811 protein-coding genes, 19 tRNA genes, 2 pseudogenes and 3 riboswitches (1 of these 835 running past the window's edge) are annotated in these 922,746 nt (G+C 33.6%); of the genes and pseudogenes, 416 read left to right on the top strand and 416 right to left on the bottom strand.

The window, feature by feature from the left end; translation table 11 throughout:
• The first annotated feature begins 203 nt into the window (after positions 1-203).
• The 13 genes from atpB to P2W65_RS05580 all read left to right on the top strand — a co-directional run bounded on the left by atpB (position 204) and on the right by P2W65_RS05580 (position 12,916).
• On the top strand, positions 204-1,379 hold the full coding sequence (atpB, locus tag P2W65_RS05520) for a F0F1 ATP synthase subunit A (protein ID WP_289666160.1): 1,176 nt from the start codon (positions 204-206) through the stop codon (positions 1,377-1,379).
• A gap of 32 nt (positions 1,380-1,411) precedes the next feature.
• Positions 1,412-1,609 (top strand): ATP synthase F0 subunit C, encoded by a 198-nt coding sequence (atpE, locus tag P2W65_RS05525; protein WP_008465835.1) that lies wholly within the window; start codon positions 1,412-1,414, stop codon positions 1,607-1,609.
• Positions 1,610-1,699: 90 nt separating this feature from the next.
• The gene (locus tag P2W65_RS05530) at positions 1,700-2,200 is read left to right on the top strand and encodes a F0F1 ATP synthase subunit B (RefSeq protein WP_289664039.1); all 501 of its coding nucleotides are present in this window, start codon (positions 1,700-1,702) and stop codon (positions 2,198-2,200) included.
• Positions 2,201-2,204: 4 nt separating this feature from the next.
• Complete coding sequence (gene atpH / locus P2W65_RS05535; protein WP_289664040.1) at positions 2,205-2,738, top strand: ATP synthase F1 subunit delta; 534 nt, start codon at positions 2,205-2,207, stop codon at positions 2,736-2,738.
• A gap of 38 nt (positions 2,739-2,776) precedes the next feature.
• The gene (gene atpA, locus P2W65_RS05540; RefSeq protein ID WP_057115505.1) at positions 2,777-4,354 is read left to right on the top strand and encodes a F0F1 ATP synthase subunit alpha; all 1,578 of its coding nucleotides are present in this window, start codon (positions 2,777-2,779) and stop codon (positions 4,352-4,354) included.
• 91 nt (positions 4,355-4,445) lie between these two features.
• Entirely contained in the window at positions 4,446-5,306 is an 861-nt protein-coding gene (atpG, locus tag P2W65_RS05545; protein WP_179000931.1) for an ATP synthase F1 subunit gamma, read from the top strand.
• Positions 5,307-5,879: 573 nt separating this feature from the next.
• Complete coding sequence (locus P2W65_RS05550) at positions 5,880-6,326, top strand: GNAT family N-acetyltransferase (protein ID WP_289664043.1); 447 nt, start codon at positions 5,880-5,882, stop codon at positions 6,324-6,326.
• Positions 6,327-6,421: 95 nt separating this feature from the next.
• Positions 6,422-7,882: a lipopolysaccharide biosynthesis protein gene (locus P2W65_RS05555; RefSeq protein ID WP_289666162.1), complete on the top strand. Its 1,461-nt coding sequence runs from the start codon at positions 6,422-6,424 to the stop codon at positions 7,880-7,882.
• A gap of 27 nt (positions 7,883-7,909) precedes the next feature.
• On the top strand, positions 7,910-8,344 hold the full coding sequence (gene dut / locus P2W65_RS05560) for a dUTP diphosphatase (protein WP_289664044.1): 435 nt from the start codon (positions 7,910-7,912) through the stop codon (positions 8,342-8,344).
• Positions 8,345-8,428: 84 nt separating this feature from the next.
• Positions 8,429-9,445 (top strand): sugar nucleotidyltransferase, encoded by a 1,017-nt coding sequence (locus tag P2W65_RS05565; protein ID WP_179000925.1) that lies wholly within the window; start codon positions 8,429-8,431, stop codon positions 9,443-9,445.
• Between the two features lie 47 nt (positions 9,446-9,492).
• The gene (locus tag P2W65_RS05570) at positions 9,493-10,845 is read left to right on the top strand and encodes a tetratricopeptide repeat protein (protein WP_289664045.1); all 1,353 of its coding nucleotides are present in this window, start codon (positions 9,493-9,495) and stop codon (positions 10,843-10,845) included.
• A 13-nt stretch (positions 10,846-10,858) separates the two neighbouring features.
• Positions 10,859-11,638 (top strand): lipoprotein insertase outer membrane protein LolB1, encoded by a 780-nt coding sequence (lolB1, locus tag P2W65_RS05575; protein ID WP_289664046.1) that lies wholly within the window; start codon positions 10,859-10,861, stop codon positions 11,636-11,638.
• A 24-nt stretch (positions 11,639-11,662) separates the two neighbouring features.
• Complete coding sequence (locus P2W65_RS05580; RefSeq protein ID WP_289664047.1) at positions 11,663-12,916, top strand: murein hydrolase activator EnvC family protein; 1,254 nt, start codon at positions 11,663-11,665, stop codon at positions 12,914-12,916.
• 36 nt (positions 12,917-12,952) lie between these two features.
• On the opposite strand, the gene P2W65_RS05585 is transcribed toward P2W65_RS05580, so the two are convergent.
• The gene (locus P2W65_RS05585) at positions 12,953-13,372 is read right to left on the bottom strand and encodes a CBS domain-containing protein (protein ID WP_289664049.1); all 420 of its coding nucleotides are present in this window, start codon (positions 13,370-13,372) and stop codon (positions 12,953-12,955) included.
• Between the two features lie 210 nt (positions 13,373-13,582).
• Between P2W65_RS05585 and rbfA the strand changes: the two genes are divergently transcribed.
• From rbfA to P2W65_RS05615, 6 genes are all read left to right on the top strand, one after another.
• Entirely contained in the window at positions 13,583-13,975 is a 393-nt protein-coding gene (gene rbfA, locus P2W65_RS05590; protein ID WP_289664051.1) for a 30S ribosome-binding factor RbfA, read from the top strand.
• A 1-nt stretch (position 13,976) separates the two neighbouring features.
• Positions 13,977-15,176 carry an ABC transporter permease gene (locus tag P2W65_RS05595; protein ID WP_289664053.1) on the top strand — a complete coding sequence of 400 codons (1,200 nt, stop codon included), beginning with the start codon at positions 13,977-13,979 and terminating at the stop codon, positions 15,174-15,176.
• 170 nt (positions 15,177-15,346) lie between these two features.
• Positions 15,347-16,774, top strand: a complete 1,428-nt coding sequence (locus P2W65_RS05600) for an MATE family efflux transporter (RefSeq protein ID WP_289664055.1) — start codon at positions 15,347-15,349, stop codon at positions 16,772-16,774.
• Positions 16,775-16,834: 60 nt separating this feature from the next.
• Positions 16,835-17,437: an N-acetylmuramoyl-L-alanine amidase family protein gene (locus P2W65_RS05605; RefSeq protein WP_289664057.1), complete on the top strand. Its 603-nt coding sequence runs from the start codon at positions 16,835-16,837 to the stop codon at positions 17,435-17,437.
• Positions 17,438-17,556: 119 nt separating this feature from the next.
• On the top strand, positions 17,557-17,814 hold the full coding sequence (locus P2W65_RS05610) for a type II toxin-antitoxin system Phd/YefM family antitoxin (protein WP_289664059.1): 258 nt from the start codon (positions 17,557-17,559) through the stop codon (positions 17,812-17,814).
• Positions 17,815-17,819: 5 nt separating this feature from the next.
• The gene (locus tag P2W65_RS05615) at positions 17,820-18,095 is read left to right on the top strand and encodes a Txe/YoeB family addiction module toxin (protein WP_289664061.1); all 276 of its coding nucleotides are present in this window, start codon (positions 17,820-17,822) and stop codon (positions 18,093-18,095) included.
• A 79-nt stretch (positions 18,096-18,174) separates the two neighbouring features.
• Here the strand turns inward: P2W65_RS05615 and dusB are convergent, their stop codons facing one another.
• The 34 genes from dusB to flxA form a co-directional block, all read right to left on the bottom strand.
• Complete coding sequence (dusB, locus tag P2W65_RS05620; RefSeq protein WP_289664063.1) at positions 18,175-19,167, bottom strand: tRNA dihydrouridine synthase DusB; 993 nt, start codon at positions 19,165-19,167, stop codon at positions 18,175-18,177.
• Between the two features lie 148 nt (positions 19,168-19,315).
• Complete coding sequence (gene flxY, locus P2W65_RS05625; protein ID WP_289664065.1) at positions 19,316-20,605, bottom strand: flexirubin biosynthesis putative acyl-CoA ligase FlxY; 1,290 nt, start codon at positions 20,603-20,605, stop codon at positions 19,316-19,318.
• Positions 20,602-22,266, bottom strand: coding sequence for a C45 family autoproteolytic acyltransferase/hydrolase (locus tag P2W65_RS05630; protein ID WP_289664067.1), 1,665 nt, complete (start codon positions 22,264-22,266; stop codon positions 20,602-20,604). The genes flxY and P2W65_RS05630 overlap by 4 nt, the downstream gene beginning before the upstream one ends.
• A 7-nt stretch (positions 22,267-22,273) precedes the next feature.
• A complete protein-coding gene (locus P2W65_RS05635) occupies positions 22,274-23,791 on the bottom strand; it encodes a phytoene desaturase family protein (protein WP_289664069.1) in 1,518 nt (505 codons plus the stop codon).
• Entirely contained in the window at positions 23,791-27,465 is a 3,675-nt protein-coding gene (locus P2W65_RS05640; protein WP_289664071.1) for an MMPL family transporter, read from the bottom strand. Before P2W65_RS05640 ends, P2W65_RS05635 begins: the two co-directional genes overlap by 1 nt.
• Before the next feature lie 132 nt (positions 27,466-27,597).
• Positions 27,598-28,782, bottom strand: coding sequence for a DUF2062 domain-containing protein (locus tag P2W65_RS05645; protein WP_289664073.1), 1,185 nt, complete (start codon positions 28,780-28,782; stop codon positions 27,598-27,600).
• 19 nt (positions 28,783-28,801) lie between these two features.
• On the bottom strand, positions 28,802-29,287 hold the full coding sequence (locus tag P2W65_RS05650) for a hypothetical protein (protein ID WP_289664075.1): 486 nt from the start codon (positions 29,285-29,287) through the stop codon (positions 28,802-28,804).
• Positions 29,288-29,289: 2 nt separating this feature from the next.
• Positions 29,290-29,661, bottom strand: a complete 372-nt coding sequence (locus P2W65_RS05655) for an ApeI family dehydratase (protein WP_289664077.1) — start codon at positions 29,659-29,661, stop codon at positions 29,290-29,292.
• A 5-nt stretch (positions 29,662-29,666) separates the two neighbouring features.
• Positions 29,667-30,278: an outer membrane beta-barrel protein gene (locus tag P2W65_RS05660; protein WP_289664079.1), complete on the bottom strand. Its 612-nt coding sequence runs from the start codon at positions 30,276-30,278 to the stop codon at positions 29,667-29,669.
• A gap of 2 nt (positions 30,279-30,280) precedes the next feature.
• Entirely contained in the window at positions 30,281-30,874 is a 594-nt protein-coding gene (locus P2W65_RS05665) for a porin family protein (protein ID WP_289664081.1), read from the bottom strand.
• Between the two features lie 37 nt (positions 30,875-30,911).
• Entirely contained in the window at positions 30,912-31,547 is a 636-nt protein-coding gene (lolB2, locus tag P2W65_RS05670) for a flexirubin biosynthesis protein LolB2 (RefSeq protein ID WP_289664082.1), read from the bottom strand.
• A complete protein-coding gene (gene lolA2 / locus P2W65_RS05675; protein ID WP_289664083.1) occupies positions 31,513-32,139 on the bottom strand; it encodes a flexirubin biosynthesis/transport protein LolA2 in 627 nt (208 codons plus the stop codon). The genes lolB2 and lolA2 overlap by 35 nt, the downstream gene beginning before the upstream one ends.
• Before the next feature lie 147 nt (positions 32,140-32,286).
• The gene (locus tag P2W65_RS05680; protein WP_289664085.1) at positions 32,287-32,985 is read right to left on the bottom strand and encodes a polysaccharide deacetylase family protein; all 699 of its coding nucleotides are present in this window, start codon (positions 32,983-32,985) and stop codon (positions 32,287-32,289) included.
• Between the two features lie 74 nt (positions 32,986-33,059).
• Positions 33,060-34,121 (bottom strand): beta-ketoacyl synthase N-terminal-like domain-containing protein, encoded by a 1,062-nt coding sequence (locus tag P2W65_RS05685; protein WP_289664087.1) that lies wholly within the window; start codon positions 34,119-34,121, stop codon positions 33,060-33,062.
• A 1-nt stretch (position 34,122) separates the two neighbouring features.
• Entirely contained in the window at positions 34,123-35,322 is a 1,200-nt protein-coding gene (locus P2W65_RS05690; RefSeq protein WP_289664089.1) for a beta-ketoacyl-[acyl-carrier-protein] synthase family protein, read from the bottom strand.
• A 139-nt stretch (positions 35,323-35,461) separates the two neighbouring features.
• Positions 35,462-35,719, bottom strand: a complete 258-nt coding sequence (locus tag P2W65_RS05695; RefSeq protein ID WP_017496902.1) for a phosphopantetheine-binding protein — start codon at positions 35,717-35,719, stop codon at positions 35,462-35,464.
• Positions 35,720-35,721: 2 nt separating this feature from the next.
• A complete protein-coding gene (locus P2W65_RS05700) occupies positions 35,722-36,339 on the bottom strand; it encodes a 3-oxoacyl-ACP synthase (RefSeq protein WP_289664099.1) in 618 nt (205 codons plus the stop codon).
• A gap of 19 nt (positions 36,340-36,358) precedes the next feature.
• Positions 36,359-37,036 carry a hypothetical protein gene (locus tag P2W65_RS05705; RefSeq protein ID WP_289664100.1) on the bottom strand — a complete coding sequence of 226 codons (678 nt, stop codon included), beginning with the start codon at positions 37,034-37,036 and terminating at the stop codon, positions 36,359-36,361.
• 86 nt (positions 37,037-37,122) lie between these two features.
• On the bottom strand, positions 37,123-38,262 hold the full coding sequence (locus P2W65_RS05710; protein ID WP_289664102.1) for a beta-ketoacyl-[acyl-carrier-protein] synthase family protein: 1,140 nt from the start codon (positions 38,260-38,262) through the stop codon (positions 37,123-37,125).
• A 139-nt stretch (positions 38,263-38,401) separates the two neighbouring features.
• A complete protein-coding gene (locus P2W65_RS05715; protein WP_091490305.1) occupies positions 38,402-38,851 on the bottom strand; it encodes an acyl-CoA thioesterase in 450 nt (149 codons plus the stop codon).
• Positions 38,826-40,106, bottom strand: coding sequence for an ABC transporter permease (locus tag P2W65_RS05720; protein WP_289664104.1), 1,281 nt, complete (start codon positions 40,104-40,106; stop codon positions 38,826-38,828). The genes P2W65_RS05715 and P2W65_RS05720 overlap by 26 nt, the downstream gene beginning before the upstream one ends.
• Complete coding sequence (locus P2W65_RS05725) at positions 40,096-40,794, bottom strand: ABC transporter ATP-binding protein (RefSeq protein ID WP_289666164.1); 699 nt, start codon at positions 40,792-40,794, stop codon at positions 40,096-40,098. The genes P2W65_RS05720 and P2W65_RS05725 overlap by 11 nt, the downstream gene beginning before the upstream one ends.
• A 63-nt stretch (positions 40,795-40,857) precedes the next feature.
• The gene (gene darH / locus P2W65_RS05730) at positions 40,858-41,856 is read right to left on the bottom strand and encodes a BtrH-related acyltransferase DarH (protein WP_289664106.1); all 999 of its coding nucleotides are present in this window, start codon (positions 41,854-41,856) and stop codon (positions 40,858-40,860) included.
• The gene (gene DarG / locus P2W65_RS05735) at positions 41,857-42,261 is read right to left on the bottom strand and encodes a flexirubin biosynthesis protein DarG (protein ID WP_289664109.1); all 405 of its coding nucleotides are present in this window, start codon (positions 42,259-42,261) and stop codon (positions 41,857-41,859) included. It lies immediately after the preceding gene.
• A gap of 322 nt (positions 42,262-42,583) precedes the next feature.
• On the bottom strand, positions 42,584-43,051 hold the full coding sequence (locus P2W65_RS05740; protein WP_289664111.1) for a hotdog family protein: 468 nt from the start codon (positions 43,049-43,051) through the stop codon (positions 42,584-42,586).
• A 3-nt stretch (positions 43,052-43,054) separates the two neighbouring features.
• The gene (locus P2W65_RS05745) at positions 43,055-43,486 is read right to left on the bottom strand and encodes a hotdog family protein (RefSeq protein ID WP_289664113.1); all 432 of its coding nucleotides are present in this window, start codon (positions 43,484-43,486) and stop codon (positions 43,055-43,057) included.
• Entirely contained in the window at positions 43,486-44,619 is a 1,134-nt protein-coding gene (gene darB, locus P2W65_RS05750) for a dialkylresorcinol biosynthesis protein DarB (RefSeq protein WP_289664116.1), read from the bottom strand. Before darB ends, P2W65_RS05745 begins: the two co-directional genes overlap by 1 nt.
• Positions 44,620-44,636: 17 nt before the next feature.
• Positions 44,637-45,539, bottom strand: a complete 903-nt coding sequence (locus P2W65_RS05755) for an NADPH-dependent FMN reductase family protein (protein ID WP_289664118.1) — start codon at positions 45,537-45,539, stop codon at positions 44,637-44,639.
• Between the two features lie 200 nt (positions 45,540-45,739).
• Positions 45,740-46,621 carry a lysophospholipid acyltransferase family protein gene (locus P2W65_RS05760; protein ID WP_289664120.1) on the bottom strand — a complete coding sequence of 294 codons (882 nt, stop codon included), beginning with the start codon at positions 46,619-46,621 and terminating at the stop codon, positions 45,740-45,742.
• Complete coding sequence (locus P2W65_RS05765) at positions 46,621-46,875, bottom strand: acyl carrier protein (RefSeq protein ID WP_289664122.1); 255 nt, start codon at positions 46,873-46,875, stop codon at positions 46,621-46,623. The genes P2W65_RS05760 and P2W65_RS05765 overlap by 1 nt, the downstream gene beginning before the upstream one ends.
• Positions 46,868-48,103 carry a beta-ketoacyl-[acyl-carrier-protein] synthase family protein gene (locus tag P2W65_RS05770; RefSeq protein WP_289664124.1) on the bottom strand — a complete coding sequence of 412 codons (1,236 nt, stop codon included), beginning with the start codon at positions 48,101-48,103 and terminating at the stop codon, positions 46,868-46,870. Before P2W65_RS05770 ends, P2W65_RS05765 begins: the two co-directional genes overlap by 8 nt.
• A 189-nt stretch (positions 48,104-48,292) precedes the next feature.
• A complete protein-coding gene (gene flxB, locus P2W65_RS05775; RefSeq protein WP_289664126.1) occupies positions 48,293-49,024 on the bottom strand; it encodes a flexirubin biosynthesis SDR family reductase FlxB in 732 nt (243 codons plus the stop codon).
• Positions 49,025-49,033: 9 nt separating this feature from the next.
• Positions 49,034-50,260 carry a WG repeat-containing protein gene (locus tag P2W65_RS05780; RefSeq protein ID WP_289664127.1) on the bottom strand — a complete coding sequence of 409 codons (1,227 nt, stop codon included), beginning with the start codon at positions 50,258-50,260 and terminating at the stop codon, positions 49,034-49,036.
• 68 nt (positions 50,261-50,328) lie between these two features.
• Positions 50,329-51,849: a flexirubin biosynthesis tyrosine ammonia-lyase FlxA gene (gene flxA, locus P2W65_RS05785; protein ID WP_289664128.1), complete on the bottom strand. Its 1,521-nt coding sequence runs from the start codon at positions 51,847-51,849 to the stop codon at positions 50,329-50,331.
• 101 nt (positions 51,850-51,950) lie between these two features.
• On the opposite strand from flxA, the gene P2W65_RS05790 reads away from it, so the two are divergent.
• Positions 51,951-53,201, top strand: coding sequence for an NAD(P)/FAD-dependent oxidoreductase (locus tag P2W65_RS05790; protein ID WP_289664129.1), 1,251 nt, complete (start codon positions 51,951-51,953; stop codon positions 53,199-53,201).
• 247 nt (positions 53,202-53,448) lie between these two features.
• Here the strand turns inward: P2W65_RS05790 and P2W65_RS05795 are convergent, their stop codons facing one another.
• From P2W65_RS05795 to P2W65_RS05810, 4 genes are all read right to left on the bottom strand, one after another.
• Positions 53,449-53,784 (bottom strand): L-rhamnose mutarotase, encoded by a 336-nt coding sequence (locus P2W65_RS05795; protein ID WP_289664130.1) that lies wholly within the window; start codon positions 53,782-53,784, stop codon positions 53,449-53,451.
• 4 nt (positions 53,785-53,788) lie between these two features.
• Positions 53,789-54,646, bottom strand: coding sequence for a fumarylacetoacetate hydrolase family protein (locus tag P2W65_RS05800; RefSeq protein WP_289664131.1), 858 nt, complete (start codon positions 54,644-54,646; stop codon positions 53,789-53,791).
• A 145-nt stretch (positions 54,647-54,791) separates the two neighbouring features.
• A complete protein-coding gene (locus P2W65_RS05805) occupies positions 54,792-55,556 on the bottom strand; it encodes an SDR family NAD(P)-dependent oxidoreductase (protein ID WP_289664133.1) in 765 nt (254 codons plus the stop codon).
• A 37-nt stretch (positions 55,557-55,593) separates the two neighbouring features.
• Positions 55,594-57,249: a UxaA family hydrolase gene (locus P2W65_RS05810; RefSeq protein WP_289664135.1), complete on the bottom strand. Its 1,656-nt coding sequence runs from the start codon at positions 57,247-57,249 to the stop codon at positions 55,594-55,596.
• A 171-nt stretch (positions 57,250-57,420) separates the two neighbouring features.
• On the opposite strand from P2W65_RS05810, the gene P2W65_RS05815 reads away from it, so the two are divergent.
• Complete coding sequence (locus P2W65_RS05815; protein ID WP_289664137.1) at positions 57,421-58,317, top strand: AraC family transcriptional regulator; 897 nt, start codon at positions 57,421-57,423, stop codon at positions 58,315-58,317.
• Positions 58,318-58,548: 231 nt separating this feature from the next.
• Here the strand turns inward: P2W65_RS05815 and P2W65_RS05820 are convergent, their stop codons facing one another.
• From P2W65_RS05820 to P2W65_RS05840, 5 genes are all read right to left on the bottom strand, one after another.
• Entirely contained in the window at positions 58,549-59,328 is a 780-nt protein-coding gene (locus tag P2W65_RS05820; RefSeq protein ID WP_289664139.1) for an SDR family oxidoreductase, read from the bottom strand.
• A 207-nt stretch (positions 59,329-59,535) separates the two neighbouring features.
• The gene (locus P2W65_RS05825) at positions 59,536-61,221 is read right to left on the bottom strand and encodes a sodium/sugar symporter (protein WP_289664141.1); all 1,686 of its coding nucleotides are present in this window, start codon (positions 61,219-61,221) and stop codon (positions 59,536-59,538) included.
• Between the two features lie 234 nt (positions 61,222-61,455).
• Complete coding sequence (locus tag P2W65_RS05830) at positions 61,456-62,514, bottom strand: UDP-glucose--hexose-1-phosphate uridylyltransferase (protein WP_289664142.1); 1,059 nt, start codon at positions 62,512-62,514, stop codon at positions 61,456-61,458.
• Positions 62,515-62,530: 16 nt separating this feature from the next.
• The gene (gene galK / locus P2W65_RS05835; RefSeq protein ID WP_289664143.1) at positions 62,531-63,691 is read right to left on the bottom strand and encodes a galactokinase; all 1,161 of its coding nucleotides are present in this window, start codon (positions 63,689-63,691) and stop codon (positions 62,531-62,533) included.
• A 34-nt stretch (positions 63,692-63,725) separates the two neighbouring features.
• Positions 63,726-64,778, bottom strand: a complete 1,053-nt coding sequence (locus P2W65_RS05840) for an aldose epimerase family protein (RefSeq protein ID WP_289664145.1) — start codon at positions 64,776-64,778, stop codon at positions 63,726-63,728.
• A 102-nt stretch (positions 64,779-64,880) separates the two neighbouring features.
• On the opposite strand from P2W65_RS05840, the gene P2W65_RS05845 reads away from it, so the two are divergent.
• Positions 64,881-65,879: a GntR family transcriptional regulator gene (locus P2W65_RS05845; RefSeq protein ID WP_289664147.1), complete on the top strand. Its 999-nt coding sequence runs from the start codon at positions 64,881-64,883 to the stop codon at positions 65,877-65,879.
• 89 nt (positions 65,880-65,968) lie between these two features.
• Here P2W65_RS05845 and P2W65_RS05850 read toward each other — a convergent pair whose 3' ends face one another.
• The gene (locus tag P2W65_RS05850; protein WP_289664149.1) at positions 65,969-66,658 is read right to left on the bottom strand and encodes an NUDIX hydrolase; all 690 of its coding nucleotides are present in this window, start codon (positions 66,656-66,658) and stop codon (positions 65,969-65,971) included.
• Between the two features lie 571 nt (positions 66,659-67,229).
• Here P2W65_RS05850 and P2W65_RS05855 point away from each other — a divergent pair.
• The 14 genes from P2W65_RS05855 (at position 67,230) to P2W65_RS05920 (ending at position 88,722) form a co-directional block, all read left to right on the top strand.
• On the top strand, positions 67,230-70,286 hold the full coding sequence (locus tag P2W65_RS05855; RefSeq protein WP_289664151.1) for a SusC/RagA family TonB-linked outer membrane protein: 3,057 nt from the start codon (positions 67,230-67,232) through the stop codon (positions 70,284-70,286).
• A 29-nt stretch (positions 70,287-70,315) separates the two neighbouring features.
• Positions 70,316-71,875: a RagB/SusD family nutrient uptake outer membrane protein gene (locus tag P2W65_RS05860; protein WP_289664153.1), complete on the top strand. Its 1,560-nt coding sequence runs from the start codon at positions 70,316-70,318 to the stop codon at positions 71,873-71,875.
• 140 nt (positions 71,876-72,015) lie between these two features.
• Positions 72,016-73,554 (top strand): alpha-N-arabinofuranosidase, encoded by a 1,539-nt coding sequence (locus P2W65_RS05865; protein WP_289664155.1) that lies wholly within the window; start codon positions 72,016-72,018, stop codon positions 73,552-73,554.
• Between the two features lie 11 nt (positions 73,555-73,565).
• On the top strand, positions 73,566-75,188 hold the full coding sequence (locus tag P2W65_RS05870) for an arabinan endo-1,5-alpha-L-arabinosidase (RefSeq protein WP_289664158.1): 1,623 nt from the start codon (positions 73,566-73,568) through the stop codon (positions 75,186-75,188).
• Positions 75,189-75,387: 199 nt separating this feature from the next.
• Positions 75,388-76,344 carry a glycoside hydrolase family 43 protein gene (locus tag P2W65_RS05875; protein ID WP_289664159.1) on the top strand — a complete coding sequence of 319 codons (957 nt, stop codon included), beginning with the start codon at positions 75,388-75,390 and terminating at the stop codon, positions 76,342-76,344.
• A gap of 97 nt (positions 76,345-76,441) precedes the next feature.
• The gene (locus P2W65_RS05880) at positions 76,442-77,422 is read left to right on the top strand and encodes an arabinan endo-1,5-alpha-L-arabinosidase (RefSeq protein ID WP_289664160.1); all 981 of its coding nucleotides are present in this window, start codon (positions 76,442-76,444) and stop codon (positions 77,420-77,422) included.
• A gap of 12 nt (positions 77,423-77,434) precedes the next feature.
• Positions 77,435-79,405 carry a glycoside hydrolase family 127 protein gene (locus tag P2W65_RS05885; RefSeq protein WP_289664161.1) on the top strand — a complete coding sequence of 657 codons (1,971 nt, stop codon included), beginning with the start codon at positions 77,435-77,437 and terminating at the stop codon, positions 79,403-79,405.
• Positions 79,406-79,480: 75 nt separating this feature from the next.
• On the top strand, positions 79,481-80,593 hold the full coding sequence (locus tag P2W65_RS05890; RefSeq protein WP_289664163.1) for a glycoside hydrolase family 43 protein: 1,113 nt from the start codon (positions 79,481-79,483) through the stop codon (positions 80,591-80,593).
• Positions 80,594-80,906: 313 nt separating this feature from the next.
• Positions 80,907-82,598, top strand: a complete 1,692-nt coding sequence (locus P2W65_RS05895) for a ribulokinase (protein ID WP_109191307.1) — start codon at positions 80,907-80,909, stop codon at positions 82,596-82,598.
• A complete protein-coding gene (locus P2W65_RS05900) occupies positions 82,582-83,283 on the top strand; it encodes an L-ribulose-5-phosphate 4-epimerase (RefSeq protein WP_012023205.1) in 702 nt (233 codons plus the stop codon). Before P2W65_RS05895 ends, P2W65_RS05900 begins: the two co-directional genes overlap by 17 nt.
• Before the next feature lie 162 nt (positions 83,284-83,445).
• Positions 83,446-84,954 (top strand): L-arabinose isomerase, encoded by a 1,509-nt coding sequence (gene araA / locus P2W65_RS05905; protein WP_289664167.1) that lies wholly within the window; start codon positions 83,446-83,448, stop codon positions 84,952-84,954.
• A gap of 141 nt (positions 84,955-85,095) precedes the next feature.
• Positions 85,096-86,280 (top strand): aldose epimerase family protein, encoded by a 1,185-nt coding sequence (locus tag P2W65_RS05910; RefSeq protein WP_289664169.1) that lies wholly within the window; start codon positions 85,096-85,098, stop codon positions 86,278-86,280.
• 297 nt (positions 86,281-86,577) lie between these two features.
• Complete coding sequence (locus P2W65_RS05915) at positions 86,578-88,200, top strand: T9SS type B sorting domain-containing protein (RefSeq protein WP_289664171.1); 1,623 nt, start codon at positions 86,578-86,580, stop codon at positions 88,198-88,200.
• Positions 88,201-88,260: 60 nt separating this feature from the next.
• The gene (locus tag P2W65_RS05920; protein WP_289664172.1) at positions 88,261-88,722 is read left to right on the top strand and encodes an OsmC family protein; all 462 of its coding nucleotides are present in this window, start codon (positions 88,261-88,263) and stop codon (positions 88,720-88,722) included.
• Positions 88,723-88,848: 126 nt separating this feature from the next.
• Here P2W65_RS05920 and P2W65_RS05925 read toward each other — a convergent pair.
• Positions 88,849-88,928: transfer RNA gene (locus P2W65_RS05925), tRNA-Leu, on the bottom strand.
• Positions 88,929-89,217: 289 nt separating this feature from the next.
• Between P2W65_RS05925 and P2W65_RS05930 the strand changes: the two genes are divergently transcribed.
• The 4 genes from P2W65_RS05930 to P2W65_RS05945 all read left to right on the top strand — a co-directional run bounded on the left by P2W65_RS05930 (position 89,218) and on the right by P2W65_RS05945 (position 92,705).
• Positions 89,218-90,159 (top strand): ribose-phosphate pyrophosphokinase, encoded by a 942-nt coding sequence (locus P2W65_RS05930; protein WP_289664174.1) that lies wholly within the window; start codon positions 89,218-89,220, stop codon positions 90,157-90,159.
• 97 nt (positions 90,160-90,256) lie between these two features.
• Positions 90,257-90,868: a 50S ribosomal protein L25/general stress protein Ctc gene (locus P2W65_RS05935; RefSeq protein ID WP_142449973.1), complete on the top strand. Its 612-nt coding sequence runs from the start codon at positions 90,257-90,259 to the stop codon at positions 90,866-90,868.
• A gap of 456 nt (positions 90,869-91,324) precedes the next feature.
• Positions 91,325-91,954: an aminoacyl-tRNA hydrolase gene (gene pth, locus P2W65_RS05940; RefSeq protein ID WP_289664176.1), complete on the top strand. Its 630-nt coding sequence runs from the start codon at positions 91,325-91,327 to the stop codon at positions 91,952-91,954.
• 139 nt (positions 91,955-92,093) lie between these two features.
• Positions 92,094-92,705, top strand: coding sequence for a superoxide dismutase (locus P2W65_RS05945; protein ID WP_095930681.1), 612 nt, complete (start codon positions 92,094-92,096; stop codon positions 92,703-92,705).
• Positions 92,706-93,803: 1,098 nt separating this feature from the next.
• Here P2W65_RS05945 and P2W65_RS05950 read toward each other — a convergent pair.
• The 7 genes from P2W65_RS05950 to P2W65_RS05980 form a co-directional block, all read right to left on the bottom strand.
• Positions 93,804-95,702, bottom strand: a complete 1,899-nt coding sequence (locus P2W65_RS05950) for an amidophosphoribosyltransferase (protein WP_289664179.1) — start codon at positions 95,700-95,702, stop codon at positions 93,804-93,806.
• Positions 95,703-95,784: 82 nt separating this feature from the next.
• Entirely contained in the window at positions 95,785-96,708 is a 924-nt protein-coding gene (locus tag P2W65_RS05955; protein ID WP_289664180.1) for a PfkB family carbohydrate kinase, read from the bottom strand.
• Between the two features lie 390 nt (positions 96,709-97,098).
• On the bottom strand, positions 97,099-97,662 hold the full coding sequence (locus tag P2W65_RS05960; protein ID WP_289664181.1) for a transcriptional regulator: 564 nt from the start codon (positions 97,660-97,662) through the stop codon (positions 97,099-97,101).
• Positions 97,663-97,686: 24 nt separating this feature from the next.
• A complete protein-coding gene (locus P2W65_RS05965; RefSeq protein WP_289664182.1) occupies positions 97,687-97,968 on the bottom strand; it encodes a type II toxin-antitoxin system HigB family toxin in 282 nt (93 codons plus the stop codon).
• 307 nt (positions 97,969-98,275) lie between these two features.
• Positions 98,276-99,196: an alpha/beta hydrolase family protein gene (locus tag P2W65_RS05970; RefSeq protein WP_289664184.1), complete on the bottom strand. Its 921-nt coding sequence runs from the start codon at positions 99,194-99,196 to the stop codon at positions 98,276-98,278.
• Between the two features lie 7 nt (positions 99,197-99,203).
• Positions 99,204-99,608 carry a hypothetical protein gene (locus tag P2W65_RS05975; RefSeq protein ID WP_289664185.1) on the bottom strand — a complete coding sequence of 135 codons (405 nt, stop codon included), beginning with the start codon at positions 99,606-99,608 and terminating at the stop codon, positions 99,204-99,206.
• Positions 99,592-100,179, bottom strand: a complete 588-nt coding sequence (locus P2W65_RS05980) for an RNA polymerase sigma factor (protein WP_289664186.1) — start codon at positions 100,177-100,179, stop codon at positions 99,592-99,594. Before P2W65_RS05980 ends, P2W65_RS05975 begins: the two co-directional genes overlap by 17 nt.
• A 368-nt stretch (positions 100,180-100,547) precedes the next feature.
• Here P2W65_RS05980 and P2W65_RS05985 point away from each other — a divergent pair, with 368 nt between their 5' ends.
• Entirely contained in the window at positions 100,548-100,895 is a 348-nt protein-coding gene (locus tag P2W65_RS05985; RefSeq protein WP_289664187.1) for a DUF6249 domain-containing protein, read from the top strand.
• Between the two features lie 52 nt (positions 100,896-100,947).
• Here P2W65_RS05985 and rnhA read toward each other — a convergent pair whose 3' ends face one another.
• Positions 100,948-101,421, bottom strand: a complete 474-nt coding sequence (rnhA, locus tag P2W65_RS05990) for a ribonuclease HI (RefSeq protein WP_289664189.1) — start codon at positions 101,419-101,421, stop codon at positions 100,948-100,950.
• A 77-nt stretch (positions 101,422-101,498) separates the two neighbouring features.
• Positions 101,499-102,062: a phosphoribosylglycinamide formyltransferase gene (gene purN, locus P2W65_RS05995; RefSeq protein WP_289664190.1), complete on the bottom strand. Its 564-nt coding sequence runs from the start codon at positions 102,060-102,062 to the stop codon at positions 101,499-101,501.
• Positions 102,063-102,237: 175 nt separating this feature from the next.
• Here purN and P2W65_RS06000 point away from each other — a divergent pair, with 175 nt between their 5' ends.
• The 18 genes from P2W65_RS06000 to P2W65_RS06085 all read left to right on the top strand — a co-directional run bounded on the left by P2W65_RS06000 (position 102,238) and on the right by P2W65_RS06085 (position 121,675).
• Entirely contained in the window at positions 102,238-102,474 is a 237-nt protein-coding gene (locus P2W65_RS06000) for an acyl carrier protein (RefSeq protein WP_007137004.1), read from the top strand.
• Between the two features lie 238 nt (positions 102,475-102,712).
• A complete protein-coding gene (gene fabF, locus P2W65_RS06005; RefSeq protein ID WP_289664254.1) occupies positions 102,713-103,966 on the top strand; it encodes a beta-ketoacyl-ACP synthase II in 1,254 nt (417 codons plus the stop codon).
• A gap of 9 nt (positions 103,967-103,975) precedes the next feature.
• The gene (rnc, locus tag P2W65_RS06010; protein ID WP_091490410.1) at positions 103,976-104,716 is read left to right on the top strand and encodes a ribonuclease III; all 741 of its coding nucleotides are present in this window, start codon (positions 103,976-103,978) and stop codon (positions 104,714-104,716) included.
• 125 nt (positions 104,717-104,841) lie between these two features.
• The gene (locus tag P2W65_RS06015; RefSeq protein ID WP_109191320.1) at positions 104,842-105,330 is read left to right on the top strand and encodes an IPExxxVDY family protein; all 489 of its coding nucleotides are present in this window, start codon (positions 104,842-104,844) and stop codon (positions 105,328-105,330) included.
• Between the two features lie 5 nt (positions 105,331-105,335).
• The gene (gene pyk, locus P2W65_RS06020) at positions 105,336-106,769 is read left to right on the top strand and encodes a pyruvate kinase (protein ID WP_289664256.1); all 1,434 of its coding nucleotides are present in this window, start codon (positions 105,336-105,338) and stop codon (positions 106,767-106,769) included.
• Positions 106,770-107,302: 533 nt separating this feature from the next.
• Positions 107,303-108,982, top strand: a complete 1,680-nt coding sequence (locus P2W65_RS06025) for an arylsulfatase (RefSeq protein WP_289664257.1) — start codon at positions 107,303-107,305, stop codon at positions 108,980-108,982.
• Between the two features lie 66 nt (positions 108,983-109,048).
• Positions 109,049-110,065, top strand: a complete 1,017-nt coding sequence (locus P2W65_RS06030) for an HAD family hydrolase (protein ID WP_289664258.1) — start codon at positions 109,049-109,051, stop codon at positions 110,063-110,065.
• Between the two features lie 67 nt (positions 110,066-110,132).
• Positions 110,133-110,936 carry a hypothetical protein gene (locus tag P2W65_RS06035; RefSeq protein WP_289664260.1) on the top strand — a complete coding sequence of 268 codons (804 nt, stop codon included), beginning with the start codon at positions 110,133-110,135 and terminating at the stop codon, positions 110,934-110,936.
• A gap of 154 nt (positions 110,937-111,090) precedes the next feature.
• A complete protein-coding gene (locus P2W65_RS06040) occupies positions 111,091-112,563 on the top strand; it encodes a DUF1254 domain-containing protein (protein WP_289664261.1) in 1,473 nt (490 codons plus the stop codon).
• Between the two features lie 12 nt (positions 112,564-112,575).
• On the top strand, positions 112,576-113,976 hold the full coding sequence (locus P2W65_RS06045; RefSeq protein WP_289664262.1) for a DUF2252 domain-containing protein: 1,401 nt from the start codon (positions 112,576-112,578) through the stop codon (positions 113,974-113,976).
• Between the two features lie 25 nt (positions 113,977-114,001).
• Positions 114,002-114,742: a DUF2092 domain-containing protein gene (locus P2W65_RS06050; protein WP_289664263.1), complete on the top strand. Its 741-nt coding sequence runs from the start codon at positions 114,002-114,004 to the stop codon at positions 114,740-114,742.
• Between the two features lie 18 nt (positions 114,743-114,760).
• Positions 114,761-115,507 carry a DUF6515 family protein gene (locus tag P2W65_RS06055; protein ID WP_289664265.1) on the top strand — a complete coding sequence of 249 codons (747 nt, stop codon included), beginning with the start codon at positions 114,761-114,763 and terminating at the stop codon, positions 115,505-115,507.
• Positions 115,508-115,747: 240 nt separating this feature from the next.
• The gene (locus tag P2W65_RS06060) at positions 115,748-116,326 is read left to right on the top strand and encodes a DUF4136 domain-containing protein (protein ID WP_289664266.1); all 579 of its coding nucleotides are present in this window, start codon (positions 115,748-115,750) and stop codon (positions 116,324-116,326) included.
• A gap of 126 nt (positions 116,327-116,452) precedes the next feature.
• Positions 116,453-117,634, top strand: a complete 1,182-nt coding sequence (locus tag P2W65_RS06065; RefSeq protein ID WP_289664267.1) for a helix-turn-helix domain-containing protein — start codon at positions 116,453-116,455, stop codon at positions 117,632-117,634.
• A 73-nt stretch (positions 117,635-117,707) separates the two neighbouring features.
• Positions 117,708-118,673: a SphA family protein gene (locus P2W65_RS06070; RefSeq protein WP_289664268.1), complete on the top strand. Its 966-nt coding sequence runs from the start codon at positions 117,708-117,710 to the stop codon at positions 118,671-118,673.
• Positions 118,674-118,722: 49 nt separating this feature from the next.
• Positions 118,723-119,883: a BamA/TamA family outer membrane protein gene (locus P2W65_RS06075; RefSeq protein WP_289664269.1), complete on the top strand. Its 1,161-nt coding sequence runs from the start codon at positions 118,723-118,725 to the stop codon at positions 119,881-119,883.
• Between the two features lie 211 nt (positions 119,884-120,094).
• Complete coding sequence (locus P2W65_RS06080; RefSeq protein WP_289664271.1) at positions 120,095-121,291, top strand: C1 family peptidase; 1,197 nt, start codon at positions 120,095-120,097, stop codon at positions 121,289-121,291.
• A gap of 138 nt (positions 121,292-121,429) precedes the next feature.
• Positions 121,430-121,675, top strand: coding sequence for a hypothetical protein (locus P2W65_RS06085; protein ID WP_179000760.1), 246 nt, complete (start codon positions 121,430-121,432; stop codon positions 121,673-121,675).
• Positions 121,676-121,803: 128 nt separating this feature from the next.
• Here the strand turns inward: P2W65_RS06085 and P2W65_RS06090 are convergent, their stop codons facing one another.
• On the bottom strand, positions 121,804-124,047 hold the full coding sequence (locus P2W65_RS06090; protein ID WP_289664272.1) for an AAA family ATPase: 2,244 nt from the start codon (positions 124,045-124,047) through the stop codon (positions 121,804-121,806).
• Between the two features lie 312 nt (positions 124,048-124,359).
• Positions 124,360-124,755: pseudogene (locus P2W65_RS06095) on the bottom strand (helix-turn-helix domain-containing protein).
• Positions 124,756-125,144: 389 nt separating this feature from the next.
• Here P2W65_RS06095 and P2W65_RS06100 point away from each other — a divergent pair.
• Positions 125,145-125,825, top strand: a complete 681-nt coding sequence (locus P2W65_RS06100; protein WP_289664273.1) for a hypothetical protein — start codon at positions 125,145-125,147, stop codon at positions 125,823-125,825.
• A gap of 409 nt (positions 125,826-126,234) precedes the next feature.
• Here the strand turns inward: P2W65_RS06100 and P2W65_RS06105 are convergent, their stop codons facing one another.
• The 8 genes from P2W65_RS06105 to rseP all read right to left on the bottom strand — a co-directional run bounded on the left by P2W65_RS06105 (position 126,235) and on the right by rseP (position 129,060).
• A complete protein-coding gene (locus tag P2W65_RS06105; RefSeq protein WP_289664274.1) occupies positions 126,235-126,414 on the bottom strand; it encodes a hypothetical protein in 180 nt (59 codons plus the stop codon).
• Between the two features lie 10 nt (positions 126,415-126,424).
• A complete protein-coding gene (locus tag P2W65_RS06110; RefSeq protein WP_289664275.1) occupies positions 126,425-126,706 on the bottom strand; it encodes a GIY-YIG nuclease family protein in 282 nt (93 codons plus the stop codon).
• 37 nt (positions 126,707-126,743) lie between these two features.
• A tRNA-Asn gene (locus tag P2W65_RS06115) sits at positions 126,744-126,828 on the bottom strand.
• Positions 126,829-127,019: 191 nt separating this feature from the next.
• A tRNA-Asn gene (locus P2W65_RS06120) sits at positions 127,020-127,106 on the bottom strand.
• A 38-nt stretch (positions 127,107-127,144) separates the two neighbouring features.
• A tRNA-Asn gene (locus P2W65_RS06125) sits at positions 127,145-127,231 on the bottom strand.
• Positions 127,232-127,447: 216 nt separating this feature from the next.
• A tRNA-Asn gene (locus P2W65_RS06130) sits at positions 127,448-127,521 on the bottom strand.
• A gap of 38 nt (positions 127,522-127,559) precedes the next feature.
• Positions 127,560-127,633, bottom strand: a tRNA-Asn gene (locus P2W65_RS06135).
• 83 nt (positions 127,634-127,716) lie between these two features.
• Positions 127,717-129,060, bottom strand: a complete 1,344-nt coding sequence (rseP, locus tag P2W65_RS06140) for an RIP metalloprotease RseP (RefSeq protein WP_289664276.1) — start codon at positions 129,058-129,060, stop codon at positions 127,717-127,719.
• A gap of 477 nt (positions 129,061-129,537) precedes the next feature.
• On the opposite strand from rseP, the gene P2W65_RS06145 reads away from it, so the two are divergent.
• From P2W65_RS06145 to hflX, 9 genes are all read left to right on the top strand, one after another.
• On the top strand, positions 129,538-130,227 hold the full coding sequence (locus tag P2W65_RS06145) for a hypothetical protein (RefSeq protein ID WP_289664277.1): 690 nt from the start codon (positions 129,538-129,540) through the stop codon (positions 130,225-130,227).
• Positions 130,221-130,856, top strand: a complete 636-nt coding sequence (locus P2W65_RS06150; protein ID WP_289664278.1) for an ATP-binding cassette domain-containing protein — start codon at positions 130,221-130,223, stop codon at positions 130,854-130,856. The genes P2W65_RS06145 and P2W65_RS06150 overlap by 7 nt, the downstream gene beginning before the upstream one ends.
• A 142-nt stretch (positions 130,857-130,998) precedes the next feature.
• Positions 130,999-132,069 carry an NADPH dehydrogenase NamA gene (namA, locus tag P2W65_RS06155; protein ID WP_289664279.1) on the top strand — a complete coding sequence of 357 codons (1,071 nt, stop codon included), beginning with the start codon at positions 130,999-131,001 and terminating at the stop codon, positions 132,067-132,069.
• An 86-nt stretch (positions 132,070-132,155) separates the two neighbouring features.
• The gene (locus tag P2W65_RS06160; protein ID WP_289664280.1) at positions 132,156-133,199 is read left to right on the top strand and encodes a Gfo/Idh/MocA family oxidoreductase; all 1,044 of its coding nucleotides are present in this window, start codon (positions 132,156-132,158) and stop codon (positions 133,197-133,199) included.
• A gap of 331 nt (positions 133,200-133,530) precedes the next feature.
• On the top strand, positions 133,531-134,751 hold the full coding sequence (locus P2W65_RS06165; protein ID WP_289664282.1) for an MFS transporter: 1,221 nt from the start codon (positions 133,531-133,533) through the stop codon (positions 134,749-134,751).
• A 197-nt stretch (positions 134,752-134,948) separates the two neighbouring features.
• A complete protein-coding gene (locus P2W65_RS06170) occupies positions 134,949-137,768 on the top strand; it encodes a carboxypeptidase-like regulatory domain-containing protein (protein WP_289664284.1) in 2,820 nt (939 codons plus the stop codon).
• Positions 137,769-137,785: 17 nt separating this feature from the next.
• Positions 137,786-139,132 carry a DUF5689 domain-containing protein gene (locus P2W65_RS06175; protein ID WP_289664285.1) on the top strand — a complete coding sequence of 449 codons (1,347 nt, stop codon included), beginning with the start codon at positions 137,786-137,788 and terminating at the stop codon, positions 139,130-139,132.
• 137 nt (positions 139,133-139,269) lie between these two features.
• A complete protein-coding gene (locus tag P2W65_RS06180; RefSeq protein WP_289664286.1) occupies positions 139,270-140,127 on the top strand; it encodes a hypothetical protein in 858 nt (285 codons plus the stop codon).
• Between the two features lie 164 nt (positions 140,128-140,291).
• Complete coding sequence (gene hflX, locus P2W65_RS06185; RefSeq protein ID WP_179000738.1) at positions 140,292-141,521, top strand: GTPase HflX; 1,230 nt, start codon at positions 140,292-140,294, stop codon at positions 141,519-141,521.
• 180 nt (positions 141,522-141,701) lie between these two features.
• Here the strand turns inward: hflX and P2W65_RS06190 are convergent, their stop codons facing one another.
• From P2W65_RS06190 to P2W65_RS06215, 6 genes are all read right to left on the bottom strand, one after another.
• A complete protein-coding gene (locus P2W65_RS06190) occupies positions 141,702-142,652 on the bottom strand; it encodes a DUF3078 domain-containing protein (RefSeq protein ID WP_289664288.1) in 951 nt (316 codons plus the stop codon).
• A 77-nt stretch (positions 142,653-142,729) separates the two neighbouring features.
• Complete coding sequence (locus P2W65_RS06195; protein WP_289664290.1) at positions 142,730-143,239, bottom strand: DUF2480 family protein; 510 nt, start codon at positions 143,237-143,239, stop codon at positions 142,730-142,732.
• 80 nt (positions 143,240-143,319) lie between these two features.
• On the bottom strand, positions 143,320-143,643 hold the full coding sequence (locus tag P2W65_RS06200; protein WP_289664291.1) for an iron-sulfur cluster assembly protein: 324 nt from the start codon (positions 143,641-143,643) through the stop codon (positions 143,320-143,322).
• A 132-nt stretch (positions 143,644-143,775) separates the two neighbouring features.
• Entirely contained in the window at positions 143,776-144,201 is a 426-nt protein-coding gene (locus P2W65_RS06205; RefSeq protein WP_012023259.1) for a SufE family protein, read from the bottom strand.
• A 2-nt stretch (positions 144,202-144,203) separates the two neighbouring features.
• Positions 144,204-144,629: a hypothetical protein gene (locus tag P2W65_RS06210; protein WP_289664292.1), complete on the bottom strand. Its 426-nt coding sequence runs from the start codon at positions 144,627-144,629 to the stop codon at positions 144,204-144,206.
• Positions 144,630-144,639: 10 nt separating this feature from the next.
• Positions 144,640-145,854, bottom strand: coding sequence for an aminotransferase class V-fold PLP-dependent enzyme (locus P2W65_RS06215; RefSeq protein WP_289664293.1), 1,215 nt, complete (start codon positions 145,852-145,854; stop codon positions 144,640-144,642).
• Positions 145,855-146,073: 219 nt separating this feature from the next.
• On the opposite strand from P2W65_RS06215, the gene P2W65_RS06220 reads away from it, so the two are divergent.
• Positions 146,074-147,423, top strand: coding sequence for a serine hydrolase domain-containing protein (locus P2W65_RS06220; RefSeq protein ID WP_289664295.1), 1,350 nt, complete (start codon positions 146,074-146,076; stop codon positions 147,421-147,423).
• Positions 147,424-147,528: 105 nt separating this feature from the next.
• Here P2W65_RS06220 and sufD read toward each other — a convergent pair whose 3' ends face one another.
• The 6 genes from sufD to P2W65_RS06250 all read right to left on the bottom strand — a co-directional run bounded on the left by sufD (position 147,529) and on the right by P2W65_RS06250 (position 152,485).
• Positions 147,529-148,845: a Fe-S cluster assembly protein SufD gene (sufD, locus tag P2W65_RS06225; RefSeq protein WP_289664296.1), complete on the bottom strand. Its 1,317-nt coding sequence runs from the start codon at positions 148,843-148,845 to the stop codon at positions 147,529-147,531.
• 47 nt (positions 148,846-148,892) lie between these two features.
• Positions 148,893-149,282 (bottom strand): four helix bundle protein, encoded by a 390-nt coding sequence (locus P2W65_RS06230; protein ID WP_289664298.1) that lies wholly within the window; start codon positions 149,280-149,282, stop codon positions 148,893-148,895.
• 85 nt (positions 149,283-149,367) lie between these two features.
• The gene (gene sufC, locus P2W65_RS06235; protein ID WP_008466070.1) at positions 149,368-150,114 is read right to left on the bottom strand and encodes a Fe-S cluster assembly ATPase SufC; all 747 of its coding nucleotides are present in this window, start codon (positions 150,112-150,114) and stop codon (positions 149,368-149,370) included.
• Positions 150,115-150,125: 11 nt separating this feature from the next.
• On the bottom strand, positions 150,126-150,614 hold the full coding sequence (locus P2W65_RS06240; protein ID WP_289664301.1) for a flavodoxin family protein: 489 nt from the start codon (positions 150,612-150,614) through the stop codon (positions 150,126-150,128).
• Positions 150,615-150,621: 7 nt separating this feature from the next.
• Positions 150,622-152,070 carry a Fe-S cluster assembly protein SufB gene (gene sufB / locus P2W65_RS06245; protein WP_289664302.1) on the bottom strand — a complete coding sequence of 483 codons (1,449 nt, stop codon included), beginning with the start codon at positions 152,068-152,070 and terminating at the stop codon, positions 150,622-150,624.
• Between the two features lie 85 nt (positions 152,071-152,155).
• Entirely contained in the window at positions 152,156-152,485 is a 330-nt protein-coding gene (locus tag P2W65_RS06250) for a HesB/IscA family protein (RefSeq protein ID WP_012023267.1), read from the bottom strand.
• 334 nt (positions 152,486-152,819) lie between these two features.
• Between P2W65_RS06250 and P2W65_RS06255 the strand changes: the two genes are divergently transcribed.
• Both P2W65_RS06255 and P2W65_RS06260 read left to right on the top strand, forming a co-directional pair.
• On the top strand, positions 152,820-153,746 hold the full coding sequence (locus P2W65_RS06255; RefSeq protein ID WP_289664305.1) for a DUF8428 domain-containing protein: 927 nt from the start codon (positions 152,820-152,822) through the stop codon (positions 153,744-153,746).
• A 71-nt stretch (positions 153,747-153,817) separates the two neighbouring features.
• Positions 153,818-154,675: an MBL fold metallo-hydrolase gene (locus P2W65_RS06260; RefSeq protein WP_289664307.1), complete on the top strand. Its 858-nt coding sequence runs from the start codon at positions 153,818-153,820 to the stop codon at positions 154,673-154,675.
• 78 nt (positions 154,676-154,753) lie between these two features.
• On the opposite strand, the gene P2W65_RS06265 is transcribed toward P2W65_RS06260, so the two are convergent.
• The gene (locus tag P2W65_RS06265) at positions 154,754-159,655 is read right to left on the bottom strand and encodes a T9SS type A sorting domain-containing protein (protein WP_289664308.1); all 4,902 of its coding nucleotides are present in this window, start codon (positions 159,653-159,655) and stop codon (positions 154,754-154,756) included.
• Positions 159,656-159,956: 301 nt separating this feature from the next.
• Here P2W65_RS06265 and P2W65_RS06270 point away from each other — a divergent pair, with 301 nt between their 5' ends.
• A complete protein-coding gene (locus P2W65_RS06270) occupies positions 159,957-161,594 on the top strand; it encodes a S8 family peptidase (protein ID WP_289664309.1) in 1,638 nt (545 codons plus the stop codon).
• Between the two features lie 63 nt (positions 161,595-161,657).
• On the top strand, positions 161,658-163,538 hold the full coding sequence (locus tag P2W65_RS06275; RefSeq protein WP_289664311.1) for a M1 family metallopeptidase: 1,881 nt from the start codon (positions 161,658-161,660) through the stop codon (positions 163,536-163,538).
• Positions 163,539-163,926: 388 nt separating this feature from the next.
• Here P2W65_RS06275 and P2W65_RS06280 read toward each other — a convergent pair whose 3' ends face one another.
• Complete coding sequence (locus P2W65_RS06280) at positions 163,927-164,865, bottom strand: L-threonine 3-dehydrogenase (RefSeq protein ID WP_289664313.1); 939 nt, start codon at positions 164,863-164,865, stop codon at positions 163,927-163,929.
• Positions 164,866-165,309: 444 nt separating this feature from the next.
• Between P2W65_RS06280 and P2W65_RS06285 the strand changes: the two genes are divergently transcribed.
• Together P2W65_RS06285 and mfd are read left to right on the top strand one after the other, a co-directional pair.
• Positions 165,310-165,936, top strand: coding sequence for a hypothetical protein (locus P2W65_RS06285; RefSeq protein ID WP_289664315.1), 627 nt, complete (start codon positions 165,310-165,312; stop codon positions 165,934-165,936).
• On the top strand, positions 165,929-169,294 hold the full coding sequence (gene mfd / locus P2W65_RS06290) for a transcription-repair coupling factor (RefSeq protein WP_289664316.1): 3,366 nt from the start codon (positions 165,929-165,931) through the stop codon (positions 169,292-169,294). Before P2W65_RS06285 ends, mfd begins: the two co-directional genes overlap by 8 nt.
• A 65-nt stretch (positions 169,295-169,359) precedes the next feature.
• Here mfd and P2W65_RS06295 read toward each other — a convergent pair whose 3' ends face one another.
• On the bottom strand, positions 169,360-169,860 hold the full coding sequence (locus P2W65_RS06295) for a DUF6169 family protein (protein ID WP_289664317.1): 501 nt from the start codon (positions 169,858-169,860) through the stop codon (positions 169,360-169,362).
• A complete protein-coding gene (locus tag P2W65_RS06300) occupies positions 169,844-169,993 on the bottom strand; it encodes a hypothetical protein (RefSeq protein WP_289664319.1) in 150 nt (49 codons plus the stop codon). Before P2W65_RS06300 ends, P2W65_RS06295 begins: the two co-directional genes overlap by 17 nt.
• Positions 169,994-170,173: 180 nt before the next feature.
• Between P2W65_RS06300 and P2W65_RS06305 the strand changes: the two genes are divergently transcribed.
• Positions 170,174-170,728 (top strand): DUF5683 domain-containing protein, encoded by a 555-nt coding sequence (locus tag P2W65_RS06305; RefSeq protein ID WP_289664321.1) that lies wholly within the window; start codon positions 170,174-170,176, stop codon positions 170,726-170,728.
• Positions 170,729-170,788: 60 nt separating this feature from the next.
• Here the strand turns inward: P2W65_RS06305 and P2W65_RS06310 are convergent, their stop codons facing one another.
• The 11 genes from P2W65_RS06310 to P2W65_RS06360 form a co-directional block, all read right to left on the bottom strand.
• Complete coding sequence (locus P2W65_RS06310; protein WP_289664324.1) at positions 170,789-172,966, bottom strand: glycoside hydrolase family 97 protein; 2,178 nt, start codon at positions 172,964-172,966, stop codon at positions 170,789-170,791.
• A gap of 47 nt (positions 172,967-173,013) precedes the next feature.
• A complete protein-coding gene (locus P2W65_RS06315) occupies positions 173,014-174,396 on the bottom strand; it encodes an alpha-amylase family glycosyl hydrolase (protein WP_289664326.1) in 1,383 nt (460 codons plus the stop codon).
• Positions 174,397-174,486: 90 nt separating this feature from the next.
• Positions 174,487-175,569, bottom strand: coding sequence for a SusE domain-containing protein (locus P2W65_RS06320; protein ID WP_289664328.1), 1,083 nt, complete (start codon positions 175,567-175,569; stop codon positions 174,487-174,489).
• A 13-nt stretch (positions 175,570-175,582) separates the two neighbouring features.
• Positions 175,583-177,091, bottom strand: coding sequence for a RagB/SusD family nutrient uptake outer membrane protein (locus tag P2W65_RS06325; RefSeq protein WP_289664330.1), 1,509 nt, complete (start codon positions 177,089-177,091; stop codon positions 175,583-175,585).
• Positions 177,092-177,099: 8 nt separating this feature from the next.
• Positions 177,100-180,312: a TonB-dependent receptor gene (locus tag P2W65_RS06330; protein WP_289664331.1), complete on the bottom strand. Its 3,213-nt coding sequence runs from the start codon at positions 180,310-180,312 to the stop codon at positions 177,100-177,102.
• A 191-nt stretch (positions 180,313-180,503) separates the two neighbouring features.
• Entirely contained in the window at positions 180,504-181,682 is a 1,179-nt protein-coding gene (locus tag P2W65_RS06335; protein WP_179000690.1) for a FecR family protein, read from the bottom strand.
• Positions 181,683-182,147: 465 nt separating this feature from the next.
• A complete protein-coding gene (locus P2W65_RS06340; RefSeq protein WP_179000688.1) occupies positions 182,148-182,711 on the bottom strand; it encodes an RNA polymerase sigma factor in 564 nt (187 codons plus the stop codon).
• Between the two features lie 384 nt (positions 182,712-183,095).
• Positions 183,096-183,752 carry a hypothetical protein gene (locus tag P2W65_RS06345; RefSeq protein WP_008466087.1) on the bottom strand — a complete coding sequence of 219 codons (657 nt, stop codon included), beginning with the start codon at positions 183,750-183,752 and terminating at the stop codon, positions 183,096-183,098.
• A 116-nt stretch (positions 183,753-183,868) separates the two neighbouring features.
• The gene (locus P2W65_RS06350; protein WP_289664333.1) at positions 183,869-184,240 is read right to left on the bottom strand and encodes a YraN family protein; all 372 of its coding nucleotides are present in this window, start codon (positions 184,238-184,240) and stop codon (positions 183,869-183,871) included.
• Between the two features lie 154 nt (positions 184,241-184,394).
• Positions 184,395-185,294: a S66 peptidase family protein gene (locus P2W65_RS06355; protein WP_289664334.1), complete on the bottom strand. Its 900-nt coding sequence runs from the start codon at positions 185,292-185,294 to the stop codon at positions 184,395-184,397.
• 147 nt (positions 185,295-185,441) lie between these two features.
• Entirely contained in the window at positions 185,442-186,533 is a 1,092-nt protein-coding gene (locus P2W65_RS06360; protein ID WP_289664335.1) for a serine hydrolase domain-containing protein, read from the bottom strand.
• Positions 186,534-186,668: 135 nt separating this feature from the next.
• On the opposite strand from P2W65_RS06360, the gene P2W65_RS06365 reads away from it, so the two are divergent.
• Both P2W65_RS06365 and P2W65_RS06370 read left to right on the top strand, forming a co-directional pair.
• Positions 186,669-187,769: an endonuclease/exonuclease/phosphatase family protein gene (locus P2W65_RS06365; RefSeq protein ID WP_289664337.1), complete on the top strand. Its 1,101-nt coding sequence runs from the start codon at positions 186,669-186,671 to the stop codon at positions 187,767-187,769.
• Positions 187,770-187,887: 118 nt separating this feature from the next.
• Complete coding sequence (locus P2W65_RS06370; RefSeq protein ID WP_179000678.1) at positions 187,888-188,427, top strand: 3-hydroxyanthranilate 3,4-dioxygenase; 540 nt, start codon at positions 187,888-187,890, stop codon at positions 188,425-188,427.
• Between the two features lie 118 nt (positions 188,428-188,545).
• Here P2W65_RS06370 and P2W65_RS06375 read toward each other — a convergent pair whose 3' ends face one another.
• Positions 188,546-189,502, bottom strand: a complete 957-nt coding sequence (locus tag P2W65_RS06375; RefSeq protein WP_289664338.1) for an MBL fold metallo-hydrolase — start codon at positions 189,500-189,502, stop codon at positions 188,546-188,548.
• Between the two features lie 113 nt (positions 189,503-189,615).
• Here P2W65_RS06375 and P2W65_RS06380 point away from each other — a divergent pair, with 113 nt between their 5' ends.
• The 6 genes from P2W65_RS06380 (at position 189,616) to P2W65_RS06405 (ending at position 194,863) form a co-directional block, all read left to right on the top strand.
• Positions 189,616-190,248: a hypothetical protein gene (locus P2W65_RS06380; protein ID WP_289664340.1), complete on the top strand. Its 633-nt coding sequence runs from the start codon at positions 189,616-189,618 to the stop codon at positions 190,246-190,248.
• Positions 190,249-190,312: 64 nt separating this feature from the next.
• Entirely contained in the window at positions 190,313-191,866 is a 1,554-nt protein-coding gene (gene amaB, locus P2W65_RS06385) for an L-piperidine-6-carboxylate dehydrogenase (protein ID WP_289664341.1), read from the top strand.
• A 150-nt stretch (positions 191,867-192,016) separates the two neighbouring features.
• On the top strand, positions 192,017-192,829 hold the full coding sequence (locus P2W65_RS06390) for a leucine-rich repeat domain-containing protein (protein ID WP_289664343.1): 813 nt from the start codon (positions 192,017-192,019) through the stop codon (positions 192,827-192,829).
• A 34-nt stretch (positions 192,830-192,863) separates the two neighbouring features.
• Positions 192,864-193,907 (top strand): hypothetical protein, encoded by a 1,044-nt coding sequence (locus P2W65_RS06395; protein ID WP_289664344.1) that lies wholly within the window; start codon positions 192,864-192,866, stop codon positions 193,905-193,907.
• A gap of 97 nt (positions 193,908-194,004) precedes the next feature.
• On the top strand, positions 194,005-194,478 hold the full coding sequence (locus P2W65_RS06400) for a LemA family protein (protein ID WP_289664345.1): 474 nt from the start codon (positions 194,005-194,007) through the stop codon (positions 194,476-194,478).
• Entirely contained in the window at positions 194,462-194,863 is a 402-nt protein-coding gene (locus P2W65_RS06405; protein WP_289664347.1) for a hypothetical protein, read from the top strand. The genes P2W65_RS06400 and P2W65_RS06405 overlap by 17 nt, the downstream gene beginning before the upstream one ends.
• Positions 194,864-194,929: 66 nt before the next feature.
• Here the strand turns inward: P2W65_RS06405 and P2W65_RS06410 are convergent, their stop codons facing one another.
• The 20 genes from P2W65_RS06410 to aspS form a co-directional block, all read right to left on the bottom strand.
• The gene (locus P2W65_RS06410; RefSeq protein WP_289664348.1) at positions 194,930-197,674 is read right to left on the bottom strand and encodes a pectate lyase family protein; all 2,745 of its coding nucleotides are present in this window, start codon (positions 197,672-197,674) and stop codon (positions 194,930-194,932) included.
• 458 nt (positions 197,675-198,132) lie between these two features.
• Positions 198,133-198,903 carry a Bax inhibitor-1/YccA family protein gene (locus tag P2W65_RS06415; protein ID WP_289664349.1) on the bottom strand — a complete coding sequence of 257 codons (771 nt, stop codon included), beginning with the start codon at positions 198,901-198,903 and terminating at the stop codon, positions 198,133-198,135.
• Between the two features lie 159 nt (positions 198,904-199,062).
• Positions 199,063-200,454: an NADH-quinone oxidoreductase subunit N gene (locus P2W65_RS06420; protein WP_289664352.1), complete on the bottom strand. Its 1,392-nt coding sequence runs from the start codon at positions 200,452-200,454 to the stop codon at positions 199,063-199,065.
• 65 nt (positions 200,455-200,519) lie between these two features.
• Positions 200,520-201,959 (bottom strand): complex I subunit 4 family protein, encoded by a 1,440-nt coding sequence (locus P2W65_RS06425; RefSeq protein WP_289664354.1) that lies wholly within the window; start codon positions 201,957-201,959, stop codon positions 200,520-200,522.
• Between the two features lie 10 nt (positions 201,960-201,969).
• The gene (nuoL, locus tag P2W65_RS06430; protein ID WP_289664355.1) at positions 201,970-203,859 is read right to left on the bottom strand and encodes an NADH-quinone oxidoreductase subunit L; all 1,890 of its coding nucleotides are present in this window, start codon (positions 203,857-203,859) and stop codon (positions 201,970-201,972) included.
• Positions 203,860-203,865: 6 nt separating this feature from the next.
• Positions 203,866-204,186: an NADH-quinone oxidoreductase subunit NuoK gene (nuoK, locus tag P2W65_RS06435; protein WP_008466103.1), complete on the bottom strand. Its 321-nt coding sequence runs from the start codon at positions 204,184-204,186 to the stop codon at positions 203,866-203,868.
• The gene (locus P2W65_RS06440; RefSeq protein ID WP_091490517.1) at positions 204,186-204,725 is read right to left on the bottom strand and encodes an NADH-quinone oxidoreductase subunit J family protein; all 540 of its coding nucleotides are present in this window, start codon (positions 204,723-204,725) and stop codon (positions 204,186-204,188) included. The genes nuoK and P2W65_RS06440 overlap by 1 nt, the downstream gene beginning before the upstream one ends.
• Entirely contained in the window at positions 204,726-205,271 is a 546-nt protein-coding gene (locus P2W65_RS06445) for a NuoI/complex I 23 kDa subunit family protein (RefSeq protein WP_289664357.1), read from the bottom strand.
• An 85-nt stretch (positions 205,272-205,356) separates the two neighbouring features.
• Entirely contained in the window at positions 205,357-206,409 is a 1,053-nt protein-coding gene (nuoH, locus tag P2W65_RS06450; RefSeq protein WP_289664359.1) for an NADH-quinone oxidoreductase subunit NuoH, read from the bottom strand.
• Between the two features lie 6 nt (positions 206,410-206,415).
• A complete protein-coding gene (locus tag P2W65_RS06455; protein ID WP_289664360.1) occupies positions 206,416-207,444 on the bottom strand; it encodes an NADH-quinone oxidoreductase subunit G in 1,029 nt (342 codons plus the stop codon).
• A gap of 93 nt (positions 207,445-207,537) precedes the next feature.
• Positions 207,538-208,908 (bottom strand): NADH-quinone oxidoreductase subunit NuoF, encoded by a 1,371-nt coding sequence (nuoF, locus tag P2W65_RS06460; RefSeq protein WP_109191391.1) that lies wholly within the window; start codon positions 208,906-208,908, stop codon positions 207,538-207,540.
• Between the two features lies 1 nt (position 208,909).
• Entirely contained in the window at positions 208,910-209,440 is a 531-nt protein-coding gene (locus tag P2W65_RS06465; protein ID WP_012023324.1) for a complex I 24 kDa subunit family protein, read from the bottom strand.
• A gap of 190 nt (positions 209,441-209,630) precedes the next feature.
• Positions 209,631-210,869 carry an NADH-quinone oxidoreductase subunit D gene (locus P2W65_RS06470; RefSeq protein WP_091490525.1) on the bottom strand — a complete coding sequence of 413 codons (1,239 nt, stop codon included), beginning with the start codon at positions 210,867-210,869 and terminating at the stop codon, positions 209,631-209,633.
• 21 nt (positions 210,870-210,890) lie between these two features.
• Positions 210,891-211,412 (bottom strand): NADH-quinone oxidoreductase subunit C, encoded by a 522-nt coding sequence (locus P2W65_RS06475; RefSeq protein WP_109191392.1) that lies wholly within the window; start codon positions 211,410-211,412, stop codon positions 210,891-210,893.
• 1 nt (position 211,413) lies between these two features.
• Entirely contained in the window at positions 211,414-211,962 is a 549-nt protein-coding gene (locus P2W65_RS06480) for an NADH-quinone oxidoreductase subunit B (RefSeq protein ID WP_289664363.1), read from the bottom strand.
• A 157-nt stretch (positions 211,963-212,119) separates the two neighbouring features.
• Positions 212,120-212,485, bottom strand: a complete 366-nt coding sequence (locus P2W65_RS06485; protein WP_289664365.1) for an NADH-quinone oxidoreductase subunit A — start codon at positions 212,483-212,485, stop codon at positions 212,120-212,122.
• A 241-nt stretch (positions 212,486-212,726) separates the two neighbouring features.
• On the bottom strand, positions 212,727-212,921 hold the full coding sequence (locus tag P2W65_RS06490; RefSeq protein ID WP_007137066.1) for a cold-shock protein: 195 nt from the start codon (positions 212,919-212,921) through the stop codon (positions 212,727-212,729).
• Positions 212,922-213,240: 319 nt separating this feature from the next.
• Positions 213,241-213,651 carry a hypothetical protein gene (locus P2W65_RS06495; RefSeq protein WP_289664379.1) on the bottom strand — a complete coding sequence of 137 codons (411 nt, stop codon included), beginning with the start codon at positions 213,649-213,651 and terminating at the stop codon, positions 213,241-213,243.
• A gap of 2 nt (positions 213,652-213,653) precedes the next feature.
• Positions 213,654-215,507, bottom strand: coding sequence for a hypothetical protein (locus tag P2W65_RS06500; protein WP_289664380.1), 1,854 nt, complete (start codon positions 215,505-215,507; stop codon positions 213,654-213,656).
• A 5-nt stretch (positions 215,508-215,512) separates the two neighbouring features.
• Positions 215,513-217,261, bottom strand: coding sequence for an aspartate--tRNA ligase (aspS, locus tag P2W65_RS06505; RefSeq protein WP_289664381.1), 1,749 nt, complete (start codon positions 217,259-217,261; stop codon positions 215,513-215,515).
• Positions 217,262-217,419: 158 nt separating this feature from the next.
• On the opposite strand from aspS, the gene P2W65_RS06510 reads away from it, so the two are divergent.
• Together P2W65_RS06510 and P2W65_RS06515 are read left to right on the top strand one after the other, a co-directional pair.
• Complete coding sequence (locus tag P2W65_RS06510) at positions 217,420-218,412, top strand: TlpA family protein disulfide reductase (RefSeq protein WP_289664382.1); 993 nt, start codon at positions 217,420-217,422, stop codon at positions 218,410-218,412.
• Between the two features lie 222 nt (positions 218,413-218,634).
• On the top strand, positions 218,635-218,982 hold the full coding sequence (locus tag P2W65_RS06515; protein ID WP_289664383.1) for a toxin-antitoxin system YwqK family antitoxin: 348 nt from the start codon (positions 218,635-218,637) through the stop codon (positions 218,980-218,982).
• A 209-nt stretch (positions 218,983-219,191) separates the two neighbouring features.
• Here the strand turns inward: P2W65_RS06515 and P2W65_RS06520 are convergent, their stop codons facing one another.
• The 6 genes from P2W65_RS06520 to P2W65_RS06545 form a co-directional block, all read right to left on the bottom strand.
• Positions 219,192-220,742: a PepSY-associated TM helix domain-containing protein gene (locus P2W65_RS06520; RefSeq protein ID WP_289664384.1), complete on the bottom strand. Its 1,551-nt coding sequence runs from the start codon at positions 220,740-220,742 to the stop codon at positions 219,192-219,194.
• Positions 220,743-220,747: 5 nt separating this feature from the next.
• Positions 220,748-221,050 (bottom strand): hypothetical protein, encoded by a 303-nt coding sequence (locus P2W65_RS06525; protein WP_289664385.1) that lies wholly within the window; start codon positions 221,048-221,050, stop codon positions 220,748-220,750.
• A 20-nt stretch (positions 221,051-221,070) separates the two neighbouring features.
• Positions 221,071-221,403, bottom strand: a complete 333-nt coding sequence (locus P2W65_RS06530) for a hypothetical protein (protein WP_289664386.1) — start codon at positions 221,401-221,403, stop codon at positions 221,071-221,073.
• Positions 221,404-221,463: 60 nt separating this feature from the next.
• Positions 221,464-223,944 carry a TonB-dependent receptor gene (locus P2W65_RS06535; RefSeq protein WP_289664388.1) on the bottom strand — a complete coding sequence of 827 codons (2,481 nt, stop codon included), beginning with the start codon at positions 223,942-223,944 and terminating at the stop codon, positions 221,464-221,466.
• 215 nt (positions 223,945-224,159) lie between these two features.
• Entirely contained in the window at positions 224,160-225,404 is a 1,245-nt protein-coding gene (gene odhB / locus P2W65_RS06540; RefSeq protein ID WP_289664390.1) for a 2-oxoglutarate dehydrogenase complex dihydrolipoyllysine-residue succinyltransferase, read from the bottom strand.
• 75 nt (positions 225,405-225,479) lie between these two features.
• Positions 225,480-228,254: a 2-oxoglutarate dehydrogenase E1 component gene (locus P2W65_RS06545; RefSeq protein WP_289664391.1), complete on the bottom strand. Its 2,775-nt coding sequence runs from the start codon at positions 228,252-228,254 to the stop codon at positions 225,480-225,482.
• 116 nt (positions 228,255-228,370) lie between these two features.
• Here P2W65_RS06545 and P2W65_RS06550 point away from each other — a divergent pair, with 116 nt between their 5' ends.
• Positions 228,371-228,922, top strand: coding sequence for a hypothetical protein (locus P2W65_RS06550; RefSeq protein WP_289664393.1), 552 nt, complete (start codon positions 228,371-228,373; stop codon positions 228,920-228,922).
• Positions 228,923-228,973: 51 nt separating this feature from the next.
• Positions 228,974-229,408 carry a hypothetical protein gene (locus P2W65_RS06555; RefSeq protein ID WP_289664395.1) on the top strand — a complete coding sequence of 145 codons (435 nt, stop codon included), beginning with the start codon at positions 228,974-228,976 and terminating at the stop codon, positions 229,406-229,408.
• Between the two features lie 144 nt (positions 229,409-229,552).
• Here P2W65_RS06555 and P2W65_RS06560 read toward each other — a convergent pair whose 3' ends face one another.
• Together P2W65_RS06560 and P2W65_RS06565 are read right to left on the bottom strand one after the other, a co-directional pair.
• Positions 229,553-229,906 (bottom strand): hypothetical protein, encoded by a 354-nt coding sequence (locus tag P2W65_RS06560; RefSeq protein ID WP_091490550.1) that lies wholly within the window; start codon positions 229,904-229,906, stop codon positions 229,553-229,555.
• A 54-nt stretch (positions 229,907-229,960) separates the two neighbouring features.
• Positions 229,961-230,935 (bottom strand): polyprenyl synthetase family protein, encoded by a 975-nt coding sequence (locus P2W65_RS06565; protein ID WP_289664396.1) that lies wholly within the window; start codon positions 230,933-230,935, stop codon positions 229,961-229,963.
• Between the two features lie 270 nt (positions 230,936-231,205).
• Between P2W65_RS06565 and P2W65_RS06570 the strand changes: the two genes are divergently transcribed.
• The 6 genes from P2W65_RS06570 to P2W65_RS06595 all read left to right on the top strand — a co-directional run bounded on the left by P2W65_RS06570 (position 231,206) and on the right by P2W65_RS06595 (position 239,867).
• Positions 231,206-231,727, top strand: a complete 522-nt coding sequence (locus tag P2W65_RS06570) for a YceI family protein (protein WP_095953668.1) — start codon at positions 231,206-231,208, stop codon at positions 231,725-231,727.
• A 109-nt stretch (positions 231,728-231,836) separates the two neighbouring features.
• A complete protein-coding gene (locus P2W65_RS06575) occupies positions 231,837-232,436 on the top strand; it encodes a TetR/AcrR family transcriptional regulator (RefSeq protein WP_179003245.1) in 600 nt (199 codons plus the stop codon).
• Between the two features lie 86 nt (positions 232,437-232,522).
• A complete protein-coding gene (locus tag P2W65_RS06580; RefSeq protein ID WP_289664399.1) occupies positions 232,523-233,857 on the top strand; it encodes a TolC family protein in 1,335 nt (444 codons plus the stop codon).
• Between the two features lie 12 nt (positions 233,858-233,869).
• Positions 233,870-234,937 (top strand): efflux RND transporter periplasmic adaptor subunit, encoded by a 1,068-nt coding sequence (locus P2W65_RS06585; RefSeq protein ID WP_289664400.1) that lies wholly within the window; start codon positions 233,870-233,872, stop codon positions 234,935-234,937.
• A 136-nt stretch (positions 234,938-235,073) separates the two neighbouring features.
• The gene (locus P2W65_RS06590) at positions 235,074-238,250 is read left to right on the top strand and encodes an efflux RND transporter permease subunit (RefSeq protein ID WP_289664402.1); all 3,177 of its coding nucleotides are present in this window, start codon (positions 235,074-235,076) and stop codon (positions 238,248-238,250) included.
• Positions 238,251-238,628: 378 nt separating this feature from the next.
• Positions 238,629-239,867: a TCR/Tet family MFS transporter gene (locus P2W65_RS06595; protein WP_289664404.1), complete on the top strand. Its 1,239-nt coding sequence runs from the start codon at positions 238,629-238,631 to the stop codon at positions 239,865-239,867.
• Between the two features lie 61 nt (positions 239,868-239,928).
• Here P2W65_RS06595 and P2W65_RS06600 read toward each other — a convergent pair whose 3' ends face one another.
• The 6 genes from P2W65_RS06600 to P2W65_RS06625 all read right to left on the bottom strand — a co-directional run bounded on the left by P2W65_RS06600 (position 239,929) and on the right by P2W65_RS06625 (position 249,777).
• The gene (locus P2W65_RS06600; RefSeq protein ID WP_289664406.1) at positions 239,929-243,102 is read right to left on the bottom strand and encodes a T9SS type A sorting domain-containing protein; all 3,174 of its coding nucleotides are present in this window, start codon (positions 243,100-243,102) and stop codon (positions 239,929-239,931) included.
• A gap of 54 nt (positions 243,103-243,156) precedes the next feature.
• Entirely contained in the window at positions 243,157-243,594 is a 438-nt protein-coding gene (locus P2W65_RS06605; protein ID WP_289664407.1) for a retropepsin-like aspartic protease, read from the bottom strand.
• A complete protein-coding gene (locus P2W65_RS06610; protein WP_289664408.1) occupies positions 243,530-246,178 on the bottom strand; it encodes a CHAT domain-containing protein in 2,649 nt (882 codons plus the stop codon). Before P2W65_RS06610 ends, P2W65_RS06605 begins: the two co-directional genes overlap by 65 nt.
• A gap of 63 nt (positions 246,179-246,241) precedes the next feature.
• A complete protein-coding gene (locus P2W65_RS06615) occupies positions 246,242-248,194 on the bottom strand; it encodes a PKD domain-containing protein (protein WP_289664409.1) in 1,953 nt (650 codons plus the stop codon).
• A gap of 110 nt (positions 248,195-248,304) precedes the next feature.
• Complete coding sequence (locus P2W65_RS06620; protein WP_289664410.1) at positions 248,305-249,288, bottom strand: hypothetical protein; 984 nt, start codon at positions 249,286-249,288, stop codon at positions 248,305-248,307.
• 189 nt (positions 249,289-249,477) lie between these two features.
• Positions 249,478-249,777, bottom strand: a complete 300-nt coding sequence (locus P2W65_RS06625; protein WP_179003876.1) for a hypothetical protein — start codon at positions 249,775-249,777, stop codon at positions 249,478-249,480.
• 130 nt (positions 249,778-249,907) lie between these two features.
• Between P2W65_RS06625 and P2W65_RS06630 the strand changes: the two genes are divergently transcribed.
• From P2W65_RS06630 to P2W65_RS06655, 6 genes are all read left to right on the top strand, one after another.
• Entirely contained in the window at positions 249,908-250,492 is a 585-nt protein-coding gene (locus tag P2W65_RS06630) for an RNA polymerase sigma factor (protein WP_289664411.1), read from the top strand.
• Positions 250,493-250,494: 2 nt separating this feature from the next.
• Positions 250,495-251,220 carry a CDC27 family protein gene (locus P2W65_RS06635; RefSeq protein ID WP_289664412.1) on the top strand — a complete coding sequence of 242 codons (726 nt, stop codon included), beginning with the start codon at positions 250,495-250,497 and terminating at the stop codon, positions 251,218-251,220.
• Between the two features lie 138 nt (positions 251,221-251,358).
• Entirely contained in the window at positions 251,359-253,023 is a 1,665-nt protein-coding gene (locus tag P2W65_RS06640) for a S41 family peptidase (protein WP_289664414.1), read from the top strand.
• Positions 253,024-253,342: 319 nt separating this feature from the next.
• Positions 253,343-254,131, top strand: coding sequence for a TatD family hydrolase (locus tag P2W65_RS06645; protein WP_179003880.1), 789 nt, complete (start codon positions 253,343-253,345; stop codon positions 254,129-254,131).
• A gap of 64 nt (positions 254,132-254,195) precedes the next feature.
• The gene (locus tag P2W65_RS06650; protein WP_179003881.1) at positions 254,196-255,332 is read left to right on the top strand and encodes a 1-acyl-sn-glycerol-3-phosphate acyltransferase; all 1,137 of its coding nucleotides are present in this window, start codon (positions 254,196-254,198) and stop codon (positions 255,330-255,332) included.
• On the top strand, positions 255,322-256,350 hold the full coding sequence (locus tag P2W65_RS06655) for an asparaginase (protein WP_289664415.1): 1,029 nt from the start codon (positions 255,322-255,324) through the stop codon (positions 256,348-256,350). Before P2W65_RS06650 ends, P2W65_RS06655 begins: the two co-directional genes overlap by 11 nt.
• Before the next feature lie 232 nt (positions 256,351-256,582).
• Here P2W65_RS06655 and P2W65_RS06660 read toward each other — a convergent pair whose 3' ends face one another.
• Positions 256,583-257,827: an MFS transporter gene (locus P2W65_RS06660; RefSeq protein WP_289664416.1), complete on the bottom strand. Its 1,245-nt coding sequence runs from the start codon at positions 257,825-257,827 to the stop codon at positions 256,583-256,585.
• Positions 257,828-257,918: 91 nt separating this feature from the next.
• Here P2W65_RS06660 and P2W65_RS06665 point away from each other — a divergent pair, with 91 nt between their 5' ends.
• The 4 genes from P2W65_RS06665 (at position 257,919) to P2W65_RS06680 (ending at position 260,158) form a co-directional block, all read left to right on the top strand.
• Positions 257,919-258,800: a LysR substrate-binding domain-containing protein gene (locus P2W65_RS06665; protein WP_289664417.1), complete on the top strand. Its 882-nt coding sequence runs from the start codon at positions 257,919-257,921 to the stop codon at positions 258,798-258,800.
• Between the two features lie 53 nt (positions 258,801-258,853).
• Positions 258,854-258,940, top strand: a tRNA-Ser gene (locus P2W65_RS06670).
• Between the two features lie 126 nt (positions 258,941-259,066).
• Positions 259,067-260,071, top strand: a complete 1,005-nt coding sequence (locus tag P2W65_RS06675) for a virulence RhuM family protein (RefSeq protein WP_289664418.1) — start codon at positions 259,067-259,069, stop codon at positions 260,069-260,071.
• Positions 260,072-260,158, top strand: a tRNA-Ser gene (locus P2W65_RS06680). It abuts the gene before it with no gap.
• 41 nt (positions 260,159-260,199) lie between these two features.
• Here the strand turns inward: P2W65_RS06680 and P2W65_RS06685 are convergent.
• Positions 260,200-260,907 carry a hypothetical protein gene (locus P2W65_RS06685; RefSeq protein ID WP_289664419.1) on the bottom strand — a complete coding sequence of 236 codons (708 nt, stop codon included), beginning with the start codon at positions 260,905-260,907 and terminating at the stop codon, positions 260,200-260,202.
• 201 nt (positions 260,908-261,108) lie between these two features.
• Between P2W65_RS06685 and P2W65_RS06690 the strand changes: the two genes are divergently transcribed.
• The 9 genes from P2W65_RS06690 to P2W65_RS06730 all read left to right on the top strand — a co-directional run bounded on the left by P2W65_RS06690 (position 261,109) and on the right by P2W65_RS06730 (position 268,401).
• On the top strand, positions 261,109-261,690 hold the full coding sequence (locus P2W65_RS06690; RefSeq protein WP_289664420.1) for a hypothetical protein: 582 nt from the start codon (positions 261,109-261,111) through the stop codon (positions 261,688-261,690).
• A complete protein-coding gene (locus tag P2W65_RS06695; RefSeq protein WP_289664422.1) occupies positions 261,690-262,031 on the top strand; it encodes a hypothetical protein in 342 nt (113 codons plus the stop codon). Before P2W65_RS06690 ends, P2W65_RS06695 begins: the two co-directional genes overlap by 1 nt.
• Positions 262,032-262,272: 241 nt before the next feature.
• The gene (locus P2W65_RS06700; protein WP_289664423.1) at positions 262,273-262,635 is read left to right on the top strand and encodes an S-adenosylmethionine decarboxylase family protein; all 363 of its coding nucleotides are present in this window, start codon (positions 262,273-262,275) and stop codon (positions 262,633-262,635) included.
• A 3-nt stretch (positions 262,636-262,638) separates the two neighbouring features.
• Positions 262,639-263,868 carry a DUF4178 domain-containing protein gene (locus tag P2W65_RS06705; protein WP_289664424.1) on the top strand — a complete coding sequence of 410 codons (1,230 nt, stop codon included), beginning with the start codon at positions 262,639-262,641 and terminating at the stop codon, positions 263,866-263,868.
• A gap of 6 nt (positions 263,869-263,874) precedes the next feature.
• A complete protein-coding gene (locus tag P2W65_RS06710; RefSeq protein WP_289664426.1) occupies positions 263,875-264,060 on the top strand; it encodes a hypothetical protein in 186 nt (61 codons plus the stop codon).
• Positions 264,061-264,072: 12 nt separating this feature from the next.
• Positions 264,073-264,288, top strand: coding sequence for a DUF350 domain-containing protein (locus P2W65_RS06715; protein WP_109191434.1), 216 nt, complete (start codon positions 264,073-264,075; stop codon positions 264,286-264,288).
• Positions 264,281-265,801 (top strand): polyamine aminopropyltransferase, encoded by a 1,521-nt coding sequence (locus P2W65_RS06720; protein ID WP_289664427.1) that lies wholly within the window; start codon positions 264,281-264,283, stop codon positions 265,799-265,801. Before P2W65_RS06715 ends, P2W65_RS06720 begins: the two co-directional genes overlap by 8 nt.
• Positions 265,802-265,889: 88 nt before the next feature.
• Positions 265,890-267,404: an NAD(P)/FAD-dependent oxidoreductase gene (locus tag P2W65_RS06725; RefSeq protein WP_289664428.1), complete on the top strand. Its 1,515-nt coding sequence runs from the start codon at positions 265,890-265,892 to the stop codon at positions 267,402-267,404.
• The gene (locus tag P2W65_RS06730) at positions 267,382-268,401 is read left to right on the top strand and encodes a hypothetical protein (RefSeq protein ID WP_289664429.1); all 1,020 of its coding nucleotides are present in this window, start codon (positions 267,382-267,384) and stop codon (positions 268,399-268,401) included. Before P2W65_RS06725 ends, P2W65_RS06730 begins: the two co-directional genes overlap by 23 nt.
• A 155-nt stretch (positions 268,402-268,556) precedes the next feature.
• Here the strand turns inward: P2W65_RS06730 and P2W65_RS06735 are convergent, their stop codons facing one another.
• The 3 genes from P2W65_RS06735 to P2W65_RS06745 all read right to left on the bottom strand — a co-directional run bounded on the left by P2W65_RS06735 (position 268,557) and on the right by P2W65_RS06745 (position 271,433).
• Positions 268,557-269,315: an SGNH/GDSL hydrolase family protein gene (locus P2W65_RS06735; RefSeq protein ID WP_289664431.1), complete on the bottom strand. Its 759-nt coding sequence runs from the start codon at positions 269,313-269,315 to the stop codon at positions 268,557-268,559.
• A gap of 65 nt (positions 269,316-269,380) precedes the next feature.
• The gene (locus P2W65_RS06740) at positions 269,381-270,163 is read right to left on the bottom strand and encodes a DUF3050 domain-containing protein (RefSeq protein ID WP_289664432.1); all 783 of its coding nucleotides are present in this window, start codon (positions 270,161-270,163) and stop codon (positions 269,381-269,383) included.
• Between the two features lie 91 nt (positions 270,164-270,254).
• On the bottom strand, positions 270,255-271,433 hold the full coding sequence (locus tag P2W65_RS06745) for an acyl-CoA dehydrogenase family protein (protein ID WP_289664433.1): 1,179 nt from the start codon (positions 271,431-271,433) through the stop codon (positions 270,255-270,257).
• Between the two features lie 1,611 nt (positions 271,434-273,044).
• Here P2W65_RS06745 and P2W65_RS25440 point away from each other — a divergent pair.
• On the top strand, positions 273,045-273,356 hold the full coding sequence (locus tag P2W65_RS25440) for a helix-turn-helix domain-containing protein (RefSeq protein WP_434783364.1): 312 nt from the start codon (positions 273,045-273,047) through the stop codon (positions 273,354-273,356).
• Positions 273,357-273,366: 10 nt separating this feature from the next.
• Here the strand turns inward: P2W65_RS25440 and P2W65_RS06755 are convergent, their stop codons facing one another.
• The 5 genes from P2W65_RS06755 to P2W65_RS06775 are packed head-to-tail and all read right to left on the bottom strand — an operon-like array spanning position 273,367 to position 274,302.
• Positions 273,367-273,510: a hypothetical protein gene (locus P2W65_RS06755; protein WP_289664436.1), complete on the bottom strand. Its 144-nt coding sequence runs from the start codon at positions 273,508-273,510 to the stop codon at positions 273,367-273,369.
• Positions 273,511-273,564: 54 nt separating this feature from the next.
• Complete coding sequence (locus P2W65_RS06760) at positions 273,565-273,708, bottom strand: rSAM-modified peptide (RefSeq protein WP_289664437.1); 144 nt, start codon at positions 273,706-273,708, stop codon at positions 273,565-273,567.
• A 54-nt stretch (positions 273,709-273,762) separates the two neighbouring features.
• Complete coding sequence (locus P2W65_RS06765; RefSeq protein ID WP_289664437.1) at positions 273,763-273,906, bottom strand: rSAM-modified peptide; 144 nt, start codon at positions 273,904-273,906, stop codon at positions 273,763-273,765.
• A 54-nt stretch (positions 273,907-273,960) separates the two neighbouring features.
• Positions 273,961-274,104: an rSAM-modified peptide gene (locus P2W65_RS06770; RefSeq protein ID WP_289664437.1), complete on the bottom strand. Its 144-nt coding sequence runs from the start codon at positions 274,102-274,104 to the stop codon at positions 273,961-273,963.
• 54 nt (positions 274,105-274,158) lie between these two features.
• On the bottom strand, positions 274,159-274,302 hold the full coding sequence (locus tag P2W65_RS06775; RefSeq protein WP_289664437.1) for an rSAM-modified peptide: 144 nt from the start codon (positions 274,300-274,302) through the stop codon (positions 274,159-274,161).
• A gap of 512 nt (positions 274,303-274,814) precedes the next feature.
• On the opposite strand from P2W65_RS06775, the gene P2W65_RS06780 reads away from it, so the two are divergent.
• The 6 genes from P2W65_RS06780 to P2W65_RS06805 all read left to right on the top strand — a co-directional run bounded on the left by P2W65_RS06780 (position 274,815) and on the right by P2W65_RS06805 (position 280,915).
• The gene (locus tag P2W65_RS06780; RefSeq protein ID WP_289664439.1) at positions 274,815-276,443 is read left to right on the top strand and encodes a vitamin K epoxide reductase family protein; all 1,629 of its coding nucleotides are present in this window, start codon (positions 274,815-274,817) and stop codon (positions 276,441-276,443) included.
• Between the two features lie 49 nt (positions 276,444-276,492).
• Positions 276,493-276,654: a hypothetical protein gene (locus tag P2W65_RS06785; RefSeq protein ID WP_289664440.1), complete on the top strand. Its 162-nt coding sequence runs from the start codon at positions 276,493-276,495 to the stop codon at positions 276,652-276,654.
• Positions 276,655-276,725: 71 nt separating this feature from the next.
• Positions 276,726-276,857 (top strand): hypothetical protein, encoded by a 132-nt coding sequence (locus P2W65_RS06790; RefSeq protein ID WP_289664441.1) that lies wholly within the window; start codon positions 276,726-276,728, stop codon positions 276,855-276,857.
• 61 nt (positions 276,858-276,918) lie between these two features.
• Entirely contained in the window at positions 276,919-277,110 is a 192-nt protein-coding gene (locus P2W65_RS06795) for a hypothetical protein (protein ID WP_289664443.1), read from the top strand.
• A gap of 317 nt (positions 277,111-277,427) precedes the next feature.
• A complete protein-coding gene (locus tag P2W65_RS06800) occupies positions 277,428-279,620 on the top strand; it encodes a peptidase domain-containing ABC transporter (RefSeq protein WP_289664445.1) in 2,193 nt (730 codons plus the stop codon).
• Positions 279,621-279,622: 2 nt separating this feature from the next.
• Positions 279,623-280,915, top strand: a complete 1,293-nt coding sequence (locus tag P2W65_RS06805) for an HlyD family secretion protein (protein ID WP_289664446.1) — start codon at positions 279,623-279,625, stop codon at positions 280,913-280,915.
• Here P2W65_RS06805 and P2W65_RS06810 read toward each other — a convergent pair.
• From P2W65_RS06810 to P2W65_RS06820, 3 genes are all read right to left on the bottom strand, one after another.
• Positions 280,912-281,619 carry a tRNA1(Val) (adenine(37)-N6)-methyltransferase gene (locus P2W65_RS06810; RefSeq protein ID WP_289664448.1) on the bottom strand — a complete coding sequence of 236 codons (708 nt, stop codon included), beginning with the start codon at positions 281,617-281,619 and terminating at the stop codon, positions 280,912-280,914. The genes P2W65_RS06805 and P2W65_RS06810 overlap by 4 nt on opposite strands.
• A gap of 80 nt (positions 281,620-281,699) precedes the next feature.
• Positions 281,700-282,224, bottom strand: a complete 525-nt coding sequence (gene rimM, locus P2W65_RS06815) for a ribosome maturation factor RimM (RefSeq protein WP_289664449.1) — start codon at positions 282,222-282,224, stop codon at positions 281,700-281,702.
• 15 nt (positions 282,225-282,239) lie between these two features.
• Positions 282,240-282,800 carry a 30S ribosomal protein S16 gene (locus tag P2W65_RS06820; RefSeq protein WP_289664451.1) on the bottom strand — a complete coding sequence of 187 codons (561 nt, stop codon included), beginning with the start codon at positions 282,798-282,800 and terminating at the stop codon, positions 282,240-282,242.
• Between the two features lie 191 nt (positions 282,801-282,991).
• Here P2W65_RS06820 and P2W65_RS06825 point away from each other — a divergent pair, with 191 nt between their 5' ends.
• Both P2W65_RS06825 and rbp read left to right on the top strand, forming a co-directional pair.
• Positions 282,992-283,474, top strand: a complete 483-nt coding sequence (locus P2W65_RS06825; RefSeq protein WP_289664453.1) for a DUF6252 domain-containing protein — start codon at positions 282,992-282,994, stop codon at positions 283,472-283,474.
• Between the two features lie 118 nt (positions 283,475-283,592).
• Positions 283,593-283,940: an RNA-binding regulator gene (gene rbp / locus P2W65_RS06830; RefSeq protein WP_289664455.1), complete on the top strand. Its 348-nt coding sequence runs from the start codon at positions 283,593-283,595 to the stop codon at positions 283,938-283,940.
• A 140-nt stretch (positions 283,941-284,080) separates the two neighbouring features.
• Here rbp and leuB read toward each other — a convergent pair whose 3' ends face one another.
• From leuB to P2W65_RS06860, 6 genes are all read right to left on the bottom strand, one after another.
• Positions 284,081-285,136, bottom strand: coding sequence for a 3-isopropylmalate dehydrogenase (gene leuB / locus P2W65_RS06835; RefSeq protein WP_289664457.1), 1,056 nt, complete (start codon positions 285,134-285,136; stop codon positions 284,081-284,083).
• Positions 285,137-285,249: 113 nt separating this feature from the next.
• Positions 285,250-286,770: a hydroxymethylglutaryl-CoA lyase-like TIM-barrel protein gene (locus P2W65_RS06840; RefSeq protein WP_289664459.1), complete on the bottom strand. Its 1,521-nt coding sequence runs from the start codon at positions 286,768-286,770 to the stop codon at positions 285,250-285,252.
• 259 nt (positions 286,771-287,029) lie between these two features.
• Positions 287,030-287,626, bottom strand: coding sequence for a 3-isopropylmalate dehydratase small subunit (leuD, locus tag P2W65_RS06845; RefSeq protein ID WP_026727052.1), 597 nt, complete (start codon positions 287,624-287,626; stop codon positions 287,030-287,032).
• Between the two features lie 166 nt (positions 287,627-287,792).
• The gene (leuC, locus tag P2W65_RS06850; RefSeq protein ID WP_289664462.1) at positions 287,793-289,187 is read right to left on the bottom strand and encodes a 3-isopropylmalate dehydratase large subunit; all 1,395 of its coding nucleotides are present in this window, start codon (positions 289,185-289,187) and stop codon (positions 287,793-287,795) included.
• Between the two features lie 532 nt (positions 289,188-289,719).
• Positions 289,720-290,496, bottom strand: a complete 777-nt coding sequence (locus tag P2W65_RS06855; protein WP_289664463.1) for a hypothetical protein — start codon at positions 290,494-290,496, stop codon at positions 289,720-289,722.
• Positions 290,497-290,544: 48 nt separating this feature from the next.
• Entirely contained in the window at positions 290,545-291,009 is a 465-nt protein-coding gene (locus tag P2W65_RS06860; protein ID WP_289664464.1) for a hypothetical protein, read from the bottom strand.
• Positions 291,010-291,284: 275 nt separating this feature from the next.
• Between P2W65_RS06860 and dnaE the strand changes: the two genes are divergently transcribed.
• Both dnaE and P2W65_RS06870 read left to right on the top strand, forming a co-directional pair.
• A complete protein-coding gene (gene dnaE / locus P2W65_RS06865; RefSeq protein WP_289664465.1) occupies positions 291,285-295,820 on the top strand; it encodes a DNA polymerase III subunit alpha in 4,536 nt (1,511 codons plus the stop codon).
• A 177-nt stretch (positions 295,821-295,997) separates the two neighbouring features.
• Positions 295,998-296,951, top strand: coding sequence for an outer membrane beta-barrel protein (locus P2W65_RS06870; RefSeq protein WP_289664466.1), 954 nt, complete (start codon positions 295,998-296,000; stop codon positions 296,949-296,951).
• Positions 296,952-297,174: 223 nt separating this feature from the next.
• Here P2W65_RS06870 and P2W65_RS06875 read toward each other — a convergent pair whose 3' ends face one another.
• From P2W65_RS06875 to P2W65_RS06885, 3 genes are all read right to left on the bottom strand, one after another.
• On the bottom strand, positions 297,175-298,170 hold the full coding sequence (locus tag P2W65_RS06875; RefSeq protein WP_289664468.1) for a Gfo/Idh/MocA family protein: 996 nt from the start codon (positions 298,168-298,170) through the stop codon (positions 297,175-297,177).
• A gap of 239 nt (positions 298,171-298,409) precedes the next feature.
• Complete coding sequence (locus P2W65_RS06880; RefSeq protein WP_289664469.1) at positions 298,410-300,518, bottom strand: prolyl oligopeptidase family serine peptidase; 2,109 nt, start codon at positions 300,516-300,518, stop codon at positions 298,410-298,412.
• 160 nt (positions 300,519-300,678) lie between these two features.
• Entirely contained in the window at positions 300,679-302,886 is a 2,208-nt protein-coding gene (locus P2W65_RS06885; RefSeq protein ID WP_289664470.1) for a TonB-dependent receptor, read from the bottom strand.
• 735 nt (positions 302,887-303,621) lie between these two features.
• Between P2W65_RS06885 and P2W65_RS06890 the strand changes: the two genes are divergently transcribed.
• Positions 303,622-304,326, top strand: coding sequence for a porin family protein (locus P2W65_RS06890; protein ID WP_289664471.1), 705 nt, complete (start codon positions 303,622-303,624; stop codon positions 304,324-304,326).
• On the opposite strand, the gene P2W65_RS06895 is transcribed toward P2W65_RS06890, so the two are convergent.
• Positions 304,321-304,926, bottom strand: coding sequence for a hypothetical protein (locus tag P2W65_RS06895; protein ID WP_289664472.1), 606 nt, complete (start codon positions 304,924-304,926; stop codon positions 304,321-304,323). The genes P2W65_RS06890 and P2W65_RS06895 overlap by 6 nt on opposite strands.
• Before the next feature lie 132 nt (positions 304,927-305,058).
• Between P2W65_RS06895 and P2W65_RS06900 the strand changes: the two genes are divergently transcribed.
• The 4 genes from P2W65_RS06900 to P2W65_RS06915 all read left to right on the top strand — a co-directional run bounded on the left by P2W65_RS06900 (position 305,059) and on the right by P2W65_RS06915 (position 309,710).
• Positions 305,059-307,530: a bifunctional UDP-N-acetylmuramoyl-tripeptide:D-alanyl-D-alanine ligase/alanine racemase gene (locus P2W65_RS06900; RefSeq protein ID WP_289664474.1), complete on the top strand. Its 2,472-nt coding sequence runs from the start codon at positions 305,059-305,061 to the stop codon at positions 307,528-307,530.
• A 68-nt stretch (positions 307,531-307,598) separates the two neighbouring features.
• Positions 307,599-307,976 carry a large conductance mechanosensitive channel protein MscL gene (gene mscL, locus P2W65_RS06905; protein ID WP_179003922.1) on the top strand — a complete coding sequence of 126 codons (378 nt, stop codon included), beginning with the start codon at positions 307,599-307,601 and terminating at the stop codon, positions 307,974-307,976.
• Positions 307,977-308,152: 176 nt separating this feature from the next.
• Positions 308,153-309,142 (top strand): aspartate-semialdehyde dehydrogenase, encoded by a 990-nt coding sequence (locus tag P2W65_RS06910; RefSeq protein ID WP_091490639.1) that lies wholly within the window; start codon positions 308,153-308,155, stop codon positions 309,140-309,142.
• A 166-nt stretch (positions 309,143-309,308) separates the two neighbouring features.
• Positions 309,309-309,710, top strand: coding sequence for an SMI1/KNR4 family protein (locus tag P2W65_RS06915; RefSeq protein WP_289664475.1), 402 nt, complete (start codon positions 309,309-309,311; stop codon positions 309,708-309,710).
• Positions 309,711-309,808: 98 nt separating this feature from the next.
• On the opposite strand, the gene P2W65_RS06920 is transcribed toward P2W65_RS06915, so the two are convergent.
• The 3 genes from P2W65_RS06920 to P2W65_RS06930 form a co-directional block, all read right to left on the bottom strand.
• On the bottom strand, positions 309,809-310,126 hold the full coding sequence (locus tag P2W65_RS06920) for a 2Fe-2S iron-sulfur cluster-binding family protein (protein WP_091490641.1): 318 nt from the start codon (positions 310,124-310,126) through the stop codon (positions 309,809-309,811).
• A gap of 195 nt (positions 310,127-310,321) precedes the next feature.
• Complete coding sequence (locus P2W65_RS06925) at positions 310,322-310,561, bottom strand: NifU family protein (RefSeq protein WP_057116000.1); 240 nt, start codon at positions 310,559-310,561, stop codon at positions 310,322-310,324.
• A 75-nt stretch (positions 310,562-310,636) separates the two neighbouring features.
• Complete coding sequence (locus P2W65_RS06930; RefSeq protein ID WP_109191476.1) at positions 310,637-311,767, bottom strand: Mrp/NBP35 family ATP-binding protein; 1,131 nt, start codon at positions 311,765-311,767, stop codon at positions 310,637-310,639.
• A 419-nt stretch (positions 311,768-312,186) separates the two neighbouring features.
• Between P2W65_RS06930 and P2W65_RS06935 the strand changes: the two genes are divergently transcribed.
• Positions 312,187-313,785, top strand: a complete 1,599-nt coding sequence (locus P2W65_RS06935) for a L,D-transpeptidase family protein (protein ID WP_289664477.1) — start codon at positions 312,187-312,189, stop codon at positions 313,783-313,785.
• 71 nt (positions 313,786-313,856) lie between these two features.
• On the opposite strand, the gene P2W65_RS06940 is transcribed toward P2W65_RS06935, so the two are convergent.
• The 3 genes from P2W65_RS06940 to P2W65_RS06950 all read right to left on the bottom strand — a co-directional run bounded on the left by P2W65_RS06940 (position 313,857) and on the right by P2W65_RS06950 (position 318,474).
• Positions 313,857-316,283: an ABC transporter permease gene (locus tag P2W65_RS06940; RefSeq protein WP_289664478.1), complete on the bottom strand. Its 2,427-nt coding sequence runs from the start codon at positions 316,281-316,283 to the stop codon at positions 313,857-313,859.
• A 133-nt stretch (positions 316,284-316,416) separates the two neighbouring features.
• Complete coding sequence (locus P2W65_RS06945) at positions 316,417-317,124, bottom strand: ABC transporter ATP-binding protein (RefSeq protein ID WP_289664479.1); 708 nt, start codon at positions 317,122-317,124, stop codon at positions 316,417-316,419.
• A gap of 105 nt (positions 317,125-317,229) precedes the next feature.
• Positions 317,230-318,474 carry an efflux RND transporter periplasmic adaptor subunit gene (locus P2W65_RS06950; RefSeq protein ID WP_289664480.1) on the bottom strand — a complete coding sequence of 415 codons (1,245 nt, stop codon included), beginning with the start codon at positions 318,472-318,474 and terminating at the stop codon, positions 317,230-317,232.
• 160 nt (positions 318,475-318,634) lie between these two features.
• Between P2W65_RS06950 and P2W65_RS06955 the strand changes: the two genes are divergently transcribed.
• Both P2W65_RS06955 and P2W65_RS06960 read left to right on the top strand, forming a co-directional pair.
• A complete protein-coding gene (locus tag P2W65_RS06955) occupies positions 318,635-319,987 on the top strand; it encodes a sigma-54-dependent transcriptional regulator (protein ID WP_179003926.1) in 1,353 nt (450 codons plus the stop codon).
• 132 nt (positions 319,988-320,119) lie between these two features.
• Positions 320,120-321,445, top strand: a complete 1,326-nt coding sequence (locus P2W65_RS06960) for a sensor histidine kinase (RefSeq protein ID WP_289664482.1) — start codon at positions 320,120-320,122, stop codon at positions 321,443-321,445.
• Between the two features lie 124 nt (positions 321,446-321,569).
• On the opposite strand, the gene P2W65_RS06965 is transcribed toward P2W65_RS06960, so the two are convergent.
• The 5 genes from P2W65_RS06965 to P2W65_RS06985 form a co-directional block, all read right to left on the bottom strand.
• On the bottom strand, positions 321,570-321,896 hold the full coding sequence (locus tag P2W65_RS06965) for an MGMT family protein (protein ID WP_289664483.1): 327 nt from the start codon (positions 321,894-321,896) through the stop codon (positions 321,570-321,572).
• A gap of 164 nt (positions 321,897-322,060) precedes the next feature.
• The gene (locus P2W65_RS06970; RefSeq protein WP_289664484.1) at positions 322,061-322,699 is read right to left on the bottom strand and encodes a LysE family transporter; all 639 of its coding nucleotides are present in this window, start codon (positions 322,697-322,699) and stop codon (positions 322,061-322,063) included.
• A 41-nt stretch (positions 322,700-322,740) separates the two neighbouring features.
• Positions 322,741-323,418 (bottom strand): tRNA (guanosine(46)-N7)-methyltransferase TrmB, encoded by a 678-nt coding sequence (trmB, locus tag P2W65_RS06975; RefSeq protein ID WP_115888040.1) that lies wholly within the window; start codon positions 323,416-323,418, stop codon positions 322,741-322,743.
• Positions 323,419-323,644: 226 nt separating this feature from the next.
• Positions 323,645-325,027: an ammonium transporter gene (locus P2W65_RS06980; RefSeq protein ID WP_179003930.1), complete on the bottom strand. Its 1,383-nt coding sequence runs from the start codon at positions 325,025-325,027 to the stop codon at positions 323,645-323,647.
• A 263-nt stretch (positions 325,028-325,290) separates the two neighbouring features.
• On the bottom strand, positions 325,291-325,779 hold the full coding sequence (locus P2W65_RS06985) for a nuclear transport factor 2 family protein (RefSeq protein WP_289664485.1): 489 nt from the start codon (positions 325,777-325,779) through the stop codon (positions 325,291-325,293).
• Positions 325,780-326,034: 255 nt separating this feature from the next.
• Here P2W65_RS06985 and P2W65_RS06990 point away from each other — a divergent pair, with 255 nt between their 5' ends.
• Complete coding sequence (locus tag P2W65_RS06990; protein WP_289664487.1) at positions 326,035-326,688, top strand: hypothetical protein; 654 nt, start codon at positions 326,035-326,037, stop codon at positions 326,686-326,688.
• Between the two features lie 96 nt (positions 326,689-326,784).
• On the opposite strand, the gene P2W65_RS06995 is transcribed toward P2W65_RS06990, so the two are convergent.
• Positions 326,785-327,099, bottom strand: coding sequence for an HPF/RaiA family ribosome-associated protein (locus tag P2W65_RS06995; RefSeq protein WP_179003933.1), 315 nt, complete (start codon positions 327,097-327,099; stop codon positions 326,785-326,787).
• Positions 327,100-327,258: 159 nt separating this feature from the next.
• Here P2W65_RS06995 and P2W65_RS07000 point away from each other — a divergent pair, with 159 nt between their 5' ends.
• Positions 327,259-328,023 carry an Eco47II family restriction endonuclease gene (locus P2W65_RS07000; RefSeq protein WP_289664489.1) on the top strand — a complete coding sequence of 255 codons (765 nt, stop codon included), beginning with the start codon at positions 327,259-327,261 and terminating at the stop codon, positions 328,021-328,023.
• On the opposite strand, the gene dcm is transcribed toward P2W65_RS07000, so the two are convergent.
• Positions 327,999-329,243, bottom strand: coding sequence for a DNA (cytosine-5-)-methyltransferase (gene dcm, locus P2W65_RS07005; RefSeq protein ID WP_289664490.1), 1,245 nt, complete (start codon positions 329,241-329,243; stop codon positions 327,999-328,001). The two genes, P2W65_RS07000 and dcm, sit on opposite strands and share 25 nt — an antisense overlap.
• Positions 329,244-329,415: 172 nt before the next feature.
• Positions 329,416-331,899 (bottom strand): AsmA family protein, encoded by a 2,484-nt coding sequence (locus P2W65_RS07010; RefSeq protein WP_289664491.1) that lies wholly within the window; start codon positions 331,897-331,899, stop codon positions 329,416-329,418.
• Between the two features lie 232 nt (positions 331,900-332,131).
• Between P2W65_RS07010 and trxA the strand changes: the two genes are divergently transcribed.
• The gene (trxA, locus tag P2W65_RS07015) at positions 332,132-332,449 is read left to right on the top strand and encodes a thioredoxin (protein WP_008466289.1); all 318 of its coding nucleotides are present in this window, start codon (positions 332,132-332,134) and stop codon (positions 332,447-332,449) included.
• A gap of 186 nt (positions 332,450-332,635) precedes the next feature.
• On the opposite strand, the gene P2W65_RS07020 is transcribed toward trxA, so the two are convergent.
• Complete coding sequence (locus tag P2W65_RS07020; protein ID WP_289664495.1) at positions 332,636-334,714, bottom strand: ATP-binding protein; 2,079 nt, start codon at positions 334,712-334,714, stop codon at positions 332,636-332,638.
• A complete protein-coding gene (locus tag P2W65_RS07025) occupies positions 334,711-335,418 on the bottom strand; it encodes a LytR/AlgR family response regulator transcription factor (protein ID WP_289664496.1) in 708 nt (235 codons plus the stop codon). The genes P2W65_RS07020 and P2W65_RS07025 overlap by 4 nt, the downstream gene beginning before the upstream one ends.
• A gap of 195 nt (positions 335,419-335,613) precedes the next feature.
• On the opposite strand from P2W65_RS07025, the gene P2W65_RS07030 reads away from it, so the two are divergent.
• On the top strand, positions 335,614-336,153 hold the full coding sequence (locus tag P2W65_RS07030; protein ID WP_289664497.1) for a hypothetical protein: 540 nt from the start codon (positions 335,614-335,616) through the stop codon (positions 336,151-336,153).
• 33 nt (positions 336,154-336,186) lie between these two features.
• A complete protein-coding gene (locus P2W65_RS07035) occupies positions 336,187-336,768 on the top strand; it encodes a hypothetical protein (protein ID WP_289664498.1) in 582 nt (193 codons plus the stop codon).
• 291 nt (positions 336,769-337,059) lie between these two features.
• Here P2W65_RS07035 and P2W65_RS07040 read toward each other — a convergent pair whose 3' ends face one another.
• From P2W65_RS07040 to P2W65_RS07055, 4 genes are read right to left on the bottom strand one after another with little or no spacing between them, the layout of a single operon-like run.
• A complete protein-coding gene (locus tag P2W65_RS07040; protein WP_289664499.1) occupies positions 337,060-338,274 on the bottom strand; it encodes a hypothetical protein in 1,215 nt (404 codons plus the stop codon).
• 51 nt (positions 338,275-338,325) lie between these two features.
• Positions 338,326-340,533, bottom strand: a complete 2,208-nt coding sequence (locus P2W65_RS07045) for a TonB-dependent receptor (RefSeq protein WP_289664501.1) — start codon at positions 340,531-340,533, stop codon at positions 338,326-338,328.
• 10 nt (positions 340,534-340,543) lie between these two features.
• The gene (locus P2W65_RS07050; RefSeq protein ID WP_289664502.1) at positions 340,544-341,011 is read right to left on the bottom strand and encodes a DUF4625 domain-containing protein; all 468 of its coding nucleotides are present in this window, start codon (positions 341,009-341,011) and stop codon (positions 340,544-340,546) included.
• Positions 341,012-341,026: 15 nt separating this feature from the next.
• Positions 341,027-341,947, bottom strand: a complete 921-nt coding sequence (locus P2W65_RS07055) for a DUF4625 domain-containing protein (protein ID WP_289664503.1) — start codon at positions 341,945-341,947, stop codon at positions 341,027-341,029.
• 963 nt (positions 341,948-342,910) lie between these two features.
• On the opposite strand from P2W65_RS07055, the gene P2W65_RS07060 reads away from it, so the two are divergent.
• From P2W65_RS07060 to P2W65_RS07105, 10 genes are all read left to right on the top strand, one after another.
• Positions 342,911-345,478: a M1 family aminopeptidase gene (locus P2W65_RS07060; RefSeq protein ID WP_289664504.1), complete on the top strand. Its 2,568-nt coding sequence runs from the start codon at positions 342,911-342,913 to the stop codon at positions 345,476-345,478.
• Positions 345,475-346,401 (top strand): DUF58 domain-containing protein, encoded by a 927-nt coding sequence (locus tag P2W65_RS07065; RefSeq protein WP_179003948.1) that lies wholly within the window; start codon positions 345,475-345,477, stop codon positions 346,399-346,401. Before P2W65_RS07060 ends, P2W65_RS07065 begins: the two co-directional genes overlap by 4 nt.
• An 86-nt stretch (positions 346,402-346,487) precedes the next feature.
• Positions 346,488-346,561, top strand: a tRNA-Asp gene (locus P2W65_RS07070).
• 733 nt (positions 346,562-347,294) lie between these two features.
• A tRNA-Asp gene (locus P2W65_RS07075) sits at positions 347,295-347,368 on the top strand.
• Between the two features lie 64 nt (positions 347,369-347,432).
• The gene (locus P2W65_RS07080) at positions 347,433-347,678 is read left to right on the top strand and encodes a GIY-YIG nuclease family protein (RefSeq protein WP_289664505.1); all 246 of its coding nucleotides are present in this window, start codon (positions 347,433-347,435) and stop codon (positions 347,676-347,678) included.
• Positions 347,679-348,038: 360 nt separating this feature from the next.
• Positions 348,039-348,860: a helix-turn-helix transcriptional regulator gene (locus P2W65_RS07085; RefSeq protein WP_289664506.1), complete on the top strand. Its 822-nt coding sequence runs from the start codon at positions 348,039-348,041 to the stop codon at positions 348,858-348,860.
• A 255-nt stretch (positions 348,861-349,115) separates the two neighbouring features.
• The gene (locus P2W65_RS07090) at positions 349,116-350,474 is read left to right on the top strand and encodes a TolC family protein (protein WP_289664507.1); all 1,359 of its coding nucleotides are present in this window, start codon (positions 349,116-349,118) and stop codon (positions 350,472-350,474) included.
• Between the two features lie 132 nt (positions 350,475-350,606).
• Positions 350,607-351,656 (top strand): HlyD family secretion protein, encoded by a 1,050-nt coding sequence (locus P2W65_RS07095; protein ID WP_289664508.1) that lies wholly within the window; start codon positions 350,607-350,609, stop codon positions 351,654-351,656.
• 1 nt (position 351,657) lies between these two features.
• Complete coding sequence (locus tag P2W65_RS07100) at positions 351,658-353,241, top strand: efflux MFS transporter permease (protein ID WP_289664510.1); 1,584 nt, start codon at positions 351,658-351,660, stop codon at positions 353,239-353,241.
• Positions 353,242-353,550: 309 nt separating this feature from the next.
• Positions 353,551-354,216, top strand: a complete 666-nt coding sequence (locus P2W65_RS07105; RefSeq protein WP_289664512.1) for an HAD family hydrolase — start codon at positions 353,551-353,553, stop codon at positions 354,214-354,216.
• Between the two features lie 118 nt (positions 354,217-354,334).
• Here P2W65_RS07105 and P2W65_RS07110 read toward each other — a convergent pair whose 3' ends face one another.
• Positions 354,335-355,126: a hypothetical protein gene (locus P2W65_RS07110; RefSeq protein WP_289664514.1), complete on the bottom strand. Its 792-nt coding sequence runs from the start codon at positions 355,124-355,126 to the stop codon at positions 354,335-354,337.
• Positions 355,127-355,527: 401 nt separating this feature from the next.
• Complete coding sequence (locus tag P2W65_RS07115) at positions 355,528-356,184, bottom strand: 3-keto-disaccharide hydrolase (protein ID WP_289664516.1); 657 nt, start codon at positions 356,182-356,184, stop codon at positions 355,528-355,530.
• A 270-nt stretch (positions 356,185-356,454) separates the two neighbouring features.
• On the opposite strand from P2W65_RS07115, the gene P2W65_RS07120 reads away from it, so the two are divergent.
• Positions 356,455-357,024, top strand: coding sequence for a helix-turn-helix domain-containing protein (locus P2W65_RS07120; protein WP_289664517.1), 570 nt, complete (start codon positions 356,455-356,457; stop codon positions 357,022-357,024).
• A gap of 120 nt (positions 357,025-357,144) precedes the next feature.
• Here P2W65_RS07120 and P2W65_RS07125 read toward each other — a convergent pair whose 3' ends face one another.
• The gene (locus P2W65_RS07125) at positions 357,145-357,543 is read right to left on the bottom strand and encodes a hypothetical protein (RefSeq protein WP_289664518.1); all 399 of its coding nucleotides are present in this window, start codon (positions 357,541-357,543) and stop codon (positions 357,145-357,147) included.
• 20 nt (positions 357,544-357,563) lie between these two features.
• The gene (locus P2W65_RS07130) at positions 357,564-357,794 is read right to left on the bottom strand and encodes a helix-turn-helix domain-containing protein (protein ID WP_289664520.1); all 231 of its coding nucleotides are present in this window, start codon (positions 357,792-357,794) and stop codon (positions 357,564-357,566) included.
• An 87-nt stretch (positions 357,795-357,881) separates the two neighbouring features.
• Here P2W65_RS07130 and P2W65_RS07135 point away from each other — a divergent pair, with 87 nt between their 5' ends.
• A complete protein-coding gene (locus tag P2W65_RS07135; RefSeq protein WP_289664521.1) occupies positions 357,882-358,115 on the top strand; it encodes a hypothetical protein in 234 nt (77 codons plus the stop codon).
• 226 nt (positions 358,116-358,341) lie between these two features.
• On the opposite strand, the gene P2W65_RS07140 is transcribed toward P2W65_RS07135, so the two are convergent.
• Both P2W65_RS07140 and P2W65_RS07145 read right to left on the bottom strand, forming a co-directional pair.
• Positions 358,342-359,556 carry an AbiH family protein gene (locus P2W65_RS07140; RefSeq protein ID WP_289664523.1) on the bottom strand — a complete coding sequence of 405 codons (1,215 nt, stop codon included), beginning with the start codon at positions 359,554-359,556 and terminating at the stop codon, positions 358,342-358,344.
• 200 nt (positions 359,557-359,756) lie between these two features.
• A tRNA-Leu gene (locus P2W65_RS07145) sits at positions 359,757-359,838 on the bottom strand.
• 110 nt (positions 359,839-359,948) lie between these two features.
• On the opposite strand from P2W65_RS07145, the gene P2W65_RS07150 reads away from it, so the two are divergent.
• The 6 genes from P2W65_RS07150 (at position 359,949) to P2W65_RS07175 (ending at position 366,795) form a co-directional block, all read left to right on the top strand.
• Positions 359,949-361,337 carry a dipeptidase gene (locus tag P2W65_RS07150; RefSeq protein ID WP_289664524.1) on the top strand — a complete coding sequence of 463 codons (1,389 nt, stop codon included), beginning with the start codon at positions 359,949-359,951 and terminating at the stop codon, positions 361,335-361,337.
• A 370-nt stretch (positions 361,338-361,707) separates the two neighbouring features.
• Positions 361,708-362,805, top strand: coding sequence for a glycosyltransferase 61 family protein (locus P2W65_RS07155; RefSeq protein ID WP_289664526.1), 1,098 nt, complete (start codon positions 361,708-361,710; stop codon positions 362,803-362,805).
• 209 nt (positions 362,806-363,014) lie between these two features.
• On the top strand, positions 363,015-363,437 hold the full coding sequence (locus P2W65_RS07160; protein WP_289664528.1) for a toxin-antitoxin system YwqK family antitoxin: 423 nt from the start codon (positions 363,015-363,017) through the stop codon (positions 363,435-363,437).
• A 45-nt stretch (positions 363,438-363,482) separates the two neighbouring features.
• On the top strand, positions 363,483-363,854 hold the full coding sequence (locus tag P2W65_RS07165; protein WP_289664529.1) for a BlaI/MecI/CopY family transcriptional regulator: 372 nt from the start codon (positions 363,483-363,485) through the stop codon (positions 363,852-363,854).
• Complete coding sequence (locus P2W65_RS07170; RefSeq protein ID WP_289664531.1) at positions 363,851-365,365, top strand: M56 family metallopeptidase; 1,515 nt, start codon at positions 363,851-363,853, stop codon at positions 365,363-365,365. The genes P2W65_RS07165 and P2W65_RS07170 overlap by 4 nt, the downstream gene beginning before the upstream one ends.
• The gene (locus tag P2W65_RS07175; RefSeq protein WP_289664533.1) at positions 365,362-366,795 is read left to right on the top strand and encodes an energy transducer TonB; all 1,434 of its coding nucleotides are present in this window, start codon (positions 365,362-365,364) and stop codon (positions 366,793-366,795) included. The genes P2W65_RS07170 and P2W65_RS07175 overlap by 4 nt, the downstream gene beginning before the upstream one ends.
• A 113-nt stretch (positions 366,796-366,908) precedes the next feature.
• On the opposite strand, the gene P2W65_RS07180 is transcribed toward P2W65_RS07175, so the two are convergent.
• Positions 366,909-368,273 (bottom strand): saccharopine dehydrogenase family protein, encoded by a 1,365-nt coding sequence (locus P2W65_RS07180; protein ID WP_289664535.1) that lies wholly within the window; start codon positions 368,271-368,273, stop codon positions 366,909-366,911.
• Positions 368,274-368,459: 186 nt separating this feature from the next.
• On the opposite strand from P2W65_RS07180, the gene P2W65_RS07185 reads away from it, so the two are divergent.
• Together P2W65_RS07185 and pckA are read left to right on the top strand one after the other, a co-directional pair.
• A complete protein-coding gene (locus P2W65_RS07185; protein ID WP_289664536.1) occupies positions 368,460-368,846 on the top strand; it encodes a DUF423 domain-containing protein in 387 nt (128 codons plus the stop codon).
• 300 nt (positions 368,847-369,146) lie between these two features.
• Positions 369,147-370,754 (top strand): phosphoenolpyruvate carboxykinase (ATP), encoded by a 1,608-nt coding sequence (gene pckA / locus P2W65_RS07190; protein ID WP_289664537.1) that lies wholly within the window; start codon positions 369,147-369,149, stop codon positions 370,752-370,754.
• Between the two features lie 123 nt (positions 370,755-370,877).
• Here the strand turns inward: pckA and P2W65_RS07195 are convergent, their stop codons facing one another.
• Together P2W65_RS07195 and P2W65_RS07200 are read right to left on the bottom strand one after the other, a co-directional pair.
• On the bottom strand, positions 370,878-371,936 hold the full coding sequence (locus tag P2W65_RS07195; protein ID WP_289664538.1) for a phytase: 1,059 nt from the start codon (positions 371,934-371,936) through the stop codon (positions 370,878-370,880).
• 75 nt (positions 371,937-372,011) lie between these two features.
• Positions 372,012-374,822 carry a TonB-dependent receptor gene (locus P2W65_RS07200; protein ID WP_289664539.1) on the bottom strand — a complete coding sequence of 937 codons (2,811 nt, stop codon included), beginning with the start codon at positions 374,820-374,822 and terminating at the stop codon, positions 372,012-372,014.
• 236 nt (positions 374,823-375,058) lie between these two features.
• Between P2W65_RS07200 and P2W65_RS07205 the strand changes: the two genes are divergently transcribed.
• The gene (locus tag P2W65_RS07205) at positions 375,059-376,159 is read left to right on the top strand and encodes a DUF4407 domain-containing protein (RefSeq protein ID WP_289664541.1); all 1,101 of its coding nucleotides are present in this window, start codon (positions 375,059-375,061) and stop codon (positions 376,157-376,159) included.
• Between the two features lie 138 nt (positions 376,160-376,297).
• On the opposite strand, the gene P2W65_RS07210 is transcribed toward P2W65_RS07205, so the two are convergent.
• The 7 genes from P2W65_RS07210 to ruvC form a co-directional block, all read right to left on the bottom strand.
• Entirely contained in the window at positions 376,298-377,014 is a 717-nt protein-coding gene (locus P2W65_RS07210; protein ID WP_289664542.1) for a PH domain-containing protein, read from the bottom strand.
• Between the two features lie 110 nt (positions 377,015-377,124).
• Positions 377,125-377,493, bottom strand: coding sequence for an MmcQ/YjbR family DNA-binding protein (locus P2W65_RS07215; RefSeq protein ID WP_289664544.1), 369 nt, complete (start codon positions 377,491-377,493; stop codon positions 377,125-377,127).
• Between the two features lie 6 nt (positions 377,494-377,499).
• Positions 377,500-377,850 carry a DUF4260 domain-containing protein gene (locus P2W65_RS07220; RefSeq protein WP_289664545.1) on the bottom strand — a complete coding sequence of 117 codons (351 nt, stop codon included), beginning with the start codon at positions 377,848-377,850 and terminating at the stop codon, positions 377,500-377,502.
• Positions 377,847-378,248: a GNAT family N-acetyltransferase gene (locus P2W65_RS07225; RefSeq protein WP_289664546.1), complete on the bottom strand. Its 402-nt coding sequence runs from the start codon at positions 378,246-378,248 to the stop codon at positions 377,847-377,849. The genes P2W65_RS07220 and P2W65_RS07225 overlap by 4 nt, the downstream gene beginning before the upstream one ends.
• Before the next feature lie 52 nt (positions 378,249-378,300).
• Complete coding sequence (locus tag P2W65_RS07230) at positions 378,301-379,095, bottom strand: cyclase family protein (protein ID WP_289664548.1); 795 nt, start codon at positions 379,093-379,095, stop codon at positions 378,301-378,303.
• An 86-nt stretch (positions 379,096-379,181) separates the two neighbouring features.
• Positions 379,182-380,336: a radical SAM family heme chaperone HemW gene (hemW, locus tag P2W65_RS07235; RefSeq protein ID WP_289664549.1), complete on the bottom strand. Its 1,155-nt coding sequence runs from the start codon at positions 380,334-380,336 to the stop codon at positions 379,182-379,184.
• Positions 380,337-380,414: 78 nt separating this feature from the next.
• Positions 380,415-380,969 carry a crossover junction endodeoxyribonuclease RuvC gene (ruvC, locus tag P2W65_RS07240; RefSeq protein ID WP_289664550.1) on the bottom strand — a complete coding sequence of 185 codons (555 nt, stop codon included), beginning with the start codon at positions 380,967-380,969 and terminating at the stop codon, positions 380,415-380,417.
• A gap of 141 nt (positions 380,970-381,110) precedes the next feature.
• Between ruvC and P2W65_RS07245 the strand changes: the two genes are divergently transcribed.
• Positions 381,111-382,055, top strand: a complete 945-nt coding sequence (locus P2W65_RS07245) for a lysylphosphatidylglycerol synthase transmembrane domain-containing protein (protein ID WP_289664551.1) — start codon at positions 381,111-381,113, stop codon at positions 382,053-382,055.
• Positions 382,052-383,155 (top strand): glycosyltransferase family 2 protein, encoded by a 1,104-nt coding sequence (locus tag P2W65_RS07250; protein WP_289664552.1) that lies wholly within the window; start codon positions 382,052-382,054, stop codon positions 383,153-383,155. Before P2W65_RS07245 ends, P2W65_RS07250 begins: the two co-directional genes overlap by 4 nt.
• A 107-nt stretch (positions 383,156-383,262) precedes the next feature.
• On the opposite strand, the gene P2W65_RS07255 is transcribed toward P2W65_RS07250, so the two are convergent.
• Both P2W65_RS07255 and P2W65_RS07260 read right to left on the bottom strand, forming a co-directional pair.
• Complete coding sequence (locus P2W65_RS07255; protein ID WP_289664553.1) at positions 383,263-383,742, bottom strand: hypothetical protein; 480 nt, start codon at positions 383,740-383,742, stop codon at positions 383,263-383,265.
• 34 nt (positions 383,743-383,776) lie between these two features.
• Entirely contained in the window at positions 383,777-384,160 is a 384-nt protein-coding gene (locus P2W65_RS07260; RefSeq protein ID WP_289664554.1) for a hypothetical protein, read from the bottom strand.
• A 46-nt stretch (positions 384,161-384,206) separates the two neighbouring features.
• On the opposite strand from P2W65_RS07260, the gene P2W65_RS07265 reads away from it, so the two are divergent.
• Together P2W65_RS07265 and P2W65_RS07270 are read left to right on the top strand one after the other, a co-directional pair.
• Positions 384,207-384,707, top strand: a complete 501-nt coding sequence (locus P2W65_RS07265; RefSeq protein WP_289664555.1) for a DUF456 domain-containing protein — start codon at positions 384,207-384,209, stop codon at positions 384,705-384,707.
• Positions 384,708-384,997: 290 nt separating this feature from the next.
• Positions 384,998-385,600 carry a DUF937 domain-containing protein gene (locus tag P2W65_RS07270; protein WP_179002609.1) on the top strand — a complete coding sequence of 201 codons (603 nt, stop codon included), beginning with the start codon at positions 384,998-385,000 and terminating at the stop codon, positions 385,598-385,600.
• Positions 385,601-385,662: 62 nt separating this feature from the next.
• Here P2W65_RS07270 and P2W65_RS07275 read toward each other — a convergent pair whose 3' ends face one another.
• The 6 genes from P2W65_RS07275 to P2W65_RS07300 form a co-directional block, all read right to left on the bottom strand.
• Positions 385,663-386,571, bottom strand: a complete 909-nt coding sequence (locus P2W65_RS07275; protein ID WP_179002608.1) for a pseudouridine synthase — start codon at positions 386,569-386,571, stop codon at positions 385,663-385,665.
• Positions 386,572-387,132: 561 nt separating this feature from the next.
• A complete protein-coding gene (locus P2W65_RS07280) occupies positions 387,133-388,089 on the bottom strand; it encodes a geranylgeranylglycerol-phosphate geranylgeranyltransferase (protein ID WP_179002607.1) in 957 nt (318 codons plus the stop codon).
• A 60-nt stretch (positions 388,090-388,149) separates the two neighbouring features.
• On the bottom strand, positions 388,150-388,740 hold the full coding sequence (locus P2W65_RS07285) for a DUF502 domain-containing protein (protein WP_179002606.1): 591 nt from the start codon (positions 388,738-388,740) through the stop codon (positions 388,150-388,152).
• Between the two features lie 66 nt (positions 388,741-388,806).
• Complete coding sequence (locus P2W65_RS07290; RefSeq protein WP_289664556.1) at positions 388,807-389,745, bottom strand: mevalonate kinase family protein; 939 nt, start codon at positions 389,743-389,745, stop codon at positions 388,807-388,809.
• 3 nt (positions 389,746-389,748) lie between these two features.
• Complete coding sequence (locus P2W65_RS07295; RefSeq protein ID WP_289664557.1) at positions 389,749-389,889, bottom strand: hypothetical protein; 141 nt, start codon at positions 389,887-389,889, stop codon at positions 389,749-389,751.
• A gap of 31 nt (positions 389,890-389,920) precedes the next feature.
• A complete protein-coding gene (locus P2W65_RS07300) occupies positions 389,921-391,003 on the bottom strand; it encodes a diphosphomevalonate decarboxylase (RefSeq protein ID WP_289664558.1) in 1,083 nt (360 codons plus the stop codon).
• Positions 391,004-391,154: 151 nt separating this feature from the next.
• On the opposite strand from P2W65_RS07300, the gene P2W65_RS07305 reads away from it, so the two are divergent.
• A complete protein-coding gene (locus tag P2W65_RS07305; RefSeq protein WP_289664559.1) occupies positions 391,155-391,631 on the top strand; it encodes a TspO/MBR family protein in 477 nt (158 codons plus the stop codon).
• A gap of 42 nt (positions 391,632-391,673) precedes the next feature.
• On the opposite strand, the gene P2W65_RS07310 is transcribed toward P2W65_RS07305, so the two are convergent.
• The 15 genes from P2W65_RS07310 to P2W65_RS07380 all read right to left on the bottom strand — a co-directional run bounded on the left by P2W65_RS07310 (position 391,674) and on the right by P2W65_RS07380 (position 409,702).
• Entirely contained in the window at positions 391,674-392,387 is a 714-nt protein-coding gene (locus P2W65_RS07310; RefSeq protein ID WP_289664560.1) for a BamP family beta-assembly machinery protein, read from the bottom strand.
• A 15-nt stretch (positions 392,388-392,402) separates the two neighbouring features.
• Positions 392,403-393,122: a BamP family beta-assembly machinery protein gene (locus P2W65_RS07315; RefSeq protein WP_289664561.1), complete on the bottom strand. Its 720-nt coding sequence runs from the start codon at positions 393,120-393,122 to the stop codon at positions 392,403-392,405.
• Between the two features lie 79 nt (positions 393,123-393,201).
• Positions 393,202-393,873: an MBL fold metallo-hydrolase gene (locus P2W65_RS07320; RefSeq protein ID WP_289664563.1), complete on the bottom strand. Its 672-nt coding sequence runs from the start codon at positions 393,871-393,873 to the stop codon at positions 393,202-393,204.
• 61 nt (positions 393,874-393,934) lie between these two features.
• Positions 393,935-394,507: a Crp/Fnr family transcriptional regulator gene (locus P2W65_RS07325; protein WP_289664564.1), complete on the bottom strand. Its 573-nt coding sequence runs from the start codon at positions 394,505-394,507 to the stop codon at positions 393,935-393,937.
• A 3-nt stretch (positions 394,508-394,510) separates the two neighbouring features.
• Positions 394,511-395,158, bottom strand: coding sequence for an HAD family hydrolase (locus tag P2W65_RS07330; RefSeq protein ID WP_289664565.1), 648 nt, complete (start codon positions 395,156-395,158; stop codon positions 394,511-394,513).
• Positions 395,159-395,164: 6 nt separating this feature from the next.
• A complete protein-coding gene (locus tag P2W65_RS07335; protein WP_289664567.1) occupies positions 395,165-396,373 on the bottom strand; it encodes a BaiN/RdsA family NAD(P)/FAD-dependent oxidoreductase in 1,209 nt (402 codons plus the stop codon).
• Positions 396,374-396,457: 84 nt separating this feature from the next.
• The gene (locus tag P2W65_RS07340) at positions 396,458-397,135 is read right to left on the bottom strand and encodes a glycerophosphodiester phosphodiesterase (protein ID WP_289664568.1); all 678 of its coding nucleotides are present in this window, start codon (positions 397,133-397,135) and stop codon (positions 396,458-396,460) included.
• A gap of 160 nt (positions 397,136-397,295) precedes the next feature.
• Positions 397,296-398,963 carry an alpha-amylase family glycosyl hydrolase gene (locus P2W65_RS07345; RefSeq protein ID WP_289664569.1) on the bottom strand — a complete coding sequence of 556 codons (1,668 nt, stop codon included), beginning with the start codon at positions 398,961-398,963 and terminating at the stop codon, positions 397,296-397,298.
• A gap of 193 nt (positions 398,964-399,156) precedes the next feature.
• Positions 399,157-401,019, bottom strand: coding sequence for a glycoside hydrolase family 13 protein (locus P2W65_RS07350; protein ID WP_289664570.1), 1,863 nt, complete (start codon positions 401,017-401,019; stop codon positions 399,157-399,159).
• A 12-nt stretch (positions 401,020-401,031) separates the two neighbouring features.
• A complete protein-coding gene (locus tag P2W65_RS07355; RefSeq protein WP_289664572.1) occupies positions 401,032-401,727 on the bottom strand; it encodes a carboxylesterase family protein in 696 nt (231 codons plus the stop codon).
• Positions 401,728-401,938: 211 nt separating this feature from the next.
• Positions 401,939-404,053 carry a glycoside hydrolase family 97 protein gene (locus P2W65_RS07360; RefSeq protein ID WP_289664573.1) on the bottom strand — a complete coding sequence of 705 codons (2,115 nt, stop codon included), beginning with the start codon at positions 404,051-404,053 and terminating at the stop codon, positions 401,939-401,941.
• A 26-nt stretch (positions 404,054-404,079) separates the two neighbouring features.
• Positions 404,080-406,383, bottom strand: a complete 2,304-nt coding sequence (locus P2W65_RS07365; protein ID WP_289664575.1) for a glycoside hydrolase family 65 protein — start codon at positions 406,381-406,383, stop codon at positions 404,080-404,082.
• A gap of 76 nt (positions 406,384-406,459) precedes the next feature.
• Positions 406,460-407,116, bottom strand: a complete 657-nt coding sequence (gene pgmB / locus P2W65_RS07370) for a beta-phosphoglucomutase (protein WP_289664576.1) — start codon at positions 407,114-407,116, stop codon at positions 406,460-406,462.
• An 18-nt stretch (positions 407,117-407,134) separates the two neighbouring features.
• Positions 407,135-408,490, bottom strand: coding sequence for an MFS transporter (locus tag P2W65_RS07375; protein WP_289664577.1), 1,356 nt, complete (start codon positions 408,488-408,490; stop codon positions 407,135-407,137).
• A gap of 177 nt (positions 408,491-408,667) precedes the next feature.
• A complete protein-coding gene (locus P2W65_RS07380; protein WP_289664578.1) occupies positions 408,668-409,702 on the bottom strand; it encodes a LacI family DNA-binding transcriptional regulator in 1,035 nt (344 codons plus the stop codon).
• 235 nt (positions 409,703-409,937) lie between these two features.
• Between P2W65_RS07380 and P2W65_RS07385 the strand changes: the two genes are divergently transcribed.
• The 4 genes from P2W65_RS07385 to P2W65_RS07400 all read left to right on the top strand — a co-directional run bounded on the left by P2W65_RS07385 (position 409,938) and on the right by P2W65_RS07400 (position 418,633).
• Positions 409,938-412,919 carry a SusC/RagA family TonB-linked outer membrane protein gene (locus P2W65_RS07385; RefSeq protein WP_289664580.1) on the top strand — a complete coding sequence of 994 codons (2,982 nt, stop codon included), beginning with the start codon at positions 409,938-409,940 and terminating at the stop codon, positions 412,917-412,919.
• A gap of 35 nt (positions 412,920-412,954) precedes the next feature.
• The gene (locus P2W65_RS07390; protein ID WP_289664581.1) at positions 412,955-414,559 is read left to right on the top strand and encodes a RagB/SusD family nutrient uptake outer membrane protein; all 1,605 of its coding nucleotides are present in this window, start codon (positions 412,955-412,957) and stop codon (positions 414,557-414,559) included.
• A 19-nt stretch (positions 414,560-414,578) separates the two neighbouring features.
• On the top strand, positions 414,579-415,679 hold the full coding sequence (locus P2W65_RS07395) for a SusE domain-containing protein (protein ID WP_289664583.1): 1,101 nt from the start codon (positions 414,579-414,581) through the stop codon (positions 415,677-415,679).
• 83 nt (positions 415,680-415,762) lie between these two features.
• Positions 415,763-418,633, top strand: a complete 2,871-nt coding sequence (locus tag P2W65_RS07400; RefSeq protein ID WP_289664584.1) for an alpha-amylase family glycosyl hydrolase — start codon at positions 415,763-415,765, stop codon at positions 418,631-418,633.
• Between the two features lie 100 nt (positions 418,634-418,733).
• Here P2W65_RS07400 and P2W65_RS07405 read toward each other — a convergent pair whose 3' ends face one another.
• Positions 418,734-418,958 (bottom strand): DUF6814 family protein, encoded by a 225-nt coding sequence (locus P2W65_RS07405; RefSeq protein ID WP_109191574.1) that lies wholly within the window; start codon positions 418,956-418,958, stop codon positions 418,734-418,736.
• Between the two features lie 10 nt (positions 418,959-418,968).
• Complete coding sequence (locus tag P2W65_RS07410; protein ID WP_289664587.1) at positions 418,969-420,462, bottom strand: MFS transporter; 1,494 nt, start codon at positions 420,460-420,462, stop codon at positions 418,969-418,971.
• Between the two features lie 200 nt (positions 420,463-420,662).
• On the opposite strand from P2W65_RS07410, the gene P2W65_RS07415 reads away from it, so the two are divergent.
• Positions 420,663-421,265, top strand: a complete 603-nt coding sequence (locus P2W65_RS07415) for a hypothetical protein (RefSeq protein ID WP_289664589.1) — start codon at positions 420,663-420,665, stop codon at positions 421,263-421,265.
• Positions 421,266-421,341: 76 nt separating this feature from the next.
• On the opposite strand, the gene P2W65_RS07420 is transcribed toward P2W65_RS07415, so the two are convergent.
• Positions 421,342-421,414: transfer RNA gene (locus P2W65_RS07420), tRNA-Phe, on the bottom strand.
• A 103-nt stretch (positions 421,415-421,517) separates the two neighbouring features.
• Here P2W65_RS07420 and P2W65_RS07425 point away from each other — a divergent pair.
• From P2W65_RS07425 to P2W65_RS07455, 7 genes are all read left to right on the top strand, one after another.
• The gene (locus P2W65_RS07425; RefSeq protein WP_289664590.1) at positions 421,518-422,252 is read left to right on the top strand and encodes a type III pantothenate kinase; all 735 of its coding nucleotides are present in this window, start codon (positions 421,518-421,520) and stop codon (positions 422,250-422,252) included.
• Complete coding sequence (gene bamG / locus P2W65_RS07430) at positions 422,245-423,474, top strand: BamG family beta-barrel-assembly machinery protein (protein ID WP_289664592.1); 1,230 nt, start codon at positions 422,245-422,247, stop codon at positions 423,472-423,474. The genes P2W65_RS07425 and bamG (P2W65_RS07430) overlap by 8 nt, the downstream gene beginning before the upstream one ends.
• 51 nt (positions 423,475-423,525) lie before the next feature.
• Positions 423,526-424,080 (top strand): LPS export ABC transporter periplasmic protein LptC, encoded by a 555-nt coding sequence (gene lptC, locus P2W65_RS07435; RefSeq protein WP_289664594.1) that lies wholly within the window; start codon positions 423,526-423,528, stop codon positions 424,078-424,080.
• A gap of 8 nt (positions 424,081-424,088) precedes the next feature.
• Entirely contained in the window at positions 424,089-424,283 is a 195-nt protein-coding gene (locus tag P2W65_RS07440; RefSeq protein ID WP_289664595.1) for a hypothetical protein, read from the top strand.
• Positions 424,284-424,285: 2 nt separating this feature from the next.
• Positions 424,286-425,542 carry a hemolysin family protein gene (locus P2W65_RS07445; protein WP_289664597.1) on the top strand — a complete coding sequence of 419 codons (1,257 nt, stop codon included), beginning with the start codon at positions 424,286-424,288 and terminating at the stop codon, positions 425,540-425,542.
• Between the two features lie 107 nt (positions 425,543-425,649).
• Entirely contained in the window at positions 425,650-427,746 is a 2,097-nt protein-coding gene (locus P2W65_RS07450; RefSeq protein WP_289664599.1) for a peptidylprolyl isomerase, read from the top strand.
• 278 nt (positions 427,747-428,024) lie between these two features.
• Positions 428,025-428,474 carry a hypothetical protein gene (locus tag P2W65_RS07455; protein ID WP_289664600.1) on the top strand — a complete coding sequence of 150 codons (450 nt, stop codon included), beginning with the start codon at positions 428,025-428,027 and terminating at the stop codon, positions 428,472-428,474.
• 25 nt (positions 428,475-428,499) lie between these two features.
• Here P2W65_RS07455 and P2W65_RS07460 read toward each other — a convergent pair whose 3' ends face one another.
• Together P2W65_RS07460 and P2W65_RS07465 are read right to left on the bottom strand one after the other, a co-directional pair.
• Positions 428,500-429,408, bottom strand: coding sequence for a GYDIA family GHMP kinase (locus P2W65_RS07460; RefSeq protein WP_289664602.1), 909 nt, complete (start codon positions 429,406-429,408; stop codon positions 428,500-428,502).
• Between the two features lie 85 nt (positions 429,409-429,493).
• Positions 429,494-430,807 (bottom strand): hydroxymethylglutaryl-CoA reductase, degradative, encoded by a 1,314-nt coding sequence (locus P2W65_RS07465; RefSeq protein WP_289664603.1) that lies wholly within the window; start codon positions 430,805-430,807, stop codon positions 429,494-429,496.
• A 182-nt stretch (positions 430,808-430,989) separates the two neighbouring features.
• Here P2W65_RS07465 and P2W65_RS07470 point away from each other — a divergent pair, with 182 nt between their 5' ends.
• From P2W65_RS07470 to P2W65_RS07495, 6 genes are all read left to right on the top strand, one after another.
• Positions 430,990-433,161 carry a S9 family peptidase gene (locus P2W65_RS07470; RefSeq protein WP_289664605.1) on the top strand — a complete coding sequence of 724 codons (2,172 nt, stop codon included), beginning with the start codon at positions 430,990-430,992 and terminating at the stop codon, positions 433,159-433,161.
• Positions 433,162-433,197: 36 nt separating this feature from the next.
• Positions 433,198-434,874 carry a peptide MFS transporter gene (locus P2W65_RS07475; RefSeq protein ID WP_289664607.1) on the top strand — a complete coding sequence of 559 codons (1,677 nt, stop codon included), beginning with the start codon at positions 433,198-433,200 and terminating at the stop codon, positions 434,872-434,874.
• Position 434,875: 1 nt separating this feature from the next.
• Positions 434,876-436,360 carry a peptide MFS transporter gene (locus tag P2W65_RS07480; protein ID WP_289666166.1) on the top strand — a complete coding sequence of 495 codons (1,485 nt, stop codon included), beginning with the start codon at positions 434,876-434,878 and terminating at the stop codon, positions 436,358-436,360.
• Between the two features lie 50 nt (positions 436,361-436,410).
• Positions 436,411-436,878 carry a thioredoxin family protein gene (locus P2W65_RS07485; protein ID WP_289664609.1) on the top strand — a complete coding sequence of 156 codons (468 nt, stop codon included), beginning with the start codon at positions 436,411-436,413 and terminating at the stop codon, positions 436,876-436,878.
• Positions 436,879-437,095: 217 nt separating this feature from the next.
• The gene (locus P2W65_RS07490; RefSeq protein WP_289664610.1) at positions 437,096-437,548 is read left to right on the top strand and encodes a thioredoxin domain-containing protein; all 453 of its coding nucleotides are present in this window, start codon (positions 437,096-437,098) and stop codon (positions 437,546-437,548) included.
• 259 nt (positions 437,549-437,807) lie between these two features.
• A complete protein-coding gene (locus P2W65_RS07495) occupies positions 437,808-438,257 on the top strand; it encodes a thioredoxin domain-containing protein (RefSeq protein ID WP_289664612.1) in 450 nt (149 codons plus the stop codon).
• 4 nt (positions 438,258-438,261) lie between these two features.
• Here P2W65_RS07495 and P2W65_RS07500 read toward each other — a convergent pair whose 3' ends face one another.
• The 5 genes from P2W65_RS07500 to surE are packed head-to-tail and all read right to left on the bottom strand — an operon-like array spanning position 438,262 to position 443,057.
• Positions 438,262-440,295: a ComEC/Rec2 family competence protein gene (locus P2W65_RS07500; protein ID WP_289664614.1), complete on the bottom strand. Its 2,034-nt coding sequence runs from the start codon at positions 440,293-440,295 to the stop codon at positions 438,262-438,264.
• 53 nt (positions 440,296-440,348) lie between these two features.
• On the bottom strand, positions 440,349-440,834 hold the full coding sequence (locus tag P2W65_RS07505; RefSeq protein WP_289664616.1) for a C40 family peptidase: 486 nt from the start codon (positions 440,832-440,834) through the stop codon (positions 440,349-440,351).
• Positions 440,835-440,844: 10 nt separating this feature from the next.
• On the bottom strand, positions 440,845-441,963 hold the full coding sequence (lpxB, locus tag P2W65_RS07510) for a lipid-A-disaccharide synthase (protein ID WP_289664618.1): 1,119 nt from the start codon (positions 441,961-441,963) through the stop codon (positions 440,845-440,847).
• Positions 441,964-442,015: 52 nt separating this feature from the next.
• A complete protein-coding gene (locus tag P2W65_RS07515; protein WP_289664619.1) occupies positions 442,016-442,285 on the bottom strand; it encodes a hypothetical protein in 270 nt (89 codons plus the stop codon).
• Positions 442,278-443,057 (bottom strand): 5'/3'-nucleotidase SurE, encoded by a 780-nt coding sequence (gene surE / locus P2W65_RS07520; protein WP_289664620.1) that lies wholly within the window; start codon positions 443,055-443,057, stop codon positions 442,278-442,280. Before surE ends, P2W65_RS07515 begins: the two co-directional genes overlap by 8 nt.
• A gap of 213 nt (positions 443,058-443,270) precedes the next feature.
• Between surE and P2W65_RS07525 the strand changes: the two genes are divergently transcribed.
• Both P2W65_RS07525 and P2W65_RS07530 read left to right on the top strand, forming a co-directional pair.
• Positions 443,271-445,457 (top strand): carboxy terminal-processing peptidase, encoded by a 2,187-nt coding sequence (locus P2W65_RS07525; RefSeq protein ID WP_289664622.1) that lies wholly within the window; start codon positions 443,271-443,273, stop codon positions 445,455-445,457.
• 91 nt (positions 445,458-445,548) lie between these two features.
• Complete coding sequence (locus P2W65_RS07530; RefSeq protein WP_289664624.1) at positions 445,549-446,331, top strand: DNA/RNA non-specific endonuclease; 783 nt, start codon at positions 445,549-445,551, stop codon at positions 446,329-446,331.
• On the opposite strand, the gene rpe is transcribed toward P2W65_RS07530, so the two are convergent.
• The 7 genes from rpe to P2W65_RS07565 all read right to left on the bottom strand — a co-directional run bounded on the left by rpe (position 446,308) and on the right by P2W65_RS07565 (position 456,027).
• Positions 446,308-446,970 (bottom strand): ribulose-phosphate 3-epimerase, encoded by a 663-nt coding sequence (rpe, locus tag P2W65_RS07535; RefSeq protein ID WP_289664625.1) that lies wholly within the window; start codon positions 446,968-446,970, stop codon positions 446,308-446,310. The genes P2W65_RS07530 and rpe overlap by 24 nt on opposite strands.
• Before the next feature lie 419 nt (positions 446,971-447,389).
• Positions 447,390-448,253: a sigma-70 family RNA polymerase sigma factor gene (locus tag P2W65_RS07540; protein WP_007804760.1), complete on the bottom strand. Its 864-nt coding sequence runs from the start codon at positions 448,251-448,253 to the stop codon at positions 447,390-447,392.
• Positions 448,254-448,397: 144 nt separating this feature from the next.
• Positions 448,398-450,134, bottom strand: a complete 1,737-nt coding sequence (locus P2W65_RS07545; protein ID WP_289664638.1) for a hypothetical protein — start codon at positions 450,132-450,134, stop codon at positions 448,398-448,400.
• 14 nt (positions 450,135-450,148) lie between these two features.
• Entirely contained in the window at positions 450,149-451,357 is a 1,209-nt protein-coding gene (locus P2W65_RS07550) for a DUF4249 domain-containing protein (RefSeq protein WP_289664640.1), read from the bottom strand.
• Between the two features lie 3 nt (positions 451,358-451,360).
• Positions 451,361-454,138 (bottom strand): TonB-dependent receptor, encoded by a 2,778-nt coding sequence (locus P2W65_RS07555; RefSeq protein WP_289664642.1) that lies wholly within the window; start codon positions 454,136-454,138, stop codon positions 451,361-451,363.
• Positions 454,139-454,143: 5 nt separating this feature from the next.
• The gene (locus tag P2W65_RS07560) at positions 454,144-454,890 is read right to left on the bottom strand and encodes a hypothetical protein (RefSeq protein ID WP_289664644.1); all 747 of its coding nucleotides are present in this window, start codon (positions 454,888-454,890) and stop codon (positions 454,144-454,146) included.
• Between the two features lie 174 nt (positions 454,891-455,064).
• Positions 455,065-456,027 carry a hypothetical protein gene (locus P2W65_RS07565; protein WP_289664645.1) on the bottom strand — a complete coding sequence of 321 codons (963 nt, stop codon included), beginning with the start codon at positions 456,025-456,027 and terminating at the stop codon, positions 455,065-455,067.
• Positions 456,028-456,137: 110 nt separating this feature from the next.
• On the opposite strand from P2W65_RS07565, the gene P2W65_RS07570 reads away from it, so the two are divergent.
• The 3 genes from P2W65_RS07570 to P2W65_RS07580 are packed head-to-tail and all read left to right on the top strand — an operon-like array spanning position 456,138 to position 458,684.
• Positions 456,138-456,971 (top strand): LA_2272 family surface repeat-containing protein, encoded by an 834-nt coding sequence (locus tag P2W65_RS07570; protein WP_289664647.1) that lies wholly within the window; start codon positions 456,138-456,140, stop codon positions 456,969-456,971.
• Between the two features lie 3 nt (positions 456,972-456,974).
• Complete coding sequence (locus tag P2W65_RS07575) at positions 456,975-457,574, top strand: CDP-alcohol phosphatidyltransferase family protein (protein ID WP_289664649.1); 600 nt, start codon at positions 456,975-456,977, stop codon at positions 457,572-457,574.
• A 33-nt stretch (positions 457,575-457,607) separates the two neighbouring features.
• The gene (locus P2W65_RS07580) at positions 457,608-458,684 is read left to right on the top strand and encodes a fatty acid desaturase family protein (RefSeq protein ID WP_289664651.1); all 1,077 of its coding nucleotides are present in this window, start codon (positions 457,608-457,610) and stop codon (positions 458,682-458,684) included.
• Between the two features lie 71 nt (positions 458,685-458,755).
• Here P2W65_RS07580 and P2W65_RS07585 read toward each other — a convergent pair whose 3' ends face one another.
• The 5 genes from P2W65_RS07585 to P2W65_RS07605 form a co-directional block, all read right to left on the bottom strand.
• A complete protein-coding gene (locus P2W65_RS07585) occupies positions 458,756-460,891 on the bottom strand; it encodes a polyribonucleotide nucleotidyltransferase (protein ID WP_289664653.1) in 2,136 nt (711 codons plus the stop codon).
• 166 nt (positions 460,892-461,057) lie between these two features.
• Positions 461,058-461,324 carry a 30S ribosomal protein S15 gene (rpsO, locus tag P2W65_RS07590; RefSeq protein WP_007804772.1) on the bottom strand — a complete coding sequence of 89 codons (267 nt, stop codon included), beginning with the start codon at positions 461,322-461,324 and terminating at the stop codon, positions 461,058-461,060.
• A gap of 172 nt (positions 461,325-461,496) precedes the next feature.
• On the bottom strand, positions 461,497-462,441 hold the full coding sequence (locus P2W65_RS07595; RefSeq protein WP_289664656.1) for an energy transducer TonB: 945 nt from the start codon (positions 462,439-462,441) through the stop codon (positions 461,497-461,499).
• A gap of 109 nt (positions 462,442-462,550) precedes the next feature.
• On the bottom strand, positions 462,551-463,246 hold the full coding sequence (locus tag P2W65_RS07600) for a toxin-antitoxin system YwqK family antitoxin (protein ID WP_289664657.1): 696 nt from the start codon (positions 463,244-463,246) through the stop codon (positions 462,551-462,553).
• 33 nt (positions 463,247-463,279) lie between these two features.
• A complete protein-coding gene (locus P2W65_RS07605; RefSeq protein WP_289664658.1) occupies positions 463,280-463,735 on the bottom strand; it encodes a GAF domain-containing protein in 456 nt (151 codons plus the stop codon).
• 72 nt (positions 463,736-463,807) lie between these two features.
• On the opposite strand from P2W65_RS07605, the gene xrtF reads away from it, so the two are divergent.
• The 6 genes from xrtF to P2W65_RS07635 all read left to right on the top strand — a co-directional run bounded on the left by xrtF (position 463,808) and on the right by P2W65_RS07635 (position 468,560).
• Positions 463,808-464,344 (top strand): exosortase family protein XrtF, encoded by a 537-nt coding sequence (gene xrtF, locus P2W65_RS07610; RefSeq protein ID WP_289664660.1) that lies wholly within the window; start codon positions 463,808-463,810, stop codon positions 464,342-464,344.
• Positions 464,334-464,780: an exosortase F system-associated membrane protein gene (locus tag P2W65_RS07615; RefSeq protein ID WP_434783358.1), complete on the top strand. Its 447-nt coding sequence runs from the start codon at positions 464,334-464,336 to the stop codon at positions 464,778-464,780. The genes xrtF and P2W65_RS07615 overlap by 11 nt, the downstream gene beginning before the upstream one ends.
• Positions 464,781-464,827: 47 nt before the next feature.
• Positions 464,828-465,226, top strand: a complete 399-nt coding sequence (locus tag P2W65_RS07620) for an HYC_CC_PP family protein (protein ID WP_289664661.1) — start codon at positions 464,828-464,830, stop codon at positions 465,224-465,226.
• 120 nt (positions 465,227-465,346) lie between these two features.
• Positions 465,347-467,353 carry a TonB-dependent receptor plug domain-containing protein gene (locus tag P2W65_RS07625; protein WP_289664662.1) on the top strand — a complete coding sequence of 669 codons (2,007 nt, stop codon included), beginning with the start codon at positions 465,347-465,349 and terminating at the stop codon, positions 467,351-467,353.
• 50 nt (positions 467,354-467,403) lie between these two features.
• Entirely contained in the window at positions 467,404-467,745 is a 342-nt protein-coding gene (locus tag P2W65_RS07630) for a heavy-metal-associated domain-containing protein (protein WP_289664663.1), read from the top strand.
• A 134-nt stretch (positions 467,746-467,879) separates the two neighbouring features.
• Complete coding sequence (locus P2W65_RS07635; RefSeq protein WP_289664665.1) at positions 467,880-468,560, top strand: DedA family protein; 681 nt, start codon at positions 467,880-467,882, stop codon at positions 468,558-468,560.
• A 239-nt stretch (positions 468,561-468,799) separates the two neighbouring features.
• Here P2W65_RS07635 and rodA read toward each other — a convergent pair whose 3' ends face one another.
• From rodA to purH, 6 genes are all read right to left on the bottom strand, one after another.
• Complete coding sequence (rodA, locus tag P2W65_RS07640; RefSeq protein WP_091493924.1) at positions 468,800-470,035, bottom strand: rod shape-determining protein RodA; 1,236 nt, start codon at positions 470,033-470,035, stop codon at positions 468,800-468,802.
• A gap of 15 nt (positions 470,036-470,050) precedes the next feature.
• Complete coding sequence (mrdA, locus tag P2W65_RS07645) at positions 470,051-472,024, bottom strand: penicillin-binding protein 2 (protein ID WP_289664666.1); 1,974 nt, start codon at positions 472,022-472,024, stop codon at positions 470,051-470,053.
• On the bottom strand, positions 472,021-472,527 hold the full coding sequence (locus P2W65_RS07650) for a rod shape-determining protein MreD (RefSeq protein WP_179002536.1): 507 nt from the start codon (positions 472,525-472,527) through the stop codon (positions 472,021-472,023). The genes mrdA and P2W65_RS07650 overlap by 4 nt, the downstream gene beginning before the upstream one ends.
• On the bottom strand, positions 472,520-473,350 hold the full coding sequence (gene mreC, locus P2W65_RS07655) for a rod shape-determining protein MreC (protein ID WP_289664668.1): 831 nt from the start codon (positions 473,348-473,350) through the stop codon (positions 472,520-472,522). The genes P2W65_RS07650 and mreC overlap by 8 nt, the downstream gene beginning before the upstream one ends.
• A gap of 111 nt (positions 473,351-473,461) precedes the next feature.
• Entirely contained in the window at positions 473,462-474,490 is a 1,029-nt protein-coding gene (locus P2W65_RS07660; RefSeq protein ID WP_008466528.1) for a rod shape-determining protein, read from the bottom strand.
• Positions 474,491-474,546: 56 nt separating this feature from the next.
• Positions 474,547-476,073, bottom strand: coding sequence for a bifunctional phosphoribosylaminoimidazolecarboxamide formyltransferase/IMP cyclohydrolase (gene purH, locus P2W65_RS07665; RefSeq protein ID WP_289664672.1), 1,527 nt, complete (start codon positions 476,071-476,073; stop codon positions 474,547-474,549).
• Positions 476,074-476,238: 165 nt separating this feature from the next.
• On the opposite strand from purH, the gene P2W65_RS07670 reads away from it, so the two are divergent.
• Entirely contained in the window at positions 476,239-477,486 is a 1,248-nt protein-coding gene (locus P2W65_RS07670; RefSeq protein WP_289664673.1) for an ABC transporter permease, read from the top strand.
• 288 nt (positions 477,487-477,774) lie between these two features.
• On the opposite strand, the gene P2W65_RS07675 is transcribed toward P2W65_RS07670, so the two are convergent.
• The 4 genes from P2W65_RS07675 to tamL all read right to left on the bottom strand — a co-directional run bounded on the left by P2W65_RS07675 (position 477,775) and on the right by tamL (position 483,118).
• Complete coding sequence (locus tag P2W65_RS07675; RefSeq protein WP_289664675.1) at positions 477,775-478,374, bottom strand: hypothetical protein; 600 nt, start codon at positions 478,372-478,374, stop codon at positions 477,775-477,777.
• Positions 478,375-478,455: 81 nt separating this feature from the next.
• On the bottom strand, positions 478,456-479,313 hold the full coding sequence (gene accD, locus P2W65_RS07680; RefSeq protein ID WP_135221320.1) for an acetyl-CoA carboxylase, carboxyltransferase subunit beta: 858 nt from the start codon (positions 479,311-479,313) through the stop codon (positions 478,456-478,458).
• Between the two features lie 103 nt (positions 479,314-479,416).
• Positions 479,417-480,484, bottom strand: coding sequence for a class II fructose-bisphosphate aldolase (gene fbaA, locus P2W65_RS07685; RefSeq protein ID WP_012023542.1), 1,068 nt, complete (start codon positions 480,482-480,484; stop codon positions 479,417-479,419).
• Between the two features lie 60 nt (positions 480,485-480,544).
• The gene (gene tamL / locus P2W65_RS07690) at positions 480,545-483,118 is read right to left on the bottom strand and encodes a translocation and assembly module lipoprotein TamL (RefSeq protein ID WP_289664677.1); all 2,574 of its coding nucleotides are present in this window, start codon (positions 483,116-483,118) and stop codon (positions 480,545-480,547) included.
• A gap of 37 nt (positions 483,119-483,155) precedes the next feature.
• On the opposite strand from tamL, the gene P2W65_RS07695 reads away from it, so the two are divergent.
• Complete coding sequence (locus P2W65_RS07695; RefSeq protein ID WP_289664678.1) at positions 483,156-483,884, top strand: TrmH family RNA methyltransferase; 729 nt, start codon at positions 483,156-483,158, stop codon at positions 483,882-483,884.
• 9 nt (positions 483,885-483,893) lie between these two features.
• Here the strand turns inward: P2W65_RS07695 and porT are convergent, their stop codons facing one another.
• From porT to P2W65_RS07715, 4 genes are all read right to left on the bottom strand, one after another.
• Positions 483,894-484,616 (bottom strand): type IX secretion/gliding motility protein PorT/SprT, encoded by a 723-nt coding sequence (gene porT, locus P2W65_RS07700; RefSeq protein ID WP_289664680.1) that lies wholly within the window; start codon positions 484,614-484,616, stop codon positions 483,894-483,896.
• A gap of 1 nt (position 484,617) precedes the next feature.
• Complete coding sequence (gene ubiE, locus P2W65_RS07705) at positions 484,618-485,349, bottom strand: bifunctional demethylmenaquinone methyltransferase/2-methoxy-6-polyprenyl-1,4-benzoquinol methylase UbiE (protein ID WP_289664682.1); 732 nt, start codon at positions 485,347-485,349, stop codon at positions 484,618-484,620.
• A 578-nt stretch (positions 485,350-485,927) separates the two neighbouring features.
• Positions 485,928-486,410, bottom strand: coding sequence for a dihydrofolate reductase (locus P2W65_RS07710; RefSeq protein ID WP_289664683.1), 483 nt, complete (start codon positions 486,408-486,410; stop codon positions 485,928-485,930).
• A 12-nt stretch (positions 486,411-486,422) separates the two neighbouring features.
• The gene (locus tag P2W65_RS07715) at positions 486,423-486,767 is read right to left on the bottom strand and encodes a 2TM domain-containing protein (RefSeq protein WP_091493889.1); all 345 of its coding nucleotides are present in this window, start codon (positions 486,765-486,767) and stop codon (positions 486,423-486,425) included.
• A 239-nt stretch (positions 486,768-487,006) separates the two neighbouring features.
• Between P2W65_RS07715 and P2W65_RS07720 the strand changes: the two genes are divergently transcribed.
• Entirely contained in the window at positions 487,007-487,303 is a 297-nt protein-coding gene (locus P2W65_RS07720; RefSeq protein ID WP_179002526.1) for an isoamylase early set domain-containing protein, read from the top strand.
• A gap of 38 nt (positions 487,304-487,341) precedes the next feature.
• Here P2W65_RS07720 and P2W65_RS07725 read toward each other — a convergent pair whose 3' ends face one another.
• The 4 genes from P2W65_RS07725 to P2W65_RS07740 form a co-directional block, all read right to left on the bottom strand.
• Positions 487,342-488,193 (bottom strand): thymidylate synthase, encoded by an 852-nt coding sequence (locus P2W65_RS07725; RefSeq protein WP_091493884.1) that lies wholly within the window; start codon positions 488,191-488,193, stop codon positions 487,342-487,344.
• Between the two features lie 81 nt (positions 488,194-488,274).
• Complete coding sequence (locus P2W65_RS07730; protein WP_179002525.1) at positions 488,275-488,898, bottom strand: bifunctional nuclease family protein; 624 nt, start codon at positions 488,896-488,898, stop codon at positions 488,275-488,277.
• A gap of 164 nt (positions 488,899-489,062) precedes the next feature.
• Positions 489,063-490,031: an electron transfer flavoprotein subunit alpha/FixB family protein gene (locus P2W65_RS07735; protein ID WP_289664686.1), complete on the bottom strand. Its 969-nt coding sequence runs from the start codon at positions 490,029-490,031 to the stop codon at positions 489,063-489,065.
• Positions 490,032-490,107: 76 nt separating this feature from the next.
• Positions 490,108-490,854 carry an electron transfer flavoprotein subunit beta/FixA family protein gene (locus tag P2W65_RS07740; protein ID WP_091493876.1) on the bottom strand — a complete coding sequence of 249 codons (747 nt, stop codon included), beginning with the start codon at positions 490,852-490,854 and terminating at the stop codon, positions 490,108-490,110.
• 501 nt (positions 490,855-491,355) lie between these two features.
• Between P2W65_RS07740 and P2W65_RS07745 the strand changes: the two genes are divergently transcribed.
• The 5 genes from P2W65_RS07745 (at position 491,356) to P2W65_RS07765 (ending at position 499,139) form a co-directional block, all read left to right on the top strand.
• Positions 491,356-492,333, top strand: coding sequence for a pyruvate dehydrogenase complex E1 component subunit beta (locus P2W65_RS07745; protein ID WP_179002522.1), 978 nt, complete (start codon positions 491,356-491,358; stop codon positions 492,331-492,333).
• Positions 492,334-492,403: 70 nt separating this feature from the next.
• Positions 492,404-494,905 carry a DUF5686 and carboxypeptidase-like regulatory domain-containing protein gene (locus P2W65_RS07750; RefSeq protein WP_289664689.1) on the top strand — a complete coding sequence of 834 codons (2,502 nt, stop codon included), beginning with the start codon at positions 492,404-492,406 and terminating at the stop codon, positions 494,903-494,905.
• Positions 494,906-494,932: 27 nt separating this feature from the next.
• On the top strand, positions 494,933-495,799 hold the full coding sequence (dapF, locus tag P2W65_RS07755) for a diaminopimelate epimerase (RefSeq protein ID WP_289664690.1): 867 nt from the start codon (positions 494,933-494,935) through the stop codon (positions 495,797-495,799).
• Positions 495,800-495,945: 146 nt separating this feature from the next.
• The gene (locus P2W65_RS07760; protein WP_091493871.1) at positions 495,946-496,476 is read left to right on the top strand and encodes an inorganic diphosphatase; all 531 of its coding nucleotides are present in this window, start codon (positions 495,946-495,948) and stop codon (positions 496,474-496,476) included.
• A 113-nt stretch (positions 496,477-496,589) separates the two neighbouring features.
• Positions 496,590-499,139, top strand: coding sequence for a sodium-translocating pyrophosphatase (locus P2W65_RS07765; protein WP_289664691.1), 2,550 nt, complete (start codon positions 496,590-496,592; stop codon positions 499,137-499,139).
• A 104-nt stretch (positions 499,140-499,243) separates the two neighbouring features.
• On the opposite strand, the gene P2W65_RS07770 is transcribed toward P2W65_RS07765, so the two are convergent.
• From P2W65_RS07770 to P2W65_RS07785, 4 genes are all read right to left on the bottom strand, one after another.
• Positions 499,244-499,612 (bottom strand): helix-turn-helix domain-containing protein, encoded by a 369-nt coding sequence (locus P2W65_RS07770; protein WP_289664692.1) that lies wholly within the window; start codon positions 499,610-499,612, stop codon positions 499,244-499,246.
• A gap of 1 nt (position 499,613) precedes the next feature.
• Positions 499,614-499,910, bottom strand: coding sequence for a type II toxin-antitoxin system HigB family toxin (locus tag P2W65_RS07775; protein ID WP_289664693.1), 297 nt, complete (start codon positions 499,908-499,910; stop codon positions 499,614-499,616).
• Between the two features lie 150 nt (positions 499,911-500,060).
• Positions 500,061-500,675 (bottom strand): deoxynucleoside kinase, encoded by a 615-nt coding sequence (locus tag P2W65_RS07780; protein ID WP_289664695.1) that lies wholly within the window; start codon positions 500,673-500,675, stop codon positions 500,061-500,063.
• Positions 500,675-501,490: a hypothetical protein gene (locus P2W65_RS07785; protein ID WP_289664696.1), complete on the bottom strand. Its 816-nt coding sequence runs from the start codon at positions 501,488-501,490 to the stop codon at positions 500,675-500,677. The genes P2W65_RS07780 and P2W65_RS07785 overlap by 1 nt, the downstream gene beginning before the upstream one ends.
• A gap of 214 nt (positions 501,491-501,704) precedes the next feature.
• On the opposite strand from P2W65_RS07785, the gene P2W65_RS07790 reads away from it, so the two are divergent.
• The 3 genes from P2W65_RS07790 (at position 501,705) to P2W65_RS07800 (ending at position 507,678) form a co-directional block, all read left to right on the top strand.
• Complete coding sequence (locus tag P2W65_RS07790; RefSeq protein WP_289664698.1) at positions 501,705-502,589, top strand: GLPGLI family protein; 885 nt, start codon at positions 501,705-501,707, stop codon at positions 502,587-502,589.
• Between the two features lie 59 nt (positions 502,590-502,648).
• Entirely contained in the window at positions 502,649-505,336 is a 2,688-nt protein-coding gene (locus tag P2W65_RS07795; protein WP_289664699.1) for a carboxypeptidase-like regulatory domain-containing protein, read from the top strand.
• A gap of 92 nt (positions 505,337-505,428) precedes the next feature.
• Complete coding sequence (locus P2W65_RS07800; protein WP_289664700.1) at positions 505,429-507,678, top strand: hypothetical protein; 2,250 nt, start codon at positions 505,429-505,431, stop codon at positions 507,676-507,678.
• Positions 507,679-507,796: 118 nt separating this feature from the next.
• Here P2W65_RS07800 and metK read toward each other — a convergent pair whose 3' ends face one another.
• The gene (gene metK, locus P2W65_RS07805) at positions 507,797-509,047 is read right to left on the bottom strand and encodes a methionine adenosyltransferase (protein WP_289664701.1); all 1,251 of its coding nucleotides are present in this window, start codon (positions 509,045-509,047) and stop codon (positions 507,797-507,799) included.
• Between the two features lie 684 nt (positions 509,048-509,731).
• On the opposite strand from metK, the gene P2W65_RS07810 reads away from it, so the two are divergent.
• The 11 genes from P2W65_RS07810 to P2W65_RS07860 all read left to right on the top strand — a co-directional run bounded on the left by P2W65_RS07810 (position 509,732) and on the right by P2W65_RS07860 (position 520,801).
• Positions 509,732-509,908 carry a hypothetical protein gene (locus tag P2W65_RS07810; protein WP_289664702.1) on the top strand — a complete coding sequence of 59 codons (177 nt, stop codon included), beginning with the start codon at positions 509,732-509,734 and terminating at the stop codon, positions 509,906-509,908.
• Positions 509,909-509,976: 68 nt separating this feature from the next.
• On the top strand, positions 509,977-511,281 hold the full coding sequence (locus tag P2W65_RS07815; RefSeq protein WP_179003225.1) for an O-acetylhomoserine aminocarboxypropyltransferase/cysteine synthase family protein: 1,305 nt from the start codon (positions 509,977-509,979) through the stop codon (positions 511,279-511,281).
• Between the two features lie 221 nt (positions 511,282-511,502).
• A complete protein-coding gene (locus P2W65_RS07820) occupies positions 511,503-512,591 on the top strand; it encodes a homoserine dehydrogenase family protein (protein WP_289664703.1) in 1,089 nt (362 codons plus the stop codon).
• A 648-nt stretch (positions 512,592-513,239) separates the two neighbouring features.
• Positions 513,240-513,443: a hypothetical protein gene (locus P2W65_RS07825; protein WP_219071101.1), complete on the top strand. Its 204-nt coding sequence runs from the start codon at positions 513,240-513,242 to the stop codon at positions 513,441-513,443.
• Positions 513,444-513,632: 189 nt separating this feature from the next.
• Positions 513,633-513,740: riboswitch (SAM riboswitch) on the top strand.
• Between the two features lie 79 nt (positions 513,741-513,819).
• Complete coding sequence (locus P2W65_RS07830) at positions 513,820-514,803, top strand: alpha/beta fold hydrolase (RefSeq protein ID WP_289664704.1); 984 nt, start codon at positions 513,820-513,822, stop codon at positions 514,801-514,803.
• Position 514,804: 1 nt separating this feature from the next.
• Positions 514,805-517,219: a bifunctional aspartate kinase/homoserine dehydrogenase I gene (thrA, locus tag P2W65_RS07835; protein WP_289664705.1), complete on the top strand. Its 2,415-nt coding sequence runs from the start codon at positions 514,805-514,807 to the stop codon at positions 517,217-517,219.
• Between the two features lie 63 nt (positions 517,220-517,282).
• On the top strand, positions 517,283-517,840 hold the full coding sequence (locus P2W65_RS07840; protein ID WP_289664706.1) for a hypothetical protein: 558 nt from the start codon (positions 517,283-517,285) through the stop codon (positions 517,838-517,840).
• Between the two features lie 16 nt (positions 517,841-517,856).
• Positions 517,857-518,282, top strand: a complete 426-nt coding sequence (locus tag P2W65_RS07845; RefSeq protein ID WP_129746168.1) for an OsmC family protein — start codon at positions 517,857-517,859, stop codon at positions 518,280-518,282.
• 143 nt (positions 518,283-518,425) lie between these two features.
• Positions 518,426-519,598, top strand: coding sequence for a trans-sulfuration enzyme family protein (locus P2W65_RS07850; RefSeq protein ID WP_289664708.1), 1,173 nt, complete (start codon positions 518,426-518,428; stop codon positions 519,596-519,598).
• A 162-nt stretch (positions 519,599-519,760) separates the two neighbouring features.
• Entirely contained in the window at positions 519,761-520,264 is a 504-nt protein-coding gene (locus P2W65_RS07855) for an RDD family protein (RefSeq protein WP_289664710.1), read from the top strand.
• A 126-nt stretch (positions 520,265-520,390) separates the two neighbouring features.
• On the top strand, positions 520,391-520,801 hold the full coding sequence (locus P2W65_RS07860; RefSeq protein WP_109191652.1) for an RrF2 family transcriptional regulator: 411 nt from the start codon (positions 520,391-520,393) through the stop codon (positions 520,799-520,801).
• Between the two features lie 79 nt (positions 520,802-520,880).
• On the opposite strand, the gene P2W65_RS07865 is transcribed toward P2W65_RS07860, so the two are convergent.
• Positions 520,881-521,663 (bottom strand): sulfite exporter TauE/SafE family protein, encoded by a 783-nt coding sequence (locus P2W65_RS07865; protein WP_289664712.1) that lies wholly within the window; start codon positions 521,661-521,663, stop codon positions 520,881-520,883.
• A 313-nt stretch (positions 521,664-521,976) separates the two neighbouring features.
• Between P2W65_RS07865 and P2W65_RS07870 the strand changes: the two genes are divergently transcribed.
• From P2W65_RS07870 to P2W65_RS07950, 17 genes are all read left to right on the top strand, one after another.
• The gene (locus tag P2W65_RS07870; RefSeq protein ID WP_289664714.1) at positions 521,977-522,864 is read left to right on the top strand and encodes a sulfite exporter TauE/SafE family protein; all 888 of its coding nucleotides are present in this window, start codon (positions 521,977-521,979) and stop codon (positions 522,862-522,864) included.
• A 25-nt stretch (positions 522,865-522,889) separates the two neighbouring features.
• Complete coding sequence (locus tag P2W65_RS07875) at positions 522,890-523,600, top strand: phosphoadenylyl-sulfate reductase (protein WP_289664716.1); 711 nt, start codon at positions 522,890-522,892, stop codon at positions 523,598-523,600.
• 139 nt (positions 523,601-523,739) lie between these two features.
• Positions 523,740-524,639 (top strand): sulfate adenylyltransferase subunit CysD, encoded by a 900-nt coding sequence (gene cysD, locus P2W65_RS07880; protein WP_017497285.1) that lies wholly within the window; start codon positions 523,740-523,742, stop codon positions 524,637-524,639.
• 120 nt (positions 524,640-524,759) lie between these two features.
• Positions 524,760-526,004 carry a sulfate adenylyltransferase subunit 1 gene (locus tag P2W65_RS07885; protein WP_289664717.1) on the top strand — a complete coding sequence of 415 codons (1,245 nt, stop codon included), beginning with the start codon at positions 524,760-524,762 and terminating at the stop codon, positions 526,002-526,004.
• A gap of 85 nt (positions 526,005-526,089) precedes the next feature.
• Positions 526,090-528,180 (top strand): ferredoxin-like domain-containing protein, encoded by a 2,091-nt coding sequence (locus tag P2W65_RS07890; RefSeq protein ID WP_289664718.1) that lies wholly within the window; start codon positions 526,090-526,092, stop codon positions 528,178-528,180.
• Positions 528,173-528,946, top strand: coding sequence for a uroporphyrinogen-III C-methyltransferase (gene cobA, locus P2W65_RS07895; RefSeq protein ID WP_289664719.1), 774 nt, complete (start codon positions 528,173-528,175; stop codon positions 528,944-528,946). The genes P2W65_RS07890 and cobA overlap by 8 nt, the downstream gene beginning before the upstream one ends.
• 163 nt (positions 528,947-529,109) lie before the next feature.
• On the top strand, positions 529,110-529,694 hold the full coding sequence (locus P2W65_RS07900) for a precorrin-2 dehydrogenase/sirohydrochlorin ferrochelatase family protein (protein ID WP_289664722.1): 585 nt from the start codon (positions 529,110-529,112) through the stop codon (positions 529,692-529,694).
• A gap of 177 nt (positions 529,695-529,871) precedes the next feature.
• Entirely contained in the window at positions 529,872-530,924 is a 1,053-nt protein-coding gene (locus tag P2W65_RS07905) for an NAD(P)/FAD-dependent oxidoreductase (RefSeq protein ID WP_035645583.1), read from the top strand.
• A 317-nt stretch (positions 530,925-531,241) separates the two neighbouring features.
• Positions 531,242-531,469, top strand: coding sequence for a hypothetical protein (locus P2W65_RS07910; protein ID WP_289664725.1), 228 nt, complete (start codon positions 531,242-531,244; stop codon positions 531,467-531,469).
• Positions 531,460-531,753, top strand: coding sequence for a type II toxin-antitoxin system RelE/ParE family toxin (locus tag P2W65_RS07915; RefSeq protein ID WP_289664727.1), 294 nt, complete (start codon positions 531,460-531,462; stop codon positions 531,751-531,753). Before P2W65_RS07910 ends, P2W65_RS07915 begins: the two co-directional genes overlap by 10 nt.
• A gap of 341 nt (positions 531,754-532,094) precedes the next feature.
• Positions 532,095-532,211, top strand: a riboswitch (SAM riboswitch).
• Between the two features lie 328 nt (positions 532,212-532,539).
• The gene (locus P2W65_RS07920; protein WP_289664729.1) at positions 532,540-533,544 is read left to right on the top strand and encodes a homocysteine S-methyltransferase family protein; all 1,005 of its coding nucleotides are present in this window, start codon (positions 532,540-532,542) and stop codon (positions 533,542-533,544) included.
• A 103-nt stretch (positions 533,545-533,647) separates the two neighbouring features.
• The gene (locus tag P2W65_RS07925; protein WP_289664730.1) at positions 533,648-534,244 is read left to right on the top strand and encodes a hypothetical protein; all 597 of its coding nucleotides are present in this window, start codon (positions 533,648-533,650) and stop codon (positions 534,242-534,244) included.
• A gap of 225 nt (positions 534,245-534,469) precedes the next feature.
• Complete coding sequence (metH, locus tag P2W65_RS07930; protein WP_289664732.1) at positions 534,470-537,145, top strand: methionine synthase; 2,676 nt, start codon at positions 534,470-534,472, stop codon at positions 537,143-537,145.
• A 93-nt stretch (positions 537,146-537,238) separates the two neighbouring features.
• Complete coding sequence (gene metF / locus P2W65_RS07935) at positions 537,239-538,195, top strand: methylenetetrahydrofolate reductase [NAD(P)H] (RefSeq protein WP_179003207.1); 957 nt, start codon at positions 537,239-537,241, stop codon at positions 538,193-538,195.
• Between the two features lie 115 nt (positions 538,196-538,310).
• On the top strand, positions 538,311-538,964 hold the full coding sequence (locus tag P2W65_RS07940; RefSeq protein ID WP_289664733.1) for a class I SAM-dependent methyltransferase: 654 nt from the start codon (positions 538,311-538,313) through the stop codon (positions 538,962-538,964).
• 190 nt (positions 538,965-539,154) lie between these two features.
• On the top strand, positions 539,155-540,378 hold the full coding sequence (locus P2W65_RS07945; protein ID WP_289664734.1) for a dicarboxylate/amino acid:cation symporter: 1,224 nt from the start codon (positions 539,155-539,157) through the stop codon (positions 540,376-540,378).
• Between the two features lie 122 nt (positions 540,379-540,500).
• Positions 540,501-541,907 (top strand): pyridoxal phosphate-dependent decarboxylase family protein, encoded by a 1,407-nt coding sequence (locus P2W65_RS07950; protein ID WP_289664736.1) that lies wholly within the window; start codon positions 540,501-540,503, stop codon positions 541,905-541,907.
• A gap of 84 nt (positions 541,908-541,991) precedes the next feature.
• On the opposite strand, the gene P2W65_RS07955 is transcribed toward P2W65_RS07950, so the two are convergent.
• Both P2W65_RS07955 and gldA read right to left on the bottom strand, forming a co-directional pair.
• A complete protein-coding gene (locus P2W65_RS07955; protein WP_289664738.1) occupies positions 541,992-544,109 on the bottom strand; it encodes an outer membrane beta-barrel family protein in 2,118 nt (705 codons plus the stop codon).
• Between the two features lie 374 nt (positions 544,110-544,483).
• Positions 544,484-545,380, bottom strand: coding sequence for a gliding motility-associated ABC transporter ATP-binding subunit GldA (gldA, locus tag P2W65_RS07960; protein ID WP_289664739.1), 897 nt, complete (start codon positions 545,378-545,380; stop codon positions 544,484-544,486).
• A 148-nt stretch (positions 545,381-545,528) separates the two neighbouring features.
• Between gldA and P2W65_RS07965 the strand changes: the two genes are divergently transcribed.
• Positions 545,529-546,110, top strand: a complete 582-nt coding sequence (locus tag P2W65_RS07965; protein WP_289664741.1) for an outer membrane beta-barrel protein — start codon at positions 545,529-545,531, stop codon at positions 546,108-546,110.
• 53 nt (positions 546,111-546,163) lie between these two features.
• On the opposite strand, the gene P2W65_RS07970 is transcribed toward P2W65_RS07965, so the two are convergent.
• Both P2W65_RS07970 and P2W65_RS25410 read right to left on the bottom strand, forming a co-directional pair.
• Positions 546,164-546,463: a helix-turn-helix domain-containing protein gene (locus P2W65_RS07970; RefSeq protein WP_289664743.1), complete on the bottom strand. Its 300-nt coding sequence runs from the start codon at positions 546,461-546,463 to the stop codon at positions 546,164-546,166.
• A 59-nt stretch (positions 546,464-546,522) separates the two neighbouring features.
• Positions 546,523-546,705 (bottom strand): type II toxin-antitoxin system RelE/ParE family toxin, encoded by a 183-nt coding sequence (locus tag P2W65_RS25410; RefSeq protein WP_353511557.1) that lies wholly within the window; start codon positions 546,703-546,705, stop codon positions 546,523-546,525.
• 469 nt (positions 546,706-547,174) lie between these two features.
• On the opposite strand from P2W65_RS25410, the gene P2W65_RS07980 reads away from it, so the two are divergent.
• Entirely contained in the window at positions 547,175-548,521 is a 1,347-nt protein-coding gene (locus P2W65_RS07980) for a deoxyguanosinetriphosphate triphosphohydrolase (protein WP_289664744.1), read from the top strand.
• A 73-nt stretch (positions 548,522-548,594) separates the two neighbouring features.
• On the opposite strand, the gene P2W65_RS07985 is transcribed toward P2W65_RS07980, so the two are convergent.
• From P2W65_RS07985 to P2W65_RS08005, 5 genes are all read right to left on the bottom strand, one after another.
• The gene (locus P2W65_RS07985; RefSeq protein ID WP_289664745.1) at positions 548,595-549,596 is read right to left on the bottom strand and encodes a DUF3078 domain-containing protein; all 1,002 of its coding nucleotides are present in this window, start codon (positions 549,594-549,596) and stop codon (positions 548,595-548,597) included.
• A gap of 31 nt (positions 549,597-549,627) precedes the next feature.
• Positions 549,628-551,415, bottom strand: a complete 1,788-nt coding sequence (locus P2W65_RS07990) for a 1-deoxy-D-xylulose-5-phosphate synthase (protein ID WP_289664746.1) — start codon at positions 551,413-551,415, stop codon at positions 549,628-549,630.
• Between the two features lie 67 nt (positions 551,416-551,482).
• A complete protein-coding gene (locus tag P2W65_RS07995; protein WP_289664748.1) occupies positions 551,483-552,370 on the bottom strand; it encodes a hypothetical protein in 888 nt (295 codons plus the stop codon).
• On the bottom strand, positions 552,367-553,227 hold the full coding sequence (locus P2W65_RS08000; RefSeq protein WP_289664750.1) for an energy transducer TonB: 861 nt from the start codon (positions 553,225-553,227) through the stop codon (positions 552,367-552,369). Before P2W65_RS08000 ends, P2W65_RS07995 begins: the two co-directional genes overlap by 4 nt.
• A 96-nt stretch (positions 553,228-553,323) precedes the next feature.
• Entirely contained in the window at positions 553,324-554,019 is a 696-nt protein-coding gene (locus P2W65_RS08005) for an energy transducer TonB (RefSeq protein WP_289664751.1), read from the bottom strand.
• A 451-nt stretch (positions 554,020-554,470) separates the two neighbouring features.
• On the opposite strand from P2W65_RS08005, the gene P2W65_RS08010 reads away from it, so the two are divergent.
• The 3 genes from P2W65_RS08010 to P2W65_RS08020 are packed head-to-tail and all read left to right on the top strand — an operon-like array spanning position 554,471 to position 556,713.
• Complete coding sequence (locus P2W65_RS08010; RefSeq protein ID WP_289664753.1) at positions 554,471-555,583, top strand: Fic family protein; 1,113 nt, start codon at positions 554,471-554,473, stop codon at positions 555,581-555,583.
• Positions 555,584-555,625: 42 nt separating this feature from the next.
• Positions 555,626-556,069, top strand: a complete 444-nt coding sequence (locus P2W65_RS08015; protein ID WP_179003192.1) for a nucleoside deaminase — start codon at positions 555,626-555,628, stop codon at positions 556,067-556,069.
• 11 nt (positions 556,070-556,080) lie between these two features.
• Positions 556,081-556,713, top strand: coding sequence for a hypothetical protein (locus tag P2W65_RS08020; RefSeq protein ID WP_289664755.1), 633 nt, complete (start codon positions 556,081-556,083; stop codon positions 556,711-556,713).
• Positions 556,714-556,740: 27 nt separating this feature from the next.
• Here the strand turns inward: P2W65_RS08020 and P2W65_RS08025 are convergent, their stop codons facing one another.
• Positions 556,741-557,274, bottom strand: coding sequence for a hypothetical protein (locus tag P2W65_RS08025; RefSeq protein ID WP_289664756.1), 534 nt, complete (start codon positions 557,272-557,274; stop codon positions 556,741-556,743).
• 342 nt (positions 557,275-557,616) lie between these two features.
• Between P2W65_RS08025 and P2W65_RS08030 the strand changes: the two genes are divergently transcribed.
• Positions 557,617-563,304, top strand: coding sequence for an alpha-2-macroglobulin family protein (locus P2W65_RS08030; protein ID WP_289664757.1), 5,688 nt, complete (start codon positions 557,617-557,619; stop codon positions 563,302-563,304).
• Between the two features lie 129 nt (positions 563,305-563,433).
• On the top strand, positions 563,434-565,809 hold the full coding sequence (gene pbpC / locus P2W65_RS08035; protein ID WP_289664759.1) for a penicillin-binding protein 1C: 2,376 nt from the start codon (positions 563,434-563,436) through the stop codon (positions 565,807-565,809).
• Between the two features lie 2 nt (positions 565,810-565,811).
• On the opposite strand, the gene P2W65_RS08040 is transcribed toward pbpC, so the two are convergent.
• The 3 genes from P2W65_RS08040 to P2W65_RS08050 form a co-directional block, all read right to left on the bottom strand.
• Entirely contained in the window at positions 565,812-566,318 is a 507-nt protein-coding gene (locus P2W65_RS08040; protein WP_289664761.1) for a hypothetical protein, read from the bottom strand.
• Between the two features lie 355 nt (positions 566,319-566,673).
• Entirely contained in the window at positions 566,674-568,218 is a 1,545-nt protein-coding gene (locus P2W65_RS08045; RefSeq protein WP_035645529.1) for an Rne/Rng family ribonuclease, read from the bottom strand.
• Positions 568,219-568,601: 383 nt separating this feature from the next.
• Positions 568,602-568,892, bottom strand: a complete 291-nt coding sequence (locus P2W65_RS08050) for an HU family DNA-binding protein (protein WP_007805026.1) — start codon at positions 568,890-568,892, stop codon at positions 568,602-568,604.
• Positions 568,893-569,032: 140 nt separating this feature from the next.
• Between P2W65_RS08050 and mutY the strand changes: the two genes are divergently transcribed.
• Genes mutY through gldD form a run of 4 tightly spaced genes read left to right on the top strand, consistent with a single transcriptional unit; the run spans position 569,033 to position 572,440 of the window.
• A complete protein-coding gene (mutY, locus tag P2W65_RS08055; RefSeq protein WP_289664768.1) occupies positions 569,033-570,079 on the top strand; it encodes an A/G-specific adenine glycosylase in 1,047 nt (348 codons plus the stop codon).
• Positions 570,080-570,115: 36 nt separating this feature from the next.
• Positions 570,116-570,556 carry a single-stranded DNA-binding protein gene (locus tag P2W65_RS08060; protein WP_091493726.1) on the top strand — a complete coding sequence of 147 codons (441 nt, stop codon included), beginning with the start codon at positions 570,116-570,118 and terminating at the stop codon, positions 570,554-570,556.
• A gap of 26 nt (positions 570,557-570,582) precedes the next feature.
• Positions 570,583-571,887, top strand: a complete 1,305-nt coding sequence (locus P2W65_RS08065; RefSeq protein ID WP_289664769.1) for a gliding motility-associated protein GldE — start codon at positions 570,583-570,585, stop codon at positions 571,885-571,887.
• The gene (gene gldD, locus P2W65_RS08070) at positions 571,880-572,440 is read left to right on the top strand and encodes a gliding motility lipoprotein GldD (protein ID WP_289664770.1); all 561 of its coding nucleotides are present in this window, start codon (positions 571,880-571,882) and stop codon (positions 572,438-572,440) included. The genes P2W65_RS08065 and gldD overlap by 8 nt, the downstream gene beginning before the upstream one ends.
• Before the next feature lie 48 nt (positions 572,441-572,488).
• On the opposite strand, the gene P2W65_RS08075 is transcribed toward gldD, so the two are convergent.
• From P2W65_RS08075 to P2W65_RS08085, 3 genes are all read right to left on the bottom strand, one after another.
• Positions 572,489-572,806, bottom strand: a complete 318-nt coding sequence (locus P2W65_RS08075; protein ID WP_289664771.1) for a DMT family transporter — start codon at positions 572,804-572,806, stop codon at positions 572,489-572,491.
• Between the two features lie 76 nt (positions 572,807-572,882).
• Positions 572,883-573,467 (bottom strand): Crp/Fnr family transcriptional regulator, encoded by a 585-nt coding sequence (locus P2W65_RS08080; RefSeq protein ID WP_289664772.1) that lies wholly within the window; start codon positions 573,465-573,467, stop codon positions 572,883-572,885.
• Between the two features lie 66 nt (positions 573,468-573,533).
• Complete coding sequence (locus P2W65_RS08085; RefSeq protein WP_289664773.1) at positions 573,534-573,911, bottom strand: heavy-metal-associated domain-containing protein; 378 nt, start codon at positions 573,909-573,911, stop codon at positions 573,534-573,536.
• Between the two features lie 101 nt (positions 573,912-574,012).
• Between P2W65_RS08085 and P2W65_RS08090 the strand changes: the two genes are divergently transcribed.
• Entirely contained in the window at positions 574,013-574,879 is an 867-nt protein-coding gene (locus tag P2W65_RS08090) for a DMT family transporter (protein WP_289664775.1), read from the top strand.
• Between the two features lie 245 nt (positions 574,880-575,124).
• Here P2W65_RS08090 and P2W65_RS08095 read toward each other — a convergent pair whose 3' ends face one another.
• Together P2W65_RS08095 and P2W65_RS08100 are read right to left on the bottom strand one after the other, a co-directional pair.
• The gene (locus tag P2W65_RS08095) at positions 575,125-577,173 is read right to left on the bottom strand and encodes a M16 family metallopeptidase (RefSeq protein WP_289664776.1); all 2,049 of its coding nucleotides are present in this window, start codon (positions 577,171-577,173) and stop codon (positions 575,125-575,127) included.
• A 12-nt stretch (positions 577,174-577,185) separates the two neighbouring features.
• Positions 577,186-578,508 carry a M16 family metallopeptidase gene (locus P2W65_RS08100; RefSeq protein WP_289664777.1) on the bottom strand — a complete coding sequence of 441 codons (1,323 nt, stop codon included), beginning with the start codon at positions 578,506-578,508 and terminating at the stop codon, positions 577,186-577,188.
• A gap of 273 nt (positions 578,509-578,781) precedes the next feature.
• Here P2W65_RS08100 and rplU point away from each other — a divergent pair, with 273 nt between their 5' ends.
• The 3 genes from rplU to P2W65_RS08115 all read left to right on the top strand — a co-directional run bounded on the left by rplU (position 578,782) and on the right by P2W65_RS08115 (position 580,920).
• Complete coding sequence (gene rplU / locus P2W65_RS08105; RefSeq protein ID WP_289664779.1) at positions 578,782-579,219, top strand: 50S ribosomal protein L21; 438 nt, start codon at positions 578,782-578,784, stop codon at positions 579,217-579,219.
• 24 nt (positions 579,220-579,243) lie between these two features.
• On the top strand, positions 579,244-579,504 hold the full coding sequence (rpmA, locus tag P2W65_RS08110; protein ID WP_012023622.1) for a 50S ribosomal protein L27: 261 nt from the start codon (positions 579,244-579,246) through the stop codon (positions 579,502-579,504).
• Between the two features lie 120 nt (positions 579,505-579,624).
• Positions 579,625-580,920: a hypothetical protein gene (locus P2W65_RS08115; protein WP_289664781.1), complete on the top strand. Its 1,296-nt coding sequence runs from the start codon at positions 579,625-579,627 to the stop codon at positions 580,918-580,920.
• 112 nt (positions 580,921-581,032) lie between these two features.
• Here P2W65_RS08115 and P2W65_RS08120 read toward each other — a convergent pair whose 3' ends face one another.
• Positions 581,033-583,792 carry an AsmA-like C-terminal region-containing protein gene (locus tag P2W65_RS08120; protein ID WP_289664783.1) on the bottom strand — a complete coding sequence of 920 codons (2,760 nt, stop codon included), beginning with the start codon at positions 583,790-583,792 and terminating at the stop codon, positions 581,033-581,035.
• Between the two features lie 51 nt (positions 583,793-583,843).
• The gene (locus P2W65_RS08125; protein WP_289664785.1) at positions 583,844-584,425 is read right to left on the bottom strand and encodes a MiaE family protein; all 582 of its coding nucleotides are present in this window, start codon (positions 584,423-584,425) and stop codon (positions 583,844-583,846) included.
• A 114-nt stretch (positions 584,426-584,539) separates the two neighbouring features.
• On the opposite strand from P2W65_RS08125, the gene P2W65_RS08130 reads away from it, so the two are divergent.
• Positions 584,540-585,781 carry a glycosyltransferase family 4 protein gene (locus P2W65_RS08130; protein ID WP_289664787.1) on the top strand — a complete coding sequence of 414 codons (1,242 nt, stop codon included), beginning with the start codon at positions 584,540-584,542 and terminating at the stop codon, positions 585,779-585,781.
• Positions 585,782-585,822: 41 nt separating this feature from the next.
• Here P2W65_RS08130 and P2W65_RS08135 read toward each other — a convergent pair whose 3' ends face one another.
• The 8 genes from P2W65_RS08135 to porU form a co-directional block, all read right to left on the bottom strand.
• Complete coding sequence (locus P2W65_RS08135) at positions 585,823-586,701, bottom strand: helix-turn-helix domain-containing protein (protein WP_289664788.1); 879 nt, start codon at positions 586,699-586,701, stop codon at positions 585,823-585,825.
• Between the two features lie 95 nt (positions 586,702-586,796).
• Positions 586,797-587,327 carry a carboxymuconolactone decarboxylase family protein gene (locus P2W65_RS08140; RefSeq protein ID WP_289664790.1) on the bottom strand — a complete coding sequence of 177 codons (531 nt, stop codon included), beginning with the start codon at positions 587,325-587,327 and terminating at the stop codon, positions 586,797-586,799.
• Positions 587,328-587,783: 456 nt separating this feature from the next.
• The gene (locus tag P2W65_RS08145; protein ID WP_289664791.1) at positions 587,784-589,631 is read right to left on the bottom strand and encodes a hydrolase/aminopeptidase; all 1,848 of its coding nucleotides are present in this window, start codon (positions 589,629-589,631) and stop codon (positions 587,784-587,786) included.
• A 91-nt stretch (positions 589,632-589,722) separates the two neighbouring features.
• Positions 589,723-591,375: a dihydrolipoyl dehydrogenase family protein gene (locus tag P2W65_RS08150; RefSeq protein ID WP_289664793.1), complete on the bottom strand. Its 1,653-nt coding sequence runs from the start codon at positions 591,373-591,375 to the stop codon at positions 589,723-589,725.
• A 4-nt stretch (positions 591,376-591,379) separates the two neighbouring features.
• Positions 591,380-592,378 (bottom strand): pyruvate dehydrogenase (acetyl-transferring) E1 component subunit alpha, encoded by a 999-nt coding sequence (pdhA, locus tag P2W65_RS08155; protein WP_179003174.1) that lies wholly within the window; start codon positions 592,376-592,378, stop codon positions 591,380-591,382.
• Positions 592,379-592,537: 159 nt separating this feature from the next.
• A complete protein-coding gene (cdd, locus tag P2W65_RS08160; RefSeq protein ID WP_289664795.1) occupies positions 592,538-593,020 on the bottom strand; it encodes a cytidine deaminase in 483 nt (160 codons plus the stop codon).
• 79 nt (positions 593,021-593,099) lie between these two features.
• Positions 593,100-594,305, bottom strand: coding sequence for a type IX secretion system outer membrane channel protein PorV (gene porV, locus P2W65_RS08165; RefSeq protein ID WP_289664797.1), 1,206 nt, complete (start codon positions 594,303-594,305; stop codon positions 593,100-593,102).
• 41 nt (positions 594,306-594,346) lie between these two features.
• Positions 594,347-598,183 carry a type IX secretion system sortase PorU gene (gene porU / locus P2W65_RS08170; protein WP_289664798.1) on the bottom strand — a complete coding sequence of 1,279 codons (3,837 nt, stop codon included), beginning with the start codon at positions 598,181-598,183 and terminating at the stop codon, positions 594,347-594,349.
• A 214-nt stretch (positions 598,184-598,397) separates the two neighbouring features.
• Between porU and gldJ the strand changes: the two genes are divergently transcribed.
• Together gldJ and P2W65_RS08180 are read left to right on the top strand one after the other, a co-directional pair.
• Positions 598,398-600,083 (top strand): gliding motility lipoprotein GldJ, encoded by a 1,686-nt coding sequence (gldJ, locus tag P2W65_RS08175; RefSeq protein ID WP_289666173.1) that lies wholly within the window; start codon positions 598,398-598,400, stop codon positions 600,081-600,083.
• Positions 600,084-600,200: 117 nt separating this feature from the next.
• A complete protein-coding gene (locus tag P2W65_RS08180) occupies positions 600,201-601,487 on the top strand; it encodes a UDP-N-acetylmuramoyl-tripeptide--D-alanyl-D-alanine ligase (RefSeq protein WP_289664799.1) in 1,287 nt (428 codons plus the stop codon).
• Positions 601,488-601,526: 39 nt separating this feature from the next.
• On the opposite strand, the gene P2W65_RS08185 is transcribed toward P2W65_RS08180, so the two are convergent.
• Positions 601,527-604,406, bottom strand: coding sequence for a helix-turn-helix and ligand-binding sensor domain-containing protein (locus tag P2W65_RS08185; RefSeq protein ID WP_289664800.1), 2,880 nt, complete (start codon positions 604,404-604,406; stop codon positions 601,527-601,529).
• Between the two features lie 344 nt (positions 604,407-604,750).
• Here P2W65_RS08185 and P2W65_RS08190 point away from each other — a divergent pair, with 344 nt between their 5' ends.
• From P2W65_RS08190 to P2W65_RS08245, 12 genes are all read left to right on the top strand, one after another.
• Positions 604,751-607,981 carry a SusC/RagA family TonB-linked outer membrane protein gene (locus tag P2W65_RS08190; protein WP_289664802.1) on the top strand — a complete coding sequence of 1,077 codons (3,231 nt, stop codon included), beginning with the start codon at positions 604,751-604,753 and terminating at the stop codon, positions 607,979-607,981.
• A 16-nt stretch (positions 607,982-607,997) separates the two neighbouring features.
• Positions 607,998-609,704 carry a RagB/SusD family nutrient uptake outer membrane protein gene (locus P2W65_RS08195; protein WP_289664803.1) on the top strand — a complete coding sequence of 569 codons (1,707 nt, stop codon included), beginning with the start codon at positions 607,998-608,000 and terminating at the stop codon, positions 609,702-609,704.
• Between the two features lie 28 nt (positions 609,705-609,732).
• Positions 609,733-610,524, top strand: a complete 792-nt coding sequence (locus P2W65_RS08200; RefSeq protein ID WP_289664805.1) for a hypothetical protein — start codon at positions 609,733-609,735, stop codon at positions 610,522-610,524.
• A 1,171-nt stretch (positions 610,525-611,695) separates the two neighbouring features.
• The gene (locus P2W65_RS08205; protein ID WP_289664806.1) at positions 611,696-614,803 is read left to right on the top strand and encodes a SusC/RagA family TonB-linked outer membrane protein; all 3,108 of its coding nucleotides are present in this window, start codon (positions 611,696-611,698) and stop codon (positions 614,801-614,803) included.
• Between the two features lie 14 nt (positions 614,804-614,817).
• Positions 614,818-616,329 (top strand): RagB/SusD family nutrient uptake outer membrane protein, encoded by a 1,512-nt coding sequence (locus P2W65_RS08210; RefSeq protein ID WP_289664808.1) that lies wholly within the window; start codon positions 614,818-614,820, stop codon positions 616,327-616,329.
• Between the two features lie 25 nt (positions 616,330-616,354).
• Positions 616,355-617,230: a hypothetical protein gene (locus tag P2W65_RS08215; protein ID WP_289664810.1), complete on the top strand. Its 876-nt coding sequence runs from the start codon at positions 616,355-616,357 to the stop codon at positions 617,228-617,230.
• A gap of 149 nt (positions 617,231-617,379) precedes the next feature.
• Positions 617,380-618,834, top strand: coding sequence for a glycoside hydrolase family 30 protein (locus P2W65_RS08220; RefSeq protein ID WP_289664812.1), 1,455 nt, complete (start codon positions 617,380-617,382; stop codon positions 618,832-618,834).
• Positions 618,835-618,864: 30 nt separating this feature from the next.
• Positions 618,865-620,337, top strand: coding sequence for a glycoside hydrolase family 30 protein (locus P2W65_RS08225; RefSeq protein ID WP_289664813.1), 1,473 nt, complete (start codon positions 618,865-618,867; stop codon positions 620,335-620,337).
• A 125-nt stretch (positions 620,338-620,462) separates the two neighbouring features.
• Positions 620,463-621,536, top strand: coding sequence for a glycoside hydrolase family 16 protein (locus tag P2W65_RS08230; RefSeq protein ID WP_289664815.1), 1,074 nt, complete (start codon positions 620,463-620,465; stop codon positions 621,534-621,536).
• A 72-nt stretch (positions 621,537-621,608) separates the two neighbouring features.
• Positions 621,609-622,448 carry an endonuclease/exonuclease/phosphatase family protein gene (locus P2W65_RS08235; RefSeq protein ID WP_289664817.1) on the top strand — a complete coding sequence of 280 codons (840 nt, stop codon included), beginning with the start codon at positions 621,609-621,611 and terminating at the stop codon, positions 622,446-622,448.
• Positions 622,449-623,876 (top strand): glycoside hydrolase family 30 protein, encoded by a 1,428-nt coding sequence (locus tag P2W65_RS08240; RefSeq protein ID WP_289664818.1) that lies wholly within the window; start codon positions 622,449-622,451, stop codon positions 623,874-623,876.
• A 13-nt stretch (positions 623,877-623,889) separates the two neighbouring features.
• Positions 623,890-626,121: a glycoside hydrolase family 3 N-terminal domain-containing protein gene (locus tag P2W65_RS08245; protein WP_289664819.1), complete on the top strand. Its 2,232-nt coding sequence runs from the start codon at positions 623,890-623,892 to the stop codon at positions 626,119-626,121.
• A 258-nt stretch (positions 626,122-626,379) separates the two neighbouring features.
• On the opposite strand, the gene P2W65_RS08250 is transcribed toward P2W65_RS08245, so the two are convergent.
• Positions 626,380-628,401 (bottom strand): transglutaminase-like domain-containing protein, encoded by a 2,022-nt coding sequence (locus P2W65_RS08250; RefSeq protein WP_289664820.1) that lies wholly within the window; start codon positions 628,399-628,401, stop codon positions 626,380-626,382.
• A 160-nt stretch (positions 628,402-628,561) separates the two neighbouring features.
• Positions 628,562-628,819, bottom strand: coding sequence for a hypothetical protein (locus P2W65_RS08255; RefSeq protein WP_289664822.1), 258 nt, complete (start codon positions 628,817-628,819; stop codon positions 628,562-628,564).
• A gap of 287 nt (positions 628,820-629,106) precedes the next feature.
• On the opposite strand from P2W65_RS08255, the gene P2W65_RS08260 reads away from it, so the two are divergent.
• Together P2W65_RS08260 and P2W65_RS08265 are read left to right on the top strand one after the other, a co-directional pair.
• Positions 629,107-629,862, top strand: a complete 756-nt coding sequence (locus P2W65_RS08260) for an NUDIX hydrolase (RefSeq protein WP_289664824.1) — start codon at positions 629,107-629,109, stop codon at positions 629,860-629,862.
• Between the two features lie 64 nt (positions 629,863-629,926).
• Positions 629,927-630,247, top strand: coding sequence for an MmcQ/YjbR family DNA-binding protein (locus P2W65_RS08265; RefSeq protein WP_289664826.1), 321 nt, complete (start codon positions 629,927-629,929; stop codon positions 630,245-630,247).
• Between the two features lie 53 nt (positions 630,248-630,300).
• Here P2W65_RS08265 and P2W65_RS08270 read toward each other — a convergent pair whose 3' ends face one another.
• The 9 genes from P2W65_RS08270 to ahcY all read right to left on the bottom strand — a co-directional run bounded on the left by P2W65_RS08270 (position 630,301) and on the right by ahcY (position 636,870).
• Positions 630,301-630,909 carry an alpha-ketoglutarate-dependent dioxygenase AlkB family protein gene (locus P2W65_RS08270; RefSeq protein WP_289664828.1) on the bottom strand — a complete coding sequence of 203 codons (609 nt, stop codon included), beginning with the start codon at positions 630,907-630,909 and terminating at the stop codon, positions 630,301-630,303.
• Positions 630,896-631,141, bottom strand: coding sequence for an Ada metal-binding domain-containing protein (locus tag P2W65_RS08275; protein ID WP_179003151.1), 246 nt, complete (start codon positions 631,139-631,141; stop codon positions 630,896-630,898). The genes P2W65_RS08270 and P2W65_RS08275 overlap by 14 nt, the downstream gene beginning before the upstream one ends.
• An 85-nt stretch (positions 631,142-631,226) precedes the next feature.
• Entirely contained in the window at positions 631,227-631,940 is a 714-nt protein-coding gene (locus P2W65_RS08280; protein ID WP_289664831.1) for a 2OG-Fe(II) oxygenase, read from the bottom strand.
• Positions 631,941-632,075: 135 nt separating this feature from the next.
• A complete protein-coding gene (locus tag P2W65_RS08285; RefSeq protein WP_289664833.1) occupies positions 632,076-632,918 on the bottom strand; it encodes a bifunctional helix-turn-helix domain-containing protein/methylated-DNA--[protein]-cysteine S-methyltransferase in 843 nt (280 codons plus the stop codon).
• A 185-nt stretch (positions 632,919-633,103) separates the two neighbouring features.
• Entirely contained in the window at positions 633,104-633,436 is a 333-nt protein-coding gene (locus P2W65_RS08290; protein WP_289664835.1) for a DMT family transporter, read from the bottom strand.
• Between the two features lie 44 nt (positions 633,437-633,480).
• Entirely contained in the window at positions 633,481-634,560 is a 1,080-nt protein-coding gene (locus P2W65_RS08295; protein ID WP_289664836.1) for a WG repeat-containing protein, read from the bottom strand.
• 10 nt (positions 634,561-634,570) lie between these two features.
• A complete protein-coding gene (locus tag P2W65_RS08300; protein ID WP_289664837.1) occupies positions 634,571-634,855 on the bottom strand; it encodes a hypothetical protein in 285 nt (94 codons plus the stop codon).
• A 23-nt stretch (positions 634,856-634,878) separates the two neighbouring features.
• Positions 634,879-635,217 (bottom strand): hypothetical protein, encoded by a 339-nt coding sequence (locus P2W65_RS08305; RefSeq protein ID WP_289664839.1) that lies wholly within the window; start codon positions 635,215-635,217, stop codon positions 634,879-634,881.
• 336 nt (positions 635,218-635,553) lie between these two features.
• A complete protein-coding gene (gene ahcY, locus P2W65_RS08310) occupies positions 635,554-636,870 on the bottom strand; it encodes an adenosylhomocysteinase (protein ID WP_276175280.1) in 1,317 nt (438 codons plus the stop codon).
• A 316-nt stretch (positions 636,871-637,186) separates the two neighbouring features.
• Here ahcY and P2W65_RS08315 point away from each other — a divergent pair, with 316 nt between their 5' ends.
• Positions 637,187-637,837, top strand: coding sequence for a 4'-phosphopantetheinyl transferase family protein (locus P2W65_RS08315; protein WP_289664841.1), 651 nt, complete (start codon positions 637,187-637,189; stop codon positions 637,835-637,837).
• Between the two features lie 35 nt (positions 637,838-637,872).
• Here P2W65_RS08315 and P2W65_RS08320 read toward each other — a convergent pair whose 3' ends face one another.
• From P2W65_RS08320 to P2W65_RS08330, 3 genes are all read right to left on the bottom strand, one after another.
• A complete protein-coding gene (locus P2W65_RS08320; RefSeq protein WP_179003139.1) occupies positions 637,873-638,271 on the bottom strand; it encodes a group III truncated hemoglobin in 399 nt (132 codons plus the stop codon).
• Positions 638,268-638,555 (bottom strand): hypothetical protein, encoded by a 288-nt coding sequence (locus tag P2W65_RS08325; RefSeq protein ID WP_179003138.1) that lies wholly within the window; start codon positions 638,553-638,555, stop codon positions 638,268-638,270. The genes P2W65_RS08320 and P2W65_RS08325 overlap by 4 nt, the downstream gene beginning before the upstream one ends.
• A gap of 81 nt (positions 638,556-638,636) precedes the next feature.
• Positions 638,637-639,233, bottom strand: coding sequence for a Crp/Fnr family transcriptional regulator (locus tag P2W65_RS08330; RefSeq protein ID WP_289664842.1), 597 nt, complete (start codon positions 639,231-639,233; stop codon positions 638,637-638,639).
• Between the two features lie 94 nt (positions 639,234-639,327).
• Between P2W65_RS08330 and P2W65_RS08335 the strand changes: the two genes are divergently transcribed.
• The 5 genes from P2W65_RS08335 to P2W65_RS08355 all read left to right on the top strand — a co-directional run bounded on the left by P2W65_RS08335 (position 639,328) and on the right by P2W65_RS08355 (position 645,595).
• Positions 639,328-640,056 (top strand): phosphoglycerol geranylgeranyltransferase, encoded by a 729-nt coding sequence (locus P2W65_RS08335; protein WP_289664844.1) that lies wholly within the window; start codon positions 639,328-639,330, stop codon positions 640,054-640,056.
• Between the two features lie 31 nt (positions 640,057-640,087).
• Positions 640,088-640,711, top strand: a complete 624-nt coding sequence (gene pnuC / locus P2W65_RS08340) for a nicotinamide riboside transporter PnuC (RefSeq protein WP_289664845.1) — start codon at positions 640,088-640,090, stop codon at positions 640,709-640,711.
• Complete coding sequence (locus tag P2W65_RS08345) at positions 640,672-642,783, top strand: DUF4301 family protein (RefSeq protein WP_289664847.1); 2,112 nt, start codon at positions 640,672-640,674, stop codon at positions 642,781-642,783. Before pnuC ends, P2W65_RS08345 begins: the two co-directional genes overlap by 40 nt.
• Before the next feature lie 2 nt (positions 642,784-642,785).
• The gene (arfB, locus tag P2W65_RS08350) at positions 642,786-643,187 is read left to right on the top strand and encodes an alternative ribosome rescue aminoacyl-tRNA hydrolase ArfB (protein ID WP_289664849.1); all 402 of its coding nucleotides are present in this window, start codon (positions 642,786-642,788) and stop codon (positions 643,185-643,187) included.
• A gap of 245 nt (positions 643,188-643,432) precedes the next feature.
• Positions 643,433-645,595 carry a TonB-dependent receptor gene (locus tag P2W65_RS08355; RefSeq protein ID WP_289664850.1) on the top strand — a complete coding sequence of 721 codons (2,163 nt, stop codon included), beginning with the start codon at positions 643,433-643,435 and terminating at the stop codon, positions 645,593-645,595.
• A 46-nt stretch (positions 645,596-645,641) separates the two neighbouring features.
• Here P2W65_RS08355 and P2W65_RS08360 read toward each other — a convergent pair whose 3' ends face one another.
• Entirely contained in the window at positions 645,642-646,058 is a 417-nt protein-coding gene (locus P2W65_RS08360; protein WP_289664851.1) for a Rieske (2Fe-2S) protein, read from the bottom strand.
• Positions 646,059-646,214: 156 nt separating this feature from the next.
• On the opposite strand from P2W65_RS08360, the gene greA reads away from it, so the two are divergent.
• On the top strand, positions 646,215-646,691 hold the full coding sequence (gene greA / locus P2W65_RS08365) for a transcription elongation factor GreA (RefSeq protein ID WP_111288069.1): 477 nt from the start codon (positions 646,215-646,217) through the stop codon (positions 646,689-646,691).
• Positions 646,692-646,742: 51 nt separating this feature from the next.
• Positions 646,743-647,132, top strand: coding sequence for an HIT family protein (locus P2W65_RS08370; protein WP_289664853.1), 390 nt, complete (start codon positions 646,743-646,745; stop codon positions 647,130-647,132).
• Between the two features lie 48 nt (positions 647,133-647,180).
• On the opposite strand, the gene P2W65_RS08375 is transcribed toward P2W65_RS08370, so the two are convergent.
• A complete protein-coding gene (locus P2W65_RS08375; protein WP_289664854.1) occupies positions 647,181-648,332 on the bottom strand; it encodes a sensor histidine kinase in 1,152 nt (383 codons plus the stop codon).
• A 159-nt stretch (positions 648,333-648,491) separates the two neighbouring features.
• On the opposite strand from P2W65_RS08375, the gene P2W65_RS08380 reads away from it, so the two are divergent.
• From P2W65_RS08380 to P2W65_RS08395, 4 genes are all read left to right on the top strand, one after another.
• Positions 648,492-649,367 carry a flavin reductase family protein gene (locus P2W65_RS08380; protein ID WP_091493550.1) on the top strand — a complete coding sequence of 292 codons (876 nt, stop codon included), beginning with the start codon at positions 648,492-648,494 and terminating at the stop codon, positions 649,365-649,367.
• 33 nt (positions 649,368-649,400) lie between these two features.
• On the top strand, positions 649,401-649,772 hold the full coding sequence (locus tag P2W65_RS08385; protein WP_091493548.1) for a DUF3127 domain-containing protein: 372 nt from the start codon (positions 649,401-649,403) through the stop codon (positions 649,770-649,772).
• Positions 649,773-650,036: 264 nt separating this feature from the next.
• A complete protein-coding gene (gene aat, locus P2W65_RS08390; RefSeq protein WP_289664855.1) occupies positions 650,037-650,675 on the top strand; it encodes a leucyl/phenylalanyl-tRNA--protein transferase in 639 nt (212 codons plus the stop codon).
• A 1-nt stretch (position 650,676) separates the two neighbouring features.
• Positions 650,677-651,471: an MOSC domain-containing protein gene (locus P2W65_RS08395; RefSeq protein WP_289664856.1), complete on the top strand. Its 795-nt coding sequence runs from the start codon at positions 650,677-650,679 to the stop codon at positions 651,469-651,471.
• Here the strand turns inward: P2W65_RS08395 and P2W65_RS08400 are convergent.
• From P2W65_RS08400 to P2W65_RS08450, 11 genes are all read right to left on the bottom strand, one after another.
• Positions 651,468-652,178, bottom strand: coding sequence for a HesA/MoeB/ThiF family protein (locus P2W65_RS08400; RefSeq protein ID WP_289664857.1), 711 nt, complete (start codon positions 652,176-652,178; stop codon positions 651,468-651,470). The genes P2W65_RS08395 and P2W65_RS08400 overlap by 4 nt on opposite strands.
• Before the next feature lie 83 nt (positions 652,179-652,261).
• Positions 652,262-653,374, bottom strand: coding sequence for a 2-iminoacetate synthase ThiH (thiH, locus tag P2W65_RS08405; RefSeq protein WP_289664858.1), 1,113 nt, complete (start codon positions 653,372-653,374; stop codon positions 652,262-652,264).
• A gap of 101 nt (positions 653,375-653,475) precedes the next feature.
• Positions 653,476-654,252 carry a thiazole synthase gene (locus P2W65_RS08410; protein ID WP_289664859.1) on the bottom strand — a complete coding sequence of 259 codons (777 nt, stop codon included), beginning with the start codon at positions 654,250-654,252 and terminating at the stop codon, positions 653,476-653,478.
• Entirely contained in the window at positions 654,233-654,871 is a 639-nt protein-coding gene (locus tag P2W65_RS08415) for a thiamine phosphate synthase (RefSeq protein ID WP_289664862.1), read from the bottom strand. Before P2W65_RS08415 ends, P2W65_RS08410 begins: the two co-directional genes overlap by 20 nt.
• Entirely contained in the window at positions 654,864-655,616 is a 753-nt protein-coding gene (locus tag P2W65_RS08420; RefSeq protein WP_289664863.1) for a hydroxymethylpyrimidine/phosphomethylpyrimidine kinase, read from the bottom strand. Before P2W65_RS08420 ends, P2W65_RS08415 begins: the two co-directional genes overlap by 8 nt.
• A complete protein-coding gene (locus P2W65_RS08425; RefSeq protein ID WP_289664864.1) occupies positions 655,574-656,203 on the bottom strand; it encodes a thiamine phosphate synthase in 630 nt (209 codons plus the stop codon). Before P2W65_RS08425 ends, P2W65_RS08420 begins: the two co-directional genes overlap by 43 nt.
• A gap of 37 nt (positions 656,204-656,240) precedes the next feature.
• The gene (gene thiC, locus P2W65_RS08430; RefSeq protein WP_289664865.1) at positions 656,241-658,064 is read right to left on the bottom strand and encodes a phosphomethylpyrimidine synthase ThiC; all 1,824 of its coding nucleotides are present in this window, start codon (positions 658,062-658,064) and stop codon (positions 656,241-656,243) included.
• Between the two features lie 131 nt (positions 658,065-658,195).
• Positions 658,196-658,402 carry a sulfur carrier protein ThiS gene (gene thiS, locus P2W65_RS08435; RefSeq protein WP_289664868.1) on the bottom strand — a complete coding sequence of 69 codons (207 nt, stop codon included), beginning with the start codon at positions 658,400-658,402 and terminating at the stop codon, positions 658,196-658,198.
• 66 nt (positions 658,403-658,468) lie between these two features.
• A riboswitch (TPP riboswitch) is annotated at positions 658,469-658,565 on the bottom strand.
• 86 nt (positions 658,566-658,651) lie between these two features.
• Positions 658,652-659,218, bottom strand: a complete 567-nt coding sequence (locus tag P2W65_RS08440) for a DNA-3-methyladenine glycosylase I (protein ID WP_289664869.1) — start codon at positions 659,216-659,218, stop codon at positions 658,652-658,654.
• On the bottom strand, positions 659,219-659,845 hold the full coding sequence (locus tag P2W65_RS08445; protein ID WP_289664871.1) for a hypothetical protein: 627 nt from the start codon (positions 659,843-659,845) through the stop codon (positions 659,219-659,221).
• 1 nt (position 659,846) lies between these two features.
• Positions 659,847-660,518, bottom strand: a complete 672-nt coding sequence (locus P2W65_RS08450; protein ID WP_109191766.1) for a queuosine precursor transporter — start codon at positions 660,516-660,518, stop codon at positions 659,847-659,849.
• A gap of 171 nt (positions 660,519-660,689) precedes the next feature.
• Between P2W65_RS08450 and P2W65_RS08455 the strand changes: the two genes are divergently transcribed.
• A complete protein-coding gene (locus P2W65_RS08455) occupies positions 660,690-662,744 on the top strand; it encodes a M3 family metallopeptidase (protein ID WP_289664872.1) in 2,055 nt (684 codons plus the stop codon).
• Positions 662,745-662,804: 60 nt separating this feature from the next.
• On the opposite strand, the gene tsf is transcribed toward P2W65_RS08455, so the two are convergent.
• From tsf to P2W65_RS08485, 6 genes are all read right to left on the bottom strand, one after another.
• Entirely contained in the window at positions 662,805-663,767 is a 963-nt protein-coding gene (gene tsf, locus P2W65_RS08460) for a translation elongation factor Ts (protein ID WP_289664873.1), read from the bottom strand.
• Positions 663,768-663,910: 143 nt separating this feature from the next.
• Positions 663,911-664,681, bottom strand: a complete 771-nt coding sequence (gene rpsB, locus P2W65_RS08465; protein ID WP_008466790.1) for a 30S ribosomal protein S2 — start codon at positions 664,679-664,681, stop codon at positions 663,911-663,913.
• A 176-nt stretch (positions 664,682-664,857) separates the two neighbouring features.
• Entirely contained in the window at positions 664,858-665,244 is a 387-nt protein-coding gene (gene rpsI, locus P2W65_RS08470; protein WP_026728618.1) for a 30S ribosomal protein S9, read from the bottom strand.
• The gene (rplM, locus tag P2W65_RS08475; RefSeq protein WP_179003107.1) at positions 665,244-665,699 is read right to left on the bottom strand and encodes a 50S ribosomal protein L13; all 456 of its coding nucleotides are present in this window, start codon (positions 665,697-665,699) and stop codon (positions 665,244-665,246) included. Before rplM ends, rpsI begins: the two co-directional genes overlap by 1 nt.
• Positions 665,700-665,893: 194 nt before the next feature.
• Positions 665,894-666,706 (bottom strand): ferritin-like domain-containing protein, encoded by an 813-nt coding sequence (locus P2W65_RS08480; RefSeq protein WP_289664876.1) that lies wholly within the window; start codon positions 666,704-666,706, stop codon positions 665,894-665,896.
• Between the two features lie 25 nt (positions 666,707-666,731).
• Complete coding sequence (locus P2W65_RS08485; protein ID WP_289664877.1) at positions 666,732-667,478, bottom strand: ferritin-like domain-containing protein; 747 nt, start codon at positions 667,476-667,478, stop codon at positions 666,732-666,734.
• 211 nt (positions 667,479-667,689) lie between these two features.
• Between P2W65_RS08485 and P2W65_RS08490 the strand changes: the two genes are divergently transcribed.
• Complete coding sequence (locus tag P2W65_RS08490) at positions 667,690-668,715, top strand: LacI family DNA-binding transcriptional regulator (RefSeq protein WP_289664878.1); 1,026 nt, start codon at positions 667,690-667,692, stop codon at positions 668,713-668,715.
• Positions 668,716-668,772: 57 nt separating this feature from the next.
• On the opposite strand, the gene P2W65_RS08495 is transcribed toward P2W65_RS08490, so the two are convergent.
• Both P2W65_RS08495 and polA read right to left on the bottom strand, forming a co-directional pair.
• Positions 668,773-669,282, bottom strand: coding sequence for a hypothetical protein (locus tag P2W65_RS08495; RefSeq protein ID WP_289664879.1), 510 nt, complete (start codon positions 669,280-669,282; stop codon positions 668,773-668,775).
• Positions 669,283-669,345: 63 nt separating this feature from the next.
• Positions 669,346-672,183, bottom strand: coding sequence for a DNA polymerase I (polA, locus tag P2W65_RS08500; RefSeq protein ID WP_289664881.1), 2,838 nt, complete (start codon positions 672,181-672,183; stop codon positions 669,346-669,348).
• A gap of 281 nt (positions 672,184-672,464) precedes the next feature.
• Between polA and P2W65_RS08505 the strand changes: the two genes are divergently transcribed.
• From P2W65_RS08505 to P2W65_RS08530, 6 genes are all read left to right on the top strand, one after another.
• Positions 672,465-672,662: a hypothetical protein gene (locus P2W65_RS08505; RefSeq protein ID WP_179003101.1), complete on the top strand. Its 198-nt coding sequence runs from the start codon at positions 672,465-672,467 to the stop codon at positions 672,660-672,662.
• Positions 672,663-672,842: 180 nt separating this feature from the next.
• The gene (locus tag P2W65_RS08510; RefSeq protein ID WP_289664883.1) at positions 672,843-673,517 is read left to right on the top strand and encodes a response regulator transcription factor; all 675 of its coding nucleotides are present in this window, start codon (positions 672,843-672,845) and stop codon (positions 673,515-673,517) included.
• A 9-nt stretch (positions 673,518-673,526) separates the two neighbouring features.
• The gene (locus P2W65_RS08515; protein WP_289664885.1) at positions 673,527-674,855 is read left to right on the top strand and encodes a sensor histidine kinase; all 1,329 of its coding nucleotides are present in this window, start codon (positions 673,527-673,529) and stop codon (positions 674,853-674,855) included.
• Positions 674,856-674,960: 105 nt separating this feature from the next.
• Positions 674,961-675,155: a hypothetical protein gene (locus tag P2W65_RS08520; RefSeq protein ID WP_091493477.1), complete on the top strand. Its 195-nt coding sequence runs from the start codon at positions 674,961-674,963 to the stop codon at positions 675,153-675,155.
• A 159-nt stretch (positions 675,156-675,314) separates the two neighbouring features.
• The gene (locus P2W65_RS08525) at positions 675,315-676,550 is read left to right on the top strand and encodes a metallophosphoesterase (RefSeq protein ID WP_289664886.1); all 1,236 of its coding nucleotides are present in this window, start codon (positions 675,315-675,317) and stop codon (positions 676,548-676,550) included.
• A gap of 74 nt (positions 676,551-676,624) precedes the next feature.
• Entirely contained in the window at positions 676,625-676,927 is a 303-nt protein-coding gene (locus P2W65_RS08530; protein ID WP_008466807.1) for a thioredoxin family protein, read from the top strand.
• A 25-nt stretch (positions 676,928-676,952) separates the two neighbouring features.
• Here P2W65_RS08530 and P2W65_RS08535 read toward each other — a convergent pair whose 3' ends face one another.
• Together P2W65_RS08535 and P2W65_RS08540 are read right to left on the bottom strand one after the other, a co-directional pair.
• On the bottom strand, positions 676,953-677,594 hold the full coding sequence (locus P2W65_RS08535) for a polysaccharide deacetylase family protein (protein WP_289664889.1): 642 nt from the start codon (positions 677,592-677,594) through the stop codon (positions 676,953-676,955).
• A gap of 97 nt (positions 677,595-677,691) precedes the next feature.
• Positions 677,692-680,970 carry a glycosyltransferase family 117 protein gene (locus P2W65_RS08540; protein ID WP_289664890.1) on the bottom strand — a complete coding sequence of 1,093 codons (3,279 nt, stop codon included), beginning with the start codon at positions 680,968-680,970 and terminating at the stop codon, positions 677,692-677,694.
• A gap of 245 nt (positions 680,971-681,215) precedes the next feature.
• On the opposite strand from P2W65_RS08540, the gene P2W65_RS08545 reads away from it, so the two are divergent.
• Together P2W65_RS08545 and P2W65_RS08550 are read left to right on the top strand one after the other, a co-directional pair.
• Positions 681,216-681,286: transfer RNA gene (locus P2W65_RS08545), tRNA-Gln, on the top strand.
• Positions 681,287-681,395: 109 nt separating this feature from the next.
• Positions 681,396-681,466 (top strand) — tRNA-Gln (locus P2W65_RS08550).
• Positions 681,467-681,691: 225 nt separating this feature from the next.
• Here the strand turns inward: P2W65_RS08550 and P2W65_RS08555 are convergent.
• The 3 genes from P2W65_RS08555 to P2W65_RS08565 form a co-directional block, all read right to left on the bottom strand.
• On the bottom strand, positions 681,692-682,513 hold the full coding sequence (locus tag P2W65_RS08555) for an AraC family transcriptional regulator (protein WP_289664892.1): 822 nt from the start codon (positions 682,511-682,513) through the stop codon (positions 681,692-681,694).
• Between the two features lie 64 nt (positions 682,514-682,577).
• Positions 682,578-683,999, bottom strand: coding sequence for an aldehyde dehydrogenase family protein (locus tag P2W65_RS08560; protein ID WP_289664893.1), 1,422 nt, complete (start codon positions 683,997-683,999; stop codon positions 682,578-682,580).
• A 187-nt stretch (positions 684,000-684,186) separates the two neighbouring features.
• A complete protein-coding gene (locus tag P2W65_RS08565) occupies positions 684,187-685,011 on the bottom strand; it encodes a universal stress protein (RefSeq protein WP_289664895.1) in 825 nt (274 codons plus the stop codon).
• A 174-nt stretch (positions 685,012-685,185) separates the two neighbouring features.
• Between P2W65_RS08565 and rimP the strand changes: the two genes are divergently transcribed.
• The 4 genes from rimP (at position 685,186) to P2W65_RS08585 (ending at position 690,508) form a co-directional block, all read left to right on the top strand.
• Positions 685,186-685,650 (top strand): ribosome assembly cofactor RimP, encoded by a 465-nt coding sequence (gene rimP / locus P2W65_RS08570; protein ID WP_229354743.1) that lies wholly within the window; start codon positions 685,186-685,188, stop codon positions 685,648-685,650.
• 19 nt (positions 685,651-685,669) lie between these two features.
• A complete protein-coding gene (gene nusA / locus P2W65_RS08575) occupies positions 685,670-686,923 on the top strand; it encodes a transcription termination factor NusA (protein ID WP_289664897.1) in 1,254 nt (417 codons plus the stop codon).
• A 59-nt stretch (positions 686,924-686,982) separates the two neighbouring features.
• Entirely contained in the window at positions 686,983-689,865 is a 2,883-nt protein-coding gene (gene infB, locus P2W65_RS08580) for a translation initiation factor IF-2 (RefSeq protein ID WP_289664899.1), read from the top strand.
• A 133-nt stretch (positions 689,866-689,998) separates the two neighbouring features.
• Positions 689,999-690,508: a DUF4920 domain-containing protein gene (locus tag P2W65_RS08585; RefSeq protein WP_289664901.1), complete on the top strand. Its 510-nt coding sequence runs from the start codon at positions 689,999-690,001 to the stop codon at positions 690,506-690,508.
• A gap of 95 nt (positions 690,509-690,603) precedes the next feature.
• On the opposite strand, the gene P2W65_RS08590 is transcribed toward P2W65_RS08585, so the two are convergent.
• Positions 690,604-690,993, bottom strand: coding sequence for an SPOR domain-containing protein (locus P2W65_RS08590; RefSeq protein WP_289664903.1), 390 nt, complete (start codon positions 690,991-690,993; stop codon positions 690,604-690,606).
• 220 nt (positions 690,994-691,213) lie between these two features.
• Between P2W65_RS08590 and P2W65_RS08595 the strand changes: the two genes are divergently transcribed.
• The 14 genes from P2W65_RS08595 (at position 691,214) to P2W65_RS08660 (ending at position 718,482) form a co-directional block, all read left to right on the top strand.
• Positions 691,214-692,545, top strand: a complete 1,332-nt coding sequence (locus tag P2W65_RS08595; protein WP_289664904.1) for a c-type cytochrome — start codon at positions 691,214-691,216, stop codon at positions 692,543-692,545.
• Positions 692,546-692,577: 32 nt separating this feature from the next.
• Positions 692,578-695,637, top strand: coding sequence for a TAT-variant-translocated molybdopterin oxidoreductase (locus P2W65_RS08600; RefSeq protein WP_289664906.1), 3,060 nt, complete (start codon positions 692,578-692,580; stop codon positions 695,635-695,637).
• A 34-nt stretch (positions 695,638-695,671) separates the two neighbouring features.
• Positions 695,672-697,075, top strand: coding sequence for an NrfD/PsrC family molybdoenzyme membrane anchor subunit (nrfD, locus tag P2W65_RS08605; protein WP_109191792.1), 1,404 nt, complete (start codon positions 695,672-695,674; stop codon positions 697,073-697,075).
• On the top strand, positions 697,068-697,592 hold the full coding sequence (locus P2W65_RS08610; protein WP_109191793.1) for a DUF3341 domain-containing protein: 525 nt from the start codon (positions 697,068-697,070) through the stop codon (positions 697,590-697,592). The genes nrfD and P2W65_RS08610 overlap by 8 nt, the downstream gene beginning before the upstream one ends.
• Positions 697,593-697,600: 8 nt before the next feature.
• A complete protein-coding gene (locus P2W65_RS08615) occupies positions 697,601-698,146 on the top strand; it encodes a c-type cytochrome (protein ID WP_289664908.1) in 546 nt (181 codons plus the stop codon).
• Positions 698,147-698,173: 27 nt separating this feature from the next.
• The gene (locus P2W65_RS08620) at positions 698,174-699,568 is read left to right on the top strand and encodes a cation-translocating P-type ATPase (protein ID WP_289664909.1); all 1,395 of its coding nucleotides are present in this window, start codon (positions 698,174-698,176) and stop codon (positions 699,566-699,568) included.
• A 19-nt stretch (positions 699,569-699,587) separates the two neighbouring features.
• Positions 699,588-700,778, top strand: coding sequence for a cytochrome c oxidase subunit II (locus P2W65_RS08625; protein ID WP_289664911.1), 1,191 nt, complete (start codon positions 699,588-699,590; stop codon positions 700,776-700,778).
• A gap of 30 nt (positions 700,779-700,808) precedes the next feature.
• Positions 700,809-702,611, top strand: coding sequence for a cytochrome c oxidase subunit I (locus tag P2W65_RS08630; RefSeq protein ID WP_219071615.1), 1,803 nt, complete (start codon positions 700,809-700,811; stop codon positions 702,609-702,611).
• A 108-nt stretch (positions 702,612-702,719) separates the two neighbouring features.
• Complete coding sequence (gene ruvB, locus P2W65_RS08635) at positions 702,720-703,742, top strand: Holliday junction branch migration DNA helicase RuvB (RefSeq protein WP_289664914.1); 1,023 nt, start codon at positions 702,720-702,722, stop codon at positions 703,740-703,742.
• Between the two features lie 4 nt (positions 703,743-703,746).
• Positions 703,747-705,093 carry a cytochrome P450 gene (locus P2W65_RS08640; RefSeq protein ID WP_289664916.1) on the top strand — a complete coding sequence of 449 codons (1,347 nt, stop codon included), beginning with the start codon at positions 703,747-703,749 and terminating at the stop codon, positions 705,091-705,093.
• Entirely contained in the window at positions 705,090-706,016 is a 927-nt protein-coding gene (gene queG / locus P2W65_RS08645; protein ID WP_289664917.1) for a tRNA epoxyqueuosine(34) reductase QueG, read from the top strand. Before P2W65_RS08640 ends, queG begins: the two co-directional genes overlap by 4 nt.
• Before the next feature lie 512 nt (positions 706,017-706,528).
• The gene (locus P2W65_RS08650) at positions 706,529-715,507 is read left to right on the top strand and encodes an HYR domain-containing protein (RefSeq protein WP_289664919.1); all 8,979 of its coding nucleotides are present in this window, start codon (positions 706,529-706,531) and stop codon (positions 715,505-715,507) included.
• Positions 715,508-715,555: 48 nt separating this feature from the next.
• Positions 715,556-716,467 carry a PorP/SprF family type IX secretion system membrane protein gene (locus tag P2W65_RS08655; RefSeq protein WP_289664920.1) on the top strand — a complete coding sequence of 304 codons (912 nt, stop codon included), beginning with the start codon at positions 715,556-715,558 and terminating at the stop codon, positions 716,465-716,467.
• 8 nt (positions 716,468-716,475) lie between these two features.
• Complete coding sequence (locus P2W65_RS08660) at positions 716,476-718,482, top strand: OmpA family protein (RefSeq protein WP_289664922.1); 2,007 nt, start codon at positions 716,476-716,478, stop codon at positions 718,480-718,482.
• 55 nt (positions 718,483-718,537) lie between these two features.
• On the opposite strand, the gene P2W65_RS08665 is transcribed toward P2W65_RS08660, so the two are convergent.
• On the bottom strand, positions 718,538-718,876 hold the full coding sequence (locus tag P2W65_RS08665) for a hypothetical protein (protein WP_289664924.1): 339 nt from the start codon (positions 718,874-718,876) through the stop codon (positions 718,538-718,540).
• A 90-nt stretch (positions 718,877-718,966) separates the two neighbouring features.
• On the opposite strand from P2W65_RS08665, the gene P2W65_RS08670 reads away from it, so the two are divergent.
• The 17 genes from P2W65_RS08670 (at position 718,967) to P2W65_RS08750 (ending at position 739,498) form a co-directional block, all read left to right on the top strand.
• Positions 718,967-719,209, top strand: coding sequence for a helix-turn-helix domain-containing protein (locus P2W65_RS08670; RefSeq protein WP_289664925.1), 243 nt, complete (start codon positions 718,967-718,969; stop codon positions 719,207-719,209).
• A gap of 411 nt (positions 719,210-719,620) precedes the next feature.
• Complete coding sequence (locus tag P2W65_RS08675) at positions 719,621-720,046, top strand: CBS domain-containing protein (protein WP_289664927.1); 426 nt, start codon at positions 719,621-719,623, stop codon at positions 720,044-720,046.
• A 154-nt stretch (positions 720,047-720,200) separates the two neighbouring features.
• Positions 720,201-722,492 carry an NADP-dependent malic enzyme gene (locus P2W65_RS08680; RefSeq protein ID WP_289664928.1) on the top strand — a complete coding sequence of 764 codons (2,292 nt, stop codon included), beginning with the start codon at positions 720,201-720,203 and terminating at the stop codon, positions 722,490-722,492.
• 79 nt (positions 722,493-722,571) lie between these two features.
• Complete coding sequence (gene ruvA, locus P2W65_RS08685; RefSeq protein ID WP_289664930.1) at positions 722,572-723,153, top strand: Holliday junction branch migration protein RuvA; 582 nt, start codon at positions 722,572-722,574, stop codon at positions 723,151-723,153.
• Between the two features lie 24 nt (positions 723,154-723,177).
• The gene (gene sov / locus P2W65_RS08690) at positions 723,178-730,392 is read left to right on the top strand and encodes a T9SS outer membrane translocon Sov/SprA (protein ID WP_289664931.1); all 7,215 of its coding nucleotides are present in this window, start codon (positions 723,178-723,180) and stop codon (positions 730,390-730,392) included.
• A gap of 85 nt (positions 730,393-730,477) precedes the next feature.
• Complete coding sequence (gene gcvH, locus P2W65_RS08695) at positions 730,478-730,858, top strand: glycine cleavage system protein GcvH (RefSeq protein WP_091492358.1); 381 nt, start codon at positions 730,478-730,480, stop codon at positions 730,856-730,858.
• Positions 730,851-731,234, top strand: a complete 384-nt coding sequence (locus P2W65_RS08700; RefSeq protein ID WP_289664934.1) for a VanZ family protein — start codon at positions 730,851-730,853, stop codon at positions 731,232-731,234. The genes gcvH and P2W65_RS08700 overlap by 8 nt, the downstream gene beginning before the upstream one ends.
• A 117-nt stretch (positions 731,235-731,351) precedes the next feature.
• Positions 731,352-732,095, top strand: coding sequence for a deoxyribose-phosphate aldolase (gene deoC, locus P2W65_RS08705; protein WP_289664936.1), 744 nt, complete (start codon positions 731,352-731,354; stop codon positions 732,093-732,095).
• 19 nt (positions 732,096-732,114) lie between these two features.
• The gene (locus P2W65_RS08710; protein WP_289664938.1) at positions 732,115-734,238 is read left to right on the top strand and encodes an energy transducer TonB; all 2,124 of its coding nucleotides are present in this window, start codon (positions 732,115-732,117) and stop codon (positions 734,236-734,238) included.
• Between the two features lie 156 nt (positions 734,239-734,394).
• Positions 734,395-735,297 (top strand): heme o synthase, encoded by a 903-nt coding sequence (gene cyoE / locus P2W65_RS08715; RefSeq protein WP_289664939.1) that lies wholly within the window; start codon positions 734,395-734,397, stop codon positions 735,295-735,297.
• Positions 735,298-735,299: 2 nt separating this feature from the next.
• Entirely contained in the window at positions 735,300-735,887 is a 588-nt protein-coding gene (locus tag P2W65_RS08720) for a cytochrome c oxidase subunit 3 (RefSeq protein WP_289664941.1), read from the top strand.
• 42 nt (positions 735,888-735,929) lie between these two features.
• Entirely contained in the window at positions 735,930-736,916 is a 987-nt protein-coding gene (locus P2W65_RS08725) for a cytochrome c oxidase subunit 3 (RefSeq protein ID WP_109191811.1), read from the top strand.
• A gap of 20 nt (positions 736,917-736,936) precedes the next feature.
• Positions 736,937-737,287 (top strand): cytochrome C oxidase subunit IV family protein, encoded by a 351-nt coding sequence (locus P2W65_RS08730; protein ID WP_091492369.1) that lies wholly within the window; start codon positions 736,937-736,939, stop codon positions 737,285-737,287.
• A 78-nt stretch (positions 737,288-737,365) separates the two neighbouring features.
• Positions 737,366-738,007, top strand: coding sequence for a hypothetical protein (locus P2W65_RS08735; protein WP_289664943.1), 642 nt, complete (start codon positions 737,366-737,368; stop codon positions 738,005-738,007).
• A gap of 12 nt (positions 738,008-738,019) precedes the next feature.
• Positions 738,020-738,706 carry an SCO family protein gene (locus P2W65_RS08740; protein WP_289664945.1) on the top strand — a complete coding sequence of 229 codons (687 nt, stop codon included), beginning with the start codon at positions 738,020-738,022 and terminating at the stop codon, positions 738,704-738,706.
• A 2-nt stretch (positions 738,707-738,708) separates the two neighbouring features.
• Positions 738,709-739,251, top strand: a complete 543-nt coding sequence (locus P2W65_RS08745; protein ID WP_289664947.1) for a DUF420 domain-containing protein — start codon at positions 738,709-738,711, stop codon at positions 739,249-739,251.
• The gene (locus P2W65_RS08750; protein WP_289664949.1) at positions 739,241-739,498 is read left to right on the top strand and encodes a hypothetical protein; all 258 of its coding nucleotides are present in this window, start codon (positions 739,241-739,243) and stop codon (positions 739,496-739,498) included. Before P2W65_RS08745 ends, P2W65_RS08750 begins: the two co-directional genes overlap by 11 nt.
• Positions 739,499-739,520: 22 nt before the next feature.
• Here P2W65_RS08750 and P2W65_RS08755 read toward each other — a convergent pair whose 3' ends face one another.
• Positions 739,521-740,927: a DUF4403 family protein gene (locus P2W65_RS08755; RefSeq protein WP_289664950.1), complete on the bottom strand. Its 1,407-nt coding sequence runs from the start codon at positions 740,925-740,927 to the stop codon at positions 739,521-739,523.
• A gap of 176 nt (positions 740,928-741,103) precedes the next feature.
• On the opposite strand from P2W65_RS08755, the gene P2W65_RS08760 reads away from it, so the two are divergent.
• The 7 genes from P2W65_RS08760 to tsaB all read left to right on the top strand — a co-directional run bounded on the left by P2W65_RS08760 (position 741,104) and on the right by tsaB (position 749,196).
• On the top strand, positions 741,104-741,805 hold the full coding sequence (locus tag P2W65_RS08760) for an ABC transporter ATP-binding protein (protein ID WP_289664951.1): 702 nt from the start codon (positions 741,104-741,106) through the stop codon (positions 741,803-741,805).
• Complete coding sequence (locus tag P2W65_RS08765) at positions 741,798-743,042, top strand: ABC transporter permease (RefSeq protein WP_289664953.1); 1,245 nt, start codon at positions 741,798-741,800, stop codon at positions 743,040-743,042. Before P2W65_RS08760 ends, P2W65_RS08765 begins: the two co-directional genes overlap by 8 nt.
• A gap of 2 nt (positions 743,043-743,044) precedes the next feature.
• Positions 743,045-744,310, top strand: a complete 1,266-nt coding sequence (locus tag P2W65_RS08770) for an ABC transporter permease (protein WP_289664954.1) — start codon at positions 743,045-743,047, stop codon at positions 744,308-744,310.
• A gap of 37 nt (positions 744,311-744,347) precedes the next feature.
• The gene (locus tag P2W65_RS08775; RefSeq protein WP_289664955.1) at positions 744,348-745,463 is read left to right on the top strand and encodes an efflux RND transporter periplasmic adaptor subunit; all 1,116 of its coding nucleotides are present in this window, start codon (positions 744,348-744,350) and stop codon (positions 745,461-745,463) included.
• 86 nt (positions 745,464-745,549) lie between these two features.
• Entirely contained in the window at positions 745,550-746,932 is a 1,383-nt protein-coding gene (locus P2W65_RS08780) for a TolC family protein (RefSeq protein ID WP_289664956.1), read from the top strand.
• 6 nt (positions 746,933-746,938) lie between these two features.
• Positions 746,939-748,231, top strand: coding sequence for an efflux RND transporter periplasmic adaptor subunit (locus P2W65_RS08785; protein ID WP_289664957.1), 1,293 nt, complete (start codon positions 746,939-746,941; stop codon positions 748,229-748,231).
• A gap of 290 nt (positions 748,232-748,521) precedes the next feature.
• On the top strand, positions 748,522-749,196 hold the full coding sequence (gene tsaB / locus P2W65_RS08790; RefSeq protein ID WP_289664958.1) for a tRNA (adenosine(37)-N6)-threonylcarbamoyltransferase complex dimerization subunit type 1 TsaB: 675 nt from the start codon (positions 748,522-748,524) through the stop codon (positions 749,194-749,196).
• 2 nt (positions 749,197-749,198) lie between these two features.
• On the opposite strand, the gene P2W65_RS08795 is transcribed toward tsaB, so the two are convergent.
• Both P2W65_RS08795 and P2W65_RS08800 read right to left on the bottom strand, forming a co-directional pair.
• Positions 749,199-750,011: a mechanosensitive ion channel family protein gene (locus tag P2W65_RS08795; protein WP_289664959.1), complete on the bottom strand. Its 813-nt coding sequence runs from the start codon at positions 750,009-750,011 to the stop codon at positions 749,199-749,201.
• An 87-nt stretch (positions 750,012-750,098) separates the two neighbouring features.
• Positions 750,099-750,506, bottom strand: coding sequence for a YtxH domain-containing protein (locus tag P2W65_RS08800; RefSeq protein ID WP_289664960.1), 408 nt, complete (start codon positions 750,504-750,506; stop codon positions 750,099-750,101).
• A 274-nt stretch (positions 750,507-750,780) separates the two neighbouring features.
• Between P2W65_RS08800 and P2W65_RS08805 the strand changes: the two genes are divergently transcribed.
• The 10 genes from P2W65_RS08805 to P2W65_RS08850 all read left to right on the top strand — a co-directional run bounded on the left by P2W65_RS08805 (position 750,781) and on the right by P2W65_RS08850 (position 757,151).
• On the top strand, positions 750,781-752,559 hold the full coding sequence (locus tag P2W65_RS08805) for a type VI secretion system Vgr family protein (protein ID WP_289664961.1): 1,779 nt from the start codon (positions 750,781-750,783) through the stop codon (positions 752,557-752,559).
• 12 nt (positions 752,560-752,571) lie between these two features.
• Positions 752,572-752,742, top strand: a complete 171-nt coding sequence (locus P2W65_RS08810) for a hypothetical protein (protein ID WP_289664963.1) — start codon at positions 752,572-752,574, stop codon at positions 752,740-752,742.
• Positions 752,726-752,929 carry a hypothetical protein gene (locus P2W65_RS08815; protein ID WP_289664965.1) on the top strand — a complete coding sequence of 68 codons (204 nt, stop codon included), beginning with the start codon at positions 752,726-752,728 and terminating at the stop codon, positions 752,927-752,929. The genes P2W65_RS08810 and P2W65_RS08815 overlap by 17 nt, the downstream gene beginning before the upstream one ends.
• A gap of 50 nt (positions 752,930-752,979) precedes the next feature.
• Positions 752,980-753,597 (top strand): hypothetical protein, encoded by a 618-nt coding sequence (locus tag P2W65_RS08820; RefSeq protein WP_289664966.1) that lies wholly within the window; start codon positions 752,980-752,982, stop codon positions 753,595-753,597.
• Between the two features lie 199 nt (positions 753,598-753,796).
• A complete protein-coding gene (locus P2W65_RS08825) occupies positions 753,797-754,270 on the top strand; it encodes a hypothetical protein (protein ID WP_289664968.1) in 474 nt (157 codons plus the stop codon).
• Between the two features lie 98 nt (positions 754,271-754,368).
• Positions 754,369-754,614, top strand: a complete 246-nt coding sequence (locus tag P2W65_RS08830; RefSeq protein ID WP_289664969.1) for a hypothetical protein — start codon at positions 754,369-754,371, stop codon at positions 754,612-754,614.
• Positions 754,615-755,003: 389 nt separating this feature from the next.
• Entirely contained in the window at positions 755,004-755,462 is a 459-nt protein-coding gene (locus tag P2W65_RS08835) for a hypothetical protein (protein ID WP_289664970.1), read from the top strand.
• 250 nt (positions 755,463-755,712) lie between these two features.
• On the top strand, positions 755,713-756,042 hold the full coding sequence (locus P2W65_RS08840) for a hypothetical protein (protein ID WP_289664971.1): 330 nt from the start codon (positions 755,713-755,715) through the stop codon (positions 756,040-756,042).
• 21 nt (positions 756,043-756,063) lie between these two features.
• Positions 756,064-756,273 (top strand): hypothetical protein, encoded by a 210-nt coding sequence (locus P2W65_RS08845; protein WP_289664973.1) that lies wholly within the window; start codon positions 756,064-756,066, stop codon positions 756,271-756,273.
• 530 nt (positions 756,274-756,803) lie between these two features.
• Positions 756,804-757,151, top strand: coding sequence for a hypothetical protein (locus tag P2W65_RS08850; RefSeq protein WP_289664974.1), 348 nt, complete (start codon positions 756,804-756,806; stop codon positions 757,149-757,151).
• Between the two features lie 145 nt (positions 757,152-757,296).
• Here the strand turns inward: P2W65_RS08850 and P2W65_RS08855 are convergent, their stop codons facing one another.
• On the bottom strand, positions 757,297-758,196 hold the full coding sequence (locus P2W65_RS08855; RefSeq protein ID WP_289664975.1) for a NifU family protein: 900 nt from the start codon (positions 758,194-758,196) through the stop codon (positions 757,297-757,299).
• Positions 758,197-758,339: 143 nt separating this feature from the next.
• Between P2W65_RS08855 and P2W65_RS08860 the strand changes: the two genes are divergently transcribed.
• Together P2W65_RS08860 and P2W65_RS08865 are read left to right on the top strand one after the other, a co-directional pair.
• Positions 758,340-759,332 carry a PorP/SprF family type IX secretion system membrane protein gene (locus P2W65_RS08860; protein WP_289664977.1) on the top strand — a complete coding sequence of 331 codons (993 nt, stop codon included), beginning with the start codon at positions 758,340-758,342 and terminating at the stop codon, positions 759,330-759,332.
• A gap of 12 nt (positions 759,333-759,344) precedes the next feature.
• The gene (locus tag P2W65_RS08865) at positions 759,345-759,869 is read left to right on the top strand and encodes a gamma carbonic anhydrase family protein (protein WP_289664979.1); all 525 of its coding nucleotides are present in this window, start codon (positions 759,345-759,347) and stop codon (positions 759,867-759,869) included.
• Between the two features lie 3 nt (positions 759,870-759,872).
• Here P2W65_RS08865 and P2W65_RS08870 read toward each other — a convergent pair whose 3' ends face one another.
• The 5 genes from P2W65_RS08870 to P2W65_RS08890 form a co-directional block, all read right to left on the bottom strand.
• Complete coding sequence (locus tag P2W65_RS08870) at positions 759,873-760,589, bottom strand: LytR/AlgR family response regulator transcription factor (protein ID WP_289664980.1); 717 nt, start codon at positions 760,587-760,589, stop codon at positions 759,873-759,875.
• 131 nt (positions 760,590-760,720) lie between these two features.
• The gene (locus tag P2W65_RS08875) at positions 760,721-761,836 is read right to left on the bottom strand and encodes a sensor histidine kinase (RefSeq protein WP_289664982.1); all 1,116 of its coding nucleotides are present in this window, start codon (positions 761,834-761,836) and stop codon (positions 760,721-760,723) included.
• A complete protein-coding gene (locus tag P2W65_RS08880) occupies positions 761,837-762,169 on the bottom strand; it encodes a DUF4907 domain-containing protein (protein ID WP_289664984.1) in 333 nt (110 codons plus the stop codon).
• Positions 762,156-763,160 carry a Kelch repeat-containing protein gene (locus P2W65_RS08885; protein ID WP_289664986.1) on the bottom strand — a complete coding sequence of 335 codons (1,005 nt, stop codon included), beginning with the start codon at positions 763,158-763,160 and terminating at the stop codon, positions 762,156-762,158. Before P2W65_RS08885 ends, P2W65_RS08880 begins: the two co-directional genes overlap by 14 nt.
• Before the next feature lie 17 nt (positions 763,161-763,177).
• Complete coding sequence (locus P2W65_RS08890) at positions 763,178-764,008, bottom strand: DUF6268 family outer membrane beta-barrel protein (RefSeq protein ID WP_289664988.1); 831 nt, start codon at positions 764,006-764,008, stop codon at positions 763,178-763,180.
• A 232-nt stretch (positions 764,009-764,240) separates the two neighbouring features.
• On the opposite strand from P2W65_RS08890, the gene P2W65_RS08895 reads away from it, so the two are divergent.
• Positions 764,241-765,569 carry a DUF4270 family protein gene (locus P2W65_RS08895; RefSeq protein ID WP_289664989.1) on the top strand — a complete coding sequence of 443 codons (1,329 nt, stop codon included), beginning with the start codon at positions 764,241-764,243 and terminating at the stop codon, positions 765,567-765,569.
• Positions 765,569-766,804 (top strand): BamG family beta-barrel-assembly machinery protein, encoded by a 1,236-nt coding sequence (bamG, locus tag P2W65_RS08900; protein ID WP_289664991.1) that lies wholly within the window; start codon positions 765,569-765,571, stop codon positions 766,802-766,804. Before P2W65_RS08895 ends, bamG (P2W65_RS08900) begins: the two co-directional genes overlap by 1 nt.
• Here bamG (P2W65_RS08900) and murI read toward each other — a convergent pair.
• The 8 genes from murI to P2W65_RS08940 all read right to left on the bottom strand — a co-directional run bounded on the left by murI (position 766,801) and on the right by P2W65_RS08940 (position 775,210).
• Positions 766,801-767,577 carry a glutamate racemase gene (murI, locus tag P2W65_RS08905; protein ID WP_289664992.1) on the bottom strand — a complete coding sequence of 259 codons (777 nt, stop codon included), beginning with the start codon at positions 767,575-767,577 and terminating at the stop codon, positions 766,801-766,803. The genes bamG (P2W65_RS08900) and murI overlap by 4 nt on opposite strands.
• A gap of 149 nt (positions 767,578-767,726) precedes the next feature.
• Positions 767,727-768,230 carry an OmpH/Skp family outer membrane protein gene (locus tag P2W65_RS08910; RefSeq protein ID WP_205727651.1) on the bottom strand — a complete coding sequence of 168 codons (504 nt, stop codon included), beginning with the start codon at positions 768,228-768,230 and terminating at the stop codon, positions 767,727-767,729.
• A 14-nt stretch (positions 768,231-768,244) separates the two neighbouring features.
• Positions 768,245-769,267 carry an OmpH family outer membrane protein gene (locus P2W65_RS08915; RefSeq protein WP_289664994.1) on the bottom strand — a complete coding sequence of 341 codons (1,023 nt, stop codon included), beginning with the start codon at positions 769,265-769,267 and terminating at the stop codon, positions 768,245-768,247.
• Between the two features lie 42 nt (positions 769,268-769,309).
• The gene (locus tag P2W65_RS08920) at positions 769,310-772,057 is read right to left on the bottom strand and encodes a BamA/OMP85 family outer membrane protein (protein WP_289664996.1); all 2,748 of its coding nucleotides are present in this window, start codon (positions 772,055-772,057) and stop codon (positions 769,310-769,312) included.
• A complete protein-coding gene (uppS, locus tag P2W65_RS08925) occupies positions 771,990-772,730 on the bottom strand; it encodes an undecaprenyl pyrophosphate synthase (protein WP_289666175.1) in 741 nt (246 codons plus the stop codon). The genes P2W65_RS08920 and uppS overlap by 68 nt, the downstream gene beginning before the upstream one ends.
• 1 nt (position 772,731) lies before the next feature.
• Positions 772,732-773,421 (bottom strand): type IX secretion system protein PorG, encoded by a 690-nt coding sequence (porG, locus tag P2W65_RS08930; RefSeq protein WP_289664997.1) that lies wholly within the window; start codon positions 773,419-773,421, stop codon positions 772,732-772,734.
• Positions 773,422-773,594: 173 nt separating this feature from the next.
• Entirely contained in the window at positions 773,595-774,479 is an 885-nt protein-coding gene (locus P2W65_RS08935; protein WP_289664998.1) for an NAD kinase, read from the bottom strand.
• A gap of 71 nt (positions 774,480-774,550) precedes the next feature.
• Entirely contained in the window at positions 774,551-775,210 is a 660-nt protein-coding gene (locus P2W65_RS08940) for a CBS domain-containing protein (RefSeq protein WP_289664999.1), read from the bottom strand.
• Positions 775,211-775,325: 115 nt separating this feature from the next.
• Here P2W65_RS08940 and P2W65_RS08945 point away from each other — a divergent pair, with 115 nt between their 5' ends.
• From P2W65_RS08945 to P2W65_RS08955, 3 genes are all read left to right on the top strand, one after another.
• A complete protein-coding gene (locus P2W65_RS08945) occupies positions 775,326-776,039 on the top strand; it encodes a pyridoxine 5'-phosphate synthase (RefSeq protein ID WP_289665000.1) in 714 nt (237 codons plus the stop codon).
• Between the two features lie 79 nt (positions 776,040-776,118).
• On the top strand, positions 776,119-778,389 hold the full coding sequence (locus P2W65_RS08950; protein ID WP_289665001.1) for a TonB-dependent receptor plug domain-containing protein: 2,271 nt from the start codon (positions 776,119-776,121) through the stop codon (positions 778,387-778,389).
• 5 nt (positions 778,390-778,394) lie between these two features.
• Positions 778,395-779,249, top strand: coding sequence for a DUF4249 domain-containing protein (locus P2W65_RS08955; protein WP_289665003.1), 855 nt, complete (start codon positions 778,395-778,397; stop codon positions 779,247-779,249).
• A 55-nt stretch (positions 779,250-779,304) separates the two neighbouring features.
• Here P2W65_RS08955 and P2W65_RS08960 read toward each other — a convergent pair whose 3' ends face one another.
• Positions 779,305-780,636: a hypothetical protein gene (locus tag P2W65_RS08960; RefSeq protein WP_289665004.1), complete on the bottom strand. Its 1,332-nt coding sequence runs from the start codon at positions 780,634-780,636 to the stop codon at positions 779,305-779,307.
• A 207-nt stretch (positions 780,637-780,843) separates the two neighbouring features.
• Between P2W65_RS08960 and P2W65_RS08965 the strand changes: the two genes are divergently transcribed.
• The 7 genes from P2W65_RS08965 (at position 780,844) to P2W65_RS08995 (ending at position 787,260) form a co-directional block, all read left to right on the top strand.
• Positions 780,844-781,608 (top strand): alpha/beta fold hydrolase, encoded by a 765-nt coding sequence (locus P2W65_RS08965; RefSeq protein WP_289665005.1) that lies wholly within the window; start codon positions 780,844-780,846, stop codon positions 781,606-781,608.
• Positions 781,609-781,662: 54 nt separating this feature from the next.
• On the top strand, positions 781,663-782,007 hold the full coding sequence (locus P2W65_RS08970) for a phage holin family protein (RefSeq protein WP_091492426.1): 345 nt from the start codon (positions 781,663-781,665) through the stop codon (positions 782,005-782,007).
• A 114-nt stretch (positions 782,008-782,121) separates the two neighbouring features.
• Complete coding sequence (locus P2W65_RS08975; protein ID WP_179001537.1) at positions 782,122-783,444, top strand: trigger factor; 1,323 nt, start codon at positions 782,122-782,124, stop codon at positions 783,442-783,444.
• 318 nt (positions 783,445-783,762) lie between these two features.
• Positions 783,763-784,437: an ATP-dependent Clp endopeptidase proteolytic subunit ClpP gene (gene clpP, locus P2W65_RS08980; RefSeq protein WP_289665006.1), complete on the top strand. Its 675-nt coding sequence runs from the start codon at positions 783,763-783,765 to the stop codon at positions 784,435-784,437.
• A 179-nt stretch (positions 784,438-784,616) separates the two neighbouring features.
• Complete coding sequence (gene clpX / locus P2W65_RS08985) at positions 784,617-785,849, top strand: ATP-dependent Clp protease ATP-binding subunit ClpX (protein ID WP_289665007.1); 1,233 nt, start codon at positions 784,617-784,619, stop codon at positions 785,847-785,849.
• A 159-nt stretch (positions 785,850-786,008) separates the two neighbouring features.
• Positions 786,009-786,608: a hypothetical protein gene (locus tag P2W65_RS08990; protein WP_289665009.1), complete on the top strand. Its 600-nt coding sequence runs from the start codon at positions 786,009-786,011 to the stop codon at positions 786,606-786,608.
• On the top strand, positions 786,598-787,260 hold the full coding sequence (locus P2W65_RS08995) for a murein L,D-transpeptidase catalytic domain-containing protein (protein ID WP_289665010.1): 663 nt from the start codon (positions 786,598-786,600) through the stop codon (positions 787,258-787,260). The genes P2W65_RS08990 and P2W65_RS08995 overlap by 11 nt, the downstream gene beginning before the upstream one ends.
• Positions 787,261-787,414: 154 nt before the next feature.
• Here the strand turns inward: P2W65_RS08995 and P2W65_RS09000 are convergent, their stop codons facing one another.
• Positions 787,415-788,380 (bottom strand): GlxA family transcriptional regulator, encoded by a 966-nt coding sequence (locus P2W65_RS09000; RefSeq protein WP_289665012.1) that lies wholly within the window; start codon positions 788,378-788,380, stop codon positions 787,415-787,417.
• 141 nt (positions 788,381-788,521) lie between these two features.
• On the opposite strand from P2W65_RS09000, the gene P2W65_RS09005 reads away from it, so the two are divergent.
• The 6 genes from P2W65_RS09005 to serB all read left to right on the top strand — a co-directional run bounded on the left by P2W65_RS09005 (position 788,522) and on the right by serB (position 792,283).
• A complete protein-coding gene (locus P2W65_RS09005; protein WP_289665013.1) occupies positions 788,522-788,932 on the top strand; it encodes a VOC family protein in 411 nt (136 codons plus the stop codon).
• Between the two features lie 36 nt (positions 788,933-788,968).
• A complete protein-coding gene (locus P2W65_RS09010; protein WP_289665015.1) occupies positions 788,969-789,373 on the top strand; it encodes an SRPBCC family protein in 405 nt (134 codons plus the stop codon).
• Positions 789,374-789,504: 131 nt separating this feature from the next.
• Complete coding sequence (locus tag P2W65_RS09015; protein WP_179001525.1) at positions 789,505-789,915, top strand: VOC family protein; 411 nt, start codon at positions 789,505-789,507, stop codon at positions 789,913-789,915.
• 1 nt (position 789,916) lies between these two features.
• Complete coding sequence (locus tag P2W65_RS09020) at positions 789,917-790,354, top strand: SRPBCC family protein (protein ID WP_289665017.1); 438 nt, start codon at positions 789,917-789,919, stop codon at positions 790,352-790,354.
• Between the two features lie 107 nt (positions 790,355-790,461).
• The gene (locus P2W65_RS09025) at positions 790,462-790,902 is read left to right on the top strand and encodes a VOC family protein (RefSeq protein ID WP_289665018.1); all 441 of its coding nucleotides are present in this window, start codon (positions 790,462-790,464) and stop codon (positions 790,900-790,902) included.
• Positions 790,903-791,053: 151 nt separating this feature from the next.
• Entirely contained in the window at positions 791,054-792,283 is a 1,230-nt protein-coding gene (gene serB / locus P2W65_RS09030; protein WP_289665019.1) for a phosphoserine phosphatase SerB, read from the top strand.
• Between the two features lie 514 nt (positions 792,284-792,797).
• Here serB and P2W65_RS09035 read toward each other — a convergent pair.
• Entirely contained in the window at positions 792,798-793,046 is a 249-nt protein-coding gene (locus P2W65_RS09035) for a redox-active disulfide protein 2 (RefSeq protein ID WP_289665021.1), read from the bottom strand.
• 32 nt (positions 793,047-793,078) lie between these two features.
• Positions 793,079-794,602 carry a GH3 auxin-responsive promoter family protein gene (locus tag P2W65_RS09040; protein ID WP_289665023.1) on the bottom strand — a complete coding sequence of 508 codons (1,524 nt, stop codon included), beginning with the start codon at positions 794,600-794,602 and terminating at the stop codon, positions 793,079-793,081.
• A gap of 242 nt (positions 794,603-794,844) precedes the next feature.
• Here P2W65_RS09040 and P2W65_RS09045 point away from each other — a divergent pair, with 242 nt between their 5' ends.
• Both P2W65_RS09045 and P2W65_RS09050 read left to right on the top strand, forming a co-directional pair.
• Complete coding sequence (locus P2W65_RS09045; protein WP_289665024.1) at positions 794,845-795,639, top strand: DUF2797 domain-containing protein; 795 nt, start codon at positions 794,845-794,847, stop codon at positions 795,637-795,639.
• Between the two features lie 165 nt (positions 795,640-795,804).
• Positions 795,805-796,851, top strand: coding sequence for a glycosyltransferase family 9 protein (locus P2W65_RS09050; protein ID WP_289665026.1), 1,047 nt, complete (start codon positions 795,805-795,807; stop codon positions 796,849-796,851).
• Between the two features lie 89 nt (positions 796,852-796,940).
• Here the strand turns inward: P2W65_RS09050 and P2W65_RS09055 are convergent, their stop codons facing one another.
• The 3 genes from P2W65_RS09055 to sppA form a co-directional block, all read right to left on the bottom strand.
• Positions 796,941-799,544 carry an AsmA-like C-terminal region-containing protein gene (locus P2W65_RS09055; protein WP_289665028.1) on the bottom strand — a complete coding sequence of 868 codons (2,604 nt, stop codon included), beginning with the start codon at positions 799,542-799,544 and terminating at the stop codon, positions 796,941-796,943.
• 173 nt (positions 799,545-799,717) lie between these two features.
• A complete protein-coding gene (locus P2W65_RS09060; RefSeq protein WP_289665029.1) occupies positions 799,718-800,668 on the bottom strand; it encodes an alpha/beta hydrolase in 951 nt (316 codons plus the stop codon).
• Between the two features lie 12 nt (positions 800,669-800,680).
• Positions 800,681-802,438 (bottom strand): signal peptide peptidase SppA, encoded by a 1,758-nt coding sequence (sppA, locus tag P2W65_RS09065; protein WP_289665030.1) that lies wholly within the window; start codon positions 802,436-802,438, stop codon positions 800,681-800,683.
• Positions 802,439-802,634: 196 nt separating this feature from the next.
• Here sppA and P2W65_RS09070 point away from each other — a divergent pair, with 196 nt between their 5' ends.
• Positions 802,635-803,825, top strand: a complete 1,191-nt coding sequence (locus tag P2W65_RS09070) for a peptidase associated/transthyretin-like domain-containing protein (protein ID WP_289665031.1) — start codon at positions 802,635-802,637, stop codon at positions 803,823-803,825.
• A 58-nt stretch (positions 803,826-803,883) separates the two neighbouring features.
• Entirely contained in the window at positions 803,884-805,020 is a 1,137-nt protein-coding gene (gene folK / locus P2W65_RS09075) for a 2-amino-4-hydroxy-6-hydroxymethyldihydropteridine diphosphokinase (RefSeq protein ID WP_289665032.1), read from the top strand.
• 50 nt (positions 805,021-805,070) lie between these two features.
• Here folK and P2W65_RS09080 read toward each other — a convergent pair whose 3' ends face one another.
• The 3 genes from P2W65_RS09080 to P2W65_RS09090 all read right to left on the bottom strand — a co-directional run bounded on the left by P2W65_RS09080 (position 805,071) and on the right by P2W65_RS09090 (position 809,533).
• A complete protein-coding gene (locus P2W65_RS09080) occupies positions 805,071-808,388 on the bottom strand; it encodes an Ig-like domain-containing protein (RefSeq protein WP_289665033.1) in 3,318 nt (1,105 codons plus the stop codon).
• Positions 808,389-808,493: 105 nt separating this feature from the next.
• Positions 808,494-809,036, bottom strand: coding sequence for an RNA methyltransferase (locus tag P2W65_RS09085; RefSeq protein WP_289665034.1), 543 nt, complete (start codon positions 809,034-809,036; stop codon positions 808,494-808,496).
• 74 nt (positions 809,037-809,110) lie between these two features.
• Entirely contained in the window at positions 809,111-809,533 is a 423-nt protein-coding gene (locus P2W65_RS09090) for a DUF1573 domain-containing protein (RefSeq protein ID WP_289665036.1), read from the bottom strand.
• Between the two features lie 156 nt (positions 809,534-809,689).
• On the opposite strand from P2W65_RS09090, the gene mutS reads away from it, so the two are divergent.
• The 4 genes from mutS to P2W65_RS09110 all read left to right on the top strand — a co-directional run bounded on the left by mutS (position 809,690) and on the right by P2W65_RS09110 (position 813,151).
• Positions 809,690-812,296, top strand: a complete 2,607-nt coding sequence (mutS, locus tag P2W65_RS09095) for a DNA mismatch repair protein MutS (protein ID WP_289665037.1) — start codon at positions 809,690-809,692, stop codon at positions 812,294-812,296.
• Between the two features lie 161 nt (positions 812,297-812,457).
• Positions 812,458-812,530, top strand: a tRNA-Gly gene (locus P2W65_RS09100).
• Positions 812,531-812,545: 15 nt separating this feature from the next.
• A tRNA-Leu gene (locus P2W65_RS09105) sits at positions 812,546-812,631 on the top strand.
• A 136-nt stretch (positions 812,632-812,767) separates the two neighbouring features.
• Positions 812,768-813,151 (top strand): DUF1508 domain-containing protein, encoded by a 384-nt coding sequence (locus tag P2W65_RS09110; protein WP_289665038.1) that lies wholly within the window; start codon positions 812,768-812,770, stop codon positions 813,149-813,151.
• Positions 813,152-813,268: 117 nt separating this feature from the next.
• Here P2W65_RS09110 and P2W65_RS09115 read toward each other — a convergent pair whose 3' ends face one another.
• Positions 813,269-813,484 carry a PG1828 family lipoprotein gene (locus P2W65_RS09115; RefSeq protein ID WP_109191883.1) on the bottom strand — a complete coding sequence of 72 codons (216 nt, stop codon included), beginning with the start codon at positions 813,482-813,484 and terminating at the stop codon, positions 813,269-813,271.
• 348 nt (positions 813,485-813,832) lie between these two features.
• Positions 813,833-815,062, bottom strand: coding sequence for a 3-deoxy-D-manno-octulosonic acid transferase (locus P2W65_RS09120; RefSeq protein WP_289665039.1), 1,230 nt, complete (start codon positions 815,060-815,062; stop codon positions 813,833-813,835).
• Between the two features lie 135 nt (positions 815,063-815,197).
• Between P2W65_RS09120 and P2W65_RS09125 the strand changes: the two genes are divergently transcribed.
• The 5 genes from P2W65_RS09125 to P2W65_RS09145 all read left to right on the top strand — a co-directional run bounded on the left by P2W65_RS09125 (position 815,198) and on the right by P2W65_RS09145 (position 819,073).
• Complete coding sequence (locus P2W65_RS09125; protein WP_289665040.1) at positions 815,198-816,331, top strand: DegT/DnrJ/EryC1/StrS family aminotransferase; 1,134 nt, start codon at positions 815,198-815,200, stop codon at positions 816,329-816,331.
• 3 nt (positions 816,332-816,334) lie between these two features.
• Positions 816,335-816,775, top strand: a complete 441-nt coding sequence (locus P2W65_RS09130) for a nuclear transport factor 2 family protein (RefSeq protein ID WP_289665041.1) — start codon at positions 816,335-816,337, stop codon at positions 816,773-816,775.
• Between the two features lie 13 nt (positions 816,776-816,788).
• The gene (gene galE / locus P2W65_RS09135; protein WP_289665042.1) at positions 816,789-817,805 is read left to right on the top strand and encodes a UDP-glucose 4-epimerase GalE; all 1,017 of its coding nucleotides are present in this window, start codon (positions 816,789-816,791) and stop codon (positions 817,803-817,805) included.
• A gap of 78 nt (positions 817,806-817,883) precedes the next feature.
• Positions 817,884-818,789, top strand: a complete 906-nt coding sequence (locus tag P2W65_RS09140) for a DMT family transporter (protein WP_289665043.1) — start codon at positions 817,884-817,886, stop codon at positions 818,787-818,789.
• A 50-nt stretch (positions 818,790-818,839) separates the two neighbouring features.
• Positions 818,840-819,073, top strand: coding sequence for a hypothetical protein (locus tag P2W65_RS09145; protein WP_289665045.1), 234 nt, complete (start codon positions 818,840-818,842; stop codon positions 819,071-819,073).
• 137 nt (positions 819,074-819,210) lie between these two features.
• Here P2W65_RS09145 and fabD read toward each other — a convergent pair whose 3' ends face one another.
• Entirely contained in the window at positions 819,211-820,083 is an 873-nt protein-coding gene (fabD, locus tag P2W65_RS09150; RefSeq protein ID WP_289665047.1) for an ACP S-malonyltransferase, read from the bottom strand.
• Positions 820,084-820,154: 71 nt separating this feature from the next.
• Positions 820,155-820,517 (bottom strand): DUF983 domain-containing protein, encoded by a 363-nt coding sequence (locus P2W65_RS09155; RefSeq protein ID WP_289665048.1) that lies wholly within the window; start codon positions 820,515-820,517, stop codon positions 820,155-820,157.
• A gap of 96 nt (positions 820,518-820,613) precedes the next feature.
• Between P2W65_RS09155 and P2W65_RS09160 the strand changes: the two genes are divergently transcribed.
• Complete coding sequence (locus P2W65_RS09160) at positions 820,614-821,477, top strand: helix-turn-helix domain-containing protein (protein WP_289665049.1); 864 nt, start codon at positions 820,614-820,616, stop codon at positions 821,475-821,477.
• Positions 821,478-821,693: 216 nt separating this feature from the next.
• Here the strand turns inward: P2W65_RS09160 and P2W65_RS09165 are convergent, their stop codons facing one another.
• The 5 genes from P2W65_RS09165 to P2W65_RS09185 form a co-directional block, all read right to left on the bottom strand.
• Positions 821,694-822,227: a YceI family protein gene (locus P2W65_RS09165; protein ID WP_289665050.1), complete on the bottom strand. Its 534-nt coding sequence runs from the start codon at positions 822,225-822,227 to the stop codon at positions 821,694-821,696.
• A 171-nt stretch (positions 822,228-822,398) separates the two neighbouring features.
• Positions 822,399-822,626, bottom strand: a complete 228-nt coding sequence (locus tag P2W65_RS09170) for a (4Fe-4S)-binding protein (RefSeq protein ID WP_179001474.1) — start codon at positions 822,624-822,626, stop codon at positions 822,399-822,401.
• A gap of 162 nt (positions 822,627-822,788) precedes the next feature.
• A complete protein-coding gene (locus P2W65_RS09175; RefSeq protein WP_289665052.1) occupies positions 822,789-823,505 on the bottom strand; it encodes a pirin family protein in 717 nt (238 codons plus the stop codon).
• Between the two features lie 322 nt (positions 823,506-823,827).
• Positions 823,828-824,187 (bottom strand): hypothetical protein, encoded by a 360-nt coding sequence (locus P2W65_RS09180; RefSeq protein WP_289665054.1) that lies wholly within the window; start codon positions 824,185-824,187, stop codon positions 823,828-823,830.
• 6 nt (positions 824,188-824,193) lie between these two features.
• Positions 824,194-825,675, bottom strand: a complete 1,482-nt coding sequence (locus P2W65_RS09185) for a helix-turn-helix domain-containing protein (protein WP_289666176.1) — start codon at positions 825,673-825,675, stop codon at positions 824,194-824,196.
• Positions 825,676-825,883: 208 nt separating this feature from the next.
• On the opposite strand from P2W65_RS09185, the gene aceB reads away from it, so the two are divergent.
• Positions 825,884-827,485, top strand: a complete 1,602-nt coding sequence (gene aceB / locus P2W65_RS09190) for a malate synthase A (RefSeq protein WP_289665056.1) — start codon at positions 825,884-825,886, stop codon at positions 827,483-827,485.
• Between the two features lie 226 nt (positions 827,486-827,711).
• Positions 827,712-828,992 carry an isocitrate lyase gene (aceA, locus tag P2W65_RS09195; protein ID WP_289665058.1) on the top strand — a complete coding sequence of 427 codons (1,281 nt, stop codon included), beginning with the start codon at positions 827,712-827,714 and terminating at the stop codon, positions 828,990-828,992.
• 81 nt (positions 828,993-829,073) lie between these two features.
• Here aceA and P2W65_RS09200 read toward each other — a convergent pair whose 3' ends face one another.
• From P2W65_RS09200 to P2W65_RS09250, 11 genes and pseudogenes are all read right to left on the bottom strand, one after another.
• Positions 829,074-829,649, bottom strand: coding sequence for a Crp/Fnr family transcriptional regulator (locus P2W65_RS09200; protein ID WP_184157744.1), 576 nt, complete (start codon positions 829,647-829,649; stop codon positions 829,074-829,076).
• Positions 829,649-829,969 carry a DUF6370 family protein gene (locus tag P2W65_RS09205; RefSeq protein WP_289665061.1) on the bottom strand — a complete coding sequence of 107 codons (321 nt, stop codon included), beginning with the start codon at positions 829,967-829,969 and terminating at the stop codon, positions 829,649-829,651. Before P2W65_RS09205 ends, P2W65_RS09200 begins: the two co-directional genes overlap by 1 nt.
• Before the next feature lie 3 nt (positions 829,970-829,972).
• Positions 829,973-831,133, bottom strand: a complete 1,161-nt coding sequence (gene purT / locus P2W65_RS09210; protein WP_289665062.1) for a formate-dependent phosphoribosylglycinamide formyltransferase — start codon at positions 831,131-831,133, stop codon at positions 829,973-829,975.
• A complete protein-coding gene (locus P2W65_RS09215; protein ID WP_289665064.1) occupies positions 831,130-831,618 on the bottom strand; it encodes a hypothetical protein in 489 nt (162 codons plus the stop codon). The genes purT and P2W65_RS09215 overlap by 4 nt, the downstream gene beginning before the upstream one ends.
• Positions 831,619-832,022: 404 nt before the next feature.
• On the bottom strand, positions 832,023-833,891 hold the full coding sequence (locus P2W65_RS09220; protein ID WP_289665065.1) for a peptidase U32 family protein: 1,869 nt from the start codon (positions 833,889-833,891) through the stop codon (positions 832,023-832,025).
• A gap of 134 nt (positions 833,892-834,025) precedes the next feature.
• Entirely contained in the window at positions 834,026-834,718 is a 693-nt protein-coding gene (locus tag P2W65_RS09225; RefSeq protein ID WP_289665067.1) for a hypothetical protein, read from the bottom strand.
• A 28-nt stretch (positions 834,719-834,746) separates the two neighbouring features.
• Entirely contained in the window at positions 834,747-835,346 is a 600-nt protein-coding gene (locus P2W65_RS09230) for a hypothetical protein (RefSeq protein WP_289665068.1), read from the bottom strand.
• Between the two features lie 70 nt (positions 835,347-835,416).
• Positions 835,417-836,202, bottom strand: a pseudogene (dinD, locus tag P2W65_RS09235) (DNA damage-inducible protein D); the annotation flags it as partial.
• Between the two features lie 202 nt (positions 836,203-836,404).
• A complete protein-coding gene (locus tag P2W65_RS09240) occupies positions 836,405-836,860 on the bottom strand; it encodes a ferritin-like domain-containing protein (RefSeq protein WP_179001454.1) in 456 nt (151 codons plus the stop codon).
• A gap of 371 nt (positions 836,861-837,231) precedes the next feature.
• Entirely contained in the window at positions 837,232-838,422 is a 1,191-nt protein-coding gene (locus P2W65_RS09245) for a pyridoxal phosphate-dependent aminotransferase (RefSeq protein ID WP_057123704.1), read from the bottom strand.
• A 76-nt stretch (positions 838,423-838,498) separates the two neighbouring features.
• Entirely contained in the window at positions 838,499-839,596 is a 1,098-nt protein-coding gene (locus P2W65_RS09250; protein ID WP_179001452.1) for a fatty acid desaturase family protein, read from the bottom strand.
• A 107-nt stretch (positions 839,597-839,703) separates the two neighbouring features.
• On the opposite strand from P2W65_RS09250, the gene rsmG reads away from it, so the two are divergent.
• On the top strand, positions 839,704-840,333 hold the full coding sequence (gene rsmG / locus P2W65_RS09255) for a 16S rRNA (guanine(527)-N(7))-methyltransferase RsmG (protein ID WP_289665070.1): 630 nt from the start codon (positions 839,704-839,706) through the stop codon (positions 840,331-840,333).
• Between the two features lie 66 nt (positions 840,334-840,399).
• Here rsmG and P2W65_RS09260 read toward each other — a convergent pair whose 3' ends face one another.
• From P2W65_RS09260 to map, 7 genes are all read right to left on the bottom strand, one after another.
• Positions 840,400-841,131, bottom strand: coding sequence for a hypothetical protein (locus tag P2W65_RS09260; RefSeq protein WP_289665071.1), 732 nt, complete (start codon positions 841,129-841,131; stop codon positions 840,400-840,402).
• Between the two features lie 346 nt (positions 841,132-841,477).
• The gene (gene pruA, locus P2W65_RS09265) at positions 841,478-843,103 is read right to left on the bottom strand and encodes an L-glutamate gamma-semialdehyde dehydrogenase (protein ID WP_289665073.1); all 1,626 of its coding nucleotides are present in this window, start codon (positions 843,101-843,103) and stop codon (positions 841,478-841,480) included.
• A 154-nt stretch (positions 843,104-843,257) separates the two neighbouring features.
• Positions 843,258-843,644 carry a Co2+/Mg2+ efflux protein ApaG gene (apaG, locus tag P2W65_RS09270; protein WP_008467225.1) on the bottom strand — a complete coding sequence of 129 codons (387 nt, stop codon included), beginning with the start codon at positions 843,642-843,644 and terminating at the stop codon, positions 843,258-843,260.
• A gap of 79 nt (positions 843,645-843,723) precedes the next feature.
• On the bottom strand, positions 843,724-844,983 hold the full coding sequence (locus tag P2W65_RS09275; protein ID WP_289665082.1) for a type IX secretion system plug protein: 1,260 nt from the start codon (positions 844,981-844,983) through the stop codon (positions 843,724-843,726).
• A 75-nt stretch (positions 844,984-845,058) separates the two neighbouring features.
• The gene (locus P2W65_RS09280; RefSeq protein ID WP_289665083.1) at positions 845,059-847,959 is read right to left on the bottom strand and encodes a DEAD/DEAH box helicase; all 2,901 of its coding nucleotides are present in this window, start codon (positions 847,957-847,959) and stop codon (positions 845,059-845,061) included.
• Positions 847,960-848,081: 122 nt separating this feature from the next.
• Positions 848,082-848,855, bottom strand: coding sequence for a class I SAM-dependent methyltransferase (locus P2W65_RS09285; protein ID WP_057117668.1), 774 nt, complete (start codon positions 848,853-848,855; stop codon positions 848,082-848,084).
• Positions 848,856-848,999: 144 nt separating this feature from the next.
• Positions 849,000-849,818: a type I methionyl aminopeptidase gene (gene map / locus P2W65_RS09290; RefSeq protein WP_289665088.1), complete on the bottom strand. Its 819-nt coding sequence runs from the start codon at positions 849,816-849,818 to the stop codon at positions 849,000-849,002.
• Positions 849,819-850,054: 236 nt separating this feature from the next.
• On the opposite strand from map, the gene P2W65_RS09295 reads away from it, so the two are divergent.
• A complete protein-coding gene (locus tag P2W65_RS09295; protein WP_289665090.1) occupies positions 850,055-851,305 on the top strand; it encodes a DUF445 domain-containing protein in 1,251 nt (416 codons plus the stop codon).
• 107 nt (positions 851,306-851,412) lie between these two features.
• On the opposite strand, the gene gpmI is transcribed toward P2W65_RS09295, so the two are convergent.
• On the bottom strand, positions 851,413-852,930 hold the full coding sequence (gene gpmI / locus P2W65_RS09300; RefSeq protein WP_289665091.1) for a 2,3-bisphosphoglycerate-independent phosphoglycerate mutase: 1,518 nt from the start codon (positions 852,928-852,930) through the stop codon (positions 851,413-851,415).
• Between the two features lie 141 nt (positions 852,931-853,071).
• The gene (locus P2W65_RS09305) at positions 853,072-855,501 is read right to left on the bottom strand and encodes a DUF5916 domain-containing protein (RefSeq protein ID WP_289665092.1); all 2,430 of its coding nucleotides are present in this window, start codon (positions 855,499-855,501) and stop codon (positions 853,072-853,074) included.
• A gap of 297 nt (positions 855,502-855,798) precedes the next feature.
• On the opposite strand from P2W65_RS09305, the gene P2W65_RS09310 reads away from it, so the two are divergent.
• Positions 855,799-856,524: a murein L,D-transpeptidase catalytic domain family protein gene (locus P2W65_RS09310; RefSeq protein WP_179001432.1), complete on the top strand. Its 726-nt coding sequence runs from the start codon at positions 855,799-855,801 to the stop codon at positions 856,522-856,524.
• On the opposite strand, the gene P2W65_RS09315 is transcribed toward P2W65_RS09310, so the two are convergent.
• Together P2W65_RS09315 and P2W65_RS09320 are read right to left on the bottom strand one after the other, a co-directional pair.
• Positions 856,513-858,096, bottom strand: a complete 1,584-nt coding sequence (locus P2W65_RS09315) for a L,D-transpeptidase family protein (RefSeq protein ID WP_179001430.1) — start codon at positions 858,094-858,096, stop codon at positions 856,513-856,515. The two genes, P2W65_RS09310 and P2W65_RS09315, sit on opposite strands and share 12 nt — an antisense overlap.
• Positions 858,097-858,098: 2 nt before the next feature.
• On the bottom strand, positions 858,099-858,536 hold the full coding sequence (locus P2W65_RS09320; RefSeq protein ID WP_289665095.1) for a GNAT family N-acetyltransferase: 438 nt from the start codon (positions 858,534-858,536) through the stop codon (positions 858,099-858,101).
• 135 nt (positions 858,537-858,671) lie between these two features.
• Here P2W65_RS09320 and P2W65_RS09325 point away from each other — a divergent pair.
• Positions 858,672-858,744 (top strand) — tRNA-Gly (locus tag P2W65_RS09325).
• 106 nt (positions 858,745-858,850) lie between these two features.
• Positions 858,851-858,923, top strand: a tRNA-Gly gene (locus P2W65_RS09330).
• A 137-nt stretch (positions 858,924-859,060) separates the two neighbouring features.
• Here the strand turns inward: P2W65_RS09330 and pepE are convergent.
• Positions 859,061-859,768: a dipeptidase PepE gene (gene pepE, locus P2W65_RS09335; RefSeq protein ID WP_289665096.1), complete on the bottom strand. Its 708-nt coding sequence runs from the start codon at positions 859,766-859,768 to the stop codon at positions 859,061-859,063.
• A 163-nt stretch (positions 859,769-859,931) separates the two neighbouring features.
• Between pepE and P2W65_RS09340 the strand changes: the two genes are divergently transcribed.
• From P2W65_RS09340 to P2W65_RS09375, 8 genes are all read left to right on the top strand, one after another.
• On the top strand, positions 859,932-860,699 hold the full coding sequence (locus P2W65_RS09340; RefSeq protein WP_289665098.1) for a hypothetical protein: 768 nt from the start codon (positions 859,932-859,934) through the stop codon (positions 860,697-860,699).
• The gene (locus P2W65_RS09345; protein WP_289665099.1) at positions 860,686-861,456 is read left to right on the top strand and encodes a carboxypeptidase-like regulatory domain-containing protein; all 771 of its coding nucleotides are present in this window, start codon (positions 860,686-860,688) and stop codon (positions 861,454-861,456) included. The genes P2W65_RS09340 and P2W65_RS09345 overlap by 14 nt, the downstream gene beginning before the upstream one ends.
• Entirely contained in the window at positions 861,443-862,171 is a 729-nt protein-coding gene (locus tag P2W65_RS09350) for a carboxypeptidase-like regulatory domain-containing protein (RefSeq protein ID WP_289665101.1), read from the top strand. Before P2W65_RS09345 ends, P2W65_RS09350 begins: the two co-directional genes overlap by 14 nt.
• Positions 862,161-862,916, top strand: a complete 756-nt coding sequence (gene bamP / locus P2W65_RS09355) for a BamP family beta-barrel-assembly machinery protein (protein ID WP_289665102.1) — start codon at positions 862,161-862,163, stop codon at positions 862,914-862,916. The genes P2W65_RS09350 and bamP overlap by 11 nt, the downstream gene beginning before the upstream one ends.
• Positions 862,913-863,419 (top strand): DUF6702 family protein, encoded by a 507-nt coding sequence (locus P2W65_RS09360; protein ID WP_289665103.1) that lies wholly within the window; start codon positions 862,913-862,915, stop codon positions 863,417-863,419. The genes bamP and P2W65_RS09360 overlap by 4 nt, the downstream gene beginning before the upstream one ends.
• A 65-nt stretch (positions 863,420-863,484) precedes the next feature.
• Positions 863,485-865,728 carry a M1 family metallopeptidase gene (locus P2W65_RS09365; RefSeq protein ID WP_289665104.1) on the top strand — a complete coding sequence of 748 codons (2,244 nt, stop codon included), beginning with the start codon at positions 863,485-863,487 and terminating at the stop codon, positions 865,726-865,728.
• A 152-nt stretch (positions 865,729-865,880) separates the two neighbouring features.
• A complete protein-coding gene (locus P2W65_RS09370; protein ID WP_179001416.1) occupies positions 865,881-866,228 on the top strand; it encodes a Sec-independent protein translocase subunit TatA/TatB in 348 nt (115 codons plus the stop codon).
• Entirely contained in the window at positions 866,228-866,791 is a 564-nt protein-coding gene (locus tag P2W65_RS09375) for a phosphatase PAP2 family protein (RefSeq protein WP_289665106.1), read from the top strand. Before P2W65_RS09370 ends, P2W65_RS09375 begins: the two co-directional genes overlap by 1 nt.
• Before the next feature lie 120 nt (positions 866,792-866,911).
• Here the strand turns inward: P2W65_RS09375 and P2W65_RS09380 are convergent, their stop codons facing one another.
• The 7 genes from P2W65_RS09380 to P2W65_RS09410 all read right to left on the bottom strand — a co-directional run bounded on the left by P2W65_RS09380 (position 866,912) and on the right by P2W65_RS09410 (position 872,556).
• Positions 866,912-867,634 carry a phytanoyl-CoA dioxygenase family protein gene (locus tag P2W65_RS09380; protein ID WP_289665107.1) on the bottom strand — a complete coding sequence of 241 codons (723 nt, stop codon included), beginning with the start codon at positions 867,632-867,634 and terminating at the stop codon, positions 866,912-866,914.
• Positions 867,635-867,796: 162 nt separating this feature from the next.
• Positions 867,797-868,438: an O-methyltransferase gene (locus tag P2W65_RS09385; protein WP_289665109.1), complete on the bottom strand. Its 642-nt coding sequence runs from the start codon at positions 868,436-868,438 to the stop codon at positions 867,797-867,799.
• Between the two features lie 117 nt (positions 868,439-868,555).
• Positions 868,556-868,921 carry a hypothetical protein gene (locus P2W65_RS09390; RefSeq protein ID WP_289665110.1) on the bottom strand — a complete coding sequence of 122 codons (366 nt, stop codon included), beginning with the start codon at positions 868,919-868,921 and terminating at the stop codon, positions 868,556-868,558.
• Between the two features lie 179 nt (positions 868,922-869,100).
• A complete protein-coding gene (locus P2W65_RS09395) occupies positions 869,101-869,652 on the bottom strand; it encodes a YceI family protein (RefSeq protein WP_289665111.1) in 552 nt (183 codons plus the stop codon).
• Between the two features lie 10 nt (positions 869,653-869,662).
• Complete coding sequence (locus tag P2W65_RS09400) at positions 869,663-871,114, bottom strand: hypothetical protein (RefSeq protein WP_289665113.1); 1,452 nt, start codon at positions 871,112-871,114, stop codon at positions 869,663-869,665.
• 5 nt (positions 871,115-871,119) lie between these two features.
• On the bottom strand, positions 871,120-871,689 hold the full coding sequence (locus P2W65_RS09405) for a YceI family protein (RefSeq protein ID WP_246611344.1): 570 nt from the start codon (positions 871,687-871,689) through the stop codon (positions 871,120-871,122).
• 306 nt (positions 871,690-871,995) lie between these two features.
• The gene (locus tag P2W65_RS09410; RefSeq protein ID WP_289665115.1) at positions 871,996-872,556 is read right to left on the bottom strand and encodes a YceI family protein; all 561 of its coding nucleotides are present in this window, start codon (positions 872,554-872,556) and stop codon (positions 871,996-871,998) included.
• A gap of 333 nt (positions 872,557-872,889) precedes the next feature.
• On the opposite strand from P2W65_RS09410, the gene rlmN reads away from it, so the two are divergent.
• On the top strand, positions 872,890-873,936 hold the full coding sequence (gene rlmN / locus P2W65_RS09415) for a dual-specificity RNA methyltransferase RlmN (RefSeq protein ID WP_289665116.1): 1,047 nt from the start codon (positions 872,890-872,892) through the stop codon (positions 873,934-873,936).
• Positions 873,937-874,077: 141 nt separating this feature from the next.
• Here rlmN and P2W65_RS09420 read toward each other — a convergent pair whose 3' ends face one another.
• Positions 874,078-874,950, bottom strand: a complete 873-nt coding sequence (locus P2W65_RS09420; protein ID WP_289665118.1) for a hypothetical protein — start codon at positions 874,948-874,950, stop codon at positions 874,078-874,080.
• Positions 874,951-875,112: 162 nt separating this feature from the next.
• Between P2W65_RS09420 and P2W65_RS09425 the strand changes: the two genes are divergently transcribed.
• The 5 genes from P2W65_RS09425 to dnaG all read left to right on the top strand — a co-directional run bounded on the left by P2W65_RS09425 (position 875,113) and on the right by dnaG (position 880,858).
• Entirely contained in the window at positions 875,113-876,090 is a 978-nt protein-coding gene (locus P2W65_RS09425) for a polyprenyl synthetase family protein (protein ID WP_289665119.1), read from the top strand.
• A gap of 197 nt (positions 876,091-876,287) precedes the next feature.
• On the top strand, positions 876,288-876,848 hold the full coding sequence (locus tag P2W65_RS09430) for an RNA polymerase sigma factor (protein WP_091492544.1): 561 nt from the start codon (positions 876,288-876,290) through the stop codon (positions 876,846-876,848).
• Positions 876,835-877,542 carry a hypothetical protein gene (locus P2W65_RS09435; protein WP_289665122.1) on the top strand — a complete coding sequence of 236 codons (708 nt, stop codon included), beginning with the start codon at positions 876,835-876,837 and terminating at the stop codon, positions 877,540-877,542. Before P2W65_RS09430 ends, P2W65_RS09435 begins: the two co-directional genes overlap by 14 nt.
• 85 nt (positions 877,543-877,627) lie before the next feature.
• Positions 877,628-878,656, top strand: coding sequence for a hypothetical protein (locus P2W65_RS09440; RefSeq protein ID WP_289665124.1), 1,029 nt, complete (start codon positions 877,628-877,630; stop codon positions 878,654-878,656).
• Positions 878,657-878,785: 129 nt separating this feature from the next.
• On the top strand, positions 878,786-880,858 hold the full coding sequence (gene dnaG / locus P2W65_RS09445) for a DNA primase (protein ID WP_289665125.1): 2,073 nt from the start codon (positions 878,786-878,788) through the stop codon (positions 880,856-880,858).
• A 92-nt stretch (positions 880,859-880,950) separates the two neighbouring features.
• On the opposite strand, the gene P2W65_RS09450 is transcribed toward dnaG, so the two are convergent.
• Positions 880,951-881,580 (bottom strand): response regulator transcription factor, encoded by a 630-nt coding sequence (locus tag P2W65_RS09450; RefSeq protein WP_091492550.1) that lies wholly within the window; start codon positions 881,578-881,580, stop codon positions 880,951-880,953.
• Between the two features lie 93 nt (positions 881,581-881,673).
• Positions 881,674-882,480 (bottom strand): NAD(+) synthase, encoded by an 807-nt coding sequence (nadE, locus tag P2W65_RS09455; protein ID WP_289665128.1) that lies wholly within the window; start codon positions 882,478-882,480, stop codon positions 881,674-881,676.
• Between the two features lie 100 nt (positions 882,481-882,580).
• Here nadE and gldB point away from each other — a divergent pair, with 100 nt between their 5' ends.
• Both gldB and gldC read left to right on the top strand, forming a co-directional pair.
• The gene (gldB, locus tag P2W65_RS09460) at positions 882,581-883,540 is read left to right on the top strand and encodes a gliding motility lipoprotein GldB (RefSeq protein WP_289665130.1); all 960 of its coding nucleotides are present in this window, start codon (positions 882,581-882,583) and stop codon (positions 883,538-883,540) included.
• Positions 883,540-883,875: a gliding motility protein GldC gene (gene gldC, locus P2W65_RS09465; protein ID WP_289665132.1), complete on the top strand. Its 336-nt coding sequence runs from the start codon at positions 883,540-883,542 to the stop codon at positions 883,873-883,875. Before gldB ends, gldC begins: the two co-directional genes overlap by 1 nt.
• Positions 883,876-884,780: 905 nt before the next feature.
• Here gldC and P2W65_RS09470 read toward each other — a convergent pair.
• The 3 genes from P2W65_RS09470 to P2W65_RS09480 all read right to left on the bottom strand — a co-directional run bounded on the left by P2W65_RS09470 (position 884,781) and on the right by P2W65_RS09480 (position 886,978).
• Complete coding sequence (locus P2W65_RS09470; RefSeq protein WP_289665134.1) at positions 884,781-885,416, bottom strand: hypothetical protein; 636 nt, start codon at positions 885,414-885,416, stop codon at positions 884,781-884,783.
• 121 nt (positions 885,417-885,537) lie between these two features.
• The gene (gene yihA / locus P2W65_RS09475) at positions 885,538-886,170 is read right to left on the bottom strand and encodes a ribosome biogenesis GTP-binding protein YihA/YsxC (RefSeq protein WP_179001383.1); all 633 of its coding nucleotides are present in this window, start codon (positions 886,168-886,170) and stop codon (positions 885,538-885,540) included.
• A gap of 43 nt (positions 886,171-886,213) precedes the next feature.
• On the bottom strand, positions 886,214-886,978 hold the full coding sequence (locus P2W65_RS09480; RefSeq protein ID WP_198854352.1) for an alpha/beta fold hydrolase: 765 nt from the start codon (positions 886,976-886,978) through the stop codon (positions 886,214-886,216).
• 377 nt (positions 886,979-887,355) lie between these two features.
• On the opposite strand from P2W65_RS09480, the gene P2W65_RS09485 reads away from it, so the two are divergent.
• The 15 genes from P2W65_RS09485 to P2W65_RS09555 all read left to right on the top strand — a co-directional run bounded on the left by P2W65_RS09485 (position 887,356) and on the right by P2W65_RS09555 (position 904,129).
• Positions 887,356-887,829 (top strand): division/cell wall cluster transcriptional repressor MraZ, encoded by a 474-nt coding sequence (locus P2W65_RS09485; protein WP_179001379.1) that lies wholly within the window; start codon positions 887,356-887,358, stop codon positions 887,827-887,829.
• On the top strand, positions 887,804-888,712 hold the full coding sequence (gene rsmH, locus P2W65_RS09490; protein ID WP_289665139.1) for a 16S rRNA (cytosine(1402)-N(4))-methyltransferase RsmH: 909 nt from the start codon (positions 887,804-887,806) through the stop codon (positions 888,710-888,712). Before P2W65_RS09485 ends, rsmH begins: the two co-directional genes overlap by 26 nt.
• A 21-nt stretch (positions 888,713-888,733) precedes the next feature.
• On the top strand, positions 888,734-889,081 hold the full coding sequence (locus tag P2W65_RS09495; RefSeq protein ID WP_289665141.1) for an FtsL-like putative cell division protein: 348 nt from the start codon (positions 888,734-888,736) through the stop codon (positions 889,079-889,081).
• Positions 889,072-891,081: a penicillin-binding protein gene (locus P2W65_RS09500; RefSeq protein ID WP_289665142.1), complete on the top strand. Its 2,010-nt coding sequence runs from the start codon at positions 889,072-889,074 to the stop codon at positions 891,079-891,081. Before P2W65_RS09495 ends, P2W65_RS09500 begins: the two co-directional genes overlap by 10 nt.
• Positions 891,078-892,541 (top strand): UDP-N-acetylmuramoyl-L-alanyl-D-glutamate--2,6-diaminopimelate ligase, encoded by a 1,464-nt coding sequence (locus P2W65_RS09505; RefSeq protein ID WP_289665144.1) that lies wholly within the window; start codon positions 891,078-891,080, stop codon positions 892,539-892,541. The genes P2W65_RS09500 and P2W65_RS09505 overlap by 4 nt, the downstream gene beginning before the upstream one ends.
• A gap of 80 nt (positions 892,542-892,621) precedes the next feature.
• The gene (gene mraY, locus P2W65_RS09510; RefSeq protein WP_109191947.1) at positions 892,622-893,854 is read left to right on the top strand and encodes a phospho-N-acetylmuramoyl-pentapeptide-transferase; all 1,233 of its coding nucleotides are present in this window, start codon (positions 892,622-892,624) and stop codon (positions 893,852-893,854) included.
• Positions 893,854-895,185, top strand: coding sequence for a UDP-N-acetylmuramoyl-L-alanine--D-glutamate ligase (murD, locus tag P2W65_RS09515; RefSeq protein WP_289665146.1), 1,332 nt, complete (start codon positions 893,854-893,856; stop codon positions 895,183-895,185). Before mraY ends, murD begins: the two co-directional genes overlap by 1 nt.
• 85 nt (positions 895,186-895,270) lie before the next feature.
• Positions 895,271-896,581 (top strand): FtsW/RodA/SpoVE family cell cycle protein, encoded by a 1,311-nt coding sequence (locus tag P2W65_RS09520; protein WP_289665147.1) that lies wholly within the window; start codon positions 895,271-895,273, stop codon positions 896,579-896,581.
• A 48-nt stretch (positions 896,582-896,629) separates the two neighbouring features.
• Positions 896,630-897,721, top strand: a complete 1,092-nt coding sequence (gene murG, locus P2W65_RS09525) for an undecaprenyldiphospho-muramoylpentapeptide beta-N-acetylglucosaminyltransferase (RefSeq protein ID WP_289665148.1) — start codon at positions 896,630-896,632, stop codon at positions 897,719-897,721.
• 26 nt (positions 897,722-897,747) lie between these two features.
• Complete coding sequence (murC, locus tag P2W65_RS09530) at positions 897,748-899,097, top strand: UDP-N-acetylmuramate--L-alanine ligase (protein ID WP_289665149.1); 1,350 nt, start codon at positions 897,748-897,750, stop codon at positions 899,095-899,097.
• Complete coding sequence (locus tag P2W65_RS09535) at positions 899,084-899,806, top strand: cell division protein FtsQ/DivIB (protein WP_179001367.1); 723 nt, start codon at positions 899,084-899,086, stop codon at positions 899,804-899,806. Before murC ends, P2W65_RS09535 begins: the two co-directional genes overlap by 14 nt.
• Before the next feature lie 6 nt (positions 899,807-899,812).
• Positions 899,813-901,219, top strand: a complete 1,407-nt coding sequence (ftsA, locus tag P2W65_RS09540; RefSeq protein WP_109191954.1) for a cell division protein FtsA — start codon at positions 899,813-899,815, stop codon at positions 901,217-901,219.
• A 91-nt stretch (positions 901,220-901,310) separates the two neighbouring features.
• The gene (ftsZ, locus tag P2W65_RS09545) at positions 901,311-903,326 is read left to right on the top strand and encodes a cell division protein FtsZ (protein ID WP_289665153.1); all 2,016 of its coding nucleotides are present in this window, start codon (positions 901,311-901,313) and stop codon (positions 903,324-903,326) included.
• A gap of 205 nt (positions 903,327-903,531) precedes the next feature.
• Positions 903,532-903,981: a GatB/YqeY domain-containing protein gene (locus P2W65_RS09550; RefSeq protein WP_198854339.1), complete on the top strand. Its 450-nt coding sequence runs from the start codon at positions 903,532-903,534 to the stop codon at positions 903,979-903,981.
• A gap of 74 nt (positions 903,982-904,055) precedes the next feature.
• Positions 904,056-904,129: transfer RNA gene (locus tag P2W65_RS09555), tRNA-Arg, on the top strand.
• 51 nt (positions 904,130-904,180) lie between these two features.
• Here the strand turns inward: P2W65_RS09555 and P2W65_RS09560 are convergent.
• Positions 904,181-904,621, bottom strand: coding sequence for a nuclear transport factor 2 family protein (locus P2W65_RS09560; protein WP_289665155.1), 441 nt, complete (start codon positions 904,619-904,621; stop codon positions 904,181-904,183).
• A 100-nt stretch (positions 904,622-904,721) separates the two neighbouring features.
• Between P2W65_RS09560 and P2W65_RS09565 the strand changes: the two genes are divergently transcribed.
• Positions 904,722-905,126, top strand: a complete 405-nt coding sequence (locus tag P2W65_RS09565; RefSeq protein ID WP_289665157.1) for a winged helix-turn-helix transcriptional regulator — start codon at positions 904,722-904,724, stop codon at positions 905,124-905,126.
• A gap of 44 nt (positions 905,127-905,170) precedes the next feature.
• Here the strand turns inward: P2W65_RS09565 and P2W65_RS09570 are convergent, their stop codons facing one another.
• From P2W65_RS09570 to P2W65_RS09590, 5 genes are all read right to left on the bottom strand, one after another.
• Positions 905,171-906,379 carry an outer membrane protein assembly factor BamB family protein gene (locus tag P2W65_RS09570; RefSeq protein WP_289665159.1) on the bottom strand — a complete coding sequence of 403 codons (1,209 nt, stop codon included), beginning with the start codon at positions 906,377-906,379 and terminating at the stop codon, positions 905,171-905,173.
• Positions 906,380-906,621: 242 nt separating this feature from the next.
• Positions 906,622-906,993 (bottom strand): hypothetical protein, encoded by a 372-nt coding sequence (locus P2W65_RS09575; protein ID WP_289665160.1) that lies wholly within the window; start codon positions 906,991-906,993, stop codon positions 906,622-906,624.
• Positions 906,990-907,355, bottom strand: a complete 366-nt coding sequence (locus P2W65_RS09580; protein ID WP_289665162.1) for a hypothetical protein — start codon at positions 907,353-907,355, stop codon at positions 906,990-906,992. Before P2W65_RS09580 ends, P2W65_RS09575 begins: the two co-directional genes overlap by 4 nt.
• Before the next feature lie 124 nt (positions 907,356-907,479).
• On the bottom strand, positions 907,480-907,677 hold the full coding sequence (locus P2W65_RS09585; RefSeq protein ID WP_289665163.1) for a hypothetical protein: 198 nt from the start codon (positions 907,675-907,677) through the stop codon (positions 907,480-907,482).
• 10 nt (positions 907,678-907,687) lie between these two features.
• Positions 907,688-907,942, bottom strand: a complete 255-nt coding sequence (locus P2W65_RS09590; protein WP_289665165.1) for a hypothetical protein — start codon at positions 907,940-907,942, stop codon at positions 907,688-907,690.
• Positions 907,943-908,239: 297 nt separating this feature from the next.
• On the opposite strand from P2W65_RS09590, the gene P2W65_RS09595 reads away from it, so the two are divergent.
• Positions 908,240-908,953, top strand: coding sequence for a zinc-dependent peptidase (locus P2W65_RS09595; RefSeq protein WP_289665167.1), 714 nt, complete (start codon positions 908,240-908,242; stop codon positions 908,951-908,953).
• Between the two features lie 36 nt (positions 908,954-908,989).
• Here the strand turns inward: P2W65_RS09595 and P2W65_RS09600 are convergent, their stop codons facing one another.
• The 9 genes from P2W65_RS09600 to P2W65_RS09640 all read right to left on the bottom strand — a co-directional run bounded on the left by P2W65_RS09600 (position 908,990) and on the right by P2W65_RS09640 (position 917,058).
• The gene (locus P2W65_RS09600; protein WP_289665169.1) at positions 908,990-909,841 is read right to left on the bottom strand and encodes an alpha/beta fold hydrolase; all 852 of its coding nucleotides are present in this window, start codon (positions 909,839-909,841) and stop codon (positions 908,990-908,992) included.
• A gap of 147 nt (positions 909,842-909,988) precedes the next feature.
• The gene (locus P2W65_RS09605; protein ID WP_289665171.1) at positions 909,989-910,669 is read right to left on the bottom strand and encodes a metal-dependent hydrolase; all 681 of its coding nucleotides are present in this window, start codon (positions 910,667-910,669) and stop codon (positions 909,989-909,991) included.
• A 115-nt stretch (positions 910,670-910,784) separates the two neighbouring features.
• Positions 910,785-912,620, bottom strand: coding sequence for a TlpA disulfide reductase family protein (locus tag P2W65_RS09610; RefSeq protein WP_289665172.1), 1,836 nt, complete (start codon positions 912,618-912,620; stop codon positions 910,785-910,787).
• 163 nt (positions 912,621-912,783) lie between these two features.
• Positions 912,784-913,650, bottom strand: coding sequence for a class I SAM-dependent methyltransferase (locus tag P2W65_RS09615; protein ID WP_289665174.1), 867 nt, complete (start codon positions 913,648-913,650; stop codon positions 912,784-912,786).
• A 7-nt stretch (positions 913,651-913,657) separates the two neighbouring features.
• Positions 913,658-914,122 (bottom strand): Mpo1 family 2-hydroxy fatty acid dioxygenase, encoded by a 465-nt coding sequence (locus P2W65_RS09620; protein WP_289665175.1) that lies wholly within the window; start codon positions 914,120-914,122, stop codon positions 913,658-913,660.
• 46 nt (positions 914,123-914,168) lie between these two features.
• Positions 914,169-914,684 carry a DUF2199 domain-containing protein gene (locus tag P2W65_RS09625; RefSeq protein ID WP_289665176.1) on the bottom strand — a complete coding sequence of 172 codons (516 nt, stop codon included), beginning with the start codon at positions 914,682-914,684 and terminating at the stop codon, positions 914,169-914,171.
• Positions 914,685-914,706: 22 nt separating this feature from the next.
• The gene (locus tag P2W65_RS09630; RefSeq protein ID WP_289665178.1) at positions 914,707-915,003 is read right to left on the bottom strand and encodes a hypothetical protein; all 297 of its coding nucleotides are present in this window, start codon (positions 915,001-915,003) and stop codon (positions 914,707-914,709) included.
• Between the two features lie 11 nt (positions 915,004-915,014).
• A complete protein-coding gene (locus P2W65_RS09635; RefSeq protein ID WP_289665179.1) occupies positions 915,015-916,241 on the bottom strand; it encodes a TMEM143 family protein in 1,227 nt (408 codons plus the stop codon).
• A 352-nt stretch (positions 916,242-916,593) separates the two neighbouring features.
• On the bottom strand, positions 916,594-917,058 hold the full coding sequence (locus P2W65_RS09640) for a hypothetical protein (RefSeq protein ID WP_289665181.1): 465 nt from the start codon (positions 917,056-917,058) through the stop codon (positions 916,594-916,596).
• Between the two features lie 237 nt (positions 917,059-917,295).
• Between P2W65_RS09640 and P2W65_RS09645 the strand changes: the two genes are divergently transcribed.
• Positions 917,296-917,712 (top strand): DoxX family protein, encoded by a 417-nt coding sequence (locus tag P2W65_RS09645; protein ID WP_289665182.1) that lies wholly within the window; start codon positions 917,296-917,298, stop codon positions 917,710-917,712.
• On the opposite strand, the gene P2W65_RS09650 is transcribed toward P2W65_RS09645, so the two are convergent.
• The 3 genes from P2W65_RS09650 to P2W65_RS09660 form a co-directional block, all read right to left on the bottom strand.
• A complete protein-coding gene (locus P2W65_RS09650) occupies positions 917,709-918,269 on the bottom strand; it encodes a hypothetical protein (RefSeq protein ID WP_289665184.1) in 561 nt (186 codons plus the stop codon). The two genes, P2W65_RS09645 and P2W65_RS09650, sit on opposite strands and share 4 nt — an antisense overlap.
• 91 nt (positions 918,270-918,360) lie before the next feature.
• Positions 918,361-919,074 carry a LytR/AlgR family response regulator transcription factor gene (locus tag P2W65_RS09655; RefSeq protein WP_289665186.1) on the bottom strand — a complete coding sequence of 238 codons (714 nt, stop codon included), beginning with the start codon at positions 919,072-919,074 and terminating at the stop codon, positions 918,361-918,363.
• Positions 919,050-920,045, bottom strand: a complete 996-nt coding sequence (locus P2W65_RS09660) for a sensor histidine kinase (RefSeq protein WP_289665188.1) — start codon at positions 920,043-920,045, stop codon at positions 919,050-919,052. Before P2W65_RS09660 ends, P2W65_RS09655 begins: the two co-directional genes overlap by 25 nt.
• Positions 920,046-920,225: 180 nt before the next feature.
• On the opposite strand from P2W65_RS09660, the gene P2W65_RS09665 reads away from it, so the two are divergent.
• The 3 genes from P2W65_RS09665 to P2W65_RS09675 form a co-directional block, all read left to right on the top strand.
• Complete coding sequence (locus P2W65_RS09665) at positions 920,226-921,215, top strand: DUF6268 family outer membrane beta-barrel protein (RefSeq protein WP_289665189.1); 990 nt, start codon at positions 920,226-920,228, stop codon at positions 921,213-921,215.
• 36 nt (positions 921,216-921,251) lie between these two features.
• Entirely contained in the window at positions 921,252-921,464 is a 213-nt protein-coding gene (locus tag P2W65_RS09670) for a hypothetical protein (RefSeq protein ID WP_289665190.1), read from the top strand.
• Positions 921,465-921,774: 310 nt separating this feature from the next.
• On the top strand, positions 921,775-922,746 hold the 5' portion of the coding sequence (locus tag P2W65_RS09675; protein WP_289665191.1) for a SulP family inorganic anion transporter. The gene runs 558 nt beyond the window's last position; 972 of the gene's 1,530 nt are visible here — the first part of the coding sequence; it begins with the start codon at positions 921,775-921,777; its stop codon lies beyond the right edge, outside the window.

Consider the following 922,746-nt stretch of genomic DNA (forward strand, 5'->3'; position numbering starts at 1 on the left):
AAAAAATTAGTTTTTTTATAACATTTGTGTTGTTTTTGTTATTTCAGACGCTTTTAACTGCCCGATTATTAAATGAAAAGCGTTAAAATAACAATTCTTTAAAACAAGGTTTAAAAATAATTTTTCATATCCTTTTGAATATTAATAAAAAATGTACCTTTGCACCAAATTTTAGAAACGTAAAAAATAAGATTTTCCAAGATATGGTGATTTCAAACAAACCACTCAGCTTTATTCTTGCTGCTTTTGTAGCTTCTCTACCAATTATGGGTTTTGCAAATCCAGAGAGTGACTCAACGCATGTTCAAACTGAAACAGCTCATGAAGAGAAAGTAGTTTCACATAATGCTCATGAAGAAGGAGAGCACGTTGCTCTTGATCCAAAAGCAAAAGTGGATGCTTTTATTGATCACCACTTACAAGATTCTCACGACTTTGTTTTCTTTCAAGATGAAAAAGAACATAAAAGCTATGGTTTTTCATTACCAGTAATATTAGTTGATGGGGGATTGAAAATTTTCTCTTCTTCAAAATTACACCACGGTGAAGCAGTTGCAGAAGTTGATGGAAACTTCTACAAATTAGTTCATGGTAAAATTTACAAAACAGACGCAGCCGGAACTATTACTTTCAATGAGCACGGTCATCCAGAAAATGAAAAGCCATTAGATTTTTCAATTACAAAAAATGTAGTTTCAATGCTTTTTGTATCAGTATTATTATTCTTAATGTTTACTGGTTTAGCAAAATCATATAAAAAAGGACCAATCCCAACTGGATTTGGTAGAGTTTTAGAACCACTTATTATTTTCATCAGAGACGAAATTGCTGTGCCTAATATTGGAGAAAAGAAATACCGTAAATATATGGGGTATCTTTTAACGGTATTTTTCTTTGTTTGGTTGTTAAACTTATTAGGAATGACTCCACTAGGAATTAATGTTACAGGAAATATTGCTATTACAGTTTGTTTAGCGGCATTTACTTTCTTAATTACACAATTTAGTGCAAACAAAGATTATTGGGGACATATTTTTTGGATGCCAGGAGTACCGGTTCCAATGAAAATTATTTTAGCTCCAATTGAAATTTTGGGAACACTAACAAAACCATTTGCATTATTAATTCGTTTGTACGCAAATATTACAGCGGGTCACGTAGTAATTATGAGTTTGATCGCTATGATTTTTGTGGGTAAAAATTTAGCAGCAGATTTACCAATCTCTTTAGGATTAACATTATTTATCTCTGTTATTGAAGTTTTAGTTGCATTTTTACAAGCCTTTATCTTTACAATGTTATCATCATTGTTTATTGGTATGGCAGTTCAAGATCACCACCACGATGATCATGGACACGAAGAGAATGTAATTATTTAATTAGAAGTTTAATTTTATATATATAAATACTTATGGGAACAATTCCAACTTTAGTAGGTGCTGGTTTAGTAGTAATCGGTGCAGGTTTAGGTTTAGGTAAAATCGGTGGATCTGCTATGGACGCTATTGCTCGTCAGCCAGAAGCTGCTGGTAAAATCCAAACTGCGATGATTATTATCGCTGCTTTATTAGAAGGTTTAGCATTTGCTGCTTTAATCTTAGGAAAATAATAAAGAAAGAAATAACAACATCTTTAACGGTTGGTTAAAGGTGTTGTTACTTTAAAAAAAGAAATTAAATATTTAATATAGTTATATAAAATGGATAAGTTAATTAACGATTTTTCATTCGGTTTATTCTTTTGGCAAGCTTTAATCTTGTTAGTATTAATTTTGCTTTTGGTAAAATTTGCATGGAAGCCAATTATGGAATCTATTACAGCAAGAGAAGAAGGTATTAAAAATGCATTGCTTTCTGCTGAAAATGCAAAAAGAGAAATGGAAAATTTACAAGCTGATAATCAAAGAATTTTGAACGAAGCTCGTGCAGAACGTGACACTATGTTGAAGGAAGCTCGTGAAATGAGAGAGAAAATGATTACTGATTCTAAAAACGAAGCACAAGAGGCAGGTCAAAAAATGATCGAGCAAGCTAAAGCAGCTATCGAAAGTGAAAAAAATGCTGCAATGGCTGAAGTGAAAGCTCAAGTTTCAACTTTATCATTGACTATTGCTGAAAAATTATTGAAAGAAGAATTATCTAACAAAGAATCTCAAACTAAATTAGTAGAGAAAATGTTAGGTGACGTAAAGTTAAACTAAGATTATGGCAAGTACAAGAGCAGCAATTCGTTATGCAAAAGCAATTCTAGACTTAGCAAACTCTAAAGGTGTTGCCGAAGCTGTCAATAACGATATGAAATCAATTGCAAGAGCAATTGAGACAAATTTAGAATTGAGTACCTTTATTGAAAACCCAACTACAAAGGTTGAAGTTAAAGAAAGTGCTCTTTTAGAAGTTTTTGCAGATGTAAATGGAGTTACCAAAGGGTTATTTCATTTATTATTTGAAAACAAAAGATTTGAAATTCTAAAAGCAATCGCTTTAGAGTACAATAAATTATTTGATGAAAATAACGGTGTTGAAGTAGCAAAAGTTACAACAGCTATTCCGATGGACGCAGAATTAGAAGCTAAAGTTTTAGCAAAAATTGCAACTTTATCAGATAAAAAAATTACAATTGAAAATATCGTAGATCCTTCAATTATTGGTGGATTTATTTTGAGAATAGGAGATAATCAATACAATGCTTCTGTTGCAAACAGATTACAAGTATTAAAAAGAGAGTTAAGTAATTAGTTTTTATAACACAAAAAGTGTCTAAATTATAAATTAAGATGGCGGAAATCAAACCTGCTGAAATTTCAGCAATATTAAGAAAGCAAGTAGAAGGTTTTGAATCTGGTGCTACGCTAGAGGAAGTAGGAACAGTACTTCAAGTTGGAGACGGTATTGCTCGTGTTTACGGGCTGTCTAATGTACAATATGGAGAGTTAGTAGAATTTGATAACGGTATGGAAGGTATCGTATTGAATCTTGAAGAGGATAATGTTGGGGTTGTACTTTTAGGACCATCAACTGGACTTAAAGAAGGATCTACTGCAAAAAGAACTCAACGTATTGCTTCTCTTAAAGTAGGTGAGCAAATGGTAGGACGTGTTGTTAACACTCTTGGTTTTCCAATTGATGGAAAAGGACCAATCGGTGGGGACTTATACGAAATGCCTTTGGAAAGAAAAGCACCTGGAGTTATCTTCCGTCAGCCAGTAACTGAGCCATTACAAACAGGAGTAAAAGCAGTTGATGCTATGATTCCAGTTGGACGTGGACAGCGTGAGCTTGTAATCGGTGACCGTCAAACAGGTAAATCAACTGTTTGTATCGATACAATCTTGAACCAAAAAGAATTTTACGATGCAGGAAAACCTGTATTCTGTATATATGTTGCAATTGGACAAAAAGCTTCAACTGTAGCAGGAATCGCTAAAATGTTAGAAGAAAAAGGTGCAATGGCTTATACAGTTATCGTTGCTGCTAATGCTTCTGATCCAGCTCCAATGCAAGTTTACGCTCCTTTCGCAGGTGCTGCAATTGGAGAATACTTTAGAGATTCTGGTCGTCCAGCTCTTATTGTTTATGATGATTTATCTAAACAAGCTGTTGCTTACCGTGAGGTTTCTCTTTTATTAAGAAGACCACCGGGACGTGAGGCTTACCCTGGAGACGTTTTCTACTTACACTCTCGTTTATTAGAGCGTGCTTGTAAAGTAATCGCTGATGATGGTATCGCTAAAAACATGAACGATTTACCAGATTCTATCAAATCTATCGTTAAAGGTGGTGGTTCATTGACTGCATTGCCAATTATCGAAACTCAAGCTGGTGACGTTTCTGCATATATCCCAACAAACGTAATCTCTATTACAGATGGTCAGATTTTCCTTGATGGAGATTTGTTCAACTCTGGGGTTCGTCCTGCTATTAACGTGGGTATCTCTGTATCTCGTGTTGGAGGTAATGCTCAAATTAAATCTATGAAGAAAGTTTCTGGAACTTTAAAATTAGATCAAGCTCAATTCCGTGAATTAGAAGCTTTCGCTAAATTTGGTTCTGACTTAGATTCTGTTACTTTAAACGTAATTGAAAAAGGTAAAAGAAACGTTGAAATCTTGAAACAAGGTTTAAATGATCCTTATACAGTTGAAAACCAAGTAGCTATTATCTACGCTGGTTCTAAAAACTTATTAAGAAACGTTCCTGTAGAAAAAGTAAAAGAATTTGAAGCTGATTTCTTAGCTTACTTAAACAGTAAACATAAAGATACGCTTAACGCGTTGAAAGCTGGTAAATTAGATGACAGCATTACAGATGTTATCGAAAAAGCAGCAAAAGAAATCTCAGCAAAATATAACTAATTAGATAATTCGTTAATTAGATGATTAGATAATGTATAAACATTTATCTAATTATCTAATTTTCAAATTGTCACATTTTCTAATTTAATAGATGGCAAATTTAAAGGAAATCCGTAATAGAATTACTTCCGTTTCATCAACGATGCAGATTACATCTGCGATGAAAATGGTTTCTGCTGCAAAGCTGAAGAAAGCACAAGATGCAATCACTGCAATGCGTCCTTATGCCGAGAAATTAACGGAGTTATTGCAAGATCTTTCTGCATCACTTGAAGGTGAAGTTGGAGGAGATTACACTACACAACGTGAAGTGAAAAAAGTATTGCTTGTTGCTATAACTTCTAACAGAGGTTTATGTGGTGCTTTTAATTCAAATATTATTAAAGAGATTAAAAATCGTACTGCTTTTTACCAAGGAAAACAGGTAGATGTTTTTGCTATTGGTAAAAAAGGAAATGATGCTTTAAGCAAAACTCATAAAGTACACGGTCATCATAATGCTATTTTTGATCATTTGACTTTTGAAAATGTTGCAGGAATCGCTGATAATCTTACAGAGAAATTTTTATCTGGAGAATACGATAGAATCGAATTAATTTACAATCAATTTAAAAACGCTGCGACTCAAATTGTTCAAACGGAACAGTTTTTACCGTTAGCACCTATTAAATCTGATGCAGCTGCTTCTACTGGAGATTATATTTATGAGCCTTCAAAAGAAGAAATTGTTTTGACTTTAATCCCTAAGTCTTTAAAAACACAATTGTATAAAGGTATTCGTGATTCATTCGCTTCAGAGCATGGAGCACGTATGACTGCTATGCACAAAGCAACAGATAACGCAACTGAATTAAGAAACCAATTGAAATTAACTTATAACAAAGCGCGTCAGGCTGCTATTACAAGTGAAATTTTGGAAATCGTTGGTGGAGCAGAAGCTTTGAATGGATAATTTATTCCATATTATATAATAAAAAAAAGCCAGCATTTGCTGGCTTTTTTTTATTGGAAGTTTTTTCTTTTTTAAAAATAACTTTATAAAATGGTGATTCTCAAATTATTCAAAAATTGAGAATCACTACCATTTTATAAAAATAGACAGATTGACTCTGTGTGCTTTGTCTTTTATGGGAACAAACTAGCTTTATTAATCCCACGGCTCTGTTTTTTTAAGGGTTACAATACAGCAGAATCAATCCCTTGTGCTTTGTCTTTTATGGGAACAAACAAGCTTTATTAGTCCCAGTGCTCTGTTTTTATTAGGGTTACACTACAGCTTAATCAATCCCTTATGCTTTGTCTTTTATGGGAACAAACAAGCTTTATTAGTCCCAGTGCTTCCTTTTTTATAAGGGTTGTATCTAGCTTTCTCAATCCCTGTGAAACAAATTTAGGAAAAGACTGTCTAAAAAAAGTTACATAATTTTCATGTCTAATTTATATATTTCACATGTCTTTGATTTTTAATTATATAAGTCTTAACTTAAACTTTACTTATTTTTGTTTATATTTTAATAAAAAATTCATGAATCTTTCTATAAAAGAACTAATTACAGTGCAAGAAATGTTATTTCAAATTGAGACTATTAGGCATTTATATCCTAAACTTAGCTTAGAGCAATACGAGAATTATCTTAAAGAAATGGTGCCTCATAATTATACTCAAATTGCAGTTTTTGAAAATGATGTTTGTCTGGGCTTAACAGGGTGTTGGTCTGCTACAAAGCTTTGGACGGGTAAATATCTTGAAATAGACAATTTTGTGGTTAATCCAGAATTTCGATCTAGAGGAATTGGAAAAATGCTTACTGATTATATCGAGAAAAAAGCAATAGAATTAAATTGCAGCAGTATAGTTTTGGATGCTTTTACAGGAAATTTTGCTGCGCATCGTTTTTACTACAATCAAGGTTATGCACCTAAAGGTTTTCATTTTGTAAAAATCTTAGACGAGACCAAAATGACTGTTTAAAAACAAACAGAACTTTTCTTTATTACATCAACAAAAACACCATTAAACAAAAGAAATGGTTATTTTTGTCCTACAAACATTATTACAATTATATTTTGGGATTATATAAAAATCTATTCAAACAAACAGCAATTTACGGACTGGCGACAGTTTTACCGCGAATGCTGAGTTTTTTATTAGTGAGATTATATACGGGAATTTTACCAACGGCCGAGTATGGGGAAGTTTCGATTGTATTATCTTGGATGGTTTTCTTTAATGTAGTTCTTTCTTACGGAATGGAAACTGCTTTCTTTAGATTTTATAGTGCCGAAGATGATAAGAAAAATGTAATTGCAACTTCGACAATTTCAATCTTTTGGACATCCATTATTTTTCTTTTTGTTGCTTTGATTTTCAGAAATACATTAGCAAGTTTAGCAGAAGTAGATGTTCAATATATTACGTATACCGTTTGGATCTTAGTTTTGGATGCTTTGGTTTTAATTCCATTTTCTAAATTAAGAGCCAATCAAAGACCAATGGTTTATGCGGCAATTAAAATAGGAAATGTAGTCATCAATTTATTGTTGAATATTTTCTTTTTGATGTACTTGCCAAAATTAGCAGATGCAAATCCAAATTCTGTTTGGGATAATTTATATGTAGAGAATTTCCAGATTGCTTATATTTTTATTGCTAACCTTTTGGCGAGTTTGGCAACATTTATAGTGCTTTCGCCAAATTATCTTTCGCTTGGGCGAAAATTCGATCCAGAACTTTGGAGAAGAATGATGAAATATGGACTTCCTATTTTAGTGGCTGGATTAGCCTTTGCAGTAAACGAACATTTTGATAAAATTTTACTAGGTTATTTACTTCCAGAAAATTTAGCAAAATCTGAAGTGGGAGCTTATTCTGCCTGCTACAAATTAGGATTGTTTATGGTTCTGTTTGCGACAGCTTTTAGATTAGGAATTGAACCTTTCTTTTTTAGTCATGCGAAAAACGAAAATGCACCACAGACTTATGCCGTAATTACCAAATACTTTGTGATATTGGGTTCCCTAATTTTGTTAGGAGTGATTGTTTTTGCAGATGTTTTGAAATACTTATTACTAGACAATAAATCCTATTGGGAAGCCATGAAAGTGGTACCGCTTATTATTTTGGCAAATTTCTTTTTAGGAATCTACAATAACTTATCAGTTTGGTATAAACTGACAGACAAAACAAAAATTGGAGCTTATATTTCTATTGTAGGAGCAATTGTTACCTTGGTTTTAAATTATCTTTTAATTCCAAAATACAGCTATTATGGTTCTGCAATTGCAACCATTTCTGCTTATGGAAGCATGATGCTTATTTCTTATATTTTAGGAAATAAATATTATCCAATTCCTTATGATATGAACAAGATTGGTGCTTATTTAGGTGTTTCAATAGTATTTTCAGTGATTTCGTTTTACGGATTTAGAGAGAAATATTATGTTGGAATTCCACTTCTTTTAGCTTTTATGTATATGGTTTACCATTTTGAAAAAGATACTATTAAAGGTATAATGAAGAAAAAATAAGACAGATTTAAAATTTTATACTTAAAAATGAAAATTCAAATTATCAATAAATCACAACACGATTTACCAAATTACGAAACGATTGCTTCTGCAGGAATGGATTTACGTGCCAATATTTCAGAACCAATTACGTTAAAACCTTTAGAAAGAACGATTGTAAAAACAGGACTTTTTATTGAATTGCCAATTGGTTATGAAGCGCAGGTAAGACCAAGAAGCGGATTGGCAGCCAAAAAAGGGGTAACTGTATTAAATTCTCCAGGAACTGTTGATGCAGATTACAGAGGAGAAATAGGAGTAATTTTAGTAAATTTATCTAATGATGATTTTGTAATTGAAAACGGAGAAAGAATTGCTCAGCTGATTATTGCAAAACACGAAAGAGCTGAATGGATAGAAGTTAAAACACTTTCTGAAACATCGAGAGGTGAAGGAGGCTTTGGAAGCACAGGTGTGAAATAGTTTTTGTATTTAACAAAAACACCATAAAAAGAAAGACCAAACCCAATGAAGATTTTTTGATCTTCCTATAAAATCAAATAAAAAATGAAGATAATTGTCCCTATGGCAGGCCGTGGATCAAGATTGAGGCCGCATACATTAACTGTTCCGAAACCATTAATTCCTGTTGCAGGAAAATCTATAGTACACCGTTTAGTTGAAGATATTGCCAAAATATTGAAAGAACCAATTGAAGAAGTTGCTTTTATTTTAGGTGATGAAGCTTTTTTTGGAGACGATGTCGTAAAAAGTTTAGAAGATTTGGCAAAAGGATTAGGAGCTAAAGCTTCAATCTACCGTCAGGATCAGCCATTAGGAACGGGCCATGCTATTATGTGCGCCAAAGATTCTTTATCTGGGCCAGCAGTAATTGCTTATGCAGATACTTTAATTAGAGCAGATTTTGAATTAGATCCATCTGCAGATGCTGTAATCTGGGTAAAACAAGTAGACCAGCCAGAAGCTTTTGGTGTTGTAAAACTGAATCAAAATAATGAAATTATTGAGTTGGTTGAGAAACCAAAGGAATTCGTAAGTGATTTAGCAGTTATCGGAATTTATTATTTCAAAGAAGTTGGAGTTTTAAGAAATGAACTTCAAAATGTTTTAGATAATAATATCCAGAATGGTGGCGAATATCAGATTAATGATGGTATCAAAGCGATGATGGCAAACGGAAAAGTTTTCAAAACTGGAAGCGTTGACGAATGGATGGACTGCGGAAACAAAGATGTTACTGTAGAAACAAACACTAGAATGCTTGGTTTTCTTCATAATGATGGAGAACATTTAGTAGATTATGGTGTAACATTAGAAAATTCTACTATTATTCCTCCATGTTATATTGGAGAAAATGTTGTTTTAAAAAATACTACAATTGGGCCAAATGTTTCAGTTGGAAAAGGTTGTCATATTACGGACAGTAGTATTAAAAATAGCTTAATTCAAACTCATTCTCAAATTAAAAATGCTAACTTAGATAACGCAATGATAGGAAATCATGTGAGTTATGATGGTAAATTTACCAGTGTAAGTATTGGTGATTATGCAGTTTTAGAATAGAATTAAAAATTTAAAAGTTTCATTTTTGTTTAAATGTAAATTTTAAGATGATAAAAAAAAGAGTTTTTACAGTTTTGCTGATTGCTTTATGCAGCACATCGTTTTCGGTTTTTGCACAGACAGAACCTGAAGATATTGCTATGGCAACAGACGAATATCAGGACTCATTTTATGAATCATTGAAACAAAAAGGAATCGAAAATTACGATAAAGCGATTGTGTCATTGGAGAAATGTATAAAACTAAAACCCAATGACGCGGTGGCTTATTTTGAATTAGGAAAGAACTATTTTGCTCTTAAAGAATATCGAAATGCTCAAGATAATTTTGAAAAAGCAACACAGCTGGATCCTAAAAACAAATGGTTTTGGCTCGGAATTTACGATGTAAGTTACGAAACCAAAAACTATCCGCTGGCAATTGAAACGATTCAAAAAATAATTGTTTTTGACGAAGAGTACAAAGACGATTTGATTTCGTTATACATGATTACCAATCAGTATGATAAAGCATTAATTGCGATTAACGAAATGAATGAAAAGTTTGGAAAATCATCAGATCGTGAAATTTATAAAGCACAGATTTTATCGCAAGGAAAATATCAGAATGCTGAAATTGATAATTTGATACAACAGATTAAAAAAGATCCAAAAGAAGAATCAAATTATTTGAATCTCATTCTTTTGTATTCAAAAAATAATGAAAATGAGAAATCATTGGAGGTTGCAAAACAATTAGCCAAAGAAATTCCAAATTCAGAATGGTCGCAGGTCAGTTTGTTTAAAACATACTTAGATGCCAATCAGGCAGATAAAGCTATCAAATCGATGAATGTGATTTTGGCAAGTTCAAAAATCGATTCAAAAATCAAACATAGAACTTTGAATGAGTTTTTGATTTACGTCAATAAAAATCCACAGTATGCTGCCGATTTAGAAAAGGCTATTTCTTATTTTGATAACGATAAAGAGGTTGATGTTGCCAAAGAAATTGGAAAATTTTATCATAGTAAAGGTCAGTTTGAAAATGCAGTTAAATATTATGAAAAAGATTTAAAAGCCAATTCAGATACAGATCTTGAAACCAATATGTTATTGCTGGAAGCCTATTCTCAGACAAAACAATTTGAACCCATGACCAAAAGAGCTATGATGCTGATTGAAGTATATCCGAGTCAGGCTCAGTTTTATTATTTTGCGGGATTAGGAAGCAATCAGCAAAAGCAATTTAAGAATGCAAAAACCGTTTTAGAAATGGGTCTTGATTATGTTGTTGATGATGTAAAATTAGAATCCAATTTTAATATTCAATTAGGAGAGGCGTATAATGGATTGGGAGACGCCAAGAAAAAAGAGGAATACTTTTTGAAGGCAAACGAATTATTAAAGAAAAAAAAATAAAGGAGAAACTCAGATGAAAAAATATATAGCAGTACTAATTCTTTCGGTTGCAGTTGTATCATGTAAGACAAAAGCAGTTGCAGTACAAAATAATACAAGTCCAATAGTTGCACCAAAAGAAGAGAAGAAAGTAATTGAAAAGCATTATGATAATAAGTTAGATTTTTCTACTCTATACATAAAAGCAAGTGCAAAATATGTTGATGAGAAACAAAGCCAAAATGTTACTGCCGAAATTAGAATTGAAAAAGACAAGCAGATTTTGATTAGTGTGCGTTTTCTTGGAATTACAATGGCGAAAGCTTTAATAACTCCTGATGCAGTAAGTTATTATGAGAAAATAAACAGTACTTATTACGAAGGCGATTTTACAAGTTTGAGCAAATGGCTTGGAACCGATTTAGATTATAGTAAAGTTCAGAATTTATTGATCGGTGAAGCATTTGACGATTTAAGAAAAGGAAAATATACACAGACTATTGTAGAAAATCTTTTTAGACTGGATGAAGAAAAAGATGCTAATTTGAAGAAAACTTTTTTCTTAGATGGCGAGAAATATTTAATTCAGAAAGAAGAAATTTCACAACCGTCTGAAAACAGAACTTTACAGATTGCTTATTCAGACAGCAAAACTTTTGATCAAGGAATACTTCCTACAAGTATTGAAATCAATGCAGTACAGCCAAAAGGAAAAACAAGTATTAATTTGAATTATAACAATATTTCATTTAACGAACAGCTTTCTTTTCCTTACAGTATTCCGAGTGGTTATAAAAAAATGACAATTAAGTAAATTTGCAAAAATAAAAATAGAAACATGCCAAAATTTCTCCTAAGTCTAGTTTTAATTTGTGCCACTACTTTTGTATGGGCGCAGGATTCTCAGCAAGAAAAACTGGAACAGCGTAAAGCTCAAATTCAACAGGAAATCAGAGACAACGAAAAGATGCTTCAGTCTGTTCGAAAAAAAGAGAAATCTGCTGTGAATGAATATTTAATTCAGGCCAATAAAATCAAACTAAAAGAGAAATTAATTAATACGACTGCTAAACAGGAAAGACTGATTAGCAATGATATGTATATTAATCAGGTTCAGGTTAATAAATTGAAAAAAGAACTAAAAGTTCTTAAAGAGGATTATGCAGAGATGATCTTAAAATCATACAAAAGCCGTTCAGAACAAAGTCGTGCGATGTTCATTTTATCTTCTGAGAGTTTTTTACAAGCATACAAAAGAGCACAATATTTAAAACAATATACCAATTTCAGAAAAAATCAAGGTCTTGAAATTCAGTCAAAAACAGCACAATTAGTTGATTTTAATGCAAAACTGGATGGACAAAGACAAGTGAAAAAGAAAATTATTGCTGAAAATCAGAAAGAGAAAGTAACTCTTGAAGCAGAGAAAAAAGAACAGCAAAAATTGGTTAATTCGCTTAAAAAAGATAAAAATAAAATTGCTGCCGATATTCGATCTAAACAAAGTGAATCAAAGAGAATCGACAGACAAATTGATCGTTTAATTCGTGAAGCCATTGCCGAAGCCAATAGAAAAGCAGCTGCTGAAAGAGCAAAAGCTAATCCAGGTACAAGCGAAGCAAAAGCACCAGTTTCATCTTCTAAAATTGCTTTAACTCCGGAAGATAAAATTTTAGCAGCAGATTTTAAAGCCAACAGAGGAAGACTGCCTTGGCCAGTAGAAAAAGGATTTATTTCTCTTGGATACGGAGATCAGCCTCATCCGTTGCATCCTTCAATTACAGTTCACAATTCTGGAGTTGAAATTACAACAGAAGATGGTGCAAGTGCAAGAGCAGTATTTGCTGGAGAAGTTTCTAAAGTTATCGTTTTATCACCAGTGAATAAAGCAGTTGTGATTCAGCACGGAGATTTCTTTACAGTCTATCAAAACTTGAGTTCTGTTTCTGTAAGTCAGGGAGATAAAGTGACGATTAAACAAAATATTGGAAAAGTGAGAACAAGTGGAGATACAGGAAAAACGATTATTAAATTCTTGATTCTTCAAAATACTTCAAACAACAATCCAGAAGGATGGTTACAAAGCAGATAAAAATATAGGGAGCAATTTTGCTCCCTTTTTTATAGTCTAATAATTTTCTTCCAAGAAATATTTTAAAACATCTGTCGTCGTGACAATTCCTTTTAATTCTCCTTTATCAACAACTGGTGCGGCATGAAATTCTTCTTTTACAAAAATTTCAGCTAAGTCCCTAATTATAAGATCTGAAGAAACTGTTTTTGGTTTAGAAGTCATAACTTGAGGAATAGTAAGCATTTCTAATACAGCTTCATCTGCTCCATCTTGTCCGTCGAATAATGCACCAAAAGTAAGACGGTTAATATCGGTGCGACTGATAATTCCAACAACTTCTTTTCCGTTAACAACTGGAATATGGCGAATAGAATTAGCTTTTAATTTTTCTACTACATTTTTTAAATCATCATTTTGATTTACAGTTATAACACTTTTTGTCATAATGTGGCTTATCGGTTCTCTCTTTTTCATAATTTGATGGTGTTAGATTTATATCAAATTTGAAAATTATTTGAAACTAATTAGATGATTTTTGTCAGTAGAAAAAACAAGAATAAGTAGTATTTTAGGTAGTTATTATTTAAAATAAGAAGATTTTATTCTGATTTCAAATAATAAAAATTACCATTCAAGTTCCTTTGAAATTGCCATGATTGAATTTAAAAATAGTATTTTTGCAGTATGGAAACAAATAGACAGAAAAAAATAGGCGGAGTTCTCCAGAAAGATCTGGTTGACATCTTGCAAGGTGAAGTGAGAAAAAATGGAATTACGAATTTGGTGATTTCAGTATCCAAAGTAAGTGTAACTACAGATTTGTCTGTAGCGACAGTATATTTAAGTATTTTTCCGCAAGAAAAAGCCAAAGAAACTCTCGAGGCAATTAAAACAAATACCACTTTAATCAAACATGATTTGTCACAGCGTGTACGTTTGCAGTTACGACGTGTTCCAAATTTAGTTTTCTTTATTGACGACTCTTTAGATTATATTGAGAAAATTGACAATGCACTTTCGGGAAAAGAAAACCCAATCGAAAATCGTGATCTTTTAGAAAAAAGAAGAAAATCGTAATTTGAATTTCCCTTTATACATAGCCAAACGTTATATTTTTAGCAGGAGTAAAAACAATGCTATCAATATTATTAACCGAATTGCCAGCATGGGAATCATTGTTGGTACGATGGCTTTGTTTGTGGTTTTATCTGTTTTCAGCGGATTAAAAGTTTTCAGCCTTTCGTTTACAAACGAAATTGATCCCGATTTAAAATTGACGAGTACTTATGGAAAGTCTTTTTTAATTACGCCAGATCAAGAAAATCAAATCAAAAAAATAGACGGTGTTGTTCTTTATACCAAGATTATAGAAGAACGTGTTTTGTTTTTGTTTAAAGACAAACAACAGGTTACGTATTTAAAAGGAGTTGATAACAATTATGCTGTTGTCAACGATATAAAGCAAAAACTTTATTTAGGTCAATGGCTAAAACCCGATAGTTTTCAAGTTGTAGTTGGTTATGGATTATCTCAAAACTTCTCCATGGGAATTTTGGATTTTGAAAACCCGCTTCAGGTTTTTGCACCAAAACCAGGAAAAGGAGGAATTGAAAACCCAGAAGAGGCTTTTAATAAAACAGATGTTTTGCCTGTCGGAATTTATTCAATTAGTGAAGAATTAGACTCAAAATATGTATTTGCAGATTTAGGTTTAACTCAGGAATTGTTAATGTATAAGCCAAATCAAATCTCTGGAATTGAATTTAAGTTAAAAGAAAATGCAGATGAAAATGCAATCAAAAAACAGCTTAATTCGATTTTTAAAAATAAGATCACTTTAAAGAACAGAGCACAGTTAAATGAGTCTTTGTATAAAATGCTCAATACCGAAAATATTGTTGTTTATTTGATTTTTACTTTGGTAATTATTGTGGCGCTTTTTAATTTGGTTGGTGCTTTGATTATGATGATTTTAGAAAAAAAGGGAAATCTTAAAACTCTTTTTAACCTTGGGGCAGAAGTGGGTTATTTAAGAAGAATCTTTTTGCTTCAAGGAACTTTATTAAGCTTTTTTGGCGGTTTAATTGGACTAGTTTTAGGAATCGTATTAGTCATATTACAACAACAATATGAGTTAATTATGATTACACCGACTTTGGCATACCCAGTTGTTTTTTCTTTGGAAAATGTTCTAATTGTGATGACAACTATTGTTACACTTGGTTTTGCAGCTTCTTTAATTGCAAGTAGCCGTGTAAGCAAAAAATTATTGGATTAATATCTTCCTAAAAAATATTACTTATATTTACTGCCTTGAAAATCTACAGCATATGATTGTTTCTGCCTAATCCTATTTTATTTTTAAGAATAATTAGGATACTTACGTTTTTACTTTTTAGTTCAGATTAATATACATCTGAACCAATTTTTTCATTTATCCTAAATATCATGACAGAAACATCTATAAAGGAAAGTTTTATTTCCAAAATTTTTACCACAACAAAACAAGCTTTAAAAGGCGACGAATCATTTGACTATACCTCTGGAAGTATTAAGAAAGCCGTAATTCTATTAGCCATTCCGATGGTTTTAGAAATGATGATGGAATCGGTTTTTGCTTTGGTCGATTTATATTTCGTTGGGCATTTAAAACACAGCAGTTTTGCTATTCAAACGGTTGGTTTAACCGAATCAGTATTGACCGTAATTTACTCCCTTGCTATCGGAATGAGTATGGCGGCAACTGCAGTTGTAGCAAGACGCATTGGCGAAAAAGATCCAATCGCTGCAGCAAAAGCAGGAATGCAGGCCATTATTATAGCATTTGCAGTTAACAGTTTACTCAGCATTTTTGGAATTATATATGCTAAAGACATTTTGCTTTTCATGGGGGCATCAGCCGAAGCTGCAGAACATGGTTTCCAATTTACACAGATTATGATTGGTTCCAGCTTGTGCATTATGCTTTTGTTTTTAATAAATGGAATTTTCCGCGGAGCAGGAAATGCAGCAATCGCCATGAAAAGCCTTTGGATTGCCAATATTTGCAATATTATTTTATGTCCGATTTTAATTAATGGTTTCGGGCCAATTCCTGCTTTCGGATTAGTTGGAGCTGCTTTGGCAACCACTATCGGAAGAAGCATTGGTGTTTTATATCAGGTATATCATTTGTTTTTTGGAAATGGAATTTTAAAAATTAAGATTCCTTATTTTGCTCCAGATTTTACACAAATCAAAGCTTTAGTAAAAATTGCAGCTCCTGGAATTTTACAATTTGTAATCGCTTCCTGCAGCTGGATTTTCTTGGCAAAATTAGTTGCAACAACCGGCGGAGATCATGGTTCAGCAGGATACCAAACTGCATTGAGAATTATGATGTTTTTTATTCTTCCGGCGTGGGGATTGAGTAACGCCGCAGCCACTTTGGTTGGACAAAATTTGGGTGCGAAACAAATTGAACGTGCCGAAAAATCAGTAATGACAACCGCAAAATATAACGTGATTTTTATGGCTTCCATCATGATTATTACGCTTGTTTTTGGAAAATATATTATTTCGTTTTTCACGAATGATGAAGCTGTAAAAACCATTGCAGTCGAAGCACTTCAAATTATGAGCATAGGTTTTATTTTTTACGGAATTGGAATGGTTTTGATCAACACTTTCAATGGAGCAGGAGATACTTGGACACCAACAGGAATTAATTTCTTTGGGTTTTGGTTATTTCAAATTCCGTTGGCTTTCGTATTGGCAAAACATTTTAATATGGGGCCAACTGGCGTTTTTATTGCTATTCCAGTTGCCGAAACTGCTATTACTTTGGCAGGAATCTTTTTTTATAAAAGAGGAAAGTGGAAACGAGTTCAGGTTTAGATTCTGTACAATATTTCTTAAAAATTTGCGTTGAATCTATTTAACCAAAAACATAGATTTATGAGAACCAAAATTAAATTTTTAGTAGTTTTATCTTTATGTGTATTCGCATTTATGGCCTTTAAACCAGCAGATAAAAAAGTGATTTTAATTGATGCAGGTCACGGTGGTAACGATACTGGCGCTGATATACGTGGCTTTGAAGAAAAAATAATTACCGAAGCAGTCGCAAAAAAAATTAAAGAACTAAACAAGAACGAGAATGTTGAGATTGTCTTACTTCGTGACGGAGATACGAGTATGGATTTGAAAGAAAGAACAACAATCATAAACAAATTGAAGCCTGATTTAGTAATTTCATTACATATTAGTGCTGCTCCAAATGTTACATCAAATGGAGTTGGAGCTTACATTTCATCAAAGAAAACATTTTATGATCAGTCAAAAGAAATTGCTGAAAATGTAATTGATAAGATAACATCAACAGGAAATTTGGCAAAGAGACGTGTAAGTGAGGCGCCATTTTATATTTTGAAAAATGCAGATTGTCCCATGATGCATTTAGAAATGGGATTTTTATCTAATGAAAATGACCGAAATTATATTACCAGTGAAAAGGGGCAAACTGAAATTGCACAGAAAATTTTAGAATCGTTAAAGTAAAACATAAAAAAGACCTTCAAATTTTTGAAGGTCTTTTTTGTAAAAGTTAAATATTTTACAACTCAAATTTATAAATGGAAATTGTTGTACTTTTGAACGTACAATTTAAAGTACTATTTATGAAAGCAATTACAATCTCAACTTTGCGAAAAAACATTAAAAATTATTTTGATGAAGTTTCAGAGTCTTCAGAAATAATTGTTGTTCCAAGAAATTCTGAAGAAGATGCTGTTGTCATAATTTCTATGAAAGAGTATAATTCAATATTAGAAACTCAACATTTATTATCAACTAAAACAAATAGAAAACGTCTTTCAGAATCTATAGAACAAATGGAAAAGGGAGAAATTGTGAACTTTAATCTGGATGAACTTTAGATTATATGGATATTTGTTTTACAAAAAATGGATGGGAAGATTTTGAATATTGGATTGAAAACGATACCGAAACAGCATTAAAAATAAAAGAATTAATTAAATCAATCAGAGAAAATCCATTTAAAGGAATTGGAAAACCGGAACCTTTAAAACATGATTTAAAAAGTTTCTGGTCTAGAAGAATTAATGGAGATCATCGATTGGTTTATAGAGTTTCAGGAACAAAAGGAATTGATCAAAAATGTATTATTTTACAATGTCGATTTCATTATGATGATTAAAAAAGAAAGACCTTCAAATTTTTGAAGGTCTTTCTTTTTATCATTTATCAAAGTTTAAAATTTTGAATACGATTATATTTTAAACAAATTCATAACCAGCATAAACCTCTTCAATCTCTTTCATGATTGCAAATAAATCCTCAGGCCCATCAGTTGTAACCAGTTTCTGTTTGAATTCTTTGAAAGAATGAATTCCTTTGAAATAATTGGTATAATGACGACGCATTTCTACAATTCCCAAGCGCTCGCCTTTCCATTCCATAGACCATTTTAAATGGTTTCTAGCAGCCTCAACACGATCAATAACGGTTGGAGCAGATAAGTGTTCGCCTGTTTTAAAGAAATGTTTGATTTCATTGAAAATCCACGGATAACCAATCGCCGCACGGCCAATCATGATACCGTCAATTCCGTATTCGTTTTTATAGTGTAATGCTTTTTCTGGACTGTCGATATCGCCATTCCCAAAAATAGGCATTGTAATTCTTGGATTATTTTTTACACGCGCAATGTGAGACCAGTCAGAATGACCTTTATACATTTGTGCACGGGTTCTAGCGTGAATGGTTAAAGCTTGAACACCAATATCCTGAAGTCTTTCTGCAACTTCATCAATATTAATCGAGTTTTCGTCCCAGCCTAAACGCGTTTTTACCGTAACAGGCAAATCAGTTCCTTTGATAACCGCTTTCGTTAAACGAACCATCAAATCAACATCTTTCAAAACTCCTGCTCCTGCGCCACGACAAACGACTTTTTTTACTGGGCATCCAAAGTTAATGTCCACTAAATCTGGTTTTACAGTTGAAACAATTTTAGACGACATTTCCATTGCTTCTTCATCTCCACCAAAAATCTGAATTCCAACAGGACGTTCGTAATCAAAAATATCCAGCTTCATGCGGCTTTTTATAGCGTCACGAATTAATCCTTCCGACGAAATAAATTCAGAATACATCATGTCAGCGCCATGCGTTTTGCATAATCTGCGAAACGGTGGATCGCTCACATCTTCCATCGGAGCTAGTAATAAAGGAAATTCAGGTAATTCTATGTTGCCAATCTTGACCATCTTCGTAATTTTTTGCAAAATTACAACTTTTTAGTCGAATTGGCACAATTCGAGTGACAAAGGCTCAAAGTAACAAAGGGACAAAGGTTTTTTATAGTGCTGATTAACAGTCTTTGATACTATGGATCTTTGTCACTTTGTCTCTATACTAAGTTCTGTAGTCAAAAAACCGAATAGGTTTTCGACTCATTGGATTAAAAACCAGAGGATTTAAAACTTCTTTTGATGCAAATTCTATTTTGGGCGTTACTCTTAATTTGGCTCTAAAGTGATCTTTTATTTCTTGTAAAAATTCTGGAGTTTGATTTTTAGAGGCAATTTTAATCAGGATTTCATCTGTACCTAAATCGTTTGTAGAGATTTCGATCAAATGATTTTCGATAGTATCAAAACTGCTCAAAACATCGTTCATCGCTGGTGGATAAAGCGTTGTTCCTTTATATTTGATCATCTGCTTTTTACGGCCAACAACTGGGCCAACACGTAAAGTGTTTCTGCCACAAGCGCAAGGTTCATCATGAAACTGTACCATATCTCCAGTTTTAAAACGTAACAAAGGCATCGCTTCAATTCCTAAAGTTGTAAATGTCAACTCGCCGGTTTCGCCGTTTTTTACAGGCTGATTATTTTCGTCCAAAACTTCGATTATGATTAATTCAGGATGATGATGTCCGCCTTTTCCGTGTTCGCATTCTGTGAATGCAGTACTCATTTCGGTTGAAGCGTAAGTCGAAAACAACTTAATATTCCATTTATCAGTGATTTTTTTCGATAGAATATTCATCGAAAAATCCTGTTCTCTTAAGGACTCTCCAATACAGATGGCGCCTTTTATGCTCGAATTATTATAATCGATTCCATGCATTTCAGCATATTCAATTAATTTTAAAAGGAAAGAAGGAACTGTAATTAAATAAGATGGATTGTATTTTAAAATCGAATCCCATTGCATTTCTGGAATTCCAGCGCCAACACGAATAACTCCAACTTTCAATTTTCGAAGACCAAGAAAATAAGCTAAGCCTGCCATAAATTTTCGGTCAATTGTGGTCATTAATTGTACCACATCGCCTTCTGCAATTCCCGCACAGGCGAATGAAATCGCTTCATTATAAGCCAATCGATCCAAGTCAGAATCGGTTAAGCCAAAAGTTACGGGATCGCCTAAAGTTCCTGATGTTGAGGCATAATCTATGATTTGATTTTGTGGAACACACACAAAATCGTCATTATACTGCTGTAAATCTTCTTTGGTTGTAACAGGCAAATGCTGTAAATCTTCCAGTGTTTTCACTTTCGAAATATCAATATTTTGTCCAGCAAAAAGTCTTTTGTAAAAAGGAGAATTTTGACTGATGTATTCTAGAAGTTCAACTAATTTTTTTTCTTGAAAAATTTTAATCTCTTCTAAAGAACCTTTTTCTATTGCTGGAATCATTGTAATTTTCTTTTGACTTTTTTTAAATATTTTTCAATCTTTTCTTTATCAGGAATTGTAGTAATTTCAAGGGTTAAAGCTTTTTCAAAATTAAGCTTTGCCTGTTGGAATTCCTTTTTTTGGTAAAAGTACAATCCTGTCTTATAATATACAACCCAATAATCAGGGTTTAACGATTGATAATTTTGAATGAATTCGGGAGAAATCGTTTCTTTATTATCTAAAACCGAATCTATTTTATGATCTTCAATCTTAAATTTTTTAAAATTCTGAAAAGCAGTGGTTTCCAAAAAAGGATCTTTGGCAATATTTAGATTTTCGGTTTGAAAAGATTTTGATTCAGTTTTATTTTTTCCGAAAATTAAATTCAAATCATAACAGACAAATTCGCCTAATTGATACGGATTTGCAGAAACCCAGACTAATTTTTCTTTAGGTTTAAAAATAATTCCATGATGAGCCAGTAATTGATTTAATGCTTTTTCATTTCCAAATCCTAAAGAAATGTTTTTTAAACCGTTTTTATTTCGAAGAATTTCCGAAGCAATTTCGGGATTTACTTTTGATTTTTCAGACAGCAATTCCTTCATTCTTTCAAAGCGATATTCAGAATGACTATTTATAATTTGTTCCTGATTTCGTTTATCTGCTGTAAAAGCTTCTCCTTGAAAATGATTCGAACAAATTAATTGATCGCTGTTTGGAACATCATAAACGTCCATTTTGTTGGGAGAAACTTCAATCAAAATTGCTTTATTGTCATTGGCGCTTCCCACCATAATTGATTCAGAAACAAAAACTTTTCTTTTTTTTGCAATGGCAATGGCTTCGTCTACATTTTTGGCATGCTGTAAAATTTCACGAGTCAGAATAGAAATTGGCGTTTTAGCGCTAAGCGGAATTTTAGATTTCGAAGCATTTATCGTTACGGTCAATCCTTCATAATTCATTCCCGAAACCGCACCAATCATTCCCGGCCAAGTTACCATCATAAACGGATAACCTTCTTTTGGTTTTATAAAGGCCGCGATTTTATTTTCCGCGAAAGCGTCATTCACATAAAAATCAAAATTGCGGGCCAGAATTAAATTTCCATCTTCTGATTTTTCGTTCCAAGCTGCAAAAGAAGAACAACCTACCAAAGCCAGATCTTGCAAAGCGTGCCCAATATCATGTGCGCCATGCAGATACAAACCACGTTGATATTTAGGCGCGATGTTGTTAAATTCATCTGAACTATATTCTGAAACGCCATAAATTTCGGTTTGATATTCGTCTGGAACATTCAAATACAACTTTCGATTGTACCATTTTAGGAAATTCCTCAACAATTTCTGCTGAAATTTGGACGGAATAAAATCGGTTATTTTGGAGAAAAAAATACGCTGTTGTTTTTGTAAAAGCGAATCGGTTAAAGCGCCGGTTGTGAGACCAATTTCAAGCGGATCGCCTTCAACATACAATTCCCAAAGACCTTGTTTATTTTTTAAAAGTGAATTTTTTCCAGAGATAAAAACAGTATCAGAAACTTTGGTAACAACTGGTTTGGAATTATTAAAAGCAGTAAGATCGGGTTTATGATGTTTTGATTTTGATGTACCGCAGGAAATCAGCAAACTGAGAAAACCGATAAGGAAGAAATAAATAACTCGGCTTTTCATGATTCAATTATTCAGATGCTTTTTTAATTTTTTCCAGCAGATATTCTTTTCCTACAATTTCTGAGCAGGTTATAACCGCTCCAACCGTAACACCCAAGACACCGTGCATGTTAATACTTTGGCCTGTAAGATACAGATTTTCCAGTTTGGTTTTTGTGGGAATTAAAGTTTTCATCGGATTATTAGAATCTTTAACATATCCGTACATATTCCCGCCGTCTCCGCCAATATAATCGCGGTAGGAAAGAGGAGTAGAAGTATGAACCGACTTGATGCAATTTCTAATTCCTGGGAATTTTTTTTCGATTTCTGCTAAAAGTTTTTCGGCTTTTTCGGCTTTGAATTCTTCGTAACTTTTGCCACGGTCGTTTTCGTCAAAAGTCGTATTAAAAGTATTTTCCCAAGCTTTTACATCATCATATTTCATGTAGGTTAAAAAGGTCATTCCGTCTGCCCATTCTTCGTCTTTATTAGACGGATTCATTGAAGCCATAAACGTTTTTGGCCATGAATTGTCATCGTATTCATAAGCAGTCCAAACATCTTCGGTGCTTTTAAAATGGTAATAATTATGATTGATGTATTTAAAAGTCTTTGGTTTAAAAACAATATAAAGGCTAAATGCCGACAACACATTTTCAAGGTCTTGGATTCTGTTGAAAAAGGGTTTTCGGAAATTTTCCTGACCGGCCATTTTCAAAGTTGTTTTGGGTTCGATATTCGAAATAAAATAGGTTCCAGAAACTTCAGTTCCGTCTTTCATTTGTACTGAATTTACCTTTTGGTTTTCGACCACAATTTTGGTAACTTCTTTATGCTTAAAGAATTCGCCTCCATATTTTTTGAGTTGTTTAAGGAGCTGCTTCGTTATCTGACTGCCGCCATTTACGCATCGCCACGAACTTTCGATATAAGAATTAATGACTAGTGCATGTACATAAAATGGAGATTTTTCGGCAATTCCAGCATAAAGAAAATTAGAACCTGCCAAAACCGCTTTTAGCTTTTCATTTTGGGTAAAAGAATCTATGGTTTCTTTCGCGTTGAGCGTTAAAATTTCAGTATCATATTTTCCTTCCGATTCTAAATTATAAAGTGGGAAAGCTTTGCAGACTTCTTTTATTTTCTCGCAGTATTGTTCGAGATTTTCTCTTTCTTCAGGGAAATAATTTATCAGTTGTTGAATAAAATTTTCAAAACCCTGTGCATGCGGATATTCGATTTTATCGTCTTCAAAAGAAATAATATCAAAACCATTTTCATCTAATTTTTTCAGATTCAAATGATCCATTATCCCAATATATTTGAAATATTGATTGAGATTTTGTCCTTCGTCTAAACCTCCGATATAATGAATTCCCGTATCAAAAATAGTTTTGTCTCTTACGAACGTTTGCAGATTTCCTCCGTATTGATTGTTTTTTTCGAGTACACAAACGCTATAGCCTTCTTTCGCTAGAATAATAGCAGAAACTAATCCGCCTAAACCGCTGCCAATAATGACTACATCGTACTCGTTTTTCATTATTTTTTGTTTAAAACAACTAAAGCATTTTCTTCAGAAATAATTTCAAAATCCTCAAACTGATTTTTTAAACCAGAACAATTCACTAAAATGATTAAAGAAGCCAAGGGAATTACTTTTTCAATTTCATCTTTATAACTTTCGTCAGAAATCAAAACAACATCATAATGATTTTCAAGTGCTGATTCAAACTGATCTAAGTAAAGTATCTTTCTTTTTGAAACAATGTAATTCGTTTTTGCCACCAGCAATTTTTCTTCGTCATTAATAAAAGAAACTATTTTTCGTTGTGGTTCCTGCAAAGCCAATAGAACATCCAACTGTCCATAATCATTTCCTAAATGCAGGATTTTTGCTTTCGGCTCAATATGTTTGTTTAAATTATAATAAACTTCCAGATTTTGTTTTAAATCTTTTTTCACGCTGTTTACAATTTCGATTTCTTTATAATCGTAACTGTTAAGCAGCATTTTTTTGAAATAGTCCGGCTTTTCAAGTTCCTGTCTTATTTTGCGGTATTCAGCTTTAAAGAACGTACTTATTTGTTTAGTTCTCTCGGCATAATTATTTCCGAATGAAAGATTATCAGGCGTAATTCTTTCTAAAATTGTAACAGTAAGCGCACTTTTGTGAATGACAAAATCGCCTTTTGGAATGGCTTCTGAAGCACCATGAATAACAACCGGAATGATATCCAGATTAAATTCTTCAGCTAAAAAGAAAGCTCCTTTATGAAATCTTTTAATAACATTATTTTCTGAACGTGTTCCCTCTGGGAAAACCATTAAGGAATATCCTTCCTCTATTTTTTTGCGTAAATGTTCTACACCGCCTTCAATACCTTCAGAAACGGGATAAAATCCTGCTTTTCTAACAATTCCTCCAAAAATAGGAGAGTTATAAACCCAGTCGCTTACCAAAAAAATAATTTTTGGACTCAGACTTCCGATTGCCAAAATATCTATAAATGAAGAATGATTGGCAATAATTACGGCTGGTTTTTCGAATGTTTCATTAAAATTATTGACAATTTTTTTGCTTATAAAAGGATTTGAATACAAGACCGATTTCATCAATTTTGAAACCACATATCGAAATGCTTTCATTTTTGTTTTGGCGCTAAGCGGGATAATCGGCATGATTGTAAAACTGAAGATCGACATTACAATACCACCTAAACCGTAATAAGCAAATGAAATTACACCGTGAATAAAAGTGCGGAGTTTAAATGGTGGATTTCCTTTTTTAGGACGATTCGATAAAAAGACTTTGAAGAGTATTGGATAAAAAATAAATGTAATAATCAACGCCGCAAAAACTCCAATTAAAGAAACAGAAGAAATAGAAGTCAATGCAGGATGTTTGGCAAATATCATCGCACCAATTCCTAAGATTGTTGTGATGACAGCCAAAATAATTGACGTTCTGTAAACCGCAATTTCGTTAACTCCAGTCGAATATTCTTTTTGCAGCGCACTGGTCATAAAAATACTGAAATCGACACCGTGACCAAAAATTAAAGTACAGACAATCATACTGAAAATATTCATTTGAATGCCAAAAATACCCATAATTCCAGCTGTTACAATTCCCGTCAACGCAATTGGAATACAGCTGATGATGACTAATTCAATTCTTCTGAAAAAGAAAAATAGAATTAGAATTACGGCAACAAAAGAATAATTTACGAGTGAATTAAAGTCGGTTTTTAAAGTGCTGAAAAACGTTTCGTTCATCTGCTGACGATCAATCGCAATTATATTTTCTTTTACCGAAGTTGTTTTTATAAAGGCATCGCGTTGTTCTGGTGCTACTTTTACCAAAGTCGAAACGGTGTAAAAACCATTTTTTTCTGTTATGAATTCTTGTAATTGCAAAGCTTTGATTTTTAAAAAATCAGCAACAGAAACAGGTTTGAAATCAAAGTCTAAATGATCAAAGAACAAAGTATAGGTTGTTGACTTAAAGCCGAGTTTTGAACCTTCAGCAATTAATTCCGATTTTACGAATTGTTTTTTCTGTGCAGTCCAAAATGAATTCCACTTCTTAATTTTTTCGATTTGTGCTGTCTGAGAAAGCACAATACCGCCAACCGAACTAAAATTTAGAATTTTATGCTGTTGTTTTGCTGTAGATAAATCTCCAAAAAGTTTAGAATTATGCTGTAAAGCTTCTTCAATAGTTTTGCCATATGAAGCAACATAAATCGTTTTGGAAGTTAAACTCGTGCTTTCTTCCAATTGTTTTTCGGCAGCTTTAATTTCTTTTGGAATAAAATTCAGCTGGGACAAATCGTTATTGAAGCCAACATCATTATAAGTAAAGCAACAAATAATCGTAATGATAACACAAAGTCCGATTAAGATTTTATTGTTGTGAAAAGAAAAATGCGCCATTTTATCGATCACATTTTTCTTGTGATCTTCTGGATTTTCTTTTGGTTTATATAAATGAGGCACAATTAAAAGAGAGAAAACTCCGGTTGCCATAACAATAACGGCAGCAAAAATTCCGAGATCATTCAACGCATCCGATTTTACAAAAAGCAGACATAAAAAAGCAACGGCAGTGGTAGAACTGCTCATAATAACCGGCATCGTAATGTCTTTGTACAAGGTTTTTACATCGCTGTTGTGTTTGTAATGCGTGAGAATATGAATGGAATAATCAATCGTGATTCCCAATAAAATAGAACCAATTCCTAATGAGATTGCCGAGATTTGTTCTCTCACAAAGTATAAAAACGCTACAGCAAACAAACCACCAAAAACGGTCGGCAGAAAAATAATCAGCGGAATTAAAATTTTTCGATAGAATAAAATCAGAATTAACATTAAAGTGAACATCGCGATTGATGTTGTCAAAATAATGTCGCCTTTAATTTGATTCGCATTTGCAACCGCAATTAGAGCAGAACCAAAATAACTTACAGAAGTTTTACCTTTAAATTGAGTATTTAAATTTTCCTGAATTGATTTCAGTTTTTCAGCAAAAATCGTATTCTTTTCGGTTTCGCTTGACGGAATATTGGATGTGATAAAAAGTAGTAATTTCTTTTTGTCTTTGGTCATTACAAAACCATTTTCGAGCGTAAAATCGTCGCCAATATTTAATTGTTGTAATTTTTTTAAAGCGATAAAAGAAATCCCAAACGGATCTTGCAGAATAAAATCTTTGGTTACAAATCCCGAAGGCGAAATGATCGATTTGTAATTTCCTTGAACGGTCGCTGCAATACTATCTTTCTGCAGTTTTTGTTCGATGTTTTTATAATCATTATCATCCAGAAAAAGAGGCAGATTATGGTAAACAAAATCTATGGTTTCCTGAATATTTTCTTCGTCAATTTTTCCTTGAATTCCCGTTATGTAAGGTTTGCAGGATTTAGAAACGCTGTCTGAAAATGCAGTAGCCATTTCTTTTAAATCTTCGGCAGATCCATTTTTTTCGAGTTTGAAAATTACGGTCGTTTTATCAGCAAAATTAAGTTGTTTCAGAACTTTTGCCGTAACATCAGTTTTGTCATTTGTCGGGATAAGTTTGGTAATGTCTTCTTCAAACTTTAATCTTGAAGCAAAAAATCCAAAAACAAGAAGCATCAAAACAGCCAAAAAAACCGAAAGAGATTTTCTTCGATTTACAAATAAATGAATGGCGTAGAAGTATTGGTGCATGGTAATTTTATTTTTTTTCCGCCACGAATTCACGAATTCATTTTTAATAGAATTGTAATAATTCGTGAATTCATGGCTATTGGCATAGATTTAAAATTATTTTAATCCTTTTAATCTGTGGCAAAACTTTATTTAATTTTTGGTTTGTTTTTTAGAACTAAAAGCCGTTAAAAGTAAATAACTTATAAGACCAACTGATAGTGCTGAAACGGTTGCTAAAATAAGACTTCCCACGATATATTGAGCAGCATTTTTTTGAATATCATCTAATGTTATAGAACTGTCTAAAACCAAAGGTGCATCAGTTGAAACAAAATAGCTTCCCATTTTTAGAGAACCATAAATTATAAACGGAATAAAAGGTGGAAAACTCACATTAGAAGTCAAATAAGCAATGACTTTATTCAATCGAAAAATAGCAGCAAAAGTAAAAAGCAGTATAGTTTGAAATCCCCAGAAAGGCGAAAGACCGATAAAAATTCCCAAAGCAATAGCAGCCGATTTTTTAAAATTAGAATCGGAGCTTTCCAAAATATCTTCGAGAAAGAATTTTTTAAATCCTTTTTTTTTTGCTCTTCTAAAAAAATCTCTCGGTTTTATATACAACAAAGCATTGGTTACCAAAACCGTATTTAAAATACTAATTCGAGTAAAATCCTGAAACGGACGAAAATGTGAAACTCTTTCAGCAGGATCGTACAAAACCTGAATTGGAATATTTTTTACGACAATTCCTTTCCACGCTGCACGAACGATCACTTCGATTTCAAACTCAAATTTATTGGTATAAAAACGTTTTGGTAATAATCTTAAAGGATATAAACGAAATCCAGACTGTGTATCGTCCAGTTTGATTCCAGTTTCAAACTTGAACCAAAAATTAGAAAACTTGTTGCCGAAACTGCTCTTTTTAGGAACATTTTCCTGCGTCATATTGCGGCTTCCAATCAAGAGAGTATTGGGCTCATTCTGAATTGCTTCAAGAAAAACCGGAATGTCAGATGCAAAATGTTGTCCATCAGAATCTATTGTAATGGCATATTCAAAATTCAATTCCAGCGCTTTTCTAAATCCGTTTCTGAGCGCACGGCCTTTTCCTAAATTTTTAGGATGATGAATTTGCGTCAGCTGCGAATATTGTTTTAGAATTTCGCTGGTCGAATCAGTTGCGCCGTCATTAACAATAATGACATTGGAAGTGAAATCTAAAATAGAATCCAGTACTTTTTTCAAGGTTTTCTGATTATTGTAAGTGGGTACAATAACACAGAAAGAAGTTGAATCGATCAGATCCTGATTGAATGCGATAGGTTTCATCGAAGAAGTTTTCTAGGTCTTATTTTACAAATTGCTTCTCTTTTTCAGAGAAACTTTTAGACTGTAAAACAAAATCTTTTAGATATTCTTTCAAAGCGGCACCTTGCGCAGCATAATGTGTCGTGATGAATTTTTTATCTTCTTTAATATTTTTCTTGTATCCAGTAATGCCTGGAACATCTTCCTGAATACTCAGTCTGATCATTCGCATTTCAATATTGCTTGGATCACTTTTGATAGTGGCTTCAAGAAGTTTTGCTCCTTCTTTAAAGCGTGAAATTTTGCTTCCTAATACACTTTCAAACTTAGAATCGAGTAAAATTGAAGCGGCTTTATATGCTACTAAAATTTTATCATCATTATTAGAAACACCCGAAAGTTTTTCTACAAATTCTTTGGCATTGGTTTCTGATTTTGCAACATCAGAATACATTTTACGAATAGAAGCTAAATCTGGCGTATTCGCAAAATTTACCCATAAAAATAGTGTCAGTAATAATTTCATAATTATATTTTTTTATACACATTGCTCAATTTAAGAGCTGTAGTGTCGTTAAAGTAAGTCGTGTTTTTCACTTTTACTAGGTTGTCTTCAGTACTTGTAATATCAAGCTCTAAGCGTAATTCTGGAGTTACTTCAGGATTAATAAGCGCCATGAATTTTACATTTGCCAAAGACTGAATCATCAATGAACTTTTGGTAATCGATTCTGTAAGTTCCTTGATAATCTGAATCATGCAAACACCCGGCATAATAGGATTTCCTGGGAAATGCCCTTTAAAAACCTCATGTTTTTCATTGACTAAAATGGTAATATTATATTTTGAATCGGAGATTTTTTCTTCCGATAGAACTTTGTAAAAATCTTTTAAAATCATATTTTTTATTTTCCGAATGAATAGGAAACCCCTAATTGAAAATTAATATTTGTATTATAATCTCCAAATAGATAATAATTATTGGAGTTGTTTTGATAATAATCACTGCTCAAAACATCAAGTAAACCTTTCTTAAAACGAGCTTCAAATGTCAAACCCGATGGAAGTGCATAAGCAACTCCTAAAACCAAACCAAGATCATTCTGTGCTTTTCTAACCGCAAGATTGTCATTTAACAAAATGTCTAAAGTTGGCCCAGCTTGAAACTGAATTCCTTGTGGCAAAGTAAACTTATTTAATATGGAAAGCGACAAATAATTGATGTCTAGATCTAGATGTTCTACTTTATTTGTTTGTGTGTTTTCATCATAATAGTTTCTCGCAACATTATTAGAACCTTGTCGGCTGTAATTGATTTCTGGTTGCAATGCATAAATTTTCGTTATTTTAATCTCTGTAAAACCTCCAGCATAAAAATCTGTTTTATAATCGGCATGCATTTCAGAAATCGTCGAAAAATTGAATCCGGCTCTTAAACCTGGTTTAACACTTATTTGGGCTTGTATATTTAAGACTGCAAAAAAAACAGCAATAAAAAGAACGTATTTTTTATTCATGCTTATTTGGTTTTAAATTTATAGCTGATTCCAATCTGAAAAACCTGATTTAAGATTGCATCATTAGTGTAATATCCGTCATTATCATAATAATCATAACCATAAATATCCACCAATCCTTGTTTGATTCTCGCTTCAAAGGTCAAACCATTTGGCAGTGTATAACCAACGCCGCCAACAATAGCAAGATCAAAATCTTCGGGATTCGAATTAATGTAATTATCACCAACTTTTAAATCCAAAGAAGGACCCGCCAACAAGTGGAAACCGCCACCATTAAAATTAAACTTTGCAACTGCTCCAAATGTTATATAATTCAACTCATACTTTTCAGAATAATAACGGCCGTTTTCAAAATAGCTATCTTCATCACCTTGTCTGGAATACGTTATCTCAGGTTGCAGCGAAAAAAATCTATTGAATTTAATATCTACTAATCCTCCAACATAAAAATCAGATTTTGATTTATTGGAATCTACGTTGGTTAAAGTTGAGATATTTAATCCACCTCTTAAACCTGGACTAACTTTTACTTGTGCCTGAGAGGATTGAATTCCAAAGAACAAAACAAATGCAATTACCACAAATTTTCTCATTTTGAATTAATTTAAAGTTTATGATTAGTTTAATTTTCTATTCTGATTTAAAATAGTTCAGCTCGATTTTAAGCTTAATATTTTGATGAATTATCTGAATCTTTTCAGCAAAAATATTGTTTTCTGAACTGAAAAGCAGTGTAAATTTTTCTTTTGTTTTAGAAGCTTGAACAATCTTTTCTAATTTTTGATCTTTTTTCGAGATAAAAATATAATTATCGCGTTTGCCTTCTTTTGATTTATAAATTTCACTTGAGTCATTTTCAAATTGTTCTTGAATCAAATATTCTTTTTTTAAAAGCAAACGAAAATCTTCTTTTAAAGTGTTGATCAATATTTTTCGATCTAATTCTGAAACTATAGAATTGACTTTAAAGTCGGTTTCAGAAATTTCAAAATCCATTAATTTATTTCCGAATTCAGTTGTAAAAACAACGCGATGCGTAGTGTCGTTTATTTTCTTGGCAATAAAAATTCCTGATAACTCATTTCCATAAACACTGATATTAGTTTTGTAAACATAATCGGTTTTGGAATCGGAGAAATAAGGAACCGTATAAGAGGTTTTGTCTAATTTTTTAGGCGTATAATTTTTTGTAACCGAACCGCAGGAAACGAATACAAGAGCTAAAACGAAATTAATTAGTAAAAACTGAATCGTCGATTTTTGCATTGATCACTTTATTTTTAAGTACAATTCTAGTATAATCTTCAGATGATTCTAATAGTTTTACCTGAACCACAGTTGCTTCCTCCTTGTCAAAAGTCAGTTCAATTTGTTTAATGTATTTTTTCAGCGTTGCATCTTTCGGAATAAATTTAGCCAAGTTTTGACCTTTCAATTTAAAATACGAAATCGTAAACTCTTTATCATCAAACATGTTACCGCTTACGCTTCCTACGATTAACTTATTAATTCTCGCAAAAATTTTACTGTCGCCCATATCAACCGCACTTTTTTTACCTTCGTCATTAATCAGGATTTTTCCGTTTTTAAAAGTAATGCTGTAATTGTATGGTTTTTTGTATTGCCATTGTAAAAGAGAAGGTTCTTTAAAAACCATTTTTCCAGAAGTTTCAATATCTTTTGATAAAAAATCCAAATGTTTGTACTGAACAAAATCGGTACTTAAAGTTTTGATTTTTTTCGCCACCACATTTACATCTTCTTTAAATTGAGCAATTTCTGCAGCTGACATTTTTTGCTCCTGAGCAAATAAACTGCCTGAAATAAAAAGAATTAGTAGAGCTATTTTAGTTTTCATAATTTTTAAAATTGTGCTTTGTTTTTTCGCCACGAATTTACTTCGTCTGTTCGCTATCGCTCGAGTCACCAATTTCTGCGAATTTTTAATTTAATAAAATCCGCTTTTACCCGCGTCTTCGCGATAGCGAATCTGTTTCATCCGCGTTCAATTTCTATAAGCATTAAGTTTCAGTAATTCTTCAACAGAAATCACTTTATAATTATTTTGCTGTAAAAATTGCAAAAACTGTTCCAAGACCAAAACAGAGTGTTCGCCGGTATCATGCAAAAGTACGATTCCGCCGGGAGAAATCTGTTTTGTAATTCGGTTTAAGATGAATTCCTGATTTTTGGTTCCGCCGTCAAGTGAACGAATATTCCAGCCTATTACTTTATGATTTGTTTTTTCTAATGCTCTTCGAATTGAAGGCGTCGTAACCCCATAAGGAGGACGAAAAAAGTTGATTTTTCTAGAAGTGAATTTTTCCAGCAGTTTATCCGTTTTACGAAGTTCTTCAGCTATTTTGTCTTCATGATAAAAATCAAAAAACTTAGAATGACTGTACGAATGATTGCCAACCAAATGTCCGTCTTCAATAACTTTTTGAATAATTTCTGGATGTGCTTCGATGTTTTTCCCAATGCAGAAAAAAGTAGCTTTGGTATTGTATTTTTTCAGAAGTGCTAAGACTTCCAAAGTGTAAATACTTGGGCCGTCATCAAAAGTAAGTGCAATTTTTTTCTCCGTTTCTAATGGATTATTACAATAGGCTTTTACATGATAATTAGAAGAAATTCTCGAAGAACCAACAGCATTTATTCCAATCCAAAGGAAAACTACAGCCCAATAATACCATATATTCATTGGCATAATAAAGTTTGCAAGAAACATTAAAAGCAATAAAAGGATAAAAAATATCGAGATGTTTTTATGCGTTATCATTTGGATAGTAACGTAAAACTATGATTTTTGCCACTTAATTGATTGTACAATAAAATAGTTTTGTAAGCTGGTTTTGCAACCGAATTTACTTTGACGATTTCTGGAACTTCCTGTGTTTTCAAAATTTTAGAAGCCATCCAAAAAGCAAAAGCCGAAGCTGTATCATATTCGCCACTTAAATGTTTATAATACAAAACAGGAGTTTTTGCGAAAGCATTTTCCGCTAGATTTCTATAATAATTTTCGAAAGAAGCATTTCCGTCAAAACCTAAAACCAAAGCATCGATATCTGAAATTTCTAAATTATTAGATTTCAAAAATGATTTTATTTCAGTTTCAACTTCATTTATTTCTAGCGTATTTACGATTGCAACATCCAGAAGTTCAGCGTAAGTATTGTTTTTTCTTTCATTTTCTAAAACAAAAAAACTAGCACCTTCGCCATAAACGGCACCGCTTGTTTTAGAAGTTAGAACATCGTATGGAGCAGTATTATCTGCTTTAATACGTCCGTTTAATTTGAAAAGCGCAGTGGTATAATCGCCATTTTCATCAACACCACCCACTAAAATTGAATTGGCTTCCTCTTCTTCAATCTGCATTTTAGCATCAATCAAAGCTGATTCAAAAGAAACCGCACCGTTTACATACGTAAAATTATAACCTTTGCATTGCTGCAAAAGTGCTATTTGTGCACCAACTGTATTATGAGTCGATTGGATAAAAGAAGTTGGCGTTAAAAATTCTTCTTTATTGTCTAAAATACTTTTCAGGAATTTTTCAGAATCTTCGATACAGCCTAAACCAGTTCCAGTAATGATGGCATCAACTTTTTCAACATTAGCATCTTTCATGGCTAAGGCCGAAGCTACGATTCCGTTTTTTACTCCTTTTGCCATTCTTCGGCTTGCAGCCGGCGAAATATATTCTTTGTATGCCGGCGAAACAATTGCCAGCACATTTTCATCGTGATTTACATTGGCCTCTTCTAAAAAAACAGTATCAAATGTTTTTTGAGTCGAAATACAGCCTACTCCATTTATATATGTTTTTTTCATTTTAGCTTTTTGAAAATATAAGGGTTGAACAGTTTCCTCCAAATCCAAAAGAGTTGGATAAAACGTGCTCGATGTTTTTATTTTTTAAAGTAGTTTGCGGACTCAAATCGAGTTCTTCCATCTGCGTTTCGAAATTCAAATTCGGATAAACGACATTATTCTGAAGAGACAAAACACTGTAAACCGCTTCAATTGCTGCTGCAGCTGCTAAAGTGTGACCCGTAAAAGGTTTTGTAGAACTAAAATCTGGAACTTTTTCTTCTTCATAAATTCTGCGTAAAGCTCTTCCTTCCGATAAATCGTTATTTGGTGTTGCGGTTCCATGAACGTTGATATAATCAATTTCAGAAGGTTTTAGGCCTGAAACTTCAAACGCTTTTTTCATTGCCAGAAAAGCACCGTCTCCATTTTCAGAAGAAGCTGTTTGATGAAAAGCATCGTTTGCATTTCCGTAACCCGAAACTCTAGCCAGCACTTTTTTGTTTTGTTTGGCAACAACTTCATCCGATTCTAAAACCAAAAATGCTGCTGCTTCGCCAAGGTTTAATCCTTTTCTGTTATTGTCAAAAGGTTTGTTGTAATCGTCAGATAAAATCATCAAAGTCTTAAATCCGTTGATGGTGAATTTGGACAAAGCATCGGCTCCGCCTACAATAACACGATCTAGTTTTCCCGTTTTGATCAATCTTGCGCCCAACATAATCGAATTGGCTGCAGAGGAACAAGCAGTGCTTATGGTCGAAACCATTCCTTTTAAACCTAATTCTTCGGCAATCTTTTCGGCAACATCGCCGCCGTCATGACAAGTAATGTATTTTACCAATTCTGGTTTTTCAAAATAATCGTAATAATGTTTCTCTGTCATGTCCATTCCGCCCACACTTGTAGCCGAAATGAGTCCCGTTCTAAATTCGTTGATAGCAGTTATGCCAGCATTTTCAACAGCTTGTTTTGCTGCCAAAGTACCAATCATAGCGGTTCTCGAAAAATTATTATCACTGTTTAGCTCCAGTTCGCTGCTCAATTCATCGTTGGTTTTTTTAATTTCGCCCACTTTGATAACCTCTGCATGAACTGTAGAAATATTAGAGATACGGGAAATACCGATTTTATTTTCGATCAACGAAAGATAATTTTCTTCAACCGAATTCCCGATTGCAGAGATAATTCCCATTCCCGTTATTGCAACACCCTTTGTCATTTTAGATTTATGATTTTAGATTGTAGATTCTAGAGCTCTGTCAAAGTTTCAACCTTTGACAAAGTCGACGGATTTTTAAACCATTTTAGATTTTAGATTTCCAACTGGAATCTAAAATCTAAAGTCTAAAATCTGAAATCTATTTAGTTCTGTTAGCGCTGATGTACGCTGCCATAGTTTCGATAGACTGGAAAATTGTTTTTCCTTCTTTCGGATCTACTAATTTAATTCCGTAATCTTTATCTAAAATCACGATCAATTCAAGTGCATCAATTGAGTCTAAACCTAAACCATCTCCAAACAAAGGATCATTATCAGCAATGTCTTCAATTGCGATATCTTCAAGGTTTAGAGTTGTGATAATTTTGTTTTTCAATTCTTCTTTTAATGCTTCCATGCTTATTTATTGTATAATGTATTGATAGTTTCGTTTGTAAATTCTGTGTTTTCTGTCACGCTGATTGTGCAAAGAAAAGCTTTATAATCGTCTTTAAAAAATTCTACCCAGCCACACAAAACCAGATCTGCTTTATTCGTATTCAGAAGAATATTGGAATAATTCGACATAAATTCAGTGTTAAAGGTGTCAAATATAAAGAAAGAATTTTCACTTTTAAGCTGATGACGGATACTTATTTCGCCCAAACAAATATTTGGCAGTGTATAAACGAAAACCGCCGGACTCGGAAAATAGTTTTCTTTGTCTGAAATCGATTCCTGATATTTTACATCCGTATCTAAACTTGAAGATTTATTGGCCAAAACTAAAGCGATATTATTTTCCTCTTCCGTAGAAGTTATTGGACTCAAAAGCAATTCTGATCCTAAAAAAGCCAGTTTGCTCAAAGCATCCATTTTGAAAAACTTTGGATATTGCATTTCAAAATTGCGATAGGCTTGTTTCGAGAAATCAGCAAAATCAGTTGGTTCAATTTTGAAAACAGATGTTCCGTTCAAAACAATTTCGTTGTTTTGGATTGTGATGTAGGATTGTATGTAGGTTTTGTTTTGAGTCATTTTTTAATAACGGATTCAGTTATGAATCCCAAAGATGAATAATTTTATTTACTTTCCATTTTCCAGTTTTATTTTCAATTATGACTAGAAAACCCCTTCCGCATTTTCCTCCTCCACATGAAGCTCCAGCCGTTAAAATTCCTTTTGTTTTTGTTTTATCAAATTGAATTCGGGATATAAAAACTGTTCCAACAGGTATCACAGAATTACTGATGTCGTTTAAGTCCCAATATTTTTCATTAGAATATTTGGAAGCTTTTTCAAAATGAAACTTTTTGTTGTTTTTAAAAGGCTTTAAGTCAAATGTATATTCTTCGGTTTCTTTTAAAGTGTCGTAACTTGAAAGATTAATTTGTTTTTGAATCATTTCTGTTTCCAGAGAACTTATTTTTGTTATTGTATCATAAACACCAATTAATATTCTGGCTTTATCGTTTTTGATACTATCTCGATAATGCCAATATTCTTTTAATTCTTTATGATATCCAATAGTATCTTCTTTATTGGTTTTAAAATCTCTTTTTGGCATTGGTGGTGGAGAAATAATTCTCCTATCCATATAAATAGAATCTACAATTTCTACAAAGACATTCTTTAAAACATGTTTTTCAAAATCAGATTCAGACACTTCTTTCTTTTTACATCCAAAAGATGAAAGAAGAACTAGAGTTACAAATATGAATTTTGACAGTTTCATTTACGTTTAAATATTTTGAACTCTCAAGATTTCCTTGCAAGTTGGATTTTATTTTCAACTGTTCGGAATTTCCGAACAGTTAATTTTTACTTTATCTTTTCAAAAACCACAGCTGTATTACACCCTCCAAACCCAGAAGCTGTTTTCAAAAAATACTTAATATTCGCCTCTTCATTTTTCTCAATAACATTTACGGTTTCACTAACCCCAATTTCATCAAAACCTTTTGATTCAAAAAGTGTGTTTTGATTGGCAGATTCTATCGCAATTACGGTTTCCAATAATCCTGAAGCGCCTAAAGTATGACCGTAAAATCCTTTTAAACTATTTACAGGAACATTTTGTAAACCTAAACGATTTAAAGCAATCGCTTCCATTTCGTCGTTATAAGGTGTTGCCGTTCCATGAGCTGAAATATAATCTAATTTATCAGTTCCAATTTGGGCTTCTTTCAAAGCATTTTGAATACTTATAAACAAACCTTCGCCTGTTCTTGATGGCCCAGAAATATGATTCGCATCGTTTATTGAACTGTCGCCAATTACTTTTATTTTGGCGTTTTTGGCTTCCGCCGAAACTAAAACGGCTGCTGTTGCTTCGCCTAAACTTACTCCAGTTCTGTTTTTAGAATACGGTTTACAAGGCAGTTCACTCATCGCTTGAAAGGCATTAAATCCAGACAAAACAAATTCTGAAACTTCGTCGCCGGCTACAACAAAAACTTTGTCGTACAATTCAGACTGAATCATTCTTTTAGCAATTGAAACTGCTAAAATTCCAGAAACACAAGCATTTGAAACTACAATGGGCTGTGTTTGAAATTTGAAGAAATCGGAAACATTTTTTGCCAAAACATCTAAGTGTGCGTTGTTGAAACTTTCTTCAGAGTCATCTGCTAAAGCCGAAACATTTCCTTTTGTGGTAGAAAGTATAAAAGCCGTTTTTGAATTTAATTCAATTCCTGAGTTTTTGATAATTGGTTCTAAAGCCAAAATCATCATTTTCTCTAAACGGGAATATTTGGTTTCAGTACTGATTTTTGCAAAAGCACTGTTTATTTTTTCATCAGGAATAATAGAAGCATAAAATGAATTGGGCATTAAAGAAATGTCACTATGAAGTTGAATGCCGGAATCGCCGCGAAGAATCGCCTCAACATTTGATTCAACATCAAAACCTAAAGGTGTGATGCAATTGGTTTCTGTAATGTATATTTCTCTTAACATTTTATGATTCTTGATTTCTCCTGCAAGGTTTCCAAAACCTTGTAGGTGTTTTTATTTTAAGCTTTGTCTGAAAAAAGGTTTTTTCGTAGATTTTATTTTATATACCTACAAGGTTTTGGAAACCTTGCAGGAACGAAACTTACTTCAACAACCCAACTTTTCGTTTCCATTCCTCATAAAAAGGAGGATTTGTCAGCATTAAATTACCTGCTGCATCTAAAAAAACCTGAGTTGTCTCTCCTGTGCACGCCACTTCTCCTTTATCATCAATAATTTTAAAACGATAAATCATTTTGGCTGCTGGTGTATCAACAACAGTCGTTTCGATTGTGACCACATCGCCGTAACGCAATGACAATTTATGTTCGCAGGTCGATTTTACAATTGGTGTTGTATAACCTGTTTTTGCAATATCCAGATAAGTAAGACCATGTTCGCGTCCAAAAGCCTCACGTCCATCTTCGAAATAGGTAATATAATTGCCATGCCAAACGATTCCAAGCGGATCAGTTTCGTTAAAACGAATTCTGATTTCGTGGGAAACGGTTAGGTTCGTGGCTTCTTTAAACTGCTCTTTTCTTTTGATCATAAAATAATGCGATGGCTGATGTGAGAATGAAAAACAAAAAGGATAAACTTATTTCTGGAATAATTTCTAACAATGAAACGTTACGCAACAAAACGTCATAAAAAGCTTCTAATCCCCAGTTCATTGGAGACGATTTGGCAATGATTTGCATGATGCTTGGCATGGCAAAAACAGGAACCCAAATACCGCCGATTGCAGCTAAAATAATTACGCTAGTTGCACCAAAAGGAGCCGATTGTTCCTGTGTACTCGCAATTGTTCCTAGTAAAATTCCAAATCCTATTGCAGCAAAACCTGAAAATAAGGCAACGACACTCATTAAAAATAAATGGCCTTCGATATTTAATGATGGCAATCCGATTGATGGAAATAAAAATACGGCAACGGCAACCATCATATAAAACTGAATCATACAAATGACAGAGTAGGTAATGGTTTTCCCGATAATTACCACTAAATTAGAAACAGGATTAGTTCTTAATCGAACAAAAGTTCCCTGCGATTTTTCTTTTACAATATTGATCGATAGCGGAATTACAATAAAAAATATAGCAAAAAGCGTCCAGGCTGGAACGTTATGCTGCACTGAATTTGGACGGACTTCTTTGTTATTAATCGTTGGAATTATTTCTTTAAAAGTAATGAAACTTTTCTGTTCAAAATCGGTTGTGCCTTCGCCAAGCTGATTTTGAAAAGTAGTGTAAATGGATTTAGTTTCTATCTGCGAAATCATTTTGTCAATAGAACTCATGACCGCATTTTTGAAACTCATCTGCACCGCAGGATCAAAATATAGTTTTACTTCTTTTTCTTTTATTATTCGTTTAGGTTCGGTTGCAGTACTGTCTGTCAAACCTAAACTGCTGACAATTTTTTCTACATTCTGATCTACTTTGGCCTGTAAATCTGTACTTAAATCTTTTGGAATTATAATAGCCAATTGAAATTTTCCTCTGTGGACATTTTCTCTGGCAACATCTTCTGTAACAGCTTTGTTGTCGATTTGCGTGACAACGCTGAACAAATTACTTTTCTCTAAATTCTCAAAAACGGTTTTTGAAACAGAACCTTTATCGTTATCAACCAATAAAATCGGAATTTTAGAATCGCTTACCGTTTTAAAAGTGCTGTCCTGAATTAAAGTCACAGTAATAACCAAAACCAAAGGCATTATAAACAGAATAATCAAACCGCCCAAATCACGTTTAAGCAGTAAAAATTCTTTCACAACCGACATCCAAATTTTATATAGCATCTCTCAAAGCTTTACCGGTTAATGATATAAAAACATCTTCAAGATTTCGCGCATCTTCAACAGAATTAATTAAACTTGAAGGTGTTCCTTTGGTAAAAATCTGTCCTTGATCGATGATGGCAATATTACTGCAGAAATCTTCGGCTTCAGCCAAATGATGCGAAGTATAAATAATGGTTGTTCCGTTTTGGTTCAAAACTTTTAGATAATCAATGATCGCATTTTTAGACTGAACGTCAACACCTACGGTTGGTTCATCTAAAAACAAAACTTTTGGATTATGCAGGATTCCAGCAATCAGGTTAACACGGCGTTTCATTCCGCCAGAAAAAGTCTGTACTTGTTTATCGGCAAATTTTAAAAGACCCAAAAGATCTAAAGTTTCAATTACTTTATCTTTTAAATCATTTCCTTTTAAACCGTACATACTTCCAAAATACAGCAGGTTTTCTCTGGCTGTAAGAGTAGGGTATAAGGCATATTCCTGAGGAACAACGCCAATAATTTTTTTAATTTTTGAGGAATGATGCTGATAGTCTAAACCATCAATGGTAAAATGTCCAGCAGTTGGTTTTATCAATCCGCAAAGCATCGAAATTAAAGTTGTTTTTCCGGCACCGTTTGGGCCAAGCAACCCAAAAATCTGTCCTTCGTTTATATCCAGCGAAACGTTGTTCAAAGAATACATTTCTGCATTTTTGTACTTTTTCGAAAGGGATTCTATTTTAATTATAGACTGCAAAATATATTTTTAGCTGATCGCTTTTTTTAGTTTTTTGAAAAAGATTTCTTCTCTGTTCGCAATGTCCAGAAGCTCATCGGCAATGGTATTGTAAGCATCTTCTTTGGCACTTCTATTTTTGTAAATTCTAGAAGCTTCAACAGCAAAATCACGCCATGAATCGCCAATTTTTGTCATTTCTTTAGAAAGTTCTTTTAACTCGTCATTACTTAAAATAACCGAAGCTTCCTGTAAAAATGCCGCATAAATAAAACGGAAACCTCCGCCTCCAGTTCCAATTTCTTCCTGCATACGAACCATTTGCGCCAGATAATGATTGGCTTTTTTGGTTCCGTGTTTTATCGGCCATTTTCTAATTTGCTTGGATACAAATTTGATACCGCGAACACCTACAATTGGCATTGGCGCCAACATATCTCTGCACGTATTTTTGATTCCTTTAATGATAGCAGATTTTAAATCAACGTTTTGTGGAATCTGAATTGGATAATACATTTGACCGCGCGGTGCAAAAGCTCCTTTGGCAAAACGAACTTTATCCAGTTCTTCGTGAGTTAAAGTGGTTACGGTTTCCATTACAGGATCGCTTACTAAATAATCCTTTTCGGTTTTGCCGTAAACGACTAAATTGTGTGCGTTGAAATGAAAACGATATTCATCTGGGAAATAACTTAAATTGTAAACCCCAACCTGTAATCCAGTTGGAATATTATTTTTTAGATTTTCATCTAATGCTTTGTTGGCATTGGATACCGATGAAAATTTTTGTCTTTTTATTTTTAAATTTAAACGAGTGGCAACTTTATTAAAGATTTGTCCAGGCAAAGTTCTGTAACTGATTGCCGGTGCATAATTCACTTTGATAAAAGGCAGATATACAAAAAATAATCCTGAGCCAATACCAAAAACCATCGGTTCGCTGATGTTTAGTCCGCTGTTTTTTAGCAGATTCGACGCTACTCCATTCTCGCAATGAGCAGACTGATGATGTGTGAAAGTTAATTCCATTTATTTGGTAATGCTGTTTTTTAATTCTTCAATTGATACTTCAAAAGTATCGGCATATTTCTTTAAAATCTTATCATTTAGTTTTGCAAAAACACTCGGTTTAAAATGTCTTTTTACACGCCATTTCCAAAATCCTACATAACTGGATAAAATAGTAAGATCCATTTTATTGACTTCCATAAAATACACAATCGGACTTGCTTCGCCATTTAGAACCTGTTGTTTGGCATCGGCAATACGTTCGTTTATTTCATCGATCGAATTCGAAAGTGCGATTGTTTTTGGTTCCCAGCCTGTACTCAATGTTGTGGTGTAATTTCCATTTTCATCTGTTGCATACAAAAGCTCTTTAACGTTGTTTTTCGTTAAGTTGCTGGTATCTTGTGGTACGTTGTCTTTTTCCATAGTGCTAATTTAATTCATTAGAAACATACAGACCGAAACTATACATAAACTAATTATTAAAAATCCAAGATTGGCGAAAGCCAAGGTTCGCTTTTTCTTTATGAATAAATAAATCATTTCTATTAGTAATCCCAAATAAAACATTTGGGTTATCAAAAATATCAGGACAAAAAATCCTAAACCGCCGTCAACATGTCTGTGTCCGGTTTCGTCGCAATATTTATGAGGGTCGTAAGTAAAATGCCAAAACAAGAAAACCAACCCAAGCAAAAGAACCAGAATTCCGATTCGGATTACGAGATGTAGAATGATTTTCTTTGAATTACCCAACCGAGACTGTTTTTTGAATGAACAAGTTAATTTCGCATTCTAAGAGTATCTGGTTTTCGACTGAACTTTGACAGTTCATCGTGCATAAAGTGTAATCGTCGCCAGCGAATTTTGAAACTAATTCTGCTTTGGTAATTATAGTATCGCCGACTTTTGGCAGCGAATGAATTTTTACATTTTTTAAGGCACTTATAAATCCAATTACATTTACGTTCTCATTTTCTATTCCGTCTTCGTCAAAAAAGTATTTTTTTCCAACAATAGACGAACAAGTTTGCGCCGTATTTTCGATTAACCCCGCTTCGTTAAAAACATTATTCTGTACAAAAATATTGTCTTCTTTAATCAAAAAGATGGTTTCTACGAAGTTGGCATCAATATCCAAAATTAAATCCACCATAAGCATCGGTGCTCGGTGCGGTAAATAATTTTGTATATCAACTCCAGTTTTCAAAATCATATATTATTTGGCTAAAACGGTTTTCATTTGTCCGTTTGCAATTTCTTCATTATTTAATGTTGTTACAATATTTACTAGAGTTATTCCAGCAAATTCCTGTAAAATAGTTACTTCAGACTGAATATTGTCGTTTAATCCTGGCAGTTTTTTAATTTCAATTTCTTTAATAGAACCAATATAACCCGTTGGAGCAATTTCGTTTTTCAAAAAATATTGATAACCAGTATGCAATGCCACAGATTGCGCCATGTGCTCGATTAAACCAGCTTCTAGAAAAATATCGTTGTTTACGAAAATGTTATCCTGCTGAATTTTTAAACCAGAAACCAAAGAAGTCTCGGTATAAGAATGCATGGAATCGACCATCACAAAAGGGAACTTTTGTGGTAGTAAATTTTCTACCATTTCTTTTTCTAAAAGAGCCATCGTTTCCATTAGCAGACAGTTAAATAGGCATAAGCAAAAGAAAATCTTCCACTTTCTGGTACCGATAAAAGGATATGATCACCTTTTTTCAATTTATCTGAATTCATCAACTCTTCTAAAGCCAAATAAATAGAAGCAGAACCAACATTTCCTACTCTAGAAAGATTCATGAACCATTTTTCGTCACTCATTCCAATTCCTTTTTCTTGTAATCCTTTCTTTAATCCTTCCACAAAGAAATTAGAAGAAACGTGAGGAATGAAATAATTAACATCTTCAGATTTGATGCTGTTTTTATCCATTGCGTCTTTCATGCTTTCTGCACCTTTTGACAGGATAAATTCATCTAATAATTTTACATCTTGTTTAATGGAGAAAACAGATTCGTTCAACCATTGTTCTGGCGCATAATCGCTCCAGGCTTTGATTTCTCCGTTTTCCAATTTATCTCCACCGGCATACATGCAAGTCTCTAATTCGTAAGCATACGAAAAAGCTTCCATCCATTCTATTTTTAGGGAGATTGTGCCTCTTGGTTTATTTTCTAACAAGAAAGCACCAGCACCATCTGAAAGCATCCATCTTAAGAAATCTTTTTTGAACGCAATAATTGGCTGTTCTTCTAAGTTCTTTAAGTTCTCTGCTTCGTGATTGTATTTTTGAGCATTCAGCCAAGTCGAAACTTTTTCAGAGCCTGTGCAGATTGCATTATTTGAATTTCCAGAACGTACGGAAAGAAAACCAAATTTAAGAGAGTTCATTCCCGCACAGCAAACTCCTGTTGAAGAGTTTAATTCTACCGATTTGTTTTTTAGTAAACCATGAACCATTGCAGCATGCGAAGGCAGAAAAATATCTGGAGTTGAGGTTCCGCATGAAAGTACTTCTAAATCCTGAGGCGTAAAATTTTCGTCGAATAACGGTAAAATTGCATTTCGCGTTAATTCGGCATTGCTGTGAGTGCTTTTACCACTTTTGTCAACAGCGTAATATCGGGTTATAATTTTATTATTGCGCAAAATAATACGTCTTGCTTTTGATGCAGTATCGTTGATAAGACCTAAATAGGCTTCCATTTCATCATTAGAAACAGCTTCATTTGGCAAATATTTTGCAGCTTTTGTAATATATACTTCAAACATAATTTAAAAATAGTCTTCTAAACTCCTTGATAATATTGAGTTTCTCTTTTTATGGTTTTTAACTTAAAAGGGTAGGAAATCAGGTGCAATATATACACTATTGGCGAGATTAACCAAATTGCGAGGAATAAATAAACATTAAATACTTTTAGAAGCTTTTTTCGGTTTTTTTGATTTTTATAAATGATGTTTGACCATTTATTGAAAATTTTATTGGCTGTTTTATCAACAGTCACTAAATATGAACTTATTTTCACTGCTCCCGCGTTTACTAATTTTGGTTGTAAATCGGTTAAATTATTCTTGTTAACAGAATCCAGCATGATTTCTCCAAACTGACTTGATTCTTCGATGTCTTTATCTGAAACTCCCGGAAGCGGAAAAATACCTAAATATTTTTTCTTAACCCCAGAGAACATCCATTCTACAATTGTGATTACGCTGATTAAATTTCCTACACGATCTACCAAAGCTACATTTCCAACCAAATTGGCATTTGCTTCTTTTAGTAAAGTTTTAATTTTTTCTTGCGCCATAATCCACATATTTCTGGAACCGCTTACAGTAACAACTGGTGTGTTATTTAGAATTTTTTTGGCTTCATCGCTTTTTAAAAAAGAGTTAATTGGAATGGAGGGAGATAAATACCAAACTTGATAATGAAAAAGAATCAAATCAAATTTTGTATTTAAAATTTCTTCAGGAACAGGTTTTAGTGCTGTTGGAATTTGTAAAAACGATTCAGGAAAGGCATCAAAAAACGAATCCTTATTCCACGGAAAAGGAAAGGGTTTCTCCAGTTGAATTTCGTGAAAAGTTACATTTATATTCTCGTCGTTTAAAAACGGTTTTGCAATGTTTTGCGCAATCGTTTCTAACTGTCCTGATTGAGAATAATAAATAACGAGAACATTTTTCATCTAAGTTTACTTGCTTTGGTTGCGGACAAAAGTAAGTAAATTTATTTAAACGAATTTTCTTGTTTAATTAATCTAAATTTCGGTTTTGCTTTAGAAATTACATTCTTTTAAATTTTTCCATGAGGAACTAAAAAATGATTTAAGAAAAGTCTTTTTTTGATAATTATAATTAAGAAAACTTTGAGAATTCGCAGAAAAAATTATCCTTGTAAATCGTTCCAAAAGTCGAAATAGTTAAACCATTGTAAAGGATATTGTTGAAGAATGCTTTCTACGCTGGTTACATATTCTTTCAAAAGGCCTTTTTCGTCACGGTGTTTTACCGTTGCTTCTCTGGCATATAAATGATAATGAAGATTTGGTTCTTTCATTACATAAACAAAGACAACAGGTACTTTTAATCTTGAAGCAATTAAAAATGGCCCAGCAGGGAAGTGGGCTTCTTTACCTAAAATATTTTCAGAAAGAGATTTGGTTCCTTCAAAATAACGATCGCCAGTAAAACAAACTAATTCATTATTGGCCAAAGCCGCATTGATCTCAAAAATATGAGATAAATCTTCTTTGATGATAATGAATTTTACGGTTGGTTTTTGTGTAACGCTTTCTAAATAATTTTTGATGGCAGAATGCTCTAAATCTGTCGTAACGAGATTAATTTGAAAATTAAGATCGATATCTCCCAAAAAGTGTTCGGCAATTTCAAAATTACCAACATGTGCACTGATTAAAACACCGCCTTTTTTTTCGGCAAGCAATTTTTTTAGGGTTTCGATTCCGTCAAATTCATAAGTAAATCTGTTTCGCATTCCTGCCGAAATGGAAATTTTATCAATAATGGTTTGTCCAAAAGTGTAGTAACTTTTGAAAACCATTTTTTTAGATTTGAAATAGGAAAATTGAAGCCTCTCTTTGAAATAATAAAAGATAGCACGATTGCTTTTCTTTAAAAACAAAAAGTAATAAGAAGCAACAAAATAAAGTAATACGTAAGCAGATTTAATACCCGCTTTTTTAATCAAAAAAACGAATATTTTATACCCTAAAACAGTTCCTTTTGATTTGCCATCCCATTCACTCATTAAGCTTTTTTGGCTTTTATTTTAGTTTCGATTAGATCATAAAAACTTTGGAAATCAGAAATTCCAACAAAATCTGCTTCTACTAGTTTTACGCCAAAGTTAGATTCAATAGAAACTACTAAGTCAACATAATCTAAACTATCTAATCCAAGCGTATCTTTTAAATTAGCATTTGGTTCAATGTCGTCATTATCAACTTCAAATTCATCAACTAAAAAACCATTTATTCTTGCTATAATCTCTTCTTTATTCATCGTTCAATTTAAACTTTTTAACCACCAACGCCGAGTTGGTTCCTCCGAAACCGAAAGAATTGGACAAAAATATGTCAAATTTTTTGTTTAACGTAACTTTAACTAAATTTAATTTTAAAGCGTCTTCATCTGGATTTTCTAAATTGATGTTTGGTGCAATGAAATCGTTCTGCATCATTAAGATAGAGTAAATAATTTCGCTTGCTCCAGCCATCCAGCATTCGTGGCCTGTCATCGATTTGGTAGAACTTACATAGGGGTTTTTTTCGCCAAAGACTTCAAAAATAGCTTTAGCTTCGTTTGCATCGCCAACTGGAGTTGAGGTTGCATGGGCATTTATGTATTCAATATCTGATGCTTCTAACTTTGCGTCTTCTAGTGCTCTTCTCATGGCTGTAGCCGGTCCTTCGACATTTGGTGTAGAAATATGTCCGCCGTTTGAAGAAAATCCGTAGCCAGAAACTTCTGCAATAATAGTAGCGCCACGTGCGATGGCTGATTCATAACTTTCCAAAATTAAAGTAGCACCGCCACCACTCGGAATTAATCCATCGCGACCAGAATCGAAAGGTCTTGATGCTTTTTCAGGATCGCTTTCTCTGTTGGAAAAAACACCTAATCCGTCAAAACTGCTCATGGCATATTTATTAATTTCCTGAGCACCGCCCGTAATTATAATATCTTGAAAACCACTTTTGATTAAAAAATAAGCCAATCCGATAGAATGTGAACCACTAGCACAAGCAGCACTTACAGTAAGATTGATGCCTCGCAATTTAAAAATCGTTGAAAGATTCATCGTTACCGTAGAATTCATTGATTTAAAAATGGCGCCAGACCCAATAAGAGCGGTATCTTTTTTCTCGCGTACAATATCTGTAGCGTCAATAATAGCTTTAGAAACACTATCATTTCCATACATAATACCTACTTCGTGTTCATCAAAAAAAGCATCGTCGATATTTGCATTTTTTAGTGCTTCGATAGTTGCCATATAAGCGTACTCGGTTTCTTCACCGATGCTCATACGCTGTCTGCGTGTCAATAAATTTTTAAGATCGGCTTTCGGAACCATTCCTGTTAAGGCTGATTGAAAACCAAATTCTTTACGTTCAGAATCAAACTGAATACCAGATTTTCCTTGATATAACGAATCTTTTACTTCGTCTAAAGAAGTTCCGATACAAGAATAAATTCCCATTCCAGTAATTACAACTCTTCTATTCATCGTCTTTCAAAAGTAATTTTTTATCCTTAAAGTGTTTTTTTAAACACATAGAAACATAGTTTTGTAAACTTAAAAAAGGCGTTTCACTTATTTTAAATAAACATAGCTTTCTATGTGAAAGAAATGTATTTCTCTTACGTATTCTTTATTGACACATAAAAATCTATGTTTCTATGTGTTTAAAATATTTTAAGAATATATTCCGCCGTTAATATTGATAATTTCTCCTGTAATATAACTTGCTTTTTTAGAAATCAAAAAGCTTACCAAATCTGCCACTTCTTCGGCTTCGCCAAAACGATTTACCGGAATAAGCTTTAATAATTCTTTTTCATCCAGCTCGCTTGTCATATCTGTTTTGATGAAACCTGGAGCAACAGCATTAACAGTAATATTGCGTTTTGCAACTTCCTGAGCCAATGCTTTTGTTGCAGCAACAATTGCACCTTTAGCAGCCGAATAGTTAGTTTGTCCCGCAGTTCCTTTTACTCCAGAAACCGAAACGATATTTACGATTCGGCCGTATTTATTGCGAAGCATTTTTTGAATGAAAAACTGCGTTACATTAAAAAATCCGTTTGCACTTGTATTCATTACACTATTCCAATCCTGCGGTGTCATCCACATAAAAAGGCCATCTTTTGTAATGCCAGCATTATTTACAATTGCTTCTACCAATTTTTCAGGATTGGCTTCTTGCCATTGCGTAAGAACGTTTTGTACCTGTTCAAAATTAGCAACATCAAAACCTAAAATTTCTCCTGTTGCACCTAATTTTTGTATTTCTTGTAATGTTTCTTCGGCAGCTGTTTGATTCGAATGATAATTAATCAGAATATGATAATCAGATTCTACGGCTAGTTTTTTACAAATAGCACTTCCGATTCCTCTTGAACCGCCTGTTACTAATACACACTTCATAAGTGAAATTTATTTCTTTTTCTTAGCTGCTGTTTTCGGTGTCGATTTGGCAGCTGGTTTGGTTGTTTTTGTTTCTTGTTTTGGGGCTTCAGCTGGGGCAGCAACTGGCTGTGGTTTTTCAGATTTTGAAAATAATTCAGCATTTTCAAACCATTGGTTAGCCAAAACGGTTCCGTCGGGTTTAAGAAATCCCCATTTTCCCTCGTTTTTTACTCGAGCAACACCGTCAATAAATCCTTTGTCCTGCTGTACAAACATGGCAATAATAGCGTTTGTTGTAATTCCGTACTGTGTTGGAATAACTAATTTTCCAGATTCGTTGATGAAACCCCAATTGCTTTCTTTTACCGGAGCTAATCCGTTGGTACTGAAAACCTCTGCATCGCTGTAAGTTGGTTCAATTACAAATTTCCCTTCTGGATTAATAAATCCCCATTTTTTTCCAACTAAAACAGGCGCTAGATTTTTAGAGAAAGCTTTTCCTTTATCATATATAGGAAGAATGGCCCAATTTCCTTTTAAATCGATGTATCCAATTTTTCCATTTTTCTTAGCGAATGTCAAATCCTGAGTTTCAAAATCCCAGATTTTTTCAGCTCCATCAACTGGAATGAATTTTCCGCCGCTTACTAATCCGAAAGTTTTATCTTTTCTAGCCCAAGTTGTTCCTTTAAAATAATTTCCAATTTCAGCATAAGCAGGTTCAACCAATTCTTTTCCTTCGGTATTGATAATTCCCCAGTTTTTGTTTAGTTCCACTCTCGCATAACCATTTTCAAAAGGTTTGATCTGATCGTATTTTGGTTCTAAAACAACAGTCATTTTATTGTTAATCAGACCCACTTTATTATTTTGTCTGATGAAGGCAACTCCATTATTAAAATCAAAAACTTTATCAGAAGTAGGTGCTTTTTGGATTTCTCCTTTCGTATTAATATAAACCCACTCCTTATCTTTTTGCACGACAGCGATTCCATTATTGAAATCTTTCGCATCTTTAAAGTCGGCTGGAATTACCCAAGTCCCTTTTGTGTCAATAAAGCCCCATTTTCCGCCGTTTTCTACAGCGGCTAATCCTTCAGAAAAACTTCTGGCAGATTTATATTGTGGTTCGATTTTAAAAGATCCGTCTTTAGTAAGATAGCCAATTTTGGAGCTCTTTTTAACTAAAGCCAATTCTTGACTATTAACAAATTGAATACTTACCAGCAACAAAAAAATAAGTGTCTTTTTCATGATTTTAAAATTCAATGTTTAACGATTAAAAAACTAAAACTCTTTGGGGCAAATTTGTATATCAATTTTTAACTGTTGATCAAATAATCTTTAACTTTTTGAACAAAAGGATACATTACTTGATCTTCCTTAAATGTTGGAATTATGTTTCTAATATCATCATACCATTTTTTAGTAACAGATGAGATTTTATCTTTTTGATCTAAATAATCAATGGCTTGAACGATTGTAATTAATTCGATTGCCAAAACTTCGAATGAGTTTTCAATTACTTTTGATGTAATTACAGCGGCATTTGTTCCCATACTAACAATGTCCTGATTATCATTGTTGTTTGGAATACTATGAACGTACATTGGGTTAGACAACATTTGACTTTCTGCAGTTGTTGAAGTTGCCACGAACTGAACGCCCTGCATTCCGAAATTAAATCCTAATGTTCCTAGGTTTACAAACGGAGGAAGTAATTCATTAATTTTTGAATTCAATAAATAGTTCAATTGACGTTCTGCCAGCATCGTTAATTTGGTAATAACGATTTTCAGTTTATCCATTTCAAGCGAAATGTAATCTCCGTGGAAATTTCCTCCATGATAAACGTGCTGATTTTTTACATCGATAATTGGGTTGTCGTTGGCCGAGTTAAATTCGTCTTCCAAAATTGAAGCTACATTATTTATCGTTTCTAAAACAGGCCCTAAAATTTGAGGAACACATCTTAAAGAATAATATTCCTGAACTTTTTCTTTGAAGATTTCTTCTGTATTTTCTCCAGAATATAAATGGTCTTCTCTTTTACGGATTAAAGTACTGTCAGAAAGATTTTTTCTCATTCTCTCAGCCACTTCCTGCTGTCCTTTATGACGTTTGGTCTGGTTTAATTCTGCAGAAAAATGATCGTCGTAAGCCTGAACTAATTCGTTAATTGCACAAGAAGCTTTTAACGACCAGTCTAATAATTTTTGAGCATAATGAACATTTACAACACCAATTCCTGTCATTACAGAAGTTCCGTTGATTAATGCCAAACCTTCTCTAATTTCTACTTGAATTGGTTGTAAACCTTCGATTTCAAAAACTTCGGCTGTTGGGCGTCTGTCTCCTTTATAAAAAACTTCGCCTTCGCCAATTAAAACCAAAGCTAAGTGTGATAATTGAACTAAATCTCCGCTGGCGCCAACACCACCGTGCTCAAAAATTAAAGGCGTAATATCTCTATTGATTAATTCTGCCATTAAATGAATTACAGAAGGATGTACTCCTGAATTTCCTAAAGAAAGCGTATTCAATCTAGCTAAAATTGCCGCTTTTGCACATTCTGGATTTAAAGGTTTTCCTGTTCCAGAAGAGTGGCTTCTAATTAAATTATATTGTAATTGAATTTGATCAGATTCTTTAATTCTGTATTGAGCCATTGGACCAAAGCCCGTATTTACTCCGTAGATTACTTTGTTTCCTGAGAATTCTTTCAAGAAATTAAAACTTTCGTTTACTCGATTTAAAACTACATCGCTTATGGAAACTTTGTTTTTTCCAAAGATTATGGCTTCAAATTCTGCTAAACTTAAATATTCATTAATTGTATTCATCAAATAGATTTTGGTTGCGCTAATTTAATTTTATTTATCAAAATAAATGTAGTTATTTTGATGATGGCAAATGTAGGTTAATTAATGATAATAATTCTAATATGACAAAGGAGTTTGTTGATGTTTTAGTGATTGGTGCAGGACCATCTGGTTGTGTTTCGGCATCGTATCTTTTTAAAAACAATGTTAAGGTTAAAGTTGTAGAAAAACAAAAGTTTCCGAGACTTGTTGTTGGCGAAAGCCTTATTCCGCGTGTTATGGATCATTTTGCTGAGGCAGAATTGTTTGACGCGCTCGATGCCATGAACTTCGAGAAAAAATTAGGAGCTCGTTTTATTAGAGGCGAAGAAATCTGCAATTTTGATTTCAGTAAAAAATTCGGAGAAGGCTGGGACTGGACCTGGCAGGTTCCAAGAGCCGATTTTGATAATACAATGGCACAGGAAGTAGTGCGAAAAGGAATTGATCTAGAGTTTGAAACGGAAGTTTTAGAAGTTTCTTTTGAAGGAAAAAAATCAAAAACAATCGTAAAAGATAAAGACGGAAATCTAAAAGAAATTTATGCCAATTTTATTATTGATTCTAGCGGATACGGAAGAGTGCTGCCAAGACTTTTAGATCTAGATACGCCATCAAAATTAGATCCGCATTCTTCTATTTTTACACATGTTAAAGATATAAATAGAGAAGAAGGTGTAGAAGGAACTCAGATTTCTTTTGATATTCTAGAAACAGAAGTTTGGCTTTGGGTAATTCCATTTTCTAACGGAAATACTAGCTTAGGTGTTGTTGGGCCAACAGACTTTATCAATTCGCTTTCTGAAAATAAAGACAATGCCGAGGCTTTGAAAAATGCCATTCAGAAATCGGATTATTATATTAAAAGATTTGCTGGAACTGAATTTTTATTCGAACCGGTTAAATTAGAAAACTATTCAAGAGCGGTAAAAAGAATGTATGGAGACGGTTTTGCTTTAACGGGAAACAGTTCTGAATTCTTAGATCCAGTTTTCTCTTCGGGAGTGGCCTTCGCAACCGAATCAGGAATGCTTGCAGCAAAATTATATTTGAAAGAATCACAGGGAATTCCTGTTGACTGGGAAGTGGAGTTTACCCAATACATGAAACGCGGTATTGCTGTTTTCACAACTTATGTACAAGAATGGTATACAGGAAATTTACAGACATTATTCTTCCACCAGCCTGAAAATCCTGAAGTAAAAGAAAAAATATGTGCTGTTTTAGCAGGTTATGTTTGGAACGAAGAAAATTCGTTTGTCAAGAAACATGATCACGTTATTGCGAATATGGCGTATTTACTGAATATGCAAAAAGAACAAAGCCCTGAATAATCAAGGCTTTTTTTTATAAAAAACAATTCATTTTGTAGATTCATTCCGTTAGGAATGTTTCGTCGGTAGAATGAAATTTGAATTACGGTTATATGTTCCGTAGGAACGTTTGATTTATGGATATGTATATTATTTCCGTAAATCAGATGTCCCTACAGGACATAATACAAAACGCCAATATTTTATTCTACCGATGAGATATTCCTACGGAATATTAAATATTGCTATTAATATGGAATCACGGATATTACAATCCAAAAATCTTATCCATTAAAATCCATTTTTGCCCTGGTTTTGCCCAAGGTAAAGCTTGTTGGAATTTCCACATTAAAGTTTCCCATTCCTGAACTTTTTCGTTTGCAGCGTCGGCTTTGTCTTTCTTTTCGAAAGTAAAATCGGCATCTGCTTCGATGATCATAAACAATCTGTTCCCGGTGCAGTAAATATCCAAAACTTCAATTCCAGAGTCTTGAATGCTTTTCTTAATTTCCGGCCAGACATTTTCATGCAGTTCTTTGTATTCTGAAATTAAATTTGCATCATCTTTTAAGTCTAAAGCCAGATAGAATTTTTGAGCTGCCATATTTTTAGTTTTGTTTGTAAGCTACGGCAGTTTGTTTACTTGTGCCCAAACCTTCAATTCCTAATTCGATTACATCGCCTGCTTTAATGTAAATTGGATCTGGTTTGATTCCTAATCCAACTCCCGGAGGCGTTCCTGTACTAATAACATCGCCAGGAAGCAAGGTCATAAACTGACTTAAATAATGTACTAAAAATGGAATTTTGAAAATCAAGTTTGATGTATTACTGTTTTGGAACGTTTTTCCGTTTACAGTAAGCCACATTTTTAGGTTATTTACATCGCCAACTTCGTCTGGAGTTGCCATAATAGGTCCAAGAGGAGCGAAAGTATCAGAACCTTTTCCTTTTGCCCATTGTCCGCCGCGCTCGATTTGGAATGCTCTTTCGCTATAATCATTTAAAAGGCAATATCCAGCAATATAGTTTGGTGCATCTTCTTCAGAAACGTAGCTTGCTTTTTTACCTACAACAAATGCTAATTCTACTTCCCAATCTGTTTTTTCACTGTTTTTCGGGATAATCAAATTATCATTTGGTCCGCATAAAGAAGTGGTTGATTTAAAGAAAATAATTGGTTCTTCCGGAATTGCAGCGCCAGTTTCTTCACAGTGATCTACGTAATTTAATCCGATGCAGATAATTTTTGACGGACGCGCAACTGGCGAACCTAAACGAACTGAATCGCTTACTTCTGTTAAAGATGGGTTATTTTTTAAAGCTTCTTCTAATTTTGCTAAACCGTCATTTTCAAAAAAAGCTTCGTTGTAATCGGTTACGATAGACGAAACATCATATCTTTTATCATTTAGTAAAACTCCTGGTTTTTCCTTTCCTTCTTCTCCGAATCTAATAAGTTTCATATTTTAATTTTTTTAGTAATGTGTATTTTTTTAGCCACGAATTCACGAATTAAAATGATTTTAAAAATCTGTGAAATCTGTATTAAATAAAAATAGCCACGAATTATGACTGAAAAAATTCGTGAATTCGTGGCTATTCTTTTTTTTAGTTATTCAATTTGATAAAACCTCCATCAATTGGGTAATCTGAACCTGTGATGAAAGACGATTCGTCACTGCATAAGAATAATGCTAAAGTGGCGATTTCTTCTGGTTTTCCCATACGGCCGATTGGCTGTGACTGAGATAGTTTTTCGAAGATTTCTTCTTCTTTTCCAGGATAATTTTTAGCAATAAATCCGTCTACGAAAGGCGTGTGAACCCTTGCAGGAGAAATAGAATTACATCTGATTTTATCATTCAAATAATCTTTTGCAACTGATAAAGTCATAGCCATAACCGCTCCTTTTGCTGTAGAATAAGCAAAACGATCTGGAATTCCAACCCAGCATGCAATTGAAGCCAAGTTCAAAATGACACCTCCGCCAGAATTTCTTAGCGCCGGAATTGAAGCATGAAGACAGTTGTAAACTCCTTTTACGTTTACATTCATGATTCGGTCAAAATCAGATTCTGAAGTAGTATCTACTTTTCCAACGTGAGCAATTCCAGCGTTGTTTACTAGAATATTGATATTTCCGATTTTCTCGAAAGTTGAATTTACTTGTTCGTGGTTCGAAACGTCGCAAGCGTGAGCAAAAACATTTCCTCCAGTTGATTTTATTTCTTCAACGGTTTCTTTTGCGCTTTCTTCAGTCAATTCTAAAATGTGAACTTCAGCTCCTTGTTTCGAAAATAAAACCGAAATCGCTCTTCCAATTCCGCTTCCGCCGCCAGTGATAATTGCTTTTTTATTTTGTAATGAAAACATTTGATATAAATTTTTATGAGTTGTTTTTAATAGTCTTTTACAAAGATACGCCGCGTTTCCACGGAATAAAATCGTCTTGGTTTAATTGTACAGCTTTCGGAATAATTTCGCCGCTTGCCGCTTTGATACAGTATTCTAAAATTTCCTCGCCCATTTCTTCAATAGATTTTTCGCCACTGATAATTGGCCCGCAGTCAATATCAATAATATCTTTCATTCTGGTTGCCAAAACCGAATTTGTAGCCACTTTAATTACAGGACAAACTGGGTTTCCTGTTGGAGTTCCCAAACCTGTAGTAAACAAAATTAAAGTCGCTCCAGAAGCCGCTTTTCCAGTTGTTGCTTCTACATCATTTCCCGGCGTACAAACCAAACTTAAACCTGGTTTTGTAACTAGTTCTGTATAATCTAAAACATCAACAACAGGAGATGTTCCGCCTTTTTTGGCTGCTCCAGCACTTTTGATGGCATCTGTAATTAAACCGTCTTTAATATTTCCCGGAGACGGATTCATGTGGAAACCTGAACCCACTTTGTGCGCCAGTTCATCATAAGATTCCATTAAATTGATGAATTTTTTAGCGTTATCTTCCGTAATACATCTGTCAATTAAATTCTGCTCTGCACCGCATAATTCTGGGAATTCAGCCAAAAGAATTTTTCCGCCTAAAGCTACAACTAAATCTGAAGTATAACCAACCGCAGGATTTGCAGAAACACCGCTGAAACCATCGCTTCCTCCACATTTTACACCAATGCATAAATCGCTCAAAGGCGCATCGGTTCTTTCGTATTTGTTGATTTCTATTAAACCTTCAAACGTTTTTTTGATGGCGTTGGTAATCAAAACTTCTTCACTTTCGGTCTGCTGTTGTTCAAAAATAAACAATGGTTTATCGAAATCTGGATTTTGTCTTTTAACATCATTTACAAAATCCTGAACTTGTAAATGCTGGCATCCTAAACTCAAAAGTGTAATTCCTCCAACATTTGGATGATTGGCATAAGAAGCCAGTAAAGCGCTCAAAGTAGAAGCATCTTGACGAGTTCCACCACAGCCACCTTGATGATTTAAGAATTTAATTCCGTCTACATTTTCAAAAACGCGATTGTTTTTTGGAGTCGGATTCAATTCAATATTGATATCATTAATGTCATTTCCGTTCAAATAACCCTGAAGCAATTCATGCGTAAATTGATTGTATTTATCGGTGACAGCATAACCCAATTGTTTGTGTAAGGCTTCTTTGATGACATCTAAATTTCTGTTTTCACAAAAAACTGTCGGAACAAAAAGCCAGTAATTTGCTGTTCCAACGCGTCCGTCTTTTCTTTTGTAACCTTTGAATGTTCTGTTTTCAAACTTAGAAACATCAGGCGCATTCCATTCGTAAGAGGCGTTTCTGTAAGCATAAGGATCTGCAGCATGTTTAAGGTTTTCGGTTGTCATTAAACTTCCTTTTGTCAAATCGTTTTGTACTTTTCCAACCAAAACGCCGTACATATTTACTTCTTCTCCCTGCTTCATGTCCTGCATGTAGAATTTATGTTTGGCTTTGATGAGGTCTTGTAAAACGTATGTTTCGTTTTCAAAATGAATGGTTTCGCCTTTTTGAAGATCGGTTAAGGCAACCAATACATTATCATCTGGATGTAGTTTTACAACCAGTTTTTTTGTGTTATTCTCAGACATTGTGTTGTTTGTTTTTTCTTTTTTTTTGATGTCACTGCCTTCGTTTATAACAATTTAATCCTTCAAATTTTTATAGAATTCTGGCAGTTAACGAAAAATAAAATTAGGGTTTTTAGATCTTCGTTAGTAGTCTAATATTATCCGTATCTAATCTTTAATTATCTTTGCAGTATGAAATTGGAACAAACTAAAATAGCGTCTTATCTCAATACTAAAGTTTCAGTACTGAATCGGATTGAACCGTTTTTTCAAGCGCCGTTTCATTCACATCCAGAATTGGAATTGGTGTATGTGAAAGAGAGTTTCGGCAAGCGAATTATCGGAAATTCAGTAATGCCGTTTGAACCCGGAGATATGGTTTTTTTAGGTTCTGATATTCCTCACGTTTGGCTGAATGATGAGAAATATTATCAGGGAATTGAAGATTTAAAAGCCAATTCGATTGTCGTATATTTTCATAAAGATATTTTCGGGCCGACTTTTTACGAGTTAAAAGAAACCCAAAAAATCAATGAACTCTTTTTTCAGGCTGGAAAAGGAATTTCGATTATCGGAAAAACCAATAAACAGATTGCGAAAAAACTGGAGAAATTAGTTGCTAAAAAAGACTTCGAAGTTATTGTCGGACTTTTTGAGATTTTGTCTATTCTTTCCGAAAGCCAGGATACTATTTATATCAATGACGAGATTTATTCTTTGATGCAAAAGGATTCTAAAGTAGATCGTCTTTCTGAAGTTTTTCAATACGTGAATAAAAATTACAAAAAGAATATTTCATTAGAAGAAATTGCAGCTGTCGCGAATATGACGCGGACTTCTTTCTGTAGAATGTTCAGGGTAAAAACGAAGAAGAATTTTGTGGATTATCTGCACGAAATCCGAATTTCGAATGCCTGTAAATTGTTGCTGGAAACCGATAAAAGCATGTCTGAGATCGCTTATGAATGCGGTTATAAAACGGCATCAAATTTTAATAAACTCTTCAAAAAAGTTAAGGGAATTACGCCTTCGGATTTTAAAAATAATGCGAACGTTAGTTTTGCCACTCCCGATAGCTATCGGGATTAAAGATTAAAGAGGATTCAAATCTGTTTGAAAAGAAATAGCCACGAATTCACGAATTAAAAGAATTAAAAAATTTACAGTAGCTGCTTGAAAAATAAACTTAGAATTTCACAGATTAAATGATTAAAAAAAAATTTGTGAAATCTAGGAGAGAAAAAAGGAAAGCCACGAATTCACAAATTTATTCTCAAAGATTTTCAAAAAATAATTCGTGAATTCGTGGCTAAAAAAAAATTAAATAGAACGATCTAAATGTGTATAACCACCATCCACATAAATAATCTGTCCTGTAGTATGGCTTGATTTTTCAGACAATAAGAAAACCACCATATTTGCGATTTCTTCAGCGGTTGTCATTCTGTTTTCTAATGGAATATTTTTAGTAATTGCAGCTAATTTTTCTTCTTTGTTTTCAAAAGTATTGATCCACGTTTCGTAAAGGGGTGTGTAACATTCTGCCACAATTACAGCGTTTACACGGATACTATATTTCAATAATTCAACAGCCCATTCTCTCGTTAAAGCATTTCTTCCTCCATTTGAAGCAGCATAAGCTGAGGTTCCTCCTTGACCAGTTTCGGCAGTTTTGGAACCAATGTTTACAATTGCTCCTTTAGATTCTTTCAAATATGGAAGTGCGTGTTGAGCCATTAAATAATAGTGGACTAAATTTTTGTGAAGTGAAGCGGCGAAATCTTCATAATTTCCGTTTTCTAATCCAACGCCGTCATTAACTCCGGCATTGTTTACCAATCCGTCGATTCTTCCGAATTTTGCGATTATGGCTTCAACGGCTTTTTTGCAGTCTTCAGGTTTTGTCAAATCGGCGGCAACTTGATACGCTTCTTTTCCAAAGGCTTTTAATTCTTCTACGGCTTTGATGTTGTCATTTTCGTTACGTCCAACGATAAACGGAATGGCATTTTCTTCGGCTAAAACCTTAACGATTCCTAAACCAATTCCTTTTGCGCCTCCCGTAACGATAATGATTTTTTGGGTTAATGATAACTGCATGATTTTTATTTATTATAGTTTGTTGTGATTTTTTTGCCACGAATCACACAAATTAGCTTGAATTTTTATTTAAAAAAAATAATTCGTGGAAATTAGTGTAATTCGTGGCTTTTTATTTCTGTTGTTAGAACTTTTTTAAAAAATTTACAGCTGTTGTTCATGACAAACAACAGCTGTAAAAATAGAGAGAATAGAACTGATAATTTATTACCAGAACTTAACATAAAGAGCCACGATAATCAGTAATGTAATTACGATTAAGACCGTAGTCTGCGGCTGTACTTTGAACATTCCAGGTTCTGTCTCGAATGCTTTTGGGTTTACTTTTGGACCAGCGAAACTTATTAAGATCATCGCAATCATTGTGAATAAGAATGATAATCCCATACAAATGTGGAATGGAATTTCGAAAGCTCCTTTCCCGTTAGGATAAGCGGTGTATAAAAATGTATCGGGACCAAATAAAGCTGGAGCGTATTCGTTGAATAAAACAGATAATAAGAATCCTAAGATTACCCCAACGATCGCCGCTGTTCCTGTAGTTCTTTTCCAGAACATACCTAAGAAGAACATAGCAAAAACTCCAGGGCTGATAAATCCAGTATATTTTTGGATATAAGTAAATCCTCCAACACCACCAATTCCTAGAACGTCATTCCAAGTAAATAAAACAGCTAAAAGCATTGCAGCAAAAACGGCAAGTCTACCAATATTTACCTGCTGTTTTTCGCCAGCTTCTTTTTGAATGTATTTTTTATGAATATCTAATGTATAGATTGTAGAGATACTGTTTACTTTTCCAGCTAAAGACGCTACGATTGCCGCAGTAAGAGCCGCAACAGAAAGTCCTTTTAATCCAGTTGGAAGGAAGGTTAAAACAGCAGAATAAGCACCATCTTTTCCTCCAACTAATTGAGGTAAATGTCCGTTTGTGTATAAAACGTAAGCAGCAATACCAGGAAGCATTACGATAAGTGGCATTAATAATTTTAACATACCAGCGAATAAAATTCCTGTACGAGCCGTTTGTAAGTCAGCACCAAGTGCTCTTTGTGTAATGTATTGGTTACATCCCCAGTAGTTTAAGTTGATGATCCAGATACCAGCCGCGTAAGATAACAATCCAGGGAAAGTTAAATATTTATCGATTTCAAGCTGAGTAGAAGTCGCAGTTGGTTTTGGAATAATCATTTTGAAATGCTCAGGCGCTTCTCTCATTAAAACTTTGAAACCAGCGATTGCATTTTCTCCCACACCAAAATATTGACCAACAGTTGTCAATGCAATATAAGAAGTTACCAAACCTCCAATGATTAATACAGCAACCTGAATAACGTCTGTATAAGCTACAACTTTCATTCCTCCAAGAGAAATAAATAAAGCAAAAACAGCTAATCCAATCATAATAGCGTGAAGATATTCTCCTCCAGCAAGACCATTAATTGCAACTGCTCCTAAGTATAAGATAGAAGTCAAGTTTACAAAAACGTATAAGAACAACCAGAAAACTGCCATAATCAATGCAGTAGATTCGTTGTAACGTGTTTTTAAGAACTGAGGCATCGTGTAAATCTTGTTTTTAAGATATACAGGAATAAACCATACAGCCACAATAATAAGTGCAATAGCAGCAAGCCATTCGTAAGCAGCAACAGCAATTCCTAAGAAGAAACCTTCACCACTCATTCCGATGAATTGTTCTGCAGAGATGTTAGAAGCAATAAGAGAAGCTCCAATTGCCCACCATGTTAAATTTCCTTCAGCCAAAAAGTAAGCTTTAGCATCTTGTTCGTCTTGTTTACGTTTGCGATAAACCGTGTAACCGTAGACAGAGACTACGATAAAATAGATAATAAAAACCGCATAATCTGCGAAAGCGAGGTTTTGGTTCATTGTTAGTAGTATTTTAAATAATTATTATAGGGTAAAGTTTGTTTTAGTTTTGTATAATCTCGTCAAAAATGCAAGATGTGTTTTATTTCTGTTATTTTTTTGCGAAAATAAAAGCAGAAGCCAAATGTAAAATAAAAATTTAGAAATCAACCATGAGCAAATGTGTTTTTTACATTTCTAAACGGTATAATGTGTTAAATTTTTGTGTTTGTAGCTTCTATAAAACGATAATTCTTACACTTTTATAAGATTTTTATAATGCACTTCTGATTGCTGTCTTAAAATTTCAGCACTTTTTTCAGGTGTTATGTCACGCTGTGATTCGCCCATCATTTCATATCCAACCATGAATTTCTTTACAGTTGCCGATCTTAACAACGGCGGATAAAAATGCATGTGGAAATGCCATTCAGGATGCTCTAATCCGTCGGTTGGCGATTGGTGGATTCCTGAAGAGTATGGAAAAGAAGTACTAAATAAATTATCATACTTCGTAGTTAACTGCTTTAAGATTTTAGCGAAAGCGGTACTTTCTTCCTCCGTAAAATTGGTAATTTTGTTTACCGCTCTTTTGCTTACAATCATAGTTTCATAAGGCCAAATTGCCCAAAAGGGAACCAAAGCAACAAAATGATCATTTTCGATTACGATACGATCTCCAACTCTCAGTTCGGCCTGAACGTAATCTTCTAAAAGAGTTTTTTTATTTTTATCGTAATATGATTTTAAGCTGTTTTGTGTTTTCTCAACCTGAGTAGGTAACGAAGACTGTGCCCAGATTTGTCCGTGCGGATGTGGGTTGCTGCACCCCATTACACTTCCTTTATTTTCAAAAATCTGAACGTGGTTGATGAATTTAATATTTCCTAAATCAGTATATTCTTTCTGCCAGGTTTTGATGATATTTTCGATATCGGCAATTTCCATTTCTGGTAAAGTCAAATCGTGTCTTGGCGAAAAACAAACCACTCTTGAAATTCCCTGTTCTGGTTTTGCCTTAAAAAAAGTATGCTTGATATCGTCTTCAAAAATAATTTCTTCCTGTTTCATGGCAGCAAAATCATTTTCAAAAACAAAACTGCTTTCGTATGCTGGATTATTTACTCCATTGGCACGAACATTTCCTGGACACAAATAACAAGTTGGGTCGTATTTAGGAAGTTCTTCTGTCGAAATTGTTTCGTTTTGTCCTTGCCAAGGGCGTTTTGCACGGTGAGGTGAAACCAATACCCATTCGTTGATTAATGGGTTGAAGCGTCTGTGCGGATCTTCATTAATGTCAAAATTTTTCATTGTAGTGTGTTGTAGTTTAAAGTAATGTTGTTCCGTTTGAGATTTTTACATCATAGAATTTTAATTCAATTCCAAATGTATCTAAATAAAGTTTCGAAAACTTACTTTTAACCTCATTTTCATATCCTTTTTTAACTAAATTGATGGTGCAGCCACCAAAACCGCCTCCCATAAGTCGAGAACCGATAATAGCATGGTCTTCTTTTGCAGTATCTACTAAGAAATCTAATTCTTCGCAGCTTACTTCATATTCTTGCGATAAACCGTAGTGTGTTTCAAAAAGTAATTCTCCTAAAAGTTCAATATTTCCTTGATCCAAAGCTTCGCAGGCTTTGATAACTCGGTTAATTTCTTTAACAACAAAATGAACTCTGCTGAAAACTTTTTCAGTCATTTTATCTTTAAGACTTAGAACTTGCTCTTCTGAAGCATCTCTAAAACTTTTTACTTCTGGAAAATGACTTTTTATGATGGCTAATCCTTCTTCACATTCAATTCTTCTGGTATTGTATTCTGAAGTAAAAAGGGAATGTTTTACATTAGAATCCAATAAAATCAAAGAATAGTCTTTAAAGTCGGCATTGTGATATTCAAAATCTAAAGTGTTGCAGTCTAATTTGATTACTTTGTTTTCTAAACCATGAACGCTTGAAAACTGATCCATAATTCCGCAGTTGATTCCAACCCAATGTTCTGCTTTTTGTCCTAATAAAGAAATATCTACTTTTTCAATCTTTAAATCAAAAAGAGATTTGATTCCGAAAATCATGCCGCATTCTAAAGCTGCAGAAGAGGACAATCCAGAACCAACCGGAATATTACTGCTGAAAACACAGTTGAAACCTTCAAAAGTAAATCCGTTATCCTGCAGTTGTTTGATTACGCCTCGAATATAATTTGTCCAAACCACATCACTCAATTTAACTTCCTGAGTTAAGTCGATTTCAAATTCTTCGTTTAAATCAATAGCGATAATTTTAGAGGTATTGGTGTTGTTTTTTTCAAAAGCAAAACAAATTACTTTGTCAATTGCTGCTGGTAAAACATAACCGTCATTGTAGTCAACATGTTCTCCGATAATATTGATTCTTCCTGGAGAAAGTACCGTTTTCTGCGGAGAAGATCCGAAAGATTTCTCAAAAAATGCAACGGTGTTTTGTATTAAAATATCATTCATTTTAGTTGTTGTAATTGTAATATTGGGTAAATAGTTAGTTTAAGTTTTCAAATTTGTATACTGTTTTTTGAGCATATTCTTCGCCTTTTTTCAAAACAGCATTTGGAAAATGTGCCTGATTTGGCGCATCTGGAAAATTTTGTGTTTCAAAACAAATGCCGCTTTGTGCATTGTAATCGACGTTTTCTTTTCCTTTTAGTTTTCCAAAACAATTCCCGCCTACATATATATGTACACTTGGCTGATCGGTATAAACATTCATTCGAAGTTTATTTTTTAAACTGATTAATTGTGCTACGATTTCCGTTTCAGAATTGACTACAAAAGAATTGTCAATTGGAAATGGACAGTTTTTAGGAGCTCTAAAATCAAAATCATGATCAGTTAAATCGGTAAAATCTCCTGTTGGAATATTATCTGAATTTGTTTCCAGCATTTTAGCCGATTTGATAAACATCTGCTGTTCTAAAACATTTCCATCATGTCCGTCAAGATTAAAATAACTGTGATGCGTTAAATTAATAATCGTGTCTTCTGTTGAAGTTGCTTTATATTCTAATTTTAATTCGTTTTCTTCTGTCAAAGTATAAGTTAAGTAAACCGTCATTTCGCCAGGGAAATTTTCGTCTAAATGTTGGCTCAAAAGACCAAAAGTAATAGATGGATTTTCGCCAGTTTTTGCATCGGTCACACTCCAAGCTTTTCTTCCAAATCCCATTGTTCCGCCGTGAAGCGTATTTCCATTATTGTTTCCATCAAGCTGAAATTTTTTATCGTTCAGACTAAAAGTGGCTTTATGAATACGACCGGCGTAACGTCCAACCGTTGTTCCAAAATAAGGAGCACTTGGTAAATTATACGATTCTAAATACGATTCCAGATTATTAAACCCTAATACAACATCGGTTAATTTTCCGTTCAAAGGAATCTGGATTGAAGTTACAGTTGCACCATAATTGATGATTTGAACTTTCATTCCGTTTTTATTCACTAATTCAAATGAATAAATTTCTTCTTTATCAGGCATTAAACCAAACAATTTGCAATTATGAGTGTCTTTTAAATGAGATATGTGTTTTATTTCCATATAATTTTTACCAATAATGAAATCCAAAAATAGAAACATTCTCTATATTTGCATACCAGTACCTACCAGTTTTTAATATTAATAGTCAAAATGACTTTATTTATGAACATCATTTCTATCCAAAATAATATTGGTCTTCCAAAATATAAGCAGATAATTCTTTCAATAGAAAAAGCTATTGAAGAAGGAAATTTGGTCAAAGGAGACCGTCTTCCTTCGGTAAATAAAGTCTGTTTGGCGTTTTCTTTGTCGCGTGATACAGTGCTTTTAGCGTACGATGAATTGAAGAAAAGAGGAATTATTTATGCCATTCCTGGCAAGGGATATTATGTTAAAAGCATTGAAATCACTATAACTCAGAAGATTTTCCTGCTTTTTGATGAGTTGAATATTTTTAAAGAAGACATTTATAATTCGTTTCTAAAAAATATTGGAAAGAATGTTCAGGTCGATATTTTCTTTCATCATTTCAATGTTCAGGTTTTTAAAAAACTGATCAATGACAGCAATGGAAATTACACCAAATATATTTTGATGCCGACGAACTTAAACGATATAGTCGATTCGATAAAAACCCTACCAGTGAATGATGTAATAATTTTAGATCAGACGAATTCGGACTTAAAAATATTTCCAGCAATTTATCAAAATCACCAAAAAGATATTTATGAAGGTTTGATGAAAGGCAAATCGCGGTTATCAAAATACAAAAAACTGATTTTGATTTTCCCAGGTTTCAGAGAACCGCCCGGAATGAAAATTGGTTTCGAATCGTTCTGTCAGGATTATGGTTTTGATTACGAAATTATTTCTGATTTCAGCAATCAAACTATCGCTTTGGGAGATTTGTATATTATCCCTCACGATCGTGATCTTCTTTTGGTTATCGAAAATGCGATGGCAAGAAAATTAAAATTAGGAGAAGATTTCGGAATTATCTCTTATAATGAAACACCATTAAAGAAAATTGCTGCAAATGGAATTACCACAATTTCAACCCATTTTGAAATGATGGGAAAAATTCTAGCTGATATGGTCTTGAAAGGAACAAAAGAACAGATCGAAAACAAATCTGCTCTTATATTGAGGAATTCTTTATAATTTTTTCCCGCAGATTTAGCAGATCGGGAAGATTTTTTGACAATTGATCAGCTAAATCTCCTAAATCTGCGAGAGAATAAATAAAGTTCTTATAAATTGAGTGCAAAGTTATTTTGCAGTTTTTCTTCGTATTTCTCTTTATTAAAGGTGTATAAATAAGAACCTTTTCGAGAAGACTGCATGTCTTTTTCGTCTAATTTATTTAAAATATCAAGAGAATTAATTTTGCTGATGAAATTTCGTTTATCCAATTCTTTGCTCAAAATCGCTTCATACAATTCTAAAAGCTGACGCATCGTGAATTTTTCAGGTAGCAGTTCAAAACCAATTGGTTTTACAGATGTTTTATAGCGAAGTCTCTTAATAGCATTTTGAACCATTTCGTTATGGTCAAAAATCAAGTTTGGCGCATCGTTAATCGGGAACCATTCTGCATGATAATTCTGAATCAATTCTGCATTATGGTTTTCGATATTAATCAAAGCAAAATAAGAAACGGAGATAGTTCTTTCAACAGGATCACGGTCGATTTCGCTGTAAGCATATAACTGCTCCATATAAATATCATTCAGACCTGTATAGGTATTTAAGATTCTGGTTGCGGCACTATCTAAAACTTCGTCGCGTTTTAAGAAACCTCCAATCAAGGACCATTTTCCTTTTTCGGGCTCAAAATCTCTTTGGATTAAAAGGATTTTCAAACCCTCATTGTCAAATCCAAAAATGATGCAGTCTACTGCCAGTAACACTTTATCGGCAGAACTATAGCTGTTTAACATATATAATTAATTTGGATTGTAAATATATAAACTTCTTAAAACGTATCATAATTTATTAATGTAGATTTCACACTTACATAAATAACTCTTCAAAAGTACTCTTAAAAAAGTAACATTTTACATAAAAATAACATTCAAAACTTTATTTTAAGATTTTTTTAAGAAAAAAACAGGACAGTAAAGGATAGTTTTTATGTAAAACAAGATCAATTTTTTTAAAAACGCCTAAAAATAAACAGTAATTTACTTACAAAATATTTTTTTTTTTGAATTTAAGCTATTAAAAAACAGATTATTTGTTATTTTTTTAATCGTTTCAAATTTTGATTAAAAATGAGCTTTTTTTTAAAAAGTGTATTTTTTACACAATTAAAACTGTAAAAAGCTTCTTTTTTTTGAAAAAACCACTAAATTTTAAATGTTAATTAAACACTTAATTTATGATATGTGTTTTTTTTGAAGCTTTTTTTTGTGATATTAATTTGTTTTCGTGGTTTTTTTTTAGTTAAATTTACAAATGTAAGATTAACACTTATTAACTAAACAACTAACCAACCTTAAACCAACCACTATGAGAACTAAGCAACAATTAGTTTTGTATTGCAATTTTCTATTGCCAAAAACACAATGGATTTTAGCAGTTTTAATGCTGTTATTTTCAGTTAATCAAATGTCGGCTCAGGGCAAAACGATTAACGGAGTTGTTACATCTGCGCAGGACAATTTGCCTCTTCCAGGTGTAAACATTATGATTAAAGGAACCAAAACAGTGGCCTCAACTGGATTCGATGGAGAATACTCGATTAATGCATCTTCTGGAGATGTTTTAGTCTTTTCATTTATAGGATTTCAAAACAAAGAGATAGTCGTAGGAAGTCAATCCAAAATAGACGTTTCTTTGGGAGAAGACACTAATAAATTGAACGAAGTAGTAGTAATTGGTTACGGAACTCAAAAGAAATCAGACTTAACTGGTTCTGTGAGCGTTGTAAATTTAGAATCGGCAAAAAAGGTAGTTACCTATGACGCAGCAAAAATGCTTCAAGGTCAGGTTCCGGGAGTTACGGTGCAGTCATCAGGAGAGCCTGGAGGCTTTGTAAATGTGAAAATTAGAGGTATAACTTCGTTTAGCAATAATAATCCACTTTTTGTGATTGATGGAATTATGGTCGATTCACCTTATGATTTTGCTCCAGGAGAAATAGAATCGATGCAAGTTCTTAAAGACGCTTCTTCGGCAGCGATTTATGGTGTGCGTGGTGCAAATGGAGTTGTAATTATTACTACTAAAAAAGGTAAGGCTGGAAAAATGGACGTTAAATTCAAGTCTATTGTTGGTCTTCAAAATGTAGCTAAAAAATGGGATGTTACCGATCGTGTAGGATATCAAAAAATTACCAGCGAAGCAGAACGTAACAGAGACATTAGAGCAGGAGTTCCAGTAAGCATTGCTCCAGGAAATGATCCAACAAGCCCTTATTATATTTCAAATGTTAATACAGATTGGCAGAAAGAATCTTTCCAAACTGGTGTTGTACAAAATCAAGCTTTAACATTTACTGGAGGTGCAGAAAGTATAGCTTACAGTTTTAATGTTGATTACTTTAAAAATACAAGTTACATTAAAACGCCTCAGGACTATGAGAGATTATCAACCAACTTAAATTTAAATGGTAAAAAAGGAAAATTTAAGTATGGTGCAAAAATAGCTTATACACAATCTGATAAGGAGATTTTTAATGAATATAATGCTGGGCAGACTGTTGTCAGCGATATTTTAGGTGCAGTCCCTACTATGCCAGTTTACGATTCAAACAGACTAGGTGGTTATGGAGGTACAGATAACCTGACGCAGAGAGCTATTTCTATGAATCCAATTGGATACAATAATCTGATTGATAACAATGGGAAAAGAAACCGTTTCATAGGAGATGTATGGGGAGAAATTGAAATAGTGAAAGGACTTAAATACAAATTGGATGTAAGTTATGACAGAACAGACTGGGAAAACAGAAAATTTATTCCGCCAAGTGATTTAGGCTGGTATTATATTACAACAAATGATGAAGCGTCTTTGGATGTTGAGACTGGAAATGAGTTAAGAACGTTTTTGAACAATCTATTGACTTATGAAGTTACTCTTGGCAAGCACAAATTTGATGCTCTTGCAGGTTGGATTCAAGAAAAAAGAGACTATCATAGGTATAATATGAGAGGTGTAGGTTACACTCCAGGGGAAATACCAATGCTTCAATATGCTGATGCCAGAAATGCGTCGGAGTATAAATTTACGATTACTGGAGTATCTTATATTAGCAGATTAAATTATTCTTTTGATGACAGATATTTAGTGCAGGCTAACTTTAGACAAGACAAAACGTCTCTTTTCAGCGAAAAAAATAATTCGGCAAATTTTTATTCTTTTTCAGGAGGATGGAAAATCAGCAATGAGAAATTTTGGACATTGCCAGAGTGGATAAGCAACATTAAACTTAGAGGAGGTTACGGTACATTAGGGAACAATACCATTTCTCAATATTTCTTCGCCTCAACAGTAAACAGTTTTGCGGGTTACGATTTTAATAATGAGCTTGCTCCAGGAACAACTGTAGTAGCAGCGCTTGATCCTAATGTAAAATGGGAAAAATCGATAAACTCAAATGTTGGTATAGAATTAGGTTTCTTAAACAATGATTTACAGTTTACAGCAGAATATTTCATTAAAAAATCGGATGATTTATTATTAGGCGTGCCGCTTCCTTTTTCAACAGGTGCATTTCCGGCAAGTGTGACAACAAATGCGGGATCAATGAAAAATACTGGGGTAGAGTTTACAGCAGCTTACAGCAATCATCATCATAAATTCAAATATGATATTTCAGCCAACTTTGGAACACTTAAAAATGAAGTGACTAAAATTGGTGTAAACGGAAATCCTATTTATGGCGCAGTTTCTAAAACAGAAGTAGGAAGATCTGTTGGTGAAATGTTTGCTTGGGAAGCAATTGGAATTTTCCAAAATGCGGCTGAGGTAGCGGCTTCGCCAACACAAACAGGTGCAGCTCCGGGAGATATTAAATTTAGAGATGTAAATGGAGATGGAATCATTACAGATGCCGATAGAACTTTCCAAGGAGTAACAATTCCTAAATATGGTTTCGGATTTAATTTCAGCGCTTCTTATTCCAACTTTGATTTTTCAATGTTTTGGCAGGGAGCAGGCGGTAACAAAGTATTTAATGCAATGTACCGAAATTTAATGATTGGTCAATATACGAACCATCATACAGACGAACTGAACTATTGGACACCAACCAATACGAATACAAATGTTCCTGCTCCGGTTATTGGAGATCCAAACGGAAACAGCAGAGACTCTAACAGATTTATCGAAAGCGGTGATTATGTGAAACTGCAAACTATGGAAATTGGCTATAACATTCCGCTGAAAGATAAATTTATTCAAAAAGCAAAGGTTTACCTGAATGGTCAAAATCTGCTGATTATTTCTAAATACAAAGGATATGATCCAGATTTTAATAGCGACGGATTAATCTCGAGAGGATATGATGCAGGATCTTTCCCAAATCCGAGAACAATTTCTTTAGGAGTAGAAGTAAGCTTCTAAAATAGGTCTAACCATTAAAACGTATTAAAATGAAATCTAAATTTTTTAACTATATAACTGTTTTTTTTTCACTGGCTTTGGTAACAACAAGCTGTGTTGATAATGAAGATTTGACTCAGCTAGATCCTAATAATGATGCAGTTGATTCATTTTGGAAAACAGATGATGATGCATTGAAAGGAGTAAATGCAGCATACGGAAGTTTATTGACAGACGGGACTTACATGAGAAGTACACCATTATTGCTGGATGTAAAGGGAGACGATTCCCGAACAAACAGTCCATGGGGTTCTATGTATAATGTTGGACATTTCAACTCAAATGTTGCTGATGCAGCGATCTACGGATGGGCTTACGAAACATACTATCAGGGAATTTATCGTGCAAATCAGGTATTGACAAGCGTGCCAGGAATTGAATTTAAAGACGAAGCTTTAAAAAACAGAATCTTAGGACAGGCTTATTTTTTAAGAGGTTTGTTCTTGTTCCATGCTGTAAATATGTTTAAGAACGTTCCAGTTCCAACAGAATTAGCAGTTTATTATCCGCAGAAAACCCAAGAAGAAGGATGGACGCAGGTTATAGCAGATTTTAAAACAGCTGCTGAATTACTCCCAAATTCTTATACTGGAGTTTCGGGATTAGATGCAGGACAAAAAGGTCGTGCGACAAAAGGTGCAGCCTTAGGATATTTAGGAAAAGCTTATTTGTTCACTAAAGATTTTGCAAATGCAAGAACTACTTTTAAACAAGTGATCGATTTGGGTGTTTATTCTTTGGTTGCTAATTATAGAGACAACTTTACGACAGCGAATGAAAACAATTCAGAATCTCTTTTTGAAGTGCAATTCAGCCGTGATGCTGGTGGAGTTGATTTAGGATGGGGAGGTGCTCCTGCTTCAGGCTGGGGGAAAACATCGGCTAGAGCAATTACTTATGCACCACGTGCTTTCGGATGGACAGACGTACAGCCAACTTGGGCATTGTTTAATGAATTTAAAGAAGAAAAAACAAGAACTGGAGAAGACGATCCTCGTTTAGACGCTACTATTTTCTACAATAAACCAGGAACAAAATTATACGGGAAAGATTTTGCGACTTTCTACGCTTCAAGTCCTGCCGATCTTAATGATCTTTTTTGCAGAAAATACCAAAATTCTGATGGTGAATTTGCAGACGAATACGATTGGCGTTCTGGAATCAATGAGCGTTTATTGAGATATGCAGATATCCTTTTAATGTATGCAGAATGTTTGAACGAAACAGGCGATACACCAGGAGCTTATACTTATATTCAAATGGTAAGAAACAGAGTAAATCTTCCAGACTTATCGACAACAAAACCAGGAATGAACCAGGAGCAGATGAGAGAACAGATTGGTCACGAAAGATTTTTGGAATTCCCTCTTGAAGGACATCGTTTTGATGATATTCGTCGCTGGGGTTGGCTGGATAATCCAACAAAGCTGGCATGGTTAAAATCAAGAGATGCAGAATTCAATTCTTATACAAAAGGAAGAGAATATTTCCCGATTCCACAATTGGAAATGGATAACAATCCAGGAACAAAACAAAATGACAGTTATTAAGTTTAAAGTCTCAGTTCTCAGTCGAACTTGTATACTGTGGCTGAAAACGGAGGTTAAAAAATAAATTTGAGTTAGTTTGAATCTTGATATCATGTGAAGGCTTAAAAATCTTCACATGATATTATAACTAAAAAACCACTATGAAAAAAGCAGTTTTAATTACATTTCTTATTACGTTTTGCAGTCAGTTAAATTTCGCGCAGACCACAATTACCATTAAAAATACGGCCGATGCGCCAACAATTGACAAAAATATTTACGGTCATTTTGCAGAGCATTTAGGACGTTGTATTTATGGAGGATTTTTTGTGGGTGATACTTCGAAAATTCCAAATACAAACGGAGTAAGAAATGATATTATTAAGGCTTTAAAAGAGTTGAAAATTCCAAATTTACGATGGCCGGGAGGCTGTTTTGCTGATACTTACCATTGGAAAGACGGAATCGGACCAAAAGAACAAAGACCAACTATTGTAAACAAATGGTGGGGGGGCGTAACCGAAGACAACAGTTTTGGAACACACGATTTCCTGAATATGTGTGAACTTTTAGGAGCAGAACCTTATTTATCTGGAAACGTAGGAAGCGGAACAGTTCAGGAATTAGCCGACTGGGTTCAGTACACAAACTTCAGTGGTAAAAGTCCGATGAGTGATTTACGTCAAAAAAATGGAAGAAAAGAACCTTGGAAAGTCAAATACTGGGGAATTGGAAATGAAGCATGGGGATGCGGAGGAAATATGACCGCAGAATATTATGCAGGAGAATATCGCAAATATGCCACTTTCATGTCAGACTGGGAAAATACTGGAGGAATCACACGTATTGCTTCAGGATCAAACAGCTCTGATTACAATTGGACAGAAGTTTTAATGAAAGGCATTCCACTAAATATGTTAGGCGGAGTGGGAGTTCACCATTATGCTGTAATTGACTGGGGTAAAAAAGGAGACGATAGAAATTTTACTGAAGAAGGATATTTCAAAACGATGCAGTCGGCTCTAAAAATGGAAGAATTAGTTACCAAACATTCAGCTATTATGGACAAATACGATCCAAAGAAAAAAGTAGCCATGATTGTTGACGAATGGGGAGGCTGGTATGAAGTAGAAAAAGGAACGAATCCAGGATTTTTATATCAGCAGAATACCATGCGTGATGCTGTTTTAGCTGGAGCAACACTAAATATTTTCAATAATCATTCTGATAGAGTTCGTATGGCAAACTTAGCGCAATGTGTTAATGTGTTACAAGCCGTAATCCTTACAGATAAAGCTAAAATGATTGTGACGCCAACCTATCATGTTATGAAAATGTACAGTGTTCATCAGGATGCTAAATTGCTGCCAGTAAGTTTTACATCACCAGATTATACATTTAACGGAGAAAAACTTCCAGCAGTTTCAGCATCAGCATCAAAAGATAAAAATGGAGCGATTCATATTTCATTAGTGAATGTGGATGCAAAAAATAAGAACAAAATCGAAATTGATGTAAACAATTTGGGCGTGAAAAACTTCACAGGAACTGTAATAACATCAGCTAAATTACAAGATTACAATTCATTCGAATCACCAAATAAAATTGTTCCAACAGCTTTTAAAGGTTTTGAAAACAAAAAAGGAAAACTTGAAATCACAATTCCTCCTTTTTCAGTAGTTGTTTTAGAAGGAAAATAAAATAGAAGGAGATGAAAAAACAAAACTTCAATTTAAAAATCATTCCTTTCATCGGATTTTTTATGGCAGCGGTTTTATTAACTAGTTGTTCCAAAGACGATCCTGCGTTGGAAGAACCAGATCCGCCAGTAGTAGTTGATCCGCCAGTAGTAACGCCAACATTTAATGGGCCAACTTACGCAGACAATTATACTTCATTTGCAGGATGGGCAAATAGATCACAATGGAATCTGGCAAACGTGCACGATCCCTCAGTAGAAAAATCAGGAGAATATTATTATATGTATCAAACCGATGCTTCGTACGGAAATGCACATGACGGCAATGGACATTTTTTCTATAGAAGATCAAAAGATTTAATCAGCTGGGAATTTATGGGGCCTTCCATGCTTCAGGCTCCAGCTTGGGTAAAGGATTCTTTAAATAATAAAAGAGCAAGAATGAATCCGGCACTTCCTCCAATAACAAATCCGAGTTACGGATTTTGGGCTCCATGTGTTCGAAAAGTGGGGAATGTTTTCAGAATGTATTACAGCATTGTGGTTACGAATCCAATTACTGGAACCGACACTAACACATCTTGGACAGAGCGTGCTTTTATAGGTTTGGCGGAAACAACGGATTTAGCTTCTAATAACTGGGAGGATAAAGGAATGGTAGTTTGTTCAGAACCAGACGGTGTAAAAAGTTATATTCGAAATGGAGGAAACGACTGGGATGCTTATTTTAAATTCAACGCCATTGATCCGAGTTTTATTGAAACCCCAGAAGGCGAACAATATCTAATCTATGGTTCTTGGCATTCGGGAATTGCTGCTTTGAAATTAAATCCAATAACAGGAAAACCGGATAAACTAAAAACGATAGATGATTACGGAGTTCGAATTGCAGGCCGAGGAAATGTAAATACCAACCGCTGGCAGGCACTTGAAGGACCTGAAATTATCTACAATCCAGACACACAATATTATTATTTGTTTTTGGCCTATGACGAATTATCAGTTGCTTATAACACCCGTGTAGCCCGTTCCAAAAACATTCTTGGTCCATACGTGACTAATACAGGAATGAGTATTACAAACGGTGCTGAATGTTATCCGTTAGTAACACATCCATATCAATTTAAAAACCATACCGGCTGGGTTGGATTTGCGCATTGTGCTATTTTTCAAAATCCGACAACCAAACAATGGTTTTACGCTTCGCAGGCACGTTTACCAGAAGGAGTTGCAGGAATTAATGTTTCAAATGCTGTCATGATGGGACATGTTCACGGTATTCAATGGACAGAAGACGGCTGGCCTGTAATAGAACCAGAACGTTATGCGGGTGTGCCAACAACAACTTTTGCAGAGGGAAATCTCGTAGGAACTTGGGAACAAATCACGATGAATTACCAATACAAAACCATGCAGAAAGCAGTTACGATTTTTTTAACTGCCGATAAAAAAGTAAGCGGTGATATAACAGGAACATGGTCTTATGATTCAGCAAAAAAAATTGCAACTATAAACGGAGTGAAATGTAATGTAGTCGATGCGTGGGATTGGGAATCGGCAACCAGAAAAGTGACATTAAGTTATACAGGAATCAACAGTGCGGGATTAGCTGTTTGGGGTAAAAAAATAAACTAACCCCCCAATTTTTAAATATCAAATTCCATGTATTAGATAATAACCACAGATTAAAGGATTAAAAAGATTAAAATAACTCTCACTCAATCCGCATAATCTGCGAGAGAAAAAATAAGCCGTGAATTACACCAATTTCCACAAATTTTAATTCGTGAAAATTGGTGCAATTGATGGCAAAAAATATAAAAACGATATCATAATGAGGAATTTACTTAAAAGCCTGTCCATTTTGTCTTTAATTATTTCGTGTAAAACCATTGCTCAAGTCGATCCATCTAAATTTAATAATCCAATTATTAAAGATAAATATACGGGAGATCCAGCAGCATTTGTTTATAAAGATAAAGTGTACTTATATGCTGGTCATGATGAAGCGCCAAATGATTTTCATTTTTATAAGATGAATGAATGGCTGGTGTATTCTTCTTCTGATATGAAAAAATGGGAATCGCATCCTGTGCCTTTAAAAGTAACTGATTTCAAGTGGGCAAAAAGTGATGCCTGGGCTTCGCAGGTAATAGAAAGAAACGGAAAATTTTATTGGTATGTAACAGTTGAACACAGTTCTGTACAAGGAAAATCGATTGGAGTTGCTGTTGCAGATAATCCGCTCGGCCCTTTTAAAGATGCATTAGGAAAAGCGCTAATTACCAACGATATGACCAAATTCAGCGATATAAGCTGGGACGATATTGATCCAACAGTCTTTATTGATGTTGATGGTCAAGCCTATCTATTTTGGGGAAATACTGCCTGTCATTACGCCAAATTAAAAGAAAATATGACCGAAATAGACGGAGAAATCCATCATATAAAAATGCCGAATTTTACCGAAGCACCATGGATTCACAAAAACAAAGACTGGTATTATTTATCATATGCTTACGAATTTCCTGAAAAGATTGCCTATGCAATGAGTAAATCGATTACAGGGCCATGGGAGTTTAAAGGAATTTTAAATGAAATCGCTGGAAACAGCAATACCAACCATCAATCTATAATTGAGTTTAAAGGACAGTGGTATTTCATTTATCATAATGGAGCGTCAATTCCGCATGGAGGAAGTTTTAGAAGATCGGTTTGTGTAGATAAATTATTTTATAACAAGGACGGAACTATGAAAAGAGTTGTGATGACATCTGAGGGAATTCAGTAATTCGTGTTCATTTATCAGTTATTAGTATTCGTTTCGCTTATATGATTTAAAAAAGTTTTGAGTCAACACAAAACTTAAATTTACTTATATCACTTATATGGTTCACAAAAACATAAAATATACAATTTTGATTTTTCTAATGCTGATCACTTCGGTAGTTATGGCACAGGAAATTGTAGTACACGATCCCGTTGTTATAAAGCAAAAAGATACTTATTACCTCTTTTGTACCGGAAAAGGAATCAGTGTTTTCAGTTCTAAAGATTTAAAAAAATGGAATCCAGAGGCACAGGTTTTCAAAGAAAAACCCGTTTGGGCAGATGGGGTTGCCACCGATTTTAAAAATCATATTTGGGCGCCAGATATTTCGTTTCACAATAATACTTATTATTTATATTATTCAGTTTCCGCCTTCGCGAAAAATACTTCGGCGATTGGCGTTGCGACTAATACTACTTTAGATTCAAAAGATAAAAATTACAAATGGGTAGATCAGGGTATTGTGATTCAATCGCAGCCAAATCGTGATATGTGGAATGCCATTGACCCGAATTTGGTTTTTGATGAAAACAATACACCCTGGCTTTCTTTTGGTTCTTTTTGGGAAGGATTGAAATTAGTGAAGCTAAATTCTGACTTAAAGTCTATTGCAGAACCACAGGAATGGCATACGATTGCAAAACGTAAAAGATCGTTCGAATTAGCAGACTCAGATCCTGGAGATGGCGCGCTTGAAGCTCCTTTTATCTTTAAAAAAAATGGTTATTACTATCAATTTCTTTCTTGGGATTTATGCTGCCGCGGAGAAAAAAGCACTTATAAAGTGGTTGTTGGAAGATCTAAAAGTGTAAAGGGACCTTATTTAGATAAAGAAGGAAAAACACTTGATCAGGGTGGCGGAAGTTTAGTCGTCCAAGGTGATGAAAATTATTTTGGCGTAGGCCATAACAGCGCTTACACTTTTGATGGAAAAGACTACATATTTTATCATGCTTACGAAAAGAAAACCAATGGAACACCAAGATTGGTGGTCAAAGAAATTAAATGGGATGCCGATTTATGGCCTGTTTTAAAATAGAATACAAGTACAATGAAGAAATACAATTTACCAATTTTCATATCACTTCTTATTTTGGCTTCTTGTAAAGAAATCAAAAATGATGTGGTGCAAAATAAAACATCAGTTTTAAAAGCAGGTTATGAAATCGAACCAGTTAACATTCAAAATGTAAAACTAACAGATTCTTTTTGGCTGCCAATTATCAAGAGAGTACAGGAAATTACGATCGAATATGCCATCAAAAAATGTGATGAAGAAGGCCGTTTTGAGAATTTTTTAATTGCTGGAAAACAAAAAACAGGGAAAGTTAGAGGTGATATGCCTTTTGATGATACTGATGTTTATAAGATAATTGAAGGAGCATCAAATACTTTAATCAGTGCTCCAAATCCAAAATTAGAAAGAGTGCTGGATTCGATGATTGCGATTGTAAAAATTGGCCAGGAACCAGATGGCTATATTACAACGTGGAGAACTATAAATCCTGCGAAACCACCTGCACCATGGGTGCCTGTAATAGAAGGAAAGCGTTGGGAATCTTTGCAGATCAGCCATGAATTGTACAATCCGGGGCATTTGATCGAAGCAGCAATCGTACATTATGAAGCAACAGGAAAAACCAATTTTCTGGATATTGCCATAAAAGCAGCAGATATGCTGGTAAGAACTTTTGGTGATAACCCAGGACAAGTCCAAGGTGTTCCAGGACATCAGATTGTAGAAACGGGATTGTTGAAATTATACCAGATTACAGGAAAAGAAGATTATCTGAAATTGGCAAAATATTATCTGGACAATCGCGGAAATCCAAAAAATCACAAATTATATGGAGAATATGCTCAGGATCACATGCCAGTTATAGAACAAAAAGAAGCTGTTGGGCACGCCGTTCGAGCTGTTTATATGTATGCAGGAATGACAGATATTGTGGCGTTGACGAAAGACAAAGCTTATGAAAATGCCGTAAATAATTTATGGGAAAACATGGTAAACAAAAAAATGTACATCACAGGTGGAATTGGTTCTAGACATGATGGCGAAGCTTTTGGAGTAAACTATGAATTACCAAACTTAACAGCTTACAACGAAACTTGTGCGGCAATTGGAGATGTGTATTGGAATCATAGATTACACAGTTTATACGGAAAATCACAGTATTTTGATGTGATCGAAAGAACGATGTACAACGGATTAATTTCAGGAATTTCGCTTGACGGAAAACAATTTTTCTATCCAAATGCCTTAGAAGCAGATGGTATTTATAAATCTAACAGAGGTTCCTGCACACGTCAGGCATGGTTTGATTGTTCCTGTTGTCCGACTAATTTGATTCGTTTTATACCGTCAATTCCGGGATTAATTTATTCAAAAACGAAGAATGATTTATATGTGAACTTATATGCTTCAAACCAAGCTTCTTTCACATTAGGTAAAACCGATTTACAGATTTCACAGCAGACTTCTTATCCTTGGAACGGAAAAGTGGGCATTTCTGTAAATCCTAAAAAAGAAAGCAAATTCACTATTAAACTTCGCGTTCCAGGCTGGGCTAGGAATGAAGTTTTGCCAGGAGATTTATATGCATATAAGAAAGCTTCAAATCAAAAGCCAACAATTACTGTAAATGGAGAAATAGTGGCTATTGAGCCCGAAAATGGTTATTTCAACGTAACAAGAAACTGGAAAAAAGGAGACAAAATAGCGCTTAATTTCCCAATGGAAGTTCAGGAAGTAGAAACGAATTCTAAGGTAGAAACCAATAAAAATAAAGTCTCTTTAGAATATGGTCCATTAGTCTATGCGATTGAAGAAATTGACAATAAAACCAATTTTGATAAAATTGATATTTCGGCTTCGGATACTTTTAAAGTGAGAAAAGAAATGAATTTATTGCAAGGCGTAAATGTTATAGAAAATTCAAAATTTAAAGCTATTCCGTATTATTCTTGGTCAAATCGTGGTGTAGGAAAGATGAAGGTGTGGATTGATTTTAGAAACTGACGTTAGAAAAATAGAATAAATATTGAAAGTCTAAATTCTTCACAAATAAATTAAATTCAAACAAACAAATATAACATGCAAACAAACATATTAAAAAATCTGGTGCTTTCTGCCGCTGTTTTTGTAAGTGTTTCTTCCTGCACGGATAAAAAAGCAGAAAAAAAGTTGTCTGAAGAAGTGACTATTACAAAAACAAACTTAACAAACAAACCTATTGTGTTGCAAAGAGCAGATCCTTTTATCTATAAACATACAGATGGATACTACTATTTTACAGGATCGGTACCTACCTATGACGCTATTGAGTTAAGACGTGCAAAGTCTATTGATCAACTTCAAAAGGCTGAAACCTTTAGGGTATGGGAAAAACATAAAAGCGGACCGATGAGCCGTCATGTTTGGGCTCCTGAAATTCATTATTTAGACGGAAAATGGTACGTGTATTTTGCAGCAAGCGAAGAAGACGATATTTGGAGATTGAGACCTTATGTTTTGGAATGTAAAGGTCAGGATCCATTACATGACAAGTGGATTGAACTTGGGCAAATGCAGGCAGCTGATGCAGATCCAAAAAGCTTCACAGATTTTTCTCTTGACGGGACTGTATTTGAGCATAAAAATAAACGCTATTTCTGTTGGGCAGAAAAAACAGGTGGGCAATTCGCGGCTTCTAATTTGTATTTAGCCGAAATGGAATCACCCATAAAACTAAAAACAGTTCAATTCATGCTAACAACTCCTGATTATGATTGGGAACGTGTAGGTTTTTGGGTAAATGAAGGCCCTGCAGTTATTAAAAACAAAGGTAAAATTTACATTACTTTTTCAGCAAGTGCTACTGGTTCTTGTTACAGTATGGGAATGATGGAAGCAGATGAAAATGCTGATTTACTAGACAGAAATTCATGGAAAAAATCCAGATATCCAGTATTAAAAACCAATGAAGCAAAAAAAATTTATGGCCCAGGGCATAACTCATTCACCGTAGATGAGAATGGAGAGCCTTTACTGATTTATCATGCAAGGGATTATGAAAAAGCTGTTGGTGATCCAAAAGTTGTGCCTGCGACAGATAAAAGACCGTTGAAAGAAATTATTGCAGACCCTTTATATGATCCTAATCGTCATGCGAGAATGCTGCAAGTAAAATTTGATGAAAACGGTACGCCAATATTTAAATTTAACTAAAAGCTCAACTAGCACTGACGAAAATTCATTTGCATCGTCAACAAAAATCAGTATGAAAGAAAGTCGGTTTAAAGTGGCAGGAAGTAAACTACAATATGATTTTCCGTCCTATTCAGTTACGGTTTTGAAAATTAATATGAAATAATCGCAGCATAATAAATGTAATGCTGACATTTATTTTTGGTTTTAATCATAAACCATTGTTTTGATGCATTTTTTGTAAAAATTAAAGAGCTCAAACTTGTTAAGTGTTTTTTATACACTTATAAAATAATTATCTCTATATTTGTCAATATTTTAAAAAAGAAATAGAATGAAAAATTATGTAATAGGATTGGACTACGGAACAGATTCTGTTCGCGCGGTGCTGATAGACGCTGAAAATGGACAGGAGTTGGCATCCAATGTTTCTCATTACAAAAGATGGAAAAACAAGCAATATTGTGACGCCTCTATAAACCAATTTCGCCAGCATCCTTTGGATCACATCGAAGGTTTGGAAATTACAATTCAAAATGTAGTTAAAGAAAGTAAAGTTGATCCTTCATTAGTAAAAGGAATTTGTATTGATACTACTGGATCTTCTCCAGTTCCAGTTACAAAAGACGGAACGCCATTAGCATTGACAAAAGGTTTTGAAGAAAACCCAAATGCGATGATGGTTTTATGGAAAGACCATACTTCAATAAATGAAGCAAACGAAATCAATGAACTGGCAGTAAGCTGGGGCGGAGAAGACGTAACAAAATACGTTGGAGGAATTTATTCTTCGGAATGGTTTTGGGCAAAAATCCTTCACATTGCAAGAGAAGACGAAGCGGTTCGAAATGCAGCACACACTTGGATGGAGCACTGCGATTTAATGACGTATTTGTTAATTGAAGATAAAGATTTAAAAACGTTCAAAAGAAGCCGTTGTGCAGCAGGACATAAAGCCATGTGGCACACAGACTGGAACGGATTGCCACCAGTTGAGTTCTTAGAAAAATTACATCCCTATTTAGCACAGCTTCGCGGAAATTTATACGATGAAACGTATACATCAGATTTAGTTGCCGGAAAACTAAGCAAAGAATGGGCAGACCGTTTAGGACTTTCGACTGAAACAGTTGTAGCTGTTGGAACTTTCGATGCGCATTCTGGAGCGGTTGGAGCTAAAATCGAAGAGAATGCTTTAGTTCGTGTTATGGGAACTTCAACCTGCGATATTCTAGTGGGTTCTTATGATGAAGTGGGAACAAAAACAGTTCGCGGAATCTGCGGACAAGTTGATGGTTCTGTAATTCCAGGCTTTATTGGTCTTGAAGCAGGACAATCTGCTTTTGGCGATTTATTGGCTTGGTACAAAGAACTTTTAATGTGGCCGACAGAGCATTTATTACAAACTTCTTCTGTTTTAAATGATGCTCAAAAAGAACAGTTAAGAGAAGAATTCAGCGATAAATTAATCGTGGAATTAACGAAAGAAGCGGAGAAAATCCCTGTTTCAGAAAGTCTTCCAATTGCTTTAGACTGGATTAACGGGCGACGAACTCCAGATGCCAACCAAGAATTAAAAAGCGCGATTTCAAACCTTTCTTTAGGAACAAAAGCACCTCATATTTTTAAAGCTTTAGTAAACGCAATCTGTTTTGGAGCGAAGAAAATTGTAGACCGTTTTGAAGAAGAAGGCGTAAAAATTGACAGCGTAATCGGTATCGGTGGTGTTGCTAGAAAATCTCCTTTCATTATGCAGACTTTGGCTAACGTTTTAAACAAGCCAATTAAAATTGCAGCTTCAGACCAGACTCCTGCTTTAGGAGCGGCAATTTACGCAGCCGTTGCAGCTGGAATTTATCCAAACGTAATTGAAGCAAGCCAGAAAATAGGAAGTGATTTTGATGGAGAATATTTCCCTCAAACAGACAAAGTTGAAGCCTATCATAAACTGCTTTTAGGGTACGAAAAATTAAGTGCTTTTGCAGATCCAAACTTAAAAATATCGCAACATGAGCTCTCTTTATAAAGATTTAAAACAAGAATGTTACGAAGCCAATATGCAGTTAAATGCATTGAATTTGGTAGTATACACTTTTGGAAACGTGAGCGCCGTGGATAGAAAAAATGGTGTTTTTGCCATTAAACCGAGCGGTGTTCCGTACGAAGATTTAAAACCAGAAGATATCGTAATTGTCGATTTTGATAATAATGTTATTGAAGGAACCATGCGTCCGTCGTCTGACACAAAAACGCATGCTTATTTATACAAACATTGGCCAAATATTGGAGGTGTTGCGCATACGCACGCAACCTATTCTGTTGCTTGGGCACAATCTCAATTGGATATTCCAATTTTCGGAACAACACACGCCGATCATTTAACGGCTGATATTCCGTGCGCACCACCAATGGCAGATTCTCTTATCGAAGGAAACTACGAACACAATACTGGAATTCAGATTTTAGATTGTTTCAAAGAAAAAAATCTTTCTTATGAAGAAGTGGAAATGATTTTGATTGGAAATCACGGGCCATTTGCATGGGGAAAAAACGCTGCAAAAGCAGTTTACAACAGTAAAGTTCTAGAAGTTGTGGCAGAAATGGCGTACCTGACTTTACAAATCAACCCAAACGCGCCAAGATTAAAAGATTCATTAATTAAGAAACATTACAACCGCAAACACGGAAAAGATTCGTATTACGGACAGTAAAAGTTTTGTTTCAGGTTTTAGGTTTATTTTGTTTCAAGTTGTTGGAGCGTAACCTGAAACCTGAAACCTGGAACTTGAAACAAACAAAACAAAATAATAAAATAACAAATCGAGTTTTCAGATTCCAACAACTTGAAACCTGAAACAAAATAAACAAAAGACATGATTGATATATCTCAAAAAGAAGTATGGTTTGTAGTAGGAAGCCAGGAATTATATGGTGAAGAAACGCTTAGAAAAGTAGCAGAACATTCTCAGATAATTGCAAAAGGATTAGACGCTTCGTCTTCAATTCCGGTAAAAGTAGTTTACAAAGATGTGGTAAAATCGCCATCGCAGATTTTAGATGTTTGTTTGGCTGCAAATTCAGAGAAAAACTGTATCGGAATTATTGCTTGGATGCATACTTTCTCTCCAGCAAAAATGTGGATTGGCGGATTAAATATCCTTAAAAAACCATTATGCCATTTGCATACACAATACAATGCTGAAATTCCATGGGGAAGTATCGACATGGATTTCATGAACTTAAATCAATCTGCGCACGGAGATCGTGAATTTGGTTTCATTATGTCTAGATTACGTAAAAAACGTAAAGTTGTAGTGGGACACTGGGAAGACGAAAGAGTTCAGAAAAAATTAGGAATCTGGTCAAGAGTTGTCTTAGGATGGGATGAACTTCAAAACCTAAAAGTAGCTCGAATTGGAGACAATATGCGTGAAGTTGCCGTTACAGAAGGTGATAAAGTTGAAGCTCAGATTCGTTTTGGAATGTCTGTAAACGGATATGATTCATCAGACGTTACAAAACATATTGAAAAAGTAACTGACGCAGCATTAAACGATTTATTAGCAGTTTACGAGCAATCATACAACTTAACAGATTCATTAAAAGAAGGCGGTGCACAAAGAAGTTCTTTGGTTGAAGCAGCAAAAATTGAATTAGGATTAAGAGCTTTCCTTGAAGAAGGAGGTTTCGGCGCTTTCACAGATACATTTGAAAATCTTGGAGTTTGGAAACAATTACCAGGAATCGCAACACAAAGATTAATGGCCGATGGTTATGGTTTTGGTGGAGAAGGAGACTGGAAAACTGCAGCAATGGTAAGAGCGTTAAAAGTAATGTGTGTTGGTCTGGAAGGCGGAACTTCTTTTATGGAAGATTATACGTACCATTTCACACCACAAAAATCATATGTTTTAGGGTCTCACATGTTGGAAATCTGTCCATCGATTGCAGACGGAAAACCTTCTTGCGAAGTGCATCCATTAGGAATTGGAGGAAAAGAAGATCCAGCTCGTTTGGTATTCAACTCTCCAGCAGGAGATGCAATCAATGTTTCTTTGGTGGATATGGGAACTCGTTTCCGTTTAATTGTAAACGAAGTTACAGCGGTGAAACCTATGGCAGAATTACCAAAATTACCAGTTGCACGTGTTCTTTGGGATTGTAAACCAAACCTTGAAGTTGCAGCAACAGCATGGATTTTAGCCGGTGGAGCGCATCACACAGTTTACAGCCAATCTATTACAACAGAATTTATGGAAGATTTCGCAGATATCGCAGGAATCGAATTGTTGGTAATTGATGAGAAAACAACGGTAAGAGAGTTTAAAGATAAAATCAACGCAAACGAAGCTTATTTCCATTTGTTTCAACACGGCCTGTAAGGCGGTAAAATGTAATTTGTAAGATGTAAAATGTGAAAAAACTTAAAAAGGTAATTTTTACATTTTTAAAATGATTAAATTTCATGTCTAAACATTTTACATCTAACGTTTAACTTTTTACAAACCAAAAAAATATCATTTATGAATGTATTAAAACGCTCTCTTTTCATACTAAGCATGCTCGGTCTTGCTATAGTTTCAGTTCAATGTAAAGGCGATAAAAAAGCAGATACAGAAAAAGTTGCCACTGAAGGAAAAGATTTAGTTACCATTGACAAATCGGAATACGGCACTACTGCTAAAGGCGAAAAAGTAGAGAGTTATAAACTGAAAAACCAAAATGGGATGGAAGTTGATATCATCACTTTTGGTGGCAGAATTACAGATTTGAAAGTGCCTAATAAAGCTGGTGTTTCAGAAAATGTAGTGATCGGATTTAATTCTTTGGCACAATATGAAAAAGAAAATCCTTTCTTCGGAGCTTTGATTGGAAGATACGGAAACCGTATTGCTAAAGGGAAATTTTCTTTAGATGGAAAAGAGTATCAATTGGCAATCAACAATGCGCCAAATGCTTTGCACGGCGGTCCGCAAGGATATTTCAACGTTGTTTGGAAAGCTGAAGAGGCAAAATCTGGCGAAAACGCTTCTCTTAAATTATCTTATGTAAGTAAAGATATGGAAGAAGGTTATCCTGGAACTTTGAAAGTTTTTGTGACTTATACTTTAACAAATGACAATCAGTTAGAGGTTTTGTATGAAGCGACAACAGATAAAAAAACAGTTGTGAATTTAACACAGCATTCATATTTCAATTTATCGGGAGATTTTACCAAAACAATCTTAGATCACGAATTGACTTTAAATGCTGATAAATTAGTTCCAGTTGATGCAGATCTAATTCCTACAGGAAAATTAGAAGATGTTGCTGGTACGCCTTTCGATTTCAGAACGCCAAAATTAATTGGAAAAGACATCAATGCTAAAAATGATCAGTTAGAAAAAGGAAAAGGTTACGATCACTGCTGGGTTTTAAATAATCCTGAAAAAGGAAAAACAATTATTGCAAAAGTATATCATGCAGCAAGCGGAAGAGTTTTAGAAATGACAACAGACGAACCGGGAATTCAGTTCTATTCTGGAAATTTCCTAGATGGAACTTTGCCAATGCCAAATGGAGGAACTTTTGCGCACAGAACAGGATTATGTCTAGAAACAGAACATTATCCGGATTCTCCAAACCAGAAAAATTTCCCAACAACGGTTTTAAACCCGGGAGAAAATTATAAAACGAAAACAACCTTTAAGTTTTCAGTTCAAAAATAATTTTTTAGAATTTGTTAATTAGTTTAGTTCTTTAAAAAACCTCGAAAGCATTTAGTTTTCGAGGTTTTTTTGTTTTTATAGATGATTTTTGCCTTTAAACTGATTTATAGCCCAACTTTGGTTTTACTTCTTATATTTGATCACCCCTTTTGAATCTTGAATAAATACAGCCTGCTAATCGCTTGAGTAAAAACATGACAAACTCAATTGAATAACGCGTATATCAAAATGTCAATAAATCAAAAAAATAGATTTAAAGAAACCTTTTTATGCCTGGTTTTTCTGTTTTTTCAAAATGTGAATGCTAAAATAACGCTAACCAATACTTTCGGAGCATATTTTGTTAAGACCGATAGGCTTCCTTGTGGGAAAAATGAAAGCAGGCCATTTGTTTTTAATCTTAATTTATGTGATTTACACGTTTGTGACAATGATACTGATGGTTTTGCAGAATTCAATTTAAAAGCGGTAGAAAATTTGATTGTTGGAAACACAACAAACCTAAAAGTCCAATTTTACCATCAAAACGGAGAGGAGATACTTGGTGTGTTAACCTCAGTTACTAATTTAGTTGTAAAAGAGGAAATAATAAAAGTAAGAGTAACAAATCTAAACACAGGTCATTGTGAAGAATCAACATTTAAATTAATTGTAAATCCATTGCCAATTGCAAACTCTTTGCAAGAACTTATGGGTTTTGATCCTAATAATGACGGTATTTCTGAATATTTTGATACCTCAAATATTGAGTCCGCTGTTTTAGGAAATCAGAAAAATATGACTGTTTCTTTTTTTGATTCAGGTGGCAGCCAATTGCCTTGTCCTTTGCCTAATCCGTTTACAAATACAATTAAAAACCAAGAAACACTTACAGTAAGAGTCACAAATAATTTGACCAGTTGTTATGCAGAGACAACATTGGTTTTAAAAACGACTTCGCAACCCATTATCAAGAATCCTTGTACAAAATATACCTGTGATGAAGGAGGTGGTTTTGGAATTTTTGATCTTTCTGATTTAACGAGTGAAATTATAGGAAATCAATCTGGTTTAAAAATAATGTATTTTGATGATAAAGGGAATTCATTACCAAGTCCATTGCCCAATTTATTTGAAAACACACAGTCAAGATCACAAACAATAAAAGTGAGAGTAGAAAACGAATTAAATAGTTTGTGTAGTTCTGAAACAAGTTTTGACTTAGTGGTAAACGATTTACCAGTAGTAAATATTAATAAAGTATATTCTTTGTGTGAGTTAGAAGCTTCAGTGTTTATAAGTGTAGATGAAAGTTTAGATAGCTACACTTGGCAATTCCAAAATACTTATATTGTCTCCAATTCATCCAAGGCTAATTTGACAAGTACAGGAAAATATACACTTATAGTTGGAAAAATTCAAAACGATATTTATTGTGAAAATAGATTTGAATTTGAGGTTGTAAGATCTGTTCGTCCAACCATTAAAGAAATAAAATATCAGGAATTGTCAGACAATAATTTTATCGAAATTATTCCATCGGCCGAAGGAAATCTGGAATATTCTATAGATGGCATAAATTATCAGCAGAGCAATTATTTCTCTTCGGTTCAGGAAGGAATTTACATTGCCTATATGCGAGATAAAAAAGGCTGTGGTCAAGATTGGAAAGAAGTAACTATAATTGATTATCCAAAATTTTTTACACCAAATAACGATGGTTTTAATGATCTTTGGCAGATAAAAAGCAGTGCTAAATATCCAAATTCTAAAATAGCAATATTTGACAGATATGGAAAATTGATCGCCGAATTATCTGCAAATAATTCAGGCTGGGATGGCTCTTTTAACGGAAGTGCACTGCCAGCTGATGATTATTGGTTTAAAGCAAAATTTAATGACAAGATTAATTTTTCAGGTCATTTTTCTTTAAAAAGGTAAAACAAGGCTTTTTGTTAAAAAGAAGATTGATAGAAAAATAATAAATAGAAATAAAACAAGATGGCATTCAAACATCTATTCAAAACAGCATTAAATTGGACTTCTAAGAAAGAACATTCATCCTTAAAAAGTTACAGCAAAAGTCATCAAATTAAAATTGAAGGTAAACCAGTTTTGGAAGTTTCGGCAGCAAAAGCTTTCAAAGGAGATCCATCATTATATAATCCTGAAGATTTATTATTGAGCAGTTTAGTTTCCTGCCACATGATGTCGTATTTATATGTCTGCTCTCAAAACGGAATAGAAGTTTTAGAATATTCAGATAATGCAGAAGCAACTTTAGAAGTTTCTCCAGATGGAAGCGGGCGTTTTGTTGAGGTAAGATTATATCCTAAAATAAAAATTTCAAATTTAGATAAAGTTGAATTGGCTTTAGAATTACATCACAAAGCAAATCAATTGTGTTTTATTGCTAATTCCTGTAATTTTCCTGTTTTGCATGAGGCGAGTTGTGAGATTTGAACCATATAAGCTATATAAGTAAATATAAATATTGGGTAGAAAACGCCCTGTGTTAAATGAACTTATATAACTTATGTGGTAAAAAAAACGCATAAAAAAAACCTCTTCCATTAAGAAGAGGTTTTGTACCCGGAGCCGGAGTCGAACCGGCACGGTTTCCCACAGGTGTTTGAGACCAGCGCGTCTACCAATTCCGCCATCCGGGCTTAGCAGACGAAAAAATAAATGATAAATCAGTTATTTTAACGCAATAGAATGAAGTCATAAATGATGTCATTCCTTTAACACGGTGCAAATGTAAAAAATAAATTTAAACCAACTACTAAAAATACTTAATTTTTTGCTTTCAGTGTTCAATAAATTTTATAAATTTGCAGCTCGTTAAAACGAAGCACACACAACTAACTACATCCGAGATATTTATGTCGATTTTGCTTTATTGAAAAAGATAAAGTCAAATTATATAAGTATAACGGAATAAAACAACATATTACAATGTCGCACCTAGAACCAGAAGCTAAAATTTTTGCTTGTTCACAAAGTGTTTATCTTGCAGAAAAAATTGCAAAAGACTACGGGATTCCGTTAGGAAAAGTAACGATGTCAACGTATAGTGATGGAGAATTTCAGCCATCTTACGAAGAATCAATTAGGGGTTTGCGCGTTTTTATCGTGTGTTCAACTTTTCCAACTGCAGATAATCTGATGGAATTGTTGTTAATGATTGATGCGGCAAAACGTGCATCAGCAAGACATATTACAGCTGTTATGCCTTATTTTGGTTGGGCAAGACAGGACAGAAAAGACAAACCAAGAGTGCCGATTGGAGCTAAGTTAGTAGCAAATCTATTAACAGCTGCAGGAGCAACAAGAATCATGACAATGGATCTGCATGCAGATCAAATTCAAGGATTCTTTGAAAAACCAGTAGATCATTTATTTGCATCTACCATCTTTTTGCCTTACGTGCAGAGCTTAAATTTAGAAAATTTAACCATTGCATCTCCAGATATGGGAGGGTCAAAAAGAGCTTATGCTTATTCTAAGTTTCTGGAATCAGATGTAGTAATCTGTTACAAACAAAGAAAAGCAGCTAACATTATCGACACGATGGAGCTAATTGGTGAAGTAAAAGGTCGTAATGTAATCTTAGTAGATGACATGATTGATACAGGAGGGACTTTAGCGAAAGCGGCAGACCTTATGATCGAGAAAGGAGCGCTAAGCGTGAGAGCGATTTGTACACACCCAATATTATCTGGTGGAGCATACGAAAAAATTGAGAACTCACAATTAACAGAGTTAATCGTTACCGATTCTATCCCGTTAAAGAAAGAATCAAAGAAAATAAAAGTGGTAAGCTGTGCGCCTTTATTTGCAGAAGTAATGCAGATGGTTCACCACAACAATTCCATCAGTGGAAAATTCATAATATAAAACAGTAAACACTTTTTATATTTAAAAAGCTTAAAGTTCAAGGCTTTGGCTTAAAACAAAAATTGAATATTTATATTAATAACTATATTTTTTTACAATGAAATCGATTACAATTAAAGGATCAGAAAGAGAAAGCGTGGGCAAAGTGTCAACTAAAGCCTTACGTAATGCTGGAGCGGTTCCTTGCGTGTTATACGGAGGAAATCAGGCAGTACACTTCTCAGCAGACGCTGCAGCGTTCAAAAACTTGGTTTACACTCCAAACGCACACACAGTTGTGATTGAGCTTGGAAAAGGAAAATCATTCAATGCAATTTTGCAAGACATTCAAGTTCACCCAGTATCTGACAAAATTTTACACATTGACTTCTTCCAATTATTTGATGACAAAGAAATCACAATGGAAGTTCCTGTAAAAATCGTTGGTACATCTAAAGGTGTTCTTGCGGGAGGTGTTTTACGTTTGAACCAACGTAAATTAAAAGTTAAAGCTTTACCATCAAATCTTCCTGATTTTGTTGAAGCTGACATCACTCCACTTGAAATGGGTAACAAATTATACGTTACTAAAGTTGGAAAACCAGAGTACAAAATTATGCACCCAGACAACACTGTTGTTTGTCAAGTGAGAATCTCTCGTGCTGCTATGAAAGCTGCTCAAGAAGCTGCAAAAGCTGCAAAAGCTCCTGCAAAAGGAAAGAAAAAATAATTTTTTTCACTCTATACAAAAAGCCTCAATCTTACGATTGGGGCTTTTTTTTTTGAAGGTTCTGAGATGCAGAGGGGCTAAGGTTCTAAGTTTTTTTGGTTATTTTTTTAGAAGCAGAAACTCCTCGTTTTCAGAAGACGTGACATTCCTGCCATCCGCTATATCTTTTCATCCGCTAAAAAGCGGATAAAAAGGATGTCGCTTCTGTCAGGGCTAGCAAGAAAAAATCTTTTTCATAAGATTGTAAGTTCTTGTGATTCTCGGGTTTTAAGAGATAATCAACTTAATCTACATAATCATCGACAAATACTTTTATAAAGGATTATAATAAAATCCGTGTAAATCAGCGTTTTTGCGATAGCAAATCAGTGTCATCCGTGTGCTATTTCTCAGTGTTCTTTGCGTAAATCCTTCGCGCTCTTTGCGGTTAAAAATAATTAGTCCTATTTTTGTCAAATGATAAAATGGATAACAAAACTGTTTTCATCAACACCAAAAGAAGAGAACATAGAAGACAATATGAAGAAATATTTAATCGTAGGTTTAGGAAATATAGGAGCCGAATATGTAAATACACGACACAATATCGGATTTAAAGTGCTGGATTTTTTAGCTAAAAAAGAAGGGCTTTCTTTTGAAACCGTAAAACTAGGCTCATTAGCAGAATATAAGTTTAAAGGAAGAACTTTTTTTCTTTTAAAACCAAACACTTACATGAATTTAAGTGGAAAAGCTGTAAAATATTGGATGGACAAAGAAAATATACCTTTAGAGAATATTCTAGTCATTACAGACGATTTAAATCTTTCATTCGGAACCATCAGAATCAAACCAAAAGGAAGCGACGGAGGTCACAACGGTTTGAAAAACATCAATTTGGTTTTAAACACACAAAATTACACACGATTTAGATTTGGTATCAGCGACCAATTCAAAAAAGGCCAGCAGATTGATTATGTTTTAGGAGAATGGAATGCTGAAGAAGAAGCGAAACTTCCAGAGCGTTTAGAAACTTCGGCAGAAATTATCAAAACTTTCGGAACTGCCGGTTTAGAAAACACAATGACGACTTTCAACGGAAAATAAAGATTTCCAAGTATTTAATCTTTAAAAAATCGATTTATCAATTAATTAAATTGAATTATAACGAAATAGTATTTTCAATTCCAAAGTTAAATGTCTAAATTTGGGATAAATTATTATAAACCATAAAAATCGTAATACCATGGCTTTTGAATTACCACAATTACCTTATGCATACGATGCATTAGAACCACATATTGATGCACGTACAATGGAAATCCATCATACAAAGCATCACAATGCTTATACTACAAATCTTAACGCGGCAATTGCTGGAACAGATTTAGAAGGAAAAACAATCGAAAACATCTTAATCAACTTAGATAAATCTAACGCTGCAGTTCGTAACAATGGTGGTGGTTTCTACAACCATAATTTATTCTGGACAGTGATGTCTCCAAATGGAGGAGGATTACCAACAGGAGATTTATTAGCAGCAATCGAAGCTTCTTTCGGATCATTCGAAGAATTTAAAGCTAAATTTGCTAAAGCTGGAGCAACACAATTTGGTTCTGGATGGGCTTGGTTAACAGTTCAAAAAGGAGGGAAATTAGAGGTTGTAGGTACTCCAAATCAAGATAATCCATTAATGCCGGAAGTTGCTGGTAACGGTGGAACTCCAATCTTAGGAATGGACGTTTGGGAGCACGCTTACTACTTAAACTATCAAAACAGAAGACCAGATTACATCGAAGCTTTCTTCAGTGTAATTAACTGGACAGAAGTGGCTAGAAGATTTGCTTTAGATAAATAAGAAAATAGAGCATAGAATATAGAAAAAAGACGAGCCATAGGTTCGTCTTTTTTTATGTCCAAAATTTTAGTCTTTATTCTATAATCTATTTTCTTTTCTCTAAAAAAATAAAATAAAAAAGGCGGAATCTCTTCCGCCTTTTTTGCCCCAAATCTACCATAAACTTAACCTACTAATGTCATGGTTTAGTAAAGGTATAGTAGTGATTAGTGTGAAAAAAACATTTCGGATGAAAAGTAAGTATATCCGATAAATGGAATATACTTTATGACCGTGTCCTTTTAAAGGAAAGATATTTAAGATGATAATCTGTAGAGTATAGAATAAAGAAAATAGAGTAAAGATTTTTGGTTATAGAAAGAAGGGAAGTTTTGTTTTTTTTTCTTTTAAAGAGACAATCTATATTCTTTTCTAAAAAAAAAGAAAATAAAAAAGGTGGAATAACTTCCACCTTTTTTGCCCCAAATCTACCATAAACTTAACCTACTATGTTATGGTTTAGTAAAGGTATATTAGTAGTTATTTTGAAAAAAACATTTCGGATGAAAAGTAAGTATATCCGATAAATGGAATATACTTTATGACCGTGTCCTGTTAAAGGAAAGATATTTAATAATGATAATCTGTAGAGTATAGAATAAAGAAAATAGAGTAAAGATTTTTGGTTATAGAAAGAAGGGAAGTTTTGTTTTTTTTTCTTTTAAAGAGACAATCTATATTCTTTTCTAAAAAAAAGAAAATAAAAAAGGCGGAAATACATCCGCCTTTTTTGCCCCAAATCTACCATAAACTTAACCTACTAATGTTATGGTTTAGTAAATGTATAGCAGTTATTAGTGTTAAAGAAATTTTTCAGATAAAAGGTAAATATATCCGATTAAGAGAATTATAATTTACTGTGTCAGAAATATTTGAGTTTATTCCAATAAAAAAGGTGGAATTGCTTCCACCCTTTTTGCCCCAAATCTACCATAAACTTAACCTACTAATGTTATGGTATCTCAAAAGTATTGTAGCTTTTCAATTTTACCAAACAAACAGGATGAACGGCAAAAAAAACCGATGAAATGCACAAATTAACCTTTTGTTAATACTTTTTTAATAAGCTCGAGCGTCTTTTCCTTCGTAAAAATTCATAAAAGCACGGTTTACAACTCGATTTCCACCCGGAGTAGGGTAGTCTCCTGTGAAGTACCAGTCGCCTAAATTTTTAGGACACGCTTTGTGAAGATCTTCTACTGTCTGGAAAATAATTTTCACTTCGGCGTTTATTTCTGGCGAGCTTAACATTTCGGCTATTTTATCTGAAATCTCTTCATCTGTAAATTGATCGTAAATTTCTGTTACATAATTTACAACATCTTTATCTGAGAAATTTTCTTGTGCTTTACATTTAGCATAAACTTCATCTACAATATGGTAAAGGTTTCTTTCTTTTAATAAAGCAAGTGCTGCTCTAAAAGCAACTAAACCTTCTAATTTTGCCATGTCAATTCCGTAACAATCTGGGTAACGAATTTGTGGAGCAGATGAAACGATTACAATACGTTTTGGTTTTAAACGATCCATCATTTTAATGATACTCATTTTCAATGTAGTACCACGAACAATACTATCGTCGATAATTACTAAATTATCTTCAGGTTTAATTACGCCGTAGGTAACGTCGTAAACGTGAGCTACTAAATCGTCACGACTGCTGTCTTCAGTTATAAAGGTTCTAAGTTTAGCATCTTTAATGGCTACTTTCTCTGTACGTATTTTTACAGCTAAAAGTTCCTGAAGAGTATCTGCAGTAAGCGTATTTCTGTTTTCTAAAATATAATTGTTTTTTCTTTGATTTAAAAAATCCTGAGCCGCTTCAACTAAACCATAAAATGAAGTTTCTGCTGTATTTGGAATGTAAGAGAAAACAGTATTATCTGTATCGCTGTCAATTGCTTTAAGAACAGCTGGTAAAATTAATTTTCCTAAATCTTTACGTTCTTGATAGATTTCAGCATCACTTCCTCTTGAGAAATAAATTCTTTCAAACGAACATGCTTTTTTAACCGTTGGTTCTAAGATTTGCTGCATCGAAACTTTTCCGCTTTTCTTGATAATCAAAGCGTTTCCTGGATCGATTTCTTGAACACTTTCAAAAGGGACATTAAATACAGTTTGAATAACGGGTCTTTCAGAAGCTACGACAACAACTTCATCATCTTGATAAAAATATGCTGGACGAATTCCTGCCGGATCTCTAAAAACAAAAGCATCACCATGACCTAATAAACCAGCCATAGCATAACCTCCATCTAAGTTTTTGGCTGAACGAGCTAATATTTTACCAATATCCAAGCGCTCAGCAATAACTGGAGAGGCTTCTCTTTTAGAATATCCTTCAGCTTTACAATCTTGGTACAATTGCATTACTTCTTTATCTAAGAAGTGACCAATTTTTTCCATTACAGTAACAGTATCTGCCATTTCTTTTGGATGCTGTCCTAATTCAACCAGATTTTCGAAAAGTTCTTTAACATTGGTCATGTTAAAGTTTCCTGCCAAAATCAAGTTACGGTGCATCCAGTTGCTTTGACGTAAAAATGGGTGAACGCTTTCAATGCTGTTTTTTCCAAAAGTTCCGTAACGAACGTGGCCTAAAAACAATTCTCCTACATAAGGAATGTTTGCTTTTAGTTCTGTCATATTATCTCCCAATTCAGGATGTGCTTTTAGCTCTTCGCTAACACGCTCATTGATTTGTTTGAAAACATCTTGAATAGGTTGTGAATGATTAGAACGAACTCTGCTGATATAGCGTTGTCCAGGTTCAACATCCAGTTTAATGCTTGCAAAACCAGCGCCGTCTTGTCCGCGGTTATGCTGTTTTTCCATCATTAAATACATCTTCTGAATTCCGTAAAAAGCAGTTCCGTATTTTTCTTTATAATATTCAAGCGGTTTTAGTAGTCTAACTAAGGCTATACCACATTCGTGTTTTAAAGCGTCGCTCATTGTTTTTTGTTATTTGTGTGTTGTTGTAAGTTGTGTGTATTAACGTAATAAAAAAGCCCCGTTTTATCGAGGCTCTTAGGCATTATATTTCTATGTCAAACTGAGTTAACGACTTAAATTGCTGTAATCGAATCGCTACTTCTGCTTTGCTTAAGTTTTCCATCCTTTCGGTTCCGAATTTCTCGACGCAGAACGAAGCTAAATTTGAACCGTAAATAATTGCGTTCTTCATATTTCCAAAAGAAATGTTTTCGCTTTGCGCAATAAATCCAGAAAAACCACCTGCAAAAGTGTCTCCGGCTCCAGTTGGATCGAAAACTTCTTCTAATGGTAAAGCTGGTGCAAAGAATACTTCTCTATTATGGAATAAAAGTGCGCCGTGTTCTCCTTTTTTGATTACCACATATTTTGGCCCCATGTCTTGGATTTTAGCCGCCGCTTTTACTAATGAATATTCACCAGAAAGCTGTCTTGCTTCTTCGTCATTGATTGTAATAACATCTACACGTTTAATAACGTCTAATAATTCTGGAAGAGCGCAGTCCATCCAAAAGTTCATAGTATCTAAAACTACTAATTTTGGTTTTTTCTCCATTTGATCTAGAACACTGCTTTGCACTAATGGATGTAAGTTTCCTAACATCACAACATCAGCATCTTTGTAGTTTTGAGGAACTTTTGGCTGAAAATCAGCTAAAACGTTTAACTCGGTTACAAGAGTGTCTCTAGAATTTAAATCGTTGTGGTATAAACCGCTCCAGAAAAAAGTCTTTCCTCCTTTTACAATTTCGACACCAGAGATATCAATATTTTTTGAAGTTAAAAGATCTAAATGTTCTTGAGGGAAATCGTCGCCAACTACAGAAACAATGGCCGATTGCAAGTTAAAAAATGATGCCGATAATCCGATGTAGGTTGCAGCACCACCTAATATTTTATCTGTTTTTCCGAAAGGAGTTTCAATCGCGTCGAAAGCAACTGTTCCAACAATCAATAATTTATTCATTTTATGAATTTCGAATTAGGGTGCAAAGATACTTCATAAGTTACAATCTTGCAATGGTTTGGGTTCTCAAAATTTTCTTAAAAAAATGACAACGATTTCGAAGTAAAACTATTGTAAATGAATTGGTTAAAATTGAATTTTTAACGAGATTAAAATATGTTTTTTAGATTAAAGATGCAAGTTTTTTGAAAATAATTGCGAATAATTTACAATTGATTTTCTTCTTATGATTAAAACTCCAATGATTAAAATGATTTTAAGTTAATCGTTGCTTTACTATAGTGGGTTTAGGGATAAATTAAGGGAATATCGAAAAGGTGAAGCAAAACCCAACCACACTATCTTTCTTTTAAACCAGTTAGTCAAAATCCATTTTAGATTTAGTTGTTGTTAGTCGAAGCTTTTTTCTAAATCTAATTTGGCTAATTTTAGGCTAGGTTTATTTATTTTTAATATTGATGCTTTAATTTTGCTTCTATCTTTTTGAGTTATAACTGTAGGAATTAGATTTTCAAGTTTGATGTGAAATAAACGATGAATAATTATTAAATCTCTATTGGTAAAAGGGCTAATTCCATTCATGAGTTCTGACATATAAGATTTACCATGACCTAAAATTACACCTAAATCTTGTTGGTTTATACCATGTTTAGAAATTTTATCTTTAATTATATTTTTTCTGTTTTCTAAAAATATTCTTTCTTGTTCCGCGATAAATTCTGCTAAATCACTTTCTTGTATTTTTTCATCTGAAACAATTGAATCTTTATTCCAATGTTCATTTTCATATTCTTTAATAATTGCTCGAAGTTGTTTTCTTTGGTCTGTTAATTCGGGGTGGTCTTTCACAAGCAATCGAAGTTTTCTATCTAGAATCATTGCTCTTTCAAGACCAATTTCATCAGAAATAGCACCTTTTTTTAATATCTGTTTTAAATCTATTTGTGTTTTCATGTTTTTAATTATTGCTAAGGTTTTTTATGAAATATGTCCTTTATCTTTTAACCATTTCTTGATTGTATTTTTATTGTTTTTGAATGTGGTTTCATATTCATCATGATTTCCACACCATACTATCGTTGCTTCATCGTCTTCAAATTCTATCAATATAAAAACTCTATGAATATTAATGTCAAAAAAATAAAAATCATCATAAACACAATCCGCATCTGCTCTTTCATTAATAATATCTAATTTATTGCTCCAATTGCTGTTTTTAAAATCATTAAATAATTTATCTATTGCATTGTGTAATAACATGTTTCCCTTATTCTTTCTTTTCAGTTTCTCTAAATGCTTTATTCCAATTATTTCCATAATGACTACAAATATATGTATAAAAGTTCTGAAATAATTAGAACTTTTAGAATTTTTGATTTGCGAGTTGTTTTTTGATTTGCAATAAGGTATCGTCTAGGATTCGATCTGTTTACGTATTTGCTATCAAAATAGGTTGGGTATTCTCTGCTAAGATAAAAAAAAGTCTTCAAGAAAATAAAACGTCTGGTAACTACAAAATCAGCAATTGTGTAAACCAATTTTTAGCGATATTGCCCATCTTTTTTTTTTACTTCTGATTTTTTAGGTTACTTATATTTTTTATCCAATTAATAGCATCTTTCATAGGTTCTTCATCGTTTGAAAATGCTGTATTGTGACCCAAGTTCGGAAACAATTTATATTCATATTGTTTTCCTTTAGATTTTAGTTTATCAAGATATTCGACTGATAGCTTTACAGGAACTTGAATGTCTTTGCCTCCAAAAATCCAAATTCCTGAAATTGATAATTTAGAAAGAACATCATTAGGATTCGTATCAATAAACTCATATTTGTCAGGGTCATTAAACACATGTTTTCTTGTATCTTCTTCGGAGTGTGTGTCCCAAAAATTTTGATCTCCATTGGTATAAAATTGGAATCTCAATTGTTCTTTAACTGTTATAAGTGCTCCGCTAAATATGGTCATAAATTTAACTTTCTTATTTTTCTCAGCAGCCAATGGAATTATCCATCCAGCTTGACTACCACCTATTAAGCCTATTGCTATTTTATCATTGGGTAAAGATTTAGATAAGGTATTTACAGCGGCACTCGCATCTAAAGACAAAAGATTTAGGTTTGAAAAGTCAACATTGTTAGTTCCTACTTCAGGGCCGGCATATACACCAGCTGATTCTCCAACGCCACGTTTATCATAGGTTAAAACTGCAATTCCATTATTGGCTAGGGTTGTAGCAAAGTCTATCATTCTTTTTTCTTGTCCAGATCCATGAACAATCACAACGGCTGCTTCTATGTTCTTAGGTGTAAAAATGGTTCCAGCGAGAGAAACTCCTTCACTAACAAATTTTATTTCCTCAGTAGTAAAGTTTGGCTGAATTGCAGATGCATAATTAGTCACAACTAACAATAATAGTAAGATAGAATATTTGAATGTTTTTTTTGTTCTTAGAACATGTTTAAAAATTACTGTTTTATTTTTCATTTCAAATCTATAGTTCATATTTCTTATCAAAATAATTCTTCAAAATCCCAATCTGAACCAAGATCATAAAAGGAACAATTAAAATCGCATATAAGGTGTTTTTAGAAAAATGAATTCCTGAAAAAGTGTTCGAGATTTTATCAGAATATAATTTTCCGATTTCGTCAATTTTAAAATTGTTTTCAGAAACAGAAAAAAGAGAAACGTAAATGACTAAAGCGGCTAAAGCCAATCCGATAGAAATCCAAACGGGTTTAGAAATTAATGGTTTATATGCTTTGAGTTTTTTCTCTTCTAATACATGAACTTCAGCCATTATTTTAGAAGTAAAATCTATTGATGGCGACTGCAGTTTGTCTTCAGCCATCATTTTCTCAATAAGTTGTTCTATATTTTTATCGCTCTCTTTCATAAAATTCTATTATTTCTGGTTCTAACTGCTGTCTCAAAATTACGGCTAATTTCTGTCGGCTCCTAAATAATTTTACTTTGGCATTATTGGCCGACACATTCATGATCTTTCCGATTTCTTCTAAATTCTGATCATCAAAGTAAAAAAGAGTTAAAAGGAAGTTTTCATCACTGGGTAATAAATTTAAACATTTCTGAATCGTTTGCTTTCGTTCTTTTTCTTCTAAAGCACTTAGCGCATTATCCATCGTTTTAATTAAATGGGATGAAAATTCATCTATCGAAATGTTTAAATCTTCTTTTTTGTTTTTCTTTAATCTGTCCAGACACGTATTATAAGCAATCTTGTAAATCCAAGTCGAAAATTTCGATTCTCCTTTAAATTTATTTAATGAATTGTAAATCTTAATAAACGTATCCTGAGCAACTTCTTCAGCTTCTTCACGGTTTTTAACCATTTTTAAAGCCAAAGTAAAGATCATATCCTTATAACGATCCACAAGAACAGCGAAGGCATTGGTTTCGCCCTGTAGAATTTTATCGATATAATGTTGATCGGTTAATGTGCTCATAATTATATAGGACGACAGTTTGTTTGTTTAGGTTACAAGAAAATTGAAAATAAAATTCCAATTTTTTGAAATTCCAACTTAGAAATCTTATATATAAGAATTGAACTTTGGCAAAGTTTGACTGCAATACTGTCGTCTGAGCTTTTCAAAGAAAATGCACAATCTTTGTCGAGTCTCGTGTGTGTGATCTCTCCTCCGTCGAGATGACAAAAATATCATTGTTAGTTTTTTTTATTCAAAATTAATTGTTAATCAATTAGTTTTGGAATTTGGAATTTAAAAATTGAATTTTTTTCTAAAAACTTGTAACCTCAATTAAAAAAGCCTCGTCCTATGGAATATATCAATCAATTAAAAACATAAATATCATGGATTCAAAAATTTTAATTCCAATAAGCTTATTCTTAATGATCTTCGGGATTGTTTATCTTATTTATTCAACAAGAAATAGAGAACGTATGGCTCTTATAGAAAAAGGTGTAGATGCCAGTATTTTTATGCAAGGAAAAGCAAACAGAGTTCCAGCTTGGAAAATCTTTGTAGTAAATATAGCATTCTTGCTAATAGGTAGCGGTGTTGGAATTTTTATTGGATTACTTATTACAACTTATACTTCACTTGACGATGGAGCGGTTTATCCTGCAATTATTTTCATCATGTCAGGAATAGGGCTTTTGACTGGATTTAAAACAGCAAAAGATTTAGATAAAGAGTAATCAATAAAATAGGACGAGTACAAAAAACGCATCAGTTATTTGATGCGTTTTTTTATTCTTTAGAAGCGACAGTTTCGTAATAAACATCCACCGAAAGTTTGGGTTGCATGGATGCCATAACGGCCAATTGATCACAGCGTTCGTTTTGCGGATGATTGTTGTGTCCTTTGATCCATTTGAAATCGACTTGGTGTTTTCGGTAGGCAATTAAAAAACGTTTCCATAAATCTGGATTTTTTTTGTCTTTGTATCCTTTTTTCTCCCATCCAAAAACCCATTTCTTTTCGACAGAATCCACCACATATTTAGAATCTGAAACCACAAGCACTTTCATGTTTGGGTTTTTCAATTTTTCTAAACCGACAATTACAGCAAGAAGCTCCATTCGGTTATTAGTTGTTAGGCGAAAGCCTTCGTAAAATTCTTTTTTATATGGAGTGCCTACCAATTCCATTACCACGCCGTAACCGCCATTTCCAGGATTTCCTTTTGCCGCGCCATCTGTATATATATGTACTTCGTGCATTTTTTAATTGTAGATTTTAGACTTTAGATTAAATATCCTTTGTCTAAAATAATTGATATTGATTTTTGAATTGGACTTTATTCTCCTAATAATCTATGAATAATTTCTGGAAAGTGTTTTTGTTCTAGTTCGTGAATCTTTTCTGCAACAGTTTCAGGAGTGTCTTCGTCATTTATTGCAACGTTTGCTTGGAAAATAATACCGCCTTCATCGTAATGTTCATTTACATAATGAATAGAAATTCCGGTTTCTTTCTCCTTATTATTTACTATTGCTCTATGAATGTGCATTCCATACATTCCTTTGCCTCCGTATTTAGGTAAAAGTGCTGGATGGATGTTGATTATTTTATTTGGATATTGTTCAATTATGTTTTCTGGGAATTTTAATAAGAAGCCGGCAAGAACGATCAAATCCGGGTCGATTTTTTGTATTTTTTGTAATACATTTCGTTTTAAAAGTTCGTTTTTTTCGAAGATTTCAACTGGAATTTGATGATTTTTTGCTCTGTCGATAACTTTTGCTGAAGCATTATTTGTAAAAATTGAAACAACCTTTGCAATTTCAGTATTCGAAAAATATTTTATAATGTTCTCTGCGTTAGTTCCTGATCCTGAGGCAAAAACGATGATTTTTTTCATAATTGAATTTATTTTGAGAATGCAAAAAACGGAATAAAAAACGAAAATAAATAGCTTTCAAACGGCTTTCTTGAAATTAATTTTATAAATTAGTGTCACATTTATAAACTAAATAGTTGTTTTAAAATAAAGTTTTTTATTTTTGCCAACAAATTAAATTCTAAAATTAAAGATTATGTCAGACATTGCATCAAGAGTAAAAGCGATTATCGTAGACAAATTAGGTGTTGACGAAAACGAAGTTGTAACAGAAGCAAGCTTCACTAATGATTTAGGAGCTGACTCATTAGACACTGTTGAGCTTATTATGGAATTCGAAAAAGAATTTGATATTCAAATTCCAGACGATCAAGCAGAAAACATTGCTACTGTTGGTCAAGCTATTTCTTATATCGAAGAAGCTAAAAAATAATAATACCACACCCGATTTCTAAAAATCCCAATTTTTTTGAAATTCCAAATTCCAATTGGAATTTGATTTTTGAAATTTGAAATTTTTAAGGATCGGGTGTTATTATTTTTTTAAATTTTAAAATTAGATTGATATTCAATCAAAAAGATATATTTATATTGTAATTCCCATGGCTCTTAAGTAACAACAAGTTAAGAAAGCGTGGGTTTTATTTGTTTAAAGTACAAAACACATATTTATGGCATTAAGGCGAGTTGTTGTAACAGGATTAGGTGCACTTACTCCTATAGGGAATAATATCCAAGAATATTGGAACGCACTTGTGAATGGGGTTAGCGGAGCGGCTCCTATAACATATTATGATACAGAAAAGCATAAAACGAAATTTGCCTGCGAAGTGAAAAACTTCAATATTGAAGATTACATGGATCGCAAGGAATCTCGTCGATTAGATAAATTTGCACAGTACGCTGTTGCTGCCAGTGATGAAGCTATTAAAGATGCTGGAATTACAAACGATAACGTAAACAAACAAAGAGTTGGTGTTATCTGGGGAGCAGGAATTGGAGGTTTAGAGACTTTCCAAGAAGAAGTATTGTATTATGCAAAAGGGGATGGAACTCCAAAGTTCAATCCTTTCTTTATCCCTAAAATGATTGCCGATATTGCACCTGCACATATTTCTATGCGTAATGGATATATGGGACCAAATTATACTACGGTTTCTGCTTGTGCATCTTCTGCAAATGCATTGATCGATGCTTTCAATTACATTCGTTTAGGAATGTGCGATGTTATTGTTTCTGGAGGTTCTGAAGCAGCAGTTACAATTGCTGGTATGGGAGGTTTCAGCTCAATGCACGCTTTATCTACAAGAAACGAAAGTCCAGAAACAGCTTCAAGACCTTTTGATGCAACCAGAGATGGTTTCGTTCTAGGAGAAGGAGCGGGAGCTTTGGTTTTGGAAGATTACGAACATGCTAAAGCCAGAGGAGCAAAAATCTATTGCGAAATTGGCGGAGGCGGAATGTCATCTGATGCTTATCACTTGACTGCACCACATCCAGAAGGAATTGGAGTTATTGCTGTAATGGAGAATACTTTAAGAGATGCTGGAATGACACCTGATCAAGTAGATCATATTAATACTCACGGAACTTCTACTCCATTAGGAGACGTTGCTGAGTTAAAAGCGATTAGTGCTGTTTTTGGCGATCACGCTAAAAATATCAACATCAACTCAACAAAATCAATGACAGGACACTTACTTGGTGCTGCTGGAGCTATCGAAGCTATTGCTTCTATCTTGGCAATGCAAAACGGAATTGTTCCTCCAACGATTAACCATACAGTTGTTGACGAGAATATTGATCCATCTTTAAATCTTACTTTAAACAAACCTCAAAAAAGAGAGGTAAATGTTGCCATGAGTAATACATTTGGTTTTGGTGGACATAATGCTTGCGTATTGTTTAAAAAATTAGTTGACTAATTTCTGTATATGAATATTATCAAAAAAATATTTTCTAAATCCCGTTCTCTAGAAGACGGGATTTTTTTTGACACTATTCAGAAAATTCTTGGTTTTCCGCCTTCAAATGTTGATTTTTATAGAAGAGCTTTCACACATCGTTCTTCTAATAAATTAGATTCTAATGGGCATCCTATTAATTATGAGCGATTAGAATTTTTAGGAGATGCAATGTTAAGTGCTGTTATTGCAGCACATTTATTTAACAAAGCGCCAAATGGAGATGAAGGCTATTTAACCAAAATGCGTTCAAAAATTGTGAGTCGTGAGCATTTGAACGAATTAGGTAAAGATTTAAATCTAGTGCAGTTTGTAGAAAGTAAAGTGCCGATTCAGCATTTTGGAGAAAATATTCATGGAAATATTTTCGAATCTCTTATTGGTGCTATTTATTTAGATAAAGGTTATTCTTTCTGCGAACGATTTATTCAAAAAAGAGTAGTTACTCCTTATGTCGATATTGCTCGATTAGAAGGAAAAGTGATAAGTTATAAAAGTCTTGTTATCGAATGGTGTCAGAAGGAAAAAAGAGTTTTTCATTATGACATTTTTGAAGATAACGGCATAGATGGACAGCGTTTATTTGGTGTCAAATTAAGTATTGATGATAAAGTTGTTGCAAGAGCGAGAGCAACTTCAAAAAAGAAAGCAGAAGAAAAAGCATCGCAGAGAGCTTATTTTGCATTTCAAGAAAAAATTGACAAGAAATAGCTGCAAAAATGTTGTAAGTATCACAATGCTATAACGTTTTCGTTTATAATTTAACAAAACAACCATGTCATAACTGTTGAAGCTCCGTTTAGAAATAGTATATTTACAACTTGATTTTTCAAGACATGGCTATTCATAAATTGGATTTAGACGAATTTGACGAAATTGATTATTATTTAATGGCAATTCATACTTCATTAGAAGATTATAGATTAGCCTATTTTATCAATAAAATCCTTCCGATAAACTTAAGTAAGAGCAAAAACGAGATCCATGCTCAAACTAAGGAAGGAGAAGCAAATTTTTCAAGATTCTATTATTATGATGAAGAAAAAGCTGTTTCCTGGAATTTAATTCAGAATAAAAACGAAATCATTTCTGTGAGTACAAATGATTTTCAGAATTTGTTTTCTAATGAAACAAGTGAGGTTTCGACAACAATTCATTTACTTCCTGAATTTAAAAAAGTCGATTTTTTCCTGAAAATAGACAATAGCGAAGAGGCGCTTAATTTTTCAGAAATTCAACAAAAATTAAAAACAATCGAAAGTATTGCAGCAATTTATGCTGTCGATACGGACAATATAAAATCAAAAAACAATCTAATTTTTTAAAAAAAATGCTAACAAACAAGAAAACCAAAATTGTTGCTACACTTGGCCCCGCTTGTAGTACAAGAGAGATCATTAAAGACATGATCGAAGCAGGTGTTAATGTGTTTAGAATCAATTTTTCGCATGCAGATTACGAAGGAGTAAAAGAAAAAATTAATATTATTAGAAGCCTTAACGAAGAGTTTGGTTACACAACTGCAATCCTTGGAGATTTGCAAGGACCAAAACTTAGAGTTGGTGTAATGGAAGAAGGTACTGTGGTAAACGATGGTGATGAAATCACTTTTACAACTGCCGAAGATATTGTCGGAAATGCAAAAAAAGCATTTATGAAATACCAAAATTTTCCAAATGATGTAAATGTTGGAGAGCGTATTTTACTTGACGATGGTAAACTTATTTTTGAAATTGTTTCAACTGACAAAAAAACAGAAGTTGTTGCTAAAGTTATTCAAGGTGGAGAATTAAAATCTAAAAAAGGCGTTAATCTTCCAAACACAAAAATTTCTTTACCAGCTTTAACTGAAAAAGATATTGCAGATGCGATTTTCGCAATCGAACAAAAGGTAGACTGGATCGCACTTTCATTCGTGAAAACTCCACGCGATTTACAGGATTTACAAGAATTAATCGCTAAACATTCTGAAGTAAAAATTCCAATCGTTGCTAAAATTGAAATGCCAGAAGCTCTTGAGAACATGGATAAAATTGTAGCATACTGCGATGGTTTAATGGTTGCTCGTGGAGATCTTGGTGTTGAGCTTCCTGCTCACGAAGTGCCATTGGTTCAAAAAGATTTGATCAGAAGAGCTAAAACGGCTAGAATTCCTGTTATCGTTGCTACACAGATGATGGAAACAATGATTACAAGTTTAACTCCAACAAGAGCAGAGGTAAATGACGTTGCTAACTCAGTAATGGATGGTGCAGATGCTGTAATGTTGTCTGGAGAAACTGCAACAGGAAATTATCCAGTTCAAGTTATCCAGAGAATGGCTCAAATTTGTGAGGCTGTTGAGAATTCACCATTAATCCAGGTTCCTCAAAATACACCACAAATTAAAACAAACCGTTTTGTAACTAAAACAGTTTGCCACCAAGCTACTTTATTGGCTAATGAAATCGAAGCTAAAGCAATTTGTACTTTAACAAACAGCGGTTATACAGCTTTCCAAGTTTCAGCTTGGAGACCTTCTACAGCTCATATTTTAGTGTTTACTTCAAACAGAAGAATCTTAACACAATTGAATTTATTATGGGGAGTTAAATCTTTCTACTATGATAATGACGAAAGTACTGATGATACTGTAACAGATGTAAATCAAATTGCAGTTGAAAAAGGATATGCACAAAAAGGAGATTATTTAATCAACCTTGCTGCAATGCCAATCAAAGAAAAAGGAATGGTTAATACGATGAGAGTATCTCAAATCGAGTAATAATTTCTCTACAATATTTTTAAAAAACCGCTTAGTTCATAAGCGGTTTTTTTTGTTTTTACTTCTTTTTTATTGATACTTTCAAAGTCAGATGATGGTAAATTTTGTTTCATTTGATAAATTTTCTAGAAATTTTTATTCCATTTTGCCATAAAATATACTTTGAATAGTTTTTTATCCTATTTACATAAAAAGTAAAAGAGATTACTTTCCCGTTCATTTAGTGTGTTCATTTTCTAAAATGAAACATTTTGGTGCAAATTCTTCATTTTTCTTGTTTCATTTTATAAAATGAAACAAGCTGACGCCAAATAATTACAATTGTTCGCTCATTTATTAGTTAATTTTGAGAAGCTTAAAAAAAAAGTTAAAAAACTATGTTTCAGATTTTTAAGTAAAAACAAATTTGAAACACCTTCAAAATACAGCCTACTCTTTATTAAAAGCCTTTTTAAAATTACATTTTCCCATTTCTTTTTTTGGATTTACAACCTCATATACATAACAAGAATCATTAACGAATTTTTATTATCATGAAACAAATCAAACGAAAATGCGGATTTACATTTGCCATAAAGGTATTTACACTACTATTTTTTGCAGGAGTTTCTGTAACTGCACAGAGCAAAAAGCCAAATATTTTGGTGCTTTGGGGAGATGATATCGGAACAACTAATATAAGTGCTTACAGCGATGGACTTATGGGATATACTACTCCCAATATTGATCGTTTAGCCAATGAAGGATTACGCTTTTTGCATTACTACGGAGAACAAAGCTGTACCGCTGGGCGTGCTGCTTTTTTAACAGGACAGCATGGACTTAGAACTGGATTAACAAAAGTAGGTTTCCCAGGAGCGCCTATGGGAATGAGCCAGTTGGACCCTTCTATAGGAGGTATAATGAAAAGCTTGGGATACACAACAGGACAGTTTGGTAAAAACCACGTAGGAGATCGTAACGAAAGTTTACCAACTGTAAACGGTTTTGACGAATTCTTTGGCAACTTATATCACTTAAATGCAGAAGAAGAACCAGAATTACCTGATTATCCTAAAGATCCAGAGTATTTGAAAAAATTTGGGCCTAGAGGTGTTTTGAAATGTACTGCAACAAATGTTGATGATGCGACAACAGATCCTCGTTTTGGCAGAGTTGGAAAACAAAAAATCGAAGACACAGGAGCACTTACGAAAAAAAGAATGGAAACAGTAGATGATGAAACATCCGCAGCAGCTATAGATTTTATTAAAAGACAACATGCCGCGGGAAAACCATTTTTCTGCTGGTTTAATGCTACTCGTATGCACTTGCGTACACATGTTAGAGCAGAACATAGAGGAAGATATACCCATGGTGACAGTGAATACATCGATGGTATGATCGAACATGATGAAACTATTGGAAGTATTATAAAGGCATTAGATGATTTGGGAATTGCAGATAATACTATTGTGGTTTATTCTACAGATAATGGCCCTCACATGAATACATGGCCAGACGGAGCGATGACACCATTCCGTTCTGAGAAAAATACCAACTGGGAAGGAGCTTTCCGTGTACCATGTATCGTTCGCTGGCCAGGGCATATTAAACCAGGAGTAACGACTGAATTGATGAGCCATAATGATTGGATCCCAACTTTTGCTTCGATTGCAGGAGAGCCAGATATCATTAATAAACTTTTAAAAGGTTACAATGCGAACGGAAAAACATATAAAGTTCATTTAGATGGTTTTGATCAAAGTAAATTTTTAGAAGGTAAAACACAAAAAAGCGCTAGAGATAAATTCTTTTATACAGATGATGATGGACTTTTAGTTGGTTTAAGAGAAGGAGATTATAAATATGTTTTCGCAGAACAGCGTTTAGGAGGAACAATGGGAGTTTGGGCAGAACCATTTACAAAACTGCGTTTACAGAAAATATTCAATTTATATCAGGATCCATTTGAAAGAGCTGATATTACTTCGAATACTTTCTGGGATTGGCAGATGAATCATGTACAGCTAATGTATGGTGCCATTCAAGATGTAGTCGTATTTGCGGAAACATTTAAGGATTATCCTCCAAGATCAATTCCGCCAAGTTTCTCTGCTTATACTATAATGGAAGAAGCGATGAAAGATATCAAAGCTCAAAAATATATTGAGAAAAATGTACTTCCTAAATTAAAAGAGGACGAAGAGACAGCTTCAAAAAAGAAAAAATAAAAACATAAAAAATAGAGCTTGAATCTTCTATACTTCAAGCTCTATTAACTTCAAAAAATCAATATCATGTATAAGAAAATATATGTGTTGCCTCTGTTTTTGTTTTTATTGATTTCTTGTAAAAACAAATCAGAAGACACTACTATTATTAGTCCAAAAGATAGTACGGCATTAGTCACAAATAATGGAGATCCTTTGCCGAGCTGGAATGATGGTGCTTTAAAAAAAGATATTATTGCTTATGTCGAAAAGGTAACCAAAGAGGGGAGCCCAGATTTTATTCCAGTGCAGAACCGAATTGCCACATTTGATAATGATGGAACGCTTTGGGCAGAAAAACCATTGGTTCAGGAATTATTTGCTTTTTACCGAGTAAAAAAAATGGTGGAAGCCAATCCTGCTTTGGCACAAAAACAGCCTTTTAAAGCGGTATTAGAAAAAGATAAAAGCTACTTTGAAAAAGGCGGAGACAAGGCGCTTATCGAATTGGTGGCAGCAACTCATACCGGAATGTCAGAAGATGAATTTGAAGCTTCGGTTTTAGATTTTTTTAAAGATGCAAAAGTTCCTGGAAAAAATGTCGCTGTAAAACAGATCCGTTATCAGCCTCAGTTGGAACTTTTGAATTATCTGCGTGCCAACGGATTTAAAACATTTATCGTAACAGGAGGAACAATCGAAGTGGTTCGGGGAATTTCTGAAGAGTTTTATGGTATCCCGAAAGAACAAGTTGTGGGGACTTCTTTTAAATATAAATACGATCCGGAGAAAAATGTGGTCAAGAGAGAGCCTGCTTTGGATCTTTTTAATGACAAAGAAGGAAAACCTGTTAGTATTCAACTTCATATCGGACAACGTCCAGTATTTGCCTGTGGTAATGAAGGCGGAGCTGGAGACCTTGCTATGCTCAAATATTCGCAGGGAAATAAATATCCATCATTTCAAATGATTGTAAATCATAATGATTCAATCAGAGAATATAATTATGAGGAAATAGATAATCTTTCATTAAATACAGCTGCTAAAAATAAATATCATGTTATTAGTATAAAAGACGACTGGAAAAAAGTTTTTGCAGATTAATATTTACTGTTTCCAAGTTGATGATTATAGATCTGATTTGCTTTTTTAATTGATTAAATAAAATGGTATGAAAAATTCTTTTCTAATATTAATGCTGATGTTATCAGTTCATTTTACAATTTCAGCACAAGAAGAAGCAAAGTCTGGAAATAGTGCGCAAGAACTAGCTGATAAAATGGCAAATCCCGTGGCAAGTTTGATTAGTGTTCCACTGCAAAATAATCTTACTTATGGAATTGGTCCATATAATGGGATAAAATATCAGATTAATATACAGCCCGTTGTTCCTTTTAAATTAAGCGAAAATCTAAATTTAATTACCCGTTATATACTTCCAGTGGTAGACCAGCAAGATGTTACGGGAGAAAATACACATGAATTTGGTTTGAGCGATGCAACAGTAACTGCTTTTTTTGCACCAAAAAGCAAGAAACTAATTTATGGAATTGGCCCCGCTTTTTTAATCCCAACCGCTACAGAAAAATTTTTAGGAACAGAAAAATTTGGAATTGGGCCAAGTGTTTTGGTCATGCATCAAGGAAAAGGACTTTCAATAGGTTTTTTAGCTAATCAAATTTGGTCGGTAGCAGGAGCGTCTGACCGTGCTGATTTCAATCAGTTTTACACACAAATATTTCTAACACATAGTTATAAAAGTGGCGCAAGTTTAGGCATTACTTCAGAAATTACTCAAAACTGGCAGGGCAATACAACTTTAATTACAATTAGTCCAAATGTTGGTGCTATTACAAAATTAGGAGGTCAGACCATGCAATTTGCGGTTATGCCTTTAATTCCGGTTGTGGGACACCAATCTATTAAACCAGACTGGGGATTAAGAGCAGTGGTAGCCTTTATATTTCCGCAGTAAATTTCATAAGAGTTTTTAGAAAATATCACTTTAATTTTTTAATAGTATCAATGAAAACCAAATTTTAAGAATTGGCACGTTTTCATGGTTTGAGAAAAAAACGAAGAAATAAAAGATTAGGAAGCTGAAATTAAATCATTAATAATATTCTAGTATGAAAAATAAATGCCAAATAATTCTAGCCGTAATTTCTTTACTATTAAGCTTTGGCTGTAAAGAGTCAACTATAAAAAATCCAGATACAGCAGTAGTTTCACAACCTGGCTCCGAAATAAAAATGGATGGCGATCTGCCTTCAAAAGAATCTGTTTCGTTATTGTTTGACGAAATGGACACCCAGCAGGCAACACAATGTTATTTGTGGGGACTTCCAATTGTGGCTTTCGCCGAATGGCAGTATCAACATTATAAAACATTTAATGCATCGAGCAATGATCTTGTTTTGTATAATACTTATGATGACCGATTGGGTATTTTGACGGCTAATGCTACAACTCCGTATATAATGACATTTATTGATCTCGCCGCTAACGGGCCAACTGTAATTGAAATGCCTGCGGGTCGTACTGCAGGAGGTTTGGCGGATTTTTGGCAGAGAGAGCAGGCAACAATTGGAGAAATGGGGCCTGATAAGGGAAAAGGCGGAAAATATATTTTGGTGCCGCCAACCTTAAAGGACTTTAAAGCCGATGGATATTTTATAGTTCCCTGCAACACTGTCAATATGTTTTTTGGTTTTAGAGCTTTGGATCCTGATCCTAAAACAACAGAAACATTATTGAAACAGGTAAAAATTTATCCGTACGCACAAAGAGCAAATCCAACTCCGACAAAAGTGGTCAGCCCGCCAGCAGGTAAAAAATGGTTGGGAATTCAGCCAGCAGGAATTGCTTATTGGGAACGCCTTCATGCAATTCTGCAAAACGAACCTGTTGAAGAACGCGATCGTTTTTTTATGGCTTGGCTTAAAAATTTGGGTATAGAAAAAGGGAAACCTTTTACACCCGACGAACGGCAGAAAAAGATTTTAATATTGGGTGCCGAGAAAGGACAGCAAATGGCAATGGCGAATTCTTTTGAAAAACGTTTTGCAGCTGTAAAACATTGGCCGGACAAAAAATGGGATTATGTTATGATTCTCTCAGATCCATCACAGCGTACTGCTAATTATGATGAATTTTTCGAAAGATCATCTTACTTCTATGAGGCAGTTACCTATTCAAAAGCCATGATGACCAAAATACCAAATGTAGGACAAGCATACTTGGGAGCTTATTTTGATAATAATGGAAACTGGTTAAACGGTTCTAAAAATTATACCTTAAATATTCCAGCAAATCCTCCAGCAGTTAATTTCTGGTCTATAACAGTTTACGATTCGGCAACTAGATGTTTGATTGATAATCCGCAGAAAAATGCTGATCTGTCTTCTCGTAAAGATTTAATAAAAAATGCAGATGGTTCTATCGATTTGTATTTTGGCCCAAAAGCACCAGCGGGCAAAGAAAAAAATTGGGTACAGACTTTACCAGGTAAACACTGGTTTACTTATATGCGTTTCTATGGCCCTACAAAAGCATATTTTGACAAAAGCTGGAAAATGGATGACATTAAAGAAGTGAAATAAAATTCATTTTTTATGACCGAAAAGACAGCAAATAATACCGAGAATCTTTTTGATCCTTTAGCATCAAAAGCAGAGCGTTATGAGAAAGGAGCCATAATCCGAAAAATTGTGCCTCGTTCTTCTCATCAAGAATGGACTGCGCCGGAAGATCGTGAAGATCCAATTGCTGTATTGATCAAAACAAGTACTGGAAGAATTGAAGATCTGCTTCCCATTCGATATAGAAGAATGATCGAATCACCTTTTGCATTTTATAGAGGCGCGGCGGCAATTATGGCGGCAGATTTGGTAAATACACCCAATACAGGAATGCAAGTACAGCTTTGTGGAGATTGTCATCTAATGAATTTTGGAGGATTTGCAACTCCAGAGCGTAAATTGGTCTTTGATATTAATGATTTTGATGAAACTTTTCACGGCTCTTGGGAATGGGATGTTAAAAGACTCGCTGCCAGTTTTGCCATTGCTGGAAAATGGAGAAAATTTTCTAACAAAGATTGTAAAGAATTTGCCTGGCATGTGGCAGATAGTTATAAAAGACACATGCTGGAATACAGTAAATTATCGGCATTGCAGATTTGGTATGCCGATATTGATTTAGCCGATCTTATTGAATTAGGTAAAGATGAAGAATTAAAAGAATTTCAGCAGAAGCGGATTAAAAAAGCAGCCGAATCTACAGCTCACGAAAAGGAGTTTGCAAAAATGACGTATCTCGATGGAGTTCGAGCTAGAATAAAAGACGATCCCCCGCTGATTTATCATCCGTCAGGAACCGATGAAAATTATACCTTAAGAGAAGCCAAAGTCATTCATAAGCGATATATAGAATCGCTTCCAGAAGATAAACAGGTTTTGTTGAGCCGTTACACTATGCATGATTTTGCGATAAAAGTGGTAGGTGTGGGAAGTGTTGGAACACTTTGCGGTATAAGCTTATTAATGTCGGCAACGGGAGAACCTATCTTTTTACAATTTAAAGAAGCCAGAAAAAGTGTTTTAGAAGCTAATGTAGAGAATAAACCAAAATATAAACATCAAGGTGAACGGATTGTAATGGGACAAAAATTAATGCAGTCAGCATCGGATATGTTTTTAGGATGGACAAATGATGACAGAGGAAGGTTCTTTTATATTCGTCAGCTTCGAGATGCTAAAATAAAACCGGTTATCGAAATCATGAAAGTAGATAATATGGCCGATTACGCCAAAGCCTGCGGATGGGCGCTTGCACGGGCACATGCACGATCTGGCGATCCGTCAATGCTTTCAGGTTATATTGGAAATAATAATGAATTTGCTAATGCAGTCTCAAAGTTTTCCATGTTATATGCACATCAAAACGAAATCGATTACAATAAATTGGTCGAAGCCGTAAAAGAAGGAAGATTGCCTATTTCGGCAGAAATATAATTTTCAGTAATTAAAAAAGATAAGTATGAATCGAAAAATGATGTTCTTAATCAGTTTTCTGATTATAACAACGACAACACAAAGTCAGACACAACGTATTGATTCTGCAGCTGTTTATATTTTGAACAGAACTACAGAATCTTTACAGTACATAAAATCATGCAGTTTTAAATCGGTTATGACGTATGATATTTTTAACGAAAGTCTGGGCTTGGTTAAGCATTCTATAAATGAAAAAGTTTCGATAAAATTTCCAGATAAAATGAAAATTACATCCACTGGAGATAAAGGAAACAGAAGTTTATGGTACAACGGAAAAACGCTCCATTATTATTCTTTTGATAATAATACTTATGCCGTTACAGATGCGCCAAAATCGGTTATTCAAACCATCGATGAAACCAGTAAAAAATTCGGAATCGAATTTCCTGCCGCCGATTTTTTTTATGAAACCTTTTTGGAAGATTTAAAATCAGAACAAGGCACTCTAATGTATTTAGGAAAAACAATTCTTGACGATAAGGAATGTTTTCATCTTGCAGGAAAAGACAAAAACAAAAGTTTTCAGTTCTGGATTGGAAACGATGATAATTTCCTGCCCATCAAAATGGTAATTGTTTATACAAATGATTCCAATAAACCGCAATACGAAGCAGTTTACAAAGACTGGATCATCAATCCTGATTTCTCCGATTTTATGTTTGAATTTTCGATACCGCCAAAAGCTTCAAAAGTAAAATTACAGCCTAGAGAAGAAAAAAAATAATCTTTTAAATTCTTTATCATGAAATTAGATTTACTTAAAAATATAAAAGCGTGGATTTTAGTAATAGTGTTTGCATTGATGCTAGTACCAGAATCTGTAACGGCGCAGCGTTTTGGTCATTTTACACCACATGCCGTAATGCCTCGCCCGATGCCGATACATCCAAACCCGAGACCAATTCCGCCGGGTCCTACACCACGTCCGATTCCTCCAAGACCAATACCACCCGGACCGCGTCCAATTCCACCACATCCTTATCCGAGACCGTTGCCACCACCGCCACCGTTTCATCCTTATCCAGTACCGTTTCCGTACATCTATCATCCATTTGTGCCTTATTATTGGGGACCAACATGGTATCCAGTTGGATTCTTTTTAACCACATTAACAACGGCTGCAATTGTTGTTTCTGTAGAAAATAACAGCTACAATTATGATGACGGAGTTTATTATACAAAAGAATCAAACGGATACAAAGTAGTTCCTGCGCCATTAGGAGCAACAATTCCTGAACTGCCAAAAGGATATATTACGATCACTGTTGATGGAATCGATTACTATTATTATGGAGGAACCTATTATATAAAAGATACTTCTAAATATAAAGTAGTGACCCCACCGGTTGGAGCAGTAGTACAGCATCTGCCAGAAGGAGCCGAAGAAAAAACGATAGAGGGACAGAAATATATGATCTATAATAACGTGTATTATCAGCCCATTTCAAAAGATGGACAAGACAGTTATGTAGTCGTACAAGGGAAATAAAGTATAAATCTTTAAGTCAATATGAAGAGAAAGTAAAAATAAGTAAGATTTTATTTGTTTAATTGTGTTAATTGAATAAAATCGTTTATCTTTGATAGTGAGCTAAATAATTGTTATACAAATACTTGTGTTGATTGAACAATTGTTAAGACATTCTACGCCTTTCCTTCCATTCATGATTTTTAGATTTTAATAAGATTCGAGTTAAACAGATTTAATTATTAATTTAAATACCACAACATGAATATTAAAAAATCAAATCTTCGTATCATCCCATTATTATTTATGGGTTTAATTTACAGCTGTTCTCCAACTGTAAAAGTCACAACAGATTATGACCATGCCGCCAATTTTGGAGAATACAGAACCTTTGCGGTTTATGACTTAAAAGCGCAGGAAGGTCAGGTTAATCAATTAAACGTCGATCGCGTGACAAAAGCGATTCGAAACGAAATGCTGGCCAAAGGCTTTACAGAATCAGACAATCCAGATTTAAAAGTAAATGCAGTATCTATTTTAAAGAATAAAACTTCAATGAGTGCCAATACTGATTTTTATGGATATGGCGGTATGTATCGTCCTTATGGATATTGGGGAGGCGGTGCCATGATGGGCGGTGCCAACACAACATTCAATACTTATGATTATGTAGACGGTTCGCTGGTAATTGATATTGTATCTACCAAAACACAGAAACTGATTTGGCAGGGAATCGGAAATGCCGAAATCGACAGTAAACCAGACAATCCAGAAGAATTTATTAATAGCTCTATCAAAAAAATACTGGCGGGTTTTCCTCCTGGTACAGAGAAAAAATAAGTCTTACTTATCATAAAAAAACAGATGTGCTTGGTCTAATCAGCCGATAAGCACATTTGTTTTCCAAATTCAAGTCCCCTCTCGAAATTCTTTTTAAGAAGTATTAACAAACAAATCCGCTTAAAAATGATCGATATATTACTTTCTCTATTCTTTTTTATTGCCACGATTGCAGGTCTTGCTACTTCGTTGATGGTTCTTTTTTCTAAAAAATACTATTCTAAAAGTTTCTTTTTAGGAATGTTTTTATTGAGCCTTGCCGTAGTGAGTATCTATAATTTTTATCTGTCGGCAAATATGTTTAAAGAGTTCCCAGATCTCTTTACCATTACAAAATCGTTTATTTTTTTAGCAGCGCCTTGCTCTTTCTTGTATGTTAGAAACATTTTGTCTCCAAACAACAAAAACAAAAAATACGATTGGGTACATTTTATACCTTTTGGAATCTATTTCGTTTTAACTCTTTTTGTTTACATTGGAAGTTTTACCGATTCACAAGTTGTTGATTATGTAGGCTCTATTATCAAAAATCCATTTTCTATCTTGACTTTGACAATTTGGCTTTTTTATGTGTTTTTTCAAACCATGTTGATTTTAAACTATGATTTGAAAAAGTTCAAAGGAAACCAATTTCACAGAAGCAAAGTAATCAATTGGATTCGAGTTTATAATCTTATGATTTTGTTTTTGTTTTCGGCGCTTTTCGTGTATCATTTTTTGTTGAGAAAAATAGATGTGGTCGATATTTCATGTTATTTCCTAATTTCAACGGTTTTATTTTTTACCGTTGGCTGGCTGTATTTCAGGCCTCAGATTTTTCATGATGAAGAAGAAACGTTCGATTTTGTAAGCGACAATACACTCCTTGTAAAATCTAAAGAAACCAAAACCAATCTGCCGATTCCGCACGAGCTAACTACTGATAAAAAAGAAGATTATCTATTGAAATTAGATTATGTTTTAAATGCTCAAAAGTTGTTTCTAAAGAAAGATTTTGTAATCCGCGACCTTTCAGATGAAACTGGAATATCTGTACATCTTTTATCCAATTTAATCAATTCAGAATTCGGACTTCATTTTCAGGATTACGTTAATCTTAAAAGAATTGAATATTTTAAGGAAAAAATAAACGATCCAGAATGGAAAGATTTGTCTCTAGAGGGAATGGCGTGGGGTTCTGGTTTTAAATCCCGTACAACTTGTTTTAGGGCTTTTATAAAACATACCGGAAAATCTCCTTCAGAATACTTTAAAACCATCAGAATAAATCCAGAACGCACTACTACAAGCACTTACTATTTCAAGTAAAACTTCTCCTCCATAAACTTCCCATTTATTAGCCGCAGTTGTAAAGTCTTAATTCATTTTAAAACATTTCAGCATGAAAGCAAAAAATACTATTTCAGGAAAAACATTGCGCCTTTTTTTAATGACAATGTTTGCAATGATTTCATTATACAGCAATGCACAATTAAAAGGCGGACATATTTTGGGTGCCATGGGACTTCAGTCTGGAACTCAAGCGCCAGAAAACACTTTAAGCGTTTATGTTCCAGCATACATTTATACTGCAAACTGTCTGCGAAATGGCGATGGTGATAATATGGGAAATCCCGATTTAATTATGTTTATAACAGGTGTAGGAGCTAACTATGTGAGCGATTTTAAAATTTTAGGAGCCAATTACGGCGCTACAATTTTGCTGGCAGGAGCTTCTAATACGATTCAGGGAAGTTATATCGATTCTAAAAGTAATTTTGCGTTTACAGATATGTATGTACAGCCAATCCAATTAGGCTGGCACAACAAAAAAGCCGACTTTGTTTTCAGCTACCAAATGTATATTCCAACTGGGAAATATGAATTAGGAGGCAGTAACAACAGCGGATTAGGAATGTTTATGAATGAGTTTTCAGCAGGAACTACTTTGTTTTTTAATGAGAAAAAAACGTTTCATTTATCTGCTTTAGCAGCGTACGAAATCAACGGAAAGAAAAAAGATACTGACATTAAAACAGGAGATATTTTAAGTATTGAAGGAGGTCTCGGAAAAACATTCTATTGCATGAATGCCGAAAAAACAGCTCCAAAAGGAATATGGAATGCCGGATTAATTTATTATTTCCAATATAAAGTTTCAGATGATAAAATTCCAGTTGGAAGTCTAATCCTAGAACCAGACAAAGATCATATTGGCGCTGTAGGGGCTGAGGTTAATTATCTTCATATTGGCTGTATGACGCAGGCAGGTTTTAGATGGGTTTCAGAATTTGGAGCGGTAAATAGATTTCAGGGAAATACTTTTTTTATCACTTTGGCACATGTCTTCAGTCTTAAGAAAAAATAATGTTTTTAGAATAAGGTAAATTTTAATTGTAATTAAAGTCAAGCATCTTATGAAAAACAGAAAACGATCAGAAAAAAATATCTTATTCTCGCTTTTGATTCTTTTGGCATTTAATACTTTAAATGCGCAGAAATATAAAATCAGTGTGAAAGATTCCTTAGATGGAGCTTTTGATTTAAGCGATTACATTATTTATGCACATGGTTTTATTGTGGTTCCAACTATAATTACAGAACCAGCTTTAGGAAATATTGGAGGGGCATTAGTTCCTATTTTTCTAAAAAAACACGCTCCAGTAATTGATGAAGACGGCAAAAAACGATTCATAAACCCAGACATAACAGGCGGAATCGGAATGTACACAGGAAACAAAAGCTGGATGGCAGGTGCTTTTCGTTCGGCAACTCTGATAAAACCACGAATATTGTATCGCGTTGCAGCAGGTTATGGAGACGTGAATTTGTCCTTTTATGCTAACAACAGACCCAATCTGCCAGATCAGGAATTCAAACTTAATTTTAGGTCAACGATTTTTTATACCCAATGGCTCAAACAGTTTAAAAATGCAAAATGGAGCGCAGGACCGCAGTATATGTTTTTAAACTCAAAAATAAACCTGCCCGATTTTAATTTGCCACCGCCATTTGTAAAACCTGGCGATATAAAAAGTACGGTAAGTCAGCTGGGAGGCGCAATTCAGTTCGATAATAGAGACAACATATTTACACCAGACAAAGGAATCCGAATTCAGTCCGATTTCTTTTGGTCAGATAACGCAATAGGAAGCGACTACGATGCCTGGCGCGTTAATTTATCAGCAATAGGATATTATCCATTAGCTAAAACATTAATTGGCGGACTAAGGGTAGAAGGAGAGCAGGCGTTTGGGAGTCCGCCTTTTTATTTAAGGCCGGGAATTAACCTAAGAGGAATTCCTGCAGCACGTTATCAAGGTAAAACCAGCATTGTAACCGAAGCCGAATTAAGATGGGACGTTTATAAAAGATGGAGCATTATGGGATTTGGCGGACTTGCAAGTGCTTTTGATGATTGGGATCAGGCTTTTGCTAAACCCGTTGTGTACAGTTATGGAACAGGTTTTAGATATTTAGTGGCTCGAAAATTTAAACTCCGAATGGGAGTTGATGTTGCCAAAGGAAATGAAGATTGGGCATACTATATCGTTTTTGGAAGCAACTGGATGCGATAAAAGTTACTTGTAAGAAGTTGATTTATAAAAAAATATTACTTAAAAGCCTCAATATTGTTTTATTGAGGCTTTTTGTCTTAAATAACCTAATAATTTAATCCGTTAAGAAAACATTAACAATTAATCGTTACACAAATTGTATAATATTTAATTGTTTTGTAACAAATTAGAAACATTGGAGACTAATTTTGTTAAATCTTAAACATAAATTATGAATACATTTTCATTCAAATCAGTGTTTGCAGCATCAGTATTTTTAGCTGGAACAGCAGGCTGTTTTGCGCAAGACGTGTTAGTAAATTCACTTAAACTAAACGCTAGCGACAAAAGTAAAGAGAACTTTAAATTTACAGAAGTAATTAATCTAGGTACAACATCAGTAAAATCTCAAGGATCGTCTGGAACTTGCTGGAGTTACTCAACAAATTCATTCTTAGAGTCAGAAATGATTCGTTTAGGAAAACAGCCGGTAGAGTTATCTCAAATCTACTCTGCAAGAAATGTGTATGTTGAGAAAGGAATTAACTACGTTCGTATGCACGGAGCGATTACGCTTGGTGATGGAGGTGCTCTTCACGATGTAATTAATATGTATAAAAAATACGGAACTGTACCGAGAGAAGTTTACACTGGATTGAACTACGGAACGGACAAAAATAAATTTGCTGAAATGGCTGCGCTTATCGAAGGCGTTTTGGCTGCAGTAGTTAAAAATCCTAACGGAGAATTGACACCAAACTGGCAAAAAGCTTACGCAGCAGTTATTGATTCTTATTTAGGAAAAGTGCCGGATAACTTTACTTACAAAGGAAAAAACTATACGCCACAATCTTTTGCTAAAGAAGTAGTAGGAATTAACCCAGATGAATATGTAGAATTATCATCTTTTACTAATACACCATACTACCAAAAAACAACGATGATGGTGCCAGACAACTGGTCATTGGATCAAGTTTACAACGTAAAATTGAACGATATGACAGATGTTATCGACAACGCGTTGAAAAAAGGATATACTGTAGCTTGGGCAACAGATGTTAGCGAAAAAACATTCAGCTGGAAAAATGGTGTGGCTTATGTAGCAACGAAAAAATTCGACGATATGACTGCTGAAGAAAAAGCAGACTTATTTAACGGACCAAAAGCAGAACCAGAAATTAGTCCAGAAATGCGTCAGGCAGCGTTTGATAACTACACTACAACAGACGACCACGGAATGCACATTATTGGTTTAGCAAAAGACCAAACTGGAAAAGAATACTATATCGTAAAAAATTCTTGGGGAGAAACAAACGACTACAAAGGTTTCTTGTTTGTAACTAAGAACTTCGTAAAATATAAAACTACTGCATTACTAGTAAACAAAGGAGGAATTCCTGGTGAACTTGCTAAGAAATTAGGAGTTTAATTAGAGTTAGAAATTTTATAGAAAACAGAAAAGCGCTGCAATGAGAATTGTGGCGCTTTGTTTTTTACAAAGGAAAACTTGTTAAAAATATTTTTTTTCGTACCTTTGTAAAACAAAAATCGGGAATTCAAAAAATTCTTGGCGGAAAAAAAAATGGCGTTCTTTACTGTTCTGGCAAATTTAATATTATTTCTAGGGGCTTTTAGTTCCTTAATACAAGAACCTGCCGATACAAAGGCAAATTACTTTAAAGTAAATGTTATCATAATTAGTAATGGTGAAAATAATTCAAAAATAAATAAGTCAGATATGGAAAAAAAAGTAAAACAAATTGAAGTTCAAAGTCCAGAAAACAATGTAAAGAACCCATCTCCTGTTCATTAATTTTTTTGTCAACATATAAAAAAAGAGGTTATCAAATATTTGGCAACCTCTTTTTTTTCGACTTCTAGTGAAAAAATATCAAGTTCTAAGGTGATATGTTTTTATGAATATTAATTTGAAAACTACGGTTAGCTAGTTATGATTTTTATTTGTCCTGAAAAATCTTTAAGTACATAATCAGAAACAACATTGCAAGCTGATTTAATCATTTGATCCGTATATGGTTTTTGAAGTCTAATTATACCGTGAGATCCATCATGCATTAAAGAATATAAAAATTCATTTTCAGTAAAATTATCTATCCTTTCACAAAAAGTATTAAGATCAATATCTGGCGCTATAAATCGATTTATTGTCTCTAGTACGTGTCTTAGAGAATTTGGTGTTGTATGTGATGGATTTTTAGTTCCTTGAGATATTTCATAAATATCTCTAAGATGTTCTTCGTAAGGCATTATCAATTCATTGCCTAGTGTCTCAAGCTTGTTGTTTTCTAGAATAAATTTCTGATCTATAACTTTATTTCTAATTATAATAGACATAAATTCTAAGTTATGTGTAAGAATTATTAATCTTAATCTTGAAATATTGAACAGTTTATCTAGGGTTCTTATAATTTGTGATGTTGCATAAACAAAGTGGAAATCTTGACTAGATATGGGGTCATCAATGATAAAAAATAATTTGCTATAGTCCTCTTCTTTATTGATAGATCTATGTGATTCCGCAATAAAATAACAAAACGCAACAATGCTCTTTTCACCATTACTTAAAACATCGCTCGCATTTGATTCTAATAAGTGATTTTTGAATTTTATACAAAAGGTTTTATCATCGAAGGAATATTTGGAACCAAAAAATTTAGTTAGTAATTGGGTGAAAGTCTCTACAACTTTTTGTTTTTTTGAAATTTTTTCATTCTGTTCCTTTTTTAAAATCTCTTCGCTTAAAGTTTTAATTTTAGAATTGTAATTGTTTATTTCTTCTATTTTTTCAGATTCTATTTTTTTTAATTCATTAAATCTCGCTCTGCATAGTCTTTTATTTAGATCTAGCTTTTCGGTGCTAATATTGTTTTTTTTATCATTGAAACTTTTTATTATTGCTGAGTTTTGTAGAATTATTTCATTCTGATCTTGAATCCATAATTGGAGATTTTTTATTGCTTTTTTAATACTATCATCTAAAAGTGAAATTGAAATGTCTTCTTTCTTTTTTTCGAGTGCATCATCAATTATTTTATAGCTTGATTCTAATTTCGTTAAGTCTTCCAGTTCTTTTAAATTAATGCTTGCTAACGAGGGAATATATTTTTGATTTTTTAAATATTCAATTTCAAGATTCTTAAATGATTTTAAAATTTCATTGTTTTCTTTTTTCTCTACATTTAATTGTAATAATAAATCATTAGCTTTTTTTATTTGAATTGCTTCAGTTTCTGAAAGATATTCCAAATATTGATCAATTAGTTTTAAAGCATTTTCTTCAAGATTTTGCTCACAAAAAGGACATTCATTAGTTTTTTCTTTTAATAAAGAGATCCCTGTTTCGACAAATCCCTGTTTGTTTTTTATTTTAGTTTTGAAACTATCAGCAATACTGCTTCTACTAAATTTTTCATCTAGAAAAGAGATTATATTATCGAGAGTTTCAGTTTTCTTTAGATAACTAACATTTCTTAAGTCTTGTAAATTATCAGGAAGTGCTTTTAGCTGGTTATGTTTACTTATTAAATCATTGAAACTTTCTAATTCGACTACATTGAATTCAGGGTTGAACAAGTTATTAAAAGTAATGTTTTGATAATCGCCAGTATTTTTTCTAATGGATAAATCATCTAGATCTTTTATAGCTTTTGCAACTTTTAATTTTAATTCTTCTTCTTTTGTTTTAAGTTCGTTAGAATTTGTTTTAAGTTCATCTTTCTCTTTTGTTAAATCAATTTTTTCTTTTCCAAGTATGTAACCTTCTATTTCTCCACTAGGCTTGTATTTTAGCCCTTCTAAATTTTCTTTTATATAATCATCATTAAATACGCGAAAGATGTAATCAGTTGTGTCTTTTGAAATGTTTGGGGTTTTGTCTCTTTTTATAGAGAACTCTAATTCTCTAATTATGCTAGGTTCGGTACTGTTCGTTATTTTGAATTTAAAAGAACCATCATTCTTTCCAATGGTTAATAATTTATTGGAATCGTTATTATCTAGTTCTTCTTTGTTTAATAATCTAAATGCCCTGCTTAGAAAGGTCTTACCCGTCCCATTATTTGCATAAATTCCCATTTCTAATGTACTGATATGGATTTTAGTATTTAGAGACTCATGTGGTCCTAAATTAACAGTAGATAACTCAAATGTAATGTTCTTAGCCATTATGTTGCAGTTTTAGTAATTAAAAAACAGTTCATTTTTATAACTTATTTCGGAACTTCTTATTCAATATCATTTTGCTAAATAAACTATTTTTGATGAAAAAGAATGATAGTATAAATACCTGATTTTTAATTAAGAAACTAAAATAAATTTTTCGAGTTAAATGTATGTTTTTGATTTTTAGATATTTTATGGATTTCCATAAAACCTAGTTGAATTAAAAAAAAAGAAATATCAAATAGAAAGTTAATAAACAAAAAAAGAGGCGCAATCAATGCGCCTCTTTTTATTTTGTATATTCAAAATCAGAATTTATTTCCCCTTCATCAACCTCTCCAAATACTCCACTTTATCCTTTTCAGCCTGAACCAAACGCTCATAAAGTTCCACAACTTTATCAAGAGGATTAAATGAGCAATTGTGGTTTACAGTTGGACCACTATGAACAACAGAGCCTTCGTAGTTGTTTTGGATATTGTTTAGAATTGCTTCTTCAGAAAAATTCTTAATTCCTTCTACAGACACTCCAAGAGCTTCAGCAATAGCCTTAAGTTTTTATTCGTCTATGGTTTCACTGTTTTCAATAGTAGAAATAGCTTGTTGGTTGGTGCCTAAAGCCTGCGCCAAAGCTTCCTGCTTCATATCGCGAAGTTCACGGATACGGCTTATTTTTCGCCCAATATGGTTTGGTTTTGTAAGTGTGCTCATACTTCAAAGATATTTAAAATTCCTGAAAATTTATTTGTGCTATAAAATACAAATCGCTTCTGTATGACAAATGGTTATTGTGTTTCGATACAAAAGAATCTATTGTGTAATTCGCCGGAACAAAAATACAATTTTTCGCACAATGAGTCTGAAGGTTATAAAAATAAAAATAATAATCATAAATCGATAAAAAAGTTCTTAAAAAAGCTTAGAACCATTTTCATAGAAGCAAAGTAAGGAAGCTTTCTCCCTAATCAGGAAGCCAAAATAAGAAAACGGCATTTAAACGGTTTTTCCAGTTTTTTATAGAGATTGTAAAGGTGTAACTCGCTGAATTAGATATATTTAATAAAATTTTAAGACAAAACGTTAATTTTATTGAATTATCTATGAAAAAGCTCACGGCGTTTCTAAGCGCACTATTAATACTAATTTCCCTTAACTGTTTTGGTCAGCTTAAAGAAAGTGCGTCTGCTTTGTCGGTAAAAGGAAAAACGGTAATCTTAACTGACAATCTTGCTTCGAACAGTGATTACGTGATAAAATCTTATTATGTAGAAGAAAGAATCAATAAACTCTTTGGTGGTAGAATTACAACATATGAGGTTACAAAATTGGATATGGTATACACCAACGATTTGGGGCCAAATAACACTAGAACGATAATTCCGAGGTATGTCAAGAAAAAGCAAAAAGGAACAACAAGGTTAACGCATCCAGAAACTTCTGTTGAAACCTCTACAGTTTCTGCAGAACCCGTTAAAGATGTTGTTACGGCTCAAGAGAATGCTGTAAATTACGTAAACGTCGATGTGACGAGTACCTATCAAAAAGTTTTGGAAAAAGGCTATAAAACGCCAGAAATGCTTCAAAAAGTGGCCGACCGACTTTATTTCGAAGGAAACTTTAATACGGCAGCTGGATATTACGAACAGTTGTTTATTCTGGTCAAAGATCCCGATGTCATTTATTACTATAGATATGCTCAGTCTTTAAAAGCAATCAATCAACTGGAAAAATCAGATCTCTTGATGAAAAGGTTTAAGAGTGAGACTTTGGTGGTGAAATGAGTTTTTTTTTTTAACCGCAAAGACGCTAAGGAAAGCGCAAAGTTCGCGAAGATGCCTAAAACTTTAACCGTAAAGACACAAAAGAAAAGCGCAAAGGTCGCAAAGTTTATAAAGTATAGCCCGTGGTTTCAACCACGGGAACACAATCATGAGCATAATAAGTATGTGTCACAGTGGTTGAAACGATGGTTGTGGTTGAATATTATAATTTAAATGACTGTATAGTTTTGCCATTTTGACCGAAGGGAAAAATCACACGCGTAAATCGACACAGATTGGTAATACGCTTTGTGGAGTTTTTTAACCGCAAAGGCACAAAAGAAAAGCGCAATCCCGATAGTTATCGGGAGAAAAGTTTAATAATCTAAGTTTGTCAGGTTATTGGGAAAATACTTCAAGATTAAAACATTTAGAGTTTGTTGTTATAGGGTGTTTTATGCATTCTTGATTGTGGTTGAGGTTTCGTGTTCGTTTTACCTAAAGCAATATTTCTTTCATACAATGCAATCTGCTTTTTTACTTCAGGCATTGCTTTTTCCATTTGACTTAAAGCGAATTTCACTCTCTCGATTGTGTTTGAAATGTCCATAAAGCAATATTTATTTGTATTTTTCCTTTAGTTTTAAAATAATATCGGGATACTTAATTAGGTTTTCGATATAGGTTTTGCTTTTCATCTTTTTAATGTGTTTTTCAATATCCAATCCTTGTGGTTTACTGTCACATTCTATTTTAACATATAATTCCCAATCTTCAGCATTTGCTGTGAATTTATGAGATTCAGCATTTTTATGAAATTCCATTCTAGTTTCAAGATCAGATGTATATCCAATATAAAATTGGTATAGCTTGGCAGAATATAGAATATAGACAAAATGCATAAATAGGGTAAATAAAATTATGAGCAGCGGTCTTGTTTGGCTCCTCTTGGACTCGAACCAATCCCGATAGCTATCGGGACTCTGATTAACAGTCAGATGCTCTAACCAACTGAGCCAAGGAGGAATCACCTTAAAGGTAAATATGTTTGCTAAAAAAAGTTGCTCCCCCTCTTGTCCCGATAGCTATCGGGACTCTGATTGACAGTCAGATGCTCTAACCAACATTTAGAGTGTTTTATTTTCGGCTAAACCTTAAATCTGGTTAAAAAGCAAAAAAAATACCACTTACAATTTGTAAGTGGTATTTATTAAGCTCCCCCTCTTGGGCTCGAACCAATCCCGATAGCTATCGGGACTCTGATTAACAGTCAGATGCTCTAACCAACTGAGCTAAGGAGGAATCACCTTAAAGGTAAATATGTTTGCTAAAAAAAGTTGCTCCCCCTCTTGGGCTCGAACCAATCCCGATAGCTATCGGGACTCTGATTAACAGTCAGGTGCTCTAACCAACTGAGCTAAGGAGGAATCACCTTAAAAGGTTTGTATGTTTGCTAAAAAAAGTTGCTCCCCTCTTGTCCCGATAGCTATCGGGAGAACCAATCCCGATAGCTATTGGGACTCTGATTAATAGTCAGATGCTCTACCCAATATTTAGAGTGTTTTATTTTCGGCTAAACCTTAAATCTGATTAAAAAGCAAAAAAAAAATACCACTTACAATTTGTAAGTGGTATTTATTAAGCTCCCCCTCTTGGGCTCGAACCAAGGACCCTCTGATTAACAGTCAGATGCTCTAACCAACTGAGCTAAGGAGGAATCACCTTAAAGGTAAATATGTTTGCTAAAAAAAGTTGCTCCCCCTCTTGGGCTCGAACCAAGGACCCTCTGATTAACAGTCAGATGCTCTAACCAACTGAGCTAAGGAGGAAAGTGTTGCTCTTTTTAGCGAGTGCAAATATAAAACTATTTTTAGTTTCTCAAAAACATTTTCACTCTTTTTTTGACTTTTTTTTACTTGCCAACAATGGCTTTGTAAATGTCGTTACCGTTAGCAAATAGTAGCAGTGAAATAAGTAAAACAAAACCAACCATTTGCGCGTTCTCTAGGAATTTATCGCTCGGTTTTTTACCGCTTACGATTTCATATAATAAAAACATCACGTGGCCTCCATCAAGAGCAGGAATTGGCAATAAATTCATAACTCCTAACATAATTGATAATAAAGCTGTGATTGACCAAAATACTTCCCAGCTCCAAGAACTTGGAAAAATGTTGTAAATAGCCGCAAAACCACCTACTTGTTTGTACGCTTTAGTTTCTGGATTAAAAATCATTTTCAATTGTTTTCCATAACCTACTAACTGATCTTTTCCTTTTTGAAGTCCAACTGGAATAGATTCGAAGAAACCATATTCTCTTTTGCTGATTTTATAATAACCTAGTTTTTCCAATGATTTCATATCTAAACCGCCAGAAACAACACCTAATTTACCATCATTAGTAACTTTTAAAGTAATTGGGGTTTCTTTTAAATCACGTAAAACAACCGCAGGAATTTGTTTTCCTTTGTTTATATCTAAAACAGCTTTAGCTTCATCAAAATATTTAATTTTTTGTCCGTTAAGAGAAAGAATTAAATCTTTTGGTTTTAGATTTTGGTTTGGAGAATCTTCAGCAACTTTTCCAATAGCAAAAGGTCTACGGATATCAACAAGCATTCCTTTTTCTGTTTTAGAAAGTTGGTCAATAAAATCAGTTGGCATTGTAAGAGTTTGTTGTTTTCCGTCTCTTTCAATTAAAACATGTTTTGCCATGATGATATTTATATTCATGTCTCTGTCAAAATTTTCTACAGATTTACCATCTATAGAAATAATTTTGTCACCTGTTTTAAAACCAGCTTTAATCATCACTGGATTTTCAATCAGAACTCCGTCTTTTAAATCAGCATTAGCAATATAAGTGTCTCCATAAGCGAAAGCCATTCCAATATAAATAATAAAAGCCAGAATAAAGTTTACGGTAACTCCACCAAGCATAATAATTAAACGCTGCCAAGCTGGTTTAGTACGAAATTCCCACGGCTGTGGCTCTTGAGCCATCTGCTCTTTGTCCATACTTTCGTCAATCATTCCAGAAATTTTCACATAACCTCCCAACGGAAGCCATCCGATACCGTATTCTGTTTCTCCTATTTTCTTTTTGAAAAGTGAATATTTAACATCAAAAAACAAATAAAATTTTTCGACTCTTGTTTTAAATAATTTAGCAGGGATAAAATGCCCTAATTCATGAAGAATAATAAGTAAAGATAAACTCAATAGAAATTGAGAGAGTTTGATAACTATATCCATTTTTTATTTTTAGTTCGTATTTAACGCACAAAAGTAGCGTTTTCTATTTTAATTTAAGACCGCAAGATAACGTTTAAGGTTTTAAATGTTTGTTAATAATTGCTCATACTTTTAATAAATCAAATAATGTTTATTTATTAGTAACATATTTGATTATTATGTTACAAACAGTTTAAGGATGTACTTGTAAAATGATTTGACAGACTTCTGACTTCATTATTAAAAAAATACAGGTTAGAACAAACATTAAATGACGAAAAAACATTGACAACAATTTTACATTATTTATTTCTTGTTCGGTTTAGGAAATTAGTCGCTAAAGACGATATTTTGGCTGTATTTCTTATTATACTGCTATATTTTGTCAGTGCATTTTTGATTTATCTAAATTTTGAACCATTACGTAATTATGTTCCTTTTCTTTTTCTAGAAATACTCGTTTATCATTTGCAAAGGTCGGATTTGGAGCTTTTAAAAATGAAAAGAAATTACAAACTAATCCTATTTACAGAATACCTTATTTATTCTTTTCCATTTTATTTGGTGCTTTTACTAAAAGGTGAATTTGTATTTATTGGGGCAATTATGTTGTGTAAAATAGTTTTAATCAATTTGCCCAAATTCAATCTAAAAATAATTAAATATCCTTTCAATACCTTTAATATTTACTGGCATATTTCTTTTAGAAAATACAAACTGGTTTATATACTTCCGTTGTTGCTTATCGTTGTTTTTATGGCGGTAAAAAGCAACAATCAAAATCTTTTGTATGCAGTTTTTTTAGGATTATCATTAATAGCATGCGTTCCATCCTTTGAAAGAGAAACAATAGCAGAAATAAAACATAATCCTTTTGATAGCAAAAAATACTTAAGGTTTCAGTTTAAAAATTCAATTATCAATACTTGTTATTTAGTATTTCCTGTCGCGTTAACGATGTGTTTATTATTGCAATGGGAAAAATTGATATTTCTGATTTTTATATTCATTGCGCCAATTATTAATCTGTTGTTAAAGTATATCTATTTTAATAATAGTTATTTACAGCAGATTTTTTTTACGATTTTCATAGCGGGAAGTTTATTTTTATTTGGAGTACCATTCTTAGCGTTGCCTTTTATTTATAAAAAAGCGATTAAAACCTTAAACGAACTCAAAACATGCTAAAAATTATCATTGATCAAAAAAAGTATAAAGATAAATCAATCTTAGAAAACATTGATGTTTCTATTGATCGACCAGGTATTTATGGTGTTATTGGTAAAAACGGTCAAGGTAAAACAACGCTTTTTAAATGTATTTTAGGTTTAGAAAAGTTTGAGGGAAACTGCTCGATAAATGAAAAGGAAGTAGTATTGCAAAATGCTGGCTGGGTTCCAACAGATCCTCCCATTTATGGAGAACTTACCGCTGTAGAATTTTATGATTTTTATGCCCATTTATTGGATGTTGAAACAAAAAATACGAATTTAATATTTGAGGTTCCCAATAATCAACTAATACGAGAGTTTTCTACTGGAATGAAAAAGAAAACCTATCTGAATGCTGTTTTTCAAAAAGAATTTCCCATATACATTTTAGACGAACCGTTTAATGGGCTCGATTTAGAATCGAATTATTTATTAATGAATTACATTCGGGAACTTTCTAAAATCAGCATTGTTTTTATTTCGTCTCATATTTTAGAAATCCTCTATAAAGACTGTGATAAAATTTTTCTGCTCAAAAATAAAAATCTTACTGAGTTTGAAAAAAGTCAGTACTCAGAAATTGAAAAAGAATTATTTTTGAGATAAACAACCATGAACTAAACTTTGATTTAAATGTTTGTTAATTAATAAACATTTCAATATCTCGTTTTAACAAGATGCCGTAACTTTACTTTTTTGAACATTACCTTATTTAATAGGTAGTATAAAACCATTAAAAGTTACAAGTATGGCTTCACAATTATTTTCTCCTTTAACTATAAAAAACATTACCCTAAAAAATAGAATTGCTATTTCGCCAATGTGTCAATATTCTGCCGAAGACGGCTTTGCAAACAATTGGCATTTGGTGCATTTAGGAAGTCGTGCCAGTGGCGGTGCAGGTTTAATTATTCAGGAAGCAACAGCAGTTTCTCCTGAAGCCAGAATTTCGCCTTCGGATCTTGGAATCTGGAAAGATGAACATATCGAAAAACTAAAAGAAATCAATCAGTTTATTGTCTCTCAAAATTCGATTCCCGGAATTCAATTGGCTCATGCCGGACGAAAAGCCAGTGTTTCGGCTCCTTGGCTGGGCAATAAAAAGTTGGATTTCGCTCAAGGCGGATGGCAGACGGTTGCGCCAAGTGCGATTCCTTATCACGACAACGAACCTTTTCTTCCAGAAGCTTTAGACAAAAACGGAATCCAAAAAGTGATTTCCGATTTTAAAACCGCAACTAAGAGGGTAGTCGAAGCAGGTTATCAGGTTTTAGAAATTCATGCAGCTCATGGCTATTTATTACACCAGTTTTTATCGCCTTTAACGAATGTAAGAACAGACGAATATGGCGGAAGTTTTGAAAACCGAATTCGTTTTACACTGGAAATTGTAGAAGCAGTTCAAACCGAATGGCCTTCTAATTTACCTTTGATTGTGAGAATCTCAGCAACAGATTGGGCAGAAGGTGGATGGAATCCAGAAGAATCTGTTCAACTTTCTAAAATATTAAAAGAAAAAGGAGTAGATTTAATCGATGTTTCGTCAGGCGGATTGGTTTCACATCAAAAAATTACTCTTGGGCCAGGATACCAAGTTCCTTTTGCTGAAAAAGTAAAGAAAGAAGCGAATATTGCAACAGGAGCAGTTGGTTTAATTACTGAAGCCAAACAAGCCGAAGCAATTTTAAACAATGGTCAAGCCGATTTAATTTTGTTCGCCAGAGAATCATTAAGAAATCCGAATTTACCTTTGGATTTTGCCAAAGAACTAAACAGCGATATTCAATGGCCAAAACAATACGAAAGAGCTAAACTTTAATATTTTTTCCGCCACGAATTCACGAATTAAAGGTTTTATTAAAAAAAAATAAATTCGTGAATTCGTGGCTAAAAAACCATAACAACATGCAGAAAATAAAAACAGCATTATTATCATACGGAATGTCGGGGAAGGTTTTTCACGCTCCGTTTTTAGATATTCACAAAGGATTTGAATTATTAGGTTCTTGGGAAAGAAGTAAAAAACTAATTCAGGAAGATTATCCATACGTGAAAAGTTATGCCACTCTGTACGAACTTTTGGCAGATGATGTAGATTTGGTAATTGTAAATACGCCAGTTGGAACGCATTTTGAATATGCAAAAAAAGTACTTTTAGCAGGAAAACATGCGGTTGTTGAAAAAGCGTTCACTACAACTGCTGCGGAAGCAAAAGAACTGGCAAAAATTGCAAAAGACAAAGGAGTGAAATTAGCCGTTTTTCAAAACAGAAGATGGGATAGTGATTTCAAAACCGTTAAAAAAATTATCGATGACGGCGTTTTGGGAGATTTGGTAGAAGCCGAATTTCATTTTGACAGATACAATCCGTTGCTGAGTCCAAAAGCGCATAAAGAAACGGCAAATGATGGCGCAGGAGTTCTGAAAGATTTAGGCCCGCATATTATCGATCAGGCAGTGAGTTTATTTGGCTGTCCAAAATCAGTATTTGGAGATATTCGCGTAACAAGAGAAAATTCTGTTGTAGACGATTGGATCGATTTGACATTATTTTATTCTAATTTCAGAGTCAGAATAAAAGCAGGTTTTTTTGTTAGAGAAGCCAATCCAGCGTATACGCTTCACGGAAAAAAAGGTTCGTTTTTAAAACCTCGCGGAGACGTTCAGGAAGACGATTTAAAAGTAGGAAAAAAACCAAACTTAGATTCCTGGGGAACAGAAGATGAAAATTTACAAGGACTTTTGCATACTGAAATAGATGGTAAAATTGTGAGAGAAAAAGTACCAACGCTTCAAGGAAATTATTTCAGTTTTTTTGATGGTGTTTACGATTCTATTGCAAACCATAAACCAGAGCCTGTTACCGCAGATGAAGGTGTAAAAGTAATGCAGATTATAGAAGCTGCAATTGCGAGTAATGCCCAACAAAAGGTAATCAGTATATCATAAGGATTGTAATTATTTGATAACGTTATCATTCCGTAGGAATGTTTCATCGGTAGAAAATGATGTCAAAAATCAAATGTTCCTACGGAACAATTGATTGAATAAAAAAGAAGCTGCATCAATTTTGATGCAGCTTCTTTTTTGGTTTCAAATTAAAAAATGAAACAAATTATAATTCGACTAAACCCGAAAAATTGTAATTTTAATAAGAAGATTTCAATTAATAACCTTCGAATTTATAAACAATAACGTTGTAAATTGTGCATAACCCTAGGCTCTGTGCACTTTGCCAAGCGTTTTTAGTATTTTTGACAATATTCAATAAAAATTCAATATGCTGATAAACTTTAATCCATTAGCGCTTTTTCAAACCAAGGGGAAAATCAAGAAAGTATTTAGAGAAGCAAAAGCCTCTTATTTAAACCGAGTTCGATTTGCCGTTGGAATGTTTTATTTCGGAATGGGATTAAGTTTTGCAACTTGGGCAAGCCGAATTCCAGACATTAAAACAGCCTTGCATTTAACAGAAGGCGATTTAGGTTCTATACTTTTTGCGCTTCCGGTTGGACAATTGGCCATTATGCCGTTTTCAGGAAAAATGGTAACAAAATTTGGAAGTCATCGCATTTTGATTTTCTCTCTTATCATGTATGTTTTCTGTCTTATTAATTTAGGATTGGCAACAACGGCATTGCAATTGTCCCTTGGATTATTTCTGTTCGGTTTGTTTGGAAATCTTGCCAATATTGCCGTAAATACACAAGGCGTTTATACCGAAGTTTTATTCAAAAAAACAATCATGTCCTCATTTCACGGAATGTGGAGTTTTGCAGGATTCACAGGAGCATTGGTTGGATTGGGGATGTTGACTTTAAAATTAAATCCGTTGCATCATTTTATAATTGTTGGAATCATTGTTTTATTGATGGTGGCATTTAATTTTAAATTTTTGGTTAGAGCCAAAGAGAAGTCAAAAGCTAAAGAAGAGAAAAAAAAGCTATTTGTAAAACCAGATTCGGCTTTGCTTTGGCTTGGTGTTATCGGATTTTGCAGTATGGCAAGCGAAGGCGTTATGTTTGACTGGAGCGGTGTTTACTTTAAAGACATTGTAAAAGCGCCAGGGCCTTTAGTGGTTTTAGGTTATACTTCTTTTATGATTATGATGGCCAGCGGCAGATTCCTTGGCGATGGTCTAATCAATAAATTCGGTCGCGAGCGTGTTATGCAGATTAGCGGCGTTATGATTTCGGCTGGACTTTTTACGGCTGTTTTTCTTCCTTATATCGTTCCTTGCACCATTGCCTTTATGTTTGTTGGTTTGGGTGTTGCAACTATTGTTCCTACAGTTTATAGTATTGCAGGCAAAAACCCCACGGTTCCTGCTGGCGAGGCTTTAACGATTGTTTCGAGTGTGAGTTTCCTTGGGTTTTTAATGGGGCCGCCAGTAATTGGACATATTGCGCAAAGTTTCGGATTGCAGTTTTCTTTTGCCTTTATTGGAATTTTTGGAGTGCTGATTGCTTTTATGGTTTCTAAAATTAGAACAACAGCTTAATTTTACAATAAAGCTTTTTATTAAAAATTATAAAATCCTAAATAAATTTGTAAGAATTTATTTAGGGTTAAATATTTTGTTTATATTTGAATGATAAGCGTCTTGCTTAACATTGAAATTTTTCCAAAAACCAATTTTTATCTTTTGAATATAGGATTAGAATCCTAAAGTAATTTTCAAAGTAAATTGGATTTTTAATGGGAAAAAAATACGCAGTCTTCCTCATTTTATTGGTTTTTAATCTTGTTGATGCGCAGCAGGAAATAACAGTTACAGGAATTGTAATCGATGCCCGAACACAAAATCCGTTGGAAAATGTTGTGGTCACGATACAGAATACAGCTGTAATGCAGCTTACTTCGAAAACAGGGAAATTTGAACTTCATATATTTCCAACCAAAGAACAATTGCTTTTGTTGAGAAGTCAAGGTTACAAAGATTCCCTTATAAAACTACAGTATAATTTAGGACAAAATATCAATCTTGGAATCTTACAATTAGAAGACACTTACACAGATGAAGTTCCTGCCGCCTTAATCACATTGTCTGACAATGATTTGTCTGAAGATAATGGTTCTTCTGAAATGACATCAGGTCTTTTGCAGTCTTCGAGAGATGCTTTTATGCAGGCATCGGCTTTTAATTGGGGACAAGCCAGATTTAGAGTTCGTGGTTTAGACAGCGAAAATGCCACAACAATGCTCAATGGCATGACGATGAATAAAATCTACGATGGCAGACTACAATGGAGTAATTGGGGAGGATTAAATAATGTACTTCGAAATCAAGAATTTTCAGTTGGAACTACCGCGTCCAGTTATACTTTTGGCGGTATTTTAGGAACACAACAAATCACTACTAGAGCTTCATCATATAGAAAAGGAAGCTCAATCACGTTTTCTGGAAGTAATGCATCTTATAATTGGCGTGCAATTGCATCGTATGCTTCGGGAATGAATTCTTATGGTTGGGCTTATGCCGTTTCTGCGGGAAAACGATGGGCCGAGGAAGGTTATTTTGAGGGAACCAATTTCGATGCAGATTCCTTTTTTATTAGTGTTGAAAAGAAATTGAATACTAAACAGGCTCTAAATTTTACCGGATTTTATACTCCAAATTCACGTGGGAAAAACTCTCCCAATACTAATGAAGTAACTGATTTAATGGGCGAAAAATACAATTCGTATTGGGGATTTCAGAATGGAGAAAAACGAAATGCAAGAGTGAAAAATGTTGAAGAACCTGTATTGATGCTGAATCATTATTTTAAAATTAATGAAAAGACTAATCTGAGTTCGGGTATTATGTATCAATTCGGAAAAGTTGGAAACAGCACTATTGATTATCAAAATGCCGATAGTCCTGATCCTGTTTACTATAGAAAAATGCCAAGTTACTTTAGTTCGCTTTACGCGAAAGATCATGGCGAGTTTTCGGGAGAATTTACACCAGATTATGAAAATGCAGCCAAAAGTAAAATCGCTTTTTTAGAAAATTCCCAGATAGATTGGAATGCAATGTATTTTGCCAATCAAAAGTCGACGCCAAACGGTTATGAACCTTCAAAAAGCCATTATGTTTTGTATGAAGATAGAACTGATGACAAGACTTTTGCTTTAAATTCAAATCTAAATTCGCAGCTTACTTCCAATATTTCTTTTGATGGCGGATTTACTTTCAGAAAATTAAAATCTCATAATTTCCAGTATTTATTAGATCTTTTAGGCGGAGCATATTTTGATGATATCGATCCGTTTTACAAAGGAAGTCTTTCGCAGTCTGATCTACAACATCCAGACAGACAGGTTGTAAAAGGAGATGTTTATGGTTATAATTACAATTTTTTAGCGAATACTTTAGATGCTTTTACACAGTTTAAATTTGTTTATAATAAGACAGAATTTTATCTGGCACAATCTTATTCCATGACAGATTATCAGAGAGAAGGATTGTATCAAAACGGACTTTATCCCACAACTTCTTTAGGAAAAAGTGAGAAAGTAAATTTTGAAAACTTTGGTTTTAAAGGTGGATTCACTTATAAAATTTCCGGAAAGCAATTGTTGTTTTTTAATGCCGCACATTTAACAAGAGCACCTTCTCTTCGAAATACTTTTTCCAATTCAAGATTAAACAATTCTATAGTGAACGGAATTGAAAGTGAAAACATTTCCAGTGCCGATGCTAATTATGTGTATCGTTCTTCCAAGCTAAAATTACGTTTAACGGCTTATTATACATTAATTAAAAACACTTCAAAAATTTCCTTTTTCTATGCCGAAGGAATTTTTGATGATGGAGCGGGTTACGATGCTACGGATGCTTTCGTCAGTCAGACTTTAACTCATTTGGATAAGAAAAATATAGGAGCAGAATTGAGTTTGGAGTATCAGCTTTCTTCAACAATAAAAACCACTTTATCGACTGCTTTTGGAAATTATGTATACAGCAGTAATCCAAATGTAACGATCACTAATGATGCTAATGCAGCAATAGATGGCAAACAGAAAACTTTTGATTTTGGACAAGCTTACCTTAAAAATTACAAACAACCAGGAACTCCGCAGCAAGCTTATTCGTTTGGATTAGAATACCGCGATCCGAAATTTTGGTGGATTGGGGCTAATATTAATTATTTGGCAGAAAACTATATTGATGTTTCGCCCATTTCGAGAACATCTCAATTTTACATTAATCCAGCAAATGGTTTTCCTTTTCCCGAAGCAACTTCTGAAAGAGGAAATGAGTTGTTGAAACAAGAAAAATTTGATCCTGTAACATTGCTTAATATCAGCGGAGGTAAATCTTGGCGCATTCGTAAAAAATACATAGGACTTTTTGCCAGCGTTAATAATGTTATGAATTCCATATATAAAACTGGCGGATTTGAGCAGGCTAGAAATGCCAATTTTAGAGCTTTAAATCAAGATGTTTCAAGCGGAACACCATCTTTTGGCCCAAAATATTATTATGGTTATGGCAGAACTTATTTTTTAAATCTCACAATTGGTTTGTAAATCAAAATTTAATGAACATGAAACATAGGTTTTTAATATTCTTTGGAATTGTATTAGCAGTAATAAGCAGTTGCAGCAATGAAACTCAAACTCCAGAATTGGTTTGCACACAGCCAGATTTAACAGTAAACAAAACGGTAGAAAAAGTATATGAACTTTCGGCCAATACTGCTAAACAATATTTGTACGATGATATAATTGAGGCTTATGTGGTTTCGAGTGATGAAGAAGGCAATTTTTTCAAAACAATTTATCTGCAGACAAAAGCAACAGACAAACTTCCGACAATAGGATTTAGTGTTCCAATTGATGCATCCAATACTTACATTGATTATAGGCTTGGGAATAAAGTTTACGTGAAACTTAAAAATCAATTCACAGATCTATATTTTGGAGGATTAAGAATTGGAAGTTTATATGTGAGTAACGCTGGCGAACCTACAATTGGAAGAATTTCACAAAATGAATATAAAAATGTATTAAATGCTTCATGTGAAATAATAGATGAAAATCTATTGGTTGAATCACTTTCTATTGAAGAAGCACTCAATGATAATAAACTGAATACTTTAATTGAATTGAATGATGTTGAGTTTACTGAAGCGGCTTTAGGGCGTCATTATTTTGAAGAATCTAATAATGTCGGCGGTTCTACAAATTGGAATTTGAGAGACAAAACGGGAAATCAAATTATTTTGAGAACCTCCAGTTATGCAAAATTTGCAACTCATTTTGTGCCCGAAGGAAGTGGAAAAGTAAGAGGTATTCTAACAAAATATGGCTCTGATTATCAATTGATGATTCGTTCTGAAAATGATATTGTGATGAACGGAAAACGTAACACACCTTTTTTTGCAGAAGATTTTCAGTCAGTTAAGAACAATGTCAATTTTGCACTACCAGGCTGGAGCAATATAGTTGAGAAAGCCACTAAATTATGGAAAAGCATGGTGTATTCCGGAAATGGTTATGCCGAATTTAATACCACAAGCACAACGGCAGCCGAAAATGTTGCTTGGCTGATTACTCCAAAAATAAACTTGGCAGGTTATAAAAATGCCGTTTTATCCTTTAGAAGCGCACAACATGATTTAAAAGTAGATTCCCCTTTAAATACATTGGAAGTGTATGTCTCCACCAATTTTGATGGTGCGAGTGTTACCAAAGCCAAATGGACAAAATTGGAAGCTAAAGTTCCTTCACTTTCAAATCCTTCGCGTGAATTTATGAGTTCAGGAGGAATTGATCTTTCAGCTTATACTGGAAATGTCTATATTGGTTTTAAATACATTGGTTCAGGAAAAGATAAAAGGTTAAACGGTGCTTTTATGGTCGATGACGTTAAGATATTTGGAGAAAAATAAGCGGTGATTTTAGATTTGATAAATAAAGGGTTGGTTTTTAGGTTTTTATTGAAAAGTTTGTAGTTTTTGTATTTCAAATTCTTGAAATCTAATTGAATTTTGTATTTTGGTCATCCCAAATCAATACAAAAACAAATATGAGAACCTACTTTGCTGCCATCTTATTGATGGTGTTTCCATTCTTGATGCATAGTCAAGATGATGTTAAACTAAAGCAGATTAACATTGTAAAAACAAATTACCAAAACTCTAAAGACGGTGAAATTGTAAATAAAACAATGGTCTTTAAAGACGGGAAACTTCAGACAATCACAACTTCAGATGTCGTACAGCATTTCTATTACAATAAAAACGGATTATTAGATATGACCGTTAAAGATAAAATAGGAAGCGATTGGAAAGAAGTAATTAATTACACTTACAACGCTGATAATAATATTACCAAATTTGTAAAAAAATATCAGGAAGGGCCAAATTATATCACCAAAACAGTTTCATTTGTTTATGAAGGTGCAAGGGTAAAAGTAACGACTAAGAGCAGTACTAATCATCAAAATTTATTGGATGATATTGAATATCTTGTTGAAAACGGAATCATTGTAAGACGTACTTCTCGTGATAGAAATAAAGCCATAATTGGAAAATTAGAGTATGTTTATGTGAATGATAACGTGTCTAAACACAAAGGTTTAGTTGGAGATAAAATCTCTAAAACCTATACTTATGATGATAAAAAATCGGTAGATCAATTGATTGTTCAGAATCTTTTTGGAGATAATTATAAAGTGATTGTGCCAATGATTTCCTACCATGAGGAGGAATTTCCTTTTGAAGCGATTTCATATAATAATGAAATGAATTTCAGTCCATCATCTACAGCATTAGTTGCGGTAAGCAGAAAATACAAATACAACAAATTAAACTTTCCAATTTCTTGTTCTCAAATAGAAGAAAATGGAATTGTAAAAACCGAAAAAACGTTTATTTACGAGTAAACGTTTCATACTGAGAGACCAATTCAGATAAATGGAATTTTGTTGAGGTAAAACTTAACGAGGTTCCATTTTTTATTGTCTGCAAGCAGTATATAAATTTAAAAACGAAATTGTATAATTGATTGTAGCTTACAAATCATTAAATTTGCAGCTTATTCAAGACTATGTTAGAAAAAGAAGTTATAAATTTTGAGAGAACCGTAATTGTAGGTATCGTTACTCAAAATCAAAGTGAAGAGAAACTAAATGAATATTTAGACGAATTAGAGTTTCTGACTTTTACCGCAGGCGGTGAAGTCATTAAACGCTTTTCGCAAAAAATGGAGCGCCCAAATCCCAAAACTTTTGTGGGTACGGGAAAAATTGATGACATTAATCTTTTTGTAAAAGAGAACAAAATATCGACTGTAATTTTTGATGATGAGCTTACGCCTTCTCAGCAAAAAAATATTTCTAGAATTATTGATTGTAAAATTCTGGATAGAACCAATTTGATTCTGGATATTTTTGCGCAGAGAGCCGAAACTTCGTATGCAAGAACTCAGGTAGAATTGGCGCAGTGCCAATATTTACTGCCAAGACTTTCTGGTTTATGGACACACCTTGAGCGTCAAAAAGGAGGTATCGGGATGCGTGGGCCTGGAGAAACAGAGATTGAAACAGATAGACGTATTGTACGTGACCGAATTTCGTTATTGAAAGATAAAATCAAAACGATTGACAAACAAATGAGTATTCAGCGAAGCAATCGTGGTGCAATGGTTCGTGTGGCTTTGGTTGGATATACCAATGTTGGAAAATCGACTTTGATGAATGCGATTGGAAAAAGCGATGTTTTTGTTGAGAACAAATTGTTTGCAACCTTAGATACAACAGTTCGAAAAGTGGTAATTAAAAACCTGCCGTTTTTACTTTCTGATACCGTTGGTTTTATTCGAAAACTGCCAACACAATTGGTAGATTCTTTTAAAAGTACATTGGATGAGGTTCGTGAAGCCGATTTACTTTTACATGTCGTAGATATTTCGCACCCTGATTTTGAAGATCATATTGAATCGGTAAACAAGACTTTGCAGGAAATTAAAAGCAATGATAAACCAACCATTATGGTTTTTAATAAAATTGATGCTTATAAACACCTGACCATTGATGAAGATGATTTGATTACCGAAAAAACCAGAAAACACTGGACGCTTGACGAGTGGAAACAAACTTGGATGAGTAACGTTGGAGAAGATAATGCGTTATTTATTTCGGCTAGAAATAAAGAAAATTTTGAAGAATTCAGAGAAGTAGTGTACGAAGCGGTTCGACAAATTCATATTACTCGTTTTCCTTACAATAAATTTTTGTATCCGGATTATAAAGATGCAATAGAAAAAGAAGAAGAATAAAAATAGAAAACGGCTTTTGAAAATTTTCAAAAGCCGTTTTTTTATGTTTAAAAGAAGCCTATTGTTTGAATTTAGCCCCGATGGAGGCGGTATCCTTGCTGGCCCGACGTCGGGCAAGTAAGATAAAGCCGAGAGCGGGAACTATGTTTATTAAAAAACCTATTGTTTGGCTTCTAATTATTAAAATCCAAAATTAACGCCTAAACCAAATACTTGTCTGGTTTGGAGTCCTCTAAAAGCATTGTCATCATATATCGCTTGAAAAGCAAAATTGGCAGATAAAAATTTGTTGATTTTCATAATGATGTTCAAAGAATAATTGATATCTACATTTTGAGGATCTTCTAGATAATTAGAATATAAATTAAGTGTGTTTTCTGCCGTTACATTCGTCATAATGGCTAATTTGTAATAAACTGATGCGTAAAAACCCAGTTCATAACGCATGGTTTTTCCTTCATCAACACCAAAATAATCACCATCAACATATGGCAAGCCTGTAAACCTATCGATTCCGCTAGTATAAGCATTGTCTACAAACGTGAATTTTGAGGTCAGAGGAGCAAAATTTATTTTCAGATTTTCATCTTTAGACCAGTAAATACCGGGACCAACGGTTAGATATCCAGGAGACATGAATTTAGTTTGTTCCGTTCTAATTTCTTTTCCGTTGGCATCCTGTCCGTAAATATATCCCGTTGTAAATTGCGTTCTAAAATTTAAGAAGAAAGAGTAATACCATTCGCCAAAAGCTCTTTTTCCTACGATTGAGTTAAACTCTAAACGGTCGTCTGTTTTTTTGCTGAAATCAGTATTTTTGGTTTGCAATAAACCGTACGAAGCCAAGACTTTGTTGTCCCAAGTTACATCGTCTTTTTTATAATTGAAATCATAATTGATTCCTAAAGTTCCAGAGAAACTATCTTCACCACCCGCGATCCAGTTGTTGAAGCTTGATTGATTTAATAAAAGGGATACTGTACCTTTTGCTTTCCAGCCTTCTTTTTCAATTGTATCATTGAGTTTTTTTACGGCTTTTTCGGTATTTTGGGCTAATTCTTTTTCAGTATTTTGAGCTTGAACAAAAGTAAGGTTTGCTAAAACGAAGAGTAATAAAAAAATCTTTCTCATGGTATTTAGTTTAAGTGTGTTATCAAATATACTAAAAACCAATCGAAAGATAAAGGTTGACCGGCGGTTATTGCAGGTTATTTCTTAGATTGTTTGTATAAAGGTACTGCAGAACATGCTTCGCCGTACATGATGCTTCTTGCAAAAGATTGAAGATTATTAGTCGCTAAAATATAAGCACGCATTGGAACTGGTTTTCTAGAACAGCCTTTTACGATTACAGGTTTGTCTGCATAAGCAGAGTAATCTATTTTACTTAGGATTTCTTCGTAAAGGCTTGCGTCAAGATCTTCGATAGTTCCGTTTACAACTTTTTTAGCAAAAGGTGCTAAATGAACTCCAACTAAAATTAAAGCCCAAGCTGGAATAATCGCATCTGTACTGCAATGTACAGCAACATATTGATCTTGGTATTGAGACCAATCGTGGTTTTTAAGATGCTCTCTAAAGTCTTTTTCTTTCAATAGAAATCCTTCCAAAAGCCATTGTGAAATGTCAATTTGAGTACGGATTCCTTTTGGATAATAATCCTCAAGATCAAAAACTTCTAAAGCACTATTGGCAACTTTATTGATGATTTCTTCCATGATTTTTATAGTAAGCAGTGGTCAGTTTTTAGTGTTCAGTAATTTCTGAACACTAAAAACTAAATACTGAACACTTTATATTAAAGCATTCCTAATTCTAATTTTGCTTCTTCGCTCATTAAATCTTTGCTCCAAGGCGGATCGAAAGTAATTTCAACGTCAACATCTTTGATGTTTTCGATTGTTTTTACTTTCTCTTCTACTTCTCTTGGTAAGCTTTCTGCAACTGGGCAGTTTGGCGAAGTTAAAGTCATAAGAATTTTTACTTCGTAATCTGTATTTACCATTACGTCGTAAATTAATCCTAATTCATAAATATCTACAGGAATCTCAGGATCGTAAATACCTTTTAAAATTCTTACGATTGATTCTCCTAATTCGTTTGTGTCTATTTCTTGTTCCATTTTTATTTTTTGTTTTTACCATTAAGATATTAAGAAAATGAAGTTTTGCAGTACGCTTAATTCTCTTCTAGCTACCAAGAAAATTAAGCTTATCACTTTATGAACCTTAATGTCTTAATGGTTTAAAATTTTTTAATTTTTGTTTTTTGCATCAAATGCCAAAGCGTACATTTTGATGTTTTTTATCATCGATACCAAACCGTTGGCACGCGTTGCTGATAAATGTTCTTTTAATCCAATTTCGTCTATAAAATCAGTATCCGCTTCTAAGATATCTTTTGCTTTTTGATTCGAGAACGCACGAATTAAAATCGCAATTATTCCTTTTGTCAAAATAGCATCACTGTCGGCTGTAAAAACGATTTTGTCATCATTTTGTTCGCCTTGCAGCCAAACTTTTGACTGACAACCTTTGATTAAATTGTCGTCTGTTTTATATTCTTCTTTAATTAACGGAAGACTTTTTCCTAGTTCAATAATGTATTCATAACGCTGCATCCAGTCGTCGAACATCGAAAATTCGTCTATTATTTCGTCTTGTATTTCTTTTATCGTCATAATTATTCTTTAGCAAAATCAACTAATAAATTTACTAGTTTTTCGATTTCTTTTGGAGGAAAACCATTGTCGAAACCTGGAGTTTCATAGGTTTTTCCGTCTTTAGTTATTTTTAAATTTCCTATTGCGGCACCATCATAAGTTCGTTTATCTGTGGGTGCTTTTAATGCTGAAAGATTGTCTAAATTCACTTTAGAATATGCAGCAACAATCTCATTCCATTTTGCATCATCAATATTGATTTTTTCAGGCTCAGCATTACGTTGCTTAGTAACCAAAACAGTTTTGTTTTGCGCAACTATAGTTTTGTAATAACCTCTTGAGTGTGCTGAATATTCGATTTGAGTTGAAGCCATATCTGTTTTTTTCTGACTGCAGCATCCAGTTGCAATACAAAGAGTTAAAAGCAATAAAGACAATATTCTCATAAGATATTTTTTAGCTTAGCATTGTTTGCGCTTTCTTAACTGCATCCACCATGGCATCAATTTCTTCTTTTGTATTGTAAAAAGAAAAAGAAGCACGGATCGTTCCCGGAATGCAGAAGAAATTCATAATCGGTTGTGCACAATGATGTCCAGTTCTAACTGCAATTCCTAATTTGTCGATAATAGAACCAATATCATAAGGATGTATTCCATCAATATTAAACGAAACTACAGACGCTTTATTTTTTCCAGTTCCGTAGATTTTTAAACCTTCAATTTCAGATAGACGTTTTGTAGCGTGTTCTAAAAGTTCGTGTTCGTATGCTTGAATATTGTCAAAACCAATACTGTTTAAATAATCAATCGCAGTTCCTAAAACAATTCCGCCCGCAATGTTTGGCGTTCCAGCTTCAAATTTATGTGGAAGATCTGCATAAGTTGTTTTTTCGAAAGTAACTTCTTTGATCATTTCGCCTCCGCCTTGATAAGGAGGGAGTTTGTTCAGCCATTCTTCTTTTCCGTAAAGAATTCCAGTTCCTGTTGGCCCACACATTTTATGTCCTGAAAAAGCATAAAAATCGCAGTCTAATTCTTGAACGTCTGGTTTTAAATGCGGAACCGCCTGAGCACCATCAATTAAAACTGCAGCGCCAACAGCATGGGCTTTATCAATAATATATTTTATCGGATTAATGATTCCGAGTGCATTTGAAATATGATTTACCGTAACGACTTTTGTTTTTTCCGAAAGGAAAGCATCAAATTCTTCTAAAATCAATTCTCCATTATCATTGATTGGAATTACTTTTAAAGTTGCTCCAGTTTTTTCGCATAACATTTGCCAAGGCACAATATTAGAATGGTGTTCCAATGAAGAAACAATCACTTCGTCGCCTGGTTTTAAAATTGAAGCAAAACCGTTTGAAACTAAGTTAATTCCGTGTGTTGTCCCTGAAGTAAAAAGTACTTCATGAGAAAATCGGGCATTAATATGCTCTTGTACTTTTCCGCGTGAAATTTCATAAGCATCAGTTGCTAACTGGCTTAAGGTGTGAACACCACGATGGATGTTGGCATTAATTTCCTGATAATATTTTACTTCCGCATCGATCACAACTTGCGGTTTTTGCGAAGTAGCTCCGTTATCGAAATATACTAATGGCCTTCCGTTTACAGTTTGTGAAAGTATCGGGAAATCAGCTCTTATTTTTTGAATATCTAGCATGTCTTATTTAGAAAAAATCTATCTACAAAAGTACTAAAACTAAATTTGTTTATACAGGAATTCTATAATTTCCTTTTATGATACCATTGTCACAATGCTTAAATGCTGATTTGGTAAAAATCGATTCTATTTTCTGAATTATCTCAAAAAGATTTGTGATTTGAGTTCTAATATCATGAACATAAATTATTTATATTGCAATAAAAATACTAACATATCATGAAAAAATTTCTCAAAGTACTTTTGCTTGTAGTGGTTCTTGCTCTTTTGTATTTCGGATTTACGACTTATCCAAAGCTTGATTTAATTTCTGGTTTTTCGGCCAAAAGTGTTGCGTCTGGTCATTTTATTGATAATCGTCCGTTGGATTTAATTCAGAAAACCGACAATGATATCGATATGATTGATTTGGCTAAAAACTCCATTGATGATGCTGGAAAATTTGCTGTTTCTTCTGTTTACGGATTAAAAGAAAGGAAAGCGATTTACAGAGAGGGTTTAGGTGCTTTATTGATTAATGATGATTATAATGTTTCGAAACCGTATTTGCTTCCAAAGAGAACAAAATTGGTTAATAATCTCCCTTTTCCATATGGAAATAACGAACCGAAAGATACCGCTTTCGCGAATGTGGATTACGCAAAATTGAAAAAAGCGATTGATGATTCTTTTGATAAAGATGGCGGAAAAGCAAAACGCACACGCGCCGTTGTGGTTTTATATAAAGACAAATTAATTGGCGAAAAATACGATACAGGTTTTAATAAAGACAGTAAAATTTTAGGCTGGTCGATGACAAAAAGCATTACAAGTTCGGCTTTTGGAGTTTTGGCAAAACAAGGAAAAATTGATATTTATAAACCTACTCCAGTTGTAGAATGGAAAAATGATGAGCGTAAAAATATTACGCTTAATGATTTACTTCATATGAATTCAGGTTTAGAATGGGAAGAAAATTACAGCACGATCTGTGATGCTACAAAAATGCTGTTCCAGGCAGAAGATATGGGAAAAGTGCAATTGGATAAACCAGCACAATTCAAACCTAATACACATTGGAATTATTCTTCAGGAACAACTAATTTATTGTCTTTAATTTTAAGAAGACAATTCAAGACACAGCAAGAGTATCTTGATTTTTGGTACAGCGCTGTAATCGATAAAATTGGAATGAATTCGATGATTGTCGAACAAGATATGTCTGGAACTTTTGTAGGTTCATCTTACGGATGGGCAACGCCACGTGACTGGTCTAAATTTGGATTATTATACCTTCATAAAGGAAATTGGAACGGCGAACAAATTCTAGACGAAAGCTGGGTAAAATACACTGCAACTCCAACCAATACTTCTGAAGGAAAATATGGTGCTCAATTTTGGTTAAATGCCGGAGGAAAATTCCCAGATGTTCCACGTGATATGTTTTATTGTAGTGGATATCAAGGTCAAATGGTAGCGATTATTCCGTCTTTGGATATGGTTATTGTGAGAATGGGAGTGAGGGAAGGTGATAAAAATTTTGATTTTAATGGATTTTTGAAGGAGATAATTTCTTCTGTGAAAAAATAAAATTTAACCGCAAAGACGCCAAGTAAAAAGCGCAAAGTTCGCAAAGCTTAATAAAAAACTTTGCGAACCTTGCGTAAACCTTAGCGCTCTTTGCGGTTAAATCATCTACAAATCAAATCCTAAATTCACGCCCAATTTCATGGCAATGATTTTAGTAATTCTTTGTTTTAATTCTGGTATTTTGATGCTTTCGATAACGGCATTTGAGAATGCGTACATCAATAAAGCTTTAGCTTCTTTTTGAGGAATACCACGAGATTGCATGTAGAACATTGCTGTTTCATCCAATTGTCCAACTGTACAACCGTGAGAACATTTTACATCATCAGCAAAAATCTCTAATTGCGGTTTTGCGTTGATCGTTGCTTTGTCGCTCAATAAAATATTATTGCTTTTTTGGAAAGCATTTGTTTTTTGAGCTTCTTTTTCTACCAAAACTTTTCCATTGAAAACTCCTGTCGAACGATCAGAAAAAATTCCTTTGTAATCTTGGAAACTTTCACAGTTTGGCTGCGCGTGGTTTACCAAAGTATAATGGTCAACGTGTTGTTTGTCGTTTAAGATCGAAATTCCGTTTAATGTACTTGTCAATCTTTCTCCGAAATGGTAAAAGTTTAAGTTGTTACGAGTTAAATTTCCTCCAAATGAGAAAGTATGAACTGAAGCATGGCTTTCTTGTTGTTGAGAAACATAAGTATTATCAACTAAGTTTGCTTCGCTGTTGTCGTTTTGAATTTTGTAATAATCAACAATCGCGCGTTTTTGAGCAAAAATTTCTGTAACCGAATTGGTTAAAACCGGATTTTCGTTCAAACTTTGGTGACGTTCAATAATTTGAACATGTGAATTTTCACCTACAATAACCAAATTTCTTGGCTGCACCATTAAAGCTGCTTCATTTCCAGTTGAGAAATACATGATCTCAATTGGTTTGTCCGCTACTTTTTTCTTTGGAATATTTATAAAAGCACCTTCCATAGCAAAAGCAGTATTCAATGAAGTTAAACTATCATCTTTACTCGCAATTTGATTAAAGTACGTATCAATAACCATTTTATATTTTGGTTTGGTCAATGCCGATGACATCAAGCAAACATCGATTCCATCATGCGTTGTAGAAGACAAATGCGAACTGAAAACCCCATCGATAAATACTAATTTGTAAGTATCAATTTCGTGTAAAAAGTATTTTTTTACCTGATTAAATTCGATTGCATTTTCCTGCTTTGGAAAAACCGTAAAGTCATTTTTTAAGATGGCATTTAGCGATGTATATTTCCAAGCTTCTTCTTTTTTGGTTGGGAAACCTTTATTTTCGAAGTTTTTTAAAGCATTTGTGCGTATGTCATGTAAATCTGAATGTACATCGACACGCTCTTCAAAAGCCATAAAAGACGATACTAATTTTTCTTTTAAATCCATTGTTCTTTTGTTTCCTTCGGTGTTTCAGGTTTCAAGTTTCATGTTGCCTATTGAAACTTATTCCCCTTGAACTCTTTTTTATTTAGGTAAGTGATAAAGTTTTTTATTTTACCACTTAAATTTTCATAATCTTTTTTTAAAGCTTCGAATTTTTCTTCTGAAATATATTCAAAATCAAAAACACGATATAATTGAGATCTTGTTTCTCCGGCTGAACCTTTGGCAATTGATAAAAATTGTCGAAACTCTAAATTTCCATCTCTTTCAAAACCTTCTGCAATGTTGTCCATTACAGAACCCGAAGAATCTTTTATTTGATTTTTAAATCTGAGATCTGATTTTAACTCTGTCTGAACTGCAATAAGATGAATTTCTTTTGCTAATCGTCGAGCTTCTTTCCAAATTTCTAAATCCTCAAATCGAGTTATTGTCGCCATAATTTCTATTTTAATTATTTTAAGTTTAAACTTACAAAATGTAGTTTAACTTGAAACTAAAAAAACATGAAACCTGAAACAAATTTTAATTTTCTGCTTTGATCCAGTCGTATCCTTTTTCTTCTAATTCGTAAGCCAATTCTTTTCCGCCAGATTTTACGATTCTTCCGTTGTAAAGAACGTGAACGAAATCAGGAACGATATAATCTAACAAACGTTGGTAGTGTGTGATCACGATGATAGCGTTTTTGTCGCTTTTTAATTTGTTTACACCATTTGCCACAATTCTTAAAGCGTCAATATCAAGACCAGAATCGGTTTCGTCAAGGATGGCTAATTTTGGCTCTAACATTGCCATTTGGAAAATTTCGTTTCTTTTTTTCTCTCCTCCAGAAAAACCTTCATTTAAAGAACGAGATAAAAATTTACGGTCAATTTCTAATAATTCCGATTTCTCACGAATTACTTTCAACATTTCGTTTGCCGGCATTTCTTCCTGACCGTTTGCTTTACGAGTTTCGTTGATGGCAGTTTTCATAAAGTTAGTAACACTAACTCCAGGAATTTCTACCGGATATTGAAAAGAAAGGAAAACTCCTTTGTGTGCTCTTTCTTCAGGAGCTAAATCAGCAAGATCTTCTCCGTCAAGAATTACTTCTCCATCTGTAACTTCATAGTTTTCATTTCCTGCAATAACAGCAGAAAGTGTACTTTTTCCAGAACCGTTTGGCCCCATTATCGCGTGAACTTCTCCAGCTTTAACTTCTATATTAATTCCCTTAAGGATTTCTTTATCACCAATCGCGGCGTGAAGGTTTTTTATTGATAACATTGTTTTTTATTTTATATAAATGTCAATTCTATTTTTGTTGTTTGGTTTAGGGTGTTGGCATTAAAATGCGAATGTCCTAAATATTCCATGCCTAAATAATCAGCAGTTTTTTGAAACGGAATATAGAAGCTATCTTCGATTTGATTATCGTGCGAATTTGTAATCACTCCGATTTCCTTTCCTCTTAGTTTTCTTCCGGTTTCTTTTTCAATTCGGATTAAATCTGAAATCCTGTCAAAAAAGACCTTCATAATTCCGCTCATATTATACCAATAAATGGGCGTTGCAAAAATTAAAGTGTCGTACTTTTCGATAATTCCTCTTATTAAAGGCAAAAAATCATCGTCTATATTTTTGCTTTCGTAATCATAATAGGAAATACTATAATCACTTAAATTTACTACATCAATATGGTATTCTTTCGCAATTTCGTCTACAATTCTTGTTGTATTTCCGTTTTTTCTGGAAGAACCTAAAATGATGACTTTTTTATTTTCCATCTTCAAATTATCCTACAGAACCTTCTAAAGAAATCTCTAATAATTTTTGCGCTTCAACAGCAAATTCCATTGGAAGTTTATTCAATACATCTTTACTGAAACCGTTTACAATTAAGGCAATCGCTTTTTCAGTTGGGATACCTCTTTGGTTGCAATAAAAAACCTGGTCTTCTCCAATTTTACTTGTCGTTGCTTCGTGCTCTATTTTTGCAGATGGATTTTTACTTTCGATATAAGGGAAAGTATGCGCTCCACAATTGTTACCCATTAACAATGAATCACATTGTGAAAAGTTTCTTGCGTTCTCCGCTCTTGGCGAAATCTGCACTAAACCACGATAACTGTTTTGTGATTTTCCAGCCGAAATACCTTTAGAAATAATAGTCGATTTAGTATTTTTTCCTAAGTGGATCATTTTAGTTCCAGTATCCGCTTGTTGGAAATTATTGGTAACAGCAATTGAATAAAATTCGCCTACTGAATTGTCTCCTTTTAATACGCAAGAAGGATATTTCCAAGTTACAGCAGAGCCAGTTTCAACCTGTGTCCATGAAATTTTAGCGTTTGTTTCGCATAAACCTCTTTTGGTTACGAAGTTATAAACTCCACCTTTTCCTTCTTTGTTTCCTGGGAACCAGTTTTGAACGGTAGAATATTTAATTTCGGCATCATCCAAAGCAATTAATTCAACCACAGCAGCGTGTAATTGATTTTCATCACGGCTTGGAGCTGTACATCCTTCAAGATAAGAAACGTAGCTTCCTTCATCAGCAATAACCAAAGTTCTTTCGAATTGTCCAGTTCCTGCCTGATTGATTCTAAAGTAAGTTGAAAGTTCCATTGGGCAACGAACGCCTTTTGGAATATAACAGAAACTTCCATCAGAGAAAACCGCTGAGTTTAATGCTGCATAGAAGTTGTCTTTTTGAGGTACAACAGTTCCTAAATATTTTTTTACTAATTCAGGATGTTCTTTGATAGCTTCAGAAATTGGACAGAAAATAATTCCTTTTTCGGCCAAAGTTTTCTTGAAAGTTGTGGCTACAGAAACAGAATCGACAACAATATCCATTGCGACATTGTTCATCATTTTTTGCTCATCAACAGAAATCCCTAATTTTTTGTACATCTCTAAAAGTTCTGGATCAACATCGTCCAAAGTTTTATTAGGATCTACTTGTTTTGGAGCTGAATAATAAGAAATGGCTTGAAAATCAGGTTTTTCGTAATGTACGTTTGCCCATTCTGGTTCAATCATTTCTTTCCAGGCACGGAAAGCCTCGATGCGCCATTCGGTCATCCATTCAGGTTCTTCTTTTTTAAGAGAAATAGCTCTTACAATCTCTTCGTTTAAGCCAATAGGGAAAGTTTCAGATTCTATATTGGTATAAAATCCGTACTCATATTCTTTAGTTTCCAGTTCGATTTTTAAATCGTCTTCGGTGTATTTGCTCATTATTTTTTTGTTGTCTAAAGTTTTGAAGTCTAAAATTCTGAAAGTTATAGGGCAGTCCTAAAACTTTACCACTTTCAGCTTTTGACTAAAGAGAGAATGATTCTCCACATCCGCAAGTTCTGCTTGCATTTGGATTATTGAAAACAAATCCTTTTCCGTTTAATCCGCCAGAAAATTCTAAGATTGTTCCAGCTAAATAAAGGAATGATTTTTTTTCAACAGCTATTTGTATATCGTTATCTACGAATATTTTATCGTCTTCTCCTTTGGTTTTGTCAAATTTTAAATCGTAAGACAAACCAGAGCATCCACCGCTTTTTACGCCTACTCTTACGTAGTCGCTTGCGGCGTCAAAACCATCATCGGTCATCAAGTCGATGATTTTCTTTTTGGCAGTATCAGAAACTTTTATCATTGTTCTTCGATGTTTAATTTTTAATAAGCATTTTTACGCTGTAATGAATTTAGTACAGATTTAAAACGCTAATTTTCAATGTTAAATAGAAATTGTCTGCAAAGATACGACTTAAAAACCTTTTTCCATAACGGTTCACATTATTATAACAAATGTTAAAATAGATATTACTTATTTTGATAAAATAGGTTCCTAAAATTGCTTCTAAAATTAGAATTAAGCATTTTTTTTCTTTTAAGCTGCAAATATCGTTTGTAAATGTTAAAAAACAAGTATTTCTACTCATTACATCCAGTTTTTATTCAATACTTTTGCAGGAAATTGTGAAGTAATTATGAAAAAGCAAAATGAAATTAAGTGGTTTAAACCCTTGTTTACTATGATTTTGGTTTTAGGAGTAGGTGCTGCAGTGCTGGTTTTTAGCAATGAGTCTTCTTATGAAAATGAAATTGACCTTAAAACGGAAAAAGTTTCTGGTATTTCAGGCATTAATAAAGAGTATAATGAACAGAAAAATATTTTAGATTCATTAATTACACTAAAAGCAGCTTATGATATTGCTATTCAAGAAAAAACAGCTTTATCTGAACAATTAGAACTGGAGCGAAAAAATGTAGAGAATTTAATGGAGATTATTAAAGCTTCGGAAAACCCTTCATCAGCACAGCTTAAAATATTTAGGTCACAATTGTCAGATTCAAAAGCTGCATTGGAAAATAAAATTTTGGAGATTAAAAAATTGAAATCTCAAAATAAAAATTTGTTGACAGAAATTGAAAGCCAAAATGTTGTGATGTACAAGCAAAAGGCTGAAAATGATACTTTGATTTTAAAACAAAAGAAACTGGAGTCCACGCTAAAAGATGCTTCAAAACTCTCGCTAAGCAGCTTCAAGGTCATTGCACTTCGTGAAAAAAGCTCTGGAGTAGAATTAGAAACGACAAAAGCAAAAAATACTAAAAAGCTAAAAGCCAGCTTTATCGTAAACGGAAATGCAGTTGCCAAAACTGGGAAAAAAGTTTTTTATATTCAGGTCTTAGATCAAAAAAATACAGTTTTAGGAGATAATAAACTGATCGAATTTGGAAACGATAAAGCCTTGGTTTACAGTTTTATTGTTAGTACAGATTTTCAGGGCAAATCGGCTAATGTGTATGGAGTTCTAAATGCAAACGAAAATCCGTTTAAAAAAGGTACTTATTTTGTCAATTTCTTCGACAAACAGGAAATTATGGGAAGTGCTTCTATTACATTAGAATAATAGTTTTAATAGTAATTTTTAGCAAAAGGAGTTAGTATTTCCTAGCTTTGTTCTTTTAGAAAATCTTACTCATGAAACTTTACCCAATCGAATCTGGAAATTTTAAATTAGATGGAGGTGCTATGTTTGGTGTTGTTCCTAAAACAATTTGGAACAAAACAAATCCTGCCGATGCTAATAATTTAATTGATATTGCCGCACGCTGTTTATTAATTGAAGATGGAAATCGTCTAATTTTAATTGATACCGGAATGGGCGATAAACAATCTGAAAAATTCTTTGGATATTACTCGCTTTGGGGATCACATTCCTTAGATAAATCGTTGGCAAAATATGGTTTTCATCGCGACGATATTACAGATGTTTTTATGACACATCTTCATTTTGATCATTGTGGTGGCAGTGTGCAATGGAATTCAGATAAAACGGGTTATGAACCTGCTTTTAAAAATGCAAAATTCTGGACAAACGAAAACCATTGGGAATGGGCAACAAAACCTAATGCCCGTGAAAAAGCTTCTTTTTTATCCGAAAATATGCTGCCAATGCAGGAAAGCGGACAGCTAAATTTTGTTGCAAGACCAGAATCTGATTTTGGTTTTTCGGCAGCATTGGGTTTTGATATTTATTATGTTGACGGCCACACCGAAAAACAAATGATCCCTTATATAAAATACCAAGATAAAACCATTGTTTTTTGTGCCGATTTATTAGCTACAGCAGGACATATTCCACTTCCGTATGTTATGGGCTATGATACCAGACCACTTTTGACAATGCCAGAAAAATCAAAATTCTTGAATTTAGCTGCAGATCAAAATCATTATCTGTTTTTGGAACATGATGCACACAATCAAATCATAACAGTTGAACATACAGAGAAAGGAGTTCGGTTAAAAGAGGTCTTTAGCTGCGGAGAAATTCTTTAGAAAAGTATTATAAAAACATAAAAAAATCCCGTTTTCAACATTCTGAAAACGGGATTTTTAATCAAACTAAATTCTAAACTATTCTAAAATTATTTTTTTGGCAGAAGCGGCGTCTCCATTAATTAAATATATGTAGTAAACTCCTTTTGACAAACCAGATAAATTGATTGTATTATCTGTATTTGAAGTGTTCAAATTAAATGATTTTACTAATTGACCTAATGAATTGTAAACGTTCGCTTTTTCAGCCGAAATGTTACTAATATTTATTTCTCCTTTTGTTGGATTTGGATACATTATTCCTTTAGTTGAAATCAAATCTTCAGTGCCTAGTGATTTACAGCTTTCCGAATATGTTGTTGTACTTTCTTTAATTTTAGACCAATTAATATTGGAATAATTTGCGTCGTCAACAGTAATACAACTCAAAGATGTAAGCCCTAAAAAGCTTGTAGTTAAGGCATAAGCTGTGTTTTTACCAGTCTCAGACGGAAGTACGAAATTCTTATTATTTCCATTTTTTACATTTAGAGAGATCAATGGATTATTTGCAACATATATTATTTTAAGATTTGTATTTTTCGAAACATCCAAAGAAGTTAGCTGATTGTTACTTGCGTCTAAAGTTGTTAGTGAAGTAAAGTATTCAATTCCAGACAAGTCTTTAATGTTACTGTTAGAAACGTCTAAAGTAGTAATTGCAGTAATGTTTGCAATAGTGATTTTGCCGTTTAAACCATCTGTGTCAAGTCCTAAGTTGATTAGTTTTTGTTCGAAATTAGTATCAGGAATCAATGCTAACATAGGGCAATTTGTATTGAAACTTGCTGTCGCATCTTTTTTGTCAGACCAATTTGTATTAGAATAATTAACGTTATCGACTTGAATACATGTTAAATTTGGATTGCCTTTTAATGTAAAAAATTGGGGATTTATAATTGAGTTTTTCCCATTCTTTAAATTAAGTTGTGCCAAATTACAGTTTTCTAAGAAGATCTCAACTAAGCTTGTATGTTTTGATAAATCTAAACTGCTTAATTGATTATTAGAAATATTTAATGCAATTAATTTGGTGTTTTTTGAAAAATCTAAATTCGTAAAAGTATTTTTTTCTGCAAACAAACTTAGTAATAACGGATTGCTAGATAAGTCTATATTTGATATTTGATTCTCAGAAAAATCAAGATCATCAAGAAGAATGTTTTTTGTTACATCTAATGATGTCAAAAGATTTTTGCGACAGTAAATATAAGTTAGCTCTGGATTATTAGAAAGATCTAAATTGGTTATTTGGTTATCGCCACAATTAAAAATTACAAGCTTAGTATTATTTGAGATATCTAAAGACGTAAGCTTATTTCGCTGACATTGAAGAGATGTTAGAGAAATATTTCTTGAAAGATCAAGACTGCTAATATTATTATTAGGAATGTCTAATTCTACCAAACCTTTAAAATCCTCAATACCTGTCAAATCAGATAATGAACTAGAGTGAATTTGTAATTTTTGAACGCTAGAAATATTTGATGTAAGTACCTTTCCGTCAGGAGTGCCAGAATCAATTTTAAGTCTTATAAGTTCGTTTTCAAAATTAACATCAGGAATTGCTGTGTATTGATCGCAAAATGTGCTATTAAAAATAGCAGATGCATCTTTTAGGTTTGACCAATTTGTATTAGAATACGTGACATTATCAACAAGAATACAACTTAAATTTGGATTTTGTTTAAAATCAGATGTTGAATAGAAAAGGGTGTTTTTTCCATTTTTTAAATTCAATGAAATCAGTTTGTTTTTGCTGCAATCCAAATAATAAATAGCAGGATTGGCATGAATACTTAGTTTTGAAATTTTATTATTTGAAACTGCTAAAACGGTAAGAGCAGGGTTTTGGAAAACATCTATCGCAGTTAAAAAATTATCTCTTACAGCCAAAATACTAAGTGCTGAATTTTTAGAAACATTAACTTCTGTTAGATTGTTGTTATCTAAAACAAGTTCTTTTAAAACACTTTGTTTAGTGACATCAAGTTGTGTTAATTTATTCTGCGTACAATTTATTCTCGTTAAAGCTAAATTTTGAACAAGTGATAATGAAGTTAGTTGATTATAACTACAATCAAGATCAGTTAAATTAGCAAAGCTTTCAATTCCGGTCAAATTAGAAATGTTGCTAGATGATACGTTTAGAGTAGTTAAATTAAAAATGTTAGCTGTTAAAACCTTACCATCAGCAACACCAGAATCTAGACCCAAAGCAATCAATTTGTTTTCAAAATTAACATCGGGAATTGCTGTGTATTGATTACAAAATGCGCTATTATAAGTAGCTGTCGCTGCTTTTAAGTTTGACCAATTTGTATTAGCATAAGTAACATCATCAACAAGAATACAAGTTAAATCTGGGTTATTGTTGAAGTTTGTATACTTACGTTCGATAATAGTATTATTTCCATTTTTTAGATTCAATGAAGTTAATTTATTTAGATCGACCTGTAAACGAGTTATTTTTGTGTTTTTAGAAATATCAACGTTTGTTAACAAATTAGAATAACAATAAAAAACACTCAATTCACTGTTTTTAGAAACATCAATGCTTGTTAAAGAATTATCAGCAACACTTAAGTAAGCAAGTTGTGTATTTTTTGATACATCTAATGCTGTCAATTTATTTGTATCAGCATAAAAGACATACAAGTTTGTGTTTTTAGTTATATCAATAGCAGTGATTTTATTAAAAGAACAATCTAGGGTGCCTAATTTAACATTCTTTGTAACATCAAGAGCTGTTAGATTGTTAGTAAAACAATAAAGGTCTACTAAATTAATATTGTTTGAAATATCTAATGAAGTCAATAAGTTATCCTGACAACTTAAAATAGTTATACTTGGGGAGTTTTTTATGTCTAAACTCGTTAATTTATTAGAACCACATTGAAGTGAAGCAAGTGCAGTGTGTTTAGATAAATCTAAGGAAGTTAACTGATTATTGTAAACCGCTAAATTAATTAGCTTGGTATTTTTAGCTATATCTAATGAAGTTAGTTGATTATAATCAACATATAGATCAGTTAAATTAATATTTTGACTGACATCTAAGGTAGTTAATTCGTTTTTACCTACGTTTACACCAGTTAATAAAACGTTTGACTGAATGTTTAGATTTTGCAGTTTGTTTTCGCGTACATTTATCGAAGTCAGTTTTTTATTTGAAGAAAGATTCAATGTTGTTAATTGATTCCTACTTGCGTTCAGTACTATTAATTCTTTAAATCCTTCAATTCCAGTTAAGTCCTGGATAGAAGAATTTGTAAGACTTAAAGAAGTTAAAGAAGCAATTTTTGTGGTTAAAACCTTTCCGTCCGGAGTTCCTGAATCGATTCCTGCACTTATTAATTTATTTTCAAAATTAATATCAGGAATTAATGTGACGGCATTACAATCGGTAGTAAGACTTGCTGTGTTATCTTTTGTAATGCTCCAGTTTTTAGACGCATAGTCTACATCGGTAACCAAAATGCATGTCAGTTTATTGTAAACACAGTTTAAACTAGTTAATGAATTGTTGTTTCTAAGATCTAAACTAGTTATCTCATTGCGATCACAAGCTAGTGAAGTTAAATTTACGTTTGCGGATGTATCTATATTTGTAAATTTATTGGAAGAAATCCATAATGAATTTAATGCTGTATTTTTAGATACATCAATTGTTGTTATTTGATTTCCATTTAAATACAAGTTTTTTAATGCTAAATTGCTTGATACATTTAAGTTCGTCAATTTATTGTTGTAAAGCCATAAAGTAGTTAGTGCTGTATTTTTAGAGATATCAAAAGTCGTCAATTCATTGTATGAAAAATACAAATCTGTTAAATCTAAATTATTGGATAGATCCAGAGCAGTTATTTTATTCTGGCCAGCTCTTAAATTAGTTAATTTTGTATTCTTAGAAACATCTAAGGTAGTAAGTTGGTTATCAGAACAATCTAAACTCTTCAAAGAAATAAAATCCTGAATTCCAGTCAAATCAGAAATTGAACTTGCATAGATACTTAAGGAAGTTAATGAGGAAATATTGGAGGTCAGAACTTTTCCATTAATACCATCTCTGTCAATTCCAAGTGCATATAGTTTTTTCTCAAAATTTACATCCGGAATTAAGGTATATGCATTACAGTCTGTGCTAAAACTCGCATCCGGATCTTTTACCTGAGACCACATTCTATTGGCATCTTCTACATTATCTACCAGAATGCATTCCATATAGTTGCCATAAAAGGTTGCATAGGAAGCATTCGGATTAAATAAATAGTTTGCCCCGTTTTTTATATTCAGATAGGTTAACAAATTTGTGTTCGCAGTCATCACACTAAGTTTATTGTTTTTACTTAGATCCAAACTTTTTATCAAATTATTACTAGCCCATAAACGATCTAGCTTTACATTGGAGGATACATCTAGGCTATTAAGACTATTATAGGAACAATTCAGGCTTTCCAGCATTAATTGTTTAGAAACATCTATACCTGTAAGCTGATTGTGGTTGCAATCAATAGACTTAAGTGCAGTATTGTTAGCGAAATCAAGTGTTAATAATTTATTATTTTGACATTGAAGAATAATTAACAATGGATTTTTAGACAGATTCAATGTTGTTAACAGATTATTGCTGCAAGATAAAGTAGTTAGTTTAGTGTTTTTAGATACATTCAATTGAGTCAAACGATTGTTAGAACAATACAAATAATCTAAAGCAATAAAATCTTCAATCCCAGTAAGATCAGTAATCGAACTGTTTCCGACATTCAGGGAAGTCAAAGAAGCCACTTTGGAAGTCAAAACCTGACCATCTGGAGCACCCGAATCAATGCCAAGACTGATCAGTTTGTTTTCAAAATTCACATCCGGAATGGCTGTGTATTGTTGTGCGTAAATAGTAAAATTTGCCAGAATCAGCAACAAGAGTAATTTTGTTTTCATAGAATAAATTTTGAATTAGGCTACGCAATCTTAAACTATTTAATCGAAAATTCCTTACGGGATTACGTAAAGTCTCTACAAAACATTGTTTTTCTTACAATTAAAAAAGAGAAATTCTTTTTAGGAAATTTACTTTGTTAATTGTTCTGGGTTCAATTATTTGATAGTAAGTGATTTATGTTTGATTTTAAGTCGCTTAATTTTCATCTAAATTTCATAACACATTGTTAATGGTTAGCATTTTGTAACAAAAAAGCATAATTTAGACCCATCTTTTAACTTTACAATTATTTATAGATAGATGAATCATATAAAACCTATTAAATTATCTGCTTTTGCATTACTTGTATTAGCAGGCTGCAGTGCAAGTTTGCAAGCACAAAAATCAGCGCCAAAACAACCAATTGTTGCTCCTTTGGCAGTAGTTAAAAAAGCACCAGTTAGTGAAAATGAATTAAAAAGATGGAGTCATTTAGATTTAGTAAAAGATTCTATTCCGGGAATGAGTGTAGACAGAGCTTGGGCTGAATTGCTTCAAGGTAAAAAAGGACAAAAAGTCATTGTAGGTATTGTAGATTCTGGAGTAGATATCGAACACGAGGACCTTCAAGGAATGATCTGGACTAATACTAAAGAAATTCCAGGAAACGGAATCGATGATGATAAAAATGGTTTTATCGATGATATTCACGGATGGAACTTTCTTGGAAACGCGGTTAACGAAAATCTAGAATTGACTCGTATCGTTAAAAAAGGAGACGATGGTTCTGCTCAGTATAAAGCAGCTTTAGCACAATATAATGAAAAATACGAAGAGGCGCTGAAGGATAAAGAACAAGTAGATTTTTTACTTGATGTTCATAATACAATCAAAAAAGAACTGAATAAAGCAGACTATAAATCAGAAGATTTAAGTAAAATTACTTCAGCAGATCCAAAAGTTTTAGAATGTAAAAGAATCATGACTCAGATTTTCACAAATGCTGGGCCAACTTTTAATCCAGAAGCTGATTTTGGAGAATATAAAGAGCAAGTTTACGATCAATTAAACTATAACTTAAACAAAGAGTTTGATGGAAGAAAAATCGTAGGCGATAATCCAGATGATATCAAAGACAATCATTACGGAAACAATGTAGTTTTTGGCCCAGACAAAGAAAAAGCACTTCACGGAACTCACGTTGCTGGAATTATTGCGCAAATCCGCGGGAATAATTTAGGTGGAGACGGAGTGGCTTCACCAAATGTTGAAATCTTAACTGTGAGAGCAGTGCCAGACGGAGATGAGTACGATAAAGATATTGCTTTAGCAATTCGTTATGCAGTAGATAATGGAGCAAAAGTAATTAACGGAAGTTTTGGAAAAAGTTTTTCTCCTAACAAACAATGGGTTTACGACGCTATTAAATATGCTGCTAAAAAAGACGTTTTAATTGTTCATGCTGCAGGAAACGATGGTTATAATATTGATGAAACAAAAAACATCAATTATCCAAATGACTCTGAAGACAACGTAAAAGAATTTGCAGATAATGTAATTACAATTGGTGCAATCAACAAAGAATACGGTGAAAATGTAGTTGCAGGATTTTCAAACTTCGGAAAAATCAATGTAGACGTTTTTGCTCCTGGGGAAGAAATTTACGCAACAGTTCCAAACAACAAATACAAATATTTACAAGGAACTTCAATGGCATCTCCAAACGCGGCAGGTGTAGCGGCATTGATTCGTTCATACTATCCAAAATTAAAAGCTTCTCAAGTTAAAAAGATTTTAATGGATTCTGGAGTGGCACTTCCTGCAAAAGTTGTTTTAGGAAAAAGTGAAAATCCAGGCGAAAAACCAGCAGCTGTTTCTTCTGTAGAATCATCAAAAACAGCAAAGATGGTAAACGCTTACAATGCTTTATTAATGGCAGAAAAAATGTCTAAAAAGTAAACATAAATACACTATTAATCTAATGGAAGAGTTCGCGCTCTTCCATTTTCTATACATATCAATATGCGAAAAATTATTTTACTTTCTTTTCTAAGCTTTGGTTTAAACGCAGCTTTTGCTCAAAGCACTTCCTATTGGCAGCAACATGCCGATTATAAAATGGAGGTTTCCATGGATGTAAAAAATTATCAGTACAAAGGGAAACAAGAATTGGTTTACACTAACAATTCTCCTGATACATTGAAAAAAGTATTCTATCATTTATATCCAAATGCTTTTCAGCCAGGAAGCGAAATGGATGCACGTCTTCATTTCATTAAAGATCCAGACGGAAGAATGGTCAATAAAACCAAAGACGCGAATGGAAAAGATGTAAAACAAAGCAGAATAGAGACTTTAAAGCCAAATGAAATTGGTTTTTTAAAGATTGCAAATTTCAAACAAGATGGTGCTGTTGCTCAAACAAGAGTTTCTGGAACTATTTTAGAAGTTACTTTGGCTAAACCAATTCTGCCTAATTCTAAAACTACATTTACATTAGATTTTGATGGACAAGTACCAGTTCAGGTTCGTCGTTCAGGAAGAAATAATTCGGAAGGAATTGAACTTTCAATGTCACAATGGTATCCAAAATTAGCCGAATTTGATTTCGAAGGATGGCACGCAGATCCCTATATCGCAAGAGAATTTCATGGTGTTTGGGGGAATTTTGACGTAAAAATTACAATCGACAAAGAATACACAATTGGAGGTTCAGGATATTTACAAGATAAAAATTCAATCGGACATGGTTATGAAGATGCTGGTGTAACGGTGGTTTATCCTAAAAAAGCAAAAACATTAACATGGCATTTTATTGCGCCAAATGTTCACGATTTTACTTGGGCGGCCGACAAAGATTATGCACATGATATTGTAAAAGGACCAAACGATGTCGATTTACATTTCTTCTACAAAAACACACCAAAAGTGGCAGAAAACTGGAAACAATTGGAGCCTTTAATGGTAAAAGTTATGGATTATTACAACAACAGAGTAGGGCAATATCCATATAAACAATACTCCTTTATTCAAGGTGGAGATGGTGGAATGGAGTATGCAATGTGTACTTTAATGTTAGGAAACGGAACGCTGGAAGGAATTCTTGGAACAGCAACTCACGAATTAGGACATTCTTGGTTCCAGCATATTTTGGCTTCAAACGAATCAAAACACCCTTGGATGGACGAAGGTTTTACCACTTACATCGAAGACAGTGCTTTGAATGAATTAAAAGGAGATAAAAAAGAAGTAAATCCGTTTAAAGGAAATTACAATGCTTATTACAATTTAGTAAATTCTGGTAAAGAACAGCCTCAAACAACGCACGGAGATCGTTATGACGAAAACCGTCCATACAGTATTTCATCTTATATTAAAGGAAGTATTTTCCTTTCACAGCTAGAATATGTTATTGGAAAAGAGAATGTTGACGCGACTTTGAAAAGATATTTTAACGATTTCAAATTCAAACATCCAACGCCAAACGATATCAAAAGAACAGCTGAAAGAGTTTCTGGAGCTGAGTTAGATTGGTATTTAACAGACTGGGCACAGACAACCAATACAATTGATTATGGTATTAAAGACGTTGCTGACAACGCAGGAAAAACAACCATTTCTTTAGAAAGAATTGGAAGAATGCCAATGCCAATCGACCTAAAAGTAGATTACACTGACGGAACTTCTGAAACATTCTACATTCCTTTAAGAATGATGAATTTCATTAAACCAAATCCGAACCCAAATCAAAAAAGAACGGTTTTAGAAGACTGGCCTTGGGCACAGCAAAACTATAGTTTTACGATTGACAAAAACAAAACAGCAATCAAAAAAATCACTATTGATCCAAGCGGATTAATGGCTGATGTAAAACAAGCAAATAATGTTTTTGAAGTGAAGTAATCTTCAAACAAGAATAAAAAAAGTCCCGTTTATTAATTAAACGGGATTTTTTAGTTTCAGGAGCATCACAAAAGGCATTTTAATTTACATGGTTCCCGCTCTCGGCTATATCTCGCTGTTGCCCGACGTCGGGCCAGCAAGGATACCGCCTCCATCGGGGCTAGATACAAACAATTCGCTTTTTTTAAAGATTTATTATAAAAACGTTTACTTTTTTAGTAGAAGATTAATTGCCTCCAGCTTTAGCTGGAGGAAGAAGATTTGAAAGGCAATGGGCTTTAGCCAAACCACGACAGTTTTGGCTAAAGCCCTTTGCTTGAATTCATTTTACATCCAGCTAAAGCTGGACGCTATTCAATCTTTTTATAAAATTAAATGGTTTATTGATTTAACTCAAATGCTCAATCATATCTTTGGTCATCGATTCCAAATCAAATTTATGATTCCACCCCCAGTCTTCCCTTGCTGAAGAATCATCAATACTAGCCGGCCAGCTGTCCGCAATTTTTTGACGGAAATCTGGATTGTAAGTGATTTCAAATTCTGGAATATGTTTTTTGATTTCCGCAGCAATTTCAGTTGGTGTAAAACTCATTGCGGCTAAATTGTATGAAGAATGTATTTTGATCTCTTCAACTGGTGATTTCATGATGTTGATTGTTGCATCAATGGCATCATCCATGTACATCATTGGCATTTTGGTTTCAGCAGATAAAAAGCATTCGTATTTTTTATCGGCAATAGCCTTATAAAAAATATCAACTGCATAATCTGTCGTTCCACCGCCTGGAGGAGTCGACCAGCTGATTAACCCTGGATAACGAATACTGCGAACATCTACACCGTATATATTATGATAGTATTCGCACCATCTTTCTCCTGCTTGTTTACTAATGCCGTAAACAGTAGAAGGTTCCATTACGGTATATTGAGGTGTGTTTTCTTTTGGAGTTGTTGGCCCAAAAACAGCGATACTGGATGGCCAGAAAATCTTCTGAATCTTTTTAGCTTTTGCTAAATTTAAAACATGAAAAAGAGAATTCATATTTAAATCCCAGGCAAAAGCAGGATTTTTTTCGGCTGTTGCTGATAAAAGAGCCGCCATCAAATAAACATCGGTAATTTGATGTACTTCTACCAAATGTTCAATCTGGTTAAAATCTAAAGCATTGACCACTTCAAAAGGCCCTGAATTAACAACATCAGTATTTAATTTTCGAATATCAGAAGCGATAACATTTTCGGTTCCGTATAATTTACGCAGTTTTTGCGTCAGTTCTGTTCCAATCTGACCGCAGGCACCAATGATCAATATTTTAGGATTCATTTTCAAAGATTTTTAGAGAGACAAATATAACGTTTTCGCAATTACTTACGCTTTTTAGAATCATAAATTATAAATTCTATAATTTAAAAGTTTGTTTGTTGGATTATTCTCTATTGACAGCGTGCAATTATTTACCGAAAAGCACGCAAAGATTTTTATTTTGTATTAAGTTTAGAAAACACAAAGTCCGCAAAGCTGGTTCAATATCTAGCTTTGCGAACTTTGTGTTTTTATAAAACGGTTTAATTTTAAAATCTTTGCGTGCTTTGCGGTTAAATTTTTCATGAAAAAAATTTAAATAAAGAATGATTTACTAAGATTTAATCTATTTAAGATATAAATTCTGCAGTAAAAAAATAACCTTGATTTATAGATTCTTTAGCAAAAAACAGAATTCGTAATTGTAAATTTACTTTGTAACTTTGCACCCTAACATTTTATGAAATGAAATATAGAATAGCGCTGTTTTTACTTTTGATTTTTGGACTGCAATCTTGTCAAAATGAGAATGAAAAGCGTCTTGCTGAAAATGCAAAAGAAGCTAAGAAAAAAGAAAAAATCTTTAATAATATTAATAAGGGCTGGACTTTTATAGATGAACCCATCAATGAGGTTTCGGAAGAGAATATAAAAAACTGGGCAGAATGGCGTGATTTCTTAAAAGAAATAGGAGATAAACCTAGAAAAACGATTGGCGCATTTCAGAAAAAATCGGCAGCTATTTCTAAAAAGGCAATGGCTTTGAACAATAATATTCCAACTCAGTTCAATCAGCCTCAAATTAAAAGCCGTATTTCGATTTTAATTACTAAAATAAAAATGCTGGATTTGTTTATTCATTTAAACACTATTCCAGATGATAAAGTTGTTTTTCTGATTCAGGAAATCAATAAAGAATTGATTTCATTGGAAAGACAAATGGATAAAATTGTCGAAAAAGCCAAAATACCAAAAGAACAAGGAGAAGAAGATTTCTTGAGAATGTTAGATACAACGCGCGCGATTCCGAATTCAAGCGCTCCTCAGGTTCCCATACAGCCAATAGATCAAAACGCACCAAAAGTTGAGTAAAAACGCCTTATATACAATCTATGACAATCTGCCGAAAGCGGAGCAGATTTCTAAAAGTTTACTGGAAGGAAATCAGATCAAAATGAACCTTAACGGTTTGCTGGGATCTTCTGTTTCCTTTATAATCCGTTCCGTTTTTAAGAAAACAGAACTGCCTTTTTTAATTGTTTTAGACAACAAGGAAGAAGCGGCCTATTACCTAAACGATTTAGAGCAAATGATCGGAGAGCAGGATGTTTTGTTTTATCCCGCATCTTTCCGTCGTCCATATCAGGTTGATGAAACTGATAACGCGAACGTTTTGCTTCGTGCCGAGGTTTTAAACCGAATCAATTCTAGAAAAAAACCAGCCATAATTGTAACTTATCCAGAAGCGCTTTTTGAGAAAGTAGTAACACGCCAGCAGCTAGATAAAAACACTTTAAAAGTCGCTTTAAACGATAAAATTTCGATTGATTTTATCAACGAAGTTTTATTTGAATACGAATTTAAAAGAGTCGATTTTATTACAGAACCGGGTGAATTTTCGGTTCGTGGTGGAATTGTCGATGTCTTTTCTTTTTCAAACGATCATCCGTATAGAATTGAGTTTTTTGGAAACGAAGTAGACAGTATCAGAAGTTTTGATGTAGAAACACAGTTATCTGTCGAAACGCATAAGAAAATTACAATTATTCCAAATGTTGAAAACAAGGTATTTCAAGAAAACCGTGAAAGCTTTTTAGATTATATTGCGGAAAAAACAGTTCTTTTTATCCAAAATACCGACGGACTTTTTAGTCAGTTAGACAAACAATTTGCTAGGGCAGAAGAAGCTTTTGAGAAATTATCAAAAGAAATAAAACACGCAACCCCGGAACAATTATTCCTGAATCAGGCGGCGTTTATCAAGAGAGCTTTAGATTTTTCTATTGTAGAATTGGCTTCAAAACCAATTTTTAAGACAACAAAAAAATACGAATTTCATATTCAGCCTCAGCCATCATTCAATAAACAATTTGATTTACTGCTGAATAATCTGAGCGATAATCACTTTAACGGATACAAAAATTATCTGTTCTGTTCGAATGAAACACAGGCCAAACGTTTTCACGATATTTTTGAATCATTAGACGAAGCTAATTCAGAGAATATCCGTAAACAATATAATACCGTTGTATTGCCTTTATACCAAGGTTTTATTGATGAAGAAAATCAGATTACGGCTTATACCGATCATCAGATTTTTGAGCGTTATCATAAATTTAATATCAAAAACGGTTATTCTAAAAAACAGAATATTACCCTTAAAGAATTAACGGCACTTTCTGTAGGTGATTATGTAACGCATATCGATCACGGAATTGGGAAATTCGGCGGATTGCAGAAAATTCAGGTGGAAGGCAAAACACAAGAAGCCATAAAATTGGTTTATGCCGATAATGACATTGTGTATGTGAGTATTCACTCGCTTCATAAAATTTCGAAATACAACGGAAAAGACGGAACACCTCCAAAAATCTACAAATTAGGATCCAACGCTTGGAAAGTTTTAAAACAAAAAACCAAAGCGCGTGTTAAACATATTGCATTCAATTTGATTCAATTGTATGCCAAACGTCGTTTAGAAAAAGGCTTTCAGTTTGCGCCAGACAGTTATTTGCAAAACGAATTAGAAAGTTCGTTTATTTATGAAGATACTCCAGATCAAACCAAATCAACAGCAGAAGTAAAAGCTGATATGGAAAGCGATCGCCCAATGGATCGTTTGGTTTGCGGGGATGTTGGTTTCGGAAAAACAGAGGTTGCCATTCGAGCGGCTTTCAAAGCAGTTGATAACAGTAAACAAGTAGCTGTTTTGGTTCCTACTACGATTTTGGCGTATCAGCATTACAGAACTTTCTCAGAGCGTTTAAAAGATATGCCCGTTTCTATTGGCTATTTAAACCGATTTAGAACTGCAAAACAAAAAACACAGACTTTAAAAGACTTAGCAGAGGGAAAACTGGATATTGTTATTGGAACACATCAATTAGTAAATAAAAATGTAGTTTTTAAAGACTTAGGTTTATTAATTGTGGATGAAGAACAAAAGTTCGGAGTTAACGTAAAAGATAAATTAAAAACAATTGCAGCCAATGTTGATACCTTGACATTGACGGCAACACCAATTCCGAGAACGCTTCAATTCTCCTTAATGGCAGCACGAGATTTATCTGTAATTACAACACCTCCTCCAAATCGTTATCCAATTGAAACGAATGTGGTTGGTTTTAATGAAGAAATAATTCGTGACGCGATTTCGTATGAAATTCAGCGAAACGGACAGGTTTTCTTTATCAATAACCGAATTGAAAATATCAAGGAAATTGCTGGAATGATTCAGCGTTTGGTTCCAAATGCCAGAGTTGGAATTGGCCACGGACAAATGGACGGCGCCAAACTCGAAGAATTGATGTTAGGTTTTATGAATGGAGATTTTGATGTTTTGGTAGCCACAACAATCATCGAAAGTGGATTGGACGTTCCAAATGCCAATACGATTTTCATCAATAATGCCAATAATTTTGGACTGTCCGATCTGCATCAAATGCGCGGTCGTGTTGGGCGAAGCAATAAAAAAGCATTCTGTTATTTCATCTGTCCTCCTTATTCATCAATGACCGAAGATGCAAGAAAACGTATTCAAGCATTGGAACAGTTCAGCGAATTGGGAAGTGGTTTCAACATTGCCATGAAAGATCTTGAAATTCGTGGTGCTGGGGATTTATTAGGCGGAGAACAAAGTGGTTTCATTAATGAAATTGGTTTTGATACGTACCAAAAAATCATGAACGAAGCGATTGAAGAATTAAAGGAAAACGAATTCAAAGATTTATATCCGGAAGAAAATGATATTGATACCAAAGAATACGTAAAAGACATTCAAATCGATGCCGATTTTGAATTGTTATTTCCTGACGAATATATCAATAACGTTTCGGAACGTTTGGTTTTATACAACGAATTAGGCGCGATAAAAGACGAAGCTGGTTTAAAGGAGTATGAAAGAAAATTGATTGACCGTTTTGGGCCACTGCCAAAACAAGCGACTGCATTGTTAAACAGCATCAGAATAAAATGGATTGCAACAAAAGTCGGAATCGAGAAACTGGTTTTAAAACAAGGTAAAATGATTGGTTATTTTGTTTCAGACCAGCAATCCGATTATTACCAGTCGGCGAAGTTTAGGAATGTTTTGAATTTTGTTCAAAAACAAAGTGCGCTTTGTAAAATGAAAGAAAAACAAACCGTAAACGGATTACGTTTATTATTGACTTTTGAAAATGTGAAGTCTATAAAACGTGCCCTGGAATTGATGGAGTTGTTTGAGGAGTAAAATGATCTATTAAGTTAAAAAAAGACCAATATAAATATTTATATTGGTCTTTTTTTAGTAATAATTTATGGTTTTTCTCCATTTAAAGTATTGTTGATATTATTAAAAGCTTTTTCTATGTTCTTACTGTTAGGATTTTCTTTATGAAACATTAAAGAGGTATAGAGTTTAATAGTTTCATTATCCAAGTCAAATTCAAGAATATTATTAATCTTCGTAATATTATTAGTCATCGAGCTTTTATTATACCATCTATCAAAAACAGAAAATCTTTGAAAGGCTTTATTATCATTATCATCACAAATATAAATTAATGCATTTTGAGTATTTTCAAAGAAAACTGTAATAATGCTTTTAATTGTCTCAGAAATTAGTACGTCAAATTGCGCAGGCTGATCGCTAATTTTATCTATGGTAATTTGATACACATTTCCAAGCTCTACACTGTCACTTATACAGGAAGCTAATGTGAAATCTTCATAGAAAGCAACTCGGTATTCAATTTGTCTTTTTGTGAAAAAACTATAATAACCAGAATTAAAAGTATAATTATATTGTTTTAACAAGTTTGATACCTTTTGAAGTTAAGGTTTCGGAGGAAGTTTTTCCTTGTAAAAAAGAACGTACAGCAACCTTATCTTCTCTCATCTTGATAATTGCTTTTTTAATTACTTCCTTATTTACTGTTGTAGTTTTCATATTGCAAAGTAACAGATTTAAGTTGAATATTGCAAAATTTGTAGTATTATTTTTTCATTTTAAGGACAAGTGACTGATTTTTAAATAGTTTTTAAATTTAAGTTTTCTTTATCTTTTATTTAAGAAAAATCTTAGAACTAAAAAGTTTTCTTTGATCCAAATTTTCAAAGACCACTTTATATGCAGAATCAATTTCTTATTCTATTTTTATTTTTAGGATTAACGACAATCTTCGCTCAAGAAAAAACTCAAATCATTTCAAAAGATTCTATTAAATCAGAAGAGATTGATCCGCTTCGTCCAGCAAAAGCGGCATTTTATTCTGCTATTTTACCAGGTTTAGGTCAGGTTTATAATAAAAAATATTGGAAAATTCCATTAGTGTACGGAGCAATTGGTACAAGTACGTATTTGTACATTGATAATCAAAAGAATTATAATTTGTATCGTGATGAATATAAAAGTAGACTGGAAGGACTTCCGAGTAAAAATCCAAGTTTGGCTGAATTAGACGAAAGCAGATTGATTAGAATTCAAAAAGGATTTCAAAGAAACAGAGATTTATCGGCTTTATTTATGGTTGGCTTTTATATCTTAAATATTATTGATGCCAATATTGATGCCGCTTTATCCCAGTTTAATGTTGACGAAAATTTGGCATTTAAACCTGCTGTCATAAAAAATGAGATCACATCAAACAATAATTTTGGTGTTGCTTTAAATTATTCGTTTTAAAATAACAAAAGGAACTCCGTTTTTAAAGACAGAGTTCCTTTTTTATTAGTTGTTAAAATTTTATAATTTCTTCAATCCCTTTAATTCTGAAGCAGTTCCTTCTTTGATGCTGATTGCAACACCACCGCCTGGAGCTAAATATTGCTTCAATTTAGTTTTTGAGTTTACAATAACTTTAGTAACCGTATATTTCTGTGGATTTTGATTCCAATTGGCATCTTTAGCATCAGCATAAATTGTCGCGATGAAATTTTTTCCAGCTGGTAAATACTCAAATGAAATGTTGGCTGTTCTTGTATTTTCGTCGGTAATTCCGCCAATAAACCATTCGTTTTTACCTTTTGCCTTGCGGGCAATTGTAATATAATCTCCAGGTTCAGCTTCCAGAATATAACTGTTATCCCAATCTACAGCAACATCTTTAATGAACTGAAAGGCATCTGGAAAACGCTCATAATTCCCTGGAATATCAGCTGCCATTTGCAGCGGACTGTACATCGTAACGTAATAAGCCAATTGTTTTACTAAAGTTGTATTAACTCGTTGCGTACTTCCCGTTCCGTAGTATGAAAGATCAGTTTGGAAAATTCCTGGTGTATAATCCATTGGCCCTCCCATTAAACGGGTAAATGGTAAAATTGTAGTGTGATCTGGAGCTAATCCTCCCATAGATTCAAACTCTGTTCCACGAGCAGATTCCTGAGCAATCCAGTTTGGATAAGTACGGTTTAATCCTGTAGGACGAACGGCTTCGTGACTGTTAATCATAATTTTATAATCGGCAGCACGTTTAGCAACATTGATGTAATGATTTACCATCCATTGTCCGTCATGATGTTCGCCACGCGGAATAATCTGTCCTACATAACCTGTTTTCACTGCATCATAACCATTATCATTCATAAATTGAAAAGCACGATCTAAACGACGTTCGTAATTGGTTGCAGATCCTGAAGTTTCATGGTGCATGATAATTTTTACACCTTTTGAAGCTGCATAAGCATGAACCGCTTTTACGTCAAAATCAGGATAAGCCGTTACAAAATCAAAAACCTCTTCTTTCCAGTTCCCAATCCAGTCTTCCCAGCCAATGTTCCAGCCTTCGATAAGAATGGCATCAAATCCGTTTTTAGCAGCAAAATCAATGTATTCTTTGGCACGTTCTGTTGTAGCTCCATGTTTTCCATTTGGAGTAAGTTTCGTAAAATCATCTGTTATTTTTACGTTATTTTCTTTTCCAAAAGCCCAAGTACTTCTTCCTGCTACAAAATATTCCCACCAAATTCCGATATATTTCACTGGTTTAATCCACGAAACATCTTTATATGAAGTTGGGTCATTCAAATTCAGAATAAGTTTAGAGGCTAAGATATCTGTAGCTTTATCACTTACAACAATTGTTCTCCAAGGGGTTTGTGTATCAGTTTGCATATATCCTTTTGCCCCAAGAACATCTGGTGCCAAATGACTGATCATTTTATTGTTCAGAGGATCAACTTCAAGATACATGGCTGGATAATTGATTAATCCGGCTTCGTGAATATTGATATACAAACCATCATCAGATTTCATCATGGATGGAGTTTGTACAGACAATGCTGCGATTGGCTGCTGTGCATTGATTTCAATTGTTGCTTTTTTCATCAACGAAGGAATCTCCGAAATTTTTGATGTGGTATAAGCATATTCGTTGGTATCATAATCTCCCGGAATCCAGAAAATTTTATGATTTCCAGCCAAGTTGAATTCAGAGCGTTCTTCTTTAATTACAAAATAACTAAGCTCATTTTGTTTTGGAAATTCATATCTAAATCCCAATCCGTCGTTAAATAAACGGAAACGAATACGGATAAATCTATTGTTGGTTTTTGCCTGAGCTAAAGTGACAACCAATTCGTTGTAATGATTGCGAATTGTTTTTTCTTCTCCTAAAACCGGATTCCAATTTTCATCAACAGAAGATTGAGCGGTATTTGTAATGGTAAAACCATCCATAAACGAAGCTCTGTTTTGAAGTTCTAAACCTAAAGAACTTGGTTTAATAACTGGTTTCTGTTTGTATGATAATTGGTAAGAAGGAATGCCTTCTTTTAATTCAAATTTTAGAGAAAGATTTTTGTCTGGCGAAGTTATTTCTTGTGCCTGAAGCCAAAATGTACTTAAGAATACAAAAAATAAAAGCGCTGTTTTTTTGCTCAAACGAATTTGAAGCAATGATTCTTGGGATTGAAAATTCATGTTATTTAGTTTTGTGCAAATTTAGGCTTTAAAGTTGCTTTAGAATATTAATTTTTCAATACTAAATATTGAAAAGGCTGAAGTGTTACATCTGAACCAATAGTAACAGAAGCTCCTGTAAAAGCATCTTTCCAGTTTCCTTTTAAAGTATTAGGAATAAGATGTTTTACTGTTGAATTTGTTAAGTTGGATAGCACAAATACTTTTTCAACATCTTTCATCATGGTGAAAGCACTAACAGCATCGCTGCTGTAACCGGTATATTCTCCAGATTTAATGGCTGCGCTTGTGTTTCTAAAAGCGATAATTTTTTTGTATTCTGCCAGCATTTCGTTGTCAGCAGTCGACCAGTCGATTGGTGTTTTGGCAAAATAGTTTAATCTTTTATCGTATCCAATTTCTTGTCCGTTATAAATCATTGGAATTGATTTTAAATATGCTGCTACAACAAAGGTTGCAATAGAGCCTTTTTTACCTCCGAAAAGTTCTAATGGTGTTCCATCAGAAAGGTTTACGTCGTGGTTGCTTGTGTATCGAACGACTCTGTTTGCAGGATCGTAAACATTAGCATATTCTGTAGCATTGGAATTCTGAATCGTTGTTGCCGATTTATTTTCTTTGAATAATTGTTCGATAGTATAAAAGAAATTAAAACCAAAAGTATAATCAAAACCAGAAGCAAAGTGATTGTATTTTGAACCTTCAGCCAGCATTAAAATAGTCTGGTTCTTTTTAATTTTTCGAAGTTTTGTTATCGCATCTGCCCAGAAATTGTTTGGGACAAAATCGGCATAATCGCATCTAAAACCGTCAATATTGGCATTGTAAACCCAGTAAGACATGGCATCGATCATGGCATCTTTCATTTCGTTATTGTTGAAATTTAGCTGTGCCACATCATTGTAATTGGTTCCCGGCGGAATAATTATATTCCCGCTTGCATCTTGCTGATACCAATCTTTATGTTGTGTAATCCAAGCATTGTCCCATGCGGTATGATTCGCAACCCAGTCTAAAACTACCGCCATATTTTTCTTGTGTGCTTCTTCAACTAATGTTTGAAGATCTTGTAAAGTTCCAAAATCTGGATTTACGGCTTTATAATCTTTTACCGCGTATGGAGAACCTAATTCGCCAGTTGCTCTTTCTTTTCCAACAGGATAAATAGGCATTAAATAAATTACATTGGCACCCAATTCTTGAATCTGGGTTAATCTGTCCTGAACGCCTTTTAAGTTTCCAGCCTGACTAAAAGCACGAATATTTACCTGATAAATTATGGCATCTTCTTTCTTTGGCATTTTGTCAAAAGGAGTTCCATATTGTGTGTAAGGAGATTTCGGAGCTTTGTTTTCGTCATCAGAAGAACTGCACGAAACGAAAGCCAGCGCAAGTAAGAACCCGTAAACGATTTTTATATTAAATTTCATAATATCTATATTTTAAATGGTTGAGAAGTAACCTGCCTTTCGAAGTAAAAAGACAGGTAAACTCAAACCAAACTTAACTTAATTTTTCAGCTATTTTTTTGTGATTGTATAGGTTAGTGTTGGAGGATATCCAAGACTTGCAGGATCGATATCGTTAATTTTCATTGTAATTTCATAAGTACCGCCTTCACCAATATAATGAGCTCCTTGATCATCTAGATAAGCAATTCCATCTGTAGTATTTTTAGATCCGTAATTGATTTTCCATTCGTTATTCAATCGAAACTTCACATTTCCAGGAACTAAAACTGCTGTAACTTTCCATGTTTTGGTTTGGTAATCGTAATTCATTGGCGTGCTGTTATCCCAGCTGCCAGAAGTAGCATCACCAACAATTCCCCAAGAGTAAGGTGTTGCAGACCATTTTAAAGTATTTAAATTCACTTTAACTTGATAAGAACCTTCACCAGGCAATGCAAAATCTTTAGTACTCATATTGACCATATCTGAGTTTGCTGCTCCGGCTCCGTAAAATTGTGCCCAGTTTCTTTCTGTATTTAATTTAAATACTGGTCCATAACCCGGCAATACCGTAACGTAACCTTGATAAACTCCTTTTGCAATAGCAGGTAAAGAATTGGCGATGTCTACATTCCATTCTCCTTGGTATGCTCCTGGCATATAAATTTCGCCAAAAACAACGCTTTTTTCATACGGCGTTACAGTCAAAGTAATAGGATTGGAAAAGACTTTACGATCCATAGCCGCTTCTACACGAACAACTAATTTACCTTCAACATCTATTGGAAGTCCTAAATCGACTGCAATTTTATTTAATTCCTGACCAATTAGAGTTTTGCTTAAAACAGCTGTACCAACTTCAATTCGTTTCGCTTTCAACCAAGCGTTGGCGCCACTGGTATCTCCAACTAAGTCAAACTGTAAAGCATAAGTCACGGGAGCATCAATTGGAAAAGTAACTTCGGGCCATGAAACGAGTAAAACTTGATCATCAGCAGTGTCTTCTGTTAAAACAATTTTTGTAGATGAAACAGTTATTTCCGATGGAAAACTAACAGATTTCAATGTTGTTAATTCGGCGTCGTTTTCGCAGGAAGAACCCAAAAAGAGCAAACTGCCAAGTATGAATAATTTATTAATATATTTTTTCATGATCGTTTTGTTTTTAGTAACCAGGGTTTTGTTTTAATCCGCGATTAGCATCTAAAGCTGAAGTAGGAATTGGGAACAGCTTTCTGAAAGCAGGAGATGCAGGTCTAAATTCATTTGCTAATAAAAATTTGTCAAAGCGAATCATATCTTGTCTTCTGTGCCCTTCCCAGTTTAGTTCAAATCCTCTTTCATTATAGATATCCTCAAGAGTAGGGTTGTGGTCTAATGCATTTAATCCTGCACGTACTCTAATTTGATCAATAAAAGGTTTTGCAGCTGCTGCATTTCCTAATCGAGCATTACATTCGGCCATCATTAAAATAACATCGGCATATCTAAAAATCGGAAAATCATTAGAAGCACCTCCTCCTGTTCTTGGTGCAACAGGGTAAAATTTCACATTACGAACACCCGCTTGCGGATCTGCTCCCGGATTGTCTAATGAAGCAACATCTAATGTATAATTGAAACCGCCTGGTTGTTCTCCAAACAAAAACTGTTTTCTACGAATATCATTTGCATCATATTTTAGGAAAAAATCTTTAGGAACAATTGTACCATTCCAACCGCTGAAACCAAATAAAGATTGAGCATGAGCACCGTACAAACTGCGAACAGCATAAACGTTACGAGAAACAATATCTAAAGTTGCATAGATTGGAAGAATAGTTTCGTCCTCAGGAAGTACGTCTCCAAACAATTCATAATATTTGCTTCCCAAAGGATTTGAAGCATCTGCAGCCCCTGAATGAAGTGTAAATCCTCCGTCAGCGACTTTATTACAAGCTGCTAAAGCTTCATTCCATTTTGGAGTTCCTGTATACACTTCTGCATTTAGATAGACTTTTGCCAGCAAAGTATATCCTGCCCATTTATTGAATCTACCATAGTAATTTCCTCCTCTTGTACCAGACAATAATTCAACGTTTTCCGTTAATTCTTTTACTATAAAATCATAAACTTCCTTACGGCTTGACTGTGGAATTTTATCAACAGTAATATTATTATCAGTAAAGAAAGGAACATCTCCATAATCATCAATTAATAAATAATAAAAGAAAGCTCTCAATGTTTTAGCTTCAGCAATTTTTGAAGCCTCAGCATTTGATTTTTCTAATAAATTAACAGCTAGATTAGCACTGAAAATTGATTTGTAAAGCCAGTTCCAAGTATTGTTGATAATGAAGTCTGTAGGCAGCCATTCGTGTTTATGCAGACGAGCAAAATCCATCTGCCAGTCACCAGTATTTCTGTGCGGAATAACCTGCTCATCAGAAGACATACAGTTCATGTCGTACCATCCGTTATCTGCGCCAGCATAACCAACACCAGAAGCATTATCTCTCATAAATTCTCCAGGAACTTGAGCATATACACTTGCCAGTGCAATATCAGCTCCTTCTGGAGTTCCGTAAAAATCTTCTGCAGGATATTTATCATACACATTTTCGTCTATATCTGTACAGCTAAAAAGTGTCAGGAAACATAAGCTTCCTGTTATCAATATATTTTTAAGTTTCATGTTTTTTACTATTTAAATTTTACAGTCAAACCAAACGCCACGCTTCTTGTACGAGGATAAATTCCTCTGTCACCTCCAAAGTTATCTTCAGGTCTGCCACTTCCGCTTACGTTCAATTCTGGATCAATACCTGAATAATCCGTGATTAGGAATAAGTTGTTTCCTGTAAGTGAAAGTCTAATAGTATCAATGTATTTATCTGTAAAACGGAAAGTATATCCCGCTGTAAGATTTTCTAAACGAATGAAAGAACCGTCTTCTAACCATAAATCGGAACCATAAGGAGAAGTATAAATTCCTTGCTCTACTGCACTTGCCAAAACATTCGATTTACCTATGTTTTCCAATCGGCTTAAGTTTGAGCGTAATCCGTTGTAGATTTTATTTCCTCCTGAACCTCTTAATAGTAAAGAAGCATCAAAGTTTTTATATCTGTATGATGGATTAAAAGCAAAAGTATAAGTTGGTAAAGCAGAACCAGCATAGTAACGATCTGGACTTTTTACACCTTGATCAATTACACCATTCCCGTCACGATCCAAAACAGTTTCAACATTATTTTCATTTTTTCCGGTATGTTCCAAAATGTAAAAAGCGCCAATTGGTTTTCCTTTAACTAAATAAGAGTTTGCAGCTCCCCAAGGAACATAATCAGTATTTAAAGGAACGCCGTTAATACTGCCATTTAAATTAAGAACTTCATTTTTCATAAAGGATACATTTCCTCCAAGAGTAAGTGTGCTGTTGTCTGATTTAATTACATCATAAGCAAGTGATACCTCAATACCTTTATTCGAAATACTTCCAACATTTGCTTTAATAGTAGGATATGGATATGGAGGTTGGGGTACTGTGTAATCAAACAAAAGGTTTTCTGTTTTAGAAGTGTACACATCAACAGTTCCTCTTAATCTATTGTTTAATAAAGCGAAATCAATACCTAAATTGGTTTGTTTTTTAGTTTCCCATTTTAGATCGGCATTTGCATTTTGTGTAATTACATAGTTTGTAATTGGATTTCCTCCAAAATAAGTAGTACCGCTGCTGCCAACTAAAGACAATGAGTTTTGAGGGTAAAGCCCTTGCTGATTACCTGTTTCTCCATAACCGGCGCGAAGTTTTAACTCATCAAACAAGTTTTGGTTTTGCATGAAAGGCTCTTTGTGGATTTGCCATGCCACAGATGCAGATGGGAAATTCCCCCATTTATTATTTACTCCAAATACCGAAGAACCATCACGACGAATACTCGCTGTAACTAAATAACGGTCTAGCAAAGAATAATTTAATCTTCCTAAAAACGAAACTAAAGTTCTGTCATTTTTATAAGATTCAATATCTCCGGGACGAATCTTGGTTAAATCACCTAATTGAAGTGCATTGTAAGTAGCATCATCATTAATAAAACCTCTTACCTGTGCAAAATTTCCTTGGTACATTTGATTTTGCCATTCGTATAAACCTAACACGTTTATATTGTGTATGCCAAAAGTTCTTTTATAATTAAGGCTAAAGTTGGTTAATTTCTCATTTTGTCTTCTGTTTCGAACATTTCCGTAACCATTTTGATCAATTGCATAAGCACTTGTTGAAACTACAGGAAGATAATACCCTTCCGTTGTATTTGTTTTTCTCCAGCTTCCAAACCAGTTTGCAGTTAAACCTTTAGCTAAATCTAAATCAGCTTTCAAGCTTCCGAATATGTTATCATTTTCTGCATTATTGGAAACACTTTGTGCAGCAGCATACGGATTTAAATATTGGAACACATTCGAATCTGTAAAATAAGTGCCGTCAGTATTGAAAACAGGATCTGTCGGTCTAACTAAATAAGCATTTGTAATCAGATTTGATGTATAAGCTGCTGTTCCAATACTTTGAATAATACTGGTTGTATTGTTAATACCAGTATTTAAATTGAAAGTCAATTTTAATTTATCATTCAAAGCCAATTGAGTAGCCTGAATACGTCCGATGTATTTTTGATTACTAGAATTAATTACAACTCCGTCTTGCAAAATAGCAGTTAAAGAAGCTCTATAATTAAATTTATCAGTTCCTCCGCCAAAAGACAAAGTGTGTGTTTGTGTAAGTCCAGTTTGAGTCAAAAGACCGTACCAATCTGTATTAGAACCGTGATTTGCAGATGCTGGAACGCCCACGCTTTTAGCTGCTGCCCACCATTCGTCAGCATTCAACATATCTAATTTTTTCGGAATAAAATCCAAGGAAGTAGAACCTGTATATTCCATTGTAGTTCTTCCTGCTTTATTCTTTTTAGTTGTCACAATGATTACACCAGGCGCGCCTCGAGAACCATAAATTGCAGTCGCAGAAGCATCTTTTAGAATATCATAACTTTCAATTTCGCTTGGCGGAACCTGATTCAGTAAGTCCATATTTCCCTGAATTCCATCTACCACTACCAAAGGATCACTTCCGCCAATCAAAGATGAAATTCCACGAATACGAACGCTTGGCCCTTGACCAGGCTCGCTCCCCAATTGAGTAATATTAACACCTGCCGCTTTTCCAGCAATTAACTGCAACGGATTAACTATTGCACCTTGATTCATATCTTTAGCTGCAATAGAAGAAACAGCTCCAGTAACATCTCTTTTTGTTGCTGTACCGTAACCTACAACCACAATTTCCTGTAAATCGGTTGCATCTGGCAGAAGCTGAATATTAATTACGCTTTGATTAGCCACTACTTTTTTCTCTTTATATCCAACAAAAGAGACAACGATTACAGATTGACTGCTTTCGACAGTAAGTTTATATTTTCCATCAAAATCGGTTACGATTCCGTTTTTAGTTCCTTCTTCAATAACCGATGCTCCAGGAAGAGGCAGGCCATTTTCATCTGTAATTATTCCAGAAACAGTCTGCTTTTGAAATTCAATTCTTTCTGTTTTGAGTTCGGGTTTTTTAAGGATAATCTGTGTATCGCGAATTTTAAATTCGGTTGGAGTTCCTTTAAAAAGTTTATCTAAAACCACATATATAGACTGATCCTTTACAGAAATTGAAACGGTGCGATCCAAGTCGATATCATTCAATTTGTAAATAAATCTGAAGTCGGTTTTTTGTTCAATGGTCTCAATAACCTTCTCGATTGTTGAATTGTTTAATTCAAGGGTAACTTTTGTTTTTTGGGCATAAGTACTTGCTTTGATATTAAACATGGCGACCAAAATAAGTAGAGTAGTTAGTTTCAATTTTAGGTCATTTTGGAACAATGAGTATAGGAACCCATTATTCTTAGATTTTTTTTTCATAATTTTGTTAATTGATTGTAGTTAATTCGTTATATTCAATCACTTAGTTAATCGGAAATTGTTCGCAGCTCTTTCCGATTTTTTTATTCCCGCAATGTTATTTCATCATATTTTTTTGTTGGTTTTAGAGGTTAGTTAATTAGTATTTGATTGTCTTTTATGATGTAATTAATGCCATGAATGTCATTAAAATAACTCATTACATTTTCTATAGATTCTTCTTTAAAACTGGCATTAAATTTCTCGTTGGCCAGTTTTTCATTTTTATTGATAATCGTCACATTATAACGTCTTTCCAGTTTGGTGATAATGTTTTTGAAAGTCATGTTTCTAAATGTCAGTCCGCCATCAATCCATGAAGTGTAGATTTCTGTAATAACTGGTTTTGTAAAGATTGAAGCATTTTCTTTATTGAAACTTCCTTTATAACCAGGCTTTAAAATCGTGTTTTTAGCAGCATCAAACTCTTCGTTGGAACGATACATTCCAACAGAACCTTCGACCAAAACAACATCGGTAAGGTTGTCTTCGGGATAATTAGAAACATTAAAATGAGTTCCTAAAACGCGGACATTCAGTTCGTCAGCATTCACTATAAAAGGATGTTTTTTGTCTTTGGCTACATCAAAAAAAGCTTCTCCGTTCAAATAAACCTGACGATTCTCTCCAGCGATAAACTTAACAGGATATCTCAAAGTGGTTCCAGAATTTAAATGAACCATAGTTCCATCAGACAATTCTAAACGGAATTTTTTACCGTACGGAATTTTAAGTGTGTTATAAACTAATTTATCAGAATCTGTTTCTTTTTCATAAACCAATTTATCGCCGTTTTGATTTCCAATAACATTTCCATTTTTATCCTGAACCTGAACTTTACCATTTTCAGAAATAATCTGAACCGTTCCGTCTTCCATTTGTAAAACAATATCAGTGCTTTTAAAATCGAAAGGAACTTCAGCCGTTTTATTCAAGAAAATTTGTTTATAAGCAAAACCAATTCCAAGAAGCACTAAAAGCGATGCAGCAATTGAAATATACTTTCTGCGATTCGATTTTTTAGGTTGCAGTTCGATTACAGTTTCTTGTTCTTTAGCAGCTGCTAGAATGTTATCAAAAATAGAATCCGCTTTTTGAGCTTCCATTTTTGGCATTTCGTTTAAAAGTTTTTGCACTTCTTCTACAGTCGGAAAATCGTCTGTCAATTTGTTATCACGGCAATAAGCAATTACCTGCTCAGTTTCTTTGGCAGTACATTGATTGAGAATAAACTTTTCTAAAAGCGTTTTTATTTCAGAATTTGAATTCATTAAAGAATGTTTTTTTAGGTTCTGTGTTTCTATAATACAGTTGAGTGAAAGGGGAGTACTACTCAAACGTTATAAATTTTTAAATTTTAACATTTTAAATATTTTATAGTTTTGATTGTCAGTATTTTGTATTGTATTTTTTTATGATGAAAACCATTTTTTGCATTTAGGATTTCAATCTTTGGAAACCTTTAAATTGCCTCCAGCTTTAGCTGGAGGTTGGAAGAATACACTGCAAAAGGCTTTAGCCAAACTAACTATTTTGGCTAAAGCCTAACTGATTACTTATTTTAAGACCTCCAGCTAAAGCTGGAGGCAATTAATCTTCATTTTTAGCCACAGATTAAAGAATTTCCACAGATTGAAATCCATTTAATCTTTTAATCTGTGGCTAAAAAATCAAAATTATAATCAAAAAAAAATCACTCCGAAGAGTGATTTTAATGGTCATTATTGTGGTTTTGGTTAGATAATTTCATCGTGAAGTTGAAAAAAACCGCGCATCGATTCGAGCGCTTTACTCATTTGATTCCGGACTGTATTTATTGATATTCCGAGTTCATTACTTATTTCTTCATAGCTCATTCCTTTTTTCCGCGACATCTTAAAAATCTGCCGTCGTTTAGGAGGAAGCTGTTTTATTGCCTGTTTTCGGAGTTTCTTACAATCGGCTTCGCGAATGGCGTAATCTCCGTATTCATGTGTTTTCTGACTTTCGTAGAAAACGGCTTCTTTCAATATAATTTCGTTTGCGGCTTTGTTCAAAACATTAAAAGCCTGATTTCTTGCGATTGTAAAAATATAAGCCTTAAACGACTGTTCTATATTTAAACTCTCGCGATTGAGCCAAACTTTCATAAAAACATCCTGAACATTCTCTTCTGCGGCCTCTTTTGATTTTAGAAGACTAATGCTGTATCCATAAATATCTTGGTGATATAAATCAAAAAGTTGGCGAAAAGCTTTTTCGTTTCCGTTTTTGAGTTCACTTACCAATAATTTTTCACTATGGTCGGCAGCTTCTAACAATTTAATCTCGTTTATTTAATTCTAATGGTATTAAACTATCAAAATGCGAGGTCTAATGTCTGACTTCTTCGCAAATATATAAAAATATTATTCGCAACAAATTATATATAAAAAAACTTATTTCTGATTTTTTGTTAGTTTTTTAGAGAAAGATGTAAAATGTCGTGTAAAGTGGCTTTATTACAAGTAAGTGTCATATTGACGCTTTTGTAAAATAAAGTTCATTTCAGAATTTGACTTTTGAGAATATTCTTATTTGAGAAAAATGAAATTTGGAAGGAAGTACTGTATTTACTCAAAAAAAAATCCTTTCATCTTTCATTAAAAAGATAAAAGGATTGTATGAAGAGGAATCAAAATGGATTCTCCAGTACGAATTTTGAATTAGTTTTTCAAGTCTTTAATTACTTTAAAAGCAACATCGACCTGATCTTCTCCAACAAGAATTGTAAACTCGTTTGAAGTCGAAATTACTTCATTAATAATAATTCCTTCCCAAGCCAAACGCTGGAAAATGAAGTAATAAATACCAGGAACAACAATGTTTTCTTTTGGTAATTTTACCGTAATCGAAGCTAAATTATCTAATTTCTGAATTAGTTTTTCTCTCATAAAGTGTTTTTCAACTAAATGATTAACACTACTGCTGACAACAATATTGGTTTCGTTTACACCACGAGATGAGGTATAAAAAATGTCAGATAAAGCATTAATATCAGAGATTAAATCTGCCTGTTTGTTTAAAACAGTTTCAGAAGCAGCAAAAGTGTAATCCGTAAGTTCAGAACGAACCGTGATTTCGCCAATATTTTTAATTACTTTATTGATTTTGTGATTCAATTTAAAATCTAGTTCTTCTGTAAGTCGTTTTAAAGACATTACTACAGCGCCTTGTTTTACTTCTTTACCAAACTCGCTTTCTAATTCGGTCATAATATTTCGCGAAAGTGAAGTCAGGTTAATAATTCCGAGCGAGAGGGCATTCAATAAAAATGGTTTTGTTTTAATGTAGTTTTCTACAATAGAAGAAACAGTTTTCATAATCTTTTTTTTTTTTTGTATTCGGTTGGTTGTTAATTTAACATTGCGATGTTATAAATCTCTGCAAATATAAATAAAAAAACAAATTGTTACAATTATAACAATAAAAAATTATGTTAAAAGTGATAAAAAGCGTCGGTAAGATGTTCAATTGCAAATGATTCGCCGTTTTTGTGGATCGCAATGATGTCAAAACGGACTTCTATATCTTCCGGAAAATCCTTTTCCCTATCGTTTATGTAGGCATTTACTGCTTTAATGAGTAATTGAATTTTTTTGGACTTCACAAAATCTTGTGGAGAACCAAAATCTAAACTCGAACGAGTCTTAACTTCTACAATCGCTAAAACAGCATCTTTTTGAGCAATTATATCTATTTCAGCTTTCTGAATAACAAAGTTTCGCTCTAGAATGGCATATCCATTTTCTTTTAGATGTGCCTCTGCAAGATCTTCTCCTAATTTTCCTAGTTCATTATGTTTTGCCATAGGTTTTGTTGTTTCAAGTTTCAGGTTTCAGGTTTTCTGTATGTAAAAAAGTAAAGCCGCAAAGTATTGTTAAACTTTGCGGCTTTGCGTCTCTGCGAGATTTTTATGTGGTATTTAAGCCTTTTAAAGAGAGAAAGGTTAAATGGATATAGTTCTATTTTTTAAATGTCAATGTGCTTCCTGTTGCTGTAACTTCCATTGTAACTATATTTCCCATAACTAAAGCTCTGTTGTCTCTAATATGTCCTGCTGGGAAATTGAAAATTACTGGAATGTTATATTTTTTGGTCACATCGTCAATAATTTCCAGTGCATTTTTACCCCAAGGCACTTCATTGTCTTTCATGCTGGTCATTCCTCCAATAATAATTCCTTTTAGGTTTTCGATGCATCCATTTCGTCTTAAATTCATCATCATACGGTCAATATGATACAGATATTCGTCCAAATCTTCGATAAATAAAATTTTATCTCTACAGTCAATTGCAGAAGGAGAACCTAATAAACTGTATAAGATAGATAAATTACCTCCGACTAATTCTCCGGTTGCAGTTCCGAAACGATTCATTGGCGTTGGGCTAATGGAATAAGAAATTGGCTCACCAAACAAACTAGCTTTTAAAGAACTCACGGCATCTGGAGTTGCTCTTGGAACTGTTACAGGCATAATTCCGTGGATAGATTTGTAGCCCATCGTATTTAAATGGTTGTGCAGAACCGTAACGTCACTGAAACCAATAACCCATTTCGGATGCAGTTTGAATTTGGTAAAATCCAACAAATCTAACATTCTTACCGTTCCATAACCGCCACGAACGCACCAGATTGCTTTAATATTTGGATTGTCCATTTGCTTTTGAAAATCGGCTGCTCTTTGTTCATCTGTTCCTGCTAGTTGATGATAATCTAAACCAATTGTGCTTCCAACAACGGCTTCTAAGCCCCAGCTGTGCAATAAATCAATTGTTGGTTTTAAGTTATCGTCGATATTTTTTCTAGCTGTTGCTAAAAGTGCTACAGTATCTCCTTTTTGTAAATAGGGTGGTGTTATCATGTTTTGTTGAGATTGACAAGTGAATGATTGAAAAGCAAAAATAAGAAATGCGACTCTATATAGGATAAAGTGTTTTTTGAAGTGTTGAAAGCTTTTTCTATTCATTTTTCTTTTTGCTTAAAATTATAAATTATTTTAATTCTTATTTTAATAAAACGGAACACATCCATATTTAGTTTCCAATTCTTTTAAAATTACAATTAACCCTTCATCTGCTTTTTCAGATTGTACATTGGCAAAAAGAATAAACGCTTTGTTGGTGGCTTTACAAATATACACTTTGGTTAAAAATGTTCCAGGATTTCCATTATGAAATGAATATTGCTGTTCATTATTTTTGTTGAGTTCTGGATACCAGCCAAAAGAAAATTCGGGCAGGCCAAAATGCATATAATTAAATTCTTCTTCTGTAAAAAGTTTAGATTTTCCTTGTAAACCTTTAAGCTGTAGTTGAATGAATTTACAAAAGTCAGGTAAGCTTACATTGATATTTCCAGCTGACGAAAGCCAGTTTAATTTATAATTTAAAGCTGGTTTTTCAGGAATCAGATTTTCATCATGTCCCCAAGGCTGATTTTTGTCTTTTAAATTCGGCTGACCAAATTCAAAATCAATATTCAGGCTTTTTCCTAGTTCTTGTACTAAGGTTTCGTATGTTTTTCCAGTCGCTTTTTCTAGCATTAATCCGGCCGCTACGTAACTAGGATTAGAACCATAAACATCTTGCTTTTCTGAAATAGAAGAAGTTTTTACGAAAAACCATTTCATAAACTCGTAACGTTGTTCAGGGTTTGTTCCTTTTATTTCTTTTTGGGTTGGAGTTTTATTTCCATACGACCAAGTTGGCATGTGTGCTCTAAACGTTATAAAATCTCTTAAAGTAAAATTGTAATAATTGGGATTACTTCCAGCTTTTAATTCTGGGTATAAATCAAAAAATTTAGTTTCCCATTTCAAATTGCCCTCTTTAACCAAAACTGCAGCTAAATATGCTGTAATCGTTTTTGTTATTGAACCAAGTCTGAATCGGTCTGATAATTCAGCCTTTAAATTACTGTTGATTTTTTTATATCCTAAAGCATTTATTTCTAAAATAGAATGAGAAGAAACTATGGCGTACGCTATTTCTGGAATATTATACTTTACTCTAATACTGTCAACAAATTGGCTGTTTTTCTGAGAATAACAAAGTGTGTTGTAGCTTAAGAATAGTATAAATATCGAAAGGATTTTTTTCATTTTCTAAATGGCAAATTGAGCCAGCAAGTTACATGAGAATTTGAATATAAAAAAAGGAAATGTAAAATAAATATTTAGAAAATTCTTACAAATAAATCAATTTTTTATACATTAGTTTTTTATTTAAGTAGAACTATGCGCCTTACAACTTTAATTTTCGGTTTTTTTATTTTCTTTAGTAATTGTTCAAATTCGCAACCTAAAAAATACAAAATACACACAGTAGCTTTTTATAATTTTGAAAATTTATATGACACTGTAGATGATGATTTTACAAATGATGATGAATGGACTCCAAATGGCACACAACATTGGACAAAACAAAAATATGAGCAAAAGTTGAAAAACTTAGCAAGAGTAATTTCTGAAATTGGAACATCAGAAAATTCAAATGCCCCAGTTTTGTTAGGTTGTGCTGAAGTAGAAAATAGAGATGTTTTAGAGGACTTAATCAAAGAACCAAAATTACAGCAATTCGATTTCGGAATCATTCATTTTGATTCACCTGATAAACGTGGCATCGATGTAGCATTACTTTATCAGAAAAAATATTTTCGCCCGACTTCTTTTTCTAATATTCCATTAATCATTTACAAAAAGAATAGTCTCAAAAAAGAAGAACAATCTGAAATTGAAGATGATGAACTTGAAATTAAAAAAGAAAATAACAATCGTGTTTTTACAAGAGATCAGCTCTTGGTTTCGGGATTTTTAGAAAATGAAGAAATACATATAATAGTTAATCACTGGCCGTCAAGATCTGGAGGAGAAAAAGCCACAACTTTGTTTAGAGAAGCCGCAGGAAAGTTGAACCGAAAAATTATCGATTCTTTACAGCAGATAAACCCACAAGCAAAAGTGATGACAATGGGAGATTTTAACGACGGACCGATTAATGCTAGTATAAAAACGGCTTTAGGAGCAAAAGGAAAGAAATCAGAAGTCTTAGAATTTGGTGTTTTTAATCCGTTTGAAGAATTAGTAAATAAAGGTTTGGGAACAATCGCTTTTAGGGATTCCTGGAATATTTTCGATCAAATTATGATGACAGCATCTTTAACTAAATCAGATTTTGCAACTTTTAGTTTTTGGAAGGCAGGGATTTTCACCAGACCTTATCTTATCCAGAATTCGGGACAGTATAAAGGTTATCCATTGCGAAATACATTAACAGAAGCAGGTTTTAGTGATCATTTTCCGGTTTATATATATTTGATAAAAGAAATTGGACAGTAGAGACGCACCGCAGTGCGTCTAACTTTTTTATCAAAATGGAATTAGAAACCGAAAGACGCACTGCAGTGCGTCTCTACAAATTCACTACCTTAGCTTTTCACAATTTAGAATTAAAAAAATGGCTATAGCAAAACCTTTCAACTTAACTAAATGGATTGACGAAAACCGTCATTTATTAAAACCGCCGGTTGGAAATAAAAATCTTTACGTAGATTCTGGGGATTATATTGTAATGATTGTGGCGGGACCAAATGCAAGAAAAGATTATCATTATAACGAAACCGAAGAACTTTTTTACCAATTAGAAGGCAGTATAAAAGTAGTAATTCAGGAAGATGGGGAGCGAAAGGAAATGGAATTAAATGCTGGCGATATGTACCTGCATCCGGCAAAAGTGCCACATTCTCCCGTTCGTTCTGCAGGTTCTATCGGATTGGTAATAGAACGTAAACGTGCTGGACAAGGTTTTACCGATGGCTTGCTTTGGCATTGTGACAATTGCAATCATAAGCTTTATGAAGTGTATTTTGAACTGCATAATATCGAGAAAGATTTCTTACCTCACTTCGAACATTTTTACAATTCAGAAGAATTAAGAACATGCGATAAATGTGGAACTGTGATGGAGACTGATCCTAGATTTGTGGCTAAGAAATAAATTGAATTTAATTTTGATATCAAACCCGACAGGTTTTTAAAACCTGTTGGGTTTATAATAAAGAAGAATTAATTTTAAAAATTCTTTTAATTCCGTGAAATCTTTTGCTAAATAAAAACTACAACTCAAACTTTTTCCCTTGTCCAGGATAAATAATCTTCAACCCTAAATCATTCTGATTTTTAATTTGCTCCTTTAGTTTTGTAATGCTTTTTGTTGGTGGTTTTAAATGCGTAACAATAATTTTGAAGCCTTTCAAAGAACCTTTTCCAGCCAAATCTTCTAAAATATGAAGCTCAGTCATTAAATGAGTTGGAGTCAAATGCCCGAATAAAAATTTATCAGGCTGTTCATTTGGAAACGAAACCTCAATAAAAATTCCCTTTAATTGTTTGGTCTGAACCAAAGGCGCAACTGTCGTCCATAAAGCTTTTAGTTTATCGCTTTTCTCAACAGAATCAGGACCAGTATCGCCCAAATATAAAACATAAGAATCTTCACTTTTAACTAGAAATGCAGTACTTTCAAATGGATTGACATGGCTTAACGGAAAAGCCTTAACCGTCATTTTAGTATTTGAAATTGGAGTTTCTTCACCAATATTTAGAGTTTGAAAGTGATATTTTTTCAAAGGAAAACCAGGGCCTTTATCTCCAAAATTTGCCCAAGTCTGATCGTTGAAATAATGATTTTCCATCATTTCCATGCATTTTTCTGTCGCATAAACTGTTTTAGAAGAATCAGCAGGAGAATTGATGATTAACCCCGAAACATGATCCAGATGTGCATGCGAAATTAAATATCCTTTAATATATTTCTTTAAAACTTCGTTTGTCGAAACTTTAAATACTTTGTTTTCAATTGCTTTTTCGATTCCAGCGTTTATCGTTCCAGCATCGAGACAGATATAATCATTTGTGTTAATTGGTGCAAGCAAATAAGCGGAAAGGTTTTTTTCGTCAATTCCTCCTTTTATTCCTAAAGGAACTACCTGAAAAGAAGATTTTTCTTTTTGAGAAAATATGTTTGTTGATATTAAAAGGAAACAAACTAAAAGCCGACTGAAAAGTGTCATAATCTAAAGAATTAGTGTTGCAAATTTCATGAATAAAAGAGAAATACAGGCCTTATTTTTGAAAAATTCATGTTAATTAATACTAAATTTACGTTTCACTAAAAATGCTAATGATGATTAGAAAAGTACTTTTTGGATTGTTTTTTATTTTAATAAGTTCTGAAGTTTATTGTTGCGATTGTTCCAATAAACCCTCAATAGAGGAAAATTGGAAAAAGGCTAATCAAGTTTTTATTGGGAAAGTAATTAAGGTTGACAGTTTGTTATATTCTGAATATGGACAAAAGATGTATTCTTATACGATTCGAATATCCAAAACATATAAAGATGAGATTTTTAGAGAAAACTACTTTCGGACAATTTTAGGGGTTAGTATGGGGTCTTGTGATTATTATTTTGAACCAGGAAAAGAGTATTTGATTTATGCAAAAAGAGATTATAACGCTTTAGGTTGCTCTATATGTTCAAGAACCGATTTTTTACAAAATGTTAAAAAAGGGGAATTAGAAGTATTAGAAGACTTATATAAAAAATCTCAAAAAAATAAAAACGAGATAAGAATAATTAAGCTTCAAAATAACATTGAGTATCAAATAGATTTAGTCAAAAATTCGTTTGAAGAAAAATTAAAAAGAAACGAAATGCTCATTTATATTTTGTCAGGTATAAGTTTTATTCTCTTTTTGGCTGTTCTTATATTATTTTTCAAAAAGAAAAAAAGCATTCAAAAAGCATTAATTGATTAAAAGTTAATTTCTAAAACAATATCTTTACATCAATAATATAACAATTTTAACTAAAAAAGTTACAATGACAACAATAGCATCACAATTTGGAATGAAGGAAGCTCTGGAAAAATTGGGCATTAAAACCATAAATGAAGGAACATCAACGGGAACAAATAATTTTTCATCAGGAGAAATTTTAGAAAGTTATTCGCCGGTTGACGGAAAATTAATTGCTTCAGTAAAAATGTCAACATCTGAAGATTATGAAAAAGTAATTCAGACTGCAGCAGAAGCTTTTAAAACTTTTCGATTAATTCCTGCACCACAACGTGGTGAAATTGTACGTCAGTTTGGAGAAAAATTGAGACAAAATAAAGAAGCACTTGGTAAATTGGTTTCTTACGAAATGGGAAAATCATTGCAGGAAGGTTTTGGAGAAGTTCAGGAAATGATTGATATCTGTGATTTTGCTGTTGGTTTATCACGTCAGCTTCACGGATTAACGATGCATTCTGAAAGACCGGGACATAGAATGTATGAACAATATCATCCGTTGGGAATTGTTGGAATCATTTCAGCATTTAATTTTCCGGTTGCAGTTTGGTCTTGGAACACAGCATTGGCGTGGATTTCTGGTGATGTCTGTGTTTGGAAGCCTTCAGAAAAAACACCTTTATGCGGTATTGCTTGTCAAAATGTAATTGCTCAGGTTATTAAGGAAAATAATCTGCCAGAAGGAATTTCGTGCTTAATAAATGGAGATTACAAAATAGGAGAATTAATGACAGCTGATACTCGTATTCCACTTGTTTCTGCAACGGGTTCGACTAGAATGGGAAAAATTGTAGCTCAGAAAGTGGCGGGCAGATTAGGGAAATCATTATTAGAATTAGGAGGAAATAATGCCATTATTGTTACGCCAGATGCAGACATAAAAATGACGGTAATTGGAGCTGTTTTTGGAGCGGTTGGAACCGCTGGACAGCGTTGTACGTCAACAAGAAGATTGATTATTCACGAAAGTATTTATGATAAAGTGAAAGATGCTTTAGTTGCTGCATACAAACAATTGAGAATCGGAAATCCGCTTGATGAAAACAATCATGTTGGACCGCTGATTGATGTTCACGCTGTAGAAATGTATGCTTCTGCCTTAAATAAAGTAGTGGCCGAAGGCGGAAAAATTTTGGTTGAAGGTGGAGTACTTTCAGGAGAAGGTTACGAAAGTGGCTGTTATGTAAAACCTGCAATTGCCGAAGCTGATAATTCATTTGAAATTGTACAGCACGAAACATTTGCCCCCGTTTTATATCTACTTAAATATTCTGGAGAAGTGGATAATGCAATTGAAATTCAGAATGGTGTGGCACAGGGATTATCATCGGCAATTATGACTAATAATTTACGTGAAGCAGAAAGATTTTTATCTGTTGTTGGATCAGATTGTGGAATTGCAAATGTAAATATCGGAACTTCGGGAGCTGAAATTGGTGGTGCTTTTGGTGGAGAAAAAGAAACCGGCGGAGGACGTGAATCAGGTTCTGATGCCTGGAAAATTTACATGAGACGCCAAACGAATACCATTAATTACACTACAAATCTTCCGTTAGCACAAGGAATTAAATTTGACTTGTAGTACAAGAGGTCAGAAAATAAATAAAAACCGCTTTTTTCATTATTTGAAGAGAGCGGTTTTTTTAATGGGAAAATTTGTAGTATTTTTATTTTTATTTGCCGTTATTTTCCAGCATCATTTATTGATGTGTAATTTATAAGAAACTAATTAATGACTTTGATTTTTTTAGCTGGACTTACTCCTTTTGGTTACGCATTTATTGGAGTCATTCTGTTATCTTTTTTAATCGCCTATTTATGGCTGAAATCATCCAATAAGAAACAAAAAGGAGGCTGTTTGTCTCTTGGTTTAGCGGCACTTTTAATTGGGTTTGCTTTAATGTTTCCTGTTTCTTTCTCATTTGCTATTATTGAAAATGGAAATAAAATTGGAATAATTGGAGTAGCGGTTTTTTGGGTTTTAATTTTAGGTTTGGTCACATATTTTTTTATTGCAAAGAAAACGACCGCAGTAAAAAATGTCATTTTTTCTATAATAAAATATTGTTTTTTTATAATAGCTCTCGGTTTATTTCTTACCCTTGTTTTTGGAATGATCTATTATATTTACGTTCGCCTTTTTACATTAGAAAAAAAGGATGATCCAATTTGGCCTGCATTTTTATGTATCTTTTTTATAGCGTCTTTGATCTTAGCGGGTTATGGACTTTGGATAAGAAGTAAAGATGAGAAGAAAAAGGAAAAATCGACTTTTTATAATTTAGAAGAAGCAAAATTAAAATCAGAACTCGTAATCGAATTGGATTTGTCTAAACAAGAATTGAAAATATTCCCAGAAGAGATTTTACAGTTTAAAAATTTAAAGTTTTTGGTTTTAAGTCATAATGAAATCAGAGATATTCCTAACGAAATTAACAAATTACAGAAGCTTGTAGGTTTAGATTTGAGTAACAATCCTATTTCAGATTTAGAAAGAAGCAGGATTAGAAAATTACTGTCTACAGAAGTCGAAATTGTATTTTAAGCCTTAAAAAGTATAACTATTTGCCCTTTTTATTATGAATGATTTTTTTGAATTTTTAACTCAAAATAGTGTAGATGCTGCAGAAGTGATTTTTCTAATGCTTTTTAGTTTGGGAATCGCATTATTTCAAACTTTAATCTTCGCAGGGCTTTTTAATTTGAAATTCCCAAATTGGTTGTTTTTTGTTTTATCTCCTGCTATTGTTGGAATTAGTTTTTTAATAGACCCTTCTTTTCCTTTGGCTGCTGTGCTGCTATTATTTACTTCTGTTTTTGTTTTTGCAATTATAGGTATGATTTATTCGGGAATTCAAAGTAGTAAAGAGGATAAAATAGAGCGAGAAAAGTTTAATAAAAAACATAACATTCCGAAAACAACTTTAGGGCAAAAATTTCTGGGAGTTTTGATTATAGCGGGTATTTTTGGAACTTTTATTTTATTGGCAGAAACCGAAAATTTAAAACTTCTTTTTTTAATTATTCCGGGTTTTATTATTCTAAAGAATATCTTTTTTCCCAGCAATAAAAGCAAATTCATGCGTCTGCAATCGATTCTTCCTACTTCAAAAATGGATTCAATTGCAATGGGAATGGTGGAGGTTGAAGGTGATCTTGAAGAGATTGAAACCATTATTTCTCCTTATTTTAATAAACCCTGCATTGGATATTATTATAAAATAGAAAAAGAAAGCAAACCTGATGATGATGGCAGAACGACCTATTCGACTATTTTTAGTGAAGTTAAAACAGGCAAATTTAAAATTAAAGATGAGACAGGTTCTGTAGTTGTTGATGGAGAAGGAATGGAATATTTCTTCGATAGAGTTGACAATCAGCAAGGAGGTAAGACCAGATATTCTGAAACATATTTAAGACATAACGATTACATGTTTCTGATAGGTTATGCCGCTTCAGATAATGGAAAAACAATTATAAAAAAGGGAGATTCAGATAATGTATTTGGGATTGCAATTCCAAGAAGTATTTCATTTAGAAATAAATACAAACCTTTATTAGATTCCTTTTTAATTACTCTTTTTTTTATTTCGCTTATAATTATTTATATCATTCTAAACTAAAACAACTATGACTGTTCAAAATATTGCTTTAATCGCTGGAATAATTCTCCTTATAATATTTTTTAATTTTTTCATCAGAATTTATAACAAGCTGGTTATGCTTAAAAATAATTATGAAAAAGCATTTAGAAACATTGATGTGATTCTAATGCAAAGAGCAGAAGAAGTTCCAGAGCTGGTTAAAGTAGCGTCAAAATTTATGGAACATGAAACGGAATTATTAACGAATCTAACTAAATTAAGAACCGATTTTCTGAATTCAAAATCAGTTGGAGAGAAAATTGAAAATGCAAATGAGTTTTCAAAAACCATGAAAAACCTATTTGCTGTTTCTGAAAATTATCCAACATTAGCATCCAACAGTAATTTTTTGGAATTACAACGAAGAGTCTCGCAAATGGAAGATAAAATTGCAGACAGAAGAGAGTTTTTTAATGACAGTATCAATCTTTATAATGTAGGAATAGAGGAGTTTCCTAACTTTATTTTAGCCAAAATGTTGGGGTATAAATCTCAGAGTTTATTTGATGTAACACCAGAACAAAAGAAGTACGATGGAATTCAATTTTAATACCTTTTTTGGATACGAACAACAGATAAACAATCAGCCTGATATCGTTATGATTTATAGTTTTGCAGGTATAGTTTTTGGAATAATGGCATTGCTTTTTTTAGCAATTATTATTAGAAAAATTGGACTTAATAGTATAAATAGTTTTATCATAAATCCGTTAATGCTGGCATTAGGGCTTACATTTATAGTATCGATTTTGCCAACAGTCATTTTTTACGTAGCTACATCAGATATTTCTTTTGTAAAGATTGTTTACAGCTGGATTGTAATTTTTATTGGGATGCTGTTTTTTGTTGGGATTAATCTAGAAACGATTAAAAAATGTTTGAACGAATTTGGAAAAATAACGGAACAGCAAGAGTTCCGGAATCGAAAAAGATAGAAATAAAATGCAAAAAGGCTTCCAGATCAGGAAGCCTTTTTTTACGATTGTAAAATGTTCAAATGTTTATTTTTTAATTACAGTTTGATTAATTGCGCCTTCGGTTGTTGAAATTTTAGCAAAATAACTTCCTGATGCCAGATGACTAACATCGATATTTTCGGCTCCTTTTTGAACAGTTTTCACTAGGATTCCGTTCACATTATAAATTAATATACTCTCCACTTTCTGCTCTGGATCTGATACGTATAGAGTGTTTGAAACCGGATTTGGATATAAATATATTTTTGTGTCGGCAGCTAACTCTGGCTGTGCCATTTTTAATGTTCCGGTATTGTAAACCGTGCTCATGTAAAATAAGTTTGAAGTATCTTTTTTGGTTATAGTATGATTTCCCGCTGTTAATGATACTGTTACGATTCCGTTTGTTGCTACTTTATCTACATTATCCACTTTAATAGTTGCGGCAGCTTCTACAAAAACTAAAGTTAAAGTGCTCGCTTGAGCAGTTGTAAACGAAATGTTGGTAGAAGATTCGATTTTTAAACATTGCGTTAGTGTTAAACCATTATAGGTAACAGTTCCTTTTGTTGTAGAAAGGTTACCTGTTATAGTATAGAAGTTACTGTCTTTATTGGATGTTGTGAAATTATGTATTTCATCTCCCGAAGGATTACTAGTTGTAACTGTTATAGTCCCGGAAGCTGTTGTTGCGGTTCCTGTTCCTGTAGTAGTTACTGTGTAAGATACATTCGCGGTTGGTGTTCCTGTAATCGTAATGGTTTTGGCAGAGCTGTTTTTTACAAAGCTGATACCTGAAGCAGGTAATCCAGTTACTGAAGCATCTGTTGCAGTTCCTCCCCAAGTAAGTACAATGGGGCTTATCGCAGTTCCGCTGGCAACGGTCTGGCTGTTATTGTTTGTAGATGTTAAAGTCTGAGTTCCTGCAGCGCTAACTGTAATAGTTCCTGATCCCGTTGCCGGATTCCCTGCTGAACCTGTTGTCGCGATTGAATAAGTTACTGTAGCCGTTGGATTTCCAGTAATCGTAATTGTTTTCGCTGTAGCGTTTTTTACGAATGATAATCCTGAAGCCGGTAAACCTGTTACAATAGCATCAGTAGCATCACCTCCCCAGGTAAAGACAATAGTTTCAATAGCTGTTCCGCTAGTTACGGTTTGATTAGTGTTTGAAGGTGAAGTCAAAGTTTGATTTCCAGTTGTTCCGCCTTGTACAGCAACTAAACCAGTCTGATAAGAGTTTAATGCATCTCTTAAACCAATATTTACACCGTCGGAAGTATCATCGACGGCATTGTTGAATGTCCATTGAAAATCACCTCCTGAAACACGTCCTGCATATTGCATAATTGTAGTTTTGGCATTTTCTGGAGTTTCAGGTGTATAAGCATACATGACACTTGAATTGGTGTCGAAATTATTATAAGTTTTAGCTCCTTTTTTTGATTTAATACTGCTGCTGATGGTTTCATTTCTAGTCGCTGCAACATACGCATCAAATTCTACGGGATATGTTGTAGCATTGTATCCAACAAAACGAGTTTGTCCACTCATAGTGTTGTTGAAAGCTTTAATTGTACCGCCGTCTTCGCTAGAAAAAGTTCCTCCAGTACCGTAAAAAATATCTGTTCCTTGCATCGAAGTAAGCATTGGATATTTACAGTTTCTAAAAAAGTTGGCTTCTACAAATACGGAAGAACCTAATGTAGACCCTACGCCGTATTTAGAGTTTCCATCATAATAATTATTATAAACGTGAGCTGAATAATAACGGATTCTTGGATGACGAGAATCAGAATGATCATACCAGTTGTGGTGATAAGTTATGTATAAACCTTCTGTAGTTCCTTCGCTTAAGCCTAATAAATTGCTTTTTCCATTATCCCAAAAGTGATTGTATGAAAAGGTTACATAAGTCGATTTTTTGCAATCTAAAGCTCCGTCACCTTTTATTTGATCTGCGTCTCCACCAGGTTTTCCATAAAAGAAATCACAATTATGTACCCAGACATAATCGTTGTCTTGCTGTAAACCAATGTTATCGCCTTCACCGCTATCCACATTCATAATCCCAATATTTCGAATTTCTATGTTTGAAGCATTTTTGACTCTAATCCCCCAGCCATCTGCTGTAGCATCGTTTCCAATTCCTTCCAGAGTGATGTAGCTTGCCGCATTGTTATTATTTTCAATTACCAAATCACCATTCATCATATAAGTTAAGTCGGTGATTTGACCAATCATACGAATAATTAAAGGTCTTGTGTCTTTTCCTTTTTTATATCCGTCCAGAATCGTTTGAAGTCCAACACACGGATTAGCTGATGCTCCTGTTACATTTAGAGAAATTGTGTTTTTGGTTTGCTGTGTGATGTAAAGGATTACTGCATTGCTTTTTGGAGTTCCGTCTGCATTATAAGCTCCAGGAACTCTGGAGTTTGAAAATGCAAATCCGGATCTGTCATGAGCTTTAACGGTTAATGAAGTGGTTGTGGTTCCAGTTCCTTCAACACCAGAAATAACAGGTTTGATTTTTACTGTGTAAGATCCGGCTTTTAGGCCTGGAATGTCGGCTCTAAAATAAGTTCCATAGCTTCTGATCAGTTCATTATCAATCTTTTGATCTACGATTCCTCCCCCAGTGTAATAAATATTGTAGGTTTGAGCGTTGTTTACGGGCTGCCATTTTACGAATACGGATTCAAGCCAGCCGCTTGCTTCTGTGATTTGTTGTGACCATGTTTGAAGGGTAATTAAAAACAAGGTCAGAAAAAGTAGATTTTTTTTCATAATTGCGTGGTTTAAATTTGTTAATAATTAGTAAGTGGTTTTACTATCGATTATTAGTGGTTAATTGTAATCGATTACACTAAATTATATATTAATTTTTAATTATGCATTTTTTTGTATGTTAAAAAGAGAATAAGTTAAAGTTTTTTGCTTTTGAATAATAAAAATGTAATTAATTGCATGAATTGTAATTAATTACATGTTGATGTAATTTAAAGAGGCTCAGATTTTATAAGTCTTTTGAGAAGTTCTTTTCTAAAGATGTAAAATTTTATTAAAAGTGTATTTTTTTGGATGCAATAAATTACATTTTACAAATTTGTAGGAAATTACCTTTTTTTTGTTTTGATTGCTTGTGAGAATATCTAAAAAAAATGCTTGAAAGGGAATGATAGAAAAATAAAAAAGCCTTTTTGATTTGACTCAAAAAGGCTTCAAATAGTATTAAAAAGAACTTACTAGTCCTTGCTCGATAATTTTGATAAAAGTCTTAAAAATTCAATATACAACCAAACCAATGTAATCATTAATCCCATTGCACCGTACCATTCCATAAACTTTGGCATTCTTTCTTTTGCTCCTTTTTCAATTAAATCAAAATCTAGAAACAAATTAAGAGCGGCGATGATAATTACAAAAACACTAATTCCGATACTCATCATCGAATTTCCGTAATGAACAGGTGTCCAACTTGAGAACATTGATATAACCCAAGAAATTAAATAATAAGTTGCAATAGCCAATGTTGCTGCCACAACTACAGATTTGAACTGCTCTGTAACTTTGACGATTTTGAATTTGTATAAACCAAGGCAGACTAAGAAAGTAACCAAAGTTGCTCCAACGGCATTAATTACAATACCTGGAAATTTTAATTCGAATATGGCAGAAATACCTCCAATAAACAAACCTTCAAATAATGCATATCCAGGAGCTAGGTAAGGAGAAGCTTGTGGTCTAAAAGAAGAAATCAATACAAGAATAAAACCAACAATTGCTCCGCCTATAGTTGGAAGCATCGGATTCATTCCATTAAATGCCATCCACCAAGTAACCATAGAGGCACCGCATAAGATTAGAAACAGGATTGCTGTTTTATTAATTGTTCCAGACACTGTCATTTCTTGATTGTAATCAATAATCTGAGCTTGGTGTACTTCAGTTCTTGGTTCAGCATCAGACGAAAAACGTTTGCTGTTTAAAAATGGATTTTTTGAATTAAAGTTCATAATTTATACATTTAATTGAACTCAAATATATGGAGATTTTTTGAAGTGCAATTGAATGAACGGAATTTTTAACATGAATTTCTCTTCTTTATTTGTCATAAAAAAAATCCATCAAAATTAAGTCTGATGGATTTCTTTATATGATTGTATGTCTTTATCTTATTGCAATAAATCTAAAACTAATGATGGGAATAAACCTAAAATAATGTTTAATGCAATTGATACTACTGCTGCAGCATAAATAAGGAATGGTCTTCCTGTTCTTTCTTGATTAGGTTCTTTAGAATACATCGCAATGATTAATTTGAAATAGTAACCCACACTGATAATAGAGTTGATTACTGCTACAATTACTAAACCAATATATCCTGCTTGAATAGTTTGATTGAATAAAAACAATTTAGCAAAGAATCCAGAGAAAATTGGAATTCCAGCCATAGACAATAAAGAAGCTGTCAAGATAGCTGCCAATAACGGATTTGTTTTTCCTAATCCGTGGAAGTTTGTAATGTCTTCATTGTCTTGATCTCTGCATACGTATAAAATAACACTGAAAGCAGCGATTCCTGACAAAGCATAAGCGGCAGTATAATATAATAAAACACCAGCTGAAGCAGAAACAGTTAATAATGTCATTAACATGAAACCTGCATGAGAGATTCCAGAGAAAGCAAGCATACGTTTTACGTTTACTTGTCTTAATGCCATAATATTACCAACACACATTGAAGCGATAGAAATAATCACAACAATAACTTCGAAAGTATTTAGAAGATCTTGATTTTCTAAAGAAGAAATTACGTTCATTCCAGCAATCAACTTGAATAAAGTGGCAATAGCGACTACTTTTGCCAACGTACTCATTAAAGCAGTGGTTAACGCAGGAGAACCTTCATAAACGTCTGGAGCCCAGAAGTGGAAAGGAACTGCGGCAACTTTAAACAACATTCCAACAATCATTAAAATCAATCCAATTGGAAACCAGATTGGTAATTCTGCAGATAAAGCACTTTCGTGAATTTCGCTGATATCAAAACTTCCCATTGCTCCGTAAATCAAACAGATTCCGAATAAGATAATACCAGAAGCGAAAGACCCCATTAAGAAATATTTCATACCTGCTTCGTTACTTTTAATATTTAAACGGTCACTTGCCGCTAGAACATATAAAGCGATAGATAAGATTTCGATTCCTAAAAAGAACATCGCTAAGTTTCCGAAAGAAACCATGGCAACAGCTCCCGCCAATAAGAATACTTTAATGGCAACGTAATCTGAAATTTTTGTTGGATGATTTTGGTAAAAATTATGACTTAACGCTACAAGGAAAATGGTCAAAACGATAAACAATGATGAAAAAGCCGTAGAAAACTTTGACACCGCAACCATATTGTTGTAATAACTTTGTTCCGTTCCAAATTCATAGAAATTAAGTGCCAATACACCTATTAAACCCAAAATGGTAATAGGAATGATGGCCTTTCTTAAATTAAGAATTTCAAACAATAGGCAGAAAATACCCAATCCTGTTATAGCTATTAATGTATTCATTTTTATCTTTTTGAGTTAGGATTGCAATTTGAAGAGTAATCCTAATTTATTTTTTGTTTAAAATATTAGTTCTTATTGATAACTTGTAAAATAGTTTCCAAGCTTGGTGTAATCAAATCTGTAATTGGTTTTGGATAGAATCCAAAGAACAATAAAACAGCTATAATGGCAACAAATGAGATTCCTTCGTTAAGAGAAACATCTGCAAAAGTTTTAGAGTTTGTTTCTCCTAACATTACATGCTGGAACATTCTCAACATATAGTAAGCTCCTAGAATAATAGTAGTTCCACCAAGAATTGCAAACCAAATATTTATTTGAGATAAACTGTATAATACTGTAAATTCTCCAACAAAGTTAAATGTGCTTGGCAATGCAACAGAAGCCAAAACTAAGATTAAAAACATTGAAGTAAATTTTGGAGACTGTGTACGAATACCGCCCATTGCTTCAATTTCTCTAGTTTCAAATCTTCTGAAAATTACTTCAGCAGCAAAGAATAGTCCCACTACCACAAAACCGTGAGCAATCATTTGCATAACAGCACCTCTTAAACCATCAAGAGTTAAAGTGTAAGAACCTGCAGCAATTAATCCAACGTGAGCAAGTGAAGAATAAGCTAATAATTTTTTAAGATCTTTTTGTCTCAATGCAACAATTGATCCGTAGATAACTCCTGCAATTCCTAAAGCGATAAAGATATTCATATATTCTTTAGCAGCTAAAGGCGCAATTGGCAACTGCCAGCGAAGTACACTGTATAATCCCATTTTCAGCATGATACCAGATAAAAGCATTGTTCCAACTGTTGGCGCTTTTTGATACACATTTGCCTGCCAAGTATGGAAAGGAATAATTGGAATTTTAATAGCATAAGCTAAGAAAAAAGCTAAGAAAATCCATAATTGTTCGCAAGCAGATAAATCTAATTTGTATAAATCTTCGATTAAGAAAGAACCAGCTTTTGTATATAAATAAATAAAAGCAGTTAACATGAATAACGAACCGGCAAGTGTGTAAATAAAGAATTTAACTACTGCTTTTCTGCGTTCTTCAGCATCGCCGTTACCCCAGATTAAAGCAATAAAGTAAATTGGGATAAGTGCTAACTCCCAGAAAATATAATATAAAAGACCATCAGCAGCTAAGAAAGTTCCTGTCATAGCAAAGGCCATGAACAAGATTAGACCGTAAAAAGCTTTAGCATTTTTATATTCATTTCCAAAAGAAGAAAATATGATAATCGGAGTTAAGGCTGCGGTTAATAAAACCATTGCAAGCCCAAGTCCGTCAGCATTTAAAGCGAAAGAAATTTTTGGCTGAGTAATCCAGCTGTTGATTACGCTGATATTTTCGCCAGCCGAATAATTATTCAATAATACAATTGAACATCCTAAAGCAGCTAAACTAAAAAGTAGAGCAACTTTTGAAGCTAGTTTGTCACCAGAAAAATAAGTGGCAAATGCACCAATTAAAAGTATAATTAATATAGTAGAAACGTTCATAGTAATAATATTATTGAGCTAAAAATATATAGGAAACAATTGCACAAAGTCCTAAAACAAAAACAAATAGATATAATCCTATACTTCCGGTTTGTAATTTTTTTCCTTGAAAAGCAATTTCGTTTGCTATTTTACCTAATCCAAATACAAGAGCAGATAATCCTGTTTCGATATAATCTCTAAAGAATTTAGATAAGCTGTTAACTGGTGCTACAAATACAGCATCGTAAACTTCATCAACATAATATTTGTTGTATAACACTTTGCTTAAACCAGTAATGTTTTCATCAGCTTCAGGAACATTATCTTGTTTAAAGTATTTTACGTAAGCAATTAAAATACCTAATAATCCGCCTAAAACAGCAACTCCCATTAAAGTGTATTCAGTTGTACCTAAATGATGCTCGCCTTCTGTTGCTTTTGTGAAAAGAGGAGCAAGGTATTCATTTAACCAGCTGTTTCCAGGTAAACTGATTAATCCTCCAAAAGTTGCTAAAATAGCTAAGATGATAAGCGGAATAGTAATTAATGAACCACTTTCATGTAAATGATGTTTTTGTTCTTCAGTTCCTCTAAATTCTTTGAAGAAAGTCAAGAACATTAAACGGAACATATAGAAAGCTGTCATGATTGAAGCAATAGATCCAACAACATATAATGGAATACTGTGGTGGAAAGCTGTCAATAAAATTTCATCTTTAGAAAAGAATCCTGAGAAAAATGGAACTCCAGAAATTGCTAATGAAGAAATCAACATTGTCCAGAATGTAATTGGCATTGCTTTACGTAAACCACCCATGTTACGCATATCTTGTTCTCCGTGTAATCCGTGAATTACAGATCCAGAACCTAAGAATAAACAAGCTTTAAAGAAAGCGTGAGTGATTACGTGGAAAACCGCTACTTCATAAGCTCCAAATCCTAATGCTAAGAACATTAAACCTAATTGTGAAACTGTAGAGTAAGCCAATACTTTTTTGATATCGTTTTGAACTAAACCAATTGTAGCAGCTACTAATGAAGTGATTGCTCCAATGATTGCAATTAAGCTTTGTACATCTGTAGCAAGATCAAAAAGGAAGTTTAATCTCGTTACCATAAAAATACCAGCAGTAACCATCGTAGCTGCGTGGATTAATGCAGAAACTGGAGTTGGCCCAGCCATCGCATCAGGTAACCAAGTGTATAACGGAATTTGAGCAGATTTACCACAAGCTCCAATGAATAAACAGAATGCAGCAATTGATACATTCCAAGCAATATTTGGATCGTAATGAACCGTTAAAAGAGTTTGTTTTAATTCAATGTAATCTAATGTTTTAAAAGTAAAACCTAAAATAAACATACCAATTAACAAACCTAAATCTCCAATTCTGTTCATGATGAAAGCTTTTTTTGCAGCATCATTGTAATCCTGGTTTTTATGCCAGAAACCAATTAATAGGTAAGAACAAAGTCCAACACCTTCCCATCCAATGAAAAGAACTAATAAGTTGCTTCCAATTACAAGTGTAATCATAAAGAAAACGAACAAATTCAGGTAAGAGAAGAATTTGTGCATGTTTTCGTCATCATGCATGTAACTGATAGAGTATAAGTGAATCAAAGATCCAATTCCTGTTACAAAAAGTAACCAAAGAACTGACAATTGATCTAATAAAAATCCAAGATTGATTTTTAAGTTGCTAATTTGAATCCAATCAAATAAAGTAACCTCAATTCCTTTTCCTGTTGAAGTTATTTGATTAAAAAGTAAAAGAGAAACTACAAAAGAAATCGCTACGGCAATAGTTCCGATTGCACCAGAAACTGTTTTTCCTAAGCTTTTTCCAAAAAAGACATTTACTAGAAATCCTAGTAAAGGAGTTAAAACTAAAATTAAAGCTAAATTGGTATCCATTTCTGATTATCCTTTTAAATTTTTTAAATTATCGATACTGATTGATCCGATATTTCTAAAGATAGAAACTAAAATGGCCAATCCTACCGCAACTTCGGCTGCAGCAACCGCCATCGAGAAGAACACAAAAACTTGTCCTTGTGCATCTTGATGATAAGTTGAAAAAGCAACAAATAAAAGGTTCACCGCATTCAACATAATTTCGATAGACATGAAAACGATAATAGCATTTCGTCTGTACAATACACCAAAAATACCAATACAGAAAAGTACAACACTCAAAAAGATGTAGTTTTCAATACCTATTTGATTTAATATATTACCCATTATTTATTTAATTTTTCTTTTTTAGACAATAGAACTGTTCCAATCATGGCAACCAAAAGTAAAACCGAAGCAAATTCGAATGGAACCATATACTCATCTAATAAAATTTTACCTAAAACTTTAATAGACTGGAAATCTTCTCCTGTAGAATCGTATTCTCCAACAATTGGTTTAGAGTTAATGAAGATTGTGATTAAAACAATCAAGATTAAACAGAAAGAAACAATTGCTCCTAAACGTGTAATTCTAGGACGGTGAACTTCTCGCTGTTCGTTTAGGTTCATCAACATGATCGTAAATAAAAACAGAATCATAATAGCACCAGAGTAGACTATTATATGAACTACTGCCAAAAACTGAGAATTTAATAATAAATAATGACCAGCAATTGAGAAGAAACAAATTACTAAGTAAATAGCCGAGTGAATTGGGTTTCTGCTGAAAATAGTCAGGAAAGCAGTAATAACGGTAATAAACGCTAAAAAGCAAAAGATAACTTGAACAGTTGTTGCGTGTGCAAAATCAGGAATATGTATCATTTAGTTAGCGTTTTTAAGTTGAGCATTTTTCATAGCCATTTCTAAAGGCATCACTAATTTATCTTTCCCGAAAATGAAATCTTCTCTGTTGTAGTTAGCAGGAACTAATACTTTAGAAGTAGTTAAGTAAATAGCATCTTTTGGACAAGCCTCTTCACATAAACCGCAGAAAATACAACGAAGCATATTGATCTCATAGATCTCAGCATATTTCTCTTCTCTGTATAAATGTTTTTCATCTGGTTTTCTTTCCGCCGCTTTCATTGTGATCGCTTCTGCTGGGCAAGATAAAGCACATAATCCGCACGCTGTACAGTTTTCACGACCTTGCTCATCGCGTTTCAACATATGCTGACCACGATAAACCGGGCTCATTTCACGAACCTGCTCAGGATAGTGAATGGTAACTTTTTTTCTAAAAAGGTGTTTTACGGTAATAAACAAACCTTTTACAATCGCCACAAGATACAATCGCTCAACAAAAGACATGTCCTTATTTGACACCACCTTTTTTCTACCCGATAATGATATAGTTTCTATTGACATTTTTACTAGTATAGTTTATGATTCAAAATTTGAGTAATCAAATTCAAATCTATTTTGTTTTTTATTTGTGAATAATTACGGGTTCTTAGAATCCTAAGAAAGCTGCAATATCGTGTCTTAATATTACAATACCGGTAATCATGATATTAACGATCGAAAGCGGAATTAAAATTCTCCAGCCTAAGTGCATTAATTGATCATATCTAAATCTTGGAATTGTCCAACGAACCCACATGTAAAAGAATATGAAGAAACATATCTTAGCAAATAGAACCGCGATTCCTAATAAGTTAGCTGTATTTACACCAACATTTTCTACCATCCACTGCATTCCAGGATAGTTGTATCCTCCAAAGAATAAAACAGAAATAATAGTAGAAGAGATAAACATACTAGCATATTCAGCAAATAAATAGAATCCCATTTTCATGGATGAATATTCTGTATGGTAACCTCCAATTAATTCGTTCTCACATTCTGCTAAATCAAAAGGTGTTCTATTCGTTTCAGCAAAAGAACAGATTAAGAAAATTAAAAAGGATAATGGCTGATAGAAAACATTCCAGTTCATTCCTGATTGCTGTAATGAGATTTCTCTCAAACTCATTGTTCCAGTCATCATCAATAAAGCAATCATCGATAATCCCATGGCAACTTCATAAGAAACCATTTGAGATGCCGCACGAATTGCTCCCATCAAAGAGAATTTATTGTTAGAAGCCCATCCACCAATCATGATTCCATAAACTCCAACAGAAAGAACTCCAAAAATGTATAATAAAGCGATATTGATATCTGTAGCTTGAAGAATAATGTCCCTTCCAAAAAGATGCAGGCGATCTCCCCACGGAATTACAGCACTAGTCATTAATGCTGTACTCATCGCAATTGCAGGTCCTACAACGAATAAAAATTTATTTGGAGTGTTTGGAAAAAACTCTTCTTTAGAGAACAGTTTCATACCATCTGCAAGTGGCTGTAATAAACCTCCCCATCCAGCACGGTTTGGTCCAACACGATCTTGCAAGAAAGCAGCAACTTTACGTTCTGCCCAAGTAGAATACATCGCCATAATCATTGTTACCGCAAAAACGACAACAATAACAACACTTTTTTCTATAATAAATGCACTTTCCATTTCTTACTATTTTTGATCTTTATCAGTTAATGGAATTGCAGCCATACTAATCTTTTTACGGTCGATATCTCTACCTAAAAGAATGTTCTTTTCAGTATCGATGGTAACTTTTTCTAATTTTTGAGTGTAATTATTTTGGTTGATTACAGAATCTTTTTCAAATTCTCTCGGCCCTTCAATAACCCAGTCTTTTACATCTTTATGATCAAAACGACAGCTGTTGCAGATGAATTCTTCCACTTCATGGTACTCGTCTTTACGACCAGTTACACGCTGAATTTCTCCACCAAACATCCAAACTGTAGTTTTACCACAGCATCCTGGAGTTGTACATTCTCTGTGTGCATTGTAAGGTTTGTTAAACCAAACTCTTGATTTAAAACGGAAAGTTTTATCTGTTAAAGCTCCAACCGGACAAACGTCAATCATGTTTCCAGAGAACTCATTGTCGATTGCTTTAGAAATTCCAGTTGAAATATTAGCGTGGTCACCACGATCTAATACTCCGTGAACTCTGTTGTCTGTCAATTGATCTGCAACTTGTACACATCTTTGACATAAGATGCAACGGTTCATATGCAGTTGAATATTTGGACCAATATTTTCTGGCTCAAATGTTCTTTTTTCTTCAATATAACGTGATTTTGGGTTTCCGTGCTCAAAACTTAAATTTTGAAGATCACATTCTCCCGCCTGATCGCAAATTGGACAGTCTAATGGGTGGTTGATTAATAAAAATTCTGTTACAGATTTACGCGCTTCGGTAACTCTGGCAGAAGATTTACTATTTACTTCCATTCCATCCATACATCCTGTTACACAAGATGCCATTAATTTTGGCATTGGTCTTGGATCAGCTTCACTACCTTTAGAAACTTCAACTAAACAACAACGGCATTTTCCACCGCTGCCTTTTAATTTTGAGTAATAGCACATGGCTGGTGGTACCAAATCTCCACCAATCATACGTGCAGCCTGCAGGATTGTTGTTCCTGGTTCTACGTCTATACTTTGACCGTCTATGGTTACTTTCATCTCTTTATGATTTGAATGTTGAAAGTCGGAATATTGAAAAGAATTGCTGTCCTTTTTAACATTATGAACTTTATAACTTTCTGCTTTTTATTTTTATACGATTACTTTACCGCCAACTAAATGTTTTACTTGTGAGAAAGGCTCAGCAACAAAGTGATCTCTATTTTTAATTTTTTCAGGGAAACGAACGTGATATTCGAATTCATCTCTAAAGTGACGAATTGCAGCTGCTACTGGCCAAGAAGCGGCGTCTCCTAGAGGACAGATGGTGTTTCCTTCAATTTTACTTTGAATGCTCCACAATAATTCGATATCTTCTTCACGGCCTTGACCGTTTTCAATTCTCCATAAGATTTTTTCCAACCATCCTGTTCCTTCACGGCAAGGTGTACATTGTCCGCAAGATTCGTGGTGGTAGAAACGAGCAAAGTTCCAAGTGTTTCTTACCACACAAGCAGTATCGTTGTAAACAATAAATCCTCCAGAACCTAACATCGATCCGGTAGCAAAACCACCATCACTTAAAGATTCGTAAGTCATTAAACGATCTTCACCGTTTGCTGTTTTGAAAATCAATTCAGCTGGTAAAATTGGCACAGAAGAACCTCCTGGTACAAATGCTTTTAATGGACGGCTTGAAGACATTCCTCCTAAATATTCATCAGAATTCATGAATTCATCAACACTCAAACCTAGTTCAATTTCGTAAACACCAGGGTTTTTAATGTGCCCTGAAGCAGAAATTAATTTCGTTCCAGTAGAACGTCCAATACCAATTTTAGCGTAATCATCTCCAGAGTTATTTACAATCCAAGGCACAGTCGCAATAGTTTCAACATTGTTTACTACAGTTGGATTTGCCCAAAGACCAGAGACCGCAGGGAAAGGTGGTTTAATACGAGGATTTCCTCTTTTACCTTCCAATGATTCGATTAATGCGGTTTCTTCTCCACAGATATATGCTCCAGCTCCACAGTGAACGTGCAGTTCAAGATCATAACCTGATCCTAATATATTTTTTCCTAACCAGCCCGCAGCTTTTGCTTCGGCGATTGCTCTTTCTAAGATTTTGAAAACCCACATATATTCTCCACGAATGTAGATATAAGATAGGTTAGCGCCCAAAGCGTAGCTTGAAGTAATCATTCCCTCGATCAATAAGTGAGGAATATATTCCATCAAAAATCTATCTTTGAATGTTCCTGGCTCCGATTCGTCGGCGTTACAAACTAAGTGTCTTGGTCTTCCTGATTTTTTGTCAATAAAGCTCCATTTCATTCCAGCAGGGAAACCTGCACCACCACGACCACGTAATCCTGATTTTTTTACTTCCTCAGTTACTTCGTCTGGAGTTAATGTTTTTAAAGCTTTTTCTACAGAAGCGTAACCACCGTTTTGGCGATATACTTCGTAGGTTTTAATCCCAGGAATATTGATTTTATCTAATAATATTTTTTGTGACATCTTATTTATCGTGTAATATTATTTTATCATCTCTACAATCAGCAATAATCTGATCGATTTTTTCTTCTGTCAGTTTTTCTTTGTAGAAATCTCCCAACTGCATCATTGGAGCGTATCCGCAGGCACCTAAACATTCTACACCGGCAATGGTAAACATTCCGTCTGGAGTTGTTTCGCCCATTTTGATACCAAGTTTTTCAGAAGTATAATCCATTAAATCTTCGGCACCTCTTAAACAGCAGCAAGAAGTCTGGCAGAACTCAAACATATACTTACCAATTGGCTTCTGGTTAAACATCGTATAGAAAGTAACCACTTCATAAACCTCAATTGGTTTTATCTGAAGAATCTCGGCAACTTTATCTTGCAGTTCAATACTAAGCCAGTTGTTGTGTGCATCCTGAACTTCGTGCAAAACAGGCAATAAAGCCGATTTTTGTTTGCCCTCAGGATAATGACTAATCAATTCATTGATACGAGCGATCAATGCCTCAGTCATATTTATTTCTTGTTTGTAATGTTTACGTTCCATTTTTATTTTAGATTTTAGATTTTAGATTTTAGATTTTTCAATCTTTGTCTTTAATCCGTATTCTGCAATCTTTATTAGTTTTTAGATCTTTTGATCTGAATTCTTCAATTCTATATTGAGCTTAGATTTCAATTTCAATTTTAAAATTTGCTATGCAATCTAAAATCTAAAATCTTCAATCTAAAATTTTTTACGCGTCTAATTCTCCTGCAATTACGTTCAAACTTGAAAGGATGATAATTGCATCAGAAAGCATGGCACCTTTAATCATTTCTGGGAATGCTTGATAATAAATAAAGCAAGGTCTTCTGAAATGTAATCTATATGGAGTTCTACTTCCGTCAGTTACTAAATAGAAACCGATTTCTCCATTTCCTCCTTCTACTGGGTGATAAATTTCTGCAACTGGCACAGGAACTTCTCCCATTACGATCTTAAAGTGATAAATTAAAGATTCCATAGAAGTGTAAACATCTTCTTTTGGAGGAAGGTAGTAATCTGGAACTTCAGCGTGATATTCGTTTCCTGGAGGCATTTTTTCTAACGCTTGACGAATAATGCTTAAACTTTCCCAAACTTCAGCATTACGAACACAGAAACGATCGTAAGTATCTCCTGATTTTCCAACAGGAACAATAAAATCGAAATCTTCGTAAGATGAATAAGGCTGTGCTACACGTACATCGTAATCCACTCCAGCAGCACGTAAGTTTGGCCCTGTAAATCCGTAAGCCATTGCTTTTTCAGCAGTAATGCCACCAACGTTTACAGTTCTGTCAAGGAAAATTCTATTTCTCTCGAATAAGTTTTGGAATTCCTGCCAAACTGGTGGAAATTCTTCTAGGAATTTATCTAGTTTTTTGAAAACTTCTGGAGACCAGTCTCTTTCAAAACCGCCAATTCTTCCCATATTGGTAGTCAAACGAGCTCCACAAATTTCTTCGTAGATTTCGTAGATTTTTTCTCTAAATTGAAAAACGTATAAGAAACCAGTATACGCACCAGTATCTACACCTAAAATCCCGTTACAGATAATGTGATCTGTAATACGAGCCAGCTCCATAACAATAACTCTTAAATATTGTGCTCTTTTTGGAACTTCAATACCCAATAGTTTTTCTACTGTCATCCACCATCCCATATTATTAATAGGAGAGGAACAATAGTTCATACGGTCTGTAAGAGGTGTAATTTGATAAAAAGGACGGTTTTCGGCAATTTTTTCGAAAGCTCTGTGGATGTAACCAATAGTTGGTTCAGCCTCAAGAATTTTTTCACCATCCATCAGCAGGATATTTTGGAAAATACCGTGTGTAGCAGGGTGGGTAGGACCTAAATTCAGTACAGAAAGCTCGCTTCCGTCTTCGTTTAGTCTCTCCTTAATTATTTTAGCATAACGATGCTCTGGTGGTAATAATAGTTCTGACATTTTATAATGTTGAATTATTTTTTAGCAATTTGTTGTTGTTCTTCCAAAGAATCTGTCGTCTTTGTCGGTTCTTCCGCTGTCTTCCATTGGGAATTCTTTTCGCATTGGGTGAGACACCATTTCATCCATATTTAAAATACGTTTCAATTGTGGATGACCAATAAAGTTGATCCCATAGAAATCAAACGTTTCTCTTTCCATCCAGTTTGAACTCAAGAAAATATTTGAAACCGATTTTATTTCTGGTTTTTCACCGTTTAAGAAAACTTTGATTTTTAATCTTTTGTTTTCGTACCAGTTGTGTAAATGGTAAACAACGGCAAACTGACGCTCACTTTCATTATCTGGGTAATGGATACCGCACAAGTCAGTTAGGAAATGGAATTTTAATTCTGGATCGTTTTTTAGAAATAGAATTAACGGTGTAATTTTGTCAGCAGAAGCTTCTAAAGAAAAAATATCTCTTTCTTGCTGAAAGTTGAAAACATCGTTATTGAATGTTTCAGTAAGTTTATCTTGGATCAGGGTATTTTCTAAAGCCATCTTATGAGATATTATATGAAGCTAATAATTCTTGGTATTCTGGAGAGCTTCTTCTTCTTACAGACTCGCTTTTTACCAGATCTTGAAGTCTCATTACTCCATCAACAATTTGTTCTGGTCTTGGAGGGCATCCAGGAACGTAAACATCAACTGGAATTACTTTGTCAATTCCTTGAAGAACAGAATAAGTATCAAAAACGCCTCCTGAAGAAGCACATGCGCCAACAGCAATTACCCATCGAGGCTCAGCCATTTGCTCATATACTTGTCTTAAAATTGGAGCCATTTTTTTTGAAATAGTTCCCATTACTAATAACATATCTGCCTGACGAGGAGAGAAACTCACACGTTCAGAACCAAAACGTGCTAAATCGTAGTGAGATGCCATTGTAGCCATAAATTCGATACCACAGCATGAAGTCGCGAAAGGAAGCGGCCATAATGAATTGGCTCTTGCCAAACCAACAACGTCACTAAGTTTTGTTGCGAAGAAGCCTTCACCGTTAAGTCCTTCTGGCGGTGCAACCATATTTACTTTTGAATCGCTCATTTTATTTTAGATTTCTGATTTTAGATTTTAGATTTTTTGAAATCGTAAAAGGTAAAATCAATTTTTTAAATCAAATTTTGTTGAGGATTAAATCTTAAATTTTAATTCTAAATCACTTAAATCTAAAATCAGAAATCTAAAATCTAAAATCCCTGAATTATTCCCACTCTAAAGCTTTCTTTTTGATGATGTAGAAAAAACCAACTAAAAGTAAAGACATGAAAACAATCATTTTTAACATTCCCTCAATTCCTAAGTCTTTAAAGTTTACTGCCCAAGGATAAAGAAAAATAACCTCTACGTCAAACAATACAAATAAAATGGCAACTAGGAAATATTTTACAGAGAATGGAATACGGGCATTACCAACAGATTCGATACCACATTCGAAGTTTTTATCTTTAACTTCAGAAATTCTTCTTGGTCCTAATTTTCCAGAAATAATGATTGTTCCTACTACAAAACCAACAGCTAGAATAAACTGCATTAGAATAGGAATGTAACTGTATTGATCAGATTGCATAAGCTTCGTTTTTTACTTAAAAAATGAGTTACAAAGATAACTTTCAACTCTGTAAAACACAAGCTAAAAAAGGTTTTAAGAGGACGCGGAACAGCGTTTATGCCTAATTTTTATTGATTATAAATAACATCCAAGAATTTTAATATTTTTTTAAGAAATAGTCCAAAAAAAAACGCCCCGATACTTCGGGGCGTCTTTTGAGACCATTCAGAGGCAAAAAAAATAAATTGCTATATTTTTCTTAGATTACTGCTACTTTAGCAGCAACTTTCCCTTTTCTTCCTTCTTCTTCTTCATAGCTTACACGGTCACCTTCGCGTAATTCTTCCGCGTTAATTCCTGAAGCGTGAACGAAGATATCCTTTCCTGTTTCTTCGTCTGTAATGAATCCATAACCTTTAGATTCATTGAAAAATTTTACTGTACCTGTACGCATTGTAATTGTAATAATAATTTATAATAAAGCAAATGTAACATATAAATTCATACAAAAGACACTAGGGTGTTAATTTTTTGTAAAAATTATTGATTTCCAGTGTTTTTACGTGGTTTATTGCATCAAATTTTATATGAAATACCATAATTTGAGAATCATTTATTGTAAGAATATAAAAAGAAGCATCTTGTAGGAATTTTAAATTTTAAAAAATGACATTTTTAGGTATATTTTTATGTTTTTTGCAAAACTAAAAAGTACTCGCCGTTTAATCGTTTTTTAATAATAAAACAATTTCTTGTATTTTTAAAAATTTAGGCTATTTATACTTTGTATAAAGACGAGTAGAGCAAGATTGAACTACATAATCTGATACATATATTGTTTCTTTTTCTATTATCGCAGTATTTGGAGGAATTATAGACCAAATTGTTTTTTCTTTCGCAATTTCTCGTCCATCTTTCATTTTTAGAATAAAGAACAATTTGTATGTTTTTAATTTTTTATCAAAAACAGTAAATCTGGAATTGTTTTTTAATTCGTATTCGATCTGAACTTCTTTTTTATTGTCTTTTTCTGAAAACCCAATTGTTCTAACCTGTAAGTTAAATTCTCGCTCCTGATCGTCAGCATTTTGCTTTTCAAAAGCATCGTTTTTTGCTGCAGGTTCTTGTACAAATGCACAGCTGCATAAAAGAAGAAGTGATAAAACCGTGAAAAGTTTTCTCATTATTATTTAGAATAAAGCATTAAAAGTCTTAAAATTGAATTGCTGCTGTATTTGTTTTTAAATTTCTCATTTATATTCTCGATTTTTTCTCTATTTAACGGAAAATAGAAAGAGTCGATAATAGCGTTTACTTTCATGGCTTCCTTCTCATGAAGATTTTTTGTAATATCGCTACCAATAAAAGTGTTGAATGTCTTTTTGTATTGTTTAAAGATGCTTTGATATACTTTAGGTTGCTCTTTATATTGACTGTGGCCCTCTGTTGTAAGCTCGTCTGCTAAAAAGCCTAAATACGGAAGTTCTAAAAGCACTCTGTTTTGTGTAATAAAAACCATATTGCATAAAACTTGCAAATCTTCTTTTTTAGTTGTGCTTCCAGGATACTGAGTCAATAAATTTTGAACTTCGACTATTAGTCTTCCTACATCAGTAACAAGTTGTGATCGATTTTCATTGTTAGATTTATCGAGTCTCTCATAAAGTAGATGAGTTAAATCATAAATTTTGTTTGAAGCGGTCAGAATTGCTGCTTTTTCATCTACATTAAAATTTTTCAAATCTGCAACAAGCAATTCTTTGCTTAAGTCATTGTAGCGTTTTGTTAATTTTAAAAAATAATCGTCAGTGTTTTTAAAAAACAGATTTTTATCTTGTTCTTTTTCGTTAAAATCGTTGATTACGCTTACTAAAAAGTCATAGAATTTGGAACATGCCAAAACGTTATAAATAACTTCAACACGATTTTTTTTGATAGCCAATTCTTGTTCTGAAACGTTGCTGTTAATAAGAAGTTTTCCTTTTTTATTGGCAAAATAGACAACATCGAAGTTCTGTTTTTTCGAAAAATCATTCTTTTCAAAATCAATAAATGGTTTCCCTTCTGAATTTAATAAAAAAGCCATGTCCTTAATTTTTTTCTCAGGCATTTCGGCTAAATAGCGGTAATTTTTATTGTAATCAACAAGTAATGCTTTGTCTTTAAATTCTAATGCTTTTTGATTATCTCCCAGTGCATAATAGCTAGTTGAAATATTTGCCATTAGTGCCCAATAAATTTTTTTAGTTTTTTTATTGTTGACATCATATTTAGAAACTTCATTTTCCCAAAATTGTATTTTTTCCAGAAGCAGATTTTTTATTTTAAGATAATTCTCATCAGTGTCTTCTAGTTTTCTGGTAAATTCAAAAGCATCAACAGATTTGTTTATTTCTTCAAAATCATCATCCTTGAATTTGTATAATGGAAGAGTTTCTTCAATTCTGCTGAAATCAATAGTTTCTTTGATTTCTTTGAGAAAATTATATAAAACAGTGCTACTGTAAAGATCGCGGCAATTTTGATTAATTGTTACGCTAGAGTTTTTAAGAAGTAATTGTGCTTGGTTTGCTGCGATTTCTTCCGTTTTAATGCTAAAGTTGTTATAAGCACTTACATCTGAGACAGCTTTAGAAAAATTGAAATCTTTACGGTAAATAACTATGTTTTTTTGTTTAATGCTGAAATTTAATTGAGCAGAAAACACAACTTTTCCAATGTAACTAATGTCGTTTCCAGTAGTTACTTTTTCTACGGCTGTAGTGAGCTGTGTGCTAATAGGCTGAATAACTAGTAAATAGTCGCTCTTTTCGGGAGCGACTATTTCTAAATTTCTAAAATTAAGATCACGGATAGCATAGGCAGAGACATCGTTCTCTATTACGCTATTTCCCGAAGGGTCTTCTATTATGACGCCAATTTTATTGCTTTCTATTTTTAATTTGGGATATTTCCAATCGTAAAATGAATATAAAACTTGTTTTGGGCTTTGTGCAAAACAGTTTACAGCAAAAAGCAATAAAATGATCCTTTTTATCATAATTTTTATAAATCTAATTTGATTGAAAGCTCTTTCAATTGTGCCTCATCAATTGCAGCTGGTGCGTCAATCATAACGTCACGTCCTGAATTATTTTTAGGGAAAGCAATAAAATCTCTAATGGTTTCCTGACCTCCTAAAATGGCAACTAATCTATCCAAACCAAAAGCTAATCCTCCGTGAGGCGGTGCTCCAAATTGGAAAGCATCCATTAAGAAACCAAATTGTGCTTTTGCTTCTTCTTCAGTAAATCCTAAATATTTGAACATTAACTGTTGCGTCGCTTTATCATGAATACGAATAGAGCCTCCTCCAATTTCGTTTCCGTTTAAAACCATGTCGTAAGCATTTGCGCGAACTTTTCCTGGTTCTGTTTCTAACAAAGCCATATCTTCTGGTTTAGGAGACGTAAATGGGTGGTGCATTGCATGATAGCGACCACTTTCTTCATCTAATTCCAATAATGGGAAATCTACCACCCATAATGGAGCAAATTCTTCTGGTTTACGTAATCCTAAACGAGTTGCCAATTCCATACGTAGAGCAGATAATTGTGCTCTTGTTTTATTTGCAGGACCAGAAAGTACAAAAATCATATCTCCAGGATTGGCTTCTGTAGCTTTTGCCCATTTTGCTAAATCATCATTATCGTAGAATTTATCTACAGAGGATTTAAATGTTCCGTCTTCATTGCATTTTACATATACCATTCCAGACGCTCCAACTTGAGGACGTTTTACCCAGTCAATTAATCCGTCAATTTCTTTACGGGTATAATTTCCTGCTCCTGGAACTGCAATTCCCACTACTAATTCTGCCGCATTGAAAACAGGGAATTCTTTATGCTGTGCAAATTCGTTTAATTCGCCAAATTTCATTCCGAAACGAATGTCCGGTTTGTCATTTCCGTATGTTTTCATAGCATAGTCATAGGTAATTCTTGGGAATTTCTCTACTTCAATGCCTTTAATTTCTTTCAATAAATGTCTTGTCAAACCTTCAAAAACATTTAAAATGTCTTCTTGCTCGACAAATGCCATTTCGCAGTCAATCTGTGTAAACTCAGGCTGACGGTCTGCACGCAAATCTTCGTCACGGAAACATTTCACGATTTGGAAATATTTATCCATTCCGCCCACCATCAATAATTGTTTGAAGGTTTGTGGAGATTGTGGTAATGCATAAAATTGTCCTTCGTTCATTCGGCTTGGAACAACGAAATCTCTCGCTCCTTCTGGAGTCGATTTGATTAAATAAGGAGTTTCAACTTCACAGAAATCTAAATCTGATAAATATTTACGAACTTCCATTGCCACTTTATGACGGAACAGTAAGCTGTTTTTTACTGGATTTCTTCTGATATCCAAATAACGGTATTTCATTCTGATGTCTTCACCTCCGTCAGTTTCATCTTCAATAGTAAATGGAGGAGTAAGAGCAGTGTTTAAAATCGTTAATTCAGAAACTAAAATTTCGATTTCACCAGTTAGAATATTCTTATTTTTAGCTTCACGCTCAATAACAGTTCCTTTTACCTGAATTACAAATTCTCTTCCCAGAGTTTTTGCCAATTCAAAAACAGTTTTATCAGTACGACTTTCGTCGAAAATAAGTTGTGTAATTCCATAACGGTCGCGTAAATCGACCCAATTCATAAATCCTTTATCACGTGATTTTTGAACCCAGCCCGCAAGTGTAACTTCGGTATTAATATTTGAAGCGTTTAATTCGCCGCAATTATGACTTCTATACATAATCTCAATTTTAGACTGCAAAAGTAAATACAAAATTCAAGATAATATAGTAAAGTGATAAACTTGATGTGTAGAATTTTAAATATTTTGTTAATTCTTAAATTAGGAAGCTTTAAATTCTTTAGTTTTGAATCACTAAAAAACTAATAAGAATACCTATGAAAAAACTTTTTGTTGCAGGTTTGATACTTTTTAATGCTTTGAATGTGATTGGACAAGGCAAAAGTACGGTTAAGTTCACAGCTAAAATCGCAAATAGAAACAGTGACACTTTAGTCATTAGAGGAAAGGATAATTTTATGCAAATTATTCCAATAGATAAGAAACAAGTATTTGTGGCAACTTTTGAGGCTCCAAAAGGATTTTATATGTTTTCTGATGGGACAGAATCTTCTAGATTGTATTTGAAACCAAATTCAGAGGTTAATTTGACCATGAATGCAAAAGAATTTGACGAGACTATTGTGTACAAAGGTAAAGGTGTAAATGAAAGTAATTTTTTAGCGCAACAAGCATTAAGAAATGAGAAACTTGAGGAAGCCTTTTCTAAAGAACCAGCCGAATTTAATGCAATATTAGCCGCTAAAGAAAAAGCAGATAACGAAAGCCTGGAGAAAGGAACTTTTGATCCTGATTTCATAACAGATATGAAGGGTAATTTTAAAAACTTTCATGAATTCTCACTTAGAAATTATGAAAGTGCATATAAAGCAAGTAAACTTACTGGAAAAGCTTCGCCTGAATTTGATTATGAAAATTTTAAAGGAGGAAAAACTAAACTTTCTGATTTAAAAGGTAAATATGTTTACATTGATCTTTGGGCAACATGGTGCGCGCCTTGTAGAGCTGAAATTCCATACCTTCAAAAAATTGAAGAAAAATATCACGGCAAGAATATCGAGTTTGTGAGTATTTCTATTGATAAATTAAAGGACAACGAAAAATGGAAAAAATTCGTAACCGATAAACATCTTGGAGGTGTACAGCTTTTTGCTGATAAAGATTGGGAATCTGAGTTTGTCGTAAATTATGGCGTAACTGGAATTCCGAGATTTATTTTAATTGATCCTCAAGGTAATATTGTAAAATCTGATGCACCTAGACCATCTGATCCTGAGCTTGATAAACAACTAAGTGCACTATTGAACTAAATTATTTACGAAATTTATAACGTTATCGTAAAAACAAAGTTTTTTCTAAAATACCAGTAAAACCAGTGCTTGAGCGCTGGTTTTTTTGTTTTCTGTAATTTTCCAATGTTAAGTTTTTATTCAATGTTACCAAATTGTTAAGCAAAAGTTTTTTTAATGTAAACTATTAATTATATTTGATAACAATTTAGTAACATTCAATAACATTTAATACCTGACGATATGAAAAAGTGTGTGATTTTAGCGGCTGTATTATTCTCTGGAATTCTAACAGCACAAGAAGGTAAACCTGAATTAGAAACTGTTGGAAATAAAGTAAAAGCAACTTACTATTATGAGAACGGTAGAATACAGCAGGAAGGCTTTTTTAAGGATGGAAAATTGGACGGTATCTGGGTATCTTATGATGAAAATGGAAATAAAAAAACCGTTGGAGAATACACAGACGGACAAAAAACTGGAAATTGGATCTACTTTAATGAGAACAGCTTGAAAGAAGTTGCTTATGTAGATAACAAAGTTAGTTCAGTTAAAAACTTACAGAAAAATGCTTTAGCAAACAGAAACTAATCAAGTTTCGAAAATTATAAAGAACCGCTTTTTTTATAAGCGGTTTTTTTATGTCTTTTTTTGAACGAAAAATATAAATCTCACAAAGAAACTAAGTCCGAAGATCATTTTATAGCTTCTGGATTTAGAGTCTTTACGAGATTTAAAAAAAAACTTACTGTCTTTGTGCCTTTGTGACCAAATACGAATTGGAGTATGTTGAGTTCTTTTTAAGAAACTACTTTTTTAGGTTTTAAATGGTAAGCAACATATAATGAAGTGGAAGCCAAGAAAATCCAGAAAACGTCAATAAAGAAAATCTGAATTTTGTTGTGCATAAACGATGTCCAAAACCAATCTCCAGAAACAATTCCGTTTGTGATTGGAATAAGGAAACCTAAAATACTTCCAGAAATCAAGCAGAATTTATTGGTAAAGCCATCATTCTTTTTAATGATAAAAAAGATTGTTAGCAATAGCCATCCGCCAAAATAAAGTCTGAATAGATTTGCCTGGCTTAAAGGATAGAAAATCTTGCTTCCAATAAAAGCTAAAGCAGTAATTGGATACATACTCAAACAAATTGCCAAATAAATACGGACAACGGCATTGTTGAAACGTCTTTTCTTTTCGGGCATGTTCTTTTTGTCTCTGGCAACCAGCCAGATCATAACACCGGAAATGATTACAAAACAAGTTATGATTCCTAAAATAAAGCTTATTATTTTTAAAGCATATCCTCCATAATCGCCAAAATGGATTCGGTATAAAACATTTTTGACAACATCTAAATAGCTGGTTTGAGAAATAGGATCTTTTTTAGCAATTTCTTTTCCGTCAGCAATTCGATAAACTACTTTCCCGATTCCAGTAAATTTTTTCTGGCTCAAAAGTTCTCCTTCAACTAAAACATGCATATTGGCATCACCATAATTTTGAATAAAAACTCGTTTAATTTCGAAATCAGACCAGTTCTTTTTTGTTTTGGCAACGAGTTCATCAATATTAAATGGAGCAGTTAGTTTTTTGTTTTCAAATTTATAGTCAGGATCGGTGTATTCTAATTCTTTATATAACTTACTCTGGTCATTATCGTACAAAGCCATTACAGCTGGCGCTACAAGAAGAAGCTTAATCATAAAGAAAGCTCCAGTAACGGCGTAAACAAATTGAAAAGGCAGACCGATCATTCCTAATGCCGTGTGGGCATCAGTCCAAAGCGTTTTTAATTTTTCTTTTGGACGGAAAATATAAAAGTTAGAAACAATTTTGTTCCAATGCAATAATACACCAGTTATAATTGCAAATAAGAAAAACAATGCTACAAAACCAGAAAGATAATATCCCACAGGATATGGAATCTGGGCAAAGAAATGCAAACGATATAAAAGTTCTCCAAGAGAATAAGACTCTTCGTAGGTAAAAGTTTTAAAAGTTTTAGGATTTAAATAGAAATACTGTCCTTCTTTTTGCTTGGCTGGAGCCAAAGTATCTTTGGTTCCTTCCATATAAATACCTACTCTTTCTTCTATAGAAGGTTTTGAGATCGTTATGTTTCTTCCATGCAAAACATATTTTTCATCCAAATGTTTTAACGCTTTATCGTAGTCTAATTGAATTTCTCTTGTGATTGCTGTAGATTCACTTCTTTCCCAATTGATGATTTCATCTCTAAAAAAAGAAAAGGATCCAGCAAAGAAAATTACAAATAACGCTACACTGATAACGATACCGCTGACAGTATGAGTATGAAAATAGATATTATAATGACGGTTGTTCATAAATATTATTGAGCAGTATGATTATAGGTTTGACCAAGATAAATGAAAAGACAAAAAAGCAAACTCAGCAGTATGTAAATTCCCCAAATTTTCCAGCCGCTTTTAGCTAAAAAGGCAATTATCATTAAGGCGACCCAAAGTATAAAACCAGTAAAAGCCATAGTGATAAGTATAGCTGCACGATTAAACCAAGCTGCTAAAGCTAAATGAAAAGTAACAGACACAAAGTACCCACCTAAAATGGCAGCAGTAATCTTGGTGAAACGAGCCCCAAGAGAAGGATTTAAATATTTTGGATTTGCTGGCATAACGTAATATAAAAAAGATGTTAGTTATAGTAAAATTCTAGTAAAGCTACAAAAAGCAACAGTGCTAAAAGCGCTTTACTGTTTACCCTTTTTAAAGGAGCAAGAATAATGATTAAACTTCCAATTGTCATTAACTGAACAAAAAATAGTAGCGTACCGCAACCTAAAGACTGTGTAAAAAGCCACATTATATAAGCGGTTAATAATAATGTTAATCCGATAATTTTAGTTGGTTTTGGATTTTTCTGCATCCATTTTTCAAAACCCAAATCATAGGACAAAACCGCTCTTTTTGAAGTGTAATAAAGAGTATAAAAAGCTAGAAAAACAAAAAGACTGGCAATTGTAATCATAATCTTTAAAATTTAAAAAACACCTTTCTCCTAAAAGAAAGGTGTTTGAAATGTTTTTTATTAAAATCTGTATGAGAAACTTGCAACCACGCTTCTAGCATCTTTAGGGTGAACTGTTGACCATCCATCGTAAATGTCTTCATTTGCAATGTTGTTCACTTTTAGTGTTAAAGTGTATTTCTCAGTTCCATAAAAGATAGAAGAGTTTAGTACTGTATATTCTGGAATTGTAAACACTCCAGCTACAGTTCTGTTCATGATTTTATTGTCGCTTGCATAGTTACCACCAAAACCTAAACCAAATCCTTTTAACTCACCTTGTGTGAATTTATAGCTAGCCCAAAGGTTTGCTAAATTCTGTGGTCCAGCACTTTCAGGTCTGTGATTTACGAAATCTGGCAGTCCTGCAGTTAAAAGAGCATCGTTATAGCTGTATCCTAATACAATGTTTAGGCCGTCAATTGGGTTTGCAACAATTTCTGCTTCAAAACCTTTGTTTCTTTGTGCACCGTTATCATAACTAATCGTAGTTGTTGCTCCATAATCGGTGTAAACCATATCTCTTACTTTAGTATCATAGTAGCTAAAAGTAGCGTATAATTTTTCTTTGAATACATTTAATTTTGTACCCACTTCAAATTGAGCGGCATGTTCTGGTGAGAATGTTCTAGGTGTTCTAGTTCCATCAGCAGCGACATCAGTAATTGGTGATGGGTTTACAAAACCATCCATGTAGTTAGCAAAAATCGAAACTTTATCAATAATTGGCTGGTAAACTAAACCAAATTTTGGAGAGAAAGTAGTTTGGTTAAAATCATCAGATTTTGTTGTTACATCTCCTGAATTAATGAAACGGTCTATACGTAAACTTGCCATAGCAGAAAGGGCAGGCGTAATATTGATTACGTTAGATACATAAGCACTAAAAACTTCTTGTTTTTGTTTGGTGTTGTTTACAGGAACCGTAGATAATGCAGCTTCAGCATGAGCTTTTGATAAATTACCATTGTCTCCATTTGTGATATAGTCATTAGGATCTGTAATTCCATATACATTTTCGTTTACAGTTTGTAAAGGATCATTTCCAATATAAATAAGACTTTCGTTGTAAAGATATCCAGATCCATTATCAACTTGCATTCTGTTGAAATAATCTAAACCAGCAACAATTCTGTTTCTTAAGTTTCCAATTTTAAAATCGCCAATAAAATTTTGCTGAATATCGGTTGTTAATGTTTTAGAATCATTATTTGTAAATGATCTTCCAAGAACAATTCCGTCATTAATGCCACTAAAATTGCTTGTGATTTCATATAGATAAGCATAGTATCCTAGTGATTTCGCAGAGCTTCTTGCAAGAACTGTTTGTGAAGTCCATTGATCAGAAATTTTATAATTCATCTGTCCCTGAAGACTATACGATGGTGTTTTAAGTGTTAACTGATTACTAGTGTAAGAACGTTTGTTGTCATATCTCAATTCATCAATGTTGTGAACGCGAAGAGGAGAAAAACGATCTAAAAACAACATAGTAGGATTTGTACTTTCACTGCTTAAAAACTCAGTATTAACTAAGAATGATAATCTTTCATTCACTTCATAAGAAAGAGAAGGAGCTACAAATAAAGATTTTCTAAAACCTGCATCTTGAAAACTATCCTCATCATGATAAGCAGCATTTATACGAAAGTTTACTTTATGTTCTTCGTCAAGAGGAGTGTTAACATCTGCAGTAACTCTGTTTAAACCGTAGCTTCCGGCAGTATAACTTATTTCTCCTCCAAAATGGTCATAAGGTTTTTTTGTAGTGATGTTGATTAAACCTCCGTAAGAGATTAAACTGCTTCCAAATAAAGTTCCAGATGGGCCTTTGATTACTTCAATTTTATCAATATTAGCAGGGTCTAAACTTCCGTTAGATAAACCTGGAAGTCCATTAATCATAGTTGGTTGAACAGCAAATCCTCTTAGAGAGAAATAACCAGCACCATCTCCGCCACGGCCAGTTGATGCCCAAAGCTGTGTTAAGCCTGGAGAGTTTTTAAGAGCATCATCAAGGTTAGTTACAACTTGTTCTTTTAATAACTCGCTAGTAATAGTAGTGTAAACCTGTGGGTTTTCAAGATTTTTAAGAGGTAATCTTGATACTTGCTGTGTTTCTTTACGTGCCAATGGGTTTTTTCTATTCCCATTTACTACAATTTCATTTAGTTCCTGAGAATTTTCACTGATTCTAAAGTCTTCTATAATAGAATCACCACTATTTAGGCTAACGCTTTTTTCTTTTGAAGAGTATCCAATTCCAGAAACTTTAATTACATAGTTTCCAGGTTTGATGTTTTTAATTTCATAGAAACCATTTGCATCTGTAACTGTTCCTATTTTAGTTCCTTTTAATACTACAGAAACATTGTCTGCAGCTTCATTATTTGTTAAACTAATCTGACCTTTGATGGTTGCTTTTTCTTGGGCTAAAGCTGATACGCTAGTCAATAAAGCAAAACAAAAACTCAAAAAAGAAATGGTAAATCTATATTTCATTTTATTTAGAATTGATTTTAATAGCGCAAATGTAGTAGTTGATTGCTAATAATACAAGTTATCCTTATTTATTCTAAATAAAATTTTTTTTAAAGGGTAAAATTTACGTTAATGTAAAAAATTAACAGCTTAAGCTAAAATTAAGACAGTATTAAGAAAAAAAACCTGTTCATATTGATGAACAGGTTTTTGAGTATTGTTGAAAATTATTACAATTACAATTCTAAAGCACGTTTAGCATCGCCATTCATTAATAATTCTACTGGATTTTCTAAAGCTTCTTTAACAGCAACCAAGAAACCAACAGACTCACGTCCATCAATAATTCTGTGGTCGTAAGAAAGCGCTACATACATCATTGGGTGGATTTCCACTTTTCCATTTACAGCGATTGGACGCTCGATGATGTTGTGCATTCCTAAGATTCCTGATTGAGGAGGGTTAATGATTGGAGTAGATAACATACTTCCAAAAACTCCACCATTTGTGATTGTGAAAGTTCCTCCAGTCATATCGTCAACTGTAATTTGACCGTCACGAGCTCTTAAAGCTAATCTTTTGATTTCAGCTTCAATTCCACGGAAAGTTAATAATTCAGCATTACGAACAACAGGAACCATTAATCCTTTTGGTCCAGAAACTGCGATTGAGATGTCAGCAAAATCATAAGCGATTTTGTAATCACCATCCATCATTGAGTTAACATCTGGATATAATTGTAAAGCTCTTGTAACTGCTTTTGTAAAGAATGACATGAAACCTAAACCAAGACCACCATGTTTTGCTTTGAACGCATCTTTGTATTCGTTACGAATTTGGTTGATTGGCGTCATATTTACTTCGTTGAAAGTAGTAAGCATAGCTGTTTCATTTTTAGCTGAAACCAATCTTTCTGCTACTTTACGACGTAACATTGATAATTTTGTACGCTCAGTTCCACGGCTTCCACCAGTTGGAGTTCCCATAGAAGGTACTGCATTTACAGCATCATCTTTAGTAATTCTTCCGCCTTTACCAGTTCCTGTTACAGTTGCTGGAGCAATATTTTTCTCGTCTAATATTTTTCTTGCTGCTGGAGATGGAGTTCCCGCTGCATAACTTGTAGCTGCAGGAGCTTGTGCTGGTTCTGCCTTTGGAGCCTCAGCTTTTACTTCAGCTTTAGGAGCTTCCGCTTTTGGTGCCTCTGCTGCTGGAGCTTCTGATGCGCCACCTGCTGGTTTTGCAGCATCTGTATCAATTAAACAAACTACAGCACCTACTGCTACTGTATCACCTTCTTCAGCTTTTAGTGTAATTACACCGCTCATTTCAGCAGGTAATTCAAGAGTAGCTTTATCTGAATCAACTTCAGCAATTGCTTGATCTTTTTCTACATAATCTCCGTCTTTTACTAACCAAGTTGCAATCTCAACTTCTTTTATTGACTCCCCTGGTGATGGGACTTTCATTTCTAAAATCATCTTATTTCTTTGTTTAAGGTTTTTATGGTTTCAATCCCGATAGCTATCGGGATTGAAACTGGAAACATTTTTTTATTATCTGAATAAATTTTTATCGAATACCATTCTAATTGCATCTGCGTGACGACGTTTTGCACGTGTGTAACTTCCTGATGCAGGAGCAGAGTATGCTTTTAATGAAGCTAATCTCCATTTTACAAGATCAAAGTTCATTAACATAAAGCTGTAAGCTCCCATGTTTTTAGGCTCTTCTTGCGCCCAAACATAATCATCAGCATTTGGATATTTTGCAATGATTTCTTTAATCTGCTCAACAGGGAAAGGGAATAATTGTTCGATACGAACAACTGCAACATCATTTCTTCCGTTGTTTTCTCTTTCAGCCACAATATCATAATAGAATTTACCAGTACAGAAAACTAAAGTTTTTACTTTCTTTTTATCTACTGTATTATCGTCAATTGTTTCTTGGAAACTTCCAGTTGCTAATTCCTCAACTGTTGATACGCATCTAGGATCACGCAACAAACTTTTTGGAGAGAAAACTACCAATGGTTTACGGAAGTTTGTTTTCATTTGTCTTCTCAACAAGTGGAAGAAGTTTGCTGGAGTTGTACAGTCTGCAACATACATATTATGTCTTGCACAAAGTTGTAAGTAACGTTCCATTCTTGCAGAAGAGTGTTCAGCACCTTGACCTTCGTATCCGTGAGGCAATAATAAAACGATACCATTTTGGTTGTTCCATTTGTCTTCTCCACAAGAAATATATTGGTCAATCATGATTTGAGCACCGTTAGAGAAATCTCCAAATTGTGCTTCCCAGATTGTTAAGGCTTTTGGGTTTGCTAATGCATATCCGTAATCAAAACCTAAAACTCCATATTCAGATAAAAGAGAGTTGAATACTCCGAATTTTCCTTTTTTGTTTTCGATTGCATCTAAAAGAATAACTTCTTCTTCAGAATCTTCAACTTTAACAACTGCATGACGGTGTGAGAATGTACCACGCTCAACATCTTGTCCAGAAATACGAACATCAAATCCTTCTGTTAAAAGAGATCCGTAAGCTAATGCTTCAGCAGTTCCCCAGTCAAGAGTATTGTTGTCGTATCCAACTTTTCTGTCTGTAACAATTTTAGTGATCTTATTGATGAACTTTTTGTCAGCTGGTAAAGTTGAAATGGTGTTGATGATAGAATCTAAACCTTCTTTAGCGAAAGTAGTATCTACTTTTTGAAGCATTTGTGTATCAGTTACCTGAACAAATCCTTCCCATTCGTTTTTCATGAATGGTGTAATGATAGTCAAATCTTTTTTACGAGAAGCTTCTAAGTTTTCCTCTAAAGCAGATTTGTATTGTTTTTCTAAACCGTTTACATAAGATGCATCGATTACGCCTTCAGATAATAATTTCTCTGCGTAAATGTCTCTTGGGTTTTTATGCTTAGCAATGATTTTGTATAAAACCGGCTGCGTAAAACGAGGCTCATCACCTTCGTTGTGTCCGTATTTTCTATATCCTAATAAATCAATAAATACGTCACGTCCAAACTGCATTCTGTAATCTAATGCAAAAGATACAGCATGTACTACAGCTTCAGCATCATCAGCATTTACGTGTAATACTGGAGATAAAGTTACTTTAGCAACGTCTGTACAATAAGTTGATGAACGAGCGTCTAAGTAGTTAGTTGTAAATCCAACCTGGTTGTTGATTACAATGTGGATTGTTCCTCCAGTTTTGTAACCATCTAATTGTGCCATTTGAATGATTTCATACAAAATACCTTGACCAGCGATTGCAGCATCACCGTGAACGGCGATTGGTAATACTTTAGAGAAATCGTCAGCATAATATTTATCTTGTTTTGCTCTTGTAATACCTTCAATTACAGCTCCAACCGTTTCTAAGTGAGAAGGGTTTGGCGCTAAATTGATGTTGATGCTTTTTCCAGATCTTGTTTTTCTGTCGGCAGTAAGACCTAAATGGTATTTCACATCACCATCAAAATATTCCTGATCGTAATCTTTACCGTCAAACTCACCAAAAATATCTTGAGTAGATTTTCCGAAGATGTTTGCCAAAACGTTCAAACGACCACGGTGGGCCATTCCCATTACGAATTGTTCAACACCTTTTTCTGCAGCTTGTTCGATCAAAGCGTCTAAAGCCGGGATGATAGATTCTCCACCTTCTAATGAGAAACGTTTTTGTCCCACATATTTAGTGTGAAGGAAGTTCTCAAAAGAAACAGCTTCGTTTAATTTATCTAAGATGGTTTTCTTTTCTGCTGTAGAGAAATTAGGCTGATTTACATTTACAGACAATTTATCCTGAATCCATTTTACAACGCCAGGATTTCTAATATACATATATTCAATACCAATATGCTGGCAGTAAATAGCTTTAAGACGGTTTACGATATCTTGTAAAGAAGATGGCTGCATTCCGATGGTTTGAGCAGCATCAAAAACAGTTGAAAGATCAGCTGCAGATAGTCCGAAGTTTTCGATATCCAAAGTAGGAGATGAAGTTCTACGGTCACGAACAGGATTTGTTTTCGTGAATAAATGCCCGCGCGTACGGTATCCGTCAATTAATTTAAGAACGTTGAATTCTTTTTTTAGTTTTTCTGAAACTTGACTATAATCTGTGTTGTCGCTAGTCACGTACTCAACGATGGTTTGCACTGGATTTTCGTCGTTATAAGTTGTTTGTCCAAAGTCAAAACCTTGAAAGAAACTTCTCCAGCTAGGCTCAACGCTGTCTGGGTTAACTAAATATTGATCGTATAATTGTGCAAAAAACTCGGTATGCGCTGCGTTTAAAAATGAAAACCTATCCATAATATGAGTGAATATACTTTTTGTTATATAGAAAGGCAAAAGTACAACAATCACATTTATTTAAATCTTTTTTTTACGTACTTTTACGTAAAAATTTGTTAAAATAAACGTTAACTATGAAGAAAAATCAAATTTCAATCGTTTTCAATTTCTTTTTTGTGATTTTGGCTGTTTTATTTTCAACGAATGTATCGGGGCAGCAAAAGTATGTCATAGATAACAGCAATCACTTCTGGGAAAAAGTTCAATTTGGAGGAGGTCTTGGTTTAGGAATTGGTTCTGGTTATACAGACATTTCTGTAATGCCAAGTGCTATTTACAATGTTAACGAAATTGTTGCTGTTGGTGTTGGTTTACAATTTGGTTACTTAAATTCAAGAAATTATTATGAATCGTACGTTTATGGAGGAAGTTTAATTGGACTCGTAAACCCGATTCCGGAAATTCAATTATCGGCGGAGTTAGAACAAGTTAGAATAGATACGAGATATGATTCGAATATAAACAGACCCGCTTTTTCTGACAGTTATTGGAATACAGCGCTTTATTTAGGAGCTGGTTATAGAACTGGAAACGTCACAATCGGTGCGAGATACGATGTTTTGTACAATCCTAATAAAAGTCTTTACGGTTCTGGATTTATGCCTTTTGTGAGAGTGTATTTTTAAAGTTGCTAAGGTGCTGAGATGCTGAGATTCTAAGTTTTTAAATATAGAAATTTGAAGAAATTTATTTGTATACTGACAGCAGTTGTAGCTATAAGTTGTAACAATTTGGAAAAATCAAAGAATGCTGAAGCAAACGTTGTAAAAAAAGAATTACGGCCTTTTTTTGATTCTGATGAAATAGATCATTATTATCTAGGTTCTGCAAGTGATTTCGAACATTTGTCAAGTGATAATCAGAAACAGATTGAGAAGAAGAAAGAATTCTCGACTTTTTTTTATGGGTATTATCCCAAGAATATTGAAAAAGATTTTGAAAAACTTTTGTTGAAATATGATTACAAAAAGTCGAATTTATCTAGTAAGCATCAAAAGAAATTCAAAACATATTCAGTGAAAAAGATTCTATTCAGTCGTATGGATTTGCTTGCATTCCTGAATATCGTGATATTTTTATTTTTAAAAGAAAAGAAAAATCAATTGGAATAGCCAAAATTTGCTTCAAATGTGCGCGATTCCAGATTATTGGAAGTAAAATTGACACTGAAGGTTTTGGTCTTTGGACTGAGTTGGATAAATTAAAAAAAATCGTAAGACCTGAAAGTTATAGCCTTTTGGTAACGGATTGACCCTCTATTTGTAATAATTGCGAAACCAAACTTTCTGCCATTCTCTTTTTAAAATCAAAAACGCAACTTGCTCGGCAAGAATTACCAAATCTGATCCATCAAGTTGTTTGATTTCATTTTCAGGAACATCAATAATATAAAGCAGATTCAAATATTCAGCAAATTTGTACTGAATCATTCTGTAGATTTTTTCGTGAAGCTGAATTTTTAATTCGTCGGGCGAAATGCTTAACGGAAAATCGATTCCTTCATTAGCCAGATTAAAATCTTTATTAATCTGCTCAATTAAGTTTAGATATAAAGTCTCTGCCTGCGCTTGTGCTAGTAATGATTCGGTATTTACGGGTGCTACAAACATAATTATTTTAGATTTTAGATTGCTGATTGTAGATTTTTTTCTGAATACTGAACACTAAACTTTACGTCCCATTAAATTTTCGCCGAAAGTTCTTAAAACATTTTTCTTTTCAGCGTTGATTTCCATTTTTTCCAAAGTTTCAAAAGCTTTTAAAGTATACATTTCGATAGCATCTTGTGTTGCTTTTGAAGCTCCTGATTCGTTGAAAATAGCTTTGGCTGTCTCTATTTTTTCGGTATTATCTTCTAATTGCAAAGTAAATAACTGCTCTAGTTCCGAAGCTTTTTCTTTTGAAGAAAATTCCAGAGCTTTTAGGTATAAATAGGTTTTTTTGTTTTCGATTATATCGCCTCCAACTTGTTTGCCGAAAGTTTCTGGATCCCCAAAAGCATCTAGATAATCGTCCTGTAATTGGAAAGCTAAACCTAAATTCAATCCGAAATCGTAGATTAAATCGGCTTCATTTTCAGATGTTTTGGCTACAATCGCGCCCATTTTCATGGCGGCGGCAACTAAAACAGCTGTTTTGTATTCAATCATTTTAAGATATTCAGGAATCGTAACATCTTTACGGGTTTCAAAATCTACGTCCCATTGTTGTCCTTCGCAAACTTCAAGAGCGGTTTTGCTGAATAATTTGGCTAAGTTTCTAAAGACATTTGGCTCGTATTGTTCAAAGTATTGATACGCCAAAATCAGCATTGCATCACCAGAAAGAATACCAGTGTTTAAATTCCATTTTTCATGAACCGTTACTTGCCCTCTTCTTAAAGGAGCATCGTCCATTATATCATCATGAACAAGAGAAAAATTATGAAAAACTTCTACAGCCATTGCGGCAGGAAGCGCAACGGAATAATCAGTATCAAAAACTTCTGCCGCCATTAAAGTTAAAACTGGACGGATGCGTTTTCCTCCAAGTCCTAAAATATATTCGATCGGCTCATAGAGGTTTACAGGTTCTTTATGAATGTTTTGTTTTTTTAAATAATCAATAAAAAAATCCTGGTACTGACTAATATCGTGCATAAAATTAAATTCTGATTTTCGAGCCTCAAAGATACAATTCAATTATGAATTATTGGTTTCAAAAATTTAAATGCTGTTAAAAGTTTAAATAATAGACTAAAAAGTGCTAAGAATGAATTTGTTAAAATTATTTTCAAAAAACTTGGAAACTTTTTTGGTATTTAGAGTTTCCTGTTTATATTTGCAGCGTTCAATGGAAACTCATAACACTAAAAAAGTTTCCATTCAGAATTTTGAGATTATTTATAAACTCATTAAAATCAAATATTTATGAAAACAACATGGACTTTAGATTCTACACAATCAGATGTTTTAATTAAAATGAGACATTCTATCATTGCTTATTTGGGAGGAACAACAAACAAATTTGGCGGTTATGTAAGTCTTGAAGATAATGAGATTGAAGATGCTTCGGTTGAATTTTCACTGGATATTAATAATAAAACCGAAAGCTTTCAGCAAATTGATACCAACTTACAGCTTCAAGATTTTTTTGATGTTGATGAACATCCGATCATTAGCTTTAAATCAACATCGTTTCAAAAGATAAATAACAATATTAATTTCTTCAAAGGAGATTTAACTATAAAAGATGTTACTCGAGTTGTAGAACTTGATGCAGAGTTTATTGGAGTAAACACCTATAACGGAGAGAGAAAAGTGGCTTTCGAAATTAAGGGTGATATCAAACGTCAAGACTTTGGATTAGATTATAATTCATTTCATCACAATGGAGGTTTGGCTCTTGGAAAAGATATAAAGTTAATCGCTAATCTTGAATTTAGCATATAAATCTTACATAATTATTAATTTAATGTAAAATTATTACAAATATCATGGAAACTATTTTTTTAAGTTTTAGTTTCCTGGCTATATTTGTAAGAGAATTGAGAGAATTAAAATGAAAGAGAAAATTATAGCAAAAGCAAGCGAACTTTTTTTAAAGCTTGGTTTTAAGAGTGTTACAATGGATGATATTGCAGGAGAAATGTGTATTTCGAAAAAAACGATTTACAAATATTTCTGTAATAAAGAAGTTTTGATTGAAGAAAGCACTTCTTTGGTTCATGGACAAGTTCATGAAATTATGGATACCATTATTGCAAAGAATTATAATGCGATCCATGAGAATTTTGAGATTAGAGAAATGTTTCGTGATATGTTTAAGAACAACACTGATACTTCTCCGATTTATCAGCTTAAAAAACATTATCCAGAAATTTACCAAAACATCCTTTCTATCGAAATTGATCAATGTACACAGTGCTTTAGAGACAATATCGAAAAAGGGATACGTGACGGACTTTACAGAGATGATTTAAACATAGAGGTATATGTGAAGTTTTATTACACATTGGTTTTTCATATTAACGAAAATACAGTTTCTGAAAGCGAAGCACAAAGAGTAGAATTAGAAGCATTAGAATACCATACTCGAGCAATGGCTACTCCAAAAGGAGTCGAGGAATTAGAAAAGCAATTACAAAGAATTAAAAATTAACCATTCCAAAATTAATCGTCATTTTTCTGTGTGAGGATAAAGAAGCAATGACGGTCTCATCTCAAATTTAATAAATAATAACACTTATGAAAAGAATCTTTCTTATAGTTTTGTGTACCATAGGCTTTTCTGCTGTCGCACAAACCACTACTTTAACTCTGAAGGACGCTGTCAATTATGCGCTTCAAAATAAAGCTGATGCTAAAAAGGCAAAACTTCAGGTTGAAAACAGCGAATATAAAATTCAGGAAGTACGTTCAAGAGCGTTACCGCAAATATCTGCAAACGGAAACTTGACATATAATCCAATTATTCAGACAACTGTTATTGACGGTGCAGGTTTTGGACAGCCGGGAACGACAATTCAGGCCGCATTTGGACAGCCTTGGACTTCGACTGCAGGACTTTCTTTGACGCAGGCAATTTTTGATCAATCTGTTTTTACTGGATTAAAAGCAGCAAGATCTACTCGTGAATTTTATCAAATTAACGACCAGTTAACTGAAGAACAGGTTATTGAAAGAGTGGCAAATAATTACTATTCAGTTTATGTACAAAAAGAAAGACTAACATTATTAGACAGCAATTACGTAAACACAACAAAAGTTCGTGATATTGTAAAAGGTCAGTTTGACAATGGTTTGGCAAAAAAAATCGACTTAGATCGTATCGTAGTTAAAATGTCAAACATTGATACAGAACGTCAGCAGATTAAAAATCAAATCACTTTACAGGAAAATGCTTTGAAGTTTTATATGGGAATGCCGATTGAAACTCAAATCGATATGCCAAAAGAAGAATTTGAAGTGGTTCCAGCGGCTTTAACACAAGAGCCAAATATAGAAAACAGAACAGAATATCTGCTTTTGAAAAAACAAGAAGAGCTTTTAGTATACAATAAAAAAGCAATGGAAGCAGGGTATTATCCAACACTTTCATTGTCTGCTGGTTACAATTACATTGGTCAAGGCCCTGAATTTCCTTGGTTTGCAAAACCTGAAAAAGGAGTTTACTGGTCGGATTTCTCTGCGATTGCTTTAAACTTACATGTGCCAATCTTTACTGGTTTTGGTACTCGTGCCAAAGTACGACAAGCAGATGTTGAAATTAGATCACTTCAGGAAGATATTAAAGACACTAAATTATCTCTTGATTTAGATTATAAAAATGCAATGACACAAATCAATAATAATCTTGTGACCATTCAGAATCAACAAGAAAATATGCGTTTGGCAACTGAAATTCTTAGCAATACCAAAAACAATTATCTTCAAGGTTTAGCTTCTTTAACCGATTTGCTAGACGCTGAAAATGCATCACTTGAAGCTCAGAATAACTATACAAGAGCAGTTTTAAATTATAAAATTGCCGAAATATCTCTAATTAAATCAAAAGGCGAACTAAAATCTCTTACTAAATAACAAATTATTACAATGAAAAAAATAATTATAACAATCGTAATCATAGTCGTGGCACTTGTCGGGATTAACTTCATTTTAAATAAGAATAAGGCTGAGAATGAAGGTAAAACTGCAATTGTAGCAGAAAAAAATGCAGCAGTTTCTGTAAAAGTAGCAACTGTAAAAACAGAAGATGTAAATCTTGGTTTTACGGCAAACGGAAACTTTGCACCAATTCAAGAATTGACTTTCTCTGCTGAAAAATCTGGAAAAGTAATCAGTGTTTTAGTTAAAGAAGGTGATTATGTAAGAGTTGGACAAACTCTTTTAACAGTAAGAGGTGATGTAATCAATGTAAATGCTCAAGCAGCTGAAGCAGCATTTCAAAATGCAAAATCTGATTATGCTAGATATGAAAATGCTTTTAAAACTGGTGGTGTTACAAAACAACAATTAGATCAGGCAAAATTAGCTTTAACAAATGCGCAATCTAACTATACTCAAGCTAAAATTAATGTTGGAGATACAAGAGTAAAAGCGCCAATTAATGGATATATCAATAAAAAATATGTTGAACCGGGATCTATTTTAGCTGGAATGCCTGCAACTGCTTTATTTGATATTGTAAACGTTTCTAAATTAAAATTGACAGTTACAGTAAACGAAAGCCAAGTAGCAAGTTTAAAATTAGGAAACACAGTAAACATTACTGCTAGTGTTTATCCTGATAAAACATTCTCTGGAAAAATTACATTTATTGCTGCAAAAGCAGATGCTTCTTTAAATTTCCCAGTTGAAATCGAAATTACAAACAATGCTAACAACGACTTAAAAGCAGGTATGTACGGAACAGCAAACTTTGGTTCAAACAACCAAAAACAAAACTTAAAAGTGGTTCCTAGAAATGCTTTTGTTGGTAGTGTGAGCAGTAATGAAATCTTCGTAGTAGAAAATAACGTTGCTAAATTGAAAAAAGTAGTTGCTGGAAGAATCTTAGGAGACAAGGTTGAAATCATTAATGGTTTAAATGATGGAGAAACTGTGATTGTTACGGGGCAGATTAACTTACAAGACGGAAATACAGTAGAAATTATTAAATAAAAAGTAATTAGTGATTAAGGGAATCAGTCCTTAGTTCTTAGTTTTTTAGTGCCTAGAATTAGGTAACATTAAAAATGAGGAATTAAAAACTAAGGACTAGGAACTAAAAAAACTAAGTACTTAATAAAAAAAACATATGAAATTAGCCGAAATATCCATTAAACGTCCGTCGTTGGTAATTGTATTGTTTACAATTCTGACATTAGGTGGATTGTTCAGTTACAGCCAGTTAGGCTACGAGCTGATCCCGAAATTCGAAACCAACGTTATTACGGTTTCTACTGTATATCCTGGAGCTTCTCCAAGTGAGGTTGAGAATACTGTTACAAAGAAAATCGAGGATGCAATTGCCTCTCTGGAAAATATAAAGAAAATTGATTCGAAATCTTATGAGAGTTTGTCTGTAGTATCAATCACATTGCTTTCTACTGCAAATGTTGATATTTCGATGAATGATGCACAGCGTAAAATTAACGCAATTTTGAGTGATTTACCAGACGATGCTGATCCGCCATCATTGACAAAATTCTCTTTAAGTGATTTACCAATTATGACACTTGGAGCGAATGGTAAAATGGACGAAGCAACTTTCTACGATTTGATCGATAAAAAGATTGCACCAATTTTATCTCGTGTACAAGGGGTTGCTCAGGTAAATATTATTGGTGGTCAAGAGCGTGAGATCCAGGTAAACCTTGACGCTGTAAAAATGCAGGGTTATGGACTTTCAGTTCCTCAGGTACAGCAGACTATTTTGAGTTCAAACTTGGATTTCCCAACTGGTAACATCCAAACTCGTAATCAGAAAATCTTAATCCGTTTAGCGGGTAAATATAAAAACGTTGAGGAATTAAGAAACTTAGTGGTTTCTTCTCAAAACGGAATTCAAGTTCGTTTAGGTGATATCGCTGATGTTCAGGATACACAAAAGATAGCAGAGAAAATTGCGCGTGTTGATCAAAAAAGTGCCATCGTACTTCAAATTGTAAAACAATCAGATGCTAATGCCGTTGCGGTAAGTGAGCAGTTGATTAAAACAATTGCAACTTTAGAGAAAGATTACAAATCAGCTGAATTGAAATTAGAGGTTGCAAAAGACAGTACCGTATTTACGCTTGAAGCAGCAGATTCTGTTGTACATGACTTGTTAATTGCGGTTATTCTGGTTGCTTTTGTAATGTTGTTCTTCTTACACAGTATCAGAAACTCTTTGATTGTAATGGTTTCTATTCCAGCCTCTTTGATTGCAACATTCATCGGAATCTATTTATTAGGTTATACGCTTAACTTAATGTCTTTATTAGGTTTATCTCTTGTGGTTGGTATTCTTGTGGATGATGCGATTGTGGTATTGGAGAATATTTACCGACACATGGAAATGGGTAAAAGCCGTATCCGCGCTGCTTATGATGGAACTGCCGAAATTGGAGGAACTGTAACTTCGATTACTTTAGTAATTGTGGTGGTATTCTTGCCAATCGCAATGAGTACAGGATTGGTATCAAACATTATTACACAATTCTGTGTTACGGTAATTATATCAACAATGTTCTCTTTATTGGCTTCCTTTACTATTATTCCATGGTTGTCTTCCCGTTTTGGAAAATTAGAGCATATTGAAGGTAAAAACTTATTTGGAAGAATTATTCTTGGATTTGAAAGCTATTTAACTCGTTTTACAGATTGGATTTCAAACTTATTAAACTGGTGTTTAGATCACTATATTAAAACTATTGGTGTTGTATTAGTAATGTTCTTTGGATCGATCTTCTGGTTAATGGGAGGCGGATATATTGGAGGAGAGTTCTTCGCATCGTCTGATAGTGGTGAGTTCTTAGTACAGATTGAGATGCCGAAAGATGCCTCATTAGAGCAGACTAACTTTATGACGCAAAAAGCAGAAGCTTTCTTAAAAGGAGAGAAATATGTTTTCAGCCAGATTACAACAGTAGGACAAACCAGTGAAGGTCTAGGAGCGGCGCAGGCAACAGCTTACAAAGCAGAGATTGACGTTAAAATGATCGAGCAAAAAGATCGAACAGATGACGCTAATGTTTATGCTGCTAAAACAAAACGTAAATTAGAGAAGATCTTAGTTGGTGCTAAAGTGAAAACAGTTCCTGTAGGTATCTTAGGAACAGCAGAAGACGCAACTTTAGGTTTGATCGTAACAGGTCCAAACGTAGAAAGTGCAATGAAATTTGCAAAATTAGCTGAAGCTGAATTACGTACTATTCCTGGAACAACGGAGATTAAATTAACAGTTGAAGACGGAAACCCAGAGATCAACGTTCAAGTTGACAGAGATAAAATGGCTGCTTTAGGATTAACACTTCAAACAGTTGGTTTAACAATGCAGACAGCTTACAGTGGTAATACTGACGGTAAATTTAGAGCTGGTGAATACGAATATGATATCAACATCAAATACAATGAATTTGATAGAAAAAACATCACAGATGTTAGTAATTTGATTTTCATCAACAACGCAGGCCAGCAGATTAAATTAAACCAATTCGCTACAATTACAGAAGGTTCTGGGCCGAGTAAATTAGAGCGTAGAGATAAAACAGCTTCTGTAACCGTACAAGGTCAGAACGTTGGGGTGCCAGCGGGAACAATTGTAACACAATGGCAGGAAAAACTAGACAAATTACAAAAACCAACAGGAGTTAACTACATCTGGGGTGGTGACCAAGAAAACCAATCAGAAGGTTTTGGTACTTTAGGAATCGCATTATTAGCGGCTATTATTTTGGTTTACCTTGTAATGGTTGGATTATATGACAGTTTCGTTCACCCGTTTGTTGTATTGTTTGCAATTCCGCTTTCGTTCATTGGAGTTTTATTCGCCTTGGCATTAACAAACAATACATTAAATATCTTTACCATCTTAGGGGTCATCATGTTGATTGGTCTGGTGTGTAAAAATGCGATCATGCTTGTCGATTATACGAATCAACGAAGAGCTGCTGGTGAATCAATCAGAAGAGCATTGATCCAAGCAAACCACGCACGTTTACGTCCGATCTTGATGACAACAATTGCGATGGTGTTCGGTATGTTCCCAATTGCATTAGCGTCTGGAGCTGGAGCAGAATGGAAAAACGGATTAGCTTGGGTAATTATTGGAGGTTTGATTTCTTCATTATTCCTAACATTAATTGTGGTTCCAGTAATCTATGATATTATGGAGAAAATCATTAGAAAATTCTCTAAAGGAGAAAAAATCGATTACGAAGCTGAAATGGTTGCCGATTATGAGCATACAGAATTAAGCGAAGACGGTTTCAATCCGAAACACACCCATTAATAGTTTTAATTTTCAATAGTGAAATTCCGAACCCGAATTCAGAATTTTACAATAAAAAATCCCAGATTCCTTCAAATTGGAATTTGGGATTTTTTTATTGATGCCTTAAAAAAAATTCACACAGATTTTATAGATTTATCTATTCATTACATTAAAATATAGCCCGTAGTTTCAACCACGGGAAACGTATTATATGGGTTATGTTGAGGAAAAAGATAAATATTTTAGTAGAAAAAGATCTGCGTTTATCTGCTTAAATCTTTTTTAAATCTGCGTGAAAAAAATAGCACTTTCAATTGGAATTTAAACTTTGAGTTTTGGATTTTTTTATTGTTAATCGAAAAATCAGTTTATTTGCATCTCCTTACAAAAATAACTATGCTACAAAAAGACAAATCTGCAGCCATTGGTTTTATTTTCATAACCATGTTAATTGATATTACTGGATGGGGAATTATTATTCCTGTGATTCCAAAACTAATCGAAGAACTGATTCATGGCGACATCAGTGAAGCAGCAAAAATAGGCGGCTGGTTAACTTTCGCGTATGCGATAACTCAATTTGTATTTGCACCAGTAATTGGAAATTTAAGTGATAAATTTGGAAGAAGACCCATTATCTTGATTTCGCTTTTTGGTTTTTCATTAGATTATATTTTACTGGCATTTTCGCCAACTATTGTTTGGCTTTTCATCGGAAGAATTATTGCAGGAGTAACAGGTGCAAGTATTACAACAGCTTCAGCATATATTGCGGATGTCAGCACGCCTGAAAACAGAGCAAAAAACTTTGGATTAATCGGAGCTGCTTTCGGGTTAGGGTTCATTATTGGGCCTGTAATCGGAGGACTTTTAGGACAGTACGGATCTAGAGTTCCGTTTTATGCAGCAGCAGTTTTATGCATGCTGAACTTTCTATACGGATTTTTCATTCTGCCAGAATCACTTAAAAAAGAAAACCGCAGGCCTTTTGACTGGAAACGTGCCAATCCGGTTGGAGCAATTCTAGGTTTAAGAAAACATCCAACTCTAATTGGATTAATTGCAGCAATATTTTTCTTGTATGTAGGTTCACATGCTGTACAAAGTAACTGGAGTTTCTTTACCATCTATCAATTCAATTGGGATGAAAGAATGATCGGAATCTCATTAGGAATTATCGGTTTATTGGTTGGCGTAGTACAAGGCGGATTGGTTCGTTTTATTAATCCAAAAATTGGAAATGAAAAAAGTATCTATATCGGTTTGGCTTTATACACAATCGGAATGCTGTTATTTGCTTTTGCAACAGAAAGCTGGATGATGTTTGTGTTTTTAATTCCATATTGTCTCGGCGGAATCGCTGGTCCTGCTTTACAATCTGTTGTGGCTAGTAAGGTTGAACCAAGTGAACAAGGAGAAATTCAAGGAACTTTGACTAGCTTAATGAGTGCTTCATCTATTATAGGTCCGCCAATGATGGCCAATACATTTTACTTTTTCACTCATAATGATGCGCCTTTTAAATTTGCTGGTGCGCCATTTATTTTAGGAGGAGCATTAATGTTACTGAGTACAGTTATGGCTTATTTTTCACTGAAAAAACATGCAGCTCCAAAAGAAGAAATTATAGAATAAGATCAAAATAAAAAAGCCTTCATAATTATTATGAAGGCTTTTTTTGTGCGTTTTAGAATCGCTATTCTTTGACAAATTTGAATGCTTTTTCTTTTCCATCAGATTTGACATTTAAGATATACATTCCAGTTGAAAGACCAGATAAATCAATCTCAGCAGAATTGCCATTAATATTTTTAGACAAAACAGATTTTCCAGAAACAGAGAAAACTTGAATATGATCTATACTAGATTGATTTTTAATACTCAAAATATTTTTTACAGGATTAGGATAAAACCTAAAGTCTGCCAATTCAAAGTCTGGAGTAGAAAGAGAGCCGTTTACTTTTGCAGTAACTGCAAGACGTTCTTTACTTTCGACTCCATTAATAGTCTGTGATGCATAATAAGTAACTCCATCAACTAAAACAGTGGATAGTGGTAAAGGTACCTCAGCAGCAACTTTATTAGTTTTCCCAGTTGGAGAACTTCCGGGTGTACTGTACCATTTGATATTTTGCCCTTCAATAACAAGATCTGCTAAAGTCTGACCTTGTTTGAAATCTACATTTACAGTAGTTTTTCCATTTGCAGAAGGAGCAGGAACTTCAATTACAAAATTCAGCATCACAACACATCCATTTGAATCTTTAATAATTGCAGTGTAATTTCCAGGAGCCAGATTTGGATAAACATTTTGGCTTGAAAGTCTATCTAAATTTGGAGAAATAGCATACTTTAATTCTGTATTTCCACTGCTTGCATTAATAGTTGCCGTTTGATTTTCTATAGTAATGTTTGCAACTAACGGGATCGGTGCCGCTAATTCCATTACGATACTTTCAGTACATCCATTATTATCTTTTGCTGTTACAATATAAATGCCGGGGCTTAGATTTTCATAAATATTAGTGTCACTAAAAGCACCTCCATTTAAAGAATAAGTAATTGGAGATTGACCACCTATAGCGAGTGCGTGGATTATTCCGTTTTGAGCGCAGGTTATTGGAGAAACAATCGATACATTAAGATATAGTGGGCTTATAGGCTGTACGACTAAATTAAAAGTATAGATAGCATTTTCAGCATCACGAACTACTATTTTATATGTACCAGCTGCGACAACAGAAAATATGCTGTTATTACTATAAGTTACACCATTGTCTATTGAATATTGATAGTAACCAGATCCTCCGCTAGCAATTATTGATATTGTACCCGTAGGATTTGTACAAGTTGGCTGCGTAATTGTACTTACAGCGGTAAGCGGGGCTAAAGATGGTGCTGAAATAATTACTTCTATGGCTTGTGAAACACATCCTATAGCATCTTTAGCAACGATACGGTAAGATCCTGGTGCAAGATTGTTAAAAGTATTCGTGTTAGATGGTTGAGGAGGTACTGTAATTGTATTGCTGCCATTTGTAATTGTGTAACTGTATGGCATTTTTCCTCCGGTTGTATTGATTGTTATTAATCCATCGTTGCTATTTGGAGCAGTTGCATTTGCGTATGCCACAAACGTGCTATTTAGAGAATTTTTAGGACTAATTAGTACAGATTGAGTAACAATACAGCCATTAGCATCTTTAACAAATACAGTGCGATATCCTGGATTTAATTCAGAGGTATTTATATCAGAGTATGTAGTTCCCTCTGTGAAAGAATAGGTGTAAGGCGGCTGTCCTCCAGCAGCTGTAATAGTTACAGAATCTTTTCCATAACAGGTTGCTGCTTCATTAATTGTTGCAGTTGCGGTCAATGAGACAGGTGAATCTATAGTTAAAGTTGAACTAAAAATACATCCATTAGCATCTTTAACATTGATCGTATGTTCTCCAGGAGCAGCTCCAAAAAAAGTATTATTGTCTTGGTAACTTGCAGTAGTATTGACTGCATATTTATATGGCGTTTTACCTCCGCTAGCTGTAATCGTGATGGTTGAATTATAATTTATGGCGCAATTCTCGATTTTGGTATAGGCAGCTGTTGCGGTTAGTGGCTCAGAAGATTTTATAACAACTGGAAAACTTATAATAGCATTTTGGCTGTCTTTTACATTTACGACATAATTGCCTGGAGCTAAATTGTAAAAGAAATTTGAAGCCTGATATGGCTCATTATTTAAAGAATAAAGATAAGAACCAGATCCTCCTATAGTGGTAACCGTTAGAGAGCCTGTAGGATTATTGCAATTAATATCGGTTACTGCTACAGTAGCATTCAAAGGAGAAGGTGGGGCGGGTATAGTAATTTGTGTAGTATACATACATCCTTTAACATCTATAACTTCGACAATATAGGAACCTGCTCCTATACCCTGAAATCTGTTAGAAGATTGATATGGTTTTATGATTGATCCGTAAGTACTTCGCAAGATATAAGAATAGTTAGGTGTTCCTCCCGTTGCATTAACTGTTATTTCTGCATCATTGTTGCCAAAAGCGCTGACGTTAGTAGCGGTTACGTAAGAGTTTAAAACTGTAGGACTTAGTATTTCTACAGAAAATGTGAATGTACACCCTGTAACATCTTTTACTGTCAAATTATAATGTCCAGGAGGTAAATTTGAAAATATATTTGACACCCTATGATTAGTACCGTTCATAGAATAAGAATAGGGTAGCCGCCCTCCAGTGGCATTAACTTCTATTCTACCATCATTTGAACCGAAACAAGAATTGTCTATATTTAAGCTTGTTGCTGTAAGTGGGGGTATAGGTTGTACAATTTTTTCCATTGTAGCTATACAGTTATAGCCATCTTTAACATAAACGGTATAAGTTCCAGGATTTACATTATTAAAGATATTTTCGGATTGATAATTAACTCCATCTAACGAATATTTATAAGAAGATTGGCCTCCTAAAGCACCTACTGTTAATCTTTGGTTGCCACAGATTGGGTTTGTAACATTGGCATAAGAGATGGATAAGGGAGAATTCAAAAATATCATAAAAGAATTCATGTACTTCTTTTGACCATTAGTATAGACATTCACATGAATTTGCAGCTGTCTTTCATTAAAAACAAAATTCTTTGGATCTGCAATTGCATATTCATCATTTGCAGCATAAGTATCTTTTATATAATACTTAATAGTAATATTTTGGTCAGGAGTAAGACCTTCAGTCAATTCATCATATCGACTGGTCAAATCAAAAACATTATCTCCAGCACAATGTATAATACTGCTAACTTGAGCAAAAAATAAAGTAGGTAACAATAAAAGAAAACAAAGTAGAGTTTTTTTCATAGGGATAAATTTATTAAAATGGCTTAACAAATATATCAAAAAAACTAAATTGTATTATTTTAAATACAAATAATGGTTAAAATAGTCAATAATCGCTTTTCCTTCCAATAAAACATCAGCACCGATAATGCCGTGAACAGGTTTAGCTTTGTACGATTCTAAAGCTTCATTCACATGCGAAAGATCAAAAATCACAATGCTGAAATCCTTGTTTTTCCAACTTCCTAACTGTAATTTATTTTGAGAGGAAATTTGAGTTTTCATTCCCGTTCCACCAGCGCCCGAAGCTTTTGTTTTTGATTTTTTTGCTGCTAATTCAAAGTATTCTATACTTTCAAATCCGATGCAAGTGTTCGATGCGCCTGTGTCTAAAATAAAATTCCCAGAGATGCCGTTAATTTTAGCTTTAATCTGTAAATGCTGGGTTTTAGTGATTTTGAATTTTATTTTTTTGTAATTCTCTATTTTGAGAATTTCGTGAAGATTTTCCATTTCTGTACTGATTGAAACCCAAAAATAAGCCAATTACAGCCAAAAAACTAATGATATAGAAGATATAATTTGTAGGTTTTTCGGTTTCTTCGATAGTTCCGTAATAAACAAAAGCACTCCAGTAATAAGGCGATTTTTTGGCATTCGGAATGGTTTTATCTTTCAAAAATTCCCTTTTAGCATTGGCACTCGCTTTTACAAAAGAAACATCATGTTTGATTTCTTTATAGAAATAATCCATAAAAACAGAAGTCGTATAATCGTTTACATTCCATAAAGAAAACATCAGATTTTGAGCTCCTGCAAACTGAAAACCTCTTGCTACACTCATTGCGCCTTCGGCTTTATATAACTTTCCAATTCCCGTTTCACAAGCACTTAAAACCACCAAATCGGGATTAAGTTTTAAATTATAAAGTTCAGAAAACAAGATTTCTTGATCGTAAAATTTGATACTGGCAGGAGTTTCCAAATCGCCTGAAGAAGCGTGTGTACTGAGATGTATAATAGATTTTCCTATTGAATTATTTTTAAAGTTTGAAAAACTGGCATTTTCGTTTTCAAAAAACTGTCCTTTAAAATTATGTTTTATGGATTCTAATTCATTTTTTGAAAATCTAAGTGCATAATTCGTCTTTTCGAAAATCGGGAAAACACCGAGAATATTTTCTTTTCCGTTTGAAAGCGTATTGGCATTCAAATATAATTCGGCCGAATTGTTATAAGCAACATCAAATTTGTCCAACAGATAATGCATTTTTGTAAAGTTGGTTGTATTGGACGTTTCATTGATTAAGGCTTCAAAAGGCAGAAAAGATAAAATACCATCTGGAATTAAGATTAAATTTTTATGTTTTGAAGGATGGGGAATTTGAAGCTTTTTGTAAACCTTATTTCCCAGCAAATTATATTTTTTAGGATTATTAGTAATAGCCGAAGGATCTTTAAAAAGACTAATAAAAGAAAGCAATTCGGGAAAAGCGTTCTTGTCGGTTTCAATTCGATGTAATGCAATTTTATTGTTCTCTAAAGTAAAATTATAAATACAATGTGTTCCGAAAAAGTATTCGATTAATAGCGCATTGTCTTTTTCTAATTTGGCATAAAGTGCAGAAAGATCAAAGTTGGTATTCTTTTTTGAATCTGTTTTGCTTTGTTTTGTTTTCAAAAGAAGCATTAACTCATTTTGCTTTTTAACCGCTTCATTGATTTTCGAAATATCCGCCAATTCCAGTTTTTGCTGTTCTTTCAGAATAGTGGTGTTCCAATTTTGCAATTGTTGTAAAATCAGTTTTTCTTCTCTTGAAATCGTTTCTGAATTTTTAAGATGATTTTTTAAAACAACTGATTTAGTTTGTTCCGAAAGTAAAAAAGCACTTCCCAAATAGCTCATTTTTCTTTCTTTTTCATACAGAGAAAGATAGATTTCAATACACTTTTCTGTTCGGTTTCGGTTTCGGACTTGTGTTATAATTTTAGAATTTTCATAAACCAAAAGCGACTGAATCATTTCTTCAATCTGAAAAGAAAGCTCGTAACTTTTCAGCGCCTCTTTAGGTTTATTTTCAGCTAAAAAAATCAAAGCCTGTAAATCCAAAGCATCCAATAAAACCGTTTCAGCATAAAGCGAATTTTGATTGGGCAGTTTATTTTTTGAACTAGAATAAGAAGGAAGAAGTGTTTTAAAAATGAATTCAATATTTTCTTGTGCCTCGGCTAATTTTCCTTCGCTGAAAGCAATAAAAGCTGCTTCATAATAAAACTGTCCTATTTTTCTAGGTTCGCGATTAGAGGTTTTATTGAATTCGGTTTTGGCTTTTTCGAAGTATTCTGATGCTTTTACGAAATTATTTTCATTTATTTTTAACTGCGCCAGATTTCGATATGCATTGGCTAAAGTTTCAGTTTGTGATTTATCCTTTTTTAAAAAAGAAACAGCTTTTAAAAATGAAGTTTCAGCTTCGGATTTTTTAGAAGATAAAACATAGTTCGTACCTAAATTATTCAGCAAAAGACCTTTTTCTGTGTTGGAAAGTTTTTCAGTCTGAATGGTCTTTTCAATTAATTCAATTGCTTTATAAACATTTCCGGTATTCTGGTAAACATTCGAAAGATTAAGAATTGCGGCCGTTTTTTGCGCTTTGTTTTTCTCCTGACTGGCAATAAAATAATATTGTTTGATCGTGTTTTCAGCATTTTCATAATCGCCCAAAACCGTATACAAGTTCCCTAAAGGTTTTAAACAGAATTCGACAATATCATAATTTTTCAGTTTGTATTTCTGATAAATCATCCAGGCATTTTCATAGCTTTTTACCGCTTTTAAAGTCTGCCCAAACTGATTTTCATAATAGGCTTTATTACAATTAAGAATAACAATTGCCAATAATTCGTCTTTGGTTTTTGGTTTTGCACTTTTCCAAAAATCACTTTCAATATTTCTAAGATTTTGTAACGCTTCTGCAGAAGGATTTGCGGTAAAATTATCCACAGCATTATATATTTTATCTTCTTCGGACACGGTTTTCTGCCCGAATGAAATTAGAGTTGCGAATAATAAAATATAGCAATGCAGTTTTTTCATAAAGTTTTTTTCCGTCACGAATTCACGAATGATAATTATAAAAATTCGTGAATTCGTGGCTATTTAAAATTTCCAAATTCCATACACCTGAAAATAATTAAAATTCTGTTCAAAATTGATCACATACCGTGCGCCTAAACTTGGCCCGATTCTGGCAAAACCTGCCGTCAAATCAAATAAAAGGCCTGTTTTTACATCTGTAAAACTATTTTTCACTTTATCAGAACTGGTTGTCGAACTAATCAAAAAGTTCTCTTTATCGCCTTCATAAGTATCAATCTTTACAGTCTGATTTTGCTCAGAAGAAACATTGATATTCGCCTGAATTCCTGCTCCAACACCAATATAATTGTTGATGTTATAGCGAATCAAAACCGGAACTTCCCAGTTGATATTTTTATTTTCCGTCAAAGTTGTGGTGCGCACCAACTGTCTTGTTCCATTGGCATTAGTATTAAATTCGTCTGTGACATTTACAGCACTATTGTATTGATTCAAAGCATTTACCCATTCCACCTGCCAATAAAAACGATAGGATTTAAAAGGAGAAAGCGTTGCTCCCACAAAATAACTCGTTGATTTATCTAAATCAGGATAAAAATTATAACCCGCTTTTGCACCAATCGAAAGTCCAGGCAGAAATCGGGTAGTGGCGTAGTTGGTAATTATCGGTTCATTTTTATCAAAAATAATAGCAGTGCGGCTTTTGGTTTTTACCTTATGAAAATCTTCGCCAAACTTCATGGAGTATTTTACAAAACCTTTTGTAGAATCTTTTTCGTGAACATTTTTTTGTTCGCTTCCCGGAAGGTAAATATTTTTAAAAGTAAAAATGATTTGTTTCTGTTTGATAATCGTATCCAAACAGCTTACAGTTGGTTCTTCGCCTTTTGGACAAATCGGACATTCTGGATACATACTTTCAATCTGGAAAGTCTTTTTGTCAAACATATCTGGAACATCTGTTTCTAAACGAATTTTTCTTGCCGGTCCTTTGCCATTATTCTGGAAACGGGTTTTAAAATTGACTCTTTTAAAACGAACCAGTCTGTAATTCATAAATCTTCCGTTAGATCCCATTTTGTTTGGATCATGAGAAGTCACAATTTCCATTTCCAGATTTTTTACTTTATGGTTTTTATAACTTCTGTTCGGAACAAAAATACCGCGCATCGTAACAGTTGCACTTGTATCTTTAATCATTTCAGGAGTAGTTTTGAAAGTGTAAAAAACATTTCGCGTTTCTCCTGGATTGGCATCATCAAATTCTAAAACAGAAACATTATGATAGGTTTTGTTGGCATCTAAAAGCGATGCGTCCAAATCTTCTTCAGTGGTTGTATTTCGGTATTTTTTGGTTTTGAAATTCCCTTCGGCGGAAGCCAGAAAATTATTCGAATCATTCAAATCATCAACCGAAGCGACTAAGTTTTCTTTCACTTCACGTTCGCCGGCATAAGTTCTAAAATCGCTCAATTGGAAATTGTTGTGTTTGAATTGCTTTTCATTATAAAACAAATACAGCTTTCCGTTGGCAACATAATTTTCCAGATTTTGATAACTCACTACGACTACCATTTCCTGCTCCGGAATAGGATCACAGTTCTTGATAATCGCAAAACCGTTCTGATCTGCAATTGAAGCGATGTCTTTATAGTTATTATCCGTAATATCGTTTACAGCCACTTTTTTAGGACGCGTCGCAGGTGGTTTTCCGTTGTCATAATTGTTCGTTACGGCAAGTCTTGTGGTATAAGTGCCTTTCTTTTTGTAAACATGTTTCGGTTCTGCTTCTTTGCTGTAATGCCCGTCTCCGAGTTCCCATAAATAAGAATAACTTGGCTTTGGCGCACCCGCAATCGGAATCAAAGGTGGTGTCTCGGGTTTATAAGAAACCTGATTTCCGTTTTGAATAAAACTGATGTTAGCTCTTCGGGTTATGGTGTCTTTTACTTTGGTTTGCCCTATTGAGAGAATAGAAAATAGAATAAAGAAAATAGACAAATGTGGTTTCATAACTAGATAGTTTTGAGGCTTAAAATTTCCTGTGGAAATTTCAAACAGGATTAAATGTAAAAAAAAGTGATGAGCAAATCACCACTTTTTCTTAAAAAAGCATTTGAAAGTTACTGAATGGCATTAATTGCAGCAACCAGCTGGGCTTCTGTACCGACTGTTGTTTCGGCTAGTGTAAAGGTATAAACAGCATTTGCTGTAGTAGTCACTCCTTTGATTGCATATCTCCAGTTACCACCGTCTTCTGTTGCGAAAATTATATGACAGGCAAGACCAACCGGAATTTGACCGTAGTGTTCACTGAATAATCCTTCGGCTGTGTAAGTGTCCAATTTAGCAAGCGCATTGGTACCTTCGCCATCATAAGAAAGATATACAGCACTATTGGTATTGTTGTATCCTTCAGGAATATCTACCAAAATAGTAGTTTTTGGTCTCGGATCACTGTAGAAACGGTCAACGTTTGTCCATCCAAAGTTTCCAAAAGTTACATAATAATTGTTTCCTTCTCCTTGAACACCGCCTTTTCCGCCAGTTCCATCGGCATTTGCTCTGGCATCTTTCCAAGCCAGTTCGCCATCTTCATCAATAACTCCAGTCCATAAAGTCATTAAATTATCGTAACCATTCGTTAATGCTGTTGGAACAGTCATGTTCATGTAGCATGAGGTCTGTAATTCGACTCCCCCCTGAGTTGCTTTGATGAAGAATTCTCCTCCAGAAATCAAAAGATTTTTCTTTCCATCAGGCATAATTCCCATTGTTGGTTTGTTAGTCACTAACATATTTCCTTTATCAAAAAGTTCGATAAATTCGATATCTACTTGTCCCGTAACAGGAGTTCCGTTTTTAGTTAAACAATCTCCGTTAATGTAAAGCTTGACACCCTTTGCGGATGTTAGAGTTACTACTCCGTTCCCCGCTGTCATCGTAAAATTTTGAGTGTTTCTTTTTACTCCCTTTTCGCTGATGCTTTTAAAAGCGGCTGCAGTTGGAGGAGAAATTTTAATATCTTCTCCGTTTGTATCGTCACAGCTTGCAAAAGTTGTCATTGCTAATATTAAAAGTCCGATCTTTTTAAAATTTGTTTTCATAATTTCTAGTTTTTATAAATCTGGCTTGATTGTTTCAAGTAGTTTTCAGATTTGGTTAATTAATTTTTAGTTAAATCAATTGGGGTTTGATTTTGTTACCCTTGTTTTCAAAAAACATTTTAAAGTGATTTTATATCGTTATATCAATTGGCTTTAAAAATTGTTACCCTTTATTTTTGTTTTTTTTATTTAAGCAGAAAGACACTTGTCTTCAAAGAGATTTCCATCTTCATCAACGGCTACCAAAATGTCTCTTTTACGGGAGAAATTCAGAATGAGATAAATCCAGATAATTACCCAAAAACCTAAAGTCATGAAACTGATAAATAAATGCAGTGCGTGGTTTATGGTTTTTTTTTCTTTGGACAAAACCACATAAGGCAGTTTTTCATTATGTTCTGTAATTACAAAACCGTTGCGGGTTTTGGCTGCGATAATCTCGTAGAACCGGTCTAGGTTTTTCTCATTTACAAATTGGTAACTTTCCATTTCTTTTAATTTTTTAAAGGTTTTTAAAAGACTTTTGTTTCGTTAAATACAATTCACTGCAATATTGTTACCCCTTGTTTTTGAAAATTTCTGAGATTCTTTTTTTAAATTAGCTGTTAAAACATTTTTTATGGATCAAAACAAAATTCATCCTGACCAAAAATATATTGAAGGACTTGCCGCAAATGATTCGGTAATAATTGAAATGATATATAAGAAGTATGCGCCCAAAGTGGTTTTGTTTATCACCAATAATTCGGGAGATAAAGACCAGGCTCAGGATGTGATTCAGGAAATTATGATTTTGCTTTTTAATCAGGCGAAAGCCAATAAACTGCAGCTTACTTGCCCGTTTGATGCTTACTTTTTCTTATTGTGCAAAAGACGCTGGCTGAACGAACTGAAAAAATCATCAAACAAAGGGGTAACAATTTATGAGAACGTGGTATCTAGTAATGAATCTGCGCATGACTTAGTTACTCAAACAGAAGAATTTGACGAAAAACAACAGCTTTTTGATATGATGTTCCAGAAATTGGGAGAGAAATGTCAGGAAGTTTTAAAACTCAGTTTTAGCTTAAAATCGATGGAAGAAGTAGCCGAAAAACTCAATGTGACGTATGGCTATGTTCGAAAAAAGAAATCGTTATGTGTGGGCCAGTTGACGCAGTGGATTCAGGAAGCGAAAAATTTTAACTCTTTAAAAAACAATTAATCATGAACGAAGAACGCTATATATTATTTGACCAATATCTTCAAGGCGAACTGACCGTTGATGAAAAAAGCAATTTGGAGAAACAATTAACTGAAGATCCAGAACTGGCATCGGCATTTGAGAGTTTCAAAGAAATGCATTTTCAATTAGACAATAAATTCGGAATAGAAACAGAGCGAGAAGCTTTTAAAGAAAACCTAAACCGAATCTCTGATAAATATTTCCAGAAAAAGAAAACCAAAGTAGTTTCATTGAAACCTTGGTATTTTGCAGCAGTGGCTTCTGTTGCCATTATGTTCGGATTGTTTTTCTTCGACTATAAACATTATCCTAATTTTGAAGATTATAACCATCCAGAAAGCGCTTATTTTACAGAAAGAGGAGTTTCTGAAGAAACTTTGAAAAAGGCTGAAGACAATTTTAATGGTAAAAGATATGAAAAGGCAATACCGCTTTTTGAAGCTATTTTAAAAGAAAATAATTCAGAAGAAATTAAATATTTCTACGGTGTTTCGCTATTGCAGGTGGGAAAATATGTAAAAGCCGAAACTATTTTTAAAGAATTAGAAGCAGGAAATTCTGTTTATAAAGAAAAGGCAAAATGGAATCTGGCTTTGTCTAAATTAAAACAAGGAAAATATAAAGAATGTCAGGAAATTTTACAGACCATTTCTCAGGATTTTGAAGATTATGATGATGTTGAACAGCTGTTGGAAGAGTTAAATTAGTTAAAATTTAGCGAGATCGATAAAAAAAATGCGGTCTTTACGTAAAACCTCAATCGAATTTGGAATTTTAGTTCTAAATTCGATTTTCTTTTTATAAGAATTGTCCCAAAAAAAATTAAAACTTAACCCGATTAATTGATGCAAAAGATTAATTTATTTCTTTTTATCATATTTTCTCAAACTGTTTTCAGTGCTGCTAAAGTAACTGAAACAGAAAAACTTGCTGCAACCTGCAAAGTTTGGGGTTTCTTAAAATACTATCATCCAAAAGTGGCTGGCGGAGAAGTCAATTGGGATAAGCAGCTTCTAGAGAAATTACCTAAAATAGAAAAAGCACAAACTAAGGAAGAGTTTTCATTAATTCTAGAAAAATGGATTGATGAGCTTGGGACGATAAAAGAAGTTGCACCAATTTCTGCTCCGAAAGAGGTAGAATATTTCGATAAAAACTTTGATTTAAGTTGGTTTAATAATAAGCTGTTTTCTAAGAATCTTTCGAAGAAATTGAAATTTATTGAAGAAAACAGGTTTCAGGGCGAACAATTTTATGTTTATGCTATGGAACATGTTGGAAACATTGGGATAAGAAATGAAAGTTCTGAAGATCCAGACTATACTAATAAGGATTCAAAACTTCGAATGGTTTTTATGCTCTGGAATTTAATAGAATATTATTTCCCTTATAAATATCAGATGGATCAGAAATGGGACATCACATTAGATAAAATTATACCTCTTGCTATTCAAGCTAAGAATCATGATGATTTTTTTAATTTGGTAATAAGAAGACTAATGTCAAGTATTGATGATAGTCATACGGAAGTTTATGTTTATCCTACTTCAGAAGCTCGTTTGCCGACTACATATTTCCCTGCCAACGGAAAGATAATCGATGATAAAGTTGTTGTTACTGAAATTTTAGCGGATAGTCTGGCACAAGCTGATAATATAAAAGTAGGCGATGTCATTACTAAAATAAACAATCAAACAATAAAAGATTTTATTGCGGAAAATAAGAATCTGGTTAGTGCTTCTAATAATGCTAAATATTTGGAAAAGATAATTGGCGGAATCTTAATAAGTAAATCGGATACCGTTAAAGTAGAATTTCTTAAAAATGGGGAATATCTAACTAAAACGATGATATGGCACGATTATCATGATTCTCACCGAAATGAATTTAAAAAAGGAGCAAAGAAAAAGAAGGAGAGATTTAAATTATTAGACAATAATATAGGATATGTTGATATGGGAATTTTAACAGACAGAAATATTCCCGATATGATCGAACTACTAAAAAACACCAAAGCAATAGTTTTTGATGTTAGGAATTATCCTAAAGGGACTGCCATAGAAATATCAAATTTTATAAGCCCTCAGGAAAATAAGTTTGCCATTTATACTATTCCGGATTTAAGTTATCCAGGTAGATTTAAATGGAACAATGAAGGCACTTCAAGCGGATCTGACAATAAGGATAATTATAAAGGAAAAGTAGTTGTTTTATTGAATGAGAAAACGCAGAGCCACGCAGAATGGACAGCAATGTGTTTTCGAGCTTCGGGGAATACGACTATCATTGGAAGTCAGACTTCAGGAGCAGATGGTAATATTTCTGTATTTGAGTTTAAAGGATTTCGTACATTATTCTCAGGAATTGGCGTTTATTACCCAGATAAACGCGAAACTCAAAGAATTGGCATAGTTCCTGATATTGAAGTAAAGCCAACAATTAAAGGCATTCAGGAAGGAAAAGATGAAGTTTTAGACCGTGCTTTATTATTTATTGAAACAGGAAAATAATATTTTATTAATTCAGTTTGTCGTCCTGAGGAACGAAGGATCACACTAGTTGATCGTCAGAAAAAATGGGGGTTTTCTTTGCGATACTACTTTTGAGATTCTTCGTTCCTTAAGATGATAAAAAAATACAGCAACCTTTATCAAAGTTTTAAACTTTGGCAAAGGTTTTTCTCATTCTAAGCGTCATTTCTCAAAATGAACAATAGAGAAAAATCCGTTTTATCCGCGGTTTCACGAAGTGAATCAGTCAAATCCGCGTCCCGTAATCTCTACAAAATTGGTATTCTTTTAATATTGTCGTAATTTTGACCACTTTAAAATGAAAGCCTTGAATTCAACACCTATTATTACCGATACCCACACGCATTTATATTCTGAAGAATTTGATCAGGATCGTGACGAAATGATACAGCGTGCCATTAACGCCGGAGTTACCCGTTTTTTTATTCCTGCAATCGATGCAGCAGCAACTCAGTCTATGTACGATTTAGAGAAAAATTATCCCGATAATGTCTTCTTAATGATGGGATTGCATCCTACTTACGTGAAAGATAATTATCTGGAAGAATTAGCACACGTAGAAAACGAATTAGCTAAAAGAAAGTTCTACGCTGTTGGTGAAATTGGGATCGATTTGTATTGGGATAAAACACATTTAAAAGAACAGCAGATTGCTTTTAAAAAACAGATTCAGCTGGCAAAACAATACAAATTACCTATTGTAATTCATTGTCGTGAAGCCTTTGACGAAATTTTTGAAGTGCTTGAAGAAGAAAAATCTGAAGATTTATTTGGGATTTTTCATTGTTTTTCCGGAACTTTAGAACAGGCTTTACAAGCTATTTCTTATAATATGAAATTAGGAATCGGCGGTGTTGTTACATTTAAGAATGGAAAAATCGATCAGTTTTTAAATCAAATCGATTTAAAACATATCGTTTTGGAGACAGATTCTCCTTATTTAGCACCAATTCCATACCGAGGAAAACGAAATGAAAGCAGTTATTTAGTGAATGTAATTTCAAAATTGGCAACGATTTACGAAGTTTCTGAAGATGAAATAGCAGCGATAACAACCCAGAATTCGAAGGACGTTTTTGGGATTTAATCTATTCGTTACTTTAATGTAATTTTTTTTTTGTTCTTTTGCCCACTTAAAATCAATATAAATAATGCAGAAATTTGATGCCATTCGACCTTTTTATGATTCTGAAATAAATGAAGCACTTCATGGTGTTGTCAATCATCCAATGATGAAAACCATGATGAACTTTACTTTTCCAGATGTAGAGGATGAGGTTTGGAAAGATCAATTAAAGAAAACACATTCGATTCGTGATTTTCAATGCAATTTTATTTACAATACAATTCAGAAGGTTTTAGAAAAAAGTTCTGAGGGCTTAACAACTTCAGGTTTTGAAAAATTAGAACCAAATACTTCTTACTTATTTATATCGAATCACAGAGATATTCTTTTAGATACGACGCTATTAAATGTATGTTTGTTTGAACATGGTTTAGTGATGACGGCATCTGCAATTGGAGACAATTTGGTTAAGAAAGCCTTTTTGGCAACTTTAGCAAAATTGAATCGAAACTTTTTAGTTTTAAGAGGATTAACACCTCGAGAAATGTTGCAAAGTTCTAAGCTTCTTTCAGAATATATGGGACAATTATTGCTTCGCGAAAATCGTTCGGTTTGGATTGCTCAGAAAGAAGGAAGAACAAAAGACGGAAATGACGAAACTAATCCAGGTGTTTTAAAAATGATTGGAATGGGATCTGACGAAGAAAACTTAATGGATTATTTTAAAAAATTAAAAATAGTTCCAGTTTCCATTTCATACGAATACGACCCGACCGATGTGTTGAAAATGCCGCAATTAATGGCAGAAGCCAACAATGAGGTTTACGTAAAAGATAAAAACGAAGATTTCATGAATATCATTAGCGGTATCATGGGAACTAAGAAAAGAATCCATATTTCTGTCGGAGATGTTTTAGATACAGAAATTGATCAGATCGTAGCCGAAAATGATAATGCAAACAAACAGGTTCTGGCTTTGGCACAAACTATTGATGACGTTGTTTTGAAAAACTATCAATTATGGCCGACTAATTTTATTGCTTACGATATTTTAAACGAAACAGACCGATTTGCTGACAAATACAAAGAAAGCGAAAAACAGCTTTTTGAGCGTCGTTTAGAAATGCGTATCGGAAGTGATAATCCTGTGACAAGACAAGGGTTTTTGGCTATGTATGCCAATCCGGTTGTCAATAAATTAAAATACCAAGATGTCATCTAAAGCTAAAATATTATTGATTTATACCGGAGGAACCATCGGTATGAGCAAAGATTTTGAAACTGGAGCGCTTAAAGCCTTCAATTTTGGTAAATTAATACAGAAGATTCCAGAAATCAAACAATTGGATTGTGAAATCGAATCCATTTCATTTGAACATCCAATTGATTCTTCGAATATGAACCCTGAGATGTGGACAAAAATTGCCACAATTATTGAGGAAAGTTACGCTTCTTTTGATGGATTTGTGGTATTACATGGATCTGATACCATGTCATATTCGGCTTCAGCATTGAGTTTTATGCTGGAAAATTTATCAAAACCAGTTGTATTCACAGGATCTCAATTGCCAATTGGAGATTTACGTACCGATGCAAAAGAAAACTTGATTACGGCGATTCAGATTGCTTCTCTTCAAGAAAACGGAAAACCGGTAATTACAGAAGTTTGTCTGTATTTTGAATACAAACTATACCGAGGCAACCGAACGTCGAAAGTAAATGCAGAACATTTTAAAGCTTTTACAGCACCAAATTATCCAGAATTGGTAGAATCTGGAGTGCACTTAAAATTGAATAAACATTTATTTCTTCCTATAAACAAAGACGCAAAATTGATTGTCCATAAAAATTTAGACAATCACGTTGCCATTATTAAAATGTTTCCTGGAATGAGCGAAATTGTTTTGGCTTCAATCCTGGCAACTAATGGTTTAAGAGGAATTATACTCGAAACTTACGGTTCAGGAAACGCTCCGACCGAAGACTGGTTTTTAAATTTAATTGAAAAAGCTATCAAATCAGGAATGTATATCGTAAACGTAACCCAATGTTCGGGCGGAAGCGTAAACATGGGACAATATGAAACGAGTACAGCTTTAAAATCTCTTGGAGTGATTTCTGGAAAAGACATTACGACAGAAGCAGCAATTACAAAATTAATGTATTTGCTTGGACATAAGATTCCGCAAAATGAGTTTAAAGATATTTTTGAAACAGCACTTAGAGGAGAGATTTCATAGTTTCAAAATTCCAATATTCAAAATCCCAAATTCCATACTTTAGTTTTGGAATTTGGGATTTTTTATTTAGAATCTTGTTTAATCGTTCCAATTTGTCATCCTGACGAAGGAAGGATCACACAAGAAACTCGACAACGTTAACATACCGAAACCCGACAGGTTTTCAAAACCTGTCGGGTTTGCTATATGAAACAACCTTTGTCAAGGTCTAGTAATAATTGAAATTTGAAATTTAATTTTTGGAATTTTGATATGGAACCGGACAAGTTTCCAAATCTTCTTCCGTTGCTTTATGTTTTTTATAATATACGTACACAATCACAGAAAGAATACAGATAACACCTTGAAGTGCAACAGTAGTTCTAACGCCAAGGGAGTGAGAAACATAACCAATAATTAAACTTCCCACGGGAATCATTCCTTGATACGCCATCATAAAATAACTGATACTTCTAGAACGCATGCTCACAATACTGTGTGTTTGGATATAAATATTGATAGATGAAGTTTGTCCCATCATCCCGATGCCGCTTAAAGTCATACAGATTAAGGCGATGGTAATGCTGTTTGAAACGGCTAATATGATTACGCTGAAACCAAGAAGCAAACTCGCTGCAATCATTAATTTACCCATATTTTCCGCCGATTTTAGATTGGCTAAATAAACAGCAGATAAAACAGAACCAATTCCAGCAGCACTTTCAAACCAGCTGAAAGTTTCGGCGTTTCCGCTAAAAATATCTTTGGCAAAAACAGGCATTAACGTATTAAAGGAAATTACGAACAAACTACTGCAGGTTAACATTAAAAGCATTCTCGCCATCTCGGTTTCTTTTTTCACATAATCCAAACCTTCAATAAGATCATCCAACATATTCAATTTATTTTCGGCTTTAATATGCGGTGTGATTTTCATTAGCAATAATGAAATCAAAACGGGAATATAACTAATGAAGTTCCCAATAAAACAGATATCTTCTCCATATTGATGCAGAATAATCCCAGCAAGTGCAGGCCCCGCAATTCGGGCAAAGTTGTTCATTGTTGAATTTAGCGCCACAGCGTTTGGAAGATCTTCTTTGTTGTCTACAATATCAATCATCATGGTTTGACGACAGGTCATATCAAAAGCGTTGATTATTCCCTGAATTAAACTTAATGCTAAGATGAAGTTGATGTTGTATATTTTTAGGTAAATCAGCAGAGCTAAAGTTCCTGCCTGAAGCATGGCAAGAGATTGCAGAAATAATAATGTTTTGTGTCTATCATAACGACCAATTATGGTTCCTGCTAGAGGCGCTAAAAATAAAGACGGAATCATACTTAGAAAAGTTGCCAATCCCAATAAAAATACAGATCCTGTTATACTGTAAACCATCCAGCTCACGGCAGTTTTCTGCATCCAGGTTCCAATAACCGAAACAGATTGTCCGTAAAAGAACAACTTGAAATTTTTTGATTTTAAGGCTTTAAACATGATCTTAAATTATTTGATACAAAGGTCGTGATTATGATTTCATTAGAAAAATTAATAATTTTACTGATAATAAGTAGTAAAACTTATCAATATGGAAATCTATCAACTACAGTATTTTATTAAAACGGCTGAGGTACTTCATTTTACCAAAGCAGCAGAATTGTGTTTTGTGACACAATCTGGACTTTCGCAGCAAATAAAAAAACTGGAAGAAGAACTTGGAATACCCTTGTTCAAGAGAATCGGGAAAAAAGTACAGCTTACAGAAGCAGGTTCTGTTTTTTTAATTCATGCCAAAAAAGTGGTAGAAAATGTGGAAAACGGAAAACAGGCAATCGAAGATTTGAACGAAATGATAGGCGGTGAACTGCGAATAGGTGTAACCTACATTTTCGGATTATTGGTGCTGCCTGTTGTGAATGCTTTTGCTAAAAGATACCAGAATCTAAGAATCATAGTAGATTATGGTACAACAGAATCCTTAGAACAAAAATTGATTAATAATGAATTAGATTTAGTATTAGTCATTTCATCGCATGAGATTGGGCCTCCAATTCAAAAAGTACCTTTGTTTACGTCAAACATGGTAATGGCGGTTGCAAAAACACATCCTTTGGCTTCTTTAGAAAAAATACCCTTTAAGAAAATAGAAGAAGTTCCGTTGATTCTACCGGGAAAAGGATCAAATTCCAGAGAATATGTAGAAATATTGTTTGTAAAACATCATATGAAACCGAAAATCTCGATAGAATTAAATTCAATTAATGCTTTATTGCAAATGGTAGAAAACAGCGACTGGGCAACTATTGTAGCCGAAAAAGCATTAAAAGGCTGGGAACACAGTCTAAAAGCTATTCAGATTACGGGCGTTGTTACTAAGCGAGAATCTTTTATGCTGACAATTGGAAGCTATCAAAAGAAAGCCGTAAAGTTGTTTATGGAAGAATTTAGCAAGAGCATTAACGAATCTTAAAAATTTACGTTGTATAACTCGATTTTTTTTGAGTTCTTTGCAGACCAAAATAAAGAAAGGTGTCCGAGTGGTTTAAGGAGCTAGCCTGGAAAGCTAGTATATGGGTAACTGTATCGAGGGTTCGAATCCCTTCCTTTCTGCAAGATTTTCAACTTAAACAATACCAAACCTCGAAATGTATATTTCGAGGTTTTTTTATTAACTTTCTCTAATTACTAATTTGCTGTTTGTTGTAATAATCTTAATGTAAAAAGCTTCTTTTTAAGATGGAAAAACAAGAATTTATTTTTTACAATACTGTTGATGGAAAATCTAATGTAGTTCTTTTGGCTAGAGATGGAGATGTCTGGATGAGCCAAAATCAAATTGCAGAACTTTTTGACACCTCTGTGCCTAATATTAGCATGCATGTGTCTAATGTGTTTAAAGATAGGGAGTTATATGTTGATTCAGTTGTTAAGGATTACTTAACAACTGCTTCGGATGGAAAGCAATATAATGTTGCATTTTATTCTTTAGCTATGATTTTGGCAATTGGTTTTAGAGTGCGAAGCAAAAGAGGAACGCAGTTTAGACAGTGGGCAAATCAAAATTTGCAGGAATATATGATAAAGGGTTTTGTTATGGATGACGAACGTCTTAAAAACCCAAACGGAAGGACGGATTACTTTGATGAATTACTCGAAAGAATTAGAGATATTCGGGCTTCTGAGAAGAGATTTTACCAAAAAGTTCGTGATCTTTTTGCTTTGAGCAGTGATTATGATGCTACAGATAAAGCGACTCAAATGTTTTTTGCAGATACACAAAATAAACTACTTTATGCTATTACAGGAAAAACTGCGGCCGAAATTATTGTATCGCGTGCAAGTGCAGATGCGCCAAATATGTCGCTAACAAGTTGGAAAGGAAGTGTTGTACGCAAACAAGATATTTATATCGCAAAAAATTATCTGACGGCTGATGAAATAGATACATTAAACCGTTTTGTTGTTGTGTTTCTTGAAACTGCTGAATTGAGAGCAAAAAACAGACAAGATATTACAATGAATTTCTGGAAAATAAATGTTGATAGAATTATTGAGTTTAATGATAAAGAAGTTTTGACTCACAAAGGAAAAGTAACACATTTACAGATGGAAGAAAAAGTAGAAGCTATATACGAAGTATTCCATAAACAGCGCAAACAACTTGAAGCTAACAAAGCAGACGAGCAAGATTTAGAAGAATTAAAACACTTGGAAAATAAAATTAAAAATAAACCAAAATAAAGAAAGGTGTCCGAGTGGTTTAAGGAGCTAGCCTGGAAAGCTAGTATATGGGTAACTGTATCGAGGGTTCGAATCCCTTCCTTTCTGCTGAAATAAAAATGCTCCTATTACGGGAGCATTTTTTGTTTTTAATTAAGATACTTCGCTAAAACAGGATCCTTATCCGGGGCATGATATCCCATAATAATTCTGTCTTTGAATGCTTTCTTTGAAATCACAACCAGCTGACTGCTCACATAATTTCCGGTTGGCGAAAATGTTAGTTGATAAATCGTATCGCCTTTATTCCAGATAAAATGCTCGGGATAAGTAATATAATAATCATCGAAATCATCTTTTATCTTTTTGGTTTCGTTAGGCAGTTTGTCCAAAAGAAGTTTTTGCGACTTATCGATTTCGTTATATGGCGTGTTTTCGCTCTTTACAATTTCGGTTGGATTGCCCAGTTTTTTCTTGAGAAAATCGAAAAGAGCAATGCTTTGATCGTTTTTTGGATTGATTCTCATAAAAGCAATTTTATTATCGTAAACAGTTATTGCCGTTCCCATAACATCATTTATTGGAATTCCTCCGTAGTTAAGCTGTGCCGTGTTTTTTTCGCCCATAAAGACATAATTGGTAGATTTTTCGCCCTTGTCTACTAAATTTAGACTGGCATCTTCTCCATTAACAACTGCTTCATAATGTCCTTTTTGTTCTGTTTTGGAAGAAAAGGAAAGTCCGTCGAGATAGGTTTCGGCACTTTTGTTGAAATCTATAGTGGATAAATCTTGTGATTTTGAGGTGCAACTCATTAGTAATAGTAAGTTTAATGAAATTAAAATTTTATTTTTCATAACTAAAGTCCTTGATTTATGTAATTTTTTACTGTTGAAAAAATAGAGTAGAGGTACTAAAAATATATTTTGACTTTTACCAAGATAAAAAATAGTTTGCAATAAAAACCTACAAAGTGTAAAAAAAAACAATTATTAATAGAGCGATTGATTATTGAAAAATAAACTCTAAATTGGTAGTATAATCTTATTTTAAAGAGTATGAAATCAATTCTATATGCCTTTTTAAGCTTTTTACTTTTTTCTTCCTGCGCCTCTTTTTCAGATAAAATGGTTAAAGATAATAAGGAGAATTTATCAGAAAATGAGTTGTCTAAACTGGAAGGAACTTATGAGCTGTTTCCTGATTTACGATATAATGAAAAAGGAATTGCAGAATTGATGAATTCTCAAGATTCTAGGGTAAGACGTGATCTAAACTATTTTGTTTCGTTTAAAGAGACAAAACAAAGTGATTTTGGAGTTTATTTGGTTGATGTAAAGTTGATTAGTGGAAACAGGTTAAAATTTACCACGAAAAAAGATAATGTGGAAATAGAAAGTTTTGAAGTGGGAGGAAAACTAAAAAAAGGACTTTTCTATCTTGACAATAGATATTTAAAACGAAATGGTATTCCGTATCTTGCGGGTGGTTATACCAATTACAAAACCCGAATTGGACTGGCTAAAGATGAAGGACTTCTAGTTAATTATGCTTATGATAATTCGGGCGCTATTTTGTTTCTTTTTTGGGCAGGCTCTGATTATAATTCGGTTTATCATTATAAACGTATTGAAAAATAATGAATTCATATAAATACCATTTTCGTCCCGGTTATCAATCCAAAGAACTTTTAATAGCTATTTTTAGCGGTGCTGAAAGCGAATCTTTTTTGTTTGATTTTCTGCACATCATTCGTGAAATAAACCCCAAAACGACGGACATTCTTGATTTATGGATGAATGACGAAATTTTGATGACTTATAATTCTGAGATTGGAGAATTTACCATTTCCAAAGATATCTGGGGTTTTGCTTTTATAATGGCAGATGATAATCAGGATGGTTTGTATAAGATTAATTCGATTTTGGAAAAGTCGGAACTGTTTGAAAAAGTTGAAGTTGATTTTGAAAACTACAAATAAAAACGAAATGTTCTAATCTAGCCCCGATAGAAGTGATATCCTTTTGTTCTGGGGTTCAGAACAAAAGATATAACGGATAGCGGGACTAAAGGTTCTTTTGAAAACGAGTTTTTCTGCTTCTTAAAAAAAGAAAAAATCCACAAAGATATAGTTCTAAAAAGTTGTGCTTAAATACGGTTTCCCACATTATTTTATTCTGGAAATATTATATATTTGGCCTTTGTGTAATATAAATAACTTGATGGATTTACCTCCTTATTCGCCAGGATTGCATAAACTGGTTACTTTACATGTCGCCGAAATTTCGAAGCTTACCAACAGTAATGGTTTTGTTGCGGTTACCAATTCCATTTTAGAAAAATACGAATTGGAGAAGGTTGGTGCAGTGGTACATAACTTTGATAACGATAGTTTTACAATTTCATACTGTCTTAAGGAATCGCATATTTGCATACATACTTGGCCAGAATACAATCAGTTGACTTTGGATGTTTATTTGTGTAATTATCTTCAGGATAATTCGGATAAAGTGCGCGCTGTAATGGCCGATTATATTGCCTATTTTGATGCTGAGATTATTAAAGATTTTGAAATTAACCGATAAGATATGAAGATTCCTTGTTACGATTGTAATACAGAAACCGAATTAGAGGTTGGTTTTGAAGTAGTCAATTTTGTGTGCCCGAAATGTCATAGTTTGTATGCTCGTGACGATGCGGGCCAGTTTCGAAGAAAAAATAAATATAAAGGAGCAGATTATAATGCTCCATTAGCGATTGGTGATGTTGGTTTTTTAAAAGGAAGCGAATATAAGGTCGTTGGAATCTTAGTTAAAAAAATTCATCCCGATTACAGCTGGATGGAATTTATTCTTCAAAATGATAAAAAGGAGTTTCTGTATTTATCACTTTCTGATGGACATTGGATTTTATTAACGGAAATGGAAGAGACTTTTAATGTGAAGTCTCACCCTTTGGTTTTAGAACATGATGGGAAAGATTATGAGATTTATGATTATTCTAATACGCTAATTATTAATGCAGAAGGTTTTTTCGATTTTGAACTGCCACAGAATACCATAATTTATGTTGTTGAGTATATCAGGCCGCCTTATATGATTTCTATTGAAACGGTGCATAAGGCTGATACGGCATTTTATGGCGAATACATTAAAAAAAGTGAGATTAGAAAAGCCTTTAAAAAAGTTTTTCTGCCTTATCAGTCAGGTGTAAACGTAATTCAGCCATCTCGTTTTGATTTGAGAAATACAGCTATTATTTTCTGCTGTTTCGCTTTATTGATTCTGACAGCCAATTGGTACATTTATAAAGATCAGGTGGAGCAAAATGTGTTTAACAGTGCCATTAAATTCGACGAGTTTAATAATAAAGAAATGACTACTCCGTCGTTTGTGCTTAATGGTGCATCGGCTCCTATGACGATTAGGGTTTCGACGGCAGTCAATAATTCATGGGCAAATTTAAATATTGCTTTGATTAATGAAGATAATGGCGACGAGACTTATGCCAGCAAAGACATAGAATATTATTATGGTTCTTCTGAAGGAGAATCCTGGACAGAAGGAAGTCAGTCCGAGAAATTTAATATCTGTGGTGTAAAAGCAGGGAAATACCATCTTTCGATCACACCAATGAAAGCTCCTGAAGATCTTTCGACTACTACAATGAATGTAAGTGTAGTCTGGAATCAGCCGTCGAGTCGAAATGTGTGGCTGGTTCTTATTGGGATGATTGCACTTTATTTTATAATACGATATTTCAAAAACCAATTTGAAAGAAAGAGATGGGCAGACAGTTCTTACTCCACTTATGACTAAAATATTATGACTAAAATATCAGATTTCTTTGCCAATAATTGGGCTCCATTAGCAATAGGATTCTTTTGCTTTGGAGTTTATATGTACTTTTCTCTTGCCGGAAACCGAATCTGCGACTGCGAAACTACAGAAAAATACAGATCAACAACGAGCGGAAGCCGTTCATCTTATAACCATTTTTACCACAAATAAAAAAAATCAATTATGGAATTAATTCACGCTCAGCCAATAGTAAATTCGATTATCTATTCTATTTTAGGAATTGCCATTTTGTTAGTAGGCTATTTTATTATCGAAAAACTGACTCCAGAAAATACCTGGAAAGAAGTTACAGAAAAAAGTAATGTTGCTGTTGCAATTGTTTTGGCAGCGTTTATCATTGGAATTTCCATGATTATTAGTGCCGCAATTCATGGGTAAAAAGTTTCTTAGGTTTGAATTTCTTTTACTTTTCGCTGTATTTATAATTGCCACTTGCGGTCTTATTTATGAATTGGTTGCGGGAACTTTGGCGAGTTATTTATTAGGCGATTCGGTAAAACAGTTTTCATTTATTATTGGCGTGTACCTGTTTTCGATGGGTATAGGCTCTTTTTTCTCGAAGTTTTTCAATAAGAATCTGCTCAATACTTTTGTAGAAATCGAAATTCTGGTTGGACTTATCGGCGGTTTAAGTTCGGTGGTTTTGTTTCTGCTTTTTGAAAGTGTAGGTTCTTTTCAATTCATTCTATATTTATTTGTTTTCGTAACCGGATTTTTGGTCGGATTGGAGATTCCGCTTTTGATGAATATTTTAAAAGATAGGGTTGAATTCAAAGATCTGGTTTCGAATGTTTTTACGTTTGATTATATCGGAGCGCTTTTGGCATCGATCTTATTTCCGTTAGTTTTAGTGCCAAAATTAGGCATTATGGGAACTTCTCTTTTCTTCGGAATGATTAATATAAGCATTGCGATTGCCTTATGTTTTTTATTGAAAAGAGAATTAAAGAAACCGTCTTTGTTAAGAGCAAAAGCCGTTTTCTCATTTTTGATATTATTGACTGTTTTCATTTTTTCGAATGATATTCTCGCGTATTCAGAAGGAAAATTGTACGGAGAAAATATCATTTATACGAATTCGACACCATATCAGCGTATCGTTTTAACGCATAATAAGAGCGATTACAGGCTTTATTTGAATAACAACCTACAATTTAGTTCTGCTGACGAATATCGTTATCACGAGGCTTTGGTTCATCCCGCGATGTCGATGGCAAAAAGCGTTGAGAATGTTTTGGTTTTAGGTGGAGGAGACGGACTTGCCGTTCGTGAAATCCTGAAATATAAAGATGTTAAGAAAGTAACTTTGGTCGATTTGGACGAAGGAATGACCAAATTGTTTAAAACCAATTCGGTGTTGACGAATTTCAATCAAAATTCTTTGAATAATCATAAAGTTACCGTAATCAATACCGACGCTTATATTTGGGCGAAAAACAACAAAGAAAAATACGATGTAGCGATAATCGATTTTCCGGATCCGTCCAATTATAGTTTGGGGAAATTGTATTCGCTTAATTTTTATCAAACCATTAAAACCATTTTAAAACCTGACGCAGCCGTTGTAATACAAACTACATCGCCTTATTTTGCACCGAAATCTTTTTGGTGTATCAATAAAACAGTCATGCAGGTTTTTCCTCAGGTAGATGCTTATCATGCCTATGTTCCGTCGTTTGGAGAATGGGGTTATACGATTGCCATAAATGGTTTTGGAACGACTTTTAATTCCGTAAACCGAAAAGCTGACGGATTGCGATTTTACAATTACCAATTCGACCGCTTCAATTATTTTACCAACGATATGATTTCAAACCAAATCGAAATCAATCGTTTAGATAACCAGATTTTAGTACGCTATTTTGATGAAGAGTGGGGAAAACTGCAATAAATCCAGAAGGAGTTTTATAAAAATAGTAGGAACGGCTTTAATTGCGGTTCCATTTCTGCAGTTTTGTTCTGATAAAATTGCGGTACTGATGATTCGTTTATCGGGAACAAAACATTTGCTTGGACATCGTTTATGGATTAAAGATTTTCCTAAACCCACCAAAAAAATTGAGATTCCGTATTTAATCGTTGGCGGTGGAATTTCGGGTTTAAGCGCCGCGCGACAATTTCATAAAAAAGGAATTTCAGATTTTCTGATCGTAGAACTAGAAAATCATTTGGGAGGAAATTCTTCCAACGGAGAAAACAAATATTCCAAATATCCTTTAGGAGCACATTATCTTCCTTTACCTAATTTTCAGGATAAAGAACTGCTTCGTTTTCTGGAAGAAGAAAAGATCATTTTAAGCTACGACGAAAAAGGTTTCCCTGTTTTTGATGAATTACAGTTGACTTTTGCGCCAGATGAACGTTTGTTTTACAAAAATAATTGGCAGGAAGGTGTAGTTCCAAAAGAAGGAAACTTGATTTCAGATGATTTGGAGTTTCAAGAATTCTTCAAAAAAATGGATATTTTTAGAACTGCAAAAGGCGAAGATCAAAAATATTTGTTTGATATTCCGCTTTATCTTTCTTCTAAAGACGAAAAGACAAGAGCTTTAGATAAAATAACTATGAAACAATGGTTTAAAGACAATCATTTTACGTCTGAACCTTTGTTCAATTATATCGATTATTGCTGTAAAGACGATTTTGGTTTAGGAATCGAATACGTTTCGGCTTGGGCAGGAATTCATTATTTTGCAGGAAGAAAACAGGATTCTACACCCGAAAAACACGACAGCGTTTTAACTTGGCCGGAAGGGAATTCACGTTTAGCCAATCATTTAAAAAAATATACGAAAGATAAATCGCTGGAAAATCATTTGGTTTATGAAGTTAAAGTCGAGAACAATAAAGTAATCGCAAAAGCTTTTGATAACGTAAACAAAACATCCGTTGAAATTATTGCCGATAAAGTGATAATGGCTTCTCCGCAATTTGTAAATCAGTATTTGATTAATGATAGAAAGGCGTTTACAAAAAACTTTCATTACACGCCTTGGCTTTTGGCAACTTTAGTTGTCAATGATTTGTTTGACAATTTTAGTTTTCCGCTTTCGTGGGATAATGTAATTTATGATGCAAAAGGTTTAGGATATGTTTACGATCAGCATCAGACCGTGAATCAGGTTCAGGACAAAAAGGTGATTACCTATTATTATAGTTTTTCGTCTGCCGATTTGAAGAAAACCAGAAAAGAGCTTTATAAAAAAGACAAAGAATATTGGAAACAGTTTGTGCTGAACGATTTAAAAGTAGCGCATCAGGATATTGAAGAATATACAGAAGCTGTCGAAGTTTTTCTTTTAGGACACGGAATGATTTCGCCTGCGCCAGGATTTATTTTTGGTGAAGCGAAGAAACAGGCCAAGCAGAATATTCAGAATAAAATATATTTTGCGCATAGCGATTTATCCGGAATTTCGATTTTTGAAGAAGCTTTTCATCAGGGAATTAATGTTGTAAATGAAATTGTAGATGGAACAACCGTGGATTCATAAAGCCAAAACCGATTTAACTTTTATCATTGGACCGTCATTTTTTGTATTGGCGATCATCTTTTTGTTTCAGGATTATATTACTCAGATTGAAGAGCATTATTCTTTTTACACTTGGTTGTTTTTAATTGTTTTTATTGATGTCGCCCACGTTTACGCTACATTATTCAAAACTTATTTTGTCGCTGATGAATTTCAGAAACAGAAAAGAAGATTGATTCTTCTTCCACTTATTTGTTTTGTCACAGGAATTGTGCTTTTTGCTTTTGGAAGTTTGGTTTTTTGGTCGTTTCTGGCTTATGTGGCTGTTTTTCATTTCATCAGACAGCAATACGGTTTTATGAGATTGTACGCCAGAAAAGAAACGAAAACAAAAATCTCGGTTTGGATTGATAATCTCGCCATTTATGCTTCAACTGGATATCCCATGTTATATTGGTTTTTTTCGTCCAAGCGAAAGTTCAACTGGTTTGTAGAAAATGAGTTTTTTAGGTTTGAAAACCAAAGAATTCTTGAAATTCTGTTTTGGATTTATATCGGGATTTTGATTTTGTATGTAGCTTATACGACTGTAAAATCAATTCAGAATCGATTTTTTAATATTCCGAAAAACAGCATTATTCTAGGAACGGCCTTGTCCTGGTATTTCGGAATTGTGTATTTTAATGACGATTTGGTTTTTACTTTATTGAATGTCGTTTCGCATGGAATTCCGTATATGGCTTTGGTTTATTTTAGGGAAATTGATGGAAAATCAGCCTCGGAATTAGGGCGTTTGTCTTTTTTAAAACAATACAAAGGGATTTTAATTTATATTGGAATTCTTCTTTTAATTGCCTTTTCGGAAGAATTTCTTTGGGAGTTTTTTGTTTGGAATGAAAATATCACAATAAGCAGTTTTGATTTTTCGAGCTGGCAGATTTTGTTAGTTCCTTTGTTGAGCGTTCCGCAGTTTACTCATTATTTGTTGGATGGGTTTATTTGGAAGTCTAAGAAGTAAATCTCTTTCGTTCTTGTGAAAAATAAAACGTCTAATCTAGCCCCGATAGGAGCGGTGTCCTTTTATGGCGGGGTTCGCCATAAAAGATATAGCGGATAGCGGGACTAAACGTGATTTTGAAAATGAATTTTTCTGCTTCTAAAAAAATAAAAAGCTTAATTCTGTAAAGCAATTTTAATCTTTGGCATCATTCTATCAACGAACATTTTATAAGCAGATTCGGAAGGATGCAAACCATCTGAAGCAACAAGGTTTGGATTGCTAAGTCCTAAACGGGTAATATCAGTAATCGAGACAAATGCGATTTGATTGTTGTTACAATAATTTTCTGCAAAGGTGTTGTATTTGTCTATTTCTGCAGAAATTGTAGCGCTTTGATCTCCGGAAAGTGCTTTCCCGTAAGGTGTGTAGGCGTAATCTGGAATAGAAATCACGACCACATTTTTTCGGTCACCTTTTGCCAGTATAATCGCTTTGTTGACCAATTCTGGAAATTCTTTTTCGTAAACCGAAAAACTTCTATGCTGATATTGATTGTTAACGCCAATTAGAAGAGTTACCAAATCGTAGTTAGATTCTGGTTTTTGAGATTCGATTGCCGAAAGTAAATTGGATGTTGTCCAGCCTGTTGTAGCAATTATTTTAAGCGAAATGTTGCTGGAAGACATGGATCTCAAACTGGTTTTGAGCTGTTCTGGAAAGCGACAGGTTTCGCAGACGCTCTGACCAATAGTGTAACTATCGCCTAAAGCTAAATAATTAATAGTACTCGGAATGGGTGGATTTGTTGTTACAGGTGGGTTTACAACGGGCAGAATAGTGGTAGCTGGAGTAGTGCCAGTTTCATCCGAACTACAGCTCAGAAGAAATCCTGAAAATATAACAATAACTATTTGTCTAAAATCTAGTTTCATAATTTGTTTAAATTTTGAGGTCGCTTTAAACAAATAGTTACGTTAAATATGTGGGTTTGGATTTGTTAAACCATTTCGGTTTTCATCACGATATCTTCTTCGATGGCATTCCAAAGTCCGATGCGTTTCTCTAAGGCAAGAATCGAAACCTCTTCGACTTCTTTCCATTTTTGTGCATCGTCTTCACATAATTCTGTAATCATTGTCATTGCCATTGGGCCATGTTCATCAGCATCTAGTTCGATATGTCTTTCAAAATAATACAAAAGTTTTGTCAAATCGGTTTCTGGAAGGTTCTTTTGAAAGTTTTTCAGAATTTCTGTAAACATGCTTGGAATCAAATCTTCTCTTCCGAATGTAAAAGCGGCAGCAATTTCGTGTGGTTTTCCTTCTTCGATTACTCTGAAAGTAAAATCCAAGAAAGCTTTCACATTTGGATGCATTGGGCTTTGTTTGATGGCAACAAATATATTTTGAAGCGAATGTACTTCTGATAAGAAAGTTAAAATTCCTGTTGTATCAGCACCGCAGGCTTCCATAGCTTCCAAATACATTTCGTAGTGGCTTTGTCTTCTTCCGTCCAGTGTTAAATCGGTTTCTTCTGCCAAAACAATTTCATTGATTAAATATCTCGTTTCTGGATTTTTTGTAGCAAACCAAGGAGTTGTTGTACAAGTAAGTTTGGCTTGTAAGGCTTTTAAAAGTGACATAAAATCCCAAACAGCAAAAACGTGCGTTTCTAAAAAGCTGTGTAAGTCGTCTATGTTTTGAATCTTATTGTATAAAGAATGTTTTAATAGTTGATCTTTTTGAGGTTGAATGCTTTTGTTTATCGTTTCGATATTCATTTTTGGAAAAATTTTGGTGCAAAGATAAAAAGCTTCTCCGTTAAGAAGAAGCTTTTCGCATTGATTTTATGTATATTTTAATAGTTACTGTTTATTTAAATGCTGGAATTCCAGTCACATCCATTCCGGTTATCAATAAATGGATGTCGTGAGTTCCTTCATAAGTAATCACACTTTCAAGGTTCATCATGTGGCGCATAATGGAGTATTCACCAGTAATTCCCATACCTCCAAGCATTTGTCTGGCTTCACGCGCTATATTGATTGCCATGTTCACGTTGTTACGTTTTGCCATCGAGATTTGTGCAGTAGTTGCTTTTCCTTCGTTTCTTAAAACACCCAAACGCCAAGTTAATAATTGTGCTTTCGTGATTTCGGTAATCATTTCTGCCAGTTTTTTCTGTTGTAATTGTGTTCCTCCAATTGCTTTTCCGAATTGAATTCTCTCTTTAGAGTAACGTAAAGCAGTATCGTAACAATCCATTGCAGCGCCAATTGCTCCCCAAGCAATTCCGTAACGAGCAGAATCTAAACAGCCAAGCGGAGCACCAAGCCCCGATTTATTAGGTAAAAGATTTTCTTTTGGAACTTTTACATTATCAAAAATTAACTCTCCCGTTGCAGAGGCACGAAGCGACCATTTATTATGGGTTTCTGGAGTTGTAAAGCCTTCCATACCTCGTTCCACGATTAAACCATGAATTCGGCCTTCTTCATTTTTAGCCCAAATAATAGCAATATCTGCAAATGGAGCATTTGAAATCCACATTTTGGCACCGTTTAAAAGATAGTGATCTCCCATATCTTTAAAGTTGGTAATCATGCTTCCAGGATCAGAACCATGATCAGGTTCTGTTAAACCAAAACAGCCAATATATTCTCCTGTAGCAAGTTTTGGCAGGTATTTCATTCTTTGTTCTTCGTTTCCATATTTCCAAATCGGATACATTACTAAGGAAGATTGAACAGATGAGGTTGATCTTACACCAGAATCGCCTCTTTCGATTTCCTGCATAATTAAGCCGTAAGAAATTTGATCCAGTCCAGCTCCGCCATATTCTACAGGGATATAAGGGCCAAAACCACCAATTTCTCCAAGACCTTTAATAATTTGTTTAGGAAATTCTGCTTTTTGAGCATATTCTTCTATAATAGGAGAAATTTCTTTTTTAACCCAAGCACGAGCAGATTCGCGAACCAATTTGTGTTCGTCAGAAAGTAAATCGTCTAAGTTATAGTAATCTGGAGATTGAAATAGGTCTGGTTTCATGTTTTTAATTTTTAACAAAACAAATTTAAGGAATAAAAATATAACAAATACAGCTTGATTTGTTATATTTTTTAAAGGTAAAAATAAAATTAATAGGAATTTGGCAAATTAATTGTAGTTTATTGATAATTTATAGACTATTTTTGAATACCAAAAATTAATTAAATGAGGCTGATCATCTCTTTTTTATTTTTATTTCTACTTCATACTACTGTGGCTCAACCTACAAAAGAGTTTACTGAACAAGAGTATTTAGAAATTCAGGATAAAATTCGTTTTAGTATGAACGGTAATTTTGATGAAGGACTTGAATATGCTGCTGAACTTCAAAAATCTAAAAACAATGAACATTTGGCCTTTGCTTATGGAGCAGGATCTTACTTATACCAACTAAAAAATAACCGGCTTAAATGTGATCAATGGTATAATAAAGCACTAAGTTACTATAAAAAACTTCCTGAATCTGTTGAAAAAATAAATATTAGAGCCTACTTATATAATTATAGAGGATTAACAGAATGGAAAAGAAAAAACTTTAGTGAAGCTTTAAGCAATTATCAGGAAGGAATTAAACTTTCGATCAAAACATCTGATGTTATACAAACTGTAAAATTTAAAAGTAACATCGCTTTAGTTAATGAAGAAGTTGGTAACTATGCGTTGGCTATTAAAAATTTAAGGCAGAATAGTGATTTTCTAGATAAAAATGAAGGCCTTTATGAAAAAGATCAATTTCAAAATAGTAAAAGTAATATTTATACCAATTTAGGAAATGTATATGAAGGTTTCTTCATGAAAAACAGGAATAAGTTAGTTCTACTGGACTCTGCCGAATATTTCTACAAAAGAGCGATTACTTATTCTCAAAGCTATATAGATAATAAAATGACTGCCACTCTTAGTCTAGGAAATATCTATTTGTTAAAAAAAGATGTAAAAAACGCAGAAAGAGCGTATTTTGATATTGCAATGTATGCGAAACAAAATAAGGATGAAACGTATTATAAAATTGCAAGTTATAATCTAGGAGAACTTTACTATGCTCAAAAAAAATATGATAAAGCTTTAGTCTTTCTGAAAAAGATCGATTCCATGGCTCTGAAAGGAAAAAAAATAGATAACAGCTATTTTCAATCCAATTATATTCAAGCTAAAATATATAATATAAAAAATGAACCTGAATTGGCTTTCAAACATTCTAAATTATACTTAGATGCTTATGAGAAATATGAAGGAGAATTGAGAGAAGAGGCTTTAGAAGTTAACTATAAACTAGGTACAGCAAATCTAAGTGGTGAGATGTTAAGTATTCAGGAGAAGTATAAATATGAGGTTTTATGGAATAAAGCGCTTAAAGTTTTCTATGTTATTTTAGTAGTAGGAATTGTATTCTTTCTGATTAAAAATATTCGCGATAAAAATAAAGCACAGAAAAAAATGAATGCTTTAATTGAAGAATTTAAAGCTAATTTAGAGAAAAAAGAAATTGAGAAAACAACTGAGAAACCTATAGTTTTAGAAGTTCCAGAAATAGAAGATACACTACTTAAAAAGGAAAATGCGAATTTGAGTATTGATGAAGCTAAGGAAAATAAAATTGTAGAAAAATTATTGGCACTTGAAGAAAAATTAGAATATTTAAATGCCGATTTTACACTCTCTTATGCCGCTAAAAAAATCAAAACCAATACTACTTATTTATCTTATGTTGTAAATAAAAGATTTGGTAAATCGTTTGGGGAATATTCTAATGAATTAAAGATTAATTATGTTATTAATCAGATGATTACGAATCATTTATATCGTAAATATTCTACTCAGGCAATTGCCGAAAGTGTTGGTTTTAAAAATGCAGTTTCATTTGCTAAATCGTTTCGCAAAAGAACTGGAGTATCTCCAGCTCAATTTGCGAACAATATTTAGAGCTGAATTCTTAACCATTTCCGCCTCCTCCATTTTTAAGTGGGTTTGGTTCCTCTGGTGGATCTGTATCACCACCGGCTTTTACATTTTTCTGTGCTTCCCTGCTGATTTTTTCTAGTTGAAAATCTGAGATTTTCAGTGAATTATTTTTCATATTTTCTACTTTTTTGGATTGTTTTACTGATTTTTTATTCTTTTAGAATAGTAATTAACCATTTCCTCCTCCGCCATTTTTAAGTGGGTTTGGTTCTTCAGGAGGTGTTAAAGGATCACCGCCTTTTATGGTTTTCTGCGCATCTCTGCTTATTTTTTCTATCTCGAAATCTCCTAATGTGAATGTTCTCTTTTTCATTTCTCTTCTTTTTTTGGATTGCTTTACTTATTTTTTATTCTTTTAAAATGGTAATTAGCCATTTCCTCCTCCGCCATTTTTAAGTGGGTTTGGTTCTTCAGGAGGTGTCAAAGGATCACCGCCTTTTATGGTTTTCTGTGCATCTCTGCTTATTTTTTCTATCTCGAAATCTCCTAATGTGAATGTTCTCTTTTTCATTTCTCTTCTTTTTTTGGATTGCTTTACTGATTTTTTACTCTTTTAAAATGGTAATTAGCCATTTCCTCCTCCGCCATTTTTAAGTGGGTTTGGTTCTTCAGGAGGTGTCAAAGGATCACCGCCTTTTATGGTTTTCTGTGCATCTCTGCTTATTTTTTCTATCTCGAAATCTCCTAATGTGAATGTTCTCTTTTTCATTTCTCTTCTTTTTTGGATTGCTTTACTGATTTTTTTATTCTTTTAAAATGGTAATTAGCCATTTCCTCCTCCGCCATTTTTAAGTGGGTTTGGTTCTTCAGGAGGTGTCAAAGGATCGCCGCCTTTTATGGTTTTCTGCGCATCTCTGCTTATTTTTTCTATCTCGAAATCTCCTAATGTGAATGTTCTCTTTTTCATTATCTTTTAAATTTTAAATTATTTTTTTTGTACTATAAATCTGTCATATGTATTTTAAAGCATTTTTTTAAATGCATTAAAATGATGCTTTAATTTTGGTTTATGTTTTGAAATTTTGGGTTTATTTTTGATTAAAAAGCAGTAAAAAAACGATTCTTAATGTAGGTTTAAACTTTCAAATAACAAGCTGCTTTTTATTTTTTTATAGGGAGAATTTTACTTCAAATTTGAGACTTTTCTGACTTATTTTAGCCACTTTTTATCTTCATTTTTCATGATTTATTTCTTTAAAATCATGAGGTTTTTATGCTTTCTTTTCCATGTTTTTAGATGTTTAGATTATTGCTTTTCCAAAACTAGATAAAAAGTAAAGCCGTTAATCGAAAATTAGCTTTCTGAAGTTTTAATTCAAAAAAATAGAATGTAATTCATTGTTTTTCAAATGTTTGTATTGTTTACTATGCTTGGTATAATTTATAAATTGTATGTGGTATAATTAATAAAATGTATACATGCATGAGATAATTATCAATAAAAACTCCAATCTTTGCAGTGTAATTATGATTTTAAAACGATCAAAAGTGATGTTAAAACTGGTCCAAAAATTTCTACAAATCAATCGATACTCAGACATAAAAAATGAGTTCAAGGATCTGTTTTTGTCTCATCCAAATTATCCAAGTTTATTTGCTATTACAGATTCGTTCGATTTGCTTTCTGTCGAGAATGCGGCAGTAAGAGTTTCGAAAGAGCAGATAGTAGATTTGCCTTCTAATTTTTTGGCTTATTTTAAAGAGGAATTGATTTTGGTCGAAAAGATTAAAAATGGAGTTAGAATTACAACATTAAAAAAAGGAAGTCAGAAATTATCGTATGATAAATTTCTTTTGGATTGGAATGGTGTAATAGTTGCAATTGAACCAAATAATGTAGTTGCAAGAGAAAATTTGAAAATAGAGTACAATTGGTTGAAATATTTTCTGCCTTTAGTACTTCTTACAGGACTTTCATTTTTCTATAATGGGTTTAATGCATTTAGCAGTGTTTTTTTAGCCACTTCAATTTTAGGTTTAATCGTAAGTATATTTATTGTACAGCAGAAATGGGGTGTTAAAAATACGGTAATTTCAAAATTTTGTAATTTAAGTTCTAACTCTTCTTGTCATTCTGTGATAAGCTTTAATGATGATATTGCAAATAGATGGTTGAGTTTTTCAGATTTACCATTGCTTTTCTTCAGTTCAAGTATTATTGCAATTTTAGTACAGCCGTTGAGCTCTGCTATATTTGTTGGGTTTTTAAGTTTATTGTCTATTCCAATAGTAGTTTGTTCTATTTGGATTCAGAAATTTGAAATTCAAAAATGGTGTGTAATGTGCTTAGCAGTATCATTTCTGATTTTAATTCAAAGTATTGTCTGGTTTTCATCTGATCTATTTACATTGAGTTTCAGTTTCAGCAATGTTTTTCCTTTTATATTCTCTTTATTGCTTTTGATTCCAATTTGGGCGGCGGTCAAAGTAATGATCAAGAATATACTGGATAATGAAAACTCATTAAAAGAACTTAAAAAGTTTAAAAGAAATTATTCACTATTAAATTTCTTGTCAAAAAAAGTAAAGTATACAAAAGGCTTTGAAGATCTTAGAGGTCTAAATTTTGGAAATAGAAATGCGGCAGTAAAGCTTTCTATAATAATCAGTCCTAGTTGCGGACATTGTTATAAGACATTTCAAGAAGCTTTTGATTTAGTTTTGAAATTTCCAGATAAAATATTCTTAAACGTTCTTTTTAATATTAATCCAGAAAACAATGATAATCCATATAAAGCTATAGTGGAAAGATTATTGACGATTAATAGAACGACTCCAGGAAAAACTGTTGAAGCAATTTCCGATTGGTATATTAAAAGAATGGTACACAAAAAATGGCTAAAAAAATGGAATGTTGATTCTGTTAGTATGATGATCAGCCAGGAAATTCAAAAACAATATGATTGGTGTTCAATGAATAATTTTAATTATACACCCGTTAAGATTGTAAATGAGAGATTGTTTCCAAATGAATATGAATTAAGCGAGTTAAAATATTTCTTGAATGATTTTGTTGATGAAGTTCAAGTTTTAGAAAGAACAGCGTAAAAATATAGTAACCCCAAATACCTGCGTTATGTTAAAAAATATATTAAAATTGAAAGGTGCAGTAGAATTGACTGCGACTGAGCAAAAAACAATAAATGGAGGGAATGCCCCTATTTGTGAGGACGGATTTAAAGCTAAAAGATGTACGGAATTTGGAACGGTGCCATCATATTGGAGCTGTGTGCCAAATAGCTATGTTGGCAGCTGTTAGTGCTTAATAACTAAAGTCTCGGATTTTCCCAGATTTTTGAGACTTACCCAAAAAAATGTAAATAACCAATTATGTTAGAAAAAATTTTAAAGAGTAAAGAGACCAAAAAGCTGACTAAAAAAGAGCAGAAAAACATTTTAGGAGGAGAATATGCAACAGAACCCAATTGTGATAATGCTGCTGAAAAATATTATGCTTGCTAATTTTAATATTTATATAGTAACAGAGCTAAAATAAACTCTGTTACTATAAAATTGTATTGATATGCTGAAAAACATTTTAAATCTTAATGGCGCTCAGACTATAACTAGAAATGAGCAGAAAGCTATGAGAGGTGGAATTCCTGATTGCTGGATTTATGCAATTGAAGCAGGATGCATTTTGATACCGCCAGGCGAAACTTGTCCGATAAATACAGCATCAGGTATTTGTGATACAAGTCGTCTTTGTTGTTGATTTTTAACTTTTTTAAAAGTAATACGATATAGCCTTATTTAGAATTTAGTCATGTTTTTTTTGAATGTATAGGCGCTCGATCGTGGAACATTGAGCATTTTCTCAGTATTGATGATTGGTACTGAGATTCTTAGGAGTTGGCCGCTGTGTTTAATTTTAATTGGTTAGGGTAAAACCGCGGCCATGTCCTAAAGAAATTGTGTTGCTGGTAATTTGTTTATAAATACCCAAACAGAGAAGATTTATATCTTCTCTGTTTTTTTATGGATTAACAAGAATTTTTTTTCCTACTTTAGTCTTGAATAAATCAAAATAAATTGAAAAAATTCGCTCACTACAGACAAGCCGATCATAAAGATTGCGGGCCTACATGTTTAAAAATTATAGCTAAATATTACGGTAAGACAATCAACATTCAAGAGTTGAGAGATTTTAGCGAGACTACTCGTGAAGGTAGTAATCTGCTTTTTTTGAGCGATGCTGCCGAAAAAATCGGCTTTAGGACTTTAGGAGTAAAATTATCTGTACAGAGAATTGAAGAAGCTCCCCTGCCTTGTATTCTTCATTGGAATAAAGATCATTATGTAGTTCTATATAAAGTAAAAAAAGACAAATATTATATTTCAGATCCTGCTTTTGGACTTCTTGAATACAACAAAGAAGAGTTTGTAAAATTCTGGATAGGAAATAATGCTGATGATACAACAAAAGAAGGTATAGCATTATTAATAGAAGCAACTCCTCTATTTTTTGAATCTGATTTTGAGAAAGAAGAAAATAAAGGACTAGACTTTCGATTTCTATCCAAATATTTATTTCAGTACAAATCCTTTTTAATGCAGCTTGCAATTGGACTTCTTGCGAGCAGTTTACTTAATTTAATTTTTCCGTTTTTAACGCAAAGTATTGTAGATGTTGGGATTCAGAATCAGAATATTAACTTCATCTATTTAATTCTTTTTGCAATGCTGTTTGTTTTTGCTGGAAGAACCGGTTTAGAATTAATTAGGAGCTGGATTTTACTTCATTTGTCTACCAGAATCAGTATTTCTCTTATCTCAGATTTCTTTATAAAACTAATGAATCTGCCCATTTCGTTTTTTGATGTTCGAATGACCGGAGATATTATGCAGCGAATTAATGATCATCGCCGTATAGAAAAAATACTGACAACCTCTTCATTAAATGTTCTTTTTTCAGTTATAAACATGTTCGTCATGGGAGCTGTTTTGGCCTATTTCAATCTGCAGATATTTTTAGTTTTCTTTATTGGCAGTGTTTTTTATTTTGGATGGATCACACTATTCTTAAAAAGGAGAGAAGCTTTAGATTATAAGCGTTTTGCTGAAGTTTCAAAAGAACAGAGCAAAGTAATGGAGCTCATTAATGGAATGCAGGAAATAAAGCTTCATAATGCGGAAAAACAAAAACGCTGGGGATGGGAGCATGTTCAGGCTAGACTTTTTAGAGTTTCGATAAAAGGACTGATTTTAGAGCAGACACAAACGATTGGCTCTTCTGTAATTAACGAATTAAAAAATATATTTATTATTCTGCTTTCTGCAAAATTGGTAATAGAAGGCTCTATAACGCTGGGTATGATGCTTGCCATTAGCGCTATTGTTGGAAGTTTAAATGGTCCTATAACGCAGCTAATAGAATTTGTAAGAGAATTCCAGGATGCTAAAATTTCGCTGGCAAGATTATCTGAAATTCATGAAAAAGAAGATGAACTGCAGCAAGAATCTCATCAAACAACCGATGTTCCTTTTGATGCCGACATTGAGATCAAAAACCTTTCGTATCGTTACATGGGTTCTGATACTCCAGTTCTAGATGATTTAAGTTTAGTGATTCCGGCTAAGAAGGTGACTGCAATTGTAGGTGTCAGTGGCAGCGGAAAAACAACTTTGATGAAACTGCTCTTAAAGTTTTATGAACCTGAAAAAGGAGAAGTGACAATTGGAAGTACGCAGCTCAAAAATATTTCTCAGAAAGCTTGGAGATCCAATGTTGGTGCAGTAATGCAGGAAGGATATATTTTTGGTGATACCATTGCCAATAATATTGCCTTAGGTTCTGATCGAATTGATAAAGAACGACTCATTTATGCTACAGATGTTGCTAATATTAAAGAATATATTGCAGGATTGCCTTTGGGATTTAATACTAAAATAGGAGGAGATGGAATGGGAATGAGTACAGGACAGAAGCAGCGTCTTTTAATCGCAAGAGCAGTTTACAAAAATCCTGAAATTTTATTTTTTGATGAAGCTACTTCGGCTTTGGATGCTAATAATGAAAAAGAAATTATGAGAAAACTGGATATCTTTTTCGAAAATAAAACAGTAGTAGTAATTGCGCATAGATTAAGTACAGTAATGAATGCAGATCAAATTGTCGTTTTGGACAAAGGAAAAATTATCGAAATTGGAAATCATTCTGCTTTAGTAGAGCAAAAAGGCAATTACTTTGAATTAGTTAAAAACCAGCTTCAGTTAGGAAATTAATTATGGCAGAAGAAAAAGATACCTTTGAATTAAGAAGTGAAGAAGTTCAGGACATTCTAACCAAAGTACCACATTGGATGATACGCTGGGGAACGGTCTTGATATTTGCCATTATTGTCATGCTGTTTTTTGTGTCTTGGTTTGTTAAATATCCAGATGTTGTAACAGCCGAGATAGTAATTACAACTAATATTCCTCCTGAAAAAATTGTTTCAAAATCCTCAGGAAGAATTGAAGCTATTCTGGTAAAAGATAAAATGGTAGTTTCAAAAAATAGTACACTTGCCATTATTGAAAATACAGCCAACTACAAAGATGTTTTCTTGCTGAAAAGCATTGTCGATGGTTATAATATTAATGCTGTAAAAGCGTTTCCTTTTGAATTGTTAAAAAACAAGCAGTTAGGAGAAATAGAAAGTGCTTTTGCCGTTTTTCAGAAAGATTATCAAGCGCAGGAACTTAATCAAAATCTGCATCCTTTTGAAGTTGAAAGTAGGGCGCAAAGCTTTGAGAAAGTACAGATTAAAGAAAGATTGGAGATTCTGCAGCAACAAAAAGGAATAAATGAAAGTGAATTAGAGCTTCAAAAAAATGAAGTAGCCCGTTTTGAAGTTTTATTCAAAAAAGGAATTATTTCGGCTCAGGAGATGGAAGCAAAGAAACTTGGATTCTTGCAAGCAGAAAAGAGTTATAGAGGGCTTTTGTCGTCAATTTCTCAATTAAGGTCTTCTTTGATAGATAATACAAAATCAAGTCAGAATTCACGTATAAATAGCACGAGAGAAGAAGTAAATTTAGGACGAAGTATGGCGCAGTCTTTTTATCAGCTGAAAAAAGTGATAAAAGATTGGGAATTGGCTTATACTTTAAAATCTTCCATTAGTGGTGTAGTAACTTTTCTTCAGGTTTGGAATGAAAGCCAGACTATAAATGTTGGTGATAATGTTTTTTCGATAATTCCAGATGCTAAAAATGGTTTTGTCGGAAAAGTGAAAGCTCCGGCATTAAATTCTGGGAAAATAAAAGTAGGGCAGAGAGTTAATATTCGTCTGGCAAATTATCCAGACCGCGAATTTGGTGTGCTGAAAGGTGAAATCAAAAATATTTCCCTAGTTCCAGATAAAGATGGGAATTTACTCGTAGATGTTACACTTCCAAACGGATTAAAAACATCTTATGATAAGCAAATTGTCTTTCAGCAGGAAATGAAAGGTAGGGCTGAAATTGTAACCGAAGATCTTAGATTAATAGAAAGAGTTTTGTATCAGTTTAAAAGTATTTTTGAACAGGTTTAAAATTTTAAATAAAAATCTTTAGCCAACTCAATATATTCAGGAGTGTAAACGTGTCTTTCGATTTCGATAACTAACTCGTTTATTTCAATTTCAGAAATTTCATTTCGGCTAAAAGCCAATAGACTACGTTTGATTTCTGATTTAGAAGTTCCTTTAACACGTGTAATTTTTAACGGATACAATTCGGATTCTTTCGCCAAAGCGATGAATTTTTGTTCTTCTTTGAAAGGAATAATAATGGCTAAAACTCCATTTTCTGAAAGTAATAAATCGGCGGCTTCAACAATTTCTTCAAATGGCATTGCATCTTGAAATCTTGCTAAATCTCGTTGCTCATTATCCGTTTTATAATTTTCAGCATAAAAAGGCGGATTTGAAACAATCAAATCATATTCGTCTTCTGGCTCATCAATAAATTCATCTAAACCAGCATGAAAGCAAAATAAGCGATCGCCCCATGGAGAGGCTTCGAAATTTTCTACTGCCTGTTCGTATGCTTCTTCATCAATTTCAAGAGCGTCAATTTGTTCTGCATTAGTTCGTTGCGCAAGCATTAAAGCAATAATTCCAGTTCCAGCACCAATATCTAAAACACTAAAAGGATTGTGATTAATTGGTGTCCATGCGCCAAGTAAAACACCATCTGTGCCAACTTTCATCGCTGTTTTGTCTTGTTTTACAGAGAATTGCTTAAATTGAAACATTTTGATTTATGATTTGATAAATTGCCAATTCGTAATGCAGTTAGAAAACTGAATACTAAAAACGGTCACTGAGCACTAAATTAAAGGTACATCTCAACAAGACCTTCTGGAAGATTCATAATGACTTTTTTGTTTTCACGATCGATTTTTACTAAAAAATTATCAATCATTGGAACTAGGATTTCTACTTCGCCATTCAAAACTTCAAAAAGAGGCTGAGCAGTAGAATCATTAATAGAAGTAATTTTCCCGAAAACGCCCAAACGCTGATCTTCGATTTCAAAACCGATAACTTCGTGGAAATAAAATTTGTTACCAGTAAGTTTTGGTAACATAGTTAGAGGAAGGTAAATACCATTTCCAACAAGAGCATCAGCATCTTCTTCAGTATTTACATCTTCAAAACGAACTCTAAGAAAGTCGTTTTTGTGCATTGAGCTAGATTCAATAAAAAAAGGAACCAAGTGTTTGTTGTGTTCAACAAACACTGATTCCAGATTTTCGTATAACTCAGGTTCGTCTGTGTCTAAATAGATCAGAACTTCCCCCTTGAAACTAAATTTTTTAGCGATTTTACCTAAATAAAAACAGTCTTCTTTACGCATTATCGCTAAGTAAAATTATGCTTCAGTTGTTTCGTTATTCTCTTCAGCAGCAGGAGCTTCTTCAGTTGCTTCAGCAACTTCTTCTGTAGCCTCAGTAGCTTGTGCAGCGGCAACAGCTTCAGCTTGTGCAGCAGCAGCATCAGCAACACGTTTAGCGTTAACTTCTTTTTCAGCTTTTAAAGCTTTAGCTTTAACATCAGCTTGTGCTTTTGATAAACCATCTTTTTTAGCATCAACTTTTCCAGCTTTAGCCTCTAACCAAGCCGCTAATTTAGCGTCAGCTTGTTCTTGAGTTAAAGCTCCTTTACGGATACCTCCATCAAGGTGGTGTTTCAATAAAGCACCTTTGTAAGAAAGGATAGCTCTTGCAGTATCAGTTGGTTGAGCACCATTGTGTAACCATTTAACTGCGCTGTCAAGGTCTAATTCAACAGTTGCTGGGTTAGTGTTTGGATTGTAAGTACCGATTTTCTCTAAGTATTTACCATCTCTTTTTGAGCGTGCATCTGCAGCTACAACCCAGTAAAAAGGTTTTCCTTTTTTACCGTGTCTTTGTAATCTAATTTTTACTGACATAATCTTATTGATTAAATTTTGAGGTACTCGACCTCTGTTAATTAAGGGCGCAAAGATATAATTTTTTTATCAAATATGCGTTTTTAAAAGGATTAATTATAATTGAGTCGTTTTTTTAGCATTTTTTTGACTTTTTAATTTAAGTATTTAGCTCTTAATGCGATACTTTTGCATCAAATTCATTTTTAAATATGAAAAAATACTTTTACTTTTTATCATTTTTACTTATCATAACATCTTGTACAGAGGAAGTAAGGTTTAATAATCCAGCTTTTCAAACCTTAAAAGATAACACTTTTTGGAGATCACAAAGTTATTGGTCAGGAACGCAATCTAGTGGCGTTTTTACTATTGAAGGAATACTAGGTTATGAAAAAATAAGTTTTCAGTTTCCCCAGCAGCCGTCACAAAAGACATATGTTTTAGGGGTAGATGATTTTACAAAGGCGACCTACAAAAACTCTTATACCGGCCAAGAAGCGGAGTTTACGACAGGAGCAGGAAGAGGCAGCGGACAAATTATAGTGACCGAATACAATACGACTGAAAAAACTATTTCAGGTACATTTAAATTTACGGCAGTAAATATTGATGACACAAATGAGAAAAAAGAAATACGTTTTACCGAAGGTGTGTTTTACAAAATTCCAGTTGTGTTAACTTCTAATTTCTGATAGGCTGTTTTTTTACGTTTATAGCTTTTAAAATCTAAATAAAAACATAAATAAACTAATATATAATAGATTACAGAATAATAAGATTACATTTGCTTATTATTATAAAAAAGTATCTATGAATATTTTCGTTGGAAGCCTTCCATTCAGTATTGAGGAAGCAGATTTAAGAGAGTCTTTTGAGGCTTATGGAACAGTTGACTCTGTTAAAATTATTACTGATAAATTTACTGGAAGAAGTAAAGGCTTTGGTTTTGTTGAAATGCCAAATGATAGCGAAGCTCAGAAAGCTATCGACGAATTGAATGGTGCTGTTGTTGCAGGACGTACAATCGTTGTAAATAAATCTGAGCCAAAACCAGAAGGCGAAAGAAGAAGTTTTAATAACAATCGTGGTGGAAATGATCGCGGTGGTTACGGAAACAACCGTGGAGGAAATGACCGCGGAAACAGAGGAGGATATTAATATTTTTTTTCTAAAATATAAAAGGGATCAACGAAAGTTGATCCCTTTTTTAATGTCTAAAAATTGTTTACAAGTTTAACGTTCTTGCAACCTGACCCGATGCTTTAGCCGAACGGGTGAAGCAAACAAAAATGAACTAATTATACATTCGCTGCTAACCAGTCACCTACTTCTTTAGTACCGTAGGCTTTACCTCCATTTGCTAAATCTTCAGTAACTACTCCAGCTTCTAAAGCTTTGTTCACAGCATCTCTCATTGCTTTTCCTTCTTCCATCAATCCGAAGTTTTCGAACATCATAGCAGCAGATAATACAGTAGCCATTGGGTTGGCAATGTTTAATCCTGTAGCTTGTGGGTATGAACCGTGAATAGGTTCGAATAAAGATACTTCAGCTCCCATAGAGGCAGAAGGCATTAATCCCATTGAACCTGAAATTACAGAAGCTTCGTCTGTTAAGATATCACCAAATAAGTTTTCAGTGATTAATACATCATAAGAGTTTGGCCATTGAACTAAACGCATTGCTACCGCATCAACAAATTCGTAGCTCACTTCAACCTCTGGGTAGTCTTTTTCCATTGCCTGAACCGTTTCTCTCCATAAACGAGAAGTTTCCAAAACGTTTGCTTTATCAACGCAGCATAATTTTTTAGAACGTGTCATTGCTAATTCGAAACCTTTTTTAGCTAAACGCTGTACTTCGGCTCTTGTGTAAACGCAGTTGTCGTAAGCTGTATCTCCGTTATCTTTTCTTCCTTTTTCACCAAAGTAAATTCCGCCAGTTAATTCTCTTAAGAAAACTAAATCAGTTCCTTCAATTCTTTCTCTTTTTAGTGGCGATTTATCTAATAAAGATGGGAATGTAAAAGTTGGTCTTACGTTTGCAAACAAACCTAAAGCTTTACGCATTTTTAGTAAACCTTGTTCTGGACGAACTGGTGCAGAAGGGTCGTTATCATATTTAGGGTGGCCAATTGCTCCAAAAAGAACGGCATCAGCATTTTTACAAACTTCGTGTGTTGCATCTGGATAAGGTTCTCCTACTGCATCAATTGCGGCAGCACCAGTTAAAGCTGGTTTCCAAGTAATTTCATGTCCAAATTTTTGCGCAATTGCATCAGATACTTTTACTGCTTGATCGATTACTTCTGGTCCGATTCCGTCTCCGGCTAAAAGGGCTATGTTTAATTTCATTTTTAAATATTTATTATTTTAAGGTTCAAAGTGACAAAGAGGCAAAGGTTCAAAGTTTTAAAAGCAGACTAAAATCTTTGTCTCTTTGTCACTTTAAACCTTTGTCACTATAATTAAGTTATAATGTTAAGCATTTTTTGTGTCGCAATAATCGCTGCAACGGTTTGGTCAGAGTCTAATCCGCGGGTTTTGAATTCTTTTCCGTTGTTTACCCATGTGATAATGGTTTCGCACAATGCATCAGAGCTACTTCCGGGAGGGATTCTTACTGCATAGTCAATCAGTTTTGGAAGCGTCAATTTTTTGCTTTTGTAAATCTTGGATAAAGCATTCATAAAAGCATCAAACTGACCGTCTCCTTGTGCGTTTTCTTCGATTATTTCTCCGTTTAAATTTAAAGATAAAGTCGTAGAGGGACGCATTCCTTTAGAATGAACCAGCATATAAGAGTTTATCGTGATTTTTTCTTCGTAAGTATGACTGTCCAAAACATCCGAAATAATGTATGGTAGATCTTCCTTTGTAACTGTTTCTTTTTTGTCACCCAGTTCAATAATTCTTTGCGTAACCAATTTCAAATCTTCGCTGTTTAATTTTAAACCTAATTCCTGAAGATTTTTTTCGATATTGGCTTTTCCAGAGGTTTTTCCTAAAGCGTATTTTCTTTTTCTTCCAAAACGTTCTGGAAGTAAATCATTAAAATAAAGATTGTTTTTATTATCTCCATCAGCATGGATTCCAGCTGTTTGTGTAAAAACATTATCTCCAACAATTGGTTTGTTGGCAGGAATTCTGTAACCAGTAAAGGTTTCTACCAGTTTACTTACAGAGTACAAAGATGTTTCTTTTATATTGATTTTTACTTCTGGCAGATAATCATTAATTACGGCAACTGTGCTTTCAAGTGGCGCATTTCCAGCACGTTCTCCCATTCCGTTTACGGTTACGTGAAGTCCGTTGATTCCGGCTTTTATGGCTTCCATAACATTAGCGACACTTAAGTCGTAATCGTTATGAGCATGGAAATCAAAATGAATGGTTGGATATTTGGCTCTGATTTTTGAAATAAATTCAAAAGTTAGAGACGGAATTAAAACCCCTAAAGTATCAGGAAGTAAAACTCTTTTAATTGGCTGTGTTGCTAAGAAATCTAGAAATTGAAAAACGTAATCTTGGGAATTTCGCATTCCGTTGCTCCAGTCTTCCAAGTAAACATTAGTTTCAATATTGTTTTCTTTAGCTAAAGAAATGATTTGAGCGATTTCAGAAAAGTGTTGTTCAGGTGTTTTTTTCAATTGATGCGTTAAGTGATTCATTGAGCCTTTGGTCAATAAATTTTGTACTTTGGCGCCGGCTTTTTTCATCCAGTCAATTGAAACGCCTCCGTCAACAAACGTAAGAACTTCAATTCTGTTTATATAGCCGCGTTCTTCAGCCCATGAAGTAATGCCTTTTACGGCTTGAAATTCTCCTTCGCTCACGCGAGCCGAAGCAATTTCGATTCTATCAATATTTAATTCCTCCAGCAACAATTGCGCAATGGTTAATTTTTCTGCGGCAGAAAATGAAACTCCTGAGGTTTGTTCACCATCACGGAGTGTCGTATCCATTATTTCAATTTTTCTTTTTTCCATATTGATATTCAAATTTCTAAAGGGGTGGATAGTTGATATCCCTGTTTTAATTTTGACGCTGATTTAACGGATTCGCTTTCGTGAAGACGCTGGTAAAAACGGATTTTTATTATTAGTAAAATAAAAATCTGTGTTAATTCGCTTCCGATAGTTATCGAGATTGCGAAAACAAATCAGTTTCATCCGCGTCCTATTTATTCTAGAAAGACCCGAGAGGTTTTGAAGCCTGTCGGGTCTAATAGACTGAATGATATTGCTATTAGTAAGGAAGTTTATCGGCGAAAGCCTTAATATCTTCTTTCATATCTTGTAAATAATCAATATCGTCAAAACCATTAATTAGGTTGTTCTTTTTGTAACCGTTGATAGCAAAAGATTCTTGCTCACCAGTTGACAGCAAAGTAATCGTTTGGTTTGGAAGATTGATTTCTAATTCTGTATTAGGATCAGCTTCGATAGCTTTGAAAATATTAGCTAAAAATTCTGGACTGATTTGTACTGGTAAAACACCAATATTCAAACAGTTTCCTTTGAAGATATCAGCAAAGAAACTAGAAACTACGGCACGGAATCCGTAATCGTAAACTGCCCATGCAGCATGTTCTCTAGAAGATCCAGAACCGAAGTTTTTTCCTCCAACCAAGATTTTTCCACTGTAAGTAGGATTGTTTAAAACGAAATCAGCTTTTGGAGTATCGTCTCCGTTGTATCTCCAGTCTCTAAAAAGGTTGTCTCCAAAACCTTCACGTTTTGTAGCTTTTAAGAAACGAGCCGGAATGATTTGATCTGTATCTACGTTCTCAATTGGCAACGGTACGCCGCTGCTTGTAAGTATGTTAAATTTATCGTATGCCATTTTTTGAAATTTTAGATTTTAGATTTTAGATTTTAGATTTTCTTTTGAAAACTTAAAATTTTAGAATCTAAAAATGTTTTGTATTAAATAATGTTGATCAATTTTATTTGAAGAAATTTAGATAAAGATTGCACAAAGTGAGAAATCTAAAATCAAAATCTCCAATCTAAAATAACTCGCGCGGATCTGTTAGTTTTCCTGTAACAGCAGCAGCAGCAGCCATAATTGGACTTGCAAGAAGCGTTCTTGAACCAGGTCCTTGACGACCTTCAAAGTTTCTGTTTGAAGTACTTACTGCATATTTTCCAGCAGGAACTTTATCGTCGTTCATTGCTAAACAAGCAGAACAACCCGGCTGACGTAATACGAAACCAGCTTCAGTCAAAATATCTAAAATTCCTTCTTCTTTAATCTGTGCTTCAACAACGTGAGAACCCGGAACTAACCAAGCCGTAACATTATCTGCTTTTTTTCTTCCTTTTACAATTTCAGCAAAAGCTCTAAAATCTTCAATACGTCCGTTTGTACAACTTCCTAAGAAAACGTAGTCGATTTGTTTTCCAATCATTACGTCGTCTTCGTTGAAGCCCATATAAGCTAAAGACTTTTTGTAAGTTTCCTCACCTCCTTCAACTTCTTTTGCATTCGGAATATGTTTTGTGATACCAATTCCCATTCCTGGATTAGTACCATAAGTAATCATTGGTTCGATATCTTCCGCTTTAATGTTTAATTCAGCATCAAATACAGCGTCAGCATCCGTTTTTAAAGTTTTCCAGTACTCAACAGCTTTTGTCCAAGCTTCTCCTTTTGGAGCGTAAAGTCTTCCTTCTAAGAAATCGAAAGTAGTTTGGTCAGGAGCAATCATTCCTCCGCGAGCTCCCATTTCGATACTTAAATTACAAACTGTCATACGACCTTCCATAGTCATGTTTTCAAAAACATCACCAGCATATTCAACAAAATATCCTGTACCTCCAGAAGTAGTTAATTGAGCAATAATATAAAGCGCCACGTCTTTTGGGCCAACACCTTTACTCAATTGACCGTTTACGTTAATACGCATTTTCTTTGGTTTAGGCTGCATAATACATTGAGTTGAAAGCACCATTTCAACTTCAGATGTTCCGATACCAAAAGCAATTGCTCCAAAAGCACCGTGAGTAGACGTATGCGAATCTCCACATACAATAGTAGCACCTGGCAAAGTAATTCCGTTTTCGGGACCAACTACGTGTACAATTCCATTTTTTTGGTGACCTAATCCCCAGTGCGAAATTCCGTATTCTTTAGCATTATCTTCAAGAGCCTGAAGCTGATTAGCAGAAAGCGGGTCTTCAACTGGTAAGTGTTGGTTTATGGTTGGTGTATTATGGTCGGCAGTTGCAAAAGTACGCTGTGGGTATAAAACGTTAACGCCTCTTGATTTTAATCCTAAAAAAGCAACAGGGCTCGTAACTTCATGAATGAAATGGCGGTCAATAAAAAACACATCTGGCCCATCTTCAATTTTACGCACTACATGTGAATCCCATACTTTGTCAAATAATGTCTTACTCATTTTTTATTTTTTTTAATTGTAATTTCTATAACCACAGCAATTCCCTGTTCATTATAATAGCAAAACAAAAGTAAAAAAAGATAAAAAAGCGTCAATTTCGATATTTCATTTTATACGATACCCAAACTAATTTACAAATTGTGAAACCACTTTTGTAAACTAAAATTTGAAAGAAAAATGATTAAGAAATGGATTTGCTTTTTCTTTTTCGGCTTTAATTTTTCTTGTTTGTTTTTTGTTTTAATAGTTTGCAAATTTATCTCATAATTACTATAAAATATAAGAATTTGATTGAAAAAATCTAACAAAATGAGTAAAAATAGTAATAATTGTTATTTTTGATTTCTTTGCAGAAAAGATGCTTTTCGGGTTTTTTAAAGCTTTTAAAGGAGTTTTTTCGACACTATTTAGATTCAATAAAAGGTCAAAATACTACGACATCCAAGAGGTGTATTTTTGTGAAATTTTATGAATTTTAAGAGAAAAAAGGACTAATAAATAAGAATGCCTTTTTTTAAAATTTAATTGTTTTTTAAAGATAAATAAAATGCATTCCGTAATCCATTCGATATGACTTAATTTTTATTTTATTTCCGTGATATTCAACTTGATGGATTCGTGCATTTTGTTTGTCAAAATAACAATTTCTATAGATGCTTTCAGATTGTTCGCTTAATTTCATTAAGTCATAGTTTCTACGTAATCTCATCTGGGCAGATTGGGTGCTTTCATCTGGAATATCTGAGTTCATACGAAGAGTTTTTAATATTTCAATGCTATCTTTTGCTTGAATAATTTGGCAATCTAGCAAGGAATAAAAAGATTCATGAATAAGATTTAATCTTTTCAGCGACTTACTACGGTCATTATTATTAATTAATTTGTCAATGGCAAGATTAAATTCTTTTGAAAAAGTAGTATTGATTTTAGGAACCTTTGGTATTAAGGTGTCAAAAGGAAACTCCCAATAATCTCGATATTTGCTATTGAAAAGCGGAATAGTGTAAATCTCATTTTTACCATTAATTAAAACGAGAATTTGATTTCTGTTTTTATAATACTGAGGTTGCGAATAAAGTCGAATCTCAGTATTGAATTCTCCTTCTCTTACACTTCTGGTAAATGAGAATTCACGGGTTTTGGCTGTATTCTTATCAGCGGTAAGCTGTGGATATTTTTTAATCAAATTTTGAATAGAAGTATTGATTTTAGGCTCGATACTTTGATTACAGCTCACGGTAATTAATAAAACTAAAAAAGATAAAAAAGTATATTGTAGTCTACAGTTTATTACAGATTTATTTACCATAATTTGAATTTATTTTCTTGAAAGAATGAAACTATTGAATCTTCAATTTTATTTGTAAGATTTGTATTTTTCAGGATTGTAAAGTCTTTTCTCTTCATAATCATTCGGATATTTTTTAAGATCATTTTCCTTTTCTTTAATCAAAAAAATGTAATTCAAATACGGTTTTTCTTTTGTAGGATAGGAAAGTATGATCACTTTCTCGTTAAAGCTTACAATATCATAAGAGAAATCTCTCCATGTCAAAATACTGTCTTCAGATACGGACCATTTTTCAGGATCTCCAGCCATATATCGATCTTCTGGCTTATCGGTAAATTTCCCATTTTCATCCCTGTTATAACGATAAGATAACTGATCGTCTTTAAACTTGAAATAGGTAAAATAGGAGTCACAATTTGTATAATAACACCAACATTCATCCGACTTTGTTTCTAACGCTTTTTCGATAGGATTTTTTTGGGAACAGCCAGTTAAAATCAGTATCAGAAAAAATAAAAAGTAAGTTTTCATAGGCTTTTGATTCAATTTGAGAGACTGTGTTTTTATTAAGTCTTTTTAATGTTGGTTTTTTAGTCCAAATTAGATTGTTAAAACATTTAAATCTAATACTATTTTGTCAAAATTGTTTGTTTTTGTTAACAACTTTCACTTCGTTATTTCTTTAAAAAAAGCGTAAATTTGAACTTCCTCCAAAATTCATAGAGCAATTTTTTACACTCCATATAATCAAGTGTTTATATTGGAAAAGCTTTGGATTTGGAGTTTAATTTTTGTATTTTCACTCTATGTATTTAATATTCGATACCGAAACAACCGGATTACCAAAACGCTGGGATGCCCCAATAACCGATTCTGATAACTGGCCTCGCTGTATTCAGATTGCGTGGCAGCTTCATGACGAAATGGGACAGCTTATCGAACATCAGGACTATTTGGTAAAACCAGAAGGATTTAATATTCCGTATGATGCCGAACGTATTCACGGAATTTCAACTGAATTGGCTGAAGCCGATGGAATTTCGCTGGCCGAAGTTTTAGAGAAATTCAATATCGCTTTAAGCAAAACCAAATTTATCGTTGGTCAGAATTTGGGTTTCGACGTTAATATTATGGGAGCCGAATTCCATAGATTGGGAGTGGAGTCTCAAATGAGTTCAATGCCTGTTTTGGATACCTGTACCGAAGTTACGGCTTCATTATTACAGCTTCCTGGAGGACGTGGAGGAAAATTCAAACTTCCAACACTTACGGAATTACACAGCTATCTTTTCGATCAGCCATTCGCAGAAGCGCACAATGCAACTGCCGACGTTGAGGCAACTACGCGTTGTTTCTTGGAACTGGTTAGAAGAGAAGTTTTTACCAAAGAAGAATTAGACGTTCCGAAGGAATATTTCAAAGAATTTCAGGAGAGAAATTTTGAACCATTTAAGTTAATTGGTTTAAAACATATCAACTTAAAAGCAGCTTCTGATAAAATCAGAGAGCAGCTTAAAGCGTTAGCTGGAGAAGGCCAGCAAACCGTTGTTTCAGAAGAAGATAAAGCCGATTTTAAAGCAGCAAAATTTGCACATTTGCACAATCATACACAGTTTTCGGTTCTTCAATCGACTATCGGAATTGGAAACATTGTAGGAGCTACAGCAAAAAACGGAATGCCTGCTGTTGCCATGACCGATACCGGAAACATGATGGGAGCTTTCCATTTTGTGAGTGCCGTTATGAACCATAACAAAGCAGCATCTGGAAAAAACAAAGCTCTGGTTGAAGCTGGTGAAGAACCAACAGAAACCGAAGTAAAACCAATTGTAGGATGTGAATTTAATATCTGCGAAAATCACTTAGATAAATCCAAAAAAGACAACGGTTATCAGGTTGTTTTAATGGCTAAAAATAAAGCTGGTTACCATAACTTGGCTAAAATGGCTTCGATTGCTTATACTGATGGATTTTATTATGTTCCAAGAATTGACCGCAAGATTGTCGAGCAATACAAAGGCGATATCATGGTTTTGTCTGGGAATTTATATGGAGAAATTCCGAGTAAAATCTTGAACATTGGTGAAAACCAAGCCGAAGAAGCTTTGATTTGGTGGAAGGAGCAATTTGGCGAAGATTTCTATCTGGAAGTGATGCGCCACAATCAGGAAGATGAAAATCGTGTCAACAAAACCCTGATTGAGTTTTCTAAAAAACACGATGTAAAGTTAATCGCTACCAACAATACTTATTATTTAAATAAAGAAGATGCCAATGCACACGACATTTTACTTTGTGTAAAAGATGGTGAAAAGCAGGCAACACCAATTGGACGTGGACGTGGTTACCGCTACGGACTTCCAAATCAGGAATACTATTTCAAGTCGCAAGACGAGATGAAAAAACTCTTTGCCGATTTGCCAGAAGCTATTATCAATATTCAGGAAATTATTGATAAGGTGGAAGGATATTCATTGTATCGAGACGTATTACTTCCGAAATTTGAAATTCCGGACGAATTTATGGTACCCGAAGATGAAGAAGACGGTGGTGTACGTGGAGAAAATAAATACTTGCGACACCTTACTATGGAAGGTGCCAAAAGAAGATATGGCGAAATTACCGAATCGATTCAGGAACGTTTGGATTTTGAGTTAATGACGATTTCGAATTCAGGATATCCAGGTTATTTCTTGATTGTACAGGATTTCATCGCTGAGGCAAGAAAAATGGACGTATCGGTTGGTCCAGGACGTGGATCTGCAGCGGGTTCTGCCGTTGCATACTGTCTCGGAATTACAAATATTGACCCAATTAAATACGACTTGCTTTTTGAGCGTTTCCTAAATCCGGATCGTGTATCGATGCCCGATATTGATATAGACTTTGATGACGAGGGTCGTGGACGTGTAATGGAATACGTAATCAATAAATACGGTCAAAAACAGGTGGCGCAGATTATCACTTATGGTAAAATGGCAACCAAATCAGCGATTCGTGATACGGCTCGTGTATTGGATTTACCATTATTTGAAGCCGATAGAATTGCGAAATTGATTCCGGGAATGATGCCTTCCAAATGGAATTTGGCACGTTTTATTTCTGAAAGTGAAGATGAAGTGAAAAAAGCACTTCGTTCTGACGAATTTGATAATGTAAAAGAGTTAATCGCGATTGCCAATGAAGATGATTTGGCGGGAGAAACCATTCAGCAGGCAAAAATTCTTGAGGGATCAATGCGTAACACGGGGATTCACGCCTGTGGGGTAATCATTACACCATCGGATATTACAAATTATGTTCCGGTTACCACAGCAAAAGATTCTGATTTATATGTAACACAGTTCGATAACTCGGTTGCTGAAAGTGCCGGATTGCTGAAAATGGATTTCTTGGGTCTGAAGACCCTTACGCTGATAAAAGATACCGTAAAACTGGTAAAATATAGAACTGGAATTGAACTTGATCCAGATACTTTTCCAATTGACGATGTTGAAACATATGCACTTTTCCAAAGAGGCGAAACGGTTGGAATCTTCCAATACGAGTCACCCGGGATGCAGAAATACATGAAAGATCTGAAACCTACAGTTTTTGGGGATTTAATTGCGATGAACGCCTTGTATCGCCCAGGTCCTTTAGAGTATATTCCTTCTTTCGTTCGAAGAAAAAATGGCGATGAGGAAATCAAATACGATTTAGATGCCTGTGCGGAATATTTATCAGAAACTTACGGAATTACGGTTTACCAAGAGCAGGTAATGCTTTTGTCTCAGTCTTTGGCAGGATTTACAAAGGGTGAGGCCGACGTCTTGCGTAAAGCGATGGGTAAGAAACAAAAAGACGTACTAGATAAAATGAAGCCAAAGTTTGTGGAACAAGCCGCTGCAAAAGGTCACGACGCTAAGATTTTGGAGAAAATCTGGAAAGACTGGGAAGCCTTTGCGAGTTATGCCTTCAACAAATCGCACTCGACTTGTTATGCTTGGATTGCCTATCAAACGGCTTATTTGAAAGCGCATTATCCTGCTGAATATATGGCCGCGGTACTTTCAAATAATATGAACGATATCAAACAAGTTTCGTTCTTCATGGAAGAATGTAAACGTATGGGATTACAGGTTTTGGGTCCAGACGTAAATGAGTCGTACTATAAATTTACCGTAAACGATGAATATGCTGTCCGTTTTGGAATGGGAGCAATTAAAGGAGTGGGTTCTGGAGCTGTTGAAACCATTGTAGAAAATAGAAAAGACGGAAGATATAAATCAATTTTTGATTTAGCGAAGCGAATTGATTTGCGTGCAGCCAACAAAAAAGCGATTGAGAATTTAGCATTGGCAGGAGGTTTCGATTCATTTGAAGGAACAACCAGAGCGCAATATTTCCACGATGATGGAGATGGAATTACATTCTATGAAAAAGCGATGCGTTACGGATCGAAGTTTCAGGAAAATGAAAATTCATCGCAGGTAAGTTTGTTTGGAGAAGCCAGCGAAGTACAAATCGCAGAACCAGTTGTGCCGCCATGCGAAGACTGGAGTACAATGGAAAAGTTGGCGAAAGAAAAAGAAGTTGTCGGAATCTATATTTCAGGGCATCCGCTTGATGATTTTAGATTTGAAATGAAATATTTCTGTAATTCTCGTTTAGAATCGCTGAAAAGTATGAACGAATATGTTGGGAAAAACTTAATGTTTGCTGGAATTATTAATAACGTACAGCATCGTGTAGCCAAAAATGGAAAAGGCTGGGCGGCTTTCAACTTAGAAGGATATGATGAAAGTTACGAGTTTAAGATTTTTGGTGAAGAATATTTAAAATTTCGTCATTTCTTAATTCAGAACAATTTTGCTTTCTTGAAAATTATGATAAAAGACGGATGGGTCAATCACGATACAGGTAAAAAATCGGATCCTAGAATGCAGTTTGTGGAGATTCGTCAGCTGCAGGATATTTTAGAAGCTTTCGCTAAAAAATTAATCTTATTGTTGAATATTAAAGACCTTCATCCCGAGTTTATACATAAGTTGAGTCATTTATTTAATGAAAATAAAGGAGATAATTCTGTGACTTTTGAAATCATGGAATTAGAAAAGATCAAGAAACTGGTCGAAGTAGAAACTCCAGCTGATTTTGAAGCAGAAAACGCTGATTTCGAAGCAGAAAATGACAACGAAGATAGTGCTATGGAAGATACTAAAATTCAAGAGGTAAATGAAGTTGAAGAAATAAAAGTAGTAACCAAATTAACGATGCCAAGTCGCCGTTTGAAGGTCAAAATTTCAGCTGAATTATTGCAGGAATTGGAAAAAATGCAGATTAATTTTAAATTGAACTAAAAAATTAACAGTTAAATTTTAAACACATGTTAATTTTTTATGTTAAAAATATGCATGCATAATAGTTTTTTAGTAATATTGCCCGAAATTATAACGATTTCGTTCCAAGTCTAACTTTACAAATTGTAAGAATGTGTTTAATGTTCTAAGTTTGTATAAATCAATTAACTCAAAATTATGAAAAAGAACCTATTTTTATTAGGATTATTAGTTTGCTCAATGACTATGATGGCGCAAACAGAAAAAGCAGACAAACCAGAGAGCTGGTACTTTAAATTGGGTGGATCTTATTTCATTCAAACAGCAGCAACAGAATTTCCAATTGTAAATGGTCAATTACCTAATACAGATGTTTACGGTTCTAATGGAACTACATTAATTTCTAGAAGAACAAATCACGGTTCATTTGGAGAAGGTTTCCGTTCAGGATTAACTGCAGGTTACCGTTTTACAACTCGATTAGGAGTTGAGATGGGAATTAACTATTATTCTAGTGCTGATAAATTAATGGTTGAAACTACAAATCGTTTAGTTGCTACTACTCCAGCAAATATTTTCGTAACTGGTGATGCTGTAGGGAAAATAAGAGCTTGGGATTTATCTCCTTCATTAGTATTATTTTTAGGAGAGGCTAAAGGGTTTGAGCCGTATACAAAAGTAGGAGTTATTGTTCCTATTCATGGTGATTTAACTATTGAGACAAATCGCGAGTATTATGCCGCAACACCAAATGGGCCATCAACAGTAGCAAAAACATATTCAGAAGATGTTGTAAAACCTAATCCAACAATTGGTTTTATGGCGGCAGTAGGAACTTCTTATAAAATAGGTAAAAAAATAGCTTTATTTGCTGAGATTGAATACAGAAATTTTACTGTTCATGGTAAAACTAAAGAAACAACTGTATTTACTGAAAATGGAGTTGACAAATTACATACACCTACTACTTTTAGACAAGATGCTTCTTATTCTGCAATCCACACTAATTATGTAAGTCAATTGACTACAAGTTCTAATAGCAAAGTAACTAATGCTGCAGGCTTTGATGATACAAGAGCTACAGATGATATTAGTTCGTTTGTTGGAATTTCAGGTATTGGTTTAACATTTGGTTTAAAATACAGTCTGTAATTTTATTCCATATTATAGTTTACAAAAAGAGGATATTCGAAAGAATATCCTCTTTTTTGTTTGAATTCTGAATTTTCGCATAGCTTGTCATTCCGAGGAACGAGGAATCTCCGCAAGTAGCTCGACAAAGATTGACGATTTTCTATCTGTAGTTTCTTGCGGGGATTCCTCGTTCCTCGGAATGACAAGATTATGTATATTACATTAGCAGGAGTAGATAATTTTAAGATTTAGCCTCTCTAAACTCTTTCAAAACCTGATCAATTACCCAAGTAGTTCTTGAACCCGAAATACCTTTTGATGGAGAAGCTCCTTCTTTTCCTAAAAGCTCAGAAATAACAGTTTCTATAAATGGCTGCTGGATATGTAATGGATTTTCAATTGTAATACTTTCTTTTTCTCCATTTGCATATTGAATATGAATTGGATCATTTCCAAATGTGGAGAAGGATATTTTTCCTTTGTCGCCTACAATTTCAGTGTTATCATAACGTTCAAAACTGGCAAAATTCCAAAGACCAGATCCATGAATTCCATTTTCAAATAAAAAAGACATGGAAACAGCATCTTCAGCAGGATAGGCTTTTAACTGAGAAGTAGCATGTCCTCGAACAGATTTTATCGGACCTAAAACAAAATCTAGAAAGTCTAAAGTATGACAAGCTAAATCAACAAAAATTCCACCTCCTGAAATATGTGGAAGGACTGTCCATGGAAGATTAATTTCATCATCATAACGTGCTTCGAACGGATGGTACAAAACACAGTTTACATGTCTGATTGTTCCAAGTTTGCCTTTGTCGATCAACTCTTTTATTTTTAGAAAACGAGGTAAGGCTCTTCTATAATAAGCAACAAATAAAGGTACGTTATGCTCTTTGCAAACATTGATCATTTCGTTGCATTCCTCAAAAGTTAATGCCATTGGTTTTTCAACATAAACAGGTTTTCCTGCTTTGGCACACAAGATAGTATATTCTTTATGAGAAGATGGAGGAGTGGCAATATAAACTGCATCAACTTCTGGATCATTTATTAAATCAATTGCATTCGAATACCATTTTGGAACATTATGGCGTTTGGCGTAATCTTCAGCAAGTGTAGCATCTCGGCGCATAACCGCAACTAAAGCAGAATTTGGTGCCTTTTGAAATGCTGGCCCACTTTTTACTTCGGTTACATTACCGCAGCCAATAATTCCCCATTTTATAATTTTCATGGTTTAAGTTTTAAGTTTCTCAAATTTAGTGTAAATGGTTTATTTAAAAAAGTTAGCCACGAATTCACGAATTTATTTCAAGCAGATTAAAAATGATTTAAGCAGATGCACACAGATTTTTATTAATTAAAGCAGCTTAGATCTGCAAAAATTTGCGAAATCTGCGTGAAACAAAAAAAAGCCACGATATTCAGAAATAAATTCGTGAATTCGTGGCTAAAAAAAATTGGTTTAAAGGTTTACTTTTTAGGCAAAGTTTTGAAACCCATATTGTAAAGCGTAAAAGCTTGAATGTCTACATTTTCTTGAATGCTTGCTGCAACAGATTTTCCTGCACCATGACCTGCTTTAACATCAATTCTAATTAAAACCGGATTGTCTCCTGCTTGTTTTTCCTGTAATTCAGAAGCAAATTTGAAACTATGAGCTGGAACCACACGATCATCGTGATCTCCAGTTGTTACCATTGTTGCAGGGTAATGTGTTCCTTTTTTAACGTTATGAACAGGAGAATATTCTTTTAAATACTCAAACATTTCTTTGTTATCCTGAGCAGTCCCATAATCAAATGCCCATCCAGCACCTGCAGTAAATGCATTGTAACGAAGCATATCCATAACTCCAACAGCTGGTAAAGCTACTTTCATTAAGTCAGGACGTTGTGTCATTGTTGCACCAACTAGTAATCCTCCATTAGATCCTCCACGAATAGCTAAATAATCTGAAGAAGTATATTTTTGAGCAATTAGATATTCCGCAGCAGCGATAAAATCATCAAATACATTTTGTTTTTGAAGCTTTGTTCCCGCATTATGCCATTTTTTTCCGTATTCACCGCCTCCTCTTAAGTTAGCAACGGCATAAACGCCACCATTTTCCATCCAAACCGCATTTCCAATACTGAAACTTGGCGTTAAACTAACATTGAATCCGCCATAACCGTACAAAATGGTTGGATTTTTACCATCTAATTTTGTTCCTTTTTTATAAGTAATAATCATTGGGATTTTAGTGCCGTCTTTAGAAGTGTAGAATACTTGTTTAGATTCGTAATCTTCGCTTTTAAAATCTACTTTTGGCTTTTGATAAACTTCAGATTTACCAGATTTTGGTTCAAAAGAATAAATACTTCCAGGAGTTGTGTAATTAGTAAAGCTGTAGTACAAAATCTTTTCTTCTTTTTTACCGCCAAAACCGCCAGCAGAACCAACAGCAGGAAGTTTGATTTCGCGTACTAATTTTCCATTGTAATCATATTGCTGTACAAACGATACTGCGTCTTTTGTATAATTGGCAAAAAAGTATCCAGCACCTGTTGATGGACTTAAAACGTTCTCGGTTTCTTTGATAAAATCTTTCCAGTTTTCTACTTTCGGATTACTAGCATCTACAGTAACAACGCGAACATTTGGAGCATTAAGATCAGTTTCGATGAACAGTTTACTGCCTTCATTTTCAATAATTGAATTAGAGCTATTGAAGTTATCTACAATAGTAACAATTGGACTATTTGGTTTAGTCAAGTCCTTGATGTATAATTCATTTCCGTAAGTTGAATTAGCGGCAGTAATAATCAAATAACGATCATCTTCTGTAACATAGCCACCAATGTATCTTCTTTTTTGATCTGCTCCAAAAATTACCTTATCGTCTTTTTGAGAAGTTCCCAGCTTGTGAAAATACAATTTATGCTGATCCGTTTTTGCAGATAATTCGCTTCCTTTTGGTTTTTCATAACTTGAATAATAAAAACCTTCATTTTTGTACCAAGAAACACCGCTGAATTTTATATCTACCAAGGTGTCTTCTAAAACTTTTTTAGATAAAGCATCAATGATGATTACTTTTCTCCAATCACTTCCGCCTTCGGAAATTGAGTAAGCTGCTTTATTTCCGTCTTTAGAAAAATTTAAACCTCCAAGAGAAGTTGTACCATCTTTAGAAAAAGTATTGGGATCTAGGAAAACTTCATCCTTTCCATCTTTTCCTTTTCTATATACTACAGATTGATTCTGAAGTCCGTTGTTTTTAGAATAATAAGTAAATTTTCCTTCTGTAAATGGAGCGCCAATTTTTTCGTAATTCCAAAGTTTTTCCATTCGTTTTTTAAGTTCTTCACGAAATGGAATTTTATCCAAGTATGCATAAGTTACTTCATTTTCAGCTTTTACCCAAGCTCCAGTTTCGGCAGATTTATCATCTTCTAACCAGCGGTAAGGATCGCTTACTTTGGTGTCGAAATATACATCAACCGTTTCTCCTTTTTTTGTATCAGGATATTTGATTTTATTTTGAGCAAATGAAATTCCTGCAGTTGTTAGTGCCATTAATAAAAAAGTTTTTTTCATAGTTTGTTTTTATCTGTTGTAACAAAAATAGTACTTTTTGTGAGAATTAATAAATGTTTAACCGCAAAGTACGCAAGGAAAAAAGCGCAAAGAGCGCAAAGTTTTTTATTTGCTTTGCGCTCTTTGCGCTTATCTTAGCGTCTTTGCGGTTAAATAAATTTTATAAGTTGAAATTAACTCCCAAAACGATGTTTCTTCCAATATTTGGAATACCGTCTGTTTTTAATCTTGAAAGGTGTGCAATATATTTTTTATCAAATAAATTGTTTCCGTTTAAGTTAATGTCAAAAGCAGTTTTTCCTAGTTTTACCGTTCCTCCAAAACCTAAATTGACCAAAGTATATCCTTTTGAAGCTGTTTCAAAACCACTCACATTATCCTGACTGAAAGTAGAAGAAACATTCAAAGAAGCAAAACCTTCGCTAAGCCAATTTTTGATGTTAAACTCAGTTCTAAGGGTATTATTCCAATTGTTGGCAGGAATTAATGGAAGATAATCTTTGTTCTCTTTTTTACCGGTAACCGTTTCAAAACTTGTTTCAAAATGCAGCCAATCCAAAGGATGCGGATGAAAGTGTAATCCAACTTCACCTCCGTACAATTGAGCATTATCTTGAACATAGGCAAAAACATCATTGTCCTCTAAAACTTCTCCTGTTGGAGATGTGTAGATATAATTGTTTACATGATTATAAAATCCGTTTACGAAAAATTCGAAATGAGTGTTCTTATATTCTAAATTCAAATCAGTTTGAACATTTTGTTCTGTTTTCAGATTTGCATTTCCAATTTCGTATCTATTAGTTCCTTCGTGAACACCATTTGAAGTTAACTCAGCTAAGTTTGGTGCTCTAAATCCCGTAGCAACATTTAAACGAAGAGTCAATGGTTCAGCCAATTTTGTTTTATAACCTAAAGAAGCATTAAAACTGTCGAAAGATCTGTCAAGTGGCAGAAAATATCCTTCTTCACCTTCAGTTCCGTGTTCGATTGAAGTAATGTTTCTATTATCAAATCGTAATCCAGCTTGTAAAACGCTGTTGTTCCATTCGTAATTTGCCGTTCCAAAAACACCAAAATCGTTTGTCGTAGCATCTGGAATTAAATATTCTTCTCCCGAATTTTTATTCGTTTGATGCATTCCCTGAACCCCTACAATAGTTTCGATTTTTCCGAATTTAGGAAAATGATATTTAGCATTGTAGTTAAAAGTATTCAATTTCATATGAAGAGAAGCTTCGTTGCTGTCTTCAAATTCGCTTCTGTCATTGGCAATGTAACCTAAATCAACATCCAATTTTGAGTTTTCAAAAAAGATAACGTTGTTTAAACTCAACAAATGATTGAAAATTCCTTGTCTTGGAAACTGCGTGTCTTTGCTTGAGGATTGTTCAGCAATTCCATCTTCAGGAATTCCAATGTCCAGTTTATTATAATTGTATCTTAAAACACTAGAAAAAGTGGAGTTGCTGTATCCAATTCCAGTTTTAAAATCAGTTTCGTTATAACGTGAATTTGTCACACGATCTCCGTCAGCAATTTTGTAGTCAGAATGGGTGTTGTAACTTCCGCGAGCTAAAAATTTCCAGTTATCTGTAGAAGTTTTTAATCCGATAGAAGAATTGCTTCCTTGTGTATTGGTAAAATATTTTTGACTGAAATTAGCTTTAAAGTCGCCTGCATCAGCAAATTTTTCAGGATTAAAGTACAAAACCCCACCCAAAGCATCAGAGCCATATAATAAAGAAGCTGGCCCTTTAATCACTTCAACACTTTCGATTCCGGCATCATTTAAACCTAAACCATGTTCGTCTCCAAACTGCTGATTTTCGATGCGAACTCCTTGAGAATATACTAAAACACGATTCCCGCTAAGCCCACGAATTACAGGTTTTCCAATAGAAGTTCCGGTTGAAATTTGTGAAACTCCGGGAATTGTCGCCAAACCTTCAATTAAAGTTGAGGTTCCTTTTTGCTGTAATGTTTTGATGCTTTCGTGTTCAATTTTCATTACGTTCTGCGATTGTAATTTATTAAATGGAGTAGAAACTACCACTTCGTCCATCTCTAAAATTGATTCTTCAAGAGTAATATCTAAAGTATTTTGCTTCAGTAATTTTGAGATAGTTTTATTCTGATTGGCATATCCAACATAAGTAAAAGCAAGTCTAAGACTTCCGTTTGGAAGATTATTTAATTCGTACTTTCCGTTTGCATCTGTAGTGGTTCCTTTGTGAATTTCGGGAGCATAAACAGAAACACCAGGCAATGGATTATTTTGATTATCGGTTACAATACCAGAAACCGAATTTTGAGCAGAAAGAATGCCCGAAAACCCTAAAACAAGGGCAATTATAAATTTTTTCATTTGAAAATGATACTATAGTTAAATTGATTTTTTCTTCGAATAAAAACAAAACCAACAATAAAGCATTCTGATCCCGATTATAGAAACAGGATTAGAAAGCTCAATGTTTTTTGAATTTGAATTAAAAGAAATGTGATTTTTTCGAAAAACGAAAACTTAAGAAACTATAGTAACAGGAGGACCTCGTAAGAAATAGGAGGTAATTGAAACGGAAAAAATCTTCTCTGAAACAGAAAAGAAATAGGGAGTTTCTCTATCAAAAGAATGAAATTGAAAGGAGAAATCCTGTGGGATAACAAATGATTCAAAAGCAAAATGACAAACAAAACAAACATCATAATCATGATGCTGATGCGTTATCTCGCCATTAGGATCATTGTAATTATGATGACACTGCTTTTCTGAAAGCTGTTTTACAATATGCTCATAACTGTGTATCGACTGAAACAATATTGAGAACAATATTGTGACAGCAAACGAAAGACTTAATATGAGCTGCTTTTTCTTCATTTCCTGCAAAGGTATAAAACATAAAAAGAAAATTCATTTATTTTTTGGCTCTTCCAGTCGATTTATTGAAAAATATGCAGCAATTAATTTTATTAGCAAGTAAAATAAGAATATTTGTATTTCTTAGCACTGCTAAAAAAAGCATTATAGTATATTTGTATATGAAATAAATAAGTGCAGCAATGCGTTTATTTTAAAACCCTCTTTTAAAACCAAATTTACGATATGCGAATTATTTTTAGCTGCCTGTTTTTACTCACTTTTTTTAGCTCTTTTGCACAAGAAGAGGTTAAGCCTGAAGTAAAACCAATAGTCAAAATAGATTCTTTGTATCGAGAAGACCAATTTTATTTTTCTGTAACTTATAATATGTTTACCGATATTCCGATTGCATTTAAACAGAATAAATTCTCTTTAGGGCTTTCTGGAGGTTTTTTGAGAGATATGCCAGTTAATAAATCAAGAACAATTGCAATAGCTGCAGGTTTAGGATTGAGTTATCAAAACTATTATCAAAACTTAACCATTTCTCAAGATGGTTCAGGTAATATTATTTATGGTGTAAACGATTCTGGGCAATTTGTTTCTAATCGTTACAGACAATATTCTGTAGATCTTCCGATAGAGTTTAGATGGCGTAATTCAACTTATGAAAGTACTAAGTTCTGGCGTATTTACGGAGGTGTGAAATTGAGTTATGTGTTCTCCGATTCTTCCATTTTAGATGACGGCGAGAAAACGTATCGAATCAATAATAATGCAGCTATTAATAAATTTCAGTACGGACCATATCTTGCTGCAGGATATAATACTTGGAATGTGTATTTGTATTACGGTTTAAGTCCGTTGTTTAATTCGGCAACCACTTTGTCTGGAGAAAAAATCAATATGAAGACCTTAAATGCGGGATTGATTTTTTATATTTTATAACCATAAGTATAAAAACAATAGCTGAGGCATTATTCCAACAAACAAACCAATTAATATTTCTCTAGACGTATGTGCATTCATTTCTAAACGCGATGATGCTACAACCCCCGACAATAAAATCAGTAAAGCCGGCCAGTACGGATTATGCATTTGAAGATGAATGTTCAAACCGATTACAAAAATGGCAAAACCGCAGATGGCAACCATGTGCAGACTCGCTTTTATTTTAAAAAGGGCAAAAACCAAGGCCAGAATTGCACTGAATAAAGCTCCTAGAAAAAAGAAATGAAGCTCTGGATAACGAATAATTACAATGCTTCTTTTTACCAGTAAAATATACAAAAAACACTGTAGAATTAACGGAATAGTACGTTCTGAAGTTTGACTGAGCATGATCGTTTTTACATGGCCAGTTGATTTAAGTAACAGATAAAACAAGATGGGCACAATTACATTAATCACCAAAATCTGCAATAAAACAAAGTATTTTTCTTGTGTGCTAAAAAGGTCTCCTTTACAGAACAAATAAAACAAAGTGGCATACAACGATATAAAAATCGGGTGTAATATATAAGAGAAAAGTGGAAGTATTTTTTTCAAAACGCGAAAATTTGTGTGTAAAAACAAATATACAGAAATATAAACAACGAAGCTAAAAGGCTTTATTTTTTAAGAAAATCACAACTCTTTTCTATCTTTAATATCTTAATTTTGAAAAAAAGATATTTCTAAATGAGCCTAAATTTAAAAAGCCTGATTTCAGTTCTGAACGCCAAATGGATTGGTTTGGAAACTGATGTTTTCATTGATCATATTTCTATAGACAGCCGTTCTCTTCAAAACGGATCTCAAACCTTGTTTTTTGCTTTGGCAGGTATTAATAACGATGCTCATTTATTTATTCCCGATTTAATAGAAAAAGGAGTTCAGAATTTCGTAGTCCAATATATTCCTGAAGGTTTGGTGGATAAGGCTAATTTTCTTGTAGTTGAAAACACACTGGATGCATTGCAGGAATTTGCTGCCTATTACAGAAACCTTTTTCATTTTCCAGTTATTGGATTGACGGGAAGTAACGGAAAAACCATTGTAAAAGAATGGCTTAATTTTTTATTGAGTCCTGACTATAATATTATAAGAAGTCCTAAAAGTTACAATTCACAGGTTGGCGTGCCACTTTCGGTAATTGCCATTAACGAAAAACACAATTTAGGGATTTTTGAAGCTGGAATTTCGACAGTAAACGAAATGGCAAAACTGGAAAAAATCATTAAGCCTAATATTGGTGTTTTAACAAATATTGGTTCTGCGCACGATGAAGGCTTTTTAAATTTAGTGCAGAAAATTGACGAAAAACTGCTTTTGTTTAAAGATTGTCCGATCATTATTTATCAAAAAACCGAAATTGTCGATTCATGTTTGACGCAGTTTGTAGCAGAATATATGATGCATCCTCGAAAGCTTTTTTCTTGGAGTTTTACCGATAAAACGGCAGACGTTTTTATTCTGAAAAAAGAAAGTAAAAATGATCACACGTTTATTCAATATCAATATCAGAATGAAGTTTTTGATTTAGAAATTCCGTTTAGCGATTCGGCTTCTATAGAAAATGCTATTTCGTGCTTGTTGGTTTTATTGCATTTTAATTATGATCAAGCCACCATTCAAAGCCGAATTGAGATGCTTTATCCAGTTAGAATGCGTTTAGAAGTGAAAAACGGAATTAACAATTGCAGTATAATCGATGATAGCTACAGTTCTGATTTTCAATCTCTCAAAATTGCTTTGGATTTCTTGGAGAGTCAAACAAAAAAAGGTGCTTCAAAAACGGTTATTTTATCAGACATTTTCCAAAGCGGATTTTCAAATGAAGAATTATATTCAAAAGTAGCGCAGTTAATTGCCGATAATAAAATTAATCGTGTAATTGGTATCGGAGCAACCATTTCTTCATTTGCAGCTAAATTTCCGAACAGTACGATGTTTCAAAACACAGCTGATTTTATTGAATCAGTTGAAAGTTTGAATTTTCAAAATGAAACCATCCTAATAAAAGGAGCAAGGTCATTCGAGTTTGAAGAAATTGTTTCGCTTCTGGAAGAGAAAACGCACGAAACAGTTCTGGAAATTAATCTGGACGCCATTAGTCACAACTTTAATTACTTTAAATCAAAACTGGCTCCCAATGTCAAAATGATGGTAATGGTAAAAGCTTTTGGTTATGGAAATGGAGGATTAGAAATTGCAAAATTATTAGAACATCATAAAGTAGATTATTTAGGTGTGGCTTTCGCCGATGAAGGAATATCATTGAAAAATGGCGGAATAAAATTACCTATTATGGTTTTAAATCCAGAATCTACCAGTTTCCCTTCGATAATTCAATATCAATTAGAACCTGAAATTTACAGTATAAAAGGACTAAATGCGTTTTTAAAAATAGCACGAGAAAAGAAACTGATAGATTTTCCAATTCATATCAAAATTGATACGGGAATGCATCGTTTAGGTTTTGAAGAAAATACGATCGAAGAATTAATTGAAACTTTAAAAGGAAATTCAACTGTTCGTGTTCAAAGTATTTTGTCACATTTGGCGACAAGCGACGATCCAAAACATTATGATTTTGTCCATAAACAGATTGCATTATTCGAGAAATTGTCTTCTAGATTAATAAATGAATTAAACATAAATCCAATTCGACATATTTTAAACACTTCTGGAATAAGCAATTTCCCGAATTCACAATACAATATGGTGCGTTTAGGAATTGGTCTGTACGGCGTTTCCAACGATCCAGCAGAACAAAAATATTTAGAAAACGTTGGAACTTTAAAATCGATTATTTCTCAGGTTCGCGTTATTCCTTCGGGAGACAGTGTAGGTTACGGACGCCGTTTTATGGCGCAAAAAGAAACCAAAATTGCTACGATTCCCATTGGTTACGCAGATGGAATTTCAAGATTATGGGGAAATGAAGTCGGATTTGTAACCATAAAGAATCAAAAAGCGCCAATTGTAGGCAGTGTCTGTATGGATATGTTAATGGTAAACGTTTCAGAAATTGACTGCAAAGAAGGTGATCCAGTAATTATTTTCGGCGAAAGCCCAACGGTTATTGAGATGGCAGTGGCTTTAAAAACAATTCCATACGAGATTATGACCAGTATTTCGCAAAGAGTAAAACGGGTATTTTTTAGATAATTTTAAGAAATTTCAAGAAAATTACGTATTTTCGGGATTCACTTATTATAAATATAAATAGATACGATATGGGATTTTTTTCAGAATTTAAGGAATTTGCAATGAAAGGCAACGTAGTCGATTTGGCTGTCGGTGTAATTATTGGAGCAGCTTTTGGTAAGATCGTCAGTTCATTTATTGAAGATGTAATTACGCCATTGTTGTTGAAACCAGCTTTAGATGCTGCGAACTTGTCGACAATTGAACAATTAACCGCTTTTGGAGGTGTAAAGTACGGATTGTTTCTATCGGCAGTAATTAACTTTATTATCGTTGCTTTTGTTTTATTTCTGATTATTAAAGCGATGAACCACGCTAAAAAGAAAGATGTTGCACCGCCACCTCCAGCTGGGCCAACTCAAGAAGAATTATTGATACAGATTAGAGATTTATTGAAAAATAAATAAAAATATAATACCGCTACACTAAGTCTAACTTAACCGCCTTCTAAAGAGGCGGTTTTTTTACAAAATGTTTATTTTGTAACATTTTGTTATTTTTTGTGAATCACCTTGCGGAGACTTTTATTATACTTACTTTTGCCTTACTAAATTAGATTATTGAATTATTTAAAAATATAAAAATGAGAATTGCAGTCGTTGGTGCTACCGGAATGGTTGGCGAAGTAATGCTTAAAGTTTTAGCGGAAAGAAATTTTCCAGTTACAGAATTAATTCCTGTTGCTTCTGAAAGATCAGTAGGAAAAGAAATCGAATATAAAGGAACAAAATATAAAGTAGTTGGTTTACAGACAGCAGTAGATATGAAAGCAGATATTGCCGTTTTCTCTGCCGGAGGAGATACTTCTTTGGAATGGGCTCCAAAATTTGCTGCTGCAGGAACTACTGTAATTGATAATTCATCTGCATGGAGAATGGATCCTACTAAAAAATTGGTAGTTCCAGAAATCAATGCTGCTGTTTTAACTAAAGAAGACAAAATCATTGCTAATCCAAACTGTTCTACAATTCAGATGGTGATGGCTTTAGCGCCTTTGCACAAAAAATACAATATCAAAAGAATCATTGTTTCTACTTACCAATCGATTACAGGAACTGGTGTAAAAGCGGTAAAACAATTAGAAAATGAGTACGCAGGAGTTCAAGGTGATATGGCTTACAAATATCCAATTCACAGAAATGCAATTCCTCACTGCGACAGTTTTGAAGATAACGGATATACTAAAGAAGAAATGAAATTAGTTCGTGAAACTCAAAAAATTCTTGCTGATAACACGATTAGAGTTACGGCTACAGCGGTTCGTGTTCCTGTTGTAGGCGGACATAGCGAAGCAGTAAATGTTGAGTTTACAAATGATTTTGATGTAAATGAAGTTCGCGAAATCTTACACCATACAGATGGTGTAACGGTACAAGATAATTTAGATACCTTTACTTATCCAATGCCATTATATGCTGAAGGTAAAAATGATGTTTTTGTTGGAAGAATTCGTCGTGACGAAAGCCAGCCAAATACTTTAAATATGTGGATTGTTGCTGATAACTTAAGAAAAGGTGCTGCTACAAACACCATCCAAATCGCTGAATATTTAATTCAAGCAGGTTTGGTATAATCTGAGATTAAATAAAATTGTTATAAAGAGAAAACCGTAATTGCAGTACTGTGATTACGGTTTTTTTGATTTTATAAATGTCATAATTTAGCGACTTTATAACTTATTAAGTAAAAGTCAATCAATATAAAGTTATTTTTGTAGGATCAATATAAATTAAAAATTTATGCCGTTTCCGATAGATGTCAAATACATAATTGAAACAGAAGAGCAATTAGAGATTCAATTTCCGCCTTTATTCAAACAAAAAATGATGGAAGAGAATGGAGGAGAAGCTTCAACAGAATATGATGATTGGAATTTGTATCCATTTTTTGATCAGAGCGATAAAAAAAGAATAAGCAGAACCTGCAACCATATTGTTTTAGAAACGAAACAGGCGAGAAAATGGAACAACTTTCCCTCCACAGCAATTGCTATTGCAAGCAATGGATGCGGCGATCAATTAGTTCTTATTCCGATGGATAATGACAGCAAAAAGTTGAGTGAATCAATTTACTTCTGGTATCATGAAACTGGAGCATTGGAGAAAGTGGCTGAAAACATAAAGGAATTAATAGCGGAATAAAGATACTTTACATAAGAAACCCGACAGGGCTTAAAAACCTGTCGGGTGTGCATATAAATAGAAAAAGCGAGAATTTTTGATTCTCGCTTTTTTATATTTTAATATTCTGGAGCCAATTCTAACTCCAATCCTTCTAAATCTTCAGTAATTGGAATTTGACATCCTAAACGGCTATTAGACTTCACATAAAATGCTTCAGAAAGCATTGCTTCTTCATCGTCTCCCATTTCTGGTAATGCAACATCATTTAGAACATAACATTGGCAGGAAGCACACATGGCCATTCCGCCGCAAGTTCCTTCAACAGGAAGTTCGTATGCTTTGCATAACTCCATTATATTCATTGCCATATCAGTAGGAGCCTGTAATTCGTGTATAACTCCTTCTCGATCTTTAATCTTTATTAATACATCCATTTTTTAGTATTGGAATTTTATTTTTAGAATTTGAAAACGTGTTCAAATTCTTATAATTAATTTTAACTTTTCGATTTCTGTTTTTGGCTTATTATAATGCAATATCAATGAAAAAGACTTTCGGAAGCATTAATTCTAAATGCCAGAATTTTTATCTAAATGCGGAAAACACAAAGTCGAAAACAATTAAATTGTTTACATGATATTTACCACAGTTTCAATTTGTGGCGCATATTTTTTTATTGTGGTTTCAACTCCGGCTTTCAAAGTCATTTGATTAACGCTGCAGCTAATGCAAGCTCCTTCTAAGCGAACTTTTACATGTTTATCATCTTCAATCGAAATCAATGAAATATCTCCACCGTCTGATTTCAAAAATGGTCTTATCTCGTCTAAGGCCAATAAAACATTATTTGTTAATTCTTCTGTTGTCATAATTAATGTGTCAATTGTGAAAATGTGTCAATTAGATAATTATCTCCTTGACGTATTATCTCATTATCTAATTATTTAATTTTTTTTAACTGCTGAACAACCCGCCATAGTTGTAATTTTAATGGCTTCAGTTGCTGGTAAACTTTCGTTTCTGTTTACGGTTTCCTGCACCACATTACGAGTAATTTCTTCAAATACTTTTTCTATTGGTGAAGCAGTTTGTAATGCTGCCGGACGACCGTAATCTCCAGCCTCACGAATAGATTGTACAATTGGAACTTCTCCTAAAAATGGAACTTCTAAATCTTGTGCCAAGTTTTTAGCGCCTTCTTGTCCAAAGATATAATATTTATTTTCAGGTAATTCTTCTGGCGTAAAGTATGCCATGTTTTCAATAATTCCTAGAACAGGAACATTGATATTATCCTGCATAAACATTGCCACTCCTTTTTTAGCATCTGCTAGAGCTACGGCTTGTGGCGTACTTACTACTACAGCTCCAGTAATAGGAAGTGACTGCATGATAGATAAGTGAATATCTCCAGTTCCAGGAGGTAAATCAAGAAGCATGAAATCCAATTCTCCCCAATCTGCATCAAAAATCATTTGGTTTAATGCTTTTGCAGCCATTGGACCTCTCCAGATTACTGCTTGACTTGGAGCAGTAAAGAATCCGATAGAAAGCATTTTGATTTCGTAGCTTTCAATAGGTTTCATTTTTGATTTTCCGTCAACTGTGATAGAAACTGGTTTTTCGTTTTCAACATCGAACATAATCGGCATTGAAGGACCATAAATATCAGCATCCAAAACACCAACTTTAAAGCCCATTTTTGCAAGCGTTACCGCTAAATTTGCTGTTACAGTAGATTTTCCTACTCCACCTTTTCCAGAAGCAACAGCAATAATATTTTTGATTCCAGGAATTGCACGACCTTTAATTTCAGGTTTCTCTGGAGATTCTACTTTAATATTTACTTTAACTTTTGCATCAGGAGATATTAATTCGTGAATTGTTTTCTTAATATCATCTTCTGCTCTTTTTTTGATGTGCATTGCAGGAGTATGCAATACAAGGTCAACAACAGCTTCATCGCCAAAAGTAATCACATTGGTTACAGCGCCGCTTTCAACCATATTTTTTCCTTCTCCAGCAATAGTAATGGTTTCTAATGCTTTCAGAATTTCTTTTCTATCTAGTTTCATTGTAATTGGGCTATTTTTCTATTCTTAGAAATCAGTTTTTTAAAGATTATACTTATTTAAACCGAATTCAGGGTGCAAAGATAACAGATTAAGTTCGGAATTAAGCGATTTTGAATTGTAATTATTGATATAGAGATTATTCAAAATTATGTTAGAATGATTTTTTAGACATTTTTAGCTTAAATTTTACTCTAAAATTTTAATTATAACAAATTTATAGTTAGAAGTGCATTTGAATTTTTGTATAAATTTTCTTCTTTTTCAAAAGAGATTCTCGTAAAAGTTCGCTATATTTGAGTACCCAAATCGATGATTTCCAGTTATTAAAAAAGTATGTGAAAACTTATTTTTTAGGATTGCTTATTGGGTTTTCCGTATTTTTTTCAAAAGTTATTTTCTATCATTTAAACTTTAAAAATATGCGAAATTTTACTTTTTCTACAATTATTATTGCGATCAGCTTTTTTGCATTTTCATTTCATTTATACTCAGGTAAAACAGAAATTAAAAAGGCTTCGATAAAGCACAAATATGTTGTGGCTCTTACAATAGACGCGGCATCTTTAAACGCTTTCTTTAAAAAATATCCCAAACTTAAAAAATACCAAAAAGACGTTGAAGACCTTTACAAAAACAAGCAATACAAATCGATTTGGTATGATGATAAAAACATCACAGAATTTGGAGCACTATTGTATCAAAAAGTAAATGTACTCAAAGATCAGGGGATCAACAGCGAAATGCCTTATAAAGAAGTAATTGATCAGGCATTTAACGAAAGCGATAATATCGAACCTCCGCAGATAGATACAGAATTACTTTTAACCAGCATGTATATTTTCTATGCTAGTAATGTTTATTCTGGCGTAGATCCTGCAACTTTAAAGAAAATAGGTTGGTATTTACCAGCTAAAAGTATTTCGTATTCTAAAATTTTAGACTCTTTAATTGTCGATACAAACCGATTGAACGAAGACGACAATCTTTTATTTAGTCAGTACTACAAACTAAAAGATGCCTTAAAAAAATACAGACAAATAGAAAAAGATAATCTTTGGCAGAAAATTACAATCGACAGTCTTAACTACAAAGATTTACGACCAGATGACACAGCTGTTGCGATAAAACAAATCAGAAATCGTTTGTTTGTGGTGGGAGATCTTAAACGCGATTCTCAGAGTGACGTATATGATGAAGAATTAATGGCTGGAGTTTTAGATTATAAAAAACGATACAATCTTAAAATAAATTATGCCATAACACGAGATCATATCAATCAAATGAATGAACCAATCAGCAAAAGCATTAAAACGATCATGCTGAATATGGAAAGATGCCGATGGATTCCGACCAATTTATCTAAAGCAGAAGAATATGTAATGGTGAATATTCCATCATTCAGAATGTTTTATGTGAAAGATGGAAAATATGCGCTCGTTTCTGATATTTTTGTTGGAAACAGATTGAGTGAAACTGTGATTTTCAGCGGTACTATGGATAGAATCGTTTTTAGTCCCTATTGGTATGTGCCGAACAGCATTATTCAAAACGAATTGAAACTCCAGATGGCAAGAGATAAAAACTATCTGGCCGATCATAATATGGAATGGAACGGCGGAAAAGTAAGGCAGAAACCAGGGCCTAAAAACTCTCTAGGTTTAGTGAAATTTATGTTCCCAAATCCAAATGATATTTACATGCACGATACACCTGCAAAAAGTTTGTTTGAATTTGAAAACCGTACTTTCAGCCATGGCTGTATTAATGTAAAAGAAGCAAAAAATCTGGCATTGGCTATTTTAAAAGATGACCCAGACTGGCCGGTCGATAAAATTGATAAAGCCATGAGTGGTGAAAAAGAAACGACTTGCATGCTGAAACATAAAATTCCAGTTTACATTGGTTATTTTACAGCTTGGGTTCAGGATAATGGCGAAATTAACTTTTTCCCAGACGTGTATAGCCGAGACGAAAGTTTAGATAAACTTCTTTATTCAGATTCTGTAACCATGAAATAAAATAGAAAATAAAAAACCCGGCAGATTTAAAAATACAATCTGTCGGGTTCTAAAAAAAATGGTCTACAAGCTTATTCGTATTTTAAATATTTTAAAACGTCTATTTTGGTTACCTGAAATGCTTTTGTTAAGACAATTAATAATGTCAGGAACAAAAGTGAGATCAATGCAATACCAAAAGGAACGGGTGATATTCCAATTCTAAAAGCAAAATCCTCAAGCCATTTTTGTAATAATATGTAGGCTGGAATAATTCCAATTCCAAATCCTATGACACAGAAAACAATGTATTGTTTTGATAATTCTTTTAACAAAACATCGGTTTCTGCTCCTAATGTTTTTCTAATGGCGATTTCTTTCAGTCTTCTCTCCATCGAAAATGATGCCAAAGCGAACAATCCGAAGATTGCAATTATAATTACGACCAAATTTAGGATAAAAAACAGGTTTTTTTGCTTTACTTGTTCTTCATAAGTCTTTGCAAATCCTTTGTTAACAAATTCGTAATCAAAAGGATAGTCTGGGTTTACGTTTTTCTCCCAATATAATTTCAATTTTTCCAACGTTTCTGTTAAATTATTTGGAGAAACCTTCACGTAGACATTTTGAAAGTTATTCCATTTTAAAGTTCTATTGTTTATAAAAACCATTGGAGGAACTTTGTCTTGCAGTCCAGTAATATGAAAATCCTTTACAACACCAACAATTTTAAATTTCATATTTCCTTTTTCATTTCCCCATCCAGAGGATATAATTGTGTTTATGGGATTTTTAAGTCCCAAAGTTTTAGCAAGGGTTTCATTTATAAGCCAGTTATCGATAGTATCTGAAGCAAATTTTGGAGACAAATCTCGGCCTTCTACTATTTTAATTTTCATCATTTCTAAAAAGCCAAAATCCATTTCAACATTTCTAGGCTGCACAAAAACACCATTATGAGTAAAACCAGAACTTGAATTTGTGCTATTCCCAAAAGTACCGGCAAAAGTAGAAACTTCATCAACGCCAGGTATTTTAAAAATCTCCTGTTTTGTGGTTTTATACTTTTGCAGCTTTGTGCCAAAATCTTGATAATTAAAAGGAATTCTGATTATCTGATTGCCACTAAATCCAAGATCTTTATTCATCATGTATTCTACCTGAGAATTTACAATTAAGGCGCCAATGATGAAAAAAGCAGCGATTCCAAATTGAAAAATAAGCATAGAATTCCGAATCCAGATGCCACTTTTACTTCTTGAAAAATTGCCTTTGAGAACTTTTAACGTTTCAAAATTGGAGATGTAAACAGCTGGAAAAATACCTGCAAGAATGATTACTAATCCAAAAATCAAAATGAGTTGCAGGTAAAATTCGCCGCCATTGATAGTTAAGTTTTTTTTCAAAAACGCATTGTAAAATGGAAGAGAGAGTTCTACAATTGCCAAAGCAAACAAAATGGCAAGAGTTACAATTATTGCAGTTTCAAATATAAATTGGGTAATGATTTGTTTTTTTGAAGCGCCTACGATTTTGCGAACGCCAACTTCTTTTGCACGTTTTATTGCGGAAGCAGTTGCGAGATTAATGTAATTAACCAATGATAGGATTAAAATTAAAAGAGACAAACCCGCCATGATGTATAGAAGCTGTAAGTTTCCTTTGCCTTCTGGAGATGATGATCCTGAAGATTTTGTACCGTGCAAGTAGCTTGTTTTCAGCTGATCTAATATGATTTTAATTTCACCATTTTCTTTTACATATTGTTCAACAGTCTGACCGCTTTCTTTGGCATCTTTTAAAGTTCTATTTACAAAATTGACATTATGCATTTTCTTTAAAACTACATTAATGGCAGCATCTTTTTTGGTTTTGATCATTAAACCATAATTGAAATTTCCCCATTGATTAATGTCGTCTTCTCGAACAATTCCTCCAAAAACAAAATTTGGTTCAATAGAAGATGGTTGCATAATATGATAAACAGCTTTTACAGTAAAAGGTTGATCTTTATAGGTAATAGATTTTCCTATCGGATCTTCACTTCCAAAAAGTAATTTAGCCTGCTTTTCCGAAATTGCAACACTGTTTTTTTCTTTAAGAATATCTTTTTTTGCCCCTTTTATTATAGGAAAAGGATAAAAATCAAAGAAATTATTATCGGTTACCGTTATTTTTTTATCGATTACTTTTTTGTTCTGATATTTTATAACCGATTGGTCATACCAAACATTTAAGAAACAAATTTGTTCGATTTCAGGAATTGTTGCTTTACAGGTATTTCCAAAAGGAATGGAGCTTGTTGCCCATGTATCACCAGTTCTTCCTATTTTGTTGAGAACTTGATAGACATTTTCTTTTTCTGGATTCCATTGATTATATGCATGTTCATTGTTCCAATAGAGAATGGCGAAAATAACACCAGAAATCCCGATGCTTAAACCTAAAACATTTAAAAACGAAAACAGTTTGCTTTGCTTTAAATGATAAATAAATATTTTAAACCAGTTAAAAATCATTTTGGTATATGTTTTTATAGTTAATATGGCAGTTTTAGAAAACCGTTTTTGGTTTTAAATCATAGTAAATATTTTGCAGACAAGTTCTACCAGAACAACGAATGCAGTAACGATAATTTTGATCATCATTTTATTATTTAGCGTCCATAAAAACATCAACATTGCGTTGATTTAACCTTTCAGAAAATATAACTCCGTCTTTCATATGAATAGTTTTTTGCGAAAAAGAAGCATCATAATCAGAGTGGGTAACCATCAATATTGTAGCGCCTTTAGCGTGTAAATCGGTTAAAAGTTCCATTACTTCATTACCGTTTTTGCTGTCTAGATTTCCAGTTGGCTCATCGGCTAAAATAATTTTGGGGTCATTGACCAAAGCTCTTGCAACGGCAACTCTCTGCTGTTGTCCGCCTGAAAGTTGTTGCGGAAAATGTTTCAAACGATGTGAGATATTCAATTTCTCTGCAATAGCTTCGATTTTTTGCTTTCTTTCAGAAGCTTTTACATTGTTGTAAAGAAGTGGTAATTCGATATTGTCATAAACAGAAAGTTCGTCGATCAGGTTGAAGTTCTGAAAAATGAAACCAATATTTTCTTTTCTCACTTTTGCTCTTCCTTTTTCTTTTAGACCAATCATTTCTTGGTCAAGCAATTTGTAGCTTCCGTCGTTTGCACTGTCCAAAAGTCCAATAATATTTAATAAAGTTGATTTTCCACAGCCAGAAGGCCCCATGATAGTTAAAAAATCTCCTTTTTTTATTTCTAAATTGATGCCACTCAAAGCAGCAGTTTCGATTTCTTCGGTTCTAAAAACTTTGGTTAAATTCTGAATTGTGATCATAATTTTTTAAGGTTTTGAAATGTTATTAAAAACGTTTTTTGATTGATGATTGATGTCTTTTCTGCAAGGTTTTTAAAACCTTGTAGTTATTTCTTTTTTTTGTATTTATTGTTGCTGAAGCGAAAGCTCTTCAATGTCTTTATAATCCGAGTAAGAAGAAGTAATTACAGATTCGCCTTCTTTTAAGCCTTCTAGAACTTCATAATAAGAAGGATTTTCGCGTCCTAATTTTATGTTTCTTCTTTCGGCTTTATTTCCTTTTACTACAAAAATCCATTTTCCTGCTGCTTCCTGATTAAAGCTTCCTTTTGGAATTACTAATGTTTTGTTCTTTTCAGATAAAATTAGTTTTACGCCAAAACTAAGACCGTCCTGTAAAGCAATATTTTCTTTTGAGGTAAATACCAGTTCGACTGTAAAATGTCCGCCTTTTACTTCCGGTATTACTTTAGTAACCAAAACTTCAAGATTTTTACCTTTAAATTCAACCTGACCTTTAAGACCTTCTCTTATTTTTTCCAGATAAAATTCATCTACGTCAGCAACTAGTTTGTAGCCTTTTTTAGAATCGATTTTCCCGATGCTTTGACCAGCCTGAAAGTTTTGACCTAATACTGCTTCAAAAGAAGTTAATCTTCCCGTTTCGGGTGCTGTAATCAAGAAATTCTTTTTGTTGTTTCTAAGTATTTCCAAACTCTTTTCCATTGTCTGAATCGAGCGGTTAATTTGAGAAATCTGAACCTGATTGCTTTGTTTTTCTTTTTGAATGCTTTGCTGAATTGTTTTTTTACGTTCTTCCTGAAAACGAAGACTTTCTTTAAAAGTGTTCCAGTCGTTTTTCGAAATCACGTCTTTGGCAAACAATTTAGCGTTTACATCGTATAATCTTTTAGCGTCGTTGTAATCATGTTCGATTAGGACAAAATCTTTGGTCAAGTTTAATTCTTGGTTTCTAATATTTAGTTTTCCTGTATTTAAATTGTTAATCTGCTCGATAATAGCGGTTTCTTGCGTTAGGTAATTCAATTCTGTATTTGGATTGTATAAGCGAGCAAGAGATTGTCCTTTGGTAACCATGGCGCCATTTTCCACAAAAATTTCTTTTACAGAACCACCTTCGGTTACATTTACAAGCATTACGTTCAATGGCTCAACTTTTGCCTGAAAAACAACGAAATCTTCAAAAAAAGCTTTTTCTGCTTTTTGGATTGTGATTTCCTCAGTCTTTACATTTAAAGTTCGTTTAGTATTAAATGCAAAAACGACGATAATCACTAAAACTAAAAAAGCAACGATTGCTATTGTGAGATATCTAAATTTTTTATTTTTACGAGGAATTATCTTGTCCATTTTTTTTAATATTTTGCTGATAATCAATAGGTAAATACTGTGCCATAAAAATTATTATTTGTAAAGTGTTGATTTTAAAGAGTATTTTAAAGCCTCTTAAAAAAAGTAGTGTTCGATAATGAACAGTTGACCGTTCGGAAGCGGACAGAAAAAATATCTTATGCGAAAAAAACAAGCCCAAATATTAATAGTTGACGATCAGGAAGAAATTCTTTTTTCGGCAAAAATGATTCTCAAAAAACATTTTGAAACGATTTTTACAGAAAATAATCCTAAAAAAATCATTTCAATCTTGGCCGAAAATGAAATAAATGTGGTTTTGCTGGATATGAATTACCGAATTGGTTTTGAAGACGGGCGCGAAGGAATTCATTGGCTGAAAGAAATTAAAACGCTTTCGCCAAATACAATTGTAATTTTAATGACAGCTTTTGGCAAAATAGAAACAGCAGTAGAAAGCATCAAAATTGGCGCTTTTGATTATGTTTTAAAGCCATGGAATAATGAAAAATTACTGGAAACGATTGATAAAGCAGTTGTCGAAAGCAGAAAAAACAGTAAAAAAACAGCTGTTGAAAATGACGGCAAATCTGAAAAGAAATATTTCGTTGGAACTTCTGCCAAAATAAAACAAGCTTATTCTATTGCCGAAAAAGTAGCGAGAACCGATGCAAACGTTCTGATTTTAGGTGAAAACGGAACAGGAAAATATGTTTTTGCGGAGTTTATTCAGCAGCATTCCGAAAGAAAAAATCAGCCTTTTGTACATGTAGATTTGGGATCTTTAAGTGATAATTTATTCGAAAGTGAACTTTTCGGTTATGCTAAAGGTGCTTTTACCGATGCCAAAATTGACACTCCCGGCCGTTTTGAAAATGCTGCAAACGGAACCATTTTTTTAGATGAAATCGGAAATATTCCGTTGCATTTGCAAGCCAAATTGCTTCATGTTTTACAGACCAAAACCGTGACACGTTTGGGAGAGAGCAAACCAAGACCTTTGAATGTTCGTGTGATTGCAGCCACAAACAGCGACATTAAAACCGAAGTGAAAAATAAAACTTTTCGTGAAGATTTGCTTTATAGAATCAATACCATGGAAATCAATCTGCCTTCCTTAAGAGAACGAAAAGATGATATTGTACCCATGGCCAATTTTATTCTCGAGCAAATAGCCCAAAAATACAATCAAGAAAATTGGCATTTTGAAGAAAATGCAGCTCCTTATTTAGAAAGATATCCATGGAAAGGAAATGTTCGTGAGATGGAGAACAAAATCGAACGTGCTTTAATTTTGGCCGAAAATAATACAATTTCTGTATTGGATTTAGATATTTTGGATTTTGAAGAAATTCAAGAAAACGATGAAAATCCTTTATCAGAAATGGAAAAAGGCGCTATCGAAAAAGCCTTGTTCAAACACAACGGTAACATCAGTAAAACAGCTGAGGAATTGGGATTATCGAGAGCAGCTTTATACCGGAGAATTGAAAAGTACGATCTGAAGAATTAAACGTAAATTAAGTTTTGCCACAGATTAAAAGGATTAGAATGATTTTTTAGCGTTGTGTATTTTATTTGAATTGAACAGACAGAAAATATAATCCTATTAATCCTTTTAATCTGTGGCTAAAAGAAAATAAACATGAAGAATTGGAAGTTTTATAACGCACTATTTGTGAGGGTTCTGTTTGTAATGGTGCTCTTTTTGGGCAGCGTTTTGTTGTTGTACAAAGGGTTTCGATTCAATGCGCTTTTGGTAGGATTTTTTGTTTTAGTTTTTTTGTTTGAAATGTACTTTTTTGTCAAAAGCCAATTATTATTCTATGATAAAACCATCGATTCAATATTACATGATGACTTTTCAACCTATTTTCCAGAAGAACATAAGAAAGACAATTTCAATAGCTTGTATCGTTTGTATGGCACCTTGAAAGTTCAGAGACAAGAGCAGATCTCCAAAGAGTTAATTTATCAATCGATTTTAAATAGTATTGACACTGCTGCTTTAATTTTAGAAAAAGAAAACGATTCTTGGTCGATTTTTATCATGAATGACTGCTTTTCAAATCTCTTTAAAGTCCCTAAAGTTGGTCATTGGAAATACCTAAAAAATTATCTTCCTGCACTTTGCAACGAAATAGAAAATGTTGATTTTGCAGAACTTAAAACCGCAATTTCGATTAAAATAGAAGATCAGGATCTGCAGACTTTTATGCTTCAGACTTCGCGTACACAAACTTATAACAAAGAATATTTCATCATTCTATTAGACAGTATTCAGCGTGTAATTGAGAAGAAAGAGAAAGAAGCCTGGATTAATCTTATGAAAATTATTTCGCATGAATTAATGAATTCCTTAACGCCGATTCGAGCGCTTTCGCAGAATCTCCTTCATATTGTCGATCAGGAAGAATTAGAAGAGGATGATTTCGAAGACATTAAAAGCAGTATTTCTACCATCATAAACAGAAGCGATCATTTACAGGTTTTTGTGGAGAATTACAGAAAACTGGCCATGCTTCCAACACCAAACAAACAAATGACACCAATTAATGCTTTGTTTGAAGATTGCCTCCGAATCATGAATCCGATTATAAAAGCGGAAGGAATTGAATTGATTAATGAAATTCATAGCTCTCGTTCGATTATGATAGATAAAAACCAAATGGAGCAGGTAATTATTAATTTGATTACGAATAGTATTCATGCCTTAAAAGAAAAGACAGAAAAGAAATTGATTCTTTCGAGTTATACTGAAAACAATCGTTTTTTTATTGTGATTTCAGATAATGGAAGAGGAGTCGATCCTGAAATTCGTGATAAAGTTTTCCTGCCATTTTTTACGACTAGAAAAGATGGCGCAGGAATTGGCTTAACGCTCTCTAAAAACATCATTGAAGCACACGGCGGTTATTTAAGCTACCAAACCGATGCCGAAAAAACCGATTTTGTGATTTGTTTGATTTAAATTTAGCTCTCCTGCAAGGTTTCCAAAACCTTGTAGGTATGATATTTTAAAGATTAGTTTGAGAAATAGAAGAGTATAGACCTACAAGGTTTTGGAAACCTTGCAGGAAGTCATACAGAGTTTTTTACGATTCAATCTCGGGTTTCCAAAAGTGTTTTTCAAAATCAACAATCTGATTGTTAACGACTTTAATTCCTTCGTTTTCTAATAATTGCTGCATTAAATTGGTTCCGTCAAAATGGTGTTTCCCAGTCAAAAGTCCTTTTTGGTTTACTACTCTATGTGCGGGAACATCATCCATGTTATGACAGGCATTCATGGCCCAGCCAACCATTCTTGCTGATCGTGCCGTTCCTAAAGCTTTTGCAATTGCACCATAAGAAGTTACTTTTCCGTAAGGAATTTGTCTTGCGATTACATAAACTCTTTCGAAAAAATTTTCCTCAGCCATAATAGATAAAAAATTACAATGATTTACTAATAAAATTTTCCCGCAGATTTTGCGGATTTAACAGATAAAATTAAATTAAAAATCTTTCTACATCTGCAAAATCTGCGGGAAACTTAAATTTATACCGAAAGATAAAAGTCTCCTTAATCTGTGGAGATATAAAATTAACCGAAATAGTAATTTAAAATATTGAAAAGTGTTACAAGAGCAATTACACCCGTAATGCTTCCAATAATAGTATTCATATTTCGCATTAAGTAATCAGTTTTCTTTTCGATTTTTCCGAAGAAAGCAATGTAACTGTACAAAGCAGCAAATGATCCCAAAACAGATCCTAATACAAAAGTAAAAATGATATTGTTTTCGAATGCAAAAAGATGATAGGAAGCCAAAGTAACGCTTACCACAACGTAATACGGAATTGGAAAGAAATTTAATCCAGAGAGTAGCATTCCCAAAAAGAAACGACTTTTTTTACTGCTCTTCTTAATCTTCGATTTTTTCTTGGTTTTAGGATCTTTGGCAATAAACAAAAAGTAAATCGTTAAGATTGAAAAAATAAAAAAACCAGCTTCTCTCAGCAAGGTTACCACATCTGGTCTATTATCTATAACTCTTGCAAAAAGAACCGAAACATAAACCTGAAAAAAAATAACGAGAACCGCACCAATAACAAACCATAAGGCATTCTTTTTTCCTTCTTTCAGATTTATTTTAGCTGCCGTCATGTTGATTAATCCCGGAGGAATAATCCCAATAATAGCGGCAATGAAACCTGAAAGTAATGGAGCAAGATATACCATTCAGCAGTTTGTGTGGTTAAAAGGTTGTTTTCAAAATTAAATTAGTCTTTAATTTTGAAACGAATATACGTAATTGCCTTGTTAATTTCTAGATATTGTTTCTCATAAAATGTCTGAATTGAAGTGACAACTTCTGGACTTCCTTCATTTTTGTAAACATTATGGTTCGCATATAAAACTTCGTGCCCTTCTCCATGAAGTAAACCAAGTGTATATCCATGCATAAATTCGCTGTCGGTTTTTAAGTTTACGACACCATCTTTTTTAAGAATCTTTTTGTATAATTTCAAGAATTCAGAATTGGTCATTCTGTGTTTCGTTCTTTTGTATTTGATCTGCGGATCTGGGAAAGTAATCCAGATTTCATCTACTTCGCCTTCGGCAAAAATATGATTGATCAATTCGATTTGAGTACGTACAAAAGCCACATTATGAAGACCGTCTTCAACAGCAGTTTTAGCACCACGCCAAAAACGAGCACCTTTAATGTCAATTCCGATAAAATTTTTGTCTGGGTATTTTTCAGCTAATCCAACAGAATATTCTCCTTTTCCACATCCTAACTCTAAAACTAAAGGATTGTCATTTTTAAAGAAGTCAGAGTTCCATTTTCCTCTTAAAGGCATTAAATTGCCCACAACTTCTTCTCTAGTTGGTTGAAAAACGTTTTGAAATGTTTCGTTCTCTCTGAATCTTTTAAGTTTATTTTTGCTTCCCACTTTTAAAAATTTTTGGCAAAATTAAGGAATATAAACGAATGAAACGGCTTAAGAAGGTTTAAATGTTTTTCGCCACGAATTCACGAATTGTACTTTATTTATTTTTGCCACAGATTATAAAGATTAAAAAGATTTTCAAATCTGTGCTTAAAATTTTAAAGCCACGAATTCACGAATTTTATTTTTAAAATAATTCGTGAATTCGTGGCTGAAAAAAAAATATTTTTTAACCGTAATGTGGTTCTGTAATTGGTTGTGCTTTTGGATCTAGAGATTCATCGTGCTGAGATAAATCCAGTCCAATATGTTCCGATTCTTCAGAAACTCTCAATGGAATAATAAAGTTCGTTACTTTAAATAAGAAATAAGCTCCGAAGAAAGTAAAGACAGAAACTAAAACTAAGGCCATCATATGGTGTCCGAAAACATTCCATCCTCCGTGTAATAAACTTGCATTTTCGCCGTGAGCAAAAATCGCAGTTAAAATCATTCCCATAATTCCACCAACACCGTGGCAGGCAAAAACGTCAAGAGTATCGTCAAATCTTTTTGAATATTTACAGTTTACAGCCGTGTTAGAAACCAAAGCCGTCACAAATCCGAAGAACATACTTTCTGGAACCGAAATAAATCCTGCAGCTGGTGTAATGGCAACTAAACCAACAACAGCTCCAATACAAGCACCTAAAGCAGAAACTTTTCTTCCGTTCATTCTATCGAAGAAAATCCAAGTTAACATAGCAGCAGCCGATGAAGTAGTGGTTGTTGCAAAAGCCATAGCGGCTGTTCCGTTGGCAGCAAGAGCAGATCCAGCGTTGAATCCGAACCAACCAAACCAAAGCATTCCAGTTCCTAATAATACAAACGGAATATTGGTTGGAATATGCTGGCTGTTTTTTCTTTTTCCTAAAACAATAACACCTGCCAAAGCTGCAAAACCGGAACTCATGTGAACCACAGTTCCTCCTGCGAAATCCTTAACACCAAAATAACTTCCTAAAACACCCGTTGGATACCAAACGGCGTGACATAAAGGAGCATATATGAAAATCGTAAATAAACTAATGAAGACTAAGTAAGAGATAAAACGAACACGTTCTGCAAAAGAACCTGTAATGATTGCAGGACAAATGATCGCAAATTTCATTTGAAACAAAGCAAAAAGCATAAACGGAATCGTGTTTGCCAATTGTTTATGAGGTAGAACGCCTACATAATCCATAAAAGCAAAAGTGGTCGGATTTCCGAAAAAGCTGTAAAAATGATCTCCAGAACCAAAACCAACTGGCTCTCCAAACGCTAAACTAAAAGCAACAACAACCCATAAAAGTGTTACAACTCCCAAACAGATAAAACTCTGAAGCATAGTCGAAATAACGTTTTTCTTTCCTACCATTCCACCATAAAAGAAAGATAATCCAGGTGTCATGATTAAGACTAAACAGCTTGAAGTAAGCATCCAGGCAACATCGGCAGGAACAATATGATCTGTTGTTCCAAATTCTGATAAAACATAACTATTTTCTGTTACTGTTGGCCAAAATGCACCAATTGTGCATACGACACTGATCATAATAAAGGAAATAATCCAGCGTTTTTCTATTTTCATTTTTAAAATACTTTGTTTAACCCTATTTTTTTTGGGGTCAAAGTTAAAAAAAAATAAATATTCTCGTTTTGAAGGCTGTTAAATTAGAGGTCTGGGTTTTATTTTGATCGATTTTTTAAAATACACATCATTTTTTTGACAGTATCTTATTTTAAAGTTACAAAAAAGCACCGTTTTTGCCGAATTAATTAAAATTAATTTCTTAATTCGGCTTCTAAGGTGCTCGAAAAGTTATGTTTATAAAAAGAAACAGGTGAAATGTTTTATTTCTTTTGAAGCTTTGTTATCAAAGTGTCTTCGATTGGTGCTTTGATTTTGGTTACCGCATCAACCTCATCGTTTGGAATCGTCATCGATAAAACATAATGCTGGATTTTCCATTCGTTACCTACTTTTGCCAAAACTCCAGAACCACGGCAGATTTTCATTTGTGTATCTAACAATTCATCAAACCAAGCAATTTTTCCAGTTTTGTCAAAAAAGATATGACGTTCTAAAGCTTTAAAGTTCCAAGTTGTTCCTTTGTCAAAATAAGGTTTTGCCCAGATTGCGAATTCTTTTTTAGTCCAGTTTTCGGTTGCATCAGTTCCAATGTAGATGGCATCGTCTGCCAAAGTATTGAAATAAGCATCAAATTTTACTTCGCCCGCCGCTTTATGCCAAGCATCTAAAGTTTGATTGATTTTGTTTTTGTCTGTCTGTGCATTCGCAAAAGAAGCAACGAATAAAAGAAGTAAAAGTGTTTTTTTCATGAGATATACTATTTGAGTTTAAAGGTATAAATTTTTTTAAACCATATAAGGAATATAAGAAAATGGAAGTTTTTATCTAGCATTTGTGATCGTAAATGTGTTGTTTCTCAGGATTACCTAAATTACTGATAACCTGTCTGGATTTTGAAATCAAAACAATTTTAAAATCTTGTCTTTAATTATCATTAACATTCCTCATGTAATTTAATCGCTCAAAAACTATTATATTTGATTTTCAATAAAAATACCATCCCCATGAATCCAAAACTACTTATAAGTTCACTCGCTATAACCTCTCTTTTATTTGTTTCGTGCAAAAAAGAGTTAGAACCGCAAAAAAGCACATCAACTTCTGAATTGGTGCGATTAGGACTTGCAAAAGACACTACAAAGGCGGCGACGCCAGCTGTACAAGCTCCAATGACAAACCCAAATTCTGTTATGGGAGAAACAAAAGGGATCAATCCAGCTCACGGACAGCCGGGACATCGTTGTGATATTGCAGTGGGAGCGCCACTAAATTCTGCGCCTACACAACAAGTACAAACACAGCAAGGTCAAACGGTTCAAGTAAATCCAACGCAGCAACAGGTAGTTACTACAACACAAGTTAAAACACCAAAAGGCATGAATCCGCCTCACGGACAACCAGGACATAGATGTGATATTCCAGTAGGAGCACCATTAAATTCGCCTGCGGCAAAAACAACTGCAGCTGTAAATACAGCGGAAAGCGGATCGGTTTCTCAGAATTTTACGGTTACGCCTCCTCCGGCATCCAATCCAGTTCCTGCTTTATTGAGTACTGAAGGTACAGAAGCTAAAGTAGCAGAGGGAATGAATCCGCCACACGGAAAACCAGGACACAGATGCGATATTGCGGTAGGAGCACCTCTGCCAAAATCTTAGATGAAAGTGACATAGAAATAAAACAACAAAGTGACAAAGGTTCCAGAAAAACTTAGAACCTTTGTCACTTTGTTACTTTGCAACTTATTTATTATATTAATGTTCTTTTATTTTTTCGAAAGTTGTAGTCAACGATTTTTTTGCCTTTGCCAAAGCACCGCTAAATGCTTTTTCAAGGGTTTCGGCATGATCTGTAACAGTGATTGGCTGTAATTTTACAGGACGTACCTCGATTACGCATTTTTTGTCATGCAAGCTGAATTTTTCTCCATTTTCGTCTCCAAAATGAATCTCTACGCGAGTAATTTTATCTTGAAAACGTCCTAAGCTTTTTTCTGTTTCCGCAGCAAAATAGCTTTCTAACCTTGCACTTCCTTCAATGTTTTTGTCGGTGTTGATTTGTACTTTCATAATGCATAATATTTAATGATTCATTCTCAAACTTATCCAATTTAAAGGTAAAAGACAAGAAGGTTAAGGAAATATTAAGATAATATTTCGGGAAAATTATTATCATTTTCATAAACGAATAAAAAATGTAATTTAGCCCTATTTAAAGAGTAAATTCTTATGGCAAATAAATATGTAGACTTTATTACGGATGAGCATTTTTTGAATTGTGTAGCCAATCTGCATAACTCTTATCTTAAAGCTAAAAACAATATTACTAAAAAGAAATTTTTTAAAAATAAGATTGACACTATAAAACTTACCTTAGATTCAAAGTTCAATAGTATTGATGAAGAAGATTTAGTCCAGTCAGAAATATTAAGACAGATTGATAAATCTATTAATAATTCTATTGGTACATTTCATGAACAGATACTTGGAGGTGTAGATGGATATACGGTTGGCAAATTGAGTGGTTTTGATATTAAAGCTGTTGATGATACTTTGTTTGCTGATATCAAGAATAAACATAATACAATGAATAGTAGTTCTGCAGAAGCTCTTTTTCAAAAGCTTGCCCGTTATGCAGATGACTATAAAAAATCAAAATGCTATTGGGTTCAAATTTTAGCAAAAGGTAGTTTTTGCGAATTGTGGCATGGTGATATTAATGGCAAAGAATATAGTCATTCAAGGGTTTATAAAATTTCAGGGGATCAGTTTTATGCTCTCATTACAGGAGTTGAAGATGCTTTTTTTCAGATATATAAGAATCTGCCTTTGGTAATTGATGACTATTTAAACTCAATCGAACAAACCGATCATGTTATAGAAAACTCTGCAATAGATGAAATAAAAAATAATACAATCTCTTCAAAAAGAAGTGTACTGGAGCAGATAACTTTTGAAAATTATAAATATTATTCAGGCTTTGATAAATTATAATATTGATTCAAAAATTTGATAATAGAATATCCTACTTCTTTACCTAGGTTTACAGGAACAGCATTTCCAATTTGTTTATATTGTTGAGCAAGAGATCCTGAGAATTTCCAATCGTCTGGAAATGTTTGGATTCTAGCATATTCTCTAACGGTAAAAGGTCTTGTTTCTTCTGGATGGCATCTTTCTGTTTGCTTTTGTGCAGGGCTGCAAGTTAGAGTAAGACAAGGTTCATCCCATCCAATTCTTCTTGCGATTCCTGTTTTGCCGCCGCCAAGATAAAAACTGCCTCCCATAAATTCTTTCTGTATGTCTAAAGGAAGATCTCTCCAATATCCTTTTTGTGGCACTAATTTTAAAACATCAATTTTGGATTGAGGATACTTTGCTCCTCCAGAATGGGGAGCATCACAATCAAACAAGTCACCTTTTTTGAGAGCGTCTCGGAGATTGTATATTTTTTTATAAGGTTCAGGATATTCATATTTTAAATCAATATCTTTTCTAATGCCAACCAGAATTAATCTTTCTCTTTTTTGAGGAACATTGAAATTAATTGCCTTTAAAACTTGAACTGGAACAACATTATAACCAATTTCATCTAAAATAGAAATCATGCCTTGCAGGGTTTTACCATTATCATGACTCAATAGTCCACGAACATTTTCTCCAATACAAATTGGAGGATTTACTTCCTTCACGGCTCTGGCAAATTCATAAAATAAGGTTCCTCTTGCATCAGCTAATCCTAATTTTTTTCCTGCATAACTGAATGCTTGACAAGGAAAACCTCCGGTTACAACATCAACTTTATTATGAAATTCTGAAAAATTAAATTCTTTTATATCTCCTTCTAAAACATTCCAATTTGGTCTATTGGTTCTTAATGTTTCACAAGCCCATTTGTCAATTTCATTTAAAGCCACACATTTAAGACCTGCTTTTTCCATTCCAACAGCTAGTCCACCAGCTCCAGCAAAAAGCTCGAGAACAGTATAATCATTATTAGGTTTTACGTAATTAGAAACGGCATCTTGTATATCGTCATCAATAAAACTTGAAAACAAGCGAATAATTTCAGATTTATTGTACATTCTATAATTACTCATAGGTTCGCGTACAGCATTCAGTTTGCCCTCATTATCCCAACGTCTTAAAGTCTCTTTACTTTTTCCCAATAATTCTGAAGCTTCAGACAATGAAATATAATCACTCATAACCAAGTTGTTTAACGTTATACAATGGTTACAAAAATAAAGTAAAAAATTCCATAATAAAGAGTGTTTTTTGTTCTAAATTGGAACAAAATAGATTTGATTTTTTTAATTCACTCGAGATCATTTAAGTAGAAGAAAACGAACGTAGCATATTTTTTTAGTTTCTTTTGATATAGTCTTAATCCGTGGAAGATTTATCCTTCTTTCCCCACTTTATTTTCATTTTTCCTTCATTATCATAAGCAATCAAATGAAGCACAATTCCACGTTCACGAACGGCTTTACGCTCTGCTTTAGTCGCTAGATTGGTATCGTTTTTAGAATTTCTAAGCGGAATGGTAAGTGCAAGATTGGTGCCTCGACCGAAAGAATAAATTCCATCTACATCGAAGTTTAGGACGCTGGAACTTATCATGAGTTTGTTGACATCGACTTGCTCGCCACGAAGATTTAAGGAACCTGATAAATCACTGAACGTAATATTCTCGACATCACGAAGCGGAAAAGCAAACTTGCCGATTTTCATAATCGGTTCAAAGTTGAGTAAAGCACCTTGATTGACTTTGAAATCTAAATTTCCTTTCATAGAGTTCACAATTAAATCGCCTTTACTGCTCATTAAACCGGTAACATTGGCATTGGAAGTTAATCGGCCTCGAATGTTTTTTGGACTAAAAGATTGGATTCCGAAATTATGGAAAGATCTTAGGAAACTTGCAATGTCCACCTGATTTACCTGAGCATTCGAACTAAAAATGTAATGATTACCACTGGGCTGAATCGCTCCGTTAAAAGCAATACTTCCACCTGAAGTCTGCAGGATTCCGTTTTTCAGCAGTAATTTAGAATTCAGCATTTGCAATGTTGCCTGAGTATTGGTTGCGGTAAGCGAACCATATGTGATTTTATCGGCTTTAAGATTAATGATCGCCGTACATTTTTCTATAACCGATTTTAACTGATTCGTAAAATTTATATTTTGTTTTTTGACAGTTTTTTTCTGAACTGTTTTTTGTGCTGGAGAAGTTTTTAAAACGCCCAAAAATTGTTTCACATCAATATTGGGACAATAAATGTTCCAGTTTACGATCATTTTTTCGGGAGCGTCGTAATACAGATTCAGGAAATTATCGATTTTTCCGTCAATACGAATAATGTTTTTTTTGTGTTTATAAGCTATTTTTTTAATGTAAAGTGCTTGCTCCGTAAACGATAATTGAACAGCCGTTTTCTCAGCATGAATGCTTTTCGGCAGATAATTGAAAGTAGCATCAGTAATATCGACATCGCCTGTAAAACGAGGTTTGTTGATGTATAAATCGACTATATCAAATTGAAAATTTAAATTAGCTTTAGCATGACCGCTTTCAAAATGAAGGATTTTTTCGTTGGTCATCCCGTTTAGTTTCGAAATATCAAAATCGGCATTTACAATTCCTGTGGCAATGGGTTTTTCGAGATTATTAATAACTGCCTGTGCAATCGTAAGCGGAATGGTTTGGTATTCAGCCTTAAAATTTTTTAAAATTATAGCCGAATTTGGGTCGTTAAACCCGTTTTCTGGTTTAAAATTATTCGTAAAAATTCCTTTAAAACTGCAATTGGTAAACAAACCATCTGGAATGGTCAATTCATTGTTTCGAACATCAGCCTGAACTACAATTTTCGGATCGCCTTCGACATTCAAATCCCCTTTAATATCGCAGTTGACTTTTATCGGTTTTTTCAAATCAAACTGATTCAGTTTTGAACTGATATTGGCAGAAAGCAAATTTGAAGCACTTCGCCATAAAATATCAGTCCTGATATTGATGCCGAACAGCGAATTGTTTTTTCCGATATTAAAAAAGGCAACAATATCAAATCGGTCATCGCCAATTTTTAGCTGTTGTGTCTTGATGTCAATTTTTTGAGATTTCTCGGCATAAGAAATATTAAAATTTCCTTCGAGCCATTTTTCTTTGGCAAAACTTCCGTGAACAGTATTAAAAGCCAGACTGTTAATCTTGGTTTTTAAGAATAAGTTCGTTTGCCAGTTTTCGTCGTCATAATCTACTTTAGATTTTAAACTGGCAACATCAAAGTCAAATAATTTATGCCCAAGATGATTGTCTATAATAACATGAACATTGTTGAGGTTCACTTCATCAATTGTTGTTTCTGGTTTTTCTTTGTTGGTTTCTGCTTTCTTCTTTTTCGGTTTAAAGATGTTTACATTCGAATATCCATTTTCGGCTTTATAAATATAAATCTGAGCATCGTTAATCAAGATTTTATGAATGTTGATTTCCTTTTGCAATAAACTCCAAATGTTCAATCTTGCTTCAATTTCGTTGGCTTTCAATAAAGTATGTTTGTGTACATTCCATTGATTGTCTTTGAGTTCTACATCACTTAATGCCAAAGTAAAATTAGGGAAACCGGTTAAAAACTTGTAATGAAAGTCGGTAACATGAAATTGACCATTTATATTCTCGTTGATTTTATGATTGACTTTGGCGATAATTTCGGTTTTATGCTGATTGAAGTAAATGGATAAAGCACCACAGGCAAGCAGTAGTATAGCAATCAAGCCAAGAATAAAAAAAACAAAACGTTTGGCATATTTTTTAAAAGGCTCAGATTGAAGAAAGGATTTTATTTGAAGTAAAATTTGCTGCATTTGAATAACATCTTTGGAGTATTAAAGATACTATAAAAAAGATTAACGTTTTATTTGGTTGATTTTCAGTAAAATAAATTGTAAATTGACATTTGTGAAGTTGATAATTAATGACAATACATTTATAATGAAAACTAATTTATTAATCGTGTTTGATTTATTTTTAATTTCTAAATTTGTACTGTAGTTTGGAAGTTAATTATTTCAGACCTAATTTTAATCTAAATATATTATGGCATTAGCAATAACAGATGCTACTTTTGATGAAGTAGTTTTAAAATCAGATAAACCAGTAATGGTAGATTTTTGGGCAGCATGGTGTGGTCCTTGTAGAATGGTTGGTCCAATCATTGACCAATTAAGTGAGGAATATGCTGGTAAAGTAGTTGTTGGTAAAGTAGATGTAGATGCTAACCAAGAATTTGCTGCAAAATACGGTGTGCGTAACATACCAACCGTTTTGGTATTTCAAAATGGTGAAGTAGTAGGGAAACAAGTAGGAGTAGCTCCTAAACAAGCCTACGCAGATAGCTTAGACGCTTTATTGTAATCTTTTAAGATTGCAGTTTATATAAAAAAGGTTTGACGAAAGTCAAGCCTTTTTTATTGTTTTTGATTTTTTTTTCGCCACGAATTGCACGAATTTTCGCGAATTTTATTATTAGAAAAGCAGATAAGTAATGGGTTAATTTCACAAATTTAATTCGCGTAAATTCGTGTAATTCGTGGCAAACTTTTATTCAAAAATAATAGTAAAAGTAGCTCCAGCATTTGGTTTGGAACAGACTTCTATCTTGCAATTAATAGCCGTTGCAAGATCTCGGATTAAATGAAGACCTAAACCAGATTTAATGCCGACAACTTCGGATTCATCATATAAAGCCTTAAATTTTTCCTGCGTTCCACCTGGACCGTTATCCGTTATTGAAAGATAGTTTTTCTGATTTTCCTCCCAAGCTTTCCAGACGATTTTGGCATTTGGAGTTTTGTCTAAAGCTTTAATGGCATTTCCCGTAAGATTTCTAATGATGGTTTTTAGATAGTTTTCATCGGTTTCTAGAATGATGTTTTCAGGGTTTTCAAATAGGATTGCGATATTTTCTATATTTGAAAAATGTTTTTCGGTTTCTTCAAACAAAGCAGCTATGGTAATTTTTCTAGGCTGCGGTTTAAAGTTTTCCATCTGTCCTTTGCTCCAAAGTAAAATATCTTCCATAGACGATAATAGATTTTCGGCACCCGTTGTCACTTTATGCTGCATTCGGATGGCGGTTTCTTCATCTATCAATTCGGGATTTTCTTTTTGAATATGCAAAAAGTGAATCAAATTAGAAACGGGACTTCTTAAATCATGATTTAAAATACTAAAGAATCTTAGTTTAATTTTATTTGCTTCATCTAATTCTTGGTTTAAAGCCTGAAGTTTCAAATTGGTCTTCTTTCTATTTTGGTTTTGTTTGAATAACAATAATACGATGATACAGATCAAAGCAATTCCTGAAATTAAAAAAATACGCTGTCTTTTAGCCTCTTCAATCTGAATATTTTTGATTGTGTTTTCTGTGGATAGGTTTTTTATTTTCTGCAGTTTGGTTTTATTTTGGTAACGGGCTTCTGCATTGGCAATGCTTTGTTTGGCAGATTGTGCCATCATTTCGTCATTGTTTTTGCTATAGATTTCGTTATAGTCATAAGCTTCCTTCCATTGTCCAAGCGCGGCATAACTCTGTGATAGTTTTTTATTGATGTTTATAAAAGATTCTTTATCGTATTTCAAGGCATTTTTTGATGCTTTTTTTAAAGTTTCAATTGCTTTTTTGTATTCTCCTTTTTCATATAAAACTTTTCCCAAAATAGTATTGGCTTCCATTATGATATCTTCGTCATTCGATTTTTTTCCGTACAAAATTGCTTTTTGAGCATAATAGTAGGCTTGGTTTATTTTGCCATCATTTACAAAATATTCAGACATGCTTCTATTAGCAAAACTTAGGTTAAGAAAAAGAGAATCTTTTGCTGTGGGATAAGTATATATTAAATCATAATATTTTTGAATGCTGTCATTTTTATGTAACGGTACAAAACTTTGTAAATAATAATTGCATAAAAAAGCAGCTGCGTAAGGCGAATATTTTACGTATGGTTTGGCTTCATTTAAATATTCGATTGCTTTATCGTATTGCTTCATTCTGGTATAAGCACTTCCAATTTGAAGATAAGATATGCCAATGTTCTCCTCGTTGGTTTTGTCTTTTTTAAGCATTTTTTTGTATGAAATCGCTTTTAATTGATAACCAATAAAAGTTTCATATTCAGCATTATTCTGATAATATTCTGCTAAACTTCCGTGTAGGATAGCTTTGGTATAATTACTTTTGGTAGTATCGACAACTTGTTTGATGTATTTAACCAAAGATTTACCTTTTGCGGTATCTTGAACTGAATAATAGATATAATTAAGGCGCATCAAAATAGTAGTTTCATTTTTTAGATGTCTGGCTTTTCGAGCATATCTCCAAGCTGTTTCATAATTTTCCAGCGCTTTTTGATATTGATTGTTGCTGAATTCGTAGGCAAGTCCTTTTTGAAGATAAAACCGGCTTACGTAAGCATATTGATTTTTTGAAATCACAATTCCTTTTTCTGCTGCAATAATAAGTTTAGGATAATCTTCAGACTCTAAAAGCTGATTGGTATATTTTAGCCAGACTTTCAATTTTTCGTTTACAGATTTGTAACGCCCTAAATTAGGTTCCTGTTGTGCAAAAGCATTAAAACTTATATAGAATAACAGCAAGAATTTAAAGATTCTCATGCAATTAGATTTAAGTTTTCCTTGTAACTTCTTCCAATAGGAATTATAGCCGCATTATTCAAAACAATTTCAGTTGAATTGATCTTCTGAACATACTGCTTTTGTACAGCATAACTTCTGTGAATGCGTACAAAGGACTGAAAATGATCTTCTTTTAAAAGATTTCCAATACTAGAAAGCACACAATGCCTTTTTCGTTCTGTGACTACCAAAGTATAATCTTTTAAGGCTTCCAGATATAAGATTTCGTGCAGTTTTACTTTGGTTTGTTCGTGGCCTTCTTTGATATAAATAGTATCACCGCCAATGCTGGCTTCAAACAAAGAAGCTTTCAGTTTGATTTCCATAAACTCCTCGATACGATTTATGGTTTGGGTAAAACGATCCAGTTTAAGCGGTTTTACAATAAAATCGAGTGTTTCGATCTGAAAACTTTCTACGGCATGTTCTGGATGTGCGGTTATAAATACGCAGACAGGAACTTCGAGAGCTTGTTTTCTAAATTCGATTCCGTTTAATCCCGGCATATCAATATCTAAAAACAAGATATCTACTTTTTGTTTTTCCAAGAAAGGAACTGCCTCTTCAGCCGATTCAAAAACACCTAAAATATCCAGAACCGGAAATTTCTTAGCATAAGAAACCACCGTAAGTCTGTCTATTTCGTCATCGTCAACAATAATACAAGAGTATTTTTTCATCATTCAAACTGAATTTAGGTTGTCTGTCTATTTAAAATGTTGTTCGTCTATTGGCTGTTTTTAGCTTGAACTTATTGACGCAAATTTGTTTTGAAATTAAATCATAAGGAAAAAAATGCCCTTACTGATTTTTGCAAAAGTAAAGCTATTGAATTAAAAAAGAGTTATTTAATTAAATTTTTAAAAATCAAAAATGTTATGAAATTTTCAAAAACCATTATTACAATTTTTTTACTAGCCATTTCTACTATTTCATGCAGCGGCGATGACGGAGCAGATGGAACTAACGGAACAGATGGCGCACCAGGAGCAGCAGGAACCGCCAATGTTATTTACAGTGCCTGGATTACAGCTCCAGCAGCAGTTGCAGAAACTATCGACGGAACTTCTGGATTGTCTACCTCTATTAATGCTCCACAACTATCAGCAGATATTCTAGCCAAAGGAACCGTATTAGTTTATATGTCTTTTAGTGGCAGTGTTTATGCGTTGCCTTATACATCAACAGCAGGAGGATTTGCAAATACAATTACAGCCATTTCCAGCTTAAATAAAATCAAACTTTTTCGCTTTAAACACGCTAATGATGGTACAACAGTAGGGCTTCCAACATCACTTACCTGGCGTTACATATTGATTCCGGGCGGTGTTCAAGCGGCGACAGCGAAAACAGCAAAACTAGATTATGCTAAAATGAGTTACGAAGAAGTTTGCAGCCATTTTAATATACAGCCATAATTACAACAAAATCAACTAATCAAAATCAATATTATGAGAGCTTTTAAAACCATATTTACAATTATACTAACAGCTGCTTTAGCCATTTCGTGCAGCAGCGATGATAAAGATAATAGTCCGAAATTTGAAACCGAAAATCCGTTAGCAGCTTATTATACAGCTACAGGCTTTAGCACAGTAAGTAACTTTATTAATTCTGGAGACTACGAATTTGGATTAGCATTTACGCCAACTGTGAAAGGAAAAATAAAGGCAATTACGCTAAAACTGCCCGCGACAAATTCCAGTGTTCGTGTAACGATCTGGGACTATACAGCAAAAACAGTATTGCGTTCGGAGACTTTAAATGTTGCAACAGCTGATGTTGAAGTGAAGAAAGAAATCAGCGAACTCGCTTTAGATAAAGATAAAAAATACATGATTACCATGAACTCAAATGATTGGTACAAAAAAAATAAAGCTGATCTTTCCAATACAACTTATCCAGTTACAGCTGGAAAAATTAGGATTGAGGAATACAGATGGATTTCTGGTACTGCACAAATTTTCCCAACAAATGTTTCGGCAAATTACAATGCAGGGGATTTAAGCTTTGATTTTCAACAAACAGAATAATTCTTTTTTTGGATAGCTTTGAATTAGTAAAGGAAAAGGTTTGACAATCGTCAAGCCTTTTTCGTTTTAACAGAGTGTAGCAACTCTTTTTTAAGCTTCGGAGAAGCGAAATATTTATAGAAAAGAATAGAAATTCTACAATTTAAAGCTCCGGAGGAGTGACATATTTTTTTTACAATCCATAATATATCTCGCTCCGCTGGAGCTTTTTCATTTGTGTTATTGAAATTCTATAAATATTTTACCCCGCTGGGGTTTGCTGATAAAATAATTGAATATTCCAAAAATCAATTAATGACTGTGGCTTTCGCTGTTTTCATACCCAATAACGGTAATCATATAAGGCGTTGCAGAAACCTTTGTCTTTTTAATTTCTGATGAAGAAAGATTTACCTGCAATAATTCTCCGGTTGTTGGCGAAGTGATGTAAGCAAATTTGTCTGTAACGGCCATTTGAGGTTTTAATGTTGCATCTGTTGCCGTAGCAGTTGTTGCTTTAATTTCTTTTTCTACTTGCTGACTATTGATGTTGAAAATTTTAAGATCTCCTGAATGCAAAAGAACAGCCAGTTTTTTAAGATCATAACTTACTTTACACAGCATAATAGTCGTGTTGGCAATAATTGGTTTTACTGTGCCGGCAACAACATCGATTAAATAAGCACCTTTTGCGGCAGTATAACCAATGAATTTTCCAGCAGAAGCCGTTTCCAAAATACTTCCGAACCAAGCCGTTCCAAAATCTGCCGGATGATCGATTAACTTTTGGTTTCCGTTGCTTTCCACTACCAAAATGCCGCTTGACGAACCAAAAACAGCATAAACACCGTCTGAAGCATTTCCGTGAATTCCTTTGGTTTGAATTTTAGCATCAAAAAGCGTTTTTCCGGTATTATCGATAATTTTTACTTTTTCAGGAAGTGTTCCTGTAACCGAATTATCTTTTTCAGTAATAGCATAAGTTCCGTTTGTGAAAGTCGCCATTGCACCGTGATGTGCCAATAAACCAGCGTTTATCGTTTTGAATGTTGAACCAGCTTTGTTTACATCGGTTTCTTTACCAACAGAAAGCGTTCCGTCTCCGTCATTGAAAGTTAGGATTTCGCCAATTTTACTTTTAAAATGCGTTGGTTTTAATGCGCTTGTCGCTAAAATTCCAAATTTCGGAACATCATCAACATCAATATGATCGCCGTGTAATTCCAAGCCGCTGTCAAAAGTTTCTACGAAATTATTGTCTCTGTGAACAATTCCAGCAAAACGTCCCGATTCTGTAGTGTACAAAGAAGACTTTGGAAATTTAGCCGTAAAAGAACTGATTTTATCTTCTGACGGATCAAAAAGTGTTAACTCAGTTGTTTTTTCATCAGAAAGTAAAATTCTAACATAAGTATGTTCTGCCGAATCATGGTCGTGATCATCATGATTATCATCATCGTTGCTACACGAAACCGCAAAAAGCGACAGTGTGAATAAAAAAAGTGCTTTGTAAAAATTGTTTTTCATTGTAATAAAGGATTAAAAATTTGTAAATATTTGAGTTTTGAATTGCCGGATTTATTGAGAAACCAAAAACGGAATCTTCATAGAAACAATAATGTTTCTTCCCGCTTCAGGAAGTTCGATAAGTCGGTAAAAGCTGGTGTGATTTAAATATCTTGTATTAAATAAATTCTGGATCTGAATATTGATGCTGATATCCTGTTTTCCTGTTTTTACTTTTGAGCCAAAGGCCAGATTAAAAACATGACTTTCCTTGGTCTTTTTTTCTGGCGGAACGATATTATTTTGTTCTGCTGTAAAACGATAATCAACAGAAAAATAAGGTTCTTTTAAAAAGCTAATTTGAGGTTCGTAATTCAATCCAAACAAAACCGAAGGCGGTGGCGAAAAAGGAAGTGTGTAACCTTTTTTGCTTCCTGATTTTTGTTCCGAATAAAGATATTCGGCACCTATTTCTGCGCTTAAAGATTTCAGGAAATAATATCTTGTCTGCAATTCTGCACCGTAGCGAAAGACTTTACTTTGTTCGTATTCAAAAACCTGATTTCCTGCGCCGTAATAAATATCATGCGCTGCCGTTGGATTCAGATAAATAAAATTCGGAAAATAATTGGCAAACGGAGTAAACTGAAAAGAGAAGTTCTGGTCTTTCCATTCCATTCCCAAATCCAGTTGATAGGAACGTTCTGCATCCAAATTCGGATTTCCTTTTTCGAATCGGAAATAATGATAATTGACGCCGTTTGAAGCCAGTTCTTTGGCAATCGGCATTCTAAAACTGGAACCCAAATTGGCTTTAAGGGAAAGTTTTCCAGGATTGTAATTTGCCCCAACCGACCATGTAAAACTGTTGAAAGTTTTAGTCAAATCCTGAGAACGCTGTAAATATTCCATTTCCGTCTGATTGTTTTCAGAAACGGGACTTTCAAACCAGTCGTAATAGGATTTCATGTTGATTTTTCCATAATCGTAACGAACAGCGCCGTTTAAAAACCATTTTTCATTCAGTTCCATTTTGTCATAAGCAAATAAACCCGCGTTGAATTGTGTGAAAGACGGAATTAAAAAACTCCATCCGCCAATTTCATTTTGCTGGAAAACCACATTCGAACCAACCGTAATTTGATGGTTATCAATTCTAAATTCATCTTTAGCAGAAAACGACCATACATCTTTATCATATTGACGTTCCAAATCTTGCGGAGCGTACATATCTTCAGGATAAATTGGAGGCATATAACCATGATTAACATAATGGCTATATTCTCTTCTAAAATTATTTTGAAAACCAATCTCTGTCTCAAAAGCATGATTTCCCAACTGAAAAGAAGTCGTATTGCTAACTTTCAAATGATTGACTTGTTGATACGGCATCAAAATATCACGGCTCGATTTATCGTGTAATTCCAGATCTACATTTCTAGGTTCGAGTCCGTGCGCATTCGCAAAAAATCCGCTTTTGGTATGCACGTTACTGAAATAGAAAACCGATTTAAAATGCTCTCCCGAATAACCAGTACTCAAATGAAAATCAAGTTCACGTCCAGCCGTATTTCGCAGATGATTTTTGTATAACGGAACAGCGTAACTATAGACATGAACCACATCGGTCGGAACACGATAATCGCCATAATCCATTGTGGTCACACGCGAATCAAAGAACCAGTTTTCGTTTCTTCCGAATAAATTGATTGAACTTCCAAATTGTGCATTGTTGCTTTTTCCGGTAAGATCAACGCTTCCGCCAAAAGTGTTTTGAGACGGAAGAGGAAGCGGTTTAATATTGATTGCACCGCCTACAGCATCAGATCCATAGATAAATGAAGAAGGGCCTTTTATAATTTCTACCCGATTAACCGCATATTGATCGATTTCCAGTCCGTGATCCGCACCCCATTGCTGGCCTTCGTGTTTCAAACCGTTCTCCACCACAATAACCTGATTGAAACTCAAACCACGAATAAGCGGTTTAGAACCTCCGGAGCCAATCGAAATGGTTTTAACGCCCGGCAATTTCTGCAAAGACTGCATCAAACTTCCGCCAAGATTACGCTGAATGAAACTATTGTTTACCGTTTCGACATTCAGCGATTCTTCTTTTTTGTTTTTTTGTGCAGAATTATTACTGATTAAAACTTCTTCAAGCTCCTTGATTTCCGGTTTTTTTTCAGAAGGCTGATTTTGAGAAAAAGCTTCCGCTGAAACCAATAAACTGATAAGTAAAAAACAATATTTCCAATACATGGATAGGGCATTCTTCATTAATCTGATCTTATAAAATTTTAATACTTAAGCCTTTCAACGTTTGCCAGCCTTCTTTATCCGTCAGGCGAATCATAAAATGGTAATCTCCGGGATCAACATCTGCAGGAATGGTAATTTGTGCCGTTGCTTCGTAGCTTTTTACACCATTTGGAATTGTGTAATTGTTGATGAAAAGCATTGGTTTTACAGGCTTTTTTACCGCTTCCATTTCACAGTTCGTCACTTCTGTACTGTGCGTGTGATGATCGAAATTGTGATGAATGTCAAGGCTGTAAGAACCAAGCGCAACATTATCGCTAAAAGAAGCTTTAAAAGTGATTGTTTGACCGCGTTCAATCGTACTGCACTGAATCGGAAAAGCATTTTGTGTAATATCAATTACAGGATATTCGGTGTCGATTTCTGCGTTGTCGCTAGAACAAGATGTTATAAAGGCAAGGGCGAAAACACCAATTAGAAACTTTATTTTTTTCATATTTTTTGATTGGAATTAAAGTGCAAATGGAAGTTCAAGAGATTGCGAAAAATTGATGTTATAAGTCGTATTTTTATACAAAACCAAGAAAGTGTAATTGCCGGAAGCCCAGGATTTATTGGCTACCAAATCCTGCGGAACAGGTAAATTATTGTCTTTAGATGTGCCGATTGTAAGTTTTGGTGTTTCTCTCAAAAACTTTGTCCCATCCCACGGAATGTTGGAAAACTGACCAGCTTCCGTCATATTTTTATGTTCAAAAACATCATAGACAATCACTTTGCTAAAATCAATCTGATCCACACTTTCCGGATTGTGTTTGGTGTTTTTATTAATCAAAAGCAAATACATAATTCCGTCGCCTTTTACGCCTTCAAGCGTTACCTGCGAACTGAAAATATCGTTGTTTTTGTATTTAACAGTCTCATCAGAAAACTTGCCTTTTCTGTACATAAAAGAATCGTTTATAAAAAGTGTAAATACCGAAGCCACTGGATTTACGGGAATGTTTTCTAATTTATAAATCGTTAGGTTTTTCTTGATTTCCAGTTTCGTTCCGTTTTGATCGTTTATGATAATGATGAAATCGTATTTTCCCTCTACAGCATCTTCTGGAATGTCAAAATGTTTGTGAACTGTTGCATTTTTTGCTCCTGCATATTGTGTCCAGGTAATTTCATGCGACCAGGGTTTTGAATACGTTTCGGTACTTCTTTGTACAATTTTAACCTGAACATTTTCGATTTTATCTGAAGCTGTGATTTCAGCATTAAAATGGAAATCCTGACCAATAGTTGCTGTTTCGTTGTTGCCTAGACCCAGTTCAATTTTGTCAATAGCTGGAATGGCTTGTTCTTTTTCTGTATCGTCGTTGCTACAGCTTGTAAAAGCAATGGAAGCAAAAAGCGAAGCCAGAATGAGTTTTGTTGTTTTCATTTTTTCTGATTTGATTTTGATCATTTTATAAGGAGTATTTAGGTTACGAAAGAGTTTTTTAATGCCTTTAAGCTTTTACGCTAAAGACATTAGGTTAAGATTTTTTCTTTAAGGTTTTCTTTGATTAGCTCTCGCAAAGTCGCGAAGGCGCAAAGACAATGGTTCTAAACTTTGCGTCTTCGCGACTTTGCGAGAACAAACAAATGCTTAAAACAGCAAAGCCGTAACTAGACCTGAATTAGGATTTAGTTTGAATGTGTTAATCGATAAAAAGGGGAGTTCTTTTGTGCAGAAAAAGCAGAGATCAATAATAATGACAATGTCAATGACAATATCAATATCAATAATTGTTTAATTGCTTAAAATGAATGAAATAGCTTTTTAATGTTTTAAGATTTTGAAATCATTAAAACAATGAAATAGCCGAATTGCCAAAGCAAAACTGAGCACAAAAAATACTAAAATGTAAAAGGTGGGGCTCGAAGGGAAAATAAGGAGCCCTTAAAAAATGCAAAATGCGGTTTGTTGTAAAAAGTAAGGTGTTTTACAACAGGATTATTTTTGAAAAACTGAAAAACACTAAATTCAAACGTACCAACCGCGCTGAACTTAAAATCACAAATCGAACATTTATGAAACGAATGCAGTTTGGCCTTAAATTGCGGTTTTTCGGAAACAGAAAATTCTAATTTTTCTTTTGACGAATGAGTATCTAAAATATGCTCGTACGAATGGACTGCCGGAAAAAGTATTGCAAACAATACAATTAAAGGCATTAAGAGATTAATAATTTTAAGTTTCTTTTTCATTCGTTGAGATTATTTCCGACTCATTTAAAACCAGAATTAATGCAATAGTGTTGCAAATATAGAAATCTTATTTTTAAATGCAATGTTGTTGCAGTAATTGTTTGCGAAAAATCAATGCTTTTGCTACTTTTAGCAAATCTTATATTCCTTAAAAATGAAAATTTTCTACAGCCTTGTTTGTTTTGTCATCTTGATTTCCAATGCTTTTTCGCAGTCAAAAGAAAATGAATTATTTGAAAATGGTGTTTCAGAGCAGTTGGCGCACTTTCGAAAAAAACAGATTTCAGATCTTCAGTACACTTTGTTTTTCGAAATTCCGAATCAAAAAGTGGAGAATATAAATTCTCAGTTATTCGTAAATCTGAATTTATCTGATTTAAGTCAGCCCTTACTTTTTGATTTTAAAGAAAAAACTACTAACATAAAAACGGTTGAAGCCAACGGGAAAAAGCTTTCGATTGTTCATGAAAACGGTCATATCGTAATTCCGGTTTCAGCATTGGTTTCAGGAAAAAACACAATTTCCATTTCATTTATCGCCGGTAATTTATCCTTAAACAGAAATGATGATTTCTTGTATACTTTGTTAGTTCCGGATCGTGCGAGTACATTGTTTCCGTGTTTCGATCAGCCCGATTTAAAAGCAACTTATAAATTAAGACTTTCTGTGCCAAAAGACTGGTCGGTTTTGGCTGGAGCCGATGTGGTAGAGAAACTCGAAAAAGGAGATTTTACAGCTTATACTTTTGGAGAATCAGACAAAATGAGTACGTATTTATTCTCTTTTGTAGCAGGAAAATTCAAAAGTGCGACCCAAAAACCAGGTTTAGAAATGACGATGTTATATCGTGAAAACAGCCCGGAGAAATTTCGCGTAAGCGCTGATACTATTTTTAATTTACATCAGCAATCGTTAGACTTTTTAGAAAAATATACTGATCGTAAATTTCCGTTTCAGAAATTAGATTTTGCTTCAATTCCGGTTTTCCAATATGGCGGAATGGAGCATGTCGGCGCAATTCAATACAGAGAATCAACTTTGTTTTTGGATAACAGTGCAACCGACAGCGAAAAACTAAATCGTGCAAAATTGATCGCGCACGAAACTTCGCATATGTGGTTTGGAGATTTGGTAACAATGAAATGGTTTGACGATGTTTGGATGAAAGAGGTTTTAGCCAACTTCATGGCGGATAAAATTATGAATCCAATTTTTCCGAAAGTCAATCATAATCTGCAGTTTTTCACGGCGCATTATCCGAGCGCTTACGCGGAAGATCGATCTTTGGGAACACATCCAATCAAACAGCATTTGGCGAATTTAAAAAATGCGGGTTCGCTTTATGGTGCGATTATTTACAACAAAGCGCCCATTATGATGCGTCAGTTAGAAGCTTCAATGGGAAAGGAAGCCTTTCAGAAAGGAATTCAAAAATACATTCAGAAATACGCCAACGACAACGCCGATTGGAATAATCTAGTAGAACTTCTCGATGCCGAAACTCCGCTTGATATGAAAAAATGGAGCGAGGTTTGGGTAAACAAATCCGGGAGAGCGATTTTTACAGATAAAGTCGAATACGATTCTAAAAACCGAATTAAAAGTTTTGAAATTCAGCAACAAGCCGAGGATAAATCAGAGAATGTCTGGCCTCAGGTTTTTCAGATTGGTTTAGTTTATGCTAAAGAGGTAAAGATTTTATCGGTCAATATTAATGACAAAAATACCCTTGTAAAAGAAGCTGTCGGACTTGAAAAACCGCTTGCCGTTGTGTACAATTATAACGGTTTTGGATACGGAGTTTTTCCGCTTGACGGGAATAATTTAAATTATATTGCTACGCTGAAAGATGAGGTTGCAAGAGCTTCGAGTTACAGCAATCTTTATGAAAATACATTAATTAGAAATGTTTCTCCAAATCAGGCTTTTGATTGTTTTTTAAAGGCAATTGAAACAGAACAAAACGAATTGGTTTTAAGAATTGCCTCAAATAGTCTGAATACAATTTATTGGAGATTTTTTACCGAAAAACAACAGAATAAAGTTCAGAAACAACTTGAAGGTATTTTGAATGAACGTTTGCAGGCTAATTTATCTGCGAATATCAAAAAGACATTATTCGGATTATTTAGTTCGATAGCGTATTCAAATTCGGCGAAAGCCAGTTTATATAAGGTTTGGAACAGAGAAATCTCGATTCCGAATTTGAAACTAAATGAAGATGATTATACCAATATGGCGATGAATTTGGCGATTTTCAAACATCCAAAAGCCGATGAAATTTTGGAGAAAACCAGAACATCATTCACCAATCCGGATAAACAAAAGCGTTTTGAGTTTTTATTACCTTCATTATCAAAAGACGAATCGGTTCGAAATGCTTTTATGGAATCTTTAAAAGACGATGCAAACCGTGAAAAAGAATCCTGGGTTTCGGTTGGATTGGCGAATATTCATCATCCGCTTCGTCAGGAAAGTGCACAAAAGTATATTAGATTTTCATTAGATTTGGTTGATGAAATTCAGCGTACGGGAGATATTTTCTTTCCGAAAGACTGGCTGGATAATACGGTTGGGAAATATTCGTCGAAATTTGCTTTTGATGAAGTACAGCGATTCTTAAAAGAAAACCCTAATTTTAGTCCGATCTTGAAGCGTAAATTGTTTCAGGCGACAGATTTGCTTTATAAAGCACAAAATATTAAAAAGGAAACCGAATGAAAATTGAATCGGAAATAGAGAAAGTCTCCAGTTTTCAGCATCTCGAAATGCTGGCGAACCAGGTTGTGGAAGGTTTTATATCGGGAATGCACAAGAGTCCGTTTCATGGATTTTCGGCCGAATTTGCCGAACATAAAGTCTACAATGCAGGCGAAAGCACCAAACATATCGATTGGAAATTGTTTGCCAAAACCGATCGTTTGTACACAAAACGTTTTGAGGAAGAAACCAATTTACGCTGTCATTTGATTGTCGATAATTCGTCGTCGATGCATTATCCGGAATTGAAATCGAATCAGCCTTTTTATGAAAAGAAGATTGGTTTTGCGGTTTTGGCTTCGGCGGTTTTAATGAATATTTTGAAGAAACAGCGCGATGCCGTTGGTCTGAGCGTTTTCTCAGATAAATACGAATATTACGCTCCCGAGAAAGGAAGCGATCGTCATCACAGAATGCTTTTGAATAAACTGGAAGAATTATTGGTTCAACCAAAAGTCAAAAAAACGACCGATACGATTACCTATTTGCATCAGATTGCAGAGAAAATGCACCGTCGTTCGATGATTATTTTGTTTACCGATATGTTTCAGACGGAAGACGATGAAAAGCTTTTCAACGCTTTACAGCATCTTAAACACAACAAACATAAAGTAGTTTTATTTCATGTAGTGGATAATGAAACAGAATTGAAATTTGGTTTTGACAACGCACCAAGAAAGTTTATCGACTTAGAATCAGGTGAAGAGGTTTCTATTTTTGCTGATAATGTAAAACAGGAATACGAAAAAAGGGTAGAAGCGTACTTTAAAAATCTGGCTTTAACCTGTGCAAAGAACCAAATTAAGTACGTTCCGGTAAATGTTGGCGATAATTTTGAAAAAATATTGACTACATATTTGGTTGAAAAACAAAACTTTGGATAATATTTATAAAAATAATTTCATTTTTTTTATAAAAACGCTTGCAGAAACGAAATTCTGTTATATCTTTGCAACCGCAATAACGCAGAGGTTTGGTAGTTCAGTTGGTTAGAATACATGCCTGTCACGCATGGGGTCGCGGGTTCGAGTCCCGTCCAGACCGCAATATTGGGAGAAGCCTTTCTTAACAGAAAGGCTTTTTTGCCCAAATACGGTATCTAAGATTAGTTGTGTTGTTTTGCTACGACTTTGTAACTCGTAGCTGGTTTAGTAGTTAGACCAATGAAAAGCTTTCCACTTTTGTGGATGGCTTTTTTGATTTAAGACACTTCTGGTTTTGCTTAGACGTGATGAAAATTTTACCGCAAAGAGCGCTAAGATTTACGCAAAGTTCGCAAAGATATTTTTTAAGAATGCAAAGGTTACAAAGCTTACGATTGAGAAAGTTTTGTGATTTTTTTTTGCTTAATTTTATTCTAACGCACAGTTTGTCTTTCTGAGGAACGAAGACACGAGCGAAAGCGAACTGGCGAAGCAATCTCTATAAGTAACTCTACAAAGATTTTCCATTCATTATATTAAAACATAGCCCGTGGTTTCAACCACGGGGACACAATGTATAGCAATACGTTTCCCGTGGTTGAAACCACAGGCTATGTTTAAAAACGAGATAAATGATGCTACGTGGAAAACCTTTGCGAACTTTGCGTAGCTCTTTGCTCCCGATAGCTATCGGGATTGCGGTTAAGAAAAAGAAAGAAACTTCTTCTTTTTGCTTTTAAAGCAAAATTTTAAAATATTGGAATTTAACTCATTAAAAATTTTTCAAAATTTTATTTAAAAAAACGCTTGCAGAAACGAAAATCTGTTGTATTTTTGCACTCGCAATAACGCAGGGTTTGGTAGTTCAGTTGGTTAGAATACATGCCTGTCACGCATGGGGTCGCGGGTTCGAGTCCCGTCCAGACCGCCTAAGTTGTTAAAAATACCTATCATTACGATAGGTATTTTTTTTTACCATTAAGTTTTGATTTATGTTTTACGTTTACATAATTTATTCTAAAACTTTTGATATCTATTACAAAGGATTTAGTGAAGATATCGCTAAAAGATTATTGTATCACAATGAAAATAGAAGCCAATATACTTCTAATAAAGGGCCATGGGAATTGGTTTATTCGAAAGCATTTGAAACTAAAAAAGAAGCTTTAATTGAAGAATTGAGATTGAAAAAATTAAATAGAAAATCGATAGAAGCTTTAATCAAAGAACATAAATAAGAAAGGTAAGGTAGGTTAGAATACGTGTCTGTCATCTCGTCTAAGGACGAGACGGGTTCGAGTCCTCTCGTTTTCAAGAACGAGACCAAGTTGTTAAAAGCCTTTCCTTAACGGAAAGGTTTTTTTTTGGGCTTAACCGCAATCCCGATAGCTATCGGGAGCAAGGTTTCTTTGTTAAGATTATGTTTATAAACGCAAAGTTCGCAAAGCTTTTTGGAAACAGCTTTGCGAACTTTTATAAATCTTGCTTTAAAAAAAACTTGCGATCTTTGCGTAGACCTTAGCGTACTTTGCGGTTAAATTTACAATCCAATTTTCTTCTTATCTTTAATATCACAAAAAGTGCTATATTAAACACCAATGGAACATTCTGGTCAGAAACTCGATAAATACTACATCAGGAAAGTAGATGCCGATAAAAAAAGCATTTATTGCCACCACGATTTGATGGGAGAATTGTTTATTCCGCCACACAGACATCAAAAAGCACAGCTCTTATATGCGGAAGGCGATGTTGTTTTTGTAACGACGGAAACCAAAACTTACTTTTTACCAGCGCGACATTTTATCTGGATTCCGAGTGGAGTGGAGCATAGTATCGAGCCGAAATCGGAAAGTGTTACGATGCGAAATCTATATTTTCCGGTTGAAAAAGACGAGGATGACTTTTATAAAGTAGAAGGAATTTATCCAGTCAATAATTTGTTATTGCAAATGATGCTTTTTACGAATCGCTGGAATGGTGATCTTAAAAAAGGAACTCCAAACTTTACAATTGCCAAGGCTATAAAAGCGATTCTTCCACAAATTTGCACCAACAATCTGCCTTTAGAATTACCACAGCCAAAAGACAAACGATTGGGAAAAATCCTTCGTCATGTTGAAAATAACCTTGGAGAAACGATTCTGTTTGCTGATGTGGCACATGAATTTGGTTACAGCGAACGCTCGTTGTATCGCTTGTTTCAAAAAGATCTTGGCATGTCATTTATTCAATATTATACCATCCGTAGAATCTTAAAAGCGATTGAACTTTTATTAGAACGGAAACTTTCAGTAAAAGAGGTAGCTGAAGAAGTTGGTTACAACAGTGTTCCGACTTTCAGCAACACTTTCTTCAAGATTTTGGGACAAAGACCTTCTGATTACTTAAACGGGGAAGAGATTTTGGAAAGAAAATGATTTGTTTTTCTCTCGCAGATTTGGCAGATTTTTTATTTTAATTATCTGCATAATCTGCCAAATCTGCGAGAGAATATGAAAAATAATCACAATCAAAATCTATTTTGTAATAAATTGTTTTCCAGTGTTTTAATATAACGTTTTCGGAAAATAGAATTTTAACGTTTGTCCGAAATGAATATGTTCTTGGCTTTTTAGAATTATCAGTCAACAGAAAAATGAAGGAACTTTGCACCATCAAATATTAAAGTATTCATGTTCCTTAAAACAACAAATTCTACAGACGATTGTTTTCCCAGAATCCTGCTGTTATTCGTAATGATATTAGCATTCAATGGCTTACAAGCGCAGGAAGTTCATTCGGTTTCATTACAAGAAGCTTTGAAACTGGCGAAAGAAAACAACAAAAAAATCCTTAGATCTCAACTGGAGGTCACGCTCTCGGAGCAAAACATCAAAGAAAGAAAAGAACTTCGACTGCCAGACGTACAACTAAACGGCATGTATTCCAGAATTACGAATATTACCGAATTCAAAGGAAACGGATTCTTAAATGGTAAAGAAGTTACAAAGGCGATTCCTGAAATTTATGAGGTCAACTCTACCTTTAAAATGCCAATTTATGCTGGGAATAAGATTAACAATGCCATCAAAATTGCGAATCAGGAAAACGAAATCGCTAAAATAAAAACGGAAAAAACCGAAAATGATATCGAACTGGAAGTGGTAGCCAACTATCTGGCGATTTATAAAATGATGGAACTTCAGAAGATTTTTGAAGAAAACATCAAAGAAGAAAAAAGCCGATTGAAAGAAGTGCAATCGCTTCAAAAACATGGAACGGTTACGAAAAACGAAGTTATTCGTGCCGAATTACAGCTTTCAGATCGTGAATTGAATGCGTTAACTAACTCCAAAAACATTAAAATCGCACTTCACGATCTGAAAACGCTGATCCAGATTCCGGAAAACGAGGAAATTGCAATTGATACAACATCAAGTTTGGACGAAATGAACGGCCTAGATCCGTATGATTATTATATGACTAAAGCTTTGCAAAACGAAGAAATGCGAATTGCAAGTCAGGAATTGGATATCAGCAAAACGGAATTGAAAATGGTTAAAGGAAATTATCTGCCAAGCGTTCACTTCTTTGGGAATTACGGTTTTTATTATCCGAATTACAAATTTTTTCCGCCCAATCCGTATTTGTACACTTTAGGGCAAGTGGGTATTGAAGCGACTTTTGATCTTTCTTCTTTGTATAAAAACAAAACCAAAATGGATCAGGCGAATACCAAAATCGAATGGCAGAAAATGCAGAATGAAATTGTAAAAGAAGAAATTCAGGACAAGCTTTATAAAGAACATACGCAATATCAGGAAATCCTTGAAAAGTTTGTTGTGGTTGACAAAGCGTTGGATTTAGCTAATGAAAATTACAGAATCGTAAAGCTGAAATACTTGAATCAACTCGTTTTAATTACTGAAATGGTCGATGCTGATAATGCTTTGCTTCAGGCGAAATACAATAAAATTTCTACGCGACTGGATGCGGTTTTAAAACATTACGAGCTGTTGCATACGGCAGGGATGATGCCTAGCGAGATTTAGTTCGGAGCATAGAAAATAGAATATAGAGAATAGAGTAAAGAATATAGATTTTCAGTTCCGGAGGAACGATTTATGTTGTAGCGCAGGATTTTAATCCTGGGGGAGAATAGATAAAAGAATAGAGAAAAAGATATGGTTAAGATTAAAAATGAAACTAGAAGAAACAAAACGTTTCATATACTAATAACAATTATTGCGTGTGTGCTTGTTATAAGCGGTGTTATTTTAGGAATTTGGTTTTATGTGTTCAACAGAAACCACGAAGAAACCAATGACGCGCAGGTCGAACAATATGTAACGCCAATTATGTCGCGTATTACAGGTTATGTGCAGGAAGTTCGTTTTAATGAAAACCAGTTTGTGCATAAAGGCGATACTTTGGTTGTGATTGATAATCGTGAATATAAATCGAAACTGGATGTGGCTCTTGCCGATGTTCAGTATGCAGAACAAAATAGCGTTGTGGCAGAGAAAAATGCTGTAAACACAGCTAGTGCAACAGCAATTAATGAAGCGCAATTAGATGCAGCAAAATCAAATCTTTGGAAAACCAAACTGGAATACGAAAGATACAAAGCTTTGGTAAGTGAAGAAGCGGCAACTTCGCAGCAATTAGAAAAAGTCCGCGCTGATTACGAAGCTGCTCAGGCGCATTTTCAGGAAATGAAAAACAGAATTCATTCGGCTACTTTAAGTACTTCTGTTGCTGAAGCGAATGTTCCAACAACACAAACAAATATTGCATCCAAACAAGCCTTGGCTGATAATGCGGCATTATTTCTTTCGTATACAATCATTACAGCGCCTTATGACGGCTGGGTTGGAAAACGAACTTTACAGCCTGGACAATTGGTAAAAGAAGGGCAGTCTCTATTGTCAATTGTAAGCAAAGAAAAATGGATTACAGCCAATTTTAAAGAAACACAATTACAATATTTAACTGTTGGACAGGATGTTGAAATTAAAGCTGATGCTGTAAGTGATAAAACTTTCATGGGTACAATTGCTTCTTTATCGCCTGCGAGTGGGGCAAGATTTTCATTGCTTCCTCCAGATAACGCAACAGGGAACTTCGTAAAAATTGAGCAAAGAATTCCAGTTCGAATTCAGTTAAAAGACAACGACAAACAAACCGATTTTTTAAGAGCGGGAATGAATATCACTGTGATCGCAGCACACTAAAATGGAAGATAAAAGTATTTTTAAATCCTGGGTTCCAAGATGGGCAATCATCATTATTTTGTTTGTCTGCCTTTTGCATTCCATGATTTTATTGGGAGTTTATACGTCAAACGTAACGTATGCAGCGAGTTTTCTGGACATTGAGCCAGAAGATTTGCAGTTTGCGATGTGCGTTACGTATGGAACTTTGCTGGCAACGATTTTAATAGAAAGCCGATTTTCGAGTTTTTTCCCTGCAAAAAATTACCTGATGGCAGTTTATTCCCTAATTGGAATTACGATTGTTTCATCGGCGTATATTACCAATTTTTCTCTTTTTTTAATTATGAGAATTGCTGAAGGTATTTTAATGGCGCTTCCGGTAATTACGATCAGGCAATTGTTAATTGAGCAGTTTAATTCTAAAAACGCCATAATCATTGGTTTTTCGTTTTATTACGGTTCACTGTTATTGTCAACGCCTTTTATCATGAATATTGCGGTTTGGTTTCTGGATCATTACGACTGGAAATACATGCTGTATGTTTCGGGCGGCTTGCAGGTTCTGAATGTCTTTTTAATCTTAGTTACTTTTCGCGGGCACCGAATCACAAAGAAAATTCCGTTGTATCAAATCGACTGGATGAGCTACTTTTTGGTTTTAACAGCGATTCTTTGCGGTGCTTACTTTTTTGTTTATGCCGAGAAAAAATATTGGTTTGACTCTTCTCAAATGGTTTTAGCCTTAATGATTGCTTTAATTACAGGAGGTCTGTTCATCTTTAAAGAGCTTTTGGTAAAAAGACCTACTTTTGATTTTGAAGTTTTTAAATACGCCAATCTGCGAATTGGATTTTTATTGTTTTTCCTTTTCTATATCAGTAGAGCGACGCTGAGTCTTTGTCATTCGGCGATGTTTTCGATTTGGAATTGGGATCCATCGCGCGTTGCGGGCGTGCAATACATCAACGGACTAGGAAATGTAATTGGACTTATTTTAGCTGCTTTTTTCCTGATGAAATCGGTTTCTACAAAAATCATTTTTATGATTGGTTTTACGTTGATTGCGGTGTTTCATTTTTGGTTTACATTTCTGTTTGTGCCCGATGTAGCTTTGTCAGATATTATTATTCCATACATTTTGCAAGGAATCGGAGTAGGGTTTTTATTTGTTCCGTTGATTCTGTTTACCACCTCTTCGGTTCCTGCAAATATGGCGGTTTCTTCGGGGATTGTGGGTGTTTCAGGACGTTTCTGGGGAAGTACAATTGGTTTTTGCGTCATGCAGAATGCAACCGTATTTTTAAATAAAAAGCACTTTTTTAAACTAAGTCAGTTTGTAACTGGAGAAAATCCCGAAGCGCAACAAACCATTGCTTCAACAGCACAGAGTTTTATGGCAAAAGGATATTCTGCAGATAATGCGAATACTTTGGCGTTAAAAAAAGTCTTTGGAACAGTTGCCAAACAAGCTACTTTATTGGCTGATATGGAAATTTACACCATTGTAGGTTATGGTTTAGTGATTTTGATTATTCTAATTGCCTGTAATCAGCATTTGAGACAGACTATGACTTTGGTTAAAAGTAAGATTTGGATTGGCTAAGGATTTAATCTCGCAATCCCGATAGCCATCGGGAGCAGAGACGCAAAGTTTTATTTACTCTCGCAGATTTGGCAGATTATGCGGATTATTTATTTTCTTATTTTAAAAGTCAAATCTGCTCAATCTGCCAGATCTGCGAGAGACAAATCCTTTAAATCTTTTTAATCTGTGGCTTTAAAATAAAAACCCTGCGACTCTGCGAGATTCAAAAAAAATCTCAGCGAATCTCCGCGAAAAACCTTTGTGAATCTCTGTGTAATAACCACTTTATACGCTATCTTGCAACCGTTAAAACAACAAAACAAATATATGAGCCAGCAATGTGTAATTTTTGATATGGACGGTGTGATTTGCCACACCAATCCGCATCACGTAGTCGCTTTTGAGGAGTTTTTCAAAAAATATAATATTCCGTATACTCAGGAAGAATTCGAAGAACATATGTACGGAAAACACAATAGTTATATTATGACGCATTTCTTCAAACGTCCAATTGCGGGAGAAGAACTTCTAAAATTGGAAGACGAAAAAGAAGGAATGTTCCGTGAGATTTACAAAGACAAAGTCGAAACGATTCCATATTACATGGATTTTTTAAACGAATTAAAATCCCGCGGTTTTAAAACAGCTGTTGGAACATCGGCGCCTCGTGCTAATCTGGATTTGATTGCTAATTTCCTGAAACTTGGAGAAAAAATGGATTCTATGATGTCTAGTGAAGACGTTACATTTCATAAACCAAATCCAGAAGTGTATTTAAAATCGGCAGAAAGAGTTGGGGTTTCTCCATCTGATTGTGTGGTTTTTGAAGATTCATTTTCGGGTGTTACAGCAGGATTAAATGCCGGAATGAAGGTTGTTGGCGTTTTGAGCACACATACCAAAGAAGAACTTCCGCCATGCGATTTTTATATTAATGATTATAGTGAAGTGAATGTAGATAAGATTTTGGAGATATTAAATTCTAATAAATAAGTTCTAATATTAAAAATATTTTTGTTTCACGCAGATTCGGCAGATTTTAGCAGATTTAATTTAATAATATCTGCGCTTATCTGCTTAAATCATTTTAAATCTGCGTGGAAAATAACTTTTAATAATTCTCTTCTAGAAAAGCCATCCAGCCTTTTTCAAATTCTTCACGACTTACATTCAATGTTTTTTCGATGTTACCGAATGACGTAATCAGTTTAGGCAGAATATCTTTCCCCCATTTTTTGGTCATATATTCGATGATGGTATAACCAATATTATAAATCTGATTGCTTTGATTTAATTCTTCTAAAGTCAGGTTTTTGCTTTTGGCATATTTCACGCTCAGCGAATTGATTTCTTTAGCTTCAAAAATACTAATCGATTCCCAAAGCCAGCGCGGATATTCAGCTTTAAACTTTTTGTCAAATTCTCTTTCAAAAGTCAGCCGGTCTTGGGAAATGATTGTATCTTTTGCTTTATAAATTAAAATATTCAGCTGAACACAATGCGTAAATTCATGCAGGGCAGTTTTTAGCGGATCGTCTGGAAAAATAGAATTAAACCAATTCGTCCACACAAAATGAAACTCATTTGGCCCACGGCTTGTGCCTTTAGTATCTTCTTTTAAACCTGTAGCATCATTAAACTTGAATTGTGAGCCGTAAACAAAAACCTTTATCAAGTCGTGTTCTACATCTTTTAAATTTTCTCGTATTACAGAATAATTGTCTTCGAGATGTTTGCTGACTTTTTCAGCTTCGCTTTTATAAATGCCACTATAAGAAACAATAAAATGTTCCGATTTAAGAGTTCGTGTTTCCTGCTTAACAGTGAAATTTCGAACCGTTCTTGCGAAGTAAAAAATTGCAATAATTGCTAAAAAAATGACTAATAATCTGTATTTCTTCATGTTCTAAATGATTTTTGAAATTTAAAAACAAAATAAAATATGCAGATTTAGGTTTTTGGTATTTTAAAAATAAGAATATTTAAACATTAAAGCATTAAATAATTAAAGAAATTTCTGAATTGCCTTTTGTTTTTGCCACAGATTATCAGGATTAAAAGGATTTTTTCTCATTGTGTAACCGCAGAGTATTGTCATTTCGACGTAAGGAGAAATCGCACTAGAGATTCCATAAAGCATATCGTCAATCTTTGTCGACACCCGAGTGCGATTTCTCCTTACGTCGAAATGACAAGCTAGACAGATACGCTTTGTACAATAAGAGTGTTAAATGAATTGTCTTCTGCTTTAGCTGGAGGTTTAAAGGTGTAAAAAAAAGACTTTATCCCAAAAAATATAAAGTATTACTCTTTTGAAATACTTTTAATTCTAATGTTTTTAAAATCAATTGGCGAACGCTCATAATTCAAAGAAATTTTACCTTCAATGGTTGAAGCTTCCGTGCATTCATTTACTAATTTTCCGTTTAAATACTGCGTGATTTTTCCGTTGAAAGATTTAATAACTACAGAATTCCATTCACCAAACGGATTTTCATTGGCTAAAAACTTTGGAGAAACAACACTTGCGCCAGCTTCAACCAGTTTTCCGTTTACTTTTGCTGTTACCTGATCTAAAAATATAAAGTCGCCCGTAACGTTTTCTTTTATTTGAAACTGAATTCCTTTTGGCCAGATTTTATCCGATGCATCTAAGGGAATATTGTACATAACGCCACTGTTTTTCGTGCCTTTCATCTTGTATTTTTCTTCCATATTCCATCGGTATTCTAATGTAAGCTCAAAGTTTTTATAGCTTTTTTTGGTCATTAAGCAACCAAGATCTTCTCCGTACATACGAATCATTCCATCCTTAAATTCATATACTTTTGAGGGTTCCTGCTGTGCGGTATTTGATTTTGTAAAAGCATACCAGTCGTTCATTTCTAAGCTTTTCTGCTGAACAGCGCATGAGTTTAAAATGTAAAGAAGAATAACAACAAAAATTGATTTTTTGAACATAAGTATAAGTTTAAAGCAAAGCCGATTAATGCGATTGAAGATTTTTTTTAAAGTAAAATTAGTAATACGAACTAATATAAAAAACTGGCAATTCTGGCTTTTTTGTTTTTTATCAGAAAATAATGATTTAGAAAAAAAGACTTATTCTTCACCATTAAAATTAATGATATATTAGCGACATTATCAAATGTCGTAGAAATGCCGTAAGAAAACCGTTATCAAAACAGGCTTTTCGAAATAATTTTGGATTGAAATTTAAAAACATAAACCATGAGTTATATTGGCAAAAAAAATAGCGAAGCGAGAAAATTAAAAGGCTTTACACAAGAAGAACTGGCAGAATTGTCGAAAGTTAATTTGAGAACAATTCAAAGAATCGAAAACAGTAATAACGAACCACGTGGCAAAACGCTGGAATTAATTTGTGAAGTACTTCAAATTGATAAGGGAGAATTACAAGATTTAAAAACATCAGAAAATAATAGAATTGGAGCTTTTGTGGTCAACTCAATCTTTTTGATTCTTTTAAATCTTGCCATAACGCTTACGTTTAGTTATTTAGTGATGCCTGTAGAGGCTGATATTAATAGTAAATTCGGAGCGATTCTTTTAAGCTTTTTTATACCTTTTACCATCTTTTATTATACACAGAAAATGAAGGCCACCGAACGAATTTTTAAATTTGGAATTTGCTGGATGATATATCTTACGACCTTATTATATGCACAAGGTTTTCGTGGTGCGCTTGCTATTGGTTTTGGCTCATGGATCTTTTCTTGTATTTTAATCTATTTTGGTGTATTGTTTTATGGAAAGGTTTTGTTTAAATCAGAGAAATAAAAAATAAAAGACAATTTTTAAACTTCATTAAAGAATAAATGAATTGCCTCCTGCTTTAACTGGAGGTTTTTTTATGATTGAAATGTAAAAGGCTTTAGCGGAAATTTGAAGTATAAAAGCTTATTGATGTTTTACAAGATGTAAACAGGTGTTTCCTTCTTTATTTTCTTTTGTAATGATGTCAAAAATATATTCGCCTTCAGACTCATAACTTCTTTCTGAAGCACACCAGCTCCATTTTAAATCATGTATTCGGTTGCCATTTACAGTACCGCTTAAATCTTCATAAGGAAAACCGCTGTCAAATCTGAATTTTTTAAATTTGATAAAATCAGTTGTATCACCTTTTTTGAGATTTCCAATTAAAGTTTCTCCAATAATAAGCGAGTCGATATCTTTCCCTGTGTTATTGTAGAATTTTACTTGTACACCTTTAAAATTCACGAAACTGATTAAGACAATACCAATAATTATAATGATAATAAATGGTTCTATTAATCTTTTATTGAATTTTGACATTTGACTTAGCTTTTGACTTTTTACTTCGAAGAAAAATCAAGCAATTCTTTAGGTTCAATATCTAAAGCATTGGCGATTTTTATAAGGGTTTTTATTGTAGTATTTATTTTAGCTCTTTCTATTCTTCCTATTTGAGTTTTAGGAATATCACAATCATCAGCCAAAGCTTGTTGAGATAAACCTTTTTTTTCACGCAATTGACGAATGTGAATCCCAAGATTTGCAATAAAGATTTCTTCTGAAATATCCATATTTCAAAATTCTTAAGATTTATTTTTGGCGTGGTTACATTTATGTATCCAAAAGTATTATATTTGGAGTGTTCAAAAAATAAGATAATGGCTACAGAGTGTTTTTCTAAAGAAGTAGAAATTAGACTAAAAGTTTTTTTTAGTGATGTTGTGGATGTAAAAGATATGGCAAAGATGCTCCGACAGGTCAATTATGCTCTTTCGTTAAGTTCTATGAGAGGGTGCGAAACTCTGGATTCTGAGTTGTGCCATGTCGATGATAATTTTTACTGGCTCAACAGACTGGCAGAAGTGCTCGATCCTTATTTAGGTGTAGATTAAAAGAAATTGTGCTTAAAGCACGATCATTTCGACGAAAGGAGAAATTAAAGGCATATCAACAAATTCGAAAATTCCCTACAATTTTTTTCATTGTGTAACTATCGTTGGTATGCTGGAAATGCTCCTTTCGTCAAGGTGAATTATGAGTGTCTAATAAAGTCTGTCACTTTGAGAAAGAGGAAATCTTCGTAAGTGACTCTTGAATAAAAAAACTAATTTTATATTGTTAGTAAGGGATTACTGTGGTTTTAATTTCTCTTTTTATGTTTAAATTTAATTCTCTTTTTAATTCTTCTCCATTGATATCAGTAAAAATTAAAGTTTTACTTCGCATAAGTTCTTGGATATCCTTTTTTCCTCTGATATTAAGAAGATTTATTAAAAGACGAGATTTAGATGTTTCATTATGATGTATTACAATAATCTTCTTTGTTTTTGACTTCAGGTTAATTACAAAATCAAAAACTTCATTAATGTAATCTTCATCAGATTTATCTAAGGAATGACCCCAAAAGAAGAACAAGTAATTTTCTTGTTTTTCTTTTTCGTATTCTTTTATGAAGACATAATCTGTATTGCTATTAAGTTTTTGAAAGTATTTTGTAAAAGGTAAGAAAAATTTCTTGTCAATATTTTCGTCTAAAGGAATTTCATTAATACCTAAAACTATTTGGTTTTCTTTAGAGTTTATTTTGCCATGAAGAAAACTTGTAATATTTCCTTTGTTGTAAATTCTTTCAAAAGTTGGTGTGTAATTGAAAGTGTAATGTTTATCAATATTACTGAATAATTTCTTTTCAATTTTAATATTTAAGTTTTGATATAAAGGAAAAACGAATACTTCGAAATAATAATTAAAGATTAGTTTAAATTCGATTAATTGTTGGTTAAGATTTTTTGTTATTTTATCTAAATCGATGTCTATAAAATGATCGTATTTATTAATTAAAAAGTTAGAATTTAGTTTTATATAATAATATCCGTCAAATTCAATAATCTTAAATCTGTTTAAAACCTGAATTATTTCAATGTCATTATTGAATAATTTCATTTCATAAGTCATGTCATTATTAGGAAGTGACCCTTTTGAAAAAATATTCTTTTTAAGATAGTTTACCGAAGAAAAGAGAATTTTTAAAACGTATTCTATTTTCGTTTCAAAGTCAATCCAAGTTTCGATTTCAAATTCATCCTTGAAAAATTGGAACCATAAATTATGCTCAAGTGTTGTTTTTAGTTTGTTTAACTCTATTTGATCAATGTTAAATGGGGTGTAGTTTTTTGAAATTTGATTATAGTTACTGCTATTTGAAAAGATAGATTCAAAACTATAATCATTATTTTTTTCTATGTGCCTTAGTATTTTGATAAAATCATTATATGATGTCGGTAAGCCGATGTTTAAATCAAATCCATTACCTGTGATTAATATTTTTGGCATATTAGTAATTCTAAATTATGAATCTAAAGAAATTGTATTTAAATGTGTTGCTAAATCAAATTTAGGATAAAATTCTTTTAAAAAATAAAATAACCTGAATACTCTTTTATCTGTAAAAAAGAAAAAGTGAATAAACAGAAGTGAAGAAATGAGTAAAAACAAAAAAGCTTCTGAAAATCTATTCAGAAGCTTCTTAAAAGTGCGGATAATAGGACTCGAACCTACACGCCTTGCGGCACCAGATCCTAAGTCTGGCACGTCTACCAATTTCGCCATATCCGCGGTAATTGTGGGTGCAAAGATAGGCATACTTTTGAATTATCAAAGACTTTTTTGAAAATTTTTTTTAATTCTCTTTTTTGTACTTTTGGTTTTCTATAAAAATAATTTAAATGGAAAATATTAAGTCCTACGTTCAACAACATAAAGATCGGTTTATCAACGAATTGATCGAATTACTAAAGATTCCGTCGGTAAGTGCCGACACTGCATATTCTCAAGATGTTATCGACACAGCAGAGGCTGTAAAAGAAAGTTTATCAAAAGCAGGATGCGATTATGTCGAAACTTGCGACACTCCAGGTTACCCAATTATCTACGGAGAGAAAATTATAGATCCAAATCTTCCAACGGTTTTAGTTTACGGTCACTACGATGTTCAACCGCCAGATCCATTAGAATTATGGACTTCACCACCATTTGAACCCGTTATAAAAACTACAGATATTCATCCAGACGGTGCCATCTTCGCACGTGGCGCATGTGACGACAAAGGTCAGATGTACATGCACGTAAAAGCACTAGAATATATGGTGCAAACAAATAATTTGCCTTGCAACGTAAAATTTATGATCGAAGGCGAGGAAGAAGTAGGTTCGGCAAGTTTAGCTTGGTTCGTAGAACGCAATCAAGAAAAACTAAAAAACGACGTAATTTTGATTTCAGATACTGGAATGATTTCAAACCAACAACCATCAATCACAACAGGTTTAAGAGGTTTGAGTTATGTTGAAGTAGAAGTTACAGGGCCAAACCGCGATTTACATTCTGGTTTATACGGTGGAGCTGTAGCGAATCCAATTAATATTCTGGCAAAAATGATTGCTTCCCTTCATGACGAAAACAATCATATTACGATCCCGGGATTCTACGATAAAGTTCAGGAATTATCTGCAGAAGAAAGAGCCGAAATGGCAAAAGCGCCTTTCAGTCTAGAAAAATATAAAAATGCTTTAAACATTGCTGATGTTTATGGTGAAAAAGGGTATGTAACAAACGAACGCAACTCCATTCGTCCAACATTAGACGTAAACGGAATCTGGGGCGGTTATACTGGCGAAGGTGCTAAAACGGTTATTGCAAGTAAAGCTTTTGCTAAAATCTCGATGCGTTTGGTTCCAAATCAGGAATGGGAAGAGATTACAGAACTTTTCACTAAGCATTTTACAAGCATTGCTCCGGCTGGAGTTACCGTAAAAGTTACGCCTCATCACGGTGGTCAGGGTTATGTTACGCCAATTGACAGTATTGGTTATCAGGCAGCGAACAAAGCGTATACCGAAACATTTGGAGTTCCTGCAATTCCGGTTCGTTCTGGCGGAAGTATTCCGATTGTAGCTTTGTTTGAGAAAGAATTAAAAAGCAAAACCATCTTAATGGGATTTGGTTTAGACAGCGATGCAATTCACTCGCCAAATGAGCATTTCGGAATCTTTAATTACCTGAAAGGAATTGAGACTATTCCGTTGTTTTACAAGTATTTTGTGGAGCTTTCTAAGTAGTTTTTTTACCGCAAAGACCGCTAAGAATTTACGCAAAGTTCGCTAAGATTTTTTTAAAGAAAATTTATAAAGATCGCAAAGCTGTACCACATAGCTTTGCGATCTTTGCGTTTTAAGTGTAACCTTAAAATAAACCTTGCGTTCTTTGCGGTTAAATTTTTCTAAATATAAATCCGTTCAGAAATAAGCGGTTTTTTTGTCTTTTGATATTTGTATTTTATTATTGAAATTTTAATGTTGACTTTGTGTTTTGTTAATTAAATTAAGTTAAATTTGAAAATATTATTATCAATCCCCGCATAATATTATTTATAATTCTATTTTTTAAGTTTTTCTAATGTTATTTTAATATTGATTTTAATGTAGGCAAATGGACTTAGTTAAAAAAAAGGTCAAATTTTCTCCAATTGGATATATCCGATACCTGAAAGGATTGAAAAAATCTCATTTGATGTTTCGGGAGGGCAAAATTTTGGAAAGTCTTGCTGTAAAATCCTGGCAGATTGCTTCGGGAAAAACAACTATTTCTCCTAAGGCTTGCTTTCTAGATGGTCAATTGGAACGAATCACTGGCACCGCCTATACAGATGATCCACATACTGCTATGCATGGTGGCTTTGCGGTAGAACATGCACCAACATTTGCTTATAAGCTCAAGGAAGTCTGGATGGTGAATGGTTTTCTGTACAAAGGACTTCATAATTTCCGACTTCATCCTGCTTTTCAGCTTTCTAAAAAAATGAATTACTTTCCGCCTGCGATTATAGATACAGAAATAGATCATGCTGCTATTTACAGTACATCTGAAGGGAATCAATATTTTGGTCTTTGGCTCACTGATGATTGTGCCAATTACGCTTTGGCTCAGGCTGAAGGGATTCCTGTGACTTCTAATATTATTCCGTATTCACATATGCCGGAATATGAATCTTTTTTAGGAATGAATCCGTTTCGAACGAATGCCGTTCATATGAAAAATGCTGTTTTCTTTGATGATAATTGGGGAAATAATGATAGTAAACATCTTCGATTTACGGCAAACAGAAATAAAATATTGTCATTGTTTTCAGGAACTTCTCATCCTGGCGTTTTTATTTTACGCCGTAATTCGGGAATTTCACGTGTCATGTTGAACGAACTCGAAATTGCCGAAAAACTTCAAGAAAAATACGGCTTCAAAATTGTAGACGTTACTCAAAATACTGCTGCCGAAATACTTTCGGCCTGCGTTGGTGCTAAAATTCTTATCGGTATAGAAGGCAGTCATTTATTTCACGGTTTAATGGCGCTTGAAGCAGGTTCTTCTGTTTTAATTTTCCAGCCTCCAAATCGTTTCAGTGCTGTTATTAAAAATACTACAGATATGGAGAACATCAATTACAGTTTTGTAGTTGGAATTCCAAAAGACGACAATTTTTATATTGATTTTGAAGAGGTTGAAAGGACTTTGGGAATGCTTTCTTTTTAGAGGCTCAAAGAGGCAGAGTAGCAAAGTTGCAAAGGTTTTCTCTTTCTCAAAGTTTTAAACTTTGACAAAGATTAAGTGCATAAGAGAAGCCCTTTGTTTCTTTGAGCCTTTGTTACTCTGTTGCTTAAAGAAAAAAAAGCAGTTTTTTCTTGCCTGTTTGAAAATTAACTCTACATTTGTAGAATGTAATCTATAATTGTAGAGTTGAAATGATTAGAAAAATACTTTTTACAATAATCCTGCTTTCGGTTATTGGATGTAAATCAACACTTATTAATCAGAAAATTGATAAAAAGAAAGAGGGGAAATGGGTTGAGGTTTATGTTCAAGATAGTATTGAATACAAATCTGTCGAGTTTTACAAGAACAATCAGCCTGTTAGGAAGTGGAAGACTTTTATAAACGGGAAATTATACAAATCAGAGAAATATAAAAAAGGGATCTGTGTTGTAAAAAGTTATTACGAAAACGGAAAACTGGAATCAAAAGGAAAAACCAAATTAGAAGTAAACGAAACAGAATCGCATTGGTTTTATTTTGGAGAATGGAAATTTTACTCGGAGAAAGGAAAATTATTCCAGATTAGAAAGTACGAAAAAGGAGAGCTTATTTCTGAAAATCAAATAAAATAGAAATTCAGGGTCTTAAAATCGCAGCAACTTATAAAATTAAACAAAATGCAATTATCAAACGCAGAAGAACAATTAATGGAACATTTATGGAAGCTGGAAAAGGCTTTTATGAAAGATTTATTAGAAGCATATCCAGCGCCAAAACCAGCTACAACAACGGTAGCGACGCTTTTGAAACGAATGATCGACAAGAAATTTGTAGCATACAATGAATTTGGAAATTCACGTGAATATTATCCGTTAGTAAAAAAAACAGATTATTTTTCGAAACATGTGAAAGGACTTATTAGTAATTTCTTCAATAATTCGGCTTCACAGTTTGCTTCTTTTTTTACGACCGAAACTAATTTGTCGGCTTCAGAACTGGAAGATCTAAAGAAAATAATTGACTCGGAAATTCAAAAAAAGAAAAAATGATTGACTTTCTAATTAAATCGACAATTAGCCTCTGTATTCTGTTGGCTATGTATCATTTGTTTCTTGAAAAAGAAAGAATGTTTCGTTTTAACAGATATTTTTTACTGTTGAGTTTGTTGTTTTCGATGGTAGTTCCTTTTATATCTTTTGAAGTTCAAGGAGAGATTCCTGCAGTGTATAAAAATGTAATTCCGTTAGAAACAATAACAAATAAAGAGCTTCCGATTCAGGCAGAAATGACAAATGTCAAAACAGATTTACAAGTTAATTATTGGGTTTCTGTTTTAGAAGTAGCTTATATTGTAATTACATTGCTACTAAGTTTTCGATTTATTTATAACATTTATACGATAACACATAAAGCCAAAGAGTCTAAAATTATACTGCATCAGAATACAAGAATGGTTTTGCTTTCAGAAAATAATTTGCCTTATACTTTTTGGAATACTATTTATATCAGCCAGAAAGATTTTGAAAATCGGGAAATAGAACAAGAATTATTTACGCATGAAATTGCCCATGTAAAACAAAAACATACCATCGATGTGATTTTCATTGAAGTTTTGAAGATTATTTTTTGGTTCAATCCTGTTTTGAGTTTTTATAAAAAAGCAATTCAGCTCAATCATGAATTTTTAGCAGATGAAAACGTATTGTCCCAACATTCTAATGTCATTGTTTATCAAAATCTGTTATTAAATAAAACGAGTATTGTACTGCCTAATTTGTTAACGAGTAATTTAAATTTTTTAGCAACCAAAAAACGACTTATTATGATGACAAAAATCACATCAAAATCAAAAGCTGTAATGATAAAATCAGTGATCATTATAGTGTTTACGGGACTTATTGTTACTTTATGTGTTGACTTTTTTCCTTCTAAATTGTCAAAGTCACAAGAACTGCAAGATAAGAGAAGGGATTATATTTATTCAGGAACCAGAATAACGATTGATGATCAGATAGAGAATAATAAAATAAGTGAGATTTATGAAAATCTGGATAGAGCTACTAAAAGAAAATATTTAGGAGCCTATTCAACTCCATCTATTAGTAAACAAATGCCAAGTGAAAGTCAATTCGAAAAATGGAAAAATAACAGCCAATATATTATTTGGCTTAATAATAAAAGAATCCGTAATTCAGGTTTAAATGATCTAAAAAGAAATGAGATTGCTTATTTTTCTGATCAAAAAGTAAATTTGGAATTCGAAAAAACAAGTAAAGAAGCCAATACCTATTACTTATATACTCAAGAGTTTTTTAAAAAATATAGATTAGAAAAATTCCCTCAAAAATATGCCAAGAAAGAGTTTAAAACTACTTGGATAAAAGGACAGCCCACAGAAGAGCAAACGAGAATTACACGCGAAAAATTTCAAAAAAATCTGGAAACAGCTAAGGTTGAAATGTTGAATAATTCTCCTAAATATATAGCTCAGACATTCATGAAAAAAGCAAATAAAGATCAAAAAATAATTGGTTCGGAAATTCAAAAAAAGAAAAAATGATAGCCTTTTTTATAAAATCGACGATTGCATTAAGCGTTTTCCTGATTTTTTATCATTGGATATTGGAAAGGGAAAAAATGCATCAATTTAATAGATTCTTTTTACTTTTTTCAATTATAGTTTCGTTCGTGGTTCCTTTTATTTCATTTGAAATTATTAAAGAAGTTCCTGTGAATATATCAAGCCAAATCAGTATGGATGAGGCTACGGTTACTAAAATTCGAATTGAAGAGAAGATTGATTACATCTTGATTTTTTTATGGAGTTTGTATGGATTAGTCACATCTTTAATGACGATTAGATTTGGCAGCAATATTTGGAAAATCCTATCAAAATCAAATAGAAATCCAATTGTAAACTTTAAGAATTCAAAATTGGTTTTGATTGATGACAAAATCCTGCCTCATACTTTTTTGAATTATATTTTTGTCAACTCCGATGATTATAAAAACAGAAATATTGAAGCAGAATTGTATACACATGAATTGGTTCATGTAACTCAGAAACATACGCTGGATATTTTGTTTGTTGAGTTTTTAAAGACGATTTTTTGGTTTAACCCACTCTTTATCTTTTATAAAAAAGCAATGCAGCTTAATCATGAATTTCTTGCCGATCAGGAAATAGTGAAAGAATATAATGATGTTCCATTTTATCAAAATTTGCTTTTGCAAAAAGGAAGCGGCAATCAAACGATTTACTTGGCCAGTAATTTGAATTATTTAGTAACAAAAAAACGATTAATTATGATGACAAAAAGCACTTCAAAAAACGGGGCATTCTTCAGAAAAATTGCCGTTATTCCTGTATTTACGACTTTAATAGTTCTTTTATGTGTTAAAACTGTGGCACAGGAATCTAAAAAAGAAGTGAAATCGGTTGAGGTTACTACTGAAACGACTCCAGCTAAAACTGCTGTTGTTTCAAAGGATAAAAATAAAAACGTGATTCCGGAAAATAAAAATAAGGAATCGATGGCAAATCAAAATCGCACTGTTCCTTCGCCGTCTTCAAATGATGATGGGACAAACTCGACCGATGTTATTGTAGATCCAATAGAGGTAAAACCGGAGTTTCCAGGCGGAGTACTTGAATTCTATAAATTCATTGGTAAAAATTTTAAAATGCCAGAGGAAGCTTCAAAGAATAAAATTGACGGAAAGATATTCGTACAGTTTATAGTAGAAAAAGATGGTAGCTTATCTGAATTTAAAATTGTAAAAGATTTGGGTTACGGAATAGGTGAAGAAGCGATTAGAACTTTAAAACTTTCTCCAACATGGATTCCAGGTTCTCAAATGGGGCAGCCGGTTCGGGTTCTGTACAGTTTACCTATAACAATTCAAGCTGAAGAAACACCAAAAAAGTATAAGGTAGTAAAAGGGAGGTATCAGAAAATGGATTTCCCACCAACCATTTTTGGAAATTAAAAACCACCTAAATTATCTTTGAAATAAAAAAATCCGCTTCTTTTGCATCAAAGAAGCGGATAAAATTAAAAAACTAATTAAATAAAATTCTAAAAAAAAATGCAGCATCCAGACTAAAATAAATCTGGATTGTATCCAAAATACGGTACTTTTTGTTCGTTAAAAATAACTCCGTACTCTTCTAATTCTTTTAATATTGGTTCGTAAACTTCTTTTTTTATCGGAAGCTGAACTCCAGGTGTTGTAATTTTTCCGTTTAAGATTAACAGTGTCGCAATCGCAACCGGAAGTCCCACCGTTTTCGCCATTGCGGTATAGGTTTGGTCTTCGCCAATGCAGACCATTTTAGAATCGATTTGTTTCTTTTCGCCATTTAGTTCGTATCCGAATTTATGATACATGACAATCATATCTTTATCATCTGGTTCCAAAGCCCAACTGTCGGTTAGGATTTTTTGTAAAATTTGTGCTGGAGTGGCATTCGGAAGATTTACTTTTTTGTTTGGATTAAATAAATCGAGTTCCAAAAGTTTGTCCCACATGATATCGTCCTGATCGATTTTTAAGATCAATCTCGTTTTGATTTCTACTGAATCTGTTGGATGATAAGGAAGAAAAGAATTGATAAACTGACGGTAACTCATATTCTTAGAGCCTTCAATAACATAACTATCATCGGTCATTCCGAGTTGTACAAACATGTTCCAAGCTCTTGAAAAACCAACTCTTCGAATAGTTCCTCGATATAAAGTCAGAATATCATCTAAACCGTAAATCGATCTGTATTTAAGGGAATCACGGTTAGAATACGCTTCAAATTTTCCGTAGCCTTCTACTTCCAGAAATTCAGTTCTTCTAAATAAAGCGCTGTACGGAATGTATTTATAAGTGCCTTCCTGAATAAACTTTGCAGCTCCGCCTTGTCCGGCCAAAACTACATTTCTTGGTGCCCAAGTAAATTTATAATTCCACAAATTATTGTCAGATTCAGGCGCTACAAGTCCGCCGCAGAAAGATTCAAACAACAGCATTTTACCGCCTTTTGCTCTAATTTCGTCAATTACTTTCATGGCGCTCATGTGGTCGATTCCCGGATCAAGACCAATTTCGTTCATGAAAATCAGATTGTTTTTTATGGCTTCATCATTCAGAGCCTGCATCGCATCGCTGATATAAGAAGCAGTAACCAAATGTTTTTTAAATTCTAGACAGTCTTTTGCGATTTCGATATGCAAATGTGCCGGAAGCATCGAAATAATTATTGAAGCATTTTGAATTGCCGTTTTTCTTTCTTCAGCATTAAAAATATCTAAGGCAAGCGGAGTAGCATTTGGATGATTGTGCGTTTTCGCTTTCGCTAACTCCAATGAAAGATCGGCTACAGTTATATGCAGTTTTTCTTCATTAGATTTGGATAATAAATATCGAATCAATGACGAGGCAGATCTTCCTGCTCCAATTATTAAAACGTTTCTCATGTCTTAAATATTTAACACAAATATATTTAAATGTTACAAATATAACAATTTTAATTAAATAAAATTGAATATATTTTTCAATTTCAGAAAAAAATAATCTGATTTTGTTCTAAATAATGTTGGGTCGAAAGCGATTTTTTAGTTTGTTTGAAGTATTTTTGTTTCAAATTTCAAAAGATATAAATCATGAAAAGAAAACTTGTTCTTACTGGAGCTTTTATAGGAATGTTAGCTATTATTTTGGGTGCTTTTGGAGCTCATTTATTAAAAAAATATCTTTCAGTTGATCAATTAAATACTTTTGAAGTGGGTGTTCGTTACCAAATGTACCACGCTCTTTTTCTTTTCTTTTTATCTACACAAAAAGACATTGCCGAAAAAACAGTAAAATGGATCTATAATTTAGTAGTTGCTGGAGTTATTCTTTTTAGCGGTTCAATTTATTTAGTTGCTACAAAAGACTACACTTTGTTTTACTCTAAAATTATAGTATTCGCAACTCCAATAGGTGGTTTTCTATTAATTATTGGTTGGGCGCTATTATTCTTTACGATTTTGAAGCGAAAATCATAAAATCCCGAAAAAAAAATTCTGTCTAAGAATTAATCTTTAATTTTGTCTCATAAATAACATATAATCTTCATTATGTGAATTTTTTCTATTTTCTGTTGTAAAACGGAAATAATATAACAAATTCCGTCAGAAGGTTGTAAATAAGTAAATTAAAAGCGGTTATTTTTTTCTTTTTGTAAATTTTAAAGTGAAATTTTTCTTTTTTGATATAAATCAAAGTGAAATTTAATTATTTTAAGAGGAATAAGAATTAATCTGTAATTTTGCTTTAAACAAAAAACCACAACATAACTTAAATTTATGGACACTAATACAGTTTTCGCGCAATCGATTTCGTTAAAAGACTTAGGAATTGAAAATGCAAAAGTTCGTTACCAACTATCTGCAGATGAATTACATGCGATTACTTTGCAGTCAGGGCAAGGTGTCGAAAATTCTACCGGAGCGTTAGCAATTAATACAGGCGAATTTACAGGCCGTTCTCCACAGGATCGTTTTATCGTAAAAGACGATATTACAAAAGATCAAGTTTGGTGGGGAAATGTAAATATCCCGTTTGATCCTCTAGCTTTTGAAAAGCTATACAATAAAGTAACAGCATTTTTATCCAACAAAGAAGAAGTTTTTGTTCGTGATTCTTATGTATGCTCTGATGCAAATTACAGACTGAATGTTCGTGTTGTAACCGAAACAGCTTGGTCAAATTTGTTCTGTTACAATATGTTCTTAAGGCCAGAAGAATCGGAACTGGCTAATTTTACTCCAGAATGGACGGTAGTATGTGCTCCAAGTTTTATGGCAGATCCTGCTGTTGATGGAACACGTCAGTCTAATTTCGCAATTTTAGATTTTACTAAAAAAATCGCTTTAATTGGCGGAACAGGATATACAGGAGAAATGAAAAAGGGAATTTTCTCTGCTTTAAATTTTATCCTTCCAGTTTTCAAAAATACACTTCCAATGCACTGCAGCGCCAATGTTGGTGAAGATGGAGATACAGCAATTTTCTTCGGATTATCAGGAACTGGAAAAACAACTTTATCTGCTGATCCGGAACGTAAATTAATCGGAGATGATGAACACGGCTGGACAAACGAAAATACGGTTTTCAATTTCGAAGGCGGTTGTTATGCTAAAGTAATCAACTTAACAGAAGAAAATGAACCGGACATTTTTAGAGCAATCAAAAAAGGAGCTCTTTTAGAAAATGTGGTTTTCAAAGCAGGAACAAACGAAGTAGATTACGATGATGTTTCGATCACACAAAATACTCGTGTAAGTTACCCAATTACACATATCGATAATGTACAGCCAGGTTTGGTAGGACATAATCCTAAAAATATATTTTTCTTAACGGCTGATTCTTTCGGAATTCTGCCTCCAATTTCAAAATTAACTCCAGGCCAAGCGGCTTACCACTTTATTTCTGGATATACAGCGAAAGTTGCCGGAACAGAAGCAGGTGTAACAGAGCCACAGCCTAATTTCTCTGCTTGTTTTGGAGCACCATTTATGCCTTTACATCCAACGCGTTATGCTGAAATGTTGAGCAAAAAAATGAAAGATGCAGGCGTAAAAGTTTGGTTGATCAATACAGGATGGACAGGTGGCCCTTACGGAACAGGAAGCCGTATGAAACTAAAATATACTCGTGCTATGATTACTGCTGCTTTAAAAGGCGAATTAGACAATGTAGAGTATGTAGATCACAAAGTATTTGGATTAGCAAAACCACAATCTTGCCCTAATGTTCCAGAAGAGATTCTAAATCCTAGAAATACTTGGGAAGACAAAGATCTTTATGATAAAAAAGCGTTAGAATTAGCTCAGAAATTCAAAGCTAACTTCGCCAAATTTGAAGAGTTTGCAAATGCTGAAATCTTAGCAGGAGCACCAATTACAGAATAAAAGGAATTATTTAATTCAAAATAAAAAAGCTGTTCGTTAAGAACAGCTTTTTTTGTTTTGGCTCTCAGCCGCAGAAAAAAAATAAATTGAACACTGAAAACTGCGACTGAAAAACCTGAAAGTTTATTTTTTTGCTTCGTCGATGCGTTTTTGGATCAAATCCCAAGTGTAATAATGGAAAGTCATTCCGTTGCTCATGGCTACAAAAAGTCCGTTTTTGAATTTTGGCCCTAAGTTTACGCTTGTAGCATCGGCACCATCGCACTCGATTGTTGAAGTTGGAACTTCAGCTAACAATGGATGATTGTTTGGGTTTCCGTTTGCGCCTTCTCTAGGATAAACCATAAACGAATTTGCCTGCTGGTTAGACACCAAAATGTATCCTGTAGAATCTGTTTTTTTGTAAATCGCAATTCCTTCGTGATCTGCTTTGAAATCTTTTTGACCGAAGAAAGCCAATTCTTTATTATTATTTAAAGCTGGATCTGCTTTGTATTTTCTAATTCCAACTTGTTCGTCGCAGTAGTAAATAAAACCTAATTCGTTATCCACGGCAATCGCTTCAATTTCTTTCTTTCCGCTGTAAGTTCCGAATTTACGAACTACTTTTGCTGCAGCAAATTTTCCGTTTCCAGAAAGCTCATACTGCCATAAATAAGTTCCAGAAGGACCTGTTTTTCTTCCTACGATAGCAAAAATCTTTTGGTCGCTTGGACGTGTGTACAAAGAAATTCCCATTGGATCACGCTGTGCTTCTCCTTCAAAAACTTCGATTCCGCCGTTATCAATTGGTTCTAAATCGGGTAAACTGAAAATTCTGATTTTGTTGCTTTCACGTTCTGTAGTAACTGCAACGTCTACTTTTTTTCCGTCAATGATCAATCCGTAAGCGATATCCACATTGTTTGGACGTTTTAATGGGATTGATTTTTTAAGGATTTTTCCATTCAAATCAAAAGCGTACAAACCTCCGTCTGTGTCTTTATCTGTTCCTACAATAATACTTTTTGAAGCATCTGTAGGATTGATCCAAATAGAAGGATCGTCTGTATCGTGAGGTAAAGCTTCTGTAACTACAGTAGGTTTTACCGCATTTGGCTGCACTGGTGCTAATTTATCGTCTTTACAAGCTGTAAATGAAAGGCTTAAAAGTAAAAGAGCGACTAAAGATTTATTTTTCATTTTGTGTGATATATTTTAATGCAATTAGACAGAGCGCAAAACTCTGTCTAATTTAAGAATTTTTAAAATCGTAGCTTACAAGTCTAATTTCAATCCGAAATTGTAACGAGCTTGGTAATATTCAGCTTGTTTTGTATGTGCAGCAACTCCTTGGTAGTAACGTAACGGTTGGTTTGTTAAGTTATTAGCTTCAGCAAAAAGGCGAAGTTTTGGAGTAATTTTATAAGAAGCATTTGCATCTAAGAAAAACTGCTTGTCATAATAACTGTCTTTGTAAGACTCAGAACCTAATTCATCTAAATAATCAGATGTAAAGTTTGTTGAGATTCTTGCAGAGAAACGTTTGTTTTCCCAAGATAAAGATCCGTTAAACATGTGAGGTGTTGTTCCCGGAAGGCTGATGTCGTTTCTTTCATTTCCGTCTTCGTCAGCAATTCCTCTAGCTTTAGACTGTGTATAAGTATAGTTCAAATAGATACCGAAACCTTTTAAGAATTTTCCTGGCAAGAAATCTAACTGACGCTGGAAAGCAACTTCAAATCCGTAAACATCCACTTTGTCTCCGTTTCTTGATTGTAAAAATGACCAGTTTTCTCCCGCTGGAATTGGGTTGGACTGATTAGGAAAATCTGCAGCAAATTTTGCATCAGTATATTGATTGTCGCTGTAGTTGTAAATGAAATCATTTAATCTTTTGTAGAAAACACCTCCAGAAATCAAACCAACAGATTTGAAATAGTTCTCTGCCATGAAATCATAGTTATATGAATACGTTGCATCAAGATCTGGATTACCAGCTGTAATTTCTTTATCAGCAGCAATGTTATTTACATAAGGAGCCAATGCATAGTAGTTTGGTCTTGCTAAAGCCGTTGTAGCTGCAGCTCTTAAAACTAAATCTTTTGTTGCGTTGTATTGGAATGAAATACTTGGCAATACATTTGTGTATGAGTTGGTATTGTTGATTTTACTTTCTAATTCTTCTTCATCTAATACACGGTTTCCTGTGTAATCAATATGAGTATTTTCAACACGAACTCCCATTACCATAGAAAGTTTATCGTTAAAATCCTGATCCCATCTTACGTAAGCAGCAGTAATTCTTTCTTTAGCGTTATAGTTTACCGCTAAATATTCAGCTGGATCAGTTTCTTTTTCGAATAAAGTAGAATTGTTTAAATCTAAACTTCCTAAATAGTTTGCAGAAGCAAAAGTTCCTGGCACATATTTACTTCCTGGATTAAAATCTTTTCCATCATAATAACTTGTTGGAACTTGTGATAATAATTCCATATCATCATTTAATGGAGTATAAGAATAGAACATATTGTTTCTTTCTTTCTCTTTTAAACGAAGTCTAAGACCAGTTCTCAATCTTCCTTTTTCTCCTGAAATTACAGAGAATGGAAAACGGATGTTTACTTTAGCTCCAAATTCACTTTCGCTAGTTTCGTCTGTGTTTTCAGTAACCGAATCAAATGCAAATTCGTCTGTAGATTCCCCAGCAGTTGTCAATAAAGGAAATCTTGGGTTAGATAAATCCTGAAACATCTCTAAACCTTTTTGACGGTATTCGATGTAACGCTCACCCGGACGGTATTCTCTAGCTTTTGCATAGTTGGCAGACCAGTCTAAATCTAAAGTAGAATTGATTAAGTGTTCTCCACGAAGAGAATAATTCTGCACTCTTTGATCTTCTAATCTTCTGTTTTTGTTACGGCTGTTATCTACACCACCTTTAGATTGACGTTTTACACGACCTTCAAATCCTGTAATAGTTTCTCCGTCATAAATAGCTTCGATATCATCGTAAGTCGTTCTGAAACGGTTTTCTCTATCATCTCTCCAGTTGTAGATTGCATTAGCAAAAATCGTATTGTTTTCGTTGAATTTATAATCCAAAGCAATAGATCCACTGCGGCGAATACGCTGTACGTCATATTTTCTGATTTCAGCTGCTTGTAAATAATCATTTCCAAATTCATCTCTAACCCATTCGTTTTCGATGTTATCCGAACCGTAATCTACATTGTTGTAAGAACCGCTCACTACAACTCCTAATTTATTGTCGATAAAACGATTACCATAAACAAAACCAGCAGTGTAAGAAGCGTGGTCACGAATTGGTAAATATCCTCCAGCAAGAGTTGCAGAAATTCTTTCTCCGTTTGGCGTTGCTCTTGTAATTAAGTTTACAGAACCTCCAATTGCATCTGCATCCATATCAGGAGTAAGAGTTTTGTTTACCTCAATTGTAGAAATCATATCAGATGGGATTAAGTCCATTTGTACGTTTCTGTTGTCTCCTTCGGCAGATGGAATACGGTCACCATTTAAAGTAACAGAGTTTAAAGACGGAGCCAAACCTCTAATGATAATGTTACGAGCTTCACCTTGGTCATTCTGCATTGTGATACCAGGAACACGTTTCAAAGCGTCTCCTACGTTAGCGTCTGGGAAACGTCCCATTTGATCAGAAGAAATTACGTTTCCGATATTTTTGTTGTTCTTCTGCTGATTCAGTGCTTTTGCCTGACCTTTTAAGATGTCTCCGACAATAACTTCTTTCAATTCATTTTCAGAAGCTTTAAGAGCAAAATCAATTACATTGTTTTTTCCTTGCTCTACTTTTATTTCTTGAGTTAAAGTAGTATATCCAATATATTTTACTTCAACTTGATAAGTTCCTTCGTTAATATTCAATAATTCAAAACGACCGTTATAATCTGAAACGGTGTATTTTTTCTCGCCTACAATTTGAACCATAGCTCCAGGAAGAGGCAGTTTGTCATCGGCATCTAATATCTTTCCAGATATAATCGCTTTCTGAGCAAAACCTGTAAAGGCTAATAAAAAGAATGCTGTTAATAGATAAAATTTTTTCATTGTGTGTGTTTGGTTTTATTTTGGTTGCGAAGCTAGAACCCTATTATTACTAAACCCTTGAAAAAAAATTAACATAGTGTTATGATTAACCTCGTTGTGTTAAGATTTATTAATCTTTAAATAACATGAAAGCTTCAAATAATTGATTTCCAGCGAAAAGAAAAATGATATTTTGATTGTAATTGAAAATTTGGCGTTAAATTTGCCGTATCATCATTAATCAAAAATCATCAATCATGTTAAAACAATTTTTTATCCTATGTTCAGGAGTCGACCGTGATCTCTTGAAAGACTGCTCAGAAGGCGAACAAACCAAATATGTTGGAATTGGAGCCACCGTTTTCTTTACAGCAGTTATGGCTTTCTTAGCCAGCGCTTATGCACTTTTTACCGTTTTCGATTCTATTTATCCCGCTTTAATTTTTGGATTTGTATGGAGTTTGTTGATTTTCAATTTAGACCGATTCATCGTTTCTACTATTAAAAAAAGAGATCGTTTTCTAGATGAATTTCTACAGGCAACACCTCGTATTATATTGGCGGTTATTATTGCGATTGTTATTTCGAAACCTTTGGAAATTAAAATTTTCGAAAAAGAAATCAATACTGTTCTATTGAAAGAGAAAAATGAAATGGAATTGGCCAATAAAAAACAAATTGGGACTTATTTCAAAACAGATTTAGATAAAAATAAGGCCGAAATTGCTGCTCTAAAAGCTGACATTGTAAAGAAAGAAAAGGAAGTAAACGATTTGTATTCGGTTTATATTACCGAAGCCGAAGGAACTACCGGAACTAAGAAATTAGGAAAAGGACCAGTTTATAAAGAAAAACGCGAAAAACACGATGCCGCTTTAAAAGAATTCGAAACGCTGAAAAAGACAAACGAAGCCAAAATTGCCGAAAAAGAGAAAGCAGGCGTACAGCTTCAAGCTGATCTAGATAAAAAAGTTTCGCAGACTCAGCCTATTATTGAGGGTTTCGACGGATTAATGGCACGTATTAATGCCTTGAACAAACTACCTTGGCTTCCGTCATTTTTCATTATGCTGTTGTTTTTAGCAATAGAAACTTCGCCGATTATCGCTAAATTATTAGCTCCAAAAGGAGAATTCGATTTCAAGCAGGAAGAAGCCGAAACCGCAATGAAAGCGACTTTGGAACAAAATAAATACCAACGCGAATTATTAGTGAAAACCAGTGCAGAAATGCATGATAGAGTATACGCTGATATTGCAGAAGATAAAGGATTATTTGATTTACAGCGAAAGAATGCAAAAGAGTTATTGGAATTGCAATCACATAAATTTGTAGAAAAACAGAAAGCGACTTTGTAAATAAGTACAAAGTGCAAAGTTTTTAAGCACAAAGTTATAAATGGAAAGCCCGAAATAGATATTCTATTTCGGGCTTATTTTTATTTTAGACAAAGCTGATAAAACTTTGTACTCTGTACTTTGAACTTTGTACTAAGATTACATATAACTTAAAATTTCTTTTTTGTAAGCATCATATTCTCCCTGCATGATTAAACCATTATCAAGAAGTTTTTTGTAGTTCTGTAATTTGTCGAAAAGTTCTTCTTTAGATAAATCACTTAATCTGCGTTCTCCAGCCGGTTGTGTTGGCTGCGTTGGAAGTGGCTCGTAAGTTTCTGTAACAACAGGAGCTGCAGGTAAGATTTCAGCAAAACTTGTTACTTCTTCTGTTTCTATTTCTTCAACTTCTTCAGCTTCTTCTTCCTCTTCGTATACTGGCTCAACAACTTCCTGAACAGGAGTTGCAGTATTAACAGGATTTTTTAATAAATCCAATTGTTCTTTAGCGTAAGTATAAATTTTTCTAGCTTGAATTTTCGGGATATAATCGATAGTAACCGCTAAATCTGTTTTGGTGCCAAATGAAAATTCAGAACCCAAGATATTTTCTTTTACAAAAGTACTTGCTATATCGTCCCAAGCATAATCTGTAAAATCCATTGAAAGACCTAAGTTTTTAGGTTCACAGATAATGATACGTTTGTTTGTTACTACAATACTGTCAGGGAAAACAGTAATTGCAGGTTTTTTTTGTACTGCGATATAACCAATTTCTTCACCTTTCATCAATAAATCTGTAAGTTTAGAAGTGATTTTTTCAATCGCTTTTGGATCTTGTTCTTCGTTCAGAAATTTTTTAAATTGTTCTTTCATGATGCTATAAATTGCTAATTTGCAAACGGATTCGGGTTTTTAAGTTTTGATTTTACCATGCAAATGTAATGCCTAATTTTCTAATTGCTCCGCCAGTTCGGTAAAAAATTTTACCTCGAGTCAATAATTTCATTCTGAATTTTCTTTGTCAAACTTTTGAAAACCAAATCATACGAATGATCAATCAATTCCTTGACAAATTTTACAGGTAAATTTCCGTTTAAAGCAATCGTATTCCAATGCACTTTACTCATATGAAATCCAAGTTGTATTTCGTCATATTCTGCTCTGAGTTCCTGTGCGCGGTCGGGATCGCATTTTAAATTGACCGACTGTTCGCTTTTTTCCCATTGGGATAAAGAAGATAAAGCAAACATTTTTCCGCCTACTTTAAAAACCAAAGTGTCTTCATCAAAAGGAAAATGCTCGCTAGCCCCTTTTTTCGATAGACAATATTCGTAAAACGTTTCTAAATTCATAACTGTTTATTTTCCAATTTCACCTAAATGCGTGTATTTAAAACCTTTTTCATATTTCAATCCGTAACCGAAAATTCGATCCATTGCTGAATGCGAAAATAAAATAATTCCTATTAATTGAATACTTTCCATACTTAAATAACATCCGATGCCATAAATTACAAGTGCAATTCCTTTGTGATGACATAGATTGTATAAAAATGCACCGGTTTTATTGCCAAAAGCATATCCAATCATAGACAAATCGGGAGCTAAAATTAGAACTAGAAACCACCACCAATCATAACTTAAACGATTAAAAAGAAATATTCCGAGAACAAATAAAGCAACTTCCTCAAGTTTTAAGACTGTTTTCATTTGATTATTTTTTCCATCATCTTTTCAGGATGATTCAGTTTTGTAAATCCGAATTTTTCATATAAAAAGTGAGCATCAGTTGTCGCCAATCGCCAGATTTTGACTTCTTGTAATTGTGGTTCCTTCATCATTGTTTCAATTAGAATTGACGAATAGCCTTTTCCGCGATGTTCTTTATCAATAAAAACATCCATTAAATAGGCAAAAACGACATAATCGGTAATCACACGTGCAAAGCCAATTTGTTTGTCATCTAAATAAATTCCAAAACAAACCGAAGCATCAATGGTGCGCTGGACTTCTTCAATAGTTCGTCCGGCAGCCCAATAAATATCTTTTAGGAAGTTTTGTATAAACGGAACGTCGAGTTTGGTTTTATCTGTTGAAACAGTAATCATTTTAATTTTAGATTTTAGAGTTCAGATATTAGATTTTTTGCAGTAGAGTAATCTAAAATCTACAATCTGTAATTTTATATAGAATTGGTTTTGATGGGCTTGCGTCGTTTTCAAAAGAAGCGATTTGAAGATTTAGGATGTAATTTCCATCTTCGATATCGTCTGGGACATAAATCATTTCCGTAATTGTAGCATTTAATCTTGCGTCAGGATTTAGATTTACTGTATCTTTTACATTCCAAAATGCTTTATGTGCCAATAATTTGCCTTCATCATGTTCTTTGTCCACACTTGGCAAATCAATCAATAAATGCTGAATTTCGCTTTCGCGGATGAAAATCGCAGCTTCTTCAGACAAATACGGCGGATTGGTATTCGAATATTTTCTCGACTTTTTTTCCTTTTGATTTGGAAGAGTTCTTATAATTAAAGCCTCGTTTGTCACGCTAGGCGTACTCGAAGTATTTGTCACATTGAGCGAAGTCGAAATGCTTTCTTTCGTAATCACAAAATCATCCCCAATTTTTTCAGGTTCAACTGTAATCAATCTAGCAAAAAAGAAAAACTGTTTAAGCGATTGATTGATGCTGTAAAAATCATTTGTAATATGTCCTAGACATTCCGTGTGCGTTCCATGCCCATGCGGATTGAAGAAAATATTATTGAAATTGGTAGATGATTTTCCTTCCGAAACTTTTCCAATCCAATCGCCAAAAACTACAGGTTCAATTACTGGTTTTTCAATATACCAAGCAATTGGATTTTCATCGGTATTAGTTAATGGAATAGAGATATCAATGGGTTTTGATAAGTCGATATGATATTTATTGTCAATAATTGCAATCATTTGGAACACGGATTTTACGGATATTCTAACGCGGATTCTACGGATTTATCAGCGTTGCTTGCATCCGTTTTATCAGCGTCCAATTTTTAGTCTTCCAAATTTAAATAAAATAAATCTGAAGCAATTCCATCCGTTAAAAATTTTCCTTTTGGAGTTGGTTTTAAAATATTATCTTTAATGGAAAGCAGATCGTCGTTTAAGAATTTTTGAGATTGTTTTTTCAGATAATTCAAATATTCCGAACCAAATTCCTTTTCAATTCTTTCCAAAGAAACACCCCAAATGGTTCGTAATCCTGTCATAATATATTCATTATAACGATCTGAAATCGTTAAAACCTCAGTTTCAATAGGAAGTTCATTGTTTTGAATTGCTTTTAAATACAATGCATTATTAGCAATATTCCAGCCTCTTTTTACGCCGTCATAACTATGTGCCGAAGGCCCGATTCCGATATATTTTTTGCCGAGCCAATAAGCCGAATTGTTTTTGGAGAAATAATTCTCTTTACCAAAATTGGATAATTCGTAATGAATAAAGCCATTTTTTTGAAGCGTATCCACCAAAATCATGAAGTGATTCGAAGCCACTTCATCTTGCGGTTCAGCTATTTTTCCGGTTTGAATTAATTTGCTTAAAGCTGTTTTCGGTTCAACTGTCAAAGCATAACTTGAAATATGCGGAATACCGAAATCCAAAGCTGTTTGAACGTTCTGTCTCCACATTTCATCACTCAATCCAGGAATCCCGTAAATCAAATCCAATGAAATATTATCGAAATATTTGGTTGCTTCTACCAAGCATTTTTTGGCTTCCGCCGAATTATGAGCGCGGTTCATCAGCTGTAAATCCTCTTCATAAAAAGACTGAATTCCAATGCTTAGACGATTTATTGGACTTTTTGATAATTCAAAGATTCGTTCTGCAGATAAATCATCTGGATTGGCTTCAAGCGTAATTTCAGGATTTTTTACAACTTTATAATTTTTATAAACTTCTGAAATTAAAAAGTTGATTTCGTCATTTGATAACACAGAAGGAGTTCCACCACCAAAATAGATGGTTTCTATTATCTCATTATCACTTCGAGCGGAGTCGAGAAGCTCATTTTTACGCATTCCAATTTCTTTGGCCAAAGCCAAAACCATCTCGTCTTTCTTTTTCATCGAAGTCGAAAAATGAAAGTCGCAATAATGACAAGCTTGCTTGCAGAATGGTATGTGAATGTAGATGCCGCTCATTTTTTAGTGTTCAGTGTTCAGTCTCAGTTTTAAGTCTCAGTTTCAGTTACTACTGAAAACTGCGACCGAGACTGAAAACTATTTCTTAACTCGTTCCTCATTTTGTTTCACAAAAGCATCCCATCCTGAATAACTTTTTCCAACCACTACTTTTCCTGAATTAAAGAAATGACAAACTGCAGCAGCTAAACCATCTGTTGAATCGAGGTTTTTTGGTAATTCTTTTAAACCTAAAAGCTGTTGGAGCATTTTGGCAACCTGTTCTTTACTGGCATTTCCGTTTCCGGTAATCGCCATTTTTATCTTTTTAGGTTCGTATTCTGTAATCGGAATATCTCTTGAAAGTCCCGCCGCCATGGCAACGCCTTGTGCACGACCAAGCTTTAACATCGATTGTACGTTTTTGCCAAAGAAAGGCGCTTCAATCGCAATTTCATCAGGACAATGCGTTTCGATTAATTCGATAGTTCGTTCAAAAATGATTTTTAATTTTTGGTAATGATTATCGTATTTGGAAAGCTGCAATTCGTTTAATTGCAGAAATTCCATTTTTTTATTGGTGACTTTAATCAATCCAAAACCCATAATTGTGGTTCCAGGGTCAATACCTAATATGATGCGTTCTTTTGTCAATTTTTAAGTTATTACGCCAAGTTACACTAATATTACACCGAGATTCACAAAGTTTTTTGAATTTCTCTGTGTGTCTTTGCGTTTGCTTTGAGAATCTTTGTGGAATAGCATTATTACAATACTTTATGTTACTTTTGCGGCATGATTTCAATTCCTCACAAAGCTAAGCAATTCCTAGTTCTTCTGGCTAAACTTTTGATTGTTGGCGGTGCTTTTTATTTTATCTACAACCAGTTGGCTAATAACGATAAGTTAGACTGGCAGAAATTCATTGTTTTATTCCGTAAAAACCAATCGGTTTTAGGAGTTTCATTTATATTGCTTTTGAGCGTTTTGAACCGCTATTTCGAGATATTGAAGTGGCAGAATCTCGCTCAGGTCATTCATAAAATATCGGTTTACGAAGCCACAAAACAGGTTTTAGCCGCGTTGACAGCTGGAATTTTCACACCAAACGGAGTAGGAGAGTACGCTGGAAAAGCATTGTATTATCCAAAATCGGAAGCTAAAAGAGTTGTTTTTTTGAACTTAATCTGCAACGGAATCCAGATGATTTTAACGGTCATTTTTGGAATATTTGGATTGATGTATTTCAATGCACAATACCACGTTATTACAACCAAAACAGTAGCCATTTTGTTTGGCGGATTTGTATTGCTTTTGATTGTTTTGTTCTCTTTAAAAAAGATCAAAATCAAAGGATATTCGATTGAAAAACTGATTCATAAAATCAATGAAATTCCGAAAACGGTTCATCGAAAAAATATTGTTTTAGGAATTTTACGGTATTTGGTTTTTTCGCATCAGTATTACTTTTTGTTTCTGGCTTTTGATGTCGATTTACCTTATTCCATTCTAATTGCAACTGTAACATCGGTTTATTTTCTGGCTTCGTCATTGCCAACATTTCAATTTTTAGACTTTGCCGTAAAAGGAAGTGTAGCTATGTATTTCTTCGGAATTCTGGGTGTTAATGAATGGATAGTAGTTTTTATAAGTACTTTAATGTGGTTTTTGAATGTGGTGCTGCCAGTAGTCTTAGGAAGTTATTTTGTGCTGAATTTTAAAACTAAAACGACAGAATGATTTTTGTTTTATCTGGAATATTGATCCTTTATGTAATTAGTATTAGTTTACTGATTTATGGTTTTTTCAAAATCAAAAAATATCAAAAAACAGATTTAAAACCGAAAACGAGTTTTACGATTATAGTTCCGTTTCGGAATGAAAAAGAAAATCTTCCCAATCTTTTAAATAGTATTTCGAAACTCAATTATCCCACAGATTTATTTGAAGTGATTTTAGTTGATGATTCTTCAAAGGAAGAGTTTCAAGTTTCAAGTTTTAAGTTTCAAGTTTCGATAATTGAGAACGTTCGGGTTTCAAAATCTCCTAAAAAAGATGCGATTACAACAGCAATGCAGCAAGTAAAAACCGATTGGGTAATTACAACAGATGCCGATTGCATTGTTCCTCAAAACTGGCTTTTAACTTACGATAATTACATGCAGCAGCATAAAGCTTCGATGCTTGCTGGAGCAGTTTCATACCAATGCAAGAATTCATTTTTAGATCATTTCCAGCAATTGGATTTAACAAGTCTGCAAGGCGCCACAATTGGAAGTTTTGGAATTAAAAAAGGTTTTATGTGCAATGGAGCTAATTTTGCCTACACAAAATCATTGTTCGAAGATCTAAACGGTTTTGAAGGAAACAATAAAATTGCCAGCGGCGACGACGTTTTTTTACTGCAAAAAGCAATTGAGAAATTTCCAAATGAAGTTCATTATTTAAAAGCGAAGGAAGCCATTGTTGTCACAAAACCAACCGAAACTTGGAAAGCTCTTTTTTACCAGAGAGTACGCTGGGCGGCCAAAACCAGTTCGTATAAAAGCACTTTTGGGAAGTTTTTAGGCTTAATTGTTTTCTTTGGAAATCTAACTTTAGTGGTTAGTTTTTTCTTATTTCTCTTCGGAATTCTAAGTTATCCAATTTTGGTTTTATTTGCTTTTTCTAAGTTTGTAACCGACTTTATTTTATTAGCAATAACCAATCAATTTTTAACTAAAACTCGAATAAAAAGTCTGTTGTTAAGCAGTTTGTTTTATCCGTTTTTTAGTTCATTTGTAGCACTGTATAGTTTGTTTGGTTCTTATGAATGGAAGGATCGACGTTTCATAAAATAAATCAAACCATATAAGTCATATAAGAGATTTAAGTTAAATGAATCCCTAAAATTTATAAGTTTTACTGAAGTTTAAGTGAACTTATATCACTTGTATGGTAAAAAAAACTAGTCTTTTGCTTTTAAGATAACTGGAAGAATAAACTGTGTCTTCACAGGAACTCCACGTTTTATCGCAGGATTTATTTTTGGAAAATCAACCAAACGAGCGTGTAAAATACTATCAATTTTTATGGTGTCATAAGTTACAGAATCTTTAGGGAACTGAGGCTCAAATTTAATCGTGGCGTTTGGAAAAACAGTTACTTTTACTTCGATCGTATCCAATTCTGGATATAAAATAGATAAGGTATCAACATTCAGTTTTTCCTGAACTAGATTCGACATCACTTCAAAAAAGCATTGTTGGCGCAGCTTCTTATCAGCAATTTTTTCACAGTTTGCAACAGACGGAAATTCATCTACTTCTTTCCAGTTGATCGATTTTAATTCTTTTTGAAGCAATTCTTTTTCAGAAGGAACCTGCTTCTCAAAATATTGACAAGAATTAAAAAGAATACAAATAAAAATAGGGAAAAACTGCCTCAAAGTTTTAGAATTGAATGAAGGAACAAAAATACGATTATTTTTTTTGAGATGCTTTGTATTCTAAATAATCTTCATAGTTTTCAGAAAGCCAATTTTCTTTGTTTTTCTCTGCAACTTCCTTTTGATCAGGGTATAATTTAACAAGTCTGTCCGAAAAAGCAGCTATTTGAACAGTATAAGTATAAAACTCTGTTTTTGTCATAAGGACGCTTGGATCATTTTTTTTACTGAAAAAATCAAAAAACAGCTTGTCAAAATCTTTCATCGAAAAATTCATGACTTTTTTCTTGTTTCCGTTGTAAAGACTATCCTGCAAAACTTTGTCGTCTGCAGAAAGTTTTTTAGATTGAGCTATTGTATTTTCGTTCAAAGCAAATACAAAGAAGAATAAGAAAACTATTTTTACAAGCGTTCGCATATTATTAAAATTGCTTAAATTGTAAGTGCAAATTTACAAAATTATTATGGATTTACTTTTAGTACTACTAGGTTTTATATGTGTAATCGTTGGGATTTTCGGGAGTTTTATTCCTGTTTTGCCAGGATTATCAAGCTGTTGGATTGGACTATTGCTTTTATATCTTACTAAGGCAGTCGAAAATAATTATTGGGTTTTAGCAATCACTTTTATTTTAATGATTATCATAACTATTTTAGATTATATAATTCCAGCAAAAGGGACTAAGAAATTTGGTGGAAGTTCCTATGGAGTCTGGGGAACCAACATTGGTTTAATTGTTGGAATTCTAGCCCCAATTCCATTTGGTGTTATCATTGGGCCATTTCTAGGAGCGCTTATCGGCGAGTTATTATACGATTCGCGAAATCATAAAAGAGCCATAAAGGCCGCAACAGGCTCTCTTATTGGATTTTTGGCTTCTAGTTTTGTCAATTTCCTTTTTTCGATAATTTACCTTGGTATTTTTCTTACCGTTCTATGGCAGAATCGCGCACTAATTTTCTAATATAGTTAATTTGACTTTGAGTTTTTTCTTATGTTTTTTAAATTTTTAAAAAAACTCTTAAAATTTTAAAAATAATTTTCTGTCTTTTACGTTGCGCCAAGCTTTATGTTTACTGCTTTTATCAATTTAGAATGTTAAAAACTTGAAAAAAAGACCTCTGGAAATTTAACTTATTTTTTGGAAATGTTAATATATTTTATATTTTTATCACGATAAACGATAAAAAGCCTCACTTTGTCGGTTATTTTGAATAAGTTTAAATAATTGTTTCCCCTAAATAAGTTAAACGTATGACCCCAAACCTACAAATTGAACTTAGACGTTTTATTTCATCTAATGTTGTCTCCAAGTTAAACAAGTTTTATTTTGAAAATGATGCTCTTTTGATAAAGGGAATTGATGTCTCAATCGGTACAATTCTAATGGGACTCTACAACAAAGCCGAAGAAGCTGATTTCTACACTGAAATAGTCTCGATGATGAAAGAAGATTCGACTTTTTATCAGGAAATCGATTTTAATGCAGGCAGAATCTTATCAGTTGACGACTGCTACCGTTTAGAAGGAAACACTTATCTAAAAGAACTGTTCACAAATAAAAAAGGAAGAATTTCAGAAATGGTTTCAAATGAAGTTGGAATCAAAAGCGAAACAGCCAGAGAAATACTTAACTTCTCAGCACTTCTAGTAATGTCTTACTTAAGAAATAATCTTCAATTATTAGAAAGCCTAAAATTACTTCTTGAAGATCAAAAAAGAGATATCTTAAACAGTATTCCGCCCGGAATCAAAATTATCCTTGGTTTCTCATGTCACGAAACAGTCGAAGAAAAAAGCCAGTCTATGGGAAGATCAATTTTTACACTTTTCGGACACAATTTCTTTAGTTTCTAAAATAAAAAAATCCCATTTCCAAAAGAAAATAGGATTTAGTATAATTTTAATTAGAGAAACAATTACATGTTTTTCAAATTGATAATTTCTTGATCGGTCAAGAAGCGCCAGTTTCCTCTCGGAAGATTCTTTTTAGTCAAACCAGCAAATGATACACGGTCAATACGCAATACATTGTAGTCAAAAGACTCAAAAATAGAGCGTACCACTTTTACATTTGCAGTACGTAATTTTAAACCAACCTCATTTTTAGGTTCGTTATCAATATAGCTTACTTCTTCAACAAAAACGCGGTGTCCGTCCAAAACAAGACCTTTGGCAATTTTTTCTAAATCTTCATATTTCAAATTCTTGTCTAAAGAAACCTGATAAATTTTAGGAGACTTTTGGTTTGGAAGCGTAAACTTACGAATCATATCGTTGTCGTTTGTAAAGACTAATAATCCTGTCGTATTTTTATCCATTCTTCCAATAGGAGCAATTTTTGCATTGGTTGCACCACGAACAAGTTCTAGAACGTTACGATATTCCTGACCTTCATCAAGCGCGGTTGTAAAGTTTTTAGGTTTATTCAATAAAATATATTCTTTCTTTTCAGGAGTCAAAACAACACCGTCAAAGTTGACCACATCATTTAATTTTACCAAATACCCCATTTCAGTTACAGGAACACCGTTAACTTTAACGTTTCCAGACTGAATATAAATGTCAGCATCGCGACGAGAACAAACACCAGAATTCGAGATGTATTTATTCAGACGAATTTCGTCAGAAGCTTTTTGTCTCTTTGCTGGAGTATTTTGCTTTCTTAATTTTTCAGCTGCTGCTTCCTGCGCTGCCTTAACTTCAGGTTTCACTTTTTTCGGCCCTTGCGCACGCTTAGCCATAGGAGGTTTTGGCTTACTAGAGTTTGATCTTGAGCTGTTTGGTCTTGATCCGCCTCTCTTATTATTGCCTTCCTTGTTGTTCATAAAATCATTAATTTGTGCAAAGATAGTTTTTTCCTGCTAATAAATCCTAAGTTCAATGTTCTTAGATTAATAGCATTTTGTTCTAAGGGTTTTGGAAGCAATACATTTGGTGTTTTTTTGAGACATGGTTTCCCGCTTTCCGTTCCCAATTTTTTATTTTTTTGGCAGCAAAAAAATAAAAAGATTTCCACTTCAATCGGGGCTAGTTTCAAACAATAGGCTTCTTTTAAATATATTGAGGGCGTGCTATTTCACAGAGATTCAAAAAGTTTGCACAGAGTCACACAAAAAAAGAATCTGCTGAAACTGTAATCTCGATAGACAAGTAAAAAAACACGAATTCTTAGTACTGAAATTAATTACACTAACAGTTTAGAGATTGTAATTTGTGAAAATTTGTGGAATTTGTGGCGAAAATCAATCTAATTTTTTGTGTTCACATTGTAGTATAAGTACCGGTAGCGTCAAAAAACAATAAGTTTTTTGTTGCTGTGCAAAGCTCTCTAAAAAACTTTGTGAATCTTTGAGAAACCTCTGTGAATCTCTGCGGAATAAAAAACGTTAGTAATTAGAAATCAATTCCCTTCCATGCCACAAAACACTCGGATTAATCAGAACTATACAGCAGACACCAGAGACAATAAGGAATTTCAAAACATTATGAAGTCTTAAGTATTGCTCTTTAGAATCAGACTTCCATAAATAAATCAAGAAGAAAAGTAAAACTCCAAAACAGACATAAAAGTAAATGTCCATATAACCCACATCGTAAATGTTTACCAAAATATAAACAGGCAAAATAGTCAGCAGTGTTAAAACAGTTATAATTTGCTTTGAGATTTTTTCGCCATACAAAACTGGAATTGTTCTATAATCGCTTACCAAATCACCTTTTAGATTTTCGAGATCTTTTATCATTTCACGAATCAATAAAAGTAGAAACAAGAAAACGGCATGCGCCGAAATCACTACAAAATGACTCATGTGGTTCTCAATTTCTTCAAATGAAACCTTATTATAGAAATACAATAAAATGGCAAAAAATGGCGTAACAGCAAGTAATGCCGACATTAGATTTCCGATTATTGGATACTTTTTTATTTTATGCGAATAAAACCAAATCATGAAAATATAGGCAGAAAAGAATAAAAAAGCGCGCCAAGACACTATAGAAGCCATTAAAACAGCAAGAAAATTTAAACTGAAATAAACATTCAATTTTGTTTTTTGACTAACCAAGCGATCCAGCATTGATTTGTTGGGTCTGTTTATTAAGTCTTTCTGGCTATCATAAAAATTATTGATAATATAACCGGAAGCAATTGTAACAGCTGAAGCGAAAACAATAAGAAACAAATAAAAATCAAGCAGAATATCCAACGCTCTGATTTCCGGAGCAAGAATAAAAATAGCAGACAGATATTGTGCTAAAATGATAATTGGAATATTGTAACCTCTGACAACAGAAAACAAACTGACAATTTTCATTATTAAAAGTTTATGTTGTCTGCTCAGCATAGATAAGGTTTGTGATGGTTTAGATAAGGGAAGTTAAAGGATATTTTTGGTTTTAAAAATTTAGAGTTTATTTTTTAACAATTCTTTAGAGCCAAAGCCTAATTTTCGAATACAGGCCAAGGCTTGTTTTTGAGTCATATCAATTTCTTTGATATCTTTTTTTTCCACAAAAACTACAGAACCGCTCCACGGATTTGGAGCATCTGGAACAAAAACAGTGAAGTTATTATCATCTATTTGCTCAATTAAAAAAGCAAACTGTAAGCCTGCATCGGTAGGAACGAGAATTACTTTTAAATCTTCTTTAGATTCAATTCCCATAATGTTTTCATTCATGCTTTTCATAAATGAATATCCTGGAACAAAACTTAAAATTCCATCTTCTAGTTTCCGGATAAGTTCTTGTGCTTTAGGAGTTCTTGCCAGTAAACCAGCAATAAAACATATAAGAATAATAATGAGTATTCCAATAAGTTCTTGAAGCGCAACTCCTAAAACATGTACTTTTGGTAAATTGCTTACAAGAGGCAATGTGACTTTTTGAATAATGCCGTATCCTTTTTCCAGAATCACAAGCAATACCACTAAAGGTGCCAGAAAAAGAATTCCTCCTAAAAAAGTTGCTTTGATTATTTTAAAAATACTTTTCATAATAAATAACTTTTTAGGATGAAAACTTATAAAAATCTACTCAAATAACTTCGGCTTTTAAGGGAATTAAAACTGATAAACAACTTCTAATTTGAAGTCTTTTAGAGAGGCTTTTGCACGTTCTAAATCTTCTGTAAAACCAAGAATATAACCGCCTCCACCAGAACCACAAAGTTTTAGGTAATAATCGTTGGTGTCGATTCCTTTTTGCCAGATAGCATGAAATTGTTCGGGAATCATTGGTTTGAAGTTATTTAAAACAACTTTAGAAAGTTTTTTAGTATTGCCAATCAAAGACTTCATGTCGCCATGCAGGAAGTTGTCAATGCAGATGTCTGTGTATTTTACGAATTGGTTTTTAAGCATGGCACGGAAACCTTTGTCTTTTAGGTTTTCCATAAAAATGCTGATCATTGGAGCTGTTTCTCCAATAATTCCAGAGTCTAACAAGAACACAGCACCTTTTCCGTCTAAACTTTGAGTCGGAATGCCAGTTGTCTGAATATTATCCTTAGAATTAATTAAAATTGGAATGCTCAAATAGCTGTTCAGCGGATCTAAACCAGAACTTTTTCCGTGGAAAAAACTCTCCATTTGAGAAAATATATTTTTTAATTGCAAGAGCTTTTCACGTGTCAAATTCTCTAGAACAGTGATTTTGTTTGTTGCATATTTATCATAAATAGCCGCTACAAGTGCACCGCTGCTTCCAACACCGTATCCCTGCGGAATACTAGAATCGAAATACATTCCGGTTTCGACATCATTTTTAAGGTTTTCTAAATCGAAAGTAACCAAATCCGGCTGCTGTGTGTGTAAGACTTCAAGATAAGAAGCAAAACTTCTCAAACTTTTATTTGAAGCAATGGCTTCGTCTGAAGGTTCTTCCGACTTTTTCAAAGCGCCATTGTAAAAGTTATAAGGAATAGCAAGCCCTTTTGAATCGCGGATGATTCCGTACTCTCCAAAAAGTAATATTTTTGAATAAAATAATGGTCCTTTCATGATTTATTTTATGTCTTTCTTAATTTCAGTAGAATTTTTATTTAATCCTTTTTCAAGAATCTCTCGAACTTTTCTTAACATTACTGGATCATCAGTCTCCATAATCCATTTTTCTATCTCGAGTTTCTCTAATTCAATATCCATAATCAAAAAATTTAACTAAAGATACGCAAAATTATAATGCAATTGCACCCTCTCCAATTTTGTCGCAAATGTATTGACTATTCTGACAAAATACAACTAATTCGTCCTGAATAAATTGTAATACTTTTTCGGTAACGTTTTCGGGATAAAGCACATGCACATTGGCACCAGCATCAAGCGTAAAACACACAGGAATCTGGGTTTCATTTCTGAATTTCCAAATCGCATTTATGATTTGAAGTGTGTTTGGTTTCATTAAAATAAAATACGGCATTGAGGTCATCATCATGGCGTGAAGAGTCAATGCTTCACTTTCTACGACTTTAATGAATTCTTGCAGGTTACCGCTTTTAAAAATAGCAATCAATTTATCCAGATTTTCGTGTGCCTGGGCAAAACGTCTTTCTGCATACGGATGATTGTGCATTAAATCGTGTCCAACTGTGCTTGAAACTTGTTTTTCGCCTTTATCAACCAATAAAATAGTATCTTGATAATTCTTGAAATTTTCATGAACAGCATACGGATATTCAACTCCAAATAAGTCTGAGCTTCCTTCAATGTTCGTTTGATTTCCCCAAACGACCATATTTCCTTTTACGCTTCGGCAGGCGCTTCCAGAGCCTAAACGAGCTAAAAATGATGCTTTTTGGAAAAAATATTCATCAGTCATTTCAGGATTCAATACTTTTTCTAAACTCATAAAGTTCATTGCCAGCGCTGCCATTCCAGATGCAGAAGAAGCAATTCCTGAACTATGCGGAAAAGTATTTTGTGTATCAATCGTAAAATGATAGTCTTTTAAAAACGGCAGATAAACTTCAACTCTTTCTAAAAACTTCTGAATTTTTGGTTTGAAATCTTCTTTTGGTTTTCCTTCAAAAAACAAATCAAAAGAAAAAGCATTTTGGTTTGTTCTTTTTTCAAAACCTAATTTTGTAATCGTTTTACAATTATTCAAAGTAAAACTAACAGAAGGATTTGCCGGAATCTGATTGTCTTTTTTCCCCCAGTATTTTACTAAGGCAATGTTACTTGGAGCGCTCCACTCAAAGTTTCCGTTTTCGATTGTTGAAGTATATGGATTTGGAATAAAATCGGCTGCTGTAAACATGAAATATAAAATTTTGGCAAAGATAACTTTTTCATTTTTCCACCATGTAAGTTATATAAGAAATTATAAGTTGGTTTGCTAAAATGAACTTGCATCACTTCTATGGTTTAAACTTTTCTTTTAACTATTTTTGACTACAAAATTTAATACCATGAATAAGTTCGTAAAAATCGCCATAGCTTTAGTAATATGTTTAACAGTTGGATATTCTGCCAGTTTGGTTACTAGACCAAGTATTGAGACTTGGTATGTAACTTTAGAAAAACCAGTTTTTAATCCGCCGAATTGGATTTTTATGCCAGTTTGGACAGTGCTTTATATTTTTATGGCCGTTGCAGCCGCTTTAGTTTGGGATAAAATTAAAGAGCAGACCGAAGAAGTTAAAAAAGCATTATTGTTTTTTATAATACAATTGATTTTAAATGCGATTTGGTCTTATTTATTCTTCGGACTAAAAAATCCAATGTTGGCTTTAATCGAAATTGCTCTTTTATGGCTGATGATTTATGAAACCTATTTGAAGTTCATCAAAATCAATAAAATTTCGGGTTATTTATTGATTCCGTATTTAGCTTGGGTTGGATTTGCAACTATTTTAAATGCTAGTATTTGGTGGTTGAATAAATAAGTTTCAGGTTTTATTAGTTTCAGGTTTGTCAGATGTAGAAAGCTATTTCAGCTTCTTAAATTCTTCGTTTTTAGCAGTCAGAAACTCAATTGTAGTCAAAATATTTGGATTTGAAGTAATGCTTTTAGACTTTGGGTCGGCATCGCAGAAATCAATAAAAAGTTCTTTTTGTTCAGCTGCTATTTTTAAGTTTTTTGTAAAGAAATCTTTAGAACAAGTTTTTCTTATAAGTTTTTTGAATGCGCTTTCTGGTTCGTCTTTTTCACGAGATTTCCCAAGACTGAATTTAAAACTAGTCTGCATTCCGTTTGTAATGCTACCGTCATTATATTGCGGAATATACTGTTTTAAGTCCTTAGCTCTCTTGTCTCTGTCGATTTCTGCTACAGTTTCAGGATCTGGAGGCAGCGGATCAAATTTGATTTCAGCTGGTATTATTACTTCCTCTAGTTCCTCAGGTTTAGGAATCATTTTAACGACCAGATTATTGGCTTGTATGTTTTCAGAAGTAACTTTCATTCTTGTGAAAAAATAATCTTTAGTAAAAAATAGTAAGCTGTCTTTTGCTTTTACCGAAATCGAAAACTCACCCAAACTATTTGTCGTAGTACTTGTTTTGGCTGTCTTGTTTATAACTTCAACTTTACTAATAGGCTTATTATTAGATACGACTTTTCCATGAAGCAATTTTTCGGTTTGAGAAATACTTAGTTGATAAGTGAAAAAAGAAATGGTTGTGAGTAATTTTACTTTCATATAAAAAAGACTTTTTTAGTTTTTAGTTCCAGAATTCAGTTTTTTAAATTCTTGATTTTTAGTATGTAAAAAGTCCAGTGTATAAAGTAAATTTTTTTGTTTTAGAATAAATTGAGAATTAGGATCGGCATCGCAGAAATCGATAAAAAGTTCTTTTTCTTCAGGGTTTAACTTTAAATCATTTGAGAAAAAATCTAAAGGTACAGTGGCATTTACCAATTGTTTAAAAGTCAGTCCTTGCTTTTTGTTTTTTGCTTTTTTATCTTTTTTCATAAACAAACTAAAAATAGCCATTAAATCTGCTCCGTTTGTAATGCCGCCAGTATAAACACCAGGATTAGATATTGCAGGTTTTGGTATTACTGTAGAATTTTCGTCTGCTGCGCTAACTTTAGGAAATTTTATATCTGTTATTAGCACTTCATCGAGTTCTTCTGGTTTCAAAATCATATTCACTACAATATTATTCTGATCGATGTTTTGCTGAGAAATTTTTAATCTTTTGAAGAAATAGTCTCTGGAGAAAAAAAGGAGACTATCTTTTGGGCGAACGAGAATCGAAAACTCGCCTAGTTCATTTGTTCTTGTGCTTGTTTTGGCAGTTTTATTAATTACTTCCACTTTATTAAGTGGTAAATTCTGCGAAAGAACTTTCCCATTTAATACTTTTTCTGATTGAGAAATACTAAGTTGATAAGTGAAAATAGAAATTGTGGTAAGTAATTTTACTCTCATAAAGGATTAATTAGTTGAGAGTAAAATTATTAGAATTGTCTTAATGAAAACTTGTGAATTCTGTAAATTCTTGTTAATTCTATTGTTTGAGTTTTTTAACAAATGTGTCTAATTCTCCACGATTAAATAAAACGGGGCCGTGACCAAAACATAATATTTTAGGTTTTAATGAAGCCAGTTTTAGAATGGATTTTCTGTTCGTTTCCTGATCTGCTGTAAATAAATTGGGAGGTTCATGAAGACCTACTTTTGTAGTAATAAGATTCATATTAGTCATTACATCGCCAACAATCAAAACACCATCTTTTTCTCTGAAAAAAGAGATATGACCGCTGGAATGTCCTGGAGTTTCAATAACCGTAAATCCGCCAATTTGATCGCCTTCTTTTAAAGTTTGAGAAACCAGATGTCCTTTTCCTGCCCAAAAGTTTTTTTGAAATTTAGAAATTAGATGATTCGGATTTGGATATTCTGTAATTACATTTCCGTTTTCAGCGAATTCTTTTTCAGGTTCACTGCACAAAAGAGGAATGTTCAGAGTTTCGCAGATAATTTTACTGCTTCCCTGATGATCGGCATGTGCGTGCGTTAAAGCGTGTTTGGTAATAGTTTTGTCTTTTAAATCTTTTAAAATGGTATTTGAAGAACTGCGAATTCCAGCATCAATTAAAACATCTTCAATTAAATAACAATTAATGGCATTTCTTAGAAGTAAAGGGATTTGGTAAACGTCTTTGGCAATATGCTTCATCTTTCTCAAATTTTATTTTGACAAAGATTTGAATTCCGTTTTTCAATTCACTTGATAAATGTTAAGAAATGTCCTGGCGAATTCTGCTTAAAGATTCTGGCGTAATTCCGAGAAAAGAAGCGATATAAATTAAAGGTGTTCTCTGTATTATTTTGGCTGGAGCCGATGCTAGAAATGTCTTGTATTTTTCTTTGGCGGGAATCATTTGCAGTTTTAAAACACGATCAGCCATACAAAGGTAATTCTGTTCAGCCAAAATTCTTCCAACGCGTTCCCAACTCGGAATTTCGCTGTACAAAAACTGCATTTTCTCGAAGGTGATGGAAAGCACTTCGCTATCTTCGATACATTGAATATTCTCAAAAGAAACAGATTGGTTGATGAAACTGGAATACGAAGCAATAAAACCGTCATCACAACTTAAATAAGTGGTAATTTCTTTTCCGTCTTTTAAGTAATAAACACGTGCTAATCCGTCAACAATAAAGAAAATTTTATTGCTGATTTTCCCCATTTCAGAGAGAAAATTTTTAGCTGTAAAATTTTCATATTCAAAACAAGAATCAATCATTTCGATTTCATTTTCAGAAAACGAAGTGATTGATAGTATTTGTTTTTGTAATTCAGCATTCACGATTTACAACATTTCGATTAATTCTGAAGCAGAATTAATAACCACCTTTGCACCGCTGTTTTTCAATTCTTCTTCTGTTCTGTAACCCCAAGTTACCCCAACAGGAAACATATTGGCGTTTACAGCCGTTTTCATATCAATATCAGAATCGCCAACGAAAAGGATTTCTTCTGGTTTTAAATTCCATTTTTTACTGATTTCAATCGCTTCAAAAGGATTTGGTTTTTTAAGTTCTTCAGTACTTAAACCAATCGCTGTGTCAAATTGGTTTGGAAATATTTCAGTTGCTATTTTCTTTGTCAATTCATCCGCTTTGTTCGAGAAAACAGCCATTTTTATGTTTTGAGAAGTCAGGTTTTCAAGCAGTTCGACAATTCCATCATAGGGTTTTGTTTTGAGGGTGCAGATTTTAGTATATTCATCAACCATACATTCAAAACAACTTTCGATTTCATCATCAGAATTGTTTGTGGCTGGTAATGCTTTGCTTACCAAATTTCGTAAACCATTTCCAATAAAATATTGGTAAGTATCGTAATCATGTGTTGGGTAACTTAGAGCGGTAAGTACTTTATTCATCGCATCTGAAATATCGTGTAATGAATCTACTAGCGTTCCGTCTAAATCAAAAATAATTCCTTTAAATTTCATTTTGTATTAAATATTTTGAGCCAGAATAAACCCGCTTGTCCAGGCATTCTGAAAATTAAATCCGCCAGTTATAGCGTCTATGTTTACAATTTCGCCAGCAAAATAAAGGTTTTCGTGAATTTTGCTTTCCATGGTTTTGAAGTTGATTTCTTTTAAATCGATTCCGCCAGCGGTTACAAATTCTTCTTTAAAAGTGCTTTTTCCGTTGACTTTAAATTCGGCTTTGGTTAATTGTGAAGTTAGATTCTGCAATTGATTTTTAGATAAATCGGCCCATTTTGTTTCAGCTTCAATTCCTGAAGCGAGAACAAGACTTTCCCATAAACGGTTTGGAAAGTCAAAAGGCGATTTCTTAGAAACGGCTTTTTTAGCGTGTTCCTGTTTTAAGTCTTTTAGGATCTTTTCAGCATCTTCAAAATCAACATCATTTAACCAATTCACGAAAATGGCAAATTGATAATTTTTATCGTGCAAAATTCGAGCGCCCCAAGCTGAAAGTTTCAGAATTGCGGGTCCGCTCATTCCCCAATGCGTGATTAATAAAGGCCCAGTTGATTCGAGTTTTGTATCTTTTACATTTACAGTAACTTGTGCCACAACGCCTGGTAATTCTTTTATTCTCGAATCTTTAATATTGAAAGTAAATAGGGAAGGAACTGGGCTTATAACAGCGTGTCCTTGTTCTTGAAGCATTTCCCATATTTTAGGATTGCTTCCCGTTGCCATTACTAATTTTTCTGTGGCGTAATTATCCGTTTGTGTATCAATTTTCCAGTGATTTTCTTTTTTGAAAATCGATTGTACACTTTGACCGGTCAATACTTTTATGCCTAATTTTTCGGTTGCTTTTAAGAAACAATCTATAATGGTTTGCGATGAATTAGAAACAGGAAACATTCTGCCGTCTTCTTCAATTTTTAATTCGACACCGTGTTTTTCAAACCATTCAATGGTATCGCCCGAACAAAATTGATGAAAAGGCCCTCGAAGTTCTTTTTCGCCTCGCGGATAAAACTTTACTAATTCATTAGGTTCAAAACAAGCATGAGTTACGTTGCATCGTCCGCCTCCGGAAACACGAACTTTAGAAAGGACTTCTTTTCCTCTTTCTAAAATGGCGATTTTCAGTTTCGGATTTTTCTCTGCAATATTTATTGCGGTAAAAAAACCTGCGGCGCCTCCGCCAACGATGATGATGTCGAAATTTTGGATCATATTTTTTTGTTAGCCACGAATTCACGAATTATTTTTTTACAATCTTTGAGAATAAAAATTCGTGAATTCGTGGCTATTTAAACTTTATATTTTATCTGGATTATCAGAGATAATTCCGTTTACTTGATAACTTTTTACTTTTTGAATGTCTTGTTCAGAGTTTACTGTCCAAGGTAAAACAAGAAAACCTTTTTCCTGAATTTGATGAACATTTTCTTCATTCAATAAATTAAAATCAGGATTTATGGCTTTTGCTTTTATTTTTTCGGCGAAAGCCAAAGCTTTATCTAAATCTTCTTCTGTTAAAACACCGATTGGTATGTTTGAATTTAAAGTTGATGTTTCTTGCAACATATTCCATTCAAAACTTGAAATGATGAAATGATTGTAATTCCAGTTTTTTGCTGCAATATATTCCTCAATTAATTCAACAACTTTAGATGCAGTTCCTAAACCTTTTAATTCGATATTGATCAGACATTTTCTATTGACTAAATCAAAAACTTCTGTTAGAGTTGGAATTTGATGTTTTCCATCAATTAAAAATGATTTTAATTCAGCTAAAGAAAAACTACTTACTAGACCTTTTCCGTTAGTGGTTTTGTCGATGGTTTCATCGTGAATTACGATTATATGCCCGTCAGAGCTTAAGTGAACATCAAGTTCAATTCCGTCTGAATTTAGGTCTAAGGCTTTTTGGAAAGCTTGTAAAGTATTTTCAGGTTCGTAGGCTTTGGCGCCTCGATGTGCAATTTTGAGCATTTTGCAGTTTTTTTTCTTAACCGCAAAGGTCGCAAAGTTTTACGCAAAGCACACAATGATTTGCGAAAATTAAATAGCCACGAATTCACGAATTATTCTCAAAGATTGTCAAAAAAATAATTCGTGAATTCGTGGATAAAAAAATTTGCGCTCTTAGCGGTTAAATCTTCTCCAACAAAACAATATCAAAATCATTGTCGATAATCACTTTTCCATCAATAACTTCGACTTCATGATTTGAATAAGTATCTTTTAATTTAGTTCCATTTGGGAAGATATCGCCGACAGGAAGTTCTTTTCTGCCTTTTGGTAAATCTACTCCCATAACGACTTTATCTGTAAAATTACCTTGAGTAAATGTTCTTGAAAAAGTATAAGGATACGGATTAATCAGTTTGTGAACACCAGCTCCAACGGCAGGATGATTTCGTCTAAACTGTCCTAATTTTTGCCAATGTAAAAGTGTTTTCTGTGTTTCAGGATTGTTTTGAATATCTTCCCAATTCATATTCGAGCGTAAAGTGGCATCGCCCTGAGTTCCTTCAATAACCAAAGATCGTGCTGATTCGTCGCCGTAATAAACCTGAGACATTCCTGGGGAAAGTAAGAGTTTGTTTGCTGTTTCAATGCTTTTTGTTCGATTGGCATCAAAAGGTTGTCCATCGTCATGAGAAGACATATAATTTAAAACCGAATATCCTTTTAAATCATTATTCAAAGCATTCGAATATTTCGAAAATAAACCTTCGTAATCGTTTTGACCAGCATTCCATTTGAATTCAAAATTGATCATGCTGTTGAAACCATTCTGAAAGTAATTTACTTTTCGATCTCCAAAATCATAATCCTGACCACCGCTGATTCCGTAACCGTAAACCTCAGCAATCGTGTAAAACGGATTTTGGTCTAAAACCTGCATTGGATGGTGTTTTTTCCATGTTTCGAAAGCGTATTCGCATTCTTTTTTGAAATCGGCCCAAACGCCTTCTTCGGTATGTTTTACAGTGTCAGCGCGATAACCGTCAATTCCGAACTCTGTAATATAATCTGTAAGCCATTTTATGATGTAATATTTTGGCGTTCTTGGATAATTCGTTCTTTTGAAGAATTCATCAAGCGAAGCAATTTCTTTTTCATAACGGCCTTCTTTTTTCCATTTTTCGATTAAGAAAGGAGGTAATTCCACTTCTTGAACACTTTCTGTTCTTACATCTGGAAGATTTTCTACCAAAGTACACATTGTGGTGTTTTCAAACGATTTGTAATCGCAGACTACGCCAGTTCTAACCCAGTCAGAAGGCCAAACAGGATCTTCTGGCGTTACTGGGCCGGTATGATTAATTACACCATCGAGAATGATTCTGATGCCTTTTTCATGTGCTTTTTTTACCAGATTAGCTAAATCTTCTTTGGTTCCGAAATTCGGATCTAAAGCCGTCCAGTCTTTTGCCCAATAACCGTGAAAACCGTAGCTCAATCCGGTTCCTTCATCGACGCCATCGTGAATTTGTTCGACAATCGGCGTAAGCCAAATCGCATTGATTCCTAGTTTTTCAAAATATCCTGATTCGATTTTTTTAGTGATTCCGATGATATCGCCGCCTTCAAATCCGCGTAATTTTCCGGGAGTTTTGGTTCGGTTAAAATTGACATCGTTAGAAGTATCTCCGTTGTAAAAACGATCTGTAAGTAAAAAATAAACATTTGCTCCTTCCCAAACGAAAGGTGTTTTCGAAGTATTTTCGTTATTCATTGTAACTGATTTTGAGCCAGAACAACCCGTAATTATGAATACTAAAGATAAAAAAAGGAAAGTGTATTTTTTCATTTATTTCAAATTTAACGAAGATTTATAATAAAGGTTCCGCCACGAATTCACGAATTATTTTTGATAATCTTTGAGAATAAAAATTCGTGAATTCGTGGCGGAAAAAATAGTTTCTCGCAGATCTTACAGATTCGGCAGATTTTTTTTTAATTATCTGCTTAATCTGCAAGATCTGCGAGAGAAAAAAATATTGTTATTCTAGTTCCAAAACCAAAGCTGATTTTGGTTCCAACGTAATTTCAGAAGCTAAATCGAATGTTTTTCCAGTGATAACATCTTTTCCTGATTTATAGTTTTTGATGCTTTCTTTGAAACGAGCTGTTTTTACAACCTGTTCTTTTGCATTGTTATTGAAAACTACCATTACCGTTTTAGCATCTGTATATCTGAAATATACATAAGTGTTATTTTCTGGAATGTAATGCGTCATTTTTCCGAAATGAACGGCTTCGTTTGATTTTCTCCAGTTGAATAATTTTGAACTGAAATCAAAGTAAGCTGCTTGTTCTGCAGTTCTTCCTTCTTTTGTAAAAGCATTGTTTTTATCGCCAGCCCATCCGCCTGGAAAATCCTGACGAATATCGGCATCACCACCTTTTCCTTTATCACCGCCCATTCCAATTTCTGAACCGTAATAAATCTGTGGAATTCCACGAACTGTCGCTAATAAAGTCATCGCCAGTTTGTATTTTGGTAAATCATATTTGAACTTTTCGTTCATACGATCAGTATCATGATTTTCGGAAAAAACCAAAATGTTATTGGTATTTGGATATAAAAAATCCATAGCAAAATTGTTGTAGAATTTAATCAATCCGTTATCCCAGCTTGGCTCATTTTCGTTGAAAGCAGAAGTAATCTGACTTTGAAGCGTAAAATCCATTACACTTGGAAGATTTGAATTGTAATTTTCGATAGCGCCAATTTTACTGTCTTTTTGCCAAAAAGCTAAATTCGCTTGATTGTGCATCCAGATTTCGCCTACAATATTGAAATTTGGATATTCATCTGTAATGGCTTTTGCCCAATTTGCCATGGCAGTTTTGTCGGAATAGTTGTAAGTATCTACTCTGAATCCGTCAAGATTGGCAAATTCGATCCACCAAATGGCATTTTGCGTTAAATATTTTGCAACAAGAGGATTTCTTAAATTCAAATCCGGCATTGAAGGCACAAACCATCCATCAACGCAAACTTCCTGATCTATTTTTGAAGCGTGAATATCTGTAATTACTTCACGTCTGTGGTGTGTTTGTGTAAAAGTCTCAAATTGATTGAACCATGTTTTGGTTGGAATATCTTTCATCATCCAATGGGTAATTCCCCAATGATTTGTTACATAATCCATAACCAGTTTCATGTTCTTTTTGTGCATTTCTGCAGAAAGACGAGCGTAATCGTCATTCGTTCCGTAACGAGGATCAATTTTGTAAACATCAGATTGTCCGTAAGTATGATACGAATGCTGTTTGTCGTTGTCTTCGCATAAAGGCGTGCTCCAAATTGTAGTTGCGCCAAGAGATGAAATATAATCTAAGTTTTTGATAATTCCTTCGATATCTCCTCCGTGGCGTCCGCTTGGATCTTGACGGTTTCCTTTTTCAGTTAAAGAAGCATCACTATCGTTTTTCGGATTTCCGTTAGCAAAACGATCTGGCATAATTAGGTAAATCAAATCAGATGCATCGTAACTTTTTCTTTCTGCCGAATTTGCTCTTCTTTCTTTCAGAAGATATTTTTGTTTAAAGGCAACTTTATTTTTGTTTTTGAAAGAGAAAACCAATTCAGAAGCTTTTACATCTTTTGTGTCGATTGTTACAAAAAGGTAATTTGGGTTTTCTGTTTTCTCGACGTTTTTAATCGCCACATTATTAGAAACGGAAGCTTCATATTGTGAAATGTTTTTCCCGTAGAACATAATCTGCAATTCCGAATTTTTCATTCCAGCATACCAAAATGGTGGTTCTACTTTTTGGATCTGCGCTTTCGCGGAAGCGGAAAACAACAAAACCAATAGGATTAATTTATAGATAAGTGATGTTTTTTGGTTTTTCATAGTTTGTATTTTTTATTTCTTTTGTTCCAGCATCCATTTATAGATTTCAGGTTTTGTTTCGTATAAATACTGAATTTCATGACCTTCATTTTCTAAACGGGTAAACTTGAAGTTGTTTTTGATTCTACAAGATTCAAGACCTTTTGCAATCCTCTCTGTTTCACTAAATGGAATCTTATCATCGGCTGTGCCGTGAAAAGCCCAAACAGGAATTTTACTGAGATTGCAGACTCTTGTTAAATCACTGTCGTTAATACCGCCGCAAAGGGCTACAACTGCTGCGAATTTATCAGGGAAATCTAAAGCTGTTATATATGCTCCATAACCGCCCATGCTAATTCCTGTTATGTAAATTCTGCTTTTATCGATTCTATATTTTGCTTCTAAATCGGCATATAAGGTTTCGAACCAATTTTCTGTTGACCAATATTTATTGTCTGGACATTGAGGCGAAACAATTATAAAATCGAAATTTTGTCCTTTTTCAACCAGATAAGGCAAGCCGTATGTTTTGAGTTTATTTAAATCATTGCCTTTTTGTCCTCCTCCATGAAGATAAATTACAAGCGGATATTTCTTAGTTTCTTTTGAATACTCTTTTGGCAGATATAATAGGTAATCATATTTAGCGACTACTTTCTGTTGAGAATAAATGTTTATGCCAAAAAATATTAGTAAAATTGTCCAAAATGTTAGTCTGTAATTCATTCTCTTTTTTGGGTTCTGATTTCCTGCAAGGTTTCCAAAACCTTGTAGGTATAAATTGAGTAAAACTTTAGAAAACCTACAAGGTTTTGGAAACCTTGCAGGACTGACCTGATATAATACCGAACAGGTTTTTAAAACCTGTTCGGATAAGCTTTTTGCAATTTAAAAAAAAGACAAGTAATCTAGGGGGAAATTACTTGTCTTTGAAAAACTATTTAGTTTCGATAATGCTTATTGCATATCCTCCGCCTGGAGCAGAAAACTGAGATAATTTTGATTTATTGGTTACAGCAATTTTCTTAATTGTGTAAGCTTGCGGATTTGTTTTGTAATGCGCATCTTTTGCATCAGCATAAATTGTTGCTGTGTATTTTTTGCCTTTTTCAAGGAAACTGAAATCGATGTTAGATGTACGAGGAGTTTCTCCGTTTACGTTTCCAACGAACCAGTTGTTTGTTCCTTTTGCTTTACGGGCAACTGTGATAAAATCTCCTGGTTCAGCTTCAATATATTTACTTTCAGACCAATCTACAGCCACATCTTTAATGAATTGGAATGCATCTGGAAAACGGTTGTAATTTTCCGGAGTATCAGCTGCCATTTGCAATGGGCTGTACATCGTAACGTATAATGCTAATTGGTTCGCCAATGTACTGTTCACATGTGATTTGTTCTCAGGATTCATTTTGCTGATATCCATTTCGAAGATTCCCGGAGTGTAATCCATTGGGCCACCAATTAAACGTGTAAATGGTAATACCGTAACGTGATTTGGTTTAGAACCTCCAAAAGCTTGGTATTCAGTTCCTCTTGCTGCTTCATTTCCAATTAAGTTAGGATAGGTTCTAGCAATTCCTGTTGGACGAACCGCTTCGTGAGCGTTTACCATAATTTTATAATCAGCTGCTTTTTCGATAGCGTATTGATAGTGGTTTACAATCCATTGGCTGTAATGGTTTTCGCCTCTTGGCAAAATATCTCCAACATAACCGCTTTTTACAGCATCATATCCGTTATCGTTCATGAATTTGTAAGCGGCATCCATGTGGCGCTCGTAGTTACGAACTGAACCTGAAGTTTCGTGGTGCATGATGATTTTTACACCTTTCGATTTAGCATATTCATGAAGGCCTTTTACATCGAAATCAGGGTAAGGAGTCAAGAAATCAAAAACATAATCTTTTGAATGTCCAAACCAATCTTCCCAACCTTCGTTCCATCCTTCAACCAAAACAGCATCGAAACCATTTGCGGCAGCAAAGTCAATGTATTTTTTTACGTTAGCATTATTCGCTCCGTGCGTTCCGTTCGGTTTTGCTTTTGCGAAATCGGTAACACCTAATTGAACCGTTGGATAATCATTTGTGTATGACCAAGAGCTTTTTCCCGTAATCATTTCCCACCAAACACCAACATATTTTACTGGTTTAATCCAAGAAGTTTCCTCAATTTTCGATGGATCGTTTAAGTTGTAAGTCATTTTTGAAGCTAAGATTTCTCTAGCATCGTCGCTTACGATAATCGTTCTCCAAGGAGAGTGATTAGGAGCCTGCATGTGGCCTTTATCTCCTTTTGCATCTGGCGTTAACCAAGATTCAAAAATTAAGTTTTTATCATCTAAATTTAAGTGCATACAAGAGTAGTCAATCAAAGCAGCTTCGTGTAAGTTGATGTAGATTCCATCATTTGTTTTTAACATCAAAGAAGTCTGAACTCCTGTTGGAGAAAAAGATTTTTGAGAAACGTTTGCAGTATATGCTTTTTCAGATAAACCTCTAATTTCAGATAATTTTGATTTTGTATAATCGTATTCCTGAGTATCATAATCTCCCGGAATCCAGAATGCAGTATGATCTCCAGTCATTGCAAATTGAGATCTTTCTTCTTTAATTACAAAGTAAGTAAGGTTCTTTTGCGCTGGAAATTCATATCTGAATCCTAAGCCGTCATCGAATAAACGAAAACGGATAACGATTTGTCTGTCTGTACTTTTTTGGTTTAAAGTTACAGCCAATTCATTATAATGATTTCTGATGTGATCTACTTCTCCCCAAACTGGTTTCCAAGTTTCATCAAAAGTGGAAGTTTTAGTATCAGCAATTGTAAAGTCGTTCAATAAAGATTTTTTATCATCTTTAAGTTCAAGACCCAATTTACTGGTTTTTACAACTTCTTTGTTTTTGTATTTTAAATTGTACGTTGGAGTTCCATCGTTTTGAAGAGAAAATTCCATTACGAACTTTCCTTCGGGTGATTTTAACTGCTGCGCTTTTGCAACGGTGCTGAACGCAAACAAAATTAAACTTGCGAAAAATAAGTTTTTCATGTTTTTGATTTTTAGAGTATTGTAATTTAATTAATTTGAGCGAGTTTCCCAGCTGTTATGGTTTCTCCATTTACTACGATATTTAAATCTTGATCGCTATCTACAGTAAAAGTGGTTTCATTATGATTTACAGAAACTTTTAAAATTTGGTTTCTGAAATTGATTTTGAACGAATAACCTTTCCATTCTTTTGGAATTTTTGGCGAGAAATGAAGTTGGTCATTTTTAACACGCATTCCTCCAAAGCCTTCCACGATACTCATCCATGTACCGGCCATTGACGTGATATGACAACCTTCTTCTACTTCTTTGTTATAATCATCCAAATCCAAACGTGAAGTTCTTAAATAAAATGTATATGCCATGTCCATTTTATCTAAAGCTGCAGCCTGAATTGAGTGAACGCAAGGCGAAAGTGAACTTTCGTGAACCGTAAATGATTCATAGAATTCGAAGTTGCGTTTTAATTCTTCTTTCGAAAAATGATCTTCGAAGAAATAGAAACCTTGTAAAACGTCAGCCTGTTTGATGTATGGCGAACGCAACACACGATCCCAAGACCATTTTTGGTTAATTGGACGCTGTGATTTGTCTAAATCTTTTACAGGAACTAAATCCTTATCCAAGAATCCGTCTTGTTGTAAGTAGATTCCAAGTTCTTCAGAAATAGGGAAGTACATGTTATCTGCTACTTTTTTCCATTCTTTGATTTCTTCTGAAGAAAGATTCACTTTTTCAAGAACACGTTTGTGATCTGCAGGATATTCTGAAGCCACTTTTTCAATTTGTTCAGCAGCAAAATCAATACACCATTTTGCGATATAATTGGTGTAGAAATTATTGTTGATGTTATTTTCGTATTCGTTTGGACCCGTAACTCCCAAAATCACATATTGGTTTTTATCTTTTGAGAAAGAAGCTCTTTGGTGCCAGAAACGCGCAATTCCGATTAAAACTTCTAAACCTTTTTCCGGAATATAAGAGTAATCGCCTGTGTAACGGTAATAGTTGTAAATCGCAAAAGCAATCGCTCCATTTCTGTGGATTTCTTCGTGTGTGATTTCCCATTCGTTATGGCATTCTTCACCATTCATGGTTACCATTGGATACAATGCTGCACCGTTTTTGAAACCTAAATTATCCTTAGCATTTTCAATTGCTTTGTCTAATTGATTGTAACGATAGGTCAATAAGTTTCTTGCAACCTGCTGATCTTTTGTCGCCATGTAAAATGGAATACAATACGCCTCAGTATCCCAATAAGTTGATCCGCCGTATTTTTCTCCGGTGAAACCTTTTGGTCCAATATTTAATCGGCTGTCTTTTCCTGAATATGTTTGGTTTAATTGGAAGATGTTGAAACGAATTCCCTGTTGCGCTTTTACATCACCTTCAATTGTAATATCTGACATTTCCCAGATTTTTGCCCAAGTTTCTATTTGATTTTGAAGCAAAGCATCATAACCTAAAGCAACAGCAGATTTAATGACTTTTTCGGCTCCAGCCAAAGTGTTTTCGTGGTTTAAAGAAACGGTATATCCACCAATTTTTTGAATGGATGAGGTTTGTCCTTTTGCAATAATAGTTCCGTAAGTGTACTGAACTTTATCTATTGTTGAATCGATTGTAGATGGAGAAATATGAGCATCCTCGCCATTGGCCAAAATCGTGTTGTGCATGAAAGTCGTAACTTTAAAATGCGTTTTGAAAGTTTGAGCGGTTACAAAAGCTTCGTTTGTTCCTTTTTTAACTTCAAGAGGTTCCCAAAATTTTTCTTCCCAGTTCGCATCTTCATTGGTTACACCAGCGTCAACATAAGGTTTGTAAACGATTTTTGCATCCTTGTTTAAAGGCGTAATATCGTATTTAATGATTCCTGTTTCGTCTAAATCTAAGGAAAGAAAACGACGAACATTCACAGCGATTTCAGTTCCATTTTTCAGAATTGCTTCAAAAGAACGGTTGTACCAACCTTCTTTCATATTCAATTCTCTGCGGAAGTTTCTAACTTCGGTACACGTGTTTAAATCAAGATTTTCTTCGTTGATTTCAATGTCAATTCCAATCCAGTTTGGAGCATTTAATACTTTGGCAAAATATTTCGGATAACCGTTTTTCCACCAGCCCACTTTTGTTTTGTCTGGATAATAAATTCCGGCAATATAGCTTCCTTGGAAAGTCTCAGCCGAATAAGTTTCTTCAAAATTGGCACGTTGTCCCATAGCACCGTTCCCAATGCTGAAAAGACTTTCAGACGATTTTACTCTCTCTGCATCAAATCCTTCTTCAATGATGGACCAATTGTCTGGTTTTATATAATCTTGATTCATTTGTTTAAGTTTTAAGAACCAAAATGCAATATTGCTTTTGTGTTCTTGGTGGTTGATTGATTATGATTGATTGATTTTATTTTTTGATTAATGATTCAATAAAGTTTTCATCTATAAAGGTGAAATCTTTAAAGATATAATCAGCTTCATGTAAAATTGTTTCCTCACCAATTCCCACACTTACCATGTCTGCAATGTTTGCTGCCTGAATTCCGGCAACAGAATCTTCAAATACAATTGAGTCTTTTGGATCAATATTTAACAATTGAGCCGCTTTTAAGAAAACTTCAGGATCTGGTTTCGCATTGCTGACATCATTTCCATCAACAATCACATCGAAGTAAGACAGAACACCTGTTTTTTCTAGAATTGGTCTTGCATTTTTGCTGGCAGAGCCTAATGCAATTCCTTGATTTTTTTCTTTTAATAGTTTTAGAATTTTTAAAACTCCTGGAAGAACCTCACTTTCATCCATGTCAACTAAATAAGAAAGATAATCTTCATTTTTTTGAATCAGCCATTTGTCTTTGTCTTCCTGTGAAGCCTCAACATTTCCTAATCCAAGTATAATATCCAAAGAACGAACACGGCTCACACCTTTTAAAAGTTCGTTATCTTCAAGCGTAAAATTTATGTTTAATGATTGGGCAATTTTCTGCCAGGCCAAAAAGTGGTATTTAGCGGTATCAACGATCACGCCGTCAAGATCGAATATGAAAGCTTTTTTGTTCATTATAATTGAAATTCTTCTTTATGATTTTTGAATAGTGTCGTCTACATCTTTTACTTTGTAGACCAAAAGAGCGGCAATTAAAAAGCTTATTCCGCTGGTAATTAAGGCATAAATTGCATCACCATTATACAGGTATTTTACAATTGGACCGCCAATTAATGCGTTTACAATTTGTGGAATAACAACAAAAAAATTGAAGATTCCCATGTAAACTCCCATCTTTTTTGGAGCAATAGATCCCGCAAGAATTGCATATGGCATTGCCAGAATACTTGCCCAGGCAACTCCAATTAAAATCATTGGCAATACAACCCAGTCTTCATTTGGCATAAAATAAATAGAGATTAAACCTATTCCTCCAATGATTAATGAAACGGCATGAGTTGATTTTCGTCCAATTTTTTTTGCGATGTATGGTAAGAAAAACAAAGCGACAATAGCAGAAACTAAGTTGTAAACCCCAAATAGAATTCCGACCCAGTCGCCAGCGTCTTGATATTGCTGGCTTGAAGTGTCTTCTAGGGGTAATCCGTAAATGTGATGTGCGATTGCAGGCGTTGTAAAAACCCACATTCCGAATAATCCAAACCAAGAAAAAAACTGTACCCAACTCAGCTGGCGCATGGTTGTTGGCATTTTTGCAAAATCTGTAAAAATGTCTGTGATTTTTGATTTTTCCTCAGAATCTGAAACTGCAACATTTTGCGGATCTTCAAATTTTGCCAATTCTTCTGGCGAGTATTCCTTGGTAGTGAATAAAGTTACTAAGATAGAACCAATTAAAACTGCTGCACCAATGATAAATGACATAGTCAAATTTAAAGGAACGCTTCCAGGAACTGTACTATTTGGCACACCAAAATACTTCGTTAAAATGTACGGTAACGCTGAACCAATTACAGCTCCAAAACCAATTAAAGAAGTTTGAATACTAAATCCTGCAGTACGCTGGTCTGTTCTTAAATTGTCTCCAACAAGTGCTCTGAAAGGCTCCATTGCGATGTTGAAAGAAGCGTCCATAATCATTAACATTCCAGCACCAACCCAAAGAGCAGGTAAAACAGAAATGAAAATATTAGCCTGCGGCATTAAGATTAATCCCACCGAAGCTAAAACGGCTCCTACTAAAAAGAAAGGTTTTCGTCTGCCGAATTTCCCCCAGGTTTTATCGCTGTAATGACCAATGATTGGCTGCACTATTAATCCCATAAGAGGAGCAATAATCCAAAACCACGAGAGTTCATGCACATCGGCACCAAAAATTTGAAGAATTCTGCTGGCATTTGCATTTTGTAGTGCAAACCCCATTTGGATTCCCAAGAAACCGAAACTCATATTCCAGATTTCCCAGAAACTTAATTTACGCTTTTCCATTATCGTAATTTGAAAAAATTATACGATAAGCGCTTTGCTTATCAAAACTTACTGTTTTTTTCGAAGTAAAAGTAAAAGCCTTGACGGGCGTAAAATTATAAATTATTTTTTTATTAATGCTAATAAAAAAGCCATAAATATTTTTTACGGCTTTAGAATGTGTTGATTTTAAGAAAATTAGTCAGTAGATTCTCGTTTAATAAGATGAGTTTCTATAACTTCTGTGATATAGTTTTCATTGTGTTCTTCATCATCATCATCTTCCTCGGCTTCAATTCTTTCGATAAGCATTTTAGCTGCTTTATTTCCCATTTTTTCACCGCTTTGGCTAACAGTTGTAATGGTTGGAGTTGAATATTTCGAAATTATTCCATCAGTAAAAGCAATTACTGCCAAATCTTCTGGAACTTTTAAGCCCATTTTATTGGCTGTTTTGATAATTGTGACAGCAAAAAGTTCATTTACAGCAAAAACAGCATCAAAAGCACGATCATGTAGAAGCTGGCTTATGGTAATTTCGCAGGTATCTACATCTTCAATTTTTATGATTAAATCTTCATTGAAAGGTAATCCATTATCTAATAGTGCTTTTTCGTAGCCGTCAGTTCTTAGTTTTCCAACGCTTACATAATCAACAGTTGTAACTAATGCAATCTTTTTTCTTCCATTATCAATTAAACTCTGAACGGCTTCATAAGCTGCAGCTTTATCATCAATAATTACTTTGTCGCATAAAATGTCATTAGTAACGCGGTCAAACATGACCACCGGCATTCCTTGATTGATAACTTCTGTGATATGATGAAAGTCGCCTTTGAACTGGGTTTCTTTAGAAAGTGACATGATAAAACCATCGATACTTCCGTTGGCTAACATCTCCATATTTAAGACTTCTTTGTCAAAAGAATCGTCCGATACACAGATGACAACACTGTAGCCATATTCGTTTGCAACCTGTTCAATTCCGTTGATTACAGTAGAGAAAAAGTAGTGCACAATTTCGGGAATAATAATACCAATACTCTTGGTTTTTCGGTTTTTTAAACTGAGAGCAATATTGTTTGGCTTATAGTTGTAAAACTTCGCAAAAGCCTGAACTTTTAGTCGGGTTTCTTCCCCAATTTCAAGACTGTTTCTAAGTGATTTTGAGACAGTTGAAATCGATACGTCAAGTTCCTTTGCAATCTGTTTTAGGGTTATTTTACGTTTCATGTTATTAATTGAAAAAAATCTAATTGATAATAAAGGTATCTGAAATTTTTATAATTGACAATTTTCATACGAAAAGATTACAAAAAATAGAAAGTTTTCAACACTACCACGTTTTCGTAACGCAATAAAAATTGTCTGTGGTTGAGCATGTTAATAAATTCATAATTTTGAAATTCGAAGTAAAATTAAAAACTTAACTAACGTTCACAAACTCAAACTAATTTAAACAAAAAGTATGAAAACAATTTACAAAAAGTTGTTATTTTTATTCCTTCTGCTTCCGTTTACTGTGTTAGCTCAAAGCACTTTAAGTGGAACAGTAACTGATCGTGCCACGGGTCAGCCAATTCCGGGAGTAAATGTAAATGTTCAAGGTGCTGTAGGAGGTACCTCTACTGATTTTGATGGTAAATTCCAATTGCCTAATCTGAAAAATGGAGACAAAATTTTAGTTTCATTTATCGGATACAAAACAGAGACCATTGTGTATAATGGCCAAAAAAACTTAGCGGTTTCTTTAAGCGAAGATACAAATCAATTACAAGAAGTTGTTGTACAAGTAGGTTATGGTACTGTTAAGAAAAAAGACGCTACAGGATCTGTATCTCAAATCTCTGCAAAAGAATTTAATAAAGGGATTAACGTAACTCCAGAAAGTTTAATTGGAGGACGTATTGCTGGTGTTAATGTTGTTGGAGGAGGAGCTCCGGGAGCTAAAGCAGATATTAGAATTCGTGGAGGATCTTCTTTAAGTGCTTCTAACGATCCATTGATTATTTTGGACGGACTTCCATTAAGTAATGCTGTTCCAAGTGGAGCAACTAGTATTCTATCTACTATTGATCCAAATGATATTGAATCTTTTACAGTATTGAAAGATGCTTCTGCGGCGGCTATTTATGGTTCACGTGCTGCTAATGGTGTAATTGTAATTACAACTAAAAAAGGAACAAAAGGTGGTGTAAAAGTTAATTTCAGCTCTCAAGTAGGTATTAACACAGTTGCTAATACAGTTGATGTATTAAGTGCAGATCAATTCCGTAATTTAGTAAATACTTTAGGGAATGATGCTCAAAAAGCAACAATGGGTACAGCAAGCACTAACTGGCAGAAAGAAATTTTCAATACTGCATTAACTACAAACAATAATATCTCGGTAAGCGGTGCTTTATTTAACAAATTGCCTGTACGTTTATCTGTTGGAAATGTTGATAATCCTGGAATCTTAAGAAACACTTCTTTTGAAAGAACAACGACATCGATATCGTTAAACCCAGTTTTATTTGATAATCACTTAAAAATTGATATTAGCGGAAACTTATCTTTCAGTAAAAATCAATTCCAAGATGAAGATGCTGTTATTGGATCTGCAATTAGTTTCGACCCAACGCAATCTCCTTATCAAGCAGGTTCTCGTTATGGAGGATACTTTGAATGGTTAGAGCCAAATGGAAACATAGCATTATTGCCTGCTAAAAATCCAGTTGCAAGATTAAATCAAGAAGATAAAAGATCTAAATCTACTAGAAAATGGGGGAACATTAGCGTAGACTATAAATTCCACTTCTTTGAAGATTTAAGAGTTGTAGCTGAAGCTGGTATCGATAGATTTGACAGCAGCGGATACAACAGACAAAGTACAGAAAGTATTTTAGGATTTCAGCCAGTTCCTTTTACTTCAGCAGGTTATGTGAATTTAGGAAACTATGATACTTATACAGACGATTTACAAAACAAAAACTTAAATACGTACTTCGTTTATACAAAAAATTTAGGAAAACTTAAATTGGATGCTACTGCTGGTTACAACTATCAGTTATTCCAAAAAGAAAAATACCAATCTGGAGCGCTTACACAGCCTGTTGAAACAAGAAATGAAGATGTTATCACTGATCCAGATATCAATTTACAATCTTATTTTGGTCGTTTGAACTTAGGATGGGACAGTAAATATTTATTGACTTTAAACTATAGAAGAGATGGAACTTCTCGTTTTTCTGAAGAAAACAGATGGGGTAACTTTATGGGAGGTGCTTTTGCATGGAATGTTGCTGAAGAATCTTTCTTAAAAGATAACGAAACACTTTCAACTTTAAAATTAAGAGTTGGTTATGGTACTACAGGACAGCAGGATATTTCTGCTCAGTATGACTATTTAAGAAGAGTAACGCTTGGAACAATTAATACTCAGTATGTGTTTAATGGTGTTGTTTACAGAACGGCGAGACCAGAAGGATACAACCAAAACATTAAATGGGAAGAATTGGCTGAGATGAATATTGGGGTTGATTTTGGATTCTTACATGATAGAATTACAGGTTCGATTAATTATTTTGATAAAAAATCAACAGATTTATTGGCAGATGTATTAGTTCCAGATGGCGCTAACTTAAGAAATCAAGGATTCAATAATATTGGTAACTTAAGAACAAAAGGACTTGAGTTCAGTCTTCAGTCTGATATTATCAAAAAAGATAATTTTAATTGGAATGTTGCGGTTAATGCTACTTACTTAGATCAAAAGATTGAAAGTTTAGGACAAACTGTAGAAGGTTTCCAAGGTTATGAAGTAGGAGATAATATTAAAGGAGGAAATGGAAACAAAGTATTGATTAATACAGTAGGATTTGCTCCAAATTCATTCTTTGTATATGAGCAGTTATACGATGCTAACAAAAAACCAATCGCTGGTGCTTATGTAGACAGAAACGGAGATGGTAAAATAGATGCAAACGATCGTTACAGATACAAAAAACCAACAGCAGATTATACATTTGGATTGTTCTCAACTTTAAATTACAAAAAGTTTGATTTTACAATGAACTGGAGAGCAAGTTTAGGAAATTACATTTTTGATAACGTAAATTCTAACATGGGATATTCAGATGCAGCTTTAAGAAGAGATAATGATTTATCTAATCTTAGTGCAGATTATCTAAACACTGGTTTCAAATTTGAAGACAATGGCACACAGCGTTATTTATCTAACTATTACATAAAAGATGCTTCTTTTATCAAATTAGATAACGTAACTCTTGGATATACTTTAGATAAATCTTTATTAAAAGATGTTTCATTAAGATTCTCTGCTGGTGTTCAAAACGTTTTTGTACTTACAAAATATGATGGGTTAGATCCGGAGAAATTCAACGGAATTGATGGTAATGTTTACCCAAGAGCAAGAACATTCTTGTTTGGAGTAAATGCAAGTTTCTAATAGTACATTGAAAAACAAATTTTAAAACATACAAAATGAAAATATCATTTAAATATATATCTTATTTCTTCCTATTTGTTTTAGGAATAAGTATGACGCTTACTTCGTGTACTGACGATTTAAACGTGACGCCAAAGGATGATGATGAATTTTTATCAGAAACTTTTTTTCAGGATCCAGCTTCATACAAACAAGTTTTAGCAAAATTATACGCAGGTTTATATGTTGGAGGTAATGATGGTGATGGTTCTCCAGATATTTCTGGTTTGGGAGGTGATTTTAGCAGTTATTTGCGTTTGCTTTTTGTAACTCAAGAATTGCCTACAGACGAAGCAGTTATTGCTTGGGCAGATGGTGCTTTGCCAACTTTAAACACACAGACTTGGTCTCCTGTTAATGAGTTTTTATACGGAACTTATTCTAGAGCATCTTACCATATTAGTTTAGCAAATGAGTTTTTAAGACAAACTACAGATGATAAATTAGAAGCAAGAGGAGTTGATGCTAGCCTAAAAGCGGAGATAGCAACTTTTAGAGCAGAAGCACGTTTTCTAAGAGCTTTCTCTTATGTGAATTTGATGGACTTGTTCGGGAATGTGCCAATTACTACAGAAGCTGATCCAGTTGGATTCTTTTACCCGGTACAAAAATCAAGAGCAGAAGTTTTTGCTTTTGTAGAATCTGAATTGAAAGATTTAGATAACAGCCTTGCTAACGCAAGAGCAAATGAATATGGTAGAGTTGATAAAGTAGCTGCTAAATTTTTATTGGCGCAGATTTATCTAAATTCTAAAGTATACACTGGAACGGAAAGAAATAATGAGGTGGCTACTTTATGTACAGAAATCATTAATTCTGGATATACATTTGCAAATGTTCCTTATGCTTATTTGTTCTCTGCGGATAATGATAAAAACGGAGCTCAAAATGAATTTATTTTTCCAATTATTAGTGACGGTATTGCTATTAGAGCAACTGGTGGAGGAATGAGTTTTATTCTTCACGCATCGATTGGAGGAAGTATGGATGCTGCTTCAAGAGGTATGGACGGTGGATGGCAGGGAACCAGAACTCGTAAAGAGTTTGTGGGACTTTTTCCTGATGCAACTGCTACTGGAGATAAAAGAGGTACATTTTATACAGATGGGCAAACTTTAGATATTACTAATATATCAACATTCACCAATGGTTATGCTGTAACAAAGTATATTAATAAAAAAGCAGACGGTTCCGCAGCTCAGAGAACTGATATTCCAGATACAGATTTTCCAATGTTTAGAGTTTCTGATGCTTATTTAATGTATGCTGAGGCAACCCTAAGAGGAGCTTCAACAGGAAATATAGCTACAGCATTAGGTTATATAAACCAAATTAGAACAAGAGCGGGTGCACAGAATATCTCTACTGCACAATTGACACTTGATTTTCTTTTGGATGAAAGAGGGAGAGAATTATTCTGGGAATGTCACAGAAGAACTGATTTGATTCGTTTTGGTAAATTTACTGGAGGATCTAAAATATGGCAATGGAAAGGTGGCGTGATGAATGGTACTGCTACAGAATCGTATAGAGATTTAATGCCAATTCCTTCTAAAACAATTCAGGCAAATCCAACTTTGAAACAAAATCCAGGATACTAACATCTAATAGAACTGAAAAATGAAAAAAATATATAAAGTTTTAATCGCATTTGTTGGTGTATTAGCGGTATCATGTAATGCTGATGCTGTAGACGAAAGACCAGTTCTTGATACGCTTTTGGCACCAGAGATTACTGCACCAGCAACGGGACAAAATTATGTTCTTGATGTTGAAAAAGCATCAGAAGAAGTTGCTAAATTTAAATGGTCCGCAGCTGAATATTCTAATACAGTATCTGTAAGATACAGTTTGTTAATAGATAAAAAGGGAGGGGATTTTACTGGAGCAAAAGTTCTTGAAGCTACTACGAATAATACTACTGAGGTATCTGTGCTTGCTAAAGATTTAAATCAGGCAGCAATTGATCTTGGAGGTGTGCCAGAAGTAGCAGCGCAATATGATGTAAAAATTACATCAAATGTTTCAGGCGGATTTGTTCAGGTTTCAAAAGGATTGATTTCGATCACTGTAACTCCTTATGTTGGAAAAGTTGATTATAAATTCGACGATTGGTATTTAGTTGGAGACGCAACAGTTTCTGGTTGGGATAACAATAAAGGAAATCAGATTTTATTTAGAAGTGCAACAAATGCAAATGAATATAAATTTATAGGATTCTTCAAAAAAGGTGTATTTAAGGCTATTAAAAACTTAGGAAGCTGGGCTCCAATGTATGGAGGTAAAGATGGATCTTTAATTTATAGAGCTACAGAAGGTGATGCAGATCCTGCTAGTTTTGAAATTGCAGCAGATGGTTATTACACTTTTGTGATGGATGTTCAAAAATTGACCTATACATTAGCTCCATATGCAGCAGGTGCAACAGCGACGGTTTACAATACTGTAGGTATTATTGGAGATGCAACTGCTAAAGGATGGGATGCTTCGACACCAATGGTAAAATCTACTTTTAATGCTCATATCTGGACATTGGGTGTAACGCCTTTAAATGATGGAGGAATGAAGTTTAGAGCAAATGACGCTTGGGATGTTTCATGGGGAGGAACTACTGCCTTTTCAGGTGGAGGAAACGGTGAAAACATACCGGTAGCAAAATCTAAATATCTTATTTATTTTAATGATTTAGACGGAAGTTATGTAATGATTCCTAATCAATAAGACTTCAGTTAATAACTGGAAAAGGGCTATCAGCAGATAGCCCTTTTTTAATCAAACTAACTAATTAGCTAACCACTACTATTATGAAAAGAATTTTACTATCAATATTTTTATTGATGGCGGTAACTGCCTTTGCCCAGCAACAAACAGTTACTTATTCAATAAATCCAGCAACTTTTGAAGAAACAACTCCGATTACAATTACCATTAATGGAAATAGTGTTAACGAAACTTCATGGGGAATCAGTACAACATACGCATTATATCTTTGGTCATGGTCCTATGATGTAAATGATACGAATCAATCAGATAGTTCTTCTAATGGAACTTGGACTTCATCAAATGAAGCGAGTAAATTTACTTATAATGCCGGAACCGATACGTATACTAAAACAATTACCCCTTCTACGTATTTCGCAAGAAACGGAATAGGAAGAATTGGTTTTTTGGTTAAAGCGAAAGACGGAACTGGTGATAAGAAATCTCAAGATATTTTGGTAGAAGTAGGAACTTTTCAAGTTTCATTAACGTCTCCAGCTGAAAATAGTAATACAATTATTAATTCGGGATCAAGCTTTACTATAACTGCAACAAATACTGGAGGAGCAGGAAGTTATACTTTGAAAGCCAATGGAGCCACAATTAATACAAATGTCAGTACTTCGAATTATTCTTATACACATGTCAATGTTACGGGAAACCAAAGTTATGAATTAGTTGCAACGCAAGGAGCGACTACAATTTCTAAAAAGTTCTCGGTTCTCGTAAATCCGAATACAGTTTCTCAAGCTATGCCTGCGGGTTTGGTAGATGGAATTAATTATAATGCTTCAGATGTGACTAAAGCAACTTTGGTTTTAGATGCGCCTTTAAAAGACTTTGTTTATGTTGCCGGAAGCTTTAATAATTGGCAGCCAACATCGGCTTATGCCATGAAAAAAGATCCAGCTTCAGGGAAATTCTGGCTGGAATTAACAGGATTGGTTTCGGGTGTAAATAATACCTATCAATATTGGGTCGTAGATGCAACACCGCTTGCTAATTCACCAGCCATGGTAAAAACGGCCGATCCATATTCTACTTTAGTTTTATCACCTTATGATGATCCTTCGATTCCTTCATCAAAATATCCTAATATGCCTGTTTATCCAACGGGGCAAAATTTTGAGGTAACGGTTTTGAAAACAGGACAGACTCCTTATAATTGGCAGGTAACAAACTTCGTAAAACCTGAAAAAGAAAAGCTAGTTGTTTATGAAGTTTTAGTACGTGATTTTGATGCAGGTAAAAGTTATCAAAATCTGATAGATAGAATAGATTATTTTAAAAATCTTAAAATAAATGCAATTGAATTAATGCCAGTAATGGAATTCGAAGGCAATGAAAGCTGGGGGTACAATACTTCATTCCACATGGCTTTGGATAAATTCTATGGAACTTCAGATAAATTAAAGGAGTTTATTGATTTATGTCACCAAAACGGAATTGCTGTAATTCTTGATGTAGCTTTAAATCACGCTTTTGGAAGAAATCCGATGGTAAGAATGTGGATGAATGATCCTGATGGAGATGGTTTTGGATCGCCGACTACTGAAAATCCTTATTTTAATACTGTAGCTAAACATTCTTATAATGTTGGGGAAGATTTTAATCATCAGTCTGGAAAAACACAATATTATGTAGAAAGAGTGATTAAACAATGGATTCAAGAATATAAAATAGATGGTTTCCGCTGGGATTTAACTAAAGGTTTTACGCAAAATTGTACAGCTTCTGATAATTCTTGTACAGATGCCTATCAGCAGGATAGAATAGATATTTTGAAAAAATACGCAGATTATTCGTGGAGTTTAGATCCAACTCATTTTACCATTTTTGAACATTTAGGGTCGGATGCTGAAGAAAAAGAATGGGCAAATTATAAGATTTCAGAATCTCCAAGTAAAGGAATTATGATGTGGGGAAAAATGACCAATCAATACAATGAATTGTCTATGGGATACAATAGTGATATTACTAGAATGTCAAGCACAAGTAGAGGATTTACAGCTAATCGTTTAATTGGGTATGCCGAAAGTCATGATGAGGAACGTTTAATGTATAAAAATCTACAGTATGGAGCTGTAAATGGAACTTACAGCGTAAAAACATTGAATACAGCATTATCAAGAATGTCTGCAATTGGAGCAGTTTCTTTATTAGTTCCAGGACCAAAAATGATCTGGCATTTTGGAGAGTTAGGATGGGAAAGTTCTATTTTTACTTGTAATAACAATGTTGTAAATACAGATTTTGATGCTGAACCTGGAGATTGTAAATTAGATACAAAACCACAGCCGCAATGGGTGAATAACTGGTTGGGAGATTCAAATCGCAATAAAATTTATAACGATTGGGCAAAAATGATTACGCTTAAAAAAGCAGAGCCAGTTTTTTCGGGAACCTCGACTATTACAAATGCAAATTCTAAACTTGTAAACATCAAAATAACAGATGCTAATTTATCTTCATCACAGTTAAAAGATGTTTTGATCTTAGCCAATTTCGATACTGCAGCTCAGAACGTTGCAACAGGTTTTCCGTATGCAGGAACTTGGTATAATTTAATGGACAATACCGCCATAAATGTAACAGATGTAAATGCTCCGATAAATCTGCCTCCGGGAGAATACAGAATTTATGGTAATAAAATAGCAAATTTAGCGATAGACGATTTTGAAAAAGGAATTTCGGTAAACCTATATCCAAATCCAGTTACGGACTATTTCACACTTAACGCTGGTTTTGCTAAAGTTCAGATTTATTCTGTTTCAGGACAATTAGTAAAAAGTTTTGCTTCAAAAGGCAATGCAGATTTTCAATTCAGCGTAAGCGAATTACAGACAGGACTTTATATCCTAAAAGCTTCTGATGAAAATAATACGACTCAAGTAATGAAGTTTATTAAAAAATAAAATCTTAACAGATAAAAAAGTTTGGTTAGGTTAGTAATGAGAAAAGGCTGTTCTACATTGTTGTAGGCAGCCTTTTTGATTAAGTAGTTTTCTATCTCATTTATTTCTTTTTATTGTATTCTCCAATTAAAGAATAGTATCCAAATGTTCCCAAGCCCATAACAATGAGGGGAGTTAATATAAATAGAATAATTGCACCAAATACCAAATCGTCCTGTTGTTCCGAAAGTAATTTAGGCAAACCAAATTCAAACACGCAGAAATATGCTGCTGCAGCTGCTAAAGCAATCCATAATGCCCCTAAAACTTGTTTAATCGCGTTCATTTTTTAAATTTTAAAGGTGAGTAGTTTCGTTTTTGTTGTCAATATAAATCATTCCAATTACAAAGCAGATTCCTGCAATAATAATAGGATACCATAATCCGTCAAGATAAAAATCTGTTTTGCCAGCTGTTTTAGCATGGGATACAAAATAAGTAGAAATAGCAGGAAGTAAGCCTCCAAAAATTCCGTTTCCAACATGGTAAGGTAATGACATAGAAGTATATCTAATTTTGGTTGGAAACATTTCGACTAAGAAAGCGGCGATAGGGCCATAAACCATTGTTACAAAAAGTACCTGAATAAAAACTAGAAAAATTAATGTCCATTTATCACTTGAATTAATTGTTATTGAGAGGCTGGTTTGAGCTTCTTTTTTAGGGATATACGTTGTTTTTTCTAAAACGGTTGTGCCATCAGTGTATTTTTTTTGCGTTGTAGCAACAGAACTTCCGTCAGCCTTAGTTTCTGTGGTAACTTGCGGTATTTCTACAATTTCACTTTTTTTATTGATATCAGTAGTATCGTACATTGCTTTGTAAATTGGCCTGTATGATATTATAGCCAGCAGCATTCCGAACATCATAATGTATTTGCGTCCAATTTTATCGCTCAGCCATCCAAAAATAATAAAAAAGGGAGTTCCAATCAAAAGGACAATTCCTAATAATTCATCTACTTGAGAAGAATCAACATTCATAACCGTTTTCATAAAACTCATGGCATAGAATTGTCCTGTATACCAGACAACTCCCTGTCCCATTGTAGCACCGAATAAAGCTAATAAAACAAACTTTAAATTGTATCTGTTTCCAAAACTTTCTTTTAATGGATTTGCACTCGTTGTTCCCTCTTTTTTAGCTTTTGCAAAAACAGGTGATTCATCCATATTTTTTCGAATCAAATACGAAACGCCAACCATAGCAACCGAAACCCAGAAAGGAACACGCCATCCCCATAAATCAAAAGCTTCAGGAGAAAGCATGCTTTTTGTAGCAAGAATAACCATCAAAGAAATAAATAAGCCAACGGTAGCAGTAGTCTGAATCCAAGAAGTCCAATAGCCTTTTTGTCCTGCAGGAGCATGTTCGGCAACATAAGTAGCGGCGCCTCCATATTCACCTCCAAGAGCAAGTCCTTGCAGCAAACGTAAAATCAAAACTAATAGAGGCGCAAGAAATCCAATTGTTTCATAACTCGGAATACAGCCAATTAAAAATGTAGACCCGCCCATTAATAATAAAGTAGCCATAAAAGTATATTTACGACCAATAATATCACCAAGCCTTCCAAAGAATAAAGCTCCAAACGGACGCACAACAAATCCAGCCGCAAATGTGGCTAAAGTAGATAAAAACGCTGCGGTTGGATTGTCACTGGGGAAAAATTTTGTTGAAATAACAACGGCTAAGCTGCCAAAAATATAGAAATCGTACCATTCGATCATGGTGCCCATAGAAGAGGCAGAAATTACTTTCCAAATGCCTTTAGTAGAAGTTTCGCTCATAAAACTGCTTTGAAATCTTATTAGTAAATGAAAGATAAAATTATAGTTTTACGAATATAGAAGATATTTTTTTATTTAGTTAATACTTTTTTAACAAAAACTATTTAATTGTTGACATTTCGTTTTAAGAATCTTAGTAAAGCTTAAAAATAAAGTAATGTGATTATATTTGAAGTATACTATTTATTGCGCTTATTGGTATGAACCAGATTTTTGTGTTAATTCTTTTTTTGAGTTTTGCAATTTGTCAAAGCCAAAAAGTAAATGTTTCTGATGAAAATAAATGTTTGGCAGTTTCAGTTCCGTCAGAAATTCTGCAATGGCAATATATTGGTATCAGGGGAGATTCTACTTCTTATAAAAGTGAGTTTGCCAATTTTACAAAAATAAAAAATGGAATCTTGCTATATAAATGGCATGAGGGACATGAAAGCGGTCAATTTTTAGTAATTGATTTTGATGAAAATTTTAAAGCTGTTTTGAAGACGGAAAAATTAAACACAGAGATAAATTTTTCAATAGAAGAGCAAAAGAAATTAAAGTTTGCTTCGGAAATTTTAGAGAAGAAGAGTTACTATCAGAATTGCAGAAAAGATCATGGTCATACTAATTTATATATATTGGTTGTAAGACGTAATGATGAAATGAAAGCACAGTATTATTCTCCAATGAATCATCCTTACGAAATAAAAACAGCTGATAGTAATGTTTATTTAATTCAGGAAATATTTAGTGCAATAGATAGGAATTATTATAAAACTATAACAGTAAAGAAGAAAAAGGAAAGACGTAAAGATTCTTAAATTTTAGTTTTTACAACTGTAATGCTTTAAAAAAAAATAAAAAACAAAAAACCCGAATATTTCTATTCGGGTTTTGTGGTACCTCCAGGGATCGAACCAGGGACACATGGATTTTCAGTCCATTGCTCTACCATCTGAGCTAAGGTACCTTATTGTGCGTATTGCGGGTGCAAAGATAGAATCATTTTCCGTTTCTCCAAAACATTTTAGAAAAAAAATCAATTCGTATCTTCGCAAAAACAAAAATGCAAAATGGTTTTAACGGTTGATGTTGGAAACACTCGAATTAAAGCGTCTGTCTTTGAGGGAAGTACTGCTCTGGAGAATTTTATTTTTGAGAAAAAAGAGCTTGTAGAAAAGATTAAAAATATTTTGGAAAAATTTCCAAATTGCTCAGATTTGGCTGTTGCTTCGGTTGGAAATATCGAAAAACAAGCTTTTTTAACATTCGAAAAAGAAATCAGAGTTCATTTTTTTACACACGAAGATGTTTTTCCGTTTCATAATAAATACGCAACTCCCAAAACGTTAGGGATAGACCGCATGATTCTGGCAGCAGGAGCCACTTTGAAATTTCCAAAACAAAACCGATTAGTTATTGATGCAGGAACTTGCATTACCTACGATTTTATCGACGAAAATGATAATTATTTAGGAGGAGCGATCTCTCCGGGGCTTCGATTGCGATACGAGTCGATGCATAATTATACGGCCAGATTGCCTTTGTTGACATTAGAAGTGCCCAATTCATATATTGGTAACTCGACAACACAAGCCATGCATTCTGGTGTTGTCAATGGTTTCGTCTATGAGATTGACGGTTTTATCGATGATTATCGCAGGGACTTTTCAAATTTTATCATAATTTTAACGGGAGGCGATGCAGATTTTTTGGCTAAACGATTAAAAAATACCATATTTGCCAATTCAAATTTCCTTCTGGAGAGTTTGAACCAAACATATCAATATAAAATCGACAATGATTAAAAAAGTAATACTAAGCGCTTGTTTGCTTATATCGTTCGTTTCATTCGCACAGCAAGGTACTGCTTCTCCCTATTCTTTCTTCGGAATAGGAGATGTAAGATTCAAGGGAACTCTTGAAAATAGGTCAATGGCCGGAGTTGCAGTGGAGCAGGATACGATTCATTTAAATTTAGAAAACCCTGCTAGTTACGCCAGCTTATTGCAAACGACATTTACGGTTGGAGGAACTTTTGCAACTTCTAATTTAAAAACAAGTACACAGTCTGAAAAAGCACAGCGCACTACTTTTGATTATTTAGCATTAGGAATTCCGATGGGAAAATTCGGCGCTTCATTTGGTTTAATACCTGTTAGTTCAGTAGGTTATAAAATTTTTACTGACAACACGGCAACAGAAGGATTGACAAGTTCACAGCTTGAAGGAAAAGGCGGTGTAAATAAGGTTTATTTTGGTTTGGGATACAAGATTACACGTAACTGGAATATTGGAGCGGATGCGCAGTATAATTTTGGAAAAATTACCACAACAACTTTAGAAGCTGTAACGGGAGTTCAAAACAGTACAGCAGAAGTAAATACTTCTGAAATATCAGGAATGGCTTTTAGTTTTGGGACGATGTATCAACAAAAAGTCTATAAAAAAATTAGTATTTTTTCTAGTTTAAGTTATTCATTTGCAGGGAATCTGAATTCAGATAACACAAGAGTATTTTCAGTTCAAGGCGATCCGGATCCTTATACTCAGGCTGTAGATCCTACAAAACTAAAACTTCCAAATAAGTTGAGTATTGGTTTAGGAATTGGAGAGGCTAGAAAATGGCTTGTTGGTGCAAATATGACTTTTCAAGGAGATGGACAGTTAGAAAATTATTACAATAAAATGAATAATGTAAGTTACCAAAATTATTCAAAATTTGCCCTTGGAGGATACTTCCTTCCTAACTATAATTCTTTCACAAGCTACATGAGCAGAATTACGTATAGAGCAGGTTTAAAGTATGAAAAAATAGGTTTAATTGTTAATAATGAGTCTATCAAAGATTACGGAATGACCCTTGGAGTTGGAATTCCGATTCCGCAATCTTTTTCAAATTTGAATTTTGGAGTTGAATTTGGAAAACGCGGTACGATTTCCTCTGATTTGGTACAAGAAAACTATGTGAATTTCAGTTTGAGTTTTTCTTTCAACGACAGATGGTTCGTGAAGAGTAAATTCCAATAAACAAACTAGTTTATCTTTTCTAAGCTCATTACAATTTACTACATTTGGCAAATGAATTTACCAAAAAGATATAGTCTGCTAGTTGTCACAGTTCTTGCTGTGACACTGTTTTTTGGATGCGAAAGTAATTTTAAAGAAGTTCAGAAAATTAACTTCTCGGAATTTGTTCCAGCAAGTGATGCAGATACAGTTAATATTAAGTATACAGATTCTGGACGTATTACAGGTGTTTTGATAAGTCCTAAAATGCTTGATTATTCTAATCTTGATTTTCCGTTTACTGAATTTCCAAGAGGAATTGATGTTACTTTATATGATAAAAAGCAAAAGCGTACTTTTATAAAAGGAAATTATGCAGTTTCGTATAAAAATACAGGAATTATAGATTTAATTGGGAAAGTAAAAATAACTTCTGAAGCAGGGCAGGTTTTGGAAACAGAACAATTATACTTTGATCAGAAAAACGAATGGTTTTATACTGAGAGAAAATTTAAACTGACAGATGCAAAAGGTGTTTCGAATGGTCAGGGAATAGATTTTAGTAAAGATTTTAAAGTGATAAATTCACAGCGAATAAGCGGTGAAATTGAATCCGACGAAGAATAAATAAGATTATGGGTTATTTAAAATATACACAATACATTTACATCATTATAGCACTATTTTTTGCTTACGATGCTATAATGAAACTAAATGAAGGCGATGAAAGTTATCCTTTCTATTTTGTAATTGCCGGAATGTCGGCTTTTATGTTTTTCTTTAGAAGAAGGTTTATTAATAAGCACAATAATCGCAATAAAAACCAGTAAAAATGGAAATTAGTATTATAATAATATGTTTAATACTAGCAGCTTTTTTTTCTGGAATGGAAATCGCTTTTATTTCCGCCAATAAAATTTATCTTGAAATAGAGAAGAAACAAGACGATTTCTTGTCTAGAATCTTAACGAAACTTACCGAAAATCCATCCAAATTTATTGCGGCAATGCTTATTGGAAACAATGTTGCATTGGTGATTTATGGCTTTTTTATGGGAGATCTAATTCTAAATTGGATGACTCATTTGGGTTTGTTTGTTCCAGATTGGTGGGATATTCTCATTCAGACTCTTCTCGCAACTTTTATTGTTTTACTGACTTCTGAGTTTTTTCCTAAAGTTTTTTTTCAGATTTACGCCAATTCATTAATTAAAATTTTGGCGCTTCCAGCTTATTTCTTTTATAGGTTGTTTTATTATATCTCCTCTTTTTTTATCTGGATTGCCGATTTTGTACTGAGTAAATTTTTTAAAACAGAGGGAAGCCAGATTCATTTATTCAGTAGAATTGAACTTGGAAACTATATTAACGAGCAGATGAGTTCTGTTGAAGAAGATGAAGAAGTGGATTCTGAAATCCAGATATTCCAGAATGCATTAGAATTTTCTGGCGTTAAGGCTCGTGATATTATGACGCCACGAACAGAAATTGTAGATGTAGATCTTTTTGATACTGTTGATGACCTTAAAGCAATGTTTATTGAAACAGGATATTCTAAAATTATCATCAGCCAGAATTCTTTAGATGATATTGTAGGTTATGTGCATTCGTTTGACTTGTTCAAAAAACCGTCTACAATAAAATCAGTTTTAATGACTGTTGAATTTGTTCCGGAAACGATTTTGATAAAAGATGTGCTGAACTTATTAATTAAAAAGCGTAAAAATGTTGCAGTTGTCCTAGATGAATACGGAGGAACTTCTGGAATTATTACGATTGAAGATATTGTGGAGGAACTTTTTGGAGAAATTGAAGACGAGCACGATTTGGATGAGGAATTAATTGAAGAGGTTATAAGTGAAGGTAAGTATTTGTTTTCAACCCGATTAGATGTTGAATACTTAAATGAAACTTATAAATTAATGATTCCAGAAGAGGATTCGTATGGGACGTTAGGAGGCTTTATTGTAAATCATACAAAAGAAATTCCACAAAAAGGAGACAGAATTGTAATAGATAAGTATCATTTTTTTATAAAAGAGGCTTCAAATAAGAAAATAGAACTAGTCAAATTGACAATTAAAGATTGATTTTTTAAATTAATAAAAAAAAATGTGTAAAATAAAACGCTAGTTGTATTGTTATTAACTAGATAATTGTATTTTCGCAAACTGAATATAAAATTAACGATAATAAAATGGCAGTTTTAGCAAAAATTAGACAGCGTTCCGCTTTATTGATAGGAGTTATTGCACTTGCATTATTTGCATTTATAATACAAGATCTAATCGGTAAGGGAACATTTAGTCAAAGTTCAAAAGATGTAGGAAGCATCGACGGAAAAGATATTTCATTTGAAGACTTTAGAATTAAAGTTAGTAATGTTGAAAAAAGTGGGCAGGGTATTACTTCCACTGAAGCTGCAAACAGAGTTTGGGATCAAGAAGTTTCAATCGCTTTATTGTCATCTCAATTTGATAAATTAGGATTGAGAGTAGGTGAAAAACACTTATTAGAGGTTCTAAAATCAGATCCAAATATTGGTAAAAACCCAATGTTCTTAAATGCAGCAGGACTTTTTGATGAAGTTAAGTTTAAAGACTATTTCAAATCAAATCCAGAAGCAAAAGAATTCATCACTCAAAAAGAGAAAGATGCTGAATTGAATGCTAAATTTCAAATATATAATACTTTAATTAAGTCAGGACTTTACACAACTGCTAGTGAAGGAAAATTAAAGTATGAAATGGAGGCTAACAAAGTGAACTTTGCCTATGCTGCTGCTCCATATTCTTCAATTAAAGACAGTGAAGTAAAAATCTCTGATTCTGATATTGTAGATTATATGAAGAAAAACGAGAAAAAATTCAAAGCAGATGCAACTCGTGAAATTGAATACGTTTTAGTAGAAGATAAAGCTTCTAAAGAAGATGAGGCTGAAATTAAAGCTAAATTAACAGCATTATTATCAGGAAGTGTTGTGTACAACGCAAAAACTGGTAAAAATGATTCGTTACCAGGATTTAGAAATGCGACAAACATTGCTGAATTCGTAAATGCAAATTCTGATGTTCCTTACGATTCTACTTACGTTCCTAAAAATAACCTTCCAGCTGTAGATGCTGACAAATTATTCAGTTTGCCTGCTGGGGCAATTTACGGGCCATATGTTTACGGAAGATATTATGCTATCTCTAAATCTTTAGGATTTAAAGCTGGTGTTAATGCAAAAGCAAGCCATATTTTAATTTCTTACGATGGTGCTCAAGCAACTCCAAAAGAAAAAAGAACTAAAGAAGACGCTAAAGTTAAAGCTGAAGAAATCTTAGCTCAGGTTCAGGCAAATCCAGATAGTTTTATGATGTTGGCCTTTACAAGTTCTGATGATTCTTCTGCACAGCAAGGTGGTGATTTAGGATATTTTGGTCAAGGCCAAATGGTAAAGCCATTCAATGATTTTGTATTCAATAACGGAATTGGAAAAATAGGTTTAGTAGAAACTCCTTTCGGTTTTCATATTATCAAAATTACGGATAAACAAGATGGAATTCGTTTAGCTACAATTGCTCAGAAAATTGAGCCTTCTGAAGCTACTTCTGATAAGGTATTTACTTTAGCAACTAAATTCGAAATGGATGCGGCTGATAAAGATTTTAATGCTGCAGCTAAAGAATTAGGCTTAAAAGTAGCTCCTGTTGTGAATGCAAAAGCTATGGATGAAGCATTCGGGCCTTTAGGAAATCAGCGTAACATTGTAAGATGGGCTTTTGATAAAGAAACAGGAAAAGGAGACGTTAAACGTTTTGAAATAGCGAATATCGGACACGTTATTGCTAAATACAAAGGTGAAAATAAATCAGGTTTAGTTTCTGTTGATATGGCAAGACCTTATGTTGAGCCAATCTTGAAAAACAAGAAAAAAGCGGAATTGTTAAAAGCTAAAATGACAGGATCAAGCCTTGAAGCTATTGCTAAAGCTGCTGGGGTTGCTGTTCAGCAAGCTGCTGATGTAACTTTAGATAATCCAGTTTTACCTGGTGGAGTTGGACAAGAACCAAAAGTTGTTGGAAATGCATTTGCTTTAGCTGCAAATAAGATTTCTGCTCCAATTGAAGGAAATACAGGGGTTTATGTAGTTAAAAACATTAAAACAGTAAAAGCTCCAGCAATTGCTACTCATGCTGCTTATGTAGAGAAAGTAAAAGCTCAAAGTGCAAATGATGCAAGTAGAGTATTGCCAGCGTTGAAAAATAATGCTAAAATTGAAGATAATAGATTACAGTTCAATTACTAAGAATAAGTAATCAATATCATAAAAACCCGAAACATCCAAGATGTTTCGGGTTTTCTTTTTTATTCTGAATAATTAATTTCACTTTGTAATATTTTTTAGTTAATTTTTTGATACTCTGTAGGGAAAGTATAGATTTAATCTAAAAAATTTGTGATATTCAAAATATTACAGTTAATTTGTCCGAATTTTTATTTTAATATTTCTTTCTGATTTCCAAAATGTTAGAATAAAGACGAAAAAAAGGACCCAAAATCAAATACCTTAACATCAAACATTTAATGTTTTTTACTTTAAAAATTTTTAAAAAGAAGCCGAGAGTTTATACCAAAATTGAAAGTCATATTTTTGGAATCATTACGGAGCTTTTAAAAGTTGCCAGCACCGACATCAACGTAGATGAATTGGGAGGAAAGTATTATTTAAGTAACGAAGAACAGCATTTTAAAGTTACCATCTTGAGTAACGATTATGTAATTCGATTAACAAACACTCATGATTCTGTGGCAGAGAAATATGATAAAATGTTTGTTGAAGATGTGTTGCGAGCAGTAAAAGAAGAAAAACACCGCAGAATGGAAGTGGTTTATGATTCTATCACCAACAGTATTGAGAAAATGGCAGAGCGTCTTCATAATAGACTTATAGAGTCTAACGAACAAGAAAGCAAGTCTGTTCGTCGACTAGAAACAAAATCAGATAAGAGTAATAACAAAAAAGTGAATTATTGATCTTTTGGTCTGAATTGCTTAAGCTTTATAAAATCATTTCCTCGTAAGTCAGGATTATTTCGTAACCTTTATTAGTGAAATATTCTTTCGGATTTTCTTGAGAAACTACCATTACAAAATCGCCTCCCCACGCTCCGAGACTTTTAATTACGCCGTTAAAATCTGGAAATACAGCTTCTCTTATAGTCTGCATTTCTAAAATATTACTCATGTGAATTTCATGTTTCTGAACGGCTGATGCAAATTCTTTTAGGTTTTTTGCATTCAGGATAGCGTTAGTTATTTTATTGTTTGTAGCAATACTTTGGGCTAGATGATGATTTTTATTGTTATTGTAAGCGTAAATCGCTGATTTGCTATTTTGTTTTTTATTCAAATAAACAAAGTAAATGTGATCCTTAAAGTCAGGATTAAATTCAACTGGTTTTACTATGTTGTTTTTAATTTGATATACAACTGGTGTATTGTTTTGTGCACAGGCAATATCGTAACCACTTCCTCCAAAACTGTTATTCAATAAGGTAAAAGCATTAACATCAGCCCATTGTGCTATATTGTTTATAAGAGTGGAGGAAGTTCCCAATCCCCAATTTCTTGGAAAAGACAAATGAGTGTTTATTTTAAAACCTTCAGAATTGTCTATAAATTTTGGATTTAAAATGTAAGCTTCATGAAGAATGTCAATCAGGGTAGATTTTACAGTTTCAATTTTTATTTGTGGTTTATTTACAAATTCATCAAATGAAATGGTTTCTTCAAACCACAAACTTTTATCGTGGTCGTAACTTTTCCATTCGATTTCATTGTTGCTCCCATTTTCAATTACTAGATCTTGACCGAATTTTGTTGGCAGTGCAAAAGCATCTGCTCCGTCTAAAACCAGATATTCTCCAGCGATAAAAAGTTTTCCGTTACTGTAAAATGTTTTTGACATACTTTGTCTTTATTATATAAATTCCAATGTTTTAAAACCCAAATTCCAATTTTGAGATTTAAAATGTTAGAATTTTTGAATTCAGTTATTTTCTTAAATTTTCAATAAAATCTACCACAGCGCTGTGAGATACGGCTGTTTTCTTAAAATGCGTTTTAATTAAATGACGCTCTTCTTCGGTAGCTTCAAATTGATTGATGATATTGTTCAGGTGCATTTTCATATGTCCTTCCTGAATTCCTGTAGTTGTTAAGGAACGCAAAGCAGCAAAATTCTGTGCTAAACCAGCAACGGCAACAATCTCCATTAATTCTGGTGCAGATGGTTTTTCTAAAATATCTAAGCACAGTTTTACTAAAGGATGTAAAGAAGTTAAGCCGCCAACAGTTCCTAAAGCTAATGGAATTTCAAGCCAAAAAGTAAAAATTCCGTTTTCGATTTTAGCATGAGATAAACTTGCGTATTGACCATTTTTTGAAGCATAAGCATGAACCCCAGATTCTATGGCTCTAAAATCATTTCCGGTTGCTAAGACTACAGCATCAACACCGTTCATGATGCCTTTATTATGAGTAACGGCTCTAAAAGGTTCAACCTCTGCAATCTGAACAGCTTGTACAAAACGCTCTGCAAATTCCTGTGGATTTGTAATATGTTTTTCGGCTAAATCTTCGATAGGGCAAGAAACTTCAGCTCTGACAAGGCAGTTTGGAACATAATTAGACAAAATGCTCATGATAACCTCCAGCTTTTCGTCATTTTTTAGTAAATCAGAGTTTTGGGCTTCTTCTTTTAATGTCGAAGCAAATTGCTCCAAACAAGAATTTATGAAATTGGCACCCATGCTGTCTTTAGTTTCAAAAGTAGCATGAAGCTGATAATAGTTTTCTAATAAACTTCTTTTGTCTTTTAATTTAATATCCAAAATACCGCCGCCACGTTGCTGCATGTTTTTGGTAATACTTTGAGTTTCTGAGAAGAATTTAGGTTTTATTTCGTCAAAAAAGCTTTTTAGTTTTTCAGCATCTCCATTATAAGTAAAGTGAACTTGCCCAATTTTTTCTGTATTGATGATTGTTGTTTTAAAACCTCCTCTAGTAGACCAATATTTCGCTGCTTTAGAAGCTGCAGCAACAACAGAACTCTCTTCAATGGCCATCGGAATGGTTTTGTATTTCCCGTTGATTAAAAAGTTAGGAGCAACTCCAAGTGGGATATAAAGGTTTGTAATGGTGTTTTCAATAAATTCATCATGCAATTGCTGAAGCTTTTCGTCTGAATTCCAGTAATTTCTTATAATATTTTGCGCCTCATCGGGGTTCGAAAAATATTCATTTGCAATCCAGTTGATTTTTTCTTTTTTGGATAATTTAGAAAATCCGGCAACAGCGTTGTTCATTCTCAGTATATTAAATAATAATGTTGCCGCAAATATACCATTTTAAGAGTTTTGTTTAAAATGTATTTTAAAAATGAAGCCTACGCAATCGTTATTTTTTTTAACATTTAACACTTAAAATGTGTATTATGTTTATTTTTTTTACTAAAATTGGGCTCTTTTTTATATTTAAATTAATTGTAATGAGTACAAGTAAAATTACTGTAATACTTTTATTTCTGGTTGCGACCGTTTTTGGTCAACAAAAAATCACTGTCGAAAATATTTATAGTGGGGCATTTCGAGCAAAAGGAATGGATGAATTGCAATCTTTGAAAAATACAGACCAATATACTGTATTGAATGTTGATAGAGCGAGCAGAAGCATGCAGATCGATTTATATGATTTTGCAACTTTGAAAAAGGTTTCTAATTTAATTGATACTAAAAATCATGCAGCGCTTTCAGAGGGAATTGACAGTTATATTTTTGACGCGTCTGAGAAGAAAATTTTAATTGCTTGTAATTCTAATAAGATTTTTCGTCACTCTTTTACAGCAGATTATTATTTATATGATATCGCTTCAAAATCGTTGACAAAGCTTTTTGATTTTCAGATTCAAGAACCGACTTTTTCTCCTGATGGAACAAAAATTGCTTATGCTAGAGAAAATAACTTGTATGTTTATGACATCGCTTCAAAAAAATCTACTCCAATTACAAGTGATGGAAGAAAGAATGCAGTAATCAACGGTATCACAGACTGGGTTTATGAAGAAGAATTTGCTTTTGTTCGTGCTTTCGATTGGAGTAAAGACAGTAAAAAAGTAGCTTATATTCGTTTTGACGAAAGTCAGGTTCCTGAATTTTCAATGTCAATGTTTCATAAAGATTTGTATCCCACAATCGAAACTTTTAAGTATCCTAAAGCGGGAGAAAAGAATTCAGAAGTTTCATTACATATTTATGATGTAGCTGCAGGAGCAACGAAAAAAGTAGATTTAGGGAAATATAATGATTTCTACATTGCGAGAATGCAATGGACGAACGATGCTAATGTGCTTTCAGCACAAGTATTAAACCGTCACCAAGATAATCTTGATTTATTATTTGTTGATGGAACAAGCGCTGCTGCAAAAGTGGTGTTGAATGAAAAAGATAAAGCTTACGTAGATGTAACAGATAATTTGACTTTCTTAAAAGACAACAGCTTTATCTGGACAAGCGAAAAAGACGGTTTCAATCATATCTATTTATATGATAAAACAGGAAAGCTTAAAAATCAGGTTACAAAAGGGAACTGGGAAGTGGTTTCATACTACGGTTTCGACGAAAAAACAAAAACGATTTTCTATCAATCTACAGAAAATGGTTCTATCAACAGAGATATTTACAGAGTTGGTTTAGATGGGAAAAACAAAACTCGTTTAACTACAAAAGTGGGAACAAGTGCAGCGACTTTCAGTCCAAACTTCCAATATTTCATTACTACTTTCTCAAGCAATTTAGTGCCTACGACTTACACTTTAAATGAGTCAAAAACAGGAAAAGAAATTCAGGTTATAGAAAACAATCAAGCGCTTGCTGATAAATTGAAAGGCTATAACTTACCAGCAAAAGAATTCTTTGTTTTAAAAACAGCTAAAGGAAACGAATTAAACGCTTGGATTTTAAAACCAAAAGATTTTGATCCTTCAAAAAAATATCCAGTTTTTATGTACCAATATTCTGGTCCTGGATCACAGCAGGTAAATAACGATTGGAATAACTCTGATGATTATTGGTTCTTATCGCTTACACAGCAAGGTTATATTGTAGCTTGTGTTGATGGAAGAGGAACAGGATTTAAAGGAGCTGATTTCAAAAAAGTGACTCAAAAGGAATTAGGAAAATATGAGGTAGAAGATCAAATTGATGCGGCTAAAGTAATTGGTTCTTATCCGTATGTTGATGCTTCTAGAATTGGAATTTTCGGATGGAGTTATGGTGGTTTTATGGCTTCTAACTGTATTTTCCAAGGAAATGATGTTTTCAAAATGGCAATCGCTGTTGCTCCAGTAACGAACTGGAGATTTTATGATAGTGTTTACACAGAAAGATACATGCAGACACCGCAGGAAAATGCAAGCGGATACGATCAAAACTCACCAATCAATCATGTTGACAAATTAAAAGGTAAATTTTTGTTGATCCATGGTTCTGGTGATGATAATGTTCATGTTCAGAATTCAATGCAAATGATGGAGGCTTTAATTCAGGCAAACAAACAATTTGATTCTCAAATTTATCCAGATAAAAATCACGGTATTTACGGCGGGGCTACAAGAATTCAGCTGTACAATAAAATGACTAATTTTATCAAACAAAATCTATAATCTAAATTTTTAAACTTAATTAAATAAGCGAATAATATGGGAGAAAATCAAGTAAAAACTGCGCATCCAAAAGGGCTTTGGGTATTGTTTGGAACGGAGATGTGGGAGCGGTTCAATTTTTATGGAATGCGAGCTTTATTGACTTTATTTCTTGTAAATTCATTATTAATGAAAGAAGAGGAAGCTTCATTAATTTACGGAGGTTTTCTTGGGCTTTGTTATCTAACGCCAATGTTGGGTGGTTTCGTAGCCGATCGTTTTTTAGGAAACAGAAATTGTATCTTATTAGGTGGATTATTAATGGCTATAGGACAAATGCTTTTGTTTACAAGTGGAAGTATTTTTGAGTCTAATTTAGGCTTAGCAAAAACCATAATGTATTCGGCATTAGGGGTTATTGTTTTTGGTAACGGATTCTTCAAACCAAATATTTCTAGTATGGTTGGAAGTTTGTATCCAAAACAAGAAAAAACAAAATTAGATAGTGCATTTACTATTTTCTATATGGGAATTAACATTGGAGCTTTTCTAGGTCAGTCAATCTGTCCTTTATTAGGAGATGTTAAAGATGCGGGTGGAATTAGAGATATCCACGCTTTTAGATGGGGATTCTTGGCGGCTTCTGTTGCAATGTTGTTGGGAACAATTCTTTTTTACTTCTTAAAAAATAAATATGTAGTTTCTCCAGAAGGAAAACCATTAGGAGGACTTCCTTCTAAAAATGATGCTTCTGATTTTGAAGAAGGAGAAGCACAGCAGGCAAATTTTTCTACTAAGACTTTAACAATTGCAGGACTTGCATTTATCGCTTTAGGATTCTTTTTTCACTATGTAGTTGGTCAAAATTTAATTTATACTTTGATCTATTCAAGCGGATTAGCTTTGGCTGGATTAATTATTTCAGATTCGTCATTAACAAAAATCGAAAGAGATAGAATTTTTGTAATCTATATTGTTTCTTTTTTTATTATTTTCTTTTGGGCAGCATTTGAGCAGGCAGGTTCTTCTTTGACTTTTATTGCAGATAATCAAACGGATAGAAACTTTTTTGGTTTTCAAATGCCGGCATCTATGGTTCAGATTTTTAACGGATTATTTGTTGTTTTATTAGCGGTTCCATTCAGTATATTATGGGATGCCTTGAGAGCAAAAGGCAAAGAACCAATTTCTCCTGTGAAATTGGCTGTTGGTCTAGTGGTAATTTCTGTAAGTTTCTTCATGATTGCAACTCAGGTTTCTTACATTGGGACTTCAGGATTGTTATTGGTTAAATGGTTGATTTTGTTGTATTTCTTAAATACTTGTGCGGAATTGTGTTTATCTCCAATCGGATTATCATTGGTAGGTAAATTATCGCCAAAACGTTTTGCTTCTTTGCTTTATGGAGTATTCTTCTTGTCTAATGCTTCAGGTTATGCATTAGGAGGAACTTTAGGTTCTATTTTACCTGCAACAGGAGATAAATTTGCAAAAGCAAAAGAATTGGGAATTGATCTTCAGGCTATTTTAGATAAAACGGTAACGCCAACTGCAGAGCAGTTAGCTCTTTTAGAAAAGCATCAAATCAGTGCAGCAAATCACTTTTTTGCTGGATTCGAAATTCATAATTTATACGAGTTCTTTATGGTATTTGTGGTACTTACTGGTATCGCGGCAATTGTATTATTTGCTTTGACTCCATTCTTGAAAAAAATGATGCATGGCGTTAGATAAAATGGAAAAGAAAATTACTCTAGAAGAAATTCAAAATTTTGAAGGCAAGTACCCAAAGCAATTGTGGTACTTGTTTTTTGTTGAAATGTGGGAACGTTTCTGTTTCTACGGAATGCGCGGTGTATTGACTATTTTTATGGTAGATCAGCTTTTTCTAAAAGATGAACATGCTAATTTACAATACGGAGCTATTCAGGCTTTTGTATATGCTTTTACTTTTGTCGGCGGTATTTTTGCTGATAAAGTTTTAGGATTTAAAAAATCATTATTTTTCGGAGCGATCGTAATGATTCTTGGAAATCTTTTGATTGCTTTTTCTCCTCAGGAAATGTTTTACTACGGAATTGCTTTTTCTATTATTGGAACAGGTTTTTTTAAGCCAAACGTTTCTTCAATGGTTGGAGAGTTGTATAAAGAAGATGATGGAAGAAGAGATGCGGGTTACGGAATGTTTTACGCAGGAATAAATGTTGGAGGTCTTTTTGGAGGTGCTTTGTGTGTTTATTTGGGAAAATATTATTCATGGCAACTGTGCTTTTTATCGGCAGCCTTGGTAATGTTTTTAGGATTGATCACATTCTTGTTTACTAAAAAATATTTGGGGCCAATAGGAGATTCTCCGTTATTAAATTTAAAACCATCTACAAGAAAAATTCGCGAAATTACAGTTTATGCACTGTCGCTTTTAAGTATTCCATTTATTTTTATAATGGTAAAAAATACTGATTATACAGATTACTTTATGTATACAATTGGTATTATTGCTGTTCTGTATTTTACTTATGAGTTAATAAAACTTGGAGATGTTAAGTTGCAGAAAAAACTTTTCGCAGCATTTCTCTTTGTGTTTTTCTATCTTCTGTTTAATGCGATTTATGAACAGAGCGGTGGATCTTTATCTCTTTTTGCAAAAGACAATTTAGATAATAAATTATTGTTTTTTAATATTGATCCGAACATCATAAACAATAGCTCAAATACATTCTTTGTAGTAGTATTGAGTCCGTTAATTGGATTGCTGTGGATTTGGATGGGAAAAAGAAAAATCGAACCTAATACCTTAATTAAATTCGGAATTGGATTTTTGTTCCTTGCGACTTCATTTTATATTTTTTACTTGACTAGATTTTTTGCGAATGCTCAAGGTATTGCTTCTTTGAATGTGTTTACATTTGCTTATTTGGTAACGACTATTGGTGAGCTTTGTTTGGGGCCAATCGGAATGTCTATTATTACAAAGTTATCTCCAAAGCGATTATTTGGAATGATGATGGGATTGTGGTTTTTGGCAAGTGCATTTGGGCAACTTGCAGCTGGAAAATTAGGAGCAGAAATTTCGAGATCAAACACGGGGGATACATTATTATCTAAATTACAATCTTATACGGAAGGTTATTATCAATTGGCTATTTATTCACTTGTAGCGGGTATTATTTTAATTGCGATTTCGCCATTAATTAAAAAATTAATGCAAGAAGTAAAATAGCAATGTTTTTGCAATCTGTTTTTGTGTAAATTTGTCAAAATTTCCCCATTATGAAAAAAATAATACTTATTGCGTTGTTTTTAATTGGTGCTTCGAACCTTCAGGCACAGGAATTAAAATGGTATACAGATGTTCGAGAAGCAATTACGGTGAGTAATAAAGAACAAAAGCCTATGTTGATGTTTTTTACTGGCAGTGATTGGTGTGGTTGGTGTATTCGTTTACAGAATGAAGTTTTAAAAACTGAAGAATTTAAAAAATGGGCAGCTACTAATGTAGTTTTAGTAGAATTAGATTATCCGAGAGCTGTGCCGCAAACTCCTGAACTTAAGAATCAAAATCTTGAGTTACAGCAAGCTTTTGGAATTCAAGGATTTCCAACAGTTTTCTTTACAAGTGCAGAATCTAAAGACGGAAAAGTAAATTTTAAAGGTCTTGGCAAAACGGGGTACGTTGCTGGTGGCCCTTCTGCTTGGCTAACAGTTGCAGAAGGAATTGTGCATCCCAATAAGTCGTAATTATAGGACTTAAAATATATAGAAAGCCCTTCACATTGTGAAGGGCTTTTTTTTGTTTAGTAGGAAAAAGTTTTCAATGTTTATAGGTGTTTTTACGTATTTTGTATTTTAATATGATAAAAAAAACACATAATGTATTTTTATAGCCAATAAAAATTGGAAAATTAAAATATAATGTTAATTTCGTCATGCTAATCTAACCAAAACCAAATTTAATATGACTAAAAAACTACTTATCCTACTGTTTTTTTTAGGTTCATTTATGATGCAAGCGCAAAATTTAGCGTGGCGAACTAATATGACAGATGCTATCGCTATAAGTAATGACCAGAAAAAACCAATGTTGATTTTATTCACTGCCTCAGGTGTACCAGAAAATCTTCAAAATGAAATTTTTAAAACCCCAGATTTTGCCGTTTGGTCGCGCGATAATGTGGTTTTAGTAAAACTAGATTTATCAGATATGAATGCTTCTGATAGTGATCGAGAGCAAAATGTGAAATTAAAAAATGCATTTGGCGTTCAAGATCTTCCAGAAGTTTGTTTTGCAATGGCTTCAGTGAGAAAAAACAAAACTACATTTAGCGCTTTAGGGAAAATTGCCTATAAACCTGGTGGGGCTAAAGCGTGGATTGCAGAATCGAATTCGATTTTACATCCTGTAGAATAGAAAGAATATTTTCAACTTTTATTTTATTTTTTTTTAATCCTTTTCTGAAAACAGAAAAGGATTTTTTTTGTATTCGAAAATCTTCACCAAGAATTTGATTTTTTTTCCTAATATTTTTTTAGCATTTACTAAAATAACACCCTATAATTAGTAATTTGATTTTAATGTAAAAAGACGGTTTATTAATTTGTTAAATAATTTATTTGGTTCGGTTTTTATATTATTTTAGTTTTTATTAACATAACCAAAACCAAATATTATGCTTCAAAAACTACTTATCCTACTATTTTTTTTGAGCTCTTTTTTTATAAATGCTCAAGGTCCAATCTGGAGAACAGATATTAATGATGCGGTTGCCATAAGTTCAGAGCAAAGAAAACCATTAATGATTTTATTTACAGGTCAAGGTGCAAATCCAAAGCTTCAGAGCGAAATTTTTTCAACGAAAGATTTTGAAACTTGGGCACAAAGAAATGTTGTTTTAGTAAAACTTGATCTCTCAGATCCTTCTATTTCAGATCAAATTAAAGAACAGAATTTAAGGTTAAAAAGTGCTTTTGGAATCGAAGAAATTCCTCAGGTTTGTTTTACAGAAGTGACAGTAAGAAAAGGCAGAACCAACTTTAATAAGCTCGGTCTTATTTCTTATATTTCCTTAGGAGTTAAAGCTTGGATTTCAGAATCTAATTTGATTTTACATCCAGAGTAAAAAATTATAATTTATAATATCCCTTTTCTTGTATTGAATGAAAAGGGATATTTTTTTTAGTACAGCTTTTTTTCCAAGATTTTTGAATCGAATTAGAATTTGATCCATCAGCAATTATAATTTTTGGATGATTATTTTGTAATAATCGATCTAAATTTATTTTTGGTGTTTGGGTTAGAATCAAAACATCTGGATTTATATTTGGCGGGCAAATCCCAGTACTGTCTATTATTAAAATCTTTGTTTTTTTGAAATAAAGGACGTTTTTAATTTCTTCAACTTTAGTAAGTGCAATTGAATTTCCTACGAGATAAGGATTTAGGTTTCTGTTTTTTGAGTTTTTTTCGAAAATAGTGTCCCTAGTGTACAATACGATTTTACTTCCTTCGCGATCAGAAATAAGCGTATTTCTCTTTTCGTTGTAAACAATTAATTCTTTTTCATTTTCTGTCCGGATTTTAGTTAAAATAAACGAAAGCTGTAGTAAAACTATCGAACTAAATACAAATAGAAGTTTGCTGTAATTTGGTTTTTTTAGACATACAATTGAGGAAATTATAAAGAGATAAAAAGTAAATAGGTAATAAGAATTAAAACTAATATCCCGAATTACAAATGACTCAATTGAAGCAACAGCATGGATCATGAGATTTAATAGGTAAATACTTTTTTCAAAAATTACTGTTATAAATAATGGTGGACTAGTGAAAACAGCTATAATCATTACAATAATTCCTGCAATCATTATAAAAGACAAAACAGGTAGGATTATGATATTGGTAACAAAGAACAAACCTGGAAATTGATGAAAATAGTATAAACACAGCGGTAAAGTTCCTATCTGAGCGGCGAAAGAAACTGTTAAGGCTTCCCAGATATAAATCGTTAACTTGTTTTTTGGATTATAAATATTTTTAAGAATGGGCTGGAGCCACAAAATAAAAAACAGCGCTAAATAACTTAATTGAAATCCAACATCAAATAAAAAATAAGGCTCAAAAAATAAGATCAGCAAAATTGAAACTAATAAGGTATGATAGATGTTTCCGTTTCTGCGTAAATGATTTCCAATTGCTAGAAAAGAAAACATAACGACTGATCTCAAAACCGATGGAGAAAGCCCTGAAATAATAGCGAATCCTGCTAAAGAAATAAGAATGGATGTAAGTTTAATAAAAGAGCCTCTCTTGGTATTTGGAATTGGTTTTAAAATAAAAGTAATAAACAGCATGATAAAGCCAACATGCAAACCAGAAACAGATAAAATATGGGTAGCTCCAGAATATTGATAATCCTGAATAATATCTTGTGAAATTTCCTGCTGCTGACCCAAAATTAAAGCCAATGCAACATTCATTTCTGATTTACTGAAATTCGATTTTTCGAGATTCGAAATTATTCTGGAATGTAACTTAGCACAATAATACCAAATGTCTTTTTGAATAATTTGACTGACTAAAATATCCTTTTTCTGGCAATAGATTTGTGCATAAATTTGCTTGTTGGCCAAATAAGTGCTGTAATCAAATTGATTCGGATTTTTACTTGATTTGTTGTGCTGTAGAGCAGTTTGAACTTTAATCGTATTTCCAATTATCAGATTGTTTTTGACGCTGTCTTTTTGAAGATTAATGATTATTTTTCCTTTGTATTTCTTGTTCGATATGCTTTTTATGTCAGCAATATAGCGGTCACTGTAATCGTTGCTTTTTAGTTTCTCTCTAAGAAGCAGGACTATGGATTGTGGTTTTTCAAATGCCGTTTTGCAATGAATATAATTATCTTTTTGTAGATTTTCGGTATGACTTAAAAGTGTAAATGCACCAAGAATAAAAGAGAACAAATAAACAGAGAGTCCAAATAAAAGAGATTTTTTGGAGTTCTTTAAACTCAAGAAATAACTTAGGCAAAACAGAATAGAAAATGTATAGAAAGGATAAATTACCAATGAAAGAGAGAAATGCAAATAATACGATGCAATAACTCCTAGTATAAAGGTAATCGTGATTTTAACTAAAGGGAAATCTAATACTTTCATGTGCTAAAAGTATTAAAAATTTGTAAGAAAAATAATGGTTTAGTTGAATTGTTTTAATTAAGGATTCTATTGACTTGCTCAAAAGAATTTTTGTAATAAGGTTCTTTGGTAGACGAAATAATTACACCTTTCGAAGTAGAAGAATGTACAAATTTCACTTCATCAGAATTGACTTCTGTGATTAATCCAACATGATTAATTTGCCTGCTTTTATTGGTTTTAAAGAAAATTAAATCGCCTTTTCTCGCATCATTTAACGGAATTACTTTTCCAATTTTTGCCTGTTCATAAGAAGCTCGTGGCAATGTTATATTTTCACTTTGGAAAGTGGTGTAAACTAACCCAGAACAATCATAACCACTTTTTGTAGTGCCGCCAGCTTTGTAGCGGACACCTATATTATCAGTTGCTTTTTCGATTAAATTATTGACCAGATTTCTATTTTCCTTTTTTGTTTCGGTTTTACTTACGGCATTTGAGGTTGATTTACAAGAGGTAAAAGCAACGACTAAAAGCAGAAAAATAAGTACTCTTTTCACAATAAATTAATTAAGCATTTTTTAAATCAGAAACTATAAGTTTTGCTGTGTTTATACTTGCGCCAACACCGCCTAATTTTTGCTCTAAAATATCATAATTATGAAGCAGTTTTGTGCGATATTCAGGTTCTAACAGCTTTTGTAGTTCTTCTTTGATTCGTTTTTTATTGCAGTCGGCCTGAATTAATTCGGTTACTACTTCCTGATCCATAATTAAGTTAACTAAAGAAATGTATTTTAAAGTAATAATACGCTTGGCAATTTGATAAGAAACTTCACTTCCTTTATAGCAAACTACTTCAGGTACTTTAAAAAGTGCTGTTTCGAGAGTAGCAGTTCCAGAAGTTACCAAAGCAGCAGTTGAAGAACGCAATAAATCGTACGTCTTATTGGAAACAAATGCAATATTTTTATTTTTCAGGAATTGCTGATAGAATTCGTATTCCTGACTTGGTGCGCCTGCAATTACAAATTCGTAATCCTGAAAATCATCAACAACACTTAGCATTACACTCAGCATTTTAGTGATTTCTTGTTTTCGGCTTCCTGGTAAAACGGCAATAATAGGTTTTTCGCCTAAATTATTTTCTTTTCTAAATAGGGCTTCATCAAACGCAGGCTGATTCTGAATAGCATCTATTAAAGGATGCCCGACAAAATCTACTGGATAATGATGTTTGTCTTCGTAGAAACTTTTTTCAAAAGGAAGAATCACATACATTTTATCGACATCTTGTTTGATGGCTTTAATGCGATTTTCTTTCCAAGCCCAAATCTGCGGAGAAATATAATAATGCGTTTTATAGCCTAACTCTTTAGCCCATTTTGCAATTCGCATATTAAAACCAGGATAATCAATAAAGATAATAACATCCGGTTTAAATTCCGAAATGTCTTTTTTACAGATTTTAATATTATTCAAAATAGTTTTCAAATTGAAAACAACTTCAATAAACCCCATAAACGCCAAATCACGGTAATGTTTTACAAGAGTGCCGCCGGCTTTCTGCATTAAGTCGCCTCCCCAAAATCGAATTTCTGCCTGAGGATCTTCAACATATAAAGCTTTCATTAAGTTAGAACCGTGTAAATCTCCAGAGGCTTCACCTGCAATTATGTAATATTTCATGTTGTTTTTTTTTGAAAATGGTGCTAAAGTTGTCACTCAGCAAAGATAAGATTTATAAAACTAATGTAGAAATGGCCAGTACAATCACTGCTAAAATTACACCTCTAGCCATTATTTCTTTGTTTCTTTTTAAAAGAATGCTAAAAACGGCCAAATCTAAGAGTGTTCCTAAAGTGATAATTTTTCCCATATATCCATTTTGTCTTATGATTGAAATTCCAGACGAAATGTCAAAAGTTGTAAAAAAAGTGATAAACAAATAACTGCCTAATAGAGCAGTAAAAATTCCAATTAAAAATCCAATAAGTATTTCTTTAGCCATTTAATTTCCAAGTATTAAGTTGTTGAATTGTGTGGTGTGCCGTTAAATCAAATTGCACAGGAACTACTGAAATATAGCCATTTGCCAATGCCCATTCATCTGTATCTTCGCCTTGATCTTCATTGACAAATTTTCCTGCCAGCCAGTAATAATCTTTTCCAAAAGGAGTTTGTCTCTTGTCAAATTTTTGTGCGTAATACGCTTTCGCTTGACGACAAACTTTAATGCCTTTTATTTCCGATTCTTTTAGTTTTGGAAAATTGACATTTAAAACGACTCCTGGAGGTAATTTATTTTCTAGGGTTTCCAAAGTTATTTTTTTAACGAAAGATTTTATAGGTTCAAAATCGGCATTCCAGTCAAAGTCTAAAAGCGAAAAACCAATAGCTTGAATACCTTCTATTCCAGCTTCAACAGCGGCACTCATGGTTCCGGAATAAATGACATTTATAGAAGAATTTGATCCGTGGTTAATGCCCGAGACACATAAATCTGGTTTGCGTTTCAGGATTTCGTTTACTGCCAGTTTTACACAGTCAACAGGAGTTCCAGAACAGCTGTATTCTGCAATTGTGTCATCATCTTTAGAAATTTTATCTAGAAATAAAGTGTTATTGATGGTTATGGCATGTCCCATTGCGCTTTGTGGTTTGTCTGGAGCAACAACGATTACATCGCCAATGGTTTCCATAACGCTGATAAGGGCTCTTATTCCTGGGGCTAAAATACCATCGTCGTTTGTTACCAATATTAATGGTTTTTGGATTTTCATTTTGTGGATTTTATGTGTAATTTTAACAATTGTAAGATTTTAAAAACAAATTTAGTGGCGTATTTGCTCAGATAAGTCACAAATATTACAAAATTTGTCAACTAAGGTAAAGAACTTTTTTGCGAATTAAACATTTTTATATCTTTAACAAAAAATTATCGTGACGTTAGCTCTCGTGGCATAGTTTTTAACGTAACTTAGATAAAAAAATTGATGAATGCTATTATAAAGTTTATGAAAAGAAATTATAAGATACTCATAGCCGTATTGTGCTTATCGCTTACATTATTTGCATTTAAGATGAATGCCGATAGGACAATCGACCCAGATCCGAACAGAGATAAGACACTTTTAGAATTATTAGCATTTGTTATTGAAAAAGGACATTACAGCCCAGCCGAAATAAATGATGAATTCTCAAAAGGTATTTTTAAAGATTATATTGATGCATTAGATCCTTCTAAAAGATTCTTTATGCAGTCTGATATTGATGAGTTTAAGCAGTATGAATTAATGCTTGATGATCAGTTTTTGAATAAGGATATTACTTTTTTCAACCTAACTTATACAAGGTTGATGAAACGTATGGAAGAAAGTAAAAAACGTTATAAAACAATTTTGGCACAGCCTTTTAATTATAATGTTGATGAAACTTTTAATGCAGATTATGAGACTCTTCCTTATGCAAAAAATCTAACAGAGCTTAACGAAAGATGGAGAAAACAAATCAAATTATCTACACTTTCTTCATTGGTTACAAAGCAAAAAATTGAAGAAGAAAAGAAGAAAAAAGACGCGGCTTACAAAGAAAAATCTTTTGAAACTTTAGAAAAAGAAACACGTGAAAGTTCATTGAAATCTTTAGATGATAATTTCAGTGTGATTAAAGATTTGAATAGAGAGTATTGGTTCTCAGTTTACTTGAATTCTATCATGGCACGTTTTGATCCGCATACAAGCTATTTTGCACCTGAAGAAAAAGATCGTTTTGATGTAAATATCAGTGGTAAATTGGAAGGAATTGGAGCTCGTCTGACTAAGAAAAATGATTTCACTCAAATTGACGAATTGATTTCTGGCGGACCTGCTTGGAAAGGAAAACAACTAGAAGCTGGAGATTTAATCTTGAAAGTTGCGCAAGGAAATGAAGAGCCTGTAGATGTTGTTGGAATGCGTCTAGACGATGTTGTTAAGAAAATCAAAGGTCATAAAGGAACTGAAGTTAAACTTACAATTAAAAAAGTTGACGGAAGTATCAAAGTAATTTCGATCATCAGAGATGTTGTTGAAATTGAAGAAACGTATGCTAAATCTAGTATTGTTGAGAAAAATGGTTTAAAATATGGAGTAATTTATCTTCCTAAATTTTACATCGATTTTGAAAATAAAGACGGACGTGATGCTGGAAAAGATATCGCTCTTGAAGTAGAAAGATTGAAAAAAGAAAACATCAACGGAATTGTTTTAGACGTTCGTGATGATGGTGGAGGATCTCTTTCGACAGTAGTTGATATTGCAGGCTTATTTATTGAAGAAGGACCAATTGTTCAGGTTAAATCGGCAGGTAAAAAGAAAGAAGTTTTATACGATAAAGATAAAAAAATCGAATGGGATGGTCCATTAGTAATCATGGTAAACAGTTTTTCTGCTTCGGCATCTGAGATTTTAGCAGCTGCAATTCAGGATTACAAACGTGGTGTAATTATCGGAAGTAAACAAACTTATGGTAAAGGAACTGTTCAGAACGTGTTAGATTTAAATCAGTTTGTTCGTAATGCAAACTATGGAGATCTTGGAGCTTTGAAAATTACAGGACAAAAATTCTATAGAATCAACGGTGGTTCTACTCAATTGGAAGGTGTTCATAGTGATGTTGTGATGCCAGATCGTTACGCTTACTTGAAGATGGGTGAAAGAGATATTGACAACGCAATGCCTTGGGATAAAATTGATCCAGCTGATTACAGTACTTGGACTTCTAATGAGAATTTTGCCAGAGCAATTAATAATAGTAAAAACAGAATTGCTCAAAATGCTCAATTCAAATTGATTGATGACAATGCAAAATGGATTGATGTTAAGAATAAAGAGAATACCTATAGCTTAAATATTCAGAGTTTTAAAGCGACTCAGGAGCAGGTTGAGAGTGAAGGTAAGAAATACAAACCAATCTTAGATTACAAAAATGATTTGGTTTTCAAATCACTTCCTTATGAAGAGATTGAAACAAAAGCGGATGCTTCATTAAAAGAAAAAAGAGATGCATGGCACCAAGCTTTGTCTAAAGATGTTTATGTAGAAGAAGCTTTAAATGTTTTAGATGATTTGCAGCCAAAAGGTCTGGTTAAAAATAACAACGTTTCTCCTAAAATGAAAAAGGATAAACTAGTGAAGTCTTAAGTTCTAAAAGAATTTAATTTGTTAAAAACGCTCTATAAATTTTGAATTTATGGAGCGTTTTTTTGTAAGTTTAACTTCTAAAAATATTTTTATGAAAGCCTTTTCGAGTTTATTTTTTTTGAGTCTTATATTGTTGTCTTGTAAAAAAGAAGTTGTAGAAAAAGAGAATATAAGTAATTCTGAAGTGGTTTCTTTTAAAGGAAATTCAACTTCTACAGATTCATTGTATACTGTGGTCTATCTTCCGACTTCGACAACAAAACAGATTGTGAAACATCAATATTACACACTTTCTTATAACGAAAAATTTGAGCAGGCAGAGTGGGTGGCTTATGAATTGAAGGCAGCATATTTGAAAAACAACGATTTTAAAAGACCTTATTTCATAGAAGATCCAAAAGTAACAACGGGTTCTGCTGATTGGAGAAATTACAAAAATTCTGGTTATGATAAAGGACATCTTTGTCCAGCTGGAGATATGGAATTCAATAAGAATGCTTATAATGATACTTTTTATACTTCTAATATTTCTCCGCAGAAAAAGGAATTTAATTCAGGAATTTGGAATAGACTAGAGCAGAAGACTCGTTATTGGGCTGAAAAATACAATGATATTTATGTTGTTACTGGCGGAATTCCAAAAGATTCAGACAAAAAAATAGGAACAGAAAAAGTGGCTGTTCCTAAATATTTTTACAAAATTATTTTAGCTAAATCTGGAAATGAACACAAAGTCATTGCTTTTTTAGTTCCAAACGAAAAAAGCGACAAATCTATTTATGATTTTGTAGTTCCAATTGAAACGTTAGAGAAAATGACCGGAATTGATTTCTTTCCTAATTTGAAAAATCTAAAAAGTAGTAAGGCTTTTTAATTCCGCAATCGTTTCAATTTGATTTTCGGCTTTAAAAACAAAACTTCCTGCAACTAATACATCTGCGCCAGCTTCTGCCAGTTGTTTGGCATTTTTGCTGGTTACACCACCGTCAATTTCGATTAGTGTTGAAGCATTTTTACGAGTAATTAGTGCCTTTAGTTTTTTTACTTTGTCGTAGGTATTCTCGATAAAAGATTGTCCACCAAAACCAGGATTCACACTCATGATGCAAACAACATCAATATCGTTTATAATGTCTTCTAATAGATCAACATTGGTGTGAGGGTTCATTGCTACTCCAGCTTTCATTCCTTCTGCTTTTATGGCCTGTAGTGTTCTATGTAAATGTGTGCAAGCTTCGTAGTGAACCGTTAATCCGTTTGCTCCTAAATCAGCAAAAGTTTTGATGTAGCGATCAGGATCGATAATCATTAAATGAACATCGATATATTTCTTTGCATGTTTTGAAATCGCTTCTAAGACCGGCATTCCAAAAGAGATATTAGGAACAAAAACTCCATCCATAATATCGATATGAAACCAATCAGCTTGACTGCTGTTAATCATTTCAATATCACGCTGTAAATTAGCAAAATCGGCTGCAAGAACTGAAGGAGCAATAAATGTGTTTTTCATTTTGTTGTAGTGTGTTGTTTTTATTGCAAAGATAAAGTTTAACCGCAAAGTTCGCTAAGATTTGCGCAAAGTTCACAAGTTTTTTGTTTAATAAATAACGCAAAGTGCGCAAAGTTTTTTCGCAAAGTTCACGAAGTATGTGTTACTAAGTAACCAAAAGTTCACAAAGCTTTGAGATCTTCAAATGCTTCTATGAAAAGTTTCATGTTGCTTTTCTTTGCAAACTTTGCGAAAAAACTTTGTGCACTTTGCGTTAAAAAGATAAAAAATAAAAAACTCCGGTAATCAGCCGGAGTTTCAATCATCAATCAAAAAACGAACAGTCAATCAAACTGTTGTTTGCGTTAAAAAGGTTTCAATGTTTTCATGTTTCAAGTTGCAAGAAGCAACCTGAAGCCTTAAACTTGAAACAAATATTGTTATCCTAAATAAGTTTTAAGGATTTTACTTCTAGAAGTGTGTTTCAATCTACGGATTGCTTTTTCTTTAATCTGACGAACACGCTCACGAGTTAGGTCGAAAGTTTCTCCAATTTCTTCAAGAGTCATTGGGTGCTGATCGCCAAGACCAAAATACAAACGTACCACATCAGCCTCTCTTGGCGTTAATGTCTCTAAAGAACGCTCGATTTCAGTACGAAGAGATTCGTGAATTAATTCTCTATCTGGATTTGGAGATTCACCAGAACGTAATACGTCATAAAGGTTAGAATCTTCACCTTCAACAAGAGGTGCATCCATAGATAGGTGACGTCCAGAGTTTTTCATAGACTCTTTTACGTCGTTTACAGTCATATCAAGTTCTTTTGCAATTTCCTCAGCAGAAGGCGGACGCTCGTTAGACTGCTCTAATAAAGCGTACATTTTGTTGATTTTATTGATAGAACCAATTTTATTTAATGGTAAACGTACAATACGAGATTGTTCAGCTAAAGCCTGAAGAATCGATTGACGGATCCACCATACAGCGTAAGAAATGAATTTGAAACCACGAGTTTCATCAAAACGTTGAGCTGCTTTAATTAAACCTAAGTTTCCTTCATTAATTAAATCCGGAAGAGTTAATCCTTGATTTTGATATTGTTTAGCCACCGATACTACGAAACGTAGGTTGGCTTTTGTTAGTTTTTCTAAAGCTCTTTGATCACCAGCCTTTATTCTTTGTGCTAATTCTACCTCTTCATCAGCGGTAATTAGGTCAACTTTTCCAATTTCTTGTAGATATTTATCTAACGATGCAGTTTCACGATTAGTTACCTGCTTGGTGATTTTAAGTTGTCTCATGTTGTTGTCTCCCTATTTTTTTAAAGTGTACAAATGGTTATACGTAAAGAGTATCAAAAAAGTTACAACTTTATCAAAAAAAATAAAAAAAAACTCCAATGTGTTGAAACAGTGGAGTTTTTTGGGATTTTTATTTTTCAAATTTTAATTTGCAGCATTATCTTTTACTTCAATAAAATCTTTTATTGAAACTGGAGTTCCATTTTTTGTAAAACCTTCCAGTCTAATTTCGTATGTTCCAGGAAGATCTGAAGTGAAAAAAGAAATAGGACTGCTGTTGTTTAGGTCAATTTCAGGATTCCAAAATAATTGACTTCTAAAATCTGGAATTCTCTCGTACTTATTGCTATCACTATCACTATAATCTGTTTTATAATATGATTTTTTCATTGAAGGTCGTAAAACAGCTGCTTTCACAACATAATTTTCCTTTTGAGGACTGACATAATTACCCTCATTAGTAATAATGCTGACTAATCCGTTAAAAACTTTTGGGCCAACATAATATCCTCCAGTGATCACATTAATGCTTCTTACATTATTCATGTTGTAGGTAAAAAGTTCATTTGCATTTTGTATTAGTAAACCATCAACAATAACTAATGCTGGTTCAGGCGACTGGAATTTAGTAGTGTAGTCTATTACATGTATGCTGTAATTATTACCATTTTGTTTGTATGAAATATCAGTTGCTATTTCAACAATAGCTTCTTTTAAGGTAGGAAACCTTGTAAAGTCGCTAAGTAGATATTCTTTAGCAAGAGGATAATAAAACGGATCAATTTTTTCTGGTTTAATTATACTATCTGTTTTATTCAAATAATAAGCATTTTCGATTTGGCTGGCAATTGAACGTTCTAATAAGGTTTCTTTAAATTCAATTGGAAGCCTAAAGCCCGGCTGAAATGATAGTTTCGTATAATCAGGTTCGTTTATTTTATCCAGTTCTATGTTGAAGTTTTCTTTTTGTTCTCCTAAAACCTGTAAAATGGTTTCATTGCCAGCATAATTTTTGTCTAAATTAAAAATAAAATGGCCAGCCTGGTCTGTTTTAACGACTTTAAAACCAAATGATTTTCCAGGTAAAGATAATGTTACATTTACATTTTGAACTGGGGTTGAATGATCTTTAGGAACTATTTTGCCAGAAATCATTTCTCCTCGAAGTTCAGGAAGAATTAACTGCTCTTTAGCCTTTAAAATAGGTTCAATTTCAGAAGATATTTTATGAAATTCGTTTGCAGTTAAGAGGTTTGTTGTTGATAAGTTGTCTATTTTTCTAACAGATAGCGAATAGTTTCCTTTTTCAGAAGATAAAGTCGCTGGGTCGATTTCTACAGTGACTTTTTCACGATTTGAAAAAGTCTTTTTATTTAATTTTATTTTAAAATTTTTATCCAACAGTTCTTCTTTATTTATAGGAGAAACTGTTAATAATGTCAAATTTTCCGAAGTTGATTTTAAAACTGTGTTTTTGTCTTTTAATGAATTGGTTTCGTTAACCTCATACGGGTTTACAATTTTAATATCAACTTGAAAGATCTTAGAAACAGAGGTGTTTAACATCCAGTTGGTGTATCCAATTAGTTTGTAGCTTCCTGTTTTTATAGTGGTTGGGATAAAGAAATCACCTGAGCCAGTACTGTTGTTTAGATATAATTTGTTCTTGAAAACAACACTGCTGTTAGCGTCTACAAGTTCAACATAAGCCAATTTACTAATTGTACTTCGAGTTTTGTCTGTAGTTTTCAGACAGTAAAGTTTATATAAAAGAGTTTCTCCCGAAACAAATGTTGTTGCATTTGTATGGATATATATAGTTTCATCTAAAGAAACATCTTGTTGCGCAGCGATTTGTTTTGTATTGATAAGTAATATCAATAATAAAAGGTGTTTTAATCTTTCCAAAATGAAGGTATTATATTAGACGCAAATGTTGTACAGTCCCCGCAAGCAGCATCTACCATGGTATAGTTTGCTGATCCTTCGCCCGCTAAATAGGTGATGGCGTTACTTTGGATACCAGAAATTAATGCTGGTCCATCGCATGGAGGGTTTGCATTAAGTTGAAAGCAGTATCTATAAGAAACATTTTCGCATGGGTTTAAATAGGCAGGAGTATTTGTTGGCGGAAACAAATCGGTATAATTAAAAAAGATTCTTTGTGATGATACAGACGTAACATCAAAATAGCCGATTACTTTTTCATCTACATTGCTGGTGCATCTTATATTACCAGAAAGTACTCCAGGTTGTTTTGGTGATAAAACACTAGAAGAAGTTGCCATTTCTTTCATGATTTTATGAAAAGCATAAGCTTCTTGGTTTTCTACATATTGCGTTATCAATATACTGTACCTTTGAGCAATAATGTAATCATCTTCTTTGATAAATCGTACAGGGAAATTGACGCGGTCTTCTGTTAAACTGTTTGTACTGGTTATAATGATATCAGTTGATTTTTTTGTTGCGTAGCAAATTTTCTTGTTAGGATCATTGTCTTGTTGAACAGTTATTCTTTGAGGCCCTGTAACGATAGCTCTTTCAGAAGACCATTTTGGAGCTACAATTTTGAAAGTCTCTTCATATTCATATCGGTAATATTTTGAAGTTCCTGTTGGGTCGTAACTGTTTACATTAATTTGAACACCAAGTCCTTCTTTGTTTTTTGTAACAGCGGTTGGAACAATTTCGGTTATCGGACTTACAGTCGTTAAAGTTTCAGTAGATGATTCGTAAACTTTGCCGTCTTTAGTTTTTACTTCTAAATGATATTGTCTACCGGCAATAGCTTGAAATTCTACTTCAGAAACATATCTGTCAGACTGTTCTGTGAAAACATACTCATTGCTAAGATCATCCTTTATAACAACAGTTGCACCTGTTTCTGTGGTTGTTCCTTCATCTTCAAAACGAGCAGTTTTAGTGATTTTTATTTCTTGTTTTTTAAGTTCATTAGTTAATGTTGCTTCAATAACTATAGCTTCTTCATAGGTGTTGGTCTGTAAATTGTAAGATTCTGTACAGCTATTAATCAAAAGGGTTAATAGTAGTAAAAGAATGAATTTACTTTTGTATTTGATATTTATAGTTTTAAAATGCATTTTTTAAAATTTAAAATTATAAGTTATACTTGGAACAGGAATTGAAAAAATAGATGTTTTGTAAGCTTTTACCTGTCCGTTCTCTGTCGCAAAATAGATTGAATATGGATTGTTTCGTCCTAATACATTGTAAACTGAAATATTCCAGAAACTATGCGCTAGCTTTTTAATTTTATGGTTTCCTTCAATATTGATTCCAATGTCTAAACGAATGTAATCTGGGATTCTATATGCATTTCTGTCGCTATATAATGTATATTCTGCATTTCCATATTGAAAAGTTCCAATAGGATAAGTAATTGGTCGCCCTGTTTGATACAGGAAATTAGTGGATATGCTGTAACGCTTTGTAAATTTATAATTTAAAATGGCACTTAAATCATGCGGTTTGTCAAAATTAGCAGGAAAAAAATCTCCATTATTTATTCTTTCAGAGTCAAATTTACTATCCAATTTTATAAATGTTCTAGAATAAGTATATCCAAGCCACCCATTTAATCTTCCCATTTGCTTTTTAAGTAAAAACTCTACACCATACGCTTTTCCTTCACCCTGTAATAGCTGTGTTTCTATAGCTTCGTTAAGTAATAGGTTTGCTCCCACTTTATAATCCATTATGTTTTTGGATTTTTTGTAATAACCTTCTAGACTAAGTTCGATTTCATCATCCATTATCGTTTTGTATAAACCTAGGGAATATTGTTTTCCGCTTTGAGGTTTCACATTTGTATTAGATAATGTCCAGCTGTCAGTAGGAGATTGTGTCGTGTTGTTGGATAAGAGATGTATGTATTGTCTCGTCTGGTCAAAACTGGCTTTTACAGAAAAGTCTTTGGTGAAAAAATAACGAGCAGAAACGCGGGGTTCGAAACCGCCATAAGTTGTCATTACCTGATTATTTCCATAGTGTTTTGTGTCAACAAGGGTTCCGTCATTCATAGGGGCATCATCTTGATAAATACGTTCTGTAGCTTCTCCTAAAGCAGCATAAAAGGAATAACGTAAACCTACATCGATTAATAATTTATCATTCAATTTAAAATTATCTCCAATAAAAATAGCCGATTCTAAGCCTTTTTCTTTTTCAATAGTAATGGGTACTAAAGCTGACTCAGGATTTTTAGGATTTTGATAACCAGGATTTACATGGTATAACTTGCTTGAAAGCCCGTAGGTTATATTGTGTTTTTCATTGTACGCATAATTGAATTTCATCATTAGTTGTGTCTCGTTGATTTTATATCCAAAATCAAAAGCATTGTCCCCATCAGTATCGTAGTCAATATTAAATTTGTATTCACTGTTTGTGAAAATTAAAGCCGATTTGTTTTTTGGATTAAAGGTATGATCCCATTTTGCAGAAATAAGTCGGTTGCTGTATTTGTATAGCGAATCTGAACTTATTCTAAAACGGTCTTTACTGTAATATGCAGTGGCTTCAACAGCGTTATTTTTATTGATGGTATTGTTGTATTTTAAGATAACATCATAAAAACCAGCTTCACTATTTTTTAAATCTTCATCGTCTAAAGATTTTAAAATCCAGTCAGAATAAGTGGCTCTTGCACCTACAAGAAGACTTGATTTATTTTTTTGAATTGGTAACCCAATAGTAATATTAGAAGTTATAGGGCCAACAGCACCTTCTCCAGAAATTTTTTCAGCATTCCCATTTTTTGTGCTAATGTCAAATACAGACGATAAGCGTCCTCCAAAATCTACAGGAATACTTCCTTTGTAAATGTCTGCTTTTTTGGTAACGTAAGGGTTTATAGCAGAGAAAAAGCCTAAGAAATGCTGAGGGTTATAAAGAACGGCATTATTCAAGAGAATCAAGTTTTGGTCTTCTTTACCACCACGAACATTAAATCCTGCAGAACCTTCACCTGTAGTTTTGATTCCAGGAAAAGTAGTAGCAACCTTAAAAAGATCACGTTCTCCTAATATTAATGGAACAGTTTTTACGGCTTCAATATCTATAGATACTAATCCTGATACAGCGGTTTCAGTGATTCTTTTCCCTCTTTTTTTGATTACTACTTCATCCAGCTGGTTGCTGTCTTCGTGTATCTCAAAATCAAGCGTTCCGTCATTATAGACCATCACGGTTTGCACCTTTTTCTTGTAATTAAGTGATTTTATTTCGATCACGTTAATACCAATTGGCAACTGTAAGCTATAATGCCCTTCATTGTCGGTAACTGTACTTATGTTTTTATTGCGTATTTTGATGTTAACATTAGATTCAGGCTTATTTGTAGCAACGTCTCTAATGTATCCTGATAAATTGCTGGTTTTTTTATCTGTAATATCAGATTCTTTACCAATAAACACAATGCTGTTGTTTTTCTTAGAACTGCTGCTATTCAAAGAATCGTACTGTTGGTAAAACACAGGGTTTTGAGCTCTTCTGCTAACTTGACTAGCAGGATCATTAGCATCAGGAAAATAATTTGCAGGCAGTTTGTCGTGAATGCTACTATTATTTGTCAAAATTACTTTCTTCTTTAAGATGAAAAAATTAAGGCTCGTATTACTAAATACTTTGCTTAGTATTTCATCAACAGAAGCATCTTTATAGCTTGCTGTATATAAGTTTTTGTTTGATTTAATCCATTCAGAATCAAAATAAAAACGATATGATGATGATTTTTCAATAGTTTGAATAACAGTCATCAAATCTGCATTTTTTAATTCAATTGATAACTTTTCATTGGTATCTTGAGCAAAAAGGAGTTGATTGGAAATGATGGCTAATAGAATAAGTAGAAGTTTTCTCATATGTTTTATTTTTCTGTAAGTAATAGAGATGCATTGATGTGTTTAAGTAGATTAATCATAAACTGATCATTGTCTGATTTTCGAATTTCTCTATTCATTGCATAAAAATCATTAATCTGTTTCTTTTGATTTGGAAAAATTTTTAAGATTTCGCTTTTACTATTGCTAGTGTAGAAATTTTCCTTGTAAAAAACAAAGTAGCTATTACTTTCAATAAAGTTTGAATATATCTTAGTGTCAACTGTTTTGTTTTCAAGTTTTTTGAAATGTTTGATATAGAAATTAAAACCATCTCGCAGGACAGTGACTTCATAATATCCAGTAGTGAGCTGGGGTAATGTAGATATTTTTTTGTTTAGATTGACAAAGTTTTTACCATTTAGGATAAACGAACTGGTTTTGTCCTGAATTAGAGAAATTGTAGAATATTTAGATTCTCCATGCGGACTTAGTATCAATTCGTCTTTGTAGGTGTTGTATTTTAGATTTACATCATAGTAGGTCTGTCCATCATAGTTTACAGAACCTTTTGTGAAATTGTTTGCAACATAATACATGCTGTTGTCATCAATTGTAGTGTAAATGTCTTTGTAGGCTGCTCCATTACAGATTCCTAAATTATCTATACCGACAGTTTTGTCAAATAAATTGTAGATTGAAGCTTCTTTACTGTTTTGGCTGTATAAATTCCAAATGTTTAAGAATAATCCAAATATTGCTATAAGGATTAATCGTTTTTTGTGATTTTTCAAAGGAATAATTTGTTTTTGATTGATTGGTTTCAAATGTATTAAAAATATATTTTATAAAACTAAGAGCAAGTGTTAAAATGTAATAAAAAGGTTATGTTTTTTGGTTGTAAAAAATGATTTGCTTAGTGAAATAAGGAAAAAGCTGTTAAAATATGTTTAATCTTGTTGCATTTTTTAAAAAAGCAAATCTACCTGAGAGTTTATTTTTTCGACATAATAATCTATTTTTCGGATAGCACGATTAAAGAAAAGATTTTGTTCTTTGATGCCAGATTTTCCTAAAGGAATCGAATTAAGAATTTGCTGTTTAAAAAACTGATGCACATTTTTACAGCTGTCTTCGTTATCTGTAATGAAATAGCCCAAAAGAGTGTAAGGAACAAACATGGTTAGTTTTTCTTCGTTTTCTATAAGCATATTATTGTTTAATAAAATAAGTTCATTGTAGTAAATAGAAAATTTTTCATCAGGATTATTACATTTTGTTCTTATTAGCTCAATTATTCTTTTTAAGTCTATGCAAAGAGCATTGGCGCTTTTTAAATTTAAAAGTCCAGCTTCATAAAAATAAAGAATTTGCTGTAAACTGCTGTTTATTGTCGTATCATTCCAGACTTCATTTACGATTGTATTTGCATAAACTTTTTTTAGTTTCTGCATATATTCTGTAAACGACTCATCAATTACAAAATTTTCAAATGCCACTTTCTTTTGATTTGAATTCAAAAGATTAAGCCATACAAAAGCTTTGAATTTTGATAAAATGGTTCCGTCCATAAAGTAGAATAACGGAATATCCTTTGCAGAATAAAATAATCTTGTTTTTGTATTTTTGGTTAATGCTTCAATATTCTCTGCAGATGATTTGAAATACTGTAGCATGTCTTTTAGGTTTTCAATTTCAATTGTCTTTTGAACAATTACCTTCTCCTTATTTGAAAACAAATTATCCAGCGAAATATTAAAATGGCTAGCCAGTTTGATTGTTTCGTCTATAGAGAATTTGCTTTTTTGAGAAATTCTTCGATACGAAGCATCATAACTAATTTCTAAAATAGAAGCAATTTCGTCAATAAAAGAAACTGACGGCGAGATTTTTTGCCTGATAACTTTCAAAAATAGTTCTTGTGATTCCATTTTTACAAATTTGTGATAATCGCAAATTTACAAATTATTTTTATTGCTTTACGCAAATTGAAATGCGATAATTGCAATAGGTTTGCCTTGTAATTTTAAAAAGAAATAGTATGAAAAGGATTAATCAAGTTATGAGCGTCAAATCTTTTATAGCTTCTCGCAAGGTAATGCTAATCTATATTTTATTGTTTTCTGGGTCTTGTTTTGGACAAGATAATACTTCAAAAGCCACAGATACTTTAATTCGTAATATTCCATCTAGTCCTTCTGTGGTATTTGATGGAAGGGATATTAATCTACATTATTTTAAATGGAAATCGGAGAATAATTTAAGAAACGACAGTATTAAGATTTTTAGTTTGTCGCCAATATCAAGAAGAGTCAATAAAGTAAATGGTTTTGTTCTTGGAGTAGGGCATTATGAGAATGCGAATATTAAAATTCAAACAATTAACGGGCTAAATGTTGAAGCTAGTCCTCTGTCGTTAGCTTTATTTTCGATTTCTATTAATGTGCCTTTTGAGGCTCTTTTCGTTGGAATTAATGACAATGTTATTAGTAATGTAGCTTTTTTCGACGATTGTAAGGATACTTATGTTAAGATAAATGGTTTAAATATAAGTTCTGGAGGATTTACTGGTGGTGCAGAACTAAGAGGTTTCAATATTTCTATAATCTCAGGAATGAATAAGATGAACGGATTTTCTGTTGGCGGAATATTGAATACGAAGAATTTTTCAGGTGTGAGTATTTCGGGGTTGGCTAATATATCCGATTCGGGAAATGGAATTCAAATTGGGTCATCCAATGTTTCCAGACGACACAAGGGAATTCAAATTGGATTATTTAATAATTCTAAAGATTTAAGAGGAATGCAGTTTGGTCTTTGGAATACAAACGGAAAACGCAAACTTCCTTTTATTAATTGGCAGTTTAAAAAATAAAAAATGAAAAATATACCATTGATGCTTATTGCTTTCAGGCTTTTATTAGGTCCTATTTTAATAATTCTGACTTACAATTGTGGAAACGAAATTAGAAAAGAACTTGTTGGTTTAATTTTCCTTGGATTGCTGTCGGATATTTTTGACGGAATTATTGCCCGCAGATTAGGAACTTCTTCAGAAAAAATCAGAAGAATGGACAGTCAGACCGATTTGGTTTTTTGGTTATGTATTGCTTGGTGTTCATGGGTTTTAAATCCCGAAATAATACTAGAAAATGCATGTCCTATTGTTGTGATTTTTATAATGGAAGCATTGACTTATGTTTTCAGCTTTATGAAATTTGGTAAAGAAACTTGTACTCATGCTTTACTTTCTAAATTATGGGGTATCAATTTATTGCTCGCCTTTGTAGGGATGATAGGTTTTGGATATTCTGGAATTACTTTTTCTCTCGCAATTATTTTTGGAATTATCGGACATATAGATGTTTTGCTTATTATTTTAATTCTTCCAAAATGGACATTTGATGTGCCAAGTTGTTATCATGCGTATTTAATTCGGAATAATATTCCTTTCAAGAAAAATAAACTTTTTAATTAAACTTTAAAACTCATTTTAAAAATATAATAATTTATGAAAGCTAAATATTTTAATAAATCAGAAGAAGAGAAAATATTTTTTACGGCCTTAAAAGAGAAAGTACATGAAAAGCTAAAGGATAAAACGATTTCTTATGGCGATGCTAGGTTTTGGTTTAAAGGTTTGTTTTGGACTCTGATTTGCTATTCTTCCTATTCATTGCTTTTTTGGGATTCTCTGAGTAAAATACATTTTTGGATATTTTATGTGATTTTTCAGTTAGCGGGATTGCTTATCGGATTTAGTTTTGGTCATGATGCTTCTCATAATACGGCATTCAAAAATAAAAAGGCAAATTCGGTGTTGCACTTTTTTAGTTTTTTAACCGTTGGAATAGATCCATTGCTTTGGGGGTTGAGACATATTCGCTCACATCATTTGTATGCAAATGTTGAAGGAAGTGATATTGACATCGATAAAAATCCATTTTTGAGATTGAGCCCAACGCATCCATGGAAACCAAAACATAAATACCAGGCTTACTACGCACCATTTGTTTACATGTTTACCTTGTTGCATTCTGTTTTTATGAGCGACTGGATCTATTTGTTTTCAAATGAATATGACTGGATGAAAAGAGGGGTTTCTAAAGCGGCATTGTATTTTAGATTTTTATTGTATAAAGTATTTTATTTTTCTCTTGTATTGGTTTTTCCATTGTTGTATGCTCACTTTTCATGGTCTTTTATTGTTTTGACTTTTCTAACAGCAAGTGCTTTTACTTCGATGGTTTTTATTGTTATGCTTGTAGGAACGCATTTCTTTGATGAAGCAGATTATCCTCAGCCCGAAGGAGAGTTTTTAGAACATACTTGGGCAGTTCATCAGCTTTATACCAGCTGCGATTGGGATGCTGATAAAAGTTGGGCAAGATTTTTAAGCGGAGGATCTAACTGTCATGCGGCGCATCATCTTTTTCCAAATATCTGTCATACTAATTATAGTGAAATCAATAATATAATTGAAGAAACTACAAAAGAATATAAACAGCCTTATCATCATAAAACGTTATTTGAAATGATGTTTTCTCATTTTAAGCATTTGCATAAAATGGGAAATCCAAAACAATAAAACTTAAAAACCCCAATTCATTAATGAATTGGGGTTTTCTATAAATAAACCTTTAGTAAACTAAGATCTGATTACTCTTTTTTCTCCTCACGTGGAGGTCTTGGAACAAGTGCTTTTTTAGACACTTTTTCTTTTTTAGTTTTAGGGTCAATTCCTAAGTATTTTACTTGGAAAACATCTCCCATTTTAACTACATCAGCAACGTTTTCAGTACGTTCCCAAGCAAGCTCAGATACGTGAAGCAATACTTCGTTTCCTGGTGCAGCAGTATATTCTACTACGGCTCCAAAATCTAGCATTTTGATTACTTTAACTTCGTAAGCTTCTCCCATTTGAGGTTTGAAAGTTAAAGCATCAATTTTAGCTAATACTGTTTTAATTCCTTCTGGGTCAGTTCCTAAAATTTCAACAACTCCTTGTTCGTCAACTTCGTTGATTACAATTGTAGTTCCTGTAGCTTTTTGTAATTCTTGAATTACTTTTCCTCCAGGGCCAATTAATGCTCCAATAAAGTTTCCAGGAATAGTTCTGGTAATGATTTTTGGTGCGTGAGCTTTTACGTCAGCTCTTGGCGAAGCGATTGTCTCAGTTAATTTTCCTAAAATATGTAAACGTCCATCACGAGCCTGAGCTAAAGCTTGTTCCATAATGTCATAACGTAAACCATCAATTTTGATGTCCATTTGGCAAGCTGTAATACCATCGGCGGTTCCAGTTACTTTAAAGTCCATATCTCCTAAGTGATCTTCATCACCTAAAATATCAGACAATACAGCAAATTTCTCTCCGTCAGTAATCAATCCCATAGCAATACCAGAAACTGGTTTTACCATTTGAACTCCAGCATCCATCAAAGCCATTGTACCAGCACAAACTGTTGCCATAGAAGAAGAACCATTAGATTCTAAAACTTCAGAAACAACACGAATTGTATAAGGACAATCAGCAGGAATCATATTTTTTAATGCTCTTTGAGCTAAGTTACCATGACCAACTTCTCTTCTTGAAGTTCCTCTTAATGGTTTTGCTTCACCAGTTGAGAAAGGAGGGAAGTTATAGTGTAAGTAGAATTTCTCTTCACCTTGTTCAGATGGAGAATCGATTTGGTTTGCTTCTCTAGAAGTTCCTAAAGTTACAGTTGCCAAAGCTTGAGTTTCTCCACGAGTAAATAAAGATGAACCGTGAACTCTTGGTAAATAATCAATTTCACACCAAATTGGTCTGATGTCTGTAGTTTTTCTACCATCTAAACGAACACCTAATTCTAATACTACATTACGAACAGCTTCTTTGTTTGTTTTGTAGAAATATTTAGAAACTAAATCACCGTCAGCAGCTAATTCTTCTTCAGTAAATAAAGCTTTAACTTCTTCTTTTACTTCAGCAAATGCAGCGCCTCTTTCGTGTTTAGCTGAACCAACTTTTGCAATAGCATAGATTTTATCGTATGCTGCGTCTTTTACTTTTTTGTAAATTTCTTCGTTTTCTCTCTCTCCTTCGTAAGTACGGATTTCTTTTTTACCAAAAGCTTCCTGTAAACGATATTGAGCTTGAATTTGAACTTTGATAGCCTCGTGAGCAAATTTAATAGCTTCGATCATTTCAGCTTCTGAGATTTCTTTCATCTCACCTTCAACCATTGCTACAGAATCCATAGAAGCTCCAATCATCATGTCGATATCAGATTTTTCTAATTCTTCTCTGCTTGGGTTGATTACTAATTTTCCGTCGATACGTGCAACACGTACTTCAGAAATTAAGTTGTAAAATGGAATATCTGAAACTGCTAATGCTGCAGAAGCCGCTAAACCAGCTAAAGCATCTGGCATAACAGTTTCGTCATGAGACATTAATTGAATCATAACTTGTGTTTCAGCATGGTAATCGTCTGGGAAAAGTGGACGTAAAACACGGTCAACTAATCTCATTGTCAATACTTCGCTGTCGCTTGGACGTGCTTCTCTTTTAAAGAAACCTCCAGGGAAACGACCTGCTGCTGCGAATTTTTCGCGGTAATCTACCGTTAACGGTAAAAAATCAACGCCTGGATTTGATGTGCGAGCTGATACTGCTGTTGCAAGAATCATAGTGTCGCCCATTCTAACTACTACAGAACCGTCAGCTTGTTTCGCTAAACGTCCTGTCTCGATTGTGATGCTTCTGCCATCACCTAAATCGATCTTTTCTACAAATAATTGTGGAATCATAAATTTTTTCCTTTTGATTATACAATGGGTTTTAGTTGTGTTGTAGTTGTTGTTGTGTGTAGTTGTTATCTAAAACCCAATGAAAAACCAAACTTTTTTTCTTGTAATATTATGCGTGTAATGTAAAAACAAAAAGAGGCACTTTCGCACCTCTTTTCTATATTGATTATTTTCTGATATTCAATACTTTGATAATCTCACGATATCTGTTGATCTCTTTCTTTTTCAAGTAATCAAGTAAAGCTCTTCTTTTACCTACTAATAGTACAAGAGAACGCTCAGTGTTGTAATCGTGACGATTTTTTTTCAAGTGTTCAGTTAAGTGAGAAATTCTGTAAGTGAACAATGCGATTTGACCTTCTGCGCTTCCAGTGTTTGTTGCACCACCGTGTTGTGCGAAGATTTCTTCTTTCTTTTCTTTAGTTAAATACATTCCAATATTATTTAATGATTTTTATGTATGTCATACAACTCTTGTAAGACGGGTGCAAAATTAGATTAAAAAAACAAAAGAATCAAACAAAAATAAAAGAATCTTAAAATGGAGGTCTATAAAATTCAATTTTAATGATTTGAAGGTGGTTTTTTAATTAAGATTTTTAATTTTATTTTGCCATTATAGTTATTGGCAATTTATAAAGAGCTCTTACTGGAATACCTCTGTTTTTTCCTGGATTCCATTTTTTAGCCTCTTTAATTAATTGTATTGCGTTTTCATCGATGCCATAACCAACGCCTTTTATTACTTTTGGTTCTACTAGATTTCCTTCTTCATCTACTATAAAGGTCATGTATATTTTTCCAGACACTTTTCTGGCTTCAAAAGGAATGCGCATTGACTTCCCGATATAACTGTAGAATGAATTTATTCCATTCTGAGGACTTGGTTGAAGGTATTTAGTACTGTAGGAATGTTTTATATTTAGAGAATCCGTGGTAATGCCAGAAACCAATTTCCCATTTTTATACATTTCAATGAAACTTGTTTTTCTCCTAAAATCACTTCCTTTCCATGTGCCTTCTGGTTCGCCGTCTTTTATTTGCCCGGCTTCTTCACTGTTTTTGCTTTTATAGGAGTAATATCCATTTCCATCTGTTATAATTTGTTCTTTTTCGGGGTTCCAAAAGTTGTTTAGTTTGCCCTCAATACTGCCTTTTCCATCTTCAGGATAGTAAACCTCAGATTTTATATTTCCATTTTCGTACCAGTTAAATTCTTTTCCTGATTTCTTTGAATTGACATAGTTGACAGTATATTTTTTATTTCCATTTTCATAGTAAGAAACAGCCTGTCCTTCAATTTTCATAATATCTCTGTCTGTAGTTGTGGCAATAAATTTTATCTTTCCAGATTTGTAATAGTCTTTATAGATATAAGATTTTTTATCTGAGTAGTATTCTTCGATAAGTCTAGTGTATTTATAATTTTCTTGAGTAGCTGGCACCCACATGGAATCTAAATAAATTAACCTATTAGCAGTTACAGCATTTTGTGAAAATCCTTTTGCAGCAATTAAAATAAAAAATAAAATACGTAAGATTTGTTTCATAAAAGTTTTGGAAATAAAATTACGCCAAAGTAATATGTTTAACACAAATAGACAAGATTTGCATACTATCAAATAAAGAATTTTTTTTGCTTTGCTGGCTGTTGGTATATCATTTTAATTTTACAACCTTTTTCCCTAATTGTTTCTCGCTTAACGAAGAATAAGAAGTTTTTACATTGTTTTTATCTATGCTTACTCCTGATGTTAAAATTCCTTTTTCATAATTATCAACAAACGAAATATTCTTAACCAAATCATTTCCTAGCCAAGCACCTTGTTTTAAACCATTTTTAATTTCTCCTTTTTGAGTTACAAATCCATCTGTTTCTTCATATTCTCCATTTCCGTCGGTTACAGTTTGTTCTTTATCTTTTGTCCAGTAATTAAGAATTAGCGTTTGAGATTTTTTTGTTTGTGGATTCCATGAATTCTTTTTCTCAGACTTTTTGCTTTGGTTTTCGTACCAATTAATTTCTTTACCGGATTTTTGATCGTTAACGTAATCTATGACAGATTCTTTAGCTCCATTTTTATAATAACAGATAAATTCCCCATCTCTTTTCAGGATATCTCTGTCCAAAGTAGCGCCAGTCATTTTCTTTCTTCCGTTTTTGTAGAAATCGGTGACAACGTATCTGGCACTTTTCTGGGAATAGTTGGTAATTATTCTTGTATAACTAAAGTCTGGAGAAGTGGTTTCGCGATTTAATGAATCGAGAAAAATTTTCTTCGAAACCATATTAATCTGTGAAGATAGACTGGCAGAAATTAAAAGGAAGAATAATATATAGGTGCATTTTTTCATTCAAATCTATTTTCTCTAATAAAAATAGAACTTCTAGAATAATTTAGCAACCTCTTGATTTACAAATTCTAAAAATCTTTCATCAGCTTCTGTAAAAGGATCAATAACATGACTGTCAATATCAATCTGTCCGATATTAACTCCATTAACAAAAAGTGGTACTACAATTTCAGATTTAACGGTTAAACTGCAGGCAATATAATTATCTTGTGCTTTAACATCTGGTACTACAAAATTAGCGTTGCTCTCTGCAACCTGTCCACAGATTCCTTTTCCAAACGGAATAACGGTATGGTCTGTTTCTGCACCCACATAAGGACCTAAATGAAGTGTTTTGCTTTCGTGGTTGGCAAAATAAAAACCTACCCAATTATAGTAGTCCACATTTTCATTTAATAATTGGCAGACAGCTAATAGTTTTTCATCTCTAACTTTATTGTTATCAGATATTATAGCGCTTATTTTTGGTTGTAATTCTTGAAATGTCATGATTTGAAATATTTTATACAAAAGTATTTAAAGCTGAACTCAAAAAATACATAAATTTGAAAAAAAAATCTCTTGAAGAAATATTTAGTCCAGTTTAAACCATTTTTAATTTTCGTAGGGATATTCTTCCTGACGTATATTGTGTTGACTTTGCTTTATAAATTCTATTTAAATAGTTACGAAGCAAATGATCTTGATGGTATAACGGTAACAGCTGGCAGAAATACGGAGCAGTTATTAAAATTGCTTAATTATGATGTAATTATCCAAAAAAGTGCTCAAAATCCGTGGATGAGAGTTGGTCTTAACGGTAAATTTTTAGCTCTTATAACCGAAGGATGCAATGCAGTGAGTGTCATGATTCTTTTTGTTTCTTTTGTTGCTGCTTTTTCAGGAAAGTTTAAGCAAACCTTTCTGTTTATATTTTTAGGCGTTCTATCCATTTATATTTTAAACATAATTAGAATTGCACTCTTAACAGTTTTGTTGTTTTATTTTCCAAAACAAAACCATTTTCTTCATGGCGTTGTGTTTCCGCTGATTATTTACGGATATGTTTTTGTTTTATGGATTTTCTGGATTAATAGATTTTCAAAATATGCTAGATAACTTAAAAGAAAATAAACTTCAAATTTTTATTGCGGTATTAGTAATAATGGGTTTCGCTCTAATTAGGAATTTTGAAACACAATTGTTTTATGATCCTTTTTTGAATTATTTTAAAGATGATTTTACCGATTTACCTTTTCCGAAATATGATGTTTTAAAGCTCTTTTTTGGACTTTTTTTTCGTTATTTTCTAAATTCATTACTGTCTCTGATTTTGATTTACGTGTTATTTCAAGATCGGGATATTTTTCAATTTAGTTTGTTTGTATACGTCTTTTTTCTGGTATTGCTTCTAACTGCATTTTTTATTATTCTGGGATTCTTTCCAGATGCTGGCTGGTTGCTTTTTTATGTTCGAAGATTCATAATTCAGCCAATTTTAGTCTTGCTATTTATTCCAGGATTTTATTATCAGCTTCAAAAATCAAAAAAATAACATTTATTTTGGTTTTTTTATCGGCAGTTTTTGAATAGTTTTGCAGTATGAACTTAAAAAAGTGTACAGGACTATTTTTAGCGTTCCTATTATTGGTTTCCAATATTGGGTTTGCTCTTGATGTGCACTATTGTGGCGGAAAAATCGCTTCTATTTCTTTAAATACAACTTCAAAACCAGTAATCGAAAAGAAATGCTGCGGTTCTAAAGAAAAAAAGAATTCCTGCTGTAAAGACAAACATGTTCAGATTGAGAAAAAGTCAGATAACGCGACACTTAAATTTTTCTTTTTTCAATTTGATTTTCCGGCAATTCAGCAAGATTACAAACCTTTAGTATTTTTAGAACTTCCAAGTTTTAAAAAGAAAGAAGTACTTTCGTATTATGCTGATGCAAATGCGCCTCCCTTATTTAAATTATACCATCAGTATATTTTCTATTCCTGATTTTAATGTTTAAGATAAAATGCTAGCCTTGATTAAGGCTTTGCGTTTACATTTTGATTGTTTTTTGTTTTCAAACAAAGATCAAAAATGTAGTTCTATTTAACATTAAAATCATTTTTTATGCAAAAAAATATTATGCTTTTTATGGCATTTTTGCTTTCTGTTGCTGCTTTTTCGCAAGAAGATTTAGAGGAAGTAAAAATCAATAAAAAACAAAAAGGAATCAAAAAATCCTTCACCGTAACAGCCAATACATCAGTTATTACCAGTAAAGAATTGCTTAAAGCAGCGTGCTGTAATTTGGCAGAAAGCTTTGAGACCAATCCATCAATCGATGTCAATTTTTCTGATGCCTTAACAGGAACCAAACAAATCAAAATGCTTGGTTTAACCAGTCCGTATTTAATGATTACAGAAGAAAATATTCCTTCTGTTCGTGGTGCTTCTCAAGCATACGGCCTTTCATTTACTCCTGGAACTTGGATCGAAAGCGTTCAGATTACCAAAGGAGCAGGAAGTGTTATCAATGGTTACGAAAGTATCTCAGGTCAGATCAATACAGAACTTTTAAAACCATTAAGCGATATTCCTTTCTTTGTGAATGCTTACGGTTCAACAGATTCTCGATTTGAATTGAATACCCATTTCAATAAAAAACTTTCTGATAAATGGGCTACCAGTTTATTTGTGCACGGAAATACGCGTGTAGCAAAAAACGACATGAACAATGATGGTTTTTTAGATAATCCATTAGGGAAACAGATCAATGTTTTAAATCGTTACCAATATTATAATCCGGAAAGTGGTTTAGTCAGTTTTATCAATTTCAGATATATGAATGATAAAAAACAGACTGGAGAAGTGGATTTTGATAAAGATCGTGATCGTGGCACTACTAATTACTGGGGGTCAGAAATCAATACAGAACGTTTTGATGTTTCTACAAAAATCGGTTATGTGTTTAAAGATATGCCTTATCAAAGTATTGGTTTTCAAAATGCTTTCAATAGTCATAAACAAGATTCTTATTTTGGTTTAAATCTTTACGATATCAAACAAAATAGCTTTTATTCTAATTTGATTTTCAATTCCATCATTAGTAATACAATGCACAAGTTTACAACTGGTTTGAACTTTACATACGACCAATATCAAGAATTTGTAAATGTTGCAGACTACAGCAGAATTGACAATTCGGTTGGAGCATTCTTCGAATATACTTATGATAACACAGATAATTTCAGTTTGATTTTAGGTGGAAGAGTAGACAATCATAACCGATTGGGTTTCTTTGTGACTCCAAGATTACACATGAGATATAATCCATGGAAAAATGGTGTGATTCGTTTTTCTGCAGGAAGAGGAAAACGAACAGCCAATATTTTTGCTGAAAACCAACAGCTTTTTGCTAGTTCAAGAACGTTTTCAATTTTAGATTCTAGCGGAAAAGTATACGGTTTGAATCCAGAAATTGCTTGGAATTACGGAGTCAGTTTTTCTCAGAAATTCAAGATTTTTGGTAAAAATGCCGATGCAGGTTTTGACTTTTACAGAACCGATTTTCAAAATCAGGCGGTTGTAGATGTAATGCAGAGTCCGCAACAAGTTTTGTTTTATGATTTAAAAGGAAGCTCTTTTGCAAACAGTCTTCAAGTAGAATTTAATTACGAGTTGATTCATAATTTAAATTTGAGAACGGCTTATAAATACTACGATATTCAAACAGACTATTTAAGTGGTTCTTTCCAGCGTCCTTTACAGGCAAAACATCGTTTCCTAGGCAATCTGGAATATGAAACGACTTTGAACGATGACAAACAATGGAAGTTTGATTTTACTTATAACTGGTCAGGAAAACAGCAGTTGCCATATACTGCTTCGAATCCTACGGAAGATCAATTTCCTGATTTCTCACCTGCTTTCGCAGTAATGAATGCACAAGTAACCCGTGTTTTTTCTTCTGTTTTTGAAGTATATATAGGAGGAGAAAATATTGGAAACTATAAACAGAAAAAAGCAATTTTAGGAGCAGAAAATCCTTTTGGACCAAATTTTGATGCATCTGTTGCATACGCGCCAATTTTTGGACAAATGTATTATGCGGGATTACGATTTAAAATCAAATAAATAATAACAATTTCAAGAATCAATTTTAATAACAATAAATAATAATTAAGATGAATAAATTACTTTTAATAGCAATGATTACATTTTTTGGATTTTCAGCGCAAGCTCAAACTAAAAAAAATAAAAACTTAAAATATACTACAGAAGTAAATGGTAACTGCGAGCAGTGTAAAAAACGAATTGAGAAAGCTGCTTATGGTGTTCCTGGAGTAAAAACGGCTAGCTGGGACATTAGTTCTCATCAATTGTCAGTTATTTTGAACGAAGAGAAATCTTCTCCTTTAGATTTAAATAAGGCAGTTGCAAAAGCAGGTCATGATACTAAAGAGGTTAAAGCAACAACGGAAGATTATGATAATCTTCATAGCTGCTGCAAGTATGTGAGAGAATAATTATAACGAAAAGCCCAAATGAATGTTTGGGCTTTTTTTAATAGTTAATTTATGTTTAAAATACTGCATTTTATTGCGGTTAAGCTAAATTATTGTTACTTTCACGAACTTATAAAAATAACCAAATTCGATTTATGAATAATTTTGATTGGACTCAGTTAATTAACCCTGAATTTTATATTACTTTAAGTGTCGGAGGTTTTCAGATTGGGTTATTTATTGTGTTGTTTATAGTTTTTGCTGAAACAGGACTTTTTGCAGGTTTTTTTCTGCCTGGAGACAGTTTACTTTTTTTAGCTGGTATTTACAGCCGCGACTTAATTGAGAATGTTGTTCATATTCCAAATGATTTTATAAATGTATTTTTACTTGCCACTGCAGTAGCAATAATGGGAGTTTTAGGAAATATGACAGGTTATTGGTTTGGAGCTAAAAGTGGTTATTATTTGTTTAAAAAAGAAGATACCTTTTGGTTTAAGAAAAAGTATCTGCTTCAATCAAAAGATTTCTTTGAGAAGTACGGTGGAAAGGCAATTATTTACGCTCGTTTCCTTCCTATTTTTAGAACATTTGCTCCAATAGTTGCTGGGATTGTTTCAATGGATAAAAAGAAATTTATGTTTTATAATATTCTAAGTTCTTTCCTTTGGTCATTTATTTTAATCTTTGCGGGGCACTATTTATACGGAGTCTTTTTAAAACAAGGAATAGATTTAAAAAAACATATTGAATATATCATCATCATCATAATAATAATATCAACGTTACCAGTCATATTAAAGCTTTTAAAAAAGAGGCCGAACGAACAGATATAATTTAATAAAAGATACAAAAAAATCCGAATTCAGCTTCGGATTTTTTTATGCTTATAATCGATGTGATTAATCTATTTGTGTAATTGGTTCAAGATAGTCTAACAGTATCTCATCTCCCTTTTCAATAATAATGAAATTAACATAATATACATTGTGTTTATAAGATTGAAATGTTGGGCAATGTATACTAAAATCTTGAGCAATAATTAAAGTTTTGTTTGAATTTGGAATTTTCTAATTTACCATTCATTTACTTTATTAGCATCCATTTTAAGGAAAATAAACAACAATATCGTAAATCCCCAAAGTCCAGAACCTCCATAAGAAAAGAAGGGGAGAGGTACTCCAATTGTTGGGAAAATTCCAATTACCATGGCAATGTTTACAAAGAAGTGGATAAAGAGAATTCCGGCTACACAATAGCCATAGACTCGACTGAATTTTGTTTTCTGTCTTTCGGCTAAATAAATAACTCTAAGCAGTAATGTAACAAAAAGCACAATTACAGTCAAAGAACCTGCAAATCCCCATTCTTCACCTACAGTGGTAAAGATATAATCGGTATGCTGTTCTGGAACGAATCCTCCTTTGGTTTGTGTTCCTTCTAAGAATCCTTTTCCAATCCATCCTCCAGATCCAATTGCAATTTCAGATTGATTGGTATTGTATCCTATACCTTTCATATCGACTGTTTTTCCTAATAAAATATTGAAACGATCTCTATGGTGCTGTTTAAAAACGTTGTCGAAAACATAATCAACAGAAAATACAAAACCAGATATTAAAGCTAATAAGATTGCACTAAGCAAGAGATTGCGATCAACAACTCTTCCTTTGAAATAAATAATAGCTAAAACGACAAAAGCTATAATAATAACGACATAAGGTTCGAGAACCAAAGTAAGTACAAATAAAACGATGGTTATAAAAGCTGTCCATACATACCAAGAAGGTAAACCCTCTCGATATAAAACCAAAATAAAAACACTGTATATTAAAGCACTTCCAGGGTCTGGTTGTGGTAAAATAAGCATTACAGGTAAAAGCATAATTGCCAGTGCCTGAATCTGTCTATTGGTTTCTTTTAGGTTGATTTGTGTATCACTTAAGTATTTAGCCAAAGCTAATGAAGTGGCTGCTTTAGCAAATTCTGAAGGTTGTAAAGTAAAGCTTCCAATAGCATACCAGCATCGCTGTCCAGCAATTGTTTTTCCAAAGAGAAATAGTCCTGCAAGTGATAATAAAGCTACTCCGAAGATAATACTGGCGTATTTTTCATAAAATTTACCATCAACAAAAAGTACAACAAATATCAAAGGAATTGTACAGCCAATAAAGATAAGCTGTTTTTGATAAGTTCCATCAGTTGATAATAGGGAAGACGAATAAATATTCAGCCAACCCAGTGTTACCAGCGCAATGTAGATAAAGACACTTATCCAATCAATATTATTTTTTACACTTTGATTTTTCATTTGAAATACTTTCTCTTAGTTTTTCTTAGTTGTGTCTACTGCTGTTTTTTTGACTTCTGTCTTTGGTGTTACTGTAACAGGCGCTTTTGGTTTTATAATTTTTGCTTGTAAAACAGAGTCTTTCGGTACTGATTCTATTTTGCTGGCTTCATTCATTCCTCCTAATTTTGCATATTCAGCAGCTAAACTCTTATTTAGTACTCTTGTTTCTAAGTCGGTTCTTGTGATTTTGTTTCTTAGATATTTTTCAATCATTAAACTCGCAATAGGACCCGCTACTGTTGCTCCAAAACCTCCATTTTCAATCATAACCGCAATGGCAATTTTTGGATTGTCTTTTGGTGCAAAAGCTACGAAAATAGAGTGGTCTTTAAGCTTTTCTCTTTTTCCGTTTATTTTAGCATAATTCTCAGCCGTTCCTGTTTTTCCACAAATATCAATTCCTTCTACTCTAAGAGCGTAAGCGGTACCCTTATTGTATACATCAAATAATCCGCTGATAACTGGCGGGAAATATTTTTCATCAATTGAAGTGACATGTTTTGTAGTGAACTTTTCATCAATTTTTTCTCCTTCAATCTTTTTAATGATATGAGGAGTAAAATAATAACCTTGATTGGCAACTGTTGCCATCATATTGGCTAACTGAATAGGAGTCATCAAAACCTCTCCCTGACCAATTGCATTGGATACAATGGTTGAGCTTCTCCAGCCTCCGTTAGGGTAGATTCTTTTGTAGGTTTTAGAAGTTGGAATATTTCCTCTTTTTCCTGTAGGCAAGTCATACCCCATAAACTGTCCTAATCCAAAACTTTTTACGTGGCTACTCCAAACATCAACAGCTTGTCCCGGATCTTTATACTTATTGATCGTAAGCATATAGGCTTGTCCAAAATAAGTATTACAAGAATTGTAAATTCCATTATGCAGTTGATGCGGCCCAAAGCCGTGGCATTTCATAAAACGGCCTCCACCATAACTAAATCCATGATGGCACATAAAAGTCGTTTGTTCATTAATAACACCTTCTTGAAGTGCGATCAAACCAGTTAAAATTTTAAAAGGAGAACCAGGAGGATATTCGGCCAGCAACCCTCTGTCATATAATGGTTTTGCAATAGAATCATTATATAAAAGAGTGTAGTTTTTAGATCTTTGTCTTCCAACTAAAATTCCGGGATCGTAAGATGGAGCAGTAACAAGTGCTAAAATTTCACCAGTCTTTGGCTCAAGTGCAACTATACCGCCTCTTTTGTTGATCATTAATTCTTCACCATACTTTTGAAGAGCCGCATCAATAGTTAAATTGATATCTTCTCCTGCAACGGCGATTGTATCATATCTCCCTTCTTTGTAAGAGCCAATTTCTCTATTATATTTGTCTTTTTGAATGTATTTAACGCCTTTAATGCCTCGTAATATTTCTTCGTAACTCTCTTCTACGCCTTGTCTTCCTATTAAATCTCCACTGTTATAGTATGGGTTTTTTGCAATTTGACTTTCATTTACTTGTGTAATAGAACCAAAAATATTAGCGCCATAATCTACTTCATAATCGCGAAGAGATCTTTTTTGGAAATAGAAACCATCATATTTTCTGATTTTTTCTTGAAAAGCTGCAAATTCATTTTTATTTAACTGCGACAAGAAAACAGATGGAAGTCTTGGACTGTAAACTTTTGCTTTTTCAATACGCTTGTGATAGTCTTCTTGAGTGATATTTAAAAGTGTGCAGAATTCAGTAATATTTAAATCCTTTTTTACCTCTCTTGGAATAACCATGATGTCATAAGAAGCCTGATTAGCTACGAGAAGTTTCCCGTGTCTATCGTAAATATAGCCTCTTTCAGGATAGTCGTAGACTTTTTTTATTGCATTATTTTCTGATTTCAGTTTAAAGGAATCATCGATAATCTGCAGATAAAAGATCCTAATCACTAGCAAAGATGCTGCAATAATAATTATAGTGGGCAGCAGAACTTTTCTCATCGTTTATTGGGCTTAATAAGATAAATTATTATTATGGAGGTGATTATGGTAAAAATAGAGCTGAATAAGGTTCGGAGTAAAATATCCCAGATAAACTTGAATTGAAATGCTTCGAGAACAAACAATACAATATGGTGCATTAAAACCGAAACCAGTATAAATGAAAATCGCTCTGGTGTTAAAGATTCGTTTAGTTTAATAGTTTGATATTCGTAACTAAGTCCAAAAGAGAATTTAAAAATATAAGGTCTGTAATAGGCTAGAATTACACAGGCTGTTGCATGTATTCCGCCAGAATTACAAAACATGTCCATAGTCAATCCAAGTAAAAAGCTGGAGATTATTAAGCCTGCTTTATTGCTGTTTACAGGATATAAAATAATATACAAGATATACGGAAAAGGACTTATGTATCCTAAGAAATTCATATTGTTGAAAATAACAATCTGAACTGCCAGCAGTATAATAAATCGAAAAATATTTACCAACAAAGCGCTATTCATCTTTCTCTTTGCTTTTGTTTTCTAAATTAATAAGTTCTTCTCTTCCTTTGCTTTTAATAATATAAACGTGTCCTAAATTGGTCATGTCGTTAAACAATTTCACTTTTATAACATAAAAACTTGTACCTTCTTTTTTGTAAACAATGTCAACTGTTCCGATATTAATTCCTTCAGGGAAAATTACTGATTGTCCACCAGTAACAATAGTATCGCCTTTTCGAATAGAAGCCAATCTAGGAACATCTTCCAACTGAACGTATCCTGTACTTTTTCCATTCCATGTTAACGAACCAAAATGATTTGATTTTTTGATCTTAGCGTTAATATGTGACTTCATGTTCAAAATACTAACAACGGTTGAATAGTTTGGCGAAGTATTATCGATAACGCCCACAATTCCTAAACTATTGATAACTCCCATATCTTGCTTCACTCCGTCTTTGCTTCCGGAGTTCAAAGTGATATAGTTCTCATGAGTATTGTATGAATTATGAATTACTTTAGATACTATTATATCTGAAGGTTTTACTCCTTTAATGCTATCAGGTGTGGGTGGTTTTGTAGTGTCCTCTTTGTTGAATAAAAGACTTTTTAATCTTGCGTTCTCAAGTACAAGTTCATCGTTTTCAGCTCTTAAATTCAAGTATTCATTTACATGATTAATTTTTTCGTAAACACCGCCACTTAAAAAATTGGCAGAACTAATTACTCTGCTTCTATGAAAGGAATGGGATTGAATTGTGAGTCCTAACGATATACCTAAAAGCAGCAAAAACAGCAATCGATTACTGTTTCTTATAATGAAATTAAATATTTGCTGCATTTCTTGTCTGGTTATTTTGTTTCAGGATATGCTTTATGATTTCAAGTTTTACAAGGGTCAAATATTAAAAATTTAACCCTCATAAAAGTAAATTGATTGTTATTTCGAATCTTATTTGATTAAGATACTTTTAAATTTTGCAATGTTTTTAAGTGCCATTCCGGTACCGCGAACTACAGCTCTTAATGGATCTTCAGCAATGTAAACTGGTAAATCTGTTTTTTGAGAGATACGTTTGTCAAGACCTCTCAACATAGATCCACCACCAGCTAAATAGATACCAGTGTTGTAAATATCGGCAGCTAATTCAGGTGGAGTTTGAGATAATGTTTCCATTACGGCATCCTCAATACGCTGAATAGATTTGTCTAATGCTTTTGCAATCTCACGGTAAGAAACATCTACTTGTTTTGGTTTCCCAGTAAGTAAATCTCTACCTTGAACAGACATATCTTCTGGCGGGCCATCTAAATCTTCGATTGCCGCTCCAATTTGAATTTTGATTTTCTCAGCAGTACTTTCTCCAACAAATAAGTTGTGCTGTGTACGCATGTAATACACGATGTCATTTGTGAAAACGTCACCTGCAATTTTTACAGATTTGTCACACACAATACCACCTAAGGCAATTACAGCAATTTCAGTTGTACCACCTCCGATATCCACAATCATGTTTCCTTTTGGCTGCATGATGTCAATTCCAATACCAATTGCCGCGGCCATTGGTTCGTGAATTAAGTAAACTTCTTTTCCGTTTACACGCTCACAAGATTCTTTTACAGCACGCATTTCAACCTCTGTAATTCCAGATGGAATACAAACTACCATTCTTAAAGCTGGTGTGAACATTCTCTTTTTTAATGCAGGAATGCTTTTAATGAACATATTGATCATTTTTTCCGAAGCATCAAAATCGGCAATTACACCATCTTTCAAAGGCCTTATGGTCTTGATGTTTTCATGTGTTTTACCTTGCATCATGTTGGCCTCTTTACCAACAGCGATGATTTTGCCTGAAACTCTATCTCGTGCTACGATAGAGGGGCTGTCAATAACAACTTTATCATTATGAATGATTAAAGTGTTTGCGGTACCAAGGTCTATTGCAATATCCTCGGTCATGAAATCAAAAAATCCCATAAGTTTTTTAGGGGTTTAAAATGTTATAAATTATTTATCGAACAAAGTTAAACAAATTAATGTTTAAAATGACGAGTTCCAGTAAATACCATTGCAAGATTATTTTCATTGCAATAATTTATGCTTAATTCGTCTTTTATCGAACCTCCTGGCTGAATTACAGCAGTTATTCCTGCTTTTTTAGCTAATTCTACACAGTCCGGAAATGGGAAAAATGCATCACTTGCCATCGAAGCTCCATTTAAATCAAATCCAAAAGCTTTTGCTTTGTCAACAGCTTGAATTAAAGCGTCAACTCTTGAAGTTTGACCTGTACCGGATGAAATCAATGTTCCGTTTTTAGCAAATACAATGGTGTTTGATTTTGTATTCTTGCAGATTTTAGAAGCAAAGATCAAATCTTCGATCTCTTGAGCAGTAGGTTCTGTAATTGTAACGGTTTTTAAATGCTCTTTATTATCCGTAATATTATTTCTGTCCTGAATTAACAAACCATTAAGACAAGTTCTTACTTGACGAGATGGTAATTCAACTTCGTTTTGAACCAGAATAATTCGGTTTTTCTTCTCTTGTAAAACCGTAACAGCCTCATCATCATAAGCTGGAGCAATTACAACTTCGCAGAATAGTTTGTTGATTTCTTGTGCCGTTTCTAAATCAATTTTAGTGTTAGAAATTAACACTCCTCCAAAAGCTGAAGTAGGATCACAAGCCAAAGCCGCTAAATAAGCCTCGCTGATTGTTTTTCTTGAAGCTAAACCACAAGCGTTGTTGTGTTTTAGAATCGCAAATGTTGGTCCGTCAGTTTTGAACTCAGCAATTAAGTTAACTGCAGCATCAACATCAAGCAAATTGTTGTATGATAATTCTTTTCCGTGAATTTTGTTGAACATTGCGTCAAAATCTCCAAAGAAAAATCCTTTTTGGTGAGGGTTTTCACCGTATCTTAAAACTTGACCGTTTGCAATGCTTTCTTTGTAAATAGTCTCGTCTGTATTGAAATAATTAAAAATAGCTCCATCATAGTGAGAAGAAACATGGAATGCTTTAGTGGCAAACAATCTTCTGTTTTCTAAAGTTGTTGCTCCGTTTTGCTCTGTAATCAAATCTAAAAGTAAACTGTATTCGTTTACCGAAGCAACAATAACAGTGTCTTTGAAATTTTTAGCACCAGCACGAATCAATGAAATACCTCCAATATCAATTTTTTCGATAATATCTTGTTCACTTGCGCCAGAAGCAACTGTTTTTTCAAAAGGATATAAATCAACAATTACTAAATCAATTTGAGGAATGTCAAATTCTTTCATTTGCTGCACATCACTCTCGTTGTCTTGACGATTTAAAATTCCACCAAAAATTTTCGGGTGTAAAGTTTTAACTCTTCCGCCAAGAATTTCAGGGAAAGAAGTAATATCTTCAACAGGAACTACCGGAATACCAAGGTTTTTGATAAAATCTTCAGTTCCTCCAGTTGAATAAAGGGTTACATTTTGTTCGTGTAATTTTCTAACAATTGGTTCTAATCCATCTTTAGAAAAAACAGAAATTAATGCCGATTGTATTTTTTTTGTTGTGCTCATTGTGTAGTTATGATTTTGAGACTGCAAAAGTAGTTTTTTTATATATTATATTAAAGAAAATTAGTGTAACAAAATGCTAAAAAAATCTACTGATGAGTAAGTTAACTTTTATTAGGTTTTTGAAATTTAATTATTGAATTTTACTTTATTGAAAAATACTAAAATATGATCGTTTATTTAAGATTATTAAAAGAAAGTCTCAGCTTTGCTATCAATGCTTTGCGAAATAATAAATTACGTACGTTATTGTCGCTCTTAGGTGTTACAATTGGTATTTTTTCAATTATTGCTGTTTTGGCTGCTGTGGATTCTTTAGATAAAAAAATCTCTAAAGATTTGAGCAGTTTAGATAAAAATACAATTTATTTAATGAAATATTGCTTTGGTCCATCTGAAATTCCACAATGGAAAAGAGAGCAGTTTCCAAATGTGAAATACGATGAATATATCGGGCTGAAAAATTCAATGAATGATACGGATCAAGTAGGGTATCAGCTTTTTGTAAATCACGAAAGTTTAAAATATGATTCGAAAACAGTCAGCGATGTGAATATTATTCCTTCGTCAAACGAAATGGTCGATATTGACGGATTAAGTTTTGATAAAGGAAGATTTTATAATGAATCGGAATCTAATTCTGGAACTGCGGTTATTGTTTTGGGGTATGATATTGCAGAAGGCCTTTTTGGATCAAGTGATCCGCTTGGAAAAAATATTCGTTTATACGGACAGCGATTCACGGTTATTGGTGTAATTGCGAAACAAGGTGCTGGTTTTTTTGGAGATAGCAATGATACTTCGGTTTATCTTCCGGCGAATTTTTTACGCAGAATGTATGGAGACAGTGATGCTATGACGCCGGTTATTGTGCTAAAACCTGTAAAAGGTGTTGATATGGATGCTTATAAAGCTGAAATTGCGCAAAAACTTCGAGCAATCCGCGGAATGAAAGCAGGAGAAATGGATAATTTCTTTGTCAATGTGCTTTCTGGATTTACTGATTTTATAGATGGAATTTTAGGTCAGATGAATGTAGTAGGGTGGGTAATCAGCGGATTTTCTCTTTTAGTTGGCGGTTTTGGAATTGCCAATATTATGTTTGTTTCTGTTAAAGAAAGGACGAATCTTATTGGAATTCAAAAATCACTCGGAGCAAAAAATAAATTTATCTTGTTTCAATTTTTATTTGAAGCAATAATTTTATCGGTTATTGGTGGTGTCATCGGACTTCTGATGGTCTGGGGAATTGCCTTTGGTTTGACCAAATTACTTGACTTTGAATTTGTATTAAGTTTAGGAAATATTCTTTTAGGAACTGGTCTGGCTGCTTTTATCGGTTTGGTTTCGGGGATTTTACCTGCAATTTCTGCAGCAAATTTGGATCCTGTTGAAGCTATTCGAACAGGGATGTAGTTTTTAAGATGCTAAGTTCTGAGATGCTGAGTTGCTAAGTTTTTTTGCAGCAAAGGTTCAGAGAGGCAAAGTTGTATTTTTTAAGCTGTGGGATGATATTTCAACTGAATTTGGAGATTGATTTTAAGATTAAAAAGAAGCTTAGTTGAATTGCTTAAGAAGCTTATTTTCTTTTAATTGAATTTCTATAAAATTCCGTAGGAATGAATCATTTTGTAGCAACGGATTTCAATCCGTTGAGAAATGAAAGGACACGATACATAAGTTCCGTAGGAACGGCATATATTCTTATTTGTTGCTTGGAAGTTTAATCTTTGTCTTATCCCATTTTATAGAATCTGGATAATAATAGATATGTTTGTTTTGGTTGTTTTTGTATTTCAAAACAGTATCTTCTTCTTGAGTTGTTCTTCTTATATGATATGTTTGTATAATGTTGCTTTTTAAAAAATCCAAAAAGTAAGGATTTTTAATTGTATCGCTTTGTGAACCTATTATTAAAATATGTCTCTTCTTCTCTTTTGATAAAATATTTTCTGACAGAAAATCGTTTAGACATTTTTTTGGAATTTTGACAATGTCTTTAGGTTGTAAATTAAGAAAATGTGGAAGTGTATCTTTTTCACTACCGTAGTTGCATAAGATTTGAATATATTCTTTTTGATAAAAATATAAATTTCCTTTTTTGTCAATTATTAATTGGCTTTCTCCATAGAAAAATCCTTTTGTTGATGGAGGAGCTACTATTAATGAATCGTAATATTTTTCAAGTTCTTTGTCTTCAAAGGAGATGATGTAAGGTTTGTTTTTATTAACAGCTTTTTCCTCTTTTTTAGTACAATTCAAAAGAAATAGACAAGCCATAAAATAAATAAAAATTCTCGACATACAAATAAGATTTAAATTAAAGATAAAAAAAATCCCAAGAATCAACTTCTTGGGATTTTATGTTTAGAAATAGTCTCAAAACTATTTTCTGATATCATTATTTTGAATCAAATCGATGTATAAGTTGATCTTATCTTTCAATTCTTTTCTAGGCGTGATAAAGTCTAAGAAACCGTGCTCTAATAAGAATTCAGCAGTTTGGAAACCTTCTGGTAAATCTTTTCCTGTAGTGTCACGAACAACACGCGGACCAGCGAAACCAATCAAAGCGCCCGGTTCAGAGATGTTGATGTCTCCTAGCATTGCGTAAGATGCAGTTGTTCCTCCAGTTGTTGGATCTGTACAAAGAGAAATATAAGGTAATTTAGCCTCAGCTAATTGAGCTAGTTTTACAGAAGTTTTTGCTAATTGCATTAAAGAATAAGCAGCTTCCATCATACGAGCTCCACCAGATTTAGAAATCATAACAAACGGTAATTTGTTTTTGATTGCGTGATCAATACCTCTTGCAATTTTTTCTCCTACAACTGCTCCCATAGACCCGCCAATAAAAGCGAAATCCATACAGCATATTACAAGTTCTCTGCCTTTAGATTTTCCTACTCCCGTACGTACAGCGTCTTTAAGGTGAGTTTTCTCCATTACATCTTTTAGTCTTTCTGCATATTTCTTTGTGTCCACAAAGTGCAGAGGATCTTTAGATGTCATGTTTTTATCTAACTCAACAAATTCGTTGTTGTCGAATAAAATTTCAAAATAGGTTGCGCTTCCAATTCGAACGTGAAAATCATCTTCAGGACTAACGAATAAATTTCTCGCCAATTCGTCAGCATCAATAATTTTTCCAGTAGGAGATTTGTACCACAATCCTTTCGGAACGTCCATCTTGTCTTCTGTCGCGGTCGTAATCCCTTTTTCTTGTCTTTTAAACCAAGCCATTTCTTTTAGTATTCAGTGTTCAGTAATAAAAAATTTAGTGTTCAGTCGTATTAAGTTCTAAGTATTCAAACTGAATACTTAAAACTGTACACTGATTACTTTTTTATAACGTATTCACGTTATTTAAATCAGCAAAAGCTTGTTCAAGTCTTGCGTTGAATGTTACTTCGCTTTCACGAACCCATCTTCTTGGGTCATAGTATTTTTTGTTTGGAGCATCTGGACCTTCTGGGTTTCCAATTTGAGATTTCAAATAGTCAAGGTTTTTAACCATATAATCACGGATACCTTCAGTGTATGCAAATTGTAAATCTGTATCGATGTTCATTTTGATAACTCCGTAGCTAATTCCTTCTCTGATTTCTTCAAGTGTAGAACCTGAACCTCCGTGGAAAACGAAATCAACTGGATTGTGTCCTGTATTGAATTTGTTTTGTACGAAATCTTGAGAATTTTTTAAGATTTTTGGAGTTAATTTTACGTTTCCTGGTTTGTAAACACCGTGAACGTTTCCAAAAGCAGCAGCGATTGTAAATTTAGGGCTTACTTTAGATAATTCTTCGTAAGCGTAAGCTACTTCTTCTGGCTGTGTGTATAATTTTGAGCTATCAACATCAGAGTTGTCAACACCATCTTCTTCTCCACCTGTAATACCAAGTTCGATTTCCAATGTCATGCCCATTTTACTCATTCTAGCTAAGTATTCTTTACAGATCTCGATGTTTTCTTCGATTGGCTCCTCAGACAAATCGATCATGTGAGAACTGAATAATGGTTTTCCTGTTTCTGCGAAATGTTTTTCAGAAGCATCTAATAAACCATCGATCCAAGGTAAAAGTTTTTTTGCACAGTGGTCAGTATGTAAAATTACAGTTGCACCGTAAGCTTCTGCTAATGTGTGAATGTGTTTTGCTCCTGCGATTCCTCCCGCGATTGCTGCTTTTTCACCTGCATTAGATAATCCTTTTCCAGCGTTGAATTGTGCTCCTCCGTTAGAAAATTGAATGATAACTGGCGCGTTTAGTTTTGCTGCAGTTTCAAGAACTCCATTAATTGTGCTTGATCCAGTAACGTTTACTGCTGGAAGAGCAAAACCCTTCTCTTTCGCATAATTAAAGATCTCTTGTACTTGATCTCCTGTAGCTACTCCTGGTTTAATGTTGTGTGCCATTGTAATTTTTTTTATAGTTGTTTTTAGTTTTTAGGTTGCAAAAATAAGAATTAATTAGCATTAGAACGGATAATTTATACCAAAATTTAAAACGGAATGCCCAAAATTGTATTCTTTAAACCATCGGTCTCCCTTCTGATGCGCCGGATTATAAGTCTTAAAGCCTAAATCTAAACGAATAACAAAAAAGCTTAAATCGTATCGTAAACCAAATCCTGTACCTAAAGCAATTTCTTCTAAATCGTTTAAGTTGTCAAATTTTGCTTTTGGATCTACCACATTATCGAGTACATTCCAGATATTTCCGGCATCTGCAAAGAGCGCTCCTTTTACATCTCCAAAAACTTTGAAACGATATTCGATACTCGCTGCGATTTTCATATTGGCCTCGTTAAAGTCATTTACAGCATTGGTACTTCCTGGTCCCAAAGCATAAGGTTGCCAAGCACGGTTGTCATTGGAACCTCCGCCATAATAACTTCGTGAAAACGGAATATAATTTGAATTTCCAAACGGAATTGCAATTCCAAAGAAGCTTCTAACAGCTAAAACTTTTTCTTTTCCAAAGTCCCAGTGTTTGATATAGTCAAATTCTGTTTTTATATATTCAGAATATTCTAAATTGAATATCTCATAATTTCCTCTTGAATTTTTAGGAAGGTTTCCAATAGCTGAAATAGCAGATAATAAAGAGCCTGCTGATTCTATTTTTGTTCTAAACTGATAGAAATTATTATCAGCAAGATCTTTTTTGGTTGTTTTTGTGAATGAATAACTGGTTGCCAGAATAAAGTCATTTTCGGTCAAACGAATCCTTCTTTCTTCAATACTTGCGACTTCTTGATATTGTGAGTTGTCTGGTGTTAAGGCAGTTCCTCCAGTTAATACGTCATTAGTAAAGCCAGTTGTTCCTTTTGGTATAGTTAAGTTTTTTTCGGCTTGCTGTTCAGGAGTGTCTCCCCAATTAGTGTCTGTAGTGTTATAATCTTTTCCAATATTATTCAAATCATCATATGAAGAAGTATAGACTCTAAAATAATTGTCTGGATTCAGATTGCGAACAAACTGCGCATTTAATAATTCAAATTTTGCAGTGTTGTGGCGTTTCGGAGTCCAGTTATACGAAATACCTCCTGTAAAGTTTTCTTTGTCTAAACCAATATTTCGCTGTTTTGAAAAACCCGAAGTAATGGAGGTATAAGGAATCATACTTTTGGGAATAATTTTCTCTGTTCCAAAAGGAAATAAAATCCTTGGAAAGTTCAATTTCATATCCAAACCATATTCCGAAACATTAAAGAAATTATTATTAGGATTCGCCATGTCTCTTGAAGATCCAATATTCAAACGAGCTGAAATTTCTAAAGTTTCTGCGCGATTGAATACATTTCGAATAGTTTCTGAAACACTGGCACCAATTCCAAAATCCTGAATATTTGAGTGTGTTACGTCAAAAGTGGCTCCAAAGCTGTATTTTTTTCTTGGAGTCAAATATACATTAGCAATAAGAGATTGAGCTGTAGAATCTCTTTTGTCAACTTCATATTGAATAGACGGATAGTTGAAAATTTTTAAGTTATTCAAATATCGAGAAGAAAGAGTGGTTCTGAAATCAGCAAAAGTGCTTCCTTTGGTAATAAAAATAGCATCAGTAATAGCACGCGGTTTATATTTTAATGTCTTGTAGCTATAAAGGTTAAAATTGTTATACGTTGTACTGTCAGTTGGTTTTTTCTTTGCGTTAGCTGCAGAATAGTCGGTGTAAATATTAACGTCGCTTATCGTGTATAATTTAAAAGGTTCCGTTCTGCTTGAATCTCTACCTTGAATAACATTGTTTGTGATATTTAAGGTTACATTAGCCTGGTTTTTTTTGCCAATAGTATCGATGTCAAAAGTCACATAAGTTGGTTGAAAGTAATAAGCACCATGATTTCTGAAATAAGTCGTAATGCGGTTTTTTTCTTCTTCAAAGTCTGTGGTTTTGTATTGATTTCCCGTTTTTAATAAAGAAGGTTCATTATTGGTTCTGTATAAAGAATCTAATGCTGGAGTCAAAATGTTGGTGCTGATAGTATCTAGTTTATAAGCTGGGCCAGTTGTAATATTATAATTAATTGCGGCTCTTTTAATGCCAACTGTATCTATTGCATAATCGGTTTTAACATTGAAAAAACCATTATTGAAGTAGTAATATTTTAAACGAAGCAATGATTTTTTTGTTCTCGCGGTATCAATAATTACTGGAGGCTCACCAGTGTTTTTTAAAAATTCATGAATTCCTTTGTAATAAAAAGACTGGCCAAGTCGGTCAACTTGTTTAGCAGATAAAATTTTAGACATACGTTCATACTTGCCAGGATTGTTTTTGAATTTTGCCTGATAAGTTGAATCTGGATTTAAATTGGCTAAATTGTATAAATTTAACCGAAGTTTGTATCCTAAAAGTTTTCCATTCGGTTTCTGATACATTTGATTAGAGGCAACTTCGTCATTAGTTGCTTTTCCGTTAACTAGAATATTGTTTTTTACAAGAAGGTTTTTTCCATCGGGAACTCTTTTTACGGCATTACAAGCGCAAATAAGTATTGCAATTAGAAGAAATGCTATTATTTTTGTGGAATTATTTTTCAAGTGTTTTTTAATATTTAATTCAAAAGTACATTATTTTATGGTTAGTAAAAACCAAATAAAACTTATCTCTAGTTTGCATCAAAAAAAGCAGCGTTCTGTCCATCAATTATTTTTTGCTGAAGGAGTAAAAGTAATTCAAGAATTGCTGCAATCCAATTTTGAATTAGAACATTTATACACCACATTGAATGATTTCGAAGCGGTTCAGGCTTCAAAACGAACTCTTATTAATGAACAGGAACTAAAAAAAATAAGTGCTTTATCGACTCCAAATTCTTGTTTGGCAGTTTTTAAAATGCCAGCCGAAAAAAACATAGTCGATTCTGGTTTAATCGTAGCTTTAGACGATATTAGAGATCCTGGAAATTTAGGAACTATTTTACGCCTTTGCGATTGGTTTGGTATTAAGCAGGTAATATGTTCTAAAGAAACTGTAGACATTTACAACCCAAAAGTGGTGCAAGCAACAATGGGTTCAATTACAAGGGTAAATGTGAGTTATATTGACTTAAAAACTTTTCTTGCTCAAACTAAACTGCCAGTTTTTGGAACCTTTATGGACGGAGTAAATATTTATCAATCAGAATTACCGCAGGAAGGCATCATTATTATGGGTAATGAAGCAAACGGTATTTCGGAAGAAATTGAAAAAATAGTAACATCTCGTCTGTCAATTCCTAGATTTGGAGAGCTTCAAAAAACCGAAAGTTTAAATGTAGCTACTGCAACAGCAATTATTCTTAGTGAATTTAAACGAAATAGTTAAGATTTTGTTTTAATGAAAAGTGAAATTTATTAAAATTGCTCTAGATTTCATGGAATCGATATTATCTGTGTAAGGGCTAACAGGGTGTTCTGCCGTAATATTATCAGGAATGATCTCATTAGTAATGCCAAACATACCTCTTACAGAAGGAGAAAAGATAAAATACTCGGTAAAAATATCGATCCCAAATCCAACTTCGTAAGCTGCTGTCCATTGTTTTACTCTAAATTTTTGCTGCCAGTTATCATCTTGAGATTTAGAATTACTAGATAAATTTAGAGTGGTAGACATACCTCCAACTAAATACGGACGAATGTTTCCTGTGCGTAAGGCAGAAAATTTTAATAATAACGGAAAGTGAATGTATGTACTGTTTACTTCTCTTAAATAATCTTTTTCTAAAGTTCCTACGCCGGGAAAATACAAATCGCGCTTTGTGTAATACAAACCAGGTTCAAAACGCAGGTTTATATATTCCTGTAATCTTAAATCGGCTACTACGCCCACATTAAAACCAGTAGTTTTTTTTACCTGAATATCGCTTTGCACAGGAGTTTTGTAATCAAACTTAAAGTCAAAACTATTAAAACCTAAATAATAGCCAAAGTAAACACGCTGCTTCTGCCAGTTTTCAAGATTAATAATAGGGTCTTTACTAAACATGTTTTTAGCAAATTGCGAATACCCTTTTGTTGTTAAGACTAATAAAATTAAGATTACAGCTTTTTTCATACTATTTTTTAGATGCAGAATAAATCGTTGCGACACCAAAAGTTTGTGGCATTGCCACAACATCTATAAACCCAGTTTTTCTCAAAATATTGTTTAAGGCTTCTCCATACGGAAAAGCAGCAGCAGATTCAGATAAATAGCCGTATGCATCATTATCCTTTGAAAATAGTTTCCCGATAAGTGGTAATATATTTTTGCTGTAAAAATTGTATCCTTGTTTATAAGGGAATTTATCCGGAACTGAAGTTTCTAAAATAACAAAAACACCATTAGGTTTTAAGACTCTTAAAATTTCAGAGAAACCTTTCTCTAAATTTTCAAAGTTTCTCACTCCAAAACCTACAGTGATAGCGTCAAAATAATTATCTTCAAATGGCATGCTCTCAGAGTCGCCTAAAACCAATTCAATAATATTAGAGAGATTTTTTTCTTGAACTTTCTTTTTTCCAACTTCCAGCATTCCAGCAGAAATATCCAAACCAATAATTTTTTCTGCATTAGTTTGTGCTAATAAAATAGCTAAATCACCAGTTCCTGTTGCAATATCTAGAATAACCTTGGGTTTTTTGTCTGATACTATTTTTAATACTTTTTTGCGCCACTTAACATCGATGCCAAATGAAATGACACGATTTAAATTATCGTAATTCCCAGAAATGGTGTCAAACATTTGGGTTACCTGCTCTTTTTTACCTAGTGAAGAGTCTTTATACGGAGTTACTTTTTCAGACATTTTTTTAATTTGGACAAATATAAACAATCTAGTTTAACTGTAATTGAGTTTTTTGATTTGTAAAATAAATGTTTTTAGATGATTTGTTTCAAAGCTAGAACTCTGGGTCTTTTGGCATCCCTAAATTTAGGGATATTGATAAAATCCCTAAATCACGGTATTGTATAATCTCCCTAATATGAACAACTTTGCTAAAGTAAAAATGATTAAAGTTTTAACGATTGATGTCACTATGACTTAAGCAAATGATTACTGTTTTTGCGCTTGTAAATTCATTTGTTCTTGAAAAAAGTTTGTAAGTATTATTCTTGGGGGGAAATACTAATTAATAGTGCAAAATACGTTCTTAGGATTAAATTTGTTTTTGGAAATTTTAATTTTCTGCCTTTAATATCTTAGTGGTATTTGTTGTTAAAGGCGATTTGAGATTTAGGTCTCAAATAACATAAAATGTTATTCAGTTATTTCAAATGTTTCTAACATTTGTGATTTTTTTAAACACAAACTATTTCTTGAGAGAGTCAGGTTAAAAATCAATTGTTTTAAAAACATCCTCTATTTTAGAGGATGTTTTTTATTTATTTTCTAATGTAAGTTTCATACGTATAATCATAAAGGTGTTTTTCATCTTTAAAATTTTCTTCAGATTCTACCAAAAGCCATTCACTTTTATTAATTTTTGGAAAAAAAGTATCTGCTTCAAAAGTGTGATGAACTTTGGTTAATTCTATAATGTCTGTAAACGGAAGAGCAAGATTGTAAATTTCTCCACCTCCAATAACATAACTATCGTCATTTTCTGGACATGCTGCAATTGCCTTTTCAATGCTGTCTACCACAATACATCCTTCTGGCTGATAATTTTCTTGACGAGTAATTATAACATGTACTCGATTGGGTAATGGTTTTGGAAAACTTTCAAAAGTCTTTCTGCCCATAATAATATGATGGCCTGTAGTAAGTGCCTTAAATCTTTTAAAATCATTTGGAAGGTGCCATACTAATTCGTTGTTTTTTCCAAGCGCATTATTTTCAGCCGCAGCCGCTATCATTATAATCATGGTATGCTTAATCTAAATTTTATTTTCATTCTCTTCATTAATTGAAGATTCAAGCTGGCTGATTCTTTTTTGTTGTAAAGCAACTAATCGGTCAATTTGTTCCCTTTCCCATTTTTTATTCATAAAACGGTCGGTGATATATACTTTTATAAAATGCAGAATAAAAAGAAAGAGCCAGATTGTAATTCCCCAGATGCACCAGTTTTGAGTTGTTCCTTCTCCAAAACCAAAAAATCTATTGGCAATAAATAAAAATAAACTTCCTAGAAGGAAAAGAACAAAATGAAAATAAAGGATTTTTTTTTGTCTTAATCGGCGTCTAGCGTATTCGTATTGTTCGTGCACTTCTTTTTCCATAAGATAAAAATGAGATTATAAAGTTAAAATTTATTTTTGAATGTCAATATTCTGCGAAAAGAATATTTGTTTTAAAATGATCTAAGAATTTGAAATGCAAAATTTTAGAGCGTTTAAATTGCAGATATGACTAAAATAATGTGTTGTTTTTGGAATTATGATAAATCGGATAGTCGAGTAGTGGGGGTTTGATTGATTTTGTTTAATTTTAGATGTATAAATCTAAAAACTAAATAGTTATGTCTTTGAAAAAACAATTCATCAAAACGAAACCAGTTTGTAAAGTAACATTTTCTATAGATGCCAAAGATGCTGATTCGGCAGCAGTTGTTGGGGATTTTAATAACTGGAATCCTTCAGAAGGAGCTTTAAGCAAGTTGAAGAACGGAACCTTTAAAGCGACTTATGATTTGGTTAAAGATGCGATCTACGAATTTAAGTATGTAATAGACGGGATTTATGTAAACGATCCAGAAGCCGATTCTTATAAATGGAACGATTATGCTGGAAGTGAAAATAGTGTCTTAATTGTATAAAAAAAATCCGCTCAATATTTAAGCGGATTTTTTGTTTTCTATACAGCAACACTTCCTTTTATTGCAGGATGCGGGTCGTAGTCTACTAAAGTGAAATCGTCATAATCAAAATCAAAAATGTTTTTAATCGCTGGATTCAAAATCATTTTTGGTAATGGTTTTGGTTCACGAGTTAATTGCAATTCTAATTGCTCAAAATGATTGTTGTAAATATGTGCGTCGCCAAAAGTGTGAATAAATTCACCGGGCTCTAAATCGCATACTTGAGCAATCATCATTGTAAATAATGCATAAGAAGCAATATTAAAAGGTACTCCTAAAAAAATATCAGCGCTTCTTTGATATAACTGGCAGGATAATTTTCCTTTCGTTTCTCCTTTTTCTAAATCGGGACTTGCCACATAAAACTGAAAAAAGGCATGACATGGAGGCAAAGCAGCTTTGTTGTTGGCTACATTCTCTTCAAATGATTTTTTAGTATCTGGCAGAACAGATGGATTCCATGCAGAAACCAGCATTCTTCGGCTGTTTGGATTTGTTTTTAATTCTGTAATCAATTCAGAGATCTGATCAATTTCTTCGCTGTTCCAGTTACGCCATTGATGTCCATAAACAGGCCCCAAATCGCCGTTAGAATCGGCCCATTCATCCCAGATTTTTACTCCGTTTTCTTTAAGATATTTAATATTGGTATCTCCTTTTAAAAACCAAAGCAATTCGTAAATGATCGATTTTAAATGAAGTTTTTTTGTTGTAACCATTGGGAAACCTTCACTTAAATCAAAACGCATCTGGTAGCCAAAAACACTTTTTGTTCCAGTTCCAGTACGGTCTCCTTTTTGATTCCCGTTTTCTAAAACGTGTTTTACTAAATCTAAGTATTGTTTCATTGGTGCTTAATTGTTTAACCGTTTATTCGTGTAACTGTTTAATCGATTAAACGAATAAACAACCCCACGATTAAACATCATTTATCTTCTTGAGATTTCGTCTCTAATTTTTGCTGCTTTTTCGTAATCTTCCTGAGAAACTGCCTGATCTAAAAGTTCATTCAGTTCTTGTAAGGTATGTTTGGAATAAACATCCCCAGATTGATTGCTTTCTTCTTCACGTCCAAAAGTTTCTGGATTTGAAAGAACATCATCAATTTCCTGAGCTCCTTGATCAGCATCAGCAGTATTTGATTTTAAATAAATTCCGGCTTTATCTAAGATGTTTTTATAAGTAAAAATTGGTGCATTGAAACGTAATGCTAAAGCAATAGCATCTGAAGTTCGGGCATCAATAATTTCTTCGATTTTGTCTCTTTCACAGATTAAACTGGAGTAAAAAACGCCATCAACCAATTTGTGAATGATAACTTGTTTTACCACAATATCAAATCTTTCTGCGAAATTTTTGAATAAATCATGTGTTAATGGACGTGGTGGTTTTATTTCTTTTTCTAAGGCAATAGCTATCGATTGGGCTTCAAAAGCACCAATAACGATAGGTAATTTTCTTTCACCATCAACTTCATTCAGAATTAGGGCATAAGCGCCATTTTGAGTTTGGCTGTATGAAATTCCTTTTATAGATAATTTTACTAGACTCATATATGTTTGTAAAAAAGGCACTTAGCGCCTCATTTTTTTGCTTTTTTTAATTGAAAAATAAAGCTGCAATTTTAGTCAAAAAATATGGAACAAAAAAGCTGCCTATAAACAAAGATACAATATCTTGTTTTTAGGCAGCAAATATTTTGAAGAGAATTCTTGAATTAAGAATGTTGTGCTTTAAAAGCTTTAAGTTTCTCTGTTAATTGCGGTACAATTTCGAAAGCATCTCCAACAATTCCGTAATCAGCTACTTTAAAGAAAGGAGCTTCTGGATCGTTATTGATCACTACTTTTACTTTAGATGAGTTGATACCTGCAATATGCTGGATTGCTCCAGAAATACCTATTGCAATGTATAAGTTAGTGGCAACTGGTTTTCCTGTTTGACCAACGTGTTCGCTGTGAGGTCTCCATCCTAAATCTGAAACTGGTTTAGAACAGGCTGTTGCAGCTCCTAAAACTTCAGCTAAATTTTCAACTAATCCCCAGTTTTCCGGCCCTTTTAATCCACGTCCGCCAGATACTACGATATCAGCATCAGCGATAGAAACTTTTCCAGTTACTTTTTCAACAGAATCTACTTTAATTCCGAAATCATTTTCTCCAATTGTTGGATTGAAATCTTCCGTTGCTGCAGCTCCAGCACTTTCGAAAATTCCGTAAGAGTTTTTAGCCAAACCAAGAACTTTTACATCTGTATCGATTTGTGTGATGTTGAACGCTTTGTTTGAGAAAGCATTTCTTTTTACCTGAAATGGAGAAGTGCTAACTGGCAATCCTACAACATTTGACGCAAAACCAGCATTTAAAGCTACTGCTGCTAATGATGAAAGATAAATACTGTCTGTTGTAGAAGAAAGTAAAACTACTTTTGTTCCTTCTTTTTCGGCAGCTTGTTTGATTACATCGGCGTAAGCCTTCGCAGTAAAACCAGCTAGTTTATCGTTGTTTACTTTTAAAACTTTATCAACTCCGTATTTGCTTAATTCGCTAACATCGCTGATGTTTACTGTTAAAGCGGTAACTGTTGTTCCTAATGATTCTGCTACTTTCTTAGCGTAAGAAGCCAATTCGAAAGCAACTTTTTTAAATTTTCCTTCTGCAGATTCTGCATATATTAATATAGACATGATTTTTTTGTTTAGAGGTTTCACGTTTCAGGTTTCAAGGTTGAAAACTGAACACTAAAAAACTGATTACTGAATACTAGATTACTTTCGCTTCGTTGTGTAATAAATTGATTAACTCATCTAAATTATCTGCAGATACTAATTTCACTGCTGATTTTGGGGCTGGTTTTTCAAATTTCACCGCTTTAGTATTTACAGGAGCATCAACTGGCTCCAGAATAGTTAAAGCTTTAGTTCTTGCTGTCATGATTCCTCTCATGTTTGGAATACGAAGATCTTTTTCTTCAACAAGACCTTTTTGAGCGCCAATGATTAAAGGAAGAGTAGTGCTTACAGTTTCTTTTCCGCCGTCAATTTCACGAACTGCTTTAACATTGTTGCCATCAACTGTCAAAGAAGTACAAGAGTTTAAGAAATTAGAACCTAAAATACCAGCAATCATTCCAGGAACCATTCCTCCGTTGTAATCTAAAGATTCTTTTCCTGCGATAACTAAATCGTAGCCTCCGTTTTTAATTACTTCTGCTAATTGTTTCGCAACAAAAAAACCATCGGTTGGATTTGCGTTTACACGAATTGCTTCGTTTGCTCCAATAGCTAGAGCTTTACGCAATGTTGGTTCAGTATCAGGGCCTCCAACGTTTACTACGGTTACATTTGCGCCTTGCTGTTCTTGGAACCAGATAGCACGTGTAAGACCAAATTCGTCGTTAGGATTAATTACATATTGTACGCCGGCTGTATCAAATTCTGAATCGCCGTTAGTAAAGTTGATTTTAGAAGTAGTATCAGGCACATGGCTAATGCAAACTAGTATTTTCATAAGTATATATTTTGAATTTATAATATGCTTTTACAAATTTAGAATTTAATTTGGAATAATTATACTATGCATGCATAATATTTTTTAAAACTATTACGATTTCGCAGATTATGCGGTTTTGAATGATTTTCATCGGAATCTAAAAATAAAAAAGCACTCATTTTGTCTGATTGTTAGGAATTTTGTAATATTTGAAGCACTGAAGAAGATTTAAATTTTGTATAAAAAATACTATTTTTTGATTTTTTGCGTTTTGATGATTGAATTTCGAAGAAACAAGAATTAAACAAATCAATAAAAGTTTGTCTAAAAAATATTTTGGATGAAATAAGTGTTGATTATACGTTATTATATCGATTTCGTAAATATCACAATAAGTATAAAAAAGTTAAAACGGAAAGATGTGCAGCAGTTCGTGCGATTTTAAATTCAATTTATGCTTTTAAGTTATTTAAAATATTTATTTTTGCTCTTCAGAAAATTCAACATACAATATAAAATATGAGAACAATACAATTTAGAGAGGCCATTTGTGAAGCGATGAGCGAAGAAATGCGTCGCGATGAATCCATATATTTAATGGGAGAAGAGGTTGCAGAATACAATGGAGCTTACAAAGCTTCAAAAGGAATGCTTGCTGAGTTTGGTGAAAAAAGAGTAATTGATACTCCAATTGCTGAGCTTGGTTTTTCAGGAATTGCAGTAGGTTCTGCAATGAACGGAAACCGCCCAATTGTAGAATATATGACATTCAACTTCTGTTTAGTTGGTATTGATCAAATTATAAATAACGCTGCTAAAATGCGTCAAATGACAGGAGGACAATTTAATGTGCCTATCGTTTTCCGCGGACCAACAGCTTCTGCAGGTCAATTAGGAGCAACTCACTCTCAAGCTTTAGAAAACTGGTTTGCTAACACTCCAGGTCTTAAAGTTGTGGTTCCTTCAACTCCTTACGATGCAAAAGGACTTTTAAAATCAGCTATCCGCGATAACGATCCAGTTATTTTCATGGAATCTGAGCAGATGTACGGAGACAAAGGTGAAGTGCCAGACGGAGAATACACAATTCCACTTGGTGTTGCTGATGTTAAACGTGAAGGTACTGATGTAACTATCGTTTCATTCGGAAAAATCATCAAAGAAGCTTTTATCGCTGCTGATGAATTAGCTAAAGAAGGAATCTCTTGTGAGATTATCGATTTAAGAACTGTTCGTCCAATGGATAAAGAGGCAATCTTAAAATCGGTTAAAAAAACAAACCGTTTAGTAATTCTTGAAGAAGCTTGGCCAGTTGCCAGCCTTTCTTCTGAAATCTCTTATATCGTTCAAGAACAGGCATTCGACTTCCTTGATGCGCCTATTCAACGTATTACAACTGCAGATACTCCTGCACCGTACTCTCCAGTATTATTAAAAGACTGGTTGCCAAATGCTGGTGATGTAGTAAAAGCAGTTAAAAAAGTATTATACAAATAATACATATTTAAAATACTCACAAAACTTCATCATTCATAGTTAATTGATGAAGTTTTTTTTTGCCCAGACAATGAAAAGAATAATTTTACTCAGCCTATTTTTTGTATTCGCGTTTGCGGCTATTGTTACTGCACAAACAAAAGTGAGTGGAATTGTTTTGGACAAATCTAATCAGCCGATACCTTTTGCAAATGTTGTTTTTAAAGGTTCTAATACTGGAATCGTTTCTAACGAAGACGGTCGTTTTTATTTAGAATCACCTAACACCTATACAGCATTAATAGTTACTTCTGCTGGATTTTCAGATAAAGAAGTGCCACTGGAAAAAGCTGTTAATTATAACTTTAAAATTGTTTTAGGCGAAGCTGAAGCGTTAAATGAGGTTGTAATTTATACGGGAAAAACTTCTAAAAAGAATAATCCCGCGTTGGATATTTTGAGGAAAATTTGGGAAAGAAAACGTAAAAACGGACTTTACCAATTTAATCAATATCAAATGCAGAAGTATGAAAAAGTCGAGTTTGACATGAATACCATTGATAGTGCTTTCATGAAAAACAAGCTTTTTAAGGGAATGGAGTTTGTCTTTAATCATGTTGATACTTCGGATGTTACCGGGAAAACGTATCTGCCGATTTTTATCAACGAATCAGTTTATGATGTTTATGGAGATAATAAAATAAAGAAAGTAAAAGAAAATCTTACGGGAAATAAAATGTCTGGTTTCAATGGAAATCAGCAGATTTTAGCTTTCGTAAAGGATCTTTATTCAGATTATAATATTTACGATAATCACCTTAAATTTTTTGATAAAAGCTTTACCAGCCCGCTTTCAAGAACGGGAATTGATGTTTACAATTACGTATTAAAAGACAGTGCTTATATTGATAAAAAATGGTGTTTTAATATTGTTTTTTATCCGAGGCGTAAAAACGAATTGACTTTTAAAGGAGATTTCTGGGTAAACGATACCACTTTTGCCATCAAAAAAATTAATATGGGTGTTACCAAAAGTGCCAATATTAACTGGGTAAAAGATATTTATATCGAGCAGGAATTTGAGGTAGAAAATGATTCCATTTTCCTTTTGACCCGCGATTATATGATGTCTGATTTTGCTTTGAATAAAAAAGAAAAATCAAAAGGAGTTTACGGAAAACGAACGACTTTATATCGTAATCATAAATTCAACATTCAAAAACCAGAAAAATTTTATAAAGAAGAAGTCAATTTCATAGACAATGCGGTCTATGAACGACCGCCGGAATTTTGGGAAGAAAATCGTTTTGAAAAATTAAATAAAGACGAAGCGGGTATTTATAAAATGCTCGATACACTGCAGACCGTCAAGCGATTTAAACAGCTCTACAATCTCGTCTCCATTTTAGGAAGCGGTTACGTCGAATTTAAGAACTTCGATTACGGTCCTATTTATTCGACTTTTGGTTATAATGAAGTCGAAGGCTTACGATTGAGAGTAGGAGGAAGAACCTATTTTGGACCAAACGACCCTTGGCGTTTACAGGCTTATACCGCTTACGGATTTGATGATAATAAATTCAAATACGGTGTTTCTGGAAAATGGATGGTAGACAAGAAAAACCGTGTTATTATTTCTGGAGGAAACAGGCGCGATATTGAACAGATTGGAGCGAGTTTAACCACTACAAATGATATTTTAGGCCGAAGTTTTGCTTCTTCTGCTTTGTTTACAACAGGAAGTAACGGAAAGCTGACCAATATTAATTTGAGCAACGTTTCTGTCGAAATGGAGGCTAAAAAGAATTTTATTGTTTCGGCAGGATTCTCCTATCGAACATTAGAATCGGCTTCAAAAACGTTTAGTTTAGATTATTATACTACTTTGCCAACGGCCACAAATCCGATGGGAGTGGTTAAAAGTGATGTAAAACAATCAGAAGCGAATATTCAATTTGAATATATGCCAAACCGTAAAACAATCGGTTATGGTGTGGAAAGAGATTTAGTTGACAGTCCTTTTAGTCATTTCTTTGTAAACTTTAGTTATGGTCTTAAAGGAGTTTTGGATAGTGATTTTGCTTACGAAAAAATTCAGGTTTTCTACAAACAGCCAATTATAATTGGACCTTTAGGAAGATCTAATATTATTATAGAAACAGGAAAAACATTCGGAACAATTCCGTTAGGATTAATGAGTGTAATTCCAGGGAACCAGACTTATTTTACAATCGAAAATACGTTTAGTAACCTTAATTTCTACGAATTCGTAACAGATCAGTACACGACTTTACAATGGAATCATGATTTTGGCGGAAGATTGTTTGCCAGAGTTCCATTTATGAGAAAATTAAATTGGAGAGAATTTGTAGGAGTTAGAGCGGTACATGGAACAATTTCTGACGCTAACCGCGCTATCAATGCTTCAGGATTACCTTATAATGCTCCAGAAAATATTTATTGGGAATATCACGCTGGTATTGGGAATATTTTCAAAGTCTTTAGAATTGATTTCTCTTGGAGAGGAAATTATTTAGACATGCCAGACGCCCACAAATTTGCTGTAAAAGGATCTTTTGGATTCTATTTCTAGTCAGATTAATAAAATATAATGAAACAAATGAACAAGAATTTCTTTGTAAAAACTCACGGATTAGGAAATGAATATATAGTGCTGGACAGCCAAAATATTACATTTGAACTAACTCAAAAAGCGATAACTAGAATCTGTAACGTAAATTTTGGAATAGGTTCTGACGGTATTCTTTTATTAGTTGATTCTGATCGTGCTGATATCGGTTTACAGATATTCAATCCAGATGGTTCTGAAGCTGAGAAAAGCGGAAACGGATTGCGTATATTCTGTAAATATGTTTTTGATTATGGAATAATGACGAAAAATGAATTTACTGTTGAAACAAAAGGTGGAATCGTAAAAGCGACTATTGAAGAAACGGTAAACAACAAAGCAAAAATTATAACTGTCGATATGGGGCGGGCGATTTTTAAATCAGATTTAATCCCTACAAAGTTTGAAACTCCAGAAGTAGATAACGTTACAATTGAAGCAAATGGTAAATCTTTTAATGTAAATTGTGTTTCAGTTGGAAATCCGCATTGTGTTATTCTGAAAGAGGATTTGAGTATTGATGAAATTAAACAATTTGGTCCATTTTTAGAAAACCACGAAATGTTTCCAAACCGAATTAATGTGCAGTTTGCAAAAGTCATTAACCGAAATGAAGTAGAAGTATTGATTTGGGAAAGAGGAGCAGGATTTACTCTTGCATCTGGAAGTTCATCTTGTGCAGTGGCAAGTGTGATGAAAAAGAAAGGTTTAGTCGATGAAAATATCACAATTAAAATGCAGGGAGGAACATTAAAAATTAAAATTGATCCTGATTTTAATATTAGAATGACAGGAGAAGTTAGAGAAATTTGCTCCGGTATTTTAAGCGAAGAATTGATAGAAGACGCTAATTTGTAAAATCTTTTATTAACTCTCTGTTAGATAACTTAGAAAGTACATTAATTTATGAATAAACTTCATCGATTAATGTACTTTTTTCATTGTAAAAAGGGATTGTTTAGTTATTTTTGCAACCGAAATTATAGAAACAATAAAAAACGAAAATGACCGCAGACAAATTAACGACTTTCGATGTGTTAATCGAAATACCAAGAGGAAGCAGAAATAAATACGAGTACGATTTTGAAATTAAAAGAATGCGTTTCGACAGAATGTTATTCTCTTCAATGATGTACCCAGCTGATTACGGATTTATTCCGGAAACTTTAGCATTAGATGGAGATCCTCTTGACGTATTAGTTTTGGTAAACGAACCAACTTTTCCTGGATGTGTTATGGAAGTGAAACCAATCGGAGTTTTCCACATGGCAGACGATAAAGGACCAGACGAGAAAATTATTTGTGTACCAGTTTCAGATCCAATTTGGAATTCATTAACGGACTTATCAGATATTAATCCACACTTAGTAAAAGAAATCGAACACTTCTTCCAGGTTTACAAAGATCTTGAAAACAAAAAAGTTGATGTTGAAGGATGGGGAGACGTAAAAGAAGCATTCGACATTATTGCTGAATGCACTAAGCGTTTTAACGATATTGAAAATAAACCAGAGGGATTATTTAGTATTAAATAATTTAAGTACTCATAATATATAAAAAAAGCAATACTGCCGTCAGGAGTATTGCTTTTTTGTTTAAATTCGTTTTAGTTAGATTGTTGACTATTAACCAAAACCATTACTATATTATGAATGCATTTATGATTTACCTGCCAATTGTTATGGCAGTTTTAGGATTACTTTTCATGGGAATAAAAAGGAGTTGGGTTTTAAAACAAGACGCCGGAGACGGTAAGATGAAAGAGATTTCAGATTACATCTACGAAGGAGCCTTAGCCTTCCTCAAAGCAGAATATAAGCTGTTAACCATATTTGTAATAATCGCCAGTTTAGCTTTGGCAGGAATTACTTTTATCCCAGGAGTTAAAACACATTTATTAATCGTAATTGCCTTTATTTTTGGTGCATTATTTTCTGCTTATGCCGGAAATATTGGAATGAAAATAGCAACTAAAACAAACGTTAGAACTACTCAGGCAGCACGTACTAGCCTGCCTCAGGCTTTAAAAGTGTCTTTTGGCGGAGGAACCGTAATGGGATTAGGTGTTGCAGGTTTAGCCGTTTTGGGACTGACAACTTTTTTTATAATCTTTTTTAATTTATTTTCTGGTGGAGTTTGGAAAGATACCGATACTATGACGGTTGTATTGGAAACTTTAGCAGGATTTTCATTAGGAGCTGAATCAATAGCCTTGTTTGCACGTGTTGGAGGAGGAATCTACACAAAAGCCGCCGATGTAGGTGCCGATTTAGTAGGAAAAGTCGAAGCGGGAATTCCAGAAGATGATCCGCGTAATCCGGCAACAATTGCAGATAACGTTGGAGATAACGTAGGCGATGTTGCTGGTATGGGAGCCGATTTATTCGGATCTTATGTGGCAACAGTTTTAGCAGCGATGGTTCTTGGAAATTATGTAATAAAAGATATGGGCGGAAGTATTAATGATGCTTTCGGCGGCATTGGGCCAATTTTACTTCCAATGGCAATTGCTGGTTTTGGAATTATATTTTCAATTATCGGGACACTTTTAGTAAAAATTTCAGATGATAATGCTAGAGAAGCTCAAGTACAGAAAGCATTAAATGTAGGAAACTGGGTTTCTATTGTTTTGACTGCTGTGGCTTGTTTCTTCTTAGTGCAATATATGCTGCCAGAAACCATGCAGATGAGTTTCTTTGGAGAAGGATCTAAAGCGATTTCATCCATGCGTGTTTTTTATGCAACTTTGGTCGGATTAGTGGTTGGAGGAGCTATTTCTTCCGTAACAGAATATTATACAGGATTAGGTACAAAACCAGTATTAGCAATTGTTCAAAAATCATCTACGGGAGCAGGAACAAACGTGATTGCAGGTTTGGCGACAGGAATGATCTCGACTTTTCCAACGGTATTGTTATTTGCTGTTGCCATTTGGATTTCTTACGCTTTAGCAGGATTTTATGGAGTGGCATTGGCGGCTTCAGCGATGATGGCTACAACGGCAATGCAGTTAGCAATTGATGCTTTTGGGCCAATTTCTGATAACGCAGGAGGAATTGCGGAAATGAGCGAATTACCAAAAGAAGTTCGAACTAGAACCGATATTTTAGATTCTGTTGGAAACACAACGGCAGCAACAGGAAAAGGATTTGCTATCGCTTCTGCAGCCTTAACTTCATTAGCTTTATTTGCAGCTTATGTAACGTTTACAGGAATTGATGGAATCAATATTTTTAAAGCGCCAGTTTTAGCGATGCTATTTGTCGGAGGAATGATTCCTGTAGTTTTCTCTGCTTTAGCCATGAATTCTGTTGGAAAAGCAGCTATGGATATGGTGTACGAAGTTCGCCGCCAGTTCAAAGAAATTGCTGGAATTATGGAAGGAACTGGAAAACCAGAATATGGAAAATGTGTTGAAATTTCTACAAAAGCGGCTTTACGCGAAATGATGCTTCCAGGAATTTTAACTATCGGATTTCCAATTTTAATTGTACTTATTGGGAAATTAGTTTATTCAGATAACAATCAGTTGATTGCTGAAATGCTAGGAGGATATATGGCTGGAGTTACCGTTTCGGGTGTTCTTTGGGCCGTTTTCCAAAACAACGCTGGGGGAGCTTGGGATAATGCTAAAAAATCTTTTGAAGCAGGGGTTCTGATTAATGGAGAAATGACATACAAAGGTTCAGATGCGCACAAAGCGGCGGTAACTGGAGATACAGTTGGAGATCCGTTTAAAGATACTTCAGGGCCATCAATGAATATCTTAATCAAATTAACTTGTTTGATTGGATTGGTAATTGCTCCAATTTTAGGAGAAGGGCATGCTCCGTCAAATATTGCTTCTAAAGCTTCTTGCTGTGCAAAAACAGAAATGCATGCAGATGGATTTTCTAAATGTGGCGATATGTCCGGAATGACAAAAGAAGAGTGTATCAAAATGTGTAAGGAAAAAGGCTGTACACCTGAAGAAACCGCTAAATGTTTGGCACATTTTGATAAAAATAGAAAACCGTACAAAAAAACGGACTGTTTTGATACTAGCAAATATGAGAAAAAATCAGTTAGTGTTGAGGTTAAAAACATAAACGGAAAAACAACTGGAACCGTTACTAAAACAGAAAATGGTAAAACAACAACTGAAGTTTTTGAAGGAACAGAAGAAGAAGTTTTGGCAAAAGTCGAAGCAGCGAAATAGTTATAAAATATGGGACAAAAACCCGACAGGTTTCAAAAACCTGTCGGGTTTAATCTGTCTACGATTCAATAAAAAAGCCTCTAAAAATTAATTTAGAGGCTTTTTTATTGATTTAAAGTATATTCTTTAATTAAGGTTGAAGCTGGAATATGGAGTTTTTCATTTAGAACTCTAATTTGCTTTATTGTTAAAGCTCTTTTTCGATTAAATAGTTCTGACACTCTCGAGCGACTATTTAAAATAACTCCTAAATCACAATCAGTTAATCCGTTTTGTTCCATCATAAACTTGATAGCTTCAATCGGATCAGGTTCGGGAATAGGATAATGAATCTCTTCATATTTTTCTATTAATGTAACTAGAATATCGAGCTCATCTCCTTCAGGTGTATCAGGTTTTGCATCAAAAAGAGAATTAGCTCTTTCCAATGCTACATTATAATCTTGCTCTGTTTTTATTGGCTTTATATTCATCTTACATGTTTTTTATGTCTATTAAATTATCGTATTCCTTATGTGTACCTATAAAAAGAATATATATAATTTGAGTTTCGTAATTAATCTTTACAATTAATCGATAATGATTGCCACAAATATTAAAAACTACTTTATTGTTGCCTACAAAATCGGCTGTGCCAAAAAGTGATTTTACATCATTTGAATTAGCAAAATTACTTTTATCAAATACTTGATACCAAGCTAATAATTGTTGTTTTGAATTTGGGAATCGTTCCCAAAAATGTTGCAACGTTCTTTTTGCTATTATTCTCATACTTTAATTATGCAAATATAATCATTTTTTCCCAAAACGGGAAAATTGCCTTTTTTATTGGTTATAAAAGTAAGAAAATATTTAAATAAAAAACCTCTAAAAATTAATTTAGAGGCTTTTATATTTTGTGTAAATGTGTGGAATTAGTGTTTAAAACAAACCGTTCAATTCAGCATCAATTCTATTAATGATATCTCCTAAATCTTCAGGATTATCAACGAAATTGATATTATCAACATCAATAATTAATAATCTTCCTTTAGTATAAGTCTGAATCCAAGCCTCGTATCTTTCGTTCAAACGGCTCAAATAATCAATAGAAATTGAGTTTTCGTATTCACGTCCGCGTTTGTGAATCTGCCCAACCAAATTAGGAATAGAACTTCTTAAATAAATCAATAAATCGGGTGCTTTTACCAACGATTCCATTAGCTCAAATAATGATGTATAATTTTCAAAATCGCGATTTGTCATTAATCCCATTGCATACAAATTGGGAGCAAAAATGTGAGCATCTTCGTAAATCGTTCTGTCCTGAATGATTTTTTTTCCGCTCTCGCGGATTTGCTGCACTTGACGGAAACGGCTGTTTAAGAAATAGATCTGAAGATTAAATGACCAGCGCTCCATTTGATGGTAAAAATCATCTAGATACGGATTATCAACAACATCTTCATAATGAGGTTCCCATTTAAAATGTTTGGCTAATAACTTGGTCAGAGTGGTTTTTCCTGCGCCTATGTTTCCTGCTATTGCTATGTGCATTACGGTGTTACGATTTTATAATTGGAAATATCTGTAGCTGTAAAAATAGATAAAATTTGGTCTTTGTAATAAAAATTGTCAAAGGTTTTTTCTAAAATTTTAATCTCAGAAATTACATCTGAATTTGATTTATTAAACCCTTTAAAGTGCAATATATTGTCTTTACTGAAAATATATTGTGAAGAACTTATCAGTTCAATTTTATCAAAATCAGGAATTTTTCCATTTGAAGTGATTTTTCCGAAAATATCACATGAAAACCAGTTGTTATTTTTATCAATCCAGTTAAATGTATTGAAATCGGTTTGGTAAGACTTAATAGTTTCTGTCAGTGGAATCGAAACAGTTTTGTATTCATTTTTTAAATAATCAAAAAGACCAATCTGTTGATTTAAAGTGTTGTAGATCCATAACTGGTTTTGCGTTGACATTCCAATCGCATCAGCTACAATTGGTGTTGCGCTCTGAGAAAAATTAATCTCTGTCATTTTATTTAATTGATTATCTAATAAAATAACACTATTGAAATCTTCATAAAACAACACTATTTTTAACGGATTTTGCAGATCAACTTTTGTTATTTTTCCTAGAGAAACATTTTTATATTCAAAAAGTTCAATTCCTTTGGTTTTGCTAAAAACATTATTCTTTATCTGATAAGAATAACCAAACGAGTCATAGCCTAAAAACTCATCGGAATTGTTTTTATACTGGGATAGTAATGTTGGAGTAATGTTTGAATCCTGTGCAAGCAGTGCATTCGAAGTGCATAAAACAAATAAATAGAATAAAAAATGTTGCACTGTTTTTGGCATAAGAAATTGATTTACAAGAATACCAAATTACAAAAAACTAGCGTTAGAAATTCATTTTTAGTCTTTAAACCTTTTATAAGTCTAATAGTCTAAAAAATAGGCGATTCTATCTATGTACAGAACGTATTAATATATTTAATTTTTTGAATCTTAAAATAAATAATACATTTGAATGTAAGTTTTTTCGAACTTACTCACTTTTAAAGTAAATAAAATGAGAAAGATATTTTTTTATATGACATTGATGCTTGCAGGTACTCAAATTCAAGCTCAAAAAGATTTTCAGGGAATGGCTGTTTATGAGTCAAAAACGCAGGCGCCTAAATTTGAAATGCGTGGCAATAGAGATATTACACCAGAAATGCAGAAGAGCATGGAAGAACGTATGAAAAAAATGCTTGAAAAAACATTCATTTTAAATTTCGATAAATCGGCATCTATTTATAAAGAAGAAGAAAAATTGGAAGCTCCAGGACAGCAGCAAGGCGGTTTTCGTGTCATGTTTGGTTCGCTTACCGGAGGAGGCGGAACTTTTTATAAAGACGTAAAATTAAAATCGTATACAGTTGACAAGGAATTTATGGGCAAGGAATTTCTTGTGGTAGATTCTCTTCCAAAACTAGACTGGAAATTGGAGCAGGAAACCAAACAAATTGGCGGTTACAATTGTTACAAGGCAACTGCAGTAAAACAAGCCAGTAAGACCGATTTCAGAAACTTCAGACCTAAGAATAATGATGATAAAAAGGATGAGGCTAAAAAGACTTCTGGAGATACAAAAACCAATTTTGCAGACAATTTTGAGATTCCAAAAGAAATTGTGGTAACAGCTTGGTATACACCAGAAATTCCAGTTAATCAAGGTCCTGAGAATTATTGGGGACTTCCTGGTTTAATCTTAGAGATAAACGATGGAACAACGACTATTTTATGTTCTAAAGTGGTTTTGAATGCAAAAGATAAAGTGGAAATCAAACCTTCTAAAAAAGGAAAAGTAATTTCTCAGAAAGAATATGATGAAACGGTAATTAAAAAAATGGAGGAATTTAGAGAAATGAACCGAGGTCGTGCAGGTGGACCACCTCCAATGGGAAGATAAATTTATAAAATTCCAATCCCGAAGCTTCGAGATAAACGCCAAATTCCAATGTTCTGATAATGAATAAAACACTTTTTATTTTCGCCTTACTTTTTACTTCTATATGCTTTTCTCAAAGTGTTCGTTTTGACGGTTTGATTCAGGATGAACAGAAAAATCCGTTAGAAATGGCCAATATTATGGCGATTAATAATGGTACAAAAGCAATGGATTCTTATGGAATTACCAATGATAAAGGAAAATTTCAGCTGACTTTAAAACCAAATACTTCTTATACCATTAAAGTAAGTTATTTGGGTATGAAATCTAAAGATATTGCAGTAGCAACTAAAACCGAAAACATGACTCAAAATGTGGTTTTGGATGGTACAGGAATTGAATTAGAAGGTGTTGAAATCGTTCGCGAAATGCCTGTTTCAATAAAAGGAGATACAATTGTTTACAACGCAGATTCATTCAAATCTGGAACAGAGAAAAAACTCGAAGATGTGCTTAAAAAACTTCCAGGAGTTGAAGTTAATGCTGATGGAGAGATTGAAGTGGAAGGAAAAAAAGTCAGTAAATTAATGGTGGAAGGCAAGGACTTTTTTGACGGAGATACCAAATTAGGCGTTAAAAATATTCCAGCAGATGCTATTGATAAAGTTCAGGTTTTAAGAAATTATAATGAAGTAAGCCAATTAAAAGGTCTAGAAAACGATCAGGATAATGTGGCAATGAATATTAAACTGAAAGAAGGTAAAAAGAACTTTTGGTTTGGAGACGTGACCGCCGGAACTGGAGTTGCTGAGCTAGACAGTCGTTATATTATTAATCCAAAATTGTTTTATTACAGTCCAAAATACAGCATCAATTTAATTACGAATTTTAATAATATTGGCGAACTGCCTTTAACGGCTCAAGATTATTTTAAATTCACTGGCGGATTCAAAAATCTAATGAAAAAAGGAGGAAGCAATTTTAATGTTTCTTCTAATGATTTAGGAATTTCACTTTTGAGAAATAACAGAGCGAAAGAAATTGAAACCAAATTTGGTGCAACAAACTTTGCTTATTCCGTTAATAAAGCTTGGAATTTAAGTGGTTTTGGAATTCTTTCAACTTCAAAAACTCAATTAGAAACCAAATCTCAGACCACGATTTTAGATTCTGGAGATCAGCAGAAACGTGACGAAAATACAAGTCAAAAGAATAATTTAGGTCTTTTTAAATTAAGTTCAACCTATAAACCAAGTGATAAATTTCAGTTTGATTATGACATCTTAACGAAATTGACCAAACAAGAAGAATATTCAGATTTGTTTAGAGAGCAGATTGTTCAGAATGTTGCTACTTCAGAAGATATTTTTACAACTAAAAAACAAGATCCGACCTCTTTTAATCAGAATTTGAATTTGTATTATACGCAAAGTGCTAAAAATATTTTTGCTTTTGAAATGCAGCATTTGTATCAGGACGAAAATCCATTTTATAATGCTAATTTACAGACGCTTCCTTTTGCCTTGTCAGGATATGATGCTACGCAGTCTAGAAACGATTACAATCAGAATCGTTTTGTAAAAACGAATAAACTGGATGCTAAACTGGATTACTATTATATGGTAACACCAAAAAGCAACTTAAATATTACAGTAGGAAATACGTATTCTTATCAAAACTTCAACTCTCACATTTTTCAAATGCTGGATAATGGAGACAGAAATGATTTGAATAATTCAGAGAATAATAATGACGTAGATTACCAATTTAATGATGCTTTTGTAGGTTTTCATTATAAAATTCTAACAGGAAAATTTACTTTAACGCCTGGTGTAAGTCTGCACACATATCAAATGACAAACGGACAGGAAGGAACAGATTATTCTCAAAGTTTTACCAAAGTTTTACCTGATTTCTTTGCTTTATATCAAATCAAAAAATCGGAGACATTGACCTATAATTTCTCCTTGACCAATGATTTTACTGATATTAATCAATTGGCAACAGGTTATGTTTTGTCTGATTACAGCAGTTTATTTCATGGAAATCGCTATTTAGAAAATGCCACTTCGCAAGTGCATTCGCTTCGTTATTTCAAATATAATATGTTCAATTTTGAGAATATTTTCGCGAATGCAACCTACACCAGAAAAGTAGATGCTATTAAAACACAAGCTGATTTTGACGGAATTAATCAGTCTTCAGTTCCTTATAATTCTAATTTGGCTGATGAAACTTTTTCGGGAATGGGAGCTTACGGACGTTCGTTTTTGAAAAACTACAAGGCCTCTATAAATGCAAGTTTAAATTGGTCAAAATTCAACAATATTCAAAATGAGGAGTTAAGAACGACCGAAAGTTTTGTACAGAGTTATACGATTAGAGCTTCGACAAATTACAAAAAGCTTCCAAATATCGAATTTGGATACAATCTTTTGATTAATAAATACAGTGGTTCTACTTTTTATACGGATAAACCATTTGCCAAATTAGATTACTATTTCTTGGATAGTTTTTCTTTTGTTTCGGAGTATGAATTCTATCATTATTATAATGGAGATAAATCTGTTGATAATGAATATGATTTCTTAAGTGCGAGTTTAATTTATCAGAAGAAAAACAGTAAATGGGAATACAAAATATCAGCAACAAACTTGCTAAACACAAGATATTTGAACGACGATAATTTTACGCAGTTCTCGACAAGGGTTTCGCAATATACCGTTCAGCCTCGTTACATTATCTTTTCGATGAAATACAATTTATAAGAAGATTTGGCTGAATTTTAGAGAGTAAGACATTTAATTTAAATAAGAATGGAATATCTTTACGTCAATATTAACAGCCAAATTTTTATATTATGCGCAATTTTATTTGGAGTTTATTGCTATTTACTTCGGGAATTTTTACGTCTTTTTCTCAAACAAAAGGCAGCGAAAAAGGAACTTATTTATCTACAAACAAAGGACAGAAAATCAAATTAAATTTATTAGAAGATAACAAATACGAACTGGTATTCTATTCAGGAGATTATGCAGTTAAAGGAGATTCGTTAGTGTTTATTAAAAATGCAGAAGCTCAGACTAGTTTTGACCTTTCTTTTAAAGTGGATAAAAAAGCCAAAAATATAAAAGTAAAATTTTTAGATCCGTCTTACTATTCATTTTATATAGGAACTCAAAAAGGTAATGAGGAGGTTAAATATCAAAAGCTTTCAGATATTAAAACGAAAACCGATCCTGATTGGACTAAAGCTATTTTAGATTTTGAAATTGAAAAAGCAGACTTTTTATATTTGGTATTTGAAGATAATTACAATCCGACTTCAGTAAATAAATATGCTTTGCCAAAAGATGTTTCTGAGATTACCATTAATTACGAGTTAGCAGTTTTAGGAGATTTACAGATAGCAGGATTCTTTGACAGAAGTACAAATGAATTGAAAATCTCTGAAAAATCAGGATTAAATCCGTTGGTTTTTGTTAATGAAAAAGATCCACAGCCGTCTAAGAAAACGGCAAAAGTTCTTCCTCTAGAAAGTCTTTCTGTTTCCAATTGGACTTATCCTGGAAAAGAAAATACTTTACTTAGTGATGATTTCGGAACAGGAATTGTCGCAACAGATAGTGTAGCAACAGCTGCAGATTATGCTGTTCCACCACCAGCGTATACTAGATATGATTTTAAATTAAAGATCGAAAACAGCTTAAAGAAAGCGACCGATGTAACAAAAGGTTCTGCTAATAAATTTTTGGTTGTTTACGCTGATAGTGATACTAAATCGGCAAAAGAGAGTTTCGATGCTATCGTAAAAGAACAAGAAACACAAACGGGATATAATATGTATGATAAATATGTTGCTCTTTATGATGTGTATAATTTTTATTTGGCTGGAGCCGATGATAAAAAATGGCTGAAAACCAATAAAATTACCAGTGATCCAAGTGTACTTGTTCTAAATGGAGAAGGAAATATAATAGCCTCTGCAAAATCTGATTTAACAGCACAGCAATATCAATTTGGTTATTATAGTGAATTTTACAGACAACTTTTAAGAGCAGATGCTTTAATCTCAATAAATAATGCAGTAAAAAATAAGAAAGCAACAGATGCAGATTTAATAAAAGCTTTTAATAAAACAGCATTATTAGAAACTACATACGATTATGATACAGCAACAACTGTTGATCCTAATTCAACGGAATTTGTAATTACAAAAACAACAGTAGATCAAAAGGAAGTAAATGCAGCTTGGAAAAAATTAATTGAATCGCATCAAAAAGACACAGCAGTTAATATGTATTTGGCTGAAACCATTGTAAAAGAAATCAAAAACGGTGGCTTTACAAAACAGCTTTTTAATGAAGACAGAATTCTAAACGATACTGATTTCTTAGCGATTGATTATTTATTAAAACATTCAGATGAAATAGAGAACAATCGTGAAGCATTTAATAGTAAAGAAGGAGAGTTACATACTTTAGGAAATATTGTTTCTGAAATTTCGAATGCTTTGCAGCAAAATGTTTATGCCTCTCAGGATGGAGTTAAAGGAGAAATCAATAAAGAAAAAGTCAATTCGATTTATAAAAAGACAATCACTGCTGGAAAAGGAAATTTTGATGCCTACAAAAATTACTTTGATTATCTGTCGATGGTAGAAGATCAAGATACTTCAAATACAACCTATTTAAGAGAATTCAACACCTATTTTGAAGCGAATCTAGCTGGAGGAAATCCTATTGAGAAATTAGATGCAATATTTTCGACATTAGATGCGTCATCTGCTTATTCTTATGACGGATGGAATGCTTTTAAAGAATATCATTCTAATTTGTGTAATACTGCAGCATGGACAGTAGTATTAAAAGCTCAAAATTCTAGCTTCTTAAAAGATGCTATTAAATGGTCTGAATACAGTTTATTGGTAACCAAAAACAATCCGTATTATTTAGATACTTTGGCACAATTATATTATAAAGACGGCCAGAAAGAAAAAGCTATCGCAACCCAGACTTTAGCTGTAAAATATTTAGATGCAAATATGGATGGAGTTACAGCAACTGATATAAAAGATACCTTAACAAAAATGCAAAACGGAACATATTAATTAATAATTAAACGACCCGACAAGTTTCAAAAATCTGTCGTTTAATTTTGAGTTTAACTAAAAAAGGCTGTCTAAAATTTTAGACAGCCTTTCTTGTATATAAATGTTTCAGGTTAAATTATAATCCGAAAGCAGTTTTTACTTGGTCAACAAAATCAAGTTTTTCCCATGTAAACAATTCAACAGTAACTGTTTTTTCTTGTCCTCCAGGAGCAGAGAAAGTTTTAGTAACCGTTTCTGGTTTGCGTCCCATGTGCCCGTAAGCAGCAGTTTCGCTGTAAATTGGGTTTCTTAATTTCAAACGTTGTTCGATAAAGTAAGGACGCATATCAAAGATAGCTTCTACTTTTTTAGCGATTTCACCGTTAGTTAAGTTTACTTTAGAAGTTCCGTAAGTCTCAATGAAAATTCCCATTGGCTCAGCAACTCCAATTGCATAAGAAACCTGAACTAAGATTTCGTCAGCAACACCAGCAGCAACTAAGTTTTTAGCGATATGACGCGTTGCATAAGCAGCACTTCTATCCACTTTACTTGGATCTTTTCCAGAGAATGCACCACCACCGTGAGCACCTTTTCCACCGTAAGTATCCACGATAATTTTTCTTCCTGTTAAACCAGTATCTCCGTGAGGCCCTCCAATAACGAATTTTCCTGTTGGGTTGATATGGTAGTTGATTTTATCGTTAAATAAGTGAGCGTGCTCTGGATTTTTAGCGATAATTCTTGGAATCAAGATTTCGATAATATCTTTTTTGATTTTAGCCAACATTGCAGCTTCTTCATCAAAATCATCATGTTGTGTTGAGATTACAATTGCGTCGATACGAGTTGGTTTGTTATCGTCGCTGTATTCTAATGTTACTTGAGATTTAGCATCTGGACGTAAATAAGTGATTTCTTTGTTTTCACGTCTTAAAATAGCTAACTCTTGTAATAATTTATGAGATAAATCTAATGCCAATGGCATGTAGTTTTCAGTTTCATTAGTTGCATAACCAAACATCATTCCTTGGTCACCAGCACCTTGTTCTTCTGGCTTAGCTCTGTCAACACCTTGGTTAATGTCTGCAGACTGCTCGTGAATAGCTGAAAGAATTCCACAAGAATTCGCTTCAAACATATATTCACTTTTAGTATATCCAATTTTACGGATTACCTCACGTGCAATATGCTGTACATCTAGATAAGTATTTGATTTTACTTCACCTGCTAAAATTACCTGACCAGTTGTAACTAAAGTTTCACAAGCAACTTTTGAGTCAGCATCAAATGCCAAAAAGTTGTCAATTAAAGCATCCGAAATTTGATCTGCAACTTTGTCTGGATGCCCTTCACTAACAGATTCTGACGTAAATAAATAAGCCATAATAATGTAATAAAAATGTATTAATTTTAAATTTAAGCGAGGAAATGATTGCTAAAAAGGGCTAAAGGAGAGTTTCTGCTTTAGCATTTTTTACTACCGAAAGGAATTCTTTCAGCATTCATAATGAAATCATTTCATTACGAAGAGGTTGCAATCAGTTCAAATTTTTCCTCTGTTTCGGGTGCAAAGGTATGAAACCATTTTGATTTGCAAATCAAAGTTCAACTTTTTTTATTTTTTATAGCAGAAATTTAACAGAAGTATAGTATTTTGATAGGGTAATGGAAAATAATTTGATTTTTGTTTGGTGGTTTGAAAAAAAGTTCTCAAATTTGCCCTGTAAAACAATAAGAAAATGAATTTAACTGCTAAAAATATGTGTTGTATGATGTCGGAACAATCCGCAGAGTAACTCTATTGTTTAGTAATTAAGTCTACAAAATACAATAAGAACCTCTGCCCAACAGCAGAGGTTTTTTTATGAAGTCAAAAAAATAAAAGAATAAGAAATGAAAAATTCAACAGTAAATAAAATGATGATGTGTTGTAAGATGCCAATGTGTGTCCAAAGTTGCTGTTGCCAAAAGTGAAAGATCGAATCTTTGTTATAGTTTCAACTATAAGCCCTTTTGGTAAGCCATCCGAAAGGGCTTTTTTTATTTCAATCTCTTAAAATTTTAAATCATGAATACATTAGATATCAATACAATCGCATTTCAATACTTATTAAGAAATAATAGCTCGGAAGAATCAGCAGCTGAAACTGTAAAATATGATCCTGCTCAGCAGATAAAAAATCAAAAATCATTACTGTTTCATCTGTACGATCTTGAAGAAGAAGCTGAAGATATTTTAGCGTAATCAATTACAATATCAATTACAATATCAATATATAAACGTATTAACAATACCTAAAAAACTAAGAAATCATGAGTACACAAAAATTTGCAACAAACGCATTACACGCAGGACACGATGTTACTAAAAATTCAGGAACAAGAGCAGTGCCAATTTACCAAACATCATCATACGTATTTAATAATGCCGATCATGCAGCTAACTTATTTGGCCTTGCGGAAGCTGGATTTATCTACACTAGATTAAATAACCCGACAAACGATGTTTTAGAACAGCGTTTAGCAGCGCTGGAAGGTGGAATCGGAGCTGTAGTTACCGCTTCTGGAGCATCGGCAATTTCTACAACATTACTGACTTTGCTGAAAGCAGGAGATCATATTGTAGCCTCGAACAGTTTATATGGCGGGACTTATAATCTTTTAAAAGTTACGTTGCCAAGATTGGGAATTACAACAACATTTGTTGATCCTTCAAAACCAGAAAATTTTACCAAAGCGGCAAAAGAAAATACAAGAGCTTTCTTTGTGGAATCTCTAGGAAATCCAAAATTAGACGTTTTAGATTTAAAAGGAATTTCGGCAGAAGCCAAAGCATTCAAAGTGCCATTCATAGTAGATAATACAGTTGCGACACCTTATTTGTTAAACCCTATTAAATATGGTGCCGATATTGTAATTCACTCCTTAACTAAATATATCGCTGGAAACGGAACTTCTTTGGGAGGTGTTATCATTGATGCTGGAAATTTTGATTGGGCAAACGGAAAATTCCCTGAATTTACTGAACCATCAGCAGGTTACCACGGATTAGTATATCACGAAGCTTTAGGGAATGCCGCTTTTATTGCAAAAGCACGAATTGAAGGTCTGCGTGATTTTGGTGCCGCTTTGAGTCCATTTAATGCTTTTCAGATTATTCAAGGTTTAGAAACACTTCCAATCCGAATCAAGAAACATAGTGAAAATGCTTTGGCTTTGGCCGAATGGTTAGAGAAACAAGATGAGGTGGTGTGGGTAAATTATCCAGGTTTAAAATCCAATAAATATTATGATTTAGCCAAAGAATATTTACCAGAAGGACAAAGCGGAATCATTACTTTCGGATTAAAAGGAGGTTTTGATGCGGCTAAAAAAGTGGTAGACAATACCAAGTTATTCTCTTTACTGGCTAATATTGGCGATACTAAATCGCTGATTATTCATCCAGCAAGTACAACGCATCAGCAATTAACAGATGAAGAGCAGATTGAAACGGGAGTTTCAAAAGATTTGGTTCGTCTGTCAGTGGGAATTGAAGATATTGAGGATTTAATTGCTGATCTGCAGGCTGTTTTTGAAACCGTTTCGCTTTCACAATACAGCATCAATAAAAATTAGGTTTTTTTGTTTTTTGTTTGAAAAATTGCCTTTAGCGAGTGGTTTTTGCTAAAGGTAATTTTTTATGAAAAGCATCATTATAAAATTAAACCATATAAGTGATATAAGTACATTTCAATATAGACACACCGCAGTGCATCTAACTCTAAACAGAAGAACTGCTATGTACACGGCAATTAAATGAACTTATATTACTTATATGGTTTCAAAAATTAAAAATTATGTCAAAGCTTAAAATAAACATAGTCCTTTTTGGAATTGGTAATATCGGAAGTACTTTGATTAATCAGATTATAGAAAGTCAGGAGTTTTTTCTTGAAAGCAAAAATGTAGATTTTCATTTTCCAATAATAACCAATTCGACAGTCGCTTTTTTTGAGAAAGAAGGCGTAGGGTATGCTTGGGAAACCAACTTTTTACAATTGGCAGTTCCTTTTAAAGTGGAAGATATTGTTGAATTTGCCAAAGAAAATGAATTCGAAAACTTGATCGCGGTAGATGCAACGGCAAGTGATGAATTGGTAAAACACTACAATACCTTGATTAAAAACGGATTTAATATCGTTGCTGTTAATAAAAAAGCCAATACGCTTCCGATAGATTTGTACAAAGAGTTAAGAGCCAATCTTAAAAAGTATGATAAAGAGTTTTTGTATGAAACCTCAGTTGATACCGGAATTCCAGTTTTGCAGACTTTGAGAGATTTATATTATTCTGGCGAGAAAATCACGAAGATTCGTGGTGTTTTCTCGGATAATTTGAGTTATGTTTTCAATAGATTTTCAGTAGAAGACGTTTCGTTTTCTTCGGTTTTAAAAGATGCAAGTCTTTTAGGGTTGATGAAATCAACATTTAAAGAAGATTTATCTGGAAATGACACGGCAAGAAAACTTCTGATACTGGCGAGAGAAATTGGAAAAGATTTCGAGTTTTCAGACATTCAAATAAAACCCTTTATCACAGAAGAGCATTTGGGGAAAAATGGTGTCCTGAATAAAGACGCGATAGATAAATCCTTTAAAATTGCAAAAATCACACAGGCAGACAATAGCGTATTGCGATATGTGGGCGAATTTGATTTGGAGAAGAATCAACTGGAAGTCAAATTGATTTCTGAACCTGCTAGTTCTGCAATTGGACAATTAAAGGGTTCTGATACCATTTTTGAAATTTATACGCAATCTTACGCTGCTGTTCCGATTGTAATTCAAAGTGCGCCACCATGTAAACAAGCAATTTCGAGGGGAATCATAACCGATATTCTAAAAGTTGCAGAAAGAATTAGAAATAAAGAGGCTGTTTGGTCTTAGATTTTCTCAAAAAAACTAAAAATATAACTGATGTTCTTTGATAAATTGATTTGTCAATGGAGTTTAGAGCTGAAAAATGATCTTTTTTCGATTTGTTTAGTAAGAATAATCTTTGTTTTGTTTTTGTAAGATGTTTTTTAACGTTAAAAATAACTTTTTTAACGAATTTTGTAATTAAATTCCTGAATTTCATTTGTGTAATAGAAAAAATAGTTGCATATTTGTTGTACCCAAAAACTACTAGAAATCAAATGAACTTAAAAGTCAACAAAATGTTTTGTGCCATTTCGGTTATTACCGAGGCTGGGTCGCCTATTGCTTAAAATTGTAAGAAACACAATATATTAGTAAAAGCCTCCCAAAGAACATTGGGAGGCTTTTTAATTATAAAAAAATGCAGAATTTAAATATACAATATAAATCACAGATGAATAAATCCTTACAGGTGAACAAGATGTTTGCTGTCGCGCTTATTTGCGTACGCGCATCGGTCTGTTGATACTAAAAGTATAAATGAGTTTAAAAAACTTAAACCCTTTTGGTATCTAAAAATCCAAAAGGGTTTTTTTATTCCCGAAAGGGGCTTAACACAAATATAAAAGAGAAATAAAGATTATAAAACGCAACTTAACTTAAAAACTTAATATCATGAGCACATTGAACTACTTAGCAGAAAAAATTTCAAATTTGAAAAACAGAAGGACAAGAAAAAACAATCCGCCACCGCCAACAAATGAATTGGCACATCCAAGATTCGGAATGAACGAAACGGATAAAAATGCTGAAAAAAAAGCACCCAACTCTTTATTGTTTTTGATGTATTCAAAAGAAAATGAAACGCTTTTCATCTAAACAGATAAGTGACATAAACTAGGTTAAAACCTGCTTAATTTTACTGGGCATTTATGTTCGGTAAATTTTTGCGTATAATAGTTTTTGCTAAAGTAAGTCTCAGAAATTTAACAAACACTTTTAGATAAAATTTGTTTGTTTAAGAAAATAGTAGTTAATTTGCACCGTTAAGTTCAAACACGTATTGAAATGTTATAAAGAAAGGACGAGGGATTAGACCCGATGAAGCCTTAGCAACCCTTCGGTAAAACGAAGAAGGTGCTACATTCTACCACGCCCAACGTGGAAAGATAACAACAAGATTTTTTCTAGTTTACTCTAGTTTTTTCTTTCTAATATTTCCATATACAAATCAGATAATACAACAGATTTGAAATTGGAAAATATACCAAACCCTATTATAATTCAGGAATTCATCACAGAAAGTGGTGCATCTTATCATGCTTTACCGTTACATTTTACATTGGCAGGTCAGCCCCTGCACAGTGCGCCAATCGTTTTGGTTAATCACGCCTTAACAGGAAATTCGCAAGTTACGGGCGAAAACGGCTGGTGGAATGACTTAATTGGCGAAGGCAAAACCATTGATACTACTGTTTATACTATTCTGGCTTTTGATGTTCCAGGAAACGGTACGAATTCTTTTTTAATCGAAAATTATCTTGATTTCACAGCCAGAGATATTGCAAGAATCTTTATTAAAGGAATTAAAACTTTAAATATCGAAAAGCTTTTTGCAGTGATTGGCGGTTCAGTTGGAGGTGGAATTGCTTGGGAAATCTTAGCTTTAGAACCTAGTATTACAGAAAATCTTATTCCAATAGCGAGTGACTGGAAATCGACAGACTGGCTTATAGCCAATTGTTTTCTTCAGGAGCAGATTCTGAACAATTCTTCAAAACCAATCGAAGATGCGAGAATTCATGCCATGCTTTGTTATCGTTCGCCGGAATCATTTAAAGAAAAATTTCAGCGTACAATTAACCAAGATCTTTTGATTTTTAATATCGAAAGCTGGCTGGCGCATCACGGAAAAAAATTACAGCAAAGATTTCAGTTGTCTTCTTATAAATTAATGAATCAGTTGCTTAAAACAATTGATATTACTAGAAATAGTGAAAGTTTTGAAAACTTATTGTCTCAAACAAAAGCTTCGATTCATATTGTAGGAATCAATTCCGACTTATTTTTTACGGCCAAAGAAAATGTCGAAACCTACGAAGAATTAAAGAAATTTAAAGACAATGTTTTCTACAGCGAAATTGTTTCGGTTCACGGACATGACGCTTTTTTAATCGAGTACAAACAATTAGATCATTTACTTGCCGACATTTTTAAGGCAGAAACAATAAAGAAATAAAATGAAAGTATTAAAATTTGGAGGTAAATCGTTAGCAAACGGAGAAGGACTTAATAAAGTTGTTTCTATCATTTCTGATAAAGTAAATCAAGGTGAAAAAATTGCTGTTGTAGTTTCTGCACGTGGAAATGCTACGGACGAATTAGAATTTATCTTAAGCATTGCGGCTAAAAACGGCAGTTACAAAGAATTATTAGAAAACTTCAAAAAATATCAAATATCAGATTATCCGCAAGTCGATTTGTCTGAAGAATTTAATGTCTTAGATAAACTTTTTGAAGGTGTAAGCTTAATTGGCGATTACAGCAAAAAAATTAAAGATCAGATTTTGTCTAAAGGCGAATTGCTTTCGGCTAAATTATTGACAGCTATTTTATTAGAAAAAGGAATTCCTGCCAATTTTGTAGATTCTAGAGAACTGCTGAAAACAGATTCTAAATTTGGTGATGCACAGCCATTAGAACAACTTTCAAAGAAAAACGTAGTCAATTATTTTAAAGAACATAACGGCGAAACGGTTAATATAGTTACAGGCTTCATTGGTTCCAACAACAACAACGACACAACTACTCTAGGTAGAAATGGCAGTAACTATACCGCTTCGTTAATCGCAAATTATTTAAATGCTGAAGAATTACAAAACTTCACGCATGTAGACGGAATCTATACGGCAAACCCGGATTTAGTAGCCGATGCTAAGAAAATTGAATATCTATCATTCAACGAAGCAAACGAGCTGGCTAATTTTGGAGCAACAATTTTACATGCTAAAACGATTATTCCTTTGTTAGAAAAGAATATTCCACTTCGTATTTTAAATACTTTTAACCACGAAAACCGTGGAACATTAATTACTTCAGATACTGCAAAAGAAGGAATTAAAACACTTTCTGTTTTAGAAAATGTATCTCTTGTAAATCTTGAAGGACGCGGATTACTTGGAAAAGCTGGAGTCGATGCCCGAATTTTTAAAGTAATGGGCGATCATAATATCAGTGTAAGTATCATTTCACAAGGTTCTTCAGAAAGAGGAATTGGACTTGTGGTTGCAACTGATAAAGCAACGACTGCGGTGGTAGAGTTAGAAAAAGAGTTTGAAAATGACTTTTATTCTAAAGACGTAAACCAGATTACGGTAACAGACAATGTATCTGTAATCTCGATTATTGGACAGGATTTGAGTACTTTCCATAAACCATATACTGCTTTAATTAAAAACAAAATTGTTCCGATTTTATTTAACAACACTGTGACGGGTAAAAACGTGAGTTTGGTTGTTAAAAAAGAAGAACTAAACAAAGCTTTAAACGTAATTCACGGAGAGATTTTTGGAGTTTCAAAGAAAATCAACATTGCCATTTTCGGTCACGGATTAGTGGGAGGAACTTTAATTAATCAAATCTTAGAATCGGCTGCTGCGATTGAAAAACGTAAAGATGTTAAGCTTAATGTTTTTGCTATAGCAAATTCTAAAAAACTGCTTTTAAACAAATATGGTGTTACCAACAATTGGAAAAGTGAAATTGAAACCAAAGGTGAAGCTTATACAATAAAAGATATTATTGCTTACGCGAATGAGCATCATTTAGAAAACTTAATTGCGATTGATAATACAGCAAGTGCGACTTTTGTTGAGAATTATATTCCGTTAGTAGAAAGCAGTTTCGATTTGATTTCTTCTAATAAAGTGGCCAATACATTAAGCTATGGTTTCTATAAAGAATTGAGAAAAGCTTTGGCTGAAAATCAAAAGAATTATTTGTATGAAACCAATGTTGGTGCAGGATTACCATTAATTGATACAATCAAATTATTGCACCTTTCAGGAGAAAATATTACAAAAATAAAAGGAGTTTTCTCTGGGACATTAAGTTATTTATTCAATAATTTCTCTGCAAAAGAGGCGCCTTTTAGCGAAATCTTGCAGGAAGCAATTGATAACGGATATACGGAACCAGATCCGCGTGAAGATTTATGTGGAAATGATGTGGGAAGAAAATTATTGATTTTGGCAAGAGAATTAGATTTACAAAATGAGTTTGAAGAAATCTCAATTCAGAATTTAATTCCAGAGCACTTACGTGAAGGAAGCGCTGCCGATTTCTTGACGAAATTAAAAGAATTCGATCCGATTTATGCTAAAATAAAAGCAGAACAACAGCCAAATCACGTGTTAAGATATATTGGTGAATTGTCTGGAGATTTACAGAATGATAAAGGAAATCTAGAAGTAAAATTAGTTTCAGTACCAAAAGATACGGCATTAGGCGGATTAAAAGGTTCTGATTCTTTCTTCGAAATTTACACAGAATCTTACGGAGATCGTCCAATCGTTATTCAGGGAGCTGGTGCAGGTTCTGCGGTAACGGCAAGAGGAGTTTTTGGCGATATTTTGAGATTGTCTGATAAAGGGTAAATTAAACAAGAAACAAAAGAAAGAAAAATCTTAAATTCGTTATTTAGTTTTAATAATGTAAATATGAAAAAGATTTTTGTTTTATTGTTGATTTCAAATAGTATCGTAGCTCAGGTTTCTAATGTTATTAGGAACAAAGACAGCTATACTCAGGATGTTTTCCCGTACAAAGGAGTAAGAATAATTCAGGTTGATGAGGTAAGTTCTCCTGGAAGCGAGGATAATGTTTTTATTTTTTCTAAGATTGAAAAAAATACTATTCCTGATAAAATGTATTTCCAAAGATTTACGAAAGTAAATGATAAATGGGTTTTAAAATCGATCTTGGAGGTAAATCACAACGGAATTATTTCATCTTGGGGAAGCCGAAAGGCCTTTGGAGATTATAATAAAGATAAAAGTGTAGATGCTCTTTTTATTTATGGATTATATGATGCTGATTTTAAACAACAGTCGGTTCATCTTGTATTTTCTCAAAAAGATAAGTTATACACTATAGAGTCAAGTGTCTCAGATAATTTTGGAACAGACAAATTCTCTGATAATTTTAAATCGCTAGACGAAGAATCTAAAAAACAGATTTTAGAATATTGGAATAAATTAGATAAAAAAGACAAATAACTTAGGAATAAATACCATGAAAGTAACTTTAAACAGAGTAAATGACGCCTTTCATTTCAAAGTAAAAAATGAACGCGGACACGTAGTTGATGTTGACAGCAGAGCCGAATTTGGCGGAAGCGATTTAGGAGCAAGTCCAATGGAATTAGTATTAATGGGAGTTGCAGGTTGCAGTGCTATTGATATGATTTCAATCTTAAAAAAACAGCGTCAGGAAATCACTTCTTTTAACGCTGAGGTTGAAGGAACACGTGTTCAGATCGAAGAAGCAAAACCTTTTAAAGAAATCGATGTGGTTTTTTATTTAGAAGGAGAAATCAATCCGGAAAAAGCAAAAAAAGCAGCACAGCTTTCTTTTGAGAAATACTGTTCAGTTGCCAAAACAGTGGAACCAACAGCAACAATAAGCTACAAAGTTGTCTTGAACAACGAGGCTTTATAAATTAGATAATTTGTCAATTAGATAATTAGAAAATGCTCAGATTGCGCATAAATAATTGACTTGTTTTAGTTTAGATTTCAGTTTTTAAAACTTGAAACCTGAAACCTGAAACTTGAAACAAAAAAAACAAAAAACAATACACAATGAATACAGAAGAATTTGGTTTTGAAACACAAGCCATTAGAACACAATTAGAAAGATCACAGTATTTAGAGCATTCGGTGCCATTATACCTATCGTCAAGTTTTGTATTTGAAGATGCGGAAGATATGCGCGCTTCATTTACAGAAGAAAAAGAAAGAAATATTTACAGTCGTTTCAGTAATCCAAATACTTCAGAGTTTGTAGACAAGATCTGCAAAATGGAAGGAGCAGATTCTGGTTATGCTTTTGCAACAGGAATGGCGGCAGTATATTCTACTTTTGCGGCGTTATTAAACTCCGGAGATCATATTGTTTCTGCAAGCAGTGTTTTTGGTTCTACTCATGCTTTGTTTATGACTTATTTCCCGAAATGGAATATCGAAACTTCGTATTTCGAAATTAATAAGCCAGAAACAATCGAGAGTTTTATCAAACCAAACACCAAAATATTATACGCCGAATCCCCAACAAATCCTGGGGTAGATGTAATTGATTTAGAATTGTTAGGGAATATTGCTAAAAAACACAACTTGATTTTAATTATCGACAACTGTTTTGCAACACCATATTTACAACAGCCAATTAAATTTGGAGCACATTTGGTAATTCATTCAGCAACAAAATTAATCGACGGACAAGGACGTGTTTTAGGTGGAGTAACTGTTGGAGATGCAGAGTTAATCAGACAGATTTATTTGTTTTCAAGAAATGCAGGGCCGGCTTTATCGCCATTTAATGCTTGGGTTTTGTCAAAAAGTTTAGAGACTTTGGCAGTTCGTGTAGACAGACACTGCGAAAACGCTTTAAAAGTGGCTGAATTTTTAGAAAGCCATCCAAATGTAAACAGTGTAAAATATCCATTCCTGAAATCGCATCCGCAGTACGAAATTGCTAAAAAACAGATGAAAGCAGGTGGAAACATTATTGCATTTGAAATTAAAGGAGGAATCGAAGCAGGAAGAAAATTCCTGAATGCAATTCAGCTTTGTTCATTATCGGCAAATATTGGAGATACAAGAACAATCGTAACACATCCGGCTTCTACAACACACAGTAAATTGTCTGAGGAAGATCAATTAGCAGTTGGAATCACACAAGGTTTGGTTCGTGTTTCTGTTGGTTTAGAAACTGTTGAAGATGTAATTGCAGATTTAAAACAAGCACTTTCTTAAATTTTAGACTTTAGATTTTCAATTTCTTATATATAAAGACGATTTTTAATAGTAAGGTTTGCTATTAGGAATCGTCTTTTTTTATGATTGCTTTTTATGTAAAAAAGCTATTTTTGTCAATAGTGAAGTTTATAGATAATAATTAAAAAAAACTAAATACACTTGAGCGATTCTACTTATGTTCTACACAAGAAGTTATTAACGTCTGATCGTGATCGTTTTTTTAACGGCATTATTGATTTTGTTTTTATTTCAGTTTTCATATTTGTTTTTTCATTTTTTGTTGTAATTATTGGGAATGTTTTTCAATGGAATACTTATGGTGCTTGGGTAGAAATTATGATCAGCCTTGGAGTAATAGGAACTTACCTTTCTTTTGCGATAATCTACTATTTGATATTTGAATCTCTTTTTTCCAGAACTATAGGAAAAATTATTACTGGAAGTATCGTGGTGAATGAAAATGGAATAAAACCTAATTTTGAAATGGTTTGTCTGAGAACTGTATGTCGTTTAATTCCTTTTGATGTGTTTTCTTTTTTAGGAAAATCGGGAAGGTTTTGGCATGATTACTTATCAAAAACTTATGTTGTCGAGAAAAATGACTTGGAAAAAGACATGGAAATCTTTTATAATTTAGACGCGATAGGAAATTTAAAGAAGTAATTTGATAGAATTAGTAGAATTTAACTTTATTCTTTTGTGATAGTTCAAACAAAAAGCATATTTTTGTTGTTTAATAATTTGCGGTAATCAATTAACTATTGAAAAACTGCGATCTAAAACATAAAGATGCTTTCAAAAAAGACAAAATACGGAATCAAAGCTTTGACTTATTTAGCAAGACGCGAAAATAATGAACCAGTACAGATTGCCGAAATTGCGAAAAGCGAACACATTTCGATAAAATTTTTAGAAAGTATTTTATTGCTGTTAAGAAACTCTGGATTTCTTGGTGCTAAAAAAGGAAAAGGCGGTGGTTATTATTTAATAAAAGATCCAAAAGATATCAGTATGGCAAAAGTCTATCGTATTTTAGAAGGCCCAATTGCTTTGCTTCCATGTGCCAGTCATAATTTCTACGAAAGATGTGATGATTGTGATGATGAAGCTACCTGTGCAGCACGTCGTTTAATGACAGAAGTTAGAGATAATACACTTAAAATATTAGAAAGTAATTCTTTAGCAGATATCGCTTTTTAAGATGATATTTTTAAAATACAAAAGACCATTTCTGTTTTAATGAAATGGTCTTTTTTTTATGTTTTAAAGTAATTTTAGTCTAAAAAATCAATTTGTATCCAGCCATAAAAAGCATTACGGCTATAGCGTTTCTAAGGAATTGATCCGGTACTTTTCCGCTTAGCATGCTTCCCATGTAGATTCCGGGAAGAGAACCCATTAGTAATTGTCCTAATAAACCAATATCTAAATTTCCCATAGAAGCATGTCCGATTCCGGCAACCAATGTCAAAGGAACAGCATGCGCAATTTCAGTTCCTACTAATCTAGGTGTTGGTAATAACGGGTAAAGGAAAAATAGAGTAACAGTTCCTAAAGCTCCAGCTCCAATGGAAGTAAGTGTTACGGTTGCCCCTAATAAAATTCCAATTCCTATAGTTAGTGCGTTTTGAGTCGTGCTTTCACTGTGAAATTTATCTCCTGCATGTTTTTGAGAGAACTTCAAAATCTTATTTTTGAATATAATAGCAACAGAAGTAAATAGTAAAGCCCAGCCTAAGCTATATTTAATAACATGGTTAATGGTTTCAATATCAGTTTTAATACTGTTTAAAATCCATAATGTTATTAAAGAAGCAGGAACGCTTCCAAGAGTCAGCCAGCCTGTAATTTTCCAGTTGATGTTTCCTTTTTTGTTGTGAACAAAAACACCTCCTGCTTTAGTAAATGCAGCGTATAATAAATCGGTTCCTACGGCGGTTGTTGGCGGAATATTGAAGTATAATAAAATTGGAGTCATTAAAGAACCGCCGCCAACTCCAGTCAGTCCAACAATAAATCCAACGACTAATCCTGCAATTACAAGACCTATTTGAAAATCCATAAATAAAAGTTTGGGGGCTAAAATACAACAATTTTATAATAATCCTATCGATTTTATAGAGATTAAAAAATGTATTTAATAACCAAATTTTTTTGACGCTTAAATTGTTGCAATATCTTGCAATACGGCATTATTTGTGAAATTATATGGCATAATTCTTAAAACTCTCTTTTAGAATGTAATAAAAGGTTAATTAAGGGCTTAAAAAAATAATAATATTGCTTTGTAATTTAGAAATAAGTAGTATTTTTGCAAAGTAATCTACTAACCCGATAGGGTAATAGGTTTTCAAGAAGAATTTAAACTTGTTAACATGGAGAAAGAACTGAAAATAAATAATACGGCCTCTTTTAAAGAGAAGCTTTGGATTGGAATTCCTGTTGTTTTACTAGTAGGTTTATTATTCACTTTATTATACAATCATCACGCTGAATTTTCCTGGGACGGATTTGTAGCAGGATTCAATCAGGAATTTTTAGTGTTTTTTGCCATCGGAGTTTTTGCGCAGTTGGTTGATGGAACTTTAGGAATGGGATACGGGGCAACTTCGACGTCATTTTTATTGGCTTATGGAGTTCCGCCAGTGGTAAGCAGTACGGCAGTTCACGTTTCGGAAATGTTTACAACAGGAGCGTCAGCAGTTTCTCATCATAGATTCGGAAACATTAATAAAAAACTGGTAAAGCATTTATTGATTCCAGGTGTCTTAGGTTCGATTACAGGAGCTTATTTGTTGTCTGATGTTATTGACGGAGATGTAATTAAACCATTTATTGCTGTTTACATGATTGTTTTGGCGGTTATCATTATTAGAAAAGCGTTAAAAAAGAATATTGTAAAAAAGAAAACAAAAAAATTAGGCTTTTTAGCAGTTTTTGGCGGTTTTATGGATTCTGTTGGAGGTGGAGGCTGGGGGCCGATTGTAACGTCAACATTATTAGGAAGAGGTAGAAATCCAAGATATACCATCGGTTCGGTAAGCGCAGCTGAGTTTGCGATTTCATTTGCAAGCGGAATTACATTCATGCTTTTTGGAGGAATCCACGGCTGGCAAGTCATTATAGGATTGATTTTAGGAGGGGTTATTTCAGCGCCATTAGCTGCATTTTTGGTAAATAAAATCAAAAGAAAACCAATGATGGTTGCGGTTGGAGTTTTAATTATAGTATTGAGTTTAAAAACATTATCTAAATTATTGTAATTCTTTAGATAGGGAGAAAGAGATTATGAGTGCGAGTATAGTACAAGAATTATTAGAGAAAACTGCGGCTTTCTCACTTGATGAAACCTTAGTTTTTTTAGCAGGAGAATTTCCGGGGAAAGTAATTTTTTCGACTTCTTTTGGGCAAGAAGATCAGGTAATTACTGATTTTATTGCAAAAAGTAACACAGATATTACTGTTTTTACTTTAGATACAGGAAGATTATTTCAGGAAACGTATGACGTTTTTCACAAAACATTAAAAAAATACAAAAGACCAATCGAAGTTTACTTTCCAGAAGCAGCATCAGTAGAAAAGCTATTACAGGAAAAAGGCCCAAACAGCTTTTACGATTCAGTTGAAAACAGAAAAGAATGCTGTTTTATTCGAAAAGTGGTTCCGTTGAGAAAAGCTTTGGCAGGAAACTCAGTTTGGATTACGGGATTAAGAGCCGAACAATCAGAAAACAGACACGATTTAAGTTTGTTTGAATATGACGGAAACTTCGAGATCATAAAATTCAATCCGTTGCTAAAATGGACTTTAGAAGAAGTTGAAACGTATTTGTCAGAAAACAATGTTCCGCAAAATGCATTGCACAAACAAGGTTTCGTAAGTATTGGATGCGCGCCTTGTACAAGAGCAATCTTTCCAGGTGAAGATATCAGAGCCGGAAGATGGTGGTGGGAATCAAGCCATAAAGAATGTGGTTTGCATAGCGCGAAAAAAGAATAAAGAGAATAGAATATAGATTATAGAATATAGATTATAGAATATAGATTATAGAATAAAGAGTGAGGATTTTTAGATCAGGAAACTTTAAACCTGAAACCTGAAACAAAATTTTCACAACAAAATATCAAACAAAAAAACAATGAGTTCAGTATTAAAAACAAACGCTTTAGAGAGTGAAGCGATATACATTTTCAGAGAAGTAATTTCACAGTTTGACAAACCGGTTTTACTTTTCTCAGGAGGAAAAGATTCTATCACATTAGTGCGTTTGGCGCAAAAAGCATTTTTCCCTGCTAAGATTCCGTTTCCTCTTTTGCACGTTGATACAGGACACAATTTCCCTGAAACAATCGCTTTCAGAGATAAATTAGTAGAAGAATTAGGTTTAGAGTTAATCGTTCGTAATGTTCAGGACGCTATTGATGAAGGAAAAGTAGTTGAAGAAACTGGAAAATACTCAAGTAGAAACAGTTTACAGACAACAACACTTTTAGATGCAATTGAAGAATTTAAGTTTGATGCTTGTATTGGTGGAGCACGTCGTGATGAAGAAAAAGCAAGAGCGAAAGAACGTATTTTCTCTGTTCGTGATGATTTCGGACAATGGGACGAAAAAAATCAAAGACCTGAGTTGTTTGATATATTAAATGGAAAAATTGAAAATGGACAAAACGTTCGTGTTTTCCCAATTTCAAACTGGACAGAATTAGATGTTTGGAGTTATATCGAAAAAGAACATATCGAGATTCCATCAATCTATTTTTCACATAAAAGAAAAGTTTTTTTGAGAGACGGTTTAATCTGGTCGCATTCTCCTTTTGTGTACCAGGAAGAAGACGAACAAATCGAAGAAAGAATTGTTCGCTTCAGAACCGTTGGAGATATGAGTTGTACAGCAGCAGTTGAATCTTACGCAGCAACAATCGAAGAAGTAGTTGGAGAAATCAGATCATCAACCATTTCTGAGAGAGGAGCCAGAATCGATGATAAACGTTCTGAAGCGGCGATGGAAAAAAGAAAACAACAGGGATACTTTTAATTCAATTAAAAATAGAGAATTAAAAATTAAAAGTTAGAATCAAGAAAACAAAAACATACAGATTTAAAAGTTTCGAGAGAACATGAAACCTGAAACTTTAAACCTGAAACAATATATAAGATGGACGTTTTAAAAATAGCAACAGCAGGAAGTGTAGATGACGGAAAAAGTACTTTGATCGGGAGATTATTGTACGATACAAAATCATTGACGACTGATAAAATAGAAGCAATCGAAAAAAGCAGTAAACAAAAAGGATACGATTATCTTGATTTTTCTTTGGCAACTGACGGTTTAGTGGCAGAAAGAGAGCAAGGAATCACAATTGATGTTGCACATATATATTTTTCGACTGCAAAGAAAAGTTACATTATTGCCGATACTCCGGGTCACGTTGAATATACAAGAAACATGGTTACAGGAGCTTCAACTTCTCAGGTTTCTATTATTTTAATTGATGCCAGAAAGGGTGTAATTGAGCAAACGTACCGTCACTTTTTTATCAATAATTTATTGAGAGTAAAAGAGGTAATTGTTGCGATTAATAAAATGGATTTAGTTGATTATTCGGAAGAAGTTTTCAATAAAATCAAAGCTGATTTTCAGGCATTAAATGCAAAAAGTACTTTCAAAGAACAAAACGTAAGTTATATTCCGTTAAGCGCAATCAACGGCGGAAACGTAGTTGATAAATCTGAAAACATGCCTTGGTACGATGGACAAACGGTATTGGAACATTTAGAAGGCTTACATGCTTCAGATGTTTTTGAAGCAGGAAAAGCACGTTTCCCAGTTCAAACGGTTATTCGTCCTAAAACAGAAGAATACCACGATTTTAGAGGTTACGCAGGAAAATTATACGGAAACTCAATTAAAGTTGGGGATGCCGTAACAGTTCTTCCTTCTTTAACCGAATCAAAAGTATCTAAAATTCACTTTTTCGATAAAACATTTGATGAAGCTGTTGCAGGTTCTTCAATCACCATCGAATTAGAAAATGACATCAATGTAACAAGAGGTGACATGATTGTAAAATCATCAGAACTTCCAAAAATTGAAAAAGACATTACCACAACAGTTTGCTGGATGGACAGTAAAAAATTGGTTCCAGGAACTAAATATTTGATACAGCATAATACAAACAGAGTTTTAGCAAAAGTAGAAAGCATCAAAAATACAATTGCAACAGATTACTCAGGAACGACAGAAGCTTCACAATTGGCAATCAACGAAATTGGAGAAGTAACAATCAAATTAAGCAAACCGTTATATTTTGATTCATACAACGAAAACAAATCAAACGGAGCTTTCATCTTAATTGATACAGCAACAAACACAACAGCAGGAGTAGGATTCATCAGATAGTTGATGGTTTTTGGTTTTTAGTTGATAGTTCTGCTGTCAACAACCAACTATAAACAACCAACAATAAACTACAAACCAAAGAGAAATGGAAAGTTTTAGAACAGAAATAGAAAATCCGGTAGTTCAGAAGGAGATTATCGAATTAGAAAAAAAGATTCACTTATTCCGTGGAGGAAAAATTGATGATGAGCGTTTTCGTAGTCTTCGTTTAGCGCGTGGAATCTACGGTCAGCGTCAGGAAGGCGTTCAGATGATTCGTATCAAATTGCCGTATGGAAAGGTAACCAGCGAGCAATTAGTGCGTATCACACAAGTTTCTGATGAATATTCTACAGGGCGTTTACATATTACAACACGTCAGGATATCCAGATTCACTATGTGAGTTTGGACAGAACGCCAGAACTTTGGGCAGATTTGGCTAAAGACGATATCACGCTTCGTGAAGCTTGCGGAAACACAGTAAGAAATATTACAGGAAGCGAATTGGCTGGAGTTGACGTAAACGAACCATTTGATGTTTCGCCTTATGCACACGGACTTTTTCAATATTTGTTAAGAAACCCTATTTGTCAGGAAATGGGACGTAAATTCAAAATTTCGTTCTCTTCTTCAGATGAAGATACTGCGTTGAGTTATTTGCACGATTTAGGATTTATTCCGAAAATAAAAGACGGACAAAAAGGTTTCAAAATCATGTTTGGAGGAGGTTTAGGATCTCAGCCAGCGCATGCAGAATTGCTTTCGGAGTTTGTTCCGGTAAACGAAATCATCCCAACAGCAGAAGGAATCATTCGTATTTTTGATAGATACGGAGAGCGCGCAAAGAGAATGAAAGCGCGTATGAAATTCTTAATCAAAGAAATGGGAAGAGATGTTTTCCTTGATTTGGTTGAACAAGAGAAAAAAGCCATCGCTTTTGAAACATACGAAATTGATACAACCGCTTTTGATGGCCCAATTCCAGAGCCGTTATTAGAAGTTCCGCAAGTTACAATCGAAGATACAGAATCGTATGAAGCATGGAAAAATTCGAATGTAATCAAACAGAAGCAAGACGGTTATTATGCTATCGGGATCAAAGTTTTATTAGGAGATTTTTATACAGATAAAGCACGATTATTAGCCAATTTAATTAAGAATTACGGAGCAAATGAATTACGTTTTTCATTGCGTCAAAATATTGTAATACGTCACATAAAAGAAGAGAATTTGCCTTTCTTTTATCAAGAATTAGCGAAGTTGGATTTTGTTCAGCTAGGATATAATTCAGTTGGAGATATTACGGCATGTCCGGGTACTGATACTTGTAATTTGGGGATTGCAAGTAGTACCGGTATTGCAGAAGAATTAGAAAGAGTTTTAACGGCAGAATATCCTCAGTATTTAAACAACCGCGAAATCGAAATTAAAATTTCAGGCTGTATGAATGCCTGCGGACAGCACAATATGTCTGCAATTGGATTCCAAGGAATGTCAATCAACTCAGGAAAACTGGTGGCTCCGGCTTTACAAGTTTTGTTAGGTGGAGGAAGATTAGGAAATGGCGCTGGGCGTTTTGCTGATAAAGTAATCAAAGTACCGAGTCGTAGAGGTCCTGATGCATTGCGTACCATTTTAAATGATTTTGATGCTAACGGAAGCGGACAAAAATTCCTTGATTATTATGATACAAAAGGAGAAAAATATTTCTACGAAATCTTAAAACCGTATGCTGATGTAACCAATTTAACAGAAGCTGATTTTGTGGATTGGGGTAATGCGGATAATTATGTAAAAGCAGTTGGAGTTGGAGAATGTGCCGGAGTAGTGATCGATTTAGTTGCGACATTATTGTTTGAAGCTAAAGAAAAATTGATCTTGGCTCAGGAATCTTTCGATGAGAAAAAATGGTCAGATGCTATTTATTATGCTTACGCAGGATTTGTAAATGGAGCAAAAGCATTGTTATTGGCAGAGAACCAAAAAACAAACCATCACGCGGGAATTGTAGACTTGTTTGATACTGTTTTTATCGACACGAATAAAATCGAATTAAACTCAACTTTTAAAGACTTGGTTTACCAAATCAATAAAAATGAACCATCAGAAGCTTTCGCTAAAGATTACATTGCTCAGGCAGTAGTTTTCTTTGATAAAATCGAAACTTTCAGAGCTCAGGAATTAGAAAATGCTTAATATAAAACCCAAAATAACTTTAGTCGGTGCAGGTCCGGGCGATCCCGATTTACTTACGCTGAAAGCTGTAAAAGCATTGGCTGAAGCAAATGTGGTTTTATACGATGCTTTGTCCAATGAAGAAATTCTGGATTACGCACCAAAAAATGCCATTAGAATTTTTGTTGGAAAAAGAATCGGAAATCATGCTTACACGCAAGATCAAATCAATCAGTTGATTGTAGATAATGCACTGACATACGGAAATGTAGTTCGATTAAAAGGCGGAGATCCATTTATTTTTGGAAGAGGTGGAGAAGAAATTGATTTTGCAGAAAGTTTCGGAATAGAAACTATCGTAGTTCCAGGAATTTCATCAGTTGTTGCCGTTCCTGCAAGTCAGGGAATTTCAATAACAAAACGTGGTGTTTCAGAAAGTTTTTGGGCTATTACAGGAACAACATCGGATAGAAAATTATCTTCAGATATTGCCTTATCGGCGAAATCTTCTGCAACTGTTGTGATTTTGATGGGAATGCACAAATTGCATCAAATCATCGATTTGTTTCAAAAAGAAGATAAAGGAAATTTACCCGTTGCGATCATCCAAAACGGAACAACAGCAGAAGAAAAAGTTGGAGTTGGAACCGTTGATTCGATTTTGGAAGTTGTAAAACAAAAAGAATTAGGTTCACCAGCCATTATCGTTTTAGGTGAAGTTGTTAGGGAAAGCAATAAATTAAAAGGTTTTTACGAAGAATTTCTATCAAAAGAAGAAATTCGTTAGAATTTATATGTTCCGTTAGGAACATTTCATCGGTAGAAAAAAAATGTTTTTCACAGTATAATGTTCCGTTAGGAATATATGATTGACGCTGATTTTGCAACGTCAGGTTTTAACCCGAAGTTTGCATTATTAATTGTTCCGTTAGGAACAACATATTGGTAACATGGAACAAAACGAATTATATCCAATATTTCTAAAGCTTCACAATTTAAATGTACTAATTGTAGGCGGTGGAAATGTAGGTTTAGAGAAACTTTCTTTTTTGCTAAAATCAAGTCCAAATGCAAATGTTGAGGTTGTAGCACCTGATTTTCATTTGGAAATTAAAGTTTTAGCCGAAAAACATCCTTCAATTAAATTGACGGAAAAAAAGTTTAAAAAGAAAATGCTCAAAAAGCGTCACATGGTGATCGCTTGTACAGATAAGCTGGAAGTCAATAAAAAGGTGTATGATTTGGCTAGAAAACGTTATTTGATTTGCAATATAGCCGATACGCCCGATTTATGTGATTATTATTTGGGCGGAATCGTAACAAAAGGAAATGTAAAAATTGCCATTTCGACAAACGGAAAATCGCCAACAACAGCAAAAAGATTACGTGAGTTTTTCGAAGAAGTAATTCCGGAAGACATCAATCAAATGGTTGAGAACCTGAATGAATATCGAAAAACACTTAAAGGTAATTTCGAAGAAAAGGTTAAAAGAATGAATGAGATTACCTCTTCATTGAAAAATAAGGAATTGTAAGAGTTCCGGAGGAACGGTTCATATTGTAGCGTCGGGTTTTTAACCCGATGAACGAATGAGATTAAAAAATAAAGAGTAAAAAAGTTTCGGAAAGAAATTAATGATAAAAATCATTGATAGTACAAGGATTTATTCGTTTCTTTGCGTTATTAAGAATGATTATAAACAACAACCATAATGATTAAAACAGATATACTTATAATTGGAGCAGGCCCAACAGGTTTATTTGCCGTTTTCGAGGCAGGATTATTAAAATTAAAATGCCACATTTTAGATGCTTTGCCTCAGCCAGGAGGACAGCTTTCAGAATTATATCCTAAAAAGCCTATTTATGATATTCCAGGTTTTCCAGAAGTATTAGCCGGAGATTTAGTTGACGGATTAATGGAGCAAATCAAACAATTTGAGCCAGGATTTACATTAGGAGAACGTGCTGAAACCATCGACAAACAAGAAGACGGAAGTTTTATCGTAACATCAAACAAAGGAACTAAATTCCACGCGCCAGTTATTGCAATTGCTGGAGGTTTAGGAAGTTTTGAGCCTCGTAAACCACTTATCGAAGATATCGAGTTTTATGAAGATAAAGGAGTAAAATACTTCATCAAAAATCCAGAGAAATTCAGAGATAAAAGAGTTGTAATTGCAGGAGGAGGAGATTCAGCATTAGACTGGTCAATTTTCTTGGCAAACGTAGCTTCAGAAGTAACTTTAATCCACAGAAGAAACGAATTTAGAGGCGCTTTAGATTCTGTAGAAAAAGTTCAGGAACTAAAATCAGCTGGAAAAATTAAATTAGTTACTCCAGCAGAAGTTATCGGAATCAATGGTGCTGAGCATGTTGAATCATTAGACATCGAAGAAAACGGTGCACACCGTAAAATCGAATGTGATTATTTCATTCCACTTTTCGGATTAACGCCGAAATTAGGTCCAATTGGAGACTGGGGATTAGAAATCGAGAAAAATGCCATTAAAGTAAACAATGCATTAGATTACCAAACCAACATTCCGGGAATCTTCGCTATTGGAGATATCAACACTTACCCAGGAAAATTAAAATTAATCCTTTGCGGATTCCACGAAGCAACTTTAATGTGCCAGGCCGCATACGGAATCATCAATCCAGGTAAAAAATACGTATTAAAATATACAACAGTTTCAGGAGTAGACGGTTTCGACGGAACTCGTAAAGAAGCGCCTAAAGCGGTTGTGAAAGCGATTGTCTAAGTTGCAGAGATTCTAAGTTTCTAAGACACTAAGATTTTTATATACAAAGCTCAAACTTGTTATCAAGTTTGAGCTTTCTTTTTTAGAAAACATAATAAAACATAGCCAGTGGTTTCAACCACTGGAACACAACGAATAGACATATCGCATTACTGCAATATATAAACACAACGCATAATCACAACACGTTTCCCGTGGTTAAAACCACGGGCTATATTTGAAAAACAAAAGTCAAACTTTAAACGTAGCCCATTAGAATCTTAGCATCTCATAACCTAAAAAAAAACGTATCTTTGTAAATATAAATTTTGATTATCATGAATTTAGAGGCTAGAAAATATCAGTTTATTCAAGAGTTGGTTAAGGTAGAAGATGAGCGTGTTTTAGAAAAACTGGAATTGGTTTTGAAAGCAAATCAAAATGATTGGTTTGATGATCTATCAGAATCAGAGAAAGCCGAAATTCAAATTGGACTCGATCAAGCTGAAAGAGGAGAAGTTGTAAGCCACGAAGATGTTATGAAAAGATTTTCGAAATGGCATTAAAATTTATATGGACCAAACAAGCTGTAAAAGGATTTAATAAAGTTGTTGATTATCTGGAAGCAAAATGGACAAAAAAGGAAATTTTAAATCTAGAAAATAAAATCCAGCAAGTAATAAATCAAATCAATCTAAATCCCGATCAATTCCCAAAATCCGAAAAAAATAAGTCACTGTATAAAGCAATTGTAGACAAAAACAATTATTTGGTTTACAGCATTGATAAAGAATCCAATAGTATTGCAATTATCAATTTTAGAGGAACCAAACAAAAACCTAAGCATTAAAACGTTAAAGATTAAGATTTTTATATAAAAATACAAAGCTCAAACTTTTAGTTTGAGCTTTTTTTATTCATCACGAAGAATCCCAGAGGGATGAAATATTTAAAGAAAAAAAATTATTCGTTTGCAAAAGAGCTCCAGCGGAGCGAAATAGATGTCGCTCCGTTGGAGCTTTTGTGTTGTGCTCGTCGTTTTTCTATAAATATTATGCTCTTCCGGATCTAAATCACGCAAAAGATAAAACCTTAGAGCCTTAGCGACTTAGAACCTCAGAACCTTACAAAAAAAACATTTGCAAATCGAAACCCTATTTCATACCTTTGCACTGTTCTTAAAATTATTGTTCGTTATCACGAAAGGCGGAGGGATAGACCCGATGAAACCTTAGCAACCCTTTATCATAAAGAAGGTGCTAAATTCTACTTTATACGACATTTTCCAGTATTAAAGATAGATAACACAAATACATACTCGTATTTCTCAAAACTTTTCTCGATAACATATAATATTTACTGAAACAGATTCTGTATCAGGAGCGAATCATTGGCGTATTTTTGCAGTCAGTAGTTCCCGCTTTACGTTGCAATCATTTTGTCCGCCGCGGCGGACAAAATAATTTCCACTTCAATCGGGGCTAATGAGCCAGCAATAGTGCACTTTTGGAATTAATGTGAAAAATATCGAAGACTAAACCCGTCAGGTTTTAAAAACCTGTCGGGTTTAAATAGAGTCTTCAAAATTAAAAATAAAAAAAAGCTTGGCGCCTTAGCGTCTTAGTGGCAAAAAAATATGGCAATTACGATACAAGAAGCAATAAAAAAAAATATCCTAATCCTTGACGGAGCAATGGGAACAATGTTGCAACGCTATAATTTCTCGGAAGAAGATTTCAGAGGAGAGCGTTTCAAAGATTTCCCACATCCGTTAAAAGGGAACAATGATTTACTATCCCTAACACAACCACAAGCAATCCGCGATGTGCACGCCGCTTATTATGAAGCCGGCGCAGACATCGTAGAAACCAATACCTTCTCAGGAACGACAATCGGTATGGCCGATTATCACATGGAAGATTTGGTTTACGAGTTAAACTACGAATCGGCAAAAATCGCAAGACAAGTAGCCGATGAGTTTACCGCAAAAAATCCGGAAAAACCACGTTTCGTAGCTGGTTCAATTGGGCCGACAAACCGTACAGCAAGTATGTCACCAGACGTAAACGATCCAGGTTACAGAGCCGTAACGTTCGATGATTTACGAATTGCGTACAAACAACAAGCAGAAGCTTTAATGGACGGTGGTTGTGATTTACTTTTAGTAGAAACGATTTTCGATACTTTAAATGCAAAAGCTGCGCTTTTTGCGATTGAAGAAGTAAAAGAAGAACGTAATCTTGATATTCCAATTATGGTTTCAGGAACAATTACAGATGCTTCTGGAAGAACACTTTCTGGGCAAACTGTTGAAGCGTTTCTGATTTCAGTTTCTCATATTCCGTTATTAAGTGTAGGTTTCAATTGTGCGCTTGGAGCTGATTTGTTGAAACCGTATTTAAAAACATTAGCGCATAACACAAGTTTTAATGTTTCGGCGCATCCAAACGCAGGATTGCCAAATGCTTTCGGACAATATGATGAAACGCCAGAACAAACTCAAGCCTTCATTAAAGAATATTTAGATGATAATTTAATAAATATCATCGGAGGTTGTTGCGGAACAACTCCAGATCATATTCGATTAATGGCTGAGGTTGCGAAAGATTATAAGCCTAGAGTGGCGCCGGTAATTGCATAAATATTTCCGTTTCCTGCAAGGTTTTTAAAACCTTGTAGGTATGATTTTAAGAAAAAATAAAGTTCAATTTGAGAGAATACAAATTTTATAAGAAAAAGAAAGTATGGAGAATAAGAGGGTTCATTATATTTTAATACCAATTTTGTTATTATTACTTGGTATATATTCTTATAAAAAGTTGAATAACAATGAAGAAATTCAAGAAAAACCAGCAGTTGAGATATTAGGGCCAAAGGATGCAAAAACTGAAATAAAAACAAAACTTGAAACTTCAGATTCCATAGTTCAAATAGGGAATTGTTATTCATATGAACAAGATGGCAATTATTATGGAGTAATTGTGATTAAATATGAAGATGATGATTTATTGACAGTTGGTATCTTAGAAGAGGTTAAGCAACAAGAGTTGAAGATTATAGATTTTGAAAAAGGAAACTTAATGTGTGCCAAAACTGAATTGCTTGTAGGGAATCCAGTTAAGGGACTATGGACTGGATTTTTTTTTAAGGACGATTTAAAAGTTTTTAAATCGAATTTCAAGTATGTTGGAAAGATAAAATTAAATGAGACAGAAATTGACGTTAACGGTGGAGGAACTTTAATTTCTTCCTCAGAAGTAAATGTAGAAGATTTACATAATTCGAAGATGTTGAAAGGTATTTCTAGATACAGAGAGCCAATGGAAAAATATATTGAATAATTCGGTTCTCTTATGAAACCGAGTTTGCGTGAGGGATAGTAGTGAAAAGCCCACAGCCTGACGAAGGAAGAGCGAGGACTTGTAACGGATAGCCCGACCCGGAGGGACACGCCCAAAATAATAAACATAAATACCTACAAGGTTTTAAAAACCTCGCAGGAAAGAAGATAGAATAAAAAAACTCAGAATCTAAGCATCTTAGAATCTCAGTAACTTTAAAAAGAAATGACAGAAAAAAGAAGAGACCTTGTATTATCAGGATTAGAACCGTTGATTATTACGCCCGAAAGTGTTTTCGTGAATGTTGGCGAGCGTACGAATGTAACAGGTTCGAGAAAATTCTTGAGATTAATCAAGGAAGAGAAATATGATGAGGCGCTTGATATTGCAAGACAACAGGTAGAAGGAGGAGCGCAGATTATCGATATTAATATGGATGAAGGAATGCTTGACGGTGTTACTGCAATGACTAAATTTTTGAATTTAATTGCTGCAGAACCCGACATTTCGAGAGTGCCGATTATGATCGACAGTTCGAAATGGGAAATCATTGAAGCAGGTCTGAAAGTAGTACAAGGAAAAAGCGTTGTAAACTCAATTTCGTTAAAAGAAGGTGAAGAAGCTTTTATTCATCACGCTAGATTAATCAAACGTTACGGAGCGGCGGCAATTATCATGGCTTTTGATGAAGTTGGTCAGGCGGATAATTATGATCGCCGAGTGGAGATTTGTCAGCGTTCGTATGATATTTTGGTGAACAAAGTAGGGTTTCCTCCGCAGGATATTATTTTCGATTTGAATATTTTCCCGGTTGCAACGGGAATGGAAGAACATCGTTTGAATGCTTTGGACTTCTTTAGAGGAACAAAATGGGTTCGTGAAAATCTTCCGCATGCGCATATCAGTGGTGGAGTGAGTAACGTTTCGTTTTCTTTTAGAGGAAACGATACGGTTCGTGAAGCGATGCACTCGGTGTTTTTATACCACGCAATTAAAAACGGAATGACGATGGGAATCGTAAATCCAGAAATGTTGACGATTTACGATGATATTCCGAAAGATTTATTAGAACACGTTGAAGATGTAATTTTAGATAGACGAGACGATGCGACAGAACGACTTTTGGATTTTGCAGAAAATGTAAAAGGCGAAGCAAAGAGCGATGAAAAAGTAGTTCAGGAATGGCGTTTTGGAACTGTTCAGGAGCGTATCACACATTCGTTAGTAAAAGGAATTGATGCTTTTATTGAAGAAGATGTTGAAGAAGCACGTTTGGCAGCGACAAAACCAATTGAAGTTATCGAAATCAATTTGATGACGGGAATGAATGTCGTTGGAGATTTATTCGGAAGCGGAAAAATGTTCCTGCCTCAGGTTGTAAAATCGGCTCGTGTAATGAAAAAAGCGGTGGCTTATTTATTACCATTTATTGAAGCGAGCAAACAAGCGGGAGATAAACAAGGAAACGGAAAAATCTTGATGGCAACCGTAAAAGGCGACGTTCACGATATTGGTAAAAACATCGTTTCGGTGGTTTTGGCTTGTAACAATTACGAGATTGTAGATCTTGGTGTTATGGTGCCTCCAGAAAAAATTATTTCGGCTGCGATTGAGCATAATGTAGATATCATCGGATTAAGCGGATTGATCACGCCTTCGCTTGACGAAATGGTGTATTTGGCCAAAGAATTAGACAAACAAGGAATTAAAATCCCGATTATGATTGGAGGGGCAACGACTTCGCGTGCGCATACAGCCGTGAAAATTGCGCCTCAATACAGAGAAACTGTAATTCACGTTAACGATGCTTCGAGAGCAGTTACCGTTGCAGGAAACTTGTTAGATCATAATAGAAAAATATATGCGGCAGATATTCGTGCAGAATATGATTCTTTTAGAGAAACATTTTTAAATCGTTCGAGAGATAAAAACTTCCTGACGATTGAAGATGCCCGTAAAAATAAATTGCCATTGGATTGGTCGGAATATACGCCAACTAAACCAAAAGTAATTGGCAAACAAATTGTCGAAGTTGAATTGGATGTTTTGGTTCCGTATATCGACTGGACGCCATTTTTTCAGACTTGGGAATTGTACGGAAAATATCCTGCAATTTTAACGGATGAGGTTGTGGGAGAACAAGCTACATCTGTTTTTAACGATGCTCAGGCGATGTTGAAAGTAATTCTAGAAGAGAAAAAACTAAAAGCAAAAGGTATTTACGGAATTTTCCCTGCGAATCAGGTTGACGACGACGATATCGAATTGCGTGATGAAAACGGAAAAGTTTTAGAGAAATTTTTAACGCTTCGTCAGCAGTCACAAAAAACAAAAGGCGCTCCAAACATTGCTTTGGCCGATTTTATTCTGCCAAAAGACAGTGGTGTAACTGATTATATGGGAGCTTTCTGTGTAACAACCGGTTTTGGTGTTGACGAATGGGCAGCGGAATACGAAAAAAATCTAGACGATTACAATTCGATTATGGTGAAAGCGCTTGCCGATCGTTTTGCTGAGGCTTTCGCCGAATATCTTCACGAGAGAGTTCGTAAAGATTTCTGGGGTTATGACAGCGAAGAATCGTTAACCAACGAAGAATTGATTAAAGAAAATTATAAAGGAATTCGTCCGGCTCCAGGTTATCCTGCTTGTCCAGATCACTTGGAAAAACCAACGATTTGGAAGCTTTTAAATGTAGCTGAAGAAATAGGAGTAACGCTGACAGAAAGCATGGCGATGTGGCCAGCTTCATCAGTTTCAGGATATTATTTCGGAAACCCAAAAAGCCGCTATTTCGGACTCGGAAAAATAAAAGAAGATCAGGTTGTAGATTACGCCAAACGACGCAATGTTCCAACGGATTATGCTATGAAATGGTTAAACCCTAATATAGCAGATTAACAAAAAAGGTTATTATAGTTTCAAGTTTCAGGTTTCAAGTTCTCTACGGCAACTTGAAACCTTAGACCTGAAACTTGAAACAAAAAACAAATAATGAAAGTAACAGAACATATAGAAAACGCCAAAGGAAAAACATTATTCTCATTTGAAATTATTCCGCCTCAAAAGGGGAAGAGCATTCAGGAATTATACGATAATATTGATCCGTTAATGGAATTTAATCCACCATTTATTGATGTAACGACTTCTCGTGAAGAATATATTTACATTGATAAAGGTAACGGACTTTTGGATAAGAAATTAACTCGTATGCGTCCGGGAACGCTTGGAATTTGCGCTTCTATAAAACATAAATACAATGTAGATACTGTTCCTCATTTGCTTTGCGGTGGTTTTACTAAAGAGGAAACCGAATACATGCTGGTTGACTGTCATTATTTAGGAATCAACAACGTAATGGCGCTTCGCGGAGATGCAATGAAAGACGAACAATCTTTTGTGCCAAAAGCAGGGGGAAATCATTATGCAATTGATTTGGTAAAACAAATTAAAGATTTAAACTGCGGGCAATACCTTCACGAAGTAATCGATGCTGATAACAAAGCAGATTTCTGTATTGGAGTTGCAGGTTATCCGGAAAAACATTTAGAATCACCATCTTTACAATCGGATTTAAAAAGATTAAAAGAAAAAGTAGACGCAGGAGCAGATTATGTCGTAACACAAATGTTTTTTGACAACTCTAAATATTTTGCCTTTGTAGAAAAAGCAAGAGAAATGGGCATCACCATTCCAATTATTCCTGGAATTAAACCAATCGCCGTTCAAAGACATTTACAAGTTTTACCGCAGATTTTCAGAATCGATTTACCTGAAGATTTAATCGATGCTGTAGATAAATGCAAAAATAACGCTGAAATTAAACAAGTCGGAATCGAATGGGCGATTCAGCAATCATTAGAATTAAAAGCCGCTGGAGTTCCGTTTTTACACTATTATTCAATGGGTAAATCTGAGAATATCCGCCAGATTGCTAGTCAGGTTTTTTAAAGATTTTCTACATGAAACTTTGTCAAAGTTTTAAACTTTGACAAAGTTGTTGAGAATTAAGAAGGCAGTCTTGGAATTTGGAATTTTTAAGTTTTGGAATTTAAATTTTTACACCATGAAACAAGAAGAACTACAAGCCATAGCCTCTCAATTGAAACATCCATCGGGAGAAAAAGGAATTGAAATGGGCAATATGATGAACGAAACCAACATCAATATGACCAAACATTCGATTCAGAATCTAAATATTTCAAACGAAAACAGAATTCTAGAACTCGGACATGGCAACGCAGGTCACGTTGAATTTTTGTTTGAACAAGCGGAAAAACTAAAATACTACGGGCTGGAAATGTCGGAACTGATGTTTCAGGAAGCACGCCAGATCAATCGAAATTTTGTTTCTCAAAAACAAGCTTTCTTTTCACTTTATGATGGAAATACTATTCCGTTTGAAGCTGAATTATTTGATAAAATATTTACAGTAAATACGATTTATTTCTGGCAGAAACCTGAAGAATTACTTTCAGAAATCTACAGGGTTTTAAAACCAAATGGAAATTTCTGTCTGACTTTTGCGGAAGAAGATTTCATGAAAAAACTGCCTTTTACACAATTCGAATTTGAATTGTACAGTACAGAAAAAGCGCAGGAATTAATTAAAAAATCAGATTTTAAAATCGTGTATAAAGAAACACAGACAGAACAAGTAAAAAGCAAAACCGGCGAATTGGTTGACAGAGCTTTTACGACTATTGTTCTGGAGAAGTAGTTGAGATTTTTAAATACATAGAAACATAGATTTTTTTAATTTTAGTGAAAAAGAATTAAAAGTAAAATACATTTTCACATATAGTCTATGTTTGTTTAAATAAGTGAAACGCCTTTATAGACAAAGGGAACTATGTTTCTATGTGTTTAAAAAATATAGATATTGCTGAATTCTAAATCCTTGTAGCATTATGGAAGTTAAGAAAATCAATTTTTTGCAGAATTACAGCAGTATTTTATGGCTTCTTGGCGGAATTATAATTGGAAGTATTTTCGGATTGGTGTTTGGAGAAGATGTTTTGATTATAAAACCGCTTGGCGATATATTCCTAAATTTACTTTTTACAGCGATTATTCCTCTTATCTTTTTTACAATTGGTTCTTCGATTGCTAATTTGGAAAGAACAGAAAAACTAGGAAAATTGTTTGTTATCATGTTGTTGGTTTTTCTCGGTACAATTCTGATTTCGGCAATTGTGATGATTTGTGCCGTTTATCTTTTTCCAATTCATGAAGATATTGCTATTGCCAAGGTTCCCTTTGAAGAAGTAACCTCAGGATCAGCTGGAGATCAAATTGCAAAACTGCTTACAGCCAATGATTTCTTCGAATTATTATCTCGAAAAAGCATGTTAGCATTGATTATTTTTTCTTTTTTGGTGGGTTTTGCCACATTACAATCGGGAGAAAAAGGAAGTGCTTTTAAGAGTTTCTTAGATTCAGGAAACGAAGTGATGAAACAGCTTTTGAACATCATCATGAAGTTTGCGCCAATTGGTTTAGGAGCTTATTTTGCTTATCAGGTTGGGATTTTTGGGCCACAATTACTGGGAGTTTATGCAAAACCAATGGCGGTTTATTATGGCACCTGCATTTTCTATTTCTTTGTGTTCTTTAGTTTATATGCATTTGTGGCTGGCGGAAAAAGAGCTTTTAAAGTTTTTTGGAGCAATAATATAACTCCGTCGTTAACTGCAGTTGGAACTTGCAGCAGTATTGCCACAATTCCTGCGAATTTGGGAGCAGCAGAAAAAATGGGAATTCCTGCGCATGTTCGTAATTTGGTAATTCCGCTTGGAGCGCCTCTGCATAAAGATGGTTCAAGTATGTCATCCATCTTAAAAATAACTTTTTTGTTTGCCATGTTTGGAAAAGATTTTTCAGATCCGATGACGATTCTTTTGGCACTCGGAATTACTGTAATAGTTTCTATTGTTGAAGGCGGAATACCAAATGGCGGTTATATTGGAGAAATTCTAGCCATAACAGTTTATGGTTTTCCGATGGAACAAGCACTTCCGGTTGCCATGATTCTCGGAACTTTAGTTGATCCAATTGCGACATTATTAAATGCCAACGGAGATGTAATCTGTTCTATGATGGTCTCTAGATTTTCAGAGAAAACCAAATGGTAGTTTTTCTATAAAATTTTAATTCTTTAAAAAATACTAAAAAACAACTTGTCTCATGTTGAATGGCTTCTACCGAGGTTTCGGTACGCTCAGCCTGACAACTCGAAGATTAAATAATCTATACTATGAATTCAATATTACAACACGACCTACACAATTTTGAAAATATCTTAGAAAAGGCAAAACGAGAAGGAATAGATTTCCTGAATAATCTGGAGAATATACCAACTTCAAACAAGAATACAATTGATGCAAAACGCAGTTTGAATGAATTAGGCGTAGGTTCTGAAGAAGCTTTAAAAGAGTTTAAAGAACGATTGGCACCTTTACTAGTTTCGTCTCCTGGGCCACGTTATTGGGGATTTGTAACTGGCGGTTCAACTCCAGCTTCTATTGTTGGCGATTGGCTGGCATCGGTTTATGATCAAAATACACAATCGGTAACATCGCAGGGCGGGAATTCGGCTTTAATAGAGTTTGAAACTATTAATTTATTACTCCAACTATTAGAACTTCCCAATTCCTTCTTAGGCGGATTTGTAACGGGAGCAACTATGTCCAATTTTACCAGTTTGGCAGTTGCCAGACAATGGTTTGGAAAACAGTTTGGAAAGGATTTTGCTAAAAACGGAATTTCTGAAACCATTAATATTCTAACGGCAACTCCGCATTCTTCTTCTCTAAAATCATTATCGATGTTAGGAATCGGAAGCCAGAATTATACAGTTGTAAAAACAATTGAAGGAAATCGTGAAGCTTTGGATATTGCAGATTTAGAAGAAAAAATCAAAGCTTTAAATAGAAAACCTTTTATTCTAATTTCGAGTGCTGGGACTGTAAATACAGCAGATTTTGATGATTTTGAAGCGATTGTAAAATTAAAAGAAAAATACAATTTCTGGTGGCATATTGATGGGGCTTTTGGAGGATTTGCTGCGGTTTCTGAGAAATACAAACATTTTGTAAAAGGTTGGGAAGGAGCAGACAGTATTACGATTGATTGTCATAAATGGTTAAACGTGCCTTATGAAAGTGCTTTTTATTTGATTAAAAAAGAACACATCAATCTGCAGATTGAAACGTTTCAAAACTCAAATGCTCCCTATCTAGGAAATGCTTTGGAGAATTTTAATTATCTGAATGTGGTTCCGGAGAATTCACGTCGTTTGAGAGCATTGCCCGTTTGGTTTTCGTTAGTAGCTTATGGAAAAGAAGGTTTTCAGGATTTAATTGAAAAAAGTACATTATTAGCACTTCGTTTTGGAAATGCATTGGTTGATGATGGTAGATTTGAACTTTTGGCTCCAATCAGACTAAACAATGTATGTTTTACTTTAAAAGGAAATGAAAATCAGGATAAAGTAAATGACTTTCTGGTAAAATTAAATGATACTGGAAAAGTGTTTATGACGCCAACTTTTTACCAGAATAAAAAAGGCATACGCGCTTCATTTGTAAACTGGAGAACCACTGAAGAAGATATTAAGATTGTAATGGAAGAAATGAAGAATATTATTGATGATAATTTCTAAAATATAGAAGAGCCTGTTTGAAGGAACAGGCTCTTAACTAACACAAAAAAAAACAAAAAACAAGGTATTTAAAGAACGAAACTTTTATATACGGTATGTAAATGCAATTGTCGCAATACGATTGTCGAGGTCATATCTTTTATCAATGCTCGTCTGCGCAACTACAGATTTGATGTAGAAATTATTGGTATTGAAAACATCAGTAAAATTCAGTTTGATGTTTCCTTTTTTAGCTAAAACTTGTTTCGAAATTCCGATGCTGAAATCAAAGAAACCATCTCGCTGGTAAACACCCAGATTAGATTTAGATTGATACTGTGCATTTCCTTCGGCTTTCCAAGTATCGGTAATGGTAAACGAGTTCTGTACGCTAATATTTAAAGTCATGATCGGATCAATGGTGGAACTGTTTAAGACATTCCCCGCAAATTTGTTCTCAAAAACATTAAATAAAATATTTACAGACCACCATTTATTTAATTCGGTAGTATTGGTAATGTTTACTCCGTAATTATAAGACTTGTCAACATTGATTTGAGTCGTAATTGTCGTATTAGTGTCTGGGTTATAATTATAAACTTCTGTGAAAACATCTTTTGTACTATTGAAATAAACCGAAGCCATAAAATTACTTTTCCAGGCGTAACCAATTTCCATTGCATGTGTAATCTCAGGAATCAAATTAGGATTTCCCTGTGAATAATTGAAGGAATCATCATAGAAACGGAACGGATTTAAATCAAACTGACTTGGTCTGTTGATTCTTTTGCTGTAAGAAGCGTGAGCAGAATGATTACTTGTAAATTCATATTTTAAAGAAAGGCTTGGAAACCATTTTAAATAATCATCTTTATGCTGTTCATTTAATGTTTTCTGATCAATATCGATTGCCGTGTATTCAGTTCTTAAACCAGCTTGAATGTTTAATTTTTCTAACTGATATTTGTAATTCGCGTAAGCAGCATAAATCTGCTCATTATATTCAAAATGATTGGTCGAATTAAAATCGATTAACCATTGATTGTTATCGTAATATTCGTAAACAGAAGGATTATCGTTATTTTTAATGCTGGCTTTGAAACCCCATTCTAGAGATTGTTTTTCTTTAAACGGATTTACAAAATCAACTTTTCCAGTAAAAACCTTTAATTGAGAAGGAATATAACCACGACGATCGTTTACAGTCGTTGCATTAGCTGTATTATTGGCACTTTGAAATTGGTTCGATCTAAATTTTGAAGTTTCATATTCAAAATCAAAAGTCATGTTTTTTCCCTCGGTATTAAATTTATGTACGCCAGAAAAAGCATAAGTATAGTCAAACCATTTTTCTTTGCTGTCATTATAAGTCAATGCGTCAAAAATAGGTTGATTGGCTGTGTTTACAACCGTATTTGTCCCGTTAGCCATATTTTGATAACGTCCAATTTTGGCATCAACATAAACCTCTAAATTGGTTTTAGGAGAAACTTCATACTGTGTTCCAATTTTGAAATTGTTAGAAGTCAAAGGCTCATCTGTAATGGATGTCTGATGATTTTTGCTGGCAATTTCTTGACGCGTCTGATCTGTAAATTGAACTTGATTAAACTCTTTATGTTCTTCTTCGCCTCGGAAAGTATAACTGTAGTTTCCAAAAACGCCCCATTTATCTTTATTATAATTTAAGTTGAAACCAGAATTGGTTCTGTTTTTTCGACCTCTTCCATAACTAGTAAAAACTGTTCCTTTTAAGCCTGAAGCATTAGGTTTCTTTAAAATAATATTGATTATTCCTGCTTTTCCCGCGGCATCATATTTAGAAGAAGGATTTGTAATAACTTCAATCTGTTTAATATTAGATGAGGTAGTTGCTTTTAAATAATTAGCCAACTCTTTCTGTGAAAGCTGTGTCAGTTTACCGTTTATCATCACGGCAACACCTTGCTGTCCGCGAATAGATAAATCGCCATCCTGAGACACCACAACGCCAGGCGCACGTGATAATACGTCAAGCGCGGTGCCGCCTTCAGACACGATGCTGTTTTCTACGTTAAAAACGAGACGGTCTGACTTCTGTGTGTATAAAACTTTCTTTTTGCTAATCACAATTTCATCTAATGCGTTTATAGTGGTTTCAACAATACTGTCATTTTTTTCTTTTTCTTGAGAAAATCCATATACCGAAAAAGCAAGCATTATGGAGGTTATGATATTTTTCATTTTGTTTGAATTTTGGCATTTTCTAAACCATGATTTAGAAAACAATCTTTTTAAGTTTTTTGAATTAGAAGTTTATTGTAATACAATTTTTTCCAATTGATTTGAAAACTTTTCTTGAAGATTTGACGCGTAAATTAAAACAGGCGAAATATTTTTTTTAAAGGTTTGGAGTAGATGTAACATACTTGTGGCATTTATATTTTGATTTGCCAAAGATATAACTATTTATAATAAGTCTAAATAAAAATAGAATTAATTTTATTCTTTTTACTATAATTTATTGATTATGAGTATTTATTAGATGAAAAAAGCGGTTTGTTTTTAGTTAAAACAAACCGCTTTTCTTTTGAAAAACTGTGGATCCTTCGGAAAAATTATTTCGTAATCTCTCTAAAAACAGCTTCTAGGTTTTTATTTTTTTGATTTAATTGTAAAGTTTTAAGTCCGTTTTCATTTGCAAAATCGAAAATCGAAGGACGCATATCTTTATCTGTGATAAAAGTTAACTCCCATGTCATGTCATGCGTATTGGTGTACGAAGAAATATTTTCCAATTTAGCTAAAAGCTGTTCTTCTACTTTGTAATCAAACTCAACTTCAATAACTTGCTCTTTATCTGCGGTAACCAAATGGTCTAGTTTATTGTCCGCAACGATTTGTCCTTTGTCAATAATTATGACACGATCACAGATAGCTTCAACTTCTTGCATGATGTGTGTTGATAAAAAAACCGTTTTATCTTTCCCCGCATTTTTGATTACATTTCGAATTTCCATTAACTGATTCGGATCCAGACCTGTAGTTGGTTCATCCAAAATTAGAACCTCTGGATCGTGAAGTAAAGCATTGGCAAGTCCCACACGCTGGCGGTATCCTTTAGAGAGCTGACTGATTTTTTTATGGCTTTCAGATGTCAGTCCTGTCAGTTGAATAACTTCTTCAATTCGTGAATTTGGCACATTGTAAACATCGGCATTAAAAGCCAAATACTCACGAACATACAAATCCAAATACAACGGATTATGCTCCGGTAAGTAACCAATCGATCGTTGTACTTCTTTGGTGTTTGTCATGACATCATGACCATTTACAAGGGCTGAGCCACTATCGGCAAGTAAATAAGTGGTCAAAATTTTCATCAAAGTAGATTTTCCAGCTCCGTTTGGGCCAAGAAATCCGACAATTTCTCCTTTCTCAATTTTAAAAGAAATTTCATTTAACGCTTTTTGCTCTCCGTAACTTTTTGATATACTGTTTACTTCTATCGACATGACTTTTTATTTGCTACAAAAGTAAACAGAAATAGTTTCGATTGCTACATTTTACCTTCTAAAGTAATTATTAAAAAAATCATAAAGTCCTTTACTCACGGCATTGTTATTGTTAAAGGAATGCTAAAATTAAAAATAAACCCAAATCATGAAAAAATTTTTAGTGATGGCCGCGTTAGCTATCTGCAGTTTTGCAAATGCACAAAAAGGAACAATCTTAGTTGGTGGTAACATTGGTTACACTTCTGAAAAATCAGAGTTTAGATTTGCTGAAGCTAAAGCAAGTACTTTTACTTTCTCTCCTAAAGTAGGTTACCAATTCCACGAAAACTGGACAGTTGGAGGAGAACTTTCATTAAGCTCAACTGATGTTGATAATCCAAATGAAAAATACAAAGACAATAAATTTAGAACTGGAGGTTTTGTACGTTATACGAAATCATTAAGCCAGACTTTTTCTGTTTTTGCAGACATGGGAGCAGGTTTCCAAACTGTAAAGAACAAAGATTATGCTGCTAACAATAGTTATGTAAGATACAAAGGAAATGGTGCTTATGTAGATGTAACTCCAGCACTTTTCATTAACATGAAAAAAGGTTTTGGTCTTAACTTCAGTATTGGAGGTTTAGGATACGAAACATTAAGCTATGATGATAATGGGGAAGATTACAGTAATTTCTACTTCAATTTCGGTAAAACATTTAATATCGGAATTTCTAAAAACTTTTAATCCTAAGTTTTATAAATTCAATTTCAGAAAGCACTCCAAATTGGGGTGCTTTTTTATAAAAAAGTTAATCCGACTTTTTTGTTTAAGCCAATTTCAAAGATTCTAATTAGAGTGGAAAGCTGGACATTACCTTTTCCATTTTCAAGTTTTGAAATGTAACTTTTTTTAGTACCAGTTTTGTCTGCTAATTGTTCTTGAGTTAAATTAGCTTCTTTACGGGCTTCTTTTAGCATTTCACTAATAATGAACATTTGTGATTTTTCTTCAAATTGGTTTCTGCTTTCGCTGCCAATTTTTCCATGCTCAACTTCAATGAGATTATCAAAAGATTTTATGTTTTTATAATTTTTCATAGTGGTATTTATTTTTGTTGAAAATATTCAGTCATTAATTTCTTTGCTCTATCTAATTCTTATTTTGGCGTTTTTTGTGATTTTTTTTGAAATCCATTAAAAAGAATCACTAGTTTTCTCTGGTCGAAACAACAAAATATTCTATAAATATCTGATTTTACTTCAATTCTTATTTCATAAAGTCCGTCAGTGTCTGCTATATGTTTTAAAATTTTTTCAGTAACTCTATCAATTTGTTTTATTAATTAAAGAAAGTACTGAATTTTCAATTTAACTTTTTCATTTTGAGCCTGATAAAATTCAATGAAATGATTTTTATGAAATATGATTGTTCTTGTTATATAGAAAGTTATCTTAAAAGTGAACATTTTGCAAATGAAAAGCATTTTATTATTTAAAGTAAATTCTTATGAAAATAAAAATTTCTAGTCTAGCCCCGATAGAAGTGACATCCTTTTTCTTGCTCCTTTAGCAAGGAAAAGATATAACGGATAGCGGGACTGGATGTAATTTTGAAACCGAAAATTTTCTGCTTCAAATAAAAAAAATAATGCCAGCGAAAGTGAAAACGAAACGAATCATAACTAAATTCGGTCTCACTAAAACTTAAATCAAATTAATCTATAGCCTGTTTTTATCCTAAAATAAAACGTATTTTTGACGTTTAGATGAAAAATCTAAAATCTAAATTCAGAAATCTAAAATTCAAAAATGAACTGGGAACAACTTTTATCCTTAAAACGTCAGGGAGATACAAGCAAAAGATTACGTGTAGAACAAGATGATACTCGTTTGGGTTTTGAAGTAGATTATGACCGAATTATATTCTCCTCTGCTTTTAGAAGTTTACAAGATAAAACACAAGTTATTCCACTTTCTAAAACCGACTTCGTACATACACGTTTAACGCACAGTTTGGAAGTTTCGGTTGTAGGACGTTCTCTTGGACGTTTGGTTGGAAAGAAAATCATAGAGAAATATCCGTATTTAAAAGAAATTCACGGTTATCATATGAACGATTTCGGTGCGATTGTGGCGGCTGCTTCATTGGCACACGATATTGGAAATCCGCCTTTTGGGCATTCAGGAGAAAAAGCAATCGGGGAATATTTTTCTATCGGAAATGGACTGAAATTTAGAAATCAGTTGACGGATAAACAATGGCAGGATTTAATTGATTTTGAAGGAAATGCAAACGGATTTTCGGTTCTTACAGCGAGCCGTCCAGGAATTGAGGGAGGACTTCGTATTTCGTATGCAACTCTTGGGGCTTTTATGAAATATCCAAAAGAAAGCCTTCCGAAAAAGCCAACCAATGATATTGCCGATAAAAAGTACGGTTTCTTTCAATCGGATAAATTGTTTTTTGAAGAAGTAGCCAAAGATATGGGAATGATTGCCAATAAATCTGGAGAGAATATTGGTTTTGAAAGACATCCTTTAGCGTACTTAGTGGAAGCAGCAGACGATATTTGTTATACGATTATTGATTTTGAAGACGGAATAAACCTAGGTTTAGTTTCTGAAGATTATGCTTTAGAATATTTAATTAAACTGGTAAAAGATAATATTGGCGTTGCTAAATACAAAACGCTAGAAACTAAAGAAGATAGAATCAGTTATCTGCGAGCGCTTGCCATTGGTTCTTTAATTAATGATGCGGTAGAGGTTTTTATTGAAAATGAAGAAGCTATTCTGGCGGGCAAATTTCCTTATGCCTTAACCGATAAGAGTAAATACAAAGCGCAGATGAATGATATCATCAAATTAAGCGTTGAAAAGATCTATCAAAGCCGTGAAGTGATCGAGAAAGAAATTGTAGGGTATCAGATTATCCAAACATTATTGGATAAATTTATAACTGCTTTTAATAATAAATATGAAGGAACAGCTTCGAATTACGACAAGTTAATTTTGAAAATGCTTCCAGAAAAGCATCATTTAGATAAAGGGAATTTGTATGAACGTTTGCTGCACATCTGCCATTATGTTTCATTACTTACAGACGGAAATGCATTGGAATTGTATGAAACAATTCAGGGACAGAAAAAACGATAAATACATTTTACTTGAAATAGAAAAGCATCTTTTAGAATTCTAAAAGATGCTTTTTTTACAGCAGTTGCTTTATTTATTTGAAAGCATAAACCAGACCGACTCCCAGAACTTGTCTTAACTGCATTCTTGGGCCGTCGTTTACTTGAGTTTTTGTTCCTGTAGTTGGATCAACAACATCTTTTTTTGTTTTAATATCATCGTCATAAATTAAGTGAACTCCAATATTTGCTTTTACATAAGCATTTACTACAAGATCCAGACGAGTATCATAATCGATATCGACATTTCCAAATTTATTTAGATAATCAGTATATAAACTTAATCTGTTTTCGTAGAAAACGTTTTTATAGATTTCATTTTTCATGTAAGCGGTAAAAAGGATACCAAATTCGGCTTTTACCTTTTGACCTTCTTCAATTAATATTTGCTGTGTAGGATCAAGAGGATCGGCTGCATAAATCGCCTTTTTAACCCCGAAAGAACCTTGATTAGCAAGATATTGATCTAGTACTAAAGTAGTCTTTAACGTAATAGGAGAGAAGTAAAAAACTCTGTTTTTAGCTTTATTAGCATTCTCAGCTCCGGCTCCCAGAAAGATATACGCTGGGGCAAAAGGTTTAGAGATTGCAATATCTCTGTTTGGATAATTATAACCGTTTGTAAACTGAGTATTGAAGTTTAATTTTGAAGAGTAATACCAGTTCGAGGCTGTATCTTTTCTAAACCCGTAAGTCGAGTTAAACTGAAGAGCGTCGTCTGTTTTTCTTAGTTCAGTTCCGTCTTGTTTGTTTAGGCCATACTTTACAATAAGCTCGTTTACCCATTTATGGTTTTTCTTTATGTAAGTTCTTCCAAATTCTCCTTTAAATAAACCTGAAATAGAACTTGTTCCCCCGGCACTCCAGTTCACAAAAGCAATTTCAGAAATATCAAAACCAAGTTGATTCTTTTTTGACCAATTGGATGGCGGTTTTGGAGCTTGATTCGGACTCAAAGTCGTTTGTATAATCTGGGAAAAACCACTCGAGGCAGATAATAGGAATAATAATAAAAGGGTAGAACGCAATAATTTCATTAGGTAATTTTTTTTTGGTATCGCAAAATAATTATTTTGAACGGTTAGAAAAAAGGTTTACTAAACTTTTAACGTCAATATTGCAGATTTGTTGCAATTGACTTACTGTCCCATGCTCAATAAATGTGTCAGGAACACCCAGAATTTCAATATTGTTTTTGAAATTATTTGATGCCGCAAACTCTAAAATAGAACTTCCAAACCCACCATTTTTAACTCCGTCTTCGATTGTGATAATACTTTCGAAGTTTGAAAAAATATGTTTTAATGTTTTGATGTCTAAAGGTTTAATAAAGCTAAAGTTGTAATGAGCAATAGTTTCAGAATGGGCTGATTCTTTTAAAGCTTCGATAACATTATTTCCAATTGTTCCGGCCGACAGAACAGCAATTTTCGTACCATCTTTTAAGCATTTTGCTTGACCAATTTTAATTTTTTCATAATGTCCGAAATTTTCTACCTCCCAATTTACAATTACGCCTCGCCCTCTTGGATAACGAATGGCAATTGGATGGTTTAATTCCAGCTGAACAGTGTATAAAATGTTTTGCAGTTCAATTTCGTTTAAAGGCGCATAGATCATCATATTTGGAATCGAACGCAGATATGCAATATCAAAAACACCGTGATGTGTTGCACCGTCTTCTCCAACTAATCCAGCTCGGTCTAAGCAGAAAATAACGGGTAAATCCTGTAAAGCAACATCATGAATAACCTGATCGTAGGCACGCTGTAAAAAGGTCGAGTAAATATTACAATAAACAATCATGCCTTGGGTTGCCATTCCAGCCGCTAGTGTTACAGCATGCTGTTCTGCAATTCCAACATCAAAAGCACGTTCCGGCAGTTCGTCCATCATAAATTTCAATGAACTTCCTGATGGCATTGCAGGTGTGATTCCAATTATTTTTTCATTCTTTTTGGCTAAATCTAAAATAGTTAAACCAAAAACATCTTGATATTTTGGAGGAAGATTTTCTTCATACTTTAAATGAATTTCTCCAGTCGAAGCATCGAATTTTCCAGGCGCATGATATTTCACCTGATTTTCTTCAGCCTGTTGTAAACCTTTTCCTTTTGTAGTGACAATATGAAGAAATTTAGGTCCTTTTATCTTTTTTAATCGGTTTAATTCTTTGATTAATGTGGGAAAATCATGTCCGTCAATTGGACCAGAATAATCGAAATTAAGAGACTTTATAATATTGTTCTGTCTCGGATTTTTTCCGTTTTTAACAGCAGTTAAATATTTTTTTAAGGCACCAACACTTGGGTCTATTCCGATCGCATTGTCGTTTAAAATTACCAGAATATTAGCATCTGTAACTCCGGCGTGATTTAAACCTTCAAAAGCCATTCCGCTTGCAATCGAAGCATCGCCGATTACTGCAATATGCTGTTTGTCTGAATCACCTTTTAGTTTAGAAGCAATTGCCATTCCGAGTGCCGCAGAAATAGAAGTAGAAGAATGTCCAACTCCAAAAGTGTCATAGATGCTTTCTGTTCTTTTTGGAAAACCAGAAATTCCATCTATTTGTCTGTTGGTATGAAAAATTTCTCTTCTTTCAGTTAAGATTTTATGACCGTAAGCCTGATGACCTACATCCCAAACCAACAAATCTTCGGGAGTATTAAAAACATAATGAAGTGCAATTGTCAATTCGACAACGCCCAAACTAGCACCCAAATGCCCTTCTTTTACCGAAACTACATCAATAATAAATTGGCGTAATTCCTGCGCAACTTGAGTAAGCTGTTCTTCTTTTAAAAGACGTAAATCGGCTGGATTGTATATGTTGGAAAGTAAATCGCTTTTCATTGTAAGGAAAAAAGCAAATTTACGGTTTTAAATTTAATTTTAGCGACGAGATATGTTATAGGAATTACTATTGCAGCGTAATAGGTAAAGAATATTGTCTTTTTACTTTTTTACCGTCAGATTGCCCCGGTTGCCATTTAGGGCATAATTTTAAAACTCGGATAATTTCATTTTCGATTGCTTGATCAACCGAAGGTGAGCATTCGAGAAACGATACAGAACCATTTTTTTCCACAGCAAAAGCGAGTCTTGTTTTTGTAGCGTCTGAATCTTCGGGTCTTTTAAATTCTTTTGCAAAAAAAGTGTAGAATTGATCAATACCGCCTGGGAATTCTGCGTTGGTTTCATATACTACTTCACCGCTAACATATATAGGCTGCTCTTTTGATGAACTGTTTTTCTTGTTAGTTGTTTTTTGTGATTCTGAACCTGAAATCTTTTCTGATTTTAGGTTGTCGTTTTCTGTTGGTTTTGCAGATTTATGACCGTCAGTTTTTGATGCTGATGGTGGTGGAACTGCAGGATGCAGAGAATCATAATAGGAAGAAGCTTGCTCAACAGATGTATGTGATTTGGAATCAGAATCTTTTACCACTTCAACTGTATCAATTTTTTGTTTTTTACCTTCTTTATTTTGGCAACTAAACAAAGTGGTTCCCATAGCAATAAATAAGGCTAAAAGAAACATTTTAGAATAGTTAGTTTGTGTGTATAACACTCTATTTGGAATTTGAATTATAATTGCATCTAGCTGCGATTTTCTAAATCTGCCACAAATTTTCTCATTTTGATTTTGAATGAAAAAATGCTGAATTTGTTCAGGAAGCATCAAAGTAAAATCAACAACTGTTTTAGAACAGCTCATGCAGAAACGACCACTTTCAGTTGGCGTCATTTTATTCCAGTTTTCCTGGCAGGGTTTCGGAATGGTTATTTTGTGTTTAGAGTTTATCATTGTTGTCTCATTGAAATTGTAAATGGTAATTTAAAAGATGTTCGGACTATTTGATCATTTAACTTTCCAGGAATCCATTTGGGGGCTATTTTCAATACTCTAATTGCTTCCTCTCCAGTTCCGTAACCAATATCTTTAATTATTTTGAAAGTACTTAAGCTGCCATCTTTTTCTACGATAAATGAGACATAAATTTTTCCTGCAGAATCTTCTGCTTCATTTGGAATAACATAATTATCCTTAACATAGGCATAAAACTTTTCCATTCCAATCGCTGGAACAGGAATAACATCTAAGCTAAAACTTTCAAAAACAGCATCATAATCAATGGGTTCACTAATTTGAGGCTCTTCAATTATTTGCAATCCTCCTGATACTACGTAGTGAACTTTTACATTAGGAGGATCTTTAATTTTTGGTACGATTAGCGGAGGAGTTGCCTCTTTTAAGGTGTCATTTGATTTTTGAACAGATTTCTTTGGCAGACTAGCTTCCACAATTTCAATTTTATCAATTTTTTTCTTGTTTCCATCTTTACCCTGACAACTAAACAAGGTAGTTCCCATTGTAATAAATAATGCCAGTAAAAACATTTTATGATAATGGGTTTGTGAATATAAAACACGATCTGGGATTTGAATTGTAATAGTATCTAACTGTGATTTTTTAAATCTGCCACAAATTTTATTATTTTGATTTTGAGTAATATAATGCTGGATTTCTTCAGAAGACATAGCAGTAAAATCAATAACTGTTTTACAACAGCTCATGCAGAAACGACCACTTTCAGTTGGTATCATTTTATTCCAGTCTTCATGGCAGGGCTCTGGTATAGCTATCTTGTATTTTCTTTCCATTTCTAGAGATCCGAGAAATAAATGTAATAAAAAATAAATGCTAAGAATTGTTTTGCTAAAAAATATTTCAACGGGATTTCTAAAAGGTACGATCCTTTACGGTTTTACAGCTAATTCTGTTTGTTCTGTGCTCTCTCCGGTTTTAAAAATTTGTATTGAAGTGATTTTTGAAAATTTTCTTTTTCTTTTTTTGGGATTCAAAGTGTCGAGTTCAAGAGTAATAGGTAGATTGTAAAAAGTTCTAACTTTTCTTCCATTAGTTTCCCCTGGAGTCCATTTAACAGATTTTTTCAAAACCCTGGTGGCTTCTTCGCCAGTTCCAAAACCGAGATCCTCAATACTTTTTATTTCACTTACACTTCCATCTTTTTCAATAACGAAGGACATTTTTATTACTCCAGTAGATTTTTTTAGCTCTTTGGGTATTTTATATTCTGATTTAAAATTTTCGTAAAATATATTTATTCCTCCTGGATAATCAGGTAAAACATCAATTCCCATGCCTCCATAAACCGTATTGTCTTCATAAAGATCTGTGTAAGCTATGGCTGGTCCGCATTTTGTTTTGTAAAAAGAAAAGGTTTTTTCCTTTTTTAGAACTGTACCTTTTTTACGTTTTGCAGATTTTGTTTCTTTAATTGTTGCAGAAACTGTTTCAGATTTGTTAGTGGTTATTTCATGCTTTTCGTTAGCATTATTTTTTAGAACAACAGAATCTTCAATTATTTCAATTTTGTCGATTTTTTGTTTGTTTCCATCTTTATCCTGACAGCTAAATAAAGTCGTTCCCATGGCAATAAACAAAGCCAGTAGAAACATTTTTTGATAATAAGTTTGTGTATAAACAATACTGCTCGGAATTTGGATTGTTATCGAATCTAATTGAGATTTTCGTATTCTTCCGCAGATATTGTTGTTTTGATTTTGAACAAAAAAATGCTGAATTTCTTCTGGCAGCATTTCGGTAAAATCGACAACTGTTTTTGAGCAACTCAAACAAAATCGACCATCCTTATTCGGAATCATTTTGTCCCAGTTTTCTGTACAAGGTTCAGGAATCGATAATTTGTATTTTTTATACATGAGTTGAATATCAAAATTTAAATGTAATAAAATTAAACATAAGTATCTTTTATTTATTTGTAAGTTTTTTATAGGAATAACTAATAAATGAGGCGATTGTTTTTATTAATTGCCTCATAAAATGACTATATTTGAGGCGATTATTTTATAAAAGTGCATCATGAAATATAATTGGCAATTACCAAATTGGGAAAATTTTGTTTATGATGATTCTGTAATAGACTCGTTATGTGTTGAATTTGCATTTGAAATGGGAGAGGTAAAAGGTTTAGTCGATTCTCTACCATCTGCAATTCAACAAGATACTATTTTGCAATTTATGATTTCCGAAGCGATGAAAACTTCTGAAATTGAGGGTGAATTTTTCAGCAGGCAGGATATCATGTCTTCTATAAAAAAGAATTTAGGGATTGCGGATGTTTTTGATCAAATTAGAGACAAAAATGCTCAAGGAATTGGAAAATTAATGGTAACGGTAAGAAATTCTTATTCTGAAAAATTGAGTGAATCTATAATAAAAAAGTGGCATTACATTTTAATGGAATACTCAAGGCGTGTTAGTCCGGGGAAATATAGAATTGGAGAAGAACCAATGCAAATTATTTCAGGGTCTTATGGTAAAGAAACTATTCATTTTGAAGCACCTCCATCTCATCATGTGCCTGCTGAAATGGAAAAATTTATTAAATGGTATCATAATTTTGGAGTAAAACCTAATGATATAAAAAAAGCATTGATTAAAACTTCAATCTCTCATTTGTATTTTGAAAGTGTTCATCCTTTTGAAGATGGGAATGGCAGAATAGGAAGAGCTATAGCTGAAAAATGTCTTTCAGAATCATTAAATCGACCAGTTTTAATGAGTATTTCAAGTACAATTGAAAAAAGTAAGAAAAAATATTATGAATCTTTAAAACAAGCGCAGCGAACTAATGATGTTACAGATTGGATTTTTTATTTTTCAAATCTGATTTTAGAATCTCAAAAAAATGCGAAGCAAATTGTGCTGTTTACATTAAATAAAAGTAGATTCATAAACCAGTTTAAAAATCAAATGAACGAAAGACAAATAAAAGTTGTTCTCAGAATGTTTGAAAATGGTACTGCTGGTTTTCAGGGAGGGATGACAGCCATAAAATATGTTTCTATTACAAAAACGTCAAGAGCTACTGCTACAAGAGACTTACAAGATTTAACAGAGAAGAACATTTTAATGCCAAAAGGGGAAGGTAGAAATAGATCATATGATTTGAATTTATCGGCTACAGAATAATCTAATCGGATAAAATCATTCCAAAATCTTATTTTTGCAACTATGATAAATCCTTTTACCGACGAATATTTTATGAAAAAAGCTTTGCAGGAAGCTGAAATGGCTTTTGAAAAAGGCGAAATTCCTGTTGGAGCTGTAATTGTTGTGGCAGATAAAGTTATTGCAAGAAGTCATAATTTGACAGAATTGCTGAATGATGTAACGGCACATGCCGAAATGCAATCTATAACTGCCGCTGCAAATTTTCTTGGCGGAAAATATTTAAAAGATTGTACCCTTTACGTAACACTTGAACCTTGCCAAATGTGTGCAGGAGCTTTGTATTGGAGCCAGATTTCTAAAATTGTTTTTGGAGCTAGAGACGAACAGCGCGGATTTCTAAACATGGGAACAAAACTGCATCCAAAAACTACTGTGGTTTCGGGCGTTATGGCCAATGAAGCGGCTGATTTAATGAAACGTTTTTTTCTTGAAAGACGCAAATAATACTAATTATCATGACGGATTTCTCAACAATAAAAAGACTCTTTAAAATTACTGAGCTTAATGGTTTCACAGAAAGTGAAATGCAGGTTGTAAAAGATATTTTTGGACAACTTCCAGAAGTATTACTTGATTATTATATAGAGTTAGGTAAAATTGAAAGATTGAATCACACACAAGATTCATTAATAATACCAGAGCGTTTCCAATATTTTCAGCACGATGATTATCTGATTTTTTATTCGGAAAATCAACGAGTTTGCGTTTGGGGAATTCATAAAGATGATTTGTCAAAACCGAATCCGCCGGTTTATATGAGTTATGATGATAAAGAATGGAAAAAGGAAACAGAAACTCTACTGGACTTTTTTAAAGCGATGGCATGTCTTCAGGCTGGTTTTGCTTTAGAATATACTTCGGAGTGTTTTTATGAAGTAGAGGATAATGAATTGGCTTTTATTAAAGAGAATTTTAAAAATAAAGGCGTGTCTTTTAAACAATGGGCAGAAGGAATTAATTTCTATGGCAATCACGATGATGATGTAATTGTAATAATGAGTAATTACCAAATTTTTTATTCATCTGCAAGTCAGGAACATTTTGATGAGCTAGATAAAGTTCTGTCAAAACTAGGAACGGAGCTTTAAAAGTTAAAAGCATGAAGATTTCTCAGTTTAAAATAGAGACATCATGTAAAAAGTTACAAATAAGAGAAAGCCATTGAAACAGATAATATTGTAAAATGTATTTTCAGAAACGGCTTTTTTCGAAAGCAGTATTTTTAAACTTAAAGCTACAGAGATAAGAATTACAAAACAGCAATATAACTCAATTCCGTTAGGATTTAAACCATTAATGAGATATTTTGTATAATCTGCATCTTTTGATTTAACGGCTGTGACGCTTTTTAATAATAGTGTATATTCGATTTCTATAGCATCTTCCTCTACAAGAAAATTTTTAGTTGAAAAGGAATTTCGTTTTTTGGTGTAATAATTATAAGAAACTATATTTTTTGAACGCCCATTTCTGTTTTTTCCAACATTCTCAATATAATAGTCAATAGTATCGTTTGCACTTGTTTTAGGCAATAAATAGTAATCAATAAAAGTAATAGAAATTAAGAAGGTTATCAAATACAAGATATTGATAACCTTCTTTTTATTGTTGGTTACAAATTTCTTTTCTGTAAAACTTCTTTCTTGCATTAGTTGTATTTTGATTCTGTGCGAATATACTGTTTTACATACGATATGAAAGAAAAAAGTCTCTTGAAAATAGGTCTCTAGCCCAGATAGAAGCGGCATCCTTTTTACTGCTTCTTTAGCAGGGAAAAGATATAGCGGATAGCTGGAATAAGCTCCTAAATACCTCTACAATAGATTAGAAGCTTCAACAAAAGTTAAATAATCAATATAGAGAATTTTCTTCTTAAATAATTCAAAAAATAATTTACTTTTATTGTAATATAATTTGTAGTTTGCTGTTATGACTTTTAGCGGTAAATGACATTATTTTTTTATTTGTTAACCAATTAACTCTAGATAAAAGTGAAAGTAAAAGGTTTAGCTCTCGTATTTTTTGTGTTTTTTATTTTTCAATCCTGTGGTAGAAAATCGGCTGCTGATTTCAATTCGGATTTTTCATTGTTTAAAGATTACATAACCAGTTTTACTGGGGGAATTGTTTCCTCAGATTCTGATATTCGTGTGGTTTTGGCTTTTGATAAAAATGATTGGAAACCCAATCAAGAATTAGACGATGATTTGTTTGATATTTCGCCAAGCGTGAGCGGAAAAGTCGTTGCACTTTCAACCAATACCTTAGCTTTTATTCCAGAGAAAAAACTCAAAATGGGAACAGAATATCAGGTTACTTTAAACTTAGATAAACTGACTGCTATTCCAAAAGAGAAAGAAAAGGAACTTTCCAAATTCAATTTTACAGTTAAAACGGTAAAACAGGATTTTACGATCAATACAGGCGATATTCAATCCTACAGCAAGGAATATCAATACTTAAACTGCGTTTTGAAAACAGCAGATAATATTGATTTAGAAACGGCCCAAAAGCTGGTTGAGGCCAAACATAATGGAAATAATCTTAAAATTAAGTTTGAGAAAACGAATGGGCTTGCAAAAGAGTTTCGTTTTATAATTGACAGTATTCAACGTCAGTCAGAAGCTTCAAACTTAGAAATTATTTATGATGGAAATGATTTTGATATTGACCAGAAAGGACAAATCGATTTCCCGATTACAAGTATCAACGAATTTAAAGTGATTAAGGTTGAAGTTCCAGATGGAAACAATCAACAGGTTTTAATTAATTTTTCGGAACCTTTAGAAAAAGGACAGGATTTTGCCGGATTAGTTTCGATTCAAAATACCAATAACTTGAAATTTTCGACTCAAGGGAATTTACTAAAAGTATATTTTACCAATCAAAATACACCTAAAAAAGAAGAACCTGTGGCAGTCGCTGTTACAGAACCTGTTGAGGTTGCAGTAGATTCAGCTGCTGTTGTGATTGATTCGGCAGCTGTTGCAGTAGAGTCAGCTGTTGCAGTTGTAGAGGATGCTGTTGAATATGTGCCAGATGAGCAACCTGAACAAGTCGTAACTGGCGAATTATTATTGGAAGTTTTTGAAGGAATCGAAAGTCAGTATGGTAAAAAATTAGAATCAAATTATTCGGAGAAAATATCCTTTGACCAGATAAAACCAAATATCCGTTTTGTAAAAAATGGAACGATTCTGCCAAGTTCCAACAATCTAAAACTAAATTTTGAAGCCGTAAACTTAAGCGCTGTTGATGTAAAAGTCTATAAAATTTACAAAAACAATATCCTGCAGTTTTTGCAGTACAACGAATTAAACGGCGGACAAAATCTTAAAAAAGTAGCACAGCCAATTGCTAAAACTACACTCAATTTAAGAGAAAGCACGCTCGTAAACCTCACTAAATGGAATACGTATGCTTTGGATTTATCTAAAATTATCAAACCAGAACCAGGAGCGATTTATAGAGTGGAGTTTGTCTATAAAAAGAAATACTCGCTTTATAAATGTGAAACATCTGATGGAAATGATGAGGAAGCAGAAGAGGAGGAAGTAGATGAAAATGATGTAAACTACAGCGGCAACTCTTACGACGATTATTATTACTACGATGATTACGATTGGAGAGAAAGTCAAGATCCTTGTACAGGTTCGTATTATTACAATGCAAGAATTGCGACCAATATTTTAGCTTCGGATTTAGGAGTAATTGCCAAAAGAGGCGAGAACAAATCGTATTTATTTGCTGTAAATAATATCGTTACAACTGAACCTGTTTCGAATGCGAGAGTGGATTTGTATAATTTTCAACAACAGAAAATAGCAACAGAAGCGACAAGCAGTGAAGGAATTGCTTCTTTCCAATTAGACAAATTTGCTTATTTTGCTATTGTAACTTTGGGAGACCAATCGACTTACGTAAAATTGGATGACGGACTTTCGTTATCTGTTAGTAATTTTGATGTTGCCGGCGAAACTTTGCAGAAAGGACTTAAAGGATTTATTTATGGAGAAAGAGGCGTTTGGCGTCCGGGAGATAATTTGTATTTGTCTTTCATTTTAAATGATGCTGCCAATAAACTTCCGAAATCACATCCAATTAAATTCAGATTAAACGATCCGAATGGAAAAACGGTTTATCAAACTGTTCAAAGAACAAACGATTTAAATCATTATGCTTTTGTAGTGCCAACAAATCAAGACGCTCCAACAGGAAATTGGGAAGCGATGGTAAGTGTTGGTGGTGCTAAGTTTTATAAAAGCATTAAAATTGAAACGATTAAACCAAATCGCTTAAAAATTAAAAATACATTTAGCAGAAAAACCCTTTCGGCTTCTTATCCAAATACAGATAATCTTGAAGTAACTTGGCTTCATGGCGCAATAGCTAAGAATTTGAATGTAGAAATGCAGGCTAAATTCTCACAGCAAACGACGACATTTAAAGGATATGAAAAATATAGTTTTGATGATATCGTTCGTCAATTTAGTACAGAAGAAATCAATGTTTTTTCAGGAAAATTAAATGAAAGCGGGAAAGCATCTGTAAATATTCAACCAAGATTACAAGGTCAGGCGCCAGGAATGTTGCGTGCTTCGTTCATTACAAAAGTATATGAAGAAGGAGGAGATTTTAGTACGGATGTTATGTCGACAACCTATTCTCCATACCAAACGTATGTTGGATTAAAAACACCGGAATTAAATAAGTATAATATGCTTGAAACGAGAACAAATAATCGTTTTGAAGTAGTTACAGTTGATGAAAACGGAAGACCAAAAGCAGTTAGAAATCTGGAAGTCAGAATTTACAAAGTAGATTGGAGATGGTGGTGGGATTCATCAAGTGATAATTTGTCGAATTACAATTCATCAAATTCAACAACAGCTTATAAATCGATTGTAATAAATACCGATTCAAGCGGAAAAGGAAGCTTTCAATTTGCTTTAACCGATGAAGAATGGGGACGTTATTTAATTCGTGTTGAAGACACAAACGACGGTCATGCAACTGCTCTAACCGTAAATATCGATTGGCCAATCTGGTCTGGAAAAACACGTAACAGAGATGCTTCAACAGCTAATATGTTAGTTTTTTCTACAGATAAAAAGAATTATGCCGTTGGAGAAAAAGCTCAGATTTCTTTCCCTTCTAGTGAAGGCGGACGTGCCTTGATTTCTGTTGAAAATGGCTCAAGAGTGGTACAAACCATTTGGGCAGAAACAAAAAAAGGAGAAACAAAAGTTGAGGTTCCAATTACTGGAGCAATGGCGCCAAATGTTTATTTTAATATTACATTGCTACAGCCTCACGCGACAACTAAAAACGATTCGCCAATTCGTATGTACGGAATTGTTCCAATTGAAGTGGTGGATAAAAACACGATTTTAGCACCAACTCTGAACATGCCAGATGTATTAAGGCCAGAACAGCCGTTCACAGTAAAAGTTGGAGAGAAATCAGGTAAAGAAATGACGTATACGATTGCGGTTGTTGATGAAGGACTTTTGGATTTAACTCGTTTTAAAACACCAAATGCCTGGGATAGTTTCTATGTTCGTGAGGCACTTGGAGTAAAAACCTGGGATGTTTATGATGATGTAATTGGTGCTTATGGCGGAAAAATAAATCAGATTTTCAGTATTGGTGGAGATCAGGATTTAGGAGGCGGAAAAGCCAAAAAAGCCAATCGCTTTAAACCTGTAGTATTGTATTACGGGCCATTTAAATTAGGTAAAGGAGAAACGAAATCACATGAATTAAAACTCCCAAAATACATTGGTTCGGTTCGAACAATGGTAGTAGCGGGAGATGCAAATACAAGCGCTTACGGAAGTGTAGAAAAAGCGACACAGGTTAAGAGTCCGCTGATGGTATTGGCTTCGTTACCTAGAAAGATTTCGCCATCAGAAAAAGTGACACTTCCGGTTACGGTTTTTGCGACTGAAAGCAAAATTAAAAACGTAACAATTCAGGTAAAAACAAGCAACGGATTAAAAGTTGCTGGAAGTGCTGTTCAGAAACTGAATTTTGCGCAGCCAGATGAAAAGATGGCGTATTTCAATTTAGTTGTAGGTGCAGCAACGGGAATTGCAAAAGTTCAGGTAATTGCAACATCTGGAAGTGAGAAATCAACTTATGATGTTGAAATCGATATGACAAATCCGAATCCAGTTACAAGTACTTTTACAGATGTTGTTTTATCTCCAAATAGTGCCAAAACAATTTCATGGAAAACTTTCGGAATTGCAGGAAGCAACAAAGCAAGATTAGAAGTTTCGTCAATGCCATCAATGAATTTGAATGGAAGATTACAATTCTTGATTCAATATCCGCATGGTTGTGTAGAGCAGACTACTTCTTCGGTTTTTCCTCAATTGTACTTAAGCGACGTGGCTGATATTGATGCGAAACGCAAAGATTTGATTCAGAAAAACATTGCAGCGGGAATTGCGAGATTAGGGAATTTCCAATTATCAAACGGCGGATTGCCTTACTGGCAGGGAAATGCAATTGCAGATGATTGGGGAACTTCTTATGCTGGACATTTCTTAATTGAGGCAGAGAAAAAAGGATATGTATTGCCAATTAATTTCAAATCAAAATGGCTATCGTATCAGCAGAAAGAAGCGAAACAATGGCGTTTTGAGCCTAAATATGGAAATGATTTAGCTCAGGCTTATAGATTGTATACTTTGGCTTTAGCAGGAAGTGCCGATTTATCTTCAATGAACAGATTGCGTGAAACAAAAGGAATTTCGAACGAAAGTATGCTTCGTTTGGCTGCGGCTTATGTTTTGGCAGGGCAAAAATCGGCTGGACAAAGTTTGTTCTTGAAAACTAGTATTGATGGAAGTTCAGATGGCTACAGTTATTACTATTATGGTTCTAGCGAACGAAACAGGGCTATGGCTTTAGAAACAATGCTTCTTTTAGATCAGAAACAAAAAGCATTTGTAACAGCTTCTAAATTAGCTAAAGAAATGTCGGCTAACCAGTGGATGAGTACGCAGACAACGGCTTATTGCTTGTATGCAATGTCGAAATTTGCGGTTAGCAACGGCCCAAAAGGAATTAATATTCAGTTTAGTAAAAACGGAAAAGGCGAGACGATAAATACTGGCAAGTCAGTTGCAGATCGTAGTTTGTCTGTTGCTTCTGGCACAAACAGTATTACTCTGAAAAACAATAAAAACAATACCGTTTATGTTCGCATATTGAATACAGGAATATTGCCAATTGGTCAAGAAAATGCAGTTCAAAGTGATGTTTCAGCTTCAATTGTTTTCAAAAATAGAAAAGGAAGTATAATCAATGTTTCAAGAATTAATCAGGGAACTGAATTTGTTGCCGAGGTTACCGTTAAAAATCAAAGAGGAGAAAGTGTTCAAAATGTGGCGTTATCACAGATTCTGCCATCAGGATTCGAAATTGTAAACACTCGTTTCACAGATTACGGAGATGCTGTAAACAACATCGCTGATTATATTGACATTCGTGACGATAGAACGAATTTCTATTTCGGAATGAAAGCCAGAGAAACAAAAGTTTTCCGTATTCTGCTGAATGCATCTTATTTAGGGAATTATTATTTACCTGGATTGCAATGCGAAGCGATGTATGACAATACATTCTTGGCACGAACAAAAGGTTTCTGGGTTGAAGTTGTTAAATAAAGTCTCCCGCAGATTTTGCAGATCAAGCAGATAAAAATAAAAATCTGCATAATCTGCGGAATCTGCGAGTAAAAAACTTAGCGAACTTTGCGAATAACTTAGCGTCTTTGCGGTTAAATAATTACTACGTTGAAAAATAAATTAAAAGCGTTTTTCCAACGCATCATAAACTGGATAAAAAGAAACAAAATAAAATCAGCAATTGCCTTTGTGCTCTTGCTGATTTACTATTTTTCGATACCTCGAACTTTGTTCAAAGAACCTTATTCAACAGTTATTGAAAGTAAAGAAGGAGAACTTCTTGGGGCTAAAATTGCCCGCGACGGACAATGGCGTTTTCCTGCGCAGGACAGTGTTCCTGCTAAATTCAAAAAGTGTATTGTATATTTTGAAGACGAATATTTCTATAAACATCCCGGTTTTAATCCCGGAGCGATGATAAATGCTTTTAAACAAAACAAAAAAGCTGGAAAAGTAGTCAGAGGAGGAAGTACGTTAACTCAACAAGTTATCCGATTATCAAGAAAAGGAAAAAACAGAACTTATTTTGAAAAAATCATCGAAATAATTCTTGCCACTCGATTAGAATTAGGGTATTCCAAAGATCAGATTCTCGAAATGTACGCGGCGCATGCACCATTTGGGGGAAATGTTGTGGGACTGGAAATGGCTTCTTGGCGTTATTTTGGTGTGCAGTCCAATCAACTATCATGGGCAGAAAATGCAGTTTTGGCCGTTTTGCCAAATGCTCCAAGTTTAATTTATCCTGGAAAAAATCAGATAAAATTACTGAATAAACGCAACAGACTCTTATTAAAACTACATCAGGAGGGCATAATTGACAAGCAGACATACGAACTTTCAATAGAAGAACCATTACCACAAAAACCTTATGATCTGCCTCAAATCGCACCTCATTTATTGCAGAGAGTGGCTAAAAGTGAAGAAGGAACAAGAGTCAAAACTACGATTGATTACGCTTTGCAAAATCGCGTTAATCAAATTGCAAGATATTATTACAATCAGTACAAGCAGAATGAAGTTCATAATCTGGCTATTTTGGTAATTGATGTTCAAAGCAGAAATGTAATGAGCTATGTTGGAAATTCTCCAGCAGACAGTGATCATCAAAAAGATGTCGATATTATCGATGCACCAAGGAGCACAGGAAGTATCTTGAAACCCCTTTTGTACGGCGCGATGCTGGACGACGGCGAATTACTGCCTAATACTTTAGTGGCAGACGTTCCAACACAGATTTCAGGATATACACCTCAGAATTTCAATTTAACTTTTGATGGAGCTGTTCCTGCGCATCGGGCATTGTCACGTTCTTTGAATATTCCGGCGGTTTTAATGCTTCAGGAATTTACTGTCAATAAATTTTATGAGGAATTGCAAAAGTTCAAATTGAAAAATATAAATAAAACGCCAGATCATTATGGCTTGTCACTTATTTTAGGAGGTGCCGAAAGCAATTTATGGGATTTATGCAGAACATACGCCAATTTATCTTCAACACTGAATTATTTTACTAAACATCAGGCGAAATACAGAACCAATGAGTTTACCGAGTTAAACTATAAAAACGATTTTAAGTCCGATTTTGGATCAGAAACTACTCAGAAGAACATTCTAGGTGCAGGATCAATTTGGCTAACTTATAACGCAATGGAAGAAGTGAACAGGCCAGAAGGAGATGAAGCGTGGAAATTTTATGACAGTTCATTGAAAATTGCATGGAAAACAGGAACCAGTTTCGGGAATAGAGATGCATGGGCCATCGGAACCAATTCGAGATATGTGGTTGGTGTTTGGGTCGGAAATGCAACTGGAGAAGGAAGACCGACTTTGACAGGAGTTACTAGTGCAGCACCTATTTTATTCGACGTTTTTAATGTACTGCCAAGGCAAAGATGGTTTGATACACCTTATAAAGATTTAGCAGAAGTTGAGGTTTGTCGTTTAAGCGGTTATCTCGCAAAGGATAATTGTCCGAAAATCAAACAATGGGTTGCTAAAAAAGGAAAATCGACTAAAGTTTGTCCGTATCACAGAACGATTCATTTAGACAAAACAGAACAGTTTCAGGTCAACAGCAGTTGTGAAAATGTCGAAAACATTATAACGAAAAACTGGTTTGTACTGCCTCCGGTTATGGCTTGGTATTACAAAAGCCAGCATATAGAATATTTGCCATTGCCTCCGTTTAAAGAAGGATGTGAAGGAACGCAAACCACCACAATGGATTTTATTTATCCAAAAGCCAACAGTAAAATCTATCTGACAAAAGATTTTAATAGTAACGTTCAGCCTGTTATTTTAAAAGTGGCTTATTCTGAAAGAGATAAAGAATTGTTTTGGTATGTAGATGATGTTTATAAAGCTACAACCAAAACCTTTCATGAGCTGCCTATTACCCCGACAGCAGGAATACATTATGTTACAGTTGTAGATGCTTCAGGAAATGAAATTAGACGAAAAATTGAAATTGTGAGAGAATAATTTTATTGTATCATATTAAACTTTTGGTATGCTTTTTCATTTTTTGTTAGACGTAAAGTGAGCGAAGTAGTAAAGCCTTTATAGGCAGGTATTTTTTCATTATCATAGGGAAGGGAATATCCTAAACCTAAATCGAACCGATTTAAAAAAGTAAATCCGCCTATTGCATACGCGTTTTTATGAGAGCTTCCTGTTTTTATAAATAGGAATTCCTTGCTATAGGATAAATGTATATCAGGAAGTCCATAATAGTTTCCGTTGTAACTGTTTGTGACTCCGTATCCCGCGCCCAGAAAGAGTTTGTTTTCATTTTTGCAGTCCAAACAAAATTCTAGTCCGCCAGTGAGAAGACTTTTGTTTGCTACTGAATAGTTTATATAGAAAATAGGCTCAAACGTAAAATCAGATTTGGTGTTTTGAGCATTTACACTGAAAGAAAATAAGACTAGCACTAAGCAATAAATACCTAATTTTCCTGAATATGATTTATAAAAATTTCTAAAAGGCATAATAGAGTATTAAAAATGAAATTTTCATAAACATATTTAAATATAAATGATTTAGTAGCGCTATTAAGTTTTTTTTATGTTATTATATGACAGAAAGGAAGTTTTTTATGAAATAGTAAAAAGAAATATGCTAATGAAAATGAGTGCCTAGCCCAGATAGAAGCGGTATCCTTTTTCTGGTCTCGTTCCTAAAAACGAGACCAGAAAAAGATACAAGCGGATAGCTGGAAATTGCTTCTGAAAATTAGCCACGAATTCATGAATTATTATAAAAAAATTAATTCGTGAATTTGTGGCTATTTAAAAAAAAAGTCACAAAAAAACCGCCAATCTCACGAAAGGCGGTTTTTGTTTTTTATTCTGAAATAACATTTCCTTTTTTGTCGTAGAAATGGTATTCTAAGTACGTGTAAGCGTCACGAGGTATGATTTTCACCCATTTCTTATGTTCAAAAAACCATTTTGAACGTAATGATGGAAAACCTTTGCTGAGATATGCAGCCACAAACGGATGTGTGTTAAGCACAACTTTATTGTGGGTTTTTAAAAGTCTTTCTAAATCAGAGGTGATCTTGTCAATTATTAATATTGGCGCTTCAATTTCGCCATTGACTTTATTTGGATCTTCTTCTCTAGTTTTAATGTTAACTTCTGGTCTTACGCGCTGTCTGGTAATCTGGACAAGTCCAAATTTACTTGGCGGTAATATTTTATGCTTTGCTTTATCGTCGCTCATTTCTTCTCGCAAGAAGTCGAACAAAACTTTCCTGTTTTCAGGATTAGACATATCGATAAAATCAACTACTATGATTCCGCCCATATCTCGAAGACGTAATTGTCTTGCGATTTCTGCAGCGGCAATCATATTAACTTCCATGGCTGTGTCTTCTTGGTTGGTCGCCTTATTGGAACGGTTTCCGCTGTTGACGTCAATAACGTGCAACGCTTCAGTGTGTTCTATGATAAGATAAGCACCTTTACTCATGGAAACAGTTCGGCCAAATGAAGTTTTGATTTGTCTCTCTATATTGTATTTCTCGAAAATCGGAGTGTCATTTGATTGATAAAACTTAACAATCGATTGTTTTGAAGGTGCAATTTCTTGCAGATACTCCTTCGTTTGATGGTACAACTCTTCATCATCTATTTGAATACCGCTGAAGGTATCATTGAATACATCTCTTAATATTGAAGAAGCTCTGTTAAGCTCTCCTAATACTTTTGATGGATGATGAGCAGTTGGTAATTTTTTACACATTGCAGACCATCTGCCAAGCAGGTTCTGCAAATCTTTTTCTAATTCGGCTACGTTTTTGCCTTCGGCTACTGTACGAACAATAACACCAAATCCTTTAGGTTTGATCGATAGAACAAGTTTTTTTAGACGATCCTTTTCTTTTTTGTCTTCTATTTTTTGAGAAATAGAAACACGATCAGAAAAAGGAACTAGAACGATAAATCTTCCGGCAAGAGAAAGCTCAGCACTTATTCTTGGGCCTTTGGTCGATATAGGTTCTTTAACTACTTGAACTAAGACAGATTGATTGGCACTTAAAATATCAGTAATGATGCCATCTTTGTCAATCTCTTTTTCAAACTGAAAGGTTTTTAGGGAGAAATCTTTTATTTTACCTGCGCTTACAAGTTTTATGAATTTCAGCTGAGAAGCTAGATTGGGACCCAAATCGTGATAATGTAAAAAGGCATCTTTTTCGAAACCTACATTCACAAAAGCAGCATTAAGTCCAGCAACTGGTTTTCTGATTTTGGCAATAAAAATATCGCCAACCTGAAAGTTGCTTTTTTCTTCTTCTTTGTGTAATTCAATTAGTTTTCCATCTTTTAATAAGGCAAAATCTACTGCTTCAGAACTAGATCTAATGATTAATTCTTTATTCACACTGTAAATTTTTATCTGTTTTTTCAGAAAATAGAGAAAAGAGAGAAGAGTATAGATTCAGAAAAAATCTAAAATCCTAAGTCTAAAATCTAAAATCTTATCTACAGATGGATTAAACAATATTTTAACAGGTATTGAACCCGGGGAAAACTAGCTGGCAGTTTGCAGTTCTAAGTAATCAGCAGACTGAAGACTAAAAACTGATGACTGAATACTAATTTTCAATTTCAATGAACGTTTAAAAAGAAAAAAGTAGTTTAAAACTACTTTTTCTTTTTGTGGCGGTTAGCTCTCGCTCTTTTCTTACGTTTGTGAGTAGCTACCTTATGTCTCTTTCTTTTTTTACCACTTGGCATATCGTGTCTGATTTATGTTAATTAATATTATTTTGCTTCGTTGTTCGTTTTTACTCCTTCTACAAAAACTTTTGCAGGTTTGAACGCAGGAATGTTGTGTGCTGGAATTTTAATTGTCGTGTTTTTAGAAATGTTTCTTCCAGTTTTTTCAGCTCTAGTTTTAACGATAAAACTACCAAAGCCTCTTAGGTAAACATTGTCTCCAGTTTCTAAAGAAGTCTTAACTTCTTCCATAAAAGTTTCTACTGTTGCTTGAACGTCTCCTTTTTCAAGACCTAGTTTCTCTGAAATCTTCGCTACGATATCTGCTTTCGTCATTTTCTTTCCTATTTTATTTTATAAATGGTGTACTATTTTTTTGAGTTTGCAAATATAGGAATTAAAAAAATAATTAATCAAGCTAATTCGTTAAATTTTAATTACATAAACATTTACTTTTGTATTCTAAGTATTTTCAAATGGATTTTTCTAACATATTGATAAAATGGTATTTACAAAACAAGCGTGATTTGCCGTGGCGAAAAACGGTCGATCCTTACCAGATTTGGCTCTCAGAAATTATGCTGCAACAGACAAGAGTTGCTCAAGGAATGCCTTATTTTTTTGCATTTACTAAGGAATTTCCTACTGTAAAAGATTTGGCTGATTCCTCAGAAGAGAAAGTTTTGAAACTCTGGCAGGGTTTGGGGTATTATTCCAGAGCTAGAAATCTTCATAAAACGGCTCAATATATTGCTTATGACCTAGATGGAACTTTTCCGGATTCTTATAAAGAACTTTTAAAGCTTAAAGGTGTCGGAGAATATACAGCAGCGGCCATCGCTTCTTTCTCTTATAATGAATCGGTTCCTGTGGTTGATGGAAATGTGTTTCGAGTCCTATCCCGTTATTTTGATGTAGAAACCGATATTGCTCTTCCTGCTGCTAAAAAAGAATTTGCTGCTTTAGCTCATGAAGTAATGCCAAAAGATAATCCTGCGATTTTTAATCAGGCAATAATGGAATTTGGTGCGTTGCAATGTGTGCCAAAGAGCCCAGATTGTACAAAATGTGATTTTAATGACAGCTGTGCTGCATTACAAAAAGGAAAAGTAAATATACTTCCTGTGAAATCTAAAAAAATAAAAGTGACTAATCGCTATTTTAACTATTTGATTTTGGAAGATATTTGTGGTAATACTTTAATTCGAAAGAGGACTGAAAAAGGAATCTGGCATAATTTATATGAGTTTCCACTTTTGGAAACAGAATCTATTGTTGATTTCGATATCATTTCAAAAACGGCAAAAGAAGATATTTTTTCAGCATATACAATTATAGGTATAGAGGATTATAGTGAGTCTACCATTGTGCACAAGCTTTCACATCAACATCTTCACATACAATTTTGGAAAATTAAAGTGAAAGAAAAAATTGAAAACGGAATTGATACAGAAAAATTGAAAACATTTCCTTTTCCTATTGTGATTTATAATTTTATAGAAAAGCAGGAAATAAATTGCTAAAAAAATGTATCTTTGGGAGAAATACTACCAAAAACTATGAACGGAACATTAAATAAAGTGATGCTTATTGGCCATTTGGGCGATGATGTGAAGATGCATTATTTTGATGGAGGGAACTGCATCGGACGTTTTCAGCTGGCAACCAATGAGGTGTATATCAATAAAACGACCAATGAAAAAATAACTTCTACAGAATGGCATAATTTGGTTGTTCGAAACAAAGCAGCGGAAATCTGCGAAAAATATCTCTCAAAAGGAGATAAGATCTATGTCGAAGGTAGAATTAAATCTCGCCAATGGCAGGCGGAAGATGGGACTACCAAATATACGACAGAAATTCAAGTTACCGAGTTTACTTTTCTGACTACCAAAAAAGAAACTGCACATACCAGACAAAATCAAGAGGCAGAATCAACAAAAAATACTAACTTTGATGCTGCAAATGAAGGGCTTCCAATTAATGACCTGCCTTTCTAAAAGATGTTTAACTAATTTTATGCAATTTGGACCCGGAGCCCAGTTTATTATTTACTACAAATTTAGACACTAATTTAATTATTGGCTTTGTCGGAATATTTATTTTATTATTTCTCTCAGCCATAGTTTCAGGAGCCGAAGTTGCTCTTTTTTCTTTGTCACAGCAAGATATTGATGATACTCTAAGTGATAATCAGGCAAAAGGTAAAATTATATCCAATCTATTAGATAAACCTAAAAAACTGCTGGCAACACTACTTGTAGCAAATAATTTTTTCAATATAGGTGTAGTGATTCTGTTTGCTTACATCGGGCAGAATATTTTCGAGGATGTTAGTTCAGTTGCGCTTAAATTTACTCTGGAAGTTATTCTGGTGACTTTCTTGATTTTATTATTTGGAGAGGTGCTTCCAAAGGTTTATGCAAGCAGAAATAGCAAGAACTTCGCAAAACGAGTTGCCTATCCTTTAGCTTTTCTAGATAAAGTGCTTTCTCCGATAAGTTTGCCAATGCGAGCAGTTACTTTATATTTGCATCATAAATTAGGCAAGCAAAAAAGTAATTTCTCTGTTAATCAACTTTCTCAGGCTTTGGAGCTTACAGATTCTGAAGGAACTTCAACAGAAGAACAGAAAATCTTGGAAGGGATTGTTTCTTTCGGAAATACGGATACAAAGCAGGTAATGAGTCCAAGAATTGATATTTTTGCATTGGAAATATCGGAAACATTCGCAGAAATTTATCCAAAAATAATAGAAACAGGTTTTTCAAGAATTCCAGTTTATCGCGATAATATTGATCAGATCGAAGGAGTGCTTTTTGTGAAGGATTTGCTTCCTCATATTGATAAAGAAGAATTTGACTGGGCGTCTTTAATTAGAGAAGCTTTTTTTGTCCCAGAGAATAAAAAACTGGATAATCTATTGAAAGATTTTCAAAGCCTAAAAAGCCATTTGGCAATTGTGGTTGATGAATATGGCGGAACATCAGGATTAGTTTCTTTAGAAGATGTAATTGAGGAAATTGTAGGTGATATTAGTGATGAGTTTGATGATGAAAACCTAAACTTTTCACAGATTGATGATAATAATTTTCTTTTTGAAGGAAAGATAAACCTGAAAGATTTCTATAGAATTGTAGATGTTGACGAAGATGTTTTTGAATCTCATAAAGGAGAAGCAGAAACACTTGCGGGATTTATTCTAGAGATTTTAGGTAATTTTCCGAAAAAAGACCAAAAAGTGCCTTTTGAAAACTGTGTTTTTACAGTAGAAACAGTAGATAAAAAGCGCGTAAAACAAATAAAAGTAACAATTAATAAAAATGCTTAATAAAATATTTTCCATAACAGCAATTTTACTTGCATTAACGATTGTAAGCTGTAAAAATGATGTTGTGCCAAAGCCGGCAAGTTTTCTGCGATTAGATTATCCGGAAGCAAAATACATGAATTTTGAAAATAACTGTCCGTTTGCTTTTGAAATGAATGAAGATGCAGTTATTAAAGGAGAAAAAGAATGTGGTTTTGCGATTACTTATCCAAAGATGAAAGCAACGATTTATTTAACTTATAAGCCTGTAAACGGCAATATAGATAAGTTGTTGAGAGATGCTCAAAAATTGACGTATGAACACGTTATTAAAGCCGATGATATTTTAGAACAGCCTTATTTAAATCCGCAGAAAAAGGTTTATGGAATGTTTTACCAAGTTGATGGAAACGCAGCAACAAATTCTCAGTTTTACGTTACCGACAGTACCAAACACTTTTTAATTGGTTCGATGTATTTTTACGCAAAACCAAACTTTGACTCGATTATGCCAGCTGCGAGTTATGTTAAGAACGATATGCAGCGTTTGATGGAAACATTGAAGTGGAAATAATAACAAGAAAGGATCCAATTTGGATCCTTTTTTGTGTTCTTTAAATCATTAAAATATTTTTAAGCCTATGATTCCTGCAACAATTAAAGAAGCAGATAAAAGTCTAAGAATGTTGGATGAATCGCCAAAAAATAATATTCCAACTAATAGTGTGCCAACTGCTCCAATGCCTGTCCAAACGGCATAAGCGGTGCCTATTGGAATTGTTTTTTGTGAGTAAAACAATAAGCTCCCACTAATAACCATTGATAAAACAGCAGTAAATATCCAGACAAATTTATTGTTCTCTGGCTGTTGAGCCATTTTCATTCCTAAAGGCCAGCCAATTTCAAATATTCCAGCGATAATTAAAGCAATCCAATTCATCTTTTTTTTAATTTAATATTGAATTGCAAAGGAATAGAATATAAAAAAGCGATTTTTTGATGTAGATCAAAATCGATTATGGTTTTCGGATTCTGCTTAAAGTTTCTTGAGTAATTCCTAAATAGGATGCAATATGTCCGAGATTAAAGCGATTAAGGAGGTTGGGTTGCAGCCTTATTAATGTCTCATAACGTTCTGCAGCTGATTCTGTATGTAATGACATCGTTCTTTCTTCAAGAATGATACAAACTTCTTCGGCTATTTTCCTGCCAATTAAATTTAATTCAGGGTAGATTCGATATAATTCATTTAAGTCATTTACAGAGATCGCATATATTTCTGAATCTTCAAGAAACTGAATATTTTCAAATGAAGGCTTGTTAGCATAAATAGGTAATATGGAACCAAAAATCTGATTTTCTTCTCCAAACCAGGCATTCACTTCTTTTTCATTTCTGTGAAAATAGACGCGTATTAATCCTTTTGAAATCACAAAATAACTGGATATATTTTGACCTTCCTTTAAAAAATGTTCATTTTTCTTTTTAAGAAAATATTTTGTCCTCAGATTAATCTCTTTTATGGCTTCATCACTAAGATGTCCATATTTTCTGAATTGCTCAATAAGCGGATTGGTAATATGAGCTTGTTCTGATTTCATTTTTTATTGTGGTATTTAAACAAAGAAAGGCGTTCATTTGAACGCCTTTAGTATAATTAAAATCATTTAAGATTTAAAATTCGAAACTTTATATGTTTTTCCGTCTCCAGTTTCTTGAACCACTTTTGTTAAAGATTCTGGATTTTGAACTGTTTTGTCAAAACTTACGGTTGCTGTTTTTTTATCAAAATCTACAGTTGCTTTGTCTACACCGTCAAGATTGGCTAACTCTTCTTCGATTGTTTTCGCACATCCAACAGCACAAGTCATTCCGTCGATTGTAAAACTTGCTGTTTGAAGGTTTTCAGCAGCAATTGGTTTGCGTTCTTTTGGAGCGCTTTTTTCTGCATTTACAACCTGAAGACTTTTATCTTCTTCTTTTTTACAGCCAACCAATACTAAACCAGCGATTGTTGCGGCGATTAAGATTTTTGAAATTTTCATTATATATAAATTTTAAATTGCTAATTAGTTGCCTGCAAAATTACTAAAAAGTGAGCCGTCAGTTCGTAAAATAATTACAAATTTGCAGTAAAACTTGATCTATGGAAACAAAACAGTTAAAATGGCTGTATTTAGCGATTCTCTCTCTTATCTGGGGAAGTTCTTTTATTTTGATAAAAAAGGGATTAATCGGATTGACTGCGATCCAAGTTGGTTCATTCCGAATCATTTTTGCAGCTTTATTTTTATTGATTATCGGTTTTAATAGTTTAAGAAAAATTTCCCGCCGCCAATGGAAATATGTTGCCATAACTTCTTTCTTCGGAACTTTTATGCCTGCTTATCTTTTTGCGATTGCAGAAACGCAAGTGAATAGTTCGATTGTAGCTATTTTAAATTCGCTGACACCTTTAAATACATTAGTTTTAGGGATATTAGCTTTTGGAATTCAGTTTCAGAAAAGACAGGTTTTAGGAGTGTTTGTTGGTCTTGTAGGTTGTCTGTTGCTGGTTTTAAGCGGAGATTCTTCGGGAGGAACTCAAAACTATCTGTATGTATTATTGGTTGTAATTGCAACGCTTAGTTATGCCATTAATGTGAATTTGATTAAAAAATACCTTCACGATTTAAATTCGATAAGTATTACAACGGGAAATTTTGCAGTGCTTTTTCTGCCTGCATTAATCATTTTAAGTACGACTGATATCAGTCAGAAAATACATTTTGTAGAAACCCAGCATTCGATATTTTTTGTCATGATTTTAGGTGTTTTAGGAACAGGAATCGCTAATATTCTTTTCTTTAAATTAATTCAGATGTCATCGCCTGTATTCGCGACTTCTGTAACTTATTTGATTCCGATTGTTGCTTTTTTCTGGGGATTATTAGACAATGAAATGCTGACGCCGATTCAGTCGGTTGGTGCTTTTGTTATTTTGATTGGGGTTTATTTGTCAGCTAAGAAATAAGATTTTTCTATAGTTATAGATAAAGTTTGTCATTTCGACCGAAGGGAGAAATCACACGAGCAATTCGACAAAGATTGGCTACATGTAATGTGGAGTTTCTATTGTGATTTCTCCCTTCGGTCGAAATGACAAACTTTGTGGAATAGTTTAATAAAAAAGCTTTGTCAAAGTTTTAAACTTTGACAAAACCTTCAAAAATCTTAGAGTCTTAGTGTCTCAGTCCCGATAGTTATCGGGATAGCATCTTATAAAAAATCTTTCTCAGAAACCCCTTCGTTGATTTTAATATCAGACATTTTGATGTCTAATTCGAAACCAACATTTTGAATTAAATTAAAAGGAACTTTTACGCCTTTTACTTCTTTATAATCATTGAAGTTTGTGATTTGTGTCGCTGATTTTCCACCTTGTTCGCGAAGTTTAGATTCAGCTGTTTTTAGGCCTGATTTAACATCGTAGTAATAAGTTGTTTTGCCGTCTTTAATAACATAAGCATCGCTTCCGTTGATTGGTTCGATTCCTTCTACTTTAAGATCGGTTCTTTTTACAAGCTGTAACTCTTCAAAAGGAGCAGCGTTTGCTTTCATTTCAGCTAAATCTTCTCCTTGAAGGTCTTTTCTCTGGCCTTGCTGTTCGATATAAGCGCCTTTTTCGTTTACAACCTGTTTCATTAGATTCATGGTTCCCATAGAAAGCGAAACCATCATTTTCCCTTTTGAATCTAATTTTGATGTAAAAGTCAATGGAGTAGGAGCTTGCGGAATAGTGGTTGAGCCGTTCATGTAAAGCGTTTTAACAGCAGAAACTGCTTTTTCTCCTCCAATTGCTTTGATGTAATTTTCAAAAACCGTCTTAGCTGTTAAATCTTTTGGAGCTTCTTTTTTAGTTGAAGGTTTTTCAGCTGGATTTCCGTATTTGTCGAAATAGGAAATTGGAATTTGAAGTTTTTCTAAGCCGGACAGAACATCGGAGCCTTTTCCAACAATTACAACTCGCATATTGTCCAATAGAAAATATTTGTTGGCAACACGGTAAATATCGTCAGCTGTGACATTATTGATCGTCTGAATGTATTTTTCGTAGAAATCTGCTGGAAGTTTCTCTGTTTCGATGTTTAGTGCATAACGAGCAACAGCCTGTGGTTTTTCAACCTGCATTACAAATCTTCCAATATAACCTGCTTTTACATTTCTTAAAACTTCTGGATCTACTCTTTCAGTGCGAATTCTTTTAATTTCTTTAATAAACTGAACAACCGCGCTGTCTGTAACTGTGTTTCTAACAGCCGAATTAGCTTTGAATTTAGTCACATATTTTCCGCTTCCAATGTTTGAGCTTGCACCATAAGTCCAAGCGTGTTGTTCGCGTAAATTCATGTTTAGATAACTGTTGAAATCACCTCCCAAAATTTGGTTTGCAATTACAGCAGGAAAAAAATCTGGATCGCTCATTTTTAAATTGACGGTATTTACCAATGAAATTTCAGATTGAACTGCGTTTGGAACATCTACAAAATCAATTTGTAATTTCGAAGGGTTAACTGGATCAGGATAAGTGTTTTTTGGGGCGCTTTGTTTTTTCCATTTGCTGAATAATTTTTCAACTGAAGCCTTTGTTTCTTTAAATTTAATGTCTCCAATAATTACTAAATAAGCATTTTCTGGAACAAAATGAATATTATAGTTGTTTTGAACATCTTCTAATGTCACATTTTTCACAGTTTCTTCAGAAAGATATTCTCCGTTTGGATGATTTTTTCCAAACGCTAATACATCAACAACTCTATTTGAAATTGCAGGAACACTTTTTTCGTCAGCTTTTAATCCTTCAAGTAATTTCGCTTTTTCTTTGTCAAATTCAGTTTGAGTAAAATTGGGCTGTAAAGAACCTTCGGCCAAAAGCTCTAAAACGCGTCCAGAATATTTGGATAATGAACTAGCGTATGCACCTTGTGAAGTGAAATTTATATTGGCTCCATAAAAGTCAATTTCTTCATTGAAAGCTTCTTTGGTTGTTTTTTTAGTTCCGTTTCCAATTAAACTGCTGGTTAATTCGTCAACACCTTTTTTGTTGCCTTCGGTAAATGGTGCATTATCTAAAGTAAGCGTAAAACTTACTCTTGGTAATTTATGATTTTCAACAATCAAAACTTTCATGCCGTTTGCCAAAACAAAAGTCTGCGGTTTTTTGATGTTGACTACTGGGGCGTTTCCTGGTTTGGGTTGTGGACGATCTTGTGCTTGCATAATTCCAGTTAGGAATAAAAGGATTAAAAAAGTATATATTTTTTTCATGATTCGATATTCTTAGTTTTGAGATTTAGGCGTCGGAATATAATCTAAAATTAAGCGCTGATTTGGATTCAAATATTTTTTAGCAACTTCTCTAATTTCTTCTCTGGTTATAGAATGGTAAATGTCAATTTCTGTATTAATTAAATTTACATCGCCATAAAGCAGGTAGTAAGAAGCTAGATTTTCGGCAATTCCTTCAACACTTGCATTAGCATTTACATAATTGTTATCGAATTTGTTTTGTAGTTTTTCGTAATCTTTTTCAGAAATAAGATCAGTCTGAATTTTTACTATTTCTTCGTCTATTTCTTTTAAGATATCAGCAGTTGTATTTGGAGCCATTGGGAGGCCATATAAAATGTATGTTCCGTAATCTTCCTGGCTGAAACCTACAGCGCCAATTTGTAATGCCATTTTTTTATCATCAACTATCTTTTTGTAAAGTTTAGAGCTTTTTCCATCGCTTAAATAAGAAGATATTAAGTCTAAAACTCTAGCATCTCTTGTTTTCATTGAAGGCGTTCTGTATGAAGCCACAATCATTGGTATTTGAATGTTAGGGTCTTCGTAAGTAGCTTTAATAGTTTGTGTGATTGGTTCTTCAGTAAAAGCTTGTTTTTTAACTTCTTCGCCTCTCGGAATTGGCCCGAAGTATTTCTGGATCCATTCTTTTGTTTTTGCTTTTTCGAAATCTCCAGCAACCACTAAAACGGCATTATTAGGAGTATAGAATTTTTTATTAAAAGCTTGGAATTCTTCCAGAGTTGCTGCATCCAGATCTTTCATAGATCCAATAGTCGTCCATCTGTAAGGATGATTTTTGAACATGTTTTTCTTAACCTCTGCCAGGATATTTCCGTACGGCTGGTTGTCATAACGCATTCTTTTTTCTTCTTTTACCACTTCGTTTTGAGTGTCAACCCCGACCTTATTAATAATAGGATGCATTAATCTTTCAGATTCCATCCATAAACCCAATTCTAAACTGTTGGAAGGAAAAACTTCATAGTAGTACGTTCTGTCATCAGATGTGTTCGCGTTATTAACACCTCCGTTTGCAGTAACGATTTTCATCCATTCGCCACGTTTAATGTTTTGTGTTCCTTCAAATAATAAGTGTTCAAAGAAGTGTGCAAATCCAGTTCTATCAGGACGTTCGTCTTTTGAACCCACATGATACATTACTGATGTAATGACGACAGGAGCAGAAGGATCGTTGTGTAAAATAACATGCAGACCGTTGTCTAGATTGTATTCTTCAAAAGCTACTTTTTGAGCATGAGCTACTCCGCCAAGCATTAATGCAGCACTTAACATCATTATTGATTTTTTCATAAAGATTAATAATTTTAAATATCAAACAAGAGTAGGTTGACTAGAGTTGATTTTAGTTACATCAAAAATAGTTTTTTTTAATTATCAATTGCATTTTTCTTTATAATTAGATGCTATTTTAACAGTATTTTACTTTAAATAAGTTGAGTTTATGTCGTAAAAGTGCTTGATATACAGTGTTTTTTGAGAATGAAATATTTTTGCTTCTACGGGTTGCATAGTAAATTATTAGTTGTATATTTGCAACCTTAAAATTCAATAAATCAATTTGATATGTATGCAATCGTAGAGATAGCAGGGCAACAATTTAAAGTAAGCAAAGACTTAAAGGTTTATGTTCACCGTTTAGCTAATGAAGAAGGTTCAAAAGTTACTTTTGACAAAGTTCTTTTATTAGATGATAATGGAAATGTAACTTTAGGCGCCCCAGCTATAGAAGGTGCTTCAGTAGAAGCTAAAGTGTTACAACACTTAAAAGGTGATAAAGTTATCGTTTTCAAAAAGAAAAGAAGAAAAGGATACAAAAAAAGAAATGGTCACAGACAATATCTTACACAAATTGTAATTGAAGGTATTTCTGCAGCAGGAGGAACTAAAAAAGCAGCAGCTAAAAAAGCAGTTGTAGCAGAAGAAGTAGCTACTGAAGAAGTAGAAGCTCCAAAAGCAAAAAAAGCAGCTCCAAAAGCAAAAAAAGAAGCTACTAAAGAATAATAACAATATTTAAACTCATACGTCATGGCTCACAAGAAAGGTGTCGGTAGTTCGAAGAATGGTAGAGAATCAGAATCAAAACGTCTAGGCGTTAAGATTTATGGTGGACAAGCTGCTATTGCTGGGAACATCATCGTTAGACAAAGAGGTTCAAAACACAATCCAGGTGAAAACGTTTACATCAGTAAAGATCACACTCTTCACGCAAGAGTAGCTGGAGTTGTTAAGTTCCAAAAGAAAAGAGATAACAAATCTTATGTTTCTATTATCCCATTCGAGGCATAATAATCACAAAGATTTACTTTTTATAAAAAACCCGTTCAGAAATGATCGGGTTTTTTGTTTTTAATGATTTTGATAAGACTTTAAAACTTACATTTGTTTTGCCTCTTTAAATAAAAAAGTTTGAAAAAGATTCTATTATTGTTTTTGTTGTGCTGTCTTGGCGCTTATGCAAATACTCCTTCAGAAAATATCGTAAGTCATTTAAGTTCATTAAATGAAAAACAGAAAAATACTTTGTATGAATTTGAAGTTTTAAAAAGGAACGGCTGCAAAACAGATCAGTTTTGGCAGGAAAACAAAAATCAATTCCCGAGCCTTGATGTTAAAACTAGGGATGAATTAGCAAATCAGATTTTTGAAAATTCCACTATTGTTTATAAGCCTCAAAAAAATTCCACAGTTCAAATTTGGATGCAGACGCAATTGCTGAGCAACTGGATGTTTTATTTGTCGGCTTTTATAGCTATTTGTGCTGTTATTGCGCTTTTTAAAAAGTATTGGAGTTTATTAATTGGATTTCTTCTTAAGCGTTTAGAGCCTGTTTTAATGTATTTTTTTTCTCCTTTATTATTGACTTGTGAATTGTTGACAGTTGGAATCGCTTGTGTATTTTATGCGGTTTCTATTGAAGATTTTGTAGTGCGAACTGTGATTATTCATTTGGGATTATTCCTGTTATGGAGTCAGTCTACAGCTTTGTTTACCAAAGAATATTGGGTAAAAAAATATGTTTTAGAAATAGAAAATAATTTCTGGGGAAAAGATCCGTGGGAAACCATAAAAACAATATGTCTGCCAGCTGTTTTGGTGACATTGGCTCTTTCTTATGTTTTGTATAAAGTTCCTGTCGATGTTTTTTATAATTATGAAATTGTAGTTTCGGGAATTGCTTCTATTTATGCATTGCCTTTTTGGCGTACTTTAGAAAAATATATTTATCCAATTTTATTCCCTTTTAAAAATGAAGGTTATAGAGCAAGAAGCATCAATTCGCTTGGTGCCTGTACTGTTATAGCGGTTATTTTAACTATTGTTCTTGTATTGCAATGGAATGCTATTTTTTACAATGTTATTGTAGCATTCATAAGTTTGGAGATTTTTTCATTTCTGATTTTATCCTCAAAAGAGAATCATAAGTATAATTTAGGGAACTATTATTACTTGCAGTTTGTTACCGTTCTTTTTTTTGTATTGGCTTTTTTATATAGTTATCAGATACATTCAAACGAAATAATCTGGTTTTCGTTAATTGGAAGCTGTTTTTTTGTAATTCTAAAATATCTGGAGATTTTCTCTTTCTTTTCAAGCTGGAAAAGGGGGAATTCTTGGGCTTGGAAATTATTAGGACTTGCTGCTTTATTATGGTTTTTAGGGCAGGGGATTTTATATTTTTCTAAACTATTATTTGCAATTTAATTATTTGTAAAAAGAAAAAACCTTTATCAAAGTTTTAAACTTTGACAAAGGTCAGTAATTATTATTTCGTATGATTTGGAATTTGGAATTTGGAATTTGGAATTTTCAAATTTTATTCCTCTGTATCTTTAGTTTCTTCCAAATCCTCAGTTTTACGTCCCACTTTTACTTTAGGATTGTCCTGGGTTCCAGTAACGGTTAACGGAATTCCAAAAATACCTAATGGAGGAAGTCCTAAACGCATTTTTAAATTCAGTTTTCCGTCCAGACTTGTTGTTCCTTCGATTCTTGGTCTAAAGCCAGCAAATTTAAATTTAAAACGATCAACGGTTATAATATTATTCTTAACTGTAGTTTTGATATCTACTTTTGAAAGATCTGGATTTTTCATTTTTTCAGAACTGGTTTGTTTGCTGACTGCATTAAACATTTTCAGTCCACGGACTTTTACATCTTTTACAGAAAGCGTTCCGCCTCCAACAAGCGAAGGATAAACCGGTTCCATTTTTGAATTTAAACGTCCTTTCAATTTGTAATCTAAGGAAACAATTCCTTGTGCTTTTTCTGCTGCGCTAGCCATTTTTCTAAAAACTTCAATTTCATTGTAAGCTCTTTTAATGTCAAAATCATTAGCCTTTATAGCGTAGTCAAAATTGGCTTTTTTAGTTGTTACAGCTTGGTAATTGGCAGTCATATCGACTTTGCATCCAATTAAATCAAAGCCTGTGTTCTGCATGGTCAGTTTTCCTTTGTTCATTTTCAGATTTCCAACGGCTTTGTTTAAGGTCAGTTTGTCAAAATTTACTTTTTGGGCATTTGCCAATAATTGTAAATCTAAGTTGGTTGGAATAACAATAACGCCAGTTTCATTTGTCTCTGTTTCTTTTTTCGGAGCTGGTTTTTCATTCTGTGTTACAGATGTGCTTTCTGGTGCATTAGACATGAATTCGTCAATATTGATATATCTTGAAGTCACTTGAAAAGAACCTCTTAAAACGCCTGTATTTGTGGTAACATAATTAATAACGTTCTGCAAATAACCGTTCATTTTAAAATCAGACTGTCCGTAAGCGGCTAAGAAATTATTGAACGACATTTTATCCTGATTGATTTTGAAAATCCCTTCTTTGATAACAAATTTCTTTGGAAGAAATTCTGAGGCAATTCCGATATTTCTCAATTCAAGAGTTCCCTTATTGTATAATTTGCTGTAGTTCCCTTTTTCAGCATCGCTTTGTTTTCCTTTCAAAACCAAATCGGCTTTTATAAAACCATCTAAATCAAGTCCTTTCTGTGAGAAAACTTTATAGATTCGGTTAACATCCAATTCGCCTTTTGCTTTTACATCATAAGTCAAATCATCAAAATTGCTTAGATCGGCTTCAACAAAAACAGGTTTTCCTTCAAAAGTAAATTGAGTTGGTTTTAGGTTTACTTTCAAATCCTGAAAAGTTCCTTTTTGATTCTCAATTTTAGATTTGATGGTAATATTCGTAATCGGATTTGGATAATAAGGTGTTTTTAAATAACCATTTTCCAGATTGATTGTACCATTCGTTACTGGAAAACGTTTGTTTTTCTGGTCAAATACTCCGTTTGTTTTGATGTCGCTTACTAAAGATCCTTTTAGTTTTATATCAGGAATTCCAAGTGCGTTAACTAGTTTTTCAAGATCAATTTTAGCTTTAAAATCACCGTTAATATCCGGTGTATTTACACCTTTAACAATAAACTTCGATTTTAAATAATCCTGATTGATATTTAAAGATAAATTTTGAGCATCAACAATTACTAAGTCCGGATTTAGAGACGGAACTTTGGTTTTGATGTCTAAATTTAAATTAGAAACCGGAAAGGCACTTTTGTTATAATTCACAAATCCATCGTTTATTTTAACGTCTAAATTAAGATCTGGAGCGATATTTTGCGATGTAATATATTTTCCTTTTAAAGTAAAAAGAAGGTTTGTATTTCCTTTTAATTCAGTTTGAGCAAGCCAAGTAATATATTTTGGAGGGAAAGCGGTAAAAACGTCGTACAACTTGCTGTTGTCCGATTTAATCACAAAATCCATATTATAACCATCTTTCAGGATATCAAATTTCCCCTTAAAATCGACCAAAAGCTGATTGATTTTTAAGTTGTTCTGCTGGAAAAAGAACGAAAGCGAGTTGATGTTTACTTTTGTAATCAAATCGGCATCAATCTTTTTGTTCATTAAATACGGCTCATCTTCATAAATGATATTTAATTTTTCGATTTTAGCTTTTGAATACAAATCAAAAACGGCTTTGTTTAAATCTCCTTTTCCTAAATAATTAAATCCAAAAGCATCAAAATGTACTTTTGTCGATTTATCATCGTAAACAATTTTACTGTTTAAGATTTCAATTCGCTCTAGTTTTAATGCAGTATCACTGCTGTCTTTCGATTTTGAAGCCTGTTCCTGCGATTTGTAAATATTGTAATTGGCTTCTCCGTTTGGATTTACTTTTACATTAATAAAAGAATCGGACAAATAAATCTGATCAATTTTTACCGATTTGCTGAAAATCAAACTAGCAACGTTAATCCCAAAAGAAACCTCTTTTGCTGTAATAAATTTTTCGTTTTTATAGGGAGCCGAACCATTAAGACTTAAATCCTCTAATGTAAGTGTCAACGAAGGGAAATGACGGAAAAAAGAAACTGAAACATCAGAATAATTAAGCTCTGCGCTTAATCTTTCGTTAGCTGTTTTCTTAATTTGTTCCTTAATCTGATCTTCAAAAACGATAGGCGTTAAAAATAGTAATCCTAAAAGAACAGCGAAAGCGATTCCGAAATACTTCGCAATTTTAAATACGATTGATCTGGATTTACTTTTTTGCATAACGAATTGTGGGAGTTAAAGTGTAAAATGACGTCAAAAAACGAGTATAATTTATCCGTGTACGGTTTCATTTTTACCATAATTGGTAATAATAGAACCTTCATATTCAATCCATTCTTTCCATCTTTTATCAATGTCAATATTGTCTTGATATTTTCTGGCGAATCCTAGAAAAGTAGTATAATGTCCTGCTTCAGAAATCATTAAATCGCGATAAAATTTCGCTAGTTCTGGATCTTTAATGTTTTCAGAAAGGACTTTAAAGCGTTCGCAGCTTCTGGCTTCAATCATGGCAGAAAATAATAAGCGGTCAGATAACGCGTCTCTACGGCTTCCGTCTTTTTTCATGAATTTAAAAAGTTCATTAACGTAATGATCTTTTCTTTCACGGCCTAAAGTAAGTCCGCGCTGTTTTATAATATCGTGAACCATTTGAAAGTGCTCCAGTTCTTCTCGAGCAATTACAAGCATTTCTGTTACCAATTCTTCTATTTCAGAATTATAAGTCACAATACTAATTGCGTTTGAAGCTGCTTTTTGTTCGCACCAAGCGTGATCCGTTAAAATTTCTTCAATATTTGACTCCACGATATTTACCCAGCGAGGGTCTGTAGTTAATTTTAATCCTAACATAATTTCCAGGCATTTAGATTTTGCAAAATTAGTGTTTTTTTACGACCGAATTTCAGGAAATTGGGTGCAAATCCGCGGAAAAAAGTATTATTTTGTAAGTTGAAACCAATTACAATGAATCAGCTAAAAAAACTTTTAATTATTGGGTTTGTCTGGCCTGAGCCAAAGTCTTCTGCAGCAGGCGGAAGAATGATGCAGTTGATTTCTATTTTCAAAGAAAAAGGATTCGAAATTACTTTTGCAAGCGCAGCTCAAGACAGTGATTTTATGATTGATTTAGCTGAATTTGGAGTTTCTAAAAAAAATATTGAGCTCAATTCTTCAAGTTTTGACGATTTTATAATTGAATTAAATCCAGATGTTGTTTTGTTTGATCGATTTATGATCGAAGAACAATTTGGATGGAGAGTCATTGAAAACTGTCCAAAAGCAATCCGAATTTTAGATACTGAAGATTTACATTGCTTAAGAACAGCAAGACAAAAAGCTTTTAAAGAAAATCGAACTTTTGAATTGATTGATTTATTATCTGAAGAAGTAGCAAAACGAGAAATTGCCAGTATTTTAAGATGTGATTTGTCTTTGATTATTTCAGAATTTGAGATGAATATTCTCGAAGATGTTTTTAAGATAAACAAAAAGTTGCTTTTTTATCTTCCGTTTTTAGTGGATGAAATGACTGAAAATGATCTATTAAATCTGCCTTCATTCAAAGATCGAAAGAACTTTGTTTTCATCGGAAATTTTCTTCATGAACCGAATTGGAATACCGTTCAACATTTAAAAGAATCAATTTGGCCTTCTCTTAAAAAGAATTTTCCAGATGCAGTTCTAGAAGTTTATGGCGCTTATCCATCGCAAAAAGTATTGCAATTGCATCAGCCTAAAAATGGATTTTTTATTATGGGAAGAGCAGAAGATGCCAATGAAATTGTCAAAAAAGCAAGAATTGTTCTCGCGCCGATTCGTTTTGGAGCAGGTTTAAAAGGAAAATTACTAGAAGCCATGCAATGCGGAACACCAAGTGTAACAACTTCAATTGGTTCAGAAGCGATGCATTTAGATTTGCCTTGGAATGGTTGTATTGAAGATAATCCCGAAGTTTTTGCAAAAAAAGCAATAGAGCTTTATCAAGATGAAAATCTTTGGAAAGAAGCTCAGAAAAATGGAGTTGAAATCATTAATAAATGTTACCAAAAACAGGATTATTCAGATAAATTAATTTCATTCACAAATTCACTTTTAATAGATTCCGGAAGTCATCGTCTGCATAATTTTATGGGAAATTTGCTCCAGCATCATGCTTATAAAAGTACCATGTACATGTCCAAATGGATTGAAGCGAAAAATAAGTAATCAGTAACAGTTTACAGTAATCAGCAGACTGCGACTGAAAACTAAGCATCCATTTTTCCAAATCCTACAGTTTCACGATAAATTTGAGGCGAAACATCAGCATTGGTTTTAAAGAAACGACTGAAATAATGTTCATCGTCATAACCTAATTCATAGGCAATTTCTTTGACTGTTTTATTGGTTAGATACAATTCTCTTTTAGCTTCAATAATGATTCTTTCCGAAATTAAATCGGTTAAAGTCTTATTGAAATAATTCTTGGATAATTTTGCCAATGCTTTTGGAGAAATATTGAGTAATTCAGCATAATTTCCTGCTGAATGTTTGGTTTTGAAATTGAGTTCAATTGCATCTTTTAGATTTTGAAGAATTACAGGCTCTTTAGAATCCGGAACCGATTTCATTTCTTCCAATTGTTCTGTTTTTAATCTTGAAGCTGTAATTAGAAAGATTTTCAAGTAAGAAATAAGCAATTCATATTGTGCCAATTCTGCATTCTGAATTTCAGCTTTCATCTGATCAATAACCATTTTAAAAGTCTGAGAAGCCTGTTCTGTAACTTGTACATAAGGTGGCTGATAAATATTGTTGAATAAAACACCATTGCATGAAACCTCTTTTTGATGCATGTGAATACAATAAAAATCAGGATGAAAATGAATTGCGATTCCTTCAATTGGTTCATTTACACAAAGCATAAAAGGTTGATAAGGCGAAAAGGCGAGAAGTGTGTTTTCCTCAAAATGATGTTCAGCAAAATCGGCTTTTACTTTGCCTTTTCCTTTAGTTATCCAAATCAAAGAATAATAATTGTTTCGCTGTAAATGATCAAAGTGGCTGTTGTCATCAAAAGGAAGAATCTTAAAAGCCAAATTCCCATTCTGCGGATTGATTAAAGTGAAAACATTTTGGGAGCTCATGTGTTTTGTTTTTGAAAGCATAAAGATAGCTATGAAATAAACCCGTAGCTATCTTTATAAATTGTTTTTTGTTATAGTGAATGTGCAACTCTTGATTAAACTGTTGGAAAGTCTATTTCAGTATTTGCTACATTATTAAAGTAGTTTGTCAGCACATTTAAAGCTACATGACCAATAGTTTCTGCAATTTCAGCATCAGAAACTCCGGCATTTTTGGCGTTGTTTACATCTTCGTCATTTACTAAACCGCCTTTTCTGATTAATGTTTTAGCCAATTGTAAAATCGCTTCTGTTTTAGCATCTGTAGAGTTTCCTGTTCTTGCCGCGTGTAAAACTGCTGGATCTGCTTTTATCAATTTTTCTCCGATAAAAGTATGAGCTGCTAAACAGTAATCACAAGAGTTGCTTTCTGAAACTGCTAATGCAATTAATTCGCCAGTTTTTGCACTTAATTTTCCGTGGCTTAATGCGCCGCTTAAGTTCAGATATCCTTCCAAAACCGCTGGAGAATTCCCCATTGTTCTCATCATGTTTGGTACAACGCCTAATTTTGCTTGAACTGCGTTAAATAAATCTTTAGTTTTTCCTGTTACTTCTTCTGGGTTTAATGCTGTTAATCGTGCCATCGTATTTAATTTTTTAATGTTATTATTAGTTGTTGTCTTTTGACATTACAAAGTTGCGACGATTGCAGATTTTAAAACATGGAGAATGTACGCTATATGATGGATAATTTTCCCTGAGTTTTTTTGATGAAGAATTATCTTGGTATTTCGATTTCTATAATAAAGTTTTTTAGGAGCTAATCCCGCTATCCGTTCCAATCTTTTGTGCCGAACCCCAGCACAAAAGGATTTCCACTTTTATCGGGGCTGGGACACTCGGTTTCAAAAGAGTATTTTCGTCTAGTTTGTCATCCTGACGAAGGAAGGATCTCCATAAGTAGCTCCATAAAGATTGTCGATTCTCACTGCGGAATTTCTATTGCGATTTCTCGTTTCTCGAAATGACAAATGATTGTCAAAAAAAAACAGGTTGTCCTTTTAAGGATAACCTGTTTTTAATAACATTCTTGAAAAAAACTATTTCAAAACCCCTTCAACAGCCTGAATAGTCGTTGCATGATAACCAGATTTTGCTTTATCAAAAACCTGTTTTGCCCAAACTTTTCCTTCAGGAGTTTTAACCATTTCTTTATAAAGCATCATTACAGATCCAGTTCTGCTAATTCCTATCAAAAATTGCTCAATGGCAGGATAAGCTGGTTTGTATTGATGAATTAATGCCTGAACAAACCATTGACGTTTAATGATAAAATTACCGCCTTTTGTAAAGTTGAATTCTTTATCAATTGCCTCCATTTCTTTTGCTGTAATATCAGCTGGGAGATGGTCAATAAAATGCTGTTTTTCGGCAGTAGTTGTAATTTTTTTGCTTAAACCTGCAACGCCAGTTTCTCTCCAGTTTTTTTGAATTTTATCAATCGCATCAAAATCAGCTGAACTTACAGGAGTTATGTTTGATGGAATTCCCGGTTTGTAAATCCAATCTTCCAATTTGATTTTGTCTGCTAAAGTTTTGTCTCCTTTGATAAGATTTTCGTTTAAATATTTAACAAAATCTTCTGTCGTAATCGATTTGAAGGCATGTGCATCAAAATAATTTTTGATAAAAACATCAAATTTTTCACGTCCAACAGCGTTTTCAATAACTCTCAAGAAAGCATACCCTTTTACATAAGGAATCATACTGATTCCGTCATCAGGATTTCTTCCAGTCAAACTCACTTTTAGTCTAGTGTCAGGACTTGTGCCTCCATATTCTGCTACATTATCAATCAATTCTTTGCGAGTAATAACGTTTTGCATGTCAAATTCTTTCTTTCCAAAAATGGCTTCTCCAATTCTGTGTTCAACATAAGTAGTAAAACCTTCGTTCAACCAAATATCATCCCATGTAGCGTTTGTAACTAAGTTGCCGCTCCAGCTGTGTCCTAATTCGTGTGCCAATAAGCTCGTAAGCGAACGATCTCCTGCAATAACGCCTGGAGTTAAGAAAGTTAGATTTGGATTTTCCATTCCGCCATAAGGGAAACTTGGAGGTAAAACCAAAACATCATAACGTCCCCAACGGTAAGGGCCATATAATTTTTCAGCAGCTACAACCATTTTTCCTAGTTCAGCAAATTCATAGGCCGATTTTTTTAGCATTGATGGTTCTGCATAAACTCCTGTTCTATTGTCGATTGCTTGAAATTCGATATCTCCAACTGCAATTGCCATTAAATAAGACGGAATTGCTTTGTCTTGTTTAAAAGTATAAACACCAGTATCATTTTTCTTCTGCGGATTTACAGCACTCATAACCGCTAATAAATCTTTAGGAACCGTAACTTTTGCATTGTAGGTAAAACGAACTCCCGGAGAATCCTGACACGGAATCCAGGTACGTGACCAAACACTTTCTCCTTGAGAGAACAAGAAAGGTTTCTTTTTGTCAGCAGTTTGTTCTGGTTTTAACCATTGTAATGCTACAGCTTCTTTAGTTGTGTTGTAGTAAATGTTTACTTTGGTTGTATTTGGTTCAATGGTAATATGAAGCGGTTTTCCATGAAATTCAGTGGCTGCTCCAAGTTCAAATTTGGTTTCTTTTTCTTCATCACCTAAAGTAACTTTTGTAATGTTTAAAGTGTTTTCGTCGAAAATAATTTCGTTTCCTTTGCTGATGTTATCAATTGTCCAAGATGCTTTTCCTGAAATCGTCTGTGTATCAAAATCAACTTTGATATCAAGATCAAGATGTTTTGCAACGGCAAGTTCTGGTTTAGAGTAACTGTGTTCGTCTATAACAGCAGTAGTTTTTTCTGTTTGCTCTTTTTTCTGGCAGGCAATTGCTGTCAGAAACAAAGCGAAAAGAATTAGTTTCTTCATTTTGTGAGGTTTTGAATTTGAGGATGAAAATTAAACAAAAAATCCCGCTTTGAATAAACAAAACGGGATTTAATTATAAAATTAACAAAGATTACGCCAACATTGTAACTGGGCTTTCGATGTATTGTTTTAATGTTTGTAAGAACTGAGCGCCAGTTGCGCCGTCAATTGTTCTGTGGTCACAAGCTAATGATAACATCATGGTGTTTCCAACTACGATTTGACCGTTTTTAACTACTGGTTTCTCAACGATTGCTCCTACAGAAAGGATAGCAGAGTTTGGCTGATTAATAATTGAATTAAATTCAGTAATACCAAACATACCAAGGTTAGATACTGTAAAAGTACTTCCTTCCATTTCTTGCGGTCCTAATTTTTTGTTTTTAGCTCTTCCAGCAAGATCTCTTACTGAACCACCAATTTGAGATAAACTCATAGCATCTGTAAATTTCAATACAGGAACTACTAATCCGTCTTCAACAGCTACAGCAACACCAATGTTTACGTGGTGGTTGATGATGATAGCATCTTCTTTCCACTGAGAGTTGATTTTTGGGTGTTTTTTCAATGCTAAAGCACAAGCTTTGATTACCATATCGTTGAAAGATACTTTTGTATCTGGAACGCTGTTGATGGCAGCTCTAGCCTGCATTGCTTCGTCCATGCTTACTTCGATCACTAAGTTATAGTGAGGTGCAGTAAATAAAGATTCTGCCAAACGTTTAGCGATGATTTTACGCATTTGAGAATTTTTGATCTCTTCTGTGTAAACTTCTCCAGCAGGAACAAATACTTTTGGTGCGGCAGGAGCAGATGCTTCTTGTTTAGCAGCAGGTGCTGAAGCAGCAGTTTGTGTTTGTGCAGATGGAGTAAAGTTTTCGATATCGCTTTTTACGATACGTCCATTTTCTCCAGATCCTTTTACTTGGTTTAATGAAATTCCTTTATCAGAAGCAATTTTCTTAGCTAAAGGCGAAGCTAAAATTCTTCCTCCGTTTGAAGTTTCAGCAGGAGCTTCTGTTGCTTTTTCAGCAGCAGGAGCAGTTTTTGTTTCTTCGGCAGCAGGAGCACTTGCAGTTGCAGCGCCACCAGCAGTAAAGTTATCAGCAACTCCAGAAATGTCAGTTCCCGCAGGCCCAATGATAGCTAATAAGCTGTCAACAGGAGCAGTGCTTCCTTCTTGAATTCCGATGTATAATAATGTTCCAGCATTGAAAGACTCAAACTCCATTGTAGCTTTGTCTGTTTCAATTTCTGCTAAAATATCTCCTTCAGCTACAGTATCACCCACTTTTTTCAGCCAAGTTGCTACTGTACCTTCCGTCATTGTATCACTTAAGCGAGGCATAGTTACTACTATAACTCCTTTTGGTAATGCAGCTGCTTTTGCAGGAGCAGCAGTTTCAGTTTTTGCTTCAGCAGCAGGAGCATCCGCTTTTGGTTCCGAAGCTTCGGAACTAGCAGCAGGAGCATCGCCACCAGCTAAAAGAGCAGAAATATCTTCTCCTTCTTTACCAATGATGGCTAATAATGAATCAACAGGAGCAGTTTCTCCTTCTTGAATTCCGATATGTAAAAGAGTTCCTTCGTTAAAAGATTCGAACTCCATTGTTGCTTTGTCTGTTTCAATTTCAGCTAAGATATCACCTTCGCTTACTTTGTCGCCTACTTTTTTAAGCCAAGTTGCTACCGTTCCTTCAGTCATAGTATCGCTCAAACGAGGCATTGTTACTTTAATCGCCATGATATTATAATTTATGAGGTGTAAATGGATAGTCTTCTTGTGCGTATACTACATCGTATAATTGTTGTAAGTCTGGATATGGAGATTCTTCAGCGAATTTCGCACATTCTTCAACTAAGTCTTTAACTTTTTGGTCAATTACTTCGATTTCTTCTTGTGTAGCATATTTTTGATCCAAGATTACGTCAAGAACTTGAGTAATTGGGTCAATTTTTTTGTACTCTTCAACCTCTTCTTTAGAACGGTATAATTGTGCGTCAGACATAGAGTGTCCTCTGTAACGATACGTTTTCATTTCAAGGAAAGTTGGTCCATCTCCGCGACGCGCTCTTTCGATAGCTTCGTGCATTGCTTCGGCAACTTTTACAGGATTCATTCCGTCAACAGGTCCACAAGGCATTTCGTAACCTAAACCTAATTTCCAGATGTCAGTGTGGTTTGCAGTTCTTTCTACAGAAGTTCCCATTGCATAACCGTTATTTTCAACGATAAATACAACTGGAAGTTTCCATAACATAGCCATGTTGAAAGCTTCGTGTAAAGAACCTTGTCTAGCAGCTCCGTCGCCAAAGTAAGTCATGGTAACACCGCCAGTGTTGAAATATTTGTCTGCAAAAGCAATACCAGCTCCTACAGGAATTTGAGCACCTACGATTCCGTGACCTCCATAAAAACCGTGCTCTTTAGAGAAAATGTGCATAGAACCTCCCATACCTTTAGAAGTTCCTGTTGCTTTTCCTAAAAGTTCGGCCATTACGTTTCTAGGATCAACTCCCATACCAATTGGCTGCACGTGGTTTCTGTAAGCAGTAATCATTTTATCTTTGGTCAAATCCATAGCGTGCAGTGCGCCAGCTAATACAGCTTCTTGACCATTATATAGGTGTAGAAAACCTCTAACTTTTTGTTGAATGTATAATGCTGCAAGTTTGTCTTCAAACTTTCTCCAAAGTAGCATGTCTTCATACCACTTTAAATATACCTCTTTTGTAACTTCTTTCATCTGAATTCTTTCTTTTGCTAAAGTTGTTTGTGTTATCGATTATTGTGCCTGTAACGCAAAATAGTTTCCTCCCACAAATTTGCGCCCGAAAGGTCGGGATGCAAAAATAAGACATTACATTTAAGAACTAAAATTTAATGACCACTTTTTGGCTTTTTTTTACAAGAACTTTTTATCAAACATCAATGGGAGTAAATTTTTCAATGATGATGATTTATAAACTTCGCCAATTTCACCCATAAAATAGATTTCAATAGGAGTTTCTTGTTTTATCTCATATTCTGCAATTGATTGTCGGCAAGAACCACAAGGCGGAATAGGAGCAGTGGTTTGGTTGGTGTCTGAAGCTGCTGTAATAGCCATTTTTAAAATTTTGGCTTCTGGATATGCGCTTCCTGCATAAAAAATAGCTGTTCTTTCGGCGCAAAGTCCAGACGGATAAGCCGCATTTTCCTGATTAGAACCCAGAATAATTTTTCCGTTATCTAAAAGCAAGGCTGCACCAACTCTAAACTTTGAATAAGGAGCATAAGCTTTTTTTCTAATCTCTATTGCCTGGTTCATTAAGTTCTGAATTTCTTCAGAAAGCTCGTTTAGATTGTCAAAAATTGTAAATGAAGTTGTTATATTGATCTCTTTCATCTGTTTTTAAGGGAAAAAAAATCCAAATTCCTAAAATGCAGGAATTTGGATTATGTTGTTTTTATTTTATTCTGTTCTTTTAATACGTCTCGTATTTGTCTCCAAAGTTAAACGTTAAAGAGAAACGAAGTGTGTTTTCTAAAGGGTTTTTTATTTTCGAAGCAGAGAATAGGTAAGAAACATCGATTTTCATGATATTGTATTTGAATCCTGCTCCTAATGAGAAAAACTGTTTAGCGCCTTTTTCTGGGCTTTCATGGTAGTATCCTAAACGCATCGCAAATGAATCTTGATACATATATTCTGCAGCAAGGCTATAGGTAACTTCTTTCAGCTCTTCACTGAATCCGCCTGGTGCATCTCCAAAAGATTTGAATATTCCAGAAACCCATCCGATATTTCTATAATTGTTATAAGCGGCATCTGTAGCCTGTTGCTGTGTAATATCTTCAGGATCGTCAAAATCTCCATCTCCATTTCCGTCAACAGCTGCTTGAATTCCTGGAGGTGTTGGAACTAAAAGTTTAGTAAGTTCAGCACTTACAGCAAGTTTGTTGTAGTCGTCAAAAATAAAATCAAATCCTCCTCCTAATCTCAAATTGGCAGGTAAAAAATTGGTGCTAAAATCATCTCTGTCGTAACTGATTTTAGGGCCTAGATTCTGAAGATTAATACCTGCTCTCCATCTCCCATTGAAGTCTTGATAAGCAATTTCTTCTGATTGATAAAACGCAGCGACATCAACTGCAAATGTTCTTGCAGCTGTCGCATCGACATCTTCTGAAGCGACTTTTAAATTTGAGTTAATAAAACGAGCTGCGACAGCCATAGAGAATTCTTCGCTTAATTTTAGAGAGTAAGAGCCGTCTAAAGCAAATTCGTTTGGATTTACTCTTCTAGGAACTTCATTTGGGTCGCCTGTTTGTCTTAATTCAATATCTCCGAAACCAAAATAACGAAAACTTCCCGCAAAGGCGCTTCGTTCATTGATTTTGTTATAGTATGTTACTTGTCCTAAGGAGATGTCGTTGGCAAGATCTGTCAAATAAGGAGTGTAACTAATAGAAAGACCTTGAGCGTCTTCTGAAAACGCATATTTCGCTGGATTCCATTGTTGTGAGAACACGTCGGCAGAAGTGGCAACCCCTTGGTCACCTAAACCTGCTGCTCTAGCATCTGCAGCAACTAATAGAAAAGGAACTCCAGTTACTATAGGTCTTGATTCCTGAGCCTTTGAATTATAAAGGCTAAAAAGGCAAATTAATAAAAGTGATAGTTTTTTCATTTAAGGGACTTATGTTTTTGGTGGTGCAAATATATATAATATTATAGGATGACAAGCTTTTCGTATTTTTCTGCTTTTTTATTTGTTAAATTTGATTTCACAGTTAATTTGTAAATATACACTCCTTTTCCAATTCTGTCTCCAAAATCGTCTTTTCCATCCCATGTAATCTCTCTCGATAAAAATCCTTCTGTCGTTATAGTTTGGTTTTTTGTCCAAACCACTTTTCCTGTTATAGTCATTACTTGCACTTGCACATCTAAGGGTTCGTAAGGTCTATTGTGAGAAAACCAAAATTGTGTATAAGTTGAAAAAGGATTAGGATAGTTAAGAACATGTGATAATGTCAATGATTCGTCTCCTACAACCGTAAATTGAATCTCGCTTGTAACAGGATTATTGTATACGTCCCAAGCGGTAAAACTTATGGTGTGGAGCCCCGGAGCTAAATTTCTAAACGGAAAACGCAGGTTTCCATTGGTGTAATCGTCTAATTTTGTTTGATAGTAATCGTTCAAAATATAAGGATTGCTCACATCTCCATCTAAAATAGCTACAATATCATGTCCAATTCCACTTGCTGTATTAATTCCGTTTTCGTCTTCTAAAAAAGCTAAAAGGAATGGAGATTCGTTTGTGATGCCTCCAGATACAAAAGTTTCATCGTTCATATATAACTTAACTTTCGGGCTAATATTGTCCTGCGGTGCATTTTCATTAATCCCTCCAATCTTAATAATGTTATTATATCCAGTTTGGTTTTCTAAAGTAGTATTTTTCTTTGAATAAAAGCTAATTTTTCCATTATCAACAGGAATTCGGATATCTCTTGGAACTACAAAGCTGAATTCAAATTGACCGTTTGCAACTGAAGCATTTCCTCTGAAAATGGTTTCACCCAAAGTTTTAAACTGCATAGGCGGACTTAATCCATCATTGTTTAAAGTTGAATTCGTAAGCATTTTGTCAAAAATAGCAGTAGCTAATTCTCCATTATAATTACTTAACAAAATATTGTTTTCGTCTGTGATTTCTCCAGATATTTTAATTTTAGATAATGATTTAAAATCGGGTATAGGCTGAGAAATTGCAATATCATTTACTTTTGTTAGGTTGATTCTAGGTTTTGGAATCGCCAGCATTAAAGCAGGATCACCTAAATAGGTAACTACATTGCTGCCTGAGCTGGAGTTTTCGTTTTTAGAAATTCTCAGAGATTCTGCTATACTGTTGTATTGATTTGAGCCGAATGAAAGAAGATTTTTGTTTAAAGTACTGTTAAAGCTTTCTCCGTTTATTTTTCCAATTTGGCGAATGGTAGTCAGCATAGAAATGGCTCCGCCTTTAGGATTCCAATAGACATATTCCCCGGCAGTTGGTCTTGATGGATCATCAAATCTAGAAAATTCACAAGTGATGGTTATAAAAAGAGGATACTTATATTGATTGTTCAGGTTTTGGCCATCTGACTTTTCCCAAATTCTTTCGCTCGCAAGCCCATCTTCTCCGCCATGTCCTAGATAATTAAATACTAATGCTCCTTTTTCAAAAGCATTAAAGAAATCAGTTCTGGCTTTAGGGTATCTGGCTCCTCCGGCAGAAGCCTCTTGTGTATAGGCGTCTAAGAATATTTTTTCGATATTGAAAAAAGGTTTTTCAGTTGCAATTAAATCGGCTAATGCATTTTGGTTTGCCTGTAATGTTTGATCTCCAGCGGCGTCTGTATCGTCACTGATTAAAACAAAATTATTTCTCCAGTTTCCATATGATTTTGTGTCATGATATTCTAAAACTTTATTAACCATTTCTTGTGCTTGTGCATTGTCTGAAACGATCATACGTCCAGTTGCAATGTCAATTCCGTCAAATGGATATCCAACAATTCCTTCGTTTGCATCCATAAGTCCATAGAAGTCATCAGTGGCAAATCCGCCTTCGCCAACAGTAGTACTTGTTAGCGATTGATAAATAGGTACGATGTTGGTGTTGTTTGGAATTCGATCCTTGTAATCATAAGAAGCATCTCCAAATAAGTTTAAATATTTTATTCTTTTTTCTGTAGAAGAGGCGTTCTCATAAATGTATTTTACGAAATTTCTAATCCCTGCAATATCTTGCTTTCCTGACGAGAATTCCTGATAGATATTTTCGAGCGAAACAACTTTGACATTTAAATTTGAATTGTTTCGATGAAAGTTGGCCAGTCTTTCTGCTTGAGAAACTAAAGATTTTGGTGTGACAATTAAATAATCGATGTCTTGAAAAGCATTTTGATTGTTTCTAAAAATAGTTCCTTTTAAGTTTTGATTTGCAATTTTAGACTGGTTTTCTTTTAAAGGAGTGTAATAATCAGATGCATCTATTGCTACATATTTTCGAATTTCTCCTAAATTGGCTTTAAAGCTAAAGCTGGCTTGGTTTGGGTTTTCAATTCTGGATACATTATATAGGTCAGTAACATCCCAGATTTGAGATATTCCCGTAGCGTTCCCAATTGTGTAATTGACAACTCCAGTTGTAGAGCCAGCGTCATTATATTGAAATGGAAACTGTTTTCCAGTTCCTGTAAGTTTTCGTTTTGCAGTTAGATTAATGTAGTCAAGGTAGCCTTTTGAGCCAGGAACTCCATTGTTGTTATAAATTAGTTTTATTTTAATGTTGTCAGCTCCTGTAAAAGTTGTGTTAGGAGGTAAGCTTTTGCTGAAGTACTTATTTTCGGAATCAGGTGTTAAAAAAGAATAATTTATCGTTCCAACATTTTGTCCATTTGCGGTAATCGCGAATGAAGTATTTGTAAATGCGGCAGAAGCAGCGGTTACCTCTATTTTTACAGGTATGGTGGTGTCAAGATTTGGAAAAGTAAATGAAAACTCTTGTTCCTGATTAATGTCAAATGATTCTCCAAGCCATTGACGGCCTAAATGAACAACGTTAGTTTGATCAATTTCATGAAATTGATAGTCATCAAACGTGTTTAGCTCTACTGTGCTGTTGGCTGTTGGCTGATTAAAATTTGGGATTCTTTTTCCATCTGTGCCAGAAGCTGTAATGTAATAATAGGATTTAGAATCGTATAAATTTAAGTTGGTCTGGCTTTCAGAGTTCCAATTTTCAACTCCTTCAGCATAAAAAAGAATATAATCTTCATTGTTGAAAACACCGTCGCTTTCGCCAATTACCTGAATGGTGTTTTCTGTTAAGTCATCAGGATAATAAATATTATTGGCCAAAGGAAGCATTTTACCTCCATTTCCATAGATTTTTATTCTTCGTGGATCTACTTTTGAAGGATCAAAGCCTAAGCTTTGTAAAAAAGATCTGGTAATCTTATATACGCCAGATTTTTGAATATAAAAACGATACCAATCTCCTGAAGCTAATACAGAATTTGAAATTACAGCAGTTTTTTGAAAAATAGAATTGCTGGTATTTCTAGCTGCCGAAGAATTAATAGAATAAGAAAAAGATTTGATTCTTTTAAAGCCATTTCCGTCTTTTATAATGGGGGATAAAGAAAGAAAAGTACGTTTTAAGTCTCTAGAATTTGTAATAATTAAGGATTCATTTGGTTTTGTAGGGATGTTTTCAATAGTTAAATCACCTAAATCCGCTCTTGAAACAGGCTCGTAAATGATGTTGCTAATTTGCACTGAACTGCCGTTAGGTGCATTAGTCAGATTTAGATTTTCTAATAACGTTATGCTTTTTTTTGTCATATCGAAACGAAAACTGCTTTCTAAGAAGTATGGAATCAGGATTTTATTTTCACCGTAATTTGCCTCTTTTTTATCTTGCCAATTGATTGTTATATCCCCATTTTGCTGAGAAAATGAGATAACTGGAATCAAAAAGAGGTAGATGAAAATTAACTGTTTCATTGGTTTAAAAAGTGAAATTTAATTAAAAAATAATTAGTAAGTAAAAATATAGTATTTCATGTTACAGTAAATAATAAAAAGTATATTTTTGCGTTCGTAACTAAAGGTTATTTTCCTGATAAAAAACAGCTAAATAAAATTATTAGAACAGATGTTGCCAATTAAATGTTAATTATTATATTGCAGCACCTAAATTTATCACCTAAGAATGAGTATGAAAGTAAACAAAATTGTAGTCTTGCAGTTAATGATGTCAATGGTATTGATGTTGGGCACGGCTAGTTGTAGCAAAAAATCGAGTTCGAGTCACGCTTCTAGAGCAACAGGCTGGGATGTAGATAGTCAGAATGGAACTGCTGCTAGAAATGCAGGTAAAAAACAACAGGCAGGTCCTGGTTTGGTTTTTGTTGAAGGAGGTACGTTTACTATGGGTAAGGTACAGGATGATGTTATGCATGATTGGAATAACACACCAACTCAACAACACGTTCAGTCATTCTATATGGATGAAACCGAAGTTACAAACGGTATGTACTTAGAATACCTAGAGTGGTTAAAGAAAGTTTTCCCGCCAACAGAAGAAAATTACAAAAATATTTACGAAGGAGCATCGCCAGATACTCTTGTTTGGAGAAATCGTTTAGGATACAACGAAACGATGACTAATAATTACTTAAGACATCCTTCTTATGCTAACTATCCTGTAGTTGGTGTTAACTGGATTCAAGCTGTTGAATTTAGTAAATGGAGAACTGACCGTGTGAACGAAGCAGTTTTAGAGAAAAACGGATATCTTCAAAAAGGTGCTAAAACAAATGATGTTAATGCTGAAAACGCATTTAATACTGAAGGATACTTAATGTCTCCAAGTACATCACGTGGTGGAAGCGAAGAAATTGTATTAAAGAAAAACCCAACTGGTAGAAGACCAAAAGCTGGAAAAGATGGTGTGGTTCCTGAAGAGAAAAATGTTTACGCACAACGTTCTTCTGGAATTATCTTACCAGAGTACAGACTTCCTACTGAAGCAGAATGGGAATATGCAGCTGCTGCTGATGTTGGACAAAGAGAGTATAACATCTACAAAGGACAAAAGAAATATCCTTGGTCTGGAGATTATACACGTTCTAATAAACGTAAAAACAAAGGTGATCAATTGGCTAACTTCAAACAAGGAAACGGTGACTACGGTGGAATTGCAGGATGGTCAGATGATGGTGCAGATATTACAAATGCTGTAAAAAGTTATGCTCCAAACGATTTCGGATTATATGATATGGCCGGAAACGTTGCAGAATGGGTAGCTGACGTTTACAGACCAATTATTGATAATGAAGCAAATGATTTCAACTACTATAGAGGTAATCAATATGCTAAAAACAAAATTGGTAAAGATGGTAAGATTGAAATTGTTACAACTGCTACAATTAAGTATGATACTTTAAGTAATGGTAAAGTTATTGCAAGAAACCTTCCTGGAGAAATTGCTCAGGTACCGGTTGATGAGCAAGAAACTTATTTGAGACAAAACTTCAGCACAAGTGATAATATCAACTATAGAGATGGTGATAAACAATCTTCAAGATATTTTGACTTTGGTGATTCTGAATCAGGTTCAAAAGCAGATCAAGCTATGTACAATTCTCCTAAACATAATGTTACTACAGACAGTTTAGGTAAAATGATAAGAAAATATGATAATTCTAGTAAACGTACTACTTTAATCGATGATAAAGTAAGAGTTTATAAAGGAGGTTCTTGGAGAGATAGAGCTTATTGGTTAGATCCTGCTCAAAGAAGATACTTCCCTCAAGATATGGCAACTGATTACATTGGTTTCAGATGTGCAATGTCTAGAGTAGGTGCAAAATCTGAAAGAAGAAAATCTCCTAGAAACTAAGATTTAGAATTTCTAGTATAGAAAATTCCAAATTCCAAAAGCTGCATATTCAGTTTGGAATTTGGAATTTTTTTATTGTTTTTTTTCTATTTTTATGGTCTATTTAAAATTTTATAAATGAATATTCAAGACATTCATAATCTGTTTTTACAATGCAGTTCTCTTTCTATTGATACCCGAAAAATTGAAAAGAATTCAATGTTTTTTGCGATTAAAGGAGAGAATTTTGATGCCAATACATTCGCTAAAGAAGCTTTGGATTTGGGTGCTTTATTTGTTGTTATTGACAACAAGTCCTATTATATTGATGATAGAACTATTCTAGTTGAAAATAGCTTACAGACACTTCAAGAGCTGGCAAAATTTCATCGTTCTTATTTAGCGCTTCCAATTGTTGCTTTAACAGGGAGTAATGGAAAAACAACAACCAAAGAATTAATAAATGTTGTATTGTCAAAAAAGTTCAATACAAAAGCCACTATTGGAAACTTAAACAATCATATAGGTGTGCCCTTAACTTTGCTTTCGTTTACAAAAGAAACTGAGGTTGGAATTGTAGAGATGGGAGCAAATCATCAAAAAGAAATTGAATTCTTGTGTCAAATAGCACAGCCAGATTTTGGTTATATTACCAATTTTGGAAAAGCGCATTTGGAAGGTTTTGGAGGAGTTGAAGGTGTAATTGCTGGAAAAAGTGAAATGTACCAATATCTCGCTGCGAATCAAAAAACAGTTTTTGTAAATCTTGAAGATCCTATTCAAATTGAAAAATCAAAAGGAATTAAATCTTTTACTTTTGGTGTGAATAACGAAGGCGCAGATCTGAATATTAATGAAATTACTGCAAATCCTTTTGTTGTCATTGATTATAATGATTTTAAAATAGACTCACATTTAATTGGACTTTACAACGCCAATAATATCAATGCAGCTGTTGCGATTGGAAAATATTTTGAGGTAAATCAAAGTGATATAAAGAGTGCTATTGAGAATTATATTCCTGCTAACAATAGATCTCAAATGATGCAAAAAGGCTCAAATGAGATTATATTGGATGCCTATAATGCAAATCCTAGTAGTATGGCAGTAGCAATTGCAAACTTTCTGCAATTAGATAAAAATAATAAAATTATGATTCTTGGAGATATGTTTGAATTAGGAAATGAAAGCCTATACGAACATAAAGTTATAGTAGATTCTTTGGGAGATCAAAATCAGGCATTGTGCTTTTTAATAGGAAAAGCATTTTATGCTAATCAGACTTCGAAAGAGAATATCAAGTTCTTCGAAACGTTTGAGACGTTTGCGGATTTTCTTAAAAGTTTTAAATTCAATTCGAATACGATTTTAATTAAAGGTTCTAGGGGGATGGCTCTAGAACGAACTTTAGAATATATTTCATAAAAAAGAGAAAGCCATTCAATAAAGAATGGCTTTCTCTTTTTAAATAGTCATTAAAAATCCGATTAGATTTTCTTTCTTGTTTAAACCTAGTTTTTTTCTTAAGCGATAACGTGCTAGTTCAACTCCACCAGTTGAAATATTCATGATTTCAGCTATTTCTTTAGTAGACATATTCATTAATAAATAGGTTGATAAATCTAGTTCTCGTGGAGAAATTGTTGGATATTGTCCTTTTAAACGTTTTAAAAACTCAAAATGAACGTTTTTAATATGTTTTTCTAAATCTTTCCAGCTTTTGTCAGTATTCACTTCTTTTACAATGCTTTTGTGTAATTTGCTAAATTCAGACTTAGTATTGTCGTCTAATATACTGGTATCTATATCTTTAAGTTTATGAATGATTCCATTTAGTACTTTGTTCTTTTTTACAACTTGTAAAGAGTTGTTTACTAATTCTTTGTCTTTTGCTAAGATTTTAATTTGAAGCTTATCATTTTTTAGTTTTTCGATTTCTTTTTCTAGATCATGTTGCTCATGTCTGATTTTAGATTCTTTCTCGAGATATAATCTACGCTGTTCGATAGTTTCGTAATATCTGTTTTTTCTAATTTTTAATTTAACTCTTACAGAGATTAAATAAGCTCCTAATAAAATTAAAATTAGGTAGAATAAATAGGCAAGAAAATGTCTATACCAAGGTGGAGAAACCGTGAATTCTACTTCGCTTATATTAGATTCTATTCCATAACTGTTTCTGGCTTTTAGTTTCATCACATAATTTCCTTCTCTCAAATTGGTGTATTCTTTCATAGATGTTGATGACCAGCCTCTCCAGTTTTCTTCAAAAGGTTCCAGTTTATAAGAGTACATTACGTTTTCTTGATTTTCGTATGTTGGCGAAGCAAACGTAAACTTTACACGATTGTATTTATAGGGCAGACTATATGATTCAGTTTTGGAAGTAAGATTACCGGTTAAAATAGTATCGCCAGGAAATGAAAAACTTTCAATGAAAGCTTTCGGTTTTGTCATAAAAGTATTCGGTATTGTTGAATTATAATGTGTTAATCGATCGGTTAATCCTATAAAAATGTTTTCAGGATCTATTGCGTTTACAGAGATATAATTATTTACTAGATTCCCCGTCAGATTAGAGAAAATGGACTGTTTTTTTGCGTAGGTTCCGTTTTTGTTTTTAACCAAAACGCCAAGGGATTCATTAAATACATACCATAAATTTCCAGAAGGATCTTCAATTAATGTATTGATGGTTGGAATTCCTTTAAATAAATTAGTAATCTTTTTGTCTTCAAAAAAAGCTTCTTGTTCAACCGAATATCTGTAGAAATGATTTTTTACCTGAAAATAGACCTTGCCATTAATATTTTGAAGACTGTTAATTCCTTTATGTTTTTCGGATATATTAACATGTTTTTTCATAAAATCGAATCTCATTAAATCATCGGATAATTTGACTTGATATAGAAACGGATCTTTTTTGAGCCATAAATAATTTTCGTCTATTTCTACAGAAAAGTTATTAGTGGTTTCGTCAAAACCTTTTACTTGATGTAAATAGTCGTAGCCAGTTCCGGATTTTTTAAAAACCGAAAAGCCATTGTAACTTTCTCCTATAATGTAATCGGGATGGTTTGGAATTTTTTTGAATCCAAAATATCCTTTTGTGTCCAATATTTTTGAAACTCTGTTTTTCTGGATAATTAGCGCCCCACTGTTGCTGGCGCAGATTAAGACATCATTCAAGACCTGAATATTCCAGACTTGGGAGATTGTTCCTTCGACTCTAGTAAACGGACTGTCTTTAAAGGATTGTCCCCAAGGATGATAAAAGAGACCTTGATTGGTAGCAACGTATAGATTTCCTTGAAATGTTGTTGATGCATAAACAGTTCCTATGTTGTAACTGTAATCAAAATAGGAGAAAGGAGAGTTTTCGTTTATAAACGTAATACCATTATCAAGACCAAGCCAAATGTTATTTTTGTTGTCTATAAATGATGCTAAAATGGTATTATTTTGAAGGCCTTTTTGTCGATTTAAGTGTTGAATTATTTTTCCATTTAAATCGCATATAATTGCGCCGTCCAGTACCGAATTAAGTACAATAAATTTATTTTTAATTATAGAACCTCCAAGAGAAGTGTTTTTCTTTATAAAATCATTAGCTTCAGTTTCCCAAGGTTTGATACTGCCATTTTCAGATACAAAAAGGCCTTTCTCTAAAGTGGCATACATTAATCGGTTATCTGGGAGTGGAAAAAGGGACCAGATTTCCTTATCATTAAAAAAAGTGGTGCCTTTAACAGCAGTAAGTCTTCTGTTTTTATATTCTAGTACACCCAGAGTTTTGTCTTGAAAATAGAGGCGGTTTTTTACCAAAAAAGAAAACTGAAATTTATGGGGAGCATTTAAGGTGGTAATTTTTTTACCTTTTAAAAAAAATACTTTTGAGAAAGATTGAAAGATAACCTCGCCATTAAAGATATGAATTCTCCAGATCAGATTTATATTTTCTTTGTCTATTGGGCTAAGTAAGTTGTATAAAGAATAGTATTTTAGAATTCCTTTTTCATTGATTTTAAAATATCCAAATTCATTATTTCCTCCAACAAAAATCCTTCCCAAAGCATCAATCTTTAAGCTTCTTATCTCTGATTTATTTGGTAAAGAATATTTGTGCCAGTTGGAACCATCAAATTGAATTAAACCACTGTTGTTGGCGAAGTAAATATTGCCGTTTTTATCTTGATCAATACTCCAGTTTTGAGTTCCCCCTTTGTATTCTGACCTTTTGTAGTTTTTAATGTCTGGAATTCCGATGTTTTTAACCTGAGAAAAAACTGAATTTTGTATGAAAAATAGTAATATTAGTATTAATGGTCTAACTATGAATTTCATAAAATTTTAAATGTATTTTTATTAGAAATGCTTAATAATGTACTTAAAATGTTGATTTTTCAATCTGAATAAATCTATATTTTTAAATTATTTTTAATTTATATCGTTGTAGTTGATGTTAATCTAATGTAATATACGTTTTTTTTAATTAACATTTTTATAACAAAATTTTGTCAAATCTAAAATACAGTAAATTAATTAATTAAAAAAAAAATGTTGTGTTTTTGTAGTGTAGCGATATTTAGTTTGAAGTGTTTTTGTAAGGAATTTTAATTCTACTTTATTGAAATTTAACATTATAATTGCATTGAATTACTAATTAATTAACCAAAATTTTTAGAAAAATGAAATTGACAAAATTACTTATTTTTTGTGTTTCGTCTTTATTGTTTTCAGTTATCGCATTCGCTCAGGATATTACGGTAACCGGAACCATTAATGACGAAAGTGGATTGCCCGTCCCAGGGGCAACGATTTTAGTAAAAGGGACTAACAAAGCAACTGCATCTGACTTTGATGGAAAGTTTCAGATTAGCGTTCCTTCAAACGGAACTTTGGTGGTTAGTTTCGTTGGTTTTGAAACTGCTAATGAGGTAGTAAATGGAAAAACAAAATTAAATGTTGTACTTAAAGCGGTATCTCAAAGTTTAAATGAAGTGGTTGTTATTGGATACGGCACACAAAAGAAAGCTTTGATTACTGGTGCTTCTACCAATTTAAAAGGAGAAACGATTCAGGATTTAAATACAGGTTCAGCCATGGAAGCACTTCAAGGTATAGCACCAGGTATTAGTATTACTAGAAATAGTGGTGCTCCTGGCGCTGGAACCAAAGTGACTATTCGTGGAATCGGAACAGTTGGAAATTCAAATCCTTTGTATATCGTAGATGGTGTGCCAGTTGGAGATATTGATTATCTAAACCCTTCAGATATTGAATCTATAGATGTTTTAAAAGATGCTGCTTCTGCCGCAATCTATGGTTCAAGAGCAGCTAATGGAGTTGTTTTGGTAACCACTGTAAAAGGACGTAAAGGAAGACCTGCTAGAATTAGTTATGACTCTTACTTTGGTATTCAAAACATTTATAAAAATTTGGATCCTTTGAATGCGCAGGAATATATGTATATTATGGATGAAGGAAGAGTTAACGATGGACTTGCGCCAACTGATTGGAAAGCTACGCTGACCAATAATAGCTGGCTGGAAGCAAATTATCCTGGTGCAGGAACGCAATTAGGAAATGAAATTTGGGACAAGTTGCAAAATGGCTGGACTGGGACTAATTGGGTTAATGAAATGTCTAAAAAAGATGCGCCAATTGTTAGTCACTCTATAAATATGACAGGTGGAAGTGAAGACATTATTTATTCATTAGGATTCTCGTATTTTGATCAAGATGGTATATTGGGTGGGAATCTTATAGATGCAGGATTTAAAAGATTAACTGCAAGAATGAATACGCAAATGGTATTGAAAAAGAATGAAAGCCATAGTATCATAACGATTGGAGAAAATTTAACTTACACAAACATTCAAAAGAGAGATGTGTCTTCGGGCGATATCTACGGGAATGATTTGCATAATGCCCTTACACAAAATCCGTTGCAGCCTGCTTACTGGCAGACGGCTATTGATAGAAACATAAGTCCATTTGGATTTACTCCTACTCTTGAAGGTATTTCTACGAATCAGACTAACCCTTTAGCTGTAATGTATTATAGAAGTAATTACAATTATCCGAGGGATCATAAAATTATTGGAAATGTCTTTTTAGAAGTTGAACCAATTGCTGATCTTCGATTTAAATCGGTTTACAATGTTGATTCATGGTTTGGGTATAGCAGATCAATGAATCCGACTTACCATTTAGGTGTACTTTATAATGATTCAGTAGATGGTGCTACACAATCTCAGTACTTTGGAGCAAATACGACTTGGACGAATACTGTTTCCTATCAAAAACAGTTTGGAAATCATAATATTAACGCTGTAATTGGTACTGAGTTACTACAAAATGTGGTAAATACAGATATTTCGGGTACTAGAAATGGACTAACATTTCCTGGGGATCCAAAATATGCCTATTTAAATAATACAAAATCTCCAACTTCAATTGCTGCAATTAATACTTCAGGAAAGGATACTGCTGCAGGTGGCGGTGGTATTATGTCTTATTTTGCTAGAGCTCAGTATGATTATAAAGAAAAATATCTTCTTTCTGCTGTAATTCGTCGTGACGGGTCTTCTAATTTTGGAGATGGTCACAGATACGGTAATTTCCCTTCTGTATCTGCTGGTTGGGTTATTTCAAAAGAAGATTTTATGTCTAGTACCTCAAAAACGCTTAATTTCTTAAAACTAAGAGGAAGCTGGGGACAAAATGGAAATCAATGGACGGATTATGCTTTTTATTATACGTCAAGTATTGCTTATGCATTTCCTGGATACTTTTTTGGAGATACTAAGCCCGTTTCTGGTCAAACGGCATATCCATCAAAAGTTCCAAATCCTGATGTTAGCTGGGAAACATCTGAGCAGTTAGATTTTGGATTGGATGCTAGCTTGTTCAATTCTAGGTTGGGATTAACTTTTGACTGGTATAATAAAACGACTAAAGACTGGTTGGTTGTGGCGCAGCTTCCAGGTACTGCTGGAGCTGGATTCCCTTATATTAATGGAGGGGATATCGAAAACAAAGGTTTCGAATTTTCTGTAAGCTGGAAAGATAAAGTTGGTGGTTTTAAATATGGGGCTACTGTAAGTGGTGCTGTAAATAAAAATAAAGTTACAAGGGTTGCTAACCAAGATGGAATAATTCATGGGGTTAGTAATGTATTATCACAAGGAACTTCAGAGATTTCGAGAGCACAAGTTGGTTTTCCGATAGGATATTTCTACGGTTACAAAACGGCAGGAATTTTACAAAATCAACAAGAAGTTGACGCTTATGTTGGCCCATCTGGACAGCCTTATTTTAATGACCAGCGCCCTGGAGATGTTCGTTTTGTAGATTTAAACAACGATGGTGTTATCGACGAAAAAGATAAAACAATGTTAGGAGATCCGAATCCTGACTTTCAATTAGGTATACAGTTAAATTTTGAATATAAAAATGTTTATTTAAACACCACAATGGCTGGTAAATATGGTATGCAGGTTATGCAGTCTTACCGATCTTTTGCTGATATGCCTAAGCAAAATTATACTTCAGATGTTTTTAACCGCTGGCATGGTGAAGGTACTTCTAATACAATGCCTCGTTTAAGTTCAGTTTCAAATAGAAACTCAAACTATATTTCGGATATATACGTACACAATGCAGATTATTTGAGAATTAATAACTTGACGGTAGGTTATAATTTTAATGAATTATTAAAAGACTTTACATTTATTTCTAATCTTAAATTCTATGTTGCAGTAAATAACCTATACACATTTACTAAATATGATGGTATGGATCCAGAGGTGAGATGGTCAGGAAACAATACCACTACGGCTTGGGCTTCAGGAATCGATCTTGGTTTGTATCCACAATCGAGAACAGTAATGTTTGGGTTAAGTGCTGATTTTTAATATTAATACATTCAAAATGAAAAAACTAAAATATATTATAGCGATTTCAGTAATTTTTACAGCTTCAAGTTGTGATGATTATTTGGATCAAGACAATATTACCGAAAAGAGTTTAGTAAGTTTCTATAAATCTCCTACGGATATTGATGAGGCAATGGCGGGTGTTTATAACGCTATTTATACTAATGCTATTACTAGTGAAGAGCAAGTGGCCGCCAATTTGATGGACAACATGATGTTAGGTGGTGGAGGTCCTGATGATAAAGCTGCCAAATGGGTGGATAATTTTGAAGACCCAACAGAAGATACTTATCGCGATATGTGGGTGCAGTCCTATAATGGAATTTCAAGAGCAAATGCAATTATAGAAAAAGTTCCATTGGCAGACTTTTCTACCTACTTTAATACTCCTGCAGAGGCGGTCGATTTTAAAAATCAAGCATTGGGAGAAGCTTTATTTATGAGAGCTTTCTATTATTTTAGATTAGCTAAATTTTTTGGAGGAGTACCATTAATAATTACCTATGAAGGGGATAGACGTGCTCCAAGAGCTACTTACACAGAAACCTTTGCTCAAATTGCTTCGGATTTAAAATTAGCAATCGAAACAATGCCAGCTACTCCTTTTACAAGTATTCCTACCGCAAGATATGGACATGCCAATAAATGGGTGGCGCAGGCTTATTTAGGACGTGTATTTTTATTCTATACAGGTTATATGTCTAATATAGAAAATCAGGCAACAGCAGATTTGCCACTTGCTGGTGGAGGTTCTATTACTAGTGCACAGGTAGCTACTTATTTAAGTGATTGTATAAGCAACAGTGGGTATAAATTGGTTCCAGATTTTAGAAATCTTTGGCCTTACTCTTATTTAAATAAGGCTTCAGGAACTAACATATTACCTTGGGCAGCAGCTGAAGGTTTGGCATGGGTTGGTCAAGATGGAGCTAGTCCAACGTTTGGAACAGGAAATTTGGAAACGATGTTTGTACAAAGGTTTTCATTTGGAGATTGGGGGTGGACAAATGGTAATATTTATACCAATAGGCTGACCTTATATAATTCAATTCGTGGTAACTCATTGGTTCCTTTTGGTGAAGGATGGGGATGGTGTACTGTAAATCCTAAATTATATAGCGGATGGTCAGATCTTGATCCAAGAAAAAGGGGGTCTATTTTAGAGGTTGGTAGAGTTGATCAAGGAACTGGAAATTATGCTAAAGACAAAGGTGATCATGAAACAGGCTTATTTAATAAAAAGTATGTTTCGCTTCAATATGATAATGGTAAAGGTGCAAACGTTGGAATGTTTGTACAGTTATATGACTGGGCTAATGCAGAAATGCAGTTAATGCATGCACAGGATTTTATCTTTATGCGTTTTGCTGATGTGTTATTAATGCATTCGGAAATTACTAAAACAGCAGATGGTATGAATACCGTTAGAGCAAGAGCAAAATTAGATCCTGTGGGATATTCATTAAGTGCACTAAAAGAAGAGCGTTTGCATGAATTTGCTTTTGAAGCTTTACATTGGTTTGATCTGGTACGTTGGGGAGATGTTAATACAGCATTTAATGATGTTATTCAGGTAAGAAATTCTGGAGTAGATGCAAATTACAGTGTGAAATATAGACCAGAGACTAAAGGTTTAGTTCCAATTCCAGAGACCGAGGTTAGACTTTTAAATGGGGTTTATACTCAAAATCCAGGTTGGTAATATTTAGTAACTAAAAATAACTAGAAAGATGAAAATTCACAATATAAAATATTTATTAATTGGCGCATTTATGCTTGCTTTTTCAGCATGTGATCCAATTGTAGATGAGCAGCATTTATCAGATTCGACCGATGTTGCAGGAGTAAATTTAAAAGTAACTCACAGTACGCCTGGAGGAAATAAGATTACGCTAACTATGGACACGCCTGGTGTTACAGGGTATTGGGATTATAATTTAGGAAAGGCCCTAACCAATGAGGCGACAATTGTATACCCTATTCCAGGGAAATCTACTTTTACTTTCGTAGGAACATTAGGCAGTAAATTTTTCACCAAAACAATCGATGCGCAAATTGATAAACTGGATACGCGTTTAGATCAGGACTGGTACGATTTAGTAAGTGAAAATACGGCTGCCGGAAAAACGTGGATATTTGCTGGCGTTGCGGGTACCGGAGCCGAATATTGGTTTATGTCACCGCCAGATAATCCTGATTCTGCAATGAGTCCATGGTGGAATGCTGGAGATTGCTGTCCTCCTCTTGATGTAGCAGGAAGCATGCATTTTGATTTAAATGGTGCAGCAAATTACAATCATTATCAAACGGCTTCTGCGGCAGCTGAAAAAGGCACTTTTGTTTTGGATATTTCCAATAGGAAGCTATTTATAACTGGTTCCAAAATTTTAGGCTATGAAGCTGGAAACACAGCAAATGAGTACAATATTATTACGCTGACAGAAGATAAGTTAGTGTTATATGTGCCAAGAAGTTTAAAAGATCCTACAACTGGATGGACATTTGTCTACAAACCACAATAATTTTCATGTTAGTTATTTTCGAAAGAGGAAGATTAAAAAATTCCTTTTTCGAATTCTTCAACACTCTTTATTTTGCTCTATAACAGAGTAAAATAATATAAATTTTAAACTACTATGGTTAGTTTAAGTTAAGTTTATTGCCTGGATAGCCCATAATTTCGATTATGGGCTATTTTTTTATTTATGACAAAAAGAGTTCAATATTGAGAGCTCATTATATGGGATGCTAACGCTAATCTGAGTAAATATTTACTCTTTTTTAGATTGCTTCTAAGCTTTTTTTGGGTATTAAATACATTAAGCCATTTAATCAGCTTTGTTTTGGACAATAGACCTCTTTTGTGCTTCATTTTAGGCTTGTTTTGTTCTTATTCTAGGAATTAAATTCAAGATAAGTTTTGTGTATTGTTTTAACTCAATAGTTAATTGCACAGCCTTCAATTTCCATATTTGAATTAATTTGAGAGTTTATGGTAAAAATCTATGGATTAATTTAGAGCTTAACTTTTTTTCTTTTTAAGAAGACATTTTAAACGAAACATAATCATCTAACTTATCTATATGATATTTCGCTTAATTATTCTCGTGTGTGTCTCCCTTTTCTCTAAGGATATTAGAGGTGTTGCAAAGGTAATTGTCAATTTTTCTCCAAAAAAACAATTTACGGTTCATTTTAAGATAAAAACAGACTCAAAAAATATTAAATCAAACTTTATTTTGAATGTAAAATCTTCTTAAAATAAAAAATATAAGATTTTTCTTGTGTTAAAATTTTTATTGATAATACAAAAATAACAAGGTAAAAATATCATATTCTCGGTTTCAGTTGTTTCATTAATTTTATTTGTTTTTTAGTTGTAAATATTTGTAAAATAAGTGTTTAATAGAATTGATGTTGTACTATCACGTTGTAGTATGTGGGCTTTTCAGTAATGTTTTCAAAAATTTTACCTATGTAGTGTTTATTGATGAAATTAACTTTTCTTTAGTATTATTTTTTATTTTTTTAAAACATTTAAAATCAATTAATTATGATTTTTTTGATGTGTTTTTATAATATTAAAATTTTCATTTTGATGTGTTTTTGTATGGATTATTAAATGCGAAAAACAAAAAAATAGTTTTAGTATTGCATCGAATTACTAATTAATTAACCAAAATTTTTAGAAAAATGAAATTAACAAAACTACTTGTTTTTTGTATTTCATCTTTGTTGTTCTCGGTTATAGCTGTGGCTCAGGATGTCACAGTAAATGGAATAATAAGCGATGAAAGTGGAATGCCTGTTCCAGGTGCGACAATTTTATTAAAAGGTACTACTAAATCTACAGCTTCCGATTTTGATGGGAAGTTTCAGATACAAGCACCTTCAAATGGAACTTTAACAATTACCTTTATTGGTTATACTACAGTAAATGAAGCTGTAAATGGTAGAACAAAAATCTCAATTCAATTAAAACCAGAATCTCAATCATTAAATGAAGTTGTTGTGGTTGGATATGGAACTCAAAAGAAATCGGTTGTTACTGGAGCAATTTCTAGTGTAAAAGCACAAGACCTTGAGAAAGTACCAAACGGACGTGTAGAACAAGCTTTACAAGGTAGAGTTGCCGGTGTTACTATTGCAGCTACTTCTGGACAGCCTGGCGCAGCTTCTAAGGTTCGTATTAGGGGTATAACTACTTTTAGAGAAGGCGGAAATGACCCTTTATGGGTTGTTGACGGAATTGCCATTGACGCAGGTGCAGTTGGTTTTATCAACCAATCTGATATTGAATCTATCGAGGTTCTTAAAGATGCCGCTTCTGCTGCAATTTACGGTACTCGTGCGGCAACTGGAGTTATTTTAGTTACTACAAAAAAAGGAAAATCAGGAAAAATTTCTGTGAATTATAGTGGCTTTGCAGGAATAGCTGCTCCAGCAAAAAAATTAGACTTATTGAATGCAAGTCAATATGCAACAATTATGAATGAAAAGTCTGTTGCAGATGGAGGAGCTATTAAGTATGCAAATCCAGATTCTTATGGTAAGGGTACAGACTGGCAGGATGCGGTTTTTAATAATTCAGCTTTTAGATATACACATGAATTAAGCTTTAGTGGTGGTGGAGAAAAATCTACTTTCTATGCTTCTTTTGGAGTTCAAGATCAGGAAGGTATCGTTGCAACGGATATTTCAAACTATACAAAGAAAAACTTCCGTTTAAATTCAACGCACAAAATTTCGGACTACTTTACTTTTGGACAAACTTTTGGATATACTCATCAAAAAATAAAAGATATTGGAAATATTAATAGTGAATTTGGTGGGGTACTAAGTTCGGCAATTAACTTAGATCCTATAACTCCGCTAATTGCAGATCCTTCAGTAATTGGAACAGGTTTTTATAACAGTCCAAATATTGTTTTGGATTCTCACGGAAATCCTTATGGTATTTCTCCGGTAGTACAACAGGAGATGACAAATCCACTAGCTTATACACAAACTAGATTAGGAGGTTATAACTGGTCTGATGATTTTGTAGGGAATGCTTATTTAGAAGCAAATATTACAAGTCATTTAAAAGTAAGATCGACACTTGGGGGTAAATTGGCTTACTGGGGTAATGAAATGTTTACGCCAACTTTCTATCTTAATCCAAACATGAAAGCGGATAGAAACAATTACAGCCAGAATAATGAAAAGGCATTTGCATGGAATATAGAAAATACTCTTAATTATTCTAACAAATTTGGGGATCACTCTATTAATGCTTTAGTAGGACAAGGTGCTTATGTAGAAAACATTGGAAAAACAATCGGAACTACATTCTATGGTTTGCCAATTACAAGTTACAAAGATGCTTCCTGGAATTTTAACCTTCCACAAGATGATATGGTAAGTAGAGCAAGTGATAAAATTGAGCATAAGTTATCATCTTTATTTTTCCGTCTAAACTACGATTACAAAGAGAAATATTTATTTACAGGAATTGTTCGCCGTGACGGTTCAACAAGATTTGGAGAGAACAAGAAATTTGGAGTTTTCCCTTCATTCTCTTTAGGATGGGTAATTTCGAAAGAAGGATTCTGGACAGAAAACAATATCGTTAATACATTAAAACTTCGTGGGGGTTATGGAGTTGTTGGTAATGATAATATTTGGGATTTTAAATATAGAGGTTTAGTTGTTGGAGGATACAATTACGCTGTTGGAAATGAGGGAACAATTACTACAGGTTATGGAAACTCTACTTTACCAAATGCAGATTTAGGATGGGAAGAGACATCACAGACTACTGTTGGTCTTGATGCCAAACTTTTTAATGACTTCACTCTTACTTTAGACTATTATAAAAAGAGAACTACCGGAATCTTAAGAGACGTTGTTATTCCTGGTTACGTTGGAGTTGTTGATGCACCAGCCGCAAATATTGCTGATATGAACAACAGTGGTTTCGAGGTAGAAGCTGGATACAAGAAAAGACTTGGTGATTTTAATTTAGGTGTTAATGCTAATTTTGCATACCTGAAAAATGAAGTTACTTACGTAGGATCTTCTACAAACTTTATTGCTGGGGATGCTACTTTCCAATCTATGGGGCAAGTAACAAGAACTCAGGTTGGACATTCATTTAATGAATTTTATGGTTTTAAAACTGCCGGAATTTTTCAAAATGAAGCAGAAGTTGCAGCTTACAAAAATGCTTCAGGTGGTTTAATTCAGCCAAATGCAAGACCAGGTGATTTCCGTTGGGTAGATAATAATGGAGATGGAGTTATTACTGATGATGACAAGCAATACTTAGGAACTAACATCCCTAAATATACTTTCGGATTTACTGTAAACTTAGACTACAAAAACTTTGATTTTATGGCATTTACTCAAGGTGCTGCAGGAAGCAAAATCTTCCAGGGATTAAGAAGACTTGATATGTTAACAGCTAATTATCAAACAGAAGCTTTAGGACGTTGGGTTGGAGAAGGAACTTCAAACGATTATCCTAGATTGACTAACAATGATCCAAACAAAAACTTCAGTAATATGTCTGATTTCTACCTTGAAAACGGAAACTACTTACGTTTGAAAGTTGTGACTCTTGGATATACAATGCCAACTGGTTTGTCATCTAAAATTGGAGCAGACAGAATTCGTTTTTATGTAACTGGAGAAAATTTAATCACTTTCACAAAATATACGGGTTATGATCCAGAAATTGGAGGTCAGGTTTTCGGTGTAGATAAAGGAGTTTATCCACAAGCAAGATCTATTCTGTTAGGAGCTAACGTTCAATTTTAAAAATTAAAAGAATTATGAAAACTATAAAATTTAAATATATATACTTTGCCGTAGCACTGGCAGCCTTAGCAGGAGCTTGTTCTGAAGATTTTGTGAGCATTGATCCAAAAGGGCAATTCGATTCAAGTACTTACTTTTCTAACGAACAGCAATGTTATGCAGCTTTAATTGGAGTTTACGATCCGTTGAGAAAAAACACTGGTGGTTTCGAAAATCTGGTAGCCATGTTAAATGCAGGTTCAGATGATTTTTATGCCGGAGGTGGTAGCGCAACAGATGGAAACGGAATCCAGAACTTTTCTACGCACTCTCTTACATCAATTAGTATTCCAAGTAGTTACTGGGATGATCATTATCAAGGAGTTTCTCGAGCTAACATGTTAATTACAAAGCTTCCAGCAGCCACTATGGATGATAATGTAAGAGCTAGATTTGCAGCAGAAGCAAAAACATTAAGAGCATTTTACTATTTCAATCTGGTAAGAATGTTTAAAAATATTCCATTGGTTTTGGTTCCTTTAACGACTCAGACTATTTATGATCCGGAACAAGTTACGCCAGATGTAATTTATGCACAAATAGAAAAAGATTTGTTAGAAGCTATTCCAGCTTTGCCTAATACTCTTGATGCAAAAACAGAATCTGGAAGATTCAATAAAGGAGCAGCTCAGGCTATTCTTGGGAAAGTCTATTTGTTTGAAAACAAAAAGACTGAAGCCGCTGCTGTTTTAGCTCAAGTAAATGGTACACCAGGAGCAACAAATCAGTATGGAAATAAATTGTTAGCTAAGTTTAGTGATTTATGGGTAACATCAAATAAGTTTAATGCAGAGTCTATAATTGAAGTATCTCATAGTAGTGCAGGTAATTCTGAATGGGGATTCTGGGGACAAGGGAAAGATGAAGGAAACTCTTTAAACGTTATGGTTGGACCAAGAGGTTATTCAAGACCTGACGGCTCTGATGCACCAGATCTTCCTGCAGGCTGGGCTTTTAACGTTGCAACTCAAAAATTATATGATGCAATGAAAACGGATCCAAGATTTGAAGCTACTATTTTTGATTTAAAAGCTTTAAAAGCAGCTGGTAAAGCAGACTATATTCCAGCTTACCAGGATACAGGTTATTTCCTTAATAAATATCTTCCGAGACAATCTGATGTGAGAACTGGAGGAGGGGCAGCTGAGTTGAATTACAAGCAAAATTCTTATGTAATCAGACTTGCTGATACTTATTTAATGGAGGCAGAAGCTTTAGGATCTGGAGTAAGAGCGCAAGCTTTGTTAGATGCCGTACGAGCTCGTGTTGGACTTCCATCTGTTCCTGTAACATTAGCAGCTATTAAAAATGAGCGTAGAATGGAATTAGCTGGAGAAGGACACAGATTCTTTGACTTAGTAAGATGGGGAGACGCTGCAGCAGCACTATCAGACAGAGGTTTTGATGCAGGTACAGATGAGATTTTTCCAATTCCTTTTAAAGAGTTAAATGGTACTAAATTGAAACAAAATCCTAATTATCAATAGTTTTAACCAATAAACCAAAAACAAAATGAACCTAAATATAAATTTCAGAAAAAGTGTATACCTAATGCTAGTTTTAGCATTAGGCACACTAAATAGTTGCGATGATGATGCTAAAGAAAATCCTCTTGTAGCTACCAATATTGATGCTTCGTTTACGATCACTCCAGTTGAAGGAGCAATGAATACGTATCTTTTAACTGCTCAGACAAAAGGAGTTGTTTTCTCAAAATGGGATACTGGCGACGGGGCTTCAGTTGGAAAAATGAATCAAGTAATTTCTTTACCAGATGCAGGCACTTATACTATTACGCATACGGCTTATGGAGCTGGAGCTGCTACTGGAACCGCTTCTAAACAAATTGTTGTAGCACAGACAGATCCTGCTAAAGGAAACTTAGTACAAGGAGGAACTTTTGCTACAGCTGCAGATCAAGCGAAATGGACAAGTGCAAAACTAAGCCCATCAGGAGCTGCTTTTTGGTCTTTTGGTACTAATGGTGCTACAATTTATTCGCCAGGAGGATGGGCTCAAGAAGGTATTTATCAGGCTATCGAAGTGGTAAAAGATAGAGAATATACAATTGATATGACAGTTTCTTGTCCTAGTGGTTTAAAAGAAACTTTTTTTGAAGTATATGCAGGGACATCAGTACCTAAACCAGGCGTTGAGTACAAAGATAATTTAGTGATGGGTATAGGTACTTGGGATGGTTGTGGAGTATCCAAGTTTTCAGGAAGATTATCTGGAGTTGGATGCAAGAAAAATGCGGCAACTGATACAGTTTCGAATGTGGTTAAATTCTCTCAGAGTGGAACAGTATATCTTTTAATCAGATCTGGAAGTAACGCTACAGGTAATGAGCCAATTACCGTTACAAAGGTCGAATTTAGAGGAAAATAAAGAGTTAAGTTTAAGTTTAAGTTTAAGTTTGGTTGTAAAATAGCCCGTAATCATTATGAATATGGGCTATTTTTAAATTCTTCAAAAGGATTAGAATCAGGTTTAGATTTCTCCAAAACTTCAATTAAAACTAAAATAATTGGAAGCGAATGAAAAAAAATAGTCTAAAAATTTTATGTCTTTTGTTTGCTGTTACTGCTTTTGCACAACAGCAAAAAACGAAAAAAGAATTTACAACCACTGGTAAAAAAGTAACAGTCTATACTACAGCAGAAAACTCAAAGTTAAGATTAACTACAACTGATAATGTAACTTTTTCTGCAGCAAAACAGCCTTTAGAAACAGAAACTTCAGTATTTGTTGAACCTGCTAAAAAGTTTCAGACTTTTATGGGAATTGGTGGTGCTATCACGGATGCTAGTGCCGAAATATTTGCTAAACTTTCAAAAGAAAAACAAGCAGAATTCTTAAACGCTTATTACGATCAGCAAAAAGGAATCGGCTATTCTTTGCTAAGAACAACAATTCAAAGTTCCGATTTTAGCAGTGGAAGCTATTCTTATATCGAAGAAGGAGATAAAGAATTAAAAACGTTTTCTATTGATCATGACAGACAGTATCGAATTCCTTTGATAAAACAAGCCATTCAAAAAGCGGGAGGAAAACTAACTACTTATGTAGCGCCATGGTCTCCAAATGCTTTTATGAAAAGCAATAAAAATGTACTAAAAGGCGGAACATTGCTTCCAGAATACTATCAGACTTGGGCAAACTTTTACGCGAAATTCATTAAAGCATACGAAAAAGAAGGAATTCCAATTTGGGGAACTTCAACACAAAATGAACCAATGGCGGTTCAAACTTGGGAATCTTGTATTTATACCGCTGAAGCGGAAAGAGATTTTATTAAAAATTATCTTGGGCCAACTTTAAAAAAAGAGAATCTTGGAGATAAAAAAATCATCGTTTGGGATCATAACCGCGATTTAATGAATTATCGTGCGAATGTAATCTATTCCGATCCCGAAGCATCAAAATATGTTTGGGGAATGGGATTTCACTGGTACGAAACTTGGTCTGGCGGAGCGCCGATGTTTGATAATGTTGCCAAAGTAAATGAAGCATATCCCGATAAAAAATTAATGTTTACAGAAGGATGTATTGAGAAATTTGATGCGTCAAAATATCAATTTTGGGGTAATGCAGAACGTTATGGAATCAATATGATTAATGATTTTAATAATGGAACTGTAGCGTGGACAGACTGGAATATTTTATTGGATCAAAATGGAGGTCCAAATCATGTTGGAAACTTTTGTTTTGCGCCAATTCACGCCGACACAACTACGGGCGAATTGATTTACACACCATCTTATTATTACATTGGGCATTTTTCAAAATTCATTCGTTTGAATGCAGTTAGAGTAAGTACAGCAACAAGCCGAAGCGCGTTATTAAGCACATCATTCTTAAATACTGACGGAACAATGGCAACTATTGTTATGAATCAGTCGGCAAACGAGCTTACTTATAGTTTGACTATTGGAGCTGAAAAAGCGGTAGTCAAAATTCCGCCAAGAGCTATACAAACTTTAGTCTACTAAATAAGTAGCGCTAACCTAAAAACTAAAAAGATGAAATTGAATATAAAAAACACAGTAAAAGCATTTTTCTTTATGGCAGCTGTATTGGCTCAGGTAAAATGCTCTTCTTCGAATGATGTTGTAGAGAATCCGCCAGTGCTAAACCCGCCAGTGGTAAATCCACCACCAATAACCAATGATGTTGACTTTTGGCTGACAAAAGGAGACCAAAGTATTTTATTGGCAAAACAATCAGGAATATTAGGATTTGGAACTACAGTAAATGCATACAATACTATTGAAGTTAAAGAATCTCAGAAATATCAAACGGTTGATGGTTTTGGATATACTTTAACTGGTGGCAGTGTTGATGTAATCAATCAATTAAATCCAACAAGAAGAAGCGCTCTTTTACAGGAATTATTTGGTTCCGGAGAAAATGCTATTGGAGTAAGTTACATCAGAATAAGTATTGGAGCTTCAGATTTGAATGCTGTACCATTTACATATAACGATCTTGCTACAGGCGAAACAGATTTGAATCTGGCTAAATTTAGTTTAGCAAAAGACAAAGATCTAATTGCAATGCTAAAAGAAATCCTAGCAATTAATCCTAAAATTCTAATCTTAGCAACACCTTGGTCTGCACCTCTTTGGATGAAAGATGTAAATAGTTTTAAAGGTGGAAAACTAAAAACAGAGTATTATGATGTTTATGCCAAATATTTTGTAAAATACATACAGCAGATGAAAGCGGAAGGAATCACGATTGATGCCGTTACACCTCAAAATGAACCGCTTCATGATGGAAATAATCCAAGTATGTATATGTCGGCAGGAGATCAGGCAAATTTCATTAAAAATAGTTTAGGGCCATCGTTTAAAGCAGCAAGTTTAAATGTAAAAATTATAGCTTACGATCATAATTGCGATAATCCAAATTATCCAAAAACAATTTTAGCCGATACAGACGCTTTCCCTTACGTTGACGGATCTGCATTTCATTTATATGCAGGAGATATCAGTGCTTTGCTTAATGTTTACAATTCTTACCCAACCAAGAATGTCTATTTCACAGAACAATGGACTTCATCAGAAGGGCAGTTTGCAGGTGATTTAAAATGGCACCTACGAAATGTGATCATCGGTTCAATGAGAAATTACAGTAAAAATGCATTAGAATGGAATGTAGCCAATAATGCAAGTTTTGGCCCTCATACAGATGGAGGCTGCACAATGTGTAAAGGTGCAATAACAATAACATCTGGTGATAGTTATCAGCGAAATGTAGCCTATTATATTATTGCGCATGCTTCGAAATTTGTTCCAATGGGTTCTGTTAGAATCGAAAGTAATTCGGGGGGAAATTTGCAAAATGTTGCTTTTCTAACCCCTTCAGGAACAAAAGTTTTAATTGTTGAAAATGATGGAAACGCGGTAGAGAATTTCAATATTAAATTTAACGGAAAATGGGTGGCAACTTCACTAGAAGGCGGAGCTGTTGGAACTTATACTTGGAAATAGAAATTTAATAAAAACAGTTTCAATTTGAACTATTTTGACATTGTTATGAACAAAACCAAAAAGTAGAAGAAATAATATTTATCTTGATAGTCAATTTATTAACTAAACCATTAAATAGATAAAAGATGAAAATGATCAATCTTGTAAATAGAGCAGGAATGTTTACACTAATATTGTTATTTGTATTTCAATCTTGTAGCAGCAGTAATGATTCAACTGATACTCCAGAAGTAGTTACTCCTGATAAAATTTCTCTTGAAGTTGATATAATAGGAAAAACTGCAGCAATGCCGGATGGAGACGGAAGTGGAAAAATAAATTTGAAAATTACATCAGCAAATGCAAAATCGTATAAAATAAAAGTAAACAATGAAACAAAAGAGTTTACAGCCAATAATTTTACATATGAATTTACTGAGCCGGGAACTAAAACTTATATTATTGAAGTTACCGCTTTTGATGGTTTAAAATATACAAATGTCTCTACATCTGTAAACATTTTTGTAGCAAGAAAACTAATCTTTTCAGATGAATTTGATGTAAACGGTGCTCCAAATCCTGATAAATGGGATTACAATACAGGAACTGGCGACGGCTGGGGAAATAATGAATTGCAATATTATACGAAACGTCCAGAAAATGTAATCGTAGAGAACGGAATCTTAAAAATTAAAGCCATTAGAGAGGATTATATGGGAAGCCAATTTACCTCGGCGAGAATTTTAACGAGAGGAAAATTTTCATTTAAATATGGAAGAGCAGAAATACGCGCAAAACTCCCAGTTGGCGGAGGAACTTGGCCTGCATTTTGGCTTTTAGGAGATAATCTTGATACTGTAGGCTGGCCGGCTTGTGGTGAAATTGATATTTTAGAATCAGTTGGGAATAATCCTAATGTAATTCATTCTTCACTGCACTCTCCAGGACGCTCAGGAAATACGCCGGATACAGCGACAACAACAAACCCGACTTCAGCTACAGCTTATCATATTTATGCGGCCGAATGGAGTGCTGAAAGTATTAAGTTTTATGTAGACGATAATTTATTTTATACCTACAAAAACGCAGCGACAACACCATTCAATGCTAAATTTTTCGTGATTTTAAATTTTGCCATGGGAGGAAATTTTGGCGGAGCAGTTGATCCAAACTACAAAAGTTCGACTTACGAAATTGATTATGTAAGAGTGTATAATTAACATAAGTTTTAAACAGATTTTTTTCTCTAAAGCATCGTAAAGACTAGCTTTACGGGATTAAAATTTTTAAACATGAAAAAGATAAACAAACTTCTTTTAGCATTATTATTCCTTTTAGCAGGAAATTCATTTTATGGTCAAAACCTAAAAATTATGACCTATAATATCCGTCTGGATGTCGAATCTGATGGAGAAAATGCATGGCCAAAACGAAAGGATTATTTTAATGCGCAGATCGGTTTTTACAGTCCGGACATTTTTGGGGTTCAGGAAGCAACTCCAGGTCAGGTAACAGATATTGCATCGGCTCAGCCAAATTATAACCGATTTGGAGTAGGAAGAGAAGAAAACGGATTGGGAGAAGCTTGTACGATTTATTATAAAAAAGATCGTTTTAAAGTAGAACAATCTAATACTTTTTGGTTATCTGAAACTCCAGACGTTGTTTCTAGAGGATGGGATGCGGCTTGCAACAGAGTTTGTACCTACGGACTTTTTAAAGATTTAAAAACAAAGAAGACGTTTTGGGTTTTTAATCTTCACTTAGATCATATGGGAGAAGTAGCTCGAGTAAAAGGCGTACAGCTTGCTTTGTCTAAAATAGAAGCATTAAACACAAAAAAATATCCTGTTTTTTTAATGGGAGATTTTAACTCAGAACCAGAGACAAAACAAATTGCAGCAATCAAAAACGTGATGAATGATACCAAAGATGTTTCTAAAGAAAAACCTTTTGGCCCATCAGGAACTTTTAATGATTTCAAACATAATGAGCCCGTAACATTATTATTAGATTACATTTTTGTATCCAAAAATAGCGGACTCACAATTCAAAAACACGCAGTGCTGAGTGATTCTAAAGATTTAAAATATCCATCGGATCATTTGCCTGTTTTAATAGAAATAGATTAAATGAAAAACAACATCAACAAAAAACTTCAAATTCTGGTTTTACTGCCTTTAATTGCAATGCAGTTAAACTGTGGATCTTCAAAATATGTAACGGCTAATTCAGGAAAAGTTGAATCTTGGATTACTACTACAGATGAAACTTCAAAACTTAAAAAACAATCTGATTTAGTTTTTAGTTCAGAAACAAATTCAAATCAGACGATTGAGATAAATCCAGCAGAAAAATTCCAAACTATAGAAGGTTTCGGGTTTTCATTAACAGGAGGAAGTGCTCAGGCAATTATAAAACTGGATAAACCAAAAAGAGAAGCATTGCTTCAGGAATTGTTTTCTAGAAAAGAGGATGCAATTGGTTTAAGTTATTTAAGATTGAGTATTGGAGCATCTGATTTGAATGAAAAAGTTTTTTCGTATGATGATATGCCGGAAGGACAAACCGATTTGAATCTGGAACACTTTAATCTTGGTCCAGATTTAAATGATGTTATTCCTGTTTTAAAAGAGATTTTAGCCATAAACCCAAAGATTAAAATTATGGGTTCTCCATGGTCCCCTCCAGTTTGGATGAAAGACAACGGAAGCTCAAAAGGAGGTAGTTTACAGCCGAAATATTATGAAGTATATGCGCAGTATTTTGTGAAATACATTCAGGCAATGAAATCGCACGGAATTGTTATTGATGCTATTACGCCTCAAAACGAACCTCTGCATCCAGGAAATAATCCAAGTTTATTGATGTTGGCAGAACAGCAGGCAGATTTTATTGGAAATCATTTAGGTCCCGCTTTCGCGAAAGCAGGAATTAAAACCAAAATTATCGTTTACGACCACAATTGTAATAAACCGGAATATCCGTTAACGATTTTAAAAAATCCAAAAGCAAATCCGTTTGTGACAGGTTCTGCTTTTCACTTGTATGAAGGAGATATCAGTGCTTTAACAACAGTTCATAATGCTTTTCCAAATAAAGATTTGTATTTTACCGAACAATATACGGGTTCTGGAAGCAATTTTGAAAACGATTTAAAGTGGAGTGTAAAAAATGTAGTAATTGGTTCCATGCGCAATTGGAGTAAAAATGCACTTTCATGGGGACTGGCAAATGATGAGTTTTACAAACCTTTCACGTCGGGAGGATGTTCGACCTGTAAAGGAGCTTTGATGATTGATCAGAATCAAAACATTAAAAGAGAAGTCGGATATTATATTATTGGACATGCCTCTAAATTCGTTCCAGAAGGTTCAGTGAGAATTGGAAGTAATATTGCAGGAAATCTTTATAATGTTGCTTTCAGAACGCCATCAGGACAAACTGTTTTAATTGTAGAAAATGATGGAGCTTCAGCAGAAACTTTTAATATTAAATACAACCAAAAACAAACTTCAACCTCACTAAACGCAGGTGCTGTTGCAACTTACGTTTGGTAAACAATTTAAACTTATGAAAAAAGTAACCACAATCACGCTGTTAATGTTTGCGTTTCTTGCGTCGGCACAACAGCAGTCAATAGACCAGAAAGTCAATGATCTATTGAAGAAAATGACAATTGAAGAAAAAATAGGCCAGTTAAATCAATACACTGGCGACAATCAGGCAACAGGGCCAATTACCATTAATCCAAACAAGCAAAATGAGATCAAACAAGGTTTAATTGGTTCGATGCTAAATGTTATTGGAACAAAATATACCAGAGGATACCAAGAATTGGCTATGCAGTCAAGACTTAAAATTCCGTTGTTGTTTGGTCAGGATGTAATTCACGGTTACAAAACCACTTTCCCGATTCCGTTAGCAGAAGCGGCAAGCTGGGATTTGGCAGCAATTGAATTAGGTGCAAGAGTGGCAGCAACAGAAGCTTCTGCAAGCGGTATTCACTGGACATTTGCACCAATGGTTGATATTGGCCGTGATCCTCGCTGGGGACGTGTAATGGAAGGAGCCGGCGAAGATACTTATCTAGGTTCTAAAATTGCTTATGCAAGAGTAAAAGGTTTTCAAGGAACTAAATTGGGAGATTTAAACTCAGTTATGGCCTGTGTAAAACATTTCGCAGCGTATGGAGCAGGTGTTGGAGGAAGAGACTACAATTCTGTAGATATGAGCGAAAGAATGCTTTTGGAAACTTATTTACCTCCATTTAAAGCTGCTTTAGATGCAGGTGCAGCAACTTTCATGAATTCATTTAATGATATAAATGGAATTCCGGCAACAGGAAATGCGCATTTACAAAGAGATATTCTAAAAGGAAAATGGAACTTTCAAGGTTTCGTAGTTTCTGACTGGGGATCGATTGGAGAAATGGTAGCTCATGGTTACTCGAAAGATCTTAAAGAAGCAGCTTATGCAGCTATTACAGCGGGAAGCGATATGGATATGGAAAGTAATGCCTATCGTAAAAATTTAGCAGAGCTAGTAAAAGAGGGCAGAGTTTCTATTGATTTGGTTGATGATGCAGTAAGACGTATTCTTCGCAAGAAATTTGAGTTAGGTTTATTTGATGATCCATATAAATATTCAGATCCAAAGAGAGAAGAAAAAGCTTTGGCAAATCCTGAGCACAGAAAAGCGGCTCTAGAAATGGCTGAGAAAAGTATTGTTTTATTAAAGAATGAAAACCAGACGTTGCCAATTTCAAAAAGTACCAAAACAATTGCGTTTATTGGGCCAATGGTAAAAGAATACAAAGCCAATATGGGGTTTTGGGCTGTTGAATTACCAGAAGTAAATTATGATAAATGGGTAGTTTCGCAATGGGATGGTTTGCAGAATAAAGTGGGTAAAAACACCAAGTTATTGTACGCAAAAGGGTGTGAGGTTACAGGTGAAAACAAAGATGGTTTTGCAGAAGCAGTTGCAACTGCCAAACAAGCCGATGTTGTTATTTTAAGTGTAGGTGAAAGACACGATATGAGCGGCGAAGCCAAAAGCCGAAGCGATCTGCATTTACCAGGAGTTCAGGAAGATTTGGTAAAAGCAATTCAGGCAACAGGAAAACCGGTTGTGGTTTTAATTAATGCAGGAAGACCGCTTGTTTTCAATTGGACAGCAGACAATGTTCCTGCAATTGTGTACACTTGGTGGTTAGGTTCTGAGGCTGGAAATGCCATTGCTAATGTTTTATTTGGAGATTACAATCCGTCTGGGAAATTACCAATGACTTTCCCAAGAGAAGTAGGTCAGGTGCCAATTTATTACAATCACTTTAGTACAGGAAGACCAGCAAAAGATGAAAATTCAACTAATTATGTTTCGGCTTATATCGATTTAAAAAATTCGCCTAAATTCCCATTCGGATACGGTTTGAGCTACACAACTTTTGATTATTCCGGATTGAAATTATCTGCAGCAAAAATAAAAAACAATGAAACGATTAAAGTTTCTTTCCAATTAAAAAACACTGGAAAAGTGGTTGGAGAAGAAGTAGTTCAGTTGTATTTAAAAGATAAATTCGGATCTGTGGTAAGACCCGTTTTAGAATTAAAAGATTTCCAAAAAGTAAAATTAAATGCGGGAGAATCTAAAACAATCGAATTCACCATTGACAAAGAAAAACTTTCATTCTATAATAACAAACTAGAGTGGGGAACTGAACCGGGAGATTTCGAAGTAATGATTGGAGCTTCATCAGCAGATATTAAACTAAGATCAGATTTTGAATTGCTTGCAAATTAAAAAAAAAGTTTTTAGCCACGAATTGCACCAATTTCCACAAATTAATTCGTGAAAATTGGTGCAATTCGTGGCAAATATTAAGCTTTCCAATCTTGTAGATGGTCTGACAAGTAAATCTATTTCCACATAGACTATGTGTATTTATGCAAGTGAAACGCCTTTTATAACACCAGTAAAATCTATGTTTCTATGTGTTTTAATAAATACTCAATCAAACAAAAAAATGGAGCCGTTAAAAGCTCCATTTTTTTATTGAAATTATTTAAGTCGTTTCTTGAAATTAAATTTCAAAAGATTCAGCAAACCTTGTTCAATAATATCAATTCCAAGACCAAAATTACTATCGGCGATTGTATGATGGTCATTTCTAAACTTCTCAAAATCTGCTGAAGGAATTTCTAAGTTTACCAAAGGTTTGAAATCAACAACTATGGAGGCTCCATTTTTAGTTACTTTTTTACGGCTTGTAAAATCAAAATAAGGATTATTGATGGTGCTTTCTTGAATTGTAAACTTCTCTTCAGTATCTATTCTTTGATCGGTTTGAAGATTGATTTCATATTTTTCATTATCAAAATTATGCCAAAATAAAAGGTCTTTATGTATAAAATCCCTTGCATTATTCTTTACTACATTGCGATCAAAATACATTAGGAAACGATTTTTTTGCTGATCTGTAAAATAAGGGTTTTCAATGTTTGTTTTATATTGAATTGTAAATTCGTTTAGTTTTTTATCATCACTTACAATTTCAATAGAAGCATCATTAAAAATAGTTCTGATATCGGTTCCTTCACGGTCTCCTGAATAATTTAAAGTATAAAACAAGAAATTGTTCCAACTGTCTATAATTTCTCTTTTGTTTGTATTTTTAAAATACTTACGCATATAATTGGCACGATTGCCTTTATAAGTTGTTACAAGATTTAAATCTCCTTTTAGGTTCTGAGCTGTTAAATTTACTTTTTCGGTAATTCCATAATAAGGAAATTTATACGGTTTTCTAATTTCCAATTGTTTATTTGGTTTTACTTCCAGATAATGTAAAAAGTAAATAAAGCCACGGTTTTCAATTAATCCAAATTCATCTCTTGTTGTGGCATCAATAAAATACGTTTCGTCTTTGTAATTAATTTTTACAATCACATGATTAAACGTAAGAAGCGAAGGTAAATAATGCTTAATATAATGATCTGAATTGAAGTTTACTAAAACCACAGAAGAATCCACATTGATGTAATCTAAAACTGTTTTCAATAAAACAGATTTCGCTTTACAATCGCCTTGTTTATTTTCATAAGTTATGGCTGGTTCTTGAGGTTTGTGGCCGTTCATTTCGTCAGCATTATACACATAGTAAATATGATTTTGGACATAATCTATGGCAAACTGTAACTGATCATCTTTGTCTGTAATGGCATCCAATTTTTCAACCAGTTTTGGAGCAAACTCTTTTAGAGAAGATTTATTGTATATTTCTTCATAGAGTGGCGAAATGTAATTAGACAAATCAGTCCAGTTGCGGTCTGTGGCAAAATCAATATACGGAACAATTTCTCTGTTTTGATCAAAAGAGTTGATATAATTTTCATTTTCGATTACAAAACGCTCTCCCTTTTTTAGGGAATTAATCTCTGGTTCTAAAACATTTCCATTTTCATCCCTAAAATATGTTTTCTTATACGAAATAGTTTCTTTTCGGTCATTAATAAAACTAAATTTATAATTTCCGTAAGCCCAATAGGTACTTGGAGTAACGTAAACATATTTTAAAAATTCCTTACGAAGAAAATCACGGTCCGTAAAAACTTTTACCCTTGAATCTTCAGTAATTAAAACATCATAAAGTTGTAAATCTTTAATCGTGATATTTACTTTTTTGCTGCTGCTTAGAATACCTCCTTCACTTTGATTTTCATTGTCAAGGACTTTAATTTTTGTATCCGCAATTTTATCAATCAAAACTCCTTCTCTAAGAACGCTGATTCTGTGTATAATATAAGTTTCATTTTCTTCTACAATTACATCTCGAGCAGACGCACTTTCAAGATTTCCCGGCTCGTTAAGCGTGTAAGCAACGCATGCATATTCGCTGTTTTCAGTATCGCTTGTATAATAGATTTTATCTAAAAAGTAGCAGAAATCACGTCCCTCTTCTACTTGTTTATTGGAGAAATCAGATTCTTTAATGTATTCGATTAATTGATTGTCATCTATTTGTGAAGCCCAGTGTTCTGGTTTTTGAATTTTATAACTTTCTGATTCGAGAGTGTTTTCCATATCTATAATTTTACAGGGGTATATTCTTACTTTTAAAACAGCTAAAATAAGTAATAATGCCTGATTTTGCTCAATAAAAACATGAAATTTATAACAATAAAAAAAACCTCGCTGGAAAGAAGCGAGGTTGGCATTATAAATTATAGAAATGTGTAAATGGTCACTTTAAAACGGTATTTATAAAATCCATTGCGCCAATTCCCTTATAAGAAGCAAAAAGCGCTTTTTCATAAGCTTCCTGCTTTGCTTTTTTATTTTTGGCATCTTTATCAACAATCATTTCATTAAAAATTCTTTCTTGTTCTTCACTGTATTTTAGAGAAGCTTCTAACAGATACGTTTTAGAAACAAATCCGAAAGAAGTCCAGATTTTAGTTCTAATTTTTTGATTGATATTTTTTAATGGATTGGTAATCATAACTTCTGTGTTTAAATTTCTACGCTCACTTGAAGAAAAATGGAACAGTTTGTATTATTTTTCTTTGTTTTTGATCTGGATTTTAACAATCGAAAACTGTTAATGTGTTATTGTGACGCAATGTAATTATTTTTTTTAAATTTGACTTTAAATTTTAGTTAAAATTGTGATTTATACACTTCTAATTTTACTGGAAATGAAACCCTAATTTTTTGAAAAAGCTCTTGAATTTCTAAAAATCAAGTAAATTGCAGGGTATTTAAAGAAAGAATTTATATAAATTTTGAATGTTAAAAGACATTATAGACAATAACGAAAATTATCAGCCTGGACTTTCTATTGACTGCGTAATTTTTGGTTTTCACGATAATCAGCTGAAGGTTTTATTGATTAAGGTAGAAAGAGCCAATAAATGGTCTTTACCAGGTGGATTTATCCCTCTGGATCAAGATATAGACACGGCAGCAATTACAGTTTTAAACAGCCGAACAGGAGTAGAAGGTATTTTTTTAAGACAATTTGCAACCTTCGGAAAAGTAAAACGAAACGAACAGCATTTTGATAAAAAGGCATTAGAATATCTGCAGATTGAAGAAGAAAAAGGAAAGTGGCTCATGCGTCGCTTTGTGACAATTGGGTATTATGCTTTGGTAGATTTTTCAAAAATTCTTCCAAATCCGACAGGAAGACACGAAGTTGTAGAATGGATTGATCATAAAGAAGTTCCCGAATTAATTTTAGATCATCGCGAAATTTTAGATAAAGCGCTTGATACTTTGCGAGTTGAATTGAACTTAATGCCAATAGGATATAATTTACTGCCAGAAAAATTTACAATTCCAGAACTTCAGAAATTGTATGAGACGATTTTGGATAAAAAACTGGATCGAAGGAATTTTTTAAGAAAAATAACCAATATTGGAATTCTGACCAAACTGGACGAAAAGAAAAGTAATGTAGCACACAAAGCGCCAAACTTGTATTCTTTTGATAAAGAAAAATACGATGAGGTTTTAAAAAATGGATTGAATCAAGGTTGGTAGATTTCGCATAACGAAGACCTAACAGGTTTTTAAAACCTGTTAGGTCTGATAAATACTTGTGATTATGATTTCAATTGAAACCTTTAGAAAATTAGCTTTGTCGTTTGAAAATGCCACTGAAGAACCTCATTTTGAGAAAACCTCTTTTCGTGTCAATAATAAAATATTTGCCACTTTTGATGAAAAGAATAATCACGCTGTTTTAAAATTAAATGAAATAGATCAATCTGTTTTTTGTGCTTCAAGCGAAATGATTTTTTATCCGATTCCGAATAATTGGGGAAAACAAGGCTGGACAATTGTAGAGTTGGCTAGAGTAAGACCAGAAATGTTTGAAGATGCTTTGACGCTTTCGTATAAAAATGTTACGAAAAAGAAAAAATGACGATAAACAGACCTAACAGGTTTTAAAAACCTGTTAGGTCTCTAAGTAAATTTCTACTCTACAATAGTTCTAAAAGTCAAATTTACTCTCGGTTTTGTTGTAGTTTTAGTAGGAGGCAATCGATGGAGCCAGTAAGTCTGCGTTTCATCTTTCATGACTAATAAACTGCCGTGTTCTAAAATTAGAGCAACTTTTTCTTTAGATTCTTTATGTTTAAAAGCAAACTTACGCTCAGCACCAAAACTTAAGGAACCAATAGCGCCATTTTTCTTTAAATCTTTTTCGCCGTCGCTGTGCCAAGCCATTCCTTCTTCGCCGGAATGATATAAATTTAGAAGACAAGAATTAAATGTTTCTCCTGTTTTTTCTTCGATAATCGATTTTAATTTTAATAATTCAGGTGTCCACGGAAGTGCTTTTTTTGTCGTGTTGGAATAGGTATATTCAAATTCTTTTTCGCCGTACCACGCCACTTTTCTTTTGGTCAAAATTAATTTTCCAAAGATGATCGCTTCGTCATTTTTCCACTCTATTGTTTTTAATAAAGTATCACGATAGAGATCAGCTTCTTCTCTGGAGAATAATTTTCCGTAGTAATTTACAGTTCCATCTTGAGGAAGTAAGTTGGCGTTTTCGTCTGTATGAGGGTTAAATAAGTCCATTTTTCCATTTTTGATATTCGGTTTTCATGCAATGTCCGCAAGGTCTGAAATCGTTTTGTTTTGCATCATTCTCTGAAGAAAAGAAAACACGGTTTTCCCGTTTCATTCTTTTTCCGGAAGAACATTTCAGTGTTCCGTAGATTTTTAATTTTTGGTTGCCACCGAAACAAATTTCGCCTTTTTTAATTTTATTTCGAAGTTCTGAATCTGAAATTTTGTTATGTTGAATCATTTCTTTTTTAGTTGCAGAGGTTCAAAGTAACAAAGAGACAAAGGTTCTCAATCTTTGTGCCTTTGAACCTTTGTCTCTTTGTCACTTAATTTAACGCATCATGAAAAATAATTCCTAGTGTAAAACGTTCGCCTGAATGCACTTCGCTTACGCCATGTTTCATATTGACACGATAATAGCCTTTCGTTCCTTTTACGGGTCTGAAATTGGTTGTGAAAACTAAAATGTCTCCTTTTTTAGGTTTTAAAACAATTGCTTTTGATTGCGCTCTCGGCGTTTGTTGCGTTAAAACAAATTCGCCACCCGTAAAATCTTCATCAGGTTCTGAAAGAAAAAGCACAATCTGAATCGGAAAATAAACATCGCCATATAAATCCTGATGCAGAGTGTTGAAACCGCTTTTGCCATATTTTAAAATCAAAACCGTCGCTTTAAGCTGATTGTTATCGTGGCATTGTTTTAATAATTCTTCGTGATTGGCAGGGAAAACAGTGTTGATATTTAAAGCTTTCATCCACGCATTGGCAATTGGAGCCAATTTAGGATAAATCGAAGTTCGTATGTTTTGGATTAAATCGGGAAGCGGATAATTGAAATATTTATATTCGCCTAAACCAAATCTGTAACGTTCCATTATGACTGTTTTTCGATATAGCATTGGATTATCGTAATCGAATTTTAAATCTTCACATTGTTCGTTATTCAATACGTTTGGAATTATTGCGAATCCATTTTCGTGCATAGATTCGGTGATGCTTTCCCAGTTTTGGGAAGCAATTTTAGATTGTATATTTTGCATAAGAATTTTTAGATTGAGATTTTTTTTCCGCCACGAATTCACGAATTATTCTTTTAAATACATTATCTAATGTTGTTCGAATTAATAATCGCAAAGATTTTAAAAGAATAATTCGTGAATTCGTGGCGGAAAAAACTATGGATTTACCTGAGCTCCTTCCCAGCCAATTATAGCTGTTTTACGTGTATTTCCCCACATATAACCGCCAAAAACACCTGACGACTGGATCACACGGTGACAAGGAATAAGGAATGCAACAGGATTGCTTCCAATTGCAGTTCCTACTGCTCTGGATGCATTTGGTTTTTCAATTTGCTGTGCAATTGTTCCGTAAGTCGAAAGTTGTCCCATTGGAATTTTTAATAAGGTTTCCCAAACTTTCAATTGAAAATCAGTGCCTTTAAGGTGTAGTTTTATTTCAGATAATTTGCTCCAGTCATTTTGAAAAATAAACAGTGCATTTTGTTGTACTAAGTCTAATTTTCTAGAGAAATCAGCATTAGGGAATTTTTCTTTCAGAGCAGAAAATCCGTTCGCTTCATCTTCGGCGAAAGCCATAAAACAAACGCCTTTTTGTGTTGAAGCTACAATGATATTCCCAAACGGACTTTCGGCAAAACTGTAATTTATCGCCAGATTTCTTCCGCCGTTTTTATATTCTGCCGGAGTCATGCCTTCTATGTTTACGAATAAATCGTGAAGTCTGCTTGTACCTGAAAGACCTGTTTCGTATGCTGTTTCAGAAATAGTAGCCTGATTGTCTTTGAGTAATTTTTTAGCGTGTTCTAAACTCGTGTACTGTAAAAATTTTTTCGGACTTGTTCCTGCCCAATCGCTAAAAAGTCTCTGAAAGTGAAACGGACTCAAATGCACTTTTTCAGCCACTTCGTCAAGATTCGGCTGATCTTTAAAGTTCGCTTTGATATAATCGATGGCTTCAGCAATGCGATTATAATTGATGGTTTCCTGTGTGTTCATCTTCATTCAATTTTATAAGACAAAGATCGATTGGTTTGTACGGGAATAAAATCCGAAACTTGCTTTGTTTTTGCCACAAAGTCGCAAAGGCACAAAGTTTTTTCAGTATTGTTGCTCTAAGCGAAAAGTGTAAAGTTATAAGATTAAAAAAACTTTGTGTCTTAGTGCCTTCGTGGCATTCCCCATTAATGCGCTGTAGTTTTAGAAAAAACATTAATCACAACAACGCCTGCAATAATTAAAGACAATCCAATAATAGCAGGTAAATCTGGTATTTCTTTAAAGAAAATAGCGCCAATTGCAGTGATTAAAACAATCCCGACTCCTGACCAAATGGCATAAGCAAATCCAACAGGAATAGTTCTTATGGCAAAACTTAAACAGTAAAATGCGCCACAATATCCAATAACCGTAATGATGCTTGGAATGAGTTTGGTAAATTCCTGAGACTTTTTTAATGCTGTTGTAGCAATGATTTCGAAGATAATAGCAGTAAGTAAAAATAAAAAATTCTTCATGGTTAGCTTTTTTGCAAAGTTAACTTTTATTGAAAAGAGATGATTTATTTAAGATTATCTTTTGCATTAGAAACGCTAATCAGTTTATAGCCGTTTTCGGTTCGTAAAAACTGAATATGATCCTGTTTGAAATCGGTTTTGCTTTTTGGGTTGATGATGATACTTTTTACGGGATAAAGCCATTCTTTAGATTCATTGCAATTGTTGAAATAAACCTCATATTCTTCTGTTTCAAAAATAAACTGATTCAATCCGTCTGTTGAAACAAAATAATCTGTCTTTGGATTTTTGAGTTCGTCAAGCTTTAATTTTAGATAGGTATAATTTTGATGGATAAATTTAGTTTTGAGTTCATTGATCCAGCCGTTTGGCTCTTTCCAATACGTAATTTTATCAAAAGAATGTTTTTCTAAGCCAGTTTGTGATAAATCTTTAAGCAGTGTATTTTGTAGCCAATATTTGAATTCTTTGTCAAAATTTATAAAAGAGTAATATTGCCCGTCAACTCCCAAAAAGCTATCTCTAACGGGATCTTTACTCGGTTCTTTTGATTTTTCAAGGGAATAAAAATTCAACTCGTTGTTGTAGGCGAAATTTTCAATTAGAACTTTATTATTGGTGTCAATTAGAAATTCTTTGCCACCTGTCCAGAAAAAATGTTCTCCGTCTTGTTTTTTTTGAGCGTCTTTCAAAACGATAATCATTCCGTTTCTGACTTTAGTCAAATTGCTGTAAATTGCTGGAATAACTATTTGTCCATCACCGTTAAACATTCCCATTTTATCGGTTTTGTGATCTGTAAATCTTATGAAGCCTTCGTTTTCGCAATCTGGGCCGTTGTCAAAAACGTATAAGCTATCTCGGCCTACTATTTTTCCATTTTTGGTTAAATAGTAGCTATCCCATTTCTGACCTTTTTCTTCGCTGACAGCAATAATATTTTCGAATTTATGAGCGGTTGTCATTCCCATAAATTTGGGTTCGATTTTAATAACGCCATTTTTATCTTTAAATCCGATATGAGTAGTGTCTTTATCCCAAAAAGAAATCCAGGTATCTTTATTTTGAGCAGATAAGGATAAAGTAAGGCATAAAAACAGGCAAAGAATTAAAGTCTTTTTCATGAGAATTTATTTATCGGAGATGAGCTTCTGATTCATTATTTTTTGCTTCTTCAAAACAATCGGAGCATAACATTTTAAAATCGGCTTTGGCTTGAAAAATTTCTGTCCATTCTTCGCCATTATCCAACAGATATTGTTCACATTCTCCACACCAAGCAATTTGGGGTAAATCTTCCTCAGCTTCGGAATAGAAAAAACCGACTTGCTTTTTAGAGTCTATTGCCATTGCAAGATGAATACAAGAAAAAGACATTTCTTTTGACCCATGGATGTCACATATAATTTTTTCGATCATAATTTTGTGTTGAAAAAGCAGTGCTACATTACTTCAATTAACTTAAAACGTAATGTATTATTGTTGAATTCGGTGTGTAAAGTTAATTCTGTTTCTTTGTTGTCGGAGGTAAATAATTTTGCTTCGATCCCAAATCCTTCGACTGAATCATATTTGAAGATATCGAAATTAGTTTCAAGGATTTTTAGTTTTGGCAAATTTTTAGTTTCAAAATAGTCGAATAATTCTTCTTTGATTTCTTCAAAAACAGCCGAGTTGATTCCGAAATTGTTTTTCAAGTTTTCGTGATTCATAGAATTGATATTTTCTATTAATTCGGTATTTAATTGGAATATAGTTTGGGAGGTCTTTTTGTCAATCATTTTATAAGTTTATACTTCAAATTTAAAGTTATAAAATGTAAAGACGATAAAAGATCTTGTTAATTTAATTGGTTCTTGGGCTACGTAAGCGTGAGGGATAGGAATAAGCTACCGAAGTAGCATGGATAGCCCTACAGCAACCCGATAAAAGGGCGCATAAGCGTTTAGTAATTTTGCCCTTTTATTGGGTTGGTGGCACGCCCTTATGATTTTAGATTGCAGATTTCTGATTTTAGATTGGTTTTGAACATTAAAAACAAAACCCGACAAGCCTTTAAAACTTGTCGGGTTTGAGTATGGAATTAAAGAAATCTAAAATCTTTAATCTAAAATTTACTAGTATCTGTAGTATTCTGGTTTGAATGGCCCTTGAACTTCAACACCAATATAAGCTGCTTGATCTTCTCTTAAAACTTCAAGTTCAACGCCTAATTTAGCTAAGTGTAAAGCGGCAACTTTTTCATCTAAATGTTTTGGTAACATGTAAACTTCGTTTTTGTACGCTGCACTGTTGTTCCATAATTCGATTTGAGCTAAAGTCTGGTTTGTAAATGAGTTACTCATTACGAAACTTGGGTGACCTGTAGCACAACCAAGGTTTACTAAACGACCTTCAGCCAAGATGATGATATCTTTGCCGTTGATGTTGTATTTGTCAACCTGAGGTTTGATTTCGATTTTAGATGCACCGTGGTTTTTGTTTAACCAAGCCATGTCGATTTCGTTATCGAAGTGACCAATGTTACAAACAACAGTTTTGTCTTTCATTTGTTCGAAGTGCTCTCCAAGAACGATATCTTTGTTTCCTGTAGTAGTAATGATGATATCAGCATTAGCAATTACAGTGTTTAATTTTTTAACTTCATAACCGTCCATTGCAGCTTGTAAAGCACAAATTGGATCAATTTCAGTAACCGTTACGATAGAACCAGCACCTCTGAAAGAAGCTGCAGTTCCTTTTCCAACGTCACCATATCCGCAAACTACAACTCTTTTTCCAGCTAACATTAAGTCAGTTGCACGACGTACAGCATCTACAGCAGATTCTTTACATCCGTATTTGTTGTCAAATTTAGATTTAGTAACAGAGTCGTTAATGTTGATTGCAGGCATTGGTAAAGTTCCAGCTTTTACTCTTTCGTAAAGTCTGTGAACACCAGTTGTAGTTTCTTCAGAAAGACCTTTAATTCCAGCAACTAATTCTGGGTAACGATCGATAACCATGTTAGTTAAATCTCCACCGTCATCAAGGATCATGTTCAATGGTTTTCTGTCTTCACCAAAGAATAAAGTCTGCTCAATACACCAGTCAAATGACTCTTCGTCAAGACCTTTCCAAGCGTAAACTGAAATTCCAGCAGCAGCAATAGCGGCAGCAGCCTGATCTTGAGTAGAGAAAATGTTACAAGAAGACCAAGTAACTTCTGCACCAAGAGCAATTAAAGTTTCGATCAAAACTGCAGTTTGAATCGTCATGTGTAAACATCCAGCAATACGAGCACCTTTTAATGGTTGTTCGTCTTTGTATTCAGCGCGAAGTGCCATTAAACCTGGCATTTCAGCTTCAGCTAGTTCAATTTCTTTTCTTCCCCAAGCCGCTAGAGAAATGTCTTTTACTTTGAAAGCCACATATGGCGTAGTTGTAGTACTCATTTATATTATATTTGTATAATTGTAAATTTTCTGCAAATTTAAGGAATAGCTTTTTATTTTTACTAATTTCTGTAAGATTTGTGAAATCTTTAATTTCTTAATCTCTAGAATGTTAGTTTGTGAATCTTTATTAAACCATATAAGTAATACAAGTTCATTTAAAAAAGATTCTGAAACTATTACCTTTGCTGTGAATTGCGTATATTTACTTTATGCATTTTTTTGACCATAGTGATTTTTCCTGCATCACAAATATGGTTTTAAAATCAAGAAAACAGTTTACAATTAACCATTCATAATTTACAATTAAAAAGTAATGCCTCTATTTCAAACCATACAATTCAATGAAACTACTAAAATTTTAATCTGGGAAATAACAGAATCCTTTGATGAATTGTATAGTCGCGTTACCTTGAAAGAAAAGACACAGCGCAGACTGGATGGAATGAAATCTCAGATGCATCAGCGTGCTTTTTTGAGTGTTCGAATGCTGATTCAGGAAATGGGTTTTACAGATAAAGACCTGCATTATGATGAATTTGGGAAGCCTTATTTCGATTGTCATAATCATATATCAATTACGCATTCTTATCATTTTGCGGCGATTATTATCAGCCATGAAAAGGTGGGAATTGATATGGAGTTGCAACGAGATAAAATCCAGAGAATTGCAGATAAATTTACGGATTATGAATGCAGTTATCTAGAACCGAAATTTACTGAAGAATACATAAAAAAACTTACCGTGATTTGGGGAGCCAAAGAGGCGATCTTTAAAATCAGAAATGAAAAAGGTATAAGTTTTAAAGATCATATTAATGTAAACAACTTTTCTTTAGAGGAAACCCAAACGCAGGCAAGTCTTCATTTTGATGATTTGATTAAAGATTTTGATGTGCATTATCAGGAAATCAAATCGGATAATTTTGAGGGTATTTTTACTTTGGTTTATGCTTTTGAGAAGTAGTTTTTAGTTTACAGTCTCAGTGGCAGTTTTCATTTTTAAACCTCACTTTCTTTTTGTCTGTGCTGAAACATGCTTACATACAAAAAAGTACTCATTTTTCGAGCACGCCTTTTTAAGGTTTCTACATTTTCGCCTTCAAAATGTTCGTCTAAAGTCTGCGCCCAATGATTGAGCCAGATTCCGAATTCATTTGCTGTGATTTTTTCGTCAAAATGAGCGTCGACTTCATTATGAACAGCATGCGGATTTCCTTTATATTTACGGACGGCAAATAAATTGGTTTCCCAAAAATCAGTTAGTTTTTCTAAATGTAAGTCCCAATCAGTAATCATTTCATTAAAATAAAAGCCGATTTCGCGATCGGCTCTTATTTTAGAATAGAACTGATTTACTAAGAATGAAATATCTTCTCTGTTTTCTATTTGTTTTTTCACAATACAAAACAATTTAAAAGTATAAACAAGATACTTATGAAAGTGCTTAGTGCAATAAGGTTGAAGACCACTTTGTGTTTCATTTGTGCTAAAATTGAAGTATTTGCGAAAACGCAGGCTAAAACAATAATACCCAATTGAATCATTTGAGGAATTGAAGTTCCGTTAGCCAAAACGTACATTGCCGCAGCGCCTCCTAAACAGCTTTGGCCAATTACAGCCATTGCAGCAGAACCCATATAATTTCTATTGAAAATGTCGAATGTGGTTTGATATAGTGTCATGATATTCAGATTTTTATATGACAAAGATACGCCCACAATACAACTGCATTTTATGATTAAAATCATAAAACAAGAACTTTTTTATCTGTATACTTTTCGGTTAATGATCTTCAATTCGCCTTTTTTTTCCAAAGCTTTTATGGCTCTAATTACCGTTTCTACACGTAAACCTGTTAAGTCTCCAATCTGCTGTCTGGTAAAATTGATTAAATAACCGTTGGTTTCTTTTTGGAAATTGAAATACACTATTCCATGATCGATTAATTTTAAAACACGATGTTCTGGTTCATGTGTAGAAATCTCTGTTGCCATAACCGATTTGTAATACAATCTTTGCGCAAGATTTTCGATTATTTTGATGCTGATAACAGGGTTTTCTTCCAGCAGTTTTATGAAACTTGATTTTGACAGTAAAAGAATCTGACAGTCTTCAACGGCAATTGAATTGGCTGGATATTTTTGGTTTAAGAATAAAGGCGGTTCCCCGAAAGATTGTTCTTTATAAAAGATTCCCTGAATAAATTCGCGTCCGTCATCATTGTAATTGCACATTTTAATTTCGCCCGAAATAATTTGGTAATAATGTGTCGGCAGACTTCCCTCTTCAAAAATAATATCATTTTTTTGGAAAGATTTTTTTACTGCACCATATTTCTCCAATAATTCAACTGCAATCATAAAGGTTTTCTTTTATTGTTAACAGAGAGATTACAAATATAATTCATTCAAAATAGTTCTTCTGCACTAAAAAACTTTTACTTTTACACCCAATATGCAAGAACAAACAATAACTATTCGGCAACAGATTCTAGAAGCAAAAGGCAACGGACAAAAGTTGCTTGCGGTGCTTTTGGATCCCGATAAAATTCTATTGGAGAATGTGGCTCATTTAATTCAGAAAATTAATGAGTCGCCGGCTACTCATATTTTTGTTGGAGGTAGTATTGTTCAGAATAATATTTTAGAGGAACTGATTTCGATATTAAAACAAAAAACAACTTTACCTGTTGTTTTATTTCCTGGCGATCCTTCGCAGATTTCACCAAAAGCCGACGCAATTTTGTTTTTGTCCTTATTATCTGGTCGAAATCCGGATTATTTAATAGAATATCAGGTTCAAGCAGCACCAATCTTAAAAAGAACAAATTTAGAAGTTATTTCTACAGGTTATATTTTGATTGAGAGCGGTAACGAAACAGCTGTTGCGCGTGTAAGTAAAACAAAACCGTTAAGCCGTGAAAACCTTGATTTGGTTCTGGCTACTGCACAGGCAGGACAAATGTTAGGAAACCAATTGATTTATTTGGAAGCAGGAAGCGGTGCAAAACAGCCAGTTCCATTAGAAATGATTAAATTGATTTCTCAAAATATAGAAATTCCTATTATTGTTGGCGGTGGAATTGCAGATTTGAAGGGAATTCAAAAAGCATATAATGCAGGTGCAGATTTAGTTGTAATTGGTACAGCTTTTGAAAACAATAGTCATTTTTTCGATTTATAGATAAAATTTAAACGCCTTTAAATACCACAAAATGATCGACTTTTTTTTGGATAGTTATAAAAATGCTCCTATATGGCATATTGCTTTGGAGTTTTTAGTATTTGTTTTTGGAATTTTAAGTGTTTGGTTTGCTAAAAAAGAAAACATTTGGGTTTATCCAACAGGTTTGATAGCTACAGTAATTTCGGTTTATCTGCTTTATATTGCAGGTTATATTGGAGATATGATAATCAATGCTTATTTTTCGATTATGAGCATCTACGGCTGGTATGTTTGGGCAAAAGGAGGAACAGTCGAAGATAACCTGCCGATTACTCGTACAACTTTTAATGAAAAAATAATTGGAATCTTACTGTTTATTGTAACCGTTTTTGTAGTTTTCGGGATTTATAAATATTTTGATTACGAAATTCATCCAGACAATTATGTCGATATGATTTCGTCTGGAATATTTTTCGCAGGAATGTGGTACATGGCCAGAAAAAAAATAGAAAACTGGACACTTTGGATTATTGGTGATATTATTGTTGTACCTCTCTATGCTTATCGTGGTTTAGGGATGCTGTCACTTCAGTATATAATTTTTACAATTTTGGCTATTTCAGCTTATTTAGAATGGAGAAAGATCTTAGACAGCAAAAAACAACTATCATAAAAATTGCTTTGTTTGGCCCTGAAAGTACAGGGAAAACAACTTTAGCAAAACAGCTTGCAGATTACTACGAAACCAAATGGGTTCCTGAATTTGCACGCGACTATCTACAAGAGAAATGGGAAGTAAATAAGCATATCTGTGTTGCCGATGACATGATGCCTATTGCTTATGGGCAGACTGCACTAGAAAATGAAAAGCTTCAAACAGCAAATAAATACTTGTTCTGCGATACCAATTTAATGGTAACCAAAGTTTTTTCTGAAATGTATTATGGTTTTTGTGATCCGCTTTTAAATGAAGCAGCATTAAAGCATGAATACGATTTGTTTTTCCTGACAGATATTGATGTGCCTTGGGAAAAAGATGATATTCGAGATACTCCAGAAGGAAGAGAAACTGTTTTTTCAGTTTTTAAACAAACATTAATAGATACCAAAAAGCCTTTTATTACACTTTCAGGAGATAAAGAATGCCGTTTGAAAAAAGCAGTTTCGATTATAAATGATTTAGCTCTAGCGAAAGAAAATGGTTTTTCTTCGGAAGATTTTGTTCAGGTACATAATAGAGGAATTTCTTTTGATACTATTCTAAAACAATTAAAAAATTTCGAAAAAGGAATTGCAAAAAGCAATCTAATTCGACCTGCAACGATCAATGATGGAATTTTAAGTTTGTCTCAAAATGAGTTTCAAGAAAAAGCGCTTTTTTTTGACAATCAAAAAGATCAATTTAAGATTAAGAAGTTTGTTCCTGCGTCTGGTGCGGCTACAAGAATGTATAAGTTTTTGACTGCTTTTCTAAATGATTTTGATATTACCAAAGAAACCATAAATGCTTATATCAACAGGAAAAATGATAAAGAACTTGCCATTTTTATTGTTGGGATGGAGAAGTTTCCTTTTTTTAAAACTGTAGACAAAAAGCTTAGAGAAATTTATCCTGATTTTGAAAGTTTAGAAAGAGATTATAAAAACTATTACTTTATAAAACTATTATTATCTCCAGAGCATTTTAATTCAGCCAATAAGCCGAAAGCGGTTTTGCCTTTCCATTTGTATAAAACCCATATTGCCAATCCGATAGAGGAACATTTGAACGAATGTGTGCATTATGCATCTTCGAAAAATGTATCTCATTTGCATTTTACAGTTTCAGAAATACATCAGGATTTGTTTGAAAAAGCAGTTCTTGAGGTTAAAGATAAGATTGAAAAACCTGCCGGAATTGACATCAATATTGGGTATTCGTATCAAAATAAAAGCACAGATTCTATTACTATCGATACCAACAATAAATTGGTAAAAGATAAAAATGGAAATTTAATTTTCAGGCCTGGCGGGCATGGTGCTTTGATTGAAAACTTAAATAATCTGGATGCTGATATTATTTTTATTAAAAATATAGATAATGTAATTCAAAATCATATTGATGAAATTTCGTTATATAAGAAAGGCTTAGCGGGTGTCTTAATTGAAATGCAGCAAAAAGTTTTCAAATATTTAAGATTAATCGACGGAGACATTCAACAAGATGATATCGCTGAGATTGTTAATTTTCTACAGCAAGAATTCAATGTTGAAACGACAAACGATTTCAGTAAGTTTACATTTGAAAATAAAATAAGTAAGTTAAAAGAACTTTTACATAGACCAATTCGAGTTTGCGGAATGGTTAAAAATGAAGGGGAACCAGGTGGAGGCCCTTTTTGGATTACTAATAAAGAAGGTATAAAATCACTGCAGATTGTAGAAACTTCGCAAGTTGATTTAGAAGATAAAAAACAGAAGAAAATCTTGAGCGAAGCAACTCATTTTAATCCTGTTGATCTAGTTTGCGGAACAAAAGATTATAAAAACAAGAAGTTTGATTTATTACAATATGTAGATCAGGAAACAGGATTTATTGTTGAAAAAAGCGTTGACGGAAAAGCGGTAAAAAATTATGAATTACCAGGTTTATGGAACGGATCAATGGCAAATTGGCTAACTGTTTTTGTGGCAGTTCCATTAATTACTTTTAATCCAGTAAAAACGGTAAATGATTTACTGAAAGCAGCTCATCAGCCACAATAAAAATGGATGCAGAAAAAATCATATCAGAATTAAATTTTAAAGCCGTTCGAAGTAGCGGAGCAGGCGGGCAAAACGTAAACAAAGTTTCTTCAAAAGTAGTTTTGAGTTTTGATTTGAATGCTTCTCAGGCTTTGTCTGAAGAAGAAAAATTACTTTTGCAGACCAATATAGGTGCTCGTTTAACTACAGAAAATATCCTGATTTTAAACTGCGACGAAGACCGAAGCCAGCTTAAAAACAAAGAAATTGTTATCAAGAGATTTCTAGAAATCATCAAGAAAGGATTGTATGTTCCGAAAGTTAGAAAAGCTACAAAAGTTCCAAAATCTGTAATTAAGAAAAGAATTAAAGACAAAAAGAATGTTTCTGATCTAAAACAATCGCGTAGAAAACCTGATTTTTAGTATTAAGACAACAAAAACTAAAAATCTTAATACTTAATACATTTATCTTAATACTTTTCTATATTTGCACTGTCTCAAAGGGGTGCTCTAAATAACGAGCTGAGATCATACCCAAAGAACCTGAGCGAGTAATGTTGCTAAGGGAAAAACGACACTATCGAGCGTGCACACTTTATTTTGTCGGGAAACACATTTATTAATTTAACAAAAGAATAATTCCCCCTTTTATTCGTAATTCTTTACGAATGAAAACTTATTTTAAAGGTACTAAGGTACTAAGAAACAAAGGTTCTAAGGTTGAAAATCTTAGTAGAACCAAATCTATTTTCTTTACTCTATTCTCTATTTTCTTTACTCTAATTTCTTTTGCGCAACAGCAAGATTCAACTAAGGTAAATCAGCTTGATGATGTCTTGGTTTCTGCTGTCCGTGTTACAGCAAAAACTCCGGTTACGTTTAGTAATATGGATAAAAAAGAAATCAAATATCGAAATCTCGGTCAGGATATTCCGGTTCTGATGAATTATCTGCCATCTGTAGTAACAACTACTGATGCTGGAGGCGGAATAGGTTACACCGGAATTAGAGTACGTGGTAGCGATGCTACAAGAGTAAATGTTACCATCAACGGAATTCCGTACAATGATGCCGAAAGTCAGGGAACTTTTTGGGTGAATATGCCCGATTTTGCTTCTTCTGTAGAAAGTCTTCAGTTACAACGTGGAGTAGGAACTTCTACAAATGGTTCTGGAGCTTTTGGAGCTAGTTTAAATATGTTGACTGATAGCTATGCTTCTAAGGCAACGGGAGAAATCTCAAGTTCTTTTGGAAGTTTCAACTCTACTAAAAATACTGTAAAATTCAGCACAGGTTTATTAAATGATCATTTTGAACTTGCAGGGCGTTTGTCTACAATCAAATCTGATGGTTATGTAGATCGTGCAAGTTCTGATTTGAAGTCGTATTTTCTTCAGGGAACTTATGTTGGAAAAACAACTTTAATCAAAGCGCTGGTTTTTGGAGGAACTCAAAAAACATATCAAGCCTGGAACGGAATTAGTGCTGATAAGTTAAACTCAGACCGCACATACAATTCGGCTGGAGAATATACAGATGAGTTTGGAAATACACGTTATTATGATAATGAAACCGATAATTACAATCAGGATCATTATCAATTGCATTGGAGCGAATCTATTTCAGATAAATGGAGTACAAACTTTGCACTTCATTATACCAAAGGGAAAGGGTATTTCGAGAATTACAAACCAGACGCACTTATGGCCGAGTATAATTTGGCGCCAGCTGGAGATGTTTCTGAAACAGATTTAATTCGCCAAAAATGGTTGGATAATGATTTTTACGGAACTACATTTTCGGCAAAATATAAAGACGAAAAGTTTGATGTTATTTTGGGTGGAGCTTGGAATAAATATGAAGGTGATCATTACGGAAAAGTAATTTGGGCTCGCAATGCTGCGACTTCAGAATTAGGAGATCATTATTATGATGATTTCTCGACTAAAACTGACGGGAATGTTTTCGCGAAAGCCAATTATCAATTCACAGAAAAATTAAGTTTCTACGGAGATTTACAATACAGAAGAGTTGGTTATAAAGCGAATAGTGCAGAAACAGGTTTAGTTGATGATACTTTTAATTTCTTCAATCCAAAAGCAGGTTTGAACTATGCTTTCAATGAAAAAAATACGCTTTATTTCTCTTATGCTCGAGCCAATCGTGAACCAAACAGAACAGATTACGAAGGCGGAAATGTAAAACCCGAAAAACTAAATGATTTTGAATTAGGATGGAGATTCAATTCTGAGAAATTTCAATTGAATTCGAATTTTTATTATATGGGTTATAAAGATCAATTAATCTTAACAGGAAGATTGGATGATGTTGGAAACCCGATTCGTTCTAATACAGATAAAAGTTACCGTTTAGGTGTTGAGGTTGATGCTACAATCGCGCTTTCAGATAAATTTACATTAAGACCAAACTTTACTTTAAGCAGTAATAAAAATGTTGATTTAGCAGTTGATGGCGAATTTTATGGAACCACTAAAATTGCTTACTCACCAGAAGTAATTGCAGGAAACGTTGTTGTATATAAGCCTATCGAAAAATTGTATATTTCATTATTACAGAAATATGTTGGAGAGCAGTACATGAATAACATCGAATTACCTGCAGCTAAATTGGCAGATTATTTTGTAAACGATTTAAATGTTTCTTATGAAATAATACCAAATGCTGTTTTTAAATCAATTACGATTACTGGAATGGTTAATAATATTTTAGATAAAAAATATGTTTCAAACGGAGCCATGTGGGATGTTTATCCATCCTATTATCCACAGGCAGGAATTAATTTCTTAGCTGGTTTGACATTGAAGTTCTAATTAAGTTAAGTAAAAAAAAGCCTGAAATTTATTTTCAGGCTTTTTTTTAGTTGTATACATGTATGACACTTCCAGAAGATTCTACACGATATTGTTTCATTGGATATTGTTTTCCTCCAAGTCCAGTAAATAAGTTATATTGAGCTTTATCGCAAGAACAAACGGCATAAATTCCGTCAATTGTCATGGCAGTGCAGGAAGTCAGTGCCTGATTTGGACATGCCGCATCAAAAGCAGTATAGGTTCCTTCTCCAGTTTTCATTACAATAATTCCTTTTGCACCGTAATTGGCAACATAAACAGGATTACTTGGATACAATAGTTTATTGTAAGTCGGAAGGTTGGTGTCCAAATATGCGTTTATAGAATAATTCGGAATATATGGATTGTTATTGCTTCTGTTATTGTCACTGCAAGAGAATAAAACAGTGGAAAGTGCGATAAAGAACCAGATTTTTTTCATTATTTGAATAAGAATTAGTGAAACAAAAATAATTTATTTAGATTTGAAATCTATATGATTAACATATAATTATGTACTATTAAAAATTATAGTATATTTGTGGTAAGAAAATCCCGTCGCGATGGGATTTTTTGTATTTATATAAACGATGAAGTTATGAGTAAAGTATCTTATTATACAGCAGAAGGACTAAAAAAGTTAAAAGATGAATTGGAGCACTTAAAAAGTGTAATGCGTCCAAAGGCATCTCAAGATATTGCAGACGCAAGAGATAAAGGTGATTTGTCTGAGAATGCGGAATATGATGCAGCAAAAGAAGCACAAGGTTTATTAGAAATGAGAATTTCTAAACTGGAAGAAGTATATGCAAATGCAAGACTAATCGATGAGTCTCAATTGGACGTTTCTAAAGTTTTGGTTTTATCTAATGTAAAAATCAAAAACCAAAGCAACGGAATGGAGATGAAATATACGCTTGTAGCAGAAAGTGAAGCCGATTTAAAAACAGGTAAAATCTCTGTAACATCTCCTATTGGTAAAGGTTTACTAGGGAAATCTGTTGGAGAAGTAGCAGAAATTACAGTTCCAAACGGAGTTTTGAAATTTGAAATTTTGGAAATTTCAAGAGACTAAATTTTCTTTTGTATAATCGGTTAAACGAATAAATGATTAAACAAATAAACAATGAGTTCAATATTCACTAAAATAGTAAACGGAGAAATTCCAGCTTATAAAATTGCCGAAGACGATAATTATTTGGCTTTTTTAGATGTAAATCCGAACGCAAAGGGACATACGCTTTGTATTCCGAAACAAGAAATCGATAAGATTTTTGATATGGATGAAGAGCTTTATTTAGGTTTAATGAAATTCTCTAAAAAGATTGCAGCTGCCTTAGAAAAAACGGTTCCATGTAAAAGAGTCGGTGTGGCCGTGGTTGGACTTGAAGTGCCTCACGCACACGTACATTTGATTCCGTTAAATGAAATGGATGAAATGCGTTTTATCAATAAAGTATCACTTACTAAAGAAGAATTTGAAGCTTTAGCAAAAGATATTCAATCGAATTTATAAGGTTTCGACCGCTCGCCTGACAATAAATTTAAAGTGCAGTAAAGATATTTACTGCACTTTTTTATTTAATGAAATTTGAAAAGTAGTTCCTTTTCCAATTTCAGAACTCAAAACTTTAATTTTTCCATTATGGTATTCTTCCACAATTCTTTTAGTTAAAGAAAGACCAAGTCCCCAACCACGTTTTTTGGTGGTAAAACCGGGTTCGAAAATCGTTTTAAATTGTTTTTTCAAAATTCCCGTTCCGGAATCTTTTATATTGATTTTAATAGTAAAAGCATCCTGTTCCAATTGAAGATCAAGAGTTCCTTTTCCTTTCATGGCATCAATCGCATTTTTGACTAGATTTTCGATAGTCCAACTGTGCAATGTTGGATTTATCATAACATAAATAGGTTCTTGCGGTGCTTTAAATGAAAATGCAACCTGTTTAGAAAAACGAGATTGAAGATATTCATAAGTATTTTTTGTTTCCTCAATAATATTGCGGGGTTCCAAAACAGGAATCGAACCAATTTTAGAAAAACGATCTGTAATGGTTTGCAGGCGTTCGATATCTTTTTCAATTTCAAGACTAATAGACGGATCGATATCTTCCGTTTTTAATATTTCAACCCAGCCTATTAAAGAAGATAAAGGTGTCCCAATTTGATGCGCTGTTTCTTTTGCCATTCCCGCCCAAAGTTTATTTTGCGTTGCCATTTTGGTGCTTTTATAAAAATTATAAATCAAAGCAACACACAAAACAATAATTAGAAATAAGGCAATGGGATAATATTTGAGTTTATTGAGTAATCCTGAATTTCCGTAATACAGAGTCTGATATTTACCTGGAGCATATTCAAAAGTGATAGGTTCATTTTCATTTCTTAATTTATTTAAATATGAATTTCTTTTTTTCTTGTTTTTAAGAATTTCATCCGGAACATTAGTAGCACTTACTACCTTGTCAAATAATATTACTACAGCAGGAATAGAAGTATTATTATTGATAATCTGAAGCGGTAATTCAACATCAGTATTTTCGTTTGCATTCAAAATTGTAATCTGCGCATTTACGAACAGCTTCATTTTTAAGCGTTCCTCATTTTTGAAAATTTGGAAGAAAGTATAAGTGTTCCAAAGGATTAGAGAAATGATTAAAAAGCAGATAGAAATAATAATCCAGCGTGTTGTATTGGTTCTTTCAGAAAAAGACATATCCATTTTTTTGTGGTATAAATATAACGAAATATACCTATTCTATATTTTGCTGAAGCCGAAAGTTTTTTTGTTTTATCTGCAAAACTATTTTTCATAATTAAACGATTTCAATACTTTTGCAGGTACCAAAATGAGATTTGGTTTAAATCAAAAAGTATGATCAGCATTAATCCAAAAGAGATACCAACGGCTAAATTACAAGGCTATCTGCAGAGTTCGATAGGGCCTAGACCAATTGCTTTTGCGAGTACAATCAGCGAAAAAGGAATTCCGAATTTGTCGCCGTTTAGCTTCTTCAATGTGTTTAGTGCCAATCCGCCGATTTTGGTTTTTTCGCCATCAAGACGCGTTCGAGATAATACCATAAAACATACTTTAATTAACGCCGAAGCAACTAGAGAAGTAGTAATTAATGTGGTAAATTTTGATTTAGTACAGCAGACTTCTCTGGCAAGTACAGAATATGGAGATGGAGTAAATGAATTTATAAAAGCCGGATTAACACAGATTCCTTCAGATTTAGTAAAACCGTATCGTGTAAAAGAATCTCCAGTTCAGTTTGAATGCAAGGTAACGCAAATTATTCCGTTAGGAGAAGAAGGTGGAGCAGGGAATTTGATTTTATGTGAAGTTGTGAAAATTCACATTCACGAATCAATTCTGGATGAAAACGGAGCAATCGATCAGCATAAAATTGATTTGGTTTCCCGATTAGGAAATAACTGGTACTCAAGATCGAATCAAGGACTGTTTGAAGTGGCAAAACCCTTGACAACACTGGGAGTAGGAGTAGATGCAATACCAGATTTTGTAAAAGAAAGTCCTGTTTTTGACGGGAATGATTTAGGTAAACTTGGAAACATCGAAGCCTTGCCTACAAAAGAAGAAGTTAGTATATTTGTGAAAGAAAATTTTGCTGTCAAAGGAGTTTTAAGCTCAGATGACCAGAAAAAAGTGCACTTAGAAGCTAAAAAGTATTTGGACAAAGGAGATGTAGAATCTGCTTGGAAAGTGCTTTTAGCCAAAAAATAAAAGAAATAGAAACAATAATTAATATAGACGAAGATGGAAGTTACAGGAAAAGTAAAAGTGGTTAACCCAGAGCAGCAAGTTAGTGCCTCATTCAAAAAAAGAGAATTAGTTGTTACTACTGAGGAGCAGTATCCACAACATATTTTAATCGAATTTACACAAGACAAATGCGATTTATTGAGTAGCTATAAACAAGGAGAGGCAGTAAAAGTTTCTATCAATTTAAGAGGAAGAGAATGGGTTAATCCACAAGGAGAAACTAGATATTTCAATAGTATTCAAGGTTGGAGAATCGAAAGATTAGCAGACGCTGCACCTACACAAGCACCACCAATGCCAACTGCAGAAACTTTTGCTCCAGCAACAAATGTAAGTGACGACGAACCAGACGATTTACCGTTCTAAAAAGGTTTAAATTCCAATATCATAAATTCCAAATTCCAATTCATATAACTGAATTTGGAATTTGGAATTTTGTTTTTGAGCTTTTTACAGAAATAAGAAGTTGCGGATTATTTGTCATTTTGACTGAAAGGAGAAATCACACAAGTAATTCCACAAACTAAATCGACAATCTTTGGTGAGTCTCGAGTGTGATTTATCCTCCGTAGAAATTAGAAGATTGTGAAAGTTGGAATTTGGAATTTTTAAAATTGAATATTTTAAAAGATGTATTTTTTATTTGATAATTTATATTTCCCTCCAGTCACAGAAGCTGATGAAGAAGGCATATTGGCAGTGGGCGGTGATTTAAGTCCCGAACGATTAAAACTTGCTTATAAAAGAGGTATTTTTCCTTGGTTTAATGAGGGAGAATCCATTCTTTGGTGGGCTCCAGATCCGCGTATGGTTTTGTTTCTAGATGAACTGAATGTTTCCAAAAGCATGCGTAACATTTTGAACCGCAATGTTTTTACTGTTACCTTTAATACTCATTTTAGAGAAGTGATTTTAAATTGCCAGCAGATATTAAGAGATGGTCAGGATGGAACATGGATTTCAGATGAAATAGTCGAATCCTATTGTGAACTCCATAATCAAGGAATTGCAAAATCGGTTGAGGTTTGGCAGGATGAGGTTTTGGTAGGAGGTTTGTACGGAATTGACCTAGGCCATATTTTTTGTGGTGAAAGTATGTTTTCTAAAGTGTCCAATGCTTCGAAAGTGGGTTTTATATCTTTAGTGAATCATCTAAGAAAAGAAAATTATAAATTACTGGATTGTCAGGTTTATAACCCTCATTTAGACAGTTTGGGCTGTCGTGAAATTGACCGCGAAGAGTTTATGACTATTTTAAACAGCAAATAAGATGAGTATGAGTCATGTTGTAACAGAAATTTATATTTATCCGATTAAAAGCCTTGCCGGAATTAGTCTTCAGTCTGCAAAAGCCGAAGAAATGGGATTTGAAAACGACCGAAGATGGATGTTGATTGATGCCGAAAATCAGATGCTGACACAAAGAGAACATCGTATTATGAGTCAGTTTTATCCGCAGATTTCGGATGTAAAAATCAGTATTACTTTTGAGAATAAAAAACATGAATTTTCTATTGATGAATCTTTAGAAAATACAATTGAAGTAAATGTCTGGGATGATCAAAGCGAAGTGGTTGAGGTAAGTCATGAAACTTCAAAATGGTTCAGCCAGCATTTAGGTTTTGAATGTAAATTGGTCAAAATACTTAAAAACGGAGCCCGTAAACATGAAAGCTCTAGATTACAAGAAACATTCAACGTAAGTTTGGCAGATGGTTATCCTTATTTATTGATTGGAACAGAAAGCCTTGATTTTTTAAATGAGAAACTAGAGGAGAAAATCACCATTAAAAGATTTCGTCCCAACATTGTCGTAAGCACAAAAAAAGCTCATGAAGAAGATGATTTTACAACTTTCAAAATTGGAGATGTTCAGTTTAAAAACATAAAACCATGCGGAAGATGTGTTATGGTAAATAATGATCCAGAAAATGGACGTTTAAAAAAAGAACCTTTAAAAACGTTAAGTAAATACAGAAATGTAAATAATTCAGTTTTATTTGGCACTAACATCATAAGTTTAAACTCTGGAAATATTAAGGTTGGAGATGTACTTGTTTTCTAGAAATTCAGTTTCGTAAAATTCCAATGCAGCGTATTAAAAATTATAATTTCATTTTTTAAAGAAGGTAATTCCAAAATTAATTTCAGCGTTTCATGCGCCATCATATTGCCAATAATTCCGGGAAGAGTTCCCAATACGCCATTTAAATTACAATTCGGAACATCTTTTGGATCAGGCATTTCAGGAAATAAATCACGAAGATTTTTACTTCCATTATAATTGAAAACCGCAATCTGACCTTCAAATTTCAAAATACTTCCGTAAACCAAGGGTTTTCCAAGTTTTACACAAGTATCATTTACTAAATAACGCGTTGTAAAATTGTCTGAACCATCGACAATTATATCAAATTGCTCAATAATTTGAGAACCATTTTCAACTGTTAGCTTCTCATTTATAGAAACCGTTTCAATTAATGGATTTAGTTTAGAAACAACTTCTCTGGCAACAATAGCTTTTTGTTGACCAATTTCATTTTCGGTATATAAAATCTGCCTTTGCAAATTGTGGATTTCAATCGTATCAAAATCCATAATTCCTATAAAACCAACTCCAGCGGTTGCAATATATTGTAAAATCGGACAGCCCAAACCCCCTGCGCCAATTACTAAAACTCGTGCTTTTTTTAATTTTTCCTGTCCTTCATCACCAATTTCAGGGAGAATTGTTTGTCTGTTGTAACGAAGGAATTCTTGTATAATGCTCATTTTTTAATTGTGAATTGTGAGTTGTGAATTGTAAAATGTTACGTCTTCAAACTTGAAACTTGAAACTTGAAACTTGAAACATTTCAACTATAAACCTTGTCCCAATCTTTCCAAACTGGTTCGTAACCTTTGTTTTTTATGATTTTTGAGATTTCATCTGCCGAACGTTCATCGCTGATTTCGAATTGTTCCAAAGACTGCGGATCAACCGCATAACCACCTGGGTTTGTTTTAGAACCAGCACTCATGCTTGTAACTCCAATTGGAATAATATTGTTTCTGAATTTTTCGTTTTCTCTTGTTGAAATCGAAATTTCCAAATCTTCATTCCACAATCTGTAAGCGCATATTAATTGTGTCAAATCTTTGTCGTCCATAATGAAATTGGGCTCGATAATTCCCTCGGCAGGTCGCAGACGCGGAAACGAAACAGAATATTTCGTCTGCCAATATTTCTTTTGAAGATAATCTAGATGCAAGGCGTTAAAAAAACTGTCCGTTCGCCAATCTTCTAAACCTAATAAAACACCCAAACCAATTTTGTGAATTCCTGCAGTTCCAATTCTGTCTGGAGTTTCTAATCTATAATCAAAATTTGATTTCTTGCCTTTCGTGTGATATTTTTTGTAAACTTCCTGATGATACGTTTCCTGATAAACTAAAACAGAGTAAACTCCAGCATCATGCAAACTTTCGTAATCTTCTGTAGAAAGTGGCTGCACTTCAACAGAAATAATTGAAAATTCTTTTCTAATTAAATTAATTGCATTCAGGAAATAATTAATGTTTACGGTATAGTTTGCTTCGCCAGTAACCAATAAAACATGATCAAAACCTGTGTGTTTTAACGCTTCGACTTCGAGTTTTATTTCTGCATCGGTTAATGTTTTACGTTTGATTTTATTATCTAAACTAAAGCCGCAGTAAGTACAAATATTTTGGCATTCGTTGCTCAGATATAACGGCGCATACATTTGGATCGTTTTCCCGAAACGTTTTTTTGTAATTTCATGGCATTTCTGTGCCATTTCTTCTAGATAATTTTGTGCAATAGGAGAAATCAGAATTAAAAAATCATCGAGATTGTACTTGGTTTTAGTCAAAGTTCGTTCGACATCTTTTGATGTGGTTTGGTATATTCTGGATTGAATTTCATCCCAATTATATTGTTCAAAAATAGTTTTAAATGTGTTCATATTTTTTGGTCTTTAACCGCAAGGCCCGCGAAGAATTACGCAAGGTTCGCAAAGCTTTGCGTTCTTAGCGCTTTTCTTTGCGAACTTTGCGGTTAAATTATTTAGTCATATAAAAATGAAGTCAAAGGGCTAGAAGCCGAAGCATAATTCTGCTGATTGCCAACTTTAGCTTCAAAAGCTTTTCTTCCTGCTATAACAGCCTCCTTAAAAGCCTCAGCCATTAATTTTGGGTTTCCGGCTACGGCAATTGCGGTGTTTACCAAAACAGCATCGGCACCAATTTCCATGGCTTTTGCAGCATCAGATGGAGCGCCAATTCCAGCGTCAACAATAACAGGAACATTGCTTTGTTCGATTATAATTTCTAAAAAATCAATTGTTTTTAAACCTTTATTGCTTCCAATTGGCGAACCCAAAGGCATAACTGCTGAGGTTCCCGCGCTTTCTAAATGTTTGCACAAAACAGGATCAGCGTGAATGTAAGGCAAAACAAAAAAACCAAGTTTTGCCAATTCTTCAGTAGCTTTTAAAGTCTCAATCGGATCCGGCATTAAATATTTAGGATCAGGATGAATTTCCAGTTTTACCCAGTTTGTTTCTAATGCTTCACGAGCCAATTGTGCTGCGAAAACGGCTTCTTTGGCATTTCGCGCTCCCGAAGTATTAGGAAGCAAATTAATATTAGGATGTTTTAAATGAGACAAAATAGCATCAGTATCCGTTTCCAAATCAATGCGTTTAAGTGCAACTGTAACCAATTCACTTTCTGATGCTAAAATGGCACCCTCCATTTCTTCATTCGATCCAAATTTTCCCGTTCCTAAAAACAAACGGGATTTGAAGCTTTTATCTCCAATATTAAACAATGACGTTTGCATATAATTTTTCGTTTAATTGTTGAATTAATATTTTCTTTTCCAGACTTTCTGTGATGATTCCAGAAACTGCAATTCCATGAATCCCTGTTTCCATTAACGGACTTACATCTCGCAGTGTAATACCGCCGATAGTATAAACAGGAATTTCAATTTTATTTTTTTTCATTTTCTGAAGAATATCAAAATAGCCCGATAATCCTAAAATCGGACTTAATTTTTCTTTTGTGGCAGTAAAACGAAAAGGTCCTAAACCAATATAATCACAACCATTTTGAACATGATTATGAATGTCTTCAAAAGTATTAGCAGTGCCACCTATGATTTTTGTTGAGCCTAAAATGGCTCGTGCTTCGTCAATTTTTGTGTCGGTTAGGCCTAAGTGAACTCCGTCTGCAGCAATTCTTTTGGCAAGATGTAAATCATCATTTACAATAAAAGTTGCCAAATATTCTTCACATAAAAGTTTTACTGCTTCTGCTAAAGTGAAAGTATCTTGCGCAGTTTGGTTTTTAAATCGCATTTGAACCCAATTGCATCCGGCATCAAGAGCTTGATGAATGTTGTACAGTTGTGTTTCGATGGTTTCGCCTTGCGAAATATATTGCAGTTTGCTATACATTATGATATCCGATTAAGGTTGATGTTGAACTCAGGTATTTTTCGATATAGGTTTTGGCATTTTTACAAGCCATTTCTAAAGTCTGATTTAAAGCTAAATTGGAAGCTATTGCTGAAGAAAGCACACAGCCTGAACCATGTTTTTCAGTACAATCTTTTTCCGAAGCAAACAAGTCGATGATTTTATTTTTTAAAAACAATTGATCTTTTCCAACTTCATTTAAATTATGACCGCCTTTCAACAGAATTGCTGTTGAAATTTCGTTTTCAATCCAAGGATTATCTTTTATAAAATCAGGAAATAATTGTTCAATTTCTTTATAATTAGGAGTAATCAAATCTATTTTTGATAAAATTTTAGTCAAATCCGAACGATCTTCAATGTTTAAAAAATCAAATTCAGTAGTAGACTTTAAAACAGGATCCCAGACAATTTTTGTATGTGGAGAAGTTAATTTTATAGTCGAAAGAATTCGGTTTAAATACGAAAGCGATGGCACAATTCCGATTTTAACAGCAGTGATTTTATAGCTTTCAAACAAAACCTCAATAGACCGAATTACAAAATTGATATTAACCCATTCTATTTTATGAAACTCATTTTCGGTCTGAATGGTGTTGGCTGTCATAACAGCAAAACCGCTGACTTTATGCTGTTCAAATGTTTTGATATCAGCCAAAATCCCAGCACCACCGGACGGGTCTAAACCTGCGATTGTAAGTACGAATGGACGATTTTCTGACATAATTTAAATTGTTTTATAGGATTTTCATTGTTCCAAATTGTTCCTAAAAGTACCACATCATCAAAACCATTTTCAAGTGTTTTTTGAATGTTTTCTGAAGTAATTCCACCTAAAGCAATCACTTTTGTTTTATAATTTGTTCTTGATTTTAATGCTTCAAAAAGATCTGTTTTTGGCAGATAATTTTCTTTTGAAATACTTTGAAAAACAGGACTTAGAAATGCATAATCAAAATCATATTCTAAGGAATTAAAATCTTCGATTGAATGTGTTGATGTTGAAATTGAAATTGATTCGCATTTATACCTACAAGGTTTTGGAAACCTTGCAGGAAAGATTGAATTATTTTTTCTTTCTTTTTCAGAAAAATGAAATCGGTTAATTCCAAAATCTTCTGCCAGTTTATGATGATTGTGCAAGACAAGTTGCTCTCTAAATTCCAATTTTATCTGATGAATAAACTGTGCCATTTCCAATTCAGAAAAATCAGGTTTCCGAATATGAAGCAGAGACAATCCTTCCTCAAACAAAGAATGAATTGTCTTGATTTCGTTTACCACAGCAAAAGGATTAGAGATAACGATCATATTTTTTTCTATGTTCTTTCTTCTATTTTCTAAAACTCTAAATATAAATCTCTTTCCCCTGCTCAATAAATTCCTCTGATTTCTCCTGCATTCCTTTTTCTGCGGCAGCGACATCTCTGATTTCCTGAGATATTTTCATAGAACAGAATTTAGGCCCGCACATCGAACAGAAATGCGCTACTTTTGCACCATCTGCAGGAAGCGTTTCATCATGAAATTCTCTTGCAGTATCAGGATCCAAAGCCAAATTAAATTGGTCTTCCCAGCGAAATTCAAAACGGGCTTTACTCAATGCATTATCACGATATTGCGCTCCCGGATGACCTTTTGCCAAGTCGGCAGCATGAGCAGAAATTTTATAGGTGATTACGCCGTCTTTTACATCTTTTTTATTCGGTAAGCCGAGATGTTCTTTTGGCGTTACATAACACAACATCGCACAGCCGTACCAGCCAATCATAGCGGCGCCAATTGCAGAAGTGATATGGTCGTAACCCGGTGCAATATCTGTGGTTAAAGGGCCTAAAGTATAAAATGGCGCTTCATGACAATGTTCTAATTGTTTGTCCATGTTTTCTTTAATCATGTGCATTGGTACATGTCCTGGGCCTTCAATAAAAACTTGAACGTCATGTTTCCAGGCAATTTTAGTTAATTCTCCTAAAGTTTCTAATTCGGCAAATTGAGCAGCGTCATTCGCGTCAGCAATTGAACCTGGACGTAAACCGTCTCCAAGAGAAAAAGCAACATCATACTGTTTCATGATTTCGCAGATTTCCTCAAAATGGGTGTACAAGAAATTTTCTTTATGATGAAACAAACACCATTTTGCCATAATCGATCCGCCTCGAGAAACGATTCCAGTAACGCGATTTGCGGTTAAATGAATGTAACGAAGTAAAACCCCTGCATGAATCGTAAAATACGAAACACCTTGTTCAGCTTGTTCAATTAGAGTATCTCGGAAAATCTCCCAAGTTAGATCTTCGGCAATTCCTTTTACTTTTTCTAAAGCCTGATAAATAGGGACGGTACCGATTGGGACAGGAGAATTTCTAATGATCCATTCTCTGGTTTCATGAATGTTTTTTCCAGTTGATAAATCCATAATCGTGTCGGCTCCCCAACGACAAGCCCAAACGGCTTTTTCAACTTCTTCTTCAATGCTAGAAGTTACAGCGCTATTTCCAATATTGGCATTAATTTTTACCAGAAAATTGCGCCCAACTATCATGGGTTCACTTTCTGGATGGTTGATATTGTTAGGAATAATGGCTCTTCCGCAGGCTACTTCCGAACGAACAAATTCCGGAGTGATTTTGCTTTTTGGTGTATTGGCTCCAAAACTATGACCGCTGTGTTGGCATTGCATTGCTTTGGTTTGTTCATTTAAAAGTTCGATTCTCTGATTTTCACGAATCGCGATATATTCCATTTCAGGAGTAATTATTCCTTGTTTGGCATAATATAATTGTGTGACGTTTGCACCTTTTTTGGCGCGTTTTGGCTGATGCAGATATTCAAATCGTAAATGATTTAGCGTTTCATCTTTTAATCGGCTTTGACCGTAATCTGAAGTTATCTCGCTTAAAATTTCGACATCATTTCGATCAAGAATCCAGCTTTCGCGTAAGCGCGGTAATCCTTTTCGAATATCAATCTCAACATTTGGATCAGTGTAAGGCCCAGAAGTATCATATACAGTTACGGGAGGATTTTTCTCAACGCCTCCGTTTGAAAGTTTAGTATCGCTTAAAGCGATTTCTCGCATAGCTACTTTTATTGGATGAATTTCTCCATCGATATAAACTTTTTTAGAATTTGGAAATGGGGTTCTGGAAATTTGTTCTTCTGTAGTCATAGTATTTTGTTTCAGGTTTGAAGTTTAAAGTTTCAAGTTGATGTGGATTGTGTTTTTCCTGTATGATTTTCCGTAGAGACGCTCAGCAGTGCGTCTACGTCCAGTATATAATTGGAATTTGGGATTTATTTTTAACCTCCCTGTGTGGCAGAAATAATTAGAACTTCATCAGTTTCTTGTACGAAGAATTCGTTCCATTTGGTTTTTGGAACAACGGTGTTGTTAATAGCAACAGCGATTCCGTTTTGTTTTTGCGGAATTTCGAGATCGAGCAATGATTGAACGCTTAGCGATTCAGCATTGAAAAATTTAGTTTGTTGATTGATTTTTAGTTCCATTCCTTTTTGTTTAGTGTAAGTTATACACAATAGGAATGGCTGCAATAACGCACAGAAATGCGTTCAAGAAGTCATCTTACTTTTCCCTACGCTAGTATGAACTAGATCAGGTTCAGAGGGTAAAATCTCAGCCTGCGTGATGCAGACACCCCTAAAGTGTGAAGCAAATGTAATAAAATTTGTTTGAAAGTTTCAGGTTTCAGGTTTCAAGTTTATAAAAAACTGAAAAACGAAACTGAAAATCTGCGACTATTTTCCCTTGCGGATAAAGCAATCTTCCGCGTGATCATTGACCATTCCGGTGGCTTGCATGTGCGCGTAAATAACGGTGGAACCAACAAATTTAAATCCTCTTTTTTTCAAATCTTTGCTGATTTCATCTGAAAGTGGAGTAGTGGCTGGAACTTCTTTTGAGTTTTTTGGATTGTTTATGATAGGTTTTCCATCAGTATATTTCCAAATATAATCGGAAAAACTGCCAAATTCTTCCTGAACCTTCATAAAAGCCTGAGCGTTGGAAACTGCCGCTTTAATTTTTAATTTGTTTCGGATAATGCCAGTATTCTGCATTAATTCTTGGATTTTTTCTTCAGAATATTGAGCTACTTTTTGGTAATCAAAATAATCAAAAGCGGCTCTAAAGTTTTCTCTTTTATTTAAAATCGTAATCCAGCTTAGTCCTGCTTGAAAAGTCTCCAGAATTAAAAACTCAAATAGAGTAGGATCGTCATAAACTGGAACTCCCCATTCTTCATCATGGTATTTTTTGTATAAATCGCTTGAGGTACACCAGCCGCATCTAATCTTATCTTCCATTTATTTCCCAATTTTCCAGTGATAACCTTTTACGCTCGGTATGTAAGCTTTTGTCCCTACGATTATTAAATCGGTATAGATTTTCTTTTTGTATTTGATTCCGATTGCTTGTCCGGAAGTATATATTTTATTCGCCTCAAACTTGAATTTAATTTTCGCATCATTAAATTTTGCATCCGAAATCTTTTCGATAAACCAAGTCGATTTCCATTTTACTTCAATTTCATCTTCTGCGGTTTTGGTAATGCTTTTTATTAATTTAATTCCGTCAGCAGGAATATTGTGGTTTTCAATGAGTTCTTTTTGTGTTATAGTCTCTCCTGTTTTACAGTCGGCTATAAACTTCTTAAAAGCGGTAATTCCTAAAAACTTTTCATTTTCAGCTTCTGCATTTACTGCAATGCTATCAGCTAAAGGTTTTACATTCTCAGAAGTTGCTTCCGTTGTTGTGATTTTGTCTACAATGGATTGTTTATACTCATTTACAGTTTCAACAGTGCTTTCCGAAATAGTTTCTATTTTATTCGTAATCTTATCGGTAACTTCTAGTAGTTGTTTTTTAACATCTTTAGAGCAACTTACAAAACTTAACAGCATGATTAATAGTAATATTTTGTAATGCTTCATTCTATTGTTCCTGATTTTTATGGTGCTTATCGTTTTCCAAATACTTTTTAATTAAGTGATGTCCCAAGTAAATGGCGGGAGTTAATAAAATGGCAATGGCTAATTTGAAAGTGTAGCCAATTAATCCTGAAGAAATAAAAGTGTCAAAATCAATTTTTCCGGGAAGCCAAAAAGCAATTCCAAGAACAATAAACGAATCAAATAATTGTGAAATTACTGTAGAACCTGTAGCTCTCAGCCATATTTTCTTTTCTCCTGTTCTGTTTTTGAAAAACCAGAAAATCCAGACGTCAATTAGTTGCGAGGCCATAAAGGCAATTAAACTTCCGACAATAATCCACATACTCTGTCCAAAAACAGCTTGAAATTGATCGTCATTGACAGGACTGATTCCTTTTGCGGCCGGAATAGTAATGGCCATAAATAGAATCAGAAAAGCATAGGCAATTAAACAGGCCGTGATAAAAGAAAGTTTTTTTACTCCTTTTTCGCCGAAATATTCATTAATTAAATCGGTTGTCAGAAAAACGATCGGCCAAGGGAGAATTCCTATACTCATTACAAAAGGCCCAACCTGAATTAATTTTCCTCCAATAAGCTCTGCTACAACAGCATTCGTGATAAATATTCCTGCAAGAATTACAAAAACAATCTCTTTTCTGGTTTTAAACATGTTGTTTTGGTTATGAAGTTTCAAATTTAAGCTATTTTTTAAAACCTGATATTAGTAAATTTTTAAAATAACATCCATTTGAAGTTTGATTCTGATTGGTTACTTTTGAGATTCTGACACTTCTTAATTTTAAGAAAAGTGCAAGGAAGAACTTTATAAAATGATTTGATTATGGAAAAAGAAACTAATCCGTTACTTCAGGAATGGTCAGGGCCTTATGGAGGCGTGCCGGATTTTACAAAATATAAAATTGCTGATTTTAAGCCAGCCATTGAATTTGCTATTCAGGAAAAATTGGAAGAAATTGATTCTATTGCAAACAATTTAGAAAAACCGACTTTTGATAATACAGTGAAAGCTTTAGAGCTTTCAGGAGAAAAACTGGATCGCATTCATGCGGTTTATGGAATTTATAGATCTAATTTAAGCAGTCCGGAATTTAATGTAGTCGATACGGAAATGTCTCCAAAATTGGCTGAGATTAGCGATAAACTCTATCAAAATGAGAAACTGTTTTTAAGGATAGAAGAATTGTATAAATCAGAAGAAAGTAAAAACTTGGATTCTGAACAACAGCGTTTGCTTTGGTTGTATTACACTGATTTTGTTAGAGAAGGAGCAGAGTTGAATAAAGAAGATAAATCAGAAGTAGCAAAAATTAATCAGGAACTTGCCGGACTTTTTACGCTTTTCAGTCAAGAACTACTGGCAGAAGAAAATGATCAGTATTTGGAACTGCATTCAGAAAGTGATTTGGAAGGACTTCCTGAAGAATTTAAAAATGCGGCAATTGCCGAAGCAAAGGAAAGGAAATTGAATGTTTTGGCTTGTATCGGAAACACCAGATCTTCCATTGAACCTTTTTTGACTTTTTCTAATCAAAGAAATTTAAGAGAAAAAGCGTTTGATATTTTTGTGAAAAGAGGTGATAATGATAATTCAAATAATACAAATGAAACTCTTGTTTCAATTTTAGAGTTAAGAGCCAAGAAAGCAAAAATATTAGGGTTCAAGAATTTTGCTGAGTGGAGTTTGTCTAATAAAATGGCAAAAGATCCTCAGAAAACATTGGATTTAATGCATTCGGTTTGGAAACCAGCTGTCGAAAAAGTAAAAAACGATGTTTCGGCTATGCAGGAATTGGTGAATAAAGAAGGCGGGAATTTTAAAATTCAACCTTGGGATTATCGCTATTATGCCGAGAAAGTCCGTAAAGCAAAATATGATTTAGATCAAAACGAAATTAAGCAATATCTGCAGTTAGAGAATTTGCGTGAAGGAATGTTTTGGACAGCAGGAGAGTTGTTTGATCTTGGTTTTAAACAATTATTTGATGTTCCTGTTTATCATTCAGATGTTCGAGTTTGGGAGGTCAATCATAAAAATACGGGAGAAGTTGTAGGTTTGTGGTATTTTGATCCTTACGCGCGAGTAGGTAAGCGATCGGGAGCCTGGATGAACTCTCATAGAGATCAGCAGAAAATAAGCGGAAAAGTGCTTCCGATTGTTTCTAATAATTGCAATTTCATAAAAGGAAATGCCACCGATCCAGTTTTAATTTCCTGGGATGATGCAACAACTTTGTTTCATGAATTTGGTCACGCTTTACATGGATTGTGTTCTAATGTGACGTATCCGAGTTTATCAGGAACTTCGGTTGCAAGAGATTATGTAGAATTTCCTTCGCAATTGTTAGAACATTGGCTGGCAACTCCAGAAGTGTTGAATAAGTTTGCACTGCATTATAAAACTAATGAACCTTTATCACAATCATTAGTAGATCGAATAGGACAAGCGGCTAATTTTAATGAAGGTTTTGCAACTGTAGAAACGATTTCAAGTTCGTTTGTAGATATGATGTTGCATTTAACTACAGAAAAAGTGAATCCGCATCAATTTGAAAAGCAGATTTTGGCAGCAATTAATATGCCGTCAGAAATTGTAATGCGACATAGAATTCCACAGTTTGCCCATATTTTTTCAAGTGACGGATATGCAGCAGGATACTATAGTTATTTATGGGCCGATGTAATCAATGCCGATGCTTATGAAGCATTTTTAGAAGGAAAAGGGCCTTTTGATAAAGAAGTCTCCAAACGCCTTTATGATATTGTTCTAAGCGCAGGAAATACGGTAGATAATGAAAAAATGTATGAAGATTTTAGAGGACATGCTCCAAAATCTGATGCTTTGATGCGTGCCAGAAATTTTCCAGTTGAAAATTAATCAATATAAAAAAGCCCGAATAACTAAATATTCGGGCTTTTTAAATATTGAAATAATATATTAACCTAAAGTAACTCTTTTGAAACCTGTGATTTCAACGTTGAATCCTTTTACGTAATCACCAACTTTTTTACTGTCATCTTTGATGAAGTTTTGATCAAGTAAAGCTTTTTCTTGATCTAAAGAAGTGTTGTCAGAAATGAAACGTTGAACTTTTCCTGGAAGGATTTTGTCCCAGATTTGCTCTGGTTTACCTTCAGCTTTTAATTCAGTTTTAGCATCTTCTTCTGCTTGTTTGATAACTTCAGGAGTTAATTGAGAGAAAGAGATGTATTTAGGAACATTTTTTAAAGTTTTTCCTAAACGTTTTGCTTCTTCATTGTCTTTTTCAATTACAGCAATACGAGCAGCAAGTTCAGATTCAACGAAAGCAGGATCAAAATCTTTGTAAGATAATGTGTCAGCTCCCATAGAAGCAACTTGCATAGAGATGTCTTTTGTTAAAGCTTCAGCGTTAGCAACTGGAGCAGAAATTGCAGTTAAAGCAGCAATTTTGTTAACGTGAACATAAGATCCAACGAAAGCACCTTCTAAAATTTCAAAACCACCGATTTCGATTTTTTCACCGATAACACCAGTTTGCTCGATTAATTTCTCAGCAACAGTGATTCCGTTGAAATCAGAAGCTAATAATTCTTCTTTAGTAGAGAAGTTGATCGCTTTTTCAACTAAATCTTTAGCTAAAGTTACGAAAGCTTCGTTTTTACCTACGAAGTCAGTTTCGCAGTTTAAAGTAAGGATAGCTCCTTTAGTGTTGTCTGCATTGATAAAAGAAACAGCAGCTCCTTCAGAAGACTCACGGTCAGAACGGTTAGCAGCAACTTTTTGTCCTTTTTCTCTAAGGATTTGTATCGCTTTATCGAAATCTCCTTCAGCTTCAACTAAAGCTTTTTTACAGTCCATCATTCCGGCACCTGTAGATTGTCTTAATTTATTTACGTCTGCAGCAGTAATTGTTGCCATAATATTTTAAGTTTTAATATGTTTTTAAAAGTAAAAAATTCCAGCTTTTAAATCCCAAACTCCAATTTTAATAAATTATCAACATAACGTTTTTAATTTTGTCTTGGATTTTGGAATTTAAAATTTGGAATTTAAAATTTGATTTATTCTTCAGTTTCAGTTGCAGGAGCAGCTTCAGCCTCAACAGCAGGAGCTTCTTCAGCAGCTTCAACTTCTTTTTCAGCACCTCTGTCAGAAAGACCTTCGATTACTGCAGTAGTCACTAAAGATAAAATTTTGTCAATTGATTTAGAAGCATCATCATTTGCAGGAATCACGTAATCAACCTCTCTTGGGTCAGAATTCGTATCAACCATTGCGAAAACTGGAATGTTTAATTTTTGAGCTTCTTTTATTGCGATGTGTTCAGCTTTGATATCTACTACGAACAATGCTGCAGGTAGTCTAGACATATCAGCAATTGAACCTAAGTTTTTCTCTAATTTAGCACGTAGACGATCAACTTGTAAACGCTCTTTTTTAGATAAAGTGTTGAAAGTACCATCTTTCTTCATTTTATCGATAGAAGACATTTTTTTAACTGCCTTTCTAATAGTTACGAAGTTAGTCAACATACCACCTGGCCATCTTTCAGTGATGTAAGGCATGTTTGCAGCTTTTGCTTTATCAGCAACGATGTCTTTTGCTTGTTTTTTGGTAGCTACGAATAAAATTTTTCTACCTGATGCAGCGATTTTTTTCAAAGCTTCGTTAGCTTCTTCAATTTTAGCTGCAGTTTTATATAGATTGATAATGTGAATACCATTACGCTCCATATAAATGTAAGGAGCCATGTTTGGATCCCATTTTCTAGTCATGTGTCCGAAGTGAACACCTGCTTCTAGTAATTCTTTTACTTCTATTTTGTTTGCCATTTTTGTACTAGTTTACGTTCTGTTGATTAGCAATGTATAAATGGCGATTTCTCTGGCTTTATACATTTAGATGCTAAACTATATCCTACCTCGATAGGAGAGCAACAATAACTGTGTTTTTTAATTTCAATAAATAATTGATAATGTCTTGTCCCATCTGAACAAGACAGGTAATATTAACGTTTAGAGAATTGGAATCTCTTACGAGCTTTCTTCTGACCGAATTTCTTACGTTCAACCATTCTTGGGTCTCTTGTTAATAAACCTTCTGGTTTAAGGATAGCTCTGTTTTCAGCGTTAACTTCACACATTACGCGTGCTAATGCCATTCTTACAGCTTCTGCTTGACCAGTTGTACCACCTCCGTAAACGTTTACTTTTACGTCAAAGTTACCAGCATTTTCTGTCATAGAAAGCGGTTGTAAAACTTTGTACTGTAAAGTTGCAGTTGGAAAGTAAGTTGCGAATTCTTTTTTGTTTACAGTGATGTTTCCAGTTCCTTCAGAAACGTATACACGTGCAACAGCGGTTTTTCTTCTACCGATTTTGTGAATAACTCCCATTACTTAAGATCATTTAGGTTAACAGTTCTAGGTTTTTGAGCTCCGTGTTTGTGCTCAGCTCCTACAACAACATTTAGATTTCTAAAAAGTTCAGCACCTAATTTGTTTTTAGGTAACATACCTTTTACAGCTTTTTCTACTAATGCAGCTGGATTTTTAGCTTGCAATACTTTAGCAGTTAAAGTTCTTTGTCCTCCTGGGTAACCTGTATGACGCATGTAAATTTTGTCATTCATTTTTGTACCTGTAAGGTTAATTTTCTCTGAGTTGATAACAATTACGTTATCTCCACAGTCAACGTGCGGTGTGTAACTTGGCTTGTACTTACCTCTTAAGATCATTGCAACTTTAGAAGCAAGACGTCCTAAGTTATGACCTTCAGCGTCAACAACAATCCACTCTTTAGTTACAGTGGCTTTGTTTGCTGAAACTGTTTTGTAGCTTAATGCGTCCATAATATTATTTTAATTAAACATTCCATCCCCAATAAAGGGGATGCAAAAGTACAATTAATTATTTTAAAACCAAATACCTGAAAGAATATTTTATCTGCTGAAAATCAGGGGTTCAGTTTTTGGATTAATTAGGGAATAAAAAAACCGTCTCTACAATAAAGCAAAGACGGTTAAATATTTAAAAGAAAAAACTATTATACAATAAATATATTAGCTATATCAACTACTTGTTGGGTTGTAAGTGGTTCATCATAAGCTTCTGAGCCTGCTGCTGCGCCAAAAGCGGTAGCTGTATTGAATCCCGCCTGCATTGTTACACCTTCACCATCATAAACTGCTTGTGTTGCCGCTGGCATACCGGCACCTCGTTCTGAATTAGAAATCCAACCTTTTAAACCTCTAAGTCTTCTAACTTCAGATGCATGACGAGCTTCAACAGAATGGATTTGTAATGCAGCAGTTAATAAATCGGGTGTGGTAATGAGATTTGCAGCTTGTCCTTTATAGGCTCGAACTCCAGTATCTTCAAAAGCTTGCGCAAGAGCTAGAAAGGTTGGATAATCTCCAAAAGGATTAAATGCCCCTCCAACTGTAAAATCAAAAGTTGGTTTTGGAACAAAGTTAGCACTTGCTGTTCCGCCCAATCCTGCAATTAAGAATTTTACATGGTCAGATTCGTGTGCTGCTATTTGTTGAAAAACTTTTAAGTCTCTCCCGCCATTTTCAGAAGCAGGAATTACCCCAGAATCCAATGCCATAGCATAAAATTCGTTTTCAAGATATTCTAAAGTTAAGGCAAACTGAAGTGCTCCGATTGGAGTTGCAGGTGTTGCTGTTATGTCTTTAGCAAAAGCTTTATTTGCAAGAGCAGACAAACCGAATGGGATTGATGCCAAAGCTAAATTTTTTCCGATATTTCCAAACTGAGAAAAACTGTCTCTGCGAGAACCAGTGCTATTTATTAAATTGTCATCAGTAAAGGATTCTATAAATTTTAAAATGTTCATAATTTCTAAGTTTTAGCGGTTAAGATTAAGGCAAGTATTTAGCAGTGAATTTTGTAGTAATAAAATTGGCTGCAATTGGCAGTATTTTAGATGGGTCTTTTGCATCGTCTAAACCTGTTGACATATTTACAATATCATCTCCGGCAAAATCTTTAGAATTCGGATTAATTAAACTTCTTATGGCTGATGCATGTCTGGCTTCAACAGAAACAATTTTTCCTGCCAATAATAGATAGTCTGCAGTTTTAATTAATTTACCTGCGCCATTATAAGCAGCAACGCCTGTGTCTTCCAATGCTTTCGCTGTAGCTAAAACTTCTGTACGGCTGTTAAAATTTAAAGAGCCGTAATTAAAGGCTAAAGTAGGAAGTAATTGTGAACTAGGATCGGGAAGTGCTCCAGTTAAAGCTGCTTTAAAAAAATCTCTATGAACAACTTCATGATGGTATAAATCGGTTAGAACTTCACGTTCAATAGAATTAAATACAGTATTAAAACTGCTGGCGTTAACAACTTTAGTGTAAAAGTCGGCTTCTAATTGTTCGAGAGCATAAGCGTAAGTTAATACACCAAAATCTCCTGAGCCCAAATCGAAAACACCATTTCTTACTCCGGGTAAGGAAGTGTCTTCCATATTATTGTTATCATCATTGTCGCTGCATCCAGCTAGAACCAAACCAGTGGTTACTAATGTTAATCCGCTAAGCTTAAGAAAGCTCCTTCTGCTATTCAGTGAAGGGTCAACTTCATGAATTTTAACTTCGTTTTTCATAATCAAGTTTTTTATTAGGTTAACAACATTGGTTTTTTAGTTCATAGGTATTTAGTTATTAACGAAATTTTAGGATATGCGGTTTCAGAAAAATCATTCTTTTTTAGAATTATTTCGAAAAGATGGCATAATTTGAAATACTGATAGTTGTTTTTTGTTTTATTTTCGGTAATTCTACTATATTTGTATTAATTACTTAAACTTTTAATGGATGAAAGCTAAAGCAACTCTAAAACAAATTGCGAAAGAACTTGGTGTTTCTGTTTCGACTGTATCTAAAGCATTGAATGACAGTCCGGAAATTAGCGAACAAACGAAGGTGAAGATTAAGGAGTATGCCAAACTCAAAAATTATAAGCCAAATGTTATTGGTCTGAATTTAAAGAATCGTAAAACCAAAACGATTGGAGTGATTATACCTAATATCTTAAACTCTTTCTTTGCGAAAGTTTTTAGTGGTATCGAAAAAGTTGCCGATAAAAAAGGATATAATGTAATTACTTGTATTTCTAATGAATCTCTTGAGAAAGAAGTTCATACATTAGAAATGCTGAGCAATGGAACTATCGACGGATTTATTTTGTCGGTTTCTCAAGAAGCTCAAAAACTTCAAGACTACAATCACTTTTCTGAAATCATAAATGACGGAACACCAATCGTAATGTTTGATCGTATTGCTGATGAAGTAGATTGTGATAAAGTTGTGGTAGATGATTATGATTCTGCTATTAATTCGACACAGCATTTAATTAATCTAGGATGTAAAAATATCGCTCTGATTTCTTCTGTAGATAATATTAGTGTTGGAAAACTAAGAACAGAAGGATATTTGAAAGCTTTGAAAGACAATAATATTCCAGTTAATGAAAAAATTATTCTTCGTACCGATTCTGAAGAAGATATGAAAGCTAAAATCGAAGGTATTTTTGATCATAAAATCGATGGAATTTTTGCTTTGGATGAAAATGATTCGGTTGCAGCATTAAGAGTGAGTTTGAAAAAAGGATATAGAGTTCCGGAAGACATTTCAATTATTGGTTTTGCTGACGGAATTTTAGCTTCCAGACGTTTATCGCCTAGTTTAACAACTGTAAGTCAGCATGGAGTTGAAATTGGAGAAGTAGCGGCTAAAAGATTAATCGAAAGATTAGAAGAACCGGAAGGAACAATTTCTGAATACGAAACAATTGTGATCAAGACAAAGTTGAAAGAACGAGAATCGACTAGAAAAGTGTAATAAAGAAAAACCATCAGCTGAAACTGATGGTTTTTTTTGAAATTACTATTTAGACTCTTAGTTTTTTCCATCAAACATAAGTGAATCTCCATAATCATTATTGCATCTTTTGAAAATTTCTTTTGGTAATCCGTTTTTAAAACTGATTTTAGAAATAATCTTTTTATCGCATTCAGGACTTTTGTTTTCAAATATTAAAATTCCATTCTCAATTTTTTTTGGCAAATTACTTTCAGTTATTGTGTAATAGTTTCCTAAATATTGATTTTTAGCATTAAATACTAATATTCTGCTTGTACTTCTATATGACATGCCCCACGTCCAAATGTAATTCATGATTTTGTACGTTCTTCCTTTGTTTGTTTTTAAAATTCCTAAATAGGTTAAGGAAGTTTCCGTTCCGCCCTTATCGTTCCATTTTCCGAAAATAAATTCTTTACCCACAACATTTTTACGAAGAACTTCCAATCTGATATTTTCATTATTTACTTGGGCATATCCTAATTCGCCAACTCCCGTTATAATTAAAATAAAAAATATCTTAATTAAGATTGTTCTCTTTGTCATTAAAAGGTGCAGTTTAGTTTATTTTAAAAATCTAAAATCAACAATCTGAAATCTAAAATTCTATTAATGCGCTTCCAACCAGTCTTTTCCTATTCCAAGTTCAACTTCCAACGGAACAGACATTTTAAATGCATTTTCCATTTCGTGTTTAATCATTGGTTGGATTTTTTCGAGTTCATCGTTGTGAACATCGAACACAAGCTCATCATGTACCTGAAGTAACATTTTAGATTTCCAGTTTTCGTCACGAAGTTTTTTGTGGATATTAATCATAGCAATTTTAATCACATCGGCAGCACTTCCTTGGATTGGTGCGTTTACAGCATTTCGTTCAGCGGCACTTCTTACTACGGCATTTGCAGAATTAATATCTTTTAAATAGCGACGGCGTCCTAAAATAGTTTGTACATAACCTTTTTCGCGTGCAAATTCAACTTGTTCAGAAATATATGATTTAAGACGTGGATAAGTTTTGTAATAAGCATCAATCAAAGCAGCACTTTCGCTTCTGGATAATGAAGTCTGATTGCTTAATCCAAAAGCAGAAACACCGTAGATGATTCCGAAGTTTACCGTTTTAGCGTTGCTTCTTTGTTCGCGTGAAACTTCTTCTAAAGCTACGTTAAAAACTTTAGCAGCAGTTGCTTTATGAATGTCTTCACCGTCTTGGAAAGCTTTTATCATATTTTCTTCACCACTCAAAGCGGCAATAATTCGTAATTCAATCTGAGAATAATCGGCAGAGATTAAAGTGTAATTTTCATCGCGTGCCACAAAAGCTTTACGAATTTGACGACCTCTTTCAGTACGAATTGGAATATTTTGCAAGTTTGGATTATTAGAACTCAAACGTCCTGTTGCAGCAACTGTCTGCATATAATCGGTATGAACGCGTTGTGTCTTTTTGTCAACTTGTTCTGGTAAAGCTAAAATATAAGTGCTTTGTAGTTTTACCATTTGACGCCAATCCAAAATTTGTTTTACGATTGGGTTATCGTTTGCTAAATACGTTAAAACTTCTTCGCCTGTTGCGTATTGTCCTGTCTTGGTTTTCTTTTGTTTAGCGCCACCAATTTTCATTTTGTCAAATAAAATATCTCCTAATTGTTTCGGAGAAGCCAAATTGAATTTCTCGCCGGCAGTTTCATAGATTTGTTCTTCAAGAGATTTGATTTCAACGTCCATCTCTTTAGACATTTCTTTTAAGAAATCAACATCCAAACGAATTCCTTCGGTTTCCATGGCAGCTAAAACACTGACTAACGGAATTTCGATTTCGTCAAACAACTTTTTAGTCTCTGTTTTATCTAATTCAGTTGTGAAGATTTCTTTTAACTGTAAAGTAATATCAGCATCTTCTGCGGCATATTCTTTAATATCTTCTAAAGGAACATCACGCATCGAAAGCTGATTTTTTCCTTTTTTACCAATTAAAGTTTCAATAGATTTTGGAGAATACTTTAAATAGGTTTCTGCCAAAATATCCATATTATGACGCATATCCGGATTGATCAGATAATGCGCGATCATCGTGTCGAAAAGTTTTCCTTTTACAGTTACGCCATAATTAGAAAGAATTTTTAAATCGTATTTTAAATTCTGACCTATTTTCTCAATGTTTTCATTTTCAAAAAACGGAACAAATTTCTCAATCAAAGCTTTTGCTTTTTCTTGATTTTCTGGAAACGGAACATAAAATGCTTTTCCTTTTTCATAAGAAAACGACATTCCAACCAATTCTGCATGTAAAGCATCAATTCCTGTAGTTTCGGTATCAAAACAAACTGAAGTCTGTTTTTCTAAATTCTGCAAAAGCAGTTTTACACCCAAATCACCTTGAACGGTCTGGTAAGAATGTGGAGTATCTTCTAAAGTATTGTAGAATGAGGTTCTTGGAGCATCTGCATGATCTTCTGTTAAAGTGCTTCCAAAAAGATCAAATTGGTCTTCGTTTTTAGGCTGTGGTTTTTTATACAATTTAGCATCAGAAACTGGAGTTGCAGTCTGCGTTCCATCTGTTTTAAACAAATTATCAAACTGTTCCGCCATTCTTCTGAATTCTAATTCTTGAAAAATAGCATCTGTTTTTTCGATATCTGGACGAGAAAGCTCGTAATCATCTTCATTAAAAGTAACATTGCAATCTGTAATAATCGCAGCCAATTTTTTAGAAAGAATTCCTTTTTCCTTATTGGCTTCAATGTTTTCTTTCATTTTACCTTTCAGCTTATCTGTATTTGCCAAAAGGTTTTCCATGGTTCCAAATTCTTTCAGGAATTTTTTAGCAGTCACTTCACCAACTCCAGGAAGTCCCGGAATATTATCGACAGCATCACCCATCATTCCGAGAAAATCAATTACTTGTTCCGGTCTTTCGATTTCAAATTTTGCCAAAACTTCAGGAACTCCCCAGATTTCGATTCCGTTACCCATACGGGCTGGTTTATACATAAAAATGTTCTCGGAAACTAATTGTGCAAAATCCTTATCTGGAGTTACCATAAAAACTTTGTAATTCTGTTTTTCGGCTTGTTTGGCGATTGTTCCAATTAAGTCGTCAGCTTCACAGCCTTCTACTTCAATAATCGGAATGTGCATCGCTTTTAGTAATTCCTGAATATAAGGAACGGCAATTTTTATAGCTTCTGGCGTTTCATCGCGATTGGCTTTATATTCAACGAACATTTCGGTTCTTACATGACTTCCGCCTTTATCAAAAGCAACAGCCAAATGATCTGGTTTTTCTCTTTTAATAACATCCAAAAGTGAGTTCATAAAACCCATAATTGCAGATGTATCCATCCCTTTTGAGTTGATTCTCGGGTTTTTAATAAAGGCATAATAACCACGAAAAATTAGTGCATAAGCATCTAGAAGAAAAAGGCGTTTTTGAGTCGACATATTAAAAATATTAGTCTGTAAAAATAAACAATTGGGTTTTAAAAACAGATTTGTTCCTAAAATTAATTTGGTATCATGATTCTGTAGAGACGCACTGCAGTGCGTCTAGCTTGTCATCATTAAATTAAATGAACTTGTATAACTTATATGGTAGAAAAACAGCGAAGAGTTAATATCAAGTTAAAATGGTTAGTAATAGTCTTTTCTTCATGTTTTCTTCATTTTCTGAGGGTAATTTCGAACTGTAAAATAAAAGTTATTCATTTAAATACTTAGAAATCATGAGAAATTTATTAATGTTACTCGTAGCGGTTTTAGGAACAAGTGTTATGGTTCACGCTTTCCCAGCAAAAACAGGAAAAGAAACTCCTGCAAAAGAAGTAAAAGCAACAAAACATCGTAAACACAAAACGGATAAAAAAGCAAAATCAGAAAAAAGTGAAGCTCCAAAAACAGAAACTGCACCAATGAAAAAATAAGATACTTTTTGTTTTGTTTTCGAATGATTGTAAGGAAACAAAACAGGAAGGATAATTATGAAGAATGCAGATGGTAAAAGCTGATGAAGAAATTTATCAGCTTTTTGCGTTAATGTTTTTACAAAGCAGACTTTTCTTCTTTTTAAATGATTAATTTTAATTACGCTTAAGTATATTTTTATGAATATTTTGATTGTTGAAGATAATCGAGAACTTGCAGTAGAAGTTTATGATTTTTTGTGTAATGTGGGTTATATCTGCAAGATTACCCATACGTGTGCCGATGCTTTAGAAGAATTTGCCAGTAACGATTATGATGCAATGCTTTTGGATTTAGGTCTCCCAGATGGCGATGGTTTTGAGGTGCTGCAAACCGTTAGAAAAACAAAATCAAAAATGGCAGTTATTGTCTTAACAGCAAGAGGTGAACTAGATGACAGAATTAACGGTTTACATCTTGGAGCCGATGATTATTTGACTAAACCTTTTGCCTTGACAGAACTTAGTGCAAGATTATTTGCTGTGATTAGAAGAATTCACGGATTTACTTTAAATAATCTTACCATTCACGGTTTTGTTCTACAACTTCAGGATTATAAAGTGAGTTTCAATGATAATCCAATCAATTTGACTAAAAAGGAATTTGATATTTTTCAATATTTAGTTTTAAACAAAAATCGGGTAATAACACGTTTACAGCTTACAGAACATATTTGGGGAGATATTCTGGAAGTCAATTCCGATTCTAATTTTATTGATGTTCATGTTCGAAATCTCCGAAAAAAATTAGATAAACACGCGTCAATCGATTGGTTTGAAACGGTTCGAAATGTAGGTTATCGTATAAACGAATAAAGTATTCTTGTGAAAATAAAACATCAATTAGCTATTTTTAATGCACTGACAAGATTGTTGGTGATCTTAATTTTATGGCTGATGTTGCCGATTTTGGTGAAAAATGTGGTTTATCATCATATTAATAATAGTCTTCTGGAGAAAAAGAAGAAATTTATTGAACATTTAAATCCAGAAGAAATTAATGATTTTCTGGAAAATCCAGATGATTCAACAGAGACTTTCTCGGAATTTTCTACACTTCACAGTGAATTTTTAGTGCTTTCGCGTGTTTCAATAAAGCCACAGCAGAAGAAAACGACTTTTAGCAATGAAAATCGTGTAATTGAAGGGGAAGAGAATGAATATCGAATTCTAAAGCATCATTTTACTTATGAAGGCCAAGACTATCAGCTGGAAATTGGAAGCAGTTTGAGTGAAGTCAATGACTTAACTTTTGTGATTCGATTTTTTATATTGATTGTTTTTGTCGTTATTCTACTCATTACATTTTTAGCAGATACCTTTTATATAGAATATCTTCTTAAACCTTTCTACAAAATTATCGATACAAAAATTAGGCGCGTTAACGAGCCAGAAACTTTTGACCATACGCCAATCAAGGCAGCTTCGAGAGATTTTAGGGAACTCGATTTTGTTTTAAATCAAATGATGGATCGTATTGCAGAAGTTTTTAAAAAAGAAAAACAGTTTATTTCTAATGTTTCGCACGAATTGCTAACGCCCATCGCACTTCTTAAAAACAAGCTGGAAAATTTATTGCAGAACGAATCTTTAGATGATAACGCAGTCGATAAAATTGCAGGTTCATTAAAGACATTGGATATGCTCAAAAAAATCATCAATAACTTATTGCTTATTTCTAGAATTGACAACAATCAATACGAAGCAAATGAAGAAATTAATCTTCGCGAAGTGGTTTTAGATTTACAGGAAGATCTTGAGGATCGTATCGAGGATAGAGAAATTCAGTTTGTGAATAAAATGCAGGAGCACTTTATTTTTACAGGGAATAAAACTTTAATTCATATTCTGATTTATAATTTGGTAACAAATGCCGTAAAATACAATAAACCAAATGGGAATATTAGTATTGAAGATGGTTTTACGGAAGAACACTATTTTATTTCAGTAAAAGATTCTGGAATAGGGATGGATGAATCACAACTCGAAAAAATATTCAGCCGATTTGCTCGTATAAGTTCAGATCAAGAAGGGCAGGGGTTGGGACTTGCAATTGCTCAAAGTATTGCCTCATTTCATCACGTGCAAATTAAGGTTGAATCTGTTTTGAATGTTGGAACAACTTTTACTTTGTTGTTTGAAAAAGCTAATTAAAAGTTAAATTTATTTGTAAGGCTTTATCTTCATTTTGTCTTCATTTTACGATTCTATCTTTGACTTATAAATAATGAAACAATAATAATCATAAAATTTAAAGTCATGAAAAAATTAGCAATTTTAGCAGTAGCAGTTCTAGGAACATTTTCAATGGTAAACGCTCAAACAACCCCAGCAGCACCAGCTCAATCAAAAGAAGTAAAAGTCGCTAAACACGATAAAAAAGGAAATAAAAAAGCCAAAGGCGATAAAAAAGCAGAAGCTGCTGTGAAAACAGAAGCTCCAAAAGCAAAATAAAACAACATTAAGTTGTAAGATTAAATAGTTTTAAAAGGTTGGTAGGTTAAAGCTGAAAGAGTCCTCTTTCAGCTTTTTTATATTTTACAGCGTTAAATTTTTTATAATAAAAAGAAATAAAATTTTCATTCTTTGTTACTTTGCTTAAAACTATAACAAATGATCCTTCGTTTTGTAATTCTATGCGCTCTTTTTTTATTTATTGAGTTCTATTCTTATCAGGCTTTTCGAACTTTAATCAAAGTAAGATGGGTTTTGATAAGCTATCAGGTTATAAGTGCACTGCTTTTAATTTTTATCATATATTCTTTTTCTCAAATAGATCGTTCAGTTGGTCAGACCAGACAATTTATGTTTACAACTGGTTTGATGCTGACAATATATGTACCTAAAATTGTACTTACATTAATAATGTTTGGCGAAGATATTTTTAGAATTGGAGCTAGTATTGTGAACTATTTTGTTTATAATGCTCCAAGAAAAGAAATGATGCCTGATAGGCGAAAATTTGTAAGTCAGATTGCGTTAGGACTTGCGGCAATTCCTTTTCTTTCTATAATTTATGGAATATTTGAAGGTAAATACAATTTCAAAGTAATCAAACAAACGGTGTTTTTTCCAGATCTTCCAGATGCTTTTGATGGTTTTAAAATCACTCAGATTTCTGATGTTCATAGCGGCAGTTTTGATAATCCCGAAAAGATAAATTATGCTATTGATTTAATCAATCAGCAGGAATCAGATTTGATTTTGTTTACAGGAGATATTGTCAATACACATGCTAAAGAAATGCATCCCTGGCTGGAAACTTTCAATCGTATTAAAGATTATAAATACGGAAAATTTGCAGTTTTAGGAAATCATGATTATGGTGAATATGTGACTTGGCCTTCGGAAAAGGAAAAAGACGAAAACTTTCAAGCTATTAAAAACTTATACGGTCAAATTGGTTTCAAACTTATGCTTAATGAGCACACTTATATCCAAAAAGGCGATGATAAAATTGCTCTTATTGGAGTAGAAAACTGGGGCGTAAATTTTAAAAAGGCGGGAGATTTGAATAAAGCTTCTGAAAATGTGCATCAAGATGATTTTAAAGTTTTGATGAGTCATGATCCAAGTCATTGGGATGCTGAAATTAAAGACCATCCAAAGAACTTTCATTTAACGTTTGCAGGCCATACACACGGAATGCAGTTTGGTATCGAAATTCCAGGATATTTCAAATGGAGCTTGGCACAGTATATTTACAAACAATGGGCAGGTTTATACGAAAACATCGGAAGATACGTTTATGTTAACCGTGGCTTTGGTTTTCATGCCTATCCGGGACGAGTTGGTATTATGCCTGAAATAACGGTCATTGAACTAAAAAAAGGCCGTAATGTCGCTTAATTCGTTAAAAATGCTAAATTTGTATTATATTTATTTCTTTTAATAGATTTAAAAAAACTTAATTTTTTGGTTTTATGTCAAAATTTGGAGAACTAATCAATGCTCAAGTTCCAGTGTTAATTGATTTTTACACAGATTGGAATGAATCGTCAGTTTCTATGCATCCTGTTATTAAGGATGTTGCAGCTGCGCTTGGCGATAAAGCCAAAGTAATTAAAATAGATGTCGATAAAAATCAGGAATTAGCTGAAGCACTTCGTATAAAAGGACTTCCAACTTTAATGATTTATAAAGAAGGACAAATGATCTGGAGACAATCTGGAGAACTTGACGCGAATACTATAATAGGAATTGTTCAAGAACAATTTAACGTATAAATTACTTCCTTTACGGATATATTCTCTAATGGATAATATCAAACTTATATCCGTTTTCTTTTAAAAAATGCAGTGTTCTAGGTAAAGCAAATCTCAAATTAGGAGAAGCTTTTATACTGTCATGAAAAACAATCACACTTCCGGATTTTACATTCTTTGTTACATTTTCAAGACATTTTTCAGGCGTAATGCTCTGGTCAAAATCGGCGCTTAAAACATCCCACATTACAATTTTGTAACCTAAACTTCTTAGAATTTTAGATTGTGCTTTTTTAATTTTCCCGTAAGGAGGACGAAACAATAAACGATGAGGAGCTTTTTCTTGTTCGTCTAAAACTTCAGCACAGTTTTTTACATTTTCGATGTATTCGTTGGTGTGAATTTTCCATCCGTTGACATGATTCATGGTGTGGTTTCCAATAGAATGTCCGTCAGTAATTAACTTTTCAAATAAAGCTAAGTTGGCTTTGATGTTTTTTCCGATGCAGAAAAAAGTGGCTTTTGCATCAAATTTTTTTAATTCAGATAAAACCCAGTCCGTAATTTCTGGAGTAGGGCCATCATCAAACGTTAGGTATATTTTCTTTTCATTGTTAGGAATGTCCCAGCAATATTTAGAAAACACCGTTTTAATAAATGAATTAGTTTTTACCCAATAAAAGCTCATCTTGAATTGAATTTACATGTATGTAAAATTAAAAAATGCAGCGCTATTTATCAAACAGCGCTGCATTTTTTTAATTGTTAAGATTTTCGTATATTATTTATTCTTTTTCACGTCCAAAACGTTCAAAGACATTTACATAAGTGTTAAATGTTGTTTTGTGCTGACTGTAGAAAACAGTGTCATTATTGTCCTGCATTACGTGTAATAAACTTCTGTAACGTTCAATATCAGTAATAATATCTACGGCTAAATCAGTTTGATCAGAAGGTGTTAATGTGCTGTAATAGTTTAAATTCTCCTTGTATTTCTGAACCAGTTTGTTTAGGAGGTCTTGCGCTTTTGCTTTTTCGCCTACTTTGTAGTATCCATCGCCAAAAGCTTCAACTAGCGAATAATATCCATATTTATCTAGAGGCATTTTAGTAATCGCTAAATTGATCACGTTTTTAGCTTTGTCAATTTTACCTTCTTTAATAAGCTGATACATTAATCTAGAAAGATTAGTACGGTATGTGATACTATTTCTTCTTGTTTCAGGATCATGGTAAATATTTCCATTACTATTACCCCAATCCCATTTCATTACAATATCATACATTTTATCTGCGTCAATTTGTCCCATGTCTAATGGTCCTCCATCTTTAGAAGGAGTATTTTTTATTGGAACTAATTTATAAACCATTCCATCCAATTGCAGGTAATCTTTCAGCCATAAATAATCTTCGTCATCAAAAGCACCGCCACTGAAATAAATTGGTCTTTTCCAGTTGTTGTTTGCTAAGATATCAAGCATCATTAAGCGATTTTTGTATAATGCGCTTCCTTTGATGTTAATATCTAAGTAAGGAACAATAGAATCGTTGTATTTAGGGTTGACTACTTTGTTTTTAATGATGGCATCTTTGTCAACATTTACTCTGATTTTATTAGTTGGGTAAAAATGGATTGTTTGTCCGTTTTGTAGTCCAACAGTTGATTTGGGATTTTTAATGAAATCAATGAAATCTTTAATGTTCCAACGTGTATCAATTTTCTGGATATAAACAGTATAATCAAGTCTATCCCCAACATATTGATCGTGTGTAAAAGAAATAGGAAGCGGATCCGATTCGTATGCTTTCGCTTTCATTTGATCAATGTACCAATCCGTCATAAATAAACTAGTATTTACAATCTTAACATCGGTTCTAAAATGCTCAATTTCTTGTGCATACCACAGCGGGAACGTATCGTTATCACCAATTGTGAATAAAATAGCGTCTTTATCACAAGAGCTCAAGTAAGCTTTAGCCATTGCTACAGCAGTGTATTTTCCAGATCTATCGTGGTCATCCCAGTTTTGGGCAGCCATTAAAACTGGTGCTGCTAATAAACTTCCCGCTATAATAACTGGTCCTGCGATTTTTGGGGAAAGATATTTTTGAATGCTTTCGTAGAGTGAATAAACACCGAATCCAATCCAAATGGCAAAAACATAGAATGAACCGACAAGTGCGTAGTCTCTTTCGCGAGGTTCAAAAGGTCTTTCGTTCAAATATATTTTTAATGCAATTCCTGTAAACAGGAATAGAGCTAAAAGAACATAGAAACTTTTTAAATCTTTATTGGCATGGTACATCAAACCAATTAAACCAAGTATGAATGGCAGGAAATAATAAGCATTACGTCCTTTGTTGTTTAATACGTCAGAAGGCAGATTGTCTTGAGATCCCAAATGAACAGAATCTAAAGGTTTGATACCGCTGATCCAGTTTCCATCTAAATTGTCATATTTACCCTGAACATCATTTTGGCGTCCAACAAAGTTCCACATTAAATATCTCCAGTACATGTATCCAAACTGATATTCAAACATAAAAGCAAAATTATCCGCTGTAGTTGGTTTTTCAACTAATAGGTATTTGCCATAGCTTCTTAAGAACTTAATGTAGCCTTCATTGTCAATTTGTTTTTGAGCGTAAGCATGTCTAAATTCAGAAACTGTTTTTTCAACTTCATTTCGCAATTGAGCTGTTGCTTTGTTGTATTCGTCTTCGCTCAATTGGCTTGCATCAATTCCGTATTCTGCTAAATCTTCATCGTAATTATGATTTGGATCGATTCTGAATTTAGGAGGATTCGTAAAGTTGATGTAGTTTTGAATATGAGCAGTTTCTGTACTCCACATTCTAGGCAGAATTGCTTTCTGATTATCATCAGAATTTTGTTCTGCATTTTTATAATTATTGGTAATAATATATTTACCTGTTTTATAATCTCTCTCGTAGTTCGGTTTTTTGTCTAAATATGGTGTTTTGGCGTCAAGACCAGCAAAAAGTTCAGTATACTGTGGACCGTAAAATAATGGATTTACACCATATTGCTCGCGATTGTAATAAGCTAAAACTTCAGTAGCATCTGAAGGTTTATTTTCGTTGATAACAGTATTAGCATTTGCACGAACCGGAAGCATCAACCAAGTTGAGAAACCAATCAGGATAAATAAAATACACAATATTATAGTGTTGTAAAATATTAATCCTTTTTGTTTGGTGAATTTTAATCCAAAATAGAAGAAAGCTATAAATAATAAAGCAACAAATATAGTTCCTGAGTTAAATGGAAGTCCCATGCTGTTTACCATGAAAATTTCGGTTTTTCCGAAAAATGCCATAGTTAATGGAAGAAGTAATTTGAAGATAAATAGCAAAATTCCGATAACTACTACATTGGCAATAAGGAAGTTTTTGATCGTAACTTTTTCGTAATGTTTGAAATAATACAAAAATCCGATTGAAGGAATAGTTAAAAGAGCCATGAAGTGAACCCCAAACGAAAGTCCAATAACCAAAGAAATGATTAAAAGCCATTTGTTTCCTTTTGGTTTGTCCATATCTTGTTCCCAACGTAAGCCAAGCCAGAAAAGCAATGCAATTAATAAAGAGGCCATAGCGTAAACTTCGGCTTCGACAGCATTAAACCAGAAGCTGTCAGAGAATGTATAGGCTAAAGCACCAACGAAAGAGCTTCCTAAAATTACAATTGAATTGTTTTGGTCAATCTCGGCAAAACGAGCCACAATCTTTTTTAAGATCATAGAAGAAGACCAAAACATAAATAATATAGTAAATGCGCTAGAGAAAACAGACATCATGTTAACCATTACAGCTACATGCTGTGCATCTATTGCAAACATTGCAAAAAATGCGCCCATCATTTGGAATAGAGGAGCTCCTGGTGGGTGACCTACTTCAAGTTTGGCTGCGGTAGCAATATATTCTCCGCAATCCCAAAAGCTCATTGTAGGTTCAACTGTTAATGTGTAAGTAATTAAAGCGATTGCAAATGCAAACCAACCAATAATTGTATTCCATTTATTGAAATTGAATTGTGCCATATTTAGGTGTTAAAAATTTGAAAGTTTTCTATCCTACAAAGAAAATGTTTTTTTATGTAAAGAATCGACCATTAACAAAAAATTCTATAAAACTATCAAGAAGTACTAATTTGTTGTTTTTGAAGTGCTTCTGAAGTTGAGAAGAATTTTGAAGTAAAAAAAATCATAAAAAATGATTTTTTTTGGTTAAAAAGTTTGCACAAACTAAATAAAGACTTAAATTTGCACTCGCTTTAGAGCACTGCTGGTCTATGGTGTAATGGTAACACTACGGTTTTTGGTGCCGTCTTTCTAGGTTCGAGTCCTAGTAGACCAACAGAAAAGCCTCTCAGAAATGAGAGGCTTTTTTTTATGTAAAAAAGTTTCTTTAAAAATTTGCATAAAAGAAATAAAGTTCTAATTTTGCACCCGCTTAACCGCACTGCTGGTCTATGGTGTAATGGTAACACTACGGTTTTTGGTGCCGTCTTTCTAGGTTCGAGTCCTAGTAGACCAACATAAAAAGCCTCTCAGAAATGAGAGGCTTTTTTTATGTCCAAAACTTAGATGAATTTTGTGTTTTTCTGATTCTTTATTTTTGACCGCAAAGTACACTAAGTGTACACAAAGAACACTAAGATGTTTTTTTAAAGAATGCAAAAGTTCACAAAGCTTTTAATTAATAAAGTTTTGCGAACTTTTTTGTTTTGTGGGTTTTGTATTTTTAACATAGCCCGTGGTTTTAACCACGGGAAAGGTATTTTGGATTTAATGAAGAAGGAACGATTCCGAATTTCTTCTTAAATGAAAAGGAAAAATGAGATAAATCCTCAAAACCAACTCCAATATAAACTTCAGAAGGTAATTTTCCTTGGCTGATAAGATAATAGGCTTCCTGCAGTCTTTTGTTTAAAAGCCATTTGCCAGGTGTTTCCTGAAACACTTTCTGAAAATCTCTCTTAAATGTTGCTAAGCTTCTTCCGGTCAAATAAGCGAATCGTTGCATTTGTACATTGAAGTGGAAATTTTTATTCATAAAAGCTTCCAGGTCAATTTTGCCCGGTTCGTTAAAGTCGAATAAAATGTCTTTTAGTTCAGGATTGACTTTTAGTAAAAGATGAATAGCTTCTTTGATTTTTAAATTAAACAAAGTTTCGTTGCTTTCTTGTTCAACTTCAAGATACGATAATAGCGATTCCATGAAAGATTGGTAAAGCGTATTTGGTGCTAAAGTAAACATAGCTTCGGAATCTACTTTCTTTTCGGATTTGTAATGGTATTCTTTGCTGATTTCGCGCAAAATTTCCTGATCTAGGAAAAGGGAAATCGTTTTGAATTCTCCTCCTTCGGGTGGAATTTTGGTGAATTTTGCTAAGTGGTTTCTTCTGCTAAAGCGAAAATCTCCTGGTTTAGAATGAAAAGTATTTTTATTGTCAGAAGCTGTCATTTCTCCTGATATTTGATAGCTGAAAACATGTTCTGGTATAAAATGTTCTCCTTCACGGCTGCGCGAATAATAACAGGAGTAAAGGATTTTCGGTTTTGTATTGATTTTTGGACTCATATTGTAAAGTTATTAAAAGATCCGGATAATCTTTTTGAGAAAAAAAACTTCCGGATCTGTAAAATTATTTTTGTTGAATTAATGCTTTTGGTTCTAAATAAGCTTCAAGTCCTAATACTCCAAATTCACGGCCAATTCCAGATTGTTTAAATCCTCCAAACGGAGCCATTGGGTCATGGCTGATTCTGTTTATTTGAACTCTTCCTGCGTTAATTTGAGAAGCAACAAAATGTGCTCTTTTTGTATTGGATGAACTTACGTAAGCTTGTAGTCCGTAATTGGTGTCGTTGGCAATCTCAATTGCTTCTTCTTCTGTTTTATAAGTGATAATAGATAATACTGGGCCGAATATTTCTTCTTGCGCGATTCGCATTTTGTTGTTTACGTTGATAAAAACAGTTGGTTTTACAAAATTTCCTTTTTCCAATCCTTCAGGTTTTCCCAATCCGCCAGTTAAAATTTCTGCGCCTTCATTAATTCCAATTTGAATATAATCCTGAACACGGTCGAATTGTTTTGTGCTTACCATTGGGCCAACTGCTGTATTTGGTTTTTTGGGATCGCCGACTATTGTGTTTGAAATAACTTCTTTAATAATGGTTTTGGTTTCTTCTAATTTGTTTTCTGGGATCAATAATCTTGTTCCTGCGATACAAGCTTGTCCGCTGTTCATGAACGCAGCAATTACTGCTAATGGAATGGCTTTAGGGAAATCTGCATCGTCTAAAATAATGTTTGGAGATTTTCCGCCAAGTTCTAATGTAACTCGTTTCATGGTGTTGACAGCTTCTTTTGCAATGATTTTTCCAACAGTTGTTGATCCTGTGAAAGAAATTTTGGCAATATCGGGATTGCGGCTTATTTCGGCTCCGACTATTTCTCCTAAGCCGTTTACAATATTAAAAACGCCTTTTGGAAGTTTAGCTTCGTGTAAGCATTCTGTAATTAATTGTGTTTGCTGTGCGCTCATTTCGCTTGGTTTAATTACAACCGTGCATCCTGCTGCAATTGCGGTTGAAAGTTTGCTGCAGATAAAACCGTTGCTTGAATTCCATGGAATAATGATACCGACTACTCCAACCGGTGTCATTTGAACTTCGGATTCTCCCATTGTTTTAGTGAAATCGTATGTTTTTAGTAATTGAATTGCTGAGTCGAAACTTTTTTGCATATAAATGAAGCTGTTGGCGGCGAATTGAAATGTTCCCCCGTATTCTTCGGTAACTACATTTATAAATTCGTCTTTTCTTTTTTCAATTGCGATTTTAATATTTTCAAGATGTTGAATTCTTTCGTTTATTGTTGTTTTTGAAAAAGTTTTGAATGCAGTTTTAGCGGCATTAATTGCGTTTTGAGTGTCTTCGGTATTTCCTAAAAGTACTTTTCCAAGTTTTTCATTTGTTGTTGGACTGATAAGATCGAAATATTCAGCTCCTTTTGGGGTAACAAATTCTCCGTTAATGTAAATTTTGTCTATTGTTTTCATGTTGTAGTTTTTAATGAATTTTTATTTGACAAATTTCTCTATTAATTGAGTATTTGGCTTTGTTGAAAAGCTCAAATAAACTTTGTTGAAAAGCTCATTTTTGGTTGCTGGAATTTTGAGAAAGTAATTGTGTAAAAAAAAAGCCTCTCGATTGAGAAGCTTTTCTGTTATTTGGGTTTTGTGCTCTTTATATTTTTAAAGTAATTACAGGTCTTACGGCATGATTAACTAATCCTTCGCTGATGCTTCCGTTAAAGAAATGTGCAAAACCAGTTCTGCCGTGCGTGCACATTCCGATTAAATCGGCATTAATTCTGTTGGCGAAATTAATAATTCCTTTTTCTATATTGGTGTCGTTGTAAATTTGAGTGGTATAATTACTGATGTTAAATTGATCTACGAACTCATTAATGGCTTCTTCTGCGATATGTGTTGGTTTAAAGCTATTTGGTGTGCAAATGTTGACAAGATGTATTTTTGAGTCAAATAATTGAGTGAAGTTTAAAAGTTTTTCGAATGGTTTTTTTGCTTCTTCAGAAAAATCAGATGCAAATACAACATTAGCGACGTTAAAGTCAGTAATGTCTTTTTTAATTACTAAAACTGGAATTTCTGAATTACGGACTACTTTTTCGGTATTAGATCCAATTAGTAATTCTTCCACACCAGAAGATCCGTGTGATCCCATTACAATTAAATCAATATTGTGTTCTTTGCTGATTTGTGTAATGCCGTGTATAGGTTTGTCCATTTTTACGATTTCAGTAACCTCTATTCCATCTAAATAAGGTTTTTCGGAAACTTTATCTAGCATTTCGTTGGCTTTTTTCATAAAAAGCATGCTTTCAGGAATGCTGATTCCTCCTAAAATTGCATCATTTGATTGATGCGGTAATTCAAGCATGTGCAGGATAATGATTTCTGAATTGTTTTTTTTTGCGATTTGAGCAGCAACTTTTAGAGCGTCTTCTGCATGTTCTGAAAAATCGGTAGGTACTAAAATTCGTTTCATGATTTTGAGGGTTAATAATATGAATAATTCATTTTTTGAATGCTATTATAAAGGTAAGAAATATTTTTAGAGCAATCTATTTATTTGATTTATAAAAAAAACACTATATTTGCACTGTTATTTATTAAAATCTAAATAATGAGGGGACTAAGTGTCCCCTCTTTTTATAAAATTATGACATTTAAAGAAAAAGTAAACGGATTAATTACAGAAGCTCTTCTGGAAAAACCATCAGTCTTTTTGATTGATTTGGCGGTTTCGGATTCTTTTAAAATTAGTGTTGGTTTAGACGGGGATAATGGGGTGGCGCTTCAGGATTGTATAGACATAAGTCGTGCAATTGAGAATAATCTGGATCGTGAAGAGCAGGATTTCTCTTTAGAAGTGGCGTCAGTTGGAGTAGGGTCGCCTTTGAAATTGATAAGACAATACAAGAAAAATATAGGTAGAACGCTGATTGTTACTACAAATACTGAAAAAATCGAAGCAGAATTGATAGAAGCTAACGATGTTTTTATAATTTTGTCTTGGAAAGCAAGAGAACCGAAAAAAGTAGGAAAAGGAAAAGAAACAGTTCAAAAAGAGCAACAAATACCTTATACAGAAATTAAAGAGGCAGTTGTTACGGTAACATTTTAATTTTAATTAAAGAATTCGCATGGAAAATTTAGCATTAATCGATTCATTCTCAGAGTTTAAAGATAATAAACTTATTGATCGTGTAACGCTTATGGCAATTTTAGAGGATGTGTTTAGAAATGCATTGAAAAAAAAATACGGATCTGATGATAACTTTGATATTATTATAAATCCTGATAAAGGAGATATGGAGATATGGAGAAGAAGAGTAATCGTTGCTGATGAAGATCTTGATTTTGAAAACGAAGAAATTACCTTGACGGAAGCAAGAATGATTGAGGCGGATTTTGAAATTGGCGAAGAGGTTTCTGAAGAAGTTAAATTGATTGATTTAGGAAGAAGAGCTATTTTAGCACTTCGTCAAAACTTAATATCTAAAATTCACGAACACGATAATACTAATCTTTATAAACAATTTAAAGATATTATCGGTGATATTTATACAGCAGAGGTACATCATGTGCGTCCAAGAGTTGTAATCTTGGTTGATGATGAAGGAAATGAAATTGTGCTTCCAAAAGAAAAACAAATTCCATCTGACTTTTTCCGTAAAGGAGATAATGTTCGTGGAATTATTGAAAGCGTTGAATTAAAAGGAAACAAACCTCAGATTATTATGTCTAGAACTTCAGAAAAGTTCTTAGAGAAATTATTTGAACAAGAAATTCCGGAAGTTTTCGACGGATTAATTACGGTTAAAAATGTAGTTCGTATTCCAGGTGAAAAAGCAAAAGTGGCGGTAGATTCTTATGATGATAGAATTGATCCAGTTGGGGCTTGTGTGGGAATGAAAGGTTCTCGTATTCACGGAATTGTTCGCGAGTTAGGAAATGAAAATATTGATGTAATCAATTATACAAACAATATTCAATTATTTATTACAAGAGCTTTAAGTCCTGCTAAAGTTTCTTCTATCAAAATCGATGAAGATAGCAAACGCGCTGAAGTATTCTTGAAATTAGAAGAGGTTTCTAAAGCAATTGGTAGAGGTGGTCACAATATCAAATTAGCAGGTCAATTGACAGGTTATGAATTAGATGTTATTCGTGAAGGAGATGTTGCTGGTACTGTTGCAGATGAAGACGATGTTGAATTAACAGAGTTCTCAGATGAGATCGAAGAATGGGTAATTGAAGAGTTTGCAAAAATCGGTTTAGATACTGCGAAAAGTATCTTGAAACACGATGTAGAAGATTTAGTAAGAAGAACAGATTTAGAAGAGGAAACAATTCTAGATGTTATGAAAATACTAAAAGAAGAGTTTGATAGTTAAGCAATAGCTGAATGTCTGCTCTAACAACACAACGAAAAAGGTAATAATAAAAAGGTTATATGTCTGAAGAGAGAGTAATAAGAATAAACAAGGTTTTAAGGGAATTAAATATTTCGTTAGAAAGAGCTGTAGATTATCTAAAAGATAAAGGAATTGCTATTGATGCAAATCCAAATGCAAAAATTTCTGATAGCGAGTTTAATATCCTTCAAAGCCAATTTGCGGGCGATAAGGGGAATAAGGAGGCTTCTAAAGAAGTTGGGGAAGAGAAAAGAAAAGAAAAAGAAGCATTACGTGTAGAGCGTGAGAAAGAAATTGAAGACAAACGCAGACAAGAAGAAGAGCGTCAAAAACAGCAGGAAATAATCAAAGCGAGAGCGGTTGTTTCTGGGCCTGTGCAAGTTGGTAAAATTGACCTAAATCCGAAAAAACCTGCAGTTGCTCCTTCTGAGGAAACAGCTAAAGTTGAAGAGCCGAAAGCTGTTGTTGCGCCTGCGCAAACAGAAAAACCTGTTCAGAATGAAACTGTAAAAGCTGAGCCAGTTGTGGTACAGCCGGTTTCAGAAACTAAAAAGGACGAACCTATTATTACTGAGAAAAAAGAAGTTAAAGCAGAATCTTCTAGAGTTGCGCAGGAGCCTATTGTGTCGACTGATCCAACAACTTCGGAAGAGACTATTACTACTCAATATCAAAAACTTTCAGGAACTACGTTAACAGGTCAAACAATTGATTTATCTCAATTTAATAAGCCTAAGAAAAAGAAAGAGGATCCTAAAGCGGCTCAAAACAAACCAGGAACTCCGGGGGTTGGTAATAATAATAACACTAATAAAAATAAGCGTAAAAGAATCGCTCCTAAACCAGGTGCGCCTGGAACGCAAAAACCTGCTACAGGTAATAATAATGCGCCTGGAACGCCAAATCCAAATAAGATTACGCCAAATAATAATGGTGGTGGTTTTAATGCTAACAGAAGTCAGAGACCAGGTTTTGTGAAAGGAAACCGTCCTGCAATTGTGGCTAAAGTTGAGCCTACAGAAGAAGAAGTAAAAAACCAAATTAGAGAAACTCTTGAAAAACTTCAAGGTAAAGGAGGGAAGTCTAAAGCGGCAAAATATAGAAGAGATAAAAGGGAGACGCACCGCCAGAAATCTGATGACGAGCAAAGAGCTCTTGACGAAGGAAGTAAAACTATTAAGGTTACGGAATTTGTTACAGTGGGGGAAATTGCCATCATGATGGATGTGCCGATTACTAAAGTAATTGGAACTTGTATGTCTCTTGGGATCATGGTAACCATGAATCAGCGTTTAGATGCTGAAACTTTAACTATCGTTGCCGATGAGTTTGGTTATGATGTAGAATTTATTACGGTGGATATCGAAGAAGCGATTGAAGTTGTAGAAGATAGAGAAGAAGATTTAGTAACTAGAGCGCCAATTGTTACTGTAATGGGTCACGTTGACCACGGTAAGACATCTTTGCTGGATTATATTCGTAAAGAAAATGTTATTGCTGGTGAGTCCGGAGGTATTACACAGCATATTGGAGCATACGGAGTTACTTTAGATAATGGACAGAAAATTGCATTCTTAGATACTCCAGGTCACGAGGCGTTTACCGCGATGCGTGCACGTGGAGCTCAAGTTACTGATATAGCAATTATTGTAGTAGCGGCGGATGATGATATCATGCCACAAACAAAAGAAGCGATTTCTCACGCACAAGCGGCAGGAGTTCCAATTATATTTGCAATCAATAAAATTGATAAACCAAATGCGAATGTTGATAAGATTAAAGAGCGTTTGGCTGGTATGAATTTACTTGTTGAAGATTGGGGTGGGAAAATTCAGTCACATGATATTTCTGCAAAAGTTGGAACAGGGGTTAAAGAATTATTAGAGAAAGTTTTATTAGAAGCTGAGATTTTAGATTTAAAAGCAAATCCAAATAAAGCGGCTCAAGGTACTGTTGTTGAGGCTTACTTAGATAAAGGAAAAGGATATGTGTCTACAATTCTAGTACAGCAAGGTACTTTGAAAATTGGAGATTATATGCTGGCTGGAAAACATCATGGAAAAGTGAAAGCTATGCATGATGAAAGAGGTCACATTGTTTTAGAAGCGGGTCCTTCAACTCCAGTGTCGGTTTTAGGTTTAGATGGTGCGGCTACAGCTGGTGATAAGTTCAATGTATTTGAAGATGAAAAAGAAGCAAAACAAATTGCGTCTAAACGTTCTCAATTAATGCGTGAACAATCGGTTCGTACACAAAGACATATTACGCTGGATGAAATTGGTCGTCGTATTGCTCTTGGTCAATTTAAAGAGTTGAATGTAATTCTTAAAGGAGACGTTGATGGATCTGTTGAGGCACTTTCTGATTCGTTCTCTAAACTTTCTACGGAAGAAGTTCAGATTAATATTATTCATAAAGGAGTTGGAGCAATTACAGAAACTGATGTTAACTTGGCTTCTGCATCTGATGCGATTATTATTGGATTTAATGTTCGTCCTGCAGGAAACGCTAGACAGCTTGCTGATAAGGAAGAAATTGATATCCGTTACTATTCTATCATCTATGCGGCTATCGATGACTTGAAAGATGCAATGGAAGGAATGTTGGCGCCAGAGATGAAAGAAGAGGTTTTAGGAAATGCCGAAATTCGTGAGATTTTCAAAATTTCTAAAGTGGGCTCAATTGCTGGATGTATGGTAACAGATGGTAAAATCTTAAGAACTTCTAAGATTAGAGTTATTAGAGATGGAGTTGTGGTTCATACAGGTGAATTGGTTGCTTTAAAACGTTTCAAAGATGATGTTAAAGAGGTGACTAAGGGTTATGATTGTGGTATTCAAATTAAAGGATTTAATGATATCGAAATCAATGATGTTATTGAAGCTTACCACGAAGTAGCTATCAAAAAGAAATTGAAATAATATTTAATAAAATATGCTTAAAAAGTCCCGACGAAAGTTGGGACTTTTTTTATGGAGTCATTTATAAAATAGTTTGTAATAATTGATTGTCGGATTTTAATCTTATTTTTGATTTGAATTAAATTAATACATTATGAAATTAGGGAAATATACTGCTGTTTTGTTTTTAAGTTTTTCTTCTTTTTGTTTTGCGCAAGAAGATGTTGAGAAGCCAGCACCGCCACCTGGTAATGCATTGGTTGGGGATTATTATGGAGCAGCTATTTCGAGTGTGTCTGTAAATAATGCAATTTCCGTTTTGAAATTGGAGGATAAGCTGAAAGATAGTGGTAAAATAGAAAACATTGCTGTGAAGAGAGAAGTGACTGGTGTGTGTCCAAAAAGAGGTTGCTGGATCAGTCTTAAAACAGAAGATGGCTCTTCCTTTTTTGTGAAAATGAAGGACTATGCTTTTTTTGTGCCAACTGCAGCCAAAGGGAAAAATGTTGTTTTGGAGGGTGCGGCAGAAAGGAAAATTACCTCTGTAGAGGAGTTAAGACATTATGCGAAAGATGCTAAAAAATCGAAGGCTGAAATAGATGCGATAAGTGTTCCTAAGGAAGAAATACGCTTTTTAGCAACTGGAATTAAGGTTGTGAATTAAAGTTGTTTTTTTAAATAATAAAATCTAAAAAGACCCTTTCTTAGATTTTAGGATAATAAAAAAGCGAGATGAATATCTCGCTTTTTTATTTTGATTTATTTTCCAGGTTTTAAAAGGAAAACGCTTTTGTACCTGTTTTTAATTTCGGCTAGATTTCTCTCGGCCTCAATTCTGGTTTTAAAGTTTCCTACTATTACTTTGTAGTTCGGTGTGCTAAAAATGATGGTTCCATCAATACTAGGATTCTCTCTCTTGAAATCGGTAAGTGTCTTTTTTGCTTCATCGCTTTTGCCGCTGAAGATCTGGATTCTGTAAGTATCGTTTGTATTTATTGACGTGTTAATTTTACGCTTCTCGTTTAACAATTGCTCAAATTTAGGATCTTGGTTCAATGTTAAATTTTGGTCTTGGGCGCTAATATTGTGTGTAAATGCAATTGTTGCAATTGTTAATAAAAGGTTTTTTGAAGGACTTAAAATTCTCATAATGTGATGGTTTTTATGCAAAAATACTATTTAAAGTTTTAGTGTAAAATTTTAATATTATTTAGAATTGATATAAATTGATATTTAAGGGTATTTTAAGGTTTTGAGAATAGTTCATAAGTCGTATTTTTGTGCAAGTTTTAAAAGAGGGTGTAGATTTTTCCTGAGTTTAGTACAGAAAAAATCATACCAAAAATTAGTAGACAATTATTTATACTATATGAAAAAGGTGGGTAACCATAATTCGATCTCAAGAAAATTGCTGTTTGGCTTATCGCTGACGTTAATTTTCTCCCTAACTTCATTCGCTCAAGATCCTGCTGCTGCTCCAGCGGCACCTGAAGCTGCGGCTGCTGCTCCAGCTGCGGGAGGCGGTGATCCAGTAAAAGGGAAGGAACTTTTTAATGCAAATTGCGCTGCATGTCACAAATTAGATGCTAAATCAACTGGTCCTGCTTTGCGAGGAGTTGCTGATAAGCATGATAAAGCTTGGATTTACAAGTGGGTGCATAACAGTTCTGACATGATTAAGTCAGGTGATCCTGTTGCTGTTAAACTTTTTGAGGAAAATAACAAAGCTGTTATGACTTCTTTTCCTCAATTGTCTGAAGGAGATATTGATAATATTTTAGCTTATACTTCTCAGCCTAAAGCTGAACCTGCTGTAACTCCTGGAACTGTTCCTCCAGGGCAAAAAGTTGATGGTGGTGGAATTTCAAACAATATTATTTTAGGAGCTTTAGCTCTTGTAATGGCTATTTTGGTTGTGATGTTGTTCATGGTGAACAAAGTATTAACTAAAGTTGCAAACAAAAACGGTATTGAGGTAGCTCCAAAAGAAGCTAGGCTTCCAATCTGGAAAGCTTTTGTTAAAAACCAATTCTTGGTTTTAGTAACTGCAATCTTTTTGCTTTTGGCAAGTGGTTATTTTGTTTACGGTTATTTGATGCAGGTAGGTGTAGATCAGAATTATGAGCCAATTCAGCCAATTCACTACTCTCACAAAATTCACGCTGGTGATAACGAAATCAATTGTAAATATTGCCACTCTGCTGCTCGTGTAAGTAAAACAGCTGGTATTCCTTCATTAAATGTTTGTATGAACTGTCATAAAAATATTTCTGAAGTTGCTGAAACTACTGCTACTCCTGAGTACAGCAAAGCATTTTACGATGCTCAAATCCAAAAATTATATGATGCTGTTGGATGGGATAAGACTAAACAGGCTTATACTGGAAAAACAATGCCTGTAAAATGGGTTCGTATTCATAATCTTCCGGATTTTGTTTATTTCAATCACTCACAACACGTTTCTGTTGCTGGAATTGAATGTCAAACTTGTCACGGACCAGTGCAGGAATTTGAAATCATGAAGCAGTACTCTAAATTAACAATGGGATGGTGTGTTGATTGCCATAGAAAAACTGATGTTAAGATGGAAGGTAACGCTTACTATGATAAGATTCATGCTGAACTTTCTAAAAAATACGGTGTAGAGAAATTAACTGCAGCGCAAATGGGAGGTTTAGAATGCGGTAAATGCCACTATTAATCGATTTATTAAGATTTTAATATATATATACAATGTCATCAAACAAAAAATACTGGAAAAGTGTTGAGGAGCTAGAAAACAGCTCTATTGTTGAGGCGCTTAGAAATAACGAGTTTGTTGAAGAAATTCCTACTGATGAGTTTTTAGGTAACGCTGAGGCTTTATCTACATCAGGAACTTCACGTCGTGACTTTTTAAAGTACGTAGGGTTTAGTACAGCAGCTGTTACTTTGGCTGCCTGCGAAGGTCCTGTTCACAAGTCTATCCCTTATGTATTACAACCAGAGCAAATCATTCCTGGTGTTGCAGATTATTATGCAACTACCGTTTTTGATGGTTTTGATTTTGCAAACCTTTTGGTTAAAACTCGTGAGGGTCGTCCAATTAAAATTGAAAACAATACAATTGCAGGAGCTAAATTTGCTGCAAACGCTAGAATTCATGCGTCTATCTTAGGATTGTATGATAGTGGTCGTTTGAAAGAGCCAAAAGTAGATGGTAAAAATACTTCTTGGTCTGCTGTTGATTTAAGAATCAAATCAAGTTTAGCTGATGCAAAAGCTAAAGGTGGTCAAGTTGTATTATTAACGAATACTTTAGCAAGTCCATCTACAGAGAAATTAATTGCTGAATTTATTGCTAAAAATCCAAACGCTAAGCACGTAGTGTATGATGCGGTTTCTTCATCTGAAGCTTTAGATGCTTTTGAGGCTGTATACGGACAAAGAGCTTTGGTTGATTACGACTTTTCAAAAGCCTCTTTAATTGTATCTGTTGGTGCTGATTTCTTAGGAGACTGGCAAGGTGGTGGATACGATTCTGGATATGCAAAAGGACGTATTCCTCAAAACGGAAAAATGTCTCGTCATTTCCAGTTTGAATCAAATATGACATTATCTGGAGCTGCTGCTGATAAGCGTGTTCCAATGACTACAGCTGCTCAAAAACAAGCTTTAGTTCAAATTTATAATATTATTGCAGGTGCTTCTGTTCCTGTGGCTTTAGAAGGAAATGCTAAAGCTGAAGTAGTAAAAGCTGCACAACAGCTTAAAGCTGCTGGATCAAAAGGAGTTTTAGTATCTGGAATTGAAGATAAAAATGCTCAATTATTAGTTTTAGCTATCAATCAAATATTGGCTAGTGAAGCTTTTAGTACTGCTGGAGCAAGACAAATTAGAAAAGGTTCTAATGCTGTTGTTGCACAGTTAATTAAAGATTTGAATGCTGGAAGTGTTCATACTTTAATTATGAGTGGTGTAAATCCAGTTTACACATTAGCTGATTCTGAAGCTTTTGTAGCTGGATTGAAAAAAGTTGAAACTTCTGTTGCTTTTTCATTGAAAGAAGATGAGACTGCATCAATTGTTAAAGTTGTTGCTCCGGCTCCTCACTACTTAGAGTCTTGGGGTGATGTTGAGATAACAAGTGGAACATATAGCTTGACACAGCCAACTATTCGCCCTATTTTCAACACGAAACAATTTCAAGATGTTTTATTATCAGTAAATGGTACTGCTGGTACTTTTTATGATTATTTAAAAGTAAATTCTGGAGCTTTTACTGCGGGATCTTCTTGGAATAAAGTATTGCATGATGGTGTAGCAGTTCTTGGATCTGTTGCTTTATCTGGAGGTGCTATTGATGCTACTTCTGCTGCAAATGCTGTTGCAAAATCTAAATCTGCTGGAGAGTACGAATTAGTATTGTACACTAAAACAGGTATGGGAGATGGACAACATGCAAACAACCCTTGGTTGCAAGAATTTCCAGATCCAATTACAAGAGTTTCTTGGGATAACTATGTTACAGTTTCAAATGCTGATGCAAAAAAAATCGGTTTATCAAATGAAATCGTTGCAAATGGTGGTTTAAATGGTAGTTATGCCACTATTACAACTGCTGATGGTGTTAAATTAGAAAATGTCCCAGTTATTGTTCAGCCAGGTCAAGCGGTTGGTACTATTGGTTTAGCTGTTGGTTATGGACGTAAAGCTTCCCTAAAAGAAGAAATGCAAGTAGGTTTAAATGCTTACGCTTTATATAAAGGATTTAATGGAGTTCAATCTGTTTCTATCGTTAAAGCTGGTGGAGAACATGAGTTTGCTTGTGTTCAAGGTCAGAAAACTTTAATGGGTAGAGGAGATATCATTAAAGAAACTACTTTAAAAATATTTAATACTGAAGATGCAGAACATTGGAATGAAAAACCAATGGTATCTTTAGATCACCAAGAAGTAGAAGCTTCTACAGTTGACCTTTGGGAATCATTTGATCGTACAACTGGTCATCACTTTAATCTTTCAATCGACTTAAATGCTTGTACTGGATGTGGTGCTTGTGTTATTGCATGTCATGCTGAGAACAACGTTCCAGTTGTAGGTAAAGCAGAAGTTAGAAGAAGCCGTGATATGCACTGGTTACGTATTGATAGATACTATTCTTCTGAAAGCACTTTCGAGGGTGATAATGAAAGAAAAGAAGGAATCGCTGGTTTATCTAGTTCATTATCTACATTTAATGAAATGGAAAACCCTGGAGAAAATCCACAAGTAGCATTCCAGCCAGTAATGTGTCAACACTGTAATCACGCTCCTTGTGAAACAGTTTGTCCTGTAGCTGCTACATCTCACGGTCGTCAAGGTCAAAACCACATGGCCTACAACAGATGTGTTGGTACTCGTTATTGTGCAAATAACTGTCCTTATAAAGTACGTCGTTTCAACTGGTTCTTGTACAACAAGAATAGTGAATTCGATTATCATATGAATGACGATTTAGGTCGTATGGTATTAAATCCAGACGTAAACGTTCGTTCTCGTGGTGTTATGGAAAAATGTTCTTTCTGTATCCAAAGTACTCAAGCTGTAATTCTTCAGGCAAAACGTGAAGGTAGAGTGGTAGCAAAAGATGAGTTCAACAATGCTTGTGCTTGTTCTGCAGCTTGTTCTTCTGGAGCTATGGTCTTTGGAGATGTAAATGATAAAGAAAGTGAAGTTGCAAAACTTGCTGAAAGCGAAAGAGCATATCACTTATTAGAGCATGTGGGTACAAAACCAAATGTTTTCTATCATGTAAAAGTTAGAAATACTTAGTAAAATTATTAATTAAGAAACAATATAAAGGATTATGTCGTCTCATTACGAAGCACCCATTAGAAAACCTTTAGTTATAGGTGATAAATCATATCACGATGTAACTGTAGATGTGGCAGCGCCTGTTGAAGGACCTGCAAATAAACAATGGTGGATTGTATTTACAATCGCATTAGTAGCCTTCCTTTGGGGGTTAGGTTGTATAATTTACACCGTATCTACCGGTATCGGAACATGGGGATTAAATAAAACAGTTGGTTGGGCTTGGGATATCACTAACTTCGTTTGGTGGGTAGGTATTGGTCACGCCGGAACATTAATTTCTGCGGTATTATTACTTTTCCGTCAACGTTGGAGAATGGCTATTAACCGTTCCGCGGAAGCAATGACTATCTTCTCAGTAGTTCAAGCAGGTCTATTTCCAATTATTCACATGGGACGTCCATGGTTAGCATACTGGGTATTACCTATTCCAAACCAGTTTGGATCTCTTTGGGTAAACTTTAACTCACCATTACTTTGGGACGTGTTCGCGATTTCAACTTATCTTTCAGTATCATTAGTTTTCTGGTGGACTGGTTTATTACCTGACTTTGCAATGCTTCGTGATAGAGCTATAACTCCATTTAACAAAAGAGTTTATTCTATCTTAAGTTTTGGATGGAGCGGTAGAGCAAAAGACTGGCAACGTTTTGAAGAAGTATCTTTAGTATTAGCTGGTTTAGCTACTCCTCTTGTACTTTCTGTACACACAATTGTATCTATGGACTTTGCTACTTCTGTAATCCCTGGATGGCACACAACAATTTTCCCTCCATACTTCGTTGCTGGGGCTGTTTTCTCTGGATTCGCGATGGTAAATACCTTGTTGATTGTTATGAGAAAAGTTTCTAATCTTGAGGCATACATCACATTACAGCATATCGAGTTAATGAACATCATTATCATGATTACAGGATCTATCGTTGGTGTAGCTTATATCACCGAGTTATTCGTAGCTTGGTATTCAGGAGTAGAATATGAGCAATATGCATTCTTAAACAGAGCTACTGGACCTTACTGGTGGGCATATTGGTCAATGATGACTTGTAACGTGTTCTCTCCTCAGTTCATGTGGTTTAAGAAATTAAGAACTAGTATCATGTTCTCATTCATCATTTCGATTGTAGTAAATATCGGAATGTGGTTCGAAAGATTTGTAATTATTGTTACTTCTTTACATAGAGATTATCTTCCATCTTCTTGGACAATGTTCTCACCAACATTTGTTGATATCGGAATTTTCATTGGAACAATTGGTTTCTTCTTTGTATTGTTTTTATTATACTCTAGAACATTCCCTGTAATTGCTCAGGCAGAGGTTAAAACAATTTTGAAAGGAACAGGAGATAATTATATTAGAGAAAGAGCAAACAGTAAAGATTCACATCATGAGTAATAAAGTTATATACGCCATTTATAATGACGATGACGTTTTGATGAGTGCAGTAAAGAAAACTAGAGCTGCTCATCATCATATTGAAGAGGTTTTTACTCCGTTCCCGGTTCACGGATTGGATAAAGCCATGGGATTAGCACCAACAAGATTAGCAATATGTGCTTTTTTATATGGATGTGTTGGTATTTCTGTTGCAACAACTATGATGAGCTACATCATGATTCATGACTGGCCACAAGATATTGGAGGTAAGCCAAGTTTTAGTTTTATTCAAAACATGCCTTCTTTCGTGCCAATTATGTTTGAGATGACTGTATTTTTTGCAGCTCACTTAATGGTAATCACATTCTATATGAGAAGTAGATTATGGCCTTTCAAAGAAGCTGAAAATCCAGATGTAAGAACAACTGATGATCACTTTTTAATGGAGGTTGCAGTAAATGATAACGAAGCAGAATTAGTATCTTTCTTTGAAGGAACTGGAGCTGTTGAAGTTAAAGTAATTGAAAAGAATTAATTGTAGCTATGAAAAAGATATATAAAATAACACTATTAGTTGGTTTAACTATTTTAGTTTCATCTTGCCACAATAATTCGGCACCAAACTATCAGTATTTCCCAAATATGTATGAGTCTGTAGCTTACGAGCCATATACAGAAGCTAAAGTATTTAAGGGAGGAAAAGAAGGACAGCTTCCTGTTGCAGGAACTATCAATAGAGGTTTTGAACCTTATGAATATGAAAATTCAACTGCTGGTTATGAATTAGCAAAAGCTAATTTGAAATCGCCTTTAACAGAAGAAGAAAAAAATTCTGGAAAAGGGAAAGAACTTTTCGAAATTTACTGTATCAGCTGCCATGGTGCAACTGGTAACGGTAAAGGTAAATTGGTTGAAAGAGAGAAATTTCTTGGAGTACCTAGCTATAAAGACAGAGAAATCACTGAAGGAAGTATCTTTCACGTTGAGACTTATGGTTTAAATGCAATGGGTTCACATGCAAATCAATTAAGTGCTCACGAACGTTGGTTAGTTGCTGACTATGTTCTGAAACTAAAAAGCCAATTATAATTGTTGAACAAACTGATCGTAATAGATATGTATACATTTTCAAGTAAATTAAAAACTTTTTCTATCATCTTAATGGCCGTTGGTTTATTAGGAATTGGGTATGGTTTTTTAAGTGCGCCAAAAGATATTCAAGAAGTTGAAAAAATACTAGCTGCAGATGAACATGGTTCTCATGGTGCTGCACATGAAGAGAAAGCGGAGGCATCTCACAAAGAAGCAGGTCATCATGAGACTGCTGAAGCATCACATGACACTCACAAAGCAGCAGGACATGCTGAAGTTTCTGGTGCAAATGAGCACGAAAAACATTTAAAGCATGTATTGCACCAATTGCAAAATAAGCCTTGGTCTGCAGTATATGTAGCTTGTATTTTCTTTTTGCTACTTTCAATGGGAGTTTTAGCTTTTTATGCTATTCAACAAGTTGCTCAAGCAGGTTGGTCTCCAGTATTATTTAGAGTAATGCAAGGTATCACAGCTTATTTACCAGCTGGTTCTGTAATTTTCTTTATTATTTTAGTGTTATGTGGATTACACTTTAATCATATCTTCGTATGGTTAGGAAAAGATGTGACTGTTCCAGGTAGTCCAAATTATGATGCTATCATTGCTGGAAAATCAGGATATTTAAATTTCCCTTTCTGGATTGTAAGAGCTTTTATCTTTTTATTAGGATGGAATATCTACCGTCATTTTTCTAGAAAGAACTGTTTAGCTCAAGATGAGGCTAATGATGATCTTTACTATAAAAAGAATTTCAAAGCTTCTGCTGGATTCTTAGTATTCTTTATCGTTTCTGAGTCTATCATGGCATGGGATTGGATTATGTCTTTTGATCCGCACTGGTTCAGTACTTTATTTGCTTGGTATGTATTCGCATCTTTCTTTGTAAGTGGTATTACAACTATAGCTTTAGTTACGATCTACTTAAAATCTAAAGGATATTTAGAGTATGTAAATAACAGCCATATTCACGATTTAGCTAAATTCATGTTTGGTATCAGTGTATTCTGGACTTATTTATGGTTCTCTCAGTTCATGTTGATCTGGTATGCTAACATCCCTGAAGAGGTAACTTATTTTGTAACAAGAATTCAATTATATAACCTTCCTTTCTTTGGAGCGGTTGTTATGAACTTTGTTTTCCCATTATTAATATTAATCAATACAGATTTCAAACGCCTTAACTGGGTTGTTGTAATGGCAGGTATTGTAATATTATTAGGTCATTATGTTGATTTCTTTAATATGATTATGCCGGGTACAGTTGGAGACAAATGGTTTATTGGAGTTCCTGAAATTGCATCGATTCTTTTCTTCTTAGGTTTATTTATATTTGTTGTATTTACTGCATTAACTAAATCTCCTTTGCTTGCTAAAAGAAATCCTTTCATTGAAGAAAGTAAACATTTTCATTATTAATATTTAAAGAAGTAAACAGATGACAAGTTTGTTGGTAATTATAGTTTTAGTTTTATTAGCAGTTGCATTATGGCAATTGACCAAGATATTTGATCTTACTCAGGTAGGAGCATCTTCGGACGATTCTCAGGTTGCATCAGATAATGACAATAACATTCAGGGATATATTATGTTTGGCTTTTTAGCTTTCATTTATATATTTACTATTTATGGTTTACTAAAATGGGGTAATTTGGCGCTTCATACTCCTGCTTCTGAGCACGGTGGTTTAGTAGATAATTTAATGAATATTACTTGGGTTTTGATCTTTACAGTTCAAGTTATTACTCAAGGTTTATTATACTGGTTTTCTTTTAAATACAAAGGAAATAAAGATAAAAAAGCGTTATTCTTTGCTGATAGTAATAAATTAGAAGCAATTTGGAGTATCATTCCATCTGTTGTTTTAGCATGTTTGATTCTTTACGGATTGTATGCTTGGAATAACATTATGTTCGTAGATAAAGACGAAGATGTAATTGAGATTGAATTATATGCTCAGCAGTTTAAATGGACGGCTAGATATGCAGGTCAAGATAATGTTTTAGGAAAAGCTAACGTACGTTTGATTGAAGGAGTAAATACATTAGGTGTTGATATGTCTGATAAAAATGCTCAAGATGATATTGTAGTTTCAGAATTACATATTCCTAAAGGTAAAAAAGTTCATTTTAAAATGCGTTCTCAGGATGTATTGCACTCAGCATACTTTCCTCACTTTAGAGCACAAATGAACTGTGTTCCAGGTATGGTTACTGAATTTGCTTTTGTTCCAACTTATACTACTGCTGAATACAGAGAGATGCCATTTATGGTTGAGAAAGTTGCAAACATCAACAAACTTAGAGCTGAAAAAAGTATTGAATTAGTTGCAAAAGGAGGAACAGCTTTAGATCCTTATACATTTGATTATTTATTATTATGTAATAAAATTTGTGGAGCTTCTCACTACAATATGCAAATGAAGGTTGTTGTAGATACTCCAGAAGACTATAAAAAATGGTTAAGTGAAAAAACTACTTTAGCACAGGATATCGCAGCTGCAAAAGCTGCTGAGAAACCAGCTGAAGGAGCTGCACCAACTACAGATTCTACTGCTAAAGTAATCGACACAGTTAAAGCTGTTGTTGATACTGTTAAAGCAGCTGTAGCTAAAGTTGCAATGAAATAATATTATTTAGAAAATTTAAAGTACACATATATGTCAGCAGAAGCGCACGATCACGATCACGGACACGATCACGAGCACGAACATCATCATAAAGACACGTTCATTACTAAATATATTTTTAGTATTGATCACAAAATGATTGCTAAACAATACTTGATTACTGGTATTGTTATGGGAGTAATTGGTATTGCAATGTCCTTGCTTTTTAGAATGCAATTGGCGTGGCCAGAAGAGTCTTTTAAGATATTTAATGTTTTATTAGGAGATAAATTTGCACCTGATGGTGTAATGGCAAATGATATTTATTTAGCTTTAGTTACAATTCACGGTACCATCATGGTATTCTTTGTACTGACGGCAGGTTTGAGTGGAACTTTTAGTAACTTACTTATTCCACTTCAGATTGGAGCGCGAGATATGGCTTCTGGATTCATGAATATGATTTCCTATTGGTTATTTTTCTTGTCTGCTGTTGTAATGTTATGTTCTTTATTTGTTGAAGCTGGTCCAGCTTCTGCAGGATGGACAATTTACCCTCCATTAAGTGCTTTACCACAAGCGATTCCTGGATCTGGAACTGGTATGACTTTATGGTTAGTATCTATGGCTATTTTCATCGCATCTTCTTTGATGGGATCTTTAAATTACATTGTTACTGTTCTTAACTTAAGAACTAAAGGGATGTCTATGACTAGACTTCCACTTACAATATGGACATTTTTCGTAACAGCTATTATTGGTGTTATTTCATTCCCAGTATTATTGTCTGCTGCTTTATTATTGATTTTCGATAGAAGTTTCGGTACTTCATTCTTCTTATCTGATATCTATATTGCAGGAGAGGTTTTACACTACCAAGGAGGTTCTCCAGTATTGTTTGAGCACTTATTCTGGTTCTTAGGTCACCCTGAGGTTTATATCGTAATCTTACCAGCAATGGGTCTTGTTTCTGAAATTATGGCTACGAACTCTCGTAAACCAATCTTCGGATATAGAGCAATGATTATGTCAGTTCTTGCAATTGCATTCTTATCAACTATTGTATGGGGTCACCACATGTTTATTTCAGGTATGAATCCTTTCTTAGGATCTGTATTTACTTTCACTACTTTATTGATTGCAATTCCTTCTGCTGTAAAAGCATTTAACTGGATTACAACTTTATGGAAAGGTAACTTACAGTTTAACCCTGCAATGTTATTCTCTATTGGAATGGTTTCTACTTTCATCACTGGAGGTTTAACTGGAATCATTTTAGGAGATAGTACCTTAGATATTAACGTTCACGATACTTACTTCGTAATTGCTCACTTTCACTTAGTAATGGGTATCTCTGCACTTTACGGAATGTTTGCTGGTATTTACCACTGGTTTCCTAAAATGTACGGAAGAATGTTAAATAAGAACTTAGGTTATATTCACTTCTGGATTACGGCGGTTTGTGCTTACGGAGTATTCTTCCCAATGCACTTTATTGGATTAGCTGGTTTACCAAGACGTTATTATACAAATACTAACTTCCCATTATTTGATGATTTACAAAATGTGAATGTTTTAATTACAACGTTCGCTCTTGTTGGTGGTGCATTCCAGTTAGTATTCTTATACAACTTCTTTAGCAGTATTTTCTATGGTAAAAAAGCTGTTCAAAACCCATGGAAATCTACAACTTTAGAATGGACTACTCCAGTTGAACATATCCACGGAAACTGGCCAGGAGAAATCCCTCACGTGTACCGTTGGCCGTATGACTATAGTAACCCAAATCATGATGTAGATTTTGTTCCTCAAAATGTACCAATGAAAGAAGGTGAAGAAGTTTTACACCACTAAAAATATTTTAAAAGACCGTCATCTCTGACGGTCTTTTTTATTTGGTTAAAGTTTAAAAGGATATTATTACTATTTTATAGAACTAATTACTTTCTATATCTTTGTAGGATGAATGAAAATCTTGATCCTACTACAAAAGGATATAACTCAGAAGAATTAGATCTTGAAAAAAGATTACGCCCGCTATCATTTGATGACTTTGCTGGACAAGATCAAGTTTTGGAAAATTTAAAAGTCTTTGTCGCTGCAGCTAATCAGCGAGGCGAAGCGCTTGACCATGCTCTTTTTCATGGGCCTCCTGGACTTGGTAAAACGACTTTGGCAAATATATTAGCTAATGAACTTCAAGTTGGAATTAAAATTACTTCTGGTCCTGTACTTGACAAGCCAGGAGATTTAGCTGGATTGTTGACGAATTTAGATGAAAGAGATGTTTTGTTTATTGATGAAATTCATAGATTAAGTCCTGTTGTTGAAGAATATTTATATTCGGCAATGGAGGATTTCAAAATCGATATTATGATTGAATCGGGGCCAAATGCACGAACAGTTCAGATTAATTTGAATCCGTTTACACTTATTGGTGCCACTACACGTTCGGGATTGTTAACTGCTCCGATGCGTGCCCGTTTTGGGATTTCATCTCGTTTGCAATATTATACTACGGAACTTTTGACAACAATTGTTGAAAGAAGTGCTTCTATCTTAAAAATGCCGATTGATCTTGAAGCGGCAATTGAAATTGCAGGCCGTAGCCGTGGAACTCCTCGTATTGCTAATGCCTTATTGCGAAGAGTACGTGATTTTGCTCAAATAAAAGGAAATGGCAGAATTGATCTTGAAATTTCTAGATATGCCTTAAAAGCATTAAATGTAGATGCTCATGGTCTTGACGAAATGGACAATAAGATTTTATTGACTATTATTAATAAGTTCAAAGGCGGTCCTGTTGGACTTTCTACTTTGGCAACGGCTGTATCTGAAAGCAGCGAAACTATTGAGGAAGTTTATGAACCATTTTTGATTCAAGAAGGATTTATTATGCGTACACCGCGAGGTCGTGAAGTGACAGAAAAAGCATATAAACATTTAGGAAAGGTAAATACAAACATACAAGGAGGTTTGTTTTAATTTTATGTCTGACAAGTTAAAATATACTTATCCCGAAAAATTATCTTTGTTAAGATTTTTTAGAGATGCTGAAGGAGTTCGTAGAAATCCTATTCCTTTTCATAAAAAATATTTTGAGAAATTTGGAGATTCCTTTTCTATTAGAACTGGTTTTTCAAAGTATATAATTTTGTCAAGAGATAATGAAATTGCACAGTATATTTTAGTTAAGAATCAGAAGAATTACCATAAATCTAAATTTCAGTCTGTCTATCTTTCTAAGTATTTAGGAAAAGGACTTTTAACTAGTGATGGCGATTTTTGGTTAAAACAAAGACGTTTGATTCAGCCAGCATTTCATAAACAAAAAATGAATCAGCTGGTTGCTAATATGAATACTGTTATAACTTCAGAAATAGATGATTTTGTTGAAGAAAAGCCAATAGATCTTTTTCCTGTAATGAGTAATCTGGCATTTAATGTTGTGGCGAAATCTTTATTTCAGCTTTCAACTGCTGAAGATAAATTTCAACGAATTAAGTTTATCATAGAGGAAGTTCAGAATTTCTTAATTAAGGAAATTAGGCTTCCACATAAAGCGTGGTGGTTTTCGCTGAGTGGACAAGTTAAAAAACATCTTAAGTTAGCCGAAGAAAATAACAATATTATTCAGGAAATCATTGAAGAAAGAAAAACTTCGGGAGAAGAAATAAATGATTTATTGAATATGCTTTTGGAAACTAGATATGAAGATACTGGTGAAAGTATGTCTGTCGAACAATTGATCGATGAGATTAAGGTTTTGTTTATTGCTGGACATGAAACAACTGCAAATGCTTTGACTTTTACGCTTCATCTTTTGGGAAAAAATCCAGAGATACAGCAAAAGATTTTCGATGAAATTACTGAGATCGAATCCAAGACAGATAATGTTATTGAACAGCTCCAAAAAATGATATATACCAATGCTGTTTTGAATGAATCGATGCGTTTATATCCACCAGCATGGATTACCGACAGACAGAATCTTGAAGATGATTCTTTAGTTCAGTTTAAAATTAAAAAAAATACATTGATTGGAGTTTCTTTTTACGAGCTGCATCGGAATCCAAAATATTGGGAGAACCCAGATGAATTTATTCCAGAACGATTTCTTGGAGATCAGAAGAAAGAATCAATGCAATATTTTTATCCTTTTGGTGCTGGCCCAAGAATGTGTATTGGAACTGGTTTTGCCATTTATGAAATGTGCCTGACGATATCTCAAATTGTAAAAAAATATGTCATTAAATCTAATAATGATGTAGTTCAATTTAATCCGCTTATTACACTAAAACCTGTTAATGTAGAAGTTTCATTTTTTAAAAGATGAGTATTAATTCAAAAGAAACATATTCAAAATTTATAAAAGAAGAAGCAAAAAGACTAGGTTTTATTTCTTGCGGAATTTCTAAAGCAGGTTTTTTGGAACAAGAAGCACCTCGGTTAGAGAAATGGTTAAAGAACAATCATAATGGTCAGATGGCTTATATGGAAAACCATTTTGATAAACGTTTAGACCCTACATTATTAGTCGATGATGCAAAAAGTGTAGTTTCTCTTTTACTTAATTATTTCCCATCTGAGTCTCAGAATAATGAAAGTTATAAAATATCGAAATATGCTTATGGACAGGATTATCATTTCGTTATTAAAGAAAAATTAAAAGAATTTTTACATTCCATTCAGGAAAATATAGGTGACGTTTCTGGTCGTGCATTTGTTGATTCGGCACCAGTTTTAGATAAAGCTTGGGCTGCAAAAAGTGGTTTAGGCTGGATCGGAAAAAACAGTAATTTATTAACTCAGAAAGTAGGTTCTTTTTACTTCATAGCAGAACTTATTTTAGATTTAGATTTAGAGTATGATCATGCTGTAACAGATCATTGTGGTTCCTGTACTGCTTGCATAGATGCTTGTCCTACACAGGCGATAGTGGCGCCTTATATTGTTGATGGGAGTAAATGTATTTCTTATTATACTATTGAGTTAAAGGAAAATCTTCCTTATGAAATGAAGGGAAAATTTGATGAGTGGATGTTTGGTTGCGATACCTGTCAAGATGTTTGTCCTTGGAATCGATTCTCTAAACCTCACTCTGAACCTTTATTTAACCCCAATCCTGATTTACTTTCTTTTACCAAAAAAGACTGGACGGAAATAACAGAAGAAACCTTTAAAATGGTTTTCAAAAACTCACCTATCAAGAGAACGAAATTTGATGGTCTAAAACGTAATATTAAGTTTTTAGAGTAAATATGTTAAGTTTTTTTTTTATTCTTTTAAGTTCTTGTTATTTAGGTTTTTATGTTTTTTAAGTGAGTAAAAACTTATTTTTTAATCTTACAAAATATTGTTTTTTTGTGAATTTTTTCTGTAAGAATATGATTTATTCATATTTCTTTAAGAAAATATGACTTATTCATTATCAAATGTTTATGTTTTTTAGCTTCTAAATGACGTGAACATTTGTTAAATTTTGTTATTCGACGACTTTCCATGCATTTTATCGACTAATATCGTCCTGATTTTAGTCTTTGATATACTTTCGTACCTCCAAAACTACTAATTTAATCTTGAGACGATTGCTAAATAAGTCTTACGCTTTGAAATGCTTATGGTAAAATTTTACTATTCTAGTGCTGAAAAAAGTTTTTTCAACTACTCAAAATCCAATCCTTATAATTTTTCGTATTTCATCAATATGCTAAAAACTATCATCAGTTTTTCAGTGTCTTATATTTCTGTTCCACAAACCCAAGTTGTCTATGCGTAACTTTACTTTTAATTGGTTTAATTTACTTAAGCCAAATTTTATTGTCTTATTCTTTTTTTTGATAAGCTGTAGTGCTTCTGCTCAGTTTTATTCAAAACATTATATTGCGCCGGCTCCCTGGCAGTATTTTAGTAAAGCAAATGAAATTGTCATAGCTACAAATTCTACATCTACTGTAAATGTTTCCATATCAAAAAGTAATGGAACTTTAATTGCTAATTTAACTACAGTAAAAGGAACTCCAGCTGTTTATAGATTTGCTGGTTTGCCAAAAAATGCTCCTGCATATGCATTTAATACTATTTTGAATAGTGCCGGATTAATAATTTCAGGTAATGCCCCTGTTTCTGTCAATTTAAGAAATATTGCTTCTGATGCGTTAGGTAGCGACGGAAGTGATAAAGATATCAAAGGAAATGCAGCATTAACTAGTTTCGGTGATGCTGGAATAGGAATTAGATACAGAATAGGATATTATAGAGACGGATCTTTGGGGAATTTTAACAATTATGGAGACCAACGTCCTATTTACAGTGTAATGGCGATTAGTAACGGTACAACTATAAAACTTAATAACGCAGTTATTACAACATTAGATGCAGGACAAAGTTATTTGTTTACTGCACCTATGGGATCTTTAGTAGAGACTTCAAATCCAACAGTAATGAACACTTCTGCGGCGATAGACACGCCAAATGGCTGTGGAGATGGAGCTTATAATCAAATTCCTCCTGAAGCAGTTTTAGGAACAGAATATTTTATTGAAAGAGGAAAAGGAAATGATACTGCGGAGCAGACAACTGTAGTGGCAACAAAACCCAATACGGTTTTAACTATAGATACATTTTCAGCAACAGGTGCGTTAACAGCTACTGTAAATAAAACACTAGTTAATGCTGGTGATTTTTACACCTTCAAAAATGGTGTTTCTGGAACTAATTTCTCAGCATCTAGAGTTTTTGCTACAAATAATGTTGCTGTATACTCAGGAACTGCACGAGATTGTGAGGTTGATGTTTATACTATTGCGCCTGTTTCACAATGTGGCGGGTCTAATTTTATTGAAACGGCTAAATTTAGGAATTATGGAGTAGATGCATTGCCTTATTTTGGATATGTACTTTTGAAGGATGCTTCTGAAAAAGTATATATAAATGGAGTAGATATCGAAACGAAACCAGGAATTGCTGCTCGTCATCAATTAGGCAATACAGGTTGGTACTTGATTAATTTTGAAGACAATCAAATAGGAAGCCCTGATATTCTCTCGCTTTCAAGTTTAGCTAAATTAACAGTTTCGATTGTACAACAAGGAGGAGGATTTACGATGGCTGGATTTTTCTCAAATTTTGCAGTTCAACCAGCAGATCCAACCTTTACTTATGTATCAGGGGGAGGATGTACCAATAATACAGCTACATTAACTACACCTACAGGGTTTGCTCCTTATCAATGGTATCTAAATGGAGTGGCAATTTCAGGTGCAAACTCAGAAACATATACAGCTACGAAAACAGGTTCATATTCAGTTGCTTCAACCTTGACTTGTGGAGCTCAGACTCAATCTAAACCAGTTTCAGTTACTTTATGTACTGATTTAGGAGTTACAAAAACAGTAGATAACGCGACACCATGTGTTGGTTCTAACGTTGAGTTTACTGTAAAATTGAGCAATTTAGGTGTGAATAATGCTACGGGAGTTTCGATAAACGATCTACTTCCGAGCGGATATACATTTGCCAGCTCAACACAAACAGTAGGAAGTTATAATGCAACAACGGGTGTTTGGAGTATAGGAGATGTAAATGGAGGAGTTGTAGAAACATTAAAAATTACTGCAAAGGTTAATGCATCTGGTGTTTATACTAATACAGCAGCTTTGCCGGGAACAACAACAGATAGTAACTCAAATAATAATAGTGCTAGTGTTTCAACTAATCCAAATCCATTGCCAACTGCTTCGATAACAGGAACCTTAACGGCTTGTTTAACAACTACTTTGACGGCTGTGACAAATGCAGCATCTCCAACGTATGTTTGGTATAAAAATAATGCTGTGATTTCTGGTCAAACATCCTCATCATTGGTTGTAAATTCTGATGGAGATTATAAAGTAAAAGTTACAAATTCTTCGACAGGATGTGAAACAACTTCTACTGCTTCTACAGTAAAAGTAAGTGATACAGACAAACCGGTAAAACCTGTTTTGGCAGATATTACAGCGCAATGTTCAGCAACTGTAACCGCTCCAACCACAACGGATAATTGTGCAGGTACTGTGACAGGAACAACAACAAGTCCGTTAACATATACAGCTCAAGGAACCTATTCTATTACCTGGAGTTTTAATGATGGAAATGGGAATGTTGAAACTGCAATTCAAAAAGTGATTATTAAAGATACTCAAAAACCAGCAATTACATGTCCAACAGCAGTTGTGGTTTCTGCAGATGCAAATTCTTGCGTGGCAACCGGTGTTAATTTAGGCACGCCTACCACATCAGATAATTGCAGTGGAGCAGTAACGGTAACAAACAATGCACCGTCAAGTTTTCCAATTGGAAATACAACGGTAACTTGGACAGCAACAGATGCTGCAGGAAATACGCAGACCTGCACACAGACAGTAACAGTAAACGATACCCAAAAACCAGCAATTACATGTCCATCGGCAGTTGTGGTTTCTGCAGATGCAGATTCTTGCTCGGCAACAGGAGTTAGTTTAGGCACTCCGACAACATCTGATAATTGCAGTGGAGCAGTAACGGTAACAAACAATGCACCGTCAAGTTTTCCAATTGGAAATACAACGGTAACCTTGACAGCAACAGATGCTGCAGGAAATACGCAGACCTGCACACAGACAGTAACAGTAAACGATACCCAAAAACCAGCAATTACATGTCCATCGGCAGTTGTGGTTTCTGCAGATGCAGATTCTTGCTCGGCAACAGGAGTTAGTTTAGGCACTCCGACAACATCTGATAATTGCAGTGGAGCAGTAACGGTAACAAACAATGCACCGTCAAGTTTCCCGATTGGAAATACAACAGTAACCTGGACAGCAACAGATGCGGCAGGAAATAAACAGACCTGCACGCAGACTGTAACAGTAAACGATACCCAAAAACCAGCAATTACATGTCCATCGGCAGTTGTGGTTTCTGCTGATGCAGATTCTTGCTCAGCAACAGGAGTTAGTTTAGGCACTCCGACAACATCTGATAATTGTAATGGAACAGTAACGGTAACTAACAATGCACCGTCAAGTTTCCCGATTGGAAATACAACAGTAACCTGGACTGCAACAGATGCGGCAGGAAATAAACAGACCTGCACGCAGACTGTAACAGTAAACGATACCCAAAAACCAGCAATTACATGTCCATCGGCAGTTGTGGTTTCTGCAGATGCAGATTCTTGCTCGGCAACAGGAGTTAGTTTAGGCACTCCGACAACATCTGATAATTGTAATGGAACAGTAACGGTAACAAACAATGCACCGTCAAGTTTTCCGATTGGAAATACAACAGTAACCTGGACAGCAACAGATGCGGCAGGAAATAAACAGACCTGCACGCAGACTGTAACAGTAAACGATACCCAAAAACCAGCAATTACATGTCCATCGGCAGTTGTGGTTTCTGCAGATGCAGATTCTTGCTCGGCAACAGGAGTTAGTTTAGGCACTCCGACAACATCTGATAATTGTAATGGAATAGTAACGGTAACAAACAATGCACCGTCAAGTTTCCCGATTGGAAATACAACAGTAACCTGGACAGCAACAGATGCGGCAGGAAATAAACAGACCTGCACGCAGACTGTAACAGTAAACGATACCCAAAAACCAGCAATTACATGTCCATCGGCAGTTGTGGTTTCTGCAGATGCAGATTCTTGCTCGGCAACAGGAGTTAGTTTAGGCACTCCGACAACATCTGATAATTGTAATGGAACAGTAACGGTAACAAACAATGCACCGTCAAGTTTTCCGATTGGAAATACAACAGTAACCTGGACAGCAACAGATGCGGCAGGAAATAAACAGACTTGTACTCAAATAGTAAAAGTTGTAGGCCCGATTAAACCCAATAATGATGTGGTTTCGATTAACGGATATCCAGGAGGAACTGCCGTTTCAGATGTTTTAGCAAACGATTTTCTTAATTGTAAAGCAGTAGTCAGAAGTGAAGTTGATTTGACTTTGGCTTCTTCATTACCGTCAGTTTTAACTTTTGATACTACAACAGGAAAAGTTACTGTTAAGCCAAATACACCAGCAGGAACATATTCTTTTGACTATAAAATTTGCGAAGTGGCGAATACTTCTAATTGTAATACTGCAACTGTAGAAATAAAAGTTACCGCACCAGCAATTTTAGCTGTAAAAGAAGACTTAGGACCAATCAATGGAACAATAGGAGGTACAACGACATCACTTATTGCATCGGATAAACTGAATGGAGTTCAGGCCGTTATTGGATCAAATCCGGGACAGGTTACTTTAACAGCAGCGAATGTTCCAGCAGGATTTACCGTTAATGCAGACGGAACAATTACGGTAAGCAAAGGTGTTAAAAAAGGAAATTATGATATTGAATATACCATCTGCGACAATAATAATATTACGACTAACTGCTCAACAGCAACTTCAACAGTTACTGTAACAGCAGCAGATTTAGTTGCCAATCTGGACGCTGCGGGATCAGTAATTGGAGGAAACAGTTCTCAGGCCCTTATCAATGTTTTTGATAATGATACTAAAAACGGGGCAAAACTGGATCCGTCAGAAGTGAAACTGACACCTGGAACAGACCCGAAAGGCTTCTTAACAATTGATTCAGACGGAAATGCGATTTTAGGGGCTAATGCACCGGCAGGAAATTATGAATTAACATATGAAATCTGCGAACTTTTCAATCCAGGGAACTGCAGTACAAATAAGGTTCAGGTTACAGTTACCGCACCAGCAATTTTAGCTGTAAAAGAAGACTTAGGCCCAATCAATGGAACAATAGGAGGTACAACGACATCACTTATTGCATCAGATAAATTGAATGGAGTTCAGGCCGTTATTGGATCAAATCCGGGACAGGTTACTTTAACAGCAGCGAATGTTCCAGCAGGATTTACCGTTAATGCAGCCGGAACAATTACGGTAAGCAAAGGTGTTAAAAAAGGAAATTACGATATAGAATATACCATCTGCGACAATAATAATATTACGACTAACTGCTCAACAGCAACTTCAACAGTTACTGTAACAGCAGCAGATTTAGTTGCCAATCTGGACGCTGCGGGATCAGTAATTGGAGGAAACAGTTCTCAGACCCTTATCAATGTTTTTGATAATGATACTAAAAACGGGGCAAAACTGGATCCGTCAGAAGTGAAACTGACACCTGGAACAGACCCGAAAGGTTTCTTAACAATTGATGCGGACGGAAATGCGATTTTAGGGGCTAATGCACCGGCAGGAAATTATGAATTAACATATGAAATCTGTGAACTTTTCAATCCAGGGAACTGCAGTACAAATAATGTTCAGGTTACAGTTACCGCACCAGCAATTTTGGCTGTAAAAGAAGACTTAGGCCCAATCAATGGAACAATAGGAGGTACAACGACATCACTTATTGCATCGGATAAACTGAATGGAGTTCAGGCCGTTATTGGATCAAATCCCGGACAGGTTACTTTAACAGCAGCGAATGTTCCAGCAGGATTTACCGTTAATGCAGACGGAACAGTTACGGTAAGCAAAGGTGTAAAAAAAGGAAATTACGATATAGAATATACCATCTGCGACAATAATAATATTACGACAAACTGCTCAACAGCAACTTCAACAGTTGCTGTAACAGCAGCAGATTTAGTTGCCAATCTGGACGCTGCGGGATCAGTAATTGGAGGAAACAGTTCTCAGACCCTTATCAATGTTTTTGATAATGATACTAAAAACGGGGCAAAACTGGATCCGTCAGAAGTGAAACTGACACCTGGAACAGACCCGAAAGGTTTCTTAACAATTGATGCGGACGGAAATGCGATTTTAGGGGCTAATGCACCAGCAGGAAATTATGAATTAACATATGAAATCTGTGAACTTTTCAATCCAGGGAACTGCAGTACAAATAAGGTTCAGGTTACAGTTACCGCACCAGTTATCCTTGCTGTCGCAGAAACGTTAACTCCATCAATTAATGGAAGTATTGGAGGAACAACTTCAAATTCTGTGATAGAGAATGATACATTAAATGGAAATCCAGTTGTTATCGGCACTCAAAATGGTCAGGTAAAATTAACAGCCGTAAATGTTCCAGCAGGATTAACATTAAATACAGACGGAACAGTAACTGTCGCTGTTAATACTCCTTCAGGAATTTACAATATAGAATACAGTATCTGTGAGATTACGAATCCATTAAATTGTGATACTGCAATTTCAAAAGTTGCAGTAAATAATGGAACTTTAGTTGCAAATTCAGATGCTCTTTCTTCAGTTAAACCATCAAATGCGTCTCAGACTTTAGGAGGTAATGTATTTGATAATGATACAAAAAATGGGCAGCCGTTAAATCCTTTAGATGTAACGCTGACAACATCAACACAAGATCCAAAAGGATATTTAGCATTGAATCCAGACGGAACAGTGATTTTAGGAGCTAATCCACCGGCAGGTGATTATGAGTTGACTTATACTATCTGTGAAAAATTGAACCCAGAAAACTGTAGTTCAAATAAAGTAAGAGTAACAGTTGATGTTTTTGTAATCGATGCAATTGAAGAAACGTTAACGCCATCAATTAATGGAAGTATCGGAGGAACAACTACAAATTCGGTAGTAGATAATGATACATTAAATGGAAATCCAGTTGTTATCGGCATTCAAAATGGTCAGGTAAAATTATCTGCAGTAAATGTCCCAGCAGGATTAACATTAAATGCAGACGGATCAGTAACAGTAGCAGTTAATACGCCTTCAGGAATTTATAATATAGAATACAGTATCTGTGAGATCACGAATCCTTCAAATTGTGACAGTGCGATTTCAAAAGTTGCAGTAAACAATGGAGTATTAATCGCAAATGCAGATAATATTCCATCTGTAAAAGTTTCGAATACAGCAAAGAATTTAGGATTTAATGTTTTTACAAATGATACCGAAAACGGAATTGCGTTAAATCCATCAGATGTAAATCTGACGATAACAACTCCAGATCCAAAAGGATACTTAACAGTTAACTCTGATGGAACAGTAACTTTAGGATCTAATGCACCAGCTGGTGACTATGAATTGACTTATACTATCTGTGAGAAATTGAATCCAGGAAACTGTAGTTCAAATACAGTACGATTAACAGTAGAAAGTAATCTTGTAGCTAATTTAGATTCAGTGCCAGCAACAGTTGGAATTAATACACAGCAAACATTGATAAATGTTTTTGCAAATGATACTAAAGATGGAAACTCTTTGGTACCGTCAGATGTAATTCTTACCACGACGGTTGCTGATCCAAAAGGGTATTTAACAGTAGATGCAAACGGAAATGCTATACTAGCACCAAACGCGCCAGCGGGAGATTATGAACTAACATATTCAATTTGTGATAAATTAAATGCATCAAATTGCAGTACAAATATGGTGAAGGTAACGGTTACGGCTCCAATAATGAATTCAATTATTGCAAATAATGATGCAGATGGGCCAATTGATGTGAAAAAAGGAATGAATGCATCTATTAACATTTTTGCAAATGACCTTTTAAATGGAGTGAAACCAAGTCCTTCAGATATTATTTTAACAACTACGGTGGCGAATCCACATATAACATTAAATGCAGACGGGGCTATAAGCATAGCTCCAAATACACCAGATGGAACGTATGAAGTGACTTATCAAATTTGCGAAGCTGCAAATACATCAAATTGCAGTCAGCCAGCTGTAGTTAAAATTACAGTTGTAAATAGTGCTGATCCAGCTGGTCCACCAGCATCAAATCAGATTAGTTTAGGAGATGATACCAATATTAGTGTAGACGGAATTAATGGAGATTTAGAATTCATAAATGTTCTAGGAAATGATTTGATAAACGGACAGCCAATTAATCCGGCAGCTGTTGTAATAAAACCTTTAACAATTGATAACTATTTCGAATGGAATGCTGATGGAACAGTTAGCGTAAAACCAAATACACCTGGAAAAACGTATACGTTAACATATCAGGTTTGCGAAAAAGCAGATCCATTAAATTGTTCGACTGCAGTATTGACTGTTTTTGTTGAAGTTCCAGCAATAGCGGTTGTTAAAGCGGCCACATTTAATGACGAAAACAACAGCGGATTTGCAAATGCAGGCGAGACAATTACATACAAGTTTACATTAACAAATACAGGAAACGTGCCGCTTACAGGAGTTATAATAAACGATCCATTGCCTGGAGTAAAAGTTTCTGGACAAGCAATTGATTTAGCAGTAAATGAATCTAATGAGACAAATTTTACGGCTATCTACAAAATAACTCAAGAAGATATTAATCGTGGAAGTGTAACTAATCAGGCAATTGCAAAAGGAAGCAGTTTAAGAGGAGTTGCAGTTGAAGATCAATCAGATGATTCAAGTAACAATGGAGATAATCCTACGGTGCTGGATTTAAATGGGTGTTCAATTAAAGTCTTAAAAGCTTTTTCTCCAAACGGAGACAGCAAAAATGAGAGATTCTACATTAGAGGAATTGAATGTTATCCAGATAATACAGTTGAAATTTATAATCGTTGGGGCGTATTGGTTTTCAATATAGATCAATACAATAATAGTGACAGAGCATTTATCGGATATTCTAATGGACGTTCAACAGTTAAGCAAACAGAAGGTCTGCCAGTTGGAACTTATTTCTACATTTTGAAATATAAAGACAGTGCTAAAAACCCACACCAAGAATCAGGGTATTTATACATTAATAAATAAAATAGATTACGGCTTAGTAAAAGTTAAGCCGTTTTTAAAGCTTACGAAATGAAAAAGTTAATTTTAATTTTTATGTTTTTTTCGATTGTGTCTCATGCGCAGCAAGATGCGCAGTTTACACAGTATATGTACAACACAATCGAAGTTAACCCGGCTTATGCAGGTTCGCGTGGTGTCATGAGCGCGTTTGGTTTGTACCGTACCCAATGGGTTGGTTTAGAAGGTGCGCCTCAAACAAGTACATTTTCAGTGAATACACCTTTAAGCAATAGCGATTTGGGACTTGGTGTTTCGTTGGTAAATGACAAAATTGGGCCAACTACAGAAAATACATTATCAGCCGATTTGTCTTATACAATACCAACTTCAGAGAGCTGGAATTTGTCTTTTGGTATTAAAGGAACTGCAAATATTTTCAATTTGGATGTGAATAAGTTAAGTATGGAAGATCAAGACGATCAGATGTTTCAGAATCTAAAAAACAAGTTTTCTCCAAATGTTGGAGCAGGGATTTACTATCACTCAGACCGCGCTTATATCGGATTATCTGTGCCTAATTTTATAGAAACCAATCGATATGATGCTGATGACACAGCTATTTTTAAAGACAAAATCAATTATTATTTAATAGCGGGTTATGTATTTAATTGGGATCGCTTAGAATACATTAAGTTCAAACCAGCTTTAATGACCAAAATGGTCGAAGGTGCACCGTTACAGGTAGATGTTTCTGGAAACTTTATGTTTAACGATAAATTTGTTGTAGGTCTTGCTTACCGCTGGAGTGCATCAGTTAGTGCAATGGCCGGGTTCCAAGTTACAAAAGGAATGTATATAGGATATGGCTACGATCATGAAACTACAAGATTGAGAAAATACAATTCTGGATCTCATGAGATTTTCCTAAGATTCGATTTCTTCAATAATTATAATAAAATGATATCTCCACGATTCTTTTAATGAAACCTATGAAAGTTAAAAATATAATTTTGATCTTTTTGCTGTCTGGATTTTCAATAAGTGTGAATGCACAATTCACCAATATGAACTTAAAATATGCAGACAAAAAATACGATGAATACGCTTACGCAGATGCTATAAAAGTGTATGAGAATTTAGCAAGTAAAGAAAGTGCCAATGAAGGAATAATACAGCGTTTGGCTAATTCGTATTATTTTAATGGAGAACTGACAAATGCATTAAAATGGTATGAACAATTATTTCTGATCAATCCAAATCAGGAATCAGAATATTTGTATCGTTATGCGCAATCTCTAAAATCGGCTGGGAATTACCGTAAATCTGATGAAGTTTTACAGAAATTCAATGAAAAAGCAGTTTTAGAAAAAAGAGCAGATTTAATCAGAAATTATAAAAATTATCTGGAAGAAATAAAAGAAAATTCTGGACGATTTGAAATTGCAGATGCAGGAATGAATTCCCGTTTTTCAGATTATGGAAGCACAGTCTACAATAACAAAATTATTTTTACCTCTGCCCGTGATACAGGAGGTGTTTTTAAACCTAATTTTGAGTGGACAAACAAATCATTTTCTAGATTATACACGGCGGTTTTGATGCCAGATGGGAGTGTTGGAAAACCAGAACTTTTGGTAAAAAGAAAAAAGGATAAATTCAACGAATCGACATCAATTTTTACCAAAGACGGCCGAACAATGTATTTCACCAGAAATAATTATACCGATGGTAAAAGAGGCAAAAGCGATAAAGATGTAACGCTCTTAAAATTATACAAAGCAGAATGGATTGATGAAGAATGGAAAAATATTAAAGAACTTCCATTTAACAGTGATCAATACAGTACAGCACATCCAGCTTTAAGTATAGATGAGAAAACTTTGTATTTTGCATCAGATATGCCAGGAACGTTAGGTCAGTCAGATCTATTTAAAGTTGCAATTAATGATGATGGAACTTTTGGTAAGCCAGAAAATTTAGGGCCATCAATTAATACAGAAGGAAGAGAAACTTTTCCTTTTATCTCTGGAGACAATGAACTTTATTTTGCTTCTGACGGAAGACCAGGTTTAGGCGGACTTGATATTTTTGCAGCAAGAATAAAGAAAGAAGAAACTTTTGATGAAGTTCTTAATGTTGGAGAGCCTGTAAACAGTAAACAAGACGATTTTGCGTTTAGCATCGACAGCAAAAACAGAAATGGATTTTTCTCTTCCAACAGAGATAATGGCCATGGTTTAGACGATATTTATAGATTTACAGAAACGAGAAGATTAATCTGCGAACAAAATTTATCAGGAACAGTAACAGATTCAGAAACCAATGAGTTTCTTGCGAATACACAGTTGACTTTATTTAATGAAAAGTTTGATCCAGTAGGAACAATTGTTACAGACGAAAAAGGGAATTATATTTTTCCTAATGTAAAATGTGGCAAAAAATATACGATCAGAACTGCAAAAACGGACTACAATGCAAAAGAAGTTTTTGTAAATATTCTAAGAGATAAAGAAACAACTTTGATGATTGGTTTGAACAAAGTATTTAAACCTCTTGTTGCGGCAAAGACAGTGGCAATCAAAAAAACGAATATTAGTCCTGTAAAAATAGGCTCAATAAGAGTTGGAGTAGATATCGCAAAACTTTTAAATCTGCCTATGAACTTTTTTGATTTAGGTAAAGCAACAATCAAAAAAACATCTGAGCCACAATTAATGAAAGTAGTGAACTTGTTAAATGAATATCCAAATATGAGATTAGATATTCGTTCGCATACTGATAGCCGTGCATCTTCAGAAAGTAACCAGATTCTTTCAGAAAAAAGAGCACAGTCAACCAAAAACTGGCTAATTCAAAAAGGAATCAGCGAAGATCGATTGACAGCCAAAGGTTATGGAGAAACGCAGCTGGTGAACAAATGTGCAGATGGTGTAAAATGTACAGAAAAACAGCACATGCAGAACAGACGTAGTGAGTTTATTATTGTAGCAATGTAAAAGTTTGTTTTATAAGTTCTAAAGTCTTTTCTAAAAATTAGAAAAGGCTTTTTATTTAATCATTGGTAGTCTTAGCATCAGCAAGAAGCATATAGTTAATTTCGCTTAAAAATTCGAATTCATCAGTAGGAATCAGTTGAAGTATCGTTTCTAAAATTAGTGCAACATCTATTGCAGATTTATTAGTTCCAGAAACCTGATGTGCATTTTCATTCAGTGCCAAAATGCATAGTTTTAATAGATCAGTGATAACATAGCCCATTTCGGCATAATTTAGAAATTTAATCTGAGCAACATTAGTTTCTGTTTCATCATTCGATGGTTTTAGAGTGCGAAAATATAAAGAGGTTAGTTTCTTTAGATTATCCAATTTCTCAATTTCATGTAAATTCATTGCAAGATTTTTTCTACAAATATAAAGATATATTTCAAAAACGACATATATGTCGTGTTGTTTTTTTGTGCAGTTTAATAGATTTGATTCGTGGAAAAGAATAAATACGAACTACAGATTATTAAATTGGGTTTCTTAATTAAAGAACTTAGATTAAACTCAAATTTGACGCAAGGGCAATTGTCATTATTATGCAATGTTGATGTAAGAACCATTCAAAGAATTGAAAGAGGAAAACAAAATATTTCTATTAGTTTACTTTTCTCAATAGCAGATGCGTTAAAAATAGAATCGGCTACTTTAATTAGTTATGTATTTTCTGAAAACTCATAATTTAAGATAGTCCCAGAGGGACGAAATATTTAGAGAAAATATTTCCCTTACAATTAAAAAGCCCCAGCGGGGCGAAATGTTACTGCTCTGTAGCTTTTCTTCACGATGAATTTTTCGATTATAAATATTGTGCTGTTCTTGAGCATTAAATTAACGACTGTCAAAAAATTAAAAAATATTGCTTCTTAAAAATTCTATTTTTCATTTAAAAAAAAATCCTTTAAACGTTAAAAAATCTAATTTTCAGCAAAAAACAATTCTAAAAAATTTCATTCTTTACGTTATAATTTTTGAAATCTAATTTTTGGTGTATTTTATTTAAAATGAATCAGTTGTGGTTTTAAAAAATCGATTTCGCTGTAGATTGTGTTGGTTTTTATTTTAACTTTATAAATCTAAAAAATTTTCATTATGACTGTAGATCAAATACTTAAATCAAAAGGAAGAAATGTTTATTCTGTTGTTTCCAATTTAACGGTTTATGAAGCGTTGAAGGTAATGGGAGAAAAAAACATTGGAGCAATTTTAATTATTGATGACAATAATTTAAAGGGAATATTATCTGAAAGAGATTATGCCCGCAAAATTGTTTTAAAAGATAAATCTTCTAAAGAAACTTTTGTTCATGAGATTATGGAAAGTAATGTTTATACAGTAAAACTTTCAGATAATCTTGAAGATTGTATGGAACTTATGAGCGAAAAAAGAATAAGACACCTGCCAGTTCTCGAAGACGGAATCGTCGTTGGAATCATCTCGATCAGCGATGTAGTTAAGGCAATCATCGAAATTCAGAAAGATACCATTCAGCATCTGAATTCTTATATTTCTCAATAAAGCATACCTAAAAACGATAAAAATTTAAAAGGAGTCCAATTTCTATTGGACTTTTTTTATTTACCAAAATGGAATTTCCGAAAAGAAAATGCTAAAAACATGCCATTTTAAAACAAGACTTATATCTTTGTAAGCTAGAATAAAAGCTAAAATAATGAACAAAGAGAGTAAAAAAAGAGAAGCGTTACTGTACCACTCAGAGCCGACTCCAGGAAAAATTCAGGTAGTTCCAACAAAAAAATATGCAACCCAAAGAGACTTATCATTGGCTTATTCGCCGGGAGTAGCAGAACCTTGTTTAGCAATTGCAGAAAACATTGATGACGTTTATAAATATACAGCAAAAGGTAATTTAGTTGCCGTAATTTCAAATGGTACAGCTGTTTTAGGTTTAGGAGATATTGGTCCAGAAGCAGGAAAACCTGTAATGGAAGGAAAAGGTTTATTATTTAAAATATTCTCTGATATTGATGTTTTTGATATCGAAGTTGATACTAAAAATGTTGAAGAATTTATTCAGACCGTAAAAAATATCGCTCCAACTTTTGGAGGTATTAATCTGGAAGATATCAAAGCACCAGAATCTTTTGAAATCGAAAGAAGATTAATAGAAGAATTAGATATTCCGGTAATGCACGACGATCAGCACGGAACAGCAATTATTTCTTCTGCAGCTTTAATCAATGCGCTTGAATTAGCAGGAAAAAAAGCCGAAGATGTAAAAATGGTAGTTTCAGGAGCAGGATCGGCAGCGATTGCTTGTACCGATTTATATGTTTCATTAGGAGTAAAAGTAGAAAACATCTTAATGTTTAATAGTAAAGGGCTTTTAACAAAAGACAATCCTTCACTTTCAGAACTTCAATTAAAATATGCAATTGATGGTGCTAAAATAGATTTAGCAGCAGCGGTTAAAGGAGCCGATGTTTTCATCGGTTTATCTTCTGGAAATATTCTTTCTCCAGAAATGTTGCTTTCTATGGCAAAAAGTCCAATTGTTTTTGCAATGGCAAATCCAAACCCGGAAATTGATTATAATCTTGCTTTAGAAACAAGAAAAGACGTTATTATGGCGACAGGACGTTCTGATTTTCCTAATCAGGTAAACAACGTTTTAGGTTTTCCATACATCTTTAGAGGGGCATTAGACGTTAGAGCAAGAAAGATTAACGAAGAAATGAAAATGGCAGCAGTAAAAGCGCTGGCTATTTTAGCAAAAGAACCAGTTCCAGAGCAGGTTAACGTTGCTTACGGAGCTACAAAATTAGGCTTCGGACAAGAATATATTATTCCAAAACCATTTGATCCTAGATTGATCACGGTTGTTGCTCCTGCCGTTGCAAAAGCAGCAATGGAATCTGGAGTAGCCAAAAATCCAATTACAGACTGGGCAGCTTATGAAGATGTGCTTCGTGAGCGTATGGGGAATGATAATAAAATGGTGCGTTTAATTACAAATCGTGCAAAATTAAATCCAAAGAAAATTGTTTTTGCTGAGGCAGATCAATTAAATGTATTAAAAGCAGCTCAGATTGTTTATGAAGACGGAATTGGATTCCCAATTTTATTAGGAAACAAAGAAGTTATCTTAGAATTAAAACAAGAACTAGGTTTTGATGCTGATTTAGAAATTATTGATCCTAAAACAGACGAAGAAACAGAAAGACGCAACAGATTTGCAAAATCTTTCTGGGAAACTAGAGGACGCAGAGGTGTTTCAAAATTAGACGCTGAAAAATTTATGCGTGAAAGAAACTATTTTGCAGCCATGATGGTTAATGAAGGAGAGGCAGATGCAGTAGTTACAGGGCACTCTAGAAGTTATCCTTCTGTTGTAAAACCAATGATGCAGTTAATTCCAAAAGCACAAAATGCATCTCTTATTGCAACAGCAAACATGATGCTTACTTCGCGTGGGCCAATGTTTTTATCAGATACAGCAATAAACATTAATCCATCTGCTCAAGATTTGGTTAATATTGCAATTATGACTTCTAAAACTGCTAAAATGTTTGGCGTTGAACCTGTTATTGCGATGGTTTCATTTTCAAACTTTGGTTCTTCAACTAGTGAAAGTGCTTCAAAAGTTAGAGAAGCGGTTGCTTATCTTCATAAAAATCATCCAGAAATGATTGTGGATGGAGAAATTCAGGCAGATTTTGCTTTAAATCAAGAAATGCTTGAAGAGAAATTCCCATTCTCTAAATTGGCGGGTAAAAAAGTAAATACATTGATTTTTCCTAATCTAGAATCGGCGAATATCACTTACAAATTGTTAAAAGAATTGTATAAAGTGAACTCAATTGGGCCAATTATGATGGGTATGGGTAAACCAGTTCACATTTTCCAATTAGGCGCAAGCGTAGAAGAAATGGTAAATATGGCTGCCATTGCAGTGATTGATGCACAGGAAAAAGAAATCAAAAAGAATAAAGTAACACAATAAACGTTCTAGTAGGGATTGGATAAATTTGTCGTAGTTTTATGGCATTTTTGTTATATTTGATACTAATAAATTATAGGTAATGATAGCACATTTGCAGGGAAGATTAGTTGAAAAGAATCCTACAGAAGTTGTAATTGATTGTGGAGGTGTTGGTTATCAGGTGAATATATCACTACATACTTTCTCCTTATTGCCAAATTCTGAAAATATAAAATTGTATACGCATCTTCAAATTAAAGAAGATGCGCATACTTTATATGGTTTTGCTGAAAAATCGGAGCGTGAAATTTTCAGAATGTTACTTTCTGTTTCCGGAATCGGAGCTGGTATTGCCAGAACGATGCTTTCTTCAATAGAACCTAAACAAATTATAAATGCTATTGCATCTGGAGATGTCGGCATAATACAGTCTATCAAAGGGATTGGAAACAAAACAGCACAAAGAGTTATACTTGATTTAAAGGACAAAGTGTTAAAGTTGTACGATTTGGATGAAGTTTCGGTAGTTCAAAACAATAGAAACAAAGATGAAGCGTTATCTGCTTTGGAAGTTTTAGGTTTTGTTCGGAAAGCTTCTGAAAAAGTAGTAGAAAAGATTGTTAAAGAAGATCCAGAAGCTACTGTAGAAACAATTATCAAGAAAGCTTTAAAAAGCTTATAAATTCATTTCATATAAAAGAATTCTATGCGTAAAATTTGTATTTTGTTGCTGGTCTTACTCTGCGGTAATGTTTTGCGTGCGCAGGTTACCCCGGCAACTCAAGATACAACTAAAACTCAATTTTCTGTTGGTAAAATTGAGATTGCAGACCCCCCAAGTGTATTGTCGGCCTACAAATATGATCCCATTACGGATCGTTATATTTATACCAATTCTGTTGATGGTTTTTCTATCAATTACCCTTTAATTCTAACGCCACAGGAATATGAAGATTTAGTTTTGAAAGAATCTAGAAGGAATTATTTCAGAAAAAAAATGGACGCTATTGATGGTAAAAAGGCAGGAGCAGAAGCGGCGAAAAAGGATTTACTTCCAAGGTATTACATTAATTCTAGTCTCTTCGAAAGTATTTTTGGAAGTAATACAATTGATGTAAAGCCCACAGGATCAGTGGAGATGGATTTGGGTATGCGCTATACCAAACAAGACAATCCTTCCTTTTCTCCAAGAAATAGATCCAGTCTAACTTTTGATTTTGATCAAAGAATCAGCATGAGTTTAATGGGGAAAATTGGAACCCGTCTGGAAGTTAATGCTAACTATGATACACAATCTACCTTTGCATTTCAGAATTTATTTAAACTGGCTTACACACCTTCTGAAGATGATATAGTTCAGAAAGTTGAGGTGGGTAATGTGAGCATGCCATTAAACAGCAGCTTAATTAGAGGGGCACAAAGTTTGTTTGGGGTTAAGGCCCAGTTGCAATTTGGTAAAACGACAGTTACAGGAGTGTTCTCCGAACAGAAGTCTCAGACCAAAAGTATAGTCGCAGAAGGTGGAGGAACAGTTCAGAACTTTGATTTGTTTGCATTAGATTATGATAATGACCGACATTTCTTCTTGTCACAGTACTTTAGAAATAAATACGATTCATCGTTAAGAAATTACCCGCTTATTGACAGCCGTGTTCAGGTTACAAGAATAGAAGTTTGGGTAACTAACAAACAAAACAGAGTAACGACTACTACTGGTAACAATTTAAGGAATGTTATTGCGCTTCAGGATTTAGGTGAAGGCGAGGTAAGTGGTGTACCGAATAATGAAGTAGTTGTAATTACAAATCCAACAGGATTTTTTAATAACCCTATAGATTCTCCTACAGATAACACCAATAATAAATATGATCCGGCTTCTATTGGAAAAGCAGGAAGTTATTTGAATTCTAATATTAGAGAAATTGTTACCGCAGGTTCTGGATTTAATAATACAAATGTTAGTGAAGGAACAGATTATTCGATCTTAGAAAACGCTAGAAAATTAACGACACAAGAGTATACTTTTAATCCGCAATTAGGATATATCTCTTTACAGCAGCGTTTGGCAAATGATGAAATTCTTGCCGTTGCCTTTGAGTATACTGTTGGAGGTAAAGTATATCAAGTTGGAGAATTTGGTAGTGACGGTGTAGATGCAACAGTAGTAACAGGAAATAATAATAATGCGAATCAAGCTATTATAACACAAAGTTTAGTCTTAAAAATGCTGAAAAGCAGTTTGACCAACGTTAAAAATCCAGTTTGGAATTTGATGATGAAAAACGTGTATCAAATTCCGCAGGCATATCAGATTAAACAAGAAGATTTCAGGCTTAATATTTTATATACAGATCCTTCGCCAATTAATTACATTACACCAGTAACAGGAAGTTCATTCCCTTCTAATCCATCACCAGATGATAAAGTAGAGCAGACTCCTTTATTGAATGTTTTTAATCTTGACCGTTTAAATTATAATAACGACCCGCAGACTGGAGGAGATGGTTTCTTCGATTATGTGCCGGGAGTAACAGTCGATGTACAAAATGCAAGAATCATTTTTACAACGAAAGAACCTTTTGGAGAGTTGTTATTTAGAAAATTACAAAATTCCGGATCGGCAGAAAGCTATAATGATCCAGCTACTTATAATGCGAATCAGCAGAAATATGTATTCAGAAATATGTATAGAAATACACAAGCTGGAGCTTTGCAGGATAGTGATAAAAATAAGTTTTTACTTAGAGGGAAATATAAATCTTCCGGAAGCAGTGGTATTCCAATTGGGGCGTTTAATGTTCCCCAAGGTTCTGTGGTAGTAACTGCTGCAGGAAGAAGATTAATGGAAGGAATAGATTATAGCGTCGATTATCAATTAGGAAGAGTACAGATTTTGGACCCATCACTTCAGGCTTCCAATACTCCGATTGAAGTTTCTTTAGAGAATAATTCAATTTTTGGACAGCAGACCAGAAGATTTATGGGAGTAAATGTGGAACATAAAATTTCTGAAAAATTTATTGTTGGCGGAACTTTATTAAAAATGACAGAACGTCCTTTTACTCAAAAATCGAGTTACGGACAGGAATCTGTAAATAATACTATTTTTGGTTTCAACGGAAATTATTCAACTGAAGTTCCATTTCTAACTAGATTGGCAAACAAACTGCCTAACATTGATACGGATGTCCCTTCAAATCTTTCGATTCGAGGAGAAGTTGCATTTTTAAAGCCAGATGCCCCAAAAGCAAGTGATTTTGAAGGAGAGGCAACGATTTATATCGATGACTTTGAAGGAACTCAGACGACAATTGATATGAGATCGGCTTATGCTTGGAGTTTGTCTTCTACTCCGTTTGTTAACTCTTTGAATGACAATACATTTAATGCTAGTGCGAATACACTAGAATATGGTTATAAACGTGCAAAATTATCTTGGTATACAATTGATCCTGTTTTTTATGCTTCTAGACCTTCAGGAATTTCAAATGATGATTTGTCTTTAAACTCTACAAGAAGGATTTACAGCAGGGAACTTTATCCCAATACAGATATTGCCCAAGGACAGATTCAGGTCATTAATACACTGGATTTAACTTATTATCCATCAGACAGAGGGCCATATAACAATAATCCTAATTTTGGAACAAGCAATCCTTCAACCAATTTTGGAGGAATTATGCGTGCTTTAAATTCAACCAATTTTGAGCAAGGAAACGTTGAATATATACAATTTTGGGTATTGGATCCTTATGTTGGAAACGGAGAAGCACAGCCAGGAAATAATGGGAAAATTTATTTCAACTTAGGAGAAGTTTCAGAAGACGTTCTTAAAGATGGAAGAAAACAATACGAAAACGGATTAGGGCCTGATCAGGTAATGGTAAATCCGCAACCAATTTGGGGAGATGTGCCCGCATCTCAATCTTTAATCTATGCATTTGATACAAATGCAGACAATCGAAGAAATCAAGACGTTGGTTTAGATGGTTTGCCGGATGTAAGAGAAGGAGCTATTTATACCAATTATGCAGGTGAGCCAGATCCAGCTGCTGATAACTATACCTATTATTTAAATACAGATGGAGGAGTTTTAAATCGATACAAAAAATATAACGGAACAGAAGGAAACTCAGCAGTAAGTATAGACGATCCAAATCGTGGTTCTACAACCCTTCCGGATGTTGAGGATATTAATCGTGACAATACCATGAGTACGATCAATGCCTATTATGAATACAGTATTGATGTAAGACCAGGAATGCAGGTTGGAGAAAATTTTATCACGGATATTAGAGAAGTAAATAATGTTGAACTTCCGAATGGAGGGACAACCAATGCGAGATGGATTCAGTTTAAAATTCCAGTTTCGCAGCCACAGAATACAATCGGAAACATTACCGACTTTAGATCAATTCGTTTTATGCGTATGTTCATGACTGGATTTAATGATCAGGTAACAGTTCGTTTTGGAGCATTAGATTTAGTTCGAGGAGAATGGAGAAAATATACAGGAACATTAGACGCCAACGATACAAATCCAGATAATGATGGAACTCAATTTGACGTTGCGGCAGTTAATATTCAAGAGAATAGTACAAAGTGCCCTGTAAATTATGTTATTCCTCCGGGAGTGCAAAGAGAGCAATTGTATAATAACAATACAATTATCAATCAGAATGAGCAGTCTTTAGCAGTAAGAGTAGGTGGTACTGGATTGGAATATCAAGATTCTAGAGCTGTTTTCAAAAATGTAAGTGTTGACATGCGTCAATACAAAAAATTGAAAATGTTTCTTCACGCTGAATCACTTCCAAATGAGACACCGCTTGAGAACGATGAAATGATTGGTTTTATTCGTTTTGGTAATGACTTTACACAAAACTTTTACCAAATTGAGATTCCATTAAAAGTAACCCCTAGTGGTGGTTCTTGTACAATAAGTCCAAGTCAGGTTTGGCTTGATGAAAATAATATTGATTTAGCTTTATCTTTATTAACAAGAATGAAAATTTTAGGTATGAATATCGATATTAACTCTCCAAAAAGAGATATTAATGGTATTTATTATCCTGATGATGATCCCGATGCTGATGGCGGGGATCAAGATGGTAAATTGAGATTAGGAATTAAAGGAAATCCAAATTTCGGTTTGGTTCGAAATTTAATGGTCGGAGTAAAAAGCCAGGCAGATCACAAAGATATAAAAGGAGAAGTTTGGTTCAACGAGCTTCGTATGTCCGATATGGAAAACAAAGGCGGTATGGCGGCTTTATTGAATATCGATACCAACATGGCTGATTTGATGACATTATCTGCATCTGGTAAAAAGAGTACCATAGGTTTTGGATCTTTGGAGCAAGGAGCAAATGAAAGAGACCGTGAAGATATTCAGCAGTATAATATTGTGACCAATTTAAATTTAGGAAAGCTGCTTCCAAAAAAATGGGGTATCAATCTTCCGTTCAACTATGCGATTGGGGAAGAAGTTATTACTCCAGAGTATGATCCATTTAATCAGGATATAAAGTTGAATCAGTTACTTGCTGAGACAACAGATCCAACACAAAGAGACAATATCAGAACTCGTGCAGTAGACTATACTAAACGTAAAAGTATTAACTTCATTGGAGTAAGAAAAGATAGAGCGCCAGAACAGAAGCCTCATATTTATGATGTAGAAAACCTTACATTTTCTCAATCGTATAATCAGGTTGAAAGACATGATTATGAAGTTGAAAATTATGAAGATGAACAGTCTAATACAGCTGTAAATTATGCTTATACTTTTCAGCCAAAAGAAGTGGTGCCGTTTAAGAAAACCAAATTCATGAAAAAGAGTGATTATTGGAAAATGCTGAGTGACTTTAATTTAAATTATCTTCCTTCAAATATCTCTTTTAATACCAATATTATCAGACAAAGCAATCGTCAGCAATATAGACAAGTTGATGTTGAAGGTATTGGACTTGATCCGCTTTATAGAAGAAATTTTGCATTTAATTATCAATATGGATTTGGATTCAATTTGACTAAATCTTTGAAATTAAATTATACTGCCGCTTCTAATAATATTGTTAGAAACTTTCTGAATGACGATAACACCCCAAAAGAAAATTTTAATATCTGGGATGATTATTTTGATGTTGGTATTCCAAACCAGCATTTGCAGCAGTTAAAATTAGATTATGAAATTCCAATTAATAAAATTCCGATTTTTAGTTTTATAAAAGCAAATTATTCTTATACTGCCGATTACAATTGGCAGCGATCTTCGACAGCAATGTCTCAATATGTTGATGAGAATGGAGTTTCTTGGGATTTAGGAAATACAATTCAGAATGCCAATTCGAATACTTTTGCGACAACATTAAATATGAATTTGCTGTATAAGTATTTAGGTTTAACTCCGGGAGGGAAACCTGCGGCAAAACCTAAAGCAGCTGCGCCTCCAAAACCTGGAGAAAAAATTGTAAATACAGCTAAGCCGGCTTCAAGCAATAATCCTTTTTATGATGGCTTGATTGGAGTGCTAACCAGTGTCAAAAACATTCAGGTTAACTACACCAAAAATAGCGGAACTGTATTACCTGGTTATGTGCCAGGAGTTGGTTTCTTTGGTACATCTAAGCCTTCTTTAGGATTTGTCTTTGGTAGTCAGGATGATGTGCGTTACGAGGCTGCTAAAAATGGATGGCTGACCGATTATCAGAACTTTAACCAGAACTTTACACAGGTAAGCAATAAGCTTTTGAAGATTACGGCTAATGTAGATTTGTTTCCCGATTTTAAAATAGATCTAGCAATGGATCGTTCCTATTCTGAGAATTCTTCAGAACAATATAGCGTTGATCCAGATACAAATGAATATTTGCCTTTGTCGCCGTATACATACGGAATGTTCTCTATTTCAACGGTACTGATAAAAACTGCTTTTTCTACCAGTACAGAAACAGAATCACCTGCATTTGACGATTTTAGAAGTAATCGTTTGGTTATTGCAAATCGTTTGGCAGAACAGCATTATGGTACAGGAGTAGAAATTCCAAGATATGGAGATGCAAATAACCCAATTCCGGCAGAGACTGATCCAAATTATAAGATTTATGTATCTAATGTTGGATATCCTATTGGTTTTTCAAAAAGTAATCAGGCGGTGTTGCTTCCGTCTTTCTTGGCGGCATATACAGGAGCGGATGCTTCAAACAGTTCTACTGGAATTTTTAAAAGTTTTCCAATACCAAACTGGACAGTGAAGTATAATGGTTTAATGCGTTATAAATATTTTAAAGACAATTTTAAACGTTTCTCTTTACAGCATAATTATAGAGCATCTTATACTATCAGTCAGTTTAGATCTAATTTTGATTATATAGAAACTCCAAATGGTCAGGATGTTAATACCAATTTCTTTAACAAAACGATTATGTCTAATGTCAATTTAGTAGAGCAGTTTAGTCCGCTTATTCGAGTTGATTTTGAGCTAAAGAGTTCGTTGCGTTTATTAACAGAGATTAAAAAAGACCGTGCTTTGTCTATGAGTTTTGACAATAATTTATTGACAGAGGTAAAAGGAGTAGAATATGTTGTTGGATTAGGATACCGTTTTAAAGATGTAATTTTCTCATCTAGATTAGCAGATAATCCAACTGGAATTATTAAAAGTGATATTAACTTAAAAGCCGATTTTTCATTTAGAAATAATGAAACACTGGTGAGATATTTAGATTACGATAATAATCAGCTGGCAGCGGGGCAGAATATTTGGACTTTAAAGGTAACAGCCGATTATTCATTTAGTAAAAACCTGACCGCAATATTCTATTATGATCATTCGTTTTCGAAAGCCGTTATTTCAACTGCATTTCCTTTAACGAACATCAGATCAGGTTTCACACTTCGTTATAATTTTGGAAATTAATTTTAGGTTTCTAAACTAGATTTCATTAGAAGATTATTACATTTGTGGCTTAAATTTTAAATTATCAATTTTCAAACATACTATTATGAGCATACCAGCAAATTTAAAGTACACAAAAGATCACGAATGGGTTAGCATCGAAGGAGATGTTGCGACTGTAGGAATTACTCATTTTGCACAAAAAGAGTTAGGAGATATCGTGTATGTTGAGGTAGAAACTTTAGATCAGACACTTTCAAAAGATGAAGTTTTTGGAACTGTTGAGGCTGTAAAAACAGTTTCAGATTTATTCTTACCATTAACAGGTGAAATCATTGCTTTTAATGAAGATTTAGAAAGTGCTCCAGAAACTGTAAATTCAGATCCTTACGGAGCTGGATGGATGATTAAAATTAAAATTGCTGATGCTTCAGAAATTGATACTTTATTATCTGACCAAGCTTATAAAGATTTAATCGGTGCCTAAACAGTTATTATTAATTTGGGCAATTATCTGCTCTGGAATTATTGCTTATTTGTGTCTAACAGATTCAAGTAATTTGCCAGCGGTTAATTTTCCAAGCCTTGATAAAATTGTACATTTCTGTTTTCATTTTGGATTTACAATTTCATGGATTCTGTTTTTCAAAAAGGAATTAAAAGGAAAGGAAGCAGATGATTATAAAGCCTATTTGATTTCGTTTATATTTTCAGTTTTTTTTGGAATTACAATCGAAATCCTGCAAAATGCTCTTACGGTTACTAGAGCGGCAGATATTTCAGATGTTTTGGCAAATGCTCTTGGGGCATTTATGGCAGTCTTTTCTGCTATAGCTTTCAAAAAGCAGATCGATAAGATATAAAAATACTAAAACCCACTTCGGTGGGTTTTTTTCTACAAGAAAATCAAAGTTTTAAAAGACTGTTTTTTATCAATATAAAATGTACTTTTGTGCTGGTTTTCTGCAACTTTAATCCTTATGAATGTAAAGCAATATTTAGATTCCACTTATTTAAAAACTGCCTCGCAAGCTGGTCTTTCGGAAGCAGAAAATACTATTGTGGTAAAAAAAGCAATTGCCGAAGCTATTGAGGAAGGATTCAAATTGATTATGATTCGTCCAGAATATGTTTCTTTAGCCAAAGAAATGATTGTAAAAGCGAATTCTGTTTTATTAGTAGGGACTGTAATTGATTTTCCAGAAGGGAATTCAAGTCTGGAAACGAAAATTAAGGAAGCTAATGAAGCAATTGCAAACGGAGCCGATGATTTAGATTTTGTATGCAATTATGAAGCTTTCAAAAATGGGGAAATAGATTTAGTAAAAAAAGAAATCTTAATAGGAACCCAGATTGGTTTAGCCAGCAATAAAACAGTAAAATGGATTATAGAAGTTGCAGCTCTGACAGATAAAGAGATTATTCAATTGTCTGCCTTAATTAAAAACGTTGTGGTTTCTCATTTTAATGAAGAAGATTTTGGGTCTGTTTTTGTAAAATCTTCAACAGGTTTTTATAAAACGGAAGACAATCTTCCGAATGGAGCAACAATTCCAACCATAATTATAATGCTCGAAAATGCTTCACCATTACCAGTAAAAGCAGCTGGAGGTGTTCGTTCGTTTGAAGAAGCATCAGAAATGATTCGTTTAGGAGTTAAACGAATTGGAACTTCGGCGGCAAAAGCCATTGCTAATGGAGAAATTTCCCCAAATCAATATTAAACAAATACCGATATTATAAGTGAATAAGTTTTTTTTGTCCCTTGTTTTTATTTTTTCATTTTTCATTGTTTCATCACAGCAAAATGGGAATGCATCAATTCAGCCTGGTTTTTCGGCAGAAATGTTTCCTGTTTTTCCAAACTGCGAAAATTTGGATGGTAAAAAACTTGAAAATTGTTTTTATAAAGAAGTTCAGGATTTTGTGTTTACTAATTTTCAAGTTCCTGAAAATTTAAAACAGAATAACTATAAAGGACAGGTGAAAGTGCTTTTTGAGGTAAATGCCGAAGGAGAGTTTAAAGTAATTTATGTTTCGGCAGTAAATGAAGAGCTGTCTGAAGAATCAAAACGCGTTTTTGGGAAGTTTCCAAAAATAAAACCATCAACATATAACGGAAAAGCAACCTATTCAAAATATACGATTTCAATTGATATTCCGTTGAAAAGTTCAGAACAGCTTGCTGCAGAAGCTTTGGCGGCAGCCGAAATTTTAAAACCACTCGAAAAACCAATGACAGAGCTGGATAGTATTGTCTATAAAAAATACAATAATCCAGAATTCGAAAGTCATTTAAATATTCCATTTTCTCATAGTTATTATGCGCAGTTTGATGGTGCTATGAACCAAGTGGGAAGCAATAATCATACGGCTTCAAAACCTTACACTTATACTGAAGTTTCAAAATATTATAATTTGAAAGCGGTCAATCAATCCTTGCAGAAAAATGTTTCCTCTTGGCTGGGAAGAAAATGGTGGAACGAAAATATGGTGCAGATTCAAGGAGAAGGTTACTGGTTTTCTTTAAATCCGATTGTCGATTTACAGCTTGGAAAAGCCTCGGATAATGATGCGTCTTATACTTATGTAAATACGAGAGCCTTGAATTTTAGAGGAGGTTTAGGAGAACAGATCAATTTTACGACTACGTTTTTTGAGAGTCAAGGAAGATTTGCGGGTTATTTCAATGATTATGCAGAATCTATTAAACCGTCTGGAGGAAATCCAGCAATTATTCCAGGTGTTGGAATTGCAAAACGATTTAAAACTGATGCATACGACTTTCCTTTAGCAGATGCTAATATTACTTTTGCGCCAAGCAAAATTTTTGATTTACAGTTAGGTTATGGTCGAAATTTTATTGGTGATGGTTACCGTTCGCTTTTGGAAGGTGATGGAGCAAGTCCGTATCCATATTTTAAAATCAATACTAATTTCTGGAAAATAAAGTATACGAATACTTATATGTGGATGAAAGATGTTCGTCCAGAAGTGACCGAAGAAAGGACATATGCAACCAAGTTTATGGCGAATCATTATTTGAGCTGGAATGTTTCGAATAGATTAAACTTAGGTTTCTTTGAATCTGTAGTTTGGACAGATTCCAATAACAGAGGATTTGATATCAACTTTGTAAATCCAATTATTTTTTATCGTGCCGTAGAATTTGGTTCTTCATCAAAAAGCGGAAATGCACTTTTAGGGTTAACAGGTAAATACAAATGGAATAACAGTATTAATTTATATTCTCAATTTTTAATCGATGAATTTTCTGTTTCAGATGTTGGGGCAGGAAACCAAAGCTGGAAAAATAAATTTGGTTTTCAATTGGGAGCAAAGTATTTTAATGCATTTAATGTGAAAGATTTATTGGTTCAGGTTGAATTTAATCATGTTCGTCCTTATGTATATTCGCATAGTGCGGTTATTACAAATTACGGACATAACAATCAAAGTGTTGGGCATCAATGGGGAGGAAACTTTAAAGAGTTAATTTTAATTGGACGTTATCATAAAGGCCGTTTGTTTGGAGATGCTAAATTCACGATGGGAACAAGAGGTTTAGATTTTGATACTGCAACAGATTCTTATAATTATGGAGGAAATATCTATAAAAGTTACGATGAAAAACGTCCGTATGATACAGGTGTAAAAGTAGGTCAGGGAAATAAAACCAGTATTTTTATTGCAGATGTCCAAGGAGGTTATTTAATTAATCCAATGACGAATTTAAAATTGTTTGGAAGTCTAATCTATCGTAATTTTGATCCAACACAGGAAACGGCAACCACTTTTAAGCAAAGTACAACGTGGTTTAGTATCGGATTGCGTTCAGATATTTTTAACTGGTATTTTGATTACTAGTTTTTAATAAGATTTTTCGAAATAATAGTGTTAAAGTATGGCGAGTTCTTAATTTGTAAAGGTTTTATTGAAAAAAATCTATTTTTATAGGTCTAAATTCTACAATCTAATTTGTACATTTGCAGCACTCAAAAAAATACACAAACAACAACAGTATTGAACGCTTCGAAAAATACATTATCACTCAAATCAATATTTCTAGATTTTAAAGAGATTACTAAAGCTGGTTTAGCTATCAGTGTTTTGTTTTCATCTATTGCAGGATATTTATTAGGAGTTGATTCAGATCATCCTTTTAAGTGGAGTGTTTTGCTGGTTTTGTCTATTGGAGGTTACTGTATGGTTGGAGCTTCAAATGCTTTCAATCAAGTAATTGAGAAAGATATTGATTCTTTAATGGATCGTACTAAAAACCGTCCAGTTCCTTCTGGGCGTATGTCTCCAAAAGTGGCATTATTGGTGGCAAGTCTTTTGACCATTTTAGGGATTGCACTTCTTTATACAATCAATGCAAAGTCAGCAATGTTTGCTGCGATTTCTATATTTCTTTACACCAGTATTTATACACCATTAAAAACCGTTACTTCGTTATCTGTTTTTGTGGGGGCCTTTCCTGGAGCAATTCCGTTTATGTTAGGCTGGGTTGCAGCTACAGGAGAGTTTGGTATTGAAGCAGGAACTCTGTTTTTAATTCAGTTTTTCTGGCAGTTTCCTCATTTCTGGTCTATCGGATGGTTTTTGTATGAAGATTACGAGAAAGCAGGGATCTTTATGCTTCCAACAGGAAAGAAAGATAATGGTACTGCATTGCAGATTATTTTGTATACAATTTGGCTTATAATAGCATCATTACTGCCGGTTTTAGGTTTTACAGGGCAATTATTTATTTCTCCAATTGCAGCAGTTTTAGTATTTCTATTAGGAATCTGGATGCTTTTTTATGCAGTCCGTTTGTATAAATTAAGAACTGCAAAAGCAGCGAGAACTTTAATGCTGGTAAGCGTGTCTTATATTTCGCTGTTGCAGATTGTGTTTATAGTAGATAAATTTTTAAGATAGTTATGGAAATGACAATGAAAATAAACGAAGAACAAGAAAGAAAATCAAAATCGGCTAAACTGATATTGCTTTTTGCTATGGTTAGTATGACCATGATGTTTGCAGGATTAACAAGTGCATTTGTGGTAAGCAAGTCTAGGGCAGATTGGTTGAAAGATTTTCAAATTCCAGTAGCTTTTTATTATAGTACGGCGGTTATCATTGGTTGCAGCGTTGCTTTTTATTTTGCAAAAAAAGCAATTCAAAAAGATAATAGAAGTGCTGCTTCTACGTTTCTTTTAGGAACTTTGGCTTTAGGAACCCTATTTGTTGTTTTGCAATTTATAGGTTTTGGGCAAATCATAGAAAGCGGTTATTACATGACGGGACAAGGTAGTTCAATTACTACAACTTTTCTTTATGTTATTGCTCTAATGCACTTATTGCACGTTGCAGGAGGATTAATTTCACTTTTAATTATAATTTATAATCATTTTAAACAAAAATACAACTCGACTCAAACTCTTGGGATAGAGCTAGGTGCGATGTATTGGCACTTTTTGGATTTATTATGGGTATTATTATTTTTATTTTTATATTTCTTTAAATAAGAAAAAAACGTAAATTTGGGAACTTTTTAACGAATATCTTTTATGGGAGCGACAGTTACTACTGCAAACAACGACGAAAAAACTTGGGGGGGTGGTCATGAGATCCAGCCGCTAGGATCAAGTTATGGTAAAATGATGATGTGGTTTTTTATCGTATCAGATGCCTTAACATTCTCTGGATTTCTAGGAGCTTATGGTTTTTCTAGATTTAAATTTATTGAAACTTGGCCTTTGGCTGATGAAGTGTTTACTCACTTTCCATTTATGCATGGTGTTGCGGCTCCAATGTATTATGTAGCATTAATGACTTTTATTTTGATTTTTTCTTCTGTAACAATGGTTTTGGCTGTTGATGCAGGTCACCAATTGAAAAAGACAAAAGTTGCAATTTATATGTTCTTAACTATTATTGGAGGTCTTATTTTCGTTGGTTCTCAAGCTTGGGAATGGAAAAACTTCATTAAAGGAGAATATGGTGCAGTTGAAACAGTTGGAGGTAGTTTACTTCAATTCGTGGATAAAGATGGTAAAAGAGTAGCTTTAGCTGATTTTGCTGTTAAATTGCCAGAGCAAAGAGAAGCTTTAACAAGAAGCCACTCAACTTGGTTTATGGAAGATGCTGAATCTCAGCCAAGCTTTACTGTTGCTGAAGTTCAAGCTGGATTTAAAGCACACCCAGAAATTTTAATTAGAACAGAAAAACTTACTGATAAAAAGAAAAAAACAGTTTTATCAAGAGAAGAATCTGAAAAACATTTAGCAAGTGCTAAATACGTAGTAGAAGGAGCTAACTTGATCAGAAACGAATATGGTAATAAATTATTCGCTGATTTCTTCTTTTTCATTACAGGTTTCCACGGATTCCACGTATTCTCTGGAGTTATCATCAATATCATCATTTTCTTTAATGTATTATTAGGTACTTACGAGAAAAGAAGAAGCTACGAAATGGTTGAAAAAGTTGGTTTATACTGGCACTTCGTAGATTTAGTTTGGGTATTTGTATTTACAGTATTCTACCTAGTTTAATCTTTTAGAATTTAATTATTATGTCACACGAGCACGTATCAAATACAAAAAGAATCTGGTTTGTTTTCGGATTACTTTCAGTAGTAACTACAGTAGAAGTTATTTTAGGTATCTACAAACCTGCATCATTAGAATTCACGCATTTTATCGGTTTGAATTTGTTAAACTGGATTTTCTATATCCTTACCATTTTCAAAGCATATTATATTGTATGGGCATTTATGCACATGGAAGGTGAAAAAAGCAGCCTTAGATGGTCTGTTGTTTCTCCTGTTATCTTCCTAGTTTTATATTTATTGTTTATTCTGTTAACAGAGGGGCATTATATTTATGGGGTTTTTAAAGATTCTACTATTAAATGGAATTTTTAACATGATATTAATTCGAAAAGAGTCCCGATAACATCGGGATTTTTTTATTTTTGTACCTCAATAATTTCCGTTAATACAATGAAAAAAAATATAGTTCTCTTTGTACTTTTTGTTCTGCCAATTGTAGCTTATTTGTTTTTTGCTTCTGGTGTAAATAGTTTTACAACTCTTCCTGTAATAACACCAAAAGTAGCCGATTTTGGAAATTGGGAATCATTAAACGGAAAAAAAGTTTCTCTGGATAAAAAAATTACAGTACTTGGTTTTTCAGGTTCAAATATTCTGGAGAATAGAGGGAATTATTTTAATTTAAATGAAAAGATTTACAAACGATACAACGGTTTTGAAGATCTACAATTCGTAATTTTATGTCCGCTTGGAACTGAAAAAGAAGCACAGAAAATTGTTGATGCTTTATCGCCTTTTACAGATGTGAAAAACTGGAATTTTGTTTTTGCATCAAATGAAGAAATTCAACAGTTTTATGATCAGCTTCATTTAAAAGGAAAACTAAATCAAAATCTTGGAACTTCAAATGTTTATATTGTAGACAAAGAGCGTAATCTTAGAGGAAGAAAAGATCAGAAAGAATATAAAGAAGGATACGACACTTTTCATCCTTCAGAATTAAGCAATGAAATGCTGGATGACTTTAAAATCATCTTGTATGAATACCGCGCCGCTTTAAAGAAAAATCATAACGCTACAAAGCAACTTTAATACTCGTTTATAATGTTCAAAAATAAATCATATATAGGAATCTCCTTTGTTATTCTGATTTTTGGTATTTACGCTATTCCAAAAATTGTGGATCGAGTTAAAAATGGAGATGTTGTAAAAGGAAATCGTTTAGATAATGTCGAAGCAAAATCTTCAAAAGAAGCTAAATTGCTTACAATCGGCCCGGCTCCAAAATTCGAATTAACGAATCAGGATAATGCAAAAGTATCTAATGAAACTTATAAGGGTAAAGTGTATGTTCTGGAGTTTTTCTTCACAACCTGTCCTTCGATCTGCCCAAAAATGAATATGAGTATGCTGGAAATTGAAAAGACTTTTTTTGGCAATCCAAATTTTGGAATCGTCTCGATTACTATAGATCCGAATCATGATACGCCACAGGTTTTGAAAGACCATGCTAAATTGTTAGGCGTAAAATCGTCAAACTGGAATTTCTTAACCGGAGATAAAAATGTAATTATGGATTTATCGAATAAAGGTTTTAATCTTTATGCTGGACAAAATGATAAAGTGAGTGGCGGTTTTGAGCATTCTGGATTATTTGCTTTGATTGATAAAGACGGAAATATTCGCTGCAGAAAAGATGAATTCGGAAATCCGACTATTTACTATGATGGTTTAGATAAAAAAGGAGTTCGTGATATTCAGCAAGACATTAAAATTTTATTAGAAGAATAAAAATGGAAGACAATACTTTAGAAAAAAAATACAGCAAACTTATTATTGCAGTTTCAATTATCATTCCGGTTGTAGTGGCGATTTTGTTTGGAGTTAAATTAAAAGATTTTGGTTTTAATGTCGAGCCTTTATCTTTTTTACCTCCGATTTATGCAACAACAAATGGTATTACTGCTGTTGTTTTAGTTTGGGCTGTTTTGGCAATTAAAAAAGGAAACCAAAAATTACACGAAAGACTAATGACTTTTGCTATTGCTTTGTCGGTTGCATTTTTAGTTATGTATGTTGCGTATCATATGACCTCAGATTCTACAAAATATGGAGGGGAGGGAGCTTTACGTTATGTTTATTTCTTTATTCTTGTAACTCATATTTTATTGTCAATTACCATTATTCCATTGGTGCTTATTACCTATGTTAGAGCACTTGCAAAACGTTTTGACAGACATAGAAAAATTGCTAAAATAACGTTTCCACTTTGGTTATATGTTGCTGTAACAGGAGTTGTGGTTTACTTAATGATTTCACCGTATTATGTACATTAAAAATAAAATCCAAAAATCAAATTCCAAGATCCAAGCCATGCTATTTGGAATTTGTTTTTTCTTTATTGGAATTTCAGCGAATGCACAATGTGCTATGTGCCGTGCGGCCTTGTCAGGAGATTCTAATACAAAAAAAGCAGAGGCAGTAAATGATGGAATTGTTTACTTAATGGTTATTCCGTATTTGCTGGTAGTAATAATAGGATACTTGATTTATAGAATGTATAAAAACAAAAAAGCAGTGTAAATTTACACTGCTTTTTTGTTTGTTATTTTAATCCGTTTACAGAAACATTCACCGTTCCGTTTATCTTGATAAAAGCGATAATAGCTTGATTAGTGAGCTGGATTTTATCAAACTGAATATCTTCCATTTTTCCATTAACAAATACACCTGGCATTGGCGAATAGTTTTTTAAGTAAGAAGCCATGCTCTTTTTGCCTTCTTCTAAATTAGGCTGAATCGAATAACGGCAGCTTTCTTCCATTTTTCTAAGAATGTATCCTTGTCCAAGCCAGCTTGCAGTTCGCATCAATCTGCTTTTGGTGTCTAATACATAATCTAATTTTTCAAAGTAAATTTCTTTTGTCTGAGCATTGTATGATGGAAAACCATTCAAATAAAGTGTTCCGTTGATATATCCTAAAACATCTAATGCAATGATCATTTTGCCTTCTTTATGCCAGATGGAAACATTTTTTACGGTTACTTTTTTGTTTCCGGATCCAAACTCTTGTCCAGCAAAATTCGTAGTCATAATTTTTGAGGCATCTACATAACTCGAAATAGCAGCAATATTGGCTGAGATCTGATTAGGAATTTTAGCAACTGGTTTTAAAGCAGTTTTGTTAGCATTAAATTTCGATTCAGGTTGTTTTCCAACAATGGTTTCCATGTTGCATTTCATACCCATATCCAATAAGAAAGAATCCTTTTTTAGTTTAGCATTCGTAGAGTAAATTTCTACAGGAACAATTCTAAGCCAGCTTTCATAAGTATCGCTCATCTTAAAAGGTGTAGATATTTTTTCAACCGCCTGAAGAACATTTGGCTTAAAATCCATTGATTGCTCAATAGCTTCATCAATTGTCTTTTCCAGTTTTCCTTTAAAAATAGTAATAGCCGGATTTATCAAATAGGTTATCGGCATGTTTTTGCCAAAAATAGTCATTGTTGGACTTTCGCTCCAATTAAGAGATTTGAATTCTGTTTTTGTAGTAAGTTTCCAATTTGTAAGAGCTGTTTCGCTGGATAATGTTATAGTTCCGTTTAGATTAAATTCCCTGATATCGTAAAATTCAACACCCAGTTTTTTGGTGCCAATTCGGTATTTGATATTTGCTTTAAGCGGTAAAATTGTTCTTATTCTTTTATCTGGGTTGGCTGGATCATTTTGAATTTTGATAGGCGCCTGTTTCCATATTTTAATTTGAATGTCATCATCTTCGATATTGTTGTCTTCATAGATTAATCCATTTAAGAAAGCATTTGTCTGGTTTTCGATGTCACTTAATTTGATTGTTATGGGTAAGTTGATAAACGAAGGGCTGCTATCATAAACCAGTGGACTTGCATCATCGGGTTCGGGTTTTAAGGTTTCTAATTTTTGAGCTGTAGAACAGCCAGTTAGTACGGCAAGTACCGTGAACATTGAAATGATTGAAGTTAGCTTCATTAAGGTAGGGTTTAAAAATGTAGTAAAAATACGAAAACAATCATATTTTACTAAAAAAGTGTAACAATTACTAAAGTTTGAAGTCTAATACAAAATAGGTAACAAAATTATTAACTTTTTATTATCATAAATTACTTAATAAAAATGTTATTATTGTCTAAAAATTTAACAATACCATGATCGAAATTAAAGATTTACACAAATCCTACAAGATGGGAAGTTCGGAATTACACGTGTTAAAAGGCATTAATTTTAATATTGAAGAAGGTGAATTAGTTGCGATCATGGGGTCATCTGGTTCTGGTAAATCAACACTTCTAAATATTTTAGGAATCTTGGACGAAGCCGATTCGGGCAGTTACATTTTAGATAAAACTCCAATTAAAAAATTAAATGAAACCCTTGCTTCAAAATATCGAAATAAATTTTTAGGCTTTGTTTTTCAGTCTTTTAATCTAATTAATTACAAATCGGCACTTGATAATGTTGCAATGCCTTTGTATTATCAAGGAATTAAAAGAAAAGAGCGCTACGAAATTGCAATGAAGTATTTGGAAAAAGTAGGATTAGCGTCTCATTCCCATCACTTACCCAATGAGCTTTCTGGAGGTCAGAAACAACGTGTTGCCATTGCGAGGGCATTAGCTTCAAATCCGAAAGTTTTATTGGCCGATGAACCAACTGGAGCTTTGGACACTAAAACTTCATATGAAGTTATGGAATTGATTCAGGGAATTAATGACGAGGGAAAAACAATTCTAATTGTTACTCACGAGCCTGATATTGCGGCTATGTGCAAAAGAAACGTAGTCTTGAAAGATGGGCTAATCATTGATGATAAAAAAGTAGAACAAGTTAGAGCTTCGTCTTATGTTTAATATTGAACGCTGGCAGGAAATATTTGAAGCCATTTCGAAAAATCGTTTAAGAACATTCTTGACGGGAATTTCGGTAGCTTCGGGAATCTTTATTTTGGTGATTTTACTTGGAGCAGGTAAAGGACTTCAAAATGGTATTGAAAAACAATTTGAAAATGATGCTCAAGGAATTATTGAAGTTTGGTCAAATGTAACGACCAAGGGCTATAAAGGATTAAATCCAGGAAGGCAGATCCAATTAAGAAATAGTGATTATAACCTTCCTGTCTCAAAGTTTAATGACGAAATCGATAAAAAATCTTCTGTTAGAAGTACTTGGGGAGGTATTGTGAGTTATGGAAAAGAATCAGGAAATTATCAGTTTAGAGGAATAACACCAGATTATTTGGCTCTTGAAAATGCGACTATCATAAAGGGACGTTTTATCAATAGCAATGATATGATCAATAACGAGAAAGTAGTAGCTATTGGTTTGAAAGTTAAACAGGACTTGTTTAAAGAAGAAAATCCAATAGGAAAAGAAATTTTAGTTAACAATATCAACTTTAAAGTAGTTGGGGTCTTTACAGATCCTTCAGGAGAAAGAGAAGAATCAAGAATTTATATGCCTATAACCACTAATCAGCGTGCTTATGGTGCTGGCGACAAGCTAACCGGGATGCAGTTTGTTTTAAATAAGAAGCTGGATTATGATCAGGCTTTAGCACAATCGAAACGATTCTCCGAAGGGATAAAAGGATTGTTGAAAAGCAAAAATGTTATTGCTCCTGACGATGATAGTGCAATTGGGGTTTATAACTCAGTTGAAGAAGCAAAACAGTTTTATGATCTAAATTTATATATAAGAGTTTTCTTTTGGTGGGTTGGTATTTGTACAATAATCGCTGGGGTTGTTGGGGTTAGTAATATTATGCTGATTATTGTAAAAGAAAGAACAAAAGAAATTGGAATTAGAAAAGCTCTAGGAGCATCTCCGTTTTCAATTATTTCAATGATACTTCATGAATCAATATTTATTACAACCATTGCTGGTTTTATTGGTCTATTGGCAAGTTTATTATTGTTGGAATTTGTTGGCCCAATGGTTCAGAGCGAATTTTTTAGAAATCCGGAAGTAGATTTTGGTGTAGCGTTAACAACCTTAATTCTGCTTGTATTTGCAGGTGCAATGGCAGGTTTTTTTCCAGCATACAGAGCAGCAAAAATTAAACCTATTGTAGCACTTAGAGACGAATAATTATGTTTAGTAAAGATAATTGGGACGAAATTTTACAAGCTTTAACAGCAAATGTATTTAGAACAGTCCTAACTGCGTTTGGAGTGTTTTGGGGAATATTTATTTTGGTCATCTTATTGGCCGCTGGGAAAGGTCTTGAAAATGGTGTCAAAAAAGGATTTGACGGTATTGCCACAAACACTATGTTTATGTGGAGTCAGACCACTTCTAAGGCATATAAAGGATTGCCTAAAACACGAAGATATGATTTTAGAAATAGTGATGTAGCAGCTTTAAAAGCAGCATTGCCAGATTTATTATATGTTTCGCCAAGAAACCAATTAGGTGATTTTAATGGAACCAATAACGTAGTTAGAGGCACTAAAACTTCTGCATTTACAATTTATGGAGATTATCCAGAATTGATTAAGCAACAGCCAATGGATATTATTAAAGGCCGTTTTGTAAATCAGCAGGATATTAATGACAGAAGGAAAGTTGCTGTAATTGGAAAAGGTGTTATCAGCGAGCTTTATGGAAAAGAGGAAGAAGCAGTTGGAACCTATATTAAAATTAACGGAATCAATTTTATGGTTGTCGGGGTTTATAAATCCAAACAGCAAGGAGGAAATGCAGAACAGGAACAGAAAAATATCTTTATTCCTTTTACTACTTTTCAACAGGCATTTAATTACGGTGATAAAGTAGGGTGGATGGCACTTACGGCAAAAGATGACTCCTCAATTACAGAATTGAAACCTAAGATATTAGAAATTATAAAAGCTTTACATTCCGTTAATCCTTCAGATGATAGGGCAGTCGGAAATTTTGATTTGTATGAGCAGTTTAACAAGGTGCAGAGTTTGTTTAATATTCTGCAAGTAATTGCGTATTTCGTTGGGACTTTAGTGTTGATTTCCGGTGTAATCGGAATTTCAAATATTATGCTTATAGTAGTTAAAGAACGTACGAAAGAAATTGGAATCAGAAGAGCATTGGGGGCAACACCAGGGGCAATAAGAAGTCAAATATTAACAGAATCTATATTTTTAACCATTATTTCGGGAATGCTAGGAATTGCAGTAGCCACGGGAATTATTGCCATTTTAAATATGGTACTGGATTCTATGCCGGCAGATGGCAATACGATGTTTGCTAATCCTACTGTAGACTTAGGAGTTGTATTTGTTGCTTTAATTATATTGGTAGGATCTGGTTTACTTGCAGGATTTATACCAGCACAGACAGCAATCAATGTAAAACCAGTAGACGCATTAAGAACAGAATAAATTATCAATCAAAATAAATCGATTAAACCAAAAACAAATGAAAAAAGGAGTAACCGTAACCATTTTAATATTTATTGCGATCGTTTTCTTTGGAGCATTATATTATTTGTATGCCAAAAATCAAGAATCACCGATTGTCTTTAAAACGGAAAAAGCAGAAACGAAAACGATTGTAAAAAATACAATTGCGACCGGTAATATTCAGCCTGATGAAGAGGTATTAATCAAACCAAATATTTCAGGTATTATTGAAGAGGTTTATATCAAAGCGGGTGAAAAAATCAAAGCGGGAGATATGATTGCCAAAATTCGAGTTGTAGCTAACGTTTCGAATGTGAGTAATACACAAAATCAAGTTCAGACAGCTAAAATTGCTTTGGATAATCAAGAGAGACTTTATAAAAGACAAAAGACATTATTCGAAAAAGAGGTAATCTCTGCAAATGATTTCGATGCAGCTCAAGTGGCATACAATCAAGCCAAACAAACCTATTTGGCTGCTAAACAAAGTTTAGATATTGTAAAAACGGGTACAACAGCTTCTTTTGGAAGTTATGCCAATACTTTAATCCGTTCTACTGTTAACGGAATGGTTTTAGACGTGCCAGTAAAAGTAGGGAATCAAGTTATTGAAAGTAATAATTTCAATGAAGGAACTACAATTGCTAGTGTTGCAGACGTTGGAAGAATGATTTTTATTGGAAAAATTGATGAATCTGAAGTGGGTAAAATCAAAGAAAAAATGCCTATTGAGATTACAATTGGAGCTATCGAAAATAAAAAATTCGAAGCAGTTTTGAATTATATTGCGCCAAAAGGAGTTACAGAAAATGGAGCAATCCAATTTGAGATTAAAGCTCAAATGATCAATAGAGATGATACTTTTATTAGAGCGGGTCTAAGTGCAAATGCTTCAATTATTTTAGAAAAAGCAGATAAAGTGATGGCAATAAAAGAGTCATTGGTGCAATTTGACAAAAAAACGCAAAAACCTTATGTTGAGATCGAAACTGCTCCACAAAAATTCCAAAGAAAAGATTTAATTCTTGGAGTGAGCGATGGAATCTACGTTCAAGTTAAAAGTGGTTTAAAAGCTACAGATAAGATAAAAATCTGGAATCAAGGCTTGATTAACGAAGGTGAAAAAAAATAATTTAATTTGAAGGTTTAGGGATTTTTTTGGGTTTAAAAAATGTTAAATTTGCGTAGTTTGCTTTACTATGCTTTCATCAAAAATATATGAAAATAAATAAATATAATAGTCTGGTTTTCGCAATGTTATTTGGTTTTGGATTAACCGGACAAGCACAGTCAAAACAATGGACACTTGAAGAATGCGTGAGATACGCATTAGAAAATAATATTACAATCAAAGTGTCAGAGCTGGATGTAAAAAATGCAGATATTGATAAAAAAGGGGCGTTAGGAAATTATCTTCCATCTGTAAATGGAAATGCTTCACACTCTTGGAATATTGGTTTGAACCAGGATCTTACAACTGGTATTTTACGTAATCAGACTACTCAATATTCTTCTGTTGGTTTAAATGCAGGAGTTGATATTTATAAAGGTCTGCAAAATCAAAATACTTATAGAAAAGCAAAGTTGTCAATTATTGCATCTAAATATCAATTGCTAAAAATGCAAGAAGATATTTCGCTGAATGTTGCCAGTGCATTTTTACAGATTTTATCAAATAAAGAAGATCTGAAAGTGAAAAAAGAACAATTGGCTATTGATGAAAAACGTTTTACACGTTCTGAAGAAATGGTAAATGCAGGGACAATTCCTCGTGGTGATTTATACGATTTAAAAGCAACTGTTGCTACAGATAAACAAAATATAGCAGTTTCTGAAAATAACTTATTAATTTCAAAATTAAGCTTAGCGCAGCTTTTGCAATTAAAGGAGTTTGCAGATTTTGATGTTGTTGAGAACAATAATTTAGCAGACGAAAACAATATTCTCGCTCAGACACCAGTTGAAATTTATGCCAAAGCAAAAGATATTAGAACAGAATTAAAATTGGCGCAGACTAATCTTGAAATTGCAGAGAAAAATGTAGCAATTGCAAAAGGAGCATTTCAGCCAACACTTAGTGGTTTTTATGGTTTCAATACTAGAGCAAGTTATAGTGATCAGGTTAGATTAGATGCTGCTGGAAATCCATATACTGTAGGGCCAGATCCGCTTTTCCAGCAATTTAGTGATAACAAAGGTCATAATTTTGGTTTTCAATTAAATGTTCCAATTTTTAATGGTTTCTCAGTTAAAAATAATGTAGAGCGCAGTAAAGTAAGTTTAGAGAAATCTAAAATAGATTTAGAGCAAAAAAGTTTAGATTTGCAACGTAACGTTTATACTGCTTTTACAGATGCTAAAGCGGCTTTAAATACTTATGAAGCATCTACCGTAACATTAGAAGCGAGACAGCAGGCTTATAATTATGCAAAAGAAAAGTATGATGTGGGTTTGATGAATTCTTTTGATTTTACACAAGCACAGACATTATTGACTACCGCACAGTCTAATGTGATTACAACAAAATACGATTACATGTTTAAAATTAAAATACTTGAATTTTATTTCGGAATTCCAATCGTTCCAATTATTACAAAATAATTTATTATGTCAAAAAAAACAATTTATTTCTTAGTCGGTGGTGCAATAGTACTTATTGCAGCTTTAATTGGGCTTTCAAAAGCTGGAGTGATTGGGAATAAGGATGAAGGGAAAGAAGTAGAAATCGCAAAAGTAACTGCTTCAACAATTGTTGAAACAGTTTCCGCAACAGGTAAAATTCAACCGGAAATTGAAGTTAAAATTGCTTCAATGGTTTCAGGTGAAATTATCGCTTTAAATGTAAAAGAAGGTCAAGTTGTGAAAAAAGGTGATTTATTAGTAAAAATAAATCCCGATTTATATACTTCTGGATTAGAAAGATCTGTTGCCAATTTGGCAGGAACTAAAGCAGCTTTAACACAATCTGATGCTAGTTTTAAAGAAGCAAAAGCAAATTATGATCGTAATAAAACTTTGTATGATAAAGGGGTTATCTCAAAATCGGATTGGGACAAAGCTATTTCTACATACGAAGTGGCAAAAGCTACAAAACAAAGCTCTTATTATAATGTTCAAAGTGCCTCAGCATCAGTTACAGAAGCTAGAGACAATTTAGGGCGTACCACAATATATTCTCCGGCAGACGGTACAATTTCTGTTCTGAATGTAGAATTGGGAGAAAGAGTTTTAGGAACTCAGCAAATGGCTGGTACTGAACTTTTACGTGTTGCAAACTTAAACAATATGGAGGTTGAAGTTGATGTGAATGAAAATGATATTGTAAAAATTAAAATTGGTGATGAAGCAAATGTTGAAGTTGATGCTTATCTGAAAAAGAAATTCAAAGGAATTGTAACTAGTATTTCAAACTCTGCAAGTACAACCCTAACATCAGATCAGGTAACCAATTTCAAAGTTAAAGTTCGAATTTTAAAAGAATCTTATTTGGATTTATTAGAAGGAAAACCAAGTGCTTATTCTCCGTTTAGACCTGGAATGACGGCAACTGTAGATATTATTACCACTACAAAAAATAATGTATTGGCAGTGCCGATTAGTTCTGTTGTGGTAAAATCGGATACTACAGCAGTAAAAGATTTTAAAGTTGAAGATCCTAAAGAAGATAAAAAAGCAGCTCCAAAAAGTGATAAAAAATTCGAATGCGTTTTTGTGAAAGTTGGTGACAAAGCTAAAATCAGAGTCATTAAGACAGGAATTCAGGACGATACTAATATTGAAGTAATGTCTGGATTAAAACCTGGAGACGTGGTTATTACTGGCCCATATACAACGGTTTCTAAAGATCTTAATTCTGGAGATAAAGTAAAGCTTAAGAAAGCTGATGCTCCTAAAAAATAATCTTTATGGTGATTTCGTTATGTGGCAGTCCGCCCCCAGGATTTTTGGAAGCATTTATATTTGGACTGATCGCAGGAGCAGGATTTCTTTTCTATATTCATTATAGAGTGTATCAGAGTGAATACTATAAAAATGAGTTTGTATATTTTTCGAGCGGAAAAAAGGCAATACTTTATTTGAGCTTTTTAGTGGCTAGTTTATCAATTCTGCCATTATTGTTTCTAATTTGCTTTATCCTTTGTACCTGACTTAACTTTTTTGTAAAACATTAATAATTAAAATTAAATATTTTGTCTTTTATTCTCAATATCGAAACGGCTACTAAAAATTGTTCAGTATCTGTAGCAAAAGATGGTCAAACCATTGTTTGCAATGAACTTGCAGAGGAAGGATATTCGCATGCCGAAAAACTTCATGTTTTTATTGAAGAAGTAATTGCTAAATCAGGTATTTCGGTTCAGGATTTAAATGCAATTGCGGTAAGCCAAGGGCCAGGATCTTATACTGGTTTAAGAATTGGTGTTTCGGCGGCAAAAGGGTTGTGTTATGCTTTAAATATTCCGTTAATTGCTGTAGATACGCTTCAGACCTTAGCTTCTCAGGCAGGAGTTCCAGACGGAAAAATTATTCCGATGTTGGATGCCCGCCGTATGGAAGTATACAGCGAAGTTTTTAATGCAGACTTAACCGTTGAAAGAGCTATTAAAGCCGAAATTATAGACGAAAATTCATTTCAAGAATACACAGATAAGCTTTACTTTGTAGGCGATTGTGCCGAAAAATGCAAAGCTGTTTTAACTAAAGAAAACTTTGTATTTTTAGAAGATATAAAATATCCTTCAGCACAAGCTATGAGTAAAATCAGTTTTGATAAGTATCAAAAAAGCGACACTGTAGATGTCGCTTATTTTGAACCTTATTATTTAAAAGATTTTATGATTACTGCTCCTTCTAAAAAAGAGTAGTATTATTTCTGTATAGTATAGGGTTGCACTGCAATTCCTGCCTCGTCTAGTGCTGCTTTGCAATTTTCTAATGTTTCAGTAAAAACAGATCCATAATCAGCATTTTTAGCCCAAGGGCGAACAGCAAAATCTACTGAACTAGCTGATAAGTTTTTTACAAAAACTTCTGGAGCTGGTTTCTTTAATACTTTTGGGTTTTTGACTAAGACATCTAGAAGGATTTCTTTCGCTTTTTTAATATCGGAATCATAAGAAATTGCAAAAGTCAAATCGGCTCTTCTTTCTCCCTGCATCGAATAGTTAATGATATTCCCGTTAGATAATGCTCCATTTGGTACAAAAACAGTTTGATTGTTGGCCGTTAGCATTTTGGTAACGAAGATCTGAATTTCAAGAACCGTTGCAATCACGCCTTGAGCTTCTATAGTATCCCCAACTTTAAAGGGTTTAAAAACAATAATAAGCATTCCGCCTGCAAAGTTAGAAAGTGATCCCTGCAATGATAAACCAATAGCAAGTCCCATTGCTCCTAAAATTGCTACAAATGAAGAAGTCTCGATTCCAAGGTTTGAAATAAAGGTTACGAATAATAAAATTCGTAAAGCCCATAATAATATATCGGCAAGGAATTTGGTAAGAGTTGGATCAAGATTTCTCTTCTCCATTATTTTCCTAATAATTCGGTTTATTAGTTTTATAGCATATAAACCAACAAATAAAACTATAAATGCCGAAATTAATTTAGGCGAATAATCAATAAAAATATTAGTAAATCGAGTAATGTATTTACTGACTTGTTCTGGGTTCAGATTCATGATTTTTAAATAAAAAAAACCTTCTCAAAAGAGAAGGCATATTAGTTGTGCAAATATAAAAATATTTACCTTATCTGAAAATAGACATTATATCTTGTCTGCAGCTTCATCGCCGATTTCTTCTACTGCTCCAGCCGATTTTTCGCTTGTATCGACAACCGTTTCCGAAATTGTTTCAGTGGCCTCATTTGTTAGAGAAGCTGTTTTTTCTTTAACAGTATCAATCACATCGCTTAGTGCGTCTGATGCTTTATCGGCATATTCGCTTACGGTTTCTTTGGCTTTTTCAGCATAATCTGCAGCTTTATCAATGATAGGCTCAGAAACTTCTTTTACTTTATCAATAGCTTCTTCTGCAAAAGTTTCAGCTTTTTCAATATAAGGGGCAGTAGCTTCTTTAGCCTGCTCAAAAGTGGTTTCGGCATTATTTGCCAATTCTGTTACCGATTCTTTGGTCGAGCCAAATAGATTTTTAAAAAATGAAGATAATCCCATGGTTTTTAATTAATTGGTTATAAATACAATATTAACTAATTTTATAGAATTACTAGTTTTTTTGATGGTAAATAATTGATAGTTAATGTTTAAGTATAAAAAAAGCGCCTCAATGAGACGCTTTGATTTTAAATATATTTTTAAGGATGCTTCCATTCTTTTTTCTTCACTAATAAAAAACATATTCTGTCATAATTATAGCTTTTAGAGGCTTTGTGATTGTTTTACTAAATCTAAGTTTAAAACAATTGTAATTAACTAAAACCTATAAACTATGAGTAAATTTTCAGAACAAGTTCATATTTCTATAAATACGTTCGATAAAAATGTTATTTATTACAATTTACAGCTGGAGCAGAGAATGGCCGACCACCATTATTTTTCTTTCGACTGGCAGTATACGGGTAAAACCATAATTGAGCCCCAAGACCAGGCAAAAGCAATAAGCAGGTATGTGGGCAGTGAAGTGATTTTTACCTTCAAAGTCAACGGGATGAAAGTCATGTCTAAAGGAATCATTACAAAGCTTGTTTCTGTTGACCTCCACGGAAGCCCGGCTGGACTTCGTGTTTTGGGAATAAGCCATACTGTGGTACTGGACGACATGAAAAAATCAAGAATTTTTCTCGATAAAAGCCTGAAAGATATCGCCCTTGAGATTTTTGCCGAGGAAGGTTCGGGAGAATTCTACCAGCGTGAAGCCGTTGCACCCACTTACACCAAAGCTTTTTCATTTAAACCGCAGTACAACGAAAGCAGTTTTGATTTTATGAAACGGCTTTCTGCCCGTTACGGCCAGTGGTTTTATTTTGACGGAATGCGCATGCAGTTCGGACAGACAAAAGCCAGCAAAGTAGTGCTCATTAATGGTTCATCACTGCATAATTATACCATTGAAGCCAGTCTGTTTTCGCATAAAACTTCGTTTGGAGGCTACGATTATAAAAATGCTGGAATTATAAGAAATTCGGCAGCAAAAGCCGAAGGAGGAAGCGGAGACCGGTTTGCTGTTTCAATGGGATGGAATCAGGGATCTATTGCGGCGCAGGATTTAAGCGTTGGAGCCTATACCAATAATGCGCAGAACAAGGAAGAAATAGACGAAATGGTCAGCCTGCAGACAGCAGGAAGAGATGCCAACAGTGTTTTCTACAGCGGAACTTCTTATTTTCCTATTGGTGTAGGAGAAGTTTTTACCATCCAGAACAAAACGGTGGAGCATAAATTAATTGCGGTAGAAGTTACACATCTCTCCAATACTAACGGCAATTACAGCTGCAGGTTTAAAGCTATCCCGTCTGATGTTGCAGCACCGCATTACACCAATGTCGAAGCCTTTGCGCTGGCAGACAGCCAGCCTGCAAAAGTTATCGACAACAACGATCCGGAAGGACTGGGCAGGGTAAAAGTGGCCTATTATTGGAACGGCTGGGGAAATGAAAGCGACTGGATGCGCGTGGCACAATTTTATGCAGGCTCTGGAAAGGGAAATTATTTCAGACCCGAAATAGGCGAAGAGGTTCAGGTTGGTTTTCAGGGAGGAAATGCTGAATGCCCGTATATTTCGGGAACCTATTATAACGGAAGAGAAAAACCAGAGTTTTTTGACACGAAGAATATGATAAAAGGCTGGAAACTTCGATTTGGAATGTTATTAAAGTTTATTGAGAAAATAGGTATCTGGCTTTCTGATCCTAGCGGGAATGAAATTCATCTAGATGAAGAAAACAAAAACATAAATGTGACTTCGCCAGAAACTGTAACCATACGAGCCAAAAATATTGTTTTTGAGGCAAGTGAAAGTATTACGCTTAAGGCAGGAACAAATATTACTATTGACGCTCAAAACAATATTATTCTTGATGCTGATGAAAAACTACTAGAAAAAAGTGATGAAAAGATAGACCTGATCAGAGAAACCATAACAACAACTTCTGCAGAACATATTGAAACAGCAGAAAAGATAAATCTAAATGCAACAAATGGGGATATGACATTAAAAGCTTCAAAAACAATTCGTGCAGATAGTGGCGAAAATACAAGTTTTAATTAAAAAACAATAGATATGGCAATAATAAAACAGGCAAGGAATTACAATATAAAGGTAGAGACAAGACATACTGTAATAGCACGTGAAATAGAAAAAACAGCCCAAACCATAAAGCTGACTGCAACTTGTGGAAACATTGAATTATATAGTATTAAAAAAATTAGAAAAAATGGGAACATCAATTAGTTTAGGAAATTACGAACCAGATCCAGTACCGGAACCTTGGGAAGAATACAGATGCAGAGAATTATCAAGAGCGTACTATACACAAAGTTTAAACATGACAATTGCTTCTGATGGATTATTGCATTGTGTTACAGCATTAACCTCATTAGAACTGAATAAATGTTTTACCGATTCAGAAAAAAAATAGAAATAAATAAAACTCCAAGAAACTGTTATTTGAGTGCTTTAACTATTTATATGGATAATAAAGGACAAATCATCAAAGGAGAAAAAATACTGACCACCTTTAAACTTGTTTATGACGTTACTGAAAAAAGACATATTTTGGATTCTTCTACCAGAATAAGGAAAACAAAAGAGGCCTGTATTGATGTTGATGAACTGCACGATCATGTTATTAAGAATAAAACGATAACTTTTAGAAACGGAAAAATTTATTTAATAAAAAAGTTTCATGAGTATATTATACAGGCGTCGCTTTGCAACCGCCGTACCGATGTAAATTTTACCAATCTAAAAGTGACAGGAAACCGTGATGAGTTAAACAAAAAGCTAAATCTTTTAGGAATAGCTGTTTCTTCTGTAGGCTTTATAACAGGAAAAGCTCCTGTAATAGAAGATGCCACGATTAAAATTTTGGGACTCGTTATAAGTGCAGAACCCAGATTTAGCCTTGCAGAATTTACTTATCCTATAAATGGACCCGTTTATTTGGATGAGAAAACTAAAATCGAAAATTATATCCGAAAAAGTTATAATGGCTACTTAGATTCTTCACAAACATTAGTAGATTCAGATAATTACAAAAAAGATATTTTGAAAGAATTGGAAGATTATGGTTTAAAAATTAAATAGCATGAAAAATATAAGTATATTATTATTGACATTATTCTTTTTATCATGTTCCAAACGAGATAATATAAATCATTATTTACCAAAAAAAATTTCAGCTAAAACTTTAATCGAAAATGGTTTTTACAAATACTCTTACAACGACACAATAGATAATAATTATAGTAATCAAAGACACACAAAAAAAATTGTAAAATACGATATGTATACGAACGTAGAGCCAGAGAATAAAAATGGAAAAAGGTATCCAAAACAATTAGTAGGGTTTTATAAATCTGATTCAATTGAAGAGAAAAAAAGTGTCAAGTATATCGGTCGAAAGTTAGATTATAGAATTATAACATATATGTTTAGAAATGACTCCTTATTTTTTAAAAATATCGTAACATATCCAAACAATATCAGATCAAAAGAAATTGCAGATTTGAGCTCTCAGAAAAAAATTGTGAAATATTATACTGGTCTTAAAATTCCTATAGAAATTATACTTGAAGGAAAAAGAAGCAGTAGAAATTATCCGACTTTATTTATGATAGATGGTTTTAAAACCAGTATTTACTATTCAGAAGATGATAAATCATATGATCTATTTATAAACTATATCAATGATAATTTTTACAGAAATATTGTAGAAAAGTGTTATTCTGGCCATATGAGTAATGCAAGTTATTACTAGTAAAGATAACAGAAAACAATGACGAGTTAAACAAAAAGCTAAATCTTTTAGGAATAGCCGTTTCCTCGGTTGGTTTTATAACCGGAAAAGCTCCTATAGTGGAAGATACCGCAATTAAGATTTTAGGACTTGCTATAAGTGCTGAACCTAGATTTAGTCTTGCAGAATTTACCCATCCTATAAATGGTCCTGTTTACCTTGACCGAAGAACGAAATACTTAGAGTATGAAAGATTTAATACCAATGGTTATGTATCTCCTCAGAGACCAAATAAAGAGACATTAAAATATATAGATACAGATATCTTGGAAACATTGGAAGATTATGGACTAAAAATAATATAAAAATGAAAAAAACAATATTGCTATTGCTGCTCTCTTTTTTGTCGTGTGCAAAAAAGGATAGGATAAACCATTATTTGCCAAAACCCATAACCCCAAAAGAGCTTATGGATAATGGTTTTTACAGATATTCTGATATTGATACGGTTAATAAAGAAGAACTTTTTAAATATAGTGATTACCCCCGCTCCCGCACGAATCCTTTCGTGTGGCGATAAGCTGGTTAAGTCTGATTTACTTTGCAAAACTTTACTTTTAAAAAAGTAAGTAAAATTTAGATTAAGTAGAAACTTACCACACGAAAGGATTCGTGCGGGAGCGGGGTAATAAAATTTGCAAAACAAGCTGCAGAAATTTTTACTTACATTCAGGTTTTAGATGAAATTCGAAACATGATGCCAGAAATAAGCAGTAACGGAAAATTCGCTACTCCTTCAGTTTCTACTGTATTGTCATTTGTTCCGGGATATCAGATTCTTGCTTTTGGTGTATTCCTTTTTGAATGGATGGCACAGGATTTATTGCAGGAAGCAGATCAAAATTTTCAAGAACAAATGTGGTTAGAATGGCAAAATACAAAAACTAAAGGATTGGATGCTGTTTTGTCTTTTATAGAAAATAGTTGGGCAGAAGAGAACTTTTTTAGATCTATTCCTGTCAATTCAGAAATTATCAATGATTTATTTAAAGGGAAACTAAAAACTTACGACGAAATAAAAGAAAGAAGATTTACAACAAAATCACCCTTAACACATATACTGATAACTTATGGTGTACAAGATTTACAACTTGGTACTTATTACGATGTAGTTGATTGTGTATTTATGAACGAAGAATTACGAAAAAAGTAAAAATTATTATTCTAACAATCCTAATTGCAATATGTTCTATTAATTGCAAAGAAAAAACTTATTTTAAAGAAATTGTTTCTGAGAAAAAAATAAATATAACAATTGCTGAGTTCCCAAGAGATAGAGAAGATTTGGTAATTACTATACCAGTTGAATTTAATTTATTCCTTAATAATTTTCCAAATATCCTCCGTGTAGGAGTTTACTACAAAAAAATAATCACTTATCTTCAGATGTTGATGATTACATTATGATAGAAAGCAAAAATGATAAAGTAATTTTCTCATTAGATCGTTATCAATATCCTAATTATCCCAATGCTATCTATTTAGTTGAGCGAAAAATAAAAATATCAAAAGAGGAGGCTCAAAAATTAATTGAACGATATAATCCTAAAACTTCTGTTGAAAACATAAAAAGTACAAATGATACTATAGTTTTAGTTTCTTACAAACAGTTTAGAGAAGATAATCCCAAATTTATTGAAGAATTACGTAGAATTCCTGATTCTATAACATTTATTATTCAAAATAGAAAAGAGAAAAAAACGATACAGGTTAAGGCAGGAATAAATTGGTAATAGTCTAATTTAAAAAAAATAATGGTTACAGAAAGAGAACTTGAATTATTGAAAAAATCCATTCTATTTATTAATAGCTTTAAGGATAATGTACACAATATAAATTCGGGACAAGAATTTATTTCTGTTCACAATCGTAATATAGAAGCAATTAAACAAATAGCACTTGATCGCAATTCTAAATATTTAGAAAACAAGCTTGCAGAATATCCCAAAATTACTGCTGCTTAAGTAAATGAATATATCAAAATTAAAAGGAACGATGTAAGTTTATTACATTTGCTATCGGTCTTTCTATTTGGTTTTTTAATTGGATTATACTTCGCTTTTTTAGAAAGATTTTTAAAAACAGGAAAAATTACTGGTAAACAAATTACTTCCAATATATTAAAAATAGTGGAGATAAATAAAGGTGTTTTAGAAGTCGTTGAAAATCCATATATGGAAAAATTGAGGGTATAATAGAATTAAGTAACCCCGCTCCCGCACGAATCCTTTCGTGTGGCGATAAGCTGGTTTTTATTTTATAAAATTCTAGGGGAAAATAAGTATAGAATGCAATTCTCAGAATGGCATAATATGGAGAAGTAAGTGCAACAAGTTACCCTCGTTCCCGTACGAATCCTTTGGTATGTCGATATGCCGATCAAATCTAACTTCCTTTATTAAGTAAGTAAAATTAGATTAAGTAGAAACTTGCCACACGAAAGGATTCGTGCGGGAGCGGGAAGCGGGGAGTCTAAATTAAAAACAATAGTAAAATGGAAGAGAAGCGTAAAATAGTTGGAGATATCTTAATCATTCAACAAGGAGACTATATACTTGAATTTATAAATTTAAAGAATAATGCTGGATTTGGTTTTATAGGAAATGGTGTTCAATATTACGATCCATTTGGAAATTCAATGATTAGTTACCCAACAGCATTAGTAAAAGACAAGAAGGTTTATAGTTTAAAAAAAATGCGAGATGAGGTTAAACTACCTGAAGGAACTGCTATACTATTACCAATGGAAGAAATTCAGGAAATTGCTAATAAAACTTTTTATGATGTAGGACAGTTTCGGACAATTGATTTTTTAACATTTATTATAACCGAAGAGAAATAAATTATTACTACTCGTAACATGATAGGAATAAAAAGATTATCTAGAGATATGTTGGACTCATTGTTTATAGAATGTAGATTTGAAATGTTTAGTTTAAAAAAAAGCGCCTCAATGAGACGCTTTTAAGATATATCTAACTTTAGATTTAAGCATTTGAAGCTTCTACTTTTATAGCTTCATCATTAAGCATGCTTTTCAGCATATTTTCGATACCGCTTTTTAAAGTAAATGTTGAAGAAGGACAACCGCTGCAAGCACCTTGTAAAAGTACTTTTACCGTTTTGTCTTCTTCATTATAAGATTCAAAAGCAATATTACCACCATCAGCAGCTACTGCTGGTTTTACATATTCTTCTAAGATATTGATAATTTGTTGTGAAGTAACATCTAATTTGTCAAAGGCTTCGTCTTTTGTAACTTCATTTTTGGTTGTAGTCTGAATTAAACTTTCGTCTAAAACCGTACCGCCGTTTTCAATAAATTGTTTAATGAAAGTTCTTAATTCTAAAGTAATTTCAGACCAGTCATTAATTTCATATTTCGTTACTGAAATATAGTTCTCATCGATAAAAATTTCTTTTACATAAGGAAATTTGAATAATTCCTGAGCTAATGGAGAAGAAGCAGTCTGATCGATGTTTTTGTATTCAACAGCATTGCGAGTCAGCATTCTGCTTACTACAAATTTTAAAGCAGAAGGATTTGGAGTTGTTTCTCCATAAACTGTAATAGGCTGTTTTTTAGCTTTAGTTTCATCAATTTTAATGATAACTCCGCCTTTTTCAACAAAAGAGCTTATTTGTTCTGCAACAGCGTCTTTAACATCATCCCAGTCTACAATGCTGTATCTTTCGATAGCAATAAAATTTCCAGATATATAAACAGTCTTAACGAATGGTAAATAGAATAGTTGTTGAGCCAAAGGAGAAGCCTGAGCTTCGTCAATGTTTTTGAACTCAAAGTTTTGATTTTGAGTAATAAAATCCTCAAACTCGAACTTTAAAATAGTTGGATTTTGAGTTTCTTTTATAGTGATTTTTGTCATGGTAGTATATTTTTTGCAAATTTACTAAAGTTATTTTCTACTAATACCTATATTTGATTTTTTAATAAAATAATTAAGACTCTTTTCAAGGAAATCGTGTTAAATTGCAGGAGTGAAAATTATATTGATACAAAATTGCCTTTATGAAATTTAAAATCAGGGTTTTATTAATTTTTCTTATTTCCTCCTTTTTTTCTTATTCGCAAGAAGGAATACCTGTTTATTCAGATTATTTATCAGATAATTATTACTTAATTCACCCTTCAATGGCGGGTGCAGCCAATTGTGCCAAGATTAGATTAACTGCTAGAAAACAATGGTTCGGACAGGAAGACGCTCCATCTCTGCAAACATTAAGTTTTAATGGAAGAGTTGGTGAACGTTCTGGGGCTGGTATTATTGTTTTTAACGATAAAAATGGATATCATTCTCAAAAAGGAGTTAAAGTTACCTATGCCCATCATATTATGTTTTCAAGAGATGAGATCGATTTGAATCAGCTTTCTTTTGGTATTAGCGGTGGTTTAATACAAAGTCAGTTGGATGAAACGAAATTCGGAGGAACTTTTGATCCTATCGTTTTTGGTTCTATTCAAAAAGACTCTTACTTTAATATGGATATTGGAGCTTCCTATAATTTTATGGACTTTTATGCTCATGCAACAGTTCAAGGTTTATTAGAAACAAGAAGAGAATTGTATACAGAATATGAGAGCGATAACCTGAGAAAGTTTTTATTGAGTGCCGGATATGTTTTTGGTAAAAATAATAGCATTACCTGGGAGCCTTCGATACTTTTTCAATATTTCGATAAAACCAAAGAGAAAACGCTTGATTTAAACTTAAAGGCTTACAAAAGCATGGATTTTGGGAGTCTTTGGGCTGCATTATCGTACAGAAGAGGCTTCGATGGGGCGCAGTATCTTGCTGGAAATAATGGTGTTGCGTCTCAAAAACTACAGTTTTTTACGCCTATAGTTGGGGTTAATTTCAAAAACTTTATGTTTGCTTACACTTATTCTCAAGTAATGGGAGATGTAAAATTTGATACTGGAGGTTATCACCAGATTACTTTGGGGATTAATTTATTCTGTAAAAAAGAGCGCTACGACTGTAACTGTCCTGCGGTTAATTAAATATTATTTTTTATGCTGATCAAGTCTGTTAACGGAAAATCACCTCAGATTCCAGAGGATTGTTATGTTGCTGAAAATGCTACAATTGTAGGAGATGTTACTTTTGGCGATTCTTGTAGTGTCTGGTTTAATGCGGTTGTTCGTGGAGATGTAAATTTTATTAAAATAGGAAATAAAGTAAACATTCAGGATGGAGCAATTATTCATTGCACTTATCAAAAACATCCAACTTTAATAGGAAATAACGTTTCAATAGGTCATAATGCGATCGTACACGGCTGTATCATTCATGATAATGTTTTGATCGGAATGGGAGCGATTGTAATGGACAATTGCGTAGTAGAAAGCAATGCAATTATTGCCGCTGGAGCAGTGGTCACTCAAAATACTGTTGTGGCTTCAGGAAGTATTTATGCTGGCGTTCCCGCCAAAAAAGTAAAGGATATTGATCAATCTGATTTTGCCGGTGAAATCGAACGCATTTCAAATAATTATGTAATGTATTCAGGCTGGTTTAAAAACGAAGAACAAAAATAAAAATTATAGGTTAATCCTCTCGAAAAAGGCATTTTTGTAGCTTTCGCTGATTGGAATTCTTTTATCACTTATTAAAACCTTGTTTTTCTGAATAGATTTTACGTGTTTGATATTAATGATGTATGATCTGTGAATTCGCGAAAAACCTTTGCTGGAAAGCAGATTTTCTAATTTAATTAAACTAATAAGAGTTAGAGTAAATTTATTGTCTGTCGTATAAATTTTGACATAATCTTTTAATCCTTCTATAAAAAGTATATCTGCAAAATTTAATTTTACATTTTCGTATTCGGCTCTTACAAACATAAAATCCTGCTCGATTTCAGGGGCATTTGTGTTTTCAGAAATGGTTTGAGTTGCAGTAACAGGCAATAAAACTTGCTGTGCTCTAACAACGGCTTTTAAAAAACGGTGAAAAGGAATTGGTTTAACCAAATAATCGACTGCGCCGAGATTAAAACCTTCTACAGCATAATCTGAATAGGCGGTTGTAAAAATAACCAAAGGTTTTTTTTCGATGGTGTTTATAAAATCAATTCCAGAGAAATGAGGCATTTCGATATCCAGAAAAATCAAATCTACGTTATTCTGATTAATAAATGAGACAGCATCAATCGCATTGTTAAAAGAATTCATTAATTCCAGCGATTCCACCTTTTTGACAAAATCCTGCAATAATTCTACTGCTAAAGGCTCATCATCAATAATTACACATTTCATTTTTTCAGAATTAAGTTTTTATAATTTGTTTTGGCATTCAAAAGTAATTTTAAACCAGTAAATTAAGTTTAAAATTTTCATAAAATACTGACTAAGAAATCAAAATAAGACTTTAATAAAGTTAATTCAGTTTATTGTAGGCTAGTTTTAATTTCATCCAATTTTAGATTTAAATGAACTCTATAATATTCATTATCCTGAGTAATACTTAATTCATGAGCATTTGGATAAAGTAAATCAAGACGATTTTGAATGTTTACCAATCCAATTCCTGAATTTTCAGGGTCTTTAACATAGCTTTCAATTGTGTTTTCAATCCAAAAATCAAGATTATTATCGGTAATGAGAATTTTAATTTTTACGTGGGCAGCACCTTTGTAATCTGTTCCGTATTTGAAAGCATTTTCTACAAAAGAAATTAATAACAAGGGCTCAATAAATTTATTTTTAGTATCTCCATGTACATTAATTACAATGTCTTCGATATTGTTTAATCTCAGTTTTTGCAGTTCAATATAGTTCTGAATATAGTTTACTTCTTTTTCTAAAGCCACCGTTTTGTTATCAGTTTCATAGAGCATATAGCGCATGAGTTCAGATAACGTGACGATGGCATCAGGGACCAAATCAGATTTTTTGTGTGCCAAAGAATAAATACTATTTAAAGAATTGAATAAAAAATGCGGATTGGTTTGTTTGCGCAGGTATATCAATTCGGTATTTGTTCTATGTGTTTCGGCAATCAGTTTGTTTTGCTGATTATTATAAAACTCAGTCAATGTTCTAATAATCGCGCTAATTGTTATAATTAAAATATAGAAAAAAGAGGGGCCGAGTTTAAAGAAAATTGGCTGTCTCATCTCAATTCTTCGAGGCATATAATCAGCTCTTGGAAAAAAATGCGGTCCTTGAGGAATCATTCGAGGAGGCATTATATTTTCAGGTCTTAAGTGTCTGAATTCTGGAATAGAATAATTGATCCTAAAAATCATAAAAACAGCAATAAGACCAAAAGCAAACAAAAAATACAGCCAGTACTTTTTTTGTAAAAGATAGGAAGGTACCAGGTAAAAATAGTTCAGATAAAACAATACAATTCCAGTGACCCACTGCACATAAAAATCATTACTCATTTTAAACGGACTTTCGTAAAACTGAATTAATGAAGTTAAAATAAAGAAAACCCATATTGCGCAATGAAATAGAATTTTGTTGTATCCGGTATTTTTTAAGGTATCTAACTGCATTTATAATTTTATTTTTAATAAAATTAAATCTTTTTTGGTTACCGCTGGGGATAAGTTTTGTTTGAGTTTTTGTTTCACAAGATCGGCTACTTTCAGAGCGTCGTTTTCTGATGCAAAACTTTTGTTGTCGCTTACTACTGGGATTACGGTTTGCTTAATTAAGATTTTTTCTTTGTAAGAAATTGTATATCCCCATCCTGATTCTGTTTTAAAAGAAGCAGCTGTAAGTGCTTCTTTTTTAGTGCAGGAAATCAAAAATATAAAGAATGCCGAAAATAGGAAACACTTCTGGATTAGTGCCCAGAAGTGTTTTTTAATATTAGTTATCATCATCGCTTTGTTCTTCTAATGGTCTAAATTCCCAAGCATCATCAAAATAGGTAGAACCAATTCTTCCTAACATATAGTAACCTCTGTTGTTGATTGTAAAAGCAACAGCATCAGTTCTTATCGCTCCTTCCATTGGAGTTCTTTCTAACCATATATCAGATGATGGATTGTATTCCCAGACCGTTTTAACGTTTTCACCTCCTACAATATAACCTAATCCATTCATTGAGAAGCTAGAAGCGTTTGAACGTACAATTGCATAATCGTCGTTGTATGAATAGTCGTCATCAGTATCTTTATCGACATCTCGTTTTCTTGTCCAGGCATCAGTTGAAGGATCAAATTCCCAAAAATCTTCTTGATAAGTACCATTGTTTACACCAGTCACTAAGTATGCTTTGTCTGCAATTACGAAAACTGTTGCATTACGTCTTTTGTTTCCGCTGAAACCATTTACAAGAGTCCATGAATTAGTGGTATCGTTATATTGATAAAAATCTTTTAAGTAATTTCCATCATATCCAGTCCCAAAATAAGCTTTACCGCCAACTTGAAACCCTACTGCAGCATAACGGGCAGTTCCTGCAAAATCTGCTTTTTGTGACCAGCTGTTGCTAACAGGATCATATTGATAAAAATCTTTTAATTTGTTTGTCCCGTCATAACCAAGACCAACATATCCTTTTTCGTTCAAAGAAAAACTAGAAGCAGAACTTCTTCCCACACCGCTAAAATCAGCTTTTTGTTCCCAATAATCTCCGGTTGAGTTATAAATCCATAAATCTTTTAAATATTCATCGCCAGTGTAACCGCCAACAACATATGCGAAATCTCCAATAACGAAACTTGTTGCACTAGATCTTGCCGGGCCGTCAAAGGCTGATTTCTTAATCCAGTTACCCATTAATTCCTCATCTTCATCATTACTGCAGCTTACAAAAAAAAGGCTCGAAAAAAGCGCTGTGAATAAAATTCCTTTTTTTAGATTAATCATAGTGTATTTAATTTTATTTATTGTTTGTATTTGATCCCTATTCCTAAAACGTAACCATTTCCTATGTTATAGTCATATACTTGATGATTACTGCTGTCTAATAATTTGTATTTTTTATTAAAATCATAACCTGCCTTAAAATTTAAAAACCAATTTTTGCTGACATTACGATCATATTCAAAAGCCGATGTTATTTGCGATAAAACTGCTTTGTCGGTTGTATCTGATGTGTCTAAATGATAAAAGTTTCCGTTAAAGCTGTTTGTTAGTTTAAATTCATTTCTTTCATTGTTAGAATACCTAATGTGAGAATCTGGGAATCCAACTTTTAGATTCATTTTAGCATTGAATTTATAATCTAAAGCAGCAATCGGATTAAATTTTGGTGCTCCAAAAATGGAAGTTCTTCCCACTCCAATAACAAGATTGAACCTTGAGTTTAACTGCTGGCTAAACGCTATGTTTCCTAAAACTGTTATGTCTGATAAATCTAAATTTTGTTGAAAGTTTGCGGTCGGAATAATGGAGAACTGCCATTTTGTTTTCTCCAAAATCTGATGCGAAAATTCAAATTTATTTTGAATCTGGTTGAATTTATCTTGCCCCTGATAAAAATCAAAAGGATTTAGTTCATAATTCACTTTCAAATTAGAATACTCTACTGTGTTGGTTATTTTGAATTTGGTTCCCAGACTCTTTTTATAGGAAACACCAATATCAGTTCCATTAAAATCGATCTTATTTGTAGGTTCTATTTTAATATTCGCATAAGCAGCAAAATTTTCCTGTGCCTTGATACTTAGAAACGAAACCCAAAAAAGAGAACAAATTAAAAACCTTACTTTCATTATTTATTTTATTGGTTTCAAAAGTAATCGGATAGTGCTCTAAAAAAAAAGAAGATATATGTATGAGGTGTTTTGATAGACTAAATCCTCTTTTTTAAGGCTGAAATGATTTTTTTGACGGCAATGGGTATTGTAGATGGTTTTGTGCAATTTGTAGCTTAAAAAAGCACGATAGTATATGTTATAGTGTAGCGCGAGAGCTTGCCTTTTATATTTGTTCAAAAAATAAATTATGCACAAGTTTATATTGATCTTGCTTTTCGTATTAAGTCTATTTTCATGTGGTACAGATACCGATACTGGAGAATTTAATGTTGGATCAGATTATCTGGCTTTAAGCAACAAGGTGGTTTTGATCGATACGGTTACTGTCAACATGTCAACAATTAATTTTGATTCACTTGCAACTTCCAGTAAAGGAAGAATTTTAATTGGTAATTATGACGATCCTGTTTTTGGAAAAGTAAAGGCTGACAGCTATTTTCAGCTTTCTGGAAGTAGTTATGCTTTAAACAGTGTAGGTTCTGATACAGAAGCTACGAATTATGTTTTTGATTCCATTTCTATGATTCTTAAATACGATAAATATTACTATGGTGATACTACAAGAGTGCAGACTTTTAATATTTATAGATTAACCCAAAAAGTAAAACCAAACAAAGAAGACAGTCAGTTTTATAATAATTCTAGTTTGGCTTATAGTTCTGAAAGTCTTGGATCAATATCGTTTAAACCAAGGCCTACTCAGAAAGATTCTATAAATATTCAAATGAATAAAGAGTTTGGAGAAGCCCTTTTTCAGAAAATCAAAAAAAGAGAGGTTACAGATTTTGATAGTTTTACCGAATATTTAAAAGGATTTGTTTTAGTTCCAGAGAATTCAAGTTCTTCAAATGTTATTGGCTTCAGTGTTTCTTCAAGTAAGGTTCGGTTGTATTATTCAAAATACCAATCAGATAATGAAGATGCGTCTAATGTACTGGATTTTTCGATTTTAGATACTTCCAAACAGTTTAATTCTATTTCACTTGATAAAACGGGAACTGTGCTGCAAAATCTCCCCATTTCGAGCAGTAACTTGTCAAGTACGCTGACCAATAATCAAGGATTTATTCAGTCTGGAACAGGTGTAGCTTGTCGAATCGATTTTCCTAATATAAAACAGTTCAAAAATATTTCGACAAATGGAGCAATTGTCGATGCCGAGTTAATCTTGAAGCCTGTCAATAATTCTTATTCAGACAAATATCCTTTGGCAGATTCTCTAACGGTTTATGTTGGGGATAACTTGAATAGGATAAGTGGAACTCTTGTAAATTCTGCGGGTTCTTCAGTTTATGGAAAATTGAGCCAGAAAAGTGATGAATTCAACGAAAATATAGGGTATTCAATTCCAATTGGAGCTTTTCTCCAGAAAGAAATGCTGAAGCAATCCGATTCGAGGTCAGCGCTTATATTGACTTTGCCAGGAATTTCTAAATCAGTGAATAGATTGGTTTTAGCAGACCAAAAGCATTTAAATAATAAAATTCAGCTTAAAATTTATTACATCTCATATTAATGAAAAATAAAATTGTTTTATGGAGCTGCTTCATTTTAATGTCGCTGACTTCGTTTTCTCAAAGTATTTCAAGTTCACCTTATTCATTATATGGTGTTGGAAGTTTGTACGATTCAGATTTTGGTTATCTGCCTTCTATTGGTTCTTCTGGAATCGCTTTGCCATCAGATACATTTATTAATAACCTGAATCCTGCTTCGTTAGGATTTATGTATCAAAATCACTTTTTGTTTGATATTGGAGGAAAAGCAATTTCAACAACATATCAAAGCAGTTCGCGTAAAGAGAGCCGAAATAATTTTCAATTTTCACACTTAGCTTTAGCTTTTCCAGTAACTAAAAAATCAGCATTTAGTCTTTCACTTCAGCCGTATTCTAGTTCGACATTTAAAATTTCCAATTTAAAACTGCCAATTCAAGATGGTCAGGAATATTATTATGTCACAGCAGAAGGATCTGGCGGGTTAAATAACTTAGATTTTTCGTATGGTTATCGATTAGGAAAAAAACTGACATTGGGAGCAACAGCAACAGTTCTTTTTGGAAATACGGTCGACGATCGATCTTTTTTAATTGGAAGCTCTATTACAACTATTCATAAGCAAACAGATTACAGTGGTGTACGTGCAACATTAGGAGGACAGTATAAAATTGATTCCACTTTTACAATTGGAACTACATTCAAAGTTCCTTCAAGAATTAATGCTTCTAAAGTGCAGTCAGTATCGGCAATTGCAGATGAAGTACAATCAACTATTGAATCTAGTACCGCTTCGGCTACAGATGATTATTATATGCCTTTAGAGATAGGAATTGGAATAAGTAAACGATTCAAGAATAATTTGAATTTTACCTTAGATTATGAAAGAAGTCTTTGGGAAGATACCAAACAATCTGACTTGTATGGGAATTTTGTGAATCAAGATCGCGTTGCAGCTGGATTTACCTATAGTTCTAAAAAGAATCCGCGAAAATATTGGGATAGAGTAGGCTATGCCGCTGGAGTAAGTTATGATACAGGTTATTTGGAGGTTGATGCCCATCGTGTTAACAATGCATCTTTTTCAATTGGTTTAAATCTGCCGATAGACAATACTTATTCGTTTCTGAATGTATCGTATTCGTATGGTCAAAAAGGGAGAATTGCGAATGATCTAATAAAAGAAAACTACCATAAAATATCACTTAATTTATCGTTGGACGGAATTTGGTTTGTTAAACGAAAAATAGATTAAAAGTCTTTTTTAACAACGGGATATTTAAATTCTAAGATTGACTCAAGAACTTTTGGGTCTGAATTGACATAAAATATCGGATCATTTTGGATAATTTCCGAGAAGCCGACTTTGTCTTGAAGTAGGTTTTTTGTTTGTCTAGCGACAGCTTCGCCAGAATCAATAATCTTAATATGATCTGGGATAATTTTTTTGATTTGAGGAATTAAATACGGATAATGACTGCATCCTAAAACAAGATAATCGATGTTGGCTTCAACCATTGGTTTCAGATATGACTCGAGAAGCTGTGTCATTTCTGGTGAATATAAATTCCCGTCTTCAATAAGCTGTACCAATCCATAACCAACTTGCTCTACTATTTTAGTGTTTTGAAACATTTCGGCAGTTTTATTAAATAACTCACTGTTTAGAGTTCCTTTTGTAGCCAAAATTCCAATTACTTGTGTCTGCGAATTATTTGCTGCAGGCTTGATGGCAGGTTCGATTCCCACAAACGGAATATCGTAATCTGCACGTAATTCTCGTATGGCATTTGTCGTAGCAGTATTGCAAGCCACCACAATTAATTTACAATTATTATCGAGTAAAAATTCTACATTTTTTTTGCTTAATGCGACAATTTCCTCCTTCGTTTTTTGACCGTATGGAGCATTTTTGCTGTCAGCCAGATAAATGGTTTTTTCGTTTGGAAGAAGATCATGAATAGCGCTCCAGATGGAAGTTCCGCCAATACCAGAATCAAAAACGCCTATAGGATTATTGTTTGTCATAAAGCAAAATTAGTATTTTTTAGATAAAATTTGTTACTCTAAGTTAATTCAATTCTTGAAAATATACCAACGATTAAATTTAATTTTTTGTAAAAAAAAACTGCTCAATTTAAGCAATTGAGCAGTTGATTTTTCGAATTTTGAATTTCTTAGAATCCTAAATCTTTTTTAACGTCAGCAGTGATGTTTGGACCATCAGCTAATAATAAAGTAGAACCATCTAAGATATATTGGAAACCTTTAGCTTTTCCAACTTTTTGGATAGAAGCTCTTACTTTTTCCATTAAAGGTTTTACGATATCAGTTTCTTTTTGTTGTAGTTCTTTTTGTGCATTGTCTCTGTAGTCAACAATTCTTTTTTGCATATCTTGAACTTCTTTAGAACGCTCACCGTTAACAGCATCAGTTACTGTAGCTGCTTCTGTTTCATACTTTTTGATTTTTACTTGATATTCATCAACCATCTTTTTGTATTCAGCATCATATGTTCCACTTAATTTTTGCAGCTGATTTTGAGCATCTAGCATAGCAGGCATTTTCGACATAATCTCGCTGACATCAACATGAGCTACCTTCGCTTGTGCGTTCATTGTGTTACTTGCTCCTAAAATAAGAATTGCAGCAATTAGTAAAGTTTTGATTTGTTTCATCATTTTTAAAATATTAATTAATTATTGGTCGTATTTGTTTTTTGTGATTCGGCTTCTTTTGCTTTTTTAGCCGCTTCTCTCTCTTCTAAGATTTTCTTCCTCTTTTCTTCTAATTCTTTTTTACGCTGTTCATAAAGCAATTGTCTTTCTTCAGCTTTTGTCATTGTTGGCTCAGCAGTTGGCGTTTGTTCTGTTCCAGTAGCAGCTGGTTTAGCAGTTGTTGTACTGGTTTTTGCAGCCTCTGTTGCTGGAGCAGTTGTTTTAGCTGTTTCAGAAACCGTGCCATTTTTTTTAGCTTCTCTTTCTGCCGCTAAAGCGTTACGTCTGTCGTCGTATTCTTTTTTCTTAGCTTCCTGTTCTAATTTTCGATCTTGAATTAGTTTTTCCCTAGCCGCCTTTCTTTCATCAAGTGCTTTTTGACGCTCTGCCATTGCTGGATTTTCGTCTATTGCATTTTCTAGATTTTCTTTTGCTTCTTGTTCTTTTAATTGTTTTTTCGTCAGTTGTTCACGTTTTTCTGTACGATTTAAAACTCTTAAAACCTGATCGCTGATGTCAAATCTTTTGTTGCTGAAAAGCATTGTTAGATCTGATGATTTGTCAAAAATAAAATCATAATTTTTAGCTTCTGCAATATCTTGTACTGCTGTAAAAACCTGATCCTGAATTGGCTTTGCTAAAGCCGCTTTTTGTCTCATCAAATTACCATCAGCACCAAATTGTTTCTGCTGATAATCCATCATTTCTTGTTCTTGAAACTTAATTTCTGTTTCTCTTTCTTCTATTAATTCTTTGGTAAGTAGAGCTTTTTCAGTCTTTAAACTTTCCTTTAATGTATTTATATTTAATTTTTTAGCCTCAACTTCTTGTTTCCACTTTTGAGCTTTCTGCTCTAATTGTGATTTAGCTTCTTTATAATCGGAAACATTTTCTAAAATATATTCCATGTCGATGTAGCCAATTCTAGTCGTCTTACCTTGTGCCTGACTTGTATTTGCTACAATCAAGGCTAAAAATATAAATAAAAATTGTTTTCTCATAACATAACTTTATTTGATGATTTTTAACCAAACGCTATTTCTCTAAAATTGTTGTCCAATAATAAAGTGAGTTTCCCATCCGTTAGCTTTTGTTTGTCCAGGAAGCGCATCAAATCCGTAACCAAAGTCAATACCTAACAATCCAAATGCAGGCATGAATACACGTAAACCAGCACCCGCAGAACGATTCAAATCAAATGGATTGTAATCTTTGAACGTTGGATAAGAAGATCCCGCTTCTAAGAATGTTAAAGCATAAATAGAAGCAGATGCTTTTAATGTAATTGGATAACGTAATTCCATAGAGAATTTATTATAAATAGTTGCTCCAATTGGATCACCATTCGAATTTACTGGAGTTAAAGAGTTGTTAGGATAACCTCTCAACTGAATAGTTTCTCTACCATCCATTGAGTAGTTTGCCATACCATCTCCTCCTAAGTAAAAACGCTCAAACGGAATTACACCTCTTTCTTGATTATAAGCTCCTAAGAAACCAAATTCTGTAAGGGTTCTTAATACTAGTTTTCCATAGACTTTAGTATACCAGTCTCCTTTAAATTTAACTTTATAATATTCTAACCAGTTGTATTTCTTTTGATCGACTTTTCCTATATCGGTATCAGCACTTCCGTAGTCAGATCCAACACTTACGTAACCAGTCTGCCCATTTACGGTTTCTGTTTTAACATAATCACCAGTGTTAAGTGGTTTTCCGTCTACACCACTCCCAGATGCCCCTGTATATTGTGTTTTATATTCTTTTTCATTTTTCAAATCACCGTAATCAATTCCATTAAACAAAGAATAAGGTGGTGTTACTTTAGCCGAAATACTGAACTCAGAACCATAAGTTGGGAATATTGGATTCACCCCTTTATTGCTTCTTGAAAGTCCGATTGTATACGCCAAGTTTCTTGATGCACCATTACCAAAGGTAAATAATCCAGTGTTGTAATTGTTCAAATCATAATGCTGATAACTTACAGATTGTGATAGTACAAAGTAATCATCTGGAACAGTTAATCTTTTTGCTAAACCAACTTGGACTGTAAAAATATTAAAACTTCTGCTTCTATCAACAGTTCTAGTGATATAATTGTTAAGAAATTGCTTACTGTACGAAATAGAAGAACTAAATTGTACTGGTTTCTTTCCTCCAAACCAAGGCTCGGAGAATGATAAACTATAGGTTTGGAAATAAGTACTTCCTTGTAAACGTAAGGCTACTTTTTGTCCGTCTCCCATTGGTAAAGGTTTGTAGGCTTCTTTGTCAAATAATTTTCGAGCTGAGAAGTTGTTAAACGAAAGACCTAATGTTCCAATGAAACCTCCACCACCGTAACCTCCTTGAAGCTCGACCTGGCTGGATCCTTTTTCTACAACATTATATTCGATATCAACAGTTCCTGCTCCAGCATCTACATTTTTGAATTTAGGATCGATTGCCTCAGGATCAAAAAATCCTAATTGTCCAATCTCACGAATTGTTCTTACCAATTGTTCTTTACTGTATTTTTCACCTGGTTTAGTTCTTAACTCACGATAGATAACGTGGTCATTTGTTTTGTCATTTCCAACAACAGTGATTTTGTTGAAATAAGCAATTGGTCCTTCGGTAACTCTAATCTCAAAATCGATAGTATCATTTACCGTTTTTACCTCTACAGCATTGATGTTTGAGAATAAATAACCATTGTTTTGGTATAAGTTGGTAATGTCTTCTGCATCAGGTTTTGACTTGTCAGCAATTCTTTTTTCTAATAAAACACCGTTGTAAGTTTCTCCTTTTTTGATACCTAAATAACGGCTTAAAAGTTGATCTGAATAAACGGTATTACCTAAGAATTTAATATTACCAAAGTAATATTTATTCCCTTCTTCTACATTAATTTTAATAGCAAGCATATTTTTCTGCTTGTTATATTTCACAGAATCATAAATAATACGAGCATCGCGATATCCTTTTTCTTTATAGGCTGCAATTACTTTTTCTAAATCGGTTTTATACTTTTCAGGAATAAACTTAGAAGCTTTAAATACGCGGATGAAGTTTTTCTGTTTAGTATCTTTCATCGCACCACGTAATTGAGTGCTGGTGAGTTGTTTGTTTCCTATGAAATCGATACTGCTGATTTTTACTTTATCTCCCTTATCAACTCGAACAAGCATATTTACATGATTTCCAGCAGTGGTGTCGGGAGTAGTGGTAATAGTAACTTTTGTAGTATAAAAACCGTCCTTTTTGTATTTATTTTCAATATAGTTTTTAGTTGTTGTAATTAAGTTTTCATTGACTATTTTGTTTTTAGTCAAGTTGTTATCTTTAATTAGGCCTTCAACTTTACCTTTTTTAACTCCGACGAATTTTACTTCGTTTAGTTTTGGAAGTTCAATGATATCTAAATCTAGATAGATGCTGTCATTTTCTACTTTATTTACATAGAAAGCAATTTCATCGAATAAACCAAGTTTACCTAATTTTTTAATTGCACTACTAATTTCTTCTCCCGGAACAGTAATTTCCTGACCTTTTTGAAGACCAGAAAAGGTTACAACAGTTTGCTCATTGAAGCTTATTTTACCAACTACGGAAACTTTGGCTAGGATATATTTTTTCCCTTGATCAAAAGGAACTCTTTCTTGTGCTTTAATTTGTGAAAAACTACCCAGCATTAAAAGGGTAAGGACTATTTGTATTTTTTTTTGCAACACTAAAAAATTATTTAATTTGTTCACTGGTCTTTCCAAATCTACGTTCTCTTTTTTGATAACTAATAATAGCCTCATATAAATCTTGGTCTTTAAAGTCTGGCCATAAGACATTAGTAAAATATAATTCTGCATAAGCGATCTGCCACAGCAAAAAATTACTTATTCTATGTTCTCCACTGGTTCGTATTAATAAATCTACGTCTGGTAAATTTTGCGTGTAAAGATGCTCATTTATAATTGAATCGTCAATAGTGTCGATTGAAATTATATTATTTTTAACTTTATCACTAATTGCCTTTACGGCATTTACCAGCTCTTCTCTAGATCCATAGCTTAAAGCAAGAGTTAGGGTTAATCGGGAATTATTTTTAGTTTTTTCCATAACATCCAAAAGCTCTTTTTGGGCTGTTTTTGGCAATTTGTCAAGATTTCCAATTGCATTCAGTCGGATATTGTTTTCTTGAAGCGTAACGAGTTCTTTTTTTAATGAATTGATCAATATTTTCATCAAAGCCTGAACTTCAAGTTTTGGTCTGTTCCAGTTTTCTGTAGAGAAAGCATATAAGGTTAAATACTCAATTCCCAGCTTAGCTGAAGTTTTGATGATTTCTTTTACAGATTTTGTTCCATTTTCATGTCCAAACGCACGCAGAAAACCTTGTTGTTTTGCCCAGCGTCCGTTACCGTCCATAATAATGGCAAGGTGTTTTGGTAAGTTTGTGTGATCTATTGATTCTATTAAATTCATTTTATTCTGCGCAATAGCAAGGTTTTTTTCCAAAGGTATACGTTAAGGTTACACCTGAAAAAACATACCAGTCATTATTATTTAAATTTCCAAACTTTAAAATGTTTGAACTACTTGTGTTAGGTTTACTTCCGTCAATATTGTCTGTAAAAGTATAGCGAACTCCTGCTTCAAGTCCTAAAACAAAACGTGGCGTTATGTTCGATTTTATACCTAATATAAAAGGTATAGCAAGAGAGCTTGAATTTTCAGAATAAATTACGTTTGGGCTTGTAGTATATCTATATAAGTTGTCGAAGATAAAGAAATTTAAACCTGAATATACATACGGGGTAATTTTTGTGTGATAATCGTGCAGATTGAAATCAAAAAAATTGAATTCTAATCCTGCAGAAAGTTCTTTAATGTTATTGTCAAAACGATAACCTCTTTGATTTCTTCCTGTTTCATCCGATTTGAAATCATTTCCAGTAACTTCTGATTGTGTATAGGAGAAACGCCAAGAATGTCTTGGACTTCTGTTCCATTTGTAGAGAATGCCAAAAGCTAGTTTTTCTGGGGCGATATAAGTCGTTTTACCAACATCACCTACAAAGTTGCTTCCGCCAAGAAAAACACCAATCTCATTGATCTGAGCGTTTAGTGTAATAAAGGGGAAAAAACATAACAATAAATTAAAAATTTTCTTCATTTAATTCAAAATTGCGTGCAAATATAATAATTATCAATACGAATCAAAGTTCCTTTGGTTAAATGTGCTTTTTTTTCAATTTACGTTATGATTTTGAGCCATTTAATGATGATTCGCTATATGCAGAACGAGAAAATGTGGCATTATCGTATAGTAGGGGCTTAGAAAAGGATTTAATTTCTTTTGTCTTCTCCCCAGAGCAATTTGTTTCTTAAGGTTTTCAAGAAAGTTTCACCTGGGATTTCGACCATTTTAATTTTATAATCTGTTTTTTTTATTTTTAGAATTGATTCATTTTTAACTGAAGAGATTCTGGAGTCTAATGAAACTAAATATTGGTCTTCTCTTCCTGTAACTCGTAAGGTAATCTCAGTATCATCAGGAATTACAAGTGGTCTGGCTGTTAAATTATGTGGGGCAATAGGTGTGATTACTAAGCTTTTTACATCTGGAGTTAATATTGGTCCGCCACAGCTTAAGGAATATCCTGTAGAGCCGGTTGGAGTAGAGATGATTAGTCCGTCTGCCCAGTATGAGTTTAAATATTCATTGTTTAAATAAGTCTCCACTGTAATCATCGAAGTAGTGTCTTTTCTACTTACGGTAACTTCATTCATTGCAAAATTAAGTTCTTCAAAAGCTTCATTTTGGGGTTCAGAAGTTAATCCTAATAAGGTACGTTCAGAAGTGGTGTAATTTTGATCTATAACATATTGCAATAGGATGTCGATATTCTCTTTTTGCACTTTGGCAAGAAAACCCAGTCTTCCAGCATTAATACCTAATAAAGGAACGCCAGAATTACGAACAAAAGCTGCTGCTCTCAAAATAGTACCGTCGCCACCAATGCTAATCAGCATTTCAAAACTATTATCTAAAGCAGTACTTGGAGAAAAGGTTTTATATTCTTTTTTAACAAGCTGTTTTTCGTAAAGCATTTTTAGGAAATTTTCCTCAATCACCATTTCAACATTGTTGGAATTGAAGAACATAAAAATGTCTTTTATAATGGGTTCTGTGCTATTTTGATAATATTGTCCGTAAATGGCTATTTTCATTCGCTAATTAGATAATTGGGCAATGAGGAAATTATGTGATGAACTAATTTTCTCATTGGCACATTCATAATTTATATATTAAGATATTTGTCTAAATAATCTGAGCGTTCTTTTAAACTATTAATATAGGTGTCTTCCTGATGTTCTGAAATAATTTCGTAACCATATCTTCTATAGGTTTGAATAATTTCATTGATTGCGCCTAGACCAATTTTTACTGTAATTTGAACATTCTCAAGATCGGCTTCAGAAACAAAGCAGCCTAAAACTTTGCCATTATTGCTTTCTACAATCTGTGTTACCTCGCTCATAGAATAATCTAAAAGGCCTTTTTGAACGATAATAATAGCCCCAGGTTCTTTTAAAAATGGCGTTTCCTGAAAAAATTTCATGATATCTTCCATTTCATAATAGCCAATATAGGTGTTGTTTTCGTCAAGAATCGGAAGTATATTGGTGTGGTTTTTTGCAAAAACTTCTAAAACGTCAAGCCAGATCATCGATTTTCTGGCAAAAAAACGTTCTAAAGTATATTTGTAGTCAATCGCTTTTTTATCGGTGTCAAATGTTTCTACATCTTCAGAAGAAATACTTCCGATAAAAATCCCATCTTCTAAAATTGGGAAATGAGAAAAATTTACATCGATAAAAAAGTCCTGAATCGAGGCTATCGTTTCCTGACTATCAATCGCTCTGAAATCGTTGGTGATATAGTTTGTAATTTCTGTCATAAATCATTGAAGATATTTGATGCAAAATAATCAAAAAATACCGAAAACTGCTGCGTTTTACTTTGTATTTTTGTCGTAACAAATATAGTGTTACTAGAATTAATTATCTATTTATATGACAAAGTTAAGTGTAAATATCAATAAAATTGCAACGCTTCGAAATGCAAGAGGCGGAAATGTACCTGATTTATTAAAAGTTGCTGTAGATATTCAGCGTTTTGGAGGACAGGGAATTACAATTCATCCGCGTCCAGATGAGCGTCATATCCGCTATCAGGATGCACGAGATTTGAAAGCAATTATTACAACAGAATATAATATTGAAGGGAATCCGCAACATAATTTTATCGATTTGGTTTTAGAATGTAAGCCGGATCAGGTGACATTGGTTCCAGATGCAATTGGTGCAATTACTTCTTCAGCTGGTTGGGATACCATTAAAAATCAGGAATATTTGGCAGAAGTAATTCAGGAGTTCCAAAGAAACGGAATCAGAACTTCCATTTTTGTTGATCCAGTTTTAGAAATGATCGAAGGTGCAAAAAAAACAGGAACAGACAGAATTGAATTGTACACAGAAGCTTTTGCACACCAATATGATTTAGGAAACAAAAACGGAATCGATCCTTATGTAAAAGCGGCCGTATTAGCAAATGAATTAGGTTTAGGAATCAATGCAGGACATGATTTGAGTCTAGAAAACATTCAATTTTTCAAACAAAATATTCCTGGATTATTGGAAGTTTCAATTGGACACGCCTTGATTTCAGAAGCACTTTATCTTGGATTGGATAATGTGGTAAATATGTATTTGAATAAATTGAAATAAGAATAAAATTAAAACAATTATAACCTGATGTAATTGGGTTATAATTGTTTATTTTCGCACTTTTCTTATTAAAATTTAAGTGTCGAAATCTGCTATTCTCTTTTTTTTATTCTGTTTTTCTAACATTTTTGCCCAGCCAGATGTAAGGATAACAGGAACGATAATATCTTCTGATAACCAAAAGCTCGCTGGAGTAAATGTCTCTTTAGAGATTAATAAAAAACAGTTTTATGCAGTTGCTGATAGCTTAGGACGCTTCTCAGAGATTATTTCTTCGGGAAATTTGATAATCAGAGTTAATCATTTAGATTTTTTACCAAAAACAATTTACTGTAATGTCATAAAAGACACCGTAATTTCGATTCTTTTAGAAAAGAATGTCGCGCAATTAAAGGAAGTAATTGTTCCAAATGATAAAAAAAGTGGCATCAAAACTTTATCAGCAGGAAAGCTTTCTCTTAATTTGAAAGAATTAAATGCTGTGCCAACAGTTTTAGGAACTACAGATGTCATCAAATTACTGCAGCTGATGCCGGGAGTTCAAAATTCAGGAGATGCAAATGGGTATTTGTATGTTCGCGGAGGCGATCCTGGACATAATGCAATTCTGTATGATGAAGCACCTATTTATGGGATGTCTCACCTGTTGGGAATTTTTCCTTTTTACAATACAGATCATATTAAAGATGTAGAATTTGATAAATCGAGTTCCAATCCAAAATATGGAGGACGTTTAAGTGCTACTACACTTTTAAATACGAATAAAAAAATACCATCCGAGTTTTCACTTCAGGGGAATGCGGGTATTTTGGCTTCACAGTTAACTTTGTCGGTTCCGCTTACAGATAAAACGGGATTATATGTTTCTGGAAGAAAAACATATATTGATGAAGTTATGGGGCCGTTATTAAAATCAGGTTCGAACAACGACGTCCAAAATATGAAATATGGTTTTTCTGATGCCAATTTTACTTTTTTATCTCAGATTTCTAAGAAAAATTTATTTTCATTAAATGCCTTTGTAAGTGGAGACGAACTCAAAATAAAGGATGGGAATCTAGCATTGAAAACCAATTTAAAGTGGAGCAATTTTACTGTTTCTCCATCTTTAAATACTATCTTTTCTCCTAAAGTAAGTATGTCGAATTCTTTTTACTTTAGTCAATATTCAAATGAATTGAATATGGAGCAGGCAACAATTGAATTTGGAGTTTCTTCGTATGTGAAAGATTTTGGTTTTACAAATGCTGTCAAATTTTCGATTAAAAACATTCCCTTTGAGTCTGGAGTACAATACGTTTATCATGATTTACAGCCTCAAAAAGTCAATGTAGAAAATCTGACTACAGTCGATAATTATTCGCAAAGAACAATTTCTGCAAATGAAGCCGCAGTTTTTGTGAGTGCCAATCCTAAATTATTTGAAAAAGTTACAGCTGATTTAGGGCTCAGAATGAATTATTATACTTCGGGATCGGATTCTTATTTGCATTTTCAGCCTCGCATGGTTTTGAATTATGCTGCAAATGAAAACTACTCATTTTATGCTTCTTACAATAGACAGTATCAGTATTTAAGTTTAATCACGACTTCAAGCGTTGGTATTCCGACTGATTTTTGGATTGCTAGTTCTGATGGAATAAAACCGCAATCTTCTAATGAATTTTCTATAGGTTCAAACCAAAACATTACTAGGAATTTTTCGTCTTCTTTTGGAGGTTTTTATCGTTCGATGAAAAATCTGCTCGAATATCCGTATGGAATAACCCAATTCAATGAAATCACAACACTTAAAAATGATTTATATGGTGGAAAAGGAAAAGCTTACGGATTTGAAGTGATGCTGAAAAAAAGCAGCGGAAAATTTAGCGGTTGGCTGAGTTATACTTTAAGCTGGTCTGATCGCAATTTTGATGAACTCAACAACGGGAAAACTTATTTCGCAAAATATGATAGAAGACATAATCTTTCTGTAGTTGGAATGTACGATTTAAATGCAAAATGGAATTTTGGTATAACTCAAATATTTGGTTCTGGAAATCGATTCACAATGCCGACTTCTTGGTATTTCATCAATAATAATCCAGTAAAAGAATATTCAGGATATAATAATGCACAGATGCCAAATTATATTAGAACAGATCTTTCTGCAAATTACTATTTCGTGAAAACTTCGAAGAAAGAAAGTGCATTAAATTTTTCGATCTACAATACATTTAACATTTCAAATCCTATTTATGTGGTTTTAGATGTAGAAGTAAGCGAAAACAAGGACAAAGTTGTCGTAAAACAAGAAGAGAAAGTATTGTACAGAATTCTTCCTTCTGTAAGTTGGCGATTTAAATTTTAAGAAAAATGAAAAAGTATCTATTGTTTCTTTTCGGTTTAACTATAATGAGCTGTTCTAATGATAATTTTAGTGAGCAAAAAAAACTTGAGTCTAAAATAGTGGTCGAAGGCTGGATTGAAGAAGGTGATTTTGCGAATGTTTTATTGTCGAGCAGTATTCCGGTAACAGATGTTATTGATTCTACTAATGTTTTAAATCATGTAATTAGATCTGCGAAAATTACAGTTTCAGATGGTGTAAATTCAGAAGTTCTAAGAGTAAAAAATGATAAAAATAGAATTCCGCCTTTTGTGTATTTTGGATCAACACTAAAGGGAGAAGCAGGAAAGGAATATTCTATTAAAATTGAATATCTCGATCGCGTTATCGAAGCAGTAACTTTGATTCCGAAATCGGTGCCTTTAAAAAGTGCCGAATATATAAAGAAGAATGCAACCGATACAACGGGTTATATTTTTGTGAAATTCGACGATCCTGTAAATGAAAAAAACTATTATCAAATAGCTACAAAGATTGATGGAGAAGAACCGATTTTTGTTCCTTCATTTTATGGGAATTTAGACGATAAAAATTTCGAGAGTCCTTCCGTTTCTGTGCAGATAAATAGAGGTGTTTTATTGTTTCCCAAAACAAAATTCACGCCTTATTTCGCAGATGGAGATTTGATTCATGTAAAATTGAGAACCCAAACTAAAGAAGCACTAGATTTCTGGAACAGCTGGCAGAATGAAATTGTAAACAGCAAAAATCCGATTTATCCATCCAACACCAGTTTAAAATCAAATATAAAAGGAGGAATTGGTATTTGGGCAGGATATGGTCAGAGTACTATAATTGTGAGAACGCCGCCAAAAAAATAAAGCCGATTTGAAATATTTCAAATCGGCTTTAGATTCTCAAAAAAAATAATAACGATTATTTTTCAAAAGCTTTAATGAAATCTTCAAATTTAGCTTCAAATTTCTCAAATCCTTCAGAGAAATAAGCTCCCATTTCAGCTTCTGTATTGTCATTGAATTTTAGGTAATAAACTTCATAATAGTAATTTGCTATTATTTCTGGAGCAGAATTGTCGTATGTCCAATATCCACCGTTATTATTATTGCTGTCAATAACCCATTTATAATTAAGACTGTAGCTATACTCTTTTTCAGAACGTAAAACGATGTCTGCAATTTTAGTTCCGTCTTTTTTAGAAACTAAAATCAATTTAGAGTTTTTGTTGAAATTTGCAGCTTTTCCTTCTGACACTTTTAGATTATAAATATTACTGTTTGTATAATAATCTTTATTGTGTTCTACTTTTAGTAATGATTTTTCTAAAGCAATGTCATCAGCTGCAGCTGTAGCTAAATCCATGTCAGCAATAATAACAAAGTTGTCCATTAATTTAAATAAACCATTTGCTTTTCCTCTGTATTGAACAAGTTTGGCGTCTTCAATTAATTTGTCAATTTCAGTATTACTTCCAGCGTTAAAATCAATAAGAGTTTTTCCATTGTAAGTAAGGACTGCTTTTGCATTGTTTGTAGCAGCTTTTAAACTGCTCATTTCCCAAGTATAACCATCGTTTAAGGTCATTTTGTATGCAAACTCAGTTGGAATTTCTTTTCCATTAGCATATTTTGCAGTTTGAGTAAATGTAGCAGATTCTTTATTATCAATTGTTAAAACTGCATCAGATGAAGTTGGAAGGAAGATAGAGTCATAAATACGAACATCTCCATTAGCGCTGTTAGCCCATCCGTCAAATTTTTTCACTTTGATATCAGAAGAAACTCCTTTTGAAGATAAAACTGCGTTGTTTGCTGTTTGAGATTTTTTAGCAGGGAAAACAAACTTTAATTCTGTTGTAGAGGCAGTTTTAGCCCAAGTTTGACTTGTGTTGTTCCATGTGTAAACTCCATAAACACCAGAAATGTTTAAAATGTCTTCTACTTCATTATTGTTTTTTCCAGCGAAAATATCAATTTGATCAACGTTTAGTAATCTTGATAAATTTTCTAAAGCTTCAATTGCGCTTGAACTTTTTGTCTTGTCTAATTGAGTTAACATCTCATTAGCTTCAGCTTCCAATTTTGTTTTTTGCTGTGCAGGAGTAAGACTTGAGTAAGGTTTTTTTAGTAATTCGGCAATTTGTTCTTCAACAGTTTGTTCTGTTTCTGGTTTGTCGTTGCTTTCGTCACTAGAACATGAAGTCATAAGTTGTGAAGCAACCAGTGATAACAAAATGAATTTTTTAATCATGATTTTTTGTTGATTTAAATGAATTAGTCGGTTAAATTTTATGGTGCGAAGGTAATTTCTTTAATTCTAAAAGCATTACGGGAAACCGTACTGTTGTAGACTTTTTTTTATTAATTTTTTCAAAACAATATGTATGGAGAATATATTCTGTTACAGATTAATAGATAAGTTTTTTACATTTGTAGTAGAATTTAAAAGGAAAATTTAATGTTATATTCAAAAATAGAAGGCGAAGGAAAACCTTTTGTCATCATGCACGGATTTCTTGGAATGTCGGATAACTGGAAAACTTTAGCGGGCCAATATGTGGAGGCTGGATTTCAGGTTCATATTTTAGATTTAAGAAATCACGGGCGCAGTTTTCATTCAGACGAATGGAGTTACGAAGCCATGGTTCAGGATGTCTACGAATACTGTCAGGCAAATCATTTGACCAGAATTGATATTCTCGGTCATTCGATGGGAGGAAAAGTAGCCATGCTTTTTGCAACAACACACCCAGAGATAGTAGATAAATTAATTGTAGCCGATATTGGGCCAAGATTTTACAAACAGCATCATCAGGAAATTTTAGCGGGATTAAATGCTGTCGACTTTTCGGTAAAACCAAGCCGAAATGATGTTGAAGAAATACTGTCGCAATATGTTCCGGATTTTGGAACACGTCAGTTTTTATTGAAAAACCTATATTGGAAAGAACCTGGACAATTGGCTTTCCGATTTTATTTAAATGCCTTCAATAATAATTTGGATGCCATTGGAAAACCTCTTCCTGATGATTTGGTTTTTAATAATCCAACCTTATTTATTCGAGGAGGAAATTCGGGCTATATTCAAGATTCAGATTTAGATGGAATTCGTCAACATTTCCCCAATTTAAAATTAGAAACCATTCCAAACGCAGGGCATTGGTTGCATGCAGAAAACCCAAAAATGTTCTTTGAACTGACAACCGAGTTTTTAAAAGAATAACCGAATTTGATAAAATTTTTAGTACTTTTAAATAAATTTAAAACCTGAATAATTATGAAATTATTACTTAGACTCCTTGTTACTGCTGCCCTTGTTTTGTTGTTGTCTAACATTTTGACCGGAGTGCATGTGGCGAGTTTCGGTACAGCTGTAATTGTTGCAGTAGTTTTAGGATTGCTGAATGTTTTTATAAAACCAATTTTGGTTGTTTTAACACTGCCAGTAACAGTTGTTACACTGGGTTTATTTTTGCTGGTCATCAATGCGGTAATTATTTTGTTGTCTACTAAGATTGTGGGCGGTTTTGCGGTCGATTCGTTCTGGACAGCATTAATTTTCAGTATTATTTTGTCTCTTCTTCAATCTATTACTTATAAAATACTGGGAGACGATAAATAATAACAAATACAGCAGATTAAAACTGCTTCAAATACAATAGATTAAAAACTTGGTTGGGTTGCAAAAATTTTATAATTTTGCAACCCAATTTTATTATGTAAATTAAAGAAGAAGATGGATATTAAAAGAGTAGCAATAGACGCTGTTAACGAGACAATTGTGATGAACGTTGTTCACATGGATTATAAAGGTCAAGTAGCAAAAAGAATTAACGAAAAAATGCCTTTAGCGCAAGTAAAAGGATTTAGAAAAGGCGCTGTGCCTAAAGATCTTGTTGAAAAACAATACGGAAAAGCTATTAAGCAAGAAGAGATCAAAAAAGTAGTTGATTTGGCTTTAGAGCGTTATATTCAATCTGAAAGATTAAATCTTTTAGGAACTCCTCTTGCTAAAGTAAACGAAGATTTTAACTGGGATGCTGAAGAGTTAACTTTCGAATACGAAATTGGTTTAGTGCCAAACTTTGAAATTGATCTTGAAGCTAAAAATAATATCGTAAAATATATCGTTACTGCTGACGATAAATTAATCGACGGACAAGTGGAGCGTATCCAAAAACAATTTGGAAAAGCAGTTCCTCAGGAAGTATCTGATGCAAAATCTGACTTAACTGGAACTTTCTCTAGCGAAGCAAACGGAATCAATAATACAACTACAATTGCTGTAGATGCATTCAGCAAAAAAGCTCAAAAACAATTCACAGGTAAAAAAGTTGGAGATGTTGTTACAGTAAGCACAAAAGGTTTATTCGAAGACGATCACCAATTAATGGATTACCTAAAAGTAGGTCACGAAGGTGTTCACGGTTTAGATGTTGAAGTAAACTTTACTATCGAAGCAATCAATGGTTCTGAGCCAGCTGAATTAAACCAAGAATTATTTGATAAACTTTTTGGAGAAGGAAAAGTGGCTTCTTTAGAAGATTTAAAAGCTAAAATTAAAGAAGATGCTGAAGCGCAATTTGCACAGCAAGCAGACCAAAAATTATTATTAGACGTTCAAGATTTCTTGATTGAAAACACAAAATTCGATTTACCAGCAGAATTCCTTAAAAAATGGTTGCAAACTGTTGGAGAGAAAAAACTTTCTGCTGAAGAAGCTGAAGTGGAATACGCAAGATCTGAAAAAGGTTTACGTTTCCAATTGATCGAAGGAAAAGCAATGGCTCAAAGTAACATTCAAATTACATTTGAAGATTTGAAATCATTTACTTCAGGTGCAATCAGACAGCAAATGGCTCAATTTGGTCAAACAAACCCAACTGACGAAGAAGTAGAAGGAATCGTGGCTAGAGTTTTATCTAATCAAGAAGAAGTGAAAAGACTTTCTGAGCAAGTTGTAGCGGCTAAATTGTTAGATTTATTCAAAGAAAAAGCAAACCCAACAACTAAAGAGGTTACTTACGAAGAATTTATTGCTGCGTCTTACGGAGAATAATTTCTAGAGATACATTATATATTGGAGCGTCAGGATTTTTTTCCTGACGCTCTTTTGTTTTAATTAATTTTTGATTACTTTTCAGAAGCTAATCCAGCTATTCGTTACAAGTTTTTTTACGGCTGCCTTTTTTTGTAAGATAAAAAAAGAGCTTCCGTTGGTCGCTTTTTTTTTACCAACAAAAAATAGTTGCCATTTCAAAAAGCTTTCCACTGCTATCTGGGCTAGAAATAAGACAAATTGACATCCTTTAGAAAGAGGTACAACCTTTGATGAAGAATATTTATATTAAATAAAATAAACTTAGAACAGATACATATGAACTACGGTAAAGAATTCAAAAAATTTGCTACAAAGCACCAAGGAGTAAACGCAATGTATTACGATAAAATCGTAGCTGCAATGACACCAACAAACATGACTCCATATATTATCGAAGAGCGTCAGTTGAATATTTCTCAATTAGATGTGTTCTCAAGATTAATGATGGACAGAATTATCTTTTTAGGAACAGGTATCGATGATCAAATCGCTAATATCGTTCAGGCACAATTATTATTTTTAGAAAGTGCTGATGCTTCAAAAGATATCCAAATTTACTTAAACTCTCCAGGAGGAAGCGTTTATGCAGGTTTAGGAATTTATGATACGATGCAGTACATCAAACCAGACGTAGCGACAATCTGTACAGGAATGGCGGCTTCTATGGGAGCAGTTTTATTATGTGCTGGTGCTGCAGGAAAACGTTCTGCATTACCTCACTCAAGAGTAATGATTCACCAGCCATCTGGAGGAGCACAAGGTGTTGCAACAGATATGGAAATCAACTTACGTGAAATGTTGAAATTGAAAGATGAATTATACCACATCATTTCACAACATTCAGGACAAACTTTTGATAAAGTACACAAAGACAGTGAGCGTGATTACTGGATGAAAGCTGACGAAGCTAAAGAATACGGAATGATCGACGAAGTATTGAGAAGAAGTTAAAAAAAAGTTTCAGGTTTCAGGTTTCAAGTTCCAATAGTTAACTTGAAACCTGAAACAAAATAAAACTTGAAACAAAAAAAATAAAGGTTTAAGCTGCAAAGAATTAAGTTTTTAAGTTTTAATTAAAATAAAAAGCTTAGAAACTTAGTATCTTTGCAACTTAGTAACTTAAATAAAGAATGGCAAAAGTAGTATTAGAATGTTCGTTTTGTGGAAGAAAGAAGCCAGAAACTAATTTATTGATTGCTGGTATCAATGCACACATTTGTGATAAATGTATTGAACAAGCACACGGAATTGTATTAGAAGAATTAAAATCTAGCGGAAGCGCGAAACATATTGGCGACTTAATTTTAAAGAAACCAAAAGAAATTAGAGCTTTCTTAGATCAATATGTCATTGGTCAAGACCAAACCAAAAAAGTAATGTCGGTTGCGGTTTACAATCATTACAAACGTTTAATGCAACAGCAATTAGACGATGAAGTAGAGATCGAAAAAAGTAACATCATCATGGTTGGTCAAACGGGAACAGGAAAAACATTGGTAGCAAAAACAATTGCAAAAATGTTAGACGTTCCTTTGGCTATTGTTGATGCAACGGTGTTAACAGAAGCTGGATATGTTGGAGAAGATGTTGAAAGTATTTTAACTCGTCTACTTCAAGCTGCCGATTATGATGTAGCTAAAGCTGAAAGAGGAATCGTATTTATTGATGAAATTGATAAAATTGCTCGTAAAAGTGACAATCCATCGATAACACGTGACGTTTCTGGAGAAGGTGTGCAGCAAGCTTTATTGAAATTATTAGAAGGAACTGTTGTTAACGTACCGCCAAAAGGAGGACGTAAACACCCAGACCAAAAATTTGTTGAAGTAAATACGCAGAATATATTATTTATTGCTGGAGGAGCTTTTGATGGAGTAGAACGTATTATTTCAAAACGTTTAAACCGTCAGGCAGTTGGTTATTCAACTTCTAAAAATGTGGATAATATTGATAAAGACAATTTACTGCAATATATCATTCCAAAAGATATTAAAGACTTTGGATTGATTCCGGAAATTATTGGTCGTCTGCCAGTTTTAACACACATGGATCCTTTGGATAAAGAAACACTTCGTGCTATTTTAACACAGCCTAAAAATGCACTGGTAAAACAATACCAGAAATTGTTTTTAATGGATGATGTTGAGTTTACGATTACAGAAGAAGCTTTAGATTTTATTGTAGACAAAGCTTTAGAATATAAATTAGGTGCTCGTGGATTGCGTTCTTTGTGCGAAGCTATCTTAACAGATGCCATGTATGAACTGCCAACATCAGATGATACAACGTTGACAATCGACAAAGAATACGCAGAACATACTTTAAGTAAAAACTTATTGAAGCGTATGGAAATTGCTTCTTAAAAACTATATTTCGCTTTGTCAAAGTTCTAAACTTTGACAAAGTTTACATCTAAAAACCTGTTCATTTATCTGAGCAGGTTTTTTTGTGTAAAATTTCAAGTAATATTTTTCTTTCTTTGTTTTAAAAAGATACATTTGATTGTTCATTCAAAGCAATATATGATAACCGAAGTTTTAAAAAATATAGCTTATTTATATTATCCTAAAAATATATGCCCTTGGACTCAAAAAGAGCAATATCTAGAAACTGTGGAGTATAAAAGGTTAGAAGCATTAATAAATCTTTTTGATTCTGATGATAATCAGAAAATAAGAAATAGTATTAAAGAAGAATTTGATAAAGACCTAGTTTTAAAGGATTTTCAGGATTTTTCGAGGCTAGATTGGCAAGATAGATGTTATACATTTTCTTTAAGTATTGTTGAAGGAGGCGAGCTGTGTTCTATTACTGTGCATTTAAGTATCTTGGTTCCGTATTATGTAATTTATACTATAATTCATAAGAACCAAATGATTATTCAGAAATCAAGAATTGAAGAATTAGAAAAGGAAAATGTAGATCCGAGAAAAATGAAGGATTTGGTTTTGGAAATAGAAAATGTAGTTGAAAAGAAGTTATTATACTCGAAATTTCCTAAATCAATATTGAATAATAAATTCGAAGATATAAGTTTTCAAGATTCTTACTTAGGTGAATTTAACATGTTTAATGCCTTTTTTAATAATCAAGCTATTTATCAAAATGAAAATGATAATTAAGAATTGTTTAGTTTTTCCGATACTATTTTCTGTTTTAGGGTTTTCTTGTAATAAAGAAAATAAAAAAGCAATAGTATCTGAAAGCAATCAAAAAATAGAAACAGTAACAGAAAAGAAACCTCGAGTCGAAGTCAACTATAGCAATTATTATAAAGAAGCACAACAATACTGCAAAACAAACAATCTCAATCAAAACAAATTTATATTGATTGATTTAGGACTGCATTCTGGATTAAAACGCTTTTTTGTTTACGATTTTAAAAAGAAAGAAGTTTCAAAATCCTATTTAGTAAGTCATGGCTGTGGCGATAATCAATGGGGAAGGACTTCTTCAAAAGAGAAACCGCAAATAAGTAACGAATTTGATTCGCATTGTTCTTCGGTTGGGAAATATGTGATTTTGGATCGAGGTGTAAGTCAGTGGGGAATCAAAGTGAATTATATTTTGCAGGGAAAAGACAAAACCAATTCCAATGCCCGAAGCCGTGCCATCGTTTTACATTCTTGGGAAGCTGTTTCGAATAGTGAAGTTTATCCCGAAGGAACACCAGAAGGCTGGGGCTGTCCAGCAGTTTCCAACGAAAGCATGAAAGAAATTGACGAGCTTTTGAAAACAAATAAAAAAGTTTTAATGTGGGTTATTAAGTCCTAGTCTTTGGTTCTTCTGAAAAATCAAAGCTGCTCAATAGCCCTGATCGAAACGGCATCCTTTTGTTGTCTCGTTTTTTTCTAACGAGACAACAGAAGATATAGTGGAGAGCAGGAATAACGGTTCTTTTGAAAACGAATCGATCTGCTCCTGAAAATTACTGCACTCTAAATTTCTCTCGATATTCAATAGGTTTCATACCGACCATTTTAAAAAATACTTTTCTAAAAGCTTTTGGATCGTTGTAACCCGTTTTTTCGATAATTTCTGAAATTGAAAGCTGTGTCTGTTCCAGGTATTTTTTAGAGCTTTCGACTCTTATATTCTGTAGATATTCAATTGGCGGAATTCCCGTAACTTGTTTAAAACGACGAGTCATGTTTCTGGCACTGGTTGGAATATCTTTGGTAATTTCTTCCAGTTTTTCGATAGTGTGATACTGACTTTCTATTTTTTGCTGTAACATGGCCACCAAAGTGTCATTGTGCAAATGATTGGGTCTAAAAGTGCTGAAATAACTCTGTTTGTAACGATTTAAATCGATAGAAAATATCTTGGCAATTTTGACGGCCATTTCGTTACCACAAAATTTCTGAATCAAAAGAATCAATAAATGAAAAGTTGAGGTTGAACCACCGCTTGTGTATAGACTACCGTCGGCAGTTAAGGTTTCGTCTGGTTTGAGTTTTACCATTGGAAATGCTTTTGTAAAAGCACTGCAGGCATCGACGTGCGTAGTTGCCAGTTTTTCGTTTAATAAACCAGAAGCGGCAAACAAAAATGCTCCTGTACAAAAACTTGCTAATTCTGCTCCAGCTCGATGCTGTTTTTGCAACCATGGAATGAAGTTTCGGTTCTTCTTTATCATTTCGCTCATATTGTCGGTTGTAAAGGCTGGAATCAAAATGAGGTCTAAGCTAATGTCTGAAGTTTCAATAGAATGGCTTTCGTATCCAAATAAATTTCCCTGATCGGGTTGCTCTTTGGATTGAAAAATCATGATTTCGAATGGTTTTTCGGCTGCGGGACTCAATTTGTTTGCTGTTTCAAATACTTCCAAGATGGCTGCAATGCTTAGCAATTTATAGTCGTGAGGTACGATTAATCCTAGTTTATTGCTCATGATTTGTGTGGTTTTTAGAAATTAGCTTGGAGACAAAAATACGTATTTTGTCTCAAATGCCCCTAAAAATGACTTTTATTGACATTTTAAACTAATCTTAAAAAATTAAATTTGTTTTAATTAATTCGTAATTTTATAAAGATGAAAACAAAAATCTTCTTAAATCTTGCCGTAAAAGATTTAAACAAGGCAGTAGCTTTTTATAATGAACTTGGTTTTCCGACCAATCGACAATTCACAAATGAAAAGGGAGCTTGCATTGTTATTGACGAAAATATATTTGTAATGCTTTTGGTAGAGGAGTTTTATAAAACTTTTACCAAGAAGGAACTTTGTGATCCTACAAAATCCAGTGAAGCTCTTGTTGCTATTTCTGTAGATTCACGTGAACAGGTAGATGCAATGATGGAGAAAGCAATTAAAGCGGGTGGAACAGATTATATGCAGTCGCAAGATTATGGATGGATGTATCAAAAAACATTTTTGGATATAGACGGACATCATTGGGAAGTCTTTTATATGGATGAAAGTCAGATTCCAAATGAGATGTAGAAAATAAATAAGAGTAAACGATATAAAACATATAATATGATAACAATAAAAAATACCGTTAATGCATCTCTTGATAAAGTGTGGAATTTTTGGAACACACCAGAACATATTACAAAATGGAGCTTTGCTTCTCCTGATTGGCACACACCTTATGCAGAAGCGGATTTGAGAGAAGGAGGAAAATTCAAATCTACGATGGCTGCAAAGGACGGAAGCATGAGTTTCGATTTTGGAGGAGAATTTACTTTGGTTAAACCAAATGAAGCGCTTTCGTATGTGATGGGAGACGGAAGAAAGGTCGAAATTACTTTTACCGAAACAGCAGACGGAGTTGAAATTGTTGAAAGATTTGATCCAGAATCACAAAACCCTGAAGAAATGCAACGCGCTGGCTGGCAGGCTATTTTGGATAATTTTAAAAATTATGCAGAAAGCAATTGATTTTTTGCAGGTTCAAAGTGACAATCCCGAAATTTCGGGACAAAGGTGCAGAGTAACTTAAAATAACATATTTCTCTTATATGGTTAAAAAAAACGAATAACTATCTAACTAACTCAAAAAAACAAAAAAGATGACAAAACAAATATGGTTAAACCTGCCTGTGAAGGATGTAGCAAAAGCGAAAGATTTTTTCTGGAAAATTGGATTTTCGTTTAATGAACAACACGATACGCCAAGTTCGACTTGTATGGTTGTGGGCGAAAATAATTTTGTAGTAATGCTTTTTGAAGAAATGTTGTTTTCTAGTTTTTCTCAAAATGGAGTTGTTGATACGAAATCTGGTTCAGAAGTTTTGATTTCGATTGATGCAGAAAGCAGGGAAGAAGTAGATGAACTTGCTAAAAAAGCAGCAGAAGCCGGCGGAACTGTTTTTGCTCCTCCAGCAGAAAGTCAAGGCTGGATGTACGGCTGTGGTTTTGCCGATTTAGATGGTCATCGCTGGAATGTTTTATTTATGGACTTTAGTAAATTACCAAATTGAGATGGAAAAATTAATATTTAATATCGATATAAAGGCTTCTAAAGAAAAAATTTGGAAGGTCTTATGGGATGACGAAACGTACAGAAAATGGACAAGTGCATTTTGTGAAGGAAGTTACGCTGAATCGACTTGGAACGAAGGAGATAAAATCTATTTTTTAGGACCAGGTGGAGCGGGGATGAATAGTGTGATTGAAGCTAAAATTCAAAATGAATATATGGCTTTTAAACACCTTGGTGAGGTTAAAGATTTTAAAGAAGTTCCTCCGAATGAAGAAACAGAAAAATGGAGTGGCTCTATGGAAACCTATAGACTGGATCAAAAAGGAGATGTAGTAGATCTTCATGTCGAGGTTGATGTAATCGAAAAACACATAGATTATTTCAAAGAAGCTTTTCCGAAGAGCTTAGAAATTATCAAAGAGTTGTCTGAAGGGTGAGAAAATGGAATAAGGAAAATAGATCAAAGAATAAAGATTGAAGAGAAATAGGCGATTTTTTAGTTTTTGTAAACAACAAACAATTAACATTAAAAACATAAAACATCATGGCAGCAATAAATCCATATTTAATGTTTAACGGAACTTGCGAAGCAGCGTTCCTATTTTATAAATCAGTATTTGGGGGAGATTTTCCATATATAGGAAAATATAAAGATGCTCCAGCAGAAGAAGGCGAAGTACTTTCAGAAGAAGCTTTGAATAGAATTATGCATGTTTCGCTTCCAATTGGAAATACAATTTTAATGGGAAGCGACAGTCATCCAAGATATGGCGATGTAGGTTTTGGGGATAATTTTTCTATTTCAATCAATACAGAAAGCAGAGAAGAGGCAGATAAAATCTTCAGTGGACTTTCGGTTGGAGGAAAAGTAGAAATGGCAATGGACGACACTTTCTGGGGATCTTATTTTGGAATGTTTAAAGACAAATTCGGAGTAAACTGGATGGTAAGTTTTGATAAAAATCCGCCAGTAGGAGAATTTTAAAGTTACGTTATCTTAATAGTAGAAGATAATTGTTAAATTACTTGAAAAAGCACATGAAAATGTGCTTTTTCGTTTCAAAAAAACAATCATTATTCTTTTTTATCAACTATAGATTGCCGATTTTTGTCGCTTCAAAATCAATAAAGATAAAATGGCGACAGAAGATAAAGAGATAATTTTATTAAAAGTTTCTGGACACGATAAAATTGGAGTTACAGCAGGTTTAACAGCTGTATTGGCGGCGTATGATGCAAATATTTTGGATATTGGCCAAGCCGATATTCACGATACACTTTCTTTAGGGATTTTATTCGAAATTGCGGCAGGATCTTCGTCTGCACCAGTTTTAAAAGATCTTTTGTTCAAAGCCTACGAACTGGAAATTAAAGTCAAATTTATTCCAATTTCTATTGATGACTATGAAAAGTGGGTAAAATCACAATCGAAACAGCGTTATATTATCAATATTTTGGGCGAAAAACTCGCTGCTTCACAATTGGCTGCTGTTACCAAAATTATGTCAGATCAAAACCTGAATATTGATTCGATTATCCGATTAACAGGAAGAACTTCTATTGTCGAAAAAGAGCAATATCCGCGCTCTTGTATTCAATTGTCTGTAACAGGCGAAATTGTAAATAAGATTATCATGACAGCAAGTTTTATGGAAATTTCCAGAACACTTAATGTCGATATTTCATTCCAGGAAGATAATATCTACAGAAGAAACCGCCGTTTGGTTTGCTTCGATATGGATTCAACTTTAATCCAAACCGAAGTAATCGATGAATTGGCAGAATTGAACGGAGTAGGCGATCAGGTAAGAGCAATTACAGAATCGGCTATGAATGGAGAAATTGATTTCAACGAAAGTTTCAAAAAACGTATGGCTTTGCTGGAAGGTTTGAGCGAAGAAGTATTGCAAAAAGTGGCGGTTAATTTACCAATCACTCAAGGAGCACATCGTTTAATGAAAGCCTTAAAATATTACGGTTATAAAACAGCCATTCTTTCGGGAGGATTTACTTATTTCGGAGAATACCTGCAGAAAGAATTAGGAATAGATTACGTTCATGCGAATCAATTGGAAATAAAAGACGGAAAATTAACCGGTAAATATATCGGCGATATCGTTGATGGACAAAAGAAAGCAGAGCATCTTAGAGCAATTGCCGAAAAAGAAGGAATCCACATCAACCAAACCATTGCAGTTGGAGACGGAGCAAACGATTTACCAATGCTAAACTTAGCGGGTCTGGGAATTGCTTTCCACGCCAAACCAAAAGTAAAAGAAAGCGCCTCAACCTCAATCTCAAGTTTAGGATTGGATGGTGTTTTATATCTTTTAGGATACCACGATAGATATATTGATATGATGTAATGTAATTGTCGACCTGACAAGCAGATTCACTCCATTTTTTGTCATCCTGACGAAGGAAGGATCACACAGGAAATTCCGCAAAGAGAATCGCCAATCTTTGTCGATTATCGAATGAGATTTCTCCTTCGTCGAAATGACAATATTGAGAAAAATCTTAGCAACTTAGAATCTTAGAGACTCAGAATCTTAATAATGGCATGTCCCGCCAGAAAAAGGCGGGTCGGGCTATCCGTTCCAATCTTTTGTTTCTCGTTAAAGAAACGAGACACAAAAGGATTTCCACTCCTATCCCTCATGCGGTTTAGTGGAATTATCGTTTTTAAAGTGAAAGCAAGATTTGAATTTGAATTGCCTCCTGCTTCAGCTGGAGGATTAAAGTAATGAAGTAGGTAAATGGCTTTAGCCAAAATTGCCCGATTGTAAATATTCGGCTAAAGCCAATTATATATAACTTAATCTCGACTACTAAATGAAGTTAGTGGCAATTCAAGAAAAAGTATTGCGCTTTAATAATTTAGGATTGCTGTTCTCTAGATTCCAATTCCTTCTTAATTTCCTTCAAAGTATTCATATTTAAAATAAAAATAGGAAGCAGTGCAATCGGAATCACATTGGAGGCACTGAAACCTTTATTGGCAATAAGAAAGATGTTAAGTCCAAACAAAAGAAGTAAAATGACACCAAATAAATAGGTCACTGTTTTTAATGATTTCTGTGTTTTGATTAGTTCTTCACTAGTCATTTCGTTGAACTTCTTTTTCATTTTGGTTGGTTTTGTTGGGATTTGGGTAAAATTTATATTTTGGTTGGTTGCATTTCTTTCAATTGTTCCAAATAATCTCTTTGGTTAGAAAGTCTCGGAATTTTATGTTGTCCTCCCAATTTATCTCTTTCTTTGAGCCAGTCATAAAAAAGATTTTCTCTGGCAACATTAATCACCAGCGGATTCAAAGTCATATTATTGTAGCGTTTCGCTTCGTAATCAGAATTTAAAGTCTGTAATGTTTCGTCCAGAACTTTTTGGAAAAGACCAACATCAGCCGGTTTTTTCTTGAATTCGATCATCCATTCGTGAGCGCCTTTTTCTTTGTCCTGCATAAAAATAGGAGCAACCGTATAATCGATAACTTCCGTTTGTGTTACCTGACACGCTTTTGCAATTGCCTGATCGGTATTTTCGACCATTAATTCTTCGCCAAAAACATTGATATGATGTTTGGTTCTTCCCGTAACTCTAATTCGATACGGATTCAATGAAGTAAAACGAACCGTATCACCAATTAAATAACGCCACAAGCCTGAATTGGTAGTAATGACAATCGCATAATTTTTATTCAATTCAACATCTGCCAGACGAATTACTTTTTGATTTGGAGTTCCAAAAGTATCCATTGGAATAAATTCGTAAAAAATTCCATAATCCAGCATCAACAATAAATCACTAGAATTGTTCAAATCCTGAATAGCAAAGAAACCTTCAGAAGCATTGTAAATTTCGTAATATCTAAAATCTTTGCTTGGCAATAATTTTTTATATTGTTCTTTATATGGAGAAAAACTCACGCCTCCGTGAAAATAAACTTCTAGATTTGGCCAAAGTTCTAATAAGCTTTGTTTTCCGGTATTTTCTAAAACTTTATTCATTAAAACCAGCATCCAGGAAGGAACTCCCGCAAAACTGGTTACGTTTTCATTTTTAGTTTCGTTGATGATAGCCGCGATTTTGGTTTCCCACTCACTCATCAAAGAAGTTTTACTGCTCGGCGTACTGCTGAATTCGGCCCAGATTGGCATGTTTTCAATCAAAATAGCCGATAAGTCTCCAAAGAACGTATTGTTGTTTTCATAAATCTGAGAGCTTCCGCCCAAGCGAAGACTTTTTCCTAAAAACAATTCAGAATCTTCATTATTGTTCAGATAAAGACATAATAAATCTTTACTGCCTTTATAGTGGCAGTCTTCCAAAGCTTCATTGCTAACAGGAATAAATTTACTCTTAGCGTTTGTGGTACCACTGGATTTGGCAAACCATTTAATAGGTGTCTCCCAAAAAACGTTTTGTTCGCCTAAACGAGTACGCTCGATAAGAGGTTGTAATTCTTCGTAAGTGGCAATAGGAACTCTTTCGGCAAAGGTTTGATAAGAGCTGATAGTCGAAAATTCATATTTTTTTCCAATAACCGTATTTTCGGATGCTGTTATTAAGTTGTGCAATAATTCTTCCTGAACTTCATTTGGGTATTTTAAAAAAAGCTCTATTTGATGAATCCTTTGTTTAAGAACCCAAGAAGCAAACGAATTAATTATGGATAAAGGCATGAATTATGATTTTTAGATTTACTGATTTTAGGTTTTAAATCTCACAATCCATGTAAAACTAAAAACTTAAAATTTGAATATCGAGAGACAAATAGTAACTTTGCCGTCATATCAAAAATAGTGTTTTTTTGTAAAAAACAATTCGATTTGAGACAAAGATTCTACTAATAAGGTCGAATTTTAACACTAAAAACTTTAATTCTTTTGATTGATCTAAATCAGTAATATAAATAAAAATACGAATGCAATATCAAGGTGTCCTAACAAAAATGCAAACCGAATTGGCAAGTCCAATTCAATATTATTTAGTTTTTGAAGATAGTTTTCTAAACGTGAATCAATTACTAGATAAAGAGATCGAAATCAATTTTGTTGGATTTCAATGTTTGAATTGCGGTAAAAAGAAAAAAATATACCGACAAGGTTTTTGTTACGACTGTTTTTATTCAAGTCCAGCAGTTGGCGATTGGATTATGAGACCAGAATTAAGTACAGCGCACTTAGGAATTGCAGACCGAGATTTAGAGTATGAAGCAAAAGTACAGTTACAGCCGCATATAGTGTATTTGGCAGCTGCCTGTGAAATAAAAGTTGGCGTAACCCGTAAAACCCAAGTTCCAACGCGTTGGATAGACCAGGGCGCCTCACAGGCCATTGCTGTTGTGGAAGTCCCGAACAGATATTTGGCAGGAATTACAGAGGTAGCTTTAAAAAACCATTATACTGATAAAACCAACTGGAGAAAAATGCTGCAGAACTCTGTTGAGGTTTTTGATTTGGTTGCTGAAAAAGTGAAAATTGAAAGTCTAATTCCAGCTGAGGTTAAAGAATATTTTTATGCACAAAAGAATGATTTGTATGAATTGCAATATCCAGTTTTGAGTTATCCTGCAAAAGTAAACAGTTTAAATTTGGATAAAACACCATCATTTAGTGGTAAATTAACTGGAATAAAAGGACAGTATTTGCTTTTTGAAAACGGAACAGTGTTTAATATACGTGGTTCAGAAGGATATGTTGTGACAATAAATGTGTAGGGTTTTATTAGCAAATTGTTATCTTTTTTTATTATAAAGTTATTTTAATTCAAAATTTACAATTTATTTTGTGGTTTTGTGTTAATTAGTTGATGAATAATTATAGCTTTGATGTGTTGAAGCAAATTTAATTTCAAAAACAAATACCCCTCAAACAAATACCACATGAGTAACTTAAAAAAAGTTAATGATTTTAGGCGTTCCCTAATGCGCAATCTGACAAAGAATATCGGCAATTCAAATGTCAGCAATAGAGGATCTATTGACAAAAGTAAAATCAAAAAAGTATTAATCTGCAGACCAAACGGAAGGCTGGGAAATATGCTTTTAATTACGCCATTAATGGAAGAAGTCACTAAAACTTTTCCAGATTGTAAAATCGATATTTTTGTAAAAGGTTTTGTAGCTCCAATTGTTTTTGAAAACTATGATAATGTAAATAAAATTATCCCGTTGCCCAAAAAGCCGTTTAAAGAATTGGTAAAGTATTTTAAAGTTTGGACTTTAATTAGAAAGCAGAATTATGACATGGTGATCAATGTCGATCAAAATTCTTCTTCAGGAAGACTTGCTGTTAAATTCTCAAACGCTAAATACAAATTCTTTGGAAATCTTCCAGAAAATGTTACTTTGGAACATGCAGACTATGATCATATTGCAAAATACCCGGTTTATAATTTCAGGTATTTTTTAAGCCAATTTGGGATAGAAGATAAAAATGAAGCTATAGGATTGATAGATTTAAAATTATCTGAAACAGAAATTGCAAACGGTAAGCAGATTTTGGATAAAATTATTGATCCAAACAAAAGAACCATCGCTATTTTTACTTACGCCACTGCGGCAAAATGCTTTAGTCCTGAGTGGTGGGGAGAATTTTATACAGCTTTGAAAAAGGAATATCCAAACGAAAATATTTTTGAAGTTTTACCAGTAGAAAATGTTTCTCAAATCAATTTTGAAGCGCCTACTTTTTACAGTAAAGATGTCCGCGAGATTGGTTCTGTTTTGGCAAATGTAGATGTTTTTGTGGGAGCAGACAGTGGAATCATGCATTTGGCTAGCGCTTCAAAAGCGCCAACGCTTGGTTTGTTTTCGGTTTCAAACCTAAAAAAATACGAGCCTTATGGAAACGGAAGTGTAGGTTTGGACACCAATGTTTTGGGCGTTCCGGATTTTATTAAAGCTATAAATAAGGTTCTAAATAAATAAAATAAAAAGAAAAATCCTGTTCGAAGAACAGGATTTTTTTATGATAAAAAACTTAGAATCTTAGTGCCTTAGTATCTTAGTATCTCAGTTTACGGATTCTTTTTCTTAAAAAGACCATTCAGCAAGTCGTTGGCTTTCTTTGTAACTTCTTGTGTTTTTTGCTCTTTTTCTGTTTTAGCAGCCTGAGTGGTATCTTTAGCTTTTGTATTTTTGTTGATCAAATCGGTAAGCGCTGCTGTCCCTTTTTGAGTTAGTTTTTCTTTCTGCTGATTCACCAACTGCGTTGTTAAATTACTCACAGCAGTTTTCATATCTGTACTGATTTTTGGATTTGAAAAATTACCAGTTAAAGAAGCATTGATTGGAATATTTTCCAGTTTTGCAGCATCAGCAGGAGATAATTTAGCAATCAAATTGTTAGCTTCAGTTCCTAAATATTTAGCAGGAACATCAAATTTAATGGTGTAATTCATCGTTTGATCAAAACCATGAGTTCCTCCAATTGTAGCTTTAATGTCTTGATATTTAATGTCAAATGGTTTTACATTTACTTTTCCGTTGTCAAAAGTCAATGCCATTTTTAAGTCATTTAAATTCAAGTTGTTTAAATTAAGAAACTTCACATTTGAACTTAATGAGTTTAAAAGTGTAGAATTATTAGCATTTACCGTAGTAGATAATAACTGTCCTAACAAATCACCAGAAATTGATTTTAAATCAGGAGTCAATTCTTTTGCATCTAAATTACCGTTCAATTTAATAGTCGAATTTAATTTTCCGTTAATAATTCCAGCAATTGGAGCAATTTTTTTCATCATATCCAATTGCGTAAAAGTCTGCGCAATATCCACTTGATTAAAACCAAGATTCATATCAAATGTTGGTACTTTTTCTTTAGTAGAAACAGCTCCTGTCAAACCAATTGTTCCTCCGAAAATACTTGTTTTAAAGTTCTCTAAGGTTGCTTTTTCATCTTTAATAAGCAGTTTTCCAGAAACATCTTTTAATTTTAAATTGTCATATAAAACCGTTGTTGCTTTTGCATTTAATGTACAGTTTAAGAACGCTGGAATCTTCATTGCTTCAGCTGGTTTTGCTGCAGTTTTTGTTTCTTCTTTTGCAGGTTCGCCGGCAGTCATAAAATCATCAACAGCCAATTGATTAGAACTCATATTGAAGTTCCCTTTCAATTCTTGTTTTTTAAACATAAAACCGTAAAAATTTTCCAAAACTCCATTAATGCTAATATCACTTTTTCCAGTTGTAGCATCAAATTGTTTCAAGTTAATTTTACTCGGATTAAATTCTACTAATGCTGTGCTGATGTTCATCGATTTATTGTTTTCATCCGTATATTTAAATCCTGATAAACTCATTGTACCCGCATTTTTGATATTCTCATATTGGCTTTTTTCTACAGAAGCCATATCAAAATTAGTCGTCACATCTGCTTTTAAAATACCAGCAAGCGGTTTGTCCATTTTAATTGGATAGGCTTTGGAAAGATTAGCCAAATTGATTGTTCCTTTCAAAGCCGCATCTACAATTGGGTTTACAGTTATGTTTTTAATATTCGCTTTAGCGTTAAAAACATCCTGATCAATTCTGAAAGATAGTTTGTCTAAGTTGACGTAAGTATCATTTAGGATTCCAGTTTCATTGATGATTTTAGTATCAATTACAATATTCTGAACCGATTTTGGTAAGTTAGGATATTGGAAAGAAGCATTGTTAGAAGCGATTTCAATATTGAATTTAGGAACAGTAGTTTCTGTTAATTCTCCTTTTGCAAAACCATTTACAGTAAAATCTCCTGTCGTTTTTACGCCTTCTAAACTTGAAGCATAAGCAGACGGGATTAAACCTAAGAAGTTCGTAAATGATGAAGTTGGAGTTTTAAACTTTAAATCATAAATCTGCTTGTTTTCAGCCATTTGAATAAAACCGTCAAATTCTAGTGGCAATTGATTGATTAAAGCTTTATTTTCTTTAAAAGTATATTTACTTTGGTCTAAATCAATACCAAGAACCGCATCCAAAGTTAGTTTTACATCTTTCATGTAATTCATCTTATCCATGTCTAAGGAAACTTTAGCAGTAGATTTTGTAGTTAAATCTAATTTTGAATTGGTAAAATCTCCAGTTCCTTCGTGGTTTAAACTATCAATTACCATTTTAATTTTAGAGCCTTGATCGATATATCTAAAAGTAAAGTTTTCAATTTTATAGTTTTGAATCTTTAAAGAAAGCGGTTTGCTTGCTTCGTCTTTTTTATCTTCTTTTTGATCTTTCAAAGCAATGTCGAAGTTTCCAACGCCATCTTTATTGAAGATAATGTTTATTAATCCGTTTGTAGAACTAATTCCCTGAATGCTTAAAGGTTCATCTTTTCCTTTGAAAAGTTCTTTAACACTCATTTTTAAATTTAATTCTCCCAAAGAAACCAAAGTATCACCTTCAAAAGGCGCTTTGTTGATAATAACCAGTTTTTCAATTCCGACAGTTGCGTTCGGGAAATTTTTGAATAAACTTAAATCGGCATCTTTAAAGCTTACTTTGGCATCGACACTTTCGTTAATAGCTTCGGCAATTTTGGCTTTAATCTGATCTTTAAAGAAATACGGAATGGCAAATAATGCAGCAACAAATACCACTATAACAATGGCACTTATTTTTAAAACTTTCTTTAGCATATAATTAGATTTGAGGGTTTACTATTTTAAAATCGACTCATGCAAAAATAGTTTTTTTTAGCAGAGTGTGAAGATAAAGTTTTCTTAAAAATGTAAGAATTATACTTATTTTGTTAAATAAAAAAAATCCGTTTGAAATAGTTTCAAACGGATTTTAAGTCTTATTTATTTTATTATTTCTGAATAAATGAAACGATCCTGTCTACTAGTGTTTCCGATATTGGAAGTGTTTCATTGTTGTAACTGGCCATGTTATCGTTATGGTCGCCTTCAATGATTTTCATAATATGATTCATTTTATCAATAACCTGCTTCTCCGAATTTTTATTAGCTTCGGCTAAATTTTCGGCATCTTGAAGAGAAACTTGTAAATCACTACTTCCCTGCAAAATCAAGATAGGAATGGTAAGTTTTTTTATTTCTGTCTGCGGATTGTATTTAAACCAAGAAATCAAATAAGGCTGAATACTGGGTCTGAAAAGAGAATTCAGCATTGGATCGACTTTGTTTACGGTGTGTCCGCTTTTTAAGCTATCAATTATCGGGAACGTCATATCATCAAGCTGTTTCATTTTTTTGGCTCCAATCTGTGCTTTGATGATTTTATCTGCCGAATCTCCTGCTCCGGCAATCGATACAAATTTATCTGCTTTTGCACCACCAATCATTCCAATTAAAGAACCTTCACTATGACCTATTACAATTACTTTTGAGAAACGTTTGTCTTGTCTTAAAAAGTTAATCCAGCTTTTTACATCCTGAATATAGTTTTCAAAAACCAAAGTGCTTTCAGAATCCCCGCCTGCAGCTTTGCTTTCTCCAATTCCTCTTTTATCATATCGTAACGATGCAATTCCGTTCTTTGCTAAAGCTTCCGCCAGCATTTTCAACGAATTGTTTTTCATCATGGCATTATTTCCATTTCTGTCTGTCGGGCCAGAACCAGCGATAATTAAGGCAACAGGATACTTTTTGGTCAAATCTGGAGTAGTCAGCGTACCAAATAACTGATCAGTATTTATTTTTAAAACCGCTGGTGTTTCTTTAAAAGTGAGCTCTTTTTTAGTCTGAGCATTTAAAACACTCAAAAATAAAATCGTCAGAAAAAGAATTATTTTATTCATCTTTCATTTCAATTAATAAATATTGATTCCGTAAGGCATTATAGCTTGAACTCCTTTTTGTTTTTGGAATTTTTTCACCTGCTCGATTAGCATATAATTTTCTTCTCCAATTTCTTCTTTTATAAAAGCTTCTTTAGATTTTGCAAATGGCAGGCCAGAAAGAATATCGTTCAAAGTTTTTTCGTACTCTGGATAATTCTGAGTGCTGTACTTTTTGATTTTAGCAATCTTAGCAGCTTCAGCAATTGCATCGTTTAAACCGCCAATTTTATCAACCAATCCTAATTTTACAGCTTCTGTTCCAGACCAAACTCTTCCTTGCGCAATAGCGTCAACTTGTTCGAAAGTCATTTTACGTCCTTCTGCAACATGAGTAACAAAAGTGTTGTAGATTTTTTCAACTCCTTCTAAAGTAAACGCTTTAAATTTTTCGTCAACAGGTACAAACGGACTATAATTTGCGGAATTCTCATGAGTTTTAACCTGTTCAGAATTGATTCCTAATTTATTAGCTAAAGGACTGAAGTTTGGCAGCATTCCGAAAACACCGATAGATCCCGTAATAGTATTGTTTTCAGCGAATATTTTATTAGCGTTGCAAGCAATGTAATAACCACCAGAAGCGGCATAGTTACCCATTGAAACTACAACTGGTTTTACTTTTTTAGTAATTTCAATTTCTCTCCAGATCAAATCAGAAGTAAGGGCACTTCCTCCTGGGCTGTCAATTCTAAGAACAATTGCTTTTACATCGTCATTTTTTCTTGCTTCCTGTAAAGAACGACGCATTGAACCTTCTCCAATTGTATTGACATCGCCTTCACCGCTTCCTATTTCGCCTTGAGCGTAAATAATAGCGATTTGATCCGTTGCGCTATTCGCTAAAGCTGTTGTAACATTGTTTTGAGTGTAATCTAAAATCGAAATTTTGTTATAATCTTCGTCTTTATCTACTTTTAGCGCTTTTCTGATTGCGTTATGATAAACATCTTCATAAGCAATAATATCAACTAAATGCTGTTCTTTTGCCATTTCAGGAGTTCTAGCTAAAAGTCCGTTAGCAATTTCATTTAGTTTTGGAAGCGGAATATTTCTACTTTTTGAAATATCTGTAGAAACGGTCGTCCAAATTGAGTTCAAAAGAGCTGTCATTTGTTCTCTGTTGGCATCGCTCATTTTATTTTCTAAGAAAGGCTCAACGGCACTTTTATATTTTCCGTGACGAATCACTTCCATATGAATTCCTGATTTATCCTGAAAATCTTTGAAAAACATAACTTCAGAAGAAAGACCTTTAAAGTCCAAATCTCCCGCAGGATTGATATAAATTGTATTGGCAACAGAAGTTAAATAATATTCTTTCTGCGAATAGGTATTAGCGTAAGCCCAAACAAATTTTCCAGATTTTTTGAAGCTTTCAAGAGCATTTCGCAAGTCTTTATATTGTGCAAGACCAAGAGAGGATTCATCATTTAAAATCGAAATTCCTTTGATGTTGTCATCTGTTTTAGCCGCTTCGATAGCATTAAGTACATCAGTTAAACCGACTCCTTTTTGGTCAGAAAAACGAGTAACCCAGGGATCTTTATATTTTCCTGCGTAATCATTTTTAATTTCTTTCAAATTCAATTCGATAACCGAATCAGCTTTAACTGAATCAGCGTCGTCTCCGCCAAATAAGGCTGCAATAAATATTACTCCAAAAAAGAAGAGCATGATAAAAACAAAAATACCAATTATTGTGGCAAGTACATTTCCTAAAAATTTCATGTGTATATTTTTTTAATAAGTATCAAAAAAGGTTGGTTTGTTACAAATATAATCGAAATAAGATTGAATTTGATTGGACGCTTTAGTAAATGTTTTAGTTTTTTATTTTTAATTCAGAATCTTAAAAAACAGCTTTTTTTGTAAGATAAGTATTGGTCTTGTTGTTTTTTTTATATTTGATTTTAATTTTAGTAGCATGAATAAAATAATAGTTTTCGGGATTTTTTTCTTGTTTAATAGCTTTTTGATAATGGCTCAAAAAACTCCAATCACAAAAGTAGTAGCAGATAAATCATCAAAAATACCTTTGGATAAAGTTAGTGTTTATAATGAGAAAGATAATTCATTAACGAATGAAGAAGGAGTTTTCTCTTTTATTTCAGACAGAGATGATATCAATTTTAGTTTAATTGGTTATGAAGATTTAAAAACAAGTTTGCAACAGATAAAAAATCAGGACACTATTTTTTTGCAAAGTAAAATGGTTGAACTCGACGAAGTTGTAGTTGGGCAGGAATTAGCGATGCTAAAAAAAGCATATGCGAAATTAAAAGAGAACTATATTTTAGAGCCTTATCATGAAAATTTCTTTTTAAGATGTGTCTTAAAAAGAGATAATGAGCTGTCAAGATTGCAGGATATTTACGGGAAAGTTTCTAGAAAAAGCATTTTTAAAACCAAAAGCCAGCCGGATAATAAATGTGAAGTTGAGGTTTTGAATATGAGAAAAGTCGGGATTTCTGAAAAATCCGATATTGTATACTTTAAATTTCAAAGTTTTGAAAAACTATTTGACTTAAATACTCTAATTTTTATCGTGCTTGACAAATTTGAATTAACTCAGCAGAAAAATATAGCAGGGGATTATTTGAAAATTAATTTTGTTTCAAAAGAGCCCAACACAATGGGGCAGAAAACTAATGGTCACTTTGTGATTAATAGAGCAGATTACGCAATCGTTGAAACCTATTTTGACTTTTATGATGATCCAGAAAAAGTACCTTATAGTAAAGATGGTAAAGCGGAATACAGAACAAGTAGTTTTAAGAGAACCACTAATTATAAAAAGAATACCTCTGTTGGAAAATATTATTTAAACAATGCTAATTCTGATGTTAAAGTAGAACTTCTTGGTAATGAAAAGATAAAAACAGCAATTTATGATTACTCTACTCAGTATTTTGTAACGAATAGTTTTATTGCTGAAAAAGCAAAATCAAATTTATCTATGGATAAAGATATTTTTAAAGTAAAATATCCATATTCAGAACAATTTTGGAAAAGTCAGAATCAGCTGCCATTGACAAGTGAATTGAAAGATTTTTTGAAAAAGGTTTCAGACAACAAAGAGAATAAAAAAGAGTTTGAAATAGTCGGAAACTTCTAAGTGTTGAATCAAATAATGTAGTTAATTCTAAAATAGTTTTAGTTAATTTGCATTAATTATGAAATTACAGCATCAAGTCGTTTTATCGATAGGCAGCAACCAAGGCAGCAGACTAGAAAATATCCAAAATTGTATTGATTTAATCCATCAAAATGTCGGGACTGTCATTCAGGTTTCCAAACTTTACGAAACTCCAGCTTGGGGTTTTGAAAGTGATGCTTTTTATAATTGTGCACTGCTGTTGCATACCAATTCTTCTGCACAGAAAATATTAAATCAGGTTTTAAAAGTTGAAAAAGAATTAGGACGAATCCGCTCTAATCAAGAAGGTTATCAATCAAGAATTATAGATGTTGATTTGATTGCTTTTGATGATGAAATTATTGATTCAGAAAAACTTCAAATTCCGCATCCTTTAATGCAGAACAGAAATTTTGTTTTGCTGCCCATGCAGGATTTAAAATTAAACTGGAAACACCCTCTTTTACATAAAACAGTTAGCGAATTAATTGCCGTTACACCAGACGAAAGTATTTGCACGATTGTTCAAGATTTGCAAAATCCGCTTAACGAGATTCCTCTCAGTAAGTTTAATTATATTTCTTTTGAAGGAAACATTGGCGCTGGAAAAACTACTTTGGTCCATAAAATTGCGGAAGATTTTAATGCTAAAACAGTTTTAGAACGATTTGCAGATAATCCGTTTCTTCCTAAGTTTTACAAAGATCAAAATAGATATGCGTTTCCGTTGGAAATGTCTTTTCTCGCCGATCGTTATCAGCAGTTATCCGATGATTTGGCTCAATTTGATTTGTTTAAAGATTTTATCGTAGCCGATTATCATATTTTTAAATCGCTCATTTTTGCTAAGATTACTTTACAGGAAGACGAATATCGTTTGTACAGAAATCTGTTTGATATTATTTATAAAGAAATGCCAAAGCCTGATTTGTATGTTTATTTATATCAAAATACAGAACGTCTTTTGCAGAACATTAAAAAACGTGGCCGTACTTACGAACAAAATATCGAAGCTTCCTATTTAGAAAAAATCAACAACGGTTATCTGGAATACATAAAATCGCAGACTGATTTAAATGTTTTAATTATTGATGTTTCTGATCGCGATTTTGTGAAAAGACATGAAGATTACATTTTTATTTTAAATGAAATTAGGAAAAAAGTAATCAGTTAATTCTAACGATATATTATCTAATTTTCTAATTTCCAGATTGTCTCATTATTCTATCTTTTTAAAGAGAAATGTCCTTTTAATATAGGCATGGTATCATCAATTTTTAAAGCGTACCAATAATCTGAAGCAGGGAGCGGAACTTGGTTTAGGGTACCATCCCAACTCATTTTTGATCTGCTTAACTGAGCAATTAATTTGCCATAACGATCAAAAATCGTGATTTCTGCCTGTGGATAGTTTTCCATGCCGGTTACTTCCCAGACATCATTAAAAGTATCATTGTTAGGGGTGAAGAAAGGAGGGAAAACAAGGACAACAAATTGTTTCGTCACTTGCCCACATCCACTTTTCTCTCGAGCATAAGCAGTTTGGAGTCCTCCTGGGACATCATAAAATATATAAGAATCCTGAAAGTTGATCCCGTCCACAGAATACTCATAATAATCTTCTTCTTTAACGGGATAAATAATCGCTCTAGTACCCTCAACAACGATTCGGTCTATCTGTGGAATTTTATGTTCTTCAACAACAATGGTTTTATTGCTGGTGCAGTTTTCAGGTAATTGACTTGTGACAGCAACCGTATATGTTCCTCCTGAATTGATGGTTATAGTTTGAGTTGTAGCTCCATTTGACCATAAGTAATTCATTCCTTTAATTCCTGCATCTAAAGTGATCGTCTGAAGCTGACATATAGTTAAGTTTTCATCGGTAACAACTGGAGGCGTATAAATGATAATATTTATGGGAGTTCGTTCTACATTAATACAGCCATTGTTTGAAGCCTCGGCATAATAAGTTGTATTAGATGAAATGGTAGGAGTTGTGAAGTTATTGCCAGAAAAGACACTACTGCCGCCAGTTTGTGCTGTATACCAGTTAATGTTTCCAATATTTGAAGAGGCTCTAATAGTTACAGCTCCAGACCCACAGTTTGAATAAGAATTTTGTTCCGCAACAGGTTTGTTTGGCGTGGTGTTCACGGTAGCGGTTATAGGTTTTCTATTTGATTCACAGCCGGCATCGACATAATAAATTGTAGTTGTGTTAAGGATTGGGGTAGTGTAAGTTGTGCCAGTTCCTAATAAATTTCCTCCAGTTGCAGCATCAAACCATCTGATTGTTGCTCCTGCATTTGCTGCAGCACTAAGAGTAAAACTTCCAGAATCACAAATTGGAGTAGGATTAGTAGCAGGAGTTGCTAAAGGAATAGTTATTTTAGTACTTGTAGCAATTTCTAAAGGTGTTTCACCCGGCATTCCTCCATATTCTACGACATAACCTTTTGGCTGATAATTATCTCCCGAAACAGTAGATCCTGTATTTGATAAATCATTCCAAGAACCTCTAATTCCTACGCCAGGTTGTGTAATATGAGCATAATCTTCATCGCCTTGATTATTAGGTTCACCAGTATTCCAAAAAGCAAAGTTTGGAGTTGAACCATTTGATCCTCCATTCCAAAAAATAGTTCCAGCTTCAGGGCCGGTAACCCACTTCCATACACCCTCGGTTTCTGCATCACTTCCTCCAATCCATCCTGTACCAGAAGCTTGTTCTCCAATTAATTTGGCTTCATCTGCAGATAAAATAGTGGCTAGGTAACCTTTAAGGCCATAATATGTACTTGCTTCTGCAGCTGCTTTTGCAGTGCTCCATGTAATTCCGATATTTGGGACAAATAAATAGTAATGACCTGTAGAGGGAAGATAGTTTGCCTGGCCAATAGTGATAGAAAATGTTCTTGTTCCAGAAGCTGTAGCTGATGTATTTGAAAAAACAATATCTTTTATCGCAGCTTCGAGATCAGAATATAATATTTCGCCTCCAGTAAGACTTGATAGAGTGAGTTTTCCAGCAGTAGAGTCCCAATTTGTGGTAATGGAAGGATAGAGTGCTGGGTTTGAAAGACTAAGTTTGTCACCGCTGGCATAACCGGAAGAAATTTGAATATAACCTGCAGTAGTGCCAGTTTCACTTGGGTCGTGTGTAATTGTTATGTCAGTTACAATATTTATATTGCTTTGAGGACAGTATAATTGATCTCCTGTGGCGCTAAGTTTGGGAGGAAGAGTTGTACTCATGCTACATTTATTGGAGAATGAAGTACTGGCATCTTTAAAAGAAGCCCAGTTAGTATCAGAATACAGTTTATTGTCTACTTGTACACAGCTAAGACCTGAATTTGATTTTAGATTTAATTGTGATACCGTTGTATTGTTTCCGTTTTTTAAATTTAGACTAACTAATTGATTATTGTTGCAGTAAAAAACAGCTAAAACAGGATTTTTAGAGAGATCCAAATCTTTTAATTGATTGTTATTAATACTAAGATGAGTCAGTACAGTGTTTTTTGATACATCAATATCGGATAAGTTATTAAAACTGCAATGAATGCCTACTAATGCGGAATTGTTTAAAACATTCAGATTTGATAATTGGTTATTATTGATGCTAAAACTTTGTAGAGAGAGATTCTTGCTGATGTCTATATCGGCTAATTTATTAGAATCGCAGTTTAATCCATTTAAATATAGGTTTTTGGTGGTGTTTAAAACAGTTAGTTTATTCGAGCCGCAAAACAAAGTTCTTAATTGTAGATTTTTACTTAAATCTACACTGGATATTTGGTTATTTTCACATGTTAAATGATTTAAACTAGCGTTAAGAGAAGTGTTCAAAGTTGAAAGTTTATTTGAACTGCAGTTTAAAGATTGAATTTTGGTATTTTTAGAAATGTCCAAATCGGTCAATTGATTTCCTGGGCAACGTAAGCTAGTTAGTAATAAATTATTGGAAACATCTAAGTTTAACAATGAATTGTTGTCTAAGGCTAAAGTTTCTAAAGATATGTTTTTGCTTAAATCTATAGCAGCCAGTTTGTTATTTCTAGCATAGCATATTTTTAAGACTGTATTTTTAGAAATGTCAATATTGCTCAATTTATTATTGTCGAGAAATAATGCTTCTAAATGAATATTATTTGAAAGATCTAACTGAGATAAGTCATTGAAGCTGCAGTTTAAAATAGTAAGAAATAAATTGCTAGAAAGATTTAAAGTGTTTATTTTATTTCTTTTGGCAAGGTTATCATCGATTACACCGATGCTTAATTGCTGTAATTTTATGAAAGCTTCTATTCCAGTTAAATCTGAAATTTCCTTTGATGAAAGGTCTAGCGATATTACATCCTTAATTTGTGCTGTCAAAACTTGGCCATCAATAGCGCCACTATCAATTCCAAGATCAATTAAAGCTTTTTCGAAATTTGGATCTGGAATTGCTGTATATTGTTGAGCAAATCCACTAAAACTAGACAGTAGTAGAAAAAATAAAATGGATATTTTAAAGAAATTGATACTTTTCATTTTATAAAAGTATCAATTTTATAATAATAAAAAAATATATTTGATTTTCTGCTATTTATTGGAGATGAGTAGTGTTAAAATCGTAATTTTATGTGAAAAAGGTTTCTAATTGTTATTTGGCCAATTTATTTTTTGAAACAAATCCCAAACGACAATTCCTGCACTGACAGCGATGTTCAGAGAGTGTTTTGTTCCAAGCTGTGGAATCTCGATGCTTCCATCGCATATAGCAACAGCTTCTTGTGCTACTCCATATACTTCATTGCCAAAAACCAAAGCATATTTTTGGCCTTTTTCAATTTTAAAATCTTGAAGGAATATAGAGCTTTCAACCTGTTCAATGGCCATGGTAAGAACATTTTCTTTCTTTAAGTTTTCAATAACTTCAAGAACATTTTCATGATGTTCCCACGCTACCGTTTCAGTTGCACCAAGGGCAGTTTTATGGATTTCTTTGTTTGGAGGAGTTGCTGTAATACCGCATAAGATTATTTTTTCAATCAAAAAAGCATCTGCAGTCCTAAAAACAGAACCAATATTATGTAGACTTCGAATATCATCTAAAACTAATATTAAGGGAGTTTTTTCAGATTTCTTAAAATCTTCAATAGATTTACGGTCTAGTTCGCTATTTTCGAGTTTTCTCATCGGTGTTAAATTGTAGTCATAAAAAAAGCTTCCAAAGATAAGGAAGCTTTTTGATTATTTAAGTGTTTTTCAGATTAGCTTTTTACTGGATCTGGTAAAACAGTACCTTTAATAGTAAGGATTTTTGTAGGTTGTCCTTCTGCATTAGAAGTTACAGTTACAGTTTTTGTAAAAGCACCAACTCTGTCAGTAGCATATTTTACACCGATAACACCTTTAGCACCTGGCGCAATTGGTTCTTTTGGAGTAGTTGGAACAGTACAGCCGCAAGATCCTTGAGTGTTAGTGATAATTAATGGTTTAGTTCCGTTGTTTACAAAAACAAATTCGCGTTTTCCATCAGCATTGTGAGCGATAGTTCCGTAGTCAATCGTTTCTGTTTCAAAAGCCATTCCTGCTCCTTCAACTTTGGCAACTTTAGCTTTTTTAGTTGTTTGTGCGTTAGTAGCCGTAATACCAGCTACAGCTAACATAGCGAATAAAATTATTTTTTTCATCTTAAGGGTCTTTTTTTAAATGATAAACAAAGCTATATAAAATTCTTCAACCGTAAACTAAAAAAATCTTAAAATATTTTAATTTTTGAAGTTTTCGATATACCGTCAAAAAATCATAAATTCGCTGTCTTAATTTTTCATTTAAAACATAATAATTTGGCAGCTAAAGAGAAAGTGGTGAAGGAAACACCTTTAATGAAACAGTACAACGAAATCAAGGCTAAATATCCTGATGCATGTCTGCTTTTCAGAGTAGGAGATTTTTATGAGACCTTTGGAGAAGACGCCATTAGAGCTTCTAAAATTTTAGGAATAACATTGACTAAAAGAGGTGCAGGATCTGATACTGAAACAGCATTGGCAGGCTTTCCCCATCATTCTGTAAATACTTATCTGCCAAAGTTGGTTAAAGCGGGACTTCGTGTAGCAATCTGTGATCAGTTGGAAGATCCAAAAATGACTAAAACCATTGTAAAAAGAGGAGTAACTGAGCTGGTAACACCGGGAGTTTCTTTGAATGATGAAGTTTTACAATCTAAGTCAAATAATTTTTTAGCTTCTGTTTGTTTTACGAATAAAAGTATTGGAATTGCATTTTTAGATGTTTCTACAGGAGAGTTTTTGACGGCTCAGGGAAATGCAGAATACATTGATAAATTATTGCAGAATTTTAATCCGAGTGAGGTCTTGGTTCCAAAACATAATAAAAGTGATTTTAAAAATGCTTTTGGAGAAGACTTTCATAGTTTTTATCTAGAAGATTGGATCTATAAAGAAGACTATGCTTTAGAAACATTGACGAAGCATTTTCAAACCAATTCATTAAAAGGATTTGGAGTTGAAGAATTGAAAGAAGGAATTATTGCTTCTGGAGCTATTTTGTATTATTTATCCGAAACGCAGCATAATCGCGTGCAGCATATTACAGCAATTCAGCGTATTGCAGAAGATGCTTATGTTTGGATGGATCGTTTTACAATTCGAAATCTAGAGTTGTATCACAGTTATAATCCAAATGCTGTTACGCTATTGGATGTTATTGATAAAACACTTTCTCCGATGGGAGGGCGTTTATTAAAAAGATGGTTGGCTTTGCCATTGAAAGATGCTAATAAAGTAAAAAGCCGACACGAAGTGGTTTCGTACTTAAAATCTAATCCTGAAATTCTGCACAATATACAATATCAGATCAAACAGATTTCAGATTTAGAACGTTTAATTTCTAAAATTGCAGCAGGAAAAGTTTCGCCGCGTGAAGTGGTTTATTTGAAAGAATCGCTGGATGCTATTATTCCAATCAAAACAATTGCACTCGAAAGTCCGCAAGAAGCGGTAAAAGTAATTGGAGATAGTTTGCATGCTTGTGATTTGCTTCGTGAAAAAATCAAAAATACTCTAAATCAGGATGCGCCAGTTGCCATTTCGAAAGGAAATGCAATTGCGATAGGGGTAAATGAAGAATTGGATGAGTTACGTGCGATTTCAACTTCGGGAAAAGAATTTTTAGAAGGAATTGAAAAAAGAGAATCGGAAAGAACAGGGATTTCTTCGTTGAAAATTTCATTTAATAATGTTTTTGGATATTATATTGAAGTACGAAATACACATAAAGACAAAGTTCCAGAAGAATGGATCCGTAAGCAGACTTTGGTAAATGCAGAACGTTATATTACCGAAGAATTAAAAGAATACGAAACGAAAATTTTAGGTGCTGAAGAAAAGATTTATAAAATTGAAAGCGAACTTTTTGAGCAGTTAGTAGCCTGGATTTCGACTTATATCAAACCGGTTCAGATGAATGCCTATTTGGTTGCGCAATTGGATTGTTTGTGTTCGTTTACGCAAATGGCGGTTGAAAACCAATATGTATGTCCTGAAATTGATGATACGTTTGAATTAGATATAAAAAATGGAAGACACCCTGTAATTGAAAAACAATTGCCAGTTGGTACTCCGTATATTGCAAATGATGTTTTCTTAGACAGAGAAACACAGCAGATCATTATGATAACTGGGCCAAACATGTCAGGTAAGTCGGCTATTTTAAGACAAACCGCTTTGATTGTTCTTCTGGCTCAAATGGGAAGTTTTGTTCCTGCTGATAGTGTTAGAATGGGAATTGTAGATAAGATTTTTACCAGAGTAGGAGCTTCGGATAATATTTCAATGGGAGAATCTACTTTTATGGTGGAGATGAATGAAACTGCTTCGATTTTGAATAATATTTCAGATAGAAGTTTGGTTTTGTTAGATGAAATTGGAAGAGGAACCAGTACGTACGATGGAATCTCGATTGCTTGGGCAATTGCTGAATTCATACACGAGCATCCGGGAAGAGCTAAGACACTTTTTGCAACACATTATCATGAGTTGAACGAAATGACGGAATCAATGTCGAGAATTCAGAATTTTAATGTGGCAGTAAAAGAGTTAAAAGACACTGTTCTCTTTGTTAGAAAACTTGTAAAAGGAGGAAGTGCTCATAGTTTTGGAATTCATGTTGCTAAAATGGCTGGAATGCCACAGTTGGTGATTTCGAAAGCGCAGAAACTTTTGAAGAAATTAGAGAAGAATCATTCGAGTGATGCTTTAAACGGAATAAAATCGGCTAATGATGAAATGCAAATGAGTTTCTTTAATTTGGATGATCCGTTGTTGGAAGAAATAAAAGAAGAGATTTTAAATCTCGATATTAATGCCATTACACCGGTTGAAGCGTTGATGAAGCTTAATGAAATCAAAAGGATGCTGGTTAAAAAATAAAATTCAAAGAATTTTCAAATTTAAACTTTAGGTTATCAGAAGGTTATAAAATAAGTGGATTTTTTTTTAAAGAAACGCTTGTTTAATTGAATAAATGTCCTAAATTTGCACTCGCAATACGAAACAAATCAAGTGTTGTAGTTCTTAATAAAATTTGAAATGCGAAAATAGCTCAGTTGGTAGAGCGCGACCTTGCCAAGGTCGAGGTCGCGGGTTCGAGCCCCGTTTTTCGCTCAAAAACCATACAATGCTCGGATGGTGAAATTGGTAGACACGCTGGACTTAAAATCCAGTGAACAGCAATGTTCGTGCGGGTTCAAGTCCCGCTCTGAGTACTAAAGCCTCTTCTTTTGAAGAGGCTTTTTTTATTTGCGAACTTGCAGATAATAAATTTACGCAGTAAATTTATTAGAATCTCAGAATCTCAGAATCTTAAAAAAAAATCAATAATCTAAAATCTAAAATTTCTAAATGGGTGCTTTTGTAATTAGCAAGCGATTTAATGATGAATATAAGTTTACGTTTACTTCTCGTAAGGGAAAAGTAATTTTTACGAGTTTGAGTTATGAGCTGCGATTTGAATGTGAGGAGGATATTGAGAAATTTAAAGCCAATGTCGATCAGGCGAAATTTTTAAAATTTAAAGGTTCTGGGGGGAAGTATTTTTTTAAATTGATGCTGGGTGATGTGCAGTTTGCTACAAGTCGAAAATATAGCACGGAGTTGTTGCTGCAAAAGGGGATTAAGGAGATTGTAACGTATTCTTCTAGGTCGGAGATTTTGGATTTTTCTTCGAGTGAGTCGATTTTTGGAGATGAAGATGTGGAGGAGGAGCTTGAAGAAGCGGCGGAATAAAAAAAAAGCGTCTGCAATTGCAGGCGCTTTTTTTTAGTTTGATTAATTTTTGAAATTGATCAAAAAAAAAACCATCTTCTTAAGATGGTTTTAAAATCGTTAGAACTTAGGTTCTAATTATTTTTTTACTTCTTCTACTTTAGCAGCAGCAGAATCAACTTTAGCAGCAGCAGAATCAACAGTTGCAGCAGCAGAATCAACAACAGCAGCAGCAGAATCAACAGCTACAGCAGCTGAATCAACAGCAGGAGCTTCAGCAGCAGCGTCAGCTTTTTTACAAGATACAACAGTTAAAACAGCAACAACAGCTAAACTTAAAAATACTTTTTTCATCTTACTTTATTATAAAAGGTTAATTATTAATTCGTGGCAAAGATATAAATTTTTTAATATGTAAAATATTTTTTCACTTTTTTTTTAAAATATTTTCCTTACTCACGATTATCTTAGTTATCAAATAATATGCCAAAATAAGAAAAATATTTTATATTATCGGATGTTTTGTCTAATATATTTTTTATTGAAAATTCTATGGCTGTTTTGGCTTTTTAATTACGTTTGTTGTGGTTTATTTTGTTTTTTAAGGATTATTGCGTGTGATCAAATGCTTGAAAAATATGTTTTTTTGCTTTAATCGTCACAGAAAAGGGTTTTAATAGGTCAGAAAATAGATTTAAAGACCTAAGAAATATTGTTTAAAATGGTCTCTGTTGCACCTTTGTTTTTTTGAATAAATGAGCTGCAGATCTCACTTTTTTCTTTAAAGAATAAATTGTCGGACAGTAATCGGTCAAAAATATCTTTTAATTCTGTGTTAGATGAAATTACAGTGCATCCTTGTAATTCTACAAGTGAGACTGCTTCGGCAAAATTAGAATAGTTAGGGCCAATTACTATTGGAATTCCAAATGTTGCTGGTTCTAAGATATTATGGATACCTGGATTTCCAAATCCGCCCCCAACATAAGCGATTGTTCCGTAGCTGTAAATTTTGGTTAAAATCCCGATGGTGTCAATTATGAAGACATTATAAGTTTTTAAATCTTTGTTTTCTTTTTCAGAAAATAAAACGGTTGATTTAGTGATTTGTGATTTAAGATTCGAAATCTGATCAGCTTTAATATTGTGTGGTGCAATAATGAATTTTACATTTTCGGGCGCCTGATTGATGTATGCTGCAATCAAAGCTTCATCTTTTGGCCATGAACTTCCAATTATAATAGTTTGCTGGTTGTTTTTAAATCTTTCGATATACTCAAGAGAATTGTCTCTTTCTAAAATTGCAGCAACTCTGTCAAAACGAGTGTCACCGGAGACAATTACGTTTTTCAGGCCAATTGCTTCAATTTTTTGTTTTGAACTTTCATTCTGAACAAAGAAATAGGTAAATGCTTTTAGTGCATTTCTATAAAAACTGCCATACCATTTAAAAAACACTTGGCTGTCCCTGAAAATTCCCGAAATTAGATAAGTTGGTGTTTTGCTTTTTTCTAATTCCTTCAAATAGTTTAACCAGAATTCATATTTAATAAAAAAGGCAAATTCAGGATGAGTTAATTCTAAAAATTGTTTTGCATTGTTTTTGGTATCAAGAGGAAGGTAAATTGTAACGTCTGCAACTGTGTTATTTTTACGCACTTCGTATCCAGATGGGGAAAAAAAAGTTACAATGATTTTATGGGAAGGGTATTTTTCTTTGATTTTTTCGATAACGGGAAGACCTTGTTCATATTCGCCCAAAGAGGCAGCATGAAACCAGATCGTCTTATCTTCGGCTTTAATTTTTTCTTCTAAAATAGAAAATACGTTTTTTCGGCCTTCAACAAAAAGCTTAATTTTCGGACTAAATAGCGCTATGATTTTTAAGAAAAATCCTGCGGTGTAAATGGTTAGATTATATAAAAAAAGCATGCGATAATTTTTGCAGCTAAATTACATTTCTTTCGACTATTTTCATTGGTTTGAAGCTATTAATAACTATTTTTGTTCCTCCTTTTAGAGATTTCTGTCCAAAATAGAGTCTTTAATTTTAAATATTATTCAAAAATGAAAAAAATACAAATGGTTGACTTAAAGAGTCAATACGAAAAAATAAAATCTACTGTAGATGCCTCAATTCAAGAGGTTTTAGATACTAATACTTACATTAACGGTCCTTTAGTTCATCAGTTTCAAAAAAATCTAGAAGATTATTTAGGTGTAAAACATGTAATTCCGTGTGCCAATGGTACTGATGCTTTACAGATTGCCATGATGGGGTTAGATTTGAAACCAGGCGATGAGGTTATTACTGCCGATTTTACTTTTGCAGCTACCGTTGAAGTAATTGCTTTATTGCAATTAACTCCAGTTTTAGTTGATGTTGATTTGGTTAATATGAACATCGATATCGAGGCTGTAAAAAAAGCGATTACGCCAAAAACAAAAGCAATTGTTCCAGTTCATTTATTTGGTCGTGCGGCTAATATGGATGCAATTATGGAAATTGCCGCAGCACATAATTTATATGTCATTGAAGATAATGCGCAGGCAATTGGAGCTGATTATATTTCTAAATCTGGAACAAAATCAAAAGTGGGAACAATTGGTCACGTCGCAGCAACTTCATTTTTTCCGTCTAAAAATTTAGGTTGCTATGGAGATGGTGGGGCAATTTTTACAAATGATGATAAATTGGCTCACATCATTCGCGGTATTGTAAATCACGGAATGTACGAGCGTTACCATCATGATGTTGTAGGCGTGAATTCCCGTTTAGACAGCATTCAAGCAGGAGTTTTAAATGCAAAACTTCCTTTGTTGGATGAATATAATCAGGCACGTCGATTAGCGGCAACAAAATATAATGCGGCTTTTGCTGGAAATGCACATATAATTACACCAGATTTTGATGCAAACGAAAATGATCACGTTTTTCATCAATATGTGTTAAGAATTTTAGATGCAGACAGAAATGCCTTAATGCAGCATTTGTTGGATAAAGGAATTCCTTGTGCTATTTATTATCCAATTCCGTTGCACTCTCAAAAAGCATATTTGGATCCTCGTTATAAAGAAGAGCAATTTCCAGTTACGAATCAATTAGTTCAGGAAGTGATTGCTTTGCCAATGCATACAGAACTTGATGATGAGCAAATTAAATTTATAACGGATTCTGTTTTAGAATTTTTAAATAAATAAAAGATGAGAAGAGTTAGCCTTTTAGTTTTAATGATTTTTGTTCAGTTTTCAGTTTTGGCGCAAAAAACGAATGCTAAAGAAGAAATCGCTGTCAGTAGTCAAGTTGAAATTTTGCGTCAGGCAATGATTGATGCTGATGGGGCAAAATTAAAAGCATTGACTTCGGAACAATTAAATTATGTCCATTCCAATGGTAATTTTCAAAATCAAGCTGCATTTATCGACGGAATAGTGAGTGGAAAATCAGATTTTGTATCTATTGATTTTCAAAACCAGACTATCTCTATTCAGAATGATGTTGCCATAGTTCGACATGTTTTGTCGGCTCATACCAAAGATGATGGAATAGATAGAGATATTAAAATAGGAATAATGCTCGTTTGGCAGAAGCAAAAAAGCAAATGGGTACTTATTGCCAGACAAGCTTATAAATTAACTACATAAAAACAACCACAAAATGAAAGTATTAGTAACAGGAGGATTAGGATTTATAGGTTCTCACACAGTAGTCGAATTGCAAAATGAAGGCTATGAAGTAGTGATAATTGATAATCTTTCAAACTCTTCAGAAGATGTTTTAAGCGGCATTACAGCCATTACAGGAAAAACGCCTTTATTCGAAAAAATTGATTTAAGAGAAAAAAGTGCCGTTCAGGATTTCTTTAAAAAACATAGCGATGTTACGGGAGTAATTCATTTTGCAGCTTCAAAAGCGGTTGGTGAAAGTGTAGAACAGCCTCTGTTGTATTATGAAAACAATATCAGCAGTTTAGTATATCTGTTGCAGGAATTACAGCAAAAACCTGAAGCAAGTTTTATTTTTAGTTCTTCTTGTACGGTTTACGGTCAAGCCGAAAAAATGCCAATTACAGAAGATGCTCCAGTTCAGGCAGCAATGTCTCCTTATGGAAATACCAAACAAATTGGAGAAGAAATTATTACAGATACAGCGAAAGTGACTAATATCAGCGCTATTTTATTGCGTTATTTTAACCCAGTTGGAGCACATTCGTCAACAGAAATTGGCGAATTGCCTTTAGGAGTTCCTCAAAATTTAGTTCCGTTTATTACACAAACAGGAGCTGGTTTACGTCAGGAATTATCTGTTTTCGGAAATGATTACCCAACGCCAGACGGAACGGCTGTTCGTGATTATATTCATGTAGTGGATTTAGCAAAAGCACACGTAATTGCTCTACAGCGTTTATTGAATAAAAAGAATTTAGCGAAAGTGGAAACGTTTAATTTAGGAACAGGAAAAGGAAGTTCAGTTCTTGAGGTCATTCATAGTTTCGAAAAAGTTAGTGATAAAAAATTGCCATACACAATAAAGCCACGTCGTGAAGGCGATATTACAGAAGCTTATGCAAATACAGATAAGGCAAATAATGTCCTAGGATGGAAGGCTGAACTAAGTTTAGACGAAGCAATGGCGAGTGCTTGGAAATGGGAGCAAAAAGTGAGGAATAAATAGTTTTTTAATAAAATTATAAATTTTCAAAGTCCCAGATTATAGCAATATAGTTTGGGACTTTTTTTTAATGGCATTTTTATGAAACAAAATTTAGATTATAAATTAATTTTTGCTCTAGCGGCGGTTGGAATTATTTGGGGAACAACGTTTTTAGGAATTCGTGTTGCAGTTGAAACGATTCCGCCTTGGTTTGTAACCTCGATTCGTCAGGGATTGGCGGGATTAATCATGATGACAATTCTATTGTTCAAAAAAGAACTGCAATGGATTGGCTGGGAAAATTTAAAACATCAGCTCGTTCCTTCTATTTTGATGATTGTAGTGGCAAATGGTTTTACAACCGTAGCAGAACAGACGGTACCAAGCGGATTGGCTTCGGTAATCAGTGCTATGTCTCCTATACTTATTTTTCTGGGCAGTATTTTGTTTAAATTACAAAAGCCAAGTTTAAAAGGATTTGTTGGAGTTATAATAGGATTTTCGGGAGTCGTTTTTATATTTAAAGACGGACTAGGATCTTTTTTAGATGCCGATTACAGAATCGGAATGATGTTTATGGGATTTGCGATTACTGCCTGGGCAGCCGGAACAATTTATACCAAGCTGCATGGAAATAAATCTAAAAATATAGTTCTTAATTTATTTTACCAGTTTACAATGGCTTCTTGCATTCAGATTGTTTTGGCATTTGTTTTTTCGCCTACTATTGATGTGAATTTATGGAGTTCTAAAAGTATTTTAGCAGCATTGTATTTGTCAATTTTTGGATCAGTAATTGCTTTTTTCAGCTATAATTATGCCTTGAAACATGTTACTCCGGTTCAGGTTTCTATTTTAGCATATATCAACACCATTATTGCGGTATTTTTTGGCTGGCTGATTTTGGATGAAAAAATTACAATTGATTTTATAATTGCAACTATCCTGATCATTTTGGGAGTTTTTATTATTAATTACAAAAAGAAGGAAAAGGAAGCTGTATAAATTTTAATTCAATTTATTTTGTAAATTTGTAAGATTAAAATGTAGGAATAATGGATTCGGATAAAGAAAATAAAAAAGATAAGGTTGAAGAACCAAGAATAGAATATGAAGTTCAAAAACCGAAAATTCAAGGAATAGATCCTGAAACTTTTGATTTTGATGCCGAGTTTGCAAAGGGATTAACTCTAGAAGAAGCAAAAGTAGAATCCAGAAGAAGAATAAGGGAATGGTGGCAAGATAATTTTGATGTTGAATTTGCAAAAGGTTACACCAGAAGAATTTAAAGCCGAAATGTCTAAAAGGATAAATTTTTATCCTTGGAAATAATAAAAACAAAATCCTCATAAGCAATTAGTTCATGAGGATTTTTTTATGAGTATCGTTTTTAACTGATCACTAAAAACTGAATACTGAACACTAATTACGCGTTAGCAGTAACCGCTTCTTTATCAATTTTATTAATCAAACCAGCCAATACTTTTCCTGGGCCAACTTCAGTAAACAAAGTAGCGCCGTCAGCGATCATTTGCTGTACAGACTGAGTCCATTTTACAGGAGCAGTCAATTGAATGATTAAGTTCTTTTTAATTTCGTTTGCATCAGAAACCGCGTTTGCAGTAACGTTTTGGTAAACCGGACAAATTGGAGTAGAGAAAGTAGTTGCTTCAATTGCAGCAGCTAACTCTTCTCTTGCAGGTTCCATCATTGGAGAGTGGAAAGCACCTCCAACTGGTAAAATTAAAGCACGTTTTGCTCCTGCAGCTTTCATGGCTTCACAAGCTTTTTCAACAGCGGTTTTTTCTCCAGAAATTACTAATTGCCCAGGACAGTTGTAATTTGCAGCAACTACAACACCGTCGATAGAAGCACAAACTTCTTCTACAACATTATCGGCTAAACCTAAAACCGCAGCCATTGTAGATGGAGTGATTTCGCAAGCTTTCTGCATAGCAAGAGCACGTTGAGAAACTAATTTTAAACCATCTTCAAAAGATAAAGTTCCGTTAGCAACCAAAGCTGAAAATTCGCCTAAAGAATGTCCTGCCACCATTTCTGGTTTGAAATCTTCTAAAGTTTTCGCTAAAATAACAGAATGTAAAAATACAGCTGGCTGTGTAACTTTAGTTTCTTTTAGTTCTTCGGCAGTACCTTCAAACATAATATCAGTAATTCTGAAGCCTAAAATTTCATTGGCTTTTTCGAATAATTCTTTGGCTAAAGCCGAATTTTCATAAAGGTCTTTACCCATTCCTGTGAATTGTGCACCTTGACCTGGAAATACGTATGCTTTCATTTGTCTAATTTAATTTTTACTTTTTTTAAATTGAAAATTAGTTTCAATTGGTGCGCAAAAGTACTATTTTTTTAGCTTGTATAATCCTTAAACATATAAATCCATGCTAATCTTGAAAATCTCAGATTAAAAGGAGTGAATAAAACAATTGCAGCGACAATGATTGGAAAGATTCTAAAATCAAAATTCTTTTCAAAGAAAAACTGTGCAATACAATAGGTTGCAATTCCCTGAGCCACGGTTAATCCGTAGTTTACGTACATGGCGCCAAAGAAATAACCAGGCTCTTTTTGGAATTTATAATGACAGTGACTACAGTATTCATTCATTTTTGGGAAGCTAAAATTCAGAAAAATGTTTTTATCTGTAAATACTTTTCCTTTGTGACAAACAGGACATTCGTTTCTAAAAATATGAGTTAATGCATTTGACATGATCTTGCTATTTTTTGTTTATACAAAGGTAAATCAGAGTTTTATAAAACTCTTTTTTATATCTTCGCTTATTATAGCACAATAAAGACATTTGTTATGAAAAGATATCCCATTTACAGCGTTCAAAATTTTAGCTGTAACGATATTCACAAGGATTTTTATGTGAATACTTTTAAAGAGCATTTGAAAAGCCACAGTTTTGTCGAAGAACCGCATCGACACGATTCTTATTTGATGGTGTTTTTTACCAAAGGTTCGGGATTACACGAAGTCGATTTTGATCAATTTGAAATAAAAAGAGGGAGTCTTTTTGTGCTACAGCCAGGGCAGATGCATCACTGGAGTTTGTCTGAAGATATTGAAGGTTTTGTAATTATCTTTTCGCAGGAATTGTACAATTTGTATTTCGGACAGAAAAAAATCAACGACTATAATTTTTACCATTCCATTCATAACCGACCAGAAATGGTTTTTGAAGAAAAAGAACTTCCAAAAATCCTTCCGTATTTCAATCTGCTGATTCAGGAAAACAGCCAAGAAAGCAAATTTCAGTTAGATAAATTACTAAATCTGCTAGACTGTATTCATATTGAAGTAGCGAGAAAATACAGCGAAACCTATTCGCATCAAACCCATTCGTACAACATTAAAATTAATAAGTTCGAATCGCTTTTAGAAGAGTATTTCAGAACTCAAAAACTGCCTTCCTTTTATGCAGAAAAATTAAACATTACTTTAAAACATCTTAACAGAATCTGCAATGAAATCCTTCAAAAAACAGCCACAGAAGTAATCATAGATCGCGTAATCCTAGAAATTAAAAGAATGTTAATTGATAAACAATTAGCCGTAAACGAAGTTGCGTTTAAAGTAGGCTACGAAGATTACTCGTACTTCTCCCGTTTCTTCAAAAAACAAACTGGAATTTCCCCAACAGAATTTAGAAACACTGTGCGTTGATTTTTTTAGCCACGAATTCACGAATTATTTTTTCTTTTGCCACAGATTAGAGGATTTTCATAGATTTAATCCAAATAATCATTTTAATCTGTGGCATTAAATATTTCCACCATTTCGGATAAATAAATTCGTGAATTCGTGGCTAAAAAAAAATAAACCCCTGCGTCCTCACGCAGGGGTTTCAATAACCAACCAATTAAATCTAAAACCTAAAGATTAAGCTTGTTTTACAAATTGTAATTCAATGTTCAAACGAACTTCTTCGCCCACTAAAACGCCTCCAGTTTCAAGAGCTGAGTTCCAGTTTAAACCCCAATCTTTACGATTAATTTTTCCTTCTATGCTTAAACCAACTTTAGTATTTCCCCAAGGATCAGTCATGATGCCGCTAAATTCAACTGGGAATTTCACTGTTTTAGAAACACCTTTAATATCTAAATCTCCAGTTAATTCAAATTCACCATCGTTGATTTTTTTGAAAGCAGAAGATTTGAAAGTTAATTTTGGATGATCCTCAGCGTCAAAGAAATCACCGCTTCTTAAATGTCCGTCACGATCTGCGTTTGCAGTGTCGATAGAAGCGATATCAGCAGAAAAACTAAAATCTGCATTATCAAAACTATCTCCTTCTGTGATTGCAGAAGCATCATAAGTTCCAAATTTTCCTGAAACATTAGTAAACATCATGTGTTTAACTTTAAAACCAATTTCTGAGTGAGTTGGGTCAATTGACCATTTTGTAGTTGCCATAATTTTATTTTTTAAATATTTAATTTCATTTTGATAGGACAAAGTTACGGTGACAGTTGTCCTGAAGCACTTAACCTAGATTAAGAAATAAAAAATGCGATAAGTTTTTGGTTATCACATTTTGTGTAGAGACCTAACAGGTTTTTAAAATCTGTTAGGTTTTTTGGTTATTTATTGTTTATTCATATAAAATGTCAACGCTCCCGATGGACATTTGTTAATAGTAGAAATTATTTTTTCAGTTGTAGATTGTTCTGGAGTAATCCACGGTTTTTCTTTTGGGCGAAAAACATCCGGATTGTTTTTGACACAATTGGCCGAGTGAATACATTTTCCAGATTGCCATACAATAGTAACTTCTCCGTTTGTATATTCTTTAGTGAGGTTATTTGGGTTCATGGTTTAAAATTTTAAGGATTAGTTTAATTTTAAAGTCAGACCAATTTTTTTATTATAAAGTTAGCCTTTCTTTTTTAAAATTGCACAAAAAAGAAACGATAATAGTCTGATTAACAGATTTTTTATCGTTTCAAGGTACAGGTGAAAATATTGTTTTACGAATTAATAATTCATCGGAACATCCATTAATAAAAATTCAGCATCTGTATTCGCTTTAATGTTTAAAATGTCAGTTCCTGAAATTCCAACTGCATCACGGCTGTTTAATTCCTGACCGTTGATCGTTACATTTCCTTTTAAAACGAAAGCATAAACTCCGTTTCCTTCTTTTTTGATTTTGTATTCAGTTGCGATTCCGGCATCAAAATTCCCCATGTTGAACCAAGCATCTTGGTGAATCCAAACTCCTTCATCATCAGCATTTGGAGATAAAATTTGAGATAATTTATTATGTCTGTCCGCAACATCCAAAGTAATTTGTTGGTAACGTGGCGTAACATTTCTTTTGTTTGGGAACAACCATATTTGCAACAATTTAGTCTGTTGATCTGCATTTGGGTTAAACTCACTGTGTTGAACTCCAGTTCCAGCACTCATAACCTGAATATCACCATTTTTGATAATTTCAGTATTTCCCATGCTGTCTTTATGAGCCAAATCTCCTTCAAGCGGAATCGTAATAATTTCCATATTATCATGAGGATGCGTTCCAAAGCCCATTCCGCCCGCAATCGTATCATCGTTCAAAACACGAAGCGCTCCAAATTGAATTCTGTCTGGATTGTACCAGCTTGCAAAACTAAAACTATGATAAGCGTTCAGCCATCCGTGATTTGCATTTCCTCTTGATTCTGCTTTGTGCAATACTATATTTTCCATGATTTTGTCTTTTATTTATTTTGATAGTACAAAGATACCACCACGGTAAGCGAAAAGCACTTAATCTAGGTTAAGAAAAGATTCTAAGGAGCTAAGATGCTAGGAGGTTAAGTTTTTTTGGAGCAGAGATTTTTAGTTTTCAAAAGACCATTAGTCCCGCTATCCGTTACAATCTTTTGTGCCGAATCCCGTCACAAAAGGATTTCCACTTCTATCGGGGCTAGATTAGAAGTTTTTGTTTTCAGAAGAGGCTGTTGAAAGAAAGACTTAACGATTCTAGTTTCTCAGGATGACAAGATTGTGGTTAAGTCTAAAAACCGAATTATTTAATCCTAATCAATTTTCCTTTCCCAACCACTACATCAAGATAATTTGCAACAGGACTTTGTTTGTCATGCATGTAAAACAGAATCGTGTCTTTTGTAATCTGATCTTTAGGAATGCTGATAACTAAATCGGTATTGATGAAGTTGTCCAATAGTATTGTATTGTCGTATGAAATTTTTCCTTTTGGCAGATACTTGTTATCAAACTTAAAAACGCTATCGCTAAAAGTAATTTTATCTTTCAGGATATAAGAACCTTCGTCTTCAATCAAATAATTGTAACGGCCAGTAAGTTTATCTGTTTTCTGGTTGAAGTTGATGAAAAACAGAGTCATTATTAAAGCAAAATATTTCATAAGATTCTAACTGTATTGATTGATAAACTGCTGCACCACCAAATCTGTATTCTCATGGCGTTTCTTTCTTTCTAAAACTACAGGAGGTGCGGCTCTTTCTAAACAATCCTGAACGGCACAGGTTTCGCAAGTTACACCAACAATTCTTTTGACCAAAGGTTTGCCTTCAATAAACTTGAATTTCTTTTTCATTGTTGGATTTATCAGAATCCCAACAGAAATACTTCGAATAGTATCATGCAAAAAAGGATCTTTGGTTGCTGACGAAAATACTAAATATTCATTACCGCTGTTAGCGTAGCTGGAAATTTGAGCATCAAAAAAGTGAGATTTATTTTGTTTGATGGCTTCATCAATCGTTTTTACTGAAACCCATCTTCTGCAATAATGTTCGTTGGTTTCGTTAGCGTGCGGTTCCTGCTGATGTGTAATGTGTAATTCTTTGTTGATTTGATAGACATCAGAACCAATTCGGTGTGATAATCTTAAAAAGAAAAGATTCTTTAATTGGAAATCCTTTGGCAGTAAATTAGTCAATCGCTGATAAAAAGATTCAGGCGAAACCTCAAAACTTTCAATTAACTGAACAAATTCCTCGGGTTTTGGATTTTCATTTTCTAAAAAAGAATTGATTTTATCAACAACTAATTTTCTAGGCAATATTAAAGCGCCTGCAAAATAAGAAGCGTAAAAATTATTCAAAACTTGATCAAAATTGTCAAATTTAATCCAGCTGAAAGTCAGCAGACGATCTGATATTTTTAGATAATTATAGGCAATTTCTTTGGCTAAAATAAAAGCTTTTTGCGGCGCATCGAGTTCTGTAGAGAGTAATAATGTTTTGCTTTTTGGAACATAAATCGAACGTAAATCACCCAGTGCTTCCTGATCTGTAAAAGCAATGTCTTTAATAATGTATTCGTATTCTTCTTTTAAAATGGCTTCTAATTCCTCAATGCTGATTTTAGAATCCAGATTAATCTGAAAAGACTTCGAAAACGAAATTACTTTCTCTTCTAAATCATCAAAATAATTGCTGTGCGCTTCCTGATAAGAACGCAAAGAGGCCAAAAAGAAGCTTTCACGGCTTAAATTATAATGCTGAGCAATTTCAAAAATCGTACTGATAAACGCATTGACTTTTGCGGGAGCATTGGCAATAATATCAATTAAATCGGCTTCCTGAATTCCGAAAAGCTCTAGCGGAATCTCTTTCAAAATTCCGGATTTTAAAATTTCTCCAATCGGAGCGAGGTTGTTATCGAGTTTTAATGATACCATTTGGTCGTAAGTCACGTCCAGATGTTCGCATAGTAGCAAAATTTTATCTGTTTTTGGATATTTTTTTCCCTTTTCAATCTCGTTTAAGTACGATTTTGAAAGATTGGTCAATTTGGCTAAGCCAAAAAGCGAAAGATTTTTTTGAATCCTAACCTGCTTTAGTTTTAGCCCAAATATCAGCTTTATATATTCTTTTTCGATATCCATAATATCAAATGTAATCGATTTAAAAATAATCGCCAAAAAAATATTTTTAAATTTTAGCGAACGTTCGCTATTTTTATCAAAAACTTTTTGTAACATTGTGGTGTAAAACTTATTAGCTATTAGGTTGTTAATTGAATTTTGCTTTTTTAAGGCAGGTCAAACTCAAAAACAATTCAATGGCTGGTCAATAAAAAATAAAACCACAGCTATGAAAAACCAAACTGAAATTATCGAAACGGCAATGGAATTTTTAGCCGAAAAAAAGCTTCGTTATCCAAAAATCTGGACAGAAGAAGCGATTGTTTTCATAACCGAATTACACCGAAAATTCGAATCGCAGCGTAAACTGCTTCTTTTGCAGCGCGAACAGAAACAAGTCACTTTTGATCAGGGAATCATGCCGGTTTTTATTCCAGAAACAAAAAGTATCAGAGAAGGAAGTTGGACAGCTGGTGAGATTCCGAAAGACTTATTAGACCGAAGAGTAGAAATTACTGGGCCGGTTGATCGCAAAATGATCATCAACGCTTTGAATTCGGGAGCCAAAACTTTTATGGCCGATTTTGAAGACAGCACTTCGCCAACTTGGCAAAACCTGATGGACGGTCAAGTAAATTTAATCGATGCGGTAAACAAAACAATTACTTATACGGATTTGGTAAAACAAAAATCCTATCATTTAAATGAAAAAATCGCAACGCTAATTGTACGTCCAAGAGGTCTGCATTTGACCGAAAAGCATGTTTTAATTGAAGGAAATGAAGTTTCGGGTTCTTTGGTAGATTTTGGTTTGTATGTGTTTCATAATCATAAAAAACTTCTAGAAAACAACTCTGCCCCATATTTCTATATTCCGAAATTGGAACATTATCTGGAAGCAAGATGGTGGAATACTGTAATTGATTTTACAGAAGATTATCTGAATCTGAAACGAGGTACAGTAAAAGTGACGGTTTTAATTGAGACCATAACGGCAAGTTTTCAGTTAGACGAAATCATCTATGAATTAAAAGAACATATCGTTGGCTTGAACTGTGGACGCTGGGATTATATTTTCTCTTATATCAAAAAGTTTAGAAAAAATCCAAAATTCATTGTTCCGGATCGCGATCAGGTAAATATGACTTCACCATTTATGAATGCCTATTCCAATTTGGTTATCCAAAGATGCCATAAACGTGGTATTCATGCGATTGGCGGAATGGCAGCACAGATTCCAATTAAGAATAATGAAGAAGCAAATGCTGTCGCTTTCGCGAAAGTAAAAACCGATAAAGAACGTGAAGTTCGAAACGGCCACGATGGAACCTGGGTCGCGCATCCAGATTTAGTTGCAATAGCGAAAGCCATTTTTGATAAAGGAATGCCAACGCCAAATCAGATTCATGTAAAAAGAGAACATCGAAGAATTACAGAAACAGATTTGATCGAACCGCCAATCGGATTGATCACAGAAAACGGTGTTCGAAAAAACATCAATGTTGCGATTTTGTACTTGGCTTCATGGTTGAACGGACAAGGCGCTGCAGCTTTGCACAATTTAATGGAAGATGCAGCAACTGCGGAAATTTCGAGATCGCAATTGTGGCAATGGCTTCAAAATAAAGTGATTTTAGATAATGGACGAAAATTAGATTTAGCATATTATCATGAATTGGCTTTAGATGAATCTCAAAAAATTAAGGAAGAATTAGGAGCAGAAAATCACGAAAAACAGCAATTTCCTTTAGCAGAAAAAATGCTGGAAAGATTAGTTGTAAATCTTCATTTTGTAGATTTTCTAACGATTCCGTGTTACAAATATTTATAAGTTTTTAAACACATAGAAACATAGATTTTAATTTTTCTATAAAAAGGGAAAAGAAAAAAACTAGTTTTTCACACATAGCTATGTGTATTGAAACAAGTGAAACGCCTTTAACCACAAAAATGAACTATGTTTCTATGTGTTTAAAAAATGCATCCAGTTAAAAACTGAACACTTTTAACTGTGAACTGAACACTATTACTTACTAACCAACTTAACTATACTATTTATGAAAACAACAGAAGACAGAATTCAGGAATTGATTAACGATTGGATTACGAACCCGAGATGGAAAGGCGTTGAACGTCCTTATACGGCGAGTGAAGTAGTAACGCTTCAGGGGTCATATAAAATTGAGCATTCTATTGCAAAAATGGGTGCAGAGAAATTATGGAGAAAGTTAAAAAGTCAGGATTATGTTGCGGGTTTGGGAGCGTTGACTGGAAATCAGGCAATTCAGGAAGTCGATGCGGGTTTAGAAGCGATTTATTTAAGCGGATGGCAGGTTGCTGCAGATGCAAATCTAGCTGGCGAAATGTATCCTGATCAATCGCTTTATCCGGTAAACAGCGTTCCGATGGTGGTAAAAAAGATCAACAACGCTTTACTACGTGCTGATCAAATTCAGACTGTAAATAATATTGAAGATAAAAAAGATTATCTGGTTCCGATTGTGGCTGACGCCGAAGCAGGTTTTGGTGGAAACTTAAATGCTTTTGAATTAATGAAATCGATGATTGAAGCCGGCGCTTCTGGAGTTCATTTTGAGGATCAGTTAAGTTCTGCTAAAAAGTGCGGACACTTGGGCGGAAAAGTTTTGGTTCCAACTCAGGAAGCAATTAATAAACTGATTGCAGCAAGATTGGCTTCAGATGTTATGGGAGTTTCAACTTTAATTGTTGCCCGAACAGATGCTGATGCTGCGAATTTATTAACCAGCGATGCAGATCCAAGAGACAGAAAATTTCTAACTGGAGAAAAAACAGCCGAAGGTTTTTTCTATGTAAAAAACGGAATCGATCAGGGAATTGCAAGAGGTTTGAGCTACGCGCCTTATGCCGATTTAATTTGGATGGAAACCAGTAATCCGGATTTAGAATTTGCAAGAAAGTTTGCAACGGCTATGAAAAAAGAATTCCCGGATAAAATGCTGGCGTATAATTGTTCACCATCTTTCAATTGGGCAGCAAAATTATCAGTTGCAGAAATGGAAACATTTAGGGAAGATTTGGCAGCAATGGGCTATAGTTTCCAATTTATCACTTTAGCAGGATTCCATGCTTTAAACACAAGTATGTTCGAATTGTCTAAAGCCTATAAAGAACGCGGAATGGCAGGATATTCTGAATTGCAGGAACGTGAATTCGCTTTACAAAAAAACGGATTCAGAGCGGTAAAACACCAGGCTTTCGTAGGAACTTCTTATTTCGATGCGGTTCAAAACACGGTTATGTTAGGAAAATCAGCAATAACCGCAATGGAACATTCTACAGAGGTTGAGCAATTTTAATTTTTTTTTCCGCCACGAATTCACGAATTATTTTTTTACAATCTTTGAGAATAAAAATCTGTGAATTTGTGGCGGAAAATCTTATTTCTTCAAAAGTCTCGCTTTCATTTTACTAAAGAATTCTGGTGTTACGCCAATGAAAGAAGCGATTTGTTTTTGAGGAACTTTATGAACCAATGTTCCATATTTTTTTGTGAATTTTTCAAAGCGTTCTTCCGCAGGCAAACTTAAATTATCCATTAATCGTTGTTGATTGGCAACTAAAGAGTTTTCAATTAAAATCCTGAAGAAACGTTCCAGTTTTGGGATTTCAAGATATAATTGTTCTTGATTTTCTTTGGATAAGGAAACGACTTCGGCTTCTTCTAAAACTTCAATAAAAAGCTGTCCTGGTTTTTGCGAAAAAAAGCTGTACATATCGCTCATCCACCAGCCTTCACAGGCAAAAGAAAGAACGTGTTCTACGATATTATCGTTGATATTGAAACTTCTTAAAATTCCTGAATTTACAAAATAAGAATGTTTGCAGACTTCGCCAGCATTTAATAAAAGTGTTTTGGCTTTGTATGTATTGGTTTCTAATTTAGATAAAAACAGTTCTTGTTCTTCTGGTGTCAGAGAAACGTGTTTAGCAATGTTTTCTAATATTAATGCCATTATTTTTTATCGTCTATTAAAGTGAATGAAGTGGCGATAAATCGGTTTCCTTTGATTTCTCCAGTAACAGAAGCTTTTCTGATAGCATTACAGAAGCCGTTTTCTGCGTGAGCATCGCCATGCTGATCGATTTTTGTGCCGTCAACAAAATACGATTTTCCGTCAATGCGAACGGCTAAATCACAACTTTTGCCTTTCATTCCGAATTGGCATTCTCCGCAAGAAGCTTCGACGATTGTTGGTTTATCAAATTTCTTTTTGTCTTGTGCCTGAGTTGAAATCCCAATAAAAAGGAAAATCATGAATATAAGTTTTTTCATTTTCTATGAATTTACAGTTATTAATTTTGCCGTTTCTTTGGCGCGTTCTGTTATTTCGTTAATTGGAGTTGCAAGTGAATCGTGGCTTAAAACAACTCCCATTCGACGATAAGGTCTTGAAGTAGGTTTGCCGAAAATCCTGAAATCAGTTTTTGGTAAAGCAGCTACTTTTTCGATTCCGCTGAAAGTTGGGTTTGTCGAATCTTCAGATGCTAAAATTACGGCACTTGCTCCGGCTTTTTCCAAAGTAATTTCGAAAATAGGAAGACTTAAAATCGCTCTTAAATGCAATTCGAATTCGTTGAAATTCTGCGTTCCAGCTAAAGTTACCATTCCAGTATCATGAGGACGTGGAGAAAGTTCTGAGAAATAAACGCCTTCTTTTGTTAGGAAAAATTCAACACCAAAAAGTCCGGCACCGCCAAGGGCTTCAGTAATTTTTTCGGCCATATCCTGCGCTTCGTATAAATCTTTCTCAGAGACTAAAGCCGGTTGCCAGCTTTCTTGATAATCGCCTCTTTCTTGTCTGTGACCAATTGGTGCACAAAACAAAGTTGGATTATTATTTTGAGTAATCGTTAAAAGCGTAATTTCAGAATCAAAATTGACAAAAGCTTCTACAATAACTTCGATAACATCGCCACGCGAACCTGCAACGGCATATTGCCATGCTTTTTCGATATCGCTTTCTGTTTTTATAGTCGATTGTCCTTTTCCTGATGAAGACATTAAAGGTTTTACAACGCACGGAATTCCAACTTCCTGAACGGCTTTTTGAAGTTCTTCGGCTGAAGTTGCATATTGATATTTGGCAGTTCTTAGCCCAAGTTCTTTCGAGGCTAAATCACGAATGGCTTTACGATTCATAGTAAAATTTGCCGCTTTCGCTGAAGGAACAACGGTGATGCCTTGTTTTTCGTAATCGTAAAAACGTTCAGTGCGAATGGCTTCTATTTCAGGAACAATAAAATCGGGTTTGTGTTTGGCTACGATTTTGTCTAGCGCTTCGCCGTCTAACATATTAATGACTTCGAAACCGTGTGCAACTTGCATGGCTGGTGCATTTTCGTAACTGTCAACTGCAATTATAGTTTGTCCGATTCGTTGTGCGGCAATGACAAATTCTTTGCCTAATTCGCCTGAACCTAGGAGTAGTATTTTCATTTTGTTTGATTTAAAGTTTGGGTGTTTTGGCTTGCTTTTACAATTATTAAACTGCTTATAAAGGTTAGGGCCATTAATATGAATGATAAAAATAACATCATTAATATTGAAAAAACGATTTGATCTAAAAATTGTGATTGTAATGGAGCAGACATTCCATTAATAAATTTTCCTATTATATAAATTGTGAAAAGAGAAATTATGATTCTTGAACTTACTTCAAAAGAAAATTGGGAGCAAGCTTTTAAATATGTAATTTGATTCAATGAATAACTGAGTCGTTTTGCTGTATTCCAGAAAAGGAAAATAATAAATAATGGGAATAGAATTCCCCAGAAAATTGGATTCCAAAAAATGCCAAAATCACATATTTGAATGCATTGAAAAATAAAATAGCTTTCGGAAAAAATTAAATAAGAAAAAAAAGCACACACAAAAATCCCTGCAATGATGGCATATTTTTGAATGTCTTTGTTTGATTCCATTTAAATTAATTTAAAGAGTAAAGATAAATAAAATGGGATTTATTCTCACGCAGATTTTGCAGATCGAGCAGATTTATTTTTGTTAATTGATTGAGTTGCCTCCAGCTTTAGCTGGAGGAACAGTAATAGTTAAGTTAGGGGCTTTAGCCAAATGTTTAGTTCGGCTAAAGCCATGATAGGAGCTTTGTCTTACCTCCAGCTAAAGCTGGAGGCAATTCAAAAAATATGTTGATTTATTTTGAAAATGAGATTTTCTTGTTTTTACGGTTTGCGTGAGGGATAGAAGTGGAAAGCCCACAGCCGTGAGGAACGAACAGGCGAGGACTTGTAACGGATAGCCCGACCCGGAGGGACACGCCCAAAATAAAAAACCGATACTTCTTTTAAAAGCATCGGTTTGTATATTAATGAAAATGATCTTCTTCAATCTCAAATTCAGCATCTTTTTCCCAGATTTCCATTTCGCAGGGTTTGCAGTTGAATTTTAGTTTGTATTCCAATTCTCCCTGTTTTAATACTAATGGCTCTTTTACTTTTACGCCAACGATGTCTTTTTGGTGAATCGGGCATTTTTTCAATTCGTATTTAATGCAATATTTAGTTGTCATTACACGAGATTTTCCTGGATCCCATTGTAATTCGAATGCTTTTTCGATTTCGGTAACACCGTGGCGTTCGTAGAATTTACGAGCCGTTTTGTTTGAAACGTTGTACATGAAATCCAGTTTAGTTTCTGGATAAGGATGCGACGTTTTTACTAATTGGTGTTCTTCGCGAACGTAATTTGCCAGACGAATTTCTGTTAACTGATCGTAAACGGTTCTTCTCATTTCGTTGATTTTAGAAATTGGAAGGAACCAGTTTTGAGAAAACATAATGTTGATTTCATCAGCAGTATAAGGTGTGAAACCTGTTTTTGCTAATTGTATTTTAATGTTTTCTTCGATTGACTCGCCAGTTTTTGTCTGTTCTTTTGGGTGCTCTAAATTTACGGTACTTACGTTTCCGTCTTCATCGGTTGCGATTAATTCGAAACCATTTTCTGTTTCTGTAAGCAATAAAGTCGTGCTCAATTTACGAACGGCACTATCTTCTCTTTCGACAATTTTGATGAAAGCAGCGTCGTTATTTCTGTATATGAAAGTTCCGTCTTTTACTTCTTTTAAAACGTTTGGATATACTTTCCCGTTTTCGGCTTTGTTTACGTAGATTCCGTCAGCTTCGTTATTTTCGTTGATGAAGCAAAGTCCGTCACCGTTGTTTAATAATTCGCCGTTTTCGATTTCGTAAGCACCGCCAACAGTTCGGATTAATTTACCGATATATTGTCCTTTTGATTTTGGGCTTTCCCAAGAACCAATTGAACTGTGTCTGTCGTTTACGAAATAATCGGTATAACCACGATTGAAAGTTCTGTTTAGTGCAGAATCAAAAGTATAAGTACATTTTCCAGAAGAAGCTTTAATGTATTTGTCGCTTCCTTCTAAATAACTGTCTAATTTTTGACGTAAATAAGAAACGTTGTTTTTAACGTAAGCGACATCTTTTAGACGGCCTTCGATTTTGAAAGAAACAATTCCAGCTTCAATCAAATTAGGAATCTGATCTGAAATATCTAAATCTTTAATCGAAAGCAAGTGACTGTTTCTGATTAAAGTATCTCCGTTTCCGTCAATTAAGTTATAAGGTAAACGGCAGTTTTGTGCGCATGAACCACGATTTGCGCTTCGTTCTCCGTTTGCCACACTCATATAACAGTTTCCACTGAAGGATACACATAAAGCTCCCGTTACGAAAAACTCTAATTCAACATCTGCGTGGTCGTAGATTGTTTTAATTTGATGCAGGTTTAATTCACGTGCTAAAACCACACGTTTGATACCAGCGTCTTTCAGGAATTTGATTTTATCAGCATCACGATTATTGGCTTGTGTACTGGCATGAAGTACGATAGGAGGTAAGTCCATTTCCATAATTGCCATATCTTGAATAATCAAGGCATCAACACCAATACCGTATAACTCCCAGATCATGGCACGACACGTTTCTAATTCGTTGTCGTATAAAATGGTATTCATTACCACAAAAACCTGTGCGTTAAATAAATGCGCATATTTTACTAGTTCAGCAACATCTTCGATTGAGTTGTTAGCATTAGAACGTGCGCCAAATTGCGGTGCACCAATATATACGGCATCGGCACCACTATTTATGGCTGCGATTCCTCCAATTAAATCTCTAGCAGGAGCTAATATTTCGATTTTCTTCTTCATTACTAAAACTTTAGACTTTTGTGGTATTCCCGAAAAAAAGTGTGCAAAGGTCTAATAAATATTCCGAGTTTGCTAGTGATGAAGCGATTTTTTTGAATTTGTTAACTTAATATGGAATGATGATAAACGTGAGATTATTTTTTAATGTACAATTTTAGGATTTTATTATCGGGGATAATTTCTACTATTCCACCGCGGATTCCCATAAAAATGTGATTTTTGTTTTCAATGATTAAAGAATTCGGGTAAAGGCTTTCCCAGAAACCATTAATTTTATTTTCAATTTTCCAATTGTTTATAATTATGAAATTGGAAAAAGTGGCCATATAAAGTCGGTTATTAAAAATCTGGAAAACTTGTGGTTCATCTGGTAAATCCATGATTTTTCTATACGTAAACTTCTCTTCAAAATAATTTATTTCATAAATTTCACCATAATTTATTGATAAGTGCGCCAATCCCTCTAGAAAATAAATTTTCCCATTTAGTGTAAAAATAGAAATAATATTTCCTTCTTTAATTTTGATTTCTTCTTTGCCTTCTTTATAAATTAATTTTCCTCCCCATTCGCCGTTATTAGAACCAATTAAGACTCCATTGTTGAATTTAAGCTCGGAATTTGTGCCTTTAGGTGTTGGAAACACCTCTATTTTATTATTTTGGAGTCTAATTGATGTGTCTTTTGAATAGTTAAGGTTTTGATGTTCTTTGCTATTCGCTTTTGGAATGTTAGTCTGCTTGTAGTTTTTAGGTAATTGAATCTTGGATTGAGGACAAACATTCGTAGATATGAATAGAATCAATATTGTTATAATTATGTTTTTCATTGAAAGATTTTTTTGATGAAATATTTAATTAATCTACAGGAAAAGTAAATCCTGCTGCAAAAACGCCGTTAGATTGTTTGGCTGCGGGATGAAAGTAACCCGAAAGTGCCAGTTCTATATTATTTTTTCGTCCTACGGCTAGACCAATACTGAAAGGAATATGCATTAAAACATCGTTTTTGTCAAAATTTGTTGATGGAGTAAAGGTTTGAAATGATCCTATTGAAGCACCAATACCACCTTCTATAAAAGGAGCAACCCACGGAATTGGAGCACAAAAACGAACTTTTCCTCCAACTAAAAGAGCCCGAGTTGTTACTTTATATAGAGGCTGGTCTAGAAGAGGAGGCTGATTTTTATCAATTTTTGTAGAGATTGTAGCTGCATAAGATCTTAAGCCAAACCATGATTTTATTCCGAAAATGTATTCTGCTTGTAAATAAAGACCACTGTCCATAACATCCAATTCATCTTGGTTTCCATAATCTTCAATATAGTAAGAACTGCTGCTCGCAAAACCTATTGAGGCTTTAATAGATTGACCTACTCTCGGTTGGGCATTTGTAAAATTTGAAATGAGTATAATAAAAAGAAAATAAGTAGATAAACTGCGTAAAGTTAAGGTCATATAGTTTTTTGGTTTTGTTAATTGGTTGCAACTAAAATAAAACTTTAAACTTCTGGTTCGATTAGAATTTTTACTTTTTCTTATTATTTCTTAATAGCCTTTTTTCTTCACCTTCTAATTTTCTCTGTATCTTTTTCACATCTTCTGCAGGGGATAAATTTTCAGGAGTAATGCCTCTTTTTGTAAGCATATCTCTAACCGCTATATTATTGTCAATATGTTCTGTTTCTATTTTGTTTTGTCCTTTCAGATCTTTACTTTGGACATTTAAGCCTGTCATTTCTGTCGCTAAATCCTTCACTTTTATACTTATGGTGGGTAAAAAGTCAGCAACTGGTCTGTTTTCTGGAATGCCCATTTTCTTTTTTAGCATGTTTGTGCTTAATTTGAAAAGTGCTTGATCGCCTTTGCTTCGAATAGATGCAAATCCTTGGCTATCAACACCTCTTTCGTACAATATGCCGGATAATTGTTTTTCTGTCTGACTCAGTTTTTCTCTAGCTTTTATTCTTTCAAATTCTAAAAGACGTTGTTCGACTTTTTCAGCTTTTCGAGTTTGAACGGCAAAATAATTTTGTGCAAATGCTATTTGTTCTTTTCGGCTATCTCCATTCTGAGCGATAAGATAAGAAGCATATCTCGTTAGAGCGATATCATTTATGGATCTTTCAGAATTTGATCCAATTTCGACCATTTTCCTGATGTCGGGAAAATGGTTAGAAATGTCTTCACCAGCATTTTCGCAGGCATCTTTAGCCTTTTGTATTACTTTTTCAAAATTTTCCCATTTGCTATAACCAAGCAACACTTGTAAATCTCGCGCACTCCAGCATTCGATACCTTCTATTTCAGATGTAGCAGATTCAAATTTCTCGAACTATGTTTTTATTTCTTCAGATTTCATAGAATTGAAATTTAAATGTAAAACAAAAATATTAAATAAATAATTTAAAAAGTAAGATATTTCGTCTTTTTTTATGCTTGAGTTGGAAACAAATCAAAAAAACTACCCAGTTTTTCAACTAAGTAGCTTTCTAAAATGAAAAAAAACAATGATATTAAATTCCTTTCATTTTAATTTGTGATAAAGTATTTTGAATACTATTTAATTGTTTGGAAACAACATAAATTTGACTGTGTTCCAATTCATTATCATCGAGTGCTTTTTTGTATTTTTCAATGGCAGCTTCTTCTCCAGTAATACAGGCGTTGATGATGGCTTCAGGATCTCCATCAGTAAAGGATGATTTGATGTCAATCCAAGTTCTGTGTAAAGCTCCTAACGGACCTCCGCCAGAAGTGTCTGTTGATTTTCCGAGTTTATTGATTTCGTCTTGTAATTCTACAATAAATAAGGCTCTTTCGCGTGCGTATTCCAGAAAATCAGTTTTCATTGCCGCGTTGTTTACATGTTCGGCCGCGTTTGTATATCCTAATTTTCCATCTTCAAGAATTGAAATTAATCCTTCCAGAGTTTTAACTGCTTCTTTTGTGGTTTCATCTGTATGTATCATGACGTAATAGTTTTTAAATTAATACATTACAAAGTTGACAATTTATTAAGAGTTATGTTTTACAGTATTATGATTGAGTTTTTACAATATTGTAGAATGGGAATTTTGAAACTTATATTTTATGTTTCCCGCAGATTTTGGAGATTTAGCTGATTTTTTCTTTTGGAAATGAATTTTCTCGTTTTACGGTTTGCGTGAGGGATAGGAGTGAAAAGCCCACAGCCGTGAGGAACGAACAGGCGAGGACTTGTAACGGATAGCCCGACCCGGAGGGACACGCCCAAAATAAGCCCATAAAAAAACAGCTTAAAGTATAAAAGTGATGAAACTTTTGAACCTTAAGCCGTTTTAATAAAATTTAAAATATTGTTTTATGCAGTCAAAGCTTCTTTGATTCTGCGTAATGCTTCTTTTAAAATATCGTTGCTTGTTGCGTAAGAGAAACGAATACAGTTTGGATTTCCGAAAGCATCTCCAGTTACTGTTGCTACATTTGCCTCAGCTAAAAGATACATTGAAACATCGTTTGCATCTTTAATTTCGTGTCCTTTTAAAGTTTTTCCGAAGAAAGAAGAAACGTCTGGGAATACGTAGAAAGCACCTTCTGGAACGTTGATTTTTACACCTGGGATTTCTTTTAATAATCCAACTACTAAATCTCTACGTCCGTGGAAAGCCTGAACCATTTCGTTTAATACACTTGGGTCAGCATCTACTGCAGTGATTGTCGCTCTTTGTGCTACAGAGTTTGCTCCAGATGTTACTTGCCCTTGGATTTTTGTACATGCTTTTGCAATAAATTCAGGAGCTCCAATGTAACCAATTCTGTATCCTGTCATGGCAAATGCTTTTGCAACTCCGTTTACAGTGATTGTTTTTTCTAACATTCCTGGAATAGAACCAATGCTGCAGAAAGTTCCTGAGAAATTGATGTGCTCATAAATTTCGTCAGCAACTACGTAAATATTTGGGTGTTTTTCTAACACTTTTGCCAATGCTGTTAATTCTTCTCTGCTGTAAACAGATCCTGAAGGATTACATGGAGAAGAAAACCACATCATTTTTGTTTTTGGTGTGATGGCAGCTTCTAATTGTTCTGGTGTGATTTTGAAATCTGTTTCAACAGAAGTTGGGACTTCAACTGGAACTCCGCCAGAAAGTTTTACGATTTCGAAATAAGAAACCCAGTAAGGTGCTGGTAAAATTACCTCGTCACCGTCGTTTAACATTACCTGAGCAATGTTGTATAATGATTGTTTTGCTCCTGTAGAAACTACGATTTGAGATGGTTTGTAATCTAAATCATTATCTCTTTTGAATTTTCTGCAAATTGCTTCTTTTAAATCTTGGTATCCATCAACTGGAGAATAAGTGCTGTAATTATCGTCGATTGCTTTTTTAGCAGCTTCTTTAATAAAGTCAGGTGTGTTGAAATCTGGCTCACCTAAACTTAAACTGATAATATCTTTTCCTTGTGCTTTTAATTCTCTTGCCAAAGCGGCCATTGCTAATGTCTGCGAAGTCGCAAGATTGTTGATTCTGTCCGAAAGAATATGATTCATTATAAAAATTTTGAATGTCCTTAAATTTGCTGTGTTGTTTAAGGAAGGTTAATTATTAATAGATTTTTTTTAGTTTTTAAACTGATAATTCAGGTTTCATTCCCAAATCACGTAGATGCTTGAAGTGAGCAATAACAGCACTTCGCATTGTTTTATATTCATAATAGGGCAAGTTGCATTCTTTTGCAGTTTCTTTTACAATTTTGGCAATTTTACCGTAATGAATATGACTGATATTTGGAAAAATATGATGTTCGATTTGATGGTTTAATCCGCCAGTGTACCAGTTTACGATTGCATTTTTTGGTGCAAAATTAGTTGTGGTATACAATTGGTGGATAGCCCAAGTATTATCCATTTCTCCTAAATCATTTGGAGTTGGATTTGTAGTATGATCTACTACGTGTGCCAACTGGAATACAATACTTAAGATTAATCCTGCTGTGTAGTGCATTGCGAAAAATCCAATAAGTACTTTCCACCATGTAATTCCGATTACCATTGGTAGAACAATCCAAATTGAAACATAGATAAGTTTAGTAATGATTAAAGTAGTCCACAAGATTTTAGGATTCTTTGGTTCTCCGTAAGACAATTTTCTTTTCAAATAGTTTCTCATCTGCTTAAAATCGGTTGTTAATGCCCAATTAAAAGTCAATAAACCGTATAAGAAAACAGAATAATAATGCTGAAAACGATGAAAACGATGCCATTCCGCATGCTCTGTAAAACGGATAATTCTTCCAGCATCTAAATCTTCGTCATGTCCAGGAATATTGGTATATGTATGATGCAATACATTGTGCTGTACCTGCCAGTTGTACACATTTCCAGCCAAAACATAAATGGTTCCACCCATAAATTTATTAATCCAGCTTTTATTGGAGTAAGAACCATGATTTCCATCATGCATTACATTCATTCCGACACCAGCCATTCCAACGCCCATTACAATTGATAGCAACAACATTAACCAAAAAGGCATGCCAAGTGTAAGGATTAAAAAATAGGGAGTTAAGAAAACAGCAAATAGAATAACAGCTTTTAGGTGTAATTTCCAATTTCCGGTTTTCTGAATATTATTTTCCTTGAAGTAATTGTTTACCCGAGAATTAAGTGTTCTAAAGAACTTCAGATTGTCTTGCCTAGCAAATGTCGGAGCCGTGTTATTCATAATTAATTTAAATAGTTTTCAAAGGTAATTATTATAAATTCTCAATTTGCAAAATTGAGTTAAATATTTCAATCGTAAAGTAGTACTTTTGTTAAAAATTTACAGCAATGGATGAGATATTGAAATATTTTCCCAATTTGACCGATCTTCAAATTGAACAATTTCAAAAATTAGACTTTTTATATCACGATTGGAACGAAAAAATCAATGTTATTTCTCGAAAAGACATCGATTCATTATATACAAAACACATTTTGCATTCGTTAGGAATTGCGAAAATTATGAAATTTGAACCAGGGACAACGGTTTTGGATGTTGGAACGGGTGGTGGTTTTCCTGGAATTCCGTTAGCGATTCTTTTTCCAGAAACTCGTTTTTATTTAATTGATGTAATTGCTAAAAAAATAAAAGTAGTTCAAGGTGTTGCTGATGCATTAGAGTTAAAGAATGTAAAAGCAGAGCAAAAACGCGCCGAATTAGTTAAAGGCGATTTCGATTTTATCGTAAGCCGTGCCGTTACCAATATGCCGGATTTTGTTTCTTGGATACATGATAAAATAAAGAAACAGCATAAACATAAATTAAAAAATGGAATTCTTTATTTGAAAGGTGGTGATTTGACAGAAGAACTAAAAGATTTTCCAAATGCCAATTTATATGATTTAGCAGATGTATTTGAAGATGAGTTCTTTGAAACTAAAAAGGTGGTTCATCTACCACTAAAATTTAAACCTTAAAAAAGAAATAACCCAGAAGATTTTACTCTCTGGGTTATTTTTTGAATAAATAAAAACTATTAAAAATTAAGAATGTATTCTTGAAAGATTTAAAAATTGGTTTGCCTGATAATTTAAGTTATCAATGAAACCATGTATCGCAGTTTCTGAGGCTTCATTAGTAGCCTTGAATTCGGCATCAAAAAAGAAGTCTCGACAGATTACAGGTTCATTTGAAGAATCATAAACGGCTTCATCCATTTCTTCAGAAGCTAAGTTCTCATATTCACATGGATATAGACAAATTAGATCTACTATAATACGATTAAACCATCGGTCAAATACTTTCTTTTTAGGGGTAATATGACGAGCTAATAGTACTAAACCGACAAGTTCATTTTGTAAATAATAAGAACCTTTTCTGTATAAAGTATCGATCATTCTCACACTCATATGAGCAATCCATAATGGCCCATTTACAGAGCCTGAGGCCGGAATTTCGAAATCGGTATCAAATAATAATGGATTGGTTTGCTCTAGGCTATCTATAGAACACCAAAGGGCTTCAATACGTTTTTGAGTATCATTAGTGTCTTTTGTGTAACCTGTAAAACGCCAATAAACCCACTCTAATAAGGCAGCTGCTAGTCCAACAGAAGCTTTATGGTTTATTTGTGTTAATAAATTTTCTAGATCTTCATTTTCCTCAAAAGGATCCAATAATTCGTTTATTTTCTTTTTATTCCATTTAAAATCAATTGCGTGACCAATACTTTTTGATTCTAAAATAACTTTAGGAACATTGTTTAAATTTCTCATAAGTTTAAAAATGTTTAAATAATACTAATTGATTTTTATAGGACAAATGTATTGTGATGTTTTTTTTTGAAACGGAACAAGAAGTTTTTTAAATAATAAAATAAGTTTTTAATCGATGTATCTTGTTGAATATCAGTTAAATAAGAAAATTACTACAAAATATTTAACAAGCTATTTTCAAGGCGATATTTTTTTTTTGGGAAGAATCATTTAGGTTTATTATTTAAAAAAAATGGCTAAGAGAAGAGTGAAAAAAGTACTAAAGCAAAAGCCGAATCTTATTAAGAGATTCGGCTTTTTTATATTGAAAGATTTCAAAATTTGCAACCTAAACTTGGAATAGAAATTATCCTAAAAATGGATATCTGTAATCTTCTGGAGTTACAAAAGTTTCTTTGATGGTTCTAGGAGAAGCCCATCGTAGTAAGTTTAATGCAGAACCTGCTTTATCGTTAGTTCCTGAAGCTCTTGCTCCTCCAAATGGTTGCATTCCAACAACTGCTCCAGTTGGTTTATCATTGATGTAGAAGTTACCAGCAGCATTTTGCAATTTAGTAGTTGCTACCTCGATAGCATAACGATCTTGGCTAAAAACTGCTCCTGTTAAAGCATATTCAGAAGTAGTATCAACTAATTCTAAAGTTTCTTCCCATTTAGCATCTTCATAAACATAAATAGTGATAACCGGTCCAAACAACTCAGTTTCCATTGTAGTATATTTTGGATTTGTAGTTACAATAACTGTTGGCTCAACGAAGTATCCAACAGATTTATCATAATTTCCTCCAACGATGATTTCAGCATCAGCGTCTTTTTTAGCTTGGTCAATATAACTAGCTAATTTATCAAAAGAACCTTCGTGGATTACTGCTGTAATAAAGTTTCCAAAATCTTCTGGAGAACCCATTTTCATAGATTTTACATCAGCAATTAATTGTTCTTTTACAGCTGGCCATAAACTTTGCGGAATATAAGCTCTAGAAGCTGCAGAACATTTTTGTCCTTGGAATTCAAAAGCACCACGAGTAATTCCTGTAACTACTTGTTTTACGTTTGCGCTTGGATGTGCAATGATGAAATCTTTACCTCCAGTCTCTCCAACGATTCTTGGATACGTTTTATAATTTTGGATGTTTGCACCAATTTTAGCCCAGATATCTTTGAATACATGAGTTGAACCTGTAAAGTGAACACCGGCAAAATCACGGCTTGCTAAAACGGTATCCGTAATCATTAAAGCATCTCCAAAAACTACATTGATAACACCATCTGGAACTCCAGCTTCTTTGAAAACTTCTAAAATGATTTTCGTAGAAAATACTTGGCTGTCACTTGGTTTCCAAACTACAACGTTACCCATCATAGCAGCACTTGCAGGAAGGTTAGCAGCGATAGCAGTAAAGTTAAATGGAGTAATAGCATAAACAAAACCTTCTAGTGGTCTGTATTCTACACGATTCCAGACAGAAGAATCTGATTTTGGCTGATCGTTGTAGATTTGAGTCATAAACTCCACATTGTAACGTAAAAAGTCGATTAACTCGCAAGAAGCATCGATTTCTGCCTGGTGGATATTTTTAGACTGGCCAATCATAGTAGCAGCGTTGATTCGAGCTCTGTATGGGCCAGCGATAAGTTCAGCAGCTTTTAAGAAAATAGCAGCACGCTGTTCCCATGCCATGTTTGCCCATGCTTTTCTTGATTCAAGAGCATTTGCAATCGCTTTTTCGATATGTTGTTTTTCAGCTAAGTGGTATTTTCCAACGATGTGTTTGTGATCGTGTGGAGCAGTAATGTTTCTTGTATTTCCAGTTCTGATTTCTTCGCTTCCAATATATAAAGGAACGTCAATTTGAGAATTCCACATTGTGGTGTAAGCTGCTTGAACAGCTGCTCTTTCTGGTGAGTTCGGTGCGTATCCTTTTACAGGTTCGTTTACCGCTTTTGGTACATGAAAAAATCCTTTAAGCATGTTATTTAAAATTAGATTATTAGATAATTTACAGTTAGATAATTTGATTTGTTACGAATAATCTAACGCTGCACAAAAGTACAAAGGATAAATTAATAAATTGATAATTTTATGATTAAGATAACGATAAAAAGAATTGCAGAAATAAGATGCTTTAATTTAAAGCAAAAGGAGCACACATTCTAAAGGTAGGAACAATTACTTTGAATGTTTTTGTTGTAGTAAAATTGATCATATTAAAATGACCTTTCATAGCTCCGTAAGGAGATGATAATAAACAACCAGAACTATAAGTGTGATTTTCACCTGGTTTTAAAACTGGTTTTTTACCAATTACACCTTCACCGTCTACTACTTCTAGATCGTTTAGAGAATCAAAAATTTCCCAGTGACGTGAAGTTAACTGCACAGAATCTTTACTGTGGTTTTCAATCGTAACTACATAACTAAAAGCAAAGTGAATCTTGTAGTTCTTGAAGTAAGTACCTTCAAAACTAGTCAAAACAGATATTTTTATGCCTCGTGTAATCTGAGAAACCATACTAACGCAGTATATATGTGTGTGTTATAGTGGCAAAGTTAAGAAAAAAAATCGTTTAATCTAGAACCTTAACATTGTTTTAATTGACTATATTGATAGAGTTTGCATTTCCTTTACCAATAACGCGCTGATAACGGTCTGTTGCTTCTTTATAATAAACCAAAATTGTGTATTCGTTTTCAGTCTGATAGAAGTTTCCGTCAATAGCGTTTTCGTTATCAATAACGCCTTTTTTATCAGCAACAGTGTACTGGAAATTAGTGAATCCCTGTTTGATCATAATGGCTTTTTCAAAAACAGCTTTATCGGTGTTATAGTCCATTTTATATTCTGGCGAAAGGCTGTAGTTATTAAACATTCCGGTAATGTAAATGTCTTTGTTTAATCGAAATGCTGGAGCAGATAATGTGAAGTAAACCCAAGCATAATCAGCTTCAATATCATTGTTAGATGCATTGATGTTCTTAACCACAAAGTTTCCGTTTACATCTTCATAATTCGTGTAGATCTGATTTCCTCTTGCGGCATTAGTATATAAATGAGCGTTATAAATATCGCCATTAGAACCTATTTTAGCAACATTATTATTGGCGGCGCGAATATCTTTATTTTCAAAATACAAAAATTCATTTCCACCCCAAAACTGAGTTTCTTTATCGTATTTATAAACCAGTTGATTACCAATAGTATATTGAGGAATAATATTTTTTATAGCTGTATTGAAATTTCCATTCTGTAATAAAAGAACTTTTACATTTTGTAGAGGCGTCTGAAATACAATATCATTAGATAAAATAGCAAAATCTAAGTTTTGTTTATAGTCGATATTGCTAAGGTTTCGGCTTCTTTTTACCTGTGCTGTAACGGTTGAATGATTTTCGTATAAAATAAACTTTCTCGAAAGCACTAATTCTCGGTCTTCATTTAGAATTCTCAACATATAATTTCCAGAAAACTTTATTTGTGTTGTAAACTGATTCGGAAAAGATAGTCTGTAATGCGAATAAATCTGAAGTGTATTAAATGAATTAGAATAATCATTAATTCTCTGATTGTCTAAACCGCCAATATAATCCGTTTTCGGAATAGCGGTTGGTATCCAGTTATAGTCACAATGCAGAATTTCAAAATAATAATTAGCTTCATTACCAAATAAATCATCAAACTGAAAAGCAAACGAAGAACCTAATTCAAAAATAGGAACAACATTACTTCCGTTTTGAACAAAAGAAACGGTTTTAATATTATAAGGTGGTTCAACCTCGTTTTGTACTTGCTGTGCAGTTATTGAACTAAAGAAGAAAAAAAATAAAAGGCTCTGATATAAAAATTTTGACATCTTATTTATGTTGTAAGATTGTAAATATAACAATTTTATACAACGAAAAACAGCCAGATTTATTGGTTTAACTTATTAAGAGTTCAAAATGTATTCTAAATTGGCTTCGATTTCATCATTAATATAGCTTTCTTCTAAAAGCGAGTCGGACAACAGTTTTTTGTTTTCCTGCAGTTTGATGATTTTTTCTTCAACTGTATTTTTAGAAATAAATCGAACCACATTTACTTTGTTCAATTGTCCAATTCTATGTGCTCGTCCAACTCCTTGTTTCTCTGCAAAAGGATTCCACCATGGGTCTAAAAATAAAACGTAAGAAGCTTTGGTGATATTTAAACCAACGCCTCCCGCTTTCAGCGAAATGAAAAATAATAATGGTTCTTCTTTTTCCTGAAATACTTTTACCTGTTGTTCTCTTTTATTGGCTGGAGTTTCTCCCGTGATTTCACAATATTGGATTTTGTTTTGCTTGCACCAGTCGGTGTAAAATCCAAGATTGGTTACAAACGAACTGAAAATAATAACCTTTTGTTTTTCGTGGACTAAAGTTTCCAGATAATTGGTAACCGCAATATATTTTCCGGAATCAATTTCAGATTCCTGATCAACCATTTTCGGATGGTTACTCAATTGTCTTAATTTCATCAACGTATTAATAATGCTGATTTTATCCGGACTTGAGCCATCGGTTTTTAGTAAAAAGTTACGGGCTTTGGATTTTTCTTTTTCGTATAATTTTTCCTGTTCAGGATCCATTTCACAGTAGTAAATCTGTTCTGATAATTCAGGTAAATCTTTTAAAACCTGTTCTTTGGTTCGTCGCAAAATATAAGGTTGGACAAGAGTTTTTAATTCTGATAAAATAGTTTCGTCCTGTCTTTTTTCAATTGGAGTTTTAAAATTATCCATGAAAAACTTATAATTTCCTAAAATATCAGGATTTATAAACTGCATCTGCGACCATAAATCGTCAAGCGAATTTTCGATCGGCGTACCGCTCAAAGCAATTTTATGAGCTGTGCTAATCTTGTTGATTGCTTTAAAAATCTTAGAATCTTTATTTTTAATGTATTGACTTTCGTCTAAAATCAGATAACGGAAATCATATTTTTCTAAAACAGCAATATCACGATGAACAATGCTGTAACTCGTAAAAATCAAATCTGTTGTGGCTAATCTGCCGGCTAATTGTTTTCGATCATTCCCGACATATTGCATTTTTGAAAAATGCGGAGTGAATTTCAAAGATTCATTATACCAGTTAAAAACTAATGAAGATGGTAAAACAATCAGTGTTTTTAGCGGTTCTCTTTCGATTGTAGTTTCATTTGAAAACAGATCAAAATTCGTTGTTTTTGTAGTGAAACCTAATTGTTCCTGAACAGCAACCAAAACTGCCAAAGTCTGCAACGTTTTTCCAAGCCCCATGTCATCGGCTAAACAAGCGCCTAAATTGGAGTTGAAATGCCCTAAAAGCCACTGTACACCTTCAATTTGATACGGTCTTAAAGTTGCTTTTAATAAATCAGAAGCTTTGTATTCGGCTTTGGTAGTGATGTCATCTTTGATTTCCGGAATGGCATCCAAAGCGGTAAAATTGCTCTTACGCAAAAGAAGATTTCCTCCTTCTGTTTTGGCTAGTTTGGCAAGTGAACTGTATTTGCTAAACCACTCCAGCGGAATTAAAAAGTAGTTTCCGTCAGGCAATTGAAAAAGCCTTTCTTTGCTTTTTATGTTTGGAATAATTTCGCTGAAATTGATTTTATACGTTCCAATCGTAATGATAATTTTAATATCAAACCAATCTCCGGCTGTTTCTTTTGAAGCTGAAACAATATGATTTTCGGTAATAATTTCTTTGCTTTCGGCTTTCAGATTTTCAATGGTAAAGCCTAAACTTTCCAGTTCTTCTTTATGGTCAATAATGAATTGAATATTGATGTAAGGATCTGGATTTTCAGTTTCTGAATCAAGTCCGTAAAATTCATTTTTGATTATGGTCAAGCCAAGTTCGGCCAACTTATCGGTATAAAAAGCCTCTTCAGAACTTCTTTTAAATTGAATTATTTTAGGCTGGTTGGCAATGCTGAAATCAACAAACGAATGTGTTTTTTTTGTTTTGGAAGCGTCAAATGTATAACCATCATAATCAAAATAAAGATTAAGATAGTAACAGTTTTTAAAGAAATCATGAACCGGCTGAATTGTACAGGAAATAATTTTATCCCGACTTTCGACTTCAAAACCTGTTGATTCAATGTCGATTTTCTTTGCTATTTCAGGAATAAAACTTTTGAAATAATCATCGACTAATTTTGATGGAATTTCAATTGATTTTTTCTTTAAAAAAGGCATCAATTTTTTAGCGTTAAGCGCTGTTAACTGACCCAGTTTTTTATTAATAATTAACCATCCTGGCTCGTCTAAAAGAATATCAGCTTTTTTATCCATAGGTAAAAAGGCAGTTTCGTTTTCTTTTAAAGAAAGAGTATAGGTAATTCCTTCGTCGTGTTTGTCAAATTGAATCTGAGGTTCAAAATAAAGCGGACTCACATCAACTCTGGAACGATAAAAATCTTTTTCAGGCCCAAGGTTTAATGACAACGGAAATTGCTCTTTTACAATTAAATCATAAAATGAACCCAAATGAAATTTTAAATGCTGACGAATTGCAAAATCAATTTTGGAATCTTTCTGCAAATCGGCAATAGTCTTAGCCGATTTGATTTTGGCACTGAATTTTTTGAAAATAAATTCAGGTTTTAAAGATTCGCAGGCGGTCAGTATTTTTTTTGAATTAGAATCCAGATTATCGTAAACAATCCCGAAGCTTTGCATTACGCCAGGACTTGCTTTTTTATCCAGATATTTAATTTCATCAGAATTCTCAACAATGTAGGTGGTTGGAATATAAGTATTTAGATTTTTTTCTAAACTAATGTCAAAGCAAAATTGAAATGATTTTGTAGGTTCCAAGATTTTAGGGATTTGGTTAGGCTTGTATTTTGGGAATAGGGCAAAAAAAGAAAGAGTTTTCAAAATAGAAATAATTTGAAAACTCTTTTAAATGAACTTATATCACTTATATGGTGAAAAAATTAGTTTTCAGGTTTAAAGCAAAGCGGAATAATTTCTCCTTTTGCTAAACAATATTTTTCAACCAATTCTGGTGCTATTTTATTAGTATAATCTTCTTCAATTACGATAAAACCAATGCTTCTTAATTTGTCGAAATAATCGCGTCCGTAAATACGAACGTGATCGTATTGGCCAAAAATTCTAGCACGCTCTTTCTGGTCTGTAATCGAATCATCTGCAAATGTAACTTCGCGATTTAAATCCTGAGGAATTTGAAGAATCGCCATTCCGCCTGGTTTTAAAACACGGAATAATTCCTGCATTGCTTTTGTATCATCCGGAATATGTTCTAAAACGTGATTGCATAAAATCACATCATATTCGTTGTCTTTAAAAGGCAAATTACAAATGTCCGCTTTTACATCTGCCAAAGGCGAAAACAAATCAGTTGTTGTGTAATCCAGATTTTTCTGTTTTCGGAAAAGTTTGTAAAAAGCTTGCTCTGGTGCAAAATGCAATACTTTTTTTGGAGCTGTAAAAAAATCAGTTTGGTCATTTAAATACAACCAAAGTAAACGGTGTCTTTCTAATGAAAGTGTACTTGGCGAAAGCACATTATTACGTTGTTTTCCGTATCCGTAAGGTAGAAAAGATTTGAAGCTTCTTCCGTCAATAGGATCAGTAAATTTATCTCCTCTTAAAGAAAAAGCCAAAATAGGACGCGCCACATAACTCAAACGAATTAATAATGGTCTTGGAATGGTATTTAGAACTAATTTGAAAAGTTTCTTCATGGGGCTATTTCAAAATATTTTTTGTTTTCCTGCAAGGTTTTCAAAACCTTGTAGGTATTTAAGTTTGAAAAAAGACACCTACAAGATTTTTGAAAACCTTGCAGGAGTTCGAATTTTTTTTAAGTTTTTGAATCTCGGCTATAACTATAACACTAACGGCACTTTTCTAAATTCATCTTCTTCATTACTCTCAATTCCAAGAGCTTTATAGATGTATTGGAAAGTCGATAATAATTCTGGTTTTCCATCAATTAACGCTACATCGTGCTCGAAATGCGCACTTGGTTTTCCGTCAGCAGTTAGGATTGTCCAGCCGTCTTTTAGTTGTTTGATGTTTCTTGTACCCATGTTGATCATAGGTTCAATCGCCACAACCATTCCTTCTACAAAAAGTTTTCCGCGACCGCGTTTTCCGTAGTTTGGCATTTCTGGTTCTTCGTGCATTTTTTGCCCAACACCGTGTCCAACCAACTCACGAACTACTCCGTAACCGTGAGCTTCTGTATATTTCTGAATCGCATTTCCAACATCTTCAACACGATTACCAGCTTTAAATTCTCTGATTCCAACATAAAGGGATTCTTTGGTCACTCTTAAAAGTTTTTTTACTTCCGGAGCAACTTCACCAATTTCAAAACTATACGCGTGATCTCCATGAAAACCATTTTTAAAAGCACCGCAGTCTACTGAAATAACATCCCCATTTTTAAGCGGAACATTATTAGGAATACCGTGAACAACCTGAGCATTTGGACTCATACAAAGCGAATTCGGGAAATCATACAGACCAAGAAAACTTGGTACAGCACCGTGATCACGAATAAATTCTTCAGCTAATTTGTCAAGATATAATGTAGTCACTCCTTCTTTAATTTCAGAAGCAATCATTCCTAATGTTTTTGATACGATTAAAGCACTTTCGCGCATCAATTCGATTTCCTCTCTGGTTTTTTGGATGATCATATTTTTTCAGATTTTCAGTTGGCAAAAGTACAATTTTTAATTAATTTTTTTTGAGTTATTTTTTTCTGCCACGAATTCACGAATTATCTCAAAACAAAACTTTTAAAAATGCAGATTGCACGAATTAATGAATTAATTTTTAAATAAAATTCGTGAATTCGTGGCTATTTAAAGACAAAGAATGAAGAACGGTCTCAGAAAAAAGCCCTAAATTAGTAGTAAAAACGTATGTAATTATGGAAACTGTTACAGATCAGGATATAGAAAAAGCTAAGGCTTTAAAGAAAATGAAGCGATTTGCTTTGTCGCTTTTGGGAATTGCAGTCTTGCTTTTTATCATAGCAATTTATTTTAAAATTCCGATGCTTCAGGCTTTTAGTGAAGCCGCAATGGTAGGTGGAATTGCCGATTGGTTTGCGGTTGTGGCGTTGTTTCGCCATCCGTTGGGAATTCCGATTTGGCATACGGCTATTATTCCGACTAAGAAAAATGAAATAGGGGAGAATCTTGGAAATTTTGTTTCAGAAGAATTTCTGAATCGGGAGAAGCTAGAAATTAAACTCGACGAATTCAATTTTGCAACCAAAGCTTCTGATTGGCTTTCGCAGGAAGAAAATGCAGATAAAATTGCCAATGTTGTTGCAGTAAATATCATTCCGGGGATTTTAAGAACCATTAAAGATGAGGATGTCAAAAGATTTATTCAGGTTCAGTTTAAGGAAAAAATGGAAGGAATAAATTTTGGAAATTGGGTTGCCGTTGCTTTAGAACCTCTTCAAAAGGGAGATTTAAAAAATCAGATGCTGACGAATCTTTTGGAAGTAATGAGTGCTGAATTAACCAATAACAAAGATTTAATTAGGCAGAAAGTAAAAGCTTCCACGCCACTTTTAAGTTTTGGTTTAGCCGATAAAAGTATTACCGAAGGTGTTTTTAATGGTTTACAGGATTTTTTAAATGAAGCCAAAAAGCCTGAAAGTGCAGTTCGTTTAAAGATTGATGAATATATTTTTGACTTTTTAGAGAAAGTAAAAAACTCAGAAGAAATGAGAGTTAAAATCAACGATATGATTTTAGGTTTCGTAGGAAAAAAAGAAGTTCAGGATTACATCAATGGAATTTGGGACGAAATCAAACTTTCAATCACAAATGATTTGGATAAAGGAGAGGAATCTTCTATCAAAAATAGTATTTCGAGTTTAATTCAAACCTTTGGAAACGGAATCAAAGAAGATCCAGTAATGATTGATAAAATCAATAATTTCATTAAAAACGATCTGCTTTCGGTTCTATTAAATAATAAAAAGGTAATTGGAGATTTGATTTCGTCAACTGTAAAATCTTGGGATGGAAAAGAGGTTTCTGAAAAACTGGAACTTGAAATAGGAAAAGATCTTCAATATATTAGAATCAACGGAACTTTGGTTGGAGGGATTATTGGATTAATTATTTATGGTGTAGAACAGTTGTATCATTTATTTTTATAATAAGATATTCGTAATTTTTGTCATTTCAGTCGAAATGACAAAAAACAGGTATAAAAAAAGAGGCAAATTTTAAAAACTTACCTCTTTTTTATGAAGAAAAATATTTTCTATAATAATGAATGACAAGTCATCGCATTTGGCTGTTGTACACCCATTAATTCTAAAATTGTTGGAGCAATATCACCTAAAACACCATCTTGGATACTTTTCAGTTGTTTATCAACCAAAATGATCGGCACTGGGTTTGTTGTATGTGCTGTATTTGGAGAACCGTCAGGATTAATCATCGTTTCGCAGTTTCCGTGATCTGCAATTACGATTGTGGTATAATCATTTGCAAGAGCGGCTTCGATTACTTTTTTAGCGCAAGCGTCAACTGCTTCACAAGCTTTAATAGCTGCTTCCATAATTCCAGTATGTCCCACCATATCTCCGTTTGCGAAGTTTAAACAAACGAAATCAACTTCACCTTTGTTTAATTCAGGAACAAGAGCATCTGCCAATTCGTAAGCACTCATTTCTGGTTTTAAATCGTAAGTGGCAACTTTAGGAGAATTTCTTAAGATTCTTTCTTCGCCTTCAAAAGGAGTTTCTCTACCACCAGAAAAGAAGAAAGTTACGTGAGGATATTTCTCAGTCTCCGCAATTCTGATTTGTTTTTTACCTGCTTTTTCTAAAACCTCACCAAGAGTTTCAGTGATATTATCTTTATTGTAAACTACTTTTACATTTTGGTATGTTTCATCGTAGTTGGTCAATGTTACATAATACAGGTTTAGTTTATGCATATTTTGTTCGTGGAAATCCTGTTGCGAAAGCGCTTCAGTAAGTTCACGTCCTCTGTCTGTTCTAAAGTTAAAGAAGATTACAACATCACCTTCAACAATAGTTGCAAGAGGTTTTGCATTTGCATCAACCATCACAACTGGTTCGATAAATTCGTCTGTAACTTCTTTTTCATAGCTTGACAAAACACTTGAAACGGGATTAGTTGATGGAGTTCCAACGCCGTTTACAACTAAGTCATAAGCTAATTTTACACGTTCCCATCTTTTATCACGATCCATTGCATAGTAACGACCAATGATAGAAGCAATTTTTACAGGAGTATCTTTAATATAATCTTCAAGATCATGAATGTATTTTGCTCCAGATTTTGGATCAACGTCACGTCCGTCTGTAAAAGCGTGAATGTAAACCTGGTCTAAACCATATTGTTGAGAAGCATCGATTAGACCGCGAAGGTGTGAAGTATGTGAGTGAACACCACCATCTGAAACTAATCCTAAAAAGTGTACTTTTTTATTGTTTTCTTTAGCATAAGTAAAGGCGTCAATCAAAACTTGTTCTTTTGCTAAAGTTTTATGTTCTACAGCTAAATTAATTTTGGCTAAATCCTGGTATACAATTCTTCCAGCACCAAGGTTCATGTGTCCAACCTCGCTGTTTCCCATTTGTCCTTCAGGTAAACCAACATTTAATCCGTCAGTTCTAAGCTGTGCGCTTGGGTAGTTTTTGTAAAGACTGTTTATAAAAGGAACATTTGCATTGTCTATTGCAGATACTTTAGGGTCAGGAGATTTTCCCCAACCATCTAAAATCATAAGGATAACTTTTTTGTTCATTATATTTTTGTTTTCTACAAAGATAAGTCATTTCTAAACTTTGAAGAGAAAGCATAACGACATTTATATTTAATAAAATGAACTCAGATAAAAAATATTAAATTAATTATAGAAGTCTTTATTTTTTAAAATTAATTCACGCTAAGCTCTCTTTCTGACTTTATTTTTGACAGCATTATAGTCAATAAAATATTTTACGCTTATAGAAAAAATGTGTTTTAAAGCATCATTATTGAGAAGTCCGGAAACATTGTGTCTAAAATCTTTATCGATAATTCGCTCAAAATTAGAAGCATTATTTCGATACAAAGCCGAAAGCTGACTTCCAGGCGCAAACCACCATGAAAAAGATAAATCGGTATTCCAGGAATAAAAGCTTGAATTTTTGTTCGTGGTATATTGTGGATAAGGATCTAAATCGCCGTTTGGTTCTAAAATTAAAATATCTTTATTATCCGCATAAGACCAATATTGACGAACTGCAAGATTAATTGTAATAGCGCTGTTTACAGCATATTTTCCGCCTAAAGTATTAGAATATGTAATAACATTTCGGTTGGCAAAGATGATTTGGTTAGGTGTGTTTTCATTATTGTCATCATCGATTTGGTCAATATAACCTTTGTTATTGTTTTTTCTGATATAACTAAAGAAATAAGTAAATAATAATTTATCGCTGAAACGGTATCTTGGGCCAATATCAAAGCCATAAGTGATTCTTTCCGATTCGTCAAAAACATTAAAAGTTCCGTTTAAATCGATGGCAAATTTATGGTTGTAGTTGGTGGAAATGCTTCCCCAAGTTTCTATTCTTCTAGGAATTCCAACATATCTTCCTTCAGCTCTCGGCTCGTAATAATCGTAAATTTCAAGCGGATAAAAAGTAATTCCGGTTCCGTAATAATTGTTTTTTACAGTAGTTAAATTAAGATTAGCATTGATGCTGTTATCCTGTAGTTTTCCGGATTCTTTATTGAATTCGGTATACATATTATAATTGATTCTGAAAGTGTTGAATTTTTTAGTTGGGTTTAAAATCCTGTAATTGGCATTTCCATAAAAATTATAATAATTGGTGTAAAAGTTTATTCCAAGGTCATTCGGGTCATAATCTTTGCTGACATAATCGGTGCCAAAACTATAGCGATAATTACCGCTCGTTTCTGCAAAACCTACTGTAGAATAAACACCGTTTTTGTCTTCAATATCATTTATATGACTGTATTTTACATTTCCAAACAAACTATAAGTGTTGGCTTTTGTATTTAAATTCCAAGCCAAACCTGTAACATTTGCGTCTCTAAAATGACCATTTCGGGTTACGTTTGTATTAATAAAGGTTACAGAGGAATTTTTGCGAAAGCGCTGATCTAAAACCAATACATTATAATTAGTTAAAGGTTCTACAACTTCACGTCTAGTTTCTCCTGTAATAGTATCTTTTATAGTAGCAAAAGTTTTTTCGGTAACGGCATTTAAGACTCCTATTCCCAATCCATTTTTAGTTCTTCCTGAAACTTTAAGCGCGTTTACAAGGTTTACACTTGCTGGAAATTCAGTTACCTCTTCATTTTCATTAAGTTCAGGTTTTGTTGATGGTATGCCGCCAATTCTTCTGGAGTAAAAGATGTTTCCTTTGCTGAATAAATCTGTTCCTTCAGTAAAAAAGGCTCTGTTTTCATTGAATTGCTGTTCAAACGGGCCTAGATTTAAAATTTGATCGTCGTATTTTGTCTGCCCAAAATCAGGAATTAAAATCGCATCGACAGTAAAAGCGTCATTAATTCCGTATTTAATATCCATGCCACCTTTCATGGTTCCGTACGTTTTTTGTCCGTCTGCCGCATTCAAATAATAAGAGGCGTAAGGCATAAAAAACAATCGAGTAGGAGGTTTAATGTTTTCAATTCCTTCCAAAGTTCCAGCCTGTTGCGTAAAAGTGCCTATTTTTCTATCTACAAAATTCCAAGTATACTTAAAACGGTCTCTTTTTATATCTCTGAAAAAGTTGATTCCCCAAGTTTGTTTGTTTTCTGCTGAAAAACGCAAAGCAGAATAAGGTATTTTAATTTCGACTACCCATCCGTTTTCTTTTATAGAAGCTTTACTGATCCAAACGGCATCCCAGGAATAATCTTCACCATTTGCATCGGTCATTATACAATCGCCCTGTACATCTGCTGCTGAAACATAAAACATAAAGTCTTGTTGTCCGTCATTAAAGCCATTTATAAAAACGCCAAAAAGGTCTGCTGTTCCGAAGTTGTCTCGTTGCGAAATTTCTTTTAAAATTTTAGAAGGTTCATTATCATACATCATAGCGCCAATATAAATGGCGTCATTATCATATAGTATTTTAACTTCTGTTTTCTTTTCGTGGGGTATAGGTTTTCCGTTGTCTGGCTCCAGCATCACAAAATCTGATGCAATCGATGCATTTTCCCAAGCCGGTTCATTCAGGTTTCCGTCAACAGAAATATATTGTGAAGTTACCTGAGCCTTAAGTGCTTTTTTTTGGCTGTAACTACACAAAGCAGCAAATAGAAAACAAAATAGAAATGTTTTTTTCATCGATTTTTGACCCGAAATAGTGGAAACTCTTTTAATTTAGAAAGAATAGACTACATTTTCTTTCACTTGTTACAGTTTTTGTTTCAAGATTTCCACTTTTTTGATGTTTTTTTAAGAAAATCAGCTAAAATGTTATGTTTTTTAGCATAAGAAAAAATCTTACAGAAATAACATTTTTATGTTAATTATGTTAAAGTTTAAACAAAAAAGGCCTGAAAATCAGGGTTGTATTTTGCAAGGAATGAATTTTTTATACTTTTGCCTTACCCAAATTTTTGTTTAACCTAAAGAAATTCAATGATTTACAAAATTTATCCGCTATTTGTGTTTTTGCTATTGTCTTTTGGAAAAGATTCAAAAAACACTACAGATCTTAAAAAGAACGCTACTGTAAAATCGATTGCTAAAGTTGAAAAAGTAACAGTTGATTCCAAAATTGAAAGCGTTTACAATGCCCTAAATTCAAACAATTTTAAAATGCCAGAATTTAAAACTTTTACGGAAGCTTTAAAGGGATTTTATTTGTTGAAAGAAAAAGGAGTTATTAAGAAGAACATTTTGACTCTTATTGATTTCAGTTTATCATCAAACACAAAACGTTTGTGGGTGATTGATTTAACAACCAACACTATTTTGTTTAATTCTCTTGTGGCGCATGGAAGAAATACAGGAGAAGAATTTGCTACGGCATTTTCAAATCTGAATTCTTCATTTAAAAGCAGTTTAGGTTTTTATGCTACAGGCGAAATCTATCAAGGAAAACATGGTGCTTCATTACGTTTAGATGGATTAGAAGATGGTGTAAATGACAATGCACGTCAAAGAGGTGTTGTAATGCATGGTGCAGATTATGTTTCTGAGTCTTTTATCAGAGATCATAAAAGATTAGGCAGAAGCCAAGGCTGTCCTGCAGTTCCAGTTGAATTAACTGATGAGATTATCGAAGTAATAAAAGATAAATCGTGTTTATATATTTATCATCCATCAAGAAGTTTCTCAATGGAGGAAAAGCTAATTTCTTAATTTAGCATATAAATCCGAATCTAAATTATAAATATCAGCTCTGAACAGGAGCTGATTTTTTTTGCTCCAAGCAGTCCAATACCATTGATACAAAGAGTATTTTTTTGTGATTTTGAAACTCATCGTCTTTTTAGATGCAATAATAGTGTCGATTCTGTCTTGAGGCCAGTTTCCATCAACATCCAATATATGCTGCGCTAATTCAAGCGGATTTTCAACACGAACACATCCTGAACTCATCGAGCGATTATTACGTCCAAAAATATTACGATGATTAGTGTCATGAAGGTAAACGCTATGATGGTTTGGAAATAAGATTTTCATAAGTCCTAATGAATTAGAATATCCAGGGCTTTGTACATAACGGTAATTATTGGGTTTGTTTTCGTTCCAAGCAATTGGATCAACAACATTTCCCGAAGTATCATAAATAGTGATGTTTTTCTTAGCCAGATAATTTCGGTTTCGTTTCATTGCGGGAACAACATCTTCTTTTAAAATTGTTGGTGGAACTGTCCAAGTCGGATTAAAAACAACGGTTTTCAAAAAAGAAGTAATCACAGGAGTTCTCCTTTTGCTGGTTCCAACCACAACATTTCGAACCAAAGTAGTGTCTTGGCTTTCAACAACATTTAGACTATAATCTGGAATGTTTATAATGAAATAGTTTTCGGCTAATTCGCTTGTATACCATCTCCATCGCTCTAAATTGGCTATAATCTGCTCTTTTCTTTTTTCCTTTGAAAAATTTAAAGCTTTAATTGTTCCAACACCGATAACTCCATCAGAAGCAAGTCCGTGTCTCTCCTGAAACCTTTTCACGGCTTCAAAAGTTTTTTGGTTGTATATCTTTGTAAGGCTATCTTTTCCTGATAGATCATTCCAATACAAAAGTCTTTTCTTGATATTTATTAAAGCTGAATTCGTATCATTTAAAACTATTTTCTCTACACCTTCAATACTATTTATGTTATCATCTGGAAAGGTATTGATAATCTCTAGGGCTTTTAATAATTGCTTATAAGTTTGTGTTTTTGGCTGAATGTTGTCAACAATACTGTCTAATTTGTCTTTGTTGAACGCTTTAATCAAAACATTATTTACATCAAATGTTTTTTCTTCCAAGTCCCAATTGTTATAAAGTTTTTTAGGATCTAGCTTTCCTTTATATAAGTGACTTAGATATTTTTCAAAATTATAGGTCAGTAATATGTCATAAGTGGCTAAATCTTTATCGCTCAGCTTGCTGATTTTACTTTCGAATTTCTTCAATTGAGAAGCTTTATAGTCTTCAGGATTTAAACCCAATTTATCTGAATTTTCTAATTGAGCTAAAACGTATTTTCTTTTTGCAAGATTTCCCCAAACTGTTTGGTTTTCTGAAGCGATATAAAATTGTTTCAGCGTCTCGCTTTTAAAAGTGCCAATTGCGGCAGTATCTATTTCAACTTTCCTTTCGTCAGTAAGTATGATTGCTGGCACCGGTTTTTTGATGACAGGAGTAGGTTTTGGAGTTTCTTTTTTGCAACTCACAAAAATGCATATTACTGCTAAAGAGTAAAGTTTCTTCATAATTATAATCTTTTAAACATCAAATAATGTTCGCCAACGTCTTTAATATCAAAAGCATCACCTTGGGGCTGGTAATTCATTTTTTGATAAAAGCCAACAGCTGCTGTTCTGGCATTAAACCAAATCAAATCGACTTTGTTTTCATTGCAGTAGGTTTCACAATGTTTGACCAAAGCTTCTCCAAATCCTTTTTTCTGGTGGGTTTCTAAAACTGCCATTCCTCGAATTTGTGCTTGATTTCGCTCGGCAAATATAGGATTGATTTTTTTGAATAACGAAATAATTCCTATTAAATTTTCATTATCAAATAACCCGTAATGATGCGTCGTTTCTAGATCATCTCCATCAAAGATGCAGCTCTCTATTGGTTTTCCTTTTCTTAAAACAGGTTGACGAACGGCATAAGTTTCTTTGGATGGGATTTCTTTAATTGTAATCATGATTTTTTTTAAAAATAGCGAATTTATAACTTTTTAATTTTAAATTAGTTATAAAAAAATGTTGTTTTTTATTGATTTTTTTTGCCCAAAAGCTTGTTTTGAACTGAACTTTCTTTTTATATTTGCACCACCAATGCGAAAGTAGCTCAGTTGGTAGAGCTCCAGCCTTCCAAGCTGGTTGTCGCGAGTTCGAGCCTCGTCTTTCGCTCTAAGAAATCTAAATAAATAAGTTTTGATTTCTTTGTCAAAAATAAATATTTTTTGATTTTTATTTTTTAATAATAAAAAATTATTTATATTTGCACCCTGTTAATGCGAAAGTAGCTCAGTTGGTAGAGCTCCAGCCTTCCAAGCTGGTTGTCGCGAGTTCGAGCCTCGTCTTTCGCTCTTCAAAAGCCTCAAACATTGTTTGAGGCTTTTTTGTTTTTATTCTTTTTTGAACCATATAAGTTATGTAAGTAATTAAAGTTTTGGGTTTGAACTTTGTTTTTAAATGAGCTTATATAACTTATATGGTTTAAAAATTAATTCAGATTGCTTAAATCAGTTTCTGGTTCTAACTCTTGAGCTTCTTGATTTTGTTTAAATAATCTTGCAGATAAGTCTCCTTTTAAAGTGATTTTGTCTCCTTTTACGTCCAGCCAGCTTCCTTCTCTTAATCCTAAAACTGGAATGGCATTGAATGCATGAAATTCTTTAATTCTTGTTTCGCGCGTTTCTCCCATATATTTGGATTGTAAATCGGCATCTAGATAATGCGGATTTAAGTTAAAAGGAATTAATCCTAATGTCTGGAAACTTGGAGGGTAAATTATAGGCATGTCGTTTGTGGTCTGCATTGATAAACCACAGATGTTACTTCCTGCGCTTGATCCTAAATAAGGAGTTCCGTTTTTTACTGTTTCAGAAAGTAATTGCATAACGTTGTTTTTGTAAAGCTGTGTAACCAATAAAAAAGTGTTACCTCCGCCGGTAAAAATTCCTTCTGCATTTTTTATGGCATCTTGCGGATTTTCAAATTCATGAATTCCTTTTACTTCTATGTTGATTGATGAAAAAGCTTCTTTTGCTTTTTGTGTATATTCATCATGTGATATGCCACTTGGACGTGCATAAGGAATAAATAATATGGTTTTACAGTTCTTAAAATGCGATTTTAAAGTTGGTAAAAGATATTCTAGATATTTTCCTCCGTGCAAGGTAGAGGTGCTTGCAATAATAATGCTTTTCATGATTTTTTGACTCAAAATTTGTTCGATAAAGGTATTAAAAACTCTTTCTTGGCATATTTTTTTAAGATTTTAATTAACATATTTTTACCAACTCATTAGTATTAAATTTGGATGAGATTAAGATATTTTTACCGTTTTAAGAATATTTTTAATTTATTTCATTTTGTTTCAGAAAATCACTTGTTTTTTAGTTGTTATTGCGGGTCAAGCTTGTTTAGCTCAAACCCAGGATCGTTCTGTTTTAAATGGTAAGATTGTATCGAGTGTTTCAAACGCCGATGGGGTTTATGTTATCAATGCTCAGACAGAAGAAACGGTAACTTCAGATGCCTCCGGATCATTTTCAATTATGGCTAAAGCAGACGATGTGCTCGTTTTTTCTTCGGTAACTTTTAAAGAAAAAAGAATTATGGTGAAACAAGAGGATTTTTCAAATATTAATTTTACAGTTACGCTTAATATGGTGATGTATCAATTGCAAGAAGTTGTGATAAAAAGATATGATAATATTAATGCTGAAAGTCTCGGGATAATTCCTGAAGGTCAGAAAAAATATACTGCCGCCGAAAGAAAATTAAGAACAGCAACAGCATTAGATGCTACGGCAAATGGAGGAGGAATGGTTGGTGGATCAATCTCTGCAGACCCTTTACTGAATTTTTTCTCAGGAAGAACGGCAATGCTGAAAAAAGAAGCTGTGGTAGAGAAAAAAGAGTTCTTTATGAAGCTTTTGGAGAATATGTTTAGTTTAGAGCATTTTATTGAGCGATTGAAAATTCCAGCAGAATATGTAAAAGGCTTTGAGTATTATGCTGTGGATAATGATAAGTTTACGGCAGTTTTAAATTCTAAAAATAAAACTTCCACAGAATTTCTTTTAGGAGAATTGGCTGTGAAGTATAAAGAAATAATTTCGAGTGAAAACAAATAAAACCATATCAGCTGCTTTTTTTCTGTTTTTTGTTCAAAGTAGTATTGGGCAGACAGAAATGAAGCCACTATATGGTAAAATAACTGCTCTTTCGGACGTCGTTGAAGGAGTGAATATTGTTAATAATGATACTCAGGCAACTGCTGTTTCAGATGCCGATGGTAATTTTTCGATACCTGTCAAAGAAGGGCAGATTTTGGTTTTTTCTTCTGTCAATTTACAAACCATTAAACGACGAATTAGTGCTGATGATTTGAAATCTTCAGAAAAATTTGTAGTAGGAATGATTCCAAAAGAAGTGGTATTGAATGAGGTAATTGTGAATGAAAAGACTAATATCACCGCTGAAAATTTAGGAATTGTTCCGCATGGTCAAAAAAAGTTTACGCAGGCCGAAAGACAATTGGCAACGGCAGGAGATTTTAAGCCAATTATGTTACTGGGGCTTTTAGGTGGTTCTATGCAACTTGATCCTTTGATAAATAAAATAAACGGCAGGACAAAACGGCTGAAAGCGAATGTTGAAATAGAAAAAAAAGAAAAGAATTTTGCGAAATTGAGTTATTTGTTTGATGAGGGTCATTTTATTCAAAAATTAAAAATACCAGAACAAAATATAAACGAATTTAAATTGTTTGCGGTGGAAGACGAGCGTTTTTGTGCTGTAATGAATTCTAAAAATAAAACATCCACTGAATTTCTTTTAGGAGAACTGGCTGTGAAGTATAAAGAAATAATTTCGAGTGAGAATAAGTAAAAATATATTAATTGTCCTGTTTGTCTTTTTTGTTCAGTTTGGTTTTGGGCAAAAAGGAAATTCGAAGGAGTTGCTTGGAAGAGTAATGGAACAATCCACTCCAGTTGAAGGGGTGAATATTATCAATAATACAACTCAAGTGGCGACAGTTTCAGGTGCTGATGGAAATTTTTCAATTGCAGTGAGAGAAGGAGAAGTTTTGGTTTTTTCTGCGGTAAACTTAGAGCCACTTAAACGAAGAATTACTGTAGAAGATTTAAGTTCTAGTTTGTTAGTTGTGAAAATGACGGCAAAAGAAGTTGAATTGAAAGAAGTAATTGTAAATGAAAATGCCAATATTACGGCAGAAAATCTTGGGATTATCCCATACGGACAAAAAAAATACACACCAGCAGAACGAAAGGTTTATACTGCAACTTCAACTTCAGTAGATAAGCTTTTGAATGCAATGTCTGGGAGAACGGCTATGTTGAAAAAAGAGGTTAAAGTAGAAGAAAAAGAAGCACTTTTTAGAAAACTAGAATACGTTTTTGATGAGAATTATTATACAGATAGATTGAAAATACCTGTGGATTATATAAAAGGATTTCAATTATTTTGTATAGAAGATACTGAATTTGCTGTATCTTTGAATACTAAAAACAAAACAATGAGTATGTTTTTAATCACAGATCTAGCAAGAAAATATCTAACAATTCTCGAAAATGAAAAATAAATTAGGAGTACTCGTTGTCTGCTTATTTTGTCAATTTGTATTAGGACAAAACGGTTTCAGGAAACCATTACACGGTCAGGTTGTCAATGATTTTTTAACCATAGAAAGTGGTTATGTAATGAATATTAATGCAAATGTTCGGACATTTATTGGTGCTGGCGGTTTGTTTGATATTATGGCGCAGCCAAAAGATACTTTGCTGTTCTCCGGTCTGACATTTCAATCGAAAAAAATCGTTTTAACGGAAAAAGACTGTGCGGAGATTCTTTTTAAAGCAAAATTGGATTTAGTCAACAATCAACTGAAAGAAGTTGTCGTTCATAAAGAATTAAAAGTAAAATCATTGCAGGGCGGTTCTCAAAAAATTGTAGATATGCAGTTTGAAGGGGATAATCTTTCTACGCCAGAAAATAAAGCAATGCTTTCAGATCAAACCATAAAATATGGAACTGATTTTGTTCGAATCTTTAAAGATGTCAAAAAACTTTTGAGCAAAAAAGATGAAGTTAAAGAAGAAGAAATTACAGATATTGCTTTTGTGGAATATGCTAAAGATAATTTCACAAAAGACTTCTATAACAAAACACTCGGGCTTAAAGATGATGAAATTGAGTTGTTTTTAATGTATTGTTCAAATGACCCGCATTCAAGAGAATTTGTTAATCCAGACCAAAAATTTCAATTAATGGACTTTATGGTGAACAAGAATAAAGAGTTTAAGAAAGCTGTAGCTTCTAAAAAATGAAAAATAAATTAGTTTACTGTTTTCTGGCAGTCTTATTTGTATTGTCTTCATCATTCGCATTTCATAAGTTTTATGTGGGTGTTTTTCAGGTAAATTATGCTGCTGAAAAAAAGATGTTGCAAATTACTTCCCGCATTTTTATTGATGATTTGAATAATGCAATGGAAAAGAAGTATCATAAAAAAACTTTCGTTGGTACAAGTAAAGAAAGACCGGAAGATGTAGAATTATTAAAAAAATATCTATCAGAACATTTTTCTATCAAAGTGAACGGACAATCCAAAACAATAGTTTTTTTGTCTAAAGAAGTGGAAGCAGATGATGTTTTGGTTTGTTATTCCAGAATTCAAAATGTAGATAAATTTAAAACACTGGAAATTGCAAATACTATTTTGGTAGATTGGAACTCAGAACAGCAAAACATTACACATATTACAGCATTTGACACGAAAAAGAGTATTCTCTTTACAGAATCTTCAAGGAAAGAAGTGTTAAAGTATTAAATAGGGGGTTAAATTATGGTTTTAATTGCTATTTTCACACCCTGATAAATTACCATTCGATTTTTATGAAAAAAATTTCATTATTATTGCTTTTTCCAGCAATGTTGATTGCGCAGGAAAAAGCAACAACCACACCTACAAGACAGCAGGGTAAATACGATACAAATAAGTTCAGTCAAATGTATGATTTGCTGGCGACTCCAAATATGTTTCGTACTGCTTCTGGAGCTCCAGGGCCAGCATATTATCAACAACAGGCAGATTATAAAATCGATGTTGAATTAGATGATAAAAATTCTAAATTAACAGGATCTGAAGTAATTACGTATTCTAATAATTCACCAGATAGTTTAGAATATCTTTGGATTCAGTTGGATCAAAATCAAGCAAGGGCAAATGGACAAACTTCATTGGCTGAAGGCGAAAAAATCAATCAGGTTTTGCCACTTGAAGGTTTTTCTTCTAAATATTTGAAAAAAGATTTGGAGCGTGGTTTTAATATTGAGCAGGTAAAAGATGCTAAAGGAAATCCAATGTCTTATACAATCAACGAAACGATGATGCGTATCAACTTGGCTTCTCCATTAAAACCTGGTGAAAAAATTTCTTTTTCTATAAAATGGTGGTACAATATCAATAATTACAGAAAAGAAGGCGGACGTTCTGGATATGAACTATTTGAAAAAGATGGCAACAAACTATATGTTATTGCTCAGTTTTATCCAAGAATGGCAGTTTATAATGATGTTGAAGGCTGGCAGAATATGCAGTTTTGGGGAAGTGGAGAGTTTGCTCTTCCTTTCGGAAACTTTGATGTAAATATTACCGTTCCTGCAGATCACGTAATTGATGCTACAGGAGAATTAGTGAATAGAAATGAAGTATTCACTGCTGAGCAGGTTAAACGTTACGAGGAAGCTCAAAAATCATTTGATAAACCAGTGGTTATTGTAACTCAAGCTGAAGCAGAAGCGGCTGAAAAAGGTTTTTCTGAAAAGAAAAAAACTTGGAAATTCAGTGCTAAAAATGTTCGTGATTTCGGAATTGCTTCTTCAAGAAAATTCATTTACGATGCAATGGCAGTGAAAATTGGAAACAGAACTGTAATGGCAGAATCTGTTTATCCAAAAGAATCTAATCCACTTTGGGGAGAAACTTCAACAATGGTTGTAGCGCATACTTTAAAAAGCTATTCTTCTCATACGTTTGATTATCCTTATCCAAAAGCGGTTTCAGTTTCGGCTGAAGATCAAGGAATGGAATATCCAATGATTTGCTGGAATTATGGTCGTCCAGACGAAAATGGCGTAACCAGCAGAGAAGTTAAAAACGGAATGATTGGAGTTATTATCCACGAAGTAGGACATACTTTCTTTCCAATGATTGTAAACTCAGATGAGCGTCAATGGACTTGGATGGATGAAGGGTTAAATTCATTCTTGGAATATTTAGCGGAACAAGAATTAGATCCCAATTTCCCATCAAGAAGAGGGCCAGCAAAAAATATTGTTCCTTATATGAGCGGTGATCAAAAGTTCTTAGAGCCAATTATGTCTAATTCTGAAACAATTCACCAATTTGGAAATAACGCATACGGAAAACCAGCTACAGGTCTTAATATTTTGAGAGAAGTGGTTATGGGAAGAGAATTGTTTGATTATGCTTTTAAAACGTATGCAAACAGATGGAAATTCAAACATCCGACACCAGAAGATTTTTTTAGAACAATGGAAGATGCTTCTGCAGTAGACTTAGACTGGTTTTGGAGAGGATGGTTCTATTCAACTGATTTTGTAGATATCGGAATTAAAGATGTAAAACAATATTACGTTTCAGACACTCCAACAGCAGATCTTAAAGATGTAAAAGTGAGAAAAGGACGTTTTGGTTATGAAAAAGGGCCTTTTGTTTACTTAGTTGCAGGAGATAATGCAGAGGTAAATCAATCTAAGAAAAAAGCTTTAAAAATTGAAGATTTCAAACCTTTAGCAGATTATGTAGATCAGACTTTTACAGCTGAAGAAAAAGCAAGCATCAAATCGCCTAAATATTTCTATGAGGTAGAATTTAATAAACCAGGCGGAATGATTATGCCAATTTTAGTTGAGATTACATACGAAGACGGTTCTAAAGATAATTACCAATATCCAGCACAAATTTGGAGAAAAAGTAATGAAACAGCTAAAAAAGTATACGCTACAACTAAAGCAATCAAGAGCATTCAAATCGATCCAAAATTGTTAACAGCAGATATCGATGTAACCAATAACTCTTGGCCAAAAGTAGAGACTAAGTCAAAATTTGATTAAAAAGAAATAAAACAATATTAAAAAGTTCATTAGGCTGGAAAGCTTGATGAACTTTTTTCTTTTTAAGAAATGAATTTTAAAGGACTTTTTAAGTTAATTTTAAAACTCTGAGCTGCAAAATTTAATATCTTTGCGAAACAAAAATAAAAGTTATGTTTGGTATAGGAGGAGGAGAGTTAGTTTTTATACTGTTTATAGTACTAATGCTTTTTGGTTCAGATAAAGTGCCGGAAATCGCTCGTACAATGGGTAAAGCTATGGCTCAGTTAAAAAATGCAACTAATGATATTAAAAGCGAAATTCAAAAAGGAGCCGAGGCTAACGGTCTTGATTCTAAATCTTTGAATGATATCACTGGAAATATCAATGCAGAAATCAACAATGCAAAATCAAATCTTCTTGGAGATACAGGAAACTTGTTGGGAGATACAGCGACTGAAATTGACAAAGTAAAAGAAGATATTGATTCTCTTTCCGGACCTATTAAACGCCAACGATAATGCTTGAAAAAATACAGGAATTAGACAAAGATCTTTTAATATTTCTTAATGGATTAGGTTCTGAAACTTACGATAAACTTTGGTTGATCATTACCAATCAGTTGTATTGGACGCCATTTTTCTTATTTCTATTCTATCTTATTTATAAAAAAATAGGAGGAAAACAAACCTTGTATTTATTGCTTTTTATAGCTATTCTGATCTTATTTACAGATCAGACTTGTAATTTGTTTAAACATACTTTTAAGCGTTTGCGCCCATGTAATGAACCAGATTTAGCTTCAGTTATTCGTATAGTACAAGTTAGAAAATCTTTTAGCTTTTTCTCTGGACACGCAGCTAATACGATGGCTGTTGCAACATTCTTATTTTTGGTTTTAAAACGTTACTTCAAATATTTAGGATTCTTGTTCTTATGGCCGTTAATTTTTGCTTACAGCCGTATTTATTTAGGATTGCATTATCCGGGTGATATTCTAGCAGGATATTTCTTTGGAGCTGTTTTCGGTTTCTTAATCTATTTAGTTTACAAAAAGCTTAAACCACAATATTTTCCAGGATAGTTTTTTTTTAAGATGCTAAGGTTCTGAGTTGCTCAGATTCTAAGTTTTTTTAGAATGGTTTTCTGTAGAGACATTATAATAAATAGCCTCCAGTTTTGACTGGAGGTTTTTTTTATGAGATTAATTTTGAAAAATTGTTTTTTCGCTCCATTCTAATCCATCAGGAAGTTGTTGTTTGCTGAATTCAATATGAATAACTCTTCTGCGTTCATTATTTGTAGTTTTGTTTGAAGCATGAAACAATAAGGGTTTCATGATCATAATGCCGCCTTTATCAACTTCACAGATGGTTTCTTTTTCATTTTCAAAATCTAGATTCTCAATTCGAGTTATTCCTTTTGAATGTGAATTATTAATGACTTTCAGAGCGCCATTATCTTTTGTGGTTTTATCAATGTGAATTCTGATGGTAAAATTATTTTCTAAAATTTCTAATGGTGGCTGAACCGCAAATTGATTTTGTTTTAAAGTCCAATTTTCAAAATTCTTAACTTCAATTTTTTTGTCAACTGAAATAGTCAAATCTTGGTGATAAGCCACAAACCAGTTTGATTTTTCAGGTTTATCAAAATAAATTGATTTGGTTATGAAATATCCCTTTCCAAAATTTGACTTGATAATTTCTTTTAAATTTTCATTAAAAATAAAATCTAAAGTCTCAGGAACTTCTTTATGAAATTGCCTGATAGCAAATAAATCTTGCGATTTTCTGAAAGTAGCATTTTCAGAATCGTTTTGGGTTGCTTTTTCAATTAACGAAATCAAATTTTCAATCTCATTTTCAGTAAAAACATTATTTATAATTGAAAAACCTTCAGAGTTTATTTCGGTGCTGTAATTCATCTTTAAAAAAGTTTTTGAATTGCCTCCAGCTTTAGCTGGGGGTAAAGTAATATTGAAAGGAAAAGGCTTTAGCCAAATTAGAAAGTATTTAATTTGGCTAAAGCCTTGGCATCTAAATTTTGTTCCTCCAGCTAAAGCTGGAGGCAAGTCATTTTTCTGTTTTTATAAAACCCTACTCACCGTCAACCCATCACGAATTGGCAATAAAACCGTCTCGACTCTAGGATCATCTTTCAAAAGCTGATTGTATTCCAAAAGTACTTTTGTACTAACATCATTTGGATGAACTGGTTCTAGAATTTTGCCGCTCCATAAAACATTATCAGACAAAATAATACCGCCTTTATTCATTTTTGGAACAATCATTTCCCAGTAATTCAAGTAATTTTCTTTGTCAGCATCAATAAAAACCAAATCAAATTTTACATTCAAATCTGGAATAATATTTACCGCTTCGCCTAAATGCTGAAAAATTTGTTTTCCCCAAGGTGATGCGTCAAAATACTTTCTCTGAAAATCAACCAATTCTTCTTTAATATCAATAGTATGTAATTGTCCATTTTCCTGCATTCCTTCGCATAAACACAACGCCGCATAACCCGTATAAGTCCCTATCTCCAAAATATTTACAGGGCGAATTAATTTTGATAACATACTTAGTACGCGTCCTTGGAAATGGCCACTCAACATTCTTGGTAAAAGTATTTTTTGGTATGTTTCTTTATTGAGTTTGGCTAACAATTCTGGTTCGTTTTCAGAATGCTGTTCGATGTAGTCTTCTAATTCTTGTGATATAAAATGCATGTTGTAGTATCTTGTAATTTGAAAAGCAAAAATACAAAAAATAGTAACGAACTATTGTGCATAAAAAAACCATCCGTTGTAGCGAATGGTTTCTGTTTATTAGCTTTTTTAATTTGGTTATTTTTTCAAAGCGTCGTTTACTTCTTTAGCTGTTTTTACAGTTCCGTCTTTGGCAGCTTTAGCAGCATTTTCTACTTTTTCAGCCCCTTTTTTAGTGGCGTCTTTTACATCTTCTGCAGCTTTTTTAGTTGCGTTTTTTACATCTTGAGCGGCAGTTTCTGTTGCGTCTTTGGCTTTAGTGGCTGCACTTTCGGCTTTGCTTACAGCGCTGTCTTTTACTTCTTTGATGTCTGTGGTTAGAGAATCTACTTTGTTTCCAAGAGTTAATTCATCTTCGGCTGGTTTAGGTTCTTTTTTCTCGCATGATTGAACAGCAAACGCTAATAAAGCAACAACAGCTAAACTTAAAATTTGTTTTTTCATAATTACATTTTTTTTAGGTTGATAAAACTTAAAGGTTATATGGCTGAAAAATAAAAATACAAATTTTAAAATGATTGAGCTCTTTGTAAGATTATTTTTCTTTTGAGAGCAAAACAATTCCTGTGCCAAATTTTTAATTTTTGTCTGTTCGCTATTTAATTTTTTTATGAAGAAAAAAGTTATTTTTTGTATAAACTAAAATTGATTACAATATCGTCTTTTACTTTGATTAAACCAGCCATTTTTACTGGTGGTTCTAATTCGATATCAGAGAATTTTAAACTCAATGTTCCCTGAATTTTGTCATCTGTATTATATAGAATGAAATCTTTGTATTTTAAAGTTTTGTCTGTAATGTAAAAGTTAAGTCTGCATTTGTAATTTTTACCGCTTGGTTTAATGTCTGAAATCGAAACCGTACTGTTTGGAAATTTTTTTACTTTGACAGTTCCCTGTAAATCTTTGGTCATGATTTTGTTGCCACAATCAAAGTCTGTCATTTTAATTTCAGTATTGAACGTATTATTTTTAAGACAGTTTACATAAACCGTATCCTTTACAGTAAAGGTATTAGAGCAATTGTATTTGCCAACTGTAGATAGTCCTGTGATTTCTATTTTAATTTTATTAATTACCACAGCGCTATCTTCTGGGAAAAAAGTGGGTTTAGCACTTCCTAGTAAAAAGAATAGTACTAAACCCATAATTAATATTTGAAATCTTGTTTTCATTTTTTTTATATTAGAACGCAATGGTTGCTTCGAATACTAAACCTTCAAATTTACCACCGTAAAAGTTGTTTAGATTTCCTGTAGCAGGATCTCCGGTAAATTGTGAATAATCTTTATATTTTTGATTCACGTAGTTTAATTTAGCTAGAATGTTCTTAGTCATGAACCAACCAGCACTTGCTTCAAATTTATCTACGGTAACCTTTTTAGCATCTGCATTAGATAATTTTCCAGATACGGTATTGTATTTTCCTCCGATATAGAATTGCTCAGTATTTCCAAATCTGTAAATAAGCTCTGAAGCATATTGATTAGCAGTACGTTTGTCATCAGTACCCGCTTTATCTCCTCCTGAAGCTAATTCGATTGTTCCGAAGAATTCAAGTCCTTTATATTTCACAAAAGGGTTAATCATGTACGTAGTAGCCCAGTTTTTGAAATTAGGGTTGAACGTTGCCTCTGGAGTAGATGTTTTACTAAAAGTAGTAGCCACATCAGTAGTAGTGGTAGAAATAACAGTACCACTAGCATCTGTCTTAGTAATGGTGTTTTTATAAGGGTTATTATTCAAGATACCCCAATAACCAAACCCTGATCTATTAGCAGAATATATGTTTGCGTTTCCAAGATTTGCATTATGATAAAGAGACCCCGTTAACCTTACTCTTAAATCTTCATTAAGCTGTTTGTCATAACCTAATTTAGCTAAGATTGATGGGCTGTGTGTTGTATTAGTGTTTGGCCCGGCAGTGTAAAAAACTTCTTCATTACTTTGATTTAAATTACCATTGGTAACACCTAACATACTTACCAATCCATTTCTGTTGTAGTAAACTTCCATACCCATTTCTGTAGTGAAAGAGTACATAATATTGTTTCCAACAAATGCATTTCGGATGGTATTACCATTATCAGAACCTCTGAAGTGAGCATCACCAAAATTGTTCTCCATTTGTCCAATTTTAATTGTAGCGTATTTCATGAAATCAGCCAAGAAGTCTTTTTTGATGAAATCTAGTTTGTCAATTTGTAAGTATCCACCTTTTACATAAGAATCATTGTGGTGTCTTGAAGCTAAATAAATGTCTAAGTTTACTCTCACTCCGTCAAACAATTGAGCACCAATATACATATCAGCAGCAGGAAGAGTAAAATTGTTCTCAGTATTCATTAAGCGATATCCTGTAATTGATCTAGTCGTAGTTCCAGTAGCTGTAGTGGTCGTAGTCGTAATGCTGGCAGGTTGGTCGTTGAATGAATTTGTTGCCTGGAAATCCATGTTGAAAGCACCACCAAGATCAATGCTAAGGTCTTTAAATTCTCTAGTGTCTTTTTGTACATCGAAAACATTGATACCGTCTTTCCCTCTAGAGATTTGGTTTTGCATGTTTCCAAAGCTAACTTGTGCATTAACAGCAAACGTACTTATTAATGTAATAAATAGGATATAAATCTTCTTCATGGCGGCTATAGATTAAAGTTTAAATTAAATTTTATGGTTAGGTCTTGACCTGTTTTAATAGTTCCCAACATTGCAGTTGGCGATTTCATTCCGAAATCTGTGAAAGTGATTTTATTAGATCCCTGCAGATTCAAACCGTCTTTTGTAACAGTTGTTTTTGCAGTTGTTTTGTACACTTTGCTGACTCCGGCGATAGTATAAGTTCCAGTTAGTTCCCAAGTAGTTTCATTTACTTTTTCAGCAGATTTTAGAACATATTTAATGTTTTTGTTTTTGTCTGTTTTTAAAGTTTCGTAAGCTACTTTATCCATGCTTTTTTTCTCGCTTTTTACGGTTTCTGCTGGAAGCGTTATGGCTAATGCATCGATATCAGTTAATTTTCCGTTAGCGATATTTAAGGATGCAGTTCCTGTTCCAGAAGCCGATTTCATTTCCCAGTCATGAAGTGTTGAAGTTCCTGCAACAGAGAAAGTAGATTTGCTGTCTAAATTGTATGATTTTTGTGCGGTAACAATTGATGTAATTCCGAAGAAAGCTGTTACTAATGCGAAAAATTTTATTGTACTTGTTTTCATGTTAGTCATGTTTTTTTATTGTAAAAAAATAAGTTAATAAGTCGGCCAGTTTCTATTTAGTACTAAGAATGTTGTTTTAACTTGTATCAAAGATCCCCCTATAAATCAGAGAAATACATGATAAAAATCATTGTTAAAATTTTATTAAATAGGTATTTAATAACTACAACGTTTTCATTTTTTACGAAATCGATCACTAAGGCAAAAAAGAACGTAGAATTTTGTTGAATTATGAATTTTTAAGATTTTAGAAGTAAGAGTTCTAAAAACAATTTGAGGGATTTTTAACACTCAAAAGTCATTTCATTAGCTTAAAATGATGTTGAATATTACCGTTAAATCCTTTCCAGCTTTTACAACACCAAGAGCTGCTTTTGGAGGAGCCATTTCAAAATCGGCGAAAGTGATCTGGTTTGAGCCTTGTAAAGTGAAAATTCCATTATTATAGGTTACTCTTACTTGTGTGACAAACTCTCTGCTTACGCCAGCAATCGTATAAACTCCTGTTAGATTCCAAGTGGTATCGTCAATTTTAGCAGCAGATTTTAAAACGTATTCAATGTTTTGATGATTTTCTGTGTCTAAAGCTTCATAAGCCACTTTATCCATACTGGCTTTGTAGCTTTTTAAGCTTTCGGCTAATAATGAAATGCTCAAGCTGTTTATTCCAGTTAGTTTAGAATCTTTGATAGTTAAGTTTGCCGTTCCTGTTCCTTCTGAAGATTTCATTACCCAATCGTGTACGGTTGAAGTTCCTGCAACTTCAAAAGTGGAGTTCGCATTTACATTATAAGTTCTTTGTGCATTTATTTGTAAAGTAGCTGTTGTGAATAGTACCGTTAATAGGATTGATTTAATTGTTTTCATCTTGATTATGTTAGGTTAATTTTAATCAGGAGAGTTCAATGAAGTGGTTGAGAACTAACCTTATTTCTTGGGTCAAAATTAGGACTGACATAAAACAAACGGAATGATAAAAATCATGACAAAAGTTTTATTAAATCTTTATTGTAAAGAATGAATTGTTGAGGTTATATATATAGGTAGGATTTATGAAGAATAATTTCGGTTGTAAATATTTGTCTTTTATGGAGTTGTGTGTTTTTTGCGAAAGCTTTAATGATTCGTCTTTTTTGAAGTAGATTTTAAGAATATGATTAAAAAGCAAAGAAAAATGCTAAAAGTGATTAACTTTGCAGCATGCAAATGGAGAAAAAAGACATACGCGCCTTATCAAAAGACCAGCTTCGCGATTTTTTCGTTGAAAATGGAGATAAAGCGTTTCGTGGAAATCAGGTTTATGAATGGTTGTGGAGTAAAGGAGCTCACAGTTTTGAAGATATGACTAATGTAGCCAAGACTACAAGGTCTATGCTGGAGAATAATTTTGTAATCAATCATATTAAGGTTGATACCATGCAGAAGAGTAGTGACGGAACTGTAAAAAATGCCGTAAGACTTCATGACGGACTTGTAGTGGAATCGGTTTTAATTCCGACAGATACCAGAACTACTGCTTGTGTTTCAAGTCAGGTTGGGTGCAGTTTGGATTGTAATTTCTGTGCAACAGCAAGATTAAAAAGAATGCGAAATCTAGAGCCAGGCGAAATCTACGATCAAGTTTTGGCTATTGATAAAGAAAGCCGTTTGTATTACAATCATCCGCTTTCGAATATTGTTTTTATGGGAATGGGAGAGCCTTTAATGAATTACAATAATGTCATTAAAGCAATTGATATGATTACTTCAGAAGAAGGTTTAGGAATGTCTCCAAAAAGAATTATGGTTTCGACTTCCGGAATTCCGAAAATGATCAAAAAAATGGCAGATGATGATGTAAAGTTCAAATTGGCCGTTTCATTACATTCGGCTATAGATGAAACTCGTGCGAGAATTATGCCATTCAGTAAAAATTTTCCTTTAAAAGATTTGCGAGAAGCTTTAGAATACTGGTACAGAAAAACCAAAAGTAAAATTTCATACGAATATGTAGTTTGGAAAGGAATCAACGACGATAAAGCTTCGGTTGACGCTTTAGTGAAATTCTGTAAATATGTTCCATGCAAAGTGAATCTAATTGAATACAATCCAATTGATGAGGGAGAATTCCAGCAAGCTTCAGAAGAAGCTATTATGGCCTACATAAAAGCATTAGAAAATATTGGAGTGGTGGTTAAAGTAAGAAGAAGCCGAGGAAAAGACATCGACGCTGCCTGCGGACAACTAGCCAACAAAGAAGCAGAATAAATATTCGCCAGAATATACTCCGCTAGGAGTATCTCATCGGTAGAAAAATATGTCCGTTCACATATTTGGAATATCAAAAAAAAAGCATTAAAAGCAAGGCGTAAGCCTCGTTTTTAATGCTTTTTTTGGGCAAAAAGGATTCTATTTTTTCAAATCAATTTCTTCTGTAACCCCATCTTTGGTTACTGTTGCAAGAGAGTCACAATCTCCGTTTCCGTAATCTATAGTTGCCGAAGCACTATTTTTAGTAATAGAATTAGTAATAGAAACAATTCCTTTTACTGCAAAAGATTTTCTGCAAGAAGCATTGAATTGTAAAGGAGTTGTAATTTCAGCTGAGTATGTATCTCCGTTAGGAAAAGTTGTAGAACCACTTCCAGTAACCATAAAAACATTATCATCCCAATCGTACCAGGTATCATAGCCGGAAGTCATTTCTTTAACCAAAGTTCCTTTTCTAGTATAAACACCTCCATCATCAAAAGTAACGGTTAAATCTATCGAAGCTGTAGAAACAGGATGAGCCGTAACCAGCAGATCGGTTTCTTTGATTGTACGGACAATGCTTTTGCTTCCTTGAAGTTTTTTTCCATTATGATAAAAACCTTCAAAAGTGTAACTAATAGTTTGAGTCGAAGAACTAAAGTCGCTAGAAAAAGAAACAATCATTTTTCCTTTTACCGTATTTCCGTTATTTAGAGTACAGCCTTCTACGCCGAAATCTACTGTTTTTGTCCAAGTATTATTGGTTAAAACGGTTGTTATAGTAGCACAGCTTGGAAGGAAATTCTTTTTAGGCCCGCTATATTTTGCATTTATATTGAGCTGCGAAGTAAATTGATCTTCGGCAATATTGGTAACATCCTCTACAGTGGCATCGATTTTAGAGTTGGCGATAATTTCGTCATTCGTAATCGTTTTTGCCGATCCATCATTTGTTTTTTCATCAGAACTACAGCTGATAAAAAAAGACATCGTAATACAAGTGCTAAGTAATAAAAATTTTGTTTTCATAAATAAATAGTTTTGGGTTCTTCTTTTAAATTAATGAATTCAAATCAGTATTAGTTAGAGCTATTCTTGGTGGTTGTTTTTAGATTAAGGCGTAATTTTTTTTAAATCCTAACCTAAAATACACAACGTATTTTTATTTAAAATAGTATATTTGGAATCTAAATGAATATTACGTCTCAAATAAAGCAGCCTATTTTTAACGAGATGGAACTTTTTGAAAAGAAGTTCCATGAATCGATGACTTCGAAGGTTGCCTTACTAAACCGAATTACCTATTATATAGTAAACCGCAAGGGAAAACAAATGCGTCCGATGTTTGTTTTTCTTACTGCAAAAATGGTTTCTGGAGGAACTGTAAACGAAAGAACCTATCGCGGAGCTTCGGTTATCGAATTAATTCATACCGCAACTTTAGTACACGATGATGTGGTGGACGATAGTAATCGCCGTCGTGGATTTTTCTCCATCAATGCACTTTGGAAAAACAAGATTGCTGTTTTGGTTGGAGATTATTTATTATCTAAAGGTTTATTGCTTTCTATTGATAATGGCGATTTTGATTTGTTAAGAATCATTTCGGTTGCTGTTCGTGAAATGAGCGAAGGAGAATTACTTCAAATAGAAAAAGCAAGAAGACTAGATATTACCGAAGACGTTTACTACGAAATCATCAGAAAGAAAACCGCAACGCTTATTGCAGCTTGTTGTGCTCTTGGCGCGAAAGCCGTAATCGAAGATGATATTCAGGTAGAAAACATGCGCAAATTCGGTGAATTGATCGGAATGGCATTTCAAATCAAAGACGATTTATTTGATTACAGTGAAGAAGCCATCGGAAAACCAACCGGAATTGATATTAAAGAGCAAAAAATGACTTTGCCTTTAATTCATGTTTTAAATACTTGTACTCCACAAGAAAAAAAGTGGTTGATCAACTCCATCAAAAACCACAACAAAGACAAAAAACGCGTTAAAGAAGTCATTGCCTTTGTAAAAAATAATAATGGTTTGGCTTACGCCGAAAACAAAATGGTGCAATTCCAGCAGGAAGCTCTTGCATTACTTCAAAACTTCGAAGATTCTGAATATAAAGACGCTTTGACTTTGATGGTGAACTACGTTATTGAAAGAAAAAAATAATTCCTACAATTAAATAATTAGAAAATTGTCAATTAGATAATTGGTTTACTTTGTTGTAAATCAATTGTTTGTTTTATGTATGTTGGTATTTGGAATTTTTTTATTGAAATTTTTCAAACCTCATGCAACCATTTCAAATCGACAATCGTCTATGCTAATAGAAGTCTGTTTCTAAAACCAAAACCAAAAGCTTATTAATGAAAATTATTTCGTTACATCAAGAAGAAACCAAAATCATAAAGCTGGCTGTCGAGAACAATCGTCAGGCACAACAGCAGATTTATGGTAAATATTCTTCAAAAATGTTAAGTGTCTGTCGTCAATATATAAAGGACATTCAATTAGCAGAAGATGTAATGATAACGGCTTTCATGAAAGTGTTTACGAATTTAAAAAACTTCGAACACAAAGGAAGTTTTGAAGGCTGGATCCGCCGAATTATGGTTAACGAATGTATTTCTTATTTACGAGTTCAGAAAAAAGTAAAATTTGCCGAAGATGAATTTTTTGTTGAAGAAAGCTTTAATGAAATTGACAGCCAATTTACTGTAGAACAGATTCAGTATTTGATTGATGCCTTGCCGGATGGGTACAAAATGGTTTTTAATTTATACGCTATTGAAGGTTATAAACATAATGAAATTGCCAAGATGTTAGGAATTAATGAAGGAACATCAAAATCGCAATTATCGCACGCTAGAAAAATGCTGCAAACACAAATTACTATTTTAAAAAAACAAGATAATGGAACCGAATAATTTTGAAAAGGATTTCCGTGAAAAGCTAAACGAACGTAGAATTGAACCAAGCAATAAAGCCTGGGATCGATTGGATGCCATGTTGAGTGTTAAAGAAGAAAATAAACCAAAGAAAAATAGAAAATGGCTGTATATAGCCGCAAGTTTTATTGGATTTTTATTGGTTGGAACAATTTTTTTCAATCAAAATAAAAACGAAGTTATTACGCCAAAAACAGTTGTTGTAGAAAAAGAAATCGAAAAAGAATCGGTTGCAGAACCTGTTTTAAATGCTTCAGATTCTGTAAAAAAAGAAGTTGCTATTTCTGAAAAGAAATCGGGAGAAATTTTAAATAAAAAAGAAAAAGTAAGTAATCAAATTTCAAATAAAAATATTAAAAATGAATCAAATCAAATAGCGGAGTCTTCAATCATCATCAAAAACAATCAAGAAAAACAATCAGTAAATAATCAAACCGTAATTCCAGAAGCTCCTAAAAAGGAAAATGTTGACCAATTATTGCAGAATGCAGAGGATAAAGCTTTAGCTCAAAGTGGCGTTAAAAAAGCTAAAATTAAGATCAATGCCAACGATCTATTGAATCAGGTAGATGGCGAATTGGAACTTTCTTTTAGAGAAAAAGTAATTACTAAAGTAAACAAAAACCTGCAAGAGGTAAAAGTCGCTTTATCAAATAGAAATAAGCAAGAATAAGGTGTTAGCAATTTTCCACTTATAATTTACAATTAAATAAAATCATCAATCACACTAATCAATCATTAAAAAAAATCAATCAATCATGAGAAATTTTACCATTTATTTAATTCTTTTCTTCTTCCTTTTGGTGAGTAAAGTAATAGGACAGGAAACCTTTGAGTCAGAAACGAAAAGAATTGCCCATAAAATCGAGAAGATTACAAAAGAAGAAAAAGAAGCCTTAAAAGAAGAGATTGAAGCCGTAAACGTTCAATTATCTGAAGGAAAAATTACGCAGGAGCAGGCTGAAAAACGTAAAAAAGAATTAGCAGAAGCAAGAGCTGTAATTATGGAAGAGAAAATTACATTGGCTCAAAATGAATTAAACGATTTGGTTCAGAAAAAAGTAGACGGAAAAATAAAGGAAGATTCCGCTAAGGTATACATGATTCGCTGGAAATCTTATAAACATGACAAAGATTCGATTCGCGGTGAAAAAAGAACGACTTCTCAATTTGTTTTCGCAATGGGATTAAATAGTACACTTGCCGACGGAAAACTTCAAGATTCAAATTATAAATTTATTGGATCGCATTTCTACGAATGGGGTTTTACCTATAATTCAAGATTAATGAAAAATGACAACCTGCTTCATGCTAAATATGGTCTTTCTTTAATGTACAACAATATTCGCCCAACAAATAATCGCTCTTTTGTAGTAGACGGAGATCAGACCAATTTGGTGGAAAATACTGTTGATTTGAGAGAATCTCGTTTTAGGAATGTGTATTTGGTTGCGCCGGTTCATTTGGAATTCGATTTTACTCGACCAACAGAAAAGGATGGTGCAAAATATTTTAAAACCCATAAAAGTTTCCGTTTCGGAGTTGGAGGTTATGCGGGAATTAATGTAAAATCGAAACAGATTTTAAAGTTTGAAGAGGAAGATTTGAAATATAAAACGACTATAAAAGGCGATTACAATGTAAATAATTTTATTTACGGTCTGAGTTCGTATATCGGTTATAGGGAATTAAGTTTATATTTTAAATACGATTTAAATCCATTATTTCAGAATAATCTAGTCAAAGAGAATAACATATCGTTGGGGCTTCGAGTAGATTTAAACTAAAGAATTGGTCGTTTAGTTAGTGAAAAAAGTATCTCCTATCGAGATGCTTTTTTGTTTTAAAAAAGCATCGAAATTCCAGTAGGATTTGCGTATTTTTGCAAGCTCTCAACTTTTAAATTTTAATACACTTTGATTTCACAAGCCACCATTGATTCTGTTTTTGAAACTGCTCGAGTAGAGGAGGTTATCGGCGATTTTGTGAATTTAAAACGCGCAGGAAGTAATTTCAAAGGATTGAGTCCATTCTCAGATGAGCGCTCTCCTTCCTTTATGGTTTCGCCTGCAAAAGGAATTTGGAAGGATTTTAGTACTGGAAAAGGAGGGAATTCCGTTAAATTCTTAATGGAACATTCACAATTTACTTATCCGGAAGCCATTCGATATTTAGCCCGAAAATACAATATAGAAATCGAAGAAACCGAACAGACAGATGCAGAAAAAGCGATGACAGATGTTCGCGAAAGTATGTATTTGGTTTCTGAATTTGCGGCTAAATATTTTCACGACGTACTCTTAAATAGTGAAGAAGGAAAAGCGATTGGATATTCTTATTTTAAAGAAAGAGGATTTACAAACGAAACGATCAAAAAATTCAATTTAGGATATTCTCCAGAAACTTGGGATGCTTTGACGAAAGAAGCCCTAGGAAAAGGATATAAATTGGAATTCTTAGAAAGTACAGGTTTGACTATTGCCAGAGAAGACCGTCCGTTTGACCGATTTAAAGGACGCGTAATGTTCCCTATTCAAAGTATGTCAGGGCGTGTTTTAGGTTTTGGAGGACGTATTTTAACCAATGATAAAAAAGCAGCCAAATATTTAAACTCGCCTGAAAGTGATATTTACCATAAAAGTAAAGTGCTTTACGGAATATTTCATGCCAAGCAATCTATTGCGAAACAAAATAACTGCTATTTGGTTGAAGGTTACACCGACGTAATTCAGTTTAATCAAGCTGGAATTGAAAATGTTGTGGCTTCGTCTGGAACGGCTTTAACGCCGGATCAAATTCGTTTAGTGAATCGTTTGACCAGAAATATAACCGTTCTTTTTGATGGAGATGCGGCAGGTTTAAGAGCATCTATTCGAGGAATCGATTTGATTCTGGAAGAAGGAATGAATGTAAGAGTCTGCTCTTTTCCTGACGGAGAAGATCCAGATAGTTTTGCCCGAAAAAATTCTCATGATGATTTAGTTTCTTATTTAGAAGAAAATAGCAAAGACTTTATACAGTTTAAAGCTTCTATCTTGATGAATGAAGCTAAAAATGATCCCATCAAAAAAGCCGATTTGATTCGTGATATGGTAACGAGTATTTCTAAAATACCAGACCGTATCCAGCGTGAAGTTTACATTCAGGAATGTGCCCGAATTATGGATATTTCGGAGCAGGTTTTAGTAAGCACGTTAGCGCAGCTGATTCAAAAAGATCTTGCGGAAGCAAACAAAAAGCAAAAACAAGAACAAAAACCTTTTGAAGTTCATAGAAACCAGCCTCCAAATGCAGGTACGTTTTCAGGAGGAGATCCGGATGATCCGCGAACAGGACCGCCAGAAGGTTACGATTACCCAGGAGATCCCGGATATTACCCGCAAGAACAAAATCAAAAAGTTGATATTTTATATGGTTTCGAAAGGAAAGTCATTGAAGTTTTGCTTTTGTACGGAAGTGTAGTAGAAGATTTTGAAGATGTTTTCTTGAAAGCAGATGAAGAAGGAAATGTAAAGGAAGTTTCGGAAAAAAGACAATATAAAGTATTCGAAAAAATATATTTAAGTCTTCAAGAAGATGAGATACAGTTGTCGAATGTTTTATTTCAAAATATTTACACCAACCTCATTGATTTTTATAATCAGAATGAGAGCTTTAGTTTAGATAAATATTTGATGCACTTGGAGCCTGAATTTGCTCAGGAAGTAACCAATATTTTAATGGAAGACGAAAGGCTGACTATTCATAATTGGGAGGGACAGAATATTTTTCCGAAACAAAAAAGTGAAACGATTGAGCAGAATGTTTCTGAGACGATATTTGCTATGCGATGGTATTTGGTGTCTGCAATTATTGCAGAATTAAAGAATTCTCTTTTAACCAACCCGCAAGAAGATAATTCAGAAATTTTGAGTATGGTTATAGATTATTCTAAATTGCTGAATAATTTTTCTAAAAAGCTTGGACGTGTTGTGGTGCCTTACCACTAAAAAGGAAAAAACTCTATCTTTTTGAGGGATCAAAATAGATAGAGTTTTATAAATGTTTGAAAAAACTTAAAACTAAGCTTTTCGATTTAAATTTAGATAATTTCTAAAGTCTTAGCTTTATTTACTAAGTCAACTAAATTAGTAACATTTAATTTAGTCAATAATCTTAGTTTGTAAGTACTGATCGTTTTTTCGTTCAGATTTAAGATTTTAGAGATTTCATTGTTTTTCTTTCCATCACTTAAGTAACGTAAAACTTCAATCTCGCGATTAGAAAGTTTTCTGTACAGACGCTCGCTTTTGCTTTGTTTCGCAATAAGGGCCATGTTTTTGCGTACTGTTTCGTTGATGATGATTTTTCCTTCTTGTACTTTAATAATAGAATGTCCTAGAGTTTCTAGTTTTTCTGTTTTGTGTACATACCCGGAAACTCCTGCTTTAATTGCGTTTGGAGCGTACATTTGCTCAGCAAGATCACTGAAAATAACAATTTTTGTTTTTGGGAAATTTTTCAAAATCGATTTGATTTCGAAGATACTAGAAAGACCTTCTAGTTCTAAATCTAAGATTAGAATGTCGATTTCCTTCGTTTGAAGGATATCTCTAACCATTGAAAAATTGCCTACGTTGGCAACAATTGAAATTTGATCGTGGTCTTTGAAATAAGACTTAACGCCAAAGTGCGTCACAGGATGATTGTCTGCTAGACATACTTTAATCATAATTTTTACCTTTTTTAGAATTGTTCATGTTTTTGGAACTGTAAAATTAATAAATAAATTCTGTAGTTTATAGCTGACAAATGTTAAAAAAAATTATTTTAACGTTTTTGGTATAATGCAGACTGGAATTGGATCCATTTTATGCTTGTTATTGGTGTTTAATCTTTTATAGATTTCAAAGACAGATTTTTCTCTCCCATCAAAGTCAGCTACCGTATTTCCTGACTCTGCGGCTAACATTGCCCATTCTAATTCATCGTAACTTGCTCCCAATTGGTCTTCATCGGTGCGGTTATCTCCAAATAAGCCATCTGTAGGTGCTGCTGTTAAAATGGATTGCGGAATTTCTAAAAATTCTCCTAAAGCATATACGTCAGATTTCATTAAATCGGCAATTGGACTTAAATCGACACCTCCATCTCCATATTTAGTATAAAAACCTACGCCAAAATCTTCTACTTTATTTCCTGTTCCAGCGACCAATAAACCATGAAGACCTGCTAAATAGTATAAAGAAGTCATTCTTAGACGTGCTCTTGTGTTGGCTAGCGCTAAACTTACTTTTGCCTCCTCATCTGTTTTTGGAACGGCACTTTTAAAAGATTCAAAAACCGCAGTTAAATCCGTTTGTACTTCAGAAACATTTGGGAAACGTTTTTTTAGTTGTTCAATATGTTCTTTTGCTCTGTTTACTTGGCTTTCTGCCTGATGAATTGGCATTTCTACACACAAAACTTTCAGTCCAGTCTGTGCGCATAAAGTTGAGGTTACAGCAGAATCTACACCTCCCGAGATTCCAATTACAAAACCGTTTACTTTCGCATTAGCAGCATAATCTTTTAGCCACTCTACAATATGCGTATTTACTTTTTCTGTCTGAATTGTGCTTTTTTTAGCCATAATAGTTTAAGTTTTAAAGTACAGGGATGTATATTTGCAGAATTATTTTTAAGTCTATAGTCGCTTAAAATTCTGGTAACACAAATCTAATTAAAATAAAATGAAATTATATCGCTTTGCAGTGGTTCTATGCCTGTTTTTTTTGTCTTGCGACCAAAAATCTAAGGTTGAAAAAGAAGTAGAAGAAATTCCTGTAGATGTTAAGGTGGAACGTTTTGATAAGGTGTTTTTTGAAACCAAACCTGAAGATCTGGCAAAGATTAAAAAACAATATCCTTTTTTCTTTCCGGCAGGGAATGATGATAATGTTTGGCTGCAAAAAATGCAAGAACCAATTTGGAGGGAAGTGTATGATGAAGTGCAAAAAAAGTACGGTAACTTTGAACCTGTAAGAGAGGAATTCAATGCTCTTTTTCAGCACGTAAAATATTATTTTCCAAAAACTAAAATTCCAAAAGTGATTACCGTTATTGGAGAAATGGATTATAACGCTAAGGCAATTTATGCAGACAGCCTAGTAGTTGTAGCTTTGGAATTGTATTTGGGAAAAGAGCATAAGTTTTATGAGTTCCCGAATTATTTAAAACAGAATTTTGAAGAAAAACAGATTATGCCAGATGTGGTTTCTAGTTTTTCTTACCGAAACATTTTAAATTCAGTAGACAAAAGTTTGGTTTCGCAAATGATTTTTGAAGGAAAACAGCTTTATGCGAAAGATTTGCTTCTACCAAATTATACCGATGCAGAAAAAATGGGATACACACCAGAACAAATTAAATGGTGCGAAGAAAATGAAGCCTACATGTGGCGATATTTTATAGAAAATGAAATGCTTTACAGTGATGATCAGAAACTGACATCAAGATTTATAGCTCCTGCGCCTTTTTCTAAATTCTTTTTAGAAATTGATAATGATTCTCCTGGCCGTGTTGGTGCATGGATTGGATGGCAGATGGTGCGTTCTTATATGAAAAACAATAGTGATGTTTCTTTGGCAGAGTTATTTAAAATCGAGCCGAAAGAAATCTTCGAAAAATCAAAATATAAACCTAAGAAATAATGGCAAATATAAACTCAGAGATTAAATTCAATATAGAATTAGACGAAAACCGTGTTCCAGAAAAATTAACTTGGAGCGCACAAGATGGAGGTGTAAAAGCTGAAGAAGCAAAAGCAATTATGCTGTCAATCTGGGACAGCAAAGCAAAAGAAACGATGCGTATCGATTTATGGACAAAAGATATGCCGGTAGACGAAATGAAGATTTTCTTTCATCAGACTTTAGTAGCGATGTCAGATACTTTTAAACGTGCAACAGACGACGAAAAAATGTCTGACACTATGAAAGATTTCTGTGATTACTTTGCAGAGAAACTGGAATTAACAAAACAGTAAGCAAACAAAAAAAATCAAATTTAAAAATCCAAATTCCAAACTTTAAAGCTGGAATTTGGATTTTTTTTATTGTTTATTTTGGTAATAATCAGGTCAGAATTTTCAGTTTTTTATTTGATATGAGAACTTAATTAAGGTATTTGAACAGATTTAATTTTAAATTTTAGAAAGGATTTATTTAATAAGTTATTTTCGTGAAGTAAATTTTATAGTATGTTATTTCCTTTTCTTGTAAGTCTTGTCGGGTTGTTTTTTTTATTGATAAATGCAGTTTCTTTTTATAAGACACGAAAAAACAAAGATGCTCATTATTATATACTAATGGTATATTTGATTTGCTTATTTATAAATGAATTGTTGTGTAATATTATTGGATTTTATGCTCCTGGATCTAATTTTTTCCTCTCGCACTATTATTTTATTTTTCAATTTATTTTCTTAAGCATATTTTTCCGAGGGTTGTTTTCTAATCGGATTTTGAAAAAAGCAATACTTTTTGTTTTAGCACTGGTTTTGTCTTTATTGGCAATACAATATTATAGGACACCTGTTCTTTATTGGGAATTTAATTTGTTTGAAATTGGGACTACTTCAGTAGTGTTGGTTCTGTATGCCATAATTTATTTGATTCAGAATTTCAAAAATTTTAAGGCTGATTATTTGTATTTTACCAATGGGTTGATAATTTACTTAGTCAGTAGTTCGACCATTTTTTTAAGCGGTAATACAGATTCGGTAATTTTTACAGAGCCTTTTTTACTTGATTTCTGGTTTTTTAATTCTCTGTTTTACATTTTATATCAGTTCTTGATATTTAAAGAATGGAAAGCTTTAAATAAAAGATTATGATAAATAAAAATCCAAATTCTATATTTAGATTTTATTTATTGAATATTTTTAAAATGCTATTTTACAGATCTTTTGTTTAAATCTTTAAAAATACGTTTTAAAGCGCCAGTCATTAAGGCATTTGAGTTTTTGTAAAGCGTTACATTGTCTATGAGTTTACTCGATTTTTCAGTTTCCCACATTGATTTTGTGTTGCCTTTATTGGTTATCCCTACAACTTTTTGAGAATAGATTATTTGCTGTAAATTCAAATCGTATATTTCCAAAGTTACCGAGGCTTCGTTTTTCTCTGAACCATATTCGGTTTGATAAAGTTCAATAGAAGATAAATCGCTTCTGTCTTTTTTAGTCGAAATGTTGATGAAGAAATCAAAACCTGTTCCGTCTTTTAACTCTTTTAATTTTATGCTGTTAGGATTTAAAGGAATTTTTCGAGGTATAAGTAATCCTTTTGCATCATGAATATAAGTTACTCGATCGCCTACACTTTTTTTGAAGAATTTTAAGGATTCCTCAGTCAATTTTTCTTTTGAGTTTTTTGGGCAGTCTAATTCATTTAAAAGCCATTTTCCAGAAGAAAAATCAACTCCGGTTCTTTGTCCAGTTGTGAACATATAATGCGAAGATTGGCAAGAAGAGAATAATAAGAAGGAAGTGCAAAAAGCAAAACAAATTGATTTTAAGTTGTTCATTGGTTAGATTTGATTGGAGTCAAATATAACTTAAAAAACAATTCTTTAAGATTTTTCTCTAAAATAAAAATTCCAATCAGTACGATTGGAATTTAGAAATTTTATGTTTGGAATTATTCTCTTAATTCGAATTTAAAAAACCACTGTTGTTTTTAAAAACCTCTTGATTTACTTCATCAATATAAGATAAAAGGTCTTCTTTTCCAATTGATTCGGTAGATGAGGTTACAAAATATTGTGGCATTTCGGCCCAATTGTTTGCAAACATTTGTTTTTTATAAGCCGCAATATGAGAGTCAATTTTTGTTTTACTGATTTTATCTGCTTTAGTAAAAATAATACAGAACGGAATCTCACTTTCGCCCATATACGACATAAATTCAATGTCTATTTTTTGAGCTTCGTGGCGAATGTCAATTAAAACAAAAGCACATACTAACTGTTCCCTGTTTTCAAAATAATCTGTAATAAATTGCTGGAAAATTGATTTTGTTTTCTTTGAAACTTTAGCATAACCGTAGCCAGGCAAATCGACCAAAAACCAATTATTATTGATTTTAAAGTGATTTATTAATTGTGTTTTTCCTGGTTTTCCAGATGTTTTAGCTAAGTTTTTATTGTTGGTAAGCATGTTTATTAACGATGACTTACCTACGTTTGATCTTCCTATAAAAGCATATTCCGGCAAAAAATCCTTTGGACATTTTGAGGCATCAGAATTGCTGACAATAAATTCGGCGGTGTTAATTTTCATGTTTCTTCGTTTTAAAACCTCCTAAAAAGTAAATAGTAATGGCTTATAAATTCTTTTCAGTAAGCCATTTTTCAAGAATTTCATTAAATTCCTGAGGGTGTTCCATCATTGCGGCATGTCCGCATTTGTCAATCCAGTATAAAGTTGAATTTGGTAATAATTTATCAAATTCTTCTGCTACATTTGGAGGAGTTACAGAGTCATTTCGACCCCAAATAATGCAAGTTTCAACATCCATTTTAGGCAAATCTTTAGCCATGTTATGGCGAATGGCACTCTTTGCAATGGTTAAAGTTTTGATTAATTTGATTCGGTCGTTAGCCGTCGCATATACTTCATCAATCAAATCGGGAGTTGCAATTTTTGGATCGTAAAATACAGCTTCAGCCTTTGTTTTGATGTATTCGTAATCGCCTCTTCTTGGATAACTGTCTCCCATTGCACTTTCGTAAAGTCCAGAACTTCCGGTAATTACAAGTCCAGCAACTTTTTCAGGATATAATTTTGTGTGATACAAAGCAATATGTCCTCCAAGGGAATTTCCTAAGAGAATTACTTTGTCAAAACCTTTAAAAGTGATAAAATCTTTAACGTACTTGGCAAAACTTTTTACGTTCGTTTTTAAAATGCTTTGTGTGTATATTGGCAAATCTGGGATAACAACTTTATATCCTTTTGTTGGGAAATATTGTGCTACACCATCAAAGTTACTTAGGCCTCCCATTAACCCGTGAAGAATAACGATAGGTGTACCTTCTCCAGCTTCAAAATAGCTGTATTTGCCTTCTTTTTTGTAGTGTTTGTCCATCTAATCTAATGCCAATTTCAATTTCGACAAATATAGGGTTAAATAAATAAAAATGAATTTTTGCTGCCATTTTTTAACTAGATAATTTCAGTAGAATTTCTAAATAACTAAAAATCAGTAATTAATGGGGTGTTTGGTAAATTATCTAAATGTTAAGAAAACTGCATAATAATCAAATTTTTAAGAAAATTAGCGCATTATTTTTTTGAATGAATAATGGATCTGTGAATCTGTTAATTAATAGTTAAGGTATTGATTGATTGTTGATTAACAGAAGTGGTAGCAAAGTGGTTAAACTTATTAACAAAGTGGTATAAAGTGGTAAAATGTGGTAAAATTTTTTATATTTTTGCTGTATAACATGTTATACTAGTTTTTTGAACACAATTGTTGGAACATACGAATGTAAAGTCGATGCTAAAGGAAGGCTGATGATGCCTGCACCTTTGAAAAAGCAGTTGACAGCTTCACTTCAAGACGGATTTGTTTTGAAGCGTTCTGTGTTTCAGCCGTGTTTAGAGTTGTATCCTATGGTAGAGTGGGATGCAATGATGAAAAAAATCAACAAGCTTAATCGCTTTGTAAAGAAGAACAACGATTTCATTAGAAGGTTTACTGCTGGTGTTAAAGTGGTTGAGGTTGATGCATTGGGGAGATTACTGGTGCCAAAAGATTTGGTAACGTTTGCCAGTATTTCTAAAGATGTGGTTTTTTCATCGGCTGTTAATATTGTAGAGATCTGGGATAAGGATTTATACGAAAAATCAATAAGCGGCGAAGATATGGATTTTGCAGATTTAGCCGAAGAAGTAATGGGAAATATTAATGACGACGACAATGGAATATCATAATCCGGTTTTGCTTCATCCAACAGTTGATGGTTTAGATATTAAACCTGATGGTGTGTATGTAGATGTTACGTTTGGAGGCGGTGGTCATTCAAAAGAGATTTTAAAAAGATTAGGACCAAACGGAAGGCTGTTTGCATTTGACCAAGACGAAGATGCGTTGGCAAATGCATTACCAGATGAAAGGTTCACTTTGATAAATGAGAATTTTAGGTTCATAAAAAGGTTTTTACGTTTTCATGGAGTAAAAGAGGTTGATGGAATTTTGGCAGATTTGGGAGTTTCATCACATCAGTTTGATGTTCCAGAAAGAGGTTTTTCAACCCGTTTTGATGCCGAATTAGATATGCGGATGAGTCAGAAAAATGATTTAAATGCTTACCGAGTGGTTAACGAATATGAAGAACAGGATTTACGTCGTGTTTTTTTTGATTATGGGGAGTTGAAAAATGCACCGGTTTTAGCAAGGACAATTGTAGAAGCTAGAAAAGATTATCCGATCAAAACGACAGACGAATTAAAAGACGTTCTGAAAAAGTTTTTGCCAGAGAAAGTTCGAAATAAAATTTTGGCCCAGATTTATCAGGCAATAAGAATTGAGGTAAATCAAGAAATGGATGTTTTGAAAGAGTTTATTGAGCAGTCACTAGAGATTTTAAAACCGGGTGGAAGATTTTCAGTAATATCTTATCATTCGTTAGAAGATCGTCTGGTAAAAAGATTTATCAAAAACGGAATGTTTGAAGGAGAACCAGAAAGAGATTTTTACGGAAACTTTTCAGTTCCATTCAAAACAATTGGAAAATTGATTGTTCCAGATAATGAAGAAATCAAGATAAATAATAGAGCAAGAAGTGCCAAATTAAGGATTGCTGAAAAGGTATAATATATATTAAGGTAGGAAAAAATGAAAAGTGGCGTATTTGGCATATTAAAAGCAAGGTTCCTGATTCATGAAGATGCAGTAAAAAACTGGAGATTTATTGTCTTTATAATTCTGCTGGCTATTTTGATGATTGCCAATACACAGCGATACGAACAAAAGGTTTTTGAAATCGCAAAATTAAATAATGAAGTAAAAGAACTAAGATCGGAGTTTGTAGATCGACGTTCAGAATTGATGAAGCTAAAAATGGAGTCAACCATTTCGGATAAAATGTTAGAAAAACAAATTTTTCCGTCGACAGTTCCTCCAGTGAAAATAGAAGTTAAAAAAGAAGAAGAAAAAAGTTTCTTTAAAAGAATATGGCAGTAGACGATAAACATATATCCTACAGAATTTACCTCGTAGCAGTTTTCATCTTTTTGATGGCAATTGCTATTGTCGTTAAATTGACCAATATTCAATGGGTTCAGGGAGATTATTACAGACAACTGGCAAAACAGCGTACTGTTAAAAATTTTGTAATCCCAGCCAACAAAGGAAATATATATTCTGCTGATGGAAGTTTACTGGCAACTTCAATCCCGAATTATGAAATTCGTTTTGATGCCAAAGCACCAAAAACAGAAACTTTTGAGAAGTATGTAAAACCATTGTCAGATTCATTGGCAACAGTTTTGGATAAGCCGAGCAGTTATTTTCAAAAGGAATTAAGAAAAGCACGTGAGAATAAAAATCGTTATTATTTGATTGCCCGAAAATTGAGTTATACAGAATATGTGAAAATAAAAAGTTTTCCATTATTCAATTTAGGAGCTTTTAAGGGTGGAATTATAGTAGAGCAGGAAACCGTTAGAAAACATCCTATAGGTAAAATTGCTGAAAGGACTATTGGTTATGACAAAATTGATCCAGCAACTGGAGTAGAAGTTGGAAAAGGAATTGAATGGGCTTTTAAAAATTACCTGAACGGAAAAGACGGTAAAATTTTAAAACAAAAAATTGCAAAAGGGCAGTGGAAACCAATTCGTGATGTTAACGAAGTAGATCCAGTTGATGGTTATGATGTTATTTCTACGATAGATGTTTTTATTCAGGATATTGCGCATCATGCTTTGCTGAAACAATTGGAAGATTATGAAGCAGATCACGGTTGTGTGGTAGTGATGGAAACAGAAACGGGACATGTAAAAGCAATTTCGAATTTAGGAAGAGCAGAAGACGGATCATATTATGAAACAACAAATTATGCAATTGCTGAATCTCACGAGCCAGGATCAACTTTTAAATTAGTTGATTTAATGGCGATTTTAGAAGATAAAGTAGCCGATACAAGTACCGTTTATGACAGCCACAATGGCGTGGTTAAATATTATGGAAGATCAGTTCGTGATTCGCATAATGGAGGTTACGGAAAAGTTTCATTAGCTCGCGGATTCGAACTTTCGTCAAATACTGTAATGGTTCAGGCAGTTTATGAGGCATATAAAAGCAATCCGTCAAAATTTGTAAACCATATTAATAGTTACGGGTTAAATAAAACGTTGGGATTGCATTTTAAAGGAGAAGGAAGACCGTACATTCCACAGCCAGGAGATAAACATTGGTCGGGAACTACGCTTCCATGGATGGCTTTTGGATATAATGTTTCGGTTACACCAATGCAAACTTTAGCACTATACAATTCAGTTGCTAATAATGGCGTAATGGTAAAACCACAGTTTGTATCAGAAATTAAAGAATGGAACAAAACCATAAAAAAGTTTGATGTAGAGGTTATAAACCCGAGAGTTTGTTCGCCAGAAACGCTTAAAAAAGTGAGAGCAGTTTTGCAGAATGTGGTAAAAAAAGGAACCGGTTCTAAATTGTATTCGAAAGATTTTTCGATGGCAGGAAAAACAGGAACAGCCCAAATGAATTATGGTGGGAAAGAAGGAAAATCAGCGTTGTATTATGCGTCTTCATTCGTAGGGTATTTTCCTGCTGATCATCCGAAATATTCTTGTATTGTAGTGGTTCATAAACCAAATACATCAAAAAACAACTATTTCGGAGCAGATGTAGCTGGGCCAGTTTTCAAAAGAATTGCTCAAAAGATATTTACAGATGCACCGTCAACTAATAAAATTAAAAAATTAGATACTAGGATTCCAAAGCAGGATGATAGTTATAATAAATATACTGCAGAGGCCAATAAGAAAATCAATCAGATTCCGAATCTAAAAGGAATGCCAGGAATGGACGCCATTGCTTTACTGGAAAATTTAGGTTTAAAAGTAAAAGTAAATGGAATGGGGAAAGTAAAAAATCAATCGATTCAAGCAGGAACCAGTATTAGCAAAAACACAACAATTGTACTAGAATTATCGTGAAAGTATTAAAAGACATATTATATAAAGTAGCTATTGAATCTGTAAAAGGTTCAACAGAAACTCCTGTTCAGAAAATTGAATTTGATTCACGTAAGGTAGAAGCAAATGATGTTTTTGTGGCTATTCGTGGTTCGCTTTCAGATGGGCATGATTATATTGAAAAAGCAATTCAGCTTGGAGCGAAAGCGATTATCTGTGATACGCTTCCAGAAAATATAGCAAGCGAAGTAACATATATTCAGGTAAAAGACACCAATACAGCTTTGGCTTTTATGGCAGCTAATTATTTTGAAGATCCTTCTGCAAAATTAAAATTAGTCGGTGTAACGGGTACGAACGGAAAAACAACAATTGCTTCTCTATTGTTTCAATTGTTTCAAAAAGCAGGTTTTAAAGTAGGGTTATTATCAACTGTAAAAATCGTAGTAGATCAAACGGAATTTCCTGCAACGCATACAACGCCAGATTCTTTGACGATCAATCATTATTTAAATGAAATGGTTGAAGCTGGAGTTACACATTGTTTCATGGAAGTAAGTTCGCATGGAATTCACCAAAAACGTACAGAAGCTTTACATTTTGTGGGCGGCATTTTCACGAATCTTTCTCACGATCACTTGGATTACCATCCAACGTTTGCAGAATATAGAGATGTGAAAAAATCATTTTTTGACTCACTTCCAAAATCAGCATTTGTATTGTCAAATATTGATGATAAAAATGGTTCTGTAATGCTTCAGAATACCGTGGCTAAAAAACTGACTTATGCTTTAAAATCTTATGCGGATTATAGAGCGCAGATTTTAGAAAGCCAATTGTCAGGATTATTATTGAAAATTAACGATAATGAAGTTTGGGTAAAGCTAATCGGTACTTTCAATGCTTACAATGTTTTAGCGATTTATGGAACAGCAGTTGAGCTTGGGATTGATAGTCTTGAGGCATTGCGTTTATTGTCCGATTTAGAAAGTGTTTCAGGTCGTTTTCAGTACATCGTTTCAGATGGTGGCATTACCGCTGTTGTAGATTATGCACATACACCAGACGCTTTAGAAAATGTTCTAAAAACTATAAATGATATTCGTACTAAAAACGAACAATTGATTACAGTTGTGGGTTGCGGAGGAAATCGAGACAAGACCAAACGTCCAATTATGGCTAAGATTGCTTCAGATTTAAGTGATAAAGCAGTTTTGACTTCGGATAATCCAAGAAATGAAGATCCGGAAGTTATTTTGGATGAAATGGAGCAGGGAGTGGAACCTCAGAATTATAAAAAAATGCTTCGAATTACAGATAGAAAACAGGCAATTAAAACCGCTTGTCAATTAGCAGAAGCAAAAGATATTATCCTGATTGCAGGAAAAGGACACGAAACCTATCAGGAAATAAATGGTGTCCGTCATCATTTTGATGATATGGAAACAATTAAAGAAATTTTAGAACAATTAAACAAATAACAATCAATTATTAAGTTCAAATACCACCAAAATGATTGGAATTTGGAATTTCAAAATTGGAATTTAAAAAATAGAAAACTATGCTGTACTATTTATTTGAATATTTTGACAAAACATTGGACGTTCCTGGAACAGGAGTTTTCCAGTACATCACATTTAGATCGGCTTTAGCATTTATGCTTTCATTGCTTTTGTCAACTATTTATGGTAAAAGGGTAATTAACTTTTTGCGCCGTCAGCAAGTTGGAGAAACGGTTCGTGAGCTTGGTCTTGCTGGTCAGAATGAGAAAGCTGGTACGCCAACAATGGGGGGGCTAATTATCATTTTTGCCACATTGATTCCGGTTTTGTTATTCGCAAGACTGCATAACATTTATATCGTATTGCTGATTGTAACTACGTTATGGATGGGAACGATTGGATTTGTAGATGATTATATCAAAATATTCAAAAAAGATAAACAAGGATTAAAAGGAATTTTTAAAGTAATTGGTCAGGTTGGTTTAGGAATCATTGTAGGAACAGTTCTTTATTTTAATCCTGCAGTTACAGTAAGAACAGATACAGGACGTACAGATGTTTTTAGAACAGCTGCTAATACAACGGTTGTACTTCCTGCGCCAATTGAAGAGAAATCTACAGCAACAACAATTCCGTTTGTAAAAAACAACGAATTTGATTATGCCGAAGTATTGTCTTTTATGGGAGATGGATACGAAAAATGGGCTTGGTTAATTTTTATTCCTGTAGTAATTTTTATTATCACAGCAGTTTCAAACGGAGCAAATCTAACAGATGGAATTGACGGACTCGCGGCGGGAACCTCTGCAATTTCTGTCCTCGCGCTCGGGATTTTCACGTTCGTTTCAGGAAATATCATTTTTTCGAATTATCTGAATATTATGTATATCCCCAATTCAGGAGAAATGACGGTCTTTATATCGGCCTTTGTGGGTGCATTGATTGGTTTTCTTTGGTACAACTCTTATCCGGCATCTGTTTTTATGGGGGATACTGGAAGTTTAACAATTGGTGGTATCATTGCAGTTTTAGCTATTGCAGTTCGAAAAGAAATACTGATTGTTTTATTCTGTGGAATTTTCTTAGCAGAAAGTGCTTCAGTCGTAATTCAGGTGTTTTATTTTAAATATACAAAGAAACGTTTTGGAGAAGGAAGAAGAATTTTTCTAATGGCGCCTTTGCATCATCATTATCAAAAGAAAGGATATCACGAAAGTAAAATCGTAACCCGTTTCTGGATTGTTGCTGTCATGTTAGCCATTTTATCAATCATCACCCTAAAATTAAGATAATGAGATTAGTTGTATTGGGGGGAGGAGAAAGCGGAGTTGGAACCGCGATCCTCGGTAAAAAGCAAGGATACGACGTTTTTGTATCGGATTTTGGAAAGATAAAAGAGAGTTATAAAGAAGTTCTTATCATTAATAAAATTGCCTGGGAAGAGGAACAGCATACAGAAGATTTAATCCTGAATGCAGACGTGGTAATGAAAAGCCCAGGAATTCCAGATAAATCTCCGATAGTAAAAAAACTATTCGCAGCTGGAGTTAAAGTGATTTCGGAAATTGAATTTGCAATTCCTTATACAGAAGCAATGACAATTGGAATTACGGGAAGTAATGGTAAAACCACCACCACGATGCTGACACATCATTTGCTGAAATATGCAGGATTAAACGTCGGATTGGGAGGGAATATCGGGAAAAGCTTTGCCTGGCAGGTAGCCGAAAATAAATTTGATGCCTACGTTCTTGAATTAAGCAGTTTTCAGTTAGACGGAATAATAAATTACCGGCCAGATATTGCGATAATAACAAATATAAGTCCGGATCATTTGGATCGATACGATTATAAATATGAAAATTATATCAATTCAAAGTTTCGAATAACCATGAACCAGACGGAAAGCGATTATCTCATTTATGATGCAGATGATGTGGCAAGTGTAGAATGGTTAAAAAACAACAAAACAAAAGCAAAATTAATTCCTTTTTCATTGACAAAAACATTTGACGAAGGAGCTTCTATAAATAACAACAAAATGGAAATAAAGATCAACCAAGAAGAGTTTACAATGGATACAGAACACATTGCGTTAGAAGGAAAACATAATATGAAAAACGCCATGGCAGCAAGCTCTGTAGCAAAGTTGATGCAAATTAGAAATGCAACGATTCGTGAAAGTTTATCTAATTTCCAAGGTGTTGAACACCGTTTAGAAAAAGTATTAAAAATACAAAACGTCCAATATATCAATGATTCAAAAGCGACAAATGTAAATGCAACGTTCTTCGCTTTAGACAGTATGAATGTACCGACAGTTTGGATTGTTGGTGGTGTTGATAAAGGAAATGATTACAACGAATTAATGTCATTGGTTCGTGAAAAAGTAAAAGCAATTATTTGTTTAGGTGTTGACAACCGTAAAATTATTGATGCATTTGGAAATGTAGTGGATATTATGGTTGAAGTGAACAATATGAATGATGCTGTAAAAACGGCTCAAAGATTAACAGAAAAAGGAGATGCCGTTTTATTATCTCCAGCCTGTGCAAGTTTCGATTTATTCGAAAACTACGAAGATAGAGGAAGACAGTTTAAGCAAGCGGTGCACAATTTATAGATGATAGTTTAAAGTTTCAAGTTTCAGGTTTCACGTTAAGCCGAACCTGAAACTTGAAACAAAAGAAACCTGAAACAAAACGATTATGAAAGAGCTGGTAAACAAACTAAAAGGAGATAGGGTAATATGGTCATTTGTGGCTTTATTGGCTTTGTTTTCGTTTATGCCTGTTTTTAGTGCGAGTAGTAATCTGGCTTATATAGGTCATGGAACTGGAAATACATTGGGATATTTGGTAAAACATTTGGCTCACGTTTGTATCGGTTTCCTGATTATTTATTGGGTTCACAAAGTGCCGTATCATTATTTTAGAGCGATTTCTAAAATTGCACTTCCTGTAGTTTGGTTATTGTTGCTTTATACTTTGTTGAAAGGAACTGTAATTGCGGGAGCAAATGCAAGTCGTTGGATTCAGGTGCCGTTCATTGGAATTACGTTTCAAACTTCGACTTTAGCGGCAAGCGTATTATTTATTTACGTTGCACGTTATTTGTCGAAAACCAAAGAAGAAAACGAACCTTTTCAAACTTCGTTTATTCAGCTTTGGATTCCGGTTTTTATCACTTTGGCTTTAATATTACCAGCCAACTTTTCGACAACTGCGTTGATTTTTGCAATGGTAATGATGTTGACATTTATTGGTAAATACCCATTAAAATATATCGCTTTTATTATTGGTTCGGGAATTGCAATGTTGGCGTTTTTCCTTTTGGTAGCAAAAGCATTTCCGGATTCAAGATTTTTTAGCAGGGTTTCAACATGGGAAAGTCGTATAATGAACTTTACCACTGATAAACCAGATGAAGATGATTACCAGATTGAGAAAGCAAAAATTGCAATTGCATCTGGTAGACTAGGAGGATTAGGGCCTGGAAAAAGTGTGCAAAAAAACTTTTTACCACAATCTTCTTCCGATTTTATTTATGCAATTGTAGTCGAAGAATATGGTTTAGTTGGAGGAGTTGCAATATTAGTTTTGTATCTGTTATTGTTATTCCGTTTTGTGGTTGCTTCACATAAGGCGAATACTTTATTTGGAAAATTAGTCGTCGTCGGACTCGGATTTCCAATGATATTTCAGGCGATGATTAATATGGCGGTTGCAGTAGAGTTATTGCCAGTAACAGGACAGACATTACCATTAATAAGTTCTGGAGGTAGTTCGATCTGGATGACTTGTTTTTCTTTAGGAATTATCATTAGTGTAACGAAGAAAGAAGAAGAAATTGCCGAGGAGAAACAGGAAAAAGCAAAACGAAAAGAAGCATTGCAGCGATTGATTGATAAGGAATTGGCAGAAGAAGATTTGGTTTCTGAAGAAATATATGAAGATGAGCCAGCCTATTCGATAGAAGATAATTCAAGAAATCCGATGAATGCGGTTTTAAACAAATAATATTAAAAAAATAGAATAAAATTTTAAAACGTTGTAATTTTTAGAAAGATGACAAAGTATAAATTCATACTTAGCGGAGGAGGAACAGGAGGACATATTTATCCTGCGATTGCGATTGCAAACGAATTAAAATTACAATTTCCTGATGCTGAATTTCTTTTTGTAGGTGCTAGAGATAAAATGGAAATGCAGAAAGTGCCTCAGGCAGGTTACGAAATAAAAGGTCTTTGGATTGCGGGTTTACAGCGAAAACTGACTTTACAAAACTTAATGTTTCCGCTTAAATTGGCAAGCAGTTTATTGGAATCAAAAAGAATAATTAAAAAGTTTAAGCCAAATGTGGTAATTGGAACGGGAGGTTTTGCCAGTGGGCCATTATTACAAGCGGCAGGTTCGGCAGGAATTCCGACAGTAGTTCAAGAGCAAAACTCATTTCCTGGAATAACCAATAAATTGCTAAGTAAAAAAGCCAATGCAATTTGCGTAGCATACCAAAATTTGGAACGTTTTTTTCCAAAAGAGAAAATTGTTTTAACTGGAAATCCAGTCCGTCAGGATTTAATTGATATCGAAAGCAAACGTGATGAAGCAATTACTTTTTATGGATTAGATCCCAATAAAAAAACATTATTGGTTTTAGGAGGAAGTTTAGGTGCACGAAGAATCAATCAGTTAATTGAAAAAGAATTGCAAAATTTCCTTTCGCAAAATGTTCAGGTAATCTGGCAATGCGGGAAATTATATTTTGAAGAATATAAAAAGTACAATCAGCCAAATGTAAAAGTGGTTGATTTTATTGAAAGAATGGATTTTGTTTACGCGGCATCAGATATCATAATTTCACGTGCAGGAGCTTCTTCGGTATCAGAATTATGTATTGTTGGAAAACCGGTGATTTTTATTCCATCTCCAAATGTGGCTGAGGATCATCAAACTAAAAATGCGCAGGCAATTGTTGATGCTAAAGGCGCAATTTTGTTGAAAGAATCTGAATTAGAGAGCGAGTTTAGCATTGTTTTTGAAGCGCTGCTGAAAGATTCTGGAAAACAGAAACAACTAAGTGATAATATTAAAAAACTGGCAAGACCAAAAGCTACACAGGATATTGTGGCAGAAATTGTTAAGTTAATTAAAAAATAAAATAAGTAAGGCTAAAGCAAATTAGAATGAATTTAAATCAAATACAGAACGTTTATTTTATTGGTATCGGAGGAATCGGAATGAGTGCCTTGGCTCGTTATTTCAAATTTATTGGAAAACAAGTTTCAGGTTACGACAAAACGCCTTCTATGCTGACTAATGAATTGATTGAAAGCGGTATTGATATTCATTTTGAAGATGATATAAACTTAATTCCAAAAGAGTATTATGTGGAGAATACGTTGGTGATTTATACGCCTGCGGTTCCAAAAACACATTCAGAATGGAATTATTTTATTGAAAGACATTACGAGGTTAAAAAACGTGCAGAAGTTCTTGGAATTATAAGCAAAGACACTTTTTGTTTTGCAGTAGCAGGAACACACGGAAAAACAACAACATCAAGTATTTTGGGACATATTTTGTTTCAAAGTGGTGCTGATGTAACTGCTTTTATTGGTGGAATTGTAGAAAATTATAATTCGAATTTAATTGGAAGCGGTAAAACGGTAACAGTGGTAGAAGCAGATGAATTTGACAGATCATTTCTGCATTTGCGTCCAGATATCGCTTGTGTGACTTCTATGGATGCTGATCATTTGGATATTTATGGAACCAGTGAGGCAATTCAGGCTTCTTTTAGAGAATTTGCTTCCAAAGTAGAAGATAAAAATAATCTCTTCATAACAAAAGAATTACCGCTTGACGGAGTTCAATGTGCTATAAATGAAGATGCTGTATATAAGGCTTTCAACGTTCGTATTGAAGATGGGGCTTATGTTTTTGATGTGCAGACGCCATCAGAAATCATGAAGGATTTACGTTTCGGACTGCCTGGTAAACACAATTTAATGAATGGATTGATGGCTATTGCAATGGCTAAGACATTCGGCACCCCGACCGATTCTATTGCAAAAGCCATTGCTTCATTCAACGGAATTAGAAGACGTTTTTCGTATCAGATTAAGAGCGAAAATTTAGTATATATTGATGATTATGCGCATCATCCAACAGAAATAAATGCTGTTCATCAAGCAGTTAGAGAATTGTATCCAGGGCGTAAAGTTTTGGCAATTTTCCAGCCGCATTTATTCAGTAGAACAAGAGATTTTGTGGATGGATTTGCAGAAAGCTTATCAAAATTTGATCAAGTGTTTTTGATGGATATTTACCCTGCAAGAGAGCTTCCGATGGAAGGAGTAACTTCTGAGTGGCTTTTGGGTAAAATGACAAATTCGAACAAAAAAATTGTTGCAAAAGAAGATTTATTGGGTGAAATCAAAGCCAGCGATGCACCTATTATTGTAACAATTGGAGCTGGTGATCTGGGAGAAATGGTTCCGTCAATTAAAAGGGTTTTAAATGAAAATATTTAATTGGACAAATATTCGATTAGTACTAATTTTCGGATTGGTTTTGTTTCTATATTCCTTCGCACAGCATCGAAATGGCGATCGAAAATTGAAAAAATCAATGGTCGTTTTTGTAGGAGAAAATACGCTTTTTGTGAAGCCGGAAACGGTTAATAAATTGTTGATAGAAAATAAAAGAGACGCTTCCAGTATTAGAAAAGATGAACTAGATTTGAATAAGATAGAGAAAACCCTCGATACACAAGAGATGATTGAAAAGTCAAATGTTTTTGTAAGTATTGATGGAGTTCTAAAAGCAGTAGTAAAACAGAAGACGCCCATAGCAAGAGTTTATGACGGCGGCGCTTCTTTTTATATTGATTACGAGGGTAATAAAATGCCTTTGTCTGACAATTTCACTGCAAGAGTTCCTCTTGTTTCAGGGGCAATTAATGAAAAAAATAACGAAGATTTAGCAGCTTTATTTCGCACAATTTACGACGATGCGTTTTTGAAAAAAAACATCATTGCAATCGAGATTATGCCGAATGGAAGCTTAAAAATGTTTAATCGAAACTTCGATTACTTCATCGATTTTGGCAGAACGATGAATGTTGATAAGAAATTTAGAAACTATAAAGCGTTTTTTCAAAAAGCAGTTTTAGATAGTTCGTTATACAAATACAAAAAAATTGACCTTAGGTTTACGGAACAAGTAGTTTGCACTAAATAATAGAAAATGGAAAAAGATAATATTGCAGTAGGTCTAGATATTGGAACAACCAAAATCGTTGCCATGATTGGCAAGAAAAATGAGTATGGTAAGTTGGAGATTTTGGGCATTGGTAAATCCAAAAGTTTGGGTGTTGCCAGAGGAGTAGTAAACAACATTACGCAGACGATTCAATCGATTCAACAGGCGATAATCGAAGCAGAAAATAATTCGGGTTACAAAATTAAAGATGTGGTTGTGGGTATTGCTGGACAGCACATCAGAAGTATTCAGCATACGGATTACATCAGCAGAAATAATCCTGAAGAAGTAATTGGCGAAAATGATATTCAGCTTCTAATCGATCAGGTAAATAAACTGGCGATGTTACCGGGAGAAGAAATCATTCACGTTTTACCGCAGGAATTTAAAATCGACGGACAGTCTGAAATTAAAGAACCAATCGGAATGTACGGCGGAAGATTAGAATCTAGTTTTCACGTTGTAGTTGGTCAGGCATCTTCAATCAGAAATGTTGGAAGATGTATTCAGAGTTCAGGAATTGAATTGTCTGGATTGACATTAGAACCATTAGCTTCGGCAGATGCTGTTTTAAGTCAGGAAGAAAAAGAAGCGGGTGTTGCATTGATCGATATTGGTGGTGGAACAACAGATTTGGCTATTTTCAAAGACGGTATCATTCGTCACACAGCTGTAATTCCTTTTGGAGGAAATGTGATTACAGATGATATCAAAGAAGGATGTTCGATTATTGAAAAACAAGCGGAGCTTCTAAAAATAAAGTTCGGATCTGCTTGGCCGGGAGAAAACAAAGACAACGAGATTGTTTCTATCCCTGGACTGAGAGGAAGAGAGCCAAAAGAGATTTCATTAAAAAATCTTTCTAAAATTATCCACGCAAGAGTAGTGGAAATTGTAGAACAGGTTTTTGCAGAAATAAAAGCATACGGTCACGAAGATCCTCGCAAAAAGCTTATTGCCGGAATTGTTTTAACTGGTGGAGGTGCACAATTAAAGCACATCAAACAATTGGTTGAATACATTACGGGAATGGATACTAGAATTGGTTATCCTAATGAGCATTTGGCAGGAAACTCAGGAGAAGAAATTTCTAGTCCATTATTCGCAACAGCAGTCGGATTAGTAATGAATAGTATCGAAAATAGTTCTCAAAGTGCTGTTAGAATGGAGCTGGTTAATGAACAGCCAAAAGTTGTTTACAGAAATGCTCCGCCAGTACAGCGATACGAAGTGGAAGAAAACTACGTTGAGAAAGTAGAGACTATCGAAGAAACTAGAGAGGTTGTAAGCCAGAAGGCATCTAAAGATGAATCTACCGAAACCAAAATAAGACGATCATTTTTTGATCGATACGTCGACAAAATCAAAGAATTTTTAGACAACGCAGAGTAATTAGAATAAAACAAGAAGAAGGAAATTACTTTCTGGCCCCAAGTCAAGAAGTAAAAAATGTACTTAATAAGAATTTCAAAAAACCAAAAAGATGATGAGCAACTCAGAATTTGGAAGTATTTCATTTGATTTACCAAAAAATCAATCAAATGTAATCAAAGTAATAGGTGTAGGTGGAGGCGGAAGTAACGCAATTAACCACATGTTTAAGCAAGGTATTAAAGGCGTAGATTTTATCGTTTGTAATACCGATTCGCAAGCGCTTCAAAATAGTTCAGTACCAAATAAGATTCAGTTAGGACTTAATTTAACTGAAGGATTAGGTGCAGGAGCAAACCCGGACGTTGGACAGCAGTCGGCTATCGAAAGTATTTCTGATATCGAAAAAATGTTGGATAAAAATACTAAGATGGTATTTATCACTGCTGGTATGGGTGGAGGAACTGGAACTGGTGCAGCTCCGGTAATTGCTCAGTTGGCAAAAGAAAGAGAAATATTAACAGTTGGTATCGTGACGATTCCGTTTCAGTTTGAAGGGAAAGTACGTCAGGAGCAGGCGATTATTGGAATTGAAAAATTGCGTAAGCAAGTCGATTCTTTAATTGTAATCAACAATAATAAATTAAGAGAAGTATACGGAAATCTTGGTTTCAAAGCAGGATTCTCTAAAGCGGACGAAGTTTTGGCAACTGCTTCTAGAGGTATTGCCGAAGTAATTACGCACCACTATACTCAAAATATCGATTTACGTGACGCAAAAACTGTTTTGGCTAACAGTGGAACTGCGATCATGGGATCTTCTGTGTCAGAAGGTGAAAACAGAGCAAAAGACGCTATCGTTTCTGCTCTAGATTCTCCTTTGTTAAACGATAATAAGATTACAGGTGCCAAAAACGTATTGTTGCTTATCGTTTCTGGAACTAACGAGATTACTCTTGATGAAATCGGAGAAATCAACGATCACATTCAGGCCGAAGCAGGTTACAATGCCAATATCATCATGGGAGTTGGTGAAGACGAATCTCTTGGGGAAGCTATTGCTGTAACTATTATTGCTACAGGTTTTGATGTTGAACAACAAAACGAAATCGTAAATACAGAACCAAAGAAAATCATTCATACGTTGGAAGATGAGCAGAGAAGTGTTCATAATTTAACAAACAGACCGATTTCATCTTTCGACTTAACAGTGGATACGCCAACTGCAAAAGTAGAAGACAAAGTTGTTTTTGATTTAATAGACGATGATGAAACTTTTACTCCAACTCCTACAAATGCTGTTGCTCCAGCAATTAATCAGGAAGAGTTGGTGGTTATGTCAGAGTTTATTAAAAATCTAGATGTGACTTTTGAAATTGTTTCGCCGATTACGGATATTGATTTTACAATTTCTTCACCAGAGAAACCAGCTGTTCAGCAATTTCAGCAGCAACAGCCAATTCAACAGCAGCAACCTGTACAACAACAGCCAGTACAGCAGCAAAGAGTATTTGAAAAAGAAGAACAAACTACTTTTTCTTTTGATCTTCCTTTGTTTAAACAAGAACCTGTAAAAAGAGAACCAGTTGTTGAAGATAACAGAGTTTTGTTTGAATTGACAAATGAAACTCGAGAAATTAAAGTAAACGATCCGGTACAGTTTGTTCCTGTAACAGAAGTTTCAGAAAACGGAATCATTAAATATTCTCTTGAAGAATATATGGAAGTTGAAAATGATTTAATGGCTTCTAAACCAGTAGAAAAAAAGGTTGAAGATACAATTCCAGAAGAATTGAATATCACTTTGAAACCAAGAACTGATTTTGCTAGTCAACCTGATTTTTCAACAACTTCTGAAGTTTCTCCATTAGAATTAACAATTGAAGAAACACTTCGTTTAAGAGCTGAAGAAAGAAGAAAGAAACTAAAAGAGTTTAACTATAAATTCCATAACAATGTTTCTAGAATTGATGAGTTGGAAAAAGAACCAGCTTACAAAAGATTAGGAATTGATTTGTCAAATTCACAATCAAATAATACAAATTCTAGAATTTCTGTTGGAACCGATAGCAATAATGATTTACAATTACGTTCAAACAATTCATTTTTGCACGATAACGTAGATTAATTTTTAGCATCATAATATAGGATGACCCGAAAATTGGATTTAATTTTCGGGTTATTTTTTTTATCTTCGCACAGAATTTAAAAATTTGACTTCCTAAATAGGTTTTTAAAGTGAATCTTATTGTCAGTTCGAGAGGAGTCGAGAACGAATTCCAAATTAATATATCAATTAATAAGCATTGGCTTATTTAAAATAAAACATAAACATGAGTTTACAAACACAAATCATGGACGAGATCAAAACGGCCATGAAAGCAAAAGATACAGTAGCATTAGAAGCTTTAAGAGCAGTAAAATCTGAATTGTTATTAGCTTCAACGGCTTCAGGTTCTAAAGAAGATTTATCTGAAGACGAAGAAATTAAATTATTGCAGAGATTGGTTAAAACTCGTAAAGAAAGCGCAAGAATCTTTACAGAGCAAAACCGTCCTGACTTAGCGGAGCCAGAATTGGCTCAAGTTGCGGTAATCGAGAAGTTTTTACCAGCTCAATTAAGCGAAGAAGAAGTAGAAGCAGTAATAGCAAAAATTATTGCTGAAACTGGTGCTTCTGGAATTGCTTCAATGGGTAAAGTTATGGGATTAGCTTCTGCACAATTAGGCGGAACTGCTGAAGGAAAAACTATTTCTACAATTGTAAAAAAATTACTTTCGTAAATATAATTTTAGATTTTAGAGTTCAGATTTTAGATTGAATCTGAATTCTAAAATTATAAATCTAAAATAAAACTGACCTCGTAGTTCAACTGGATAGAATATCAGATTTCGGCTCTGAGGGTTGGGGGTTCGAACCCCTCCGGGGTCACTATGAAAAAATGAAAGCCTGCAAAGTGTATATTTTGCAGGCTTTTTTTGTCTAATTGTTTAGAACTCTGGTTTCAATAATAAAAAAATATCCGATTCGTTTTTGTATGAGCCATTTGCCATCTTGTAAAACATAGGTATCCTCATACTTAACACTATAATCTGATAAAATATCTTTACCATCATTTTCCCTAATCATTTTTAGCTGTGAAAAGGAAATCCCCGTAGCAGTTTCGCCTTTAATTTCTACTTGATGCTGTCCGTTCAATGTAAAATATGTTTTTACTTCTGAGGCATGTTTATTAAAGTCCTTTTCCATGTTTTCTCTTCCAGAAACATCTGAGACTAAAAAGTTATTCATATAAACTTTGTAGTTTATATCAGCAGTAAATAAATCCATTACTGCTGCAATTTTTTTCTCATCTCCTAGAGAGGCATAACTGTCAATTAAGTTTCTTACTTCTTCTTTAGCTTTGAAAATTTCTAATGTCATGATTTTAATTTTTTAAAATTGATTAAGCCAAAATTATAGTATATTAGCTTACTTTTTGTTAGTAGTTACTTAAAGGTTAGTAGCTTATAAAAATGAATCTATGAAAAAAATATTAAAAGAAGTGGTTGATAATAAAGAGTTTACTGACGAATGTAACACTGTTTTAATGGCTGTATCTGATGCTCTTTATGCAATTGGAGGTAAGTGGAAATTGATGATAATCATTGCTATGGCTAGAGGAAACAAACGTTTTACAGAAATTCAAAGAAAGGTGAATGGTATTTCTGCTCGAGTACTTTCAAATGAACTGAAAGAATTAGAAATTAATGGTTTTATTGTAAAGAAAGTTGCTGTAGGTTATCCTGTAACTATTGAATATGAATTATTGCCTTACAGTCAAACACTGAAAGAAGTTGTAGAAGCGATGACAAAATGGGGAATGCAACATCGAGATAAAATTAGAACCGAAAGTCATCTGGAAATCTCGAAGAAAAACACTAAATAAGTTATTTTATGAAAAGAGCCACTTAAGTAAGTGGCTCTTTAGTATTATCGAATTATTTTCAAATAAGATGTATAAACATTATCACCAAGAGTAGTTCGCATATAATAGACGTTTTCGTCTTTTTCGGTTAAATCGAACTGAATTAAACCAGCGTCACAATAATAATAAAGTAAGTTATCATCAGCAGGAAATTCAATGTTCGAAACTGGCAGTGTTGTCAATTTGGTTTCGAATACTGTTTCGCCATTGAAGTCTAATTGGAAAAGTTTTTTCTTTTTGGTATAGCCCCAAATATTATTTACTTCTTCGGTAATGTATTCGATGTTGTCGTCTTTAAAATCTACTTTCCATAGTTGTGTTCCTGCTTTTGAATCAATAGCGTAAACCGAACTAATTTGTGAACCCTGCGCGCCAATAAAGATTTTTTTGTCTTTATATAAGATGCGTTCCTTCACATTATTTTGATTTTCATCAAACTTAAACTGCCATAAAACATCTAGTTTTTCAGGACTTAAGGCGTGAAGAGTATTTTTTTCGCTTGCGACAAATATATTTTCACCATCTGTTATCGGTTTTCCTGTTATATTTTCTTCAAAAGTTTTTTGAGTAATGACTTTTCCTGTTTTCGCATCAAAACTATAAAGATTGGTTGCACTTGGAAGGAAAATTTTATTGTTGAAGAAAAGAGGCTGAATGTCGTTTTGTGCCGAATCTAATTTGTAATTCCATACCAAACTGCCATCTTTTATATCCAAAGCATAAAGGTTACTGCCTTGATTTTGATTTTGAGCTGTTATGAATAATTTTCCATCGTTTATGATTGGTGTTTGATCTTTAAGAACAATCTGATCTGTAATATTGCCTAATCTTGATTTCCAAAAAAGATCACCGCTTTGGTTGTCTATGGCAAAAATTTCACCGTTAATAAACGGAACATATAAAACTCCATTCAATAGCGTTATTTTATTAGCACACATTTCGGAAGGAGCATCTGTAGCTTTTACAGTCCAATTAATAGATTCAGATACTAAATCAAATGAAAAAAGAGAACCATCGTAATCATAAATCAGAATAGAGGTATCGTCTAATGGAATTTTTTTTATCGGGCGAATGGCTTTATTGGTAACCATTTCAGCGGGAGATAAACTAGTATTGGTGGTATTAGTTTTACCCGTTTTTGGAGTAGCTGGTACTTGCCCAAACATATTGATAACGGTAAATACAAATAAAAGAGTTATTAGATTTTTTTTCATTTTTAAGATTTGGGTTTATTTTTTTGCTTTGTTTATTTCAACAATTAAGCCAAAAGCTAGCCCAAATATAATGAAAAAATATATTAGGGTTTTGAAGCAATAACTTCAACAAATTGTGAAATTGAACTTTAAAGGAAGAAATACCTAGAAAGAAAAAGTCTAAAAAAAAAGAAGGAATGTTAGCAGAATTTAAGAAAGATATTGAAAATCTATAATTGTCTTTTTAATAGTAAAGTCAAATATTATTTTCCTAGATTTAATAAATTAATTGCTTTATGCTTTTCAGCATCACTTACATAGCTTATTTCTCTGTTTTTAGAAATAAAATTTACAAAATCTGATGGCAATTCTATAGACAGATTCTCAACATAAAAATGAAGATAATTAGGCCAAATCCAATATCCATCAGTTAAATAACTAATACCGCCAATAATTGAATTATCGTTTTTTATTAATGAACGCACAATTTGCATCGTAACCGCAATTGGGATTCCATTTTTTAAATAAGTGAGAATAGTTTCTTTATTTTGATATTCTATTCCCGTTTTATATTCAGAAAATTTTTTCTTACTTAATTCCTGATTATATTCACTTATTACGCCTATCAATTTCATTTATACTTTAGTTTTAAAAAATAAAACAATAGTAATGATCCCAAAAAAATAACCTCAACTACAATCCACGGCATTAAATTACTTTTTATAGCCTCTTTTGCGGTTTCATATCTTTTGATGTAAAAGACATTATAAGAATCAGAAAATTGAACTACTCTAATATTTAATTTTAAAGGTCTTAAATTGCTGTAATCAATTTTTTGAAGCTCTTTTTCCCCTGAAGGATTTAAAAACGAAAAGAAATCGTAACTGTCATCATCATACAATCCAAAAACAACCTGCTTTTTATTATCTACATAACCATATACTGTAAAAGATTTTCTTTTTGAGTTGGAATCATTGGAGCATTTTTCAACTCTCATAATTTTTTCTTTGTAATTACCTGTAAAATAATAATATTGTGTAGGTATGGTAATACTGATTATGGGAAGAATGCAAATATTCAGAACGAGAAGCAGTAAGTATATTTTTTTTATCACAATACTTTTACTTCTCAGATCGTTTTTTTCTAAAATCCTTTATTACAACATAAACCGAAAAAAGAAATACAATTGCATATACTGCTGCTAATGCTGGTTTTTCAAACTGCATTGTTTTAAAGTCAAATTGTTTATACAATGCCACACCTACAATGATTGCTACAATTCTTAATACGAATATTGGAGCGTTATTTTTATTTTGCATTTGAAGAGAATTAAAGGTTTCTTAATTTAATTTCTTTACTTAATAAAGAAAAGTTTATCAGTAATGGTGTAAAAACTATTGGTAGTGAAAAAACAGGAATAAGTGCAGCAATTGAGTCTTTTAATCCTTTTAAAGCAATAATATAAATAGCGACAACAAGAGCTAGTATAAAAATAATTCCAAAGCCAATAGCAATTCCTTTTAATAAACTTCTTGTTTTTAACAGTCTTTGATCAGTGAAATTCTCGTAAACATTTTTATTCATAACTATCTGTATTTGGTGAATTGGTTTATAGTGGTTAGCGAATATAAAAAAATATACGAAAAAACACACTGCTTTTTCTCTCATTTGCTTTAGAAATGCCAAATCTAGTATTTATCAAAGATTATTTTAATGATTTTTCTTTTTCATTAAATCTGTTTGATATTTTCCTATTTTAGCGAAACAGAGACCAATGAGGTGTTCTGTTTTTATGAAATTAAAACTATGTTGTTTTTCCTTTTAATTGGGATTTTATTTCTCTTCATACTTGTATTCCGAATTATCGAACCAGTATATTTAATGCTGTTCAATAAACCATTGTTTATATTTTGGTATCCTGTTTTAAAGAAATTGAATCCAGAAGATAAAGCACTGCTGAGACGTGAATTTTCGTATTATTCTAATCTGTCCGTTAAAAAGAAAAGCTATTTTGACCACCGTGTAGAAAGTTTTATTGAGTATTATAATTTTGAAGGAAAAGGCATTGAAGTTACTCGGGAAATGAAACTGATTATTGCTGGAACTTATGTTATGCTCACTTTTGGAATGCGAAATTACCTGATTGAGTTATTCGAAAATATAGTCATTTATCCATCTGTATATTATTCTACAATTAATCAGGAATATCATAAAGGAGAATACAATCCCAGAATGAAGACAATTGTTTTTTCGTGGGAAGATTTCTTGAGCGGACACGAAACAAAAGACAATATCAATCTCGGATTACATGAATTTACGCATGTTTTGCATTTTCATTCCAAAAAAAGCTCTTATCCAGGAGCTGTTATCTTCTATGATGAATTTACAGAAATTGAAAAGTATTTTGATCAGGAGGAATTAACCAATAAGCTTAAAGCAAGGCAATATTTTAGAGAGTATGCTTATACCAATAAATTTGAATTTTTGGCAGTGATTCTAGAGCATTTCTTTGAAACCCCGGAAATTTTTAAAAGAGAATTTCCGGAGTTGTATAAAAATGTAAAAACAATGATTAATTTTAGAGAAGACCTTTAAAATGAAGGATTTACTCTCAAAAGAAATTCCGGAAATCTATTTCGTGTGCTCTAAAAAAATATCGATGTAATTTATTACCAGTGGAATATTCTGGTGCTGAGGAGCGTGTCCAGTTTGCGGTAGTAAAATTAACTGTGATGTTGGAAGCTGTTTGGTCAGCGGATACCAATTTTCTACAGCAAAACTTGTATCATGATCTCCGGAAATTATTAGTATTGGTGTTTTGGTTGTTTTCAGTTTGTCTCTGTAATTTTCTTTGTCTTCAGCCGCATTTTCGCCCCCAGCAAAATACAGCTGAAAAATCTCCATAGTCGAAGGGATTTTAGAAACATCAATTCTTTGCGCAATTCGGTCATGAGAAGCTTTTGCTGCTTTTACGCTTTGCTCAGATTCAGGTTCGAAGAAAAGAATTATTTCATCATTAAAATCATTTATAGGTTTCAAGGCATGATCTAGAAATGATTGTTCAAGAGGTACAACTCTTTTTCCAATTGGGCCAGTTCCTAACAATATAGTATGCGTAACCAGTTCTGGATATTGGTGTGTTGCAGCTTGGGTAACCAATCCGCCGTAAGACCAGCCCATAAAAATGGCTTTTTTAATTTTCAGATAATCAGCCAGATCTTTTACATCTTTTGCGACTTCTTTTACATCAGTTGGAAGCGTTCCTGTTGAATATCCAATTCCTGAATAATCAAAAGTAATGACTTGATGTTTTGCGGCAAGAAGATCTAAAAATAAAGGATCCCAAGTATCGAGTGTTCCTCTAAATCGGTTAATTAAAATGATCGGATTTCCCTCGCCAATGGATCGATACGCAATTTTTCGGTCTGAAAAAGCAGCATATTGTGTTTCTGAGTTTACAGCATTTATTTTTGATGTGCTCATTATTTTAAAGTTTTGATTAATAATAAAATAAGAAACAATTTTAATGCCTACTGAAAATATAATTGAAATCAAGCTTTGGCAGAATCTGACTGATATTTTTCTAGTTTTATTTCGCTAAAAAAATAACTTTTAACGAAATACAGCAACTTACAATTCGATTGTATCGCCAATTTTAGGCAGGAAAAGATTCAGATTTGCCTTTTGAAATTCATCTAAAGCTTTTTGATGGTCCATTTTAATGAAACCAAAAGTATCATAATGAACCCCTAGTATTTTATTGACCTCAACTAGTTTTGAAGCTTCAATAGCTTCTTCTATTCCCATTGTCAAACCATCACCAATTGGGAAAACGGCAAAGTCAAGTTTAGTAAATTTCAGAATAAACTGCATGTCAAAAGTCAAGGCAGTGTCACCGCTGTAATAGAAATTTCCGTCTGGGGTTGTCAATACAAAACCGCAGGCAATACCACCATAACTGCCATCCATAAAACTGCTCGGATGCTGGGCAATCACACATTTAACGGTTCCAAAATCAAAAGTGAATTTTCCTCCTGGATTTATAGGATGAGCATTTTGGATTCCTTTATTTAAGAGCCAGTTATAGATTTCAAAATTCCCGAGTACTTTGGCTCCTGTATTTTTAGCAATTCTTTCAACATCCAGAATGTGATCGTAATGTGCGTGCGAGATAAAAATATAATCAGCTTTTATTGCATCAACATTAATATCTTTTGCTAATTCGTTTTGTGTTATAAAAGGATCGAAGAGAAGATGTTTTCCGTTAGCAAAAACAGAAAAACAAGAGTGACCGTAATAAGTTATTTTCATAAAAATACATTTTTAAGATTAATAAGTTATTGACTTTTAGTTCAATAAAAGTACCAATAAAAAATGCGAAGTAAGTTTTACTGCGCATTTTGGGTTTTTAGAATCTTTTAAAAGATTATTTTAATTGTTCGTCTATAAGTTCTCCTAAACTGGTATTGGAATGATCTGTAAATAGAATATCTCCATTTTTCCCAATAAGAACTCGCGTTGGAATTCCTTGTATCTTGTAGTTGGTAGCGACTTCGTTATTTGAATCAAAAACCACATTGAAGCTGTATTTTTTTTCTGTGATATAATCCGTAACATTCTTCAGAACAACGTCTTCTTTTTTGTTTTCGAATGTATTTACAAATAAGAAAGCAACCTCTTTTTCTTTGTATTTCGTAACCAATTCCTGCATTTTAGGGAAAGAAGCTTTGCAAGGCCCGCACCAAGTTGCCCAAAAATCCAGAACTACAACTTTTCCTCTGTAATCAGAAAGTTTGATTTCTTTGCCTTCCATGTTTTTTAACACAAAATCTGAAGGGGTTTTGCTGCCGAATTGCTCAATAATTTTTTTAGTTTTTTCTTCTTGGGATAATTTATCGGCTTTTTCTTTTAGCTTTTCAAAATTATCTAGCGGAAGATTTTGTGCTACATAAATTTCTTTTAATGTAGAAATGAATACTGGAGGACAGGCATTATTAACGTTAATTTCAGTTTCAATATAATTGCGTACTTCTTCTTTGCTTTTGACCTTTTCCATCATGGCCAGATAACGCTCTTTTCCGCCAGCATCTAATCCGCCAGCATTTTTTACATTGTTTTGGTATTCAAAAGCTTCCTTAAATTTACCTTGTTTGTACAATAACAAGGCATATGTGTCTGCAAACATATTATACATTCCTTGATAGTCTGGATAAAAACCTTCTTTTCTCTTTTCTTCTAGAAGATCTAATGACCTTTTTGAAAGATTTGTAGCAAAGTCTATGTGTTGTACTGGCATTGTAAGATCGCCGCCAGACAAACCCCACGCAAAGTTATTGTAGCTGTAGCCAGCATTATAAACATAAGGTTCTATACCTTTTATCTTTTCCATATTTTTATCCTCAAGATAGGTATAAAGTAAGCTGCTGTAAAATGAAGATAAAGTTTCTTTTGAACTGTCTTTATATATTGTTTTACAAGTGTCTATTGTTTTTAACACATATTCTTCTGTTTTGTTCTTTTGACTGAAAAAACGTCTAATAAATTTAGTTTTGGCTAATGTACCAGTAGGATATTGGGCTAGAATCTCCTTTTCTAATTCTTCTTTCTCATCAGACATTTTAGATAAGTCATAGGCTTGAGTAGCAAGAATGAGATAATCCTCTGTGTTTTTTTTAATGCAGATGTCAGCAAAGGCTAAATTGAGATCCTTATTTTGTCCAGGAGTTGCCATATCTTTTTGATAGAGATAAGCTATATACGTTTTATCACTTTTTAATTTAGGATACTTTTTATATAGGCTTTCATAAGCTGCTACTGTTGTTTCAGGTTTTGAGGTTTTGTTTAATCTAAAACGATAATCGGCATAAGTTTTTACAGTAATTTCATTTAAAAGAGTTTTGCTAAGTTCCCTTTCGTTCTGAGTTCTTAGATAAACATTATAGCCCTGATCTTTATTGCTGTCTATGATTTTTTGATATTCGGTAATTATCACAAAAATTGTTCTGGCAGAGTCGGCGACTTTTGTAGTAAATTCATATTTTTTCCCCTTTTGAATTAAATTTCTATACTGAATTTCATCACTGGAAGACTCCAAAATGGTTGCTACAGCACCACTTGGAATGGTCAGTTCTTTTGAAGGTTCATACACATAAGTATTTTCGGCACCAATTTTAAATTTTGAATTTTTGAGATAGATTTTTCCGTTTTGAGAAAATAGATTGCTAACAATGGTAAAGAATAACAAAATGTAGATTTTTTTCATCTTTTTGTGGTTTTTTATTTGCTTGTTTCTTAATTGTTTAACGAATTGTAAAATTAAATATTATACAATCAGTTGTTTTTTTATTAAGAAAATATTAGCAAAAAACACACAGTTATTTTGTAAGATTCTGTATTTACAGTATATTTTTATAAAAATGAATCCGTTATTTTTTTATTGCAACTGCAGTTCTATAAAATTCATAGCCGCTTTCAGAGCGGTTAGGAAGAAATTTTTCACGGTATTCAGCAGCACCCAAATCTTCTATAAGTTCAATATTGAATTGATATAAATAACCTGAGAGTTCTTCTGGAAGAAATCCGAAAGTCCAGTGTTCTTCTATTTTTTCCAAGTCTTGCAGTAATTTTTTGCCGCCTAAAAAGGAATCAGGATTTTGAAGAATGTTTTTGTGTACGTAAGTAAAAATAAAGTGGCTGCCGTTCGCGAATTTAGAAATAAAAGAAAACGTGCTTTTTACCGCTTCTTCCGTTAGATAATTCGTTACACCTTCCCAAATTACTGCTGTAGGTTTTGAAAAGTCTAAGTTGTGCTCTGATGCTAATTGATCTAGTCTTTGCTTGTTAAAATCAATTTGAAGAAAAGTTACATTAGGCGGAATTTTACCAATCCGTTTTGTATAGATTTTGGCTTTAAAATTGGAAGTATTGGGATGGTCAATTTCTATTACAGGAATAGATTGTAAAAAATCAAGACGTACAGCTCTCGTATCAAAACCAGCGCCTAGAATTAGTACTTGTTTTACACCTTTTGAAACCGCATTCTCCAGTAAACTATCAATATATTTTGTTCTAGCAATCCCAGAAGACAAAGCACCGGGAATCTTTTGGTTTATTGTATTATTAATATATTTTTCAATAATGGGATATTGGTATAATCGAGTTGCAAGTCTCAATTTTGAATCTATAAAATGAATCGCGTATGGATCCAAAAACAATCTGTCTTTACGCTTTGTTTCTAATGCTCGAAAGAACGCCATATATTGTGCCGTTCTACTTGTTTTTTCTGCTTTCATTGTAATCTTATTTTTTTGAAAACAAATTCTCTACAACCCAAGCTGGACCAATTAATAAAAATTGAAGATCTTTTAAAAAAGAGGGTTTTTTGCCTTCAATATTATGTCCATAAAACTGTCCGATCCAAGCAATAACAAAAACGCCAATTGAGAATGCCCATAATGGTACAACTTGTCCGATATAATAATTGACAACCAAACATATTCCAGAGAACAAAGCAATTTTAAATGCCATTGCAATGGATAATCGGATGTAGAAAACCAAAACAAATAATAAAACCACAAAAGCCCAATTTTCGATTATAGGTAAATTTAGTTTTAAAGTAGCAGCAATAATCCCGCTCGGAATACTCATTAAAAGCCCTACAATAGAAAAGAAAATAGCGGGAACACAAATGTAGTGTATCGCTTTGTTGGTTGGGTTTTGGTGACTTACAGCATACTCGGTAAACCATTGATCTAATGTTCTCATTTTTGTGGTTTTATAGTTAGTTGCTGTAAATCTAATGAAATTTTTCTTACGTTTTACCGTGCTGTATTTTCATAATTTCATCAACGATAGAAAGAGCTTTTTTAAAAGATATTCCGTTTTCCTGATCAATAGTTAAGGGATGATTTTCTTCGATCATTTTAATTTCTGGAATCAGGCCTAATCCTTGTTCAATTGCAATTGTTTTAAGTGAAAGTGTTTTGCCATAGGTAGGAACTTCTGTCTGCATCCAGCCAAAATAAGGTTCTTGATTCACTCTATCTGGATCTTCCCATAAATCCATTCGGATGCAGAAATTGTCTTCACTTATGGTAGTCCAGACATTAAAAATTAAATCCTCATGGTAATCAATTATCGGAATGGTTAATCTTCCTCTATGAAAAAAATGTTCTTCATCTATATAACACCAGCTGCCGCCATATTCAATTCGATTTTCTCTTTCTTCAGGCGGAACAGAAAAATAATACGCAGGAAATTCATTGCCGAAACATAAAGGCATTTCGTCAAAAGATTCGCCGCAACAAGAACATTTATAGTGATACATTTTTTTTATTTTTTTAAGGGAATTAAATTGTAATTAGTCCTGCTATAATTATCCAGAAAAGGAGAGGACATAATCCAAAAGCGACCCAGATATATTGGTGTTTTACTTTTAAATTAAAATCCTTTTTTAAAACGAAAATTAAAAATAAAGAAGATAAAACTAAAGAAATAATATGAAAAGCCCAGCATGAAACCCAGCCAATATGATAAAGCCATCTCCATTCCTCTATGTATCTAAATTGCAGCGTGCATTTAGCCATAATAAAAGCTAGGATAAAAGAGGTTATGGTAAAAAGAGAAAAAGATTTTAAGTTGTTCATCTACAACAGCTTTATTTCTGATTGTACTGAAAAACATTATCCCACAATTCATCGATTGTAATAAGTGCTTCGTTTAGTGGGATTACGCTCCATTTTCCATTGTTTTCTATTCCTAATCCAATACTTTTTAGTTTCAATAAAGCATCATTGACATCAAAATCTAATTCGGTTTTTAAATGAGAAGCAAACCAAGATTCTATCTGCAAATCTAATTCAGAAGCAGTCAATGAATTTTGGCTTCTGTTTAAGAATGCATACGCTAAAATAGTTTCTTTCAGGGCTTCTTCTTCAGACGAATTTAAAAGCGAATAAAAAGCACCGCTGTTGTTGCCGACATTCTTAAAATACAAACTGTCCGAAAGTGTTTTGGAATATCTAATTTTCTTATTTATAAAGTTGTTGTACTGACGAAAACAGTAAGCTGCCAAAATTCCTAGAGCAATTAATCCCTGATTTAAGGAAGTTTTACTGTTCAATAAATCGATAGTTTCTCCGGTTTGGTAAGCGTCATACATATTGATAAGAGCCGGAATTACTTTGGCACTTAAAAGTGAAATCCCACCAAAAACACCTGGAACCCAAAGTAGCATTTTGTCTTTTAGAGACATTTTAGGAACTGCATTTGGAAATGTGGTTTCTAGGTCATTTTTAGGAACACGCTTAAAAATTTTTAAAGCAATAGAACCCGGATCAATCGGCATTTTTCCTAATTTGACTTTCTTTGCAGCGAGATAATCTGCATCGCTGTAATTGAGGTAAATTAAAACACGATCGTAATATTCGATTTCGACTTCCTTTTTCCAGAAAAAATATTTTTTCACCTTTTCTTTAGCCTTATGATGACCACGGGCATATAATTCGAAATCTTTAAATGCATTAAAATCAATAGCCAGACTTAAACCAATTAAGTCCGATTCTTCAAATGCCGCTTTTAAGGTTTCTTCGTTGATTCGGTAGTAATTGCCTCTTTCTAAAACCGTAAGCAGTGTTTGTTTAAAAATACCAAAATCACTTTTGCCAATAAAACCTTCGCGTTCTTTTTCACTTAAATCGGGATCATATAAGGCATAATGCTGCTTTAAGTTCCGATTTAAATTAAAAGATTCGTAATGATAATAATGCTCGATGATATCGAATAATTTTTGGAAATCAGTGGCATTTTTGGGGTCTGCTGTTAAAGCAATCTGCTGTTCTAATAAAAACTCTTTGTTAAACGGAATATAATGTTCTCGCGTCATATCGATTCTAAGCTTTAATTTTTTCTGGCGTGGAAGCGGCAAAGATACAAAGGTTTGAAGTTTAAAATTTTAGAAGGGTAAAAAAGAGTAAAATAAAAAATGGGATTTCCAATCGTTACCAGCGATTTGAAATCCCATTTTATGTTCCAAAAAAAGTGACAAAAAATTTAAAAAAGCTTTCTTGAGGAAAACTAAATTCTAACTAAAAATTATTCATAGCAATATTACCACTATAAATTAGCGTAGCTATGCGTATTTATACGGTTTTTTTCTAAAGTTTCTAAGATACTAAGGGACTAAGTTTTTTTTTTGAGAAACAAAGTGATAAAGATTCAGAGTATTTTCTCTGTGGTCAATTCCTTTCTGACCTTTTTAGACTGATTACGCCTTGAACGTATTTTATTAATTCTTCTTTGGTAACAGAAAAGGCGGCGTTTTCTTCTTCAGTGCTTAAATACAAGTTTGCAATACTCTCGGCATCCATGTTTTGATTGAGGTAATGTTGCTCTGCATATTGTATAAGATGATCTACAAAACGTTCACGTTGTTGGCCTTTTTCTATGGTTTCTTGGTCGCCTTCTTTTATTTTTTCGATTACTGATTCTGGTAAATCGATAGTGAGATACATACAATCTACAGCAACTTTAGAAAGCATTTCTTTTTCAATTCTTCCTGTAGCATTGCAATAGGCGCAAGGTGCAGGAACCCATTTTAATTGTCTTTTTAAACGAATAATATCTTCAAGGTCAACAAATCCTTTTCCAAGACATCTCGGACATTCTATATCTGATCGTTTAAAAAAATTAAAAATGCTCATTGGTTATAAAAAAATCTTAGTGGTTGTGAATTATGCTAATTTAGACAATTAAGTAAGAAAAGTTATTCAGGTAAAGTGTTTTTTTTGAAGAAAAAAATTAACAAAGATTGTTGATTTGTTTTTTAACCAGATTTCAACATAGATATTATACAATGAAATGAAAGATACTATGAAACGAAGAGTAACATTTTATGCCTTAAATTTGATAAAGGATTCTTATAAAACAAATTGATTTTTATGGAAAATACACAAACGACTAAAATGCAGGACTTCTTTAGAATTCTCTTAGGGATTTTTATGATCACGGCCGCTTTTGGCCATTTTACTTTTCAAAGACAGGATTTTCAGGCGCAGGTGCCAAATTGGATACCCTTGGGTAAAGACTTAGTTGTTATTCTTTCTGGAATTGTAGAAATAGCATTAGGGCTTAGCATGTTATTTCTAACGAAGTATAAAGTGCAAGTGGGAATTGCGCTGGCGGTATTTTATGTGTTAGTTTTTCCGGGTAATATTGCACAATATCTAAACGGAACTTCTGCTTTTGGATTAGATACAGATCAAGCTCGTTTGATTCGATTGTTTTTTCAACCTGTGCTGATTTTTTTGGCTTTGTGGTCTACTGGTGGGATTGGGTACTTTAGGAATAGACATTAATCAACAATAGAAATACCGTATTTAATATTGCTCTCTTCAAATATGGATTTTAGCATGTCATACTTTGTTGTACAGTATTCTCCAATATTTAGTCTTTTATCGCTCGATTTGTAATGGTCGCAACCGAAACAAATTTCTAGATAAGCGATTATTTTATTATTTGAATCCAAAAATAAAATAGCATTTCTAGGCATATAACACATTGTGTCTACAAATTCGTGAGGGAGTCGTGTATAAGTAAAGTTGAAAACAATATCAGTTAATTTGTTTATCTGTTCCGTATTTAGAGTGGCAGTTTCATCATAATATTCAGGTTTAAAGATGTCTTTCCCTAATACAATTGAATTGATGTGTCTCATTAACTCTACCCCAGTAAATCCTTCAGTTTTATTCTTTAAAGATATAACTTTAATTTGTTTAGATTTAGAAAAAGGGAAATTGAGAAGTCTTTCTTTTTCTGAAAAATTTTTAGACCTAATACATTTTCCGTTATCATAAATAGATTGCGAAAATGAAATTTGAGCTAGTAAAAGTATCACAAACAGAAATTTTCTCATTTTTTACCTGAAATTTTTAAACGAAAATAAGCTTTGAAAATTGAAATTTTACGCTTTCCAAAAAAAATATCTAATTATCTAAATTCACAAATTATTTAATAGAAAGATTATCCAGCAAAATCTGATACTTTCTTCCCACAGGAATAACATCACCATTAGACATTGTAAGATTTTTAAAAGTAACAGCAGTAATTTTAGTTGTATTAACAATAAAAGAGCGATGCACTTGTACAAAATGCGAACACTCAATTTCGGCGCTTATGCTGGCGAGTGAACCGTAAATAATAATAGGCGATTTCAGTTTGCTGTTGTATAGTTTCATGTAATTCCCTAGGCTTTCAATATATAAAATATCGGCAAGAGAGGTTTCAATAGTTTGTCCGTTAGAACGATATGAAAGTGTTTTTTCGGAACTGCTGGTTTCCTTTTTAATGGTATTTCCAGAATGATACGTTTTGGCTTTTTCAATGGCTTTAGAGAATTTATCTAATGAAATAGGTTTCATTAAATAATCAATTGCATCGTTTTGATAGGCAGAAAGCGCAAAATCTGAATAAGCGGTGGTAACAATCGTAAGCGGGCGGTTGGGCTGTAATTCCATTAATTCTACGCCTGAAATAACGGGCATATTAATGTCAAGAAAAATAATATCATATTGATTTTCATTGAGCAGTTTTATAGCTTCCATACCATTAAAAGCGCTTCCGGAATGTTCCAGTTCGTCAAATTTGGAAATGTGCGAAATCAGGGCTTTATGCGCCGGCGATTCGTCATCAATTATTAGACAGCGGTAGGTAAGTGCCATATACTCAATTTTACAACAAATAAATTCTTCTCTTTCTGGCAGCTTAAATTGTGTTTTAAGCCGTAAACTTCCAAACGTCTTTTAAGGTTTTCAATTCCAATTCCCGTACTCGAAAGGCGCGAACCCGAATCGAGATAATTGTTTTTTATGGTAAAAGTCAAATTTCGACATTTTACTTTTAAATCTAGATTAATAAATGGTTCAGGCATTTCGGCAGAAAATTTCACAGCATTTTCTACCAAAGGCAAAAAAAATAAAGGTGGAATCTCGGTTTCTTTAGTAACGCCTTCAATGTTTTGATTGACCGTTAATCTTTCGTTTCTGAATGTATAATATTCGATGTACTTTTTAATGAAATCTATTTCTTCTTCGACCGAAACAAAATCTTTTTTAGAAGCTTCAATCTGATAACGCAGCATATCCGAAAGATTCAGGATTCTGTCCGGAACTTTGTCTGGTTCTGCCAGTGCCTCGCCGTACAGATTATTCATGGCATTCAATAAAAAATGTGGGTTCAGCTGCTGCTTTAAAAACGAAAGTTCCGATTTATAATTCATAATATCTTTGTCGGCATCCATGATTTTTTTGGTAATAACCACATGAATGAAATAGAAAAACATTCCGTTTATAATCAGCGATAATATTTGCAGTGTTTTAAAATTTCCTAAACCAACAAGAGGAAAAAACCAGTTCATAAAAAAGTAGAAACACGTCCAGTACGCTGCAAGAAGAAAAAAGAACGATTTAACCTTTCTTTTGAATAAAACAGGTTTGATAATGCAGATATTGAAAATGGTAATCCATACAATACAAGGAAAATAACCTACTGCAATTTTGCTTAGAATGTAAGACCAGCTGTGTCCGTCTAGTTTTATTTCGTCATAAACACAGGCTAAAATGACTAAGTAAACCAGTGTATTTACGAACAGGTTTCGCAGGAAAAAGTTTTGATAAAGTTTGGAGATCGTCATAACGGCAAAAATAATATAATCGTATAGTTTTTAGCTCTTTGTAAAGGATAAATTATACTAACGCCGTTCGTATAAATCATACGCCGTTGGTATAAAAATACTATTATAATAAGAATGCCTCATTTACTTTTGGATCCAAGTTTCAATATATCCCAAAACAAATTTTATATATTCTATTTTATGAAATCCAAAATCATTTCCGTTTTAGTTGTCTTTATTTCCTTGAAAGCCATGGCTCAGGAAAAAGAACCTGGCATGAAAACTTTAGGAAAAGCAATAGTAGATAAGTTTCCGACAACTAGAACTTTTGATGTGCAGTACGAACAGCTTGGGCCTTCCAATTACAATTCGGAAATGTTTGGAAATAAATTTGAAAGAGGAAGAGTAGAAAGCCACAGCCGATTTAAAGCAGCATTTAACCTGCCGTTTTATGCCACAAAATCAAAACGTTTTGTTTTAACGACTTCGTTACGTTATAAATACGAAAATTATGAGTTTGGCGATATTTACAATTATGGCACTAATGAAACTTATAGAAGAGAAAATGCCGATATCCATTATTGGGCAGGAGCTTTAACGGCAACTTATATGGCATCACTTTTTGGAAAACCTGCTATCTACAGTGCAACAGCAACAGTTGATGGAGATAAAGAAAAACTACAGCGTTTAAAAGGATTTGCATCGGGAGTTTTAGTGCTTAAAAGAACGCCGTCGACAACTATTACGGCAGGGGTTTTAGTATTGCTCGATCCGTCTTCAATCGTGCCAATGACGCCTCTATTGTCTGTAAATCATAAGTTTAAAAACTCTAAGTGGGATATGGATTTTATTCTCCCGCAGCGTCTTTTGTTTAGAAGGGAATTGTTAGAAAACGGAAGAATTTCCTTCGGGACAGAGTTGAATACTGAAAGTTTTTACTTAAATTTAAATAACTCAAATTTAAAAGGTGTTTACGAACTGAACCAATTGGAACTAAAATCGGGAATTACCTACGAATATAGTTTTACTCCGAAGCTGATTGCATTTGCAAAAGGTGGTATCAATAATGTAGTTAGTGCCCGAATTACAGAAAAAGGAGAGCGAACAAACCGTTACGTTTACGATCAAAAAGAAGATGCACAAGGGTATGTTAGATTTGGAATATCCTATAATCTTTTTAATCAAAAATAAGAGATGAATACATTGGAAGAACTAAAAGAGAACGTTATGATTGTGGAGATTTTTAAAACAAATGTTCAGAAAGAGTCAGACCGAGACTATGTCATTACAGTTATACAATCTCAGTTTCCAGATTATAAAATTAATTTTGATCTGGAAGATTGCGATAAAATTTTAAGAGTTGAAGGGATCGACATTCAATGTGATAATGTTATGGATTATGTGCATTGTCTTGGTTATACCTGTGTAAGGCTTGATTAGTAATTAAAAATTGAAAATTGCATTTTCATTGAATTTTGCTATTGTTATTGAATTTTACCATTGCTATTGAAAAAAGGGTAGAAATACGCAGCTGTATATTTCGCCTTCTTAGTAATTTTGTACGATAATTTTTGGTTTAAATAAAAAACACATTCAGATGTTACATCTTATTCTTTCGATTTTTATTTTTCTTTTGGAGCAGCTGGTTTAAATTAGCGATTTTTACTTCCTTAAATTTGTTCCCTAATACTTTTCCTTTGCGGAAAGGTTTCTGCTTTTTTTGCGCATTATTTTTCTAATTTTGTGCCTTATGAAAAAAGCATTCCAACTCTTCGATTTTACTCAAAAAGTCAATTATAAAAACGAAATTTTAGCGGGTTTAACTGTTGCTATGACAATGATTCCAGAATCTTTGTCGTTTGCAATTCTGGCTGGATTTCCGCCTTTGGTTGGTTTATATGCCGCTTTTATTGCGGGATTAGTAACGGCAATTTTTGGAGGAAGGCCCGGAATGATTTCTGGTGGAGCAGGAGCAACGGTAATTGTTTTGATTGCCTTAATGAAATCGCACGGAATAGAATATGTTTTTGCGGCCGTTGCGTTGGGTGGTGTTGTGCAAATTTGTATAGGACTTTTTAAACTCGGAAAATTTATTCGATTGGTGCCTCAGCCCGTAATGTTTGGTTTTGTAAACGGACTAGCAGTTGTCATTTTTATGTCACAGTTAGAGCAGTTTAAAACTGTAGTAAACGGACAAGTTTCCTGGCTTCAAGGAACTCCTTTATATGTTATGCTAGGGTTGGTTGCGTTGACTGTTGCTATTGTTTTGATTTTTCCTAAAATTACCAAAGCAGTTCCAGCTTCTTTAGTTGCTATTATGATTGTTTTTGCTTTGGTGATTGTCTTTAATATCCAAACGAAAACGGTAGAAGATATTGCTTCAGTTCAAGGTGGATTTCCTCCATTTCATATTCCGAATATTCCAATTTCTTTTGAGACATTCAAAGTGATTTTTCCGTATTCAGTAATTGTGGCAGCTGTTGGTTTGACAGAAGGTTTGCTTACGCTGAATTTAGTCGATGAAATAACAGGTACTCGCGGAAACAGTAATCGCGAATGCATCGCGCAGGGAAGTTCAAATATCTTGAATGGTTTTTTCTACGGAATGGGAGGCTGCCCAATGATTGCGCAGACTTTAGTAAATCTTGGGGCAGGTTCAAGAGCTAGGCTTTCGGGAATTATTGCAGCTTTAACGATCTTAATTATTATACTTTTTGGTGCT

This window comes from Flavobacterium panacagri, assembly GCF_030378165.1.
Lineage (GTDB): Bacteria > Bacteroidota > Bacteroidia > Flavobacteriales > Flavobacteriaceae > Flavobacterium > Flavobacterium panacagri.

What these genes read in the sequence shown, in the direction of transcription:
- dnaE (WP_289664465.1), top strand. Translation starts at nt 291,285, where the DNA reads ATGTATTTAATATTCGATACCGAAACAACCGGATTACCAAAACGCTGG.
- P2W65_RS05645 (WP_289664073.1), bottom strand. Translation starts at nt 28,782, where the DNA reads ATGAAACCTATCGCATTCAATCAGGATCTGATCGATTCAACTTCTTTC.
- P2W65_RS05615 (WP_289664061.1), top strand. Translation starts at nt 17,820, where the DNA reads ATGGATATTTGTTTTACAAAAAATGGATGGGAAGATTTTGAATATTGG.
- cysD (WP_017497285.1), top strand. Translation starts at nt 523,740, where the DNA reads ATGAGTTCAGTATTAAAAACAAACGCTTTAGAGAGTGAAGCGATATAC.
- P2W65_RS06775 (WP_289664437.1), bottom strand. Translation starts at nt 274,302, where the DNA reads ATGAAAAAGAGAACATTCACATTAGGAGATTTCGAGATAGAAAAAATA.
- P2W65_RS05695 (WP_017496902.1), bottom strand. Translation starts at nt 35,719, where the DNA reads ATGGAAGCATTAAAAGAAGAATTGAAAAACAAAATTATCACAACTCTA.
- P2W65_RS05895 (WP_109191307.1), top strand. Translation starts at nt 80,907, where the DNA reads ATGAAAAATTATGTAATAGGATTGGACTACGGAACAGATTCTGTTCGC.
- P2W65_RS08230 (WP_289664815.1), top strand. Translation starts at nt 620,463, where the DNA reads ATGAAAATGATCAATCTTGTAAATAGAGCAGGAATGTTTACACTAATA.
- P2W65_RS06550 (WP_289664393.1), top strand. Translation starts at nt 228,371, where the DNA reads ATGAAGAAAAATCAAATTTCAATCGTTTTCAATTTCTTTTTTGTGATT.
- P2W65_RS08480 (WP_289664876.1), bottom strand. Translation starts at nt 666,706, where the DNA reads ATGAACATTTTAAAATTTATAGAATCCTTTACTGATGACAATTTAATA.
- P2W65_RS06880 (WP_289664469.1), bottom strand. Translation starts at nt 300,518, where the DNA reads ATGAAAAAAACTTTTTTATTAATGGCACTAACAACTGCAGGAATTTCA.
- ruvA (WP_289664930.1), top strand. Translation starts at nt 722,572, where the DNA reads ATGATAGCACATTTGCAGGGAAGATTAGTTGAAAAGAATCCTACAGAA.
- P2W65_RS08850 (WP_289664974.1), top strand. Translation starts at nt 756,804, where the DNA reads ATGGAAGAGAAGCGTAAAATAGTTGGAGATATCTTAATCATTCAACAA.
- P2W65_RS09090 (WP_289665036.1), bottom strand. Translation starts at nt 809,533, where the DNA reads ATGAAAAAAATAATTTTATTCGCTATGTTAGCTGTAGCTGGTATTACG.
- P2W65_RS08005 (WP_289664751.1), bottom strand. Translation starts at nt 554,019, where the DNA reads ATGGGAACGACTTTATTTAGCTGTCAGGATAAAGATGGAAACAAACAA.
- P2W65_RS07135 (WP_289664521.1), top strand. Translation starts at nt 357,882, where the DNA reads ATGGCTACAGAGTGTTTTTCTAAAGAAGTAGAAATTAGACTAAAAGTT.
- P2W65_RS06355 (WP_289664334.1), bottom strand. Translation starts at nt 185,294, where the DNA reads ATGATAACACCACCCTATTTACAAAAAGGAGATACTGTAGCACTTTTA.
- aat (WP_289664855.1), top strand. Translation starts at nt 650,037, where the DNA reads ATGTATTTTTTATTTGATAATTTATATTTCCCTCCAGTCACAGAAGCT.
- P2W65_RS05885 (WP_289664161.1), top strand. Translation starts at nt 77,435, where the DNA reads ATGAAGAAATACAATTTACCAATTTTCATATCACTTCTTATTTTGGCT.
- rlmN (WP_289665116.1), top strand. Translation starts at nt 872,890, where the DNA reads ATGCAAATGGAGAAAAAAGACATACGCGCCTTATCAAAAGACCAGCTT.
- rpsI (WP_026728618.1), bottom strand. Translation starts at nt 665,244, where the DNA reads ATGGGAGTTATTCACAAAATCGGTAGAAGAAAAACCGCTGTTGCACGT.
- P2W65_RS07350 (WP_289664570.1), bottom strand. Translation starts at nt 401,019, where the DNA reads ATGAAAAACCAAAAAACATCACTTATCTATAAATTAATCCTATTGGTT.
- P2W65_RS06215 (WP_289664293.1), bottom strand. Translation starts at nt 145,854, where the DNA reads ATGCTAGATATTCAAAAAATAAGAGCTGATTTCCCGATACTTTCACAA.
- P2W65_RS08910 (WP_205727651.1), bottom strand. Translation starts at nt 768,230, where the DNA reads ATGATGAAACAAATCAAAACTTTACTAATTGCTGCAATTCTTATTTTA.
- amaB (WP_289664341.1), top strand. Translation starts at nt 190,313, where the DNA reads ATGACAACAATAGCATCACAATTTGGAATGAAGGAAGCTCTGGAAAAA.
- P2W65_RS06195 (WP_289664290.1), bottom strand. Translation starts at nt 143,239, where the DNA reads ATGGAAGAAATCATCAATAAAGTTGCCAATAGTGCTTTAGAAGTTTTT.
- P2W65_RS06250 (WP_012023267.1), bottom strand. Translation starts at nt 152,485, where the DNA reads ATGATAAAAGTTTCTGATACTGCCAAAAAGAAAATCATCGACTTGATG.
- tsf (WP_289664873.1), bottom strand. Translation starts at nt 663,767, where the DNA reads ATGGCAACAATTACTGCTGCAGACGTAAATAAATTAAGACAATCTACA.
- P2W65_RS09185 (WP_289666176.1), bottom strand. Translation starts at nt 825,675, where the DNA reads ATGGATATCGAAAAAGAATATATAAAGCTGATATTTGGGCTAAAACTA.
- rplU (WP_289664779.1), top strand. Translation starts at nt 578,782, where the DNA reads ATGTATGCAATCGTAGAGATAGCAGGGCAACAATTTAAAGTAAGCAAA.
- thiS (WP_289664868.1), bottom strand. Translation starts at nt 658,402, where the DNA reads ATGGAACTAAAAATCAATCAACAAACTAAATTTTTCAATGCTGAATCG.
- P2W65_RS07280 (WP_179002607.1), bottom strand. Translation starts at nt 388,089, where the DNA reads ATGCTGAGCAGACAACATAAACTTTTAATAATGAAAATTGTCAGTTTG.
- P2W65_RS07040 (WP_289664499.1), bottom strand. Translation starts at nt 338,274, where the DNA reads ATGAAAAACAATTTTTACAAAGCACTTTTTTTATTCACACTGTCGCTT.
- P2W65_RS06060 (WP_289664266.1), top strand. Translation starts at nt 115,748, where the DNA reads ATGAATATTAAAAAATCAAATCTTCGTATCATCCCATTATTATTTATG.
- map (WP_289665088.1), bottom strand. Translation starts at nt 849,818, where the DNA reads ATGATCATCCAAAAAACCAGAGAGGAAATCGAATTGATGCGCGAAAGT.
- P2W65_RS08225 (WP_289664813.1), top strand. Translation starts at nt 618,865, where the DNA reads ATGAAATTGAATATAAAAAACACAGTAAAAGCATTTTTCTTTATGGCA.
- P2W65_RS08590 (WP_289664903.1), bottom strand. Translation starts at nt 690,993, where the DNA reads ATGAGAATTTTAAGTCCTTCAAAAAACCTTTTATTAACAATTGCAACA.
- P2W65_RS09435 (WP_289665122.1), top strand. Translation starts at nt 876,835, where the DNA reads ATGGAACCGAATAATTTTGAAAAGGATTTCCGTGAAAAGCTAAACGAA.
- P2W65_RS08565 (WP_289664895.1), bottom strand. Translation starts at nt 685,011, where the DNA reads ATGAAACGAATTTTAGTACCTACCGATTTTTCAGAACATGCAGAAGAC.
- P2W65_RS06285 (WP_289664315.1), top strand. Translation starts at nt 165,310, where the DNA reads ATGAAATATAGAATAGCGCTGTTTTTACTTTTGATTTTTGGACTGCAA.
- P2W65_RS06000 (WP_007137004.1), top strand. Translation starts at nt 102,238, where the DNA reads ATGTCAGACATTGCATCAAGAGTAAAAGCGATTATCGTAGACAAATTA.
- P2W65_RS07360 (WP_289664573.1), bottom strand. Translation starts at nt 404,053, where the DNA reads ATGAAAAACTTATTTTTCGCAAGTTTAATTTTGTTTGCGTTCAGCACC.
- P2W65_RS07940 (WP_289664733.1), top strand. Translation starts at nt 538,311, where the DNA reads ATGAAACAAGAAGAACTACAAGCCATAGCCTCTCAATTGAAACATCCA.
- P2W65_RS09200 (WP_184157744.1), bottom strand. Translation starts at nt 829,649, where the DNA reads ATGGCATTAATATTAGAAAACATTGCTAAACACGTTTCTCTGACACCA.
- P2W65_RS06825 (WP_289664453.1), top strand. Translation starts at nt 282,992, where the DNA reads ATGAAAAAATACTTTTACTTTTTATCATTTTTACTTATCATAACATCT.
- P2W65_RS09070 (WP_289665031.1), top strand. Translation starts at nt 802,635, where the DNA reads ATGAATAAAATAATAGTTTTCGGGATTTTTTTCTTGTTTAATAGCTTT.
- P2W65_RS08650 (WP_289664919.1), top strand. Translation starts at nt 706,529, where the DNA reads ATGCGTAACTTTACTTTTAATTGGTTTAATTTACTTAAGCCAAATTTT.
- P2W65_RS09585 (WP_289665163.1), bottom strand. Translation starts at nt 907,677, where the DNA reads ATGCAAAATAAAAATAACGCTCCAATATTCGTATTAAGAATTGTAGCA.
- P2W65_RS06715 (WP_109191434.1), top strand. Translation starts at nt 264,073, where the DNA reads ATGGAATTAATTCACGCTCAGCCAATAGTAAATTCGATTATCTATTCT.
- P2W65_RS05890 (WP_289664163.1), top strand. Translation starts at nt 79,481, where the DNA reads ATGCAAACAAACATATTAAAAAATCTGGTGCTTTCTGCCGCTGTTTTT.
- P2W65_RS06110 (WP_289664275.1), bottom strand. Translation starts at nt 126,706, where the DNA reads ATGCATTTTGTCTATATTCTATATTCTGCCAAGCTATACCAATTTTAT.
- P2W65_RS07695 (WP_289664678.1), top strand. Translation starts at nt 483,156, where the DNA reads ATGGTTAGTAAAAACCAAATAAAACTTATCTCTAGTTTGCATCAAAAA.
- P2W65_RS07440 (WP_289664595.1), top strand. Translation starts at nt 424,089, where the DNA reads ATGGGTTATTTAAAATATACACAATACATTTACATCATTATAGCACTA.
- P2W65_RS06565 (WP_289664396.1), bottom strand. Translation starts at nt 230,935, where the DNA reads ATGCACGATATTAGTCAGTACCAGGATTTTTTTATTGATTATTTAAAA.
- P2W65_RS06985 (WP_289664485.1), bottom strand. Translation starts at nt 325,779, where the DNA reads ATGAAAAAAACACTTTTACTTCTTTTATTCGTTGCTTCTTTTGCGAAT.
- aceB (WP_289665056.1), top strand. Translation starts at nt 825,884, where the DNA reads ATGAAAAACCAAACTGAAATTATCGAAACGGCAATGGAATTTTTAGCC.
- P2W65_RS07165 (WP_289664529.1), top strand. Translation starts at nt 363,483, where the DNA reads ATGCAATTATCAAACGCAGAAGAACAATTAATGGAACATTTATGGAAG.
- P2W65_RS05565 (WP_179000925.1), top strand. Translation starts at nt 8,429, where the DNA reads ATGAAGATAATTGTCCCTATGGCAGGCCGTGGATCAAGATTGAGGCCG.
- P2W65_RS05755 (WP_289664118.1), bottom strand. Translation starts at nt 45,539, where the DNA reads ATGAAAAATGTTCTCGTTATTTATTATTCTCAATCAGGACAGTTAGAA.
- P2W65_RS07885 (WP_289664717.1), top strand. Translation starts at nt 524,760, where the DNA reads ATGGACGTTTTAAAAATAGCAACAGCAGGAAGTGTAGATGACGGAAAA.
- P2W65_RS06025 (WP_289664257.1), top strand. Translation starts at nt 107,303, where the DNA reads ATGAAACAAATCAAACGAAAATGCGGATTTACATTTGCCATAAAGGTA.
- P2W65_RS07125 (WP_289664518.1), bottom strand. Translation starts at nt 357,543, where the DNA reads ATGTCAAAATTCAATAAAAGATTAATAGAACCATTTATTATCATTATA.
- thrA (WP_289664705.1), top strand. Translation starts at nt 514,805, where the DNA reads ATGAAAGTATTAAAATTTGGAGGTAAATCGTTAGCAAACGGAGAAGGA.
- nuoK (WP_008466103.1), bottom strand. Translation starts at nt 204,186, where the DNA reads ATGGGTAATATATTAAATCAAATAGGTATTGAAAACTACATCTTTTTG.
- P2W65_RS07795 (WP_289664699.1), top strand. Translation starts at nt 502,649, where the DNA reads ATGAATAAAACACTTTTTATTTTCGCCTTACTTTTTACTTCTATATGC.
- P2W65_RS09080 (WP_289665033.1), bottom strand. Translation starts at nt 808,388, where the DNA reads ATGAAAAGTATCAATTTCTTTAAAATATCCATTTTATTTTTTCTACTA.
- P2W65_RS05900 (WP_012023205.1), top strand. Translation starts at nt 82,582, where the DNA reads ATGAGCTCTCTTTATAAAGATTTAAAACAAGAATGTTACGAAGCCAAT.
- P2W65_RS07825 (WP_219071101.1), top strand. Translation starts at nt 513,240, where the DNA reads ATGAGCACATTGAACTACTTAGCAGAAAAAATTTCAAATTTGAAAAAC.
- P2W65_RS07355 (WP_289664572.1), bottom strand. Translation starts at nt 401,727, where the DNA reads ATGAATTACAGACTAACATTTTGGACAATTTTACTAATATTTTTTGGC.
- P2W65_RS08975 (WP_179001537.1), top strand. Translation starts at nt 782,122, where the DNA reads ATGGATATTAAAAGAGTAGCAATAGACGCTGTTAACGAGACAATTGTG.
- P2W65_RS09375 (WP_289665106.1), top strand. Translation starts at nt 866,228, where the DNA reads ATGCTTGAAAAAATACAGGAATTAGACAAAGATCTTTTAATATTTCTT.
- murI (WP_289664992.1), bottom strand. Translation starts at nt 767,577, where the DNA reads ATGACAAACAATAATCCTATAGGCGTTTTTGATTCTGGTATTGGCGGA.
- P2W65_RS05880 (WP_289664160.1), top strand. Translation starts at nt 76,442, where the DNA reads ATGGTTCACAAAAACATAAAATATACAATTTTGATTTTTCTAATGCTG.
- P2W65_RS05610 (WP_289664059.1), top strand. Translation starts at nt 17,557, where the DNA reads ATGAAAGCAATTACAATCTCAACTTTGCGAAAAAACATTAAAAATTAT.
- P2W65_RS08640 (WP_289664916.1), top strand. Translation starts at nt 703,747, where the DNA reads ATGTCTGACAAGTTAAAATATACTTATCCCGAAAAATTATCTTTGTTA.
- P2W65_RS08940 (WP_289664999.1), bottom strand. Translation starts at nt 775,210, where the DNA reads ATGACAGAAATTACAAACTATATCACCAACGATTTCAGAGCGATTGAT.
- P2W65_RS06925 (WP_057116000.1), bottom strand. Translation starts at nt 310,561, where the DNA reads ATGACAACAGAAGAATTAACAAATAATGTTTTATTGGCCTTAGACGAG.
- dapF (WP_289664690.1), top strand. Translation starts at nt 494,933, where the DNA reads ATGAACAAGAATTTCTTTGTAAAAACTCACGGATTAGGAAATGAATAT.
- P2W65_RS05920 (WP_289664172.1), top strand. Translation starts at nt 88,261, where the DNA reads ATGGCATTCAAACATCTATTCAAAACAGCATTAAATTGGACTTCTAAG.
- P2W65_RS07670 (WP_289664673.1), top strand. Translation starts at nt 476,239, where the DNA reads ATGATCGTTTATTTAAGATTATTAAAAGAAAGTCTCAGCTTTGCTATC.
- thiH (WP_289664858.1), bottom strand. Translation starts at nt 653,374, where the DNA reads ATGAACACATTTAAAACTATTTTTGAACAATATAATTGGGATGAAATT.
- P2W65_RS05930 (WP_289664174.1), top strand. Translation starts at nt 89,218, where the DNA reads ATGTCGCACCTAGAACCAGAAGCTAAAATTTTTGCTTGTTCACAAAGT.
- P2W65_RS08410 (WP_289664859.1), bottom strand. Translation starts at nt 654,252, where the DNA reads ATGCAAACGTCATTGTTTAATATTGGAGATAAAAGCTTCAAATCCCGT.
- P2W65_RS07725 (WP_091493884.1), bottom strand. Translation starts at nt 488,193, where the DNA reads ATGAAACAATACTTAGATTTAGTAAAACACGTTTTAGAAAACGGGAAT.
- P2W65_RS08140 (WP_289664790.1), bottom strand. Translation starts at nt 587,327, where the DNA reads ATGGCACGATTAACAGCATTAAACCCAGAAGAAGTAACAGGAAAAACT.
- P2W65_RS06030 (WP_289664258.1), top strand. Translation starts at nt 109,049, where the DNA reads ATGTATAAGAAAATATATGTGTTGCCTCTGTTTTTGTTTTTATTGATT.
- P2W65_RS07625 (WP_289664662.1), top strand. Translation starts at nt 465,347, where the DNA reads ATGCAAAAAAATATTATGCTTTTTATGGCATTTTTGCTTTCTGTTGCT.
- P2W65_RS09650 (WP_289665184.1), bottom strand. Translation starts at nt 918,269, where the DNA reads ATGAGAAAATTTCTGTTTGTGATACTTTTACTAGCTCAAATTTCATTT.
- P2W65_RS08205 (WP_289664806.1), top strand. Translation starts at nt 611,696, where the DNA reads ATGAAATTAACAAAACTACTTGTTTTTTGTATTTCATCTTTGTTGTTC.
- P2W65_RS05805 (WP_289664133.1), bottom strand. Translation starts at nt 55,556, where the DNA reads ATGTTTTCATTACAAAATAAAAAAGCAATTATCACTGGCGGCGGAAGC.
- P2W65_RS07140 (WP_289664523.1), bottom strand. Translation starts at nt 359,556, where the DNA reads ATGCCAAAAATATTAATCACAGGTAATGGATTTGATTTAAACATCGGC.
- P2W65_RS09425 (WP_289665119.1), top strand. Translation starts at nt 875,113, where the DNA reads ATGAATATTACGTCTCAAATAAAGCAGCCTATTTTTAACGAGATGGAA.
- P2W65_RS07010 (WP_289664491.1), bottom strand. Translation starts at nt 331,899, where the DNA reads ATGCAGCAAATTTTACTTCAAATAAAATCCTTTCTTCAATCTGAGCCT.
- P2W65_RS06610 (WP_289664408.1), bottom strand. Translation starts at nt 246,178, where the DNA reads ATGAAAAAACTGCATTGCTATATTTTATTATTCGCAACTCTAATTTCA.
- P2W65_RS09115 (WP_109191883.1), bottom strand. Translation starts at nt 813,484, where the DNA reads ATGAAAAAAGTATTTTTAAGTTTAGCTGTTGTTGCTGTTTTAACTGTT.
- P2W65_RS06595 (WP_289664404.1), top strand. Translation starts at nt 238,629, where the DNA reads ATGCTACAAAAAGACAAATCTGCAGCCATTGGTTTTATTTTCATAACC.
- P2W65_RS07740 (WP_091493876.1), bottom strand. Translation starts at nt 490,854, where the DNA reads ATGAAAATACTAGTTTGCATTAGCCATGTGCCTGATACTACTTCTAAA.
- P2W65_RS08780 (WP_289664956.1), top strand. Translation starts at nt 745,550, where the DNA reads ATGAAAATAAATAAATATAATAGTCTGGTTTTCGCAATGTTATTTGGT.
- atpA (WP_057115505.1), top strand. Translation starts at nt 2,777, where the DNA reads ATGGCGGAAATCAAACCTGCTGAAATTTCAGCAATATTAAGAAAGCAA.
- P2W65_RS06035 (WP_289664260.1), top strand. Translation starts at nt 110,133, where the DNA reads ATGAAAAATTCTTTTCTAATATTAATGCTGATGTTATCAGTTCATTTT.
- P2W65_RS06705 (WP_289664424.1), top strand. Translation starts at nt 262,639, where the DNA reads ATGAAGATTCCTTGTTACGATTGTAATACAGAAACCGAATTAGAGGTT.
- P2W65_RS08740 (WP_289664945.1), top strand. Translation starts at nt 738,020, where the DNA reads ATGTTCAAAAATAAATCATATATAGGAATCTCCTTTGTTATTCTGATT.
- P2W65_RS07260 (WP_289664554.1), bottom strand. Translation starts at nt 384,160, where the DNA reads ATGCGAACGCTTGTAAAAATAGTTTTCTTATTCTTCTTTGTATTTGCT.
- P2W65_RS08935 (WP_289664998.1), bottom strand. Translation starts at nt 774,479, where the DNA reads ATGAAAATAGCCATTTACGGACAATATTATCAAAATAGCACAGAACCC.
- P2W65_RS07860 (WP_109191652.1), top strand. Translation starts at nt 520,391, where the DNA reads ATGCTTTCAAAAAAGACAAAATACGGAATCAAAGCTTTGACTTATTTA.
- P2W65_RS09060 (WP_289665029.1), bottom strand. Translation starts at nt 800,668, where the DNA reads ATGAATAAAATAATTCTTTTTCTGACGATTTTATTTTTGAGTGTTTTA.
- P2W65_RS09645 (WP_289665182.1), top strand. Translation starts at nt 917,296, where the DNA reads ATGGAAAATACACAAACGACTAAAATGCAGGACTTCTTTAGAATTCTC.
- dusB (WP_289664063.1), bottom strand. Translation starts at nt 19,167, where the DNA reads ATGGTCAAGATTGGCAACATAGAATTACCTGAATTTCCTTTATTACTA.
- P2W65_RS07635 (WP_289664665.1), top strand. Translation starts at nt 467,880, where the DNA reads ATGAATAATTTTGATTGGACTCAGTTAATTAACCCTGAATTTTATATT.
- fabF (WP_289664254.1), top strand. Translation starts at nt 102,713, where the DNA reads ATGGCATTAAGGCGAGTTGTTGTAACAGGATTAGGTGCACTTACTCCT.
- P2W65_RS06585 (WP_289664400.1), top strand. Translation starts at nt 233,870, where the DNA reads ATGAAAAAAATAATTATAACAATCGTAATCATAGTCGTGGCACTTGTC.
- P2W65_RS09380 (WP_289665107.1), bottom strand. Translation starts at nt 867,634, where the DNA reads ATGAATTACAGCACCGAAATAAACTCTGAAGGTTTTTCAATTATAAAT.
- P2W65_RS06260 (WP_289664307.1), top strand. Translation starts at nt 153,818, where the DNA reads ATGAAACTTTACCCAATCGAATCTGGAAATTTTAAATTAGATGGAGGT.
- P2W65_RS07600 (WP_289664657.1), bottom strand. Translation starts at nt 463,246, where the DNA reads ATGAAAAAATGCACCTATATATTATTCTTCCTTTTAATTTCTGCCAGT.
- P2W65_RS06175 (WP_289664285.1), top strand. Translation starts at nt 137,786, where the DNA reads ATGAAACATAGGTTTTTAATATTCTTTGGAATTGTATTAGCAGTAATA.
- P2W65_RS06365 (WP_289664337.1), top strand. Translation starts at nt 186,669, where the DNA reads ATGCGCCTTACAACTTTAATTTTCGGTTTTTTTATTTTCTTTAGTAAT.
- P2W65_RS06760 (WP_289664437.1), bottom strand. Translation starts at nt 273,708, where the DNA reads ATGAAAAAGAGAACATTCACATTAGGAGATTTCGAGATAGAAAAAATA.
- namA (WP_289664279.1), top strand. Translation starts at nt 130,999, where the DNA reads ATGGCTTCACAATTATTTTCTCCTTTAACTATAAAAAACATTACCCTA.
- P2W65_RS07050 (WP_289664502.1), bottom strand. Translation starts at nt 341,011, where the DNA reads ATGAAAAAAATAAAGTTTCTAATTGGTGTTTTCGCCCTTGCCTTTATA.
- P2W65_RS08505 (WP_179003101.1), top strand. Translation starts at nt 672,465, where the DNA reads ATGAGAAATTTATTAATGTTACTCGTAGCGGTTTTAGGAACAAGTGTT.
- P2W65_RS09480 (WP_198854352.1), bottom strand. Translation starts at nt 886,978, where the DNA reads ATGGACAAACACTACAAAAAAGAAGGCAAATACAGCTATTTTGAAGCT.
- P2W65_RS09560 (WP_289665155.1), bottom strand. Translation starts at nt 904,621, where the DNA reads ATGACATTAGAAATTTTCAAAGCTAAAGAAGAAGTAAGAAACTTAATT.
- P2W65_RS08520 (WP_091493477.1), top strand. Translation starts at nt 674,961, where the DNA reads ATGAAAAAATTAGCAATTTTAGCAGTAGCAGTTCTAGGAACATTTTCA.
- P2W65_RS07955 (WP_289664738.1), bottom strand. Translation starts at nt 544,109, where the DNA reads ATGAAAAATATCATAACCTCCATAATGCTTGCTTTTTCGGTATATGGA.
- P2W65_RS08665 (WP_289664924.1), bottom strand. Translation starts at nt 718,876, where the DNA reads ATGAATTTACATGAAATTGAGAAATTGGATAATCTAAAGAAACTAACC.
- P2W65_RS05825 (WP_289664141.1), bottom strand. Translation starts at nt 61,221, where the DNA reads ATGAACCAAAACCTCGCTTTCGCAGATTATGCGGTTTTTATTATCTAT.
- P2W65_RS08840 (WP_289664971.1), top strand. Translation starts at nt 755,713, where the DNA reads ATGATAGAAAGCAAAAATGATAAAGTAATTTTCTCATTAGATCGTTAT.
- P2W65_RS07025 (WP_289664496.1), bottom strand. Translation starts at nt 335,418, where the DNA reads ATGATGAAAAAATACTCTTGTATTATTGTTGACGATGACGAAATAGAC.
- P2W65_RS07490 (WP_289664610.1), top strand. Translation starts at nt 437,096, where the DNA reads ATGACTAAAAAACTACTTATCCTACTGTTTTTTTTAGGTTCATTTATG.
- P2W65_RS05950 (WP_289664179.1), bottom strand. Translation starts at nt 95,702, where the DNA reads ATGAGCGACGCTTTAAAACACGAATGTGGTATAGCCTTAGTTAGACTA.
- rimP (WP_229354743.1), top strand. Translation starts at nt 685,186, where the DNA reads ATGACATTTAAAGAAAAAGTAAACGGATTAATTACAGAAGCTCTTCTG.
- P2W65_RS07150 (WP_289664524.1), top strand. Translation starts at nt 359,949, where the DNA reads ATGGAAAATATTAAGTCCTACGTTCAACAACATAAAGATCGGTTTATC.
- P2W65_RS09220 (WP_289665065.1), bottom strand. Translation starts at nt 833,891, where the DNA reads ATGAAGAAGAAAATCGAAATATTAGCTCCTGCTAGAGATTTAATTGGA.
- P2W65_RS07985 (WP_289664745.1), bottom strand. Translation starts at nt 549,596, where the DNA reads ATGAAATTATTGCGTTCTACCCTTTTATTATTATTCCTATTATCTGCC.
- P2W65_RS07790 (WP_289664698.1), top strand. Translation starts at nt 501,705, where the DNA reads ATGAGAAAGATATTTTTTTATATGACATTGATGCTTGCAGGTACTCAA.
- P2W65_RS08595 (WP_289664904.1), top strand. Translation starts at nt 691,214, where the DNA reads ATGAAAAAGGTGGGTAACCATAATTCGATCTCAAGAAAATTGCTGTTT.
- P2W65_RS08200 (WP_289664805.1), top strand. Translation starts at nt 609,733, where the DNA reads ATGAAAATTCACAATATAAAATATTTATTAATTGGCGCATTTATGCTT.
- trxA (WP_008466289.1), top strand. Translation starts at nt 332,132, where the DNA reads ATGGCATTAGCAATAACAGATGCTACTTTTGATGAAGTAGTTTTAAAA.
- P2W65_RS09055 (WP_289665028.1), bottom strand. Translation starts at nt 799,544, where the DNA reads ATGCTAAAGAAAGTTTTAAAAATAAGTGCCATTGTTATAGTGGTATTT.
- P2W65_RS07285 (WP_179002606.1), bottom strand. Translation starts at nt 388,740, where the DNA reads ATGAAAAGTATTTTTAAAATAATCAAAGCAACTTTTTTAGGAGGAATT.
- P2W65_RS07845 (WP_129746168.1), top strand. Translation starts at nt 517,857, where the DNA reads ATGAAAGTAACTTTAAACAGAGTAAATGACGCCTTTCATTTCAAAGTA.
- P2W65_RS06180 (WP_289664286.1), top strand. Translation starts at nt 139,270, where the DNA reads ATGAGAACCTACTTTGCTGCCATCTTATTGATGGTGTTTCCATTCTTG.
- P2W65_RS05845 (WP_289664147.1), top strand. Translation starts at nt 64,881, where the DNA reads ATGAACATCATTTCTATCCAAAATAATATTGGTCTTCCAAAATATAAG.
- P2W65_RS09640 (WP_289665181.1), bottom strand. Translation starts at nt 917,058, where the DNA reads ATGAGCATTTTTAATTTTTTTAAACGATCAGATATAGAATGTCCGAGA.
- uppS (WP_289666175.1), bottom strand. Translation starts at nt 772,730, where the DNA reads ATGAATTTAATAGAATCAATAGATCACACAAACTTACCAAAACACCTT.
- P2W65_RS08945 (WP_289665000.1), top strand. Translation starts at nt 775,326, where the DNA reads ATGACAAAGTTAAGTGTAAATATCAATAAAATTGCAACGCTTCGAAAT.
- P2W65_RS06400 (WP_289664345.1), top strand. Translation starts at nt 194,005, where the DNA reads ATGCTTAAAAATAATTATGAAAAAGCATTTAGAAACATTGATGTGATT.
- P2W65_RS08260 (WP_289664824.1), top strand. Translation starts at nt 629,107, where the DNA reads ATGTTAAAAGACATTATAGACAATAACGAAAATTATCAGCCTGGACTT.
- queG (WP_289664917.1), top strand. Translation starts at nt 705,090, where the DNA reads ATGAGTATTAATTCAAAAGAAACATATTCAAAATTTATAAAAGAAGAA.
- sov (WP_289664931.1), top strand. Translation starts at nt 723,178, where the DNA reads ATGCGTAAAATTTGTATTTTGTTGCTGGTCTTACTCTGCGGTAATGTT.
- P2W65_RS07920 (WP_289664729.1), top strand. Translation starts at nt 532,540, where the DNA reads ATGGCAATTACGATACAAGAAGCAATAAAAAAAAATATCCTAATCCTT.
- P2W65_RS05690 (WP_289664089.1), bottom strand. Translation starts at nt 35,322, where the DNA reads ATGACAAAGGGTGTTGCAATAACGGGAATGGGAATTATCTCTGCAATC.
- P2W65_RS06485 (WP_289664365.1), bottom strand. Translation starts at nt 212,485, where the DNA reads ATGCAATCTGATCAATACAGTTACATTCCTATTCTAATGCAGTTTATT.
- P2W65_RS06935 (WP_289664477.1), top strand. Translation starts at nt 312,187, where the DNA reads ATGCGAAATTTTACTTTTTCTACAATTATTATTGCGATCAGCTTTTTT.
- porT (WP_289664680.1), bottom strand. Translation starts at nt 484,616, where the DNA reads ATGAAAAAAGCTGTAATCTTAATTTTATTAGTCTTAACAACAAAAGGG.
- murD (WP_289665146.1), top strand. Translation starts at nt 893,854, where the DNA reads ATGAGATTAGTTGTATTGGGGGGAGGAGAAAGCGGAGTTGGAACCGCG.
- P2W65_RS06730 (WP_289664429.1), top strand. Translation starts at nt 267,382, where the DNA reads ATGGAACAACCGTGGATTCATAAAGCCAAAACCGATTTAACTTTTATC.
- P2W65_RS09140 (WP_289665043.1), top strand. Translation starts at nt 817,884, where the DNA reads ATGAAACAAAATTTAGATTATAAATTAATTTTTGCTCTAGCGGCGGTT.
- P2W65_RS07175 (WP_289664533.1), top strand. Translation starts at nt 365,362, where the DNA reads ATGATAGCCTTTTTTATAAAATCGACGATTGCATTAAGCGTTTTCCTG.
- P2W65_RS09635 (WP_289665179.1), bottom strand. Translation starts at nt 916,241, where the DNA reads ATGACGCGAGAACATTATATTCCGTTTAACAAAGAGTTTTTATTAGAA.
- P2W65_RS06490 (WP_007137066.1), bottom strand. Translation starts at nt 212,921, where the DNA reads ATGCGTACAGGTACAGTAAAATTTTTCAATGAATCTAAAGGTTATGGA.
- P2W65_RS07730 (WP_179002525.1), bottom strand. Translation starts at nt 488,898, where the DNA reads ATGAGTCTAGTAAAATTATCTATAAAAGGAATTTCATACAGCCAAACT.
- P2W65_RS08355 (WP_289664850.1), top strand. Translation starts at nt 643,433, where the DNA reads ATGAAAACTTATTTTAAAGGTACTAAGGTACTAAGAAACAAAGGTTCT.
- P2W65_RS06690 (WP_289664420.1), top strand. Translation starts at nt 261,109, where the DNA reads ATGAAATCAATTCTATATGCCTTTTTAAGCTTTTTACTTTTTTCTTCC.
- P2W65_RS06205 (WP_012023259.1), bottom strand. Translation starts at nt 144,201, where the DNA reads ATGACGATAAAAGAAATACAAGACGAAATAATAGACGAATTTTCGATG.
- P2W65_RS07030 (WP_289664497.1), top strand. Translation starts at nt 335,614, where the DNA reads ATGAAATTTTCAAAAACCATTATTACAATTTTTTTACTAGCCATTTCT.
- P2W65_RS08130 (WP_289664787.1), top strand. Translation starts at nt 584,540, where the DNA reads ATGAATCAGCTAAAAAAACTTTTAATTATTGGGTTTGTCTGGCCTGAG.
- ubiE (WP_289664682.1), bottom strand. Translation starts at nt 485,349, where the DNA reads ATGTCTGAAAAAGTAACTCCGTATAAAGACTCTTCACTAGGTAAAAAA.
- P2W65_RS05640 (WP_289664071.1), bottom strand. Translation starts at nt 27,465, where the DNA reads ATGCACCAATACTTCTACGCCATTCATTTATTTGTAAATCGAAGAAAA.
- P2W65_RS05665 (WP_289664081.1), bottom strand. Translation starts at nt 30,874, where the DNA reads ATGAGAAAATTTGTGGTAATTGCATTTGTTTTGTTCTTTGGAATTCAA.
- P2W65_RS06280 (WP_289664313.1), bottom strand. Translation starts at nt 164,865, where the DNA reads ATGAATCCTAAAATATTGATCATTGGTGCCTGCGGTCAGATTGGAACA.
- P2W65_RS09595 (WP_289665167.1), top strand. Translation starts at nt 908,240, where the DNA reads ATGCTGTTCAATAAACCATTGTTTATATTTTGGTATCCTGTTTTAAAG.
- P2W65_RS05630 (WP_289664067.1), bottom strand. Translation starts at nt 22,266, where the DNA reads ATGAAAAGCCGAGTTATTTATTTCTTCCTTATCGGTTTTCTCAGTTTG.
- P2W65_RS05795 (WP_289664130.1), bottom strand. Translation starts at nt 53,784, where the DNA reads ATGGCAGCTCAAAAATTCTATCTGGCTTTAGACTTAAAAGATGATGCA.
- P2W65_RS05580 (WP_289664047.1), top strand. Translation starts at nt 11,663, where the DNA reads ATGCCAAAATTTCTCCTAAGTCTAGTTTTAATTTGTGCCACTACTTTT.
- P2W65_RS09420 (WP_289665118.1), bottom strand. Translation starts at nt 874,950, where the DNA reads ATGAAAACAAAATTTTTATTACTTAGCACTTGTATTACGATGTCTTTT.
- P2W65_RS09205 (WP_289665061.1), bottom strand. Translation starts at nt 829,969, where the DNA reads ATGAAAAAACTTATATTCATGATTTTCCTTTTTATTGGGATTTCAACT.
- P2W65_RS06310 (WP_289664324.1), bottom strand. Translation starts at nt 172,966, where the DNA reads ATGAATTTTCAATCCCAAGAATCATTGCTTCAAATTCGTTTGAGCAAA.
- metK (WP_289664701.1), bottom strand. Translation starts at nt 509,047, where the DNA reads ATGGCTTATTTATTTACGTCAGAATCTGTTAGTGAAGGGCATCCAGAC.
- P2W65_RS06840 (WP_289664459.1), bottom strand. Translation starts at nt 286,770, where the DNA reads ATGGAAAAAAGAAAAATTGAAATAATGGATACGACACTCCGTGATGGT.
- P2W65_RS08190 (WP_289664802.1), top strand. Translation starts at nt 604,751, where the DNA reads ATGAAATTGACAAAATTACTTATTTTTTGTGTTTCGTCTTTATTGTTT.
- P2W65_RS09120 (WP_289665039.1), bottom strand. Translation starts at nt 815,062, where the DNA reads ATGCTTTTTTTATATAATCTAACCATTTACACCGCAGGATTTTTCTTA.
- P2W65_RS08770 (WP_289664954.1), top strand. Translation starts at nt 743,045, where the DNA reads ATGTTTAGTAAAGATAATTGGGACGAAATTTTACAAGCTTTAACAGCA.
- P2W65_RS09430 (WP_091492544.1), top strand. Translation starts at nt 876,288, where the DNA reads ATGAAAATTATTTCGTTACATCAAGAAGAAACCAAAATCATAAAGCTG.
- P2W65_RS09615 (WP_289665174.1), bottom strand. Translation starts at nt 913,650, where the DNA reads ATGAAAGCAGAAAAAACAAGTAGAACGGCACAATATATGGCGTTCTTT.
- P2W65_RS09535 (WP_179001367.1), top strand. Translation starts at nt 899,084, where the DNA reads ATGAAAATATTTAATTGGACAAATATTCGATTAGTACTAATTTTCGGA.
- P2W65_RS08075 (WP_289664771.1), bottom strand. Translation starts at nt 572,806, where the DNA reads ATGAATTGGATTGCTTTAATTATCGCTGGAATATTTGAAATTGGCTGG.
- atpG (WP_179000931.1), top strand. Translation starts at nt 4,446, where the DNA reads ATGGCAAATTTAAAGGAAATCCGTAATAGAATTACTTCCGTTTCATCA.
- P2W65_RS08880 (WP_289664984.1), bottom strand. Translation starts at nt 762,169, where the DNA reads ATGATGATAACTAATATTAAAAAACACTTCTGGGCACTAATCCAGAAG.
- P2W65_RS06210 (WP_289664292.1), bottom strand. Translation starts at nt 144,629, where the DNA reads ATGAGAATATTGTCTTTATTGCTTTTAACTCTTTGTATTGCAACTGGA.
- P2W65_RS09045 (WP_289665024.1), top strand. Translation starts at nt 794,845, where the DNA reads ATGCAATATCAAGGTGTCCTAACAAAAATGCAAACCGAATTGGCAAGT.
- P2W65_RS07215 (WP_289664544.1), bottom strand. Translation starts at nt 377,493, where the DNA reads ATGAATTTAGAAACGTTTTACGAATATTGTCTATCGAAAAAAGGGGCT.
- P2W65_RS08870 (WP_289664980.1), bottom strand. Translation starts at nt 760,589, where the DNA reads ATGAAATGTGTAATTATTGATGATGAGCCTTTAGCAGTAGAATTATTG.
- P2W65_RS06455 (WP_289664360.1), bottom strand. Translation starts at nt 207,444, where the DNA reads ATGAAAGTAACCATAGACGGTCAAAGTATAGACGTAGAACCAGGAACA.
- P2W65_RS06380 (WP_289664340.1), top strand. Translation starts at nt 189,616, where the DNA reads ATGATTAGAAAAGTACTTTTTGGATTGTTTTTTATTTTAATAAGTTCT.
- P2W65_RS06605 (WP_289664407.1), bottom strand. Translation starts at nt 243,594, where the DNA reads ATGGAAAATCTTCACGAAATTCTCAAAATAGAGAATTACAAAAAAATA.
- P2W65_RS07525 (WP_289664622.1), top strand. Translation starts at nt 443,271, where the DNA reads ATGAATGCTATTATAAAGTTTATGAAAAGAAATTATAAGATACTCATA.
- accD (WP_135221320.1), bottom strand. Translation starts at nt 479,313, where the DNA reads ATGGCTTGGTTTAAAAGACAAGAAAAAGGGATTACGACCGCGACAGAA.
- P2W65_RS07470 (WP_289664605.1), top strand. Translation starts at nt 430,990, where the DNA reads ATGAGTACAAGTAAAATTACTGTAATACTTTTATTTCTGGTTGCGACC.
- P2W65_RS08760 (WP_289664951.1), top strand. Translation starts at nt 741,104, where the DNA reads ATGATCGAAATTAAAGATTTACACAAATCCTACAAGATGGGAAGTTCG.
- P2W65_RS08325 (WP_179003138.1), bottom strand. Translation starts at nt 638,555, where the DNA reads ATGACACTATATCAAACCACATTCGACATTTTCAATAGAAATTATATG.
- sufD (WP_289664296.1), bottom strand. Translation starts at nt 148,845, where the DNA reads ATGGATTTAAAAGAAAAATTAGTATCGTCTTTTATGGCTTTTGAAGAG.
- P2W65_RS09305 (WP_289665092.1), bottom strand. Translation starts at nt 855,501, where the DNA reads ATGAAAAAAACATTTCTATTTTGTTTTCTATTTGCTGCTTTGTGTAGT.
- P2W65_RS09005 (WP_289665013.1), top strand. Translation starts at nt 788,522, where the DNA reads ATGAAAACAAAAATCTTCTTAAATCTTGCCGTAAAAGATTTAAACAAG.
- P2W65_RS06500 (WP_289664380.1), bottom strand. Translation starts at nt 215,507, where the DNA reads ATGATAAAAAGGATCATTTTATTGCTTTTTGCTGTAAACTGTTTTGCA.
- P2W65_RS08285 (WP_289664833.1), bottom strand. Translation starts at nt 632,918, where the DNA reads ATGAACACACAGGAAACCATCAATTATAATCGCATTGCTGAAGCCATC.
- P2W65_RS05745 (WP_289664113.1), bottom strand. Translation starts at nt 43,486, where the DNA reads ATGGAAACGATGGCTCTTTTAGAAAAAGAAATGGTAGAAAATTTACTA.
- P2W65_RS08990 (WP_289665009.1), top strand. Translation starts at nt 786,009, where the DNA reads ATGATAACCGAAGTTTTAAAAAATATAGCTTATTTATATTATCCTAAA.
- P2W65_RS06915 (WP_289664475.1), top strand. Translation starts at nt 309,309, where the DNA reads ATGCCGTTTCCGATAGATGTCAAATACATAATTGAAACAGAAGAGCAA.
- P2W65_RS09225 (WP_289665067.1), bottom strand. Translation starts at nt 834,718, where the DNA reads ATGAAAAACATAATTATAACAATATTGATTCTATTCATATCTACGAAT.
- P2W65_RS07770 (WP_289664692.1), bottom strand. Translation starts at nt 499,612, where the DNA reads ATGAATATAAAGCCAATAAAAACAGAGCAAGATTATAATGTAGCATTG.
- clpP (WP_289665006.1), top strand. Translation starts at nt 783,763, where the DNA reads ATGAACTACGGTAAAGAATTCAAAAAATTTGCTACAAAGCACCAAGGA.
- ahcY (WP_276175280.1), bottom strand. Translation starts at nt 636,870, where the DNA reads ATGAGTACTACAACTACGCCATATGTGGCTTTCAAAGTAAAAGACATT.
- P2W65_RS07455 (WP_289664600.1), top strand. Translation starts at nt 428,025, where the DNA reads ATGTTTTTTACTTTAAAAATTTTTAAAAAGAAGCCGAGAGTTTATACC.
- P2W65_RS07945 (WP_289664734.1), top strand. Translation starts at nt 539,155, where the DNA reads ATGGAAGTTAAGAAAATCAATTTTTTGCAGAATTACAGCAGTATTTTA.
- P2W65_RS05680 (WP_289664085.1), bottom strand. Translation starts at nt 32,985, where the DNA reads ATGAATATATGGTATTATTGGGCTGTAGTTTTCCTTTGGATTGGAATA.
- P2W65_RS08970 (WP_091492426.1), top strand. Translation starts at nt 781,663, where the DNA reads ATGAAATTATTACTTAGACTCCTTGTTACTGCTGCCCTTGTTTTGTTG.
- P2W65_RS06200 (WP_289664291.1), bottom strand. Translation starts at nt 143,643, where the DNA reads ATGGAACAAGAAATAGACACAAACGAATTAGGAGAATCAATCGTAAGA.
- P2W65_RS07205 (WP_289664541.1), top strand. Translation starts at nt 375,059, where the DNA reads ATGTTAAAACAATTTTTTATCCTATGTTCAGGAGTCGACCGTGATCTC.
- atpB (WP_289666160.1), top strand. Translation starts at nt 204, where the DNA reads ATGGTGATTTCAAACAAACCACTCAGCTTTATTCTTGCTGCTTTTGTA.
- atpE (WP_008465835.1), top strand. Translation starts at nt 1,412, where the DNA reads ATGGGAACAATTCCAACTTTAGTAGGTGCTGGTTTAGTAGTAATCGGT.
- P2W65_RS08380 (WP_091493550.1), top strand. Translation starts at nt 648,492, where the DNA reads ATGATCAGCATTAATCCAAAAGAGATACCAACGGCTAAATTACAAGGC.
- P2W65_RS06650 (WP_179003881.1), top strand. Translation starts at nt 254,196, where the DNA reads ATGCAGAAATTTGATGCCATTCGACCTTTTTATGATTCTGAAATAAAT.
- gldB (WP_289665130.1), top strand. Translation starts at nt 882,581, where the DNA reads ATGAAATTATATCGCTTTGCAGTGGTTCTATGCCTGTTTTTTTTGTCT.
- yihA (WP_179001383.1), bottom strand. Translation starts at nt 886,170, where the DNA reads ATGAAAATTAACACCGCCGAATTTATTGTCAGCAATTCTGATGCCTCA.
- P2W65_RS06860 (WP_289664464.1), bottom strand. Translation starts at nt 291,009, where the DNA reads ATGAAAACTTACTTTTTATTTTTTCTGATACTGATTTTAACTGGCTGT.
- mutY (WP_289664768.1), top strand. Translation starts at nt 569,033, where the DNA reads ATGGATTTTTCTAACATATTGATAAAATGGTATTTACAAAACAAGCGT.
- leuD (WP_026727052.1), bottom strand. Translation starts at nt 287,626, where the DNA reads ATGGCATACGATAAATTTAACATACTTACAAGCAGCGGCGTACCGTTG.
- P2W65_RS05605 (WP_289664057.1), top strand. Translation starts at nt 16,835, where the DNA reads ATGAGAACCAAAATTAAATTTTTAGTAGTTTTATCTTTATGTGTATTC.
- P2W65_RS05705 (WP_289664100.1), bottom strand. Translation starts at nt 37,036, where the DNA reads ATGAAACTGTCAAAATTCATATTTGTAACTCTAGTTCTTCTTTCATCT.
- P2W65_RS06870 (WP_289664466.1), top strand. Translation starts at nt 295,998, where the DNA reads ATGAAAAAGAACCTATTTTTATTAGGATTATTAGTTTGCTCAATGACT.
- P2W65_RS08080 (WP_289664772.1), bottom strand. Translation starts at nt 573,467, where the DNA reads ATGAAATCAGAACAAGCTCATATTACCAATCCGCTTATTGAGCAATTC.
- odhB (WP_289664390.1), bottom strand. Translation starts at nt 225,404, where the DNA reads ATGATTTTAGAAATGAAAGTCCCATCACCAGGGGAGTCAATAAAAGAA.
- P2W65_RS06525 (WP_289664385.1), bottom strand. Translation starts at nt 221,050, where the DNA reads ATGCCAGCAAATCCAAAATATTTAAATCCTTCTCTTGGGGCTCGTTTC.
- P2W65_RS09010 (WP_289665015.1), top strand. Translation starts at nt 788,969, where the DNA reads ATGATAACAATAAAAAATACCGTTAATGCATCTCTTGATAAAGTGTGG.
- P2W65_RS07810 (WP_289664702.1), top strand. Translation starts at nt 509,732, where the DNA reads ATGAATACATTAGATATCAATACAATCGCATTTCAATACTTATTAAGA.
- cobA (WP_289664719.1), top strand. Translation starts at nt 528,173, where the DNA reads ATGCTTAATATAAAACCCAAAATAACTTTAGTCGGTGCAGGTCCGGGC.
- araA (WP_289664167.1), top strand. Translation starts at nt 83,446, where the DNA reads ATGATTGATATATCTCAAAAAGAAGTATGGTTTGTAGTAGGAAGCCAG.
- P2W65_RS08050 (WP_007805026.1), bottom strand. Translation starts at nt 568,892, where the DNA reads ATGACGAAAGCAGATATCGTAGCGAAGATTTCAGAGAAACTAGGTCTT.
- P2W65_RS06105 (WP_289664274.1), bottom strand. Translation starts at nt 126,414, where the DNA reads ATGGACATTTCAAACACAATCGAGAGAGTGAAATTCGCTTTAAGTCAA.
- P2W65_RS08445 (WP_289664871.1), bottom strand. Translation starts at nt 659,845, where the DNA reads ATGAAGCATTACAAAATATTACTATTAATCATGCTGTTAAGTTTTGTA.
- pruA (WP_289665073.1), bottom strand. Translation starts at nt 843,103, where the DNA reads ATGCTTAAAGGATTTTTTCATGTACCAAAAGCGGTAAACGAACCTGTA.
- P2W65_RS07330 (WP_289664565.1), bottom strand. Translation starts at nt 395,158, where the DNA reads ATGAAATTTAAAGGAATTATTTTTGATTTAGACGGAACGCTAGTAGAT.
- P2W65_RS05985 (WP_289664187.1), top strand. Translation starts at nt 100,548, where the DNA reads ATGGATTCAAAAATTTTAATTCCAATAAGCTTATTCTTAATGATCTTC.
- P2W65_RS08150 (WP_289664793.1), bottom strand. Translation starts at nt 591,375, where the DNA reads ATGGCGATTAAAGTAACAATGCCTCGTTTGAGCGATACTATGACTGAA.
- P2W65_RS06160 (WP_289664280.1), top strand. Translation starts at nt 132,156, where the DNA reads ATGCAGAAAATAAAAACAGCATTATTATCATACGGAATGTCGGGGAAG.
- P2W65_RS08195 (WP_289664803.1), top strand. Translation starts at nt 607,998, where the DNA reads ATGAAAAAACTAAAATATATTATAGCGATTTCAGTAATTTTTACAGCT.
- P2W65_RS09655 (WP_289665186.1), bottom strand. Translation starts at nt 919,074, where the DNA reads ATGGCACTTACCTACCGCTGTCTAATAATTGATGACGAATCGCCGGCG.
- P2W65_RS06940 (WP_289664478.1), bottom strand. Translation starts at nt 316,283, where the DNA reads ATGATTTTTAACTGGTTTAAAATATTTATTTATCATTTAAAGCAAAGC.
- hflX (WP_179000738.1), top strand. Translation starts at nt 140,292, where the DNA reads ATGTTAGAAAAAGAAGTTATAAATTTTGAGAGAACCGTAATTGTAGGT.
- P2W65_RS08785 (WP_289664957.1), top strand. Translation starts at nt 746,939, where the DNA reads ATGTCAAAAAAAACAATTTATTTCTTAGTCGGTGGTGCAATAGTACTT.
- mrdA (WP_289664666.1), bottom strand. Translation starts at nt 472,024, where the DNA reads ATGAGAAAAGTTCTGCTGCCCACTATAATTATTATTGCAGCATCTTTG.
- P2W65_RS09360 (WP_289665103.1), top strand. Translation starts at nt 862,913, where the DNA reads ATGAAAAATAAATTAGTTTACTGTTTTCTGGCAGTCTTATTTGTATTG.
- P2W65_RS07970 (WP_289664743.1), bottom strand. Translation starts at nt 546,463, where the DNA reads ATGAAAAATTATAAAAACATAAAATCTTTTGATAATCTCATTGAAGTT.
- P2W65_RS07185 (WP_289664536.1), top strand. Translation starts at nt 368,460, where the DNA reads ATGAAAAGAAAACTTGTTCTTACTGGAGCTTTTATAGGAATGTTAGCT.
- P2W65_RS05850 (WP_289664149.1), bottom strand. Translation starts at nt 66,658, where the DNA reads ATGTTAAACAGCTATAGTTCTGCCGATAAAGTGTTACTGGCAGTAGAC.
- P2W65_RS09660 (WP_289665188.1), bottom strand. Translation starts at nt 920,045, where the DNA reads ATGACGATCTCCAAACTTTATCAAAACTTTTTCCTGCGAAACCTGTTC.
- P2W65_RS09025 (WP_289665018.1), top strand. Translation starts at nt 790,462, where the DNA reads ATGGCAGCAATAAATCCATATTTAATGTTTAACGGAACTTGCGAAGCA.
- leuC (WP_289664462.1), bottom strand. Translation starts at nt 289,187, where the DNA reads ATGAGTAAGACATTATTTGACAAAGTATGGGATTCACATGTAGTGCGT.
- P2W65_RS06575 (WP_179003245.1), top strand. Translation starts at nt 231,837, where the DNA reads ATGAAAGAGAAAATTATAGCAAAAGCAAGCGAACTTTTTTTAAAGCTT.
- P2W65_RS07875 (WP_289664716.1), top strand. Translation starts at nt 522,890, where the DNA reads ATGAGTGCGAGTATAGTACAAGAATTATTAGAGAAAACTGCGGCTTTC.
- P2W65_RS06580 (WP_289664399.1), top strand. Translation starts at nt 232,523, where the DNA reads ATGAAAAGAATCTTTCTTATAGTTTTGTGTACCATAGGCTTTTCTGCT.
- P2W65_RS07620 (WP_289664661.1), top strand. Translation starts at nt 464,828, where the DNA reads ATGAACTTAAAAAAGTGTACAGGACTATTTTTAGCGTTCCTATTATTG.
- P2W65_RS08810 (WP_289664963.1), top strand. Translation starts at nt 752,572, where the DNA reads ATGGCAATAATAAAACAGGCAAGGAATTACAATATAAAGGTAGAGACA.
- P2W65_RS08510 (WP_289664883.1), top strand. Translation starts at nt 672,843, where the DNA reads ATGAATATTTTGATTGTTGAAGATAATCGAGAACTTGCAGTAGAAGTT.
- P2W65_RS08095 (WP_289664776.1), bottom strand. Translation starts at nt 577,173, where the DNA reads ATGAAAAAAATATATACTTTTTTAATCCTTTTATTCCTAACTGGAATT.
- P2W65_RS05960 (WP_289664181.1), bottom strand. Translation starts at nt 97,662, where the DNA reads ATGAAAACACAAATAGATTTAAAACAGATATTAAAAAAAGGTGCTATT.
- P2W65_RS09085 (WP_289665034.1), bottom strand. Translation starts at nt 809,036, where the DNA reads ATGAGAAAACTCGAAAATAGCGAACTAGACCGTAAATCTATTGAAGAT.
- P2W65_RS06755 (WP_289664436.1), bottom strand. Translation starts at nt 273,510, where the DNA reads ATGAAAAATAATTCACTGAAAATCTCAGATTTTCAACTAGAAAAAATC.
- P2W65_RS05830 (WP_289664142.1), bottom strand. Translation starts at nt 62,514, where the DNA reads ATGAAAAATTTTGACATTAATGAAGATCCGCACAGACGCTTCAACCCA.
- P2W65_RS06805 (WP_289664446.1), top strand. Translation starts at nt 279,623, where the DNA reads ATGGCAGAAGAAAAAGATACCTTTGAATTAAGAAGTGAAGAAGTTCAG.
- P2W65_RS09175 (WP_289665052.1), bottom strand. Translation starts at nt 823,505, where the DNA reads ATGGAAAATATAGTATTGCACAAAGCAGAATCAAGAGGAAATGCAAAT.
- P2W65_RS06675 (WP_289664418.1), top strand. Translation starts at nt 259,067, where the DNA reads ATGGAAAAACAAGAATTTATTTTTTACAATACTGTTGATGGAAAATCT.
- P2W65_RS06090 (WP_289664272.1), bottom strand. Translation starts at nt 124,047, where the DNA reads ATGGCTAAGAACATTACATTTGAGTTATCTACTGTTAATTTAGGACCA.
- murG (WP_289665148.1), top strand. Translation starts at nt 896,630, where the DNA reads ATGACAAAGTATAAATTCATACTTAGCGGAGGAGGAACAGGAGGACAT.
- P2W65_RS07180 (WP_289664535.1), bottom strand. Translation starts at nt 368,273, where the DNA reads ATGAGAAACGTTTTAATAATTGGAGCAGGAAGATCTGCCTCGTCATTG.
- P2W65_RS08825 (WP_289664968.1), top strand. Translation starts at nt 753,797, where the DNA reads ATGTATACGAACGTAGAGCCAGAGAATAAAAATGGAAAAAGGTATCCA.
- P2W65_RS08245 (WP_289664819.1), top strand. Translation starts at nt 623,890, where the DNA reads ATGAAAAAAGTAACCACAATCACGCTGTTAATGTTTGCGTTTCTTGCG.
- P2W65_RS09310 (WP_179001432.1), top strand. Translation starts at nt 855,799, where the DNA reads ATGATTTACAAAATTTATCCGCTATTTGTGTTTTTGCTATTGTCTTTT.
- P2W65_RS07265 (WP_289664555.1), top strand. Translation starts at nt 384,207, where the DNA reads ATGGATTTACTTTTAGTACTACTAGGTTTTATATGTGTAATCGTTGGG.
- P2W65_RS08415 (WP_289664862.1), bottom strand. Translation starts at nt 654,871, where the DNA reads ATGTATAGCAAACTGCAATATATTTCGCAAGGCGAAACCATCGAAACA.
- gcvH (WP_091492358.1), top strand. Translation starts at nt 730,478, where the DNA reads ATGAGCATACCAGCAAATTTAAAGTACACAAAAGATCACGAATGGGTT.
- P2W65_RS07715 (WP_091493889.1), bottom strand. Translation starts at nt 486,767, where the DNA reads ATGGAAAAAGAAGTGCACGAACAATACGAATACGCTAGACGCCGATTA.
- pgmB (WP_289664576.1), bottom strand. Translation starts at nt 407,116, where the DNA reads ATGAACAAAAAAGCTTTCATATTCGATCTTGACGGCGTGATCGTTGAT.
- P2W65_RS06150 (WP_289664278.1), top strand. Translation starts at nt 130,221, where the DNA reads ATGCTAAAAATTATCATTGATCAAAAAAAGTATAAAGATAAATCAATC.
- P2W65_RS06635 (WP_289664412.1), top strand. Translation starts at nt 250,495, where the DNA reads ATGAACGAAGAACGCTATATATTATTTGACCAATATCTTCAAGGCGAA.
- P2W65_RS08615 (WP_289664908.1), top strand. Translation starts at nt 697,601, where the DNA reads ATGAAAAAGATATATAAAATAACACTATTAGTTGGTTTAACTATTTTA.
- P2W65_RS05790 (WP_289664129.1), top strand. Translation starts at nt 51,951, where the DNA reads ATGACAAAGGAGTTTGTTGATGTTTTAGTGATTGGTGCAGGACCATCT.
- P2W65_RS06665 (WP_289664417.1), top strand. Translation starts at nt 257,919, where the DNA reads ATGGAAATCTATCAACTACAGTATTTTATTAAAACGGCTGAGGTACTT.
- P2W65_RS07225 (WP_289664546.1), bottom strand. Translation starts at nt 378,248, where the DNA reads ATGATTACTGTTTCAACAGATAAAACCAAACTCGACGTTCCGTTTATA.
- P2W65_RS06480 (WP_289664363.1), bottom strand. Translation starts at nt 211,962, where the DNA reads ATGAGCGATTCAAAAGTAAATATGGTTGCACCGCCAGAAGGACTTAAC.
- P2W65_RS06945 (WP_289664479.1), bottom strand. Translation starts at nt 317,124, where the DNA reads ATGATCACAATTCAGAATTTAACCAAAGTTTTTAGAACCGAAGAAATC.
- P2W65_RS05810 (WP_289664135.1), bottom strand. Translation starts at nt 57,249, where the DNA reads ATGTCTGAGAATAACACAAAAAAACTGGTTGTAAAACTACATCCAGAT.
- infB (WP_289664899.1), top strand. Translation starts at nt 686,983, where the DNA reads ATGTCTGAAGAGAGAGTAATAAGAATAAACAAGGTTTTAAGGGAATTA.
- mreC (WP_289664668.1), bottom strand. Translation starts at nt 473,350, where the DNA reads ATGCAGCAAATATTTAATTTCATTATAAGAAACAGTAATCGATTGCTG.
- P2W65_RS07105 (WP_289664512.1), top strand. Translation starts at nt 353,551, where the DNA reads ATGAGCCAGCAATGTGTAATTTTTGATATGGACGGTGTGATTTGCCAC.
- pdhA (WP_179003174.1), bottom strand. Translation starts at nt 592,378, where the DNA reads ATGAAAGAAGTTACAAAAGAGGTATATTTAAAGTGGTATGAAGACATG.
- P2W65_RS09370 (WP_179001416.1), top strand. Translation starts at nt 865,881, where the DNA reads ATGTTTGGTATAGGAGGAGGAGAGTTAGTTTTTATACTGTTTATAGTA.
- P2W65_RS07745 (WP_179002522.1), top strand. Translation starts at nt 491,356, where the DNA reads ATGAGAACAATACAATTTAGAGAGGCCATTTGTGAAGCGATGAGCGAA.
- rnhA (WP_289664189.1), bottom strand. Translation starts at nt 101,421, where the DNA reads ATGCACGAAGTACATATATATACAGATGGCGCGGCAAAAGGAAATCCT.
- P2W65_RS05585 (WP_289664049.1), bottom strand. Translation starts at nt 13,372, where the DNA reads ATGAAAAAGAGAGAACCGATAAGCCACATTATGACAAAAAGTGTTATA.
- P2W65_RS06070 (WP_289664268.1), top strand. Translation starts at nt 117,708, where the DNA reads ATGAAAGCAAAAAATACTATTTCAGGAAAAACATTGCGCCTTTTTTTA.
- P2W65_RS08820 (WP_289664966.1), top strand. Translation starts at nt 752,980, where the DNA reads ATGGATAATAAAGGACAAATCATCAAAGGAGAAAAAATACTGACCACC.
- P2W65_RS08185 (WP_289664800.1), bottom strand. Translation starts at nt 604,406, where the DNA reads ATGAAATTCATAGTTAGACCATTAATACTAATATTACTATTTTTCATA.
- P2W65_RS06740 (WP_289664432.1), bottom strand. Translation starts at nt 270,163, where the DNA reads ATGAATATCGAAACGATAAACAAAAGCATTCAACCTCAAAAAGATCAA.
- P2W65_RS08540 (WP_289664890.1), bottom strand. Translation starts at nt 680,970, where the DNA reads ATGGCACAATTCAATTTCAATAAATGGAATACAATTATTGGTTGGTTT.
- P2W65_RS07310 (WP_289664560.1), bottom strand. Translation starts at nt 392,387, where the DNA reads ATGAAAGTAAAATTACTCACAACCATTTCTTTTTTCACTTATCAACTA.
- P2W65_RS06220 (WP_289664295.1), top strand. Translation starts at nt 146,074, where the DNA reads ATGAAAAAATTTCTCAAAGTACTTTTGCTTGTAGTGGTTCTTGCTCTT.
- P2W65_RS06855 (WP_289664463.1), bottom strand. Translation starts at nt 290,496, where the DNA reads ATGGTAAATAAATCTGTAATAAACTGTAGACTACAATATACTTTTTTA.
- P2W65_RS07675 (WP_289664675.1), bottom strand. Translation starts at nt 478,374, where the DNA reads ATGTCGAGAATTTTTATTTATTTTATGGCTTGTCTATTTCTTTTGAAT.
- porG (WP_289664997.1), bottom strand. Translation starts at nt 773,421, where the DNA reads ATGAAGAAAATTTTTAATTTATTGTTATGTTTTTTCCCCTTTATTACA.
- P2W65_RS08370 (WP_289664853.1), top strand. Translation starts at nt 646,743, where the DNA reads ATGAGTTCAATATTCACTAAAATAGTAAACGGAGAAATTCCAGCTTAT.
- P2W65_RS08530 (WP_008466807.1), top strand. Translation starts at nt 676,625, where the DNA reads ATGTCAAAATTTGGAGAACTAATCAATGCTCAAGTTCCAGTGTTAATT.
- P2W65_RS08630 (WP_219071615.1), top strand. Translation starts at nt 700,809, where the DNA reads ATGTCAGCAGAAGCGCACGATCACGATCACGGACACGATCACGAGCAC.
- P2W65_RS09440 (WP_289665124.1), top strand. Translation starts at nt 877,628, where the DNA reads ATGAGAAATTTTACCATTTATTTAATTCTTTTCTTCTTCCTTTTGGTG.
- P2W65_RS07275 (WP_179002608.1), bottom strand. Translation starts at nt 386,571, where the DNA reads ATGAACAACAAGGAAGGCAATAATAAGAGAGGCGGATCAAGACCAAAC.
- surE (WP_289664620.1), bottom strand. Translation starts at nt 443,057, where the DNA reads ATGAAAATCCAAAAACCATTAATATTGGTAACAAACGACGATGGTATT.
- P2W65_RS07085 (WP_289664506.1), top strand. Translation starts at nt 348,039, where the DNA reads ATGGAACATTCTGGTCAGAAACTCGATAAATACTACATCAGGAAAGTA.
- P2W65_RS08290 (WP_289664835.1), bottom strand. Translation starts at nt 633,436, where the DNA reads ATGAAGAATTTTTTATTTTTACTTACTGCTATTATCTTCGAAATCATT.
- P2W65_RS07550 (WP_289664640.1), bottom strand. Translation starts at nt 451,357, where the DNA reads ATGCATTTTAAAACTATAAATATCAAATACAAAAGTAAATTCATTCTT.
- P2W65_RS05760 (WP_289664120.1), bottom strand. Translation starts at nt 46,621, where the DNA reads ATGAGTGAATGGGATGGCAAATCAAAAGGAACTGTTTTAGGGTATAAA.
- P2W65_RS05550 (WP_289664043.1), top strand. Translation starts at nt 5,880, where the DNA reads ATGAATCTTTCTATAAAAGAACTAATTACAGTGCAAGAAATGTTATTT.
- murC (WP_289665149.1), top strand. Translation starts at nt 897,748, where the DNA reads ATGAATTTAAATCAAATACAGAACGTTTATTTTATTGGTATCGGAGGA.
- P2W65_RS08395 (WP_289664856.1), top strand. Translation starts at nt 650,677, where the DNA reads ATGAGTATGAGTCATGTTGTAACAGAAATTTATATTTATCCGATTAAA.
- P2W65_RS06045 (WP_289664262.1), top strand. Translation starts at nt 112,576, where the DNA reads ATGACCGAAAAGACAGCAAATAATACCGAGAATCTTTTTGATCCTTTA.
- P2W65_RS08295 (WP_289664836.1), bottom strand. Translation starts at nt 634,560, where the DNA reads ATGAAAAAGACTTTAATTCTTTGCCTGTTTTTATGCCTTACTTTATCC.
- P2W65_RS05875 (WP_289664159.1), top strand. Translation starts at nt 75,388, where the DNA reads ATGAGGAATTTACTTAAAAGCCTGTCCATTTTGTCTTTAATTATTTCG.
- P2W65_RS05740 (WP_289664111.1), bottom strand. Translation starts at nt 43,051, where the DNA reads ATGATTTTGAAAACTGGAGTTGATATACAAAATTATTTACCGCACCGA.
- P2W65_RS06040 (WP_289664261.1), top strand. Translation starts at nt 111,091, where the DNA reads ATGAAAAATAAATGCCAAATAATTCTAGCCGTAATTTCTTTACTATTA.
- P2W65_RS06725 (WP_289664428.1), top strand. Translation starts at nt 265,890, where the DNA reads ATGATTCGTTTATCGGGAACAAAACATTTGCTTGGACATCGTTTATGG.
- greA (WP_111288069.1), top strand. Translation starts at nt 646,215, where the DNA reads ATGAGTAAAGTATCTTATTATACAGCAGAAGGACTAAAAAAGTTAAAA.
- P2W65_RS06055 (WP_289664265.1), top strand. Translation starts at nt 114,761, where the DNA reads ATGAAATTAGATTTACTTAAAAATATAAAAGCGTGGATTTTAGTAATA.
- P2W65_RS08600 (WP_289664906.1), top strand. Translation starts at nt 692,578, where the DNA reads ATGTCATCAAACAAAAAATACTGGAAAAGTGTTGAGGAGCTAGAAAAC.
- P2W65_RS08275 (WP_179003151.1), bottom strand. Translation starts at nt 631,141, where the DNA reads ATGATTCAACATAACAAAATTTCAGATTCAGAACTTCGAAATAAAATT.
- P2W65_RS08420 (WP_289664863.1), bottom strand. Translation starts at nt 655,616, where the DNA reads ATGTCAGAAAATCGTCCATTCGTACTTACAATCGCAGGTTTAGACCCG.
- P2W65_RS07395 (WP_289664583.1), top strand. Translation starts at nt 414,579, where the DNA reads ATGAAAAAAATATATAAAGTTTTAATCGCATTTGTTGGTGTATTAGCG.
- P2W65_RS08215 (WP_289664810.1), top strand. Translation starts at nt 616,355, where the DNA reads ATGAACCTAAATATAAATTTCAGAAAAAGTGTATACCTAATGCTAGTT.
- P2W65_RS05970 (WP_289664184.1), bottom strand. Translation starts at nt 99,196, where the DNA reads ATGAAAAATAAAACAGTAATTTTTAAACATGTTCTAAGAACAAAAAAA.
- P2W65_RS08765 (WP_289664953.1), top strand. Translation starts at nt 741,798, where the DNA reads ATGTTTAATATTGAACGCTGGCAGGAAATATTTGAAGCCATTTCGAAA.
- P2W65_RS09570 (WP_289665159.1), bottom strand. Translation starts at nt 906,379, where the DNA reads ATGAAAAAAAATCTAATAACTCTTTTATTTGTATTTACCGTTATCAAT.
- flxB (WP_289664126.1), bottom strand. Translation starts at nt 49,024, where the DNA reads ATGAAGTGTGTATTAGTAACAGGCGGTTCAAGAGGAATCGGAAGTGCT.
- P2W65_RS06745 (WP_289664433.1), bottom strand. Translation starts at nt 271,433, where the DNA reads ATGAAACCAGACCTATTTCAATCTCCAGATTACTATAACTTAGACGAT.
- mraY (WP_109191947.1), top strand. Translation starts at nt 892,622, where the DNA reads ATGCTGTACTATTTATTTGAATATTTTGACAAAACATTGGACGTTCCT.
- P2W65_RS06710 (WP_289664426.1), top strand. Translation starts at nt 263,875, where the DNA reads ATGACTAAAATATCAGATTTCTTTGCCAATAATTGGGCTCCATTAGCA.
- P2W65_RS06980 (WP_179003930.1), bottom strand. Translation starts at nt 325,027, where the DNA reads ATGAAAATAGAAAAACGCTGGATTATTTCCTTTATTATGATCAGTGTC.
- P2W65_RS06630 (WP_289664411.1), top strand. Translation starts at nt 249,908, where the DNA reads ATGGATCAAAACAAAATTCATCCTGACCAAAAATATATTGAAGGACTT.
- P2W65_RS07365 (WP_289664575.1), bottom strand. Translation starts at nt 406,383, where the DNA reads ATGAATCAAGATTATATAAAACCAGACAATTGGTCCATCATTGAAGAA.
- P2W65_RS08270 (WP_289664828.1), bottom strand. Translation starts at nt 630,909, where the DNA reads ATGGACTTATTTAACCCTCATACAGACGAAAACGCCAACTTACTTCCT.
- P2W65_RS05780 (WP_289664127.1), bottom strand. Translation starts at nt 50,260, where the DNA reads ATGAAAAAGACACTTATTTTTTTGTTGCTGGTAAGTATTCAATTTGTT.
- P2W65_RS08805 (WP_289664961.1), top strand. Translation starts at nt 750,781, where the DNA reads ATGAGTAAATTTTCAGAACAAGTTCATATTTCTATAAATACGTTCGAT.
- P2W65_RS06720 (WP_289664427.1), top strand. Translation starts at nt 264,281, where the DNA reads ATGGGTAAAAAGTTTCTTAGGTTTGAATTTCTTTTACTTTTCGCTGTA.
- P2W65_RS08490 (WP_289664878.1), top strand. Translation starts at nt 667,690, where the DNA reads ATGAAAGCTAAAGCAACTCTAAAACAAATTGCGAAAGAACTTGGTGTT.
- P2W65_RS07305 (WP_289664559.1), top strand. Translation starts at nt 391,155, where the DNA reads ATGAATAAGTTCGTAAAAATCGCCATAGCTTTAGTAATATGTTTAACA.
- P2W65_RS06995 (WP_179003933.1), bottom strand. Translation starts at nt 327,099, where the DNA reads ATGAAAGTACAAATCAACACCGACAAAAACATTGAAGGAAGTGCAAGG.
- P2W65_RS07465 (WP_289664603.1), bottom strand. Translation starts at nt 430,807, where the DNA reads ATGAACAACGCTGTTGCCGGATTTTCTAAATTATCCAAAAAAGAAAAA.
- P2W65_RS09630 (WP_289665178.1), bottom strand. Translation starts at nt 915,003, where the DNA reads ATGAACAACTTAAAATCTTTTTCTCTTTTTACCATAACCTCTTTTATC.
- P2W65_RS07800 (WP_289664700.1), top strand. Translation starts at nt 505,429, where the DNA reads ATGCGCAATTTTATTTGGAGTTTATTGCTATTTACTTCGGGAATTTTT.
- P2W65_RS05650 (WP_289664075.1), bottom strand. Translation starts at nt 29,287, where the DNA reads ATGAAATTATTACTGACACTATTTTTATGGGTAAATTTTGCGAATACG.
- P2W65_RS09240 (WP_179001454.1), bottom strand. Translation starts at nt 836,860, where the DNA reads ATGATACATACAGATGAAACCACAAAAGAAGCAGTTAAAACTCTGGAA.
- P2W65_RS09320 (WP_289665095.1), bottom strand. Translation starts at nt 858,536, where the DNA reads ATGATTACAATTAAAGAAATCCCATCCAAAGAAACTTATGCCGTTCGT.
- atpH (WP_289664040.1), top strand. Translation starts at nt 2,205, where the DNA reads ATGGCAAGTACAAGAGCAGCAATTCGTTATGCAAAAGCAATTCTAGAC.
- lptC (WP_289664594.1), top strand. Translation starts at nt 423,526, where the DNA reads ATGAATTTACCAAAAAGATATAGTCTGCTAGTTGTCACAGTTCTTGCT.
- P2W65_RS07710 (WP_289664683.1), bottom strand. Translation starts at nt 486,410, where the DNA reads ATGATTATAATGATAGCGGCTGCGGCTGAAAATAATGCGCTTGGAAAA.
- P2W65_RS08220 (WP_289664812.1), top strand. Translation starts at nt 617,380, where the DNA reads ATGAAAAAAAATAGTCTAAAAATTTTATGTCTTTTGTTTGCTGTTACT.
- flxA (WP_289664128.1), bottom strand. Translation starts at nt 51,849, where the DNA reads ATGAATACAATTAATGAATATTTAAGTTTAGCAGAATTTGAAGCCATA.
- P2W65_RS05600 (WP_289664055.1), top strand. Translation starts at nt 15,347, where the DNA reads ATGACAGAAACATCTATAAAGGAAAGTTTTATTTCCAAAATTTTTACC.
- P2W65_RS05530 (WP_289664039.1), top strand. Translation starts at nt 1,700, where the DNA reads ATGGATAAGTTAATTAACGATTTTTCATTCGGTTTATTCTTTTGGCAA.
- P2W65_RS06695 (WP_289664422.1), top strand. Translation starts at nt 261,690, where the DNA reads ATGAATTCATATAAATACCATTTTCGTCCCGGTTATCAATCCAAAGAA.
- P2W65_RS06050 (WP_289664263.1), top strand. Translation starts at nt 114,002, where the DNA reads ATGAATCGAAAAATGATGTTCTTAATCAGTTTTCTGATTATAACAACG.
- clpX (WP_289665007.1), top strand. Translation starts at nt 784,617, where the DNA reads ATGGCAAAAGTAGTATTAGAATGTTCGTTTTGTGGAAGAAAGAAGCCA.
- folK (WP_289665032.1), top strand. Translation starts at nt 803,884, where the DNA reads ATGAAATTACAGCATCAAGTCGTTTTATCGATAGGCAGCAACCAAGGC.
- P2W65_RS07090 (WP_289664507.1), top strand. Translation starts at nt 349,116, where the DNA reads ATGTTCCTTAAAACAACAAATTCTACAGACGATTGTTTTCCCAGAATC.
- P2W65_RS07950 (WP_289664736.1), top strand. Translation starts at nt 540,501, where the DNA reads ATGAATTCAATATTACAACACGACCTACACAATTTTGAAAATATCTTA.
- P2W65_RS06960 (WP_289664482.1), top strand. Translation starts at nt 320,120, where the DNA reads ATGAAGAATTGGAAGTTTTATAACGCACTATTTGTGAGGGTTCTGTTT.
- lolA2 (WP_289664083.1), bottom strand. Translation starts at nt 32,139, where the DNA reads ATGAAAACTAAAATAGCTCTACTAATTCTTTTTATTTCAGGCAGTTTA.
- P2W65_RS09215 (WP_289665064.1), bottom strand. Translation starts at nt 831,618, where the DNA reads ATGGAATCAAACAAAGACATTCAAAAATATGCCATCATTGCAGGGATT.
- P2W65_RS07995 (WP_289664748.1), bottom strand. Translation starts at nt 552,370, where the DNA reads ATGATAAACTCTAAACACAAAATAACCATTCCGAAACCCTGCCAGGAA.
- P2W65_RS06560 (WP_091490550.1), bottom strand. Translation starts at nt 229,906, where the DNA reads ATGTTTGTAGCACCCGTAAATACCGAATCATTACTAGCACAAGCGCAG.
- P2W65_RS06270 (WP_289664309.1), top strand. Translation starts at nt 159,957, where the DNA reads ATGAATCATATAAAACCTATTAAATTATCTGCTTTTGCATTACTTGTA.
- deoC (WP_289664936.1), top strand. Translation starts at nt 731,352, where the DNA reads ATGAATGTAAAGCAATATTTAGATTCCACTTATTTAAAAACTGCCTCG.
- P2W65_RS08040 (WP_289664761.1), bottom strand. Translation starts at nt 566,318, where the DNA reads ATGCCTTTTAGAAATTTTTATAAATCATATTCAGGAAAATTAGGTATT.
- P2W65_RS06420 (WP_289664352.1), bottom strand. Translation starts at nt 200,454, where the DNA reads ATGAATACATTAATAGCTATAACAGGATTGGGTATTTTCTGCCTATTG.
- P2W65_RS07630 (WP_289664663.1), top strand. Translation starts at nt 467,404, where the DNA reads ATGAATAAATTACTTTTAATAGCAATGATTACATTTTTTGGATTTTCA.
- P2W65_RS09315 (WP_179001430.1), bottom strand. Translation starts at nt 858,096, where the DNA reads ATGAAGAAACTTTACTCTTTAGCAGTAATATGCATTTTTGTGAGTTGC.
- rbfA (WP_289664051.1), top strand. Translation starts at nt 13,583, where the DNA reads ATGGAAACAAATAGACAGAAAAAAATAGGCGGAGTTCTCCAGAAAGAT.
- sppA (WP_289665030.1), bottom strand. Translation starts at nt 802,438, where the DNA reads ATGAAATTTTTAGGAAATGTACTTGCCACAATAATTGGTATTTTTGTT.
- purH (WP_289664672.1), bottom strand. Translation starts at nt 476,073, where the DNA reads ATGAGCACAACAAAAAAAATACAATCGGCATTAATTTCTGTTTTTTCT.
- P2W65_RS06990 (WP_289664487.1), top strand. Translation starts at nt 326,035, where the DNA reads ATGAATCCAAAACTACTTATAAGTTCACTCGCTATAACCTCTCTTTTA.
- P2W65_RS08895 (WP_289664989.1), top strand. Translation starts at nt 764,241, where the DNA reads ATGCACAAGTTTATATTGATCTTGCTTTTCGTATTAAGTCTATTTTCA.
- P2W65_RS06425 (WP_289664354.1), bottom strand. Translation starts at nt 201,959, where the DNA reads ATGAACGTTTCTACTATATTAATTATACTTTTAATTGGTGCATTTGCC.
- P2W65_RS09400 (WP_289665113.1), bottom strand. Translation starts at nt 871,114, where the DNA reads ATGAAGAAGATTTATATCCTATTTATTACATTAATAAGTACGTTTGCT.
- P2W65_RS06335 (WP_179000690.1), bottom strand. Translation starts at nt 181,682, where the DNA reads ATGAATTCAAATTCTGAAATAAAAACGCTTTTAGAAAAGTTTATTCTC.
- P2W65_RS08965 (WP_289665005.1), top strand. Translation starts at nt 780,844, where the DNA reads ATGTTATATTCAAAAATAGAAGGCGAAGGAAAACCTTTTGTCATCATG.
- nuoH (WP_289664359.1), bottom strand. Translation starts at nt 206,409, where the DNA reads ATGGAAAGTGCATTTATTATAGAAAAAAGTGTTGTTATTGTTGTCGTT.
- P2W65_RS05725 (WP_289666164.1), bottom strand. Translation starts at nt 40,794, where the DNA reads ATGTATTCTTTGAACAACGTTTCGCTGGATATAAACGAAGGACAGATT.
- P2W65_RS09410 (WP_289665115.1), bottom strand. Translation starts at nt 872,556, where the DNA reads ATGAAAACAATTAAATCAATCCTATTAACGGTACTATTCACAACAGCT.
- metF (WP_179003207.1), top strand. Translation starts at nt 537,239, where the DNA reads ATGAAAGTAACAGAACATATAGAAAACGCCAAAGGAAAAACATTATTC.
- P2W65_RS09405 (WP_246611344.1), bottom strand. Translation starts at nt 871,689, where the DNA reads ATGAAAACAAGTACAATAAAATTTTTCGCATTAGTAACAGCTTTCTTC.
- sufC (WP_008466070.1), bottom strand. Translation starts at nt 150,114, where the DNA reads ATGTTATCAATAAAAAACCTTCACGCCGCGATTGGTGATAAAGAAATC.
- P2W65_RS08815 (WP_289664965.1), top strand. Translation starts at nt 752,726, where the DNA reads ATGGGAACATCAATTAGTTTAGGAAATTACGAACCAGATCCAGTACCG.
- P2W65_RS06645 (WP_179003880.1), top strand. Translation starts at nt 253,343, where the DNA reads ATGAAAGCCTTGAATTCAACACCTATTATTACCGATACCCACACGCAT.
- P2W65_RS08375 (WP_289664854.1), bottom strand. Translation starts at nt 648,332, where the DNA reads ATGTCTTTTTCTGAAAGAACCAATACAACACGCTGGATTATTATTTCT.
- P2W65_RS09285 (WP_057117668.1), bottom strand. Translation starts at nt 848,855, where the DNA reads ATGAAGAAACTTTTCAAATTAGTTCTAAATACCATTCCAAGACCATTA.
- P2W65_RS07575 (WP_289664649.1), top strand. Translation starts at nt 456,975, where the DNA reads ATGAAAAATATACCATTGATGCTTATTGCTTTCAGGCTTTTATTAGGT.
- P2W65_RS08675 (WP_289664927.1), top strand. Translation starts at nt 719,621, where the DNA reads ATGACTGTAGATCAAATACTTAAATCAAAAGGAAGAAATGTTTATTCT.
- P2W65_RS09500 (WP_289665142.1), top strand. Translation starts at nt 889,072, where the DNA reads ATGGCAGTAGACGATAAACATATATCCTACAGAATTTACCTCGTAGCA.
- P2W65_RS08135 (WP_289664788.1), bottom strand. Translation starts at nt 586,701, where the DNA reads ATGAGCTCCCAAAATGTTTTCACTTTAATCAATCCGCAGAATGGGAAT.
- P2W65_RS07340 (WP_289664568.1), bottom strand. Translation starts at nt 397,135, where the DNA reads ATGCTCAAAATTGCACATCGAGGCGCCAAAGCCTACGAACCTGAAAAT.
- P2W65_RS07195 (WP_289664538.1), bottom strand. Translation starts at nt 371,936, where the DNA reads ATGAAAAATAAATCTTTAGTCGCTCTTTTACTTTTAAGCCTTTCATTT.
- P2W65_RS06600 (WP_289664406.1), bottom strand. Translation starts at nt 243,102, where the DNA reads ATGAAAAAAACTCTACTTTGTTTTCTTTTATTGTTACCTACTTTATTT.
- P2W65_RS06570 (WP_095953668.1), top strand. Translation starts at nt 231,206, where the DNA reads ATGAAAACAACATGGACTTTAGATTCTACACAATCAGATGTTTTAATT.
- P2W65_RS06955 (WP_179003926.1), top strand. Translation starts at nt 318,635, where the DNA reads ATGCGAAAAAAACAAGCCCAAATATTAATAGTTGACGATCAGGAAGAA.
- P2W65_RS06190 (WP_289664288.1), bottom strand. Translation starts at nt 142,652, where the DNA reads ATGAGAAAGATTTTTTTATTACTCTTCGTTTTAGCAAACCTTACTTTT.
- P2W65_RS09145 (WP_289665045.1), top strand. Translation starts at nt 818,840, where the DNA reads ATGGATTCGGATAAAGAAAATAAAAAAGATAAGGTTGAAGAACCAAGA.
- P2W65_RS09180 (WP_289665054.1), bottom strand. Translation starts at nt 824,187, where the DNA reads ATGAAATATTTTGCTTTAATAATGACTCTGTTTTTCATCAACTTCAAC.
- P2W65_RS07385 (WP_289664580.1), top strand. Translation starts at nt 409,938, where the DNA reads ATGAAAACAATTTACAAAAAGTTGTTATTTTTATTCCTTCTGCTTCCG.
- metH (WP_289664732.1), top strand. Translation starts at nt 534,470, where the DNA reads ATGACAGAAAAAAGAAGAGACCTTGTATTATCAGGATTAGAACCGTTG.
- P2W65_RS08335 (WP_289664844.1), top strand. Translation starts at nt 639,328, where the DNA reads ATGCAAGAACAAACAATAACTATTCGGCAACAGATTCTAGAAGCAAAA.
- P2W65_RS08100 (WP_289664777.1), bottom strand. Translation starts at nt 578,508, where the DNA reads ATGAAAAAATCAATAATGATGTTAAGTGCTGCATTAATGCTTGGCGGA.
- P2W65_RS09245 (WP_057123704.1), bottom strand. Translation starts at nt 838,422, where the DNA reads ATGAATCATATTCTTTCGGACAGAATCAACAATCTTGCGACTTCGCAG.
- rpe (WP_289664625.1), bottom strand. Translation starts at nt 446,970, where the DNA reads ATGAAAAACACATTTATTGCTCCTTCAGTTCTTGCAGCCGATTTTGCT.
- gldD (WP_289664770.1), top strand. Translation starts at nt 571,880, where the DNA reads ATGCTTAATAAAATATTTTCCATAACAGCAATTTTACTTGCATTAACG.
- P2W65_RS08955 (WP_289665003.1), top strand. Translation starts at nt 778,395, where the DNA reads ATGAAAAAGTATCTATTGTTTCTTTTCGGTTTAACTATAATGAGCTGT.
- P2W65_RS08655 (WP_289664920.1), top strand. Translation starts at nt 715,556, where the DNA reads ATGAAAAAGTTAATTTTAATTTTTATGTTTTTTTCGATTGTGTCTCAT.
- purT (WP_289665062.1), bottom strand. Translation starts at nt 831,133, where the DNA reads ATGAAAATACTACTCCTAGGTTCAGGCGAATTAGGCAAAGAATTTGTC.
- P2W65_RS09260 (WP_289665071.1), bottom strand. Translation starts at nt 841,131, where the DNA reads ATGAGAAATTTAAACAATGTTCCTAAAGTTATTTTAGAATCAAAAAGT.
- P2W65_RS07720 (WP_179002526.1), top strand. Translation starts at nt 487,007, where the DNA reads ATGTCTTTGAAAAAACAATTCATCAAAACGAAACCAGTTTGTAAAGTA.
- P2W65_RS08305 (WP_289664839.1), bottom strand. Translation starts at nt 635,217, where the DNA reads ATGATTGACAAAAAGACCTCCCAAACTATATTCCAATTAAATACCGAA.
- P2W65_RS07210 (WP_289664542.1), bottom strand. Translation starts at nt 377,014, where the DNA reads ATGAAAGAACAATTTAAAAAATTTCTGAACGAAGAACAAGATCCAAAA.
- P2W65_RS06795 (WP_289664443.1), top strand. Translation starts at nt 276,919, where the DNA reads ATGCTGAAAAACATTTTAAATCTTAATGGCGCTCAGACTATAACTAGA.
- P2W65_RS06390 (WP_289664343.1), top strand. Translation starts at nt 192,017, where the DNA reads ATGACTTTGATTTTTTTAGCTGGACTTACTCCTTTTGGTTACGCATTT.
- P2W65_RS07530 (WP_289664624.1), top strand. Translation starts at nt 445,549, where the DNA reads ATGAAAGCCTTTTCGAGTTTATTTTTTTTGAGTCTTATATTGTTGTCT.
- P2W65_RS06615 (WP_289664409.1), bottom strand. Translation starts at nt 248,194, where the DNA reads ATGAAACCACATTTGTCTATTTTCTTTATTCTATTTTCTATTCTCTCA.
- P2W65_RS09600 (WP_289665169.1), bottom strand. Translation starts at nt 909,841, where the DNA reads ATGAGCACATCAAAAATAAATGCTGTAAACTCAGAAACACAATATGCT.
- bamG (WP_289664991.1), top strand. Translation starts at nt 765,569, where the DNA reads ATGAAAAATAAAATTGTTTTATGGAGCTGCTTCATTTTAATGTCGCTG.
- P2W65_RS07605 (WP_289664658.1), bottom strand. Translation starts at nt 463,735, where the DNA reads ATGACATTTCAAGAATTACAACCAAAAATAAGCGCTATAATATCTGAT.
- P2W65_RS07450 (WP_289664599.1), top strand. Translation starts at nt 425,650, where the DNA reads ATGGCAGTTTTAGCAAAAATTAGACAGCGTTCCGCTTTATTGATAGGA.
- P2W65_RS06360 (WP_289664335.1), bottom strand. Translation starts at nt 186,533, where the DNA reads ATGAAAAAAATCCTTTCGATATTTATACTATTCTTAAGCTACAACACA.
- P2W65_RS07380 (WP_289664578.1), bottom strand. Translation starts at nt 409,702, where the DNA reads ATGAAACGTAAAATAACCCTAAAACAGATTGCAAAGGAACTTGACGTA.
- P2W65_RS06300 (WP_289664319.1), bottom strand. Translation starts at nt 169,993, where the DNA reads ATGAAAACTACAACAGTAAATAAGGAAGTAATTAAAAAAGCAATTATC.
- P2W65_RS08280 (WP_289664831.1), bottom strand. Translation starts at nt 631,940, where the DNA reads ATGCAAAATATACAATCTAAAATTGCTTCCCAAAACTGGGAAAGCATC.
- P2W65_RS06265 (WP_289664308.1), bottom strand. Translation starts at nt 159,655, where the DNA reads ATGAAAACAAAATTACTCTTGTTGCTGATTCTGGCAAATTTTACTATT.
- P2W65_RS05910 (WP_289664169.1), top strand. Translation starts at nt 85,096, where the DNA reads ATGAATGTATTAAAACGCTCTCTTTTCATACTAAGCATGCTCGGTCTT.
- P2W65_RS09605 (WP_289665171.1), bottom strand. Translation starts at nt 910,669, where the DNA reads ATGAAAATAACTTATTACGGTCACTCTTGTTTTTCTGTTTTTGCTAAC.
- P2W65_RS07410 (WP_289664587.1), bottom strand. Translation starts at nt 420,462, where the DNA reads ATGAGCGAAACTTCTACTAAAGGCATTTGGAAAGTAATTTCTGCCTCT.
- P2W65_RS07220 (WP_289664545.1), bottom strand. Translation starts at nt 377,850, where the DNA reads ATGAAAACAGTCTTAAAACTTGAGGAAGTTGCTTTATTTGTTCTCGGA.
- arfB (WP_289664849.1), top strand. Translation starts at nt 642,786, where the DNA reads ATGGATGCAGAAAAAATCATATCAGAATTAAATTTTAAAGCCGTTCGA.
- P2W65_RS09620 (WP_289665175.1), bottom strand. Translation starts at nt 914,122, where the DNA reads ATGAGAACATTAGATCAATGGTTTACCGAGTATGCTGTAAGTCACCAA.
- P2W65_RS09020 (WP_289665017.1), top strand. Translation starts at nt 789,917, where the DNA reads ATGGAAAAATTAATATTTAATATCGATATAAAGGCTTCTAAAGAAAAA.
- P2W65_RS06170 (WP_289664284.1), top strand. Translation starts at nt 134,949, where the DNA reads ATGGGAAAAAAATACGCAGTCTTCCTCATTTTATTGGTTTTTAATCTT.
- P2W65_RS06685 (WP_289664419.1), bottom strand. Translation starts at nt 260,907, where the DNA reads ATGAAAAATAAAATTTTAATTTCATTAAACTTACTATTACTAATGAGT.
- P2W65_RS08875 (WP_289664982.1), bottom strand. Translation starts at nt 761,836, where the DNA reads ATGCAGTTAGATACCTTAAAAAATACCGGATACAACAAAATTCTATTT.
- P2W65_RS09130 (WP_289665041.1), top strand. Translation starts at nt 816,335, where the DNA reads ATGAGAAGAGTTAGCCTTTTAGTTTTAATGATTTTTGTTCAGTTTTCA.
- P2W65_RS07820 (WP_289664703.1), top strand. Translation starts at nt 511,503, where the DNA reads ATGTCAAAGCTTAAAATAAACATAGTCCTTTTTGGAATTGGTAATATC.
- P2W65_RS05870 (WP_289664158.1), top strand. Translation starts at nt 73,566, where the DNA reads ATGAAAAAACAAAACTTCAATTTAAAAATCATTCCTTTCATCGGATTT.
- P2W65_RS08145 (WP_289664791.1), bottom strand. Translation starts at nt 589,631, where the DNA reads ATGAAGAAACTAATTCTTTTCGCTTTGTTTCTGACAGCAATTGCCTGC.
- P2W65_RS07495 (WP_289664612.1), top strand. Translation starts at nt 437,808, where the DNA reads ATGCTTCAAAAACTACTTATCCTACTATTTTTTTTGAGCTCTTTTTTT.
- P2W65_RS09160 (WP_289665049.1), top strand. Translation starts at nt 820,614, where the DNA reads ATGAAAAGATATCCCATTTACAGCGTTCAAAATTTTAGCTGTAACGAT.
- P2W65_RS07095 (WP_289664508.1), top strand. Translation starts at nt 350,607, where the DNA reads ATGGTTAAGATTAAAAATGAAACTAGAAGAAACAAAACGTTTCATATA.
- P2W65_RS07615 (WP_434783358.1), top strand. Translation starts at nt 464,334, where the DNA reads ATGCTAGATAACTTAAAAGAAAATAAACTTCAAATTTTTATTGCGGTA.
- P2W65_RS08345 (WP_289664847.1), top strand. Translation starts at nt 640,672, where the DNA reads ATGGAGAAAGATCTTAGACAGCAAAAAACAACTATCATAAAAATTGCT.
- pyk (WP_289664256.1), top strand. Translation starts at nt 105,336, where the DNA reads ATGCTAACAAACAAGAAAACCAAAATTGTTGCTACACTTGGCCCCGCT.
- P2W65_RS06315 (WP_289664326.1), bottom strand. Translation starts at nt 174,396, where the DNA reads ATGAAATTTAATATAAAAATCGTTTACGGGTTCTTACTTGCGCTGGCT.
- P2W65_RS07990 (WP_289664746.1), bottom strand. Translation starts at nt 551,415, where the DNA reads ATGAAAAGCGATTTACTTTCCAACATATACAATCCAGCCGATTTACGT.
- P2W65_RS06765 (WP_289664437.1), bottom strand. Translation starts at nt 273,906, where the DNA reads ATGAAAAAGAGAACATTCACATTAGGAGATTTCGAGATAGAAAAAATA.
- P2W65_RS07320 (WP_289664563.1), bottom strand. Translation starts at nt 393,873, where the DNA reads ATGAAGCATATTGCCAAAGACGTTTACCAAATCCCTTTACTTCTAAGA.
- P2W65_RS08755 (WP_289664950.1), bottom strand. Translation starts at nt 740,927, where the DNA reads ATGAAGCTAACTTCAATCATTTCAATGTTCACGGTACTTGCCGTACTA.
- P2W65_RS09015 (WP_179001525.1), top strand. Translation starts at nt 789,505, where the DNA reads ATGACAAAACAAATATGGTTAAACCTGCCTGTGAAGGATGTAGCAAAA.
- P2W65_RS09110 (WP_289665038.1), top strand. Translation starts at nt 812,768, where the DNA reads ATGGGTGCTTTTGTAATTAGCAAGCGATTTAATGATGAATATAAGTTT.
- P2W65_RS08090 (WP_289664775.1), top strand. Translation starts at nt 574,013, where the DNA reads ATGGAAACAAAACAGTTAAAATGGCTGTATTTAGCGATTCTCTCTCTT.
- P2W65_RS07390 (WP_289664581.1), top strand. Translation starts at nt 412,955, where the DNA reads ATGAAAATATCATTTAAATATATATCTTATTTCTTCCTATTTGTTTTA.
- rpsB (WP_008466790.1), bottom strand. Translation starts at nt 664,681, where the DNA reads ATGGCAAACAAAATAGAAGTAAAAGAATTACTAGAAGCAGGTGTTCAC.
- P2W65_RS07840 (WP_289664706.1), top strand. Translation starts at nt 517,283, where the DNA reads ATGAAAAAGATTTTTGTTTTATTGTTGATTTCAAATAGTATCGTAGCT.
- P2W65_RS07660 (WP_008466528.1), bottom strand. Translation starts at nt 474,490, where the DNA reads ATGGGATTTTTTGATTTCATGACCGAGGATATTGCAATAGACCTTGGT.
- gldA (WP_289664739.1), bottom strand. Translation starts at nt 545,380, where the DNA reads ATGTCGATAGAAGTAAACAGTATATCAAAAAGTTACGGAGAGCAAAAA.
- P2W65_RS07865 (WP_289664712.1), bottom strand. Translation starts at nt 521,663, where the DNA reads ATGGATTTTCAAATAGGTCTTGTAATTGCAGGATTAGTCGTTGGATTT.
- P2W65_RS07270 (WP_179002609.1), top strand. Translation starts at nt 384,998, where the DNA reads ATGACCCCAAACCTACAAATTGAACTTAGACGTTTTATTTCATCTAAT.
- P2W65_RS06445 (WP_289664357.1), bottom strand. Translation starts at nt 205,271, where the DNA reads ATGTCAATAGAAACTATATCATTATCGGGTAGAAAAAAGGTGGTGTCA.
- P2W65_RS08485 (WP_289664877.1), bottom strand. Translation starts at nt 667,478, where the DNA reads ATGAAAAACGAAGTTAAAATTCATGAAGTTGACCCTTCACTGAATAGC.
- P2W65_RS06510 (WP_289664382.1), top strand. Translation starts at nt 217,420, where the DNA reads ATGAAAAAACTTTTTGTTGCAGGTTTGATACTTTTTAATGCTTTGAAT.
- P2W65_RS09365 (WP_289665104.1), top strand. Translation starts at nt 863,485, where the DNA reads ATGAAAAAAATTTCATTATTATTGCTTTTTCCAGCAATGTTGATTGCG.
- P2W65_RS06530 (WP_289664386.1), bottom strand. Translation starts at nt 221,403, where the DNA reads ATGATTACAATTGCCAGTCTTTTTGTTTTTCTAGCTTTTTATACTCTT.
- P2W65_RS07000 (WP_289664489.1), top strand. Translation starts at nt 327,259, where the DNA reads ATGGCAAATAAATATGTAGACTTTATTACGGATGAGCATTTTTTGAAT.
- P2W65_RS08250 (WP_289664820.1), bottom strand. Translation starts at nt 628,401, where the DNA reads ATGGAAAACACTCTCGAATCAGAAAGTTATAAAATTCAAAAACCAGAA.
- P2W65_RS05765 (WP_289664122.1), bottom strand. Translation starts at nt 46,875, where the DNA reads ATGAATAAAGAAGAGATTATAGCAAGAATAAATGGTTTTTTAGTTGAT.
- P2W65_RS09580 (WP_289665162.1), bottom strand. Translation starts at nt 907,355, where the DNA reads ATGAGAGTTGAAAAATGCTCCAATGATTCCAACTCAAAAAGAAAATCT.
- P2W65_RS08450 (WP_109191766.1), bottom strand. Translation starts at nt 660,518, where the DNA reads ATGTTTAAAACCAGAAAAGAGATTGTTTTTGTAATTCTTGCAGGAATA.
- P2W65_RS08915 (WP_289664994.1), bottom strand. Translation starts at nt 769,267, where the DNA reads ATGAGAAAACAATTTTTATTTATATTTTTAGCCTTGATTGTAGCAAAT.
- pepE (WP_289665096.1), bottom strand. Translation starts at nt 859,768, where the DNA reads ATGAAAAGCATTATTATTGCAAGCACCTCTACCTTGCACGGAGGAAAA.
- P2W65_RS08360 (WP_289664851.1), bottom strand. Translation starts at nt 646,058, where the DNA reads ATGAAAAAAATCTGGTTCTTTATCGCACTTTCCACTGTTTTATTCTCT.
- P2W65_RS09250 (WP_179001452.1), bottom strand. Translation starts at nt 839,596, where the DNA reads ATGAATAACACGGCTCCGACATTTGCTAGGCAAGACAATCTGAAGTTC.
- P2W65_RS06080 (WP_289664271.1), top strand. Translation starts at nt 120,095, where the DNA reads ATGAATACATTTTCATTCAAATCAGTGTTTGCAGCATCAGTATTTTTA.
- P2W65_RS06320 (WP_289664328.1), bottom strand. Translation starts at nt 175,569, where the DNA reads ATGAAAAAATATATTAATAAATTATTCATACTTGGCAGTTTGCTCTTT.
- P2W65_RS06230 (WP_289664298.1), bottom strand. Translation starts at nt 149,282, where the DNA reads ATGGCGACAATAACTCGATTTGAGGATTTAGAAATTTGGAAAGAAGCT.
- P2W65_RS08890 (WP_289664988.1), bottom strand. Translation starts at nt 764,008, where the DNA reads ATGAAAGTAAGGTTTTTAATTTGTTCTCTTTTTTGGGTTTCGTTTCTA.
- P2W65_RS08860 (WP_289664977.1), top strand. Translation starts at nt 758,340, where the DNA reads ATGAAATTTAAAATCAGGGTTTTATTAATTTTTCTTATTTCCTCCTTT.
- P2W65_RS07200 (WP_289664539.1), bottom strand. Translation starts at nt 374,822, where the DNA reads ATGAAAAAATTTTATCTATTAACAGCATTCTTTTTATTAGCCTTTACA.
- P2W65_RS07515 (WP_289664619.1), bottom strand. Translation starts at nt 442,285, where the DNA reads ATGGCTAAAGAAATACTTATTGGATTTTTAATTGGAATTTTTACTGCT.
- P2W65_RS09125 (WP_289665040.1), top strand. Translation starts at nt 815,198, where the DNA reads ATGAAAAAAATACAAATGGTTGACTTAAAGAGTCAATACGAAAAAATA.
- P2W65_RS06655 (WP_289664415.1), top strand. Translation starts at nt 255,322, where the DNA reads ATGTCATCTAAAGCTAAAATATTATTGATTTATACCGGAGGAACCATC.
- P2W65_RS08750 (WP_289664949.1), top strand. Translation starts at nt 739,241, where the DNA reads ATGTACATTAAAAATAAAATCCAAAAATCAAATTCCAAGATCCAAGCC.
- P2W65_RS06350 (WP_289664333.1), bottom strand. Translation starts at nt 184,240, where the DNA reads ATGGCAAAACATAATGAACTAGGAAAATTAGGAGAAGATCTTGCAGAG.
- P2W65_RS09230 (WP_289665068.1), bottom strand. Translation starts at nt 835,346, where the DNA reads ATGACCTTAACTTTACGCAGTTTATCTACTTATTTTCTTTTTATTATA.
- P2W65_RS05770 (WP_289664124.1), bottom strand. Translation starts at nt 48,103, where the DNA reads ATGAATAGAAGAGTTGTAATTACTGGAATGGGAATTTATTCTTGTATC.
- P2W65_RS08660 (WP_289664922.1), top strand. Translation starts at nt 716,476, where the DNA reads ATGAAAGTTAAAAATATAATTTTGATCTTTTTGCTGTCTGGATTTTCA.
- P2W65_RS06780 (WP_289664439.1), top strand. Translation starts at nt 274,815, where the DNA reads ATGCATGAGATAATTATCAATAAAAACTCCAATCTTTGCAGTGTAATT.
- P2W65_RS06545 (WP_289664391.1), bottom strand. Translation starts at nt 228,254, where the DNA reads ATGGATAGGTTTTCATTTTTAAACGCAGCGCATACCGAGTTTTTTGCA.
- P2W65_RS09470 (WP_289665134.1), bottom strand. Translation starts at nt 885,416, where the DNA reads ATGAACAACTTAAAATCAATTTGTTTTGCTTTTTGCACTTCCTTCTTA.
- mscL (WP_179003922.1), top strand. Translation starts at nt 307,599, where the DNA reads ATGGGATTTTTTTCAGAATTTAAGGAATTTGCAATGAAAGGCAACGTA.
- P2W65_RS09625 (WP_289665176.1), bottom strand. Translation starts at nt 914,684, where the DNA reads ATGTATCACTATAAATGTTCTTGTTGCGGCGAATCTTTTGACGAAATG.
- P2W65_RS05655 (WP_289664077.1), bottom strand. Translation starts at nt 29,661, where the DNA reads ATGATTTTAAAAGATTTTTACAAAGTTCTATCGGAAGAAAAAATCTCC.
- P2W65_RS08425 (WP_289664864.1), bottom strand. Translation starts at nt 656,203, where the DNA reads ATGATCGTTATCTCTAATCCTTTTGCTGTGGTAAACGAAATCAAGACA.
- P2W65_RS06920 (WP_091490641.1), bottom strand. Translation starts at nt 310,126, where the DNA reads ATGGATGTATTAATAAAGATTAAAGATCGAGAAGGAGTTATACACGAA.
- ftsA (WP_109191954.1), top strand. Translation starts at nt 899,813, where the DNA reads ATGGAAAAAGATAATATTGCAGTAGGTCTAGATATTGGAACAACCAAA.
- P2W65_RS06465 (WP_012023324.1), bottom strand. Translation starts at nt 209,440, where the DNA reads ATGGAACGTAAACATTACAAACAAGAAATAAATATGACTGAGGCATTG.
- porU (WP_289664798.1), bottom strand. Translation starts at nt 598,183, where the DNA reads ATGAAACAGTTAATTTTCATCTACCTCTTTTTGATTCCAGTTATCTCA.
- ruvB (WP_289664914.1), top strand. Translation starts at nt 702,720, where the DNA reads ATGAATGAAAATCTTGATCCTACTACAAAAGGATATAACTCAGAAGAA.
- P2W65_RS08775 (WP_289664955.1), top strand. Translation starts at nt 744,348, where the DNA reads ATGAAAAAAGGAGTAACCGTAACCATTTTAATATTTATTGCGATCGTT.
- P2W65_RS08560 (WP_289664893.1), bottom strand. Translation starts at nt 683,999, where the DNA reads ATGAAAACAATAGACAAAATTTACATTAACGGAGAATTTGTTACCCCA.
- ftsZ (WP_289665153.1), top strand. Translation starts at nt 901,311, where the DNA reads ATGATGAGCAACTCAGAATTTGGAAGTATTTCATTTGATTTACCAAAA.
- pnuC (WP_289664845.1), top strand. Translation starts at nt 640,088, where the DNA reads ATGATCGACTTTTTTTTGGATAGTTATAAAAATGCTCCTATATGGCAT.
- polA (WP_289664881.1), bottom strand. Translation starts at nt 672,183, where the DNA reads ATGTCGACTCAAAAACGCCTTTTTCTTCTAGATGCTTATGCACTAATT.
- bamP (WP_289665102.1), top strand. Translation starts at nt 862,161, where the DNA reads ATGAAAAATAAATTAGGAGTACTCGTTGTCTGCTTATTTTGTCAATTT.
- gldC (WP_289665132.1), top strand. Translation starts at nt 883,540, where the DNA reads ATGGCAAATATAAACTCAGAGATTAAATTCAATATAGAATTAGACGAA.
- P2W65_RS07130 (WP_289664520.1), bottom strand. Translation starts at nt 357,794, where the DNA reads ATGGATATTTCAGAAGAAATCTTTATTGCAAATCTTGGGATTCACATT.
- P2W65_RS07750 (WP_289664689.1), top strand. Translation starts at nt 492,404, where the DNA reads ATGAAAAGAATAATTTTACTCAGCCTATTTTTTGTATTCGCGTTTGCG.
- nuoF (WP_109191391.1), bottom strand. Translation starts at nt 208,908, where the DNA reads ATGTCACAAAAAATATTATTAGATAAAATCAATATTCCTGGGATTAAA.
- cdd (WP_289664795.1), bottom strand. Translation starts at nt 593,020, where the DNA reads ATGAAAGAGATCAATATAACAACTTCATTTACAATTTTTGACAATCTA.
- P2W65_RS06345 (WP_008466087.1), bottom strand. Translation starts at nt 183,752, where the DNA reads ATGAAAACTGTTTCTTCTATTGTAGAAAACTACATTAAAACAAAACCA.
- thiC (WP_289664865.1), bottom strand. Translation starts at nt 658,064, where the DNA reads ATGACTACAGAAGAACAAATTTCCAGAACCCCATTTCCAAATTCTAAA.
- P2W65_RS07890 (WP_289664718.1), top strand. Translation starts at nt 526,090, where the DNA reads ATGGAAAGTTTTAGAACAGAAATAGAAAATCCGGTAGTTCAGAAGGAG.
- P2W65_RS08525 (WP_289664886.1), top strand. Translation starts at nt 675,315, where the DNA reads ATGATCCTTCGTTTTGTAATTCTATGCGCTCTTTTTTTATTTATTGAG.
- P2W65_RS07475 (WP_289664607.1), top strand. Translation starts at nt 433,198, where the DNA reads ATGGGAGAAAATCAAGTAAAAACTGCGCATCCAAAAGGGCTTTGGGTA.
- P2W65_RS07405 (WP_109191574.1), bottom strand. Translation starts at nt 418,958, where the DNA reads ATGAACGCGATTAAACAAGTTTTAGGGGCATTATGGATTGCTTTAGCA.
- P2W65_RS07580 (WP_289664651.1), top strand. Translation starts at nt 457,608, where the DNA reads ATGAAAGCTAAATATTTTAATAAATCAGAAGAAGAGAAAATATTTTTT.
- P2W65_RS05865 (WP_289664155.1), top strand. Translation starts at nt 72,016, where the DNA reads ATGAAAAAAGCAGTTTTAATTACATTTCTTATTACGTTTTGCAGTCAG.
- P2W65_RS06535 (WP_289664388.1), bottom strand. Translation starts at nt 223,944, where the DNA reads ATGAAATATAGATTTACCATTTCTTTTTTGAGTTTTTGTTTTGCTTTA.
- P2W65_RS06660 (WP_289664416.1), bottom strand. Translation starts at nt 257,827, where the DNA reads ATGTTTAAAGCCTTAAAATCAAAAAATTTCAAGTTGTTCTTTTACGGA.
- darB (WP_289664116.1), bottom strand. Translation starts at nt 44,619, where the DNA reads ATGTTTGAAGTATATATTACAAAAGCTGCAAAATATTTGCCAAATGAA.
- P2W65_RS06065 (WP_289664267.1), top strand. Translation starts at nt 116,453, where the DNA reads ATGATCGATATATTACTTTCTCTATTCTTTTTTATTGCCACGATTGCA.
- P2W65_RS07965 (WP_289664741.1), top strand. Translation starts at nt 545,529, where the DNA reads ATGAAAAAATTTTTAGTGATGGCCGCGTTAGCTATCTGCAGTTTTGCA.
- P2W65_RS05715 (WP_091490305.1), bottom strand. Translation starts at nt 38,851, where the DNA reads ATGATCAAAAGAAAAGAGCAGTTTAAAGAAGCCACGAACCTAACCGTT.
- P2W65_RS08085 (WP_289664773.1), bottom strand. Translation starts at nt 573,911, where the DNA reads ATGAAAATTTCAAAAATCTTAATCGCCGCAACAATCGCTGGTTTAGTA.
- P2W65_RS06640 (WP_289664414.1), top strand. Translation starts at nt 251,359, where the DNA reads ATGCAAAAGATTAATTTATTTCTTTTTATCATATTTTCTCAAACTGTT.
- P2W65_RS08000 (WP_289664750.1), bottom strand. Translation starts at nt 553,227, where the DNA reads ATGGAAAGAAAATACAAGATAGCTATACCAGAGCCCTGCCATGAAGAC.
- P2W65_RS09450 (WP_091492550.1), bottom strand. Translation starts at nt 881,580, where the DNA reads ATGATTAAAGTATGTCTAGCAGACAATCATCCTGTGACGCACTTTGGC.
- P2W65_RS09550 (WP_198854339.1), top strand. Translation starts at nt 903,532, where the DNA reads ATGAGTTTACAAACACAAATCATGGACGAGATCAAAACGGCCATGAAA.
- P2W65_RS07315 (WP_289664561.1), bottom strand. Translation starts at nt 393,122, where the DNA reads ATGAGAGTAAAATTACTTACCACAATTTCTATTTTCACTTATCAACTT.
- P2W65_RS06410 (WP_289664348.1), bottom strand. Translation starts at nt 197,674, where the DNA reads ATGAAAAAAAATCTACTTTTTCTGACCTTGTTTTTAATTACCCTTCAA.
- P2W65_RS07230 (WP_289664548.1), bottom strand. Translation starts at nt 379,095, where the DNA reads ATGATTGCAATTATTGACAATAAATATCATATCGACTTATCAAAACCC.
- P2W65_RS07020 (WP_289664495.1), bottom strand. Translation starts at nt 334,714, where the DNA reads ATGAGAATCTTTAAATTCTTGCTGTTATTCTATATAAGTTTTAATGCT.
- P2W65_RS07065 (WP_179003948.1), top strand. Translation starts at nt 345,475, where the DNA reads ATGAAAATTGAATCGGAAATAGAGAAAGTCTCCAGTTTTCAGCATCTC.
- P2W65_RS09390 (WP_289665110.1), bottom strand. Translation starts at nt 868,921, where the DNA reads ATGAAAAAACAAATTTTAAGTTTAGCTGTTGTTGCTTTATTAGCGTTT.
- gldJ (WP_289666173.1), top strand. Translation starts at nt 598,398, where the DNA reads ATGAAAGTAAACAAAATTGTAGTCTTGCAGTTAATGATGTCAATGGTA.
- P2W65_RS08610 (WP_109191793.1), top strand. Translation starts at nt 697,068, where the DNA reads ATGAGTAATAAAGTTATATACGCCATTTATAATGACGATGACGTTTTG.
- P2W65_RS08745 (WP_289664947.1), top strand. Translation starts at nt 738,709, where the DNA reads ATGGAAGACAATACTTTAGAAAAAAAATACAGCAAACTTATTATTGCA.
- P2W65_RS06620 (WP_289664410.1), bottom strand. Translation starts at nt 249,288, where the DNA reads ATGAAAACAAATTTTAAAAAGATCGGACTTTTAATATTAGCAATGACA.
- P2W65_RS05820 (WP_289664139.1), bottom strand. Translation starts at nt 59,328, where the DNA reads ATGCAGTTATCATTAACCCAAAAAATCATTATCGTTACGGGAGGCGCA.
- DarG (WP_289664109.1), bottom strand. Translation starts at nt 42,261, where the DNA reads ATGGAAAAAGACAACGTACCACAAGATACCAGCAACTTAACGAAAAAC.
- P2W65_RS08885 (WP_289664986.1), bottom strand. Translation starts at nt 763,160, where the DNA reads ATGATTAATCTAAAAAAAGGAATTTTATTCACAGCGCTTTTTTCGAGC.
- gpmI (WP_289665091.1), bottom strand. Translation starts at nt 852,930, where the DNA reads ATGAACAAAAAAGTTATCCTTATGATTTTAGATGGTTGGGGAAAATCT.
- P2W65_RS08210 (WP_289664808.1), top strand. Translation starts at nt 614,818, where the DNA reads ATGAAAACTATAAAATTTAAATATATATACTTTGCCGTAGCACTGGCA.
- P2W65_RS06590 (WP_289664402.1), top strand. Translation starts at nt 235,074, where the DNA reads ATGAAATTAGCCGAAATATCCATTAAACGTCCGTCGTTGGTAATTGTA.
- P2W65_RS09000 (WP_289665012.1), bottom strand. Translation starts at nt 788,380, where the DNA reads ATGAGCAATAAACTAGGATTAATCGTACCTCACGACTATAAATTGCTA.
- P2W65_RS06375 (WP_289664338.1), bottom strand. Translation starts at nt 189,502, where the DNA reads ATGACACTTTTCAGTCGGCTTTTAGTTTGTTTCCTTTTAATATCAACA.
- P2W65_RS09295 (WP_289665090.1), top strand. Translation starts at nt 850,055, where the DNA reads ATGGAAACTGTTACAGATCAGGATATAGAAAAAGCTAAGGCTTTAAAG.
- P2W65_RS07765 (WP_289664691.1), top strand. Translation starts at nt 496,590, where the DNA reads ATGAATGCATTTATGATTTACCTGCCAATTGTTATGGCAGTTTTAGGA.
- galK (WP_289664143.1), bottom strand. Translation starts at nt 63,691, where the DNA reads ATGAATGATATTTTAATACAAAACACCGTTGCATTTTTTGAGAAATCT.
- pckA (WP_289664537.1), top strand. Translation starts at nt 369,147, where the DNA reads ATGGACACTAATACAGTTTTCGCGCAATCGATTTCGTTAAAAGACTTA.
- P2W65_RS07540 (WP_007804760.1), bottom strand. Translation starts at nt 448,253, where the DNA reads ATGAGACAACTTAAAATCACCAAGCAGGTAACTAATCGTGAAACTGCA.
- P2W65_RS06325 (WP_289664330.1), bottom strand. Translation starts at nt 177,091, where the DNA reads ATGAAACTTAAAAATATATTGATAACAGGAAGCTTATGTTTCCTGACA.
- P2W65_RS09040 (WP_289665023.1), bottom strand. Translation starts at nt 794,602, where the DNA reads ATGCCTTTATCCATAATTAATTCGTTTGCTTCTTGGGTTCTTAAACAA.
- P2W65_RS08995 (WP_289665010.1), top strand. Translation starts at nt 786,598, where the DNA reads ATGATAATTAAGAATTGTTTAGTTTTTCCGATACTATTTTCTGTTTTA.
- P2W65_RS08795 (WP_289664959.1), bottom strand. Translation starts at nt 750,011, where the DNA reads ATGAATCTGAACCCAGAACAAGTCAGTAAATACATTACTCGATTTACT.
- hemW (WP_289664549.1), bottom strand. Translation starts at nt 380,336, where the DNA reads ATGAGCGGCATCTACATTCACATACCATTCTGCAAGCAAGCTTGTCAT.
- P2W65_RS08680 (WP_289664928.1), top strand. Translation starts at nt 720,201, where the DNA reads ATGAACAAAGAGAGTAAAAAAAGAGAAGCGTTACTGTACCACTCAGAG.
- P2W65_RS05570 (WP_289664045.1), top strand. Translation starts at nt 9,493, where the DNA reads ATGATAAAAAAAAGAGTTTTTACAGTTTTGCTGATTGCTTTATGCAGC.
- P2W65_RS09575 (WP_289665160.1), bottom strand. Translation starts at nt 906,993, where the DNA reads ATGAAATTGATAGGCGTAATAAGTGAATATAATCAGGAATTAAGTAAG.
- P2W65_RS07555 (WP_289664642.1), bottom strand. Translation starts at nt 454,138, where the DNA reads ATGAGAAAACTTCTACTTATTCTATTAGCCATCATTTCCAATCAACTC.
- P2W65_RS06950 (WP_289664480.1), bottom strand. Translation starts at nt 318,474, where the DNA reads ATGGACAAGATAATTCCTCGTAAAAATAAAAAATTTAGATATCTCACA.
- P2W65_RS08180 (WP_289664799.1), top strand. Translation starts at nt 600,201, where the DNA reads ATGAATATTCAAGACATTCATAATCTGTTTTTACAATGCAGTTCTCTT.
- P2W65_RS07110 (WP_289664514.1), bottom strand. Translation starts at nt 355,126, where the DNA reads ATGAAGAAATACAGATTATTAGTCATTTTTTTAGCAATTATTGCAATT.
- P2W65_RS06145 (WP_289664277.1), top strand. Translation starts at nt 129,538, where the DNA reads ATGAAAAGAAATTACAAACTAATCCTATTTACAGAATACCTTATTTAT.
- fabD (WP_289665047.1), bottom strand. Translation starts at nt 820,083, where the DNA reads ATGAAAGCATACGTATTTCCAGGTCAAGGTGCACAATTCACAGGAATG.
- P2W65_RS08800 (WP_289664960.1), bottom strand. Translation starts at nt 750,506, where the DNA reads ATGGGATTATCTTCATTTTTTAAAAATCTATTTGGCTCGACCAAAGAA.
- rbp (WP_289664455.1), top strand. Translation starts at nt 283,593, where the DNA reads ATGAATATTTTCGTTGGAAGCCTTCCATTCAGTATTGAGGAAGCAGAT.
- P2W65_RS05955 (WP_289664180.1), bottom strand. Translation starts at nt 96,708, where the DNA reads ATGAATAAATTATTGATTGTTGGAACAGTTGCTTTCGACGCGATTGAA.
- P2W65_RS09610 (WP_289665172.1), bottom strand. Translation starts at nt 912,620, where the DNA reads ATGAAAAAAATCTACATTTTGTTATTCTTTACCATTGTTAGCAATCTA.
- P2W65_RS07775 (WP_289664693.1), bottom strand. Translation starts at nt 499,910, where the DNA reads ATGAGAATAATAGCAAAAAGAACGTTGCAACATTTTTGGGAACGATTC.
- P2W65_RS06440 (WP_091490517.1), bottom strand. Translation starts at nt 204,725, where the DNA reads ATGATACATATTCCTGATTTTGCACACGCAACAACTGTTCAAGTTATC.
- P2W65_RS05945 (WP_095930681.1), top strand. Translation starts at nt 92,094, where the DNA reads ATGGCTTTTGAATTACCACAATTACCTTATGCATACGATGCATTAGAA.
- P2W65_RS06470 (WP_091490525.1), bottom strand. Translation starts at nt 210,869, where the DNA reads ATGTCAGAACTATTATTACCACCAGAGCATCGTTATGCTAAAATAATT.
- P2W65_RS08060 (WP_091493726.1), top strand. Translation starts at nt 570,116, where the DNA reads ATGAACGGAACATTAAATAAAGTGATGCTTATTGGCCATTTGGGCGAT.
- P2W65_RS05685 (WP_289664087.1), bottom strand. Translation starts at nt 34,121, where the DNA reads ATGAAAAAAACATATATAAATGGAGTAGGCTGTATTTCGACTCAAAAA.
- P2W65_RS06875 (WP_289664468.1), bottom strand. Translation starts at nt 298,170, where the DNA reads ATGAAAATTATAAAATGGGGAATTATTGGCTGCGGTAATGTAACCGAA.
- P2W65_RS06770 (WP_289664437.1), bottom strand. Translation starts at nt 274,104, where the DNA reads ATGAAAAAGAGAACATTCACATTAGGAGATTTCGAGATAGAAAAAATA.
- P2W65_RS08120 (WP_289664783.1), bottom strand. Translation starts at nt 583,792, where the DNA reads ATGCAAAAAAGTAAATCCAGATCAATCGTATTTAAAATTGCGAAGTAT.
- P2W65_RS05720 (WP_289664104.1), bottom strand. Translation starts at nt 40,106, where the DNA reads ATGCTATATAAAATTTGGATGTCGGTTGTGAAAGAATTTTTACTGCTT.
- P2W65_RS07100 (WP_289664510.1), top strand. Translation starts at nt 351,658, where the DNA reads ATGGAAGATAAAAGTATTTTTAAATCCTGGGTTCCAAGATGGGCAATC.
- P2W65_RS06520 (WP_289664384.1), bottom strand. Translation starts at nt 220,742, where the DNA reads ATGAACAACCGTCATTATAATATCTATTTTCATACTCATACTGTCAGC.
- P2W65_RS06890 (WP_289664471.1), top strand. Translation starts at nt 303,622, where the DNA reads ATGCGAATTATTTTTAGCTGCCTGTTTTTACTCACTTTTTTTAGCTCT.
- rpmA (WP_012023622.1), top strand. Translation starts at nt 579,244, where the DNA reads ATGGCTCACAAGAAAGGTGTCGGTAGTTCGAAGAATGGTAGAGAATCA.
- sufB (WP_289664302.1), bottom strand. Translation starts at nt 152,070, where the DNA reads ATGAGCAAATACACCGAAGACGATTTAAAAATCGAACTGGAAACTAAA.
- P2W65_RS06475 (WP_109191392.1), bottom strand. Translation starts at nt 211,412, where the DNA reads ATGGCTTTAGAAAATACCCTGATCCAAGATAAACTTACTGAAACATTC.
- P2W65_RS06240 (WP_289664301.1), bottom strand. Translation starts at nt 150,614, where the DNA reads ATGGAAAATAAAAAAGTCATCATTTTAGGTTCTTCCAGAAAAAACGGA.
- P2W65_RS06735 (WP_289664431.1), bottom strand. Translation starts at nt 269,315, where the DNA reads ATGAAACTAGATTTTAGACAAATAGTTATTGTTATATTTTCAGGATTT.
- P2W65_RS06885 (WP_289664470.1), bottom strand. Translation starts at nt 302,886, where the DNA reads ATGAAAAAATTTATAATTGCCCTTGTTTTAGGGTTTTCGGGCATTCTT.
- P2W65_RS07045 (WP_289664501.1), bottom strand. Translation starts at nt 340,533, where the DNA reads ATGAAGAATGCCCTATCCATGTATTGGAAATATTGTTTTTTACTTATC.
- P2W65_RS07980 (WP_289664744.1), top strand. Translation starts at nt 547,175, where the DNA reads ATGAACTGGGAACAACTTTTATCCTTAAAACGTCAGGGAGATACAAGC.
- P2W65_RS07500 (WP_289664614.1), bottom strand. Translation starts at nt 440,295, where the DNA reads ATGAAAGTATTAGATTTCCCTTTAGTTAAAATCACGATTACCTTTATA.
- P2W65_RS08725 (WP_109191811.1), top strand. Translation starts at nt 735,930, where the DNA reads ATGGGAGCGACAGTTACTACTGCAAACAACGACGAAAAAACTTGGGGG.
- nuoL (WP_289664355.1), bottom strand. Translation starts at nt 203,859, where the DNA reads ATGGATACCAATTTAGCTTTAATTTTAGTTTTAACTCCTTTACTAGGA.
- P2W65_RS08835 (WP_289664970.1), top strand. Translation starts at nt 755,004, where the DNA reads ATGATGCCAGAAATAAGCAGTAACGGAAAATTCGCTACTCCTTCAGTT.
- P2W65_RS05635 (WP_289664069.1), bottom strand. Translation starts at nt 23,791, where the DNA reads ATGAAAAACGAGTACGATGTAGTCATTATTGGCAGCGGTTTAGGCGGA.
- P2W65_RS05980 (WP_289664186.1), bottom strand. Translation starts at nt 100,179, where the DNA reads ATGAGCACATTAACCGATCAACATTATATCGATAAAATTCTACAGGGC.
- P2W65_RS07060 (WP_289664504.1), top strand. Translation starts at nt 342,911, where the DNA reads ATGAAAATTTTCTACAGCCTTGTTTGTTTTGTCATCTTGATTTCCAAT.
- P2W65_RS07170 (WP_289664531.1), top strand. Translation starts at nt 363,851, where the DNA reads ATGATTGACTTTCTAATTAAATCGACAATTAGCCTCTGTATTCTGTTG.
- P2W65_RS07870 (WP_289664714.1), top strand. Translation starts at nt 521,977, where the DNA reads ATGGAGAAAGAACTGAAAATAAATAATACGGCCTCTTTTAAAGAGAAG.
- lolB1 (WP_289664046.1), top strand. Translation starts at nt 10,859, where the DNA reads ATGAAAAAATATATAGCAGTACTAATTCTTTCGGTTGCAGTTGTATCA.
- P2W65_RS07570 (WP_289664647.1), top strand. Translation starts at nt 456,138, where the DNA reads ATGAAAAGGATTAATCAAGTTATGAGCGTCAAATCTTTTATAGCTTCT.
- P2W65_RS09385 (WP_289665109.1), bottom strand. Translation starts at nt 868,438, where the DNA reads ATGCATTTTATATCACAAGAATTAGAAGACTACATCGAACAGCATTCT.
- P2W65_RS07735 (WP_289664686.1), bottom strand. Translation starts at nt 490,031, where the DNA reads ATGTCTATATTAATATATGCAGAATCTGCAGAAGGAAAATTTAAAAAA.
- P2W65_RS07415 (WP_289664589.1), top strand. Translation starts at nt 420,663, where the DNA reads ATGAACCAGATTTTTGTGTTAATTCTTTTTTTGAGTTTTGCAATTTGT.
- P2W65_RS06100 (WP_289664273.1), top strand. Translation starts at nt 125,145, where the DNA reads ATGAAAAAGCTCACGGCGTTTCTAAGCGCACTATTAATACTAATTTCC.
- P2W65_RS07915 (WP_289664727.1), top strand. Translation starts at nt 531,460, where the DNA reads ATGGCATTAAAATTTATATGGACCAAACAAGCTGTAAAAGGATTTAAT.
- leuB (WP_289664457.1), bottom strand. Translation starts at nt 285,136, where the DNA reads ATGAAATTAAACATAGCCCTTTTAGCCGGAGACGGAATCGGACCAGAA.
- P2W65_RS07250 (WP_289664552.1), top strand. Translation starts at nt 382,052, where the DNA reads ATGATTTTTGTTTTATCTGGAATATTGATCCTTTATGTAATTAGTATT.
- P2W65_RS07850 (WP_289664708.1), top strand. Translation starts at nt 518,426, where the DNA reads ATGAATACAGAAGAATTTGGTTTTGAAACACAAGCCATTAGAACACAA.
- P2W65_RS07160 (WP_289664528.1), top strand. Translation starts at nt 363,015, where the DNA reads ATGATTAGAAAAATACTTTTTACAATAATCCTGCTTTCGGTTATTGGA.
- P2W65_RS09395 (WP_289665111.1), bottom strand. Translation starts at nt 869,652, where the DNA reads ATGAAAACAAGATTTCAAATATTAATTATGGGTTTAGTACTATTCTTT.
- P2W65_RS07115 (WP_289664516.1), bottom strand. Translation starts at nt 356,184, where the DNA reads ATGTTCAAAAAATCAATTTTTGTTGTTATTCTTCTTTACATTTTAAAC.
- P2W65_RS09170 (WP_179001474.1), bottom strand. Translation starts at nt 822,626, where the DNA reads ATGAACCCAAATAACCTCACTAAAGAATATACAAACGGAGAAGTTACT.
- P2W65_RS06910 (WP_091490639.1), top strand. Translation starts at nt 308,153, where the DNA reads ATGAGAATTGCAGTCGTTGGTGCTACCGGAATGGTTGGCGAAGTAATG.
- nrfD (WP_109191792.1), top strand. Translation starts at nt 695,672, where the DNA reads ATGTCGTCTCATTACGAAGCACCCATTAGAAAACCTTTAGTTATAGGT.
- apaG (WP_008467225.1), bottom strand. Translation starts at nt 843,644, where the DNA reads ATGGTTTCTCAGATTACACGAGGCATAAAAATATCTGTTTTGACTAGT.
- P2W65_RS05800 (WP_289664131.1), bottom strand. Translation starts at nt 54,646, where the DNA reads ATGAAACTTATTAGATTCGGAGAAGAAGGAAAGGAAAAACCAGGAGTT.
- P2W65_RS07650 (WP_179002536.1), bottom strand. Translation starts at nt 472,527, where the DNA reads ATGAATAGCGCTTTGTTGGTAAATATTTTTCGATTTATTATACTGCTG.
- P2W65_RS08625 (WP_289664911.1), top strand. Translation starts at nt 699,588, where the DNA reads ATGACAAGTTTGTTGGTAATTATAGTTTTAGTTTTATTAGCAGTTGCA.
- P2W65_RS08455 (WP_289664872.1), top strand. Translation starts at nt 660,690, where the DNA reads ATGGAAAAAGAAACTAATCCGTTACTTCAGGAATGGTCAGGGCCTTAT.
- aceA (WP_289665058.1), top strand. Translation starts at nt 827,712, where the DNA reads ATGAAAACAACAGAAGACAGAATTCAGGAATTGATTAACGATTGGATT.
- P2W65_RS07035 (WP_289664498.1), top strand. Translation starts at nt 336,187, where the DNA reads ATGAGAGCTTTTAAAACCATATTTACAATTATACTAACAGCTGCTTTA.
- P2W65_RS08720 (WP_289664941.1), top strand. Translation starts at nt 735,300, where the DNA reads ATGGAAATGACAATGAAAATAAACGAAGAACAAGAAAGAAAATCAAAA.
- P2W65_RS08620 (WP_289664909.1), top strand. Translation starts at nt 698,174, where the DNA reads ATGTATACATTTTCAAGTAAATTAAAAACTTTTTCTATCATCTTAATG.
- nusA (WP_289664897.1), top strand. Translation starts at nt 685,670, where the DNA reads ATGGAAAATTTAGCATTAATCGATTCATTCTCAGAGTTTAAAGATAAT.
- lpxB (WP_289664618.1), bottom strand. Translation starts at nt 441,963, where the DNA reads ATGAAATATTACATAATTGCAGGTGAAGCCTCTGGAGATTTACACGGT.
- P2W65_RS08315 (WP_289664841.1), top strand. Translation starts at nt 637,187, where the DNA reads ATGCCTCTATTTCAAACCATACAATTCAATGAAACTACTAAAATTTTA.
- P2W65_RS07460 (WP_289664602.1), bottom strand. Translation starts at nt 429,408, where the DNA reads ATGTCAAAAACATTTTACAGTAACGGAAAACTTTTTATCGCTGGAGAA.
- rimM (WP_289664449.1), bottom strand. Translation starts at nt 282,224, where the DNA reads ATGCGTAAAGAAGACTGTTTTTATTTAGGTAAAATCGCTAAAAAATTT.
- P2W65_RS06275 (WP_289664311.1), top strand. Translation starts at nt 161,658, where the DNA reads ATGCGAAAAATTATTTTACTTTCTTTTCTAAGCTTTGGTTTAAACGCA.
- P2W65_RS05965 (WP_289664182.1), bottom strand. Translation starts at nt 97,968, where the DNA reads ATGTTATTACACAATGCAATAGATAAATTATTTAATGATTTTAAAAAC.
- P2W65_RS07375 (WP_289664577.1), bottom strand. Translation starts at nt 408,490, where the DNA reads ATGGAAAAGCGTAAATTAAGTTTCTGGGAAATCTGGAATATGAGTTTC.
- P2W65_RS08960 (WP_289665004.1), bottom strand. Translation starts at nt 780,636, where the DNA reads ATGATTAAAAAATTCATTTTGTTATCACTGGTTGCTTCACAACTTATG.
- P2W65_RS06370 (WP_179000678.1), top strand. Translation starts at nt 187,888, where the DNA reads ATGGCTATAGCAAAACCTTTCAACTTAACTAAATGGATTGACGAAAAC.
- P2W65_RS08300 (WP_289664837.1), bottom strand. Translation starts at nt 634,855, where the DNA reads ATGATCGAAAAAATTATATGTGACATCCATGGGTCAAAAGAAATGTCT.
- P2W65_RS08440 (WP_289664869.1), bottom strand. Translation starts at nt 659,218, where the DNA reads ATGGAAGATAAGATTAGATGCGGCTGGTGTACCTCAAGCGATTTATAC.
- pth (WP_289664176.1), top strand. Translation starts at nt 91,325, where the DNA reads ATGATAAAATGGATAACAAAACTGTTTTCATCAACACCAAAAGAAGAG.
- P2W65_RS09670 (WP_289665190.1), top strand. Translation starts at nt 921,252, where the DNA reads ATGATTGTGGAGATTTTTAAAACAAATGTTCAGAAAGAGTCAGACCGA.
- porV (WP_289664797.1), bottom strand. Translation starts at nt 594,305, where the DNA reads ATGAAAAAACTATCACTTTTATTAATTTGCCTTTTTAGCCTTTATAAT.
- P2W65_RS06495 (WP_289664379.1), bottom strand. Translation starts at nt 213,651, where the DNA reads ATGAGAAAACTTTTCACGGTTTTATCACTTCTTCTTTTATGCAGCTGT.
- rnc (WP_091490410.1), top strand. Translation starts at nt 103,976, where the DNA reads ATGAATATTATCAAAAAAATATTTTCTAAATCCCGTTCTCTAGAAGAC.
- P2W65_RS07760 (WP_091493871.1), top strand. Translation starts at nt 495,946, where the DNA reads ATGACCGCAGACAAATTAACGACTTTCGATGTGTTAATCGAAATACCA.
- P2W65_RS07815 (WP_179003225.1), top strand. Translation starts at nt 509,977, where the DNA reads ATGAGTACACAAAAATTTGCAACAAACGCATTACACGCAGGACACGAT.
- purN (WP_289664190.1), bottom strand. Translation starts at nt 102,062, where the DNA reads ATGAAAAAAATCATCGTTTTTGCCTCAGGATCAGGAACTAACGCAGAG.
- P2W65_RS09495 (WP_289665141.1), top strand. Translation starts at nt 888,734, where the DNA reads ATGAAAAGTGGCGTATTTGGCATATTAAAAGCAAGGTTCCTGATTCAT.
- P2W65_RS05700 (WP_289664099.1), bottom strand. Translation starts at nt 36,339, where the DNA reads ATGACTCAAAACAAAACCTACATACAATCCTACATCACAATCCAAAAC.
- P2W65_RS09165 (WP_289665050.1), bottom strand. Translation starts at nt 822,227, where the DNA reads ATGGCAACTACAAAATGGTCAATTGACCCAACTCACTCAGAAATTGGT.
- P2W65_RS09590 (WP_289665165.1), bottom strand. Translation starts at nt 907,942, where the DNA reads ATGAATAAAAATGTTTACGAGAATTTCACTGATCAAAGACTGTTAAAA.
- P2W65_RS06515 (WP_289664383.1), top strand. Translation starts at nt 218,635, where the DNA reads ATGAAAAAGTGTGTGATTTTAGCGGCTGTATTATTCTCTGGAATTCTA.
- P2W65_RS07245 (WP_289664551.1), top strand. Translation starts at nt 381,111, where the DNA reads ATGATTTCAATTCCTCACAAAGCTAAGCAATTCCTAGTTCTTCTGGCT.
- P2W65_RS09050 (WP_289665026.1), top strand. Translation starts at nt 795,805, where the DNA reads ATGAGTAACTTAAAAAAAGTTAATGATTTTAGGCGTTCCCTAATGCGC.
- P2W65_RS06970 (WP_289664484.1), bottom strand. Translation starts at nt 322,699, where the DNA reads ATGGTATATCTTGCTCCATTACTTTCAGGTTTCATTGCCGCTATTATT.
- P2W65_RS08920 (WP_289664996.1), bottom strand. Translation starts at nt 772,057, where the DNA reads ATGAGGCTATTATTAGTTATCAAAAAAGAGAACGTAGATTTGGAAAGA.
- P2W65_RS07295 (WP_289664557.1), bottom strand. Translation starts at nt 389,889, where the DNA reads ATGGATATTGAATTAGAGAAACTCGAGATAGAAAAATGGATTATGGAG.
- P2W65_RS06820 (WP_289664451.1), bottom strand. Translation starts at nt 282,800, where the DNA reads ATGTCAGTAAAAATTAGATTACAAAGACACGGTAAAAAAGGAAAACCT.
- dut (WP_289664044.1), top strand. Translation starts at nt 7,910, where the DNA reads ATGAAAATTCAAATTATCAATAAATCACAACACGATTTACCAAATTAC.
- P2W65_RS08855 (WP_289664975.1), bottom strand. Translation starts at nt 758,196, where the DNA reads ATGACAAAAATCACTATAAAAGAAACTCAAAATCCAACTATTTTAAAG.
- P2W65_RS05840 (WP_289664145.1), bottom strand. Translation starts at nt 64,778, where the DNA reads ATGGAAATAAAACACATATCTCATTTAAAAGACACTCATAATTGCAAA.
- bamG (WP_289664592.1), top strand. Translation starts at nt 422,245, where the DNA reads ATGATTAAAAAAGTAATACTAAGCGCTTGTTTGCTTATATCGTTCGTT.
- P2W65_RS07585 (WP_289664653.1), bottom strand. Translation starts at nt 460,891, where the DNA reads ATGATTCCACAATTATTTGTAGAAAAGATCGATTTAGGTGATGGCAGA.
- P2W65_RS08020 (WP_289664755.1), top strand. Translation starts at nt 556,081, where the DNA reads ATGACGGATTTCTCAACAATAAAAAGACTCTTTAAAATTACTGAGCTT.
- P2W65_RS08585 (WP_289664901.1), top strand. Translation starts at nt 689,999, where the DNA reads ATGAAATTAGGGAAATATACTGCTGTTTTGTTTTTAAGTTTTTCTTCT.
- P2W65_RS06965 (WP_289664483.1), bottom strand. Translation starts at nt 321,896, where the DNA reads ATGGCTGAGGAAAATTTTTTCGAAAGAGTTTATGTAATCGCAAGACAA.
- rpsO (WP_007804772.1), bottom strand. Translation starts at nt 461,324, where the DNA reads ATGTATTTAACTAAAGAAAAGAAAGAAGAAATCTTCGCACAACACGGT.
- P2W65_RS06900 (WP_289664474.1), top strand. Translation starts at nt 305,059, where the DNA reads ATGAGCCTAAATTTAAAAAGCCTGATTTCAGTTCTGAACGCCAAATGG.
- P2W65_RS08010 (WP_289664753.1), top strand. Translation starts at nt 554,471, where the DNA reads ATGAAATATAATTGGCAATTACCAAATTGGGAAAATTTTGTTTATGAT.
- P2W65_RS09035 (WP_289665021.1), bottom strand. Translation starts at nt 793,046, where the DNA reads ATGAAAAAGAAGTTCAACGAAATGACTAGTGAAGAACTAATCAAAACA.
- P2W65_RS06165 (WP_289664282.1), top strand. Translation starts at nt 133,531, where the DNA reads ATGCTGATAAACTTTAATCCATTAGCGCTTTTTCAAACCAAGGGGAAA.
- P2W65_RS06810 (WP_289664448.1), bottom strand. Translation starts at nt 281,619, where the DNA reads ATGTTTCAATTTAAGCAATTCTCTGTAAAACAAGACAAAACAGCGATG.
- P2W65_RS08125 (WP_289664785.1), bottom strand. Translation starts at nt 584,425, where the DNA reads ATGTTAGGATTAAAATTAACTACAGACCCTCGCTGGGTAAATATCGTG.
- serB (WP_289665019.1), top strand. Translation starts at nt 791,054, where the DNA reads ATGGCGACAGAAGATAAAGAGATAATTTTATTAAAAGTTTCTGGACAC.
- P2W65_RS07910 (WP_289664725.1), top strand. Translation starts at nt 531,242, where the DNA reads ATGAATTTAGAGGCTAGAAAATATCAGTTTATTCAAGAGTTGGTTAAG.
- P2W65_RS07785 (WP_289664696.1), bottom strand. Translation starts at nt 501,490, where the DNA reads ATGCCAAAAACAGTGCAACATTTTTTATTCTATTTATTTGTTTTATGC.
- rseP (WP_289664276.1), bottom strand. Translation starts at nt 129,060, where the DNA reads ATGGATATAGTTATCAAACTCTCTCAATTTCTATTGAGTTTATCTTTA.
- P2W65_RS05710 (WP_289664102.1), bottom strand. Translation starts at nt 38,262, where the DNA reads ATGTTAAGAGAAATATACATTACAGAAACCAATTGCATCACACCTTTA.
- flxY (WP_289664065.1), bottom strand. Translation starts at nt 20,605, where the DNA reads ATGATTCCAGCAATAGAAAAAGGTTCTTTAGAAGAGATTAAAATTTTT.
- P2W65_RS06930 (WP_109191476.1), bottom strand. Translation starts at nt 311,767, where the DNA reads ATGAAACTAGATAGAAAAGAAATTCTGAAAGCATTAGAAACCATTACT.
- P2W65_RS07480 (WP_289666166.1), top strand. Translation starts at nt 434,876, where the DNA reads ATGGAAAAGAAAATTACTCTAGAAGAAATTCAAAATTTTGAAGGCAAG.
- P2W65_RS05860 (WP_289664153.1), top strand. Translation starts at nt 70,316, where the DNA reads ATGAAATCTAAATTTTTTAACTATATAACTGTTTTTTTTTCACTGGCT.
- P2W65_RS08265 (WP_289664826.1), top strand. Translation starts at nt 629,927, where the DNA reads ATGATTTCAATTGAAACCTTTAGAAAATTAGCTTTGTCGTTTGAAAAT.
- P2W65_RS07780 (WP_289664695.1), bottom strand. Translation starts at nt 500,675, where the DNA reads ATGCACATAGCAATAGCAGGAAACATAGGCGCAGGAAAAACCACTCTG.
- P2W65_RS07400 (WP_289664584.1), top strand. Translation starts at nt 415,763, where the DNA reads ATGAAAAGAATTTTACTATCAATATTTTTATTGATGGCGGTAACTGCC.
- P2W65_RS06415 (WP_289664349.1), bottom strand. Translation starts at nt 198,903, where the DNA reads ATGAACTTTAATTCAAAAAATCCATTTTTAAACAGCAAACGTTTTTCG.
- P2W65_RS06625 (WP_179003876.1), bottom strand. Translation starts at nt 249,777, where the DNA reads ATGGAAAGTTACCAATTTGTAAATGAGAAAAACCTAGACCGGTTCTAC.
- P2W65_RS07120 (WP_289664517.1), top strand. Translation starts at nt 356,455, where the DNA reads ATGAGTTATATTGGCAAAAAAAATAGCGAAGCGAGAAAATTAAAAGGC.
- P2W65_RS07445 (WP_289664597.1), top strand. Translation starts at nt 424,286, where the DNA reads ATGGAAATTAGTATTATAATAATATGTTTAATACTAGCAGCTTTTTTT.
- P2W65_RS06015 (WP_109191320.1), top strand. Translation starts at nt 104,842, where the DNA reads ATGGCTATTCATAAATTGGATTTAGACGAATTTGACGAAATTGATTAT.
- P2W65_RS07155 (WP_289664526.1), top strand. Translation starts at nt 361,708, where the DNA reads ATGGACTTAGTTAAAAAAAAGGTCAAATTTTCTCCAATTGGATATATC.
- P2W65_RS09520 (WP_289665147.1), top strand. Translation starts at nt 895,271, where the DNA reads ATGAAAGAGCTGGTAAACAAACTAAAAGGAGATAGGGTAATATGGTCA.
- P2W65_RS08015 (WP_179003192.1), top strand. Translation starts at nt 555,626, where the DNA reads ATGATAAATCCTTTTACCGACGAATATTTTATGAAAAAAGCTTTGCAG.
- P2W65_RS09155 (WP_289665048.1), bottom strand. Translation starts at nt 820,517, where the DNA reads ATGTCAAATGCATTAACTCATATTTTTAGAAACGAATGTCCTGTTTGT.
- P2W65_RS06405 (WP_289664347.1), top strand. Translation starts at nt 194,462, where the DNA reads ATGGAATTCAATTTTAATACCTTTTTTGGATACGAACAACAGATAAAC.
- P2W65_RS07290 (WP_289664556.1), bottom strand. Translation starts at nt 389,745, where the DNA reads ATGAAAGGACCATTATTTTATTCAAAAATATTACTTTTTGGAGAGTAC.
- P2W65_RS07905 (WP_035645583.1), top strand. Translation starts at nt 529,872, where the DNA reads ATGATTAAAACAGATATACTTATAATTGGAGCAGGCCCAACAGGTTTA.
- nadE (WP_289665128.1), bottom strand. Translation starts at nt 882,480, where the DNA reads ATGGCTAAAAAAAGCACAATTCAGACAGAAAAAGTAAATACGCATATT.
- P2W65_RS05815 (WP_289664137.1), top strand. Translation starts at nt 57,421, where the DNA reads ATGAAATTGGAACAAACTAAAATAGCGTCTTATCTCAATACTAAAGTT.
- P2W65_RS08240 (WP_289664818.1), top strand. Translation starts at nt 622,449, where the DNA reads ATGAAAAACAACATCAACAAAAAACTTCAAATTCTGGTTTTACTGCCT.
- P2W65_RS05975 (WP_289664185.1), bottom strand. Translation starts at nt 99,608, where the DNA reads ATGAAAGAGAGCGATAAAAATATAGAACAACTTATTGAGAAAATGATG.
- rplM (WP_179003107.1), bottom strand. Translation starts at nt 665,699, where the DNA reads ATGGACGCATTAAGCTACAAAACAGTTTCAGCAAACAAAGCCACTGTA.
- P2W65_RS08385 (WP_091493548.1), top strand. Translation starts at nt 649,401, where the DNA reads ATGGAAGTTACAGGAAAAGTAAAAGTGGTTAACCCAGAGCAGCAAGTT.
- P2W65_RS07925 (WP_289664730.1), top strand. Translation starts at nt 533,648, where the DNA reads ATGGAGAATAAGAGGGTTCATTATATTTTAATACCAATTTTGTTATTA.
- P2W65_RS08865 (WP_289664979.1), top strand. Translation starts at nt 759,345, where the DNA reads ATGCTGATCAAGTCTGTTAACGGAAAATCACCTCAGATTCCAGAGGAT.
- P2W65_RS08730 (WP_091492369.1), top strand. Translation starts at nt 736,937, where the DNA reads ATGTCACACGAGCACGTATCAAATACAAAAAGAATCTGGTTTGTTTTC.
- P2W65_RS08555 (WP_289664892.1), bottom strand. Translation starts at nt 682,513, where the DNA reads ATGAGTCCAAAAATCAATACAAAACCGAAAATCCTTTACTCCTGTTAT.
- P2W65_RS05855 (WP_289664151.1), top strand. Translation starts at nt 67,230, where the DNA reads ATGAGAACTAAGCAACAATTAGTTTTGTATTGCAATTTTCTATTGCCA.
- P2W65_RS07900 (WP_289664722.1), top strand. Translation starts at nt 529,110, where the DNA reads ATGGAACAAAACGAATTATATCCAATATTTCTAAAGCTTCACAATTTA.
- galE (WP_289665042.1), top strand. Translation starts at nt 816,789, where the DNA reads ATGAAAGTATTAGTAACAGGAGGATTAGGATTTATAGGTTCTCACACA.
- P2W65_RS05660 (WP_289664079.1), bottom strand. Translation starts at nt 30,278, where the DNA reads ATGAATAAAAAATACGTTCTTTTTATTGCTGTTTTTTTTGCAGTCTTA.
- P2W65_RS07335 (WP_289664567.1), bottom strand. Translation starts at nt 396,373, where the DNA reads ATGATCCAAAATTTCGACATCATCATCGTTGGCGGAGGCGCCGCAGGT.
- aspS (WP_289664381.1), bottom strand. Translation starts at nt 217,261, where the DNA reads ATGTATAGAAGTCATAATTGCGGCGAATTAAACGCTTCAAATATTAAT.
- P2W65_RS07425 (WP_289664590.1), top strand. Translation starts at nt 421,518, where the DNA reads ATGGTTTTAACGGTTGATGTTGGAAACACTCGAATTAAAGCGTCTGTC.
- P2W65_RS08330 (WP_289664842.1), bottom strand. Translation starts at nt 639,233, where the DNA reads ATGATTGCAGTTGAATTATTGGAGAAATATGGTGCAGTAAAAAAATCT.
- P2W65_RS06700 (WP_289664423.1), top strand. Translation starts at nt 262,273, where the DNA reads ATGGATTTACCTCCTTATTCGCCAGGATTGCATAAACTGGTTACTTTA.
- P2W65_RS07345 (WP_289664569.1), bottom strand. Translation starts at nt 398,963, where the DNA reads ATGAAAAAATACACTTTCCTTTTTTTATCTTTAGTATTCATAATTACG.
- P2W65_RS07595 (WP_289664656.1), bottom strand. Translation starts at nt 462,441, where the DNA reads ATGAAACAAATCTTACGTATTTTATTTTTTATTTTAATTGCTGCAAAA.
- P2W65_RS08025 (WP_289664756.1), bottom strand. Translation starts at nt 557,274, where the DNA reads ATGCAAGAAAGAAGTTTTACAGAAAAGAAATTTGTAACCAACAATAAA.
- P2W65_RS06305 (WP_289664321.1), top strand. Translation starts at nt 170,174, where the DNA reads ATGCAGAATCAATTTCTTATTCTATTTTTATTTTTAGGATTAACGACA.
- P2W65_RS07565 (WP_289664645.1), bottom strand. Translation starts at nt 456,027, where the DNA reads ATGGAATCACAAGAACTATTTTTGAAAGTTATCAGGCAAAAAATCTCG.
- P2W65_RS07080 (WP_289664505.1), top strand. Translation starts at nt 347,433, where the DNA reads ATGTTTTACGTTTACATAATTTATTCTAAAACTTTTGATATCTATTAC.
- darH (WP_289664106.1), bottom strand. Translation starts at nt 41,856, where the DNA reads ATGGAATTAACTTTCACACATCATCAGTCTGCTCATTGCGAGAATGGA.
- rodA (WP_091493924.1), bottom strand. Translation starts at nt 470,035, where the DNA reads ATGAAAAATCAAAGTGTAAAAAATAATATTGATTGGATAAGTGTCTTT.
- lolB2 (WP_289664082.1), bottom strand. Translation starts at nt 31,547, where the DNA reads ATGCAAAAATCGACGATTCAGTTTTTACTAATTAATTTCGTTTTAGCT.
- P2W65_RS08255 (WP_289664822.1), bottom strand. Translation starts at nt 628,819, where the DNA reads ATGATTACCAATCCATTAAAAAATATCAATCAAAAAATTAGAACTAAA.
- rsmH (WP_289665139.1), top strand. Translation starts at nt 887,804, where the DNA reads ATGACGACGACAATGGAATATCATAATCCGGTTTTGCTTCATCCAACA.
- P2W65_RS08235 (WP_289664817.1), top strand. Translation starts at nt 621,609, where the DNA reads ATGAAAAAGATAAACAAACTTCTTTTAGCATTATTATTCCTTTTAGCA.
- P2W65_RS05935 (WP_142449973.1), top strand. Translation starts at nt 90,257, where the DNA reads ATGAAATCGATTACAATTAAAGGATCAGAAAGAGAAAGCGTGGGCAAA.
- P2W65_RS09565 (WP_289665157.1), top strand. Translation starts at nt 904,722, where the DNA reads ATGAAAAAAATATTAAAAGAAGTGGTTGATAATAAAGAGTTTACTGAC.
- P2W65_RS06075 (WP_289664269.1), top strand. Translation starts at nt 118,723, where the DNA reads ATGAAAAACAGAAAACGATCAGAAAAAAATATCTTATTCTCGCTTTTG.
- P2W65_RS06790 (WP_289664441.1), top strand. Translation starts at nt 276,726, where the DNA reads ATGTTAGAAAAAATTTTAAAGAGTAAAGAGACCAAAAAGCTGACTAAA.
- P2W65_RS06395 (WP_289664344.1), top strand. Translation starts at nt 192,864, where the DNA reads ATGAATGATTTTTTTGAATTTTTAACTCAAAATAGTGTAGATGCTGCA.
- P2W65_RS08845 (WP_289664973.1), top strand. Translation starts at nt 756,064, where the DNA reads ATGGTTACAGAAAGAGAACTTGAATTATTGAAAAAATCCATTCTATTT.
- P2W65_RS09275 (WP_289665082.1), bottom strand. Translation starts at nt 844,983, where the DNA reads ATGTCAAAATTTTTATATCAGAGCCTTTTATTTTTTTTCTTCTTTAGT.
- P2W65_RS08400 (WP_289664857.1), bottom strand. Translation starts at nt 652,178, where the DNA reads ATGAGCATTATACAAGAATTCCTTCGTTACAACAGACAAACAATTCTC.
- P2W65_RS08735 (WP_289664943.1), top strand. Translation starts at nt 737,366, where the DNA reads ATGAAAAAAAATATAGTTCTCTTTGTACTTTTTGTTCTGCCAATTGTA.
- P2W65_RS09665 (WP_289665189.1), top strand. Translation starts at nt 920,226, where the DNA reads ATGAAATCCAAAATCATTTCCGTTTTAGTTGTCTTTATTTCCTTGAAA.
- fbaA (WP_012023542.1), bottom strand. Translation starts at nt 480,484, where the DNA reads ATGGCACACAACATTAAACCAGGAGTAGCTACAGGAGATCAAGTACAA.
- P2W65_RS08535 (WP_289664889.1), bottom strand. Translation starts at nt 677,594, where the DNA reads ATGAGCTTTTATTGGGTAAAAACTAATTCATTTATTAAAACGGTGTTT.
- rsmG (WP_289665070.1), top strand. Translation starts at nt 839,704, where the DNA reads ATGGATGAGATATTGAAATATTTTCCCAATTTGACCGATCTTCAAATT.
- P2W65_RS07055 (WP_289664503.1), bottom strand. Translation starts at nt 341,947, where the DNA reads ATGAAAACAACAAAACTCATTCTGGCTTCGCTTTTTGCTTCCATTGCT.
- P2W65_RS07300 (WP_289664558.1), bottom strand. Translation starts at nt 391,003, where the DNA reads ATGTTTACAGCAGCCGATTTTATTCCAAATCCATATACTTCAACAATC.
- P2W65_RS06255 (WP_289664305.1), top strand. Translation starts at nt 152,820, where the DNA reads ATGAAAAAGCAAAATGAAATTAAGTGGTTTAAACCCTTGTTTACTATG.
- P2W65_RS07485 (WP_289664609.1), top strand. Translation starts at nt 436,411, where the DNA reads ATGAAAAAAATAATACTTATTGCGTTGTTTTTAATTGGTGCTTCGAAC.
- P2W65_RS08495 (WP_289664879.1), bottom strand. Translation starts at nt 669,282, where the DNA reads ATGACAAAGAGAACAATCTTAATTAAGATATTTTTTATTTTAATTATA.